Raw genomic sequence first — 922,746 nt, 5'->3', positions numbered from 1 at the left:
GCAGTTTTCGGTACCGTGAAACATAAAGGCACGAATATCATTGTCGGCTTCACCTTGGATCAGGTATTCTGTGAATTGCTGATACATTTCTAGATTAAAGGCATTGCGCTTTTCTGGACGATTAAAACTGATGATACGCACGCCTTGATCATCTCTTACCTGAATATAACTCATTCGTAGCTTCCTTAAGTGAATGCGAGTGACATTACATGGAGTTTAAGACATTGAAAGCAATATTCAAACATCTGTTTAACTTTTTAGTGTTATCATCAATATCATTCGCGGCCAGTGCTAATGTTGTTTTGGTTGATGGACATGTTAGAGCTATGCCTGCGAGTGTGCCTAATACTGCCGCTTATTTTACGTTAGAAAATCATAACAACAGCGATGTTAAGTTAGTTGAAGTGAAGACCAGTGCGGCAAAAGTAGCACAGTTACATACCATTGTTGAAGAAGATGGCATGGTTAAAATGCGTCAAGTTGAAGGGTTTATAATACCGTCTCACGGTTCGTTAACGCTTCAACCTACGGGCAATCATGTGATGTTATTGTCGTTAACCGCACCATTGGCTGTTAATGATAAAGTCCCTTTAGAATTAATTTTTGAAGATGGTCAGCATCTTATGATTGAGCTTATGGTGCTTAAACAAGCCGGTACTGATCATGATGAACATGCAGAGCATCATCACCATCATTAAGGAGCAATATTGATGCAAATAACAAGGAATAAAATTTTAAGCGTGGTTGGGGTGCTTTTTTTAGTACTTTACTTTGTGAGTGTGTGGTGGAGTATTGAACCCGATCCCATTAAACCGGTATCGTCGCAAGCCGATAACGGTAACGTCATTGTGGGTTATGCGACCACAACGTCACTTATTACCACCATGGAAACCTTGCTGGATAAACCAGGTGGTTGGCTATCAAATGATATTATGCCTCCGTCGGTAATGATGGATAATATGCCTGCATTTGAGTTTGGGGCACTAGAGCAAGTACGTGATTTAGCATTAACGATGCGTAAAGAGTTTAGCCGTTCACAGTCGCAGTCGACTGCTGATGCTGATTTACTCGCTGCACATTCTAAACTAAACATTGGTCATACTAGTTGGTTGGTGCCAAGTGCTGAAGGTGAGTATCGCGATGCGATTAAATTATTGAAACTTTATCGTGCTAAAATCAGTGATGCTAACAACAATAATGCTCAGTTTTATGCTCGTGCAGATAATCTGAATGAATGGTTGAAAGAAGTTCAGAAACGCTTAGGCAGTATGTCGCAACATTTATCTGCCAGTGTGGGCCAAGAACGATTAAATACTGATTTAGCAGGTGATAACTCTGCGCGTCAATCTACACCTGGTTTATCAAGTAATGAAATTAAAACTGGCTGGTGGAAAATAGACGATGTATTTTATGAAAGCCGTGGTTCTGCTTGGGCATTATTGAATTTTATGCGAGCAATTGAAATTGATTTTGCCGACGTTTTAGAAAAGAAAAACGCTGAGGTCAGTTTACGTCAAATTATTCGTGAACTTGAAGCTACTCAGCAAACAGTTTGGAGCCCTTTGGTTCTTAATGGAAATGGTTTTGGTTTAGTCGCTAATCACTCGTTGGTGATGGCTAATTATATTTCGCGTGCAAATGCCGCGGTAATTGATTTAACTAATTTACTCTCACAGGGATAATGATGAAAAAGACTCTTCTTGCCACAGCTGTCGTGGGCCTTTTAAGTATGTCATCGGCTCATGCGGCAACTGTATTAGGTTTTAAAGTCGGCGCTGATTATTGGCAGGCCGACACTACAAATTCATTTAATGATGATAGCGGTGTTGCTCACAGTTTTGATGATGATTCAGCACAAGGCAGTATATGGTTTGCTATTGAGCATCCACTTCCGTTTGTACCGAATGTTAAAATTCGTCAGAATTCGCTCGAATCGAGTTCGGACATTAGTAACGCTGACTTTACCTTTAATGGTAACTATTTTTCTGGCGATGTATCAGTTACCAATGACTTAAATAATACAGACTTTATGTTGTACTACGAAATTCTTGATAATGATTTAGTGTCAGTTGATTTAGGCGCTGCATACAAGTTAATGAGCGGCTCATTACGTGTTAATGATGCTGGTCATCCTGAAGAAGTGGATATCGACAGCGGCGTTGTGATGGGTTATGCCAGTGCACAAGTTGGCATGGTTGGTTTAGGTTTGTTTGGTTTTGCTGATGTGTTGTTAGGCATAGATGAATCTAACGTATATGACTATGGTGCTGGTTTAGGGTGGCAGTTTGATGGATTAGCTGTTGATACTTCTATCCGTGTTGGTTACCGTGAGTTTAACTTTGATGTGAGCAACTTTTCTGATGTATCACAAAATACAAGTTTTAAAGGTGCATTTGCTGGCGTTGAATTAGTTTTCTAACACCGCATAATGTGAATGAAAAAACCGCCAAATGGCGGTTTTTTTTGTGGGCGAAGAATCATTACTGTTGAGTAATTAATCCATTGTTAATTGAGATGATATCATCTTCGTTTAACGTACCTGCCGCCTGTTTCAGCGCTAAAATAGAATTGATATAGCCATAGCGGGCTTCAGATAGTTGACGCTTTGAATCGTATAAATCACGAGTACGGTTTAATACGTCAACAATAGTACGAGTACCCACTTCAAATCCAGCTTGAGTCGCTTTTAACGCACTTTCAGATGAAATAACTGACTGCTCATAGGCTTTGATTGAGCTGATAGACGCATTAACATTGTTAAAGTTGTTACGTATATTTTTGGTCACACTACGATGAGTTTGTTCTAGCTTCTCGCTTGCTTCAACATACGCAAATTGTGCCTGCTTAACCTGTGATGTCACAGAAAAACCTTCAAAAATAGGGATACTTAACGTCACACCTACAGACGTTGTATTATAATCAGAACCAGGGTTAAGTACTGAGGTATTATCATAACCAGCGCTAAGGCTTAATGATGGCATGTGGCCAGCTTTGTATAAGCTAATGGTTTCGTTGGCGATATCTTTTCCGATACGTTGAGTCATTAAATCAATGCTACTGTTTTCAGCCATTTTCAACCAATCAGATGATAAGGCCGGTGAAGGCTTTCCTGCCGAAAAACGGTCAGTATCAAGAATATTAATCGACTTATGATCTATTCCGGTAATTTCGCGTAACGCTTCATAGCTATTGTCTAAGGTATTCAGTGCTAGAATTTCTACTGCAGAGGCTAAGTCATATTGAGCTTGTGCTTCATGAACATCAGTAATAGCAGTTAAGCCTACAGCAAACCGTTGTTTAGTTTGTTCAAGCTGGCGTTCAATTGCTGCTTTTTCAGCACCTTGGAATTCATAGTTATCTTTGGCCGTTAATACATTAAAATACGCGGTAGTGACACGAGTAATAAGTGACTGTAATGTTGATGCATAAACAGAATCTGCTTGCGATGCCGCCATTTCAGCTAATGTTAAACCAACCCACGCACTATGATTGTAAATGACTTGGCTTAGGCTAACACCACTGATAACTGTTTCACTGTTACTTGAGTTGCTTGGGTCATACCAAGATTTAGCATAGCCAACACTGGCACTGACCGTTGGCAGTAACGGTGCGCGGTTTTCTTCAATACTTTCATATAATGCATCACGTTGTGCTTTAGCTTGTAAAACAATAGGGTCGCTAGTGAGTGCTTGTTGATAAATTTGAAGTAAATCATCAGCTTGCGATGCTGGTGCTGCAATAGCAAATGCTAGTGCTGCGTATAATGAACCAATTTTGAATTTCATTTGCTGCCCTTTTAGACAATTCCTCGTAAAATGAGGTGTTGATTAACTAATAAATTTGTTCATGATCTTCGTTAAATTAATGAATTATCATTTTTTCAATATTAACGCGGCAATCAGTGTTAGCTTACTTGTTTAATGAGTATGCCCAGTATTTTAAGATGATATCGTTATTCAATATCGATATCTAATGGCTTACTGCATTATTACTGCTGACATTAATGGTTAACCACTAAAGTATTTACTGCATTTGTTTCACTACTTATTCATTACATTACTTATAATTTTACTTAATGGTAGTGATTTTTTCATTTTCAAGTCAAATTTGAAGTGTAACAGATTTTATTTTTTTCAGCTGACTTTTGCATGTGTAGTGCCAAATACTTCGTTATTAATTATGCTAATTTGAACTGCTAAAATGAGTATACTGTTTACGTTTTAATCGACAAGGATAAATATGTCTGAGCAACCCACTATAACAACCTTTGATGCTGACTCCGGTTTCTGTTTGATATCCAAGAAAGTGTTGTATAAAGGTTTTTTCCAGTTAGAAGAATACACCTTTAAGCATAAATTGTTTAAAGGTGGTTGGAGTGGCGAGGTAACTCGCGAAGTTTTTGAAAGAGGCAATGCCGTAGTGGTGGTGCCTTATGATCCGGTTCGTGATGAGGTCGTGTTAATCGAACAAATTAGGGTTCCTGCATTAGTAACTACTAAATCAATCTGGCTTCTTGAATTGGTGGCAGGTATGATAGCGCCCGGCGAATTACCTGAACAAGTCGCTGAACGTGAATTAGCCGAAGAGACTGGATTAAGTTTATTAAATTTAACCTATATAAACAGTTACTTGTCTAGTCCTGGTGGCACAACTGAGCGTTTTTACTTGTTTTTGGGGCATGTTGATACAACCAATGCCGGCGGAATACATGGTCTTGAACATGAAAATGAAGATATTCGTGTACATGTAGTGAGCAGGCAACAAGCTTATGAATGGATTAATAATGGTCGTATCGATAATGCCGCGACGGTATTAGGCATCCAATGGTTGATGCTAAATTACCAAAAAATTCGTGACACACTTTAGTTATTGAACGTGATAATGAGTAAGGTAGGAATGATTGAGTGGCAAAGTTTATCCTAAATAAAAAGCAAAAATACCAACCTAATGTCAGTGATTTTTTAGCTGTCTGTGGTCGAAATTATGCGCATATTTTAAAATGGTTACCCGAGCAAATCAATGTTAACGAACCTTGGAAAATTAATGGCAAATTCGGAATGTTGTCAATTAATCTAATTGAAAATACTAAGTATACTCAGTTAGTTGAAATATCACGTCCAATCCCAAATGGACATTTTTTTAAATCTCCCAAAGTAATTGTCCGTGTCTATCATGATGCACAATTAGCAGAAGTGTTAACTAGCCAACAGATTTATCGTTTAAAGCCCGTGTATGATTACCCGAATATACATATGCATCATAGCGATGAAAAATTTCAGGTGAATGCATTCCTTGAAGAGCTGTTGAAGATTGGGTCTCTGAGTGTGACTTACCAATCGTAGCTTTTTTATTATTTATACCAGGTTAGGAATTTTTAGTGCTTAAAGAAGCAGTCCATTATTCTATTGCTGAAAATGAACCCGTGCGATTAGTCCAAGTGACCGATCCGCATCTTTTTGCCGATCCTGAAGGTCAATTACTGGGTGTGAATACGGCACAAAGTCTCCAAGCTGTTCTGAATACGTTCATCGCAACCCAATATCCTGCTAATATTTTGTTGGCAACTGGCGATATTAGTCAAGATTACTCCCCTGAGTCCTATCAACACTTTGTTGAAAAAATTGAGATGTTAAATCTGCCTTGTCACTATCTACCCGGTAATCATGATGACCCAAGGTTGATGAGCTTGCGTATGCAAGGTGAGCAGATCTTTGGCCAACAAAGAGTCATTATTGGTAATTGGTTGATACTCATGCTTGATTCTACTGTTCGAGGTAAGCCTGGCGGCTATATGGGCGAACAACAGTTTGCCTTGATAGATGCTGCAATTAAGGATGAACCGAATAAGCATGTGTTGTTAGTGATGCATCATAATCCTATATTAATGCAGTGTGCTTGGTTAGATCAGCATTGCATGATGAATGGTGAAGACTTTTTGCAACGAACAAGTCGCTATCCGCAAGTGAAAGGAGTTCTTTGGGGGCATGTACATCAACAAGTGGATAATGTTCATTTTGGAGCGCATGGTCCTATTCCATTAATGGCGACGCCATCAACCTGTATTCAGTTCAAACCAGCTTCATCGTATTTTGCATTAGATAATCTTCAACCCGGTTATCGTTTGCTGGAGTTGGCATGCGATGGTAGCATTCGTACTAACGTGTACCGTGTGCCAGGAAATCGATTTGCACCTGATAATGAGGCCAGCGGATACTAGTTTAGCGCGTCATCTTATTTTGTAAGGGACGTTTAGTGCTACTTAATCGTCTCGCGAGGGAATATGCTGCTTTATATACATGGTTTTAATAGCTCTCCGCGGTCAGACAAGGCCGTTCAAACCGCACACTATATTCAGCAACATTATCCACAAGTCGATTTTTACCAACCACAATTACCTTCTTCACCCATCGCAGCAATGACATTATTGTGCAACATTACTGAACAAGCTAAACAGCAAGGGCAGGTATTACGCTTTATCGGTTCATCATTAGGCGGTTATTTTGCGAGTTATTTAGCTGAAATGTATGGTGGAAAAGCCGTTTTGGTGAATCCTGCGGTAAAACCGTTCGAATTATTTGAACAGTTTATCGGACCCCAATATAATCCTTATACTAACGAACATTATCAGGTGTTGCCGATACATCAAAATGATGTCGCTACGTTTAATACTCATGTGATCCGACATCCAGATCGTTTTCTTGTGCTGTTGCAAACTGGTGACGAAGTGTTAGATTATCGGCAAGCGCTACATAAGTACCATAGCTGTGAATTACATTTAGAGCCGAAAGGCGACCACAGTTTTGTCGGCTATGAACAACAATTAGACAAAATATGTAAATTTATTCAGCTGTAACTTTATACCGTTACAAACAACGATCAATTTGGGCTAACTTTGGCTCTATTTAACTCCAAATGTGTGGATTATGACCAACCAATATACTTCTGATGCTATTGAGGTCCTCAATGGACTTGACCCGGTAAAACGCCGTCCAGGCATGTATACCGATACTTCTAGACCTAACCATCTTGGGCAAGAAGTCATTGATAATAGTGTTGATGAAGCATTGGCGGGGCACGCGACTAAAATTGACGTTGTACTCCATGCTGACAACTCCCTAGAAGTGACCGACGATGGCCGTGGTATGCCTGTGGATATTCATCCAGAAGAAGGCATTCCTGGAGTTGAACTTATTCTAACTAAACTGCATGCAGGTGGTAAGTTTTCCAATGAAAACTACCAGTTTTCAGGTGGTTTACATGGCGTAGGTATTTCAGTTGTTAACGCCTTATCCACCCGAGTAGAAATTACGGTTCGCCGAGATGCTCAAGTGTATGACATGGCATTTGAAAACGGCTTCAAAGTTGAAGAGTTGGTTGTTACGGGTACATGTGGACGTCGTAATACCGGGACTCGAGTGCATTTTTGGCCCGATACCAGTTATTTTGATTCACCCAATTTTTCTGTCAGTAAGTTAATTTATATCCTACGGGCGAAAGCGGTATTATGTCCTGGTTTGCGGATCAAATTTACCAATAAGCAAAATGGTGAAGTACATGAGTGGTTCTATGAAAGTGGCTTAACCGATTACCTTAAAGAAGCCATAAAAGACTCGGTTTTATTACCAGAAGAGCCGTTTGTGGGCAGTTTTAAAGGCAAGTTAGAAGCCGCTGAATGGGCGATTACTTGGTTACCTGAAGGTGGTGACAGTTTAAGTGAAAGCTACGTCAACTTAATACCAACTCCATTAGGTGGTACTCATGTCAATGGCTTTAGACAAGGTTTACTTGAGTCTATGCGTGAGTTTTGTGAATTCCGTAATCTTGTTCCTCGAGGAATTAAATTATCGCCCGATGACATTTGGGATCGTGCAGCGTTTATCTTATCGATAAAAATGCAAGACCCACAATTTTCTGGGCAAACCAAAGAAAAACTCTCTAGTCGTCAAAGTTCTGCATTTGTGGCAGGCATTGCTCGAGATGCATTTTCTTTATGGTTAAATTCCAATACAGAATTAGCCGAGCAGTTGGCAGAACTGTGTATTGGTAATGCACTGCGTCGCTTAAAAGCAGCCAAGAAAGTCGCGCGTAAAAAAGTCACCTCAGGCCCTGCGCTACCAGGCAAGTTAACGGATTGTAGTGGCCAAGACCCTATGCGTGGTGAATTATTTTTAGTGGAAGGTGACTCTGCTGGAGGTAGTGCCAAACAAGCTCGAGACCGAGAATTTCAAGCGATTATGCCATTAAGAGGCAAAATTTTAAATACGTGGGAAGTAGATGCCTCACAAGTGTTAGGCTCGCAAGAGGTGCATAATATTTCGATTGCGATTGGTTGCGATCCTGACAGTGAAGATATTTCAGAATTACGTTATGGTAAAATTTGTATTTTAGCCGATGCGGATTCTGATGGACTACATATTGCGACACTATTGTGTGCGTTGTTTTTAAAGCATTATCGCGTATTGGTGAATCATGGGCATATCTATATTGCTATGCCGCCACTATTTCGTATTGATGTCGGTAAAGAAGTTTTTTATGCTTTGGATGAGGCCGAAAAATCCGGAATTTTAGATCGTATAGCAGCAGAAAATAAGAAAGGTAAAGTGCAAGTGACTCGCTTTAAAGGTCTGGGTGAAATGAACCCCTTGCAATTGCGTGAAACCACCATGGATCCGAATACACGACGCTTAGTACAATTAACCATTGATGATGCAGATGAGACTGTGGCATTAATGGATATGTTACTAGCCAAAAAGCGTGCTCCGGATCGTAAGAGCTGGTTAGAAAGCAAAGGTGACTTAGCGTTACTTTAGTTGAGTTTTAATGCCAATAAAAATAAATAACATAAGGCAAAGAATAATTAGCATGCAGTATATTAGATTGCGATCCTACGTTAACCATAACGGTAAATTAGCCTTTATGGGAATATTCTTTTTAGGCTTGTTTCCGATTTTTGCTTCAGCAGCACAATCTGTGATAATTACGGTAACAAAAGGCTTTGGTTTAAGCTTATATGCTTCTGATTTAGGTGATATTAAGCAAATGACCGTGGGCGATAACGGTACTTTATTTGTTGGTTCACAAAAAAGTGGCACCGTGTATGCGCTAATCGATAGTGATCAAAATGGACAAGTCGATAAGCGTTACCTTATCGCCAAAGGCCTTGATTATCCTGAGGCTGTCGCTTTCCACAACGGCTCGCTATACGTTACCGAGGATGATCGCATTATTCGTTTTGATGAGATTGAATCTCGATTACGTAGACCTGGTCGAGCGCGTGAAGTCTATTCTAATTTACCCAGTTTAGATAAAAAATACACTCGTTCTATGCGCTTTGGCCCTGACGGACGTCTGTATGTTGCTATTGGCTCACCATGTAATGTCTGTGAATCCCCGATGCCATTTGGGAATATTTTGGCTATAAATGTCGATACCGGTGCCAGTGAACAAATTGCTTTTGGGTTGAGAAGCGTTACCGGTTTTGATTGGTCACCTGTAACTAACAAATTATGGTTTGCTGATTTAGGCCGTAATTGGATGGGTGATAATATTCCTGCAGATGAGATTAATCGTGTAGACATTAAAGGTAGCCATTTTGGTTTTCCTTATTTGCATGGCACCGATGTGGTTGAACCTGCATATGATAAACCCGAAAACTTAAATATTACGGTTCCCGAATTTGAACTACCAGCACATGTGGCGCCAACGGGATTAAGTTTTTATCGGGGTGAGCAATTTCCTCAACGCTATCATCAACAGCTTTTTGTGGCCGAAAATGGCTCGTGGAACCGCTCAAGTAAAGTCGGCTATCAAATTGTGATGCTTGATATTAAAGATGAAAAGGTTATTAAACGTGAAACCGTGGTGAGCTTTTTAGATGGAGAGTTTCCGGTTGCACGTCCGTTTGATGTTATTAATGCGCCAGATGGTGCTATGTACATTTCAGATGACCTAAAAGGTAATATTTACCGTCTGTTTTATAACGCACCTGAACAATCACAGGAAATGAAATAATGAGTGATGCGATTGAATTAAGTCTTGATGGGGTAGAGCAAATGCCGCTAAGGCGCTTTACCGAAGAGGCTTATTTAAATTATTCCATGTACGTGATTATGGATCGTGCCTTACCGCATATTGGCGATGGCTTAAAACCCGTCCAACGCCGTATTATTTATGCCATGAGCGAATTAGGCTTATCTGCACAATCTAAACATAAAAAATCTGCCCGTACTGTCGGTGACGTTTTAGGTAAGTATCATCCACATGGTGATAGCGCATGTTATGAAGCCATGGTGTTAATGGCGCAGCCATTTTCTTATCGATATCCACTCGTCGATGGTCAAGGTAACTGGGGGGCGCCAGATGATCCTAAGTCATTTGCGGCAATGCGTTATACCGAAGCCAGATTATCAAAATTCTCTGAAGTGCTATTGTCGGAATTAGGTCAAGGTACCGTCGACTGGAGCCCTAACTTTGATGGCACCATGAAGGAACCTAAAACCTTACCAGCACGATTACCGCATATTTTGCTTAATGGTATTACCGGTATAGCTGTGGGTATGGCAACAGACATTCCACCACATAACGTTCGTGAGTTAGTGTCAGCCTGTGTTGAGCTTATTGATAACCCTAAAACAGATTTAGCGCGATTAATGGAGTTAGTGCCTGGTCCTGATTATCCAACAGAAGCCGAAATTATTACCCCAAAAGCAGATATTGAGCGGATTTATGATACTGGGCGTGGTTCAATTAAAATGCGTGCTGTTTATCGTGAAGAGCAGGGCGAGATCCTTATCACGTCATTACCGCATCAAGCCAGTAGCGGTAAAATTTTAGAGCAAATTGCCAATCAAATGCAGGCAAAAAAATTGCCGATGGTGTCTGATTTACGTGATGAGTCTGATCATGAAAATCCCGTTCGGTTAGTGATTGTGCCTCGGTCAAATCGTATTGATTGTGATCAATTAATGACCCATTTATTTGCCACGACAGATCTTGAAAAAAGCTTCCGAGTGAATCTAAACGTATTGGGGCTCGATGGCCGTCCACAAGTTAAAGGTTTAAAAACGCTGCTAACTGAATGGTTAGAGTTCCGTATGACAACCGTTACACGTCGCTTGCAGTATAGGCTTGATAAAGTGTTAGCTCGTTTACACATTTTAGAAGCCCTAATGGTAGCTTTTTTAAATATTGACGAAGTGATCGAAATTATTCGTTTTAACGATGAACCGAAAGCCGAATTGATGTCACGGTTTAACTTGTCTGATAAACAAGCTGAATCCATTTTAGAATTAAAATTACGTCATCTAGCTAAGCTTGAAGAATTTAAGATCAAAGCCGAGCAAGACGAGTTAGCCGCAGAACGTGACAAATTAGAATTGTTATTAAGCTCAGACCGTCGTTTAAAAACCTTGGTAAAGAAAGAATTGATCCAAGATGGCGATAATTATGGTGATAATCGTCGTTCACCTATTATTGAACGTATTGATGCCAAAGCACTGACTGAGCAAGAATTAACCCCAACAGAGTCTGTCACTGTAGTGTTGTCAGATAAAGGCTGGGTACGTTGTGCTAAAGGTCATGATGTTGATGTTGAGGGCTTGTCGTACAAGTCGGGAGACAGTTACTTATGCAGCGCCATTGGTAAGAGTAATCAAGCTGCGGTATTTATTGACTCCACTGGCCGCGCATTTGCGACAGACAGCCACACATTACCGTCGGCACGAAGCCAAGGTGAACCTATTACCACACGCTTTAATATGGCGCCAGGTGCGACCATGCAGCATGTATTAATGGGTGCCGATGAGCAATTTTTCTTGTTGGCAACCGATGCAGGTTATGGGTTTATTTGTGCTTATCCTGATTTGATCAGCCGTAATAAAGCGGGTAAGGCGCTGCTAAACTTGCCAACAAATGCACTTGTGTTGTCACCCAAATTAATTAACAAAGCCGCAGATCAATCTTTATTAGCGATCACCTCAGAGGGGCGCATGTTAATGTTTAATCTTGATGCTTTACCGCAGTTATCAAAAGGTAAAGGCAATAAAATCATTGGTATTCCGACAGATCGGGCTAAAAATCGTGAGGAAATATTATTGCACCTAAGTGTGGTACCTCAAGATGCATCTGTTACTTTATGGGCGGGTAAACGTAAATTAACCTTGAAACCAAGCGATCTAGAGCATTATAGAGGTGAACGCGGGCGTCGGGGAGCTAAACTGCCAAGAGGCTTGCAACGGGTTGATAGTGTTGATGTCGATGGTGTTTACGACGACAGCGAGTCAGCTGTAGATGGTTCTACTGATACGTTAGATTAATTGTTTATCTAGGGTGTGATTGTGATTCTATGCGATTGCACCAATATTATTTTTAACGTTAATATTGTGTGAATATCTTTACGATGTGCTTACTTGTCCAGATGGTGTTGGGCTGGTAAGCCGATAAAAAATGAGCAAAAAAAGCTGCTCACATGAGCAGCTTTTTTTATTAACAAGAGGCTAGGGTCTGTTGATCTTTGCAGGTTAAATTTTGTTCGAGATAAAAACGTTTTAATCGAGGCGAGCGGATTGCTGCCTAGCAATCTAAGCTAAATTCGCTCAACAAAGAGTAAAACGTTTTTAGCCGAACCCTTCGGGCAGCGTTTGTTGGTCATTTTTACTACGTTATCGACTTTTTATGTAGAATAACTACATCACAAAGTCTCTGCCTTGTACAAATGACCAACAATTCGCTGCAAAAACAACCTTGAAAGATCAACAGGCCCTAGGTTAAGCCACTTCATAGAAATTAGGTTCGTACTCTAGCTGAGTCTGAATGATGTTAGTTGCCATTCGCGCACATTTACCACATTGATCAGCAACACCCAAACGCTTTTTCACGTCAGCAAGTGAGCAATCACCTTGGCTTACGGCAGCTTTAATTTGAGTATCAGTGATGGCATGACAAAGACAAACGTACATTATAGAAAGCCTCTTCATTCAAAAATAGGTTGAGCTAAGAAAGTAATCTTATTCTAAATGAAAACCGTTATCATTAGCAATAACTTTTTATCGATTATGGCGATCATTTTTATTACAGTTTGATCTATCTCATTTTTTGATGAAGAAAAAAGGGGGCTGTCATCTTAATTTTAGCGACCAAATAGCCGAATTGAGATAATTCTGAAAGTATTGGCAGCTAGGCAGAACTTCAATCATTATGACTATGCAATAACAATGTAAGTTGTGCAGGCCCTAAGCTTCAATATTTAAATTATTTACCCAAACCATCCATTATAATTCGTTGTTATCGGCATCATTGTTGCCTCCATGGCTTTGTCTGGATAATTACTGAATATACCATCTACACCCATCGTTTTTAATGCCTTAATATCATCAGCATTATCAACGGTAAATACAAATACTTTACCACCTCGTTGGTGGGCATCATCAACAATCGCTTGATTAACAAAACTCACATCAAGATTAATTGAATAAGCATTCAGTGTCGTCACGATTTGAGCTAGATCTAACGGTATACCCGATATTAACGGGGAGATAACCGCTCGTGGCAAAGCTCGTTTTATTTGAGCTAAATCAGGATGGTTAAATGACGATATTAATAGCTGTTCAGGAGTAAAGTGAAGCAGTTTGAGAGCTTGAGGGTATAAACTAATAAAGGACTGTACGCAGCCAATCCCTTTTAATTCAATATTAACGGTGCACAAGCCTTTGCTTTTAGTACTTACCCGTTCGAGTACTTGCCACAGCGTAGGAATCGCTTGTCCACCAATGGTATATTGAGCCAGTTTTGCTTTGGTGGTTAAGTGTATTAGCCCTGTACCAGTAGATTTACCTTCTAAGCGGCGATCGTGAAACACCACTAATTCATCCTCTACGCAATGCACATCCAGTTCAATAGCATTCACACCCAAGTCGAGGGCTTTATCCATAGCGACTAAGGTGTTTTCTGGTTCATAACCGCTAGCGCCGCGGTGAGCAAAAACGAGCATTAGGAGTCCTTAATTAATATTCCTATTAACCTTTATATAAGCCAGTATCTTCTTTAGATGACTGATTAATGTGAATTTCCATTTGTGGATAAGCAAGTTCGACATTATTTTCTTTAAGCTTTTTAGTAATAAGTTTATGTAAGTTGTGACGTAAAGGCCAACGAGCGGACATGTCTTTGGCATACGAACGAATTTCATAATCTTGTGTATGTTGACCAAAGCCTGCAAACCATACTTCAGGTTCTGGGATAGCTAATGATAAGTCACATTCTCGCACGGCTTGATGAAGTAACATTTCAACTTTAGCAGGGTCAGCATCACGAGATACCGATACATTCACGATCACACGAGTGATCTGATCGGACAACGACCAGTTAACCAATTGTTCAGTAATAAAAGCTTTGTTAGGCACAATAATTTCTTTGCGATCCCAGTCGACAATCGTAGTGGCTCTGATTTGGATTTTACTGACCGTTCCTGAGAGATCGCGGATAGTGACGGTATCGCCAATACGAATGGGTTTTTCAAATAAAATGATTAAACCAGAAATAAAGTTAGCAAAAATTTCTTGTAAGCCAAAGCCCAAACCCACAGAGAGCGCCGCAACGAGCCACTGTAATTTTGACCATTCCATGCCAAGGGTCGAAAACCCAAGCAGTATGCCAAAAAACACCACTAAATAACTGCTAACGGTAGTGATGGCAAAACCGGTTCCTGGCGATAAATCTAATCTCTGCAACAAGGTAAGTTCTAGCAAGCCAGGGAGGTTTTTAGCAATTACTAACGTGAAACCAACTAACATGAACCCAAATAAAATTGACTTTAATGTAATGGGTACTTGTTGCTCAATGCCATTTATATTGCTATTGGTGGTCCATAAGGTAATACCGTCTAAAAACGTGAATACCGCAGTATGCGTTTGCGCCAATATGCCTAATAAACTGGCGAAAAAGGCTAGAATCAAAATTGATCTGACCAAGCCCAGTGATTGGCTAGAAATCGTTTCTAAATCAACAATGGGTTCTTCGTAGGTTTCTATCGGTTCATTGTTGTGTAATTCGCCTTTTTCACGTTGTGCTAAACGTTCTGCACGCTTGGCTTTGGCGCGGTCAAACGCGATTAAGCGGCGCTCAATCAGCATCCAACGTTTAATTAACTGATAGGTAAGTAAGAAGCCCAAACCTAATAATACCGATATCTGTAGCTGTAATAGAAGTTGAAAAGCCGTGAAGTAGTAGCCGATACCCGCTAAAATAGCACTAAAAATAGGGGTGACGATCAGGATTAACCATACTGCTTGTTGAATAATCGCCATGTTAGTGGCACTAGGCTTATTTTTACGATATTGGCCAATAAGTAACATGATATCTTTATACAGTCGGCACAACAAAATACAGAAAATGATAAATGCACCACGGCCAATACTGTTGCGTACTAATGAAGTATCTAAAGCCTCGGTAAAGCCCATTAAGCCAATTAACGGTGCTGATACCAGTACAAATGAAGCCATAGTCTGTTGTGCTTGTTTGACAATTTTTTTCGGTCGTCTGAAATGACTAATTAAAATCCCTTTATCTAGGGTTAATAAGAAAAAGAATTGGTAAATCAGAAAACACACACCAATGGCTAAAATGCCGACGCCCACAGCATGAACCATATTTTGCTCTGAACTTGAGAAAATAATCCCTGCGACTATTAACGGTAAGGGTTTTATCAAGGCATACACTAAACTGATTATGAGCGTTTTGATGGTGTACTTAAATTTATCTTGCGTCACATTGCCCACAAACACAGCATAACGATTAAGCGCTTTATTGAACTTAGGTGTCAGCATGTCTTGTGCCATTAAACAGCACAACAATAAAATGCCCCACCAGGCCCAATAATTACTTTGTTCTGACCAAGCTTGTTGTAATGACTGCCACTGATTTGATTGCAGTAACCAAACACTACTGTGGCTTAAATCAATTAACCATAATGCGCCAATACTAGGAGCGTTAGGTACCCAAAATAAATGTTCGTTAAGGGTATTTTTTAATGTGTCATGTAATTGATTTAATTGTTCATAGCCAATACGTAATTTAGCAAATTCAGCTAAATATTGATCATAACTCTGCAGCAATTGCTCTATCAGTATCTGTTGTGATTGCAGTAACTTGTTTTGCGTTTCTGAAAAAGTTTCGCTGTCATCGAGCTGTTGACTATTTAATGCTTGTTGCTGTTCTAATTGATAGCGTTCTAGTCGCGCATCCGCTAATTCTGTTTGCAATTTATCAAGATTGGGTGGCTTAGGTAATGATTGCAGCATTTGCAAGAAACGGTCACCGAATGCTGAATTGGTTTTAACCCAAGTGATTTGTTCAAGAACATTTGAAAGTTGTGCATTTTGTGATTGATAGCGCTTTTCAATTCGTTGTTGTTTCTCTATTGCTGCTTTGATTTTGCTTGTCAGTGTTTGTAATTGTGTTGCATAGCGCTGATTTAATTTACTTAATTCTAGCGACCACGGGTCGGCTAGCTCTTGGGTATCAATTAAATTGTTGGCTATGGTATCTGCGGTTTGTTGCTGACGAGACGCAATATTGTATTTGTTAATAAGCTCAATAAAGTCTTCTTGTTGTTCTAAAGATAATCTATTGAGTTGTTGTTGAAGCTGAGTAATTTCTAATTGCTTAGGGTTAGCTAAGCGTTCAGCTTGTAAGGTCTCAATTTGTTGTGTTAGCAGTGCAGACTGAAGATTATTACGTTTACCCAATGGAGTATCAATTGGCACTTGTTGGGTTTTATTATGCTGAGTTAAGGCATTTTCGGCTTGAGTAATTAACTGCGGTAATTGTGTTTGGCGTTGTGAAATTACACGTAACTGCTGATTTAGGCTCGACTCAGTTTCTTTTAACTCCGATAGACGAAAATAAGCCATTGAAGCTTGCTGATCGAGCGCGATATCCGTATCGAGATTTAATGCTACCTGAGCTTCACGAAGTTGCCCTGTAAGCGATAGCTTGATTTGGTTGTTAGAGCGTTCAATATTGGTATAGGTTTGCTGTTCTATTTGCAGCTTTTCAATGCTGCTTTCAAGTTCTGCAATTTGAGATTGTATATCAAGTGGTTGATTTTCGGGTTGGCTATTAAGCCCCAAACGTTTATCTAAAGTCAGAGGGGTATTGGCTAATACAGGAATCGACAGTGTATTAACGATAAGGAAACATAGGAATAAACACGCTAAACGAAACATAATATTTGGCTCAAGTTGGAGTCCGGCCATGTTAGCAAATTTACCCGATTATGCTCGCTTTTTTTGATGACTTTGTTGAGTTTCAAATAAAGCCGTTGCAACAATAATTGTTCCACCAATAATGGTTCGGATTGTTAGCTGTTCATCTAAGACTAATAGCGTTAGCACTGCACCGTAAAACGGCTGTAAACATGACACTAACCCAACTGTTTTGGCGCTTAAATAACGCAGTGCGGTAGTAAATAATGCATGGGGTAAAGCTGTGAATGCCACGCCCAGTAACAGAATCAATCCCCAAGTCGTTTGGCTAATATCTTGGGGGAGACACATCTTGCCAAGGGCTTAACAGTAAAAAGTGATTAAGGTTTGATAAAACATCGCACGGGGTCCACTGTAATGCGAAAACACCCGTTTATGGAGTAAGTTTCTGGCAGTAAATAATGCTGCTGAAATGATACCCACTATAATACCTAAGGTAATGTCATTATCTAAGTTGGCTTCAGGGATCAACAGTATCACCCCTATTAATACCGTCATACCGGATATCACATCAAGTAGCTTTATTTGAGTTTTATTGATCAAGGGTTCGATTAACACTGCCATGACGGGATATGTAAAAAAAGCAATCATGCCAATGGCGACAGAAGATAACTGCATGGCAGCAAAGTAGGTTACCCAATGTAGGCAAACTAACGTCCCTAACGCTAAGGCCTCCCAATAATCTTGGCTGACGTTGTAATCTAAGTGGGCGTTTGGTGGTTTTAATTATTATGGCGAGCACGATGGCGGCGATAATACAGCGTAAAAAGGTAATGTTAAGAGCGCTAAGAGGAATAAGTTTAGAAAATAAAGCCGTACCACCAAAAAGTAGTACAGCTAAATGTAATTCAACTAACCCAGAGTGGGGTTTAGTTACCGTCATATTAATTACTGTTGGGAGAGTTTCGCGAAAGGTTGACCCATGCGCGTAGTTTCACCTGGTTCGACGCCATCAGCAAATGTATCAATGGCATCTTGGGCAAATAACATCACTACCGTGCTTCCTAACTTAAAGCGACCCATTTCGGCGCCTTTTTCTAGGGTTAATGCTTCTGGCCCTGTTGTTGGATAATCCCAGCTAAAGACTTGCTTACCGCCTGGTGGGGTAACTGTACCAGACCATATAGTTTCAATGCTGGCAACAATGGTTGCACCGACTAGTACCATCGCAAGCGGGCCTGCTTGGGTTTCAAATATTGCGACGACACGTTCATTACGTGCAAACAGTCCTGGCACATTTTGCGCGGTGAGTGGATTCACTGAGAACAAATCACCTGGCACGTATGTCATTTTTGATAATGTGCCGGTAATTGGCATATGGATGCGGTGGTAATCTTTGGGCGCCAAGTAAATGGTTGCAAAGTCGCCACTATCAAAGCGTGCCGCATCAGCCTTATTACCACCTAATAATGCTTCAGAGGTATAACTGTGACCTTTGGCTTGGAAAATATTGCCAGCTTCAATTGGGCCGCATTGACTTACAGCGCCATCAACAGGGTGCACCATAATATTGGTGTCTTGGCACAATGGTCTGAGTTCAGGTTTTAACGCTCGAGTAAAAAATGCATTGAATGTTTTATAAGCTTCTGGCTCAGACTGCAATGCTTCTGACATATCAATTTTGTATTTTTTGATAAACCACTTAATCCCCGCCGTGGTGATCGCGCCTGCTTCAGCTTCAGCAAACTTACCGACTAAGCGTGATAGAAAGTGTTTTGGCAGCATGTATTGCAAAGCAATTTTAATTGAGTCCAATGTATTTCCCCTTTCTCTAATCTGGTTGAACTATAAACTTAATGCTATAGATTCTACAGGCTTCTATCTGTAATGAATATTATTCATCAATTGCACGGAAATGCCGAGCATGACGTTGCTCATCTAAACTGGCAATAATACGCTGATAATTACTAAAGCGATCTTGAGTAATTTTTCCATCAGCTAATGCTTGTTGTAAAGCACAACCTGGGTCATCGCCATGCTTACAATCGCGAAACTTACATGTTCCTAAAAACTCTCTAAATTCAATAAAACACCAACCAACCCTGATGGCGTCTAAGTGCCATAAAGCAAATTCACGTATACCCGGTGAATCAATTAAATCACCGCCGCTGACAAAATGCAGTAACTTGGCTGTGGTTGTTGTATGTTGGCCCAAACCTGAGTTATCGGATACATCGCCAATTAACAATTCTGCTTCTGGCATTAAGGCATTAATTAAGGACGATTTCCCCACGCCAGACTGACCAGCAAAAACACTGACTTTGTTATTGAGCAACTCTTTTATATTTTCAACACCTTCGCCCGTATGGCTACTGACTCTATAAACGGGATAACCAATATCTTGGTAACGTGTTAGAGCTCGTTCGATTTCATCACGATTAGTATCATCTAATAAATCAATTTTATTGAGAATGATGATCGGTGGAATATCGGTATCTTCAGATGCCACTAAATATCGGTCAATTATTTGGGTGGTAAAGCTGGGTAACACCGATGACACAATTAAGATTTGATCGATGTTGGCAGCAATAATTTTTACGCCGTCGTATAAATCTGGTCGAGTTAACGAAGATGTTCGGGGATGAACGGCTATGACAATGCCACCGATACTGGAGCCAGATTGGACTTCTGTCGCTAATCGGACCACCACTTTATCACCAGTGACTAAACTGGTCACTGCGCGGCGAATATTACACCGTGAGACAATTCCGTCTGCAGTTTCGATGTCGGCATGCTGGCCAAAGCGAGAAATAACCACTCCAGCTTGCTCAGGGCCTAAGAGGTTATCCTGTAATTCAGCATGTTGAGTGTCATCGTCACCACGCTTTAATCGCTTGGTTTGATTCGCTCGCATTCGGCGTAATTGGCCTTGGCTTAGGGGTTTCTTTTTACTCACTGGCTTATCTTCATTAAATAGGTGTTTTTTTGTGTGTCAAAAAAACAGTATGATACACACTCTTTTATAAAAATGCCTGAATTTAGGCGACAGATAACATAAGGCGGCATAAATGGCTGTTGATGCGAATAACCTCATTTGGGTTGATTTAGAAATGACAGGCTTAGAACCAGCAGTTGATCGAGTCATTGAAATTGCAACCTTGGTGACCGACCAAGAACTTAATATCATTGCCCAGGGCCCTGTTCTAGCCATTTATCAAACCGATGATGTACTAGCTGGGATGGATGATTGGAACCAAAAGCATCATGGAGAGTCTGGCTTAGTGGACCGAGTTCGTGCGAGTAAATGTTCTGAACAAGATGCAATTGAACAAACGATTACCTTTTTAGCTCAGTATGTACCTAAAGGCGCATCGCCAATGTGCGGTAATAGTATTGGTCAAGATCGTCGATTTTTGAATAAATACATGTTGGAACTTGAAGAATATTTTCATTATCGTAATATTGATGTTAGTACCATCAAGGAATTGGTTCGTCGTTGGAGCCCTGAAACCATGAATGGCTTTAGTAAGAAAAATACCCACCAAGCTTTAGAAGATATTAAAGAGTCTATTGCTGAAATGCAGTTTTATCGCAAAGAAGTATTTAAAATTTAACCAATTGAACAATTTTCTTTAAAAAGGGGGTTGCAGCATAGTAAAATTTATCTATAATGCGGCCTCAACTTTCTACAGAGCGCCAAACTCTGAGTCATAGAAAGTTGTAATGAAATTTGAAAGTACGCGACATTAGCTCAGTTGGCATAGGTTGAAAGACGATACCTTGCAGACTGTTATGATGAAGCAAATAGTACGCGACATTAGCTCAGTTGGTAGAGCGATACCTTGCCAAGGTATAGGTCATCAGTTCGAACCTGATATGTCGCTCCAAATTTCAGCATGATTTTGTAATGCGACATTAACTCAGTTGGCATAGGTTGAAAGATGATACCTTGTTGATTTTTACAATGAAGCAAAACAGTACGCGACATTAGCTCAGTTGGTAGAGCGATACCTTGCCAAGGTATAGGTCATCAGTTCGAACCTGATATGTCGCTCCAAATTTCAGCATGATTTTGTAATGCGACATTAGCTCAGTTGGTAGAGCGATACCTTGCCAAGGTATAGGTCATCAGTTCGAACCTGATATGTCGCTCCAAATCACTTCCCTAGTTTGAAATGCAACATTAGCTCAGTTGCGCTTTTAGAAAATGCGATACCTTTTTTTTTGCCAAGGTATAGGTCATCAGTTCGAACCGCTTTTTATTTATAAAGAAACGTCGCTCCAAATCACTTCCCTAGTTTGAAATACGATACTTTTTTGCTTGCCAAGTTCAAGCTAGAGGTCATAAAGCGGTCATCAGTTCGAACCACTTTTTATTTATAAAGAAACGTCGCTCCAAATCATTTCCTCTTGTTAAATCCTCCATTAATTACCTTTGTGTCACTAAGCTCAGCTACGTTTTTAGGAAATACGATACCTATCTTTTTCAATCTAGACGTCGTATATGATCATCCGTTCGAACCATTATTGAGAAACGTATAGCTCGATCTACATTTTTTAATGGCCATCAATCCGAGTCTAATTCAGCCTGAACCTTATTATTGTAATAAATTTGCACCATTTGTGTTTGAGCAAATCGTTTTGCAATCAACAAATAAGTGATCTAGTACTCACTTCTTCATGGATCTCTAAAGTAAGAGCATATTGGTGAAGTAAAACATGATCTGGTTCAAATCATTTACTGCTGTAATCTTTGATAATCACCTTAAGAAATATTTTCCTAAGATGTTTGGGCATTAAACGAGGTTGAGTGTTATGCGGTTCCAACAGCTAAGTGAGCTACTTGATTATGTTGCTAATTGTCATCTTGATATGGAAAAGTTATATAAGCGTTTAGATAATAATGCAGACTCTTCTAGAGTGAAAATGATGTTGGATTATTTTCAACAACATCAACGGCATACATATGAAACGTTAGAGCGCTATATTGAAGGTGCACCATTAAGAATATTAAATACTTGGTATAAGGACATTACTTTCGAAGACTTCAGCAAGCGCTGCGCGGAGACAATGTTACCTGCCAATATGGATGAAGAGGCTGTGCTCGAATTACATCTTGATCTAGAAAACCGTCTTATTGCGTTAGTTGAAAAAACCGCAATGAGCAGTCCAACAGAAGAAATTAAAAATACATTAATGGATTTAGTACGAGTGACAAAAACTCAACAACACCGTTTAGTTCTTAGCACACTTCGTATGGATGACATTTAAACGGCACATTGAAATTCTGATTTATCTTCCTGAAGTGTAAGTTTGCCAGCTATCCCCAGTAGCTGGTTTTTTTATTAACAAAAAATAACCACTAGAACAGTGGGAGTTCCTCGGTAACTTCTGGTATATTTAGCTTTCTTGTAACTCTTTTTTATGGAAGCTGACTTTTCACATGACATTGCTGCTCAAAACCCTTGAAAATGAACAAGCTACTGTAGCTCTAGGGCAACAAATTGCGCAGTGGATTGTGCCGCCACTAACTATTTATCTTACCGGTGATTTGGGGGCAGGCAAAACAACGTTAAGCAGGGGGATTATTCAAAGTTTAGGGCACCAAGGGACAGTAAAGAGCCCAACTTATACTTTGGTTGAACCTTATGAGTTTAGTGATATGGATGTCTTTCATTTTGATCTATATCGATTAGCTGATCCCGAGGAACTAGAGTTTATGGGGATCCGAGATTACTTTACAGACAGAAGTGTCTGTCTGGTTGAATGGCCTGATAATGGCCATGGGTTACTCCCTAAGGCTGACATACATTTGCATTTGCGTTATAAAGAATCTCAAAGACAAATTGAATTACAAGCCTTATCCCCTGCAGGGCAGGCAATTATAAATAATATAAAATAAAATAATAATGACTTTAAAAAATACGTTTTTCACCCCTGTGCTTTTCATACTATTGTTTTTGTTGCCTAATATTGTTTGGGCGGCTAATCAACTTGATAGTGTGCGAATTTGGGCTGCCCCAGAATCGACTCGAGTGGTATTTGATTTAACTCAATCTCCTAAATATGACAGTTTTAGCCTCACTGGACCTCATCGTTTGGTGGTGGATATTCAAGATACTGGCGCAAAAATCAATTTAGATAAAATTGCTAATAACAGTAAAATCATTAAAAAGATACGTTTTAGCTCTCCTCCTAAAAAAGGCGTTTTGCGTCTGGTGATGGATTTAACTAAACCAGTAAAATCGAGTTTATTTACTTTGCCACCGACTGCACCGTATGGAAACCGCCTTGTGGTTGACTTAGAAGACTCCGCTGGTGGTTCATCTGCCGTGCAGCAATCTGTTCGTCGCTCTGCAAATCAGTCATCCCGGGATATCGTTGTAGCCATTGATGCAGGGCATGGTGGTGAAGATCCTGGTTCTATAGGGCCGTCAGGCATACATGAAAAGCGTGTCGTGCTTGAAATTGCTAAGCGCTTGGCCCGTAAAATTAATTCGATTTCAGGCATGCGTGCTGTTATGACTCGCAGTGGTGATTATTTCGTTAATTTGAATAAACGCTCTGAGCTCGCCCGAAACAGTAAAGCTGATTTACTGATATCTATCCATGCTGATGCCTTTACTTCTCCACAACCTAATGGTGCTTCTGTTTGGGTGCTGTCAATGCGACGAGCCAACAGTGAGATTGGTCGTTGGTTAGAGCAAAAAGAGAAACACTCAGAATTGTTAGGTGGCGCTGGTGAGATTATTCAAAATACCGACAGTGAACAATACCTTGCAATGACATTGCTCGATATGTCGATGAACAGTTCTATGGCCATTAGCCATTCAATTGCGGGCGACATTTTACGCGATTTAAGAACCATTACTCACTTGCATAAAAGAAATCCTGAATCTGCAAGCTTTGCTGTGCTCAAATCGCCAGATATTCCGTCTATTTTGGTTGAAACCGGTTTTATCTCAAACCCAAACGAAGAACGGCTGTTATCTAATGGCAATCATCAAGAAAAGCTTGCCAATGCAATTTATAAAGGCGTATTACGCTATTTTGAAAGTAATCCGCCTGCTGATTCTTTGATGGCCAAACAATCTAACATTAAACACAGTGTAAAACGTGGTGAGTCACTATCGGTTATTGCGCAACGCTATAGCGTATCGGTAAGCAGTATTAAACGTGCTAACAATTTAAAGAATGATGTTGTGCGTGTTGGTCAAAAACTTGTGATACCAAGGGCTTAATATGGCGATAGAACTGTTACCTCCACAACTTGCTAACCAAATCGCAGCAGGCGAGGTGGTAGAGCGGCCTGCATCTGTGGTTAAAGAGCTAGTAGAGAACAGTCTTGATGCCGGTGCAACGCGAGTCGATATTGATATCGATAAAGGCGGTAGCAAACTTATTCGTATCCGTGATAACGGTGCGGGTATTGCTAAAGGTGAGTTAGCGCTGGCTTTATCGCGCCATGCTACTTCAAAAGTTCATACCCTAGACGACCTAGAAGCTATTTTAAGCTTTGGGTTTCGAGGTGAAGCTCTAGCCAGTATCAGCTCGGTGTCGCGACTCACATTAACCTCAAAAACGGCTGAACAATCTGAAGCCTGGCAGGCCTATGCTGAAGGCTCGCAAATGGACGTAAAAGTGACTCCAGCTGCGCACCCACAAGGCTCGAGTATTGAAGTGGTGGATTTATTTTTTAATACACCCGCCAGACGCCGTTTCTTAAAAAGCGACAAAACCGAATTTACCCATATTGATGAGTGGTTAAAACGGATTGCCATGGTGCGCAGCGATATTCATTTTACTCTGACACACAATGGTAAATTAGTGCGCCAGTATCGGCCTGCAAATACCGATATTCAAACTCAACAACGCTTGGCGCAAATTTGTGGTCGAGCTTTTGCTGAACAAGCGTTGAGCATTACTTGCGAACATGATGATTTATTATTAACGGGTTATCTGCAGTCACCACAGGACTCAGTCATCACGGATACCAACTTTTTTTATGTCAATGGGCGTTTAATTAGAGACCGATTGGTTAACCATGCGGTGAAACAAGCTTTTGCCGAATATGGCATTGAACACCAGCCGGGCTATGTGCTGATGTTATCACTTGATCCACATCAAGTTGATGTCAATGTACATCCAGCCAAGCATGAAGTACGTTTTCATCAATCTCGTTATGTGCATGACTTTATTCTACAAGCGGTACAGTCTGCATTAGTAGAAATGCCTGTTTTGCCGTTATCTGAAGCGTTACAGCCTCAGCAAAATTCTGCGCCAATGCACACAGAGTCAAGTTTGCTGCATGATACGAATATCATCGACACCGCAGAAGCTGTTTTGACACTTAATCAAGAACCGAGTAAGGCTATTAACAGCGTTAGCCCTTATGGTTCGATGCATGTACCTGGAAAGAATAATGGCTTATCTGGAGGTTATTCAGCTGCAATTAAGCCAAGTTATGATAAAAAGCCTTCTTCAGGCGAGACGAAAACCGCCATTGCCAATTATGGACAGTTATTGCATACCCCAAATACTGCAGTGTCATATGTCAGTGAAGAGGTAACTCAGCTTGCCATGCCAGCGTTATTAGCAGGTGAGTATTGGGTAATGTGTAAAGATGAGAAGTTATCATTACTGCCGATAAAAACAGTTTTGTTCACGGTCAAAAAAGTAGAAATACAAACAAAATTAGCTAATGGTTTAGTGTCGCAACCCTTACTTATGCCCGTTTCGATTGCTGCTGATTTGGATTGGAAAGACACCTTAACCATACGTGAGCAACTACTGCGTCAAATGGGTATTGAGTTAACAATTCGCTTCCAGCAGTTGATTATTAAAAAAGTGCCCCCATATTTGAGGGAAAGCCAACTTGCAATTGTTGTTCCGGAACTATTGGAATGGATACAATTAGAGCAACCTGCAGAAAGTGCTATTGTAGAGTGGCTTGCACAACAAAGTTTAGCTAAATTTGAGCCTGTACAATCTTTATGGCAGCAATTTTGTTTGCTGGATGATGAAATAAAACAAACTTGTTATGACCAAGAGTACACATTGCCTTGGCAAAAATGGATGAAAGATAATTAACGTGAACAGTGTCGATAAGCCGAAAGTGATTTTTTTAATGGGGCCTACTGCCTCAGGCAAAACGGCACTAGCCATTGAAATGGCGACCAAACATAATTGCGAAATTATTTCGGTAGATTCAGCATTAATCTACCGTGATATGGATATAGGGTCTGCTAAACCCAGTGCTGAAGAGCTGGAAATGGCTCCGCATAAATTGATTAATATTCTTGATCCCAGCGAAAGTTATTCAGCAGCAGATTTTCGCTTAGATGCACTATTAGCTATTGAAGATATCATTAGTCGTGGTAAGACCCCTTTATTAGTGGGTGGCACCATGATGTATTTTAAGGCATTGTTAGAGGGATTATCACCTTTACCCAGTGCAGATGAAGGTATTAGGCAGCAAATATTAGCTCAAGCAGAAATAGACGGTTGGGACGTACTACATCAAGAATTGTGTAACATTGACCCTGTTGCTGGGGCTAGAATTCATCCGAATGATCCACAACGATTGTCACGGGCATTAGAGGTTTATCGGATCAGTGGCAAAACAATGACTGAATTGACACAAACTAAGTCTGTTGCTTTGCCGTATGATGTGGTGCAATTTGCAATTGCACCAAACGATCGAAAAGTATTACATGAATTAATCGGTAAACGTTTTAATATCATGTTAGAACAAGGTCTTATCGAAGAGGTTGCGCGTTTAAAAGCCCGTGATGATTTGCATTTAGAGCTACCATCTATGCGTTGTGTTGGTTACAGACAGTGTTGGCAGTACCTAGATAATGAATTTGATCATAATACTATGGTCGAAAAAGCTACCGCAGCCACTAGGCAATTGGCCAAACGTCAATTAACATGGTTGAGGAGTTGGCCAGATTTACAATGGCTTGAAAGTGGTGTAGAAGGGAATTTAGTTACACTTATGCGACAAAGCCGCTAGCTTATTAGCCGTTGCTGTATAATACTAAAACTAAACAATAAAACTTAATTCAACATATTTTAAAATAAAAAAGGAAATTGAAAATGGCTAAGGGGCAATCTTTACAAGACCCATTTTTGAACGCTTTGCGTCGAGAGCGTGTACCAGTCTCTATTTATTTAGTGAATGGTATTAAATTACAAGGCCAGGTTGAATCATTTGATCAATTTGTTATCTTGTTGAAAAATACTGTAAGCCAAATGGTTTATAAGCATGCTATTTCAACAGTAGTACCAGCACGCCCATTTAATGTTACTAATCATCAGGGCACAGCTCATGATGAAGAAAGTGACACTGAATAATTTGAAAAGGAATATACTTTTTGTTTGATCGTTATGAAGCAGGTGAAACAGCTGTATTAGTTCATATAGACTTTTCTGACGAAGATCGTCGAGAAGATCTTACTGAATTACAGTTGTTAGTTGAATCCGCTGGTGCTCGCTCCGTAGGGGTGATTACTGGGAGTCGACGCTCACCGGATCGTAAGTTTTTTATTGGTACAGGCAAAGCAGAAGAACTTGCTGCCATGGTTGCCGCTACTGAAGCCAATGTGGTGATTTTTAATCATGCATTAAGTCCTGCTCAAGAGCGTAACCTTGAAGTAATATGTCAGTGTCGAGTGTTAGATCGAACTACGTTGATCCTTGATATTTTTGCTCAACGAGCGAGAACACATGAAGGTAAGTTGCAAGTGGAGCTAGCGCAATTGCGCCACATGTCGACACGCCTAATTCGTGGTTGGACTCATTTAGAGCGACAAAAGGGTGGTATCGGGATGCGCGGGCCGGGTGAAACTCAGCTTGAAACAGACCGACGTTTATTACGAGGCCGGATTAAGAACATTAACCGCCGCCTTGATAAAGTTGATAAGCAACGTGAACAAAGTCGCCGAGCTCGTAAGCGCAGTGATTTATCGACTGTGTCTTTAGTGGGTTATACTAATGCGGGCAAATCGACATTATTTAATTCACTAACGTCATCGGACGTTTATGCTGCCGATCAGTTGTTCGCAACACTAGACCCAACACTGCGTAAATTATCGTTACCAGATGGTGCGATAATTTTAGCTGATACAGTGGGGTTTATTCGTCATTTACCTCATGACTTAGTCGCGGCCTTTAAAGCCACATTACAAGAAACTCGACAAGCTGAGATTCTTTTACATGTTGTTGATTGTGCAGATGAAAATATGACAGAAAATTTTGACCAAGTACAACTTGTACTTAAAGAAATTGATGCAGATGAAATCCCACAATTAGTAGTATGTAATAAAATTGATTTACTTGAAGATTTCGCGCCCCGTATCGATTACGGTGAAGACGGTAAACCTGAGAGGGTTTGGGTCTCTGCGCAAAAACGCATTGGATTTGATTTGCTGCTTAATGCTATAACCGAATTAATCGGTGAAGTGATTCGCGAGCTTACATTGAAAATACCTGCATCAGCAGGACATTATCTTGGCCAGTTTTATCGACTGGATGCAATACAGCAGAAAGAGTATGACGATCTGGGGAACTGTATTTTGTCTGTTCGTTTATCGGATGCCAATTGGCGCCGATTAGCTAAACAGAGTCAGGGGGAATTAGAGGCATTTATTTTTGAACCTTCAGAAGTAGACGTCACTTGTTAATCTCATTTATTTCATCCAATTATGGAGTGCTAAATGGCTTGGAATGAGCCCGGTAACAAGGGAAACAAAGACCCTTGGGGAAATAAAGGTGGTAATGATAAAGGGCCACCAGATCTCGACGAAGTATTTCGTAACCTATCAAAACGTTTTGGTGGCAAGGGGGGCAGTGGCGCCTCAGGTCAACCATTTAATTCATCATTATTGATTGTGATTGCCGTTATTGCCCTAATTATTTGGGCATTGTCTGGTTTATACACGGTCAAAGAAGCTGAGCGTGGAGTGTTACTCCGTTTTGGTCAACATATTGGTGAAGTGAGTTCCGGTTTACATTGGAAAGCCACTTTTATTGATGAAGTGACTACTGTTGACGTGGAAACGTTCCGTTCAGTTCCTGCTTCAGGCAGTATGCTGACCTCTGATGAAAACGTCGTCAAAGTTGAACTCGTGGTTCAATATAGTGTATCTGACGCGTATTCGTACTTATTCAGCTCGGTAGATGCCAACTCAAGTTTGCGTGAAGCAACCGACAGTGCATTGCGTTATGTGATTGGTCACAATCGCATGGATGACATTTTAACCACTGGGCGTGACGCTATTCGCCGTGATACTTGGACTGAGTTAGAGCGTATTATTGAGCCGTATAAAATAGGCTTACAAATTCGCGATGTTAACTTTTTACCCGCTCGCCCTCCTGAAGAAGTCAAAGATGCATTTGATGATGCAATCTCTGCTCAGGAAGATGAACAGCGCTTTATTCGTGAAGCGGAAGCTTATGCTCGCGAAATCGAACCCAAAGCGCGTGGTACAGTTGAACGAATGTCACAACAAGCTAGTGCTTATAAACAGCGTGAGGTTCTTGAAGCGAAAGGTAAAGTTTCTCGATTTGAGAAATTATTACCTGAGTATAAAGCCGCACCTGATGTGACCCGTAATCGTTTGTATATTGATGCGATGCAGTCAGTGTTGGCTGATACCAATAAAGTACTCATTGATACCAAGAATAGCGGTAATTTGATGTATTTACCTTTGGATAAGTTGATAGATTCTTCTAAGAGTTTACGTAATCAAGCCACACCAGAGGTCGATCCACACGTCAATTCAGTATCAACTATTGGTGTTAACACTCCAATAACTAGCATGTCGACTGATGGTCGTCTCAGCCGCGAAGATCGTCTTCGTCAAGGGAGGAACTAATTATGGGTAGATTTGCTCTGATCATTTTGGTGGTCATATTAGGAATTGGTTTTTCATCTTTAATGGTGGTAAACGAAGGCGAGCGTGCAATTGTAGCCCGTTTCGGTAAGGTTCTTAAACAAGACGATGGTGTCAAAACAAGAGTATTCGCGCCTGGTTTACACTTCAAATTGCCTGTTGTTGATAAAGTTCGATATTTGGATGCTCGTATCCAAACATTGGATGGTGCTGCGGATCGTTTTGTGACTTCTGAAAAGAAAGACTTAATGGTCGACTCATATGTAAAATGGCGTATTAGAGATTTTGAAAAGTACTATCTTTCTACTAATGGCGGTATTAAAGCCAATGCAGAAAGCTTGTTGCAAGCCAAAATCAATAACGATTTACGTACTGAGTTTGGTCGTCGTACTATCAAGGAAATTGTTTCTGGTAAACGCGATGAATTGCAAACGGACGCATTAGAAAATGCATCTGAAAGTGCTGAGAACCTCGGTATTGAAGTGGTTGATGTTCGCGTTAAGCAAATTAATTTACCTGCTAACGTCAGTAACAGTATTTATCAACGTATGCGTGCTGAACGTCAAGCTGTGGCGAAAGAGCATCGTGCGCAAGGTAAAGAACAAGCTGAAATTATCCGTGCGACCATTGATGCCAATGTGACGGTTAAGATTGCTGAAGCTGAACGTAAAGCCCTTACCGTTCGAGGTGAAGGTGATGCACTTGCGGCAAAGATTTATGCTGATACTTACAGTAAAGATCCTGAGTTTTATAGTTTTTTACGTAGTTTAGAAGCCTATAAAGAAAGTTTTGCCGGCAAAAGTGACATTATGGTGTTAGAGCCTGAAGGTGATTTCTTTAAATATATGAAATCATCTAGCGGTAAATAACGCTAATATTTGTTTGTCTAAAAAAGCTCGGTATTTGCCGAGCTTTTTTGTGCCTGTAATTCAATTCAACGAGTATGAATTCAGTTTTCTAAAAAACAGTTGATCAATAACAACTGTAATTATTTGAACTGTTTTTCATTATTAATATTTAATAATTTATTGTTCTAAATGGATTTATAGTATTTTTTTTGCTAATTAAGTGGCCACTAATTGTTAAAAAGTGGTTGATTATTATGCAATTTTGAAAAAAATGTTAATATCCTCAACATAGATGTGTGTTTTCACTATGATCTAGTTCTAATTTTTCGCTATAATGAGCACCGCCTCAAACTATGAATTTAGCGTTTTACCATTTTGGTCGCTAAAGTATTGAAATATAAAAATTCCAACACCCTCTGGGAGATAAGTGGATGAGCAATGCGCCAGTCGATACCGGACGTCGCAGATTCCTGACAGCCGCAACCGCCGTAGTAGGTGGTGCTGGTGCCGTCGCTGTAGCGGTTCCTTTCATCAAGTCATGGAATCCGAGCGCCAAGGCGAAAGCTGCAGGTGCGCCGGTCGAAGTAAATATTAGTAAAGTAGAACCAGGTCAGTTAATTCGTGTCGAATGGCGCGGAAAACCGGTTTGGGTAGTGCGTCGTACAGAAGCTGTACTCAATAATCTTAAAACATTAGACAGCCAATTGCGCGATCCTGCTTCAGAAGAGATGCAGCAACCAGAATATGCAACTAATCCTGCGCGTTCTATTAAGCCTGAATTCTTCATTGCTGTGGGTATTTGTACGCACTTAGGTTGTTCTCCAACCTATCTGCCTGATTCATTCGGTGAACAGGTTGAAGGTGTAACATCTGGTTTCTTCTGTCCTTGTCATGGTTCTAAATTTGACATGGCTGGTCGTGTATTCCAGGGTGTTCCAGCACCTCTAAACTTAGTGATCCCACCGCACAAATATATCGATGATGTTAATGTAATCATCGGTGATGATACAGGAGCGGCGTAATGGTTAAGAATATTATTGATTGGATTGATGCACGCATCCCAATGACGGTTACGTATAATCGTCACGTGGGTCAGTATGCAACACCAAAGAACTTTAACTTTTGGTATTTCTTTGGTTCATTAGCGCTTTTAGTATTAGTTAACCAATTACTGACAGGTATTTGGTTAACCATGAATTACGTACCTACAGCAGAAGGCGCCTTTGCCTCTGTTGAGTACATCATGCGTGATGTTGATTACGGTTGGTTACTACGTTATATGCACTCTACCGGTGCATCGGCGTTTTTCTTTGTGATCTATATGCACATGTTCCGTGGACTAATTTACGGTTCTTATCAAAAACCAAGAGAGCTATTATGGCTATTTGGTATGTTGATATTCCTTGTGCTGATGGCTGAAGCATTCATGGGTTACTTACTGCCTTGGGGACAAATGTCTTACTGGGGCGCACAGGTAATTATTTCTTTGTTTGGTGCCATTCCTATTATTGGTGATGACCTAACATTGTGGATCCGTGGTGATTACGTTATTTCTGGCGCAACGCTAAACCGCTTCTTCGCATTACATGTTATTGCGCTACCGCTTGTATTGGTTGTGTTGGTGTTCTTGCACCTTATTGCCTTGCATGAAGTTGGTTCGAATAACCCAGATGGTGTTGAGATTAAAAAGAACAAAGATGAGAACGGATGGCCTATTGATGGTATTCCATTCCACCCTTATTACACCGTAAAAGATATTATGGGTGTAGCAGGTTTCTTAATCGTGTTCTGTTATGTGTTGTTCTTTATGCCTGAAGGCGGCGGTTACTTCCTTGAAAAGCCAAATTTTGAAGCGGCTAACTCAATGAAGACCCCTGAACACATTGCGCCGGTTTGGTACTTCACACCTTTTTATGCCATTTTACGTGCTATCCCAGATAAGTTAGTGGGTGTTATTGGTATGGGTCTTTCTATTGCAGTGTTGTTTGTTCTGCCTTGGCTCGACCGTTGTAAAGTGAAGTCTATTCGCTACCGCAGCATGATCCACAAGATCAACATTGCACAATTCACTGTGTCGTTCATTATTTTAGGTTATTTAGGTGTGGTTCCTGCAACGCCTGAGTTAACTATTTTGGCACGTATTTGTACTTTCACTTATTTTGCTTTCTTTGTAGCCTTATGGTTCTACAGTAAAAATGAGAAAACAAAAGAAGTACCAACGAGGGTGACACACTAATGAAAAAGTTATTAATTGCATTAGTTACATTGCTGCCATCTCTCGCAATGGCTGCGAGTGGACATAATGTTCACTTAGAAAGTGCTAACGTTGACTTGCATGATAATGCGTCATTAGAGCGTGGTGTTGATCTGTTTCAACATTATTGCTCTGGTTGTCACAGCACTCAATACCAACGCTATGAGCGTGTTGCAACTGATTTAGGCATCTCTACAGATGATATGCGTAATAAGTACATGTTCACCGATGCTAAAATCGGTGATTTGATGGAAAACGCTATTCCTACTCCAGATGCGGCTAAATGGTTTGGCGCTGCGCCTCCTGATTTAACGTTGGTTGCTCGTGTGCGTGGCGCTGATTGGGTATTTTCTTACCTAAAAGGTTTCTATGCAGACGAGACTCGTCCATTTGGTGTCAATAACCATGTATTCCCTTCAGTGGGTATGCCGCATGTTTTACAAGACTTACAAGGTCTTGCAGTAGAACAAGCAGATGGAAGTTATGTCACTACTGGCGGGACTATGAATGCAGAAGAATATGACCAAGCGGTTCGTGATCTCACGGGGTTCTTAGTTTATTCGGCTGAACCAGTTCAATTAGAACGTGAAGCTTTAGGTTGGTGGGTACTTGGATTCTTGTTTATTTTCTTCATCATTGCTTATTTATTGAAGAAAGAATACTGGAAAGATGTACACTAGCTATCAATAACGGTTATTATACATTATCCGCATATTGTAAACGGGGGGCTTAGCCCCTCGTTTGTTTTGTTTTTTTTAAGATTCTGGAGGGTATCAATGGCTGTTGCTGCCAACAAGCGCTCTATCATGACACTTTTTTCTGGTGCCGATGATTTATATAGTCACCAAGTACGTATCGTATTGGCTGAAAAAGGGGTTACCGTTGATGTTTTACAGGTTGACCCAAGTGAAATGCCTGAAGATTTACTTGAAGTAAATCCATACAATTCAGTACCGACTTTAGTCGATCGTGAACTAGTATTATACGAATCACGTATTATTATGGAATATTTGGATGAACGTTTTCCACATCCTCCACTAATGCCTGTATACCCAGTATCACGTGGCCAAAGCCGTTTAATGATGCACAGAATTGACACCGATTGGTATTCGCTTGTTGAGCGTATCCGTAAAGGTGAAAAAGCTGATGCAGCGCGTAAAGAATTAACTGAAAGTTTAATTGCTTTAGCACCAGTATTTGCTGAAATGCCGTACTTCATGAGCGAAGAATTTGGTTTATCTGATTGCTATTTAGGCCCATTATTATGGCGTCTACCGGTTTTAGGTATTCACTTGGATCCTCGTACAACTAAAGATATCAGTGCTTACATGACACGTATTTTTGAACGTGAATCATTTAAGGCATCGTTAACTGAGGCTGAGCGCGAAATGCGCATGGGCATGTAATGAAACCAATAACACCTAATCGTCCATATTTGTTGCGCGCTTACTATGAGTGGTTGATGGATAACCATTTGACGCCACACGTAGTAGTGGATGCATTTGTTAATGGTACGCAAGTTCCACAGCAATTTGTCAAAGACGGTCAAATCGTCTTGAATATTGCTACTGGAGCTGTGGCTAATCTTCATATGACTAATGATTCTGTCGAATTTAATGCACGTTTTGGTGGTGTACCACAAAATGTGTATTTACCAATGTCATCTATCGTGGCGATATATGCTCGTGAAAACGGTGCTGGTACGGTATTTGATATGGAAGATGCGTATATGATTGAAAGTGAACAAGATGAGTTATCATCTGTCCCACCGTCAATGAAGTCTGTTGATGATACATCAACAGTACCGTCATCGCCTAAATCAACCAATCCTGATGATAAAGCTAAGCGTAAAAACCATTTAACTGTGGTGAAATAGCGGTTAGTGGTCATTACATAAAACCAGTCGCAAGGCTGGTTTTTTTTAATCTAAAATTGATCTATTACAAACGTTCATAGCGGAAATGGAAACCATAATGTTGTTGATGATTGATAATTATGATTCTTTTACGTTTAACTTAGTCCAGTATTTTCAGACTCTTGGACAAGAAGTTTTGGTAAAACGTAATGATGAAATCACCATTGAACAAATTGAAAAGCTCGCTCCCACGCATTTAATAATTTCTCCAGGCCCATGTACACCAAATGAAGCCGGTATTTCGCTTGCTGCCATTAAGTATTTTTCGGGTAAAATTCCCATTTTGGGTGTGTGTTTGGGCCATCAAGCGATAGCCCAAGTTTATGGTGTTGAGGTTGTGCGTGCCAAACGGGTTATGCATGGTAAAACCAGTTTGATTGAACATAATCAACAGGGATTGTTTACGCAATTGGCTTTACCTCTGCAAGTCACTCGCTACCATTCTTTGTTGGTTCACCAGGTGCCAAATGAGTTTACACTTGATGCTTGGTTTGATGATCCTATTCACGGTCGTGAAATTATGGCAATGAGTCATAATAAGTTACGTATATTCAGCGTTCAGTTTCATCCTGAATCTATTTTGACCCAACAAGGTCATGAACTACTGGATAACTTCTTGCATTTATAACCTATAGAAAGAGTACTTATTCAAGTTCATTATTATTTATTCTGTTACAACTTCTGCAACTAATCTGGCTAAATTCTCGCGTCTATTTGTGCTATAAATAACGCTTAAAATAATAAAAGGGATAACCATGACAAGCTTTATGCGAAACTTTGCGGTGAGCGCACTTTCTTTGGCAATGATAAGTGGCTGTGCTGCCACGGCCAAACATGACGATACAATGGTTATCGCAACGCCGAGTGCAACAACATTGACCGCGCCATTAGCACAACCTCCAAAAGCGCAACAGCCGTTGACACTTAATCAAATTATGGCCAATCCAGATTGGATGGGAATATTTGCTCAAGGCGCCTATTGGAGTGATGACAGTCAGTCAGTTTATTTTAGCCGCCAAGCACATCAATCTCCGGTCCGTGATTTTTATCAGCAAGCCATCAGTCAGCCTGCAGCAAACAAACTTGCGCTCAATCAGTTGCACCTCGCCGATCAGCGCAATGGTGTATTCAATCAGGCAAAGACTCAAAAAGCCTATATTTATCAAGGCAACGTATTTGTAAAAGACTTATCAAGCGGTGAGATAAAGCAAATTACCCGACAAAATGATCCGATTAATGGCGTAAGTTTCCTAAACGATGGAGACCTTGCTTTTTGGCAAGGTAATAATATTTTCCGTCTACACAATTCTAGTGGGTTAATAGAACAAATTGCTGCTATTCAAATGGCCAACGAACCCAAAGGTATTGCTGAGCCAAGTAGTTTTATTGCCAAGCAACAACAGAGACTCACTCAATATGTTGCCATGCAACATGAGAACAGCCTTGCTCGAGATGAGTATCGAGATTCGTTGGCTAAAGAAGACCCCACTTTTTCAGCTAGACCTTGGTATTTAGGCGATGCCGAAGTTGTTTCTGAAATGAGTTTGTCGCCAGATGGACGCTACGTAGTATTAGCGTTAACCGATAAGAATTATGATTGGCGCTCAGAACACGACATTATGCCTAACTATTTAGGCCAAGATGGTTATGTCGAGCCTGTACCGGCGCGTTCACGTGTTGCTGAAGATGTATTCCCTGGTCAACGATTAGTATTACTTGACCTTGTAGAACACAGTAAAAAAGACATTACTATTGAAGGATTAACCGGTTTTGATCAAGATGTGTTAGCGAGTGTTAAAGCTGAAAATGCTAAAGCGGAAGGCAAAACATATAAAAGTGAAAAATCGCCGCGTTTAATCCAATTAATACAGGATTGGGAATGGAACCAAAGTGCTATCCAGTGGAATAGTACCGACGACAAACTATTGATAATGCTTGAAGCTGTTGATAATAAAGATCGTTGGATTGCGAGTGTTGATTTAAAAAAAGGTAAACTGATAACCGAACACCGTCTACATGACGACGCCTGGGTTAACTATAATTATAACCAATTTGGTTGGATAGCGGGTACAGATAGCATGTACTACTTATCTGAAGAGTCTGGTTTTTCACAGTTATATACCAAAACTGCCGCCGGTGAAGTAACCGCTTTAACTAATGGTCAATATGTGGTTGATAGTGTGACCTTATCCCCAGATGCTAAATACCTTTATTATCGTGCCAATAAGGACCATCCCGGTAGTTACAATGTTTACCGTGTTGAGATTGCTAATGGTAAAACAGAGCAATTGACTCAGTGGTTAGGCACATTGGATTACAGTTTAAGTCCTGATGGACAATCACTGCTGTTGACTGCCTCATCGACCCTACACCCAGATGAGTTATATGTTCAGCCTATTGGCGGGGAAATAACCCAGTTAACTAACTACACAAGTCCAGAGTTTACACAATACCCTTGGCAAGCTCCGCAGATAGTCACGATTCCGTCAAGCCATGGTGCGGGACAAATCTATGCTCGAGTTTATTTGCCGCAAGGGTACGATGCTGAGCAAGCTGATAAATATCCTGCTGTAGTGTTTAATCATGGTGCGGGTTATTTACAAAATGCCCATTATGGATTTTCGGGTTATTTCCGAGAGTTTATGTTTAATAACCTACTTACCCAACAAGGTTATGTGGTGATGGACATGGATTATCGTGGTTCAAAAGGCTATGGGCGTGATTGGCGTACATCCATTTATCGTAATATGGGTCATCCCGAAGTTGAAGATTTAAAAGATGGTGTGGCTTGGATGGCTAAAAATGCTAATGTTAATAACAAACGTGTTGGTACCTATGGTGGTTCATATGGTGGATTCCTCACCTTTATGGCGCTATTTAATGAGCCTGAGTTATTCCAAGCAGGGGCCGCATTACGCCCAGTAGCAGATTGGGCACATTATAATGCCCCATACACGTCTAATATTTTAAATACGCCTGACGTTGATCCTATTGCTTATGAGCGTAGCTCACCAATAGAACATGCTCAAGGGTTACAAAAACCATTGCTGATCATGAGTGGTGTGTTAGATGACAATGTATTTTTCCAAGATAGTGTCCGTATGGTGCAGCGCCTGATAGAGTTAGAAAAACCGATGTTTGAAACGGCTATCTACCCAGTTGAGCCACATGGATTTAAGCAACCTTCAAGTTGGTTAGATCAATACCGTCGGATTTATAAGTTGTTTGAACAAGAACTGAAATAGTCAGCGTTAGGTTCAAAAAATAGGTATTAAGGCTTCCTTTGAGAAGCCTTAATTTTTATTATTAAGTGATTGAAACAGCAAAAGGCAACATGAGTGGCAATATCAATAGCGGGTGGAGTTAGACCAGGTAAAGTTATCGAGATTGAACGCCGTCTCTATAACCAACTGATTGTCGGTAAGCACAAAGCTTGTGCTATGCCTGATGAATTGAACCTGGAGCTAGAAGATAACGCTAATAAGCTTGATATTGAGCGTAAAGCATTAAAGCGGCGCATTGAGAAGCAAACTAACGAAAATAGTGTGTATCTCGATGTATCGGCTCAATTAACGAATACGGTTAACTGTACGATTGAAAATACCTTAACTTATCCACAAATGATTTTAGATGCATCGGGAAGCAGTGAAAGCCAAATTTTACTGCTTGATCTGTTATTAGAGCCGGATGTTAATATCAACCGCTTACGACCGATTATAGAAAGTATTAGCTGGCTATCACGAGATTTAATAAATTTAATCAATAATCCAACGTCTGTTCACCTTCGTCCTAACCATGCCGACGTTCAAGTCACTGATATTAAGTTGGGTTTAAACTATATTGGTATTGAAAATTTGCGCTTACTTATCCCCTATTTTTGTCTACGTCACTGGCTACCTTCAGATAATGCAAACTTATTTTGGGTCACCCGTAAGTTATGGCGGTATAGCATGATAAGCGCCATCGCAGCGCAAGCCTTAGCTAAGTTACAAAATAAAGACCCGAACTTGGTGTATATCTGTGCCTTAATGTACCAATTTGCTTCCTCTATTATACTCAGCCAAAGTGGCCATATTTTTGATAGAATCAAGGGGACTTGGCTAAGTGAAGCCAGCCACGATCGAGATAAACAAGTGTACGATGCTATTCTGGCTACGGACTTTCCTGCTCAAGCGGTATTAGAGCAAGTAATGCAGCATAGCCATTGTTTAAATTGGCAACTGTTAAGTTTACTTAAATTTGATGATTCACCGATTACTCAGGTGTTAAAAGAATTAGATCAAAATTACCATTTTACAGAGTTGTCTGTGGATGCTGCCATGGTGGCTAAGGCAAGTTGTTATGCCAAAGTGCTTCTACTAGAAGAGCAACAACAAATCGATCCACAAGAAAAACGAATCATGTTTGATTATTATCAATTTTCAGAGCAAGAATTAATACGGCTAAAAGGGCAAAACTTTCGTAAATTAGATTTACTTTAAGTACGATTTTTATCGTAATGACAAATGTTAAAAACGTGTATTTATTCACTTTTAATGAATAGTTACACAAATAGCGGTGGAATAACTTTTTTTATGACTATTTATGTTCAATACCCCCCTGATAAACGCTTGTTTTAGTCATATTTTTCAATCTTTATGCATAATGCCAATCAAGTCTGCAGAAGTTAATTTTACTGAACTGGTATTTTGATCACATTTTCGCTAATAATGTCGCATAAATTATACAAACTTCCGCTAACGCACTTACAAAATATAAAGCAAACAGCGGAAACAGCGGCTTCTAAGCCGTTTACAACCTGAAGGATAAAATGCAATGAGTGTAGAAATGAATTTAACCCGTGGTCAATTTGATAAAGTTATGGTGCCTAATTATGCGCCCGCTGCAGTTATTCCTGTTCGCGGTGCTGGTAGCCGAGTGTGGGATCAAGAAGGTAAAGAATTCATCGATTTTGCAGGTGGCATTGCAGTAAATTGTTTAGGTCATTGTCATCCAGCTTTAGTGTCTGCATTAAAAGAGCAGGGCGAAAAGTTATGGCATCTATCAAACGTCATGACCAACGAGCCAGCACTCGAATTAGCCACAAAATTAGTTAATTCCACATTTGCTGAACGTGTCTATTTTGCCAACTCAGGGGCTGAAGCGAACGAAGCTGCATTAAAATTGGCTCGCCGTTATGCACTTGATAACCATGGTGCAGATAAAGATCAAATCATCGCATTTGATAAAGCTTTCCATGGTCGTACATTCTTTACTGTAACGGTTGGCGGACAAGCTGCTTATTCTGACGGTTTTGGCCCTAAGCCACAAAGTATTACGCATGTGCCATTTAATGATATCGCTGCACTTGAAGCGGTAATTTCAGACAAAACTTGCGCCATTATGCTTGAACCTCTTCAAGGTGAAGGCGGAATTATCAATGGTGATCCTGAGTTCTTAAAAGCAGTACGTCGTTTAGCCGATAAGCACGACGCACTAGTGATTTTTGACGAAGTACAAACAGGTGTAGGCCGTACTGGTGAGCTATTTGCTTACATGGGTACTGATATTGTGCCAGATATTTTAACTAGCGCTAAAGCGTTAGGTGGTGGCTTCCCTATTGCAGCAATGTTAACAACGGCAAAAATTGCTGCTCATTTAAAAATTGGTACTCATGGTTCAACTTATGGCGGTAACCCACTAGCTTGTGCTGTCGCAAATGCGGTAATGGACGTGGTAAACACCAAAGAAGTATTAGACGGTGTTAAGCATCGTGAACAGCTATTCCGTGACGGTTTAGCGGTAATTAATGCCAAATATCATGTGTTTAGTGAGGTGCGCGGTAAAGGATTATTAATTGGCGCGGTATTAAATGAACAATATGAAGGTCGTAGTCGTGAGTTTTTGGTTGCTTCTATCGCAGAAGGCTTAATGAGTTTGATGGCCGGCGCAAACGTAGTGCGTTTTGCTCCTTCATTGGTTATCCCAGAAGCTGATATCGCTGAAGGCTTACTGCGTTTTGAACGTGCAGTTGCAAAAGTGGTAGCGGGTTAATTAACAAATAAGTGCTAGCCAAGCTTGCACTTATTTGTTTGGGTTCGCCAACAAAGTGAATATGCGCGGAAAGATTTCCAGCGCAGTTCTTTTGTGGCGCAATGAGGAGATTAAGATGTTAATCATACGTCCTATCCGTGCAAGTGATTACGATGCACTTTATGTTATCGCAGTTGAGTCAGGCCACGGTTTTACATCTTTACCAGTTAACGAAGAGTTACTGCGTTCAAAGATTGCTAGGGCAGAAGCATCTTTCACTAAGCATGTAGATAAACCTTTCGATGAAGGGTATTTGATGGTGCTTGAAGATATGAAAACCGGTGAAGTTGTCGGTACTTGTGGTATTGAAGCTGCTGTCGGTATGAACGATGCTTTTTATCATTATCGATTAGGTACAGAAGTCTATCATTCTCAACAAATCTCTGTCCGCAATGAAGTTGAAACCCTGACATTGTGCCATGACTACACAGGTGCAGCAGAAGTGTGCACTCTGTTTTTAAAAGACGGTTATCGTAAAGGTAATAATGGTCGCATGCTGTCGCGATCGCGTTTTTTATTATTGGCTCAACATCCTGAACGCTTCGGGAAAACTGTGATTGCCGAGATGCGTGGTGTGAGTGATGAACATGGTGACTCACCTTTTTATGAATGGTTACAACATCATTTTTTAGGCATCGATTTTGTCGAAGCCGATTACTTATCCGGTTTAGGTAAGAAATCTTTTATGGCAGAAATGATGCCACGTAACCCTGTTTACGTGTGTATGTTGCCTAAAAAAGCTCAAAAAGTGATTGGTGAAGTCCATAAGAATACCAAGCCAGCATTACGTTTACTGGAGGCGGAAGGGTTTAAATTCCGCAACTATGTCGATATTTTTGATGGTGGTCCAACGGTTGAATGTTCAATCGGTGATATTCGCTCAGTAAAAAAGAGTCGTTTGCTCACGGTCAGTATTGGCAAAATGCCACATGGCGATCACCACTTTATTATTTCCAACACCTCGCTTGCTGATTATCGTGCATCGGCGGCTAAATTGTTGGTCTCTGATGAACACGATAATGTTGTGCTTAGCCCTGAAATCGCGACCGCTCTTATGGTTGTTGAAGGTGAGCAAATTCGTGTTTTAGCAATGTAGGAGCAAGAAATGACACAATATATTCAAGGTCAGTGGTTAGCTGGCGAAGGTCATGAAATTAACTCAAAAAACCCTGCCAATGGTGACGTAATTTGGCAAGGTAACACCGCGACCGCTATTCAAGTGAATGCGGCGGTTGATGCCGCTCGTGCGGCGCAGTTTGATTGGTTTATGTTGGGATATGAAGCCCGCTTAACCATTGTTGAAGCTTATCGCGCACAACTAGAAGCTAATAAAGCCGAGATAGCAGAAACCATCGCTCAAGAAACTGGTAAGCCACAGTGGGAAACGGCCACTGAAGTGGGCGCTATGATTGGCAAGATAGCATTGTCAGCAAAAGCTCACGACAAACGTACCGGTACTGAAACGAATGATTTACCTGCAGGACGCGCCGTGCTGCGCCATAAGCCTCATGGTGTAGTTGCGGTATTTGGCCCATATAACTTCCCAGGACACTTACCCAATGGACACATAGTGCCAGCATTACTTGCCGGTAATACTGTGGTATTTAAGCCATCAGAGCTAACACCTAAAGTGGCTGAGTTAATGTTGAAGTGTTGGGACAAAGCCGGTTTACCACAAGGTGTGGTTAACTTAGTGCAAGGTGAAGTCGAAACAGGTAAAGCATTAGCATCACACCCGCAAATTGACGGTTTATTTTTTACCGGTAGTTCTCGTACTGGGCATATTTTACATCAACAATATGCGGGGCATCCGGGTAAAATTTTAGCCTTAGAAATGGGCGGCAATAATCCGCTTATCGTTAAAGGCGTTACCGATACTAAAGCTGCGGTACATGACATTATTCAGTCTGCTTATATCTCGTCTGGGCAGCGTTGTACTTGTGCCCGTCGTTTATATATTGAAGAAGGCGCTCAAGGCGATGCGTTAATTGCAGAGTTAGTTAGTGCGGTTAAGCAAATCAAAGTTGGTGCTTGGAACGCGCAACCACAGCCATTTATGGGCTCGATGATTTCTGAAACTGCAGCGCGTGGCATGGTTGCCGCTCAGGCGACGCTTCAGTCATTAGGTGGCGTTTCTTTAGTTGAGTTGGCGCAAATTGAAGCCGGTACTGGTTTAGTATCTCCAGGCTTAATTGATGTCACTAAAGTCGCTGAATTACCAGATGAAGAATATTTTGGCCCATTATTGCAGTTAGTTCGTTACCGCGATTTTGATCAAGCGATTCATTTAGCTAATGCGACTCGTTATGGTTTATCAGCAGGTTTATTAGCAGATAGTAGAGAAGATTACGATTACTTTTTAGCGCGTATTCGTGCTGGTATTGTTAATTGGAATAAGCAAATCACTGGCGCGTCAGGCGCAGCACCATTTGGTGGTGTTGGTGCATCGGGTAATCATCGTGCAAGTGCATTTTATGCTGCTGATTACTGCGCTTATCCAGTCGCTTCAATGGAAGCCGATTCAGTAAGCTTACCTGCTACTTTAAGCCCAGGTTTATCAATTTAACTGATAAGTTTATCGGGTGATCATGTTGGTGACAGAAGTTGCCAACATTATTTTAGAAGGATTTAACCATGCATACTGACGTAAATGCTTTGTTTGCTGCCTTATGGCAAGACTACATTCAGATGACGCCTTCAGCAGCGAAAATTCATCAACTATTAGGTCATGGCGCGCCAATCATCAATGACCATATCGCCTTGCGTACCTTTAATATCGCTAAGGTGAATTTAAGCGTATTGGCTAAGCATTTCACTTCTATCGGTTATGTCGATAGTGGCGATTATAAGTTTGAACAGAAAAAACTGATAGCCAAGCACTTTGAGCATCCGGATCCAAAGCAGCCGAAGGTGTTTATCTCTGAGTTGTTAGTAGAAGAATTTAGCCCTGAGTTGCAAAAGAGCATTCATGGTTTAATTGAACAAGTGGATGTTGCGGCAACCACGGCAGATAATTTTATTTATTCTGGGCGTCATTGGGATTTAGATAAAGCGACCTACCAATCATTGCTTGCCGAGAGTGAGTACGCAGCATGGGTTGCAGCATTAGGATATCGTGCTAATCACTTTACCGTTTCTATTAATGATCTGCCTCAGTTTGAACGCATTGAAGACGTTAACCAAGCTTTGAAAGATGCTGGTTTTGTCTTAAATGCTTCAGGTGGTGAAATTAAAGGCTCGCCAGAAGTATTGCTAGAGCAGTCTTCTACCATGGCTGATAAAGTGATGGTAAAGTTTACTGATGGTGATGCTGAAATTCCTAGTTGTTTCTACGAATTCGCCCGTCGTTATCCAATGGATAATGGTCAGCTTTATACTGGCTTTGTTGCGGCATCAGCAGACAAGATTTTTGAAAGCACCAATGCAATGATGTAACAAAATAGTATTGGCTGAGTAGTCGACTATTGGCGAAATGGAGTGCGATTAGCTGAATAGAATACCAAGGTCAGGGGTTTATCAAAATGCTGACATTAAGCCCTTGTAATGACTTGCTACGACTAAATTGCAATACGAAGCCATATTGGTCGCATATCTCCTTAACAATCGATAAGCCCAATCCGTGGCCCATTGTCGCTTCATCTAATCGGGTGCCTCGGGAGGTGAGTAATGCAATTTGTTGTTGTTCTACACCTTTACCATCATCTTCAATCTGTACAAGAATACCACCAGAAGGTAAATAATCTATGCTGACATTAACCTGTGTTAGTGCCCATTTGAAAGCGTTATCGAGTAGGTTACCAAATAATTCCATGCCATCTTCGCGATGAATTGGAATACGGCTAATCTGTTGTGGATTAATGATGCTGCAATTAATAACCCGTTGGTGATGCACTTTATGAAGGGTTTGGATTAATCCATCGAAATCCTTGGGTACTGCAAGTTGCGCCGCGGGTAACATGTCTCCGGTGATCCGTGCCGCGGCCAATTTACGTTCAATCATTTTATGAACTAAATCTAATTGCTGTTGCATTGCGCTTGCAGCATCAGGATGGCTGAGTCCGAGCGCTTCCACTTGCTGCTGCATCACCGCTAATGGGGTTTTTAAGCCATGACTTAAATTGCCTAGGTTATTGCGACTGCGTTCAATTTGTTTGGCTGTGTAGTCTAATAGCTCGTTATAGGTTTCTGCTAGCGGGCGGATTTCTGCTGGAATTTGTGAGATTGTTAACGAGGCTATTTCACCTTCGCGCAATTTAGCCAGCGTACCTTGGATTTGATTAACAGGTTTAAATGATTGACGTAAGATGATAAAAATACCGGTAATCATGGCCAATAACATGCCAATATTGATTGCTAGTTTAGTACCAAATACTTCGCTAAATACTCGTCGGCCAATGCTTAAATCCTGGGCAACGGTGAGTGTGGCTGTGTTGTGACTATTTGGTGCTCCAATGCCAATGGATAACAGCTGCATATCATTATTTCTAGGCCCTTTTGCTTGCCAAGCTCGCTTCTGTTGCGCTTGTAATGGCTCAATTTGTAATTCTGCATCCCATAATGAGCGAGAGCGAATAGTACGGTCAGGTAAATTTAATTGAAAGTATCGTCCTGAATAGGCGGGTCGGTAGAAACTGGATAATTGGCTTTGGTCGATAACCAACTCACCCTCATCAAGTCGGGTGGCGATAATAATGTGTTCTAAATCTTCTTCTAGGCGGTTAATAATCGAGTCGTGAAACGCATCTCGCAGCATTGACTCAAACAAAAATAAGCCTATGAGGGTGGCAATGATGACTAATCCACTGAGCCATAAGCTCAATTTAAAACGAATCGAGATCATTCAATAATGCCATGAAAAATATAACCCTGGCCACGACGGGTTTCGATAGCTGTTTTACCGAGCTTTTTACGTAAATGAGTTACGTAAACTTCAACAACATTACTTTCCTTTTCATCATCAAATTGATAAAGCTTCTCTGTAAGTTGCTGTTTAGATAGCAGCTTTTTAGGCGACATTAAGAAAATTTTCAGTAATCTAAACTCCATGGATGTTAATTCATATACGTGTTCATTGACGGTCACTTTTTGCTCGTTTTCGTCTAAATTAACCCCGGCATAGCATAATTGTTTGGAGGAAGAATTAATTCGCCCATGAGCTCGGTGAATAAGGGCTTGAATTCGCGCTAGTAGCTCTTGAGTGTGAAAGGGTTTACCTAAGTAATCATCAGCACCAGCATTAAAGCCTTCAACCTTTTGGTGCCACTGGCTTCGGGCCGTCAACATGATTACCGGGGTTGTGATGCCGCGGTCTCGCCATTGAGTGAGCAGCGACAAGCCATTGCCGTCTGGTAAACCTATATCTAAAATGACACAGTCATAATCGGTTTCTTTGATCAAATAATCTGCTTCAATAGCTTTGTCTGTGACATCTGTAATATAACCAGCTTGCTTGAGTTGTTTTTCAAGCTCGGCAACGAGTAATGGATTATCTTCAACGAGTAACAGTTTCATGTTTAGTACATTCGCTCGGTAATTGATTCAATGAATCCTGTATGCCATTGGCTGCATCTAATTGCAGATTAATAACATGCCCATGTGTTAGTTTAAATTGCAGATCATAGCGCCATTTGTCTTTATCTTTATCTTGATATAGCTGCGCATCGATTAAGTGACCATCACAATATTGTGACACCCACGCTAAATAATCATCTAATGAAGGTATATTACCAGAAGATACTAATTTTTGGACGTTGTCATGATCTAGAGGGAATTCTTTTACAGGAATCTCTTGTTGATTAATGGTGATGGCCATTAAGCTGCTTATGGCTATAGAAAACAAGCTATTCATGGTCGCTCCAAAATAAAAAAAGTGGCGTTCAGAGTATGAACACCACTTTAAGTATCTTGGCTTAAATCAAGCTGAAGCTTTTATGATCAAGGTTTGAACATTTAGCCTTAGTCGTATTTAGCGTGTGCCGTAAACCACTATTGTTTTACCGTGTGCTTGGATCAAATTCTGTTCTTCAAGCATTTTCAAAATACGGCCAACAGTTTCACGTGAACAACCGACAATTTGACCAATCTCTTGACGAGTGATCTTAATTTGCATGCCGTCAGGATGTGTCATCGCATCTGGTTGTTTGGCAAGGTGTAATAGCGTTTGTGCAATACGGCCAGCGACATCAAGAAACGCTAAGTCGCCTACTTTTTGGCTAGTACTGTGTAAACGATAGGCCATTTGCGCCGAAAGTTTCATCAGGATCTCAGGATTTACCTGAATGAGTTGCTTAAACTTCTTATAAGAAATTTCTGCAATTTCACATGCTTGCTTAGCACGAACCCAAGCGGTACGTTCAGATTGCTCTTCAAATAATCCAAGCTCACCGATAAAGTCGCCTTGATTCAGATAAGAAAGGATCATTTCTTTACCTTCTTCATCTTTGATCAATACTGCGACCGAACCTTTAACGATATAATATAAAGTATCAGAATCTTCGCCAGCGTGAATTAACGTGCTTTTTGCTGGGTACTTATGAATGTGACAATGTGAAAGAAACCATTCTAATGTTGGGTCAGGTTTTGGCTTACCAATCAGAGCCATATGATATTCCTCGATTGATTAAAAATGAAAGTAAGTAATGTCTAATTAAGGATTCTACGTTATTGAAACGATGAAAACTTTGATAGAGATCGTATTTAAAGATGTGCGTAGTGTATATTAACTTGTTAAATTTTAGATTAATTTTATTTTGTTTGTGATGAAAGTCGACTTTTTTTGTAAATTTGTTTAATTATCACTGAGATTGAATTATAGCTAATGTTATTTGTCTATTGTATTGGTTGCATGAGTTAGCTAATGTTATTTAATCAGTATAATAAATAGTTGTCGAGGTCTGCGTGAAAAAACTTAGTCAAATCGGGGTTATTGTGTGTGTTGCTCTATTGAGTGGACTAGGTTTGCCTGTTAATGCGTTTGTTATTCCCCCTTCGAGCCAATCTCTGGCAGCGACTAAACTGGTTCATATTCAGATTAAAGCCAAGCAGGGTGATGCAGATGCCCAATTTTTATTAGGGTTAATGAACCTTTCGGGGCGATATGTTGCTCAAGATATTAAACAAGGGCTAAGTTGGGTTAATCTTGCCGCGCAGCAGCAAAATATCAAAGCGCAACAAACATTAGCAGACTTATCTTTTGAAGGTAAATTATTTCCACGAGATTTAGCATTGGCAGAAAAATGGTATCTGCAAATGACTGAGCAAGGAGATAAATGGGCTCATTTTCGTTTAGGGTTTATTTATTCTGCTGGTGGCGATGGTGTTATACGTAATTGTGGTAAAGCGATGGAGCAGTTTAGTGCTGCAGGTGATTCAATATCAATGGGTAATATAGCTTGGATATTAGCCACATGTCCTGAAGCTCAATATCGTGATGGATCACGTGCGCTGTCGATTTCGTTAAAATTACTTGAACATAATCAAAATGACCCAACGGTATTAGATAACCTTGCTGCAGCCTATGCAGAAATAGGTGATTTTACTTCTGCTATTGATGCTCAGAAAAAAGCGATTGATGCGTTGAGAAATAAACCGGAGATTGCGCGCAGTGATGAATTTATTTTACGCTTGAAGCAGTACCAAAATAATCAAGCTTATCGAGAAATTATTCCACTCATGTAGTGCCAATAAAACGCTAAGGTTCACTTAACGGTATTAAAGTTGATATTGGCTTGAGTATCGGGGCATTGGATTGCGTTGATGTGCTTAATGCACTAACAGATCGAGAAGGGGGATTAGTACTTTAAACACATCAACTGTCGTTATTTCGCCTGAAATCACGATGCGGTTATCTTAGTCTTTCTGACTTAAATCAAGCTTAATCGAGCTTAATATCATCTAGACTTTGCAACTCGATACGTTTATCCATTAAGTCTTTAATTAATGGAGTCAAAATTAATTCCATCGCTAATGACATTTTACCTCCGGGCACAACCAGCGTATTGACCCGTGACATAAATGAGCCTTGGATCATATTAAGGTAATAAGGGAAATCAACATTGTTAATACCGCGAAAGCGGATTACAACAAAGCTTTCATCTAAGCTCGGAATGTCTTTTGCACTAAAAGGATTAGAGGTATCTACGGTGGGAACCCGTTGAAAGTTAATATGTGTACGTGAGAATTGTGGCGTCATGTGTTTAATATAATCGTCCATGCTGCGCACAATTGAACCCATTACTTTTTCACGACTATGACCCCTATCATTGGTATCGCGAATAATTTTCTGGATCCATTCTAAATTGACTATCGGAACCATGCCGATCAAAAGATCGATATGTTTAGCCACATCAGCGTCTTCTGTTACCACACCACCGTGTAGTCCTTCGTAATACAGCATATCGGTATTTTCAGGTAAATCACGCCACTGGGTGAACGTACCTGGCATTTGGTTGAATGGAACGGCTTCGTCGAATGTATGTAAATAACTGCGAGTCTGACCATTACCTGTGTCACCGTAACTGGTAAAACATTCTTCGAGTTTTTTGAAGTTATTCGCTTCGGGACCAAAATAACTTAAATTACGATTTTCAGCCTGTGACTTTCTAATTAATACTTCCATTTCTGCGCGAGTGAAATTATGAAAACTGTCACCTTCAACGAATGCTGCAGTAATACCTAGCTGTCTAAAAATATGAGTAAAGGCAGTAGTTGTCGTTGTTGTGCCAGCACCGGATGAACCAGTTACAGCAATAATAGGGTGTTTTGCTGACATGTTATTTGCCTAGGTAATGTTGTGGACGCAAAAAATCGAGTCACTAGTTATACGGTAATTATCACCCGTCGGTCAATTATTCAGAGGTAACAATGTGATTATTTTGTCGAAATAATATCATTTTTTATTGCGACTAGTCGGCAGATGGACGCGTTGTCGTATCGCAATAGACTCATCATCCTCACTAAACTCAACCACTAGCTCACCTTTTTTTAGTGCGAGCTTACATTGTTCCATTGCTCTAGCTAATTGTTGCTGATCGGCATCACTAAAACTGCCGTCTTCAAGTTGCGATAATAAATATTCTTTTATGATACCTTGCAGTGTTTCTTGGGGTAATGACAGTAAAGCTTCATACGGCACAAGCATGGTGTATTCCTATTAAAGATCTCGCTGGGAAGATGGAGGGGCGTACTCGGATACTGTAGCTCCAGCAAGTTGAATAAACTCCAGAATACGATGTTCGAGGTAAAAACGTGGTTTCCAAGGCCATCCACCTTCAATAAACCCGACATGCCCGCCAAAATCATGCAATTCATATTCAACCATGGGTGATAATTGCTCTTGATTTGGGATGACATCATCAGTCATAAAGGGATCATCTTTGGCGTGGATCACTAATGTGGGCTTAGTAATATGTTGTAAATAAGCAAGGCCACTAGATTGCTGATAGTAATCATTGACGTCAGTAAAGCCGTGTAATGGCGCGGTGACTTTATCGTCGAACAAGTAAAATGTATCCAGTTTTTTCAGCTGACTTTTACTGATAGGCATTTGCTCGGCCAACTCTGGGGTATTAATTTTATCGAGCATTTTCTGTTGTAAGCGCTTTATTAAGAATCGCTGATAGTGAGTTGAAAAGCCACTTTCTAAGCGTTTGGCACATGCTGCTAACTTGAGCGGTGCAGACACTACAACAGCCCGTTCAAGTAGGCTGTGTCGTTCGGTGCTACCTTGGTATTTTGCCAATACATTGCCGCCCAAACTGTAGCCAACGGCATATAGAGGTGAATCAGGATAATAGTGTTTTAGTTGTGCTAGGGTAAATGCAAAATCGTTAACATCGCCGCTATGATAACTGCGAGCTAGGCGATTTGGCTCACCAGAGCAGCCTCGATGATGATGAACAACAGCAGACAATTTGGCTTTTTTTGCTTCAATGAGCATTCTGCGTGCATAATGTGATTCTGTGTTACCTTCAAGGCCATGAATAATCACTAAGATAGGCTCACCATTTTGAGCTTGGCCTAACCAATCTAAATCGATGAAATCGCCGTCAGGTAACTCTTGTCGCTGTCTAAATGTTGTTGGTCTGGCTACTTTGAAAAGCAATGGTAGAATCGTTTGGATATGTGGACTTGCAGCCCACCAAGGCGGAGTAAACAGCTTTTTCATAAATGGAATAATTCTACAATTGTTTGTGAAATTTAAACGTATTTTTAAATGTTTGTCGTGCCACTTTACCACATAAAAAATACTGACAACAATAAACTCAAAGGGAAGTAAATGAAGCGACGATCCTTTATTACTGGTGCTTTTGTCGGAACTGCGGCACTCGCGCTAGGTGTTAACTTGTATTCGCCAAGTGTCACCAATTCGATGGATGATATTCATCACCGAGTCTTGTTTAGTGTACTGATCCCAGTGTTCTTAGATGGTGCATTACCTGAAGTGCCTAGCCACAAAGAGATTGCGATTAATCGCACTTTAGATGCGATTTCGCAATCAATAACTCATTTACCCATTGAGCAACAACAAGAGTTGATGGAATTGCTGGAGTTGCTTGAAGGACGCTTTGGCTTATTATTGCTAAGTGGCAGTATGACACCGCTGTTAATGCGTGAACCACAGCAATTGATCGACATGTTAGAGTTTTGGCGTCATAACTATTTGGACATGTTAACAACCGCTTATAACGGATTACGTGAATTGATAATGGCAAGTTACTATGCCTGTCCGGAACATTGGGGCAATTTACGCTATGTAAAGCCCACTTTCTTGGTGCATAACGCGCATTAATCCCTTATGTAAGGAGCTCTCCCTTGGCCATTATTGATCCTATTATCACCGGATTAAGCTCAGGCTGGCATCATATTGATGCCAGTACCTTAGAAATGGATCGTCACTTTGACGCTGATGTAGTTATAGTTGGTACTGGAGCAGGTGGCGGTACCGCTGCAGAGATACTCACTGAAGCGGGTTTAAAAGTGATTATGATTGAAGGTGGATCGCTTAAATCATCAACTCACTTTGATATGGAAGAACGTCACGCTTATCCTAATTTGTACCAACAAGCGGCGGCGATGAAAACCGCAGATAAAGGCGTGGGTATATTTCAAGGCCGAACTGTGGGCGGTTCAACAACAGTCAATTGGACCACATCCATCAGAACACCCGAGCAAACCTTAGCTTATTGGCAGCAAGAAAAGTCGGTAAAAGGTTTGTCTTCGCAAGATTTACTACCTTGGTTTGAGCTAATGGAACAGAGGCTCAATATTGAGCAGTGGCAATTTGAGCCCAACCGTAATAACGGTGCTTTGCGAGAGGGTTGCGAAAAGTTAGGTTGGGATTACACCGTTATTAAACGCAATGTAAAAGGATGTTGGAATACCGGTTACTGCGGCATGGGGTGTCCTGTTAACGCCAAACAATCAATGCTAGTGACCACCATACCTGCCGCATTAGATAAAGGTGCAACGCTGATTTCTCGGGCTAAGGTAATCAAACTTGAACATAAAGGCGATCAAGTTGTTGGCTTAACGGCTCAGGCATTAACAGAAGGTTTAGCACCAACGTCAGTTAAGATTACCTTCACCGCTAAGCATTATATTTTAAGTGCAGGGGCTATTCATACGCCGACGATTTTAATGCGTTCAAATACCCCTGATCCGCATAAGCAATTAGGTAAAACGTTTTTACATCCGTCATTGCTATCGGGCGGAATTTTTGCGGAACAAATTAATGGTCACAGTGGTGCGCCGCAGTCCATATACTCAGATGAATTTGTTTGGCGTGATGGTGCAAGTGGCGATCTAGGTTATAAGCTTGAAGTTGCGCCTGTACATCCAGTGCTGATCGCATCTAAAACCATTGGTTATGGTGTGAGCCACGCACAGTTAATGGCTAATTTTAACCAAATGCAGGTCACCATTGCGCTTATTCGTGATGGTTTCAATCAACAATGTCCTGGTGGACAGGTAAGGTTAACCGACACCACTTTTGCGTTAGATTATCCGTTAAACCAAGGTTTTTGGGATGGTGCACGCAGAGCATTTTTGTCTATGGCGGAACTGCAGTTTGCTGCCGGCGCTAAAAAGGTGTTACCAATGCATGATGGCTTGGCTTTTCTTAATTCGTGGGGTGAAGCGAAGCAGGCGATTAATAACGCAGATTTAGGTTTATTAAAAACCATTGTCGCCTCAGCCCATGTGATGGGAGGTTGTGCAATGGGTGAAGATAAAACCCTTTCAATGGTCGATGGCTTTGGTCATTCTCATTATCTTGAAAATTTATCGGTCATGGATGGTTCGGTATTTCCCACCAGTTTGGGGGCTAACCCTCAATTGTCTATTTATGGGATTGTCGCACGAAATGCAACAGCATTAGCTGAGAGGCTAACTCAAGCTAGTTAACTCAATTAACTTGATATACTGGCTATGGTCGGTATATCAAGTGATACTGAGGAGGATGTATCGGTATTAGCGAGCGATAGACTGATTTTGGCAATGAATAGGGCCAGCTGATCTTTCAAGGTTTTTTTTGCAGCGATTTTTTGGTCATTACTTAAACATGAGCTACAAGGCACCGGCTTTGTCGTGGCGCTATTTCTCTGTCATCCAGTTAGTGCTTGTGAGCGGGAGCCAACTCTTTTCTTTATTGCCTTTGTCCGCTATGTTTTGCCATAACGAACGGTTAATTTACGTTATAGATTAACCATCATGACATGATAGCCATTTTTATCGTCTTAAAATGCCGTTATGGGTGTGATAGTAAAATTGTCTGTGCGCAAGTTATATAATAAGTGATTGTGTATTAAGAACGAATGACACCTTGCGGAATTAACTCAAGCATAATGGTTTCATCTAAACCAAATAAGCTTAGATAATGTTGTATATTGCTAGATCCAGAATCATCGGAATTAACCGTTTCTCCATCCAGTAAATTTAACTTCTGCAACAACATATTTTGAGATTTGCGTTCCATAATTAACTCAACATCTAGCATATTCTGATACTCGTCGCTGGCCAAGTAAACCTTAGTGATCCGACGTAATCGTCGATAAGGTTGTAACACATTCGCTTCCCATTTATCCACTACACTGGTTAATGTTTCCCAGTGCTGCTGCGTCAAAACGTAATGTTGTTGATCAAGGTATTGGGCTAATAATAAAATGTTAATATTTACTTGGTAACTGTCTTGTAAGTGTATGTAAAACTCAGGATTAACTGAATAATTTTGCTCGCAATGACGCCAAATTGTGTGACTAAACATTTGGTGATGAATAGACTGCGACATGCCATTTCCTTTTCTGTATCGATGTGATTAATAGACACTAAATATGATAATAAATCAATACTCAATTAATACTAAGTTAATATGAATCAATTGTTTATTGAAAATCTTGTTCAATAACTTCAATCTGCTCTTGAATCTCTAACCAATTCATTTCGCTTTCATCCATGCTTTGCGTCAGCGTGGTGCGTTCGTTGAGAACATTAGTCATTTTAGCCTTGTTTTCTGCTTCGTATAAGCTGCCATCGGCTAATTCAATTTCTAATTCTGCTAATCTTTTACTAATTTTCTGTTGTTGGGTCTCTAACTTTATTTGTTGTTTTTTCAGAGGTGAAACTTGTTGGCGTAGTTCAGCGGCCATTCTTTTTTGCTGCTTTTTATCAACCGTGTTACCGCTGGTGGCTGTATCCGTTTTATTGTTGGCTTGGGCCAATTTTGCGGCATCTAGCAACCATTGATGATAATCATCTAAGTCGCCGTCAAAAGGTGTCACAGCGCCTTGATCTACTAAGTAATAGTCACTACAACTTAAGCGTAATAAGTGACGGTCATGGGACACAATAACCATTGCGCCTTCAAAGCTTTGCAATGCCATAGTGAGCGCGTGGCGCATTTCTAAATCTAAATGGTTGGTGGGTTCATCGAGTAACAATAGGTTAGGGCGCTGCCAAACGACTAATGCTAATACTAGGCGGGCTTTTTCGCCGCCAGAAAAAGGTCGTACGGGCGACAAAGCCATATCACCATTAAAGCCAAATCCACCTAAAAAGCTACGTAATTCTTGCTCGCTAGCATTAGGCGGCGCAAGTCTGACCAAGTGTTGCATTGGGGTATCATCAAGACTTAAAAATTCAACTTGATGCTGAGCAAAATAACCAATGTTTAACCCTGGGTTAGGTTGGTATTTACCCGTTTTGGCCTGTAATTGACCTGATAACAGTTTAATAAGTGTCGATTTACCCGCACCGTTTCTGCCCAATAGACCGATTCGCGCGCCTGGAACCAGATTTAACTCAACTTGCTTGAGGATGATTTTATCTTCATAACCAATAGAGACATTTTCCATCACTATTAGTGGATTTGGTAAGGCTTCAGGTTTCCTAAAGGCCATTTGAAATGGATTGTCTACTTGTGATGGCAATAACTCAGCCATGCGTTCGAGGGCTTTTAAGCGGCTTTGTGCTTGTTTAGCTTTACTGGCTTTATAGCGAAATCGGTCAACAAATGACTGCATATGTGAACGTTCTTTCTGTTGACGCTCAAAGGCCACTTGTTGTTGTGCCATACGTTCTGCACGCACACGTTCAAAAGAAGAGTAATTGCCTTTGTAATAATTTAATTTGTGATTTTCGACATGAACAATTTCACCGACAATGCCATCAATAAAGTCACGATCGTGACTAATTAAAATAAGCGTACCTTGATAAGATTTTATCCAACCTTCTAGCCAATACATAGTATCTAAGTCTAAGTGGTTGGTTGGCTCATCGAGTAACAATAGATCGGAGCGGCATAACAAGGCTTGGGCTAAGTTGAGGCGCATTCGCCAGCCCCCAGAGAAGCTTTTGACTGGATTGCGTTGGTCTACATCCTTAAACCCTAGGCCGGCTAATAACGCGCCTGCTCGAGCGTGAATGGCATAACCGCCAATAGCATCAATTTTGCCATGAATAAGTGCAATGGCATTACCGTTATTATCGGTTTGAGCTTTGTCTAACTCGGCTTCAAGTTGACGGTATTCAATATCGCCATCAATAACGTATTCTAATGCGGAGACATCTAACGCTGGTGTTTCTTGAGCTACTGAGGCAACTTGCCAACCTGCAGGGAAGCTGAATTCACCTTTATCAAGATGCAAATGACCCAAAATCAAGGCAAGCAGTGATGATTTACCGGTACCATTGGCCCCAACAAGGCCAACCTTATGTCCGGGATAAATCGTCAGTGAGGTTTCATCGAGTAAGGTTTTACTGCCGCGAATTAACTGAGCTTGGCTAATGTTGATCATTAATTACAACTTGATATTTGAGAATAGAATAATGGTGCAGATAATATCGCATATACGATTTATTTCCCACAATCACGGGACTCATGTGGGCTAATCATGGCAAAATAGGCACATAAAGTAGATAAATACCTCCTTGAGTAAACATCTCAGTCAGTAACCACTAAGTCGAGTAAGTCATGACCAAAATTAAAAAGCGTTTTGTCGCCGGCGCTAAATGCCCTAAATGCGGTGCTAAAGACAGTATTTTATTGTTTAAAGAAAATGGTATTGAAACTGTTGAATGCACTGAATGTGATTATCGTGAGCAGCAAACTGATATTAAAGCGCCTCAAAAGACCAGTGGCAGTATGATTGGGGTATTTAAACCAGACTAAAACATATTTAACTGAAATATACCTCAGCAGGTATGGTGAGTGAGGCTAATTATTTATATCGTTATCGGGTGGCGTTTCGGTAGCGATCTTTGTTCTCTGCTGCTCTAATATGCTGATGAAATCTGTATTATGTTTATTTAGATCATCAAAGCGTTTGGTCACCTGTTGTAGCTCTAAAGCATAACTGGGATCGTCTTTGGGCTTGGTCTGCCAGTAACGTTTACGATCGAGCTTTTGCAGTTCACTGGCGCGTAATATTTCAAAATAGCTGTTTTCTTGCTTTAAGCGATAAATTTCGCCATCAAGCAATTTCAACAATTTCTGTTTCGAAAGAGTTTGGTTATTAAGCAATGCTGTTAATGGATCTTCTTTGAGTTCGCGCTTGTCAGAGTCGATTTCGGTGGTAATACCTAATTGGTATTCAATTTTATGTTGGCTATATTCTTGCGGACAAAAAGTTTGGCTGAAAACGACTTTTTCATCCATCATGCATTTGTAAATAGTATTGGCTTGAGCAGTAAAAGCGCTCATGGTCAGTACCATCAATAATAGTCTTTTTGCCATACGGCCACACATCCTTTTGTTATCACTATTTTCGATATCAGTTGGTTAGGTTTTGAATATTAACCCCTGTCGAACATCCCTAAAACCTAACAACTCATTCTTCTGTTTAGTTGGCTATGCCAACAATTGGTTATGGCAACAATGATATTATGCTAGTGATATTATTGGTTAAATATGACGCAATTTTATCGATAAAGCCAGTTTTTTGGCAATAGGAATTTAAAATAATAACCAAATCTTTGTTTATTATTTATCGACTTAAGCTGATAAAAATTGCTGTGTTAAGTGGGTATTAACTCAAGTGACGTTTAAATGACACATTATCGATTAAACGAGCCTTGCCTAGATACGCGGCGGCAATAACAACGAGTTCGCTGTCTGTGGCGGTGATTTGACGTAATGTATTGGCATTTCTCACTTCAAGATAATCTGGGGTAAAGCCAGCATTAACCAGCTGTTTTTCGGCTTTTAAGATAGCGTCTTGTATTGCTTCACCGTGTTGAATAGCGCTAATAATAATATCTAGAGCCTGTTTTAATGTCGCAGCAGAGTGTTTTTCATCTGCGGTTAAATAGCCGTTACGTGAACTCATTGCCAGACCAGATTGTTCACGAATAGTCTCAACACCAATGACTTTAATTGGCATCGATAAATCTTCAACCATGGTTTTGATGATCATCAATTGTTGAAAGTCTTTACGGCCGAATAAAGCGATATCAGGCTGAACAATATTAAACAGTTTGGTGACAATAGTTGCCACACCACGAAAATGACCTGGGCGGCTGGCACCACATAATTCATTGCCAATATCAGGTACTTCAACAAATGTTTGTTGTGCTAAACCTTTAGGGTAAATCATCTCTGGTGTCGGAGTGAACAGTATTGCTGTTCCGGCAGCCATCAACTTGTCGCTATCTTGTGCGAGTGACCGTGGGTAACCGTCTAAGTCTTCGTTGGCACTAAATTGCAGTGGGTTAACAAAAATAGATACAACCACATGATCTGCATGCTTTTGGGCTTCATTCACTAATGCAATGTGACCTTGATGTAAGTTGCCCATTGTTGGTACAAAGGCAACTGTTTCGCCGTTACGACGCCAAGCATTAACATGTTCGCGAATGGTTGAAATAGCAGTGGTGGTAATCATTTTCTGTTGGAGCCTTAATAATAAAACAACGTCGTTATTTGATGTACATTCAAAGTTAATGATTAATTAAATGTATGTTCTTCAGCAGGGAAAGTTCCGTTTGCAACTTCATCAATGTAGGCTCTGATCGCAGAACGGATTTCACCAGTTTGCTTGAGATAGTTTTTAGAAAAACGCGGAATATAACCACTGGAAATCCCTAAAACATCATGCATTACCAGAATTTGTCCATCAGTGTCGGCACCTGCACCAATACCAATAACCGGGATCGTTAATGCTTCAGTGATGGCTTTAGCAAGTGGAGCAGGAATACATTCAACCACTAATAATTGCGCACCAGCGGCTTGTAATGCTTTAGCTTCATCTAGTATACGTTGAGCGTTGTCGGCATCGCGGCCTTGTACTTTAAATCCGCCAAATACGTTGACTGATTGTGGGGTTAACCCCAAGTGCGCACATACCGGTATGCCGCGTTCAGTTAACATTTTTACGCTTTCAAGTAACCAATGTCCCCCTTCTAATTTAACCATACTGGCACCCGCTTGCATGAGTGTTGCAGCGTTTGTCATGGTTTGCTCAGGGGTGCTATAACTCATAAATGGCATGTCTGCGATAAGTAATGCACGCGCAACACCGCGTTTAACACAAGCTGTGTGGTAGGCAATATCGGCAATGGTTACTGGTAAGGTATCGTCATGGCCTTGCAGTACCATACCCAGAGAATCGCCAACTAAAAGTACATCAACACCTTCGCTGTCAAATGCGCTGGCAAAACTGGCATCATAGGCCGTTAATGCGGTGAACTTTTTAGCTTCTTGTTTGAACTTGATTAGGGTCGAACCGGTGACTTTTGACATAGTAGACTCTTAAAACAATATTGAAATACTAAAAGTTGAGCTTAATGTTCTGTCTGTTAAGATCAACTTAAATCGATAAGTTTTTGCAATTCATCGCGCATTGCTACACTAATAAGGCTTTCAAGACTGGTGTTGCAAGGCAGTGTTAGCGTTGGAGCAATATCTGCTAATGGCACTAATACAAAACTGCGTTGCTTCATGCCGTAATGAGGCACTGTAAGCCGTGGTTCATTTATGTGTTGTTGACCATACAATAATAAATCTAAATCTAAGGTCCGTGGACCCCAGTGTTCGAGTCTAACCCGACCATGTTGCTGCTCAATGGCTTGCAATGCATCAAGTAACTCAACAGGCTGTAAGCTTGTTATAAAACCTGCTACTGCATTAACGTAATCAGGCTGTACAACGTCACCCATTGGCTTGGAACGATAGTAACTAGACACACTTAACGAACCGTCTAAGGCTAATCTTTTAAGTGCGTCGACAGCATCATCTAATTGTTGTGTTGGGTTGGCTAAATTAGCCCCCAAAGCCACATAAACTTGAGTTGCCTGCATTATTACTCAGCTTCTGGTTTCGCTTTAGCCACAGGTTTACGGCGTCGTTTACGCTGTGGTGCATTTCTGTTACGAGTATTACTGCCTTTGATGCTTTTCGCTATGTCGCTGCGGTCAGTTTCATCGGCTTCAACAAACGCTTTCCACCACTCGGCTATCTTGGCGGTATTACCCGCTTCAGCTTCACCGCGTAATAATAGTAAATCATAAGCAGCTCTAAATTTAGGGTGCTCTAACAGTTTAAAAGCACGTGTACCTTGACTGCGCTCTAAGCGCAGTTGTAGCTGCCAAATGTCTCGTGCTGGGGTGCTAAATCTGCGTGGCAAACTAATGGTCCGGCATTGTTGTTCAAGTACATCACCCATTGCTGCAACATGTGCGTCGTAATGCGTTAGACCACTTTCAATGGCGATATCGTCGGCGCGTTGTTTAATTGGGTACCATAATATGGCCGCGAAAAAGAATGCTGGTGTGACTGATTTATCTTCGCTGACACGAATATCTGTGTTGCGCATAACGGCTTGCAGCATTTTAGCTGTATGGCCTTTTGGTGATTCTTCGATAAGCTCGCCGACTTGTGGAAACAAGGGCGTGAATAAACCAAAGCGTAGCATCATCTGATAATTGGCTTCTGCTTTACCGGCAAAGAAGAGTTTTAATACTTCTTCGTACATGCGTGCCGCAGGGATATCGCTTAATAATGGTGCTAGTGCTTTGATGGGGTCAGCGGTAACTGCGTCGATTTGCATATCAAGTTTAGTGGCAAAACGAACGGCTCGGAGCATACGCACCGGATCTTCGCGGTAGCGAGTTTCTGGATCGCCAATGAGCTTAATTGTGCGAGCATTGAGGTCGTTTATACCACCGCCATAACTGCGAATAGAATAGTCATTAATGTCGTAGTAAAGAGCATTAATGGTAAAGTCACGACGTTCCGCATCTTCATCAATCCCACCGTAAACGTTGTCGCGTAATAAACGCCCTTCAGCATTAGACTTAGACACCTTATCGTCGCTTTCACTGTGGTGACCGCGGAAGGTAGCTACTTCGATGACGTCACGACCAAAAACGATGTGTGCCAATCTAAAGCGACGTCCAACTAAACGACAGTTACGAAATAATCGCTTTATGTCTTCTGGGGTAGCGTTGGTGACGACGTCAAAATCTTTTGGTTCAAGTCCTAAAAGGATATCGCGGACACCACCACCCACTAAATAGGCTTTATAGCCTGATTTATTAAGACGGTAGAGTACTTTTAGTGCGTTTTCACTAATTTGACGACGTGAAACTGAGTGGCCATCTCTGGAGATAATATCCAGACGCAAGCCATCTTCTTGAATGGACTCTTCAAGCACTGGAGCTACTTTGTTGGTTTCAAATAGCTGTTTGCAGAATTGGCTAATACGGCGAAAAATAATACACCTCGGAATGCTAGAATAATTTGATTAAAAATCTGGCGGGTATAATACATTAAATGTAATCGAATGAGTATACATGCCGTAGTGCTAAAAAGGTTTAATGCCATAACTTATACTGAATGGTAACGATTGCTAGCTATTTCTCGCCGATAAGACAATTTCTTTTTTTGCCGGAATAGTGCTTATATTAAATTGTTCTATGGCTTGTTCAAGCATCACCTCTACCGAATCATAATCAACGGTTTGCTGACCCAAGAAGGCTAGTGCGGCATTTATACTCGCCTGTGGCTTGATTATATCGATGGCGGGGGCATTATTTTGTTTTGATAATTTAAAGCTTTTTTCGGTACAGGCTAACGGTAAATGTAGCCAACTAGGTTGAGCCAATCCCAGTTGTGAAAACATGCTTATTTGTCGGCAACTGGATTCAAGTAAATCACAACCTCTGACAACTTCAGTGATACCTTGATAGGCATCATCGAGCACAACAGCGAGTTGATATGCATATAAACCATCGCTACGTTTAATGATAAAGTCTTCTTCAGCGAAGTGTTTATCGACAATCACATGGCCTTGAATTTGATCAACAAAACTATCTGTTTTAACTCGATTACGAATTCGAATCGCGCCGTGTGTCAGTCTAGGTTGATGCCGACCGCAACGCCCATCGTACACCCCACCGCTAGTTTGAATGATTTTACGACTACATTGGCAGTAATAAGCATTGTCATTGGCAACAAGTTCATCAATTTGGTTTTGATATGCTTGATGTCGTTGGTGTTGAAATAAAACGGTGCCATGCCAATGTAAGCCATAGGCATCGAGTGTTCTAAGGATATTATCACTTGCACCGATAACTTCACGTGGGGGATCAATGTCTTCTATACGAACTAACCATTGGCCTTGCTGACTGTGCGCGCGAAGATAACTGCCTAATGCAGCAATGAGTGAACCAAAATGAAGCGGGCCTGATGGGGATGGCGCAAAACGTCCGATGTAGGAAGTAATACTCATGGTTTGGTAATGTTTTGGGGTCACTAATACAGTATTGTTTTTGTAACCACAAAATAAAGTGGTAAAACAACGATGTTGTTAAGTCGGTTAAATAAAGAAAACAAAAGAGCGAGATAATCTCGCTCTTTTGATAACGGATTAACCCGCCATTTGTTTTTCTTTGATTTCTGCTAGGGTCTTACAGTCGATACACTGATCGGCAGTAGGACGAGCTTCAAGACGACGAATGCCAATTTCGACACCACATGAATTACAGTAACCAAAATCATCTTCTTCGATTAGTTGTAACGTCTTTTCAATCTTTTTGATCAGTTTACGTTCTCTATCACGTGCACGTAATTCCAAGCTGAATTCTTCTTCTTGTGCTGCACGGTCTACAGGATCAGGAAAATTTGCAGCTTCATCTTGCATGTGAGTTAACGTACGGTCGACTTCTTCACGCAATTGGTTACGCCATGCTTCGAGGATCAACTTAAAGTGACCACGTTGCTTGGGATTCATATACTCTTCACCAGCTGATTCCTGGTAAGGATCTACACCAGCGATAGCGAGTACGCCAAGTTTTTTCGTGCCTTGAGGCATAACGCATCTCCTGTAATAATTTGCGTTTTAAGGGCGTCTTAAATTTACGGCCGCTATCTATAACAGAAACTCTACAGCGTGGCAAATTTTTTACTTTTTTATTTTCACTTTTTCTTTGATTTACACCATCACTTTACATGAAGTCGTTATCTGACTTTCTAATGGTGAAAGGTCAGTTTTATACGCTAACACTTCAACCCCCTCTAATACTGCTTGTTGAAGTAAATCAGCATACTGTGGATCGATATGTCGTGCGGGTTTTACGCAATTTATACCACTGTGTTGTACCACAAACAATAATACCGCACGGTGTCCTAATTCAGCCATGTGCATTAACTCTCGTAGGTGCTTTTGTCCTCGAGTGGTCACAGCATCTGGGAAATAGCCCATCTGCTGTTCTAGTAAAGTACAACTCTTCACTTCAATATAACAGTCTGGTTGGTTTTGGCTAGTGAGTAAAATATCGATACGGCTGTTTTCATTGCCGTATTTTACTTCACGTTTTAGGCTGTCATAACCTAGTAGCTCAGGTATCACTTGTCGATTAATGGCTTCTTCTGCAAGAGCATTGGCTCGTCCAGTATTAATCCCGATAAGTTGTTGCTGATCTGTCTGCATCAATTCCCAAGTGTGGGCATATTTACGTTTGGGATTATCAGAGGTGGAAAACCATACTTTTTCACCTGGAAATAAACAGTTTTTCATTGAACCAGTATTAGGGCAATGAATGGTGATTTCTTGTCCATTAAGCAGTTCAATATCTGCAAGGAAGCGTTTATAACGTTTAATTAATACACCGGATTCTAATTTGGGAGTAAATTGCATCGATGACTCATTTGATGAGTTGATTTACAACTATGCTAACAAACTTTAGCTTGGTTTATCGATTATGTTTTGTCTACACTACTGCCATTGACTCGTGATTAAACACGAGTATTGGTGTTTTTAGACTTACTACAAGGGATTATTATGAATATTATGACCGTTACTCTCACCACCGAAGCCCCTGCAGAACATTGGGGTAAAGCTGATGTCACTTATCAAGGTACTAAGGCGACTATCCATTTATCGGGTGGCGATGAACTGCGACAAGTGCAAATGGCTGCAAGAAAAATTCGCACTCAAGGCATCAATTATGTGCAGCTAGAGGGTGGTTTATGGAATTTGCATTCACAGTGGGCATTTGCGCAAGGTTTTGCTACGGCTAAAACAGGATATCAAGTGGACTGGTGTGGCAGCGATGCTGACAAAGAGACGTTGAACCATCGTGCTGTAGCAGCCCAGTTTGCCCGTAAATTAATTAATGATACCCCTGAAGATTTATCGCCGTTGTCTTTGGCTAATCAAGCTGCGTCTTGGTTAAAAAATATTGGTGGCGACCATGTCAGTTTTACTATTGTTGAAGGCCAAGAATTATTAGAGAAAAAATGGGTCGGTATTCATGCTGTTGGTCGTGGTAGTGAACGTCCTCCTGCGTTGTTAGAGCTCGACTTTAATCCATTAGGCGCTGATGCACCGGTATCTGTGGCTTTAGTGGGTAAAGGCATTACATTTGACTCTGGCGGTTATAGCTTGAAGTCGTCAGAAGGCATGTTAGCAATGAAATGCGACATGGGCGGCGCAGCAACTGTTACTGCTGCGTTGGGATTGGCGATGAAGGAGGGGTTAAATAAACGCGTTAAGCTATTCCTTTGTTGTGCGGAAAATCTAATCAGCGGTCGAGCCTTTAAATTAGGTGACATTTTAACGTATAAAAATGGTACTACGGTTGAAGTGGTTAATACTGACGCTGAAGGGCGTTTAGTACTGGCTGATGGTTTACAAGCCGCGTCAGAAACAGGTGCAGGTTTAATTATTGATGCTGCAACATTAACCGGTGCTGCTGTGATGGCGGTAGGTTCAAATTATAATGCGATTTTTTCACCACAAATGGCGACATTGCAATTAGCACAAAAGAGCGCTGCTGCAGTATCTGAGAATGTATGGCCGTTGCCGTTAGATGCTTGGCATAAAGATATGTGTCCATCAGCTTATGCCGATACGGCTAATAGCCGACCAACCAAAGGTGGTGGCGCGGGCGGTGCATCAAATGCTGCTGGGTTCTTATGGCGTTTTGTGTCGCCAGAAGCAAATTGGTTGCATGTTGATTTAGCGGCTGCATTTGAATCATCTGCATCACCATTGTGGGGCGCAGGTGCCACAACTCATGGCGTATTGACGATAGCTGAGTTATTGAAAGACTAATTATTTTTGAGCGTGACAAAGCCGTCGTTCACCTTATGTGACGGCGGTTTTTTTTATTCTTTGAGCTTTAAAGGCCAACTTTTTAATATCGTATAATGAACATTATTGTGCTGACGAGTCGATTGATATAAATGTAAATGGCTCGGTGCAATGGTGAGTTGAATGTTCGGTTTAGTTTTTGGCAGTGATACCGATGTCACCCCGCGAAATAGACTAATATGTGGAATATAGTCATATTGATTTTTTGCGAGTTGGTGAATATCTGCAATTCTCCTAACGGCATCAGCCATAGTGTGCAATGATGCACAGGCCTGTCCTTTTAAGCAGATTGTTTTTGCAGCTTGCCACCAATCTAAGGTATCGATAGTTTGGCTAAATTTGGTCTTTGGCATTTGTTCTATAGCGGTAAGAATATCAGCGTAACTGGTCGGATCTACTGAACCGAAAAAGCCTAATGTTAGATGTAAATTGTGTGCTAAAACCATTGCGGGGTTAGTGTCTGTTTTATGTTTAAGTGATTGTTGTAAATGTAATATTTTTTGTGTTTGTGGTTCATCTAAACTAAAGCCCACAAATAATCTTGTTGATGGACATGATTGCATTCGGTTGAGCCTGTGATCAGTTGGGTTGAAACATAAGCGTGAATAGATTATTAATAGCACTTAATGTAAAAATTTATCACATTATCAGTTAACTATTTAACCAATATGGTACTTATCTTTAGCGATAAGCTCCATGTGATAAGTGACTTTATTCCCAGCAAATTGAATTGCTAACCTTAACTGAGTTGATGAATGACCAATAGTACCCAGCAACTATTGAAAAGCGTTTTTACTGATGGACCTATTGAAGGCAATAATACTTCGGTGTTATCACTGCTTAATCAGGCTCTGCAATTAGTTTGCAAAAGAATGGAATGCACTGCTGCATTTGTGTTGACTAGTCAATATGATAAATTATTCGCAGTTGATAGTGATATAATCGATACCACTGAACAACAATGTGTCAGTTATTTTGGTGCATCATCCACATCAGAACCACTTTTTAATCAACAGCTTCAAGATAACTTTCCTTTATTTGAATCCATACTCTGCAATCATCAACCTATTATTTATGCTTCTTTAGCCGAACAAGAGTTAATCGCTGCCGACAATCCAATATTAATCCCGCTTTTAGAGATATTTGATGACCTTGATATTGACTGCAAACATCTTGGATTAAGCTCAGTATTACAGGTGGGTAATGTTAAGGTTGTACTTGGGACCTTGTGTGCATCAGATACTAATCCTGTGGCCAATCAGTATGACGATCCATGTCAATTTGTACTCAATTTACTTGAAGACACAGCATATCAACTAGCGTCTTCATTAGAGTTACGACGTTTAGCAGTGCTATTTGATAACAAAAATAAGCAGTATCAAGAGTTATTTCAATTATTGCCTATGCCATGTGCGCTGATTGATTTACACGATAATGTGGTACTGCAAAATGGGGTGAGTAAACATAGTTTACCTATAACCATAGGGCAGAGTTTATTTAACTTATTACGTGAAGACGATCATCCACTGCTACTTGATACATTGCATATTGTTCGTGAAGGGATTTTACGCCAAGCTTGGTGTGAAGTGCCGCTACGAAATGGAGTTCAAATTAAGTGGTATAAGTTTAGTTTTTGTCAGGCTCTTAATCAGCAACAGCAGTTATTGTTAATGATTGAAGATGTGACTGAGCGTTACCGACTTACCGATGAATTGTCGTTTCATTCAAATTATGATGTGTTAACTGGATTACCCAATCGGTTGCAGTTTGAAAACATGCTTGAAGAACTATTACATGAAGAAGATCAAGTACCTGCTTGTATAGCGTTTATCGATTTAGATCAATTTCAGGTTGTGAATGATTTAAGCGGACATCAAGCTGGTGACATACTGCTACAACAAGTGGCGACACGATTAAAACAATTACTGCGTAAAGGTGATGTTGTTGCACGTTTAGGCGGCGATGAGTTTGGATTATTGATGCATTACTCAGATATGTCATCATCACAACAAGTGGCTAAACGGATTTGTCAGCAATTATTTGACCATGAATTTATTTGGAAAGGTATTAAGCATAATATCAGTGCCAGTATTGGGATCGCCAAGGTAGATTATGCTGATCCTGATATTTATGGCGTTATGAGTAAAGCGGATGCAGCTTGCCGATTAGCCAAAGAAAAAGGTCGCAATTGTTGGCATTTTTATAATCCTGAAGACCCACAAATGCACTTCATGTATAACCAAATGCTTGCTTCTGTTGATATTACAGGAGCGTTAGCCTTAAATCAGTTTGAATTATTTTATCAATTAATTGAGCCGCTAGATAAACCCGAGACTGGTATTCACATGGAAATCTTGCTGCGTATGGTACAAAGCGATGGCCAATATATATCACCAGGTGTATTTTTACCTGCAGCCGAACGTTATAACTTAGCGCCACGAGTCGATAAATGGGTCATTGACCATTTATTGAAGTGGGGTGGCAATAATTTAGCCATCTGGAAGCAACTTTCTATGGTGTCGGTAAATTTATCAGCTATGTCGCTTGCGGATAAAGAATTTATGAATTGGCTCGAAATGCGCTTGATGGTAGAACCTGAGCTAGTGAGTAAATTATGTTTTGAAATTACCGAAACAGCCGCGGTAAGCCAGTTAGATCAAGCCACAGGATTAATCGATTTACTGGAACCTTTTGGGTGTAAAATTGCTTTAGATGATTTTGGTTCTGGTTTTTCCAGCTTTGCTTATTTGAAATGCCTTGACGTAGATTATGTTAAAATTGATGGCCAATTTGTGGTGAATTTATGTGAAAACCGCAGTGATAAAGCCATTGTTTCAGCCATTTGTCAGCTTGGTAAAGACATGGACTTTGAAGTGATTGCAGAGTTTGTGGAAAACACCGAAATTGGTGTATACCTGAAAAATATTGGTGTCGATTATGCTCAAGGTTATGCCATTAATAAACCGACCCGATTAGCAGAATTACAGAGTGGTTTACGGACACCCTGGTTAACATAAATTGAGTCAATAAAGTGATCTGATGGTCAAAGATGATTAATTGACTCGTGAAACCGGCAGTTAATGACACTTCGGTGCAATTGTGGGTAGAATGAACCTTAGAAAATTGCCGTAAAAGTTAATATCCTTGACCTCAAAACAAGCATTGCCGCAAATAGAATCATTGATGACCACTAAATTACCTATTCACGCGGTGCTCAACGCATTACGCGAGCAGTTTGCCACCCATTCACAGATTATTCTTGAAGCACCTACCGGCGCGGGTAAATCAACGGCATTGCCATTGGCCATGTTAGCTTGGCCTGAAATTAGTGGCAAAATTCTGATGCTTGAACCTCGTCGAGTCGCCGCCAGAAATGTTGCACAATTTATCGCTAAACAATTGGGACAACCAGTTGGGCAACTGGTGGGTTATCGTGTGCGCGGCGAGTCAAAAGTCAGCGCAGATACTCGTTTAGAAATTGTTACCGAAGGTATTTTGACCCGAATGATCCAGCAAGATCCTGAACTGAGTGGGATTGATGTGATTATTTTCGATGAAATTCACGAGCGTCACCTCCCTACCGATTTAGGCTTGGCTTTAGCATTGGAAGTACAGCAATCATTACGTGACGATTTACACATTATTGCTATGTCAGCCACCTTGTCGGGTTTGCCATTAGACACCTTGATGCCTGATGCTGCGAAAATACACAGCGATGGCCGTAGTTTTGCCGTTGAGATTGCTTATCAACCTTGCCCTAGCCAACAGATGTGGCTAACGCACATGTCTCGTGTGATCATCGATATCATTTCAGACTCCAATCTAACGCCATATCAGCAAGGTAGTGTGCTCGCATTTTTACCTGGTAAAGGTGAGATCCGTAAATTAGCCGGACTATTACGTCAGCGTTTGGATGCATCATGGCTTATTTGTCCTATGTATGGCGACTTGTCGTCAGCGGAGCAAGATCTCGCCATTCGCGCTGCAGAACCGGGTAAACGTAAAATCGTCCTCGCGACCAATGTGGCTGAATCAAGTTTAACGATTGAAGGTATTACCCTTGTCATAGACAGTGGTTATCGACGTGAAGCGAGTTTTAACCCTAAAACCGGCGTGACACGCTTAGGGCTTAAGCGTATTAGCCAAGCCTCGGCAATTCAGCGTAGTGGCCGTGCAGGGCGTTTAGCAGCTGGTTATTGCGTGCGTTTGTGGAGCCAAGAAGAGCAAGGGCGAATGCGTAACGTTGATGAACCCGAAATCACTCAAGCAGAGCTCACTGCAATGGCGCTTGATTGTGCCAATTGGGGGGCTAAATCATTTGCCGAATTATCGCTGCTCACACCACCGCCGCAGATCCATGAACAAGTTGCTTGGCGGTTACTCATTCAATTGGAATTAATTGACCAGCAACATAAGTTAACACCACTTGGTCGAGAGGCTTATGCATTAGGTTGCCATCCGCGCTTAGCGCATATGCTGCTTAAAGCTAAACAACTTGCTTTGCAAGACAATCAGCCACAGCTTTGTCTGTTAGCATGCGTTTTAGCAGGCATTATTGAAGCCCGTGGATTACCGAAAAAAGGCGCTGATATTCATCATTATTTGACCGAGGCTTTGCAGGGACAGATTAAACAACAAGTAAGACAATGGCAGCAATCTTTGGCGATATCGGGACAGGTAAATGAAGCAATACGTAATGCATCCACACGTGATATTAGTTATTTGTTAGCACTTGCTTACCCAGATCGTATTGCCAAAGCCCGTGGTCATGAAGGCTTTTTATTGAGTAATGGTACTGGTGTGGTGATCAATGCCGATGATAGTTTGGCTCATGAACCTTGGTTAGTGGTCGCTGACTTTCAAGAAACTCAAGGGCGTAATGCCGGCCAAGTGTACCTTGCTACCAAATTGGATGAACGCTTATTTACGGCAGAGCTTGCTTCGTTAGTAACCACTCACATTCACGGTGGTTGGGATGAAGCAAAAGGGCGGTTTTTTGCTGAAAAACATACCAAAATCGGTGAGGTTATTATTAAAACCGATACTGGAATTACACCAGAGCCCGCACAGATTATCGCCGCATTATTGGAACAGGTCCGCATTAAAGGGTTAACAATTCTTAATCGTGATGACAAATTAATCCAGTTACAATATCGGGTTGAATTAGCACGTCATTTTACACCAGAGCATGATTGGCCTTGCTTAACCGATGAGCATTTATTAGCGACACTAGAAGATTGGCTTGGGCCCTATTTAGATAACATTCGCTCACTGGCCGCGTTAACTAAGGTTGGTGCTTATGGGTTGGTGAAAAACTTACTCAACTGGCAACAGCAACAGCTATTAGAACAATTGGTGCCGACACATTGGCCGATGGCAACAGGCACTCGTGCCCCTATTCGTTACCAGATGCCATTAGATGTTGATGGGCATTTTTATCATAACGCCGAACAACAAGGGCGAGCTTTATTAAGTGTACGATTGCAAGAAGCGTTAGGCTTAGCGCAAAGCCCGACCATATTACACGGCAAAATGACGGTGACAATGGAGCTATTATCGCCAGCACAAAGACCATTAGCAGCCACAGCTGATTTAGCAAGTTTTTGGCAAGGTCCTTATATGGATGTAAAAAAAGAAATGCGCGGTCGTTATCCAAGGCATTTATGGCCAGATGATCCTGTGAACACAGTAGCAACCAAATATACTAAAAAGAAAACGCCTGGCATGTAAATAAGCGATAGCATTTATTAGCAATATATACATATTTCAGGATTATATGGAAAACGAATCAATCAGTTATGACAAAAAAAACCAGAAAAAATAAAAAGTCTTCGGCCACAGCAAAAAAACGTGGTTCATCATTGTGGCGTAAAATCTGGTCACTCACGTGGAAATTAGCCATTGTGGGTGCCGCCGTGGTCAGTTTTTATGCGATTTATTTAGACCAAATTATTGCGCAAAAATTTGAAGGTCAAAAGTGGCATTTACCTGCTCAAGTGTTTAGTCGTTCAATGGCGCTATACCCAGGTGCGGCAATTAACCATCCTCAATTAATGGCAGAGTTGAAACTGCTTGGTTACCGAAAAGTGGCTAACCCAAGGCAAGTTGGCGAGTTTTCGGCTTCAAGTACTCGTATTGAATTATGGCGTCGTCCTTTTTTACATCCCGAAGGCAATCAAGCTGAGCAACGCGTAATGATTAGCTTTGACTCTGAAGGGGTGAGTTCAGTGACTCGCATGTCTGATAAGCGTGAATTGGCGGTATTCCATCTAGAGCCTGTATTACTCGACCGCATTGTTGCTGGCGACGGAGAAGATCGTTTATTTGTTCCAAGTCCTGAGATCCCTAGCATTATTATCGATGCACTCATTTTAGTGGAAGACCGTAGCTTTTATGATCATTTTGGGGTTAATCCCTTAGCTATTGCCCGCGCGGCAATGGTCAATATTACTGCTGGCCGAACTGTGCAGGGCGGTTCAACGTTGACCCAGCAATTAGCCAAAAACTTCTTTTTAAGCAGTGAGCGCTCTATAGTGCGTAAAGTACGCGAAGCGTTAATGGCGCTGATTATTGATTTTCGTTACAGCAAGGATGAAATTTTAGAAGCCTACCTAAATGAAGTGTACATGGGGCAAGATAAGTCTCGTGGTGTACACGGCATGGGCTTAGCCTCACAGTTTTATTTTGGCCGTCCTGTGGGTGAGTTAACGGTATCGCAGCAAGCCTTTTTGGTGGCGGTAATTAAAGGGCCATCTTATTACAATCCGTGGCGTTACCCTGAACGATCTCAAGAACGACGAGACCTCGTTTTACGCATATTAATGGAAAATGATAAGCTTACTGTTGCGCAATATAAGGCCGCTGCAGAGTCGCCTATCGGCTTACGTAGTGCAAAAAAATCGGTGCATCAAAAATTACCCGCATTTTTTGCTGTTGTGAAACAAGAGCTCCGCGATCGTTATGGAGATTCGTTACTGCAACAATCGGGCGTTAAAGTGTATACCACACTAGATCCAATGGCCCAGGAAGCAGCAGAAAAAGCGGTGACATCTACGATGGCTTTGTTAAATAAACGCGCTAAAAATATTCAGGTTGGTATGGTTGTTACCGACAAGTACAGCGGTGGTATTGCGGCCATGGTTGGCGATAAAGTACCCGGTTATGAAGGATTTAACCGTGCCGTTGAAATTCGTCGTCCAATCGGTTCTTTAATTAAACCTTTTGTATATGCCAGCGCATTAAACCAAAGTGATAAATTCACCTTGGCTACACCTGTTGAAGATAAGCCGATAACATTAAAAAATGAACAAGGTAAAACATGGTCACCAAAGAACTTTGACAAGAAATTCAGTGGTCAAGTGCCTCTGCTTACTGCATTTAAAGATTCGATGAATGTCCCCACAGTTAATGTCGGTTTAGCCGTTGGTGTTAGTAATGTTGCTTCTACACTACAAAAATCGGGTTGGGCTGATGATATTTCACCTTATCCATCTATGTTGCTAGGTGCCGTGAATGGTTCGCCATTGATGGTAGCGCAGGTTTACCAAACTGTGGCTGATGGAGGTCGTTACCGTAAATTAACCTCTATTACCGCTGTGTTGGATAGTCAAAATCAAGCTTTGGATGTGAGTCGTGCGGCTGGATCCCAAGCGATCAATCCTGCGACAGATTATTTAATCCAATATGCGATGAATCAAGTGGTACGTAATGGCACAGCTAAGCGTTTAGGTGCCGCTTTTCCTGGGGTGCGTTTGGCGGGTAAAACGGGTACCAGTAATGACAGTCGTGATTCATGGTTTGCCGGTTTTGATGAACGTAACGTAGCGGCCATTTGGGTAGGCCAAGATGATAATAGTAAAACGGGTTTGTACGGTAGTAGTGGAGCAATGGCTGTGTATCAAGCATTTTTGCAACAACGCCCACCACTGAGTTTACGTATGATCCCTGTTAATGGAGTTATTAATGGTTATTTTGATCGCACCACTGGTGCGGCTAAGCAAGGCAATTGTGACAATATCATTGGTCTGCCAGCGCTAGATAGCAGCTATAGACCCGCAAAAAATTGCGGTGAATCTTTGTCTTGGTGGCAAAAGTTAGTGGGTAATTAGTTAATGGATACTAATAAAAAGCCCAAGATATAGATTATCTTGGGCTTTTTATTGAGCTGTTTTTCGGTTTAGTTTGATGATTATTTATCTTGTTGTTGTCTTAATTTGGCAATTTCATCCAGCATTTGTTGTTGGTTTTGTTCCATTTTAAGCTGGTTTTGCTGCATTTGTTCGAGTGCTTGAGTCAGCTGATTATTAATGTGTTCTTTATGTGCCGCTTGAGCCTCTTGTGCTTCACTACGTTCTTGTTCATCTGGCGCCACAAATACTGAAGCCATATAACCCGAAATAACCCCAAAAAAGCTGACACCACTGATAATGACCAAACCACCAATGATATGACCGATAGTACTGACGGGATAGAAGTCACCGTAACCGACAGTTGAGATAGTGACGAGAGCCCACCAAATAGCTTGTTCAGCGGTTTGGATATTGGCGTTAGGCTCTGCGCTTTCTACTAATAAAATAAGTACTGAAGCAGCAGCAAGAATGAGCACCATTGCCACCAATAAACTGGCTAATGTAGTCTGTTTTCGTTGGCGTAATAATGGGATTATTAATGACCGGCTCATGCGGATAAGGCGGATCACTCTTAATATTTGAAATACCCGTGCTATACGTAGTGCTTCAATGGCTGGGATGCTGGCAACAAAATCAATCCAATGATGTCTTAAGTAATAGGTTTTATTGCGAGCTTTGAATAAGCCATAAAAAAAATTGATCATGAAAATGACGCATATCGAGCTGTCGATATACAGTAAAATCTTGTTGGTTTCGGTATCGAAATGGCCGAAAGTCATAGTAAGAACAATTACCACAGAGACTAACGATAGTACCATCATCGCAAGTTCAAATGGGCTAGGGGCTTCGACGTTTTTGATGGACCAACGTTTTGATTCGAGCATGTAGTTAAGTCCGCTTACGTTGGTTAGCCAATAGGCTTTATTAAATGATGAACTTTATCATAACAAAAAACGCACAAGACAGGAGCCTAGTGCGTTTTTTAATTACTGAAATGAATCGTTAAGCATATTTATTTGGTTAATTTAGTGTCTACGAAATTAACTAAATCATCTAGAACACGCTTTTTGATTTCCAGCTGAGATTCACTTTCTAAGCCGTATTTTTGCGCTAAAATGACGTAATCTTCAGCATTTAACGATACGGTCAAACGGGGGCGCTTAGGGCGTTTAGATACTGACAATCCGAGTATGGTTCGGATTTGGTCTGAAGGGCTAACACCTTTATCTAATGCGGCTTTGCGGATAGAGTATTGAAGTTTCTCATCCAAATCAAAAGCCACTTGAGTCGCTTTTGCCGCTTGTTGGTTTTTAAGCCATGTCTCTGGTAATGGTTTGCCTGAGCTCATTAGAAAATTATCTCCTACCTGTATCAGCTTGCTGGCCAGTACTCTCTAATATCGGTCAATGGACGATATAACGTTAGCATTACTTCAGTGTCGCCACTTTCATAAACTTCTATATCCACAGCGTGAGAGTCATCGGCATTCACCAAACTATAACCTTCAAAGCCTTCGCCATGTGCATCATCGTCATTTTGCGGAGGTGTTAAGCCTCGAAAATCTTGACGATGGAAGTAGCCAAAACTTGCAAATTCGACTTGATGATATTCATCACTAAGCCATTTATCCAATTCTGTGCTTAATTCACTTGGAAGGGCTTTCACTGAGAGTGTGGCTTTGCCAGGCTCTTCAAATATTTCAGCAAATGCGTCAAGATCAAACAATTGTTCAACCACAGCGCGATTAATTTTCATTGAAATACTGAGGTAAGATTCGTCTTCTTGCACGTAGGATAAGTAGATTGCGGTGCCGTTATGGCCACGTAATAAGAATTCACAAAGCTGCGAGCGCTGGTATTCATAAGTATGAACAGCTTCAACCTTAAGCTGTTGCCCACGCAATTGCGTAGGCAAAGCAAAACTGTCATCAAGGGTGATCATATCACCCTTGAGCAGTTTGTTAGGATGGTCAAGCTGGCGCTTCGGGGCTTCTTTTTTGCCGAATAGGCCGCTAAGAAATCCCATAACCGCTTAGCCTTTACGTGCTTTAATGCGATCTAATACGGCATTAGCATTCGACTTTTGCTCACCAATACCTGCTTCAGCAAGTTTGGCATGTAATGACTTATCACTGTTTTCTTCAGCTAAAGTCTCTGATGCTTTTAAGCGATCATCAAATTGCTGTTGACGGGCTTTAATACGCTCAAGCGAATCTTTAGCATTAAGCAGTTTTGAGTTGCTTGACGCAAATGAGTCTGTGATAGTCGCAGTGGCTTTTTGTACGCTTTCAGTGGTTTTGACCATAGTTAATTGACGTTGATAATCATTTAACTGACGCTCGGTCTTTTTCACTAAATCTTTTAAACGCACAGCATGTGAACTAAAGCTGTCATTGGCAGTTTGTTGCTCGGCTAACTCTTCATCTAACTGGGCAATTTTTTCAGCAATTTCGATAGCTAGTGCTTCATTACCTTTATCTAGCGCTTGGGTTACATAACCTTCGTGCTCAGCGACACTGCGCTTTAGGCGATCAATTTCGCGACTGGCTTGCATTTCTTTAGCCATCACGTCAGTTAGTTCACGCTTGGCTTTAGTTAAATGTTTTTCTGCATCACGAATTTCTTGCTCAAAAATTCGAGTTGAGTTTGCATCAACAATATTTTGGCCAACTTCTGTTGCACCACCACGAAACGCGGTAAGAATCTTGTTTAGAATGCCCATAATTGGCTCCTTAGTTTAAAAATTCGACGAGTTCATCGATAACTTCCAGACAGTTGTCTGACAGTACTGCTAATTCTTGTTCAATCTCTTCCATGCTTGACAGCACAGACAATGCACCGTAAACCACATATTTATCATCAATTTTTGCAAATGATGATAATGGCATGGGAATGTTAAGCTCTAACATGGTCTCAAACATTTCAGCGCGGCGACCTTGGTTTACTTCGTTTTCGCCCCACAGATAACTGATACACAATATTTGGTTGTCAGTTACTGATACAAATACCGGAATTTCTTCTCGGCCGACAATATTGACTTGCAACACTTCAACGTCACCATCAATCAGATAACAATCAAACTGAAAACCGGTTTTGCTTTGATCGCATTGTCCGTTGAGGTGATTTGCAATGGTATGGATATTCATATGTGCCCTTAATTGACATATTATGTCTGTGAGTAAAGATAGCATTTAGACATATTATGTCAAGTGCTAATTAATCCAATTAAAAAAGATTAATGACTTCATTTTCTGACCAAGCAGCTAAGTGGTAGTAATACAGCTGTAATGAACCAATTTCGTTCACCTTAATCTTGTCTATATCGGTATAAAAATTCTTTGGAAACTCAAATGAAGCGTGGATAAGCCCTGGTGTAAGCCAGTCTTCTGGTACTGGCATTTGATCAATAGCGGCCAATCGTTGTTGTGGGTTTTTACCCATTTTACTGCCGATACTCCAACCCCACTCACCAAAGCTAGGGACATTATGGTGATACTGTTTGACATTAAAACCTGCTGCAGCGAGTGTTTTGCCAACCGAGATAAATGCTTTTTTTGCATGATAAGGAGAGGTTGATTGCACCGTGATCACCCCATCTGCACTGAGTAATTCATTGAGTTTGCGATAAAATAAATCTGAATACAGTTTGTTTAAATCTGGGTGGCTTGGGTCGGGCAAATCCACAATGATGGCATCAAACATTTGGCCCGTTTTAATAAGTTTATCGACGCCGTTAAATGCATCGTCGACCATTAAGGTTAAGCGTGGGTCATTCAAGGCATCGCCGTTTAACGCCAGTAATGCATCGCTTAAACGTTGTGGCATATCAGCCGGTGGCGATTTAAATAATGCCAACAAATCTTGATCTAAATCCATTAAGGTAACGGTTTTAGGTTGCCATTTGAGTACTTGCTTTAGCCCTAGACCATCACCTCCGCCAATGATTAACACGTTATCGTGACGTGCGCTGGCAGCCAATGTTGGATGAACTAAAAAGCTGTGATAGATATGCTCGTCGTTGCTAGAAAATTGCAAACGACCGTTGATATATAAATTATAAACAGGAGGTAGCCCGCCACCACGTAATCGCTCAGTAAAGTTGAGCTGCTGGAAACGTGTCGCTTTGGCATAGACCACATGATCTTTATACAATAGGTTATTAAAATGCTGTTCCCAGCTAGGGCCTTTAACCGCTAAAACACCAATGACTACACTGGCAATAATATGGCCAATCAACAACAATTTGACATGGTTTATTTTTGACCAAAAACGCCAAATAAATACCAGTCCAGCGAGCAAGTTAACACTGGCGGTGAGTGCGGCCGCTAATTGAATATCTATGGCCAGCATAAAACCGACCCAGATAGCGGCACCTATACCTGCACCAATGTAATCGGCACCATATATGGTGCCGGCATTATGCAGTAAGTGCGCTTCAGATAAGGATTGCCGAACGCGGGCGATAAGCGGAATTTCCATACCAATCATTAACCCAAGTAATACTCCCCAAACGTAAGGCAAGTATTCACTCAGGGTTTGCAGGCTAGCAATAAAGCCACCATTAGGTAAATGATCGGGCGGCAGGCCCAGTGTATTGGCGATGGCTAATGGCAGTTGTTGACCAAACCCAATCACAGCAGCGGTAACAATAATGGCAAATGAGCCACACAGTGCCACTGTTAATTCGAGCATGGCAAAGCCGGTGAATGCGCATTTTATTTTTCGGGCGGCAAATGCCCCCACACCCATTGACACAATCATTAAACCAATCATGGTGTAAATGGCAGCTTCTAGCGCGCCGAGAATTCGGCCGGCATAGTGCGATAATAAGTATTCATAAATAAGACCACATCCCGCCAGCGAAGCCATGATGCCGAGTAATAAGGCATCATCAAACCACGATACTTGACGGGATGGAAGAGGACTTTGCTGCGAGTCCCCCTGTGTTGTGCTAGCGGGAAGTGCATCGAGCAAAGGTGTTGTCATAAATTAAGCCATTAGCGCCGTGAGAATAAGGGCAACGGCAATACTAATCGCCATTTCTACAGCAGCAATACCAATGTTTTGTTGCTTTTCAACTTCTTCAGCAAGATTGATACCCGCTAACACCAGTTTTTTCACTAGCGTTATTAATAGCGATAACACTGCCAGCATGATCAATGAAAATACACACCAACCAAGAATGTTGCTTAGATGGGCGGTTGGGTTATAAACAATGAAATGACTTGCTGCATTAAAAACTTAACGCCATGGCTATCATGTAACCACTGTGACGTAATGCTAATGCCGTTTGACCTTGGGTTAATGCTTGTTGCATTGAGGCACCTTGATTACGTTGAGCATAACGTTTTTCTCGTAATCGAGTGAGTATCACTAGCATGAGTTGTGAGATTAGAAAGGCACTAAAAATGGCAATGAAGGTATCTAGGGTAATATCTTCGGCCCACATTAATACAGCGCGGATAATAATGGCTGTGGCTATAGCTGCTGCGGCATCTACTACGGCAACAGACACATTACCTTTAAGGATTTCAGCATTTTTAGCAAATTCATTTAAAGCGATTTTATCATGCAAAAATCGGCCTAATTTGATTAACACTAAACCAAATAAGCCGTAAGCCGACATACCGATGGCTTCGGTTAAATACGATGGTGCTGCTTCGCCGGTAATAGCACCCGTGAGCACAATACCTAATGCCGCAACAGCACCAGCGGTACTAATACCAAATGCAAAATTGTCACGCTCAGCGAGTTCGGCACTGCTGTTGACTTTAATGCTCCAGCCCTGCAAGTAACGCATTAGCGCCAGTAAAACGATAGCGATGGTTAAATCAATGGCTAGAATAATCGCCAGATCTTGAGTTAACCCATATTCTTGAAAAAATGTCATGGTGAGTCCTTACCTATTTTCCACGGCGAACACCGCGACTAGTGCGGCTGCTTGAGTTACGGAAACTGCTGTCTTTTGAATAGCTCGAACGGAATTTTCGACTCGCGCTCTGAGTGGTACTGCTGGCTTTGGGAGTACTAGCACTTTGACGTGATAAGCTAGTCGAACCGGTTCGTGTTTTAGCATAAGGGCTATCAAAACGTTTCCCTTGGCTGTTAAAGCGTTTCTTGGTTTGTTCAAAGGTTTTGGCTTGTGAAGTCGCTTGCTTTGGTGAAGTGTAACGGTAGCGTCCCACATCATTATAATAACTGTAACCACGGTTTCCAGACCAACGGTCGTACCCTATAGGGCGGGTGAAATTAGAAAACATCGCATACATGCCATACCAAGCCCAGATGGACGTACCGCTTGAGTTATTTTGCCAGCTACCATATGCCGGATTACCCACAAGCTGGCTACCGGCGCCACTGCCATCAGTACCATTTGCTAGCGCTTCAGCTTCACGGCTAATTGCGTTAACACGAGCAAGTTGCCCTTTAGACATGTCTGCAACTACGTTAACTGGATCAGATAACATATCGTTATATAAACTGGTGTCAGCCGCTTGATACACATTCTGTGCTTCGGCTAATTGCTGATCTAAATCAATAAAGTTCGTGCTGTTACTTAAGTCTTTATAACGACGAGTTAACGACTGAAACATTGGACCTTCAGTGCTGGCATCTTTAGCCAACTCTTCCAATAATGGCGTTAAGTCAGGTTGGCGTTTAGCCAAAATACTGGTGTATTGTTTGAGTAAAGTGGCATTACGTAACTGGTTATCGTTGAGCGAACTAGCCAACAGATTAAGGCGTTGTTGGGTCAGTTGTTGGTACTGAGCAATTTGTTCCGGCCTCTCGTCACCACAACCGCTAAGGGTTAGTGCGACAATCAATACCGTCATCAATGTGAGTACACGGGGGAGGTGACCTACCATGTTTTCTCCAAAATGTAGATTTTTCATGTGCTAATTCAATATGACACAGGTTATAGTAATCTTAGTGTCAATGATATTAATCTGATCATTAGACTAATCGATAGATATATCACTCTTGACATAATATGTCCAACACTCATTTTCTTTAGGGGTCATTATTGCCATGCAAAACCAAGGTGACAAGGTATTATCTGTAGCCATGCTAGACAGCGCAGATCGTTACTGGTTAAGACTCTGTGACGTTTGGCCGGAAGCTACAACGGCACTGACAGTCATGCAACAACAAGAGTTAAAGATCGTGTTTAGCTTGAGTGACTACATGGGCGAGCAACTTTGTCGGCATCCTGAATGGATTGTTCAGCTATTTAATGGCTTGTTGGATGATGTGGTGCGCAGTGAGTTTGACCTTGAGTTACATGCATTATTGCAAGAGTTGACTCAAGAAGAGCAAGTTAAATCAGCTTTAAGACGTTATCGTAATCTGCAAATGGTTCGTTTAGCGTGGCGGGATTTTTTAAATTACACCCCAGTTGAAGAATCTCTGCTCGACTTATCTGCATTGGCTGAAGCATTAGTGATTGCTGGGCGAGATTGGTTATATCAAGACATGAGTCAGCAATACGGCACACCGACGAGCGCTGAAGGTAAGCCACAACCTTTATTGATTTTAGGTATGGGAAAGTTAGGCGGACGTGAACTTAATTTTTCATCTGATATCGATTTGATTTTTACCTTTCCTGAGCATGGTGAAACCGTCGGCGGTCGACGAACTCAAGACAACCAACAATTCTTTATTCGCATGGGTCAGCGTTTGGTTAATTTACTCGACCAAGTGACGGTTGATGGATTTGTATTCCGTGTTGACATGCGCTTACGTCCATATGGTGAAAGTGGTCCTTTGGTGGTCAGCTTTAGTGGTTTAGAAGACTATTACCAAGAGCAAGGTCGTGATTGGGAACGTTATGCCATGGTCAAGGCGCGTGTGCTTGGCTCTTGGTCTGGCTATTGTGACGAATTACATGATCTATTACGGCCGTTTGTTTATCGTCGTTATATTGATTTTTCTGCCATTGAATCACTGCGTAAAATGAAGCAACTGATCGCGCAAGAGGTTAGGCGTCGGCATTTAACGGACAATATTAAACTTGGCGCTGGCGGGATCCGCGAAGTCGAATTCGTGGTGCAAAGTTTTCAGCTTATTCGTGGCGGACGAGAGCCTGCATTGCGTCAGCAGAGTTTATTCGGTGCCATTGATACCTTGTACAGCTTAGGTCAATTGGAATATTTAGCCGTTGATGAACTTAAGCACAGTTACATTCTATTGCGTCGAGTTGAAAATTTATTACAAGCCATTGACGATAAACAAACACAAACCTTGCCTAACAATGAACTTGATTGGCAACGTTTATGTTATCCATTAGACGTTGACAACGAAGCTGAACTTCGCGACAGAATCAATTCGGCAATGGCCACTATTCATGGTCACTTTAATGACACCGTTGGTGGTGATGATAGCCATGAAAACAATGATCATTGGACTTCTTTATTTTGGAATGTGCAGCAAGATGAAGACGCTAACGCATTACTGCAAGAGCAACAAATCGATGATATCGAATTATGGCCGCTATTAAGTGAGTGGCATAAAACTGTATCAAAACGTTCTATTGGGCCACGAGGGCGTGAAACTTTAGATAAGTTAATGCCTAAACTCCTCGAAGAGCTTGTTGGCCAAACCAAACCAAGCCAAGCGTTTAGGCCTGTTGCTAAAGTACTGGATAAAATCTTAACTCGAACAACTTATTTAGAGCTTTTATGTGAAAATCCGGGCGCGAGGCAACAATTAGTCAGTTTATGTTGTGCAAGTCCATGGATTGCCCGTGAACTGGCAAACTTTCCGATGTTGTTGGATGAGTTAATTGATCCATCGCAGCTGTATGACATTACTTCTATTGATGATTACCCTAGTGAGCTACGCCAGTACTTATTACGCGTGCCAGAAGATGACATGGAACAGCAAATGGAAGCACTGCGGCAGTTTAAATTGTCTCAGCAGCTTAAGATTGCTGCTGCAGATGTGACGGGCGTGTTACCTGTGATGCAGGTAAGTGATCATTTAACCTTTTTAGCCGAAGCCATTATCGAACAAGTGGTGCTACAAGCTTGGCATCAGACTGCATCTCGCCATGGTATTCCTGAGGGGACGAGTCCTAGCAATATGGGGTTTGCGGTAATTGGTTACGGTAAACTTGGTGGTATTGAGCTGGGGTATGGTTCTGATTTAGATTTGGTTTTTTTACACGGGCATACAGGCTCAGGTACCACCGATGGTGAACGCCCTATCGATAATAGTCATTTTTATTTGAAGCTTGCTCAGCGTGTGGTGCATTTATTTGCCACCCGTACAACGTCTGGTGAGTTATATGAAGTGGACATGCGTTTACGTCCGTCCGGAGCTTCTGGTTTGTTGGTGAGTGAAATTGAACACTTTGGCACCTATTTACAACAAGAAGCGTGGACGTGGGAACATCAAGCTTTAGTGCGTGCTCGTTTTGTATTTGGTGATTATTCGCTGGCAGGACGTTTTAGTGAATTACGTGCGCAAATATTGCAAAAAGAACGTAATAAAGTCGAACTCGCCAAAGATGTCAGAGACATGCGGATTAAAATGCGTGAACATTTACTGAATGTAAACCCAGGACTATTTGATTTAAAACAGAGTGCCGGTGGGATTGCTGATATTGAATTTATTGCACAATATTTAGTGTTAGCTTATGCCCATGAATATCATGAGTTAACCATTTGGTCTGATAACGTGCGTATTTTTGAAGTGTTAGCCGAATTAGAATTGTTGCCAATAATGCAGGCCCAACATTTAACCCAAACTTACTGTTGGCTGCGAGACGAGAGCCATGAGTTGACATTGCAACAGTTGCCCAGCAAATTACCGGTACAAAGTGTGCAACCAAAAACTGATAGCGTTATTGAAATTTATAATGAGATTTTAGCGGTTTAACTGGGTTCATTTAAACACTGTTAGTTAGTGAAATGTTTACTGATGTGTTGAATTTATTTAATTCAACACATCAGTAGGTTAAGTCCGATCTGAGATTCGATGTATGTCATCTATTTTCAAGATGATTATTCACTATTTAGCTGAGTATTTGCTCTATCCACCACTGATATATTGGTAAACCAATTAATACGTTAATCGGAAATGTTATTCCGAGTGACGCCAACATGGCCAAACCGATATTTGCATCTGGAATGGCGGCTTTAATTGCTGCAGGTGCTGCGATATAAGATGCACTCGCAGTGAGTCCCGCAAGCACTAAAATGCTGCCAGAGGGTAAATCAAGTAACATTCCCAAACCAATACCCGCCCAAGCCAGTACAAATGGAATGAGTGCTGCAAATAACAATAATCGCCACTGTTTGTATGGGATAGGGAAACAAACTTTTGCGGTACTGATACCCATTTCTAATAAGAACAATGCTAACAAGGTTTTAAAACCGCCTAGTAACATGGGGGTTAATGGTGCCATGCCACTGGTGCCATAAAGCCAACCTATGATAGCCCCACCACTGAGTAGCACTACACCGCGACTTGTTAGAGCCTCGTGTAACACGCTGCCAGTTGAAGCGTGCTCACTATTGCCAGTGACTTTTGCTTGAAGATAACGATGTAGCCACAACATGATAATAATAGCGGGTAGTTCGAGTAACACTAAATACAAGGTTGTTTCAGGTCGCAAAGGCCATTGAGACTGTTCTACCATCGTCATCACTACCGCAAATGTGCCCGCACTGACTGAGCCATAATGGGCTGCAATACTAATAGCTTCCTTTTGGGGGAGTTTGATGAGTTTACGTAGTAGTGGGTACAAACTCAGTGGAATAATAAATCCCAGTGCGATAACAGACAACAATTCTGTGATAGCTAAATGACTGGTTTCACCATGGAGTGCCATTCCGCCTTTAAGTCCTAGTGTCAACATGAGTAAGATAGACAAGGTTTCGTAGGTGGCTTTAGGAACTTTTAAATCTGACTTAATCAATCCGGCAAGCAAACCAAGAGCAAAAAAGGCAATGACAATATCAGGCATGTTATAGCTTCTGTCTGTTATAAAGTATCGCGATTTTGCCTTGTTGTGTTAACAAAGGGAAATTATTTAAGTGAAATAGACTGTAATACGGTATTATTTTATTGAGTAATATTATGCTGATCTATTAAGTGCAATCGGCGTATAGTATCTTTGGATGAACACATAAAATATTAACAGTAGAGCATCATGATATGAAAAATGAAATTGATATTCACCGGGCGTTAAAAGTGTTTAATAAAATCACTCAATATGGCGAGAAGCGCGCCATAGAAAGTGATGATGACGGCCATTTGGATCATGATTATTGGCTGTGCGGTATGAGTGCGCAAACCGATCATGACGGTTATACCATTAGCTTGTCTGATGCTCAGGCTAGCTTAACGGTATTTTTTCACAACAAGTATCAGTTTGAATATCCGACCAATGACGCGCTAGACAATTTTTTACGTCGTTTTAATGATATTGAAAATTATCAAGCTCAGTAAATTTACGCTTATACTTATATTAGCCTGATCAGTGCCGATCACCTCAGTGCTGCAGGCTTGTTTACGCCCATTGTTGCATTTCAACAAGGCGACTATAAGTACGCCTAAACTCAAATTGTAATGACCCATCAATATACAACTCTTCTAAACGGCAGTGGCTGTTGAGAATTAACATCACTTTTTGGTCGTATAGCTCATCCACTAAACTAATAAAGCGTCGGGTAGGATCGTCTTCACTTGCATATGCCAGTTGTCGTTCACCAGTCGTAGTGGCCATTGCGCCATCCTCAGTACCTCTAGCTTTAATCCAACTGCGAACTTCACCGCCTAAAGTCGGCACATTACTGAGTAATATATGACTAAACTGTCCTGCCAGTTCGATATAATCTAACGCTGAACGAGGTCCTTGGCATAGGGCTGAAAATTCAAACCAAGCAAGCTGACCATATTGACTTTCAATGGCAACATCACGCTGACAAATCTCTATCGAATTAGATTGGTTTATTATATTCGACTTTTTCTGCGGGTATTGCTGACATAATAGTTCAAATACTGCTTTAGGCGTTATTGATGAAGGTAGTTTTAGCCAAGGCCTAGGTGCTGTTGTCGTTAAGTTTGTAGTATTAGCGTGTAAACGGTGATCAATCTGGCCGTTCAAATGAATGGTTTGGGTATATTGTTGAAGCAGATCGATAGTAGGTAAAAAACGATCGCGTTGTAAACCGTTTTTATACAAGTCGATAATAGGTACATTTGAGGTTGCGACTAAGGTAACATTGGACTTAAATAAAGTGTCAAATAATCGCCCAAGTAAGATGGCATCACCGATGTCAGTAACAAAAAATTCATCAAAACAAATAATAGAATATTTAGCTGCAATCTGCTTACCAATGTGAGTTAAAGGATCACGTATCCCCGATGTTTGATTTAATTGCTGGTGGATCATGGCCATAAAACGGTGAAAATATGATAGGCTTTCATTCTTTTCAGCTAATAGATTGTAAATGCTTTGGTCACTAATGTTTTAATAAAGCAGATCCATTAAGAAGGTTTTGCATCGGCCTACATCTCCACATAAATAAGCCTAGAGGCTCCTTATTATCCAAGATATTATTCTTTGATTTGATCATGATTGATTCAAAATTTCAATTTATAATGATCTTGCCGTGTGTAAATCAAGTTTTAGTGTTTTTAGATATTATTATGCTGTGAGCTTTTATCTGAGCAATAAATTTTTTTCAGTTTCTTCTATGAGTGTCGTTTTATTACTGTGAGTGTCATTTTATTATTTAGGATAAAATGTAACAGCGATTTATTCTAACCATAAACTCTGAGTATTAATTTTAACAAGGGCCTATAATGAAAAAAAAAGGGGGCATGACCTATATTGGCGTCGATATGTCATTAAATGGTGATATGGAGATCCAAGGTCCAGCAGTGATAGCGGGCCAAACTAAAGGTAAAATCAGTTCAACTGATCAAGTTAACATAGAGCTAAGTGGTAATGTTGAAGGTGAGGTTTTTTGTCAAGAGATGCTAGTCTCAGGGGTATTTAAAGGCAAATTGCATTGTAAAAAATTGATCATTACCAGCTCGGGTATTGTTGATGGTGAGGTGTCGAGTCATCTGATGGAAATTTACGGTGGTGGACAATTTATCGGTATGCGCACTAAAGGGCCTGAATCATCAGGATTACCGCAAATAAACAATGAACGATTTTTATCACAAGACGATGTTACATCGACGTCGCATACAAAACTGCCAATATTGACTCGCAAACTGAGTTATTTGGCGGTAGCTATTATTGTCGTTATCACAGGGGTCGTTGTTCAACCCACAATCAGTTCGGCGTTAAACCGTGCTCAAGAAACATCTGCTGAGATAAATCAAACAAGCGCTGCGCAATACCCATTATCAGCATTGACGGTGACTGAAAAAAATGCCGCCGCATTATTGCAGGAAATGGATCAACAGGCTTCATTTGCAGAGCAAGCCGAAGAATTACTTAATGCAGGTCAAAGTGATGTTAACGTGGCGATGGAAGATTTAGATGCATTAGCACAAACCAGTGAAGTTTTGGGTGATAACCAGAATATAAGTGATGATGTTGAATAGAATCAGTTGACGAACACGACGCCGGATAAACATTAATTTATTGATAAAATCAGATCAAAAAATGGCTTGGTTAATTACAGTATTTACTGAATTAACCAAGCCATTTTTGTTATGTTTGAAGCAATCCAAGCATAACAATATTGTTATGGATTAATGCGAGTTGGCATGCCAGAACGTTGTTCAAGCAAGCGCTTTAATGTAAATGAATCAGTGTCTGGGTGAGCAACAAAACGAGTGGTGTTTTTATCGAATGATAATGGCACTGGCTCTGTTGATTCAAATTCTGCTTGGTTGCGTGAGAGTGGCTCATGGACTTCTAAATAACGATTGCCATCAGGTTCTTCAGTGGCCTTGATAGGTTTATTGATAAACTCAACTCGAGTGCCAACTGGTACGGTCTCAAATAAATGTTTGATATCTTCATCGCGTAAACGAACACAACCAGAACTTACTCGTAACCCTATGCCGAACGTGGCGTTAGTACCATGAACAGCGTATAAATTGCCTACATAAAGTGCGAACAAACCCATAGGGTTATCAGCACCAGCTGGCCATACTGCTGGTAATGTTATCCCTTTAGCCGCGTAAGATTTGCGAATGTTAACTGTAGGTGTCCACGTTGGATTTGCGCGTTTACGATATACTTGAGTCACCCAATTTTCAGGGGTGTCTTTTCCTATTTGGCCAATACCAATAGGCAATACTTCGACAATATTTTTACCCTTTGGATAATAATACAAACGCATTTCAGCCGAGTTAATCACCACGCCTTCACGCTTAGTATCCGGTAAAATTAACTGGTGAGGGATCAATAAAGTGCTACCTGATTTTGGCAAAAATGGGTCAACACCAGGGTTAGCTTCTAATAAATTAGTCAACCCGAGCTGAAACTGTGATGCAATTTGTTCTAAGGTGAGTTTCCCTTCTGGAACCACGTAATATTGGTTTTCACCAACTAAATTACTGCCTTCAGCAGGTAGACGATATTCAACAGCAGCACTCGAAAAACTTAATACAATAGCGGTCGCTGCAATAAAAGTAGAGCGTAACGAATTTATCATGAGGGTTATATCATTCCTAAAACAGGCGTTATGTTAGTCAGCTTACAATATCTTGCCAAACTTGACTATTTTGTACAGATAATTAGTACAGATTATTTGTACAGATGGTTAGGGCGCATCGTTACTTATTGCGCCTAATATTTCAACTAATTTTTTCACTTTAGCTATTTTAATCCCAAGCGTTTAGCAAGCCGATGTAAATTACCCGAGTCGATTTGCAGATAACGTGCGGTTGCGGCCCAATTACCATCTGTTTGGGCTAATGCTTGTTGAATAAACTGGCTTTGAAAATGCTCGGTTGCATCGCGTAAGCTTGTTTGTGGCAAAGACGTTGCAGATTGTTTCATCGTTGGTTTTTTGTTTTGTCTGGCAACGGTGTCTGTGGTCTGCGCAAATTCAAAATGGCTATTTTTTATCAGACACATACCCTCTTTTGAGGTTTGTGATTTAGCTAATACAGCAGCTCGATGGATGGCATGTTCTAGTTCTCGTACGTTACCAGGCCAATCATATTGTTCAAGCAATTGCAGTGATGAAGGCTCTAGTGCTAAATGCGTTAAGTGCAACTGTTGACGATAGCGTTCGATAAAGAAGCCTGCTAACAAATGAATATCTTCTCGGCGTTCTCTCAATGGTGGTACAACAATGGGAAACACGCTTAAGCGATGGTATAAATCGGCTCTAAATCGTCCGGCTAATACTTCGCTTTTGAGATCTTTATTGGTTGCGGCAATAATGCGCACATCGACTTTTAAGCTGCGATCATCACCGACTTTCTGTAAATCTCCGTATTGCAACACTCGCAGTAACTTGGCTTGTAAGTTAAGTGCGAGTTCACCAATCTCATCTAAAAACAAGGTGCCTTTATCAGCCATTTCAAATTTGCCACTACGGTGGCTAATTGCCCCAGTAAAAGCTCCTTTAACATGACCAAAGAGCTCACTTTCAGCTACAGATTCAGCCAACGCAGCACAATTTAAATAAACCAACGGCTTTTTTGCTCTGACAGAATGCAGGTGGATTTCTTTGGCAATGAGTTCTTTACCTGTACCTGTTTCGCCTAAAATTAATACATTGAGTTCAGTTGCCGCAACCACATTCACTTCATTAAGCAGAGCTAAAAAATTATCGGCCTGACCGATGATTTCTGTTTCGTGGTCCAGTAGTCCTGATGTTTTTGTCTCTGGAATGGTAAAGTTGCTGGCTTGTTTTTCAAGCTTATCAATCAGTAACGCATTGTTTAATGACGCAGCGGCAATGGCACTAAAGCTGCGTAGTTCACTATTAGTAAATTGATCAAACTTGTGTGGATCGAGAGCATCAATGGTGAGTGCACCAATGAGTTGCTCGTTAGCGAATAATGGTAAACCGATGCAGGCATGCACTTTTAAGTCACCATCTACATTCGGGATTAAACCATCGTAAGGGTCGGGTAATTCGCTATCGGAAGGGAAACGGACAATATCACCCGCTCGGGCAATGGTTTCGAGTCGCGGATGTTCACTCAGTATAAAGCGGCGTCCTAATACATCAGCACTCAATCCATCAATCGCCAAAGGGGTAAATTGATGACCTTGAAATGATAATAGAGCAGCAGCATCACAATGGAGGTTTTCTCTTACCGTGGTTAATAAGCGCGAAAAGCGATCGCGATTAGATAAATTAGCGGTGATATCAAGTGCGATACGAGTTAAGTCTGCTTGACTTAATGGCATGTCAAACTCCAATTAACAACAAGGTGGTGTCATTATGACAAGTGTAAATATAACAACAAGGGTAAAGGATAAATTGTTTGCACAAAAGGGGCCAGAAGGCCCCTTTGTGATATTCATCAACACATGTTTATCGATTAGATTACGCTAGTGCAGCCGCTTGTTTTGCTTTAACGCTTTTGCTAACAATGGCTTTCTTGATGATGTCAAATAAGAACGCTGCCATCAACAATCCACCGATACTGAAGATAATGTCACCAAACATTCGCGTCCATACAAGGCTTTCCACTAAGTCGCTGTGGATCACTGCAGGAGAACGGGCATACCAATAACCGTGGTCGATGACCGCAAAAAACTGCACGATACCAACAGGTAGTAATGACATAAACAGCATTGCGGCTAAGCCAATATTTAAGGTCCAGAATGCCCCTTTAAGGTATTTATGGTTCCATTGCATATCGCCTGTTAAGCCACGCAGACAGAATAGCATTAGCCCTATGCCTAACATACCGTACACGCCCATAAATGCACCATGAGAATGTGTCGCTGTAGTGTTTAACCCTTGGATAAAATAGAGCGATATTGGTGGGTTAATTAAGAAACCTAATACACCTGCACCAATTAAGTTCCAGAAAGAAGTGGCCACAAAGAACATAATGACCCAGTGATAACGCTCCATCCACGGACTTGCTTTACGTAAACGATAGGTTTCCACTGCTTCAAAACCAATTAATGCTAATGGCACAACTTCAAGTGCTGAGAATATTGCTCCCCAAGCAATGACTGAGGTTTGGGTACCGGTAAAGTATAAGTGATGTAGAGTGCCAATTAAGCCGCCAGTTAAAAATACCACGGTTGTGAACAATACCGCTCCGTTGGCACTGCGTGCACGGATGAGGCCTAAACGAACTAACATTAATGCGATAACGGCAGTTGCAAATGTTTCAAAGAAGCCTTCTACCCATAAGTGCACTACCCACCAGCGCCAGTATTCAGCTATAGCGAGGTTTGAGTGTTTACCCATAAATAGGCCTGCACCATAAAATAGACCGATAGCCACACAAGAGGCATACAGGATCCAAATTGCCGGTAATATGTCACTATTAACTTTTAATGCTGGGCGCATAGCTGCAGTAATTAACCCTGTCCATATTAATAGGCCTACAAACAATAATATTTGCCAAACACGTCCTAAATCAATGTACTCATATCCTTGATGTCCGAATAAATAGTTCATGTCTAGGTCAAAGTATTGCTGTACCCCAATCCATTCACCAGCCATAGAACCCAGAACGATAACAACTAACGCAACCCAAAGAACGTTTACACCTAAGCGTTGATACTTAGGTTCGTACCCTGATAGTGCAGGGGCAATATATAATCCTGTGCCTAACCATGCTGTGGCAATCCAAAATACGGCTAGCTGAGTATGCCAAGTTCGGGTAACTGAATAAGGCAGAATTTCAGATAATGGTAAACCATAAAAATCTTGGCCTTCAACTGCGTAATGCGCTGTAATTCCACCCACTAATATTTGCAGTAAAAACAGTCCTATTGCTGTAACAAAATACTTTCCGACCGCTTTTTGTGATGGCGTAGGTTTAGTAAAAAATAATGGGTCACCTTTAGCTGGTTCTGGCAATGGTTCTTCTTTGCAGGTGGCGTGATGCCAAGCCAACATACCAATACCAAGAAGCAATGATACAAGACTTAACACTGACCAAACAATATTATCAGAAGTGGGTACGTTGCCAATTTGTGGATCATACGGCCAGTTATTGGTGTAAGTATAATCATATCCAGGGCGTTCTGTTACAGCAGCCCATGCGCCCCAAAAGAGGAAAGCATTTAACAACTCACGATGTTCAGCATCAGTAATCGTGCCTTCCTTCATTGCATATTGTTCACGTAATGAACTCAATGCTGGATCATCACCAAATAAGGATAAATAGTGCTTAGTCACTTCATTGATTGCCGCAATTCGGGTATTTGACAGTGTGACGTGAGTTTCATCCCCAGGACCTTTGACCACTGTGTTATGGCGAATATCATCTCTCAAGCCTTTCTCTAAACCGGCTTGCTGTTCTGAATCGAGTTCAGTGAAATCGCGGTTATAACGATCGTTTGCGGTGATCGACAACCAAGCTTGAGCTTCACGATGTAACCAATCAGCGGTCCAGTCTGGCGCAACATAAGAACCATGTCCCCAAATTGATCCTAACTGATGACCACCCATTGAACGCCAAACGAGTTGACCTTGTTCAATATCATTTTTGGTAAATATAGGTTGGCCACTGGTGTCAGTAAAAGCCGTTGGAATAGGCGGTTTTTCTCGATATATGCCGCTGCCTAAACTGAGTAATACAGTGAAGGAAGCAACTAGCACGATGAGTAGTGCAATGCCGATAAGTTTGTTTTTGCTCATGAGTCCTCTTAGCGCAAAGTCATTTTGATACAGTTAATCTGACAATACATAAGTCGTGCCAACTATTTTTAAATATTTAAGTTATTGTTATTTAAAGGGTTATTTGTTTTTCTTTTTAAATCACAGTGTCTAAATGACAGTGTGCTAGCGTTGTCATTTAGACTGTGGTGTCATAATAACAATCTATTATCGTGACGTTGATCACATTCGATTAAATAATAGGCTTGGCCATTTATATCGATGGTTGTTTATCACGACTATTGAGTTATTAAGGGGTATTGATCTTTCAGGATTTTTTTACAGCGAATTATGCAATTGATATGGAGTTTATTTATAGGATTTTTCATGGGTTAACTAGTAAGCAGTTGGTTTAATTTGCGGCTTATGGTTAAGTTTATACGCGCTACTATTTACTTAGCGTGCTAAGTAGTTATAATGCTTAGCATGCTAAGTAAGTGACAATCCATTATGAATAAAGAATTAGAACGATTAAAAGAACTTTCTCTTGCTGAGAACTTAGGGCGATTGCATCGTTTATGGCGCACTGCAGCGGATGCAGAATTAATCCCCCTTGGTCTCACTCATCCTCGTTGGACTGCATTATGGAAGCTATTACGTTTAGGTGACAACGTAAGCCAAAAGGTGCTTGCTCATGCTTTAGAGATTGAACTGCCTTCGCTAATGCGCACCCTTAGTCAGCTAGAAGAGCAAGGATATGTACAACGCCGCTGCTGCGAGACCGATAAGCGTGCCCGTATTGTGTGTTTAACCCCAGAAGGTCTCGGCATGCTTAAACAAATGGAAGGTCGCATTATGTCAGTTCGTCGTGATTTATTGGCGGGCATTAGCACCCAAGAATTAAGTGAGTTTGAACGTATCATTAGTCTGATCAGTGATAACGCCCTCTCGGCGCTGCATAAGAACACTGAATCAGACCACAAAATCCCTGAATGAGAAATAATATGACTCCAGACCAACAATTTGCTCGACTCGTTAAAATATCCATTATTATGTTTGTACTGGTATTTGGTTATTTTATGTTTGCCGACGCCGTTATCCCTATGACGCCTCAAGCTATGGCGACACGAATGGTGACGAAAGTAACCCCACAAGTTAGCGGTAAAATTGCTTCGATTGAGGTTGAAAATAACCAAGTGGTTGCTAAGGGGGATGTATTATTTAAAATCGATTCAGCCTCATATGAGCTGGCCGTTGAACAAGCCACATTAGCCTTAGAACAGGCAGAACAAGATAATGCGGAACTGGATGCTGCCATTGTAGCTGCTCAGGCAGATGTAAAAGCCAACCTAAGCAGTTCCCAACAAAAGCGCAGCGAAGCAACCCGTATCGATACGCTTTATGCTACTAGGGGCGTATCTCAGCAGTTAAAAGATCAAACTGAAAGTGATGCAGCAACAGCGGAGGCAAATTTACTTGCCGCTAAAGCCCGATTAGTTAAATTAACCGTAAGTCGTGGACGTGATGGTAAAGATAATTTAAAAGTGCGCCAAGCTCAAAACCACTTAGCTCAAGCTGAGTTAAACCTGTCTTATACCCAAATTCGTGCAGATCAAAGTGGCGTGGTAACTAACTTACAGCTGAAAGTAGGTAGTTTTGCGACAATTGGCCAGCCGTTATTGGCCGTAGTATCAGAGAAAGTGGATATTATTGCTGACTTTAGAGAAAAAAGCCTAAGAGGCATAAAGCCGCAATCAACGGCTTATATTACCTTTGATGGTCAACCTGGGCGTTTATATCCTGCTAAAGTCAGTACCGTAGATGCTGGCGTTAGCGCTGGGCAATTTGAAGCTAACGGTCGTTTAGCTTCACCACAGGATTCTGTTCGTTGGGTGCGTGATGCTCAGCGATTACGTTTACACCTTGAACTTGATCAACAAGCCATCAATACATTGCCTGCTGGGGCGCGTGCAACCGTGCAATTAGTGCCAAATAGTATTCTGCTTGGTTTGCTTGCAAAGCTGCAAATCAAGGCTGTGAGTGTGCTGCATTATATATACTAAATGAATGATTAATATATGCGTTTAGTTGTTGATTAATTGGTATTAAATTTAAATACCATTTTGCCAATCCGTAATAATGTATGACTTCCTTTTTGTTGTTTATCTGCTTCTATAGCAAAATATTAATATTAGTTTTGTGTGTTTTTTCTCCAACGCCGTAGGTATTTTAGATGTTATTACGTCATAGCCCTTTGACAGCAAATGATTTTCGTCAATGTTTACGCATTGCAACGGGCGCAACGCTAGGGTTTGCAATATGTAAGTTTTTCGACTTGAGCAATGGAGTCTTTTTTACCGTAACGCCAATGTTGTTATTGGGTTTGGTGCCTGTAATGAATGCCCATGCTATGCGACAATTGTTGGCATCGGCAGTAATGGCAGGCATTGAAGTCGGTATTGTTGGTGGTTTATTTGGCTCTCATCCAGGAATGATATTACCCATTGTTTTTGCACTTTTTTTGTATCGGTTTGCGGCAATGTCGCGTGGCAATTTATTTCTATTCGGTGCAAACGGAGTAATCAGTTTAAGTATTATGCTGCACTTTGCCAGTTATCCTAGTGTTGATATTAACAACCTTATTTTCAGTAACTTTTGGGCAACGGTTACTTCAGTCATCATTGCTTACGCCGTGACTGCATTATGGCCAGATGTTGAGCCCAGAGCATCGATGGCGGCAGTAGTTAAAGCACCTAATCGAATGCGCCACGAAGCGTTGCTTGGAGCATCCATTGCAACGGCATCATTTTTAGTATTTCAGGTGTTTAACTTACGAGATTCTATGTCGGCTCAAGCCACTACGTTATTATTGTTATTTCCGATGCATTGGAATGGTGCGCTTGGCTATGCTCGAAAACGTGCTATTGGCACTTTATTTGGGGTGACGTTTGGCTTAGTTGGCCAAGGCTTGCTGTATGATTGGTCTGGATTATTAATTTTTGTGATACCACTGTTATGGATAGGCTTAATGCTATTTAGCCAAGTGCATGTTAGAGAGGCTAGCGGTTCCGGGGTCGGCTTTGGTGCCATGACCACCTTAGGAATCTTGTTTGGCCAATATTTAACCCCAAACAATGACTTAGTGTTTAGTGCCTTATATCGTATCAGTAGCATTTTAGTAGCGATAGTGGCGACATTATTGCTGTGTTATTTGGTGCATCGGTTGTTAAATCGTTTTGAAGCAACCCGATTTGGGCTGTAGTTAGGCGGCTGGTTTCCATTTATTGCCAGCCCATTTTCCACTGTTGTGAATCTTTTAGATCGTGCCAGTCTACTGCAAACTCTTGTGTATTCATTTCTGCACGAATAATGCATTCAATGACATTTTTTTGCTCGTCATATTCCACTTTTATGATGCTAAAATGTTTGAGCTTGTTAATAACCTCAATCTTAGTCCATTTACTGTGGAGTAATTTCTTTGGGTGAAATCGGTTCATATTGTTCTCATACTATTATTTGATTTATGTGACTAACACTTTTCAGTTGGAGTCAGTAATGGCAGCAGTTGACTTAGCTCATCAATAACAATATCTGCTAATGCTTGATAACGGTTTTCAATGCCATGGGTAATTAAGCAGGCGATCATGCCAGCATTATTGGCCGCTTGAATGTCGTATAAGTAATCGCCAACATACATAATATATTGTGGGGCAATTTCCCATTGCGAGGCTATTGCCAGTAGTGCATCGGGTGCGGGTTTTGCTGGATAATCTTCTCTAGTGAGCACATGGTCGATGGCAATATTATTTTTTTTAATCTTCATGTCACTAGCCGCAAGGCTATTACGAGTCACTATGGCGGTGGGTAATTTAGCCACTTCAATAGCATTAATTAACTCTGTCATGCCTTTAATGGGTTTAGCATTTATTGCATCTTGGTATTCATGATCAAGAATAACTTGGTTTGCTTTGGCTTGAGTTGTTTTGCAATTTAAACTGTCGACGTATTTAAGTAGATCAATGGCTTGAGGACAACCAATTTGCTGACGAATTAAATCAAAGTCCAAACTGGATTCAACTAAGGTGCCGTCTAAGTCAAAAATAATGCCTTTTATTTGCATTGGTAAATTCAATGAATACCCTTACTTGCTTAATGCTTAATGCTTAATGCTTAATGCTTATCTGTCGAATTGAATAGAGTGTAATTCAATTGCAAATGGGCCTTGTTGTTTTTGGGCGACTAAAAAACCAATTCTATCAATATCTTCAAAATGTAGTTCTGGTGCATTTGCGACCGATCGCCCTCTAAAGCTGACAGTAAAGTCCGCGGCGGTAAAAGCATGTTGAGTGATTGTGTCTACACGAGTGGTAAAATTAGCTACATAGGCTTCACCATTCGATAAACTCGGTGTTTTTAGGCGAATTTGATAAGTTTTTCCATCACCTTTAACGACGAGGGTCAGTAATGATGCTGTTGTTATTTGAGATGTTAATATTGATTCTGTAGACGCAAATCCACCATTATTTTCTAATGAAACCGAACCCGTAAATAATAGCAAGTTTTGTTGGCCATCAATGCTGACTTGGCTTTGTGAGACGCCACCCATTACAGTGTCATTATTGATATTCCATTTTGTAAAGTGACTTACATCGGTAAAGTGAAATAGCATATTTTCCTCACTTGTACTCCATGCGGGCTGGCTAATAAGGGACATAAAACCAGCAACCAATATGGTTGTTTTTATGGCCTGATTCAGGCGAATTTTGTGTCTATTTATTGATGTCATTATAAACCCATTAATTATAACTAGCGTACTATTTTCGAGATAACGCACAATGTAAAAAAATGGCTTATCAGGGTGAGGGATAAGCCAAAAGGTACTACTGGGGGATTACATTGGCTGTATAAGATTTGCTAAATTAGTCGTTATCTAACAGGTTCTCTAATCGATTATCTAGTAGACGGTATATTGATACATTACGTAGGCCAGTGTCTTTCGGTTCAGTTATTTTTGAGGCTGTTAAATTCAACGGTTATATTCGACAAACCATAATGTTGTCAGTACCCTTGATGAAGGTTTTATTGGGAACAACATATTTTGCAAGTTAACAGCACATCTTCTACTTCATCACCAGCGCTTACATTCAGTGTAGTGAGCATAAATTTATTTAACTTTATTGAACCGCCTTACGCCTACTACGACTTTGAAAATATCTATAGCGACAAACAATGGCTAAAAAAGCGTGCTTGGTTAAGTGATTTTATTGAGCAAAACCAACCCGATGTTATCGGTTTTCAAGAAGTATTTAGTCCCGACGCATTAGCTACACTGACAAAGTCGTTGGGTTATGAGTATTTTGTGGCGTTAGATTTACCCGAGGTGGTCAGTGACTATGTGTATCGCAGCCCTGTGGTAGCCATAGCTTCAAAGTATCCTATTATCGATTCTGCCAATGTCATTCCTGATCCGCAGTGGGTAACTCAATTAGGTTTAGCTGAGACATTTGCTTTTAGTCGGAAACCACTTCGAGCCACGATACAGTTTCCCATTTTTGGCCCATGCGATTGTTATGTTATTCACCTTAAGTCCAAGCGAAGTGGTGTTAGTCGTGATGATATTAGTCACAGCGGTCTACATGGCGGAGCTGATTTTGTAGCAAGACAAGTACTTGGGCGATGGGCATCAAGTTTGCAACGTGGCAGTGAAGCCGCGTTGTTGTGCCATCAAATGTTGATGAGACGGCAACAAAGTCAGCAACCCTTTATGTTAATGGGCGACTTTAATGACACCATGGGGAGCGAGCTCTTAGCCGCATTTAACAATCAATTGCGAGTATTTCGCAGTGACATTGAAGACCCTGGGCTGGCTAAGCTAGGCGAAACATCACTAATGGCAGAATTACACCAAAGTAGTTTGTTTGACAGTTATGAGTTATTTATTGCCGCAACTAAGCGCAATGCAACCTTAGCTGAAGATGAATTCGAATCGGCATCGGTAATCGATGATGAGCCTCATACGGTAAGGCAACCGACACATTACTATGGCAATAGTGGTTCAGTGCTCGATTATATCTTGGTGTCGAGTGAATTTAATCCCACACAACAACAAAACCTTGCTCATATTGTTAACTATCAAACGTTTGACAGACACCTTGTTCGGCCTGACTATGAACGCGATAGTGACAGTACCGATCATGCACCGGTAATGATGCGTTTTAGTGTGCGCAGTTAGTGTTGTTTTTTACATGCTCATGAGTGTGTTTGATATTAATGGCCACAGAAATATTTGATAATAAAAAAGCGCTGATCTGCATCAGCGCTTTTTAACATCAACCTATTTTATAAGGCTAGACAAGCCAATCGTTATCTTAACATGTGCTTTATTTTTACACAGCGCTGCTCTTGTTGACGAGTTTCAAGTAGGGCACGTCTTGTTAATGCCGATAAACCTGTTTGCGTATTTAAGACGGAACTAATGGCATCAATGTTCGCCGAACTGCATTCTGTTGGAATGAGTTGCGCTGCAAAACTGCGCATAAATACCGGTCCCTTGCTGTCCATTAACGCTAAGTTGGCAAACCGTTGCTCTGCAGTTGCGGCACTTAATAACTTTTGCTCTGCAGGGTAAAGATTATTCATCGCAACCCGAATTTTTGAGAACGGCATGCTGTCATTATGTTCGATGGTGTTTAGCCACTGACGTTTAAGCGATGACTGAGGCCGGATTACTTCTGCAGCAATCGCTGCTTTTTCACCTGAGTCAGATTGATCAAGCTGCTTTTCTTTGGCAAGTAACGCCTGAGCATTGCCATAATCGTAACGGTTTAATTGTTTGATCATTGCCCAGCGTAAGTCTTGACCTATGTTTAAACCTTTAATGAGGTCTTTACCTTGCAGTAAAGATTGAATATGTTTTAACGCGTCTCCATTGTTAGAGAAACTAATGTAAGCATCAAACCACCGACGTTGGAAATCACTATTACTAAAATACTCCATGCTCATGCGCAGACTCATCTGGCTAAGTGCTTTGGATATTTTATTATTGTAGGCTGTATTGCTTGGCGCCATTAAATCGAGGTAGTTTTTAGCCCGCTGTAAATTGCCTAATACTTGCCCAAGAATTGTGTAATCCTTTTCCAGTGGTGCATTAATTAATGCAATATTTAAAAACTCATTTAATGGCGTTTTACCTTCAATGACGCTGTCCCACATGCTCTGCCAAAGCATTGATCGCAATAACGGATCGCTCACTTGGCTTAGTTGCTCTTTAGCGGTATTAAATGACGTTGGGTCTAACTCCACTTTTACAAAGCCCCAGTCATCGTAGTTTGGATAAACTAAATCTGGGCAAGCCTCGCCAATTAACTGCTCAACTTCGGTATAAGCCCCTTTGTATGTCACAGCCAGCGATTTTTGTTTTTCTACCCCATAACGTTGCTTATTGAACAAGCCAATTTTTATTCTTTGTTCACGCAGTGTTGGGTGTTGCTCATCTGCAGTTTGTATAATGGCAAACGAGTCAATTTGGCTATTTTGGCAAGTGTATTGTGCTTTGATGGTGTTAACACCCGCTGCGTACAACCACTCTTTGGTCCAAAGTGATAAATCTCGGCCACTGGCTTGAGCTAGGCTATTAATAAAGTCGTTTAGCTCGGCATTCTTATAACTGTATTGTTGTAAATATTGGCTCACACCACGGCGGAAGGTCTCTTCACCAAGTAAATGACGCAATTGCTTGATGGTTGATGCGCCTTTTTGATAAGTAATCGCATCGATATTATCAAAGGCATTTTGGCTGGTGGCTACGGGCACTTCAATGGGATGTGTAGTGACTAAGCTGTCTTGATGATAAGCAGCTTGTTTACCAGAAGCATAAAAAGTACGCCAGGCATGACTAAATTCGGTTGCTTCACTGGTGGCAAGGGTGCCCATAAATGAGGCGAAACTTTCGTTTAACCACAGGCCATTCCACCATTTCATTGTTACCAAGTCGCCAAACCACTGGTGGGCCATTTCATGCATGATAACGCCCGCTAAACGTTCTTTTTGTTCAGCCGTCATGTCGGCATTAAATAAGAAACGGTCTTCAGAAAAAGTAATTGCTGCTGCGTTTTCCATGGCACCGTAGAGAAAGTCAGGCACCAATACTTGGTCATATTTTTTGAACGGATAAGCAATGCCAAAGTAGTTATCAAAAAAGTCTAAACCTTGCTTAGTATAGGTAAACCAATCTTGTGGGCTAACTTGTGAGGCCACTGACTGACGAGAGAATAATCGCATTGGATAACGCCCTGAATTGTCTTGCCACACTTTGTAGGGACCGGCATGCATGGAGAAATTATACGGGCTCAGCTTAGGCGTTGTTGGGAATGTCCATAAGTTATTGTCACCTTGGTCAATCACATTGGTTTCGCGCATGGCGCTGATGACTTGCCAATCTTTTGGAGCATGGACATTAATTTGATAATTGGCTTTGATATCCGGTTGATCAAATACGGCAAACATTTGCTGGGCGGCAGCAGGCTCAAAATGCGAGTACAAGTAAACTTTTCCGTCTACAGGGTCGACAAAACGATGCAGGCCTTCGCCGTTAGTGCTGTGTTCCCGTGTAAATTCAATTTCAATAGTGTTACTACCACTGGTTAATAGACTCTGATTTAAAGTGAAGTAAGCGCCATTGTAATTAGGGTAAACCTTGGTGCCGTTAATGATAAATTGTTGAACATTGGCTTTATTTAGATCTAACGTAAGCGATTTAGGCACGCTGCTTAGGTCGAAGTGTACTACTGATTTTGCACTGAATTGGCTTTGTTCACTAAGGAAAAAGGTCAGCTCGTATTGCACATTAGAAACGATATTTGAACGCGCTTGCGCTTGTGCTTGGCTGATATTGGCTGTGCCATCTCGTTGAAAAGATGAGGTTGAAACAGAGCTGCTACAGCTGATCACACTGGCACAACATAATGCAACTAGGCTAGTTTTAATGATCCGAGGGCTAAATAATTCAGTGGATAACAATTTCACGTTAGTGTTCCTAACTTATTATTGGGTGTATGAAAAAGCCGACAAGGTTGTCGGCTTTAGCGCTATGATCAGGCTAATTACAAGCCTAAAAATGATTTCGATTTAACTTTACGAATTTCTTTTTCGTCAGACCATTCAATTAAACCGGTATCAAGGTCCATTAAACGCATGGTCATTTTGTAGTACACATCTTTGGTGCTGCCATCTTGTTTAACGATGCTAGATAAGTTGCCGTACAACATGTACTGCGCTCCAATCTGACGACCAAATTTAATCGCGGTAGATGGGTCGACCATGCCTGCATTATTTTGATAATCGAGCTGTTTACGCACGGTATCAACCTTGGTCATGTCGATAAAGCGGAACTTACCTGAACGTAATAATTTGTTGCTAATAGTATCGGTAACAGACTCTGTGTCGATATGTTCAGAGGTTTTGTTTTTGATTTTATCAACAAAAATAATGGGACGGTTAGTTTGAGTCATGACGATAACAGGTGGGAACGTCAACATACTGTCGACCATTTTAGCAGCAATATTTTGCAGATCGGTTGAGCCAAAGTTTTCGTTAACTGTTTCTACTTCAGAGGCATCGCCATATTCAACTTTAGATTGACAGGCACTCAGCCCCATTACTGCAGCTAACACAAATATCAGTTTCAAATTTTTCATAATAAATTCCATTAGTGATGAGTGACAGTTGATAAAGGTTATCGTCTATCAGATGATTATTGAATAAAAACGGGTACGATTTCCAGTTTCTATTGCCCAAATTAATGTTGTACGGTTCGGTTTCACTGTAATTTGTACATTTTGGCTATTATTTAAACCAATATTATAATCGCCCGCAGCAATAAACTCTCTGGCAATTTGTGCTTGGCGTGGCAACGTAAGCCAACTTCTACGGTCAGCCTGCTCGCTAATGACGTTAAAAATCTGCATCGCAATTGCCCCAACATTCATTTGATTGTTGTTGCTACGGCTACTTTGGTTTAATTGGTATTTTGCGTAAATTCTGGCTGCTTGACGAAACAGTGCAGCAGGCAAATCTTCTTTTAATGCATTAATAGCCAAAGCATCGATATTGGCAATGCTCTGGGCTTCCAATACTTGGTTTAATCCTAGAATTTTGCTTTCACCTAATAATTGGCGCTGTGGTTGGTAAGTTGCTAATGACGCCGTTTGCCAATTACCGTCGATAGAAAAAGGGACGGTAATACTTTGTTTTTCAGGTACAAAACTTCTTTCTACAATAAACACCACTTGGCCTTGGTCTTCGGTAGGTAAAACGGCATCCCCCCAACGGCGTTTAAATTCATCGTATTGAGGCATGGCAAGTTGTTTTGCTAGGCGGACCAAATCTTGCTGTAAATAAGTGTTATTAGGGGTAATTTGCGCCGCTTTGCGATAATCGATAAAAGCATCGTTTGGCTCATTAGCCAGTTCGTGCAATAACCCTGTGATGTAATAGCTGTACGCGTTAAGAAATGAGCTGGTAACAGTTCCGGCTTCTTGGCTTAATTGAGTTATTTGTGCGTCGATAGTGCCATTGGCCATGTCTTGCACCGATTTTTGCGATTGCTGATATCGAGCTTGTTCTAAGCTTTGTAGTTCATTACTGCGACGAACTTCAACGAGTGCACCTTGAGTGTCGCCACTAAATAAATAATTCAGAGCCTGATACTGGTGCAGCATTATACGTTCATAACCAGGGCCACGGTATGGAATGGCGTTATCATTTAATAAAATACTACTCGCCCCAGCCCCGAGTTGACTGGCGCTGACGGTGGCTTTGTCATCAAAGGCTTGGTAGGCATCAATGGCCTGTTGGTAATAGGTTTTGCTACGGGTGAAATCTCCCGAAATCTGCATAATACGTCCAGACTCCTGGGCGTAAAGTAGGCCATCATTACCGCTAATATTGTCTGCTAACTCATTGATGTTTGCTGTGGGAGCATCACTGCTTAATTGTTGTCTGTACGGTGCTATTTGCGAAGGATAGTTAACAAATACACTGTTAAAAGCACATCCCGTTAATCCCATCGTGAGAATTAATAACACCCAAACTGATTTTAACATGAGGATACCTCGGCCGATGCTGCCATAAGGTTGACTCGTTCAAGTAAGGTAATGCCTTGCAAGTGGTCATATTCATGTTGAAAAATACGAGCTACAAATCCCGATAATGATTGCTGGTGTAATCGACCATCGAGCGATTGATATTGGACCTCAATTTCGGTATGTCGCAAAATAGACAGACGTTTACCGGGGAGCGACAAGCAACCTTCCATGCCCGTTTCTGTCATTGTTGACGTAGACAATATTTGTGGATTGATCACAACGGTTGGGGCCATAGATGGTGCATTGGGATAACGTTTATTGGGGTTGGATGCCATGATAAACATTGCCGCTCGACTGAACACTTGCGTTGCCGCAATACCAACCCCGTTTGCATTTAACATGGTACTGAGCATGTTATCTGCTAACGCGTGTAATGCGTCATCAAACACCGTCACAGGCTCAGCCGTCAGCGTAAGAATATTATCGCCTGTAGTTGCTATTGTGAGGTGCTGATTTAATTGCATGTACGCCAACTGTTAGTTAACTTAAAAATAATGAGCTTTCGATACCATTGGCTAATGGTAAACCATCTTTAATCGCAACAGTGTTCATTAAGACTATTTAATAATGCGGTGGTGGTGTTTCATCTGCTTGAGATGCCATGTTACTGGGTTCAATCGCATGCAGTTTATTGACCATTAATAGCATTTGCTGTTGTTGTCTGGCAACTAATGTATTGAGTTTAATCACTTCTTGATTTAACTCCTCAATGACGATGTCTTGAAATGATAGTCTCATTTCAAGATCATCAATTTTTTGCAACACTTGCTCCATGTCGACCTCTTATTGATTGGTTATTGCTGCCAATATTCTACTAGACCTTGGCTACTAATACTGACGATAGAGCCTGGCTCTGTCATTACGGAAGAGTATACTACAGCGCCTTTATTTTGGGTGTTTTTACTCAGCTGAACTTTCCAATGTCCGAGCTTTTTCCCTGAGTCAACTTGCCATAAAAAGATCTCGCTTGATGGTGTTCCGGTGAGTAATTGCTGATCATTCTGAGCAAAGCGAGCAGAGGAAAAATTCATTTGCCTACGAATAATGTTTAACTTACTTAGTGCAGCCCCTGAAGCTGATTGCCAGATTGTTGCATTACCAGTTATATCACCTGCAAAGCTTAAACTGCCACTTTCATTAATCAGTACCTTGGTAATGCGCGAGCTTAACTGCCATTGTTGAATAGGTTGGCCTGTTTGCGCCTGCCATAGAATAACCTTGTTATCATTACCACCACTTAGTGCCTTTAGACCGTCAGCGCTAATCGATACACTATTGACCTTTTCGTTATGACCTAAAAACTGAATCAAACGATTGTTTTTCGGTGATAATGACATGACGGAACCATCACCAAGAGCGACTAAAGTTTGGCCATCATTGGCAATCGCCACGCTTTGAGCGTAAGAGGGCAGCGACCACCAACCTACCGAACTGCCATCATCTAAACGCCATATCGCTAATGAGTTACTGCTAATCGTGGCGGCAAAGATTTTGTTGGCGGAAATAGCGGTATCAATGACATTGCTGGTGTTATCCTTTTGACCTTGTAACCATTGATATGACAACCTTGGGCCGGTTAAATCCCATACTTGTACACCATTATTAGCCGTGCTGATTAATGCTAGATTACCATCATCAGATAAGCTGGCGCTGTAGCTGGCATCAGTTGTCAGTATCATGACTTTGCTTGGTGAAGGTTGGCATGCGGATAATAAGCATACACAAAATAAGATTGAACAAAAAAACCGCATTGGAACTCGTATCATGAACTTGCTCCTAGAATTATTGTCTTAAACCTTAATTATATAAGGTTTACCCAATGGTATAACCGTTTTAACTAGTATAAAGTGGATAATTAACATGACCACTTACATATCTCATTGATTGAATGTATTAGGGTTATTGTAACCACTATAGGATGCTGAGGAAGCTTTAATGAAATCTATTTACAAATTATCGTTAGTTGCATTAGCCGTTGTTGGCCTTACTGCGTGTAATCAAGATCAAGACGTTACCCAAAAGAAAATTGAATTAACAACTGACGTGCAAAAAGAAGCATACAGTGTAGGTGGTTCAATCGGTAAGTACATGTCAGGTCACATTAAAGAGCAAGAAGAATTAGGTTTTGCTGTTGATCGTACCATGGTGATTAAAGGCTTTACCGATGGTTTAGGTGAAGACATGCTGCTAACTGAAGAAGAAATGCAGACAGTATTGGAAAACCTAGATAAAAAATTAAACGACAAACGCCTAGAGCAAGCTGAAATAGTAGCGGCTAAAGCGATTGCCGATGGCAAAAAATTCTTAGAAGATAATAAAGCTAAAGAAGGCGTAACAACGACTGAATCTGGTTTACAGTATGAAGTATTAGAAGCTGGAACGGGCGAAAAGCCAGCAGCAGAAGATACTGTTGAAGTACATTACCGCGGTACGCTAACTGATGGTACCGAGTTTGACAGTTCATATGCGCGTGGTGAAACCGCTAAGTTCCCGCTAAATCGTGTTATTCCTGGTTGGACTGAAGGTGTACAGTTAATGCCTGTTGGCGCTAAGTACAAATTCGTTATTCCAGCTGAATTAGCTTACGGTGATCGTGATACTGGTACTATTCCTGCTAACTCAACTTTAGTTTTTGAAGTTGAGCTAGTGTCTGTTGAAAAAGCGCCAGTAGCTGCACCTGCTGCAAAGTAATATTGAAATCGCTTTGCGATTATCATAGATATAAAAAAGACGCTTCGGCGTCTTTTTTTATATCTAACTAACCTAACTCGGGATAATTAGTCTAGCTATATCCATTTTAAGCGGTAAAACAGATACATTTGAAAGGCAATAAGTGCAAATAAGCCTGCACAAAATGCAGCAAAAGCCCAGTTTGTTTCAGCCCCTGGTATGCCGCCAATATTGACACCCAATAAGCCAGTTAAAAAACCTAAAGGTAGAAATACTGCCGAAATAAGTGATAAAAAATACAACCTTTGGTTTACTTGTTCTGATTGCTGCGATTGCAGTTCTTCTTGGGTGACACTGGCGCGATCGCGTATTGAATCAAGATCTTCTATGACTCGGATCAGGGTTTCGTGGATCTCACGTAAACGGATTTTGTCATTAACGTCAAATAGCTCGTTGGTTTCTTGCAGCATACGAGAAAAAGCTTCTCGTTGTGGGGCTAGGTAACGTCGTAATACCACTGTTTGTCGACGTAGTTCAGCAATTTCAGTGCGCAATGTTTTATTAACTTGAGTGACTACTTTCTCTTCTAATTCATCGAGCTGTTCTTCAAGTTTACCGATAAACTCGACTTTACGTTGGGTCAACCGTTCGCAGATGGCCATGATAAACGCTGCGCTATCAACTGGACCTTTACCATGGGTAATTGCCTCGGCAACATCGATAACCGATTGTAATTGGCGTTCGCATGTTGAAATAATTTTATGTTCTTCAGCGTAGATCCGCACTGCGACCATGTCTTCTGGATCAGAATTTGGGTTTAAATTAACCCCTCGCAATGCCAGTAAGATCCCTTTTTCTGAGCTTAATACTCGTGGGCGAGTATCGGTGGCCAATAAAGTATCCATCTCGACCCTATCTAAACCAGAGTTGAGGAGCCATTTACGCGCTTTAGGTTCACGATAGCGAAGGTGTAACCATAAAAGGCCATCTTGAGGCTGCCACTGAGCAACTTGCGCTTCAGTGAGCGATTGGCCAGCATTTGGGCCTGTTAATAGTAAGCTGTAAATAAAACCATTATTCATTATTAATCATTCCAAGTGATCACTATCGCAACAATTTACGCTACTTTTTAGTCTTGCCCAAGTTTAAACGAACATGTGGAATGAAATCCGTTCGTTATCGAATATTTAATCATCAAGCACACTATTTGATCCGCTAACAAGCAGCAGAATTGTCGATCATCGGTTAAAATAAAACAAATACTATTAGAAGAGTACTCATATGGAATTTCAATTTCGTCGTAATCGCCTTGAAGGCACTGTGTTTGCTGAATTTAGTATGGGGCATGAGGTGTTAGGCAGTTGGTTTGCTGAAAATCTTGGTGATGATAAAAATCGCGCTAATTATATCTTAAACCAAATTATGCTTATTAAAACGGGTAGGGCCAATCATTGGCGTGATATTGGTAGAGATTTAACCATCGATATCGACACCGAACAAGTTAGAGTATTTGCAAATATAATTGATTTTGAAGATGATCATGTCTTAGACGAAGCAATGAATTTATATAATGCGGAATCTGAATCTTATTGTGGTTTGGAAGATTTCGAATCAGCATTGCAAAGTTGGTTAGCGTTTATTCAAGAAAAATAATAGTTCGCTCAACTTTATATTGGCTTGATCATTTGTGTTATTAGCTAAGTACTTACTCTAATGTATTTTGACAGCTACCGACTGAAAATCGGTAACTGTCTTGTCATTTCAAACCTGATTTCAATACGTCTTAGAGCTTAGGAATGGCGTTGGCTTCAAAACCATATTTTTTCAGAATTCTTTGTCCCTCAGGTGAGAGAATATACATGGCAAATTGCCATGCTTTATTTTGTGCCCCCTCTTTAACTACCAAGCCATAATCTGCTCCCACTGAAAGTGATTCAGGTATGGTGATTATGTTGAGGTATTTAACCTGGTTTTTTGCCAATACAGCATTGGTGCAATAAGTTAGAAAAATATCTGCCTTTTTTTCACTCATCACCCAACCATATTGATTTAACCCTTCAGGTGCTTTTTCACTTTGTTCACCACCAGTAAGCTGCAAAGCTTTAGTTGAAAGAGCCGAGAAGCTTCCTTTTTGTATTGTTTCTGCTTTGTGGAAAAGTTCCCAAGCATAATCACCACTTGGATCAGCTTTAGGCGTTGAAGTACCAACGCGGATTTGTTTATCCATTAATGTAGAAAGCAGGTTATCTGGAGTCACTTTTACATTCGGTTGCGCTAGCGCACAAAGCTGATTTCGGGCAAATAACACCACTGGACTTCCCCATCCCTCCGTAGCCAGTTTTTCAGGGTGTTTCATATTTGCAGAAGCAAAAACATCAGGTTGTTCACCGTCTTCAATTGCTTTTCTTAACAGTCCGCTAGGCGCATATTTTGTGCTGACTTCTGTTTTATAGGCTTGAGTATAAGATGATGCTACATCATTTAATGCCGTCTTTAAGCTACCAGCAGCATAGAGTGTTAAAGAGTCAGCAGATGCCGACATTGGGATTAAAAAGGCAATGAGTGCAGAGCATAAAGATAAGGTTTGTTTGATTTTCAAAATAATATCCTTTTAAATGAGGTACGGGACAGACTCTATTTATTTTGTAAAAATGTTTATTTCGCAAAATAATAATGTCTGAATACTGATAATTAGGTGACATCCGGTCACAAATGAATGGTCAATGAAGAATAGAATAAAGGTAAGTTATTTAAAACACATCATATTTTTCATGAGCTTAGGGATGGATAGTCTATTTAGTGATCATTGTCGCAATTTTGGAGGGATCGCATAAATGCGATATTGAGTATTTAGCTTTTAAGCTTCAACTCTGGTAGAGGTAGGGTTTATAACTGAAATGATTCAATGGCATCGTAATAGGTAAGATGTTCACCTCTACAGAATTAGATACATTTTATTGCGACTGAATGAAACAGCTCCCAATTAAGGGAGCATTATTTATTAACGGATCATTATTTATTGAGATATCGTAAAGTATTTGATTATCTACTTACTTTGATTGTTACCTATTGATTTAAATATCTGACCGCCATTTCGGTACGTGATTTTGCATCTGCTTTGCGAAGTAAATTCTTCACATGAACTTTGACAGTACCTTCACTGATGTGTAAATCTTCAGAGATCATTCTATTACTTTTACCTTCAGCAAGTTCTTGTAATATCTGTAATTCTCGAGGCGTTAAACTCTCTATCCAGCTGTTATCGTCGACAGTGTTTTTTAGCTCATACAGATAAGCTTCTACTTCATCACTAATGACCCTATGACCTAACATGGCTTTTTTGAGCTGTGCGAGTAATAAGTCTGGCTCAGTATCTTTGAGTAAATAACCATCTGCACCAGCGCGTAATAAACGCATTACATCTTGTTTTGCATCAGATACGGTCAGTATTACAATTCTCGCGGTAACACCTTCTTGGCGCATAGCGTTGAGGGTATCAAGACCCGACATACCTTTCATGTTTAAATCGAGCAAAATAATATCGGGTTCGTTTTCGGCGACAGATGTCAGTGCCTCTAACCCTGTGCCTGTTTCACCAAATAAAGTGAAATCGCTATCAGAGGTGATCAATTGGCAAATGCCACGACGCAGTAAAGGATGATCATCGACAACAAGTACGGAATACGGCTTACCCATTTAAAGGCTCCTGTTGAGGTGGAAAACTCAGTGTGACAGTTGTACCGCCATTCTGATTACTATTGAATGATACAACACCATTTAATTTGTTGGCCCGTTCATGCATGATACCAATACCAAAGTGTTGGTCCCGTTCGGCTAAGTGTGACACGCCAATACCATCATCACAAATTGAAATGGTAATCATACCATTTTCAGTCAGCTGACAATCTACCACTATATGGGCAGGTTTTGCGTGTTTTATTGCATTTAATGTCGCTTCTCTAACCAATTGCAATATGTGAATATGTTGTTTTGCTTCAAGTAAATGGGGTGAAAGCTTGTAATTGAGTTGGATATCAATATTAGTTTGATGACGTAACTGGTCTAGCATAACTTCGATAGCTTGGCCTAAATTGGGTTCTTTAATGGTCAATCTAAACGTTGATAACAGTTCGCGTAGTTGTACATAAGCGATACTGACACCCTCATTGATCCCTAATAATTGCTCTTCAACTTCTGGACTGCGACAACTGTTATCAAGACTCTTACTTAACAAGCTGACTTGGATTTTTAAAAAGGATAATAGTTGCCCAATAGAGTCATGTAATTCTCTAGCGATCACCGAACGTTCTTCTAATAGTGCCAGTTGTTGGCGTTGTTCTGTTGCATTGTGGATGGTTATAGAGCGAGTTAGCATCATAGAAAAGTTTTTAAAAAGAATATTATTCAGAGGTTTATTTGATATTACATCTAAATAACCCAGTTGTGTTTGCTCTATCAATAATGGGAAATGTACAGATTCAGATAAGTTATCGGTTGGCCAACCACCTTCTGCGTTAATTATATCTTTAGTGCCATCATCATGTTCAATGACTAATCTCAGATAGGTTAAGTTTTCATAATATTTAAGTTGATTAATTGCGGACTGGAGTGCTTTATAGTCTAGTTTATCGGCATGTAACATGATTAAATTATCGTACAAAAAATTCAGTTCGTTATTGGCTCGGGTTAATGCCAAGGTTTTTTCGTTGACTTGGTCTTCTAAATCTTCATACAAACTGGCTAACTCAGCGGCCGTTTTCTGTAATGCATTTCCAAGCGCGGTTAGCTCTATATAACCCGTTTTAGGCATTTCGACTTTGAAATTGCCTTTAGATATTTTGGCTGCACTGTCCATCAATAACTGTAATGGTTTAACAACACGTTTGCGTGTAAACACCACAGCAAAGAAAGCGATAACCAGTAAAATAGATAACCCGATAATCTGCCCAATGACCAATAGCTTTAGTTTTAAGGCAGCAAATAGTTCCATCTTTAATACTAAGGTATCAATGGTGTCGACAAAGCCAGTTAACGATTTAGAATACTCTTGTGTATTCCCTTCTTCTATATAGGATTTCATCACTTTCCACTTGTCGATAACTAACAAGTATTGGTCACTTAGTTCCTTGGGGCTATACCAAGCGAGAGAACGGGTAAGGGCTTCAGAGCTGAGTGTGTTTTCAAATTCAATTATTTTTTTATTGGGATTATTTCCACCTACATTGGTATACAGCAATAGCCTATAACTTTGCATCCGCAGTGACCCAGAGGCGTTGATCCCTTTGGCATCCCCTAAACTGAAGCTTAAATTAACAATAGAAAATACCGCTAAGCTTGATGATAATAAAATCAAAATGATCATTAAACTGAAAATGGTGGAGGTAAGGCTGCCACGAGTAAACATAAGGTCCCGTTATTATATCAATGAGTGCTTAAAGGTAAGTCGAAAGTACTGTTTCGTATACTATCCAATAGTGTGTTCTATATTAGGTATTAGTTGATAACATTAACAATTGTATCAAACTGTGAGCTACATCTTGTTTACATGTTGATCTAGCGCAAACTTTTGTAGCTATACCTAATAAGGGGTATATTTAAAGCAGGATTAAATCGCTAAATTTGATCTTGGAGATGTCGTGATTATTAAATTAAATATAATGTAACACGGAGATAAAGGGTGATGAAGATGAATGTAAAATCAATTGCACTGAGTGCGGTGATTGCAGCCGGATTTATGGCTGCAGGCGCTATGGCGAGTGATAAAACCGAACCTCGTAATGAGGTTTATAAAGATAAATTTTCAAAGCAATATGACAGCTGGCATGCTACTGATGAAAGCAAAGACGTTGTTGATATGTTAGAAAAAGTACCTAGTTTAGTCGTGTTATGGGCAGGTTACGGTTTTGCTAAAGATTACAATGCACCACGTGGTCATATGTATGCAATTACTGACGTAACTAACTCATTACGTACTGGCGCGCCAAAAAATGCTGCAGATGGTCCAATGCCAATGGCATGTTGGAGCTGTAAAAGCCCTGATGTACCTCGCATGATTGAAGAACAAGGTGAAGATGGCTATTTCAGTGGTAAATGGGCTAAAGGCGGTCCAGAAATTGTCAATGTACTTGGTTGTGGCGATTGTCATGAAAAAGGTTCATCAAAATTACGTATATCACGTCCGTATGTTGACCGTGCAATGGATACGTTAAATACACCATTTGATAAAGCTTCTCGTAAAGATAAGCAATCAATGGTGTGTGGTCAGTGTCACGTTGAATACTATTTCGAGAAAACTGAAGACCGTAAAGGTTTTGTTAAGTTCCCTTGGGATATGGGTACCACCGTTGAACAAATGGAAACATATTACGACAGCATGGAGTTCTCAGATTGGACTCATGCAGTGTCTAAAACTCCAATGTTAAAAGCACAACATCCTGGTTATGAAACTTGGAAAATGGGTACTCACGGTCAAAACAATGTAAGTTGTGTTGATTGTCATATGCCTAAAGTGACTAATGACAAAGGCCGCAAATTTACAGATCATAAAGTGGGTAATCCATTTGATCGCTTTGAAGAAACATGTGCAACTTGTCACACTCAAAGCAAAGAGTTTATGCTTAAACAAGTTAATGATGGTAAAGCTAGAGTTCAAGAATTAAAGTCGCGTGCTGAAGCTCAGTTAGTTAAAGCTCACTTTGAAGCGAAAGCTGCTTGGGATGCTGGTGCCACTGAAGCTGAAATGAAGCCAATCTTAATGGATATTCGTCATTCACAATGGCGTTGGGATTATGCGACTGCATCTCATGGCGCATCAACTCATGCTCCAGCTGAAATATTACGCATTTTAGGTACTGCAGTGGATAAAGCTGCTGATGCTCGTGTAAAACTAGCTCAGTTATTAGGTGCTAAAGGTGTTAAGCAACCTATTGCATTCCCTGACACTTCTACTAAAGCAAAAGCGCAAGCAGCATTAGGCATGGACATGAAAACCATGAATGCTGAAAAAGCTGAGTTTAAGAAAACACTGGTTCCTCAGTGGAAAGAAGAAGCTAAAAAGCGTGAAGCGACTTACAAATAAGTTGTACTTAGCATAAGCGCTCTCCTCAGGTGTCAACCTGAAATAATCCAACAAACAGCCCTCATTTGAGGGCTGTTTTTTTATGTGCTTTATATCTAAATCCTCAACAAGAGGGTATTACAAAGTGGTTTCATAGGTGGGATTATTGTTGCACCAAAACAATGCGACGGTGATCTTATACGCACTTGATTGGTGCCTTTATATTAATGGATAAAAGATAAAATAAAATAAAATCTATATATAACAACTTGTTGGAAAAGTGGCCTGATGATTGAATTAACTCGTTACAACAAATAAATAACAACTAATTTTTTCACACTTTTGGAGGTCGAGATGAAACTCGTCAGCGCTATCATCAAGCCATTTAAATTGGATGATGTCCGTGAAGCTATTGCAGGCATGGGCATTGAAGGTATGACTGTTACTGAGGTCAAAGGATTTGGACGTCAGAAAGGTCACACAGAACTTTATCGTGGGGCAGAGTATCAAGTGGACTTTCTACCAAAAGTAAAATTAGAAATTGCCACAAAATCTGAAAACTTAGACATGCTTATTGAAGCGATTACCAGTGCCGCTCATACCGGTAAAATTGGTGATGGCAAGATATTTGTTACTAGTTTAGAACAGGTTATCCGTATCCGTACGGGTGAACTTGATAACGAAGCATTATAGGAGGCTGGTATGGAAGAGTTAACTCAATTAGGCCTGACGGTAACTGAATTACGTTTCGCATTAGATACGTTTTATTTCTTGATTTCTGGCGCGTTAGTCATGTGGATGGCTGCTGGTTTTGCCATGCTGGAAGCTGGATTAGTCCGCTCAAAAAACACCACTGAAATTTTAACTAAAAATGTGTGTTTATACTCAATTGCGTGTGTCATGTTTTTATTAGTCGGTTACAACATTATGTATGTCGACAATGTTGAAGGTGGATTTATTCCTTCTTTTGGTTCGTTAATCGGTGGTCAAGCTGATGGTGCAGATCATGCGCTCGAATCAGACTTTTTCTTCCAAGTAGTATTTGTTGCTACAGCGATGTCGATTGTATCAGGTGCTGTTGCTGAACGAATGAGATTATGGTCTTTCCTTGTTTTTTCAGTGGTAATGACGGCAGTGATTTATCCTGTTGAAGGCTACTGGACATGGGGTGGTGGATTCCTTTCTGCTGCAGGCTTTGTAGATTTTGCTGGTAGTGGCATTGTGCATATGGCCGGTGCAGCAGCTGCAATCTCTGGCGTATTGCTTCTTGGAGCTCGTAAAGGTAAATATGGTGAAAACGGTCAAATTCATCCTATTCCAGGTTCTAATTTACCGATGGCAACCTTAGGTATGTTCATTTTATGGATGGGTTGGTTTGGCTTTAACGGTGGTTCGCAATTGTTAGTGTCAGATGCTGAAAATGCGAGTGCAGTGGCTAAAATCTTTGTAAACACAAACTCTGCTGCAGCATTTGGTGCCATCTCAGCACTTATTGTATGTAAAGTGGTATGGGGCAAAGCTGATTTGACCATGATTTTAAACGGGGCATTGGCTGGATTGGTCGCCATTACAGCTGACCCATTATCACCTTCATTGTTAATGGCTGGTGTGATTGGTTTAGTTGCTGGTGCCGTGGTTATCTTCTCTGTCATTGCATTTGACCGAGTTAAAATAGATGACCCAGTAGGCGCTATTTCGGTACACGGTGTTGCAGGTTTCCTTGGATTGATGTTGGTTCCACTATCGAATGCAGATGCTAGTTTTGGTAGTCAACTATATGGTGCAGCAGTTATCTTTATTTGGGTATTCACTGCATCGTTATTAGTATGGTTTGTATTAAAAATGACCATGGGTATCCGTGTAACAGAAGAAGAAGAGTACAATGGTATGGATGCTTCTGACTGTGGTGTAGAGGCTTACCCTGAGTTTTCTAGTGGTAATAATGCCGGTTAATTTTTAACTTCATTAACTGAGTCAGTATTAAACAGAACCTTCGGGTTCTGTTTTTTTTGGAGATTATTCGTAAATTGGGGGCGATATGAGTTTCTTTAGTACATTTTGTTTGCTTGGTTCAATTGTTGCTATTACTTCTTCTTTTAGTCCTATTGTTGCAGCGGGCACTGTTGTAGTGCGTAAATCATCTGAACCATTTGATGCTTTTGCTGTGCGTGATGAAGTGTTACAGCTACATGAGTGGCAAACGCTACTGCGCCAACAACAGCAATTAACTATTTTACGGTCATTACCAATTGGGTGTATTTCTGTCAATACAGCTTATCTTTATTATCACTGTGGACAGTTAAATTATCGTCCTTATCAATATCATGGCCAGCAGCTTTTCATTCAAATTGATCTACCTCATGACGAAGAATCCCCCTCGAAAATAGAGTAATACTTTAGGGCCTGTTGATCTTTCAAGGTTGTTTTTGCAGCGAATTGTTGGTCATTACTCACATTTATAACTGCGCGGCAGAGACTTTGTGGTGTAGTTATTCTACATAAAAAGTCGATAACGCAGTAAAAATGACCAACAAACGCTGCCCGAAGGGTTCGGCTAAAAACGTTTTACTCTTTGTTGAGCGATTCTTTGCTAAGCGAGTGGTGTTTAGATTGCTAGGCAGCAATCCGCTCGCCTCGATTAAAACGTTTTTATCTCGAACAAAATTTAACCTGCAAAGATCAACAGACCCTAATGAAAGCTTATTTTTTTATCTAAGTTTATTGGCTGAAAGATAGGCTATTGACTAAGCTTTTAGATAGCTTATTCCTATCTGAGGGTTGAATTATGCTGCTTTGTCACCCATTAAAGCGCTCCTGTGAGACATTAAGTCTTAGCGATAATAGACATAAACCTAATGTTTGTTTCTTCATTCTATTGAGTTTAATGTGCTTCCTTTGCGCTTGCCAGTCAAGCCCATCTCAGTCCAAAAATGTTAACGTTAATTCACTTTTTTATGATGATTATTTTGTACCTGTATTAACGATATTTATCGTTTACCCGACTCCTTTGTAGCGAATTTTAAGCGTCAGTTTCAGTCTGATAATTCCATCCGCAGCAAAAATACCTTAGCTAATGAATGGTTAGCCCAATATGTTGGTGCCCAAGATGGTGGTTTTGAATATCGCGATCATTATACTCGTACAGCGAGTGAAACAGTGCTGGATCGTCAAGGAAATTGTATGTCTCTGGTGGTCTTATCGGCTTCATTAGCTGATGTGCTAAATGTACCTGTTGAATTGTATGATATTGATGTTGAACCTTTTTGGGATCGCCGCGGTGGTTTTTATTTAGTTAACGGACACGTTAATTTAAGCTTATTGCCGCCAGAAGATTCTCATACTGTATTGTTCAGGGGAACGGAGGTTTTAATTGACTTTTTGCCCGAACGTTCAGTACGGGCCTACCGAAAAAAACGAGTTAATAAGCGCCAATTAAGTGCCATGTATTACAACAACGTTGCAGCAGAAGCCTTAGTCCGAGCCGATTATGACACCGCATATGCGTTGGTAAAAAAGTCCATAATCTTAGATCCGCAGCTTGTTGCTGCCATCAATACCCTCGCGGTGATCTATCGTCATAAAGGCTTTGATGATGAAGCCGAACAAGTTTATCGAGCAGCCTTACAAGTTAATTCGCAAGACCTATCAACGTTATATAATTTAGCTCTCATTTTAGGCGAGCAAGACCGTTTAGTTGAGTGGGCCGAGATTCATAAAGTACTTGAACTTGCTCGAATTAATAATCCTTTTTATTATTTTGATATGGCGCAACAAGCCTATTTTGATAGCCAATATCAAAATGCACTTATATGGTATAAACGAGCTGTTGCGAAAGCCGATTATCGCCATGAATTCTATTTTGGCTTGTCGAGAGCTTATTGGGCAACGGGTGATGAACGACTTGCAGAGAAAAGCCTTAAACGCGCATTGGCATTAAGTGATACTAGCAACAAACAACGCTATCAAAGTAAATTACAAGCAATGAGACGGAATTAATCCATCTGAGGTTGATAATTATTTTGTTTAGCTAGATCAAGTATTTCTTGATAGCGATATGATTGTTTAAGTGCCGTAATGGCACTATTAACTTGATTAGCTATTATTTGATCATGACAGGCAATTTTTCGCTCTGCGGGGTCAAAAAGTGCGGCTTCGGTTACGCGGATACTGGTGTCTAATTTTTGTCTGAGCAAATGGCGATAATATTCAAATATTCGTCTTTCTAAAACGATTACTTGTACATAACCATTAAATAACATCACTACTTGGCTTTTCTGATTTGATATTTCACTATAAAGCGGATTAGCATCTTCTAAGATTTTAAACTCATCGCCTAAGTATTGTTTTGAGTTCTGAAACCCTAAAATAGACAAACCATTAAGATCATCAATTTGTTCTATCTCGAGGTTATTTCTTGATAAATAGAACAAACTATTTTGATATTCAATCAAGCTTTGTGTATAAAATAATCCTTCAACATTATCAGGAGTATTGATCATACAATCTATTTTTTTTGTTTTTACTAGACGTTGAGAACGTAAATTGGGCGCATGTATAATTTCTTTTATTTCAATACTTTGAGTGTTAAGCGCAGCTTTCAATAGGTCGTATTGTACACCAGTGTTTGTATCGGAAAAGAAGTAAGGTGCAATGCTATTACTGGTTGAAAAGCTAATGCTATTAATGGTCGATACTAATGTTTTATTGTCATTCTGCGCGTGTAAATCGATTAATTCGTGTGTATCTTTGATGGGAATAATGGGATTAGCTAACGCAGATGGACAAACACCAATTAAAGAGCTGAATGCAATGAGTAAACTTTTGATGCTGTTTTTCAATGGTTTCCTCCTCTGAATTATCTGCTACATATAAAGTGGAACATCGTCCTTGTATTGCGTTTTAATCATTTTTGTTGTTTTAAGCAAAGCACATTACTTTCCTAATAATGTTTTACTTGTAAAATCAATCTCCTGCTAATAACTAGATTCATTTAACAATCATTTTGTATTGAAGGCCTATAGTTTCGTCCTCAATTGCTTGCTATTAACCACTTTGAACTAATATCTCTATAGTCTTTGTTATCGGCACAGATGAATAATTCTTGATTGATTTGTAGGTAAATACTGGTTAAATTGATAGTTGATGTTCATTTTCTCGATGTTTTTAATCATTTTTTTAATGAATTGTATTATCTGAATTTATCTTTTCTGAATAAGGTAAATAAAACGTTTTGGCTGGAGTTACAACTACTATGCATTACCAAAATGACGATATTCGTATCGATGAAATAAAACAATTACTTCCACCGATTGCGATTCTAGAACGATTTCCGGCAACCGAGAGTGCATCTACAACAGTTTTCAATGCACGTAATAGTATTCATAATATATTAGCGCGCGAAGATGATCGTTTATTGGTGGTAATTGGTCCTTGTTCTATCCACGATCCTGTAGCAGCCTTAGAATATGGTCAACGCTTGGTTAAGCTGCGTGAGCAGTATAAAGACCAGCTTGAAATTGTGATGCGGGTGTATTTTGAGAAGCCAAGAACAACTGTGGGCTGGAAAGGTCTAATTAATGACCCATATATGGACAATAGTTATCAACTCAATGACGGTTTGCGTACTGCTCGAAAATTGTTAGTCGATTTGAATGATTCTGGAATACCCACTGCTGGTGAATTTTTAGATATGATCACACCTCAATATGTCGCCGATATGATGTGTTGGGGAGCTATTGGCGCTCGTACTACCGAGTCGCAAGTGCATAGAGAGTTATCATCAGGACTTTCATGTCCGGTAGGCTTTAAAAATGGTACCGACGGCACGATTAAAGTAGCCATTGATGCTATCGGCGCTGCTAATGCGCCACATCACTTTTTATCGGTGACTAAGTTTGGTCATTCGGCAATTGTATCGACTAAAGGGAATCCTGATTGCCATATTATTTTGCGTGGCGGACGGGCACCCAATTATAGTGCTGAACATGTAGCTGATATCACTAAGCAGCTTACTGAATCGGGCTTGACTGATAATATTATGATTGATTTTAGTCATGCTAATAGCAGTAAAGATTATAAAAAGCAGATGATGGTTGCTGATGATGTTGCCGGTCAAATAGCTCAAGGTAATCAGGCTATATTTGGCGTCATGGTAGAAAGTCATTTAGTCGAAGGACGCCAAGATTTAATTGAAAATAGTGCGTTGTGTTATGGACAGAGTGTCACCGATGCTTGTATAGGCTGGGATGACACAGAGTCTCTTTTAGCAACACTAAATCAAAGTGTAGTCGACCGTCGTAAAGTATAGTACTTGCTTGGTAATATTTAAAAAATAAGGCGCAATTTGCGTCTTATTTTTTTGCATATTCAAATAGATATTCATTGGCTTTGGCTAAACTACCAAAGGCCGATATCAGGTTATCTCGACCTTTATCTTGCAGTTCAGGATTATTTGATTCAATCATCATCCATACCCATGTTTGTATTAATTGTAATGGTGGGTATTGAGCTTTCGAGCTATCTAACATAAAACATCCTTCAAACTAGTAAATCGTTGTTTGTTTCTCATCAAGCGGCGATTCTCTGCATTCAAAGAATATCAAATTATGCTTATAGAAATAACTCTATTTAGATTAATAAAGTAAAAATAACAAAAAAAACTCAAACAGTAGTATTTTAGTTTACTACACTTTCGTAAATTGTAAGTCTAAAGTGCTGTTTTCTGGCGTCTACCCCATACACTATGATTAAAATCAGTTTGTATTTATTCAATAGTAATGTGACATAAGTCTGATAAGGAAATGGCGTATAATAAGACAATTAAAGTTAGAGCGTCATAGACTGCCTATAACGGCGGTAATTAATTGGAGTATAGATGAGACCTTCTGCGTATTTTGAAGGCCCGGTAGGGAAACTAAATTGGCATGTATTGCGATTACTATGGCCATATTTATTAGAGTTTAAAGGACGTGTGTTTTTGGCAATGGTTTGTTTGATTATTGCTAAAATTGCCAGTGTAGGACTTCCATTTATCTTAAAAGATTTGGTTGATTCTCTTGATAAACAATCTGCTACACAGCTTGTTGCTGTCCCCATAGGATTAGTATTGGCCTATGGGGCGGTGCGTTTGTTGAATGTCATTATTGGTGAAGTACGTGATACCTTATTTGGTAGGGTTACTGAGCGTGCTATTCGTCGCCTTGGGCGGGCTGTTTTTGAACATTTACATCGACTCGATCTTGATTTTCATTTAGATCGCCGTACTGGCGGTTTATCTAGAGATATTGAACGAGGTACTAGTGGCGTGAGTTTTTTAATGCGCTTCATGGTGTTTAATATAGTGCCGACATTACTGGAAATCGCTTTAGTTATTGGTATTTTCTTTTATAACTATGGGGTGATTTTTGCGTTAATTACGTTATTTTCTGTTATAGCATATATTGGTTATTCTATTATCGCGACGGAGTGGCGTACGGGTTATGTACGTGATGCAGCCAGAGCGGATTCGCTGGCGAATACGCGATCCGTTGATAGTCTATTAAATTATGAAACTGTAAAGTATTTTAATAATGAACAATTTGAATCACAACGATATGACGAAGCTCTAGAACAATGGGAAGTTGCGAAACGAAAAAATCGCTTATCATTATTTGCGCTAAATGGTGGCCAAGCAGTCATTATTGCTGTGGCTATGACCGCGATGATGGCTCTTGCAGCATATGAAGTGAGTCAAGGTTCAATGACGATTGGTGACTTCGTATTAATTAATGCATTTATGATGCAGTTGTTTATGCCACTTAATTTTTTAGGTTTTGTGTATCGAGAGATCCGTGGTGCATTAGCCAATATTGAGCGTATGTTTGATATTTTAGGCAAACAACCTCAAGTGTTAGACCAAGTTGGTGCAATTGAGAAAAGCCCAACTATTGGAGCGATAAAATTCACAGATGTAAGCTTTCAATATGATCAACGAATTATTCTAAATAGTGTTAATTTTGAAGTGCCAGCAGGGAAAAAAATTGCTGTTGTAGGTGACAGTGGTGCAGGTAAATCAACTATTATTAAGTTGCTATTTCGCTTTTATGATGTTGACCATGGAGCTATCACTATTGATGGTATTGATGTTCGTGACTTTAGTCAGCAGGCCTTGCGAAGAGCTATCGCTATAGTGCCACAAGATACCGTGTTATTTAACAATTCCATTTATGAAAATATTCGATATGGTCGTCCAGAAGCCACTGAAGAAGAGGTTTTTGCTGCAGCTAAATTAGCGCATTTGAGTGATTTTATTGAGTCTTTACCTGATAAAGGTAATACCAAAGTGGGTGAGCGGGGATTAAAACTTTCTGGTGGTGAAAAACAACGTGTTGCTATCGCTCGAGCGGTATTAAAAGGGGCACCTATTTTAGTATTTGATGAAGCAACATCGTCGTTAGACTCACGTTCTGAGCAAGCGATTTTAAACGCATTACGGGATGCAGCTAAAGGGCTTACAAGCTTAGTTGTTGCTCATCGTTTATCGACCATTATTGATGCTGACCAAATAGTAGTATTGAGTAAAGGTAAGATTGTCGAGCATGGTACACATAGTAGTTTGTTAGCTCAACAAGGTCTTTATGCCCGGCTTTGGCATATTCAAAATGAAAAAAGGCTTAGTGAGTAACTATAATTTATAATTCGACAAGTGAATCTTGGGATGCTGTTGCGTACCATACGGTTGTTGGTATTTATCATTAGCTATCACTTGACCATAAGGTTGCGTAGTTATAATACAGGCTGTTAACACCAACATGTTAAGTAGGAATAGTCTATCTCGATTATAGTAAAAGAGCTTGTTAATTGAACTGCTTATACTGCTAAATTGTATAGAAACTGTCTTGTTACATTTATTACGAACAAATTTTTTGACGATGATGATCAACGCAGTTAATCTATAGTTGTGCTTGCGGGTTATTTTTATGAGATAGCTCTATTTATCAACTAATTGGATCTTATGAAGGGACTAAATCGTGTCAGGAGGTAACTTGTGCATAATATTTCGTTAATTGCGGCGCTAGAAGGCACCCGACATCAAGTGACTACTGATTGGCATGCTATTATGGCCATGCTAAAAACACGTAATATGTCTGATGATGCAATTAAAATCGTATATAACGATTTGTGTGCAGGTTTAAGAGTAACAACTCGAGGTGTTACTTTAGCTAAGGCAATCAGCAGCGAGCTTGATAAGAGCATTATTAAACGAAATGATGACGCACAAGACACACTTTTCTAGTCCAACTCTGTCTATCCAATCAATTTATGCAGGTATGCCGATTTATACTCATAAAGATGCAGATGAATTGATGTCATCAAACCCTTATTAATTCATGATAATAAGTTATTCATCGCTGATATTAGGTTTATTTACCATTTCAAAAATGAGGGAGTTGATTGGGATATAATGAGTGGATACTTAAATGATGGATACTATTGCTAGTTAAGATAGATTATTTTTTCTGCCAAGCAATACACACCATTTTGATCAGTGCAGCTGGAGAAGGATCCAGTGTTAAACGCTTAATTTTGCCTTGTTCAAAACACACTAATTCGCCTTCGATTTCTGTCATTCGATTACAGTTTTTGCAACTTAAACTTAAGCTTTGCGTATTTATGTTTACGGCAGCGGTTTTTATATTCAACACGAAATCCTCTGGATTGGCGCCTATTCAAAATCACACTAAGGCCTTTTAATGTGATCCATATCAACTATATTCTACACCTTATATTAATTTTCGGCAATCTAATGACCCGCTCTAATTTTTTATTGAACGTTCGTCCGTTTTTTTATTGCATGTGGCGATAATGCTTATCTAAGGTTACTGCTACACCAGATGATTCGACTATACGAGCATGGTGGCGAGTTAAATATCTTGGATCTGTAACGCCGCATGAATGTGCGATCATGTTTAAATCGTAATGCAAAAAGTGATTGTAGTTTGCGACTCGTGCTGATTTATCTTTAGGATCTAAACCGTATTGTAGCCGTGTATTGTGAGTTGTGATTCCCGTTGGGCAAGTATCTTTATTGCATTGCAAAGATTGAATACAGCCTAAAGCAAACATATTTCCACGAGCTGAAGCGATAAAGTCAGCACCAGTGGCCAAAGCCCATGCGACATATGATGGCATGATCATTTTACCTGTGGCGATAATTTTAATGCGTTGCTTAAAGCCGCGTTCATTCAATAAGTCAACCAGTAGTGGTAAGCTTTGTCTTAATGGTAATCCTACATTGTCCATTAGGGCTTGTGGTGCAGCGCCGGTACCACCATCAGAACTGTCTAGTGTAAAAAAGTCCGGTGCATGCTCAATGCCGCGACGTTCAATTTCATCCAGGAAATCAGTTACCCAAGACATATCACCCAATACAGCCTTAATGCCTGTTGGTTTTCCGGTGATATCTCTTACTTGATTTATCATATCGACGATGTCAGCAACATTGTGTAGTTCAATATGGCCATTAGGGCTAATTGAGTCTTGTCCGACAGGGATCCCGCGAATGGCTGCAATTTCTTCGGTGACTTTGATGGCGGGTAAAATACCGCCTTTACCGGGTTTCGCACCTTGGCTTAACTTAATTTCAAACATTTTGACTTCTGGATGCGCCGCCATGTCGCTGAGCTTTTGCGGATCTAAATGGCCTTGCTCGTTACGGACACCGTATTTAGCAGTACCTATCTGAAAGACTAAATCACAATGACCTTTAAGGTGATAAGGACTTAATCCACCTTCGCCAGTATTGAGCCAACAACCTGCTTTTGCCGCACCATGAGATAATGCTGTCACCGCTGGGCGAGATAAGGCCCCAAAACTCATTGCTGAAATGTGGCAAATTTTATCGGTAGTGTATGGCTGTTGGCAGTTTGGTCCAATGGTTACCGCTGTGGTGTTATGTTTTTCATGGTCGCTGACAGGAAATGCTGAGTTCATGAACATTACAGCACCCGGTTTATCCAATACTTGAGTTGAACCAAACGCGATAGTACGGTCAACATTTTTTGCTGCACGATAAACCCAACTGCGTTCAGCGCGATTGAAAGGTAGCTCTTCCCTGTCTTGAGCAAAAAAGTATTGTCTAAAAAATTCACCTTGTTTTTCGAATAGATATCTAAAACGACCGATAACAGGGTAGTTGTGGCGAATGGCTTGTTTGGTTTGTAGTTTATCAGCAATAAACATGTAAATTACCGCGATGAGTAATAACCAAAATAACACTAAAAAAAGACCCGAAAAAATATCCATTCCCCACATAAACCAATGTTGTTGCGGCATAATATTGTCCTTAAATAGAATTCGATATTAATGATTTAGTACTAATGATAATGACTGATCAATCCTATTTGCTAGTAATGTTCTCTATATCAAATAGAGAATCACTATATCGTTAAAATTTTGGTCTTGCTATCAAACGATTGTCACACACTACAGTAAAGCTGTAATTTCTTAGCTGTGATCATTTAAATTGTTTATTTGTCATTTGTGACTACAGATATTCATTTGTTGGTCGATAATTAAGCTATCGGTCATTCCAAATGAGATATTATTATGGACATTAAAAATACCACTTCAATAGCGACGAGCAACACAAGGGACAGTAAAGATGTTTCAGTCGGCATTTCGACGTCGTCAAATCAAGCGGCTGAAAATAACAACTCAGCGGTAAATTCATCAACCAAGGTTTCTGCCAATCAACTCAGTCGTCAAATGATGAACAACACGATTCTTGCTGCTCAAGAAGAAGTGAGTATTGCCGCAGGTAACAAGTCTATGGCATTACTTTATCGCGCCGCTATTGAAGCCATTAATGAAGAACTTGCACCAACGTTGGGGGAAGACTCAGTCCAAAAAAGCATTGATAGCGGTGTAGATTATTCGCCAGAGGCAACTGCGGATCGTATTTTGAGCTTTGCAACAAAGTTTTTCTCAATGCATCAACAGCAAAACCAATCTATGGGGCTCGATGAGCAAGTAGACAGTTTTGTGGTAAAAATTGGCGACGCTATTGGTCAAGGCTTTAAAGAAGCCAGTGACATATTGTCTGGTTTAAAAGTATTAGAGGGTGATATAGCCGCAAATGTAGATAAAACGTATGAGCTAATACAGGACGGATTAGCACAATTCAAGCAAGACCATTCAACTAAAGATGAATCACAAAGCGTGACTCAAGCCACTTAGTCTCTTATGATGAAGATTGGCTTTCATTGATAAGGACTGTGATTATGTGGACAACGGGAAAGGTGATTGAACGTATTGATTGGAATGATAAATTATTCTCGTTGCGCATCAAAGCCGATATCGAACCTTTTATCGCTGGTCAGTTTATTAAACTTAGTCAAATGCGTGATGATAAACGTGTTGCCCGCGCCTATTCGCTTGTTAATCCACCCAGTACGGATTATGTAGAAGTACTTGCTGTGGCAGTAGAAGATGGACAGTTATCACCAGATCTCAAAGCATTAAAGCCTGGCGACAATATCGAAGTGTCATCGAAAGCGGCAGGTTTTATGACCTTAGAGGAAGTACCTCACGGTGCATTACAAGGTAAGCACTTATGGTTTTTGGCAACGGGTACCGCAGTTGGTCCTTTTATCTCAATGTTAGCGACAGATGAACCTTGGCAGCGCTTTGAAAAAGTCGTACTTGTTTATGGTGTAAGGCTAGCAGAAGATTTAGCCTATTTAGAGACAATAAAGCAATTTGTTAAGAAATATCCTCAACAGTTCGTGTTTATTCCGATTGTCACCCGAGAAGATTATCCCGATGGTTTATCGTGTCGTATTCCTGATGGCATTAGCAGTGGGCTTATTGAGCAAAAGGCCGGGTTAGAAATTAATGCTGAGCACTCTCAGATGATGATTTGTGGTAATCCAGGAATGATCACAGATGCTCAAACGGCCTTGATTGATAAAGGATTGGCTAAAAACCTTCGACGGGCTCCAGGGCAAATTACAGTAGAAAAATACTGGTAACATATTAATTAATATTAATTTAATCGCTATTCTTCTCATCTGTCACTATGACGGATAATATATTTGTGTCATTTTTAACCTAGCTGATATCCAGCGTGATATAGAAACAACACTTGCTCCTTTTGATTTGATCACTTATCCTGTTGCAATTGATAACCATTATCAATATCAATTGGGTTTTGTTGACTAAATTGTTTTAATTAGGGAGCGTTAATTAATGAAATTGTTAAAAAGTGTCGCATTTTTAGGTTTAGCGAGTGTGACTTCTTCAGTCTATGCTGCTGATGCATTAACGGTTTATTCTTATCGTCAGGCTTTTCTTATTGAGCCAATTTTAGAGAAGTTTACTGCACAGAGTGGTGTCGACGTTAATGTGGTATTTGCTAAAGACGGTATCGCAGAACGTATGGTGCGTGAAGGTCGCTTATCTCCTGCTGATGTAGTACTGACATCTGACTTCTCCCGTTTAATGGAGTTGGTTGATAAAGATCTTGTATCTCCAGTTGAAAGTAGCGTCATCGACGACAATATTCCAGCCCAATATCGTTCACAACACGATGATTGGTATGCGCTGACAATGCGGGTACGTAATGTGTATTCTTCTAAAGAACGCAGCGGTAAAATTGATATTGATTATGAAGATTTAGCCTCACCAGAATACAAAGGCAAGATTTGTACTCGCAGCGGTAAACACCCTTACAATATCGCATTAGTGGCGTCGATGATTGCCCATGATGGTGAAGCGAAAACCAAAGCATGGTTAGAAGGCGTTAAAGCCAATCTAGCGCGTAAGCCACAAGGTAACGATCGTGATCAAGTGTTAGCTGTTAAAGAAGGTATGTGTGATGTTGCCATTGGTAATAGCTACTACTTTGGCAAAATGCTGATGGATAAAAACCAAAAAAGTTGGGCAGAAGCTGTTGAAATTAATTTCCCAAATCAGCAAAATCGTGGTGCTCATGTTAATGTTTCAGGTATGGCATTAGCAAAATATGCACCGCATAAAGGCAATGCCATTAAGTTAATGGAGTTTCTCACTTCGGATGTGGCGCAAAAAATGTACGCTGAAGTCAATATGGAATATCCGATTAAAGCTGATGTTGCACCGTCTGAATTAGTTGCTTCATGGGGCGAATTTAAAGCAGACAGTTTACCTATTTATAAGTTGGCTGAATATCATCAAGCCGCTGTTAAGTTGCTTGATGAAACGAAGTTCGACCTTTAACTAAACCTCGAACGCTCACTCAAGTTGGTTTAAATATTACTAGCGCACTATTATATTATTCATTTAGTGCGCTGAATTAACTCGGTATTTTTTATGATTTTAGGCTTAACCAGAAGCTGGTCGCTTGCTGGTTATTTTATTGCGGCGATTTTAACATTGCCACTGGTTGCCTTAATTGTGCAAGCCACTCTTCCTGATCAAGCTGTATTTAGCCATTTGTTTAATACAGTACTGCCGACATACATCGCTAATAGTTTATTACTGATGTTACTGGTAGGACTGGGAACTTTAGTGATAGCGACGCCAGCGGCTTGGTTGGTTGCTCGCTGTGATTTTCCATTTCGTCGTTATTTTCAATGGTTATTACTTCTCCCATTAGCTATGCCAGCCTATATTGTTGCCTATGTTTATACCGATATGTTGGATTATGCAGGACCAGTGCAACGTACATTAAGAGCTTGGTTTGAATGGCAATCTCCTCATGATTATTATTTCCCTTCGATACGGAGTCTTGGTGGTGCAGCGATAATATTGTCGTTAGTGTTATTTCCTTATATCTATTTATTAGCTAGAACCGCTTTTATGGAGCAGTCTTCCAGTTTGTTATATGCATCTCGTGTTATGGGTTGTAGCCCGTGGCGAAGTTTTTGGCGCCTAGCATTACCAATGGCCAGACCCGCGTTAGCTGTCGGTGTTGCACTCGTGGCAATGGAAACCGCAGCAGACTTTGCCACTGTAAGCTATTTCGCTGTACCGACATTAACTACTGCTGTGTATGATACTTGGCTCGGGTATGGCAGTTTAACTGCGGCGGCAAAGCTTTCGGCAATTATGCTGCTAGTGGTCTTTTCTATGATTGGGGTTGAACGTTTTGCCCGTCGTAAACAACAATTATTTCAAAAACAATCTTCTCTTAATGAAGCCGATAGATATGTGTTATCACCAAAAACGGCTTGGGTCGCATTAGGCTATTGTGCTGTGTTGTTGTTTACAGCCTTTTTATTACCTTTCATTGTGTTGTGTGGATATGCTATCGATTATTTCAATGAAAGTTGGGATGTACGATTTTGGCAATATAGCCTAAATAGTTTATACATTGCCGCAATTGTCAGTGCTGTGTGCGTGGTTCTCTCACTGATATTGATGTTTGTTCGCCGGGTTAGTCCACGTAAAAGTGACCATCTTCCGTCTAGATTAAGTTGTACAGGTTACGCTTTACCGGGCACTGTTTTAGCTATTGGCGTTTTGGTGCCACTGACCTTTATCGATTTTGCGATTAACGATGTTTACGACTGGTTTGGCGTTCGAGGGCCTGGTTTATTATTAACAGGAAGCGTGTTTGCGCTGATTTTTGCTTTTTGTGTCCGATTTATTGCCATATCCATTGGCAGTTTAGAAAACAGTTATAAACGTATTTCGCCTTCTTTAGACATGGCTTGTATTACGCTAGGGCGAACACCTAATCAACTATTATGGCGAGTGCATTTACCTTTATTGCGTAAGGGGATTTTTGCTGGCGCATTGTTGGTATTTATCGAAAGTATGAAAGAATTACCCGCTGCATTATTATTGCGTCCCATAGGATTTGAAAACTTAGCCACTTATGTTTTTCAGTTTGTATCAGATGAAAGGCTTGAACATGGCGCATTGGCCGCTATTGTGATTGTGTTGGTTGGGCTTGTTCCCCTGATTTATCTAAATCGCTCATTAGAGCAACAAGGCTAATTATGTCAACGTTAACTATTGAAAATGTCTGCAGTGATTATCAAGGCCAAGTTGTATTGCGCCATTTAAATCTTATATTAGAACAGGGTGAAATCGTTGCACTATTGGGTCCTAGTGGTTGTGGTAAAACAACGCTATTGCGTGCGATAGCAGGCTTACAAGCCATTAGTGAAGGTTGTATTAGGATCAATGGTCAAGTTTTGAGTGGTGATGGTGTGTTCGTTGCGAGTGAGCAGCGTGGTGTAGGCATGATTTTTCAAGACTATGCTCTATTTCCCCATTTAACTGTGGCTGAAAATATATTATTTGGCGTTAACGAACTCAATCGTGCGGAGCGGTTAACTCGATTAGAAGAAATGCTTGAGCTGGTTAAATTAACGGGATTGTCATCTCGTTATCCTCATGAATTATCTGGCGGGCAACAACAGCGAGTATCGATTGCGCGTGCATTAGCTTATCAACCGAAATTATTATTACTCGACGAGCCTTTTTCTAATATTGATGCACAAGTTCGTAACGATATGATGTTGGAAATTCGTGCCATATTGAAGCAACGTAATGTGAGTGCGGTGTTTGTTACCCACAGTAAAGACGAAGCATTTGTGTTTGCCGATAAACTGGCTTTGTTTAAAAAAGGCGCCATTATACAGCATGGTAAAGCCGAAACCCTATACTCTGCGCCGACAGATCGCTATGTAGCCGACTTTTTAGGTTCGGGAAATTATTTACCGATTACGGTCACTTCCAATTATCAAGTACAGTATTCTTTAGGATACCTAAACAGTACAGAAGTGTTGTCTCTGCCTATTGGTAGCCAAGGACATTTATTACTGCGACCACAGCAAATTGAATTACATTCCAATATCGAGGGTAATGGTTGTATTGTCCAAAGGCATTTTCTTGGCACTGTATGTCATTATCAAGTTCAAATTGGCGATGATGTTTTGGATATAAACAGTCAATCAACAATATTAATGCCTGGTCAACGGGTGAATGTTGTTATTGCCGCGCATCCTCTGGTGATTTTTAATTAACGCTCAACAGTCTGTATCATTTAATCTCTATTTGATGAATGTGACTGATGATCAATCTCTTATCTAAACTTATTTAAGTAAAATGTGACTTACAAATAAGCTAAATGTGAATACACTTAAAGAAATTTACATTTGATTAAGATAAGCTACTGATTAATGAAATTGATCAGAGGTGCTATTCGTTTTTTAATAGCATCCAGTATTAAGTTATCACCATTTAGGCCGACAGAAAGTATTAAGGTGGATAAGTAAATATGGGTAACCAAGTTATGCCTCGTGAACAGTTAGGGATTTGCGCAGAAGGGAATTTACACAGTGTGTATTTGATGTTTAATGCCAACGATGGTGTTGAAGAGCAATTACGTCCATCTATTGCTAATGTGGCACAATACATTTACGAACTCACAGATCAATATACCGACAGTGCATTTAATGGCTTTGTGGGTATTGGGGCTAATTTTTGGGATACCTTTTATCCAGACGCTCGTCCTGCATTATTAAAACCTTTTCCTGCTATGAATGAAGGTAATCGTGATGCACCTGCAATGGAATATGATTTGTTTGTTCATATCCGTTGTGATCGTTATGATATTTTGCATCTTGTTGCCAATGAAATTAACCAGATGTTTGAAGATTTGGTTGAATTAGTAGATGAAGAGCGCGGTTTTCGATTTATGGACAGCCGTGATTTAATGGGTTTTGTTGATGGTACAGAAAACCCTAAAGGACGCCATCGTCAACAGGTTGCACTTGTCGGTGATGAAGACGAAAAGTTTGTTTCAGGTAGTTATGTTCATGTACAAAAATATCTGCATAACTTAAGTAAATGGCATCGTTTACCTGTAAAAAAACAAGAAGATATATATGGCCGTACCAAAGCTGATGATATTGAGTACGAATCAGAAGATAAGCCGTTAACCAGTCATACTAAACGAGTCAATTTAAAGGATCCGCAAGGAAACTCATTAGAGATTTTACGTCAAAGTATGCCTTATGGTTCAACGAGAGAACAAGGGTTGGTATTTATTTCTGTCTGCCGCACCCCTGAACATTTTGAAAAAATGCTTCGGAGTATGGTACATGGCGATAGCGATGGAAATCATGACCATTTAATGTTGTTTACTAAAGCATTGACTGGGTCATCATTCTTTGTGCCATCGCTGGATTTTTTAATTCAATTCGATGATGCCTAAACGCTAATTTTAGATAATAAAAAAGCAATGCCATGGCATTGCTTTTTTATTGGAATGGTTTTTTATTCACTATAATTGAATAAAGATCTAACTGTTTCTAATGTATCATCGATAGTTTTTATACTTGCAGGGCAAATGAAAATAGTATCATCGCCTGCAATAGTACCTAATATCCCTTCAGGCTTGCCTATTGAATCAAGCAAACGTGCAATTAACTGCGCTGCACCAGGGCTGGTTCTGACCACTATCATGGCTTGATTATGATCAACATCCAGTACTAAGTTTTTAACGGGGCTACCTGCAGTAGGGACTCCTAGCTCGGCAGGAAGACAATACACCATTTCTTGCTTAGCATTTCGAGTTCGCACAGCACCAAACTTGCTGAGCATGCGAGATACTTTAGATTGATTAATATTACCGAATCCTTCGGCTTGAAGCGCAATAACAATCTCGCTTTGGCTTCCAAAACGTTCCTCTTTGAGAATCGCTTTAAAAGTTCGCACGAGCTCATCCTGATTTCTTGTCGCTGGCATAGTGATAATTCAACTTATAGTTATTATTCAAAAAACTAGCACATTTTGAATAGATTGACTTATTAAGTCAAGAAAGAATCAAAATAGTTGAATAAAAATTCATTTTTATAGTGGAAATTTAAGCTGACACTTATAGCCAATCCGATGATTTATTTAAACGATGGATTTAAGATAAGGGTAACGATTGCTTTGTTAGTACCAATAACGTATCACCCTTTTTTGATAATAAATTGAGTTTTCCTTTTGAAAAATCAATTTGCTGCACTAATGATATCGCCTTCATCAGATCAGCTTCTTGAGTCATTAAGCTATCGACACAAGCTTTCATGGTTGAATCTGACGGAGCCAGTTGCAGTAAGTTACCTTGCTGAGCGTAATGACCAGAAAATTGATTACAACTATTATTACCTGTTAGCTGACCATTTGGGGCAAACACTAAATTTGCTGGGCTATTATTAATGGTTGGAGTATCGAGGACAACGTCTACATGCCAACGACCCATTAATTGTTCATTAGAGACAACTTGTGGTTGGCTTTGGCAAGCACTAAGGCCTAAAAATATTACAGTGGCGCCGAGAATATGCTTTATCATGCTGAGAGGGGTCCAAAAACGAAAACATTGCGGTTATTCTACTACTTGAACAGTAATAAAAGAGTAAATAAATGTAATGTTTTGGATGAATTAACATTATTTAACCTATTAAAGAGTCTCAAATGATCAAAATAGTCAAAGTATTGCATTTTGTTGGGGTAATCATGTTGTTGCTGGGCGTAGGACTATACTGGCAAAGTGATCTTGCTCAACAAGTCAGCGGCATGTTGGTTATCGCTTTACTTATTGGTGTGGGCACATTAATTATGTCTCCGTTACCTGTTGCGCTAGTGATAGAATGGGCTAAGAATCAATCTCCCAATTCAGAGTCAAAGGAATAATCATTGTCATTTATTATCCGTAAGGCGTTATTAACCGATGTTGCTGCCATAGTGCAGTTAGAGCGTGCTCATGTTGATGATGAGTTGTTAGACTCTAATAGCCAACTACATGCTCATTCGCTGAGAAAAGGTGAGGTTATTCAGTTAATTAATCAACATTGGTTTCTTGTCGCAGAAGAACAAGGGCATATTGTTGGTTATGTGATGGCTGCAAAATGGTCATTTTTTTCCGCACAACCTTTATACCGCCATATTATTCAAAAAATTAAGTTTGCCGATTTAAATGGTCAAGCAATATCAACAACTAACTCTTGTCAATATGGCCCCGTTTGGATTCAAGAGTCGAAGCGTGGTCAAGGTATTTTCGCGGCGTTAGTGAGTGAATTAAAACGGCAAGTACGTGATACTTTTCCATTTATGGTGACCTATGTCGCCGCCGACAACGCTCGTTCATTGGCTGCGCATAAACAAAAAGCGGCAATGACAGAGATTGATCAATTTAGCTTTGAGCAACGTGATTATTACTTACTTGCGACGAGTAATATTGCTTGATTAGCAACATAGGCTAAGCAGTTAAAATGAGTTTACATCAACATGGTTACTTATTAATAATATGACGAACATTGATTTTGAAACACTTTTTGCACCATACCTAAGCTTAAGACTTTCGGCGTTTGACAACGTGAAGTTAATTGCTGCAGTACTGTCTGATGCTGGGGAACCGTATCAATGTATTGAAGCGCACTTTCAAGATGCGGTTAATTCTCAAGTGCAACATTCTGGGTATTTTGTTCGTTGGAAAGAGATGTGGATATTTTGTGGCATAACCAATGATTATAATGCTGCAATAACATTGGCTTCCCAAATAGAGCTGATTAACACGGCCTCAATCATTGTTAAAGATGTGCCGATTATGACCATGCAGCAAGTGTCGTTTATGTGTATTGAAACGGCCCATTTCGATCACTGCTAATTGACTTACAAGTGCTGTCTTGATGTAAGTTTAAGTTGATTTAAGATTAGACTGAATTAGGTTTATTTGAATTGGACTTATTCTGACTTAAGCCCATTGATGTCATTTAGCTCACTAAGTTGCATCAATATTAATGGTCGCTGTTCACTGTGATACCGGTGATATAATTGAGTTATTTCTGCTGGCAATGTGGATAATTCACTTGGCTCTCTTACTATAAATTGCTGTTGTTGATATAAACTTATTAACCACGGATGGGCAAATAAGAAACAATCTTTAACGATTAATTTTGGTGCGATAAATTTTAATAGTTGAGTTGATACTTGCTGGCCACGATAGTCAGGATGGACTAACAATCCACTTATTAATTGATATTGGCCTACAGGTTTAACTCTTATTGCGGCAATGATTATTTGCTGGCTCAATTCTGTGTCATTCGTGAGTGTTGGTTGAACATGATGGATGACAGCAACAGATTCTTTTTGGGCCAATCGAGCATAAGGCATATGTTGACGGTAGAATAATTTGATTGCGGACCATTCTCTAATGGCAACAGAAGGTTGCTGATTTCCAGTTATCTTTGTGTTTAGCCAAGTTGGTTGATACATAATGTGAGCCATTTTAAAATCAAATAATGATGTTATTAATGTTATATGTTGTTATTGCTACAAAACAGAAAAAATAAAACCGCCTAATGGCGGTTTTATTTTTCTATGCTATTAACTTAGTTTACAAATTCTAGGTTAAAACGACATAGACAGTTAGCTTATTATAATCCAGCGTCTGCACGAAGGATTTCAGCTTTATCTGTTGCTTCCCAAGGGAAGATATCTCGACCAAAGTGGCCATAAGCAGCAGTCTGTTGATAGATTGGACGTGCTAAATCTAACATTGCTGTTAAGCCATATGGACGTAGTTCAAAGTGTTGACGAACCAATTTAATTAACACTTCTTGAGACACCTTACCAGTACCGAAAGTTTCGATACTGATAGAGGTTGGTTCTGCAACACCAATCGCATAAGACACTTGTAACTCGCAACGATCAGCAAGACCCGCAGCAACAATATTTTTAGCCACATAACGTGCAGCATAAGCAGCACTACGGTCAACTTTTGATGGGTCTTTACCAGAGAAAGCACCACCACCATGACGCGCCATGCCACCATATGTGTCAACGATAATTTTACGTCCTGTTAGTCCACAGTCACCAACGGGTCCGCCAATAACAAAACGCCCTGTAGGGTTAATAAAGTATTTAGTGTCTTTATTTAACCATTGTTCAGGTAACACAGGCTTAATGATGGTTTCCATTACGGCTTCAATCAAATCAGCTTGTTTAATGTCTTCACGATGTTGAGTTGATAATACAATTGCATCAATGCCAATGATTTTGCCGTTATCGTAGGCAAAAGTGACTTGGCTTTTCGCATCTGGACGTAACCACGGTAGTGTACCGTTTTTGCGCACTTCAGACTGACGCTTAACTAATTTATGGGCGTAAGTAATAGGTGCAGGCATTAATACATCAGTTTCATTGCTTGCATAACCGAACATTAAGCCTTGATCGCCAGCGCCTTGCTCAGCAGGATCGGCACGATCAACACCTTGATTAATATCTGGAGACTGTTTGCCAATGGCATTTAGTACTGCACATGAATCTGCATCAAAACCCATATCTGAATTGGTGTAGCCAATTTCGCGTACCGTTTTGCGGGTAATTTCTTCAATATCTACCCAAGCAGAAGTGGTAACTTCACCACCTACTAATACCATACCGGTTTTAACATACGTTTCGCACGCAACACGAGCTTTTGGATCTTGCTCAAGTATCGCGTCTAATACCGCATCAGAAATCTGATCGGCTATTTTATCTGGATGACCTTCTGAGACAGACTCAGAGGTAAACAAGTGCTTTGCCATAATAGGGGAATCTCGTTGGTTGCAATTGAATATACGTCTAGACGGCTATTTTAGTCGAATTTGATTTTGATAACACCCCCCTATACGAATTTATCTCGAGAATTGTGCACTAATGCATGAATATTTTTTATTCACAAAAACAATGTTTAGTAGGAAGGCTAATTAAATCTATGATTCAAAATGTTATTTTTGGGGTTTAACTATTGTATTTAATCACTCTGCTGCTAAGAGTTGAACAATATCAGTGTGAGTTATTCGGTTTTCACCAGTAATGAAAGACGATGTTTTATTACTATTGAGGTTTTTTTGACTGTTGTTGTCAATAAATAGTTACTCGTATAGTGAGTATTGATTATGGATATCTGATCAGTTTGTATAATGAAATAATTTAGCTTTTTGTACTTCTATATGAGCAAAATCCAGTTAGTTGATCATTAAAATGTGTAATGAGAGTAATTTTAATTTGCGTCATATCGCCTTGTAGGGGAAAATATGGCTTCACAATTGCCAGCTAGATCATAAAAACAAGCAGGAGAGAGCATGTCATCTCGTAAAGTACTCGCTAATGCCATTCGCGCCCTAAGTATGGATGCGATTCAAAAAGCCAATTCTGGCCATCCCGGTGCCCCGATGGGCATGGCTGATATCGCCGAAGTGCTATGGAATGATTTTCTAAAGCACAATCCAACTAATCCTAAGTGGGTCGATCGCGATCGTTTTGTGTTATCAAACGGTCATGGCTCTATGCTTATATATTCTTTACTGCATTTATCTGGTTATGCATTACCTATGGAAGAGCTAAAGCAATTCCGCCAATTGCATTCAAAAACTCCAGGACATCCTGAATATGGTTACACTCCAGGCATTGAAACGACTACCGGCCCTTTAGGCGCTGGTATCAGTAACGCTGTGGGTATGGCTATTGCAGAAAAAACCTTAGCGGCTCAATTTAACCGTCCGGGACACGACATTGTCGATCATTTTACATATTGTTTCTTGGGTGATGGTTGTTTAATGGAAGGTATTTCTCATGAAGCCTGTTCATTAGCCGGAACGTTAGGTCTTGGCAAGTTAGTGGCATTCTGGGATGACAACGGTATTTCAATCGATGGTAATGTTGAAGGCTGGTTCACTGATGACACACCTAAGCGTTTTGAAGCGTACGGTTGGCATGTTATTGCTGGTGTCGATGGCCATAATCCAGAGGCTATCCGTGCTGCAATTGAAGAAGCGAGATCGGTTACAGATAAGCCATCAATGATTTGTTGTAAAACAATTATTGGTTTTGGCTCACCTAATAAATCAGGTAGTCATGATTGTCATGGTGCACCATTAGGCGATGCTGAAATTGCAGCCGCTCGTGAATTCTTAAACTGGCCATATGCTCCTTTTGAAATTCCATCAGAGGTTTATGCTGGTTGGGATGCAAAGCAAAAGGGTGCCAGCAATGAGTCGTTATGGGATGAACATTTCGCTGCTTATCAAGCCGCTTACCCTGAGCTAGCTGCAGAATATGATCGCCGGGTATTAAAAGGTGAATTGCCTGCTGATTTCGAAACTAAAGCACAAGCGTTTATCCAAGAAAGCCAAGACAAAGCCGACAATATTGCTAGTCGTAAAGCATCGCAAAATGCCATTGGTGTATTTGGTGCTATGTTGCCTGAATTACTTGGTGGCAGTGCCGACTTAGCGGGTTCTAACTTAACCCTTTGGTCTGGTTCTAAAGGTATTCAAGATGATCCAGCCGGTAACTACATCTATTACGGTGTGCGTGAATTCGGTATGAGCGGCATTATGAATGGTGCATCACTACATGGTGGTTTTATTAACTATGGTGCGACTTTCATGATGTTTATGGAATATGCGCGTAATGCAGTACGTATGTCTGCATTAATGGGTATTCAAAATATTTTCGTTTATACCCATGATTCTATTGGTCAAGGCGAAGATGGCCCTACTCATCAACCAGTTGAGCAATTAGCTAACTTACGTTTAACACCTAATATGGCCGTATGGCGTCCATGTGATGCAGCAGAAACGGCTGTATCTTGGAAAATTGCAATTGAACGTCGCAATGCTCCAACATCTCTCATCTTTAGCCGTCAAGGCCTTAAAGCTCAAGCGCGTACCGCTGAGCAATTAGCGAACGTAGCTAAAGGTGGTTATGTACTGTCTGATTGCCAAGGCACTGCTGATGTCATCTTAATTGCCACTGGTTCAGAAGTGCAATTAGCCATGGATTCAGCCGCTGAACTCACTAAACTAGGTCAAAAAGTACGGGTTGTTTCTATGCCTTCTACGACTGAGTTTGATAAGCAAGATGCTGCATACAGAGAGTCCGTATTACCAAAAGCAGTGACTAAACGTGTCGCAATTGAAGCCGCACACGCTGATTTCTGGTACAAATATATTGGTTTTGACGGTGGCGTGGTGGGTATGACGACCTTTGGTGAGTCTGCCCCAGGTGCTGAATTACTTAAATATTTCGGCTTCACTGTTGATAATGTCGTAAAAACTGTCCAGTCTTTAGGATAATCATCTGAGATTAAACACTTATCTATTAGGTGTTTAATCTGTATAATAACGGCCTGCAATACTCTTGTAGGCCGTTTTTTTATGTCTTTAATTCACGTAAAGTAATATATTTAAGTCGCTAATGTTTCAGTGTTTTATTTATAACTGACTCAATAATAAGTGCTTTGGTTAATTACTCTGGACCCTAAATGATTCGAGTTGCAATTAATGGTTATGGCCGAATTGGCCGTTCAATACTTCGTGCCTTGTATGAATCGGGTAAACGTCAACAAATTCAAATAGTGGCGATCAATGAGTTAGCAAAGCCAGAAGCCATTTGTCATTTAACTCAATATGACACCACTCATGGCCGTTTTAAGCACAAGATTAAACTCGACGGTGACAAGTTATTGATTGGTGATGACAGCATACAGCTGCTCAATCAAGCGGATGCGAGTTTATTGCCATGGGCAGAACTCGATATTGATATCGTTTATGAAGCCACCGGCAGTTTAGTTGATCGCCAAGCTTGCGAAGCACACATTCATGCAGGCGCTAAACAAGTACTCATTAGCAATCCTTCTTCTGCAGACGTTGATGGCACCATTGTTTATGGTGTTAATCATGACCTACTACGTGCAGAACATACCGTTATTTCTAACGCTTCTTGTACTACCAACTGTATTGTCCCGGTTATTGATGTGTTGGATAAACATTTTAAAGTCAAAAGTGGCGCTATTACGACTATTCACTCGGCGATGAATGATCAGCAGGTGATTGATGCTTATCATGATGATCTGCGTCGAACTCGTGCAGCTGGCCAATCAATTATTCCGGTAGATACTAAATTAGCCCGAGGCATTGAGCGTATTCTGCCGCACATGAAGGATAAATTTGAAGCTATATCTGTTCGGGTGCCTACCATTAATGTTACCGCGATCGATTTATCTGTCACACTTGCTAAAAAAGTCAATATCGAGCAAATCAACAGTGTGCTAGAGCGTGCATCAAACGGCAGTTTTAATGGTATTTTGGGTTACACTGACGAACCATTAGTATCGTGTGACTTTAACCACGACCCCCGTTCAAGTATTGTTGATGGTACTCAAACCCGTGTTAGTGCCGGCCACTTGGTCAAATTATTATTATGGTGCGATAACGAATGGGGTTTTGCTAACCGCATGCTGGATACCAGTTTAGCGATGATCCAAGCAAAATCGGACCAATAACATCAATTATGTCGCAATGGGGTAAGCCGGTTGCGCAGTAAGATTTCGTATTAACTTAAAAAGGAACTGCTAATTATGGCAATTATTAACATGACAGATTTAGATCTACAAAATAAGCGTGTGCTTATTCGTGAAGATTTAAATGTACCTGTCAGCGATGGTTTAGTAACCAGTGATGTGCGTTTACGAGCTTCATTACCTACTATTAAACTAGCACTCAAAAAAGGTGCGGCAGTCATGGTGATGTCGCATTTGGGTCGCCCTACCGAAGGTGAGTTTAACCCAGAGTATTCAATGAAACCTGTGGTTGAATATTTGGCCAAAGCCCTTGATTGCTCTGTACGCTTGGTGAGTAATTATCTTGATGGCGTTGAGGTAAATGTGGGTGAAGTCGTCGTATTTGAAAACGTTCGCTTTAATATTGGTGAAGGTAAAAACGATGAGACGTTATCTAAAAAAATGGCTGCCTTATGTGATGTGTATGTCATGGATGCATTTGGTACCGCTCATCGCGCTCAAGCGTCGACTCACGGCGTAGGAGTTTATGCTCCTATAGCCTGTGCGGGTCCGTTATTAGCCCAAGAATTAGATGCATTAGGTAAAGCGCTTCATAATCCAGCTCGTCCAATGGTGGCAATTGTTGGTGGATCAAAAGTGTCAACCAAGTTAACCGTACTTGAAAGCCTGTCAACCAAGGTTGACCAGCTTGTTGTGGGTGGTGGTATTGCCAATACCTTTATTGCAGCTGCGGGTTATAATGTCGGTAAATCATTGTATGAAGCTGACTTAGTGGAAGAAGCAAAGCGTCTTGTGGCCAATGCTCGAAGTCGCGGTGGTGATATTCCTGTCCCTACTGATGTGGTCGTGGCAAGCGAATTTAGCCCTACGGCTGTTGCTACGCTGAAATCGGTGAGTGATGTCACTGACAGTGATATGATATTTGATATCGGCCCTGAGAGTGCTGAAGTATTGGCAAAAATTATTGAACAAGCCGGCACTATCGTCTGGAATGGTCCAGTGGGTGTGTTTGAGTTTGATCAATTCGGTGAAGGTACTAAACGCATAGCACAAGCTATTGCGGAGTCAAAAGCATTTTCTATTGCTGGTGGTGGCGACACCTTAGCCGCAGTAGATAAATATAATATTGCTGACAAAGTATCTTACATCTCTACTGGTGGTGGCGCTTTCCTTGAGTTTTTAGAAGGTAAAGAGTTGCCTGCAGTTGCAATGCTTGAAAAACGTGGCGGTTAGTTCACGCATCAAGTATTTTACCGTAAAACCTAATAATAATTATTATAAAAAATGCTCTGTTACAGCCTAATGGAATTAGGTTGTCGCAGAGTTAACAATCCGTCCAAACGATAGCGACCTAGGTGAGTAATCACCCTATTAATGGAGAACGAAATGGCTCTTATCTCTCTACGACAACTACTTGATCATGCTGCTGAGCATGATTATGGCGTCCCTGCATTTAACGTAAATAACCTTGAGCAAATGCGCGCAATTATGCAAGCGGCTGAAGCAACAGACAGCCCTGTAATTGTGCAAGCATCTGCTGGTGCACGTAAATATGCTCGTCCACAGTTTCTAAAATATCTTATGGCAGCTGCGCTTGAGCAGTATCCTGATATTCCTGTGTGTATTCATCAAGACCATGGTACTGACCCTGATATTTGTCAGCGTTCGATCCAGTTAGGCATGTCATCAGTAATGATGGATGGCTCACTTATGGCCGATGGTAAAACACCTGCATCTTATGACTACAACGTTGATGTGACTCGTCGTACTGTCGCTTTTGCTCATGCTTGTGGTGTGTCGGTTGAAGGTGAAATTGGTTGTTTAGGCAGTTTAGAAACAGGCCAAGCAGGCGAAGAAGATGGTATTGGTGCTGTTGGTACCCTTAGTATGGATCAAATGCTAACCACCCCTGAAGAAGCGGCGCGTTTCGTTGCTGATACCCATGTTGACGCATTAGCTATTGCTATTGGTACTAGCCATGGTGCTTACAAGTTTAGCCGTAAGCCTACTGGTGATGTGTTACGTATTGATCGTATTAAAGAAATCCATGCGCGTATCCCTAATACGCACTTAGTGATGCACGGTTCGTCTTCAGTACCACAAGAATGGCTGCAGATCATCAACAAATATGGTGGTCAAATACCAGAAACTTACGGTGTACCGTTAGAAGAAATTGTTGAAGGTATTAAGCACGGTGTTCGTAAAGTGAACATTGATACGGATTTACGTTTAGCATCAACGGGTGCAGTACGTAAATTCTTAGCCGAAAATCCAGCAGAATTTGACCCGCGTAAATTCTTAAAAGCGTCAATGGAAGCAATGGCTGACATTTGTACAACTCGTTATGAAGCATTTGGTTGTGCGGGGATGGGCTCTAAAATTAAGCCTAAATCACTGCAAGCAATGTATAAAGCTTATCAATCTGGTGAACTTGACCCTAAAATCATGTAAGCCAGTTTTACGTTAAAAAAGCAAATCAGCTCATTTTTTGAATGAGCTGATTTTTTTGTCAATAAATAACGAAAAAATATTGTTTTTTAAACGCTATCTAGCATTATCCTCGCCTTAAAAATTGCCCCTAAATATCATAGCTTACTGATGTAACCTTTATGCTGTTAGCCATCTTAATAGTTGAATTACTAGGGGCTGTTAAGCCAAATACACCTTTATCGTTATTTTACTGACTTGGCCACTATTCATCGATTTTGCTTTACACTTTTTAACGGCAGCAATTAACACTTTTATGATAAACCATGAGTCATATTGCGGTACCAGGTGCTTATTATCTCGGGGATCCACTTAGAGTATGGTTTATTGGGTGTTTGGGCCGCCTTAGCGCTTGATGAATGGGTTAGGGGGGTGTCAATGATATGGCATTGGCGCTGTGGCCGTTGGCAAGCTAAGATCCTTGTTGCTTAGCGCTTAGCGGTATGACTATTTTTTCAATTCTGCGGGCAAAGTGTTAGTATGCGTGGGAATTTTAAGCGCATGACCCCACATTAGGTTTGTAAATCGTAAATAAAGGACGAAATGACATGAAAAAACTGCTACTTACTGCAGCTATTACACTAACCATGCCATTTGCAGCACATGCTGGAAGTGAGTTTGTTGAAGGTGATGCCACTCTTGCTGGTGAAGCAGAATTAGGTGCGACTTTAACCACTGGTAATACTGATACTTCTTCGTTTAAAGCGCGCTTCGCGTTAAAACAAGAATTAGGTGACTGGGAAAACGAGTATGTATTAGAAGGACTGTACAAAGAAGATACTGATGAAGTGACTGCAAAGCGTTATTTTCTTGGTGTACAAGGCGACTATCAAATTAATGATGTGAGCTATTTATTTGCTAATACTAACTATGAAGTGGATCCATTTACTGGTTATGATTTCACTTCAACGACTTCAGCTGGTTATGGTCACCGTTTTATTGATACCGATAGAATGTCGTTAAAAGCAGAAGCGGGTCCTGGTTATATATATCAACAACTTGATGACGAATCAGCACTGGCGGAAGGTTATGATAGCGACGACAGCGTTGTTGCTCACGCGGTGATTGATTTCCAAACCAAGATCAGTGATTCATCTAAGTTCCAGCAGAAATTTATTGCCGATTGGGGGAGTAAATTAGATGCTCGTTCTGAAACCTCATTAACTGCAAATATTGTTGGTGCTCTAGCGATGAAATTTGCCGTTATTGTTCGTTATAACAGTGAACCGCTTGATGATAAAGAAAGCACTGATACAGAAACAAACATGACATTATTATATTCATTTTGAGTTAGCTGCATAAATTATGTAACCTAGAATGTAAGTATAAAAATGCTGGCTCTGCCAGCTTTTTTTATGGCTGATTTAAAATAAGTGTAATATTTAGCTTATACATCACTAACTCTCTCACCACTTTATTTATATATTAATGACTTTTCCCCATTGTACTAACCTAGTCACTGGATAGTGAAGGGCTTATTATTGCCAATGCAGCGATCACGGCTACGATTATTCGTTCTACAATTCATTCGTTATAGAGTTATTATAATTAATACTTATTTCTATCCAAGAATTGATACTATGAGGTGTTCTTTTATAGTTTGATTCAAATGAAATGAACCATTTCTATCTCAATCACTGTAACAATAATAATGAAATTTGCGATTTTTATATTCGTTATCATGCAATTATACTTTGCGCATAAAAATCGTACTATTCGCGGACTCGCTCACAAATAATAATCTTATCCACAAGATCGTGACCAAGGAATCCATTTAGCGCTTCTTTTGAGAGTATACTTTTTTTATCAGTCGATACACTGAGACAGTGCGATGCAATTAGGATGTTGTTGGTTCGACAATACAGAACGTATGCTGATCGACCAGACCACGGCGACCCAGTGGCATTTAAATGATCATGAATACTGGGTCTTAAATCAGTTGGCTCTGCATCGCGGCCAAGTGGTTCCTCTCTCTATGCTTCAAACTGTCGCAATATCTGGCGACAGTCCTCAGCAAATACCTCATTCTGAACTACTGGATATTATCAGTAAAATTATTAATTATTTGTGTCAACGTCATGTGAATATGATTGAATATGTGCCTGATCAAGGGGTGGTTCTATACGCTACAGCGATGAATAAGCGTACTAAAATATTGGAGTTACCTAATCGACTACTCTCTTCCGGTCAGTATCTATTTATTATCGTTATTCTCTTAAGTGCATTATTATTTGTTTACTCAAATCTTAATCCCCCTCTGTTTACACAGGCAGATGTATTGCGGCAAGTGTTAACGCAAAATGGACACGTTATTCGACTATTTGTGTTTGGAAGTGATAATCAACAAGATGTGTTATTACATGCAGACTGCTTAGCTTCACAATTACGCTTGTGTCACCATGTACGCTGGGATTCTATCACAATGGCTTTATCTGCTAATCAACACTATATTAGTTTTATTTTGATCGATTCTAGTGAAATTGAACCTGTGGTCAGCAGTATTAAAGTCAATGTTGATGACATGAGTTCGCCATTTATTACCCAGCAATGGCTGCAAAAGGTACATATTTGTGGCTAGATCAATGACTCGATTATGGCATATAAAAATACGCAGATTTTTACAATCCTCAAGGGGAAAACTTTTTTTTATATTAAGTTTGGTGCTAATTACGTTTACTGTGACCTATGTTCTTCATCGCGTTAACAACCCTCCTAATGTATGGCATTTTGATTGTCGTGCTGATGGTTATTTTAATCACTTAGGTGAATTACCGTTAACCGTTGAAAAAAGTAATGCTGAGTTAACGTTCAGTATTGAAAATAATCAAGCAAAGCTAACTTACCGATTACAGTCATTAACAAATGGCATAGAAATCGCGCAATTATTTGGTGAGGTTGAACGACTTGATATGGGGTCATTAACGTACCATTTAGTATTAACGTTACAACCGACTGACTGGCAAGATAACAGTCTGTTACGCCCATACTTGGAGAACGAATTTAGTATTGCTACAGAAGAATTGCTAGCAGAGGCAGGTGTATCTCAACAGATTCAGATAAGCTATTTAGATAAAACATTAACCAAGGCAAGGCTAGATTTTCTTCCAAGCAATAATGTGTGGGCTTGTCAGCTAAATTAACAACATAGTTCTGACTAATTTTCATTGAATAAATTAACTTTTAGCTTAATATTCCCTTTACGGTATAGTGGGTCTGTGTTGATGAAAAAAGGTGTGTGAACAAATATAGTGGCAAAAGTTAAAGTAAAACAAGAAGAAGCATTATCAATAAAATTCAGCCATCAAATGGGTCCTGGAGACCAACGGGTATTTGATCTGTATTTTTATTTACCAACCGAAATGGGTGTTGGTTCGCATACCTTTGATGAAGAAGAGTATTATCACAGTGGTATTCTCGGACGCCGTTCTTATTATTCTAAAGGCCTTCATTTACCTTTAGTTCAGTCTCGTTTTATCAGTTTAAATAAACGAACCATAGAAGAGTTTCGTTTATACCTTAATTTATTCGCATACCAATTTGCTGTTGCTATTGAAACTGATGGTAAAGAATTACATCAAAAAACTGATCCTAGTGAGTTTTATCCTGAGCTGGATGAGCTTTGTGATGTGGTGACGCAATTGTTAAAAAAGTTTCGTCGTAATGAACCGAGTGATCCTAAGTGGAAATCTTATTTCGAACATGCTGATAATTACTTATCTTGGTTTTGCGAACAGCAACTATTAAAGACATTATCTCGTAGCCCTAGAAGTGCTGATTATAGTGATGTTAAAGATAAAGTGTTGAGCTTATGTCGTGGCGAAAATCATTATCGAGAACAAGAGCGTAAATATAATTCAGTGCAAACTCAGCTAGATGCTAACCGAATCTCTAATAAAATGTTGCTGTTAAGGCGTCTTATTCAGCAAGGGGTTGTCTTAAAAGAAGAGTTAAAACCTTTAGGCGTAGGGCTTAAAAAATTCGTTACAGGAATTGCTACGGGCTTAGTTATGCTGGTGGTGTCAGCGATGATTATAAAAGCTCAAGGTTTCTTTAATGAACTGACTTTAACGTTATTACTCACGTTGGCTGTTATTTATGGCTTCAGGGAAATTTTCAAAGAGGACATTCGAAATGCGATGTGGCGGTTTATTCAACGAGGACGTCCTCGCTGGAGTCGTATTTTACGCGATACAACTACCCAAACAGTGGTTGCAAAACAACTTGTTTGGCTAGAGTTTATGCGCAGCCAAGATATCCCTGATGTAGTAACTGAAATTATGAAGCAACGCCATAGTCAAAACAAAGTGGACTCAGAAGTGCTGCATTATCGTATCGCTACTAAGGTTACCAATAAGCCTTTTGAAGCCGACTATTCGCAAATTCAAGAGCAAGTTAACTTCAGTTTAGTGCCTTTTGCTCGTCATTTAGAGCGCGGGAAAGCCAAAATATATTCAGAAAACGAAGGTAATATTAGTAATGAGTCTGTTGAGCGTCGCTATCAAGTTAATTTGGTTGCGGTGTTGCGTGATGGTAAAAAACAACCGGAATATGCGCGTTTTAAAGTGACAATGAATCGTTCAAGTATTGTTGAAATTAAAGAAAGTCAGCTGCCGGATAATATACAGCCCTTTAAACTTGAATCAGATGATATTCTTACTGACATTACCAGTAATCCTCATCCCCGTGTTCATGAATAGTGTATTGAACAATGCTTATACAAGGGGAGTGGCTTAAGATGAGGGAGTATTGCCAATATATCGCGGGTTGTTAATTTAGGTTAACAACCCGCGATAAGCGAAATTTATTTGGCTGACGACAATACAATTTTTAAAGTCACATACTACAGTTACGCAAAGAATTTACCGTTACGCAAAGTGTTTGAGTTAATCACTTTCGTGGAGGTTGTCATTATCAATTGAACGAGTAAAAGCTTGGCAAATATTTTGATCAACGGACTGCTTTGCACGTTTTAATGCTATTTCAGCATGAGCTAGATATTGATCTAAACTTTGCGCTTGCAAATAGCTCGCTATGCCAATATTAATCCCTGCGCCTAAATTCATTTCTTCTAATCGTTGCATTATATTAATGGCATATTTATGTGCTGAATTCGCATTGGTCTCTGGCATTAAAATGACCAGCTTTCCAAGTTGCCATTGAGCAATTTGATAATTAAGTGGTAACTTAATCAGTAATTGCAGTTCAATGTCTTTTTGGCACTTTTCAAGTTGACTTATATTACCCATATTGCTGAAAATGCTTTCTGGATTGATGTCCATCACCAGTAAGCTTGAATTTTCTTTGGTGAGCTCGTTAAGATTAATAAAGTAATCTTCAAGCTCGTTTAAGCGTAATACAATGGCGCTGCGATGACCTATTATATTACTGCTGTTTTGGACTGATATCGCGGGAGTCGTTTCTTCAAAGGTGCAAATAAGAAATTCAATATCCCCTTCAAATGTAAGTTGACCTGTTAACGTTGTTTTTAAGCAATGTGTAAAACGGCTATGGTTAAATGGCATAATTTGCGCAGTCCATTCACCTTGTAAACTAATTTGTGCGGTAATATTTTGCCATTGATTATCCAGTTCCTCACCGAGCAACTCGGTGAGCGAAATATTAGAGTCTCCGTGTAAAGACATCAGCAGATCAAATTGGTGATTATATTTTATGATTGCTCCATTGGCATCTGTGAGCGCCGAAGCAACTGCACCATTGCTCATTAAGTGATAGAGATAGGCTTGGCGCTGACTATCAATTAATGCGGTAATATCTTCAAATGTGACCAACCAGTAATGCTCATTACTGTTAGGGCATTTTTCGTTGCGAATGTGAGTCTGTAACATACTACTATTAAGTGTTTCTAAATTGATTTCACCTCGCCATTGGTTATGAAGCGTTAACGCCTCTTTAATTTGATGGAAACGATCATCATCAAGATGCAGTACTCTTTGTATGCTGCGATCTTTGAGGGCATCAATTGGCAGTGATAAGGCTGCAGATGCTTTAGCATTTACACTTTGGATGCGGCCACTATCATTGACAATTAAACAGCTCAATTCGTTGTTAAATAGACCGTTACTCAATTGGACGCTATTTTGTTTTGCTCGTCGCTCTAGGACAAATCGATGCCTTAATATAATCAGTAAGCTAGCAAATAGTGCGATTAGGCATCCCGCAATAATGATCGCCATTCGCCATTGTGCATACCGAGCTGCAATATCATCATGGCGTATGTAAGATAATAAAAAGTATTCTCTTTTAGTTTCATATTGGCTAGTTAATTCAACTTTTAAATATACAAAAGTTGAATCTTGGCTATGAAACTGACCAAAGTTATTCATTGCCATCACTCGCCATAACTCGGGGTTAGTTTGTTTTAAACTGGCTCCTAAAGTGTCAGGCATGCTGTTTAATGGAGTAGGTTGGTTGGCTCCCGCATACAGGAAGCCTTGAGTATCAAGCAGCAGTAATGGCGAGTTTTGGTTGAAAAAAGCGGGTTTTATTGTTTCAAGTAATTTAACAATAGAATTGTAAGTGACCAAATAACCATTAATACTTTGGTCTGGATTCTCTATCCATGATAACTGGTAAAAATAAGGTTCTAATATGCCATTAATGGGAGTAAATGCCATTGGTGAAGTGTAAATATCACTGCCACCCATATTTTTACTTGAGCCCAATAATGTTGCTGGTAGCTGCATGTTATTGAAACTCCCCGTAGTGGAAAACTGAAGTTCTCCTTGAGGGTTAAATAATGCCAGATCAAGAAGCTCTGGTATATTTTCAGTTAATGAGTCCCATCTTTTGATGGTTTTTAATTTCAGTTTTTCTGATGGGTTTAGCAGGTATTGCCGCAGTAATTCATCTTTTGCAATGGTTTGAGTTCTAAATTGCAAAAATGATACTTTGTCTGACGCCAAAGAAGCGACTGTTTGTAATTCACTGTAACGCTGGTCGGCCCAATCTTCTTGTAGGCGACGTTCGCCTAAATTGACCACCATGCTAGTGATAATAAACACCGCAATTAATAAAATAATCAGTTGGCTTAACAGCGAAAGAATGTGCTGTTGAGACCAATGAGTCGCTTGTGATGAAATTAATAACGTGTTTGAAGAACCCACTGATTTGTGTTTAGACATTGTGCCACTTTTTTAGCATTCTCTTGCAACAATACTAACATGAAGCCTTCTTTGGCGAAAACGTCTATCCACTAATAGATCTGGTTTGTTTAACCAATGACATCTAACTCGCGTTGTTTAAATATTGCGCCGTTTTGTTCTGCGATAATGCGGCAACGTTCAATGTTTACATTAGCCAGTCCATTAATGGCACTCACTTGCACTTGAGGTATATATTTAGGAGCCAGTTGAATAAATTCAAGCAGTGCCTCATATGAGTTTTCAAGCTTGGGACGACAGTGTTGTTGGTAGCTTTCTGCTGTATCGGCATTGAGTGAAATTGATAAACTGTCTATGTATTGGCTGAGCTCTGGCAAAATATTACGACGGTGAAAGTGATTACCTAAACCATCAGTATTCAGCCTTACGTGTCCACCTTGTGCTTTTATCTCTCGGGCAACTTCAAGCAAACACTCAAGGTTTAAAGTGGGTTCACCAAAGCCGCAAAATACGTATTCTTCCACTTCATTTACATTACCTAATAAGGGGATAATATCCTCTGCGGTAATACGTTGAGTGAGAGATAAGTCGTACTCGTGCACTTGCTTCGAACCATTATGCTTGGGGCAGAACTGGCATCTTAATGTGCATCTTGCCGTAATATTGAGATAACGGTGATTGCCGATATCGTAAACTAAGGTTGGCATAGCTGAGGTTGTGGTCATAACCGTTTTTACCATGGAGAACATGGCCAGTATTGTAGCTAAATACAGATGGTAACTATGTTGCTCAGCTCGCAGTTTTAAAGCAAAAAAACAGTGCTTATTTAGCACTGTTTTTTTAGATTAACAATAGTGGTTAATGGTGATCGTCAGAACTTAATGGTTCTGTAACTGCTTTAGGTTGCCACCACCAGAGGTAAAAACGGCTTAATGTACGTTTTATATCGTCAAGGATAATATACAGCACAGGAACTAAAATCAGCGTCACTACAGTAGAAAACAAAATGCCGAACGCTAAAGAAGTTGCCATTGGAATGACAATTTTAGCTTGTAAGCTTTTTTCCATAATAATCGGTACTAAGCCAACAAAGGTAGTGAGTGAGGTTAAAATAATTGCTCTAAAGCGATAACAACCAGAGTCGATTGCCGACTGCATCAACGATTTACCTTCTTCGCGTGCTCGGTTAACAAAGTCGACCAAAATCAGCGAGTCGTTTACCACTACCCCAGCTAACGCCACAATACCGCACAAGCTTAATACGCTCATGGATAAGCCAAGAATGTAATGACCAAACAAGGCGCCAATCATGCCGAACGGGATCACCGACATGATAATAAGTGGTTGAGTGTACGATTTTAATGGAATAGCCATTAAGGCGTAAATGGTAAACATAGCAAAGAAAAAGCCTTGTGCTAACCCTAACATGGCATTTTGCTCATCCAAGCTGCCGCCATCCAAAGCTGAAGCCACTTTAGGGAATCGCGCAGTTAATTCAGGTAGAAAATCTTCCTGAATTTCAGCGACCACTTTCGATGGTTCAACGTTATCCTTATTCACATTGGCCGAAATGGTGATAGCTCTACGACCATCAACACGGGTGATAGACGCATATGACTCGCCTAACTCAATATCTGCCACGGTTGAAAATGGTACTGCGGCACCAGACGGTGTGCGGATAAGCATGTTTTCAAGATCACCCACAGTACGACGTTGCTCTAGTGGGTAACGCACCATGACTTTAACTTCTTCTTTATTACGTAAAATACGTTGTGCTTCATAACCATAAAAGCCGTAACGGACTTGGCGAGCCAAATCAGACAATGTTAGCCCTTGAGCTTCTGCTTCTGGACGAATGTTTAAGCGGATCTCGTGTGAACCTGATGAGAAGTTATCAGTAATATCATACACGCCTTCGTAAGTGGCCAATTTAGCTTTAAGCACTTTGGCCGCTTCAGATAACTGGTCTAAGTCGGTTGCTGTTAAGCGGAACGATAAGTCGCCGCCAGCATCGTTGGTACTGGCATTGATGTTAAGCTTTTTAACTGATAATAACTCGGGTAATTGCTTGCGCCATTCTTCAGCAATCGCCACACCGTCTATTTCTCGGTCTTCACCTTTAGTCAGCTCGGTAAACACAAAGGCACTGCTGCGCGAACTTAGTTCAATATAGCTGTGCTTTACCATTGGGTAACCGTATTGATCTTCAAGTTTGGCGTTCATTTTGTACAACGCATCTTCCACTTGTTGAAGCACTTTTAAGGTGTTCTGTTCAGAGCTACCTTCTTCCATTTCAAGTTGAACTTGAATAAAGTCAGATGGAATATCTGGAAAGAAAACCCAGCGAACTTTACCGCTCTGCACCAAAGCTAACGATAGAATTAATACTCCAACAAACACCGCAACAACGTTATAACGATGTTTAATACAACGTTCGAGGAAGTGGCGATAGGTGTTATGAATAAAATGCTGAAGCCATTCGTTGATAGCAAATTTAATACGTGAGAATACATGTGTCGGTACTTTACGTTTTTTTATTTTCATGTGAGCTAAATGTGCAGGTAGAATCAGCTTTGATTCGATCAGCGAAAACGCTAAACACAAAATCACCACCATACCGATGGATTTCCAAATAATGCCCATGGGTCCTGAGACCATGATCATCGGGATAAAGGCCGCAATAGTAGTGAGAACCCCAAAAGTGGCTGGCATGGCCACTTTTTGTACTCCTTTTACCACGTTATTCAAAGAGTGGCCGTTTTCTTCTAACTCGGTATAGGCACTTTCGCCGATGACAATGGCATCGTCGACGACGATCCCCAGCACCAGAATAAACGCGAATAAGGTCAGCATGTTAATCGACATGTTAAACGGCTCAAGTGGCATGAGTAGCATGGTGCCCAAAAAGCACACCGGTAAGCCCATCATGACCCAAAAAGCGAGCTTAAGATCTAAGAACAAAGCCAGAATAATAAATACCAGCAGGGCGCCATAAAACATGTTTGACAACATCATGTTTAAACGGCCTTGCAGGTAGTGAGTTAAATCTCCCCAGGTATCAAGTTGAATATTGCTTGGTAAGCTTTTTTTACGTTCGGCAACATAGGCCTTAACTTGTGATGAAATATCTAACGCATTTTGATCGTCAATACTGGTAATTTCAATGACGGCAGCAGGTTTGCCGTTAAAGCGAGTGTATTCTAGACGCTCTTCAAAATCATCATTAATGGTGGCAACTTGCGGTAACATAATCCGGCTGCCGTCTGCGCGAGTTTCTACCACAATTTGGGCAAAGTCAGCAGCGGTATAAGCTTGGCCTTTGGTGCGCAGTAGGATGTCACCGTCCTGGGCTCGAATAGAGCCCCCGGGTAAATCAATCGATGAGTTTTGCACCGCTAAAGCGACTTGGGTAAAGGTAATACCATATTCACGCAACTTGTCTTCAGACAGTTCAATGCCGATTTCATAGTCGCGAACACCAGTGACTTTCGCGCGAGTGACAGCAGGTAAATCGGTGATATCGTCTCTGATCGCTTTTGCCATTTCTTTCATGTCATGTAGGGTCATGTCGCCATAGACAGACACCCAAATCACATTGTTTTCTGGCTTTATTTGGTAAATATTAGGTTTTTCGATGTTATCTGGAAAGGTCGCAATAGCATCGATACGCAGTTTAGCTTCATCTAGCACTTGTTGCACTTCGTAGCCGTCTTCTACTTCAATCGTCACCGAGCCAACACTGTCACTGGCAATCGACGTCACTTTTTTAATCCCGCTGATATCTTGAATGGCTTCTTCTATTTTTATATTAATACCTTCTTCAATTTCTTGTGGCGCAGCACCGGGGTAGGCCACATTGATATTGATAAGGTTTAATTCAAAGGTTGGAAATATTTCTTTATTAATCAGTACAGCACTAAACAAACCGCCAATAAGCAAGGCTGCCATCAGTAAGTTGGCGGCGACACTATTGCGAGCAAACCAGGCGATAATTCCTTTATTAGTATCCATTATTATTCACCTGCAGTCGTAGCGGCTTGGGTGTCAGTATCGACTGGCTCAGTCTTGGTTTCTTCACCCAATACTTTGATGACTTGTCCAGAATTCAAGCTGTTAATGCTAGTGGTTGATACACGCTCATTTGCTTTGAAACTGCCTTGAATATAAATGGTATCAATGTCTGAGCGAATAATATTCACTGGGCGAATTTCAATAATGTTATCTGCACCCACTACGGCAACCTGACCATTGCGCACTACATGTCGAGGTAGTTTTACCACATCATTAACGGTTCGACCTGTGATGATTGCATTAACAAAACTGCCATATTTTAAGGGTAATTGACCTTCGGTTTTGTTTTTGCGCAAATATGGATCACGAATTTCTGCTACTAAATACACCATGCGAGTCTCTTCGTCGATGACATTTTCGCTGCGCACGATGTTGCCTTTCCAAGAGACTTGTTTACCTGCTAGCAATGCCGTAAGCGTGACTCCAGTTTCAGGGTTATCGACAGACTCTAAATAAGCGAGATCTTCATTTGCTAATGGCAATCTTATTTCGGCAATACTGGTGTCGTATAGCTCACCGAGGTTTGTGCCTAACGTAACATACTGACCTAAGTCGACATTGCGGGCCTTAATGATGCCGTCAAAGGGGGCGCGGATAACCGTACGCGCTAGGTTACGTTGTGCGCGGGCTAAAGCAGCTTCGGCGTATTTGACGTTGGCTTGTTCTTTTTTCAGCTGAGGAATGCGTAATCCCAGTTCTGGCGGTAAACCGTTACCAAAATCTTTAAATTCAATTTTTGCGACGACGCCACGGGCTTTTTCTTCATTTAATTCGGCCGTTGCTTGTGCCAATGTCGCTTCTGCCTGAATGAGATCGGCTTCGTAATCTGATGGTTCGATAATGGCCAGTTGTTCGCCTTTTTTAACCACGCCACCGGCAACAAAATTGGCTGAAATATTCAGCATTCGCCCTTGGACTTCGGTGACTAGCTGAGTTTTATATTTAGGGTTAACTACGCCGTACGACGGTAAATTAAGCGATAAGGTTTGTGGTGTGACGGTTTGCACGTCAATAATCGGTACACTGACGGGTTCATCTTTTTGCTCGGGAGCTTCTTGCGTGCTGATAAGCAACATGGCTGCGGCAACAAACACGGCAATAATCAGGAGTGGTGACAATCTTCTAAGTATTATTTTTATCATTTCTTTTGCGTATCCATGCTGAAATAATGCTAAAGACAGTTAACTTCGTTGGCTAACATGTTCATTCAGATTCATTTTATTACTCATATCATCTAAATTAACAGAGTATGGCGTTTATCTAAATAGTTTGATGTAAATAAAATGTTTCAAATTTTGCGTTTTTTTATGATATGACAATTAAAGCTTAATAAACGGGGTTTTTTAGCATATATGATTTGGGATAAAATACATTATTTGAGTTTTAATTCATAGCAATTAACGGTTTAGGGGGGATTTTGCCGATGGGTGTTTTTTGTGCATAAATTGACACATCTTGACACTTTGTTGCGATATTAAGTCTAGTTAATGATGATATATAGTGCTTTAGGGATAAAAAAGCGAATTACTCAGTAATTCGCTTTAATATTTAGTTGGCGCCTTATTTTAGGGGCAACATAAATCAGCCTAGACGTTATTTTTTCTTATACTTTTTCGATTTCACTCGAGCATCTTTGGCATTCGCTTTTTTCTTACCTGGCACTTTGGCTTCTTTGTGTTTAGGGCGGAGCTCTTCAATGACACGGCGTTTAAGTGGCAACTCAATATAACGTTCGATTTTAGAGATAATCCGCATATCGTGTGCTTCAACCAATGAGATTGCGGTTCCTTTGGCGCCTGCGCGTGCAGTGCGGCCAATTCGATGGACGTACGCATCAGCAGAGCGGGGCATGTCAAAGTTAATCACATGGGTAATATCATCAACATCAATTCCTCGAGCTGCTACATCGGTAGCCAATAACACATTGACTTCGCCTTTAGAAAAACGCCCAAGTGCTTGGAAGCGTTTTTTCTGTTCCATATCGCCACGCATAAATGCACAAGGAATATTGGCTTTTAGTAGTAACCCTTCCAAACTAGCAACCATTTCGCGTGTTTTTACAAACACTATGGTGCGTTTAACATTTTCTTGTTGAAGAATATGGCATAACAATGCAAATTTATGCGCTTGATCATCAGCTAAGTGAATCCATTGATGCACTTTGGCTTTTTCACTGCGTGGTGCTTCTACATCTACCATGATTGGATCGTTTAACAATTCACGAGCAAATCGGTTTACACCATTGCCTTCAAGCGTGGCAGAAAACAACATATTCTGTTTGCGACCTTGAGCTTCAATGGCAATAGATTGCACCACTGATGAAAATCCCATATCAAGCATACGGTCAGCTTCATCAATGATTAAAATTTCAACTTCAGTGGCGTCAAATTTATCTTTGTCTAAGTATTCCATTAATCGACCCGGGGTGGCGATTAACAAGTCGACGTTATTTTCTAATGCTTCTTCTTGTGGGCCATATGGCACACCGCCAGTAATAATGACGATATTAAGATCGAGTCCAGTGGCTAAATGGCTGGCGTAACGATGAATTTGACTGGCTAATTCGCGAGTTGGTGTTAGCACTAAAATACGTGCTTGACCTTCAAAACGACGCGGGAAATCGATTAAATGTTGCAATGCGGGCAGTAAAAAGCTGGCCGTTTTTCCCGTGCCGGTTGGCGCACGCGCTAAAATATCCCGCTGATCCATGGCCAATGGAATGGTTTGCTGCTGAATGGTGGTAGGGGTGTTGTGTCCCATGGCCTTGAGTGACTCTAATAAGCTAGGGTCGAGCTGGAAATCTTCAAATTGCATGCGCTGGTCTCGCTGAAAAATAGTTGAGTATTATAGCTGACCTAATGAGCAGGCTAAAGCTTTAAGTAGAATGGGCGACATAAATCTATCATTGTTTCGCTGTATCGTCCTTGTTTATCGCGGATCGTCATCTGGTGGTGCTGGGTTTCAACAGCTGGATTAGCTAGTGTTGGCGGTTCGCTTGTTATTGGCTTGTGCTGGATTGCCAATATTGATCTGTTAGCTACCTTTCCCTCAATGCTAATGATATCAAACTGCTTTGCAACAAATAGACTATAAGCGCTGAGTTGTTGAGTAAAACTGGTTAAACTTTGCCGTGGTAAAATAACACTTGCCGTGCCTTGAGGCGCCAGTAATTGGCTGATCACGCTTTGTAATTCAGCGAATGACAAGGTGTTGGTGTGTCTTGCATCTGCTCGCGCGTTGTTTTTGGCCTGAGTACCCTGCTCAAAGTAGGGGGGGTTACAAATAATATGGTCGAATAATGGCTCATCATTGTTATTGTGTTGCTGTTGAAAGTCTTGAATAGCACCGTGAAATAGTTGCACTGTCTCTGACCAAGGGCTTTGCTTAATATTAAATTGGCAAGCCTTTGCTGCAGCATTGTCTATTTCTACTGCAATAATACTGGTGTGGTGAGGGCTTCGTTGTGCTGCCATTAAGCTGAGCAAACCGCTTCCTGCACCAATATCTAGAATATAACTAGATTGTGTCAATTCAGCCCATGCACCGAGTAAAACCGCATCAGTACTCACAGCCATACCACATTCTTTATCATCGATATGAAATTGTTTAAACGTAAAAGACATAGGTAATAGATTACTCTTTCAGCTGCTTGAATGACTCGAACGGGATCATAACTGCTTTGGTTTTTACTGTCGCGTGTTAATTGTCACTGCCTGTAATGGTTGAGTTTTTGTTATGTAATTTAACGTAACGTTCATAGGCGTGGTGAATATACGCACAAGTCCTGCCACAATTTGTAACTATAATTACTTATTTTAATTGTTTGCCCCGCTTAAGCTTGAGTATATAGATGATATTTGATATTAGTTTGCGCACTTTTTTAGACGTAAAGTTGAGTAAAAAGTCTAATTTAGGTTATTTCGACAGGGATGCGTCGTTGAGTTCAGACCTAACGAGTTATTTCGTTACTTTTAATAAAAGTTTTACTATTTCTAAGTGTATTTTTAACTTTACAATTTGTTGTTAGTTCAGTTCAACAGTAGCTAATTACGCTGTAATCAATTAGGTTTGTTAAAAAACATAACAATAAAATGAGGCGAGTAGTGCAAACAACCAAAATGAGTGTGACAGATACGCTAGGGTTAGGGTTTATGACCTTTGCGTTTTTTTTAGGTGCGGGTAACTTAATTTTCCCACCTTTTGCTGGCATGCTTGCTGGCGAGAATATGTCCTTTGCGATGTTAGGTTTCTTAATTACCGCTGTGGGTATGCCATTGATTGGCTTAATCGCTGTTGCCAAAGCTAATGGTAAAGTGATGGCATTATTACCAGCATTTGCAGCAACGGCGTTAGCTATTGCTATTTACATTATCATCGGCCCTGCATTTGCTGCCCCGCGTACTGCTTTGGTGGCGTTTGAAATAGGAGCAAGGCCTTTTATCAGTAACCCTGACACATTGATGATGTTAGGCGGAAAAGAGTTCAGTATTGCGCAACTTATTTTTACGCTAGTGTTTTTCTCTATCGTGATGTTTCTCTCTTTATTTCCAGGCAAGTTGCTCGATAGCGTGGGCAAAATACTTACGCCGGTATTGATTTTATTATTGGTGGGTTTAGCCTGCTCAGTGATTATTATTCCTGGCGCAGAGGTGAATACGCCTGTCGGTGAGTATATTAATAACCCATTAACCAAAGGCATTATTGAAGGTTATAACACCATGGATACCTTGGCATCTTTGATGTTTGGTATGTTAATTATCGATTTATTACGCAAAAAAGGCGTTAACGATCTAGCAGATCAAACTAAATATTTAGTGCGTGCTGCATTCATCGCTGCTGGTGGTTTAGGTTTTGTGTATGTTTCGTTGTTTTATCTTGGTGCTTCTGCTGGTGATTTTGCTATTGGTGCAGATAATGGCGGACAAATTTTAACAAACTATGTGACTCATCATTTTGGCGGAATCGGCTCGTTAATGTTGTCAACGGTTGTGACGCTAGCATGTTTAACTACTGCGATTGGTTTGGTGACGGCATGTTCTGAGTTCTTCAATGAGTTAATGCCAAGCTTGTCTTATAAGTTGCTGGTAGTGGTGCTAAGTGTGATTTGTGCCACTGTTGCAAACGTTGGCCTAACGCAGCTAATTAGTATCAGTATTCCTGTGCTAATGACCATTTACCCCGTTGCGATTGCATTGGTATTGGTGACTTTTTTAACAGAACGCTTTGCTCGACCAGAGTTCTCCCATCGTCTAGTACTTAGTGTTGCACTCTTTTTTGGTATTTTCGATGGTTTAAAAACGGCTGGTATGGACATGAGTTTCCTTGATTTTCTGCCATTGCATGCAGAGGGAATGGCTTGGTTGCTACCTACAACATTGACTGCAATTGTTTGTTTGTTTTTACCTAAAAAAATGGATAATAAAGCGGTTGTTTAAACGGTAAATAGGTCATAATAAACAAATCAATACAACGACGTTATGATAAATTATCTAGCGTCGTTTTTATTATTTACTGGATACTGCTTTGGCCAAACTTGCTTATCAACCGAATCCTTTAATTAACCAGTTTATTGATGACGTATGGTCAACTAATGGGTTAAGTAATAATACCTTGGTATCCTATCGTACAGACTTACAAAATTTAGATCGTTATGTTTTGGCCAAAGGGCTGAATTTGCTGCAAGTCGATCAGGGAGTACTGCGTGATTATCTCGCTGTACGTTTTGATAAAAACTTTGCTAAAAGTAGTACCGCAAGATTACTCAGTAGTTTACGGCGTTTTTATGCTTACTTATTGGTTAAGCAGAAAATTAGCCAAGATCCAACTGCATTAATTAAGTCTCCTAAGTTAGCTCGTCAATTGCCGGATACATTGTCAGAGGCGCAAATCGACAGTTTATTATCCGAGCCAAATACCGAAGAAGCCATTGAGCATCGCGATAAAGCGATGTTGGAACTCTTGTATGCGACCGGATTACGAGTAACTGAATTGGTGAGTTTAACCATGGAACAAATTAGTTTGCGTCAAGGCTTGGTTCGGGTCATGGGTAAGGGAGGAAAAGAGCGTTTGGTTCCGTTGGGTGAGCTTGCCATCGCGGAGGTTGAACAATATATTAAGTTTGCTCGTGGTGAGTTATTGAGTATGAAGCAGTCAGATGTGTTGTTTCCGTCACGTCGCGGACAAATGATGACTCGACAAACCTTTTGGCATCGAATTAAATTGTATGCGGCCAGAGCGGGTATTCAATGTCATTTATCACCACATACCTTACGCCATGCTTTTGCTACCCATTTATTGAATCACGGTGCGGATCTTAGGGTTGTACAACTTTTATTGGGACATAGTGATTTATCAACTACACAAATATATACTCACGTAGCAAAAGTGCGTTTACAACAGTTACATAGTCAGCATCATCCGCGAGGGTAAGCATCTTAATGATTACCTGGATGATCAAATCCTTACATTTTAAGCGTGTCAGTCTAGTTGCGTTAGTGGAACTAAGTCTGTAAGTTTTATCTACTAAGTCGGGTCTATTCTAATCGAACCCGTGTAATTTTAGGAACTATCATGAAGTTAACCAAAGCATTAGCCCTTGTTGCCAGCCTTATTATCGCTCCTATAGTGTCTGCGGCACCTGCGACCGATGTCTCCAATGAATCAGCACTAAAGCAAAAACTCACTGAGACCTTGGGTGTCAACGTGACATTAATTCAACAATCTCCAGTTGATGGTTTATATCAAGCACTGACCGACCGTGGCGTATTATATGTAACTAAAGATGGCGCCAAGCTATTTCATGGCAATTTGTATGATATGGACAAAGGCATGAAAAACTTAACTGAGGCAGCATTAGCTGGACCTCGTATTAAATTACTCAAGCCATTTGAAGATGATATGTTGGTTTACAAAGCCAAAAATGAAAAGCATGTTGTTACCGTATTTACCGATGTTGATTGCGGCTATTGCCGTAAGTTACACAATCAAATGCAAGGTTATAATGATTTAGGCATTACTATTCGCTATTTAGCTTTCCCTCGTGCGGGTATTCCTTCTGCTAATGCTGATGAGATGCAAGCAGTATGGTGTGCCAAAGATCCTTTAAAAGCGATGACAGAAGCTAAAAACGGTGGCAATGTTAAAGCGGCTAGTTGTGGTATTGATATTGCTGCGCAGTATAAGTTAGGTGTGTCGTTTGGTGTTAACGGCACACCAGCATTGATTTTAGAAAATGGTGTTATGGTACCTGGCTATCAAGCTCCGGCAGAGTTATTAAATACTATCGAATCAAATTTATAATTCAGTTTTATTAACGCTGAATTATAAGTCCAAGCCGAAGAGTCTGTGCTAATAATATAAATCAAGGTGAGCTTCGGCTCACCTTTTTGTTATGCTCTATTTTCTTACCGTCCGATTAAGGTTGCCTTTTGTCTCATAAAATCGTCCGTCGCCCTCAGGTTGATGATAGCCATTTACCTGCTTCTTTACCGCCAATACTGAAACAACTCTATGCTCGCCGTGGAGTTAATGAAGATAACTGTGAATTAGTGCTAAATAAGTTGTTACGTCCAGATACTATGAAAGGACTTGCAGAAGCCGCCGTGATTATTGCAGATGCGATTGCTGCGCAACAATCAATATTGATTGTTGGCGATTTTGATGCTGATGGCGCCACGTCAACTAGTGTATGTATCTTAGCATTGAAATTAATGGGGGCTAACAATGTCGATTACCTTATTCCTAATCGATTTGATTATGGTTATGGCTTAAGCCCTGAAATTGTTGCGGTGGCTTATAGTAAAAATGCCGATGTACTCATTACGGTCGATAATGGCATCTCGTCAATTGAGGGGGTTGCAGCTGCCAAATTGTTGGGGATGACTGTTATTGTAACTGATCATCACTTGCCTGGAAGTTCATTGCCCAATGCTGATGTTATTGTCAATCCAAATCAACCCGGTTGTCAGTTTGCGAGTAAATCTATTGCTGGTGTTGGGGTGGCGTTTTATCTCATGTCAGCTTTGCGAGCAGAATTAAGACAGCGTAATTGGTATCAACAGCAAAAAATTACAGAGCCCAATCTAGGAACATTACTCGATATTGTCGCGTTAGGGACTGTCGCTGATGTTGTGGCGTTGGACACTAATAACCGTATTTTAGTGAATGCAGGATTACAGCGTGTTCGTAATGGCCGCTGTCGTGTTGGTATTACGGCGTTGCTTGAAGTTGCAAAACGTAGCCCTGAAAAGATGGTTGCCGCAGACTTTGGTTTTGCAGTCGGCCCCAGATTAAATGCCGCTGGCCGTTTAGATGAAATGGCCTTAGGGGTTGAAACCTTATTATGTGAAGACATTTTTCTGGCCAGAAGAATGGCTGCCGAACTAGATGGATTAAACCAAGAGCGCCGCGAGCTTGAAACCGGCATGCAACAAGAGGCATTAAAAAGTTTATCGAAAGTGTCGCTCAATGAAGATGATTTACCCTGGGGCATTGCCATTTTTCAAGATGATTGGCATCAGGGGGTGATTGGGATCTTAGCCTCACGGATTAAGGATCGATATCAACGTCCCGTTATTGCCTTTGCCGATGCAGGTGATGGCGCAATAAAAGGTTCGGCCCGTTCGATTAAAGGTCTACATATGCGCGATCTACTTGAACGCATTAATGGCTTATATCCTGGAATGATAATCAAATTTGGTGGTCATGCGATGGCGGCGGGATTATCACTAAAAGAAGACGCATTCGAGCAGTTTAAACAAGCCTTTGACAATGCTGTAAGGGAAGTCTTGGATTATGAACAGCTGACGGGAGAGTTACTCTCTGATGGTGAGTTGTCTACTGATTTAATGACACTTGATACCGCATTTTTATTACGTAATGCAGGGCCATGGGGGCAATCGTTTGAAGAGCCTTTGTTTGATGGCGTGTTTAATGTTATCCAGCAACGTATAGTTGGCGAAAAACATCTAAAGCTTTTGTTAGAGACAGAATGCGGCAGTATGATGTTAGATGGTATAGCTTTCAATATTGATTTAGCCATATGGCCTGATGCAACCATTAAGCATGCTCGTGTGGTGTATAAACTAGATGTGAATGAGTTTAGGGGTAACCAAACCGTGCAGTTAATGGTGGATTATATTGAACCTATGTAGTGGGTTTAATCTTTGATATACCATTTATTAGCAGAGATAAATGGTATTGAGATTGTAAATTATGTGCCGTCTTAAAATGTATTTATCATCTTTAAGTACAATAAATTAAAACAAAAAGGCCTCGCAATGCGAGGCCTTTTTGTAAAAAGTATAAAGTTATTTGGTACAGGTGAGAGGACTTGAACCTCCACGCCCTTTCGAGCATCAGCACCTGAAGCTGACGTGTCTACCAATTCCACCACACCTGCAAAACATGTATTGCGAAATAACTTTATTTTATTAGTCGCTGAAGCCACCAACATAAATATGGTGCCCGAACCCGGAATCGAACCAGGGACACGAGGATTTTCAATCCTCTGCTCTACCGACTGAGCTATTCGGGCGACGGACGCAATTTAAAGGGTTTTGACCTGCTTAGTCAACCTGTTTTTACTATTTATGTCAAAATTTGCTTCATTTGGATGTATTTTGTGCGCATCGAATGTTATTCAGCCAAAGCATCATAGTGAGTGTAATACTTCATTGTTATGCTGGTTAGTTACTTAAATAATGTTATGGTGCATTTTTACTGAGTGATACTGAGACTAAGTAAACTAGAGTAGAGATAAATTTGCCAACGTTGGTTGGTCAGGCATAAAAAAACGCTCCGTGGAGCGTTTAATGGTAATAACTAATTAACTGCCGTTGAGATTAAATAATGGCTAGTTAGTTAATATCTCATTATTTGGAAAGTTTGCTTTCATCACAGTTTTAACGTGTTGTTGTAATTTTTCCTGACCTAATTCGCCATATGCTTCAGCCATAATCTCTAATGCTCGTTCAGTTGAAGGTGTTCCTGGGAATTTTTCCATAACTGTTTGAGCACGAACTGCAGCTGCACTCCATGCGTTCATTTTGATATAATATTCGGCAACTTTAATTGAATATTTGGCTAAACGGTTCTTTAAGAACTGCATACGTTGCTGTGCATCGGCAGAATACTTGCTATTTGGATACGATTTAATCAATCGATCGAAATCTTTAAATGCATCTTGGGCATTCTTTGGATCGCGATCGGTACGATCAATATTCATTAAATCGTGAAATAAGTAATTATCTGCCTGCATATTAGTTAAACCACGCATATAATAGACGTAATCTATATTAGGATGCGTTGGATTGAGGCGAATAAAGCGATCAATATTAGCAAGTCCCGAGGCTGCATCATCCATTTTGTAATACGCGTATATCAAGTCTAATTGAACTTGAGTTTTATGCGGACCAAATGGAAAACGTGAGTCTAATGCTTCAAGTGAACGGACGGCTTTAGAGTAATTACCTAATTCCATTGACGTTCTTGCTTGTGAATACAGTACCTCAGGTGATGCTTTATTGGCAACATCATCGTCTTCTGGACTGCTACTACAGGCTGTTAAAGCCAGTGAAAGTAATACTAGGGCGGCACCTTTGGCAATTTTATGCATACTTGAATTCAATTCTTTTTAAGTTGTTGTTAAGAATTTTTCCATTTCACGGTAAAATGGAAAACATCCGATTGTAACAGATAGTTCATTCACTTTGGACCCCTAAACTGGGGTACGGTTCCTATGACACAAGAGATTAATCTAAAAAGCGAGATCACAGCAACACAAACCGGTCTGAGATTGGACCAAGCATTAGCTGCTTTGTTCCCTGACTATTCGCGCACACGCATCAAGGAATGGATCCTATCTGGTGCAATTACTGTTGACGGTATCACAGTCGACAAGCCACGGGAAAAGGTTTTCGAAACTCAACTGATAGAAGTGACTGCCACTATTGAGGAAGAAGTGCGTGCACAAGCACAAAATATCGACCTTAATATTGTTTATGAAGATGATCATATTTTAGTGGTGAATAAGCAAGCAGGTTTGGTTGTTCATCCTGGTGCGGGCAATGCCGACGGCACATTGATGAACGCATTGTTACATCATTGTCCTAGTATTGAGCACGTTCCAAGAGCGGGTATTGTACATCGATTAGATAAGGACACCACGGGCTTAATGGTTGTTGCTAAAACGGTTGAAGCACAAACACACTTGGTAGCGGCCTTACAAGCTCGTGATATTGTTCGCGAATATGAAGCAATTGTATTGGGTACCATGACCGCTGGTGGCACTGTTGATGAACCTATCGATCGTCACGCAACTAGACGTACCCAAATGGCCGTGATACATGGTGGTCGCCCATCAGTGACTCACTATCGTGTCGCTGAGAAATTCCGGGCTCATACGCGTTTGCGTTTACGTTTAGAGAGTGGTCGAACTCACCAAATTCGTGTTCATATGGCATATATTGGGCATGAGCTTGTTGGTGATCCTGTTTATGGTGGTCGACCTCGTCCTCCTAAATCTGCTAGCCCAGAGTTTTTTGAGTTGCTTAAAGGCTTTAATCGTCAAGCATTACATGCGGTGCGTTTAGAGCTTGCTCATCCATTTACTTGTGAAATCATGACATGGCATGCGCCTATTCCTGATGACATGGCTGAGTTAACTAAAGCACTACGAGTTGATACAGAGCTTAATCCGATAGTGTATTTATAATGCTTAAGCACGATTGGCTTATACCTGATAACGTTGCCATAGCAATGACAAATCGCTATGGCGGTATCAGTGTTAGCCCTTTTGATAGTTTAAATCTAGGTTTACATGTTGGCGATAAGCCTCAAGATGTATTAGCTAATCGTGCAATTTTAAGCGAAACATTATCACTACCCGCTAAGCCAACTTGGCTCGAGCAAGTCCACGGTACTAATATCGTCGATTTACAGACGTTGAGCGCAGATAGCTCAATAACGTTGGCGGATGGTAGTTATTGCAATCAATTTGGTAATGTTTGCGCGGTAATGACCGCCGACTGTTTACCGATATTATTGTGTAATCAACAAGGTACTGAAGTGGCGGCTGTCCATGCTGGATGGCGTGGTTTGTGTGAGGGTGTCATTGAGCAAGCCTTGACGATGTTTAAATCTGCACCATCAACATTGAATGCTTATTTGGGGCCTGCAATTGGCTCTTCTTCATTTGAGGTTGGCGGTGAGGTTCGTGATGCTTTTATCAATAAAGATCCGCAAGCTTCAAGGTACTTTGTACGTCATCACACCAAATACTTAGGTGATTTAGTTGGGCTGGCTAAGCTGCGTTTGTCTGCTGCGGGTGTCATTCAAGTTTATAGTGCTGATGTGTGCACCTTTTCAGATCCTGATTACTTCTCTTATCGTCGAGATAAACAAACTGGCCGAATGGCTTCGTTAATTTGGCTTAAATCCTAAGTTATTTGTTTGAGTTTAAAAAATACACGATTTGTTGATGTAGATTAAGTTTTAAGCTTGAAATTAAATAAAATGCCCCCATCATTAAGATAACAAATTATTCGTTTCTGAATTAATTTCCCTTCCATAAGTGTCAGATCCTAGGAGGTTGTATGAGACTCGATCGTATGACTAATAAGTTTCAAATTGCCATTTCCGATGCTCAATCGTTAGCCTTGGGGCGCGACCATCAATTTATTGAACCTATTCATTTAATGATGGCGCTATTAAATCAAGATTCCGGTTCTATTCATTCTTTGCTCACGCAAGCGGGGATTCGCGTCAGCGCGCTTCGTTCAGCTGTTAGCCAAGCGTTAGAGAATTTACCGCAGGTTGAAGGTACTGGTGGTGATGTTCAGCTGTCACAAGGGTTAATTCGTTTATTGAATCTTTGCGATAAATTAGCCCAAAAGCGTAAAGATAAATATATTTCATCGGAATTGTTTATCTTAGCCGCATTGGAAAATAATGATCAGCTTGCCAAGGCATTGAAAGATGCTGGTGCGACCAAAGAATTAATGGAAAAAACCATTGAAGATATGCGTGGTGGCCAGAATGTCGATGATCCCAATGCTGAAGATCAACGCCAAGCGTTGAAAAAATTTACTGTAGATTTAACCGAACGCGCTGAACAAGGGAAATTAGACCCTGTTATTGGCCGTGATGAAGAAATCCGCCGTACGATTCAAGTATTACAACGCCGAACAAAAAATAATCCAGTATTAATTGGTGAGCCTGGCGTGGGTAAAACGGCTATTGTTGAAGGTTTAGCACAACGTATTGTTAATGGCGAAGTCCCTGAAGGAATTAAAAATAAGCGTGTTTTATCATTGGATATGGGCGCGTTAATTGCGGGGGCTAAATATCGCGGTGAGTTCGAAGAGCGCTTAAAAGCAGTCCTCAATGAGCTATCCCAAGAAGAAGGTCAGGTCATTCTGTTTATTGATGAGCTGCATACAATGGTCGGCGCAGGTAAGGGCGAGGGCGCAATGGATGCTGGTAATATGCTTAAGCCGGCATTAGCGCGTGGCGATCTGCATTGTGTTGGTGCAACAACGCTAGACGAATACCGCCAATATATTGAGAAAGATGCCGCATTAGAACGTCGTTTTCAAAAAGTGATTGTTGATGAACCGAGTGTTGAAGATACCATTGCTATTTTACGTGGCTTAAAAGAACGTTATGAATTACATCATCATGTAGAGATTACTGATCCTGCTATTGTTGCCGCTGCAACAATGTCACATCGCTATATTTCAGATAGAAAATTACCAGACAAAGCTATCGACTTAATCGATGAAGCGGCATCTAGTATTAGAATGCAAATTGATTCTAAACCAGAAGCGCTAGATCGATTAGAACGTCGTGCTATTCAACTAAAACTAGAAGAGCAAGCGTTAAGTAAAGAGTCTGATGATGCCAGTCGTAAACGTCTAGAGTTTTTACAAAATGAACTGAGTGATGTTGAAAGTAAAGTCTCAGAGATGAATGAGATTTGGCATACCGAAAAAGCTGCACTAGCTGGAACTCAACATATTAAAGCCGACCTTGAACAAGCTAGAATGGACTTGGAAGTGGCTCGACGTGCTGGGGACTTAACACGTATGTCCGAACTACAGTATGGGCGTATTCCTGAGCTTGAAAAACAGTTGGATTTAGCATCTCAAGCAGAAATGCAAGATATGACATTGCTGCGTAATAAAGTCACGGAAGTAGAAATCGCTGAAGTGTTATCAAAAGCTACCGGTATTCCTGTGTCGAAAATGCTCGAAGGTGAACGAGAAAAGCTATTGCACATGGAGGCTGCATTACACGAACGTGTTATCGGTCAAAATGAGGCTGTCGAAGCGGTATCTAATGCCATTCGTCGTAGTCGTGCTGGTCTTGCTGATCCTCAACGTCCAATCGGATCCTTTTTATTCCTTGGACCAACTGGTGTCGGTAAAACTGAGCTATGTAAAGCGTTAGCTAAATTCTTATTCGATACTGAATCCGCGTTGGTGCGTATCGACATGTCTGAATTTATGGAAAAACACTCAGTGTCACGTTTGGTCGGAGCCCCTCCAGGATATGTAGGTTATGAAGAAGGAGGGTATTTAACCGAAACAGTACGCCGTAAACCTTACTCAGTGATATTGTTAGACGAAGTTGAGAAGGCGCATCCAGACGTCTTTAACGTATTACTGCAAGTATTAGATGATGGTCGTTTGACTGATGGTCAAGGCAGAACGGTTGATTTTAAAAATACTGTCATCATTATGACTTCGAACCTTGGGTCAGATATTATCCAAGAGGGATTTGGTCATACGAGTTATGAAGAGATGAAAGCTGGGGTCATGAATGTGGTGACACAAAGTTTCCGTCCTGAGTTTTTAAACCGTATTGATGAGTCAGTTGTATTCCATCCATTAGATGAAGAAAACATCAAACATATTGCCAGCATTCAATTTGAGCTCTTACGCAAACGTTTGCTTGAAAAAGAGTTCGATATTGAATTGTCTGATGAGGCTCTAACGTTAATCGCGGATGCTGGATTTGATCCTGTCTATGGTGCAAGGCCATTAAAACGAGCATTGCAGCAAGAAGTTGAAAATCCGTTAGCCCAAAAATTACTCCGTGGCGAATTGCTGCCGGGTAAAATGATCAAAGTCGTAGTGAAAGAGGGAAAATTAGCATTCATTCAATAATGTAATTTAGCAATATTAAGTTATGCTGATATAAGAAAGGGAGCCGTTGCTCCCTTTTTCTATTGTTGTGTATTGCAAAATAAACGGATTCGGTCAGTATTTTCTTTTATCGCTGCTTGTCTTTGTTCTTCTGTCATGGTCACTGTTTCGCCGCTTTCTTTGTTTTGTTGGCTTAACTTACTGTGGGTCTTTAATACGTTAAGGCTGTGTTTAGCACTTTCACAGATATCTTTCGCCTGTTGCTTATCCTTTTGGTTAATAATTTTTGCCGATTTCTCTAACTCAGATTCAACTTTAACGGAAGATTTTTTCTGTGGTGTGTGTGTGCCTATTTTAGACGGTTCCATATCTTCACTGTAAATCTTGTTAGCATCTACATTTTGAGGCTGTTGTTGACTGTAATGAACTACACCCTTTTCATCTACCCAAGTGTAAATTGTCGCGGCAAATAAGCATGTACTAAATGCAAAAGTGGTTAAAACAATAACTAAACGCATAATTCCCATTTGAGTATCCTAAAGCTAATTGACGTTATGCTTGAATGTATAAAAATATGCTATCTTGATTATAAATCCAACATCTAAACGATAATATTTAAAGTGTATGCAAAATTCATCCAATCACCCAGTAAAAAACAAAGGTATTTACTTATTACCTAACTTGTTTACCACAGCAGGATTATTTTCAGGTTTTTATGCGGTTATTTCATCGATGAATGGCCATTTCGAATCTGCTGCCATTGCTATTTTTATCGCCATGATTTGTGATGGCCTTGACGGCAGAGTTGCGAGGCTTACAAATACGCAAAGTGATTTCGGCGCCGAATACGACAGTATGGCAGATATGGTCTCCTTCGGTATGGCCCCAGCTTTATTAGTTTATAACTGGGCGTTACAGGATTTAGGTAAGATTGGTTGGCTTGCATCCTTTATTTATTGTGCATGTGCAGCGTTAAGGTTGGCGCGTTTTAATACTCAAGTCGGTGTGGCTGACAAAAGGTTTTTTCAAGGGCTTGCAAGTCCAGCTGCGGCTGCTTTAATTGCTGGAAGTATCTGGAGTGGTAGTAAATATGGAATTGATACAACAAGTATAAATTACATAGCTGCAATCATTACCACATTAACTGGACTGCTAATGGTCAGTAATTTCCGCTATCACTCTTTTAAAGAAGTTGATTGGCGGAGTAAGGTAAATTTTGTCGTAATGTTAATGCTTGTCGGTGTATTCGTTATTATTTCTGTAGAACCTGCAATCATACTTTGCCTAGGCTTTTATATTTATGCACTCTCTGGACCGATTATTACCATTAAAAGTATTAAGAAACTAAAAGTGGAACATATTGTTGGTGACGAATTGAATAAACAAGATACACAACAACCTTCATCTATCTGTAATGCTCCTAGTACTGATAGTACTGATAGTACTGATAGCACCAAGAGTACAAAAGATGAAACTGGAAGCTAAGAAGTGATCATTAACGACAGTAACGCTTAATAATAGCATTGGGCATTATTAGGTATAGATTACATTCCCATAAATTGTTTGTCCTTATCTCCTCATTAAATAGCCCCTACTCTTCATATTCCAAAAATTAGAGCTTTCATTTAAGTCTCATTACATCTTAATCAGTAAACCTTTGTATTTTAGCTGTAGCGAAATGGAATGAAATTTAACCTTGTTGAGTGCTTTTAGTACTGCGTTGTTTGAATAGTGTTCGGTCGGTTGCTTTTCTTCTAAAAGGTATACAAAAGGGCTTGCACTAAATCCTGTGTTGCCTATAATGCGCATCCACTGACACGGCAGACAGCGCAAGCGGTCACCGGGTTAGGTTGAATTAAGTGCTTCAAAACACTGAGTTCAGCAGCGAAAAGAAAGTTTGAAAAAACACTTGACGCCAACACGGGGAAGCGTAGAATACGCACCCCAAGCCAACGACCTAGCGTCTTAGGCTGCTAACATGAAAGACTTAAACTTCTTCATAGTGAGCAACGTTCTTTAACAATTTAAACAAGAAATCTGTGTGGACATTCACAGGTATTGAGTTATTCGAAATTGTCTTCTGTTCTTCGGAATGTTGGCAATCAAAAAATTTCAACTCAATGCAACGATGAATGTTCATAGCAATATGTAACAAACATCTTATAGATTCTTCCGAGTTTATAAGGTGTAAATCAGAATTCATTGAGCCGAAATATTCCTAACCGAATATTTCAAAAAACTTTAATTGAAGAGTTTGATCATGGCTCAGATTGAACGCTGGCGGCAGGCCTAACACATGCAAGTCGAGCGGTAACAGAGAGGAAGCTTGCTTTCTTTGCTGACGAGCGGCGGACGGGTGAGTAATGCCTAGGGATCTGCCCAGTCGAGGGGGATAACAGTTGGAAACGACTGCTAATACCGCATACGCCCTACGGGGGAAAGGAGGGGACCTTCGGGCCTTTCGCGATTGGATGAACCTAGGTGGGATTAGCTAGTTGGTGAGGTAATGGCTCACCAAGGCGACGATCCCTAGCTGTTCTGAGAGGATGATCAGCCACACTGGGACTGAGACACGGCCCAGACTCCTACGGGAGGCAGCAGTGGGGAATATTGCACAATGGGGGAAACCCTGATGCAGCCATGCCGCGTGTGTGAAGAAGGCCTTCGGGTTGTAAAGCACTTTCAGTAGGGAGGAAAGGTAGCGTGTTAATAGCACGCTGCTGTGACGTTACCTACAGAAGAAGGACCGGCTAACTTCGTGCCAGCAGCCGCGGTAATACGAGGGGTCCGAGCGTTAATCGGAATTACTGGGCGTAAAGCGTACGCAGGCGGTTCATTAAGCTAGATGTGAAATCCCCGGGCTCAACCTGGGAATTGCATTTAGAACTGGTGAACTAGAGTCTTGTAGAGGGGGTAGAATTTCAGGTGTAGCGGTGAAATGCGTAGAGATCTGAAGGAATACCGGTGGCGAAGGCGGCCCCCTGGACAAAGACTGACGCTCATGTACGAAAGCGTGGGGAGCAAACAGGATTAGATACCCTGGTAGTCCACGCCGTAAACGATGTCTACTCGGAGTTTGGTGACTTAGTCACTGGGCTCCCAAGCTAACGCATTAAGTAGACCGCCTGGGGAGTACGGCCGCAAGGTTAAAACTCAAATGAATTGACGGGGGCCCGCACAAGCGGTGGAGCATGTGGTTTAATTCGATGCAACGCGAAGAACCTTACCTACTCTTGACATCCACAGAAGCCGGAAGAGATTCTGGTGTGCCTTCGGGAACTGTGAGACAGGTGCTGCATGGCTGTCGTCAGCTCGTGTTGTGAAATGTTGGGTTAAGTCCCGCAACGAGCGCAACCCCTATCCTTATTTGCCAGCACGTAATGGTGGGAACTCTAGGGAGACTGCCGGTGATAAACCGGAGGAAGGTGGGGACGACGTCAAGTCATCATGGCCCTTACGAGTAGGGCTACACACGTGCTACAATGGCGTATACAGAGGGTTGCAAAGCCGCGAGGTGGAGCTAATCTCACAAAGTACGTCGTAGTCCGGATTGGAGTCTGCAACTCGACTCCATGAAGTCGGAATCGCTAGTAATCGTAGATCAGAATGCTACGGTGAATACGTTCCCGGGCCTTGTACACACCGCCCGTCACACCATGGGAGTGGGCTGCAAAAGAAGTGGGTAGTTTAACCTTCGGGAGAACGCTCACCACTTTGTGGTTCATGACTGGGGTGAAGTCGTAACAAGGTAGCCCTAGGGGAACCTGGGGCTGGATCACCTCCTTACCTATACGACTAACTCAATACCTAAAGTGCAGCAATGCATGTGAGTGTTCACACAGATTACTTGTTAACTTCTTCGGAAGTAGAGTGAAATGCGCCGCGAGCCGGTTAGCATTGTTCTTTAACAATTTGGAAAGCTGATAGTACTAACTAAAGGCGCATAGATGATAATTCGTTGTCGTTTGTGTGATTACGTTAGTGCGAAAAATAATACTGATGCGAAAGTATCAGTATCTTGAGTTCTCAAAACACTGTTTAAGTGTCTTGAATATTCTAAAAACTAAGGCGAGTCCACTTCCTACCCTGGAGGTGAGACAAGTAAAAACCAGCTAGTTGCGATATAACGCAGGTGGTTCACGAAAGTGAAACTCATTTGGGTTGTATGGTTAAGTGACTAAGCGTATACGGTGGATGCCTTGGCAGTCAGAGGCGATGAAGGACGTAATAACTTGCGAAAAGCGTTGGCGAGCTAGTAATAAGCATTTGAGCTAACGATATCCGAATGGGGAAACCCAGCAGCATAAGCTGTTATCACTACATGAATACATAGTGTAGTGAGGCAAACCCGGGGAACTGAAACATCTAAGTACCCGGAGGAAAAGAAATCAACCGAGATTCCCCTAGTAGCGGCGAGCGAACGGGGATTAGCCCTTAAGTCTATGGGGTGTTAGTGGAATGTGTTGGAAAGCACAGCGGCACAGGGTGATAGCCCCGTACATGAAAACTAACCATAGATGAAAACGAGTAAGGCGGGACACGTGACATCCTGTTTGAATATGGGGGGACCATCCTCCAAGGCTAAATACTCCTGACTGACCGATAGTGAACCAGTACCGTGAGGGAAAGGCGAAAAGAACCCCTGTGAGGGGAGTGAAATAGAACCTGAAACCGTGTACGTACAAGCAGTGGGAGCGGTTCTTGAGACCGTGACTGCGTACCTTTTGTATAATGGGTCAGCGACTTACGTTTTGTAGCGAGGTTAAGCGAATAGCGGAGCCGTAGGGAAACCGAGTGTTAACTGCGCGTTTAGTTGCAAGGCGTAGACCCGAAACCGAGTGATCTAGCCATGGGCAGGTTGAAGGTTGAGTAACATCAACTGGAGGACCGAACCGACTTATGTTGAAAAATGAGCGGATGACTTGTGGCTGGGGGTGAAAGGCCAATCAAACTCGGAGATATCTGGTTCTCCTCGAAAGCTATTTAGGTAGCGCCTCGAGCGAATACCATTGGGGGTAGAGCACTGTTAAGGCTAGGGGGTCATCCCGACTTACCAACCCTTTGCAAACTCCGAATACCAATGAGTACTACTCGGGAGACAGACAGCGGGTGCTAACGTCCGTTGTCAAAAGGGAAACAACCCAGACCGTCAGCTAAGGTCCCAAAGTGTATGTTAAGTGGGAAACGATGTGGGAAGGCTTAGACAGCTAGGATGTTGGCTTAGAAGCAGCCATCATTTAAAGAAAGCGTAATAGCTCACTAGTCGAGTCGGCCTGCGCGGAAGATTTAACGGGGCTAAACATACCACCGAAGCTACGGGTGCATGCCATTAGGTGTGCGCGGTAGAGGAGCGTTCTGTAAGCGGTTGAAGGTGAAGGGGTAACCCACACTGGACGTATCAGAAGTGCGAATGCTGACATGAGTAACGATAAAGGGAGTGAAAAACTCCCTCGCCGAAAGACCAAGGGTTCCTGTCCAACGTTAATCGGGGCAGGGTGAGTCGACCCCTAAGGTGAGGCCGAAAGGCGTAATCGATGGGAAACAGATTAATATTTCTGTACTTTTGCTAACTGCGATGGAGAGACGGAGAAGGCTAGGCTAGCGCGGCGTTGGTAGTCCGCGTTTAAGGTAGTAGGCTGTATTCTTAGGCAAATCCGGGAATACGTACTTAAATGTACAGGTTGAGAGCTGATGACGAGTCACTAAGGTGATGAAGTAGTTGATGCCATGCTTCCAGGAAAATCTTCTAAGCTTCAGGTTAGTAGAAATCGTACCCCAAACCGACACAGGTGGTCGGGTAGAGAATACCAAGGCGCTTGAGAGAACTCGGCTGAAGGAACTAGGCAAAATGGTACCGTAACTTCGGGAGAAGGTACGCTGCTGTCGGTGATGGGACTTGCTCCCTAAGCTGACGGCAGTCGCAGATACCAGGTGGCTGCAACTGTTTATCAAAAACACAGTACTGTGCAAAATCGCAAGATGACGTATACGGTATGACGCCTGCCCGGTGCCGGAAGGTTAATTGATTGGGTTATCTTCGGAGAAGCTCATGATCGAAGCCCCGGTAAACGGCGGCCGTAACTATAACGGTCCTAAGGTAGCGAAATTCCTTGTCGGGTAAGTTCCGACCTGCACGAATGGCGTAATGATGGCCACGCTGTCTCCAGCCGAGACTCAGTGAAGTTGAAATTGCGGTGAAGATGCCGTATACCCGCGGCTAGACGGAAAGACCCCGTGAACCTTTACTATAGCTTGGCACTGAACATTGAACCTACATGTGTAGGATAGGTGGGAGACTTTGAAACTTTGACGCTAGTCAGAGTGGAGTCAATCTTGAAATACCACCCTTGTAGTTTTGATGTTCTAACCGCGGCCCCTTATCGGGGTTCGGGACAGTGCCTGGTGGGTAGTTTGACTGGGGCGGTCTCCTCCCAAAGAGTAACGGAGGAGCACGAAGGTTGGCTAAGTACGGTCGGACATCGTACGGTTAGTGCAATGGCATAAGCCAGCTTAACTGCGAGACATACACGTCGAGCAGGTACGAAAGTAGGTCATAGTGATCCGGTGGTTCTGAATGGAAGGGCCATCGCTCAACGGATAAAAGGTACTCCGGGGATAACAGGCTGATACCGCCCAAGAGTTCATATCGACGGCGGTGTTTGGCACCTCGATGTCGGCTCATCACATCCTGGGGCTGAAGTCGGTCCCAAGGGTATGGCTGTTCGCCATTTAAAGTGGTACGCGAGCTGGGTTCAGAACGTCGTGAGACAGTTCGGTCCCTATCTGCCGTGGGCGTTGGATGATTGAAGGAAGCTGCTCCTAGTACGAGAGGACCGGAGTGGACGAACCGCTGGTGTTCGGGTTGTTATGCCAATAGCATTGCCCGGTAGCTACGTTCGGAATCGATAACCGCTGAAAGCATCTAAGCGGGAAGCGAGTCCTAAGATGAGTCATCCCTAGAGCTTTAAGCTCTCTAAAGGGCCGTAGGAGACTACTACGTTGATAGGCAAGGTGTGTAAGCGTTGTGAGGCGTTGAGCTAACTTGTACTAATGACCCGTGAGGCTTAACCATACAACCCAGATGGGTTTTACTGAAAATGTTCCCGACATTTTCTAGCACTTCCTCCTTCCATGGAGGTCGTACTAAAGGGAGCATGACCTTAGTGTTAGAATAGAGCGCTTAAGCAGTGCGAGACCTCAAGTAAGCTTTAATAAAGCATAATCAGCTTTTCGAATTATTATTTAATGCATCAAGAATAATGCGTTAGATAAGCAAAATTTGTCTGGAAACCATAGAGCTGTGGCACCACCTGATCCCATTCCGAACTCAGAAGTGAAACACAGTATCGCCGATGGTAGTGTGGGGTCTCCCCATGTGAGAGTAGGTCATTTCCAGGCGCCTAATTGACTTGAAAGAGTCGTGAGACAGCCCGCTATTATGTAGCGGGCTTTTTTACGTCTGTCATTTGTTGATATTATGGCTTGGTTTATCTGAACATCATGTTTGTGTGGCCGATATGCCCATGTGAAATAGGTTATTTTTAGGCGCCTAATTGACTTGAAAGCGTCGTGAGACAGCCCGCTATTATATCATTTACATTAATTAATTGGTCAGTTTTGTCCACCGTCTAGAACATAGTTGAATCACCCTTTCCGGCTCTGCAATAAATCAATTCCATGCAATAGAACACTGCTCAACAATATCGTCATATCCACTAAAGCAACAATTGGCGAGTTCATTCTGACGAAGCCATTGCCACACTTGTTCTATAGGGTTGAGTTCTGGCGAATAGGGCGGAAGTTTAAGGATACTAAGGTTATCAAAGTCCTCAGTCAGATCTTGTTGATGCCAACCTTATTGTGGCTTAATTAAACTGTACACCGATATGAGGTAAACTTGCCTTAAGATAAAACGGTGTAAAAAGTAATGAAGACTCAACCAACTTACTCAACAGAATTTAAAATAGATACTGCTAACCTTGTGATTAAACAAGGCTACACAATCCGAGAAGCTTGTGATGCAACCGGCGTAGGCCCGACAGCGATTAGACGTTGGGTAACCCAGCTAAGACAAGAATTTGAAGGTATTACTCCATCAGCTAATGCCATCACTCCCGAACAAAAACGAATTCAAGAGCTTGAAGCTCAAATTAAGAAAATTGAATGGGAGAAAGATATCTTAAAAAAGGCTACCGCTCTCTTAATGCAAGACAACATCAAACGATAGCATTAATTGAATCGTTATCGAGAGAGCAGAACATCGTCAAACAGCTTTGTCATTTGTTTGGAATACCGCGTAGTAGCTACCATTATCATCTCAAACATCGTGGACTAGTGAAGCCTGAACGAGAGAAATTGCGCCAGCAAGCAATTGCAATCCACCGTGATAGCCGAGGCTCAGCAGGCGCGAGAACGATAGCAGGCCAGCTCAATCAATTAGGTGAAAATGTTGGCCGCTATAAGGCAGCCAGTTTAATGCAAGATGCAGGACTTATCAGTAGCCAACCCAGAAAACATCGCTACAAGATAGCGAATGATGAGCCTACAATCGCGCCTAATTTGTTAAAGCGACAGTTTAACGTTGACGTCATAAACTAGGTTTAGTGTGGTGATGTGACGTATATTTGCTCTGGAACTAAATGGCTTTATTTAGCCGTGGTAATGGATTTGTATGCAAGAAAAGTGGTGGGTTTGCTCAGACAGCCCGAATACTGATTTGACTTGTGCAGCATTAAGAATAGCATTTGAAAGTCAGTACGAAGCATTACGCTACTCTTGTTTTAGCTTGGGACTTAAAGTCATTAAAGAAGTGTACCTAAAGCAGCGTGTAGAAAATAAGACTCCACAACTAGTCATATCAAAATAGCAATTATTGAATGCCCAGAACAGGCTTGTAAAATTATAAGCGACAACTGAACGATTAATAACTACAAACTTGTTTGAAAAAACTGCAATTAGGCAGATAATGCAAAAAAGTGCTTTACCTTTAGGGGGGGGTTTAGCATAATGCATTCGTCAACAGGGGTGTAGTTCCAATTGGTAGAACAGCGGTCTCCAAAACCGATGGTTGCGAGTTCGAGTCTTGCCACCCCTGCCAAATAAAACAACGGCTTGCATAGAAATATGCGAGCCGTTTTCAATTCTGTAGAATATAACGTAGAAAAAGAAAGTATCATTTTTGCATTTATATTCACTTCGCTTTACTTCCAATAGTCGGTACTACACTCACTTTCCGGTCATATGTGTTCACTTGGGCCATTGTCTTGTGACCTGAATATTGCTGTTTTTCTGCTAGTGTCCCGTCAAAATCAGAGATCCCTTTTGCTTTAATATCATGAAACGTAAATGTGCGTTCAATGCTTGGGTATTCTTGTTCCATTTTTAACATTGCACGCTTCCACGCGCTGCGTAACCCTTCCTGTGTGAGTTTTCCGCCCTTGTTCTTGTTGATGACATAGATGCTTGCAACACCTTTGTGTAGCAACTTAGATTCATTAATAACTTCTGCCAGTCTTTTCGACCACGCTTTGATTTGTTTTTTGCCTGTTTTACCTTGCTGAATATATATACCGTCATCAGAGATTTGTGACCAGGTAAGCTGAACGACGTCACCTTGCCTTGCTGCACATAGATAGCTTATCTCGCAAGCAATCGCTAGACGAGTTTCAGCACATGCCAATAGGGCATTGTATTCGGTGTCGGTTATGTATCTATCACGAGCTTTAAGCTTAAACTTTTTAACGCCTTTCGCTGGGTTGCTGTTACATAGGCCGCGTTCATAACCCCAAGCAAACATTACGCTGGCTGCAGCGAGTTCATGGTTTGCTTGTGTCTTGCTGGTTTTTCCGCGTAAGTCGATGTATTGGCGAACGTGAAAAGGTTCGACTTGCTCGGGCTTCATTTCGCCAAACACTTTACTGAACAATTCAAGCTCTCGGGTTCGGTCGCGTTGAGTGCGGGGGGCAAGGTCGATAAAGTTTTGGCTGCCTAGGTAGTCAATCACTAAACGATTAACTGTGTACTCTAAGCTGGTTTCTGCCACTTCACGTTCGTATGCTTGCCATACTTCCGCCTTAGTGGCGGTTATTTTACAAAGCACCTTAGTTGAGTTACGTCGTTTGATAACGTAACTCACTGCAACACCAGATCGTGTATGAAGATAAACAGAAGGTGGCATCCATGCATCTTCTGGTTTACGCGTTCGCATTGGTTAATGCTCCAAAATTTGGTTGTGCGGATTTGATATTGGTTAACATGCTTCCATGTGGGTTATTTACAAATTCCCACGTTACAGAAGGCCTACCGTCATTTCTAACGAAGTGATTGATGCCTTGTGTTTTTAACCATTTAACTTGCGCAGCCGGTTGCGTTAGGCCACTAAGTTGTTCAAGTTCATCTTTAGTCAACAATGACATCACAAGATCTCCTTTTACGTATTAATGATAGAGCAAGTGTCGAAGCCCTGCATTCGCGCAGTTCTTGCATGTCGTATGCGCTCAGTGCACTGTTAGCCGCCTTTTGACGTAATGTCCTTGCTGCTTTAGATGTTGCTTCTTTCCGGTTTCTTGCTATGCCGTTCTCCCGTAGATACTTTTTTACGTTGTATGGACTTAGACCAAGCTTGGCAGCCACCTGATCACCGCTCATGTACTGGTTAATGTAATAATATTCAATTAGGTCTGATTCACTCTTTATTGCTGCACTCATTACTTACCTTCCTTAGCTAGTTTTTCTGCTAGTGTTTTCATGTAATGCTGGCATGAGCCGACCTGATCACGCGGAAGGGCATACCATTGTTTTAATGCTTCTTTGATAACGTCTGACTTTTTCATGCTGCATACCCCTGTATGCGTAGTTTTGAATCGGCGGTGCTGGCAAATAGCTCTGCATCGGCTTGGGTGAAATCACTAACTTCAATAGCGTTGAATGTTTTACACATGCCCCAACCGTTGTAGTTGTTTGGCTTGTAAGTTGCTTCAACTTGCTGCTGTTCGTGCATTAGCGTGAAGAACGGCTGTGATAACGTGACAACACCTTGTTTGGTGCTGAACGTTTTGGTTACCTTATTCATGCTGCACCGCTTAATAACATTTTTAAATCCATCTTGGGGTAACCGTTAACTTGGTAACCTTGCTGTGGGTGGCCAGGTAATCGAATTTGGTGGTACTTGTAAGAATGAATGATTGTTCTTGCTATGCCTTTAGCAAAATTAACTAACCCATTACCGAGTGATTGCCAGTAAAGACAGTCAAGCGCCCCTAGTGCTATTGCTGTTTTTATAGGGTCGCCCATTTTTAATGCACAAATTAGGTCAATTTTTTGATTGCGATAATGTCCAATCAGGTGCTTAAATGCTGCATTAGATTTCATTTACGCCACCTTTCTTGATTTGAACTTGGCCCAGTCGATTTCTTTGATCTGTTCAACCGTGAATGTCACTTGCTCTAATCGTGCTATTGCCCGTGATAAATTGCTTTTTTTAACGTTGTTTCGAATAGCTGCCACCGTGTCTTGGTGACCTGCGACGAAGTGATCATGTAATGCAGCCACTATGTCGGGCGATTCAATGTTGGTGAGTTGCAGTAGCAGCTGTAGGCGTTCAGCGCTTTCACCGCCTTGGATTAAGTATTTCATGCATCAGTGTCCTTATCCTTAGGCGCGAAGAACAGTGCGACTGGGCCATCTTCTGTATCGTGAATGCTCAGTAAGAATGAACCAGCCTTTTCGCAAACGGGGCTCCAATCACTAATATCACTATCGCTGTCATCATAGAATCGTTCGATAAGATTTTCGGGTGCATCATTTTCAAACCAAATCGCTACAAATTCACCGCCATTATCTGCCGCCCATGCCTCGCATTCTGCTCGTGGAGTACCTTCATCCCATTCAGGTAAGTCTGGGTGCGTCCAATAACCTTCATCACGTTCAATTGTTGCTGCTTGTATTTGGCTCATACTGAATCCTCAGCATTGTTGATTGTTTCGATGTTCTTTAATTGCTGCTTAGTGCGTTGCCAGCCTTTAATTAAGCGCTTAAGGCATAGTGCTTCGTGGGGCCAAGTGCGGATCATGTCTTTGCACTTGGCTATTTCACGGTCGCAGTATTCGTTTGCGGCACTCATACATTCGCCCTCAGTTGGAACACTTTGCCGCATTGGTGTAATGGGGTATTGCGCCAGATGGTGATGCGGCCAGTGTGGTGGTTGTAACGCATGGCGAGGTTGTCACCGAGTTCACCGGCTTGGTTTTCAAATTGGCTACTGAACAGTTGGCTTGGGTTGCTGTGCATTAATTGGCGTTCAAGTTTTGCTATACGCAATGCAACACGTTCACAGTCCATAGGGTCTTGTTTGGTGGCGAGCAGGCAGGCAAAACGAATACTGACCAGGTGGAAATGTTCAGCACGTTGTTTGTCTGTTGTAGGGGTATTTGTCAGTATCATTTTGCCGTCCTCGGTTATTGGGGGTACGGCTTAAATATAACTTTGGTTAACTCACACGTCAATAACTTTGGTTAATTATTTTTTGTGTTTATTGGTTTGATGATTTTTTGGGATTGAGGTGATATAAAGATTTAGCTAACTATGGAGGGTTTATGGCATTAATTAAGTGTGATGAATGCGGGAAAGAGAAAAGCAGTGCAGCAAAGGCCTGCCCACATTGTGGTAAGAGTCGTGATCATATTTCGTCAGGGGTAGTTTGGTTTGCGATTGCTGGGGTGATTGTGTTTTTTGTTGCTATGGCAGTTATGGGATAATTGAGTAAGGTGTTGCATATTTTGGATAAAAAAACCGCTAGTAACGGTTTTTTTAACATTTGCTTCTAAAAGAGTCTGCTTCAACTTTATATTTTGTCATTAGGCTGTAATGGTTCGCTCTGCTACGTTCGTGAGCTTGTTGACTTAAAAAGTCAATTATATGAACTGCTTCTTCGTCAAAATAACCAAATGTATAAACAATATATGAATTACTTGTACGATGACGACCTGATGACCAATCATTTGGGCATGAAATTCCTTCTACAAAAATATGAATATGGTGAATTTCAGAATCTTGTATATGTGCAGGATCACGGTAAGGCGTATCTTTACCCAAGTAGTGCGGAATTTTGCTTTTATTTGAGCCGAAATAAAGCTCTAGATCTTGTTTTAGCGGTGCCAGCTTAAAACCAGTAGCATTAAGCTGGGCTTCTACATTTGAAGCAAAAGTAACTTGAACTGCCACATCACATCCTTATGTCTTGCTTTAATGAGTGTTATAAACATTCTCACTAACTTCAAACGCTGCAGTAAAAAATTCTTTTGTTGGAGTAAACGCTGTTTGCTCCACTGTTTCTACCATACCTTGCATGTTTTTATAAACAGAAAGGATGTTACTCATGTTCTTTCTTACTTGGCCGTGAGTTGCCACTAAATGGCGAAAAGACTGGTAGACATCATTGCCATATTCAGCTTTGATGTGTAGCTCTTCTTTTTTTAAAATTCCTTTAAGTAACTCACCAATCCCTCTAGCGGTTAAATCTAGGTTGAATATATTTTCATACTCATTTAAGTCAACTAAATTAGCATCGTTACTTATATCGTAATAGTACTGACGAAAATTTGCTAATAATTCATCAAGCTGTACTTTTCTTTGTTCAAGCGTTTTTAATGCATGTTGAGTTTTATCAACTTTATTCGCTAATGTTTCAAAGCATGTATTCGCTTTAGTTGACAGCATTTCAGCTTCAGCTGTTGGCGCTGTCAAGGTGGTCATGATGGTGGCTACTAACATTGCAGTTCCCCCCTTCATAGTATTACTCCATTTTATTATAGCCGCTTATATGTAAAATGCCTGCCACGTAAAGTAGCAGACACATGCAAAAGCCGCGCTATTATCCATTTATTTGTTCAATATACAAGCGTTTTATTGTGTTTTACTACTTATTTTCAATATCCAATGTACATGTGAATATAGAAAAATACAAATATCTTAGTAAATAATTATAGTAAAACAGAGTACCAAAAGACTTTGCCGATGATCTTTATTTGCTTGAGATCATCACCTTCGTAACGTTCGTCTGGCCATTCGGCGGTATTGAAACTACGCAGACGCAACCCGCCACCTGGTAATTTGTATAATGTTTTAATGCGTAACATGCCATCGTGATTGATAGCGTACATTTTGCCGTCGATCACGTTGGTTTGTGATGTATCCACACCAACAGTAGAGCCGTTAGGTAATACCGGTTCCATGCTGTTACCACTCACCCGGACGCAAGCTGCGTTGGTTGGGTCAACACTTGATTTACGCAATGTAGATTTTGCAAAGCGTAGTTTTGGGCCGTGATATTCGCTAGCCTCTGCTATACCGTGTCCTGCGGCTAATTCTACTTCCATATAAAATGGTATCTCTACTTCATCGTCATTTAGTGGGGTGTTGCCATCCCATGTTTCCATTGGGCCTGCCCATTCGGCATTGCTCGTTGGAACATGCTTTTCTAATCCATACATTAACTCTTCTGCAGTGCAACCTAATACACCTGCTATAGCAACTAACTTTGATGATTCTTTAGCCTTTCCTGAAATGAGTTTGTGCACCATCACCTGCGAGATGTTGGCGCGATCTGCTAATTCCTTTTGGGTTAAACCAGAAGCTTTTAGTTTGTCTTGAATGTTTTGGGCAAGTGTTTTCATGGGTTAATTATATTACTTAGGTTATAACCTTGGATACTAATCAAAGTTAATTTTATTGTTGAATTCAATTAACTTTGGTTATAATATGATTTTGGTTAATTAAAATTTTGGAGTTTTTATGAAGACAGCTGATGTTATTGCTCACTTTGGAGGTCAAGGGCGCTTAGCTAAGGTTCTTGATGTTTCACAGCCTGCAATTTCAAAGTGGGGGGATACCGTCCCATTACTTCGAGCTTATCAAATTCAAGTGATCACAAACGGTAAGCTCAAAGTTGGTAACCCGCAGATCAAGCAAGCAGTTTAATTTTAGTCGTAAGCATGGAGAAAAAGCATGAAACAAAGATCACGTTTAGATTTATTGATGAAAGCCATTAATGCATGGCTTGAATTACCTAAAGTCAGCCGTTCTGCGTTGGCCACTGCGGTAGTGCAAGCGGTTGATGACTTAAAGCTAGCAACGGTATTGGCTAAAGAGGGGATTGCGTTTACCTATTCGGATGATATTTACAACGATGCTCGAGTGAATGCGCAAAAGATTTTCCGTTGGCTTGGGCAGTACGCTGACCAAAACGCGGTACCTGAGCGCTTGTTTTATGTTGAGCAGGCGATATTGGCAGCTATGCCAGTTGAGCTACGCATTGGGTATTTAAACGATGTTTACGGCATGGTTGGCGTGACAGTTGTTGTTGACCATGTGAGTGATGCTATGTCGTTGAGTGCAGATGACATGGCGGCAACGTTAACTAAAGAAAATTGCGATGCACAGGTGGCTGTTATCCGTTTAGGGATTAACCCAAGCCGTCATAAAGTTGAAACCGCATACCGTGAACTACGTGAATCACGAGGGGTAACGTCAATGTCTATTGATGTGCTTGAACGCCATTATCCGTACTTATCGGATTCAAACCTTAAGTCGGTTGGTTAGCTATGGCGGATAACGTTGATGAAGCTAACAAAATTGCTGAACTGCATTTAACCAGTGAATTGACCAAGGCGAAACCGATTTTACCGCCATTAACGGGGCGTTGTTTTTATTGCGAGTCACCGACGGTTGAACGCTTTTGTGATGCAGATTGTCGTGATGATTATGAGCGCCTACAGCGCAGTGTGCAGATGCGTAAACGAGGTTGATATGGGGTCATTTATTTTAGTTTGGCTTGTTTTGGCAGTGATATTAACTATTGGGTTTTGTTTTATGTTTAAAGGGGCTCGTGATGACTCAGTTAAGTGATAACAAATCGATTGAAAAGAAAGAAAAATGGGTTATTGAGAAGTCTGGCGAAAAGGTTTCTTTTACTCGATTTTTGGGAGAACAGGTGCACGAAAGTTATGCACCAGTCTCACAAGAAGTTGCGAGCATCTATGCGGTGGCTATTGTGCAAGGTTTTCAACCACCACGTTGTTTGAGCTATCTCGATAAACTTACTTCGTGCAATCAAACTGATTCCGAATTGAATAAAGATACTTCACCAGAGTTTGCTGATTTTTTGCGGAAGCAGGATGAAGCGGCCGATCCAAAGGTTGCATTGTTGGTTGCTCAGGCTGGCGTATTGATGATGAAGGCTGCGGCCTTGGCTAAAGATGCTTCACCTATGTGTGAAATCGATTTTAGACGTAATAGATCGACTTTGTATGGGTTTAGTACCTTAGATAATTTTAGCCGTTCACAGGTTGGCCGAATGATTGAGGTGTTAAAACGTGAACCCGAATTGATTGAGGTTAAGGCTGACCGTTTGGAGGCTATTGCGGGCAAGGTGGTGAGTAAAGTGCTGTTAGGTGATTCAAATACGTTGTTGTTACCACAAGTCAGCGTGGATTGGTTTATGGGTTATTTGCTGATGCAAGAAAAGCGCGCAGAGCGTTCGATTGAAGTAACTAGAATAGACCCAGTTAATCAGGCAAAGCACATCAAGCGGCGAGATATTTATTATCAGTTACGGACTAACTTGGCGCGAGATATTTATGTTGAAAGCAGAAATGAATGATCAACTTTTTTGTATGTGTGTTTTGAAAATAAGAAACCCCGCTTAAGTTTGGCGACCTGAGCACGGGGTTAATACCTACAGAGAGAGGCAATTACATGTTACGCAAGCATTTGTGTTACGTCAATTTAGCGTTTGCTGAGTTGATTTTGTGGGGATTACGCCCATGAGTATGGAATTGATGGTTAAGGCCATGAAAACGAAAGTGGGAAATCCACTGCGTAAATTGGTGTTATTGAAATTAGCAGATAACGCGAACGACCAGGGCGAGTGCTGGCCAAGTTATCAGTACATTGCTGAGCAGTGTGAAATGAGCCGTCGTAGCGTTATGGACCATGTTAAAAAACTTGAAGCCGCGGGGTTATTACGCCGTGAATATCGCAAGGGTGTTAAGGGTAATTCGTCTAACGTTTTTCATCTAAATTTTGATGAAAAAAGTGGTTTAGGTGGTGAATCTGCTGCACTAGGTAGTGAATCTGTCGCACTACCCCCTAGTGAATCTGCTGCACTAGGTGGTGAATCTGCTGCACTACCCCCTAGTGAATCTCCTGCACCCAGAATCAGTCACTCTTTTGAACCAGTCAATGAATCTTTAAAAGATGTAGTCACCACATCGAAAAAATCACCTTTGGATTTTTCAAAGTGGCCTGATTTGCCAAGCGACCAAGTTTTTAAAGACTGGTTATCCATTCGGAAGCAGAAAAAAGCCAAATTAACCCAAACAGCGGTTAATCGCCTGGCACCGCATTTGGTGAAAGCGGTTGCTGCTGGTTGCTCGGTTGATGACGTTTTTGCGTTGTGTGCATCACGTTGCTGGATTGGGTTTGAGTTCGATTGGTTAGTTAACGCTGGCTTGATTGCGAAACAGGCGATTAAGGCCGATTGGGGTAACTCAGTTTTTGACCCAGAGGATCCATTGATATGAAATCTATTCAAACAGTAATTAATTCAACTCAAGTGGGTATACCAAGCGGTGAACGTGGGACTAAACAGCCGTCAGCTATGGATATGGCCATTGTTGACAGTGTGTTTGCTAAGTTGCGTGTTTTGTTTCCTGTTGGGGCACCTAAGCATGAAGATGAAGCTGTGCATAAGAGCGAATGGCTTAAGACGCTGGCACTACAAGAAGTTAGAAAAACTGAGCAAGTGCAAATGGGATTGAACAGAGCAAGGCGCGAGCAGGGTGATCGCCAGTTTTGGCCAACACCACGCCAGTTTGCTATGTGGTGCAAGCCAACTGCTTGTGATTATGGATTGCCTGATTTGGACTCTGCTTATCGTGAAGCTAAAAAGTATTATCACAATTTTGAAGGGCATGATTGGAGCCATGATGTTGTTGGCTTGGCTACGCGTGAGTGTGGCACTTGGTTGTTTGCTACTGGCCTTGAAAAAGATGTTTTAACCATGTTTACCCGCCAATACGAGATTATATGTCGCAAATACGGCAATGGTGAGTTGGTTGATGTTGAGTTACCTAAAGCGTTACCGACTCGTGCTACCCGCCGCATTGAACCTGCTGAGGGTAAAGCGTTGGTGGCAAAGTTTAGGCGTCAACTTGGTTTAAGGAGTGCTAACGATGAGTAATCAATCTTTGACTCAAAAAGAGCGTTTGCTGCGAGTGTTAAGCGGTGGCCGTTTTCTTACCTTGTACGAAATTCAGCAACAATGTTTTGACCAGTTTGGTGTGCACGATAGCGAAACCGCGTTAAGTGCCCGTTGGCGCGAGTTGCCCAATTCGGTTAAGCAAAAGCGCCGCCGTGAAAAGTGCACCGCTTGGGAATATAGGTTGGTGGCCTGATGAAAAAGGCGGCATCTGGTGTTGAGGTTGGCAAGTTAAATGATGCGGCGTTAAAGCGTTGGTTACGTGTTGGGGTGAGTCGTGATTATCGTGATCCGCAGTTTCCTGAAATTCGTTTACGTGCAGCAGCTGGCCGAACGCGGGCGAGTGTTCATTTGGTATTAAATGAAAACGGTAAGACAGTTTGGCAAAAGGTGGGCACTTGGCCAAGCATGTGTATTAAGACCTTATGTGCTGATTTACCGGTGATGTTGGCTAAACGTAATGTGGGCGGCATGGTGACCGGCCAGTTTGATTCGGTCGGCAGTTTGCTTGAGTGGTACCAGGAACATATTGCCAATAACACTACCTACAGTAAAAGTTGGCGCAGCAATATTAAGTCGATGATCAAGTGTCATTTGTTGCCGAGGTTGGCTGATGTTCGATTGCATGAAGTCAGTTTTATTGCGGTTGACGGCATTTTGGTTAAACCGATGTTGGTTGAGGGGTTTGCGCCTAAGTACATTCGTGAAGTGGTGAATAAGCTTAAGGCGGTGTTTGCTGCGGCTTCAAAGCTTCGTTTAATTAACGCTAATCCGTTAGCCGGTTATCGGGTGACGTATTCCATCAAAGTGAATGATGCCATGGATACGCGCTTGTTTGAGTCAGATTTGGCCGAGTTGTTTACTCGTTTAGGTGCAGTGGTGATGCCGGTACAGATGTTGTTTGTGTTGATGATGATGTTTGGTACTCGTATTAACGAAACTCGTTTGGCTCGGTGGGAGCATTTTGCGGGTGATTATTGGGTTATTCCTGCCAGTAATGCCAAGAACAAAGAAGAACATCGTATACCGATGACGGAGTCGGCTAAGGCACTCATTCAGCATTATAAATGTTGGCAGCTTAAGCATGTTGGCAAACGGGCTTATTTATTCCCTGGTAATGTTGGTGCTATTTCAATTCGTTGTGCTCATGATTGGCACACTCAAATCCGCTTTAAACATTTCACTAGTCATGATTTACGTCGATTGTTCAGGACCATTGTTGCTGACTTAGGTGTCGATACGATGATTGGTGAACGTTTGTTGAATCATGCCTTGCCTGTGTTGCTGCGTAAGTACGTTAAATCAACCTTGGATAAGGGCATGAGTTTAGCGTTAGAGCAATATCATCAATATTTAATTTATCGTGGGTTTTCTTCTGTTGCGCCCGAGATATTGCCTAGATCGTCAGTGAAAAGTGAGAACGGTCAAACCCTGACTGCGAGTGGGTGGCTGTGACGATCACTGCATCATTATTAGAAGAATATGCAATTAGAGGTTTTTGGGGGCGAAATGGCATTACGCGGGTTTGAATTTTTGAAAATGGGCAGGAATATTCGCGGGCTAACCCAGACCGAAGTGGCCGAGATTTACGGGGTAAGTGAACGGACTTATCAGCGTTGGGAACGGGGTGATGTGAGAGTGCCATTTGATGATGTTTCGGCAATATGCGCCCAGGTGTTTAAGTTAGGGATTGATGACATAAGGGCGATGATTGATGGCGAAGATTAATGTGCAGCTGCAGCATCAACAAGTGACGCTGAATATGAAAGCGTTGCGTCATGGGTTAACACGTTGGGGTAACTATTGGGCCCATCAAGAATTTGGGCAAGGGTTCGCAAGCCGAAGCCAGTGCGACAAGTTAGGAGATGTGATTGTTTACGGTCGTTCGGCAGTGGTCGAGATAACGCCCCCGCGTGAGGTAAGGCAGTTCGATATTATGATTGAGCTGTTAGCACCGCAATGTATACGGGCCATTAGAGCGCACTACATCTGCAAAGGACAGTGGGCCTTGATGGGATTTGATAGCAAGAAGTCTTATGTGTATTGGTTGAGAAGGGCAGAGGTGGCTTTGTTTAAGTAGTTGATAATATGTAAATAAAATATTCTTTACTATTACAATTGCGTCAGGTACTTTGAAAATATATTTTTTATTAAAAGGACTTAATAATGAGAAAGATATTCTTTGTGTTTGCTTTGCTGGCTTCAATTGATATAAATGCGACTAACCACCCTCCTGGATACCCTGACGATGTAAACTTTGAAACACCTATAATGCTATTTTCCGGCAGTTGCCATTCTGGTGATGACATTATTCAAGTTCATGTTAAAGATATCAGCCACTTTCACCCTGTTTATGCCAACTAAGCGATGCAAGAGCTTTTGGTTCATGAGACCCAGCATGGGTGTAATGATGTGCATCCTCTTAACATGCATTATATGGAAAAAAGTGAAATTCGAAGCAAATTCGACGCACAAGTTAAGTCTTATAAAAATTTAGTTGGCTCTGGAAATGAACTGGATATTTTAAAGCGATTAATAAAAAATCCATATTATTTTGAATATTTATTGAAGGTGTACCTATGAAAAATCTGATAATCACAGTAGCTAGTCTATTGATAGTAGCTTTGGGAACTGCTCATGCCGCTACATATTCAACAGATGAAAATTATATTCGTTTGGATTTGACACCTTTATGTACTGTTGATGGGCAGGTTAACCTGACACTCAGTAATACCTCAGGACAACAATTATTCGTTGACCCGCATATAGCAGATCCTGCACTATTTGATGCAGCTAGTGCAATGATGTACTTATATAAAATGGACGACAATTCATTAGTAGGCTTACAGCCATTAAAGGAGTATATAAGAACTTCTGATTGGAGTGTATTAGCTGCTGGTGCTGAAATTTCATATCCAATTGACTTTACTCAGTATGCTTCCTTGGATACCGCTAAATCCTATAAGGCTGGCGCAGAGCTTCATATAGACTTATTACTTGATGACGGGCATAAAGTAAGTTTAATCCTTGATTCTGCAGTACTCAATAAGTATGTAGAGATACCATCTAACTGTTTTAAGTAATCTTATTAATAGGCGCTTCGGCGCCTCTCTTATTGTACTAAATCAATACGGGTCCTTCTGGCTCGCTTCACTGCGGGGGTGGACAAGCGCAGTGCTTCACTACATATGAAAATTTTAGGGGGTTATGTTGTTGTTTTATAGGCTTGATCTCTGCTATTCAATTTTACCTAAAAAATAAACCTATTAAGTTAATGAATTAATAGTGTTTTACCCTACATTTGATGACGAACAATTTCACTCAACTTTTGATCGTCTTAAACCACAACTTTTGATCGCCTAAAACTTTGTGTTAGTCATCATTTCCCCCGCTTATACTACCAGCACTGTGTTTATACAACGTTGTAATGGATTTTGCGTGAACAAAAAACAGTCTAAAGGACTATATTGAGAAAAATAGGACTGCTCTAATATATTAATATTGTTTGCTTTAATTTTTGCATTTGATGTTGACACTTTTAACGTGCAATTTACGTTTTTTATTTGAGCGTAAGAGTCATTAAATTGCTTTACTTCAAAGATATAGAAAACGTAGGATGATATTAATCAATAACTTAAACGGGCGGCTTTATCGGTCGAGCCGTTGAATAAGCTGTTAGCTCTCTTAGCCATACGCACTTGCAGTAATAATTCTCTTCGTATTTTAAGGTAAATCCATTATAGTCCACATTATCAATCGCTTAATGTGGTATGTTATGAAAAATATGAAAAAAAGAGTCGGTCTAATTATCGGGCTTTTATTGTTGGTGTCGATAATTGGGGTAATAGCTAACTTCGGCTTTTTAAAAATATCTCTCTTCGCAGTGGGGTTAAACTATTTAGCAATTATTTACTTCATAGATAATTTTTTAAAGGCAACAAGAGCCGAGTTTTGGCAAATTCCTCTACTCTATGTCAGCCTAACTGTTTATTTAGCTATGGTTTTTGTTATGGTCCTGACTCAATTTGAAGTTTCACTGCATGATACTAAAGTAATGGGAACTTATGATTATTTATACTTTGCAATCATAACTCTTACATCAGTGGGATATGGAGATTTAACCCCACAGAATGATATAGGACAACAAATAAGTATAGCTATGGCCTTAATCGGAAGTGGACATATGTTGGTATCTGTAGCGTTACTCCTAGATAAAATTAATCAAGGTAATGTAAAGAGCTAACAAGTTGCTTAAACGGACACAAACAGCTGGCTGTGTTCGTAACTCGCAATTATAGCCAGCCATTTTTAGCCGCTTAGCAAAGCGTTAGAGGTATCAATTGAACGGAGTTAAACTTAACGTTATATCACCTAAAAAACTTAGTGCGAGTAACATTAGTATTGTTGAGTACCTTGAACTAGATCCATCTAAAGCGGTTTTGTTAAAATACCGAAAAGCCCATACCTTTATTTCAGAGCCAAATAATTGTCACTTAAACATTATGGTTCAATGTGACAAGAATGGAGGACAAGCTGTTGAGGGTTGGATTATTGGTCAAGATATTAGAAATAATTTTTTAGAAGCTAGATTTCACTCTGTGTGGCTTTCTCCTGAAGGTGAATTGATTGATTTCACTCCGCGAACAGATCTAGAAAAGCGTATTATGTTTCTACCTGATCCTAAACGTAAAATTATGCTTACTACCCATAATAATATACCTGCGATCATGTCTTACGATTCCGTAAAGTTAATAAACGGAGTTGTTCAATCAGTGATCAAGCAAATAATATGTATCCCGCAATCAGATATGATTTATAAGTATGGGCTAGCAGATCGGAGCTAATACGTCTGACAAGAAAATCAACAAGGACACGTAACAGTTGGCTACGTTTCGCTTCGCTACACAATTTTAGCCAACCATTACTTAGCCTGTTATTTAGGCGTTGAATTAAGCCGCTGCGCGGAGCCAAATGCTGATTCAATCGAGTGTATTAATCTCATTGGATCAGTTAGACTTAAAAAAGATGTGATGGAACACCACAATGACAAGGGAATTGCAATTGAACACATACAAATCAAGCCTCATAATCAATTCAAAATTGATCTACAGTCGAGAGCTGGCATCAAAAAAGCAAATTCCTATAGCATAACGTGTACCCATTAATCTGGACTCGGCATCGGCCAAGTCCAACAAGCGGTTTGTGCCATGCAAACTGCGCAACGCACAAATACTAAAACGTTAGCCTTACAATTAACCCATGCACATTTTTAAGGATAAAAATTGACTATTCCAGAAATATTTAACGCAATTAAATCATACCTTGCAGGCTTTTTAACTTTTGTTGTCTGTTTTTCTGTAGCGGGAGTATTTCTTTGGGATGAGTACAAAGAAGTTCAAGTAAGTAAAGAAAACGTATCGACAAAACTATTGCTCCTAAAAGACACCGAATTGAAGTTAGAGAAAGATAAATCTCTTTTACTATTAAAGTTAAAAGAACAAGAGTTTGCACTTTCTAAAAAAGAAATTCAGATGGATAAAGCTAAGAAAGATCTAGAAGAAAGAATCGAGAAGTTAAAATCTTCTTTGTCTACTTCTGAGGTAATCAATAGTGATTACCTCAAAAATAAAGAAAAAGAATTAAATATTTTGATTGAACAATATGAAAGTAAGCTTGATGAAGTTAAAGAACTTTATACGCTTTATTCACTCAAAGCACGAAAAGCTAAAGCAGAAGATTTAATATTAAAAACAATGGAAGATTTTTCTGCTTTAGGGGTCAACATTAGTAGACCTGATTGGTGTGATAAAGATTATATGAAAAGATATTATCAAGGGGAGGCATTAATTGATCGAATAAATGCATTAAATAGTGAGTATTCAATAAGTGAAGAGTATGAGTGGTTTGTAAAATCGCATTCTAGAAGTATGCGGACGTCGAGTGACGGAGAGTGTAAAGCTAACAAGCCACTAAAGCAGGACTCGTAACAGTTGGCCGAGTTTCGCTTCGTTTCACATTATAGCCAACAATTACTCGCCTCTTAGTGGGTCGGTTAAATTTATAAGGATATTCTCATAGTATGTATAATCTACTAGTCACTGCAAGCATAGGATCTTGGGATGAATCATTCTATGAATTTGATAAAAGTCGTTTTTTGGAATATACAACAGAATCGATTGCCACTGCCTTTAAATCTTTAACACCAAATCTTATTGAAACCCTTATAAAGTATCCTTGTATATTTGCATACGAAGGGAATGATGAAGATTTTCGTATTGGAAAACTAACATCGATTAAAGAGAGGGGCAGGAAATTACGCATTGAGTTTGAGCTAGATATAAATATTCCCCCCATATCATATGAGTTAATTAAACCAATATCTTCATTATTAGATATTCGTGAATGGGAAATGAATAGAACCCATTGGGCGGTAAAAGATGAAGAACTTTTTGAACGGTTAATAAAAGCTGATATTTTAAATTCAGATCAAACTCAAAAAATGGCTAAGCAGCAGAAACCTATAGCTAAAAAGTCGAATAATCCAACGGTGACAACGGTTCAAGGTTTCATTGGTAAAGTTCTTTTCTCAGAAAGAGAAAAGAACACAGAGGTTTTTTATCGCGGTCACTCGAATAAAAATAGCTATAAACTAGAACCATCACTATTTAGAAAAGATAAAGATGGAAATTATCTCTACTTAGAGAATGAACACATACTCTATCGAGAATTACTTGTATCTAACTCTGCGGACTTTCAATCTGATGAATACACTTTAGATAAACTAGTAAGAATGCAACATTATTCTTTACCGACTAGGTTACTAGACATAACATCCAACCCTCTTATTGCCTTGTACTTTGCATGTAAGTCATCCTTAAGTGAGGATGGTGAAGTAATTCTTCTTTCTATGGGAAGAAGTGAAGTTAAATATTTCGACTCTGATGTTGCTAGTTGCATATCGAACTTAGCTAGGCTTCCAAAAATAGAGAAAGATAATATTAATTTTGAAGAAATAGAATTTAATGAACAGACAGCAGTGAAACGATTGGTTCACTTTATTAGAGAAGAAAAACCATATTTTGAACCTAAGATAATCTCAGGTGATCTCAGCAAAATTATTTGTGTAAAAGGCAAACAAAGTAATGATAGAATTTCATCACAATCTGGGGCATTTCTCTTATTTGGAGTTGATGCAGTTTTAGATGAAGAGGGAAGCCCTGAAATTAATGTGACCCGCATTACTGTGACTAGCAAAGCATCAATACTTAAGGAGCTTGATCTTCTTAACATCAATGAAAGTACAGTATTTCCATATATTGAGAATTCAGCAAAATATGTTGCTGAAAAATATAAATTTAATGCGCCGATGAACTAGGCCACAGGGCGGAGCCAAATGCTGACTCAATCGAGTGTATTAACCTCATTGAATCAGTTAGACTTAAAAAAGAAGTGATGGAGCACTACAATGACAAGGGAATTGCAATGAAACACGTACAACCTAAGCCATATTACCCGTTCAAAATTTCTCTACAGCCCAGAGCCAGTATCAAAAAAGCAAATTCCTATAGCATAACGTGTATCCATTAACCTGGACTCGGCATCGGCCAAGTCCAACAAGCGATTTGTGCCATGTAAACGGCGCAAAGCACAAATACTAAAACGTTATATGTATCAATCAGAGGTGTGAATGAGTTGGCTTGAAACTTTTATTACTACAATTTTTGGCTCTGTTGCAATTTCAGGAGCAATTATTCATTTCGGAAAAGGTTGGATAACGAAACGACTAGACTATCAATATGCAGCAAAGTTAGAGGTTCACAAAGCTAAGATGAAAAGTGTTAGTGATACTGCATTGGAGAAGCTTAAATCATCTCTAACGGTAGAGTCCAATAAACATAGTGTCGTTTTTAATAATTTGCATGAAAGACGCGCCGAGATATTAGCTAAAACTTATCAATTACTTGTTACTACCCGCAACAATCTTGAGGCTTACACATCTCCAGTTGAATTTGTTGGTGCGGAAACTAAAGAGTCTCGTAGACAGGAATTTGGCAGATCATTAGAGGAATTTACTGAATACTATTCATCTCATGCTATATATCTAACCGAATCTATAGTCATAGAGTTGAAAATTGTTGATGCTAAAATGACTACTGTTGGCCAAGATTTTATGGCTAAAGTTGAAATGGCTAGTACATTAGATCCTAAAGGTTGGAAACAGATATATGCTGAAGTTGAGTTGTTAACAGAGACAACAATGAAAAAAATTGAAGAGGAATTTCGTACTATTCTCTCAGGTAAAAACATATGACAAGGCAATTAAACGCAACTAAAACAGTGGGTTGCTTTTCGCTTCGCTCCGCATTTTAACCCACTTATTTTAGTCCGCTTATTGCGGCGTTATATTTTATTTTTGAGAGTGTTGTATGGAAAGTTTATTAAGAAATACGTTTAATAATATGATTCAAGAGTACGAAGTTATTTTTGAGTCATATTATCCTTCTCATCACTCAACAGGTTTTATGGAGGCTAATCAGGTTCATTTATTTGCAAAGTCATTATGTAATTTGCAAAGTGATGCATTTTCTTGGTTTGAGGCACCATTAAAAAAAGTTGGCCGTAGCTACCCTCGTATTGATGCTGTCATTTTTATACCAGGCTTAGAGGCTGTCGTCTTTATAGAGGCAAAGAGAATTAATAATCCTAATGCTAAAGTAAATGAAATCTACAAAGACATAGATAGGTTGTTAATTGATAATAACCGGAATCATATAATGGCCAAAGTAAAGTTCGACATAAAGCATCAGTATATTGTTTACTTGGCAGACGTATGGCTGGAAACAAAAAATAAAAAAAGTATTCCTTATTGGTGGTGCTCTAAGGAAAAACCTGATGGAATTCTTGATCGAGTATCCTCTCGCTATAAAGATACTCAAACTTTTGTTGAAAGAATGCAATCTGTCGGAGTAAATTGGAATATAAAAAATCAACATATACATGAATTTAGAATGGTAGAAAACTACTGTTTAATGTTCGGTATACATAAAATATAATAAGGCACTTAAACGGAACAAAAAACAGTGGGTTATGTTTCGTGCCTCAGCATTGTAACCAACTATTTTAATCCACTTATCGCAGCGTTGGTACCAAAACATAACCACCCACTCTGATTACCTACAAACAAAAATGGCTACTTGATATAGCCATTTTTATGGGCGTTTAGCGGTGTTTTTAGCGTAAGCGGGCTTGTTTCTCTGCCAATCTTGCTAGTGTCGCAATTTGTTGGTTTGCGGCTTCACTGATTTCTAGCAATTGCTCAAGAGATAAAAAGCGGGGTTCGCGCATGTACTGCACTAATTTATCGCGGCTGGTGACAAACTGGTCATCATGTATCGGTTGCGAGCTCACTATTTTGCCGCCTTCCCATGTAAACATCATGCGCTGACGCTCAAATGGATGTTGAGTGCGGCTAAGTCGTTTTTGGGCTTCGTTAAAGGCATTAATGAAGTTGATCTTAAGTTCGGCAGCTTTGGCACCGGTAAAGCCCATCACTAAAAACATAAAACCGTCTTTGGTCAGGTGGTAACACTTTAAATCGCGCTGACTCGTACCAACCTGTTGATTTTGCACGTTAGCGCAAAAATGCGCTGACGTAAATTCACTTGGGGCATCGTTTAGAATGCGGTCAATTTTGCGTAATACATCTTTATGTTGTTTGCCAAAATAATCAGCGACGATCAGTGAATTGGTAATGGTTTGTTGGCCGTTAATAAAGACCAATTGCGCAGGGTAGTTTTTAGACTGTTGTAAGTTCATGGGTGACACTCCTAGATATCGTGAGTAATCATCACCGTCTGGTACGAAACATTGGGTGATGAGCTGAGCAAGGTTCGTACTACCGCATCTAGGAAGCGGCCAGCCAAATGGCTGCCTCACCCAGCCCACCATAGTAGTGGTGCGCCGAGTCACGCAATAAAAAACCAGCTCTAAAGGCTGGCGACATTGCGCCTAGATACTGCGGGGTACGAATCCCGGCATTGGATTTTGCCAATGCCCAAACAGTATCGCCCCACTTAGGCGCATTTGTCAATTTTACTTATGAGTTATCAGTTAAGTGAGTTATCGATAACCCTTGATCACACGGCTATTTGCTGCCTAAAGCAAAGCGTATGCGTTTGAGTGACTTAGCAAAAATAATGAGGGCAATAATAAGCTAACCGTTTGGCATCTGTAGCGCATTACCCTAATGTATTGATATTGTTGTGTTTATTTCTTACGTTTTATGTTGGCACTTTTAAAGTGCAATTTACGTTTTTTATTTGAGTGTAAGAGTCATTAAATTGCTTTACTTCAAAGACATAGAAAACGTAGGATGATATTAATCAATAACTTAAACGGGCGGCTTTATCGGTCAATCCGTTCAATAAGCTGTCATGTGTCTCTATCCAGTCATTATTTATATGGTTACCTGAAATGAAAGTGTTAAAAAAGTCTATAAATCGAAATGCATTTAATGAAAAACTAATCCACAGGTATTACTTCGAAAGAATCTATCTAGATAGAGTTATTAGGAAATATTTGGTTCCTGATTTCTTAAAAGAAAAAGTGAAAAATTTAAATTTAGTTGTTCCAGAAGATACTATGGAAATGGATGGGTATAGACCTGATTTTTCATTGTTTTTTAAAGGTGACGATAAATTTTATCCTGTCGAAATAAAATGGAAAGCATCTGACTTAAATAAGCAAAATCAAATTGAAGCTCTTAAAAAAAACAATGGCTTTTTGGTTTCATTTGATGAGCCCACAGATGATTCAATACCGCATGTCGTCATAGATAAATCAGATTTTGAGAAATGGCTTATCACTCGCATAGATACTTTATGGGAAGAAGCTTTATCTACAAAAGTAAAAACAAAGGTAGGTAATAAAACATGGGTTGTTGCGTTAAGAGGTCAGTCAGCAAAAAATAATTTCCAAAAAATGTTAACCAGTACGTCTAAAAATAATTCATTTTGGGCATTTAAAAATGATATGTCTGCTATGGAAAATATTTTACACCTAGAGCAGGGAGATGAAATGATTTTTATCTTTTTTAAAGCATTAGGTTCAAATGAAGGGAGTAAAATGAAAACAAATTCAACTGAAAATATTGAATTGCATTCAGCATATACTTCTAAAATTGATGACCCATACTACATGGTGCTTAACAGTGGCAGATCAAGTTTCTTTGAATCTGGTGATATAGCAATTAATAAGAGAATATGGCCACACTTCTTTGATTTTTCGATCCAAGATAAATATGAGTTTTCTACTAATTTGAAGTTAAGTAGGGGGGATATGTCAGCGTCACTAAGAAAACAAATTACTGATTCAGCAAATCATGGTGGCGTACTCATGGAGCTTAATCAAGTAGATTCAAAATATCTGAAAGGACAATTACGCTACTATGAAAAACACATAACAAGCGCTTTAAACGTAACAAAAACAGTTGGTTAGGTTTGGCTTCGCTCCACAGTATAACCAACAATTTTTGTCCGCTTAAGAACATCGAAACATGGTCATCCACGATTACTTTTTACATTTGATGTTGGCGCTTTTAACGTGCAATTTATGTTTTTCATTTGAGTGTAATAGCCATTAAATTGCTTTACTTCAAAGACATAGAAAATGTAGGATGATATTAATCAATAACTTAAACGGTCGGCTTTATCAGTCGAGCCGTTTGATAAGCTGCTATGCCACACAAGGATGAACCTAATGAGCTCAATTAAAGAATATATGTTTGATATTAGATATGAGGAAATGAGGCAATGGATTTGCGAAGAATTAAATGATGACGAAGCCGACGAAGACAATCCGGACTGGGCAGAGCTTGAAGAAGAGTGGCATAACATGCAAGCGAGCAACGAAGAGCCTGCCGAATTTTTCGACTGGTACAAAAGGCACGCTCACTCGGATATACACCAAACCTTTCATCTGCAAATAAGCAAGCTTAAAGACTTGCTACATATTGCACTACCAGATTTTAACGAAGAAACATTCTATAAAATGACTTACGCTTACGCAGTAACCTTAATGGAATCTTTCCTAGCGGATACTGTTAGATCTTTGATCATTACTGACGAGAAATATTTTTTAAATGCCATCAACAAGGTAGACGGTATAAAAGCCTGTAAATTTACTATCAGTCAAATTGCAAAGAATAAGGATGGCGCCAAAGGGTTTGCAATATCCGAGCTTTCAAAGCTTATGTACCATAATATCGAAAAAGTTATGGCAGTCTTGAAGGCAATTCTGGGAAGAGATATGAACACTGATATTTCCAAGGTCTGCGCAATTACAAGCCTAAGGCATGACATCGTCCACCGCGATGGTAAAAAAACCGATGGACAGCTAATTATGGTAGATAAGGAAATTGCAGAAGAAACCATTCTGCATATTGAGGAGTTCGTTAACTCTATCGCTGAGCAAATTTATGCACCTAAAAACGCATAACATGTCGCTCACTTTGTCCGTAGGGACGGGCAACGAAGCATGACCACCCACGATTATTTTTACATTTGACGTTGGCACTTTTAACGCGCAATTTAAGTTTTCATTTGAATGTAAGAGTCATTAAGTTGCTTTGCTTCAAATAAAATATATATAAAATGTAAGGTTATACACATCAATAACTTAAGAGGTCGGCTTTATCGGTCGAGCCGTTCAATAAGCTGTTAGAACTATTCACTGTAGAATGTGTGATTCAAATATGAAGGAATATATCAATGAATGAGCTCCCTATAACAGAAGCTACTTTAGATAAACCAGAAATCAGTGAAGAGCCAGCCTCTTTAGAAGATGTTATTGAAGTTGAAATTAAAGATGTAATTGATATTTTTTTACACAGGATTATGGATGTTGAAGACTGTGCAAAAGAATATATATCAGCTGCTGCCAAGAGCTATAACGAGAACGGATATAAATTAAGGGGCGAAATCGAAAAGCATCAGATAGCACTCGTAGCGGAAGGTGATGAGGCTATAGACATTATTGCTGTTAAGAGTTTAAGGAAAACGTTAAGAAAAGTAGAAAGACACAATAGCTCTTCGCCAGTAACTACTTTAGAGAAGAGTCTTTTTATTAGTCTATTTTCTGTTTTTGACAAATTCGTAGGTGATTTAGTAGCTGTTCTGTATAGAAAAAAACCTGACTTATATAACAATATTAGCAAAGAGATTTCTTTATCTGAAGCATTAAAATATGCTTCCATGGATGAGTTACGACAAGTTTTTTTAGATAAGGAAATAGAGTCTATTAGGCGTAAAAGCTACATAGAACAATTTAAAGACCTAGAAATTCGGTTTTCAGTTAAACTCACTAAGTTTGACGATTGGCCATACTTTATTGAACGAGCACAAAGAAGGAATTTATTTACCCATTGTGATGGTATTGTAAGCAAACAATATTTAGATATCTGCAAAGATGTAGGGGTTAAATTTAAGAAAGAAAAAGAAATCGGTGAGCAACTTGAGATTGGAGCCAAATACCTATTTCAGTCATGCATGCTAATGTCTCAAGTAGGGGTTATGTTAGGTCAGACTCTTTGGCGGAAGGTGCGAGAAGACGAATTGGTAAAGGCTGACTCTCATTTGAGCCGTATTGTATTTGATTATTTACATATGGAGCATTGGGGGAACGCAATATCAATTAGTAAGTTTGCGCTTGGATTACCTAAAATTTCAACAGATGAAATGGAAAGAATATTTACAGTAAATCATGCAATAGCACTAAATGCGATTGATAAGCGAAAGGATGCTAAGAAAGTTCTCGACAAAAAAGATTGGTCTGCGACGACGTATGATTTTAAATTAGCTTATGCAGTCCTGACAGAAAATTATACTGATGCAGAAGTAGTAATGTGTAAACTCGGTAAAGAAGGCGAGTTGTTAGTTGAACTTTCATACCACGATTGGCCATTATTTCGAGAATTTCGAGACACGGAAGAGTTTTTTAGAGGTTATGAGAGCGTTTATGGGTACAAGTACTCTTCTAAGTTAAATGAGATAGCTGAAACAACAAAAAACGAAGTTGTATAGATATCTTTCAGTGTAATTGACGGTTCTAGTCAGGCATTTAAATGGAAAAAATAGTGGGTTACGTTTCGCTTCGCTACACATTTTAACCCACTATTTTTGCCCGCTTAATGCGGCGTTAATTTCAATTGACTATAGGTTGTTGTATATATTTTTATATATAGCAAATCACTTAACCGATAACTTCTAAATCAAATCTAGAAAGTATCGGTTTTACATATCACACAAAGCCAATTCTACCAACGCCATATGTGGCGTAAAACACGCCATATATGGCGTATTTTTCCCCCTAAAAACCGCTATAGTTTATATAAGCTTGATACCACTGCGTAACTGGCTTTGCTTCCTCTCTAGTTCCTCTTTACATACTCTCTCGTTAGATCATCGCCGTTGGGCTCCTGTATTGGAGCCCTTTTTTTTTGCTCATATTTACCTGGTGCTACATGAATATTAAAACAAGGCTTTTGGCGCTGGGGTTTACTGGTGCCATTCTTACTGGTGGTGTATTGGTTGCCACTGGTGAAGGTGAAGTATTACGCACCTATGTTGACCCTGCCGGTATTGAAACAGCCTGCTTTGGCCAAACTGGCCACAACATAAAGCTTGGCATGGTGTTCACCAACCAACAGTGCCTAGACATGCTGGCAACCAGCCTTAAAAGCTTTGACCGTGAATTGGTGAAACTTACCCCGCCATTAAGCGAGGGTGAACACATTGCTTACTTAAGTTTTATTTACAACGTTGGGGCCGAGGCTTTTGGGGCTTCTACGCTGCGTAAAAAGTTGTGGGCGGGTGACCGCGTTGGCGCATGTAACGAGTTGCCGAGGTGGATTTATGCCAAAGGCAAAAAGTTACCCGGTTTAATTGTACGCCGCTCAAATGAGCGGCGTTATTGTTTGAGGGGCTTGTAATGTTTAATGACTTTAAAACCACAGTGCTGTTATGTGCGGTGCTGGTTATGGCGATTGTGATTGCCGTTGGCGCGTTAGGCATTACCTCACTCAAAGCGAAAAACGGCACGTTAAGCCATGACTTGATGCAATCGCAAGTTAGCGTTGATGCGTTACTGAGCAGCAACGACAACAAAGATGAACGGATTAACACGCTTGAACGTGATTACCGTGTGATGACCGAACTAAACACCTCGCACCGCAAGCAAGTAGCCGATCTCCAATCGACATTAGACCACAAACTAGAACGTGCTAATCAGCTAAGGACATCAAACCATGAGCCAACTAAAACATGGGCTAATACTGATTTGCCTAGTGATGCTGTGCAGCTGCTCAAGCAAACCGATTGTCAAAGTGGTGACACAGACCAACACGGTTTATGTGTTACCGCCCCCTGATTGGCTTGAGCTTTGTGATAGCCCACGTTTTATCGGGTTCTCAAATCTGGATTTACTGAATCATTCCCTTACTCAAACCAATGCGCTAGCAATGTGTAATGCAAACATGCTGCGCCTACAACAATGGCGGCAGCAATATGAGCATAACGACTGACCTAAGTGCAAAACTCACCTCGTTATTGTCTTACATTGCCTCGTTTTTTACCGCTGCAGGCAGTTATGTGAACGATATGGATATTGGTGTTGTAGTCGGCGTGTTGTGTGCTGTGTTTACCGCGTTTATTAACTGGTTTTATCAGGCCCGTAAGAGAAAGGGTGAAAAACACATACAAACGTTGCAAGCACAATTACTCGCCAAACAATTGCAGCATATTGAACAAGAACGATGTAGCCATGTGTTAGACGATATTCACAAGGACTAGCTAATGGCACGTATTCAAACACCCGACGCCGAGCCAGTGCTACTGAACAAAACCGACCTGTGCAAAAGTTTGGGTATTAGTACCCAAGCGTTCGATAAGTGGGATGTGCCGATACACAGCAAAAAAGGCCGTGAGTGTTTGTACACCATGAGCGACGTGGTGGGTAATCGGGTGGCTAATGAGCGCAAAAAGCATGTAAGCAATCCAACGCCCGAAGATAACGACAAGCCCAATATCGAGTTTGAGCGTTGGCGCTTAATCAAAGCGCAAGCCTATGGCCAAGAGCTTAAAAACGAAAAAGACGGCAAAGAAGTGGTTGAGGTGACGTTTTGCTCGTTTGTGCTGAGTCGCATAGCCGCGCAAATATCACCGGTGCTGGACCAAATACACATTCGTGTAAAACGTAAATTCCCCGACATGCCCGAACGCACCATTGACGCTATTCGCGCTGAAGTGATTAAAAGCCAAAACACCGCCGCAGAGTTGGCCAACGGCATTGAGGATTTATTAGATGAATATATCAGAAGCACAGATTAAAAATTTGAAAGCTGCTGTCGCTGCTGGCCTTAAATCGTTTTATCGTCCACCTATGTTGACCTGTAGTGAATACGCCGACACCCATTTTTATATGTCGTCGGAATCGTCTTACACCGAAGGTAAGTGGGAAAGCCTACCGTTTCAAATCGGCATATTGAATGCCATGGGTAACGACCAAATCACCACGCTGAACATTATGAAGTCTGCGCGTGTGGGTTACACCAAAATGCTGATGGCCAATGCGGGTTACAAGATAGAACACAAAAAACGTAACGTGTTGATATACCAGCCGCGTGACGGTGCCGCCAAAACGTTTATGAAAAAGCACGTTGAAACCGCCATACGTGACATGCCGATTTGGAAAGCGTTAGCGCCGTGGATTGGTCGCAAGCATAAAGACAGTACCTTAGAAGATAAAATTTTTACCAACGGTAAAACCTTAATGGTGCGTGGTGGTACCGCCGCGGCTAACTACCGTGAAATATCAACCGATGATGTTATTTACGATGAGTTAGCCGGTTTTGATGAGTCAATCGAACACGAAGGTAATGCCACATCGTTAGGTGACACCCGTGTTGAACTGTCGTTGTTTCCTAAATCGATACGGGGTTCAACGCCTAAAGTATTAGGGACCTGCCAAATTGAAAAGGCCTGTAGCGAAAGCCAGTACCAATTTAGATTCAACTTGCCTTGTCCACATTGTGATGAGCTGCAGCATTTAAAGTGGGGCGGTAAAACTGAACCCTTTGGTATTAAGTGGCAAGGTAGCGAGCCAAAAACAGCCTATTACGTGTGCGAGCACTGCGGTTGCTGCATTGAAAACAATCAACTACACGACATGGAAGAACACCCAAGCGCTTTATGGATATGCGACAAAACGGGCGTGTACACCTCAGACTTTATTTCGTTTTTTGATAAAGACGGCGACGACTTTTTAACGCCTGAAAATATCTCGATTTACATCTGGTCGGCCTATAACACGCTTAACAGTTGGGCCAAGTTAGTCACTGAGTTTTACAAAGCTAAAGGCGATAAAGAAAAGTTACAAACCTTTGTTAACACCAAATTGGGCCAGCCGTGGGACAACGACAACGGCGAACGCATTGAGTGGGAAGACTTAGGCCGCAGGCGTGAAATGTACCCCAACGGCAAGATGCCCGATTGGGTTGTGTATGTCACCGCGGGTGTTGATACCCAAGACGACCGATACGAAGGCCGTGTTTGGGGTTGGGGCGCAGGTAAAGAGTGCGCCTTAATCGATAGGTTTATTGTGTATGGCGACCCAGCCAGCCAAGTGTTACTGGATAAAGTCGCGCTGCGTTTAAACCAAAGTTACCCCCGTAACGACGGTATTGTGTTGAGCATTGGCACAACGTGTTGGGATTCGGGCGGGCATTACTCCGATACCGTTTACTCAATGAGTAAAAAGCTGGGTTTGTTCCGCGTGGTGCCCATTAAAGGCGCCAATATGTACGGCAAGCCGATTGCCAATTTCCCGCGTAAGCGAAGTAACAAAGGTGTGTATTTAACCGAGGTGGGTACCGACAACGCCAAAGAGTTGATCATGGCCATGATGCGCACTCAACCCAGTGTTGATACGCGTACACCTGGTGCAATTCATTTGCCACTGAACGACAGCATTTGTGATGACACCGAACTGCAACAGTTAACGTCTGAACGCAAATTACCGACACGCCGCGACGGTCGCATTGTTTATCGCTGGGAAGCTGGCGGCAGACGTAACGAAGCGCTCGACTGTTTTGTGTATGCCTTGGCTGCGCTGTATATCGCCATTGATCGCTTTGGCATTAATCTCGACTCGCTCAGTAAAGTGATAACCAATAAAGACGAAAACCCATCATCAACCGATGAATCCCCCAAACCCAAAAAACCGAAACAGAGCCAAGCCAATGACTGGTTAAATGGTGGTTCGGCTAAATCAGGAGGCTGGCTGTAATGTCAAAGCAAACTGCTACAGACATGGTCGCGCTGTATATCGAAGCCGAAAAAGATGTACTGGCGGGTAAGTCCGTCAGTATCAACGGCAAAATGATGAGTACAGAAGACCTGGAACAAATTCGTAAAGGCCGCATGGAATGGCAGCGCACCTTAAGCATGTACACCCGTCCACGGGGTACAACACTCGCCCGATTTGGATAGGAAATAATATGAGCATTATTAACGATGCACTATCGTATTTATCCCCTGGCTGGGCGCTAAAACGACAGGCAGCCGCAATGAGCTATCGCAACCTTAAAGGTTACGAAGCTGCCAGCCCAAGCCGAACCCACAAAGCCAATAAAGAGGGGCGCGGTGCCAACCAAGCAGTATTTGCTGCAGGTAAAAGCTTGCGCGAACAAGCGCGATGGTTAGACGAAAATCACGACCTGAGTATTGGTATTTTAGACCGCATGGAAGAACGGGTAATTGGTGCGCAAGGCATTGTGGTTGAGCCACAACCCCGCAGTATTAGTGGGGAAATACTCGACGAACTGGCCAATGATATTCAGCGTCGTTTTGCTGCATGGTCATTAAAGCCTGACGTAACAGGGCGCTACACACGGCCAGAGCTCGAGCGCTTAGTGTTACGTACCGCATTGCGCGATGGTGAAGTATTCGGCCATCAAGTGCGTGGCAAGGTGGCTAAGTTTGGTCACCCAAACCCGCAAGGCACGCAATACAGTATTGAAGCGTTAGAGCCTGATTACATTCCGTTTGAACTTAACGATGTATCAACCCGCGTTCGACAAGGGTTAGAGGTTAATGGTTGGGGGCAGGTGGTTAATTACCATGTTTTGTTTGATCACCCGTCTGACCAAATTGGCTTTCGCTACAAAACGAAAACCGTACCCGCTAGTAACATGTTGCACCTTGGCATGTTTAAGCGTTTGCACCAGCTGCGCGGTATTAGTATTTTTCACGGCATTTTAACCCGCCTTGGCGACATTAAAGACTATGAAGAATCTGAACGGGTAGCAGCGCGTATTGCTGCCGCCTTAGCGTTTTATATCAAACGCGGTGACGCCAGTATGTTCGGCCTAGGTGGTGATGCCAAAGCTGACCGTGAAATTAACATTGCACCAGGCATGACCTTTGATGATCTCGCTGTTGGTGAAGATGTGGGCATGATTGAGTCCAATCGCCCCAATGTGCATTTGGTTGATTTTCGTAATGGCCAGCTAAAAGCCTGTGCTGCGGGGACTCGTGGCAGTTACTCGAGTATTGCCCGTGACTATCAAGGTAGTTACTCAAGCCAGCGCCAAGAGTTGGTTGAGCAAGATGAGTCTAACCGCATTATGCAGCAATGGTTTTGTGCTGGTTGGGCGCGGCCTGCGTTTCGTAACTGGTTGGAAATGGAGTTAATGAACAAGCAAGACCCTATAACCCTGCCGCCAGACCTAGACACCCGCACCTTGTTTGATGCGGTGTATTACGGGCCCACCATGCCATGGATTGACCCCCGCAAAGAATCCCAAGGTTGGGAGATGATGATAGCCGGTAATGCCGCAACCGAGGCTGACTGGGCGCGAGCTCGTGGCCGTAACCCAAGCGAAGTTAAACGCCAACGTCAACGTGAGCTGAAGTTTAACCGCGAAAACGACATGGTCACGGGTAACGACCCAGAGCCACAAAACGGAGAAACCCCAAGTGAAAAAGACACAACTAAGTCTAGCCGTAGCCGCCATGATGCTAATGCCAAGCGCATCAGCGAGCTTGACCGAGAGTAAAGAAAAACGCGGTATCTACAGCATGAAAGGTGCTGCCAATGGCGTGGTCGAATTGATTTTATATGGCGATGTTGGTTGGGACTTTACCGCCAAACAAATCGCCACTGATCTACGCGCTATGGGCAAAGTGTCGCAGATTAACGCTTACATTCAATCGGGTGGCGGCGATGTGATGGACGGCATGGCCATTTATAACATTCTGGCTCGCTGGCCTTGCCAAAAGTCGATTTGTATTGAGTCGGTGGCAGCTTCTATGGCCAGTGTTATTTGCATGGCATTCGACACCGTGATTATGCCGTCCAATGCCTTTTTGATGATCCACAGTAATTGGGGCGGTGCAGTTGGTACCGCTGATGATTTACGTGAATACGCGGACTTGCTCGATAAGTGGCGCTCAAGCATGGGCAAGGCTTATCAAGATAAAGCCGGCGGCAAGTTAAGTGATGAACAGCTCGGACAATTTTTTAAAGAAGACACTTGGTTGTCTGCGCAAGAAGCGGTTGATCTTGGGCTAGCAGATGAAGTGATAGAACCGATGCAAATGGCTGCATCAATTAATTTTAAACGACTGAAGGACTTTAATAATATGCCTAAAGCATTACAAACCCTGCTAGCACAACAGGGCAATATCGGTGCTACCACCCCCAATTCGCCTGCGCCAGCAGCCACTAATACACCAGCCCCAGTAGCTTCGGTACCAGCACCAGCTGCACCGTCGCAAGCTGATATTCAAGCTGCGGCCATTACCTTTAATGCAGAACGTATTACCGGTATTAATGCCGCGTTCGCTACGTTCCCGCAATTAGCTGAACTTAAAAACAGCTGTATTGCTGATGCCAACATCAATGCCGAAAAGTCGAAAGACCTTATCTTGGCTAAGCTTGGCGAAGGTGTCACGCCATGCGCTGCGCAGCCTAAAAGTGTGATTATTCATGCCAGCAACGGTAACATTGTTGGTGACTCAATTCGTGCACAATTAATGGCTCGGGCTGGTCATGAAGCGGCACAAAAAGACAATGGCTATGGTAGCTATAACTTACGTGAACTTGCCCGTGCATCGTTAGCCGATCGCGGTATTGGTTGTGCCGGTATGAACGTGATGCAAATGGTGGGGTTAGCGTTTACTCATACCTCATCTGATTTCGGTAACATCATGTTAGATGTGGCCAACAAGTCAGTGCTAAAAGGTTGGGCTGAAGCCGCAGAAAGCTTTGAACGTATCGCTAAAAAAGGTCAGTTAAGTGACTTTAAAGTCGCGCATCGTGTTGGCATGGGTGAGTTTAAAAGCTTACCAGAAGTGAAGGACGGAGCAGAGTACAAGTACATCACTGTTGGCGACCACGCTGAAAAAATTGCCCTAGCAACCTACGGCGGTATTTTCACGTTAACACGCCAAACGGTTATCAACGATGACATGGACATGTTAATGGGCGTACCGATGAAAATGGGTAAAGCCGCTAAACGCACTATTGGTGATTTGTTCTGGGCTGTGTTAACCAAAAACGGCAACATGAATGATGGCAAAGCACTGTTTCATTCAACCCATGGCAACTTAACATCAGGTGCGCCAAGCGTTGAAGCGTTCAGCATTGCAGCTGAATTAATGGAATCGCAAATGATTGGCGAATCTCCATTAAACATCATGCCAGCATTTGCATTGGTACCACCAAATCTTAAGCGTGCAGTGCTGCAAATCATTCAATCAACGTCGGTTAAAGGCACCGATGCAAACTCAGGTGTTGCTAACCCCATCCGCGACTTTGTTGAAGTATTGTCAGAGCCACGTTTAAAAGCGAAAAGCGATAAAGAGTGGTACTTATCAGCCGCTCAAGGTGAAGACACCATTGAAGTGGCTTACCTTGATGGTATCGACACGCCATACATTGAACAGCAACAAGGTTTCACCGTTGATGGTGTTGCAACCAAAGTGCGTATTGATGCCGGTGTATCACCACTTGATCACCGTGGCTTGGTTAAATCAACGGGTGTGTAACTCAGTTGTAAACCTCATGCCTTTTGCAACAAAAGGGCCGCTAACTTTTATTAAGTAGCGGCCTTTTTAATGTCCGGCTTTTAATAATCAGCAATTCTTATCGGGAATGAATTATGAAAAATTGTGTATCAGATGGTAATACCATCGACTTTATCGCCACTGCGGCTGTCGCCAGTGGTGAGCCAGTATTGTTGGGTAAAGTAGTTGTCGTGTCTTTGGGTGCGGTCGCAGTTGGTGAACCTGGTGTGGGTGCAGCCGAAGGTGTGTATGAACTGCCTAAAGTGGAAGCCGACGACATTGGTCAAGGTGCGCAAGTTTACCTTAAAGCAGATGGCACCATTACCTCAACGGCATCGGGCAACACCTTAGCAGGTAAAGCGTGGGCTGCGGCTGGCAACCCAAGCACCACGGTATGGGTAAAAATCAATGCCTAGCTTGGCATCGGTATTTGCTGACCGAGTAAATACCAAAATAGCGCGGCTGTTCCGTAAATTGGCAGACCCGTGCGAGTTTGCCCCAAACAATGGGGCAGCATCCTACACTCGTTTAGTATCATTAGACGATAACGGCAGCGAGATCGCCGCATCGTCTAATGAGTACATGCCAGAGTTAATCATGCGTGCTGAGTTTCTACTGAGTGAGGGTGATATTAGTTCTGGCGATGTATTCATTATAGATGCTACCGAGTGTCGGTTAACCCAACGGGTTAGCACCGATTCGGTTTGTGTGACCTATGTGTATTTACAAATGTAGGTGTTGTTATGGCATTAAACAGTACAGGCTTTGACGCGGTTGATCGCGAGCTTAAACGCATGCGTGATGCGCAATCACCCGCCATTAATAGTGCCATAGATGATGCGGCTAAATTTGGTCAACAACTGGCAGTGGACGCCATATTTAACAAGTACGGCTTTAAGTCTAAGTCGTATGTTGAACAACATTTCAGTGTCAGCATTGACCCCAAAACCCTAACAGCGTCGGTTAGCGCAAGGATGCGAGCTTCATCGTTAACCCGTTTTGCTAGCCCTCGTTACAAGGTGGGTAAGCGTTCGGCAAGGGTAGCCGGTGGCTTTAGCATAAACGTTATTCGCAATAAGCCTGTGTGGTTTAGTGGTGCGTTTACCGTCATAGGTCGCAACGGCAATCAATTAATGTTCAGTCGCAAAAAGGGTGACAACTCTTGGCGCAACTTGAATGGACAAAAAGCGTTATACGGCCCTTCAGTGGCAGGCAGCTTTGGTTATATGCGTGACGATTTACAGCCACCCATTATCGCCCATCTGCGTAAAAAATATGGCCAATACGCTAAGTAGTTACATTCCTGTTTAGAGGTTCCCATGATCCAAACCATTTTAAACCGACTTGCATTGGTTGACGGTGCAGTGGTGCGCGAAGGCTTTTACGCCCAAGGCCTTGCAAGAGAATCACAGTTTATTTTTTTGCAACCCTACACCGATTTATTCGGCGCTAAAAATGGCATTAACCAATTCCGCGCAGACTTAACCTTACAAGTGGTTGCGGGTATTAATCTGAGTAAATCAACCAACCCCACCGCCGAGCTAATCAATTTAGTTCGCGACATTCGCAGCGCATTCTTTAAAGACGAACGTAATACCGAAAAACCGTCATGGCTACCCAAAGCTATTACGTTTAAAGAGTCCGAGGCTTGTAAATATATTATGCCCGAAGCCCATGAAAAACATGGATTAGCGGTCATCACTTTAACCTTAATTCATACAGTACCATTCGGAGAAAAACTATGAGCGAGACAGTAGTAGAGAGCTACATCGGTTCGGGCATCGTGTATGTCAACGGCCGCGATGTGGGTAACGCCAGCGGCGTGAATATCTCAATCGAGCAAGAAACAAAAGAGCAACCGAACTATCGCGGTGGTGGCGGTAATGCTGCTGAAATTACCGTGGTTAAATCGGTTAACTTATCCATGACACTGAACGACTTTAGCAATGCTAACTTAGCGTTAGCGCTGCGCGGTAAAATCGACGTGTTAACTGCAGCAGAAGTGACCGCCGAACCGATTGTTGCGGCGCTAGATGGCCTAGCCGACACGGCTAAAATGATTGATACCGAGATTCCGGCGGTGGTTACCGATAGTACAGGCAGTACGACTTACGATGTGAATGACGATTACATTGTCAGTGCTGCGGGTATTCGCGCATTAAGCACTGGTGCCATTACTGCAGGTGAATCACTTAAAGTCACTTACACCAGTAAAGCCGGTAATGCGCTGCAAGCGCTGGTTGAGTCTGGCGAAGAAGTGAAGGTAGTCGTTGACGGTATTAACGATGTAACGGGCAAACCAAGCGTGCTTAAGTTTTACCGTTGGAAACCTACTCCTACATCGGGCCTAGACTTAATTGGCGACGATTTCGGTTCATTCGACATCGAAGGCGGCGTACTTGCCGACAGCAGTATTGTTGCTACTGGTAAGTCTAAGTTCTTTGTGCGTAGCGCAGCGTAAACCGTTTTCATCTTAAAACCTGCGCTGATTTTTGTAATAAAAATCAGCGTAGGATTAATGATAACTGCGTTTAGATAGTAGTAGGGTACATTTGATATAATTTAAAGGCTTAACCACGGCTCACAATTGCATCATTTAATGCAGTAACAATAGACTCAACATGAGTTTTATCTTGGCTTGATAAGGCTTTATTTTCGCCTGCAGAAGTATTGAGGATCACTGTGTAGGTGCTTTTTATGTTTGTTAATACGTAAATTGCAAACATTAAAAGAATAGTCCCTAAAAGTTTCATGAATACTCCGCCTGCAAAGAAACAAAGTGCAATAATCATTAATATTATGGCTCCTGAATACGAACCTGGTATTTCACCTGATTTGACCGAGGTAACATTACTAATTGCATAGGTTTGGCCATCAACAATAAAACGACTATTGCTCACGCTGACATTTCCTTTATTTAAAAAAATTTTTTCTTCCATGATGCATCCTTTCTCGTGTTGGTTTCTTTAAGGATTTTGAGCCATTAACTAATTAAAAACAATAAATAATCAATTCATGTGGTCACTAATTACTATTAATGGGTGATTGAGTGTGTTTTATTCCTATTATATGTGAGATGTATTTATGAGCTTTAAAGACCAAGTCATTAACCTGATTATTCAGGGCAAAGATTTATTTTCCAGCGAAGCCAAGAAGTCTGAAAAGGCGGTGGCCGAGTTAGCTGCACAAAGCGAAATTCTCAATACCCGCTTAAAAGAGTTAGAAGATTTACAAGCCGCAGCCAACTCGATTGATGATCTAACCGCATCAATTAGTAAAGGTGAAAGTGCCTACAAAGAAAATGCCGTTGCCCTTGATAAGTTAGTTAGTCAACAAAAAGCAGCAGTTAAAGAATTAAAGCAACTTGAAGCTGCGCAAAACCAAGCGCAGGGCACTACCAACGAATTAGAGCAGGAATATAACCAAGCCCAAGCTGCATTAGTTAAATACGAAACCGAATTACAACAAGCCCGTGTTGAAGTTGAAAAACTCAGTACCGAGCAGCAACAAGGTGCCACGGCCAGTAAAGAGCAAGCTGCGGCCCTCAATAAAGCCACTACTGATTTACAACAATTAACCAACGAGCAAACCAGTGCTAAAAACAGTGCTAAAGAATTAGCCACAGCATTAGATACCCAGCGTCGCGAACTGCTCCAAGCGACTACCGCAACAGATGCAGCCAGTCGCACCAAAGCGGAATACACCTTAAATGTAAAAACCGCCCGCAGTGAATTAAATAAACTGGCCACTGGTCTAAACAAAAACAAAACCGAACTCGATAAAAATACCGCCAGTTTAAAAAGTGCCGGTATCAGCATGGACAATCTTGCTGATGCCAGTAAAGACTTAAAGCAACAGCAAGCCGCAGCCGAGGCCGCATTAGGTGGCGTTAACACCAAGCTTGCTAAGCACAATAAATTACTGGTCGAGTCTAAAAAAGATGCCGGTGATTTTGGTGGCAGCATCAAAAGCGCGACTGCGTCACTGGTTGCAATGGCCGGTGCCTATATTGGTGTCGATAAACTGTGGGAAAGCCTAAAGTCGGTACTAACCGCAGGCGACGAAGCCAAAGCATTTGGTGTGCAAATGACCGCCATGATGGGCAGTATTGCCAGTGGTGAGCAGGCTACTCAATGGATTAAAGATTTTGCTAATAACACAGGTACCCGTTTAGATACTGCCAGACAATCTTTCGCCTCGTTAAAAACCTTTGGTATCGACCCTATGAATGGCAGTTTGCAGGCCATGGTTGATTACAATGCACGTTTAGGCGGCAGCCAAGAAAAGCTCGAAGGTATTATTTTGGCTGTCGGCCAAGCATGGGCGAAACAAAAATTACAGGGTGAAGAAATACTGCAGTTAGTTGAACGCGGTGTACCTGTTTGGGATTTGCTTGAAAAAGTCACCGGTAAAAACGTGACGCAGTTGCAGAAAATGAGCGCAGCAGGCGAGTTGGGCCGCGACGTCATGAAGCAATTGTTTGATGAAATGGGCAAGCAAGCCAATGGCCAAGCATCTAAAAGCCTTGAACGCTTAAGCGGTCAAGTAAACTTGATGTCCAACAAATGGACCGAGTTTAAAACCATTATTGCTGATTCTGGTGCGTATCAGGTAGCGGTTGATTTTATTCAATCGTTAAATGATAAGTTTGATGAACTGAATAAAAACGGCCAAATCAAACAAGCCGCGCAAGACATTAGCGACTTTTTTACCACCATGATCCGCGATGGTGGTGCCAGCATTACTGCAACACTTGAAAACATTGCCGCCTTTGCTCGGGCATTAAATGTGATTAGCGGATCATTACGGTTAGTGTGGAACGGCATTACCGCAGGGTTATCGTCTATTGCCTTGGTGGCCACAGCATCATTTGCCAAAATCATTGATGCTTATGCATTTATGGTTGAAGTGCTTGGCGGTGATGAGCTTGGCGCTTCTATTCGTCAAGTGTCAGAGGCTGTTAAGGCCATTTCTGACGGCTACAAGCAACAAATTGAGCAAGACAGTAAAGACATTAACGCCGCTTGGCAACAGATAACCGGTGAAGTTGAAAACGCCGCATCTACAGCTTACAAAGCTGCGGGTGAGGCCGCGACTAAAAGCGCCAAGGTACAAGTGGATGCAGCTTATAAAGTAGCTGATGCTCAAGATAAGCTAGCCGAGTCAACTGAGGAGCAAACTAAAGCCACTGATGCTTATGAAGCTGCAATGGAAAAGGCCAATGTTACAACTCTTAAATCCTTACAAGATTTAGCGACTAAAGCAAAAATAGCTTATGAACAAACTAATGAAGCTATTAAAAATGGTGTTGGGTCAACGTATGACGCGGAACAGGCATTTTTAAAATACGCTGAAGCATCGATAAAAGCCGCCGCTGCAGGTGACAAGCAAGTTGAATCGAGTCTTAAGCAACAAGCGGCCAACCTTGGGTTAGCCGATAATATTGATGGGTTAGTTGCTCAATATCAAAAGTTAAAGCAAGCACAAACCGTGATTGGTGAAAGCGGCCAACAAGCTGAAAAGCAGGTAGAAAGTTCAAGCACTAACATTGGTATTAGTATTCAGAATACCGTGGGCGTGATTGTGAAAAGCGCTCAAGATGCTGGCACTACATTGTCGAGCGTTGCCGAGTTCTTTACTGCATATTTACAGGGGATCACAGCCCAAGTTGCAGATCTTAGTACCGGTGCTGTGGCTTACTTTAAGTCGATACTTTATGGCCAACGACAGTTAACCGACTCAAGCAGTGAGCTAGAAAAAACCATTCAGGTTTACAAAAATCTACGTGGTGAGATTGGTGATCTGCTTGATGTGCAAGCTAAATCGGTAGACTTTACCGGCATTAGTAACTTTGCCCGTAAAGCCGAAATTGCAGGTAAGCAGGCACAGCAGGCTTAATACGGCCAGCGCATTGAGTTGCTTAAAATGGTTGATGCACTCAATGCGGCTGAAAGTGGCAACCTTGGCTTAATCAATAGCGCCGAACGTGCGGCAAATTCAATGAACTTGATGAATGATCAAGACTTGGGTGTGCTGCGCAGCGCTATTGATTCAGCTAAATCAAGCATGGACTCGCTGCGTGATAGTGCTCAATCAACACTTGATACGTTGCAAGATGAATTAGACGGTTACTTAGGTCGTCAAGATGAAATCGAAAAGCGCCGTTACCAGCAAGAGCTTGCGGATATTAAAGCTCAGTTAGCCGCCGCAGAATCAACGGGCGACAAGTCGTTAATCACTCAATTGAAAGAAGCCGAAAAAACGCTAAACAAGGTTTACGCTTACCGCACCGCCGAAATAAAAGCCCAGCAAGACGCCAGCGAAAAGCAAGCCATTAGCGATGCTGCAACCGCTAAACAACAAACCACTGCAGCCAGTTCGGTGCAAACCAATGTGACCACTCAAACCCAGCCAAGCACGACCCCAACTGCCGCCGCAACCAGCAGCGACACTGTGGTATTGCAGCTGCAAGTGGGTAACAGCACCTTTGATGCGCAAGCCAAGCGCAGCATTGTGAATGAGTTGGTGGCTGAAATTAAGCGCCTCCAATCGGTAGGTGGTTAGTTTGGCTTGGCAACGTTAGGCACATTAAAAAGTAAGAGGCGCTATGTATAACACCACTATCGACACCATTGTGTTGACCGAGCCATTGCACTGGCTTAACCGCAATAACACCCAGCGAGTATCGGCCAATATGAAACGGGCCCTTAACGGTGCCCCGCATATTCAACAAACAGTCATACCCGCAGGCATTACGTTAGAGCTTGGCAGTAAAAACGGTTGGATGCTTCGCAGTGAGTTTGAACAACTGCAAACCCACGCAGCAAATACACTTACCGAATTTACGATAAACCACGATGGCACCGACATTAATGTGGTGTGGGATAACACGCAGACCAGTGTGATCACGGGTGATGATGTTGACGACCTATTGGGCGGTTATCCGTTACTGACTAACGTGGTATTACGATTTTTAACGCTGTAACTCTTTCTCGCTTATTGATAAACACAGGTGGCCCATGAGCATTACCCGTAATGATTTAAAAATATTTAAACCCGAACAGTTGGGTACCAGTGACGATGCAGGCGGTCAGCGCACCCGCAATGCCGTTGAATCGGGTAAATTAAACGAGTTGTTTACTGCTATTTCTGATATCGACCACGCGCAATCATCACTCGATATTGTTAAATGCTATCCAGCGTTAGACACCGCAGACACAGGCACCTTGCTTGATGCTCATGTGTTTATTAGTCAGCCACCCACCGACCCGCTCGTGTCTATGTTATTGGTTGAGGCCGATGCATTAGATGACGAAGACCGCATGGTCGAAATGAAAGAAATATTAGAGTCGTCGGTGACTGCAGGATCATTAATCCGTCAAGGCGCACCAGGCTTCTTACCTAATCAAAACAGCTTTAGCCGCGAGTATTTACAGTCAACATACATCTTTGACGGCAAAGAATATCGCAAAACTACCAGTTTGCGTGTTGGCCAAGTGATTGCGATTGCTGTTGAGTACCCAGGCGTTGAAGATGCCGACTGGCCGCGCAAGATACATTACTGCATGGTGACCGATACTAATGCACCAGGTAACAGTGAAGGCAATATTGTATTTGACCCACCAATCGATTTTGCGACACCTGAATATAACGTTACGATTAATTCAACATCTAACTGCACTAAACTGCGATTAACCAACGAAGCCAGCCCGTTAACGTTTCACGGCGTGAGTAAGTTAACTGCCGCGAGTAGCAACAAGAATCTAGCCGTTGCCGCAGTACAACAAAACTTGTTGCCAGTGGTGTTGAGCGAACAAGTTAAAACGGGGCAGGCCATTAGCGACGGTGACATAGTCCGTAAAACCGTTACCCAAAATGCGACAACGGCGCAAAGCTATCAGTTCGCGCTGGTCGATGTGTTGCAAGGCGATAACACGGCAATAGATTACACCCCAATCACCAGTTACACATCGGGCGGCATTCAATATGGCAGTGACGATGCCATTGTGGTTGTAAGTAGTGACACAGTAAGTGTGACCTTATCGCGCAAGCCTGATCTCAATACCCCAGTGTCTTTGCAATATATATCAGGTGCGTCGTATCAAAACTATGACAATGCCGATGAGTTCCCTGTAGATCGCGAATTGGTACCAAATACGTTAACAGGTACTGTTTATTATCAAAGCAGCAAGTATCAATTTGTTGAACGTGATGGTGCTTTATATATTATTGTGGCGTCAAATGTTGCCGGATTCGTTGTTAGAGTAGAAAAGCGTGTCGCCATTGTCGATTACCAAACTGGCAGTATCACGTTAGAGACTGGCATGATCAACTTAGCTTATGTGGGTTTAGTGATAGCGCCAGAATCTGCCAATGTGGCTACGTTCGTATTGAATGCAAGCGATGCATTGTTAGATACCTTTTATGTGCAAGTGTTTACCGTGGGCGATGTATTAATCAGCGCCAGCTGTGACAGCAACGGCACGGTAACAGGCACAGGCATTAGCGGAAGTATTGTCAATAACCTGGTGCAGTTGTCGTTTACTCAAGACGTTAAGTTAAGCACCTTGCGGTATGACATTACCGAGCAGGTGCGTAACTTACCGCCTGCTGATATTTATGGCCTAAACCCACTGCGGATCCCCAATGCAGGTATTGTCGATATTTACCGTGCTTGGGGTACGATTGCCGTGTCGCACACTGACTATCAAAACGTCGTTAGCCCAAGCAATGGCACAGTAGTTACGATTCGCACTGGCAGCAACTTTGTTGATATTACCGACGCAACGGGCGCCAGTTTGTGGACCGCAACCAGTGACCATTTTACGGTTGATAATGCCGCCGGCACCGTTACCTTAAACAGTGACTTTAGCGGCTTTACTGCACCATTTATTTTAAGTGACACCATTAGCGAGTTGGCATTAGTGACTGCAGTGAACACCAACACAGTCACTATTTCAGCGGCGTTGTCGCGTGAATACCCCATTGGTTCAAGTGTGGCCAGTGTGCAAATACTCGGTGACTTGCAAGCCCGAGTAGGCAAGGTGCGCGACATGACCAGCTGGGCTAACAATTGGGACCTAGACGGTGAAGCCGCCCAAGGCACGTTAAACACGGTTGATTACCCGATTGAAGTGACCAACGCTGCAGCAGTGAATGAAGATTGGGCCTTAGTGTTTACCTCGACCACAGCGTTCCGTTGTATAGGTAAACGTATTGGCCAAATTGCCACGGGTGATACGGTAAACGACTTTGCCCCGATTAACTCGCTAACCAATCAACCTTATTTTGTGATTCGCTCTGGTGCGTTCGGTGCCGGTTGGAACCCGGGCGAAGCCATTCGCTTTGCTACCGTGGCCAGCGCTAAACCCGTTATGCCAATTCGCACCGTGCAAGCGGGCCACAGCCAAATCAACACCGACAAAGCCGTGCTGGCATTCCGTGGTAATGAAGCATAAATAATTAAATTAAAGTAAGAGGTTAGTTTTATGGGATTACCAGTAACGGTTTATCGGCATACAGATGTGGGCGCACCTGTGGGACGCCCTACAATACCTGCCGATTGGATAGCAATATTAAAGGCATGCTTAGTTGATGGTTACGGGGCTAAGCAACCACTCGGTTGGACGTTAGAGTTTTCTAATGAAACTACGTCAGCGTTTAAAAACAGCGTAATTGATGGTGGGTCGGGTTGTTTTTTCACAATTGAAGATTTAACAGGTGGTGCGTCACAAGGTAACTTTGACATAACAATTGCAAAGTCAATGACTGACATTAATACATATGTTGATAAAGTTCAATCGCGTAGGTATCGGACATATAATAGTTCTGCTGGTGTACTTGGTTGGACAATTATAGGCACCAGTCGTGGGTTTTGGATGATCACTGTTAACGCAACTTCAGGTGCGCTTGATACTTTACAAACGTACTTCTTGATGAATGCTTTCATAGGTGATATCGAATCATTTACACCAAATGATAATGCTCCATTCGGTATATTGTCAGGTATTAGTACAACAGGTGATTCGACGTCAGTAACAACTACAGCATTTCTAGGTAACACTGATAAAATCTATATGACACATTTATCGTCGGACGGTTCAGCTGGCAAAGTAGAATATAGTTATATATTCACTAGTAAAACAACAACTACTGATGGCGGAGATATTGATGTGGTGAATGTTCCCGCCATATTGACCACACCTTTACTGTGTGGCATCGGCGGCAATGGTAGTCCATCATTCAACCTGTGCCGAGGTAAAATTGCGGGGCTGTATGAGTTACAGCACGCAGGTTGCCAACAATTGACATATCCTATTGTTCGCACTTTTGATGGCGAACAATACGAAGCAATAGTGGGGAATAAAGTACCAATCTTCTGGATAAGAATTTCGGGGAACTGGTATGAATAATTTTGTTTTAATATCGCATAAATACATAAAATCTCAGGCGGTATTGCAGGCTATATTGACTTTAGATGTAGACGTTGAAGCCGAGAGAGTTGCTGTATTGGACAGAGTAACTTTACAACCAATGCATAACATAACAGCTGTGTCCTCTAACTTTAGTGTGATTTTACCGCTTGATTACGGCAGCATTAAAAAAGTAATAGTGGGAATAATCGACGATGATGAAGTACATAACTGTCAATTTATTGATGGTGTCAGTGCTGAAATTCTCGACGTGAATGCTGTGCTAAGGATTTAATTAATATGATCCAATTACGCTTTGGTCAACCATGGTTAAATGCCACATCACCAGTAACGATACGTTTTGGTGGTGAAGTAGTGCCGCTGCCACCAATCAAGGCACCATCGTTGGGTATTAATTTAGGCGTCACCTGGCAACCACCTGTGCGTGCTGATCACCAATTGCAATTAGTTAGTTATTGCGAACCAAGGCAGAGTGAAACAACCGCGGCTTGGTTTACTCATTTTGCTATTGATAGCGTGACCATTATTAATTGGCAATACAAACCACTTACTCAGCAAACCTACTTAATTGAATATGCTGCAAACCCGTTATTAACCGTAATAAATGCGTGGCAATGGTTTGTGGCTGACAGCGTTGAACAACAATGTGAATTAAATTGGTTGGTACCGACTCAACAGCAAACCCAATGGCTGATGAACTGGCAAACAACGACTAACTTACTCGCTATTGAATCGACAATAGATTGGGCTGACGGTAACGAATGCAGTAATTTGATTAACGTGACTTATTACTATGGTCACATTCGTGTTACTCAACCTAGCATTGCTTGGGGCCCGCATACCGCCAGTTGGATTTGCTCAACTCGTTATCGACCACCAACCGGCAAAATCTCGATACGCTTCAGTGAGCCTTGGGCCAGTTCAGCCAGCCCTTTGCTGTTACGTTTTACGGCATCTGCTAACTATTGTTATTTTGACGATGGCGGTGGGCTAATCGATGCCAACCCAAGCTTACCCAGTCTTGATTTTGAAACCCCCATTGAACCTCAACTGCTCAGGTATTATTTAATGCAGCCAACCATTACGTGTGTGCGTGTGTCTGACGACGTACCGATTGTTATCAGTAATATCAGTATCAGCCGCAGCCGTGGCCAATGGGCCAGTTCGGTGAGTATCGATTTTTCAAGCAGAATCGATGCCAGCCGTGCTGAAAACCAATTGCTTAAAGTCGGTATAAACGGCTATGAGTTCTTTACCTTGGTAGAACAAACCAGTGTAAGCAAAGTGTTTGGCAATGAAACGTATCGCGGAACGGGCCGCAGCCGCAGCGCCGAACTTGCTACTCCATACGTATTGCCTATTAGTTATACCAACGCAACATCACGCAGTTTTGCTGGTTTGCTTAATGACATGCTGCAATTCACAGGTTGGACTATTGCGCTTAATGGCATCGTTGATTTTAACGTACCTGTAGGTGCGTTCAGTGTTGGCAATAAATCACCCATCGATGCAGTGCAAGAAGCCGTTGCTCAATTGGGTTGCATGTTGTTATCTAATGATGAAACCAAAGCATTAGCCGTGGTACCACGTTGGCCAACCGTGCCGTGGTTAATGGATGGTGTAACACCAGACTTAACCGTGCACGATGCGGTGATCACAAGTTACAGCGAATCAAAAGAAATCGGTACCGAGTGCAATGTGGTTTGGCTTCGGGGTGAGCAGCAGGGTATTAGCGCAAAAGTAAAACGTGCTGGCACTGCAGGCAATATCGCCGCCGATGACATCAGCGCTCAATTGATTGTTGATAACCAAGCAGCACGAACAGCCGGTACCAACGCACTGGCCGACACGGGCAATAAGCTTAACATCAATATGAGCTTGCCGATTATGGCCGATTTACCACCTGCAACACCTGGTATGTTGATTGGTATTCGTGAAGGTGTTGATGTGTTCAAAGGTACGTGCGATTCGGTGACGATCAATGCATCAATTAGCGACACTGGCGACATCGATGTAGAGCAAACCATCACCGTCGTTCGTCACGTTGCATAAGCTGTTGTATCAAAACCAGCATAAGGAATCGTAATGTTAAAGCAGTTACAACAAAGCCTAAGCGCCCCGCGTACCATCATGACGATTAACGCCGTTAACACCGATGGCACCGTCACCGCCAGCACTGCCAGCAACCATACTCAACGAGTAATAGGTTCAGGCAGCGTTGGCGATCATATCTATGTCCAAGACGGCAGGGTGCTAGGGACAGCACCAGATTTGGCGTTTGTAGAGATAGAGGTTTAGTAAGTTACACAGATGAACACAGGTTATTTATGCATTAATCTTTGAATAAAGCCGTAGAAATACGCAAAGCCTGTCATTAAAAATCAATAAGATACCTTACCTATCCGGCATAGTTTATTTCTACGCTTTTTTATTACAGCATTGAATCTAAAAACAATTAGCGCTTACTCCAAAACCGATGGTTGCGAGTTCGAGTCTTGCCACCCCTGCCAAATAAAACAACGGCTTGCATAGAAATATGCGAGCCGTTTTCAATTCTGTAGAAGCAACCGTAGAAACGGTAATTTCAAAGTCTTCATTTCTTTTGATAAATACCAGTCAGAATTTTATTTCGATCACATATATTGACCTAAATAGTTTATTAGCATTATTCAATCATTGAATAAATGGATTTCAGTTTGAGATATATTAAAATTAGAACCAACGAACTGCATTAGTCTGCTAAAAAACAACTACCGCATAAAATCTCATTTCTATAACATAAATTAATCGGTTAAGATTGGCTTGGCATTAACCAAATCGAGCAAAAACCATACCCAGCATGCTTTTACTCATAAATTCTAAAACGTTAGGCTAGGATTTAAGTTCACAAAAATATTATCAAAGGTGAATTCTATGATTCAAATAAGCTTATTCTTTTTGGTATTACTGTTTTCATTCTCTAGTTACTCGCAAACACCGAGTAAGGAATTTACTTGGCCAGGCGGGAGGACGCTAGCTATAAGTCTTTCATATGATGATGCGTTAAACAGTCAATTAGATCATGTTATTCCCGAGCTTAATAAACATCATTTTAAAGCCTCGTTTTACGTAGTCGCAAACTCTCCTGTGTTGAATGTGCGAATGGAGGAGTGGCGAGCAGTTGCAAACGCTGGCCATGAGCTTGGTAACCATAGTGTGTATCATCCGTGTAGAGGTTCACGTGCCGATAGGGACTGGGTTGAAATGCATCATGACCTTGATCACTATAGTGTCATACAGATGATTGAGGAGCTGGCAGTTGCTAATATCTTACTAAAAGCGATTGATGGTAAAACTGAAAGGACTTATACGGTTCCCTGCGGTGACTTGCTTGTCGGTAGTAACTTACCGGTGGGCGGTAAAAAGTACCTCAATGATATAGAACATCTATTTACTGCTATTAAAGGTCAAGGGGATGATAAACGATTTTCACCTATATTGTATCCAGAAGGACAAAATGGAGAACAACTGATCGAATATGTTCAGAAACTATCCTCGGATATATTGTTAATTAATATTATTTTTCATGGGGTAGGCGGAGATTATCTATCTGTTTCATCTGAAGCGCATGCTGAGTTGTTGACATTTTTAGCGGATAATAGAGAACTCTATTATGTTGATTCATATATTAATTTGATGAGGTATGCCAATAGTATCTTATGACAGAAGACATCTTTATCCTCCTTCCTTCTCTTATTCATCGAATTGGTGGGGATAGAGCCAAACAAGCTAAAACGATAGCATTGCAGTGTGATTGCCAGCTGAAGCGTGTACGTCGTTCGCGAAATTGGGTTGTGTCAGGCAATGCCATGAGTATTCAATCGTTTACCGAACAATTAAGAGCGGATAGTGATGAGGGCTTTAGTTATCTTATCAAAAAGATTGTAACCGCATTGTTGGGGCATGCCGACAAGTTAGAGCCTTTAGACGCAAAGCTTGCCCGTTTGATTAACCAAACCCCTAGCATTACCTTAGGGGAATTAATTCAACTGACTCAATGCACTATGGCTGAAGCCAGAGTGGCACGCTTCAATGCGGACTTATGAAATTAGGTTGGTACGATTCGCTAGATAGTAGATAATCAGAGCATTGAATATCCATCATCAATACAATAAATGTCATATTTTTCAAAATAAACCTTTACAATACTTGAAACCAAGGTATTATACAGCCTGCTCTGACATTCAGAGTTATTAATGAACATCAAGTAAAAGAAAAGCCTTAGAATCTCTGCGTTATCGTTGTTATCCTCTGTGTTTCCCTTAGCTTCATCGTGACATTCAATAATTCAAGCTTGAGCGCATCGCATTTTCGCGACAGATTGATTAAATTTAAATATATAAGGGACACAAAATGTCTAATAAAACAACTGGTTTAGTAAAATGGTTTAACGAAGATAAAGGTTTTGGCTTTATTACTCCTGATAATGGCGGCGCTGATGTGTTCGTTCATTTCCGTTCAATCACTTCAGAAGGTTTCAAAACTTTAGCTGAAGGCCAAAAAGTTTCTTTCGAAGTTGAGCAAGGCCAAAAAGGCCCTCAAGCTGCTAACGTAGTAGCTGAGTAACTCTTACTTTGTAAGATAGCGCAAATGGTTTAGCGACTGTTTGCGCTTTTTTGTATCTATAATTTAGTGATTTATCCCTTATTCATATCAGCTCGAGTTCACAAGTAACTAATTTATATTTACTTTATCCGATTACAAGTCCATTGATTAACGATATGCCCAGATAAGAGACAACAAGACCAACTCTGCCTTTTCTATTTAAGATCTGACTCACTTTATTAGTTGGTTCGATCCTCTCTCGATGTTTTTATGATCTTCATCAACACTTATCACCGTAAAACGAATCATTATACTCATTGGATATAATAATGATGACTGCGAGGTGTTCATGTCTGATACCAAAATAATTTTGATATTAAAAATATGTATATCGGTAGGGATTAGCTTAATCTTGTTAGGTATTTATTGCCATAACTTCAGTAATACCATTGAGATGATGGGTATTAATGGCATCATGATTAGTGCAATGTGTGTGGCTTTTGGTATGGTGTTATCGTTGCCGACAAAAATGTATCTAACGTTTATATTGGTTAACCATGAAACGAAACTAACTTAAAAGTAGTAGATTAGTTTGGTTGATTCCAAACCCTGAGTTTAAATCCTGGTACGGATTCCAATTTAAAAATTTTTAAGAAAGTTGATGCGATAATGCTCAATCATTAACACCAACTATATCCTCCTTTTCTATTTTCTATTTTCTATTTTCTATTTTCTATTATGCTTTTTAGCACTCAATCGCTTTTAATAACCTCAACTTTTCATCATTCTGAATCACTACAGAAAATTCCTAATTTATCGAATTTAAAAAATTTCATAAAGGGGCAAAAATAGTAATTTAATACTTAAATATGATGTTTTTTAGTTGTTGATTTTGAATCGATAAATATAATGATTACGATAAAATAATTTTTAATTAGCTCACTTATTACTCAGTTGATATATTTGATATTATGTAACAGTATATTTGCTACAATAAAATTTTAATGTACTGATTATATTGTTATTTAATAGTGGTTGATAATTTTTTAATGTACTAAAAAAGACTTTTTTTCCGGTTATTAATGTGACTTTTGTTACCTTTTGGTTATTTTCGTGATGACATTCGTTGTTTAATCCGTTATTACTGTTTGTGCACATAGGCAAATGACATTTAAGGGAAAAAAATGAGTTCATGGTTTGATAATGTTCAACTTGGTTTTGATATGGCTACGAGCCTAACCATCGTTGGCGCAGCAGTGACTTGGATTATTCGCGAAAAGAAGCAAGCAGAAGCTGAAAAAGTGCGCGGAATTAACCAACAAGTGAGATCGACCAGTTTGAAAAAAGTACAAGATGTACTTTCTGAAATGGAAGATAAATTTTCATTGTTGATTAATGAAACTCAAACTTATGAAAACATGATTGATAACCGAGTGCGAACCGTAGATGAACAATTGGATTTTTCACGATTAAATTTAGCGATAAAGAGAGACAGTAATTTTCTGGTTAAAGCGATTGATCGTCTACAAGCTATCCGTGAAGAGTTAGGCCAATTTTATGAGTTGATTCAAGTGAGACGCTATAGCTTGATACCTTTACTTGATGCTATTGAAGAAGGCGACAAGTATATTGGTGTATTTCAACAGAATATTGATGAAGTTGGTGATGCTTATAATAAAGTAACATCTGGTAATGTCTCTCTTTTAAAAGAATTAGAAATTATCATTTCACGACTCAATGAGGAATTTGGCGATCAGTTAATTGATGTAACAGATGATGTTAAAAAGGAATTATTCCAAAAGATATCTGCTGATGACAAGTATATGCAACCGATAAAATCAATCATTTTTGATGAAGATTATTTTTATTGGGTGCAACGATTTGTCCCTTCAGGAAAAGAAGACGATTACGTCGAAAAAGTAATTAGACCAAGCAATATCGAAGATACCGATTTGTGCTCTGAAGTCATTGTGCACTTCATTTTAGCGTTAATAGGTAAGAATCATGAGCTAATTTCTCAAGTGTTAAGAACGGCTTCTGTTTCGGTGATGAAAGCGAGAATTGAATGTAAAGATATTTTAATTTCACTTAGTGCTATTTCACATAAATTGGTGATGGATAATAACGGTGCATCTTTAAACAATGTGATTATTAAGTATGACTCTAAAGAGTATTTCGGAAGAGACATCACTATTCGCTAGGTTGATAATTTAGCCTTTAATTTGTGTACATTTTTCCTCGTTACTTAGTTTTAAATGAATGAGGGGTGAGAACTCCTCATCATTTAAGACTAATTCCAATGACTAATTTTATGGTTAACCGGTCTTCCCCTAAACTTTATGACTAGTTTAGGTCATAAGGCGTTATAACCCCTCTATCAACAATTGGCGTTAAAGCATTATTAATGCATCAGTATGCATCGCTGGGGAATCACTTTATGAGCCCCGCTAGTACCGGATATAACGCAAGATTGATAATATAAATACCTTCAATATTTCCTGTTATTGAGCTAAATCCGTACTGCAGGCTTTCGAGCTAAACGACACTATTTATTCAGCTAAATCCACTTAATGCCTTCTTTAAGGCAATTAACCCAAGACTATTGGGTCAAAAACACCGATAATTCACCTCAATTAGACAAGCTGGCTATTTGGCCGCGTAAGACTGTGGATATATGCAATGGAAATCAAAGTAAATTTTCTCGATAACTTGAGACTCGAAGCTAAATTTGACGACTTTACCGTCACGGCCGATCAACCTATTCGTTATAAAGGTGATGGTTCAGCTCCTAGTCCTTTTGATTATTTCTTAGCATCGTCTGCGCTGTGTGCGGCTTACTTTATCAAGGTGTATTGTAAAGCTCGTGATATTTCGACTGAAAATATCAAGTTGTCGCAAAACAATATTGTTGATCCTGAAGACCGCTACAACCAAATATTCCAAATCCAGGTGGAATTACCGGATGATCTTTCGGATAAAGACCGCCAAGGTATTTTGCGTTCGATTGAGCGTTGCACCGTTAAGAAAGTAGTACAAACTGGCCCTGAGTTTAAAATTGAAACCGTTGATAACCTTGATGCAGACGCCAATGCAATGTTGATGGGCCAACCTCAAGGTGACGAGAATACTTTTATCTTGGGTAAAGATTTACCGCTTGAACAAACCATCAAAAACATGACTGGCTTATTAGCCGATCTTGGAATGAAGATTGAAATCTCCTCTTGGCGAAATATTGTGCCAAACGTTTGGTCTTTGCATATCCGTGATGCTGCATCACCAATGTGTTTTACTAACGGTAAAGGTGCCACTAAAGAAAGCGCATTATGTTCAGCATTAGGTGAGTTTATTGAGCGTCTCAATAATAACTTTTTTTATAATGATCAATTCTTTGGTACTGAAATCGCAAATAGCGAGTTTGTACATTATCCAAATGAAAAATGGTTTGCACTCGAAGGTAATGATTCGTTACCTTCAGGTATTTTAGATGACTATTGCTTAGACATTTATAACCCAGATGAAGAGTTATGTGGCTCGCACCTAATTGATACCAATTCTGGTAATAAAGATCGTGGTATTTGTACTATTCCATATACACGCCAATCTGATGGTGAAACAGTTTATTTCCCGTCGAACCTTATTGAAAATTTGTTTTTAAGTAATGGGATGAGTGCAGGTAATAACTTGCAAGAAGCCCATGTTCAGTGTTTATCTGAAATTTTTGAGCGTGCGGTAAAGCGTCAAATCATTGAACAAGAAATAGTGCTTCCTGATGTGCCAATGGCGGTACTAGAGAAATACCCAAGTATTTTAGCGGGTATTAAAGGGCTTGAAGAACAGGGGTTCCCTATTGTAGTGAAAGATGCTTCATTAGGCGGCCAATTCCCTGTCATGTGCGTGACCTTGATGAACCCTCGTACCGGTGGTGTCTTTGCCTCGTTTGGTGCACATCCTAGCTTTGAAGTGGCATTAGAGCGCAGCTTAACCGAGTTATTACAAGGTCGCAGTTTTGAAGGCTTAAACGATGTGCCAAAGCCAACGTTTAACAGCATGGCAGTAACTGAACCAGAAAACTTTGTTGAGCACTTTATCGATTCAACAGGGGTTATCTCTTGGCGCTTCTTTAGTAGTAAGTTTGATTATGAATTCTGTGAATGGGATTTTACTGGCACTAGTGAAGAAGAAGCCAGCGGTTTATTCGGTATCTTAGAAGCCATGGGCAAAGAAGTTTATATTGCCGAGTTTACTGATTTAGGTGCGTCTGCTTGTCGTATTTTAGTCCCTGAATATTCTGAAGTGTATCCAGTTGATGACTTGATTTGGGACAACACCAATAAAGCCTTAAACTACCGTGAAGACATTTTAAACCTGCATTCACTAAGCACTAAAGCGTTAGGTAAGCTAGTGAATCGCTTAGAAGAAAGTCAATTAGATAATCATACCGATATTCGCACTTTAATCGGCATTGTGTTCGACGAGAACACTGTTTGGGGCCAATTAACTATTATCGAATTGAAGATCTTGATTTACCTAGCATTAGGAGCCCATGAAGACGCCATTGAGTTAGTCGGAGAGTTCTTGCAGTTTAACGACAATACTGTGCAACGAGGTTTATTCTATCAAGCTGTGAACGCAGTATTAGAAGTGACGTTAGATGAAGATTTAGAGCTTGAGCATTTTATTGGCAACTTTAACCGTATGTTCGGTCAAGATGTGATGGACAATGTGGTAGGTTCGGTTAATGGCACGGTGCGTTTTTATGGCCTGAGCAAAACTAGCATGAATTTAGAAGGTATCGAGCCGCATCTACGTTTGATTGAAAGTTACAAGAAACTGCACCAAGCGCGTAAAATTAAAGCTGGAATATAAGTAATACATCTGCTTGAAATCTCTCTAAGAGCGAACCTGATGGTTCGCTCTTTTTGTTAGAGGAAGTTAGCCAGATTTCATGACCATGATTGACGACGAGTTCAGATCAAATGCTTACTGCTTTAAATAAGTATTGTGCAGTGTAGATAACGTCAAAGGTTTATCAAAATAGTAGCCTTGGATTAAATTGCAGCCAAGAGAATGCAGCATGGTAAGTTGTTCCTTCTTTTCAACACCTTCAGCGACGGTTATCATTCCGTATGCATCACTGATGGCTAAAATTGATTTGATGAGGGCCTTACTTTGCTTACTGATAGTAATGTTATTTACAAAACAGCGGTCTATTTTAACTTCATCAAAAGGTAGCATATTTAAATAACTTAATGATGAATATCCGGTGCCGAAGTCATCTAGTGAGATGCAGAACGAGCGTTTTTTTAATTCAGTTAATATGTCATATGTTTTTTCAAGCTCATTAAGCATGACATTTTCGGTGATTTCTAAGGTTATTCGGTGTCGATCAATACCTATTTCATCGGTTGCCTGTGTAATTAAATCAATAAAGTCTGGTGACATTAGCTGTTTTGGGGAAATATTAATCGAAACATTAATGGCATTTTTACCTGCTGGGGACACACTTAATATATCTGTACAGACTTGGCGAAATACAAATAGACCAATTTCTTTAATGATCCCAATTTCTTCAGCTATGCAGATAAAGTCATCGGGTGAAATAGATCCGAGTTTTGGATGTTCCCATCTTGCGAGTGCTTCAACTGCAATTAGCTGTTGTGTTTTTGTGTCTATTTGTGGCTGATAAAGAAGGAATATCTCTTCATTGTCGAGTGCTCTTCTGAGTTCTTCTTCTAGTAAATATTTATATTGAATTTGTTCATTCAACTGATAGTTGTAGAAGGTAGCGCTACCTTTAAGTTCAGCTTTAGATTTGTAGAGTACGATGTCAGCTTTGCGGATAAGGCCTTCAGGTTGGCTATCATCAGAAGGATACATACTAACCCCAATGCTACATTGGGTCATTATCTCTCGGCCATTGACAATAAATTTCTCATCAAATAATTGCTGTATTTGGGCCACTTTAAGATAGGCTTCATTGAGATTATTGAGCTGCGGAAAGCAAAAGACAAATTCATCACCACCAAATCGCGATATGGTGTCTTTTGACTCAAAAGCATGTTTAAATTTTTCGCTAATAGCTTTTAATAACTCATCACCGGCGGAATGACCATGACAGTCATTGACCTTTTTAAAGTCATCAATATCGATAAATACAATAGCGACTTGTTGATGGTGAATATTTGCTGATTCTATGGCTTCATAAATTTTTTCTAGTAACAATATTCGATTAGATAACCCTGTTAACGCATCATGCAAGGCCATGTGGTGGAGTTTGCTTTTTGAGGCTTCCAATGCATGGATATTATGTTCAATTCGTTGCTGAAAACGATGGAAACGTCTAGCAATTAAGTTGCTCACTATGAGCGAACTCCCCACCATAAACAGTGTTGAAAAAGCACTTAATATTATGACATTGGTGAGTTTTTTTTGATTCAGCGCTTTTGCTTCTTGTTCTTTAATTTTTATGTAGTTATTAACTTTGCTTGAATCAAAATATGAGCCTACTATCCAATTCCAATCCTTAATTCGCCTGATATAGGCAATCTCAGTACTGTTAATATCAGCTTGGTTCAAGGAAGTATCATTGAAGGTAATAAAGTTGCCTTCAAACTGGGCTTGAGTGGCCATTTTTTCAGTTATTGTCGAATTTGAATTGATAAGAAATGCTAAATTGTTATCTTTGGTTTCATTCGCAAGTAAATTGCCTTCGCCGTCAATGATAAATAAATTTTCATTTTTTGTATGTTCATAACCCATAACAGATTTCAACAATGATATCTGTAAATCATCTTCAATATCAGAAACATACTCACCAGTTCCTATGAACCAGTCATAGGGATCGAAATACTTTCCAAAGCCAATTTTTTCATATTCTTTTTTTAAAGCTTCCCCGGGTTTTTGGTACCACCAGTGATAAAAAGCTTCTCCATTTTGCTGCTTAATTAAGTTTATATGCTCTCTTAAAATGTATGATCCCCGTAGGTCTTGAGCATCCCAAGCAGAGCTTCCTTCAAGATCGGGTTTAAGTCCATGTAAGACATTAATTCCATCCATTTGAAAGATAAAAAAATAACCTCTCCCTTCATAAAATCGGATTGGACGTAACGCATCCGTGATTAATTTTGTCACTGTGGTTTTGGGTTTGTTTTGGTTATTGTTGTAGATGTTTGTTGCTATTGCATATGCTTCGTTTACACGTTGCTGAGACAGTATTTTCAGCTCATCTATGAGCATTTTCTTTTTATAAAGAATATAATTAGATGCTTTATTGGTTGATTGTTTTACGGCATTTTTATTTGTTTCAATAATGTCTTCACGAAGGGACTTGATACTTTCATAGGCTTTATCTTGATTGTCTTTAATAATGATAATATTGACAGTAATCGCGAAAAAGCCAACGACAATACTTGGTGTGTACTTTATTAGGTTAACTAACTTTTTATCGTTTAAAATCATCATGAAAGCTTAGTAAATTCCTTTTTACTGCTTGAATTGTGTATAAAAACAATCCGATAGTTATTTAGACGTTTATTTCTTTATGCATCTAATAATTAATCATAGTTGATTATGCATTAATTTGTATGTTTTACGAACATTTATAGTCACGGCCACTCTAATTGGTTGGACGATGTTGATTTGATTTAAATAATTGTATTTTATTATTAATTTTTTGTACGCAGTTATCATTCAGGCAATATTTTGGGTTTTATGCATGAAAGTCTATTATTTTAAGTGTGATTTCTATCATCTGTGATCATTGGTAAGTAGATGGGGCATTGTTCATTTTGGGCATGATATTAAGGAATAAGTCGTAGGTGACTGCGTACTATAGAGATAAAAAAAGGCCATTTATGTTGTAATAAATGACCTTTTTTTGTTACATAGAGCTTAGATTGTAGGTGTTTTCTATTTAAACAATTTTTGAGCTGTTTTTTGAGCTATTGTTTGTCTAAGTAACTGTCTACCGCTGTGGCTCTGTCTTCGGCGTGCTCTAAAAGCTCATCGATAGCATCATAAAAATCATCACTGTTTTCTAAGAAACTGTAGCCTGATACTTCTGTGGTGGCGTATGGAGCAATAAGAGCTGAATATGTATTGTAGCTGGCTTGCATTTTATTGGTTTCGAATGCATCACCGATGACTTCAAGTAAATATTGGTTGTAGCGGTCTCGGTATTCATCATCTGCGTAAATTTTTGCAATGAGAGGCCAGCTATTAGAGTTTAAATCAGAAAAATCTAAGGCTAAAGCGCCACCTTGTTTACCGTCTTGCAAGGCTTCGTTGTTGTCCCATGGGATCCATGTCAGCTGTGATGTTTCAGGATTATTATATAAATAGTAGTTGTGTGGCATTATGCCGTAAGTATCCCAGTTTTGAATAATGCCATTGACGGCTAAATATTTTAAAAATACATCAACATCAAATACGGCTTCAAGATTTGCACGCCATGTTTCTGGGTCGCTACTGGCCGTATCATCATCATGTAAAGCTGTGAATAGAGCAAGGATATCAGACCAATCTTCGTCGTCTTCGTTAGTTTTCTTTTCAAAATCGTCTTGGCTAAATGAACCGTCTACAAAAGTCGCGCCATCATCTTCAGGTTTATATAAGTTACCGTCATCACTAGAGAATTGAGTATCAATTAAGGTGTCGTCAACTTCTTCAACTAGGGTATATAAACCAAAATATTCTGGGCCATCACCATGGTCGACATATAAGGTGTAAAAGCCGGTATGAGAGACAGCTAAACCTGCATCTTTAAATACATCTGCGGCGACTTTTTCTCGTAGCATTGACTCGTCATTAAAGTTGTTTTTCAAACTGAATTTTTTAAAGCCATAAAATCGTTGATTTTTAATTTGTGGGTAATCATCTTCATATTCGTCAAAATCGAGTTTAAAGGCGAGTTTTAAAATTCCTTGTTGCCAACTGGTTTGCAGTGATGAGTTACCTTTAAAGCGAATTCCCACTCGATACCATTCAATGTCGTTATAAAATACTTCAGCAGGTACAAAAATAGGGTCTTCATCAGTATCAGTTAAGCTATTTGATGAGGTTCGACCAAACTCGCCATAGATTGCGGTCATGTCATCTAACATGCTTTGCCAGCGCTCTTCAGTCACGACGATATCGAATCGTTTAACTTCAGTATCATTAAATACTTCGGTAAAGTTAGGATCAACATTTTTACTGTGAGTTTCGTCTGTCCAATCGGTAGCTTCAAAATCCGCATCTGTGACTACATCTTCGGTATCTGTATCTGTATCTGTACTTGTATCGGTATCGGTATCTGTACTGGTGGCTGTTTCAGTGACATCTGAAGTGCTATCACTGTCACTACCACAGCCAGTGAGCATAAATACACAACTAAATGTGATGATAAGTAATAGCATTATCGGCAGGCGAAACAGCCGATGGGTATTATGTAAGTTATTGATGGAAAACATTGGGCTCTCCTAGCATTAAGGGGTAATTGCAAATGTAAAACCGTTACGAGGATGTTATCGAAAAAAAGTGCAGAAGATGTGCAGTATTAGTGGAAGAAACTAGCAAGTAGATAAAAGTACGATTTTGATCCTATTAGCTCTTAACTCAATGATGATCGCTGTATTTTAGTTAGGTGCTTTTGGGTTGGTTGTATGTCCGGTAAATTGGTATGTCTGATTTGTTCTTGTTTTGCTGTTGTTGATGAGTTGGAATGATACTACCGCTTCAAACTAGAATGTAGGTATTGTTGGTGTTAGGGGCTACGGGAGGGAGTGTAAAAAAATTATTGTGGTGATATGCAGTGGTACCTTATAAATTTACAATGATATAATCCTTCTCAATAATAAGTTAACGCTTACTTAGGTATGAAACCTATTGGGGGTATAAATGAATGTTGAAAATGATGTAATCGACAATCTAGCTGAATTAGAGCGTTTTTTGTTGATAGTCGAAAAGGGTGGTTTAGGCTTAGAGGGCGTAGCTGGGGTTGGCTTGGCAACCAATAATGCTGATGGTAGTCATTTTGTTGCGGTGTTTGGTGATAATCATAAGTTGTTATTGGCGCGTGGAGTTACAGCTGAAATCTTTGAAAGCGGCAAGGATATGGTGAAGAATGGGGTAAAACCCAAGCATTAACCTCCAAAATCATCGGTAAACTAAACAAGGGCAGAAATACATTTCCTGCCCTTAGTTTACTGGAGATTTTTGAGAATTTATTTATCGATATTAATTCATTCAGCTACTTGTCTGAATTGGTTGAACCAATTTTGTGAATTGCTAAATCCGCGCCAATAAACTCATCTTCTTGGCTTAAGCGTAAACTTGATATTTTATTAACTAAACCATAAACGATCATACCGCCAATTAATGCAACCGCTACCCCGGCAATACTACCAATGAGTTGCGACAAAAAGCTGACTCCGCCAAGACCGCCTAAGGCTTGTTGACCAAAAATCCCCGCAGCAATACCGCCCCATACACCGCATAAGCCGTGTAATGGCCATACACCGAGTACATCATCTATCTTATTGCTACGCTGTAACTTGGTGTAAACCCATACAAATAATCCACCGGCCACTCCACCAACAATAAATGCACCAACAGGATGCATTAAGTCAGAACCCGCACACACGGCCACTAAACCAGCAAGAGGGCCGTTATGAATAAAACCAGGGTCATTTTTACCGGCAACAAGCGCCACAATAGTACCGCCGACCATAGCCATTAAACTGTTCACCGCAACTAAGCCGCTAATGCCGTCGAGGGTTTGAGCTGACATGACATTAAAACCAAACCAACCGACAATAAGCACCCAAGAGCCTAGTGCAAGAAACGGGATGTTCGATGGAGCAAACGCAATACCAGGTTTACGACCGCGTCGTGGGCCTAATAAATAGATGGCGACTAAAGCTAACCAACCACCCATGGCATGTACTACAACAGAACCGGCAAAATCATGAAATTGGGAGCCAAATTGGCTTTCTAGCCACGCCTGAAAACCAAAGTTACCATTCCACATAATCCCCTCAAACAAAGGGTATATGAAGGCAACAATTAATGCCGATGCCAGTAAAAAAGGTCTAAAGCTGCCGCGTTCTGCAATACCACCAGATACTATTGCTGGAATGGCTGCTGCAAAGGTCAGTAAAAAGAAAAATTTAACCAGTTGATAGCCATTATCGGTGGCCAAGCTTTCTGCGCTGACAAAGAAGTGGTTGCCATAAGCTATTTGGTAGCCAATGACAAAGTAGGCCATGGCAGAAAAAGCAAAGTCAGTCAGAATTTTCACTAAGGCGTTGACTTGGTTTTTATGTCTTACCGTGCCCATTTCTAAAAATGCAAAGCCAGCGTGCATGGCTAAAACCATAATTGCACCAAGTAAGATAAACAGGGTGTCTGCACTTTGTGCAATAACGCCAATAGCATCACTAATATTATTCATTTCAGTACCCACAAAGCGATTCTCTTCTACAATTCATACTGTTATAAAGCAAAAGTCATTCCTAAATCGTTACTTTGCTATCACTTTTTGAACCTGTTTGGTGCAAACTCATGAAAATGTTGCTGAAATGATCTCGTAAATGTTCGATGTTAGTGCAATTGAAAATTAAGCCAACACAGGGAATGATGGTGACAATTGAGGTTTTAGGTATTTGCGTCCTATATTGGTGCGCTTGCGCTTTTCTTTGGTGCGTTGTACACGGTGTGAATTAACTTTATGTTAACAGTTGCTATTAAGATAATATTGTTCAAGTAAAGTAGGGCGCATAATCTGTGAATATCCCACGTTCTATTAACAAAAACTAGAAATGACAAACTTAATAACGGGAATAATATGACATTGGTAAGAGTAGCGGGGGTTGGGATGATCCCTTTTTGCAAACCGGGTAATCATGAACCCTACCGCGCGATGGCGGCTAAAGCGATTAAGTTGGCATTAACTGATGCAGGGCTTGAAGCAAAATTGATTCAGCAAGCTTATGGTGCATATATCTATGGTGACAGCACCTGTGCACAGCATGCATTTTACGATGTGATCCAAAGCGGTATTCCAATTATCAATGTTAATAATAATTGTTCTAGCGGCTCGACAGCGTTATTTCTAGCGCGCCAAGCAATATTGTCAGGACAAGTTGATTGCGCGTTAGCATTTGGATTCGAAGAAATGCAGCCTGGTGCATTGGGATCACATTGGACTGATAGAGAAAACCCTTTTGAGCGGATTGAGCCAGTGTTAAAACAGTTTAATGCCCCGCAAGGCCCGATTGCATTACGTGCTTTTGGTGCTGCAGGTCGACATTATATGGATAAGTATCATGTAGGCGCCGATATCTTTGCCAAGGTGGCAGAAAAATCGCGTCGTCATGCATTACAAAATCCATATTCGATGTTTTCAAAACCATTAACTTACCAACAAGTGCTTGATGATAAAGTTATTTATGATCATTATTTAACTCGACTTATGGCATGCCCACCTACTTGTGGCGCAGCAGCAACGATTGTGTGCAGTGAACCGTTTGCCAGGAAACATGGTATTACCTCTAAAGTACATATTATTGCGCAGGCAATGGCAACAGATACCGAGCAATCGTGGCAAGACCCAATCTATGCCGTTGGTAAAGACATGACGCAACAGGCTGCCGAACAAGTTTACTGCGAGGCAGGGATTGGTCCAAATGATATCGATGTGATTGAGTTACATGATTGTTTTACCCCAAATGAAGTGATTACTTACGAGGCGTTGGGCCTTTGCCCTGAGGGCGGTGCCGCTGAATTGATTGCCAATGGTGACAACACTTATGGTGGTCAATTTGTCATTGGACCTTCGGGTGGGCTGATGTCTAAAGGCCACCCCATTGGTGCAACAGGGCTGGCACAATGTACTGAATTAACCTGGCATTTACGCGGCCAGGCCGGGAGTAGACAAGTGGATAACGCCAAATTAGCGTTGCAACACAATGTCGGATTAGGCGGTGCTGTGGTAGTGACATTATATGGCGTGTAGCTATTCTGTAGTGCGAGCTCTGATGGTGTTAATAGCATTGAACTGAATGATGATAAGTATGACCAATAAGTCTTATTATTACCTAGAGTGCAGTTAAAAATGGGTTTTAAAATGTGACAAAAATATAAGTTTCGGCTGACAGCATTATTTAGTGTTCATTTGAAAAATATTTCATCAACCTGATTTTTAAGCATATTTTATATTTTACGCTTTAATAATTAAATTGTTTTGAACAATCATTCAAATTAATTTGAACGAATGCTCAAATTCATTTATAGTTACCTCAATTAGACACGAAACGTATGCAAATTTATTAATCTAAACGAGAGTATATTATGACTTCATTTACTATTCACACTTTTGAAAGTGCACCAGAAGAAAGCAAAGCAATTCTTGAAGGCGCTAAAAAACAAATGGGTATGGTACCTAATTTGTTTGCCGTATTAGCTGAGTCTCCAAGTACACTCAAAGCTTACCAACAGTTACATCAATTATTTACAGAGACATCATTTGATGCTGAAGAGTTAACAGTAGTATGGCAAACTATTAATGTTGAACATGAATGTACCTACTGTGTGCCAGCGCATACAGGTATTGCACATTCAATGAAAGTAGACCCTGCTATAACTGAAGCTCTGCGTAACAAGACTGCTATGCCTACGGCTAAGTTACAAGCATTGCACGAAGCAACATTAAGCATTGTACGCAACCGTGGTAATATTTCAGAAACTGAATTAGAGACATTTTATGCTGCAGGGTACGGCCAGCAGCAAGTGCTAGAAATCATTTTAGGCTTATCGCAAAAAGTGATCAGTAACTACACTAACCATGTTGCCAAAACACCCGTTGATGATGTATTTAAAAAGTTTGCTTGGTAATATGACAGCTTGCTAATTATTGCAAGCGGCAGTAATTACTCCCCAATACCAATGTTTGTGTTAACGCAACATTGGTATTTTTTTACCGGAGATTAAAGGTGTTGTACATATCACTGCTACCTATAAACTCGTGTCTTAGGGCCTGTTGTTCTTTCAAGGTTGTTTTTGCAGTGAATTTTTGGTCATTTGTACAAGGAAGAGACTTTGTGGTGTAGTTATTCTACATAAAAAGTCGATAACACAGTAAAAATGACCAACAAACGCTGCCCGAAGGGTTCGGCTAAAAACGTTTTACTCTTTGTTGAGAGTATCTTTTTGACGTGATAGCAGCTTAGATTGTTAGGCAGCAATTCACTCGCCTCGATTAAAACGTTTTTATCTCGAACAAAATTTAACCAGCAAAGGTTAACAGGCCCTAGTCACTCAATAAGAAGTCTTGTCGATCACGTGAATTTATCCTCCAAGTTAGCTGAACTATGGATATTCAGTTAACTTGAATATATCGTGACGATGACCAAGATGTGATGCAAAGTATTACTCAGTTTGATTTTGCCTATTCCATGAGATAAGTGTCTGGCACAGAAATAAAGTCTATGGTTGTTCGATAGTCTGAAAATCTCATTATTGGAATTTACGTAAATGATTAAGCTAAGTGAATTTTTGTGATTAGTATCACATTGGTCATGTGTGATATTTTGTAGCTGTACAACTTGTTGTTCCATGTGCACTTTTTATTACTGAATCCTGTACATGGCATTGCTCATTTTTTGTCTAACTGTCTTTAGGAAATTATATGTTGAGCAGTCTACGTGCTTATCGTTCGTCCATTATTTTACTTAGCGCCCTCTTAGTTGGCGGTTTGTTTGGTGGGCTATTTCCTGAATGGGCCATCAAACTTAAACCAATAGGACAGATATTTCTTAATTTACTGTTTATGATTATCGTGCCATTGGTGGCAGTAAGTGTGATGTCATCAATTGCCCACATGACAGATTTAAAAAAATTGGGTGCGATATTGGTATCGATAATGGGCGTGTCAATTGTGATGGCCATTATCCCTTCGGTAGGTGTGGTATTGCTAGCGTTAGCTTATGATCCAGCACAAGGGGTGACATTAGACTTAGCCAATAGTGTTGAAGCTACTTCAGGCAGTATGGATTTTGTCAGCTTATTAACCACCAATGATTTTGTTGGTTTATTATCTAAATCCAATATTTTAGCCTTAATTATTATGTCAGTAATTAGTGGGGTGGCGATTGGTCAGTCTGGTGAAGATGGCCAGAGAGTCAGCCGGATGCTAGACAGTTTAAATACTGTCATCATGAAAGTGATATCAATCCTAATGCATGTGGCTCCCATCGGCCTTGGTGCTTATTTTGCAGCCACAATGGCCAGTCAAGACTCGGAACTGATGGGCACGTTTGCTCGTGCTGTGGGGCTGTTTTTTGTCGCCATGGCGTTGTATCTTACTTTAGGATCCACCTTATATGCTTGGATTGGTGGTGGTGTAAAAGGCGTTAAGTTGTTTTGGCAACATATGCTCGAACCTGCAGTGACTGCATTAGGGACCAGTTCGTCATTAGCGTCCTTACCCGTGACGATTAGTAGCGCCGCGAAAATGGGGCTAAATGAACAAATTGCCGAGATTAGTTTGCCACTGCTGGTTAATCTAAACAAAGGTGGTGCCGCTGCGATAACGGCGTTAAAGATAGTGTTCATTTATTCTTTGCTAGGGTTAGACTTTACGACAGACGTATTTATGCTGACCATTTTGATTTCGGTGTTATCGGCATTTGTTATTGGTGGTGTGCCAGGTGGGGCATTTTTAGGTGAAATTTTTATTGTCACCACCCTAGGGCTGCCAATGGAAGTGATCCCCATTTTAGTGGTGATTGGTGCGATAACGGATGCTGCTTCAACCGTGATAAATGTTGTGCATGATTTAACAGCGACGCAAATTATTGAGCGCATTAATGGTAAACATTATGCTGCAAAAATACCTGATAGCGAACTTGTTAGGTTAGATTAGATATAAACCTAACTGACTGATACCACTGCATGACGTTGAGTTCTGGTGTGGTATATTTTAGGCTACAGCAACACAATTTCGTCCTTGTGATTTTGCCTGATATAAGGCTTTGTCGGCTCGTTCTAACAGACTGTGGGCATTGTCTTCCGGGCAATATTGAGTGACACCTAAACTGATTGTAAGCGCCATATTTTGAATGTTTTGCTTGGCAATATAAAACCGTAATCTTTCCGTTAATTCGGTGGCATCTGCCAACGATGTGTTAGGTAAAATAATCACAAACTCTTCTCCTCCCCACCGCGTTAATAAGTCATCATTACGCATTTTACTTTGAAGTAATTGTGCCAGTTCACACAATACTTTATCGCCGACCAAATGACCGTGATTGTCATTAATTCGCTTAAAATGATCGATGTCGATAATAACAATCGAAATAGGATGCAGGCTAGGAGACGACAGATCAGGCTTTGTTGATATCTTTTTATCTATTATGTTGCCATTAAAAAGTTGACCAATTGCCATTGAAGAAGAGGCATCTTCTGTGTCAATCAAGGGGTTGATTGTATCGGTATTTGCCGCTGATGTGGTTAATAACGTGTTGAGTACTTCATCAAGTTTTTCACGGTTATATAATCCAGTAAGTTTGTCTATTTCAGCCATTTTTTGAATTTCTAAATTACGTATTGCCAGTTTTTGATAGGCAGAGAAACGTGTTTTCTCATAAAATCTAAATAACAAAATTTGCGCAATACACACTTCAATCACGTTAAGTAATGCACCAATTCCAAACGTAACCTGTTGGGGGTCTTTCGTTTGCAGGTAAACCATAAAAACACATATGCTAAAGCACAGGGATGAAATATATGTGCCCCATGTTCGACCGATAAGAAAAAAACAAAACGGCGGAATTAGGGTTGCCCATAGGAGTGAATGGACATAACCCTTGGTTGAAATCACAAACAACATGATTAAACTCGTTAGCATGAGAGTGGTAGCCCAAGCGGTTATCTTTACATGTCCTGTTTGGCAAAATCGGTAGTAAATTCCCAGAGAAAGTACCAAGCCAAAAGCATCTAACAATGCGTACATGGATCCTGAAAAATACACTAAATTGATTACAGTGAGAATGGCGAAGTATATAGTTGTAATTAGCAGTGAGTGACCAATAAACCGGATGCGCCAGTAATCCGGATGATCAGGCGGATATTGAGAGAATTCTTTGTACCAAAATTTCAGCATAAAATCTAATCCGTAGTTTATCCGCTCACATAATGAGGGGGAGATCGTCAATAGCATTTTATCATGCTAGTTATATAATGTTAGTTATAGGTAATAAGCTAAATCGTAATTTAAAAACCAATCTATAGCCGCCTATGTCACGGAGATTAGACTCATAAGATGTGTCTGTTTATTGTCGATTACTGGTTTTTACTTATTAGTGTTAATGCATCGGAGCTAATACACTATAACAAGTGCCTTGGGTTACCTTGCTTTAGGATTATTTTTGTTAACGCTTACATTTCCAGTTTTATTCAAGCATGATAAAGATGTTATACGGTATGCTGTCATGAATGTTGCCAAAACTTGGCATACATTGTTGGTTTTTCCTACCAATATCACAAAGCATTATTTTGTACCGGTATGTACACCCTGCACTCTGTTGATTTTATGCGATAAACTTGATGCATGTATTTGGGCAACGTATCATGCGCATTTTTATTACGATGAGCTCCTCTGCAATGCGCCATTTAATCACTCATTATCATATCGACACTCCAAAAGATGTTGTTGTAGCGAATCAACAAACAATGCTAATTCGGCTAGCTACTCGGGGCATAGTCATGCGTGGTAAACAAATATTGATGCTTTATACCCAACGTTATCATGACTATTCATTGCCAGGTGGCGGCGTCGATGCGGGCGAGTCGATTGAGCATGGTTTAATCCGTGAACTGCAAGAAGAAACCGGGGCGAAGGCTATCAGTAATATCGTGCCGTTTGGGCTATATGAAGAGTATAGACCATGGCTGCGAGATGGTTATACCTTGGTTAATATGCTGTCGTACTGTTTCACCTGTGATATTGCTAGTGAATTAGGTGAAACCCAATTTGAAGCTCACGAGATAAGTAATGGCATGATGCCAATTTGGGTTGATATTGATGAGGCTATTCAGCACAACCTAGATACCATAGCCAACAGCAATAAAAAAGGCTCGTCGATAGAGCGAGAAACCTATCTCTTAAAATTGGTTAAACAAGAATTATTAAGTTAAGCGTAATGTTTGTTGAAGTGGTGTCAGTGTTAAATCAAATAGACATTAATGCATATTCGTTCTATATGGTTAAGGTTACTTAGTCATTTATTAGTATAAAGGTAATTAGTATAAAAATAATTAGTATAAAAATAATTAGGACTGACCACACAAAAAAAGGGCCACTGCTTTCGCTTGGCCCCTTATTCATAATGCTTTTTGATTAAGCGCGCACTTGACCTTCACCGCTGACTAAGTATTTTTCAGTGGTTAGTGACTCAAGACCCATTGGACCATATGCATGCAATTTGCTGGTGGCAATACCAATTTCAGCGCCTAGACCCAATTCACTGCCATCAGAAAAACGTGATGATGCGTTAACCATGACGACAGAAGCATCTACCGTGCGTTGAAAGCGCGTAGCTGTTGTGTCGTTTTGGGTACAAATCACTTCAGTATGATGACTACCAAAACGGCGAATATGATTAATAGCGTGATCAAAATCAGTGACTTGTCGAATCGCAATTTCTAAATCTAAATATTCTTGACCAAAATCATCATCGCTAATAACGTTGGCATGCTCAAAGTATTGTTGGGCATTTTTACTAACATTAATACGTACTTTATGTGCAGCTAACTCGGCCGCCACTTTTGGTAAAAATGTGGCTGCTACGTCCTGATGTACCAGTAATCCCTCTAGGGCATTACATACTCCAGTTCGCTGGGTTTTACCGTTGAGTAATAAAGACATCGCAATATCGAGATCAGCATCTTTATCAACGTACAAATGACAAACACCTTTAAAATGTTGAATAACAGGAATTTTACTGTTATCAGTAACAAAGTTAATTAAGCCTTCTCCACCGCGTGGAATAATAACGTCAATAAAGTCACGTTGCTGCATAAGTTCTAGCATTAAAGCGCGATCTGGATCTGGTATGACAGTAATCAGCGCTGGTGGTAGCTGATATGCTTGCAGTACATTTTGTAAAATAGAAGCAATAATTTTACTTGAGTTCAATGCTTCTTTACCACCACGCAGTATCACTGCATTACCTGATTTAAAGCACAAAGCACCTGCATCGGCGGTAACATTAGGGCGTGCTTCATAAATCATGCAAACGACCCCTAAAGGTACGCGCATTTTTTGAATATTAAGACCATTTGGTCGTTGGCATATTTCACGGATCATACCGACTGGATCAGGTAACGATGCAACGGTTTCAATGCCTGCAGCCATTGATTCAATACGCTCTGTTGTCAGTGTCAGCCTGTCTATCATTGCCGCGCCTAAGTCAGCTTTTTCGGCATGGTCTAGATCTAATAAATTTGCTTTGATGATATCGTCACTATGAGCGCGAAGCGCGCGGGCCATATCAAGCAAAATGGTATTTTTAACTTTTTCATCTAAAATGGCTAGAGTTTGTGCAGCTGTAGCTGCGGCTTGCGATAAGTCTTTAATTAAACTCATTGTTACTCCAAAATGGCGATGTTTTTGTCAGAGATCAGTGGGCCCGTTTTTTGCTGGGCATTGTTGGCAAATTCACGATCTTCTTGATCTGCAATAAAATGTAATAAACAACTACTGTAGTTTGATTTGGCTTTTGCCAATTTAGTGCCATCGCCTTTGCGCACTAAAACAGTATCGCCGACGGAAAAGTTGCCTCTTACGGCTACTACATCGTCACTGGTCAGTTGGGTATCATGTTCTTCAAGGTCTGCGCTAAAGTCATTTTCGACAATTAACTCACCTTGAATCTGTGATGTATGAGTCATCCAATGCAAAAGGTCTTTCATTGGTACGTCATATGGTTTGAATAACGTGCCCGGATTCTGGCCTTTTAATAATTGATTAAAAGTATCCGCGTCAAAACCATCAACAATCATGGTTTCAATTCCGTGTGAAACAGCTTTCTCAGCAGCTTCTATCTTGGTTAGCATACCGCCAGTACCTACGCTACTAGTGGCTCCGCCAGCCATCGCATAGATGTCAGCATTTATTTCACTAACTTGTTTAATCAGTGTGGCATCTTCATGTAAATTAGGGTTTTTAGTATAAAGCCCTTTTACATCAGAGCAGATAATTAGCGCATCCGCATCAGCAGCTGCTGCAACCATGGCTGATAAATTATCATTATCACCCACACGTAACTTAGCGGCGGTAACAGCATCATTCTCGTTAATAATGGGCAGCAAGCCATTGTCTAACAGAGTAAAAATGGTATTTTTAATACTGATATAACGATCGCGGTCACGTAAATCACCATGAGTAAGTAATAGCTGGGCCGAAGGGAAATCAAACAACTTATCCCAAGTGGCCATCATATCTGCTTGACCTGCAGCTGCCATGGCTTTTTTAAGTGAAATGTTTGGCTCTGCCGTATCAGGGAATCGATGTTTTCCTGCGGCTACTGAGCCTGAAGATACCAATACAACTTGGCACCCTTGAGCACGACAAGTAGCGATAAACTGTGCAATACCTAATAAATAATGACTGCTACAACCTTGTTGATGGGGCGCAATTAATGCGCTTCCCACTTTAACGACAATGCGCTTCCAATGTGAAGTTGACATAGTGTAAACATCCTCCTTCATTATAGTTCCTCGGCTAAAACACGATTGGCTTTATCAAAAGTCTTAACGGTTTTATGGCAAGGGTCGGCATCCAGTGCACTGGTAATAAAAATCACCACACTGCTGACAATAAAGCCGGGGATCATTTCGTACATTACGGTGGTTAACGCTTTTCCATCTGCTAAAACTGGCGCGTAAATCCAAAACAATACGGTCACTGCACCCGATATAATACCCGCAACAGCGGCTTTATGGGTCAGGTTCTTTTTATATAGGCAACACAGTACCAGTGGACCAAAGGCCGCACCAAATCCAGCCCATGCATTGCTGACTATCGATAAAATGCTATTTGAGCGATCTAGCGCCAGTAAGCTGGCGACAATACCGACACCGGCTACACCATATCGTCCCATTCTGACCATTTCTTTCTCAGTTGACTCTTTTTTCGAAATAACTCGATAAATGTCTTCGGTCAATGAACTTGACGACACTAATAACTGTGAAGAAATCGTGCTCATAATAGCGGCTAAAATGGCAGCTAAGAGGAAACCACTGATCAGTGGATGGAACAATAATTCAGAAAATACAATAAAGATGGTTTCAGGATCGCTTATTGTCATGTCGAATTTATTGGCGTAGGCAATACCCACTAGACCTGTTGCCAGCGCACCAGTAATGGTGACCGTCATCCAGCTCATGCCAATTCTTCGTGCAGCTTTGATATCAGAAACCGAGCGGATAGCCATAAAGCGCACAATAATATGTGGCTGACCAAAATAACCTAATCCCCAAGAAAGACTTGAAATCAATCCAAGTAGAGTGACATTTTTCATCGCATCAGAAAAATGTGGGATCGACTCATAAGCAAAGCCCATCATTTTATCAGCACTGCTAAACTCTTGATATGCCACAACGGGTACCAGAATCAGGGCAACAAACATGATACAGCCTTGAACAAAGTCAGTCATACTGACGGCTAAAAACCCACCGAGTAGAGTATAAGACACAACCACACCTAGGGTGATCACGAGCCCAAGTTCATAATTTAAATCAAATGCAGAGACAAATAATTTCCCTCCAGCCACTAATCCTGCCGAGGTATATAAGGTAAAGAAGATCACAATGATCACAGCCGCGATAATCCGCACATTACTGTTAGGTGCGTGGAAGCGTTTAGCAAAAAACTCAGGGATCGTTAGGGAGTCACCCGCGACTTCAGTATAAACCCGTAATTTAGGTGCCACGATCAGATAATTAACCAATGCCCCCGCTAATAGGCCAATCGCAATGTAGATGGTTTCGAAGCCGACTAAGAACATGGCTCCAGGTAAGCCCATAAGCATCCAGCCGCTCATGTCGGATGCACCCGCTGACAGTGCGGTGACTTGTGGGCTGACTTTACGTCCACCTAAAATATAACCCGATACATCGCTTGTTGATTGTTTATAAGCAAACAATCCAATGCCTAACATTACTAGGAAATATATTGCCAATGAGACATAGGTTAAGTAATGCATTAATTATTTTCCTCCTAACGCTTTGTGATTTTGAATCCCTTTAGGTTTCAACATGACAAAGAGATAGGTGCTTAAAAGGGCGCACAAACAAAATAATTGTGAAGCTTCTTTCAGCTTTAATGTAGCGGTGCTCCACACTGTGGTTATGAGATTTTCTTCGCTAGACGTGTCTGTTGACATATTGTCCTCCTGGGTTCGGGCTAATCGGTTTATTGTTAATTCATTTATAATTAGCAATAAAAAACCACCAAACTAGTTAGTGGTCTAACTATATTAACATCATTTGGGGTAAAATTTCCAATCGAATATCAATTGAAGCGCTTTTAAGTGTTTTTTAACAACTATTTAACTTCATATGGCTGTGCTGTCTATTATGTGTTTTATGTTTACTGAACATTGGTTGATTAGGTCAGAATCAATTGTCATTATCATTTACGGGATATGATATATTTTGAACCGATTATCTTTTAAGTTATTGTATCTTAATGTTTATGTGTATATTTTGTATGGTGTAAAAATGATATTTTTAAATGGTTATCTGCTTAGCCAATGATATAGGATTTATTTATTATGCAATTTAAACGTTACAACTATGCTGCTAAATGGAAGGGTAAAGTCATTTATTTTGTGTTGTTGAATAAGCTGTCTTTAGTTAAGTGGTTACAGTTCAAATAATTTGAATTCAAATGTTTTGTGTTCAGGTGAGTACGATCAAGTGATTTTATTTTCACAATGCATATATGGAATAGTTATTTTCAACACGGGATTTTCATACCTTACTAGTGTCAAATCACTTAGAAAAGCCGTCAGAGTTACGGTTTCAACGCTATAGTGATTTAGCAGACAGTTTGCTAAATGGATTTCAAGTTATGATTTAAAAATAATGGCATTGTATTTAATTAGACGTTCGGTCTAATATGTTAGTTATGAATAAATCAACGACTCACGAAATCACTCTATTAACACCTAAACCTCGTCGTGGACGGCCACCTAAAGTATCACGAGATAATCCTGATACTCGGGCAGAGCTTATCCGTAGTGGCCTCGAACAGCTAACTGAGCAAGGTTTTGCTTCATCAGGTATTGACGCTATTTTAAAAAAGGTGGGAGTGCCGAAAGGTTCTTTTTATCATTATTTCGCGAGTAAAGAAGCGTTTGGCCAAGTTGTATTGCAAAACTATGCTCAATACTTTTTACATAAACTTGAAACCCATTTATTTGATGAAACTTATTTGCCGTTAACGCGAATTAGGCATTTTGTGGAAGACGCTAAAGCGGGAATGATTCGATACCAATTCAAACGCGGTTGTTTAGTGGGAAATTTAGGTCAAGAGGTGGGGATCTTACCAGATAGTTTTAGACCACAGATAATCGAGATCTTTTTAAGCTGGCAAGCTTGCATGGCCCGTTGTCTTAATGAAGCGCAATTATTGGGTCAAATATCTGCAACTGCTGATTGCGATGTTTTGGCCGAAAACTTTTTGGTAGGTTGGGAAGGGGCGGTAAGCCGCGCGAAGTTAGTACAAAATGAGTTACCACTCGAAAACTATTATGAGTATTTTATAGCAGGACTTCCGAAATAAAATTTTTTAATTATTAATAGACGATCAGTCTAAAATAGGAGCATACGATGTTTAACGGCATATTGATTGAGAAAGATGACCAAGGTTACCGCGCCACAGTGCAAAGCATTGATGAAAGTGTGCTACCTGAAGGTGATGTCACAGTAAAAGTACTTTACAGCACGCTTAATTATAAAGACGCTCTGGCTATTACTGGTAAAGCACCTGTTGTGAGAGCATTCCCTATGGTGCCAGGAATTGATTTAGTGGGCGTTGTCGAACAAAGCGATAGTGATAAGTTTTCCGCAGGCGATAAGGTCTTATTAAATGGTTTTGGGGTGGGCGAAACTCATTGTGGTGGTTTGGCGACTAAGGCGCGTTTAAAAAGTGAATGGCTTATTCCATTACCACAAGCATTTTCACCACAACAAGCTATGGCGATAGGCACTGCAGGGTATACCGCAATGTTATGTGTGATGGCTCTTGAAAAAAATGGCGTAACGCCAGATAAGGGAGAGGTGTTAGTTACTGGAGCAAACGGCGGTGTTGGCAGTTTTGCGATAGCTATTTTAGCTAAGTTAGGATATCACGTTGTAGCTTCTACTGGCCGAATGGATGAAAGTGACTACCTAAGAAAATTAGGCGCTAAGGACGTTATCGATCGTGCAACATTATCAGAACCGGGTCGACCTTTGGCCAAAGAACGTTGGGCTGGTGCTGTTGATTCTGTCGGCAGCCATACTTTAGCCAATGTGTGTGCCAGTACCCAGTATGGCGGTACGGTTGCCGCTTGTGGTTTAGCGCAAGGAATGGATTTCCCTGCCAGCGTTGCGCCGTTTATTTTACGTTGCGTGACCCTAGCCGGTGTCGACAGTGTCATGCGACCTTTAGCAGACCGTATTGAGGCATGGCAGCGTCTAAGCGAGATCCTTGACGTTAGTGTTTTCGACGACATAGTTCATGAAATCAATTTGACTGAAGCGATTGATGTGGCGAGTGATTTGTTAGCTGGTAAGGTTCGTGGCCGTGTAGTTGTTGATGTAAATCGTTAATCAAATGGTTTTATATAAGATATTTATCTAAAGAGCTTTGTCGGTCTGCGTGTTGCAGGCTGATGAATTTATTAGCTTTATTTTCAGCGTCTTCTAGTACATTATGACAGCAAATTGGCACGATAATTTTTTACCACTGCAAGCTTAGTGAATGTCTCCATTCGAAGTTAAATGCCAACTTATCAGACTCAAAAAACTATTTTTGTATTACTATTTGTGAGTTGTTTTATTACTCTGTAACAAGTAGGGTTGGTGTGACATATTGGTCAATAAAATCTTTTGACGGCATAGGCTTAGCAAATAAATATCCTTGTAAGTAGTCACAGGATAATTGTTTTAATAGTTGATGCTGGCCTTCCGTTTCAACGCCCTCTGCCACTACTTTAACCTTTAAATTATGTGCCATAGTGATAATTGCCCGCACTAATGCGATGCTACTTTCATTAGTATCCATATGTTTAATAAACGAGCGGTCAATTTTTAAAATATCAATATCGAGTCGCTGTAAATAAGCTAATGATGAATATCCGACCCCAAAATCATCGATGGCGATATCAATACCATAATGGTTGAGTCGTTGCATTTGCTGTTGAACAGGTGAGTCAGGATCCATTAAGGTGTTTTCTGTTACTTCGATAATCATGGTATCGCGGGGGAGGTCATGTTTATTGCACGCTAATATCCATTCATCAACCCACAAACCGTCATGATCAATTTGCAGCGGTGAGGTATTGACACTCACTTGCATTTTTTTGCCCGACAATTGATAAAAATAGGCCGCATCTTCAATAGCCTGACCTCTAACCCAGTTACCTATATCTTCGATTAAGCCATTTTCTTCGGCAACTGGAATAAACTCATTAGGGCCAATAAGACCGCGCTGTGGATGGTTCCAACGAATGAGTGCTTCTGCTTTGGTAGCATTAATGCCACATTGGTCAAAAATGGGTTGATAAAACAATACAAATTGACCGAGTTTAAGTGCAATGCGCATTTCTTCAATAAGTCGACGTTTTTCAATCGCTTGCTCTTCAATAGCATGAGAGAAAAATTCATATCGATTGCGCCCTTTGCTTTTAGACAAGTACATGGCTTGATCGGCATGTTTGACTAAATCCTCAACATTTTGACCATCACCAGGATAGAAAGTAAGCCCGATACTACCTGTCACATTGACTTGCACCTCTTTGATGCTAATACATTGCATGAGGCTACTTTTCACCTTTTCAGCAATTGTGGCAGCGTGTTTTAAGTCACTAACATCTTCAAGAATTAAGGTAAACTCATCTCCGCCTAGGCGCGCAACAGTATCATGATCTCGAACGCATCGACGTAAACGGTTCGCAACTTGATGAAGTAGCAGATCCCCATATTCATGGCCTAAGGAATCGTTAACTTCTTTAAAACCATCGAGGTCAATAAAAATCAATGCAAAAACTATGTCGTCAGTATCAATGAGTGACTGAAGTTTTTCATAGAAAAAACGTCGATTCGGTAGCAGAGTTAATCCATCTTGATAAGCATATTCGTGTAATTGAATATTGGCATTTTCGAGTTCTTTAGTACGCAGTTGTACTTCACTTTCAAGCGAACTCTCACGCTGCTCAATATTTTCTAACATGCTATTAAAACATGTGGTTAATTGGCCTATTTCGTCTTGAGATTGTACTTGGGCACGTAAACTGTAATCTTGTGATTTGGTAATTTTTTGCGAAATTTTAGCAAGGTATAACATAGGACTTAAAAACTTGCGCCGTAAAAATAAAGACAAAAAGAAACTGGCAACAAAGGACGAAAGCAGGATTAACACAATAAACTGACCATAAAACGTCACCCGCTCGATGAGCAAACTGTCATCGACTGAAATCTGCAATTCACCGTAATGTTGGTTATCGAGTGTTAATGGAGTCATCACTTGAGTGATGTTATGGAGGTCTCTATCAATAAGGATAACAGAAGGGCTTTGTGATAATGCTTGCGCTAAAACAGCACCTTCTGCACTGGTTACAGATACTGATAAGACATCGGATCTTAACAAGATCGGATTAATCAGTTCTTGGATTGCATCTTGATCATCAAAAAGTATGGCTGCGGTGATGTTTGGGGATAACATTTGCGATAAGCTTTGAAGGCTTTCAATTTGTTCTTTTTTGGCTGATGACAGTTCGAAAGCGCTGAATATTAACGTCACAACAAGTGTCGAAATGACGGCAACACTCATTAAAATAAACTGAAGTTTTTTACTAATAGTATTAAGAGTGAATAATCGTTTCATAGAATTAATCATTTACTACTCGTCCTAGGCGTAATACTTTTGAGCTCATTGTAATGCCTGACAGTGTTAATCTGTCGGGTGAGACTTCAAAACGTATTTTCCCTCCGGATAAAAAGAAACGAATATGTCCACCTTGTTGAATAAAGTTGTCAGTTTCACCGACGATCATCACATCTGAAAGGTGTTTGTCATTCAATTGCTGCCAAGACTCTAGAGTATCAGCGGTGATAAATAAAATATCGCACAGAGTAAGATCTGATTCTGTAAGAATGACCTCGATATTTTTAATTGGCAGCTTATTAACTTTCCTGCCACTTAGCACGGTTCGTGATGTATTAATAAAGCTGCTATCAGGGCTACACAGTGTAAACGAGGTTGCGGTATTTGAGTGGTTATTCCATTCACCGTAGCGAGCAAAGTTAAATAAAAAGCCTGCTTTAAGTGCATATTCTTTTTCAATAGCACTCGCGCTCTGGCTTATTATAAGCAAAAGTGTGAATAATAAGCCGAACAGTAGGTGTTTAATCGTTAGCATCTAATTAGTTAGAACTTCGCCGTAATTTTAAAGGTAACAGTTTCGTCGATGTAATTTGGGCGAGTGTATGTTTCACCATAATTACCATATTCAAGATGTGAGCCCGCAAACAGGTTTTTACCCATAATAGCGAAGGACCAGTTAGGATGAAAAGTCCAGTTCCAAGTTAAATCTAATGCGGTATAATTTTCTGTTCCGTAGGCATCACTATTTTCAACTCTGAGTGACGCAAAAATATTATGCTGCTCAAGAAAATGTATATCAGCTTTAGTGAAGAGTTGACGACTCGTTGAGTCAAAGCCGAAGGCTGGAAAGGTATTGTCCACTAAGTCGTACTTAAAGGTGTTGTAGCTATAACCTAATTCGGCTGAAAAACTATCAAAAGGTTGCCAAGTTAAAATAATATCACCACCTTCAGTCGTGAGCTGTGCATTTGATACTAAGTCGAAGTTAATAGATGTGGTAGTTAAGGTTTGTAAGGCCGAATCAATCTGCCCTGCCTGTAACATTGCAAACACAGGGATGAACTGATCAACGTTGGCATCTATTTCGAGTACAGCCACGTCATCGGTGTCAGTGTGATAAAGCGATAAGTCGAGTGCCCATGTCGCATCAGATAAACGATAGCCCATTTCATAAGAGACTGATTTTTCTGATTTTACGTCATTATTACCGTTTAAGTAAGTTCGGATGTAATATTGATCAATTTCTGCAATTCCAGTGGTAATAGGTGAAACCTCTTCAACTCTTAAACCATCAATGATGAATTTATCGTTAAACAGAAGTAACGAGGGCACCATTACACTTTTTGATGCCGATAGCCATACAACTTGGTTATTGTGTGGTTTCCACACTAACTTTGCTAAAGGTTGGCTTTCCCAGCCTGTTAAATCGTTATGGTCAACTTTAACACCCATAATGAAGTCTAATTTGTCAGCTAGTAGGTTATATTGAATTTGCGCTAATGTGCCGTACTGCTCAAGGTTGTCAAAACCACCGCCACTTTGTATAAAAGTGCTTTGTGCAAACGAAATAGAGTTGTAACGATAATTAAGCCCCCAATCAAACTGCAAGTCTTGATACAAAAAGTTGATTTGGTAATCAAGATCAAATGATTCGAACTTTTCTTGAATATGTGTTTGATTGCCACTTTGTTTTAACCAAGATGTTTGTAGCATTTGGTTAGCAAAAGGCGAAATTCGATTTTCTAACCGAGCCATAATGCGCGAATCGGTGCGATCTACAGTGCCAACAAATGAGATATTTCGGTTACTACTATCAACAACACCATTATAGTTTTGCCCTAATGTTGACTGAGTGACATCAGCTTGAATAAGACCTGACCATTGATCGTTCGGGGTGAAGTCAAACCGTGCTCCTGCCGATTGTTGCTCGGAAAAATCAGCTGGTGCTATTCTTCTCCCTTTGTCTGACGCTTGCGCATCTTTAGCGTGTCCATACACTCTGAAACTGCCGTTATTACCGATATCGCTACCATATCGAAGATTGGTATCGATATTTAGTTGGCTACCGCTACTAACATCTGCATGTACGCCTCTCGTATCGATACTGTTTTTGGTAATAATATTAATCACGCCATTGGTGGCATTGCTACCCCACAGCAGTCCACCTTGACCTCGTATAATTTCGATACGTTCAATATCGTATAATGGCACATTTAACGTTTCCCAATAAACGGCAGCAAACTCTGGGGTATACAAACTTTGGCCGTCGATCATGACCAGTAATTTACTGGAAAATCGTGAGGCTACGCCACGAGAAGAAATCGCCCATTGATTATTATCAAGTTGTCTAACGGCTAATCCTGGAACCATTTTAAGGGCTTCTGGTACAGACGTTACACCTGAACGAGTGATTTGTTCTTTGGTTAACACATATATAGATGAGGCAGTTTCAAAGGCTGATTGGGTTCTTTTCATCGCGGAAGTCACTTGTACATCCATCGCCATCAATGAATCTAAATCTAAGTCTAGATTGCTTAGGGATTCTTCTGCAGCAACATAAGGCGAGATTAACATAAATAAGTACAAGCATTTTTGTGATAACTTCAAACCAATGTCCTTGAAACCAGTGATGATCTATTTTAATCGCGCTACTTTAACACACGCTGTTAACTAAATGTCACTCTATTGGTTTCAATTTGTGGGCTAATTAACCTTATGTTAACTAAGGCGTTGTTATTTTAACCGAGATGTTTGTCTGTTTATGTTGGAATGAATGAAATGATTATTTATAGACTCAAAAGGTAAGCTGTTTTATTACACATTAGTAGGGCATCTGAAGATGCATAAAGACGATAGCGCATTTTAACGGTAGACTATACATTATAGAGACAGCTTTCGAGGTCATGAGATCACATGGTAGAACTGCAGCAAAATAATCCACTTCATGGTTTAAAATCAGAAACGATGATATCTGAGTTGGTGGCGTTTTATGATTGGAAAATTTTATACGCGGCCTTGCGTTTAGAATGCTTTAATACCAATCCTAATTTGGACGCTTGTGTTAAGTTCCTTAAAAAGACGGAATGGGCGAGGGAACGTGTTGAAAATTTCTATTTGTATCGTTTCAAGCGTATGCCAAAAGGTAACTCAGCTCAGTTCGAGTTAAAACCTCGTGAGCGTGGCTTTGCTGATGGTATTTTACCGCGTAAGCCGCAACCTTTAACGGTTGAGTTAGTTGCCGAGTTGAAAGCCAAAGCAACCGCGGATTATGAACAGATGAAACATAATCAAAGTCGTTCATATGCATCTTCGTCATCATCTTCATATTCTTCGTCAAGTCGTTCAAATGACAGTGATGCCGCAACACAGCGCAATAATAAAAATAAGCCGCAACCTACGTTTGATCCAAACAATCCGTGGAATAAATAACCATTAGATAGATGTTATATAAAAGTATTCGCAACCTAACGATAAGCATATTATCGTTAGGTTGCGTTTTTTATGGGAAATCGAAAGTTATATTTTTCATTTAACTACATAGGGTTAATTGTTTTTATGAGGTTTTTTCGAATATTTTTATCAAGGAGTAGACACCCGAGAGAATGATTGCTTAAATAGCAATGCATGTCTTTGTTGTATTTAAGCGCTGCACATTCGCTTCAAGGTCGTTGGGATTACTTTGAGCGCGCAGCTAACTTAAATTGAGGCATAAAGGATTAAATACCTCACCCAGTGTGCTTAGCATTGGGATACAACAAGGATAATAATAATGAAATTGAATAAAATTTTGCTCGCTATCGGCATGGTATCTAGTGTCGCTCTTGTCGGTTGCGATGATGACACTCAATATGGCAAAACACCTCAGGTAACCCCTGAACCTGAAGTGACTCCTCTACTGCAAGCCTTTGCTCCAAATGGCACATTAAAAGCGCAAATCCGCAGAACGAAGTACGGTGTGCCACATATCACCGCAGATAATTTGGAAAGCCTTGGTTTCGGTAACGGTTATGCTCAAGCACAGGATAATTTATGTGTAATGGCCGATGGATTTATTAAAGCTAATTCGCAGCGGTCAATGTATTTTGGCCCCCATGCGTCGATTGATTTTGCTACCGGCCTCCCTACCAGTGAGGATAACGGCAATTTAATCTCTGATTTTGCTTACAAAGCATTAAAAATTAGACAACTTGCAGAAAACCAATACCCTCAGTTTAGTTATAATTCGCGTGCTTTAATGGAAGGTTTTAGTGCCGGTTATAATCAATATCTTGCCGATGTAGAAGCCGGAGCTCAAACGGGTGAACCATTTTGTGCAGGTCAGCCATGGGTTAAACCTATTGATGGTGTCGATGTAGCAAGTTATCTCTTCTCCATCGCATTATTACCCGGTGCAGCCAACTTTTTAGATTTGATATTCTATGCTAATCCCGGCGAAGCAGAAGAGTATTTACCTCGCATAGTTGGCCCCGCACCTTCTGCAGCACAAACTACATTTATACGCGACATGAACAACACCTTAATTGCACGGGCTGCAAACATAACCACTCCCGAAACAAATCCTCGAAACTTGGGCTCTAATGGCTGGGGATTGGGGAAAGATAAAACTGAAAACGGTAAAGGCATGGTGTTAGGCAACCCGCATTTTCCACACACAGGTAACTTACGTTTTTGGCAGTCACATTTAACCATACCAGGACAAATGGATGTGATGGGTGGCTCGTTAGTGGGTATGCCTGGGTTGGTTAACATTGGTTTTAACAAAGATGTTGCTTGGACACATACCTTTTCAACAGCAGAACACTTTGTGATGTATAACCTAGAGCTAGTTGCCGGTGATAGATTGCAATATATGTATGATGGTTCGGCATTGTCGATCACTAAAGAAACGATTTCAGTATTAGTCAATGCAGGGGCTGCAGGCATGTTGGTGGCAGAAAAAGACATTTACACCACAGCTAAAGGTCCTATGGTTGAAGCGCCACCAGCATTGGCGCCGTTTGGATGGGACGATGGCCAAGCTTTCTTTATTCAAGATGCTAACATGGCCAATAAAGATCCCATTGATCATTGGTTAGCTATGAACCTCGCATCCAATAAAGAGGAGTTTCAGCAAGCATTTAAAAATTATGATGGCGTGATTTTTAACAACACTATGTACGCAGATAAAGAAGGTAATGCGTTTTATATTGATGATTCTACCGTTCCAGGATTTTCTGATTTAGTCGTCAATATCATTAAAACCACACCAGAAATTCAGGCCGCTAGAACACAAGCAGGCTTTACTATTCTGCCGGGTAATAACTCGTTATTCAGTTATGATTCACCGATGCCTTATGAACGCGCACCCAAACTTGAACGCAGTGACTTTGTGCAAAACTCAAATAACTCATTTTGGTCGACTAACTTATCTGAACCACTTGAAAACTACTCTCCTTTATATGGTCCAGAGCGAGGTCAATTATCGTTACGTACTCGTATGGGATTAACCTTAATGGATGATGCAGCGGGTGATGACGGTAAATTTAATATTGAAGAACTAGAGGCTGCTTTATTATCTAACCGTGCTTATCTTGCTGAATTAATATTAACTGACTTAATCAGTCAATGTGAGCAACAAGGTTCTACGCCAGTGATGGTGAGTGATACTTTGTCTAAAGATGTATCGGCATCATGTGCAGCGCTAACAGCGTGGAACGGTAAGCAAGATAATGACAGCAAGGGCGGAGCGTTAGTTCGTGAGTTTGCACATCAATTTGATCAAAGTACCATGCTAACCGAAGCATTTGATTATATGAGCGCAGCAACCACGCCGAGTAAACTCAATACTGATGGCAGTGCATTAATTGCTTTAGCTCATGCGGCATTGAATCTTGAAGCGGCAGGCTTTGCTGTTGATGCGGCGTTAGGGGATGTACAATTTGTAGAGAAATCACTCCCAGATGGTACTGCCTCAGGGGTTAAATTACCTTGGCCTGGCAGCCACAATGCAGAAGGTGGCTTTAACGTGTACTCGACCAGTTTATCCGGTGATGACACCTTAATTCCTCAACACATGTATAGCCCTGTTATGGATGTTGTAACAGGCAATGCCGCTGCATCAGGATTAACTGCAGAAGGTTATCAAGTGCGTTATGGTTCAAGTTGGATGATGACCGTAAGCTTTACTGATGATGGTCCTAAGGCAAAGGGTATTTTAACATATTCCGAGTCTAGCAATGTGTTAAGCCCAAGCTTCTCCGATCAAAGTGAATTGTATTCTTCGGCCAAACAATTAAGGCCATTGTTATTTACTGAAGCGGAAATTCAAGCATCTGTTGAATCTACTCTCGAGTTAACCTTGCAAAGATAGACGATAGAACAACATTGTGTTGACTCATGAAACCTCATCGATACTTGTCGGTGAGGTTTTATTATTTTGGATAAGCGAATAAGCGACAATTAGTTTTATTCACTTCGAGAATAGAGAGTATGTTTCGCTGATGTTGATCATATGGATGTGACACTACGCTCTAGTTCGTGTCATTCAATACGGCATAATAACCCTTACTATTTATGTGGGTAGTTGTGAATTTACATGCGGTAGGTGGGCTGTGATGATTTATTTATAAAATATTATGCTGCGTTAATATCCATAATAAAACTGCGTATTATCGAAGTTGAGGGGTAAGCTATTAACAGGATTATAGTTTATCGACAAAGTGAGTATATATGCATAACAAATTATTAATAGCAATCCCTACTTTGGTATAAGACCCCGTAGCTTGACCTCAAAAGCTATCTGAAACACACTCAACATATAAATATATTTCTATAAAAAATGGATGATAATAATATGCTGATTTTCTTCATTTGCATCGGGGTGCTAGTGCTCGGGTTCAAGTTTTACAGCCCGTTCGTTGAGCGACAAGCGGGTATCGACCCTAATATAAAAACCCCACAAACACGATTTAATGATGGCGTTGACTATGTACCAGTTCATCCGGTTAAAGCATTCTTAATTCAATTTCTTAATATTGCGGGTGTAGGACCGATATTTGGGCCAATTTTAGGTGCGCTTTATGGTCCTATTGCGTTGGTTTGGATTGTTCTTGGTAATGTACTTGGTGGCGCGGTTCACGATTACTTCTCTGGTGTAATGAGTATCAAGGAAGACGGCAAAAGCTTACCCGAAATTGCTGGAAAGTATTTCAACATCTACTTTAAAGGTGCCATGTTGGTGTTTACTGCCATGTTACTTTTCTTCGTTGGTGTTGTATTTATTATGAGCCCAGCAGGGCTGCTAAGTAACTTAGATTATTTTAAAGACACTTTTTTAAGTAACAATACTTTTTGGGTATTAGTCATTTTAGGTTATTACTTCCTCGCGACTTTGTTACCGATTGATAAGATCATTACCAAATTGTATCCATTATTTGGTTTATTAATGATTGTAATGACAACATCAATTGCTGTTGCGTTACTTATCCATGCTCCGCAATTACCGACAGTAGACGGTATCTTTGCTTACTTCGATCACAGTCACTATAACAATGATTTATTGGAACCTAATCCAAGTGGTTTACCAGTATGGCCATTGTTGTTTATTACTATTACTTGTGGTGCGATAAGCGGATTTCATTCAACTCAAGCACCTATTATGGCGCGTTGTTTAACTAACGAAAAATACGTTCGTCCAGTGTACTACGGTGCAATGGTTGCCGAAGGTATTGTTGCATGTGTCTGGGCTACTGCGGGTATCGCGGCTTTCCCAGGTGGTTATATCGAACTTAAAAGTATTCTCGATATAGGCGGTCCTGGTATGGTGGTTAACCAAGTAGCTACCACTTACTTAGGTGCTGCTGGTGGTATTATGGCTATTATCGCTGTTGCGGTTTTCCCGATAACTTCTGGTGATACAGCATTTAGAGCATTACGTTTAACCATTATTGATGCGTTTAAGATCCCTCAAAGCATTCGAAACCGTTTATTCGTTGCCATTCCTATTCTGATTATTGCTTATTTTATGACTAAGATTGATTTCACTCTAATCTGGCGTTATTTTGCATTCTCAAATATGTTGCTATCTACCAGCGTATTGTGGCTCGCGACCAAGTATTTATTTGATCGTGGTACTTTCCATTGGATTGTGAGTATACCCGCCACTATTGGTACTTGTGTGACAGTGTCATACATCATGACCGCAGGTATTGGTTTTGGTTTACCACAAGAGTTGAGTCAGCCAGTGGGTATTGCGGTAGGTATTATATGTCTTATTGCGCTGATTATTGCGCACAATAAACGTAAAGTCGCACCCGTTCTTTAATTCGTTACAGTGTTAATAGAAAAAGGGCTGCATTGTGCAGCCCTTTTTATTGTTCATATAAAGATAAAGATTAACAGGCCCTAGTGACCTACGCGATCTAATTTTTGTATTAGTTCCATCTTTATATCTTGAGGTGTTTGGCTGTGCCAGTAACCGCTTACATAGGCAAATAACGGCACCATAAACATAAGAGTAAACAATAAAATCATTAAGCCTCTGGCAGAAAGTTTAATGCCATTACGAGTACTAAATTGTAGCGCCTCTTTTTTAGGACAAGCTGACACACAACGCATACACGCTTGGCACTCGTCTGAGTGGATATTTTTTTGAGTATGAACCGATATATTTGCTGGGCAAGCTCGAGTACATTTATCGCAACTCATCCCCTTAGTTTCAATTAAACAATGGTGTGTATCACGGCGAATTTTAAAAGGACTAAAAAAGCTCACTATGCCTAACATTGCACCATAAGGGCAAATGTAACGACAAAAACCTTGGCGGCGCCATGCTGCTAACGCAAAAATAATGCTAAAGCCAATCAAAGCAATCAATGATGGCATCATAAAAAATACTGCCATTTTTAAGTCAGCTACCTTGTGGTAGTTGCCTGTCAAGTAATTGGGAAGACTTGCCGTTGGCATTGAAACGACCAAATAAACCAGTGCAGCTAATAATAAGTATTTAACCATTCTGAGAGGCCAGTCAATCCAAGCTGGTGGCAAAAGTTCGGCAGGAATAAAACGTTTTCTGAGTTTAAATAAATATTCGCCAGCTAAGCCTAATGGACAAGCCCAGCCACAAAAAGCTCGTTTGCAAATTAGTCCTGTTAATAGCACAACACACAGCATAACCACGGCAGCAGGATGATTTTGATCCCATAAGCCTAAAGTTAAAATAGCTTTAAGTTCAATACCGCCAGCAATGGGTAAAAAAGCATCACCAATATCAGGTCGCATTAACCAAGGGGTTTCTCCGGCATACAGCATTCCTGCATTAATGGCATATTGCACGCCAACCAACAACATGGAAAGAGCAAAAAAATGTTGGCAAATCTCGCGTATTCTATTGGGTCTACCTTCTGCATTAGCAAAAGCGGGTTGGTATTGACCGAGTGCAGTAACAACTAATACTGCGCCAAGCAATATGAGTAATAGTGGCCAGAAAAAGCTAGCAATAGTCGCGCCGAGCAATAATGCCCCGCTAACCAATGCGCCCCATTTTTTGCCCCCCCAGTATAGTAGGCTGGTGCTATATACTAAGGCTAGCATTAAGGTGATTGATTCAATTGTACTCATAGAGGATACCTATATTGTTTTATTTCCTGCCAACAATGATAAAAGTTCTACTTTAGGGCTAATGTGAGAGGCATCACCAAAGCCAATAACTGATTTCTAAATATATGATCTATATTGATTTGTTTGATTTATGTAAACATTGTTAAGTAATGTGTTATTTAGCACTTTCAATTTATTGTCATTAACTTGTCTTATTTTAGGGTTAGGTTATTAAGATCATTTTTGTGACCGTAAAAAGTGGCTAATGGCTAAGTTTTCATTTGAGCATTCGTTCGAGATAGATAAGTTAAAGCGCTTAATTGCCCAGCATCAACACCAATTTAGGCATCAGTCGTTGGCGGATTTGTATTATCGAGGTGAAAAACTATCGGTAACCGCCATTGAACTAGGGCAGCAGCAACAACCTTGCCCTACAGTATTGTTTGTCGGTGGTGTTCACGGGGTTGAGCGCATTGGTGCACAAGTGGTGTTAGCTTTTTTAGACAGCTTAGTTAATCGACTTCCTTGGGATACTCATTTACAGCAATTACTTAAATATGTTCGTTTAGCCTTTGTGCCGGTGGCCAATCCGGCGGGCTTTTTACGAGGTAGTCGTGGTAATGCTAATAACGTTGATTTAATGCGTAATGCCCCCATTGATTCAGATGAAGAGGTCACTTTTCTGGTGGGTGGGCAGCGACTATCATCACGCTTACCTTGGTATCGTGGTCAAAATGGTATGGAGCTCGAAACCCAAGCCTTAGTGAAGTATGTGCAACAACTACAACACCAAAGTACCAGTGTGATTGCGTTAGATGCTCATTCTGGTTTTGGTTTACGAGACCATCTATGGTTTCCTCATGCGCATACTCGGCAACCATTTGCGGGTATAGGCTATATTTACCATTTAATGCAACTGTTCGAAAAAGGTTATCCTCATCATGGCCATTATCGGTTAGCGCCACAAAGTCATTTTTATCGTACCCATGGTGATATTTGGGATTATTTGGTGGCGAGTGATATTAGCCATAAACCATTTATTCCGTTAACGTTAGAAATGGGTTCGTGGGCTTGGGTGCGTAAAAATCCACGTCAGTTATTTAATTTCCCTGGGTATTTTAATCCGCAAAAAAACCATCGCCATCAGCGGATTTTACGTCGTCACGTGGTGTTAATGCAGTTCTTGATTGATGCAGCGTATGCGCAAATTATTGAACAGGTTAAACCGACTCAGCTGACCCAATTGACCCAACAAGCCAATCGATTTTGGACACCACGAGGATAAAAAATGACCACTTGGGTGTTACTGCGAGGATTAATGCGTGATAGCCGTCATTGGTATGGTTTTGATCGGCTTATACAGCAGCAGGGTATTAATCTTATTTGTGTCGATTTACCCGGTAATGGGCGTTTAGCGCAGCAGGCAAGTCCGTTGTCGATAGACCAGTATTGTGATTCCGTGTGGCAACAAATAGATGCAGCAATGCTTGAGTCTCCAGAGTTAAATTCACCGCTAATGCTGGTGGGGTTGTCAATGGGTGGAATGTTGGCGCTGCAAATGGCTGCTCATCGACCGCAAAGTGTTAAGCAAGTGGTGGTCATTAATAGCAGCGCAGCAAATATTTCAACTTGGTATCGACGTTTTCAGCTTGCGCCCTTATTAGTGTGTAGTGTAAAAGCGCTATGGGGGGCAATGGGTGATCTAATGTCAGATTTACGCGGTAATAATCCGCACAAATCACATGTGCATATTATTGAATCTATTGTATTAAAGTATACCAGCCGTAATCAATGCAACAATATTGAAGTATTACAAGCGTGGAGTGTGATGAGGCAGCAACAACATACCTCGTTCAGTAGTGGTTTACGTCAACTTTATGCTTGTGCGGGTTTTAATTGCCCGATATTGCCGAGAATTGCGGTGAGTGTCATAGTGGCAAATCAAGATCAACTCGCTCACCCCAAATGCAGTGATAATTTAGCAGTTTTTTATCAAACTCAACTACATAAAATCGACAACTGTGGTCATGATGCGAGTCTTGACCAACCTAAAGAACTATTAGAATTGTTACAACAGATTGCCAAAACCTAAGCGTAAATCTTCAAACTTGCTTGTTGATATTAAACTCAAAAAACTAAGCTTTACTCTGTATGGACGGAGCAATACGAACGATGTTGGCTAGCCACTATTATGTCTGTAAGCACGGTTTTTCATAGCAGCGATTTCGCTTAAAATCTGTTGACAATAATAAACGGTTTCTTCAACTTGCATGGTTAAACTGGCTTGGCGAGTGGTGTAATGCTAGCCATGAATTTAGCTGTCATTTTGTCAGTTTTAGTAAACTATAATGAAATGAGATCATAAGCAATTGAGCTGGTCAAAATCTCTCTGGAATTGCTCGAATAAAGTTCTCAATCAGCTCAGTGCCTACTGTAACTTTCTATATAATGAGCGAGTACTAATGCCTGCCAAAGCTGCGGCTTTGTCTTTATCGCCATTAACACACTCTAAAAGACGTTGTAAATATCTTTGTTCATTGCTTTTCAAATCAATCATATACTTTGAATTATTTTCTATTTTGCGATCAATTTCAAGACAGGATTTAATCACATTTTCATCAATAATTTGTGTGTTTGCTAGCACTAGTGCACGGGAGAGTATATTGCGCAGTTCTCGGATATTACCTTTAAAATCATGATTTTTTAATAAACTTATTGCAGAATCAGTTACCGAGTATCGTCCACTGTCATCTATTCGCTGCAGAATCGCGGTGGTTAAAAGTGCTATATCATCTTTACGGTTATTTAAAGAGGGGATATGAATAGGGAATACATTAATACGATAGTATAAGTCTCTTCTGAATTCCCCACGCTCTACCATTGAAAAAATATCTTGGTGAGTCGCGCAAATAAGTCTGAAATCTGATCGCTTGGTTTCTCTGCTGCCCACTGACCGATAAGTGCCGGTTTCAATTAAACGTAATAGCTTTATTTGTAGTTCATAAGGTACATCACCAATTTCATCTAAAAACAATGTACCTCCATTGGCCACTTCAACTAGGCCGTGTTTATTGTATGTTGCGCCAGTAAAAGCTCCTTTTATATGGCCAAATAATTCACTTTCAAATAAGGTTTCAGTGAGGCCTGAACATTCCAGTATCACCATTGGCTGAGTTTTACGATGACTTGCGAGATGAATAGCTGAAGCTGCTATTTCTTTACCTGTACCTGTGTCTCCCACTAATAATACCGATGCTTCTGTTGGTGCCACTCGGGTAATATTTTCGACTAATTGGTTAAAAGCAGGACTGGCACCGACCATTTCATTATTGCCAATTTTGGGTTTTGCCAGGGTGACTGACTTTAACAATTCGACAAAGAATTTGATCTCCCCTTTGTCGTCTAAAATAGGCAATATTTCGATGTCTACATGCTCTTTACCTCGGGGAGAGTGATGAATATGTAAAACACGTTCTTTTCTCCGAGAAATACTTGCGGCATATAATGGACAGGCCTCTCCAGCTTGGTCACAGGGGACCTCATTATTATGTGACACCTTGTAACAATAAGCTGGTTGTCCCTGATCTATTGCCCCAAAATTTTCAATATAGCGTTGATTACTTGCAAGTATCTGATATTTGGGTGTGACTAAAATGGCGGGGCAATCATAAGCATTTAGCATAGTAGCAAAATCATTATTGATATCGTTAAGGTTGATTTGCATAACTGACTCCATTTTTGTCAACATAATTGTCATTTATGACAATTATGTTAGCAAAAATTAAAACAATTAATTTCAATCAAACACATAAAGTTGATATTTATCAGTATTAATCAACATTTATCAGTATTAATCAACATTTATCAGTGCATACATAATTATGGCGCGGTCATTGCTGTATATAAAGTATCCAATTTATTTGGAGTGATGGTGATAGGAATTTAGCAATAAGATTTTTCATTGAATAATGACAATAAGGAAATTTTATTATGAAATTTAAAAAGCTACTCTACTGTATGGCCGCCGCTTATTTATCTACAACTGCATTTTCAATTGCTTTAGCCAGTGACGCACAAGCTTTATCGCCTCATGATGAAGGTGGAGTGCTAACTGAAGACTTAGCTTCAAAAGGCAAAATAAAAAGACTGCCTAATGGTGATTTAGTCAGTGCATATGCTTATGGTAATAGTCAGAATAAGACGGTTTATGACCTGAAGGCGCAAAAAGAGCGCCCTGCTCAGGATATTTTTATTCGGGTATCAAAAGATGATGGTGCGACTTGGAGTGAGCAAGTCAATATTTCTGATACGGCACGTAGAACATCGAAACAAAGCTACTGGGAAACGGATGTTAATGGAGATGTTTCTCTCGGTGATTTTTATGGCGATTCAGGGAAACCAAACATTTTTGCTGCTGGTGGTTATGTTGCTGTTACATGGGATGATAAATATTGTCCTGCAGTAGATGTCGATGTGACTAACCTTGATGATGATATCCCTGATTATAATTACCATCAAGGCGCTGCTACCTATCTTGATCGTGAAGGAAGGCAACTGCCTTTTAGTTGTACTTACATTGCCTATACTAAAAACCCTAGTGCTGTAGATGCTGATAATAATCCCACTGGAGGTACGTGGAAGCGTGAACAATTAAGCTTTGGTGAACGTGATGCCAAACAAAATACACCGCGTGCAACCAGTTATAGTGATGGTACAAAAGTCGCGTGGAATGTTGTTTGGCAGGAAGACCCAGAAGGTTTAAAAACCGGCACAGCAGATGGCCCAGGAGATGGTGCCAGTGGTGCTAATGTCAATAAAGGTACAGATATTTGGTATACCTATATTGAAGATATGAAGGCTCCCGCACTTGCAGATATTTCGTTTGCTGCCAATGTTTCTCGTGTTACCAATAACTTCAAAAAGTTCAAAAAACGTGAAGGTGATGATGTTGTTACAGAATTAACGGGTTATCTTGATCCGATTTGTGCGGCCACACCTGAATGTTTAGATACTCAACCATTATTGGTCGAAACAGGTAAAGAAGGCGCATCACGCGCAAACTTAGGTATGGTACAAGTGTCTGGGGATAAACCTGTCACTGTTATTGCCTATGAAGAAACTAAAGGCGGTGGTGAAGGTGTCGATTTTGGTAAGGTGGTGCGTTATCACCGTTTTACTTTCGACAATCCACCAGCAAGTTATATTAATGTTGCATTTAGTTCCGGTTTGCAAAAAGGTGGCAGTTCAACAGGTAATTCTAAAAACCAGAACCAGCCAGGTGCTAAGGGCAATTTCACTGCTAGTGACACTCCTAATACCAGTTCTGATCCACAAAGCGAATATCCAGATACAGAGGGCGTTGTTAGCGACGTTTACCAGTCACCAGATTGGGAAGACCCATCTCGTATTGGTTGTGTGATTAGTAATCCAGCAGAAAATGCTCGACGGGTACGTTTCTTCGGTAATCAGGCCGCTGGTATGGATGAGAGTATTAATCAAAGCGGTACCAAGTTCATGTTTTTCTGGAAAGAGGGAGCGTATGACCAAGGTGGCCCTTCTGACATCGTAGGGCGTATTGGTAAGGTCGGTACAGAAGCGGTGAATACAGGCTTGACTCCAGTTGATTTAATACCCGCTGTCGATACCAATTTTACTACGTTTACCCGTTATGTACTGACATCTACAGGTTCAGTGGTGTATCCCGACGGAGTCGGTGGTTATGTAAATGGTTTGGGTAATACCGTCGTTGTTGCAGAAGGGGATGCAGTATTAGATGTAACCTATGAGGAAGCGGGTGGTTGTAATTATTATTTGACTGATGATGATCGAGACCACGTACCTCCAATCACACTATCTGATCGTATTAGCAATTCAGGAGCAATGAACCTAAGTACTAATTCTCTCGGTGAGGTCACTAGTGATGATACAACCAAGACTATTGCAGCCTTAACTATCACAACAGAGAATAATAATCTCGAAGATGCACGTGCACATCGTGGTGCCATCAACGGTGATACCATCTTGTTTGGTTACAGTTACACATCAGACTGGGCATTGGCGAAGTACACTACCGAAAATAACTATAACTTCTTTACTCGTCGTAGTTATGACGGTGGACATACTTGGACTGGTACCCAAAATATGACTAATTATCTACCTGAAGCTGAGGTTGATATTAAAGAGCCTCGCATTGTGGGTGCACCAAACAGCACTTCTGCCTGTGATCCTGTTAATGCGCCTGAAGGTGCAAATTGTCAAGATCCTAACGCCTTTATATTAGCGTGGGGTTCTGTCAAAAATACCTATGCTCATATCGAAGCTGGTGCAGAACTTGATGTTTTTGTGACTAAAACTAGAGATGGTGGTAGAACCTATGAGCCACTAAAATTGTTATCTGCTAATGTTGGTGTTCCTTTAGATCCTGAGGGCGAGCCAGATTTTGAATCACAACTCATAATGAAGCCTAACGGTGACAATTTGTATGCAGTATGGATGGAAACGTCAACTGATGCTGGTGGCTATGAAGATACTGTGGTTCGCTATCGTGCAGAAGCAGATCTCGACGACGCAGGAGCGCCAATCACTGTACTTGAAGATGGCACCGAAATTTATAATTTAACTCGACCTATTACAGTCGATCAAGGAAGTGTGTCAGGTATTGTTGTTTCAACAACAACAGCAACGGGTACTGAGTATACTTATCCCATGCAGCAATTTAGCTATAACGTAACTGGCTTAGAGGTTGGTAGCACTATATCCGTGACTATTAATTTTGGCGGCACTGTACCAGAAGATGCTGTTTTACTTAAAGTAAACGCTGACGGCAGTACGGTTGAGGTTGAGTCTGCTGATTGGGAGCTAATCGGCGATAATTTAGTGCAAGTCAGTATCACTGATGGCGGATACCTTGATGAAGATGGTGCAGAGGATGGCGCAATCATCGATCCTGTTACTGTTGGTGTTCCTGTTGCAACTGTAGAACCAACGCCAGTTTCAACAAGTAGCAGTGGCGGTAGTTTAGGACTAATTGAATTGTTGATTGGTCTTGGGTTATTAGCCCGCAGAAGAGTTAAAGTAACTAGAAAATAGTACTATTTTTCAACGTTAAAAAAGCCCCGTCTAATTGATTGGGGCTTTTTTTTGCAATAATTAACCTTCCAGATTTTGCCAAAGCCATGTTTGATGAAGCCGAAAGCGCTAAGCATGTTAATCAACGTATTAGCGTTGCTTACTAAGTGATATTTGGTGGGTGATTAATCTAAACAGGCCTAAATGGCCTGCTTTTTTTATGCTTTATCCGGTGCATAGGTGGTTATATCGATTAGGTAAACAATGGTTGAATTTGTTTTAGGCCATAGCCGTTACTCGGTAAGATTTGAGTGCATTTTATTCAAAAATTATATTGGGTTATCAGTTACAGGCTATGTGATTTGAGTCTGTTTTAAAACGTTTCTGGCTATTAAGGTATGGCCTGCGGCCATATTCAACAAATAACCACTTTATGTATTATCCCATTGATGGCAAAACTCAATAAAACATTTCAACAGCGGGCTATGATATTTGTCATTGTGGATCACTAACCAAAACGGTCGCTGCATTTTGATGTTATCACCCTTGATATGAGAATCGAGCTGAGTGACACGTCCATCGCTTACAGCATATTGAGCCGCTAGCGTCGATAAACACCCTAAACCAATTCCCGCAGCCACACTATTAATTAACGCTTCAGTAGTATTAAGCTCAAACACTTCATGCCAAGTCTCGATATGGGGTGCAAGGGCGCGCAAAAAGAACTCTCGCGATCCCGAACCTGCCTCTCGCAGTATCCAGTCACTCGGTGATAAATCGGTAATGTGCGGTTTTTTAATATGACAAAAAGGGTGTTCTGGAGCGACAATAATGCACATGTTGTCATGGCTGAATGGTGTTGCGATAAGATCCGGGTGAGGCGTGTTCCCCTCAATTAAGCCAATGTCTAACTCGTAATCACGCAGCTTTTGGCAGATTAGCCGCGAATTTGAAATAAACACACTTTGAGAAAAATGTTGATGCTGGTGGCGAAACTGACTCAATAACCCGGGTACAACATGATTACCTATAGTGTCACTGGCGCCAATTTTTAATTGTCCTGCAAAAGCTTGCTCTGCATCAAATAATTGATTGATATTATTTGCTCTACTTAGCAGCTCATCAGCAAGTGGTAATAGCTTGTGTCCTTCTTGATTAAGCACTAAACGATTATTGACTCGATCAAACAACGGATGGCCGAGTTGTTTTTCTAATTCTGCTAATGCCATACTCACCGCCGCTTTAGACAAGTAGATAGCTTGAGCTGCAGCCGTTAAGGTGTTGTGTTGAGTAATACTCATAAACACATTGAGTTGTTTAAGTGAAATATTCATCTTATTTAGCGGACTCTGTTGATGAGAGATGTATTGTCGTTGTAATGTTCAGTTTTTCTGAACGGCTGTTTCATATAATTGGATATTTATAAACAAACAGCAAGCGTAAAATCACTTTATTCGCTTGTCGATTGGTTTGAGGATGTAATGATTCGAGCAGTAAAACAAACAGTAATGATAGCGCCGACACCAATGGCAGGCCTTGCGTTAGGGATTGCCAGTTTAGGTTGGAGTTGGGAATATCTGGTCGATTTCCACCATTATGGTCAGTGGGTAAGTGCAGCCGTTGCCAGTGTATTATTGTTGTTATTAGCGGTTAAATTTTTATTTCATACCCATTTATTGCGTCAAGATGTTGCGCATCCAGTGGTTGGCAGTGTGGTACCCACGTTTGCCATGGCGTTAATGGTGGTGTCTAATTCCTTCGGTTATGCTTCAGCATTAGCTGGAGACTTAATGTGGTCATTTGCGGTGTTGCTGCACATCAGTTTTTTGGTTGGCTTTATTTATCATCGTAGCAAACAGTTTTCCTTGCATCATATGGTGCCGAGTTGGTTTATTCCGCCTATTGGTATTGTAGTGGCCGATGTGTCATTTTCAGGTAATGCTCATCTTATGTGGGTTGCTTATGCGGCGCTTATGTTTGGTATGTTAAGTTATGCAGTGATGTTACCCATAATGATTTATCGGCTTATTTTTGCCGAAGCCATTCCCGATGCGGCAAAACCGACCTTAGCGGTTTTAGCGGCGCCAGCCAGTTTATCATTGGCGGGTTACCTAACCATTACCCAGCATCCGTCACCGGTTATTGTTGGGCTTTTATTTGGTATAGGGGTGTTGATGACCGCGATTATTTACCTGTCGTTTTTTAAGTTATTACGCTTACCTTTTAGCCCCGGCTATGCTGCATTTACGTTTCCGATGGTAATAGGAGCAACAGCATTATTTAAAATGACCGTATGGATGGAAGGTATTGGCGTTGAACCTGAATATATTCAGCAAATTCATTTGCTGGCCGAACTAGAATTGCTTATTGCGACAGTGGTGGTGACATATGTTTGTCTACGATATGTGTCTTTTTATCAACCGAATAAAGTATCGATCATGGATATTTAAATATGACCCCAGCAATTGAAACAGCCAAAAAACATAAAATAGATTTTGAAGTACATGAATATCATCATGATGCTCATTGTGAGTCTTATGGATTAGAGGCGGCACAAAAACTGGGGTTACCTGCACAACAAGTGTTTAAAACCTTAGTGGTGAGTGTAGATAATCATTCGCTAGTGGTTGGTATAGTGCCTGTGTCGTCTATGCTCAGTATGAAGTCAATTGCTAAAGCCGCAGGGGCTAAAAAAGCGCACATGGCAGATGCATTAGCGGTGGAGCGTTCAAGTGGTTATGTGCTTGGCGGTGTTAGTCCGTTAGGGCAAAAAAAGCGTTTGCTCACGGTTATTGATGCCTCGGCGCAACAGTATCAACGGATTTACGTTAGCGCCGGCAAAAGAGGCGTAGACATTTCCCTCAATCCTATGGATTTACAACGCATACTCAATGCTAAATTTGCTGATATTTGCGCCCAAAGCTAAGTGTTGTTGATAACCCAATAGCATCGCTAAGCTAATCAAAATAAGCTAACCAAACTAGGTTAACCGCCGAATTAGCCATCTAAGCCCATCAAATAAGCCCAGCAAATAAGTTCACCATCTAAGTTTAAGAGTAACAATCCATCTTTAGTTATTTATTTTGGCTTTAAATTCAGCTTGGGTTTGCTGATTGGCTTTTTGATACCAGTAATCTAACATCCGGCTCACTTCTGCTTGTGTTATATCGTCGGTTTTTTTAAGTGGTTTTGCTGCGGTATTATTAACGGCTTGCTCACCTTTAACGGTCGCAGCAGGCATCATTGATGGGGTCATTACAACCGCGCCCGGTTCGGTGTTTGAAACTGTACTTAGTTTGGTGTTAGTGGCCATCGCTGCGATGGCTCCAGAGGTATTGTATAGCGTCATTTCTTGTTCAAAATCGCGACCAATTTGTAAGCCAGCTTTCATCAATTTATCTTGTGTAAACGCAACTTTATCGCCAGCCTGATTGGTTAAGGTTATTGCAGGATGAGCATTAAATTGATTGGCGCGTGAGGTTGAGTTGATGGTTGGTAGCGCTACAGTGTAGGTTTGCTCGCTAGCAGTAAAGCGCAAGATAATGACGTCAGAGGTAAAGTGATTCTGGCTACCATTATCGCGATAACGGGCTTGATAGCGAAAGGCAATTTGCTGGATAGCATCAGGTGTCGTTAAGTCGAGCTTTACGCTAGATTGTTGTGAGGCTTTACCATTCACTAATACAGTTTCGGTATTGTTGGGCAGTTGCAAACGGGCCGCCACACAAACTTGGCTAACATTAAAACAAACACTACAAAAAAGTAACCCAATGATGATGTTACGCATGGTATGACGTCCCTTTAAGTTGATTTGGTGGCAGCGAATGCTGGACGGTAATGCTCTGGCAATTCAAAGGTTTTTACGCTGTTACTTAACGGGCAAGTAAAACGAAAAACGCATGATGTCAGCGCGAGATCGGGTGAGTGATCGTTACCATTGCCATGTAAACGATCGCCCACGACAGGATGACCAAGACTCGCCATATGAATCCGAATTTGATGCTTACGGCCAGTGTCTATTTTTACCTGTACTTTTGATTGATTTAGCGCTGGATGATAAGCAAGCCTAGTGGCATGCGACAGTGCGGGTTTATTATCGACAGGACTGTCAATGCTAATGGGTTGACTAGAAAACTCGCCTTCAACAATCACCTGATAATGTTTTTCAAATTCACTGGTTTCAAATAGTTTGGCAATGGCCGCGGTGGTTTTTTTACTGTGGCCCAGTATCAATAAGCCAGTCGCTGCACGATCAAGCCGATGGATAATAAAGGCATTGCGTTGCGGTTGTATATGCAACTCTGCGTAGCGATTAATAGTGGTGTGATCACTCCACTTTGAACCTTGGCAGCGCATACCATAGGGTTTGTACCAAATACTGTATTCACCTTGATCAAATAACAGCTCTGCCGGTGCAACTTGTTCATCTAAAATATACTGGTTGAAATATAGATGCAGCTTATCGCCAGATTGTAAGGGCTTTTTGGCGCGACGAATGCGGTTGGTTTGTTTACCGTGGCTGTGCCAAATAGCACCTTTTTGCATGGCATCTTTTAATACTTGTTTCCCTAAACCACTGGCTTGCGCCAATAAGCCTATGGCATCAGTACTGTGCTCAGTAATATCAATATGGTATTCGGTTTTATCAGCCATCATTTAGTTAACTCTAGCAACGCAGTCTGTAAGCAGTAAATAACGCCAAATGGTACCTTATTTATCGGTTGAATGTTGATTAGTTAATGAAACTTTCTCTTCTGTTGGCTATCTATGTATCATCTGTCGTAAAGTTGTTTTAGCATAATGCGATAAAGCACCGTATCAATTGGAGTAGGTAAATTGGAACATATCGTTTGGGATCTTGATCCTGTGTTGATTTCGTTTATGGGATTAAAAGTACATTGGTATGGAGCCTTGTTTGCGTTAGCCATAGCGACGGGTTTTCAGGTGATGAAACGTATTTATACAAAAGAAGGCTTAGATGTTGAGTCGCTGGATAATCTATTAATTTATTGCGTTGTCGGCATTATTGTTGGTGCTCGTTTAGCCCATTGTATTTTTTATGATCCAGGGTATTACTTCTCTCATCCAATGAAGATTTTTGCGATTTGGGAAGGCGGATTAGCCAGCCATGGTGGGGGCTTAGGTGCCATATTGGCCTTGTATTATTACCAGCGTAAAGTGAAGTTACCGTTTTTGTTTCTGCTTGATCGTTTAGCAATCGCCACTGCGATTTTTGGCTTTTTTGTTCGTTTAGCCAACTTTGCTAACTCTGAGATTTTAGGCGAACCAACAACGCTGCCATGGGGCATTATTTTCAAGCGGATTGATATGCTTCCACGCCACCCAGCACAGTTGTATGAGTCGTTTGCGTATCTATTAATATTTATTGGCTTATACGCCATTTATAAATACACCAATATGAAGCAAAAGCACGGCGCTATTTTTGGTTTGTTTTTAATCTTGGTATTTAGTGCTCGTATTGGTATTGAAACCGTAAAAGTGAGTCAAGCGGCTTACCATGAGTCGATTCTCAGTGCTGGTCAGTGGTTAAGTTTACCGTTTTTATTCACGGGTATTGTGTTGCTCATTATGGCTTACCGTAAACGCAGTTAATCGTTTTCTGATAAAAACTCGTACACAAAAAACGTCCTATGGCTGATGCGATAGGACGTTTTTTATGGCTGGTATTTAGCTTCAATTAATGCTTGGCAACATACATAAGCATGTTGTGAGTCGTTGAGCGGTAAACACGGTTATTCCACTAAACATACCGGGTGTAACTTTTCTGCTTTAACGGCACACACCTTATATTCTGGAATTTTTGCAATAGGATCCAATGCATTAATGGTCAGTTTATTGGCTGCGGCTTCGGCAAAGTGGAAGGGTAAAAATAGTACGCCTACCTGAGCACGTTTAGTCACAAAGGCGGCTATTTCAATGGTTCCTCTGCGGGTGCTGAGGATTAACATATCGCCATTACTCACACCTAACTTTTCTGCATCGTAAACCGAAATCATCACTCTAGGCGAGCCTTTAATATCAAGCTCTGGGGTTTTGCGGGTCATGGTGCCAGTATGGAACTGCTCTAATAAACGACCAGTAGACAATGTTAATGGGTACTCACTATCTGGCATTTCAGCAGGTAGACGATAACTCACTGGAATCATTCTGCCTTTGCCGCGCAAAAATGTCTCGGTATGTAAAATCGGGGTGCCAGGATGGTTTTCATCAAAGCATGGCCATTGTAAACCATCTACTTTGTGTTCAAGGCGTTGCCAAGTCAGACCTTGATATTGCGGGGTGACGTGATTAATTTCATCCCAAATGTCTTTGGTGCTGTGGTAATTCCAATTTGCGCCTAGGGTGTTGGCAATCATTTGAATGATTTTCCAATCTACAATTGCTTCACCCGGTGGTGTTAACGCCACACGTAATTGTTGCACTCGACGTTCGGTGTTAGTGAAATGGCCATCTTTTTCAGCAAAGGAGGTTGCGGGTAATACCACATGTGCCATCTGCGCGGTTTCGGTTAAAAAGATATCTTGCACGACCATAAATTTTATTTTGGACAGCGCGGCGACTACATGGGCTTGATCCGGATCGCTTAACACCGGGTTTTCCCCCAATATATACAAGGCATCGAGTTTGCCTTTAACAATCGCATGCATGATTTCAGTTGCGGCTAATCCTATCTCTGAATTTAGCGATGTGTTGCCCCAGGCTTTGGCAAATTTAGCGTTATTACTCGGATTGATTTTTTGGTAACCGGGATAATAATTGGGTAACGCGCCCATATCGCAAGCACCTTGAACATTACTTTGCCCGCGTAGTGGATTCAGTCCGGCGCCATTTACACCTATGTTGCCACACAGTAACTGTAAGTTAGAGGTGGACACTACATTGTCATAACCCGAGGTATGTTGGGTTATTCCCATGGCGTAATACAAGGCGGTTTTTGTTGCTGTGCCAATCATTTTTGCCATAGTGGCAATATCTTCGGCACTCACGCCAGTGATTAGCTCCGCATTGGCTAAGTTGTAATCGGGCTTCATCACTTCTTGCTTGAGCAATGCATAGTCTTCAACACGATTATTGATGTAATCGGCATCTTGCCAATCATTGATAATTATTTGCTGCATGATGGCATTAAGCAGCATGACATCTGTGCCAGGTCGATGAGAGACATAAAGGTTAGCGCTGTCTGCGATAGTGGTTTTCTTTGGGTCCGCGACAATTAAGCGTGCGCCGTGTTGGCTCACCGCGCGTTTGATATGTGAAGCAATAATAGGGTGGGCGCTGGTGGTGTCGGAGCCGATGATAAAAATCACATCTGAGTCTTTAATGCTGGGAATATCGTTAGTCATTGCGCCACCGCCAATGGTATCGGATAAGCCTGCTACCGTTGATGAATGACACAATCTTGCACAGTGATCTATGCTATTGGTACCCATAATGCTACGGGTGAATTTTTGCATTAAATAGTTTTCTTCATTGGTGCATTTAGCAGAAGATAATGCAGCAAACTTGCTCGGCCCAGCGGCATCTTTAATCGGTTGAAGTTGCTCGCTAATATAGCTAATGGCCTCGTTCCAACTGGCTGGTTGTAGCTGACCATTTTTACGAATTAATGGCGTTGTAAGGCGTTTAGGACTATTCAAAAAGTCAAAACCAGAGCGCCCTTTCACACACAGCATGCCTTCATTGACCAAGGAGTGAGTATCACCAGTAACTCGCATAACGTGATTGGTTTGCTGGTCGACATGCAGTTCAACACGACAACCGACACCACAATATGTGCACACGGTAGAGGTTTTGGTTAACTCTCTGTCGGTGCCTTGGGTTTTATCTCGGGCATCAACCAAGGCGCCAGTAGGGCAGGCTTGAACACAGTTGCCACATTGTACGCAATCACTGTCATTCATCGACGCTGTGAAGCCAACACGAGGAGCATTGCGGATAATGCCTGCTGTTGTCGCATCGGGTAACGCTTGATAGCTATTGGGTTCAAAGCAGATAACATTATGGCCACTTTGTTGATGGCAGGCTTCAACGCAAGCCCCACAACTGATACAGCGATTGGCATCAAAAGTAATAAAAGGCGCACTATTATCGACTTTAAATTTACGCGCCTGAGTTTGATCCAGTGTTTTACCGTCAACTTTATATTCGGTGGCATAGTCACGCAACTTACAATCGGTATTGGCTTGGCAAGCACATTCTAAACAGCGCATGGCTTCTTTCATTGCTTCATCAGGAACAAACCCTAGCTCCACCTCGGCAAAATTAAGGGTTCGATTTAACTGACTTAATTCAGGCATTTTTAGTCGAGGACGTTTAGCTATCTCGGGGTATAAGTCAGGATATAGCTCAGCAGATAATGAGGCTGTTTTGTTGGCTTTTCGGGAGTTAAATAGTCCTTGTTCTAAATGACAGGTTAAGCCATCAGTTAATAATCCTTCAATGGCTTCAGCAGCTTTTCGACCATCTGCCACCGCACCAACTGCAGTCCCAGGGCCTGTGCGTGAATCACCAATAACAAATAGTTTTTCTATACCGGCAGACATGGTTTGTTCACAGCCAAGGAAAGTGTGCCAGCGGGTGAGGGCGAGGTGGCCTGTGTCTATTTGGTTTTCTGGCTGGTCTAAAAAGTCCAAATCGACTTGTTGAGACACCGCTGGAATAACAGTATCAAATGCTTCTTCAAAAGTTACGCCGGTCGCCTTGGGAGAACGTCTACCTGATGTATCAGGTTCACCCAACGCCATTTTAGCAAACGTGACGGATTTAACTCGGCCTTGACTATCGCTGTGGTTTTCAATTGGATTAGTAAGAAAGTGAAACTTAACCCCTTCCTCTTCTGCTTCATGTATTTCATAGGGTTCTGCTGGCATTTCATCACGGCTACGGCGATAGATTAAGGTGACATCAGCACCATCGCGTACAGCCGTTCGTGCGCAATCAATCGCAGTGTTACCACCACCAATAACGGCCACTTTTTTGCCGGTAATGAATTTTTTATCTGTGCAATAATCGCGTAAATAATCCACCCCTAAATAACAGCCTTGTAAATCGCTGCCTGGGTAATTCATGGGTACGGCTTTTTGCGCCCCAATTGCGAGGCACACCGCATCATAATTGGCCACCAATTCGGTTAAATTGGTATCACGACCTAACGCACATCCGGTTTTGATCTTAAGTCCGTTACGGGTGAGCAGCTCAATTTCTTTATCAAGAATATCTTTAGGTAAACGATACTCTGGAATACCGTAACGTAACCAGCCACCAGCTTTAGGGGCCGACTCCATAATGGTCACATCGTGACCATTATTAGAGAGATAATAACCGGTAGTGAGTCCGGCAGGGCCGCTACCGATAATAGCAATACGTTTATTAGTAGCAGGAGCTTTTGGCGGAACGTAAGATTCTAAATCCGCTAAATCTAAGTCTGCTGCATGACGTTTGAGTTGACGAATCGCCACGGGTTCATCTACCAGTCCACGGCGACACTCAGCTTCACAAAATGCTGGGCAAACACGGCCAATAGACAAGGGTAAAGGTAAGGTTTTTTTGATGACCTTTACCGCTTCTTTATAATCGCCTTTGCCAATATGATAAAGATACGATTGCACATCAACGCCAGCTGGACAGGCCGTTTGGCAGGGCGCTTCGCAATCGGCAAAGTGATCGCTGAGAATATTCTCAAGTGCCTCTTGACGAATTTTACTTAAATAGCTTGATTGGGTAATCACTTCTAAGCCGGTTTCTAGGGCTGTCTCGCAAGCACGAACACAGCGTAAGCTGCCATCATGATTTTTTATTTGTACTTGGCATAAATTACACTGCTGCTTGGCCTTACTGTGGGAAAAGTCACACAAGTTGGGAATATTAATACCGGCATCAGTGGCAGCTTTTAATAAGCTGTCCGCCTGGGGAAGCGATAGTGTTTTACCGTCGATAGTGATGTCGAACATTGCAAGGCCTTATATTTTTGATCTACTGGCTCAGTCTTCATATGTTGAAGAATGGAACGCGAATGACTTGATAAGTGCAACAGCGAAAACGGAGTATTTCTATCGTGGCGTTATCAGTAATGCAGATTAATATGGATAACCTTGGTATAAAATTAACCGCCACGCTCGATTTTTTAAGTTTAGTTGGGGTGGCGGAATTCATATGTGACCTAGATCATTTTTGTTGTGAATAAATGAAATTTACACACTAAACCCATAATTTTTATATGGTTATTACTGGTTTGAAGATGTGAGTTGTGTCACGGGATATGATGTTTTTTAGAGCAAACCGACTATGGGCTGTTGATCTTTGCAGGTTAAATTTTGTTCGAGATAAAAACATTTTAATCGAGGCGAGCGGATTGCTGCCTAGCAATCTAAGCTACTTTTACTTAACGAAGAGTGACTCAACAAAGAGTAAAACGTTTTTAGCCGAACCCTTCGGGCAGCGTTTGTTGGTCATTTTTACTGCGTTATCGACTTTTTATGTAGAATAACTACACCACAAAGTCTCTGCCTTGTACAAATGACCAACAATTCGTTGCAAAAACAACCTTGAAAGATCAACAGGCCCTAAACAACTCATGTTCAGCCGGCATTATTTTTACTGCTATTTTAATCTAAAAACCACTTCAACTCTGTCGCTAATAGCAACTTGGCCTTGTTGATAGGTTTGTGCCACATCGGCATTCATTTTCATGCTGGCGCGATACATTTCTGGCTGATTTGCTTGCTGCGGAAAGTATCTCACCTCCCATACCCCTGCAATTTGTTCACCAAAACCTTTGGCTAAAGATTGGGCTTTTTGCTTTGCGTCATCAATTGCAGCTTGGCGAGCTTGAGTAATGATTTTAGCTTCTTGGCTCGATTTTAGTTCAATATTATTAACGTTATTAATGCCTTCAACCAAAGCGCTGTCGAGTAGCTCATTTAAGCGATTTAGATCGATTACGGTAATGGTCATTTGACGACTTGCGCTATAACCCGTGAGTTTTCGTGGTTCATTTTGCACATACGTATATTGTGGGTTGAGTTGTAAATTAGCACTTTGAATGTGTTTTTTGTCTACTCCAGCCTTGAGTAAACGTTGCATAAATTGGCTAACCGCTTCATCGGCTTTATCTTTTGCTGCTTTGGCGCTATCGGCATTTACGGATACTTGAACATTAATAATAGCCATGTCTGCTGCGGCTTCAATGGTGCTGGTGCCCACCGTTTCAATATGCGCAAAACTGAGCTCAGCCGCTTGTACTGTCGATAAACTACAAGTGGCGCCTAAGGTAAATAATGAGGCAGAAATGATGCTTGTAAGTAATATTTTATTCATTGGTAACTCCGCTAATGGTTCGCTAAATACTGTTTTCACACAGGTATAGTAGGTCTGTTATGAGTGTAAACGGTGCAAATATAAAAAAGGGTTTTTATTTTTGCTTATTTCTTACGGTTTATTTATTGCTTGTTTCTTATTCTCTATCAATGTAGCTAAAACAACTGAGCAGAGATATTCAGTAATTTGTTTCTAATCCATTGGTTTACCGGATCGTCATGGGCTTGTTGATATCAATACATGTGTACCGCCAGTTCTGGTACTTCAAAGGGGATTGGCGACACTACAATTAGCATGGATTGTTGTAGCAACATGGCGTAGGTGTTTGGCATGGTCATGATTAAATCGGATTGGCAGATCACACTGATGGCGGCAAAGTAATGCTCGCAGCGTAATGCAATATTGCGGCTAACGCCTGATGGGCGAGCGCATGTCGACGGTGGCGATGTTGATTTGTATCAGCTTACTGCATATGCCCAGTTATACTGTGGTGGCCGAAGTATACAGTTTAACCTTGTATTTGGGGGCTGGGTTATTGGTTATTTACGCCAGCTACAGCAATGTGAATCGTAATCCAGTTATTCAACCTACTGACTCACATTAGCCTAGTACTAACATTCACACCAACGATAACATTTACATTTACATTATTGATTATGGCTTTATTGCTGGAGGTCTTCACTTTGGTGATGGCCTTGCCAGTACGTAAATGCTCGACAAAATTAGTCACAGTAATCGAGAACCACAGTATTTAACCAGCCAATCGAAACAGCATTATTGCCACTGATCAAAACTGTTATTAAGCGTTTTTGTCACATTAGTTATATTAGCTACTCATATTGATGCGGTTACGGCCTGTTGATTTTGCGCGGTAAAGTGCTGTGTCTGCGGCGCAAACCAGTGCGGTTGGCGTGCGGTATTGGCCACTGCGTTCACAGGCTATACCTTGGCTTACGCTGATTTTGGTTTGTGCAGGTAAACCTATGTCGGTAAAGGTTAACTGGTTAATACGATTTTGTATGTTTTTGGCAATGTATTCTGCTGTTAGTGGGTTGCTGTTGGGCAGAATCACCACAAACTCTTCGCCACCATAACGGGCTGCCATCGCATTGTTAGAGGGAAGAACCTCTGCCAGTACCTGAGCAATTTTTTGCAAACATTTATCACCGTTAACATGACCAAACTGATCGTTAAATATTTTAAAGTAATCGACATCGATAATGATTAAACACAACGGTTGGTCGTGATTAATGCTGTCGTTCCAGTTGGTTTGTAAAGCATCATCAAAAGCGTGACGGTTGGCAAGGCCGGTTAATTTGTCGGTATGGGCTAAGTGGCGCAGTTTGTTGTACTCAGCTTTATGGGTAGTGAGGTTATGCATGATGCCAATAAATAACGGCTCCGAACCTATCTGGATCGACGGTAAACATGATAAAGATAAATCTGCTTCAAGTAAGGTGCTGTCAGCGCGATTAATGATAATTTCTTTAGGACCATGATTAAACTGAGTCACTTTATTGGCTTCATCGCTGGCACTGTTCCACAAGGCAAATAAAGATTGATACTCATCTTTAAAAGGACTTTGTAGATAATCGGTCCAGGTTTGACCGATTAGCATTTCGGCTGGGGCACCGAATAATTTAGCGCCTAACGGATTAATCATCTCAATCACACCCGCAGAGTTAATCACAAAAATCGCTTCTGAAATAGCCGTGATCACATTGAGCAAGGTGCTAATTTGTAAGTTATCTGCTACTGCTATTTTGCCGTTGTGGCTTGCTGAAGTGGCATCAAAAGCGACATCCGTAAATGATGAGTCGGATAGGATCTCTTCCTCAAGACGTAATGGTATTTTTATCGCTCGGGGAAATTTAGCGAATGAGTCTGTTAATTTAGTCACACGAGAAATCGTGTCATTGAGTTCAGTTAATTTATCATTGGTAAACATGGTGCATTCCCTTAAGCGTTTGGTATTGGTAACCCCTTGTTGATGTCAAACACTCTATTAGGAATAAGGCTTATTTACCTTTCGGTAATCTTCTGGTTTTAACTTGTTGATTTAATTATATTTAAAGTTTACGTTTATTGTGTGAATTTGTTGTTATTGAGTTGGCTCTATTGCATGTACCTTGGAGGCAAGCTGATTTTGTTGCTGGGTTTTAGGATTTGTCTCACTAAAACCGATAGTGTTCTTAGCTTAAATAGCCTTTTTTGCGGCTATATTTGATTGCATCTTTGACAGATAGTAAGCCGTTACAGGGAGGTAGCGAGACCGCTATTTGACAGGCGTTTGCTCGTTGGGCTATTGAGAAATGATTGGTTTTTGAGTTCGGTTAACGGGTAAAAGGTAAGTCCAACCTCGGGTTATGTTACTGGCTAACACCAGCCGTTTTATCAGGGTTTAATTATTGGTTGTTTTAGTTATGTTGAACAAGATAAAAGCTCAGGGCAAGCCTGAGCTTTTTATTATTTTTAATGCTCTGGAGTATTAATTACTTGCGGATCGGGACTGAGTAACAATAAGGTATTTTCATCAGAGGCGAAAATGAACTGGAACTTGCTGACACCAGTATTTTGGATATTATTTTGTAAGTATATTGCTTGGCCGTCTTCGCTAACGGTTACTGTTTCGATATGCGCGTCGAACGGGTTGGCAAAGCCTGCACCCGTTAAGCGTAACCCTTGTGGAGATTCAGCGGTGTTGACCAGTTGATACGTGATAGTGGTGTTTTCGGTTAGTTCAACGTTGCCATCGCAAGCAACGTCATTTTGAGCGTAGCTGAATAGCGCTTGTTTGCTGCTGTCCATAATCACACTTAGGTCGATTGGGCTGGCGGCATCACAGTATGGTAATGCTGAAGTGGATATGTCTAATAATAAGCGGTCAGTATCGTTAACGACTTCGGCACCTTGATATTGAACTATATTGGTTTGTTGACCAAATAATGCCAGAATTTTATAAATTTCAGTCGCGGTTAGATTATCTTCTAGCACGCTTTGGTCAAAATGAATCCCGTCGTGAGTGCCTTGCTGTGTATAGGTTACGCTGTTGAGGAAGAGGGGTAAATTATCTTCGAGGGCATCTAACGCTGACGCGTCGCTTAATACCACTTGCAGTTGTGCATTACTTTTTATCGGTGCCAGTGCTAAATCGATTTCTTGTTGTGTCGCCGCTTGGCTAATAACTGGAGAGGCACACAATATGGCTGCAAATACCAAAGAGATAGAATGTTTCATACTAATTCCTTTTAAATATAATAGATTAACTTTTTAAACTAATAATTCGCCGTGTGTTAATGGATCACACACGCCGTTTTATCAAGGTTTAATTATTGGTTATTTTAATTATGCTGGACGAGATTAATTATGTGGGCGGTTTACGACTTGTGGGTCAGGGCTGAGCACTTGCAAGGTATTACTGGTGTTTGACAACACAAACTGAAAGCCGGTATTGCCTGGGGTTTCATCTAAATCGGTTAATTGAATTAATGTGCCATCGCTGCTAATGGTAATAGCGTCAATAATTTTATCAAAAGGAGTGGTGAAGGCCGCACCAACAAATTTTAGCCCTTTACCAGTTTTATCTATTAGCTGGTAAGAGATGGTGCTGTATTGGTTAACGACGACATTGCCACATACAGGGGAGTCATCTAGGTTGGTGTAAGTAAATACAGGCACTTCTTTTTCGCTTAGAGTGACTGTGAGATTAAAAAGCGTTGCTTGGCCTTGAGTGTTTGACATTATATTCTCCATACTTTGGTTTAGGGTTTAGGGTTTAGGTTTAAGTTTAGGATTAAACCTAAAATCGGTTATGGCCGATTGTTGTAACAGTTGCAATAAATCAGGGTGTTGGTCGAGTTCGCCAAGGCAATCGAGAGCTTGAGCATAAGGAATGGTAAATTGTGGGTCGTTATTTTTGTCGACAATAGTTGCTAACAGACTTTTAGATTGCCGACACAAGGTGATAACTTGTTGTGGCTGGCCTAGGGAAGCCAGTAATGACGCGGCTAACATATTGCTTTGGGTTAAATTCGCCACATAAAGTGAACTTTGCTTAAACTCAGTGGTTAACTTGCTAAAAGAGGATATTGCGAGACGCGCATAAACAAGGCTTTCTGAAAGTAGTCCTTGTGTCGCTAAATAATTTGCAGCGGCCAGTTGATAAGTGGCCCACATATTCATGTTCTGTGCTGATGCTTTTAAGGTGTTGTCTTCATCAAACATGACAGATAACGACTCAATACTGCGGGCCTTGGTGCGTCCAATGGGCTTGACACTGAACGCCAACATATCAAGATAGGCGTAATATTGTTGGATCTTCCAAACATCATTATCAGGGTCTTGTTTAAGGGCATCGGTAATTGCGATTAAACTAAGTTGTGCTTTCTCAAAAGCCTGTTGTTGGTGGCCTTGGTAACTTAACAATCTGGACAATAGGCCGTAACTACTCGATAACCGTTCCAGTAAATAAGGCTGTTTTTCTAGTGATGTGTAGGCCAACTGCTGTTGAATTTGTTGGTGTATTTTTATTGCCGCGTTAATGTCGCCTTGGGCGGTGGTGGCGCTGGCAAGCCACGAGCGAGTGTCCGCAATATCGGCAATTAATTGGCTTTCGGTGTTATCTTTATCCCATAGTTGTAGCTTGAGTAGCAATGATTGCTCAAATGACTCTCGAGCGGCAGCAAAGTTTTGCTGCTTCATGTGTATCGAGCCAAGAGAGTTTTGTGCGTACGACAATTCCATAATGGCATCGTCATCGTCTGGCGCGTATTGATACATGGCTTGGCTGTGAACTAAGTACTTTTCAAACCAAGGCTGTGTTGCAGCCCAATCACTTTTATCGTATTCAAGCTGGCCGAGCCAAAAAGCATTGGCCCCTAACGTTTTAAGTAAGTTGAGATTTTGCGGTTGTTTTTCGAGTAACGGCAGCATGCGCTCACGGGCGGCGATTAAGGCGCTGCGGGCTTCGTCGGTATTGCCGCGGAAATAGGCCACTTCGCCCATGGCTTCTAAGGTTTGGCTGTGTTGAAACTGGGCTTCAAAGCTTAAATAGCTGGCATCGTCGGCAGAAAAGTCGCTGAAATATTCTAATGCTTTATTACTGATACCATCGAGCAAGTCCATGCGGCCAATGCCGCGCATTTTGTCGGCGAATTCTCCCACCATAAAGCCAAGTAAGTTTTCTGCCGCTAAGCGTTTTTGTTGTGCCTGGGTTTCGGCCTCAATGCTGCGAACACTCATGGCGACAGAAATCAATGTTAGTGTCACAAGGGCTAGCATGACTGCGCGGCGGCGCCAGCGTCCGATGTTGGCTTGTTTGCTAGACGCTTGAATGAGGGCGATCTCTTGAGGCTCTAGGTTAAACAATTGGTTATTGAGCAATGTGCTTGCTTCTGCCAATGGTTTACCTTCTGCCAGTAAATAAGCACTACTTTTTGACTCCGCTAGCCAGCGGTTGGATTGATGCTGTAAACGGCTTTTAATCGCTAAACTGTCCTTGTGCTCGGTTATCCATTGGGTCGCGCGGGGCCAGCGCCTTAATAGCGCTTCGTGGGCAATACTAAAGCAGGCTTGATCTTGTTGCAGATGCGAAACAAACAAACGGTTATCAACCATGGCTTTGACGAGGTTTATTTCGGCATCACTACTGAGATCGCTCCAGCGGGCAGTGCTGCTAGTGATCGATTTTTCATCTTCGGTTAGGGTGACTAACATCGACAGTATTTTAGGTAGTGCGGCGCGTTCGCTGTTGTTTAATTGGTTGAGCACTTCTTCGGCATTTTTACCGATGGCGCCTTCTATCCCCCCAAGTGAATGGTATACCGACACCAATAATTGGTTGTTGTCATCTTTGTTTAAATACAGTGATTGCAAGGTGTATTGCAACATGGGCAGAGCATCGGGATTTGAGGCGGCTTCACTGCAAAGTATTTCGTCCAACGGCATTGCCGTATCGGGATCGAGTGTCCATGTGAGGTTAGCTGCATTGGCTGGCAAGCGGATCATTTGCATCAGCTCTGATCGGGTTGGCGCCGATAAATCGAAATGTGAGCCATTGGCTTTGCCTGCCATTAAGCTTGGGTGGCTAACAACCTGAGGATAAAAGTCATTGCGGCAAGCACTAATAATTAATACTACCCCTGAAACCGCAAGCGTTTCGAGGATATCTAATACATTGTTGCGTTCGGATTCGGTAAATAATGGCGACGCTAATAAGATTTCTAAACGGTCGATAAACAATGAAAAATGGGGCCGACTGTATTTTGGGGCATTGTCATCATTGATTGATGAGTATTTGGCTAAAGCTAGCTGACAATATTCAATAACGGCATTGATGTCGTTTTGCAGTTTGTTTGCCAGCATATCGGCACTACAGTCGGTAAACACCGCTTGGTCATTGATTTCCCAGTCGAGCATCGCACTGGCGATATCGATAATTAAGCGGCCTTTAGTGACATCGGCTAAATCTAGGTTAGCATTATCAATTACGCCAACCCCGTTAAAGCCATTTTTGGACATTAAATTAGGCATGATGCCGGCATTAATGAGCGATGATTTACCTGTACCGCTGGGGCCGAGGATTAAGCAAAAGGCTCGGCCAAATTCAATTTGTTTAGTGATGCGATTTAATAAGGTGTTAACTTGCTCGCTTCGGCCAAAAAATACGTTGGAGTCGTTGGTGTCAAATGCGCGTAAACCTGGAAACGGTGAGGCGCCTTGCCATTGTTGGGTAGTGACTTTAGCATGATGACCAACAGGGTATTCAACACTGGCGATGGTGCGATAACCGCGTTTGCGGATGGTTTCTATGTATTGAGGATTAGATGCTTGATCGCCTAATGCTTTACGCAGTTGGGTAATCACTTTATGCAGCGGATTGTCACCAATGGCGATGCTGTTCCAGCAGTGGTTAATAATATCGTCTGCTGCTAGCACTTCTCCTTGGTGTTGGCATAGTAAACATAATACATCCATGGCTTTAGGTTCAAGACTGCGAATAACATCGCCAGACAGAACGCTATTGCTTTGCGGGTTAATTTGCCAATCGCCAAAAAAGAAAGTGCTATCGTTCATCTTGATTCATGTCCATGCGTTAATCGCGTTAAGTTTGGCTAAATAGAGATGACACTTTGATGATTTTATCCAGATCTAAGCTAACTTCTGGTGGGGTTATCATAGGTCATCGTCTTTTTAGCACCTTTTATTATTGGGTGCGATTACGTCAGTTGTATTTTTGTTATAAAATTGTACCGTATAATTAGCTTTGTCTCGACAATTATATCGCGTACAGCATCTGGTTAATGTTGTTGTTCTAATTGTTTTATTTGCTCTACTATCGACTGATTGACCGGCGTTTTTATTCCGTATTTTTTACCGATGCTGACCACCGCACCATTGATGTAATCGACTTCTGTTTTTCGTTTTGTTTGAATGTCTTCCCACATCGACGATCGTGCTTTGGGATCGATGTCGAGCATCTGTTTAGCTAACACATTAAATAGTACATTTGGCAGCGATAAAATGGTGGGTAACCAAGTGGGTTTGACCTTAGTGTATTGGTGTAATTGGATGTCGGCCGCCTCGCACACCGCTAACCATTCTTTCATTGCTTTGGCCAACATTCGGCGATTTTTGTAATGACTTAATTGCTGTTTAATTGGTAAGTCGGTGACAGCATTTAAGGCGTTATTGAGATTTAATAATAATTTACCGTAAATCATGGGGGTAAAGTCTGCTTCAATGTCGCAACCAAATCCGTGGCTAACGAGTGCAGATTGAATTGCGATGGTATGAGGGTTTGCTTGTAAGGTAAACACACCCTCGGTGCCTTTGTGAAACACAGCATTGGGCAGTTGTAGCACATTAAACGGCGTGATCCCTTGGAGTAAGCTGTAATGATCGAGTGAGTCTTTAATGCTGTCAAAACTGCCTAAGCCATTTTGCATAAATACTATGCTGCTGTTGTCATGAGTAATCGCCATTAACTGATTGGCAATAGTGCTGACTTGATGACATTTTAAGGTGACAAATACCAGATCAAATTTGCCATTGATTGACGACTCTTTGTTGATATCAGTGATCAACGCTTGCGGCATAATGGTTTGTTTAAAGCCGTTATAATCGGTCATGGTAATGCCGTTATTAGCGATAATTTTCAGCTTAATCGCTGGACGACAAATTAAACTGACCTGTAACCCTGAGAGACATAACTGACCTGCTAAATAACAGCCTGTTGAACCCGCGCCAAAAATTGCAATATCCATTTTATATTCATTCACTGTTTGTTTATGACGAATCGATTTTCTAATCGTTATGTAACACGATATTTTACTTGCTTGTAACATAACAGTATTTTTGGCAGTGTAGAAAACTTAACCAATTAAAATTAAAAAAAAGAGAGTTTCTATGAATAAAAATGCTATTAGCACTCTAGCCTTGGCAGTGTTTGGGCTAACTATGGCATCGGCCGTCGCTGAAGCGGCGGACATTAATGTTATTTATGCTGGCACATTACTAACCACGCCAGGCGAATCTCCTTTAACTCAGCAAACTGTGGTGATAACGGATGGGGTAATTACTTCTATCACTTCAGGCTATAAGTCAGCGCCAGTGGCGAACGAGAATGACAATGTTGAAATTATTGATTTAAAAAACAACTTTGTTATGCCTGGGATGATGGACATGCATGTGCATTTACAGGGAGAACTTGGGCCGAATAATGACAGTGAAGCGTTAAGAATGTCGGATGCTGATGTGGCAATGCGCAGTGCTTATTTTGCTAAAAAGACCTTATTAGCAGGTTTTACTACCGTTCGTGATTTAGGGGCTAAACCGGAACAAATATATGCCTTACGCGATGGCATTAATAAAGGTTGGGTTGATGGCCCACGAATTATTGCATCTGGCGGCGTGTCGGTAACCGGAGGCCATGGCGATGTTGATGGTATGAGCCCAGATTTGCTCGACAAGTTTACCTCTAAAACGATTTGTGATGGGCCTTATGATTGTCGTCGAGCAACTCGTCGCGCCATTAAGTTTGGTGCCGATGTGATTAAGATTACTTCTACTGGCGGTGTGTTATCTGACACTAATACTGGTACTGGTCAACAAATGGATGATGATGAACTTAAAGAGGTTATTGATACTGCGCATGCATTAGGTCGAAAAGTAGCTAGTCATGCCCATGCAGCCCAAGGGATTAATGCGGCGTTGCGTGCTGGCGTCGACAGTATTGAGCATGGCAGTTACGCCGATAAAGAAAGTATTAAGTTAATGAAGAAAAGTGGTGCGTTTTTAGTGCCAACATTGTTGGCCGGTGACACAGTAGTGAAAATGGCCAATGTGGCTGGGGGCAACTTTATGTCTCCAGCCATTAAAGCTAAAGCGATTCGTGTTGGTGGTGATATGATGAAAAACTTTAGTGCGGCTTACAAAGCAGGCGTTAATATTGCTTATGGCACCGACAGTGGGGTGTCACATCATGGTGACAATGCCCAAGAAGCAGTATTGATGAGCAAGGCTGGCATGAGTAATGAGGATATTTTAGTCAGTACAACTATTAACTCTGCAAAACTGATTGATATGTCAGATAAACTTGGCACGCTGCAGATTGGAAAATTTGCCGACATTATCGCGACGCAGAAAAGCCCTCTTGAGCAAATTGAAGCTTTATTAGATGTGTCATTTGTGATGAAGAACGGCGTTATTTATAAGCGTTAATATTTTATTGTAGGCCAGTTGTATCGACAATAACTAACCTCAACGATTAAATGAGTTGGGTTAATTGAGTTGAAGATAATTAGCAAAACAGCAGACAGTTTATTATCTGGAGCTAAGGTTAAATTGATTTTAGCTCCAATATTGTTGATCCCAGCCCGATAATCATTGTCTATTTGTAGTATGTCAATAATAGGCTTTGTGTCGCACTTAGGAATTAAATCCGGACATTCATTATTTGATTTTCATCAATAAATCTTCTCATTCTTGACCGCGTTTAAGATACGGTATGGTTAACCGTAATTAATAAGAGTATATTGCTGGATCTACGTCATTAACATCATCAATGACGCATATGGATATATAGATGCTAGCTAAGGAATGCTCATGTCGCTTGAACTCGTTGAATTATTGGTTTTCGTCTTATTGTTAGTTATCGCTTTGTTGCTTTTTTTTAACTTGAGCCGATATCGTCAGCAGCAAACTAAAAAAATGATGTTAGATACTTATGATCTTATTCTTGATCAAGTTGATGCCTACATTTATTTAAAAGACACTCAATGCAAATATATTTATGCGAATCAATTGACGCTTGACTACTTTGGCGTAACGCTTGAAAAGCTAAAGGGCACTTCCGATAGCGATTACTTTCCCGAGAATGTTGTAGATGTATTGCATGTAAATGACACTAAAGTGCTTAATTCACAAAGTAAAATATCTGACGATGTTATTGTTGATACTCAAACCTCTTTAGTTGTTTATCACGAAGTTAAGCAACCCTTATACAACCATAAAGGCTTATTAATTGGCCTTATTGGTGTTTCTACCGATATTACCGCGGCCTATCACTTACGTTCAAAACTAGAGCAACTTGCTAATACGGATTCATTAACGGGTTTGTTTAATCGTCGATCATTTACGTCTTTTTGCGAACATGAATTTTTTCGTGCTACTCGTTATTTTCAACCTTTTTCGTTAATGATCATCGATATTGATTTATTTAAAGTAGTTAATGATACCTATGGTCATTTAGTGGGCGATGAGGTGATTAAGCGCGTTGCTAATATATGTAATGAACATGTTAGGGAGGCTGATGTATTGGCTAGAATTGGCGGTGAAGAATTTGCGATTTTATTACCCGATACTGATATGAACTCTGCTTATGTCTTGGCTGAACGGTTAAGAGAAGCTCAGCAACAGTATGATAAACCACAAGCTCCTTCGATAACCATTAGTATTGGTATTGCAACCTTACGTTCTCAAGACAAAGCATTTTCTGAGATATTTAATCGAGCTGATAAGGCGTTGTATTCATCAAAACATGTCGGTCGCAATAGTGTTAATGTCTCGTAAGAGCAAGTGCTCAATAATCATTTTAGTATGATGGCAAAGTGGATTTAATAGCATTTTAGTCCCTTCAAACAATGCGGCGGCATCACGTAATCGGTTATAGACCTTAAATATTGTTAATTTAAGTTGCGCACAATTAGTTATCGTGATTATCATATGGCTATGCAAAAGCAGATTTAAGCTAAAGTGTGAGTGATTTTGTGAACTAACACTCGATGTGGGTAGGTAATTTAAGCCTAAATTGGTCCAGTTGTTGTTTTAATGCTGATAATTCAGACATGTCGATACCGCATTGTTCAAGAATACATTGGTGGATTTGTTCTGCTTTGCGTTGAAGTTGATGACCTTTTTCGGTTAATTGCATGCACAAGGTCCGTTCATCTAAAGGTTCTCGAATACGCTTTAGAAGGTCATCAGTTTCAAGACGTTTTATCACCGGTGTTAATGCGCCTGACTGTTGTCCGAGTTTGCTGGCTAAGGTTTTTAAACTTAAACCATCTTGCTCCCAAAGAACTAACATCACTAAATATTGAGTGTAAGTTAGCCCGATAGAGTCTAGTAAAGGTTTGTACAGTTGGGTCATTGCTAATGACGTTGAATAAACAGCAAAACATAACTGATTCTCAAGTAGCATGGGTTTATCGTTTTTCATATCAAAAGCTTAGCTCATAAAGTGATTGATCATGTTTTGACTGATCAATTTAAGTAAAAGAACGTATTAATAGACCTTGGTTGACTATGATATCAATGTTTACATGATATCTGTATTACGAATGTTAGCAATGTTAACGACATTAACATTTTTAAACGACTTAGGTCATATTGTCGTCTTCAGTACCATTTTAAGGTGCTGATATCATTTAAAGGACACAAGATGAACACCCAAAATCGTCGTATAGTACTCGCCAGCCGTCCTCAAGGTGAGCCTGTTGCTAATAATTTTCGCTTAGAAACCGTCAACAAACCTGTACCCGCAGAAGGTGAGGTGTTGTTACGCGCAGTGTATTTATCACTTGATCCCTACATGCGTGGCCGTATGAATGATGCAAAATCATATGCAGATCCTGTTGCGATTGACGATGTGATGGTGGGTGCGACGGTATCACAAGTGGAAGCCTCTAATCATCCTGATTATAAAGTGGGTGAGTGGGTGTTAGCGTTTGGTGGTTGGCAAGATTATTTGGTATCCAATGGCGAAGAGCTGATGAAATTGGGCGATAACCCAAGTCATCCTTCTTATGCCTTGGGTATTATGGGCATGCCAGGTTTTACTGCCTATATGGGATTATTAGACATTGGTGCACCTAAAGCTGGCGAAACTATTGTGGTTGCCGCGGCTACTGGGCCTGTTGGCGCCACGGTTGGCCAAATTGGTAAATTGAAAGGCTGTCGAGTCGTCGGCATCGCTGGTGGCGAAGAGAAATGTCGCTTCGCAAAAGAAGTATTAGGCTTTGATGAATGTATTGATCATAAAGCGGCTGATTTTGCACAGCAATTGGCAACCCACTGTGGTAATGGTATTGATGTGTATTTTGAAAACGTTGGTGGCAAGGTGTTTGATGCCGTTTTACCGTTATTAAATATCGGTGCTCGAGTGCCATTATGTGGCTTAATTTCGCAATACAACGCGACTTCGTTACCAGACGGTCCTGATCGTTTGTCATTACTGATGGGTACTTTGCTGGTTAAGCGCATTAAGATGCAAGGCTTTATTATTTTTGATGATTACGGTGATCGCTATCCAGAGTTTGCCAAAGATATGGGGCAATGGCTTGGTGAAGGTAAAATTCAATATCGTGAACAAATTGTCGATGGTCTTGAAAATATGACCACAGCCTTTATTGGGCTGTTAAAGGGCGAAAACTTCGGCAAGGTTGTAATTAAAATAAATGATCCTCTGTAATCTACGTGATTACGCTAAACAAACAGTATGTAAGGAATAACAATGAAAGTATTAATGGTATTAACTTCGCACGATAAATTAGGCGATACAGGTAAAAAAACTGGTTTTTGGTTAGAAGAGTTGGCGGCGCCATACTACGCATTTGTCGATAAAGGTGTTGAGGTAGTACTGACCTCTCCTAAAGGTGGTTTACCGCCATTGGACCCAACAAGTGATCTAGCTGATTTTCAAACGGACTCAACGCGTCGTTTTACTGCCGATGCTACAGCGCAAGCATTACTCGCCAATACGCTGACATTGGCGTCAATTGACGTAGCAGATTATGACGCGGTGTTTTATCCTGGAGGTCATGGTCCATTATGGGACTTAACCAATGATAAAGACTCTATTGCATTAATTGAGCAGTGCTATAAAACAGATAAACTTTTAGGTTTGGTATGTCACGCGCCAGCTGCACTTAAGTACCCTAAAAAACCTGACGGAACCCCACTCGTTGCCGGTAAAAATGTCACAGGTTTTACTAATGGCGAAGAAGAGGCTGTGCAACTCACTAATGTAGTGCCGTTTTTGGTAGAAGATATGCTACAACAAAATGGCGCGACTTATTCTAAGGGCGACGATTGGCATCCATATGCGGTAGCTGATGGTAAATTAATTACTGGTCAAAATCCTGCATCGTCTGAGTTAGTGGCAGAAAAAATGTTAGCTTTATTAAGCTAACCCGCTAATTAGTAAGCGGGTTGTTTAGACTTAGCTTATGATTTATTTATCATCGGCTCGAAATAAGAGCTCTGGTGGAATTATAAATAAGCCCAATGAATAATCATTGGGCTTATTGTTATCGTTCAACAATATTCGGATGGCTTAATGATTAAACTACATCACTTAAATAAATCTCGTTCAAAACGTATTATTTGGTTATTAGAAGAACTGGGTGTCGATTATGAACTGGTTGCTTATCAGCGTGATGCGAGCACTTTTTTAGCGCCAGAATCACTTAAAAAAGTTCATCCGTTAGGTAAGTCACCCGTACTCGAAGCCAATGACTTTACCATAGCTGAGTCGGGTGCTATTACTGAATACTTAATTCAAACCTATGCAGCTGACAAGCTTATGCCTGCCAAAGGCACTGCGGACTACATTGATTATTTGCAATGGATGCATTTTGCCGAAAGTTCTGCGGCATTGCCATTATTGTTGAAGATTTTTGTTAATATGGAAGGTGCTGAAACACGGTTTATTGGTGGGTATGCTGATGCAGAAACGGCCAAAGTGATTGGTTATGTTAACGACCGTTTAGAGGGTAAGTCATATCTAGTCGGTAACCGTCTTAGCGGTGCAGATATTATGATGTCGTTTATTGCAGAGCTTGTTGGCCAAAACGGTGAGTTTGAAAAGTATCCTAATATTGGCAAATATTATCAGCAATTATTGACTCATGAGTCATTTCAAAAAGCATTGAAAATTGAAGCAGAACATTAATTGCTACAAGCTTAAAGCTTAAGTTTTTGCTTTGGGTTTAGGTTTTTGGACAACAAGGCGAACTTTGTTCGCTTTTTATTTTTGTACAAAAAGTATACAATTTGATTACACAGTAAAATCGCGTAAAGCACTTGGTTAAGGTTTGTTCAGTATCGTACTAAAGTGTTAGTATGACTTAAGTGTCAATATTTGGAATAAGGTCACACTATGTCTACTTTATCTAATGAAGAGCTCGCTTATTTTAGCAATGTGTTCTCGCCGGAAGATGACTGTACCGATAATTCTTTATCGAGACATTCATTAAGTGTTGCGACAGAAGTACCGCAAGTGCTTGCTCATATTTTGGGAAATGCCAAGTTAACCTTACTGGCTGAAATTAGTAATTACCGCTTGTGGTTCCCGTTAACCTTAAAGCAAGATGAGCTTGGGCAATTTTTGCCTGAGTTAGGTATTCCTGAAGTGATAGACATGCGTGGCGGAGAGCGGAGTTGGCGAATTAATCAGGTCAAAAATGTCACTGTTATTGATAATGATACTGCAATAGATGTCGAGGTATTATCTTTGTCTAGCTCGGGCATGACCATTAAAGTGCCACAAGAGTTTGATACCAAAATGCCGCATTCAAGCCAGCTTATTTTACCAAATGGCACTCATATTAATATAACATTTGAGCCTGTTAGGACCGAAAATGGGATAATGGCAGCAAAAATTCGCGCTGAAGGTGAGTCGCGAGCAATACTACGTCAATTCCTATTTAGCGAGCATAAAGCTAAATATGCGCACCTTTATAAAAATATTAACTATTAACCATAAAGTCTTTGGCTAATATAGTCTTAACTGCTGTGATAAATTCATTATCACTTTTTGCCTGAATTAATTGGCATAACTCATCACCGACAGTAGTAAACCGATAATAAGTAAATAATAAGTGCTGATTTTTGGGTTTTAGGGTCAAAGTGGCATTGCACAGGGTTAACTGAATACGTTCATTACTGCTTAATAGTCCGGTTTCAAACTCGCTTTTATGTAAAATTCCCGCATCGACTAAGGTTAAAATACTGGAATAAGGTAAGCCAAATTGTGACAGGCCGAAGTTGGTTTGAGTGTGCTTACGAAAATATTGTTTTACCCCTCCATTAATTCGATAACTACTGAGTAATTTAAATCTGATTTCGTTGTTGATTTTAACCGACATGCCTAAGGCTTTTTCAAAAATCTGTGCTTCTCGAAACGTCAGTTGCAGTAATACCGCTAAGGTTCGAAGGCTAAAATTACCTGGATTGACGACTTCACTGGCTAAAATTCTGGCCCACAAATCTTGCATTTTACGGTTATGAATTTGTTCTGCCATTTGAAAAAATTGGTAGCGCCAATCAGGATCTAATTCCACGCCAGTCACATCTGAAGGGGTGTAACTCAGTGCAAGAGCAAAAATACTTTCAAGGTTTGCTTGGTACTGGCTGAGCTGTTTTCGTTGCCGATGATCGGCTCTATCGGTAATGGAAGCACTTGAGGGGCGATAATCTTCTTCGCTTGCCAAACCGATAATCCGTCCAAGCAATAAGGTTTTTTGTCGAGCGGACCCTTGGGTATTGTCTTGAGGTATTTCGGTTACATCAACATCAGCCATCGTGAGATCTCTTTCTGTTTTATGCTTGCAACATGCCTGTATGATACGACATCTATATTTAATCGTTTAGTGTTTTGTTCTTGATGGTGACCATAGCGTTTCTTTATCTGGTCGAGGATGACGCGGCACATTGAATGCTAGCGCCAGTGAGCATACGGCAAATCCAGTACCAATAAAAAATACCGACTTAGGCGAGCTTAACCACAAAATACCTAATAACGCCGGAATAATAACCGCTGCTATATGATTAATTGTAAAGCTGACCGACATGGTTGAAGCAATATCTTGTTTATCTGCAATTTTTTGAAAGTAGGTCTTGGTCGCAATCGCCATTGCAAAAAGAAGATGATCAATGACATACAATCCTGCAGCAATATTGGCGTTGGTGACATAGGCGTAACAACTGAAAATAATCACTAAGCCGCTGTATTCAATAATCAAGGCATTGCGTTCACCTATTCGACCAATAAAGCGGCCAATTTTTGGTGCAAAGATCAAGTTAACGACATAATTAATTAGAAATAATCCAGTAATTTCAGACACCGAATAACCAAACTTTTCAACCATCATAAAGCCTGCGAAAACCATAAAAATTTGCCGGCGCGCTCCAGAGAAAAAGGTCAGTAAATAATACAGCCAGTAGCGTTTTCTCATTATTAAATGCTTGTGTTGAATAGAACCAATGGTAAAGCGAGGGAAATATACCGTCATCACAAATACCATCAATAATCCACATCCCCCAATAATGCTGTACATCCAAATGTAATCGAGGTTAAGCCAGCTCATTATTAGCCAAATCGATCCATAGCCAAATAGCGCTGCAGCCGAACGCCAAGCCAATGCTTTACCCAAAAAGCCAGGGGCATCAGCTTTATCAACCCATTGCAATGTAAGTGATTGATTTATAGTTTCAAAATAATGAAAACCTATCGACATCAGAACCGTTGTTAAATACAAGCCAATGACATCGGGAAACCAACCAGTAATGCCCACCCCAATACACAATAACGCCAACGATAATAATGCAAAGGTTTGCTCTTTGATCATCAACAACACAAACACAGCGGTAAAGGCTAAAAATCCAGGGATTTCTCTAAGGCTTTGTAATAAGCCTATTTCGGCTCCGGTAAACGCAGCGCGTTCAATGACAAAGTTATTTAATAATGCTTGCCAAACAGCAAATACCATTGACATCACAAAGGTCATCCACAGCAGTAACTGTTGTGGATTTGTTTGTTGGCGAGCAATGGAATTACCACTTGTAAGGGAAGTGTCTGACATGGTTGAAACTCTTATTTTAAGCTTATCAAACCATAGTGACATAAAACCATTTGTTAGGTGAATGTAATTTATTGTAAATAAAATCACCAATAATAGTGTAAATTATAATGCGAATGATTATCACTTGTTATATGCTTGTCCCGTTTTGAGGGAGCATTAACCTGATATGTCGGAGAAAATGATGAATAACAAGTTAACTTTGTTGGCAGTATCTGTCGCAAGTGTATTGGGCTTAAGTGCTATGTCGAATGCACACGCCGCAACAAATACCGAAACATTAGCTAAAGCCATTGCTAAACAAGAAGCTGAAATTGCACTACTAAAACAACAGCTTGCTACATTGGCTTCTGAGCAAAAGCAACAACAGCAACAAAGCAAGCAGGTGGCGACTCAAGTTGACACCGTGGTACAGCAAACTGCTGAAGCACAAGATCGATTTAGCCGTTTCAGTTTTAACTCATATGGCAGCGCGGTTTACACCAGTGATGAATATTTCGATAACGTCCAAGATACTTCTGCAGAGCGACGTAATCGTACTGATTTAGAGCGGATAGTGACCGAGTTTGGTTATCAGTTTACTGATGATTGGAGCATGGAAGTTGAAATTGAATATGAACATGGCGGCACTGGCTCCGCATTAGAATATGACGGTTTTGATGAATTTGGTGAGTTTGAATCTGAAGTTGAAGCCGGTGGTGAAGTGGTCGTTGAAAAAGCGGAAATTCGCTACCGCCCTAGCAAAGCGTTTGGGGTGAAGTTCGGTAACATTCATTTGCCAATTGGTTTATCAAGCATTTTACATAAACCTAGCCAATATTTGACCGTGCAGCGCCATAAAAGTGAGGCTGCAATGATGCCTACCGTTTGGAACGAAAACGGTATTGGTGTTTACGGCGAAATTTCAGACTTTCATTATCAAGCTCAAGTCGTTAGTGGTTTAAATTCTGAGTATTTTCGCACCTATGATTGGGTGGCATCTGGCCATCAAAAACGCTTTGAGGAAGTCAATACAGATGACCTAGCGTTTGCAGGTCGTCTTGATTACGGCAACTTTAAAACTGGCAGTGCTGTTGGTGTGGCTTATTACTTCGGTAATACCAGTGGTAATCGTCATAAAAGTAACAAGTTAGACGTTGATGGTGCATTAAGCATTGTGTCTGTCGCAGGTGCGTTTGTTGAAGGACCTTGGATACTTCGCGGTCAATATTTATATGGCACGTTAGACAATGCCGATGCTATCACCCTAGCTAACAAAACCACTCCAGGTTTACAACCGGGTAACTTTGCACAACTGGGTTCAGAGTCACAATCATTCTTTGTTGAAGCGGGTGTAAAACTCGATGAATGGTTTGACCTTCCTATGACTGTGTTTGCCAATGTTGATTATTCAAATCCATTAATGGCTGTTGAAACTGGCACAGCAACCCAGCGTTATGAAAACACTTGGAGCAGTGTGGGCATTAACTATTCCCCTATACCTGAGATTGTGATTAAAGCCGAAGGCGGTCTTCACCAGGTAGCGGTTGCCAGCATTCCTGACACTAACTTTTTTGCTTTGGGTGTGGGATATCAATTCTCACTATAAGTTTAATTATTTTGATTCATTTTTTACATGGAGTTTTATTATGCGCGTTAAACACACTGCAATTACACTGGCTTTAATCACTGCACTATCAGCATGTGGCGGTTCAGGTTCTGACGATACAAGCACCGAGATCCCAGATGTACCAACAACGGGCTTTAGTTTTGTCGCTACTGAAATGATCACCAATTTAACCGATGATGTCATTGTGGCTGGCTATGCAAATTTAGCAGCTAAAGGTGATGCATTATTATTGGCAACACAAGCATTGCTAAGTGCTTCTGCTACTCAAGCCGATTTAGTCACAGCACAGAATGCGTGGAAATCAGCCCGTGAACCTTGGGAACAAGGTGAGTCGCATATTTTTGGCCCAGTAGATTCATTAAGTATTGATCCGCATTTAGACAGCTGGCCATTAAACACTACCGATTTACAGACTCAGTTAGATAATAACAGCGGTTTTGATGCCGAAACGATTAAAGCTTGGAACGATGATGTTCAAGGTTTTCACACCATGGAATATTTGTTATTTGGCAATGGCGTTGACAGCAATACCAAGTTGATTGCTGACCTTACTACCAGTGAGCGTGAATATTTAATTGCATTAGCTGAAGTGTTCAGAGATTACACCACACTGTTAGATGATGCGTGGCAAGTGAGCTATAACGCTGAAGGTGCCACTGCTATACCTTATGCCGATTTACTTAAAACCCCTGGTGATGCCACTAACACTATTTACTCATCACAATTGGCGGTTATTGAAGAATTAATCAACGGCATGATTGGTATTGTCGATGAAGTGGGTAACGGTAAAATTGCAGATCCATTTGGTGAATCAATCAGTACTGCTGATACCTCAAAGGTGGAGTCACAGTATTCATGGAACTCACTCACTGACTTTGCTAATAACATCATTGGTGTTCGCAATGTATATCAAGGTGAGTTTACTGGTGCGTCAGATAATACTGGTTTAGTAGACTTTGTTGCCGCTGCTGATGCGACGTTATCAACTCGTATTACCAGTGAAATTGATGATGCTATTTTAAAAATTCAAGCCATTTCAGGCAGCACTGATATGCCTTTCCGCCAAGCAATTTTAGACGAAGATGGCCGTGTTCTAGTGCAAAGTGCAATAGATGCACTTACCACATTGCAAACTTCACTGGAGTCAGACGTGCTGCCATTATTATCAGATTGGAACTCTTAATTTAGTTATTGCCTCTCCCATAAGATCATGGATCGACCTTGTTGGGAGGGGAAATGCAACCCTATAACAATATAATAATAACCAGGGTGCATTACCGCTAAATAACCTGATTTCTATTAAAAATGTGTGAGAAAACGATGAATAAATTATTACGACAGCCATACTGGTTTGTGGCATTACTCGGTCTGAGCTTAAGTGCTTGTGGTGGCAGCGGTGATGAAGTCACATCGAAGCCAGTTGAACCCGTTACAACTTATCCTAGCTACACCTCTGTTATTGCTTTAGGCGGTGATACCACTACGCTTGATGCCAATAGTTCTGGCCATGGTTTTTCGACACCATCAGTCAATTTAACTGACGATGAACTCGAGTTACATTTAGAAGGTGATGCCAATTTTGAAGTATCATTTACTACCGCACCGAATGATCAACATCCTGAATTGGATGGTTTAGGCCCAGTATTCAATAACGCAGACTGTAATTCTTGTCATCAACGAGATGGCCGAAATTCAACACCATTTGTCGCGGCAACTGAAACGCGCATTAAATTAGGCTCTGCTGATGGTATTTTCTTGCGCATTAGCAAAGCTTCAGCAGAACCTTGTACCGAAGGTACGGCAGATAATAATTATTGTGCGCCAATTAAAGTGCCTGATTTTGGTGATCAACTGTTTCATCGCGGGGTATTAAAAGCACGTGCAGATTGGCAAGACAATTCGTTTGTTGGTCAAGCGGACGTGTATTTGTCTTATGAACGTCATGATGAAGTCTATTCGGACGGTGAAACGGTTAGCCTGAAAAAGCCTATTTTTGAAGTGGAGAATCCTTATGACGCGCCAGGTGAAACCAAGCAAAGTGCGAATGTGACGTCTAATTTACTTCAAGATGATGTGTTGATGGGTTGGCGTAATGGCATGCCTGTGTTCGGTTTAGGTTTATTAGAAGCCATACCTGAAGCAAGCATTTTGGCCAACGTTGATGCCGATGACAGTAATAGCGATGAGATTTCTGGTCGAGCTAACTGGGTATTTGATGCCGTAAAAGCACAAAATGGCGATAGTACACCTATTTCTTTAGGTCGCTTTGGTTGGAAAGCCAACACGCCAAGTGTCCGAGTACAATCGTTAGGCGCTTTGCGTGGCGATATTGGTATTACTAACCCGTTATTTCCCGATGAAAGCATTGTCGGCACGAGTTTACATGATTCATATTTAACCCGCACAGGATTTGTCGATACTGGTGAAGATGTTGATGGTGCGCCAGAGGCTAGCGCAGAATTCAGTGACTCTGTGGTCTTTTATGCTGAAACGTTAGCTGTACCCGGTAGACGTAATGTAGACGATAGCGATGTTCGTGAAGGCGCTCGATTATTTGAGCAGCTCAATTGTAGTGGTTGTCATACCCCATCATTTGTGACCAAAACGTCGGGTGATATTGGCGGAATTCCGATGAGCGACAGTTTAAAAGGCCAGACTATTTATCCATTTAGTGACATGTTATTACACGATATGGGTGAGGGCTTAGCTGACGGTCGTCCAGACTTTTTAGCCGATGGCAATGAGTGGCGCACACGACCGTTATGGGGAATAGGGCTTACGCAAACCGTTAACCCACAAGCTGGTTTTTTACATGATGGACGTGCGGCAACCTTGGAAGAAGCTATTTTATGGCATGACGGTGAAGCCAAAACATCTAAGCAAGACTTTATGGCATTAACCCAAGCTGAGCGAGTTCAAGTTATCGCATTTTTACAGTCGCTATAAATTTTTTGTCAAAATAAAAATGCCCTAGATTCTTTTCTAGGGCTTTTTTTTTGCGTGTGACTTCACATAGCATTAATTACCGATCATGAGACGTGATCTGTTTCATGTAAATTTTGCTTTCACTGGGCTAAGATGCTGTATTACATTACATGATTTCCATTAGAGGTCAGCATGAGTCAGATATTACTGATCCATTCAAGTGTCCATGGTTACACTCAAAAAATTTGCGAATATTTACAAAATCAATTAACTGAACAAGATCAGCATGTCACGGTGACATCTTTATCTGATGTGCCAGACTTGGCTCCGTTTGATAAAGTATTTATTGGCGCGAGTATTCGTCACGGCAAACACCGCCCTGCGTTATATCAATTTATTGAAGCACATCGCGCTGAGCTGGAAAGTAAGCCTAGTGGTTTTTTCTCAGTGAGTTTAGTGGCGCGCAAACCACATAAAAACACACCGCAAACCAATACTTATATGCAACAGTTTTTAAGTCAAAGCACATGGAAACCTAAATTATTACAAGTGTTTGGTGGTAATTTAGATTATCAAGGTTATGGTGCAATGGACCGAAATATTATTCGTTTTATTATGTGGCTAACTAAAGGCCCTACCGACCCAAATACTCAAGTTGAGTACACTGATTGGCATAAAGTTGATCAGTTTGCACAGCAGATCATAGAGGCATAATGTCATGGTAAAGCAGTTATGGCAGTGTATTGAAGTTAGATTGCATCAGTTAGTGATATTGATGTCTCTGCTATTAATTTGCACTAGCCCATGGATTTTTATCGGCCGTCAATTAAGTCCGCGTGCTGGCTTTTGGGATGTATTTCATGTGTATGGCGGGTTGTTTACTGGGGTGTTAGCTCTCCTGTTTACTTTTCATATATGTTCAGCAGGGCAATGGCGGCAGTTTTTCCCTTGGCTTACTCTTGATGTTAAACCATTACTGAATGATCTCCGCGGCTTAACGCGTGGAAAATTACCGCATTCTGGTAGTAATGGGTTAATCAGTGTCATTGAAGGGCTTGGGGTTATAGTGTTATTGCTGGTGGCCTTGAGCGGCGCAATTTGGTATGTGGCAGACCCAAGTAATGCCTTAATGTGGCGTAGTTACCATATACTCTTTGCCCAAGTGTTTATTGGCTTTATCGTTATTCATTTTATATTGGCGATTGTGCATATCAGAGACCTTTTTTAACTAATTTACCTCTGCGATATTTCAAATAGCTATTTATCCACTAAATTACTATTAAGGTATTATTCTCGATAGAGGTTTACTTGAGTAAATTGACTCAGTAATGGCTTAATTTTGCATATTGGGTGACATATATTATGGATAAATTGAGCAAGCTGGTTATGCTTGCGGACTACTTTATTATTTGCGGATGTACTCTTAGTTCTGTTGATCAATACCGCTTGTAATATTGCCTTTTCCCAACCGGTGTCAACAAGGTGTTGTTACCCTAAAATAATACATCATCTCATTAGTACTTACGTTTTCAATATATGTCTACCACGGTGTAAAAAAGTCACTTATTGCAATGTTGTAATTAAAAAAAATGGCTATCAACTGATAGCCATTTTTTTAACACAGAGGTTTATTGTTCCCAATAAACCTATTGAAGTCTTTATTTTGTAGTAGCTAAATAATTCATTAATTCAATTAGTTCATTTAAGCTATGCATTTCATTCATGTTGATAGCATATTTATCATTTACGATAAATGTGGGTACGCTACTGACGCTATATAGGTCTTGTTGCTGGCGCCACAAAGCCAGTTTGTTATTGGTATCACTGCTGTCGGCTAATGTGTCATAGGTTGCAGCATCAATACCAAATTGACTGAATACCTTTTTAATATCAGCACGGCTGTTTATTTGTGATTGATGCTGATCGCCTTCAGCATTGTGATCATGTCCATTTGCACCATTATCGCCTTGAATCGCCGCAAACATTGCGTGGTTAAGTTTTTCTTCTTTGCCAACTTCATGGATAACTGCCAGTGAGCGCATGACTTCGGTGCCTAAATCACTGTTCATAAAGTCGACATGCTTAGTGTCGAAGCTGATATCTTTATCTAATCCGGCTTTAATTTCAGTAAGGTATTGAGTTTCCATGTTGAAGCAGTTATGGCAATAAAATGAGAAAAACTCAGTAACTTTAGGTGTGCTGGTAATCATATTATTGGAAATTTGAGTGTAATGCTTGCCTGCAACAAATGGCGTGGCAAGTGTGCTAAATGAGGCTGTGATGAGCGTCAGTGCAACGGCGAATTTTTTAATCATGTAAACCTCAAATCAATGTTAATTAAATATAATTTTGAATTTAATCTGCGTGTGCTAACTAGGGTAAGTTTCTAAACTGAATTATGGCTTAATTCATCCATTAAAAAGCGCTTAATTACGTGACCTGTGCGTGCTTTATGAGGTTAATACTTGAATAGAAACATATATCGAAGTGAGTTCCACGGTAACCGGGGAGTATTATGATTTAGTGACAGTGAGTTGTTCATTGTAGTGAGTTCAATATGACGGCTAAGTAATTGATGGTTATTAATGATTACTCTCTTAGGGTTTGCCATGCTTCACACACTTCGCGAAAACGCTCTGCATTACCTTGATCTCGATCGGGATGCCATTTTAACGCCAGTTTGCGCCATTGTTTGCGAATGTCTCTGTCGGTGGCGGTTTGATCAAGTTCAAACACTTTTAAGGCATGACCTTTATTCATTAATTGTACATTAACGCCAATATATTCTTGATAACTTGACCAGAATGACTCAAGCATTTCACGAACTACGTTTACGCTGGCATCATAATTAACCCAATCGAGATAGTAATCGCGTAATGCACCATCGCGAGTATGTTGTATATCAGCACTGGCTGGAATTATTCTAAATATTTGGATTTCCATCGCCTGAACTTGCAACCACTGCTTGGGCATTAATATATCTTGTAATTCATATAAGGCATTCATCAGTAAAAAGTTACGTTTGAACAAATCTTTTTCTGGTAAGGGATCTAGGTTATGCATTAACCCTTTGGCTTGTAGCTCACTCGCCAAATGGTGCACTTTCCAACTTTGGTTTGTTGATTGTAATAAGCTCAGGACTGGCCATATGAGTGGGTTGTCACCTTTAGGCACATTGAGTTCGTTACTGTCTTTGGTATTTTCCAGTTCAGCACCATAGGCATTGTGTGAGATTTTATTGAGCAGCATAGTGGCGTATTCATCCTGAATTGGCGAGAAAATCTACTTATCATTAAAGCCCACTATGCCATAGTCGTTTTCAATGACAAGTAGATTTATCACTGCTGGTAGGCCAAAATTGCGTTTCAGTTTGTGGTTTTACTTGGACAAACCTAATCGTAAAGTTGATGATATGCCTGAGTTTGCATGTAGACGGTGCGGATTTACATCAAGGTTATCAGATAACTCAACACTGGGTTTGGGTTGTTTGATATATACGATAATTGGCCTTGAATAAGGTTGTGATTTAAATAGTCGTTTTCATTTTTTTATGGGGGGTTGATCAATTAATTCTTATTCTTACAGGCAAGAAAACGTTATTTGGTATAAAATTCGCCGCAATAAAATAACCAAGGGCTTAACCAATGACAGATAAACTCTATGTTAGTGCGCAACAATTACTGGAAGATTCATTTAGACTCGCTGCACAAGTCTATGACAGTGGCTTTCGACCACAGTTTATAGTGGGTATTTGGCGCGGTGGAGCTCCTATCGGTATTGCTGTCCAAGAGTATTTTGATTTTAAGAAGGTTGAAACAGATCATATCGCGGTTAGAACCTCGTCTTACTACGGTATCGGCACTGACAAACAAGATAAAAATATTAAAGTGCACGGTTTGCACTACATTATCGAAAATGCCAATGCTGATGATGGCTTATTGATTGTTGATGATGTATTTGATTCAGGACGAAGTGTGGATGCGCTTATTGCTAAATTAGGTAAGTTTATGCGTTTGAACATGCCTACCGATATCCGTATTGCTTGCCCTTACTACAAACCTAAAAATACTAAAGTCGACCTGAAACCAGATTATTTTATTCATGCATCTGAAGATTGGTTAGTATTCCCACATGAAGTGTCTGGACTCAATCCACAAGAAATAGCAGAAGGTAAAACTGACTTTAAAAACATCCAAGAACTGTTTTTATAAGCTCTGCTTGGTCTTTCTTTAGCTGGTTATTAATACGAATTTGCTAGAACTTTATTCAAAGTTTGCTAAAGTATAATGCTATGTGAGTGCGTCAACATATTAATGTCAATGTGACAATATCAGTATGTTGGCGCACTTTTTTATCCGAATCAATGCGAAATGTAATTAACATTATGGTTTCTGTAGAATTGTTCACCCCAGTGGTGCCTGTAAAGCGCCAACTTGAACTGTTAGCGCCGGCTAAAAACGCTGATTATGGCATTGAAGCTATTCGCCATGGTGCTGATGCAGTTTATATTGGCGGTCCTGCCTTTGGTGCGCGTCATAATGCTGGTAATAGCGTTGAAGACATTGCCCGCTTGACTGAATTTGCCCATCGTTATCATGCCCAAGTATTTGTGGCGCTCAATACCATTTTAATGGATGACGAACTGGATAAAGCACTGAAGCTGATTTGGCAACTTTATGACGCCGGTGTTGATGCCTTGATTGTTCAAGATATGGGTATTTTACAGTTAGATTTACCGCCTATCGCGTTGCATGCAAGTACCCAAACTGATAATCGTAGCCCTGAAAAAACCGTTTTTTTAGAGCAAGTTGGCTTTTCACAAGTGGTGTTAGCTCGTGAGTTGAATATTCCACAAATTCGCGATATTGCCGCGAGCACAAAAATGAAGTTAGAGTTTTTCATTCATGGTGCGCTCTGTGTCAGTTATAGTGGTTTATGCAATTTAAGCCACGCGTATTCTAATCGAAGTGCTAATCGCGGCGAATGTTCACAAATGTGTCGTTTACCGTGTAATTTGACCACGCGCGAAGGTGATGTGTTAGCCGAAAATCAGCATTTATTATCGCTTAAAGATAATAACCAAACGGATAATTTAGAAGCCTTAATTGATGCGGGTATTAGCTCGTTTAAAATTGAAGGGCGCTTAAAAGACATTACTTATCTTAAAAATGTTACCGCGCATTATCGTCTACAATTGGATGCCATTATTGCTAAACGTGATGATCTTGAGTCCATTTCTCATGGCCGTTGCGAGTTTAATTTCACGCCCGATCCAGATAAAAGCTTTAACCGCGGTAAAACAGATTATTTTGTCAATGAACGCACTGAGGCAATTGAACATTTTAGTTCGCCTAAGTTTATTGGTGAAAAAGTGGGCCGTATTACCCATGTAGGTAAAGATTTTATCAAAATAGATACCAGTGAAAGTGGCAAAGACATTCATTTTAATAATGGTGATGGCTTATGTTTCTTTGTTGAACATTATGAAACACAGCGGTTGTCTGACGATAAGCTCTCCGGTGTTCGCATTAACCGCGCAGACGGAAATACCTTGTATTTAACCGAGGTACCTAAAGATCTTAGCGTTGGCGTGATGATGTTCCGTAACTTCGATCATAAATTTGAATCAACCTTAAATAAAGACTCTGCAAAGCGAAAAATTGGCGTCGATATTCAGCTTTTTGATACCGATGATGGCGTGGGCTTAACGCTGACTGATGTGCATAATATCAGTTCCACAGTGAGTCTTGTTTGTGAAAAAGCTCCGGCCAATGATCAAGCTAAGACAGCTGAACAACTCAAAAAACAACTCAGTAAACTTGGCAACAGTGATTTTGTGTTGAATAAGATTAATTTACTCACTCAGCAAATGTGGTTTTTGCCTACTTCAGTGGTGAATGAACTACGTCGCGATGCTGTTAGTGCACTAATGGCAGCAAGGGTTGCTCGTTATCAACGACCAGATCGTTGGGTACACGATAAAGAAGCTCGTTTTCCGCAAAAAGGATTAAGTTTTTTATCCAATGTGGCCAACGAAAAAGCCAAGTCGTTTTATCATCAACACGGGGTGATTCAAATTGAAGACACCTATGAAAAAAATACCGTCTTGCATGATGCACCATTAATGGTGACTAAACATTGTTTGCGTTACAGTTTTAACTTATGCCCTAAAGAAGTGGAAGGCATTAAAGCTGACCCAATGTTTTTAGATGTGGGTAAAGATAAATTAAAATTGGTGTTTGACTGTCATAAATGCGAAATGATGATTGTTGGTTCTAACCAATTAGTGAAACAATAACCGAATAGCAGCGATATTTTATTCTTCATATTTCCCTCTGTGGCAGCATTGTGCTTGCCACTGGGTTAGTTTTTCAAATAAGCTGCAAAAATAACCATTAAATAGCTGCCCAAACTTGTGCATTTCGAGTACACTGCGCGGCTGAAATTTCATGGGTTTTAGCCTGTGATACCTTACAGTAGGAAAGAATAGATTATGAGCGATAGCAAAAAATATGGTTTACGTGTAATTCAAGTTGAAGATACTTGGAAAACTGAAATCACTCGTCGTATGACAGCGACTAAAACGGTTGTGTCAAAAAGTCAAGATGGTTTTGCATCAGAAGCTGAAGCAACTGCGTGGGGCGAACAAGCACTGCAAGGCTTTTTATCTAAGCAAGCTGATCGTAACAAGCGTAAAACCGAGAAGCACCTTAAAGCTAAAAGTTTAGCTGCTGCTATTGCTGCTGAATCTGCTGTCGATGAAGAAGAGCTATTTGATGCAGAAGATGAAGATGACGAAGAATTAAACTAACATTTTACCTACTGATGTAAATGTTATCGATAAGTGTCAATTGTCGTATGTTCAAGGTAGAACATACTGGATTAGAATGACTGTTAATCAACTTATCGCTATCTTGACCAAATAAGGTTTCATTTGGATGTACAAGATACTGCAATTATTGGCTGCTCGGGCGATTGTTATTCCCGAGTGGTGCATCTGCTACTCCTCCATCATTAGCCGGTATTGAGCAACGTTGATAATACATTATGCTTTTATTACCAGCCTGCAAAATGAGATAGGCTATTTACAGTGATAATAGGTATGTCTAGTAAATCCATAAGCTTATTCACGCGGAAATCTCTAACAGTAATAGCGCCAATGACCGTTGAGCATTATGGTTAATTTATGACGCTACAATGGTGCTTTCTTCATGACATGACGGAGTTTTCGTGAGGTTATCATGGTGTCGTGACGAGGCTCAGCAAGTTGAATTATCTATGAGTTAATCTTTTGTTAGTATCAAGTTCAACTGTGGATCCGTTATAATCATCGCGCTATCATTTTATGATGTCATTATCAGCTTGGAAGTTTCAAGATATTCATTATTCTGAAATTTTTTTGTCATGACATCGATATAGCAAAATTTATATTAACAACGATGAGTTGAATCTCAACTCACGTTAAATGAATAGTCAATCTTTACGGTGCTTGCCGTGGATCGTTAGATCTAAGCAGGATAATCGGGAAACCAGTGTAAATCTGGTACTGCCCCCGCAACGGTGATTGGTGAGAGTCTGGTGCGCAATAGCTTGCGTTAAACATCTAGGCTCGCGCGTGTTGTATCATAGGTATGACACCACAACCTTAGTCCGGAGACCGGCCATAAAGGTGATTTCGATGATTTCGGTGGGCAGATCTCGAAATGTAATGTGATACCGCTTGTCGGTTTATGCTATGGGTTTATTCTATAGTTGCAGGCAAGAGAGGTGGTCTATATTGCGGCGTTATTGCCCCATTTTTCCTTTCAGGAGTTAAAGGTAAATGGGTACTAAACCAACAAAAATTGCACTGCTATTAAGTGCTGTCTTCAGTGTTGCGAGTGTTAATGCAATTGCGGCTGAATCAACTGCTACATCCCCAGAGGCTTCGGCTGTCAGTATGGATGAAACCATTGTGGTCATTGGCCGTAATGTTGCTAATCCATTAAACATAGCAGCCAATGTTAATGTTATTGATGCAGCTGATATTCAAATGAGCGGCGCTACCAATTTAACCGATTTATTACGTGGACAGTCTGGGATTCAGGTGTCGGATAATAATTCGGGTACTGTATTCTCTATGCGTGGTTTTTCTGCATCACAAGCCGCTAATAACACCTTGATTTTGGTCGATGGACGCCGACTCAATAATATTGATATTTCTGCGCCAAGCATTGAATCTATTCCAATTAACTTAATTGAGCGGGTTGAGATTTTATCGGGTAGTGCAGGAGTACTGTATGGTGACCAAGCCGTTGGCGGCGTTATCAATATTATTACTAAAGCGCCAACAGAAACCAGTGGTGGCTTACAGGTTAGTGGTGGCAGTTTTGATACCTATGAAGTGAAAGGCGATGTTTCAGGTGCCATTAACGATGCATGGCGATACTTTTTAGCGGCCAGCTATAACGAAAGCGACAATTACCGCGATAATAATGACAATGAAACCAACTCTATTTTAGGGCGTTTACAGTATCAAACCGATATTGAAGACTTTTTTGTTGAAGTAAATTACTTTGATAATGATCTTCAAGCACCAGGAGCATTATCGTTAGCCCAGTATGAAGCCGATCCTAGCCAAGCAGGGTCTTTTTCTGCGGGCGATTTCAATCATGAAATGACCACCTCATTGCGCAGTGGTTATCAATACCAGCTGAATAATATTTGGGCATTAGGTGCAGATTTAACCTATTCAGATACATTAACGACCAGTGTATCATTTGGTAGCGCAGGTCGTATTGAGCGTGACTTATTGAGTTTTTCACCTAAAGCAACGGCCAATTACCACTTAGACCAAGGTGATTTAAATTTTGTTGCCGGTATTGATGTCAGTAAAGGTGAAGCAGATTTTGATTTTACTTATATGCAACGTAACAATAAACAAACACAAAAAAGTGCTTATGTACAAGCATCGGTACCGATAACACCAACATTATCTTACGTTGTTGGTGGTCGTTATTCAGAAGTGACAGACGATTTATATGATCAATTGCTTTATCCAAACCGTATTGAAATTGATAATGACGCCCATGCATTTGAGTTAGGACTTAATTATCGCCCAAGTAATGAAAACCGCTTTTATGCTCGTGCAAATGATAACTTCCGCTTTGCCAAAGTCGACGAACAGGCTTATACGCCGCTAACGACAATAGGTTTAGATCCTCAAACTGGTCGTTCTTATGAAGCTGGTTGGGATTACACGACAGCGACTCAAACACTAAAAATTAATGCTTACCAACTTGAGTTAGAAGATGAGATTGTCTACGAAGGTGGTCGCACTGATGGTCCCTATGGTGGTGGCGCTAACGTTAATGCAGATGAATCTCGCCGTTTTGGTGTGAGCACTGCTTATGATGTGCAGTTTGCTAGTAACTGGCTACTAGGTGCTTCATACGACTATATTGATGCTGAATTTACTCAGGGCGAAAACGATGGTAAAGCCTTATCTTGGGTGGCTAAGCATTCAGGTAAAGCCTATGTAAGTTATGATTTTACTGAAGATTGGCAAGCCTTTGTTGAAGGTGTTTACACTGGCGAACGTTACATGGAAGGTGATAACAGCAATACGGATGATAAGTTAGACAGCTATGTGCTAACCAACCTTGCACTAAACTATACTCATGGCAGTTGGAACGGCAGTTTACGTGTTGATAACTTACTTGATGAAGATTATGTCGGTGCTGGTTATTACTCACCTTATGGCAATGGATATTATTCTGGTACGGGTCGCTCAATTAGACTGACCGCTGGTTATCGTTTCTAACTTAACCCTGTAAATAATATTACCTGATGAAAGCCAGTAAACTATTACTGGCTTTCGTTTTAATATACCGTTAAATTAATTTAACGGTATATTTTAAAGAAGGTAATCGATGAACATGACTAAGCTTGAGCAACAAGTTCTTACTCAGGTACACGCTATTATTGGCAATGAAGAACAGGTCATTGGTCGTCGGGGGATATTAATTCCGTTAAAGAAAGCCCTTATTAATGAAGCTGATATTCGAGTTGTTATTGATACGGTATCTGCAGATCCTGCTTTAGCAGCCCATTTGTTATTACGCAGTAATACTGCGCATGCCGCAGGCATCGTATTGACAAAAAGCCGAAGTGTTAAAGATGCCTTAATTCGTTTAGGCCAAGTGAATATTTATCGTTATGCATTTTCGTTTTATCTTAAAGAAAGGCTTGATGAGCTTTCTGAGCCTTATAAAAAACTTGTTCAAGGTTATTGGGAATTAAATGAAAACATTGCGATGGATTGCATAGCATTAATACGTGAAGAAAGCGCAACCAATACGAGTAGTAAAATTGATGCAGACGAAATGCAAACATTAGCGCTATTTAGTGTGTTTGGCCAGGTGATTACGTTAACTGCATTTGCTTATTTAAACGCTGAGTTACCACGACCAGTATCGTTAAAAGTATTGAAATCACTCATTGATAAACAACAACAACAGTTATCACTAGAGGCTTTTGAATCATTAGGATTAGATGATGATTTACGCGAAGAGTTTTTAATTGCACATAACTTACGCCAAACACAAAATCCTGATTCACCGGGACTTGTGCTTCGACGCGTGTTATCTAAACGGGGTTTATTGATCAATCCGTTGTAGTTTTATACCTTCACTTGCTACCAGCTCGAACCACTTTTGGATTAAATTTGCATTAGTGGCATCGCGGCGATAGGCACCAAATAATGGACGTTTTAGTCCTTCAGCTCCTAATTTTACCGCGGTAAGACTTAATCCCTGACTTTCTCGTATAGACCAAGTAGGCAGGGTTGCTACGCCGTCATTACAGGCAACACGCTGTAATAACATTGCGGTTAAATCGCATTGTTTTTGCTCGCCAGGTTCAATGCCAGCAGGCTCTAAAAAGTGTTTATAAATGTCCAAACGTGCTAAAGGTACTGGGTAGCTAATTAAGGTTTGTTTTGCCAGTTGTGCTGGTGTTACAAATGCTTGTGCCGCTAAAGTGCTATCACTGGAAACGACTAATTTAACTTCAAAATCAAATAGATGTTGATAAGCAATGCTGTGGCCTGGTACTGGGTCTGATGTTAGTACTATGTCTAAACTACCCGTTTCCAACGCATTGAGTGAATCAAATAAATGTCGACTTGAAATATCAATTTGGGCCGCCGGAGCGTGTTGCTTAAATTGCTCTATAACGGGCATTAACCAACGGAAACAACTGTGACATTCAATACCCAGTTTAAGCTGCTGGCTTTCACCCTCTAAGCCGCGCTTAAGATCTGATTCAGTTGCAATCACTTTTGGTAAGATTTCTTCTGCTAGATTCAGCAGACGAGCCCCCTCATGCGTAAAGGTTAACGGCTTACTTTTACGCACAAAAATGCTTGAGTTAATCCGAGTCTCTAACTCTTTTATTTGATGAGAAAGCGCCGACTGAGTTACAAATCGTTTTTTAGCCGCACCCGCTAAACTGCCACTTTCTTTTAACGCCATCAAGGTGCGAAGGTGTCTAAGCTCTATCATTTTCTCTCCACATGAATCTTGCTCAACTAGCCGATGAAATCAATTCGATTGCTTGACAACAGAGTAACACAATAAACTTCTAGACGTCCAGACGCCTATGCGGTTTTTCTGCATAAATGTCCATAAATTTTTTGCTCAACGAAAAGGAAAGCAGTATGAAAATTTCAAGTTTAGGATTTCCCCGTATAGGGCGTCAGCGAGAATTGAAGTTTGCACTTGAGCGCTATTGGCGCGGTGAAGCGGCATTATCGGAATTAAAACAGGTTGCCAGTGAGTTGAAACGTACCCATTGGCAGTGGCAAGCAGACGCAGGCGTTGAGTTCGTTCCCGTAGGTGACTTTGCTTATTATGACCAAGTGTTAACCCTGAGCGCGACGTTAAATGCGATCCCCGAACGTCATCGTGCCACTCAAGCTGATGGCAGCCTAGCCGCTATCGACATTGACACATTATTTCGCGTGGCTCGTGGTCGATCGCAAACTGGCCAACATGCCTGTGCGGCAGAAATGACCAAGTTTTTTAATACTAACTACCATTATCAAGTACCAGAATTAAGCGCTGAACAAACATTCGAGATTGCCTTTGAGCAATTGTTTGATGAAGTGACAGAGGCACAACAATTAGGCCATCAAGCTAAACCAGTAATGCTCGGTCCAGTAACTTATTTATATTTATCTAAAAGCCTCACTGAGTTTAATAAGTTATCGTTATTACCGCAGTTACTATTAGCTTATGAGCAAATACTGTCTCGTTTTGCTGCCCAAGGTGTTAGCTGGGTTCAACTTGACGAGCCGGTACTTGCAGCGGATTTAACCGACGAGTGGCAGCAAGCCATTAACCACAGCTATCAATTTTTAGCGCAAAAAAAACCTACGTCATTGAATATTTTACTTGCCAGTTATTATGGTTCTATTGCCCATCATCAAGCATTGGTGAGCGCATTACCGGTAGAGGGATTACACCTTGATTTAGTCACGGCGCCAGAGCAACTTGATGTGTTTGTTAATGCGCTTAGCAGCCAACAAGTGCTCTCTATTGGGGTCATTAATGGCCGCAATGTGTGGGCTGCTGATGTTGATGTAATTGCTGAGCAAGTATCCGAATTAGCGACTACGTTAGGTGATCGTTTGTGGATTTCACCTTCATGTTCATTGTTGCATTGTCCTGTTGATGTCGAGGTTGAAACCCAATTAATGAGTCCATTGCTTGGTCAATTAGCTTTTGCAAAACAAAAGTTATTTGAGCTTAATGAAATTCACCAATTAATCGTTGAGCAAGGTTCTGCAACTAGCCAAGCGATTATTGATCGTTGCCAGCAACGCCGCTTGGCAAAAGCTGCCGCAGCTAATCAACAGGTTGTTGATCGTGTGTCGCAGTTAACCGCTGATGATTTTGAACGTAGCAGTCCATTTGCCAGCCGTATTATTGCCCAACAGCAAAAGCTAGGGCTACCATTGTTACCCACGACTACCATAGGCTCATTTCCGCAAACCCCCGCTATTCGAGGGTTACGCAACCGCTGGCGTAAAGGCGAAATCAATGACAGTGATTACCGGTTACAGCTTGAACAAGTCACTCAAGACACTATTTCTCGTCAACTTAAATTAGGTATCGACGTGCTAGTTCACGGCGAAGCTGAACGTAATGACATGGTGGAGTATTTTGGCGAACAATTAGAGGGCGTTGGGTTTACTCAATTTGGTTGGGTGCAAAGTTATGGTTCTCGCTGTGTTAAACCTCCATTAATTTATGGGGATGTGTCTCGCCCTAAGCCCATGACAGTTGATTGGGCTACCTATGCGCAAAGCTTAACCGACAAACCTGTTAAAGGCATGCTAACGGGTCCTGTGACCATTTTGCATTGGTCGTTTGCCCGTGAAGATATACCACGTAAAGATATTGCCAATCAACTTGCGTTAGCAGTACGTGACGAAGTGGTTGATTTAGAGAAAGCGGGTATTGGCATTATTCAAATTGATGAACCCGCATTTCGTGAAGGTTTACCGATTAAACAAAGCCAATGGGCGGATTATTTATCTTGGGCGGTGGGTGCGTTTAAGTTATCGGCGGCAGGTGTTGAAGATGCAACTCAAATTCATACTCACATGTGTTATAGCGAATTTAATGACACTATCAATGCTATTGCAGCAATGGATGCCGATGTGATTACCATTGAAACATCACGTTCACGGATGGAGTTATTGAATGCCTTTGAAGACTTCCGTTATCCGAACGACATTGGTCCTGGGGTATACGACATTCATTCGCCCAATATTCCAACGGTTGAAGAAATGGTTGACCTTATTACTAAGGCATCGGAGAAGATTCCGGTAAAACAATTATGGGTAAATCCTGATTGTGGTTTAAAAACCCGTACCTGGGATGAGGTAGAGCCTGCACTGCGTAATATGATTGAAGCAACGAAAGTGCTTAGACGTCGATTTTAATGTTGTAGCAAATGTGGTTGCTCTCGATTAATTTGCAGAACTCAATTGAGTTAGGTTGAGTTCTGCTACTCCATTTTGCTTGTTATTACGCGGTGATTTTGCGGTGAACTGCGCTATTGTTTACTACACTAAAAATGTATTCAAAAAAACAATAGGAGCTATTATGAGTCACACTTATAAAGTCATTGAACTAGTGGGGTCATCACCTATCAGTTCAGATGAGGCGGTCAAAAATGCGATTGCAGAAGCTAATAAAAGTTTACAACATTTGCGTTGGTTTCAAGTAGTAGAAACCCGTGGTCATTTAGAGCAAGGCTTAGTTGCTCACTGGCAAGTCACTATTAAAGTGGGCTTTACCTTGGATCCCGATGCTTAATAATAGCGCTAGGTTTATGCATCTCTTGGTAAGCCCTTTTGTATTGATCTAATCACTCGTTGAGTTTTACGTGAAAGCGCCGACAATGGCGCTTTTTGTCGTTGTTGCACTAATGCCCATTCAATATGTTCAAGCACCATGCCATCCACTTCTTCACTGTGTTTACGTTGTTCCAATGCAGAAATAATAGCTGGATTAGCTGGGGCATTACCTAACGCTATTGCAATATTACGTAACCAACGTTTGTGACCAATTCGACGAATGGCGCTGCCTTCAGTTTGGCTGAGAAAAAACGTTTCAGACCACGAAAATAGCGTCAATAAATCGGGTTGAATAAGCGCACTACGAGTATGAAAATCGGTCTCTTTAGTGAGTGGCGCTTGAGCATTAACTGGGCACACTAACTGACAGTCATCACAACCATAAATACGATTACCTATTAGTGATCGAAACTCTTCAGGGATTGCACCCTGTAACTCAATAGTCAAATAAGAAATACACCGTCTGGCATCGACAACATAGGGTTCAACTATTGCATCGGTTGGGCATGATTTTATACACGCAACACACGTGTTGCAGCCTTCTTCGATAGGGATGTCTAATGGCAAAGGTAAGTTAATTAATAATTCGCCAAGGAAAAACCAGCTTCCTGCATCTGGGTGTAAAATTAACGAGTGTTTTCCGGTCCAGCCTAATCCCGCTTTGTCGGCTAAAGGACGTTCTAAAATAGGCGCTGAATCAACAAAAGGTCTAAAGTCAGTGGAATCGAATCCGAGTGTTTTACAATGTTCGGTAATATTATCGCCGAGCTTTTTGAGCCTTTGACGGATCATTTTGTGGTAATCCCGTCCGCCAGCGTAGCGAGAAATATAACCAAGCGTTGGATCGGTTAAATTACTGGCAAAGCCTGCATCGGGTGGCAGGTAATCCATGCGTGCGCATATGACCCTTAATGTACCAGGGTGTAATTCAGCGGGTCTAGCCCGCATCATTCCGTGATTAGCCATGTAAGCCATCTCACCGTGGTAGCCTTTATCTAACCAGTCTTGTAATTTTGCTTCGTGTAGGCTTAAGTCGATATCTGCGACACCAATATGAGCAAAGCCAAGCTCTTTACCCCACAACTTGATTTGTCTATTGAGCACATCAAGTTGAACAGCTGTCAATGGACATGACTCACTTGTTTGATTGGTTCCTCTATCAGGAATTGGAGTTAATACTGCGGTCGTTGATGTCATAACATTATCATTGAGTAAACACGTGGAAATTATACGCGTTTTACTCGGCTTTGACACAATTTCGCCCAGCTGCTTTGGCAGAGTAGAGTGCCTTGTCGGCTTTTAGCAATAATGGTGATAGATCTTCTTCGTTACTATAGCTTGCAACGCCTGCGCTGACGGTTTGATGTAAGTTGGGTGAAATTTGTGCCCAATCATATTTATCTATTGTATCGACTAGCCGATTAGCGATTTCAATGGCTTTAGTTTTGTCGATATTAGGCAGTAAAATCAAAAACTCTTCGCCACCAACACGACCGACTACATCGGTTTCTCGCATCATACTTGCAGTCATCGACGCCAGTTTAACTAAGACTTTATCGCCCATGTCATGGCCTAAATTGTCGTTTACAAGTTTAAAGTGGTCGGCATCAAAAGAGATAATTGAAAAGGGTTTACCTGACAACTGCGCCGCTTTTAAAAAGTGATTACCTTGAGAATAAGTGTCGCGTCTATTAGCGAGTTTTGTGAGTTCATCAGTAAGTGCTAAACGCTTAAATAGTTGTTTTCTTATCAATTGTTTATAAGCGAAAATTGATACAATAATGAGAATGATCGCGACTAAAATAATGATAACGATCTGCATATCTTTATTGCGTTGTAATATTTCTAATTGTTGTTTTTTATCATCATTTCGTTGGATAAGTAATTTGTTTTCGGTTTGAATTTTGTTGGTGTCAAATCGGATTTGCATCTCTGAATTACGCTCTGAAAAGACTTTTTTATCCTGCGACATATGTGATTCTACAAAAGACTCCAGCGTTTCATAGGCCTGCTGCCATTGTTGTAAAGCTTGGTATATTTTGCTTTTGAGTTGTAATGTTTGATTGAGTCCGCGGATATTATTATTGGCGTTAAATGATTTTTCTGCGCGAGTAATGTCTATTATTGCTTGGTTATAGTGACCTTGTTTGAAATGAATCTCGGCTAAAAACAAATTCATGTAACTATAACTACCATCGTTATCTGGGGTAATGAGATGTTTAGTTGTTTGGAGAATAGTATTGGCTTCATTGAGCCTATTTAAACGGATTAAATTGCCTGCGATGTTAACTGATGTATTTGCGGCGGCAACAAGCTCATTTTGTGTTAACCAAAAATCGCGGGTTTTCTTATTACGTTGTATCGCTTCTTCATAACGTTCAAGTTTTTCTAACGAAAGTGCTATTTGACTATTTGTTTGATTAGCTTCATAAAACTGCTGGTGTTTTAGGTAGTTTTTTTCGAGTTTTGTTTGATATTTAAGTGCTGTTTCGGCATCTCCAAAGCGACGGTAACTGCTCGCGATCTCACCTAAATTAACATTAGCCCAATAAGATAAGTTAAGAGATTCATACAAATTTTGTGCGGTAATAAGATCTTCAAGTGCAGCTGAGAAATTACCTAAATATGATAAAATTGAACCTCTAATACTTCGACCATCAGCAATTAAGCGTAGGTCTTCTAGCTGATAAGCGCTTTTGATGGCGGAATCAAGGTCAGTAAAAATATGGTCATTTTTTCCTTGGATGTGGAGATACCAAACTTTACAATATTGCAGATCTACAGAGATTAATGAGGGCGTAGGTTGGCTGTATATCTGAAGATATTCATCTGCATAGCCAACTGCCGCTTTTATTTGTTCACTGGTGTCAGTCGGTAAACTCCAGCAATTCAATCGAATATAGATTTTTTGGCGAACAATGTCGTCAGCAGATAAGGTTGCTTTATACTCGTCGAGTAATTTACGGTTATCTTCATTAGATACAAAGTGGCCACTATCAAATAATTTATAAATTTCATCTGCACGGGGGTTAGCTATTGGATTGGCATATGCGATGCAAATGAATCCGATAGTAAAAAAGAATGTAATAATACGAGCCGTGTGGGATGTTTTTGATGTTAACAAAGTTACCTATTCTCACTTTCTATTATTCAATTTACTGTAGTGTGCTGACTTGATATTTAAACTTTATATGGCGGAATTATAGCCTTTAATTGAACTTAAAAGATATTTTTTGTTTCATAAAGAATGTGACTTATTTACTATTATTATCCATTTTTTGCTGCCAAAGTTGACCTATTTGTTCTCAGTTATTTACATGAGTATAAAGACGTCTGAATAGATAAAGAGAATGTTGTAAATAATGGAGCAAGTAATGTTATTTAGCATACTGATTGCGTTATGATTTTATGGCGCAGAGCAGCGTTTACAAATATCTGATAATGCACCTGATATAGCATTGGCAGTCGTTTACTGATTGAAGATGATTTTCAAGATTACTTGGTAATGGGTTAATACCGGCGTGTTCAGTCGAGTCATTAGTCTAAGCATCTAATTAAGGCTTAGCATTATTCCAATAATCTCATTAGACACTTATGGCGTGTCTGGTGAGTAGCATATTTTAAAGAGAAAACCATGACAAAAGTTGATCAACAGTACCTAGAAATAGCAAAACAAGTTTCGTACAACGTAGCCAATAAAGTGCTGCCAATGGACATACTGCCTGAAACATTGCAAGAGGCCTATGAAGGCCTATTTAAAGAGCTTATTGAAGATAAAGCCAATGGGTTCGCCCATGCTTGGGATGCATTGCCAGCCAGTGCGCAAAAGTTAATGACTAAAGCAGAGTTTCATGGCTTTTATATTGCTAATGCATGGATGCAATTAAGCCGTGTTGCGCAAGAGATTGCTGACAGTGCAGACTCTGAAGAAGAGATGAATAATAACGAATATGATGGTGTCTTCGGACGCTTAGCTGAGCAGTCGTTGAAAGAGTGTTTACGTAAGCTTAAAAAAGCTCGCACTGATCGTTCATTATTGAATAGCTTTAAACAAGTGATGTCGGCTTAAGTGTAAGTGCTTTTGAAATAAGCTTGTTGTTTAACAGAAACAAAAAATCCCAACCTAGATTGGGATTTTTTATGATCAAAAAACGTAACCGTTACAATTAATATTTTTACTTCCATCACTATCAACACTTTGCAATATTAACGCGTTGAATCGAACGGATGAACCTTTAGAATGAAGTTCGTTTGTAGCGACGATATTCAGGTTCCCAGAAGTTGGCTTCAATAGATTGCTGTAACAGTTCATCGGTACAAGGTAAGGCTAAACCTTGATCAATAGCCGCTTTAGCAACCGCAAAAGCAATATATTTACTGACGGTTTGAATCTCTTCTAGAGGTGGAAGCAGTGATCCTGTACCATTTTTACCTAAAGGTGAGCACTCTGCTAATGCACGACTAGATGCCATTAGCATTTCGTCTGACACGCGCCTTGCGCCACAAGATAATACCCCTAAACCGATACCTGGGAAGATAAAGCTGTTATTACATTGAGCAATCTCAAAGGTTTCGCCATTGACGACCACAGGTTCAAATGGACTTCCTGTTGCGACTAATGCTTGGCCAGAGGTCCAATGTAAAATATCTTTAGGTGTTGCTTCTACACGACTGGTTGGATTCGATAATGGGAATACAATTGGACGTTCACAATGGCTGTGCATTGCTCGGATAATTTCTTCAGTGAATAAACCTGGTGCACCAGATACTCCAATGAGTACTGTCGGTTTGGCATTATTCATTACGTCTAGCAGCGAAATATTGTCACTGTAGTTGTCCCATCCTTCGATATTGGCACATGGCTGAGCCAGTTTCTGCTGGAAAGGCAACAAGTTAGGCATATTATCGAGTAGTAATCCCCAACGATCTACCATGAATACTTGCGAACGCGCTTGTTGATCGCTAATGCCTTCTGACACCATGGTTGCCACAATGGCTTCGGCAATTCCACAACCCGCACTACCAGCACCTAAGAAGGTGATGCGTTGTTTGCTTAGTTTACTGTTTGCGGCTTTACATGCTGCGAGTAATGAACCGACCGTTACCGCTGCCGTGCCTTGAATATCATCGTTGAAACTACAGTATTGATCTTTATAACGTTCAAGCAATGGCATGGCATTTTTTTGAGCAAAATCTTCAAACTGAATCAGTGCATCAGGCCACCGACGGCTAACAGCTTGCATAAATGCTTCAACAAATTCGGTATATTCTTCACCGCCAATCCGCTGATGACGCCAGCCCATATACATTGGATCTTCTAATAAATGAGGGTTATCAGTACCGACATCTAGGGTCACCGCAAGACAATATGCTGGGCTGATCCCGCCACAGCTAGTGTATAACGATAGCTTACCAATTGGGATCCCCATGCCGCCGATACCTTGGTCACCTAATCCGAGAATACGTTCTCCGTCAGTGACCACAATCACTTTGACTTTTTGGCGTGTAGAGTTGTTTAAAATATCATCAACACGATCTTTGTTAGGATATGAAATGAACAATCCACGGTTTCTACGATAGTTTTTAGAAAAGCGTTCACACGCTAAACCAACAGTAGGGGTGTAGATAATCGGCATCATTTCACTAATATTATTGCGCACTAAGCGATAAAATAACGTTTCGTTAGTATCTTGAATATTACGTAAATAAATGTGCTTATCGAGATCATTGGTGAAGTTTTTAAATTGTGCGTATGCGCGTGAAGCTTGTTCATCGATGGTTTCAATAACCCAAGGAATGAGGCCTTCAAGGTTGAAAAATACTCGTTCTTCTTCACTAAATGCGCTGCCTTTATTAAGCAGTGGTGATTCTAGAATAGCTGGGCCGGCAAAAGGAAGATAGAGGGGGCGTTTGTTATCGTCCATGGGGAACCTTAATGTGTTAGATCCAGTTAGATCGTTATTAGAATAGGGCTGGTTTTTTGTCATTATAGATTATCACGGATGATCTTTTTTGTGGTCTGTTAAGTGGGTTAAATCACACTATTGTCAGGTATTTTAATTCATGTCTCATTTTTGGTGGTTTGCATCTCGCTCATAGTGTAATTAAATATAAAATTATATGGTTTAAATACCCAAGGTTAGAAACAAAAATGCGCAGCCTAAACTACGCATTAATAAAATATTATCTCAATATTCACACTTATATTACTTACCGCGATGTTTGATAGATAAACCTTTTACGAAGTTTCTTAATACTTGGTCACCACAAGGCTTATAGTTTTTATGAGTCGGGCTACGGAACAAGGCTCCTAGTTCAGATTTAGTCATCGCAAAATCGGCTAAGGCTAATGTGGCAAGGATATCTTCTTCACGCATTTCAAGCGCAACGCGTAATTTTTTGAACATAAGATTGTTAGTCAATTGCTTTAAAGGCGTAGGCACTTCTGCACCAGGCTTTAAACCACGGTTATTAATAATCAAACCATCTAAAAACTGACACATTAAGGTATCGTTACATGCCTGATAACCTTCTTCATCCTCTTTTTTCAACAGTGCTATAATTTGCTCTGAAGACATTTCTACATTTGCTTGACTGAAAATGTTAATCATTTTGGCATTTGAATAATCAAACACAAAACGAATACGGCGAAGAATATCATTGTTAATCATAAGGTTCTCTGGCGCGGATGCGCTTAAATGGTTTAGGTCAATTGACAAAAGCTATTATAGCGAGAAATCTTTGATTCGTCAGATTATTCGTATGTGGTTAATTGTTTTCTTACTGCTTGGCGGATCTTGTCGTGTAAACCAAAAACACGATCGATATCATCCAAATCCCACGAGGTATTTTCTAATATCACAACGGTTAATTGCGATTGCGGGTAATAGAGCATTATGCTGATGTACCCAGGGATATACCCCGAATGGCTGTATTCTACTAGGCCATCTTGTTGGCTGATTTGCAAGCCATAACCATAGCCTGTATCTCCCCAACGATGATGCCTAGTTGTACTTGCATGGGTCATGGCTTGATAGCTTGCGGCAGATAAAAATTGGCCTTGATGTAAACCGTTTACAAACTCCACCACACCATCACTACTGGCCTGCATACCGCCAAATGCAATAAAGTCATTGTTTACTGTAAAGTCAGTCAATTGCGTGCGCTGCTGTTGTTGCTCGGTATAACCATTAACTAAGCGTGTTTGCTTGTCGTGAAGCTGTGCAATTGAACCTGTACCAGCATGGATATCAAGTTGATTCTTTTCGGTAAACTGATTAACTAATTGCGCATAGGGTTGTTGGTAAACCTGAGCCAATATATCGCCAAGTAATTTATAGCCATAGTTTGAGTAACTAAACTGGCTGGCAGGTATAAATTGAGACCCAGCATTAATACTCGGTGATTTCGGTGTTGTTATCCCAGAGGTGTGATTTAACAGCTGGCTTATCATGACGGGGTTATCAGGGATGATATCAAGGTGATCTGTGATGCTATCGGTTAACGCTAATTTCTTCTGGTCCACCGCCTGTAATACGAGGGTGGCGGTGACCGTTTTAGAAATAGACCCAATCATAAATATGCTGTCGGGTGCGATGTCGGTACCTGCTTGGTAATTAACATAGCGGGTATCAGTGTCGCTAATGATAATTCTACCGTTAAAAGATCTCGAATCATTATCTATGATGGTTTGCACATCAACCGCTGTTAATTCAAACGCACTGAGTTGAAATGATATTGAGGCTACGCATAATACAATTAACATACAGCCGAATTTTTGGAAGCCAGTTTTTTGTAAGATAGTGAAGCGGCTAAATAATTGTGATGTGATCATTTAGTGAGATACCAATAAATAAACAAGATAGCGAAGCCGACTAAATACACTAAACCAATCCACGACAAGCCCACCATAACACGGCCATAACGATGTTTTTCAGCCAAAGTGTTACTGGTCATTAAACGGAAGTTAAGCCATGCAAAAATAATTGTGGTCATAAAGGCAAGGATCATTACAAACTCAAGCAGCGGTAATAAAGCGCCTTTAAAAAATAGAATAAGTAATAAACCAAGTGCACTCACAGCCAACATAACTTGAGTTAAATAGCTACGTGGTGACGTGTTGTTGGACAATAATTTCCAGCCCATATCGAGTGTGCGACTGTAGCCATCTATCACTGTGACTGTGGTGCTGAATATACATAAAAATGCGACAACCCCAATTAAATAACGGCTTTCGTTGCCCATGACTTGGCTATAAAGGGTGATCAATTGTGAAGCAAATACTGCCCCAGAATTTGAAAATTACTCGCCACTGCCATGCATCACTAATGCACCTAGTGCTAAAAATACCATCGCCAGTAATGCTGTGGTGACATAGCCTAAATTAAAATCAAAAATAGCCTGCTTGGCCGTTACCGTTTGGGTTTTACGTTTTTCTATTAACCATAGTGAGTTCCAAGTACTGACCTCTATCGGAGCAGGCATCCAGCCCATCATAGCGACCAAAAAACCTACATATGCCCATTGCCAAGGGGACTCACTTACTTCTGGTGTACCAAATCCGCTATGAAGATTAAACGCCAATGCCACGGCGGTTAAGGTGGTTAGTGTGAGAGCCAACATGATAATTTTGGTCATTTTATCAAGCAACTTATAGTGTCCGAAAATGAGTAATGCCAGAGAACTGACCAGAACAATGAGAGCTAATACATCGATAGATAACGGAATAAATTGGGTCAGCATGGCTGCCGTTAACATACATACCCCAGCAGTACTGGCAATGGCAGCAATAACATTGAGCCCTGTAAACAGCATTAAATAGCCGCGACCTTGCTTGTGATAGCCGTGCAGTAAGCTTTCACCCGTTGCTGCAGTGTAGCGAGCGCCGGCGGCGAAAAAAGGATATTTAACGACATTGACTAATAAAATGAGCCACGCCAGTTGCCAGCCAAATTCAGCTCCGGCACGGGTCGAGGCCACTAAGTGAGAAGCGCCAATCGCAGCAGCGGCCATTAATATGCCCGGCCCTGTGGCTTTAAATAGGGCAGAGACTCGAGAGAACCACGGTAATACGGGGGCAGTTTGTTGATTAAGCATGTAAATTCACTTTTTTAATTATTTATTCTTAGCTAAGTATTTAGTTGTACTTTTGTTGCTACTTTGTATTGACATTGTTAATTTTTGAATTAACTTGGATGGGTATATTAGAATCCAAGAAAGTAGTAGGCGGTAATCTTGTTACCGCAGTTTGCCGTAGTCATGGATATAAAACAATAAATTAACGTTAAGGATGATCATGAAAAAAACTAACCTTTTTCGCAGCGCATGCGCTATTGCTGTGTCAGTGTCCCTTGCTCCAATCGCCTTTGTTACTCAAGCTGCTGATGTCGGCGCCGATTCAAAAGTTGAACGAATTGAAGTGACGGGTTCCCGTATCAAACGAACTGATATTGAAGGGCCTTCACCAATACAATCGTTGAATAAAGATGATATCGAAAATATGGGTTTTGATAACCTACAGCAATTGCTTGAACGTATGCCGGCAAATGGTTCAGGTGCATTTTCAACCCGTGGTAACAGCCAAGATTCTACTGCAAACGGCGGTGCATCAATCAGTTTGCGTGGCTTAGGGCCTGATGCCACTTTGGTGCTTATTAATGGTCGCCGTGTTGGATCGAGTGCTTTTGCTGAAGGGATCTCCAATTCATTTGTCGATATTAATAATATTCCTGTATCGGCCATTGAACGGATTGATATTCTTAAAGACGGTGCATCAGCTATTTATGGTTCTGATGCTATTGCTGGTGTGGTTAATATTGTATTAAGAAAAGACATTGAAGGCATCGAACTTAGTGTTGGTTATGGTGATGACAGTGGTACTGGTTATGATGAAACTACAGCCAGTTTAGTGTGGGGCATGAAGGCTGACAAAGGCAGCGCATCAATCATTCTTGATTACTTTACTAATGGCACGTTGTCTGCGAGCGATATGGGCCGTTTTGGCACCGCGAACCAATCAGCTTACGGTGGTGAAGATTACCGTTCTTCTCGTGGCTTCCCTGGTTATTTTTATGTTGATGGCGTGAAAACCATTGATCCAGATTGCCCGGCCGATAGCGCTACTGCAAGTGGTAGCTGTTTATTTGACTACGGTCCTTATAACTTAACGATTCCAACGTCTGAACGTGTGGGGGCTATTGGCCAATTTGAATATATTTTAGGTGATGACTTAACTGCATTTTTAGAACTGTCTGTGCAACATAATACTTCTGAAGCGGGCGGCGCACCAACGCCATTAGATGAAGATGCAGGCTTAACTGTGCCTGGTACTCACCCCAATAACCCTTTTGGACAAGACATTGATATTGGTCGTTTCCGTACTGTTGACGCGGGTCCTCGTCGTTGGGATATCGAATCCGATACTATGCGTGTGGTTGCCGGACTTCGCGGTGTCGTTAATGATTGGGATTGGGAAGTTTCAGCACAACGAGGTCGCAGTGAGTCAACTCAAACGGGTGATCGCTCACAAGGTTGGGTAAGAACCGATTACTTACAAGCTGAAATTGATGCCGGTAACTACAATCCATTTGGTGGCAATATCAACTCGCCTGATGTGATAGATCGCATCACCACGAGCTTAGTGAGACAAGGTGAATCACATATCACCGCTTATGATGCCAGCATTTCAGGTCATGCATTTACCTTGGCGGATCGCGATATCATGATGGCTGCGGGTGCAGAATATCGTGAAGAAGATGTTAGCGATGTGCCAGATGAGCAGTTTCAACGAGGGTTAATTTTTGGTACCGAAGCGGTTTCAGCTTTTGGTTCACGGGATCAATATGCCGCATATGTAGAGTTTTCTATCCCAGTGACAGATAATTTTGAGCTGCAGTTAGCCGGTCGTTATGATAACTATAGTGACTTTGGTTCAACTACCAATCCTAAAGTGGCTTTCCTATGGGGGATCAATGAAGAGCTGACGGCACGTGGTTCATGGTCGACAGGTTTCCGTGCACCTTCATTAGCTCAAATTGGCCTTGGGCCATCAGAAAAGAGTGACTTTTTAGTTGATAGTTATCGCTGTGCTGCTGATAACGTTGATTGTGAGTTATTGGATTATAACTTTGTCTTTGCAGGCAACCCGAACCTTGAAGCGGAGGAGTCTGAGACTTGGAACGTGGGGATGATTTGGGCACCAAGTCAGCAATTTGATATTGGTTTAGATTTTTATAATATCTTACAAGATAACAAAATTGACTCGCTGCAAAACCAAGATCTTTATGACGAAAACTGTAATGATCAAAATAGCACTATTTGTCTGCGAAATACGCCACAAGCCGGTGAAACATTCGGTTCGATTGATGTTATTCAATCAGCGTTCGTCAATATTGGTTCTCAAGAAGTACAAGGCGTGGATTTATCGACACATTATGGCCTTGAGTTAGATCGCTACGGTAGTGTTAAATTTGGACTAGAGTACAGTTACTTAATCAGTTTTGAAAAAGAAATCGATGGTGAGACTATTGATTACACTGGCGAGTACGAGTATCCGCAACACCGTTGGTTAGCTACAACTAATTGGAACATGGATGACTTTGCGGCTAACGTTAACTTAAGTTATATCGGCGAGTTTGAAGACTACAACAAAACGCGTACTGTAGATGCACAGTTGTTAGTTGATATGTCTGGTTCATATCGCTTCAATGACACGGTTAAGTTATCTGTAGGTGTCAATAACGTGTTTGACGAGGAACCATCGTTTGCAATTGGTGATGGCGACGCAGATTTATACGGTTATGCAATGGGTGTACATAATCCATTAGGTCGTTATATTTATACTAAAGTCACAATGAATTTCTAATGACAACGTCATAAGATACACCAAAGCCACATTCACTTAAGGTGCAATGTGGTTTTTTTGTTCTCATTATTCTCACTATATAATATGGAGCTTAAATGATTACGTTATACGGAACCCAAAAAAGTCGTGCGCTCCGAGTATCTTGGTTTTTAGAAGAATTAGGTGTTGAATGGCAATTTCATTTTATTGATTTTGCCAAAGGTGAAAATAAAAGTGACGCCTTTTTAACCCTTAATCCTAGCGGGAAAATACCAGTGTTGAGCGATGGTGATTTTGTGTTAACCGAATCAGCTGCCATTATGCGTTACTTAGCCGAAAAATACGGTCAAGGCTATTGGTTACCAAAGCTAGGTACTGAGCAGTCTGGTATTCATGAACGCTGGGTGAGTTTTGTGATTAGCGAACTTGAGCAGCCACTTTGGAGTATGGGTAAGCACCGCTTTGCACTGCCAAAAAAATTACGCGTAGACGCTATGTTTGCTGTGGCTAAATGGGAGTTTGATCAAGCTGCTGCTATAGCTGAAACTTGGATTCCAGAGTCTGGTTTTTTATGTGGTAGCGAGCCTATGGTTGCCGATATTTTATTAACTCAAACCTTAGGGTGGGCTTTGGGGTTTGAGCAACATCTGCCGCCAAAGTTGCTAGCGTATCGCGATCGGCTAAAACAACGCCCCGCTTTGGCCGCTGCGCTAGCCAAAACAGCTGCGCTAGCCAATGCAACAACATAACCATCATTAAAAAAGGAAGCGCTAGGCTTCCTTTTTTGCAACTATTGTTAATATGCAAACATTTATAACTGAGTCGCAGCCCATTTAGCACGGCTTTCACGGCTTTCGCTCATGCCATTATCTGCACGATAAGCTTTATAGGCTTCGGCATCTAATGCAACTAGGCTTACATCGACTTCTAAAACCAGTTTACATTCTTTCTTAATACGCCATGCAGCGGTATTGTACAATTCTGTTAATGGCAAAGAGCTTAAAAATTCAGGATTGTATTGGGTGTAAAGTGCTTGAGTCGGATATACCACAAACGCTAAACGGCGCTTAGGTTCTTTTTTAAATAACTCTTCAATACCATCAGAGGTGTTGAGCACTTGCATTTCGATAATATCATCGATTTCTAATAACTTTTTCTGCGCTGGGATAGGCGCTTCTTGTTCGCCAGACTCCCATGACATTACGTTTTCGTTACTGGTTTTAGTGAGGCTCGCAACTTGTTCAGTTGTTAAGCCTAAAGATAGACGTAAATATTGGATCTCAATCGCATTTAAACCGGTATTTTTCGACATAGTCATTCTCGTATTTGTAGTTAACCTCAGCTTGGGATCATAAGAGGTAAGATATAAGCCAAATATTGTAATTTTGGTTTATTTACCCCAAGTTGAGTCGTTGCATTCTGTTTAGTTAGGGTTACTGGTTAAGCCATACATCTTCGGCCCAATCCCATAATGATTCCCAGCCTTCTTCCTTAAAGCGACCATTTTTCCAAAATCGCACTATGCCTTCCTCATCAATACAGTAAAAGCTATCGCCTTTCTGACAAATGGCAATTTGTTCACGGGGCATCCCTATAGACCATGCATAACAGGTCACTTCGGGTAGGTAAGTGTGCGAGGAAGGATCTGCAGCGGTTACGGGTTCAATGGTGCCATAAATAACATCGCTGCCATACAGTAAGAACTCTTTTAGATCCTTGGGTAAACCGATTAAAATCTGTTCTTCAACTTCTACAAGTTGCTCAAATGTTGGCAATTCTAGCGGGACAGGTACTGTTTCGCTTAATTCTTGTAGTTGTTCAATAATTTCATTCATAACATTGTCCGGCAGTATCATCGTAATGTTCGCGAGTATAACAGATGTGGTTGTAGCGGATCTTATCTGGCAAAAAAAAAGCGCTCATATGAGCGCAAAGGGTGAAACGGATGTGGAGTCGAAACAAGGTAGAACTCTGAATAATAAGGTGTTGAACCCTTATGCTACTTGTGCTTGTGATTCATATAAACTTTGGCGTTTGTAACTTAACCACGCTTTATGATATTGCTTATGAGAATCTTGACGAAGCTTAACTATTTTGGCTTGTTCCCAATCGTCTAGCTGCCTAGAGGTTGCTTTAGCTTGAGTTTCTATCTGTTGAATTTGCTCGTAAATATAATGTTCTGGGCCGCTTTTTATCTCAGCAATATCGTTTAAATGAAACTGAATCTCCACCACCATTTGGCTTGTCGGTAATTTTACTAATACATTTAAGTCACGATAACCTGACATTTTGGGTTGAGCAAAGCGGTTTTTCAATTGCACAATTTCGGTGTGCTGACGCAGTTGTTGATAACTTGATAATAAGCTTTTAACATCATTAGCCACCACACTTGCTCGCGCTATATCGGTCAGTTGACTGGCATCGCCATCAAATTTTGTGTGAACTTTTTGCGCTGCTCGTTGGTAACTTTTAGTGGCAGGAATAATCGTGCCGGTATTACTTAACTGGGTAATGCTATGAAGTAGGTTGATGAGTTCTTGTTGTGCGACGGGGGCTCTATTCATCAAAGCGTCTAAGTCATCGGTGTCTTGGTTAACTTGCGCTGAAGTGTGTTCGTTCAGTGCCATTAGCTGTTCAATATCATTGGTTGATTGCTGGCTGAAGTCGGATGCTTGAGCTAACTTGGCATATTTAACCTCGTTAGGTTGAGCTATCGCGCCACGGGTAGACAGTAAAATTAAGAATATAAAGAAGGTACGAAACAACTTATTCATTGAATAGCTCCAGCATAATGTCTGTTAACTTAATGTACCGACTTTTGGCTGGATAGGAAGATTAATGAATAAGGTTTAATGATATATATGAATCTGGATTTATGTAGTATTTGTTTTTATTATCAATTGGTTATTTTTTTACTTATAAAAAAGGGCATCTTTCGATGCCCTTTTTGTGTGTAAATGTGACCTAGGTCAGTCATCCATCTTGGTTATTACCAAATTTTTACGCGTTTAGCTGGTTCAATATACATCTTGTCGCCTTCTTTCACGTCATAAGTACTATAGAACTCAGGCATGTTAGATAAGGCACCTAAGGCACGGAAGTGACCAGGTGAATGTGGATCAGTTGCTACACGGTTACGCATTGCTTCTTCTTTCATCTTCACACGCCAAATTTGGGTGAAGCCCATGAAGAAGCGTTGGTCACCAGTTAAACCATCAATAATCGGTGCTTCTTTACCGTCAAGTGACATTTTGTAAGCTTTATAAGCAATGGTCACACCGGATAAGTCACCGATGTTTTCGCCTAATGTTAGGCTACCATTAACGTGTAAGTCGTCAAACACTTGGTAACCATCGTACTGAGCAATTAACGCCTTACCTTTGGCTTCAAATGCTGTTAAGTCAGCTTCGGTCCACCAGTCACGCATGCTACCAGTACCGTCAAACTTAGCGCCTTGATCGTCAAATCCATGGCCCATTTCGTGACCGATAACTGCACCAATACCGCCGTAATTTACAGCATCATCGGCTTCTAAGTTGAAGAATGGAGGCTGTAAAATCGCAGCAGGGAACACGATTTCGTTCATGGTTGGGTTGTAGTAAGCATTAACCGTTTGCGGGGTCATGTGCCATTCATCTCTATCAATGGGCTGGCCTAACTTAGCAATGCTCTTATTATGTTCAAAAATAGCAGCTCGGTTGCTGTTACCGACTAAATCATCTGCTTTAATGGTGAGCTTGGTGTAATCATCCCATTTGTTTGGGTAACCAATTTTTGGATTAAATTTGGCTAGTTTATCCTTTGCGGCAACTTTAGTGTCTGCACTCATCCAATCTAATGAATCAATGCTTGAACCATAAGCACCGCTTAAGTTGCTAACTAATTGCTCCATACGTGTTTTTGCTTCTGGTGCAAAATGACGTTTCACATATACTTTACCGACGACTTCGCCTAATGTGCCGCTAACAGTACTAACACCACGCTTCCAACGCGGCTCTTGTTCTTCTTGACCGTTAAGAGTCTTAGAGAAAAAGGCAAAGTTTTCGTTATCTAATGCTTCAGATAAATTGCTGGCATTGTGAGTCAATGTCATCCAAGTCATGTAGTTTTTCCAAGTCGCAAGGTCGTTGTTTTTAAGGACCTCGTTTAAACCTTGGATATAGCTTGGTTGGTTGATAATAATATCAGTTTGCTTGTCGCCACCTAGGGCAGCTAAATAACCATCCCAGTTAATCTCTGAAGCCAATTCTGGCAAATTTTTAACTTGGTATAGGTTGTAAGTTTTAGTGCTGTCGCGATTTTCAACAACGTCCCAATGCTTTTCAGCAATTTGAGTTTCTAGCGCTAAAATGGCTTCTGCACTGGCTTTAGCATTTGGCAAGCCTGCCAAGTTGTACATTTTTTCGATATGTTCAACAAAGGCTTTACGAATATTAACAAAACGTTCTGCTTCGTTAAAATAGTAATCTTTTTCAGGAAGGCTAAGACCATACTGATAAATATGTGTGGCATAACGGCTTGAATCTTTAGCGTCAATATCAACATAAAATGCTAAAGGTGTGCCACCACCATTGACTTGGTTTTCACCAAAGAAAGCGGTTAATTCTTTTTTGTCTTTTAATGCAGCAATTTTATCTAGCTCAGCTTGGATTGGCGTAATACCTAATTTATTTAAGGTTTCAACGTCCATAAATGAGCGGTATAAATCAGCTACTTTTTGTTCGTCAGTGCCGTCGGCCAAATTAGGCGTTGCACTTAAATCTTCAATAATGGCTTTAACGTCATCACGTGCTTTTTCGCGTAAGTCGTAAAAAGCACCGATGCTGGTACGGTCGCTTGGGATTTCAGCTTTTTTCATCCATATGCCATTAACATACATGTAGAAATCGTCTTGAGGGCGAACTGACTTGTCGATGTTGTCAAAGTTGATGCCTGAAGTAAGCGCTGTTTCTACTGCAGTTGCTGTGGCAGTTTTAGCGACATCTGCTGCAGGTGCAACGGTTGCCTTTTCATCATTACAAGCACTTAAGCCTGCAATTAACGAGGCACATAGACCTCCAATAACCAGTTTTCTCATGTTGTTTCCTTTGCTTTATTTATAGAGCCCTTCAATGGGGGGCATTGCGAGCTGTGTCGCTTAATTCAGCAATAACCCCTTTATCCAAAGGGAAAAGCTATTACTTTTATAGTGAATTGTATGTTAAAGCCTTCTCCGCCTATAAAACAAGCCGCATGGGCTGATATTTACAGGCTTTTTTGTCACGATATGTAACCAAAAATTACCATAGTGGTGAAAAATATCGGTGATTGATTTCTATTTAAGTGTGTAGGCAGCATAATAGCGCCAATATTTTTAGATTGAGTAATCATTGTGCGTTTAGACAAATTTATCTGTGAAAGTACCGAACTGACTCGGTCATTAGCTAAAAAAGCATTGCATCGTGGTGATGTAACTTGTGATGGCGTTGTGGTGAAAGACTCAGGTTTTAAAGTGCTGCCACAAATGGCAGTGCATTTAGAGGGTACCTTAATTAGTGTGATTGGCGAGCGTTACATCATGATGAACAAGCCAGTTGACACTATTTGCTCAACCATTGATGAAGAATACCCTTCGGTATTGAGTTTGATTGATATTGAAAAAATAAACACTTTGCACATCGCTGGTCGCTTAGATGCTGACACCACAGGGCTAGTGTTAATTACCAGTGACGGCCAGTGGTCACATAAAATTACTTCACCGAAGAAAGATTGTGGTAAGCGTTATTTAGTGGAGTTAGCCAATCCTATTGATGACAGTTTGATACAGGTATTTGCCAATGGTATTGAATTACGAAACGAAGATGGTCTTACTAAGCCTGCCTTATTAGACATTATTGATCCCACTCACGTCAGGCTAACCATCAGTGAAGGTAAGTACCATCAAGTGAAACGCATGTTTGCTGCAGTAGGTAATCACGTCATTAACTTGCATCGCGAGGCTGTGGGAAGTATCGAACTTGATAGTGATTTAGCCCTTGGTGAATGGCGATTGTTAACCGACGCAGAAGCCAAATCGGTGTAAGCACTTTTTTACGTTGCAATATAAAAAGCCCGCTGATGTTTATAAGCATCAACGGGCTTTTTGTTATCTATATTGAATAAGATTATTTAGTCAGGATTATTGGTAAACTTTATTTTTTTAGGGTTATACGGCCGCTAATAGTATTGATGTTAACTTGCCCTGTGCCAGCCTGGGTTTTAAATTGTAGTGTTTTGGCTGGTGAGTATTTTTGTTTTAACGGTTTATCGTCACTCAGTTGATTATCAATTTTTTTACCGCCTTGGCCGCCTAATCGAAAGTAGATGGCATAAACACATTGATGATGGCATCGATACAATTGTTCGAATGTTAGCAGACATCCTGGAGCGGCAATGGCTACTAATTGATTGTCATTTAGTGCTTCTAATTTGTTTAATGATATTGAAATTTCCCGATTGAGACCTGCATCCTTAATGTCACAACATGTCCACTATGATTGTTTAGTTATATGACAATCGCAAGTCGGTAAAGGTTTATATGGGTGATATTAAATCGTTATTTTTATTTAAAATAATTTAGCTTTATTGATGTTTGCCGATAATTAGTAACTATACTTCTGTTAATGAATTGTTATTGAAATCTATACTAGGTCATAAATTATAACAATAGTGTCGAATCTTAATCTTGAAAGGTAACAATTATGCTTATTCGTTCTAAACTTATTTTAAGTTCGATCATTTCAATATCCTCAGTACTCGCGATGTTTGGGTTACAAAATTATTCTGAATCGGTTCTGTTTAAATTATCAACAGCATCAAACAGCATTGTCGAAATTGAAAAGAAAGTGCTTGAGTTACGTACCCAAGAAAAGGATTTTCTCCATCGTGCAGACACCGAGTACATAGACAAATTTACAAACAGTATGGATGATATCTTGGTCTATATGGCCGAAGTGCGCGTCGCGCTAGAGCACCAAGGAATGAATGTAAATGCTTTAGACCATTTTAAAAAGAACCTTAATGATTATAAAACGATATTCAATGAAATCATTGCGCTAAAAATTGAGATAGGATTAACTCCCGAGTCAGGTTTATATGGCGATTTGCGTTCGGCAGTTAAAAAAGTTGAAACCTTGTTGAGTAATAATGCCGAAGATGCTCTGTTGGTGGCTATGCTTCAACTGCGTCGAAGTGAGAAAGACTTTATGCTCCGTCGTGACCCTAAGTATGTAACTGCTTTTGATGACGGAATTGTCCGTTTTCTAACTCAAGTACAACAGTCTAATTTATCCTTCTCTCAGAAAGAGCAATTAACCGCAGATATTAAAGATTATCGGGTGAATTTTAACAATTTAGTTAATAAAGAAGTGCTATTTGGTTTGTCAGATCAAGATGGTAAAATGGCCGAATTACGAGATAAAATTCATCAAACCGATGATTATACTGTTACGTTACGCGAGGAAACGTTGGCTGAAATAGAGCTTGGTAAAAATCAGGCTTTTATTATCGGCTTAAGTATATTCTTATTAATAACAGCAATACTGTGTATTTTCACCTATTTGATTATTCGTAGTATTATCAAGCCGGTTCGTGATATTACTAATGTAATTTCATCAATTGAAAAAAGCAAAGACTTATCAATGCGTTGTGATGAATCTGGTAATGATGAATTATCAAAAATTGCCTATCATTTCAACCAAATGGTAATGACGTTCCAAGAATTGATTCAGCAAGTAAATGAGTCTGTTACTGCAATGAATGAGTCATGCCAAGAGCTGTCTCGAAATGCGATGACTGCTTCTGAAGGCGTATTACGCCAGCTTAATGAAACCGATATGGTGGCTACCGCAGTTACTGAAATGGGGAGCACCATTGACGAAATAGCCAAGAATACAGAATTGGCTGCCAGCAAAGCCAGTCAAACCAATGAGAATGCTCAATCTGGTCAACAGGGCGTAGCACTCACGGTTCAAAAGATTACCTTACTAGCTAAGAAATTAGCTGATTCAGCCGCTGTTGTTACCGAGCTTGAGCGAGATAGTATCACTATTGGTAGCGTGCTTGATGTGATTAAAGGGATTGCTGATCAAACAAACTTATTGGCATTAAACGCGGCGATTGAAGCAGCAAGAGCTGGTGAACAAGGTCGTGGTTTTGCCGTTGTTGCCGATGAGGTTCGGACACTCGCCTTAAGGACACAAACGTCCACCCAGGAAATCTCTAGCATTATTTCAACCTTACAAGCGCGAACTCATTCTATTGTTGATCTCATGCAAGAAAGCCAGCAACAAGGGCAGGAAAGCGCTGAACAAGCCGCCATTGCCGGGGAAGTTTTACGGACCATTACCAATGACGTCACCAATATTATGGATATGAGCACTCAAATTGCAGCTGCAATTGAAGAGCAAAGTATGGTTGCTGCAGAAGTGAGTAAAAATGTGGTGGTTATTCGAGATATTGCCGATGAATCATCGCATGCGGCGGAAGAAAATGCCGCGGCTTCTGAAGATGTAAGAGTAAGAGCCCAAGCATTGCATGAAGCGGTGAGTCAATTTCGTGTGTAAGTCATTGTTATGATGGTGTAAATAATAAAACGGCCTAGCAGTCAAGCTAGGCCGTTTTCTATTATGACTATAGAGTGACTTAAGAAGTAACACAAAGTCAGAACCGGTGGTTATTACAAGGTGACTGTTTTAACGCCATCTGGGGTACCGACTAACAATACATCAGCACCGCGATTAGCAAATAAACCATTGGTGACAACACCGACGATGGCATTGATTTTAGTTTCCATCACTTTAGGATCTAGAATTTTCATATTGTAGACATCCAAAATAACGTTGCCGTTATCGGTTACAACGCCCTGGCGGTAAACCGGATCGCCACCTAATTTGACTAATTCACGTGCCACGTAAGAACGTGCCATTGGGATGACTTCAACGGGTAATGGGAACTCACCTAAAATGTCTACTTGTTTGGTATTATCAACAATACAAATAAACTTGTTGGCAACGGCCGCAACAATTTTTTCGCGTGTTAATGCCGCGCCACCGCCTTTAATCATGTCCATGCGGTCATTGATTTCGTCTGCACCATCTACATAGATGTCAATTAAATCAACACTGTTTAAGTCAAACACTTCAATGCCAAGTTCGATAAGTTTTTTAGTCGATGCTTCTGAGCTCGATACAGCACCTTCAATATCATCCTTCATGGTGGCAAGCGCATCAATGAAGTAGTTGACGGTAGAGCCTGTGCCTACACCTACGATGGTGTCTTTTTTGACATATTGCAGTGCAGCCCAGCCAGCCGCTTTTTTCATTTCATCTTGTGTCATAGCTATATTCTCCATTTTAACCATTGGGTTAATGATAACCTAAATTACTGAAGTACCGTTTGTTGTGCATCATAAAAATGTGCATTTTTAAACGCTGAAAGTACTCGTATGTTGATGTCACTCATAAATTTTTTCTCTAACCTTACATCCATTACATAGGCTTTAACTGTGATGGTTTGTTGGTACTGTCCGAATGAGTAGTCATTGCCCAAATTAACGATAATAGGTTTTTTTAATAAGGTATAAGGTGAACATTGAGTTGCTTCTTTGGCGAGGGCAATTGCGAGTTTATGGTCAGCGTGAATTGGAATGGTAAAACTCACTACCACCATTTCATCTAAGGCACCGCTATTAGCGTTGGACACTGCCGTTTTAAGTGCTTCGGCATTAGGTACCATCACGGTATTATCATCAAAGGTGCGTATCCAAGTTACGCTCCATTCTAATTTGGTCACTTCGCCATAATAGCCTGATACGGATATCATATCGCCAACGCGGTAAGGGGGGTTGATCATCATAATAAATCCGGAGATCATATTTTTAGCGGGTTCTTGAGTTGCTAAACCCACCACAATACTGATTGAACCCACAACCGCGAGGATTAAGTTTTCGTGAGGATCAATAATGCCGACAATTGAATAAATTATTACCGAAAGCCATACAAATAAACGCACAAAAGGGAATGATCGACTCCAAATTAAGCGGTATTTAGGCAATGCTTTATTGAGTTGGTTTAAGCAAAACTGCACCAATACCAAAAATAACCACGCTATCAAGCACAGTAGTAAAATACTGATAATGCGATCTAACGAAATAATATCTAAAAATGCTTGTAGTGCTTTACTTGAATCGTCCATATTTGCCCCGGAATGTTATTTGCTGTGCACGTTATCAATCAGGCCTTATTAATGAAAAAGCTTGTTATTATTAATTAAATGAATAGCAATAATATTGGTTAACAGTGGCGTTATACGGTAATAATGTGCCACAAAATCTTGTTCAGAGTAGTGTACCTGTAATAATCCTTGGCGGACCAAATATTCAAGCTGCAGAATACTTTTCTCAATTGAAATGGTAAAAATATGGGCATGTTGATGCACTCTTAATCCACCGTGGACATATATTTCTGCCAGCGAAAACAAATCACTGTCTTTACAATTTTTTAAAGCCGAGATATTAATTTGGTAAATTTTAATCTCGTTTTCTTGCTTTGTTTCATCGGCATTAATGTCTACTTGGTGGTTGAGTGAATACTGTAGTAACAATAAGGCTAGCGCTGGATGACCTTGGCTAATGGAATAAAGTTGTTTTAATTGGTCTTCAAATGGTGGTTTTTTATCGGTAACTTGCGCCGGTTTAGCCTCTACTGAGTTGACATCAACATGCTGTTCGGTATTAATTAATCCTAATTTGTCTAATTGTTGTGTTTGTATTTGAGCCAGCTCTTTAGCATTAAAATAATTAAATTCAAGCAGATTACTTACTAAATGGCCGATTTGATATTGCGCCGATAATCGCTGCCAAGTATAGGTTTCACAACCGAGTAACCAACAATGTTGTTTGCGGGTTTCCATCATGATGGTAGCAAAGGTCATTAATGCTTGAGAATTCCCCATCATTCTTATCATAAGCTTATGCACATCATCGATAATAATCAGTTGTGAGTTTTGCTGATTGATTAATTTGATGGCATCAGTAATGGTGTCTGGTGGGGCAATGTTAAAACAATAACAGATGTTTGCGATCGCTTCTTTTGCACTTAACGGCGCCTGATAAAAACTCATATAGAGAACTTGCTCTGGCAGCGGTTTTATATGTAACGTACTTGTTGATGACGATGAATCTATTTTAGGCATAGAAAGCGATTTATTTTGTGATGCTGCTGATATGTCATTATGCATTGTCGTGAGCAGTGACATTACTTGAGCTAAAAAGGCTGACAACCCCGCTCCAGAAGGAACAATAACCGCTGTTAATTCTCCTTGTCGCTGGCACCATAATTCGATAATTTCACGCATTTGTTGTTGTTGTTGTTCACGGCCGACAAAATTATCACCAGTGACGAATGATGGGCATGACACTGTACCCATCAGTGCTCTTTGGGTCTGTATATTAGGAGAGTTTTTGGCGATGGTATAGAGGGATATTACGCCTTTTTCTGCATCATGGGACTCAGTTTTATGTGACGGTGATGAGATAAATAAATGCGTAATAGCTTGTTTAAATTTATTTAAAAAATTGAAGTTAATGTCCATCTATACTCTCTTTTTACATGCCTAAGTAAAGCTTAACATGAAGTCATTAAAAACAGTATTTGCACCACATCGAGTCTAATATTACCTGGGTAAACTAATCATTAACTGACAAACGAGTAAATATAATCTATCGCTGATGTCTTTTTAGTTTAAAAACCAATAATTTCGGTTAAAAACCTATTATTTGTGATTATTTACCTATTATAGGGCTAATTCTTTATCGTATACTCATTAGACTTATTGAGCTGATTTTTTTAGAGAGAGTGATGAAACGCTGTTTATTTTTTGCCTGCACCTTCTTATTGTGTTCAAGTGCCGTTATTAGCCATTCGGTAGCTGCTGAACCCGTATCTCAAAAACAATCATTACAAGAGCTAGCGTCAATCAGCGCTATGCTAGTCGACTTGAACACCAATGAAGTATTGTACTCCAGCAATCCGGATCAAACAGTTCCCATCGCTTCGGTGACAAAACTCATGACTGCCATGGTAACTCTTGATGCAAAACTACCGTTAGATGAAAAGATATCAGTTAACGTTTCAGACTCACCAGTGATGCGTAATGTGTATTCTAGAATACGATTAGGCAGCAAAGTGAGCCGTGAAACCATGTTGTTAATGACGCTGATGTCATCTGAAAATCGTGCTGCTACTTCACTTGCTCACCATTATCCTGGTGGATTTAAAGCGTTTGTTCGGGCAATGAATGATAAAGCAACCGCATTAGGAATGACGCATACTCATTATGTCGAACCTACAGGTTTATCACCTGAAAACGTATCTAGTGCTAATGACCTTATTTTATTACTTAAAGCCAGCCAGCAATACCCGTTGTTAGGTAAGTTAAGCTCAACGAGTAAAAAACATATTATTTTCCAACAACCACGTTATGCACTCGATTTTCACAACACCAATAAATTGGTGTTCAAAGATAGTTGGAACATTGCATTAACTAAAACCGGTTATACAAGTAAAGCTGGGCATTGTTTGGTGATGTTGACGGAAATGAATAAGCGTAAAGTCGCATTTGTGGTGTTAGATTCGTTTGGCAAATACACTCATATGGCGGATGCTAATCGACTTAAGAAATGGTTAGAAACCGGTCGGACTACTCCCATTCCAGCTTCGGCAAAAGCGTATAAAAAACAACGCCAGTTGGTCGTAGTCGCCAGTAACTCTGAAAGCTAACTAAGTTACTTTTACTCAAATGAAAAAACTGCAAATAATATTTGCAGTTTTTTTATGTGTAAAATATATACCTTATAAATCAATAAAAAGTACCTGTAAGTGCTTATTAATTAATATAAATAACCGATTAAATCTTTCAGTATTTACTGTTCATTGAAGTGATTTAATATTAAGCTATTGGCAATAATAGCTGTGAAGGTATCAATATGTTAAACATGGATTTTAGCCAACGAGTGGTGATCAACACTGCAGATCTTGAATGGCAAAATAGCCCCGCTACGGGCGTATTACGTAAACGCTTAGCTCGCGAAGAAGCAGAACGTGGCCATGCTACTAGTATTGTTAAATATCAAGCAGGCGCTAAATTTAACTCTCATCCTCATCCATTAGGTGAAGAGATCCTTGTGTTAGAGGGGGTGTTTTCTGATGAAACTGGTGATTACCCAGCTGGCACATATTTACGAAATCCTGAAGGTTTTGTTCATGCGCCATTTAGCCTGCAAGGCTGTACATTATTAGTTAAGTTGCATCAGTTCCAGACCACTGATTCACAGCAAATGGCTATTAATACCAATGAAACAGAATGGTTGTCAGGTCATGGTCAGTTGCAGGTGATGCCGCTACATCAACATAGTACCGAGTCGACAGCATTAGTGAAGTGGCCCGCTGGGACGCATTTTCAACCGCACCGTCATTTTGGCGGCGAAGAAATTTATGTCATTAGCGGTGAATTTATTGATGAACTTGGTCGCTATCCTGCTGGTACGTGGATCCGCAGTCCACATTTAAGTCAGCATAATCCGTATGTGGAACAAGACACGGTGATTTTGGTTAAAGTTGGTCATTTATAACAATGGTTAGAAATTCATAACGTTATGGTATTTAGTCGTCATATTCGCTATAAAAACTTTATTGGTTATTTTAGTAAAGAGTGAATAATGTAAGTGCCTGATTAAATGGGATATGGAACCTATAGAATTAATATATCAGTTTATTCAGTAATATGGTTTTGTTGCTATTATTTCTGATGATTTAGATTGTTCTCATTTACCCTTATTGCTTTTGCCGTTAGAAGGTGAACTTGGCACATTGTGTTGTGATTTCGCTCGCAGCAATCCTCATTAGTATAGTATTACAGGCAATTAGATTGTTTGAGTATTTAAAGTGTAATTTTATCAAGAATAGGGCGTGCGATATGGCTTCAACACAGATTAGTGAATTTATATCATCTTTAGCTGAGCGGGCAGATACAGTGCTTTTTGAAGAGTCTATTGCTTTGATTGACGAGCATTATGATTTTAGCCCAAGTGCATTTAAAAATGGTGATCAGCTTAACGAGGCTGGGCAGAATTCTGGTTCTTGTAAGGTTTTTGCGTTTGGGCAAATTCATCAGTTAACTGTGCAACAAACCTTGGCTATGTTTGGCCAACATTATCGAGATGTAGTGGCAACAGCACAAAGCGGTGACCATCAAAATATTCGTCAGTTTATGCTGTGCGGTTGGCAAGGGATCTTGTTTTCACAACTGGCATTGCAAGAGAAGTAATTGTCAGTTTTTCAAATGTTGTTGAATTATCAACTTGGTAATTTATGTAGTTACGATCAAAATGTGATCACTTAATTAGAAACAATAGTGTCTCTAATTAAGTGGTCCAGAAGAGCATGTCATCTATATTATATTCAAATGCTTAATCATGTTCGAATATCACTTCTTTCAAATCCTTAATTGTATTCAGATCTAAATCCCCAGGCTGAGGGCTCCATGTTACTCGCAAATAATTAGTTAAATCTCTTAGCTGTTCATCGTTTAACTGATCAGCATAAGCTGGCATGGCATAAAAGCTGGTGGTGGTGTTGTAATGTTGGCTTTTAATCCCTTTTAACATGACTGCGACGACATTGTGTGGGCTGGCTTTATCTAAGGTAGAGTTACCTGCCATTGCGGGTGCTACATTAGGTCGACCCTCACCATTTTGACCATGACAACCAGCACAATATCCCATGTAGAGATTATAGCCTGGTAATTTAGGCTGGTGACCATTGAAGGTGAGCGCCTTCGCTTCAATCTTCTTGTCTGTATCGAGTAAGTAGCTGTTTACCGCAAACATGTCTTTATCTGTTAGGTGGCTAAAGCTGTGATAGACCACGGGATACATGCCACCAAATACGGTGCCTTTACGAGAGTACCCTTCAGTAAACAACGACTTTAAATCGTCATGAGTCCAGTTTTGTCGATTAAGCTCAGCTGAAGTGATGTTCGATGCTTCTAGCCCCTCAATAATGGCACCTTGAAAGTGTTTATCTGGCTCCATCGCAAACAAGCTGTCTCTTGGGGTATGACATTCAGCACAATGCCCTAAAGCATTAACTAAGTAATTTCCACGGTTCCAACGTTCACTTTTGTCTTCCTTAGGGGTAAATTCTTTAGCATCATGAGCGACTAAGTTCCACGCCTTAAGACCAAATCGCATGTTGAAGGGGAAAGATACGTCATTATCGAGATTGGCTTGTTTAATGGGTTTAGTGTTCATCAAGTAAGCATAAATCGCTTTGGTATCTTGATCCGTTAACAGGCTGTATGACGTGTAGGGCATAGCAGGGTATAGATTGCCATTAATGCCGACGCCATGATGCATGGCATCAAAAAATTCCTCGTAGCTGTATTTACCAATGCCAGTGTCTTTGTCTGAGGTGATATTAGTTGAGTAAACTGCCCCAAACGGGGTTTCGAACGGCAAACCGCCTGATAATTCGCGTCCACCTACAGCGGTATGACAAGCTACACAGTCACCTATTTTCATTAAATAAGCCCCTCGCGCTATTGCACTCGTGTCATTGGCAGCACTGCAAGTAAATGCCACTAAACCCAAACCTAGACAGAGTGATAGAGTTTGAGTTAGTTTACTACTTAACGTCAGCCCTAGTCGCTTAAAGCGAGCTAAATCGTGATGATGTGTTAGTTTCATGAGAGGGTTAACCCCTCTGTTTTGAGGATTAAATCTTTCATCGCCGCATAGTATTTTACATAGCCAGTACAGCGACAGACATGTTCACTTAAAGCCTCTTCTATGACTTTTTCAACTTGGTCTTTGGCAATTGGTTTGCGCTTTAGTTGCTCCATCAGTGCTGTTGATTCGTTGATAAAGCCAGAAGTACACCAACCGCATTGAAACGAGAAATTTTCCAAAAAGGCTTGTTGCACGGGGCTAAGTGCGGTGATTTCGCCTTGTGCATTCTGTTTAGCATGACCTTCTATTGTGCGGATATGTTTACCGTTGAAACGCTCAACACCATTGATGCAAGTCCGTACAACCTTACTTACACCTAAGTTGTCATCTACTATTACAGTACAGGCATGACATACCCCTACGCCGCAGCCAAACTTAGTGCCAGTGAGATTTAAATACTCATGTAGGAATTCAATCATCATGACGCCATCGCCGACTTCAATTGGGCCAACGGCTTGGTTATTAATAGTTAGTTCAATTGACTGGCTCATGCCATGGCCTCCTTAATTTTTTTCGCTGTCATAGGTAGCTCGTAAAAACGCACTTCGGTAGCTTGATAAACGGCCTCAATCAATGCGGCCACTACTGGTATCATTACCACCTCGGCTATGCCTCGGCTCGGATCTGTTTCGGATAGTTGCGCTAAGATGGTGTGTCGTTGACTCCAAACACCAACATGTCTTGCTAATGGCACCTGATAGCGATTGAGATTCCAAGTGCCATTTCCTGGTCCTGCTTCAAATGGGGGTAATTCTTCATGCAGAGCATGGCCAATCCCCATGACAAGGCCGCCTTGAATTTGGCCTTCAACTAACTCGCTAACAATCACTTTGCCGGCTTCTAACCAAGTATGAGAGCTCAACAGAGAGACTTCTCCATTGCCTTCATTTACAGCCACTTCGACCAATGTTGCACACGGAGCATAGTAAGTTACCATGGCATTGTTGAGTTCAGTGCTAGGGTACTTCATGGTTTGACGATCAATTAAGTGATAACCATTAGAGCTCATGCTGGCTTTACGGGCAGCATTGCCATGATAGCGATTGCCTTCACCGTATTGCAGTGCCAACGCATCTAATGCAATACGTTCTTTGGTGCCAAAAATTTCGTAATCAGCTTCGGCCCAGGCCCAACGGTTAAAGGCATGACCCATAGCGCCAACCACTAAACCCATATCGTGGGCGCGTTTAGCTATAACGTCGATCGACAGTGGTGGAAAGCCCATGGCGGTAAGTTTTCCATCGACCCAGCGGCCGTCGCTAGAGTCATTGAGGTTAGTTGAGCCCAATGGAGAGTTAAAATACAATTCGTTCCAAATAGACACTGCAGCAGGCCAGAGTCCATGACGATAGATTATATCAGCGGCAATGCGGGTTACATGGCTTTGATAATACGCAGACATAGATGCTGACGATGCCATAGCTATTACAGGAGTCCAACGTGGATTTGCCGTCATTTCATCTTGGCGCTGCTGTGAAATAATATAAGGATTATCGGTTTGCACTAATTGCATCGCATCCCAAATGTCCATCTCAGCAAGTTTTACCTCATGGGCATAATTACCTAACGACTCACTGACAACTACGGCTTGAGAAGTTTGGGTTCCGGTGCCCATTTCGACAAAACCAATTTCTACGGTTATTTTACCGTCTTTGGATAATCTAACCGCTGCACTTGGCGCCGCGGCCCCTGTACCATAATCCTTAGTGGCGATGCCAAAGCCGACACCGTAGCGCATGCCTGGATGCTTGGCTTCATAATTAGCCTTTGTCGCGACTCGATTTTGCCATACTGGATCTTGTTGGGCCATATCGAGCATTTCACGATATCTCAAAGTACCATTTGGAATAGCACCTTGAGTATTACGTTGTCCTGACTCCATCACATTAGCTGCGCGTAGCTTAAAGGGATCTACCTTTAACTCTGCGGCCATCTCGTGGATCATGCATTCCATAGCCGTCATAGATTGTAATGTGCCATAACCGCGCATAGAACCTGCATCTGGGTTACGTGAGGCATAACAGGTGGCGACAATATCATTACGCGGAGTGTAGTAAATACTTTGCATTGCTGTCGCGCCAACGGAGGTAACCGACGGACTGAAGTTAACTCGACCACCGCCATCAACGGTCATTTTTGAGGTTAACGCTTGAATTTTTAGGGTTGTTTTATCAACGGCTAAACGATTCTTCATTGTGAATGGATGACGTTTAAGGCCGACTTGAAATTGTTCAAAGCGGTCATTGGCTAAACGTATCGGACCGTTGGCATAAATGGTTGCAAGCACGCCATAATAAGGAAATATTGAGTGATCTTTGGCGCCAAAACCACCACCAATATAAGGTGAATGCACCACTAAATGTTTTACTTTGTCAGCCAATGGCCCAGATGACAACATATGTGCAGCCATCTCTTGGAAGTCTTGCGGCGATTGAGAAGTAATAACTGTATGAAAGGTTTGGCTACTGGCATCATACCAACCATTAAAGGCCTCTGGTTCCATCATCATCGGATCGATGAATTGGGTATGATATTCGCGCTCTAATACTTGCCATTGTTCGCTTTCTTTAGCGCTCTCAATCTGCTTCTCTATCTCGCCAGCATAATAAAGCCCACGTTCAGAAACCGAACCTTGTGCATTAGCATCCCCGAGCCATTCTGGCTTGTGGTTCCTAACATTAGGGAAAAACAAGCCGTCGTGTAGTGGACTATAAGCGTCTTCAGTTGCGCCATTTTCGCCTTCAACCCGAATAAGACGCCAACTGGCATAAGGATCTTTATTATCTGATACAAAGGGTGTTTTTTCACCGTATTGCAATAAGGCGTTATCAAACTGTAACAAGGATTTAGCTTGCTTAAACGCTGGAAAACTGTCGAATAATAATATTGCCACCGCGTGACCAAGATAGTCAGCAGTTTGCCCCTCTGGCAGTAACATATTGTCGCCGTAAAACCCTGGAAGTTTAATTTTGTCGCGGGCAAGATCTGCAGCGGTTATCACTCTATACGGTTTAGCCGCAGTGGGGAGGTGATCAAGTGCGAAACCTAGATATGTGTGATCCGCATTAGTGGCGCGTAAAATAAAAGCATAGCCTTGTTGTGTTGGCCAGCCAGCCATGTCCATCGCGCGGTAATCTCGGCCGTAAACTTTTTGGCCAGTGACTTTAGCGATGCCATCATTACGAAATTTGGGTTTAGATTGACCGTTAACTTGAGTTTGCCATTGAGCGGCCAGTTCAGGAGAGATTATGGACGCATTGGCCCGACTCATTTCCCACAGTAAAGGCGCTGAATATACTGTGACTCCACCAATAACACATTGTTTTATAAAGGTCCGGCGCGACGCGTTAGACATATCCATATCTCACCTCAGTTTGTCTTAAGGGGAAAATCAGACGATCTGCTAACTGTCGTCCGATCTTGACTCATTCATTTGGTTGTAAGTGTAGAATTTGATTGCGATGAATCTAAATTAGCAATATTCAACGCTAACATAGGGATATTAGAATGCATATTCTCTATGGTTATAGGACTTATCAAATAAAGACGCTTGAATAGACTAGCACCATTTTCATGATTTAATCGGCAAAAAAACGGTGTAGATTTAGAGTATGTTATGAAAATGCTGTTATTAATGTTTAACATCGTCAACATTACCTTTTTTGGCTCAAACAGAGTTATTTGATGTTTCATTGAGTAAATGGTTTTTTTTTCACCATTTAATGAATCACATAGACAGCAAGGGGGGTATTAGTGTGGGCGAGCATCTTGGCTTGTTATGAAGATTGATTATTTAATTTTAGTCAGTATAAATAATAATTGTGTTTGAAAATGAATCTTTGTTTATGTGTTTATATTGAGGGTTTAATCATAACTAAGGTTAACTGTTTAGCTGTGATGAGAGTCTCATTATTATCAAGTGAGGTGATATCGCCCCTGTTATGCAGAGGTTTTACTTATTGAATGTATGCAGTGACTTAATTATATGGTTCTATTCTTGGCAATAAGTTGTGATAGCTGGGTCATTCAATTGTCTTATATAATAGAAGTATCTTTTACCTGTTTAACCCGCAGTAATTTATTACTTATGCCTGTTGTTGAATCTCTATTGAAGTTAATTTTTACATCCGTTAATACTGTGCCAATATTCCCCCACAAGTATGATCAAGCGCACCTCTTACTACTTCAAACTCGCCATCAGATAACAATTAAATAACGTTTTAATTACTAAACCATCAAAACCGTAAACTTAAGTGTACATTCATGGCGGGGATCGCAATATTTGTCTTATTTAGCTAACTGTTTAATCCAAATTGATTAGGTACACTGCGCGCCTTTGATATGCAGAGCGTTCAAAGCACTACTATATAGCCATTGCATTACCTGCATTATTTAATCACAACCTGTTTAAAGGATAGAAAATCATATGCCATTTCCAACACACCGGTTTTACGAAGACATTATGGCTTTGTTTTGTGCAGGTGTAATGGTGTCTTTGGGGGTGACGCTCTATAACAGTAATCAACTTATTACTGGTGGTACCGCTGGCCTGGCGATTATTGGCATGCATCTAACATCGTTAAGTTTTGGAATGTTATTCTTCTTAGTCAATGTGCCTTTTTATTATATTGCTTGGACCAAGCTATCTAAGCGTTTCACTATTAATACCTTCATTTCAGTGTCAATCATTTCGGTAATGACGGATTACATGCCGATGTTTATTCATATCGACAATGTAAATCCAGTATTTGCTGCCACTGTCGGTGGTATGTTGATTGGCGTCGGGATGTTGATTATGTTCAGACATAAGTCGAGTTTAGGGGGCTTAGGCATTTTGGCGCTTTACTTACAAAATAAGTATTCAATTCGAGCTGGTAATTTTGGCTTGTTAGTTGATACGATTATTTTAAGCTCTTCGATGTTGATGTTTTCTTTTGAGGTGGTGTTATTGTCTGTGATGGGGGCTGCAATGTTAAATGTGTTGATTGCGATTAATCATAAACCCGGCCGTTATCAAGCTTATGTTGAGAGTAAAACCGAAAAAGACGGTGTTAGCGTATAATTGAAGTCAAAGTTTGCCTCCGCTTATTTTTTATTGCCACACTTAGATTAAAATAAAGTCGTGGCACTTCACTCACTCATAGGCAATGGGTAAAGTGCATTCTTGATTATTAATCAGTATTTGCAAACCTCAGAGCTCCGGCAACATTTTTGTTGTTTACTTAAATAACACAAGTGAAAAGCTCGCATCTGTTATTCATCCCTACTTCGAGTTCATCTTTAACCGTCTTCGGCCCATCTTATAGTTCAAAGTGAAAATCCAACGTTTTCGATAGGAATCAGATAGACAGCATTGTGGCTTAATGAAACTGCACACCTATATACACCTATATAAGAAGTAAACTTGCCTATAGATAACATCGGCACAATATGAATAGTGCGATATTAGCGCTATAAGAATAATATGACCGATAAATACAAGGGAATTGAGCTGTTTCAATTGATCTGCATTTTAAAATTCCTGTAGTTAATAATACTTAATAAGCAGTATTGTGGATAAGTTTGTGTGTAACATGTGGCTAAGCTGGTGTTAAATCGGGTATAAAAACTAATTGATAAATATCATTATAAATGGGTTGCACTAAATCTTGAGTTGCCTATAATGCGCATCCACTGACACGGCAGACAGCGCAAGCGGTCACCGGGTTAGGTTGAATTAAGTGCTTCAAAAAACTGAGTTCAACAGCGAAAAGAAAGTTTGAAAAAACACTTGACGCCAACACGGGGAAGCGTAGAATACGCACCCCAAGCCAACGACCTAGCGTCTTAGGCTGCTAACATGAAAGACTTAAACTTCTTCATAGTGAGCAACGTTCTTTAACAATTTAAACAAGAAATCTGTGTGGACATTCACAGGTATTGAGTTATTCGAAATTGTCTTCTGTTCTTCGGAATGTTGGCAATCAAAAAATTTCAACTCAATGCAACGATGAATGTTCATAGCAATATGTAACAAGCATTTTATAGATTCTTCCGAGTTTATAGGGTGTAAATCAGAATTCATTGAGCCGAGATATTCCTAACCGAGTATTTCAAAAAACTTTAATTGAAGAGTTTGATCATGGCTCAGATTGAACGCTGGCGGCAGGCCTAACACATGCAAGTCGAGCGGTAACAGAAAGTAGCTTGCTACTTTGCTGACGAGCGGCGGACGGGTGAGTAATGCCTAGGGATCTGCCCAGTCGAGGGGGATAACAGTTGGAAACGACTGCTAATACCGCATACGCCCTACGGGGGAAAGGAGGGGACCTTCGGGCCTTTCGCGATTGGATGAACCTAGGTGGGATTAGCTAGTTGGTGAGGTAATGGCTCACCAAGGCGACGATCCCTAGCTGTTCTGAGAGGATGATCAGCCACACTGGGACTGAGACACGGCCCAGACTCCTACGGGAGGCAGCAGTGGGGAATATTGCACAATGGGGGGAACCCTGATGCAGCCATGCCGCGTGTGTGAAGAAGGCCTTCGGGTTGTAAAGCACTTTCAGTAGGGAGGAAAGGTAGCGTGTTAATAGCACGCTGCTGTGACGTTACCTACAGAAGAAGGACCGGCTAACTTCGTGCCAGCAGCCGCGGTAATACGAGGGGTCCGAGCGTTAATCGGAATTACTGGGCGTAAAGCGTACGCAGGCGGTTCATTAAGCTAGATGTGAAATCCCCGGGCTCAACCTGGGAATTGCATTTAGAACTGGTGAACTAGAGTCTTGTAGAGGGGGGTAGAATTTCAGGTGTAGCGGTGAAATGCGTAGAGATCTGAAGGAATACCGGTGGCGAAGGCGGCCCCCTGGACAAAGACTGACGCTCATGTACGAAAGCGTGGGGAGCAAACAGGATTAGATACCCTGGTAGTCCACGCCGTAAACGATGTCTACTCGGAGTTTGGTGACTTAGTCACTGGGCTCCCAAGCTAACGCATTAAGTAGACCGCCTGGGGAGTACGGCCGCAAGGTTAAAACTCAAATGAATTGACGGGGGCCCGCACAAGCGGTGGAGCATGTGGTTTAATTCGATGCAACGCGAAGAACCTTACCTACTCTTGACATCCACAGAAGCCGGAAGAGATTCTGGTGTGCCTTTGGGAACTGTGAGACAGGTGCTGCATGGCTGTCGTCAGCTCGTGTTGTGAAATGTTGGGTTAAGTCCCGCAACGAGCGCAACCCCTATCCTTATTTGCCAGCACGTAATGGTGGGAACTCTAGGGAGACTGCCGGTGATAAACCGGAGGAAGGTGGGGACGACGTCAAGTCATCATGGCCCTTACGAGTAGGGCTACACACGTGCTACAATGGCGTATACAGAGGGTTGCAAAGCCGCGAGGTGGAGCTAATCTCACAAAGTACGTCGTAGTCCGGATTGGAGTCTGCAACTCGACTCCATGAAGTCGGAATCGCTAGTAATCGTAGATCAGAATGCTACGGTGAATACGTTCCCGGGCCTTGTACACACCGCCCGTCACACCATGGGAGTGGGCTGCAAAAGAAGTGGGTAGTTTAACCTTCGGGAGAACGCTCACCACTTTGTGGTTCATGACTGGGGTGAAGTCGTAACAAGGTAGCCCTAGGGGAACCTGGGGCTGGATCACCTCCTTACCTATACGACTAACTCAATACCTAAAGTGCAGCAATGCATGTGAGTGTTCACACAGATTACTTGTTAACTTCTTCGGAAGTAGAGTGAAATGCGCCGCAAGCCGGTTAGCATTGTTCTTTAACAATTTGGAAAGCTGATAGTACTAACTAAAGGCGCATAGATGATAATTCGTTGTCGTTTGTGTGATTACGTTAGTGCGAAAAATAATACTGATGCGAAAGTATCAGTATCTTGAGTTCTCAAAACACTGTTTAAGTGTCTTGAATATTCTAAAAACTAAGGCGAGTCCACTTCCTACCCTGGAGGTGAGACAAGTAAAAACCAGCTGGTCATAATACGACCCTGTTTTTCTTATCATTTGTTTATTCAAAAGGTAAGCGCAGTTAATCGAAACGGTGTCTAAGCCGTGAAGCGAATGAGAAAGAAGTGTAGCAGCGCTACATGACTGACGAATGAGATTCACAATAACGACAGCGTGATGAGTAACAAGCGAAAAAAGAAAGACTCATTTGGGTTGTATGGTTAAGTGACCAAGCGTATACGGTGGATGCCTTGGCAGTCAGAGGCGATGAAGGACGTAATAACTTGCGAAAAGCGTTGGCGAGCTAGTAATAAGCATTTGAGCTAACGATATCCGAATGGGGAAACCCAGCAGCATAAGCTGTTATCACTACATGAATACATAGTGTAGTGAGGCAAACCCGGGGAACTGAAACATCTAAGTACCCGGAGGAAAAGAAATCAACCGAGATTCCCCTAGTAGCGGCGAGCGAACGGGGATTAGCCCTTAAGTCTATGGGGTGTTAGTGGAATGAGTTGGAAAGCTCAGCGGCACAGGGTGATAGCCCCGTACATGAAAACTAACCATAGATGAAAACGAGTAAGGCGGGACACGTGACATCCTGTTTGAATATGGGGGGACCATCCTCCAAGGCTAAATACTCCTGACTGACCGATAGTGAACCAGTACCGTGAGGGAAAGGCGAAAAGAACCCCTGTGAGGGGAGTGAAATAGAACCTGAAACCGTGTACGTACAAGCAGTGGGAGCGGTTCTTGAGACCGTGACTGCGTACCTTTTGTATAATGGGTCAGCGACTTACGTTTTGTAGCGAGGTTAAGCGAATAGCGGAGCCGTAGGGAAACCGAGTGTTAACTGCGCGTTTAGTTGCAAGGCGTAGACCCGAAACCGAGTGATCTAGCCATGGGCAGGTTGAAGGTTGAGTAACATCAACTGGAGGACCGAACCGACTTATGTTGAAAAATGAGCGGATGACTTGTGGCTGGGGGTGAAAGGCCAATCAAACTCGGAGATATCTGGTTCTCCTCGAAAGCTATTTAGGTAGCGCCTCGAGCGAATACCATTGGGGGTAGAGCACTGTTAAGGCTAGGGGGTCATCCCGACTTACCAACCCTTTGCAAACTCCGAATACCAATGAGTACTACTCGGGAGACAGACAGCGGGTGCTAACGTCCGTTGTCAAAAGGGAAACAACCCAGACCGTCAGCTAAGGTCCCAAAGTGTATGTTAAGTGGGAAACGATGTGGGAAGGCTTAGACAGCTAGGATGTTGGCTTAGAAGCAGCCATCATTTAAAGAAAGCGTAATAGCTCACTAGTCGAGTCGGCCTGCGCGGAAGATTTAACGGGGCTAAACATACCACCGAAGCTACGGGTGCATGCCATTAGGTGTGCGCGGTAGAGGAGCGTTCTGTAAGCGGTTGAAGGTGAAGGGGTAACCCACACTGGACGTATCAGAAGTGCGAATGCTGACATGAGTAACGATAAAGGGAGTGAAAAACTCCCTCGCCGAAAGACCAAGGGTTCCTGTCCAACGTTAATCGGGGCAGGGTGAGTCGACCCCTAAGGTGAGGCCGAAAGGCGTAATCGATGGGAAACAGATTAATATTTCTGTACTTCTGCTAACTGCGATGGAGAGACGGAGAAGGCTAGGCTAGCGCGGCGTTGGTAGTCCGCGTTTAAGGTAGTAGGCTGTATTCTTAGGCAAATCCGGGAATACGTACTTAAATGTACAGGTTGAGAGCTGATGACGAGTCACTAAGGTGATGAAGTAGTTGATGCCATGCTTCCAGGAAAATCTTCTAAGCTTCAGGTTAGTAGAAATCGTACCCCAAACCGACACAGGTGGTCGGGTAGAGAATACCAAGGCGCTTGAGAGAACTCGGCTGAAGGAACTAGGCAAAATGGTACCGTAACTTCGGGAGAAGGTACGCTGCTGTCGGTGATGGGACTTGCTCCCTAAGCTGACGGCAGTCGCAGATACCAGGTGGCTGCAACTGTTTATCAAAAACACAGTACTGTGCAAAATCGCAAGATGACGTATACGGTATGACGCCTGCCCGGTGCCGGAAGGTTAATTGATTGGGTTATCTTCGGAGAAGCTCATGATCGAAGCCCCGGTAAACGGCGGCCGTAACTATAACGGTCCTAAGGTAGCGAAATTCCTTGTCGGGTAAGTTCCGACCTGCACGAATGGCGTAATGATGGCCACGCTGTCTCCAGCCGAGACTCAGTGAAGTTGAAATTGCGGTGAAGATGCCGTATACCCGCGGCTAGACGGAAAGACCCCGTGAACCTTTACTATAGCTTGGCACTGAACATTGAACCTACATGTGTAGGATAGGTGGGAGACTTTGAAACTTTGACGCTAGTCAGAGTGGAGTCAATCTTGAAATACCACCCTTGTAGTTTTGATGTTCTAACCGCGGCCCCTTATCGGGGTTCGGGACAGTGCCTGGTGGGTAGTTTGACTGGGGCGGTCTCCTCCCAAAGAGTAACGGAGGAGCACGAAGGTTGGCTAAGTACGGTCGGACATCGTACGGTTAGTGCAATGGCATAAGCCAGCTTAACTGCGAGACATACACGTCGAGCAGGTACGAAAGTAGGTCATAGTGATCCGGTGGTTCTGAATGGAAGGGCCATCGCTCAACGGATAAAAGGTACTCCGGGGATAACAGGCTGATACCGCCCAAGAGTTCATATCGACGGCGGTGTTTGGCACCTCGATGTCGGCTCATCACATCCTGGGGCTGAAGTCGGTCCCAAGGGTATGGCTGTTCGCCATTTAAAGTGGTACGCGAGCTGGGTTCAGAACGTCGTGAGACAGTTCGGTCCCTATCTGCCGTGGGCGTTGGATGATTGAAGGAAGCTGCTCCTAGTACGAGAGGACCGGAGTGGACGAACCGCTGGTGTTCGGGTTGTTATGCCAATAGCATTGCCCGGTAGCTACGTTCGGAATCGATAACCGCTGAAAGCATCTAAGCGGGAAGCGAGTCCTAAGATGAGTCATCCCTAGAGCTTTAAGCTCTCTAAAGGGCCGTAGGAGACTACTACGTTGATAGGCAAGGTGTGTAAGCGTTGTGAGGCGTTGAGCTAACTTGTACTAATGACCCGTGAGGCTTAACCATACAACCCAGATGGGTTTTACTGAAAATGTTCCCGACATTTTCTAGCACTTCCTCCTTCCATGGAGGTCGTACTAAAGGGAGCATGACCTTAGTGTTAGAATAGAGCGCTTAAGCAGTGTGAGAGACTCAAGTACGCTTTAATAAAGCATAATCAGCTTTTCGAATTATTATTTAATGCATCAAGAATAATGCGTTAGATAAGCAAAATTTGTCTGGAAACCATAGAGCTGTGGCACCACCTGATCCCATTCCGAACTCAGAAGTGAAACACAGTATCGCCGATGGTAGTGTGGGGTCTCCCCATGTGAGAGTAGGTCATTTCCAGGCGCCTAATTGACTTGAAAGAGTCGTGAGACAGCCCGCTATTATGTAGCGGGCTTTTTTACGTCTGTTATTTGTTGATATTATGGCTTGGTTTATCTGAACATCATGTTTGTGTGGCCGATATGCCCATGTGAAATAGGTTATTTTTAGGCGCCTAATTGACTTGAAAGAGTCGTGAGACAGCCCGCTATTATATAGCGGGCTTTTTTACGTCTGCAATTTGATGTTTATCAATGTGCTCACTAGGCGAAATATACTGGCAGTGTGGTCAATATTCGATCAAACCAAATATCATCCCAATCTTATTAAATAACCGTGAGTAATGATTTTGGTTTTTCTAATGTGACATATAAAGCATAAATGGTTTTTATAGTATTTACAGTATTGAATACAGTTACTCATTATTGTATAGTTTTTTTGTTAATATAGTGTTAGTGGGAATCTCTTGAATATACTGTAAATCACACCATAAAGTCATATTGTAAAGTTCCTCTAAGGATTGATAGAGCTTTGTAGTTTAATCATTTTTACTTGGCGGAATATTATGCTTAATTTTAAAATAAAACAAAAAATGCTCATTAGTTCGTTAATTCCATTAGTTATTCTCATTGTGATTTGTGGCATCGCTGTCAACATGATGGGAAAAATCGAAGATGGAGTGATGAGGATTTATTCTGATCGGGTTGTACCGTTAGAAGATTTAAAAATCATTGGTGATGACTATGCTGTCTTAGTCATTGATGCAATAAACAAAGCCAATGCTGGCGGCTCAACCGCACAAGATGCTGCTGAGACATTAATAAGTGCAAAAAGTAATATTGATACACTGTGGAAAAAATATTTAGCCACTCAGTTAACCCCCAAAGAAAGCCAACTTAGTATAGAAGCCAATGATATGTTTGGCCCCGCGGATGAAAAAATTGATTTTCTCATCAACAAACTACAGAAAATGTCTGGAGATATTACAGGTCAATTGGCTGATGACATTATGCCTTTATACGGCGTAATAGATCCCATTAGCGGTAAAATTGCCGAATTAGTGTCATTGCAAATTAATGTCGCAGGCGATGAATGGCGATTAACCCAAGACATATACCAATCATCGGTCAAGTTATTTATTTTCTTCACGTTTTGCGCCGTCGTTATCAGTGTCGTGTTAACAATATGGGTACTACGCAGCGTTATGATGCCAGTGACTGACATTTTGATGAAGCTTAAGCTCATTAAACAAAATTCAGATTTAACCCAAGTGTTTACTCCTTATAACGATGATGAGTTAGGGATGATCTCAACGAGCCTTACAGGAGTGATCACGCATCTCAGAAACATTATTGAATCTATTACAGATGCCGCTAATACTATTAATATTTCCTCAGGAGAGTTGCAACGTTTCACCGAAGAAACTAATCATAGAATGCTGCAGCAGCAAGATGAGTCAGAGCAAACCGCAACCGCTATGAACGAAATGACAGCGACAGTGGCCGAAGTGGTTCAAAGTACTAATTTTGCCGCAGAAAAAGCCAGACAAGCCAATGGTCATGCTGAAAATGGTAATGTCATTGTTCAGCATTCAATAGACAGTATGTCGCAATTATCTAGCCAAATTGGTAAAACTGCTGAGGTAATATCTCATCTAGCTAAAGAAAGCCAAAATATTGGTCAGGTATTGAATGTTATTAAAGGCATTGCTGAGCAGACCAACCTTTTAGCGTTAAACGCTGCTATTGAGGCTGCCAGAGCAGGTGAGCAAGGGAGAGGTTTTGCTGTTGTTGCCGATGAAGTGCGAACGTTAGCTAAGCGAACTCAAGAATCAACCCTGCAAATTGAAACCATGATTGATGAACTCCAACAAAGTGTTGTTCTTGCCGTCTCTTCAATGGATGAAGGTTTAATTTTAGTAAACAATGCCAATGATAAAACAAATAGTGCTGGTTCAGTGCTAAGTGACATTGTCACCTCGGTCGACAGCATCAATGAACTGAATACTCAAATTGCTACAGCGGCAGAAGAGCAATCTTATGTGGCGGAGAGCATCAATAAAAGTATCATCACCATAAATGATATTACTCAAGCCTCATCCGCTGCGACAGAAAAACTGACTCATTCAGTCGATGACTTACAATCACTTGCTCAATCGATGCAACAACAAGTGGCTACATTCAAAATTGCTTAAGGTTTTCATTGATGAGGGCTGAGATAATTCTCAGTCCTCCCATTTTATTTCCTAGTACTATCTGATTTCATGATGATGTTTTGTTATTAGTGATTAATTGCATCCACACCATCAGACTGAATACTCCATGTGATGCGCAGATAACAGGCAAAATACCGCTTCACTCATCAAAACAAGCTAGCAAGGCTTAAAGCTAGTAAGATCATTGGCCTGCAGGTTTTCACCTTTTTAAGCATAATATCCACAATATTATATTAATCTTATAGAGCCGTTTTGATTAACTGAAGCTAACACCATTTATGTCTCATTTATTATTTATACCATTTCCATTAATTATGTGACCAATCAGAGTCGCTCAGACTGTTCAGTTTGAGGCGCATTGTTGAAACAATGGTTATTCCCTTTTAAAACAATGCAACAAAGAAATGGACTGTCTGAGCGTCTCCTGCAAGGCGGGTTTCTGTGCCTTCTATGCTGCTTAATAGCATTTTGACGTACGACTGCATGGATGCAGGAGGTAGAGCAACGCAGGAGCAGTTGCCGAGAGCAACTATGCCTACAATCCTATTACTTGCCTAGAAGGCACAGAATTCCAGCTGAATGACCAGATAATTAGTGGAATTGGTTTTAAATAATGCTCTGTAAAGACTCTATATCTCAACTCTATGTTTTAGCTCATAGTGTATGTTGTTAACGCTATTAAAACGTTAATTTAACCCTTACACTACAAATAGCTTAATGACCTTGAGTAATATTAATGAAACCAATTATTTGTAGCACTGCATTAGAAGCCGTATCGTTAATTGAAAGTGGTGAAACCTTGTGGACTCACTCCATGGGGGCTACACCAACAATGCTACTCGACGCGTTAGCCGAACATGCATTAACTAAGCATGGTTTAACATTATTGCAGCTACACACAGAAGGGGCTGAGTCGCTAAGTGATCCCCGTTTAAGGGATCATATTCGCCATCGCTGTTTCTTTGCTGGCACACCCACGCGTTCGTTGTTACAACAAGGTGATGCCGATTATGTGCCGATTTTCCTCTCTGAGGTGCCCAAGTTGTTTCGTTCTGGCGAACAGCATATCGACACCGCCATCATTCAAGTTTCCCCGCCAGATAAACATGGTATCTGTTCGTTAGGTATATCGGTTGAGGCAACTTTAGCGGCCTGCCAAATGGCGGGTAAAATTATTGCTCACATTAATCCCATGATGCCTCGCACCCATGGTGATGGTTTTATTCATTACAATAAGTTCGCAGCCGTGTATGAACAGAGCATGCCTTTACCACAACATCTATTCGCCCCAAGCGATGCGATAAGCTTGGCCATCGGCCAGAATGTGGCCAAATTAGTACTTGATGGCGCTTGCTTACAGATGGGTATTGGCGCCATTCCAGATGCTGTATTGGGGTGTTTAACCAAACATAATGATTTAGGCGTTCACACTGAGCTATTTTCTGATGGCGTGCTTAATCTGGTCGAGCTTGGCGTGATCAATAATAGTCGTAAGAAAGTACATCCCGGTAAGACTGTGACAGGCTTTGCTTTGGGTAGCCAACGACTTTATGACTTTGTTGATGACAATCCTTCGGTGATATTCATGGATATTGAGCAGGTTAATGACACAGCGATTATCCGTAAAAACCCTAATGTGATGTCGATAAACTCAGCGTTACAGGTCGATATTTCAGGGCAAGTGTGTGCTGATTCATTGGGTACTCAAATATACTCAGGTGTAGGTGGCCAGATGGACTTTATACGCGGGGCAGGTCTTTCTGAAGGCGGCCGATCTGTCATCGCATTACCCAGTACTGCGGCTAATGGCACCATGTCGCGGATTGCCACAGTATTATCGCCAGGCGCTGGCGTGGTAACAACTCGTGCACATGTACACTATATTGTTACCGAGTACGGAACCGCTTATTTACGCGGTAAATCGTTACGAGAACGAGCTCGTGCTCTTATCGATATTGCTCATCCTAAGTTTAGGGAACAGCTTTGCCAAGAAACCTTTGAGATGTGGCGACTTAAGGTTTAAGTACTGTTGTTGATTAATCTTGTCATTCAGGTAAGGTTTACGAGCCGGAATTAAGCTTGTATGGATTGACTATGTTTTTATGGCCAGCGGTCATGACATTGGCGGCCATAGTCCAAAAAGCGATAAATAAATTAAACGATTATTCGTTTAACACACCAACAAGGTTTATGATTAAAGAGTCTCAATAATGAAGTTGATGAGGTCTAATCATGATTATAGCTTGCCCCCATTGCGATACGTTAAATCGTATTCCTGAAGAACGTCTTGAACAACAACCTACTTGTGGAAAATGCAAAAAGAGTCTGTTTGTTGGTGAACCGATAGAGTTAACAGCTGCCAATTTTAGCCACCATGCTAATAAATCAGAGCTACCATTAGTGGTAGATTTTTGGGCCAGCTGGTGCGGTCCGTGTAAAAACTTTGCTCCGGTGTTTGCTCAATCAGCTAAAAAATGGGAACCCAAATTCCGTTTTGGTAAACTTAATACCGAAGAACAACAAGCCTTAGCTGGGCAATTTAATATCCGATCTATTCCGACTTTGATGGTATTTAAACAAGGCAAAGTGCTTGCACAGCAATCAGGTGCTATGCCTGCATCATCATTTAACCAATGGCTAGAGTCGATTAAATAGATTTTAGACTTTAGATTACTCATTAAAAACGCGATAAACTATCGCGTTTTTGTTTAGCTTTATTTTGATTGTTGTTTAAAAGGAATTGATAAACATGAAAAAAATCCTAGTTATCTGTTTACTTGGTCTCGCGATATTTGGCTTTTTGGATAAAAAGGGTCAAACTACTCAAATTGTACAAAACGTTTATGCTGGCTATACCGCTAGCAGTGATAGTGCGTTACAAAATGCCATTGATAATCAACAGAGTAATGCTCAGGTAGCTGGGGCTGGTGAGGTGATAAAAGTGCTCGCCGATGATCTAAAAGGCAGTCGCCACCAACGATTTATTTTGAAAATAGCCAGCGGAACCACCTTACTCGTTGCCCATAATATTGATTTAGCATCACGTATAGATGGCCTAAATGTTGGCGATACGGTCGAGTTTTACGGTGTTTATGAATTTAATAACAAAGGTGGCGTCATCCATTGGACTCATCACGATCCACGCGGACAACACCCAGGCGGCTGGTTAAAACACAATGGCAGCACTTATCAATAAACCGCAGTTTTAATAGTATCCAAACAACTCAAAGTTCTCGGGCAACAATCTGGTTGAGTGATCCATGAGAGAGGAACCTTGTGATCTTAATCCAAACGAAGTTTGGACATAAAAAAGAGTAACCGTGATGACTCAAGGTTACTCTTTATTTTTAATCACTCTCTAATTGGGAGTACTCTTTATTCAGGGCCGCTCTCTATTCTGGATCATAATCCAATATTGGTGCCAACCATCGCTCAGCTTCTTCCAATGTCATGCCTTTACGCTGTGCATAATCTTCAACCTGATCTTTACCAATATTGGTCACACCAAAATAGCGTGATTTCGGATGGGCAAAGTACCAGCCAGATACCGCAGCCGTTGGGTACATGGCAAAGCTTTCGGTGATGTTTAAATCAATCATTTCATCGGGTTTGAGTAAATCCCATAACAAACCTTTTTCAGTGTGGTCTGGGCATGCTGGGTAACCTGGTGCAGGGCGAATGCCTTTATAACGTTCGCGAATTAACGCTTCATTGTCGAGTACTTCATCCGCAGCATAACCCCAAAACTCTTTACGAACACGTTCGTGCATGCGCTCGGCGAAAGCTTCGGCTAAACGGTCGGCTAAGCATTTGAGCATAATCGCGTTGTAGTCATCGTGATTGGCTTCAAAGCGGGCAACATGTTCATCAATACCGTGACCCGTTGTCACTGCAAAACCGCCCATGTAATCAGCAACGCCTGAATCTTTTGGTGCAACAAAGTCTGATAAACAGAAGTTGTCGTTACCGACACGTTCAAGCTGCATACGAAGATGATGAGTGGTCATTTCCAATGTGGTGCGGCTTTCATCGGTATACAGTTCAATGTCGTCATGGTTGACGGTATTGGCTGGGAATAAACCGATTACTGCTTTGGCGGTAAGCCACTTTTCAGCAATAATTTGCTTCAGCATTGCTTGGCCATCGGCAAATAATTTAACCGCTTCTTCGCCAACGACTTTGTCGTTTAAAATTTCTGGGTAATGACCGTGCAGCTCCCAGCTTCTAAAGAACGGTGTCCAATCGATACGTTCAACTAAGTCTTCTAGTGGGTAGTCATCAAACACTTGGCGGCCTAATACATTAGGTGTAAATGGGGTGTAGCTGTCCCAGTCGTGTTTGCAACGGTTTTCACGCGCAGCTTCAATCGATACTATGGTTTTACGCTTGGTTTGCGACAAACGTTTTTCACGCATCATATCGTATTCTGCGTAGGCTTCGTCGATGGTGGCTTGACGTGTTTCGTTGTTAATCAGTTTCGACACCATAGGCACTGCACGTGATGCATCGGCAATGTAAATGGCACCGTGTGGATAATGCGGTGCTATTTTTACCGCAGTATGAATTTTAGAGCAGGTTGCCCCACCAATAATTGCAGGGATGGTTAAGCCTTCACGGTGGAAGGTTTTCACGTTGTGAACCATTTCATCCAAGCTTGGAGTGATTAAACCTGACATGCCGATGATGTCGATATTATGCTCTTTTACTGCATCGAGAATTTTATCGACCGAAACCATTACCCCAAGATCGACCACTTCGTAGCCGTTACAGGCAAGTACCACACCAACGATATTTTTACCTATGTCATGCACATCACCTTTTACGGTGACCATTAAAATTCGCCCGTTTGACTGGCCAGCAACCTTTTCGAGTTCGATATAAGGATTAAGGTAAGCGACGGCTTTTTTCATTACCCGAGCCGATTTAACCACTTGCGGTAAGAACATTTTGCCCGCGCCAAATAAGTCGCCGACCACGTTCATGCCGTCCATTAACGACCCTTCGATAACATCGAGCGGACGCACGGCTTCTTGGCGGGCAGCTTCGGTGTCTTCATCAATAAATTCGGTAATGCCTTTAACCAATGCGTGCGATAAGCGTTTGGATACCGGCCAACTGCGCCATGCTAAGTCTTCTTTTTTGGCCACTTGTGAGCCATCACCTCTAAAGCTTTCAGCGATGTCGAGTAGTTGTTCGGTGTTACTTGAGTCGGCAACCGGGCAAGGTAAGTTTTGGACTACGTTTTCAACCCGTTTTTTGAGCTCTGGGTCAATATCATCGTATATGGCTAACTGACCTGCGTTAACAATACCCATGTCCATGCCTGCTTGAATGGCATGGTATAAAAACACCGCGTGAATAGCTTCGCGTACTGGGTTGTTACCACGGAACGAGAATGACACGTTAGACACGCCACCGGAGATCATCGCGTGTGGCAAGGTGGCTTTGATGTCTTTAATGGCTTCGATAAAGTCGACTGCATAGTTGTCGTGTTCATCAATACCGGTGGCAATGGCGAAAATGTTAGGGTCGAAAATAATGTCTTCTGGTGGAAAGCCGACAACATCGACCAAAATACGATAAGCACGGGTACAAATTTGGGTTTTACGTTCACGTGTATCGGCTTGGCCGTCTTCGTCAAAGGCCATGACAATGGCGGCAGCGCCATAGCGTTTCACTAAGGTGGCTTGTTCGATAAATTTGGCTTCGCCTTCTTTCATCGAAATAGAGTTTACAATCGACTTGCCTTGAACGCATTTAAGGCCGGCTTCAATCACTTCCCATTTTGATGAGTCAATCATGATTGGCACGCGAGAGATATCGGGCTCAGAGGCGATTAAGTTTAAAAACTTCGCCATTGACGCCACGCCATCAAGCATACCTTCGTCCATGTTGACGTCGATAATTTGCGCGCCGTTTTCAACCTGCTCGCGCACGACATCTAACGCTTCTTCAAACTTTTCTTCTTTAATTAAGCGTAAAAACTTGGCCGAACCAGTCACGTTTGCGCGCTCGCCGACATTCACAAATAACGAGTTTTTATCAATGGTAAGTGGTTCTAGGCCAGATAAACGACACGCGACTGGAAGATCTGGGATCTGTCTTGGTTCGTGTCGGAGCACTGCTTCACGAATGGCACTAATGTGATTGGGTGTACTACCACAACAGCCACCGACAATATTAAGCATGCCTTCTTGCGCCCATTGATTAATGACTTCGGCCATTTCTTCTGGGGTTTCATCATAGCCACCAAATTCATTAGGTAAGCCAGCATTTGGGTGGGCAGAGACATAACATTCGGCAATACGTGACAATTCTTCAACGTACGGACGCAACTCTTTTGGTCCAAGGGCGCAGTTAAGGCCAATCGATAACGGCTTGATGTGGCGTAAAGAGTTATAAAAGGCTTCGGTTGTTTGGCCGGTTAGTGTGCGGCCTGATGCGTCGGTAATAGTGCCAGAGATCATTACTGGTAAGCGATCGCCAAGTTGATCGAATACTTTTTCAATCGCGAACAGGGCGGCTTTGGCGTTTAAGGTATCAAAAATGGTTTCAACCATAATGATATCGGCGCCGCCTTCAATTAAGGCGCTGGTTGATTCGACATAAGCTTCAACTAATTGGTCGAAACTGACATTACGAAACCCAGGGTCGTTAACGTCTGGACTGATAGAACAGGTACGGTTGGTTGGACCTAATACACCGGCAACATAACGTGGCGAACCAGTTTGCGCAGCTACTTCATCTGCTGCTTGGCGGGCGACTTGGGCTCCAGCAAGGTTAATTTCAGCGGCCAGTGACTGCATGTCGTAGTCGGCCATGGCAATGGTGGTGGCATTAAAGGTGTTGGTTTCAATAATGTCGGCACCGTTTAACAGGTACTGAGTATGAATATCTTTAATGATTTGCGGTTGGCTGAGTACTAATAAGTCATTGTTGCCTTTAACATCGCAATGCCAATCTTTAAAACGCTCGCCACGATAATCTTCTTCTTCCAACTTATAGTCTTGGATCATGGTGCCCATAGCGCCATCTAAAATCACAATACGCTGCGCTAACAATGCATTAAGTTGTTTAAGTGTTTGACTGTAAGAAGTCGATTTCGCCATAACAGTTACCTTTTTATCACTATGTTGCTTGATACCTTGATTGAGATAAGCATACCCTTATTTTTACAATAGTAGGGCGATAACATCATTGTTGTGTACAAGTGCGGTGTACAAGTGTTGTATACAACTATCACTATCAGTCTTAGATAGAATAGTCGCGTACAATTGTTGCTTACAATGATTATCTTCTAAATGCTTACCTTTTAAGATAGTATTTTGGACATATAAACGTATAGACGTCCATAGTACGCGAAATTTTACTGCCAGAGCAAGACTGAATTAAGCTCAATTTGGCTTAAAAGGTAAGTTAACATCAGAATGATGACCCCAAGTGATCTCAAATTTGCCATTTGTTAGCAACGCAAAATCACTGTTTGATACCCTGAGTTGAGGTTTATGCAAATGAAACAAGCCAAGATAGTGTTTTTACGTCACGGTGAGTGTGAAGGTGGTGAAATCGCTCGTGGTCAAATTGATGTGCCATTAACGGCGCAAGGCCACGAACAAATGCGCCAAGCCTTTGCTCGTGTCACGCACCCAATAAGCCATATTTTTAGTTCGCCTTTAGTGCGCTGTAAAACCTTTGCCGCAAGCTTATCGCAACAATTAACCGTGCCGCTAAAGCTGGTGCCAGCTTTGCAAGAGATAAACTTTGGCGTATGGGATGGCCAAGCATTTGATAAAATTTATCATAAAAGCCCAAGCCAATTTGATGCCTATTGGCGGGATCCATGGAATGTTGAAAACACCCCCGAAAAGGGCGAAAGTGTGGTCGATTTTGCAGAGCGGGTACAACAAGGACTAATTGAGGTTGCAGCCTGTTTACAGCCAGTGTTGAATAAGACAGATGAAGCTGACGAATCAATTCCACAAGCATTGGTGGTGACCCATGGTGGCGTAATTAGATGCATTATGGGATATGTGCTTAATGCCGGCCAATGTAGCGGATTATTCGCTAACCTAGCGATCCCCTATGCTGCTATTATGGTGCTCGATGTTTATTGGCCTGACGATGTTGATATTATTGACCGTTCTCAGCCAACGGCAATGGAGAGTAAGCCTGCTAAAGTGAGTTTTAGATTACATTGGCCTAATGCTTAATCGTGATTGCTTTAGTGCCATTGCTTAGTCGTTGCAGTATCATAATGATGATCATTCTTTCAAAATCATAGCGTTAAGTTAAGAGTGTTAAGTTAAGGGTTTTTAAGATCATAGTTTCAAAATAATAGTGCTTTTCAAGGTATTGGGAATTGGGATAAGCCCAAACTGTACCCGCAACTGTAGATGTACCAATGATATATTTTGGGTGCATAAGTCAGATACCAGCTTTGAATCGCCTCAATATCCATGCCTAAGCGGGTAACTTAGGGGAGTTATTAAATAGATGTTTGTGTTAATTAAATGGACATGGCGGGTTAACTTACATGTCTGAATTTGTACTAGATGTAAATCATCTTTTTTGGCAAGTTGATAATAAAACGATTTTGGCGGACATTCATTTCAGTTTGCCTAAAGGTCAAATGCTAGGGATAATTGGCCCCAATGGTGCAGGTAAGTCTAGTTTGTTGCGCTGTTTGTATCGTTATATTGTGCCGACCAGCGGCGATATTGATATTTTCTCTAAACCCATCAGTGAATATTCCTCTAAGTTGTTAGCGCAGAACATTGCCGTGGTGCAACAAGATACTCCTCATTATTTTGATATGACTACCGAGCAGTTAGTGGCGATGGGGCTGACACCGCATAAAGGCTTATTTGACGCTAACACTGCCCAAGACCGTGAGCGTGTGTTAAGTGCATTAACCAAAGTGGGATTACAACAAAAAGCACTGCAACAGTATGAACTGTTATCTGGCGGCGAAAAGCAACGTGCATTGATTGCCCGCGCTATTGTGCAACAACCGCACATTCTTATTTTAGATGAACCGACCAATCATTTGGATATTCGCTATCAGATTCAGATTCTTGAACTGGTCAAATCATTAGGCATTAGTGTTATTGCGTCAATCCATGATCTGAATTTAGCCAGTGCGATGTGCGATAAATTATTGCTGCTCGATCACGGCCAGTTAATTGCTAAAGGTACCCCAATAGAAGTCCTCACAGAGCTACAAATTAGTGAGGTATTTGGTGTGTGCTGCGACATCAATCTTCATCCACAACATGGTAAACCCCTGATCAGTTATTTTTATGGCTACCAGCCAAGTCAAAAAGGATGCCCTGATCATGATTGATGCATCACAACGTCGATATTATATTTATTTCAGTTTATTGGTTTTTATCACGCTGCTCACCCCGATATTTGCCGCAAGTTTTGGTGCCGCTAATATTCATCTTAATGACGTATTAATGAGTTTTAATAGTTTATTAAGTGGTGATGTACCGAGTTCGACTAATGGCAGCGATCAAGGGATTAAATTAACCCAACGTATTGTGCTTGAATTACGCTTACCGCGGATTTTATTGGCATTTGTGGCTGGCGCTGGGTTGTCTATTGCAGGCAGTGTGTTACAAACCGTGACCCGTAACCCGTTAGCCGATCCCTATTTATTTGGCATTAGCTCGGGAGCGTCATTTGGTGCGGTATTGGTGGTGTCATTATTCAGTCAAACAGGGGTGTTTGCGCAGCTGTTTTCAGGTGCATTGACCATAGCCCCAAGCTTTACGGCACAACCTTGGTGGTCTTGGTCGACATTAAGTATACCGATTGGAGCATTTATCGGTGCGAGTTTGTCGGTGTTGATTGTGTTTATTTTGTCTGGTTCTGGCCGAACAAGCCAAGTTGAACGTATGTTGTTGTCTGGCGTGGCGACCTCGTTTTTATTTGGCGCATTGACCAGCTTACTGTTGTATTTTTCTAGCCCACAGGCTGCAGCCTCAGTGTTATTTTGGAGTTTAGGCAGTTTTGCCAAAGCCAGTTGGTCTAACTTACTGTTACCCAGTGTGACAGTTGGGATTAGTTTATTGATTATGTTGGCATTTAGGCGGCAAATTATGGCGCTGCAAGCGGGTGATGAAACCGCTCATACGTTAGGGATTAATGTCGCTAAATTGCGCTTAAGTATGTTGTTACTGTGTTCACTGATCACCGCGATGTTGGTGGCGACTTGTGGCGGTATTGGTTTTGTGGGGTTGATGATCCCTCACACTGTTAGGTTATTGTTTTCTGGGCGTCAGCCGATGATCTTAACCGCGATGTTGGGCGGCTTATTTATGGTGTGGATTGACGTGATAGCCCGATGTATTTTAGGCAATCAAGAACTGCCAGTCGGTATTATTACAGCCGCATTAGGCAGTGTATTTTTCTTGTTTATTTTGCGCCAGCGCCGTTAATCCTTTAGACATTCGAATGTGAATAGTGATAAGCACTTTATTAAGTACTTTTATATGGACTGTGATGCACATTATGTTGAAATGTATTTGCACAAGTTATTGGAGTTGTGATGTTTGTGATAGAACCTATTAACCCTAAAGTTGATGATAATATTCAGCATAAGATTAATCAAAAAACCAAACCGTTAGGGGCGTTAGGGCAACTTGAATCGTTGGCATTACAGATCGCTCGGGTGCAGCACAGTGGTAATCAACACCTTTTAAGTACACCACTGCAAATTAAAAAACCGACCATGTTGGTGTTTGCTGCCGACCATGGTATTGCTGCTTTCGGTGTTTCGATTGCACCTAGCGAAGTCACCACACAAATGGTACAAAATTTTGTTCAAGGTGGTGCGGCAATTAATGTGTTTTGTCGCCAAGTGGGTTTTGAGCTGGAGATAATTGATTGTGGAATATTACAGCCACTAACAGACCAAGCCAAAGTGATTGATCAGCGCTTAGGCGCGGGCACTAATGCAATGCATTTGACTGCCGCAATGTCGCTTGAAAAAGTCGCATTGGGGTTTGAGCTTGCACGTCACTTGGTTAGCCGTCATGTTGATGCTGGTTGCAATATTATTGCCTTGGGTGAAATGGGTATTGGCAACACATCTGCCGCGACAGCGGTAATGTCAGCTATGCTTAATATCAATGTTGAACAATGTGTTGGTCGAGGCACTGGAATAGACGATGCCACCTTGGTAATCAAAACCAAATTAATTAACCAAGCGCTTGATTTACATCAACATGAACTAGTGTCTCCTGAGGCTATTTTGGCACATGTAGGTGGGTTTGAAATTGTGCAAATGACTGGGGCAATTTTGGCTGCTGCGGAACAAAAAATATTAGTGCTAATAGATGGTTTTATCGCTACTGCTGCTGCATTAGTTGCGGTAACATTATTTCCACAAGCAAGAGATTATTTAGTCTTTGCTCATGAGTCGCAAGAGCAGGGACATAAGCTTCTTTTAAAACAGTTACAAGCAACTCCATTGCTGTCGCTGGGTTTAAGACTTGGAGAGGGTACAGGTGCTGCGTTAGCGTTACCGTTAATTCACGCTGCGGTGAATTTTTACAATCAAATGGCCAGTTTTGATGATGCTGGCGTTAATAATGTGGTTTAAAGGAATAAAATGTCTGGCGAGATAAAATGGTTGCGGCAGTTAAATTTATTTTTTGTGGCGTTGAGTTTTTTTACTCGGATCCCTGTTCCATCATGGGTAATGATAGACAGTGACGAGCTGAACAAAGCTAGCCGTTATTTTGGCTTGGTCGGTTTAGTCATAGGCTTAATAAGTGCGTTGGTTTTTTGGCTCGCGCAGCTTATTTTACCAGCGAGCATTGCGATTTTGCTAGCAATGGTGGCGGGTGTATTAGTGACCGGAGGCTTTCATGAGGACGGTTTAGCTGACACAGCAGACGGCTTTGGTGGTGGTTGGACGGTAGAAGATAAACTGCGAATTATGAAAGATTCGCGCTTAGGCAGTTATGGTGCTTTAGCGTTAGTGTTGGTGCTAGTACTGAAATGGCAATTGTTAGTTGAGTTAGCATTATATAGCCCAATGGCTGCGGTAAGTGCGCTTATAGTGGGTCATACTCTCAGTCGCGTTGTGTCTGGTAGCTTAATTTTTAGTGGGCAATATGTGCGCGACGACGACAGCAGCAAGTCGAAACCAATGGCGGAAAATCAACAGTTAAACGACTTACTTATTTTACTTGCCAGTGGTATTTTTGTGTTGTTATGGCTTAATGGTGTCGTCGCTTTTGTGTTGTTTATTGGCTTATGGTTGGCGCGTATTTTATTGGGCGGTTTTTTCCGTAAACAAATTGGTGGTTATACTGGCGACACCTTAGGCGCAGCACAGCAAATTAGTGAAGTGTGTTGTTATCTGGTAATTTTAGCGGTTGGGATAAGCTGATGATTCATTTGGTGTTGGGCGGTGCGCGCAGTGGTAAAAGTCGATATGCAGAACAATGTGTGGCGGAATACGCTGCTATTGGTTATTCATGTGTTTACTTAGCCACAGCAACAGCATTAGACGATGAAATGTCTGAGCGTATTAATCAACACCAACAAGACCGTATGTCCAGCGCCCATAGCTGGACATTGCACGAACAAGCTTACGATATTGCCCAAACATTAGTGGCAATAGATAAACCACAACAAGTGATATTGCTTGATTGCCTGACCTTATTATTAACCAACCACTTATTATTAAATGATGGCGCCTCGTGGGCCAGCCAAAAGTCATTATTCATCGACAGTTTGTCTGCATTACAAAGCCATGTGGTGTTAGTCAGCAATGAAGTGGGCTCTGGCATTGTTCCTATGGGTGAGTTAAATCGCCGTTTTGTTGATGAAGCCGGTTGGCTCAATCAAGCCGTAGCGGCGATATCTGATCAAGTTACTTTGGTGGTCGCTGGGCTGCCTTTGGTCTTAAAAGCATAATGTCATTGGCTGACGATCAATCTTCAACCATTCCACAATTGTATGGCGCATTAATGGTACAAGGCACCACTTCTGATGCGGGTAAAAGTACACTGGTTGCTGGACTATGCCGAGTATTTTCCCGGCAACACGTCAATGTAGCACCTTTTAAACCACAAAATATGGCGTTAAACAGTGCGGTTACTGTCGATGGTGGCGAAATTGGCCGCGCCCAAGCACTACAAGCCTTTGCGTGTAACCTTCCTCCTCATACCGATTTTAATCCCGTATTATTGAAACCAAGTTCAGATACTGGTGCCCAAGTCATTATTCACGGTAAAGCGTTAACCACATTAGAAGCCAAGGCTTTTTTTGGTCCACAGAGCCAAGGCTATAAAACCTTAGCTTTGGCGGCGGTAATGCAATCTTACAGGCGCTTGCAACAGCAATACTCATTGGTGGTGATAGAGGGCGCGGGTAGTCCTGCCGAAATCAATTTACGTGAAGGTGATATTGCCAATATGGGCTTTGCCGAAGTAGCCGATTGCCCAGTGATCATTATTGCTGACATTGATAAAGGTGGCGTATTTGCCCATCTGGTGGGTACGTTAGCGCTGTTAAGTCCAAATGAGCAAGCGCGGGTTAAAGGCTTTGTGATTAATCGTTTTCGAGGCGATATGAGCTTATTACAGCCGGGTATTGATTGGCTTGAACAATACACCAATAAACCAGTATTGGGCGTGCTACCGTATTTACACGACTTACATCTAGATGCTGAAGATGCATTAATTGACACGCCCATTAATCCATTAACAGACACATCCGCTAGGTTAACTGTATTGGTTTTAGTGTACCCGAGGATCAGTAATCACACCGACTTTGATCCGCTGCGCTTACATCCACAAATTGATTTTCATTATGTGAGCATGCAAAGCGATGCTAGTTCGGCGGTGTGGCCTCACGCCGATATCATCATTTTGCCTGGCAGTAAAAATGTCCGTGCGGATTTAGCTTTTATGCGTCAGCAAGGTTGGGATATTAAGCTCAAACATCATTTACGTTACGGCGGTAAAGTCATCGGTATTTGTGGCGGTTATCAAATGATGGGTGAGCTTATTGATGACCCTTTAGGCATTGAAGATAACGCTGGTTGCAGTGACGGATTGGGCCTATTGCCTATTACTACCGTATTAACGGTTAGTAAAACCTTAACTCAAGTAAGGGGTCACTTACGCTTACAAGACCAGCAGGCCGAGTTTAGTGGCTATGAAATTCATTGTGGTGAGTCTTCACTCACTCAAGGTGACCTAACGCAACCCATGTTGATTAAACATGTGGCCGATCAACCGTTGCCGGAGGCGAAACTCGACGGCTTACTGAGTAATGACCAACAAATTTTAGCAACATATATACACGGCTTGTTTGACAGCCCCCAAGCGTGCCAACTCATATTAGGCTGGGCAGGGTTAACCAACGCGCAGCATATTGATATTAACCAAATCCGCGAGCAGCAACTAAATCGTCTTGCCGACGTATTAGAAGCGCATTTGGACATGAACACACTGAAAGGATTAATTGCATGACAACTGATAACCACGACACTGAACAAGATAACGCTATTGACGCAAGCAAAGCTGAACGTCATAAAGCCCGCCAGCAGAAAGTCAAAGTGGGGGTGGATGCCAAAATTGCCGCCGCACAAGACGAAAAAGGCATTTTGTTAGTATTAACTGGTAACGGTAAAGGCAAATCAACCTCTGGTTTTGGTTCGATTACTCGCGCTGTAGGCCATGGACATAAAGCCGCAGTAGTACAATTTATTAAAGGTACTTGGGCGTGCGGCGAGCGTAATTTACTTGAGGGTGCAGGTGTGCCATTTCATGTCATGGGCACAGGTTTTACTTGGGAAACTCAAGACAAAGAAAAAGACACTCAAGCAGCAATGGAAGCTTGGCTTGAAGCTGAAAAGTTACTTAAAGATGAATCGATTAACATGGTTTTGTTAGATGAATTAACTTACATGGTGAGTTACCACTATATCGAACTTGAACGGGTATTAACGGCTTTAAGAAATCGCCCTGCGATGCAACACGTTATTATTACTGGCCGAGCTTGTCACCGTGACATCATTGAATTAGCCGATACGGTGAGCGAAGTACAACCGATTAAACATGCGTTTAACGAAGGTATTAAAGCGCAGTTAGGCTTTGATTATTAAATTTTAATTAGTAGACAATATCGCTTGGGCGCTGCGATATTGTTAGTACTAAATTGATTGCTCAATGACGTTAAATATTACCGCTATTGGTCTGTGACCACAGAATTAACATGAGGGACAAACTAACGAGCGGTGATTTTTTCTAATTCGCCATTTTGTTTCAAGGCGTTCAAAGCTTAGCGCATACTTTTTGCTAATGTTTCATCAGTATCTTTATGGTGAGTAACAGACCATAGTACTTTGCTAAACAACGTATTCATCAGCCCAATCTTTTAAGCGTTCTAAAATGTCTAAGGCTGTGCGGCCAAAATCGGTTATAGCATAAGACACCGCAATAGGACGATCACTAATCACATGACGAGTCACTAACCCTTGGGCTTCTAATTCTTTAAGGCGTTGGTCGACCATTTTTTTACTTGCCCCGCCTAGCATGCGCGATAAATCATTAAATCGTACTGGGCCATCTTGCAGGTGCCATAAAATGGATGCTTTCCATTTACCGCCTAATACACGCATACCGCGCTCGACCGAGCAGGGTTCAGCACAAGCATTGATAACTTTTTTTTGACCGTTAGTCATTGTTTCAATTTTAGTTTTCATTAATCCAACCTAGGTTACCAAAAGTATACTAGTTGCTTTTGTATTCCATTGTATCAAAATGGTTATCAATAAATCTATTCATCTATCAAACAAACCGGCTAGCGCCACTTTAATACCATTAAGGAATGTTTCTCTATGGCAGTATTAACCTCTTACGATCCCACGAGTTATCACAAAGTTGATGGTGGTGAACACATTGAAGCCATTGCGGTCGGTAGTGTCGAAATAACCCCTATTGAGCTGTTACCCACAGTGATAAGCAATGCGAAAGTTGCTCAAAAAGCTTGGGCAAGTTTGCCGTTAATAGAACGCCAACAATATGTGGTTAAAGCGTATCAACAGCTGGAGGACGTGCAAGACGAGCTTGCAACACTTATTGGTCAAGAAATGGGTAAAGATTATCGTCGCGCTACTTATGAAGTGGGAGGAACGATACAAAATGCGCCTTATTTTGCCAGTGAAATAAGTGATGCCTTAACGACTGAGCAAATTGATAATCGTACGGAATTACAATATCGACCATTAGGTGTTGTGGCTGTGATTTCGCCTTGGAACTACCCGATAGCCATGGCCAATAACTTACTGATGCCTGCGCTTATAGCGGGTAACAGTGTGATATTAAAGCCGTCGGAATTGACGCCTTTAGTGGCTGAGTTGTTTATTAAAACACTTAATAAAGTGTTACCAGAACATGTGTTGCAAGTGGTTCAAGGTGATAAAGCCCTTGGCCAAGCATTAGTGGCTGCAGACATTAATATGGTGGCATTTACAGGCTCAATGGCCGCTGGTAAAAACATTATGGCCAATGCAGCTTCTGGCTTAAAACGTTTGGTAATGGAGCTGGGTGGCAATGACCCCTTGATTGTGATGGCCAGCGCCAATATCGATTCTGCGGTTAGATTCGCTGTCGCCAGTTCGTTTGAAAACGCCGGACAGATGTGTACCTCAACGGAACGAGTTTATGTTGATGAGCGTATTGCCGATGAGTTTGAACAAAAAGTAGTAGCTTTAGCCAGCCGCTATCGCGTAGGCGCATGGGACGCAGCGAATGTGAATATTGGCCCGATAGTGAACCCAACCCAGCACCAAAAAGTGGTTGAACAGTTGCAAGATGCTAAAGCCAAAGGCGCCAGCTTTTTACTGGGTAGTGATAATTATCCATTACCGTTTATTCAACCTACAGTGGTCACAGGGATTACCCCTGAGATGCTGCTCGAACGTGAAGAAACCTTTGGTCCTGTAGTGGCAGTCAGTCATTTTAGTGACATTGATGAAGCCATTCGTCGTGCGAATAACAGTGATTATGGTTTAGCAGCAGTGGTGTTTGGTGGCCAAGGTGCTAAAGCGGTTGCTGAGCAACTTGATGCTGGCATGGTTGGGGTTAATCAAGGTGCTGGTGCAGGTAATGCGCCATGGGTAGGCGCTAAGCAAAGTGGTTTTGGCTTTCATGGTACCGCAGCAGGCCACAGACAATTTACTCAAGTACGTGTGATGAGTTATTAATTTTTTTGGATTAACCCATATTGATGACTAAGCAATCGCTAGCACACTTTTTAGTGAAACATTACTAGCCCATTTTCTGGTTAAAGGTATAAATAAATGAACACAACAGATGTAAATTCAGATTATTTTGTCGTGGCACGTGAACCCGGCGCTGAACATCCTGCATTGCCAACATGGGCGAACCACAAAGCCAATATTGCAGAGCTTAATGATGCGGCTTTGACTGAAACACAGCAGTTAACCGTGAGTAAAAAAATATTAGCCGAAGTACCGGGTGCGTTTCAATTGCTCAATGTATTGACGCCAGATGAGTGTAAACGGTTAATTTCGGTCAGTGAGTCGATGGGCTTTTTACCCGACGCCGCGGTGTCACTGCCTCGTCATGTTCGTCATAACGACAGTTTAACCTGGGTCGTCGATAACACCACTGAGCAAGTTATTTGGAATAGAGTTAAATCGCTTATGGATGACAACCTAGGGATTTTTGGTGGTAAAGCAGCCTTAGGATTAAATAATCGGTTTCGTTTTTATCGCTATAACCAAGGTGATTTTTTTAAGCCTCATTCAGATGGTTCGTGGCCGGGCAGTCAAGTTATAGACGGTGAATTAGTGCAAGATGCTTTTGGTGATCGCTACAGTCTGCTGACATTTTTAATCTTACTGACAGAAGACTTTGAAGGCGGTGCAACGCGCTTTTTAGTCAATGCCGACAATCCAAGTTTACCAGCCAAACACGGTGATAATATGCGCCAAGTTGATGTGCGAACACCGGCGGGGAGTGTATTGTGTTTTCCACACGGCATGCACCCGTTGCACTGCATTCACAGCTCAGAGCCTATTTTTTCTGGGGTTAAATACATTATTCGTACCGATGTGTTGTTTGAGCTATAACACTGGCTATCTTATAACATTGGCTATCAAAACGGGTTGGTTTGACGGTAAGCTAACCCGTTAGTGAGTTGTTCTACTTTTAACGGGGCAAAGCACAAGGTTCGTTCAGTTAGAGCAACGGCATTTTTACTCTGAATATCTGTTGTATTCGCTAACTCTGCACTGCCTATTTGTTCTATATCCTGCCACATTATCTGACTTGATACCGTTATGTGCAATGCATGACCTTGTTGCCAATCGCAAAATAGTAAACTGGCAATAGGGTTTTCGAGCAAGTTACCTAAAGTATTAAAAAAGCCATTACCGACATAATCATTAACCAATAATTGTCCTTGCTCGTTTATTGATACAAAGCCTGCGGGGCCGCCTCTATGTGAGATATCTGCACCTCGATTATTCAGTTGCTGGCCATCATCAAAACGACTGCCAATAAAGAAAGCGTCGGCATTAGTAATGAGTAGTCGATCCGCCTGACTAAGTTGGCTTCGTGTTGTTCTGGAAAACTCCCCATAATCACTGTTTGGTAGCAACGCTTTTGGTTGAATGTACTTAGGGCAATTACCATAGCTTTGTAATACTTTTACGCGAATGCTTTTTTGATTGATGTCGGTAATAACGCCATTAATGCGGTTACGTCTTTTAGTTTCAAATACGATGCCTAATAAACCGATCCGATCACCTACATTGAGGTGATCGTTAATAAAATCACCCATCGAATATTGAGTGTTTATCACTAATTCTGTTTCGGTAATTGATTGGACAAAGCCTGGCGTACCGAATAACACACTTGCATTGGTGTGTAATGGCAGCTCGGCATAACCGATAAATATCATCGACAGTGATTCGAAAAAATCTCGATGCTGTTGCGGCAGATACCGACGAATAAACTTAGGCCCAATCTCGGCCATACGCTTTTCGGTTCCTGCTCGCTGTTGCATCGTCAGCTCACCTTGATGCCAGCTGGGCGCCAGTTGCTTGTCCATTGTTATTCCTTATACCAAGTGCGCGATTACGCGATCAATTCAAGCCTAATGCCACCGGGAATAGTGCACATCATGTGATGAATCGGTAAGTCGCCTAATGGCTCTGGTGCAAATTCAATGTCTACATTATCAAGTTTCGCTAGTCGCTGATGTATGTGTTGCAGTTGCTCAACATTAGCCATTTTTAGCGCAAAATGATGCAAACCAACATTCTTATAGCGGTCAAAATTGACCATTTGGTTAGTATCGCTAATTTGCCATAGCGTTAGCATAACGGTGCCGTCTGAAACAAAAATAGCCGGGTAGTCTTGTTTTTCACCCACTTGTTTAAAATGCAGCTGCTCGATGAAAAATGTGGCTGTTTGTTTGATATCTGGCACACTGAGGCCGAGGTGATGAATGCCTAAGGTGCTCAAAGAGGTTGTATTTGAGCTTGGATCAGTTGCTGTGCTGCACATGGTTATAACCCTTAATTTTTGAATGTAAATCGGTGGTGAACAAATCTGTCTACTATCGTAGGTGAACAGAACTGTTTACGTCAAGTTAAAAGTTGCTATAATTTATGCTCAGCCATTGAGGTAGATAGTCATGCAACCAAGAAAACAACATTTAATCGACACTGCGTTAGGCTTATTTAATCAGCAGGGTTACCACGCTACTGGCATTGATTTAATTTTGGCGCAATCAGGAGTGTCTAAAGCGACGCTATATAAACATTTTCGTAGCAAAGATGAGTTAATTCTGGCGGCATTACAACAACGTCATCAACAAGTTCTTACCTCTATTAGCGCTAAAGTTGATGCCGCGGTTCAAGCTGGTAATTCTGGTGTGTTAGCGATTTTTGATGCACTGAATGAATGGTTTAATAACGGGCACTTTTTTGGCTGCAATTTTATTAATGCCAGTGCTGAATATGCCGATGCTCATAATCCGATACATGTATTTTCAGCCCAACACAAACAAGTCATTGTTGAACTTATTCGTGCACAATTACCTCTACATGATGCAGATAAAGCAGATCAAATCGGTTTGCTCGTTGACGGGGCGATTGTAATGGCCCATACCCGAGGTATAAAAACATCTGCGTTAATGGCAAAAGATATGGCCCAGTATTATATTCAACCCAAATGAGTTCATTACACTGGATGCAATGGGTAAACCTTGCGATACATTCGGCTTATGAAACAGACCATAAAAGAATTGTTTCTAAAGCCATAGGCATTAACAGCATAGTAATGCTTATTTAATATTTTTAAGCATTATTCAAAATCTGCTTTTACTTCAAATACCATTTCTTCATTTGTCACCGGATGATTTAAGCTTAAATACTGCGCATGTAAATGCAAACGGTTAGTCGCAACACCGTATAAATCATCCCCAACTATTGGCATATGCAAACCATCATGATGAGCACAATGCATCCGTAATTGATGAGTACGCCCAGTTTTAGGGTATAAGTGTATTAAGGTGCGCTTTCCTTGCCGCTGGTGCACTTGCCAAAATGTCTCGGCATGTTTGCCATGCTCGTAACATACTAACTGCTTAGGACGATCGTCTAAATCTACCCGCAATGGCAAACTAATATCACCTGTGTCCTGATTAGGTACACCTTCAATTAACGCGATATAACGCTTAGTGACACTGCGTTGAATAAACTGTTGTTGCAGGGCTTTGTTGGCTTCTTTGGTGAGCGCTATTACCATTAAACCTGATGTCGACATGTCTAGGCGATGAACAATCAGCGGCCCCGTCGCATTAGGGTATTGTTGCTGCATACGGCTAAACACCGAGTCGGTGATATTTTTACCTGGTACCGATAATAACTCTGCGGGCTTGTTAATAATCACCATCACATCATCTTGATAAATAATATCAATGTGTTGATCTTTACCTGGATTAATCAGCAAGGGGTCGTCATCAACCTGCATACCTTTAAGCATGTGGGTCAAAATAGGTCGGCATTTCCCATGGCAAGCTGGGTAGTAGTTTTTGTGCTGCTTTATCTCAGATTTCGGCGATGACCCCCACCAAAACTCTGCCATCGCAATTGGAGTAAATTGATGAGTAAACGCGTATTGCAGTAACTTAGGTGCTGCACATTCTCCGGCACCAGCAGGCGGTAAATGATTCGGCGCGTCATTGAAAATATCGTTTAAATCACGCGCTTCACCCAAGGTATTTAAAAACTGATATTGGGCAAAGAGCTTTTTTTGTAATCCATTTGAAAGTTGTTTACGTTGTTGTTTTAACTTTTTAATTTGCTGCTGAAGTGAATCTAAGGCCACCTTAGTGACTTCAATTTGAGTCTGCCACAGCAGCTTTAATGCATTTAACTGATGTTTTTGCTGTACGCTTTGACGGCTTAAGTCGATAGACAAGGTTTTATGGCTATCTTCGTTGATGTTTTTTTGCGCTAAGGCAGCATCTACTTGCTCACGTTGAAGCTTACGCTGTTTTCGACCTTCAACAATTGCGCTGCGTTGCTGCTCAAGTTCACTTTCAGCTTGATGTTGTTGCGCAGCTAAAGTCGTGGTTAATGTCGCCAGTAACGGATTCGCTTCTTGCTGACTAATCGACAGATTAATTTGGTTAATCTGTTTATTATCACTATTAAAAAAGCTGTCTTGGGTCAACATATCAAACACCGGTGGCACAAACGGTGGCAAGATATTTTGATCGGCTAACTTACCTGAAAATGACGCTAAAAAACCAAGTTGTCCGAGTGTGTCTTTAACCACCAACACACCAAACATCTTACCAATCACCATGCCACGATCATTTTTGCTGTCTAAGCCAAAATTATGCCCCCAAGAGTTAGCCTCAAGTAGTTCCTGCTGCAACTGCTGCGCAGCCAATATTGTTAATGAATGAGGTTGATAATAAAACGGGAAAGTAAAAGAGCTAGGCAACCCTTGTTCGGCAAGCGTGTTATTGAAAGCAATTACATCACTAAAAGGAATAAAACACGGGTCGTTAACAGACATCAAAAACACACTCACTACACCAAAGGACAGCTATTTTACCCTGTAGTTGTTTGTGATGCATCTCTAACTACGAATAATCAAAAAAGTGCGACTTAGGTTTTTAGCGCAAATAGTGGAAATTTAAACGAACAGGTAATCTTTCACTTAGACTACCTGCCGGAATAGCGTTATTACTTTGCCACTCTGTGCAAAGCACAAATCTTGTTACCGTCTGGATCACGAAGGTAAGCTAAATACAAATCAAACCCCGGTCCTGAGCGAACACCCGGGGCATCTTCACAGGCTGTACCACCACTAACCAATCCGGCGGCATGCCATGCATCTGCTAATGCGGTAGTATCTGCAGAAAAACCAATAGTGGTGCCATTACCGTGGCATGCTGGTTCACCGTTTATGGGTTTTGTTAATGCAAAAATACCTGTTGGTGTTATATAAAAGCAACGACCTTTGTCATCAATTTTACCTGGCGCAATACCTAATGTGCCTAAAATGGCATCATAAAATTTCTTCGATGTATCGATATCATTAACACCAATCATAATGTGACTAAACATGGTAACTCTCCTTGTGTAAATTCAATTGAATTCAATTTTTAATAATCCATCTTTATCAACACGATGGATTTATCTTGTTGATGTGTTTTTTAATCGTTCTAAGTTAAGGCTATTTAATTTTGATAAGCAGCAAATAATTTTCTCACATCTACCTTGGCTTTTAGCTTTGCAGCAAGTAAATAGGTACCTGCTAATTTACGATGAATAAAAATAGCATCGGTTGGCGGAGTATGCCATTCATTTTGTTGGGTACTCATTGCTTTACCTGCATGAGTAATACGCTTTGCTAAGTCGCTTTGGCCAAAGTCGTATTCGCCCTCAAAACGTAGTGGCTCACAAGCTTGGTAGAAAATATCAATAATCAATTGCTGATGGGCGGGATCTATTTCATCTTGAAAAAAGCCAATTTTCTTAGCTGCTGATGTCATTTGAACTTTATTTTGATTCGCTGCACCTAGCATGAGTTCATGGTAACCATGGGATAATTCATCACTAATCGTGCGGGTGGCGCCAAAGTCGAAAAGTACGATTTTTTGAGTGTCTGTTTGATACTGAAAATTGGCAAAGTTAGGATCTGACTGAACTAATTTAAACTCTAATAGCTCTTTAAAACATAAACCCATTAGTGCGCTAGCAATGTGGTCTCTTACCTCTTGTGACGCTTTCGCCACCGACTCTATGGCCACTCCTTCAACAAACTGCATGGTTAAAATACTGTTGTTACTGAGTTGCTTGTACACTTTTGGGACAATAAAACTGGAATCTTCACCCAGTTGTTGCCTATAAAGCGCTATTTGTTGGGCTTCGAAGTGATAATCCGCTTCATTATGCAGTTGGGCTTTGGCTTCTGACAGTAAGGTATCCAGTTTAACGTTTGCAGGAATAAGACGTGATACTTTCAATAACGTCGCTACGTTGTCGATATCACTGTCGATGCTGTCTCTAATGCCCGGATATTGAATTTTAATCGCCAGTTTTTCACCTGTATCTAAATAGGCTAAATGCACTTGGCCGATGGATGCAGCGGCAAAAGGGCGCAGTTCAAATTGAGCAAATGGGGCGAGCCAGTCTCGACCCCAATGCTGAACTAGTAATTGAGTTAACTGCTTGTGCGGCATCGCTTTAGCATCAGAACGTAGCTTTGCCAATATTTCTGCTAATTCGGGAGGCACTAAGTCGCCAGCATCCATTGACAGCATTTGGCCCACTTTCATCGCGGCGCCGCGAAGTTGTGACAGCTTATCGGCAACATGACCAATGTTAGTTGGGGTCATTACTAGCTGTTGTAACTTGGGTGATTGACCTTTACTAAGCTGTTTTGCGCCTTCAAGCAGTACGTTACCCGCTAGACGAGAAGCCAGTCCACCCATTTTTGATAATCGCGATAATCGGCTGGTTGGTACTTTGGATTCATTATTTTTCATGATGGTCTTTATCTGCAATACAACGTTTAGATTGATTTATTGTACGCTTATGAGGAGTTATATGATCAAATTCTATTGGCAATAACTCTGGATAATTCGACTCACTGGTGAGTCGAATTTGATAATGATGGCAAGTCTATACAGGGTTGTCTTTAACTTCATATCTAGGCTGATAGGTCATAAAGGTATACTTCATAGCCGCTTATGAATACACCTCTAGTGGCTTATTTAGATGGGGATTATGGCTACTTTATCAATTTCAGTAGAGCCTTAAAGCGATCGCCTTGAGCAACATGTTGAAGTTCAAACAGTAGTGATTCAACATTAGTGAGTTTGGCGCCATCATTTAGCATCATCTGCACCCCAAGTACTTTGTTGTCTGCACCTCTGGATGAAACTGCATCGGCAACCAAATGCACTTGATAATCGTTGGCCAATAAATCTTGGCAAGTTTGGTAAACGCAAACATGAGTTTCGATACCTGCAAGAATGACATTGCTACGGTTTAAGACTTTAAGTTGATGTTTTGCTTCCTCACAATGCCAGCCGCTAAAATGTTCTTTAGCGATGGGTTTGGATGTTTGCGATAAGAGTTGTGCGAGTTCGTCGCTGGTATGGCCTAATTTGTTGGGTAATTGTTCTAACCAAATAATCGGAATATCAAATAGTTGTGCACCCTGAATTAATACCGCAATTTTTTGGTGTAATTGGGCTGATTGCTGCATTACTTGGGCGAGTTTACCTTGCACGTCGACAATCATTAATACACTTTGCTCTGCTGTTATCATGTTCAGTACCCCAATCTATTTAAGTGAACTGTCGAGTATTGGTTATTTTTACCGTGGTGCAAATAAGCATTTAGTCTATTATGACTATGTAAATGGTGATGAAATGTTCAACAAAGATTGTCAGGGATTGATATGAATAAACGAATTGTTATCTGTGCCGATGGAACCTGGAATCGTCCCGAGAAAGATCTTGAAAAAGATCATGCCACTAATGTGCTTAAACTCGCCAGAGCCATCAAACCCATTGCTGATGATGGTGTACCACAACAAGTGTTTTACGATTGGGGAATTGGTTCATCCCACGATGCTATTATTGGCGGTATAACGGGACGAGGGCTGAATAAAAACATTATGGATGCCTATCGTTATATTGTGCAAAACTACTCAGCGGGAGATGAAATTTATCTGTTTGGTTTTAGCCGCGGAGCCTATACCGTGCGCTGTTTGTGTGGTCTAATCAATAATTGCGGTATTGTTACCCGTCCTGACGCCAAGCTAATTCAACATGCCTTTGAACATTATAAAATGAAAACTAAACCTTTTAGCCCTGAGGGGGAACGATCGGTGCAGTTTCGTCAGCAACATTCACATCCATCGCGTGAAGTGGAATTTGTGGGTGTATGGGACACAGTAGGCGCAATGGGTATACCGCTTTCATTTTTAGGCATGTTTGAAGATAAAGATGAATTTTACGACACTAAACTAGGCCGAAATGTCAAAGTAGCGCGCCATGCTCTGGCGTTAGATGAACACCGCAGTGATTTTGAACCCACCATTTGGGCGCCTCGAACGAGTATAGACATTCAGCAGGTATGGTTTGTTGGTGCTCACAGCAATATTGGTGGTAGCGTTGCCCCCAATGATGATGGCAGCACCTTGTCTGATATTGCATTGCAGTGGATGATAAGCCAAGCGCGAGCGGTTAACTTAACGGTCGAGTTACACTTATCCGATGCCTTGTTACCTAATCCAATGGCAGATATTCAAGATTCATATCGCAGTTTTTATCGGGTTAAAAAACGATTTATACGCGAGCTAGATCCAGAGAAAGTGCCGATATTATTACACCAATCGGTAAAAACTCGTTGGCTGAATGACAGTAATTATCGACCGAAAAATTTAGTAAATTACATTGATAACCATGGTTGGCCCGATAAACTGGTGCAATAGGCTGTGTTAACACCATCATTAAATAACGAGTGCTAGCAACCACCATTAGTCACCACTATTACTAACAATTATTAAAAACATTTTGATTAAGGAAAGCATTTTGCTACGTACATTGTTATCGCTCATCACAGTGATTGGACTCTCGTCTATATCACTCGTTTTACCTGCGGCTGAATCGATGGCTTCAGATGATTTACAAGGTAAGCCGCCAGCGAAACGGATTATTGCTTTATCGCCTCATGGGGTTGAAATGCTGTTTGCGATTGGTGCAGGCAGCTCAATTATTGCCACCACCGATTATGCCGATTACCCAGCAGCTGCTAAGAATATTCCGAGTATCGGCGGCTATTATGGTATCCAAATAGAGCGAGTGATTGAGCTAAATCCTGATTTAATTGTGGTGTGGCAAAGCGGCAATAAAATGGAAGATATTAATCAATTACGTGATTTAGGTTTTAACCTGTTTAATAGCGACCCTAAGCGCTTAGTTGATGTCGCCACGGATCTTGAACAATTAGGCAAGCTCACAGGACATTCAGTTAAGGCCAAGCAAGTTGCAGATGATTATCGTCAGCAATTAGCTGAGATTAAACAGCAAAACCAAGCTAAGCCCGTGGTAAAAGTTTTTTATCAATTATGGTCAACGCCACTGATGACAGTTGCTAAAGGCAGTTGGATCCAAAACCTTATTGAAGTGTGCCATGGTGAAAATGTGTTTTATAACGCAGCAAGTGAGTACCCACAAATTAGCATCGAAAATGTGTTACTAACCAGCGCAGAAGTGATTTTACAAAGCCAAGATGAAGGTAATATTTTAGGGATCAACTGGGCTGAATGGCCTGAGTTACCCGCGGTAAAAAACCAGCATATATATCAGTTTGATGCCGATTTACTTCATCGGGCAACCCCAAGGGCAATTCAAGGCGTTAATGCGGTTTGCGGGGCGTTGGATAAAGTAAGAGGGTAGATTGTTGAACTGGTGAGTTCGGCCTGTTTTTTATGGCCTGTCGCCACTAACGTCGTGGCGCTTCGCCCACACCAGATTAATTCAGCGTTGAAGCTCATTTGAATACGGCTTCGGCCTTATTCGAAAATGCTAATGCTTCCGATGGTACATCTGATGTGAATGGATTCACGAATGTCGTGATGGCAGGACGCCAAGAAATGACCTGTACCGCGAAATCTAAGCTCACATCTGATAGGCAGGATGCCTGAATGCCTTGTAGCACATGGTCAATGATGTTCCCGACATCATAATGACATTCCCAATATCCATATAGGTCAGATGTGCGAGAAAGGCCATGTGAGCTTCACGCTATTTTCTTCACCGGCCTCAATGTAATTGAATCCTGAAGGTTTAAGTATGCTTACGCATTCTTTTTATAAAGAGTCTTCAACGCCCACAAATTCAGAGTTGAATCTGTCCCTTTTAAAGTCAGTATATCTGACACGTTTATGCCCTAAAGTGAGTTACAAGTCACTGCCAACTTCATGATTTTATCTAATGATAAATATCAATTTTTAACTTATTGAGTTACATAATAAGAGCCAAAAACCTATTACTACCACACTTTCTTGAGTCAATTAACACTTATACTTTTTAATTGATTTGTTTTAGTATCTAAAAGAAAAGAGTGAATAGCGCTGATATCAATCTCATTAAATATCTGGTTAGTTAAGGGGCTCTCAGGTTTTTCAATCCAAGGCGCATTGATGAAAAAATAGTGTTCCATTCTAAATCGATGCAACACCGAAGTGGAATAATTGAGAGGCTCTATTCTGACGGGTTTCGAAGTACTTTATGCTTCGTTAGATGTTTTCAAAATACGACTGTATGGTCTATCTTTTTTCCATAAAAACTTAAGACATTCCCACCATCCATGGTGTTCAGATGCTGGTGGTAGAGTAACGCAGGAGCTTATTACCGAGAATAACTATTTTGCTTCAATCTTCTCCTTGCCTAAAGTACTTTGAACTCCAACTTAAAGATCACATATCTAATAGGGTTGGTATGACTTTAATTTTTCTTGTATGACAAGTCTTAATTTCTTAAATGACAATGTTGTCATATAGGTTGTGGGTACGGTGCGTCAGGTGAGATACTTTTAAGTGTTTCCCAAGGATAAAACTCAATGAACGTATTGCTTGTCGAAGATGAACAAAAAATTGCAGATTTTATCTGTGAAGGTTTGCGTGCCAAACATTTCAACGTCACTCATTGTGCCGATGGCAATCAAGGTTATCAGGCGGCAAGTAATAATACTCATGATGTGATTATTCTCGACATTATGCTACCGGGCAGAGATGGTTTGGATATTCTTCGTTCGCTGCGTCAACAAGGTGTCGATACGCCCATTATTCTGCTTACGGCACGTAATGAATTGGGTGATCGCGTTCAAGGGTTAGACATGGGCGCTGATGATTACTTAGCAAAACCGTTTTATGTTGAAGAGTTGCATGCTCGGATTCAAGCCTTGCTTCGACGGCATGGCGGCACACAACAGCATGTCGTTGAGGTAGGCGCGTTGCAACTTGATTGTATTAATCGAAGCATTAATTGTCAGGGTCAATCAGTCGAACTCACTAGCCGAGAATTTAGCTTGCTTGAACACTTAATGCGTTCACCTAACCAAGTATTAACCCGGGGGCAGTTGTTGGAGCATGTTTGGGGATACGACTTTGATCCTTGTACCAATGTTGTTGATGTGTGCATTAAACGCATTCGTTATAAAATGGCTTCATTAGAGAAGGCCGGAAAAATGGTCGGCGCCATTGAGTCGGTCCGCGGCACAGGCTATCGCCTGAGCATTCGATAAGGTTTTAATATGTATTTTCGAACTCGTATTTTTGCCATATCAATTTTAACCGTGACAGCTGTGCTTGCGTTGGTTATCAGCTTAAGTTGGTCGCGTATTATGACTGTAGAATTGACTAACCTTGATTCTCGCCTTTGTATGGAAGCAAAACGCTTAATACCCAAGCATACATTACTTGATGTAAATAACTCCGCTGACAATATAAGTAATTTACGCGATACTTCGCTTTCTGGTAGCCGGTTAATGACTGATTTAACGGACAAGTTGCGAGTTAGTTCACCTAACCAATTAATGATCTCAGTAGGCTCTGTGGAGCAAGGGTTCATAACCGCGCCAACGGGGGGAGACGTACAAGATGTTATAAGTCGCTTACATTGGGTGAGCGCTGAGCCACTAGCGTTAACCGATAACAATAAAGCCAACGCTGTTTGTCAATTTGCCTTTTTTGAACATCAGCAAAACCAATGGCGAGCCAGTTTATTTCAAGCATCAAACCAACAAAGCTTTATCGCTGTGGATGTTGCTGCTACCACTAGCCAGTTAACGAGCACCTTGCAGGCAGCGCTGATTGTGGTTATTCCTTTTTCTCTACTGCTCAGTATTCTAGGGGCATGGTTTATCGCGACCAATACGATTAGACCAATAAATAGATTACATAAAGCAATGGATAAGGTGACCCAAAAAGATCTTAGTCACCGTTTACCTGAGCATAAAGAAGACAAAGAGTTCAAAATGTTGATTGATGCATACAATACGATGCTCGATCGCTTAGAGGACAGTTTTCGACAAGTTTCTCGTTTTACTGCGGATGCAGCTCATGAGCTAAAAACACCACTCACAGTGCTAAGAGGCAAGCTTGAACAAGCTGTATTGTCTGAAAACCCATCGCAATTAGATCTCAATGCCATTCTTGATGAAGTGGGGCATTTGTCAGCCATGACCCGTAAATTGTTGCTGCTATCACAGGCGGATTCTGGCTCTATGGCGTTGCATTTTGAGCCGATAAACATTACTGAATTAGTCGATGAGTTGATTGCCGATATGACCTTGTTGTCGGATGAACTGGAGCTTGATTGTGAGATTGAGAAAGATTTAATCACTAAAGGCGATATTGTGTTGTTGAAGCAGCTGTTAAATAATCTGCTCGTAAACGTAATGCGTTATAGCCTTACTCACAAAGTTGTGACTATTCACGCCCGCCAAAACGAGTCTGTTATAGAGGTGGTGATTAGCAATTTTTGCCTTCCGATATTAAACGACGTTAGGGTCAAACTGTTTAATCGTTTTTACCGCGGAGAACCCGCTTATACCCAAGGGATATCCGGCAGTGGTTTAGGGTTAAGTTTAGCCAGAGAAATTGCTCGCGCACACGGTGGCGATCTTACGCTTGAGCCCAGCGAGAGTGAGGTTGTGACTATGCGGCTGTTGTTACCCATCGTTAAATGACAACATTGTCATCCATCAGCGAAGCCTAATCGATACAATTAAGTTAACTCATTAATCGTTAACTTAATTGCTATGGAGATTAGGCCATGAAAACCCACATTATTGGCTCCATTTTATCTTTGACGCTGCTAGCCGCAACGGCCGTTAATGCCAAGCCGTCGCTTGAACTCACCAGCCCTGCATTTACAGATAATGGTACATTGCCAACTGAATTTACCTGTGAGGGAGAGGGGATCTCACCGCCATTAAGCTGGCAAGGAGTACCCGACGGAACCCAATCATTGGTGATGATAATGGATCACATGCCTGATCATCACCCCACCAACAATGAACAGGGCACACCAAATCCTTACTTGAATGATAATAAAAACGACACCCCACCTCAAGTTGACTCTCTGGCTCCTAAACCAAACCAGCCTGAAGAACTCAAGTGGTATTGGACTGTCTATAATATTCCTGCGCAAGCTTCTGGCATTGATTCAGGTAGTAAAGCAAATCAATCTGTAGGCTCGTTTGGCAGCAATACAGTGAATGACCGTAATGAGTATGCACCGCCATGTTCCAAAGGGCCCGGCCCCAAAATTTACACCTTTCATCTTTATGCACTATCCAAATCGTTAGAAATAGATCCGTCAGCCCCAGTTTCAGCCCCTGTTTCTGCAATAATGCTTCGACAAAGCATGCAAGACTTTGTACTAGACTCGAACTCTTTGACGGTGAGTTTTGAACGGCACTGTCAAACGCCGCAACGGGCTCATTCACCACAAGCTCATCCGGAACAAGCACAGCCACATAATGACAACATGGATCCGCTGTCAACATTGCCATTGTGTAAATCAACGTTGAATACGACTTCTGCTGTTATTGATAGCAAGTAAATGCAAAACCGTTATTACTAGATAATTGGCGCAAATTCAGTCACCGAAAAGACATCAAGAGATCCGTATGAAAAAGAACATTAAAAACACCTTGCTGCTTCTTATCCTTGGCGCAACGGTTGCTGTTGTAGGATACAAGTACACTCAAGTACAACAGGATCAACCTATCTTTACCACCGATGTGGTTCAACACGGTAATATTGAAAAAGTGGTACTCACAAACGGCGTGCTTTATCCGTCTAAATTAGTCAGTGTCGGCGCTCAAGTGTCGGGGTTAATCGAAACAATGGACGTGAATGTTGGCCAAAACATAAAACAGGGCGACTTGATTGCTCAAATCGATAACTTAACTCAACAAAATGCCCTTAAAGAAGCCCAAGCATCATTGCAAAGTATTGATGCGCAATATCGGGCAAAGCAGGCTCAAATAAAAGTCGCACAGTCTGAATATGCTCGTAATAAAAAGATGCTGGTTAATGGCGCTGCGTCGGTATCAGACTTTGACTCGGCAGAATCGATATTGGCGGTTTATCTGGCAGAGCTTGATGAACTCAGTGCTGAAAAAGACAAAGCAATCATCAGTGTCGATAGCGCCAAGCTCAATTTAGGTTACACAACTATTCGTTCCCCCATTGATGGCACAGTGATTTACGTGTCGGTAGAAGAAGGGCAAACCGTTAATAACAATCAAGGTACCCCCAGTATTATTGAGCTAGCGCAATTGGATTTAATGACGATTAAGGCGCAGGTTTCTGAAGCTGACATTATCAATGTGAGTGCAGGGCAAGCTGTTTATTTCAGTATTTTGGGGGCGACAGCGAAAAAGTACCGGGGTGTATTACGCACCATTGAACCAGGGCCAACATTGCTTAGCGGGGACGACAGTTCGTTGTTGATTGGCGATGATGAGGCGATTTATTACAACGCTCTGTTTGATGTTGAAAACCCAGGCAATCAGTTGCGTTTTGGCATGACGGCACAGGTATCGATTATTTTAGCCAGTGCGCAAGATGCGTTGCTTGTCCCATCACAGATATTGATAACAAAAACGGGGCCAAGTGCTTCGTATCAAGTGCCAGTGATAGTAGACAACCACATTGAATATCGCGATGTTGAAGTGGGCATTAACAATAAAGTCTACGCTCAAATCCTCTCAGGGCTTAACGAAGGTGATCAAATCATGCTTGGTCAAACTTCAGCTAATGACGATGCGATTTCTATGACCGGCTTATCTAAGGGCAATATGCTCGGACAAAGTGTACCAGGTCTTGGTAAAGGAACGAGGTAATAACCCATGGGAGAAGTTCTGTTAAATATTGTGGATGTCAGCCGCTCTTTTATTGCCGGAGAGCAGGAGTTGACGGTACTAAAAAACATTAATCTGCAAATCTGTCGTGGTGAATTGATTGCCATTATTGGCGCTTCTGGTTCGGGTAAATCAACATTAATGAACATCCTTGGCTGTCTGGATAAACCCAGTGCAGGTAGTTATTTCATTAATGGTCAGGACACATCCCGTATGGATGACAATGAACTAGCCGCACTGCGACGTGAATACTTTGGGTTTATCTTTCAGCGCTATCATCTTTTAGGTGATTTAACTGCGCAGGGTAATGTAGAAGTACCGGCATTATATGCCAATGAGGGGGCGCAAACCCGACACGAAAAGGCAAAAAAACTACTGACTCGTCTGGGATTAAGCGATCGTTTAGATCATAAGCCAAGCCAGCTAAGTGGTGGCCAACAACAGCGTGTCAGTGTCGCCAGAGCTTTAATCAATGGCGGTGATATTATTCTGGCCGATGAGCCAACCGGCGCGCTTGATAGCAGTAGCGGCGAAGAAATGATGAAGCTCATTCAAGAACTCAATCGCGACGGTCACACCATTATTTTGGTGACACACGATCCGCATATTGCCGAATTTGCAGATCGCGTCATTGAGCTAAAAGATGGAGAAATCATTGCCGATAAACAAAAGCGTATCCCCGTAAAAGCAAACCAGCTAAGCACAGACCAACAAGCTTCTAAAACGAGTAAGAAAATAAACTGGTCGCGTTATCTTGAAGCGTTAAAAATGGCATTAATTGCAATGTCCAATCACCGTTTGCGTACGTTTCTGACGATGCTCGGCATTATTATTGGCATTGCTTCAGTGGTGTCTGTTGTCGCGCTAGGTGCAGGTTCGCAGCAATCGATTTTGGACAATATTGCTTCAATGGGCACTAATACTATTGAAATAAAACCAGGCACAGGGCGTGGCGATCGCCGGTCTGAACGGGTTAGGTCGCTCACGGCAGACGATGCAAATGCGCTTAAAATATTGCCCTATGTGGACAGCGTAACCCCAACCGTTAGGACCAATGTTGCCATACGTTATGCAAGTGAAACCGTCACAGGCTCAATTCAAGGCGTGGGTACTGAGTATTTTCGCGTTCGTGGTTATGCGTTGGCCAAAGGACAATATTTTGCCGATGATAGTATTGATACGTTAGAGCAGGTTGCCGTCATTGACGCCAATACCGATCAGACTCTTTTCCCTGACGGCAATGCGTTGGGTAGCGTCATTTTTCTCGGTCGTCTACCTGTTCGTATTATTGGCGTAACAAAGCCAATTCAAAGTGTGTCCGACAATAGTGATGAACTGAATGTTTGGTTGCCGTACACCACGGTGTCCGGGCGTATTTTTAGGCAAAATTATGTTAACGATATTACCGTAAGGATAGATGCGAATGTATCTAGCGATGCGGCAGAACAAGGCATTATCAGCTTATTGACTATGCGCCATGGTACGGTTGATTTTTTCACTATAAATACAGATACGATACGAAAAAGCATCGAAAAAACATCTGAAACCATGACACTACTGATATCAGCTATTGCGTTTATCTCTTTGTTAGTTGGCGGGATTGGGGTAATGAATATCATGCTGGTATCGGTAACAGAGCGAACGCGCGAAATAGGTATTCGTATGGCTGTTGGCGCTAGACAAACCGATATTATGCGTCAGTTTTTGATTGAAGCAGTATTGGTGTGTTTTTGTGGTGGTGCATTGGGGATCGGACTTGCTTATTTTATCGGCATGATATTTACCTACACAGGCAGCAGTTTTCAGATGATCTATTCGAGTACGTCAATTGTTGCAGCTTTTGCTTGTTCGACGTTAATCGGGATTGTGTTTGGTTATCTGCCAGCTCGAAATGCGGCTAAATTGAATCCGGTAGATGCACTCTCAAGAGACTGACGCTAAGTAAATATGTCCCCCTGTTACTGGGACCTCGAGGACTGGATCGCACAGTCTAAAATATTTACAAGATCAACTAGAGTTAATCGCAAAGTGTCATACTTGGGTGTTAAACCTTAACCCCGCTATCCCCTTATACTGTTTGTGATAAAGCAATATTCTGCATAGTGTTAGCCGTGAGTGATACATTCTCCAATCTTTTTAGACTAGATTAAGTTGAGGACCCTAACGCACTTCTGTCCAAAAACGAGCTAGTTTCTGCTTGAAAATGTCTAAATTCAGCTTTGAACTTGAGGCCGTTGAAGAAAATGCTTATAGCATCATGTTAAGTAAAAGTTACGTAAAATGTATATATGGTATCGACCAAGTCCAATAAGTGATTTACACTTTTAAAACCGCGCACAGATAAATACTAAAACATTATTTTTTATGGGTATTTGATAATGGATATGACTCAAAAAGAAGTTGCAGTTGTTAAAGCTGCCATTAAATCACGAAACAAAAGTAAACTGTTCCAGCCAGTGTTATTCGCTATTTTGGTCGGTATGTTATTGGCTATGCTTTTTGGCTCGTTGTCTGGTGATGAGTTTACCTATGTGGCAATCCCATTGGTTTTTCTGACCATTTTGTTACCACAATTAGGTGGTTCGCCAAAATATAATGAGCTAGTCGATATACTTGAAAAACAATTACCGCAAAACGACACAATGGAAAGCATTTTGTCTCAAGAGTTAAATAAAATACAAGCTAATCAAAAAGCCAAATAACTGTAGTTTTTGGAGATGCTTGTTTTAGCTATTTGTCATTTACTTATTTTTGGCGTCAAACCAGGTTGAACGGGTTTCTTAGTAAAGTAAATCAGTATCCCTCTATCTATTTTTAACATTTCGATTAAGTCGCTCTTATCACACCTATTTCAAACTCTCTTTAAAAGTGTCCGCTCGGACACTTTCTCAATAACCGGACAGTTTTTAACGCTGTCCGCGGACACTTTTAGGGTGTTCGGTTATCTTTTAAAATTATTATCATCATGAAAAATAACAATAAATAACTATTGGCATGGCTTGTGCTTTATCTTGGTATAAATGTAAAGAGGTGGGTGCGGTCAGCGCGTTACCTAAGGACCTGAGATGATTAAAGACACAAGTAGCCAAGATACCGTTATTGCGCCTAAGTTAGGTCGTAAATTGCGCTTACCCTTGATGATAGGTTGCGGTGCCATATTGATGAGCGCATTGGTGTGGGCGAGTTTAAGTCATGACAGTAATCAACGTTCGGTTGATGGTGCAGATTTACGTTTGGCAACCTTAACCCGTGGCACTTTGGTTCGAGATATTGCCACTACCGGTAAAATTGTGGCGGCCAATGCGCCCATTTTATATAGCACGGAAGAAGGTGTGGTGACGCTATTAAGTCAGCCTGGCGATGAAGTGGAACTGGGGCAAGTGGTAGCCAAAATTGAAAGCCCACGTTTACAAAGTGAATTGCAACAACAGCAGTCGATGCTTGAAGGTATGCAAGGAAATTTAGAGCGTGCCAAGTTAGATGCCCGCCGAGAGCAATTGCGCGTTAGCCAGGTTTTAGACATGGCGAAAGTGGATTTAGAAGCCGCTGATCGTGAAAGTCGTCGTGGCGATCAACTGATTGAGTCCAGTTTGATCAGCATAATCGATTATGAAAAAAGCAAAGATGATTTACATAAAGCCAAATTATTGCATAAGCATGCCCAACAAGAAGTTGAGCTTATGCGCGACACCCTCAGTTTTGAAATTAAAAACCGTACTCTTGAAGTACAACGCCAAGCTTTAGTCGTAAGAGAGTTAACCCGTCAAGCCAATGCCTTGAGCATTATCGCACCCGTTAGCGGCATTATTGGTAACTGGCTGGTGGAACAAAAAGCCCGTATTGCCGCCAGTCAGCCAATATTAACTGTGGTCGATTTAAGTGCCTTTGAGGCCGAGTTAGCTGTGCCAGAGTCTTATGCCGATGAGCTGGGATTAGGGATGGATGTCGAGTTGAGTTTTGGCAACGTGAATGTGGTTGGCCAGTTGTCTTCAATTTCACCTGAAGTCCGCAATCGTGAAGTGACCGCCCGAGTGCGTTTTGCTGACAGTAACACTTTATCGTTACGCCAAAATCAGCGTTTGTCTGCCCGAGTATTACTGGAAAACAGACCCAATGTATTGATAGTGAAACGTGGTGATTTTCTCAATATGGGCGGCGAAGTAGCGTATCAAGTGAATAACGCTGTCGCTCATAAAAAAGCCGTTAAATTGGGCGCACGCAGTATGAGCCAAGTTGAAGTGATAGACGGTGGTGAAGCTGGTGACGTATGGGTGATATCCGGTACCGAAACCTTTAAAAATGATCCAACAATTCAAATCCGATAACTAAATCGATAGCTAAATCGATAGCTAAATCGATAGCTAAATCAATAACTAAGAAAATAACCAAACATTTAACTGAGTAAGGACATTCTATGACTTTTATTCAACGTAGACAGCTTATCGCGCTAGGCGCGTTATTTATTCTCGCGATGGCTGTGAGTTATCGCATTGATAATCAGACCGATTGGTTATCGGTCAGTTTGCAATTAATTGATATAAGCAGCCAAGTATCGACTCGGTTAAGTGACATCAATCCGACTGTTAGTTTGCATATTGATATTAGCGACATGCTCAAGATTAAGCTGCTGTTTTAGCTGTATTAATGACAACAAAAAAGTATTAAACAGCACAGCATTTAATAACACAGCATTTAACAATAAATTATTTTACACGACCGTATTTAGCAAAGCCGTATTCATATTAGCAGAATTTACATTCCCAGCCTTAAGCACCGGAATGCGACAACCGAATTAACCTAGGAAGCCATTATGTTATCCATGAAAAATATCAGTAAAGTATTCAAAACTGACTTAGTTGAAACCCATGCGCTACGCGACTTTAACCTTGAAGTGAGTGAAGGCGAGTTTGTCGCGGTTACGGGACCGTCTGGTTCAGGTAAAACCACCTTTTTGAATATTGCGGGTTTGCTCGAAGGCTTTACCTCTGGTGAGTTCAGCCTTGATGGCGTCAATGTGTCGAATTTAAGTGACAACAAAAGCGCTAAAGTCCGCAATGAAAAAATTGGCTTTATTTTTCAGGGATTCAACCTTATTCCCGACCTTAACTTGGCCGAAAATGTTGAAGTGCCATTGCGTTATCGCGGTATGAATGCCAGTGAGCGTAAGCGCCGAGTCGAGTCAGCATTAGAACAGGTCGGCCTAGGTGCACGGATGAAGCATTTACCGACGCAATTGTCTGGCGGACAGCAGCAACGTGTCGCCATTGCGCGTGCATTAGCAGGCGAGCCACGGTTTTTATTAGCCGATGAACCTACCGGTAACTTAGACAGTTTAATGGCGCGCCAAGTGATGGAATTACTTGAAAATATCAATCAAAAGGGCACCACCATTATTATGGTGACCCACGACCCTGAATTAGCTCGTCGGGCCCAGCGCAATATTCAAATTGTTGATGGTCAAGTATGTGATTTTTCGATGTACCAACCTGCTGCTACCGGCACTCGCTAAGGGGAACACTATGTTTTTTTACTATTGCGATTTAGCGTGGCGAAGTATCCGAAAAACGCCGATGTTATCGATGTTAATGGTGTTAGCAATTTCGATTGGGATCGGCATTACTATCACTACGCTCAATGTTTATAAAACCATGTCTTATAACCCAGCAGGTGATCGCAGTGAGGTGATTAATTCAGTGCAGTTGTGGAGCCAAGGTTTAGATACCTGGGATGAGTTTAGTTCAAGCATTACTTACATTGATGCAATGAATTTACGCAACAACAGTGATTTGGGGTTAAAAGCGGCGTCTTATCGTACCGGCTTAGCCATGCAGTCTGATGACCCTAAAATAGAACCTGTGTTAAACAGTGTTCGGGTCACCGACAGAGACTTTTTTCGGATTTTTTCGGTGCCATTTCTTTATGGTAGTTACTGGGATGCCAGTGTTGATTTACGACCAGCCTATCAAGTGGTGATTAGTCAAAAATTAAACTTACGCTTTTTTGAAGGTAAAAACAGCGTAGGTAAAACACTGTTTTTAGACCGCAAACCTTACCAAATTGTTGGAGTGATTGAAGACTGGAATCCGCAACCTAAATACTACGACCCACTTAATGGTGCCTTTAATGATGCTGAAGAAATATTCATTCCGTTCTCGTTAACAGGCCAAGAAGAATTTGATGTGTGGGGTAACACCAGTGGTTGGAAGTTCGAAACCATGCTGACGTATAACGACAGATTAACATCTGAAAAAGTGTGGATTCAATTTTGGACTGAACTTAACACCGATGAGCAGAAACAAAGCTTTTTAGGCTGGTTAACACGTTATGCTGAGCAACAACGAACCATAGGTCGTTTTACCGATACAGCCAAAACACCTGCTGAGTTAGTGCAAATTAGCGACATTGATAAATGGCTTGAAGACAACAATGTGGTACCCAAAGACAACAAGATTCTTGTCGGTTTAAGCTTGCTGTTTTTAAGCGTGTGCTTGGTCAATATTCTTGGGCTTTTACTCACCAAGTTTTTAAAACGCGCACCTGAAGTGGGTGTTCGCCGTGCTATTGGCGCTAGCCGAGGACAAATTTTTAGCCAGTACATGGTCGAGGTAGGCATGATTGGCTTTTTTGGTGGTGTGATTGGTTTGCTATGGGCTTGGGGGTCGTTAGCTGCGCTAAACGCCTATTTTAGTGTCGACCAGAATGTAACAGGGCTTGATGCCAGTATGTGGTTTATTACTCCCATCATTGCTATTTCTACCGCGGTATTAGCAGGCATATATCCAGCATGGGTAGTGTGCCGAACTAAACCTAGCGTGTATTTAAAAGCCCAATAACTCCAGTTAAGGTTAAAAAGGACATTGCCATGTTACATATTAAACCGATTTTATCTAGTTTAATGCGCAGTAAAAGTGCGCCTATTCTATTGTTATTACAAATTATTCTATCTGTTGCGATTGTGGCTAATGCCAGCTTTATCATTAATGAACGTTTGTCATTAATGCAACGAGAGTCGGGCTATGCCGAAGACCAAATACTCACCTTTAACGTGTATAACTTTGATCCCGCTATCGACAACATGAAACAAAACCAAGTCGACCAGCAAATTTTGCGTTCGCTGCCCAATGTCATCGATGCCAGTTATAGCAATATGCTGCCATTAAGCGACAGTGGTTGGATGGATCGTTATGTGGACAGCCCTGATGAGGATGCGGCCAAAAGTACCCCTGGTTTTGCCTTTTATTTAGGTAACGAGCATTTATTGAATGTGATGGGCGCTAAACTCATTGCTGGGCGCAACTTTACCGCCGATGAAATTAATACCAGCCTAGATGATAGCGGCATGCTGGCATTAGTGTCGCAACCCTTGGCCAAAGCCTTTTGGGGCGATGAGTCGCCATTAGGGAAAACCGTATATCAAGGTGAGCAAGCGGTGACCATTATAGGCGTAGTTGATAAGCTGCAAGGTGCTTGGGTTGACCACGAAAACTTTGAATATAGCGTGATTCAAAATATCGATTTTGGTGGCAGTAGCAGTAATAAATCATACATGGTGCGGGCATTGCCTGAACATATTTCTGGGTTAGAAGAAGTCATTCGTAAAGCCTTGCATGCAGAAAATCCAAATCGTGTTGTGGAGAATTTTCAAACACTCACCTCGATTAAAAACCTAACCTACAGTAACCACCGTTTAATGGCGACTGTGTTGAGTATTATGGTGGTGTTATTGCTGTTAATTACTGCGTTGGGATTAACCGGTATGGTGATGTTTAATATTCAACGTCGCACCAAACAAATAGGCACTCGTCGTGCGCTAGGTGCCAATAAGCGTGACATCATTCAATACTTTATGGTCGAAAACTACTTGATATGTATTGTGGGTGGCGTGATTGGCGGCATGTTGGCATTAGTGCTCGGTCAACAATTAATGTCACTGTATAGCTTGCCTATGGTGCCAGTGATTTATCCGATTGTGTCTGTTATTGGTTTGCTGGTTGTGACAACGCTAGCGGTAATAGTGCCAGCGACTAAAGCGGCTAATATTTCACCTGCTATGGCCACCCGCAGTGTGTAATCTGCTTAAATGCGGCGTTAGCGCTTAACAATAGTGTGACAATGACGACTTCTGTCATGCTATTGTTAATTTTATTTTTGTCAGTAAATGTTCATTGTATAAATAAACTTTTGTTAGTAAATGTTTATTGTGTAAACATATTTTTGTATAGCAATAACCTAATTGGATTCAAATATACTCTAATGGATAATATTTTAATTGTTGATGACAACCATGCCATTTGCCAAGCGCTAGCGTTAATGATTGAGCTGCATGATTATCATGCTATTTTTTGTCATTCACCCGAAGCGGCAATTGATATTGTCACTAACAAAGAGATCAGCTTAGTTATCCAAGACATGAACTTTAGCCGTGACACTACATCGGGAGAGGAGGGCAAGCAGCTGTTTTATGCGTTACGTCAGTTGCAGCCCAATCTACCAATTATTTTGATGACGGCTTGGACTCAATTAGAAACGGCTGTCGAGTTGGTTAAAGCGGGTGCGGCCGATTACATGGGTAAACCGTGGGACGACGCTAAGTTGCTCAACAGTATTAGTAACTTATTGTCTATCTATCGACTTTCTCAACAAAATAGCCAGTTAAACCGTATTCACAGTGATCGCATGTCAGCCATTAATGGCGCCGACTTATGCGGCTTAGTGTTTGGTAGCGGCGCCATGCAGCGCTGTGTCGATTTAGCGTTGCAAGTTGCCCGTTCTGACGTATCTGTGATGATCACGGGGCCCAATGGCGCAGGTAAAGACAAAATCGCCGACATTTTGCAGGCCAACTCGCCATTAAAAGACCAACCGTTTATTAAGGTTAACATTGGCGCTCTACCAATGGATTTATTAGAAGCCGAACTGTTTGGCGCAGAAGCAGGTGCATTCACTGGCGCCAACAAGACCCGTATGGGTCGTTTTGAAGCCGCCGACGGTGGCACATTATTTTTAGATGAAATTGGCAATTTGCCATTGTCTGGCCAAGTAAAGTTATTGCGCGTGCTGCAAACGGGTGAATTTGAACGTTTAGGCAGCCATCAAACCCGCAAAGTGAATGTGCGAGTCATTAGCGCAACCAATGCCGATTTAGCTGATGACATTGCCCATGGGCGTTTTCGTGAAGATTTATTCTATCGTTTGAATGTGATTGAACTGACCATACCGCCGTTAAATCAGCGCCAAGACGATATTTTACCGTTGGTGAAACATTTTATTGGTGACAGCTTTAGCCTAGATAAAACCACCCAACTGGCGCTGGTTAATCATTGTTGGTCGGGTAACGTGCGCGAACTAGAAAATGCCTGTAAACGGGCGGTGCTACTGACACAATCCACTCAACTGAGCATTAATGATTTTGGTTTAATGACGTTAGGGGGGGTAGCCGATAAACCCTTGCAGATAATTGCTCAACCTCAAACCCAAGATCAATCTCAACATCAGCCTAAAACCTCGTCAGACACCGAAGACACAGTTGTCACATTTGAGCCCGATAAGCTTCAAATCGAGCAAGCACTGACACAATACAATGGCGTGATTGCTAGAGTCGCAAAATCGTTTGGGTTAAGTCGACAAGCCTTATATCGCCGTATGGAAAAATACGGTATCCGAGATAGCAAATCATGATGTTGTCACTGCGCACTAAATTGTTATTAGGTACCATGTTGAGTTGCCTTGCCGGGGCTATGGCAGGGGCTGTTGTCTGGTTTACATTGGGCGCGGACTCCTTATGGCTGGCTATTATTGTGATGTTGGCTGTGTGTTATTTTTTCAGTATGTGGCTAACAAGGCGATTGAGTGAAAGCCTGCAAGCGCTTGAAATTGGCTTGCTGAATTTTAAAGATAACGATTTTAGTGTGTCGCTGCATCCCTACGGTGAGCCACAGCTTGATAGATTAGTGAGCTTATACAACCAAGCATCGGCAAAACTGCGCAGTGAGCGCCAGTTTATTTATCAGCGCGAGTTAATGCTCGATAAGGTGATTCAAAACACGCCTAATGTCATGCTATTAATTGATGATTCCGAGCGGGTAATTTACGCCAATAGCGCTGCGCGGCATTTGTTTAATCGGGGTGTCAAAATAGAAGGCATGTTGTTACCTGATCTTGTCGTGATGTTACCCGATGCGCTAAAAGCTGCGTTAAACAGCGAGCAAGAAGGGTTGTTTTCGATGGGGAGCAGCGATAGTGCTGGTGGTGATCTTGATGATAATGCTGATAGTAACGACATTGAAACCTGGCATATATCTCGGGGACGATTTACTCAAAATAATCAGCAGCACCATTTAATTTTGCTTAAACAGCTCACCAAAGAACTTAATCGCCAGGAAGTCGCGGTATGGAAAAAAGTGATTCGAATTATTAGTCATGAGCTTAATAACTCCGTCGCACCCATCGCATCTATGGTCAACTCAGGTAAGTTTTTAACTCAGCATTTAGACAACAGCAAGCTGCATTTGATTTTTGATACCATCGAAAATCGCACCACACACCTGAGTCAGTTTATCTCTCATTATGCCCAGTTTGCTAAATTGCCGTTGCCACAAAAAGCCTTGATTGATTGGACTAAGATGACCCAACAACTAGCACAGCAATACCCATTTAACCTGTTGTCACCTTTACCGATTAATCCAATCAAACTCGATGCAGTGCAATTAGAACAAGTCTTTATCAATCTGCTTAAAAATGCCCATGAGTCTGGCGCGGCGGCAGACACAGTGTCGTTAATGTTTGAGGACGTGACTCATCCAGTTAACGGGTTATTCGTTAAAGTAGAAGACCAAGGTAGCGGGATGTCTAGTGAAGTATTGTCGCAAGCCTTGTTACCGTTTTATTCGACTAAACAATCTGGTACTGGCATTGGTTTGCCATTATGTCGTGAGATTATTGAAGCTCACGGTGGCCGTATTAGTATGCAAAACCGCCCACAAGGCGGCTTAAGTGTCAAAGTCTGGTTGCCTGTACAGCAGGGCTAATACTGACTAATGATGAATAAAGTCTGATTGTTTCGAGTTATATTTTCCAAAAGAGAGTTGAAGCCTTAAAGCGTTTTTCAAATATGGCCTGCGGCCACTAACGTCGTGGCGCTTCACCCACACCAGACCAAGAGGAAACCAACGGCTGTTCCCTCTTGGATCTCCCAGCCGCCCCGCAACATTTTCAAACAGCGAAAAGGTCGCAATGGGGTAGATCCAGCTTTTGAATTTATTGGGTAACGGCTTCAGCCTTATTCGAAAATGCTACCGCTTCCGATAGGCCATCCATGGCCACCGAAAGCTAGCCTGACGTCCTGTCAGGCTCACGCTATTTTCTTCAACGGCCTCAAGTTCAGAGTTGAATTTGTCCCTTTTAAAGTCAGTATATCTGACACGTTTATGCCCCATTCCGTGTCAGTAAGGTATATCAGGTGCAAGGCAATAATCGATCAATGAAAAATATTAAACATCATCAATCCCACCTTAAAAGGTGTAATCAGAACAGATAATTAGCCTAAAGGTTGTACAAAGTACCACTACCGCAAAAAATAAATTCCTGTAGCATAAAACATACCGATTAATATGGATGCGGCATCGCCCAAGTCCAACAAGCGATTTATGCATCGCAAACAGCGCAACGCATAAATACTAAAACGTTAACTGTAAAAGGAGCTTGTCATGCAGTATAAAAACACTCAACTTGGAATCGCGATGCTTTCAGTTATGGGAGTTGTAACATTAGTGCTTATCTTTGCTTCGGTAACTAAACCTACCGAATCGATTAGATTTGCTTATTTAATTGTAGGTTTGGTTTCAATTCTTTTTTCAGCATTAACAATCAAAGTTGAAGATGGAGAGATAAAATGGTTTTTTGGTCCAAAATTTTGGAATAAATCAATAAAGATATCTGAAATTGAGTCGGCACAAGAGATAAGAACAAAATGGTACTATGGGCTTGGAATTCGGTTAACCTCAACTGGATGGTTATATAATGTTTCTGGTCTAACAGCTGTTGAATTAAAACTTAAAGATGGCACAACGGTTTGTCTGGGTACAAACGATCCAAAAAATTTAATAAAGGCTATTAAGACAAGTAGTTAACTTGTGCTTGTTCCTTGCAAGTTTTAGCCAACTATTTCCCGCTTTTTACAGTGCTCGTTATTAACTCATTTCTGTCCATAAATGAGTTAGATGCATCAGCTTGAAATGCCTAAATTCAACTCTGAACTTGAGGCCGTTGAAGACACTTTATAAAAGAATACGTGAGCTAGCCATGGATGGCGAGCTAGCTTTAGAGGGGAAGGGACGCCCCATCTGAAGCGTTAGCATTTTCACTCTTTACTAATAAGATGGGCCGAAGAACACACTGACGAAGTTAAAAGCTGGATTCAACCACGTCGCGAAATTATCGCTTCTATTATTTAAATCAAATGGGATAATTTTGATGTGGTGGCTGGGCCTATTCTTTTATAGAAAATAAAGAGGGAACAGCCGTTGGTTTCCTCTTGGTCTGGTGTGGGCGAAGCGCCACGACGTTAGTGGCCGCAGGCCATAAGTAAATAAGTACAAAAGCACAAAAGTACAAACACCTAGATCCCGGCTCAAAAGCACTGTTGGGACGACGAGAAGGTAGTTATCAAGCACGTCCAGAAATGAGTTAACGTAAATTAGCTACTTACTACCGCTCGAATTAAGCCGCGTTGAAACCAGGTTTGCATGGTTTGCAGCACCATCATTGGTGCTGATTGCTCGTCGTGCCATTGCAACATTTGTTCGCACTGGGTGGCAAAGTTGTTGCCCTGAATAAACCCAAGTAATAAGGCATGTTGTTCTGTCGTTAATGATACAAATTCTGTTAACCGCGACTCTCCCCTCCATAATAACCATGCCCTAGGCGATTCATAGTCCGGTGCAGGTGGTGCTGTGTCTATTTTCAATGCTTGCCAAGCTTCGACTGCATTACTGTTGCAAGTGAATATTTGTACGCTGGGATGAAAGCGTAAACAGCAATTGGGCCATAATTCAGGTGAAATGGCCTGTAAGTCATTAAAGCTCGCACGGGCACAATCTGCTGCATCAAATGCATTGAGTAACCGGCGCTCGAATCGTGCGAAATCGGCAATAATCGGATGTTGTTTAAAAAACGCGTCTTGTTGTAAAAATTCCGGTAAACCATCACAAAACTGGCGCAGTGACTTATTGTTTGATGGAAATTGACGGGTATAGTCGGCCGCCATTTTATCGAATAAATCGTCACCTAAATACAACCCCAGCAGCTGGTGGTCGGTTTCAATGGTTTCTTTTAATCGAATTCGGTAAGCGTTGGCATAAATTTGTAGGCGATCATCGGCGCTGATCCCCGCTTGTTCAGACACATTCGCTTTCATTACCGACTGAATTTGTCCGTGCTGTGTATCCGAACCATCAGACAGTAAATACTGCATAAATTGCTGTTGAATTTCAGCTAAACGACTCATGTTTATGCCCTGACTTTTTGCGGTGAAGCGTGATTAGCGCTGATAAACTTGCCTAAGTCATCAAGTGAAGGTGTGCCAAATTGTGAGCGTGCTAGGGCTGGGTCATCGGGTAGCGTTAACTGGGCAATGTGTTTCGCTTCGAGTAATTCATTATATAACGCGGGGAACTCAGGAATATTCGCGTCACGTTCAATCATGGTGCTAACAGTGCCAAAGCGCTCTAGTGCAGCTTGGTAAAGTGTCCAAACCGAAGGTGGCACGTCATGGTCGTGGGTATCAATGACATAATCACCAAAGTCGCTATGACCCGCTAAGTGAAACTGTTGTACCCGGCGAGGGTCGATTTTTTTAAGGTAATCCAACGGATTAAAATGATGATTACGGGCGCTGACATAAATGTTATTAATGTCGAGTAATATCAAGCAATCTGCAGCCTCAGCCACTTGGCTTAAAAAATCCCATTCGTCCATGGTCGAGTCTTGATATGACAAATAACTCGATACGTTTTCTAGCAAAATTCGTCTACCTAAAAAGTCCTGCACAATACGCACTCGCTCAGCGACATGGTTAACGGTTTCTTCGGTATAAGGCAGTGGCAGTAAGTCATGGCTATTGACGCCGTGAATTGAGGTCCAGCAAATATGATCAGATATCCATTTAGGTTGAATGTCGTTACTGAGCTTTTTAAGGGCTTTTAAGTAATCCATGTCTAAAGGATCGGTACTGCCTATCGACATCGATACGCCATGCATTACAACAGGATATTGCTCGGCAATGGCTTCTAAATAATATCGGGGTTTACCGCCAGCGACTAAGTAGTTTTCAGATAGCACTTCAAACCAGTCAATATCTGGCTGGTGCTGTAAAATATGTTCAAAATGGTCAGTTCGTAAGCCTAAACCAAATCCAAGAAAGTCTTCTGTAATACGTGTATTTGGCATGGTGTACCTTGTTATTGCGAACAAATTGGTAATGAATAAAAAGGCTGATGACGTTCAAGTCACAGAGTGAGAAAGCCATCAACCTTATGAGTTTTATTGATTACTAACTAACGTTACCGCCAATGTCACCACAAGATTTAGCTGTAGTGTTCACAAAGCCAGTGCCTTTACAGCTTGCCATTCCGCCACAAGCATTATCAGCACCTTTACAATCGTTATGGCCTTTACAGATGTTAACGCCGTAACAATGTACTAGGTCTGCTTTAGTGACTTTACCAACCCAATCATCTTTTTGCGTGCCGCCCACATCTGCACAAGCTTTTGATGGCATGCCAACAAAACCTGTGCCTTTACAGCTCGCTTGACCGCCACAGGCATTGTCAGCTGTTTTACAATCGTTATGGCCTTTACAGGTATTAACGCCGTAACAATGAACTAAATCTGTTTCGCCAGCAGCCATAGGAGCTGTACTTGTTTCGGCCGCCATTGCCTGACCTGATAAACTGGCCATAGCTAATGCGAGTGCTGCGCCTGTTAGGCTAGTTTGTGCTTTGGTATTCATGATGTATTCCTTACAATGTTGATTATTATTTTTACTGCTTATTCTTGTTACTCGTCACAAGATTGATTTGCTGCAGCTATCACACTTGTTAGGAGTTATTAGTATTGACCGTGGTGGGGCTCAATATCTTTCAACATAAAGTGTAGTCTAGTCACTAAAATGTTGTATAAGTGTTAACTTACAATTGATTTATAAGACGAAAGAAATGAATAAGTAAGATAAATAAAATGATGTTAGTTGAGATTACTAGGGCGTTCAAGCGATGAGGTTTAACTGGCTATTTATCGTTTTTCGATAATCAAAGGTCAGGTTAAACACGATAAAAAAATATAAGGAAAAATTATGCAGACAATACTTGTTTGTTTATTCATTGCAGTATTATTGCCTTATGCGGCAAAAGTACCTGTTGCGGTGGCAATGGCAAAATTGGGTCGATATGACAATAACCACCCGCGAGCACAACAAGGGCTATTAACCGGATTTGGTGCGCGTGCAGTGGCTGGACATCAAAATGCGTTTGAGTCATTAATTGTATTTGGGGTTGCAGTATTAACGGCGTTAGTGACTAACAATGTTACCGATGTTGTCGCGCTTTTAGCCATAGTGCATGTGGTCGCGAGAGTGGTTTATCATGTCATGTATTTATTAAATTACGGCACATTGCGTTCGTTGTCTTGGTTTGTGGCTATAGGGGCATCGCTAGGGATTTTTTGCCAAGCGTTTTAATTCCGTTTCTACTTCAAATAAAAAAAACGCCTTAATGGCGTTTTTTTTATTTGAAATCAATTACGTTATTGTTGCATTAATCTAGGCTAGTAATACGTTGATAACCCATTTCAGTTAATTGGTCGTTAACGCAATCCAATAAAAATGCGCCGACTTCGCTTTCTGGTAATTGATCTTCTACCGCGATTTGCTGACAGGCTTGTTTTAATGATGCGACATCCTTCTCAGGGGCTTGCGGTAGGGCAGATGCTGTAAAACTAACTACCGAAGCACTGGCCAGTAATGTTGCAAATGTAATGCGGGTGATAATAGTTGATGGCATGGTTGTTCCTTCTTGGGAGAACTTTGTTATTTTGACTAGTTAGTTGGACAAATATTACTTTAGCTTAGTTCCGTTAGATAGAGTTATTAGTAGTATTTTTATCATTTAGTCACAGATATCAAGTAGAATATTAGTGTTGTAAAGTAAGGTGCTTTCCTGTTCTGTTGAGTGTTTTTTAATGAACACAAAACAACTAGATTGATAAGATAGTTTGTAATTTACTCATTTACCCACTAAACAAGGTTTGTCTAAAAAGGTAAAACGATGCAAGATTTTGACTCTTTACTCACCCAAGTTAGAAATTGCCAAATTTGCGCTGCAGAATTAGTTGATGGTGTGCGGCCCATTGTGCAAATTGATCCTCAAGCAAAGATATTAATTATCGGCCAGGCGCCTGGACGTAAAGTGCATATGTCGGGGATACCGTTTGACGATGCAAGTGGTGACAGGTTACGACAGTGGTTAGGTGTCACAAGAGAGGTTTTTTACGATGCCAAACAAGTGGCTATAATGCCGATGGGTTTTTGTTTCCCTGGCAGTTATCAAGCTGGCGCAACAGGAACTAAAAAGGGTAAGTCGGGTGATTTACCACCAAGGAAAGAATGCGCACCTAAATGGCATAACTTATTGTTACAACAGTTAGTTAACGTAGAGTTGGTGCTGCTGGTGGGGCAATATGCACAACAATATTATTTACCCAATAAACCTAAAACATTAACCGAAACGGTGCATCAATGGCATACGTTTGGGCCGCGTTTTATTCCCCTGCCACACCCCAGCCCGCTTAATAATATTTGGCTTAGTCGTAATCGCTGGTTTGAAACCGAATTACTCAGTGATATTCAACAACGAGTGGCTGCTGCGTTAGCGTAACGATAACGCGTTATTGTGTTATGTGTTGCTGATTTATAAAATCGATAACGCTTTTCGTTAAACAACGTTTAGATAAATAGGTAGTGGTTTTTTGTAACTGGAGTAAAAAACCGCTATCGGTTTCGGTGATGCGATAAACATCAGTCCACAAAATATGTTGATTAACATGGAGTGATTGGCTGCTGATACCCTTATCATCTATGGTCAGCTTTACCTCTTCACCTGCCGCTTTACTCATCATTTGACGCCATAACCACCAGGTTTTATTAAAGCGAATGCTTAAAAACTCAACCACAGACAGGCCAATGAAGAAGTAGCCTAAGTAATAGGTTTCTTGAGTGCTTATTGCCGCTTGGCTTATTGAATCAAGTAGTAAGATAACTAAACCAATAAGTGCAAAAATGGCGGTTTTAATAAACCGTTTTGCTGATGGGTTGGGGTTAATGGATTGCTGATAACATTCTTCAAAATATGATTTATTCAATACATATTCGGCAGTATAACGAAAGGCTTGTGACATGATGACCTAATTAACAACAATTGATGGGCATGATTATCGCATAGTCATTAGTTTGCTCAAAGTATGCTAATTATTGTTACACCTTTATACCAATCTTTATTAGAATATGATCTATTTTAGGCTGCGTCACTAGGCCCAGTACAATGAAAATGACTGTAGGTGTAGTTTTCTACATCAAAGTCATTTGAAACAGTAATGGGGGTTGTGACACCGCCCCGAAGGGCGAATTTATCAGCGTGGTCTTCTTTGTTAGCCTTTCTTAACGTACGACTGCATGGATGCAGGAGGTAGAGCAACGCAGGAGCAGTTGCCGAGAACGACTATGTCTTCAAAAGGCTGCCTCGAATACCTCACTGATAATTTTCGCTAAAAGAGCAAATTCTAATGCGGATTGGTATTACTACCAACAGTGTCGCTCCTTGGTGTCATTGTATCTCAGCAGTGTCGTGAGTATGCTGTAAATGGCTATATCAAATACTTTTATCAGAAGCGTGGGGTAAATATATGGCGCGTTATTGTTATCAACAACGCGCCATATTAATGGCTATTTTTAAACACCAAATATCAGTCTATGTTGATGGTTTGCATTAACGCATCTGTAAGCTGTTGTTGTTGTTCTGGGGTTAATTGCTGATTGTCTTGGTTCGATAATGAAAACACATTGTCTGCTCGTTCACCGACGGTACTTATGGTGGCCGAATGAATATGCAATTCTAATTCCCTAAAAATATTGGCAATTTGTTCCATAAATTCACTGGTGTCTAGGGCGGATACATTGACTAAACTACGAGTCGATTTTCGTGAATGTAAAAATTCGATACTGGGTTGATTATCAAAGCTTTGATGACGCCTAGACTGACGTTTTTTAGGTAAGCTAATGCCTTTATCCAGTACTTGATGCAATTTATTGATCACTTGTTTACGACGTTGCGCACTGATGATAGGTTTTTCGTCAAAATCGAGCACTTTGAATGACTCAACCACATAACCATCTTTAGTTCGGGCAATTTGTGCCTGTTTTACCGAAATGCGCAGAGCCGCTAAGGTATTAAATAATTTAACAAATAAGCCTGGGCGATCTTTAGTATACACAAACACATCACTGCAACCCTTTACCACAGCATCATCAAGTAAAATGAGAGTGTTGTATTGATTATCGGTTACTGGTGCAAGATCATGGTTAATCATTGCTTGAGTATATCTGGCGATATCATCGGTATCGGCATTACTAAAGAAGGCTATGGGTAATCGTCGCCATAAGGTTTTAATGGCTGTGGTGGTATCGACATCTGCGTGTAACAGATTAAGTGCTTCTTGTTTATGTTCGCGGACAATGGTGCGAATTTGCAGCATATTTTCGAGGCCATTGCGAAGTGCTTTGCGGGTAATAAAATATAAATCTTTTAACAATGATGCCTTCCAGTCATTCCAAAGATCATCATTGGTTGCTTGAATATCGGCAATGGTTAAGCAATACAAGGCATCTAAACGGGCTAAGGTTCCGACTTTTTTAGCAAAAGTATCAATCACTTCAGGATCGTTAATGTCCATACGTTGTGACGTCATGGACATTAGCAGGTGATGCTCTACCAACCAGCAGATGAGGTGTTCTTGTGACACTTTCAGTCCATGAAACTTGGCAAATAAACTGGCATCGACAGCCCCTAGTTCACTGTGGTCGCCACCGCGACCTTTAGCTAAATCATGAAATAATGCCGCAAATAACAATGTCGATTTGTTAAACATTTTTTGATAGATGTCAGCAGCTAATGCCAAGTCATTATTTAAGGTTTTAATGTCTTTACCGTAGGTGTAAATATTTTTTAGCACCTTGTGGGTGTGTTCATCAACGGTATAAGCATGAAATAAATCAAATTGCATCTGGCCAACCACTTCACGCCATTGCGGTAAATAAGACGCTAAAATACCGTGTTGGTGCATTAAGGTAATGGCCAGTCCCATGCCTTGAGGATGCATAAATATTGCTTTAAATTGTTCGCGACAACGCTGAAAGTCTTGCAAGTCTCCCATTAAGCGACGTCTTACTTGACGCAGTGATCGTAAGGTTTCTGCGGTAATACCAACTATTTTGTCGTGGTGTATCGCGATAAGTTCAAATAACGCCATAATTTGAGTGCGATCAATAAACACGGTTTCGTCACGAACATGGATGTATTTATCGACAATTTCAAAGTTTTCATTTAACTCAATGATGTTGGGGTTGAGCTGTGGAATAATTTCACGATGGAAATAAGCCATTAAAATTTTGTTTAATTCACTAATACGTTTCATGGCGCGAAACAATTGGCGCATCATTTTTTCGATGGATATATTGCCGCTTTCACCGATGGGCATACCATCACCAAAGCCCATTAATTTAGCCACTTCAGCTTGATATTGGAGTAATAAACGATTTTCTGATCGTTGAGCTGCTTGATGTAAGGCAAATCGAACTCGAAATAAAAAGTGTTGGCATTCCATTAACTCAGCGTATTCGTCATTGGTTAAAAAACCAAAACGTCGCAGAGATTGCATGCTGGCGACGCCGAAATGCTTACGGGCAACCCAAGTAAGGGTTTGTATATCGCGCATACCACCGGGGCTAGTTTTAAGGTTAGGTTCAATACTATAGGAGGTGTCTTGTGCTTTAGCGTGGCGTTCTTGTTGTTCGCTGAGTTTGGCATTAAAAAATGCCTGGCTTTGCCATAAATCTTGACCGTAAAGGGCGTTTAATACTTGTTGTTGGTGCTGATTATTACCAAATAAATGCCGAATTTCCAATAAGCTGGTCGCAATGGTTACATCGTCTTTACATGCTTGGAATGTGTCATCCATACTGCGCACTGCATGACCTAAATCTAGGTTAAGATCCCACAGATGGGTGAGGAACTGACTCACTGAATTAGCTTCGGTAGGCGTTAAAGGCCCATCATGAATAATGCAGATGTCGATGTCGGAGAAGGGATGTAAAGTTTGTCGACCGTAACCTCCAACAGCATTAAGTGAGATGCGATCAGGATCTAATTCGAAAGGTTGCCAAAGTTGGCATAATAACTCATCGAAAAAGTGAGATCGCTTATTCAAAGTGTCGTTAATTGCACTTTGAAAAATGTTATCTTGTAAAAATTGATCCAGTGACTTAATCGCCTGTTTTAGCTCTGCGGTGGTCATGTCTGGGCGCAAAACTGTACTAGCAGGTTGCGAAAGCATGTTACTCCTTGTTGATGTGCCTTTTAACAGAATAAGGTATTCTTAAACAAATTGGTATCATTCTTAATGAGGTTTTATGGTGTCTAAACGAGGGCGGCTGGACCAATTTATTGCTGGCACGTTACAAATTTCCAAAAAAGCTGTCCGTGGATTGTTAATTACCGATAAAGTGCTTGTCGATGGTCAATTAGCCAAATCACCTGATTTACAAATAGATGAGTTTAGCCATATTACCTGTAATTGTGTGGTGTTGCGTCAATATCAAAAACAATACTATATGCTTAATAAACCCGATGGGGTGGTTAGTGCAACTATTGATGATAAACACCCAACGGCATTGGGATTAATGACGGGTGTTAACACTGATATGCTGCATATTGCTGGCAGATTAGATTTACATTCAACTGGGTTATTGTTGCTCACTAATGACGCCAAATGGTCTGCTGCTTTGATGGCGCCTGAGCATAAAGTAGATAAGCAGTATTTAGTGACATTAGCCAATCCACTCCAGCAAGAATATGTCGAGGCATTCGCCAATGGGATGTATTTCGAATTTGAAGACATTACCACCTTACCAGCACAACTCGCATTATTATCCAGTCATCAAGCAAGGGTGGTGTTGCGTGAGGGCAAGTATCATCAAATTAAACGCATGTTTGGTCGTTTTCGTAATCCGGTGGTTGCGTTGCATCGCGAGTCTGTGGGTAATATTCTGTTAGATAATACTCTGTTACCCGGTGAGTTTCGTGCATTAACAAAAGCTGAAGTTGATAGCGTTATTCAGCACTAGATCAACTTTTTTGATTTGAATACATGTTAATTTACCTGCTTCATTACAACAAATTAGGTGGCATGTGGATATTCAAGCATTAAAAAAAGTCAGCGAATTAGATGTATTTAGTTTGTTGGTGTTTAAGCTCATTTACGAAACGGGCTTTGCTAACTTTGCCGCCAAAGAGCTTGCTGTCTCCGCACCGAAAATTAGCCGCTGTTTAACATCATTAAGAGTCATTTTTAATGATGAATTATTTTTTCGTCGCCAGCAAGGATTGAAACCGACACCATTAGCCGAACGTTTATATCTGCCTATATGCCAATTATGTGACATGGTGAGCCAAATTGAGCGAGTGGCAGACGATCGTTTAAATCATTGTCAAACGCCTATTTTACATATTGCGGTATCACCAAGCATTATCACCAGCTTAGCGATGGCGTTAAGCCAGCTCCCTCGTAATGTCATTGGTAAAGTTAAACTTCACAGTTGGGAGGCCGACACAGAAGAGCTCATTTACAATGGTGAACTTGATTTTGGTATTGGGTTTGATACTCAAGATGCTCATGAATTAGAGCTATCAAATATTGCAAGCGTGACATCTTTATGTGTAGTGGGAAATACCAATCATTCATTTTGGGCTGGTGGTGAACAGATAAAGTTAGAAAATATCATTCAGCACCCTATCGTGTATTTACGTTGTAAAGGTTTTAATAATCGTATTGACCCTTTAGAACTTTATTGTCAAACCCATGGTTTGCTTTTAGACGATATTGAATGTGTTAGGAAGTTAGAAGATTGGTATTGGCATATGTTAACAATGGATAGTTTGGCTATCACGATTTGTAATGAAGGGGCATTTGCACAACAAATTCCACAATTACGAGTGGAGAAATTACCCGATAGCGAATTTAAAAAACTTAATGATGTCATGGCTATGCCTAATTATTGTTTAATTGAGCGTGCAGAACTTTATCGCCGTTATTCTTCAAAAACCACGCAAATGATAATGGATATCACTAAGTCGCTATTGCATTAAGGTATATTCGATTGTAAATGAGATTCAAAACACTTAGCTGTGTAGGTTGAGTGTTTTGTTTTAAAAATTTAATAGTTAAAAATCAATATGTTACATTGTTAATGTTTTTCCCTTCAAACTCATCCTCAATATACCTATTTTTAAGTACTTCTTTGGGGTTGCGCTGTGTGAATTTGGCTATTTTATTTTTGTTAATACTTAAAAATAAAATCGCTAATTTCTTCTAACGAATCTCTAACTTAATCTCACAGGTTTGCAATAGCAGACGAGCATTTTGTCTTATTTCCTTATATTTTATAGGTGCAAAAACCTACAAATTTAAATCGGGGGATTTAAAATGAAGAAATATAATAAAACATTACTCGCTGTAGCATTTATGGCTGCAATGGGTGTGACAGGATGTGGCTCTGACGGCAGTGATGGTGCCGATGGTGTTGCGGGTGCTGATGGTGCTGCAGGTGCCGATGGTACAGATGGTACTTCAGCAGGCTTAACAGTCACTACAGTTGAAAGTGCAGCTAATTTTAATTTAACCCTAGCACCAGCAGATATTGTTGTTGTGGGTACAGATGCATTTAGCGTTAAATTTACCGTAACAGGTGAAGGTACTGGCGGAGCGGCTGTGCCATTCTCTGGACTTGATAAAGTTGCGCTGTATGTAACCAGCCAGTCTGCTAACACTACCGATACTGGTGCACCTTATTTATGGACCAACCATGCACTTGCTAATGATTTTGGCAGCAGCATGTATTGTAATTTAACGGGTAGCACTACAGCTCGTGATGGCAGTGAAGTAGAAGCCTGTACATTGGTTGAAGATCCAGCTAATCCTGGTACTTATACTGGTACTTGGGAACATGATGGTAATGCGCCTGTAGTATTAGCCGATGGCGATGCTAACGATTTAGTTCGTGTGATGATCCGTGCTTATGATGTTGTAATGGCAGATGGTACAGAGGTAAGTGATAAGCCTCTATCAACGCCAATTGATTTTATTCCTGCAACTGGCGAACTTGCGGTTTCAGCAAAAGATGCTGTGTCTAATGCTGCATGTATCAAGTGTCATAGCCCAATGGAAGGTTATGCAGATACTGATCTGCGTATTAGCAACATTAGTGCTCACCATAACTATCAAAAAGTTGAAAACTGTGTAGCTTGTCATAACCCTGCTTATGCGGGCGGACAAGACGACGAAGAAGTGGGCTTTAATGCTAACTTCAATGCCATGATCCACACCATTCATATGGGTAAGGATCTTGCTGCATATCAGGGACTACAAGGTGAAGCTAAAGAGATGTGGGGCGAAATTGGTTTCCCAGCTGAATCAACTGAATGTACTGTTTGTCATGATAATGGCACCCAGTGGAACGACAATATCTATGCTGAAGCTTGTGAATCATGTCACTTAACTGTGAACTTTGAAACGGGTGAAGGTCATAATGGTATTGTGCCTTCAAGTGACGCTGTTTGTTCTGGTTGTCACGGTTCAGGTAGCTTAAGCCCAATGGAAGCGCATAAGGTTGGTCGTCGTGCTGACTTAGCAAATGGTTTAGTCTTAGATGTTGTTTCTGCTGAAGTTGCTGCAGGCGAACTAACTGTCACTATTGGTGTTGAATTAAATGGTGCAGTTGCAGCTGATGGTACTGATCTAGCTGATTATGTATTTAGCACATCTGGTGGTCGGAGTATTTTAATCGGTACCCTTGATGACAATGGTGATTACGTTCAAGGTACAAGTATCTCTACTGATGGAGGTATGTTTGTGGTTACGGGTGGTAACATCGTCCTAACTCAAACACTTAGTGATGCTACAGATTTAGATGGCGAAACACTTTATGTGTCATCTGAAATGAACATGTGTGGTGATACAGACACCGATATGATTGTTGCTACAGCTGATGGTTGTGATGTTGGTATTCCAGCTAACATCGTCACTAAATACTTTGTATTTGATGCAGTAGCCGCTACTGGTGTAGCCACTACTGACAACCTACGTTTTGTTAGTCCTGCAGTAACTGCTTATAACGCACCTACACAGGTGGGTAATGACCGTACAACCGCTGACGAAGCTAAATGTAATGCTTGTCACGACAACTTAGCGCACGTTAAAGCACCTCGTCATGGTGTGACTAACTTTACACAATGTGCTGATTGTCATAACAATGCTAGCCCTGTAGGTTCTCATCATGAAACAGTTCAAGTTGAATCTGCTGACGGTACGTTTGAAGTGGTTGAAGGCCTAGAATACTATAACCGTGATTTAGCAACTGTTGCTCACCGTTACCACAGTGGAACATATGCGGAAGAAGCATCTGGCGTTTATATCAATGCTGACGGTGACTTAGTTAACTATCCTGCGGATCAAACTAATTGCCAAGCGTGTCATAAAGATGCAAATGCAGCTGGCGATGCGATGCCATTCTTTGATGGTACTGGTACTTTGACCTCTGGTAGAACTTCAGTTGCACTCGGTAATGGCGAATTTATTTCTCCAGTTACCGAAGCTTGTCGTAGTTGTCACGCTCACTCTGGTGAAGCGGCTCTAGCTCACTTTAAGAGTAATGGCGCAACAGTCTTTGGCGACAACATTATGTCTGCAGACGCAGTGCCAATTGAATCATGTGCAACATGTCATGCCGATGGTAAAACTTACGGCTTAGATGTAGTTCATGGAACTTCTGCACACTAATAAAACATAACTTCTTAATCATCACTTAAGAAAATAAGTAAGAGGGAGGCAGCAATGCCTCCCTCTTTTTTAATTAATTTTCAGGCTAAACGCTGCATATATAACATTTGTAATTTACTTCATTAGTTGTATGTTTTATTTCTTTATTTTGCTCTCTTCGTTTTTATCTCAATTTGTTCATGTCGGAATACCTCTTTGTGATTACATAATGTGAAATTGCAAATTTTAGTTTTGCAAATACTCAAATATGAAATTATAAATTTTCATTAGGAGAATTGTGATTAAGCATCACAGGTTTGTAACATTTTTCGGGCCTTTTGCCTTATTTCCTTATATTTTGTAGGTGCAAAAACCTATAAATTTAAATCGGGGGATTTAAAATGAAGAAATATAATAAAACATTACTCGCTGTAGCATTTATGGCTGCAATGGGTGTGACGGGATGTGGCTCTGACGGCAGTGATGGTGCTGCGGGTGCTGCAGGTGCCGATGGTACAGATGGAACTTCAGCAGGCTTAACAGTCACTACCGTTGAAAGTGCAGCTAATTTTAATTTAACCTTAGCGCCAGCAGATATTGTGGTTGTGGGTACAGATGCATTTAGCGTTAAATTTAGCGTAACAGGTGAAGGTACTGGCGGAACGTCTGTGCCATTCTCTGGACTTGAGAAGGTTGCACTATATGTAACCAGCCAGTCTGCTAATACTACCGATACTGGTGCACCGATGTTATGGACCAACCATGCGCTTGCTAACGATTTTGGCAGCAGCATGTATTGTAATTTAACGGGTAGCACTACAGCTCGCGATGGCAGTGAAGTAGAAGCCTGTACATTGGTTGAAGACCCAGCTAATCCTGGTACTTATACTGGTACTTGGGAACATGATGGTAATGCGCCTGTAGTATTGGCTGATGGTGATGCTAACGATTTAGTTCGTGTGATGATCCGTGCTTATGATGTTGTAATGGCAGATGGTACCGATGTAAGTGATAAGCCTCTATCAACGCCAATTGATTTTATTCCAGCAACTGGCGAACTTGCGGTTTCAGCTAAAGACGCTGTGTCTAATGCAGCATGTATCAAATGTCATAGCCCAATGGAAGGTTATGCAGATACTGATCTGCGTATTAGCAACATTAGTGCTCACCATAACTATCAAAAAGTTGAAAACTGTGTTGCTTGTCATAACCCTGCTTATGCGGGCGGACAAGACGACGAAGAAGTGGGCTTTAATGCTAACTTCAATGCGATGATCCACACCATTCATATGGGTGAGCATCTTGCTGACTCACTTACTGGTGAAGCGAAAGAGATGTTTGGCGGAATCGCTTTTCCTGCTGAAGCAAATGAATGTACTGTTTGTCATGATAATGGCACCCAGTGGAACGACAATGTCTATGCTGAAGCCTGTGTATCATGTCACGTAGATGTGAACCTTGAGACCGGCGAAAACCATAACGGTATTGTGCCTTCAAGCGACGCTGTTTGTTCTGGTTGTCACGGTTCAGGTAGCTTAAGCCCAATGGAAGCGCACAGTGTTAATCGTCGTGCTGCTTTTGAAGATGGTTTAGTGTTAGATGTCGTTTCTGCTGACGTAGCTTCTGATGTATTAACTGTTGTCATTGGTGTTGAATTAAATGGTGCCGTTGCAGCTGATGGTACAGATTTAACTATGTATCTAAACAAAGCGAAATCAGGTGACGATATCTTAATTGGTACACTTGATAGCAATGGCGATTATATTCGTGGATTAAGTGTAAACACTGTATCTAATCCAGAAATGTTTGTTGTTGCAGGCGGCCAGTTAACCTTAACTAAGTCACTTACCGCTAATCAACTTGATGGTAAAACAATTTCAGTATCTTCTGAATTGAACATGTGTGGTAACACAACAACTGACATGATTGTTGAGAACACAATGCTAGCTGATGGTGCAGGTACTGATACTGGTGCTTGTGATGTAGCGGTTCCTTCAAACATTGTAACTAAGTACTTTGTGTTTGATACAGTTGCTGCAGCGGGTGCTGAAACTACTACCAACTTACGTTTTGTTAGCCCTGAGCTAACAGGTTACACTTCACCTACACAGGTGGGTAATGACCGTACAACAGCTGATGAAGCGAAATGTAATGCTTGTCATGACAATTTATCGCATGTTAAATCACCTAACCATGGTGTGACTAACTTTACACAATGTGCTGATTGTCATAATAACAACTACCCTGGTTCTTATCATGCAGATGTTTATAAACAGTCTGGTGTAGATGATGATGGCGAACCTACGTTTGAAGTTGTTGAAGGCCTAGAGTATTACAACCGTGACTTAGCAACAGTTGCTCACCGTTTCCACAGCGGTTTGTTTGCAGGTAGTACAGGTGCTGGCATCTACTTAGATACAGATGATGAATTGGTTAACTACCCTGCGGTACAAACTAATTGTCAAGCGTGTCATAAAGATGCAAATGCTGCTGGCGATGCTATGCCATTCTTTGATGGTACTGGTGAGTTAACATCAGGTAGAACTGCGATTGAAATCAGTGGTGGTGAATTTATTTCTCCAGTTGCCGAAGCTTGTCGTAGTTGTCACGCTCACTCTGGTGCAGCGGCTCTTGCTCACTTCAAGAGTAATGGTGCAACAGTCTTTGGTGATAATATTACCTCAGCTGATGATGTACCGGTTGAATCATGTGCAACATGTCATGCTGATGGTAAAACATACGGTGTAGATGTAGTGCATGGAAGTTCAGCACACTAATAGAAAATAACTTCTTAATCATCATTTAAGAAAATAAGTAAGAGGGAGGCAGTAATGCCTCCCTCTTTTTTTATTAATGTTGTCTAACCGGTGCTTATTTAATATTTGTAACTTAATTCATTCGTTGTATGTTTTATCTCTTCGTTTTTATCTCAATTTGTTCACGTTGGAATGCTATTTCTCATTACACAATATGAAATTACAAGTTTATTTTTTTGTTAGTACCTGAGTATTAATTGATAACATAATGAAGCCAAATTGTGATCAATATTCACATATTCGCAACATTTTCGGGTTTTTTGCCTTATTTTCTTATATCTTATTAGATGCAAGAACCTATAAATTTAAATCGGGGGATTTAAAATGAAGAAATATAATAGAACATTACTGGCGGCCGCTTTTATTGCCGCTTTTGGTTTAGCTGGATGTGGCTCTGACGGCAGTGATGGTGCCGACGGTGCCGATGGTGCAGCAGGTGCCGATGGCGCTGATGGTACTAATGCTGGTTTAACGGTAACTACCGTTGAAGATGCTGCAAACTTTACGTTAACTATAGCGCCAACAGATATTGTGGTTGTTGGTACTGACGATTTTAGCTTTAAATTTACGGCTACAGCGGAAGGCTCTGGTGGAGCGACTTTTCCATTCTCTGGACTTGAAAAGGTCCAGCTCTATGTAACCAGCCAGTCTGAAAATACCACTGACACGGGTGCCCCATACCTATGGACAAGTCATTTATATGCTAATGACTTTGTTAGTGATAACGCTATGTATTGTACCCTTACTGGTACTGCAACTACTCGTGCTGGTGTTGAAGTTGAAGCGTGTACGATAGCTGAAGATCCTGCTAATCCTGGTACCTATACCGGTACTTGGGAGCATGATGGTAATGCGCCATCAGTATTAACTGACGGTGATGCTAACAACCTAGTTCGTGTGATGTTACGTGCATATAATGTTGCTATGGCTGATGGTACTGGTATCAGTGATAAGCTGTTATCAACGCCAATTGATTTTATTCCTGCGACTGGCGAGCTAGCTGTTTCTGAAAAAGATTCAGTGTCTAATGCGGCATGTATTCAATGTCATAGTTCATTAGATGGTTACGCTGATACAGATATGCGTATGAGCAACATCAGTGCACATCATAATTATCAAAAAGTTGAAAACTGTGTAGCGTGTCATAACCCAGCGATGGCAGCCGATGAAGACTATGCAGATTTGGGATATAACATCAGCTTCAACTCTATGATCCACACTATCCATGCTGGACATCATATTGCTGACTCGCTAACTGGCGAAGCTGCAGAGCTGTTTGGTGAAATTGGTTTCCCAGCCGAGTTAAATGAATGTACAGTTTGTCATGATAATGGTACTCAGTGGAACGACAACGTCTATAAAGAAGCGTGTGTATCATGTCACGTAGATGTTAACTTAACGACGGGTGAAAACCACAACGGTATTGTGCCTTCAAGCGACGCTGTTTGTTCTGGTTGTCACGGCTCTGGTATTTTAAGCCCAATGGAAGCTCATAAAGTGGGTTTACGTGATAATGTTGCTGAGGGATTAGTCTTTGATTTCACTTCGGCTGTTGCAACAGTAACAGCAGACCCATCAATTTCTACTTTAACAGTTACTGCTAATGTAACACTTAATGGTGCTGTAATTGCTGATGGTACTGACTTAAGCGAATATATGACTTCAACAAGTCGTGGTTTTCTAATTGGTAATTTATCTGAAGATGGCGCAGTTACCAGTGGTCTTGGAATGTCGGTGATTGATGATGCAGTGAGCATGACTGGCGGTGTATTAACCGTCGCTAGTGACTTTGATGCAAGCCTTTTAGTCGGTCCTATCTATGTTACAGCAGAAGTTCAAGTTTGTGCTGAAGATGACATGATTGTTATGTGTACTGAAGATGCTGATGGAAATATTGAACAACTTGGAGTGGCAAACAGTGCCCCTGTTAAGTATTTCAACTTAACCGATGCCGATGCAACTGAGGTTGTGTCACGTTTTGATGACCCTGCACGTATCACTGTAACTGAAGCGAAATGTAATAGCTGTCATGGTAGCTTAACATATGTGAAAGGTACCCATGGTGTGACAGAGTTTACTCAATGTATGGATTGTCATAATGAAAATGTTGGTAGATCTGGTCACCCAGTGCAATACAAGTCTGATGAAGTAGATGAAGATGGTGATGCGATATGGGTAACAACTGATGTTACATTTAGCCAACGAGATTTATTTGGTGTCGCACACAGATTCCATTCTGGCCTTTGGGATGCGACTCGTGGTGAACCTGGTATCTATCGTGATGCTGATGGTGAACTGCACGGATATCCAGCTGTACAAACTAATTGTACAGAGTGTCATAACGATGGTGAGTCTCTATTTGCTGACGATGGTGGTTTAACATCAGGCAAACGTGCAATTAAAGTGAGTACTAGTGAAGCATTATACATTTCACCAGTAGCAGAAGCTTGTCGTAGTTGTCATGCTCACTCAGGAGCTGCTGCATTAGCTCATTTCAAGGCAAATGGTGCAACAGTTCAAGGTACGCCAGATTCAACAGCTGACTTACCAGTTGAATCATGTGCAACGTGTCATGCTGAAGGTAAAACTTACGGCGTAGATGTTGTTCATGGTAGTTCAGCACACTAAATATAAAATAAATTCTTAATCATCACTTAAGAAAATAACTAACAGGGAGGCAGTAATGCCTCCCTGTTTTTTTAATGAAGTTTATTAATCAATCTATAAGTATTTCATGGTCATTCGTTATCAGTATTTTCTTTGAAAAAATATATCGAACAAGATCATTAATTACACAATCTAATCCTATTTAACCCAACGTAATCTAATCAATCCAGTCAATGCCAGTAACTTAAGTTATTGCAATTTAATTGACCATTAAATTGAGGTTAATGACATATCAACTTCAACTGAATTATCTAACGTAGTGGCATTTGTCCTACAATTGATGATGTCTCAATGAGCTGGAAACATCGGCGTGTAAATCGTTGATGATGCATGCTCTGTCGTCTGTTATATGGCTCATGCGATTTGAGGGATATGGGCTACCAATCGGTAATGAACAAGGTAGAAAATAAACAGAGTGACTAAGGAGGACGGATTAATGAGAAAGACGTTATTGAGAGGGAAGTTAACGATGGGGCAGTTCTAGTATGACGCTATTAAAATCTATCAACTTGTTTGGTGCGAGAAAAACAAAAGGGAAGCACAGCTGCTTCCCTTTTATCAAACCAGTATTTTTTGCTAAGTACTCTACAGTTCGTTTCGTTAAGCCATTTGCTGGCGTTGCATTCTTAATAGCCATTTGCCGTAGATGAAAATACCTACGGCTGAAATAATTCCAATTGCGGCAATAATGTACCATGCCATACCGATGTTGTTGGCTTGATATAAAGCTTGGGTTAAGGCTTGTGGCTCTTGGCCTGTGACGCTGACTAAGCGGTTAAATGCTTCACCTTGTGGGATGTTAGCAATGTCTGTTAGGTTCATGCCATGTTCAGACAAGGCTTCACGAGCGATGCGCTCTTTTGAAGCGTACATGTCATACAGTTTAGGTCCGAAATAACCTTCTAACGTCCAACCTATGCCTTGAGGTAACATAACAAAACCTAAGTACATGGCTTTTTTTCCTTCAGGTGCGATGTTACCCATAAACTCGTTCTTTTTTGGGCTTATCATCATTTCACCGACAGAGAACATGGCAATAGCCAGTACAATCATCCAAGCTGCATTAAACGCACCCACCAAAGCAATGGCTAAAATACTCAATAAGCAACCGACAAACATGGCAGTTGTAATGCGATATTTAGCCGTGAGTGCAGCAACAATAAAGCAGGTGGTCATGATCATCCCTGCATTAAGGTTGAGCATACCTTCAGGCATCACTTTGGTGCCGTCATTACTCAGGCCAAGCCAGAATTGTAATATGCCATTACTGGTGCCCTCTGGACCAAATAGAGAGGTGACTATGACGCTGGTATCAACCCATTCAGCAATATGGATTGGCAGTACATCAAATAATGAGTTATATAAAAACCAAAAGCCGGCAAACACTAGCATATAGTAAATAACCACTGGTTTTTTTAGCTCTCTAAGGGCATCTTTCCACAATGCCTCTTGCTGTAGTTCGCCAGATTTTACTTTACGAGTGCGCTCTAAACGCTCGTCTTTACCGGGTTCTTTGTAAGCCAATAAAAATAAAAAGTTTAATGAGATAATCGTCGCACAAGCATAAAACACATTATCCCAAGATAATTGGCGCATATGCACTGCAACCAGTGGAACTAAAAAACCACCAATATTAACTACTTGGTAAAAAATACCCCAAGCCATCGAAGTATTATTACGATTAGTTGACAGTACTAAAGTGCCTTGAATTCCGGGTTTGAATACCCCTGTACCCATGGCTAGCAACATGGCTCCGGCGAGAAAACCCCAGAAACTGGGGAAGAATGCCATGGTTAAATAACCACATATTTTGATGATGGTAGAAACGAAAATGGTTTCTTTGTAGCCGACACGATCAGAAATTCCGCCGGTTAACACGGGGACGAAGGTTTGCAGTAACGCCCAGACCGATATGATAATACCGTAATCACTTAAATTAATGCCCAGTCCGCCTTGTGATACAGGCGCTTTAGCGTATAAACCTGCACTGGCTTTTACACCATAATAGGCAATGCGTTCTATTAGCTCCATACCACCAACAAGCCAAAATATATAACCTAAACTGCTTATTGCTGCCCACATACCTAATTGTTTTACTTCACTCAAGTCATTGCTTGAGTGTGAATTAGTGCTCATAAGTCACCCTTTTATTTTATGCTTTTTATCATTTCTTTAACAAAGGCTGACACTGTACCTAAGTTCTAGATAAATATCCAAAGACAATAAAAAAAGCGAATCATAAGATCCGCTTTTTTTATATCACTATTAGCCTATCGACAGGCCTAAGTTTGCTATTGTGGCTTATGCACCACAACACTTTTTGTATTTTTTACCACTACCACAAGGGCAAGCATCATTACGGTTAGGTTTAGCTTCAAAGCTGACTGTTTTCGGTTTATTTAATATACCGCTTAAATCAATGATGTTTTCAGGTTTGTCGGCATCAATAGTGATATTGGCAAACAACTGTTTGTCGGCCACTATTTCAGCGACTTCAACTTTGCGCGCTTCAGTTTGTACTGACAATTTAAGCGGTAATGCTTCTGTGCCAAGTTTGGCTGCGCGTTTGGTGTTATAACCACTTTCGCCATAGGCCGGTTTAGGGGTTTGACGACCTTTAAAAAAGAATTTATCAGACATTGTTTTGGCCTATTAAATAGATTGATGATATTGGCCGAAGCTTATACACCAAAAATGTAAATTGAGATATCAAGGTTTTAAGTTTGAACTAAATAAAGGTTAAATTATTGCTATAGCTCACATCAACAAAGATAAAAACCAGCGAATTATTCGCTGGTTTTTGCAGGACGCTTTATTTGAGCTGAGTAAATCGTAACTAATAAGTCAACAACTTACTGGTTGCCGTTAAATCTTGGCCAATTCAATTTTTTGCTCGTTTAGTTTTTCAATATCACGAGTTAAATCGGTCATTTTAGCGCGTTCTTTATCAATTACCGCGGCAGGGGCTTTAGCCACAAAGCCTTGATTAGATAATTTACCCTCAATACGGGCTATCTCTTGAGCAAGCTTTTCTAGTTGTTTATCAATACGGGCCATTTCTGCGCCGACATCGATCAAACCAGCCATTGGAATTAACAGCTCCATATTGCCAACTAATTGCGTGCTCGACATTGGTGCCGTTTCACCTTCTTCAAGGATAGTGATGGTTTCTAATTTTGCGAGACTAGCAAAGAAGGTTTGGTTAGCTTCAAGGCGAATACGATCCTCGTAGCTTACACCGCGCACTAATGCATTAAGTGGCTTAGAAGGCGCAATGTTAAGTTCTGCACGAATATTACGTACTGCCACAATCACTTGCTTAACCCATTCAAGATCGGCCATCGCGGTCGCATCAACTTGATCGGCTTGATAAGTTGGGAACGATGCTAGCATGATGGTATCGCCTGTTACGCCCGCTAATGGCTTAACACGCTGCCAAATCGTTTCGGTAATGTACGGCATAATTGGGTGCATTAGGCGTTGCATTTTTTCAAGCACATTAACTAATGTATGGCGCGTTCCACGCATTTGCGCGTCGCTACCATTTTGCATTACTGGCTTGGTTAGCTCTAAGTACCAGTCACAGAATTGGTTCCAAGTGAACTCGTATAAAGTGTTAGCGGCTAGGTCAAAACGATAAGCGGCCATGTGGTCATCAAAGGTTTTCACGGTTTGGTTAAACAAACCAATGATCCAACGATCGGCTAATGACAACTCCATTGTTCCTGGTTTGCCATTAACTAATAGTTGACCGCAATCTAAAGGTTCGCCAGCTTCATCGCTATCGGGATCCGTCTGCACTTCAGTGTTCATTAACACGTAACGTGACGCATTCCATAACTTGTTACAGAAACTGCGGTAGCCATCAAGACGTTTCATGTCCCAGTTGATGTCACGACCCGTTGATGCCATTGCTGCTAACGTAAAGCGCAGGGCATCGGTACCGTGGGCTTCAATGCCGTCGGCAAATTCTTTGCGGGTACTTTTTTCAATTTTTGCCGCCAGTTGTGGCTGCATCATGTTGCCAGTACGCTTAGTTACTAACGTTTCAAGATCGATACCGTCGATCATGTCTAATGGGTCAAGTACGTTACCTTTAGATTTTGACATCTTATTGCCGGCTTCGTCACGGATAAGGCCAGTAACGTAAACGGTTTTGAAAGGTACTTGTGGTTTGCCATCTTCATCTTTAATGAAGTGCATTGTCATCATAATCATCCGCGCAACCCAGAAGAAGATAATGTCAAAACCGGTAACCAACACATCGGTTGGGTGGAAGGTTTTTAAATCTTCTAAGTTATCCGGCCAACCTAAGGTTGAAAATGTCCATAATGCCGAGCTGAACCAAGTATCTAATACGTCGTCGTCTTGACGTAATACCACTGAGTCAGCAAATTGGTGCTTAGCACGCACTTCCGCTTCGTTACGGCCAACATAGACTTTACCGTTTTCGTCGTACCAAGCTGGAATACGGTGTCCCCACCATAACTGGCGTGAAATACACCAGTCTTTAATATCACGCATCCACGAGAAGTACATGTTCTCGTATTGTTGCGGCACAAACTTAATTTCGCCGGTTTCTACCGCTTCAATAGCCGTTTTTGCCATTGATTGAACAGCCACATACCACTGGTCGGTTAATAGAGGTTCTATTACCACACCTGAGCGATCGCCATAGGGTACTTTTAAGCCGTGCGGAGCGATTTTTTCAAGTAAGCCTAATGTTTCAAACTCTTCAACAATTACTGTACGAGCTTTAAAACGATCAAGACCGACATAACGCTCTGGTAAGGCAATTTCAATGTCTTTGTTTGGGGTGCCATCGGTGTTGATGACTTCAACAAAACTGCGGACACAGGCATCTAACGTAAAGATACTGTACATAGGCAGTTGATGACGTTTACCGACTTCATAGTCGTTAAAGTCATGGGCTGGAGTGATTTTTACGCAACCAGTACCAAATTCCATATCGACGTAATCGTCGGCAACAATTGGCACTAAACGGTTAACGATAGGCAATAGAATGAATTTGCCAATTAATGATTGATAACGTTCATCATCTGGATGCACGGCTACTGCGCTGTCACCTAACATGGTTTCTGGGCGAGTCGTGGCCACTTCGAGATAGTCTTTACCATCGGCCGTTAATGCGCCTTGGGCCAAAGGATAGCGGAAGTGCCACATGTGGCCTTGCTTCTCTTTATTTTCAACTTCTAAGTCAGAAATGGCGGTATGAAGTTTTGGATCCCAGTTAACTAAGCGCTTACCACGATAAATTAATTCGTCATCGTATAGGCGAACAAACACTTCTTGAACAGCTTTAGATAAGCCTTCGTCCATCGTAAAACGTTCGCGATCCCAATCAACAGATGCGCCCATGCGGCGAAGCTGTTTAGTGATGGTGCCACCAGACTGTTCTTTCCAGTCCCACACTTTATCAATAAAGGCGTCACGGCCTAAATCATGGCGAGTTTTACCTTCTTCGGCTTCAAGCTTACGCTCAACCAACATTTGAGTCGCAATACCTGCGTGGTCGGTGCCGATTTGCCACAAGGTATTTTTACCTTTCATGCGCTCATAGCGGGTAAGGGTATCCATGATGGTATCTTGGAAGGCATGACCCATGTGTAAGCTACCGGTTACATTCGGTGGCGGGATCATGATGCAATAATTGCCTTGTGATTCATCGCCGCTAGGCTTGAAGTAACCTTGCTCTTCCCAGTTTTGGTAAAGGGCTTGTTCGATAGACTTTGGGTTGTATGTTTTTTCCATAGGAGCGTTATGTTCTCTATCTAAATTAAGTGTTTATTCGGCTAATGCTTGAGTGCTGGGCGTAATGCCTACATTCTGATATTGACGGTAGCGATTGCGTGCAATGCGCTTGAGTTCGTCATCATTAGCGACAAAATCGATAATATGGGGCAAGTTTACCGCAAAACTGGGCATTTGGTCTGCAAGATTAATCAGAACTTGGCGACTTTTATTTGGCCCTAAGGTATCAAAACCAATTTCGACTGGCGCACCTGTCACTGGGCCTTCACCTTTTAAGTTGTGTGGTACAAAGGCGTTTGGCTCAAATTGCCACAGTAATTCGTCAATTGCATAAGCTTGCTGTTTGTCTTTGCAGTGAATGTAGACTGTTTTTTGTTGACGATATTGTTGTTCAGCTAACCTGCAAGCAGCTAAATACAGTGCATCTAATGCACTCATTTGATTATGATTTTCAGGCATAAGGTAAAATATGGCTTGAGTCATGTTGTGATGCTTTTAACAGGTTAATAAGTTGGGCTTGAGTTTACACTAAAATCGTCTGCGGGTTAATGACCTCGTGATACGATATTCATATGATGTTGGAATAGCTCAATACCACTAAGGTCAGTTTAATAGCGCTTATTAATCCGGCATATATTGTAATCATAATGGATTTTCTACGTGGTTCAGGGGGTAACTCTACAATCGGAGGATGAACGGCTGCCTGCTGAACAGTGGTTAAACTTAATCGCTACAATAAAAATCAAATGATGGTTAAGTTGTACGGAATATTGTTTATAAGGTGGCTTTCACTACTGGCTTAGCGATAGTAGACGCACGTTGGAAGTTAACGCTCTGTTATTGCTTAGCAATATCGATATCAGTCGGGAAATAACCTTGATAAATAGTTTGATATTTGCCTGATGAGATTAATTCATCAAATGCTTGTTGCCATAATGAAACAACATCATCACTAGTGTCGTTTGAAAACGCGATATACAAGGTGGAGTCGTACAATTTTATAGGTGTACGCTCAATTGAATTGATATCGATATCAGCCGCTTTTGCCAAAAAGGGCATTACAAGCTCGCTCATAGGTGCGACATCAACTCTGCCATAATGAAGCATTTTAAGTGACTGTAGCTGGGCTTTGTCTGTGCTGAGGTTAGTGAATCCCTGTGAATCCAAATAAGTATGATCGGCATTATCCAATACAACGCCAATATTTTGCACTCGCTTTAAATCTTCCAAATGGGCGAGTGACAATCCTGATTTACTTTTTTGGTAAAAATACACTCCGCTGCTGATAATGGGGCCTACCCATTTCATGTTTACTTCTCTTTCCGGCCTTTTCGCAATGACAAGCAACGCAGTGTTTTGTTGTGATTTTAACATTTGAAATGCTCGATTAAATGGATACATTTCAATCTTGGCTGTTTGTTGAGTATTTTGCATCATGGCTTTAAGTATATCGATGGCAAAACCGCTTAAACGACCATTATCTAAGTAACTAAATGGAGGTAGTGGATGGGTGATGAACTGCACTTGGGAAGCATTGTTTGCGTATAAATGTCTCGTTGGAATGAGAACAAAAGAAATACTCAATATGATAACATAAAGCTTTGAAAGTAAAGGCTTCATTTTTTTAATGCCACGCTTAGTGACAAGTTCAAGAGATACTTTGGCTTCATTCAATCAATTCCTTCTGATTGTGAGTTTGAATATTAATTCAATATTCAATTGTTCAATAAACAAGCTACCATATTATGCGACATATAGACAAATATATCGCTCATTATTAGGAGCTTATCTTTTAATTTTAATCAATTTTTGGCAAAAGCTGAATCTATTGATGCGTTATTTCTGTGTAATTAATTGTTTTTTAAGACAGCGGATCACCACATACTTGATGAATTGTTATTTAAATCTGTTTGATACAGCATAAGGATAATTTATTCGTGTGAAATGATGAGAAAACATTACCTACATTGGTATAGATATTCTCTAGGTAAGACTGATAAATTGACTGGTTTGTTGTGGGTATATTTTTATGGAATGATAAATCCCCTGTAATGACTGATCATTAAACGCTTCACAAAAAGTGCAGTAACAAAAAAGGGTAAAGCATTCGCTTTACCCTTTTTATATGCGTTAAACCTAAGGTTTACTCGCTAATTTCAACACCAGCGCGGTTAATTAAGAACTGGCTTAAAATCGGAACTGGACGACCTGTAGAGCCTTTGTTCGCACCGCTGTTCCAAGCTGTACCTGCGACATCTAAATGTGCCCAGTTATACTTCTTAGCGAAACGCGATAAGAAGCATGCCGCAGTGATTGAACCTGCTGGACGGCCGCCTAAGTTAGTCATGTCGGCAAATGGGCTATCAAGCATGTCTTGATATTCATCCCATAATGGCATGCGCCACGCACGGTCACCACTTTGCTCACCAGCATTAAGGATCTCATGTGCCAATGGGTTATGAGAACTAAACAAGCCTGAAGCGTGTTTACCTAATGCAATAACACAAGCACCGGTTAAAGTGGCTGTATCAATGACTAATTCAGGTTCAAAGCGCTCAACGTAGGTTAATACGTCACATAGCACTAAACGGCCTTCAGCATCAGTATTAAGTACTTCAACCGTTTGACCTGACATAGTGGTTAAAATGTCACCAGGGCGATAAGCATTACCGGCAGGCATGTTTTCACAGCCAGCTAATATACCAATAACGTTGATAGGTAATTTCATTTCGCATAACGCTTTCATGGTGCCAATCACACCCGCAGCGCCGCCCATGTCGTATTTCATTTCGTCCATGGCTTCGCCTGGCTTTAATGAAATCCCACCAGAGTCAAACGTTAATCCTTTACCTACGAGTACAATTGGCTTTTCTGTGCTGTTTACTGCGCCCTGATATTCCATCACTGTCATGATAGATTCGTTTGCGCTAGCACGGCCAACAGCAAGGTAAGCGTTCATGCCTAACTTAGCCATTTGCTCTTCGCCAATAGTCGTGACAGTAAGGTTTTCATGCACTTCAGCCATTTGACGGGCTTGAGATGCTAAATAAGCAGGGTTACAAATGTTAGGTGGCATATTAGCTACATCGCGGCATAAATGCATACCCGAAGAAACTGCTGTACCATGCTCAATCGCACGCTCACCAATGGTTAATTCACGGCGTGTCGGCACATTGAATACCATTTTACGTAATGGACGACGAGTTTCGCCTTTACGAGTTTTTAATGCGTCAAATGAGTATAAACTGTTTTTAGTGCTTTCAATGGCTTGGCGAACTTTCCAGTAGGTGTCGCGGCCTTTGACATGCAATTCAGTTAAGAAGCATACGGCTTCCATTGAACCCGTTTCATTAAGGGTACTAATGGTTTTTGTGATAATTTGTTTGTATTGGCGCTCGTCTAACTCACGCTCTTTGCCACAACCAACCAGTAACACACGTTCACTTAATACATTTGGCACGTGATGCAATAGCAACATTTGTCCTGGTTTTCCTTCAAGGTCACCACGACGAAGTAGGTTACTGATGTAACCTTCACTTATTTTATCCAATTGCTCTGCGATACCAGACAGACGGCGAGGTTCGTATACGCCGACAACGATGCAGGCTGAACGTTGCTTTTCGGGGCTGCCGCTCTTTACGCTAAACTCCATGAGCACTCCTAGATTCTTAAAGACAAATATTTAAATTTATTAGATAATGTTTGCATTAGGCCATCTGGCATATAATCAACGAAAAGGTGTTCAGTATTTGGGGATATTAACGAAAAAGAGGCGTAAATTGACAGCCAAAATAGATGTTAACCATGACCCCAAAGCACCTTCCGCGCTGGTCAGAAAACTAGCAAAACTGTTGAAAGTAGACAGTTTACATGAAAGTTGCTCTGATACCAGTAAAAAGATAAGTTTAGCCACCGGATCCTACTTGTGATTGTATTTAGATATCTTATTCGTGAAGTTTTAAAAGCACAATTCGCGGTACTTTTAGTGTTGTTAACTATTTTTATCAGCCAACAATTTGTGCGAGTGTTAGCTGACGCATCGGACGGTGAATTTCCCGCTTCATTAGTGATGACATTATTAGGGTTAAATTTACCTCAATTAACCGTATTAGTATTACCGTTAAGTTTCTTTTTAGGGATATTGCTTGCTCACGGTCGAATGTATGCCGAAAATGAAATGGTGGTATTACACAGTGTAGGCGTGAGTGAATGGTATGTCACCCGAGTCACCTTATTGGTGGCTTTTGCTAATTTGTTGTTTACCGCATATTTATCGATTTATGTAGGACCTTGGGCTGAAGAACGCCAAAATCAAGTCTTAGAAAAAGCGCAATCAGAAGCTGGTCTAGCGGCATTAACTCAGGGGCGTTTTCAAGAAAGCCCTAATGGTCGAGCGGTATTATTTGTCGAAAAAATAAATAAAGACAATACATTAGATAAGGTTTTTGTTGCACAGCTTCCCGATCCAGAAGACGAAAATGGTCTAACAAATATTGTTGTCGCCAATAAAGGTCGAGTGATTGAAGATAATATTGGTAGCCAACAGTTACAACTTGAAAATGGCTTCCGTTATCAAGGTAGCCCTAGGTCACTTGAGTTGCAGGTGATAGCGTTTGGTGGCTATAAAATGGAAATCAAAGAACAGGAAGTGGATGAGCGTCGACGTAAATTATCGGCATTACCCTTTGATGAGTTGTTAGATACTCCAGGCCCAGAAGCAGCAGCAGAATTTCAATGGAGACTGGCCATTCCTATTTCAATTCCATTGCTCACTTTGATTGCTGTGCCATTAGCGCGAGTGAATGTACGTCAGGGTAAGTTTGCTAAGATGTTTCCAGCAATTTTGCTGTACTTAGGGTATTTCGGATTAATGGTTGCAGGTAAAAAAGCGTTGCAAGATGAGGTGATACCACAGTTTTTAGGCATGTGGTGGATCCACGGGTTTGCGTTGATGTTAGGGCTGTTGTTGTTAATTAAAGAACGCCCTACAGGGATGAAATTCCTAAATTTATTTAAACGCAAGCAGGTGACTGCATGAGAATATTAGATCTTTATATCGCCCGCATGATTATCGGCACATCAAGTTTATGTTTACTTATTTTGACAGGATTATCTGGGATTATTAAGTGGGTAGACCAATTACGCGTTGTTGGTCGTGGTGCTTATACCATGATGGATGCGGCGATTTATGTTCTGTTTTTAGTGCCTCGAGATATTGAAATGTTTTTCCCAATGGCGGTATTGCTTGGAGCATTAATTGGTATGGGCATGTTGGCATCAAATTCAGAATTAGTCGTGATGCAAGCCTCTGGTATGTCACGCTTACAAATAACTCAATCTGCGATGAAAACGGCAATACCTTTGATGATTTTAGTGATGGCGCTGGGTGAGTGGGGCGCACCTATTGCTGAAAAAAGTGCTAAAGAACTGCAGGCAACTAAAATATCGGGTGGCAGTTTAATAAAGTCTCATCGTGGTATTTGGGCTAAAGATGGTGACTTATTTGTTAATATTGGTGAAGTATTAGATATTAACACTTTGAATAATATTAGCTTGTATGAGTTTAGTGATCAGCAAGAACTAACCAGAGTGACACATGCTAAAACAGCGGCATTCACTGATAATGCTTGGCAATTAACCACTGTTGAAAATACTACTGTAAAAGGTGATCGTGTTATTCGTGAGCATCTTGATACTGATGTATGGCAGTCCTCATTAACGCCTGATAAGTTAAGCGTAGTGTCGGTAAAACCTGAGGCGCTTTCTATAAGTGGACTCATTGATTATTTGGATTATTTAGAAGTTAATCAACAAGACCCAAGTCGTTATGAGTTAGCGTTATGGCGCAAAATTATGCAACCCGTGACCGTGGCTGTAATGATGTTAGTGGCATTGTCATTTGTATTTGGCCCATTACGAACTGTTACTATGGGGGCTCGTGTGTTGCTGGGTGTAGTGGCTGGATTTAGCTTTTATATCAGTAACCAGATATTTGGTCCTATGAGCATAGTGTATGAATTACCCGCCGCAGTAGGGGCTATAGCGCCGAGCATATTGTTCACGGGATTAGCTTTGTATTATATTCGTAAATAATCAACAATTTTTTATCAACAGTTTATGTATAAATAGAGTGTGTGAAATAGAATAAAAAAATGGCAACCTGTTGGTTGCCATTTTTGTTACTTAATACTTAACTAAGTGCTGTATTAGGTTAGCTATGCACCATGCCAGTTACGCATTTGGTTAGCTTCTACTGACAACACCACAACTTCAGAACGAGTCATCATGTCTTGTAATGCTAATTTGTCATCATTGATGAGAATCCACAGATTGCCAATACCTAATAAAGACCAAACTACCCGAGCACATGCGGTAATAAAACTTAGATTTTGGCCATTAGGGTGTTGAACTTTGAGTCGCCAAGCCCGCATGCCTAATGTTTGCCCGCCTTTACTCCAAAACAGAGCATAAAACCCGCCGACACAAATGGCTATCCAGAGTTGATAAAGGCCATGGTAAATCGGTGTGTTATTAAGTAAGTCTGATACATCTTCATGGCCATTCATTGCGATAAGTCCGCTACTGTGCAGCCCGAAAAAAATACCAAAACCTAACGCACCGGCAAACATGAAAACCGCAACAGCAAGTACTGAGTCGTACATCATTGCACCTAAACGGCGAAAGAAGCTCGCCCGAGGGAAATTAGCATGGTCTGAATTAAACATAGCGGATCCTTACAATAAGCCAAATGGCTAAACTTCGTCATCTTCACGAACAAATTTGATACTCGTAAAACCAAAACGTGCGAACTCGGTTTTACGAAATTCTTTTTCAGCTTTGGCACCTTTTTTTGAGGTTAAGGCAACTTGTTGTTCCATGGCCAAAAAGTTTTTTAAATCAATACCTTCAGCTTCAGCTGCTGCTTCATAAAGATCACGATGTATGTCATAGCTAAAGGCGATAGTTTTGCTTTGGCCTTTAAAGGTATAAATCACTTGGCGTGCCATGGATAACTCCTGAAATTAATGTAATTCACTTTTAAATATAAAGAATACGGCATCTAAAGGCATAACCCTGCCCATAAATAGTCAGGCTTTAAGGGCTCTTTGAGATACCAAACGGCAAAAGGGACAAATACACATAAGCTGATGACCTCTTACAGAATCTTTAATTGTCCCACGTTCATCGCGGTATAACCAAGACGATTTGCAGGAACTTGCAATAAATATTCGAATAAGGCAATCCTCCAGCTCACTAAAGCATCGATAATCCATGACTTACCGTTTAAGGTCTTTAAATGGCCATACCAAGCAAAAGTCTAATACACAACAAACCGATGGTGATGACTGATGGGCGCATTAGATAGACCTTATGATAAAGATAAATACAGGTAACATGCACCAGCGGGATAACTGTCTAGTGACTTAGTCAGTTTTACTGAAGTGCTGTCTGGTTTGAATCCTTGTTTCTGCCAGTAAGTATGTGCACCTTGCACTGCGACTAATCCAATACCATTAACGGCCAATGTTTTTGCCTGTTTAACGATATAATTAAACAGCTTTTTACCAATGCCCATGCCTTGAGCGCTGGGTGAGATGGCCATGTCGTGTAAATACCAGCTATCAGCATTAATCTGTCCATTGATTTCGGTATCCAATGACGGGGCATCACCTTGCCGCCAAGGGTGAACAAGCGCGTAGGCTAACATTTGATTGTTATGCTCAAATACCCAGCAACTTGAGGGTGAAGTTTGCCATTTACTTTGCATGACACTTAGCGATTCCGGCGTGAGTTCGACATAACATTGCGCTTGGATCGCCATAATAGCGGGCCAGTCTGTAGTGGTAATTAGGCGGATTGGCATATCATTCAGTCTTCACATAATTGAAGTCGCAATTATACTCAGAAACAGCCTAAAACCTAAGCGTTAATCTATGCTAGAGTAGTTGTAAAAATAGAGATTAGGAAGATCAACATAATGAAAGTCAGTTTACATTCAATGAGTAAAGGTGTTGTTACATCAACACTGGTTACGTTAATTACGTGTTCATCATTTATGGCAATGGCTGGTGTCGAAGCATTTAAATCAGGCCCTGTAATTAAAGATTATGGCAAAGTGGCTGAAGTAAATAGCAGTTTAGTCATACCAGCAGATATGAAGTTTAAAGTCGCTTTTGATTTAAGTAACGCATCCAAACCAGCAGAATTAAACCGAAGTATTAATACGTTAGCGCGCTTTATTAATATGCATGTGGCCGCAGGGGTTAAGCTTGAAGACATTTCACTCGCCATGGTTGTGCATGGTAAAGCCGCTAATGATATGACTAAGGATAGTTTTTATCAGCCGATTAATGCAGGGCAAAAAAATGTAAATACTGACTTAATAGCACAATTGGTTAAACAAGGCGTTAAGTTTTATGTGTGTGGCCAGACCGCTGCATATTATGGCATTACACCAGACGATTTACTGCCTGGCGTAGACATGGCATTATCGGCATTAACAGCACATGCAATATTGGCGAATGAAGGTTACAGTGTTAATCCGTTTTAAACTCTAGTTAATTCGTTATAGTTGATTAAATACTTCTTTTTTTTGTGTATTTATTAATCATTTTGTTGACGGCGCCATTTTGTTGCAGTTGTATTATTGCCGCATTGATTTGCGGTAATAATATGGCATGTTGTTTGCGAAGGCGTAGTACTAATTCGCCCTTTGAATGAATGGCAGCCAGTGTGATGGGGATATTTAATTGTTTGGCCCAATATAATGCAGGTAAGTCACCTGAAATAGCAGCACTAACTCGCTCTCTATGTAATGCTTTTATTAACTCTCGTTCAGATGCAAAATCCACTCGTATAAAGTTAGTATCATTATGGTAAAGATAACCCCGAATGGTACCAATCCTCTTATCTTTAATTTGGTTAATATCTTGCCATTTATGAGCATTCTTATCCAAGGTGATAATGTTTTCTTGGATGGTTAATATTGGTATCGATTGCGTAAAATCATCACCCAGATCTTGATTTTCAAACCAGCTAGGACTGACAATATCAAAGTCGAGTAAGCCATTTTCAAGAGCATAGTTGGTTCTTTTTGGGGGGAAGTTATGGTTTTCGATGCTGATATTTGCTTGGGATAATATCAAGGGAACTAACTCACCAATAATACCCGGATTATCCGGCGAGTTAGAGATAAAATAAGGTATCCAGCCATTTGACGCGTTAACATTATATTTTAAAATGGTTTGAGCGTTTACCGTAAAGCAACACGTTATCAACCAATATAAGAGGTATATTCTGTAGTATTTTCTCATAGTATCCCTTCTTGTAAATGGTCAATATCAAGCTATATCAATACTTAGATTCAAATAATAAGTCCGTTAGATTTAATATTGCTCAAGACATAATAAACACAAACTTGGATGATTATTTCTTGGGGTTAAAGTGTAAGTTTTATGATGTTTAATAAGTGATGTTTTCTTATTACCTTGGCTTAATAATAGACCTTGCTGCAGAGCTAACTTAGCCACAATTTTTTCATCACCACGGATATACATCGAAATTGTTTTGACAATATTATCTTCAACAATATGCTGATTAAATTCTTTTGCAGAAATAATTAAACTGGATTGGCCATCACTGTCGAGCTTAAGCTTACTGTCAAGATCGGTATCGGTGATTACCAGCCATTGTTGTGTGGACAGCTCTGCCAATAGGTTTTTTAGTCCGGTGCCTGTAGCGATAACACTGTTGTTAGCTTGCTGATATTGATCGGCAATGCAGGTTAATAAACGTGTCAGTTGTGCCCCAGCACCCTGACTACGCGCTTGGCGGATCCAAGCAGACAAGTCATCAGCGACGAGTTTAGAAAACCGTTTTGTTTTTAATGACTCAACCATCCAGTTACATAAAAAATGGCTTTCTTGTGCAGCAGTTCTGACGGCTTTGTGCTGCGATGCAGAGGTGTTTATGGCCTCTATTCCTGCCAGCGCAAGGGTTAATAAAGCTTGATTGTAAGTTTCAGTCGTCATTTCAACAGATCAATAAAGTAATGTGACGCGCAGTTTAACGTGTAGACGTTAATTGCTAAACAGATATTTGTGTTTAGTGAGTTCATCAGGTGGGATTCTCTGTTTGAAATAATTGCAGTTTTATAACCATAAAACTGCATTTTATCTATTTTCATCTTACTTTTTTGGCGGGAATTGCGCCAAAATAGTCGCAACAGTCTTGTTAATATCTTTTGCTTTATCTTCACCACCTTGATCAAAGTGATACTGACCATTACCGCGCCAAATCAAGCGTTTGTCAGCTGGGTCGATAATATCAATTTGAATAGTTTGCGTTTTTGCGGTGTCACTGCCTAATGGGATACCTATACTTGTGCCAAGGCTAATTCCACCATTAGATCCCCAAGTGCCGGAGCCTAAGCCAATGGATAATCCTGAATCTTTTTCTTTGTTTTCTGTCACGAAAGCATAGTTAACAAAAAAGTCAGCATTGTCGGCTTTAAATACATAACCTTGATTCACTAAGGCTTGTTTAATGCCATCATTAATTCGGTCAGCAGTTAAAGGATCATCAGTGTGTTCTACGCTGAGTTGACTGAATGTTTTCAGTACCGAGAAGTCGTAATTAACATCATAATCTTGTTTAGGTTTTGTAGCACAAGAAGTTAGTAACACTAAGGCGAAGAGTATAAAAATGTGCTTGCACCACGCGATAGTTCGTGAAAACGACTGACCCGAATGTCTTAATGTACTCATGAAACCTCCTATTAACTCGCAATAATGTACAAAATTAACTCAATTAGTATAACCTTAACCTAACGGTGTTTGGTGGTGACTTTGGCTAATAAAGCGAATGGCAGTTATCAATCCAAGCTATTAATGACTATATAGTATATTTAGATGGTAAGTACTAAATTCAATACTAAGGTTAAAGACTCTAATGATGGAACAGTTAAGTTTTTTTGCGGTGCCCAGTCCATGCATCGGCGTTTGTCAGTCTGACAGTCGCGGCTATTGTGTGGGTTGTCTTCGAAGCCGTGATGAACGTTTTAACTGGATGAGTTACAGCGAGTTGCGAAAACAGGACGTAATCCGTTTGTGTTTACAGCGTAAACGACGTCGTCAATATGCTATCCATAAAGCCAAGCAACAGGAACAACAAACCCAGCAAACATCGCACATGCCTCAATTAGATTTTGATGCGCAGCCAATTTCAGATAGTAGCGATGTTGATTTAACGGATTTTAGTTTGGATGAATAATTTATCAGTATAAAACTAGGCTTTCATCGCTTGCCAAAATAGTTTAAAGCTAGCGCTTCTGTGTATCTCATCGTCACCTAAATGTGGATTATCGGTAAAAAAACGAATGGCTGCTAAGTACTGACCATGGCAGTTTTCGAGCAATAATGCATTGGGGAAGTCAGCAATAATTTGCTGCTGTTTACCTCGATTAATCAATTCGACTACAAATCCTAAAATGCTGTTCATTGCTTGTTTTCTTACGTCGGCATCAATGTCCGCTGACATCGAATACTGGAGAAAAAATAACTGTTTTAATGGTTGTGCAATAGCCCAATCGATGGCTTTTTGCCATAACGTATTGGCATCTTGTTCGATATCACCACTAAATTGAGTATTACTAACCATGTTGGTGGCAAACTCCTGTTTAATGGATAAAAATAGTTGACTCATGATATCTTTTTTTGTCGGGAAATGATGGAACAAGGTACCTGTAGCTACGCCAGCCGCTTTGGCTATTGATGCGGTTGAAGTGGCGTTAAAGCCTTTATTAACAAACAGCTGTAATGCTGAATCTAAAATCGCTTGTTTTTTGTCCGTTCTGACAATGGGTGTACTGCTCATTGAGTCAAAATACCTGTGTATGTTGGTGCGGTTTATCTACAGTTTATTTATCAAATTCGTTTGAATGCTGACTGTTTAATTTCGAAATCGGCTCAGTAAGTATCACTAATTAACGTCATACTTACTGTTGCGACAATTTAGCGTTGTTAGCGCAGGAAAAACTTCATTAGTAGTCGCTGGATCAAGCCGCCATAAGGTGGATGGACCAACACGCCAGTATTAATTTTACCACTATTTAATATGGTTTTAGCGTGACTAAAGGTTAGAAAGCCTTCTTTGCCGTGATAGTGGCCCATGCCAGATGGACCAATACCACCAAACGGTGCGTCATCGGCAGCAACATGAAACACAGTGTCATTAATACACACTCCGCCCGAATGCGTTTGCTGTAAAATATCTTGCTGAGTTTTATCATCAAAACTCATGATATATAGGGCTAAAGGGCGATCTCGATGGTTTATGTAACCTATCGCTTCATCAATCGATTGATAACTAATAATTGGTAATAAAGGTCCAAATATTTCATCCTGCATAATGAGCATGTCGTCAGTGGTATGTGTGACTAACTGAGTGGCTATTTTGCGTTGAGTTGTTGATATTGGGCTATTAATTGCGGAAGTGACAGTTGCTCCTTTAGTCTTCGCATCTTCCAACACCTTGAGTAGGCGTTGGTGCTGACGCTCATTAATGATATTGCCATAATCTTGGTTGGTGTCGAAATTAGGATACATTTTATTAAATCGACGTTGATAAGCACCAATAAATGCTTCGACCTTGTCGGCTGGGCACAACACATAGTCAGGTGCGACACAGATTTGGCCTGCATTTAAGCATTTGCCAAAAATAAGCCGTTCAACGGCGGTGTCTATTGGCATATCTGGCGCAATAATCGCTGGCGATTTTCCACCTAGCTCTAATGTCACTGGTGTCAGATTGTTTGCCGCTGCACGCATCACATGACGACCAACCACAGTTGAACCGGTAAACAGAATATGGTCAAACGGTAATGCTGAAAATGCTGCGGCGACATCTGCTTCACCTTCAACTAATTCGACTTCATTTGAGTCAAAAATCGTTGCTAACATCTTGCGCAATACCGCATTAGTTGCCGGAGTGAACTCTGACATTTTTAACATGGCACCATTGCCAGCTGCAATGGCAGTGACTAATGGCCCCATTGATAACATGATAGGGAAGTTCCATGGCACAATAATACCAATTACGCCTAAGGGCTGATATTGCACCATTACTTTAGAAGGGGATAATAATAAACCCGCATGACGACGGCTGGGTTTCATCCATGATTTAAGGTGTTTGATGGTGTAATTGATATTATTAACACAAGGCATAATATCTGAAATGATGGTGTCATTTGCAGAACGGTGGCCATAATCGCTAATTAATGCGCCAATAATAGCTTGTTGATTATCGAGTAAAGCTTGTTTTAGTTGGGTTAATTTATCAACCCGTGACTGGTAATTTGGTGCTGGGGTAGATTGGAAGCGCGTACGTTGATTGGTCAGTAATTGTCGTAATTGTGTTTCAATGTTATCAACGGCCATATTCATTTTCTATCTCCAGTAAAAATAATATCGTCGATTTGATGTCTATACTATAAATACAATCAACAAAAGTATAAACACAACCAACAAACCGACTGATTAGTCGGTCTGATGTTATGTTAGTTTGTGAGCTAAGGCAAGTTTTCGCACTAGGTTTGATTTTGATCACTATGCAAGTCTTTGTTACTGACTATACTTTAATCGAAGATATGGAATTAGGTGCCTTTAATTGAGGCATGAATGTCATAGCTCGTGAACACTTATCTCTGTGGAGGATAATATGCGAAAAGGTAATATTTTATGGCCTACCGATTTTTCTGATACGGCATCGCATGCATTACGATATGCGATTGAAATGGCGAATTTATATCAAGTCGATATTCGTATCATGAATGTAGTTGATCAGCCTATTGGTGATGAAAATTTCATGGCGCTTACGATTACACCAGAAGAGTTGGCAAAAACCATGGAAGATGCTGCCGCCAGCCAAATGCATAAATTATTGGGGCAACTTAATACCAATTTAAAAATTGAAACGATTATTCGACGTGGTGATGCGGTTAACGAAATTCTGGAAGAAGCTAATAGTGGTGATATTGGAATGGTGGTTATTGCCAGCCATGGCAGAAGTGGACTTTCACATTTTTTGAATACCAATGTTGCAGAAGCTGTTGCGAATAAAGCTAAATGCCCAGTATTAGTGGTCAAGTAATCTTGGCTGTTGTAACAGCCCTAGTGACTTAACCAATGTCATTGTTTGCTTAAAAGCTCGAACCGGGTTGGGTTAAAAATGCGACTTCGGCCGCTGTTGAGTCGCGACCTAAGATTGTATTTCGGTGTGGGAAACGGTGAAATTGAGCAATAATAGCGTAGTGCTGCTGTTGGCTACGCAGATTGTTCGGTGCATATTGTTCAAATAATGGTAACGCTTGTTGATGAATGACAATCGATTCACTGTGCATATAGGGCATAATTAAAAATGCAGCCTGTTGCGTCGGTAACACTGCTAAACAACCCATTGCCACCGCTTCTTGTGCTAGTGATAATGCGATATTATCAGCGGAAAATGCCGCTGGTGTATCGCGATAAATGTTTCGCGAAAATTGATCAAGTACAATAATTTCGGCTAATCGACCTTGAGTGTTTTCCCGCCAGTGTTGTAATTCTCCCTTTATGGCTGCATCTAAAGTGGTGCCAAAAAGCTGTGTAATCTGTAAATCAAAATCGGTATCTTTTATCCACCATTGTTTAGGGGATATTTGAGTAAACCAAAAATCAATAACATCTTTGGCGATGATGTTGGTGGTTTTTATTAATGTCATTATGCTAAATCCAATTACGATTATCGTGACTTATTACATTGAGTGATCGAGCGATAATTAATTGTGCTACCGACATGGGAATGTACGGAAATACCACATTTCCACTGGCCAACCCAACTTCAACATAGGCTAATTGAGCCTGTCTCTGTCCTTTGGTTTGCGTTATTTTAATATGCTGAATTTTTTCGAATTCGACTCGTTGCCATTGCTGGCCGAAGAAACCATTATGTTGCCAAATAACCTGATCTTTTACGACATAGCCCCATTGTTTATAACGGATGTAAATAGCAGATATCACCATGACAGCAGTAAACCAAATCAATTGAAAAAAACCAAGACTATGTTGGCCAAAATAACCGATGATTGTGAGCACACTTGCTAGCAACAGTGGCAGAACGATTCGTCTTGTCAGCCAATTAATATGGATAGCTGTATAACGATTAGGTAATGCGCCTGCGCCGCCACTGAGCTGTGGGATTTGAGCCAGGATGGATTTAATTTCAGTGGTCTTCACGCTTGGGATTAACATGTGTTGTTTAGTTTTGTGTTCAACTTCATGTCCTTTGACTTGTTTAAAGTATAAGGTCCAGCGGTTAAATAAACGCGCAATAACGGGTTGTTGAAAATTAACTAATTGAATACGCTTTATGGCCAATGCATCTTGCTGATGCGAAATAACACCGCCACTTCGCTGTATGGTGTCATTATGTTTGTCGAGCTGATATGGATGATATTTTAAAATGGCAGCCACAATTGAAATTAACGAAAACAAGCTGTAAATCGCAAATAACCCCACGATGACCATGATAGTTTGCAAGCCGATATTTTGATCAGTTTGCTGTTGAACCCAATACCAGAACTGTTGTGCGACAGGGGAGTCAAATACTTTATCCCAATCAAGCTGACCTGCGATAGGGCCAGCTATGACCGCAAACCAAATAAAATTGTTTTGATAAAAACCAAATAAAACTAAATCAGATAAACTTTTTCGTACAATAGGCTGCATATTGTCAGTGCATTGTTGGTTGACGGCCTGCGGATCCGTGTTTATTGACAACGTGGTGTCTGATTGAGGTAAATCAGAATGACTTAAAGCAGGGTCGCTTAAATTCGAATGGGTTAAATTAAGTAATAAATTTTTTAAGGTTTGCGCTTGTTGTGTGTCCAATGCCGCTAAATGGGCTTCGTCATCTTTCGAACCTGCGGTTTCAATTATCAGAGTACCGAGCGACAATGGCTTAAAATAAAATGGTTGTTGATAACGTATATTTTGGATTCGACTTAGGGGGATTTCATCTTTTTTGGTGAAAAATAACCCGCGCTTTACTTCCAGTTGATGGTTGTTAAGGCGAAAGCGAAATTTATGCCATTCTATTATCGCAGCCAATGTGACCAATATTAATAAAGCACTAGATGCTAATATTCCCCATTGCATATTAAAACCTTGCTGCCATCCAGTGTAAACAATCGGCACAATAGCGAAGCCATTACTAAAGATGTTTTTCAAGGTACTAAAAAGATTATTGACGATAGACCATGCCGACAGCGCTTGCCATTGTTGTAAATCACTTGTTGGAGTACCACTCTCGTTCGTTACAGCAGAGTGATTGTTCGTCATATCTGCGCTATCGGTCGTCACACTAGCAGTCTCGTTAATCGCCTCTAGAGTATCCTTTGAACTGGCATTCTTGGGCTTATTCGCAACGCTAGCAGTGCGTTGAATAAGTCGTTCATTATCTTGTGATAGTGGTGGCTTATCCATTGTGGCTACCCTGCTGAGGAGGTTGAATGGATAAGCTGTCGACTTCAACGTTTGAAGGCATTGGATCAATAACATCGCGTTCGCGAGTGGGTAATAACTTACTTGAAGCTGCTTGGCTCAATAAATGTTGGCGTAAATGTTCTGCTAGATCTGCATTGAGGCCTGGTAAATTAATTTCAGCTAAACCACTGCCAGCACTAAAACATTTTAAGGTAACTAAGTTGAATTTGCGTTCAGCTGGCCCTTGCGACAAATTAACATGTTGTAGCCGAGTATAGGGGAGTGCCGTTGTTGATACCCAATATAAACCTTCACGTAATACTATTTCATTTTTAAACAATCCATACGCAATTTTATTGGCTTTAAGATGGATAAGTTTAATGATTATGAACGCTAAAAATATCACCAGTATTATGATGCTAGTCGCTATCGTTAAGGGAAACGGTTTTGTCAGTAATAGAAATGCAGTTAATGCCGTTATGATGAGCATCGCCACTACACTGCTAATTATCAATAATAGCTTAGGGTAATTCGGGTCAATATTACTCAATGATAAATCAGCAAGTTGAATATAATCACCTTGAGACAAACGCGGACCGTGGTGATAAACAGACTGCAATGTTTCTTCTGCTGATGTCTTCGCAGAAGCATCACTTAAGGTTGACTGAGCATGTGATTGTTGTGACGTTAATGTACTCTTTAACTGCGGCGGAGTATCCATGACTGTTTGCTTTTCAAATCTGATGATATCGATTGTTAAAAACTATAACGAGATTGTCTCTACTTAGGTAGTGTTAATCATATAGGGTGATGAATAAATGAATCTATTGCCATAAAAACCGCTATTAATTCAGCCGCGATTAGCTAACGCTAGCAATAGTGCTTGCGTAACTGACTGCAGATACAGTAATTTCTAATCAGTGATGAGAGATAATAGGGTGTGATGATGTTTTCGAATAATTACGTGATCAATAAATCGCAAAAAGCATTTCTACGAAAATTATATTTAGCGCATTTGCTTGATGAAGAACAACACAACTTACTAAGCTTACAAAAATTAACCAAGATGCCTAGAAGAACCTTGCAAGATGCGATTGCCGCATTTGTTGATATTGGTATTGAGGTGGATTTTGTCCAACAAGGCCAACGTCATAATGAAGGCTATTATCGTATTTCTACTTGGGGCCCAATCAGCAGCGCTTGGGTGAATAGTCATTTTAAGCAGATCAAGCAGCACCTAGAAATTATAGATGATCCTGAGATGGCCCATTAGATCGTTTATGCATCATTGTATTCATTGTTGAAAGGATAACTCATGACTATTCAGATATTGTTATTTAATCCACAAGGTCAATTGTTATCTCAAGGCGATGACACGCTTATGGCCCAATATGATCCGCAACAGCATTTGATATGGGTTGATATTACTGGGTCTAATAGCCAAGGTTTTTTTCAGCAATATCCTTTATTTGGGATTAATAGTCTCGATTTTGAAGAAGCGCAACGTGAACGTCATCCGCCCCAATTTGAAGAATATGACACGCATTCATACTTATTAACTCATGAACTTATGGACCGAGAAGATTATCTTCTGCTCGAACGTAGCCAGTTGCTATTACACGTCAGTGACCGCTTTTTAGTGACTCAGCATGTCAAATCGTCACTGAGTGTTAGCAAAGTGGCTCAACGGATCATTGAACAAGGTTTCCTTGATAGCAATAATATGAGCAAAGTGTGTTATGAATTGCTGCGCCAAATTGTTTTTGATTATCTGGCGGTGATGCTGGCGTTAGAAGAGCGTTTAAGTGAAATTGAAGATGAAATATTTGAAGTGTCAACGGATGATTTACTGGCAGAGTTGATTGCTTATAACAGTAAATTACAAAAGGCTAAACGTTCGTTTAGCTATCATGAAGAGGTGTTACAACAATTACTTGGTGATGATAGCCATCAACATATTAAAATGGACTATGAACAACTGAGTTATTTATATAATCAGTTTGAGCGCTTATCAAGTCGTGCCAGCCTTTATCAAGGTTTAGTAGACAGTTTGATTAATGGTTATATTTCGGTGAGTGCTCATAAAACCAATCGCGTGATGATGACGTTAACCCTGGTGACTGCTATTTTTTTACCACTAACCTTAGTAGCTGGCATTTACGGCATGAACTTTAACAACATGCCTGAGCTGCAATGGCAATTTGGCTACTTTGCGGTATTGCTGCTGATGGGCATTATTGTGGTATCAGGTTTACTAATAGCTAAAATTAGGCATTGGTTTTAATGATCTTAGCTTGATATTAGATGGTATTTACGTATCAATATTGTTTAAGATTAAATCCGTTCCGTATTCATGGATATTAGTTATTATTGATTGTAATGATGAGTTGTTCATCTTGGTAAAACTTTGCCATAAGTCGATGTCATATTTGTAATAAAAGGAGACGTTTTGACGGTATTTCAGCATGGGTTTAATTTTGGCGACGCTGATATTACTTGCCAAAAACATGTTCCTACAGGTAGTAAAACGGCAGATGATTGCCAAATCGATTCATTGCTACCGCCAGTAACCCACATAGAGCAATTTTTATCTGCCAAGCAACAGCAGCTACTGATGAAAGAGGTCGTAAGCTACCCATTGGAGCGGGTTGAAATTGAAGTCTATGGCAAGAAACATCTTATTCCTCGAACTCAAGCATGGTTTGGTGATCCCGGCTGTGATTATCGCTTTTCTAAATTACAGATTTCACCTTTGCCTTGGCCTGCTGTGTTGAGTCGATTACGGCATAAGTTACGTGTTGATCATCATTTCGACAGCAATGCGGTATTAGTTAATTATTATGCCAACGGACATGATTGTATGGGATGGCACAGTGACGATGAGCCTGAAATTGTCAGTGGTTCTGCAATCGCTTCAGTCACTTTAGGCGCAGAGCGTGATTTTGTTGTGCGTCATAAACATAATCATAATAAAGTGAATTTTGCTTTAGGCAGTGGAGACTTGTTGATTATGCATGCTGGAATGCAGCAAGTTTGGCAACATGGATTGCCAAAACGTTTAAAAGTGACAGAGCCTAGAGTTAATTTTACTTTTAGGCAAATTGTTGCTGGTTTTTACTCTCGCTAACTTTATTATCATCCTGATTACTATTCAAATTTGTTAGTTCTGCGACGGCCCATTTATCCTTGAACGGTTCTGTGCTCTAGTGGCGACTTTTGGTTTGCTTGTTTGACCTTTAATCAGCAAACCAGTACTCTGCGATTTCTGAGATATGTATTAACAAGAGTATTACTATGTCAATTCAACAAATCATTACTGATAAATTGAATCAAGCTTTCTCGCCGTTACACCTTGAGGTGATTAACGAAAGTAATCGTCATCATGTGCCTCCAAATTCTGAGACACATTTTAAAGTCGTTATGGTGAGTGAACTCTTTAGCGAACAAAGGTTATTAGCGCGTCATCGTGCCGTTAACCAAGTACTCGCAGATGAACTAGCTAATGGGGTACATGCGTTATCCATTAACGCTTATAGCCAACCAGAATGGCAAGCATTAGATGACGTGCCTAGAACGCCTAACTGTAAAGGCTAATGTTTATTACTTATTGATCTATTTGTACAAAAACCTCGCAAACTCTGTGAGGTTTTTTATTGGCTGTTGAAGTGATGCGGTGCTTGTCACTCGTTATGATTATGTTACAGTCATGGACTAGCTGAGTGAGAATGATAAGGATTTTTTATGGTTAAAGTGATAAAAACCTGTTGTTTAATAGGTTTATTCTTATTGTTTGGCTGTCAACCCCATACTCCTTTGCAAACAAATTCTCTTTCTCAAAAATCTTCCGTTCCTTACCCAGCAATAGAGTGGCGTTTAGCTACCTCGTGGCCGAAAAATTTGCCTGGCTTAGGTATGGCTCCTGAAAGGTTCGCTCAATTAGTCAAACGGATGTCTAACGGACGTTTAGTCATTACGGTTTATGGTGCTGGAGAGCTAATGCCATCATTATCTGTGTTTGATGGCGTCAGTAATGGCAGTATTGAAATGGCTCATAGCTCCTCATTTTACTGGAAAGGTAAAGCTCCCGCAGCCCAATTTTTTTCATCAATTCCCTTTGGATTAAATGCCCAACAGATGAATGCATGGCTTAATTATGGTGGTGGAATGGAATTGTGGGAGGAAGTCTATCAACCCTTTGGTATATTGCCATTAGCAGGGGGAAATACTGGTATGCAAATGGGGGGCTGGTTTAATAAAGAGATTACCGCACCAGAGGACTTTAAAGGTCTCAAAATGCGTTTGCCTGGTTTGGGGGGGGAAGTTCTTAAAATATTAGGCGGTATTCCTTTCGATGCTCTTACGGGCAGAGAATTATATGGCGCTTTACAAACTGGCGCTATTGATGCTGCAGAATGGGTTGGACCTTATAATGATTTACCACTAGGTTTATATCAGGTGGCTAAATATTACTACTACCCGGGCTGGCATGAACCTGGTTCGACAATGGAATTTTTAATTAACAAACAAGCTTTCTCTGCTTTGCCCGACGACTTAAAAATAATTGTTAAAGTGGCCGCTAAAGCAATAAATCAAGATATGTTAGACGACTATACTCAAGGCCATATTACGGCGATGGACGTATTGCTTAACGAACATGCCGTGCAGGTTAAGCCTTTTCCTCAAAGTGTGATCCGCGCATTGAAACAAGCACGAGATGATGTGCTTAATAATGAAGCGGCTAAAGATCCACTGTTTAATAAAGTCCTAGAGTCATATATGGCTAACGAGAAGTCAGTAAAACGTTATTTTAGTTACACTGAAGATGCATTAAATCGATTAGAATTAGAAGCTCAACAGCAACAATAAACTCTGGCTGTGACAACACTTGAATAGTGATATTATCTCAACATTAGATAATATCGTGTCAAATAATTTTACTTATTTTGGGAGTAAGCAATGCCTTTATTAGACAGTTTTACCGTAGATCATACTCGTATGAATGCACCTGCAGTTCGCGTTGCCAAACACATGAGCACCCCAAGCGGTGATGCTATTACGGTATTTGATTTGCGTTTTTGTGCGCCAAACAAAGACATCCTCAGTGAACGTGGTATTCATACCCTTGAGCATTTATTTGCAGGCTTTATGCGTGAGCATTTAAATGGTGATGGTGTAGAGATTATCGATATTTCTCCTATGGGGTGTCGTACCGGTTTTTATATGAGTTTAATTGGTCAGCCGACTGAAGGCCAGGTAGCTGATGCTTGGTTAGCGGCAATGGTTGATGTAACGAATGTGATTGATCAAAAAGATATTCCTGAATTAAATGAATATCAATGTGGTACGTATGAAATGCATTCATTAACACAAGCACAAGATATTGCCCGAATGATCATTGCTGCGGGTGTGAGCGTTAATCAAAATGACGATTTAAAATTGAGTGATGAAATTTTAGGTAATCTTTAATCTAATAGATTCACTGATATTGATGAAAGCGGCTTTAGCCGCTTTTTTTGTGAATAAAACACCCCAATTCTGGGTAAATGTTATCACTACGCTATTTTTATATGACTGAAACCGTTATTGTAATGTGCTAATTTTAGTACGACATTTTTCATTTTAAGCGGTTTTTTTGCGTGACCAGACAGATATACGGAGATTAATATGTCTAACCACCCATTTAGCTTGTCAGTGATTGCGGCTGCAGTGCTTTATGTTTGCCATTCAACCAATGCTGTTGCAGAAACAGTGACAGAATCTATTGATAACATCAATAATCAACTCGATTTACAACAATCATCGGTAAGCCTATTTCATTATCGTCAAAATGATATAGCGCTAGGGTTGACGGGCGCAACAATATTGCCTCAAGCACCACACCAGGATGTGACAATCATTCATGCCGGTGCCACTGACGGTGTTGCCATTTTACAAGATGGTGTTTTCTTCTCTCCTGCACCGTATTCTGGAACGCAATTAGTATTACAACCCAATTTAAAGCAGCAACAAAAAGTATCGTTTACTGGCATGACGAGTGTGACTGAAAGTTCGCAAGCCGCTTTTGGTAAACTTGATTATCAATCCGTGCAAATTAGTCCCAATAAATATGCTACAGACATTAATCTTGAAGGCAGTGACAATAGTGCTATCAATGGTGGTGTCATCGTCAGCGGCACCACAAAACAAAATGGCATGTTATTGGCACTTGATTATCAATCAGCATCTGACGATGTAGGTTATCGCGTCCCGAGAGATGCCGATTCGACTCAGAAAGATATTCTGTTCAAAATTGCTGCCGAGAGTTTACCGGGTGCGCGTAATCAACAAACCACCGAATTTAGTTATCAGTATTCATCGCAAGATGTTGATCGCGGTTCATTGGGGTTAACAAGTGTTGATTTTGCATTAAATCCGGCTCAACTATATTCAGCTGCCAGCACTGACAGTATTGAAGGTGAGCGTCAACGTTACGTATTAGCCCATAAGGTTATTTTGTCTTCGACTTCAACAATGGCTACCGATTTTTACTACCAAAGCTATTCACAACAATCTCAAGACATGCGTTTTGTTGATGGTATACAAATTGATGGTGCTTTGTTGTCTGGTATTGCCATGTTTGAAGTTGCCCCTACCGCAGATGGGATGAACTTGGGATCGTTAACTCAAAACAATGATTTTTCGGGTTTTGGTATACAGACAAAAGGCGTCAGCATGTATGGTCAACACCAGGTGACTTATACCGCGCGATACCATACTGATAAAGCTGAAATGCGATTAGGTCAACGAGAATGGTTGTGGGGCAATGATTTATTATTAACCCCAACTACCGATGATGAATATGCACTTACTTATACCGATGATGCTTCGGTGTATTCATCAGCAGTCGACACCAAATTAAATTATGGTCAATGGTCTATTAATCTTGGTTTAGGCTATGAGCACGTTAGCGTATCCCGCGAGCTTGATGATGCAGATGCTAGCATTAATGCTGTTGATTTTTCTGATGATGGATGGTCACCTTCCATAGAAGTGGCTTATCAATCTGGAGCATGGTCTGCAGCATTACAAGCCAAGCAGGCTTGGACTGCAGCTTCTGCTGGAAACGTTGAACAAACTGCGCAAAAGGCGCTTCAATATCAATTAGCGTTAGGCTATCAGCAAGATACCTTCTCGATTGCGATCAGCGGTTATATGCATGATTACGATAATCAACATCTTAACTGTATGCAGGGCATGGTATGTGATTACGAGCAGATCTCATTACAAGAAAATATTAGTGATGTCTCTGTTGTGGGAGCGGACTTTAGCCTAGCGTATGGATTGACCTTCGATCACTTTTCTATTCCATTTAAAGCAAAATATCAATTTACTCAAGCCGAAACCGATAACGCTGATTGCAATGACTTAATGGGCTGTTTTGCTGCTGATAGTCAATTGCCATGGGTGCCAGAACAACAATTGACGTTAAGTTCTGGTGTTATTTACGGTGATGTGTCGATTATGGCGCAAGCTTTGTATCAATCTGAACTAGGTTATCAAGGGGCATTCACTAATGATCGTGCTATTGATAGTCAATGGAAGGTGGATATAGCAGCGGCTTATCATTTTTCCGAACAGCATGAATTGTATGTTCGTGTTGAAAATGTATTAGATGAAGACTTAGTCGCGAATAGTACGATAATGGGTTATCAAGGACAGTCTGAAATGACCACTTATTTTGGTTATCAAGGTCATTTTTAAATCGGTATCGATAGAATAATATTCAATTTTTGTTAATGGTATTTATAATTCAACATGTTATTAACACTTAAAAGAATATTCATTTTTGGGGTGATATTGCAGTGGTATCTGTTCTTTTTAGGATGGGCATTTAAGATTAATACTCTAAAAATTAATACGTTAGTTTTTAAAATCAGAATCTAGCAGACAATATAAGCTCTTAGGTTCTGATCCGTTTGCCTTGACCTCAAAGCCAGCTATTGAGTAAGGTATTGGTTTGAAAACACCTATAATTTTCGTGGCGATAGTCTCATATTTGCGGTAAAATGCGCGCGACCAGCGTGATTATGATCGCATTTTCGAGTTAAATCTGCGCTAGCTCAAACGCAAAGTGTTTGTTAACACTTTGTTTTTGTAGCGGAACGTGGCGCATTGTCTTTCCTTCAAACGTAGTGCTTGTGGATATGATTACAATTAAGAAAGGATTGGAACTGCCTATAGCAGGCGGACCAGAGCAAGTTATCCATAATGGCCCAGCCATTAGACACGTAGCGACTTTGGGTGAAGAGTATATTGGCTTACGTCCAACGATGAAAATCAAAGTGGGCGATAAAGTACAAAAAGGCCAAGTTCTTTTTGAAGATAAAAAGAATTTAGGCGTTAAATATACGGCTTTAGCCAGTGGTACTATTTTAGAAATTAACCGAGGTGCAAGACGTGTACTTCAGTCAGTGGTAATTGATGTGGAAGGTGACGATAGCGTTGCTTTTGCTCAATACGATGCTGATAAGCTAGACACGTTAGACGCACAAGTTGTTCGTGATAATCTGATTGATTCAGGTTTATGGACCGCTTTGCGTACTCGCCCTTTCAGTAAAGTGCCAGCAGTAGATGCTACTGCCGCAGGTATTTTTGTTACTGCGATTGATACTCAACCTCTTGCTGCCGATCCTGTGGTAGTCATAGCTGAACATAAAGAAGATTTTGCTAATGGTCTTAAGATCTTAGCTCGATTAACTGAAGGTAAAGTTTACCTATGTAAAGCTCAAGGCGCTGATATCCCAATGGCTAATGCTCAAGTCCAAGAATTTGCGGGTAAACACCCAGCAGGTCTTGCGGGTACGCATATTCATTACGTTCTTCCTGCTTCTGCAACACGAACTGTTTGGCATATTGGCTATCAAGATGTGATTGCTTTTGGCCAACTGTTTACACAAGGTGTATTAAACACTGAGCGTGTCGTTGCTATTGGCGGCCCTAAAGCGAAAAATCCTCGCCTTGTTCGTACTGTTGTTGGTGCTAGCATGGCTGAACTGACTAATGATGAAACAGTTGGTGACGATATTCGTGTGGTTTCGGGTTCAGTGTTAAATGGCCATACAGCAGTTGGACCTAAAGCTTATTTAGGACGTTATCATCAGCAGGTGAGTGTGCTGGAAGAGGGTACTGAGAAAGAATTATTTGGTTGGGCTTTGCCTGGTTCAGATAAGTTCTCTATTACTCGATCTTTCCTAGGCCACTTACATCCATCGCGTCTGTTTAATATGACGACCAGCACGGGCGGTTCAGACCGCGCAATGGTGCCGATTGGTAACTATGAACGCGTAATGCCTTTAGACATTCTACCTACTATGCTACTTCGCGATCTTGTTTCTGGGGACTTTGATGGTGCAGCTCGTTTAGGCGCATTAGAGTTAGATGAAGAAGATTTAGCATTATGTACGTTCGTATGTCCAGGTAAGTATGACTACGCTTCATATTTACGTGACTGTCTAGATACGATCGAGAGGGAAGGCTAATGAGCTTGAAAGATTTTATCGAGCGTATTGAACCGCAATTTGAAAAAGGCGGTAAGTACGAAAAGTGGTATGCCTTTTATGAAGCGGCTGCCACCGTATTGTATACACCAGGTAAAGTGAACCACGGGGCAACTCATGTTCGCGATAACCTTGACCTAAAACGTATGATGATTACGGTTTGGGCGTGTACATTCCCAGCGATGTTTTTTGGTATGTACAACGTAGGCTTACAAGCTCAAATTGCCATGGGTGCCGGTTTCGGTATGCCTGACATTTGGCAAGTAGGTTTATTTGAATTATTTGGCGCTCAACTCACTGCAGACTCTGGCATTACGTCCTTGATGTTCTATGGTGCGTGCTTCTTCCTACCTATCTATGCAGTGACTTTCATTGTCGGTGGTTTTTGGGAGGTGCTCTTTGCGTCAGTGCGTGGCCATGAAATTAACGAAGGTTTCTTCGTTACTTCAGTGCTATTTGCATTAACTCTACCGCCAACAATTCCTTTATGGATGGTCGCTTTAGGTATTACCTTCGGTGTGGTTGTAGCAAAAGAAATATTCGGTGGTACAGGGCGTAACTTCTTAAACCCTGCACTCGCTGGACGTGCTTTCTTGTTCTTTGCTTACCCATTAAGCATGTCTGGTGATAACTCTTGGGTTGTGGCTGATGGCTTCTCTGGTGCAACGGCATTAAGTCAGGCTGCGCAAGGTACTTTCGATTACGCCTCAAATGCTAACTGGATTGACGCCTTTATGGGCTTTATTCCTGGTTCCGTGGGTGAAGTATCGACCTTTGCTATTTTGCTAGGTGGTTTAGTTATTATCTATACCCGTATTGCCTCTTGGCGTATTGTCGGTGGCGTGATGCTAGGTATGGTGGCAATTGCTACTCTACTTAACTTGGTAGGTAGTGATACAAACCCTATGTTCGCAATGCCTTGGTATTGGCACTTAGTATTAGGTGGCTTTGCATTTGGTATGATGTTTATGGCGACAGACCCTGTTTCTGCGTCATTTACCAATACGGCTAAATGGACATACGGCTTCCTTATTGGTGCAATGGTAGTGTTTATCCGCGTGGTTAACCCTGCATTCCCTGAAGGTATGATGTTAGCTATCCTGTTTGCTAACCTATTTGCTCCATTATTTGACCATTTTGTTGTACAGGCAAATATTAAGCGGAGGATTGCTCGTGGCTAGTAATAAAGATTCGTTCGGAAGAACGCTATTTGTTGTTGTCGGCTTATGTCTTATCTGTTCTGTACTTGTTTCTACCGCTGCGGTGTTGTTAAAACCCATCCAGCAAGAAAACAAGTTGCTGGATAAGCAAAAGTATATTCTTGAAGCGGCGAGCCTGATTAATCTAAAAGAAGGCAATATCACCAAAAAAGATATTCTAAGCAAATACAACCAATATGTTGAAGCTCGCTTAGTTGACCTTAAAACAGGTGATTTTGTTGAAGGTGACGCTAATACTTACGATCAACGTAAAGCATCGCGTAACACTGACATGTCGTCTATACCTGAACATGACATAGCCTCAATCAAGCGTGTTGCCGATAAAGCCGTTGTTTACCTTGTTCGTAATGATGAAGGTAAATTGACTAGCGTAATTTTACCTGTCCATGGTTATGGTTTGTGGTCAACTATGTATGCGTTTTTAGCTCTAGAAGCTGATCTCAATACTGTGCAAGGACTTGTTTACTATGACCAAGGTGAAACACCTGGTTTAGGTGGCGAAGTTGAAAATCCAAAATGGAAAGCATTATGGAAAGGTAAGCAGTTATTTGATGCTCAAGGTAACTTGGCTATTAGTGTAACTAAAAACCCCGTAGTGGCTAGCTCTATTCATGGGGTTGATGCGCTTTCTGGTGCAACATTGACCAGTAACGGTGTACAACACTCATTGACGTTTTGGTTAGGTAAAGAAGGTTTTGCAAACTTTATCGCTAAAGCACGCAACGGAGGGTTAAGCTAATGGCTAACGCTAAAGAACTTAAACAGGTTCTGACCGGACCGATAATCAATAACAACCCAATTGCATTGCAAATCTTGGGTGTGTGTAGTGCGCTTGCTGTTACCAGTAAATTAGAAACAGCATTAGTAATGACGATTGCATTAACCGCGGTAACAGCGTTTTCTAACCTGTTTATCTCGCTTATTCGTAATCACATTCCAAGCAGTGTTCGTATTATTGTGCAGATGACCATTATCGCTTCATTAGTGATTGTGGTTGACCAAGTATTGCAAGCTTATGCTTATGCGATTTCTAAACAGTTATCGGTATTCGTTGGTTTGATTATTACTAACTGTATTGTAATGGGGCGCGCTGAAGCTTACGCAATGAAAACGCCACCTTTGATGAGCTTTATGGATGGTATCGGTAACGGTTTAGGTTACGGTGCAATTCTATTATCAGTTGGTGTGGTGCGTGAACTATTTGGTAATGGTTCATTATTCGGCGTAGAAATCCTCAGCAAAATCTCTGACGGTGGTTGGTACCAGCCTAACGGTTTATTACTACTACCACCGAGTGCATTCTTCTTGATCGGTGGTTTGATCTGGTTGATCCGTACTTACAAGCCAGAGCAAGTTGAAGCAAAAGGGTAAACGCAATGGAACATTATATTAGTTTATTAATTCGTTCAGTTTTCATTGAAAACATGGCACTAGCGTTCTTCTTAGGTATGTGTACTTTCTTAGCTGTATCAAAGAAAGTCACTACTGCGATGGGCCTTGGTGTTGCAGTTATCGTGGTGCTGGCTATTTCGGTTCCTGCTAACCAAATTATTTATCAAGGTTTATTGGCTCCAGGCGCATTAGCTTGGGCTGGTTTCCCTGATGCTGATTTGAGCTTCTTGAAGTTCATCACCTTTATCGGTGTGATTGCAGCACTTGTACAAATTTTGGAAATGGCTTTAGACAAGTATTTTCCACCTTTGTACAACGCGTTAGGTATTTTCTTACCTTTGATTACCGTGAACTGTGCAATTTTCGGTGCAGTATCTTTCATGGTTGAGCGTGATTATAACCTTGGCGAGAGCGTAGTATTTGGTATTGGCTCTGGCATTGGTTGGGCGTTAGCAATTGTATTGCTAGCCGGTATCCGCGAAAAGATGAAATACTCTGACGTGCCAAATGGCTTACGTGGCTTAGGTATTACCTTCGTTTCAGCAGGTCTTATGGCTCTAGGTTTCATGTCATTCTCTGGTGTTTCTCTTTAAGAGACATTGAGGCGACGCATTAATTTGAACCTTTAAGGATAAGTGAATGGGTATTCTTGAATCTACTCCACTAGATGTATATTTAGGTGTGAGTATGTTTACTGCAATTGTCTTGATTTTGGTATTAGTGATTTTATTCGCTAAATCAAAACTCGTGGCAAGCGGTGATATCAAAATTGGTATTAACGGTGATGCAGATAAAACAATTACAACAGGCGCTGGCGGTAAGTTACTTAACGTTTTAGCCGACAACGGCATCTTCGTATCAAGTGCGTGTGGCGGCGGTGGCTCATGTGGTCAGTGTCGTGTGCAAATTAAGTCTGGTGGTGGTGATATTCTTCCTACTGAGCTTGACCACATTAGTAAAGGCGAAGCTCGTGAAGGTTGTCGTTTATCTTGTCAGGTAAACGTCAAAACTGACATGGAAATTGAACTTGATGAAGAAATCTTTGGCATCAAGAAATGGGAATGTGAAGTTATCTCTAACGATAACAAAGCAACGTTTATTAAAGAACTTAAGCTGCAAATTCCTGATGGCGAAACAGTGCCTTTCCGTGCTGGTGGTTACATTCAAATTGAAGCACCTGCTCATCATGTTAAATATGCTGAGTTTGAAGTGCCTGATAAGTATCGTGGCGACTGGGAACACTTTGGTTTCTTCAAGTTAGAATCACAAGTAGACGAAGAAACTATTCGTGCTTACTCAATGGCTAACTACCCAGAAGAGTTTGGGATTATTATGTTGAACGTGCGTATTGCTACGCCACCGCCACGTAATTTAACCTTGCCTTGTGGTAAAATGTCTTCATACATCTGGAGCTTAAAAGCCGGTGATAAAGTCACTATTTCTGGTCCATTTGGTGAGTTTTTCGCTAAAGATACTGATGCGGAAATGGTCTTCATTGGTGGTGGTGCTGGTATGGCCCCTATGCGTTCACATATTTTTGACCAATTAAAGCGTCTTAAATCAAAACGTAAGATTAGCTTCTGGTACGGTGCGCGTTCTAAGCGTGAAATGTTCTATGTGGAAGATTTTGACGGCTTAGCGGCCGAGAATGAAAACTTCCAGTGGCATGTTGCGTTGTCAGATCCGCAAGCGGAAGATAACTGGACTGGTTATACTGGTTTCATTCATAACGTTTTGTATGAAAACTACTTGCGTGACCATGACGCTCCAGAAGATTGTGAGTTCTACATGTGTGGACCTCCAATGATGAATGCAGCCGTAATTGGTATGCTTAAAGATTTAGGTGTCGAAGATGAAAACATCTTATTAGATGATTTTGGCGGCTAATGAGTTAGCTCATTACATTGACATGTAAGTCATGAAAATTGCAGCAATGCAGACAGGGTGGTTAAACACGAGTCTGTGTGCTGCAATTTTTTTTATTCATTTGAAAAAGTGTAAATTTGAAATGACCGTAAATTCAATCAAGTTACTGCTATTGCCAGCCCTTTTGCTATTCGTCAGTGCATGCAGCTCACCAGAGCCGATGATTTCATTATCAGGTAGTACAATGGGGACCACATACCATATTAAAGTGGTACCTAATGAAAAATTACCAGAACCCCAATTACTTCAAGCTGAAATAGATATGGCCTTGGAAGTTGTTAATGATCAAATGTCGACCTATCGTCCAGACTCGGAACTGTCGAAATTTAATCAATTACAAATACAACAGAGAGTTAAGGTTTCAGCTGATACGATTAAAGTGATAAAAGAGGGAATGCGTCTTTATAAAGAGACCGATGGGGCGTTAGATATCACCTTAGGCCCAGTGGTTAACTTGTGGGGTTTTGGTCCAGATAAAAGACCTATTACTGAGCCAAGCCAAGCCCAAATTGATGCCGCAAAATCTAAAATGGGCATCAATGAATTGTCAATTAGTGGTCATAGCTTAATTAAGCATAATGCCGATTTATACATTGATTTATCATCAATTGCCAAAGGCTTTGGTGTTGATAAAATTGCGGCCATTTTAGATAAGTATCATGCCAGTGGTTACCTTGTAGAAATTGGTGGTGAGCTTAACGTCAAAGGCACTAAAGCTGATCATTCACCTTGGCGCGTCGCAGTTGAGCAACCCACTAGTGAAGGGCAAGTGGTGCAACAAGTGATTGAGCCAGGAACCATGTCATTAGCAACATCTGGCGATTATCGTAACTTTTATCAAGAAAATGGCGAACGTTTTTCACATTTGATTGATCCACGAAGTGGATATCCTATAAAGCATAAACTTGCGTCTGCAACCGTGTTAAACTCTAGTTGTATGACCGCAGATGGATATGCTACCGCCATGATGGTGTTAGGTACTGAGGCTTCCCTCGCACTTGCTAAAGAGAAACATTTAGCAATAATGCTGATAGAGAAGCAAGAGCAAGGTTTTAAGGTCTATTACAGTGATGCGTTTAAAGCGTATTTGAAATAGGTTTTTTTGATTCAAAACTACTCAAGCTTGAGCTGAATGAGTTGACTGGAGTTCGTTATGAGCACATTTATTGCTGCATTTGTGGTGTTATTATTATTTTTCTTATTGATGTCTGTCGGATATATCGTTAAAAAGAAAGCGGTTGAAGGCAGTTGTGGTGGTTTAGGTGTTTTAGGTATTGAAAAAGCCTGTGACTGTGATGATCCATGTGATGCTCGCAAGCGTCGTATGGAAAAAGATCAAGCTCGCAAAGAAATGCTTAATCAAAACCGCATTATTTAAGTCAAACGGTTTTATAAAAGCCATTTAAGAAACAATGTTTTTAGCGCTTACAATGTAAAGAGTCTTCATTTTGAAGGCTTTTTTTATGTCTTATTTTTAGATTGCCATTACAAATCTAAGTTGTAATGATAACGGTTATCAGTTGTAAGTGTGTGAAATAAAAAGGAAATTTGCCTTTCTCTCTACAGTGTTCTATTCTATGTGAAATTGATCGAGATCAAATTATTTATCAAGGGACATTACTATGAAAGGTCATCCTAAAGTCATCAGCCAACTCAATCGCGTACTTACTTGCGAGCTGACGGCCATTAACCAATACTTTTTACATGCTCGTATGTTTAAACATTGGGGTTTGGCTAAGCTTAATGAAAAAGAGTACAAAAAATCGATTGAAGACATGAAGCATGCTGACAAATTGATTGAACGTGTTTTGTTTCTTGAAGGTTTACCTAACCTACAACAGCTAGACAAACTTCGTATTGGTGAACATGCTGAAGAAATGCTTAGCTGTGACATGGCGGCAATAACGGCACAAATTGCCGTTTTGCGCGAAGCTATTGATATCTGCGAAACCCAGCAAGATTATGTTAGCCGTGATCTGCTTGAAGATTTACTAGAAGACGAAGAAGAGCACCTAGATTGGATTGAGTCGCAACAAGAGCTCATCACTCAAACCGGTATTCAAAATTATCTTCAATCACAAATTAACGACTAATAGGAACAGATTATGAAAGGTCATCCAGAAGTTATAGACGCCCTAAATCTTTTATTAACCGGTGAGTTGTCTGCCATGGATCAATATTTTGTCCATGCGCATATGTATGAAGATTGGGGATTCAATGAATTATATACTCGTATCTTGCATGAATCAGATGACGAAAAGTTGCACGCGGCAAAATTAGTCCAACGCATTTTATTCTTAGAAGGCACTCCCGATGTAGGTAGCCGTGAAGCATTGAATATTGGTAAAGACGTGCAAGAAATGTTTAGAAATGATTTGGCATATGAATATCATGTCGCTGATAATTTACGTAAGGTGATTGCCCTATGTGAAGAAAAAAATGATTATCAAACCCGCGAAATTTTAGAAGTATTACTTGATGACACGGAATCTGACCACATGTACTGGTTAGAAAAACAATTAGGTCTTATTGAGCGTGTAGGTTTGCAAAATTATTTGCAGACAAAAATGTAATTTATTTGTAAGAGCATATCATTTGCAAGATAGTATCATTTTTAGATTGTATCGTTTTTAGTTAACAGCCCAACTATGTTGGGCTTTTTTGTGTTTGCAAGAGAATGATTGAATACTGTTTTTGTATACAGTAGTATTACGGTTAATTAAGTTACTGGTAATGGTTACAGAATGCGTAAAATCATTCACATCGATATGGATTGCTATTTTGCTGCCGTTGAAATGCGAGATTTTCCTGAACTTCGAGGGAAAGCTATCGCTGTTGGCGGCAGAAGCGATCGACGAGGTGTGATAAGCACATGCAGTTATGAGGCCCGTAAATTTGGGGTCCGCAGTGCCATGTCCAGTTATCACGCACTGCAATTGTGCCCGAATCTAATTTTAGTGCCTGGGCGAATGGATGTGTATAAATCAGTATCATTGCAAATACGTGAGATTTTTCATCGATACACTGATCTGGTTGAGCCATTGTCTTTAGATGAGGCTTACCTTGATGTTAGCGACTGCCAAGCTCATCAAGGCAGTGCCACGTTAATCGCTAAAGCAATCCGCGATGATATTTTTAACGTTACCGGGTTAACGGCTTCAGCCGGTATTGCACCCATTAAGTTTCTAGCCAAAATTGCTTCCGATTTAAATAAGCCAAATGGTCAATATGTGATTACCCCGAATCAAATTGGCGATTTTGTCAAAGACCTACCCCTGAGTAAAATTCCTGGTGTTGGTAAAGTCACCTCAAAAAAGCTAGCCGATATAGGTTTAACCACTTGTTATGATGTGCAGCAATATTCCAAACCTCAGTTAATCGATGCTTTCGGTAAATTTGGCCATGTGTTAATAGAGCGTTCTCAAGGTATCGATACCAGGCAAATTAGCCCTCACCGAGTGCGTAAATCGGTTGGTGTTGAAACGACGTTAGCCAAAGACATTTTTACTTTAGAACAATGTCATCAAGTATTACCACAGCTTATTCAAGAACTGAGTACTCGTGTTCATCGAAGTGCTAAAGACAGGCAAATCCATAAGCAGGTCGTTAAACTTAAATTTAACGACTTTAAACAAACTACCATTGAGCATCGCAGTGATGAGATTTCAATTAATTTGTTTCATGAGTTGTTATTGCAAGCTTTGCAGCGCAGCCAAGGACGAGGGATCCGTTTGGTTGGCGTGAGTGTTGGTTTAGCGGATGTAACGTTGGCAACGGCAGATAACGGTGTGGATCAAATTACTCAACTCGATTTACAGTTTTAATATTTCATACGTTGAAGTTCTTTATACCAATGGGTACAAAAAAGGCGACATTTCTGTTGCCTTTTTTGAGTCTGTAAATGTCCCGTCCTGAGATAAGTTGACACATTGGAGACTTATCTATGAAACCTTCAGTATCAATCAATATAAAACGTACTCAACGAGATTACACATTAGGCTTTAAATTAGCGGTTGTTAGTCAAGTAGAAAAAGGCGAGCTAACGTATAAGCAAGCTCAAAACCACTATGGCATTCAAGGGAGAAGTACCGTCCTAACATGGTTACGAAAACATGGTAGATTAGATTGGTCCCAGCCGATTGAGCATTCACCTATGTCCAAATCTACAGAAACACCCGCCCAGAAAATCAAACGATTAGAGAAACAAGTCTCCAATCTCGAAATGAAAAATATGATTTATGGCGATATGGTCGAGTTACTTAAAAATGAGTACGGTATTGATTTAGAAAAAAAGTACTTAGCCGAACGCTCTGGCTTGCCAAAGAAAAAGGCACTGTAAAGCTAGCGACAGCGAGTCGGCAGTTTAACCTATCAAGACAAGCTGTTTATCAATGGAAGCAGCGCTTAGCAGCAAGAGCTGACATGTTAAAACCGGTGATGACTATGGTTATGTATTGGCGTCAGTTCATGCCCAGAGTGGGTACGCGTAAGCTTTATCAACTCATCAAGCCACAGTTACTTGAACAAGGCATAAAGCTAGGTAGGGACGGCCTATTTCAGTATTTAAAACAACACAATATGTTAGTAAAGCCTAGGAAGAATTACACCAAGACAACCCATAGCCACCATTGGTTGAGAAAACACCCAAACTTACTCAAAGACAGAGTGGTGAAGAGCGTTGAAGAGGTATTTGTCAGTGACATAACCTACGTAAAATCAGACGAAGGAACTCACTATTTATCATTAGTCACAGATGCATATTCAAGAAAAATAATGGGTTATGAATTAAGTGATGAAATGAAAGCCAGTGATGTTGTTAAAGCATTGGAGATGACGATAAAGAATCGTCAGACAACCAGTGATGTCATTCATCATTCAGATAGAGGGATACAGTACTGCTCAGCAGAATATCAACATAAATTGGCTGCGAATGCGATAAGGCCATCGATGACAGATGGGTATGATTGTTATCAGAATGCGTTAGCTGAGCGAGTGAATGGTATTTTGAAGCAAGAGTTTTTACTTTACCGCTGTCGTACGATGAAGGAGCTGGCAATACTCATCAAAGAATCTATTAGGATTTATAACGAGTTAAGACCGCACCTTAGTTTAGGAATGAAAACCCCAAACGAAGTGCATGAAAAAGCCAGTCGGGAGTTCCAACTGGCTTAATAAAAACCGTCAACCTATTTTAGGACTAGACAAAATTATTGATCGTGATTAAGCTTCTTTAGCTGGAATACGTGCCAATACTGCAAGTAACAATTCCCAGTATTGACCAACAGTAGTGATGTTGACCTTTTCATCCGGGCTGTGTGGATAGCGAATTGTTGGGCCAATCGATACCATGTCCATAAGCGGGTAGGGTTCTTTGAATAAACCACATTCAAGACCTGCATGGATTACCATAATGGTAGGATCTTTTTTATAAATGTCGTTATAGGTTTCACGCACAATCGCCATTACTGGTGAACTGGTGTCTGGTTTCCAGCCCGGATATGCACCGCTTAAATCAATACTCGCCCCAGAAAGGTTAGCCAATGCAGTCAGCATGCCTGTGACTTCTTCACGACCCGAGTCAATTAATGAGCGAATAAGACATAGCACTTCAACGCTTTCATCTTCAGTACTAATGACACCGATATTCAATGATGTTTCTGTAACACCTTCCACTTCATCACTCATGCGGATCACCCCGTTAGGGCTAGCATGCAGTAGGTCAATTAAGGTATTTTGCGCTTCTTCGCCCATGACTTTCGTTGGTGGCTCTATTGTGGCTAACGTGAGTGTCATGGATGGATCTGCAACGGCTAATTCTTCACGAACTAACGCTTGGAATGTTTCAATGGCTTGCTTTAATGCTTCAATGTTTTCAGCCGGCAACATAAATTGAACGTTAGCTTCACGCGGAATCGCATTACGCAGCGAGCCACCGCTAAAGCTGACAAGCTCTAGGGCTAATTCGTCACTGTATTTAAATAGAAAGCGAGCCAGTAACTTATTTGCATTGCCACGACCAAGGTGAATATTCACCCCTGAATGACCGCCTTTTAAGCCTGACATGGTTAATGAGAAACTGGCATTACTTTGCTCTGGTGCTTGCCAAGACATGGGAACGCTTATCTGAGCGTCAACACCGCCCGCACAGCCCATGTAGATTTCACCTTCTTGTTCAGAATCTGTATTAATTAAAATATCAGCTTCAAGGTAACCCGCTTCTAATCCAAAAGCCCCTGTCATACCGGCTTCTTCATCAATAGTGAGCAGTACTTCCAGTGGCCCGTGTTTAATGTCTTTACTGCCTAAAACAGCCAACGCTGAAGACATACCAATACCATTGTCTGAGCCTAAGGTTGTGCCTTTGGCTTTAACCCAATCACCGTCAACATAGGCTTCAATAGGGTCGGTTTCAAAGTTATGTACCTTATCGGCATTTTTCTGCGGCACCATATCAATATGTGCTTGTAACACCACTTTTTTACAGTTTTCCATTCCTGCTGTAGCAGGCTTACGGATGATTAAATTTCCGACTTTGTCTTCAACAACAGCAAGGCCTTGTGCTTTTGCCCATTGCTGAATGTATTGCGACAATGCATGTTCATGTTTTGATGGATGTGGAATAGCGCAAATTTGTTCAAACCATTGCCATAGAGGCTGAGGATATAATTGAGTTAATGCAGTCACGAAACGCCCTCTAAGATGAAATTGAGTCGATATACGACAAAAATATAACTGCAGCTATTTTAACATATTCTGCGCAGTTACTTGATATTGCAGCACCGATTTGCCAAGGTTTAGTCCACAATTGTGTAAATAATTATGAACCCATCAATTTGCTTGTCTAGGGCTATTGATGTTTGGTGTTTTAAATATGTTTGAGATAAATGCCCCGTGCTCTATGTCACAAGGTGTCACTACTTGTGCCGTCTAGAATGCTAAGCAAATACCTTGCAAAAAAATGCCTTCAAAAAAACAAGATCGTTTAGCTGAATATTCGGGCAGCGCTTGTGGCTTCTATGTACAGAGTTATCGTCTACTTATGTGGATCCGCTGTATTTCATCCGCTCAGCATTGTATTAACGTGACACAAACTACTGCCAAATCGATCTTGAAAGATCAATGGCCATTGCAATAGATTAAGGATTTTTTATGACCCCAATTAATAAACAAGTAAACAAAGCTATTAGTGCGTTTCAAGTACCCATTATTGATGTATCCAGTGATGAGGCTATTTTTGAAGGAGAGGGGGAAGGTTGGGATGCTGTGGTAGTCGTTGCTACAAGCCTGGCAGACATTAAGCAAGATGAAATCAGTTTGCTGGCGGCACATGCGAGTCAAATTGATAAGCGTGTAGGTAAAAGTGCCACACTATTATTTGCTCCAGGTTTGGCTGGTGGCCGCTTAATCATCTCGCCCGTGGTGGATAGCGAGAATGAATACTGTGATGTCAGGATTTTTGCTAAAGCAGCAAGGGAGGGGATTGCTATCGCCAAAGCTGCTGGGGCTACTAAACCTTTATTAGTAGTACCAGCTGTAAGTGATAAACGCTTTGCTAATGCTGAACAAGTGGCAGCATTGGCATGTGGCCAAGAGCTGTGGCAACCGTTAGAGGCCCGTGAAGCAAACTCATTATCGCCGAGTTTAGAGGCCATTGGATTATTAAATACGGCTATACATAGTGTGTTAATTAATGCAGCTGAAGCTGGACGAGTATTAGCGCGAGATCTTTGCGGCACTGAGCCTGAGAGAATGTCGGCTATCGGGTTTGCCCAATATTGTGTTGATGCTTTCGCTGATAGCGGATTAGCAGTGTCTGTCATTGATCAAGTGGAGCTGTTAACAACGCAATATCCACTATTAAGCGCTGTTGGCAGAAGCTCATTTGGGGTTGAACGTCACCATCCTCGAGTGGTAAAGCTTGAATATGTCGGCGAGGGCACTATATGCAAAACGTTATTCTTTGCTGGTAAAGGAGTGATATACGATACGGGTGGCGCAGATATCAAAGTAGCAGGGTCAATGGCGGGAATGAGCCGTGATAAAGGCGGTGCGGCTGCAGTGGCAGGATTAATGAAGGCATTATCGATTCTTAAACCTAAAGGCATCAAAGTTGTAGCTGAGCTTGGGTTGGTTAGAAACAGCATCGGCAGTGATGCGTTTGTCACTGATGAAATTATTGCCAGTCATGCAGGTGTGCGAGTTCGCATTGGTAATACCGATGCAGAAGGGCGTTTAGTGTTAGCTGATTTGTTATCGCATTTGCGTATTCAGGCACAAACGTCTGTGAATCCCCAATTGTTTTCGGTCGCAACCTTAACGGGGCATGTCGTACGTGCGTATGGTGGTTACCCTGCTTTAGTTGAAAATAGTGCAGCCAAAAGACAAGACGTTGCAGAGTCATTGGCTGAGGTGGGAGAGTTATGGGGGGAGCCATTTGAAGTGTCTCGTTTACGAAATGAAGATTTTGATAAAGTGGCAGATAAAAATGGCGCTGCCGATGTGGTGTCATCTAACAATGGCCCGTCTTCAATTACAGCTCGCGGACATCAATATCCCGCAGCATTCTTAATAAAAGCTTCTGGTTTAGGGGATACAACATTGGCATTTACTCATATTGATATCGCTGGTAGTGCTGTTGAAGGGGATCCGCTCTATGGTAAGCCGACAGCTAGCCCTTTGGTTGCTTTATTACAGTTTTTAAAGTTATCAAAATAGCAGTGATAACACATTGTTTTCTAACAAATATTAACTTTGTTAACATTGGGTAAACAATAGTTATACATAGTTTTAATACAAGATTAATGTAATCAAATCACTTTATTCGAGTTTTTTGTGAATAAACGCAAATAATACTTGTAATTAAATTACAGTTTTGTATAATTATCTTCGTCGACAAGCAGTGTGTTCGTCGACTCTAGTTAATCCAGGATGGATATAGCCTCCAAGGATCTGAGTGACAAGTTGTCTCAATGGATTTGAGTAATGTACGTTCCAGGGAACCGAGCCAAGCTTTACTAGGTTTATGCAACTTTACTTAATTTAGGAGAAAGACTATGTCTTATACAGGTAACAGCAAATTTTATTGGCAAAACACTTGGTTTGCTGATGTAACAGTTTTACGTGGCGGTATATTCGCCATGAAACGTTAAGAACTGACCCTCTTTACGTAGCGTTAATATCCATCAACCTTTTGTTCGTCTCGTTTGACGGTTTTAGACAAGGTGGTAAATTATTTAATTTATCACTACATCACATTAAGTGGTGCTAGCTTTCCTTTCCCCATATGGGATGCTTGTAACATGTCTGCCTACTCTTTTGAGTAGGCTTTTTTTTGCCTAAAATTTAGTTAGACTTTGGCTAGAGCTTCGCTAGATTCTAGTAAGGTTGTAGTTAGAATGTAGTTAATGGTTTTAGTGCGCTATATAAAAAACTGAAATCTTTCAACAAAAAGGCTATTGATAGCTATCAAGGTCGTAAGTATTTATAATTCTCAAGATTAAAGTGAACCCTCGGTAATGATGGTGATTTTGCTCTAAAGGTAAGCTGTAAATGCTTATCTCATCCTCATCTACAACAATTAAAACGATTAACTCAATGTTAACCTTTGCCCAAGGAACCCCGTTCCATGTTAGAAAAATTATTTAAGCTTAAACAGAACAACACTAGCCTTAAACAAGAGGCTATCGCCGGTCTAACGACTTTCTTAACTATGGCTTACATCATATTTGTTAATCCTATGATGCTTGCTGATGCTGGGATGGATCATGGTGCGGTATTTGTTGCTACATGTTTAGCCGCTGCTATTGGTTGCTTGGTTATGGGCTTACTGGCAAATTATCCTATCGCATTAGCACCAGGAATGGGTTTGAATGCCTTTTTTACTTATACGGTAGTAGGGGAAATGGGCTATAGCTGGGAAACCGCACTTGGTGCGGTATTTATGTCTGGGGTATGTTTTTTAATATTATCGTTGGTGAGAATACGTGAGTGGATTGTAAATAGTATTCCAATGTCATTGCGCTTTGGTATTGCGGCTGGTATTGGGTTGTTTTTAGCCTTAATCGGTTTGAAAAATGCCGGCATTGTTGTAGCGAGTCCAGCAACAATAGTGACCATGGGTGATATCACTTCATTTCCTGCTGTGATGGCTGCATTAGGCTTTTTCCTAATTATTGCCATGGTACACCGTGGCTTAAAAGCTGCAGTTATTTTTAGTATTTTGATCGTAACGGTTTTAGGGATGATATTTGGTGATGTGCAGTATCAAGGTTTAATTTCTATGCCGCCGTCTATTATGCCGACATTTATGAAAATGGACTTATCTAGTGTATTAGAAGTAAGTATGTTGTCTGTGGTGTTTGCTTTCTTGTTTGTCGATTTATTTGACACTTCTGGCACTTTGGTTGCTGTCGCCCAACGTGGCGGATTACTCGATGAAAAAGGGCGGTTGCCTAGAGTTAAACGTGCACTAACGGCGGATAGTATTGCGACTATTACTGGTGCTGCATTAGGCACATCAACAACCACCAGCTACATCGAAAGTATTGCTGGTGTGAGCGTGGGCGGTCGTACAGGTTTAACCGCCGTTATTGTTGGCTTACTCTTTTTAGCCGCTTTATTTGTTTCACCATTAGCGGGTATGGTGCCAGCATATGCAACAACGGGAACCTTGTTTTATGTTGCAATTCTAATGATGTCTGGTTTGGTAAATGTTGACTGGGAAGATATTACTGAAGCAGCTCCTGTAGTTGTGACGTGTTTATTAATGCCATTAACCTTCTCAATTGCCAGTGCGATTGGTCTTGGGTTTATTTCTTATGCGGTGATCAAATTAATGACAGGACGTTTTAAGGATTTAAACGCGGGTGTTTTAGTGGTGGCAGCATTATTTATTGCTAAGTTTATTTATAGCTAATCGGTAACCCATGAATATGGGTAAATGGTAATTTATTGGCTTAGGTCAATACAAAAAGGGCTTATTGCCCTTTTTTGTTTTTTTAAACGCAAAAATATAACTGTATTAGTGGCTTTCACTATGAATTTTCGTGTTAATTGGGTATAAAAATGAATTACATATTTTTAGTTAACTGAGTAACACAAATGGGTTATCGCCGCGTGGTTGTTAAGTTGGGCACCAGTGTACTGACATCAGGCAGTAAAAAGCTTGATAAGGCACATATGGTCGAATTGGCCAGACAAATGGCATCGCTTATGCGTTCAGGTGTAGAAGTTGTATTATGTACATCCGGGGCGATAGCGGCCGGACGAGAGCATTTAAATTACCCTTTATTACCCGATACTATGGCGAACAAACAGTTACTTGCGGCAGTGGGTCAGAGTCAGTTAATTTTGGCTTGGTCGCAATTATTCAGTATTTACGGTTTACATGTAGGTCAATTACTACTGACTCGAGCTGATTTACAAGATCGTGAGCGTTATTTAAATGCTCGCGATACCTTAAATGCCTTATTAACTCATAATATTATTCCCATTATTAATGAAAATGATGCCGTCGCAACCAATGAAATTAAAGTGGGGGATAACGATAACTTATCTGCCCGAGCAGCCCTACTTTGTGATGCAGATTTATTGATTTTACTCACTGACCAAAAAGGCTTATTTGATGCAGATCCTCGTACTCACCCAAATGCACAGCTGATTAAACAAGTCGTCAATATTGATGACAGTTTGCGTTTATTGGCAGGCGGTTCAGTGTCTGGTCTTGGAACCGGCGGAATGGCAACCAAACTTGAAGCGGCGGATGTGGCTCGGCGTGCGGGGATTGAAGTGGTCATTGCATCGGGACATCATCCTGATGTGATTACTAAACTGGCGGCTAAGGAGTCAGTCGGTACTCATTTTAGCGCCATAGAAAATCCATTGGAAAGTCGTAAACAATGGATTCTTGCTGGGCCCACTTCGCAAGGGAAATTAATTGTTGATGCTGGAGCTTCTGTCGCTGTGGTGACCAATGGTCGCAGTTTACTCTCTAAAGGTATTGTTGATGTTGAGGGACACTTTGATCGCGGGGCGACCTTACTCATAGTGAATCAAACAGGCAAGATTCTGGCTAAAGGGATAAGTCGATATTGTGCTAATGATTTAATTAAAATTAGTGGCAAGCATTCTAATGATATTGAAAATCTGCTTGGCTATAACTACGGTGATGCCGTGGTTCATCGAAATGATATGGTCGTACTTGATAATTAAGGATAAATAGATGTCAGCCACAGAAACAGAATATTTAACCCAATTAGGTCAACGTGCTAAGGCGGCGAGTTTTATATTAGCTAACTTAACGGCTAAACAGAAAACAGCACTATTAACGACAATTGCCGACCATTTAACGTTGCATAAAAATGAGATTTTACAGGCAAATGCGCAAGATGTCGCCGCAGCGAAACAAAATGGGTTAACCGACGCTATGGTTGATAGATTGATGCTGGATGAAGGGCGACTCGGCGGTATTATTGCTGATATTGATAATGTCATCTCATTGGCCGATCCCATCGGTAAGGACGCTGAAAGTCGGATATTGGACAATGGTTTACGCTTAACTCGCCGCAGTGTGCCATTAGGTGTGGTTGGGGTTATTTATGAAGCTCGTCCAAATGTTACTGTTGATATTGCGGTGTTGGCGTTAAAGACAGGTAATGCTGTGATTTTGCGTGGTGGTAAAGAAACCTTAACGTCCAATAAAGTGTTAAGTGAAGTGATCCGAGAAGCGCTGACTAGCTTAGATTTGCCTAAAGATGCCGTACAGTTAATTGATTCACCAGATCGTAGTTTGGTTAGTGGTTTACTCAGACTGGATAAATATGTCGATATGATTATTCCTCGAGGGGGACAGCATCTACAAAGACTGTGTGCTGAACAGTCGAGTATCCCAGTGATTTTAGGTGGAATTGGAATTTGTCATTTATATGTTGATAAGCAAGCCGACTTAATGCGCGCAATCGAGGTAATTGCCAACGCCAAAGTTCAGCGTCCGACAGTGTGTAATGCCCTAGATACCTTATTAGTTCATCAAGACGTTGCCGCTGATTTTATTCCCAACATAGCGTCACACTTGCATTCGTTAGGCGTCCGTTTTCATGCTTGTGTAAACAGTTTTCATTATCTTGAAGGTTTAGGGTTTGATGTTACCCCCGCACATGATGAATCATTTTCGACTGAATGGTTATCGCTGACATTAGGGATTAAAGTCGTCAATAACATTGATGAAGCGGTAGGGCATATTCGCCAATATTCGACAGGGCATTCTGAAGCAATTTTGACTGATAATATCAATACCGCAAGTGAGTTTATGAACCAAGTCGATTCGGCTGCTGTGTATGTTAACGCCAGTACTCGCTTTACTGATGGTTCACAATTCGGCCTTGGCGCTGAAGTTGCTGTGAGTACCCAGAAGTTACACGCTCGTGGTCCAATGGGTTTAGATGCTCTGACTACCTATAAGTGGCTCGCTTGGGGGGATTACACCAGCAGACAATAATCAGTTTGTTATAACTATGGCAAAAAAGGGTACAGGTAAGTGCCCTTTTGTTATTGGTATTTTATGCCAATAACTAGAAATAGTGTGTTCTAGCAAAATAATCAATAAAGCAATGATCAATAGGTAATTATCAAGGTTAATGTCATAACCAGCTCTATAGTATTGAACTACATAGACCCAATGCCACTTCAAAGGTACTTGCCGCCTACAAAAAATAATATCGCTTCAAAACCATATAGAGACATAACTTGAAACGATGTCACAGATATTATTTTTATGGGTAACTTAAGCGTGCTTTATCATTTTTATGTGAAATACCCTTACGTGTTGCCATTTCGCGGTGATATCAGTAAAACACGATAAAATTTTACTTGTCCCCTTGTAATTTATTTTGTTGTCCCAATATAGGTATCAAGGCAGATATGAGTGGTTAATATTGAACCTCAAGTTAGAAAACAAAATACTTGAATAACTTGTTGTTCGTCCCCATATCTACATCAAACAACGTATTTTTATATTTTCGACGACTAACGTCAATTTCGGAGGACCCCATGGGCAAAATTATTGGTATCGATTTAGGAACGACAAACTCTTGTGTGGCTGTCCTTGATGGCGGCAAAGCACGCGTAATTGAAAACGCAGAGGGCGACCGTACAACTCCTTCAATCATTGCTTACACTGAAGAAGAAACGATTGTTGGTCAACCAGCAAAACGTCAAGCTGTAACCAACCCAACAAATACTTTCTTTGCTATTAAGCGTTTAATTGGTCGTCGTTTTAAAGATGACGAAGTTCAGCGCGATGTAAACATCATGCCATTCAAAATTATCGCTGCTGATAATGGTGATGCATGGGTTGAGTCTCGTGGCAACAAAATGGCTCCACCACAAGTTTCAGCTGAAATCTTGAAAAAGATGAAAAAGACAGCAGAAGACTTTTTAGGTGAAGAAGTAACAGAAGCCGTTATTACTGTTCCTGCTTACTTTAATGATTCACAACGTCAAGCAACTAAAGATGCTGGCCGTATCGCTGGTTTAGATGTTAAGCGTATTATCAACGAGCCAACAGCTGCAGCACTAGCTTATGGTATTGATAAAAAGCAAGGCGATAACGTTGTTGCTGTATACGACTTAGGTGGTGGTACTTTCGATATCTCTATTATCGAAATCGACAGTAACGACGGCGATCAAACATTTGAAGTATTAGCAACCAATGGTGATACTCATTTAGGTGGTGAAGACTTTGATAACCGTTTAATTAACTATTTAGCTGACGAATTCAAAAAAGACCAAGGCTTAGATCTACGTAAAGATCCTTTAGCTATGCAACGTTTGAAAGAAGCTGCTGAAAAAGCAAAAATCGAGCTTTCAAGCACTAACCACACTGAAGTTAACTTACCTTATATCACTGCTGATACCTCTGGTCCTAAGCACTTAGTGGTTAAAATTACTCGAGCTAAGTTAGAGTCATTGGTTGAAGATTTAATTCAACGTACTTTAGAACCGTTAAAAGTAGCACTTGCTGATGCTGACTTAAAAGTCTCAGACATCAACGAAGTGATTCTTGTTGGTGGTCAGACTCGTATGCCTAAAGTACAAGAAGCCGTTACTAACTTCTTTGGTAAAGAGCCACGTAAAGACGTTAACCCAGATGAAGCTGTAGCTGTAGGCGCGGCAATTCAAGCTGGTGTATTGTCTGGTGAAGTGAAAGACGTTCTATTACTTGACGTTACGCCGTTATCATTTGGTATTGAAACCATGGGTGGCGTAATGACTAAGCTTATCGAGAAGAACACAACTATCCCGACAAAAGCGAGCCAAACGTTCTCTACTGCTGATGACAACCAAAGTGCGGTAACCATTCACGTGTTACAAGGTGAGCGTAAGCAATCAAGCTACAATAAGTCTTTAGGTCAATTCAACCTTGAAGGTATTGAACCAGCTCCACGTGGTCAACCACAAGTTGAAGTTGCATTTGACATTGATGCTGATGGTATCTTAAAAGTGTCAGCAACAGACAAGAAAACCGGTAAAGCTCAAAACATCACTATTAAAGCTAACTCAGGTTTATCTGATGAAGAAGTTGAGCAAATGGTTCGTGATGCAGAAGCTCACGCTGATGAAGATGTAAAATTTGAAGAGTTAGTTCACGCACGTAACCAAGCTGACGGCTTAGTTCACTCAACTAAGAAACAAGTTGAAGAAGCGGGCGATGACTTACCTAGCGAAGACAAAGAGAAAATTGAAGCGGCTATCGCAACTTTAGAAACTGCTATTAAAGGCAATGAAAAAGAAGCAATGGATACAGCAACTCAAGCTCTTATCGAAGCATCTGCTAAGCTAATGGAAATCGCTCAAGCGAAAGCTCAAGCTGGCGCAGAAGGCCAAGCTTCTGGTGCTGACCAAGAAAAACCTGCTGATGATGTTGTTGATGCTGAGTTCGAAGAAGTTGAAGAAGACAAAAAGTAATTAATACTTTCAGTTAGTTATCATTGAAGCGGGCGTTGAGGTTATCCTCATACGCCCGTTTGTATAAATTAAGTTTAGCAACTTACTTAAATCTTCGAGAAACAAAATATTATGTCAAAGCGTGATTTTTACGAAGTTCTCGGTGTTGCTCGTGACACCAGTGAACGCGAAATTAAAAAAGCGTATAAACGCTTAGCGATGAAATTTCATCCAGATCGAAACCCAGGTGACAAAGTCGCAGAAGCTAGCTTTAAAGAGATTAAAGAAGCGTACGAAATTTTAACCGACAGCGATAAGAAAGCAGCATATGACCAATTTGGCCATGCTGGCGTTGATCCTAATCGTGGACACGGTGGTGGCCAAGGTGATTTTGGCGATATCTTTGGTGATGTTTTCGGGGATATTTTCGGCGGTGGTCGTCGTGGCGGACAACGTCAAGCGGCGCGCGGAAGTGACTTACGTTATAATCTTGAATTGTCTTTAGAAGAAGCAGTTCGTGGTTTAACTAAAGAATTGCGTATTCCGACATTAGCCGCTTGTGATTTGTGTGACGGTAGCGGTGCTAAAAAAGGCACATCTGCAACCACATGTGGCACTTGTCATGGCCAAGGCCAAGTGCAAATGCGTCAAGGATTCTTTGCTGTTCAACAAGCCTGTCCTACTTGTCATGGTCGCGGTAAGATCATTAAAGAGCCATGCAGCAAATGTCATGGTGAAGGACGCGTTGAGAAAAGCAAAACCTTATCGGTTAAAATTCCTGCAGGTGTTGATACTGGCGATCGTATTCGTCTTACTGGCGAAGGTGAGGCGGGTGAGTTTGGTGCGCCTCCTGGTGATTTATATGTTCAGGTCAGCGTACGTGAGCATGCTATATTTACTCGCGATGCCAACAACCTTTATTGTGAAGTGCCAATTTCATTCAGTAAAGCAGCATTAGGTGGCGAAATTGAAGTCCCAACACTAGACGGTAAAGTGAGCCTTAAAATTCCAACAGAAACCCAAACTGGGCGTATGTTCCGTTTACGCGGTAAAGGGGTTAAGTCAGTTCGTAGCCATGCAGTAGGTGATTTACTGTGTAAAGTGGTTATGGAAACGCCTGTGAATCTGAATGAAAAACAAAAAGATTTACTGCGTGAATTTGAGGCAACCTTAACGGGTGAATCGAAAAAACACAGTCCAAAAGCGGAAGGTTTTTTTGATGGTGTAAAAAAGTTCTTTCAGGACTTAAACAGTTAATCACTATTCATAGAAAGTGATCATCAATAAAGGCTGTTTACTTTGGGTAAACAGCCTTTTTTATTGGGATATAGAATTTATTTGTATTCATGACTAATTAGGCGCCATCCATGTCATTTTCAGCATTTTCGCTCGATCCAAAATTATTAAGCACATTACCTACCGCGATAATTGAGCCTAGCCGTATTCAACAATTGGCTATTCCAGCCGTACTGGAGGGGCAAGATGTGTTGGCTCTGGCACAAACGGGTAGCGGAAAAACCTATGCTTATGGTTTACCTCTATTACAACAGTTAAGCCAATTGTCTGCTGCTAGTTTGTCTGCGGTGGTAATTGTGCCCACCAGAGAGTTAGCCGTTCAAGTTATGCAAAATCTGGCTCCATTAGCACAAGCGGTAAATTTACGGGTTGATGTGTTGTGCGGCGGTGAAGCAATTGAATTACAAATTGAGCGACTCACTCAACCGATTAATCTGGTTGTTGCAACGCCGGGGCGTTTATTAGCGTTAGCGCAACAAGGTGTGATTCAATTTGACCATGTTCAAAGTCTAGTACTAGATGAAGCCGATCGATTGCTGGACATGGGATTTATCGCTGATATTAATGCACTTATTGCTTTAATGCCAAAGGGGCAACGGTTATTGTTTTCAGCAACATTGCCTGAGCCGCTAACGGCATTAGCCGAACAAATATTGTCTGCATCGTGTGTACGGATTGAAGCCCATGCTGTTAATAGTACTGTGACCGATATTGCTCAAACCCTATATCATGTAAATAAAGGCAGTAAGGCAAAAGCATTGATCCATTTAATTACTTTGCATCAATGGTCACAAGTATTGGTGTTTGTTAATGCTAAAGATGATGCCGATACATTGTGTAAAAAGTTACTCAAAGCGGGTATTAATGCGGCTGCACTTCATGGTGATAAAGAACAAGCTTTGCGAAGCCAAACATTAGCGTTGTTTAAAAGCAGAAAACTAACGGTTTTAATCGCTACAGATGTATTAGCTCGCGGTATTCATATCGACGCATTACCTGTCGTAATTAATGTCGACTTGCCTGCTCAGGCAGCAGTCTATGTTCATCGAATTGGTAGAACAGCACGGGCGGGATTAAGTGGCGTTGCATTATCATTAGTTTCACACTCTGAGTTACAAAGTTTAGATGCCATTAGAACCTTAATAGGCCAAACATTACCTTTGACCGAATTAGTAGGCTTTACGGTCACGGATAAACCGACTAGCGCAACCAGTAAGCGTGCTCCGCGTGATAAACAAGCCAATCGTCGTACGGCTAACAAACGCAGTATTAGTGATTTCAAAAAGCAAAAAACAGCACGTTAATACTTGCTTATTTATCGCATTTCAAATGGTGTTTTGCTGAGGTAGATTAGTATAAAATAAGTTAATGATGGATTAGCTTAGTGGCTAAATGAATGTTAAAAGGATGAATGATGAAACCTCTTGCGCTAACCTTATTCGTTTCTGCTTTATTGGTTGGTTGTGTTAACAATCAATCACCCACAGGGCGTGGACAAACCTTACTGTTTTCAGATGTGCAAATGCAACAGATGGGAGCTCAATCATTTGAAACCATGAAACAAAGTGAAGAAATAAGCCAAAACCAAGCGCAAACACAATATGTAAACTGTATAGCTAAGCGTATCACTGCAGTACTACCTGATCAGTCACAGCAATGGGATGTCGTATTATTTGAGTCTGATCAAGTCAATGCATTTGCCTTGCCCGGTGGTCATATTGGTGTTTATACAGGTTTGTTAAAGGTCGCTGTCAATCAAGATCAACTTGCTACTGTTATGGGTCATGAAGTGGCTCATGTGTTAGCGCAACATGGTAATGAGCAGGTCTCACGGGCTCAGTTAACCGGGTTGGGTATGCAAGTTGCCGATGCCGCAATAGGAGTGTCGGGTGTAGCCAATAAAGATTTATATATGGCCGCATTAGGTTTAGGGGCGAATGTGGGTATTATTTTACCCTTTGGTCGCAGCCAAGAGTCCGAAGCCGATATTGTCGGACTAGAACTAATGGCAAAAGCAGGTTTTAATCCTGGCCAAAGTATTACCTTATGGCAAAACATGGCCAAAGCTGGTGGTGCCCAAGGACCAGAACTTCTGTCTACACATCCGTCACACAGTCACCGAATTGATGACTTACAAGCGGCACAAAATAAAGTTATGCCACTTTATACACAGGCAAGGAAACAGTCTTTGACTGAGTGTAAAATAGCTCCGGCTAATTAATGTTTTTGCCAACATTACCAGGATTAATTGTGATAAACTCTGGTGCGAATTTTTTATGTTTATTGAGAGAAAATTATTATGTCAGATTTGTTCAGCACTATGGAACAGCATGCAAGCTACGGTGTAGGTCGTCAAATGGGCGAGCAATTAGCTGCCAATTCTTTTGACGGTATTGATATTCCTGCTGTTCAAGCTGGTCTTGCTGATGCATTTGCCGGTAAAGAAAGCGCAGTATCAATGGAAGAGCTTCAAGTTGCATTTACTGAGATCAGTCGTCGTTTACAAGAAATTCAAGAAGCTGCTTCAGAAGCTGCTGCAGCCGAAGGTGATACATTCTTAGCTGAAAATGCTAAGCGTGATGGTGTTACCGTTACTGAGTCTGGTCTTCAATACGAAGTGCTTGTGCAAGGCGAAGGTGAGAAACCAACTTACGATTCAACTGTTCGTACTCATTATCATGGTACTTTTATCAATGGTGATGTATTCGACAGTTCTGTTGCTCGTGGCGAACCTGCTGAATTCCCGATATCAGGTGTTATTGCTGGTTGGACTGAAGCATTACAGTTAATGCCAGTTGGAACCAAACTTAAATTATATGTTCCACATCACCTAGCATACGGTGAGCGTGGCGCGGGTGCTTCCATCCCGCCATACTCAGCTTTGGTGTTCGAAGTTGAGTTGTTAGATATTATCTAGTTTATTAAAAACGCCTAAGTTAACTTAGGCGTTTTTGTATATGCTGTTTTTAGATTTACTTTTAGTTAACGCTGGGAGAATGAAATGACTGCAAAAGTGAGAATTGCTGTAGTTGGTGCCAGTGGCCGTATGGGCCGTACACTGATTGAATCTGCTAAACAGCAACACGTTATCGTACTTGGCGCCGCGATTGAGCGTACTGGGTCAAGTCTAATAGGTATTGATGCTGGTGTGCTTGCTGGTGTTGGTGCTATGAACGTTACCATTACCGATTCGCTAGATAAAGTCGTCAACGACTTTGACGTGTTAATTGATTTTACCTCACCAGAATCTTCAATTGTTCACCTTGATTGGTGTGCAAAAAACCATAAAGCAATCGTTATTGGTACCACTGGTTTTAATCATGCTCAAAAAGAACAGATTAATGCCTATTCAGAGCAAGTACCCGTGGTGTTAGCTCCGAATATGTCTGTGGGTGTGAATGTGATGTGGAAATTACTCGCACTGGCTACAGAAGTCATGGGTGATTATACCGATATCGAAATAATCGAAGCACATCACCGTCATAAAAAAGATGCTCCGTCTGGTACTGCATTAAAAATGGGCGAGATCATTGCTGAAGTATTAGGCCGTGATTTAGATGAATGTGCAGTTTATGGGCGAGAAGGCATTACTGGTGAACGCGATCGTAATACCATTGGTTTTGCAACGGTTCGTGCCGGAGATATTGTCGGTGAACATACCGCTATGTTCGCTGATATAGGCGAACGCTTGGAAATAACCCATAAAGCATCGAGTCGAATGACTTTTGCTAATGGGGCGATGAGGGCGGCTTTTTGGCTCTCAGATCAAAATGCTGGTCTGTATGACATGCAACAAGTATTAGGATTTAATTAGATAATGAAAACACCAAATGTTGGTGTTTTTTTTTGAAAACAATCCTGTAAAATATAGACGTAAAAGCTAATTTCTTATACAATCGATAGAATTTGTCGAAATTTCGGATTTTATCGAAAATAGACAATTCATACAAAATAAAAAACACATAATTTAAGTGGCTTGGCTCTTTTCTGGAGGTCGCGTTGACACAGTCTGCCTTACTCGTACTCGAAGATGGAACCGTATTCTCTGGCACCGCAATTGGTGCTACCGGTATCTCTGTTGGTGAAGTTGTTTTTAATACTTCTATGACAGGTTATCAAGAGATTCTTACGGATCCTTCATATTCACGCCAAATAGTAACATTAACCTATCCTCACATCGGTAACACAGGTACTAATGATGAAGACACAGAATCGGATTCGGTTCATGCATGTGGCTTAATTATTCGTGACTTACCGCTTATGGCGAGTAATTTCCGCAACCAACAATCATTAAGCGATTATTTAAAAGCAAATAATGTGGTTGGTATTGCAGATATTGATACTCGCAAACTAACTCGAATTTTGCGTGAAAAAGGCGCTCAAGCCGGTTGTATTATGGTTGGAGACCTAGACGAAGCAAAAGCCCTAGCGGAAGCGAAAGCATTCCCTGGCTTGAAAGGCATGGATTTAGCTAAAGAAGTGACTACCGATAAAGCTTATACATGGCGCAACGGTAGCTGGAAATTAGTCGGTGGTTTACCGTCTGAAACACCAGAATCGGAACTCAAGTATAAAGTTGTCGCATACGATTACGGTGTAAAACGTAATATTTTACGGATGTTGGTTGATCGTGGTTGTGATGTAACGGTAGTACCAGCGCAAACATCTGCTGCAGATGTGCTCGCCATGAAGCCTGATGGAATATTCCTATCAAATGGTCCTGGCGACCCTGAACCATGTGATTATGCAATTGAAGCCATACAACAAATTTTAAAAACAGACATTCCAGTGTTTGGTATTTGTTTAGGTCATCAATTACTTGCTTTAGCCTCTGGTGCGAAAACCTTAAAAATGAAGTTTGGTCATCATGGTGCAAACCATCCGGTGAGCAATATTGAAAAAGGCAACGTGATGATCACCAGTCAAAACCACGGTTTTGCTGCAGATGAAACCACATTGCCTGCAAATATTAAGGTTACGCATAAGTCGTTATTTGATGGTTCATTACAAGGTATTCACCTAACGGATAAACCAGCGTTTAGCTTTCAAGGACACCCTGAAGCGAGTCCTGGGCCAACCGATGCCGCGCCGCTGTTCGATCATTTCATCGAGCTAATTGAACAATACCGTCAGCACGCTAAGTAGTTATCTGGGAGAAGACGACGCAATGCCAAAACGTACAGATATAAAAAGTATTCTTATCCTAGGTGCCGGTCCAATTGTTATTGGGCAGGCGTGTGAGTTTGATTATTCAGGTGCACAAGCCTGTAAAGCGCTTCGCGAAGAAGGCTATCGCGTGATTCTGGTCAACTCTAATCCCGCAACGATTATGACCGACCCTGAAATGGCTGATGCAACCTATATCGAGCCAATTCATTGGGAAGTGGTACGTAACATCATTGCTAAAGAACGACCTGATGCAATTCTACCCACAATGGGTGGGCAAACTGCACTAAATTGCGCACTTCAACTTGAAGAAAAAGGTGTGCTAAAAGAATTTAATGTTGAAATGATTGGTGCGACAGCTGATGCGATTGATAAAGCTGAAGACCGTAGCCGTTTCGACAAAGCGATGAAATCCATTGGGTTAGACTGCCCGCGAGCGGGTATTGCTCATAATATGGATGAAGCTTATGGCGTATTAGATATGGTGGGCTTCCCCTGTATTATTCGTCCGTCTTTCACCATGGGTGGCAGCGGCGGTGGTATTGCCTACAACAAAGAAGAGTTTGAAGAGATTTGTTCTCAAGGCTTAGACTTGTCGCCAACTAACGAATTATTGATTGATGAATCATTAATTGGTTGGAAAGAATATGAAATGGAAGTGGTTCGTGACCGCAACGATAACTGTATTATCGTATGTGCTATCGAAAACTTTGACCCAATGGGCGTTCACACTGGTGACTCAATTACGGTTGCGCCAGCACAAACGTTAACTGACAAAGAATATCAATTAATGCGTAATGCTTCTTTAGCGGTTTTACGTGAGATCGGTGTTGAAACTGGTGGTTCAAACGTACAGTTTGGTATTTGTCCTGATACTGGCCGAATGGTTATTATTGAGATGAACCCACGAGTATCACGATCATCAGCTCTAGCGTCTAAAGCGACTGGTTTCCCTATTGCTAAAATTGCCGCTAAGCTTGCTGTTGGTTACACATTAGATGAGCTTAGTAACGATATTACAGGCGGTAAAACACCTGCATCGTTCGAACCTGCTATCGATTATGTTGTGACCAAAATACCACGTTTTAACTTTGAAAAGTTTGCTGGTGCAAATGACCGTTTAACGACTCAAATGAAGTCTGTGGGTGAAGTCATGGCCATTGGCCGTACTTTCCAAGAATCATTGCAAAAAGCGTTACGCGGCCTTGAAGTGAGTCGTAACGGTTTTGATCCGATTGTTGATTTACAATCTCCAGAAGCCATACAACGTATTCGCCATGAATTAAAAGAACCGGGTTGTGACCGTATTTGGTACATCGCAGATGCATTTCGTGCAGGTTTAAGCCGTGATGATATCTTCACGCTAACTAATATTGACCATTGGTTCTTGGTTCAAATTGAAGATTTGATTACCCAAGAAGCAAAAGTCGCTGAGCTTGGGATGTCAGGATTAGAGCAAAACTACTTACGCCAATTAAAGCGTAAAGGTTTCTCTGATGCGCGTTTAGCCGATGTGTTAGGTGTGAATGAAAGCGAAATTCGTAAATTACGTCAACGTCATGAAATTCACCCAGTTTATAAGCGTGTCGATACTTGTGCAGCTGAATTCTCAACTGATACAGCTTACATGTATTCAACGTATGAAGATGAGTGCGAAGCTAACCCATCGAACCGTGAAAAAATCATGATTCTGGGTGGCGGTCCTAACCGTATTGGACAAGGGATTGAGTTCGATTACTGCTGTGTTCATGCAGCATTAGCACTACGCGAAGACGGTTATGAAACCATTATGGTGAACTGTAATCCTGAAACCGTATCAACCGACTACGATACATCTGACCGCTTATATTTCGAACCCGTCACGCTTGAAGACGTACTCGAAATCGTGCGTATCGAAAAACCAAAAGGTGTAATCGTACAGTATGGTGGTCAAACTCCCCTTAAACTAGCACGAGAATTAGAAGCAGCAGGCGTACCGATTATTGGTACCAGCCCGGATGCAATTGACCGTGCAGAAGACCGCGAACGTTTCCAACAAGCGATTCAACGTTTGAACATGAAACAGCCTGAAAATGCGACAGTAACTACTGTAGAAAGTGCTGTGATTGAAGCTGAAAAAATTGGTTATCCCTTGGTTGTTCGCCCATCTTATGTATTGGGCGGTCGTGCGATGGAAATTGTATACGATAAGCAAGATTTACTCCGCTACTTTAACGAAGCGGTCAAAGTATCTAATGCATCGCCAGTATTACTTGATCACTTCTTAGATGATGCGATTGAAGTGGATATTGATGCAGTGTGTGACGGTGAGACTGTGGTGGTTGGTGCCATTATGGAACACATTGAACAAGCTGGGGTTCACTCTGGTGACTCAGGATGTTCATTACCACCTTACACCTTGAGTGCTGATATTCAGGCGAGAATGCGTGATCAAGTGTCTAAACTGGCTTTTGAATTAGGCGTGGTCGGTTTGATGAACGTGCAGTTTGCAGTAAAAGATAACGAAATCTATATGATTGAAGTTAATCCGCGTGCCGCACGTACAGTCCCATTTGTGTCTAAAGCGACAGGCGTGCCGCTAGCTAAAATAGCAGCACGAGTTATGGCTGGCCAAAGTTTAATTTCACAGAACTTCACTAAAGAAGTGATTCCACCGTATTTCTCTGTGAAAGAAGTGGTATTACCGTTTAATAAGTTCCCAGGTGTTGATCCGCTATTAGGCCCAGAAATGCGCTCAACTGGTGAAGTGATGGGCGTGGGTGATACTTTTGCTGAAGCCTATGCAAAAGCCCAGCTTGGTGCCACATCTGAAGTGCCTAAGTCGGGCCGTGCGTTATTATCTGTGCGTAACAGTGATAAAAAACGCGTTGCCGATTTAGCTTCTAAGCTAATTGAGCTAGGTTATGAAATTGATGCCACTCATGGAACCGCGATTATCTTAGGCGAAGCAGGGATTAATCCTCGCTTGGTTAACAAGGTACATGAAGGTCGTCCACACATTGTTGATCGTATTAAAAATGGCGAATATACCTACATTGTTAATACTACAGAAGGTCGTCAAGCGATTGTCGATTCTCGACAGATCCGTCGTGGTGCATTGCGTTATAAAGTCAATTATACTACGACATTGAATGCTGCCTTTGCGACCTGTTTAGCGCATGCTGCAGATGATCGTGTCAAGGTGACTTCTATACAAGAGCTACACAAACGTATAAAAAGTTAATTTTTACTGTGTGGTCGTGATTAAGGTCGCCATTTGGCGACCTTTTTTATGACATTTTGATGAAGCATGACTAGCAAGTCTGTAAAAGCTTAGGTAAGCTGTTGTCATCATCGAAAAGATGCATCCTAGATACGCACGCTAAGTCGGTTGCGTACTTCCAACTAAATTTTTACTGTGTTGACTTTTGTCAGCACGGGATGCTTTTGTTTTTAAAGGAGACAAAGTCATTATGAGTAAGGTCCCAATGACTGTAGTTGGCGCAGACCAATTACGTAAAGAACTTGAAATGCTAAAGTTCGATCGCCGTCCAAAAATTACAGAAGCAATTGCTTCTGCACGTGAGTTGGGCGATTTAAAAGAGAATGCCGAATACCATGCAGCCCGTGAAGATCAGGGAATTTGTGAAGCGCGTATTCGCGATATTGAAGGTAAGTTATCTAACGCTCAAATTATTGATGTCACTAAACTGGAAAACACTGGACGAGTCATTTTTGGCACCACTGTGACCATTTTAAATATTGATACCGATGCTGAAGTGACTTATCGCATTGTCGGCGATGATGAAGCCGATATTAAACATAATTTAATTTCTGTTAATTCGCCCATTGCACGTGGATTAATTGGTAAAAGTGAAGGTGATGAGGTTTCTATAACCACGCCTGGCGGATTAACTGACTATGAAATTATCGCGGTTAAATACCTCTAAATGAGCGGTTATTGCCATTTGGAATATTGATAAATTGTTATTAATGCCTCGGTTTAAGACGAAAAGGCCTCTTATGGACAAATTCAACCCAAACTAAAACAATACTGTCTAACTGAAAGCACTAAATAACATTATTTAGTGCTTTTTTTGTTTACTGTAATGAATATTTAAACAGATCAGATATTGGATAATTATTGGTATAAAGCATAGAACATGGATGAAAATTCATTTGCAGATTAAAGGTGCAATGGATATTCTCGGCATGTGTTAAGTTGATGTGTTGTTTCTGATGTTACTTAGTAAATAACTATATTGATCTGTAAAAGTAAGTAAATAGCTTTGTAAGATAAGTGCATAGCTTTGTATGATAAATAAATTGATTTGCAACTTAAGGTCATTATGACGTTTCCATGGGCTCGTATATTGCTAATGCTGATTATTGTGGGGTTGTGTTCAATCTTCCTTACCAATAGTCGTGTGCTAGTTTTAGCATCTATGCCATTTGATTCATATTATAGTCATTCTTGTTCATATGATCAGGACTTAACGTCAAAGGAACTCCGTTGTGAACCGCAAAGCAATACTTATTCTGATACTACCTTTTCTTCAATTGAAAATGCGAATGTAGACTTATCTACTGTACTTAGCGACACTCTTACTGATGTGAGCAGCTCAATATTGGACTACGCTAGAGATCTGTCATCAACGAATGTTATCTCTGAGCCACCTAATTCAAACGATGTCCATTATGTGCCCACTTATTCTGCACGATATATCAGCATAGCTCAGCATCAACCCGACGAAACAAACCCTAATTATGTGTTGGCTTATGAATTTGTTTCTCCACCAGTACCGAGCTTAACCATAGGTTATCAAATTAATTTTAGTCCCCAATTGGACTGGACATTGTCAACCGCGTCAGGCCCCTCAAGACTTTCAGCTTGGAAAGAGTCTAATTTACTTTTCGTTCACGCTCACACCTGCTAACTAAATCCTGCATTAATGATAAATGTCATTAGCTTTGCTAATGAGTTTTACTGTGGGTCGATGATTTAGGTCAATACTGTTCATCACTCACTATGCATTTTAGATTGTGGCTTAAATGGCCTCAATATTGTGGGATCAAGCGTTATGAAAATATCATCAAAAAATAGTAGATTAAATCATTATTCTCAATGGAAATATTGGCTTTTAATTATCACCCTAAGTGTCCTGTTTTTGAGTGCATTACCTTCTTGGTTTGGGGAAGAGCCTGCGGTTCAGCTTGCTGTTAAATCGCAACATTCACTGACAACAGAACAAATCCACCATACATTGCAACAAGCTGGCATAAACAGTAAACGCATTGATCAGCAACTAGACAATGTCTTGGTGGTATTAGCTGATACAGATGATCAAACACAAGCTAAAGAGGCTTTGATTAAACAGTTTGGACAGCAAGCCCAAGTGACTTTGGCGTTATCACCTGCTGCGCCAAATTGGTTATTAGATTTAGGTGTTAAACCCATCAAGTTAGGATTAGATCTTCGAGGAGGCGTGCAGTTTCTGCTGGACGTGGATCTTGACCTCGTATTTAAAAATCAAGCCGTGATGATTGGCGATGCCATAAGACAGTTTGTTAGAGAACAACACTTTAGCAGAGTGTCAGTGGATTCAGGCGAGGGTGCGGCATTAGCTATCAATGTCGTTAATGACGATGTTCGTGGGCAATTAAGGCAATTTATTGCTCAGAAATATCCGTTGTGGCAAGTGAGTGGGCACCAACAAACACTGAATGTGAGTTTACCTGAAAATGAGCAAATCAAGTTAACGAATTTAACGGTTCAGCAAAATTTACAAATTATGCGTAGCCGGATTGAAGAGTTAGGGATTACCGAAGCATTAGTACAGCGTCAAGGTGAAAATCGTATTCGCATTGAACTGCCTGGTGTGCAAGACCCCGCAACGGCTAAAAATGTCATTGGTGCCACTGCAAGTTTAGCATTTTACCCTGTAGTTCAGACAGGTTCGGTCAATGCTATTGTCTTTAACGACGAACAAAATAAACCTGTTTATGTTAACAGAAGCCCGGTACTTAACGGTGATCACATTATTGATGCTCGTGCCGCTACCGGCGACTTTGGTATGGCAAAAGTGAACATCAGCCTTGATGCTGCGGGTGGTAAGCTAATGTCGGACTTCTCTCGCGACAATATAGGCAAGCCTATGGCAACCGCATACAGCGAGTTCAGCCGTGATGATCAAGGTAAAGCCATACAAACGACAAAGATAATCAGTGTAGCAACCATTCAAAGCCAATTAGGCAATCGTTTTGAAATAACAGGTGCAGGAAGCCATCAAGAAGCTCAGCAGCTTGCATTACTGCTAAGGGCTGGCTCAATGACTGCGCCTGTTACGATTGTTGAAGAGCGAACCATTGGCCCCAGTTTAGGTGCTGAAAACATCGTTAACGGTTTTGCGGCATTAGCATTAGGTATGGCGGTGACATTATTATTTATGGCGTGTTGGTATCGTCGTTTAGGCTGGGTCGCTAATGTGGCGTTAATTGCCAACATGGTGATGCTATTTGGATTGTTAGCGCTTATTCCTGGTGCGGTATTAACCTTACCTGGTATTGCGGGGTTAGTGCTTACTGTCGGTATGGCAGTAGACACGAACGTACTTATATTTGAGCGGATTAAAGAAAAAATAGCAGAAGGTCGGAGTTTTGCCAGTGCAATTGATGTGGGATTCGATAGTGCCATATCAACTATATTTGATGCTAATTTCACCACAATGATTACTGCTATAGTGCTGTTTTCAATTGGCAATGGTCCCATTCAAGGTTTCGCTTTAACCCTAGGGTTAGGTTTATTAACCAGTATGTTTACTGGTATTTTTGCCTCTCGGGCATTAATTAATCTTGTTTATGGGCGTGATACTCGTCGCGCAATTAAGGTGTAATCCAATGAACTCAAATCCTTTAAATAACAGCTCAAATCAACTGCAATCTTTTACCAAATGGCGTTATACATCAAGCATGATATCCATTGTGTTGATGTTGTTTTCATTAACGGTAATTGGCGCAAAAGGTTTTAATTGGGGGCTCGATTTCACCGGTGGTGTTGTCACAGAAGTGCAATTAGATAAGGTTATTACAGCAAGTGAAATTCAACCATTAATGACGGCTGCATATCAACAAGAGGTTAGTGTTATTTCGGCCGGAGAGGCCGGGCGTTGGGTATTGAGATACGCAGATATTCCAGATGAAAATCAACGCCCAGAACTGCAAGCTGTATTAGCACCTTTAAATAGTGACATTAAGATATTAAACAGTAGCATCGTTGGACCACAAGTAGGGCAAGAATTAGTTGAACAAGGTGGACTGGCATTATTGATAGCTATGCTGTGTATCATGGTCTATTTGAGTTTTCGATTTGAATGGCGTTTAGCTTCAGGCGCATTATTTGCGCTAATGCATGACGTAGTGTTTGTATTGGCTTTTTTTGCTCTGAGTCAAATGGAATTCAATTTAACCGTGTTGGCGGCTATTCTGGCTATTTTAGGTTATTCGTTAAATGATTCGATTATTATTGCCGATCGAATCCGTGAACAACTTATTGTTAAGCCGCAATGGAATATTACTGATATTAATAATCTTGCCGTTAAATCGACGTTTTCAAGAACCATGGTCACATCCGGCACGACCTTATTAACGGTTGTGGCTTTGTGGATTATGGGAGGATCGCCGCTTGAAGGGTTTTCTATTGCGATGTTTATCGGTATTTTAACCGGTACATGGTCATCAATTTCGGTTGGAGCAACCTTGCCTGAGTTTTTAGGATTAAAAGCTGAACACTATATAGTGGCACCCGTGCCTGATACTCCATAGATATGTGCGTATGAATTATTCTTCATAAAAAAGCCGCTGAAATCAGCGGCTTTTGTTTTTGAATTCAAATATCGCGTTATTTTTTTGCTTTTGGCAAAGCAATCTTCATTTCTGCCGAATGGCGGAAAAGAACTAATACATGACCGATAAGTTGCACTTTCGCAGACTGCGTTTCACGAATAATGGCGTCAACGATGGCATTTTTAAGCTCTCTGTCAGCAGAGGCTACTTTCACTTTAATCAATTCATGATGAGTAAGAGCGCTATCAATTTCAGCCAGAACACCTTCAGTTAGTCCATTGCCACCAAGCAGCACCACTGGTTTTAGACTGTGTGCCAGACCTTTTAAATGCTGTTTTTGTTTGGTTGTTAAGTTCATTTTTACCAACTTTTGCTGAGTTACTGTTGAAAAACGCGTATTCTACCCTTATATAGAGCTTATGTAACTCTGAATCGTTGCGGAATTTAAATGACAACAAAAAAACGAACGGCAAGTTCAAGTCGTTGGATGCAGGAACACTTTGATGATCACTATGTGAAACTGGCCCAGAAACGAGGCCTACGTTCACGTGCAGCATTTAAGTTAGAAGAGATCCAACAAAAAGATAACTTGATTAAACAGGGGATGACTGTTGTTGATTTAGGTGCTGCACCAGGTGGTTGGTCACAAGTGGCTGCCAAATTAACGGGTGATAGAGGCAAAGTTATCGCGTGTGATATCTTACCAATGGACCCCATTGTTGGTGTGGATTTCCTTCAAGGTGATTTTAGAGAAAACAAAGTACTCGAAGCATTGCTTGAGCGTGTAGGTCAAGATAAAGTGGATGTGGTACTATCAGATATGGCTCCGAACATGAGTGGTTCGGGTGCTGTTGATCAACCGAGGGCTATGTATTTAGTTGAATTAGCGCTAGATATGTGTCACCAAGTGTTGGCGCCTAATGGCTGTTTTGCTGTTAAAGTCTTTCAGGGGGAGGGCTTTGACGACTACATGAAAACAGTCAAACAGGCATTTAAAGTAGTTAAAACACGTAAACCAGACTCCTCTAGAGCGCGCTCTCGAGAAGTCTATCTAGTGGCGACTGGTTACAAGTTGTAGTAGTCTAACGTTAATAATCGCAGGACTGTTAAGAGGTCGAGTAATTTGAGTGACATGGCTAAAAATTTAATACTCTGGGTTGTCATCGCTGTTGTGCTGATGTCAGTGTTTCAGGGTTATTCCCCCTCTTCTTCGAATACGCAGAAGATGGATTATTCCGCCTTTTTGGACAATGTTCGAAATGGTCAAATTAACAAGGTCGAAATAAAAAGCGACCAACGAACCATTGAAGGGACAAAGCGTACTGGTGAAAAGTTCACCACTATCATGCCGATTTATGATCAAGATCTAATTAATGATCTAGATAGAAAGGGTATCGACATGAAAGGGCAAGAGGCTGAAGAATCAGGCTTTTTAACCCAAATATTTATTTCATGGTTCCCAATGTTATTGCTCATAGGGGTGTGGATATTCTTCATGCGTCAAATGCAAGGCGGCGGTGGAAAGGGCGCAATGTCATTTGGTAAAAGTAAAGCCAAATTGATGAGCGAAGACCAAATTAAAACCACATTCGCTGATGTTGCTGGCTGTGATGAAGCAAAAGAAGAAGTGAAAGAACTGGTTGATTATTTACGTGATCCTACCAAGTTTCAAAAATTAGGCGGTCGTATTCCTACGGGCGTGTTAATGGTTGGACAGCCTGGTACAGGTAAAACCTTGCTAGCTAAGGCTATTGCTGGTGAATCCAAAGTGCCATTCTTTACCATTTCAGGTTCTGATTTTGTGGAAATGTTTGTCGGTGTTGGTGCTTCTCGTGTTCGTGACATGTTTGAACAAGCCAAAAAATCAGCTCCATGTATTATCTTTATCGATGAAATCGATGCCGTAGGTCGCCAACGTGGTGCAGGTGTTGGTGGTGGTCACGATGAACGAGAGCAAACATTGAACCAGTTACTGGTTGAGATGGATGGTTTCGAAGGTAATGAAGGCGTTATTGTCATTGCGGCAACTAACCGTCCAGACGTACTCGATTCTGCACTACTTCGTCCAGGTCGATTTGACCGCCAAGTTGTGGTCGGTTTACCCGATGTTCGTGGTCGTGAACAAATCCTTAAAGTACACATGCGTAAAGTGCCTTTATCGGACGATGTTAAAGCAAGTGTTATTGCCCGCGGTACCCCAGGGTTCTCTGGTGCAGACTTAGCAAACCTTGTTAACGAAGCTGCGTTGTTTGCTGCTCGTGGTAATCGTCGTGTAGTCGGTATGGAAGAGTTTGAACGTGCTAAAGACAAAATCATGATGGGTGCTGAGCGCCGTTCTATGGTGATGTCTGAAGAAGACAAAGAGATGACGGCTTATCATGAAGCCGGACATGCTATTGTTGGTTGCTTAGTGCCAGAACATGATCCAGTACATAAAGTGACAATTATTCCACGAGGACGTGCATTAGGTGTTACTTTCTTCTTACCTGAAGCTGATGCTGTTAGTCAAAGCCGTCGCAAATTGGAATCACAGATATCCGTTGCTTACGGTGGACGTTTAGCAGAAGAGCTTATCTATGGTAGTGAAAAAGTGTCTACTGGTGCTTCACAAGACATAAAATACGCTACTTCAATTGCTCGTAACATGGTTACGCAATGGGGCTTCTCAGACAAACTGGGTCCATTACTCTATGCCGAAGAAGAAAATGAAGTTTTCTTAGGACGCAGTATGGGTAAATCAAATGCCATGTCTGGTGATACTGCATCATTAATTGATTCTGAAATCAAAATGTTTATCGATAAAAACTATCAACGTGCACAAACCATGTTGACAGAAAATATGGATATTTTACATGCGATGAAAGACGCATTGATGAAGTACGAAACGATTGATTCGTTACAAATTGATGATTTAATGCATCGACGTGAAGTGCGTATGCCAGCTGAATGGCAAAAAGATGAATCATCTGACGATAAAGACAATGGCAATACCACGCCTAAGTCTGAAGTTGAAACGCCAGTGGATGACGCTAAAACCGACACTAAAGTCGACAATAAAGCCGATTCGAATGATGCGGATGAATCACCAGCTAAATAATTAATTTAGTGAATAAAGAAAACCCCGAAAGGGGTTTTCTTGTTTTTAGCCTTTATCAAGGAAAACTAATTTGTTTCAATTAACTCATGCTAAGAAAACCCTCGATTTATCATCTCCAGTTGTAATGGGGATTGTTAATGTCACCCCCGACTCTTTTTCTGACGGCGGTGCTTATTCTAATGTTGAATTAGCCTGCAAACATGTCGACCACATGGTTGAGCAAGGTGCATTAATTATTGATGTGGGTGGCGAGTCAACTCGTCCAGGTTCCGACATCGTTTCAGTGGAAGAAGAACTGGCACGTGTTATTCCCATTATTGAATACACCGCTAAAAAATATGATGTATGGATTTCGATAGATACCAGTAAACCTGAAGTAATGGAGCAGGCAGTCAATGCAGGTGCCAATATGATTAATGATGTGCGTGCATTGCAAGTAGCTGGAGCCTTAGCAATGGCTGCAACCTTAGATGTGCCAATTTGTTTAATGCATATGCAAGGTGAACCTCAAACCATGCAAGAGAAACCTGAGTATCAAGATGTAGTTGAAGAAGTAAAAGCCTTTTTCGAACTGCGTATTGCCTACTGTGAAGCGGCAGGTATTGATCGTGAGCGTCTAATTCTTGATCCAGGTTTTGGCTTTGGCAAAACTTTAGCGCATAATTACCGCCTATTAGCGACATTACCTTCCTTACATGAATTTCATTTACCTTTATTGGTCGGATTGTCACGAAAAAGCATGATTGGGGACTTGTTAGGGCGTGCTATTGATCAACGCCTTGCGGGTAGTCTTGCTGGAGCACTTATTGCAGCTCAGCAAGGTGCGCAGATAATACGAGTTCATGATGTACCCGAAACTGTTGACGTACTTAAAGTCATGTCTGAAACAATGGCTAATTTGTAGTTTTGTCGATATAACACGTTGTATAAAAAGTGATTAACTTAAGTGGGGACCTGTGAAACAAAGACAATTTTTTGGAACCGATGGTATTCGCGGCAAAGTAGGGGCAGGCAAAATGACCCCCGAATTGGCATTGAAGCTCGGTTGGGCCGCAGGACGAGTATTGTCGCGAAATGGCACTCAAAAAGTGATTATTGGTAAGGATACTCGTATTTCAGGTTACTTATTTGAATCGGCTTTAGAAGCGGGATTATCTGCCGCCGGGTTAAATGTTTTATTACTTGGACCCATGCCGACACCTGCAGTAGCTTATTTAACTCGGACATTTCGTGCTGAAGCGGGTGTGGTTATTAGTGCTTCGCATAATCCATATTACGATAATGGTATCAAGTTTTTCTCAACAGATGGCAGTAAACTCGATGATGATATTGAGCTTGAAATTGAGGCTGAACTTGAAAAACCATTAGTGTGTGTTGAATCTCACTTATTGGGTAAGGCCCGCAGAATCGAAGATGCTGCAGGACGTTATATTGAATATTGCAAAGGGAATTTCCCAGCAGATCAAACTCTTGAAGGTTTAAAAATTGTGGTTGATTGTGCCCATGGTGCAACTTATCACATAGCCCCCAATGTATTTCGAGAACTTGGTGCGGATGTGATTGCTATTGGTGATAAACCTAATGGTTTGAATATCAATGATAAAGTGGGTGCAACATCAATGGCCAAAATATGTGAAACTGTATTAGCTGAAAAAGCTGATTTAGGTATCGCATTAGATGGTGATGGCGACCGTATTATGATGGTCAATAGCCACGGAGAGGTAATTGATGGGGATCAAATTTTATATATTCTAGCCGTAGATGCCCAAAAACGTGGTATTTTGAAAGGCGGTGTAGTGGGCACGTTAATGTCTAACCTAGGGCTAGATTTAGCATTGCAAGCGCTTAATATTCCATTTGTTCGCTCGAAAGTGGGTGATCGGTATGTCATGGAAATTCTTAAAGAAAAAAACTGGCGTATCGGCGGAGAAAATTCGGGCCATATACTCAATCTTGATCATGGCACCACAGGTGATGGTATTGTTGCAGGTATTTTAGTGCTAGCAGCGATGCGACGCCAAAATTCGTCACTTGAACAATTAACCGAATCAATGAAGATGTTACCGCAGGTATTGGTGAACGTTAGGTTTGAAGGAAACTCGAATCCGTTGGATACTGATGCAGTAAGATTAGCCCAAGCTGATGTTGAGCAACAATTAGGTTCTCGTGGACGAGTATTATTACGCAAGTCGGGTACAGAACCGTTAATTAGGGTGATGGTTGAGGGTGATGATCATCCACAAGTGCTTGCACATGCAAATCGTATTGCTGACGCCGTAAAGGCAGCATGTTAATTATCTGAATATTCAGTTATGTTGTTACGCGCTCAAAAAGTAGACGCTTCGACAGATTATCTGAATTATTCCCCTTTTAGCTCTTGTAACTTGATAAGTGGTTCGCTATTATTCACGCCGCTTTCAGAGGAGATAATGAATGGCACTCAGACGTCCTATGGTCGCTGGCAACTGGAAAATGAATGGTAATTCGGCATTGGCCCAAGAACTTTTCAAAAAGTTTGCTACAAAGCTCCAAAATGATTCCGCTGAAGTGGTTTTATGTCCGCCTTCAATTTATCTTGAAAGTGTTCGGCAACTGCTTGAAGCCAATAAGCAAACCTTAGATGGCGCGCTTGTGAGAATGGGCGCACAAAATCTTAGTCAACATGATTTTGGTGCGTACACCGGTGAAATGTCCGGGCAGATGCTAAAAGATTCTGGATGTCGATATGTTATTATCGGCCATTCCGAACGTCGCCGTATGTACGGAGAGACGAGTAATATAGTGGCAGAGAAGTTTGCCGCAGCGCAAAAAAATGGTCTGACACCGATTTTATGTGTAGGTGAATCTGGACCGGCTCGTGAAGCAAGACGTACCTTTGAGGTGATTGCGGAAGAGCTTGATATAGTAATTGAAAAAAACGGTACCATGGCTTTTGATAACGCGATTATCGCCTACGAACCTTTATGGGCAGTAGGTACAGGTAAAAGCGCTACACCAGAGCAGGCACAAGAAGTACATGCGTTTATACGCAGTCGCCTCTCTGAAGTATCTCCCTTCATTGGCGAGAATATCAGAATTTTATACGGTGGTAGCGTCACCCCAAGCAATGCGGCAGATATATTTGCCCAGCCTGATGTTGATGGCGGCTTGATTGGCGGTGCCAGTTTGAACTCAAGTGAGTTTTTAAGTTTATGTACCATAGCGATGAGCGCGTAATAATATGTACGAAGTTCTTATAGTTGTATACTTGGTGGTAGCGTTAGGCCTTATCGGCTTAATTTTAATTCAACAAGGAAAGGGTGCCGATATGGGCGCATCTTTCGGAGCCGGTGCTTCAGGCACATTGTTCGGTTCAAGCGGATCAGGTAACTTCCTGACTCGCAGTACTGCAGTATTAGCCATTGGTTTTTTTGCATTGAGTTTAGTGATTGGTAATTTAAGTGCTAATCATACTCAACAAAATGATCAATGGAATGATTTAGGTCCAGCAGCAGAGCAAATCATTGACGATGCGCCTGTGCAAACCGAACAGTCAGAAACAAAAATTCCTGACTAGTAAACTAAATATCGCCGAGGTGGTGGAATTGGTAGACGCGCAGCCTTGAGGTGGCTGTGTCTTAACGGACGTGCGGGTTCAAGTCCCGCTCTCGGCACCATTATTTAACTAACAAATCATGGATTGAGTTTGATTAGTTATTGCAAGATATAGTGTAAATCAATATACTTGCATCAGTTGACGCGGGGTGGAGCAGTTGGTAGCTCGTCGGGCTCATAACCCGAAGGTCGTCGGTTCAAGTCCGGCCCCCGCAACCAGCTCCTTGTAATTTAACTTTGAAAGAAGATAAATTACAATTTACAGGTTTTATAATAAAATAACCTCGTGATTACGGGGTTTTTTGTTATATGGACTTTTAAATATCCGTGCTTTATGCGGATTGCTATGGGGCTATTAGCCCTTTTTTTGTTTTTTTTGGGGGTCATTTTTGGCAACGATAGAATCCAAGCTAGTTGAGATGTTAACGGTACCCGTTGAAGCATTGGGCTTTCAACTATGGGGCATAGAGTATATTCAAGCTGGTCGTCATTCAATATTACGTGTTTTCATTGATCACGAGAATGGCATCAACATTGAAGACTGTGCAGAAGCCAGTCGTCAAGTTAGCGCAGTTATGGATGTTGAAGACCCTATTTCTACAGAATACACATTAGAAGTATCTTCACCTGGCGTAGATAGACCTTTATTTACCGCTGAGCAATATGCGGCCTACGTGGGTGAAGATGCAAAAGTACAGTTGACTATGCCTGTTGCGGGTAGTCGTAATTTAAAAGGCGTCATTAGTAGCGTTGATGGGCAAATGCTCACCATCACTGTTGATGGTAAAGACTTGATTGTTGCTTTGGATAATATCCGTAAAGGCAACATTATCGCTAAGTTTTGATAGTTTCAGGTGAAGAACGAGGCAAGACCAAATGAATAAAGAGATCCTGCTAGTCGCAGAAGCGGTTTCCAATGAGAAAGGCGTTCCCCGTGAGAAAATTTTCGAGGCGCTAGAAATTGCACTGGCCACTGCTACAAAGAAAAAATACGAAGGCGATATTGAAGTTCGTGTTGAAATTGACCGTAAAACGGGTCATTACGATACGTACCGTCGTTGGATGGTAGTTGATGACCATGGTGAACCACTAGAGAACCCTTATAGTGAAATTACCATTGAAGCTGCGCGTTATGAACAACCTGATATCCAGCCAGGTGAATACATTGAAGATGAAATAGATTCAGTTGTCTTTGACCGTATTACGACGCAAACAGCAAAACAAGTTATCGTTCAAAAAGTTCGTGAAGCCGAGCGTGCGCAAATTGTTGAACAATTTATTGAGCGTGAAGGTGAAATTGTTACTGGTATCGTCAAGAAAAGTACCCGTGAAAGTGTGGTTGTCGATTTAGGCAATAACGCAGATGGCGTGATATTTAAAGAAGACTTAATTAGCCGTGAATCTTTCCGCCCTGGTGATCGTGTACGTGCTTTATTGTACTCAGTACGTCCAGAAGCGCGTGGAGCACAGTTATTTTTAACTCGCAGTAAGCCTGAGATGTTAATTGAGCTTTTCCGTGTTGAAGTGCCTGAGATTTACGACGAATTGATTGAAGTTATGGGTGCTGCTCGTGATCCAGGAGCTCGAGCTAAAATCGCCGTTAAATCAAATGACCGTCGCATTGACCCTATTGGTGCTTGTGTTGGTATGCGTGGCGCACGTGTGCAAGCCGTATCAAACGAATTAGGTGGCGAGCGAGTAGATATTGTGATGTGGGATGATAATCCTGCACAATATGTGATCAATGCCATGGCACCTGCTGATGTAGCCTCTATCATTGTCGATGAAGATAATCACTCAATGGATATTGCTGTGGAAGCAGATAGTTTGGCACAGGCAATTGGTCGAAATGGCCAAAACGTTCGTTTAGCGACTCAACTGACTGGTTGGGAATTAAATGTAATGACAGTTGAAGACTTGAATAAGAAACACCAAGCCGAAAGTGCAAAGGTGATTGACTTGTTTGTAGCTTCTCTGGATGTAGATGCAGATTTTGCAGCCGTGTTGGCTGATGAGGGATTCACTTCGTTAGAAGAAATTGCTTATGTCCCAGAATCTGAACTATTAGCAATAGAAGGTTTTGACGAAGATATCGTTGAAGCACTACGTGAACGTGCAAAGGCGGCAATCTCAACAAGAGCATTAGCGTCTGAAGAAGCGTTAGACGGTGCAGAGCCAAGTGATGACTTACTAGCATTGGAAGGATTAGAAAGACATTTAGCTTATGTTCTTGCGAGCAATGGCGTAGTGACTTTAGAAGACTTGGCCGAGCAAGGTATTGATGATTTACTTGATATTGAAGAATTAACAGAAGAAAAAGCAGGTGAGCTCATCATGGCTGCCCGCAATATCTGTTGGTTTGGCGAAGAAGCATAAGTCGATCAACAGGGGGATTTAATTGATGGCAGATACAAATATAGAAAAATTAGCAACAGAAGTGGGCAAATCAGTCGAGCGACTAATTGAGCAATTCTCAGAAGCAGGTATGAGCAAGAAGAAACTCGATACCGTTTCAGAAAATGAGAAGAAACAACTTCTTGATTATCTAAAAAAACAGCATGGTGCAGATACTGTACCGACTAAAATGACATTGCAGCGTAAAACTGTGTCAACATTAAGTGTTGCAAGCACTGACGGTCAGTCAAAAGACGTTAAAGTGGAAGTCCGTAAAAAGCGCACTTTCGTTAAACGTGATGATGCAGAGTTAGCAAAACAAGCTGAATTAGAAGCTCAAGCCAAGGCCAAAGCAGAAGCTCAAGCAAAAGCGGAAGCTGAAGCAAAAGCCAAAGTAGCGGCAGAAGCGAAAGCAACTGCAGAAGCGAAGAAAAAAGCGGAAGCCGAAGCCAAATTGAAATCAGAAAAAGTAAAAGCTGAGCCTAAAGTAGCCAAAGTTGCTGACCCAGAAACGGCAGCAGCAAAAGCAGAGGCCGAGCGTTTAAAAGCGACTCAAGAAGCTGTGTTAACTCAAAAGCAAAAAGATGAAGCTGCTAAAGCTGCTGAAGCTGCACGTTTACTTGCAGAAGTAAACTCAAAGCGTTGGGCTGAAGAAGAGCGTCAACGTTTAGAAGCTGAAAAAAATGGTGATCATCACATCACAACATCTAAAGTTGCTCGTGCAGCAGAAGACAGTTCAGATGCTGATGACGAAAAACGTGGTCGTCGTGCTCGCAATAAAAACGCCAATAAAAAACGTGGCGGAAAAGATGCTCGTGACGGACGCGAAAAACACATGCGTAACCGCAGCACTGCACCAGAATCTATGGCGCATGGTTTTAATAAACCTGCAGCAGCTGTTAGTCGTGATGTGCGTATTGGTGAAACTGTAACCGTATCTGAATTGGCTCATTTAATGGCAATTAAAGCCACTGTGATCATCAAGCAAATGATGAAAATGGGCACTATGGTGACAATTAACCAAGTACTTGACCAAGAAACAGCGCAAATGGTTGCAGAAGAACTCGGTCATAAAGTGGTACTTATTCGTGAAAACGAACTTGAGCATCAAGTTCTTCAAGACCGCGATGACAACATTAAACTAGAATCACGCGCACCGGTTGTGACTATCATGGGTCACGTTGACCACGGTAAAACATCGTTACTCGATTATATTCGTCGTGCGAAAGTAGCATCTGGTGAAGCCGGTGGTATTACTCAGCATATTGGTGCATACCACGTTGAAACTGACAACGGCATGATTACTTTCCTTGATACTCCTGGTCACGCGGCATTTACGTCAATGCGTGCTCGTGGTGCTAAGGCAACTGATATTGTTATTTTGGTTGTAGCTGCTGATGATGGTGTAATGCCACAAACGATTGAAGCGATTCAACATGCTAAAGCGGGTAATGTACCGTTAATTGTTGCTGTTAACAAAATGGATAAGCCAGATGCTGATCCTGAGCGTGTTAAGAGTGAGCTGTCTCAACATGGCATTATGTCAGACGATTGGGGCGGAGATAATATGTTCGTTCATGTATCAGCTAAAACTGGTATGGGCGTTGACGAACTATTAGAAGGCATCTTGCTTCAATCTGAAGTATTAGAACTTAAAGCTATACGTGATGGAATGGCAGCGGGTGTTGTTATTGAATCAAAACTTGATAAAGGTCGTGGCCCTGTGGCTACTGTCTTGGTCCAAGAAGGTACATTACGTCAAGGTGATATCGTTTTATGTGGTTTAGAGTACGGTAAAATTCGTGCGATGAATGACGAAAATGGTCAATCTATCACTGAAGCAGGTCCTTCTATCCCGGTAGAAATCTTAGGTCTTTCTGGTGTGCCGTTAGCTGGTGATGAAGCGACAGTTGTACGTGATGAACGTAAAGCCCGTGAAGTAGCATTGTATCGCCAAGGAAAATTCCGCGATATTAAATTAGCACGTCAGCAAAAGTCTAAGCTAGAAAACATGTTTGCCAACATGGAAGAAGGCGAAGTACAAGAACTGAATATCGTACTTAAAGCGGATGTTCAGGGTTCTCTTGAGGCAATTTGTGAATCATTAGCTAAACTGTCTACTGATGAAGTGAAAGTGAACATTATTGCTCGCGGTGTCGGTGCATTAACTGAAACTGATGCAACATTAGCTGCAGCTTCTAATGCTATTCTGGTCGGCTTCAATGTCCGTGCTGATGCACAGGCACGTAAGACTATCGATTCAGAAAGTGTTGATTTACGTTATTACAGCATCATCTACAACTTAATTGATGAAGTTCGTGCTGCAATGACAGGTATGTTAGCACCAGAATTTAGACAAGAAATTATCGGTCTTGCTGAAGTTCGTGATGTATTTAAGTCTCCTAAAATTGGCGCTATTGCTGGTTGTATGGTTACCGAAGGGATTGTTAAGCGTAGTGCACCAATTCGTGTTCTACGTGATAACGTGGTTATCTTCGAAGGTGAACTTGAGTCATTACGTCGCTTTAAAGACGATGCTCCAGAAGTCCGTAATGGGATGGAATGTGGTATTGGTGTGAAGAACTACAATGACGTTCGCGTAGGAGACCAAATTGAGGTCTTCGAAACAGTCGAAATAGCTCGCACCTTATAAGAACCAATGGAAGGGCGGCTTTAGCCGCCCTTTTTGATTGTAGACCTAACGATATGGCATATCATCATGGCAAAAGAATTTAGTCGTACACGTCGTATTGCACAACAGCTCCAGCAAGAACTTGCAATGGTGTTGCAGCGCGATATGAAAGATCCTCGCATTGGTTTTGTTACTGTAAACGATGTCGATGTTTCACGTGATTTAAGTTATGCAAAAGTTTATGTGACTTTCTTTGAAGAAGACACAGAACTTGTTCAACAAAAAATTGATGCGCTTACTGTTGCTGCGCCTTATATCCGTACTTTAGTTGCTGGCCGTATGAAATTACGTGTTATGCCTGAATTACGCTTTATTTACGATAGCTCACTAGTTGAAGGTATGCGTATGTCTAACCTAGTGACCCAAGTTATCAATAAAGATAAAGCCAAACAGCAAGAGTTTAATCCAGAAGCATCTGATAGCAGCGAGTCTGTTGACGGTGAAAAGGAGCAAGATTAATGGCTCGTCGCCCTAAAGGTCGCTTCATCGACGGTATAGTGTTACTCGATAAAGATACTGGCATGAGCTCTAATTTTGCCCTGCAAAGAGTTAAGCGTTTTTTTAATGCCAATAAAGCCGGCCATACAGGTGCTTTAGACCCGTTAGCAACAGGTATGTTGCCTATTTGTCTCGGAGAAGCAACTAAGTTCTCTCAGCATTTATTAGATTCGGATAAGCGCTACCTAGTGACGGCTAAATTGGGTCAACGTACTGATACGAGTGATTCTGATGGGGAAATCGTGCAAACGCGTCCCGTTAATGTTACTCAAGCATTACTTGATGAAAAGCTTGCGTTTTTTCGAGGAACCACTCAGCAAATACCTTCAATGTATTCGGCATTAAAATACCAAGGTCAACCTTTGTATAAATATGCTCGTGAGGGGATTGAAGTTCCACGTGAGTCGCGACCTATTACTGTATTTGAGCTCAATTTTATTAAGATTGAAGGTGATGAATTAACCCTAGACATTCATTGTTCTAAAGGGACTTACATACGTACCATTATTGATGATTTAGGTGAAATGCTTGGCTGTGGAGCACATGTTATTATGTTGCGACGTACTCAAGTTGCCGAATACCCGTATGAAAAAATGGTAACGTTAGCGCAATTAGAAGCGTTAGTTGAGCAATCCCATAGACAAGATGTTGCGCCTCAGACATTGATGGATCCATTATTATTACCAATGGATACAGCTGTGGCTAAATTTGCTGAAATTAACTTGCCAGACGAGATGTTATATTACGTTATGCAAGGACAAGCAATCCAAGCTGCGGGACTTAAGCCTGATGAATTAGTGCGTATTACTATTGGTGATTCACATCGATTTGTTGGTATGGGCATCATGAATGATGATGGTCTATTGGCACCTAAACGGTTGATTGTAATTCACGAAAATGATCCTGCAGAGTAGTCAGACGGCTTTAACGTTGGCTTTTAACAATAAAAAACGAATTTAGATTGCGGTTAACTATCAATGTGGTTAAAATACTGCGCTCGCTCTGGCTGAGTTAGTGATCGGCTAGAGATACATTTACTTTTTTTGGAGATACACATGTCACTAAGTGCTGAAGCAAAAGCGAAAATTTTGGCTGATTTTGGTCGCTGCGAAAACGATACAGGTTCAACTGAAGTTCAAGTAGCTTTGTTAACTGCTCAAATTAACCACCTTCAAGGTCACTTTAAAGAGCACATCCATGATCACCACTCACGTCGTGGTCTATTACGTATGGTAAGTGCACGCCGTAAGCTTTCTGCTTACTTAAAGCGTACTGACGTAGCGCGTTATACTGCTATGATCCAGAAGTTAGGTTTACGTCGTTAATTCGATATTCGGCTTACTTTTGTAAGCAGATTAGACCATAAAAAAGGAGGCTATAGCCTCCTTTTTTATTGCCCAAAATAAACAATATTTACTTTGGATAATCATACTCACTATAGTTGCAGCGCTGAACTTCAATATCTAAAATAATAGTGTTTATGCTTGAGGTGTTAGCAATGAGTATTTCATTACCATTTTTGTGATGATGAGCCACACGTGTAGTACTGGTGTACACGTAAATAATCATTGTAGACATTCAGTTTACAGGCGAGCGTCGTCACTTAATTATATGACGTCACGTTTATACAATCCCTACACATGAATGATCTTAGCGGTATTAGAGGCTATATATTTTTCTTCAAATTCTTCTATGGGTAACGGCTCACTGAAATAAAAACCTTGGCCTATTTCACATTGATTTTCTCTGAGCCATTCAAGCTGTTGTATATTCTCGATACCTTCAGCAACAATCGTCAAGTCAAGCTGGCGACCAAGCATTAAAATAGTCGATGCAATAGCGCTATCCTGTGGAAGATCGCTCACAAATGCTCGATCAATTTTCATGGTGGTAATTGGCAGGTGACGTAAATAAGACAATGATGAATATCCAGTACCAAAGTCATCAACCGCAATCCCAAAACCGGCAGATTTGAGCAGTTCTAATTTTGTTATAGCTTGTTCAATATCATTCATTAGCGATGTTTCAGTAATTTCGATTTCAAGCAATTCTGGACGGATTTGGTAACGAATTGCCAATTGTTTAATATCAGGAACTAAACTAGCATCAGCAAATTGTTGTGAGGCCACATTGACGGCAATAGGAATTTCATAATTGTATTTACGTTGCCATTCTCGAATCACTTTACAAGTTTGTTCAATGACCCAACGACCAATAGGGATGATTATCCCTGTTTCTTCTGCCACGGGAATAAATGACATAGGGCTAATCAAGCGTCCGTCTTTTTGCCAGCGAATTAACGCTTCACAGCCAACAACTTTATCGGTTTTTAGATCAAATTTAGGTTGAAAATACAATAAGAACTCATTGTTCTTTAGTGCATCATGTAAAGAGGCTTCTGTACGTAATCTAACCGCAGCGCGCTCAGTCATTTGTTGCTTGAAAAACGCCCATTGATTTGAGCCAGCTGCTTTAGCACTGTACATCGCGATATCTGCATGACGAATTAAATCTTCTGCCGTGATGCCATCTTCTGGATAAATAGAGATACCGATAGATGCCGCTGGATGAATGGCGTGCTCGTTAAGTTGAATTGGGGTGTTTAATTGAATAAGCAACTTGTCAACAAAGTCTGCTGCTTGTGAAGGTGTTTGAATCTCATCGGCTAAAATTACAAATTCATCGCCACCTAAACGAGCCACACTACCTTGCTCACCAACCACTCTTTCTAATATACGCGCAATACGAGCCAGGAATTGATCACCGATAGCATGACCTAATGAGTCATTGACGTTTTTAAACCGGTCTAAATCAATAAAGAGTAAGGCGAAATTCCGTTTATGAACTCGAGAACGTTGAATGGTTACATTCAACGTTTCTAATAATAAAGCCCGATTAGGCAAACCAGTCAATGGGTCTCGGGTTGCCATTTTTCGGAGTTTGTTTTGGGTTTGGCTAAATTGCAGCAAAATCTGATTAAACTTACTTGTCACAAGTCCTAATTCATCATCCTTATGCGCTTTAGACATGGGCAATAGATTTTCATCAGGATAATCTGGGTCAATTTTATCGATAGCTTCACTAATACGAGCAATAGGTTGAGTGAGAAAACGATGAAACACCACCGTTAATACTAAAGTGAGCAACAATGCTCGAGCCAATGTGGCAATGAGTCCAAGTTGGAGTTGATTAAACAGTTTGTTGGTGAGTTTTTGCGTGTCGTAGAATATGGTAAGTGTGCCGATTAGCTGTTGTTGCTTATTACCTTCAAAATAGAATGGGCGATATAACGGGCGCGAAATTTCTTTCAGATCACCAAAAAGACGGTTGCTGATGGAAACATAACTATTTGATAATTCATTTAACTCATTTGCCGAAGAAACAAATAATGAACCGTCATCAAGTTCAATGACAGCCGAGCCAACATTATCGACTTTGATAATGCCCTCTAGAGTTTGACTGGCAAGTTTATCATCTAAAGACCACACAGCGTTGGTGGTGGTTTGTTCAACAGAATTCAGTAGTTCTTGCTGTGCAGCTGTCAGTTGTTGTTTAGTCGTGATGACGACTAGTGCTATTTCGACAATAAAAATGGCAATTGCAAAAAATAAAGCAGTAAAAACAACTAAGTTTGTCTGTTTCCATGTTAGGGACTTAAAATTGGTCATTATGTATTATTCCATGTCACATAAGTGACTATTTTTACGTTAATTTTGTAACATCTTAAAATGCTAAAACTACAAAATATGTAGACCCAATATGAAAATCAATTCTATTGTGGTTGTTCAATATATAAACCCGACAGAAATTGATATTATTGCTCATAACTTTAGTCAAGTTCCTCTGTCTTGTCATCAATAATCAGTGCAATAAGTCAACCTTAAGTCACTTAATAGACATAAATAGAGGTTTTTCGTGCCACATTGAGTTTTCAATACGGTGTGCTCATCTAGGAATGTGATTATTTTTATGATTTTCACATTCTACCACTCGCGTCTATTTAACTATTCGAGCTAATTGAAGTATACTCGTACGCGTAATTAAAGGTCATTAAATTAAGGAATGGGTCACGTGAATCCAATTGTAAAGAGTTTTGAGTATGGTCAACATACAGTCACCTTAGAAACGGGTGTTATTGCACGTCAAGCAGATGCTGCAGTTTTAGCAAGCATGGGCGATACCACAGTATTAGTTACTGTAGTGGGTAAAAAAGTAGCGGATCTAAGCCGTGGTTTTTTCCCTCTAACGGTTAATTATCAAGAAAAAACCTATGCTGCAGGTAAAATCCCTGGTGGTTTCTTCAAGCGTGAAGGTCGTCCTTCAGAAGATGAAACTCTGATTGCACGTCTAATTGACCGTCCTATTCGTCCTTTATTTCCTAACGGTTTTAAAAACGAAGTTCAAGTTATCATCACTGTAGTTTCAGTTGACCCACAAATCGAACCAGATATTGTTTCAATGATTGGTACTTCTGCGGCACTTGCTATCTCTGGTATCCCTTTCAGTGGCCCACTTGGCGCTGCACGTGTTGGTTACATCGACGGTGAATATGTACTGAACCCAACTGTTGATCAGCTTGCTACAAGTTCACTTAACTTAGTGGTAGCGGGTACTAAAGGTGCTGTACTTATGGTTGAATCTGAAGCTAAAGCGCTTGCAGAAGAAATCATGTTAGGTGCTGTAACTTACGGCCATGATCAACAACAAGTCGTTGTTGATGCCATTGCTGAGTTCAAGGCTGAAGCCGGCAAACCAATGTGGGAATGGACTGCACCAGTTCAAGATCCTGTGTTAGTTGCCAAAATTAAAGAACTTGCTGAAGTAGGCATGACAGAAGCTTATCAAATTGAAGTTAAGCAAGACCGTTATGTACAAGTCGGTATTGTTAAAGACGCAGCTAAAGCAGCATTAGTTGCTGAAAATCCAGAAGTTGATACTCGCGAAGTAGACAACTTACTTGGTAGCTTAGAGAAAAGTGTTGTACGTGGACGTATTATTAATGGTAAGCCACGTATCGATGGTCGTGAGCCAGACATGATCCGCGCATTAAGTGTTTTAGCTGGTGTACTTCCACGTACACACGGTAGTTCATTATTTACTCGTGGTGAAACTCAAGCTCTAGTAACCTGTACTTTAGGTACTGAACGTGATGCTCAGAAAATTGATAGCATTATGGGCGAACGTACTAATCGTTTTATGCTTCACTATAACTTCCCTCCGTATTCTGTTGGTGAAACAGGTATGGTTGGCTCACCTAAGCGCCGCGAAATCGGTCATGGTAAGTTAGCATGGCGTGGTATGAATGCTGTTATGCCTTCAGCTGAAGAATTTCCATACAGCATTCGTGTTGTATCTGAAATTACTGAATCTAACGGTTCAAGCTCAATGGCTTCTGTATGTGGTACTTCATTAGCATTAATGGATGCGGGTGTACCAATTAAGTCGTCGGTTGCAGGTATTGCAATGGGACTAGTTAAAGAAGGTGACGATTTCGTTGTACTTTCTGACATCCTAGGCGATGAAGATCACTTAGGTGATATGGACTTTAAAGTAGCGGGTACTCGTGACGGTATTACTGCATTGCAGATGGATATTAAGATCGAAGGCATTACTAAAGAGATTATGGATATCGCGTTGCAGCAAGCTTATGGTGCACGTGTTCATATCTTAAACGTAATGGATCAAGCTATTGGTTCACATCGTGATGATATTTCTGCCCATGCTCCACGTATTACGACTATCAAGATTAATCCAGAAAAAATCCGTGATGTCATTGGTAAAGGCGGTGCGGTAATTCGCGCGCTAACCGAAGAAACTGGCACTACGATTGAGCTAGATGATAATGGTACTGTTAAGATTGCATCTTCAAATGGTGAAGCAACTAAAGAAGCTATCCGTCGTATTGAAGAAATCACTGCTGAAGTTGAAGTGGGTCGTATCTATAACGGTAAAGTTATCCGTATCGTTGATTTCGGTGCCTTCGTTAACATTCTTCCAGGTAAAGATGGTTTAGTACACATCTCACAAATCAGTGACGAACGTGTAGCAAATGTATCTGACCATTTAGAAATGAACCAAGAAGTTGCTGTTAAGGTAATGGAAGTGGATCGTCAAGGTCGTGTAAGATTATCAATTAAAGAAGCTCAAGCAAAAGAAACTGCTGAGTAATTTAATCGTTAAATCTTAGTTATACTAAAAAAAGGAGATCATTTGATCTCCTTTTTTTTATCTATCGAAAAATAATCTGTAATGTCCATGGCTCTTAGATTGCCAGATTGCTATGATGTTGAATATTAATAGAACCTGATAAGGTAAAGCGGATGGAATGTAAACTACGCACCACAATCGTTGCCGTTGTTGTCGGTGCAAGTATGTTATTGTCAGGGTGTGCTGCAACGTTAGGTTCAAAAGATGATATTGCAGGACAGATGATTGTCGCGCCAGTGATGCCAGATTATAAATTGGAATTGACCTTGGCAAAGCTGAATGAAATTTTGGCTACTATGGAGTTAACTGACGAACAACGCGCACGTTTTCATTATGACCGTGGGGTTATATATGACAGTGTTGGTTTGCGTTTGCTCGGTCGAATTGATTTCCATCAAGCTATAAAATTACAACCAGACTTAGCCGATGCTTATAATTTTTTAGGTATTTATTATACCCAAGAAGGTGAGTTTGAGAGTGCTTATGAAGCATTCGATGGTGTATTAGAATTGTCACCAAGTTATGACTACGCCTACTTAAATAGAGGAATTGCTTTATATTATGGCGAACGTTACGAGTTAGCCGTTAATGATATGAAAGCATTTTATGAGCAAGATCCTAGTGATGGTTACCGTGTTCTTTGGCTTTATTTAATGGCTTCCTCTATAGATAAAAATAGCGCTTTAATTAATTTAACTGAACAGCGAAAGCAATTAAGAAATGAAGCTTGGTCCAGTGTATTGGTCGATTTTTACATGGGAAAAGTCAGTCAAGAACAAGTGTTTGTTGCAGCTAAAGTCGGTTTGTCTCAACCTAAAGAATACGCAGAACGTTTATGTGAAGCATATTTTTACTTAGCTAAACATGCTGCGGAAAAGGGGCAATATCAGCAAGCTGCTAATTTTTACCGTTTAACGTTAGCCACCAATATCTATGATTTTGTTGAACATCGTTATGCGAGAATTGAATTAGCTAAAATGCAAAATATGATTCAACAATCTACCGAATTATCAGCGAAGCACTAAAAAACACTTTGCCTAGCCAATTCTGTCGATAGGCGCTATAATTTGCGCCTTTTTTAGCGGCTAGTGCAAGGTTAACATGTCAGGCAATAAAGTTGAGGTCGACAAGCGTCGTACTTTCGCCATCATTTCGCACCCCGATGCGGGTAAAACCACCATCACCGAAAAAGTACTTTTATTCGGAAACGCCTTACAAAAGGCCGGTACGGTAAAAGGTAAAAAGTCTGGTCAACATGCTAAATCTGATTGGATGGAAATGGAAAAAGATCGTGGTATTTCGATTACCACCTCTGTGATGCAATTCCCTTACGGTGGTGCGCTTATCAATTTACTTGATACGCCTGGTCACGAAGATTTTTCGGAAGATACCTACCGTACACTAACCGCAGTAGATTCATGTTTAATGGTTATTGACTCCGCTAAAGGTGTTGAAGATCGTACTATTAAGCTTATGGAAGTAACGCGCTTACGTGATACACCCATAGTGACATTCATGAACAAATGTGACCGCGATATTCGCGATCCCATTGAATTGATGGATGAAGTTGAAGACATCTTAAAAATAGCTTGTGCACCTATTACCTGGCCAATAGGTTCAGGTAAGGAATTTAAAGGTGTGTACCATATTTTGCGAGATGAAATCATTTTATACCAGAGCGGTATGGGTCATACCATCCAAGAAGAACGCATTATTAAAGGATTACATAATCCTGAACTAGATAAAGTCCTTGGATCATACGCCACTGAAATACGTGATGAAATGGAACTGGTTGCTGGCGCTTCAAATGAATTCAATCAAGAAGCTTTTCTAAAAGGTGAGCTTACGCCAGTATATTTCGGTACAGCCTTAGGTAACTTCGGTGTGGACCATATTTTGGATGGTATTGTTGAATGGGCCCCAAAACCATTGCCTCGTGAAAGTGATGTCCGCAGAGTCACTCCTGATGAAGAGAAATTCTCAGGTTTTATCTTCAAAATTCAAGCTAACATGGATCCTAAACACCGAGATCGGGTTGCCTTTATGCGCATCTGCTCTGGTGTATATGAACAAGGCATGAAAATGCATCATGTTCGTATTGGTAAAGATGTAAATGTCAGTGACGCGTTAACCTTTATGGCAGGGGATCGTAGCCGTGCTGAAGCTGCTTATCCTGGTGATATTATTGGCTTACACAATCACGGCACTATGCGAATTGGTGATACATTTACTCAAGGTGAAAAACTGCGCTTTACTGGTGTGCCTAATTTCGCGCCTGAAATGTTCCGCCGTATTCGTTTAAAAGATCCTCTTAAGCAAAAGCAGTTACTAAAAGGCTTGGTTCAGCTAGCAGAAGAAGGTGCAGTACAAGTCTTCAGACCTGTGGATTCTAATGATTTAATTGTTGGTGCTGTTGGTGTACTTCAGTTTGAAGTGGTTGTTGGGCGCTTAAAAAGTGAATATAACGTAGAAGCCATTTACGAAGGTATCAGTGTCAGTACCGCTCGTTGGGTCTATTGCAAAGATGAACGTAAATTAGAAGAGTTTCGTCGTAAATGCAGTCAACAGTTAGCCCTAGATGGCGGCAATAATTTAACCTATATTGCCCCTACAATGGTCAATCTCAACTTATCAATGGAACGTTATCCTGATATTGAGTTTACCAAAACACGCGAACACTAATTGTTAAGATAGTTTTTGCAGATATGTTAAAAAGGTGGCTTTGCCGCCTTTTTTATTGATGTTTTTTTTGGATTATTAAGATGAATAAAGCTATTCTTAAATTATTTTGTGTAACTAATTGATAGTCATGTATTTTTTGTGTGTGGTGGTATGGGGTTAATACTAGAAAATCAACATTGTTGTTTGCCAATAGTGAACAAACATGAAAATAATATTGTAATATCAATAACCACATTACAACCAACCATCGATACTAATGTTGGCGATAGTATAAAAAGGCAATTTTATGATTGATACTCATGCTCACCTCGACATGGCTGCGTTCGATGATGATAGAGCACAGGTGTTTGATGCAATGCATCATCAAGGCATCACCTCCGCTATTATACCTGGAGTATCGGTTCAACAATGGCAAAAGCAAATCCAAATAGCACAGCAATATGACTGTTATTTTTCACTTGGTATTCACCCTTGGTATGTACCAGAGGATATTGATGCCACCATTATTCAGCTTGATACCATGTTACAGAAATATAGGGGGGACAAGCGTTTAGTCGCGGTAGGGGAGTGTGGGCTAGATAAATTGCATCATTGGTCGGATAAACAATTAACGTTACTTGAACAACAATTGTTGCTTGCAAAAACTTATCGATTACCGGTTATTTTACATGCAGTTAAAGCCCATCAAGAGCTTTTAGCTATATTAGGGAAAATGAAGCTAGACCGAAGCGGGGTCGTGCACGGATTTTATGGTAACAATGACATTGCCAAACGATATATTGACCTAGGTTTTAAACTGGGCATAGGGGCTTTAATACTCAATCCAAATGCAACAAAACTTCGCCAAACAGTAACAAATTTACCCTTAGAACATTTCTTAATAGAAACCGATTCACCTAGTATGCCTCCTTTCGACCATCCCAAAACGCGTAATACTCCTCTTATATTAAGTAGAATTGTGTCCGAAATCGCATTTTTAAAGAAAAAAGAAATTGTCTGTATATTAGAACAGTTGAATAAAAATGCTGTGCAACTATTTGAGCTTTAGTCTTTTTTATTGAAACGAAAACATCAATTTGTTATTTAATTTGCTAAGAGATTGAAATTAAACTTTAAAAGCTTGATCAAAACAACGCTTTTCGTTTCATGCTCAGTTATAATCGTCAACGGAAATTAGGTGAGTTAACAACATTCAAAAAAACTGTTAACAAAAGGGTGATGATTAATGGATATAGTAATGAGTTTAGTAGGGGTGGTCACCTTACTATTGATAGGTTTTGCACTATCAAATAATAGAAAAGCAATTAATGTACGTACCGTCGGTGGTGCTTTAGCAATTCAAGCATTCTTCGCTGGTTTCGTATTATATGTTCCAATCGGTAAAGATATACTGAAAGGTGTTTCAGACGCAGTATCAAGTGTGATTAGTTATGCACAAGCAGGTACTAGCTTCTTATTTGGTGATTTGGCTAACTTTAAAGTTGGTTTCATTTTCGCCATCAACGTATTACCTGTCATTATATTCTTCTCTTCTCTAATTGCAGTGCTTTACTATTTAGGCATTATGCAGTGGATCATCCGTATTATCGGTGGTGGACTACAAAAAGCATTAGGCACTAGTCGTACAGAATCTATGTCAGCTACAGCGAATATCTTCGTTGGTCAAACTGAAGCACCATTAGTAGTACGTCCGTTTATTGCGACAATGACTCAGTCTGAGCTATTTGCCATCATGGTTGGTGGTTTAGCGTCAATCGCTGGTTCTGTATTAGCGGGTTACGCGCAAATGGGTGTTCCAATTGCATACTTAGTGGCTGCGTCATTCATGGCGGCACCAGGTGGTCTATTAATGGCTAAACTGATGCACCCAGAAACAGAAGCCTCTATCAATGAAATGGATGAATTACCAGATGATCCTGATAAGCCTGCAAACGTATTAGACGCTGCTGCTTCAGGTGCTGCATCAGGTATGCACCTTGCATTAAACGTTGGTGCTATGTTGATCGCATTCGTTGGTTTAATCGCAATGATCAACGGTATCATCGGTGGTGTAACAGGTTGGTTTGGTTTAGAGGGTATTACTCTTGAACTTATCCTAGGTTATATCTTCATGCCTTTAGCATTCTTAATCGGTGTACCTTGGAATGAATCGTTAGTTGCGGGTTCTTTCATCGGTCAAAAGATTGTTGTTAACGAATTTGTTGCTTACTTAAACTTCGCTCCGTATCTACTAGATGCATCTGCTGAAGGTTTCAAAGTAGTAGCAGAAACTGGCATTATGATGTCAGACCGTACTAAAGCGATTATATCTTTCGCATTGTGTGGATTCGCTAACTTATCTTCTATTGCAATCTTACTTGGTGGTTTAGGTGCTATGGCTCCTGCACGTCGCCATGACCTTGCAAAATTAGGTATCCGTGCTGTTATCGCTGGTTCATTAGCTAACTTAATGAGTGCGACATTAGCCGGTTTATTCTTAGCTATCTAAGAAGAAGTCCTTGGGGGAAACCCCAAAAGCTGGGTCTTTATATCAATAATAAATTAGAGACCCAGTTTTTTAAGAAAGTTGTTATTGATTTTTGTGTTAATCCACCGTTTCCCAATATGAAGTTATGCCGTTTTATTGATTGTAAAAAAGGATGCTTTAAATCCTCTAGTCAAAGGTAAAATGTCAAATTGTTAATAATGTGTAGACAAAAAGTCGCGACATTGTTCACATAAAAGAATTTTGTATTCGTTTTTTATTGATTAAATATTGAGATTTATATCAGTAACGGTAAAATGCGAATGACTAAAAAGAAGTGCTATCCACGAAGATAGTTAAATAATATACATGGGGTTGATGATGAAAAATGTAAAAATGTTAGCTTTAGCGGGTGCAACAGTTGCTGCTATTTCTGGTAATGCTTTTGCGGCAGACCGTACAGATCTTCACGGTAGTGATTACAAGTGGTTACAGTTTAACGCTATGTACTCTATCGGTGAAAAGCCAGATAACCCAGCATCTGGCGATCAACATAACTACTTAGAAATGGAATTTGGTGGTCGTTCTGGTGTTGTTGATCTTTATGGTTACGTTGATGTGTTCAACTTAGCAAATGAATCTACTGACAATGGTGACAAAAACCCAGGTTCAGGCACTAGTAAAATATTCATGAAGTTCAATCCACGTTTCTCTATCGATGCTATTACGGGTAAAGATTTATCTTTTGGTCCAATCCAAGAAGTATATTTCTCAACTTTATTCAACTGGGATGGTCTTAACGGCGAAGGCGTTAACTCTACATACTGGGGTGTTGGTGCTGACGTAAATGTACCTTGGTTAGGCAAAACTGGTATGAACCTTTATGGTTTCTATGACATGAATGCTAAAGAATGGAATGGTTATCAGTTCTCAGCTAACTGGTTCAAGCCTTTCTACTTCTTTGACAATAAGAGCTTCTTGTCATTCCAAGGTTATATCGATTACCAATTTGGTGCTGACGAAGACGAAACTGCTTTTGTACCTAAAACGTCAACCGGTGGTAACATCTTCTTTGGTCTATACTGGCATTCAGATCAATATGCGCTTGGTTATGGCTTAAAAGGTTTCCAAGACGTTTACTTGTTAGAAGATGGTGCTGGTGCGCTAGCTCTAGAATCTACAGGTTGGTCACATTACCTATCTGCTACTTACAAGTTCTAAGATTGGTTTAGTGAATATGTTGGAGCCGCTTTGCGGCTTCAACTTTTACACAAAATCACTATCAAATTTTTATCTAAAACTATTATGTTTAACAGTATTTTTATATAAAGGTTTGTACTCTACAAAGTTTTATTTTTACGCGCTAAAATGGATTTTTCGCGGAATAGTTAAAACAAATATCTTTGTTTTACCTTTTCCGGTCTTCAAGGATTCAAGTCGTGGTACTCGTTATCAGATTGAATACCTAGGTTAGTAAATATCACCTAGATTTACTGGCAGTACTGAAGGCCCGGCCATAATTTAATCATATGCCTGTTCAATAGTATTGCCTGAAAAAATTTATCGACTTTGATTTTTCGTTTCGGAGAGCAATTATGACTGATTTAAAAAAAGCGGCACTACGCGGTATTTCATTAATGGATTTAACCACATTGAATGATGATGATACAGAACAAAAAGTGATTGATTTGTGCCATAAAGCCAAGTCTCCTGCTGGCAATACCGCTGCTATATGTATATATCCTCGTTTTATTCCTATCGCACGTAAAACACTTAATGAGCTTGATTGTGAAGACATTAAAATTGCTACAGTGACTAACTTTCCTCATGGTAATGATGATATTGCCATTGCCGTGTTAGAAACCCGTGCTGCTGTTGCCTATGGTGCCGATGAAGTGGATGTTGTGTTTCCTTACAGAGCGTTAATGGCTGGTAATGAGACGGTTGGCTTTGAATTGGTAAAAGCGTGTAAAGAAGAATGCGGTGAAGATGTCCTTTTAAAAGTGATTATCGAATCTGGCGAGTTGAAAGATCCTGCTTTAATTCGTAAAGCATCAGAAATAGCTATTGATGCAGGTGCTAATTTTATCAAAACATCAACCGGGAAAGTACCGGTTAATGCCACGATTGAAGCGGCTGAAATAATGCTAACTGTGATCAGTGAGAAAAATCGCCAAGTTGGTTTTAAACCAGCTGGTGGTGTACGTGATGCCGAACAAACTGCAGAGTTTTTAGACCTAGCCGAACGTATTTTAGGTGCTGATTGGGTCAGTCCGCAAACATTCCGTTTTGGTGCCTCTAGCCTATTAAACAGCTTACTGCATACCCTTGAAATGACTGAAGCGCCTAAATCGACTTCAGGCTACTAATTCGTATTATGCATTAACACTCATTTTGCATGACCACTAATGGTCATGCAAAGCGTCATCATCTGATGACATTTCAGATATTAATGGCGATCCTCAAGGTGTTGGATTGCCTAAAGGGGACTCATATGTTTCTTGCTCAAGAGATTATTCGCAAAAAACGCAACGGCGATGCACTAAGTACGGCTGAAATTCAATTTTTTGTTGATGGTATTACTCATAATACGGTTTCTGAAGGTCAAATTGCTGCGTTCGGCATGGCCGTGTATTTCAAAGACATGAATATGGACGAACGTATAGCATTAACGATTGCGATGCGCGATTCCGGAACAGTATTAAATTGGGATTCACTCGGCCTTGATGGTCCTATTATTGATAAACATAGTACTGGCGGTGTGGGTGATGTTATCAGCTTAATGCTTGGCCCTATGGCTGCAGCTTGTGGTGGTTATGTACCGATGATTTCCGGGCGTGGTCTAGGTCATACTGGTGGTACACTAGATAAGTTTGATGCTATTCCTGGATATCAAACTGAGCCTTCAAGTGAATTGTTCCGCAAAGTTGTTAAAGACGCAGGTGTTGCCATTATTGGCCAAACTGGTGACTTAGTACCGGCAGACAAGCGTTTCTATTCCATTCGCGATAATACCGCCACTGTAGAATCTATTTCGTTAATTACCGCATCCATTTTATCTAAAAAGTTAGCTGCTGGACTTGATGCCCTTGTGATGGATGTAAAAGTAGGAAGTGGTGCATTTATGCCAACCTACGAAGCATCTGAAGAATTAGCTCGTAGTATTACTGCTGTCGCAAACGGTGCAGGCACAAAAACAACCGCGTTATTAACGGATATGAACCAAGTGTTGGCTTCATGTGCAGGTAATGCTGTTGAAGTTCGTGAAGCGATTAACTTTTTAACTGGTCAATATCGTAATCCGCGTTTATATGCTGTCACCATGGGATTATGTGCAGAAATGCTCATTTTAGGTGGTATTGCACAAAATGAAGCAGAAGCACGTAATAAGTTAAATGCTGTACTCGATAATGGTAAGGCCGCTGAAGCGTTCGCTAAAATGGTTGCTGGCTTAGGTGGCCCAACCGATTTCGTTGAGGCATATGATAAATACTTACCTCAAGCGAAGATTATACGTCCAGTTTATTCGAACATATCTGGTTTTGCTTATAAAATGGATACACGCGAACTTGGTTTATCTGTTGTTACCTTAGGTGGCGGACGTCGTAAACCTGGTGATGTATTGGATTACAGTGTTGGATTAACTCAAGTGTGTGCATTGGGTCAGGAAGTTAATAAAGATGTCCCGTTAGCGATGATCCATGCTCAATCTGAAGATGCTTTTGCAGAAGCCGCAGCAGCTGTTCAGCAAGCGATTGTTATTGGCGATAGTGCGCCTGAGAAGACGCCTGAAATATATCGTTATATTCGCGCTTCAGATTTATAAAGGGAAAACATGATGAAACGAACTTTTATTTTAATGCTCGACTCTTTTGGTGTCGGTGCAGCCACCGATGCAGATAAGTTTGGTGATGTCGGTTCTGATACTTTCGGCCACATTGCGCAGGCGTGTGCGGAAGGTAAAGCGGATATTGGCCGACAAGGGCCTTTAAAATTACCTAATCTTGCTCGATTAGGTTTAGGTCACGCAGGCTTTGAAAGTACGGGTCAATTTGCTGCTGGTTTTGGTGATAATGTTGAGCTTATTGGTGCTTATGGTCATGCTGATGAATTAAGCTCTGGCAAAGATACACCAAGTGGTCATTGGGAAATGGCTGGTGTACCCGTTTTATATGAATGGGGATATTTCAGCGATTTAACCAATTCATTTCCTAAAGAATTAACCGATAAAATCCTAAAACGCGCCGGATTAGACGGCTTCTTAGGTAACAGCCATGCTTCAGGCACTAAAATTCTTGAAGAATTAGGCGAAGAGCACATGAAAACAGGCAAGCCTATTTTTTACACTTCTGCCGATTCGGTATTTCAAATAGCTTGTCATGAAGAATCATTTGGCCTAGAAAATCTATACAATTTATGCAAAATCGCTCGTGAAGAGTTAGAGCCTTATAATATTGGCCGTGTTATTGCGCGCCCGTTTGTAGGGACTGGAGCGATAGATTTTGCGCGTACAGGCAATCGTCATGATTACGCGGTATTACCGCCAGCACCAACAGTGCTCGATAAAATGAAAGATGCTGGTGGTGAAGTGGTGAGTATTGGTAAAATTGCCGATATTTATGCTCATAGTGGTATTACTCAAAAGTTTAAAGCCACGGGTCTTGAAGAGCTATTTGATGAAACCTTAGCGCAAATTAAGCGTGCGGGTGATAACACTATTGTATTTACTAACTTTGTTGATTTTGACTCACATTATGGTCATCGTCGTGACACTGCTGGTTATGCTAAAGCTCTTGAATATTTTGATTCTCGTTTACCTGAGTTATTTGCGGCTTTAGAGCCAGATGACCTTGTTTTATTTACAGCAGATCATGGTTGTGATCCTACCTGGGTGGGTACTGAGCATACTCGTGAACGCGTACCAGTTTTAGCTTATGGTGCTGGTTTACCTGCGGGTTCATTAGGTCGCCGTAAGTCTTTTGCTGATATTGGTCAGTCTATTGCGAGTTATTTTAAGTTAGAACCAATGAATTATGGTGAATCTTTTATTAATTAGTCACATTTTCAAACGACGGTTCTATATAAAGTTTAATGCCTTTGCTAAACTGCAAACATGATTAAGTAAAATAAAATAGAAACATAGGGGTTATAACATGGCTACACCACATATTAATGCTGTTGAAGGTGCTTTTGGCGACACTGTACTTTTCCCAGGAGATCCATTACGTGCAAAATACATTGCAGAAACATTTCTAGAAAATGTTGAGCAAGTAACAGATGTTCGTAACATGCTTGGTTTTACTGGTACTTATAAAGGTAAGCGTATTTCGGTTATGGGTTCAGGTATGGGAATTCCATCTTGTTCAATTTATGCTCATGAATTAATCAAAGATTATGGCGTTAAAAACCTAATCCGTGTTGGTACTTGTGGTGCTATTAGCACTGATGTAAAAGTGCGTGATGTGATTATTGGTATGGGTGCATGTACAGACTCACGCGTGAATCGTTTACGTTTTAAAGATAACGATTTTGCTGCTATTGCTGATTACAGCTTATTAAGCGCAGTCGTTGATTCAGCTAAAAAACATGGAACGAAGATCCGTGTTGGTAACGTTTTTTCTGCTGATTTATTCTACACTCCAGATCCTCAAATGTTTGATGTGATGGAAAAGATGGGTGTTTTAGGCGTCGAAATGGAAGCTGCTGGCTTGTATGGTGTTGCACATGAGTTAGGTGCAAAAGCCTTGTGTGTCGTGACTGTATCTGACCATATTCGTACTGGTGAAAAAACCACTTCTGATGAGCGTCAAACCACATTCAGCGACATGATAGTTATGACTTTAGATGCAGCATTAACACTGTAATTTAAACGTTAATTATAAAAATGGGCACTCATTGAGTGCCCATTTTTTATATTATTTTTTGCTATCTGTATCTATATCTGTTGCAGAGGAAGGAGTAAATGACCTCTTTTTGGTCTTTTTATGTAATTTGAGTCGTGTTTTTCGACGATCAAAATCTGCTCGTTTAAATGATAATGCGCGAGAGAGTAATAAACCAATAAAGCCAGCTACAACCAACATCATCTGTTGTAATTGCATATTTTGTTCATACAACACTTTTATTTCATCAAAAAATATATCCAGATTTAAACGTACTTCCACGTAACCTAAATTATTATTATCTTGAATCACGTTTTCAATTAATGGAGGATACGGTTTTAACAAACCTTTTAATGTTTCTGAATCTGCTTCTAAGTTTTCATATGACACACTTTGTGCAAAAGCCAATCTGACACCTTGCGAATTATAGATATTCACCGACATCACTTTAGGATCCGCTGCTAGTGCAGATGCTAACCATTGAAGTTGTTCATCATTTTGCAAAAACATTGCTGGTGCAGCACCATTAGCAGCTTGTTGTGCTAACAGTCGAGCCATCACTTTTGTCTGTGAATTTAATAATTTCTGGCCATTACGTAAACTCGATTGCCACAATTGTATTAGACCTAATATCAGTACTATTGCTACAATGATTTGCACAATTCTGCTGACTTTTTGTCTTTTTTTAAGGCCTTTAATAAAAATCACTTTAATCCTCAGTGTTTTTTCTATTTAATTAGAAACTGTCTTTTTGGGCATTTTTGTGGGCAGCCCTTCTGTAGTTATCTAATTACAGAGAATCATCAAAAAGCTATATTAATCGAAAAATTTGTCAGTAGATAGTCGTAACATACTAAGAGGCCGTATTGATGCTTAAACAAGATGATAATGTTTTACTAAATTGGTTATTTTCAGGTAGTTGTGAGACATATCAACATCTAAGCTGTGTGTTATATCGTTATCGAGAGTCAGATTATTTGAATAATTTGCAAGCTCATTTATCGTACCGTTGTCGAGTGATTTTTAGTGTTGAATGCTCAACTGAAATTGAGTCTTGGTTATCCTCTATTCCAACGAATGCCCATATTGCAAAGCTTGACAGGCAGAATGATTTATTAGGTTTTGAATTGGCGGCCCAAGTAGCGAATGATCAATGGATAGCGTCATTCCCAACGAATATAGCTGCTGAAATTGTGCTTGTTCAACAACCTTTAGCTCGCCTCAATCAACCGGGATTATTGGTGATGGATATGGATTCCACAGCGATTGAAATCGAATGTATTGACGAACTTGCCTTCATGGCTGGTGTTGGTGAAGAAGTTGCCGCCGTTACAGCAAGTGCAATGCGTGGTGAACTAGACTTTGAACAATCTTTAAGACAACGTGTCAGCAAGCTTGCTGGAGCCGATGCGGCGATTATTCAACAATTATGCGATACCTTACCCTTAATGTCTGGTCTTGAAGCGATGTTAGCCGAATTAAAAACGCATCAATGGAAGTTAGTAGTCGCTTCCGGTGGCTTTACACCATTTGTGGACCATTTAAAGACATTATTGAATTTAGACGCCGCGTTTGCCAATGAACTGGTTATTGTTGATGGTAAGCTCAGCGGTGAAGTGACCGGTGATGTCGTGGATGCTCAATACAAAGCTAACGTAGTGAATCAGTGTGCTGAACAATGGTCTATTGCATCTGGCCAACGAGTGGCAATTGGTGATGGTGCCAATGACATTGCGATGATCCAGGCCGCTGATTTAGGATTGGCATTTCATGCTAAGCCTAAATTAATTGCCGCCGCAGATGCTTCAATACAACATGTCGATTTACGTGCTTTGGTTTTTTGCTTACAGCTATAAAGACAGTATCAATGCTTATAAAGCACGTTAAATATAGAATAGTTACTCTATTCTAGTTGTAATTCATGGCAGTAATGTTAGTTTTAGATTTATTATTACTAATATAACTGCCTATTTTGACTAAAGATATCTTCCAAGATTCTCTCTATATTCCATACCGTGATGGTTCATTACATCTTCGGCATATTCGTCCTACGACATTAACACCTCTGGGGATCCCCATTTTGATGTTGCATGGTGCTATGTCAAATGGGAGGGTATTTTACAGTGACACAGGGCGCGGTCTAGGGTGTTTTTTGGCTAAGGCTGGTTTTGATGTTTATGTTATGGATACCGCAGGGCGTGGCTTGAGTAAGCCTGTTATTGATCGTCATTTTTCTTTGGGTCAAGGTGAAGTCATTCGTGAACAATTGCCTTTAGTACAACATTTTATTACCAAGCGTCACCCTTTGGTGAATAAAGTACATTGGTGTGCACATTCATGGGGAGGGGTATTAATGGCCAGCAGTTTGGCTCGTTATACTCATTTACAATCCAGTGTTGCATCACTATTAACTTTTGGCTCTAAACGCACTATCAAGGTGAAGTCATTTAAGAAATGGTTAATGGTAGATTTTTTCTGGAATCGTTTTGCGCCATTGTATATAGCCAAACAAGGCTACTTTGATGCCAGTCGGCTTCGTGTCGGTATGGACAATGAAAGCCGTGCATCTTTATTGCAAACCATTGATTGGGTTAAGGGGGATTGGATTGATCATGACGATCATTTTCACTATGCCCAAGCTGCAACAAAAGCACTATGGCCACCGGCTTGGTTCATTGCGGGGAAAAATGATCATGTTTTAGGCAATCCATCAGATGTACGCGATATGATCGATGAATGTGGTTTTACCCAGATTAAGTACACATTGCTCGCTAAAGAAAAGGGTAATTTAATGGATTATAATCACGCAGGTATGTTGACAGAACGACAGGCAGAGCAAGATCATTTTGTACAAATTAAACAATGGTATTTGGGCCTAGCAGAGCATTGATTAGGTTAGCGTCATGACACTTGGAAAGCGAAATTCAACTTCTGCGGTAATATCGAGTAACTCACCAGAGCCAATGACTTTCCATAACTGCTCTTCCAATTGCTTAGCTCGATGATTTGCATGAATATGAATATACTCTAGCTCGCGTCGAATATAACTCATATCGGGCTTGTCAGTTGCTCCTACATACACTCTTAATGCCATAAAACGACCCGCTTTTTTACTTTGAGTAATAAATTCAATTTGTTGTTCTCTATTAATCAGTTCAGATTTAAGTTTACATTGAATTTGCACTGCGCCTCTAGGGTGACGTGTGAGTTGAATAAATACTTCAAAAAAGGTCATATCTTGCGTGGGTTTCATCAGTTTAAGCGGGTCTACAATTTGCTGTTTTAATACATTGTTCTTTAACAGTGGCATTAAGTTGTATTGCAGTAATTTATCACTATCCTGAGCAAATAAATGACTAATTTCATCGGACGTAGTACCAATACCTATATATGCCATTTTTGCCGTTTTGGCTGTTTTTTCAATAAAATAGGGTACACCAGGTAATTGACGCATTAACAGATTTTTCATCCCGTCAGCCAGTTCTTTCTTTTGGCCTTCGTTATCAGATAATTGTTCGAGTTTTTGTTTATTGTGAGCAATGAGCTTATTTAAAAACGTTACACCTTCATGTGGTGAGTGACCAATAATGGCACTGACATGTAAAATCAGCCCATTCATTCGGCTGCGTATTAATTGGTATGGTAAATTTGATAAATTCGTTGTATTCGCTGCGGCCTGAAGTCTTGGAAATGATAATGTTATGGCACCCGGTTCATCAAAGTTGGTGGTCTTTTCTAACATAATTTGTAAACCACGACTTGAAATATCATGAGTGATACCCGATGTCTGTTTATCACCTTGCTGGATGGTAATTAAGGTTTTAAAAGAGAATCGGGCTTCATGGCGCCGTTCACTAAATGGCATTGAAACCTTTTTGATGTTTTGTTGCTTGATCTTAGTTTGCGCAAAAACCTTTAAAGCATTGACATCGGATTGCTCAAACCAGCATTGATAGTCCTTACGAGCTTCCTCGTTAGTTAAATCAATAAGTTGTAAAGTATGACTAAATTGAGCTAATTGTTGTTCTGTGAGGGCTGCATAACGAGCATCATCTCCGGGGAGGGTCGATGTTTTGTAGCTTTTACTGTGATCGATTACTTGAGTGATCACTTTAAACACTCGCCAACTGGCTTTTTTAGAAGCAAAACCGAAAAATAAATGGATATTTTTAGTGGATTTAAGTTCCGCTAAGGTAGCAGAATAAAAATGTAACTTACCGTTGGCATGATAAGTAAAACTAAATAAATAACTATGGTCATTGTTTTCGGCTTGATTAATCAGTTGAGTTAACCGACTCGTATTAAGAAGGCTTGGGAGTTGGCTAATTTCATTTTCATCTTGAAAATAATGCTGGATAGATTGGTTACTTCGACTCAGCAATTCATAAGTTATCTGTGGTTTATTATCAACCGAAGAAACAAACAAGGGTAAATGCGTCAATAAAGGCAGGTAATGACGCTCATAACCTAATCCCGTCGCGGTAACGATGACATCATTAACATCCACTTTATAGCGGAATTTATGCCCGCGGATTAACTGCGATAACAAGCTATCTAACGCCCCTCCGCCGCCGAGCCTTTTTAGTCTAAAGATGGCACTGTCATCTTTGTTTTGAATATCAACTATTTGATAGTCAACACCTTGCTGTAAATCATCCAAATAATATTCATCACTGAGTTCAAGCAGTTTTACGCGCAACGGTTTGTCTTGGTCAAAGCCATGTTTCAATGGCAATTTAATGCGAGCTCCGCCGACGGATAAATCTAGCGTAACGCCATTATCTTCAGCTAGCCCTTGCTGAGAAACCATGATTCGAATGCTATAATTCATTCGTTCTTCACTACGATTAAAGTAGCTCCCGAGCACGACTCCAGGCACCAGAAATTGATTTTCTTGGTTAGTATCTTCGTCAGAGACTTTTTCTCTCAGTCTAAGGCGACGCCGCTTATGCAGTTTAATAACATGCTCATATACGCCTAGTGTGTAATTATTGCGATATAATGGCAGTATTTGTAATAAAGACTCTTTTGCTGGTGCATCTAGGAAATGTTTTTGATTAGCAATGACTATTTCTTCGCAAGGTAATTCAGTTTTGTCGCGTAAATCAATCAGTCGTGTGCATAAAGATGAGATTCGGTTTAGCTCCATTTTCAGTAGAAAACGGGTAGAATTTGATTCGTCAGCGGTTAACTGTTCAAAAATATCCTGAAAGTCAGGTTCCATGATCAGAGACTTTAGTTGTTCAATTAATGCACTGTGGTTTTCTAAGCTCATTATTATGTCGTTTCAAATACTTATTGTAAGTCTGGCTGATAATGTTATCGGCAAGAAAGTGCTAATCTGTATTGTAATATACATTTCTGCGATCTTGGTAAACTATGGCGAAATGATATGCTATGAATTGTCATATTACTCAGATTAACACGCGATGTTATGGATAACGCGTTATTGATTTAGCACTGGCTTTACTGCGCGCTATTTATCACTCATTTATAGTTGTTCTGTATGGAGTGTGAACAAGATTTTAACCATTGGCAAGACTCAAACTAAAGATCATTGTTATTATTACTAATATAAGTCATCAAAGCGGTTATTTTGCTTTTGTCGATGGTACATAGATGTAATAAACACAACTTTTTAATTATGATTGTTTGGGAGTCTTTAGATCAAATAACTTGAATTGTAACGTATTAATTGGTTTTCAATATAGGATTTAACATGGCAAAAGCTCCAAAAATGACATTTGTTTGTGACGATTGTGGTCAAGATTATCCGCGTTGGCAGGGGCAATGTCGTTGTGGTGCGTGGAACTCTTTAGTTGAAATGAGGTTGTCGGCATCAAAGAGTTCAACCTCGCGTTCATCGGTATTGGGCTACGCAGGTGCTGTTGGTGGCGGTTCCAAAAAGCTGAGTGAAGTTGAATCTGTGGAGGCTGAAAAAAGACTCACTGAAATTGGTGAGTTAGACAGGGTATTAAGCGGTGGATTAACAACTGGTTCTGTTAATATTATTTCAGGTGATCCTGGTGCAGGTAAAACAACGTTGTTATCCGATTTAGTTGCTCGAATGTCGCAATCAATGGCGTCGTTGTACTGTACTGCAGAAGAGTCATTATCCCAATTTAAGAATCGCGTTAATCGTTTAAAGCTTAATTATAACGAAGATAACTTGTTTCTGTTGTCTGAAACCAGCGTAGAAGCGATTATTGAGGAATTAGAAGCTAAGCAAATTAAATTTGCCGTAATCGATTCTATTCAAGCAGTCGTTACAGATTCTGCAAATGGGAGTCCAGGGTCGCCGTCGCAAGTTAAAACCGCTGCACAAGCGTTTACGCAATACTGTAAAAAAAATAACGTGACTATGTTTATTATTGCTCATGTGAATAAAAATAATGAAATCGCTGGACCGCAAACCTTAGTCCATATTGTGGATTCCTTGCTACATATTGACACTAATGATGGCCAAATTCGTACCTTACGAGCCAATAAAAACCGTTTTGGTGATGTCGATACCGTGGGTATTTTTCGTATGAGTGAGCGTGGAATGCTCAGTGTTGATAACCCTAGCGAAATATTTTTATCGGGCTCCACCACAGAATCACCTGGTTCGACAATTACCTGTATTCGTAAAGGTAATCGTAATTTGTTGTTAGAAATACAATGTTTAACGACTGAAACTGAGTCTGAATTTCCGCAGCGTGTATGCGTCGGTCTTAACATGAACCGAATTAAGATGTTAACGGGGATTTTACGTAAACATACTAAAACCAAGATATATCATGATACTTTTTTCAACATTGTCGGCGGATTGAAAATTGATGAATCAGAAACCTGTATTGATTTAGCGCTTGTTACGGCATTATTGAGCAGCTTAAATGACTTTGTGGTGCCTAGAACCACTTGTATTATGGGTGAGTTGAGTTTGAACGGCGATGTACGTCCAATTGACAGTGGTGTTCCAAGGGTAAAAGAAGCTGCACAGCACGGGTTTACGGAGATTTTTATTCCATTTCGGAATTACCATAAAACCATGGAAGGGTTAGGCGCCAAAATCACTCCGGTAAAAACTATTCATGAGCTACTTGAGCTCATTCATTAATCATCCATTGTGCAAATGGCTCATATAAAAAAGGTAAATCAATGATTTACCTTTTTTTGTTTTCGCGACGTTATTAATTAATTTTTTATTAGTCACTACGGAGCGATTAAAAACGTAAGTTCACGGTTTAATAGCTGGGCATCACCCATATTTAATTCAATTATTCTTCGAAGGTGGGTGATACTGTCAACATCAATATGTGTACATTTTAAGCCAAGATGTTCAGGCGTTTTATGCACAATTTCAGTTTCCATTGTTAATTCAATAGCGGAGTCTGCTAGCATAAATTTTAGCGTTAACATGCTATCTGGCTGCTCATTGTAATCTGCAGGTCTTTCTACTAAGGCGCCATTGAGACTTAAATCTAAAATTTTTGTTTGCCATGTTTTCTCTGCTTGCGTGAGGTAAGCACTGGCTGCAAATAAAATACGAGAAAACTTACGCCTATCGTCCATGGTTTGCCCTTAGTTATTCAGCATTATAATGATATGTCGTTAATGTTACTTTTTAAGCATACTCGATTTATCTCGGTTACGCAGAAAATTTTTAACATAAACTGAAGCGCATGCGCTTCAGTTTATTTAGTGGTGTTGAGTTCGCTTGTGAAATTAAACCAGCAAGTGGCCCATTAACGCAATAATAGGCAAGGTTACTAACGTTCGTAGAATAAAGATGACGAATAGTTCAAAAAAGTTAACAGGGATTTTACTGCCAATTAAAAGTGCACCCACTTCACTCATATAAATAAGCTGAGTAACAGATAAAGCAGCAATCACAAAGCGTGTTAAGTCAGACTCTATCGAACTGGCTAAAATGGATGGAATAAACATATCCGCAAAGCCAACAACAATCGTTTTTGAGGCTTCGGTAGCTTCTGGAATATGGAGTAATTCTAAAAATGGAATAAATGGCATACCTAAGTAATTAAAAATTGGTGTGTGTTCCGCTAATATCAAAGCTACTGTGCCAATAGCCATAACCACGGGGATAACACCAAATATCATATCGACAACGTTTTTAATCCCTTCAGTCAGAACATGTTTAATTCCACCAGCAGAGGATGCTCGTTGCATTGCTTGATCAAATCCCCATGAAAACACCCCATGATTAGCTGGGATCGTTTCGTCATCTTCGTGGCGAGGAGTGTTATCGATGTAAAGATCTTTCTTCCATGATAGCGGAGGTAGTTTAGGAACTATGATTGCGGCAACAAAGCCTGCTAGACATACGGTGAGATAAAATGGCGCAAAAAGATGTTCTAGTTTGACTTGTGATATCACCACTAGACTGAACGTTATTGACACCGCAGAGAACGTAGTACCTATGACAGCAGCTTCACGGGCAGTATAGAAACGGGTTTCGTATTGTTTGGTGGTCATTAAAATGCCCACGCTGCCATCACCTAACCAAGACGCCATACAGTCAATGGCACTTCGCCCTGGTAAATTAAATATTGGCCGCATCACTTTAGTTAATAACGTACCAAAAAACTCTAATAAGCCAAAATTAAGTAATAAGGGTAATAACATACCGGCAAAAATAAATACCGAGAACAACACTGGGACTAAATCATTGAGTACTAGGCCGCCAGTTGACGATGAAATAATCGCATCAGGTCCCACTTGCAAGTAAACCATGACAATAAAGATTGCCCCCAGTATCCGCACGACTAACCAGAATAAATTTACTTTCAGTAAAGTGCGTAAAAAAGTGTTTTTACGCACAAATTTAGGATTAATGATCTGAGTAAACAGTGAGGCGAATGCCATTAATACAACAATACAGGTAACAATAAGCTGAATCGAACTGCCCATTTGGCTTTGCAATGCTTTTGAGATGATAGCGATTGGAATGGTAATAGACCCTTCGATGTTAATTGGGGTCATAAACAATAATAAACCAATCAGTGATGGAATAATAAAGGTGAGGATTGTTTTGATGCTGTGTTTTTTCTGTGTCACGTTAAATTCACCCTACATATTTGCTTTAAGTTGGGAAAGCTGTCCTTTCCAACTGTTTATCATGGACAGACATTGAATGTCCATTCAGTTGTATTTTTTGGTAGGCAAGGTTACCCCCATATTTACAGCTTGTAAAATGATAACTTAACCGAATAGATATTAGTGAAATGTGAGTAGTTATTTGCTTTGAAAGAATCACTTTTTATATAACGAAATACTAATTGAACTGAATGTTTAGTATTTTGTTATTAGCGTATTTTTATTTTGATTTTGTGGAATTTACAACTACTCGATAGCCATTAAAAAATATCAATATTGTGTCAATATATGACCTATTGATTAATGGCTAGCGAGTGTTTTTTAGATTATAGCCTTGGAGGATTGGACTCAAGCACATAATCCATACCGGGTAATCCTAACCAATAACCATTGCAATGATGGCTGGCCGCCGACACAGATTTATTGTCATTAAACTGTTTTGTGAACAGTGCTTCTTTGTTAAGTGTATCCGTTTTGACTTGTTCTAAAGCATGGGCTAAGTCTGAACCCAAAGTTATATCGGCTAATTTGTTAGGTGATATTCGCCAGTAATCAATTCCCATATCGAGCATCTGTGGGATTTGGTTAATTAAATTTACCTGCGCTGCTGATTGAGTTTGGATGCCATTTAGACGCAATAAGGGTTGCGATTCTTGTGTTTGAGCAAGTAAGCCTTTGCTATGACGTTGGCAAATGGTTTGGCATTTATCTTTAGGTAACCGGTAATGTTTGGCAGTAAAACAGCGCGCTGAGAGTGCTAATGGCATATAGCCATGGCCAAGCACTTCTATTTCAAAAGCCGGTTTACCGCCGTAGTTGATAACGTTACTTAACCATTGTTGCGATAATTCACATGGCATAACAAAGCGGTACATCCCTTTACGGTGCAATAAATCAAGACTGGTTCGATTATAATTATTGATTGTTGGCCCACAAACAAAAGGGACTTTAGCTTGGTGTGCATAATGTACTGCAGCCATGTCATTAGCCTCAATACTGAAATCACCATTATCGATAGCACGCTTTAATTCGTTAAGTTCAGATTGTGCTTCTATCAGGGCCATTGTTGATAGCACCACATGCTTACCATGAGATTTAAGCATATTGGCGAGTTCAAGGTAGTCATTAAACTTCACTTCTCGACGGCGACTGCATACCGTTTCACCTAAATATACGGTATCGATATCACTTAAAGCAACGTGTTGATAAAACGCTTCTACGTTAGGTTTTGACCAACAGTAGCTAATTGGAGCAAGAGATATTTTCATTTTATAACCTTATTGCCATTGACGCTCGTAAGCACCCAATGTTGTTATTTGTCCTTCGGATACTTTTGCTAACACTTGTGCCCATTGTGGTTGTTCGCAAAACGACTCGGGGTTGGCAAAATAAGTGTCAATCGCGCTACGCCAAACTTGAGTCACTTGGCTCACATAAGCAGGACTTCGTTGTCGTCCTTCAATTTTGAGTGATTTTATTCCTGCTTGAGCCAGTTGAGGCAATAAGCTTAACGTATTTAAGCTGGTGGGTGACTCAAGTAAATATTTCGCGTCATGGTCATACTCGGCAATATAACGGCCCTTACAGACCACAGGATACCCAAGTTGCTGGCTTATATCAGCTTTATCGATTAACACGTCATTAAGCCTGGTGAGTTTATCATTGCCGTCATCTTGCCAACGCACATGATTGGCTGGCGAGCACGACCCGCCAGTATTAGGTGATTGTCCTGTCACATAGGACGATAAATGACATCGACCCTCAGCCATAATACATAGACTGCCAAAGGCAAAGACTTCAAGTTCGACCGGGCTGACTTTAGCTAAATCTCGTACTTGTTTTATTGACAGTACTCTAGGGAGAACGGCACGTTCGATATTAAATGCTTCTTTATAAAACGACAGAGCCCCTAAATTGGTCGCACTAGCTTGTACAGACAAATGCAAGGTAAGGTGAGGGTAGTGCTGGTGGGCATAATCTAGCAATGATAAATCAGCAACAATGAGGGCGTCCATTTCTAATTGAGCTGCTAAATCAACAGCTTGATACCAGCGATGTTCTTGTCCAGGTTTCGGGAAGGTGTTAAGGGTTAAAAATACTTTTCGTCCTTGGCCATGAGCCAGTTTGGTAGCTTGCGCTAGTTGAAGGGGCGAAAAGTTTAAACCGGCAAACGAACGCGCATTGGTGTCATCTTTAAGTCCGAGATAAACCGCATCAGCGCCAGCGTTAAGTGCGGCTTTGAGTGACGCTATATTACCGGCGGGGCATAAGAGTTCCATGTTGGTGTTCTCGTTTTTTTCAAAGATCAGGAGTGTAAATGTGATTGAGTTAACATGAATTGATTTAAAACAGGTTTAGTTAGATAAATTGCCAGTAGACTATCTTAATTAATAGTTATTTTTGTCGGCAGGTATTTACAATGGCTCAAGCGTTTACACACCAATTTTCACAACACTTATTACATATTGCGCCTAAGGTGGGTCGTCGTTCGCTTAATTTGATGCCAGATAAGTTAAAAATGATCGCGCTCAATAAGCTATTGAATTTAGTGTTAACAGAACAATTAAAGTCAGATGAACTCCATTTCCTCAAACAAAAGTGGGTAGGGATCTGTATTGATGATATTGGTTTACACTTTGAGGTGGGTATTGAACAAGAATTACGAGTGCGAGGATTAACTCAGCCGGATGTGACATTAAGTGCCAATGTGCCTGAGTTAATTTTAGTTGCAGCGGGCAAGGAAGATCCCGATACACTGTTTTTTCAACGTAAATTACGTATTGAAGGGGATACTGAATTAGGTTTAGAAGTAAAAAACCTATTAATGTCTATTGAGTTAGATAATTTACCTAAACCAGCTCAAGTGGGAATAGAACAAATGGCAAAATTACTGCACGCATTACAAGCCAAGGATTAACATTGGCGATAATAATAAACGGCGTTATTCGCGCTGTTTTTTTGCGTTTATTATTATCAAATTATAGATAAATTGTTGAGCCTCTTAAGTATCTAGCCTTTACCTGTGAGTACTTTATATTTTATTAATAACTCGTCTTGCGACTCGACGTGTTTGGGATCTGGATCGATACAGTCAATCGGACACACAGACACACATGTCGGTTTGTCATAATGGCCAACACATTCGGTGCATAATGCGGGATCAATTTCATACACTTCTTCACCCATAGTAATGGCCTCATTAGGACATTCGGGTTCGCACATATCACAATTAATACAGCTATCGTCAATAATTAATGCCATAAAAACCTTAAGTTAAGCAGGTTGATGAGGGTTTCGAGTGTCCATTCCCTCAGGTAAATTACGCATTAGCATGGCTTTATCGACATTGATATTATGTGGAATGGTCATAAATACAAAATGACCCGAACCCAGTGCAGCATCGATTTGCTCATTTTTACGATTCACTAATGATTCAATAGTGATAACAAAATTACCTTCGGTTGTCATCACTTCTACACTGTCACCAACAGAGAATTTATTTTTCACATCAATTTCTGCCAACCCTTGCTCGTTACGTTTGCCGGTAAACTCACCCACAAACTGCTGACTGTCGCTAACCGAATGACCATATTGATAGTTTTGATATTCATCATGAACATGACGGCGTAAAAAACCTTCGGTATAACCACGATGGGCTAAACCTTCAAGGTTATTCATTAAAGTACGATCAAAGTCTTTTCCTGCGGCTGCATCTTCTATTGCCTGACGATACAATTGTGCTGTGCGCGCAACATAGTAAAAAGACTTAGTACGACCTTCAATTTTTAATGAATCAACGCCCATTCTGGTCAAGCGATCCACATGTTGAATGGCTCGCAAATCCTTTGAATTCATAATATAGGTGCCGTGTTCATCTTCAAAAGCGGGCATATACTCGCCAGGACGACCTGCTTCTTGTAACAGAACTATGTCGTTACTGGGTTGTCCAGAGCCTAATGTTGGGTTTTCCAGCTGCACAGTTGGTGCTACAGGGATGATATCGCCAGAATCGGTTTGCTGTGCTTGATGCACATCATATTTCCAACGGCACGCATTGGTACAAGTGCCTTGATTGGGATCGCGTTTATTCATGTAACCAGACAATAAACAACGGCCAGAATATGCCATGCATAATGCACCATGAACAAATACTTCAAGTTCAATATCTGGACAACGTTGACGGATCTCTTCAATTTCATCTAATGATAATTCACGAGATAAAATGACCCGTTTAATACCTTGTTGCTGCCAGAATTTGACGGATGCCCAATTAATGGCATTAGCTTGAACTGATAAGTGAACCACTTGCTCTGGAAACGTTTCGCGCACCATCATAATTAACCCTGGATCTGACATGATTACCGCATCGGGTTTCATCGCGATCACAGGTTCCATGTCTTTAATATACGTTTTTAGCTTGGCATTGTGTGGTGCAATATTGCTGACGACATATAATTTTTTACCTAGGGCATGAGCTTCTTCAATACCAGAAGCAAGATTTTCCATTTTGAAATCATTATTTCGAACTCGTAAACTGTAACGAGGTTGGCCAGCATAAACAGCATCGGCGCCATAAGCAAAGGCGTAACGCATATTTTTAAGTGTACCAGCGGGGGATAATAATTCAGGTTTAAACATGGTTTTTCTCGACCTAGTTGAACATGGTATGATTCAAGGGCCGAAGCTTACTTAAGGATATTAGCTGGGACAAATATAGCCTTGGTATTTGTGAGGTTGGTTGTGTTTTTAGAGTATTGAAGAATCTTTTTTACCGATAAATCAAAACTGAAAGTTATAATTAATTGAATTCTAGTTAGCTCAGTAATCGCAAACGTTTTCAGTTTGGGTATATAATCTTAATATTAGTAATTATTTATTTATGGAGACTCCATGTCCACGGAACATCAACTCTTGGTCGGACTATTAAGAAAGCTTAAAGATGACGCTTTAGTTCTACCAACATTACCAGAAGTGGCTATGCGTGTTCAAGAAGTTGTGTCCCGTAAAGATTCAAGTCTTAAACAAGTCGCTGAGATCATTGGTCAAGATGCAGCTATTTCAGCTCGTATTATTAGAGTAGCAAATAGCGCTTTATACTCTGCAGGGAAAAAAGCTGAGAGTATAAACGCTGCGGTTAGTCGTATTGGTTTAGTGCAAATTAAATCTATTACAACATCTGTGGCAATGGAGCAATTATTTATCTCAACCAATGAAATGGTGTGGGAGGTAATGGATGAAGTATGGAATACCTCTATTGAGGTGACGGCTTCATCTTGTGCGATGCTTGAAATGTATAACAAGCGCCATCCAAATAAAAAATTAGACCGTGATACCTTAACTCTTGCTGGTTTGGTGCATAATATTGGCGCATTACCAGTATTAACCGAGGCCGAAGTTCAGCCAGAGCTATTTAGTCGAATTGACGATTTACGCAGTTTAGTGCGTAAAATGCAGGGGCCTATTGGTCGTGCAATATTGAAAACATGGGATTTTGCACCTGAAGTGATGGAAGTGGTGGAGCGCTGGGCTGATTTACATTACATGCCTGAAAAAGTGACTTATCTAGATTTTATTCGTTCAGCTGCATTTTATACCGGAGAGTTACGTGCGGGTGAAGAGTTAGAAGAAAGATTAGGTGTTTTTGCTGAGCGAGGCTTACCCGTGACCCCAGAAGATCTTGCTAGTGATGAGTTTATTGAAATGTATCATTCAATTAAACAGAGTTACGAATAGTCGTATTGGATTTATTGTTACCAATTTAAGTCATTGAGCCAATACAATATAATATCCAAATATAATGCTAATTTAACGTATAAAGAAAGCATAAGATTAGAACATTATGAATTATTTACTGATAATAATATTATTTATACTTACGGTTATGCTGTGCATTGTCGGGTATTTTTATTGGCGTCAATATCGATTTATTCGGCAATTGACTCATTCACTTGAATTACAATTATTAAATCAAGATTCATTTTTAATCGACTCCCCTTCAACATTATTAAAACCACTTACTAACGTCCTCAACAATTTACATCAATCAAATTATTTAAGCAGTGAACGAGATAAATTAACGGGATTGGCTAATCGCGTTGGTTTTAAACGCAGAATTCTGTCAATAATGCCTATTTCAGAAGGCATGTTAGTGTTGATAGATATTCGACAATTTCGTTTTGTAAATGATTTATTTGGTTTTGTATTTGGCGATAAACTTCTAAAAGCGTTTGCTAAAAAAATCACTAATATCAGCTGTAAAGCTCAATTTATCGCAAGGATGAACGGTAATGAGTTTCTGTTGTTTTTTCATAAACCATTGACTAGTGAGCAATTGTTTGCGATAAAAAATGATTTACAAACCCTGTTTGAAATAGAACAACAGCCAATTAGCATCAAAGTGCAGCTTGGTGTCTTGTCGTTAAACGAGCACCATGCCGATGTCAGTTTAATGTTGCGCCGATTAGATTTAGCACTGAAAAAGGCCAAAACATTAAAACAGCAGATAGCTTTTTATGATCAAGATGACGATAAAGCACAGTATCGAGAATTATTAATTATCAATGGCTTACCTAAAGGTTTAAAGCAAAACCAACTGTTTATGGTATTTCAGCCTAAGTTGGATATAAAAAGTGGTCAATGTAAACAGGTTGAAGCTTTGATTCGTTGGCAACATGAAGGCTTAGGATTAATTTCACCTAGTGAGTTTATTCCACTCGCGGAACAAACTGGTATGATCGAAATGTTAAGCTCTTGGGTGCTTGATAAGGTCATCGCTCAACAAGCTAAATGGCGCAATATGGGTATTTATATTAATGTGGCCCTAAACTTGTCATCTACTGATTTAGATAATCCCAATTTAGCTGTCGATGTTGCCACTAAATTATCCCAATACCTAGTTCCTGCCGAATCGATTACTATTGAAATCACCGAAAGTGCTTTAATGTCATCTGTCGAAAATACCATTGTTATTTTAAATCAATTGCGTGATATTGGGGTTAAACTTGCTATTGATGATTTTGGTACAGGACATTCATCGTTGGCATATTTACGTTATCTCCCAGTAGATGAAGTTAAGATTGATAAAGCCTTTTTAAATGAATTTGAAACCTCTGCTGCTGCCAAACACATTGTGAAGACCAGTATAGAACTGGCTAAAAATTTGGGTTTTAAAGTGACGGTTGAAGGCGTTGAATCAAAATCAGTATTAGAAGTGTTAACGGGTTTTGGAGTCGATACTATTCAAGGTGATTACTTTGCAAAGCCATTCACCGTAAGCGAATTTGAACATAGTTACCCGCAACTTAACTATCCGATATCTAATGAATCATAAGGAGCCTTATAAACTGAATGCAATTTTATAAGTAGAGAGTTAATGATTAAAATCCTACTGACAACTGGCTGATTAATGTTGCAGGCATAGGTGCTAACTGGCGTTTTTGATTCATGCAAACCATTTCAATTGTTGCTGTTACAGCAGGCTTTTTAGCATTTGGCCGCCATATTTCCTGTTTCCATACTGTGCGGTATTTACTCTCAAAATAAAATTGCGTACGCACATCAATAATATCAGCAAACTCAACGCCATCGTGACATAACATATCGCTGCGATAGACAGCAAAACCCAATTGTTGTTGCTGCCAAAGCTTGCTGAGTACCTCTGCGCCAATGACATGCTCCCGCGCACGTTCAAAATACTTTAAAAAATTTGGATGATAAACTACACCAGAAAAATCAGTATCTTCATAATAAATTTGTACAGCAAAAGAGTAGATTGGACTGTATTTAGGCTCTGCAGGAGAATGGCTCATATCGCTATGACCTTATTATATTGTGGTTAATCATTTTCAGGCTGAAGCAGTTGATGATATTTACCCTGCTTTTGTAATGTTAATAGCCCTTCGTCTAATAACTTGCTAAGACGCTCCGCTTGCGGATTTAGTTTAGAGAACGCGACAAAAATTTCACTTTTATGGTTAATGAATTTAGCCGTTATATCGTCTTCAACTCCCATCTGTTGAATGTAAACATCTGCCACAAGATCGAACATAATCGCGGTATCAATTCGGCCGACTAATAATAAATTGATCAGCTGACGTTGACTGTTAACCGTAATGACTTGCAATTTTCGTTGTTCTACCAGTGTGTTGAATTCGTCACCGTATTCATAACCATTCACAATCCCGATAATACTTCTGCTTGGGAGCAGCCATTTATTATTGGCCATTGTTGGATGTTCTTTAGCAAAGAAAAAAGATGCGGTTACGGTAAAAAGAGGCTCATTACCAAACACAAAGCGATCTATGGTACTTTCCTCCCGAGTGACATTAAAGACGCCATCAACAGATCCTCGCTCGGTCATTATGAGTCCGCGAGTATAAGGCACTATAATAGTAGAAACGTCTACATCAACTTGCTTGAAGGCTTGATTGATTAGATTGTGGGAAATACCGCTGCCAAATTCGTTGGCAAAAGGTGGCCAGCCATCTTCAGCTGCCAAAGTGATTTTTAATGGCTCGGCTAATGTTGTTTTTGGTGTGAAGATCACGCAAAAGATCACCAATGCAAGTAAAGTAACCTGTGCAGATATTCTGCGTACTTTATAGGTTGAAATATGATCAACCAAGGTGCTGAGGTAACCTATTAACGACATATCATCCTTTATTAAATATTTTAATAACATTGAGTGAATACTACCATCTTTACTACCCAAGTGGTATTTACTCAGTCGGGTAAATATTTGGATAATAATTATGATAATCAATAGTCTAAGGCTATAAATTGATTTCGTAAAAAATTTATTATTACAATATTGGTAACCCTAATGCAGTGATCTTAAATTTATTCATTGGTTCTTTGCAACGTTTCTCTGAGTTACTCATAATGTAAGTCTTCAATTTAATGTTTAAAAAGTTTAATTGAAGTTTAGTATTATTAGAATAAGTACTGCCATCGACGAAATCTGAAAAGCGATTGCGCAAATGATTAAATTAATAACGTGCTATCAATGGCAGTAAATTGCTGACATTGGTCGGTTAATGACTTTGCAGTAAGGCGCTCAACACTAATTACATGGGTGTAGCATGTCGTTGTTTGATTGATTTTTTTTAGTAATAAATCGAAATCGCCATCTCCAGACAGTAAAATTACTTCGTCAACAGCAGGCGCTATCTCAAGCATGTCGATGGTAATCCCAACATCCCAATCACCTTTTGCAGAGCCATCACTACGTTGAATATAGGGCTTAGTTTTCACGGTAAAGCCAATATGCTTTAGTGCATCTTGAAACTTTACCTGTCCGTCATCAGCCGGGGCTATTGCGTAGGCAATAGCGTGGCTGATATTACCTTGAGCAGATAAACGTTTATACAAGGCACGGTAATTAAATGAACGCCCAAAACCTTGTTTACAGGTGTAATAAATATTTTGCACATCTACGAATACTGCAAGCGTTGTCATTATTAAACCTGAGAAAATTAAGGCTATTGCGCTTGTTGGGCGGCAATGGCGTCATTAAGTTGTGCTTCAATAAACCCTGGAGAGTGAGTTGACGAAGAGATGAGTCGGTACATTGCTGGGATCACTAATAGGGTGACTATGGTTGCAAATGCCATGCCGAAGAATATCACAGTTCCAACCGCAATGCGGCTTTCACTGCCAGCTCCGGATGACATAATCAGGGGTATTGCACCAATTAGAGTGGTGAATGCGGTCATTAATATTGGCCGTAAACGGCGCGCTGAAGCATCTATAATAGCGTTGTCGAGTGATAAACCGCGGTCACGTAATTGATTGGCAAATTCGACAATTAAAATACCATTCTTGGTGACCATACCAATTAACATTATCATGCCAATTTGACTATAGATATTCATCCCTTGATGCATGAGTACTAAGCCAATAAAACCACCAAAAATACCCATCGGAACAGTAAACATCACCACTGCCGGATTGATAAAGCTTTCAAATTGAGCTGCTAATACTAGGTAAGCAATCAGTAATGCTAAAGCAAACACAATGAGCACACCGGTTTGGTTTTCTTTAAAATCTTTTGACTCACCAGTGTAGGCAATTGAAATATCGTTTGGCAGTAATGTAATTGCGCGATTCTCTAAAAAGTCGAGTGCTTCCCCTAGTGTATAACCTTCACCTAAATTTGCTTTAATGGTAATCGATTTTTGTTTGTTGGTATGGCTTAGCCGCTGCGGTGAGGCAACTTCTTCAACCTTAGTGACGGTGTCGAGGGTGATTAATTCGCCTTTGCTGCTTCTAAAATAAATCTTACTGAGGTCAGTGACGCTATTAAAGCTGTTTTCATCACCGCGTAGGTATACATCATATTCTTCACCACGTTCAACAAAGGTTGTTTCGCTGCGCCCTCCCAACATTATTTCTAAGGTTGTCGCTATTTCTGAGACGCTAATTCCTAACTCTGCAGCCCTTTGTTTGTCGACCGTAACGACAAGTTCTGGGGTTGTTTCTGCGTAATCTAAATCAGCACCGTCAAGCATAGGGCTCGCATCGGCTTCTTGTTGTAGTACTTGGGCCCATTTAAATAACTCGGAATAGTCGGAGCCCCCCAATACAAATTGAACTGGTTCACTTGATTGACCTCTAAATCCAGGTAGCATCGGACGAACCATTACATCAGGAATATCCTTTAACGTTTGACTGATTAATGCTAAAGCTTGTTTAATATCTGTATCACGATCTTGCCAATCTTCAAGTTGGATAATGGCAAATCCGGTTTGATCACCCGCTCTGCCACCAAATGCAGGGGCTTCAACACTAAATGATTTCACTACTCCCTGGCCTAATAGTGGCATTAATCGATTTTCAACAATGTCCATATTGGCGACCATGCGATTATAACTGGTGCCTTCGGCACCTTTAATAAACGCAAACAAAACTCCACGATCTTCTTGCGGTGAGAGCTGTGAAGGGACTTGTTGCATTAATAAGTAACTACCACCGATACAGGCGATGATAATAATTGGTGCCGCTATTCGCCAACGAAGTGCCCATTTGACCATGCCACGATAGCGTTGTTCTAATCTATTAAAACCATTATCTATAGCAAGATTAAAGCGATTTTTTTTCACATTGGCTTTTAATAGCTTACTGCACATTACTGGGGTAAGTGTCAGTGCGATAAGTGATGAAAAAAGTACCGACATTGCCAGCATCACGGAGAATTCTGTAAACAATAAACCCACCATGCCATCCATAAATGAGATGGGTAAAAACACCATAATTAACACTAACGTAGTGGACATAACCGCAAAACCAACCTCACGGGTCCCTTTATAAGCCGCTAGAAGTGGTTGTTCGCCTTGCTCAATATGATGAAAAATATTTTCCACCACAACGATGGCGTCATCAACCACCAGTCCAATAGCCAAAATGAGTGCCATTAAGGTTAATAAGTTAATGGAGTAACCTAAACTGTAAGCTGCCATAAAAGAGGCTATTAATGATACTGGAACGGTAACGGCTGGTATGAGTGTCGCTCGCACTTGACCGATGAAAATGTACAGCACCAACACAACCAGCACACCAGTTATGAACAAGGTGTTGTAAACCTCATTAATGGAGCGAGCAATAAACACATTGGCATCATAGTCGACAACTAATTGTGTCCCTTCAGGCAGAAAACTCTGCACTTTATCGACTTCTTGTTGTACTTGCATCGAAATGTCTAATGGGTTGGCATCTGATTGCGGCACTATTCCTAGGCTTAAATTGACAATGCCATTACTTTTAAAGGTCGAATTTTCGTTTTCTGCACCGATAAACACACTGGCGACATCTTTAAGGTAAATCGGGGTGCCATCGTTTGCGGTGTGGACAACTAAGTAATTAAAATCTTCTGGGCTGTAATATAACCGTTTTGTTCTGACTGACATTACAGTGGTGTCATTACGGACTTCACCTCCGGGTGTTTCAAGGTTTTCTGTATTTAATGCATTAATTATATCGCTGGTAGTCACATTTCTACCTGCCATTAATTGTGGCTTTAGCTGCACGTACATGACTTTGTATAAGCCACCTGAAATATTAACCGAGCTAACACCAGTAATTAAACTGAATCTATCTTCTAATACTCGTTGGGCGTAATCAGTGAGCTGAGTACGGTCCATATTTTCAGAGCTTAAGTTGACGTAAATCGATGGTTCACCAGTACCATTATCTTTAGATACAATGGGATCATCAGCTTCGTCAGGTAAGCGGCGTTGCGCTTTGGCCACGGCATCTCGTATGTCACTCACGCCTTCGGTTAAGTCCCAACCAAGTTCAAATTCGACTGAAATACGTGACATGCCATTTCGAGTGACTGATGTGATCTCATCTATACCGCTGATCCCGGTCAACTCATCTTCGAGAGTCTTGGTTATTTTACTTTCCATGATAGTGGCCGATGCACCGCTATAGGTGGTCATAACGGTCACTACAGGGTTTTGTACATCGGGCATTTCTCTAACTGACAGTTTAGAAAATGACACTAAGCCAAACACACACAGTAATAAACTCAGTACAATTGCAACAACAGGGCGCTTAACGGCCGTATCACTTAACCACATTATTCGCGCTCCTGTTTAACAGGGCTTGTTGTAGACTGAGTGGCTAAGTCTTTCACTTTCACACCGTCACGCATGTTCACTAGTCCTTGTACAACAATGTGATCGCCTATATTGATACCAGATTCTATTAATACCTGATCTTTAATTCGCGCGCCTAACATTACTTGGGTGCGTGTGGCGATATTGTCTTGATTTATCACGTAGACATAACGTCTGGTGCCTGAATATTCAAGCGCTTGTACTGGGACAATAGGAGATGACACACTAGGAAATACTAGTGTTGCTGACATCATCATGCCAGGCTTTAATTGACCTTTTTTATTATCAAACTGACTACGAATATTGAGATTGAGAGTTGCTGAATTGACGCGAGGATCAATCGCGATAATCTTGCCTGTAAAAATGACTTTATTCCACGCTCTGCTTGTAGCGCTTACCGACATCCCAGTACTTAGTAGTGAAAGATAATGCTCAGGAACTTGTAGGTCGAGCTGTAATACGGATAAGTCATCAAGTGATAACAGTGATTCATTGATACTAACCATTTTCCCACGACTGAAATTAATAAAACCTGTATTACCGGGAAATGGTGCCGTTAATGTGTGGTAATCCAAGTCGGTTTTAGCTGATTCGAGTCGTGCGAAAGCGATATCGACATTCGCTTTTTGAGCTTCTATTTCTGTTTGAGTGATGGCGTTAACGTGAATCAGCTTGTTAAATTCATTAAGCTTACGAACCTCATCCTTATAGTAAGCTTGAGCTTCGGTCACACTGGCTTTTGCTTTGCGGTTATCTAGGGTTAGTAATACTTGTCCTTTACTGACATGTTGGTTGGATGTGACTTCTATGTTGTCTATTTTACCTGCTACTTGTGGCGCTATCATTACCGCATGAGTAGCAGCAAGTTTTCCTATCAAGGTAATTGATTGTGATAGGTCATGTTGTTCAATGGTTGCAGTGATGACAGGCACGACTTTTTCTGCCCGAGGAGATTTTTGTGCGGCACTGGCATTAGGTAAAAAGACAATGAAGCCCAAAAAAAATATGGTTGTTAAGAAAAAACATTGGCCAAGTTTATTCATCATTTGAGTCATATCTCTATAAACATTCATTTAAGGGGAGTGTAACGCGGCGGCATTTGGCTAACGAGTAGCTTGTCAGTAATAGTTGGTTATTGTAATTTTTTTCTTTTGAGTAAAGAGTAAAGTAATGTAAAGCTTTTGATATTTTTGTAACAAGTCGCATTTCTATTTCCCCATTAATCATAAGGAATGGGGAAATAAAAGCCATATCATTTGATATGGCTTTTATTTATATTTCAGCTGAATTATTAGTGAGTTAAAGCTGATGGGACTATTTTAACTTTTATTTTTCGATAGGTTCGTTCGTAATTTCAATAGTCTGTTTTTTATTCACAGGGGTTAACCCCATAAAATAACCAATACTTTTGTTTGGTGATGACTTGTTAACATCTTCATCATTTAATTCAAAACTGGCTTGGTCTGAAAATAGTGAATATTTTGTTTTCGTTTTTTGAGCTGTCGGTTGTTGTGTTGTTGTGTTTTGTTCGACTTTTGGGGCTTCTGTTGTGACTGCTTTACTAGTTTTAGTCGGTATCAAGTGATTAAAGTTGTAATTAAAAACCCCACTCGCTTCAATTGTTTCTACACTGGATTTATCTTGATTTTGATAAGAAGCTAAAATACCGTGTTTACCGAGTGGAATCTCATGGGATAGTTTTTTACCGGTGCCAATTTTTACACCATTTATGTACCAATCTGCTGGTACGTCACTGTTTAATGTCACCATCGCTGATTTTAGGCCTAGTTCTTCATTCAACCTAGCATCGATTTTATTGTTATAAGAAGGCTTAAATTGCATTGCAACTTTATAATGTAAGTCACCTTTCATGTTCATGTTGGCGTCAAGAACTTCGTATGATAATAAAACACTTTTTTCATTTAAAAATGGAGATTCATTACGAGTATTCGATAAAATGCTACTTTTAGATTCTTTCAAACAATCAGCAATCGATTGATATTTTGAACATTCAGTTGCGCCATTTATATTCACTGGGAATGTACTGTCTGGTTTTGATAAATCAGCAAGTAAACGGTTAGTTATTTCTGTTTTGAGTTTAAATAATTGTTGACTTTTATCGGCACGCTTTTTATTTATGGCTTCATATTCAGCTAAGATTTCTACTTTTTCAGTTTGAAGACGTTTAATATCATCTTCTGCTTCTTGAGTTAATTTATCGACAGAATAAATAGACGCTTCTATTTGCTTATATGTTTCGGCAATATTCGATTTTGCACGAATAATTTTAGGTAATTCGGCAATAAGCTCATCATAACGTTGTTGCTCTGAAATAATTGATTTTTTCAGACCTTCTATGTCGTAAGCTTTTTTATTGAGCTGTGAAAATCTGTCGTTCACCGTGATTAGCAGAGTATCAATATTATATTGTTGTTCAATTGTATCGAAAGTTTGCTTTTCTAACGCGGTAATGACTTCAAGAGCCGGAATAACTGGTTCTTCTGACGTGGCAATGGCTTCAAGGGCCGGAATAGTCGGTTTTTCTGACGTAGTAATGACTTCGGATGTCGGAAGAGCCAGCTTTTCTGACGTGGTAATAATTTCGAGTGCCGCAAATGAGTTGCTTGCGTATAAGCACAATAAAGCAAGGCTAATTGAACCGTATATCACACTGGTATCTCCATTAAATTTCTCTACAAGCTGGAACCATCAACACTCTGTAATACGCTGAGCATAATCAGCAAAGAGTAACATAATCCGTTAATATTTTATAATACTGAAGTTATTTTAGCTTTACAAACAGATTGTCGTGCATTGCTCACAATAAATTCACAAATTTTTGAGTTACTATCTCAATTGAACAGTATTAATTATAACCTCTCAAATACGGTTAAATAATAAAGCGGAGCACTGAGGCTCCGCTTTATTCTATAATATATTTGGTTTTATAATAATTACTTATTTAAACGCTTATATTTTAACCTATGCGGTTCCATTATATCTGTTCCTAAAGTCTCTTTTAGCCAGTTAGAATATTCAGTATAGTTTCCTTCATAGAAACTCACTTTACCTTCGTCACGGTAATCAAGAATGTGAGTCGCAATACGGTCTAGGAACCAACGGTCATGGGAAATAACCATTGCACAACCAGGAAACTCTAATAACGCTTCTTCTAGTGCACGCAGTGTTTCTACATCTAGATCATTGGTTGGTTCGTCGAGTAATAATACGTTGCCACCGGCTTGTAATAATTTGGCTAAGTGGACTCGGTTACGCTCACCACCCGATAATGAACCAATTATTTTTTGCTGATCGCCACCACGGAAGTTAAAGCGGCCTACGTAAGCACGGCTAGAAATTTCAGTGTTGTTGATGCGCATAATATCTTGGCCGCCAGAAATCTCTTGCCACACGGTATTTTTATCATTCATTGAGTCACGGAACTGATCAACTGACGCAATTTGAACCGAATCACCGACAGAAATAGAGCCACTGTCTGGTTGTTCTTCGCCTGAGATCATTTTGAATAAGGTTGATTTACCTGCACCATTAGCACCAATAATGCCGACGATAGCCCCCTTAGGAACCGTGAATGTCAAATCATCAATCAGAACGCGGTCACCATATGACTTGGTTAAATTAGTCACTTCAATAACTTTGTCGCCTAAGCGAGGTCCTGGTGGAATAAACAATTCATTGGTTTCGTTACGCTTTTGATAATCGTTAGTGTTCAATTCTTCAAAGCGAGCCATACGGGCCTTGCCTTTAGACTGACGACCTTTAGCACCTTGGCGCACCCATTCTAATTCTTTTGCAATGGTTTTTTGACGAGCACTTTCAGTTGAAGATTCTTGCTGTAAACGGGCATTTTTTTGCTCAAGCCATGAAGAGTAGTTACCTTCCCATGGAATACCTTCACCACGGTCGAGTTCTAAAATCCAACCTGCGGCATTATCTAAGAAGTAGCGGTCATGGGTAATGGCCACTACGGTACCGTTATATTCTTGTAAGAAGTGCTCTAACCATGCCACTGATTCAGCATCCAAATGGTTGGTTGGTTCGTCAAGTAACAGCATCTCTGGTTTTTCAAGTAACAGGCGACAAATGGCTACACGGCGACGTTCACCACCTGAGAGCACTGCAATTTTTTCATCCCAATCTGGTAGACGTAATGCGTTTGCCGCTCGTTCAAGAATATGATCAAGGTTATGGGCATCTTGAGATTGAATAATAGCTTCTAATTCGCCTTGCTCTTTAGCTAGGGCATCGAAGTCTGCATCTGGCTCTGCATAAGCAGTATAAACTTCATCTAAGCGTATTAATGCATTTTTGGCTTCGCTTAATGCCTCTTCAACAGCTTCGCGAACGGTTTGTTGTTCGTTTAAGCGAGGTTCTTGCGGTAAATAACCAATTTTTAGACCGGGCATCGGCCTTGCTTCACCTTCTATTTCGGTATCGATACCCGCCATAATGCGCAGTAGAGTTGATTTACCTGAACCGTTTAATCCGAGTACACCAATTTTTGCGCCGGGAAAGAAACTTAGAGAAATGTCTTTTAATATTTGCTTTTTAGGCGGGACAATCTTACCCACTCTAAGCATGCTGTATACAAATTGAGCCATAATGATACTGTCTAATTGTCAACAAAGATGAAGATAATTCTACTGCATTATGAGCTGAACTCAACAAGCAATTGTATGATTTAATTTTGGGTGTTTTTAAGCTTAAACAAGCTGCTTAATTAGATTGATTTGTCGCTTAAACATGAATCGTTTTGTATTAAGAACACAGTGAATTTCATGTTGTTTCTACTGTAAATCATTATCGTTGCAGGGTAGAATACCGCGCAACCCTACTATATAGATAATGATGTTGGAGCTACCATGTTGAAGAAAGCGATGAATATTGCGGATTATGATCCAGAATTATTTAAAGCCATTGAAGACGAAACTTGTCGTCAAGAAGAACACATCGAATTGATCGCGTCTGAAAACTATACCAGTCCACGTGTGATGGAAGCGCAAGGTTCTCAGTTAACCAACAAGTATGCCGAAGGTTATCCAGGTAAGCGTTACTATGGTGGGTGTGAATTCGTTGATGTGGTTGAAACATTAGCGATTGAACGTGCAAAAGAATTATTTGGTGCAACTTACGCCAATGTGCAGCCTCATTCAGGCTCACAAGCAAACAGCGCTGTCTTCATGGCGCTATTGCAACCAGGTGATACCGTTTTAGGGATGAACTTGGCTCATGGTGGTCATTTAACTCACGGTTCTCCAGTTAACTTCTCTGGCAAACTTTATAACATTATTCCTTACGGTATCGATGAGTCTGGCAAAATTGACTATAACGAAATGGAACGCTTAGCAATTGAGCATAAGCCTAAGATGATGATCGGCGGTTTCTCAGCGTTTTCAGGAATAGTTGATTGGGCTAAAATGCGCGAAATTGCTGATAAAATTGGTGCGTACTTATTTGTTGATATGGCCCACGTTGCAGGCTTAATTGCTGCTGGTGTTTATCCAACACCAGTCCCACATGCCCATGTCGTTACGTCTACAACACATAAAACATTAGCTGGCCCACGCGGCGGGATTATTATTTCTGCAGCCGATGACGAAGTGTTATACAAAAAACTTAACTCTGCGGTATTCCCAGGTGGCCAAGGCGGCCCGTTAATGCATGTTATCGCGGGTAAAGCGGTTGCATTTAAAGAGGCATTAGAGCCAGAGTTTAAAGTATATCAACAACAAGTGGTTAAAAATGCAAAAGCTATGGTTGAAGTGTTTTTAGCTCGCGGTTATAAAATCGTCTCTGGTGGTACAGAAAACCATTTAATGTTGGTGGACTTAATTGGCCGTGATTTAACAGGTAAAGAAGCTGATGCTGCATTGGGTAATGCAAACATTACTGTTAACAAAAACTCAGTGCCAAACGATCCGCGTTCACCGTTTGTTACTTCTGGTATCCGCATTGGTTCACCGGCTATTACTCGTCGCGGCTTTAAAGAAGCTGAAGCAAAAGAATTAACCGGTTGGATTTGCGATATTTTAGATGATGTATCTGACACTGCAGTTATTGAGCGCGTTAAAGGCCAAGTATTGGCCTTGTGTGCTAAATTCCCTGTATATGGTTAATCGCTATTGATGATAGGCATACAGGTTTAGGTTAACCTTGTGTCGCAAATAGGATAAACTTTAATGGCCGCTAATTGTTAGCGGCCATTTTTTTTCTGCAGGAGGTTCAATGCATTGCCCTTTTTGTAGCGCGACCGATACCAAAGTTATAGATTCTCGTTTAGTGGCAGATGGTCACCAAGTCCGTCGCCGCCGGGAATGTACCGAATGCCATGAACGTTTTACCACATTTGAAGGCGCTGAATTAGTCATGCCTCGCGTCATAAAACGCGACGGAACTCGGCAACCCTTTGATGAAGATAAGCTGCGTGGAGGCATGTTGCGGGCAGTTGAAAAACGTCCAGTCTCAATTGATGAAATAGAGCAAGCTCTCACCAAAATCAAATCAACATTGCGAGCCACTGGCGAACGTGAAGTTAACTCTGAAATGATTGGTAATCTAATGATGGAACAGTTAATGAGCCTTGATAAGGTTGCCTACATTCGCTTTGCGTCTGTGTACCGAGCCTTTGAAGATGTGTCTCAATTTGGTGAAGCCATAGCTAAACTGCAAAAATAATTACTGATTAAAGCAATGTTTATCGTGTGATGTGTCACTCGTGTAAATAACATCGCATCGGAAAAGAGATACCTACCATGCCTAACTGGTCTAGCTTCGATATTGAAATGATGAGCCGTGCCATTATGTTGGCAGAGCGGGGACGTTATACCACTCGGCCCAATCCTTGTGTGGGATGTGTGATTGTTGCTGATGGACAGATTATTGGTGAAGGTTTTCATCAACGAGCAGGCCAAGGGCATGCCGAAGTCAATGCTCTTCAAATGGCGTTTGATAATGGCTTTTCTACCGAAGGCGCGACCGCTTATGTCACTCTTGAACCTTGTAGTCATTATGGCCGCACGCCACCTTGCGCTTTAGGCTTGATAAACGCCAAGGTAGCTAGAGTTGTGGTTGCTGTTACTGATGCTAACCCAGAAGTGTCTGGCAGAGGTATTAACATGCTTCGTGATGCAGATATTCAGGTTGATGTGGGATTACTGACAGAACAAGCTTATGCGCTTAACCTTGGTTTTATGAAGCGGATGAAGACAGGACTTCCTTGGGTTACGGTTAAAATAGCCGCCAGTTTAGACGGTAAAACTGCGTTATCTAATGGGGTATCAAAGTGGATTACCGGTGAAGCTGCACGAGCAGATGTACAAAAGTATCGTGCTAGCCATTGCGCATTAATCACCGGTGTTGAAACCATTCTTGTTGATGATCCTAGCTTAAATGTTCGCTATGAAGCGTTAGGTGAACTAACTACTCATCATACCAAAGATGAAATATTCCAACCTTTAAGAGTGGTGCTCGATAGTCGAGCAAGATTAACTGCAGCTCAACAGTTGTTTGCGATTAAAAGTCCGATATTGTTAGTTTCTGGTCGTCATTATGCAGACAGTGTTAAAGCGACATTTCCTGAGCATGTGTCTTTTTTAGTATTAGAGTGTGACTCGTCAGGTAGAATCCCGTTATTAGCCTTGCTAACGTATTTAGGTGAAAATGCTAATGCTGTATTGGTTGAAGCGGGCGCCACTTTAGCTGGGGCATTTGTCGCTCAAAACTTAGCTGACGATATCGTACTTTATCAGGCGCCTAAACTATTAGGCAGCCATGGACGGAATATGTTGCAGTTACCTGATTATAATGCAATGGAGCAAATTCCTGCATTGCACTTAATTGATGAGCGCAACGTTGGACAAGATAAGCGATATATCCTCAGATATAATCAACCATATTAATGTGCGAGTTGTGAAGCCTAAAACCTGAGCAATAGCAAAGTTTAAAAGCAAAAAGTGAGTCATTATGTTTACTGGGATAATCGAAGCCCTTGGTACATTACGTAAAATTGATCGCAAAGGTAACGATATTCGTTTAACCGTTGCCAGTGGAAAGTTAGATTTGGCTGATGTAAAGCTAGGTGACAGCATCGCCACAAACGGAGTGTGTCTAACCGTAGTTGAACGGTTGGTTGATGGCTATGTTGCAGATATTTCGGCCGAAACGGTTGGATTAACTGGTTTCAGTCATTATCAAGTTGGCCAAAAGGTAAATCTTGAAAAAGCGGTGTCAGCCACCACAAGGTTGGGCGGACATATGGTCAGCGGCCATGTTGATGGGATTGCTAAGGTTGAGCAATGTGCTTATCGAGGCAAGGCAATAGAATTTTGGTTAGTGGCTCCAGTTTCATTACAACGATATATCGCACATAAAGGGTCGATTACAATTGATGGCGTTAGTTTAACTGTTAATGAAGTTGATGGAGCACGTTTCAGGTTAACCATAGTGCCTCACACTGCGGGTGAAACTACGCTGGTGGATCTAAAAGTCGGTGATAGTGTCAATATTGAAGTCGATTTGATTGCTCGTTATTTAGAACGTTTAATGCAGCCTCAAGCAGAGCATACACCGCCTACATCTGGTGTGACAATGGAACTGCTCGCTAAGTCAGGTTTTTTGCGTTAACGACCACAGTAAATAATATTTGTGCCCAAACAAAAAAATATTACCAATAGATTTAATACCTCAAGATTAAATCAATAACTAAATTAATAAAGGTCTGACAATGGCGTTACATAGCATAGAAGAAATCATTGAAGATATTCGTCAAGGTAAAATGGTTATCTTGATGGATGATGAAGACAGAGAGAATGAAGGTGATTTAATCATGGCCGCTGAAAAAGTGACGCCAGAAGCAATCAACTTTATGGCAACTTATGGCCGAGGATTAATTTGCCAAACGTTGACCAAAGAACGTTGTCAGCAACTTAATTTACCTTTAATGGTTACTAACAATAATGCCCAGTTTACAACCAACTTTACAGTATCTATAGAGGCGGCAACGGGTGTTACAACCGGGATTTCAGCCCATGATCGTGCTGTGACGATACTAGCTGCAGTGGCTAAAGATGCTAAGGCTGCAGATTTAGTCCAACCAGGTCATATATTCCCATTGATGGCACAAGAAGGCGGAGTATTAACTCGAGCAGGCCATACAGAAGCGGGTTGCGATTTAGCTCGCTTAGCGGGATGTGAACCTTCCGCAGCGATTGTTGAAATTTTAAATGAAGATGGCACCATGGCCCGTCACCCAGATTTAGCCAAGTTTAGTGAAAAACATGGCATTAAAATGGGCACAATTGCAGACCTAATTGAATACCGTAATACTAATGAAACCACTGTTGTGCGTGAAGCTCAATGTAAGTTGCCTACCCGTTTTGGTGAATTTACTATGGTGACGTTTAGAGACACTATTGATAATCAACTGCACTATGCCTTAGTTAAAGATGAAGTGAAGCCAAATTGTTTAGTGCGGGTACATTTACAGAATACCTTTAATGATTTACTGCATTCAGAACGCGACCAAAAGCGTAGTTGGTCATTAGAAAAAGCCATGGAGCTCATTGCAGCTGAAGGTGGTGTTTTAGTGTTACTTGGTAATGACGAAAATACCAGTGACGTTCTAGCTAAAGTCAAAGCATTTGAAGCCGAGGACAATGGTCAATCACCCGCGCCAGCTCAATGGCAGGGAACTTCACGCCGTGTGGGAGTAGGATCGCAAATTTTGGCAAGTTTAGGTGTCACCAGTATGCGTCTATTAAGTTCACCAAAACGTTACCATTCATTGTCAGGTTTTGGTTTGGAAGTGACCGATTATATCGCCGAATAATATTGGCTGATGGTAAATTTAACAATTTCATTAATTGCATAGAGCTCAGGACTAACGGCTGTGATATCATAGCGCCTCTTTTTGCCCCGAGCTGGGTGCTTTAGCTAATTTAGGTAAGATAGAATGAACATAGTTCAAGGTAATATCGAAGCGAAAAATGCCAAAGTGGCGATCGTAATATCGCGATTCAATAGTTTTTTAGTTGAAAGTCTGCTTGATGGTGCAATAGACACATTAAAGCGTTTCGGCCAGGTCAGCGACGACAACATTACCGTTGTTCGAGTACCTGGTGCAGTTGAATTACCCCTTGCCGCTAAACGTGTTGCGGCAAGTGGAAAGTTTGACGGAATCATAGCATTAGGCGCTGTCATTCGTGGCGGCACACCTCATTTTGATTTTGTTGCTGGTGAATGTAACAAAGGTCTTGCACAAGTTGCATTAGAGTATGATCTTCCTGTTGCGTTTGGTGTATTAACTACAGATACCATTGAGCAAGCTATTGAACGTTCAGGTACTAAAGCAGGTAACAAAGGTGGCGAAGCAGCCCTTAGTTTGCTTGAAATGGTTAATGTACTGCAACAATTAGAACAACAGCTGTAAATAGTAGGAAAAGTATGAAACCTTCAGAGCGCCGTAAGGCCCGCCGTTTAGCCGTTCAAGCCATTTATTCATGGCAGTTAAGTAAAAATAATGTTGCTGACGTAGAACATGAGTTTTTAACAGAACAAAACACTGACGGTGTTGATGTGGCTTATTTTCGTGAATTGCTAACGGGTGTAGCATCAAAAACTGCGCAGATTGATGAGTTGTTAAAACCACATCTTGACCGTAATTTTGAAGAAGTGTCACCAGTAGAAAAAGCCATTGTGCGTTTGGCCACTTACGAGTTAACCTTCCGCAAAGATGTGCCATTTAAAGTGGCCATTAACGAAGGTATTGAGTTAGCAAAAGCCTTTGGTGCTGAAGATAGTCATAAGTTTGTTAACGGCATGCTTGATAAGTTAGTAAAACATAAGTAACACCAGAACGGTATCTTCGGATACCGTTTTCAATTCTTATTAATTGTTTCAAAATTAAGGTGGACGGTTTACCGTACCAGACTGAATGTGAAAGAATTTGATCTCATCGAACATTACTTCCGCAATAAAGGTCAAAAAAGGCGCGATGTTGAGTTAAGCATCGGCGACGACTGTGCGTTAGTGAATCCAGCCGACAATAAATCTATCGCTATTTCTTGTGATACCCTTGTTGAAAATGTCCATTTTTTAGCTGATATTCCGGCTCATGCTTTAGGGTATAAATCGTTAGCGGTTAATCTTTCTGATCTGGCGGCTATGGGGGCTGAACCCGCGTGGTTTACGTTAGCCCTGACATTACCCAATGTGGACCAGCCTTGGTTAGCACACTTCAGTGAAGGCCTGTTTGAAATTGCAGAATATTACAGTATTGCTCTTATTGGCGGTGATACAACCCGTGGACCTCGCAGCATCAGTATTACAATTAATGGCCAAGTCCCGAAAGGTACAGCCTTAACTCGTTGCGGAGCCAAAATAGGTGATTGGATTTATGTTACTGGTACTTTAGGGGATTCAGCTTTAGGCTTGGATATTCTCCGAGGGGTTAAAACAGTTAATCCAGAAGATAAAGAATACCTTATTAATCGCCATTATTATCCAACTCCTCGTGTGTTAGCTGGTCAAGCTCTTCGTACATTAGCTACGAGTGCTATCGATTTATCAGATGGTTTAATGTCTGATATTGGCCATGTGTTAAGTGCTTCTACGGTTGGTGCGATTATTGATGTCAACCAAGTGCCGTTATCTGCGTCGTTAACTGCTAACCTAAGCCGAGAAGAAGCATTAAGTTATGCACTTACTGGTGGTGAAGACTACGAGTTACTTTTCACTGTTCCTGAGTCTCAACGTGGCGCGATTGATACTGCGTTAATTAATGCCGGCGTCAAGTTTGTCAAAATTGGCCAAATTTGTGCTGGAGATAAATTAAAATTCGTAGACGACGGTAAAGCTTTTTCTCCAATATCTCGCAGTTTTGAACATTTTTAATTGAAGCATTATGAAACTACTTACCCAAGATAAATTTGTCAACAAGCTATCTTTAGCTAATCCTATTCACTTTTTAGCATTAGGCTTTGGCAGTGGCAAAGCGGCGAAAGCACCGGGTACTTTTGGTACCTTAGCCGCCGTTCCGTTGGTGCTATTGATGCAGCAGTTAAGCCTTACGAATTACCTGATTATTACCTGTATTAGTATGCTTGTTGGGATTTATATTTGTGGTAAAGCGGCTAGAGATATGGGAGTACACGACCATGGCGCTATTGTGTGGGATGAAGTGGTTGGTTTGATGATCACTATGATAGCTGCGCCTCTAGGCTATATGTGGTTAGTACTTGGCTTTGTTTTATTTCGTTTTTTTGACATAGTTAAACCTTGGCCAATACGTTGGCTTGATGCCAAAGTACATGGCGGTTTTGGTATTATGATTGATGATGTATTAGCAGGTGTTTTTTCGTTAATAGGTGTGCAGTTGGCAGTTTATTATCTATAACGTAGTCATAAACATCGAATAAAAAAGAGCGCAATGTGCTCTTTTTTCATATTTGATTCTTGTCATTGCAAACTCAGAGATACTAAGATTTATTGAGTCATCATTAAATTGCTGCGTAGCTGTTCTATTTCATTATTCATATTGACGATGCGCAATTTAAGATCTGTTTCATAATAAGAGCAGCTTAATATTTTACCCACCGGGTTGTAGCGTAATTGCCATAACTGCAGCAGGCTATTGTCGTTATTGCAATATTCTGGTTTTTTAAGCAGAAGCGATGCATCTGTTGATACAGGTTCTTTAACCATATTAACGAAATATTCAGCCCGCAAGTTATCATCATCAATGGGTTTAATAAACATTTTAGCTAACCATTGCTCGTAAAATGGTGCTGTATCTAGTTGAGCTTCCATTACCATTTGCTGCATGGCGTTGTGACCAAAGAGCCACTCACCTGAAAATATACGTTCATAGTCATTTTGATTTAAACTGAAAGGGGATTGCCAAGCACTGATATTTTTAACCACTTCTTTATTGCTTTGAGCTAAAGTACCCGCAAAGCGGAGTTGCTCCTTCAGTACACCACTGACAATCATATGAACCAGTAACGATCCCGATGAGTGATATACATTATTCCAAAAATGCGTTTCTTTGTTTAGGAATGCTATTGCAGCATCAACCCCTATTTTGCTGGCAATAGATCCCGAGCGATTCATCGTTTCAAGTAAACTTAGCTCTCTTAACTGAAACAGTTGAGACCAGAGAATTTGATCTTGAGGGATTAAAGACTGATCATTTTCTTGCCAATCAGGCATAGCGACTAATATATTGTATTTATCAATATTGGCTTGATGGGCATTAATAGCACGGTTAATTGTTTCACTATTACGATTAAAAAACTCATTGCAAGTTTCCCAATATGCTAAGTGGCAAGCTTCTTTAAAGTCGCGAATTAATTTAGTTTGTTGAGTACTAAAGCTGAGCGATGTTTCTTGTGGATTCGATTTAGCACCCTCGATAGTGCTCAGCATCTTCATAGCATACTCAACCCCGTTTTCACTCGATGCAACAGGTTGCTGCTTTAGCCAGCTTTCAACTAATAACGTATTAGGAGACTTTGTTCTGTCGGAAGCGTTGATTGCCACTAAGCAGACAACGGCAAATACTAATAAACTGCTTATTAATCCAACCAGCACACCAATCGTTTTTAACAACATCATCATTCTTTATCCGCAAAATCCATTTAACACAATGGTAACATGCAGCTTGATTTTTGATAAGTCATGACCTTTATTGTAATAACTCTCGGGCGTTAGCTAAGGTGTTTTCAGTAATCACGTCTCCACCTAGTAAGCGTGCCAATTCATTAACCCGTTGATCTTTATCTAATGCCTGCATCGTAGTTTCTGTGGCACCCGCTTTATTGAATTTGTTTACAAACATATGTTGATGACCTTTACCCGCAACTTGGGGTAAATGAGTGACACACAACACTTGAGTAGACTCTCCGAGGCTGCGCAACATGCGTCCAACCACAGAAGCCGTTGGACCTGAAATACCGACATCAACCTCATCGAATATTAATGTCGGTGTTGCCACTTTTTTAGCTGTGATCACTTGAATCCCTAATCCAATACGCGATAACTCACCGCCAGAGGCAACTTTAGAAATCGGTTGTAATGGTTGCCCAGGGTTTGTGGTCACCATAAATTCAATGCTATCGCAGCCATTAACTGAAATGTTGTCCGGATTATGATTAATTTGAATAGTAAATTTACCCTTAGGCATATTGAGCTCATGGATAGACTGGGTAACTAGCTTGTCTAATTCTTTAGCATAACGGCTACGACTTTGACTAAGTTTCTGCGCATTGGTTAAATAGGCGTTTCTAGTGTCTTCAAGTTGCTGTCTTATACCATCTAATTTAGTCTCGTCGTCAGCAAGTTCTGCCAATTCACTCATCAAGGCTTGATGATGTAGTGCCAGCTTATCAGCACTCACATGATGCTTACGTGCCAATTGCATAGCTGTTGAAAGGCGTTTTTCTAAATAGGCAAAATGTTCTGGATCAAGCTCTAAACTGCTTAAATAACTTTCAATTTCACTCGCACTTTCTTGTACTTGAATTAACGCATCGCTGATCATAGTGCTAATAGGCGCAAGGGATTCATCATAGCCTTGAAGCGTATCAGCAATACTGGCCACTTTATTGAGTAGAGATTCTATATTGCCTTCATCACTTTCTGTCAATAAATGTAAACCCGCTTGGCAGCGTTCAATTAAATCTGTGCCATTGGCTAAGCGCTTGTGTTCTTGTTCTATTTCATCAAATTCATCTATGCCTAAATTAAACTCATTAAGTTCTTCTACTTGATATTGCAGTAACTGTTGACGCGAAATACGTTCATGCTGAGCTTGTTCAAGCTGTTTTAGCTCGTTTTCCACTTGTTTGCAGCGTTGATAGCTGGCACTAACGCTATCTATCAGTAGCTTGTGGTTGGCATAACTGTCGAGTAAAGCTAACTGATGGTCATTTTTAAGCATGGCATGATGAGCATGTTGGCCATGAATACCAATGAGGAGCTGACCTACTGATTTTAATTGGGTTACAGGGACTGGATTACCATTGATATAGGCTCTCGAGCGACCGTCATTATTGATAGTCCTACGCAATATACATTCATCTTCAGCATCGAGATCGTTGTCTTCTAGCCAGCGTTTGGCTAAAGGGACATCATGGAGGGTAAACCTTGCACTAATTTCTGTTTTAGTTGCACCTGGTCTGATGGTGTTTGCGTCACTGCGGTTTCCTAAGCACAATCCTAGGGCATCGATAGCAATCGATTTACCTGCACCCGTTTCTCCGGTGATGCTTGTCATACCGGCTTTAAAGTCGAGTTCTAAAAAACGCACGATAGCAAAATTATTGATGCTGAGTTGGCAAAGCATAGTGAATCCTTGTCAATGAAACGTTCAAACCACTGTATTGATAAACAGTATATACTGATTTTATATACAGTAAAGTAGTTGGTGTGAAATTATCACTGACTATTTTATCGCCTGCTAGCGGTTAATGATTAACCAGTGGATTTTAATAGTATTTCTATTATAGGCAAACTAATAAAGGTCACTAATGTGCCATATAAAATCCCTTGGGCACTTCCATTAGCATTAATTTGGTAGCGATCTGCCAGTAGATACACACTTGCTGCCGTGGGTAATGCAGCTAAAAGTACTCCCATTATCAGTAATTCGTGTTCTACGCCAAATAATTTGAGTAATCCAAAGGCAATAAAAGGCTGAATAATTAATTTGAGTAAATTAATTAAACTCAATTCTGTAATCAGGCGAAGACTGAACATTTTTGCGAAAGATTGATGTCTTAAGGCCTTGGCAAGTACCATGCCGATAGCAAATAGTGCACAAGGGCTGGAGGTGTTACCCACTTGGTGAAGTACCAAAGCCAGACTTTCAGGTAAGGTGATATGCAATGCTGATAAGGTGATACCAATGAGGCTGCCTAGCACAATCGGATTTTTATACAGTGCATTACCCATGATGGCGATAGCGTGGTCGGTTGATTGTTTATTTCGGCTGGCAAGTTCAATAGACACTAACGCAAAAGCAAACATGAACACCGACAGTAAGCTGGCAATTGAAGCCGCAACTAATGCCATTTTGTGTCCTGGGAATAACAAGCTCAGTAATGGAATACCAATAAAGGCGGTATTGCCAAATGTGGCGTTTAAGGCTCGCATGGCGGCAACAGCTTGCTGCTTTGGAGCACACCAAAGTGATACAACAATCACTATGGCGTAAGTGATGACCATCGCGAGACTAAATGCGCCAATAAAGCCCCATTGAATAATATCTTCAATACGAGTTTCGGCTAAAACAATCAGTAAAATTGCCGGGAAGGCAATGTAATAGACAAATTGATTGAGGATCAGATCGGTATCTGGTGGCAACAGTCTCAATTTTTGAACAATACTGCCAAGCAGCATAATTATAAAAACAGCGATTAGCGGGGTAAGAATACTGGACATCCCTCGCAATTCCTTAACAAAATGGTAATAAGGTCACTGTACTGCTTTTTGGTAGGCGGATGCAATTAGGCTAAAGTTAAACGGTGATTATTTTTTTGATTTATTGTTTAAACTGGCCTTTGATACTTTAGGCGGAGGTAATATGCCTAGCTCAGTAAAAAAGTGTACTTGTCTTCTTAGTTCAAATAACGATCCAACTCGTACTTGATTGCCAATAACTAGCGTCCAGTCATCAGTCTTACCATTAGCATTACTGAAGGTGAAACCTTGATAAAAAATTCTTCTCATGGGCGGCACTCAATAAAAAGCCTGAATAAGTTCAGGCTAAACAATGTTTATTGCAAGGCTTAGACTGTGTATTACAGACTAATACCGATATTAGACACACCAGCTTCAATAATATCTTTACGTAAACCTTTAACTAATTCACTATTTATTTCCGGATTTGCTTCGATAATATCGAGTAACATGGCTTGTAATTGTTTTTCTTCTTCCATTACTGGATGTGAAAATACAAACTCATCGAGCGCTTCATCCATTAAGGATTCATCACTAATGGCTTCAATATAATTGGCCACAGTACTCGATGATAACTTGCTGATATTCGTTATATCTTCTTCAATCTTACCGTCTATCGCTCCCATAAGGCTGGCAATCGCGACAGCAGCATCCATTGCTGGATAAGCTCCATAGGCTTCAAATTCGCTCGGCTCAGGAGTGTTTTCATCGAGACGCTGCAAATGCACATCGATATTGAATTTAAGTTTTTTGTCATACTGGCTTTGCCATAACAAATCTAATGCTGTACTTAATACTTGAGGTTGGCCGAATTCACACACTTCAGAAAAAAGTTGGTAGTTCGGGAGCATACGTTGACATAGCGCTAGGGCAAAAAGCTGCTTTTGCGGTAACGATAATGCTTTAAGGCGTTTAAAAAAACCGGATTTACTGGTCATTTGGAGTATCCACTGATAGCTGATTTATCACTTGATTTGCTGCTAATTCTACCTTAGTTAACTCATCAAGTAACTCTAGTATTTCAGGTTCTAAGTCATTAAGGTCAATTTTATGTTTTAATCCAGACTCTATATCTCGACACAGTTTTTGTGTTGTTGGTACGCCGCAATAACATGTTGCCCCATGCAATTTATGTACGACTTGAAGTAGTAGGTTTGCATCTCTTGTCAGTAATGCTTTTTCGATAGCTTTTGTTGTTTCTGGTAATGAGTTCACCAGCATCTTTAGCATATCCAACGCTAAATCGGTTTTCTGATTGACTTGTGTTAAACATAAATCCCAATTCAATATTTGGGCATCAAAATGGGTGAGTTGTGGCTTATTCATCCATCGACTGATAACACTTTTTAAGGACAATTCGTCAATGGGTTTGGCTAAGAAACCATCCATTCCGCTGGATAAAATATTATCGCGCTCTTCAGCAATAGCATGCGCAGTTACAGCGATAATTGGAGTATTACGGTTGAGTGATTCTGAGCGTATTTGTCGCGTTGCCGTTATACCGTCGATTCCAGGCATTTGAATATCCATGAAGATTAAGTCAAATGCGCGTTTCTTTGCCTGCGTTATTGCATCCGCACCATTATTGACGGTAACCACATCAACCACTAATTCTTTTAGTAAAGTATCAATTAATTTTAGGTTGGCGATATTGTCGTCAACAGCTAATACTGATGCATTTTGGCGAGGTGTGACATCTTGACTTATTTGTTCTGGTAAACTCACAAAAGTAGAAGGCACTGGTGGATATATTAAATGATGCGCTAGGGTTAAATCGCTTACTGGGGTGCTGAGCAACACATCTGCATTGACTTTTAACACATTGATAATCATGTTTTGATCTAAACAGTCGTGCAATAAAATGAGACAGTCGGTATGTTGTCTGGCTCGTTGTAATAAATCAATAAAAGACGCTGTGTCAGCAAAACCATGGCAACTCATGATGATGTAATCAAATTTGCTGTTTTTAGTGTGTAAAACAGAGGTAAGGTTTTCTGGGTTGGCAACATTAGTGATAATTAATTGCCATGACACTAAACGGCGATTTAAAGTATCGCGAGTTAATTCCCGTGGTTCATATAATAAGACTGATTTATGTTGCAATGCATCAACTGGCAATACTTCACCAATTTCAAATTGACTGATCCCAAGTGGGAGAATAAACCAAAAATTGGAACCTTTATTGGGGGCCGATGTAAAGCCTATCTGGCCACCCATTTGGTTAATTAAGCGTTTAGTAATCACTAAGCCCAATCCGGTGCCACCAAAGCGACGTGAAATGGATGAGTCAGCTTGGCCAAATGCTTGGAATAAATATTCTTGCTGGCTCTCATCAATACCAATCCCAGTATCAATAACTTCGCAGCGTAAAGTAATATTATCTTCGTCCTGGCCCACTAAGTGTATTTTGAGTATCACACTGCCTTTGTCGGTAAACTTGATAGCGTTGCCGACTAAGTTAGTAATAATCTGGCTGACTCTCATTGCATCGCCACTGACATTTTCAGGCACATTAGCATCAATGTCGATAACCAGTTCTAATCCTTTCTCTTGCGCACTACCCGCAATTATAGTCAGCGTTTCCGTAAGCGTGTCACGCAGCGCAAAAGGCATTTTTTCTAATATCATTTTACCGGCTTCTAGTTTAGAGAAGTCGAGAATATCGTTAATAATACCGAGTAGGTTACTGGCACTGCGTTCAATGGTTTTTATATAGTCTAGCTGGCTAGTATGCAGTGGTGTTTTTAATAACTGTCTTGCAAAGCCGATAACGCCATTGAGTGGTGTGCGTAGCTCGTGCGACATGTTAGCTAAAAACTCTGATTTTATTCGGCTTGCTTCAAGGGCTCGTTTTTTAGCAATATCTAACTCGACGTTTTGAATTTCAATTTGCTCAAGCGTCTCGCGCAAGTCAGAGGTTGCTTGATCAATGTTTTGTTGCATTTCATCGTGGTATTCAGACAATGAGCCAGCCATTGCGTTGATCCCTCGTTTAAGCAGATCAAGTTCACCAATCAAGTTGCCCTCTAAGCGAGTATCAAGTTTACCTTCACGAATTTTGGCAACGACTCGGACCATTTCGGTAATGGGGTAGTTAACGTGTTTAACTAAGCGGAATGTGAAAAATAAGTTAAATTGTACGCCAATCAATACGATAATAAACGCGGCTATTGCAGCGCGATGTTGTTCAAGCAAGGCATTTTCTTTATTCAATAATACTGAAATATATCCTAATATTTGTTCTTGTTGATTATTGTAAATAGGTGCAACGATGCCATTGGCTGAAGACGCATTATCGGTGCCGTCGTCATTCTGGCTATTTATCCGGGTAACATATTTTGGTTCTAACCCAGTATGAGATATTATTGGCACTCGAATGATTAAGGTATCACCAATAGTTTGATGTTCTGTACCGATTAAGTTCGCCAACGGTTGTTTATAACGCATGGTTTCAAAATCTTTGTGGTAATGCGAGGTGACAAAGAGTTGGTTTTCGGCATCAAATACAGCAATAGATAGGATAAGGGATGCGTTGTTTATTTGTGATGCGGCGAGTAAGCGTTTAGTCGATTCTCGATCTTGATTGATAATACCAAATTCACTGGCAATGGCTAACGGCTCAACAATATTGCTGCCTTTTTCAATTAAGGTTTGTTCCAATTCATAAAAGCGGTTTATCGTGAAATAACTTCCAAGTAGAATACCCACTACAATAGTGGGCGCTAACGCAAGTACCAGAACCCAAGAGCGTAGGCTGTATTTGGTCATATTGTTGGTACTTTTCATAGCGGTTAGGTGTGTCCCTGTGGCTAAATCGCGATTATTGGGTCTAGACTGCCAGAAATGGCGCACTCTTGACTAGTTTTTTATTTAATACCTGAGGCCTAAATGGCACAATTTTTCCAAGCAAAACCGAACAAATCTAAGCAATTATCAGCAAAGCTAAGCCTCAGCATTACTCAACTTGATCATTTAGGTGCCGGGATTGCGCAACATCAAGGCAAAGTGGTGTTTATTCCTGGCGTGTTACCTGGCGAGACCGCCACGGTACAATTTGTGGAACAAAAGAAAAGCTATGCTAAAGCCAAGCTAATCGCTATTGATCTTGCATCCGCTGATAGAGTCAAACCTCATTGCCCGCATTATCATCAATGTGGCGGTTGTGATTTACAACATATGGACATCAATGCGCAACGCGATCATAAGCAGGCTGCTTTGGTGGACCTTATTAGCAAACTGTCGAGTGCAGAAGCCATTGATGCCGATATTATTGCTAAACCCATAGTGGGCGATGCGTGGCATTACCGTCGGCGCGCAAGGCTGGCAACATTATTTGATAAAAATACTCGGCGTTTACAACTTGGGTTTCGTGCAGGCAATAGCAATAAAATTGTTTCTATTGAACAGTGTCCAGTATTAGCAGAGTCGTTGTCGGCATTAATTACACCATTGGCAGTTAATTTAAATCAACTTAAAGCCAAGTCTAGTTTAGGTCACGTTGAACTTACCCAGGCCGATAACGGTAATTTTGCGGTGTTAAGAGTGACTAAAGTATTGCCTGCATCAGATATTCGTTGGTTAACGGGTTTTGCTGAAAAACATCAACTGCACTTTTTATTGCAAGATGATGAAGGGCAGTTAACTCAACTGTATCCGTTATTACAAGCTGATGACGAGGTAACGCTACCTTATTATCATCTGGCGCAGGAGTCTGTACGTTGCTCGTTTACACCAGGTAATTTTGTTCAGATAAACGAAGTCATTAATCAGGCTATGGTGGATCAAGCCATCAAATGGTTAGAGCCTCAGGCCGGTGAGCGTATTTTAGATTTGTTTTGTGGTGTAGGTAACTTCAGTTTACCGTTGGCATTAAAAGCGGCGGAGGTTATCGCTGTTGAAGGTGTGCCCGAAATGGTGCAACAAGCCAAGCAAAATGCGGTCGACAACCAACTGGATAATGTCAGTTTTTATCATGCAGATTTAAGTGCCGATCTATCAACGCAAACTTGGTTAGGCAAAATTGATAAACTATTACTTGATCCTGCTCGAGCGGGCGCGTTTGAAAGTTTACAGTGGTTACAGAAAATGCAACCTAAAAAAGTGGTATATGTTTCATGTAATCCAGCCAGTTTAGCGCGTGACAGTAGTGTATTATTAGCTAACGGTTATCAAATTACCCAAGTTGGATTAGTGGATATGTTTCCACAGACACATCATATTGAAGCCATGGTGTTATTTGAATTACAGTAATTAGGTGCCAGTTTTTTAATTAAAGTAATAAGCTGCCTGTTTTAGTCATACATGTGCAATATGCTAAAAATTTGTTCAACTAAACGCTATTAAATTGACAAAAGTGTGTAGAGCTTCAAGATAGGTCGTTTAGTTATTGTTAATACCATATCAACACAGTATGCCAAGTGTGAATATGGTTGGATGTCAGTCGGTCATGCGGCTAAGGAAGGGTTCATGGTATCTGTTCGCGAAGCACATTTTAATACGCAAGCATTCCAATTAGATGAATGGGTAGCTCGTTATATCGACGACAAAGACGACGCGCAAACGTTATTGTCGCTGATCCAACAAGTTGAAGCTTTACCTGTTAAAAATAAGCAGGCTCATACTGAGCTGCTTGCGCGTGCTCGCGAAATGATTGAAATCTTAGCGCCGTTGAATATGGACATTGAAACACTGCAAGCCGCAGTACTATTTGTGTTATTGGAAGCGGGTGTGCTTAATGAAGAGCAAATCTTAGAGCAATATGGTGAAAACCTCGCTAGGTTAGTTGCCAGTGTCGTCACCATGGACGCCATCGGTGCTTTAAAAGTCAGTCAAAACGCTCGTGATGCCGAACCTCAAATAGACAATATTCGTAAAATGCTCCTCGCAATGGTTGAAGATGTTCGCGCCGTAGTCATCAAATTAGCCGAACGTGTTTATTTATTGCGAGCCGTCAAAAATGCCGATGAAGAAACTCGGGTGCTGGTAGCACGTGAAATTGCTGACATTTATGCGCCATTAGCTAATCGTTTAGGTATTGGTCAATTAAAGTGGGAACTTGAAGATATTTCTTTTCGCTACTTGCATCCAACTGTTTATAAAGACATTGCCAAACAGCTTGATGGTAAACGCGTAGACCGAGAAGTGTTTATCGACAAATTTGTCACCCAGTTGCAACAACGTTTAGATAGTGATGGTATTCGCGCAAAAGTGTACGGTCGCCCTAAGCACATTTACAGTATTTGGCGTAAAATGAAAGGCAAAGATCTTAAATTTGATGAGCTTTTTGACGTTCGTGCGGTACGTATCGTGACCGAAAGATTACAAGATTGCTATGGTGCATTAGGGGTTGTGCATGATCTCTGGCATCATATTCCGCGTGAATTTGACGATTATGTTGCCAATCCAAAACCTAACGGTTATCAATCTATTCATACTGTGGTGGTTGGCCCTGAAGGCAAAACAGTCGAAATTCAAATTCGTACAGAAGCCATGCATCAAGATTCTGAACTGGGTGTTGCAGCGCATTGGAAATACAAAGAAGGTGCGGGTAACACTAAGCAAACGGGTTACGAAGAAAAAATTAATTGGCTACGTAAGATTTTACAATGGCAAGAAGACGTTGCCGAAAGTGGTAATTTGGTTGATGAAGTTCGCAGTCAAGTGTTTGAAGACCGAGTTTATGTCTTTACGCCAAGTGGTGAAGTTGTTGATTTACCGTTAGGTTCAACTGTGCTCGATTTTGCCTACTATATTCACTCGCATGTGGGGCATAAGTGCATTGGCGCAAAAGTCGATGGCCGTATTGTTCCATTTACTTACCAGGTTGAAACTGGCGAGCGTATTGAAATTATCACCTCAAAGACGCCCAATCCTAAACGTGATTGGCTCAACCCTAGTTTAGGTTATATAAAATCGTCACGTTCACGCTCAAAAATCCAACATTGGTTTAAGCAACAAGACCGCGATAAAAATATTGCTGCGGGTAAAGAGATGCTTGAATCAGAATTAGCCCGAGTTGGCCTAAAAGTTAAAGATGCCGCAGTGGCTGTTGAACGCTTTAATTTAAATACCATGGATGACATGTTGGCCGCCATCGGTGGGGGTGACTTACGCTTAAACCAAGTGGTTAACTTCACTGAAACCAAAATTCGCAAAGTAGAAGAGACTGACGAAAACTTACTTGAAGACATCATAAAGAAATCGACACATAAACCGAAGAAATCTGACAAAGGTCAAGTTGAAGTTAATGGTGTCGGCAATTTAATGAGCCACATTGCTCGATGTTGCCAGCCAGTGCCTGGCGATGAAATTTTTGGTTATATCACCATGGGACGAGGTATTTCTGTACATCGTAGTGATTGCGAGCAAGTCAAAGAGTTAATGCGTGCTCATCCAGAACGAAGTGTCGATGTGATTTGGGGTGAGAATTACTCCGGTGGTTATCGTATTCGTGTCAGGGTACTTGCCAATGACCGTAGTGGCTTATTGCGCGATTTAACCACAGTACTTGCCGCTGAGAAATCCAATGTGATGGCCATGAGTTCTTCTTCTGATGTTAAAAGCCAAACCGCAACGGTTGAGCTTGAACTTGAACTGTACAATTTAGATGGTTTATCACGGGTTCTGGCTAAATTATCGCAAGTTGACGGTGTTATTGAGTCGCGTCGATTATAACTAACATCATGTGTTGATCGAGAAGGCATCTACTTGTTAGGTGCCTTTTTCATTCAGTTTTATTCAATAAAGAGGACATTATTGTGGCAGATATTCAATCGTTACTCAGCATAATGCAACAATTACGCGATCCTGATTCTGGTTGTCCGTGGGACCTTGCCCAAGATTTTGCCAGTATAGTGCCCTTTACCTTAGAAGAGGCTTATGAGGTTGTTGATACGATTGAGAGGCAGGCGTGGGAAGAGTTACCTGATGAACTCGGTGACTTACTGTTTCAGGTGGTGTTTTATTGTCAACTGGGACAAGAGCAAGGTAAGTTTGATTTTTCCACCGTGGTGGCGCGTATTAACGATAAGCTTGTTCGTCGCCATCCTCATGTATTTGGTCAATCAGGTAGTGAAGCCACTGTGGCGATTATTAATACTCAAGACTTAAGCCAAGCGTGGGATAAGTTAAAAGCTAATGAGCGCGAACAAAAACAACTGCACTCTGCTTTAGATGATATTCCTCAAGCATTACCCGCGTTGTCTCGATCGCGAAAAATTCAACATAGAGTGGCTAAAGTCGGTTTTGACTGGGCCGAGCTTGATCCTGTGGTGGCCAAAATCCACGAAGAAATCGATGAAGTATTGGTTGAAGTTAACAAACGACATGAAGATCCTGATTTTTATCAACCCAGAATCGTCGATGAAATGGGTGATTTATTGTTTGCCGTGGTTAATCTTGCTCGGCATTTAAAGGTCGATCCTGAGCAAGCTTTACGCCAAGCCAATCATAAGTTTGAACGCAGATTTAGAGGGGTAGAGCAATGTGTAGCGGATAGTGGCAAAACCATACAACAACATACATTGACTGAATTAGACGGATACTGGAATTTAATAAAGCATTATGAAAAAGCAAATTAGCTAAAATTAGCGCGTTTAAGTTTGTCGAATCAAGGTGGCTTTGCTATAATATCGCCCCGTCCTAGTGCTTTCTTACAAGCACGTAATTTTCCAATCTAATTTCTCAGGTTCAGCATGACTACAAGGTATATCTTCGTTACTGGTGGCGTTGTTTCATCACTAGGTAAAGGCATTGCAGCAGCTTCGCTAGCAGCAATTTTAGAGGCGCGTGGCCTCAATGTAACCATTATGAAACTTGACCCATATATTAACGTCGATCCGGGTACTATGAGCCCCACTCAGCACGGTGAAGTATTCGTGACTGAAGATGGTGCTGAAACCGATCTCGACTTAGGTCATTACGAACGCTTCATTCGCACCAAAATGAACCGCCGTAATAACTTTACTACAGGCCGTATTTACGAAGAAGTCATTAGTAAAGAACGTCGTGGTGATTATTTAGGTGCAACCATTCAGGTTATTCCCCACATTACGAATGCGATTAAAGAAAAAATAATCGCGGGTGGTGAAGGGCATGATGTGGCGATTGTGGAAATCGGTGGCACGGTAGGCGATATTGAATCATTACCGTTTCTAGAGTCTATTCGTCAATTGGGTGCCGAGCTAGGACGTGAGCGTACTTTATTTATGCATTTAACCTTAGTGCCATTCTTAGGCGCTGCAGGTGAAATTAAAACCAAGCCAACTCAGCACTCCGTTAAAGAGTTGCGTTCTATTGGTATTGCACCGGATGTACTGGTTTGTCGTGGCGACCGTGCAGTTCCTGCTAATGAAAAAGCTAAAATTTCGTTATTTTGCAACGTAGAAGAACGTGCGGTTATTTCATTAAAAGACGTTGATAGTATCTATAAAATTCCAGCGTTATTACGCTCGCAAGGATTAGATGAGTTAGTGATCAAGCGTTTCAATTTAGAATGTAACGAAGCTGACTTGTCTGAGTGGGAAAACGTTATTTACCAAGAAGCCAATCCAAATGGTGAAGTCACTATAGGTATGGTAGGTAAGTACATTGAATTACCTGATGCTTATAAGTCTGTTAACGAAGCATTAAAACATGCGGGTATAAAAAAACGTGTGACAGTGAACATTAAGTACATTGATTCACAAACTGTTGAAGCTAAAGGCGAAGAAGTGTTGCAAGGCCTTGATGGTATTTTAGTACCTGGTGGCTTTGGTGAGCGTGGCGTAGAAGGTAAGATTTTTGCCGCTAAATTTGCCCGTGAAAATAATCTACCTTACTTTGGTATTTGTTTAGGTATGCAAGTAGCATTAATTGAATTTGCACGTAATGTAGCAAGTTTAGATGGTGCTCACTCAACAGAGTTTAATTCACAAACACCTTATCCAGTAGTGGGTCTAATCACTGAATGGATTAACGAAGAAGGTGATGTTGAAAAACGCCATGAGTCTTCAGATTTAGGTGGCACCATGCGTTTAGGCGCTCAGTTATGCCATTTAAAAGAAGGCACAAAAGCAGCAACAGCTTATAATTCAGCTACGTGTGTAGAGCGTCATCGTCATCGTTATGAAGTGAATAATAACTTTATCGAACGTATGGAAAAAGCCGGCTTAGTGTTCAGTGGTTTGTCTTCTGATCGTAAATTAATTGAGATGATTGAACTGCCTGATCATCCATGGTTTGTTGCGAGTCAATTCCACCCTGAATTTACTTCAACTCCACGAGATGGTCATCCATTATTTGAAGGCTTTATTGCTGCTTCTTATGCGTATCAAAAACGCGATATCAGCTAATTGAGACAGCCGCTAATGCATGCATTAGCGGCTTTTTTGTGTAAGATATGTGTATAAATCAGATAATCGCTATTATGATGTCTCATTGCGGTTAAAACTAAGTTGAAGCAAAGACCAATTCGATCTACTCTACCTTACAATAGAATAAAATTACTAAACTGAAAGTTTAATACCAATAAATCAACAATATTTGTTGTTTTAGCGGTTTTATTGGTATTGGCTTTTAACTTTTATTTTAAATTTTTAATTTACTTACACAGTATGAGGATATTATGGCTAACATTATTAAAGTGATTGGTCGCGAGATTATGGATTCGCGTGGTAACCCAACCGTTGAAGCAGAAGTACATTTAGAAGGCGGTTTTATTGGTATGGCTGCTGCACCATCTGGAGCATCAACTGGTAGTCGCGAAGCATTAGAACTTCGTGACGGCGACAAAGCACGTTACTTAGGTAAAGGTGTATTAAAAGCTGTTGCTGCTGTAAATGGCCCAATTGCAGAAGCGATTAAAGGTAAAGATGCTTTGGATCAAGCTGAACTTGACCAAATCATGATTGACTTAGACGGTACCGAAAACAAAGCAAAATTTGGCGCTAACGCTATTCTTGCTGTTTCTCTCGCTATCGCAAAAGCCGCCGCTGCAGCTAAGCACGTACCTTTATATGCTCACATTGCAGATCTAAACGGTACACCAGGTGTTTACTCTATGCCTCTTCCAATGATGAACATCATCAATGGTGGCGAGCATGCTGATAACAGTGTTGATATTCAAGAGTTTATGATCCAACCCGTTGGCGCAAAGACTTTCCGTGAAGGTCTACGTATGGGTGCGGAAGTATTCCACAGCCTTGCTAAAGTGCTTAAAGCTGACGGACATTCAACTGCGGTAGGTGATGAAGGTGGTTTTGCCCCAAACCTAGCATCTAACGAAGCTGCACTTGCTGCAATTAAAGTTGCTGTAGCCAATGCAGGTTACGAGCTAGGTAAAGACATCACGTTAGCTATGGATTGTGCGGCTTCTGAATTTTACGACAAAGAAGCCAACATCTACGATCTTAAAGGTGAAGGTAAAAAATTCACTTCTGAAGAATTTAACTTCTTTTTACAAGGTCTTACTCAACGCTACCCAATCGTTTCTATCGAAGATGGTCTTGACGAGTCTGACTGGGATGGTTTTGCTCACCAAACTAAATTAATGGGCGATAAAATCCAATTAGTTGGTGACGATCTATTCGTAACAAATACTAAGATTCTTAAACGTGGTATCGACAACGGCATTGCTAACTCTATTTTAATTAAATTCAACCAAATCGGTACCTTAACCGAAACATTGGCGGCAATTAAAATGGCTAAAGATGCAGGCTTTACGGTTGTTATTTCTCATCGTAGTGGCGAGACAGAAGATTCAACGATTGCTGATTTAGCTGTTGGTACAGCGGCAGGTCAAATCAAAACAGGTTCACTAAGCCGTAGTGACCGTGTTGCGAAATACAACCAATTGCTTCGTATAGAAGAAGCGCTAGGTTCAAAAGCACCATACAACGGTCTTAAAGAAGTGAAAGGCCAAGGATAATATTTTTGCTTTAGCTTAAAAAGGCCACCACTAGGTGGCCTTTTTTGTTGTACTATAATGAACATATTTTCTAGGGGTTACTTCGACATAACTTAATATTATGAAACGACTAATATTTTTATTGATTTGTTTATTATCACTTTTACAGTACCGACTATGGAAGGGTGACAACAATTTTTCAGAATATGTCGTGCTGCAAACCCAAATCGCAGCGCAAGAACAAAGTAATGACAAGCTTGTTGCTCGAAATCAAATCCTTAAAGAAGAGATTATTGATTTAAAAAGTGGCACTGCAGCCATTGAAGAACGTGCCCGCAACGAGTTAGGTATGGTTAAAGAAGGCGAAACGTTTTATCGGGTCGTAGGCAGTGAATTACGTGATCTGAACCAATTAAATCGTTAGTCTATGTGGCATCCTAAGTACTACTTAATCATATTATTTTCAATCTTGGTATTGCATATATGCTAAACAATCCTCGTTCTATCATTGCTATTGTTCCTGCTGCAGGCGTGGGGAGTCGTATGGGGGCCGATATACCTAAGCAATATTTGATGCTTGGACAACAATGCATTCTCGCCCATACATTAGATTCATTATTGTCGCATGCTGAAATAGACCAAGTTGTTGTAGCATTACACCCACAAGATAACTATTTTAGTCAGTTACCACAGTCTCATCACTCAAAGCTGACAACCGTTGTTGGTGGTGGTGAACGTGCCGATTCTGTATTAGCCGCATTAGATTTTGTTGAGTCTATAAACCCTGAAGCTTGGGCTTTGGTGCACGACGCTGCAAGGCCTTGTGTTACTCATCAAGATATTACTAAATTGATTGAATCAGTAAATCTTCATCCCCAAGGCGCCATTCTCGCAGCACCAGTTCGCGACACCATGAAGCGAAGTGACACTAACGGTAATATTATTCATACAGTCGATCGCGCGTTATTATGGCATGCATTAACTCCACAGATTTTCCCTGTTTCAGTTTTACGTCACCACTTATCGGCGGCATTAGCCGCGCAGGTACCTATTACCGATGAAGCCAGTGCAATGGAGTGGGCCGGGGTTATGCCGGGATTGGTTAATGGCCGAATGGATAATATCAAAGTGACTCACCCTGATGATTTACAATTAGCAGCTCTGTTTATGTCACAACAATAGTTAACTGAAATAGCCACACTTGTTAATATCAGCACAAAGCAAGTTAAGATAAGGTTTTTAAATGAATATTCGTATCGGTCATGGTTTTGATGTACATAAATTTGGCGGTGATAGCCCACTGGTTTTAGGTGGTGTTACTGTCCCTTATGAAAGTGGACTGATTGCCCATTCTGACGGTGATGTGGTACTGCATGCCATTAGTGATGCGATATTAGGGGCGATGGCGTTAGGTGATATAGGCAAACACTTCCCTGATACTGATGCTAATTTTGCCGGTGCAGATAGTCGGGTATTATTAAAGCACTGTTATCAACTTGCACTGCAAAAGCAGTTTGTATTAGGTAACTTAGATGTCACCATTATTGCTCAGGCACCTAAAATGGCGCCACATATTGAGGCTATGCGTCAATGCTTAAGTGTTGATTTACAGACCGACATAGACAAGATTAATGTTAAAGCGACCACTACCGAGAAGCTGGGTTTTACAGGGCGCAAAGAAGGCATCGCTGTTGAAGCTGTTGTATTAATGAAAAGCCAATAACCTACAAATTATAGAGAATTCTGTCGCATGAAAGAATTACATTACCTATTTGGTAAACCAATAAGCCAAGCCGATTTGCGCACTCATAACAGTGATTTTATTGTTAAAGAAATTTTGCCTTTTACGCCGACGGGCGAAGGCGAACATCATATGCTGCACGTGCGCAAAAATGGCATGAATACCGTTTATGTTGCTGAAATATTGGCTAAGTTTGCTAAAGTTCATCCAAAAGAAGTGACCTTTGCTGGCCAGAAAGACAAAAACGCCATCACTGAACAATGGTTTGGGGTGCGTATTCCTGGTAAAGAAACACCAGAGTGGACGCAGCTTAATGATGATAAATTAACGATTTTGTCGAGCGGTCGCCACAGTAAAAAATTGCGTATAGGCGCTTTGCTTGGCAATCGGTTTGTGCTGACATTACGTAATATTACCGAAGTCGCTGATATTGAAGCGCGTTTACAACAAATTGCCAAAATGGGTGTTCCTAATTACTTTGGTGAGCAACGTTTTGGTCATGACGGTAAAAACTTGCTGTTAGGGCGACAAATGCTTAGCGGCGGTCGTAATGTAAAAGATCGCAATAAACGCAGTATGTATTTATCAGCTGTGCGTTCTAACATATTTAATCAAGTGGTTTCCTATCGCTTAGTGACTCATCAAGCCCAAACATTAGCGGGTGATTGTGTCATGTTAGCCGGCAGTAAAAGCTATTTTACTGTTCAAGCATGGGATGATGTTCTCAATGCGCGTTTAGCAGAAAAAGATATCCAACTATCAGCGCCATTGTGGGGCAGGGGAACACCCTTAGCTCAAGATGAAGCATTAACTGTAGAAATGACGCCATTAGTTGATTTGTCAATTGACTTACAGGGACTTGAAGAGGCGGGCTTGTCACAAGAGCGACGCCCATTATTACTTGAGCCTCAAGGCATTAAGTGGCAGTTTGACGCTGATACGCTCACGCTTGAATTTGTTTTGCCTGCGGGAAGTTATGCAACGTCAGTACTTCGCGAACTGGCTGATTATCAAGATGTTCAAGAGTTACAACGAAAAGTCATGGTTGCAGATCAACAAGCACAAACAAAACAAGAGTCTTAATCGATGATGAATATTTTAGTCAGTAATGATGATGGCGTGAACGCTCCAGGAATTATTACGTTAAGTAACGTACTCAGTGAGTTTGCGCAGATACTAACCGTTGCCCCAGATCGTAATTGCTCTGGAGCAAGTAACTCATTAACCTTGACTAATCCATTAAGAATTAATAACTTAGATAATGGTTATATTTCTGTAAGCGGGACACCTACCGATTGTGTCCATCTCGCGATTCGGGAACTGTGTAAAACTGAGCCTGATATTGTGGTTTCTGGTATTAATGCAGGGGCTAATATGGGCGATGATACCCTGTACTCAGGTACTGTCGCTGCTGCAATGGAAGGACGTTTTTTAGGTTTGCCTGCTATTGCAGTATCACTGGCTGGAAAGTCATTAATTCATTATGATACCGCAGCCATCTTTGCTGCCAAAATTGTAAAAGGATTGTTGGCTCACCCTATTAGTCGTGACCAAATTTTAAATGTTAATGTTCCAGACTTGCCTTTATCGCAAATTAAAGGCATTAAAGTGACACGTTTAGGCGGCCGGCATAAAGCCGAAGGTATGATAAAAACCCAAGATCCAGCGGGTAAAGATATATACTGGCTTGGGCCTGTTGGCACTGAGCAAGATGCGGGTGAAGGGACTGATTTTGGTGCTGTAGCAGCCGGTTATGTGTCAATAACACCGCTAACTGTTGATTTAACGGCATACAATCAACTTGACGGATTAGCCGATTGGATAATAAAAATATGACACGGGTAGCTTCAACATCAGCAAATAATTTAGCGAAAAAATTGTCTGATGCAGGGATCATACATCCTGCGGTTTTACATGCGGTTGCAACAATACCACGAGAATTGTTCCTCGATGGTGCATTGGCGCATAAAGCCTATGAAAATACGGCATTACCGATAGGCCAAGGTCAGACTATTTCACAACCTTATATAGTGGCCAGAATGACGGAATTGCTGATGCAGCACAATCCTCAGAAGGTGCTAGAAATTGGTACTGGTTCTGGTTATCAAGCTGCCATTTTGGCATCGTTAATTCCAGAGTTATGTACTATTGAACGTATCAAAGCATTACAAATACAAGCTAGGCAAAGGCTCAAACGCCTAGATTTACATAATGTAGCATTCAAATATGGTGATGGTTGGCAAGGGTGGCCAAATCGTGGACCGTTTGATGGCATTATGGTGACGGCCGCAGCGGCTACGGTACCTCAAGCATTGCTTGAACAGTTATCTGACCATGGGGTATTAATTATTCCTGTGGGTGAAGATACTCAACAACTGCTCAAAATAACCCGTATTGGACAATCATTCCAATCAGAGATTGTTGAGGCGGTAAAGTTTGTACCTCTTATTAATGGCGGTTTAGCATAGTTATCACGATAAGATGAGCCTTAATAAATTAATCATAATTTCTTTTGAAATAAGCTCGTTGGAAATAAGTTCGTTTTAGCATAACAATCATGTATTTCTCCCCTTAAGGACTTTGTTTGATGAATACCGGTTGGCCGAACGTTTGTGTTTTAGCTATTTTGCTTTCGGGATGCAGCTTTCAAGCGGATCATCCAGCGCCGGTTGACAGTTTATCGTCGAAAAATTATAACCCTCGTTATCATAAAGGGTCATTAAAAACCAATAAATACAAAGTAAAGAAAGGTGACACTCTTTATTCAATAGCATGGGGCGCCAGCCGTAATTTTGTAGAACTAGCTCATTTGAATCATTTAGCGGCTCCTTACACTATCTATCCAGGGCAGACACTGACGTTAACTGCCCCAAAAAAGCATTCGTCGACCGCAGTTCGTAAACCTAAGGCTAATGTTAATTCGGTACAAACTAGCGCGGTCTCTCAACCCTATATTTCGAGTGGAAACCGTCCGGAATCTAAAACAATCAAGCCTATAATTCTCTCAAAGCCCGTAGTTGCAGTGGTTCCAGCCGAAACGAAAAAAGATCTTGATCACAAAGTAAAGCCTGCGTATTCTGTAACAACTACCCAACAAAATATTAACCAAGGTTCGAGTAGTCCTATCGAAAACTTGCCGCAGCAAGTTCACCAATGGCACTGGCCAGTTAGAGGCCGAATAATTAAATATTTTTCGGCATCAGAACAAGGCAATCAAGGGATTAAGATTGCTGGCAATCGCGGAGATATTATTAAAGCCGCAGCTGATGGAAGAGTTGTTTATGCAGGTAATGCACTACGAGGTTATGGCAACTTAGTGATTATCAAACATAATGATGATTTTTTAAGTGCTTATGCTCATACGGACAAGATAATGGTTAAAGAAAAGCAATATGTTAGTGCAGGGCAAACAGTTGCAACAATGGGCAGTACAGGGACAAGCCAAGTGATGCTTCATTTTGAAGTGCGTTACCATGGAAAGTCTGTCAACCCATTAAGATATCTACCTAAACAATAATAGTTTAGCAACATAAATAGCGGAGGATAAGCAAGTGAAGTAGATTACATACATAAAATTAGGTTTGGGAGAGCAATTATGAGCCGCAAAAATAGTACTGCTTCAGCAGAACAACTTGTCGATCTAGCTAAACAACCACAAGAGGTTGCAACCAAAAAAGGCGATTTGGTACAACAACTCGACATTGAAGAAAAAGTCCAAGACGACCTTCAAAAAAATCTTGACGCCACTCAATTATATTTAGGTGAAATTGGTTTTTCCCCACTGCTTACGGCAGAAGAAGAAGTGTTTTTTTCACGTAAATCCCTCAAAGGCTGCGCAAAATCTCGCAACCGAATGATAGAAAGTAATCTCCGTCTTGTTGTTAAAATTTCCCGCAGGTATAACAATCGTGGTTTAGCACTGCTAGATCTTATTGAAGAAGGCAATTTAGGCCTAATTAGAGCTGTGGAAAAATTTGACCCTGAACGTGGATTCCGTTTTTCGACTTATGCGACTTGGTGGATTAGACAAACCATTGAACGCGCGATTATGAATCAGACTCGCACTATCCGTCTTCCTATTCATGTAGTAAAAGAATTGAATGTGTATTTACGCACAGCAAGGCAACTTGCCCAAAAATTAGATCATGAACCTACCGCTGAAGAAATTGCCGAAAAATTAGATGTATCGACCGGTGATGTCAGTCGTATGTTAAAATTAAACGAAAGAATTACCTCGGTAGACTCACCATTAGCTGGCGACAGCGAAAAGGCATTATTAGATGTTATTGCCGCTGATGATTCGGTCGGTCCTGACCATCGTGTACAAAATGAAGATTTATCTAAATCAATTGTTGGCTGGTTAAATGAACTGAACACCAAACAACGTGAAGTGTTGGCAAGACGTTTTGGTTTACTTGGATACGAACCTTCAACATTAGAACATGTGGGGGCAGAAATTGGTCTTACACGTGAACGAGTTCGTCAAATTCAAGTTGAAGCGCTAAAACGCTTAAAAGATTTACTTGGTACGCAAGGTCTGTCTGTTGAGGCACTTTTTAGAGATTAATAAATAGTTAATACTTACTTTGGGTATTAAATGAAAGATGACCATCGAAAGTTATTTGATAGGGAATCTGAATAAATACAATTTAAGGCGATAGTCGATAGTCGATAGTCGGGTTAATAACCTATATGGGCGGTAACAATTCAGACTCATGTTTTTAGGTTTATCCCGTTAATCGTTGTGAACTTAAACGATGTAGGGTTAAAGTTAATTTGTTGATAAATAAAATGTATTTCCCCATATGCTATTTGCACATTTACCATGTGGTTAAATATGCTTAACGCGGATTCAAAACGTCTATTCACTCCTTTCTAGCATCTCCTCGCTATTTACATTTGCCTATTATTTTAAGCCTATTGTTGTGTCATTCTAACTCTCATTGTGTATGTATTACCTTTTTCGATAAATACAATGTTGGTGTGGAAGTCTTGTCAGACTTCCACAGACCTATTATTCCGAGTTATAGCAAGCTTTGGTATTGATTAGCTTTGGCTATTTAAGCGCTTCAATTCATATAAATAATCTAATGCTTGTTTAGGGGTTAAATCGTCAGGATTAATTTGTGCTAGCTTTTCCAATGCAGCTGAAGGCTCTGGTATTGGCGGTAATAAGTTCATACTGACTTGGGTCGGATTTTGCTGCGATAAACTCATATCGCGGTTTTCAAGTTGATGCAGTTTTTGTTTTGCTGCTTTAATCACTTGAGCTGGAACACCTGCAAGTGCCGCAACTTGTAACCCATAGCTTTTACTTGCCGCACCTTCTTGCACTGAATGCATAAAGGCAATCGTGTCGTCGTGTTCTATTGCATCTAAGTGGACGTTAATCACTGATGGTAACAGTTCGGGCAGTTGGGTTAGTTCGAAATAGTGAGTGGCAAATAACGTTAACGCACTCACATTTTTTGCTAAATATTCTGCAGCAGACCACGCGAGGGCTAAACCATCGTAAGTCGAGGTTCCGCGACCGATTTCATCCATCAACACTAAACTGTTTGCGGTCGCATTATGTAAAATGTTTGCGGTTTCAGTCATTTCAACCATGAAGGTTGAGCGACCCGATGCTAGATCATCTGAGGCACCAATACGGGTGAATATCCGATCAACTTCGCCAATTTTGGCTGAATCCGCGGGGACAAAACAACCAATGTGTGCCATTAATGTAATGAGTGCTACCTGACGCATATAGGTCGATTTACCGCCCATATTGGGACCGGTGACAATAAGCATTTGACGTTGCGGTGTTAACGCAACAGGGTTTGCAATAAAAGCCGCTTGACTGACCCTTTCAACCACAGGATGACGACCTGCGTCAATATGAATACCAATATCGTCAGTCATTTGTGGGCGTTGGTAATTAAAGGTTTCTGCTCGCTCTGCAAAATTACTGAGTATATCTAGCTCTGCAGCGGCGCTAGCAAACTGTTGTAACTCTTGTAATTTTGGCAGCAATAAGTCAAATAGCTGTTCCCACAGCTGTTTTTCAAGTGCGAGGGCTTTGCCTTGGCTTGAGAGTACTTTTTCTTCGTATTGTTTTAATTCTGGGGTGATATAACGCTCTGTCCCTTTCAGTGTTTGCCGGCGTTGATAGCTCAGAGGCACTCTGTCAGCTTGTAAACGACTAACTTCAATATAATATCCATGAACTCGGTTATAACCCACTTTTAAGGTGTTAATTCCAGTTTGCTGTTTCTCGCGGGCTTCAAGTTCAACTAAATAATCACTCGCGCCTTCGCTCAGCTTACGCCATTCATCTAATTCATTATTATAGCCAGTACGGATAACCCCACCATCACGAATTAACACAGGAGGATTATCTACAATAGCGCGCGTTAATAAATCGTGCTGTTCTGGGAAATCACCTAACAATTGCACTAATGCGCTCAATCTAGGTTGTTGACATGTAGCTAATGTTTGCTGAATTTCAGGTAGAAGTGTTAACGCCTGCTTTAAACGTGAAAAGTCGCGAGGTCTGGCACTGCGTAGTGCTAAACGAGCCATAATACGTTCAATATCACCTAAGCTTTTTAGTTGTTCATGTAACGTTTGATATAGGTCGAGTTCAATGAGTTCATTGACGGCATTATGGCGATCTTGAATCGTTTGTCTATTACGAAGTGGCTCATGGATCCAGCGCTGTAACATACGGCTACCCATAGGGGTTGCGGTATTATCTAATACCCACGAGAGGGTATTTTCTCGTCCGCCAGACAAGTTTTGAGTTAACTCTAAATTACGTCGCGTCGCGGCATCTAAAATAATCGATTCCGATTGATTAAAACGCACAATCGAGTTGATATGCGGCAACGCCATCTTTTGTGTATCTTTTACATACTGCATTAAGCAACCAGCAGCTTGCAGCGCCAAGCGGGCATCTGTAATCCCAAAACCATGTAAATCTTTGGTACCAAATTGACTCAATAGTAAATTCACACAAGTATCGTAATCAAACTCCCACTCTGGACGGCGGCGGATCCCTTTCATATTATTGATTAATAACATGTCAGTAAAATCTTCACTGTAAAGTAATTCTGCAGGATTGGTGCGTTGTAATTCGGCTTCTAATGCTTCACGAGTGGGTAATTCTGCAACCACAAAACGGCCTGATGAAATATCTAAGGTTGCATAACCAAAACCGTTTTTACCCTGATAAAGCGCCGCCAGTAAATTGTCTTGTTTTTCTTGCAGTAAGGCTTCGTCTGTTAAGGTGCCAGGAGTAACGATACGCACTACTTGGCGTTCAACTGGGCCTTTTGATGTGGCAGGATCGCCAATTTGTTCGCAAATGGCCACAGACTGACCAATGTTAACTAATTTTGCTAAATAGCCTTCGACAGCATGATAGGGAATGCCAGCCATGGGAATAGGATCGCCGCCGCTTTTCCCGCGAGCCGTAAGCGAAATGCCCAGCATTTCAGATGCGCGTTTAGCATCATCGTAAAACAGCTCATAAAAATCACCCATACGGTAAAATAATAACATATCAGGATGGGCGGCTTTTAAGCCTAAATACTGACGCATCATCGGGGTGTGTTTTTCTAAATCGCTGGTATCAATCACTGTCATTATGAACACTTCACTATTAATCGTTTTTAAGTCGTAAATCTTATGAGGCTAATCTTAACAATATTTGTCCTCAGGGTATAAATAGATTCATATAAAAATCTGCGAAGATAATATATTGATGTAAAAAGGCAATTATCAAAGGTAAGAAAAAAATTACGATCAGCACTTGATACTGTATGACTATACAGTATACTGATGAACATAATGAAATGGTCCACACCATTCCGCCTAAGTACAAATAGCATTTTACTAAACGTATTGAATGCCTTAAGAGGGTTTTATAATGAAGGTTGATCCAAATAAAGAGAAAGCACTTGCCGCCGTGTTAAGTCAAATTGAAAAACAATTTGGTAAAGGCTCAATTATGAAATTGGGCGAAGATCGCACAATGGATGTTGAAACTATCTCTACAGGTTCACTTTCATTGGATGTCGCCCTAGGTGCTGGTGGTTTACCATTAGGACGTATTGTTGAGATCTATGGCCCTGAATCATCAGGTAAAACAACATTAACACTTGAAGTGATTGCTGCAGCACAACGCGAAGGTAAAACCTGTGCGTTTATTGATGCAGAGCATGCACTTGACCCTATTTATGCAAAAAAGCTAGGCGTAGATATTGATAACCTACTTTGTTCGCAGCCAGACACTGGCGAGCAAGCATTAGAAATTTGTGACGCATTAACCCGTTCTGGTGCTGTAGATGTTATTGTTGTCGATTCTGTTGCTGCATTAACGCCAAAAGCCGAAATTGAAGGTGAAATTGGTGATTCACATATGGGCCTTGCTGCTCGTATGATGAGCCAAGCAATGCGCAAACTTGCTGGTAACCTTAAGCAATCAAATACTTTGCTTATTTTTATTAACCAAATTCGTATGAAAATTGGTGTGATGTTTGGTAGTCCAGAAACAACTACTGGTGGTAACGCACTGAAGTTTTACGCTTCTGTTCGTTTAGATATTCGACGTATCGGTGCCATTAAAAACGGTGATGAAGTTATCGGTAACGAAACCCGCGTAAAAGTCGTTAAAAATAAAATTGCAGCACCATTTAAGCAAGCTGAATTCCAAATTCTTTATGGATTAGGTATTAATCGTACCGGCGAGTTGGTTGACTTAGGCGTTGCACATAAGCTTGTTGATAAAGCAGGTGCTTGGTATAGCTACAAAGGTGAAAAAATTGGTCAAGGCCGTGCAAATGCAGGTAAATTCCTGACTGAAAATCCAGCTATTGCCAATGAAATCGACACCACTTTGCGTGCTATGCTATTAGCTGCTCCAGGCTCATTAGGCTCAAGCACTGACAGCGACGAGAATGTTGATCTCGAAACTGGCGAAGTTTTCTAAGTTAGTCCGCAAAATCTATCGCGGTAGCGCATGTTGCGCGCCGCGAATATTCCCATCAAGAAAACCTCTCTATGTTTAATAAAAAATCAAAAGGCATTGATGAGCAATAAATCTAGTCGGTTCTAGGTTATTGTTAATTTGATTTTTTTAGGTGATATGTTTTATTACATTTAAACGTTTTATCAATTAAGCCCGTGGTGTTTGGGTCTTTAGGTCGTAACGCAACAATAGTTAATTAACATTGTGATTTTAGCGGTCGCGTTAAGTTGAGTAAAACTCTTGTTTTGGTCAAATAATATATTTGCTCAATTATGTTCCTGGAAGACCAATCAATAAGCCTTTACCCTAGGGTAAAAAAATGATCATCCTGTTTATTTGTATTCGATATTTAACGCTTGTCCCTCTTGTTTATACTGTTGTATTTAACACGCCATACAACCACTCATTCCCCTATAGGCACACAAGGTATCATTTTTTACTGCTATTATAATCGATTCACTCATCTCGCTTCTTTCGCCAAATTCAGTATATAATGCCTACATTTACAGGCTTGCTTGCCAAGCTCGTTACTTTTGTATTTTCTATATTCAGGGCCAATTAATGTTTCAGACTACAGCAGAATTAAGAAGCGCTTTTTTAAAGTACTTTGAAGATAACGGACATCAGGTTGTTGATAGCAGCTCGCTCGTTCCCACCAATGACCCAACACTGTTATTCACCAATGCGGGTATGAACCAGTTTAAAGACGTGTTCCTCGGAATGGATAAGCGCAGTTATACACGAGCGACCACATCTCAACGTTGTGTGCGTGCTGGTGGTAAACATAACGATCTTGATAATGTAGGCTATACCGCTCGTCACCATACTTTTTTTGAAATGTTAGGTAACTTCAGTTTTGGCGATTACTTTAAAGAAGATGCAATTCGTTTCGCATGGACCTTTTTAACCGAAACACTCAAGCTACCAAAAGAGCGTTTATGTGTCACCATTTATGAAACAGATGACGAAGCGTATGACCTTTGGACTCAAAAAATTGGTGTAGCCCCTGAAAATATGATTCGTATTGGCGACAATAAAGGAGCTCCATTTGCGTCAGATAACTTCTGGCAGATGGGTGATACCGGTCCTTGTGGTCCTTGTAGTGAAATTTTCTATGATCATGGCGATCATATTTGGGGTGGCCGCCCTGGTACTCCTGAAGAAGACGGCGATCGTTTTATTGAAATTTGGAACATCGTATTTATGCAGTATAACCGTCAAGCAGACGGTGAAATGTTGCCATTACCTAAGCCTTCTGTCGATACAGGCATGGGCATTGAACGTATAGCTGCCATTATGCAGGGCGTACATTCAAACTACGAAATTGATATCTTTAAGCAGTTGATTGCTAAAACAGCCGAAATTATTGGCGTTTCAGATTTAGAGAACAAATCATTACGCGTCATTGCTGATCATATCCGTTCTTGTGCATTCTTAATTGCTGATGGTGTGATGCCATCAAATGAAGGCCGCGGTTATGTGTTACGTCGTATTATTCGTCGTGCTGTGCGTCATGGTAATAAGTTGGGTGCTACTGATGCGTTTTTCTATAAGCTTGTTCCTACGCTAATCAGTGTAATGGGCGATGCAGCTAATGGTTTAAAACAAACTCAAGCCATTGTTGAAAAAGCCTTAAAAGCGGAAGAAGAACAATTTGCTCGAACTCTTGAGCGTGGTTTAGTAATTTTAGATGGTGCACTGAATTCTCTACAAGGTAATACTTTAGACGGTGACACTGTATTTAAACTTTATGACACCTATGGTTTTCCAGTCGATTTAACTGCTGATGTGTGTCGTGAACGTGACATTAATGTTGACGAAGCAGGCTTTGAAGTTGCAATGGCTGAACAAAGAAGTCGTGCACAAGCCGCAGGTAACTTTGGTGCAGATTATAACAATCATTTAATTATTGATGCTGAAACATCATTTAGTGGTTATACCGAGTTAACTGGGCAGCCGAACGTGATTGCTTTATATGTTGACGGTAAACCAGCTGAGGCAGTGGTTGCTGGGCAAGATGCCGTTGTTGTACTAGATGACACTCCGTTTTACGCAGAGTCTGGTGGACAGGTCGGTGATAAAGGTCAACTAACGGCAGATGGCGTAGTATTTACTGTTACGGATACCCAAAAGTTTGGCCCTGCAATAGGTCACCAAGGAAAGTTAACTCAAGGACAATTGGTTGTTGGCCAGCAGTTAACTGCACAAGTAGATAAAAAGTTACGTCACCGTACTCAGTTAAATCATTCTGTGACTCACTTATTGCATGCTGCATTGCGCCAAATACTGGGTTCTCATGTCACTCAAAAAGGTTCGTTAGTTAACCCAGAACGTTTACGTTTTGACTTCTCTCATTTTGAAGCTGTTAAACCTTCTGAGTTGAAAGCGGTAGAAGATTTAGTTAACACCCAGATCCGTCGTAATCATGAACTTTGCACCGCTGAAATGGCTATTGATGAAGCCAAAGAAAAAGGCGCAATGGCATTGTTTGGTGAAAAATACGATGACCAGGTACGCGTTGTTACCATGGGCGATTTTTCAATCGAACTGTGTGGAGGTACGCATGTGGGCCGCACTGGTGATATTGGGTTATTTAAAATCACTTCTGAGGGTGGTATTGCTGCAGGAGTGCGTCGTATTGAAGCGGTTACGGGTATTGCTGCTATGGCTTATATTGCCGAGCAACAAGCTGTGCTAGATGAGGCTGCACAGTTGCTGAAATCAGACAGTGCTTCTGTTGTCAGTAAATTAAAAGCTCAGTTAGATAAAGTGAAACAGCTAGAAAAAGATTTGTCTCAGTTAAAAGATAAATTAGCCGCTGCGGCTAGTGCCGATATGGCGGGTGATGCTGTTGATATCAATGGTGTTAAGGTGCTGGTTAAGATGCTTGATGGCATAGACCCAGGCTCTTTACGTGGCCTACAAGATGAGTTAAAGCAAAAACTTAAGTCTGCCATTATTGTGCTTGGTACTGCCAAAGACGGTAAAGTAAACTTAATAGCAGGTGTGAGCAATGACTTAACCAAACGAGTCAAAGCTGGTGAGCTTGTTGCCATGGTCGCCCAGCAAGTAGGCGGCAAAGGTGGTGGACGTCCTGATATGGCTCAAGCCGGTGGCTCTCAGCCTGAGAACCTTAAAACAGCCTTGGCCTCAGTTGAACCTTGGATCCGTGAGCGTTTAAGCTAATAAGTCGGTAAATTAGGGCTTATATTGGTGCTTAAGTTATAAAGTCTATGATATTCAACTTTATAACTTGAGTGCCAACAGTAGATTTGGCATAGTGAACTCACTCGCGAACAGTAAAAGCGTTTATAGGTATTGTTAGGTGATGATTTTCGATAAGTCTTTGGACACAAATCATTATTGATTTTATTCTAGTTATTTTGGTTATTGTTTTTACTGTATTGATTTATTTAACTGCGTGGTGATTAGCAAGTGTGATTAATTTGTTACTTATTGCGTATCAATAGATGATTTATCGTCAAATTTACGATTTTCGAATAGATGGTGCTTTATAAACCGACGTATTTAGAAATAGATACTATTATTTTATGTAAAGCAGACCTTATAATGAACGCATATTACGGACAAAGCGTGTTATGCAGATTGAACTAAAGGAGCAATAGAATGCTAATTTTGACTCGTCGTGTAGGCGAAACATTAATGATTGGTGATGAAGTCACCGTTACTGTTCTAGGTGTAAAAGGTAATCAGGTACGTATCGGTGTTAACGCGCCTAAGGAAGTTTCTGTTCATCGTGAAGAGATCTACCAACGTATTCAATCTGAGAAGTCTGGAACACCTTCTGAAGATGGTAATTTCTAATATTCGGCAGATTGTGTCGTCGATATAATTAAAGTCAGCATTTGCTGACTTTTTTGTTTGTTCAATACCACTTTTATGTATTAATAAATGTGAAATTTCAGTGATTAACAGGTTTTTTACCAGCCTAGCATTCAAATTATTTTGATTATTCTCGATTCAAGGCTTATGTCGCATTATTTGACTTTTTATATGCATTAGTACAATACAATCAATACAAACCCAGCCATTATTTATTAATGTTTGTGGAATAGGGATTTTGTAAAAACAACATGGTAAGTTCAATAATGCCCTGAAAGATGCAATTTAGTAAAAAGGTAAACTTGCCACAATCACGAGTGACTTAATGAAGCTGATATTGTTGGTGATGATGTGAATAGTTATAAAAAGTAATGCAGTTTTCATGACTATTTGAGGCTATTATCTCCAATGTGCTTAAAAACACTCCAAATGAAGTTAGGTTTCCTAAAAAGGGTTTGACTTATTTTCGTCAAACAGTAATATGTGCGCCAAGAAACGGAGAGGTGGCCGAGTGGCCGAAGGCGCTCCCCTGCTAAGGGAGTATGGGCTTTAAATCCCATCGAGGGTTCGAATCCCTCCTTCTCCGCCATTTCTTACAATAGATATACGATGCGGATGTAGCTCAGCTGGATAGAGTACCTGGCTACGAACCAGGCGGTCGGAGGTTCGACTCCTCCCATCCGCACCATTATCTATTAAAGTGTTAAATATGAATGCGCGTGTAGCTCAGCTGGATAGAGTACCTGGCTACGAACCAGGCGGTCGGAGGTTCGACTCCTCCCACGCGCACCATTCATATTTCACTCAACCCAATTTATGCGCGTGTAGCTCAGCTGGATAGAGTACCTGGCTACGAACCAGGCGGTCGGAGGTTCGACTCCTCCCACGCGCACCATTTATTGCGGAGAGGTGGCCGAGTGGCCGAAGGCGCTCCCCTGCTAAGGGAGTATGGGCTTTAAATCCCATCGAGGGTTCGAATCCCTCCTTCTCCGCCATTCATTCATATGTAATGTTGGTATTTTTTTATCGTACTAACTATAGCAATGCCTTTGAATGATATGTTGTACCGATTTTGCGCGTGTAGCTCAGCTGGATAGAGTACCTGGCTACGAACCAGGCGGTCGGAGGTTCGACTCCTCCCACGCGCACCATAATAAAAAAGCCCTGCATTTATGCAGGGCTTTTTTTATGTTAATTTGTCCCGTCCTGAGATAAGTTGACACTTACCCCCTCAAATTATCTTCATCATTAGATGCTTCTTAGTCATATCGTTGTGGATCTGACTTAGCCGCCTTTTGTTATTACATCTTTATTCATTGTGTTTGTTTGATTGAGAATATTTATGTATATGTTTGCGTCTGTTTAGCGGTAAGTGATGTTGTTTCATGCTTATTGATGATGAATTTATTATTTAGCTATTAGAAAATGCTACTTAGTTATGGGATCTTCATTTTATCGGCTTTATTTTTACTGATTGTATAGTTGCACTGTCTTTGTGCATGTCACTTGGTAAGACCAATTTACAAAAAGATAGCATTATTGTGGTATATTGTTTATATTTTGTGACAAGATTTTGAGCTGATGTCCCGCAAGTGGGGGGATTCAGCTCATAAAAACCTGAATTAAATAAAGCTTGAGTTGAATATTTATGCTTGCTGAATTAGCGCTTGTTTAATAGGTAAGTCAAATAGGTGTGGTGAATTGATAAATATTAATTCTTGCACCGATTTAGCGCGCCTAAACCAACTTATCTTAATTTAACTGTTTGACAAAAAAGTGAGGACACATGACATCAATATCTGAGCAGTTATCCGATGCGCTGGGCATTATGATAATGGGCATGGGCTTAGTGTTTATCTTTTTAAGTATGTTGATCATCGGTATTGGTATTGTTGCTAAGCTTTTCCCTGCGCCTATAGCGGCAGCTACAGCTGCGCCTGCAACTGCAATACCCAGAGCACCGGCACAGGTAGCTTTAAATCCTAAGCTAGTTGCCGCAATCACCTCTGCGATACATCAATACCGCGCGAAATAAATTTGGAGTCATTATGAGCAAGCCATTAGCACTAACCGATGTCGTCCTGCGTGACGCACACCAATCAATACTGGCAACACGTTTACGCCTCGACGATATGCTACCTATCGCGCCGTTATTAGACAAAGTGGGGTTTTGGTCACTTGAGTCATGGGGGGGAGCAACGTTTGACTCTTGTATTCGTTATCTTGGTGAGGATCCTTGGGACCGCATTCGTGAACTAAAAAAAGTCATGCCTAATACACCGCAGCAAATGTTACTGCGAGGGCAAAATTTATTAGGCTATCGTCATTATGCAGACGATGTTGTTACACGATTCGTTGAACGTGCTCACACCAATGGCGTAGATGTATTCCGTATTTTTGATGCAATGAATGATGTACGTAACCTTGAAACCGCAGTTAAAGCAGTTAAAAACGTTGGCGGACATGCGCAAGGGACGATTTCGTTCACTACTAGCCCTATTCATACGATTGATACTTGGGTCGACATGGCAAAGCGTTTAGAAGACATGGGCGCCGATTCATTATGTATTAAAGATATGGCGGGTTTACTTAAACCGATGCAAGCCTATGAGTTAATCAGTCGCCTAAAATCACAAACTGATTTAATGGTATCGATGCATTGTCATGCGACAACGGGTTTAAGCACTGCTACATACCAAAAAGCCATTGAAGCTGGGGTTGATGTGCTTGACACTGCAATATCTTCAATGAGCCAAACCTATGGGCACAGTGCCACAGAAACCTTAGTGGCAATGGTTGAGGATACTGACAGAGCAACCGGCTACGATATGGTGCTGTTAGAAGAGATAGCCGCTTACTTTCGTGAAGTACGTAAAAAGTATGTCCGTTTCGAAGGTGCACTAAAAGGCATCGATTCACGCATTTTGCGTGCTCAAGTACCTGGCGGCATGTTAACTAACATGGAAAACCAATTAAAAGAGCAGGGTGCAGCAGACAAAATGGATGCCGTGCTTGAAGAGATCCCTCGGGTGCGTGAAGATCTTGGCTTCTTACCTTTAGTTACACCTACCTCGCAAATTGTTGGTTCACAGTCAGTGATCAACGTGCTGATGGGTGAACGTTACAAGTCGATGACTAAAGAGACCGAAGGCGTTCTAAAAGGCGAATATGGTGCTACGCCAGCGCCAGTTAACGCCGAGTTGCAAGCCAGAGTGCTAAAGGGTGAACAGCCTATTACCTGTCGTCCAGCAGATTTGATTGCACCAGAACTTGATAAGTTACGTGTAGAACTTACAAAAACAGCTAAAGAGCAGGGCTTTAGCCTAGCAGCTGAATCAGATGATGATGTGATGACTTACGCGTTGTTCAATCAAATTGGTCTTAAATTTCTTAAAAATCGTGGCAACCCGGATGCGTTTGAGCCTGTCCCAAGTGCAGATGATTTACAAGTGAAAGCCGATAAAGGTCCACAAACGTATACCGTTGACGTAGAGGGGCAACATTTTGTCGTCGAAGTGAGCGAAGGTGGCGAAATAGGGCATATCGCGCCAGTCTCAGCTGCACCAGTTGCCATGGCTCCTGTGGCTTCAGCGCCTGTTGGCGAAGTTAAATGCACTATGGCTGCACCGTTATCGGGAAATATTTTCAAAGTGTTAGTTAATAATGGTCAAGCGGTTAAAACTGGTGAAGTGATCATTATCTTGGAAGCGATGAAAATGGAAACCGAAATTCGTGCTCAAGAAGATGGTGTTGTAACTCAGTTAGCGGTTAAGCAGGGTGACAGTGTAACTGTAGGTTCAACATTGTTATCACTAGCATAAGAGGTCGAAATGGAAGGATTACTGGCTTTTTGGGCTGAAACGGGTGTGGCTAACTTTACTGGTGGCCAACTGCTGATGATGGCTGTTGGTTGTTTATTGTTATTTCTAGCGATAATTAAAGGTTTTGAGCCGTTATTATTATTACCTATTGGGTTTGGTGCCATATTAGCTAACATTCCTAATGCAGGTTTCACCGATGAAGGTGGTTTGCTGTATTACGCTTATCATGTCGGCATTGAAACTGGGGTGTTCCCATTGCTCATCTTCATGGGGGTCGGTGCATTAACTGATTTTGGGGCGCTAATTGCTAACCCTAAAACACTTTTGTTAGGGGCTGCGGCACAATTTGGTATTTTCTCTACCTTAATTGGTGCTATAGCGCTGAATCTTGTACCTGGATTTGAGTTTAGTATGCAAGATGCTGCTGCTATTGCCATCATTGGCGGTGCAGATGGTCCAACTGCAATTTTCTTAGCCTCTAAGTTGGCGCCAGAGTTACTAGGCGCGATTGCCGTTGCTGCATATTCATATATGGCGCTAGTGCCATTAATTCAGCCGCCGATAATGAAACTGCTCACCACTAAAGCTGAACGCGAAATTAAAATGGAACAATTGCGTGAAGTCAGTAAGAAAGAGAAAATTATCTTTCCACTGATGGTACTTGGCTTAACCATTTTGTTTTTACCCGCAGCAACACCATTAATTGGTATGTTCTGTTTAGGTAATTTAATGCGTGAATCAGGTGTGGTTGATCGTTTATCGAAAACGGCGCAAAACGAGTTAATCAACATAGTGACTATCTTTTTAGGTCTTGCTGTTGGATCTAAGTTATCCGCCGATCAATTTCTGCGTATCGAAACCTTGGGTATTTTAATCCTTGGCGCGGTTGCATTTAGTATTGGTACTGCTTCAGGGGTATTGATGGCCAAATTAATGAGTAAGCTCTCCGGTGGGAAAATTAACCCACTTATCGGTGCAGCAGGTGTTTCTGCAGTGCCAATGGCTGCTCGAGTGGTGAATAAGGTAGGTTTAGAGGCTAATAACCAAAACTTCTTACTCATGCATGCAATGGGACCAAACGTTGCTGGTGTGCTGGGTAGTGCGGTTGCAGCTGGTGTGTTGTTGGCTGTTTTAGGTTAATCGTTAACGATTAAGTTTAAAAGCCAATGCAATTGCATTGGCTTTTTTGTTTTTATTCCATAAGTAAAGTAGATATACCTGTTTAATTTATGTTGGTGTACTTAATTTTTAATACTGAGCGGTTGTGACGTTATAGTTGTGAAAGAATTATTGACCCTTATTAGAATTAGTCTTTATCTAATGGCTGTCAAAGATAAATAATAAAACCTGTATACATTACAAGTTATATTGATATGGGAAATAGCATCGGGGGTTACTGTTGAACTTGGCTGCTAACCTTTAAATCAAAAACAAAAAATCGATTACGTTATTAAAATGTTAATAATTGTTTTGTTCAATAAACATACTAGTCTAGTTTGAAATATGTCGATAATTCACTTGGATTATTCGTTTGTTAGCTTACTTGTGTGCCCATTATATTGAGTATTATTAATCGAAAGGTAATATGTACTGAAGCCAATTTTTAGTCAGAAACTTATTAGCGTACCTCTTTGTAGGTATGTAAGCGGCCGTTTTTATTCATAATTTTATATCAGCAAGACATGTCCCTAAAATAATAATAGTTCGACAACCCGTTAATTTTAACGGTCAAAAGTCGCAAATTTTGAATTGCCATCAATATCTAGTCAAACAAGTATGTAAAATGCAAGATATGTCACGGAAACTGAACAGTGAACTTATTAAGGTTACGGCCAGTTAACTTGCTAGCCATATATTTTACGTATATTTAGCAGATTGATAACTCAACTTAAAATAAATATTAGGAATGTAAGATGAATAATAAATTGCTTGCTAGTCAAGTTACGGATAAGGCTTGCCAAAATTCTGTTGTGACCAAAAAATGGGCTTTATCAGCATTAACTTGTTCGTTGTTATTAGCCATGGGCAGCGCTAATGCCGCAGACACCAATGTTAATACAGTTGCTGATGCAATCACTCAAGGTACAGCAAAAGTAGACTTAAATTTGCGTTATGAATCTGTCGATCAAGACAATGCGTTAAAAGACGCAGATGCTTTGACCTTACGCACTCGTTTAACCTTTGCTACGGCTGAATATTACGGGTTAAGTGCCTTGGTTGAATTTGAAGATTCTCGCAGTGTGGCTGGGGTAAATGACTACAACGACGCGATTGGTAATAATACAGATTATTCTGTGATAGCAGATCCTGAAACAACTGAATTAGACCAAGCTTTCTTACAATACAAGCGTAATGGTTTTACTGCTAAAGCTGGGCGTCAAGTTATCGCCATCGATAACCAACGTTTTATCGGCCATGTTGGCTGGCGTCAAGATCGCCAAACATTCGATGCAGTTACCATGCAATATGCGATAAACGATTTTAGTGTTGATTATGGTTACATCTACAAGCGCAACCGTATTTTTGCAGAAGTTAAAGACATTGATTCAAAAGATCACGTTATTAACGCATCTTACAATTTCGGTTTGGGTAAACTTAGCGCATATAGCTACTTACTTGAAGAAGATACCAACATAGACAATGGTATCGACACCTATGGTATTCGTTTTGCGGGTGCTAAAGATATCGATAAAATTAAACTACTTTATACGTTAGAGTACGCAACTCAAGATACTGATACAGAAACAACATCTTACTCTACAGATTATATGCTTGGTGAAGTAGGCGTTGGCTTTAGTGGTTTGACCGTTAAGCTTGGTTACGAGCTATTGGGCTCTGACGATGGCGAATATGGTTTTTCAACTCCGTTAGCGACTTTGCATGCGTTTAATGGTTGGGCAGACCAATTTTTGGCAACACCAAATCAAGGATTAGTTGACACTTATGTGTCAATTGGCGGCAGTGTGGTTGGTGGTAAATGGGCGCTGGTTTATCATGATTTTGAAGCAGATGAGTCAAGTGCCACTGTTAACGATTTAGGTGATGAAATTGATGCGGTATTTAGCTTACCAATTGATAAGCATTACACCGTAGGCGTTAAATACGCATCTTATTCAGCGGGTGATGCTGGAGCAGGAAAAGTTGATGCCGATAAAGTATGGTTATGGGCAAACGCTAAGTTCTAATTTTATTAGCATGATATAACAAAAAACGAGTATCAGTTGATACTCGTTTTTTTATTGTCATTAATCTTGTATGACGATAGAACTGCAATAAGAAGCGTAATAAAAACTAAGACACTACTTGCTGTTGCGGTGTTTCATTTGAGTAAAATTGTTCTACATCAAGCTGACCTTCGCTTTTACCAATCACCACCGCAGTCATCATGTCTCCGGTCACATTAGTTGCAGTGCGGATCATATCAATAATACGGTCTATCGCGGCGATAAAGGCAATCCCTTCAAGCGGTAAACCTATTACGCCTAAGGTTACGGTTAACATCACCATCGCGCTACCTGGCACTCCTGCGGTGCCTACAGAAGCGACTGTGGCCGTTACCGCAATTAGCATGTAGTCGGTCATATCAAGCGGAATACCGTAAATTTGCGCAATAAAGATCGCCGCAATGGCAGGGTAAATGCCGCCACAACCATCCATATTCATGGTCGCACCTAATGGGAGTACAAAAGCACTGTAGCGCTTCGACACGCCCATCGCTTCGGTACTTCGTGTGCTGGCCGGTAAAGTACCGAAGCTTGATGCGGTACTAAAGGCCACAACTTGTGCTGGTAAGGCTTTACGGAAAAACTGAACTGGGCTAAGACCTGCAGCAAATTTCACTAAACCGCCATACACAAAGATAATATGAATTAGCGCGGCAATATAAATCGCAATAATAAACTTACCTAATGGTAATAATGTACTTAAGCCATATTCGCCAACAACCCACGCCATTAAGCCAAATACACCAATAGGCGTTAGTTTTAATACCATACGTGTTAATTGAAACATCACTTCAGCACCCGCTTCAATCACGTTCTTTAACGGCGTGGCTTTCTCGCCGACAGCATTAATGGCGATACCAATTAATGCTGCAAACACGATAATTTGCAGTACATTACCTTCTGCCAACGAGGCAAATGGATTGACTGGGATCATGTTAAGTAATACTTGTGCAAATCCAGGAATATCACGCTCACGCACTTCCGATGTCGCTAAAGCTAAATTACCGCCCATGTCGATTAGGCTTCCGACCGTTAAGCCAATAAATGACGCAATGGTGCCAGTAAACATAAACATGGCCAAGGTTTTAAAGCTTAAGCGTTTTAAATTACCTTGTGAACCCAAGGAGGTAATGCTGACCACAATGGCACAAAATACTAAAGGAGCAACGAGCATTTTTATGGCGCTAATAAACAGATCGCCAAGGGGTTTTAATATCACGGCTGACTCGCCTAATCCGACCCCTGTAAGTGTACCCAATACAAAACCTGCAATGACTTTCTGCCAAAAAGGGATACGATTGAACGTTTGCAATATCATGAAAATTCCAAATTATGTCATTGTGACGTCACTAATCTTATTAGGTAACGTTGTTGTGCGTGACTCATTGTGTTCACTAATGAGCGATGAATTACCAAGAACTACACCATCTTATGGTGATTTTTAGTAGTGGAACTATTTAGTTTATATTAAGACCGAACTAGATGCTGATGCTAAATAATGCGCTAATAAACCCGCTAAGGTTAATTAATATTAATTGTATTGTATGAAGTGATCCAATGACAAACAACGTTATTTTGTTATAACTTATATGAATAAACAAATTTGTTATTATAACTTTAAATTTATTACTAATAATTAACTTATTAAGGCCTATTGTTCAATTTATTAAATTGAATCTGCAAACGTGAATCATGGATGTTTTGCCGTTATAGCCTGTGTAGCGTTTGGGTCGCTATGTTGATATGAGTGAGTTAACGTTAGAGGTTTGCGGGTTCAAAATTCTGCAAGATAGGTTCAGCTAGATCCATGTTCTGTGTAAATATCCATGGCGAGAACTGCGATAAAATCTGAAATGAAACTATTAATGCGCAATAAGGTCTATTAATGACGAGTTTATGGTTAATGTTTAGCGGTGCGTTTTTGGCTGCAACCTTATTGCCGGGTGGTTCCGAAGTGTTACTCGTGGCATTACTTAATCAAACGCCATCGTCATGGTTCGAATTATTGATGTTGGCCAGTATTGGTAATACGTTTGGCGCGATGACAAGTTATGGTTTAGGTCGAGCCGGACGGCTTGCTAAAAGTCCACAAGATATCCAAAGTCGGCAATATCGTTATGCTCTGGCATGGCTCGAAAAATATGGTATGTGGGCTTTATTACTATCTTGGTTACCCATCATCGGTGATTTGTTATGTCTGTTGGCTGGTTGGTTAAAAATTCCTATAGTGCCAGCATCATTTTTTATGTTTTTCGGTAAGTTACTACGTTACAGCGTAATTGTGTTTTTAGTTCTTTATACTGTTGAGTAACTTTATACCGTTATTTTTTCTGTGATTATATTTATCTTAATGAAGAAAGGAGTCGATTTTGAAATTAAATTTGAATAAATGGATATTAGCTGCAGCAATCAGTGCTGCATTAAGTGGCTGTGCATTCGACGCGCATCAATCGTCAAATTTGCCACAAGGTGTAAGTTTAATTGAAACGGTTGCACCTTCTGAAAATCAAGTCAGTATCCCTTATAAAAAATATCAGTTAGCGAATGGCTTAACGGTGATTTTACACCAAGATAAGTCTGATCCTTTAGTTCATGTTGATGTTACCTATCATGTTGGTTCTGCTCGCGAATTAGCTGGTCGTAGTGGTTTTGCGCATTTATTTGAACACATGATGTTCCAAGGCTCACAACATGTAGCCGACGAACAGCATTTCAAAGTTGTTACCGAAGCGGGCGGAACACTAAATGGTTCTACCAATACTGACCGAACCAATTACTTTGAAACCGTGCCGAGTAATCAACTAGAAAAAATGCTCTGGTTAGAATCAGATCGTATGGGCTTTTTGTTACCTGCACTCACGAGTGAAAAATTCGAAGTACAACGTGAAACGGTTAAAAATGAACGCGCACAACGTATTGATAATCGTCCTTATGGGCGTTTAAATGAACGTTTTAATCAAGCATTTTATCCAGCCGGTCATCCGTATTCTTGGCCTGTCATCGGTTGGCCAGATGACTTAGATCGCGCCACCGTTGATGACGTGAAACATTTCTTCCAACGTTGGTATGGGCCTAATAATGCCACTTTAACTATTGGTGGTGACTTTGATGAAGTGCAAACATTGGCGTGGGTAAATAAATATTTTGGTGAAATCCCTCGTGGACCAGAAGTCAAACCAGAAGCTAAAACCGCAGTCACGTTAGATAAAACTCGCTATATCTCGATGGAAGATAAGGTTCATTTACCGCTTATTTATATCGGTTTTCCAACCGTTTATGCGCAACACAAAGATGAAGCTGCATTAGATTTGCTGGCTAATATTCTCGGTGGTGGTAAAACCTCATTAATATATAAAAACTTAGTTAAAGATGGTTATGCGGTACAAGCTGCAGTGAGCCATCCTTGCCAAGAGCTTACTTGTCAGCTGTCACTTTATGCCGTAGCGAATCCTGCCAAAGGCGGTAGTCTTGCAGAACTCGAAACCAAAATAAACCAAACGATTAATGAGTTTGAGCAACGCGGTGTCACTGACGACGATTTGCAAAAAGTCAAAGTGCAGTTTGAAGCCGATACCATTTTTGGTATGCAAAGCGTAGCGGGAAAAGTATCAACACTTGCTGCTAATCAAACTTTTTTTGGTAAGCCTGACATGGTGGCATCTGATTTAGCCCGTTATGCCAATGTCACTAAAGCCGATGTAATGCGAGTATTTAATACTTACATTAAAAATAAGCCAATGGTGGTGATGAGCGTGGTACCAGAAGGGCAAACGCAGCTAATTGCCCATGCAGATAATTTTGAACCGAGCATTATGCCAATTGCACAAGATGCGGTAACCGGATTAACCAATATCACTTTTGCAAAATCATCATTTGATCGCAATAAAATACCGTCATCAACCGCAGCGCCATTATTGACTGTGCCACAGTTATGGGACAGCAAGCTGGCCAACGGCATTAGTGTTATGGGCACTGAAAGTGATGAAACGCCAACGGTCGAATTGCTGGTTTATTTGGATGGTGGACATCGTTTGTCGCCGATCAAAAAAGCTGGCCTAGCAGAGTTGACCGCCTCGATGCTTAATGAGTCAAGCACGTTACGCAGCAGTGAAGAATTGGCTGGTGCGCTTGATATGCTTGGGTCATCAATTAGCTTTGGTGCCAGTGATTCACAAAGTTACATCAAGGTATCAAGTTTAACTGAAAACTTAGATGCGACGCTTGCTATTGTTAAGGAGCGCTTATTTAGTCCTGGCTTTTTAGAGGCTGACTTTGAACGATTGAAGCAGCAGCAACTACAAGGATTACAACATCAAATGTCTGATCCTAATTATCTAGCTCGTAGTGGTTTCGCTCAATTACTCTACGGTGCAGATAGCCCAAAGGGGATCAGCAGTGATGGCACCATGACATCAATTTCAGCGCTAACACTTGATGATGTGAAACAATTTTACCAGCAGCAATATCGTGCTGGTAATGCGAAAATGGTTGTTGTATCGGATTTAAATCAACAACAGATTATGCCGAAATTATCGATGTTTAATGAATGGGAAGGTGAGGCTACTCAGGTTGCAGCCTTACCTGCATTGCCTTCACACCTTAAAAACACCATTTATTTGATTGATAAGCCTGGGGCTGCTCAATCTGTCATTGACATTGGTCAAGTATCATTACCTTATGATACTACTGGTGATTATTTTAAGGCCTATCTGATGAACTATCCGTTAGGGGGCGCATTTAACAGCCGTATTAATCTCAATCTACGTGAGGATAAAGGTTACACTTATGGCGCTCGCACGCAATTTAGTGGCGCCGAAGATTCAGGGCTATTTATTGCGTCTGCTAGCGTCAAAAGTGATGTAACAGGTTTAGCATTGGCTGAGTTTGTTAAAGAGATTAACGCTTACCAAGCGTCAGGCATGAACGCCGAAGAAAGCGCCTTTATGCGCAGTTCGATTGCGCAAAGCCAAGCGTTAGAATACGAAACACCGTATCAAAAGGCCGGCTTTTTAAGGATGATTCAACGCTATCACTTAGATAAAAACTTTACTGCCAAGCAAGACGAAATAATTAACACTATTTCGATAGATGAATTAAATAAACTTGCCGGTAAGTTATTAAATATCAATGATATGGTCATTTTGGTGGTCGGTGATAAAGCAACCGTTGCACCGCAACTTCATGAACTTGGATATCAAGTTAAAATAATGACACTTGCTGACTAGTTGAACACTTGATACTTATAGGGTTAACACCAGCCTTGAAATACGCTAATGTTAACCGCATATAGTCTTAGCTCAATCTATTTTATAAATAGGTTGAGCTAAATTATGTGTTTTAATCGTAAATTTCATACAGTGTCAGTTTATCAACAAATATCATATAATGTTAAAGGCTCCATCATCGGTAACAACGACTGTTACCGTTTTTATTTAAGACCCACAAACAAACTGATTTATACTGAGTTACATTTTTCGCTTTCCAGTAATAATCTCGTTTATTATCCGGTCTAGCTATTTACTCGCAATGCGAATCCATAAAAGAGAGTAGTAAATTGAAGTCTTTCAATGAAAAAGTCGAAAACTTAAGTGACACTCAAGGCCGAGCTGCATTATTGGGCATGTCACGTGGTATTGAACGTGAAGCATTGCGTATCGATGGAAATGGTCACTTAGCACAAGATGAACACCCTAAAGCACTCGGTTCTGCTCTGACTCATTCGCGTATAACCACTGATTATAGCGAATCCTTATTAGAATTTATTACTCCAGTATGTCACAGCATTGACGAGCTATTAGAGGGATTAACTCAAACGCATGCTTATAGTGTTCGAAACCTTAATGGCCAAGAACTCTGGCCTGTTAGCATGCCATGTTATGTGGGTGCAGTTAGCGACATTCCCGTAGCACGTTATGGAACCTCCAATAACGGTAAAATGAAAACCTTATACCGCAAAGGATTAACCCATCGTTATGGTGCGTTAATGCAGATTATTTCTGGGGTCCATTTTAACTTTTCTGTTTCACAAGAGTTATGGCAACGTCTATATGACGATAAAATTGCTAACGGCAATGGCAGCGCTTGTTGTAGCAAAAGCATTAACTTTGAAGATTTCGTTTCTGAATCTTATTTTGGCCTGATCCGCAATTACCGTCGTTTAGTCTGGGTGTTACCGTATTTATTTGGTTCAACTCCGGCATTATGTAGCTCATTTATAAAAGATCAAGAAGTTGATTTTGAGTTTAAAAAAACCGGTAAAGGCACGTTATATCTACCTTTTGCTACATCATTACGGATGAGTGATTTAGGTTATACCAATAAAGAACAAGATACGTTGAATATCAGCTATAACTCATTACCTGACTATCTTGAAGGCGTTGGTGCTGCGATTAAAATGCCATCGAAAAAGTTTGCTCAAATAGGTGTCAATGTTGATGGTGAGTTCCGTCAACTCAATAGTAATATTTTGCAAATTGAAAATGAGTTTTATGCACCAATCCGCGCTAAACGTGTCACCCAAAAAGGTGAAAAACCTTCGCAAGCTCTATCCCGTGCAGGTGTTGAATATATTGAAGTACGCGCCTTAGACGTAAATCCATTTAGCCCAGTTGGGATAGACGCAACGCAAGTGCGTTTTTTAGATTTGTTTTTATTGCATTGTTTATTATCTCCATCTAAAGATACTGATGCCGTTGGTGAAGCTGAAATTGCTGCCAATTTAAAAGCAGTGGTATTAGAAGGGCGTAAACCTGGACTCACTCTGCAACGTAATGGTGAGGCCATTAGTTTAAAACAATGGATGCATGAGCTTTTTGATGAGTTAGCAATCTTAGCTATTTTACTCGACGGTGAAGATAGCCATGCTTACCAAACCGCATTAAGTACTTGGTCTGAAGCCATCGATGACCCAGACAAAACCTTATCAGGTCGAGTAATACAAGAAGTGGTAGTTAAGGGCACCGATCACAGTGTTTGGGTTAAAACGTTGGCTGATGATTATCACCAATATTTAAGCCAGTACCCATTAACCGACGAGGTGGTTCAGAGCTATAAAAATGAAGCAAAACAGTCGTTGCTTGAACAGCAAAAACTAGAGGCTCAGCCACAAGCTAATTTCACGAGTTTCTTAGAAGATTATTTTAGTGATGTGGTTCCTGCGGGCACTTTTGAGGCTAAATAATAATGTATCTTCATTCATCTTGGCGAGCATCGGTTGTCGTAGTTGCAGCACTAGCCTTACATGGCTGTGCTTCATCGCCTGATGAAATGGTAGAATGTGGTACTGTATCGAGTTATTTACCTCTCGATAACAGTGCCAATTTATACCGAGTGGTTGTGACTCATTTAGATGGTGTCCCCGTCATTTCAAGGCCGAATTATTTGTTATCGCCAGGTCAGCATGAATTTACAGTCGCTGAATTGATTAACTCACCCGCATTGAAAGTGTCGTTATCGGCGCGAAAAGTGAAAGTGTTTATGGTCGATGTCGCCGTCGATCAGCGTTATCATATTGCAGCACAATTCAATACCGACAAAATCTATATTGGCCAAAATCAAGGCTACTGGCAACCCGTGATTTGGCAGACAGAATCCCATCAATGTGAAATGAAACAGTAATACCCATTCCATTAATTATGTGATCAATCAGAGTCACTCAGTTTTTTCAGTTTGAGGCGCATTGTTGAAAAAATGGCTGTTCCCTTGTAAAACAATGCAACCAAAAGATGTAAGCATAATTGCATTGATTTTTAATTGATGTAAAACTAAGTCTTGAATCAATATCTTAGGTACTGGTAGAGGTGTTATGAAGTGTTTTTTAGGTGTTGTTAGCGCAATCGTATTATTGTCACTAACAGGCTGTGCTACCTCGCCGCCAAAAGAGCCAGATAATCTGTGTGCTATTTTTAAAGAACATCGCTCATGGTATGACGCAGCCGTCGACACCAGAGAAAAGTGGGGAGTGCCGGTACATGTTCCCTTAGCAATGATGTATCAAGAAAGCTCATTCAAACACAATGCAGCCCCTCCAATGGAATACTTTTTAGGCTTTATCCCCACAGGACGAGCCAGTGACGCTTATGGTTATGCACAAGCTAAAACCATGACTTGGGACGATTACGTTCGCGAGACAGGTAACAGTTGGTCTAGCCGAAGTGATTTTGACGACGCCATGGATTTTATGGGATGGTTTATTTATAAAACCCATAAAATTAACGGCGTGTCGAAGTGGGATGCTAAAAACCAGTACTTAAACTATCATGAAGGTTGGGGCGGGTATAAACGTGGTAGCTATAAGGCAAAAAAATGGTTAACGCCAGTAGCGAATAAAGTCGATAAACGTTCAAAACGCTATGCTGCTCAGTATCACCAATGTAAAGAAGATTTAGATTCTTCATGGTTATGGCGAGTGTTTTTTGGTTAGTATTAATGCCGTATCAACATTTTGTAGCATTTAGAATGAGAGAGTAATTAATGGCCAATCTTAATTGATGGGCCATTTTTTATTAAATAATACACCAAATTAGTGGTGTATTATTTTAACTCAATTCAAGCTATATATTGTTATGAACAAAAAACGATAAAATTGATTTGCAGCAAAGCAACTATTCATAACTAACAGCAATTACTAACAACTACGCCAACTATTGCTAACGATTAAAAGTAAAAACCATTTTATTCTTTAAGCTAATTTGAGTTAACTTTTTTGGTTTTCGTGAGTATTTTTTAAATTTCTTTTTAAAAATTGATCAACTAATACCATTTGCGAATCGACTTTATCTACGACATTACCACCGAGGTGGACCATATCTTCACCTAATTCATGACTACTATTAACTAATTGCGACACCACAACAACGCTTCTATTGACTTCATTAGACACCTGAGATTGTTGCTCAACGGCACTGGCAATATGGTGAGTCATGTCGGTGATTTGCTCTACGGCAAGGCGTATTTCATTAAGTGCGACACCCGCTTGCTCAGCTTGTTCAACGCAAACATTGGCATCGTTGAGCCCTTGTTCCATACTTGATACCGCAGAGCCTGTACCTTGTTGTAAACGGCTTATCATATCGTGGATTTCTTTAGTCGACGTATGAGTGCGTTGAGCTAATGAGCGAACTTCATCTGCTACTACAGCAAACCCTCGACCTTGCTCTCCAGCTCTTGCAGCCTCAATAGCAGCATTGAGGGCGAGTAGATTAGTTTGTTCAGAAATGGCTTCAATGACATCCAATACAGAACCAATATTTTTACTGTGCTGTTCTAATTCAGTAATAACACTAGAGATAGTACCCAGTTGATTAGACATTTTTTGGATGGATAGAACCATTTTCTTAACCACATCATCGCCTAATGTAGTTTGAGATAACGCACTATTTGATGATTGAGCTGCCTCTGCACAATTTGAAGCCATATCAGTTAAAGTAGCAGTCATCTGTTGCATAGCGGTTGCAACTTGTTCAATTTCAGCCATTTGTGACTGACTGTTTTGTTGAATTTCACTTCCTTTAACGGCAGATTCTTTAGCACTAGCTGAAACCTGCTCACTAGAGTCAAGTGTTCGACCTAACACAGCCCTTAGTTCAGATGCTTGCATTTGCAGTGCTAAATCAATTTTTGCAATATCATCTGTTTTCCCAGTATAAACCGCAGAAGAAATTGGGTTGTTGTAAATTGTGCTGGCTTTTTTTACAAGTAGATTAAAACGTTTGAATGCTATATTTAATGCAATCAAGCCACTGCCATAGGAAAGACCAAATAGCCCCAGGTTCATTAGATCACCTTGCCCAGCAAGATAAGCCATAGGTAACATTGCTATAGTAAAAGTGCCATAGACTTTAATCGGTAAGGATATTTTACTAGGGGTAACAAAATGAGTCTTGTCTTGTTTTAAGTGTGCGTAAATTGTTTCGGCTCGTTTTATTTGTGCACGAGTTGGTTTGGTGCGAATTGATTGATATTCAACGATTTCACCCTTATATGAAATAGGGGTAATAAAAGCATCAACCCAATAATAATCGCCATTAGCACAACGATTTTTAACTAAACCTTTCCAAGGATCTCCTTGTTGAATATGTTGCCAAAGATCTTTAAATGCAGCGGCAGGCATGTCTGGATGACGTACCATGTTATGTGGTTGACCAACTAAATCTTGTTGTTCAAATCCCGCGACGGTACAAAAAGAGCTATTGGCATATTTAATATGACTTTGAGTGTCAGTAATCGATAGCAAAATCCAGTCTAATGGATAATCATATTCTTTTTGTGTTATTGGCTGATTATTTTTCATTTATATAAGCTCCTAGGAATAGGGCCATTTCTATCCTTGAAACGGAATTAACATTTGTTATAAATGTAATATTGTTCGTATTGAATTCATTAAAAGCAAGTACTACTTGATTGAGGTTATTAAATCATAATTCGCTATAAAGGATTCTCTAATTAATGAGTTTTTAAAGTACTAGCTTTATAGATATTATAAATTACATAATCTGATTACTATTTTTCTAACTATACACGAAAAATCAAATGTTACTAAAATGTATTAACAGGTCGTACCTTTTGTTGTGGATTATATTTTTTTATTATAATTAATAGATATTGGACATTGTTTTTAATATGTGATTGCGTTCTAAGAAGAATGTTCTCTTCAAATTATTATGGATATTAAATAGAGAGTTAACATTGAAATCATTAGATAATTTTTGATAAAGAATTAAGGATTAACATTGGTTTTATACTTGGGATATATATTGAGAGTGGTTGCAATTAATCAGCAATTTTAATTATTAGAGATTCATTATATTTATCATTAGTAGGAGGATGTTGATTATAATTGTCGAATAGTCATTATTAATCACCTACATTTTTAAAGGTTAAAATACATCAGTAACCAATATGATGCTAATCGAGTATAATAAAAAAAGAGCCTAGGCTCCTTTTTTATTATACTTATCCGGTAACCATATTGGTCGAATTTACTTAGTCGATTTATTTGATAAACTCTGCCAAAATCCAATTTAATGGTGCTTGATATTGCTGTGGCATCCAATTTTTAAGTTGGTTGATACTGTCAGTGAGCTGAGCAGTATTATGCACAGAAAGATTTAAATGACCCACTTTTCGACCCACGCGAACTTCTTTGTTGTACCAAAATAGTTCTGCATTAGGCAGGCTTAACCATCTATCGTCTTTATCAACGCCAATTAAGTTTATCATCACACATTGAAAATTTACTTGCGGCTGATGCAAAGGTAAATTGCACAAAGCACGTAAGTGCAGTTCAAACTGGTTAATGTGACAACCTGCTTGAGTCCAATGGCCAGAATTATGTACCCGCGGGGCTAACTCATTCACCATTAAGTGTTCACCCACACGGAAACACTCCATTGCCATCACACCCACATATTCAAGGCCATTCATCACTTTGCTGAGCATGGCTTCAGCTTCAGCTTGCAAAGGGGCTAAACGGGTTAATGGTGCAATAGAAGCCATTAGAATGCCGTCTTGATGTAGGTTAAGCGTCAGTGGGTAAAATAAACAACGGCCATCTTGAGTGCGAACCCCAACTAATGACACTTCTTCATCAAAGTTAATCGCTTGTTCTGCGATGGCTTCATTGCGCCAATCGGCAGGAATGGTTGTCGCTTCTGTCTGTTTTAGCCAATGTTGTCCTTTACCGTCATAACCGCCGGTGCGGCGTTTTAATAATACCCGTTCACCATAAGCTTTATGCAGGGCTTCGGTACTGGTATTGTCATCAACTAATTGCCAAGGCGAGGTCGCAACATCTAATTCATCTAAGAGACTTTTTTGGGTAAAACGATCCGCTAAACGGCCAAATACTGGGCCATTAATAAAATGTGGGTGTTGGCTGAGTTGTAAACTAAGTTGAGACTCAGGCCATTGCTCGCGTTCAGCGGTAATAATGTCATCAGCTTCTAATGGTAATTTAACATTTGATGGTGTCATAATATCAACCGGACGCACATTAATACCCAGTGGCTGACCAGCGTGACTGAGCATGGCGCCTAATTGACCATCACCCAATACCCATAATTTTTTTGGCAACGTCATTAGTCTTCTCTCGGATCGGGATTATCAAGGATCGAGCGAGTTTGCTCATCACGAAATGCGTCTAAACGCTCAGCTAAAGCAGTGTCGCTAATTGCCAAAATTTGGCTGGCTAATAAACCTGCGTTAAATGCACCAGCTGTACCAATCGCCAAGGTGCCAACAGCAATCCCTTTAGGCATTTGTACAATAGACAATAGACTGTCCATGCCAGATAGCGCCTTGCTTTGCACTGGGACACCCAATACTGGTAAACGCGTTTTCGAGGCGATCATGCCGGGTAAATGGGCTGCTCCGCCTGCGCCACCAATAATGACTTTATAGCCTTTATCTGCAGCAGAACTTGCAAATTCCATAAGCTTGTCTGGTGTTCTATGAGCAGAAACAACTTCAACATGATAAGGCACTTGTAACTTATCCATAATTTCAGCGGCGGCTTCCATTGTAGGCCAATCACTTTTCGAACCCATTACAACAGCAACTAGGGCTTGCATGTTAACTCCTTAACGTACTTATTCTATTAGTATATTTAGTTAATTCGCTCAGTAGGAAACGGCGGCGGTCAACGTCAATATTAAGGCGATAAAAAAGGGGCTAGATAATAGCATAAGCCGTGCTCTGTTGGCTGCAATTTCAGTGTTTTATGAGGCTAACACTCAATTTCTAAATACGAAAACTCTTTAAATACATTTTATTTAAATAACCCTTTTACTCATCGCGCTCGTTATTAGCCGTATACAAGGTCACTTTGCGTACGTAACCAATATGAATAACAGGTCGATAGATAGGGGTATAACCATGAACCATGTCCATAAGCAACTCACTCGCAGTACATTAGCCATTGTTATTAGCGCGATCATAGTCAGTGGTTGTGCGCAAGAATCAACAGACACGGCGAAACGCAGTCTGCCTCAATCCACCTCTAAAACTCAATCTGCTAGTGAAACTCATTCAACTTCACAAGACAACCTCGAGTTACATGAGGTAGTGGGATTAGTGAGGGCATCGGAGCCACAAGCTGATTTATACATTCGAGTTAAACAACAATCTAGCAGCGCTAAAGCCAATGCAGCATCAATTGAGCAGCGCACGGTTAGTGGTAAGTTTATCGGCAGCAATAGTGTTCGCGATAAGCATATCCGCGTAAGCGATCGCAATTTATCATCAGTACCCATTGCTAATGATAAGTTTGAATCAGTAGTGCAAAACGGCAATATGCTTGCCGCTGAAACGCCAGTATCGACGTTTTCAATTGACGTTGATACTGGCAGTTACAGCACCACCCGTAGATTAATTAATCAAGGCCAACTACCAGCTAAGAATACTGTTAGGGTAGAAGAGCTCGTCAACTACTTTAGCTATAGTTACCCTGCACCGACAAGCACTGAGCAACCATTTAGCGTTAATACCGAACTGGCACCATCACCGTACAATGCTGACACTCAGTTACTGCGCATTGGCATTAAAGGCTTTGATGTTGCTGCAGACCAACTTGGCGCATCTAATTTGGTGTTATTACTTGATGTGTCAGGCTCTATGTCGTCTATTGATAAGTTGCCACTATTGAAACAAGCCATGCTGATGCTGAGTCAGCAATTATCGGCGCATGATAAAGTGTCGATTGTGGTGTACGCAGGTGCCAGTGGTGTGGTGCTTGACGGGGTTGCAGGTAATAACTTTACCGCCATTAAAACAGCCCTAAATCAGTTAAATGCGCAAGGTGGCACTAACGGCAGCCAAGGTATTCAGTTGGCGTATCAATTAGCGCAAAAGCACTTCATTGCAAACGGCAGTAACCGAGTCATATTAGCCACAGACGGTGACTTTAATTTGGGGATGACAGATCATCAGCAATTGGTTGATTATGTAGCCAGTCAAAGCAAAAACGGTATTGGTTTATCCACACTTGGTTTTGGTCTGGGTTCAGGTACGGCAAGTTATAACGATCATTTATTGGAGCAATTATCGAATAAAGCTAACGGTCAATATGCCTTTATCGACACCTTAAATGAAGCACGAAAAGTACTAGTGGATCAACTCAGTGCCACCTTGTTAACCATTGCTCACGATGTCAAAGTGCAAATTGAGTTTAACCCAGCAGTGGTGTCTGAGTACCGACTGATTGGTTACGAAAACCGTTTGTTAAATCGCAGTGACTTTAATAACGACGCCGTCGATGCTGGCGAGATTGGTGCTGGTCATACCGTTACCGCCTTGTACGAGTTACGCTATAACGACAGTCACAATCGATTAGTCGACCCATTGCGTTACGGCATCGAAAAGCCCGCTGTTGAAGACACAATGGTAAGCACCGATGAATTGGCCTTCTTAAAATTACGATATAAAGCGATTGGCGAACATACCAGTCAATTAATCGCTTATCCTATTAGCCGCGATAAGCAGCTGACGCATCTACACCAAACCAGCGATGACTTTAGATTTGCTGCGGCAGTCGCAGGATTTGGCCAGTTGTTAAATCAGAATGATTATGTCCACGATACTGATTATGCTAACTTAATTACTCTGGCCGAATCTGCAATGGGCCAAGACCGTTTTGGTTATCGCCATGAGTTTGTACAAATGGTAAAAACCGCAAGTGTACTCGATAGACAGGTTATGATTACTGAGCCAGACACTCGTTCGGTAAGCCAATAAATGCGTCACAAAAAGGATTAAATGGTGCAAACATCAATACACCCTAAGGATGAGTCGTCAATTCCCCAAGTGGGAAGTGACGAGCAACTGATGCTCGACTACCAAGCTGGTGACGTACGTGCGTTTGAAGCTTTGTACCTTAAACACAAAGGCCCTTTGTATCGTTATTTTGTCCGTCAATTACATGACCAGCAGTTAGCAGAAGACTTATATCAAGACACTTGGGGAAAAGTGATTAACGCAGCAGTGCAATATCAAGTCACCGCAAAGTTTACCACTTGGTTGTATAAAATAGCTCATAACTTATTGATTGATCATGTGCGCGCGGTTAAGTCGCTTGATAAGGTCACGGCACTTGATGAAGATCTAACTATGGATAGTTTAGAAGCTGATGATCAAGCCTCACCTGAGCCACAAGTTCAGCAACAGCAACAAGCAGATATGATGAAATCTTGTATTGCTAAACTGCCGCCAGTGCAAAAAGAAGCCTTTTTGCTTAATATCGAAATGGGCATGACGGCCGCCATGATAAGTGAAATCGCCAACGTCACTTTAGAAGCAACTAAAAGTCGCATTCGCTATGCCTATCAAAGTATTAAACAATGTATCGCTAACCAATGGCAGGAGACGTCATTATGAGTAAGCAAACTGATCATGAGCCTGAGTTCACCGTATTACAAACCGAAATTAATAAGGCCTATCACCAGCAAACTCTGGAGCAACCATCTGATGAACTCGATGAAGCTATTTTAGCTAAAGCACGATCGAGTGCTAATGTGTCAGCAAAGGGGGAAAAGATTAAAAAGTCACTATGGCAACGTAATGCTTGGTTATTTTCAAGTGCGGCGTCGGTATTGCTGGTGGCCGGATTGTTTATGCTCAGCCCAAGTTTACAACAACAAATAGGTGTAGACCTTGAACAAGGTCTACCCACTCAACCAGCCTTATCGAAGCAAGCTGTACCCCAACAAGTAGAATCGCTTTCAGTTGTAGCCGCTGCCGAAAAAGCCATTGCTGTTGAAGGTTTGTCGATGAAAGCCAAACATGCTGCAACTAATAGTGAGTCATCCATTAATGATTCAGAAAATAGTGATCCAATCACTGAAATATTAACTATCAAATCAAGTGAGCGGCCTACACTAATGAGTGCATCGCCGGCACAAGTTGTTACTGACAGTGCAAAACAAGCGGAGGCAGCTAAAACCAATGATGTTGCAATGCAAAAAAAGACCATTGAATTTCAGTCACAACGCAATGACAAAGAGATACAGTTATTGAAACAGCAAAATGAAAACGCATCAAAAGGTATTATTCAACTAGATACACCTGATGTGGCCTTAGCTCGCTTACAAGCCCTAATGGCAGCCAACAAACTTATCCAAGCCGAGCGTTATATGATTACTATGGATCAACGTTTCCCTGAATTATCAAATCCATCACATCCACTTTATGAGCAATATCATAAGATTAAAATACAATTAACCTCGAAATAATCGAAATTAAAATAGGCTAAAAACAATAACGGCTAAGCCAATATGGTTTAGCCGTTTTTAGTTACATTTTTGTACTGCTAAATCCACTGCAACTCTGATAACGTTAAAGAATAAATAGAACAGCCGATTCGATAACACGTTTATTCATATTCTCGACGCTAATAAGGATGCTCCTCACCATGAAACTCCGTCGCTCCGTTACGCATTGTATGCTGGCTTTAGGCACTTTAGCTTGCTCATCAATGATATTTGCTAACGCTTCAAATCAAGGTTATTACCGCGCCCCCGCTTTGCATGATCAAACTTTAGTGTTTACTGCAGAGGGGGATCTGTGGACTACTGAACTCAGTCAAAACAACAACCAAACTAAAGCCAGTCGCTTAACCAGTTTGGCGGCTGAAGAAATGGATGCAACCATTTCAAAAGATGGTAAGTGGGTGGCTTATACAGCTAATTATGAAGGCGCAACCGAAGTCTATGTGATGCCTATTCAAGGTGGCGTGGCTAAACGGGTTAGTTTTGAAAACAGCCGTGTACGTTTACAAGGCTGGACCGCATCTGGCGAAGTATTATATTCCACTGATAATGCATTTGGTCCTGCTAACTTTTGGGTACTTAAAACGGTTAATCCACAAACCTTAAATATCACCAATTTACCTTTAGCTGACGCCGTAGAAGGTACAATTGATGATAAAGGTGAATATGTTTACTTTACTCAATTTGGTCTGCAAGTCAGTGGCGACAATGTCAAAGTGTATCGTGGTGGTGCAAAAGGTGAGATTTGGCGTTATAAGTTAGGCAGTAAAAAAGAAGCTCAGCAATTAACGGCAACACATGAAGGCTCAGTTAAACAGCCGATGTTATGGAATAATCGAGTCTACTTTGTGAGTGATCAGTCTGGGAATGACAATATTTGGTCAATGACCGTAGACGGTAAAGATATTAAGCAGCACACCCAATATACCGACTGGCAAGTGCGCGACGCCCAACTTAATCATGGCCGAATTGTGTTCCAGCAAGGTGCCGACATTAAACTGCTTAATTTGGATAATCTGCTTGAGTCCACTCTCGACATTGAACTCACCAGTGACTTTGCTCATCGCCGCGAGCAATGGGTAAATGATCCTATGGATTATGCCACTTCAACGGTATTCGCCCCTCAAGGCGATAATGTAGTGATTACCGCTCGCAGTCATGTTGCTATTGCCAGTAATGATGGCCGCCGTTTAGTACAAATAAACTCACCCGCCGATAGCCGAGTTCGCGATGCACTATTAAGTGACGATGGGGAATGGGTGTATGGCATTAGTGACGCATCTGGCGAGCAAGAAATTTGGCAATATCCAGCCGACGGTTCAGCAGGGGCAAAACAGCTCACCAAAGATGGCAATACCTTACGCACCAGTTTATCGTTATCACCTAATGGTCGTTATTTGGTTCACGATGATTATATGGGCAATGTGTGGTTATTGGATTTAACCCGTAACGATAACCAGAAAATCATCAAAAATGGCGAAGGTCTTGGTCCTTATCAAGATATTAACTGGTCTGGTGATAGTCAATTTATTGCCCTAACCAAAGCAGAAATTGGAAAGCAACGTCCTCAAATTGTGTTGTATTCAATTAACGATTCAAAAGCACAAACCGTCACCACAGATAAGTATGAATCTTTTTCGCCGAGTTTTAGTCCTGACGGTAAATGGTTATATTTTCTGTCTAATCGCGAATTTAAAGCTAATCCAGGTTCGCCTTGGGGCGATCGTAATATGGGACCTATTTTTGACAAACGCACCCAAATTTTTGCATTAGCTTTAAATACTAAAGCGTCATTTCCATTTGCGAAACCAACTGAATTAACGATCAATAAAGACGTTAAAAAAGCAGATGAAAAAGATTCTGATTCGGTGAATAAAATTAAAGTTGATTGGGATGGGTTAAATCAACGTTTATGGCAAGTACCAGTGGATGCTGGAAATTACAACAGTTTAACGGTCGCTAAAGACAAACTGTACTTACTTGATAGTAATCAACAAAGTAGTGAATTAAAACTCGTTAAGTTTGAACCTATAAGCCCGAAAGTTGAATCCTTTAGTGAAGATGTGGGTCAATACTCATTATCAAAAGACGGCAGTAAATTAATGCTGCGCAAAAAATCAGATCCTAAAAATATCATGATTGTCGCTGCCGGAGACAAACTGCCTAGCGATATATCTCAAGCCAAAGTCAGTACTAATCAATGGCAATTAAGTATTTCGCCACCGCAAGAATGGCAGCAAATTTTTGAAGATGCTTGGTTGATGCATCGCGATTCGTTTTTTGATCCGAAAATGCGTGGGGTAGATTGGCAAGCCGCTAAAGCTAAGTATCAACCTTTGGTCGATAGACTGACCGATCGTAATGAGCTCAATGATATTTTCATGCAAATGATGGGCGAACTGAACTCACTGCATTCACAAGTGCGTGGTGGTGATATTACTCGTGACACTGATGCCGCCAAAGCTGCTGCTTTAGGCGCTAGACTGACACAAACCGATAAAGGTGTAATCGTCAGTCATATTTATCAAACTGATGCTGAGTTACCATTGTCTGTATCACCACTTGCTCGTATTGAAGTTAATGCTAAAGATGGCGATGTGATTAAGACCATTAATGGCAAAAATGTCACCAATATTGCTGAAGTGACACAATTGCTACGTAACCAAGGCAATAAACAAGTGCTATTAGGTTTACAGCGTGGCAAAACACACATTAATACTATAGTGACACCACATGATATTGGTACCGATGCCAAGCTACGTTATTTGGACTGGGTTGAACATAATGGCGATAAAGTGGCTAAAGCCTCCAAAGGAAATATTGGCTATTTGCATTTATACGCTATGGGTAGCGGTGATATAGAAAGCTTTGCTCGCGAGTTTTATACTAACTATGATAAAGACGGGTTAATCATTGATGTTCGCCGCAATCGTGGCGGTAACATCGACAGCTGGATTATTGAAAAGCTATTGCGCCGAGCTTGGGCATTTTGGCAGCCAACTCATGGCAGCACGAATGCAAATATGCAGCAAACTTTCAGAGGCCATTTAGTGGTGTTAGCCGATCAAATGACTTATTCAGACGGTGAAACATTCTCCGCGGGGATCAGAGCGTTAAACATTGCGCCTATTATCGGTAAGCAAACCGCTGGCGCTGGAGTGTGGTTATCGGGCCGTAATTCCGTTACAGATAAAGGCATGGCTCGAGTGGCAGAATACCCACAATATGCCATAGACGGTCGTTGGGTGGTTGAAGGTCACGGGGTTGAGCCCGACATTGAAGTCGATAACTTACCTTATGCTACTTTTAGCGGTAAAGACGCTCAGCTCGAAGCTGCAATTAATTATTTAAAAGATGAATTAGTGCAACAGCCTATTAAACCATTACAAGGTCAGCTAATACCTCCCAAGGGGCCTGCGGCAGACATTAAAGCGAAATAAGTTGTAAAAGAAAAACGCAGCTAAAAAAACAACCCTCCTTAAACACTGTTTTTGGAGGGTTATTTTATGGCTGTAAGATAGTCGATTATTGGGCGATATTAGGGTCTGTTGATCTTTGCAGGTTAAATTTTGTTCGAGATAAAAACGTTTTAATCGAGGCGAGCGGATTGCTGCCTAGCAATCTAAGCTAAATTCGCTCAACAAAGAGTAAAACGTTTTTAGCCGAACCCTTCGGGCAGCGTTTGTTGGTCATTTTTACTGCGTTATCGACTTTTTATGTAGAATAACTACACCACAAAGTCTCTGCCTTGTACAAATGACCAACAATTCACTGCAAAAACAATCTTGAAAGATCAACAGGCCCTAATGTTTAATGTCAACTTCACAGGCTAATGAGTTAGCAATAAAACAGTTTGCATGCGCCTTTTCATGAATTTTTGCCAATGTATCGTCATCTACTTCAACCCCTTCAGCAAAGATCACCTTAGGTTCAAGCGTCATTTTTACTACAGCAATTTTCCCTGCGGCATTTTGGCCTAAATCTGCAGTGGCATTATCAATATAACTCGCCACAGTAAGCCGTTTTAAATGAGCAATGGCTAAAAAGGTCAGCATATGACATGACGATAGCGCCGCCAGTAAACATTCTTCAGGATTCACTTTATCTGCATTGCCTTTGTATTCAGGAGCAGATGAGGTTTGGATGGTTTGTCCGCTGCCAAACTTAACCTCATGGTCGCGATTAAATTCACCTTCTTCACTAGGTGAAGATTGCCAATTGGTTGTTACTTTAAAGCCCATTTTGTACTCCTAAAACCACATAAAAGTGGTGTTTATAACGACTTAACGTTTTTAAAACGTACAATATTCATCGTTATATTGTATTCTTTTAATGGTAATTAATATCTATATATTCAACACCAAGCACCGCCTATTGTCTATGAACTCGGTCGAATAAATGTACATAAACATGTCCTCAAATCACTACAGCTAACCTTGCTGCCTGAGTGATTAACACTAAGCGTTGACGTCTAGGTCAAGATATGATGTTTCTCTGTTTAAAAAGAAAAACCAGCTTGCGCTGGTTTTTCTTTATATAAGCTTTGTCTATATTTTAATAAACCAATATAAATCAGTTGATTAAAGGTTTTAAAAAAATCAATCACCTTTATCACTTATCGAGTAACCTCAAACACTGAACGCTAGTTGTGTTATTTATTCTGATTAAGCTTCTTCGGTAGTCAATTTGGTAATTAATTCAGCAATAGTGGCAGGTTCTTGGGCGCCAGAGATTAAATACTGTTGATTAAACACTATGGCGGGCACGGCTTGGATCCCACGGCCGATCCAAAGTTGCTCTTCCTCTTTTACGGCAGCTTCAAAGCGTTTGTCAGTGAGCACTGCGCGTGCTTCATTAGTATCTAAACCGACTTGCGCTGCAGCTTCAATTAAGACTTCAATATCATCTGGGTTTTTCTGCTCAGTAAAGTAGCTGCTGAATAATGCCAGTTTCAATTCAGTTTGCTTACCAGACTCTGCCGCCCAATACAGTAGCTGATGGGCCTGAAGAGTGTTGTAAATACGTGATGAGTCAGAAAAGTTAAACTCAAAGCCTAAATCGGCACCCATTTGAGTTAATCGTTGACGATTTTGCGCACTTTGCTCAGGTGTAGAACCGTATTTTTCGGCAATATGTTCACCTAGGTGTTGCCCTTCAGGCCCCATTTTTGGATTAAGTTCAAAAGGATGCCACTGAATGTTAACGTCTAAATCATTGAATTGACTTAATGCTTGCTCAAGTCGGCGGTAACCGACAATACACCAAGGGCACATTACGTCTGAAATTATGTCAATTTGGAGCTGCTTAGTCGCCATGAATGTTCCTGTTAATGATTAATTCGACTTCATTTACCAAAGTCTGAAAAGATAATAAATGTATAGTTGCTTATAAATTAACTGCTTTTAGCGGTAAATTGAATGGTTTACCATCACTTGTGTAAACAACACAAAAATTGCAATCTTTAGAGCTGAATTGTGTCTATACTTAATCAGTAATCTGATGTTTAATCAATGTAGGGGTTAGGTTAATTTGACATATCCCATGCACGTTTAATATTGATATAGCCATTAAAGTGTTCAGGTAGAGATAAAACACATTTTAGGCTTGAGTACTTGTGATACAAAGCACATGTCCGATGTCTAAATATGTCTGCCTACATTTGTACAACAACACGATTTATGTCAGCATGTAATTGTAATACGCGACAAATTTGGCAAGTAAATTCTTTTAAGGACAATCTATGAAAATAAATCTTTCTGGTCACCATGTTGATGTTACTGATACTGTCAAACAACACGTAGATGAAAAATTCGCTAAAATAGCTAGCCATTTTCCAACACTTATTTCGCTAGATGTCATCATTGCCAAAGAGCATGGTGAATTTGATGTAGAAATTAGAACTAACTATGAAGGAACTCGCATTGCGGCTAAAGGAACTGACTTAGTCATGTATCCTGCTATTACCAGCGCAGCTAAAAAATTAGATGCAGCGCTAAAGCAACGTAAAGGCCAATTAAAAGCAGATTTGCATGATAAACCAGATGTTACTGCGCCTGAAATTGCTTACGAAAAAGTTCAAGAAATGGACCTAAGTTAACCATACTCGTTTTTTCAATGAGTCCCAAAAACGCAGCCTACGCTGCGTTTTTTGTTTTAATTTTATCGAAAGCGATAATCAAGTCAACGTCAGCAAGAACGAATATAAGGCTGATGAAAATAAAACCTAGGTGCTAGAAGCTAGTGAATGTTTTACTTAGATTGATATTATGCTAAGAAAATATCCAATACTGATAAACATGAATACCTTAACCGTTTGCTTCATAAACCTTTCTTTGCCTCAACATAGTGCAATGTCGCAGCCTTATAAATACAATCTAGTTCGATGACAGACCATATTGTTTTTTGATGACAGTTAATGATAAGTCGAGATCATCGAGTAAATGACAGCATTCATGCGGTAGTGATATGTTTATCGAATAATTTAACTCATAGGCCGATAGAGCCTGCTTACTGAGGATATACTTGGTTTCTACCATTCTTTTTAGCTTGATACAGATACCGATCGGCATTATTAATCATCTCATCAATAGTTTGATTATCGGTTAACTGTGAAATTCCGATACTCATGGTCAGGCTGATGTCTTGTTCATGACAATACACGCTATGACGTTGTACGTTAATGCGAATTTTTTCTGCAATGACAAAAGCTTGTTCAGCTGAAGTTTGCGGGAGAATAAACAAGAACTCTTCACCTCCCCAGCGCGCAACACAATCTTGCTGTCTTACACTTTTTGTAAATACTTGTGCTAGCTCAGTAAGCACCATATCGCCGCAATTATGACCATATTTATCGTTGACCATTTTAAAATGATCAAGATCGCAGAGCAAAATAGACAAGGGATCGTCGTTTCTTGATGTTCTTGATTTTTCTTGCTGCAAAATGGTTAACGCATTACGTCGGTTAGCCAGTTTCGTTAACGGGTCTGATAACGCTAATTGTTGATATTTTTTGCTTAATTCCAATGCACTTTTGAAGGATATCATTCTTAAATATTCATATAATGCGGAGAGGAAAGTAGTGGTTAGAAATGACAATATTAAACGTAGTTTGAATTCCATTGAATAAGTTACATGCGGGATACTATCAGTAGGTAAAAATATAATAATAGCAATAACAGTCAAGAAAAACGCAAGGTTAATTAGACCAGATGTTAACCCCAGTATATAAACGGATACTGGCGCCACAATAAAAATCCACAATGGCCCCGTTTGTTCGACCCCGCCAGTAAACACCAAATAGAACATTAATAAATACAATGAGTAAATCGTAATATAAGAGCTAAGTTTAAGTGTGTGGTATTTTTTGAGACTAATGTAAGCGAAACAATAAATCATACTGGCGAAGAATAGCGTAATGGTTAACTCATGATTACTATTAAATAAGCTTATGAATCCCATCATAAAAGTCATTGACATTCCGACGAGTGAAAACAGGGATATAACGCGAGTTTGCTGTTGGTCTGCGTTATTTTCAGTTTCATTGTTCATAAATGTTAGCAATGGTTAATCCTTTAAACACTTTGTGGCAGAAGTGAAACTACGATTGATTTCAAAGATGTTTCATATTCAATAACAATATGTATAGACGTTACCATTCAGATTGCCATGAATTGAACTTATATCAAATGATCTTTTTAAAAGTGCTCAACGAGATTGCAATGATGAACACAATAATAATGCTAAATGTTATAACAAGCTTTACGTCAGATACCAAGTATTATGGAAGACTATGTCTTACCAGTAAGGCTTGTAACAGTGATGAGACGAAGGGGAAAAGTGCTCTGCTTGATTGTAGAGCGTTATTATTTGCTTTATCGGTTCTGTTGCCAAGCGTTCTAGCACTTAGGCTTAGAACGCTTTAACAGACTTCGTTTGAGTTATTCTTCGTCGTTAATATCTGCATTGTGGTAAACGTTCTGTACGTCATCACAATCATCAAGAGCGGCTAAGAACTTTTCAAAACTTTCAACATCTTCACCAGTGATTTCCGTCATGGTTTGTGGCACAAATGCTAAATTCTCTACCTTAAAGTCAATTTCTGGGAAGGCTTCAGTTAATACAGTACGGGCATTGTTAAACTCAGATACTGGCGCATATACGCTGATGATGCCATCTTCTAGTTCTACATCGGCAACGTCGACGTCAGCCATCATAAGCAATTCAAGAATGGCTTCATCGTCTTCGCCATCAAACACAAATACTGCCTGATGTTCGAACATGTGGCCAACCGTACCTGGGCTACCTAATTTGGCATCATTCTTAACAAATGCTTGGCGAACCTGAGTAAATGTCCGATTACCGTTGTCTGTTAAGCAGTCAACAATTACCATGGTTCCACCAGGACCAAAGCCTTCATAGCGGGCGGTATCATAATCTTCACCACCACCACCACGAGCTTTTTCAATGGCACGTTCAATAACGTGTGCTGGAACTTGATCTTTCTTCGCACGGGCAATCAAGCTTCGTAGTGCAAGGTTGCCATCTGGGTCAACACCACCTTTAGCACAAATATAAATCTCTTTACCGTAACGTGAGTAAATACGTGTCTTTTGGCCAGCGGTTTTCGCCATGGACTCTTTTTTATTTTGATATGCTCTGCCCATCTTAATCTCGTTTTATTAAATGTTTAAGGCTAAAAATTGTCATCGATTCTAGCAGGAATAAGTTGTGCTGTTTAGGTGCTGGCTCTAAATTTTATATAAATAGCCTCGATAACAGCATAAATCTTACCAATTTTAGAGTCTACATTTCATAAAGTCTTGGTGCATTATTCTTACTTACACCTCACGTGTGTTAACTTTATGTATCAATTGTTTTGAATCGATAACACTATTTGATAGTATGTCTTTGTTTAAAACAAACCATAAAATAAGGGAAAGGATCTCTCATTTGGTGAAACCGATATTAATAGACCATCGTTTCACCTATTTATCCTGAGATGTGTTGATGAATAATATGATCAATATCATTTAAACAATTAACCACTAAGCTTGAACTGAGAGTCCAAATATGAAATCTGAATCTGCCGAAGCAGGTCAACCACCAATTTCGACGGTAACCGTGTTGTATTATGATGCACCAGTCGGCCTTGAAATGTTCAATGCAGTGCTGACTGATTTACACATCAGCCAAACAGGCCGTGTGATGATCCCAGAATCATTTCGTCAAGGTAAATCGATTATTGCAGTTCTAGAAGGCGAGTGTAAGATATTGAATTCATTAGGTGAACGTGTTTATGCTCAGCGCGTAGTGACTTAACATTATGATTCAATGATGTAAATTTAAAAAAATAAGACACCATAAGGTGTCTTTTTTTGTGCTGTTTGAGATGTGTGTAGCTTACAATCGGAGTGTTACGCTACAACGAATTATTGCATAATAAATCGGCCAACAATTTATCAGCCAAAGGCTGTAATACTTGTGTGTTAGGTTCAGTGTGAGCCACGGTCCGTAAACCGTATATTCCCATCACCAAATATTGCGCTAAAAATTGACTATCGCTTTCTTGTGATATCAACTGTTGAACTTTGGCTGTTTCAAACACCGATGTTAATGATTGATGCCAAAGCTGCAACATTTGGCAGGTTATTTGTTTAATTTGTTCATCTTGCTCACCCATCTCACTTAATGATTTGGTCAGTAAGCATGACTGAGTCGCATCACAACTTAAACACTCTTGTACAATCACCGCTAAGTAATCACCTAAGTTGTCTATCGCAGAGTGGTCATTAGCAAATAATTGCTCAAACTGGTCACTGCGATGTTGTTGATATTGTTCAATCGCAGCAATAAACAAGCCTTTTTTATTATCAAAGGCACAGTAAATTGAACCTGGATGCAACCCCGTGGCTTTAGTGAGATCTTGCATGCTGGTTTTAGCGTATCCATTGACTAAAAAGGTGCCCATGGCAGCACGTAAAACTGTTTCTCTATTAAATTCAGCGTGTCTCATATCTGCTCACTTTTGGTCAACAATAAAGCGTGATAACTCATAACACTCAAGTCTAACTAAATTTGAATATACATTCAAAATTTACTTGAATGTATATTCAATTAAGATTAATCTTGAATGTATATTCAAGATAGGAGTTAGTCAAATGCTGGCCAATTTATTTACACCTTACAAACTCAATGACACCTTAACATTATCAAATAAGATTTTAATGGCACCGTTAACGCGTTGTATGGCAGATGATGATCTTGTGCCGACGCAAAAAATGGTAGATTACTATGCTCGCCGTGCAGACGCGGGTCTTATCATCAGCGAAGCGACCATTATTCGCCCTGACGGCCAAGGTTATCCAAATACCCCAGGCTTATTTACTCCAGCTCAAATTAATGGCTGGCATGTTGTCACCGATGCAGTGCACAAAAATGGCGGTAAAATGTTTGCCCAGCTTTGGCATACTGGTCGAGTTGCACACCCACACTTTTTTGGTGGTGGCGAGGTGTTATCTGCTTCAGCACAAGCGGTTGAAGGTACTGTGCCTAGAATGCGTGAATTGGTTTATCAAACGCCAAAACCTGCCACGTTAGACGATATTAAGCAGTTAGTCGCAGATTATGCTCAAGCCGCTGAAAATGCGATTGAAGCCGGTTTTGACGGTGTTGAAATACATGGTGCAAATGGTTATTTAATTGACCAGTTCTTACACCATGACAGTAATCGTCGTGATGATGAATACGGCCAGACTCCAGAAAAAATGTCTCGTTTTGCCTTAGAAGTCGTTGATGCTATTACAACCAGAATTGGCGCAGACCGCACAGGGCTTCGCTTATCTCCTGGTGCTTATTTCAATATGGCCGCGGATCCGCGTGACCGTGCAGTATTTGATTATTTATTACCAGAATTATCAAAACGTAATCTCGCATATCTACATGTAGGGATTTTTGACGATTCAACTCAGTTTGATTATTTAGGTGGCAGTGCATCTGCGTACATGCGTAGTGTTTACACTGGTACATTAGTGGGCGTTGGCAGCTATACCGCAGAAACGGGTAGCGCTGCAATTGAAGCTAATAAATTTGACTTGTTAGCTATTGGTCGTCCATTTATCGCTAACCCAGACTATGTGGCAAAAGTGCGTGATGGCGGTGAATTAGTCACCTACACCGACAACATGCTAGCAGAACTGATTTAAGCCTGTTTGTTATTTTTTGTTTGTTGTTTTGCGTTAACCACTTCAAGTGAAGTGGCTATACGTAGTTTGTAGGAATCCCTTTCCCATGCTTATGTTAGGCGCGGGGAGTGGCGCTAAAATCATCAACCCCTATTTTTGTTTTTTAGCATCCGTCTTGACCACAGCTTTAGCTGTGGTTTTTTTTGTTAAAGTTTGTAAGACATTTGTCTCAGTGAGTGTAGTCCATTACTATGACGACAATTTTCGCCAAAGAGAAACATGATGCAAACACTGCAGCAATTAAATAATGGTTCGTTAAAAGGTTATCAACGGATCACTATCGCAGAACAACTGACAGAGTTTCCAGATAAGTTGTTTGAGTTAGCTGATACTTTAGAAGTACTCGATCTTAGCAATAACCAATTGTCATCATTACCCGATAACTTTGCTGACTTGCATCAACTTAAAATCTTGTTTATATCGAATAACCTATTTGAACATCTTCCTGCTGTATTAGGCCAGTGTCCAAAATTAGAAATGATAGGCTTTAAAGCCAATCAAATTCGCACAGTATCTGAAGCATCTATTCCAAAACAAACCCGTTGGTTAATATTAACCGATAACCACATTGAGCAATTACCAGACAGTTTAGGTCAATGTTATCGTCTCGAAAAACTTGCGCTAGCGGGTAACCTATTAACCACACTGCCTAATAGCATGGCAAACTGTCATCAATTAGCCCTAATCCGTTTGTCTGCTAACCAGCTCACCAAGTTACCCGATTGGCTATTTGAGCTACCTAACTTAGCGTGGTTGGCTTTTGCGGGTAACGCATTTAGTCATGTTGAACATTGTGATAATACTCGGGTACCTACAGTGCCATTAACTCAGTTTAATTTAGGCCAATTACTCGGGCAGGGCGCATCGGGATTGATTTATCAAGCAACTCACCGCGTTGAACGTTCAAATAAAACCAGCTTTAGTAGTGACGCTAATGTAGCGATTAAGTTGTTTAAGGGCATGGTGACCAGCGATGGTTATCCAGCAGATGAGCTCGATTGTTGCTTAACCGCTGGCGAGCACCCAAACTTGATTAATGTGGTTGCACAAATTAATCAACCAGAGCAACTGGGTTTAGTGATGCAACTTATTCCGCCAAGCTATGGCAATTTAGGTTTACCGCCGTCATTACAAACTTGTAGTCGCGACACTTTTGAGCCCGAAACCGTATTTACCTGGGCACGCATTACTCTTATAGCTAGTCAAATGGCTGATATTTTGGTTCATTTGCATCAAAATGGTATAAGTCATGGTGATATTTATGCCCACAACATCATGATAAATACCCAAGATAACGTGCTGTTTGGTGACTTTGGCGCCGCATCAAATTTAAAGCAATTTCCCCCACAGCATTTGCAATTAATGCAAGCGATTGAGGTTAGGGCGTTTGGTTATTTGGTCGATGACATGCTAAACCTCATCGATAACCCCTACACACCACAAGCGGCAATGTTGCGTGAATTAGTGCAAGATTGCTTGCATCACAGTTTATCAACAAGACCGAGTTTTAAAGCGCTGTTACCACGTTTAGCGAGTATTGCTTAACAGATAAACACACTCGGGCTAAGGCATGATTAGGTTTAACCTGCCTAGTTGTTTCTTAGTTTGAGTGAATAGCTCTAGTTAATGGACTGAGTTAATCGTTCTGCGAATAAAGAATACCGAATATGGTCTTTAGCCACACACTGGATTATAATCAAATTATCATGTCGTAATGAAAGGCTAGCTCACTGTGGAAAATAAAACTGCACGTTTTACTGTATTAATGGACCCGCTAAAAAAGCAGGCATTTGAACAGCTTTGTGCCGCTCAAGATCTCACCCCATCACAAGTCACCCGTCAGCTTATTCGCGAATATCTTGAAAAGCATGATGTGAGTTTTGGTGACAATCAAAGTCGTCCCAATCCACAAGTAAAAAGCTAAGCTTCAATTCGCCTATTGTTATGCTATTGGCTATGCTAGCAGGCACGTTAACGGGTAAGCAGATCAGCTGGTTTATCACCCTAGGGTAGTCAATTTGTGATAATAGCATTATAATGCCATTACAATATTCGGCAGGGTAGAGACTTTTCTATTTAACGCCAATCGATAAAGCCTGTCGAACTGCGTATTAGCGCGATTAACTTGTTCGACAACTGCAAAGAACACAGAGAGTAAAGATATGAGTGATGTAATTCCGCCATGCCCAAAATGTGAGTCTCCGTATGCTTATTCAGACGGCACATTATTAATTTGCCCAGAATGCGCCAATGAATGGAACCCAAATGAAGAAGTGGTTGATCCTGACGCAATCATTTTAAAAGATGCTAACGGCAACTTATTAGCAGAAGGCGACAAAGTCACCTTAATCAAAGACCTTAAAGTAAAAGGTTCATCACTTGTGCTTAAAGTGGGCACTAAAGCAGTGATCAACCACTTTGTCGACGGCGACCACGACATCGATTGTAAAGTTGATGGCAATGGCCAAATGATGCTGAAATCGAAGTTTGTTAAAAAACAAAGCTAATAGCGCTTTCCACATAATCTAATTAATTTTGTGCTTTTAAAAGCCTGCCTAGTGCAGGTTTTTTTGTGAGATAAATAAACGCTTAAGTTATTCATTTTTTGCATATAACGTAATATATTTTTAGATTAGAAATCTGCTTGCCAGATATTGCTAACTGAGCGTTCCTTAAGTTCACATATAATTGCTTCAAAATGAGTATCGGTTCGACAATATTGAAGAGGCTTTTCAGAAAATTCATATAGTATCGAGGTTTCCTTACTTTTAAGGTTATATTGTTTTAACTTTCCGCCTTGTTGGTAAGTAAGGTTATTACTATTTACTTGCCAATTATTCCAATCGGTAACAGGGATATCTTTAACTAATACAAACTCTTTTTCAGCTGAAATCTCTTTATAAAATATCCCTTTAGAACTGAATTTTGTGTAAAATAAATATCCATTTTCAACCTGTCCACTATAGCCTTCGGTATTTGTCATTATTGCGGTTTCTTTTGTTGTAAGGTTAAGTGACCAAAGATTCCAGTTTCCATTTTTCTCTGCACTAAATAATAAGTGTTGATTTCCTATAAAGCTAACGTAATGCACATTGTTAAAATCAAAATAGACTCTATTCCATTGCATTGAGTTAATGTTTAAAAGGTAGATTTTATCATTGATCGACGCCACGATTTTACTGTCGTCTTTGGACCACTCTAATGTTGTAAGGTGTCTGATTTTTTCAGGGAAATGAGTTTCAACAATCTCTCCACTTTCTAATCTTATTAGTACCTTAGAGGTTAGAGGTGTTTGACTGAAAAAGATTATACGTTCTGAAGTATGAGCCATAGCAGACTTCCCATTTACACCAATTAAATTAGTTAATTGAGTTTGGTTAAAATGAGTTAATTCTATTTTTACGAGGTTTGATTGTGAATCACTTTTTTCAAATAACAATGCGTGATCACTTTTTTTAGAAAGCCTGCCAAAGCCAATAGTGGATTTGACCTTAGTGGTGAGTTGTTGCGATAAATCAATATTCAATAAGCCTTCAGAATTACTGGCTAATAGCTGTTTTGAACGCCACCATATAATCGACCGAATATCTTTCGGCACATTTTGGTGTTGAATAATTTCTTGAGTATTTAAATCATAAAGCTGTAATTGATCAGTATCTTCACTCTTGTATTCAATCATCGCTATTTGCTGTTTGTCAGGTGAAAGTTCAAATGCTGTATAGCCTAACCCGTTACTTGTTGCGCCGGGTATGGTTAATTGTTGAATCCTGAGACTGGAAAGTGAGATTGAATATATTGAATACGGATGGCTTACCTTACTGCGGTAGCGATAGTAAACAGTATTAGTATCGCTATTAAACACCAAGTTATTAATGATTGATTGACCGCAATGAGTGATTGTTTTGATTAATTGAGTTGCGATATTAATTAAAACGATTTCACATTCTCTCTCATTAAGGTTGTTTAGTCTTGCTGCCAGTAGGTTAGTGTCATCATGAGGAATCACATCTGTGTAGTAATAACTATCGTCAGTGACTGGAAGTGATTGACCTTGTGAGTTTAATTTTTTTATCTGAGCAAACGACTGAGGGTCAGGTTTATATAAAACAAACGTGTCGTGAGTTAAAGGGTCAAAATATGGATTGAAGGTGCTGTTATTTGTTGTTGTAATCGGATTTTTTTGAGTAATTTCAACAGGGGGTAAATACTCAATATGAGATGATTTTGAGAAGATATAAATGATGGAAAAACTCACCAGAAAAAGAAAAGAAATAATGAATGTAAACCGATACTTTACAATTGTTTTACGACTATTATTTGATGGTTTTGTAGTAGTAACGGATTGAGTCACTGAAGATTTTGTTACCATATCTTCAGTCATTTCAGAGGTGATTTTCTTAACTTCAGCAATAAATTGATATCCCACTTTACTGACAGTTTTAAGGTATAAGGGTTTTGCTGTATCTCGCTCGATGATTTTTCTTAATTGGCCTACAGCTCTATTTACTGCCGCTTCAGAAACAACTCTTCCTTCCCATACAGTATTAATTAACTCATCACGTGATAATGCTCGATGGCTATTTTCGCAGAAAAATATTAACAACGTAAATAATTTAGGTTCAATATCAATCAATAAACCTTCTTTTATTAAGGTAACTTCTTCAGTGTTAACTTTAATGTTATCAAAGTAGTAAATCATATTTTCCTTGTGTTCTTTCTATCCATTACCATTTCATTATAAAAAAATCATCACTCGATTAAGCAAATAAACCAAGGAGTTGAGACTGTTTATTAGATTACAGTAATTTAAAGGATATAAGAATGATAGCGCTAAAATCAAAATTTAACCGATGCTTAATATTACCTAAATACCTTTCTATTCAAAAAGAGTTGCGAGCTTTCTCAGCAACCGGTTTTATTCTTTCAATGACCTTACTAGGGCTGGTTGGCTGTGGTGGAGGTTCTGATTCTAAGTCTGTGACTACAACTACAACTAAAGAGCAAACTGAAACTTGCGTAGGGCAGGCTTTATTAGAGGGGGCTAGCTGTCTTAAATTTCAAAATCGCGAGGCGGTTGTTTATAAGCCTATTGAGGATCCAACAGCTATCGCTTTACTTCTTCATGGTGCACCAGGGCATCCGAATAAAGTTATGCAACTTTTCGATGCTCAAATGCTCAGCAATAAAATGTCTTGGCTATCAGTTGCACCTCAAGGCGGTGCGGGAGGAACTTGGGGATGGAGCAGCTTAAATGATGGTGAGGAAACCAGTAACTTGGACGTCGATTATGTGAGTGATTTATTGGATGAGTTAGCTGCGCAATATAATGTAACGTCAAATAAAGTGTATATTTTTGGTTATTCTGCGGGTGGTTTTATGGGGTATAAGTTGGCTTGCCTTATTCCTGAAAAGTTAACTGCTGTTATTACATTAGCAGGTCAATTTAGAGGGGACTTTGAAGCGTGTCCTACATCGACAGCCGTAGCGCTGCATCATTTTCACAGTCCATCTGATACTGATGTGCCAATGGAAGGCAGAACTTTTGGAGATATTACATCGGTTGAAAATACATTAAATCATTGGAGACTGATCAATGGTTGCGCTGAAACTTCAACTATCACCGAGAATGCAGGAGTGACTTCGACAAGTTCTGCAACGTTGACAACGCAATGGGATAACTGCATCAAGCCTGTTAGCTATTCAAGCATGGCTAATGTAAACCACGAGAGTAGTTATTTATCGGAGGTGTTGTATGACATTTATAAAGGAAGCCTTTAAGTTTATTTCAACAACAGTGTTGATTTTCATCGTACTGATAGCCAATTCGGGTTGTAACCAAGATAGTCCAATGGTTGCTGTTGTTAAGAATGATGTGACTCAAGGAGGCAGCGATAATCAAGCGATTTTAGAACAAAATTTACCAATACCTAATAATCAGAACACAGATCAGTACCGTATAATTTTATATGGAAATAGTCATGTATCAGGTTTGTCAGGTTTAATCACTGACTTAATAAAAACGGGTAAACCACAATCAGAGGCTGAAGTAGTTGTTTATGGTGGTGGCTATCTTGTGGACTCCTACGCTAAAGATACAGCACAAGAAAGGTTAGAAGAGGGAAGTTGGACACACGCTATTTTTCAAGCTCAAAAGTACTCTCAATCACAATCTGTCAGTTATCCAACCATTGCAGCACAAAAATGGCTTGATAAGGCTAAGTCATTAGGGGTTACACCGATATTGTTTCCTGAGCATGCGCAAAAAGGCAATATTGCCGAAGGGGATTATGTTTTGGGTATTCATAAAGCCATAGCATCATCTCAGGATACTTGCCTTGCACCAGTTCCTTTAGTCTGGAAAAGGGTTTTGCAAATATCGCCTGGGTTACCCTTGCATCATAATGATGGAAATCATGCAGCTTACTTAGGTAGGTTTTTGACCTCGTTAGTTTTTTATGAAGTCATAACTGGGCAGTCTGCAGATTTGTTACCTTACATTCCTTCTATTGAAGTAACGGAAGAGATTCAAACACTATTTGGACAACTGGTATCAGAGGTGATTGCAATGAAAGATCCATGTGGCTCTTTCTAACATCTGGTCGTTATTTTTAATTATGACTGTATTTTAGGCAAAATAAGACCACCTATTGTAAGGTGGTCTTATTAGAATTTAGTATGGCGGCTAACAATTAACCTAACAAGCCTAGCCATTCTCTAGGATTTTTGTTGCTACTCCATGAACTTATTAATATCTCCCCACCAAACCATCAACACCAGCTTTAACACATGGAAACCAGCACCACAAAGAAACCACTCCACGAAATCCGTACTCTTCCTCACCCTCCTGCGGGCTCTTTATGTTAATTTTTTTCAGTTTTATAGTATTGCAGTTCATAGGGCTAACCAGCGCAGACACAGGGCCTTTTGAATGATCGAAGATCTGAAAAGATCGCGATTTATTTCACTGTTTTACAGTTCTAAATAGACGTATCTAAAGTTTATTAGTGCTTGTAGCCCGCATTTCCAACAGGATTTGTCTATTTTTGGTGAGGAGTTAGAAGATCTGGTTAAAATTAATAAATATATAAAGTTAAATAAAAACAATTGTTTATATATGTTTAGAGGTGAAATTATGTGATTGTTAAAAATGAGAACACTAAGTGCGCTAAATCATTTTTGGACAGGAATTGCTTAGAGTTAAAGCTCTTAAAGTGATGAATCTCATTAGGGAAAGTATGGCAAGCGGATATACAGTAACGCTAAGTTAAGCGGGAAAATACAGTTAGGCTAAACCGCGCGGAGCGCGAGCCTAACTGTAATTTTTCCGTTTAAGGCCTTGTTGATATGTTTAGCTACCAGCAAACATTAGCGGTAGTGCAAATACTGTTAAGTGAATTACTTTTGGGTATCTGTAACTAAATAAGCTTATTAATGTTCCCGTTATAAGTCCCATTAAACAAGGCAAAATCAGTTCTAAAGATTCACTATCTATTAGAAAAGTCTTTGTATAATAAAAAGCAAGTAAGCTAAATATTAAAAAAGAGATAAATGCTGTAATTTTCCTTTCATTTTGACTGTAATCAGCATTTTTTTTACTAAATTTAGACGACATTAATTAGTTAGCTCCATTTAACACATATTTGTATAGTGCACATGCGCGTATATGGCACATGCTCATGCATATTTAATAAACCAATTATTTAAGCCTCGCATTAGCAAGGCCATTGATTAATAAGCACTCTAGCAAAACAATGCTGAAATAACGAGCAGACTTAATTGAAAAAGTGCACATTAATACAAAGGTCTTGGTGAAAGCAATCAGTTAGTGTCATGAATGGATTAGTAAAGGTAGGCTAACTGACTGGTTATTTATCAGGACAGCTTACCAACTGAAACTCACTTTGGGGCATTTATGCGTTAACTAGTAAGGAAACTGCTTTAAGTGTGGATTCATTATGAGTAGAACAATGTTATTGGCTGTCGCTACTTTGTCGCCATTAGACAAACAAAAAGGGCTTAGCATTGCTGCTAAGCCCTTCTATAAATTGGTGGAGGCGGCGGGACTTGAACCCGCGTCCAGAAAGCCTACATCCTCGGCACTACATGTTTAGTCTCTCTTTTATTTAACCAAGCAGTCTCCGAAAGACAGGATGCTACTTGGTGAGTCCGGTACTATTTCGCGGTTCACCCCCGGACGGAGTTCCCTCGCTAGCACACTGTAATATGACCATCAGAATCCACTGTCCACGTGCGAAACGTGTGGTTGATGGCTAGCTAGCCTAAGCTGCTAGAGAGTAGTTAGAGTCGTTTGCAACTATAACGGTGCGGCTTTTTACGAGGCCAACCGCCCCTCGACATGCTCCTTGGGTTTCGTGAATCCTGTCGAATCCAGAATCGCCCCCAATTGACGCAATTATAACGTGTTGTTAGGTGAATACCTAGCGGACATTAACAAATTATAATCGTTTGTTCACTATCTGTTCATTATAGACCTTTGTTGGTTAAAGACTTATAGGCACTATTGGCTTCAAAGGTCTATTAACGAGATTAAGCACTTTCTTTGTCTTTTTTCATTACGCGAGCTTTTTCAATTTTCCATTCGCGTTCTTTGGTGTCTTCACGTTTGTCGTGATCTTTTTTACCTTTACCTAAACCAATTTCAACTTTTACCCAAGCACCTTTACGCCAGTACATTGATAATGGCACTAAGGTGTAGCCTTGGCGTTCAATTAGGCCGGCAAGTTTGTCAATTTCTTTGCGCTTTAACAGCAATTTTTTAGTTCTGACTGGGTCACATATTACATGGGTAGAAGCAGTATTAAGCGGTTGAATAGTACAACCATGCATAAAGGCTTCGCCTTCTTTAATATAGACGTAACAGTCAGATAAGTTGACTTTTCCCATGCGGATGGACTTAACTTCCCAACCCATAAGTTGTAATCCTGCTTCGACTTTTTCTTCGATGCGGAATTCAAAAGTTGCACGTTTATTGCGTGCAATGCTCGCTGAGGAATTTTTTGTTGATTTCTTTTTTACCATTTTATTACCGTTCTGATTGTCGTTGTTGACCGAAGGATGGTGCTGGACAACCCGCAGTGAGCCCATTTGATAAACTCTAATATATAAGAGATATGGGGGAGATTTATGATATTACAACGATTATACCCAGTTTCTTGGTGATTGTGTTATTTCCAACGAGATTTAACCACTCTCTAAGATGCCTTTTTTATTTAACGTGATAAAATCGAACTATTGTATTAAGGATAGTGATGTCAGATGCCCAAAATTTCCAAGAATGTACTGGTTAGATTTAGTGCCTTACAGATGTATGATTTAGTCAATGATGTTGAGTCATATCATGCTTTTTTACCGGGTTGTGTCGGCGGGAAGGTACTTGAATTTGATGGTGAAACCATGTTGGCCTCGGTTGATGTTAGTAAAGCGGGGATCAGTAAAACGTTTACTACACGTAACCAAGTGATTGAAGCTAAATCGATTACCCTTGAACTAGAAAATGGCCCGTTTAAGTATATGCACGGCTTATGGAAGTTTACTGAACTGACCGAAGATGCTTGTAAAGTTGAATTTGATTTAGATTTTGAATTTTCAAACGTGCTCGTTGATATGGCGTTTGGTAAAGTATTTAGAGAGTTAATGTCGTCGATGGTGATGGCATTTACTGACAGAGCAAAGGTGATTTATCGTGACGAATGAAACAGAAAAATTCTCGGTAGATGTCATTTACGCATTGCCTAAACAGCAAAAGATTATTTCGGTGATGGTGTCGCCGGGAACCACATTTATTGAAGCGGTTAAGCAAAGTGATATGGTTAAGTTTTTTCCTGAGATTAATCTTGAAAAGGTTAAGCTTGGGGTATTTAGCCGTCAGGTTAAACATGATGAGGTTCTTGTACCTGGGCAACGAGTTGAAATTTATCGACCGTTAATTGCCGACCCTAAAGATGTGCGTCGCAAGCGTGCTGAAAAAGCCAAAGATGAAGGCCGCATTAATAAAATTACTGGTGCTAAAGTTAATTAACCTCAATTCGTAAGACGAAAGGTTAAGTTTTTGGTGGTTATATAGCAAAAAAGCAGGATTCTCGTGAGAGGTCCTGCTTTTTTATTCACATAAATCACATGTTATTGTGTGATTTATGTTGATTCATTATTTTGTTCAGCTTGAATGTTTAACTCTGGACGTAACTCTTCAACCAAAGGTTTACTGTCGGGGCGAATTTCAGGTAAAAGCGGTTTAACTTCAGGCTCGTTCACCGATGGTAATGAACTTTCTTCAAGTGGAGTATTAAATTCCGGGCTGAGATCATAATCTCCAACAACACTCGAAATTTTGTCTCCATCAAAGTGAATGATTAATTCTTTATGCGTAATACTGGCATCTCGACCACTTTTGAAATGGTATACATAGTACCAAGTGTCATCTGAGAAGCTGTCGCGCAATACTGGGCGGCCTAAAATATATTCAGCTTGTTCTTTGGTCATGTCTATACGAAGTTTGTCGACTTGCTGTGTTTCCATGTAATTGCCTTGCGGCACATCTGGCTTGTAAATCAACCAATCAAAAACACTGCATCCGCTAAGAGATAATGTAAGCGCTACTGCGCTTACAAGGGTAAGACGTTGTTTTTTGTTTATCATTGTCTGCGCTAGTTCCTAAATTCTGTCGGTCATCATACCCAAGCTGTCCCCATTCTGACAAGGGGCTATGAGAATATGTTGTGATTTTGAGTCAATTTAACGTGCTAAGTTCCATTTTAGTGTGACAAATATATTTATCGAAAACTTTGAACTTTATTCAACCTTGTATAAATAATGTTGGTATGATGTAGTTCAAATGTGATGATATTCAATTGTTTGATTTAAACGCTCGAACTAAAACTTATAAATATCAAGTACTAAATGGCGTAAGCTGTTGATTATTTGAACATATGCTTTATTTTAAACAGTAATGATTACAACATAAGAAACCACGATGACGATTGAGCAATCACAGAACACAATATTAACTAGCCCAAAGAAAGGCAATCTTGTTTGTGTTGGCACTGGATTACAACTTGCCGGACAAATCGGTGCATTGAGTTTGAGCTATATTGAGCATGCTGATGTGGTGTTTTCACTCGTGCCTGATGGATTTTGTGTACGCTGGCTTAAGTCTCTCAATGCTGATGTCCGTTCACTTCAACCTTATTATGCTCAAAAAGATGAGGTCAAAAATCGTCGTGATACTTATGCCGAAATGGTGGATGTTATCTTAGACGAAGTCCGCCTCGGCAAGTTAGTTGTATGCGCTTTATATGGTCATCCTGGTGTATTTGCTTGTGTAGGGCATTTATCCATTAAACAAGCTCTCGGTGAAGGTTTTGGCGCTAGTATGTTACCGGGTATTTCTGCGGAAGCTTGTTTGTGGGCTGATTTAGGCATTGATCCTGGAAATCGTGGTCACCAAAGCTTTGAGGCTACGCAGTTCATGCTTTATAACCATGTGCCAGATCCGACTACGCACCTTTTACTATGGCAGATAGCTCTTGCGGGTGAACATACCTTGACTCAATTTAGCACTACTACAGATAAATTGCAGATTTTGGTTGAACATTTAAATCAATGGTATCCGCTTAATCATGACGTCATTATATATGAAGCGGCAAATTTACCTTTCCAATCACCCATTATAGAAAGTATGACGCTATCCGCGTTACCAGATGCTAGATTAACGATGATTAGCACATTATTAATCCCTCCTGCGAGTAAGATGACTCTTAATGATGAAGTATTGGCCAAGTTAGGCATAACAGCTTTAGATATTGGCTAAGTAATTTTATTAAACAAGCTGCTGATGAGGGGGCGGTGATTGTGTGATAATGATGTTACATTAGTTTAATTCAATATCGTCAAAAAAATGTAAATATTTTATGTAACAATGACTTGTGATATATAATCATGCTATTTTAAGATGGTTTAACTGAGACGCTACTTTGGCAGGCTCTATTATCCAGTAACGTTAAAGATGGCTAAAAAATAGATGTAAATTTTGCTTATCCATTAGCAATATAATTTGAAAAATAAAAAGGTCACCATATGTCAAATATGAATAAATTCTTTACTCAGCTTGGGACTAATGCTGCTTTATTGGAAGCTTATAAGCTTGATCCTCGTGGCATTATGAAGGCGAATGGATTAACAAAAGAAGAAATTGAAGCTGTAATGTCTGGAGATAAAGCACAAGTTAGCAAGTTGTCAGGTGATAAAGAAATGTCCATGTATTTGCTTGTAGTAAACCCCACGGAATAATGAAGTTGTCCTCAAAAATATTGTACTCTGTTATCATCGCACTGTTTTTAAGCTTTGCGGTGAATGCTGATAGCACCGATTATGATAACGAATTAGATTCTATTGAACGGTCATTGCAGACAGATATCAATATTGCCATTGATAAAATTGATACTATATTATCCTCAGAATTATCATTAACCCCACAACAACATAGTCGTCTCTATGGGTTAATAAGTGCCAAATATATTTATTTAGGTGACTTTGCTAAAGCGGATGAAGTGTTAAATAAAGCGTTGTCGTTCAATCCTAGAGGGGAGCTGTTGACAAATATTTATTTATTTAAAATTACCGCAAATATAGGACTGAGTAACTATCAAGAAGCCTTTTCTCTTTTAGAAAAAAATCTTGCTCGTATCGATAATTACCAAGATCCTAGAATAAAAATACAGTCATACAGTCGTTTAATGAATGTGTATTTAGAGCTTGGTGCTTATGATGAGATACTACGGATTGCACAATTATCATTGAATTTAAATCAAGGCAAAGACCCTAAATATCAATGTTATTTGATGTTGTACCACGCCGTGGCTCATTTAAAGTTAACTCATTTTGACCAAGCAGAAACATTGTTCAAAGATACACAACTTTATTGTAAAGATAATGGTTTTCCATTGATAGAAATTATGTCTATCAAAGGACATGGTAATGTGCTGTTTGATAAAGGGTTATATGCTGAAGCTGAACCATTTTATCTTGTTGCTTTAGAGCGCTATCAAAAGTTTAAATTTGAAGTCGAAATTAACGAAATACAATCTTATTTGAGCGTTATTTATTTTCATTTAGATGATTTTCAGCAAGCTGAAATGTTTGCGCAATTGGTTAATGCTTTACCTAATAAGCCCAGTAATATGCAGGTAAAAAAGCGTGTTAATGAAGTGCTTTCTTTAATTGCAGGTAAGCGAGGTCAGTTTGATAAAGCATATCAGTTTCAAGTTGTTGCTTCTGCACTTGATAAGCAATTACTTGATGAACAAAAAGTAAAAGAAAATGCCTATCAAATGGCTCGCTTTGATAGCGTTGAAAAAAATCGTGAAAATACCAGCTTAATTCAAGATCATGAGCTGCTAATGAAGCAAAAAGATTTATTTATGAAAGAGAAAAGTTCGTCAGTCATGTTCTCTACCTTGCTTGTTGGTTTGTCTGTTGGATTATTGTTGTTACTGATAGCTGCTTGGTTACAACGTAATCAATTCATGAAACAAGCTCAACGTGATGGATTAACTGGTATTCTTAATCGACGTGCAGGGCAAGAAATTGCCGAGAATCAGTTTGTTCAAACCCAAACTCTTGATGAACCATTTTCGGTATTATTATTAGACTTAGACTTGTTTAAACATATTAATGATCAATACGGTCATGCAACGGGTGATTGGGTATTAAAGAAAGTGACTAATATGATCAGTGACATGCTGAACCCGACTGATATTTTTACCAGAATGGGTGGGGAAGAATTTGCTATTTTTATGCCTAAGCAAACAGAGTGTGTTGCAACTGAATTTGCTGAATATGTTCGTAATGCTGTCGCCAACATTAATACTCGTTTTTCTGGACATGAGTTTACCGTTACCGTCAGTATTGGTGTCAGTAGCGTTGGTAAAGATGATTTAAGCCTCGATCCTTTAATTCATCGTGCTGATATGGCCTTATATCATGCTAAGGCTATAGGGCGTAACTGCGTTGCTTGTTATACCGATGAGTTAAAATAATTCCCTTCATTGTCTGTGTTGAGTTAATGCTTAACTGGCATGACAAGCCTAAGCATTCGCGTGTTTAGGCTTTTTTATTATATAAAGGCTAATAAGCATGATTTTATCAAATGGTCTGTTTAGGCTAGAGCTTTAAAATTATTCATCCACATTTTTTCCGTAACATTGCAGGTCGCTTCTATGATAAAGCCAATGCTAGGTTACAAGCGCACACTTAATAATAAAATTGCTAACACCGCCTTTATCTGTGCGAGTATTTAGTTTGTTAACCCTTGCTCTGTCGGCTTAGCGTTGTCCTTCATGACCCTCATCTCATTTATCATAACTAACCGCTTAACATTCCTGCACGACTCACTCGTCCTAGCCTCTGGGTTGCTAATGCTAAAAACCTTCTTGGCGCATTTATTGTCGGTCTTTATGACATTTATTGGTTTATTTGAAAAATAATTTAATTATTTTTTCAAATAAACCAATTTACATGACCTTGTTGATCGGCCTACGTAACTCGTATTTTAATCATTAAAACACTCGATATTTTTAACGTTTACGTAAACGTAATAATTAAACGGTTGTTTGAATATTGCTATGTGGTGGGATTGCTTAATCTACTGTTTATTATGATGTTTTATTGATTACGTGCAGGTTAACTCAAAACGTTATTAAATTGTTTAATTCAATAATATAGACCAAAGTTTAGTGAACTTATGTTTACAATATGTTTTTTTATTACAACTGTTTTTACCATTTTAATGTGTTGGTAAATTGGTAAGATGAATTTAAGTTATCGTTTTTTTATAATAAGGTGTTTCATATTTTATTGTTATTTTACAATTGCCTATGGTTTTATTCTTATCTTGGTGCGACCAATTTATGTGATCGTCATCAATGGTGTTTGAGTCATTTGGTAAACTGATAACTGTTGCAATTACAAACGTTTTTGGTTAGTTTTTAGTACGAAACAGACATTTGAAAGTTTTAGGTGATAACCGTTAACTTCACTTGAGTATCAATCGTTAACTGATTATTTGAACTCATTAAACGCATTCATTGTTTAAGCAGAGACATTAAGCTTTACGGATAAATGAGAGTGAGACGAATAGTAATTGATAACAAAATTCATTAATGAAGCAAGACAATTAGCATCAAAACAGACAGCATTAAGGGAGCCATTATTATGACGGCAGAACAATTGGTAGCTCAATACAGTAAGTCCACAGCAAATGCTGATGATTCGGTTAAAACCGATCTTACCTTTATCGGCCCCGCTATTAATGGGCAAGATGAAGTGTTTAATGATGGCGCAGTGGCTTTCCTTGATTCTTTATGTGCCAAGTTTGCAGATGAAGTGCCTAAGCTGTTAAAGCAGCGTAAGCAAAAACAAGCTCGTATTGATAATGGCGAATTACCTGATTTTTTACCAGAAACCCGCGCTATACGAGATGGTAATTGGACCATTCGCGGTATACCTGCGGATTTAACTGACAGACGTGTTGAAATTACCGGTCCAGTTGATCGCAAAATGATTATCAATGCGTTAAATGCCAACGTAAAAGTCTTTATGGCTGATTTTGAAGATTCTTTGGCACCGAGTTGGCAGAAAATTGTCGAAGGACAAATTAACCTTCGTGATGCAGTGCGCGGTGATATTGATTTTACAGCGCCAGAAACAGGTAAGCATTATTCACTTAACCCTGATCCTGCAGTATTAATTGCTCGTGTTCGTGGTTTGCATCTCATTGAAAAGCACATCGAATACAAAGGTCAACCGATCCCTGGGGGTTTAGTTGATTTCGCAATGTATTTTTATCATAACTATCGCCAATTGTTAGCTAAGAATTCAGGACCTTATTTTTATATTCCTAAGTTAGAAAGCCATCTTGAAGCGCGTTGGTGGGCAAAAGTGTTTGCTTTTGCTGAAGAGCGTTTTTGTTTGGAGCCCGGCACAATTAAATGTACCTGTTTAATTGAAACCTTGCCTGCAGTATTTGAAATGGAAGAAATCTTATATGAGCTTCGTTCAAATATTGTCGCATTGAACTGTGGCCGTTGGGATTATATTTTCAGCTACATCAAAACCTTAAAAAACTATCCAGATCGTGTGTTACCTGATCGTCAGGCAGTGACCATGGATACCAAGTTTTTAAGCGCCTATTCTCGCTTACTGATTAAGACTTGTCATAAACGTGGTGCATTAGCTATGGGTGGCATGGCGGCATTTATTCCTGCTAAAGATGAAGCCACTAACGAGCTAGTATTGCAAAAGGTGCGTGGCGATAAAGAGTTGGAAGCTCGCAATGGCCACGATGGTACTTGGGTTGCTCATCCTGGTTTAGCTGATACTGCAATGAAAATCTTTAATGATTACATTGGCGGCGGCAGAACAAATCAATTGCATATTACTCGTGATGTTGATGCACCTATTTTAGCCAGTGAGTTACTTGAGCCTTGTGAGGGTGAGCGAACTGAAGAAGGCATGCGTTTGAATATCCGTATTGCTTTGCAATACATCGAAGCGTGGATCCAAGGTAATGGTTGCGTACCGATTTACGGATTGATGGAAGATGCTGCTACGGCAGAAATATCTCGCACTTCTATTTGGCAGTGGATCAAACATGGCAAGAACTTATCAAATGGCAAACTTGTCACTAAAGAATTATTTAAACAGATGTTAAAAGAAGAAACGGCCAACGTAAAAAAAGAGCTCGGTACTGAGCGTTTTGAAGCTGGCCAATTCACTAAAGCGGCAGCGTTATTTGAACAAATTACTACCTCAGATGAGTTAGTCGATTTCTTAACATTACCAGGTTATGAATTGTTGACCGCTAAATAGCAAGTTAACTATATATTTATTATAGAAAAATATATTTGGTAAGGTTAATCACTTTTACTTTGCCAACTTATTAATCTGGAAGGAGTAATACTATGACTACACAACTAACTCGTCAGCAACAGGTTGATGCAATTAAGAAAGATTGGGCTGAAAATCCACGTTGGAAAGGTGTTAAACGTCCATTTACTGCTGAAGAAGTTGTGGCATTACGTGGTTCTGTTGTACCTGAAAACACAATTGCGAAGCTTGGGGCTGCAAGATTGTGGAAATTGGTTAATGGCGGAGCTAAAAAAGGCTACGTTAACTCACTTGGCGCATTGACTGGTGGTCAAGCTGTACAGCAAGCAAAAGCGGGTATTGAAGCTATTTACTTATCAGGCTGGCAGGTTGCTGCAGACGCTAACCTAGCGGGCACTATGTATCCAGACCAATCTCTTTATCCTGCTAACTCAGTACCAGCCGTCGTGAGCCGTATTAATAACTCTTTCCGCCGTGCTGACCAGATCCAATGGGGTAAAGAAGTTAATCCTGGTGATGACAATTATACTGACTATTTCCTACCAATCGTTGCAGATGCTGAAGCTGGTTTTGGTGGTGTATTGAATGCCTTTGAACTGATGAAGTCGATGATTGATGCTGGTGCTGCTGGTGTTCACTTTGAAGATCAATTAGCGTCTGTTAAAAAGTGTGGTCACATGGGCGGTAAAGTTCTAGTACCAACTCAAGAAGCAGTACAAAAGTTAGTCGCTGCACGTTTAGCGGCAGATGTAAGCGGTGTTGATACCTTGGTTATTGCACGTACCGATGCTAATGCTGCAGATTTGATGACTTCAGATTGTGATGAATATGACCGTGAGTTTGTTACTGGTGAACGTACTAACGAAGGTTTCTATCGTGTTAACGCAGGTATTGACCAAGCTATTTCACGTGGCCTTGCTTATGCCCCTTATGCAGACTTGATTTGGTGTGAAACAGCTAAGCCTTGTCTCGAAGAAGCGAAGAAATTTGCAGATGCAATTCATGCACAGTACCCAGACCAACTGTTAGCGTACAACTGTTCTCCTTCGTTTAACTGGAAGAAGAATTTGGATGACGCTACGATTGCTAAGTTCCAACAAGAGCTATCTAACATGGGCTATAAGTACCAGTTCATCACGTTAGCGGGCATTCATAACATGTGGTACAACATGTTTGATTTAGCCTATGACTATGCTCGTGGTGAAGGTATGAAGCACTATGTTGAGAAAGTACAGGAACTTGAATTTGCTGCAGCTAAGAAAGGTTATACTTTCGTGTCGCATCAGCAAGAAGTGGGTACTGGTTACTTCGATCAAGTAACAACGTGTATTCAAGGTGGTAAATCGTCAGTAACAGCACTAACGGGTTCTACTGAAGAAGAACAGTTTTAGTCGTTAGCTCAACCGTTTTAAAAAGTTCGGTCACTTTGTGACTGTTGTCACCCGTACGGCTCACCTACAGGTCGTGCGGGTTTTTTATCCAAATATAATTGATTATAAGTAATGCTTAGTAGTTGATCTTGATTATTTGGGTACTTCCTGCCCGTAAGCTTTTACAACCACAAATTTGTGATTGCGGCTCTTGTGAGCCGTTTTTTTTCGTTTAAATTTGAGCGAAATATGCTTAACACAGCAACTATTATTCATAATAAATTTATTTTATATTATGAGTTCTGGCATTGCGGTGAATGTTCATTTAAAAGGAAGATTAACGATATTAAATCGGAACTTTATGGCGATGGTTACAACATCGATCCATAAATGATTACAGCTAAGTATTTTTGATGGTCAATGGAGTTTGGCTATCAAACCAAACTTTGTTGATTTAACTTGATAGTTCTCTATTGATTTACTTATTGGACAAAAAGAGTTTTTGCAACAATACACCGCTAATTTATGCAAAACTCCTGTTTTAGACTCTTTTTACAAATGAAATTTTATTATTCCCACACTCAGTAAACTATAAATTATTGGGGTTGTTCTATGTCAGGTAGACAAGGTTTTGGTTTTATTTAAATAGGATAATTGATATCGTTTCACTCACTTAAATGAGCTCACCAATGTGTGTGTTAGATGGATAAAGTAGGGATGCTACTGAACAAGATGTAATGATGGTTAATCTTAGCAAAAATGGTTAGTGGTTCGATCTTCAAAAAAGGGCAGCCATTATATATCGGCAATGGCTACCTTATATCCGTTAACCACTATTGCATAATTAAACTGGTAATTCGCTTCGCTTTATCGTTAGGAATTGGGAAGCTTAAATGATACTGAGCAATTTTCCAGCCATCAACTGTATGCACTAAAGCGCCCGTTCCTCGGCTAACACCATAAGAAGGGCTATAAAGTTGTTCGTCAAACACGATAGTATCGTCAATTTGTAACAAGTGACGTGATTTCACATCGTAATGCCAGCCCTTGGTGGGTTTAGCGTAGCCCTCAAACTCAACCATGTTCCAACGTTCTGATTGATCTGTGCCAATAAATACCGCTTGAGGGTGGTAAAGGCTAAAATAAGTGGTCCAGTCAGCGGCGGCAGCGCTTTCGTGTAATTGGTTTAATAATGCATTGACGGCTTGGCTGTCAGCTTCAGATAAGCCTTGGTTGTCAATTAACTCACTTTTCTGACTGATGTCTTTAATCACCGCTTCACTTTCGGAGCTGACTTGTTGACTCACTTGTTTGTTATTTTGCTCAGTTGTTGATTCTTCAGCTTCGATTGCGTGCAAGTCAAAGGCTGCCACAGTCGTCATTAACACGGCAATAAACCCGAGTCGGTGAATAATTGATTGCATAATATCCTTTTTAACATAATGTTCGATTGTTTTAATTTGATTATTTTACTTAGTATTTTAATGCCAATTTATGGGGTCTAGCTGATAAAATTGGCTCAATTCTTTATATAATTGTTGGTGCTGTTGGTAAAAGTCCACTGGGCGTTCAAAAAATGTTTCACTGATCACAGCAAAAAACTCAGCAGGATTGGTCGCACCATAATAGTTGAATAATGACGGGATATGCTGCTGAGCGCAATACTGTAATTGCTTAAATTCTTGCCCCAAGGTGGTAGACCATGAACGATATGAAGTGATGTCTCGTAAAGGTGGAGCACCATTTGCCGTACCATCTTCTTGATCAAGTTGGTGAGCGAATTCATGTATGACAACATTACTGCCATCAAATGGATCTGCAGCACCTTCTACTGTGCTGTTCCATGACAATACCACTTTACCGTATTCCCAAGACTCACCTAATAGGACATTACGTTGAGATGACTGTACCCCCGCGAGATCAGTTCGGTTTTGTTTAACAATAAATGCAGCTGGGTAGACTAAAACTTGCTTCAACTTAGGGTAATAATCGGTTTTACGGTTGAGTAATAATAAACAGGCTTGGGCCGCGATGGTGACTTTGACTTCGTCATTAATTTCGAATCCGTCACAACCGACAAATTGTTTCTCATTAATAAATACTTGAATATGCTTTTTCAGTTGAAGCTGCAAATCCGTCGGCATGGCTTTGAAGTAGGGAAAGCGTTTTTTTAATATATTGCGCCATAGTGTGGGGAATGGTTGGCTGGTGACAATGTTACGTTGACGGTTCAGGCGCCATTGACTACTGGTAATCCATCCCACGGCTGTTATCGATAGAACGAGCAAAATTACAATCGCGATCATAGAAGTTTCCTGATAGTCGAAGAGGGGCTTAAAATTATGATCATCAATTATTATTCATTGTCTAAGCTACAGGCCTGAATCACCGTCTTTTGTATTTTATAGCTATGTAATGATTAATGGGGCGGTTATTAAACAAATTCAAGCTTTAGCGATAACTAAATTATTATCGGTATGTAAACAATGAATCTTTGCAGTATTCATAATTTACATTTGTATAGGTTCAACAACGACTCATTACAAATATGATTGTCTCTTGGTGAAGCCTCTACGGCCAGTTACAATGACAATAGTGAACATAAAATGTTGGGAACCATAGATAATGAATGAGCAGCAATTGTTAGAGGCGATTAATCAAACCATGCCATTTGGTAAATATGCTGGCCGTAAATTATTACAGTTACCTGAACCTTACTTAGTTTGGTTTCATTCAAAAGGTTTTCCTGAGGGGAAACTCGGTGAGCAATTGGCATTGATGTATGAAGTGAAGCTCAATGGATTAGAAGAAATGCTACAACCCTTGTTGAAACGGTAATAATGGTAAGCAAGGGGAAATATTGGTAATAAGCGAAGGCTTCGATTGTGAATATACTAGATTGGCTTTGTCGCTAGTCTTTACTGGAGTGTAGAATAAGACATTTAAAATTAACGGTATCGTTTTACAAGGCTATTGACGCTTTTATAGGATCTTGAGAACGAAGTCAGCCCTAGTATCTAGGTTGTTAATATTTTTTTCATGTAGAAACTGGTGAACATTTGCCCGCGTTTTTGTTGATAGTTTGTATGTTGCTCAATAAAACCCATTTTTTCAAATAACGCTTTGGATAAATATGATGCATCAACTGTTAGGTTCGGATATTGCTGTTGTAGTGCCCAGTGTTGTAAGTGTTTGTAGAGTGCGCTGGCTACGCCTTGGTGCTGATAGTTGGGATGCACATATAGGCAGTCGATGTAGCCTCGGTATTTAAAATGGGTTTCTAAACTAATAAAACCGATCACCTGTTGGTTGTCTAGCATTACCCATGCTTTATTTCGCTTGTATTGTTGTTGCCAGAATTTAGCTGAACGTGGTGCCGATGACCATACGTTGAGTTTGAGTTTTGGATATCTTGGGTGAACAATACCTTGTACCGCAGTGTGATATAACTGACTGATTTGAATTGCATATGACGCAGAAAAATCAACAATGTGCTTTGATTGTTTGATTGAGTTGTTCATAAAAAAAAGACCAATCGCTAAGATTGGTCAATTATGTAAGGTTTTATCAATAAAACGAACTATTTTTTATCAATATTGCCTACAAACATGATTTTATCAAATGTTCTGTTTAGGCTAGAGCTTTTAAAGTTATTCATCCACATTTGTTCAGAAACTTCTACTTTGTCGCCTTTGCTTACTTCAGTTTGTGGACCCGCAGCCCAATATGTTTCGTTAGCTTCTTTAAGTTGAACATAGGTATAACCACCGCTATTCATGGTGTCGAGAACTTCAGCTTGGTGTAAAGCGCCTTGAGCCCATGCAGAAGAAACACCTAAAGCCAAGGTGGCAGCGGCAGCAAATGCAATTAATTTAGCTTTCATGTATGTATTCCTATTTTGCCTAAAAGAGTTGTTAACAAACAAATAAATTTTACGTTTGCACTATTTAACCATCTCTGCTTATCGTGGTCTGTGATCTACCGCGAATTATTGTTGTCTTTCAGCTGATAGGTGTTAGCAGTTGGTTGTTAAGTGTTAAAAGGTATGAATTTATCGTTTAATCATGATGGCTAATATAATTGACGTTTGCAAACAGTAGTCCATCAATAACACGCCCATGTTGACTGACAAAATCGATAAAAGCTTCTGGTAATGTTTGGTTGTTAATGGGTTGCTGCCAATGGGCATGGAGTAATGCTCCATATCCTTCTTTGCCTGCTGCAGTATAAGAGCTTGATACGCCTAGGTATAATTGGTTCGGTTGTAGTGGTTGCCATTGATCTTGTTTGTAGATTTCAATTTGAGTGATCCGCAGACCTTTAGCTTGCTTGCCATCATAAAAATAACGCAAACCATAAGGGTAGGGGAAACTACCTGCGCCAGTGCCCATTATGCCATTATTGGTTGCGGAGTTTATCGATGACTCTAATGCTTCGATAACATATTTACCCTGAATCTTATACAAGGTCAGTGGCAGTTCAAATGGCAAAATTCGGCCCACAACATCAGCTAATGATAATTGACCTTTGTGTAATGACTGCCTAACACCACCCGCATTATGTAATGCAAAATCGATAGCGGGTTCAATATTTTTAGCGGCTTTATACATACTTCGACTTACCCAAGGTGCAATTTCACTACCATGGGGTAAGTGCTTACTCGGTAAGCGAGTATGGACAAAGTCGCGTGGAATATGAGCAAGAATTTGGTTTTCTATCGCATCTAAAGATGGTCTATATTGAGTATGAATGACAGAGTGAATAACTTCATCATATTGTGCATCTTTAATACAGGGATGAGCAAAAAGTTGTGTTACTAATTTTGCTGCGGTAGTGCTGTCGGTGGTGTTACCTTCTTTAGTCGTTACTGTAATTTGGTCATCGATCATAAAATAATTGTTGCCTAACAATTCGATAACATTACCGTTCTGGTCAAAACATATATCCGCTAAACCAATGGTTTCTGCGTATTTCCCTGCATGCAAAATGGGGGTTGAATTGATTGTTTCGGCATACGGGATATTACTCCAACCTATATCACTTAGTTCACCTTGAAGTGTATGTGAGTGCCCGCCTACAATTAAGCTTATTCCATCAACTTTTGACGCGAGCTCCCGGTCTTGATCTAAGCCTAAATGGCTGAGTACAACAATGTGATAAATACCTTGTTGTTGCAAACGTTGTATTGTTCGTTGCGTCGTTTCTATGGCGTTAACAAAGTGGGTATCGGGATCGGGTCTAGCAATTAAGCGCATTTGGTCTAATGTGATACCAATTATTGCTATTTTAGTGTCATGAAATGGTTTAATTAACACTTTGGCCGTTTCAGTAGAGTCATCAAAATCGTACAGCATTGGATGGCCATAAAGTCGGCCTGCTTTATGGCGGTCTTCCTGGCTTAAATCCATATTACCGGCTAATACCGGAAAATCGATACGGTTTAGAAAGGCTTGAACAGGGCTGTTACCGGCATCGACTTCGTGATTACCGAGCACCATAGCATCAGGTTTTAGCAAGTTAAGTAAATGGGCGTTGGCTGCACCTTTAAATTCTCTAAAGTACAAAGTGCCTTGAAAACTATCACCGCCATGTAAAAAAAGAAAAGGTGATTGTTTGGCTATTGCTTGTTGTCTAGCTTGTTCAATTTGATAACCTAAACGCGCGTAACCACCAGAATGCGCTTCGAGGGTATAGATTTGTTGTTGATTCTCGAGACTAAACTGAACTGGACTGGGTTCAAAATTGGAATGGGTATCATTAATGTGGGCCAAGGTTAACGTGTAGCGTTGCTTCATAAATTCCCTCTTTCATTGGAAAACGATTCTAACATTGTTTTATGAATATGGGGTGCCAAATCACCTTAGAGTTTGGATTTTAATGTAATAACAAGGCTACTTTGATTAATAGGGCCTGTTGATCCTTCAAGGTTATTTTTGCAGCGAAATTGTTGGCATTTTTTACAAGGCAGATACTTTGAGGTGTAGTCATTCTACATAAAAAGTCGATAGCGCAGTAAAAGTGGCCAACAAACGCTGCCCGAAGGGTTCGGCTAAAAACGTTTTACTCTTTGTTGAATGCATCTTTGCGAATAAAGGGTTGCTTAGATGACTAGGCATCAATCCATTCGCCTCGATTAAAACGTTTTTAACTCGAACAAAATTCAACCAGCAAAGATCAACTGGCCCTAGCTAATCTTGGCAAGCATCTGTATAATTCGCCGCCCTGTTACAGGTTTTGGTGTTTGAGTTTTGAGGTTAGGCAGATGAGTGGAAAGAAAATCAATTTATTAGATCTTGATCGTAAAGGACTGCGAGCGTTGTTCAGCGAGATGGGCGAAAAACCATTTCGTGCCGATCAGTTAATGAAGTGGATCTATCACTTTGGCGTCAGTGACTTTGAAGAGATGAACAACATAAACAAAGTGTTGCGTGGGAAATTAGCTGCGCGATGCGAAATAGTAGCACCTGAAATTGCTAGTTTTCAAAAATCTAATGATGGCACCATTAAATTTGCTATCAATGTTGGCCAAGGCCAAGAAGTTGAAACAGTTTACATTCCTGAAGAAGACCGTGCGACCTTGTGTGTATCATCACAAGTTGGTTGCGCCTTAGAATGTACCTTCTGCTCAACGGGTCAGCAAGGTTTTAACCGTAACTTAACGGTATCTGAAATCGTTGGTCAAGTTTGGCGAGTGTCACAATTTTTAGGTTTCCATAAAGACACTGGCGATCGTCCTATTTCAAACGTAGTAATGATGGGCATGGGCGAACCTTTGCTAAACCTTGCCAATGTTATTCCTGCAATGGACATTATGTTAGATGACTTTGGTTTTAGTTTATCTAAACGTCGTGTGACGTTATCGACTTCTGGCGTGGTACCAGCACTTGATAAATTAGGTGATGCCATTGATGTTGCGCTAGCAGTAAGTATTCATGCGCCTAATGATGAGTTGCGTGACGTGCTGGTTCCAGTGAATAAAAAATATCCATTGCAAGAATTTTTAGCGGGTATTCGTCGTTATTTAGAAAAGTCGAATGCAAATCGCGGCCGCGTGACTGTCGAATATGTGATGCTTGACCATATCAATGACAGCACAGATCAAGCGCATGAACTTGCAAAGTTAATGAAAGATACTCCATGTAAGATTAACTTAATTCCGTTTAACCCGTATCCTGGTTCTCCTTACGGTCGCTCGTCTAATTCACGTATAGATCGTTTTTCTAAAGTATTGATGGAATATGGTCTAACGGTCATCGTGCGTAAAACACGTGGTGATGATATTGATGCTGCTTGTGGTCAATTAGCCGGTGATATCCGTGATAGAACAAAACGTTTAGCAAAAAAACAAATGCAACAGAGTCAGATTTCAGTCACAATGGAATAACTTGTTGTTTGCACAGATAATAGGCTTATAAATGAAGCACGGAATGCAGAAAGTTTGTCTGTTTACCTTAATCGCCTTGTCTACCACTGCTTGTGTGACTGAACGTACTTACAGTGGTACAGATACCCCTGTAGCGGAACGTCAGTTTGATAGGCAGGGGGCTGCGAGAGAACGAATGCAACTTGGACTCACTTACCTAGGTCGTGGGAATAGTGAACAAGCAAAGTACAATTTAAATAAAGCCGTTGAATATGCGCCGAATATCAGTGAAGTACATATGGCAATGGCATATTATTATCAAACTGTTGGTGATGTTGAACGAACAGAAGCGTCATACAAAAAAGCCATTAGTCTAGATGATGTGACAGGCGATGCGCGAAATAATTTTGGGGTTTTTTTATGCCAGCAAAATAAGTTTGTTGAGTCTGAAAAAATGTTTCTTGCTGCAATTGAAACACCTAATTATACCCGCACAGCATCGAGTTATGAAAACTTAGGCGTATGCAGTCGTAAAGCAGGTAATAAAGAAAAAGCGCGACAGTATTTTAATATGGCGTTAAAGTATGATAAAAGACGGAAAGTAACATTACTAGAATTAACCGAGTTAGCCATGGAAGATGCTGACTACGGCAATGCGCGCGCGCAACTTGCAAGATACCATCAAGTTGCTAGCGAATCAGCAGAAAGTTTAGCCTTAGGGATTAAGATTGAGCGGGCGGCGAATGATGTAGAGGCCGTAAAACGATTTGGCATTTTATTAATTGCGAAGTTTCCTGCATCTCCACAAGCCAAAAATTATAGAGCTAACTTGAATTAATGACTAAAGAATTCGAAGAAGAACAAGACGCTGGAAATGCGTCGTTGTTAAAAGATGTTGTTACTGCTGGCGCCATTTTAAAAGCGGCTCGCGAAGCAAAAGGTATCTCTATTGAGACCGTAGCAACCCAATTGCATTTACGCCCCAAGATCATTAATGATCTTGAAAATGATATTTTCGTTAATATTGCCTCCACGACTTATGTTAGAGGTTATATTAAAAATTATGCTCGCATTGTTAATGCGGACATAAGCCAAATTCAGCAATGTTTAAGCCATCAATTACCTGAAATTGTAGCACCAGCAATGCAAAGTTTTTCACGCAAAACCACTCATCAAGCGCGTAATAGTCGTCTTAATTTAGTGACTTACTTGATTGTTGCGGTATTAATTGCGTTGTTAGTCTTATGGTGGGTACAAAAGTCCTCGTTATTGACCAATGTTGATTTTTCGCAGCCAACTGTTGAAGAAATTGCTGCTGGAAGTAACAAGCTTGAACCGCATCAGATTATTAGTAGTGAAGCCGTAACAACCAACACTAATGAGTTGAATCAGGATAGTAGTGATAGTGTCTCTGATAGCGCTAATAATGCCGCAATAGAGGCAGAAGATAAGCTTATCCAAACAGCGCAAAACGCGGCGAGTGCCGCTACAGAATTATCGAATAATACACTTAATACCAACCCCACATCTACAATATCAACAGATACCAATGTAGACGGTGTAGAAAGTGTATTAACCATCGAACTCTCCGGTGATTGTTGGGTTAATGTGACAGATGCCAACGGCAAAGTGATGGTTGACGGTGTGAAGAGTGCCGCATATCGTATTGAAGTCAGTGGTAAAAAACCTTTTAAAGTGATTCTTGGTGCGCCTCAAGTTGCCAGTATCAGTCTCGATGGCGAAAAGGTCAGTTTAGCTGAATTTGCCAATGGTCGAGTCGCAAGATTAACCCTGCCTAAAGCGTCATAATGCTTTAGCAACATCAGTAGAGCATATTTGCATGTATAACGAATCCCCAATCATTCGCAGACCATCCACACGTATTTATGTGGGCAACGTGCCTATTGGCGATGGTGCACCGATTGCTGTGCAATCGATGACCAACACTAAAACCACTGATGTTGAAGCCACAGTGGCGCAAATTCGTGCATTAGAAAAAGTCGGTGCAGATATTGTCCGTGTTTCTGTGCCAACGATGGATGCAGCTGAAGCTTTTAAGATTATTAAGCAGTCTGTCAATGTGCCGTTAGTTGCTGATATTCATTTTGATTACCGTATAGCGCTTAAAGTGGCTGAATATGGGGCTGATTGTTTGCGTATTAACCCAGGTAATATTGGTAATGAAGAACGTATTCGCAGTGTTGTTGAGTGTGCTCGTGATAAAAATATACCTATCCGTATAGGCGTTAATGGCGGATCGCTTGAAAAAGATTTAATGGACAAATATCGCGAACCAACGGCAGAAGCATTATTAGAATCAGCAATGCGTCATGTCGATATTTTAGACCGTTTGAACTTTGATCAGTTTAAAGTCAGCGTAAAAGCCTCTGATGTTTTCCTTGCCGTTGAATCATATCGTTTACTTGCGAAACAAATTCGCCAACCTTTACATTTGGGTATTACAGAAGCGGGTGGCTTGCGCGCCGGCTCTGTCAAATCCGCTGTTGGTTTAGGTTTGTTATTGGCTGAAGGCATTGGCGATACTATACGTATTTCATTAGCCGCCGATCCAATTGAAGAAATTAAAGTCGGTTTTGATATTTTAAAGTCTTTACGGATCCGTAGTCGTGGGATTAACTTTATTGCTTGTCCTTCTTGTTCACGCCAAGAGTTTGATGTCATTAGTACCGTCAATGAACTTGAACGTCGTCTTGAAGATATTACTACCGCAATGGATGTCTCTATTATTGGTTGCGTTGTCAATGGCCCAGGCGAAGCATTAGTGTCTGATATCGGCTTAACGGGTGGTTATGCCAAGAGCGGTTATTATGATGACGGAGTGCGTCAAAAAGAGCGCTTTGACAATAAAAACATTATCGATGGTTTAGAAGCTAAAATCCGTGCAAAAGCGAGTATGATGGCCAATCGTATTGCGATTACCGACAAAACCGAATAATCATTAATCCTTTGCATCGCAACGTAAACCTTGTGGATGTTGAAGGCATATTTACATTTTATTAGCGCGAGCTAATTCAAACATTGGACCCGTTAACAGTGGCAAAGCAAATCCAAGCTATTCGCGGCATGAATGACATTCTGCCAACGCAAAGTCCTTTATGGCAAAAAGTTGAAGCTGTATTGCGTTCATCCGTAAGTGCATTTGGCTATAGCGAAATTCGTACCCCTATTGTAGAAAGTACCGATCTTTTCAAGCGCTCTATTGGTGAAGTTACTGATATTGTTGAAAAAGAAATGTACACTTTTGAAGACCGTAACAGTGACAGCTTAAGCTTGCGTCCTGAAGGGACTGCTTCAACAGTGCGCGCAGGTAATGAGCACGGCTTACTCTATAACCAAGAACAGCGTTTATGGTATATGGGACCGATGTTTCGTCATGAGCGACCACAAAAAGGTCGTTATCGTCAATTCCACCAATTTGGTGTCGAAGTCTATGGTATCGGCAGTGCCGATATAGATGCTGAAGTCTTAATGTTATCTGCCCGTTTATGGGACCAGTTAGGCATTAAAGAACATGTCGCATTAGAACTAAATACCCTAGGAGACTCTGCGGAGCGCGCTGCTTATCGTGATGCCTTAATTGCTTTTTTAGAGCAACATAAAGACAAACTCGATGAAGATAGCCAACGCCGGATGTATTCAAATCCATTGCGAGTGTTAGACAGTAAAGATCAACAGGTACAGGCCATTTTAGGCGATGCACCTGCGTTGATGGACTATTTGGGTGAAGACTCCAAGACACATTTTTCAACTTTGTGTGAACTCTTAGACGCTGTAGGCATCCAATACACCATTAATTCACGTTTAGTACGTGGTTTAGATTATTATAACCGTACTGTATTTGAATGGGTTACCACTAGTTTGGGCTCTCAAGGTACCGTATTGGCGGGTGGACGTTACGATGGTTTAGTCGGCCAACTTGGTGGGAAAGATACACCGGCAGTTGGATTCGCTATGGGACTTGAGCGCATTGTGCTCCTGCTTGAAACCCTTGAGCTGACCAATGATATAGCTTCCGAAGTGGATGTTTATGTCACAGCAATGGGTAATAATTGCGAAATTGAAGCGATTAAAGTCGCTCAAGAGTTGCGTCAACAGTTGCCAACGCTTAAAGTCATGAGCCATTGCGGTGGTGGTAACTTTAAAAAGCAAATGAAACGCGCTGATAAAAGTGGTGCACAATTTGCGTTGATCATTGGTGAAAACGAAATAGCCAATAATCAAGTCGCTATTAAGCCGTTAAGAACAAACAACGAACAACTATTGGTTACGCGTGCTGAACTCGTAGCTAAAATAGCAGAACTGATTTAAGAACTGATTTTAAAGGGGAAGTGCAAGTGGAAATTTATAGCACAGAAGAACAACAAGTAGATGCTATCAAGCAGTTCTGGAAAGATTATGGTGCTTCTATAGTCATTGGTGCCGTAGTAGGCCTTGGTGGTCTATATGGTTGGAATACTTATTCCGATATGAAAGTAACCGCCGCTGAAGATGCTTCAGAGTCATTCCAGACTATTGTGGCGCAATCGACTAATCCTGCAGCGTTATTGGTTCAGGCAGAAAGTTTTGCAACTGAACATGATTCACAAGGTTATCAATCGTTGCTCGAACTGATGGTTGCTAAATCAGCAGTGGAAGCTGGTGATTTAGCGAAAGCAGAAGCATCATTTACTAAAGTGATTGCCGCAGAACCTGGTTCTGGTTTAGGTATGGTAGCGATGATCCGTTTAGCGCGAATTCAAGCTGAACAAGACAATTTAGGTATGGCATTAGCCACACTAGAGCAAGTGACTGATAAAGCATTTTCTTCACAACGTGAAGAATTAAAAGGCGACTTTTTAGTGCGTCAAGGTGATTTGGATAAAGCCAAATTAGCTTATCAAGCAGCAGTGGATAATGGTGGTGCACTAACCAGTCCAGCGTTGACCATGAAGTTAGACAATCTAAACAAGGCATAAGGAATTTAGCCGATGAAGTCGTGGTGTAAAAATCTACTTGCCGTTGGGTTAAGTGTTGCTCTTATGTCTGCTTGTTCTTCAAGTGATGTTGAAGAAGAGCCTGTAACTGAACTTGTTGATATTCAAGCAACCGTGTTTCCAGAAATTAGCTGGGACACTAGCGTAGGCGATGGTGTAGGCGATTATTACTCGCAGCTTCGTCCTGCGGTTCGTTATGGAAAATTGTTTGTTGCTGACCGCAGTGGTGTTGTCGTTGCATTTGACGAAACAACGGGTGATGAGTTATGGAAACAAGATTTTAATGATGCTTTTAAAGAGCAGCTTAAAACCAAAACTAAAGGTATTCGTTTAGCGGCTGGTGTTACAGCTGCACGTAATAAAGTCTTTGTTGGTGGTGAAACTGGTTTATTAGTCGCCCTTGATGAAGCAACGGGTGACGTTGTGTGGTCAGCACAAGCTAATGGTGAGTTATTATCGGCACCCACAGTGGCAGAAGATGTTGTTGCAGTGAATACCAGTAAAGGCGCATTTGAAGCATTTAATATCGATAACGGTGAAAAGTTATGGACATATGAAATGCAACTGCCAAACCTTACCTTACGAGGTACAGGTTCTGCGGCATATGAAGCAGGCGGTTTCTTTGTAGGCACTGCAGATGGTAAAGTTGCCGTTGTAGTTAAAGCTAATGGCCAAGCTGCTTGGGAACAAGCTGTTTTTACTCCAGCAGGTGCTAATGAGTTTACCCGTATGGCTGATATTGATATGACGCCATTAATTTTGGGTGAAAATCTGTATGTTGCTAGTTACAATGGTAATTTAGTCTCAATGGAGCTTCGCAGCGGTCGTGTGGTTTGGTCGCGTAAATATTCAAGCTTTAATGAGTTGGCTGCAGCAGGCATTGGCCTATATTTAGTCGACGATCATAGCCGTATTTACTCTGTCGATCGCCGTAATGGTTTAGAGTTATGGAGTAATACGGAACTTCAAAATCGTGAATTAACTTCTCCTGCAGTGTTAGATAATTATATTGTAGTCGGTGATTTTGAAGGTTACTTGCATTTTATTGACCGCAATAGTGGCAAAATTGTTGGCCGCATTCAAGTTGATAGCGATGGACTATATGGTCAGCCTTTAGTGGTAGGTGAGAAAATTTATGTTCAAGGTCGCAGCGGTAAAGTTGCAATTGTTACCTTGAACAAACAAGAGCAAATGAATGATGAGGAAGATACCGAAACTGATGCGGAATAAGTGCTAGCACTATTGTTGCGTTAATTAAGGTATAATGTCCTTACTAGAGCCCCTGGAAGTGTTCCGGGGGCTTTTTATTGAAAAGTTTTTTAGAGGCAAAATCATGATCCCTGTAGTGGCCCTTGTTGGGCGACCCAATGTCGGTAAATCGACATTATTTAACCGTCTTACTCGTACTCGTGATGCGTTAGTCGCTGATTTTCCTGGCTTGACACGTGACCGTAAATACGGTCGTGCATTCTTAGCTGGCTACGAGTTTATCGTTGTTGATACTGGCGGTATTGATGGCAGTGAAGAAGGGATCGAAACCAAAATGGCTGAACAGTCATTGGCCGCGATTGAAGAAGCTGATGTCGTATTATTTATGACTGACGCTCGTGCGGGTATGACGGCTGCCGATTTAGCGATTGCTCAGCATTTACGTAGCCGTGACAAAGTCACCTTTGTTGTTGCTAATAAAGTTGATGGTATTGATGCCGATTCTGCTTGTGGTGAGTTTTGGTCTTTAGGTCTAGGTGAAGTCTATCAAATGGCAGCGGCGCAAGGTCGTGGTGTCACTAACATGATTGACTATGCGTTAACGCCTTATGCTGAAGCTATGGGTATTGTTCGCCAGCTTGACGAAGAAGGCGAGCAGGTTGAACGTGAATATACTGAAGAAGAAGCTGAAGCGGAACAAGAACGTTTACAAAACTTACCCATTAAGCTCGCTATTATTGGTAAGCCTAATGTGGGTAAATCAACACTGATCAACCGTATCCTCGGTGAAGAACGTGTTGTTGTTTATGATGAACCAGGTACCACCCGTGACAGTATTTACATTCCGATGTCTCGTGAAGGTAGAGAGTATATATTAATTGATACAGCAGGTGTTCGTCGTCGCAGTAAAGTAAATGAAGTTATCGAGAAATTCTCGGTAATTAAAACCTTGAAAGCAGTGGAAGATGCTAACGTAGTCTTGTTAGTTATCGATGCGCGCGAAGGTATTGCAGAACAAGATCTTGGTTTATTAGGTTTTACCTTAAATGCAGGTCGTGCATTAGTTATTGCGATAAATAAGTGGGACGGTATTGATCAAAAAGTCAAAGACCGTGTTAAAAGCGAACTTGATCGCCGTTTAGGTTTTATCGATTTTGCCCGTATTCACTTTATTTCAGCATTACATGGTACTGGTGTTGGTCACTTATATGAGTCAATTGAAGAAGCCTACGACAGTGCTACTCGTCGTGTGAGTACATCAATGCTTACTCGTGTGATGCAAATGTCGCAAGATGATCACCAACCACCATTGGTTAATGGTCGTCGTGTGAAGCTTAAATATGCTCACGCTGGCGGTTATAATCCACCAATTGTGGTTATTCATGGTAACCAAGTTAAGAAGCTACCTGATTCGTATAAGCGCTATATGATGAACTACTTCCGTCGTTCATTAAAAGTGGTTGGTACACCAATTCAGTTACGTTTCCATGAAGGTGCTAACCCGTTTGAAGGCAGAACTGAGAAATTGACCGTCAGTCAGGAGCGTCGTCGTAAGCGCTCAATAAGTCATATCCGCGATCGTACTAAATAACTTAGTATTGGAATGTCGTAGTATTAAACTACGTTATTTATTGCTCAAAAAGCCTGACTTGTTCAGGCTTTTTTGTAGGTGTCTCGCCCAAGAGGGTAGCTCTTTAATATGAGTCATTCTGAAGCAGTGCCATAGAGTCAAGATTGGATAAAACACCATGCAGCAAAAAATTGCCGGTTATCATCTGGATGAAGAACATCATTGGGTCGCTGAATTAGGCTGTGGCCATTTTCAACATGTGCGCCATAATCCACCTTGGACAGTTCGTCCTTGGGTGACGACGGTAGAAGGTCGGCAACAACAATTGGGGATGATTCTTAATTGTAAAAAATGCGATGTTGCGGCACCGCCAGATAGTCTCGGTTAAATTGAGTTTACCTATCTTAAGACGTTAAATCACCAGTGGCTCGACACCACCATAAATACGCGGCAATGTAAGTACATATCATGCTGTCCATTACCATTGATAACCAAAACCCATCGACAAAATCTTGATTGGCATGACTCAATACCAAGCTAACAAAAAACAGCTTTTCAATGAGCGCAATGCAAAATAGCGGCTTTATCCAAGTAGAACGCACCATCGCAATAAAAAAGCTACATCCCACCATTAATACCATAAATCCCCAGTGCTGAATAAATATCGTGTCACTGGGCTGATGGGTTAGTTGATTAAGATTTTCGACTGCCCACTGCGGGAATAAGGTATAAAGTCCGCCTAATGACGTGCCTATCCCTGCGAGGAATAATGCCACCGGCCGAGTTTTTTGAAAAAAATGAGTCATGTGTGATTCCGTTCATCGTTATTTTATCGTCATAATGTCATGTTTTAGATTATTTTTCGATTATTGTTATTCATAAGTGATTGTTAAGATTTTGGCGTGATAATGGCCCCATCATCGCAATCCTATCGAGGTTTTTATGCAAACACAGACTACATATCCGCTACTTCATCGACTCATTCATTGGGGGCTGGCATTGACCATGATGGTAATGTTATTAACTGTATTATTAAGGCTTGGGTGGATGGAGAAAAACCATATGGCCGCCATCATTCATCAAGGCTTAGCGAAAATCGATGTGATGATTACCGACAAGCAAGCTGTGAGTATAGCTAAAAGTATTCGTGGTGTTATGTTCCAGTGGCACATTTATTTTGGTTATGCTGTCGGCGTATTTGTGTCAGCACGGTTTATTTATATGGCTAAGTTTGGTCTGCATTATCCATCACCATTTTCACCCCAAGCGACAACCAAGCAAAAGTTTCAGGCATGGGTGTATTGGGTGTTTTATGCTGGCGTAGCGTTATCGGTAATAACAGGTTTGTTACTCAAGTTTGGTCCTGAAGCTATAGAACAACAGGCTGAGACAATTCATAAGTTGGCATTATGGTATTTCATCCCTTTTATTAGTTTACATTTGGCTGGCATTTTAGTGGCCGAATCGGGTCACGAAAAAGGCTTAGTATCGAAGATGATTGGTGGGTAGCTTCCCTGTTAATGAGTTAGGGTAATAGTAGCTCTAACTCGCTATTTAGTTTGCTCAGTTTCGTTACTTAAGTAAACCTTAAGATTGATAACTTACTTTATTGTCTATTAAGTCATTAGGCAGAAATATAATGTTAAAGAAGTTATTTTCACACTTAGGGAAGTTTAACGTTGCTGCATTTAGTTTGGCTTTAGGGCTTGGACTAAGCATAACGGCTCAAGCCGCGCCATCATTAGATAATAAGGTGATGGATCAGCAAGGGCAGTCGGTCAGTTTACAGCAATTTGCCGGTAAAGTTGTTTATGTTGATTTTTGGGCTTCTTGGTGTGCTCCGTGCCGTAAATCATTTCCGTGGATGAATGCCATCCAGGCTAAATATCAACAGCAAGGTTTAGAGGTTGTAGCCATTAATCTTGATGTTGATACCGCATTAGCCCATGAGTTTTTGAGCAAGCTGCCAGCACAATTTAATCTTCGTTTTGACCCTGAAGGTGATATTGCCCAAGCATTTGAGTTACAAGGTATGCCAAGTAGCTTTTTGTTTAATCGTAAAGGTGAATTAGTCCAAACTCATATGGGATTTTTTACCGAAAACATTCCCGCCTACGAGCAAGAAATCCAAATGTTGTTACAGGAGTAAATTCATGACAAAAGCGTTATATCACCCCTTTGCCAAGGCTGCAGTGGCATTAGCTATTGCCAGTAGTTTGGTTGGATGTTCTAGCCTAGGTGTACAGCCTTGGGAAAAAGACCAATTAGCTCGTGCCGATATGGCTTTGAATAGTGAAAAACTCGATCTCGCATTAGATGATCATATTTATTTTAGTAAAGAAGGCACCAGTGGTGGTCGTTCATTAGCGGGCGGAGGTTGTGGATGCAACTAACATCTAAGCAAAGTATTGCCAGTGCATTGGCGTTAGCAAGTTGTAGTTTATTGAGCCAACAGGCCAATGCTGCAGAACCTATTCCTGCCAATGATGATTGGAAGGTAGATGCTGCCATTATGTACTATGGCGAGCAAGACCGTGTACAAGCTACTGAAGCCATAGGTAACGTACAAAAAGCCTTTGGTGATACATCTCTATTGGATATGAAGATCGTTGTCGACAGCTTAACTGGTGCGTCGGCTTCAGGTGCTGTCGCTCAAGCTGAAAGCCAAACCTTTACTCGTCCATCGGGTGATGGACAATACACAGTTGCTGCTGGTGATACTCCGCTGGACGATACTTTTCATGATACTCGCGTTCAGTTAAGCGCTAATTGGCAAGAAGTGATCAATCAAGATTGGACCGGTAATATTGGTGTATATGGTTCGAAAGAATTTGATTATTTATCCATGGGTATTAATGGCGGCCTTGAGCGTAGTTTTAATAAAAATAATACTACGTTGTCGTTATCGGGTGCCTTTACCAATGATGTTGTCGATCCCGTTGGCGGTCGCCCTGTTGCAATGTCAGAAATGGTGTTTCGTGGCAATTATGACAACGATGCCGATTATCAAGCGGCCTTTGATCAAACTCGTTTAGCCGGTGATGATACTAAACAAACTAGCGATATTATGTTTGGTGTGACTCAGATTATTAATCGTAATTGGTTGATGCAAGCTAATTATGGTTTATCAAGTGTGTCAGGCTACATGACTGATCCATATAAAATCTTAAGTGAAGTTGATATTAATGGTGTAACTCAATCCTACCGTTACGAGAATCGTCCAGACTCACGTCTTAAACACAGTGTATTTTTACTCACCAAAGGTGCATTGGATTCAGGGGTAGTTGATTTTTCATATCGCTATAGTACTGATGATTGGGAGATTCAATCGCATACTTTAGAAACGCATTACCGCTATAATTTTAGCCCAACTATGTACGCACAATTGCACTTACGTTATTACCAGCAGCAAGCCGCTGAGTTTTATCAACCATTTTTGATGAGTGGCGATGCAATACCTGAATATGCCAGCGCGGATTATCGCATTGGTGATATGACGGCTTACACCATAGGGCTTAAATTTGGTCAGCATTTATCTGGTGGCCATGAACTAAGTTATCGTATTGAGTATTATCAGCAAAATCCTGAAAATAATGGCACTGAGATACCTGGTCAGCTACAAAACTACGATTTATTTCCTTCTGTGAAGGCGATAGTAGCTCAAGTGAGTTATTCGTTTTAAGATGAACGTATCATCAATAAACAGAGTAATTTAATTTGCTTGAACCAATCAAAACAATGTCAAAAGCCCCAAAGGTGATGAGCTTACAGCCTCGTCCTTGGGGCTTTTTAGGTTCATTTAGCGCTATGGCTAGTCCGTGTGAATTATTAATGGCGGTTGATGACGAGCACATAGCGAGGCAAATGCTGAACATTGCTTATGATGAAGCAAAGCGTATAGAACATAAATTCAGTCGTTTTATTGAAGGTAACGTGGTGTGGCAGTTAAACCATGCCCAAGGTGAAACCACACCGATCGATGCCGAAACAGTGCATTTATTTAAATTTGCTCAACAATGTTTTCAATTAAGTGAATCGGCATTCGATATCAGTGCTTGTCCATTAATTGCGCTATGGCGCTTTGATGGTAGCCATGGTGTGCCGTTACAAACTGAGATTGATGCAACCATGTTAAAGGTGGGTTTTGCTCGTATTGCATTAACTGACAACAGCGTTTGTATGCCAGCAGACATGAGTGTCGATTTTGGCGGTATCGGTAAGGAATATGCGGTTGATCGCACCGCACAAACTTTAGTGAATCGTTGGCCAAATCATTCGGTATTAGTCAACTTTGGTGGTGATATTGCTTGCCCTATTATCAAAAGTGATGGTTGGCAGGTGGGGATTGAGAACCCTCATAAGCTTGATAACGCCGCCGCACTTTTAACCATTCGCCAAGGGGCATTAGCCACTAGTGGTAATACTCGCCGCTATATTGAGGTAGATGGTAAACGTTATGGGCATATTATTAACCCCAAAACAGGTTACCCCATAGAGCTGGCACCATTGTCTGTGACAGTATTGGCGCCAAATTGTGTTATGGCAGGCATGTTAGCCACTATGTCGATGTTAAAAGGACCGGATGCGGAAGATTTTTTACAGCAACAAGGTGTCGACTTTAAGGTGTTTCGTTAATGATTAAGGATAATGAATGCGGGTATTATTAGTAGAAGATAATAAGCTTTTAGCGCAAGGTATCGTCATGAGCTTAGCTAAAGAAGGCATTCAGGTTGATCATTTAGCATCATTTCATCAAGCTCAAGTTGCCTTAAACAATGAAGATTTTAGTGCAATTATTTTGGATCTTAGTTTACCCGATGGTAATGGTGCGGACTTATTAAAACAGTGGCGCAAAAACGGTATCTCGTTACCCATTATTGTGTTGACCGCAAACACTGATTTTGACACCCGCTTAATGTGTTTAGATATTGGCGCCGACGATTATTTAAGTAAACCTTTTGATGTAAGAGAGCTGATTGCCAGACTAAAGGCGATTATTCGTCGTCAACATGGTTTAGACCATAACCAATTCAGTTATGGGGCATTAACGATTGATTTCACTCGCTGTGAAGTGCATTTTCGCGATCAACTTATTTCACTTTCTCGGCGTGAATATCAACTATTGTTAGAATTCGCTCAATCGGCAGGGCGTGTATTAACCCGAAATCAGTTAGAGCAGTTAACTTATGGTTGGGATGAAGTGGGCAGTAACTCGATAGAAGTGCATATACATCATTTACGTAAAAAAACCGCCACTGAATTAATTAAAACCGTACGTGGCATCGGTTACATTTTAAATGAGATAGTGTAATTTATTTGGGTCTATTGGGCTCTGTATACTTACCAGTAAATTGATGAACTTAATGCAATAAGGATATTATGTTTTCGTTACGATTATTATTAAGTTTGATCATGCTGGTGGGAATTGTACTCACGGTGACCTTTTCGAGCATATTAAGCACCCGTGATGCCAAACATGAAGTTGAAGAGTTATTTGACGCACAAATGGTGCAAACCGCTAAAATGCTTGAACAGTTTTATGTGGATCAGCTTACAGAAGACCAGTTGGCACAATTGATCTCTCAGCCGATCTTATTTCATGTTGACGATTCGAAAATTGAAACATTTGCTGAGCAAGCCAATCCTAATACCTTGTCTTATGAACACAAATTATCCTTTCAATTATTGTCTAGTACCGGGCAGATACTGGCGTATTCTGACAGTTCTGGCGAGCAGCAATTAACCACTTTTAACCCCGGTTATGATACTCGTATAATTGACCGTGAATTATGGCATGTGTACAGTTTTTTCTCTGAGCCGCATCAGGTATGGATTGTTACTGCACAACGTGATGATGTTAGGCAAGAGTTAGTGTCATTAATCATCAGCAACACTTGGCGAGCGCCATTAATCATTACCCCCATCATGATGTTTTTTATGTTGGTGCTAACCTATTACTTATTTAAACCAGTTAAGTTATTAGAGCGACATTTAGACAAGCGTCCTGCCCAAGACTTAAGCCCAATTAATTTCACTTTACCGACGGAATTAGCATCAACCCAAAAAGCGCTTAACAGCTATCTACTGCGTATTAGCGAGACTATGATCCGTGAGCGTCGCTTTAGTGCCGATGCAGCCCATGAACTTAAAACCCCATTAGCCATTATTAAGTTACACAGCGACGGTTTAAGTGACGTGCTGAGCAGTCAATCCCCAGACGTTAAGCAAGCTACTTTGCCTTACATTGAAGCTATAGGCGAGGGGGTAAATCGTATTAGCCATACAGTAGAGCAGTTGTTGTTATTATCACGAGTTGATGCCATTGAGGCGTTAAATAAAACCGATTGTAAGCTGCAGAATATTATAGAGAATGTGATAAATCAGTTAGTACATATCATTGCCGATTACGAGTGGTATATCGTTGTGCCTAAAGATATGATCATCAATGTCGATCCGTTTTACATTGAATTAGTACTGAAAAATATTATAGAAAACGCCTGTAAATATAGCCCTACAGAATCATTGATAAGCATTAAGGTTACTCAGGACGATCAACAGACTATGATTTGTGTGGCTGACCAAGGTTGCGGTATGTCAGATGAGGAAATTGCTTTAGCCAAAAATCGATTTTATCGTGTCGATGAAAACACCTCACAAGGTGCGGGTTTAGGATTGTCTATTTGTCAGCACATTATCAGCTTACATCATGGCGAGCTGACTTTTAGTCGGGTACAACCTCATGGACTGGATGTGTGTATCGTATTACCTCGAGCACAGTCATAGGCTTTAAATCGATAAAAACAACATGAGAAAGGTTATCGACTCATATTGTTTTTATCTGCTATCTGTTTACTGTCTTTCTCTCGACGACTTATTTTCCCTTGACTGGCTAGTGCGTGATGATGAACTATCACGTTGCTTGCTCACTGAGCGTGAAGCTTGTTGAGGCGCAGATCTAGTCGTTGAGCGAACTTGCGTTTTTTGCGGTTGACTCCTGCTAGTTTGCTTAACTTGCTGTTGTTGACTGCGCATCTGGTTAACTTGCGGTTGACGCGCTTTTTCAACTCGGGTGTTACGCTGAGCTTGTTGTAATGTTTGTGTACCTGGCTTACTTGTTACATTAACTACTGATTTTGCCTCATTTCTAGGGTTAGTTTTGGCAACATCGCGTTGACGACTATAGCTTGATTTTATTGGCTCACCTTTACGATCAAATGACTTAGTGTTTGTAGTCGGTTGACGTTGCTGACTTAACTCGCGTTTTAACTGGGTGCTTTTGTGTTTCGCTTGGTCATTGCGGTTCACACTTCTTACCACTGCTTTCTCGCTGAGTTTGTCATTGTTCACCTTAGTCGCGTTATGACGTGTTTCATTGGTTAGTTGTCGTTTAGGCTCACGTGAATAACTCACTGGTTGATTACGCTTTTCATAATGACCATTGTAACGTTTGCTGATCACCTGGCTGCGATATGCCACCCCTTTGCGATGTTTAGGTTTATGTTGCCAATGTTGGGCACCATTACTGTAACTTACTTTACGTGGCGTGTAGTAACGATAGTGTTGACGTACAGGTACCACAATCACACGGCGGTCATGCCACTGGAAACCACTAAAGAAGAAGTTAAAGCTAATGCGTACTCCGCTGTTCCAATAAATGGCACTGTGGTTAGGGCGATAATGCACATAAGCTGGTGCATTCCAATAAATTGGCGGGTAACGGTTCCAGCGCCAGTTACCATAAACGATACGACTGTCGTAATAAGGCACATAAATGATTTCTGGACGAACGGATTCAATGATAATCCTGCGTTCAACTCGCGTGACTTTTACTTGCTCAAGGTTGGCCAAATTATTGGCTTCATCAGCTTGTTGTCTTAGGGTTTGAATACTGTCTAGCATTCGGCCTTCATCTTGTAAAAATGCATCGCCTACACTTTGTGTCCAGGCTAAATCATCATTTAAACGATCGAGAACATTAGGAAAAGCCACCAAGGCTTTTACGCTTGGGTCCCAGTCTTGTGTCTCTACTGCTGTCATTATTTGGTTTGTGTCGTTATTACCTTGGCTTGATAACCAACGTTTGGCTTGGACAATTTCTAAAGGATAAGTAGACGCAATTAAGATATGAGTTAATAAACTGTCTGGATATAGCGCGATGGGCGCGAGCATTTGGGCTAATTCAGCATCACTAACCACTTCATCTTCGGTGGTATATGTGTATGACTCTGTTGGCTGCGCCGCTTGCACACTTGTTAATGGTATGCAGACCAAGGCTAAGGCAAGTATCGCTTTAGCTGGTAAGTGAATGGCTTTTTTCATGTTATCTCCAGTGTCATTGATGACTGTTAAGGCCATCATAACGAGTCGAAGATGAACATAAGCTGAAGGCTAATGACTGTAATTCACGACGTAGAGTACTAAGCTAGAAAAATATTGCGTTGCGGTAACCTAAAGCAGGCGCTTACTGTTGGAAAGTAAATTCAAATTTGGCACCACCTAATGATGCCGATTGACCTACCGTCAGTTTACCGTGATAACTGTCGACAAGATCTCTGACGATTGCCAGTCCGATCCCGTGGCCTTGAGTGTAAGTGTCAGCACGGATCCCACGTTCAAAAATATGTTGCTGTTTATCTGAAGGAATACCTTCACCATCATCTTCAATCGACATACACAGCTGATTTTCTTGCTGTGTAAGGGTTAATATTACCTTTGTTTTAGCGGCTTTACAGGCATTGTCGAGCACGTTGCCGAGCATTTCTGTTAAGTCTGCTTCATCGCCTTTAAAGCGGGCTTGTTTGTTAGGGTGATACTCAATGGTGAGATTTTGATGTTGGTATATCTTACTCAAGGTTCTCACTAATCTAACGGCAATACTGTCAACATTAACCCCTAAATGCCAAGCGCTTCCAGCAGCACTTTGGGCTCGGGTTAGTTGGTAGGCAATAATTTGGTTTATGCGATTAATTTGTTCTGTCGAGGTTTCACTTAAATCAGCTTGAGTTTGGATTACCGCTAAAGGTGTTTTTAAACTGTGGGCTAAATCGGCTAACGCATTGCGGTAGCGTTTACGCTGATTTTGTTCGGTTTGTAATAAGGTATTTAATTGTTGAGCCACTTTTTGCAGTTCCACTGGGTAATGGGTACTTAGCTGCATCGAATTACCTTGTTCTACTGCACTGAGTTCTTGGCTAAATTGACCTAATGGTTTTAGGGTCCATAGTAACCAGCTGAGCTGCACGATAACGAGCAAGGCGGTTAAAATGAGTAGCCAAGTCCACAAGGTATTAGAGAAGTTTTTGATTTGTTGTAGGTATTCTTGTTGGTCTTTTATAATGTGCAACGTCATCGTAAAAGGCTGTTCGCTGGTGGCAAAACTCACGCTAAAACTGTATATCAATTGCGGTTTGTCATTAATCAATATCGAGTCAAATGTACTTCTACCGGTTACGGGTTTGGGTAAGTTAATCGGAGTATTTAGACCGAGAAATGAATTGGAACTCCACAGTAACTGACTATCTTTGGTGATTAACGCATAAAGACCTGAACCAATTACATTGAACTGGTTTTCAAGTAAATGAGTTGGCATTTGTAATTGGTTATCTTCTACTTCAGCCATGGCTAAAACAGAGTAAACATAAGCTTTTAATTGGTTTTTTGCTGCAACATTTATTTGGCTTTCAAAGGCATTGTTTACGGTTATGCCGATAATGGGCAATAACACCAAAATAAGTAATAAGGCACTGATAACAATGCGGACTTTAAGTGAGTTGAGTAGTTTATGCATCTTGATCTAATTGACGCAGTCGATAACCTTGGCCGCGTAGCGTTTCGATTAGTTGATATTGATTGTCTGGGTCTAGCTTCTTACGTAAGCGACGAATAAACACTTCAATCACATTAGAGTCTAGGTCAAAATCTTGATCATAAATGTGTTCAATTAAACTGCTTTTTGAATGCACTGAACCCGGATGTAACATTAGGTATTCAAATAATTTGTATTCAGAACCACTTAAATTAATGCTTTGGAGATTTTTTTTAATTTCTAAGCTGCGGGTATTAATACTAAAGGGACCGTTTTGGATCACCGGACTGGCTTTTCCTACTGAACGCCTAATTAACGCATTGATACGGGCGACTAATTCTTCTAGTTGAAACGGCTTACTTAAATAATCATCAGCGCCAGCATCTAATCCAACCACTTTGTCTTGCCAGCTGTCTCGAGCGGTTAAAATGATAATTGGGTAGCTGATATTTTGCTCACGCAATTGGCTGATTAATGACAAGCCATCGAGCTTAGGTAAACCAACATCTATAATAGCCACATCGTATTGATATTCTTGTGCTTGAAATAAACCTTCTTCACCATCGCTAGCGACATCAACAGTATACTGCGCTTCAATAAGATGCTGTTTGATATTACCTTGCAAGTTTAAATCATCTTCGACCAGTAATAATCTCATGGGCTAGTTCCTTGTGACTGATCCATTGCTGGCATCAATTGACACATAAAAAATCACCCCATCATTGGTGAGTAATTTAACTCGATAACCTGGATGTCCGTTGACGTTAGCTGATTGTACTTTTAACACTTTGCCTGAATAACTGCGTTTGGCCATTTGAATGGCTTGTTGTGAACTGGTCACGACTAAATTATTGTCTTGGCGATTATTTTTAGGGCCTGGGACAAGCTGTAACCTTGCAGATGAACTTAATGCAGACACCAGCGAAGTACCAGCAAAGCTGGGTGATGGTATCACTAATATTAAGCCTAATAGAGTGGCACTGAGCTTGAGCATACGCTGCATTGTATTAATCCTAATAACCTTATTATCACCAGTGTAAAAGATCCCTTTCTATATAGAAACATCTACTTAAGCTCAACTCCGTATATAGAGAAGTGATAAGTCGATATAAACCGCTTTATTTCAAACTAACCATTGTCTGGATGTTTTGTCAGTGCAGTATACGTGTTAACAGATGAACATTAACTGAATAGCGCTTATTAGTTACCTTATTGGGTGTTGAATCATGCTGCGGAGTTGATGTTCAGCTTGTGTTCATTTTGAGTGGGCTTTAATGATGGCAACATTTACGGTTGTGAGGAATAACCATGAAACAACATTCGAATAAGATGATCAACATAGCCCCAAGTCGTAAACCGTTTACATTGGGATTAAGTTTATGTGTTGCTTGTGCGTTAGGCTTAAGCTCTAGTGCGGTATTCAGTGCAGAAGTTGCTACCAGCCAAGTGATTGGAGCCTTTAGCCAAGCGCGCCAGCTTGATTCCTCAGCAATCAGTTCAGACACTGAAACTCAACAGCGAGTGGCAGAACTGCACCAGCAAGCAACGGTGTTATCTGCTAGTGCGGCAATCACTCAAAAAGTGACTCGTGAACAAATGATGGCTTTGCATCAAAAAGAGGCAACGACTAAAGAAAGCCAGCAACAGCGGGTTTTGGCTCAGCAAAATCAGGTGGTTTACTATGATTTCTCGTTCTATGGTGCCGACTCTTTTTTACTTGAAGACAACGATTATGACGGTTTTCATCAAACGTTTAGTGTGACTTTTGATGCTGATATTAATAGTAGTGCCGGTGATATTCAGAGCGATGTATTTGCTGAGTTATATTTAAGCCAAGACGGTGGTCCTTGGATCCATTATTACTCTACTGACGTTTTTAGTTTGTATTCTAATTCTGGCGATGATGATTACGAAGTGCTTACAACCTTGGCCAGCGGTTATCAAACCGATCATTATGATGTATTAATAGATTTGTATGAGTTGGGTTATGCCGATCCTGTGGCGACCATTAGCAGCGATGAGTCCAATGCTCTTTATGCTTTGCCGCTTGAAAGTAGTGATCGTGATGCGGTTTATGTAGAAGAGATTTATATCGAAACAGAACATTCAGGTGGGGCGTTGTCTTGGTTAACTGCTGGCTTATTAATGATGGTTGCAGGGTTTCGTAGACGTTTGATTAATAAAAAATAACCTAACTTTTTTACTTATCTACGTCTTAACTACGGTAGAATGCCTATTTTTGATTTTATCAGTTTTTTTGTTTTGATTTTGGCAGTTTTGACTTATTCATTAGGGATAAGTCGTTAGGAGTGAGTATGTTAGTAAAGTTAAATGCATCATTGTTATGCAGTTCATTAATTGGTTCGGCGCTGTTGTTATCTGGTTGCCAATTACCTAATCCTTATACAGGCGAATCAGAAAATGCTAAAGCAACTAATGGTGCCATTATTGGTGCCATTTCAGGTGCAGTCATTGGTGTTGCCTCATCAAGTAAAAGCGATCGCGGTAAAGGTGCGTTAATTGGTGCTGCATCAGGTGCTGCTGTCGGTGGCGGTGTTGGTTATTATATGGATGTGCAAGAGGCGGAGCTTCGTAAACAACTCAGTTCAACGGGTGTGAGTGTGACTCGCAACGGTGACACTATTGTATTGAATATGCCCAATGAAGTGACCTTTGCCGTTGATCAAACTGTCTTAAGTTCACGTGCTAAATCAGTATTAAACAGTGTTGTATTAGTTGCTAAAGAATATGATGATACTCGCTTAAACGTGATTGGTTATACCGACAGTTCGGGTTCTGATTCTTACAACTTGCGTTTATCTCAAGTACGAGCAAGTGAAGTTGCACAGTATCTCACTAGCCAAAACATCAGTGGTTCACGCGTATCGTCTACTGGCATGGGTGAGTCTAGCCCAATAGCAAGCAATGCTACCGCAAGTGGCCGAGCTCAAAACCGCCGCGTAGAAATAGTGCTAACGCCAATAGGCAAGTAGTTCGCTATAATTTAAGTCAAAAATGGCACTAAGTGATTGATTCACTTAGTGCCATTTTTTATGATTATATTTGCTCGTTAACCAATCTATGTAGCGTGTTTACCACGACTTATCATAGCTATTTAGTTATTTAACTATCGAGGTTAAATTGCCTTGTGCAAGTTGAGTGTTAATTTCATCACCCGATTTTACAGTGGCAACATCAAATAATACTTTGCCATTATTGTCTTTCGTTATTGAATAACCACGACTTAATGTGGCCAACGGACTTACGGTGTCAAGCTGATGTGCTGCGTTAGTCAGCTTTTGCTCTGATTGAGTTAATTTATGCTGTATTACATCAACTAAACGAGTTTGCAGGTAAGACAATCGATTTGTTTCCAAGGTTAGGGTATTAATCGGCGATCGTTGCTGCAAGCGATTATGTAATTGCTGGTGGCGTAGGGTTAACCGGCTGAGCTTATGCTGCAAGGCATTTTCTAAACGCATTTGCATTTCATCAAAACGCTGTTCAAATTGTTGCAGTTTACGTTGTGGCTCATGGCGTTGCAGTTGATGTGATAACTGAGTTAATCGTCCATACTGCTGTAATTGGTAATGTTTCATGCCCTGTTGCATACGCGATAACAACAACGCCAATTTTTCTGCTTTATTGCCTTTGTCTTTTGACAATAACTCTGCACCTGCGGATGGCGTTGGCGCGCGAACATCGGCAACATAGTCACTAATGGTGGTATCTATTTCATGGCCGACAGCACTGATAATCGGTAAGGCGCTGTTATAAATAGCATGAGCTAAATGTTCGCTATTGAAACACCATAAATCTTCTAATGAACCACCACCACGGGTAAGCAACAGAACATCGACTTCCATGCGTTGGTTTGCAGCGACAATCGCTTGGCAGATTAATTGACTGGCCGTGGCACCTTGCACTTGAGTAGGGTACACAATCACTTCGATAGAGGGATCCCGACGAGCTAATACATGCAATATATCTCGCAGTGCCGCACCAGTTGCCGATGTCACCACCCCAATACGTTGAATGTTATCAGGAATAGGGCGTTTGGTTTCTAATGCAAATAAACCTTCAGCAGCCAATTTAAGTTTTAATGCTTCAAATTCTTGTGCCAGTAACCCATCACCAGCAGGCAGCATCGACTCAAGCAGCAACTGATAGTCACCACGTGGCTCGTAAACACTGATTGCACCTTTTACTAATACTTGTTGGCCATTAATAGGTTTAAAGCGTACCGATTGATTACGGCCCTTAAACATCGCACAACGAACTTGTGAATGAGCGTCCTTCAAGGTGAGATACCAGTGTCCTGAACTGGGTGCCGAAAAGTTTGATATTTCACCATTTAGCCAAATTTTGCCGATTTGACCTTCAAGAATATGCCTCACTTCGCTATTTAATTGCGACACACTGTAAACATTGTTTTTTGTGGCACTCATGAGAGTTCTCATTCTAACGTTAATAAATTTCTATTTTCCATTTACCAACAGCAATATGCAAGGTATAATCTCGCCGCAATATTTCACTCAAAATCCTACTTACTAGGGAGATGTTGCCATGCTACGTTTACTGAAAGATGCACTAACCTTTGATGATGTTTTGTTGGTTCCTGCCCACTCGACCGTACTCCCTAATACCGCAGTTCTTAAAACTCGTTTAACGAACAAAATTGAATTAAATATTCCACTTGTATCAGCTGCTATGGATACTGTGACTGAATCTCGTCTTGCGATCGCGATGGCGCAAGAAGGTGGTTTAGGGTTTGTTCATAAAAACATGAGTATTGAGCAACAAGCCGAAGAAGTCCGTAAAGTTAAAAGTTATGAAGCCGGTATTGTTCAAGACCCCGTTACTGTTACTCCTACAACAACCTTAACTGATTTACGTTTATTAACTGAACGTAATGGTTTTGCCGGTTACCCTGTGGTGAATGATGCACACGAGCTTGTGGGTATTATTACTGGTCGTGACGTGCGTTTTGTGACTGACTGGAGCAAAACGGTTGCCGACATGATGACCCCTAAAGATCGTTTGGTTACCGTGATCGAAGGCACGAAGTTAGATGAAGTGCAAAAATTAATGCATTCTCATCGTATTGAAAAAATCTTAGTGATTGACAATAACTTTAAACTTAAAGGCTTAGTCACCGTTAAAGATTTCGAAAAAGCGGAACGCAAACCAAACGCATGTAAAGACGAATTAGGTCGTTTACGTGTCGGCGCTGCAGTTGGTGCAGGCCCAGGCAATGAAGAGCGTGTTGACGCACTCGTAAAAGCCGGTGTTGATGTTTTATTGATTGACTCATCACATGGTCACTCAGAAGGCGTATTACAGCGTATTCGTGACACCAGAGCTAAATACCCAGACTTACAAATTGTTGGCGGCAATGTGGCAACGGCTTCTGGCGCATTAGCGTTAGTTGAAGCGGGCGTTAATGCCGTTAAAGTCGGTATCGGCCCTGGTTCAATTTGTACTACTCGTATTGTAACGGGTGTTGGTGTGCCGCAAATTACTGCCGTATCAGATGCTGCTGAAGCTGTACTTGCATTAGGCATTCCAGTGATTGCTGATGGCGGTATTCGTTTTTCTGGCGACTTAGCCAAAGCATTAGCCGCAGGTGCATCATGCATCATGGCGGGTTCTATGTTTGCTGGTACTGAAGAAGCGCCAGGTGAAACTGAACTTTACCAAGGTCGTGCTTATAAGTCATACCGTGGTATGGGATCTCTGGGCGCAATGGGCCAAACTCAAGGTTCATCTGATCGTTACTTCCAAAGTGACAACGCCGCAGACAAACTCGTACCTGAAGGTGTTGAAGGTCGCGTGCCGTACAAAGGTAAGTTGAAAGAAATTATTCATCAACATATGGGCGGCTTGCGTTCATGTATGGGCTTAACGGGCTGCGCTACCATTAAAGATTTAAATGAAAAAGCACAGTTTGTAAGAGTCACTTCAGCAGGTATGGGTGAGTCACATGTACATGACGTGACCATTACCAAAGAAGCACCAAACTATCGTTCATAATTACTGTAAGGGCGACGTTATGTCGCCCTTGTTTTATTAGCGCTAATTTGCCCGCATCAGTTGGATGCGAGTTATTACAATTAATTAATATGTAAAGGTTATTCATGAGTAATATTCACGATCATAAGATTCTAATCCTCGATTTTGGTTCTCAGTACACTCAACTTATTGCGCGTCGTATCCGTGAAATTGGTGTGTATTGTGAGTTATGGGCGTGGGATGTGAGCGAAGCGCAAATTCGTGAGTTTGCCCCAAATGGTATTATTTTGGCTGGTGGCCCTGAAAGTGTCACCGCTGACAATTCACCACGAGCTCCTGAATATGTGTTTACTGCTGGTGTACCGGTATTGGGTATTTGTTATGGCATGCAAACCATGTCAGAACAGCTTGGTGGTAAAGTAATTAAAGGCATTGGTGAAGGCGAGTTTGGTTATGCCCAAATAGAACTGCAAACCCCATCAGCATTGTTCAGCAGCATTGAAGACGCTGTAAGTGAAGAGGGTAAATCATTACTTGATGTGTGGATGAGTCACGGTGACAAAGTATCGGCTATTCCAGAAGGATTTGTAACAGTCGCGACCACAGCAACTTGCCCTTTTGCTGCTATGTCCAATGAAGAGAAAGGTTTTTACGGTGTACAGTTTCATCCTGAGGTGACTCATACTCGTCAAGGTCAGCGCATGCTAGAGCATTTTGCGTTAGACATTTGTAACTGTAAAGCCAATTGGAAACCGTCATCAATCATTGAAGATGCCATTGAGCGTCTTAAAAAACAAATTGGCGATGACGAAGTTATTCTAGGCTTGTCTGGCGGTGTTGATTCATCGGTTGTGGCGATGTTATTACACCGCGCCATTGGCGACAAATTAACATGTGTGTTCGTTGATAACGGTTTATTACGTTTGAATGAAGCTGATCAAGTATTAGAAATGTTTGGCGATCACTTTGGATTGAATATTGTTCACGTAGATGCCGAAAACCGTTTCTTAGATGCAATGGCTGGTGAAGCTGAGCCAGAAGCTAAGCGTAAAATTATTGGTCGTGTATTTGTTGAAATCTTCGATGAAGAATCAAAGAAATGTGCTAATGCTAAATGGTTAGCTCAAGGCACCATTTATCCAGATGTAATTGAATCAGCGGGCAGTGCAACGGGTAAAGCCCATGTGATTAAGTCGCACCACAATGTTGGCGGTTTACCTGCCGATATGAAAATGGGTTTAGTAGAGCCATTACGTGAATTATTTAAAGATGAAGTGCGTAAGATCGGTTTAGAGTTAGGCTTGCCGTATAATATGCTTTATCGTCATCCTTTCCCTGGGCCTGGTTTAGGTGTTCGTGTACTTGGCGAAGTCAAAAAAGAGTATTGTGATTTATTGCGCAGTGCAGATGCTATCTTTATTGAAGAACTGCATAAAGCAGATTTGTATAATAAAGTTAGCCAAGCCTTTACGGTATTTTTACCGGTTCGTTCGGTAGGTGTAATGGGCGATGGTCGTAAATATGATTGGGTTGTATCGTTGCGTGCGGTAGAAACAATCGACTTTATGACTGCGCATTGGGCACATTTGCCGTATGATTTCTTAGGTCGCGTTTCAAACCGTATTATCAATGAAGTCGATGGTATTTCACGTGTAGTTTATGATATTTCAGGTAAGCCGCCTGCAACAATCGAATGGGAATAACCCTGTAAGATTAAACCTAGTTTGATTTAAAAAAGACGCTGCGGCGTCTTTTTTATTTGCTAGAATAGTGAACATAACAATTACCTAGGTTAATAGAGTGACAGATACCCCAAAGGCAGCCGTTTCAACCGAACCTTGGCCTCTTGCTGATGTTGATAATGACATTGCAGATCCCCAAGTGAATCATGTTCAGTTAGCCATTGATGAAAAGTGGATGCGCGTAGCGATGCAACTTGCTGAGCAAGCCGAGCAACAAGGTGAGGTGCCCGTTGGTGCTGTGTTGGTTAAAGACGATGTTTTAATTGCCAGTGGTTGTAATTTAAGTATTGTTAATCACGATCCAACAGCACATGCCGAGATGGAATGTATCCGCCAAGCAGGCAAGGTACTGGAAAACTATCGTATGCTGGACACCACTTTATATGTCACGTTAGAACCTTGCACTATGTGCGCAGGAGCTATGATCCACAGTCGCATTACCAGGATCGTGTATGGTGCAGATGATTTAAAAACAGGCGCAGCAGGTAGCGTAATTAATTTATTGCAACATCCTGCTTTCAATCATCAGCTTGATGTGACTTCTGGCGTGCTAGCCGCGCAATGTGCGGAGCAATTAAGTTTGTTTTTTAAGCGCCGTCGAGCAGAAAAAAAAGCACTCAAACAGTTAGCGAGAAAATTGCCTGATTGAATGCTGTTTTATGTGTTTATTTAACGGTATAGCAAAATCGTCTGTGATTAAGTTTCGTGACTGTGAATTAATAAAAAGTGTGCCCTTATGCGGGTTCTAATACGGATTTTATGTAGTTTTTGCGTAACGCGGCGACGTGAAATGGTATTGTTTAAAGCTCTTCTTCTCATACCGTGAATCCTTAATATTGGCTAATCTCACAGATGTTCTAAATAAATGCATACTTAACTCGCATGCTTTATATTGATAAATTCGGTGACATCATACGCTCTTTTTGTGACGATTATGCGTTAGATTTAATTGAATTCCTCTTTTATACACCATTATTATTCTGCCGATACTTTAATATTGGTTGAGTCTTCTTCTGCAATCACTTCAATTTGTCCATTATCTTCCATCGGTTCCAACTTTTTGGTTTGATTATCGACCCAAACTAAAGTGTCATAGTAACGACGAATACTGTCGACATAATGAACCGCCTCACTGCCGCGGGCATAGCCATAGCGTGTTTGTTTGTAATATTTAGATTGTTGTAGCAAAGGCAATACTTTTTTAACGTCACGCCAAGCGCTGGGATCCATTTCCATTGATTCCGCTAATCGACGCGCATCCTCAACATGGCCTAAACCGATATTATAAGAGGCTAATGCGAACCAAATTCGTTGGGCTTCCGGAATAGAATCTGGCAACCTTTCCATCATGTCTTTTAAATAAAATGCGCCACCACGTATACTTTGTTCAGCATCTAATCTGTCATCAACACCCACATAACTGGCGGTGGGTTGAGTTAGCATCATCATGCCTCTCACCCCTGTAGGTGAGCGAGCACTGGGGTTCCAATGTGATTCTTGATAACTAGCAGCGGCCAATTTACGCCAATCTAATTCGCCTGAATATTGCTCGAAAAAGCTGCGGTATTCTGGAAGGATATTATCGATTGCACGGATAAAGGCGCGTGTATCGACATAATCAAAGCGTTTAACATGGCCAAAATATTTTTCGTTTAAATGTTCAAGAGTCCCCGCGCGCCTTTCTTTATGCCAAAAGGCCAATAATCGACTCATTAAACGATCGCTATTATTAGGCGGTAACAGCCACACTACTTCGACTTTTTCTTCTAAAATCATTCCTGCGCGCAATTCAGGTAAAAAACGCTGGTTGATCAATAAGCTATTAGAATCTGAAATCGTGTAGTTAAGTTCACCATTGGCTATTAATGCAAACAATTCTTCATTGTCTTTGTCGTTGACTTGGTTCCACAACAAATCTGGATAGTCTTTTTGTAACTTAGTTAACGTGTTGACTGAAGATGAGTTAGCCATAACGGTGATTTCACCCGACAAGGTGCTAATATCTTTGGGCTCAGGTGTTCCTTCCTTATAAACCAATACTTGATTGACTTTATATAAGGTCGGTCCCATTTTAAATTGTTGACTGCGGTTTGGGGTTTTAGCGATACCAGCAGCGATAATGTCAATCTTGTTATCTTTTAATGCCGCAAAAAGTTGCTTGCGGTTGGTATACGGGATCATTTTTAAAGGGAGAGATAAATAATCAGCAAAACGTTGCGCCATTTCGAAGTCGAATCCGCTTTCACCCAGTTCTGAATTAAGATAAATCTGTGGGCCATACAAGGTCCCTACCCTTAATTCGGTACGCTTTAGTGCGGGCGCAGCAATATCAACTTTTTGAATATCAACAGGTTGACAGGCGGATAATATCCCGCAAATTAAAATGATGAATAAGGTTTTGATCATATTTATTAATTGGTTATCTTAAGTTGTTTCGTTCATTTCACGAGAGTAATACGTAAGAAACGAATGTAATACCGGTTGAATAGCCTTTAAATATGTAGGGGGTTAGGGTGTTTTTTTGATTACTTTATCAGGAGTTTTCCTAAACGCCTATAGTTGAACAAATAAGCAGCATTTTGTGGTTGTTTTTTGTTAAAAGGTAAAGTGATTATGTTATTCAATTTAGCATTACTTGGGTGAGATATTTTCCCTATCAGGAAACACTGTTTTTACTGGTCCTTAAAGGTGATTTGTAGTGTGCAATTCCTTATAATAGCGCCAATTCTGATCCTCCTATATTATAAGGTGAATAGACGTGATGGAAATCATTCGCGGAGCCCCAGCACTATCTGCATTTAGAGTTCAAAAATTCATGGAGGCTTGCGAAAATGCAGCGCTTCCTGTATCGCAAATTTATGCTGAATATGTTCATTTAGCTGATTTGAATGAACCACTAGATGATAATGAGCGTCTACAGTTAGAAACCATTCTTACCTACGGGCCAGCAATTGAGTCCCATGCGCCACAAGGCACTTTGTTATTTGTTACTCCGCGTCCTGGTACTATTTCTCCTTGGTCATCTAAAGCAACCGATATTGCCCATAACTGTGGTTTAAGTAAGGTTAAGCGTCTTGAGCGCGGTATTGCTTATTATGTTGAAGCCCCTGTATTAACGGCAGAGCAACAAAAACAACTGAATGGTTTATTGCATGACCGCATGGTTGAAGTCATGTTGCCAGCATTTGAAGATGCAGAAGTATTATTTGCTCACACTGAACCGGCAAAATTCAGCAGTGTGAATATTCTTGCAGAAGGTCGTCGCGCATTAGAAGTGGCTAACGTGAAGTTAGGCTTGGCGCTTGCTGATGATGAAATTGACTATTTAGTTGAAAACTTTGTACGTTTAAAGCGCAACCCAAACGACATCGAATTAATGATGTTTGCTCAAGCAAACTCAGAACATTGTCGCCACAAAATCTTTAATGCTGATTGGACAATCGATGGCGAAGTGCAGCCAAAGTCATTATTCAAAATGATTAAAAACACTTTTGAAGTCACACCAGATTACGTGTTATCAGCTTACAAAGATAATGCCGCGGTGATGACGGGTTCTGTTGCGGGTCGTTTTTTCCCTGATCCCGATGGTATTTACAACTACCACTCCGAACCAATGCATATATTGATGAAAGTAGAAACACACAATCATCCTACTGCAATTAGTCCATATCCTGGTGCGGCTACTGGCTCAGGTGGTGAAATTCGCGATGAAGGTGCTACAGGCCGAGGTTCTAAACCTAAAGCGGGTTTATCTGGTTTTACGGTATCTAATTTAAAAATTCCTGGTTTTGTACAGCCATGGGAAGGCGATTACGGCAAGCCAGATCGCATTGTAACGCCACTTGAAATTATGCTTGAAGGCCCACTTGGCGGTGCAGCATTTAACAACGAATTTGGTCGCCCAGCTATTACGGGTTATTTCCGTACTTACGAGCAATTAGTCTCTAGTCATAATGGTGTTGAAGTTCGTGGTTATCATAAACCCATTATGATTGCTGGTGGCTTAGGTAATATCCGTGAAGATCATGTTCAAAAAGGCGAAATCACCATTGGCGCTAAGCTCATTGTGCTTGGCGGACCTGCAATGAACATTGGTTTAGGTGGCGGCGCAGCATCTTCAATGGCATCTGGTCAGTCTAGCGAAGATTTAGATTTTGCATCTGTACAACGTGAAAATCCAGAAATGGAACGCCGTTGTCAGGAAGTGATCGACCGCTGCTGGCAGTTAGGTGACACCAATCCAATTCAATTTATTCACGATGTGGGTGCGGGTGGATTATCAAATGCATTCCCTGAATTAGTGAATGATGCAGACCGTGGTGGGGTATTCAATTTACGTAATGTTCCCTCTGACGAGCCAGGCATGAGCCCGCTTGAAATTTGGTGTAATGAATCACAAGAACGTTATGTGTTATCGGTTGCGCCAGAGAACTTACAACAGTTTGCTGATATTTGTGCCCGTGAACGCGCACCATTTGCAGTGGTTGGTGAAGCGACAGCAGAAATGCATTTAACCCTTGCCGACAGTCACTTTAACAACAAGCCGATTGATTTACCGCTTGAAGTTTTATTAGGCAAAGCACCTAAAATGAGCCGTGATGTAGTGACGGCTCAAGCGGTATCGCCAGCGTTAGATCAAACTAAAATTGAGCTAAAAGATGCCGTTAAGCGCATTTTAACCTTGCCAACCGTGGCAGACAAAACCTTCCTTATCACCATTGGTGATCGCTCCGTTACTGGTTTAGTGAATCGCGACCAAATGGTGGGCCCATGGCAGGTTCCAGTAGCCGACTGTGCGGTAACCGCATCAAGTTATGACAGTTACTGCGGTGAAGCAATGTCTATGGGTGAGCGTACTCCGTTAGCCTTACTCGATTTTGACGCCTCTGCCCGTATGGCCGTTGCTGAGTCGATTATGAACATTGCCGGTACTGATATTGGCTCGTTCAAGCGTATTAAATTGTCTGCCAATTGGATGTCGCCAGCAGGTCACCCAGGTGAAGATGCGGGTTTATATCAAGCCGTTAAAGCGATTGGTGAAGACCTTTGTCCAGAACTTGGTATTACTATTCCGGTCGGTAAAGACTCCATGTCGATGAAAACCGCATGGGAAGATAATGGTACCCAGAAAACTGTTACATCGCCAATGTCGTTAGTCATCACCGCTTTTGGTGTAGTGCAAGATATTCGTAAAACGGTAACGCCAGAGCTTCGCAGTGATAAAGGTGACAGCGCATTATTAATGCTGGACCTAAGTAATGGTCAAAACCGTTTAGGCGGTTCTTGCTTGGCGCAGGTTTACAGTGAGCTAGGTGACATAGCACCAACATTGGATATTACCGCTAACTTAGCGGGCTTCTTTGAAGTGATGCAGCAGCTAGTCGCTGATCAAGCTGTTATGGCTTATCACGACCGCAGTGACGGCGGTTTATTTACCACCTTAGTGGAAATGGCATTTGCTGGTAATACAGGGTTAACTATTGATTTAGCTAGTTTGAGTGGTACTGATTTAGAACGTCTATTTAACGAAGAACTCGGTGCCGTTATTCAAGTTAGTGCTGCTGATGTTAAAGCCATTACCGCGCGATTTGAGGCTAAAGGCGTAACGTGTCATTACATTGGTGGTTTACAAGCAACAGACAAAATTAGCATTAACGATGGCGAGCGAGTTATCTTTACCGATAGTCGTACGGCATTACGTACCTTGTGGTCAGAAACTACCTATCGCTTGCAAGCACTACGTGACAACCCAGAATGCGCACGCGAAGAGTATGAACTTAAACAGCAAGCTGATGCGCTAGGTCTAACGGTTAAATTAGGCTTTAACCCAAGTGAAGATGTGGCCGCACCTTATATTCTTAAAGGTGCAGCACCTAAAATGGCTATTTTACGTGAGCAGGGGGTTAACTCCCATGTTGAAATGGCAGCTGCATTTGACCGTGCGGGTTTTGAAAGTCGTGACGTGCACATGTCGGATATCTTATCTGGACGAATTAGTTTAGAAGAATTCCAAGGCCTTGTGGCTTGTGGTGGGTTCTCATACGGTGACGTTCTCGGTGCTGGTGAAGGTTGGGCAAAATCGATTCTGTTTAATGATCGTGCCCGCGATGAGTTTAGCCGTTTCTTCGAACGTGATTCAAGCATTGCGCTTGGTGTGTGTAATGGTTGTCAGATGTTGTCTAACTTGAAAAAAATTATTCCAGGCAGTGAACATTGGCCACATTTTGTGCGTAACCGTTCAGAGCGTTTTGAAGCGCGATTCAGCTTGGTTGAAGTGCAGCAAACACCGTCGGTATTTTTTGAAGGTATGGTCGGTTCGCGTATGCCTATCGCAGTCTCTCATGGTGAAGGTTTGGCTGAATTTGCCAACGCACAAGCACTGGCAAATGCAGAAGCTTCTGGTACTATTGCGCTACGTTATGTCGATGGTCATGGTCAAATTGCCACTCAGTACCCAGAAAACCCAAATGGTTCTGCTAATGGGTTAACCGGTATTTGTACTACTGATGGTCGCGTTACGATTATGATGCCGCACCCTGAGCGTGTATTTAGAACCGTTGCCAACTCATGGCATCCAGATAACTGGGGTGAAGACAGCCCATGGATGCGGATGTTCCGTAATGCACGGGTTAAGATTGGTTAATACCAAATCAACAACCTAGCTTAAGTAAAGTACTAAGGCGACTCAATTGAGTCGCCTTTTTATTGGCTGGGTATTCAATTACCATTAAATTTATGCAGTTAGCGATGGCTGACTGTATGATTTTTACATGATCTTGGCCGATCATGTGACGTAAATTAACACTTAGTTTAGAGCTAAGTTTAGAGCTAAGTTTAGTCTTCTGTTTAGAGCTAGGTTTGAGAAGTAGGTTAGCGCTCAGTTTAGGATAAGAGTTAGTCTAGTTCGCGGCGTTATTGTTCGTCATAAAGAAAAACCCCATAGATTAACTCTATGGGGTTTTCTGTATCGTTATATTAGGGTAATAACGATTGCCGGTTAATATGATTTCTGCGCTAACAAAAATAACCACTAACACTGTGTAGCTAAAAAAGTGATCTAACTTATTTCAATTCTTTAGCTGTAAACATTTCAGTAAAAGCACGTTTATACAAGTTGGCAATATTTTCAAATAATTGAGTCATAACTGAATCTCTTAATATTAGGTGATGATGGATTAAGACTACGACGCCTTGCTCACTCAGTATGCGTCTTCTTAACTGTGCATTAATTATACGGTTCAACATTATTGTCTTCAAACGAGAAAAAATGATATTTGACATTAGTTATTCTAATGCTTTTGTTTTTTTAAGGTATTATCTCATTAGTGTTGTTGTTTTTATTATCTTGTTTTTATTGAGTTTATTATTTTAGTCTGATTGTATTATTTAATAAATTATTCATACTAGGTTAATAATTAATTAAATAATATACTTTGTGGTAACAATTGGCTCTAATGACCAAATAATCGGTTTTTTATTTATAGGCATTGTGGCTCCTAGCAATGGGAGGAATATTGTCAATACCTCTTGGGAGGACAAAAGTGTAGTTTGTTAATTGTAACGACTTTTTTGAGTATATAAGTATAAGTTGTCTGCTCTGGTATCGTTTTAAAGGCCAGTTTTAAGCATTTTAATTATTCTAACTTAATGATTATATGAGTAAAAAAAATATCTATGCAAAAGATCTAATGTGGGTCACAAATTTGACTAAAAAATATGATCTACTCAAGGATTATACCGTAAGATATAAGCGTTTAGGATTGGGCTTGAAAACATAGGCAAACAGATTAATTTATCATTTTTTACATTTTGGTGAGTTGTTCATTGTTTCAAAATGACCGTTTTCAGGTATAACATCATCATTATGGCAACAATCTGTTGCTGTGTCGTATTTGGTTGTACTGAAGTAAGGAGTCGCCAATGATTATCGAAGAGGTCGTTGAGCTATCGCGTTATCAATTTGCGTTTACAGCTATGTACCACTTTTTATTTGTTCCACTCACCCTAGGTTTAGCCTTTATTCTTGCCATTATGGAATCACTTTATGTGATGACCAATAAGCAAATCTATAAAGACATGACAAAATTTTGGGGTAAATTGTTTGGTATTAATTTTGCGTTAGGTGTCGCAACGGGTTTAGCGATGGAGTTCCAGTTTGGTACTAACTGGTCCTACTATTCTCATTACGTCGGTGACATTTTTGGTGCGCCTCTGGCGATAGAAGCTTTGATGGCTTTCTTCCTTGAGTCAACGTTAGTCGGAATGTTCTTTTTTGGTTGGGATCGCTTCAGTAAACGCCAACATTTAGTCGTCACTTGGCTTGTTGCCATTGGCTCTAATTTGTCAGCGTTATGGATTTTGATCGCAAACGGTTGGATGCAAAACCCTGTGGGTTCGGTGTTTAACTATGAAACCATGCGCATGGAAATGATCGATTTTGGCGCTTTGGTGTTTAACCCTGTAGCGCAAGTTAAGTTTGTTCATACAGTCGCATCTGGTTATGTTGCCGGAGCCATGTTTGTACTTGCCATTAGCTCGTACTACATATTGAAAGGTCGAGATTTACCGTTTGCTCGTCGCTCGTTTGCCATTGCCGCAAGCTTTGGTTTAGCTTCAATTCTATCGGTTATTGTACTTGGTGATGAATCTGGCTATGAAGTCGGTGAAGTTCAGCGGGTAAAATTAGCAGCGATTGAAGCTGAGTGGCACACTGAGCCTGCACCAGCAGCCTTTACTGCGGTAGGTTTTCCTAATCAAGAAACGATGGAAACCGATTATGCCATTAAAATCCCATATGCGATGGGCATTATTGCCACTCGATCTTTAGATACCGAAGTGACTGGTATTACCGATCTCGTTAAAAATCATGAAGCACGCATTCGTACTGGTATGGTTGCTTACGGATTACTTGAAAAACTACGTGCAGGTGATAAATCTGCCGAAGTAAGAGAGCAATTTGACGCGGTTAAAGACGATTTAGGTTATGGCTTCTTACTGAAGCGTTATACCGATAAAGTGGTCGATGCGACTGAAGAGCAAATTATTGCTGCCTCTTTTGATTCTATTCCTACTGTAGCACCAATGTTCTGGACCTTCCGTATTATGGTTGGTGCAGGTGTGATTATGCTATTTGTATTTGCTGCTGCGTTCTGGCAAAGCACTCGTCATAAAATTGCAGAGAAAAAATGGCTACTTCGCGCCGCACTTTACAGTTTACCGCTTCCTTGGGTTGCCATTGAATGTGGTTGGTTTGTGTCAGAGTTTGGTCGCCAACCTTGGACCATTTCTGAAGTGTTACCAACCTTTATGTCTGCATCGAGTTTAACGCCAGCCGATTTATGGTTCAGTATTATTTCGATTACGGTTTTCTACACTATTTTGTTGGTCATAGAAGCTTACTTGATGTTTAAGTTTGCACGTATTGGCCCAAGCAGCTTAAAAACTGGTCGTTACCATTTTGAAAACCAAGATGCTTAAGCGGAGGACCTGATTATGTTTGATTATGAAGTATTAAGATTTATCTGGTGGGCACTAATTGGTGTGTTACTTGTTGGTTTTGCTGTGGCTGATGGTTTTGATATGGGCGTGGGTATGTTATTACCAATTATTGGTAAAGACGATACTGAACGCCGTATTATGATTAACACTATCGCACCGCACTGGGACGGTAACCAAGTATGGTTAGTTACAGCTGCTGGTGCATTGTTTGCCGCTTGGCCTATGGTCTATGCCGTATCGTTTTCGGGCTTTTATGTTGCGATGATGCTAGTATTATTCGCTTTATATTTACGTCCAGTCGGCTTTGATTACCGTTCTAAAATTGAAGATCCAAGATGGCGTAAGTCATGGGATGGGGCATTATTTGTCGGCAGTTTTGTGCCACCATTAATCATTGGTGTGGCATTTGGTAACTTACTGCAAGGTGTACCTTTTAACTTTGATGAATATCTACGTGCAACTTACCATGGCGGATTCTTCGGTTTATTAAATCCGTTTGGTTTATTAGTAGGACTTGTCAGTGTAACAATGTTTGTTATGCAAGGGGCTTCATGGTTACAAATGAAGACAGATGGCGAGTTAAGGGTACGCAGTGTTAAGGCATCACAAATTTGTGGTGGTCTATTATTTGTACTCTTTGGTGCTGCTGGTGTCTGGCTAGTCAACGGTATTGATGGATACGTCATTACCTCTACACTTGATCTAGCTGGTCCGTCAAATCCAACCACTAAAACGGTTGCTATTGAAGCGGGCGCTTGGTTAACTAATTATGACAAATATCCTATTACGATGTTGTTTCCAGTATTAGGGTTATTAATGCCAATATTAGTGATTTTTGCTAGTCGCTTTAATCGTAGTGGGTTTGCATTTTTGTTTAGCTCACTTGCTGTTGCTGGCGTTATTTTGACTTGTGGTGCAGCAATGTTCCCATTTGTTATGCCATCATCACTAGAGCCTAATGCTAGCTTAACCATGTGGGATGCGACTGCCAGCCAACTATCACTTAATGTGATGACCGTTGTTGCTGCCATCTTTGTACCAACGATACTTTGTTATACTGCTTGGACTTATTACAAGATGTTCGGCCGTTTAAATCGTGAGTTTATTGAAAACAATAAAACCTCACTTTACTAAATTAAGGAGCAACATCTATGTGGTATTTTGCGTGGATTTTAGGGGTATTGTTAGCGTGTGCATTCGGTATTATCAACGCCTTATGGCTTGAAAATACTGAAAATATGGATCGCAATAGCGAACTATAAACGTTATACATTCTGAAAAAAACCGCTTTAGTGATAAAGCGGTTTTTTATTGGCTGTAAAACACACTACGTCACTTAAGTTGATAAGCTTCGAAGCAAAGTGATGGTGTAGGTTTTTGAAGATAAATCTATCAGTTTAGCTAGTCATAGGTATCTGACTGGCCCATTATTGATTTTTAATGCGTCATAAATACAAAGTCGGCTTTATGTGTACTATTCGGATGATTAACTACATCGGCATTATCAATGGTTACGATTACTCATGTGACAACGAAGTTAGTAATAATATGATGGTTGTCCTAATGATGATTGGGGCTGGTAGCGTGTTCAATTAGCGGTTATTGCTTTATATAAATTATTTAACCAGAACCCAATTGCTGGATTCTGGAGTTTACAATAAATTTCATTTAGTTAATCAGCGATAACTTAACCCTCGTCATCCTATGAGATAAGCTGGTTCTTGATAGAAACCAGCCCATTTCAAGCAATCAATATTAAGCTTGGCTTATAGCAAAGTTATACAGAGTGATAACGAGGTAGTGGACTGCTTAAAAGCTATTTATCACTCTCAACTGAGCTAAGGTTAAATATACCTATTTGTTGTTTAATACTCACAGCAAGCGCAGTTAATTGCTCTGCATCAGTCACTGCTTTTGTTGCTCGTTCATCACTATTTTGTGCCAGAGTCGATATAGTATGTAAGCTTTGTGATACCTCATTTGCTACTGTGCTTTGTTGTTTGGTTGCACTGGCTATACTTGATGAAAATAATGCCATTTCAGCGATGTTTTGATTAATTTGACTTAGTTGATTGTTGACGGTATCGGCTTGCTCTGCGGAAGATATACCCAATTGCTGACACTGAACCATTTGCGTGGAGGTGTTGTTGACTTGCTTTTGTAATTTACTGATTGTTGAGTTTATTTCACTTAATGAATCTTGTGTCCTTTGCGCAAGTGAACGGACTTCATCAGCCACAACCGCAAAACCGCGACCTTGCTCACCTGCTCTAGCTGCTTCAATGGCAGCATTTAACGCGAGTAAGTTAGTTTGGTCTGCAACGGCATTAATGACTTCTGTTATTTTATTAATCGCTTGGGTTTCTGTGCTTACACTTTCAATATTTTTTTCGCTTTGAATAAGTTGTTCACTCAAGGATTGTAGCGCTATGACCACCTGAGATAACTGAGTATGCCCTTGGTGGGATGCGCTATCAACTTCTTGGGCTTGTAGGGCTCCTTGACTGGCATTTTGTGCCACATCATTAATAGAAGAAGACATCTCTTCAATAGCCGTCGCAATTTGCTCTGTTTGGTTTAGCAGTGCTTTTGCTTCGTTGCCATTTAATCTTGATGTTTCTTGACTCAGATTAGCTTGGCTTTCTAAGGTGATGACAGATTGTTTTAAGGATTCAATTAATCCCGCTAAATTAGCTGCCATTTTGGTAACACTTACTGTGATACTGTCAACTTCATTAAGACTGTCTTCAGGACATTTGGCAAAGTTTTGTGAAAGATCTCCTCGGCCCAAATTAGCTATTTGACCCTGTAAAATCTTTAATGGCTGAATTGCTCGACTAATTACTATAAACAGTAAAATAGAAATAAGCACTATACCAAGTACGGCTAAGATGGCGTTATTTTTTAACATTCCTATGCTTTCATTACTCAACTCTTTTTCTGGCACAAAACCGACTAAAGTCCAATCCCAACCAGGAATATTGACAGAATAAGAATACATGACTTGATTAGACAGTGAGGTATAAACCCAACTACTTTTATCGGTAAGTGCTTTTTCAAGAGATAGTCCATCAAATAATGCTTCACTAAAGGGAGCTTCTGTTTCCAATTTTTGATGAGAAATAACTTGTTGATCTGCATTACGGATGATTACATAAGAACCTGATTCTTCTAAGGTCATTTTTTTAAATAAACTTTGTATTTGTTCAACCGATTGGGTGATATCAAAACCAATAAAAAGGATCGCAATGACGCTGCCACTGGTATCTTTAATAGGTTGGTAAATTGTCATGTAGTCTTTGCCGAAAAGCTTAGAGTATCCTTCGTACTTCCCACCGTTAATTAACATCTTGTAACCTAGGTGTTTAGAACCTAAATAGGTGCCTAATGCACGGTTACCATCTGCTTTTTTTAGTGATGTAGCGACACGAACAAAATCATCATTATCACGAGCAAATATTGTTGCGACACCGCCTGTGAGTTTTGAAAAATGATCAACATTATCGTTTAAATTATTAACTTGTTCATTTTCATGAAGCAGTACCGGGGTATTAACTCCTGATACTTCAACTGTACTCCCTGCTAACGAAAAATCACCTGGGTATAAGTTGCGGAGAATCTCTGCATTTCGCCTAGCTAAGAATTGCATGCTGTCGTATTGCTGTTCAATTAAATTAGCATTACTGTGCATTTGTGATTTGACCGCTTCAATGGCTTTATCGTGTAATACAGTCGTTGCAGATAGATAGGAAAACCAAGACATGGCGGCATAGATAATGATCGATGATAATACGACTAGAGACCCAATTTGTTTTGATATAGGCCAGTTTTTATAGTTCATATGCTTTTCTCATAATTGTTTTAATTATTGATCTATAATTTTCGTTTGGACCGAATTATTCAATGTACAGGGGAGAGCACACGGATTCATTGTTATAAAACAAAAAGTGTGCTCAATCTCTAATAATAAATAGCATAAAGAGTAAAGTTAGTAAATTTTTTATAACTAACTGAAAGGTTTAAGTCAATCTTTTCGGGTTTTCATCAATAAGGTATACATTACCGGTACCCAAATCAGTGACAACATGGTGGCTAATAATGTACCGCCAGCAATAGCGATAGCAAAGGGTGGCCAAAAGCCACCACCGGCGATGATCAAAGGTAAGAATCCACCTATGGTGGTAATGGTGGTTGATCCAATATGACGCCCACAACTGCTCACCGTACTAATGATTATTGATATATTGCCATTGCGCGCCTCGGGGATATCTTCTAATTCAGCTAAAATAACAATGGCGGCATTAATGGCTAAGCCCATTAATCCCAATAAACCGATGATGACGGTAAACCCAAACGGGTAACCAAATACATATACGGATAACAAGCCTAAACCTGCCGATTGAAATGCACTCAGTAAAATAATGGCGGTTAATCTAAACGAGTTGAAAGACAGCACTACCGTCGCTAGTAACAAAGTGACCACCAACACAATATTAGACAGTAAATTACCTACAGCTTCATTGCGTTTTGCGCTTTCGCCGCCGATTTCGAGATGATATCCCGCTGGAATGGGTAAATTAGCAATAGTATCTTTAACCTCGTTTAGCACTTGTGCTGGTAATACACCACTGGTGATATAAGCCTCGATAGTATTAACGCGCTCACCATTTCTGCGGGGGATTGCACCGCGACTGACATTGATTTCATTATAAGATAATGCCGATAGTGGAATGCCTGACCCTGATGGTGACACCAAATTTATCTCGGCTAAACGCGTGGCTTGTTCGCGACTGTTATCGCCTAAACGAACACGTATTGGCAGTGATTCGGTTTGCTCTAAAATACTGCCACCAATGATGCCAGTGGTCGCCATTTGAATTTGATTAGCAATGTCGCTTAAACTTAAGCCGCTCATTAAGCTGGCGTCTTCATTCACCTGTAACCACACTTTTGGAGCGCCAGAACTGAGCGTGGCACGAGTGTGAATGACATCTGGTGTGGCGACTAAAATGCCGCGTACTTGTTCACCCAATGTTTTAAGGGTATCAAGATTAGGGCCATAAATACGCAGCTCAACAGGAGCGTTAAAAGGGGGTCCTTGTTCCAGTTTGCGCACTAAAATCTGTGCTTGTGGAAATTGGGTATCAAACTCTTTTTGCAATTGTAAAATTAACCTATTGGCGGCGACATAATCAGTCACTTTAATCATTGCTTGAGCATAATGGGTTGCCCCTTGTTGCCGTTGAGTTAAGTTGTAATAGAAAGAGGGCGTATTACCGCCAACAACCCATGTAGCGGCGACAATATCGTCAATCTGTTGCAGCTTATTATCAATCAGTTTAACCTGCTCGAGAGTGTTATCGATACTCACATGAGGTGCCAAGTAGACTTCAATTTGAAACATATCGCGATCAGATGGTGGGAAAAATTGTTCAGTCATTTTTCCCGCCGCAAAAAAGCCTGCAACCGGTAATATTCCAATCACAATGGCGGTCAGTATTGGTCTTGTTAACGCAAACCTAAGGCTGGCAGTATATGCCTGATTAATTTTAGGGAATGCCATGCCTTGCTGATACCAAGCCGTTGGTTTTTCACTGCGACTGAATCGACCCGCAAGGCCAGCAATAATGGTATGAGAAATAATATATGAGCCAAGTAAGGCGAACATGACTGAAATGGCAATGCCGCCAACAAACTCACCCGCGGACCCCGGCATTAACACAATAGGCGCAAAGGCGAGCATCGTGGTGATGGTAGACCCCGCCAGTGGAAGCCATAAATGATGTAGTGTTTTCGATACCGCTTCCAGCTTGCTCATACCTTGCTGACGGCGTTGAGCAATGGCATCAACAATCACAATCGCATTATCGACCATAATCCCCAGCGCAACCACTAAACCTGTTACCGACATTTGGTGGATCGGTAGGCCAGTATATTTCATGCAGGTGAGGGTAAATAACGCAGTTAATGGTAATGATATCGCCACAATAACCGCATTTCTCAGTCCTAATGTCAGCATCAGAACCACTAAAATAATCACAAATCCTTGTAACAGATTAATCACCAAGTCGCCTAATCGGTCACTGGTATAGCTTTGTTGGTCGAATAACCATTGCACCTTGATATTGGCCGGTAAATTAACTGAGAAATCATCTATGGTGTTGCTAACATGCTGTTGCCACACATCGACTCGATTATTATTGAGCATGCGCGCAGAGACCAATACGCCTTGTTGACTGTCGATTAAGGCGATACTTGATGCAGGGGTCTTAGCTTGGCGGGTAATATTAGCCACATCCCCTAAGCGAATAATTTGACTATAGTCATCTACTTTTAACGGCACTTGGCGGATACGATTTTGCGAATCTAACTCACCAGATACTTCAACTAAGGCTCTAAATTGGCTGTTATTAACTTCACCCGCTGAAATTTTGCTGTCGGCATTATTTAAAATCGCGGCAATACTGGCGGGGGTTAAATGCAATTGGCTGATTTTATTGCCATCTAACTCAACTAAAATCTCTTCTTGTGGTGCGCCATAGAGCTTAACAAAATCAGTACCGCTGAGCAGTCTTAGACGACTTTGTAATTCTTTGGCATAACGATTAAGAATATCGGCTCTTACAGGACTGTCGTCAGCCCAAACAAGCCCTAAAATGGCTGTATTGGCATAACCTAATTGATCATCTAATACGCTGTTTTGTGCTTCTACTGGCAACAATGATTCACTGTCGGCGATGAGATCGCGAGCGCGTGACCACACCGGAGCCGTCTCTGTTACTGTGTCTTTTAACTCTAACTGGATAACCGAAATTCCCGGGCGAGAAGTAGACTGGACTAGCTTTAAATCTTCTAAACGACGTAATTGATTTTCTAACACTTCGGTCACTAGCGCTTCAACCCGCTCAGCAGATGCACCTGGGTATTGAGTGATAACAGATGAAAACCGGTTAGTAATATGTGGGTCTTCGGTGCGAGGTAGGCTTGAAATGGCACCTAATCCAGCAACAATTAATAATGCGATAAATAAACTGGTTAGGCGGCCATTTTCTAAAAATGCTTTAATCATAGTGCCCCCGTTTTCTCAGCTTGAGCGAGAGTCACTTTTTGGCTAACGACCAATTTATGTAATCCTTGTGACACAATTAGATCGCTTGGTTTTATGGCTCCTTGAATATATGCTTGTTGTTCATTGGTATAGATAATCTCTACATCGCGACGTTCAATGGTATAAAAGCCTTGCTCAGCCTCAACTAAGGCAAACACATTCCATAATCCGCGAACTCCGTCAGTTAAGGCCGACATTGGTACCCAATAACCAGGTTCCAGAGCATCTTGCTGATAAGCTAAGTATGCTATCTCACCATTGATGACTCTTGCTGAATCGGGTAACAAAATACGTAACTGAACTGTACGGCTAATCGTGTTCACTTCGGCGCTAATGCCGGCAATTTTAGCGGGAAAGGTTTGTTTACCTACACGGACATCTACCATCTGCTCGGCGGTTAACTGCTGTGCGATGTCAATGGGTACCCCAATATAAGCCACAGACTGACTGTTACCGACTAAGGTGAAAACCGGACTACCTAGCGCAATCACTTCGCCGACATTATGAAAACGTTGACTGATTTTTCCATTGAATGGGGCCAGTAAGGTTGATTTTTCAATTTTTAAATTGGTCGCACTTAAACTGGCTTCTATACGCTTCTGGTTAGCTTGTAAGCTGATAACTTGTTGTTGGGTTTCATCGAGTTGCTGTTCAGACACATAGTTTTGTTGTTTCAACTTTTGAGTACGAGCTAAGGTGCTTTTTGCTAAATCTATATCCGCTTGAGTTTGTAATAAACTGGCTTGTAATTGCTGCCTCTCTGCGATCAATAAATCAGTATCAAGCTTAGCTAATGTTTGTCCCTTGCTAACCGTATCGCCACTGTCGACCAAGATATTATTGAGTTTACCCGCAAGTTCAAAGCCAATCCCAGTGGTATTGGCCGAGCGAATAGTACCTGTGTAAGTTTGAATATGCTGATAACGGTCGCTTAACGACAAAGGCTGTGACAATACCGTTTGATACTCGGTTATTTGTGAATGCTCTTTTACCTCAGAGCCACAACCGCCTAATGCGATGAAGCTTAAACCTAGCGCCAAGTATCGAATGATTGGGGTGCATGTCTTTGACGCGTACATAAAGTGTCTTCCTTGCATAGTAATAGGTTGTGTCTGTCTGGCTTATCTTAATGAAAGCATTTATTTCAAATCGCAATATGTAATTTAAATGTTAATTAGACTCAGTAGTCTAGGTTTATAAGACTAGACTGTCCAGTCTATTTTTGGTTACTATAACGCTAAATAATGAGCTGTATTACTGAAGCTCGAGTTTGCTTAATGGGTTAATTTACGGAACCAACATGATAAAAGAACACACATCGCATAATAATGACGGACAAGTTAATATGAGCCGCAGTGAGCAAAAGCGTGCCCAGGTACTTGAGTCTGCCATTGACCTTTTTTGCCATCAGGGTTTTCCTAATACCAGCATGGATGAAGTGGCAAAACATGCTGGTGTATCAAAACAAACCGTTTATTCTCATTTTGGCTCCAAAGATGATTTGTTTGTTTCCGCGATTGAGTCTAAATGTGTTGTGCATCAACTCACTGACGATGCCTTAGTTGATGCAAGTAAACCTCAACAGGTTATTTTGCAGTTTGCTCAGCAATTTGGTGAGATGATTGTTAGCAAAGAGGCCATGACAGTATTTAAAACCTGCGTAGCTCAAGCTGATACTCACCCAGAAGTGTCTAGATTATTTTATGATGCTGGCCCCAAGCACGTACTCGGACTGGTTAGAAATTATTTAAAAAAGGTCAATGATCACGGCGAATACTTGTTTGAAAATCCGCATGAAAGCGCAGTTAGATTATGTTTAATGTTATTTGGCGAACTTAAATTACGTCTAGAGTTAGGCTTGGAGATCGGTGATTTACTGATATCCAGACAAGCATACATACAAGATACTGCCGTGATGTTTTTGCGAGCTCACCAAGTTGACGTAAAATAAACCATAAAAGTTGAACCTAATTGGCTCGAAAACAGTATTGCTATTCCATTAAACCGAAGTGTAATTAAACCAAGGTGCAATGAAACCAAGGTAATACTTAACTTATCTCATTATTTGAAGGGAAGCAGATCGATATGACGCTTTATAACGTTAACGTAATTCAGCCAAAATCATTGAGTAAATCAGCTTTGTCAATTTTGTTGGCATCAGGTCTGCTGTTAAGCCAGCAAGCTTTAGCAGCCCCAGATCGTTCACCTTTTTCACTCACCGTGGCTCGTACATCAACGGGCACTGCAAATGTTGGTACTGATGACACTAACGCTAATCAGTTACAGCGAGATACATGGAAAACCAGTTTTTCGGCCAACATGCCACTTAATCGCCAGTGGTCTATAGGAGCAAGCTTAGGCTACGATAACCTCGATTACGATTGGGAAATAAACCAAAACACTCCTTTATATTCAACTGTTCAACCTTGGTCAACCATACATCAGTACAGTGCTGGTTTATCGTTATCTTACCGTCTTGATAATCATTGGATGTTTCTTATCGCCCCCAAACTGCAATACGCCTATGCTGATACTGCATCATCTTCAAACGCGCAAAGTTATGGTGTAGTCGCATCGGGAATGTACCGTTTTGATTCGGGCAATATGTTGGGTGTTGGCGTTGCATATTTAAATGATATTTCAGAAGTACGTACGATTCCTTATTTGGCGGTTCGTTGGCAAATAAACGATAAGTGGGTACTTGCTAACCCATTCCAAGCCGGTTTTAGTGGCCCTGCAGGGTTAGAATTAAGCTATCAATATAATAGGGACTGGGATTTTGGCGTGGGAAGCTCAATGCGAACCGAGCGTTTTTTAATTGCTGACGATGACAAAACCATTGAAGTAAAAGAATGGGTTGGCTTTGCCCGTGCAGGCTGGAAAGCGACCAGTAATACTAGCCTTAATGCTTATGCAGGGTACTATTTTGCTGGAGAAATGGAGTTAAGTTATCCTGACGTTACTGAAGACATGGAAAACCAGGCCGCATTTGGCTTAGCGTTTAAATTATCGTTTTAACAATGAGCGATAACACAGCCGATAACAAAAAAGCCGCTTAAATCAGCGGCTTTTTTGTATAAACATTTGTCCCGTCCTGAGATAAGTTGACACATTGGAGACTTATCTATGAAACCTTCAGTATCAATCAATATAAAACGTACTCAACGAGATTACACATTAGGCTTTAAATTAGCGGTTGTTAGTCAAGTAGAAAAAGGCGAGCTAACGTATAAGCAAGCTCAAAACCACTATGGCATTCAAGGGAGAAGTACCGTCCTAACATGGTTACGAAAACATGGTAGATTAGATTGGTCCCAGCCGATTGAGCATTCACCTATGTCCAAATCTACAGAAACACCCGCCCAGAAAATCAAACGATTAGAGAAACAAGTCTCCAATCTCGAAATGAAAAATATGATTTATGGCGATATGGTCGAGTTACTTAAAAATGAGTACGGTATTGATTTAGAAAAAAAGTACTTAGCCGAACGCTCTGGCTTGCCAAAGAAAAAGGCACTGTAAAGCTAGCGACAGCGAGTCGGCAGTTTAACCTATCAAGACAAGCTGTTTATCAATGGAAGCAGCGCTTAGCAGCAAGAGCTGACATGTTAAAACCGGTGATGACTATGGTTATGTATTGGCGTCAGTTCATGCCCAGAGTGGGTACGCGTAAGCTTTATCAACTCATCAAGCCACAGTTACTTGAACAAGGCATAAAGCTAGGTAGGGACGGCCTATTTCAGTATTTAAAACAACACAATATGTTAGTAAAGCCTAGGAAGAATTACACCAAGACAACCCATAGCCACCATTGGTTGAGAAAACACCCAAACTTACTCAAAGACAGAGTGGTGAAGAGCGTTGAAGAGGTATTTGTCAGTGACATAACCTACGTAAAATCAGACGAAGGAACTCACTATTTATCATTAGTCACAGATGCATATTCAAGAAAAATAATGGGTTATGAATTAAGTGATGAAATGAAAGCCAGTGATGTTGTTAAAGCATTGGAGATGACGATAAAGAATCGTCAGACAACCAGTGATGTCATTCATCATTCAGATAGAGGGATACAGTACTGCTCAGCAGAATATCAACATAAATTGGCTGCGAATGCGATAAGGCCATCGATGACAGATGGGTATGATTGTTATCAGAATGCGTTAGCTGAGCGAGTGAATGGTATTTTGAAGCAAGAGTTTTTACTTTACCGCTGTCGTACGATGAAGGAGCTGGCAATACTCATCAAAGAATCTATTAGGATTTATAACGAGTTAAGACCGCACCTTAGTTTAGGAATGAAAACCCCAAACGAAGTGCATGAAAAAGCCAGTCGGGAGTTCCAACTGGCTTAATAAAAACCGTCAACCTATTTTAGGACTAGACAATTTTGGTTTAAGCAAGCTAATTAACTCAAAGATTAGCGAACATTAGGTATCAAGCTAATTATCACTTAAAAGTAGGTAACATCTTTCACCCGTTTAGGGCGATTTTGTTGTTCGTACAATTGCCATACTTGTTTAAAGTCCAAAGCGAGCTCTGTGACATAAAACTCACCAGAAGGGTAGGTCTTAACCACTTTTGCTCCACGGATAATGCCACTAACGCTCGACTTAACGTTATCATCAGTTAATAACCACTCACTCACGTCGCTATTAGCCGTAACCTTTTGGCCATAAACTTGTTCAGCTAACTCACGATAAGCGGCAATTTTTGACGCCTGCATTGCCATTAAAATACGATGTGACGCTTCTTTACTCGGCTGTGTTGCTAAAGGTGCGTAACCAATTGCTGTTAGGGTTGGAAACGAGGCTGGAGCTTCAGTTTCCCACTGAACATATTTGTCCTTACTGACGCATCCGCTTAGTACCAACAGCATTATTAATATCAGCGATTTCATAGCTTATCTCCTAATACGGTGTAACGACTGTCGCCTCGCTTTTCGTGGCGATACAACAAACCGTTGCGAGATTCAATAATTTCAGAAGGCTGTAAATATCCCGATAAGCTCGATGCTGCTACAAATGATTGCACTGCAGAAAGTACCCGATTATTGGTGATATTTACCACTCGGCCGTTAAACATAATGCCTTCAGGTGTTAGGGCCATGGTTGACACTAACACATGTGATACCGGTAAATCTGAGCGTAAAAGCTCCCAATTCCGACTCAACATAAACTCGCCTTGCTCTGTCGCGCGTAAACTAGTCGCAACATTTAAATCAACTAAGTTAAATTCATGGGCATGAAAGGCTGCAAGTAATCCTTGTTGTAACTGTAATGCCAACTCGTTGGTGGTATTTAAATTACTGGCCATTACTGGCGTAGATATAAGCAGTGGTTGATCAGGTCGTAAAGCGTCATTCTGCAGCACTAACTCGTTGACTAACTTTTCGGCCCACACATTAACTTGCCCTTTAGGCGATAATCCAACGTCCTGAATATCATAAGCTAGCGTTTTGTTTTTAGCGTTATTTTTATCGGTAACTTTGACCAGTTTTCCGTTGTTACTAAAGGCAAGGTTATTGGCTTCGTTAGGCGTTTGCGTACATGCCACTAATGATAACGATGCGAGCATGACAGTGGGGATAAAAAGCCTGTTAATCATAATAATTCCTCTAACACTTAATGCCGCAAGTCTTGGTATAAATGAGCTATTTAATCACCTTGTGTACCACTGACTAAGGTCATTAACTTACTTCTTTATCGTTCGTCACCCTATATCGGCATATGCACAAGAAGCTTTACTATAATTACACTAGATCGAAAAATAACTACAAAAATGTTAATAGGCACAATTTTTGCTTTGTTAAAAATAGAGTAATCTTAATTGGTGTAATTAGGCCAAATTGACGTTTTTTTGACATTAGGACATCGCATGCTGATCAAACAAAGCCCTACTAACCGAGCTAATCCCTTCGGTCATATTGCAGCAATAGTCGTGCTATGTGTCAGTGGCTTGCTGGCGACAATGTCAGCTTCTGCTGAACAAATTGAAGTTACTGGCAAGGCCAAAATTGTTAATGGCGATATTGATAAAGCCCGCGAAGATGCCATTAGCCAAGCATTAAATTATGCCAGCTTAAAAGCCGGGGTTAACTTTTCCAGCCAACAACAAGTCAACCAAGGTCGGCTTATTCAAGATACCTTTCAAATTCAACGGATGGGATCGGCCAATAATGTTGAATTAATGAGTGAAATGATCAGCCAGCACACTATTACCGTGGTTTTACAACTTGAGCTAGGTGAACAAGAACCAGATGCACAATGTAAAAGCCAGTCTCTCAAAGCCGCCATTATGTTGCCACAAGCCTATTTACAAGAACGCGCCCAGTTACGCTATGGACAACTGGCCAACTTTGAACAACGGATTACTGAACATTTAGGCAAAATCATCAACGCTCAATCTCGGTACAGTTTCGCTCGATTACACGCCGACGAAAAAATTGATAATACCAATCAACTGGTTAATTTTAAGGGTTACCGTATTCCTAGTTGGTTAGGTGAAATCACCGACAGCCAATATGTATTGCAACCAGAAATTATTGATATTTCTACTGAACCGGTACAAAGCAGTTATATGGGGTTGGTAGACGATGATCCGCTTAGGCAATTTATGATAAAATTAACTCTTTATCATGGTATCAGTGGCGAAGTTGTGTGGTCAGAATCGTTTGCTACATCAGCGCCTTGGGAGTTTGAAAGACAAGAAATAGTCTCTCCTGCTAACCAACGCTTTTGGCGCTCTTCCTATGGACAGGCTATTAGTGATGTTTTACAACAAAGTGTGATGTCCCTGGATAAGCAGTTAAATTGTCGTCCATTACTAGGCCAAATTGTTGCTAGGCAAGGGGATCGTATTATCATCAACTTAGGTCGTAAAAATGGCGTCAAAATGGGTGATAAATTCCAAATTGTATTACAAAAAAATATCCCAGACAGATTCAACTCCATGCGCGCCATCGCTACAAAAAGCCGTGCAAATGTGGTTATTGAACAAGTTACTGAAGACAGTTCAACCGCAATTTTTGACGGTATCGACAGTGCTGACAATATTCAAGTGAACGACATTGCGATTAAGAACTAATGATTGGTTACTAGAAGCTAATTGTTCCAAACTAAGTGCTAAGTGCTAAGTGCTAAGTGCTAAGTGCTAAGTGCTAAGTGCTAAGTGCTAAATGCTAAGAGTTAGGCGATTATGAATTAGTTGGTTATTAATCAAGCAATTAAATATAAAAGGTTTAATTCGATTATAAACTCAGTATAATCACTGGGTCTCTCTATAGCTCAACAGGATAGAGCAGCCGCCTCCTAAGGGGTAGATTTCCTATTTTATATACTTATTTGTTAATATAAAATATTAGCAAGTAAGTATAAAATACATAAAAAACAATATTTTATAACTCAACTCCAATCGATTATTAGTTAGTGCAAATATTATGAAAATACATGCATTGCACCATTCTGTACATATTTTTACATGTTAAAAGATGTACATGCACCACAAAACGGCACTACAATACAAAATACTCAATTCTTGGTTATGGTTAAAATATGAGCGAATTATGTACTAATACCAGCAAATACTATCTAGATCATAAAGATGTTCAGGGCATGATAAAAAATGCTGATTATGATGTCGGTAAGCTGTTGGAATATAAAGTTGAAGATGAAAAGAGCGACACTAGAGACGCTAGATCACCAGCACCCACAAAAGTAATGCTTACTGATAATATAATTAAGAAGTTACCTTTTTGTTCGGACAAACCAATCGATATTGTTGATACTACATTTAATGCTGAAAATGATGGTGGCAGGTTATTATTACGCATTGGAAAAAAAACAAGAACATTTTATCCGTCGATTGCAAAACGTGGAAATGAAAAGCGCGGTAATGGGAAGTCATTAGGAAGATGGATAGTAAAAAACAGTAATTACTACAAATCTAACGAAGCTAATTTGTATACTGCAAAAGCTAGATTTTTAGAAATTATTAAAAATCACCAATACAATGTAAAAATAGCACGGCAAGATGGTGATATAACAATTAGAGAATATATAGAGTCAGGGAAATATGCACAAGACAGATTAACAACATCAACATTGAGAAATAAAATTTCTCCTGTCTCAAAAAAAACAATTGCATCTATTCTGAGACAATTCGAACCTTGGTTAGACAAAGCCTTGGGTGATGTTTCAAAAGAATGGCCGGCTGAATTTAAAAAACATTGGCAAGAAAAATACACAGAATATAACATAGAAGGAAGAAATGCAGACCCTGAAACTTTTAAACCAAAACAAATTGAAGTGGGTACAATGCGTAAATATTTTGGTGAAATAAATGCCATGTTTAACATTTGCGAAAAAATTGGATATATACATAGTAATAAAATTAAGAGTTTTGCATCTTTGTTTCCAAAAAAAACAGTTTCAAGAGGGGCTGTTCAAACATATAAACTAAACTATGACGGTTTAATGACATATTTATTTGATGATGACACACCAAGTCCTCCTTTTGGAAAATTAATTATAGCTATCATGGCCGTAACTGGAGCAAGAAATTCGGAAGTTTATAAAAATTTCATCGATAACTTTAATTATAATGATGGTAAATTGATGATGCATATTCCTGCGGAAATTTGCAAAACAAAAGAGGCCGGTTCTAGAACAGTCGAAATTAAGCATGAAAGAGTAAAAGCAGAAGTTAGAAAGCATTTAGATGAAATACCGCGAAACGGCAAAGGTCATATGTTTCCGTCAAGAGTAATAATGGATCATCATGTTTCAGATTATGCATACAGAGAACTTTGGAAGTTAGTAAAAGCATTTTTTGATTTACCAGCCGATGGTAGAATGTACAGTTTAAGAGCAACATTTGGCACTCATATTGCTAAACAAGGAGGTATTGATGTTGCTGCTGATATTTTAGGTGATAGTCTGGAAATAGCTAACTTGCATTATAATAATATTGATCTGGAAAGAAAATCAGATGCGATGGATAAGGTATTTAACGAAACCAAAGATATCGTTATAGCTCAAAATTCACTAGTACCTAATTTCAACACTGTTTATGCTGCTGCTGAATTACTACCAGAGTCGATATCAAAACTATTTTTAATGTTTAAAAATGGTAAAGCTGAACCAAGTGAAAATCACATCCTTAAATCCGACTGGGATAAATTTGTTAACTTAATAAAAGGTCAATTTGAAGCTGAAAAGATAAATGATTTAGAGGTCGAAATGTGGTTATCAATGCAGTCTTAAATTAAGTGTAGGACCCTGTAACAGATTCTGTAGCCGCCAATTAAGGCGGTTTCTTTATTAACACCAATCTTTAACTATTTAGTCTTGTCACTATTTTTTTAAATCATTGTAGTGTTGAGCCGGATGATATACAGAATCACTAATAACGCCATCGTTCTCGCTAGCTATTTTGTTTAACTCTTCTTGTCTTTGCTTCTGCTCAGGATTGAGAATTTTTCTTTCTTTATTTTTAGGTTTTTTATTAACAGTCATTACTTTTCCTATTTTGTTTTGTGCCGCCTTCGGAGAAGATAACCAGCTCATTAAACTAACGGGCTGCGGTTGTGTAATTCCTGGCATCTTTTTTTCTTAGCGCAGCTAAGGGCCAAAGACAATTATGATTTAGATGTTAACGATTTAATTAGCAAAGCTTGCTTCTGTATCATTTTTTTCATTTCAAGCATTTCCATCTCAAGCTTTTCAACTTCTGATTTTTCAGACTGCTCTATATCTTTTTTGCCATCCGATTTTTGCGAACTAATCCAATGGCCAACTTCAATAGCTTGACGCGCACCAACACGAGGCGAACCATTTTAACGCCCGCCAGCTCAAGTGCTTTATCATAACTAGCTTGAACCGGTGCTATCTGCTTATCAAGCAAACCAATCTCATTTTCAATCTGTTTATATTCACTCGAACTAACATCATGGTTTTTTGCTCAACGACCATTGTCCTGCGCTCATTTTGAGATCAAATAAAAAGACCACTTCCACATCGGAACACAAATTTTAAAATTTGGCGATTTTTATTAATTGATCTCAAATGAAATAGTAATGATGTTGCTTCAAGCTTAACAACCACCACTTCTTGATTGGCCAGTCACGTTGTGACTGAAGAACACATCCAGTTTAATAAATGGATTGGCTAAAGTAGATGAGAATGAAAAATGTAATAGTTAAGCATCTCTCATTTCAAACTGAGATCCAACTTAACTATTTTTTTGCTTACAATATATAATAGAGGACCCTTTTTAAAAAAGTGATAGTGAAATAATTAAAAAAAGTTGAAAAATGTGTTCGTTCGCTTGTTTTTTGAACGAATATTGTATTTGGTTAATAATTTGTCAAATAAAAGCTTGCTGATAGTTTTCTACCAGAATCTACCTTTTTTAAATAAATGTATAGGTAGGGAGGAGGCCAAAGCGGACCAAACAACTTATCTAATCGAACGGCAAAAATGAACGATAATGCTCAGAAATAATTGAAACATGGGTACACCATAATTCAAATTAAGCCTTAGAATGGCGAATCGAACGTTGACATACCTTCTCGCTAAATCTGCCTAAAAGCTTAAAAGGCTGAGATATTCAACTTATAATATTCTTAGACAGTGCTTGTAATGATCGGTCGTTAATATAGAGGATGAATAAGAGCTGCTGAAGATGTACTTGCCCGGACGCTTACACTAAACTTGATGGCTTGTTGCCATGGAATGTTAGCTCAGTTAGATACAATTGAGTGGACGTTCTCATAAGAATAAGCCAAAACTGACTCAGATGCATAGGCATGAAACAAGAAGCTAACCACTTTAAAATAGTCGAAAACTTACTTAATAAATGGAAATTTAACTTATAGGGGACATGATAGGAATATTAAAAGGCCACCGGTTGGAAGCCTCTTAGATGTTAGCACTAAATTGAAGTGTCCGGTTCAATTAGACCAGAATACTTAAATGTAAATTATTCTAATTTGAATTTACCCACTAACGCTGATAATTGGGCATTTGCGGTTGCCAAATTATGTGTGCTGTTAACACTCGCATCTCCATTTCGAGTCAATTCCTTCACCATTTCATGAATATTAACCATATTACGGTTAACTTCTTCACTTACGCTGCTTTGCTCTTCTGAGGCTGTTGCTATTTGTGTACTTAAATCGTTTATTTCTACAATACAATCAGTAACGCTATCTAAACTAACAGTGACCTGATTCGTATTTTCTGCCGTTCTTTGACAACTTGCTTTAGTGGCATCAATTGCTGCAACTGCATTTTCTGCATCTTTATGTAATGTCGCAAGAATAGCGTTTATTTCAGCAGTGCTCACTTGTGTTCGAGCTGCAAGCGTTCTTACTTCATCGGCTACAACTGCAAAACCACGACCTTGCTCACCAGCTCTTGCAGCCTCAATTGCTGCATTAAGTGCTAATAAGTTGGTTTGATCTGCAATTTCTCCAATTACTTCCAACACACTAATAACTTGGTTAGTGTTTTTGCTCATTGTATTAATGCTCACAGATGTAGACTCAATTTCACTTACTAATGCCATGACACTATTAACTGCTTCATGAACAATACTTTTCGACTCTAATGCTTCATCATTTGCTTTTTTAGTATTAGTAGCTGTTTCAGCTGCATTTTCTGCAATACTTTCAGCTGTTGCACTCATCTCTGTGATTGCGCTAACAACTTGCTCTGTTTCTGTTGAGTGAGTTAATAATGCTTGACTGTTTTGTTCTGACTGCACGTTAAGTTGGTATATATTTTCGGTTATGTGCTTCGATGCATCAGATATTTCTAACATCATCGATTGTAAATATTGAATAAATTTATTTACAGCCTGACTAATCTCACCGACTTCATCATCATTTTGAATCACAAGTCGAGACGTTAAATCTGCTTCACCGGTTGATAATTGAGTAATGCTATCTTTCAATCTTGAAAGTCTTTTAAGAATAACGTTAATAAGCCAAATAACAAAAAAAAGTACGAGGATAGTTATAATTACTGTTGTTGTAATAATGGACGTTACTTTTTTATCAAATATATCATTAGTTGCTTTTGTTAAACTTTGTTCTGCGGCATGCATGTCACTTTGATACGCACCAGTAGCAATAATCCATCCCCAATCAGGGAATATTTTATGCGCATAGTTAAATTTCTGTTCTGTTATTCCCGTCGTAGGGTTTTTATATTCAGTAGTAACAAATGCCTCTGATTTGTTTCTTATCCCTGTTGCGATTAACGTACTAAATGATGTTGTTTTGCCTATCAAGTTACTCTCAGGATGCCCAAGAAGTACCCCTTTATCATCTAAAATAAAGAAATAACCATTTTCACCATATTTAGTAATCGTTACGGCATTTAATGCTTCATTTAATAATTTCTGCTTTGTGTCGTCGCTATCTGCTGTTTCATATTCTGCATATATCTCTGAGATAGCAAAGCTAAGAGTATCAGCTTCATCTTTCAATTTTTGATTAGTAAATTTAGTGAATTCTTTTATGATATTATCTGATTCTGTTTTTAGTACTAATGTATGGGTGTTTATAAGTGAAATTATAAAAAAAGTGCTTATAAATACCAGTGGTATGGTTAATGTTGCCATTAATTTTATTTTTATTGTCATTTTCACAAATTCACCTCAAATTATAGAAACATATAGTTAATTTAATGAAAAAGTATTATACCTGCTTAATTCATATAAAGTGTGATACCAAGCCATGTTCAGTGTTCAGAACAACTGCAACCTGACATTTTTTAAAAGAGATTTCAAAATCTATCGGTGACTGGTAAGCATTTGCCGCCTACGGCGAAGTTAAGCCATTAGTCCACGTCAATTAGGAGCTACGCAAGATGAATAAACTGGGGACATTTTCCAGAGCAAAGCGAAGGGCCAACAACAAAAGGTTACAGTTTAGTTGTTAGCTCTTTAATTCAAAGAGCCTGTTCAGCTAAAGTTGCTTTCATTTGTTATTTCAATACTCTAAAACTAAAATCATTTAAAACAAATCACTTAAATATCATTAACTAGAGTATAAGCACCAACACGCTTATGCCCCAAAACGATTTTGAGGCATAGTTATAGATGGTTGGCGTCTGTCCAAATTGAATTCATATTTCTTATGAATTGCTACATTTGTTTTGATCGAAAGTTTCACTGTCAACCATTACAGCATTGGCAGCTTTTCGTCTTCTCTTAACGTGAGAACCTCATAGCCTGTACTAGTGACCAATACTGTATGTTCCGATTGAGCAGAGAGTTTTTTGTCTCTCGTGACCACCGTCCAACCATCTTTTTTGGTTTTTATTTTCGCAGTACCCTGATTAACCATTGGTTCGATAGTGAATATCATTCCCTCTTTTAATGTAAGTCCACTATTTGGCTTACCATAATGAAGCACCTGTGGCTCTTCATGCATTTCACGACCTATTCCATGTCCACAATATTCTCTTACAATACTGTATCCATGGGATTCTGCATGTCGCTGTATTGCATGACCAATATCACCAAATTTTGCGCCAGGTTTTACGTGCTTAATACCTTCCCACATAGCGTTATAAGTTGTTTTTACCAATTGAATAGCAAGCGGTGAGGCTGAAGGCATTACATACATTTTGCTTGAATCTGCAATGAATCCATTCTTCTCCAGTGTAATATCTAGGTTGATAATATCGCCACGTTTTAAAATCTCAGCCTCTTTAGGCACTCCGTGGCACACAACTTCATTGATCGATGAATTTAATACATATTGATAATCATACTGCCCTTTACTTGCAGGACGAGCATTGAGTTCATTAACAATATACTCTTCAACTTTATTATTGATATCCATCGTAGAGATGCCAGGTTGGACGTATTCGTCGAGCATCTTAAAAACCTGCGCAAGCAACTTCCCTGATTCTCGCATTAATGATATATCTTCCTCTGATTTAATCATTACTTGACTATGCATTACAATGCTCTTCAGTTATTGAAATGTATGTGGCGGAAACATTCGCAGACTGCATCAGATTCGCCATGATTTGATTATATGAAAGTTGAGGATGTAACTCGGCTAACATGCCCATTTTGATCCAAAACTCTGCTTGTGAATTGATTGAACGTGACATGACCGAACTTGCTTTACGAAGTTCTTCATGCAGTTCTTCTGAAATTTTAACAATACCCATTAATATGCACTTCATATACAAAACGTATGCATAGTGTATTTTTAAGGAACTGTGGTGTCAAATTTTATGGAGTCTGTTAATATTTGTTTTAAATGGTCTTTTGAACTAAAGTTGTACGTGGATTATCGAGATAATAGAAATAGACGTTGTTACGAATTCGGATAAAAAGTTGGATTATGAATTGACACGGAGAGTACATGTTTTCACGTAGTAGCATACCACCTCGAATTCTTTTGGTTGACGACGATGTTAATCAAATCAATATCTTAAATAAGGTGCTTCAAGCCATTGGACAGGTTTTTTTCGAGCAGAATGGATTATCTGCCTTAGAGCAGGCTATTAAGATTCGTCCTGATGTTATCTTGTTAGACATAGACATGCCTGGCCTGAATGGCCATGAGGTATTGGCTCAGCTAAAAGACAACGAGTTGACTTGTAACATCCCCGTCATTTTTATTACTTCATATAACTTTGTCGAAGATCAACTTCTCTGTTTAAGAGAAGGGGCTGTAGATTTTATTGCTAAGCCATTAGAGCCTGATGTTGTCGCAGCTCGTGTTAATACTCACTTAATGCTACGCAAAAGAGAGCGTGAGTTGCTCGAAGTTTACCGGCATGCTCAAGTCACTTTAAATTCAATAAGAAATGCGGTTATTACGACTGACAAGGATGCGAGAGTCACTTTCATGAATCCAATCGCAGAGCTAATGATTGGAATGTCATTAAATGATGCAATGGGATGCTTTATTGAAGAAGTAATGCCATTAAGAATAGGCGATGATGGCCCTCCACACATTAATCCTGTGCGTATTTGTATCCAAGAAAATAGAGTTGTTGGTATGGCATTCAACTGTCAGATGATGAAACAAAATAGTCATTGGATTTCGGTTGAAGACAGTGCAGCCCCGCTTATTTCACAAGACGGCGATGTCATCGGCTCCGTCATTGTATTTGATGATATTAATGAGTCTCAAGTAATGGCTCTAAAAATGTCCAATACCCTTCAATATGATCAACTGACTAACCTCCCTAATCGCTTTTTACTGATGGAACTCCTTAATACTAAGATGGCTCGGAGTCAAAGAAGTAACGTTAAAATTGGTTTGATTTTGTTTGATATTAATCGATTCAAACTCATCAATGAAGAATTTGGGTTTCAGTTTGGTGATGAGTTGCTTAAAAAAATAGCCCTATGTATTAAATCTCAACTGCATAATAATGAAACACTTAGCCGGCATCATGCCGATGAGTTTATGGTGTTGGTTCCTGAGTTGAAGCATCCTAGCGATTTAGCCAATTTGGCCGTCATGATCAGAGAGCACGTGATGGAGCTAGCAGAGCTACAGCCTGAGATCCATAATTTCTCAACCAGCATGGGGCTAAGTGTTTATCCTGATGATGCAGCAGATGCTCAATCCTTATTGCTGCATGCTGATGCCGCTTTACATAAAGCTAAAACTGACTCCATACATGATGGTTTTAGCTTTTACTCTGAAGAAATGGAATCACGCTTTATCTCCCGACGTCAACGCTATATGCAGCTTAAATCTGCCATTGTGGATAACAATGTCATCGCTTTATATCAGCCTATCGTGGATGCAATTACTGGACAGTTAAATGCCGTTGAAGCGCTTATGCGTATCAAAGAGAACGATGGTTCATTGATTTCCCCTATTGAGTTTATAGCGCTTGCGGAAGAAACACGTTTGATCATTCCATTAGGAGAGAAAATGATTCAACTTGCCTTTCAGCAGTTGAAGAAGTGGTGTGACGAAGGATTGAAGATTCGAATGTGTTTAAATATATCTCCAATACAATTTATAGATCCGCATTTTGTTCCTTTCTTGCTAAAAGCGATTGATAAGTATCACGTCAGTCCAAAAATGATTGAACTTGAATTAACCGAAAGCCTAATGCTCGATAACTTACAGCAAGTGATCCGCGATATGGAGCAACTGCGAATAATGGGGATATCCATTTCAATCGATGACTTTGGTACAGGTTTTTCTTGCCTAAGCTACCTGAAAGAGTTGCCTGTAGACGTTTTAAAAATTGATAAATCTTTTGTCGCGCAGCTTAGCGTTGAAAAACCGGATGAAATTCTGGTTAAGACGATCACAACGCTAGCACAAAGTATGAATTTAAAATCCGTTGCGGAAGGTGTTGAATCGTTAGATCAGGCGCGTCGACTCAAAGAGTTAGGGGTTTCATATCTCCAAGGTTATTACTTTTCGAGACCCGTTACGGCCAATGAAGTAAGAGACAGCTACGACATATGACTATTAAAAACACTAAAAAAATTGGTTTTCTTGCTTGCTGGCTTCCATTACTAGTTGGTGTTTTTAGTACCTTAGTGGTTGCGTGGATTGTCGACTATAAAAACAATTATGAAGTCAATTTATATACAAACAACCTAGCAAATAAAACCGAAAGCCTCATAGAGCAACGTTTTCAGCACTTTCAATATGGACTACGTGGTGCCAGAGGGGCAATTGTCACTGCTGGGGTTGACGAAATTACTCGAAAACAATTTGAGCAGTATAGTGGCACACGTGATGTAGAGGACGAGTTTCCTGGGGCGCTTGGTTTTGGTTTCATAAGACGAGTATCGGTTGAACAAGAAAGCGATTTTCTTACTCATGCCCGATCAGATGGCGCGCCTGACTTTACTATTCGAGCATTAACAGAACACGACAGTGATCGATTTATCATTCAGTATATTTATCCAGCGGAAAATAATAGACAGGCAATTGGGCTTGATATTGGATCCGAAGCCAATCGACGCGCGGCAGCATTATCGGCAGCCAGAGAGGATAAACCTTACTTAACCGCGCCAATTACACTCGTGCAAGCAGATAAAAAGCCTCGTAAAGGCGCATTGGTGCTTTTGCCTATCTACTCTGCTAATACAACTCTTAACACGGCAGAAGAGCGAGAGACGGCTGTTGTCGGTTGGTCTTACGCTCCGTTAGTCATTGATGATGTACTTGCTCATCTTGAGTCCTTAACAGATCAAGCTTCAGTAACCTTAACTAACTTAACAGAAGCCGAACCTTTTTATCGTTCAAGTGATTCAGAAATAAATGGTTCCATAGAAAATGCAACGGCTCGTAATATTTTTGTACTGGGCCAGCATTGGAAGATGGAGCTCATGCCGTCAACTCAAGCTATAAATCAAATAACAACATTAAATGTAGATTCAGTGATTATTTTGGGGCTAGGGCTAACCTTGTTTGCTCTTTTCGTTATTAATTTATTACGCTCCAATCCAACGATAGTTAATCAAAGTAACGAGAGCTATCAGCTTAGTTTCAAAAGTATTTCAGCATTTTTCAAAAGCCCTCAGTTCAAGCGATCTTGCCCATTTGGGCTACTGGTAATGTTCTTTATATTCTTCGTCTCAGCTTGGTTGATCACACAAAGTCACTTAACTAAAGCCGTAAACCATTTGTCGGCAACAAAACAGTCGGCATTTTCAATATTCGATGAAGAAGCTAGGCAGTATCGTCGAGATACTCTCTTTCTTGCTAGTTCACAAACAATAATGAAATTAAAGGCACAGTTTGGCGATGCTGATAAATTAGATGAAATGAATACTCTGTTGCAGCAGTCAGATGAAAGGCTAACAGACATTTTTAAAGCCTATATGTTGTCCAAGACCGAGGTTTATCAAGTACGATTTATAGAAGCAGATAATGGTTGGCAGGAACGAGTCAAAGTGCAGCGCCATGGCGAAGAGCTTAAAACATTTAACGAACAAGAACTCCAGTCTAAAAAAAATGAACCTTATATTGGCCAAACGCTTAACGTTGGTTGGGGAAATGTTTTTCAGTCTGATATTAATTTAAATCGTGAGTTTGGCAAAATCGAACAACCAATGAGACCTGTTTGGCGCTTCTCTACAACAGTATATTATTCTGATGGTCGCCCACTCGGTATTATCATTATCAATGTCAATGCCGATCGCTTTCTGAAAAAAATCGCAAAGAACACGACACTAAATACAGAGTTATACATTACCAATAACGATGGGGGCTTTTTACTACACCCTAATTCATCAAAAGATTTTACTTTCGAGTATGGTGACTCTAATCGGTGGCAGGATGAATTTCATCCAGTCCATATACCATATGGTTTTAACTATTTCGATTTCACTGTTTTTAGTAGCCAGCAAGGTTATGTGTTTGCGAATGAACTTGATTTTTCATTAAGCAGTAATTCTAGTGAGCGAGTAATAAGAATTTACGCAACCATCTTCCAGTTCTTGGTTTTTAAAAACGTAGCGTTCGAAATCGGAAGTGTACTTTTAGCGCTCCTGTTGATCAGTTTGATTAGTGTCATTATCCAATATTGGATGTGGCTGAGTGAGAAAATACGTCAAAGAGAGGCTTGGAACACTCAAGTAGAATTGCAACGCAATAAAGAAATGGCAAGATTTAAGGGATTATTAGAATCGGCTCCTGATGCAACATTTGTTATTGATGAATTAGGTATCATTCAGGTCGTTAATACACAAGCTGAGAACATGTTTGGCTATGATCGACTTGAATTAGAAGGAAAAGAAATACAAAAATTATTACCAGAATACTCGAGACAAGTGAGTGAATCGAAAATAATCGATAGGATGCGGGATGATGATCAGGCCCTAGTCCGAGAGGGCAATAAAGAAAGTATTGCACAAAAGAGTAATGGTGACGACTTCCCCGTTGAAATAAGTTTAAGTGCCGTAAATTTAGACGAGCAAATCTTGGTGTCTGCCTCCGTGCGTAATATAAGCGAAAGACTTAAAGTGGAAGAGAAGCTTAGAAATGCGTTACGCGATGCAGAACTGGCCACACAGGCAAAAAGTGCCTTTCTAGCGAATACTAGTCATGAGATTCGTACCCCACTTAATGCCGTTATTGGTCTAAGCTATTTATTGGCAGAGGAGAAATTAACAGAGGCGCAACACCAGCTAGTGTCGAAGATTCAGATTTCAGGAAAGTCTTTGTTGGGGATAGTGAACGATGTATTGGATCTATCAAAGATAGAAGCTAACGAAATGGAGCTTGAAGCTCAGCCTGTCGAGTTACGAGAACTCTGTGAAGAAGTATCAAGTGTGTTTGCCATTCAGGCAGAAGCAAAAAATCTAGAGTTCCATTTTGAGTTAGATCCTAAACTGCCTTTCTGGGTGAGCACGGACAGCACCAGATTACGCCAAATATTGGCTAATTTAATCAGTAACTCTCTTAAATTCACCACAATAGGTAAGATTTCCATTAGTGCCAAAGTCGAAGATACTGAGCAAGTACTGCCTGAGAACCATATTAATGTACGGCTCACGGTTACAGATACAGGGATTGGTATATCACCCGAAGCACAAGCCCGTTTATTCAAGCCATTTAGTCAAGCCGATTCAAGTACCACTCGGCGTTTTGGTGGTACAGGGTTAGGGTTATCTATCGTTCATCAATTGGTTAGTTTAATGGATGGGAAGATTGGTATTGAAAGCACAGAGAATGTGGGCAGTCAATTCTGGGTGGACTTACCATTAAGAGTCCAAACACTTGAAGAGATTGCTGCGCAAGAAAACCATAATCAAACGCTTTTTGTACTGATTGCCGAAGATGACCCAGCAGATGCTCAGCAGTTACGAAAAATGACACGGGCGCTGGGTTGGCGTTCTGAAGTTGTGAGTAATGGGATTGAGCTAGTTGATGCCTATATTTCACGTCAAGAAAATAATCTGCGCCCGCCAGATGCCATGATCGTAGACTGGCAGATGCCTTTAATGGATGGTGTAGAGGCTATGAATGTGTTGGCGAGCAAAATTGGGCGAGAAAACATCCCTGCTGTGCTTATGGTGTCAGCGCACGATAGAGATGCCATTATAAAAAATGAACCAGTGCATTATGTAAGTGGTTTCTTACTGAAACCAGTTGATCCATCATCGTTGTTTAATGCAGTAAACGACGCTGTAACACTCAATACTGGTAATTCTAAGCGTGTACTGCAATCGACTCGTGCCGAAGCCGTAGGAGCAAAATGGTTACCTAATATGCGCTTATTGGTCGTCGATGACAGTCCTACCAATCTTATCGTTGTCAGCCATGTATTAAAACACAATGGTGCATTAGTACAGACGGCGAATAGCGGAGAAGAAGCGTTAATATTGTTAGAGGATTCATCTAATGACTACGATGCCGTATTGATGGATGTCCAAATGCCAGGTATTGATGGCCTTGAGACGACCGAGCTAGTCAGAAAGAATTTAGGACTGACGTCATTACCGATTATTGCACTGACTGCTGGCGCATTAGTAGAGGAGAGAAATCGTGCGCTGGAAGCCGGCATGAATGATTTCCTTACAAAACCTATTGATCCATCAAAGCTTATTAATGTATTACGCACATTGGTAGAGGCTTATCGTGGCAAAGAAATCGCTATAGAGTCTCTGAATTCAATAGCGTCTGAAACAACTCAAGAAATAGATAGCTGGCCAGTTATTACTGGACTAAATCTTGATAAAGCGAAAAATTTATTACTTGGAGATAAAGCACTTTTCTTGAATACCTTAGATGGCTTACTACTTGAATATTCTAATCTAGCATTAGCGCCAGAGAATGATATTGATCAACCAAAATCAGCATCCTTACGACTCGAAATGGCATCTCAAGTACATAAATTGAGAAGTGTTTCAGGCATGGTTGGTGCAGAAAAAATGCAGCAACTTGCCGCACAAGCTGAAAAAATATTGCGTTCTGAAGATGATCCGGCGAAACAAGTATTAGTAGAACTCTCTTTGGAATTACAAAAGCTACAGCAAGCCTGTTCAGCAACGTTATTGATTTGGAGAAAAGAAAAGCCAGATAGGACAGCGTCTAAAGGTGAAGCACCCATACTTCAATTAAAAACAGTGACGCAACTTTTATTGCTACTAGAAAAGCAGGATTTGAGCGTTTTGGGGGAGTTTGATGAAAATAGTGCATCATTTAGGAATGCTTTAGGTGATGAGCTCTTTGAAGAACTTCAAGAACATTTAGAAAAGCTTAACTTTAAAGAAGTTATAAGCATCCTCACTCCTCTTATAAACACTCTTGGGGCCAGATAGTATTATGATAAAAACGAATCACACTCTTGCTGATATTTTGATTATTGATGATGACAAGTCGGTAGTCATGGCTTTGCACAAAGCATTGAATAAAATTGGGCGCATTCGTTTTGCATCGGATGCTAAGCAAGCATTTGTAATGATTAAAGAAAAACATCCTGATTTGATATTACTTGACGTGGAATTGCCAGACATCGGTGGTTTGGAAGTGTGCTCTATTCTAAAAACAGTCCAAGAAACAGAGAGTATCCCAGTATTGTTTATTACCAGTAATACCGAAGTGGGTTTTGAGGAAAAGGTATTTGACGTTGGAGCCGCTGATTATATTGTTAAACCACTAAATCCACGAGTTGTGGCTGCACGTGTTCAAACGCATATAGACTACCAACTCGCTATTAAGTTACTAGAGAAGTTAGCACATACAGACAGTATGACAGGACTTGCCAATAGACGCACGTTTGATGAACGGCTAATTGTTGAGTTGAAGCGTGCCCGTCGCGAACAAGAACCGCTTACTGTTGCACTAATAGATATTGATGAGTTTAAAAAATTCAACGATCATTTTGGTCATATAGAAGGTGATGATTGCATTAAAGACATCGCATTAGCCTTAGGCAATAGTATGAAACGCTCAACAGATCTTGCCGCTAGATATGGTGGTGAAGAATTTGCTTTTATTCTACCGAATACCGATGTTGAAGGTGCCAATACAATACTTTCCGTTCTACTCCAGTCTATTAAGCAGTTAAACCTTACTCATGCCCCAGAAGCTAAATACGATGTGGTTACAATATCTATTGGGTATAGCGCAGTGATACCAGGACAGAAATACGCAAATGACTCGGACGACTGGGCTGTGGTTAAAGCTGCTGACCACGCTTTATACGAATCAAAGCAGAATGGCCGAAATCAAGTTAGCTATGAACAGCTAGGTAGCCTTTGAATAAGCCCATGCCATTAGATTATTACTTTTTTAATTTTTACAGGTAATGGAAAAGCCTTCCGGTTTTATACAATATTTTGTAGGCAGTTTAAAAGTTTGATTTAATTTTTTTGTGATTCGAGGTGCTTTTTAGTTAAACCCGCATTTGTTATTTCAATACTCTAAAACTAAAAATTATTTAAAACAAATCACTTAAATATCATTAACTAGAGTATAAGCACAAACACGCTTGTGCCCCAAAATGAGTTAGTAGCGTGAATGTATGTTAACCATACCATCTAAACATTGACCAAATTTTAGTAATGATACAGAGTGACGACTAAAATCGGTGGCGATTCAATTTTCATCTAGTGGTCTTTTTATGGAAGAAAAGAAAGGTCAGCATCTAGTCCCATGAGCTTTTTTCGCTAGTCCAATATTTTTAATTTACCCAAAAACTAATACTGGTGATATTGAATGTGCTATCAACATGATGACCTGCAATAACCGTTTCCCCATCTACTGGGTAATCGCTAGACATTACATATAATCCTGTGAAATCAGTTGATACCGTAATTTTACCTTGTTCATCCGTGGTCAATTTTATTTGTGTTTTATTTGGTGTTAATATGACAACAGCATGGTCTTTAACTGGGTTGTCTTGGTAAATTAGCGTGAAGCTATTACTTTGTGCTGACACTGGTACAAACTCAAATTCAGCTTTCCCTTGAGTGTCATTTCTGCCTGCTTTAGCAAATAATTTTGCTGCTTGTTGCTTTGTTGATTTCCAAAATTGCCATGCAGGTACTTTTTCCATATCCCAGGGTTGCCAAAGGTCATCGACAGTCGCTCTTACATCCCCGTCTTGTGTTACGTCGGCTGTCCAATGTGTTTGATGTTGTACAATCGGCAATGAGTTGGTGATTGAATTGGTATATATCTTGGTGTTTTTTAAACCAGAAATTTTATCTCCTTCATCGGGTTCTCCAGGCTCGCCTAAAAATAACTGCACTTGATTGTTATCTGTCTTTATTAACCAAATTTCGTGAGCTTGCAAATTTGGTATACAAAGTAATAGTAATATTGCTAGAGGTTTTATTATCATATTCATGTCTTTAATTCCTTTAATTCTTTAAATTTCTTTTATTCATGGTCAAATTTATATAACTTAGGTAACCGACAATTTTCAATGCTGCGACACTTAATAAGCCGAACCAAATGGGTATAGCTTCAGCTTTGGGAAAAACAAAAAAAGTCAAAATTAACGAACCTGTTAATATTGTTAAGCCAACCCAGAGGTAACGTTTTTCTTGTTTATTTGTTAATGGGGAAAGTTGCAATGATGCTCTATGACGAGCCATACCGAGTGATAAAATACAGAATCCTGAAGAAGATACCAACCAAACTAATAAGAACATCATGGTTGAATTTCCTCAGTAAAATCTGGATTTACTTGTTCAGGGGGGCTCCACTGTAAGGCTATTGATAAAGTTAAAACGACTAACGTTAATTGAACAAAAGTCTTGAGTAATTGACGTGATGAAATAATCCAGAGAACGAGCAAACTATAAAATAAAAAACTCAATAACATCATCCACAAGAAAACAGTTTCTTTGCCTATGTCGAATAATGTCGCGAGTATGGTAGGTATTGCCGCACTAAAAAGGCTCACCACGATATAACTACCGATAATCGCTAAACTTACACGCCAACAGAGTAATATTATTTGTAGGCAATGATTATTATTTATGGCTATCTTTAGTTTATCCATGTGTACTACCTTTTACTTGTAGAACTGATTGTTTAATCAAATGACGTTTACTTTATTTTTCAGTTTTAAAGCGATAAAAAGAAACGTCATCCCAGTCATAATCAAAAAGAGATCAATAAACAGCAGTGTTAAATCTTCTTTTATTTGGTAGTTAAATAAATGTCTTTGTGTTGTAAAAAAACTAAGTAAAGGTAAGGATATAAATAACCCTCCAGCGAATAACGATAATTCTCGCCAACTATGTTGTAGCCCTCTGAATACAGGATAAAGTAGGCTTAATAACCAGCCTGCAAAAAAACAATGAATTTCTATATCAGCGCGTCCGGTTAGCATTAATGGCAGGAGTCTGTTCGCAGCAAAAAAGCAAGCCACAGCTATCGGTAATCCTAATATAAATCCGATATTAAGTAGATCTATTAAACGGTGACCTAATTTTGAATCTTTAGATGTAGAGTTTTTTTTACGCTTTTCTGACCATAAAATAAGCCCAGTAGCAATCATTATTGAACCCATAATGCCGGAAATAAAATACATCCAACGCACAGGTAATGTTGCAAAGCGGCCGGCATGTAAACTGACCATGGTGCGCCTTGTTAACTCTGCTGTATTGGTCACGACTTGATCATTTATCAGGTCACCTGTCGCGGCAAAATAGCTCAAGGTACGATAATCGGGTAGTAAGTACTTGGTAGCCGCTTCAAAAAATACAACACTCGCATTTTCATTGTTGGGGTTATTTATGACCACAGAAGTAAAGTCTGAATTGCCTAAACGCGACTTGGCATCAATATATAAGTGACTGAAAGGCTTCATTTGTGCCGTAACATCTGTAGGTTTAGGTAAAGAAGACTGTTGATTAATTGCATTGAAATATTCATTTTTATCATTCATCACTAGCGACATCGACCATGATAAATACATAAACATTAATGTAACTAGTCCGGTATAAGTTATCATTAAATGAAATGGTAGCGCTAAAACAGAGGTAACGGTATGACCATTAAGCCAGCTTCTTGTTCCTTTATTAAATTGTAGAGTAAAGAAATCTTTAAATATTTTTTTGTGGATGATGATGCCAGAAATAATAGCCACTAGCATAAACATGGCACAAATCCCCACTAACCAACGCGCATAAAACACAGGAATGTAATGTAAATCAAAGTGAAAACGATATAAAAACTCACCACCGTTAGTGTCTCGTGCCGTTATTTTTTCACCATGTTCATTAAGCTTAGCTATTTTTAAGCCTCGACCTTTTACTGTTGGGTCTCGCCAATAAAGTGTCACGGGTGAAAAGCGTCCTGTAGGTAACTGTATGGTCCATTTCTTTGCGCCACTAGCATGTTTGCCAAGATAAATTTGTGCATTATTGAGGGCGTTTTCTGGTGAATTTAACAACCTCACTTCTGGTTGCATCCAAGCGGTAATTTCATTTTTAAAATAGGACAATGTACCTGTTAAAAATATTGCGAATAATAAACATCCTGCAACTACTCCCGTCCAGGTGTGAAGCCAAGTCATACTGTCTCTAAAGCGTGCTTTCAATTAAATTCCTTAATACATTTTCTATTTCAATCGAACTCAGCTTTATAGGCGGTTATCTCAATAAAAAATTTACAGTAACATTGTTATTTCTAAGACCTTTCAATGCTGCTTAACTTAAACAGCTTAAACAAATTGATACTATAATCAATTGTAAATATTAACGCAAATGATATTCAATCTCATTAGTATTTGTTATTATTCTTTGGATAAATTGTAATACTTAAATTATGAATTAGGATAAACGTGATGATAATAAATGTAATGCGTATTTGTATACTTTCCGCAGCAATATCTCTTGCATTAAATCCAATGCCAATAATGGCAAATGAGTTAGATGATCAAAGTACAAATCAAGAAGCAAAAACTGTTGAAACAATTACAGTTATGGGGAAATATACTGTTAATGAAAATATTGATACAGCAACAGGCTTAGGTTTAAGTATAAGAGAAACACCACAATCAGTTACTATTTTCACTAAAGAACGCATTAAAGATCAGGCGCTTAATACTATCATTGATACAATTGATAATACCGTTGGTATGTCATCTAGCAAAACAGATAATGTACGTAATAGTATGCAATCACGTGGATTTACAATCTCCAATTATCAGCTTGATGGTGTACCTTTGTCATGGAATATAGGCGGAGATTCTGGAGAAACATCATCTGATGTATCCATTTACGAGCGTGTTGAATTTGTTCGAGGAGCCACTGGTTTACTCAGTGGTGTAGGCGACCCTTCAGCATCAATCAACTTAGTGCGAAAACGAGCTAATAATACAGACTTAACAGGGTATATCACAGCTACCGCAGGCAGTTGGAATAAAAAACAGCTTACTGCTGATGTTTCAAATGGCTTAAATGAATCAGGCACAATTCGTGGACGTGTTGTTGGTAAATATACTAAAAGTGAATCTCACGTTGACTTGTATGAAGATGATAAAAGTGTGTTTTATGGTGTAATTGAAGCAGACTTGTCTGATAGTACGCTGTTACGAGTTGGAGGTTATTATCAAGATAGCAACCCAACGGGGAGTACTTGGGGAGCATTACCTGGTTCATTCTCAGACGGTTCACATACTGATTGGGATATTGCTCAAACAACAGCTGCACCTTGGACTTCTTGGGATACAACGAACAAAAATTATTTTGCAAGCATTGAACACTTTTTCGCAAATGATTTGAAACTTGTCGCTAACTACAACCATATTGAAAACTCGCAGGAATCTAAACTTATTTATCTTTCTGGTTCACTAGATAAAGAAACGGGTGAAGGTCTTTCTGCACAACGTTATAACGCTTTCGGTACCAGTAAACAAGATAGTTTAGACCTGAAATTAACAGGTCAATATAATTTGTTTGAACAGCAGCATGAATTTGTTGTGGGCGCACTATATAGCGATGGAAAAGTAAAAACGAGTACGCGTGACCCCAGTCCTCTCGGTGGTAATAGTGGTTGGGATCAAGTAAATGCCGGTAATTTCTATGAATGGAAAGGTCTAGAAGAGCCTAATTGGTCGGCTGAATCAACTCAAAGAGATGATAGTAAAACTAAGCAATCGGGTTTTTATGCCGCAACACGCTTATCAATTACTGATGAGTTTAAACTTATTGCAGGTGGTCGTATTTCTAGTTGGGATCTTGACAGAACATATTATGGGACGTTAAGTAATTACGGTGATGATGATGTTTTCGTTCCTTACTTTGGTGTTTTATATGATCTAACTGAACAACATCGTATTTATGCGAGTTATACGGAAATATTTAAACCTCAAAACTCACTCGACGCTAATGGGGTTTTTTTAGACCCACTTACAGGGCAAAGCGCAGAGATAGGTTTAAAGAGCGCCTACTTTGATGAAAGGTTACAAACGTCATTGGCTATTTTCCAAATTAAGCAAGATAATCTAGCCGTCAGTGATCCTAATTATGTTCCTACAGAAGAGCAGAAAAGTGCTTATTATGCAGCACAAGGTACAGAAAGTAATGGTTTTGAGTTTGAAGTATTAGGTGAATTAACTGAGAGTTGGAATATCTCAGCAGGTTATTCACAATTTGAAGCTGAAGACGCTGATGGCGTGAAAGTAAATACTAGTACACCAAGAAAACAATTCAAACTATTTACTACATACCAATTGATAGATTTACTTCCTGAATTGACCGTCGGTGGTGGTCTAAATTGGCAAAGTGAAGGGTATGTTGGAGATGGGGATACTCGCCTTTCTCAAGATGCTTATACATTGGTGAATATCATGGCGAAGTACGCGTTTAATGACCAAATGGATCTTCAGCTTAATATTAATAACTTATTAGATGAGCAATATTACAACTATATAGCGGATAGCTGGGGAAGCCAGTTATATCGATATGGCACACCACGAGATATAACCGTTAGTTTGAACTATAAATTTTAATAACATAATATTATATTCATTAAATTTCCAAGTACGGTTCTTAGGAAGGCGGCTCTTGATAACTGGAGTCGCCAATCCGATAGAAATGTACCGGGGTGTAACCATCTATGTTCAAATCCTACTAACTATAATCGTGATGACCAAGCAACTAAAAAGGAGGTCATCATGGTCATATTAAACCGTGGGCAATGAAGTGGCGTCAAAAAGCCTTTTCGGCTTGAAGAAATTTGGCGTATTCGTACTAGACTTGAGATTGAGAGCAATTTGATGCAGTTGGCACTGCTCAATTTGGCTATTGATAGCAAACTTAGGGCTAGCGACTTATTACCTTTGAAAGTATGCGATATTGCTTCTCAAGACCGGATATTTAATCGAGTTAAGCATATCCAACAGAAGACTGACATTGAAGTTCAGTTTGAAATCACCTCAAGAACCCAACAAAGTCTGATTAAATGGATCTTGCTTGCATCGTTAAGCGCAAGCGATTTTGTTTTCCCCAGTCCTAGATTAAAGCAACAGTCGATTAGCTACTCATACTATAGATACATTGTTAGGAAATGGGCATCTGATCTGGGATTAGATCCAACCCTATATGGAACCCACTCTATGAGGCGAACCAAGGCGACACTTGTTTATGCAAAAACAAAGAATATTCGAGCAGTTCAACTTTTACTAGGCCATACAAAGGTAGACAATACGATAAGATATCTTGGTGTTGAATTAGAAGATGCCCTATTACTTTCAGAAAGTACAGATTGCTAATATAAAATGGCCCTACAACCTAGGGCTACTTTATCAGCAAAAGGTAACGGGTTTATTACTGGCAAATCTTTGCCCCAAAGTGCGTTGGCAGATGATGTCATCAATTCTTGATTAATAGAGTTTTGACATACAAAAACTTATCGAATTATGGATGAAAGGCTTGCATCAAAAGTTGCACCAATTGTTATTCACGCTTTAAATTTTTGATAAATGAAACAGTCTTATAGACCTCGATAAATTTTATACTGACCCCATCTATTTCGCGACCAAGCTGATTCACTCCACTCCAATTACCTTGAATTGATCAAATTCGGTTACGGAATCGGCCTTAGTCCACAGGCCGACAAAACCACGTTTAAAGGTATTATCGTGGTGATTTAACAATAATTTACCGTTTAAATAGGCTTGGATGGTGGCACCAATAGCAACAATACGAATTTGATGAAACTGGCCCAGAGTCGGTGGTGATGTGAGAGCGGAAGCAATTTGTCGCCGTACACCATCTTTTACCGTATAAAGTCTAAAATTGTTTTCGAGACTGTTGGCTCTAACAACATAGTAATTTTCGTGATCTAATGCGCGAAAAATCACCCCGCCACTGGCATCCATTCGACCTGATATTGGTTTAAATTCGACACTGAGATCAACATCGCTAAATTGATGATCTCGACGCAAAATAACGGGAGAATAATCACGCGTACTCGTTTGTGTTAGCCGACCGTCAGCAAACTCCCATATTCCACTATACGACTGCCATGCGCCATTTTCCTGATTAAACCCGTCCTCAATCAACTGTGTGCATTCAGCAGTAAGAGATAGCATTAAGCTGTCCTCGGCTTGGCAATTGTAGCCTGTAATACTAACCAATAAGCAGGCAAGGGCAAGCATCCAACGTTTGTTCATAAATAACTCCATTTCATCTTGATAACATGTGGAACAACATTGGTCACAGTAAGGATAAATTGACCCCAGCCGTCCCCGTAACAACGTATCCTAGAGGCTGACAAAGTAAGAGCTGACTGGTGATAATCCCTTCTTGCTCAAGGAGCTTATTTTTCACTACTAAAACACTTTGTTGTGCTAGTTGTCGTTGTTGGTGAGAGACCTCACCACTTCATCGCCCAATACATCAATATCGGCAGCAGTGATCGCTTTGCATGCAGCAAACACTAATTGTGGGAGTATAAGCTTTATAAAACAGTGATATATGTCTTGATGAGCGATTTTAACCTTGAATTATTGGTACAATTTGCAACTACATGTGGTTTTGGTGAATAGTTAAGTGCCTAGTAGGGGAATTATGATGACGTTAGCGGCTGAAGGTCATATCTTAAAAACCACTCATTGGAAATAATTCAGGCAGCCTGAATGTTGTACAGCGCAGTTAACTATCCTCTAGGGCTTGTTGAGCTTTCAAGGTTGTTTTTGCAGCGACTTGTTGTTCATTTCGTAAACATGAGCTACAAGGCTGAGGATTTATAGTGTCGTTATTCTACATTAGAAGTCGATAACGCTGTAGAAATGAACAACAAACACAGCCCGAAGGGTTCGGCTAAAAACGTTTTACGCTTTGTTGAGCAATTCTTTGCTAAGCGAGTGGTGTTTAGATTGCTAAGCCGCAAATCCACTCGCCTCGATTAACACGTTTTTATCTTGATCAAAATTCAATCAGCAAAGTTCAACAGGCCCTAGTTATTTGCCATCAAAAGTAAACGACTGACCTGAATTTAGTGGGGGCAGGGTAAACTTTATGAAAAGTAAATTGAAACACTGGATTTTCTAAAACGTTTCTGTCCAGAAATGAGCCCAGACACATAAATTATTTACGCTCTATTACGTTTAGATTTTGATAATTAATGTGATGGCACATATTTCCTTCAACTGACTATGAATTTAATACTAGGTTTTATTGACACTATTAAAGAAGTCAATATGGGTCCGGAAAGTAAGCTATATAAGAGAAGACTAAGAGCTATTTTCCAACAAGAAAAGTAACAAAATCATAAAGACTCTTTAGTTGTGGCTGATGATTGACCTCTTTTAGTTTTTGTCACTTTATATGCAGGGCTGCCAATTAACCATAATGGATCAGGGTATCTGCTCATATTTCGAGTTAATGATAATCATCATTAACATGCCTTACTATCTTTTTGGTCGTGGAGGCTCCCAAATGAATGGGAGCCTGACTCATTTAGCTAGCCGCCGTGGTGTCCGTGATGACCACCATTGCCGTTACCGCACTCATGTACTGTTTGCTGGCCACCCTGTGTTCCTGCTTCTATGGTAACTAAACCAGAATCTTTGAACATAACAAATTGACCACTAGTCATATCATCGGTGACAGGGTCATCTAAATGACCTAAACAACTGTAGCCGACCCGATAATTTCCAGCTGGCAAATAACCCATGGCAAAGTGCCAGTTACCGTCAATATCCTGCATCATAGGACTTACCGCAGTTGGTAGCGTTACACCCTCAGGAGGATTGGTTCTCATATCCGTCATTTGATCAATATTAGTTATCTCTTCAGGATACAAATAGGCCATGTGACTAAATTGTCCTCCGATCGGAGTCCGGTCTGAATAAGTTGTCTCGCAATCGGCTATCCATTGAGGATCTACTTCACCCAGCAAGTGGCCCATATAGCGATTATCAACGGACCACATCGCTTGATGCTCTAAATGGTATTCTCCTTGTTGATATGACAGGCCACGATACAAGTCAATTTCCATGGTGATGGAAATATGTTGGTCAGCTACTATTTCAAAATCTGAAACTGGAAGTTGTCCCTCGGCTACATATAAACCGTGTCGACCCTGGCCATCTTCAACATAGCAGCCGTCATTGCCATCGCCCTGTTGGATGGTGACATAGGCATCATGGTACTGACCCAGAGGTAAGTCGATATTATCGACTACAAGATGGCTATCCATCCCCTGAAAATCGAGTAGATTAAACGTCATATTCTGTAAATCATGTCTATGGATTACGCCCTCAGCATCAGTCATGACCAGTTCCCCCATGACCATACCAACATGGGAAACTCCAGTCATAGGTGAATCAGAAATAGCTAAAGAGAATTGTCCCTGAGGTAATACTTGTTCTGCTACCGTCACCGCACTATCTGAATCACTCCCGCATGCGGTAAGTAAAAAAATAGAGGATAACAACATTGTTCTACAAATCGTCATAAAGCCGCCCTGAGTATATGAAATTTATCTAATAATACCCATTAAGAGGTATGGTGGATGATTTATTAGGTATAAATGTGACTCAGAACAATGTATAAAATTAAGCCAGTGATGTTAATTAATGGAAAACGTAATATTTTCATTCAACTACGAATTATCTATGTTTTAAAAATTCAAAATGTCATATGAATAGTAAGAATTTTCAATTTAAGTATTGCTAACCAAATACAAAAATTTATTATTATTTTGTTGTAGACAACGTGTTCTATTGTCCAAAAATCTTGATTGTGAGTTTTTGCAGAATGCTTTTCGTATCTAGGTTTTGTACTGTTTTAGGCAACATACATTATTCAAAGACATGGGATTAGGGGATAACGTCTAACATAGTTTATGTAATAGAATCATTCAAACAGCGTTTAATTTTTCAATGGAAATATATAGAGCCTAACTTGAAATTTTTAGATTTATCCAGTCATAGGAACATGTTATGTTAAATATAGATTAATCGTATGTTGGTTAATCACAATAGATAACAAGTCAAAGGTTTTCATAATCCTAAGAACGTGACTCGTGTAATAGAATTCAAGTTAAAAATATGCTAATGTCGATTTAATTAATATGAGTGGATACAACTGCATGATTAAAATTTTGTTAAATATAGCAATTATCTTGGCATTAATAGTACAGCTATTAGTGCCAAATACAGCTATGTCTAACGAAATGTCAGAATCAGATATGCAATCTATCTCTATGTCACATTCAATTATGATGGACAACGATTGTGACGATACCGATAACTGTTGTCTTGATAATTCAAGCCATTGTATTAGTCATTGCCATGCAGTCGCGAATGCATTTGTTTTGTTATCGGATTCAAATTTAGTTAATAATCTATTCACAAGTTCTAAAGTTAACTCGACTTTATGGATATCAACTCCAGCTTCGCTTGGAAGTCAAAATCCCCCTCCAATTGCTTAATTCTTTATTTTAATTAACCAACTACATTAATTTATAAAGATTTCCGTTGCTCATTTATCTTATTGAGCATTAAAAAGCTATTGGAGTTTCTCATGAAAAAATTTATCGCAATTACACTTTTATCAGCTGTCAGTTCTATGTCTATGGCAGCGACTATCTCATTACCTGACTATTTAGTATTTACATCGATTGATGGGCAACCAACAGAACAGTCAAGTACAATTGATATTAATCAAGGAGAGCATTTAGTCGAGTTACGTTTTTTTGAAGTCTTCAGATCGGGGGCTGATGATACTAACTTTGTTAAATCAGACTCATTATACTGGAGTTTAAACTTAACAAATGATGAGGATATTAAGGTTAGTACAAAAGATATTTTATCAACTAAAAATGCAAAGAGCTTCATTTCATCTCCAGTCATAACTCTTAATAGTGCAAGTATGAGTAATGAAACTGTCACTTTAGTAAATCACGAAGAATTGATGGCCCTCATCATGAAGCAACATAGAAAAATGATGAGTCAGTAGTATAACTCTGAGGGTGCACTCAATGTGCACCTTTAATTTATTAAATAGATTACCTATGTGTGGCCGAATTATCGGTCCGCAAATTGTTTTCTGAAAATAAATCTAGTGTATTCAGAGGTTTTATGAAAGTTAATCAATTAGCTAAAAAACTCAATGTAACCAGTGACACGGTTAGATTTTATACTCGTATAGGTCTACTTTCTCCCTGTAAGTCACCTGATAATGGATATAAATATTATGGCGAGAAAGATTTAAGCCGTATGAAATTTATCCTAAGTTCTCGTAAGCTTGATTTTTCAATTGAAGAAATTAAGTTGATTTTTTCTAACACTGATCATGGTGAAAGTGCATGTAACCTTGTGCGTGAATTAGTAAAACAAAAGTTGGATGAAACGGAAGAGCAATTTAATGAAACGATGAAACTAAGGGCAAGACTTCTTCAGGCTGTTGAACAATGGTCAACTATGCCAGATAACTTGCCTACAGGAAATATGGTTTGCCATTTGATTGAAAGTACACACCAGGCAGAGACTCGAACACCAACAATTACTCAGCATGACCACATTATATTAGCGTCAACGGAGGTTAAGTAATGAATCAAACAAAAAAATCACCTATACAACTCAATATCCTCGGTGCAGGCTGCGCGAGTTGTGTTGGCAAAATTGAAAAAGCGATTAGCAGCGTAGAAGGTGTTGATTCGGCCGAGATGAATTTTGCGGACAGAACGGTACTGGTTAATGGTAACGCATCAGCCGAGTTGATTATAAAAGCAGTAGAAAGCGCTGGTTATAATGCCACTCAAATACAGGCTGAGTCGGCAGAAGATGCCATGAACGAGAAAGAACAGGCTGATTTACAACATTATAAAAGTTTATTACGCCATACCATTATCGCTTTGTCCGTCGGTATTCCGTTGATGATTTATGGACTGTTTATTGGCGAAATGACGGTATCAACCCTATTAGAGCAAACTGTGTGGGGACTGGTCGGTGTGGTGACTCTGGCCATTATGCTGATATCAGGTAGGCATTTTTATATCGGCGCTTGGAAATCATTTTTAAACCATAACGCCAATATGGATACCCTCATTGCCTTAGGTACCGGTACTGCTTGGGTTTACTCTATGTTGATAGTTGCATTTCCACAATTATTTCCCGAGATGGCAAGGCATGTTTACTTTGAAGCGACCGCAATGATTATTGGTTTAATTAATCTTGGTTTAGCACTAGAAGTTAAAGCGCGCGGTAAAACCTCTGAAGCGATTAAGCGTCTCATTGGTTTGCAAGCTAAAACTGCTCGGGTTATCCGTGATGGAAAAGACCTCGACATCGATATTGCTCATGTATTACTTAATGATCACGTAAAAGTTCGCCCTGGCGAAAAAATCCCAGTTGATGGGGTGGTTTTTGAAGGTAACAGCACCATTGATGAATCAATGTTGACCGGTGAGCCAATGCCTGTTGAAAAAGTGATAGGTGACGATGTGGTCACTGGCACCTTGAATAAATCAGGCTCAATCATATTTAAAGCCACTCGTGTAGGTAAAGATACCGCACTGGCGCGCATTATTAGTATGGTCAAGCGGGCGCAAAACTCTAAGCCGCCGATTGGACGTTTAGCAGATGTCATAGCCGCTTACTTTGTGCCCGCTATTATGATCATCGCTATAGTCAGTGCCATGGTGTGGTTTAACTTTGGCCCTGAGCCGTCGAGTGTATTTGCCATCGTGTCTGCAACAACAGTATTAATTATTGCTTGTCCTTGTGCGTTAGGACTTGCAACGCCAATGTCAGTGATGGTCGGCGTTGGTAAGGCAGCTGAATCGGGGGTGCTTATTCGTAACGGTGAAGCATTGCAAACAGCGTCTAAAATAACCGCCATGATATTAGATAAAACCGGCACCATTACCGAAGGTAAACCGCAAGTTACCGATATTATTTTGGTTAATGCAGACTGTGAAGAGCAGGTACTTGCCTTGTCTGCTGGAATTGAAAGTCACTCCGAACATCCACTCGCGCAAGCTATTGTTGAAAGTGCGAATGATAGAGGTATTGAAGCCATTGACACTGAGCACTTCAATGCCATTTCAGGTAAAGGTGTAGAAGCTGAAGTGGATGGCCAGATATTATTATTTGGTAATCTAAAATTAATGCAAGACAAAAATATTGATATTGGATTCAATGAAGCTAAGGCCCAAGTGTTAGCTGAAAATGCTAAAACACCAATGTATTTAGCGCTTGCAGGGCAATTACTGGCCATTATTGCGGTATCAGATCCGATAAAGCCTGATTCAATCGAAGCGATTGCGAGACTGAAACGCAGTGGCATCAAAGTGATTATGTTAACCGGGGATAATAAAGCGACCGCCGCCGCAGTGGCTAAAAAAGTTGGTATTGATGATTTTTTCGCAGAAGTCATGCCAGAAGATAAAGCCAATAAAGTGGCTGAACTTCAGCAACAAAATGAAGTGGTTGGTATGACCGGCGATGGGATTAATGACGCCCCCGCATTAGCGTTAGCCGATGTTGGCTTTGCTATTGGAACAGGCACTGATGTGGCGATAGAAAGCGCTGATGTTACCTTAATGCGCGGATCACTTCATGGCTTAGCCGATGCGATAGCCATTAGTAAAGCAACGCTGCGCAACATTAAACAAAACTTGTTTGGCGCGTTTATTTACAACGTCGCGGGTATTCCCTTAGCAGCAGGTGTGCTTTTCCCTGTTTTTGGTATTTTGCTAAATCCAGTGATTGCCGGCGCTGCGATGGCCTTTTCATCACTTACCGTAGTGAGTAACGCTAACCGTTTACGTTTGTTTAAAGCCAAAGAACACTAGGAGCTTCAATATGTTAATTAATTTACTGTGTATCGCATTAATCGGTTTTATCATTTGGTGGTTTTGGCTATATAAACCGACAAAGGATTCTAGTGTTGACGCTAGTACATTGATACTGGTTAAAGACGGTGTGTATACGCCTGCACGAATTAAAATTTCGGCTAATACACCAACAGAGATAACCTTTTTACGCCAAGATAAATCCGGATGTTCAGCCACAGTCTTGCTACCCGACTTGGAGATTAGCCAGGATTTAGCGCTGGATAAGCCCACGACGATATCATTACCGGCACTGGAAAAGGGTGAGTATCCATTTCATTGTCAGATGCAAATGTATAAGGGTGTATTGATTGTTGAGTAAACACTAGATATCCATGCGTATTTTTCAATATTTTGGTATCAATGATGAAGATAATAGCAGTATTAAAATGAGCATTTTTAACTTTGCAATCAATATCTTGATTCTAACCTAAGCTGTTTACAGTCTAGGTTAGAAAATTGGCCGTTTTTTATTAATTACTTTTTTCCTAAATCATCAGAAAAATGATGAGTTAATGATTAAGAGAGACATTATGAGTGATTTTGAACATAGACCGGGCGTTAAAGAAGCGACTTTAGTTGTCAGAAACCTAAGATTAACTGGAGTAGATAATCAAAATTTAGAAGCATTAAAGACTGAGATAGACAAACTGTTTGGCATAGACGAAGTGATTTATAATGACAAATCGGGATCTATTTATCTAACCTATGATGCCAGCCATATCAATTTAGAAGGTATTGAAGCGGTTATCAGAAAGCATGGTGCTAATATTCATAACGATTGGTGGACTCATGTGAAGGAAAGTTACTACCAATTTGTGGATCAAAACATCAAAGATAATGCAAATCATCAACCACATAGTTGCCACAAACCCCCACCAGGATCCAAGATAAGTTAAGACAATTAGATGTTAATTTTTATCGATACTGACTATCTTTTAGTTAGAGCTTTCGAAGTGTGATCTATCTCAAGTATCAGTGGTTTAAAGTGAAAAAACACTACAGTTAACTAGGATTATTTAGGCAAGTAGAGTTAAAATTAACACAATTAATAACATTGGAGCCTGTCTTGAATCGTATGAGAATTATCACAGTGATGCTTATCTTGATGACATTTGTCAGTCAAGCTTTTGCGTCTGTGATTTTGCCATGCCCCTCTGATATGAATTCAATGTTAAGTAAATCAAATCCAGTGAATACCGCTGCGACTAACGCTTGCCATCACCAATTAACATCAGATGTTGATGCCGTTAAAACATCTACCGCTGACATTCCTGATTGTTGTGATAATCAATGTGAATGTCCGATAGGTACTTGCTTTTCAATTGCTCTTGAAATGAAAATTGTCCAATCAGTAACCATCTCAAGTTTGAGTAGTTTTATATCTGGTTTGACTCAAAATACAACTCCGCAATATAACTCTTCTTTATATCGTCCTCCAATATTTTCTTGTTAGATAGGAAAGGCTTGATCAATTTTCGATCGTCTTCCTGTTCATTTATCTTTTTTAAAATAAATTAACAAGATATTACCTTTGTTCGAATTCAATTCGAGCATTGGTAACTAATTTGGAGGCTTTATGTCTTTAATTTACAAGAAATTGGGTGAAATTTACACTCAATATATTCTAATAGTAGTGATGTCCTTTATTGGTATTAGCGCTGCGGTATATGCGGCAGAACCAGTACAGACATTATCACTGGAAGAAGCCGTTTATCTCTCTCAGTCGAACGATCCCTGGTTAGTCAGTAATCAATTTCAACAAGATGCTATTAAATCTGAAAGCATAGCGGCAGGAACCTTACCAGATCCAAAAATCAGTGTTGGTTTAGCTAATTTGTCCATAAACACTTTTGATTTTGGACAAGAAGCAATGACTCAAATGAAAATTGGTGTCACTCAAATGTTTCCCCGTGGGGATAGCTTAAGTTTACGTCAACAACAACTTGAGTTAACGGCTGAGCAATATCCGTTCTTAAGACAAGATAGACGAGCAAAGTTAAGCGTCACCACTGCTCAAATTTGGTTTGATGTATATAAAGCGCAAGAGAGCATTGCACTGATTGAGCGCAATCGGAACTTATTTGAACAACTATCAGATGTTGTTAAAGCAGGATATTCATCTGCTTTAGTTAACTCTAACCAGCAGGATATTATACGCGCTCAATTAGAGGTGACCCGTCTTGAAGATAAGCTGACTGTTTTGGCTCAACAAGAGGATATGTTCAAACAAAAATTATCTGAATGGGTTGGTAAGGCATTTATTGATGAATATCAAACAGGTTATGAACAAGATTATGGCCTGTTATTGTCTACGTTTAACGTCCCCAATATACTTCCTCAAATTAAGTTAACGAATCCGAATTTTTATCTTGATGAGGAAAACAGCCAGCAATACAAACAAACTCTGTATGAAGCGTTTGCTGTTCATCCATTACTTTCGGCTTTAGAGCAGCGAATAGAATCAAGTAGAAAAGGTGTTGAGTTAAAAAAACAATTGTATAAGCCTGAATGGGGCGTAAATGCTGGTTACAGTTATCGAGGCAATGATCCTATGGGTAATTCCCGCGATGACTTGTTATCTATTGGTGTGAGCTTTGATTTACCAATATTTACTTCTTCAAAACAAGATAAGCAAGTTCAAGCCGCCATTTATCAGTCTGAATCTATTAAAACTGAAAAATGGTTGCTGCTTCGTAACATGATGGCGTCATATGGTACGGCTAAAGCACAACTTCTAAAATTGGAACAACGTCAGACACTCTATAACGATTTATTATTACCTCAGATGCAAGATCAAGCAGATGCTTCACTTACAGCCTACACAAATGATAAAGGTGATTTCGCTGAAGTTGTACGTTCCCTCATTGCTCAATTAAATACTCAATTAGATGCTTTGGCCATTAACGTTGATTTACAGAAAGTTAAAGTTCAATTGAATTATTTTTTTACCCCTAAAGTGGGTCCAGTTAGTATCTCACGCAAATCTTATGTTGATGGAGAAGTAAAATGAACAGTAATTTGAAAATGATCAGCATATTAGTTATCGGTATCCTTACTGGTATTAGTGCAACAATTCTATATCCATCACAGAATCAAAACGATTCAAAAGATAGTGAAAAAGCAAAACCTTCATATTGGGTCGCACCTATGAATCCTAATTTCCGTAGCGATAAACCCGGGAAATCACCCATGGGGATGGATTTGATACCAGTCTACGAAGACGCAACTGGCTCGACAGATTTTGGACCGGGTGCAATTACAATTTCACCCGCGGTGATTAATAAACTTGGTGTTCGCACAACTGAAGTCACTTTAGGAACACTACAAAATAATATTAAAACAGTGGGCTATGTCCAGTATGATCAAGATCATCTTATTCATACTAATCCAAGAGTCGAAGGCTGGATTGAAGAACTTTATGTCAAAGCTTCTGGTGATCCTGTCATTAAAGGGCAACCTATATATTCAATTTACTCTCCAGCATTAGTTAATGCACAAGAGGAAATGTTATTAGCTTTAAATCGAAAAGATCAACGTTTGATTACAGCATCTGAAGAACGGTTGAAAGCGCTATTAATACCAAACTCGGAGATTAAAGCACTACGTAAGAATAGAACGGTCAAACAAAATATTACATTTTATGCTCCTCAAAGTGGTGTTATTGATAATTTGAATATACGAGAAGGATCGTTTGTTAAACCGGGTATGACAATGTTTTCAATTGGTTCATTATCACAAGTATGGGTCGAAGCCGAGATTTTTGAACGCCAAAGTAATATGGTTAAAGTTGGGCAAGCTGTTGAAATGAAGTTAGATTATTTGCCTGGTCAATTGTGGCAGGGCAAAGTAGATTACGTCTATCCGACCTTAGACAGTAAAACAAGAACGCTAAAAGTGAGATTGCGTTTCGATAATTCCAATGCCAAATTAAAGCCAAACATGTTTGCACAAGTGTCGATAAAAACACGAAGTGAAGAGGACGTATTACTGTTACCAAGGGAGGCTGTTATTAGAACAGGAAACTCTGATCGAGTTGTACTTGCCCTCGGTGAAGGTAAATATAAATCTGTAGCGGTAACGTTAGGGCGTTCAGATGATGACAGCATTCAAATTGAATCAGGGCTGTATAAGGGAGATATTGTCGTCTCATCTGCACAATTTTTATTGGATTCTGAATCAAATAAAACCTCTGATCTTAAACGTATGACGGCACCTGAAGATGAGCAAGAAAATATCCAAGCCATCACTTCTGATACCGCTTGGGTAGAAGCAAAAGTAAATAGTTTAATGGCTGCACATCGTATGATTAATGTCGATCATCAAGCGGTCAGTAAATGGGAATGGCCACAAATGACCATGGACTTTACCGTCGATGACAGTGTGGATTTCTCTGTATTTACCGTTGGTGCTGTGCTTCATATTGAATTAGAAAAAACATCAGATGGCGCGGTCAAAGTGATAAATATACACAATCCCAAAACCACAGATGATGTTTCTAACACAACACATCAAGCTGATCATTCAGGAATGGAGTTGGGAGAATAGCCATGATTGAATCAATTATACGTTGGTCTGTTGCGAACAGATTTTTTGTCTTGCTTGCCAGTGCCATTCTAGTCGGCGCGGGTTTATTTTCACTTAAAAATACCCCTATTGATGCTTTGCCTGATTTATCTGACGTTCAGGTAATCATTAAAACAAGTTATCCAGGTCAAGCCCCTCAAGTGGTTGAAGATCAAGTCACTTATCCATTAACGACCGCTATGCTGTCTGTGCCAGGTGCAGTAACGGTCAGGGGCTTCTCATTTTTTGGTGATTCATATGTCTATGTCATCTTCGATGAGGAAACGGATTTATATTGGGCTCGTAGTCGTGTGTTGGAATATCTCAGCCAAGTCGTTTCAACGTTACCTGATAATGCAAAGCCTCAATTAGGACCAGATGCAACAGGAGTGGGCTGGGTATATTTATATGCACTCGTCGATAGAACAGGTAAGCACGATATTAGTGAGTTACGCAGTCTACAGGACTGGTTTTTAAAGTATGAATTACAAACTGTCCCAGGCGTGTCTGAAGTGAGCACTCTAGGTGGGATGGTAAAACAGTATCAGATTAAGGTAGACCCTGATAAATTGCGTGCCTTTGGAATACCTTTAACGGCTATTCAAATGGCTATTAACCGCGGTAATCAAGAGATTGGTGCCTCAGTTGTCGAAATCGCTGAAGCAGAATATATGGTTCGCACAACAGGGTATCTTGAGAATAAGGAAGATATCGGCAATATTCCTTTAGGCGTCAACAATAAGGGCACCCCATTACTGCTAAAAGATGTTGCGGATATAGGCACTGGACCGCAAATGCGCCGAGGTGTAGTCGATCTCAATGGTGAAGGCGAAACGGTCGGCGGCATTATTGTGATGCGATTTGGTGAAAATGCACAAAAGACTATTGATGGCGTTAAAGCTAAATTAGAGACATTGAAGAAAGGCCTTCCTGAGGGCGTGGAAGTTGTGACCGTCTACGATCGCAGTGGTTTGATTGAGAGAGCCGTATCAAACTTAGGTTTTAAACTGTTAGAGGAATTTTTAGTCGTTGCTTTGGTCTGTATGGTCTTTTTGGCGCATGTAAGATCTTCGCTTGTGGCGATCGTTAGTTTGCCTGTAGGGATTCTAAGCGCTTTTACTATCATGCACTTGCAGGGTTTAAATGCCAATATCATGTCTTTAGGTGGTATTGCTATTGCAATTGGTGCCATGGTCGATGGTGCCATCGTCATGATTGAAAATATGCATAAACATATGGAACGAACGCCATTGACGCCTGAAAACCGATGGCAGATCGTTGCACGCTCTGCCAGCGAAGTTGGCCCTGCATTGTTTTTTAGTCTACTGATTATTACTGTTAGTTTTTTACCTGTATTTACCCTCGAGGCCCAAGAGGGGAGGATGTTTTCACCGCTTGCGTTTACTAAAACTTACGCAATGGCTGCATCGGCAGCGTTAGCTATTACCTTAGTACCAGTGCTAATGGGATACTTTATTCGAGGGAAAGTACTACCTGAACACAAAAACCCAGTCAATCGACTCTTAACTGCTGTGTATATGCCTGTTTTGAAAAAAGTACTGGCTTTTCCTAAGATTACACTCATATTTGCTCTTTTCGTTTTAGCTATTGGTGTGTGGCCGTTAAATAAAATTGGTAGTGAGTTTATGCCTCCATTAGATGAAGGTGATCTAATGTATATGCCGACAACTTACCCTGGTATTTCTATTGGTAAAGCACGCCAGTTAGTGCAACAAATGGATAAGTTAATTTACACTGTGCCCGAGGTTAAAACCGTATTTGGCAAGGTTGGCAGAGCAGACTCGGCAACGGATCCTGCACCTCTAACTATGGTGGAAACGTTTATTCAGCTTAAGCCCAAAAGTGAGTGGAGAGAAGGCCTGACTACTGAGAGCCTGAAACAAGAATTAGACTCATTAGTAAAGTTACCCGGCGTGACGAACGCATGGGTAATGCCAATTAAAACCCGAATTGACATGTTGGCGACAGGGATCAAAACGCCTGTAGGGATTAAAATTGCAGGTCCTAGTCTCAAGGAAATTGAGAAAATTGGTAAACAATTAGAGGAAATCCTTAAAGATGTTAAAGGGACTGCGTCAGTATACGCTGAGAGGGTTGCAGGTGGACGTTATATTAAAGTTGATATCCAGAGGGAGAATGCTGCTCGGTATGGTTTAAATATAGCGGATGTTCAACAGGTCGTGGCCACAGCTATCGGTGGTATGAATATTTCACAAACTGTTGAAGGATTAGAACGATATCCTATTAATTTACGTTATCCTCAGGATTATCGTAATTCACCTGAAGCATTAGCTTTATTGCCTATTATCACTCCTCAAGGTTTGAGGATTTCTTTAGGGGATGTAGCGGATATAGTTATCGAAAATGGACCTCCAGGCATTAAAAGTGAAAATGCTCGCCTTAATGGTTGGGCTTATATCGATATTGAAGATGTCGATATCGGTAGTTATGTTGAAATAGCCCAAAAAGTTGTGAATGATAAATTGGTATTACCCGCTGGTTACTCTATTACGTGGGCTGGTCAATATGAGTATATGGAAAGAGCTAAGGCGAAGCTGACTTACGTAGTACCATTGACTTTATTTATTATCATTATTTTATTGTTCATGAATTTCCGCAATGTTGTTGAAGTCGGAATTATTGTTGGTACATTGCCTTTTGCCATGGTCGGTAGCATCTGGTTAATGTATATACAAGGTTTCAACTTTTCAGTTGCTGTAGGGGTTGGTTTTATTGCACTGGCAGGGGTCTCTGTAGAAATTGGTGTCATAATGCTTGTCTATTTAAATCAAGCCTATAGAGAAGCGATTGATCATAGTTCACAGCAGTTAGAAAAATTTGATGAACTAAAGTTGACTCAATCAGTTATTCAAGGTGCAGGTATGCGTGTTCGTCCTGTAATGATGACCGCAGCAGCAATTATAGCAGGGTTATTACCGATCCTTTATGGTACTGGAACTGGTTCTGAGGTGATGAGTAGAATTGCTGCGCCAATGGTAGGCGGAATGGTCAGTGCAATAATATTGACACTATTAATTGTTCCTGTTGTATTCTTTTTATGGCGTCGTACTCAATTGAAACATGAGGAACGATAGTATTTAGTTGATTAGGATAACGATGCAGATAAAAATATTGCATCGTTATTTTTTTATATTTAATTGATTTTAATTATATTTTTTTGATATTAGAATGTGGTTTTTATTTATGTTTTTTTAAATAAACTGTCATTGCTAAACTCAGTATTTTTCACTACTATTATTTGATAATCATTGGAGATATATTTTGCATAGAATCCACCTAATCATGATGTTTGTTTTACTGACGTTTGTCGGTCAAACTTTTGCGTCTGTGATTATGCCTGGTACTATGCCAATGAGTTCAATGACGACTTCAAATATGCCTGCTGAAAATGGTAAAGCATGTCATGACGCAAGTATGCAAATGAACATGGATATGAATGATGGTGCGGATGATAGTTGCTGCGCCCAAGCGTGCCATTGTCCTGTCGGCTCATGTGTATCAGTCGCTTTAACGATGGCAATGCCAACGCTTAAATCAGAAGTCAGCTTAGTTAATTCTGCAACAATGTTTACCTCGGCACTAATGCCTCAGTATTTTTCATCTTTATACCGTCCTCCAATATTTGCCTAACATAGGCACAGTTACGCCTTTTTTTTGCTAACTGTCCTAGCCAATCATGTAGTTTCAATTTTTTAACTTTTTCAGTTAATAAACTGGCATTAAACCACGTTGTTTATTGTCAAGAAATTTGATTTGGAGGCAATGTTATGTCTGCTCTATATCGCAATTCTATTAGTTTTTTTCGTGTCATAGGTACTATTTTTATTCTGCAAATTATGGGAGTGATGTTACCTGCCCATGCAGCAGAGCCCGGCACTACGGAGCCATTACTCACTGTTTATAAAGACGCCAATTGTGGCTGTTGTGAGAAATGGCTAACGCATATTAGTGAGCGTGGATTTAGTGTTAATGCCCATAATATTAACAACCTTTATGAGTTTAAACAGTCAAAGGGTATTCCTGCTTCAATGCAATCTTGCCATACCGCAGTGTCATCTCAAGGTTATGTGTTTGAAGGGCATATCCCTGCAAAATTCATTAGTCGTTTTTTATCCTCCCCCCCTAAAGATGCTATCGGCCTAACCGTACCCGCTATGCCTGTGGGCAGCCCTGGTATGGAGTACCAAGATAAATTTATGCCATATCAAGTATTACTGTTGAAAAAAGATGGCAGTAGCCAGGTTTACGCCCAAGTGAACTCGCTTGAGGAGTCTGTGCAATGAAATCGCAATACATGATAAAACCCATGATACAAACGACAAACAGTGAACTGAACAACAGCCGACGCCAGTTTGTGTTTGGTGCATCCGCCATGTTGGCATTGATGTCGATCCCTTTCCCTAAAAATGCCATTGCCAATGTGTTAAGCCAATCGTTGAGCCAGCTTTCTGGCAAAGTGTTCGACTTATCAATTGACTATAAAATGGTTAATTTTACCGGAAAATCTGCTCGGGCCACTGTGGTCAACCAATTACTGCCCGCGCCGTTATTACGTTGGAAAGAAGGTGAAACAGTCACCTTAAGAGTAAAAAATAATCTCGACCATGATAGCTCTATTCACTGGCACGGTATTATTTTACCCACCGAAATGGACGGTGTGCCTGGCTTTAGCTTTGATGGCATTAAACCCGGTGAAACATTTGAGTATCAATTTACCGTCCAGCAAAGTGGCACATATTGGTATCACAGTCATTCAGGCTATCAAGAACAAACCGGTTTATTCGGTGCTATTGTGATTGATCCTGCGACCCCCGATCCGGTCATATATGACCGTGACTATGTGATCATGCTGTCTGATTGGTCTGACGAAGCCCCTGAAAACATTTATGCCAAATTAAAGAAACAAGCCGATTACTATAATTACCGTGAGCGTACGGTAATGGATTTTTTCTCTGACGTGAATAAAAATGGCTTAGCCAATACGTGGAACGCTCGTTCGCTGTGGAATAACGCACGCATGAGTGACAGAGACATATCTGATGTTACGGGTTCAACTTACACCTATTTAATGAATGGCAATCCTCCGCAACAGGGCTGGCAAGGGTTGTTTGAACAAGGTGAGAAGGTGCGCTTACGCTTTATAAATAGTTCTGCGATGACCATATTTGATGTGCGTATACCGGGTCTCAAAATGAGTGTTGTCGCCAGTGATGGTCAGAACATTCAACCGGTTTCTGTGGATGAATTTCGAATAGGTGTTGCTGAAACCTATGATGTGGTTATTGAGCCAGAGGTTGATAATGCCTATTGTATTTTTGCTCAGAGTATCGACCGCACCGGCTTTACGGTAGGTAACCTTACCTCAGATGCCAGTTTACATGCTCCTATTCCCCCAATGGATCCAAGGCCAGTCCTTGGCCACAGTGATATGGGCATGGATATGAGTGGTATGGATCATAGCAAAATGGACATGGGTGGCGGTGATATGTCAGGCATGGATCATAGCAAGATGGCTATGGGCGGCGGTGATATGTCAGGCATGGACCACAGCAAGATGGCTATGGACGGCGGTGATATGCCTAGCATGGACCACAGCAAGATGGTTATGGACGGCGGTGAGATGTCAGGCATGGACCACAGCAAGATGGCTATGGGTGGCGGTGATATGTCAGGCATGGATCACAGCAAAATGGCTATGGACGCTGCGAAAGCGACAGTCTCAGGACTAGGGCTTGCAGGCTTTGGCAGTAACAATGAAATTAAACACATTAACACCGAGTTCGGCCCACAAGTGGATATGCGTGCCGATGCCCCAAAAAGTGGTTTACACGATCCCGGGATAGGACTGCGTGACCATCAACAACAATTTAATCGCAAAGTATTAACTTATGGCGATATTAAAGGCTTACATCCTACCTACGACACGCGCCAACCTAGCCGCGAAATTCAACTGCATTTAACCGGCAATATGAACCGATACATGTGGTCTGTAAATGGGGTGAAATTTATGGACGCCGCGCCATTAGAGTTTGAATACGGAGAAAGACTGCGGATCACCTTAGTGAACGACACGATGATGACTCACCCTATGCATTTGCATGGTATGTGGAGTGAGTTAGAGACAGGCGACCCTGATTTTATTCCGCGTAAGCACACGGTATTAGTTCAGCCGGGCTCTAAGATCAGTTACTTAGTCACCGCCGATGCCAAAGGGCAATGGGCATATCATTGCCACTTGTTATTCCACATGCCAGGCATGTTCAGAAAAGTAGTGGTGAAATAAGGGGAACACAGATGAATAAAACGAATTTAATGGCCTTGGGACTGTTGAGTCTGAGCGCCACATTGACCAGTTCAGCTGTGTTTGCCGGCGGTAATGATGATCCATTATTAACAAAAGTCATGCTGGATCAATTTGAAAAAGGCGTGGATCCGCAAGATCCTACCCAGTTTAGTGCACAAGCCTGGTTAGGTTACGATTTGAATAAGTTGTGGCTTAAAACAGAAGGTGAATATTCAAATAGTGATAAGCAAGACCTTGAAATTCAGGCTCTTTACAGTACGGCCATCGCACCATACTGGGATGTACAATTCGGTATTAAAACCCATATCAAACCGACGCCGAACCGTAATTGGGCTGTGATTGGGGTTCAAGGGTTAGCGCCATATTTCTTTGATATTGACGCGGCTTTATTCATAGGTGAACAAAGCCGTACGGCTATGCGTTTGAGTGCAGAATATGAACTGTTAATCACTCAAAAATTGATACTCACACCTGAAGTAGAAGTTAATTTATTTGGTAAAGACGATGCAGAACTTGGAATAGGCTCAGGCTTATCTGACGTCAGTGCAGGGCTGCGATTGAGATACGAGATTGTTCGAGAGTTCGCACCCTATATCGGTGTGGATTGGCGTCAGAAGCTCGGTAATACCGCCGATTACGCCCGAAGTGAAGGGGAAGATACACAAGAAACCCAGTTTGTCATTGGTTTTAGAGCGTGGTTCTAAAACCTAATTCTAAAACTAGTTCTTACACTCAGTTCGAAGGCTTGGCGCTAAGATGTTAGCTAAGCCGATATTTAATTATTTATTTAAATCTTTTTTCGATCGTTATAAACAATATAAAAGGAAATATTATGAAATTATTTAACAGTGTTTTAGTCGTAACAAGTCTATTTCTTAGTGCTTCAGCATTCGCTCATGTCGGACTGGGCAGTTCTATGCCCGCTAACGGAGCAATGCTAAGTCAAGCCCCAACAAAGCTTGAACTGACCTTTACAGCTCCGGTACGTTTGGTCAAATTAACAATGCAAGATGAGAAGCAGCAAAGTGTACCGTTAACATTACCTTCAGGTGCGACCAGTCAAGCAGCATTCTCATTCGGTCTACCAGTATTAAGTGCAGCTAATTATACAGTTAACTGGATGATCATGGGTGACGACGGTCATAAGATGAAAGGCAACATGAGCTTTATGCTACATAACTCTGGTATGAACACTCACAGTGCACCGCCTATGACGATGGAGCATGAGACTAGTGAGCACACTGCACATCAATAAGTGGATGAGTAAACATGATATTAACCGTATTTGAAATATCGGTGTTGATAACTAAATGGGTTATTTATCTTAGTGTTGCCGCCGTTATTGGCGGCACATTGATGCAATATCTCATTAAGGGTCAACCGAACCTCGGCATTAGCGTTGCAAAATATACCGGCCTTGGTGCTGTTTTGGGGTTGATTGCCGTTAGTATCAATTATTTTGCGCAAGTAGGGGGTTTTGCTGAAAACGGCTTGATGGGAATATTCGATGCGCAGATGCATGCTTTTCTGTGGCCAACCCAGGTAGGGCAAACGGTGCTTTGGCGCTTAATCGGCTTTGGGTTAATGCTCGTGGCTAGTAGTTTACTGTTTCATAAGAACCGCTATATCAAAACGTTTTCTGCGGTATTAGCGATTCTCAGCTGTCTGTTAATTGCTGTTACGTTTACTTTTATAGGCCATAGCACTGAACTGGGATTGCTTGCTCAAGGCTTAATATTGATACACGTGTTGATCATTGGCAGTTGGATAGGCGCTTTTTATCCATTATGGAAATTATGTAGCACCGATGACAACATCGTCATAAAAAATGTCATGGATACATTTGGTCGTTTAGGCATAGTGATTGTCATTCTAGTGTTGCTTTCAGGCATGGGAATGGTGTGGATGTTGTTTGATAGTCCCACTGAATTATTCAGTTCCGATTATGGTATTGCGGTCACCATCAAGCTCTGTTTGGTGGCTATCATTTTACTTATAGCAGCATGGCATAAATTGGTTTTAGTACCGAAATTAACGATTGCGAACCCATCACTCGCAAAACAAAAACTACAAAAATCGATTGGATTAGAAGCATTAATAGCAGTACTGATATTAGCGACAACAGCGGTACTTTCGAGCGTACTAGGTCCTATGAGCCTTGGATAATCACTATAAATTAACAGAGAGATAAAAATGAATAATAGCCCTTTAACAATACTCATAACGACCGGGATATTACTGATGTCAGCAGGACAAAGCTCATTGAGCTTCGCCCATGATGATGAAACTCACCCTATAGAACAAAAAGCGTTTATCGGTGTTGATTCCGCCGCGGGTAATGTCGTCAAACAATTTCATGCTGCATTGCAAATGGGCAATGAGGCTATTGTTAGGCAGTCATTAGCAGCCAATGTGCAAATTTATGAAGGTGGAAAAGTAGAACGTTCACTTACGGAGTATGCCAATCATCACATGCTTGCGGATATGGCCTACTTAAAAGGGTTAACCATAACGGCAAAAGAACACCAAATAACGATTACGGGTGACATTGCTATTTCAACGTCAATAAGTCACGCCCAAGGTGAATATAAAGGTAAAAGTATTGACTCAATGACCATGGAAACGCTTGTGTTAATTAAACAAGCGGATGGTCATTGGAAAATAACCCACGTGCACTGGTCGTAACTAATAAAAGTTTCATCAACCAGATAAGGGATTATCTTGAGCTTCTTTGTAGGTGCTCCCAAGAAAACCACAAAGACTCGGATCATGTTAATGCATGATATTTTATGGAAAAGGATTTCCATTTTTTATATAAAAAAAGACCGGAATAACTCCTAATGCCGATCAGTTAAGAACTGAAGTTATAAAAAAATAAACCGATCTCTTGACCGATCTTTTCAGTCTGCCAAAATCCGATAATCTTCATTATCGGATTTTTTTATGGAACTTTCAGAAGCTCTTGCCCGCACTTCAATTAACCGCCAGACTGAATTCTCATGCCTTGCTGATGTCCTTGAGCCCGATATTATTCAATCTTGTCTAGACTCCAACGGTGTTGCCACATTAAGACGACGAAAACTTCCCATGGATGCTATGGTTTGGGCTGTTATTGGTATGTCTTTATTTCGCAATGAATCCGTTCGTCAATTGATTAACAAGCTTGATATTGTGCTACCACAAGAAGTTGATTATGTCGCTACAAGTGCTGTAACACAGGCTAGAAAAAAGTTGGGTAGTAATGTGGTGCGCGATATATTCTATCGTTCAGCCGCCACTTGACATCAACGCGCTGAACATCCTCATTGGTGTGGTTTGAACCACTTTGGTGTTGATGGCGTGGTATGGCGAACTCCTGAAACGAAAGAAAATAGCGCAGCTTTTGCGCGCACAGCAAACAAAGCAAGTGAGTCAGGTTACCCGCAAGTTCGAATGGTTTGCATGATGGAGCTCAGTAGCCATTTACTCGTAGATAGCGCCTTTGACAGTGTTGCTGAAAATGAAATGATCTTAGCCGCTAAGCTTATCAAACGTGTGCCTGACAACAGTTTGACCTTATTTGATAAGGGCTTTTATTCGCTCGGTTTATTACATGATTGGCAGTTAAAAGGTGTCAATACTCACTGGTTATTGCCATTAAAAAAAGACACTCAATATGAAGAAATCCGCAGCTTAGGTAAGCACGATAAACTGGTGAAGCTGAGTACCACACCTCAATCAAGAAAGAAGCGCCCTGAACTTCCATTGACAATAGAAGCCAGATTAACCACTCGTCAGGTAAAAGGGAAGCAAGTCAGCATTCTCAGTTAAATGCTTGATCCTATGGCCTATCCGAGTGCTGAGATTGTTGATTTATATGCCCATCGCTGGGAGATAGAGCTGGGTTATCGAGAAATGAAGCAATATATGCTAGAAACTCGATTTACGCTGAGAAGCAACCTTCCAGAGCTGATACACCAGAAGTTATGGGGGTTATTATTAGCTTATAATTTAATACGTTATAAAATGATATTAATGGCGAAATCGCTTAAAAGCGTATTTCCAAATCAGCTCAGTTTTCGAGATGCTTCATCTCATATTATTAATAAACTCACCCATATGCCGTTATATGCACCAGGCAATGTCCCCAAACTCATTTTAGATATAGAGAGAAATGCCAAACAGTTTAAGTTGGAGGGTGAACGAGAACGAAGTTATCCAAGGTGCTTAAAAGTCAGTAAAAACAAGTACCCTGTGGCAAAAAGAAAAAATGCCGCTCACTTTAAGTGAACGGCATTAGGAAGTATAAAGCCATTTTTTCATTTGAAATTGGTCCACTTCCCCCAGCCTGCTTGGCTTAGATTGAAATAGGAGTTGAGACTTCAAACATTGAAAATCAACCATCTTAAAATAATTTAAAAGAAGATTTAATACGCTGAATTAGTGGGAATGAGTTCACGCACGCGAAGAAAAAAATAGAAAAAGCTTGACTTTTCGCGAAATGTTTTTATGATAAAAGAGTGTTAACTATGCTTGTATATTAATACATGTGTAAATACCCTGTCAACAACTTTTTTAATTATTTTAGGATTTAAATGACTCAACGAAAAATTATCGAAGGCATCAGTCTTTCATTAACACGTAAGACGACTACTTCTCAAGAACAGCTAACTAAAATCATATCACTCAATACTATGGCATCACTAATCGCATTGAAAAGTGCATCTTAAAATAAAAAGGAAAAACCATGTCCGAAATTGAATTCGAACCATTAAAAAAACAAAATTTTCAAGTAGCAAAAAGTTTTACAAACGATTCTTTAAACTACTTGGTAGTTGGTGAAAAATATCATTTACAGCTACCAGTACAGGACGGGGCGTGTGCTGAGTTTTTGAGAGCCTCAAATAGATTAATTATTATGATGAAGGGGATCGATAAACTGGAAGCTTTGGCTTTACGAAGATGTAATATTTCCTGCGGTATACTAGCAAAGAATGGAGCAATATTATTGCTATGGCAATTTCATGACAATAAAGGCAGGCCAGTGTTAACACTTGATAGCCCATTTGATGCCAGGATTATTAAAGATATTCAATTACACAATATTGAAAATAATAAGCAGCGGTTATTAATTAATGTGCATATAGTTGATAGTACAACTAAAGAAATTAAAGTGTTACGAGCAGTTACAATGTCACCAGAACTGACGATTGAATTTTTATCCAAGGTACAAGAACAAATATCTAGTATTCATAATGGTGAGGCACAAATGCAAGTTTGGATGTCGCAACAACCATGTGATTTAATTAGAAAAATTAAAATGCATCAAATGGGAATCTGACTTCAACTTGACTAGTTTACCAAGAAAGCAGTTGGTTTTAGTGAAATCCCTCACAAAACGACAACCAGATATAATAGGAAAATTATGCAAGTTAAAAACATATTACCCCGGCCAGTTCAGCATTTAAATGAAGCAACAAAAAAATATCCAGGTGCCTGGAAATCACTTCAATATATTCGCAAAGGTAAAGGCATCGATTTACCCGATTGGCCTGACTGGTGCTTAACGCCAATGGCCGCTCATGCAGCTATTGTATCAACACAATATAATCGCCTTTCTTTAAACTTCTCTTGTGAAATTTCAATGTTGGCAGCTCTTGATGCATGGCGGTATACACAAGGTATATATAAATTTACTGATACTTTATATGAATCAATACGCAATACCAAAATAAGCAGAAATATACCTGCTGATGTACTATTTAGATTGCCGCAATGGTGTGTTTATATTGAAACTCCCTCAGACAAAAATCAATTTGGATTTTTTGCTCATTTAGAGCATGACATTGCTACAGGCCGTGCCGAGATTAGATTTTTACTGGACCAGGAAAATGGTTTAGTTCCACTCATTTTACATTTAGGGGATTGGTCTGTAGAAGAATCGATTGAGCGGACGTGGTCTGAATCTAATAAGCAAAGGGCACTTTGTTTTTCTGAAACGGATGAAATAAATGACCTTTATAATGACGATCTAATTGTTAGAAATGCTAAGAAATTAATGTGTCAGGTAGCCCATCAATGCATTTCACTTTTACTTTACTTGTGCAGTGATGAACCCGATATTGAGCAGATAGAAAAATTTCCTCCAAATAATCCAACGCTTCGAAATACAAAAAAAGGTTTACGCTTTTTCCCTCCCAAAAAATCTACAATTTGGAATGTCGGTAAAGATTTGGCTAAGTCGCTAAATGTAGATACTGATTTTAAGGGTGGAAAAAATAAAAATATGACGCCCCATATACGAAGCGCTCATTGGCATGGATTCTGGTCAGGAAAAAGAAACAGTAATTCGCGTAAGTTTAATTTCAAATGGCTACCGCCATTAATTATTAATGCTAATAGTTTGGCTGGTGAGTTTCAGGATGCGGCATAAACTTTAATTTAACAAATGTCGGGGGACTTTGTTAAATTCAGCAGTATATATCAAGAATTGAATGCAACCATGCAACAAAATTGGTTTCACAGAACTCAAGAATAATCGGAGGTTAAAATTGAAAAATATATTTAAAAGAGACCTGAAAATATCAACCTTCCATAAATCTTGTCAACTAATAACGATAAAACATTTTGGTGGTGATGGGGTTGTTGTGATCAAACCTACATATACTGAAATCTAGCATTTTTTCTAATCAACAATTTAGTCTTATGCCGCCTTCGGCGAAGTTACGCCAGTTTGATTAATCAACAACAAGGCACTAAGTCATCAGAATAAACTGGCCCCTCTTCCTGAGTGAAAGCGAAAGGCCAACGACAATTGAATTGCCACCAATAACCTAGACACATCCTAGCCGTTGAAGGGATTGTACGACTCATTTTATGCGAACTTCCACTTCCAATGGTATAAATTTTTCCTTCAGCTTAAACCTGGCTTCGGCCATATACGGACCAAACGAATTATTGAATCGAACGGCAAAAATACGGACTGATACGACGGACGGCTTCGAGCGATCAACGGTCGTTCAGAAACAAGGCTTACTAAAAAACCAATGTCCACTTTGACTTAGCTACGGACATGCGTTTTGTAGTAAACCTAAAGCAATGAGCAGTTAGATCGAAGTAGTATGCCCAATACAAGCTTTTCAGAAGCAAGTAACATATGCTCTGCATTCAAACTCGATTAGTTTCAGCCACGACAATATGCTTCAGCCAGCCAGTGTTTAACCCTATGGTCGATGTCGGCGGTTGAGCTGATACGAATATGATGACTGCACATAGCATTAAAACTGCCCGATGCTTCCAATATGCCCTCAGGCTCAACATCTTTTAAATTCAAACCAAGATCAAATCGTGTGGTTGTTGAGGGTTGTAACAAAGCAAACTGCTTGTTCCGCCTCAGGCTGACATAGGCTTTTTTCGGGCTCAGTTCTACATCATTGCCAAGGCTTTGAACGTACTCGATAAGGGCATCATAAATCGGTTTTAATACCATTTTGGCATCGCTGTATTGTGCCGCCAATAGATCATCCTGGCTGGGTTCACCACCGGCCGCAGCCTGCTTGGCCCAGTGGGCAATCAGGTTGGCATTACCATGACCAATACTAAATTCGCTTTTTAGCCAATTCACCAATTCGCTGTGTTTGCTAAAGCTTTGGCTATTGGCCAGTTCAAGCCACTGCAATTGACTTTTACCACTGCTTTGCTCCAAATTACGCCACTGGCTCTGCTCTGGTGCGGGTATTTCATTCAAATCCTAGTAGCCTTAGAAAATGTCCTATTGAGTTCATTTGCATCCCTATCAATACTCTTTGCATAGCCTAGCTCTGGCTTCTCCACGTCGACAAGCAGTGTTTCCAAGCCGGCTTTCAGAACACTCACTTTTTCATCGTACTTTTCGATACCGAAACCACTCTTCCCGTATTTTGTGTATTCATCCCAATAGGAAAAGCGCTTGATCGCAAGAATATTTGCCTTGTGTTGGTCTAACGCTGCAAGTCTGGTCTTTGCCTCGACCTTTTTTTCTTCAGAGCTTTTTGTGGCCGCTTCCTGTATTTGCTTGAACCTAAGTTCTTCTTTTTTAGAAAGGTGCTTAATCCAAGAGGAGATCATTTTCATTATCATGGTATTCATCCCTGACGTTTAAAAAATATGATTTTTGCCGACAAGCAGTGTTTTATTAATTTATAGAAGACTTTTAATAAGCCTGCTCGGCAATCTTTTTTTGATATCGTTAGATAATCAAGTGTGATTTAATTTGCTAGAGAGATACTTGCTTCTTCTTTATACACTGCTAGAATAACTGTATGTAAACAAGGGCTATCCACTTAGCACAATCAACCACTATATATTGTGGTTATCGATTTTTAATTGATTGGTACGTTATCGGCTTAGAACGCATTGCTTGTTCAAGCAACCTGTAGAATCATAATCCCCGAGAATCTGACTTTCTTCTGTTGAAGCGAAATGTAAACTCATCTAAATAATAATCAAGTTGCTTAGTTTTTAGCGCGCCTTGATATGTACCTAAAAGCCATCTTTTACATAATGATGAGACTCGATGTACCCCAGCCATTGTTTCATGTGCAGGTACAAATGAACCTAAATGCACTATTCGGTTATGCTTATATTCTTTCTTGTCTATTTGTTTGTATGCTTGAGAGCTATCACTACAAATTGTACTACCAGATTCAATTACATCTTGAATGAATTGATGGATATGTTCTCTGGTTGCACTTTCCACTTGCCTTAAACGTATCCGGCCAAATCCAGAGGGTGATAGCAGCTCAACAGCGACCAAAACTACAGCTTTACGCTTACCCTATTGATTTTTAATAAATGATTGGGGAACGACGCCACCTATTAGTGTTTCGTCAACCTCTACGATGCCGGATAATTTGTCCTTTTCAGGATCAACCATGGCATGTCTTAAATTGTGCATTAATGACCAAGCGGTTTGATAACTCCCAAGACCTAATAGCCTTTGAACTCCAAGATCGCTGACACCATTTTTTTGATTTGTAATAAACCAGACCGCAGCAAACCAACTTTTCATGTGGTTTCTTGTTTTGTCAAAAAGTGTACTTGATGTAACTGAACACTGAGAACGACAAGCATGACATTTTAACTTGCCATTACTTAACAGATAAGGTGATTGATGGCTTGAACAGCTTGGGCAAATGAATCCGTTTGGCCAACGAAGTGCGTAAAGGTAGCTGATGCAAGATTGTTCATCATGAACCCAATCAACAAATTCGTCCCAATTTGTAGGGGAATCAACGCCAGCTTTTAATAAATACGATGAAGTTTTTATTACTACATATTGACACTGGTGGCGCTAAATGGATAGCCCTTATGGATATACAGTCATATTCAAACTTAATTAGTTTTGAGCATTTTTAAGTCAATTTACATGCGCGTTTTTCCTGATGGTACATTTGAAGGAAAGCTGATAAGTTTTGCAATAGAGGTAGTTAATTATGCGTGTTTTTACTGGTCTAATGAGGTAAGCGCGCATGCGTACTAATAAAATGCTAAATTCACAAGGATATTTGGATGCAGTCAAAGATTCCATTACCAACAGATAACATATATAAGTTCTATGCCTTATTAGGGTTGTTGATATTACTTACAACAGCAATAATGTTCTTCATACGGCATGAGCACTACAACTCCATGGCATTTGACCGCTATATACCAATGGAGACTCTCAAGGCCAAAGAAACTTTAAACGAAGATGAAAATCTTGAATTATTTTTATATGAGCAGAAAGCTGAAATTGCCAAGTCCAATAAAGACCTTGAACTCGGTATTTACCTTACTTGCTTTTTTGTTTTTGGTGGTGGTTTCACAGCTTATGGGTTTCACCATTGGCATACAAAAATTCAACCCAAACAAGATAGGTTGTTAGATTTACAAATACAAAAATCCGAGAATGATGTAAAAGCATTTAATAAACAATTGCATCGGACTCGTTATACTCGCCGTTGAATTTGGCGTTATACGCAGTTTGAGCAGTGAACGAATTTTAGAGCAAGGATGTTATGTCAATAAAAAGTATACAAAAACTAAAGCAGTTCGGTATCTTTCAGAATCATACTAATTCCAATGCCAAAGATTTCGGAAAATACAACTTGTTTTATGGTTGGAACGGTAGCGGTAAATCTACTCTTTCAGGTGTATTCAGATGCATCGAAAACAAAGCTCATTCGATAAGGTTTCCTTCCTCAGAATTCTCAGTTTCACTTAATGGCGAGGCAGCGATTACACAAGCGAATATTGCCGAATCTGATCTAAACGTGTACACATTTAATCAAGACTTTATTGATGAAAATATCTCATGGAATAGTGTTGTTAAAAGCATTTTACTTGTAGATAAAGAAAAAATTGAAGAACGTGAAAAACTAGAGGAACTAAAGAAGAAGCAAAAATCTGATTCCGAAGTGCATAACAAAGAAGCTGAAGCAATTAAGAAGCTGAATACAGCTGTCTCAAAATTCGGTACTAGTAGCGCACGGCACATGAAAACTAGCCTTCAGTCGATAGACACCACTGATAGCTATTACCTGAACTATGATAAGCGAAAGTTTGAAGCATTTATTACTGCAAATCATGAAGCCACTAAGGCAGACGAGCCGCTTTTAGATGACGACAAGATTATTGAATTGACCAATGCGGCTAAGCCAGATCAAAAGAGTACTATCACCTTCACACCGCAAACCATCAATCAGGAAACTTTCAGCAAGGCTAAAGAACGCCTTGAAGACCTTTTAAAAACCAGTGTGGTTAGTGAAACCATTCAGAGGCTTGTCGAATATGGTGATATAAGATCTTGGATTGAAACTGGTCTTGAGCTTCATAAGCGCCATGATACAAACGAGTGTGAATTTTGTGGTAATACAATCACTGAAGTAAGAATTAAACAACTTGAAGCTCATTTCAATGACGATTACAAAGCCTTTCAAGACCGACTTGTTAGAGCTGATGGATGGCTTGTCAGTCAATATGTTCAATCACCTGTACTTCCCAGTGCAAGTGATTTCTACGAAGAATTTAAAAAGGAATACATTGACTCTTGCTCCGCGTTGGAAAAAGCAATAACCACGTTGAACGAAGATATAGCAACATGGCACAGTGTTCTAAAGGAAAAGACTGGTAATCCGCTAGAAACAGGGTTAATCGTTGATATCATCAATAAATCGTCTGTAACAGCATTTAATGATGCAATGACCGCTATTGGTAAGGTTGTTGGAAAGCACAACCACAAGTCAGGAAATTTCGAAGTAGAAACAAAAAAAGCTAAGAAGCAACTTGAGCTTCACTATGCTACTACTGAAGTTAAGGACTTTGGCTACCACGAAAAGAAAAAGGAAGTTACTCGCCGAACAGCCGAAAACACTACGCTAAAAACAACAATAAACAGCCTAGATTCGGAAATTCGATGGCTTGAAGATTCACTTTCAAACGAAGGTCTTGGAGCTGACCAGTTTAACGAATCACTTCACAAATTCCTTGGTCGTAGTGAATTAACTCTTCGCTTTAATCCATCAAATAAAGGTTATGAAATACTTAGGAACGATTCTGATCTAGTCGAGGGGAACTTGAGTGAGGGTGAAAAAACAGCCATAGCGTTTGTTTACTTCATCACCAAGTTAAAGGAAAACGATAACAAAATGGAAAACACTATTGTTGTCGTAGATGATCCTGTATCAAGCTTTGATTCAAATCACCTCTTTCATTCGTATTCATTTCTTCGTAGCAATTGTGATAAAGCCAAGCAGTTGTTTGTATTTACACATAATTTTACTTATTTTAAATTAATGCGTGATTGGTTCGAAGGGGTAAATCGCAATAGACAAAGAAAGAATCCACCTAAAGTTCCTAATGCTTTTTTTTATACAATTCAAACTACAACATCTACCCCACGTAGCTCAACTTTTATGGACGCAGATCTTAGTTTGGTGAAGTATAACTCGGAATACCATTACATATTTTCAAAATTATACGCATTTAAGGATAGCTCCACATTATCGAGAGACGACGCCTTTTTAACAGCGAACCTTGCACGAAAGCTGCTTGAATCATTTTTTAGCTTTAAATTCCCAAAGCACCGAAGTGATATATCACAACTTATGACTTGTGGATTAAATGGTTGTGAAACAACAGATGAAGCTACAAAAGAAAAGATTTACCGGTTTATAAATAAGTATTCTCATAGTGCTGTTATTGAAATTAACGAGGATTCTTCAGAAAACCTTCTTGGTGAAAGCCAAAATGTGATTGGTGATATTTTCACTTGGCTTCATGAAGTTGACGAAGTTCATTACAACGAAATGGTCGAGGTTGTTACGTGACTATTGGCAAAGCATATAACAAGCCACTCACTCGAATTTTACTCGCTTCGCTCCCAAAATTCCGGTGAGTGGAGCGTTATAGGTACAAGGAGAGTTCAGGTGTTAAAAACAGATCATATAGAAATTCAATGCCCAGAATGTGGGCATACCGAATTTGAACAACCAGACAATGTCCAGGATGACGATTTCGTAAAGTGCAACCAATGCAAGTTTGAAGTGATGTTATGCGATTTAAAAGAAGCAGGTATCGAACAAGCAAAAAAAGTAGTAATTCCTGAAGCGAAAAAAGAAATAGAAAAAATGCTGAAAAACGCATTAAAAGGATTTAAGTGAGTAAATTTGAAATTATTAGTGCTTTAGTATCATTAATAGCAATTGTCATATCTTCGGTGTCTTTAGTTCGCACTCGTAAACTTGCAAAAGAGCAACTCGAATTAGAAAGAGTTACAGCTAAACTATCGCAATTGCAGATTGAAAACTTAGCTGAAGAAAAAGCAAATAAAAATAAACTTTAACGTAACCTTGTCAAAGCTCGGTAAATCATATCATTTTTATATTTCAAATACGGGACAAGGAAGTGCCTACAATTTAAATTTTGAGTTAATTGATTGTGAGGATAGTCCTTTAATTTCAAGTGAACTAAACGATAAATTTCCTCACCCAGAGATGAAAAATAATTCAAGAATTAAGTTAATTGCAGCAATTTGTTTGGGAAGTCCAACAAAGTACCAAGTTAAACTAAGTTGGAAAGACTCCGAAAACGAGCCCAATGAAGAGATATTCTGGGTTTCGTATTAATGTACGTATAACAAGAGTTCAAGATATCAAGCACAGGATTCCAAATAAACTCAAAATTAGACTAGAAGCACTAACTGATTTCTGTCCAGGCACGGCTTAGAGTGACCGCTCTAAATCGTTATATGCCCCATTGTGTGCTAATTACGTTTCCCATACATGCGCTAATGGATAGGCAAAATACAAGACCTAATGGAATGGTCCGCCCACTCCAAATTCGGCTTCAAATGAGCTATGAAAAACACCGATGTTTCGGGGTTACTATTTATCTACATCTTCAAAAACACACCTACCACCATAATCTATCGGACTATGACTAGGAGCTTCTTTTGAGAAAAAACTACTACCGTCGTCTTCTTCCTCCTCGAAGTAATTTGACTCGAGGTTAGTCTTACACTCGATCAAAATTTCTTTAGCTTCTTCAAGATAATCTTTGCTCCCCTCATCATTGAAAACTCTTAGATATACATCAATCGCGGATGAAATTTCTTCAAGATACTCTTCTGGTTCTTCACCATTCCAGTTTGTTTCATAATTGCCTAACTCACTAGTGATTTTCGGTAATGATTCACTCTTAATTTTATGTAGCAAACTTTCCTTTTCAGTTTCAGTAAGTAGCAACATACAAGACTCGTCTAAAGCACCTGCATCAAACCAATTTACCGCAATATCAAAGTATCTAGTAACAGCTTTAAGTCTCAGTGGCTCTTCTAAAAGCCCTATTGATTTTAATTTGAGCAACACCTTCAAATCAGTACAATACTTTAAACCAGAAATAACTCGTAGAGATGAAACGTATTCTGGATAACTATCAACTAACATCTTTAAAAAGTCATAGTCACATCTTCCAGATAGAAAATAAGATAATCCAATGGAGTTATAATAAATTTTAATATCAAGCATTCTTATTCTGTCAATCAATAACCTATAATATTGATTAGACAAAACAATTTTGCTACCAAGAACGTCATCTAAACCACAACTTACTTCCCTAAATAGCTTTAAGATATTTGCACCAGATACGTACTCATCAAGAAATTCTAGATCATTTGAAAAAATATTAGCTAATGCATCTTGAATGATAGGGTGCTTGAACTTCCAAAAATATTTTTTCCCTTTTAGAAAAGAGATCGTAAAGCTTTCTTCAAGAAACCCTAACGACTTCAAAACATAGTATGGTGTACTACCTAGTCGACTTAAATAATGTACGTCTATCAGTTCATTAGGGACTGGTCTTTCAATTTCGCCTCCATTTCGGAACAACACTGTTAGTGCTGCTCGGCTATGAACATCTAAATTTCTAATTGTATCGATCAAAAAATCCATTGGTTTTTCAAAAAAATCAACAACATTTTTTTCGCTTAAAAATAACTTTTTCGTGAAATTTTTGTCACCAAGCCTTCTCGCAACTTCTGGAGAAAAACCTTTACTAATAACAATGCTGGGTAAGTACTTCTTTATTTTTCTTTTAAAATCATGCGCTTGATTACCTAGCTTTATGTGATTATATAGAATTTGTTCCTTCTCATCTTTAGACAGATTCTCTACATAAATTGTTACTTGGGAATTCTTTATTACAGGTGCAGCCGACTCTTTTAAATACCCCTTTGCTTCTTCATATATATATGTTCTGGAGGTAAATATAATTCTTGCACCTTTATTTATCGCGGCATTAAAATGACCCAACTTTAAATTCCAGTCATTGGCTTTAGAATGATCTAATTGAGTAGCACCAAATACGTCGTCAACCCAAAATATTTGATTTTTTTCAAGCGGATTCCAATGCCGACTTAATTCATCCGGAGTGCTTATTTTTATTGCATTCAATTTCCATAAATCTATCGAAGCTAACACCAAAGATGCCGCAATCATAGATTTCCCAGATGCTGGTTCACCTAACAAAAATACAAAACCATTGTCAGTTAATGCATCAACACTTTTGTTATAAGCATCTGTAATTACAAACTTTGCGATCTCTCTCCCCATAGAAGATAGTATTTCATTGGCTTGTTCATAAGCTCTACTATCTACGATTTGAGCTAAATCACCTAACCCATAAACCCTTGGTATTAACATTCGTAGTCTAGCGGATTCTCTAATTTTTTGACTAAGCCATTGTCCAGAAAAAACTCTACATATCTTAAGGCCATCAATCTCTTCAAATGCTTCAATAATTGCAATTTCAGCCTCAGCCGATACTTTAGCATTAGTTATAATTAGATAGTTTTCACACAACCCCTTTTCTGCCAAAATCTTAACTTTTTTCAACTCACCACTTACAAGACTGAGACTAAAGCTAGCATCTGGTTTTATCGTATGTTTACATTGAATGGTAAAAGCACCCTGGAAATTTACACTAGACTCTGAACTATTAAGCCAATTCCCATAAAATGCTAAATCACGACCTCCATCATTTACTTCTGAAAAGACTTGGACAGTCTGACCTAGTACCTCAGATAAAACCGTTGCACATAACTGCTGAAAAGCCTTCCAACCTAAAGAATGCAGTTCATACGTTACTTCGGATGCTTGAACCTTAGTCATTATCTTCCTTAAGGGGCTTTACGCTCATAACTAAATGATAACCTAGTTTAAATCATTGTTAAAACGCTCAATCACTTCAAAGCGATCCATCGGTAACGACTCAAAACGAAACTATTGAAATTGAAAGTTGTGATAATGACATTTCGTTTAAATGGCTCATTGCGCTTTTAGCTATAGTCGCCGCGAGCCTGAACTGTTTGTACTTTATGAACTTCAAGGGTAGTTGGGGGAATCAGGCCGACTTTGGTGACTTTCTTGGACTATTTTATTGCGTTAGATGCACAGTAGTATAGAAAGAAATAACAAGGCTTCTATAGTTGGTGGGGTGAGTCAAGACGCCAGTGATATAGTTGGTATCGAATCAAAAATAAAAACTATTTATGAATTGAGGAGTAAGTTTGTACATGGGAAAATATCAACATTCTCAAACCATGGCAAATACCCTAAATTTGTTGATGAACACGGGGTATCGACCCGATTGAATCACTGTTTGAGATTGTAAGAATATGCGTTCTCAACTATCGAGGGGTATACAAGTTAGAACAACCTGATACGGTTAACCTTAGAGTACCCAAAGGGCTAGTTAGATAGTTTGAGAAGAAGATAAGCGAATATTGCAAAATATAGAATATTCACAAACTAAACAATAGCATCAACACTAGACGATATGTTAAATGACTGTGCTATACCTGATTTAATTGGTTGGCTGCTAATTTAGTAAAGTCATTGACCCGCTTTTGCCCCATTCCTTGTTAGTTCAATTACTCAGTCACCTTGCAAGAATAAGAATTTTCCATCATAAATTTATTGATAAAAGCATCAAATAATAGGTAATTATCTTTATGTATTTTGTATAGATTTAGCATAGTTTCGAGAATCGATCATTTGTTCACGGCAGTACCAAATTCATTGTTCTAAGTAGAAGTTTAGCTGGAATCCACTTATCCTGGATTCCCCTGTTTGAATAACCCTCTCGAATTTAGCAAGTAAATTCTCCCTTACTAAAATACCTTGCGATAATTTAGTTAAACCTCATAAATACAATGGGTTAGTTTTATTTCCTCAATGTTATGTTAATGTATTTAAGCTTTGTAGTTAGAGTGTGCTGCACGCATTCAAATGTTGCTACCCCGTGTTGGTTTTGTGCTGGCATGGGAATTAAAAAATAATAATATTTGCAGCAGATACTAGCTGCTATGACTTAGGTGGATACTAAATGGATATTAAAACGTTTTTTAAAGCTCTAGCAGGCTTAATCGTTTCTTTGATGACTGTAGCTGCAATTATCAAGATCGCAAGCTTTCTTCCAGAGTATTCAATATTTGTATATTTACTGGCTTGGGCTAGCGTAATTATAATTGCATATTCTGGAGCAAATAAATTTAAAGAGTCAGATGGTGAGGATGGTATGGTGATATACACAGACTACCATGATGTATTTAAATGCCTTTCTGTTGCAGGGGTACCAGCAGCCCTATATATGATAGGTCTATACTTTGGTCAGGAGAAGGGGGCATTATTGTTTTCGTCTTTATATGCAGCTACGATGACGTTGCATGTATGTTATTTATCAGCAAAAATGAATAAATTCTCTGACTTGCCTGTCGTATTTATTACTAAATTTTCGATATCCATCATCTGGATTATCTCTGTAATTCAAATACTAGACCCCGCAGGAAAAAATGCCTCCCAAAGACGGACTAATCGAGCTACAGCGACAATGGTCTTGTTCTTCTTAACGCCACTATTAAACATGTTTGTATTAAGTGATGAAGGAAAAGAACTGGTAAGAAATCGTTTTAAAGGACGCCGATTTTCAGGTGCTGGTGCTATACGCAATAAGTTAAAATAAGTGGGGGGAGCAAGCGCTGCTATCAGCTTAGTAATACCTCCATCAACCATGCGATATTCTGCCGATGAAGTCTTCTAACGTCTTTGCGGAATATCGCTATCTAGCTCTAATTATCAGTAAAGTGGTTTGGCTCTATCATCAGTTAACACTGAGTTGTCGTGATATTGAAGAATTGCTGGTCGCTAGATGTCTGGTTGTCAGATCAGAAGTCATTCGACAGTGGTGGGAAAGGGGAAACATGTTTCTGTCCAGAAATGTGTCTTGGGGTGTAAATTATTTATGCCCCAAAGTGTGTTTGAAATGGATATATTTTACGGTTAAACCGATTGCATTTATCCTCAAAAATATAATATCACGTTCATAGAATAGCCTGAGTCGCTGTACTAAAGTGTAATGACACATATGATGAGGTTGCGTCATTATCTCTCTGCTTCACCGATAAATACAGCAAAGACATCAATGGGCTTAAGACACTCGGCATTGTTGTTTACCGAGCTTTTATCGTTTGACTAATATTGCTATTATACATCTGCCATCTTATAACTAGACATTAGAGCAGTGGTAGCACCATATCAACTCTGTGCATATTAGGTCCCCAGCCATCTTTAATTTTAGTCGTCTTTTTTGCACCAAATTTTTCAAAAAATGCAGTTAAAAGATGACTGGTTGCGATGTCTATGTGGGTAACCTTACAATCAACGGCGATATTTTTAGCATAAGATATCATTTGAGTGCCAAGACCTTTGCCATGCACTGATGGGCAAGTCATGATCCATGTAATACTCGCTCTATTATTTTTCTCGTCTATATCCAAGCCAAAAACGGCCACAATTTTACCTTCGATTTGTCCAATTTTATAAGTTTTTGCTTGTTTTTCGAGAAATTCAACATAATCTTGTCTTTCATTATTTGCGAAAAACTCGGGACAATTTTTATCAAATAATGCAATGCACTCTTCAAAATATAAATCACAGTAATCTAAAAACACTAATTTATTATCAGTCATCATTATGTTCACTTATTGTTTAATATTACAAATCAATTTGATGTGTTTTTAAGGCCTATTTTGACGTTTAATTTAAAATAATTTGATTATTTTATTCTAATTTCCTTCTTATACTTAACTGATTCAAGTGTAGCTAACCAAACTAAAGGTAAGATGATTAATGCTGAACCTATCACAAAACTTAAATCAGGAACTTCATCAAACCACATGATGCCCACTATGACAGCACCTAATAAGCCAGTATATTCAGCGCTAGAAATTTTATGTGCTTCAACTGTTCGGTATACCAAGACGCATATACCTGCATAAATCAAAATGAATAAATTTGAGCTAGCCGCTGTCAATAGCGGGTACCAATCCAAAGGTTGGTTTTCCCAAATGGCTAAACTAAAGGCAAACGGTATACCCATTAGATTGGTCAAGAATAAAGTCTGAGCGACAGTGTGGTGCTGAGGAAGTTTACGAACTAATAGATTATTTGTAGCCATTGTTACCGCGACTATAAGTGCAGATACAGCCGCCAAACTAATTTGTGTCGGTTGTACAATGACGAGAATACCGACAAACCCCGCTATCGATACGGTTATAGTAGGGGTGGTTAACGTGTCTTTATAAAATAAAAAACCCAACGGCAACATAAGTAATGGGGCAGTATAAAAAATTGCATTAACAGTTGCCAGAGGTAGAGCTTGAAGAGAAAACACCATGAATATAGCCCCAAATAGCCAAACATGTCCACGTACAAAGTGCCATTTTAAATGACTAAATAATCTTGTTTTTGTATTGAATAAGCAAAATGGCAAAAGCATCAACACTGCTGTCAATTGTCGAAATAGAACAAATTGATACACAGCAGCTCCAGTCGGCAGGTTTTTTATTACAGCATCCGAAAAGACAGCGACAATATTTCCTAAAATCAATAACACCATTGCAAACCCAACACTCATCTTCGGCATTCTTTCCCTCGATTTATTCTAAAAATGTAAAAACTGGATACCATTGCGTAAATCAGATGTTTAAGTAAGCAGTATATTCATATAAATCTATGACGTATAATGATATATAAATGGTTAGTATTAGCTGAGGTAATAATGAAATTGCCACCATTGCGCGCAGTACAATGTTTTGAATCAGTCGCTAGGCTTAATAGTTTTTCAAAAGCAGCAGAAAGCCTTAATGTTACTCAAAGTGCAGTGAGTCACCAAGTACGAATGCTTGAGGAGTATCTTGGTGAAGCCATGTTTTACAGGCAAGGCCGGACAGTTTCATTAACCGAAATGGGAGAGCGTTACTTCACCGAAGTCAGTCAATCATTAGCGGCTCTGTCCAATGCCAGTCAGATTATTCGACACGGTAAACCTGGATATATTCGTTTAGCGCTTTATAGCTCCGTGGCCGTCAACTGGTTAATTCCTCGATTAGAAGATTTTCGTATACAGTATCCAGAGATAGAAATAACGTTAGATATGCTCACAGGTCAGCCGGATTTTAATGACCAATTCGCAGATTGCTTTATTACCGTAAATCCACCAAAACGTCACTTTGTCAGTAAATTGTTATTTACTGAAAAGTTATTTCCTGTTTGTGGTCAAAAGCTTTGGGAAAAAATAAGAGATAAACCACTCCCTGAGGCATTGTGGCAACATACCATATTGTCTGTGCGATATTCTGACACAAATCAACATATCGCTGATGATTGGTTACAATGGTGTAAAGCCGGCGGGTTTGAACTACCTAGTGATCTAAAAGTTAATCAATTTAGCCATGTGTTACTTGCGGCAGAAGCTGCACGTTACAATTTAGGAATTACGCTTATTAATAACTATATGACGGTAGATCAATCTCATAAACAGAATTTCGTCAGAATTCCTATGCATGAATTGAAAACCGGTGATAACTTTTACTTTGTCTATAGTGAGTTAAATTCTAACAGGGCTGATATAAGAGCGTTTGGTCGTTGGTTGGAACAGCAATGCTATACACTTAATATATGATAATTGTCGTGTGGTCATATCAGGGCGATAGCGCGAACGTTTTTTGAGCACTTTTAGTATGTTTTTACAACTTCATTTGTTCAGTAAGTTATCGCTTCATGATTGATTGGAAGTAAATCAGTATTGTAATCATTCATAGTGAGCAAAAAATGCACACTCATGTGGTTGTCCAGGTGGTCATATCCCGTCAAATAAGGCCTTTCACCAAATTGATGGAGTAACAGGTTGTATTGGCTTAGTAAAATTGGCCATAATAGATGTGTAGTAAACAGATAGTTTTTATTTCATATCACATATATAAAAGAATTAAAGTTTTTAGTGTATTAAGGTATTTTTAATGAACTAGATGTATCATTTTTTGATGTATAAATAAAATTATAATAAAACTACAGCATTAATTAAAGTAACTTCCCTATCTCTTATTTAGTGTTCCGTTTTATTTGATTTTTATTGAAAATAATTTAAAGAATGAATAGCTTAATATTTGAGGAATAAATGAGTAACAGACCTGATATATCGATTTCATCATTGGATGCGGAAAGGTTATTTAAATTAATTGAGTCATTACCGACAAAAAAAATGATCGGAATAAGTGAGCTCGAGGAAGAGCTTGCTCGTGCAAACATCTTAGAGCCGATTGAAATGCCGCCTACAATTGTGACAATGAACTCAACCGTTAAATTTACAGTAGAATCATCTCGTGATGAGTTTTTGATGACACTTGTTTACCCAAAAGACGTTGATTTAAAAGGTGATAAAATATCAATCCTTGCTCCGGTTGGAAGTGCGCTACTTGGGCTATGTCAAGGTGATGAAATTGAGTGGCCCAAGCCTGGTGGAGGGCTAATAAAAATTACAATTAAAGAAATTTTCTATCAACCTGAAAGGGCTGGAAATTTTAGTTTATAGCATTTGTGCTTTACTGAAATTACTATTTATTGAGTGGCTATTTTTATCTATACAGCTGTTAGCAACGGTTGTATTTCTTTATTGTTAAATTGTCTTAAATATACTTGAAGTTATTTTTTAAGGTGCTATATTATTTTTATGAAAAAATTTAAACTTACATCTTACTCTATTATATTTTTAGGGAGCTTTGCCCTAAAATTCCCCGCTTAAGCAGACGTATTGCTGCGTCCATATTTTTTTCAGATTAAATTTCTTTTCACTATTAAACTATTAAATTAATTTTATGGTTTGGGGCGTTTATTAACTATTTTTACAAATAGAGTTAATTAAAAGTCGATTTCATATTGAAATTTTTATTTAGTTTGAAAAATTATTTAACATAAATAAAAACTGTTCATAATTCTTGCTAATAAATTAAGGAGGGCGATGGATATTTTTATGTTACATATGTAGTTTACTTTATTAAATATGCATTATTAATACTTTAATTATTATTAGGTGATTATATGTCTAAGCATGAAATGAAAAAACCTTTGCTGTCATTAAAAGAGAAACGTAAGTTGAAAAAAGACTCAAATGATTCAGTTATAGTCAAAGTTCGAAAGAGAAAGGGGTAGACGTTATAAGGGGTTAATCATATTGACCCCTTTGTTTACTAGGTTGATTTTTACTATGAAATTTAGCATAGCTAATTTCCTTTTGGCTATGCTATGGCATTATTTTTAAGACATTCACATGTAAATGCTTATGTCGTAAAAAGCTAAATAATTGCATTTGATAAGTCAACATTAACCAATATCTTACTTGGGTTCTGAAAGTGAAAAAATTTTGGCGTTAGCTCAAAAGCTGTTGAGGATAAGAAGTTAAAATGCCTAAATCTAAGGTTGATAAAAGTATATGTAATACTGCTCTTAATCTAGGAGTGCTCAAAACTAAGCGTGAAAAAAAGATCTCAGTTAGAATACCAGAAAGCTATGTTGATATAGTTAAGCTATTGATTACATACTTGGACGGATACACGATGATCAATAAAGATTACCCTCAAGTAAGTTCAGAAAAAGCGTTCATACACTCTTTGCGAGTAAGAGTGCAAGAAATTATCATTAAAGTGTTAACGTCTAAATAAGTGTTACTTAATGTATTGCCGTATTTAAAATACATAATGTGCTAAGGCTTAAGCCATAATAGGTTTTAAGCATCTAATTTTTATACTTTTAAGTATTAAAGCTATTCGGTCTGGATTAACATAATGAGATTCTATTTTACCCGTATGCGTTCTAAGGATATCTGTCCACCAAGGCAACCATTCAAGAAAATTGTTTGGTCATGGGTAGGTGCATTTTGTGGTATCTATTTAGTCGCTAGCTTGGCTTTTTATTTCACAATAAGCCCAATTGGTAGCATGTTTGTTATCGGATCTTTTGGTGCTTCTGCGGTATTGGTTTATGGCGCGCCTTTGGCTGAGTTTTCACAACCACGTAACTTAATTGGTGGTAGTGTGTTGTCAGCTTTAATCGGCGTTGCTGTTTATCAAATCTTTATGAGTTATATGGTGTTAGCTTGTGCGTTGTCGGTATCAATATCAATTGCGTTAATGTACCTCACAAGAACGTTACATCCACCAGGCGGTGCTACTGCACTGATTGCTGTCATTGGTGGCGAAAATGTCCACCAACTTGGTTTTCTCTACGCGCTTATGCCTGTTTTTATAGGGACTATATTACTTTTGCTTGTGGCCTTGGTCGTCAATAATCTCTCTACCGATCCCAAACGTCACTATCCAGTATATTGGATATAGTGATTTTATAATATTTGTATAAGTGAATTAATAATATATCAATATTTTTATAGCGGTGATTTCACCGCTATGTGTAGAACTAAATGCAAAAGCTCATAATCACAACTAAACGTGATGATTAATTCTCGCTTATAATCCCTTTTATTATTATTGATAGTATTTTTTGCTGCCAGGATAATAGATTAATGGGTCATACTAATAGATAGAACGTTATCATTGGCGTCTAAACAAATATTCAATGTAAGCCGGAGTGATCGACAGTGCGAGATCACGAACGTTTTACGAACAGATTCAGTGTGTTTTTCAAACTACATTTGTTCAGAAGGTTTTCACTTCATGAATGATTAGAAGTGATTCTATATTGAAACTATTCATTGTGAGTAAAAACGCACACTCATGCGGTTGCCCTGGAGTGATCGAATTTAAAATAGGATCGAATGGTGTTATGCCTTTCGGTAGTAACACAGGGGTAAAAATATTTTTTTCACACTCTTGTGTTGTTAATTCATTATTTATTTCACCATTAATGATGAGTTGACTAACCAGTAAATGTTGTCAAGTCACTGCCAATCGTACTGTAGGGTTATTAATTTCGTCACCTTTTTGCAAGTTTGATAAATAAATTCCATACTGCGGTTTTCTGGCTGATTCTTGTCCATTTTCAAGTTAGCTCGGCCAACACATTTCTGTCCAGAAATGTGTCTTGGGGTGTAAATTATTTATGTCCCAAAACAATTTTGAACGCAACTTATTGAGCCGTTAAGTTTTGCTAAGTTGACCTAATTTTAGTAATGACACAAAGTGTACTCTATTGCAGGTACAGTTCAATTCAAGAGAGATATAATGGGAAAGACAAAAGAGGGTTACGATGAGTTTATCCATAAAATAGCAGTGTTATCAAGGTCCGTGGTGTAATGGCACCAGTCTGTCTTTGCCCCTTTAACATCGCGTATATGCACCAGCATTATCGCAGCATCAATATCACCAACTTGAAAGAGAAGCTTTCAAAGAGGCGTAACGCCATACTTCCTATAAAAGTTATTTTTTTGCATAAGCTATATATTGAAAATTACCCTTGAAAGGGTTGAGTTTCAAAAGCATTATTGTTAAGTTATCGAAATGAAATATATTCCAACTCTTACATCATTCTTCTTCTGGTGGCGCTCTAATTAGAGCGGCACAGAATTCTTACATTCTTAAGCTGCTGGAAGGTAGCTAAGACGGTAATTTCTTTAGTATCTCCAGTAGTGATTTATTTTAACTAGGAGATATACCCGTGAACTCAAAGCAAGATTCAGATAAGCCAGAAATTATTTTAACAGGCGATAGAGCTACAGGCCCATTGCATTTAGGTCATTATGTCGGTTCTTTAAAGCAGCGTGTAGCTTTACAGGCAATTCATGAACAAACTATTCTTGTTGCTGATATGCAAGGTCTTACTGATAATGCTCATAATCCGAAAAAAGTATCATCCAATATTCTAAATGTCGTTGCAGATTATCTAGCAGTCGGCATCAACCCTTCTATAACAACGATTTGCCTTCAATCAAAACTACCCGCCCTTGCTGAATTAACTATGTATTACAGCAATCTTGTATCAATCAGTCGCTTAGAGCGAAATCCAACTGTTAAAAGTGAGATTCAACACAAAGGGTTTGAACGTTCTATTCCTGCTGGTTTTTTAACATACCCAATATCTCAAGCTGCTGATATAACGGGTTTTAACGCAACATTAGTTCCTGTTGGGGATGATCAATTACCAATGCTCGAACAAACTAATGAGATAGTGAGAAAAGTTAACTCACTAGCAGGACGTATTGTTTTGAATGAATGTCGACCTTTATTAAGTAATGCATCACGTTTACCAAGTACAGATGGGAAAAATAAGATGTCTAAGTCGATGGACAACGCCATTAATCTTGGGGCTACCGAAAAAGAGATCTCCGCAGCGGTAAAATCTATGTATACCGACCCTAATCACCTAAGGGTTGAAGATTCTGGCAATGTCGAAGGAAATATTGTTTTTACTTATCTTGATGCTTTTCATCCAGATGAAAACTATATCAGCCAACTAAAAAAGCACTATCAACGGGGAGGGCTTGGTGATGGTACAACTAAAAAAATATTGGAAGAATGTTTACAGGACATGCTCCGACCAATAAGAGTGAGAAGATCTGAGTTTTTAAGTGATAAGGCTCAACTAATTGATATTTTAATAAAAGGAAGTCAAGTATCTAGAGATAAAACAGAAAAAGTACTTTTTGATGTTAAAGATATCTTTGGACTTAATATTTTCTGAACAACTTGTTTTCAACAGCTAGCTTCTAGACAAATAATTGGCAGAAGGCCTCGAAGCTGTTGTGCGTTCATACTAAAGTTTAATAATTCTTAATAGTGTTTGATCATTTATATTATAGTAACCGCTGTGGTTGCCGGGTAACAGTGAAGCCAATCATTTTCTTGCAGGTAGGCTACTCTTAAAAATAGATTCATATAGCAAGTACTTTAAATAAATTAAGTGATCCTGTGTCTCCCAACTGTCGCATTTAAGTGCGCCTTAAACACATTCGTGTAATTTAAACAGTTGGGATTGCTACACTTTTCTGATATAAAACAATATCTTCTTCAATATCCTATAAGAACGTCATGAACCGCAGAAAAATTATACTGCCTTTTATTCTACTTCTCATCAGTTTTCCATCGTTTGCAGAGGGTAATGACACTAACGATTCTTTTAATAAAGCTAAAAAAATGCTCGAAAGAAATGTTTATTATGATAATCGCGAGACAATCTATTGTGGTGCCAAATTTGATGCAAAAAAGAATATCGAAGCGCCTCAAGGCTTTGTTACAACAACATACCTTAAAAGGTCTAAAAAAGTAGAGTGGGAACATGTAGTACCAGCTGAAAACTTTGGCCGTGCATTTAGTGAGTGGCGTAATGGTCATCAAGAGTGTGTTAGCGGCAAAGGCAAAGCATTTAAGGGGAGAAAATGTGCTGAGAAGATGAATACAGAGTATCGGTATATGCAGGCCGATATGCATAATCTTTTCCCTGCAATCGGTGCAGTTAATGCACTACGTAGTAACTACAACTTTACTATGCTGCCATCTGTGAAGTCAGATTTTGGCAGTTGCGACATGCGCATCGATGATAGAAAGGCCCAGCCACCAGAAGGTGCAAGAGGAACAATTGCGCGCACTTATATGTACATGGAACAGTCTTATTCGAAATACAAAATGAGTAAGCAGCAGAGACAGTTAATGACGGCCTGGGACAAACAATATCCTGTCTCTAAATGGGAATGTAAACGTGCTAAGCGTATCGAGAAGCTTCAAGGTAATCCGAATGAAGTCGTCAACTCAAGATGTCTTTCTGTAAACTAAAAGACAAATCCAAGATTGTATTTATATCAATAAACGCTTTGCATTAATTTGGGTCTAGCTATGCTAAAAGAAATGGATTTTTTACCTGCGAATACGTTAGGGAGATTATTAGGATATAAGGGCATTAAGCTTGACCGCACAACATTAATCGTCCACATGAGAAGCGTCCGGGCTGCACTTGATTTAACTCAGAGCAGCGAGTTCGCTCAGTTGAATGAAAGGTGGTACGGCAGTCAATTGACATTGACGTTAAACAACGCCTCACAATCAATCCGCTTCCTAAAAAAACTGAATGCAAAAGAATTTGTTCACATTCTAAATAAACAAATAGCCATCTCATTCGCTGAATACCTTTCAAGTCTGGTTGCCACATGGGAGAGCGCTGTTGTCACTCAATACCCAAGACAATCATACCTTCGTGAGCTTCAACAGATTTGCTCGACAATCAATAAGGGGTATAAAAGCGACCCAGCTACCTGGAACCAATTTTTAAGTGATGATTTAATCAAGCAGATTAAAGCGATTATTCAATTTTATCCGGTTTCGTATGAGGCACTTCAAAACCACCACGAAACAATTCATCTAGGAAAGCGAAAAGCATTTTTCGATTGCGTTGAGGCGAACCCTTTAACAGACGAACAACGTTTAGGTGTACTTCGCTCTGATGACCTTAACATGGTACTGGCGGCTGCTGGGACCGGTAAGACATCAGTGATGGTTGCCAAAGCGCTGGATTTAATTGATAGAGGGTTAGCAAAACCTGAAGAAATTTTGATATTGGCATACAACAAAGCTGCCGCGAACGAATTAAAAACGCGTTTAGAAAGAAGTTCGAACAAAACGGGTATCACCTTAGATAAAACACCACACATTTCCACATTCCACTCACTAGGTCGTCAGGTGTTGCGCGATGCTCGTATATCAACTTACATGAGTATTTTTGTCGAAGACCCCCTCAAATTGAAGCAATGGGTAACAGAGTGGCTGCTGAATTATTTATCTGAGGATATAAGCCGTCTCGTCGATTTTATCAGTTTAACCCCAGAGCCTGTTGACCCGTTTACCATCAAGACACAAGCGGAGTACGAAGCGTATGTCCGTGATAATGAACTTCGCACGCTAAATGACGAATTGGTCAAAGGTTACCAGGAATTGGTGATTGCAAACTTCATGTATTTGAATGGGATACCCTATACCTATGAAGCTAGGTATGTCAGTAAGCGAAGAATTGAAGTTGGTTTTGACTACTCGCCAGATTTTCATCTCGACGGTACAGACATTTATATTGAACATTTTGGTATTGATAGAGAAGGCGGCACACGGCCTGATATTGATGCTATTCAGTACAACGAAGAAATGAAAAGTAAGCGAGCACTACATATTGAATGCGGAACAACACTTATTGAGACATTCCATTATGAATGGGTTGAGGAAACGCTCACGTCTGGCTTAGAAAGGAAACTTAAACAATTAGACATCAAATTTAATCCAATCAACAGTGAGCAGTTGCTTGAGCAGCTTCAAAGTACCGGTAAGATAGCTAACTGGTGTGACTTATTGTTAAAAGCGTTAGCATCAATCAGAGTTGAGCGGCTTGATTACGATGGCATGCTGGCCCGCTTTCAACATGCCAAAATATCGCAACCTCAGAAGTACACTGTATTACTAAATGCTCTACATGAAGCCTATGTTCAAGAGCTTAAAGATCAAAATGCGATTGATTTCGATGACATGATTATTCGAAGTATCGATGCAATAGGACAGGGTTTATTCACCCCCAAATGGACTTATGTACTTGTCGATGAATTTCAAGATATCTCGACTGCACGTATGGATTTAGTCAAAGCCATTATTGAACGAGGACCAATACCATCTTTAACGGTGGTCGGTGATGACTGGCAATCAATTTACAGGTTCTCCGGTGGCAAACTCGAACTCACCACTCGATTTGATGAACTTGTTGGTCCTTATTCGGAAACAAAGTTGCAGAAAACGTTCAGATATAACAACAGTATTGCTGACACGGCAGGCCTGTTCATAATGGAAAACCCTGAACAGTATAAAAAGCATATTGAAACAAACACTAAGGTCGACGGTTCACAAGTGTACTTACTTGATGACAAAGTCGGCGTTAAAGATGGTTTATATCAACGAGTCGTTGAAGTCGTTTCAAAAATTAAAAGTGTAGATAACAATGCCAGTATTGCGGTTATAGGGCGTTATAACTATCTTTTAAACGAATCTAAAGCTGCTTTAGCCCAAAATCAATTAGTTCAAAACGTATCACTTTGGAGTTTTCACAAGTCAAAAGGTCTGGAAGCTGATTACTGTATTTTAATCGGTTTTTCACAAGGAAAATTAGGGTTCCCAAATGAAAATATTGACCAGGCAGTAATAGAAGCTTTATTACCGGCATTAGATGCATATCCACATTCTGAAGAAAGGCGATTACTCTATGTTGGCCTCACTCGGGCCAAGAAGAAGTCTTATATCATCGGTGACCCAACTTCTCCATCAGCATTCATCACAGAATTATTAGCACCCAAATATGACGTGAATATTCATTCGAAAGCATTCCAGGAACGTTATAGAAAAATATTCAAATGCCCTAATTGCGAAGCAGGCTATTTGAAACTGATAAATGGAAAATTTGGCGGATTCTATGCCTGTAGTTCCGGCAAAGGATGCAGGGTAGGTAAGGCTCGTGTTTGTTCCGAGTGTGGGGCACCATCAATCGATAATAGGACTACTAGTGATTGTAATAACCAGGATTGTCGTCATTCAATGAAGACTTGTGAACAGTGCGGCAGACCGATGAAGCTGCGAAATGGCAAGTTCAGTGATTTTTGGGGCTGTTCTGGCTATGGAATACAAGATGACCAATGTAGGAATACCAGGAAGCAATAATTCCTAATTAGAGTGGTCTTCCTGAAGTGTACTTACTATTTATGTCCAGATATGTGCTTTGTTCGTATATTATTTATGCCCCATTATGTTTTAGTAACACCATTTGAGGCTAACTCTACTATGAATATATTGACCAAATTTATGTAATGCTACAGAGTATCTGCCAGCTAGCGGGTTTCAGACTTTACTACTTTGAAGAGGAATTAGGTTGGATAAACTCTATATTATTGGCAATGGATTTGATTTACATCACCGCTTACCAACAAGTTTCAGTGGGTTTTGCGAATATTTAAGGCTGCATAACTCTGCCATTTCCGATTTATTGGCTAGCGCCATTTCCTATGAAAGTTCTGATTATGATATTTGGAACCGATTTGAAGAAAATTTATCGTTTATTGATATGGGCTATCTAGAAGAGCTCGTAATTGAGTACATTCCAAGCCCATCAGACGATGAGTATTTCAGTGATATGGGGGCTTGTGGTAGCGAATCAGAAAAAATAATTTTTAACCTTACCGAGGGACTCCGTAACGAATTTTCTAATTACATTCAGCTTGCCTGTTCATGTAAAGTGAAATCAAGCCTGCTCTTGAATATCGATCCAAATGCTATTTACATGAGCTTCAACTATACCAAAACACTTGAAGATCACTACGGGATCAACAGTGATAAAATTTTATATGTACATGGTACATTTGATGAGAAAGAGAACATAGTATTAGGGCATGCTATTAACCCCGCAACATTCGCACCAAAGCGAGACAATGAAAGTCCGCCTGAAAACCTATCCCCAGAAGAACTCGAGCAATGGTACGAGTATATGTCTGACCAACAGAATTCATGTCTCGATGACGCTAGAGAGGAACTATTCTCATATTACCAAAGGTCATATAAGAACTCAGATCAAATAATTAAAAATAACTCAATTTTTTTTGCTGAATTAGGGCGAATAAAATCTATTTTTGTACTTGGCCATTCAATGTCATTTGTTGATATCAAGTATTTTGAGGCCATTAAAGCTCGAACATCGGAACTTTGCTACTGGACCGTGTCGTTTTATGGTGAAACGGAAAAGACAAACTTAGAAGATGTATTATTAGGACTGGGAATTTTACCTACAAATTTCAATTTAATAAAAATATGCAACTTAAGCTCAGATATGACGACTGAATTGTGAATATGAGAAAACTTTGGGAAGAGGTTGCTTTGATACGGCAGAAAATAGAGTCGATAGCATCTGAGGATAAGTGCTTTTTTAGCTCTGATTTCCCAATCAATGCGTGTAAACATGCATCAATGTTGCTGTGCTATCATTTGTCCAAAAAAAATTATAAGTCTTTGTTCCTCATCTTTGGTATATCAAAGACACACGATTGCGAAGTTGGACACTGGTGGATAGAAAGCGAAGACCTTTTAATTGATATCACAGCTGATCAATTCAATCTGATAGAAGACTGCGTGCTTAGCTATAAAATTAAGGAGAACAGGCAATATCTTCCAATCTATTGTTGCCCCGTAACTCAAGCTCCTCACCGTAAAGTATTCACACTGGTTGCAAAAGAACGATGGGCTTGGAGCGAAGAAGACGTAAGCGAAGTTTACCTAGATGAATTGGATAATTTATATCGCAGTTTGATGTAGCAGCTCACATAATAAGTCGTTATCCCATATAAATATTAATCTGAAACTCACGAATTAGAGCATAAATCTAACGCATTTCTGTCCAATTACCTGTTGCTTTCAATTTTTAGTGCGCGTATTTTGACCAAGTTTTAATAATGCCCAGATAGCGATTACTGCACTGGTGGCGTTCAAGATAGATTATGAAACTTGTTTTATATAGGATTTTATTTTTACTCAACCAAAGGAAGGCTTGCATGAGTATTTCTGAAATGTTTCACAGTTAGTTGGTAATCTTTTGATAAGTAACGCGGGAACTATCAGTACGCGTTATGGTGAGCTTACCGCAGCACTAAATAAATACCAAAAAAACCTTTAAGATACCTTGTCTAGTTAATTATTTGATCAACAAGGTCTTACATGTTGGTTGTTTTTTATTCAAACGGTCGCGTTTAATAAAAAAGTTATAATTTTAATAAGTATATCTAAACTTATATAACTTAAACAACCGACATCCTTATCCACTATAGCCTTGCCAAGCAATCGTATAAATATACTCTCACCAGTTTTATACAAGTACTTATATTTATATAGTAAGCAACTTATAATTATGCGTTTTTGTATATTTGACGAGTATTGAATCTGCCGTTATATTCTAATCACACCTGTACAACATGTTGAGTTATAAATTGGTGTTTAATAACTGGATAATTTATTTTTGTACGAAAAATAATTTATAGATCTTAATGAATAAAATTTAATTGCATCAATATTGTATTGGGCGATGTAACTTAAATTAAAAGGTAACAAGTATTAAAGTTAAATCAACCAATGAAGACAATACAAATAAATTTATTTTAACTCAATGTCTAAGTTACACGTAAATATAATCATCTACTATTTTAATTTTTATTAGGAGCTTTTATGCAAAATAAACAAAAAAATGAATTCAACAAAACTGTCCATCCAGAATCATATACATTACATGACGTAATGTTAGTTGTTGCTCCGTCTTGTGCAGGAAAAACAACTTACATAAATGAGCATTTCAACGATCGTTTCGTCATTTCATCAGACAACATTGTTGATGATGTTTGCAAAAAGTATGGCTTAACTTATTCTGAATTTTTCCAGCTGGATTTCAAACATCAAGTTAGAGAAGAACAACGAACATTTTTTGACCAATCAATAAAGGAATCCAAAAAGCACAATAAAGTCGTTTGGGATCTAACTAATTTAACAAAAAGAGACCGGGCCAGAGCTATGTCTCATTACCCTAACGCCATATTTAGGGCTGTTGAACTTGAATTCAAAGGCTGGGAAAAAGAGATCATTAAGCTAAGTCATGAGCGTGGTTTAGCAACCGGAAAAATAATACCTAAGGATGTTTTATTGAATATGTTTAAACGCTTTGAGCCAGTGTCTAAAGCAGAAGGCTTTACCGATCTCACAACTACTAATGTCATTTCATCAATAATCGCACTGAAAAATGCGGCTTAACATAGGGATAGATATGATGACAGATAAAAGTATATATAATCGCCACATTCGAAAATGCAGAGGATATGTTAAAGGTTTAATCGGCTGGGAGCGAGCCACTGGAATTCGTGACTATTTTAATAAAACCATTCATCCACACCCTAGCTTTACATTACATCAAATGGCAGGTGAAAGGTGTTATTGGGGAGATAGTGACCGAAATTTTTCTTATAGGTTAATGTGTGAAATGGCATCACTAACAGTTGTTAATGAAGTGAACTTCCCCCCAAATGATAACAAGGGTCTTTAACACGGTAAGTGAAGCTTTGGCTGGTGTAAGGCAATAAGCAAAGTCACAAGACACTACTAAACTCGCGAGTGGTTCGCGGGAAAGTCTTAATTTGTTTTTGGCCGAGCTACGCTGGAATAGAGCCAGCTCTATTTGATGGATGCGATTTGGACGAAAAAAGTAATAACCAAGAAAATTAAATCAACTGACAACACAATTAAAACTGGAGTAAATACTGTGCAACAACTAAGTTCATTACAACTAGAATCCGCCAACATTTTAATGAAACAATTCAATTATGAATGATTATTACAAGACACAGTTAAAATCAATAAAATATTCGGCGGTCACTTCATATTTTTATTTTGATAACTGAACTTACACATCTTCTTATGCTATACAAATGATCGAAAGCAAAATATCAGAACTTAAAGATATTTTTTGAAAGGGCACCTTCGAATGAAAGTTATTCTTGCGTATATGAGGATTTATTTTCAAAAATGAGAGGATTTATTGATCAAATAAAAGAAGATCGAATGTAAAATGTCTAACAAGTGTTAGTTAACAACAAAATTTAAGGAGTATATATATTGAGTTGTAGATTCCAGTACCATAAAAATGTGGGACTGGAATTTACAACTCAATATATCTTGATTAGTTATCAGTTATTGTTGGCAGTTTATCCCACAATTGATGCTCCCAATTTAGAGCATTAAATGCTTCTATCACAAGATGATCTAGCTTGAATCCTTCAATTTTGTCCCCGTCTTCATCGACAATTTCGAGGCCCTCAATTTTTATATCTTGATCATCTTCAATCGATATATCGAACTCGTAAGCATCTTCAATACTTTTACTTCCCCCTTGGGCAGTCCAAAAAAAATCGATTTTTATTTTGTCGGCTGTAGCAGTGCATGATCCCACCACGTAAGAAATATAATATGGATGCATTTCTTCCGGTGCCCAATCCTCACTTCTATCAACGTCTAATCTTTCAAACTTTGTATCTGCTTCAAAAATATTGAATTCGAATTCCAGTTTTTTTAGTTGTTCAATAGTTAACGTTGTCATTATCTTCACCTTTTCTTGATTTAAATATACGAACCAAGTTCGTAATATAAATAGATTAACAAGTAAAAAAATTGGTAGTCCTGAAACAAAGCAAGAAAAAATGCTCTATTGAAGAAACTAGGGCTTGTTAATCTTTTGTGTTTAAATATTAAACAACTTTTTCGGAATTTTTGGTTGAATAAACGCTAACTATCTGAACAACAGCGCATCCATAAAGGGCGATAACTCAAGCGGTTGCTCAACCACCACAATCAAACCGTTAATCGACTTACGAAAGTCCACGGTGTCTAGATGCAGGTAAATCTGAGCCGAGTCAACGAACATCTCATGCTGACAACGCCTTGAACTTGAACAATTGAGCCAACCAATCAGGCTCAGTGCTGGCAGGTAACGATAATGTCGATTCACCAAATTGCAGCGACATCATTGCAGTATGAGGTGCAGGCTTGCCGAGTTTGATGAAAGATGTAGCGGATTTGCGTTACTGTCATTTTAGCAACGACCGCTTGAAGGCCTGAAAGTATTTAATGTCCAGCTGGTGTTTTGTTTACAAAAATCCACCACAGACAAGCAGCTCGCTTCCTGTTGCTCGATGATTGATTGCCATTCCTAAGATCAACGCCGGGCCATATTCCACTCCGATTATTATCAAAGTGGGTATTGTTTTCTGCAAACTCAGTTAGCGGAATACTGTGTTAGCCAGACGCTTACGATGTAGAAGTTGAATGAATGACATTGAGTTTATTAATAACCGAACGTTGCTCGGAGACAGATGAATTGTTACGCCCCTTTGCACTCAAGCTCATTGTTTTAACCTTCATCGAATATCATCGGTCTTATTTTTAATAAATAGTGTAATTTTAGACGAGGCGACGCCCCTAGATATTGTGATATTTAGTGAGGCATTGCGCGTTGTTGATGTTAAATCTGTTCCACTCCCCCATAAAACTGTTTTTTGACTTAATTATGCTACCTTGTCCCATCCAAAGCACAGATCTTGGGGGGCGTCGCTGTCTTCATCTTTCCATGCCATAGCGTCGGTCTCAACGTTTTGCATACACTGCTGTATGTCTGATCCGTCGTATACGGTTTCATTGTTAGTATCATGCTCGATATTAGACCGGCTAAGCTCCAAAGGCGTGTAAGTTCTTGCATAACCGCCGCAAAATATTAGAGCAAGAATTTTTAAAATCATTTCCATAATTGCCTCAGCTAGCATTTCGGTGTCGCCCCATCTAAAGGCTAAATCGGCATAATATTGTCCTTTATATCTGCGAACGATTACATTAAGTCTTAAACGCTTAATAGTAGATACTTGCTTTTTAGTTACTTTAACTTTTACACGTATGCCGGTAAGTCCTAAAGATGGATTATCTCTTATTGCTTCGTAGTCTAAGCCCTTGCGGGCAGGGTTTAAGATCGCGCCCCAACTGGCATGACTAGACGATACCTTAGAGCCACTATGAGACTTATCACTGCCTTTTAACTTGTACGACACGCCAGTGCAGTGGCCGATCTTATCTTCACGAGCTTCGATGGTAACGCCACGTTTTTTTAATGCGTTAACGTAGTCAGTAATAGTTACCAGTTTATCATCTTTAAATACTTGCTTAATTTTAGATCGTATTAAGTGGCGCTCGTCTATGTAATTAAACGTACCATTTTTTGAACTTGCACTATTTCTTGCCTTAGCACGTATTGCACGATCTATATTATTATTGCTTGCGTTCTCTGACATGATGTAAAATGAGTTTTCAGGCGCTGTCAGTCCAAATTTTTTACATATACGATCCCTTACTTTCTGGGCTTTTTCGTAGTGATTGTGTTTTGATATTAATTTACCATCGCTATCAACTCGGCAGGCTCCGATGTGCAGGTGTAAGTGTTTTTTTTCCTTGTGGATACCGCCGCAAAATAAGCTTTTATCGAATTCGTAGCCCATTCCTGCTTGGAACTCTTCGAGCACTTCTGCCCACTGCTTATCTGTTAATGAGTCTTCATAGCGTAAAGTTAATGTTGAGTGGTTATATAGCTTTCCGTCGCGGTTAGTGCCGACATATAACCCCGCTTGCTGCTCAAATTCTGCGACCAGCTCGTTTAGGTTAACTTCTGCTGTACCATCGGTATTTATAGATATTGGGTCGTCACTTATCGCGCTACCTTGAACAAATACTATATTGCCCATTGCGTGCTCGTGATCATCATTTGCACGCAAAAAATACTCAAGCGTTGCTCTGATACCGGATCTGTCTTGGAAGTCTTTATATATCATACAGTACCCCTTTTTTATTATTGTTATTAGAGCCTATATAGCCCTCTGGCGGCTTGTAACCCGTGCCTATACACCGGCAAGGACAAGTGGCTTTAAGCCTCTGTAAATACTTTTGACTTAAGCTCGTGCAGTCTTAGTTCTAGCTCCGCAATTTCTTCTTGTACAGTACCTATTTTAGTTTCTCTAACCGCCATTAATTTTTTAGCTGTAGTTAGTAAATTTATATTGCCCATCTCGCTTTCGATCGCTAATTGTTCCCAGAATTCATGGTTAACAGGTAATGTAATTTGCTTTCTAAATGTCTGAGTATGAAGTTCTTTAGTTAGTCGACTGTGTTCAGAGAGTTCAATTTTTAATGCTTCACGCTCTGACTCTGCATTTATGCCGCGTTCGGCAAGGTGGTAATAATCACGCTTAAGTGCGTTTAAATTAGTAGAAGAGTTTTTGTAATGACGGCGTAAATCTTCGGCTGGTTCGCCAGGGATTAACAGTGTAAATTTTTCTTGAGCTAAAATGCTTAATACGAGGTCATACATAAAAAGCCCACGCTGCTTATACTTGGCTGCTTTTGCTATACATGTAAATAGATTGCGTTCTGTTTTGGTGGTTCTAAATGTTACCGGAGCGTCTCTCAGCTCTTCGGCATTCTTACTTGGTCTTCCTCGGTTACTCATTATATAAATCCTCGGGGCTTAGGCCCTCTTCTATTATTATTTTATTTACTAAGCGCAGATGACACGTAGTGGCATTGAGCACCAATCCAGCCGCAGATGACACGTAGTGACGTTGAGGATTGAACCTTTACAGGTAGGGGGATAGAGGGGTACGTAGTACTGCCGATTATTCCGCTACAGTAAATATAGCTTGCCTAACGCTTCATATTAAAAAAACAAGTAATGTCAATTATCTATATGTTTTAAAACGTTTTTATAGATTTAATTATAACATATTACGTAATATATATTGAGTGTTTTTTATACTACTAAGAGTTTCGAACTTGTCATGTAAAGTGAAAATTTGTGAAGTGGATTTAAGGAGAGTTTTCCGATCTGTTTTAATATAAAATTAGTGTCATTAGTGGCAATAACAGTGTCACAAACGGCAATAGTGTTGTCACTTGCGCATTAATTATACAAAAGTAGAGTTCATATTAAAATTATAGATAATGTCAAAAAATATAGATTCGCACTCTTGTATTGCGAAATAAAATAATGTTGCTCTATGCCTTTGCGATAGGTATACCAAAACTTATTGTTACCGCAAACAAACCTTGCGACAATTAAAAATGAAAAAACTATAAATTCACGCTCGCAGTCAATGAGTGCGGTTTATTTTTGCTATAAAGAGATTCGCAAGACCATAGTGCGAACTTTGACTATAAAACTTATTCCTTTTGGTATTGAAGGGAAACATGGGCTATTAGTAATAGGTTATGCAATAGTATTCGATTGAAAAATTCCAATAGAATATTTAGTCGATGCCGTATCAGTTTTTAGGTTGGGCGCGAAATAGGTGAAGATGGGTCAAAACTAATTTAGATATTGGCCTTTCCGCTTCGCTTCAATGAATAATAAGCCAGAACTGAGGAGGCTTCGTTCTCCATGGTACAAATTTGAATCAATTCTTATATAATACACAAACTGATTTTAGTTTAAATTTGTCTCACACCATTATGTTAATGAACTGGATCTAATTCTGGCGGAGCCAGGTAACTTTAGAGAAAAGTATCACTAAACTAGTAATTGTTTTTAGACTGATTCAACATTTTCGGCATATTAATCAAATTTGCATATAGCGCTATTTTTTTAACTCTATCTCGATATTACCAGTTTTTTCATTTGGTAATATACAACCAGTCCCGAGTCGGAACTCAGCATCACTGACCAGATGTAGACACACAAAGAGAGAGTAAAGAAATGAAGCTATATATCAGTCGTAGCGACACCCCAGTAATTCCTGCTGAAGCACAAAAACAAATCACTAAATACATTTCATCTGCCGTTAAAGAAGCAATCGAATGTGAATTTAAAAAAAGAAATATCATTATTGTTAGTGATGAACGCAATATATATCGTGATGCATGTATCGCACGCTCATATCAAGTGAAAATCCAACATGGCAAAGATATAGTAAACCTTGGTAACACAGCGCTTGCGAAATCGCTATTTATCTATACGTTAGCGTCCCACAGAGAAGATATCCAGAGAGAGAAAGTTAGGGTCTTTAAAGAGTGTAAAAAAGCATTATCCAAGATGCCAATTGAAAACTTAGAGATAATCATCAACGAAAGACTTTTAGACTCAAGTGAACAATTCATTCAAGAATTAAAATCAAATCTCTTCAAAGAAAAGTATGAAATAGTTAAATCGATAAGTATTAGTTCTGACAACAAAAAAGTTAAGTTCGTCGATGTAGACTATAAAGATGACCTGAATCACTTAATTTCGATGCAAGGTATCCATCTTTTCACCGGCGAACGCGGCACTGGTAAATCACAGTTGCTTATGCGCTTATTTGAAGAGGCTCATATAGACAAGCGCTACCCAATTTACATGTCTGCTTCTAAGGTTCTATCTCGATCACTGCTGAAAAAGAATGATACAAGACACTATGACTTGGCATGGTCTGATACATTTGCTCGTGGAGCACTCGGCGTAATGCTTAAACTTATGCTTGACGAAAACTACTTCGATATGCGCTGGAATTCAGAAATATTGATAATTGATGAACTTGAAGATGTACTTGATTTGTCAACATCTGAAATCGTCGGTAATGGGACACTCGAAGATAAAAAGTTACTCCTTCAAAGATTAGAGGAACAAATAAATAAATCTACATCTGTTATCGCAGCAGATGCATTCATTAACGATAACACAGTTGATTGGCTATATGAGCTCGCAGAAAAGTCCAATAAGACAATATTTGTTTATCGTCAGAAAAGCCAATTTCAAAAGCCTTTAGTGCGCGTCATGTCCTACGCTACTAACCTTGAATTAAGTAATCGTTCAGTAATAAATGGAGAAAAAAGTGGCATTTTTTCAGATGCACAACACAACAAAGTTAAGTCAAAATTTGAAGCTGAGATCATTGCCGTTAACACTAGGAAGAAGAAAATATCAGAAGATAATCAAAAATACATCGCTGGATATACGCAGATTGATGCAGCATTCATGCATTCTGACCAAGCAAGTGAAACTGGTGATATATCAAAACTTTCAAGTTCAGTTCAAATGATATTCTATAACTCGGCAGCAAAGAATGGCCTGAGCCTTCTTGATCCAGATTACAAGCGAGTTTCAGTTCTCTGCCATGGCACGACTGCACCGAACGACATTGTTCAAGCTGATGGCCGATTCAGATTCAGAGAAGAAGTGTGGTTAAGCTTTGATAAACCTGAGCGTAGGCTTTGCACTAATCCGTTAAGCATTCTTGTTGATATGATAAATAGAGAGTTCAGTGATGAACTGACTGAAGAAATGCTTGATGAAATGAAGCGTGATATTCATCTAAAACGTATTGCGTCCCGCATTTCTTTCAAAAATAAGATGCGTGAAAACTACGAATTTACAGTGCTCACAATATATGAATTCTTGGGTCACGAGATTGAATTTTTTGATGATAAAAAAGCGAGTATTCAAGGTAACAAAAATCGTAAAACTGGTTTGGTTGAAGAAAAGGCTGCTCGTGATGCAGAACTCATTTCAGCTGAAAAAATAGGTAATGTTGAGGCTCAGAAAATTATGCGGATGGGGGAGCATATTAACAAAGAAAATAAACGCAAGTTGAGGAGTTTTGAGTTGCGAAATTTCTATAAAGTACCAGTCTTAACTTCTGAACTAATTGACTTTGACCGTGATGGTAAGTGCGAACAGATGCTGAGGACAATTTTGCTTGCCGAAGTATCAACTAACTTACTGACATTAGATGAACAGTTCAAAAAGCAACTTATACAGCGTTTTATCAGTACTATTCAATTACACGATAATGAATTTAGATATAACAATATTGATGCTAAAAAATTCCAAGACTTTTTGTTTGATGAAAATATTGAAATCGGTTTTCAACATCGAAGGGCAATAGATGTTTTTTATGCCACATTCAAGATAGCTAATGTTTCAAGCAAAAATGCTTTATCAACAATTACATCTGTACTTGAAAAAGAACTATTTATAAAGCCAATATCAGCTAAAAAGAAAGATAGGCAAAGAGCCTACATTGCCAATATGGCAAGTGAGACAAAAATGTGGCTGGAACACATCAAAAGTGAAACCATTTCAAAAAGCTTATTAGTAGCATAAGAAAAGAAAAGGCAGGTGACCAAACCTGCCTCAGGGCGGCGAGAGTAAATGCCGCTTTCTTCCTTATTATTTTAGCACTTTAGACCTTTATTTCACACAATATCAAGCAATTAATAGCTTTTTTAATTAAATTTATAGAATAAATTATGCACAAAAATTCTGGTTAAATTGTGAAAAGATTAACAGCACATCATTGAATTTTCTTACGTTAGCTGAGTACACTTTTTGCATCATATTATTTGATATTTTTCCGTGGATAAGAGAAGCAACACTACAGGCTATCGCCGCTTGACTGTCACAATCCCCTCCGAGCCATAAACATTTTCGAAGTGCATCTTCAACGCTGGTTGATTTAAGTCCAATGAAGAGCGATATAGGCACTGTATCCCAGGCAGAAGTAGTAAAAACACCTCTTCTATCTTTGCGCTCGAATTCAAGATCGTAATCTAAGTAATATCCCCAATTTTCGTAGCACTGATATTTAATCTCTTCAAACCCAGCACCATGTCTAAGTTTGAAAATTACCCACGCAACTGATTCGGCTCCGCACATTCCTTCATGATGCGAGTGCGTTATCTTGCTAATTTTTTGTGCTAGGTGAATTGCTTCATTTTCCGACTGAGCAACATAACCGGCGGGAATAGATCTTGTTGCACTGCCATTCCCTGACGAATCGCCAATGTCCTGCTCAAGCCATTTGAAAAAACTAAAGCTATATTCTTCATAGGGGTACTTTTGATACCAATCAACCAGGGCTCTTTCAAAATTATCACTATCTTTCAATAGTTCTGAGCAAATCGCAGCGGCCAATATCGAATCGTCAGTTATATGCGAGGCGGGAGAAAATAGCGGGAGCGAATATCCGCGAATTTTGTCGCTTCCCTCATATATACTACCAACGTGATCACCCAACAACAGGCCGTTCAATATTTAAGCTCTAAATTAAGCTCAGAAGGGCTATGACCTTCGATCAATTGAATTAGATCTTCAAAGCTAGCCGTATACTCAGAGCCAAGTCCAGTCAACACATATAAGCTGCCGGTGTGCGTTCTTGCTATATTATCTTCGATATACAATATTCGTGAACTACACACATAGTCACCACTTTTAAACCTGTTTCTCTCATCCATCTCGATAATAGCCCAGAGCACTCTCAATTGAGTTAGCTCGTCGTTTACATAAACTACAGACCAATTTTTAACAAAAGTTTTTAAACTCATAGCTTTATCCTGAAAAATCCAGAGAACAGTATAAAAGGAATCGCAAGGCAAAAAATAAGCAAAAAAGTGTCGTTTGTTAGAGCCCGAGATATATCAAAAGGCCATCCCCAAGGCAGAAAAAAGAAAACAGATCTGATAAAACGTTGTACCGCATATAAATTATCAACTGCAAATAAATACATCGTGTAGCCCAGAATCGCGATGACAAAAACTCGTTCGACAATCATATTAACTCCTACTGCATGATGTATTGATAATTATTTCTAAAGTATTCAAGAGCTAACTGGCTTCCATCTTCCTTAAGCATGTTTGCATCGAAAGCATCACTAAAACGGTCGCTAGACACTCCGTAACCAACATCTGTAGTGCCAGTGCCGTTATAATATCTAACGTCCATCAAGAGATTTAATACAGCATCTTTACCGCTATTCTTATCAATATAGCTATATGCTTTAGCGAAGTGCTTGTACGCAAGACCTAAATCTCGTTGAAAAGCACCATCAGAGTCAAGGAAGTGCACAACATCAAGAGGATAGTAACCGCTTGTGCTAGTTGCCATATTTTGACCAGCAAGGAAAGTAGCTTGCCCTTCTGCGAACCAAGTATCTATAACACTGCCAGCATCTACTGGTGTGCCAATGTTCTTTTGAATTGTATGAATAAGTTCATGAAGAACAACCTGCGCTGCATCAGAACGATTTACCATTGACTTTGGCGGAATAATCATTCCTAAAATGGAACCTATTCCATAAAGATCTTCGCTTCTGTTTTCATCAAGACAAACAACTATTTTATCCGGAACAATCTTGCGATCATCTAGATCAAAGTTGTAGATATTTTTGAACATAGCAACAAATTCACTCTGTTTTTCATTTGAAATAACATTCCAATACCCGTGAATAATGCTTTGTCGAGTGTAATGATCCATTGTGTCCCAACCAACAGGTGCTACAAAATTACTATCGATACTGGCGATATCCTGATCTACCCCGCTAGTGTCTTCATAACCATCTAGGAATCCAACCATGTTATTGACAACAACTGGTGAGTATTTAGGGCGATATGTATCAAACTCAGCCTTACTAAGACCCATTAGGTTTAAAGCCTTAGCAAAATTATTTTCAACCATGGTGGCTGCATATTTAAAGTCAGAGTCTGGTAATGACGGACTACCATAAACTAATGTGTTAGCTGACTCGAAATAATTATAATTATTCTCATTAAGACATGACCCGCCGCTAGATAATAATTGATCATCAGTGTAATAAAGATCAGTGTCATAGGCTGATTTAAACTCACCAGCAACATAATCACCACTAGCACTGTAAGTGTTAGTATCTGAGCCAACATCACTGCCACAGCCGGCTAGTAAAAGTACAAGCAAAGAAAGAATATTAAACAAATATTTACTCATGATTATTCCTTTTGGTTTTAATCTTTTGCACTCGATTGATATGATATTTTTTTAGACCGCTGGCTGTGCTGATAATTATCCAATAGATATTGTTTTTAGTATCAAACACATCTTCAGATAATGTTCCTTCTTCGTTTTTTTTGACAGCTTGTATTAACCAAGCCAGTTTTAAGTTTTTGAAATTAAAAAAACTAAGCTGTGATAAATCTAAATCATGCAATCTGCCCTTGAACTGCTCTTTAAGTGCCTTTACGACAGCTTTTTCAGTCACGGGATCACAAATCAAGTCATGTAAATTTGGTGAAATAACAACTCTTATTTTTCCACCATTTAAATATTTTTGAGCTACAAGCGGATGTTCGTGAACACATCTAATAACGTTGAAATTTAATGCTGCGATTCTGTCCAATAATTTAGTCAATCTCAACTCCACTTTCCAAAAATGCTTTAATGTCATCTTGCTGAAGTTTTTGTTCAAGCTCTTCATCAATTGAAACGACATGCACAATAAATGTATTTTCAGATTGTTTTTCGTCAACGATTTCGAATACATTAATAATAAGTGTTAAATTATGAAATGAAGTTTTTGCGCATCCATTTTTATTAATATCAACACAAGATAAGACTTTATAAAATGCTGATTCATGATCATCTACAACACGCTGAACTTGATTAGAAAAACAGAAACTAAGAACTTTAAATTCATACAATAGATCACGTTTAGTCTGATCACTAGTCATGTGTAATAAATCAATAATATTTTTTGTAGACATGAGAAGTCCTTCCAAAAAAATTGAAATCAATAGTATTTTTATGTTTATTAGTTAAGTATTAGAATCGAAATTTATAATTGCTTGAAGTGAAAACCACTGATAGTCATTGCGTAAAATTCTCATATCTTCTATCTCGCTGTATAAGCCAACATCAATGTGATTTTTGTGTGATATACGAAAGAAAATTGTTTCTTGATAGTAATCAAGCATACCGCCGCTATGATCGCAAAACGGGTCATGCTCTCTTTTAATCTTATGTACAAATATAGATTTCAAAAGTTGAACGACCGAACCATTTTCTTTAACTAACGTACAAATGCCATTTGAGAAAGAGAGTATTAATTCTTTGTTGTCTTCAAGCTGCTTTAGCTCGTTTAAATGTTTTATGAGAAGTGAACGTAAATAATCATTGTGAAGAGAAGTGTCAGACATTTACAACCCCCTTTTTGAAGGGGGAACATCTTAACATGTTCGTAGCTACTTGTCAATATATGTAGCTACGTGTTGATACGTATTATTAGTGATTGTACAATGTTACCGATGTCTTAATAAGAAGAATGTTATGAAGAAGATTTTGGCTACAGGAAGACTTACTAATAGAGAAGAAACTACAAAGTTGACTAGCGTACATATTGATAAAGAAGTTCTGACTTTAAGGGAGGGTTACACAAACAGCTTATCTTTAATAGGTTAATGCAAGAAGGTATTAAATCTATTATGAAAAAAGATGGTCAAATTATTGTAGAGAAGCTAGAAAGTTTAGTATAGTGCACGCAGTAAAATATGTCCCGATAACTCAGCTGGATAGAGTGTCTCCCTCCTAAGGAGAATGCCGCAGGTTCGAATCCTGCTCGGGACACCATTTCTTTAACCTATTTGGGTCAATAAATACAAAAATAGCTAATTTGCACAGCATTCACAGCATTCACAAAATTAAAAACCTTATTTAAAGATCACTCTCAATTAAAAATCACAAATTCGAATCTTACTCATGACACCACTCCCCAGGCTAAATTTTGGGTTTATTAATTTCTATAAATAAAAAAATAGTTAAATTGCACCACAAAAATGCACCACAAAAAATAAACCATTTATTTACAGAAGCTTACACTTCTAATCAAGCGCCTCCTAAGCGGCCGATCGGGGTTCGAGTCCCTGTGGGGAGACCATATAGCCTCTTATGTGTTTATATTATGATGAGTTATCAAGTGATGTCCTGCTATAGATCCCTTTCTTAGCGTTTTACTTTCAGCTGTTTGGTTCAAATTTTAGATATTAATGTCCATTTTAGACGTTTATGGTCATGCATATAAAAATTAAATGTATGAGTAATAGCATCGGATTTTTATATGGCTATGATATTTATTATTATCTTCTTATACGCTGCAACAACTACTGATTTTGTCCCTATTGATTTAAACAATTCAAAACTATTTACAATGTAAGTTGAACAATGTTGGTACCGTTTTAGGTGAAAGATGATGGTCATCAATATGGTACAACAAGTTACTTTGTCCATCTTTGTTAGTTAGCGGATATACATCAAGTAGTGTCATGTCTAAAGACAGACATAAATTTGCCAGCGTAAGGTTATAATAAGCGATAATATCTTTAAACTTTTGTTGCTCTGGTTGCGGGAGTATTTCAATACTATTAGGGTGAGGAGCAGGCACGCCGCAGAGAATGATCTCAATATCAAAAGAGTCAGCAAGATTTTTGAGCGCATTGACATATTTTGACAACATATCGTCAATTACATCTTTGTAATCTCGTTTTGATTTCAAACTATAAGTGTAAATTCCTTCGCCTGGTCGGCAATCAATTTCTCCAAATGCAATCACCACTTTAGAGCCCGGAGCAAGATCGCGCAGTAATGATACAAGGCTTATCTGGAATTTGTTTTCATCATCGGTGACAAAGTGAATAACCTTAGCACCCATGATAAATAGAGAATTTATTTGATAGGTTTGTTGCTTGTACTGAACAGATGTTCGGTTAGGGGCTAATCCATGGCTTTCAGAGATAAAGTACATTTTTGTCGTGTCATCAGCGAGGTGATAACAATCTTTATATTTGCCACTTTCATATAACGATATAAGGTTTTTAATATAACCATGAAAGATAACGAAATTTTTCAAGTATTTTTGCTGAGAAGGAAACTGGTAAATAACTTCGCTCAGCATTAATGCGTGCTTGGCTTCGTCTAAATGGTTGAATAGGTAATATATGATGGCCTTGCCGATAAGCAAAATACAGAGTTGTTGTTCAGACAATTGCTGACTTTGTATGCCAAGTTCGGCAACTTCAAGAGCATCTTGATAACGGTGTTGGCATAGATGCAGATTGAACAATTGCCAATAGGCTTCGAGGTCTGTTCTACCGTTTTTATACTTATTTTGTGTTTCAAGTGCTTTTACTAGTGTCTTGGCTGCATTGTCAAACTGACCTTGATCGAAGTAAATAACACCTAATTGAAGATAGAAATCTGATTTGGTGGCATTTTGTTTGATGGCTATTTTGCAATAGCTTTCTGCCAATGAATAGCTGCCCTTATTATGCAAACAGATAGACAAATTGTAATTAGGGGAAGGTAAAAGAGGATCAAGACTAAGTGCTTTTTCATAACACTGGCTTGCTTCAATAAAATTTTCTTGGTCAAGGTAAACATTGCCTAGGTTACTATGGAATGCGGGTTGCTGGTTGTTAATGGCAATAGCTTTTTTGAATTCGGTAATAGCAGGTTCAAATTGCCTAAGGAAATAATAATTTAAGGCCGTTAAATGGATCGCTTCAACACACTCAGGTTTTTTCTCAAGAATTTTTGCACATAAGGAAAGTGACTCGATATACTCCTTTTGAATACATAATGTCTCAGCTCTGGCTATATTACTTTTTATGATCATTTAACGCGCCCCAAAATTCTATTTTATATAGCGTAACATACTAGATTAAATACCAATGTGGAATTTAATAAAATTGCCTACATCATCGAATGACTTATGTTATATGGGGTAAAAATTCTCGTTTTATTGATAGTCAAATTTATGGATTACCAGATTGAAACAATTAAAAAACCACAGACTCCTGTTGTGAAAGATGTCTGGATAATTTAACCACATCAGTAATGAATAGCACTATAAAGCTAAGGCGCAATAGCTTAATTAAGCTGTTTCCGACGACGAAATAGAATCTGTTTACTTTAAATAGTCTAAAACAAAATACCATTTCTACTGGCCACAACTAGAAATGGTTTTATAACAATGGGACACTGTTATGGAGGACTGTACTTTTAAACTCTATTTTTCATCAATCTCCACATCATTTATCTTTCTCGCTATCGCAGTCTGGTCGGCTTTAGCGTTATAATTGTGCTTCATTTTTGTTGCTAGGAGCAGTTGTTTGTCATATTCATATATTCCGTTTGATCTTTATAAGCGTAAGTGGATTTTTAACCATAAAGATTTGCCTGTATCAGATGATGATAAGGCCTTGATTAAACCACTGACCGATAAAAGTGCCATGGAAGTGTGGGATAAGTGGATAAGCAATAAGAGCAGTCGCGCGGAACTATTCGAAAAGGGTGACTGGCCAGCTAAGCAAGATGCTTGGACGACAACCGAACACTGGCAATCGGCATGGGATTCTAATGACAATGCGATGCCTGAAGTGATTATTGAGCATATTCAATGGCCTGATGATGCGGTGGTGTATTTTTGTTATGAAAAGTACCAAATAGTTGAAACTCGTTGGGATGTTTTTGTGCGTAATTGGAAGTGCTTTTTATTTTTTGATGATGGCCCAATTCTTATCTCGCCAAAACACAAGCAAGCATTGATGTTTCTGCAAAATGGCCAATATAAATTAGGTGTTCGCGGTTAATTAACCCGCCCTAAGTTGTGGCTGTTGACTAAATGATGTTGTAACCGTTTGTATTACCGTTTTTTAGAGAGTTTATATGAAATTATTAGCTTTAATTGGATTGAGCTTATCGTTAATGTTGCCGTTGTTGGCACAAGCTAGCATGATTGCAGATGTTGATGTAGCAGAGCAAATGACTGCTGCAGAGCAGCCATTAGTATTGAATGGCGCTGGTATACGCAGTAAGTTTTTTATGGATTTATATGTGGGGAGTTTGTATCTGCCGACAAAAATGCACACTCTAGAAGATGTACTTGCTCAACCTATAGCGGTGATCCAATTAACTATCACTTCAGGAATGATCTCTTCAAACAAAATGCGTAACGGCATAACTGAAGGATTTGAGGCCGCTACCGACAATGACACGCATTTTATTGCCAAAGACATTGAACATTTTACACAACTATTTGCTGATGAAATTGTCGAAGGTGATCAATTTACTTTTGTGACTCAAAAAGGAAAGGGCGTGACCAGCATTAAAAATGGTCAGGTTCAGGGCGAGATAGTTGGTGAGGCTTTTCGTCAGGCATTACTTAAGATTTGGTTAGGCGAAGAGTCTGCACAACAAAGTTTACGTGAAGCAATGCTAGGGAAAGCTTCTAACTAGGTCGCTTCGCTGGCTAGTATCGCTTCGCTGCTAAGATTGTATAGTATCTAGCCGCGAAGCATCTTCGACTCTAGGCTTTTCGCATGCTACAAAAGTAATAAAATGAGAGTCGCGAGATCGCAGTGCTAATAGGGAAGTATTAGGCTGAAAAGTCATTACCGAGAGTTGAAATAGTAGACGTTTTACCTTTGCCATTATAGGTTAAGCTTGATGCATTTCGGCTGGCTTGTAATGCTTGGGCAAAGCGATTGAGGCTGGCAATATTGAGCTCAATCAAGCTGGAATTTTGGCTGTTGATGTCTTTGCACTCTGCAAGAATGGCTTTAGCTTGCGCGACTTTTTGTGCCAGTTCAGCATCTGTCGTAAGCAGATTGTGTTGTGGGTGATTTGCTAATTTTTCGTCTGTGATTTTCATGTTGAATAAACATTGAGTTTTGTCTTGAGAAAGTGCTAACAGTTTGTCTGCATCTTGTTTTGATAATGCCGATTTTTCTTCAAAAATAAGCTGTCTTAGCTGTACTAACGTTTTATTCTGGGTGTCTAATAGTCCACGAAGTTCATCGTGTAGCAGTTCATTTGACTGTTCATTTGGCTTTTCATTTAGTACGGTCATAAATTACTCTTAAGTTTTCTTAGCTAACACTTCACTATAATGCAAGGTTGCACCTATTGTCTGTGTGTCGTTAAAACAAATTAAAGAGTAACGTTTAACGGTTACTCTTTATTAAACGATAAACTGCCTAGCTCTGCTTCAAAACTGGCAATATTCGCTGCTAGCTTTTCAGGATCGACTTTATAGCGTCCTTCAGAGATAGCTTGCTTAATTTCAGCGACCTTTTTTTGGTCGACTTCTGGTAGCGATGCCATTTTCGTTTGTGCACCCTGAAGCTGTTGAGCTTGAGAGGTAATGCTGACGGAATCAGTTTTAACCGGTGCAGCTGATTTTGGGGCTGCAGTCGTTTTAGATTGCTCAGCAGACTGCGTGTCACGAGCAGTGCGCATTTGTGTATTGTTAGCAGTGTTATGCTTTATGTCAATTGCCATGGGAGGCTCCAGCGTAATGAATCAGGTTTTCCAAACAGGCTATCGACACCTTAGGGAAAAACTTTAGCTTTATTTTACATTCTTACTTCAACTTCGCCAACGCCAATTACAACAGCATCAAATTGTTTCTCTGTATTACTATTTTTGACTCTGATCACTTCATCAATATTACCGTCTCGCAATGCTTCGCCTAGGGTTTTGATTTGAACATTAGCGGTTTTTGCATAAATAGAAACATTGTCACCTTTGCAAACAAAACACAGATTATTGGTTAATATTGGCGAGTCTTTGCTAACACGACGTTTCACTCGTGAACCTATTAATGTAGATGTTTTAGAAAAATATTGGCCTTTTAAATTATATTGGTCGACATACATTATCTGTAAATGATGTTGAGCAATGATTTGATCTTTAGAAAGTAACTGATTAGCGACTACGACAGGATATTTTATTTCGACTCTAACTGAGATGTACATTTGCCATGGGTAGTCATAGTCAGGACTATTGCAGCTTAATTTTACCATATTATTGCGGCTAATTGCTCTCTCGCTGGCGAGTTCTACATTGATTGGTGGGTAACACCGCGGTGGGTTTATTCTGCCCTCAAGATTTTGTGGAGTAATTTCTATCTTAGCTTTTGAGTTTGCATCAATTTTTTTGGCGACCGTCTCTTTAGCTAATGCGTATATGGTCGATAATGTAGGTGTTACGATCTCTTCGCTAGCAAATACAGGCGAAAAAAAGGTTATTAAGCACAAAAAACATAAAAAAAATACTTTCATAATGAAGATACTAGCTTGTTTTGCCAGAATACACCTATACTTTGGGAAATGAATAATATGCGAGTTATCTCGGCATACGTAAGAAGTTAAGAGTAAAGAACCTAAGGATGTGACAATAACATTATCCTTTCGTCAAAAAAGTGTCGGTTTACTGTGAGTATGAGTCAATGCTAGTTAAAGCAAGTTACATGCCCACTTTTAGATATCAGTTAATTGATAAGTATTCGCTAGGTTGGTGATAGTTTATACTCATGTTGAACTTGTAAGTCAGTAGATAAACACATTAACCGTATTATGTTAAACCTTGGTCTACTATAATTTAAAAAACAATTTATCCATTTGGGTGACCGTTAACTACAAGGCTGTTTTATGTCGAGCATTTTAGATTCAGTAAATAAACGTACTCAACTTGTCGGGCAAAACAGACTAGAGTTGCTATTGTTTAGGCTTAATGGCCGCCAAAGATTTGGGATTAACGTATTTAAAGTGAAAGAGGTGTTGCAATGCCCACCACTGACTACTTTACCTAAATTAAACCGTTTTGTTAAAGGTGTTGCTCATATTCGTGGGGCAACCATTTCTGTTATCGATTTAAGTGCGGCTACGGGTGGGCGTCCACTGACATCGACCGAAAATTGTTTTATTATCATTTCAGAATACAACCGAAGCGTTCAAGGCTTTTTAGTGAGCTCTGTTGAACGTATTATCAACATGAACTGGGAAGCGATTATGCCTCCTCCACAAGGTTCGGGTCGTTCATCATATTTAACGGCTGTCACTGAAATTGAAGGTGAGTTAGTTGAGATTTTAGATGTTGAAAAAATTCTCGATGAAATTTCACCGGTTAAGACTTCTATCAGTAAAGAGGTCAATGAAACATTAACCATTGATAGAGATCAACATTATCATATTATGGTTATTGATGATTCAACAGTGGCTCGTAAACAAATTATTCGCTCATTAGAGTCCTTAAATCTACAAATTGATACTGCCAAAGATGGTAAAGAAGCGTTACTTAAACTGAAAAGTATAGCGACTGAAATGGATGATGTATCTGTTGAAATCCCGCTTATTATTTCTGATATTGAAATGCCTGAAATGGATGGTTATACACTAACTGCAGAAATTCGCGATGATCCAAAATTAAAGAACATAAAAGTAGTATTGCATACATCATTAAGTGGTGTGTTTAACCAAGCAATGGTAGAGAAAGTAGGGGCTAACGACTTTATTGCCAAGTTTAACCCTGATGAATTAGCCGCAGCGGTTAACAAACATTTGAGCTTATAAAGCCAATATTGATATTTTAGTTCATAAGCTCGTATATTTAGGAAGATAATGTGACAGATAAATCACTTGCTGAAGCAGAGTACAATCAATTTAGGCTGTTTTTAGAGCAGCATAGCGGTATTGTGTTAGGTGAGAATAAACAATATTTAGTGCGCAGTCGTTTAGCTCCACTGATGGGAAAGTATAATTTACCTTCTTTATCTGAGGTGGTTAAAAAGTCAATGAAACCGACAGAACGTCAATTACGCGCTGAAGTGATAGATGCAATGACGACAAATGAAACCTTATGGTTTCGAGACCGTTATCCATTTGAATTACTGCACAATACTCTGTTACCTGAGTACAGTAAGCTTGGTCGACCATTGAAAATATGGTCGGCGGCGTGCTCTTCTGGGCAAGAACCTTATTCTTTAGCCATGACTGTGTTGGAGTATCAGCAACGTAAACCTGGTGCTTTACCGGGGGGGGCTGCTATTCAGGCAACTGATTTGTCACCTTCAATGTTAGAGCGTTGCAAGAATGCTGAATATGATGGTTTAGCCCTAGCTCGCGGTTTGTCTGAAGAACGTAAACGTCAGTTTTTTGATACCTTGCCGTCAGGCAATATGAAAGTGAAAGATAATGTTAAGCGTTTAGTTAATTTTAGGGCGCACAACCTCCTTGAAAACTATAGTCTATTAGGCAAGTACGATATTATATTTTGCCGTAATGTCTTGATTTATTTTGGGCCAGAGGCAAAAGCTAAAATTTTGCGGCAATTTGCTGCCGCACTTAATCCAAAAGGGATTTTATTTTTAGGTGCGTCAGAATCTCTTGCGGGTTTGAGCGATGAATTTAATATGGTTCGTTGTAACCCTGGTATTTATTATCAAAAGAAAGTTTAGGTAAAATAATAGCTTAACCTAATTATCATGCCGGCATTCGTCGGCATGTTTGTTTTTATCTTTTTATTCGTAAAAAAATTAATTATTGGCATAACCTTTGCTTTATTCCTATCAGTTAGCTGATGGAGGCAATTTTATGGCGATTAATTTCGATAATGCATTAGGTGTTCACCAATACTCATTGGGCGTAAGAGCTCAAAGAGCAGAAGTGATTTCAAGTAATATCGCCAATGCCAATACTCCTCATTATAAAGCTAAAGATGTTGATTTTGCTTCTGCGATGCAAGCGGCAAGCTCACATCAGAAGGGCTTGAGTATGAGTAAAACCACAGATAAACATTTCGATTTAACGGCATTAAGCCAACAACATGTTCAATATCGTGTACCCAACCAAGCCGATACCGGTGATGGTAATACAGTCGACACGCAAAAAGAGCAAGCAGCATTTATGCAAAATGCGCTGGAATATCAAATGTCATTAGGGTTTCTTGAAAGTAAATTTTCTGGCATGACTAAAGCATTGCGGGGTGATTAATTATGAGTTTATTTAATATTTTAAATGTATCTGGCTCGGGTATGTCTGCGCAATCTGTGCGGTTGAATACCACCGCCAGTAATATTGCCAATGCGGATTCTGTATCGAGTAGCGTAGATAAAACCTATCGTGCACGTCATCCCGTTTTTGAAGCCGAATTAATGAAAGCCAATAGCCAGCAAAATGACTCACCAGGAGTCACTGTTAAAGGCATTGTCGAAAGTGACAAACCATTGCAAAAAGAATATTCACCAGACCATCCAATGGCAGATAATGAGGGGTTTATCTACAAACCCAATGTTAATGTAATGGAAGAAATGGCAGATATGATTTCTGCATCACGCTCTTATCAAATGAATGTTCAAGTGGCTGATGCGACTAAGACTATGTTGCAACAAACACTAAGGATGGGTAAATAGTATGATTATTCAAGGAGGTAACAATGAGCCTCGTTAATGCTTACAGTCAGTCTTTACCGCAACAGTCCAGTAGCGCTTCTAATACCAGCGCGACCACAAAAAGCTCGGTACAGACAAATACAACGACGACTACAACAGGTAATGTTTTTCTAGATAGCATCCGTTTACCTGAAGAGAGTGCGATCCCTGAAGCTAATGATCAGATGTTACAGCAAGAAGATTTTTTTGCTTTACTCAGTCAGCAGTTATCGATGCAGGATCCATTTGAGCCCGTTGACAATGACCAAATGATTGCGCAAATGGCATCATTCTCGACAGTCGATGGTATTTCAAATCTCAATGATGAAATTCTTAACCTTAATACTGTCATGAGCTCAAGCCAAGCGTTACAAGCTTCAAGTTTAGTTGGACGTAAAGTGCTTATTCCTTCTGATACTGGCGCTATATCTACTGAAAGCCCTGAGATTAAAGCTGTGATCAGTACACCATCGGCAATCGAGTCTATTACGGTTAGGGTGGAAGATGAATCCGGCCAGCTTATTAAGAGTTTTACTGTTGATGGCAGTGAAGGCGGCAATGTTGATGTCACTTGGGATGGTTTAGATAAAAATGGCGAACCTGTTGAAGCAGGTAATTATGCCATTAAGGCCAGCGGTAAAGTGGATGGAACATCGGAAGATTTAGCGGTATCGACTTATGCCCATGTTGCCAGCGTGTCTTTAGGCACAACGGCAACAGGAGCCATTTTGAATTTGCGTGGAGTAGGCGGAATTAAGTTATCTGACGTACTCGCAGTATCCGAAACATAGAGTATGACCAACAATAGATTATTGGTCGTATTTATAAATGAATTAATTGTGAGAGGTGAACTATGTCATTTAACATCGCATTGAGTGGTATTGCTGCCGCGCAAAAAGACTTAAACACTACCGCGAATAATATCGCTAACGTGAATACCGTCGGTTTTAAAGAATCTCGTGCAGAGTTTGCTGATGTGTATGCAAATTCAATTTTTGCAAACAGTAAAACAACAGTGGGTGGTGGTGTTACCACCACGCAAGTTGCCCAACAGTTTCATCAAGGTAGTTTACAATTTACCAGTAACTCGCTGGATATGGCGATAAGTGGTAGCGGATTTTTTGTTACTTCATCAGATTTAGATACACAGGATCTATCTTATACTAGAGCCGGTGCATTTAAAGTTGATTCAGATAATTATATGGTTGATTCAGCAGGTAATTTTTTACAAGGGTTCCCTGTAGATGACGATGGTAACTCTACATCGGTGAGTTTAACAACCACAGATCCAATCCAAATTCCGGATACTGCAGGTAGCCCAGTGCAAACAGAAAGTGTTGGCTTGCAGATGAACCTTAATGTGGGTGAAGATGCATTAGACCCAGCTAGTTTTGACCCAGATGATTCTGATACATTCAACAACTCTACTTCGGTAACCATTTATGATTCACTCGGTGAATCGCATATTATGACTACCTACTTTATTAAACCTACCGCAGGTTCATATACAGGTGAAAGTAACTGGGTAGCTTTTTATGCAGTAGATGGTGAGCCGGTTGATGTTGCAACTGGTGCTGGTAGTTATGATACGGATACCGATGGTGATGGTACCGTTGATGGATCTGGTACCGCATCAGCTACCAACCCAAGCGGTGTTGGAACATGGTCTGGTGCTGTGCTTAAATTTAACTCTACTGGTACTTATACTGGCAGTGACCCAGCTACTATTACCACAGAGGCACTCGGTACTGGTGGTGCAGAGGCTTTAGGCCCTGGAGCCGATGGTACTCAAACGCTTACAATAAGCTTTAATAACCCAACTCAGTATGCTTCTCCGTTTGAAGTGACTGAGTTAACTCAAGATGGTATTACCGTTGGTCGATTAACTAATGTTGGTATTGGTTCAGATGGTTTGATCACCGCCAGTTACAGCAATGGTTCAACGGTTCCGTTAGCACGGGTGGCATTAGTGCGTTTTGCTAACGAGCAAGGACTCACTCAAGTGGGTAATACGTCTTGGCAAGCCAGTTTAGCTTCAGGTGATGCATTAGCTGGTGAAGCTAACAGTGGTACTTTTGGTAGTATAAATTCATCAGCTCTTGAACAATCTAACGTAGATTTAACCACTGAGCTTGTTGATTTAATCTCGGCTCAGCGTAACTTCCAAGCCAACTCGCGTACGCTCGAAGTTAACAATACTTTAAATCAAACAATCTTACAGATCCGCTAAGTTTACGTTTACCTTAAAAATTTATGCTTATCTGATAAAAGGTGTTGCCGTTTACGGCAACACCTTGCCTTTACCCTTCTTGTTATAACTCATCCTTATTACTCCCCCCTCGTGTTGATTGATTGTTTTTTGACACTTACAGTGACTCACTATTTGTTATTCTTATTTAATTTCAGTTAATTACATTTCTTAAAACTCCATCAGCCCTCATTGGCATGATGATTGCTTGTTCTGTATATATAGTATTTTTACTGAAAGTTTGACGGAGCAACAAATGGACAAATTTCTTTATATTGCCATGAGTGGCGCAAAGCAAGGGATGAATGCCTTAGCGGTAAGTGCTAACAATCTTGCCAACGCCAATACTGATGGATTTAAAGCTGACATGGTCCAAGCCCGTTCAATGCAGGCATTTGGTGAAGGTTTGCCTACACGGGTATTTTCAATGATGGAAAGCCCAGGCAGTAATTTTAACGGTGGTCCTATTAAAACTACTGGTCGCGATCTTGATGTTGCGGTTAAGGGTGATGGCTGGCTTGCTGTGCAAGCAGCTGATGGTTCAGAAGGCTACACCCGTGCAGGCAGTTTAAAAATTGACAGTACAGGTATGTTGTTAAATAGCAGTAACCGTCCGGTGATGGGGACGTCAGGTCCAATTGTGTTACCTATTCCTGTTGAAAAAATAGAAATTTCGGCCAACGGCATTATTTCAGTACGTCCGCAAGGAGCAACAGCTGAAATAGTCGAAGAGGTCGCCAGGATTAAATTAGTTAATCCTGGTAATGAAAACCTAATGCGCGGTGAAGATGGTTTGTTCCGTCTTATTGCGGGTGGTAATGCACCAAATGACCCTGGGGTTGAAGTGGAAAGTGGTGCCGTTGAAGGCAGTAATGTCAACTCAGTGCATGAAATGGTCGCCATGATTGATATTCAACGTCAATACGAAATGCAAGTCAAAATGATGAAGAACGCTGAAGAAATTGATCGGGCGTCCACTTCCTTGATGAGAATTAGTTAGGAGTAATTATTATGCATCCAGCGTTATGGATAAGTAAAACCGGTGTCGATGCCCAGCAAACCAACATTGCCGTTATTTCTAATAACGTGGCTAACGCCAGTACTGTTGGGTTTAAGAAAAGTCGTGCGGTATTTGAAGACTTACTTTATCAAACGGTTAATCAAGCAGGTGGTGTTAGCTCAGACAACAGCAAGTTACCGAATGGTTTGAACATTGGTGCGGGTACCAAAGTGGTTGCCACCCAAAAAATGTTTACTCAAGGCAACATGCTCACCACGGATAACTCGTTAGATTTAATGATTGAAGGCTCAGGTTTTTTTGAAGTGCAAATGCCAGATGGCACAGCTGCCTATACACGAAACGGCCAGTTTAGCTTAGATGAAACAGGTCAGATTGTAACACCGGGCTCGGGTTATGTCGTGCAGCCAACAATTGCCATTCCTGATGATGCAACCAGCATTACCGTGTCTTCGGCTGGTGAAGTATCAGTGCAAATTCCTGGTACAGCAGAAAGCCAAGTGGTAGGGCAGCTCACTATGACTGACTTTATTAATCCGGCTGGTTTAGATCCCCTAGGACAAAACTTGTATACCGAAACGGGAGCAAGTGGCACGCCAATTCAAGGTACAGCATCACAAGACGGTTTAGGTTCTATTCGTCAAGGGGCATTAGAAACATCAAACGTAAACGTGACTGAAGAATTGGTCAACCTTATTCAAGGCCAACGTATTTACGAGATGAACTCCAAAGTCATCTCGGCAGTTGACCAAATGCTGTCTTATATTAATCAGAATCTCTAAGGAGCTAACATGATTAAATACATTGCGTTAGCATCATTGGTGTTATTGGCTGGCTGTAGTTCTACTGCCAAGAAACCTATTGCAGATGACCCATTTTATGCGCCGGTATATCCAGATGTTACTCCGACGCAAGCGGCGGCGACGGGATCTATTTATCATGATACCCAAGCTTCAAGTTTGTATTCTGATATTCGTGCTCATCGTATTGGTGACATTATTACTGTCATGCTGAAAGAATCGACTCAAGCCTCGAAAAGCGCCAACAACGAAATCAAAAAGGGTACCGATTTAAGTATGGAACCTATTTATGCTGGTGGTAAAAACATATCTATTAGCGGCGTACCTATCGATTTAGGTTACACCGACAGCATGAATACCAAACGAGAATCAGACGCCGATCAATCTAACAGCTTAGATGGCAGCATTTCGGCCAATATCATCCAAGTGCTCAGTAACGGCAATTTAGTGATACGCGGAGAAAAGTGGATTTCGATTAACAACGGTGATGAGTTTATTCGTGTTACCGGCATGATCCGCAGCCAAGACATTACAACAGACAATACCATTGACTCCACACGTGTGGCTAACGCTCGAATTCAGTATAGCGGTACCGGTACGTTTGCTGACTCCCAAAAAGTCGGTTGGCTGAGTTCATTCTTTATGAGTGACTGGTGGCCTTTTTAAGGAGTAATGCATGAAAACTAAACTGTTTAGGTCGACTGTCTCAATAGTCGCGTCAATATTAATGCTAACCGCACCGGTACATGCCGAACGGATTAAAGACATTGCCAGTATTCAAGGGGTACGAAGTAACCAATTAGTCGGATATGGCTTAGTGGTTGGTTTGCCTGGTACCGGGGAAAAAACCCGCTATACCGAACAAACGTTTAGAACCATGCTTAAAAACTTCGGTATTAATTTGCCCGACTCTGTTCGTCCTAGTTCAAAAAACGTTGCTGTTGTGGCAGTACATGCTGATATGCCAGCCTTTATTAAACCGGGTCAAAATCTTGACATTACCGTGTCTAGTTTAGGTGAAGCAAAAAGTTTACGTGGTGGTACTTTATTACAAACCTTCTTAAAAGGTGTCGATGGCAATGTGTATGCCATTGCTCAAGGCAGCTTAATTGTCAGTGGTTTTAGCGCTGAGGGGCTTGATGGCTCAATGGTTATTCAAAACACCCCAACAGTTGGCCGTATCCCAAGTGGTGCCATTGTTGAACGCAGTGTTATCAGTCCATTTGCTAGTGGTGACTACCTTACTTTCAATCTTCGCCGCTCAGACTTTTCGACCGCCAAGCGCACTGCCGATGCCATTAACGATTTACTCGGTCCAGATATGGCGAAAGCTATTGATGCAACCTCTATTCAAGTGAGTGCCCCACGCGATGCATCACAGCGGGTGTCATTTTTATCGACTTTAGAAAACATAGAAGTCATTCCAGCAGAAGAGTCGGCCAAAGTCATTGTTAACTCACGTACCGGTACCATAGTGGTAGGCCAGAACGTCAAGTTATTACCCGCGGCTGTCACCCATGGCGGGTTAACCGTCACCATTGCTGAAGCTACCCAAGTTTCACAGCCTAACGCATTAGCCGGTGGCGATACGGTTGTTACCACTAACAGTACGATTGATGTGTCAGAAAAAGATCGTCGTATGTTTATGTTTAATCCGGGTACCACACTTGATGAGCTTGTCAGAGCCGTGAATTTAGTGGGTGCAGCACCATCAGATGTACTTGCCATCCTCGAAGCGTTAAAGATGGCAGGTGCTTTGCATGGTGAACTTATCATTATCTAAATATTGTCGGAATGACTATGGAAAAGTTGTCAGCTTCATCGAACTTTCTGGATCTAGGAGGACTAGATTCACTTCGTGTCCAAGCCCAGAAAGACGAGAAGGGGGCACTTAAAGAGGCGGCAAAGCAGTTTGAAGGTATCTTTATTCAAATGCTAATGAAAAGCATGCGAGATGCTAATGCCGCGTTTAAGTCAGACAATCCAATGAACAGTGAAACCACCGAGTTTTTTGAACAAATGCGTGACCAGCAAATGTCGGTCGATTTATCAAGTAAAGGCATGCTAGGGCTTGCAGAACTCATGGTTCAGCAATTAGACCCTGAAGATAGCCCTATTACACCAGCATCGGTATTGCGTGGTGATAGTGATTACAAAGTTAACCCAAGTATGTTTATTGCTCCAGCAACCGAGTTAGATAAAGACACTCTCGATGCTATAGCGCCAAAAGATCAAATAGCGGCATCGCATTCTGTTATAGCCCATTCTGTTATAGATAGCGCCGAATCGATGAGACCCATGTCGGCCCAACTGACTAGTGTGTTAGACGATAAACAGTTAAACAGTGTGCTGCGCGGTGAACAATTAGCCAGCCAAGCGGTACAAGCAGGCAAAGGTTTGCCGCAATCAAAGGTTAACGCAGTAAAAGATAAAGGCATTGCCGTAAGTGAATTTACCAGTCCAGAGCATTTTATTTCGGTGTTGTATCCTCATGCGGAAAAAGCCGCACAATCATTGGGAACATCGGCTGAGGTATTAATTGCCCAGTCAGCATTGGAAACCGGTTGGGGTCAAAAAGTGGTACGCCGTAACGACGGCACTATGAGTCATAACTTATTTAATATTAAAGCAGACAAGCGTTGGCAAGGTGATAAAACCTCAGTGAATACATTGGAATTTGAAAAAGGCATTGCGGTGCAACAAAAAGCGGACTTCAGAATGTATGACAACCTTGAGCAAAGCTTTAATGACTTTGTGTCGTTTATCAGCCAAGGCGATCGCTATCAAGATGCACGTAAGGTTGCCGCCGAACCAACTCAATTTATTCGAGCGTTGCAAAAAGCAGGCTATGCCACTGACCCTCAATATGCCAATAAGGTTATCAATGTGATGAAGTCGGTAAAAGAAGGCCTTAAATCTATATTACCTGTGGAGACTAAATAATGTCAGTAGACTTACTCAATATCGCTCGCACAGGCGTTCAAGCATCTCAAGCACAACTGGGTGTAACCAGTAATAACATCGCTAATGCTAATACTGAAGGTTATAACAGACAAGTTGCCACGCAAGCATCAACAGAATCACAACGCTATGGTAATAATTTTTATGGTACCGGCACGTATGTGTCCGATGTTAAACGTGTCTATAACGAGTTTGCTGCCCGTGAGTTACGTATAGGCCAAACCAGTATGAGCGCGGCTGAAACGTCTTACGATAAGTTAAGCGAATTAGACCAAATTTACTCTCAAATTGGCAGCATGGTGCCAGAAAACTTGAACAACTTTTTTGCAAGTATTAATAGTGTGGCTGATTTACCAACCGATATTGGTATGCGTAGCAGTAGTCTCAGTTCAGCTGAACAGATGGCAAACAGTATCAATCAAATGCAATCGCTGCTGGATGGTCAAACAACCCAAACCAACAGCCAAATAGAGTCTATCACCACTCGTATTAATGAGATCAGTACAGAACTAGGCAGCATCAATTTAGAGTTGATGAAATCTCAAGGTGAAGATAGCCAATTACTGGACAAGCAAGATGCCCTTATTTTAGAGCTCAGTGAATATGCCCAGGTCAATGTTATTCCGTTAGATACAGGCGCCAAATCAATCATGCTCGGCGGCTCTGTGATGTTGGTTTCTGGTGAAGTGTCGATGTCGATAGGCACCAGTATTGGTGACCCTTACCCAAATGAACCGGGACTTAATGCGTCAATTGGCGATAAAACTCTTAATGTCGACCCTTCAAAATTGGGCGGTCAATTAGGCGCATTATTCTCTTTTAGAGACGACACCTTATTACCTGCCAGCGCTGAGCTTGGTCAAATGGCATTAGGCATTGCAGACACATTTAACGAAATGCAATCCAAAGGTTTTGATTTAAACGGTGACGTTGGCAGTAACCTTTTTCGTGATATCAACGACCCATTAATGGCGTTAGGCCGAGTGGGTGAATATTCAACCAATACAGGTACAGCTGCAGGTGTGTCAGTTAATATTGATGATGTGGGCGCGCTATCGGGTGGCAATTACGAGTTGAGTTTTACTACCGCTGATGGCTACCAATTAACAGATACACAAACTGGTGAGAAAACCACATTAACCTTAACGGGTAGCGAACTTACTGGCGGTGCTGGTTTTAGTATTAATATTGCTAGTGGTTCCATGCTTGATGGCGATAAATTTGATATTCGCCCAACAGCCGGTGCTGCCGCTAGCTTAAAAGTAGTGATGACAGACCCTAAAGGTATTGCCGCAGCTGGGCCAACATTAACCACAGATGCTAGCAACTCTGGTAATACGGCAATTAGCTTAAACAGCATGGACTCAACTAACGCCGTTTTTCAAAGTGTTAATGGCTCATCAATTACCTTTGAGTTAAATACTGCTGCTGTTCCTAATACTTATGAAGCCTTTGATAGTTCGGGTTCTTCATTAGGCACAGGCACGATTAGCAATAACAACATCAATGCCTTTGGTATGGATTTTGACATTACCACTAGCGGCACTGGTGGTACCGCAGATAGCTTTACATTTGATTTAGCATTTGCAGAAGGCAATAACAACAATGCTGTCGCAATAGCTGGGTTATCAAACAGCAAATTAATGAATAACGGTACAGGCACCCTAACCAGTGTATTTGAAAATACTAAATTGGATATCGGTAGCCAAACCAAATCTGCAGAAGTGCGAGTGGGTTCTGCCACGGCAATATATCAACAAGCTAGCGATCGTGTTCAAAGTGAGTCAGGCGTTAACCTAGATGAAGAAGCGGCAAACTTATTGCGTTTTCAGCAATCTTATCAAGCCGCCGCCAGAATTATGACCACAGCGCAAACCATTTTCGATACTTTATTTAGCTCGGTTCGTTAGGAGATACATCATGAGAATTTCTACCGGACAAATGTTTCAACAAAACACTAATAGCATATTAGAGAAACAATCTGCTACTAACAGCATTACGGCACAGATTTCCAGCGGCAAAAGAGTCAACACCGCTGGTGATGACCCTGTTGCGGCCATTGGTATTGATAATCTAAAGCAAAAAAATACCTTAATAGACCAATTTGTCAAAAATATTGATTACGCCACTAACCACATTCAACAAGCCGAAAGCCAGTTAGGTCAAGCTGATACCTTAGTGAGCAGTATGAGAGAGTCTGTGCTTCGCGGTATTAACGGCAGCATGACAGGTGCCGAGCGGCAAGTGATTGCCGATGACATGCGTCAAAGTCTTGAACAATTAATGTCCATTGCTAATACCAAAGATGAATCGGGCAATTATATTTTTGCAGGTAATAACACCAACGACATTCCATTTGCCTTTGATAATAACGGCGATGTGGTTTACAGCGGCGATTCAGGCATTCGAAAAAGCAATGTCGCTGCGGGCGTCCAAGTTAATACCAATGTGCCCGGTGATGCAGCGTTTATGAATGCACCTAGCGGCATGGGCGATTATGGCGTCAATTATTCGTCATTACAGCAAGGCGACTTTGTGGTTACCAGTGCCAAAGTTACTGATAGCGCTGCTTATGTTGATAATGACTACACATATAGCTTTGCATTCACCGATGACGGCGCAGGTGGCCTGAACGTAGAGGTGACAGATAACGCCACACCGACGGCAAATATTGTTTATCCAGCGGCTTCTTTTGACGCTTCAGCGCCGATAGCGTTTAACGGCATGGAAATTAACATTGATGGTGAACCTGAAATTGGCGATACATTCAGCATAGAAGAAGTGGCACAAGTCAGTATATTCGATACTTTCAGCAAGGTTATTGCATTATATGAAAGTGGCGATGATGCCCAAGCTCCTGCAGGTCAAGCAGAGTTGGCACAGCTCTTGAATAACATTGATAGCGGCGTCAATCAAATGAGTCAAGAGCGAAGCTCAACTGGCAACAGCTTAAAAGTGTTGCAACAGTACAGCGACAATCATACTGATGAAAAGTTGATTAACACCTCGGCATTATCAAAGTTAGAAGATTTAGATTTTGCCTCGGCAATTACCGAATTTGAAAAGCAACAATTAGCGCTCAATGCGGCATCGAGTTTGTTCAGTAAAATTAGTTCGACCAGTTTGTTTGACTATATATAAACATGTTTTGTGAGCTCTGATTCACGAAAATTTTACCACAAAATTAAACAGTTTAATGATTAACCGTTTAGCCAAGCTCCAAGTCTTGGCGTTCAACTAAGAAGAGGAATTTACACTATGGCTATTTCAGTTAACACTAACGTTACATCCATGAAGGCGCAAGGCAACTTAAATAACGCGCAAAGCAGTACTGCTACTTCTATGGAGCGTTTAGCATCGGGTTTACGCATTAACAGCGCTAAAGATGATGCCGCAGGTCTACAGATTTCCAATCGTATGACCAGTCAAATTAATGGTATTGGCGTTGCTATTCGTAATGCTAACGATGGTATCTCTATTTCACAAACTGCTGAAGGTGCAATGGGTGAGTCAACTAACATTCTCCAGCGTATGCGTGATTTATCACTTCAATCAGCTAACGGTTCAAATTCTGAAGAAGACCGCACTTCAATGCAAAAAGAAATTTCTTCTTTACAGACCGAGTTAACCCGTATTGCCGATACTACATCATTTGGTGGACAAAAATTACTTGATGGTAGTTATGGCACCCAGAAATTCCAAGTGGGTTCTAATGCTAATGAAACCATTTCTATTTCTATTGGAGATATCTCTGCCAATGCTATTGGGCAAAATCAAATGACAGGTGCCGGTACTGTATTTGGCGCTGCCGCTGCTGCTGGTACGGCTTACACTGCAGCAACAGGTGCATCAGATATTGTGCTAAGTGGCCCTGATGGTACCTCTGTCGCAACTGATATTTCAGCTCTGGATGCAAAAGCCGCTGCAGAAGCATTAAATGCTTTAGGAACGGGTGTTGATGTTAGTACTAAGGCATCTGTTCAGCTTGCAGGCTTTACCGCTGCGGATACTGGTACATTAGAGATTGGTACGGACAGTTATGATTTAAGTAAATTCAATGGCAGCATGGCTGATTTGGCTACTGCGATTGGTAAAGATGGCCACACTGCTACATATGATTCGGATAGTGGTACATTAAATATTTCTGCAGACGATGTTGCAGGTGTTAAAGCGGTAGGGCCTGCTACTGGCACAATGACCATGGCGACGGTATCTGATGGCGTAGTGGGTGCTACGGATGTTGTTGATGTAGGTGGTGTAGTGGTTAATGCTGAATTAAAGTTTGCTTCTAGTGATGCTTTCACTGTAACAGGTACTACGGCAGCGATTACGACTGCTGGTGGGGCATCAGCGTTAAGTACAGTTAAAGATATCAATATTGGAACGGCAGACGGCGCTCAAGATGCGATTGCGGTTATTGATGCGGCCCTTGCCGGCATAGACAGCCAACGAGCAGATTTAGGTGCTTCTCAAAATCGCATGAGCTTTACCATTAGTAACTTGAGTAATATTCAAAATAACGTGTCGGATGCGCGTAGCCGTATTCAAGATGTTGACTTTGCCTCAGAAAGTGCTGAGTTAAGTAAGCAGCAAATTCTGTCTCAAGCATCGTCTTCAATGCTTGCACAGGCGAATCAGTTGCCACAAGTTGCGTTATCACTACTTGGTTAGTCATTAACAGAGTTATTAAACGTGATATTAAAAACCGCCACTTATTTAAGTGGCGGTTTTTTGTAAACTTAATATACTGAATTTAAACGTTTATTTAATTTTTATTTGATTTTTATTGATTTATTTTGGTGTGGTGTAAAAAAAAACTAAAGTTCTCCATTTTCTTGCCGTTACCTTAAGTGTAACCAATATGATCCGCCTGGCTTAATACAGACAGGCAATGTCTACAGTCAGGAATACGAGGAATTAAATCATGGCTATTTCAGTAAATACTAACGTCACGTCAATGAAAGCGCAGGGCAATCTAAACACAGCACAGAGCAACAGTGCTACTTCTATGGAACGTTTAGCATCGGGTCTGCGCATTAACAGCGCCAAAGATGATGCCGCAGGTCTACAGATTTCCAATCGTATGACCAGTCAAATTAATGGTATTGGTGTTGCGATGCGTAACGCTAACGATGGTATCTCTATCTCGCAAACGGCTGAAGGTGCAATGGGTGAGTCAACCAACATTCTCCAACGTATGCGTGATTTATCGCTTCAATCAGCTAACGGTTCAAACTCTGCTGAAGATCGCACTTCAATGCAAAAAGAAATTTCTTCTTTACAGACCGAGTTAACCCGTATTGCTGATACCACATCATTTGGTGGACAAAAATTACTTGATGGCAGCTACGGTAGCCAGAAATTCCAAGTGGGTTCTAATGCTAATGAAACTATTTCTATCTCTTTAGCTGATGTTTCTGCCAATGCTCTTGGGCAAAATCAAATGACAGGTGCTGGTACGGTATTTGGCGCTGATGCAGCTTCTGGCACAGCTTACGGTACAGCAACAGGTGCATCAGATATTGTGCTAAGTGGCCCTGATGGTACCTCTGTCGCAACTGATATTTCAGCTCTGGATGCAAAAGCCGCTGCTGAAGCGTTAAATGCTTTAGGAACGGGTGTTGATGTTAGTACTAAGGCATCTGTTCAGCTTGCAGGCTTTACCGCTGCGGATACTGGTACATTAGAGATTGGTACGGACAGTTATGATTTAAGTAAATTCAATGGCAGCATGGCTGATTTGGCTACTGCGATTGGTAAAGATGGCCACACTGCTACATATGATTCGGATACTGGTACATTAGATATTTCTGCAGACGATGTTGCAGGTATTAAAGCGGTAGGGCCTGCTACTGGCACAATGACCATGGCGACGGTATCTGATGGCGTAGTGGGTACTGCGGATGTTGTTGATGCTGGCGGTGTAGTGGTTAATTCTGAGTTAGAGTTTGCTTCTAGTGATGCTTTCACTGTAACAGGTACTACGGCAGCGATTACGACTGCTGGTGGTACCTCTACGTTAAATACAATTAAAGATGTCGATATCGGAACGGCAGACGGCGCTCAAGATGCGATAGCGGTAATTGATGCAGCTTTAGCTGATATTGACAGTCAACGAGCTGATTTAGGTGCAACACAAAACAGAATGGGCTTTACTCTTAGTAACTTGAGTAATATTCAAAATAACGTGTCAGATGCACGTAGCCGTATTCAAGATGTTGACTTTGCTTCAGAAAGTGCTGAGTTAAGTAAGCAGCAGATTCTATCACAAGCGTCGTCTTCAATGCTTGCACAAGCGAATCAGTTGCCACAAGTTGCGTTATCACTACTATAATTTAGTGAGTATAGTGAATAGCAGTTTGATAGTAACTCACTGAGTGAATCAGTAATAGCGTCAAAATTGGAAGGGAAGATTCACACTGTTGAATCTTCCTTTTTGTTTATATATAGATAACTAATGCATTGAAACTAGATAGGCATAGAGCTTAACAGTACTATTTAGTATGCTAATGTTTTGACGAGCAGGCTAATTGACGATTTGCTGAATTAATGTGACTTTGTTGACAGAGTGGTCTAAACGAATAAAGCATTAATCGTGATTACATGATTTAGAGAGGATGTTATGGATAATAATTCAATGGGTATTACAGGATCACCTGTAAGCCCCTCTGTAACAAATAGGCCTGAAGCTTTAACGAATAGATCTGAAGCGACTTCAAATGCTCTATCAGGCAAGAATGTCGCAGCACATATAGCGGTAGATAAAAGCGCTTATGTAGCAGAGGCCGATAAAGTGTCGTTGGTTAACGCGGTAGCTGAAACCGAAGCAAATGCTAAAGTTGCAGCTGACGCTAAAGCAGAGCAATCTGAGACAGAAGCCTTAGAAGAAGTGGTTATGCAGCTGTCGGAAGTGATGTCACTGATGAATAAAGGGCTGGCGTTTTCGGTTGATGAAGATTCAGGCTCCGCTATTGTTAAAGTAATGGATATTAATTCGGGTGAAATCATACGCCAAATCCCCAGTGATGAAGCGTTAGAGTTGGCGCAAAAGTTGCAGGATGTAAAAGGTTTGTTGATGAGAACAGAAGCCTAATTGCTAATGGCAAAAAGTCAATTATGCGCTTTTTTGTGTCACTAAGTTGAGATAAGTTGAGGTAAATATGGGATTAACATCGGTAGGGCTAGGATCTGGCCTAGACATTAACGGTATTGTATCGGCTTTAGTTAGCTCGGAACAAGCTCCTAAGGTTGCTCAATTTGACGCAAAAGAGGGTGAGATTAACTCCGAAATATCAGCGATAGGTTTTTTAAAAAGCGCCTTATCCGAATTTCAAGATAGTTTAAGCTTTCTCTCTGATACCGATTCCTTTGATAGCCAGGTTGTGAAACTGTCAAAGAGCACTTATTTAAGTTCAACGGTAACGGATGATGCTGTGTCAGGTAGCTATAGTGTGGCTGTTGAGCAGTTAGCACAGAGTCAAAAAGTGGGTTCTGTGGCTGTGAGTGATGTGACTGCGGCTTTAGATGAGGGCTCGTTAAACTTTGCCATTGATGGTGATAGCTTTGATATTGATGTCACCGCAGATGACACTTTACAAACATTGGTAGCGAAAATTAATAATGCTGATGATAATGTTGGTGTTACAGCAACCATAGTGAACAGTGATGACGGTGCAAAATTAGTATTAACGTCTAATGAAACCGGTACCGCCAATAATATAACGGTTTCAGCGACCGATACTGGTGCGGGAACTGTGCTAGCAGATACCTTTGCCATGACCGAGTTACAACCCGCTAAAGATTCAATTGTTTATATTGACGGACTAAAGCTCACTTCAAGCAGTAATACCGTTGAAGATGCCATTGATGGTGTGACGCTTAATCTTAAAGATGCTGATGTTGACGAGTTGACTACACTAACGGTTTCCCAAAATACTAGTTCAGTCAAAACTGGCATTAAGGCATTCGTAGAGGCGTTTAATTCGCTGTCAGAGACAATTTCTGGTTTGACTAGTTACAATGCGGCCACCCAAACTGCGGGAACTTTGCAAGGTGACTCTTTACCTCGCGGGATACAGAGTCAATTACGTAATGTAATGTCTTCGTCATTTTCAACATCCGATGGTAATTTATCACTTGCCTCTATCGGTATTACCACCACGCGCAGTGGCACATTGGAAATCGATGATGATATTTTAACTGCTGCATTAGAAAGTAATATCAGTGGTATTAAAGATATGTTTACTGCTGAAGATAGTGGTGTCGCAACCAAGTTAGATGGTTATTTAGACTCATATGTTGGTACCGGATCGATTATTGATAGTCGTGATACCTCGCTTGACAGTAGCTTAGAACGTTTGGCCGATCAGCGTGAAGCGTTTGCCACAAAAATGGCCGCATTTGAAGCGCGCTTGTATACCCAGTATAACTATATGGATTTAATTGTGGGACAACTGAGCACCCAGAGTTCCGATTTGCAATCTCGACTCGATTCACTTCCAGGGCTTGTGAGCCAAAATGATTAATCCCATGGTTGATTAACCTGTGGAATTAATCTGTTTAAAAGATGATGGCGAGTTGAAATTAAATGACGACAATAGAACAAAAAATGTTACTTGATGATTTAGATGCAACCAGCGAACAATGCAGAATAGTACTAGATAGTTTAAAAAGCAAAAATGATACAGAAGAATTTGATAAGTTGGTATTAGATTTGCAAGAGTTGATTGCTAAGCGTCAAAACTTATTGAATGTTTTGATTGCAGATGATTCGTTTGTGCAAAAAGATTATTTGCAACGCCAACTGGAGCTGACATTAAGCCTTGAGGTGAAAGCAAAGTTAGTCATGAAGAGTTTGCATGCTGAAATACATTTAGGAAAGAAAAACCAACGTCAAGTTAATGTTTATAAAAGTATTGATTCAGATAGGTAGGTATTTATGAGAAGCTCACTACAGTCATATAGAAAAGTTTCGCTAGAAAGCGAAATTGCGGTGGCTTCGCCGCATCGCATTATACAAATGATGTTTGAAGGCGCATTGCAACGTATTGCACAAGCTAAGTATGCAATTCAGCAGAAAAACGCTGCGCAAAAAGGCGAAAATATCGGTAAAGCAGTGAGTATTATTGCTGGGCTGAGCGGTAGTTTAAACATGGATGCTGGCTCCGAAATTTCTGCTAATCTAGACTCTCTTTATGAATATATGTTGAGACGATTATCAGAGGCCAATGTTGCTAATGATGTGGAAATGCTCGAAGAAGTTTCGGCTTTGCTTAGAACCATTAAAGAAGGTTGGGATACAATCCCACAAAATATGCACGAGTTAACCTCAGAAGCGAGTTAATCGTTATAGCATAGGCATACTGTAACAAAAGTAATAAAAAAGACGCATAGCGTCTTTTTTTGCTATCTGGGTTACAGTGATTCTACTTGTAGATAAACGGGTAGTTGGCTTATTGTTAAAGTGAATGAAAATAACAAAGCGGTATGCTTATTAGTATCCATTAGAGTTTTTGAATGAAAAAGCAGCATTTTTAAAAAAAATGTGGCTTGATATCGATAAAATGTAACTGATACTTGCTTATGATGGCTTGATAATACAGTATTTATGATTGTATCTATTGTTGTGACTGCGTTTTTGCTTTAATTAACAAATTAACAACCCTGTTTAGACATAATGATAGTATATTGTCACAGTAGTCAATTTTTTGGCTACACTGTATTTGGTGTTGTAGCTTATTGGCTATAACCTTCCCGAGTAAATACCTATAACAAGAGCTTTGGCCTTCTGAATGATGCAAATAGAACAAAGAATTTTAATTGTCGGTACCCCATCAGAGCGTGTGTCTCGTTTATGCTGCATTTTCGAATTTTTAGGCGAAGAATGTGAGATTGTTTCAACCGAGAGCTTATTGACCTTACTCGAGCAATCTCGTTTCCGCGCCCTCATCATGGAGACAGATCACATTGATACAGACAGTATTAAAAATATTGCTGTGATAGCGCCTTGGCAACCCATGTTGTTACTGGGTGATATCGATATCAGTTTATCTAGCCTCCTTGGCACCATCGAAGAACCGATAAATTATCCACAATTAACTGAACTACTTCATTTTTGTCAAGTGTTTGGTCAAGCTAAACGAGACTACACATTAACCAGTGGTAATCAAACCAAGTTGTTTCGTAGTTTAGTGGGCCGCAGCGAAGGTATTGCTAAAGTTCGTCACTTGATTAATCAAGTATCAAGTTCTGATGCCACCGTATTAGTACTGGGGCAATCGGGAACGGGTAAAGAAGTTGTCGCGCGTAATATTCACTATTTATCTGAACGTCGCGATGGACCGTTTATTCCGGTCAATTGTGGTGCTATTCCTGCGGAGTTGCTAGAAAGTGAATTGTTTGGTCATGAAAAGGGCTCTTTCACTGGAGCGATATCTTCACGTAAAGGTCGTTTTGAATTAGCTGAAGGCGGCACATTATTTTTAGATGAAATTGGTGATATGCCGCTGCAAATGCAAGTTAAGTTGCTGCGTGTATTGCAAGAAAAGGTATTTGAGCGTGTTGGTGGCAGTAAAACTATCGCGACAGATGTTCGTATTGTTGCGGCGACGCATCGCGATCTTGAAACCATGATTATTGATAATTTGTTCCGCGAAGATTTATATTATCGACTCAATGTATTCCCAATTGAAATGCCAGGGTTAAGTGAGCGCAGTGAAGATGTGCCTTTATTACTCCATGAATTAGTTAATCGAGTATTTAATGAAGGCCGTGGCAAGGTTCGTTTTACCCAACGGGCTATTGAATCGTTAAAAGAACATTCTTGGTCTGGTAATGTCCGTGAATTGTCTAACTTAGTTGAACGTTTAACCATTTTGTTTCCTGGTGGGCTGGTTGACGTAAATGATCTACCCCATAAGTATCGCTATATTGATGTGCCTGAATATTGTGTCGAAGTGAATGAAGAACAATTAGAGCGAGATGCGTTAGCGTCGATATTTAGTGATGAAGAACCCGTTGATATTCCGGAAACACGCTTTCCAAGTGAACTGCCGGCTGAAGGGGTTAATTTAAAGGATTTATTAGCGGAGCTGGAAATTGACATGATCCGTCAAGCGCTTGAATTGCAGGATAATGTTGTTGCAAGAGCCGCTGAAATGCTAGGTATTCGCCGTACAACATTGGTCGAAAAAATGCGTAAATATGGTTTGAGTAAAGACTAAATTATATACTCAACCCAATAAAACACACCCTCGGGTGTGTTTTTTTATGGGTGACAGAATGTCAAAGCCTAAATATCAATAAAATCTTCTTGGCACAGTAAATGCATTGAGTTCTTCAAATGTTATTATTTTGACGGAGCGGCCATGTATACAGCACGAGCGTTATCACCTACCGATGATTCAGGTTTTGAATTATCTGCGTCGGCTTCGTCACTTAGAACACCTGATGCAGTGTCTCAAACTACGAAGAACAGTGCTATCTCAGTATCTATGCAGCAGCGTAATGCTAATGTGATACGTCAAAGCGTTGCTCATTCAAGTGCTCCCGTTGTTAGTGCTTATTCCAGTAAGGCCGCCAATATGTCTAATCAAATGGAGCATATTCTCCAAGCTATGCCATCTGGGGTGGTGATTATTGATGGCGATGGCGTGGTGACACTCGCTAACCCAGTTGCAACCGAGTTACTCGGTCGTCCATTACAAGGTGCCCGCTGGTTTGACATTATTCATCGTGCTTTTGCTCCACAAGATGATGATGGACATGAAGTGTCATTAAAAAATGGTCGCCGAGTAAAATTGGCCATAACCCCATTGGCACCAGAGTCTGGACAGTTGATAGTGATAACCGATCTTACCGAAACTCGTTTATTACAGAAAAACCTGTCTCATTTACAACGTTTATCGGCGTTAGGAAAAATGGTGGCGACATTAGCCCACCAGGTGCGTACGCCATTATCTGCCGCCTTGCTCTATGCTTCTAATCTCGCCAGTCCTAAATTATCAGATTCCGCTCGGACTAAGTTTCAATCTAAGTTGGTTGATCGATTGAATGAATTAGAGCGTCAAGTTAATGATATGTTATTGATGGCTAAAGGTCGTCAAGAGGGAATGGCAGAATCAGTTACAATGGAAGAGATTATTAGTCAAGTAATGGCGAGCTGCGAGCCTATTGCAGATAAAAAACATTGTCAGCTTGTCATTGAAGATACATCGCATTCATTAATGCTTGCCAATGCTAATGCATTGAGCTCTGCGGTGAATAATTTAGTGATGAATAGTATTGAAGCAGGCGCCACAAAAATAAAAGTCAGTGCCAGTGAAACCCCAGATGGGCTATTGTTAGATGTCATCGACAATGGCAAGGGGCTCGAGCCGTCAATGCAACAGCAAATATTAGAACCCTTTTTTACTACAAAGAGCCAAGGTACAGGTTTAGGCTTAGCCGTTGTCCAGTCGGTAGTACGTAATCATGGCGGGCACATTCAGTTGTCATGTAAGCCTGGTATGGGGTGCCATATACGTTTGAGCTTTCCCCACATTAAAAAAACAACTGATCAGGAGGTGATGCGTGGCTGAAGCAAGTATTCTATTAGTTGAGGATGACGCTGATTTACGTGAAGCATTGCTTGATACTCTCATGCTTGCCCATTACGACTGTGTTGATGTCGGTAGTGCCGAAGAGGCTATTTTGGCCTTGAAAGCAAACCATTTTGATATAGTGATTAGCGATGTGCAGATGGAAGGCATTGGTGGATTGGGTTTACTGGGTTATTTACAGCAACATCAACCTAAACTGCCGGTATTGTTAATGACCGCTTATGCGACGATTGACAACGCTGTTAGTGCAATGAAATTAGGTGCAGTAGATTACCTTGCTAAACCGTTTGCGCCTGAAGTGTTGTTGAATCAGGTGTCACGTTATTTACCGTTAAAGCAAAACCACGATAAACCTGTGGTTGCCGATGAGAAAAGTTTAGCCTTGTTGTCGCTGGCTCAGCGGGTAGCAGTGTCAGATGCATCGGTCATGATTATGGGGCCTAGTGGTTCGGGTAAAGAAGTGTTGGCGCGGTTTATTCACCAACATAGTCAACGCCATGATCAGCCGTTTATTGCGATTAACTGCGCTGCAATACCAGAAAACATGTTAGAAGCCACTTTGTTTGGTTATGAAAAAGGCGCATTTACTGGTGCTTATCAAGCTTGCCCTGGTAAATTTGAACAAGCTCAAGGCGGCACCATTTTACTTGATGAAATATCCGAGATGGAACTTGGCTTACAAGCTAAATTACTCAGGGTATTACAAGAACGCGAAGTTGAGCGTTTAGGTGGTCGCAAAACCATTAAACTAGATGTGCGAGTACTGGCAACCTCAAATCGAGATTTAAAAGCCATGGCGACCTCGGGTGAGTTTAGAGAAGATTTATACTACCGAATTAATGTTTTTCCGTTAACCTGGCCTGCGCTACATCAACGCCCTGCAGATATTCTACCTTTGGCGCGACACTTGCTGATTAAGCATGCAAAAGCATTTAATATGATTTCTGTACCTAAGCTTGATGATGCTGCTACTAGGCGTTTATTAACCCATCGTTGGCCGGGTAATGTGCGTGAGTTAGATAATGTTATTCAACGTGCACTGATATTACGAGCTAATGATGATATTGGCGTCAATGATATTATTATTGACTCTGCCGATGTGAAGTTGGTTTCTACAGAGAGTATTGATACTGATAAGCCTGTTGACGTAGACGGTTTAGGCGATGAATTAAAAGCCCAAGAACATGTGATTATTTTAGAAACCCTTAATCAATGTCAGGGGAGTCGGAAAATGGTCGCAGAAAAACTGGGGATCAGTGCCCGCACGTTACGTTATAAAATGGCTAAAATGCGTGATATGGGGATCCAATTACCTGCATAGCAACCTACATAGTAAAAATTGCAGTTATCAGTTTTTTGTTAAGTCTATGATTTAGCACTCTAATAATTTAATTTCTGCTCATTAAATTAGATTGATACCGCTTTATATACCAACAAATAACCTATTCCATTATGTGAATAGGTTATTTTTGCCTTCCTACTTTCTATCTTTCTCCTGTTATTTAACATCTTGGCATCTAAATTGCTTTAACTCTTTATTAGTTATTATTGTCGTCAAAAAATCGACGAAAGGGAGTTACACCATGCAGATTAGCGCAAATCCATTAATGCAAGAAATGCAGTCACTTCGTGGCGAAATAGCTCCTTCTATTGGTTCATCTATTCGTCCTAACCTAACCCAACAAGTGAATAACACGACGGGAGCTGATTTTAGTCAGCTACTGTCTCAAGCCGTGGGTACGGTTAATGGATTGCAGCAAACATCAGCAAATTTGGCCACTCGTTTAGATATGGGCGACACCACTGTGTCCTTGTCTGATACCGTTATTGCGCGTGAAAAAGCTGGTGTTGCGTTTGAGGCAACGGTGCAGGTACGTAATAAGCTGGTCGATGCTTATAAAGAAATTATGAATATGCCTGTTTAGTGCAAACGTTTTTAAGCACTAAATTACATAACATCATCAGATATAGCAGGTACGTATTGTGAGCACAGATATAATGGTAGGTTCAGATTCAACAGTTGATGACGGAGTCCAGCAAGAGAATAAATCTGGATTGCTTGGCGGTGCAGGTGGTGCCGACATGATGCGTCAAGTGATCATGATTCTGGCATTGGCAATCTGTCTTGCGTTGGCGGTTTTTGTGATGATGTGGGCGCAGGAGCCTGATTATCGCCCATTGGGTAAAATGGAAACCGCAGAAATGATCCAGGTCTTAGATGTTCTCGATAAAAACCAAATCGATTATCAAATAAATGTTGATGTGGTGAAAGTGCCTGAAGATAAATATCAAGATGTAAAATTACTGCTTAGCCGTGCGGGAATTCAAAGTAGCACTCAAGCAAATGACTATTTAAGTCAAGACAGTGGTTTTGGTGTAAGCCAGCGCATGGAGCAAGCTCGCTTAAAGCAAAGCCAAGAATCCAATTTAGCCCGAGCGATAGAAGAGTTAAAAAGTATTAGTCGTGCCAAAGTGATTTTAGCATTACCGAAAGAAAACGTTTTTGCTCGTAATGCGTCTAAACCAAGTGCGACTGTGGTGGTGAGTGTTCGTCGTGGCGGTTTAGGCCAGGAAGAGATTGATGCGATTGTTGATATTGTTGGCTCTGCAGTACAAGGGCTGGTTCCTTCACGCGTAACAGTAACCGATTCAAATGGCCGTTTACTTAATTCTGGTAGCCAAGATGGCACCTCTGCAAGAGCTCGTCGTGAGTCTGAGTTGGTACAACAAAAAGAAGCTGAATATCGTAATAAAATTGAATCAATATTGATGCCTATTTTAGGGCCTGAGAATTTTACCACTCAAGTCGATGTCAATATGAACTTTACCGCAGTGGAACAAACAGCTAAACGTTTCTCGCCTGATTTACCTGCTATTCGCAGTGAAATGACGATTGAACGTAACTCATCTGGTCAAGGTATTGGTGGAATTCCTGGTGCGTTAAGTAATCAACCTCCAATGGAGTCTGCTATTCCAGAAGTAGCAGGTGAGGCTTCTAGTTCTACCACTTCAGGAGACTCTTCAAAAGAAGCCACGCGAAATTATGAATTAGACACAACGATAAGCCATACACGTCAGCAAATTGGTGTTGTACGCCGTGTGAGTGCATCTGTTGCAATTAACTTTAAGCCCGGTCAAGTTGATGAGAATGGCCAAGTATCACGGGTGCCAAGAACAGAACAAGAGTTGACCAATATTCGCCGTTTATTAGAAGGTGCGGTAGGTTTTAGTACTCAACGTGGTGATGCTCTCGAAGTGGTTACCGTTCCCTTTATGGATCAGTTAATTGAAGAATTACCAGAGCCGGATATGTGGGAGCAGCCTTGGTTTTGGCGAGCGATAAGATTGGCTTTAGGTGCACTTGTTATTTTAGTGCTTATTTTAGCTGTGGTTCGACCTATGCTTAAGAAGCTAACAAATCCGAATGGGGTAGAGATGCCTGATGATGTGCGTCCTGGACATGAATTAGCCGAAATTGAAGATCAATATGCCGCAGACACCTTAGGTATGCTTAATACTACAGAGGCGGAATACAGTTATGCTGATGACGGATCAATTCACATACCTAATTTGCATAAAGATGATGATATGATTAAAGCAATTAGAGCTCTCGTGGCCAATGAGCCAGAACTTTCCACTCAAGTAATTAAGAATTGGTTACAAGACAATGGCTAATGAAAAAAAAGAAAAAACCGAAAAAGCGGCAGTTGCGGGTTTCGATCCAGAGTCTGTCACTGGCGTCGAAAAAACAGCTATTTTACTGCTGAGTTTGAGTGAAGCAGATGCTGCGTCAATTTTAAAACACTTAGAGCCTAAGCAGGTGCAAAAAGTGGGCATGGCGATGGCGGCTATGGACGAGTTTGGCCAAGAAAAAGTCATCGGGGTTCATAAATTATTTTTAGATGATATTCAAAAATATTCGTCTATTGGTTTTAACAGTGAAGAGTTCGTCCGTAAGGCGTTGACCGCTGCGTTGGGTGAAGATAAAGCCGGTAATTTGATTGAACAAATTATCATGGGTAGCGGCGCTAAAGGACTTGATTCGTTAAAATGGATGGATGCACGTCAAGTAGCAACGATCATTCAAAATGAACATCCTCAAATTCAAACTATTGTATTGTCGTATTTAGAACCCGATCAAGCCGCTGAAATTTTTAGCCAGTTTCCAGAGAATACCCGCTTAGATTTAATGATGCGTATTGCTAATCTTGAGGAAGTTCAACCTGCAGCATTGCAAGAGTTGAATGACATTATGGAGAAACAATTCGCTGGTCAAGGTGGTGCTCAAGCCGCGAAGATGGGGGGCTTGAAAGCAGCTGCCAATATTATGAATTATCTTGATACTGGGGTTGAAAGCCAGATCATGGAAACGATGCGCGACACTGACGAAGAAATGGCACAGCAAATCCAGGACATGATGTTTGTATTTGAAAACCTTATTGATGTGGATGACCGTGGTATTCAGGCCTTATTACGTGAAGTGCAGCAAGATATTCTGATAAAAGCGCTTAAGGGTGCTGATGATGGACTGAAAGAGAAACTTTTGGGTAATATGTCTAAGCGTGCGGCTGAACTGTTGCGTGATGACTTAGAAGCCATGGGACCGATTCGTATTAGTGAAGTTGAAGTGGCACAAAAAGAGATTTTATCTATTGCTCGTCGTCTCAGTGACAGTGGTGAAATTATGTTAGGTGGCGGTGGTGGTGACGAATTCTTGTAACCAATAACAATCATTAGCATCATGATATGAGTGGTTTCTCTATTGGATTGCTCTGGGTTATGTTAGGGCCAGTTGATCTTTCAAGGTTGTTTTTGCAGCGAATTGTTGGTCATTTGTACAAGGCAGAGACTTTGTGGTGTAGTTATTCTACATAAAAAGTCGATAACGCAGTAAAAATGACCAACAAACGCTGCCCGAAGGGTTCGGCTAAAAACGTTTTACTCTTTGTTGAGCGAATTTAGCTTAGATTGCTAGGCAGCAATCCGCTCGCCTCGATTAAAACGTTTTTATCTCGAACAAAATTTAACCTGCAAAGATCAACAGACCCTAGTATATTTACCATGAGCGCCACACTATAATGTGATGCCCTGTTGTTTGCTTTGAAACCATGACTTCAACAATATAAGTGATCCATTATGCCAGAATCAAAATCACCTAAAAAGGTACTTAATGCGGATGATGAGCATGAGTTTCATCATTGGCAATTACCTGATATTACTCAAGATCGTAGTCAAAGTCCTTCAAATTTATTTGGTAAGTTTTCTGGAAGTCATACACCAGACCCTGTGACCGAGTCGAGCCAACCTATGGCTCCACCAACTATGGCGCAAATTGAAGAGATCCGAGCTGCGGCAGAACGAGAAGGTTTTGAACAAGGTAAGCAAGACGGTTATCAACAAGGATTAGAACAAGGGCGTTTAGAAGGACTAGAGCAAGGACATCTTGAAGGTTTTACTCAAGGTGAGCAACAAGGATTAGAAACTGGTCAAGCAAAAGCCAATGAACTTGGTGAACAACTAAATCACATTATTAATCAATTTGAGCAACCATTATCAATACTCGATGACGAAATAGAAGCAGAGCTGCTTGCCATGACGTTAAGCCTTGCAAAAGCGGTTATTGGCCATGAACTTAAGACGCATCCAGAGCATATCTTATCGGCTTTACGTCAAGGTGTTGACGCACTTCCACTAAAAGAACAACTGGTTAAAATTCGCTTGAATCAAACTGATTCGGAAATCGTGAATCAAAGCTTTAGTGCTGAACAGCTGCAAAAAAATCAGTGGCAGATTGATATTGATCCGACATTATCAAATGGTGATTGTATGCTCCACAGTGTTCGTTCATCTGTCGATTTACGAGTTGAACAACGCATCAATCAAGTGTTTAGCGAGTTAGATGCTCAGTCAAATCAGTTAGCCAAAAATGTAAAACAACAAAAGGCCACTCATCCTCAATACCAAACCACATCAGTCGACAATTTAAGTGAACATCAACACACTGCAGAGCTTGCCGACAGGGATATTGGTAAAGAAATGGATGATGGCGTTAGTGATATGTCTGGCACCGACAGTTCAGTTCAACATCAGGCTATCCAAGACGATGTTACCGAAACGACTGAGTCTGTGGTGGATAAAAAAAGGGATCCACCTTCAGCATCAATTGATGTTGACCAAGTTGTTGCTCCTAATACAAGTCCTGATGTAAGTGACGATCCCGTGCGAGCTGATAAAGCGGATAATATTCAGCCTCCACAGAATGACTTATCTTAAGGAAACACTGATGAGTACTCGTCAACATAAACTATTTAATAAATTTGCGGTACATCATAAGCATGTATTACCGCTGCGACCTGTTGCAAGTGGTCAGTTAGTTAGGGTGGTTGGTTTAACACTCGAAGCCACTGGGTGTCGTGCGCCGGTGGGGAGTTTATGTTCTATTGAGACTATGGTGGGTGAGTTGGTAGCTGAAGTCATAGGGTTTGATGACAAGCTACTTTATTTAATGCCTATTGAAGAGCTAAGAGGTGTGTTGCCCGGAGCTCGAGTTCAACCACTTGGTGAGCAATCGGGATTAAATGTTGGTTTATCATTACTTGGTAGGGTTTTAGACGGTAGTGGTGTGCCATTAGATGGTCTAGGTCCGCTTAATACCGATCAACATGCTGCACGTCATGGTCCTTATATTAATCCATTATCTCGACGCGCGATTACTGAACCGTTAGATGTTGGTGTTCGCGCGATTAATTCAATGTTGACTGTGGGTAAAGGTCAGCGTATGGGTTTATTTGCCGGTTCCGGTGTGGGTAAAAGTGTACTATTGGGCATGATGACTCGAGGATCTAAAGCCGACATTATTGTGGTGGGTTTAGTAGGTGAGCGTGGTCGAGAAGTTAAAGAATTTATTGAAGAAATCTTGGGTGATGAAGGCCGTGCGCGCTCTGTTGTGGTGGCTGCGCCTGCAGATACATCTCCATTAATGCGTTTACGGGCTTGTGAAACGTCCACTCGTATCGCTGAGTATTTTAGAGATTTAGGTTACGATGTTTTATTACTCATGGATAGCCTGACCCGTTATGCGCAAGCGCAGCGAGAAGTGGCGTTAGCGGTAGGCGAGCCGCCTGCCACTAAAGGATATCCACCTTCAGTATTTGCTAAACTTCCACGTTTGGTTGAGCGAGCAGGTAATGGCGGCGCAGGACAAGGTTCTATTACGGCATTTTATACTGTATTGACCGAGGGTGATGATCAACAAGATCCTATTGCTGATGCTTCAAGGGCTATTTTAGATGGTCACATTGTGTTGTCTCGCCAACTTGCCGATTCGGGTCATTATCCTGCTATTGATGTGGAAGCATCGATTAGCCGTGTCGCACCTATGGTTATTAGTGTGGAACATCTAGAAGCGATGCGTAAAGTTAAACAGATGTATTCTTTATATCAGCAGAATCGTGACCTTATTTCAATTGGGGCCTATTCTCAGGGCAGTGATCCTCGGATTGATAATGCAATCCGCTTACAACCCGCAATGAATGCTTTTTTACGTCAGGGATTTAAAGAGCCTGTGACATTTGAAGACAGTCGAGTAATGTTGACTCAAATAGCTGCACAGTGTCAGGGATAACATAAATGACTCGAACTGATCCCCTATTAACAGTACTGAAGTTAGCCACTTCTGCAGAAGAACAGGCGGCATTACAGCTTAAATCTGCACAATTTGAAAAACAAAAACGCCAAGGTCAGCTAGATGCATTGAACAATTATCGTTTAGATTATATGAAACAGATGGAAGGGCATGCAGGAACGACGTTACGGGCAAATCAATATCATCAATTTCATCAGTTTATTCGTCAAGTAGATAGTGCGATAACACAGCAAGTTTCAGCGGTTCAAGATGCCGAAAAGCAAGTCGGTTATCGTCAAGTTCATTGGCAAGAAAAACAACAAAAGCGTAAAGCGGTTGACATGTTATTGGCCCAAAAAGCCAATAAAGCGATGGTACTAGAAGCCAAACGCGAGCAAAAAATGTCAGATGAATTTGCTATGCAGCAATATTTCCGTCAAAAAAAGAAATAGTCTTTCTTAACCTAATCTAAATATCACTTATACTCCGTTCTCCGCATTTTTATTGTTTATCGTCTTTAATTTAAAGATTGTTAGTCAATAAATATTGGCACCTAAATTGCTTAACATTATAAATATAAGTAGAAATCGTCAGTGAAGCGACAGTACATAGCTCACTAGTAAGTTTTACAATGAACTTTTTCATCGTCTTTTGCATCGCCAGAAGACTAATATTGCGCGTATAGAGTTTCATTGACACGTGGTTATTAGACGATAAATTACCTAACTTTGTTTAATTGAGTGGAGCAGATTATGCAGCAGGTCAACAATATTTTACTCGGCGGTAGCAGTAAATCTGCTGATGTGAGTATGAAAGGAAACATGCAAGATGTTGATAATAAATCATTCTTATCTGCTTTAGATCAAGCAAACGAATCCAATCTTGCTACACAACGTAACGCTAATACAACGAAGAACTCGTTTAATACCGAAGTTGAAAAAGCGAATGTCGATATTGGCACTGAGTATTCTTCAGAAGAAAATGCCGATGCGGAAATGATTTTTGCGCAGCTTAATATGGCTGACTCATTGAATAACCGTAATGCCGCCGACGGAAAAGACTTGCCGCTCGGCGAGATGACCGAAGGTGATTTTGACGCGACTCTTTCATCCGCGTCTGGAAACGACGTTGTTGTTAATAATTCTATTGATACGATTGATTTACCAGTTGATTTTGCAACTGCCACAGAAGCTCTTTCTCAGCTCAGTACTGAAGACCTAGATAAGATTATGGCATTTGCCAATTTGTCTTTAGAAGATTTACAAGCGCTAGACAACCAGGCGTTAAATAAATTAATTAGTGAATTTAATTTACAATCACTGGGTGCTGATGCTTCTAATTTAGCCATGATGGATACCTCTGTTGATAGCAAAGATGGTGAATCTGGCGATTTGGTTAATGACGATAAACAAAGTGATATTGATAAGTCGGTGGCCGCAAGCGTAGCGATACCTGGACAGGCCAGTGCTAGCGGTGTAAGTACAGCAAATAATTCATTAAACTCTAGAGTTAATGGTTCGGCAACATCACTTGAATCTGCATCAACAACGACGGCAATTGATCCTAAAACTATTTTAGGAGATAAAACCCGCATTGATGGCAATATTCAATTGGATGCAGATAGTGCCAAAGTATTGGCAAAAGCTGATTTTGCCGTGGTACTGGATTCCTTAGCGGTAAAACGCACTTCAGCTGATGTGTCTGTTAACATTCATCAAGTTAACTTGGGAATGGATGCATTAGCCAGCGTGAGTGATACTGACAATAAAGCGCTACAAAATCTGAGTAGTTTGACTCCTGCACATAAAAGTGATGTACCACAATTTCAGTTATCGTTAAGAACACAAGGCGAGGCTGGTGTGCAGATGCAAGAGATGATCCAACGCTTTTCTCCTGTGATGAAACAACAGTTGATAACCATGGTGAGTAATGGCATTCAACAAGCTGAAATTCGTCTTGATCCACCTGAACTTGGGCATTTAACGGTTAAAATTCAAATCCAGGGCGACCAAACACAGGTGCAGTTCCATGTTGCCCAGTCGCAAACCCGTGATATTGTTGAGCAAGCTATGCCTCGATTACGAGATATGCTATCTCAAGAAGGATTACAATTGACTGATAGTCATGTTTCACAAGGTGATGAGGAAAATGAACAACAAGGTCAACCAAGTGATCAACGTGATGGCGACAGCCAATTGGATGAAATTTCAGCACAAGAGGTTAGCTTGATGACAAATCCGTCAAGGAGTTTACATTCAGCTATAGATTATTATGCTTAAGTAGGTAACCTATAGCAATAATATGACTTTTTGATAACAGCTGGTTATTCTGCTACGTCTTAATGTTAACCACTATGTTGATTAGGAGCCACTATCATGGCTGATCAAGAACAAGAATTAGAGTTTAATGATACTGCTGACGGCGGTAAGAAGAAAAATAAACTGATCATCTTTGGTGGTATTGGTTTAGTGGTTGCCTTATTAATTGCTGGCGCAGTGTGGTTTTTTATGGGCTCGGATGAAGCTATCCCAGTTGATGGTGGAGAAGATTCTGTCGCATCTCAATCTGATTCAAAAGATAATGTAGAAGCCGATTATGTTGGAATGCCGAGGCCATTTTTATTCAATTTACCCGGTGCTGACAGGGCTAGGCTTGTCGAAATAAAAGTTCAATTAATGGTGCGTGGTGAAAATGACAGTGTGCTTGTCCAAAAACATATTCCATTAATTGAAGATGCATTATTAACCACTTTTAGTGCTGCTGATGTGCAAAAGTTGAGTACCCAAGCTGGTAAAGATGAGTTACGCCAGTTAGCGTTGCTTAATGTTCAAAATACGCTACAACCAATAACAGGAAAGAAAATCGTTGAAAAAGTCCTGTTTACTGGCTTTGTAATGCAATAACCAAAAGCATTAACTGCTAAGGCGATTATGTGAGTGATTTATTAAGCCAAGATGAGATTGATGCGCTATTACATGGTGTCGACGATGTTGATGATGATGACATAGAAGAAGATAGTGCTGATGCGCGTTCTTATGATTTCTCATCTCAAGATCGAATTGTACGTGGCCGTATGCCCACGCTTGAAATTGTTAATGAACGATTTGCACGCCATTTGCGGATCAGCATGTTTAACATGATGCGTCGTGCTGCTGAAGTGTCTATTAATGGCGTTCAGATGCTAAAATTCGGCGAGTATGTGCATACTTTATTTGTTCCAACCAGCTTAAACATGGTGCGATTTAGCCCTCTTAAAGGCACCGCCTTAATCACCATGGAAGCACGATTAGTCTTTATTCTTGTTGATAACTTTTTTGGTGGCGATGGTCGTTTTCATGCCAAAATTGAAGGCCGTGAATTTACGCCAACAGAACGTCGCATTGTACAGTTGTTGCTTAAAATTATTTTTGAAGATTATAAAGAAGCTTGGGCGCCGGTAATGGATGTTGAGTTTGAGTATCTCGACTCTGAAGTGAACCCTGCGATGGCGAATATTGTTAGCCCAACAGAAGTCGTTGTTATTAATTCGTTCCATATTGAAGTTGATGGCGGTGGTGGTGATTTTCATATCACTATGCCGTATTCAATGATTGAGCCAATACGAGAGTTATTGGATGCGGGTGTCCAAAGTGATAAGCAAGATACTGACATGCGCTGGTCGCAAGCTTTACGTGATGAAATCATGGATGTGCAAGTGGGCTTTGATGCCAATATTATAGAGCATGAAGTAACACTGCGTGACGTGATGGGATTTAAAGCGGGTGATATTATTCCAATTGAATTACCTGAGCATATTATGATGCGAATCGAGGATTTACCCACTTATCGATGCAAGCTGGGTAAATCGCGCGATAATTTAGCATTAAAAATTAAAGAAAAAATACCGCGGCCAGAGACTGTTAAGTCAGAACTGCAGTTAGTGACTCGCAAAGGCAAGTCGCGTGATATTTCAGATTTATAAGGTGAAGTAAATGAGCACAGAAGATACAGGTGATGACTGGGCTGCAGCAATGGCAGAGCAGGCGATCGAAGAAGCTGAACAGGTTGAGCTTGATGAGTTAGTTGATGACTCTAAACCCATTACTAAAGAAGAAGCTGCAAAGCTCGATGGTATTTTAGATATTCCAGTGACTATTTCTATGGAAGTAGGCCGCAGTTTTATCAGTATTCGTAATCTACTACAGCTGAACCAGGGGTCGGTAGTCGAGCTTGACCGTGTAGCGGGTGAGCCTCTAGATGTAATGGTTAACGGTACCTTGATTGCCCATGGCGAAGTTGTGGTAGTGAACGATAAGTTTGGTATTCGTTTAACTGATGTGATTAGTCAGACCGAGCGAATTAAAAAGCTAAAATAACCACATTCATTAACGCAGCAAATTATATAGTTATATTCGATTTGCTGAGTTGATTCCACATACTAAGGAATTAAAGTGGCGAATATGATACAAATGCTTGGCATCATGAGTGAGGCATTGAGCTCACCTGAAGTGTCAAGCTCGCTGGCCAATAATACCGTTGCGAAAACTAATGAAGTGTCAAATGTTGCCACATTAGCCAATATGGTTGGTGGCTTGATTGTGGTATTAGCGCTAATATTTTTATTAGCTTATATTGTAAAACGTCTTAAATTAGTGCCATCAAGTGGTGGTGTCATTAAAACCGTTGCTGTTACGTCGGTAGGACAACGTGAAAAAGTGGTATTAGTCGAGGTTAACGGCCAACAATACTTACTTGGCGTGACCTCACAACAGATTAACCTCATTGATAAGCTCACCAACCCTGTCGACATTCCCATATCTTCGTTTGCAAATCGTCTAAAACAAGCTAAGGACAGCAATAATGAATAAGTGCACTACAGTGTTAATCTTGCTTGTAGCACTAATTGCAATCGGGCTATCTCCTTCTGCATTTGCTCAGGATGGTGTATTACCTGCATTAACGGTTACCACAGGAGCTGATGGCACAACTGAATATTCGGTAACGATGCAAATTTTATTGCTAATGACAGCAATGAGTTTCATCCCCGCTATGGTTATCATGCTGACATCTTTTACCCGTATTATTGTGGTGTTATCGATATTGAGACAAGCCCTAGGTTTACAGCAAACTCCTTCAAACCAAGTATTGATTGGCATTAGTTTGTTTATGACATTTTTTATTATGGCGCCAGTATTTGATAAAATTTACGCTGAAGCCGTTGAACCTTATATCAATGAAACATTAACATTGACTCAGGCTTATGATGTCGGCAAAGAACCGATTAAAAAGTTTATGTTATCGCAAGTGAGAACCACAGATTTACAAACGTTCATTGAAATATCTGGCTATAAAGATATTCAATCACCTGAACAAACGCCAATGAGTGTTGTTATTCCAGCATTTATTACCAGTGAGCTTAAAACTGCATTCCAAATTGGTTTTATGTTGTTTGTACCATTTTTGGTACTCGATTTGGTTGTGGCCAGTATTTTAATGGCAATGGGTATGATGATGTTGTCGCCGATGATCGTATCACTGCCGTTTAAAATTATGTTGTTTGTACTTGTTGATGGTTGGGGTCTTGTTATGGGGACTTTAGCGAACAGCTTCGGAATATAAGGCGCTTAAATTATGTCTCCAGAATCGCTAATTGATATTTTCCGAGAAGCACTATCTGTTATTGTACTTATGGTGTCAGCGATTATTTTACCCGGCTTATGTATCGGTTTAGTTGTGGCGGTCTTTCAAGCTGCGACATCAATTAACGAGCAAACCTTAAGTTTTTTACCCCGTTTATTGGTAACGTTATTTGCATTGATGTTTTTAGGTCATTGGTTAGTGCAAACCATGATGGAATTTTTTATCGAGATGGTAAATCTCATTCCACAAGTGATAGGTTAAGTCATGGATATTTTGTTTGATGAAATAAGTCAAACAATTGCTGCCTATTTATTGCCATTTTTTCGTATTTCATCCATGTTGATGGTAATGGTTGTCTTTGGCGCCAATACAACTCCAACTCGAGTTAGGCTGATGTTATCCGTTGCGATAACGATGGCTGTTGCGCCCATTTTACCCCCGATTGAAAATGTCGAATTAATGGCATTGAGTTCTGTTTTTGTCATTTTGCAACAAATGCTAATAGGGGTCTCTATGGGGTTTGTAACCTTAATGGTAATGCAAACATTTGTGTTAACGGGACAGATTATTGGTATGCAAACCAGCTTAGGTTTTGCCTCTATGGTTGATCCGGGTTCTGGTGCACAAACACCTGTAGTCAGTAACTTTTTTCTCTTACTCGCAACATTGATTTTTTTGGCTGTAGATGGTCATTTATTGATGTTTAAAATGCTGGTGGCCAGTTTTGAATCTATTCCAATTTCAAATCAAGGTATCTCAATCGCCAATTATCGCGCTCTTGCTGAATGGGGCGGTTTTATGTTTGGCGCAGCATTAACTATGTCTATTTCGGCTATTATTGCCTTGTTATTAATTAATTTATCATTTGGTGTGATGACTCGAGCGTCACCTCAATTGAATATTTTCTCTATTGGTTTTCCAGTCACCATGGTCAGTGGTTTATTTATTTTATGGTTAACATTGGGGCCCATCATGGAGCATTTTGATGAAGTCTGGTCAGCTGCACAGTTACTTCTGTGTGATATTTTGCTGCTGCAATGTCCACTTGATAGTTCTGTAGTTTTCTAGGGGGCATTCATGGCAGAAAGTGATAGTGGTCAAGAACGCACCGAGGAGCCCACAGGAAAGCGACTTGAGCAAGCTCGTGAAAAAGGTCAGGTCGCTCGTTCTAAAGAGCTCGGTACCGCAGCGGTACTTATTGCCGCATCGGTTGGTTTTTCGATGACAGGGCCTGCAATTGCCAAAAGCCTTTATAATATTATGAAGCAAATTTTTTCCATGGAACGCGACCAAATATTTGATACCAACTCTATGTTTCGGGTGTGGGGAGTTGTTGGAAATGAGTTAGCCTGGCCATTAATGAGTTTTATTGCTTTACTGGCATTTGTCTCTTTTTTGGGCAATATCGTTTTAGGCGGTATGTCTTTTTCGGTCAAAGCGTTTATGCCTAAGGGCAGTAAATTAAACCCAATGAACGGTTTTAAACGCATGTTTGGTACTCAAGCCTTGGTTGAGCTTGCTAAGGGAATAGCTAAATTTTTGGTAGTGGCATTATCGGCTTATTTTCTCCTAAGTTTTTATTTTTATGATATTTTAACCCTGTCTGGCGATCACCTACCTGGTAATGTTTACCATGCTTTAGATTTACTTATTTGGATGTTTATCCTGCTATGCTGTTCAATGCTATTTATTGTTATTATTGATGTGCCCTTTCAAATTTGGAATCACAATAAACAACTGAAAATGACTAAGCAGGAAATCAAAGATGAATATAAAGATTCAGAAGGTAAGCCTGAAGTTAAAGGTCGAATAAGACAGATGCAGCAAGAGTTGGCACAGCGACGTATGATGACTGAAGTGCCTAATGCTGATGTTATTGTGGTTAACCCTGAACATTATGCGGTGGCAGTTAAATATGACGTAAAACGTTCGTCAGCACCATTTTTACTCGCTAAAGGCGTTGATGACGTTGCTTTTAGGATCCGAGAGATTGCTCGTGAGCATGATATTGCTATTGTTTCTGCACCACCACTAGCTCGCGCTATTTACCATACCACTAAGATTGATCAACAAGTGCCTGAAGGTTTATTTACCGCTGTAGCTCAAGTATTAGCGTATGTATTTCAACTAAGACAATACCAAAAAGGTAAAGGCCGTCGACCTAAAGCTATCCCACTTAACCAGCCTATCCCAGATGATTTGAAGCATTAATCACCACTCAATTAGCTTATGTTGTGCAATAACTAATAGTGGCTCAATTTTTGCATTATAGTTTTATTGGCGTCAAATATCAGTACTTTATTTCGCAATAGACTATACGAAGGGTTTACCTCAATGGATGCAAAAGCAGCTTTCGGGCAATTTAAACAAATAAGACTAGCGACATTTAAAGGTATTGGTACACCTTTATTGGTGCTTGCGGCGCTGGCAATGGTGGTGTTACCCATTCCTGCTTTTTTGCTCGATATCCTTTTCTCATTCAATATCGCGTTAGCATTAGTTGTGTTGCTTGTTACTATTTATACCGATAGACCCCTCGATTTTGCTGCATTCCCTACCGTATTATTAGTGGCTACCTTGTTAAGGCTTGGCCTTAACGTTGCTTCTACTCGAATTGTATTGCTTGAAGGTCATAATGGTGGTGATGCTGCCGGTAAAGTGATCGAAGCTTTCGGTTCGGTAGTTATCGGTGGTAACTATGCAGTCGGTTTAGTGGTGTTTCTTATTTTGATCATCATTAACTTTGCCGTTGTAACTAAAGGTGCTGGGCGTATTTCTGAGGTGAGTGCTCGCTTTACCTTGGACGCCATGCCTGGTAAACAAATGGCCATTGATGCCGATTTAAATGCCGGTACTCTGACTCAAGATCAAGCACGTATTCGTCGCGCTGAAGTCACTCGAGAAGCTGACTTTTACGGTGCTATGGACGGTGCTTCAAAATTTGTAAAAGGTGATGCGATCGCTGGTATTATGATTTTAGTTATCAATATCTTAGGTGGATTCGTTATCGGTATTGTGCAGCATGATCTAGACTTTTCTAGTGCTGTAGAAATTTATACGTTATTAACCATCGGTGATGGTTTGGTTGCACAGATCCCTGGTTTATTATTATCTATTGCCGCTGCTTTATTGGTGACTCGTCAAAATGAGTCTGGTGATATGGGCCAAATGATGTTTAGTCAGATGTTTGACAGTCATAAATCATTAGCCATTGCCGCTGGGTTATTATTTGTTATGGGTATCGTGCCAGGTATGCCCCATGTTGCATTTTTAACATTTGCATTTATTACCGCAGGTGCTGCTTACTTTGTTTACAAGCGTAACGTAGATAAAAAACAAGCTGCATTGACACTAGCGACTAAAGGACCTGTTGAAACTAAAGATAAAGAACCTAAAGATTTAAGTTGGGATGATGTGCGTCATGTAGACACCATTGGACTTGAAGTCGGTTATCGCTTAATTCCATTAGTTGATAAGTCCCAAGGTGGTGAATTATTAGGCAGGATCAAAGGCGTACGTAAAAAACTGTCGCAAGAATTAGGTTTTCTAGTTCCTGCTGTACATATTCGTGACAATCTAGATTTATCACCTAATGCCTATCGCATTTCGTTAATGGGCGTCGTGGTTGGGGAAGCTGAAGTTAGGCATGATTGTGAATTAGCGATTAATCCTGGCCAAGTATACGGTAAGCTTGATGGGATTGAGACTCACGATCCAGCCTTCGGTTTAGAGGCTGTATGGATAGCACCTGAGCAACGTGAACATGCGCAAACATTGGGCTATACCGTAGTTGATACCGCAACAGTGGTCGCGACGCATATTAGTCAATTATTGAGTAATAATGCTGCAAAACTATTAGGTTACGAAGAAGTTCAGCAATTAATGGATATGCTGGCCAAAAATTCACCTAAATTGGTTGATGGTTTTGTGCCAGATGTTATGCCTCTGGGCTCGGTGGTTAAAGTGATGCAAAACTTACTTAATGAAGGTGTATCGGTACGTGATTTACGCACTATAGTGCAGACATTGCTAGAGTATGGAACTAAGAGTAATGATACTGAAGTGTTAACGGCTGCCGTGCGTATTGCGTTAAAACGTATGATAGTACAAGAAATCTCTGGTCCAGAACTTGAAATCCCTGTCATTACATTGGCGCCAGAGTTGGAACAGATGTTGCATAAGTCTATGCAGGCTACCGGCGGTGAAGGACCTAATATTGAACCGGGCCTTGCAGAGCGTATGCAGCAGTCGTTATTAGATGCTGCTCAGAAGCAAGAAATGGTAGGGCAACCGGCCATTTTATTGACATCTGGCATGCTTAGGTCAACGCTGTCACGATTTGTTAAATACACTATTCCAAATTTACGAGTGATTTCTTATCAAGAAATACCAGACGAGAAGCAAATACGAATTGTTTCAGCTGTAGGTCAATAGTGATAATGTCAGTTTTTAGAGGTGCATAAGTGAAAATTAAACGATTTTTTGCCAAAGATATGCGCGCAGCATTGGCCCAAGTTAAAGAAACGCTAGGTTCTGACGCTGTCATTATGTCAAACAAGAAAGTCACTGGCGGGATAGAAATTGTCGCGGCAGTTGATTATGACGAACCTAAAGCCGCTATTGCGTCACAAGCGCCGACCAGCAGTTTTATGGATGTGAGTGACGATAGAGTATCACTAGGTGCTAAACCTGCTGTAAAAGCTCAATCTAAGGTTAGTCCACCGCCAGCGGCTGACTCACTGCAAGCATTACTTGAAAAACAGCATAACCGCATGACTCAGCAGATGTCAGTGCGTCAAGATGAGCCAGAATTACCTGAATGGGCTCGTCAATTAGAAGGCGCAAAGCCAGCTAAATCAGCTGCAACTTTTCAACCACAAACCACCGCGGAACATTCTAAAAGAACCAATAAAAATCAATCTGCTGATATGGAAGAGTTGCGCGAAGAGATGGCTTCATTACGAAGCCTTTTGACCCATCAAGTATCCTCATTAATGAAGGATCAAAAAAAGCGCACCGACCCGGTTGGTGCCATGCTTGAAAGCAAATTGATTGCAGCTGAGTTTTCTCCAGCAGTAGCTGCTAAACTAGCAGGATTAAGTCAACATTACTCTCCAGCAGATTTAGTGAGAGCGTTACCACAAAGTTTAGCTAATCTACTTGATAATCAAGGTGATGATATTGTCAAACGTGGTGGTGTTGTGGCATTTGTTGGACCTACTGGTGTCGGTAAAACAACATCTTTAGCTAAAATAGCAGCAAGATTTGCTGCCCATCATGGCCCAGAACAAGTTGCATTAATTACCACAGACCATTATCGAATTGGTGCCTATGACCAATTAGCGACTTATGGGAAAATTATGGGCTGCCCAGTTAAGCAAGCAAATGATTTAACTGAGTTGGAACAAATTCTTTATCAGTTTAGAAATCGTAAATTAGTGTTAATTGATACAGCAGGTATGGGACAACGTGACATGCGTCTGTATCAACAACTTGATAATTTGACTGCAAACAGTAGGATCCCTATTCGGAGTTACTTAGTATTATCTGCGACAGGTCAACGTCGTGTATTACAAGATGCTGTAGAGCACTTTAAGCGGATTCCATTATCTGGTGCTATTTTGACTAAATTAGACGAATCGATATCAATTGCAGGTGCATTGAGCGTATTGATTCAAAATGAGTTACCATTGAGTTATGTTACAAACGGTCAACGTGTCCCTGAAGACATGAAAGTGGCTGATACATTAGAATTAGCGAAGCAAGCATTAGCAGCATTAAACGAAAAAGAACAACAGACGTCACAAGACCCAGTGTGGTCTAATGACACAGCCTATGCATTTGAGTGAAAATATGACTCGGGATCAAGCAAGTGGTTTACGTATGATGAATCAACCAAATAATGATAAAGTGAAAGTAATTGCCGTATCCGGTGGTAAAGGCGGAGTGGGTAAAACCAGTGTGTCAATTAATACCGCGGTAGCGCTAGCTGAAAAGGGCAAACGTGTATTAGTGCTTGATGCCGATTTAGGTTTAGCCAATGTCGATGTCATGCTTGGGATACGTGCGGAGAAAAATTTATCTCATGTTTTGTCCGGTGATGCCGAATTAGATGACATCATCGTACGTGGGCCTAAAGGTATTGGTATTGTTCCAGCAACGTCAGGTTCTCAAGCGATGGTTGAGTTAACACAAGCACAACATGCCGGGTTAATCCGAGCATTTAGTGAAATGCGTACTCAGTTCGATATTTTAATTGTGGATACTGCGGCAGGCATATCAGATATGGTGCTGAGTTTTTCTCGTGCATCACAAGATGTATTAATTGTAGTATGTGATGAACCGACGTCAATTACTGATGCCTATGCATTGATTAAAATTTTAAGTCGTGAACATGGTGTGTTCCACTTCAAAATTGTAGCAAATATGGTGCGTAGTTTACGAGAAGGTATGGAATTATTTGCTAAACTAAGTAAAGTAACGGATAGATTCTTAGATGTTGCTTTAGAATTAGTGGCAACTGTTCCATTTGATGAAAATTTACGAAAATCTGTTCGTAAGCAAAAGTTAGTTGTTGAAGCGTATCCTAAATCACCTTCAGCTATTGCTTACCAAGGATTAGCCAATAAAATTATGACTTGGCCTGTACCACAACAGCCAGGTGGTCATCTAGAGTTCTTTGTTGAACGTCTTGTACAACGTAAACCGATACAAGAAGAAGGAACAACGAGTGAATAAAGCCGCTGCGTATACTCAGTTCGATAACAAAACGTCTATTGTTGAACAGTATGCACCGCTGGTAAAAAGAATTGCCCATCATATGCTGGCAAGATTACCAGCATCGGTGCAACTTGATGATTTATTACAAGCTGGGATGATGGGGTTACTTGAAGCCTCATCTAAATTTGATAACAGTAAAGGTGCTAAATTTGAAACCTTTGCGGGAATCAGAATTCGTGGCGCAATGATAGATGAAATTCGCCGTGGTGACTGGGTTCCACGTTCAGTTCACCGTAATAATCGTCGTGTTGCCCAGGTTATTGACGAATTAGGACAACAGTTTGGACGTGATGCTAATGACACTGAAATTGCTGAAAAACTTGATATGTCGCTCGATGAGTACCATCATATCTTAAATGATGTTTCTGTTGGTAAAATCATAGGCATAGAAGATCTTGGTGTTTCGCAAGATGTGTTAGTCACTGACAACGAACCGTCTGATAAAACCTTTGACTCACTTGCTGAAGTTCAATTCCAATCTGCGCTGGTTGCAGCAATTAAAACATTACCAGAAAGAGATGCCTTAGTGTTGTCGTTATATTATGACGAAGCATTAAATTTAAAAGAAATTGGTTCAATCCTTGAGGTTAGCGAATCGAGAGTAAGCCAGATATTAAGTCAGGCCATGCTCAGATTAAAAGCAAAACTTAAGCATTGGACACAAGAATAATAACTTATTTAGAGCAAACGAGTATCAGCTCACCGGAGGAAACCTTGGACAAGAATATGAAGATTCTCATTGTTGACGATTTTTCAACAATGAGGCGTATCATTAAGAACTTGTTGCGAGATTTGGGATTTAATAATACCCAAGAAGCAGATGATGGCTCAACAGCCCTACCTATGTTGCAAAAAGGTGATTTTGATTTTGTGGTAACAGACTGGAATATGCCGGGAATGCAAGGTATCGATTTGCTTAGAGCGATTCGTGCTGATGATTCTTTAAAGCATTTACCTGTATTAATGGTAACCGCAGAGGCTAAACGTGAACAGATTATTGCAGCTGCGCAAGCCGGTGTTAATGGTTATGTGGTTAAACCTTTCACCGCGGCGACGTTAAAAGAAAAGTTAGATAAAATCTTTGAACGACTCGCATAAGAAAGGATAAGTCATGCAGGCATCAATATCGGGGTTAATCACTCTCGAACAAGCCCAAGGACTTGTTGAACTGCTTACTTCTGGTAAGCAAGACGAAGCCGATGATGTAATCAGGGAGCTTGCAATGCCATTGCAAAGTGAGCTTTTTGAAGAAGTCGGTAAGTTAACTCGACAACTCCATAGTGCACTAAAAGATTTTCAATTGGATAACCGTATATCTGAATTAGCCAATACCGAAATACCGGATGCTAAAGAAAGATTGAATTATGTTATCGATATGACAGAACAAGCTGCAAATAAAACGATGGATGCAGTTGAAGAATGTTTACCTTTGGCCGATACCATTATTAGTAACATACAATCAGTGACTCCCATGTGGGATAAATTGATGCGTTGTGATATCGAATTGGGTGAGTTTAAATCACTTTGTCATGATGTTCAGCAGTTTATGTCCCATAGTGAGCACGATTCTAATCGTCTTCGTGAGTTATTAAATCAAATTTTGATGGCACAAGACTTCCAAGACTTAACGGGTCAGATGATCCGTAGAGTGATAGATTTGGTTCGTGAAGTAGAAAGTAATTTGGTCTCAATGCTAACGGTATTTGGTGATCATATTACCGAATCATCGCCAACTATAAACGATAATAAGATAGAAGCAGAAGGTCCCATCATGCATGCTGAATTGCGCGAAGATGTAGTGACTGGTCAGGATGAAGTAGACGATCTTCTATCAAGTCTGGGTTTCTAATTAGGAGTCAATTTAATGTCCTTTGATGTTGATGAAGAGATACTCCAGGACTTTTTAATTGAAGCTGGCGAGATTTTAGAGCTTCTACAAGAGCAACTTGTTGCTCTTGAAAATAATCCTGATGACAGTGATTTACTTAATGCTATTTTCCGTGGATTCCACACTGTTAAGGGTGGCGCAGGCTTTTTAAGCCTAAAACCCATGGTTGATGTGTGTCACGAAGCTGAAAATACGTTCGATTTATTACGCACGGGCAAACGTGGTGTAAATGCAGAGTTAATGGATATTATTTTGCAAGCGGTCGACGCTATTAATACCATGTTTGCTCAAACTCAGCAGGGGCAAGAACAAGATTCTGCAGATTCCGAGCTACTCGCCAAACTCAAATTATTAAGCTCAGGCGCACCTTTACCTTCAGAAATGACAGTTGAAGAACTTGAGCCTATTGAGAATATTGTAGAATCCAGCGAACCTGAACACATCGAAGATATTACTTCTTCATCAGGGGGAGTGTCTGGTTCCGGCAGTATTGATGATATTGATGAGTCCGAATTTGAGGCATTACTTGATGCTTTACATGGTACTGGGAAAAGTCCGGTATCATCTAAAGCGGCTGATGTTAAAAAAGATAATGTAAAGCCAGCGGCGGCAAGTAATAGCGACGAAATTACGGATGACGAGTTTGAAGCATTACTAGATGAATTACACGGTTCTGGTTCACTCACACAGAAATCTGATCCACTTGTTCCAGCTAAGCCACCCGCAAGTACTCCTGTTGTTGAACCTCTTGTTGATTCAGATGAAATTACTGATGATGAGTTTGAACGTCTTTTAGATGAGTTGCATGGTAAAGCGAGTGCCCCAGCTGTAGCTAAAACGCAAGCCGCATCTGTCACTGCTGCTAAAACAGAAACTAAAAAATCTGTAGTGGCACCTGTCGTCAAGCCTGCTGCAACGCCACCGGCAGTCACGCCAAAGGTTGAGCCAGTTAAAGATAAGGCTCCTGCGAAAGCGCCTTCTGTTCCACAAGGCGAAACAACGGTTCGTGTAGATACTGCTCGTTTAGATGAAATCATGAATATGGTTGGTGAGTTAGTATTAGTACGTAATCGATTGGTTAGTTTAGGCATTAATCGTGAAGACGAGGAAATGTCAAAGGCCCTCGCAAATCTTGATTTAGTTACCGCTGATTTACAAGGCGCGGTGATGAAGACTCGTATGCAACCAATCAAGAAAGTATTTGGTCGATTCCCTCGTGTGGTTCGTGATCTAGCGCGAACGTTAAATAAAGAAATCGATTTAATTATGATTGGTGAGGATACGGATCTTGATAAGAATTTAGTCGAGGCATTAGCCGATCCTTTAGTCCATTTAGTGCGTAACTCAGTCGATCATGGTATCGAAATGCCGATTACGCGTGAAGCAAGTGGCAAATCTCGGACAGGTACTATTACTTTATCTGCTAGCCAAGAAGGTGACCATATCCTGCTTAAAATTGAGGATGATGGTGCAGGAATGGACCCTGAGAAACTAAAACAAATTGCAATCAGTCGTGGTGTGTTAGATGAAGATGCCGCCTCGAGAATGACTGATAACGAAGCTTATAACCTTATTTTTGCCCCAGGCTTTTCAACAAAGGTTGAAATTTCAGATATTTCAGGCCGCGGAGTGGGTATGGATGTGGTGAAAACCCGCATTAACCAACTCAACGGTACTGTTTATATTGATTCGATGAAAGGCAAGGGCACGGTACTTGAAATTAAAGTGCCATTGACCTTAGCTATTATGCCGACATTAATGGTTGATGTTTCTAATCAAGTATTTGCATTACCATTATCGAGTGTGAATGAAATCTTTAATTTGGATTTAAAAAATACCAATATTGTTGATGGCCAACTGACGGTTATTTTCCGTAATAAGGCTGTACCACTATTTTATTTAGAGCATTGGCTGCACAGTAAAAAGTCGACGTTTAAACACGGTGACAAAAAACGAGGCCATGTTGTGATTGTTCAGCTCGGTACTATGCAAATTGGTTTTGTTGTTGATGCGTTGATTGGCCAAGAAGAAGTGGTCATTAAACCGCTTGGTAGCATGTTACAAGGTACACCAGGAATGGCTGGCGCGACAATTACATCTGATGGTGGTATTGCACTTATTTTAGATGTCCCTGGGTTACTAAAACATTATGCAAAGAGCAGAAAATAACAACAAAAGTTCCATTATTTAAGGACTTAAATGGCCATAAAAGTACTAGTTGTAGATGATTCTAGTTTTTTTCGACGTCGAGTCAGTGAGATTGTTAATCAAGATCCTGATCTCGAGGTCATTGCCGTTGCTGTTAATGGCAAAGAAGCTGTTGATATGGCTGCAAAGTTAAAGCCTCAAGTCATTACGATGGATATTGAAATGCCTGTGATGGACGGTATAACTGCTGTCCGTGAAATCATGGCTAATAATCCTACTCCAATTTTAATGTTTTCATCATTAACGCATGATGGAGCCAAAGCGACTCTTGATGCGTTAGAAGCCGGCGCATTAGATTTTTTGCCTAAACGTTTTGAAGATATTGCCACTAATAAAGATGATGCAATTTTTTTATTACAGCAACGAATTAAAGCATTAGGGCGACGTAGAATGTATCGTTCTAGTACGTTAACGTCTACTTCTGTAAATGCACCTGAACCTCGTCGAACAACGGTTGCTGATAAAGAAGCAAAGCCGTTATCTCGTCCTCTAAGTAGTCGTTTGAATTCAACCACTGCAACTCGTTCAAGTATAGCGACTCCAGTTCCGGAACGTCAGACAGCTAATCAAGCCACCTCTTCAGTATCGTCTATTCGAGCCAGTGGCAAGCAATATAAAGTCTTATTGATTGGAACATCAACAGGCGGTCCGGTGGCATTACAAAAAGTGTTAACCGCATTTCCAGCCAATTATCCCCATCCGATAGTGTTGATCCAACACATGCCTGCGGCTTTTACGCCTGCATTTGCTGCACGGTTAAATACTTTGTGTAGAATCGAAGTCAAAGAGGCCGAAAATGGTGATGTAATACGTCCTGGTTGTGCCTATTTAGCGCCTGGGGGAATGCAATTGATGATTGATCGAAACGGTATGAGCGGAAGGTTAAAAGTGATTCCAGGAACCCCTGAAATGAATTATAAACCATCTGTGGATATTACTTTTGCGTCAGCATCTAAAGCTTTTGGCGGTGATGTTTTAGCCGTTATATTAACGGGTATGGGAGCTGATGGTAGAGAAGGGGCTAGAATGTTAAAGTCTGCTGGTGCTACTATTTGGGCACAAGATGAAGCGAGTTGTGTGGTATATGGAATGCCGCAAGCTGTAGCTTCAGCGGGGATATCCACTCACTCTATTGCGCTAGAACATATGGCTGAAGCCATTTTAAAAGAGTCTAGTCGTGGCTAAGTCTGAATACTCTTTACAGACTAAGCTTATGCTGGGACTGTTTTTATCCTTTATTGTTATATTAGTATTAGCGGGTTTATATATTAATGCTCATCGTAAAGTCACATTATTAGAGCAAGATGTTTTACGTTTAACGGCTTCTCAAGTATTGTTGATGGTACCTGAAGACCAAGCTGCTAATATTGCTCATTGGTTGACTCAACACCCTGAACAGACACAAGCAATGATATCGTCTGCAAGAAAAGATCAAACACAAAGCGTGTTATTGGGACCAGGAGCTTTAGATAGTGAATCGCTAACTGAAGTTGATAACACTAAGAATGATACTGATGCTTCTGCTGAGTTGAAAAGGCAAGACGTTATAGTATCGGAGAATGCTCAAGGGGTTAAAGTGATCCGCTTATCCAACGGTGGTATTCGTGTAACAACCCGTGATGATAAGCAAGATAAACAGTAGTCATTATTCGATAACCGCATCATTATGATAAGTTGAGAGGCTTTTTTGAAAGTATGGACGGTAGCTAACCAAAAAGGTGGCGTAGGTAAAACCACCACAGTAGCCAGTTTAGCCGGGTCATTGGTTAAGCGTGGTCAACGTGTGTTGATGATTGACACCGATCCTCACGCCTCTCTTGGCTATTATTTGGGTATAGATTCTGACGAAGTGCCTAGTTCACTTTATAATGTATTTTTGCAGCATCAGTCGTTGACCAAAGAGTACATTTTACAAAATGTTATTCCAACTCAAATTGAAGGTTTGGACATTATTCCGGCAAATATGGCGTTAGCGACATTAGACCGATCATTAGGCCATCAAGAAGGAATGGGCTTAGTGCTACGAAATCTATTAGCATTGGTTGAAGAACAGTATGATGTGGCTATTATCGATTGCCCACCCGTTTTAGGGGTGCTAATGGTTAATGCATTAGCGGCAAGTAATCATATTATTATTCCTGTTCAAACTGAGTTTTTGGCCATAAAAGGACTTGAGCGTATGGTAAAAACCATGGAAATCATGGGACGCTCTAAAACAACTCGTTATAGCTATACTGTTTTACCCACTATGTATGACAAACGTACAAAAGCCTCCCCAATAGCACTGCAATTTTTACAGGATCAATATGGTCCAATGCTCTGGCCTGATGACGTGATTCCTGTGGATACTAAATTTAGAGACGCGAGCTTGGCTCATTTACCAGCATCACATTATTCTGCCAGTAGCCGAGGTGTAAAAGCATATAATCGCCTGCTAGATTTTTTATATTCTCGGGAGTTCAATCATGTCAAAATCGGTTGATGAAACTGTTTTTGATTATTTCAGTCTTTTATTACAGGAACTGCCAAAAGTTATTCCTGAAAAAAGCTCTGAGATAAAACAAACTATTCCTGTGGCTCCCGTAAATGATATCACTAGTAGTTCTGTCAATTTAAGTGCAGCAGAAATAGCATTATCGGCTCATTATTCACAATTGACATCTTCGAAATCTGCTCCTGTTATTGCTAATAAGAGGTTATATGCTGAACCGACTACCAATGTTGATAAACTTGCGTTGGAAAAATTACTGTCTGCGGTGTCTAAACCCAAAACAGAAGTTGATATATCGCAACAAATTAAAGCTAGCTCTGATCGTGTTCGTCAAGCTATCAGTCAGATTGAACCCAAAACGGTAGCGGATAATGTAGAAATACAAAAAACACAACTAACGGTTAAAGAAATCAAGCCGTTAGTCGATATAAAAATTAATGAAAGTTCACGTACTGACATAAAAGACGCTATTATTAAGCATGATCAGTTGGTGGCGGAGGCAGCGGTACATGAAAACACTGTGCCACAAACTCAGGTTGGGCATCAACCGCCGAGTATTACTCATGATTTACAAGAAGTACTCGATGATGAGTTTCAAGTGTTATTCTTTAATGTCGCGGGATTAACGTTAGCTGTTCCACTGGTGAGCTTAGGTGGAATTATTAAAATTGAGAAGATAAACCATCTGATTGGTAGGCCCTCTTGGTTTATGGGAGTGCAAACCCATCGCGACAGTAAAATAAATGTGGTTGATACCTGTGCATGGGTGATGCCTGAAAAATATACACCAGAATTAGCACAAGCTGTAAATTATCAATATCTTGTTATGCTTGAAGATAGTCAGTGGGGATTAACGTGCGAATCGTTAGTTAATGCCGTTAAAATAGATAAATCACACGTCAATTGGCGTGAAAAACCGGGTAAGCGTCCTTGGCTTGCTGGGGTAGTAAAACAACAAATGTGTGGCATTTTACATGTTCAAGCATTAATCAAAATGCTTGATGCAGGTTTAGGTTGTCAGGATTCGATTGACCGAGGTTAACTATGAGCAATTCTAGAAGTGTAGCAGCGGCTACTGCAGCTAAAGACGATTTAGTATTACAATGGGTTATATTTAAGCTAGATAATGAAACCTACGGTATTAACGTAATGCAAGTTCAAGAAATATTACGTTACACCGAAATTGCTCCTGTACCAGGTGCACCAGATTATGTGTTAGGGATTATTAACCTCCGCGGAAACGTGGTAACCGTAATCGATACACGTTCACGTTTTGGTTTGCCATCAGCTGAACTAGATGATTCTACTCGAGTGGTTATCATTGAAGCTGAAAAACAAGTTATTGGTATTTTGGTTGATAGCGTCGCTGAAGTGGTTTATTTACGTCGCTCAGAAATTGATAACGCACCGAATGTGGGTACTGAAGAAAGTGCTAAATATATTCAAGGCGTGAGTAATCGGGATAATGAACTATTAATTTTAGTTGATTTAGATAAGTTATTATCTGACGATGAATGGGTTGAATTAACTCAAATTTAAACACCTTCTAATAAAACAAGCCAACCTAATGATTGTTGGCTTTTTGTTTTGCTTTAGCTTTGTGTTTAGGTAATTCCAACATAGGTATATTAATGGGTGATGAATTTCTAATTGCAGCTTTAGTGTACGTGATTGCATGTCTTGGCTTGGTTCTTTATTTACAAAAACAGTCGAGTAAATTGAAGAAAAAAGTTGATGCTCTGACAGTACTTGTAAAAGAAAGTGATCGTCAACGGGAAGCTGTTAAGCGTGAATTACACGAATTGCGCAGTGGTACAATCGGTGTTGGTAGACGGGTTGTTGAATTAGAGAAAAAACTTTCTAAACAATCTGACATGCTTGAAGAAGCCAGCCAACAAGATCCACAAGCAAAATTATATTCTCGGGCTGTTAAAATGGTGGGCTTAGGCGCAGGAATTGATGAGTTAATGCAAGAGTGCGAACTGCCGAAAGCAGAAGCTGAATTGATACTTCGTATACATCGCAAATAGTCGAGTGTTGCCTGTCTAACTTTCCATAATAAAAAAGCCATCAATATGATGGCTTTTTTAGTTTATCTTTAGTGAAGTATGCTATTTACGACGCATCTTAGCGACAAACATACCATCGCTATCAGCTTGCTGAGGCCAAATTGTTAACATATCGCATTGTTGGCCGGTAAAAGGATGGGTGACTGATTCTAGCTCAAACTCAGTGGTTTCAGATAAGAAGTCTTGCACTATTTGCTCATTTTCACTCGGTGATAAAGAGCAAGTTGCATAAATCAATTTACCGCCTGATTTTACTGCTGCGGCACTACGACGTAAAATGGCTAATTGTAGTATTGGTTTGTCTATTATCGCACTGGCATCATCAAGCCAGCGCATATCAGGATTACGACGCCAAGTACCAGTACAGCTACATGGAGCATCAACTAAAACACCATCAAAGGCATTAGCATCTACTGGTAATTCATCGCCCTTCCAAGGTACAACACTAATGTTCTCAAAACCTGCGCGATTGGCGCGTTTACGTAGTTCTTCTAATGGTTTGCGGCGAATGTCAGATGCAATAATGTTGCCAGTGATGGGGACATTTTGTTGTGACATTAATGAGTATAACTGCAGGGTTTTACCACCAGCACCACTGCAAGCATCCCACCATTTTTCATGGCTACTTGGTTGGCAAATTTGGCCAATGACTTGCGAGGCTAAATCTTGAATTTCAATATGACCTTGCTTATAAAGACTTATCTCATTTAGGTTAATACTTTTATGGCCCAAACTTATGGCATCTGAAAAGTAACGGCTAGCTTCTGCTTCAACACCCGCTTGTCTAAGAGACTCAATCACTTTTGCTGTCGACAGTGTTTGTGCACGAGCCCATATTGGTGGTCGACTGCTCATTGCGTTAACAACAGCATATTGTTCGGCTTCTACGACAGGACAAAGCTGCCAAAACCATTGTGGTAACAGTTGGGTGATTTGGCTGGTAGTAATGCCGCTTAATGTTGCAAATGCGCTCAATTTGTCATTCAAAGATGCTTTGTGTTCTAGTTGTATTTGGTCTGCGCGAGTTTGAGGCCATTGTGCAAATTCATTCCAAGCACTGATTATGTCACTCCACTGATGTTGCTCTAACATCGCACAGGTGCTTAGTTGTTGAAACCAGGTAGAATGTTTTTGACCTGAGTCTAATTGGTTTAACCAGCCCCTCCAACGAAATAGCCCAAACAAACTTTCACGGATCACTCGTCTATCTTTAGAACCATGCTTTTTATGTTCACGAAAATATTGGCCGATGATTCTATCTGCAGGCATGCTTGTGGTAATGACCTGGTCAAATAGCATCGCAATGGTTGTAGCGTAACTTAGGGCACGTTTTTGTGCTGGTGTGGTCACAGCGATGTCTTGCACATATTTATCGTCTGATGTTGTTGCGTTAGACATGGCGGGAATATTATGACTCATGAATTGACCTGAGGTTACTGGACAGCAAATAACAATATGCTGTTCTGAAGACTATTTTCTGCTAGTTTAACATGGCTTATCTAAATGATGCTCTAAAACTGTGATGCTACAAAATCACCTAATACTTAATGGTAATCTTCTAAAGTGAATGACTTCAGAAGATTACCATATAATTGTGCTATTACATTTCCAGTAACAATAGTGTCAACGGAGTAAAACTCTCTTGTTGTCACAATTGTTACTGATAATTAAAAGTCTAAATCTAATGCAAAACATAAGTAAGCCATCAAGGCGCGTGTATGTTGATATTCTTGGTTACAAAATTCAACAAAATCAGCCTGACATACTTGTTGTGAGCTAATTGGTTTGATGGCAATAAAGTCTTTGCGTCTGAGCTCGTCAATCATTGGGTGATTTTTATCAAATCCTCGTGGAGGTCTAATTAAACTATCTCCCGTTAATTCAAATCCTGCTTGCGATAGTTGAGCCAATGCTTTTTGATAAGCATTAGGGTTTTCATCAATACAATGACGAATGGCATTGAGATATTTTGATTCTGGGTGCCAAATGCCCGCGGCAATGAAGCATTCATCATTAGCGATGTGAACATAAAACCCCGGAGCATGGACATCTTTGGCTTGAAAGTGTTTAAACTGAATGCCGACATTAGTTTTATAGGGTGTTTTATCTTTACTAAAGCGACTGTCGCGTTGTGGACGCATTAAGCTACCACCGACTTTTTTAGCCACAGCGGTGAAGCGTGGAGACATGCCTAAAATAGGCCCTTGCATGGCTTCTATAAACTGTAATGCTGGTGTTCTAACTTGATCTTCGTATTGCTGTTGATTGGCTTTGAACCATTCTCTATCGTTGTTAATGGCTAAGCTGTTTAAAAAGTCGAAACTGAGTTGGCTGAACATGGTAATACCTTTTTAACAATAGCGATGCTGAATGATGTGATAGTTTTTCTAACATGTTAAACAATGTTTGCCATGAGTGAAATAGGATATATTGATTTAAGTCATTAATATTGTGAGTATTATTTGAACACTTTTATATTAACTGAGTATTTGTAGTGTTAAAACACCAAGTAAGCTTTGTTTTTTAGTGCTTTTGATATTATTTTATTATAATTGTAACTTACTGACATAAATATTTTTTTTAACTATTTTGTTGATGTTAATTCGATATAAATAACACCTTAGTGCTAAAGTTGTTGCTAAGGCTATTTTATTGGTGTAAAAACCTGTTTATTAACATCCTATATAGTAATATTTGTCTATTTAGCCTGTCTCGAATGAAGCTAAACATGACGTTTATTCAAACATTGATTTTATTGAATGATTACACTTGGAATGAATAATTCCTCTATAAGAAAGGATTGACCATGACTGAACATTCCCTCGGAATTGTGGGTTGGCGTGAATGGGGTACTTTTCCTGATATTGGCAATGAACGAGTCAAAATCAAAGTGGATACAGGGGCAAAAACATCCTGTTTACATGCATTTAAAATAAAACCGTTTCAAAAAAATAACCAAAAATGGGTAAGAGTCTGGCTTCACCCTGATCAAGATTCAGATCGTGAAGTTGTGTGTGAGTTTAGTGTATTTGATCGACGAGATGTCAGCGATTCTGGTGGCCATGTCACCAAACGCTATGTGATAAAAACACCTATCCTTATTGGTGAGGAACTTTTTGATATCGAATTGACCTTAACTAATCGAGATCACATGAAATTTAGAATGTTATTGGGGCGTCGTGCATTAGCCGGGCGTTTTTTGGTCAATTCAGCAGAGTCGTTTTTAGCAGGAGAATAACAAATGCACATAGCAATTATGTCGAGAAATAAAAATCTATACTCGACGAGTCGATTAAAAGAAGCTGCAGAAGCTCGTGGTCATATTGTCAATATTGTTGACCCATTAAAATGTTATATGAACATCAACATGAATGCGCCAAGTATCCATGTGCGCGGTGAAGAGCTACCAAAATTTGACGCCGTTATTCCGCGCATCGGCGCATCGGTCACCTTTTATGGCACTGCAGTATTACGCCAGTTTGAGATGATGGGAACTCATCCATTAAATGAGTCGGTTGCCATTACTCGCTCACGGGATAAGTTACGCTCATTGCAACTATTATCACGTAAGAACATTGGTTTACCAGTAACAGGCTTTGCTAACAAACCGGCAGATATCCCCGATTTATTAGACATGGTCGGTGGCGCCCCTTGTGTGATTAAGCTACTTGAAGGAACCCAAGGTATTGGGGTCGTTTTAGCTGAAACGCGTAAAGCTGCAGAATCGGTTATCGAAGCATTTATGGGCTTAAAAGCCAACATTATGGTGCAAGAATACATTGCCGAAGCAGGCGGTGCAGATATTCGTTGCTTCGTGATTGGTGACAAAGTGATAGCGGCAATGAAACGTCAGGCGTTACCAGGTGAATTTCGTTCAAATCTGCATCGAGGCGGTTCTGCTAGCATTGTTAAGCTCACTCCAGAAGAGCGCTCAACGGCGTTACGTGCTGCTAAAACAATGGGGCTAAATGTTGCAGGTGTCGATATTTTACGCTCAAAACACGGTCCTTTAGTAATGGAAGTTAACTCATCTCCGGGTCTTGAAGGTATCGAAAAAGCTACCGGTATTGATGTCGCAGAAAAAATCATTCAATTTATCGAAAAAAATGTAAAACCTTCTAGTACAAAAACGAAAGGAGTTGGTTAATGGCAAAAAAGCACGAACCGTTCGTTTTCGGTGATGTTAGTGTAGCGGCAGGCACTCAACAAAGTGTCAAATTGCCCGCAGCAAAACTGTATAATGATACACCGATGGATTTGCACGTTGAAGTCTTTCACGGCACTAAAGCGGGCCCTGTTTTATTGGTTTGTGCAGCCATTCACGGTGATGAGTTAAATGGCATTGAAATATGTCGACGCTTGCTCGGTCGTGTTAATGCTAAAACCTTAACGGGAACCTTGTTAATTGTTCCCATCGTTAACGTATTTGGTTTTATTCAACAATCTCGTTATTTACCGGATCGCCGCGACTTAAATCGCTGTTTTCCGGGCTCTGCTAAAGGCGCGTTAGCAAGTCGTCTCGCGCATTTATTCAGTAGTATTTTAGTTAAACGAGCGACACATATTGTCGATTTACATACCGGTGCTATCCATCGAGATAATTTACCGCAGATCCGTTGTGACACCGATGATAAAGTGATGCTCGACATGGCAAACGCCTTTGGTGCACCGGTGATAATGTCATCAAAAGCACGCGAAGGTTCAATGCGTGGTTACGCTAATAGCCTTGATATTCCTTGTATTTTATATGAGGCAGGCGAAGCGCTGCGTTTTAGTGATATGTCGATTAAGTCTGGCGTCAATGGCGTTATTAATGTGATGCGCTGTTTAAGTATGACTAAAGGCAAAATTAAAACTAAAAGTACCAGTGTTAATGCTAGTCGCAGTTATTGGGTTCGCAGTGAGTCAGATGGATTAGTTAATATTAAGCTTAAATTGGGCGAGCGTGTATCAAAAGGCCAAGTGTTAGCCAATATTGTTAACCCTTTGGGCGGTGAGCCATCGCCTTTGCTCGCTCCTACTGACGGGATTATTATTGGTAACAGTAATATTCCGGTGACGAATGAAGGTGAAGCCTTGTTTCATATTGCCCAATTTAGCGGTGATGAAATAGAAATTATCAACGATAACCTTGATGATTTTATGCAAGAATACGCTTAGTTTTTTGCTATAAACATGAATCGCGTTGGACTAACCCCATGCGATTCATTGATTATCCCTCATACTTTGTATCACACCGTTTAATTAATGACTCATTGACTCATAAAATGATTTTTTCTTAGATAATCAAAAATATTAATTGCTCATATCCTTGTGTAACGCTTATCCTAAATTAACGATTTTAGAGGTATTTCATTTTGAAGAGGTTAATGTGGGTTTACAAACGGTAGTACTAAAACAACAAGACGATCATCAATTAATCTCCCCATCAAAAATCATTTGTATTGGGCGTAATTATGCAGAGCATATTCACGAACTCGGTAATGACATTCCTGATGATATGGTAGTGTTTCTTAAACCAAACTCAGCCATTACTAACACCTTATGTAGTCAATTAGGTGAGCCTTTACATTATGAAGCCGAATTGTGCTTTATGGTGAATAATGGTCATTTTAGTGCGGTTGGTGTTGGGCTTGATATGACCAAGCGTGAGCTGCAAACCAAGTTGAAAACCAAAGGTTTACCGTGGGAGCGTTCTAAAGCTTTTGATCGTTCGGCGTTATTTAGCGAATTTATTGCTATAACTGCAGATATAAAAGATTGGTGCTTTCAATTAACCATTGATAATGTCGTGACGCAATTAGGTCATCAGCAATTAATGATGTACCAGCCACACGCTATTTATAACGCCGTCAGTGAGTTTATGACCTTAAACGATGGTGACATTGTGATGACTGGCACACCTAAAGGCGTAGGTGTGGTGACAGAAAATGCTACTTTTGAGCTGAGCTTATGGGCTAATGTGCCATTTACTGTATTTGAAGCTGCACTGTCGGGGGATAAATCGATTGAACAGCTTTGTGGTAACCCTGAAATCGTTAAGCAATGGCAGGCAAAATAGCGTTAGGCCGTGAAATAAAGAATGCTCGAAAAAAATGACCATCTTATTAAAGAAGGTCATTTTTTATGAAGGCATTAAATTGGCTCGCTTAATTAATGCTATTTCATTAACGCTACGGCTTCCATGTCTAGCTCAATGTCAGTGCAACCTTTAGCGCAATAAATCCCAGGGGCTTTGGTACTTTTTGGTGCTTTTTTAGTGTTAGGCGGTAATTGCAGCGTCAGCGGTTTACTACAGTCGCTGCAAGTTGCGCTGTTACCTTTGAGCATGCGTTTTATCAGATTTTTTTGTTGATTAAATGATGCCAATGTCGGGTCATTAATCGCTGAAAAATCGAGTTTCTGGGTATCGCTCATCTCGGTTCCTATCTTTCTAGTTGATCTCGCAATAAAGCGCGATCAATCTATTTCATTTAGTCGATCACTTTACTTGGTCAATTGGGCGCCAGCGTTGTAATGCTACTGGAAGGCTAACACCTTGTGCCGTTAATAAATTAACTCGGGCCAAATAAGCTGCGCCATGCATTAAGTGTTTGGCTAAGTCTACTGCATGACGTTGGGTGTAGTCATCTAAATAACTGCCTTTAGCCCATGCGTTAAACGCGCCGAGTGCCGGACCTGCCCAGATTTGATAATCCATCTCGCGACCAAGCTCACCAGTGTTTGACCAACGGCTTGATAAACCTAAATACCAACGGAAAATTAACGCCATTTTACGTTTAGGGTTATCTTTAGCGCGCTCAATTTGTTTTGGATCTCGCTCATTAAAATGCGCTACCGTGCCAGCCCAAATATCATCGAGGCTTGAGCGGAATACTTGCTTTTCAAGCTTTTCACGTTCCTCTCTTGGAATGGCTTCAATCGAGTCATAGCGGGTATAAATTTCATATAACTTGTTAGCGCGCATTGGGAATAAGGTGCCGCGCTTTACCACTTGCAGCTTAACGCCCATTTCGAACATATCGGCAGCAGGTGCCATAGTCACATCGGCCATTTCTGTGGTGGCCAGTAATTTACGAGTATGCTCGCTGGCTCCGGCTTCGACACAGGCTTGGTTGATTGAACCCGTAACAATATAAGCTGCGCCCATATGAAATGTCGCCAGTGCTGCGTCAGGCGTGCCAACACCACCACCGGCACCAACACGAATAGGGGTCTTATACTTGTATTGTGCTTGTACTTGATCTTTTAATGCCAAAATAGTGGGCAATAAAGTGACTAATGGTCGATTGTCGGTATGACCGCCTGAGTCTGCTTCAGCAGTAATATCATCAGCCATAGGCACTAGCTGAGCCAACTCCATTTGCTCTGCGCTGATAAGTCCTTCATCAACCAACTGTTGCAGTATTTTAACGGGTGCAGGCTGCATGAATTTAATCGCCACTTCAGTACGGCTGATTTTCGCAATCACTTTATTGTCTATTTGCACATCACCGTTTGAATCACGGCTTAAGCCGGCTGCACGATAATAGACAATTTGCGGGGTTAAACCTAAAAAGGCAGAGGCCTCAACAGTGCGCACTTTGTGCTTTAAAAATAGCTCGACACTGCCACGCTCAAGTGCTGGTTCACTTGGGCTGTGAATTAAATTAAATGCGTATGGACCATTTGGTAATGCCGTTTGAATACGGTTAATGGCTTGTTCAACTCGAGATGGAATTAACCCAGCTGCGCCAAACGAGCATAAAATACCAGCCTGACCTAATGCAATAACCAGTTCTTCAGAAGAAATACCATTGGCCATCGCACCAGCATAATAGGCAAATTTTACCCCGTGAACGCGGCGAAAATTACTGTCGCCTAAGCTTTGGGTGCCAAGGGCAGGGGCAAATGCGCTGACTGGCAGAGCATTTGCTGCAGTAATAGCATCGGTTACGACTTGGGCTTGCTGAGCAACCCCTAAGCCTTGTTGTGTGTCGTTAACCACATAACACGCTTGTGATAAATCTTTAAGCTTTTTGTCCATGCCTACTGGGTCAAAACTGACGTGTTGCTGGCTAACTTGCCATGGCCAAGGAGAAAGCTTTTCGTTATGCACTTGAGTTGTCATTATTATTCCTTTTTGGCCTAAGCTTCTTCAATACAGATGGCGATATCTTTGACTTCATAAATACGCAGACCATCTTTACTGAGGTTTGCGTCGCCTATTATGATGCGTTTACCGTCTTCATCTTTTACTGCACTGATATGTACATCAAGTGACATTTGTTTGTTCAGTGGGTTAATTTGACCGCGATATTTCCATTTAATATCCGACAATATTTGGCCGAACTTTGGATTAGTGAAACCTTTACCTAGGTCTGTGCTGATGGCGTAAGTTTGCATTAACTCGATCACGGCTTCAACACCTAATGAACCTGGCATTACCGGATCTTGATGGAAGTGGAATTGGAAGAACCAATCACTTGGATCAATAGTGCGTGACGCAGCAAGATAGCCTTTACCGTATTTCCCGCCCGCTTCAACAATTTCTGCTTTGTCGATAAAGTTAAGCTGGCCGCCCGCTAAACAATAATGCGGTTGGTTAGTTGGCGGAGTAAATACCCGTGACTGTTTATCCAGTAAGTTAACGCTAATGTCAGCTGCAACATTATTGTCAACATGCCATGGTTGGGTTATTTTGCCGTTATCTATGCCGAGCTGTTTTTTAAGCGCATCACCTTTAAAGTAACCAAATACCGCGCTACCCGTGTAAAACGGCTCGTTATCGACACTTAACTCAAAGGTGAAGCTTTGAATAATGTTACTGCCTGCAATGACAGTTGATAATAGCTTTGAATCATTGACGATAGTTTTACCGCGTAAATCCACATGACGTAATAATTTTCCGCCACCGTCTAAGTTACGGAAAAATAGCTCTTGCCCAGGAAAACCTAGGGTGGTGCCCATGTAGCCAGAAATAAAGCCATTGGGTTGTAATGAAATTTCCATTAACACCGAATAAGGCATTACCGCTTGATGGCTGTTTTTAGCAAAGTACCAAGCATCTGCCGGCACTTCGTATTCTGCTATACACGATGATGGCTTTTTCAATTCGCCGCGTTTACCGTTAATTTCAACCACGCGAGTGGTTAACTGTAAATCGCCACAAGGTGTGCGCGGCGGGATAAGTCCGCGGTAAATACTAAAGTCAGGGCCAAAGCATTTTTCGATATCGCCAGTAGCAAACTCAAACATATGGTATGGGGTAAATGGCACGGTATCAGGCACGCGATTAGCGTACTTTGAATCGGCGCTTACAATGGGCGCTTCAAGGTGTTTTAGTGGAATAACGCCTTTGTTAGTCGGGGCGTTTAAATCTGGAATTTGCGCCATTAACGGCGCTTTGTTAGCAATCACTTTACTGCTAACGTTTGAATCAACGGCAGGGCTAGCGTCTAATGAGATAAGCGGATAACGAGTACATTCGGCATCTTCTTTAATCATCACCCCCAAGTTTTGGAAATCGACCACGACTTTACCATTGAGTAAAATATCAATATTGGCTTTGGCATAAGGACGGGGATGAATACCGATTTCAGTCACTTCCATGCGATAAGTCAGCTCAGCCGTTTGTGGTAACACTTGGCCCCGACAGCGAACTTTTTGCGAAGCATTTTCCAATGGTTGGAATCGGCCATTTTCTACTAGAGTATGCATGCCAATGTGGATCATAAAGAACTGTAATAGTTGGCCACAACCTTCGGCCATTAACGAACCGGCCATCACTTGGTCGCCTTGGAAATGACAAGGGAAATACCAATGGTCTGGCGCAATGTGTTTATGACCTTCGAGTAAGCCTAAGCCCCACGCGCCACCTTGTGTTTGTAACTGGCTCACTCGCTCAATCATTAAGAATTTTTCTGAGGCAAAACAAAGCGATTTTTGTATTCCAGTTTGCAGTTGGTGCGCGACATGTTCGCCGCCAAAACAGCTGCCAATATCACCAGTCAATAAATGATGAATTTGACCATAATCAAATGCCGTTTGGCTACAGTGTAATAATGGAGTGAAGGTCGGCTTATTTGGATTGTTGAGCACTTGTTGACGATGTTTTATTTCATCTTCAGTTTGAATAACCCCTTTACCATCGGCCAACTCTTGGTCGGTAAAGAAGCCTGCACAGCCACCATCCATTTTTAAGATCATCTTGTCGCCTACGAAACACTCGTAAGAGAAAAAGAATAATAAGGTGTCGCCATTGCTGGCAAAGTTATTGATTTTAATGTCGTAACGCAGTGTGTCGCCGCCACGAGGTAAATCGGCTAAGAAGGTCAAAGTACAATCTAATAAGCGATAAACTCGTTCGCCTTTGTTTTCAAAGTCGATACCTAAATAACTGATCAACATTAAATCGCACTGACCCGATTCTACCGCTACAGCCCAAGGAATTTGACCATCCACTAAATACGGCGCATCGACGGGGATGTCGTATTCTGTGGTCATTGAACAAGGTTTGTATTGATTCATGGTGGCATCGAGTTTAGTCACACGCGACACCAATAAATAATCTGTGGTCGGCAAGCGAACTCGGCGCGAGTAACTGTCGATAATGGCGTAATCTGGGCCAAACACCTTAGCGATATCGCCTTCGGCATATTCAACTAAATCAGCATAATTCCAAATACACGGTTTATCCGCTGGAATAGGCGCAGTGTATGCTGGCACACAAGCATGATTAGGTTGGATTAACCTAGCGGGGCTAATTGCTTCACTCTTAACCGCTGTTTGAACCGCAGCATTAACGGCATAAGTATTAACCGCCGGAGACGCGACTTGAATCGCAGTTGGTTGATGGCTCAAACCGGCTAATTGAGATCGTAATAAACTGTCTGCCACTTTCAAGCCTGCATCACGGCTGGCTAAATAAGCTAAATGCGCTTGTTGTGCTAACCACTGATTTTGTTGGAATGCCGTTAAATGTGCTGGTGGAATAGTATGATTTGTCATACTGGCAACCCTTGGTTGCTTTGGAATTGTTTTATCGGGCATATTTTCTGACATAAGAGGCTCGGCGATATTCTCGCTATTATTGACGCTAAGAGGGCTATTATCACGAATAGTTGGTTGCATACTTTCAGTGGAACTGGCCGCACTAGGGGAGATATCAGCACATTGATTGATAATACTGTCGAGCGCATCAAGTGGGCTGTCGATAATGTGTTGGTAAATATCGCGACCACCTAAACTGACTTGTTTAATTAAACTTAACTTACTGCCCGTGGCCAGTTGTTGAGTTAAATTATTACCCAGTCGAGCGTGCAATGCGTGTTGTTGCGCTGCAGAAACCGACACATTTACTTGTGAGTATTGATTGTCGCTGCTGGTGAATACACTGGTATTGATAGTCGGTTTGTCGATGTGACGAGTTTGCACTAAACCGTGCAGCAAACTGGCCATGCCTGAAGCGGCAAATGTATGACCGAGAATATCATGGGCTTTACTCAATAACGGTGCTGAGCTGACCGCTGTCACAGCATCAGTTAATCCTTGGGCAAACTGTTGGCCTTGAGTTGTTAATATGCATTCAGGCGATTGGTTTAACTCAACAATGTCTGCTGATAATTCAGTTGGCAGCTGTGTTGGTAATTGTGACAATGGCGTAAAGTTAACGCTGTCGATACTGGCGTAACTATCAAGCTGAGAGTGTGCTGCACTAGTTTGTTGCAGCACTATCGCACCAGCCCCTTCACCCACTAACCAATCGGTTGAACGCAATCCTTTAGCGTTAAGCTTGGCGGTATTGAACAACATATTTTCAATACTGCCAGACAGGTCAACCGCGGCAATAATAATTGCATCTAATGGCTCTTGTAACGAGCCTAACGCAAACAGGTTTTGCGCCACATCAATACAGCGGTTAACTGACTGTTCGCCCGCAGAAATCGTAAATGCTGGGCCGTTGAAATCCCATAGTGATGCTATCCGCGACGCCATAATATTGCCAATAAAACTGGTGTATTGGTTAAGTTTAGCGGCGTCGAGCACACTGTCCATCGCAATGGTTTCAAGGCTGTCATATTCTGCTGTCGATAATTGAATACCTTGAGCGTTAAGGCTTTGAGCTATTTGGCTGTGTAAGTTTACTCGACCACGGAATTGATGCAGTTCAAGTTCGGTTTCCATGGCGACTAATACCGCGACTTTACTACCTGGCGTTAGCTTGGCATCGGCGATAGCTTCATCGGCGACTTTGATCAACAGTAGTTGTTGCGAGATCAGGCGATCATCTTCATTGGGTGGCACTTTAAAACGCAAGAAATCAAAATCGAACCGATCGATATACGCGCCTTGCGGCACTTGGGTGATGCCATATTGGGCTAATAGATCAGGATGTTTATCTAAGCCTTTCCAGCGCTGAGTGGGTAGCGGGCTAAAGATGGCTTGTTTGGCGATGATTTTTTTCGCCAGTGCATCAATACTGCTGCATTGACCAAAATGCGCCGCCATGCCGGTAATGTGCATTGGCGCTTCTGCATCAACTAACACTGTGCTGCGAGTTTGAACGTTATTGTTCAGAGTATTATTACTTAGAGAATTATTATTTTGAGAATGATTGTTCAGCGTCTTGTCAGCGACGGCTTTAGCTTGATACGACTCAAGTAATAAATGGGCGTTACAACCGCCAAAACCAAATACAGATAAACCTGCATGACGGGCTTTATTGCCAACTTTATCGGGCCAAGGTAGCACAGCATTTGGCAAAGTCGCTTGGCCAAATAAGCCATTAGGTGAGGCGATAGGGGCACTGATATTAATACTCGGTGGCAACACGCCTTCACGCATCGCAAAAATCATTTTCATGATCCCCGGCATGCCTGCTGCTGTGAGTAAATGGCCTAAATTGGATTTTGCGGAACCAATTAATGGCGTGGCACTGCCTTCAAGTTTGTCTTCAAAAAAACGTTCCATTGAAGCTAATTCAACTTTGTCGCCTAATGGTGTCCCCGTGGCGTGACATTCGATCACTTCAATACTGGCCGGCGTAATGTTAGGGTCTATTGCGGCGGCATCAAGATAAGCGCGCTCGAATGCTTGTACTTGGCCTTTAATGTTTGGGCTTAATACAAACTGGCCTTTACCATCGTTTGATAAGCCAATGCCACTGACCAAAGCATAAATATGGTCGCCATCACGCTCGGCATCTTCAAGGCGTTTGAGTACTAATACTCCAGCACCTTCACCAGCGAACAAGCCTTTACTGTTTTGATCAAACGGAGCTGAAATACCGTGGTCTGGGTAAGCATGAAATATCGAAAAGCCCATATTGATGAAGAACGGATCGGCTCCCGACACTGCGCCAGCCAGCATCATGTCTGCTTTGCCGGTATGCAAGTAGTCGCAGGCTAATTTTAATGCGTAAACCGAACTTGCACAGGCGGCATCTAAACTCAGTTGCGTACCACCTAATCCCAAAGCATCGGCAACGATTTTAGAGGCGTTATGGGCAATGGCACCATTACGCAAGTTAACCGTTTTTGGCATTACATTATTATTGTTATTGGCTTTTTCTGCGGTATTGCTTTGCGATGCTTGATTAAACGATTGCAGATTAAAGTTTGGCTGCTGGAGTTTAGTCTGTAAGGCTTTTTCGACCGCGCTGTGATAAAGCGGCACAAATAGCTCGTTAGACTTGGCTGTAGGGAACGATAAAGTGCCCATGACAATGCCGGTGCGTTGCAGCACGTTATTGTTAAGGTCTATACCCGCGTCGGTTAACGCATTTCGTGCGGTGTCGGTTGCCCACAAGAAACTGTCATCCAAACCAGTAAATGCGTCGGGCTCAATATGATAACCTTGAGGGTTAAATTGAAAGTCTTGAATGTAGCCGCCTTTATCACAATAAAAACGGTCCGATTCGCCTTGTACACCCAAGTAGTCGCTCGGTGAAGCATTGAGTTTACTAGCACTGATTTGGCTGCGCGAATCTTTTTTATCTAATAAGTTTTGCCAAAATTTAGCGGGAGTATCCGCGTCGGGATACTGATTGGCTAAACCGACAATGGCTATTTTAGGGGTGGCTTGAGAACTCAATGAGGTTCTCCTTCTAATGATGTTTCACTGCAACGAGGCAGTGGTGAGCCGTCGGCTATTGCCGTCTGCTGAGATAATGAGTTAATTGCATCGTCAAGGCTGCGAATAAAGGGGGTTAATGACATCGGCACGCGATGCGCCATTAATTGTCCCAGACACTTGAGTAAACTGCTGACATCGTCGCCGCCTTTGGCATTAACGGCAACGGCCATCGCTGGGGACGTATACGTATTGCCACTCTGAGCATTGATTTTGTCAATTAAGGTGGTGGTTTGTCTATCTGATCCGACTTCAACAAATAATCGACAGCCTTGATCTCGAGCATTGTGGATTAACTGAGTAAAATTCAATTGATGACAAAAAGTATCGGCAATCGATTGTGCAATAGCGTGTGAGTCTAGCGTGACAGGCGCTGTTTGAGCCGCCGAGATAAACTGTAAATGTTCGGGTAAGTTTGCCAACAGCGGTTGCAGATAAAATTGCCGTACATCGTCGGTAATATTTAGTGCGGCTGGAGTATGCATTGCCGTAATTCGATTGGCTGCAATACCTCGTTTACCTGCTTGTTTTAACAATGCTTTACAACTGGACTCACAACCTGCGATAACACATGTATCGCCTTGAATAATGGCTATGTAAGCGCGCGGGTAATCCGCTAAATGGGGCGTGAGTTCGTCAATACTGGCTCGAGTCACAAAGCTGTTCCACACAATGGTTTCGTCATCGGCTAATTGCCATTGTTGACGAACGCAGCGAAGCTCGCCTGAAATATCTTGGGTAAAGATACTGCTGTTTTGGGTTGCTTCAATCATAGTGTGTGGTGCTTGCCAAACATCTAGACTCGCCCACATGGCCGCTTCGCCCATGGAGTAACCCAAGGCAAACTTAGGTTCAATGGCAAATTCTTGCTGCAACAGTTTGGTTAACACATAACTGGCGCCCACACCGGCAATGGCTAATTGGCTCAAGCTCATCTGTGCGGTACGGCTTTTATCTGCCGCGTAAATAAACTCGGTTTGTAACATCGACTGCATGTCACCTTGGCTTTCGAGTTCGGCATACACATTGGGGAAAACCAAGCCCATTTGACTGAGCATGTTTGGATACACAGTACCGACGCCAGGATAAACAAAACTTAAGCCATGATCACCTAGCGGCGCAGAATAGAAACAACTGCCAGCAGGGGTTTTATATTCTATCGGCGGGTTATCGCTAACGTCTAACTGAAGATGAGTCGACATCGTTGCCAACATTGCATTAATTTCTAAGATTAATCCGCTACGCTCCTGCGCCATTAACACTAAAGCTAGGGGCGCATCCGTTTGATAATCGGCCAATGTACTTTTGATAAGTTTTAGTAAGCTGACATCGTCTGTCGCCGAATTGACCTGCGCAGAGAAAGTCATCAGTTTAGTGTGCAGTTGCACCAATGAAGTGGCACACAGTGGCAGCCATAAACGTTGGGGATTAACCAATTGCTTTGAGGCGACTAATGCACGCCCTTGGGTCAAGATCATTGCCTGAACACCGTTGGCACTTGAGTAACATAAAGCTGCAACTCGACTTTGGTGAAGTGGGCTAAACCAATACTGGCTGTTGACCTTGTCCTGTGTTGGTATACAACGACTGGCGATAGACTCTACTAAGGTGGTCATTGCGACCAATGCAGTTTGTGCATTATTGGCATTATTGGCAGTATTGGATTTTGCATTGCCATCTAACGCGACAATCTGCGGTTGAGTATGTAAACGTTTTGCATGATTCAGCGCGAGGGTGATTGCTTCAGCCTGATTGCTACCAAGTGCAACACCATTGAGATAAGCGTGCGCATTGACGCTATTTTTCGCGGCAAGTAGCCCTGGCATTATCCACAACCGATCGGCAATATTGATCATTTCATCGGTAGTGGATGATAGCCGCTCTATGCTGTGCAATAACGCCAGTTCAAAACTGTCGCCACGCTGAGTATCAATCGCAACGTGGTGCTCATTAACCGAGTTGATATTTGGTTTGCTCAGCAACAAAGCCAAGCGCATTGGCTTGGTTTGTTGCTGCAAAATACGCTCACTAATGGGTTTTAGCACCATGTTATCTGCGGCTGTCACACTGTGTCCTTGTGTGAAAGTTCAGCAGAAGCTTGATGTGGAATAAATGCCCCATTCAAACTCTTACTAATGGTCACTTTAGCATTGAGCATTTGGCAACTCAGGCGGCCGTCTTGATGATATAAACTCACGTTAGCCACTAGCATTCTGCCGCTGTGTTTAACCACATCAAGTTGAATATAACCTTTATCGCCATTTGCAAATGGCCAAGCAGTAACACACTCACCGGTTGATGACGGTAAGCTTGCGGCATCGTATTTTAGTCTTGCCCATACCAACATGGCTTGTAGTAGCAAATCTTCAGCGAAAATTTGGCTACCACCTAATGCCGATGACGGTATAAAACCTTGGCAATCGCTGGCATTAATGCTCGGCAATTGAACCTGACACAATAGTTGAGCGTCATCAAATGCCAACACTTGAGCAATGCCTTGCAACCGCGGACCATGAAACAAGGTTCCATTTTGGTACAGTTCAGCGCCTGAATACAATGGTGCCATGTTAGCCCATTGAGCCAAACTGCTGTCGCCAACAGTGGGTTTAGCAACATCAATTGCCAATATTGCTTTATTGATCACCAATTGAGCTTGGTATTGCGGTTTCATGACTGCGCTAGGATCGTTTAACAAACGAGAGGAGATCAGCGCGCTGATCCCTGCGTCAGTTTGCGTTAGTTCCAGTTGCAACAAATGTGGCTCATTGGTGTCAAAAATAACCCCTTTAAGCAATTTGTATTCAGCAATACTGACAGGCACATGACATAAGGTTTCTGCCGCATCACGCATCCATTGCATGGCGCATACCGTTGGTAATACCGGATTGCCAGCAATACAATGATCGCTAACAAAAGGCATTTCAGCCGGGGTTAATACTCGAGTCACCGTCTGACTGATAATATCAGTAGCTGATGACTTAGTCGTAACTGCCTTAGTCGTAACTGCGTTAGCCGCAAATGCTTTAGTCACAAGTGTATTAGTAGCAAATGTCAGCGAACCCTTGGCAATAAGCAAAGCGTCCGCATTAAGCTTTTTTGCAGTGTTATCCTGCTCTGATGAACCTTGCATATCAGAGCCAATGAGCAGTTGTGCTCCTTGTTGGCTTAATAAACTGTGGGCAAATAACTCGGCACCTGCTTGTAGCGGAATAACGTAAACGCCACGTTCAACAAACATTTTCTTTAATGCTGAACTGACCATACCGCCATCCCAAGGGCCCCAATTAAAACTCATCACTTTAGCTTGCGGTAAGGTGTGTGCCAGTTTCAGTGCGGTTTTATTGAGAATTTCATTCGACATAGCGTAATCACTTTGACCGGTATTACCGTAAAAAGCGGCAGCCGATGAAAACAGCGCAATAAGCTTAATCTGTTGTGGGTCGAGTGCATTAATAATGCTAGCAAGTCCAGTCACTTTGGTGTGGTATACGCGGTTAAGTTCATCCAAGGTTTTATCTTGAATGTGCTTATCGGCTAATACGCCAGCACCGTGAATAACCCCGTTAATGGTGAATGAGTCGCCCTTGGTATTAGTCAGGCTTTTAAGGCTGGCAGCTACCGCGGTGGCATTGCTGACATCCATCGAGACATATTGAGCACTGGCACCAACCTTGCTGAACGCGTTTAACGCAGCATCTATTTCTAGGCTGCTGCTAATTGGCCATACGAGTGCATCAATCTGTTTTGGCGTCGGCTTGTTGCCTTGAGATTGAATATAAGCGATGGCAGCGGCTTTTAACTCAGAGGCTTTTTTCCCTTGTGCCCAAGCCGGTAAGTCTTTGCCAAAATGTTGGCTACGACCTGCTAACACAAAATGTGATTGGCATTGTTTGGCTAAGGTGAGGGCGCATTCAAACGTTACGCCTTTTGCGCCGCCGGTGACCAAAATAGTGTCATTTCTGTTTAAGCTTGCTGGTGCGAACTGCTCGCTGGCATTGCCGGCAACTAAGGTTACTCGACCTTGGCTACTGATCCCCACTTCATTAATGCGGTCCGCGCTAGTATTGGCACCATCGATATCAAATAACTCTGCAACGATGGCATCGGCAAAGCTTGTAGTATCAATATTGTTGGCAATGTCTAATGCGCGGCAAAACACCTGTGGCCATTCATGGCTTAGGGTTTTGCTTAGACCAGATAAGGCTGCTTGGTTAAGCTCTGCTGTTGCTAGCTGAGTATTATCAAGATAACCAAATCCACCGTCTAAACGGCTCACGGTAAAGTAGCATAAACGCGAAGCTTGAGTTGGTTTGGCAAACTCAGCGTGAAGATGCTTAGCCCATAAAAACGCGTTGTCGACAGCGGCTTTTGCTGCAACAGTGCACGACATTAATTCGCTGCTGTTAGCGGTGGTTTGTGGCTGTAAATGAATAAAGCCCGCAATGGCATGTTCAGCGCCCAAGTCGGCCTTAATATCGGCAATCACTTGTGCAATTTGGGCATCATCAATACTGCTCAAGGTGTAACTTTTAATATCACTGCTTAAGGGTGAATGTGCCACGGTAATGGTTTGTGGGTTACGAATAACGGCGACGGTTAATCCCTTTGCATTTAGCTTTTCAGCCAGTAAACCTGCATTGTGGCCATCGTCTGTGATGACAATACAAGAGTCTGTTGAAAAGCAATCTGCGAGTTTATCCGCCGCTGGTAACTTTTTTAGCGCTACCTCGCTGTGTGGCGGTAATGCTGCGGTGTTAACGTCAACCTTGTTTGCTGTTGATGCTGGTGCGACCGGCGCAATCGCGGTTGCTGCAGGCAATTTGGTTTGCATGTAGCTAACGATTTCACCTAGGGTGCGACATTCGGCTAAATCTTCTGGGTTCAGCTCAGGTAAGCCTGGAAGCTCATCTTGCACAGTACCTAAAATCTCGACGCGTTTGATTGAGTCGATACCTAAATCGGCTTCCATGTCCATGCTCAGTTCAAGCATTTCTGCAGGGTAACCGGTTTTGTCGGCTACTACTGACATCATGGTGCTTAAAACGCTATCAGCACTTAATCCTGTTGTTGCTGGAGCAGATACTGGAGCCTCAGTGTTGGTTGCAGGCAATTTGGTTTGCATATAACTGACAATTTCGCCCAAGGTACGACACTCGGCTAAATCTTCTGGGTTCAGCTCAGGCAAACCGGGTAGTTCGTCTTGCACTGTGCCTAAAATTTCAACACGTTTGATTGAGTCGATACCAAGGTCGGCTTCCATGTCCATGCTCAGTTCAAGCATTTCAGCAGGATAACCGGTTTTATCGGCCACTACTGACATCATGGTGCTTAATACTGTATCAGCACTCAAGCCCGTTGTTGGTGCGGCAGATGAGGATACGGCTGATGCTGGAGCTGCAGTGCTGACTGCAGGCAGTTTAGTTTGCATGTAGCTGACGATTTCGCCCAAGGTGCGACACTCGGCTAAATCTTCTGGGTTCAGTTCAGGTAAACCTGGTAGTTCATCTTGCACTGTGCCGAGAATTTCAACGCGTTTAATTGAGTCGATACCAAGGTCGGCTTCCATGTCCATGCCTAGTTCAAGCATTTCAGTTGGGTAACCGGTTTTATCGGCAACCACAGCTAACATAGTACGCTGAACGCTTTCTGCACTTAAGCCTGTTGCTGGCACTGTAGATGCAACTGATGCTGGCGCCACTGTGCTGGCAGCAGGCAATTTGGTTTGCATATAACTGACGATTTCACCCAAGGTGCGACACTCGGCTAAATCTTCTGGGCTCAGTTCAGGTAAGCCTGGAAGCTCATCTTGTACTGTGCCTAAAATTTCTACACGCTTGATGGAGTCGATACCAAGGTCTGCTTCCATGTCCATGCCAAGTTCAAGCATTTCAGTTGGGTAACCGGTTTTATCGGCAACCACAGCTAACATGGTACGTTGGACGTTTTCAGCCGTTAAGCCTGTTGATGCAGGTGCAACAGCATCTACCGATGTTGATCCCGTTGACGCTACAGCAACCGAGTTGGCCGCTGGTAATTTGGTTTGCATATAGCTAACGATTTCGCCCAAGGTGCGACACTCGGCTAAATCTTCTGGGCTCAGTTCAGGTAAGCCTGGAAGCTCATCTTGTACTGTGCCTAAAATTTCTACCCGCTTGATTGAGTCGATACCAAGGTCGGCTTCCATGTCCATGCCAAGTTCAAGCATTTCTGTTGGGTAACCGGTTTTGTCTGCGACTACATTGAGCATAGTGTCTAACACTTGTTGCTGTGTTAGTCCGGCTGTTGGTGCAGAAACCGCTGCTGAGCTAACTTGCTGAGCGACAGGAGTTTGAATCGGTTGACTGGCTGTTGGTTGAGATTGAACTGCTTGAGCTGTTTGAACCGGAGCTGGAGCAATAGGTGCTACCACTGGCGAAGGTGTCGTTGTGGCTTGAGCAACTTGGCTTGGCTGCACAAATGCAGGCTGAACTGATGCCGTTTGTACAGATACTGGAGCAGCCATAGGCATTGGTGTTTGCCCTTGCAACATGGCTAATGCGGCTTGGTTTGCTTGTGCTTGCTGCGTTAAAAATTGGGTATGACTTTGCAATGTTTGTGCTTGATGCTGGTGGAACATCTCCATCGAACGTTGCAATCTTTCTGGAATGGCTAATCCCGATGACGCCATTTGTGCTTGGGCTGTCATCAGGTGAGCAAAGGTGTTGCCATATTGCTGTGGTATGGCTAAAAACTGCTGATGTAATTCAGCTGTTTGTTGCTGCGCAGCAAAAAATGAACCGATACTATCGGCCGACGCTGGCACACTTGAGTTAACCGGTTGAGCTTTAGCTACAGGAGTCGTTGCCGCTAAAGGTGCGGCGACTGCAGAGGCTTGAGCTTGTGCTGATGTTGCAGGCACTTCAATGTATTCAGTTTTAATGACTTCTTTTTCCACAATCTTTTCCACAACTTTTTCGACAGGCACTTCCACTGTCTGGCTGGTAACGGTGCCAGTTTGCAATGATTTTTGCATTTTGGCTTGAGTGGCCGGACTAATATAATTACTCGCGGTCAACTTAACGTTCATCGGTGACACTTTTGCAAGTTCTGCGATAGGCGCTTGATATGGATCAACCTCGGTTAATGCAACACCTAATACTGCAAGCTGACAAGCCGCTTGGCGCAGTTGAGTGTCACTATTGCCTTTAGGATTTGGGTTCAAGCTCACTACACTGACTGATTCTGCTTTATTGCCTAGGGTAGCCTCCACCAATTTTTGGAGGATGTTTTTAGGACCAAACTCAACAAATACACGAGCACCAGCATCATACATGGCGTTTAGTTGCTCGCTAAAACGAACCGATTGCAGCATATGTTCACTAAATGCAGCTTGGATTGCTTTAGCATCATTAGGATGTGCTTTACCTGTGCCATTGGCATAAAGGCTTAGTTTTGGCTTAGCAAATTTAATCTTATTGATTGCCGCAGCAAACGGCTGCTGCGCATGCGCCACTAATGGAGTGTGGAACGCACCAGAAACCGGCAGGGCGATTGCTTTAAAACCAAGTTCAGTAGTGATTGCTTGCGCCGCTAAGGTACATGACGCTGTTGGGCCTGCAATAACCAGTTGGGTTGGTGCATTGTAATTAGCCACCTTAACGCCTTCAAATGCACTAATGCACTGTTCAAGCTTTTCAACTCCGTGGTCAACAGATTGAGCTGGGACAATAATGGCGTACATTACGCCAGCGTCTTGATCTTTAGGTGTCGCCGCCATTGCTTGGCCACGAGCAAAGGCCAATTGGTAATAATCAGCTTGGCTAATGACGCCTGCTGCACATAATGCTGACAGTTCACCAAAACTATGGCCAGCAACCATATCGGCTTTAAAACCTGCTTGAGTCAATATTGCATATTGGCCCATGCTGACCGCGCCAATAGCACTCTGGGCATTGGCTGTATTGGTTAATGCTGCCTGTTGCGCGGCAATATCTTCGGCTTCAAAAGCAGGATTTGGGTACATGATTTGCGATAGTGGCGTTTGTTTATGTTGCGCAAATACCTTATCAGCTTGCATCAGTTGCTGACGCATTTCTGGATACAAACAGGCTAAATCGGCGCCCATGTTCAGATATTGTGCCCCTTGCCCAGCAAATAGTGCTGCCACTTTATGGCTTGCCGCTTCAGGATGAATCAATGCTGCTGCGCGATAACTGGTACCAGAAGGCAATTGCCAGCTGTCGGCAGTATTTGAGCTTAACTGCGCAAGCGCCTGAGTCAGCTGAATGGTTAAGTCTGCTAATGAAGCAACCACTAAACCTATACGTGCCGCATTAGGGGCGATGGTATTCAAGGCAAAACGTTTACCAAAATCGGCTAATACAATTTCTTGGCGATTTTGCTGTGTGGTATCAACAGCATTAATTTCACTTTGCAGTGCGGTTAATTGAGCCTGTAATGCGGCTTTATTTTCAGCATGGATCAATAGACTTTGTGGCACTGAACGTTGACGATACTTATCGCCTCGAGCATGTTCTTGACGATATTCTTCCAACACAATGTGGAAGTTGGTGCCACCAAAACCAAAGGCACTAATACCCGCGCGGCGCGGCGTATTGTCTGCACGAGGTAACCAAGGGCGGGTTTCGGTGTTTAAATAAAATGGCGAATCTTGAATGTTTAAATTTGGATTCGGTTTACTGACGTTAATGGTCGGTGGCAATACTTTATGATGCAAAGCCAGAGCAACTTTGATTACACCTGCGGTTCCGGCTGTCGATTTAGTGTGGCCAACTTGTGATTTAACTGACCCAAGAGCAATGTGCTGTTTGATATCATTACCGTCTGCAAACACTGATTTCAGGCCATTGAACTCCGCAACATCCCCTGCAGCAGTACCGGTACCATGGGCTTCAATTAAGCCAACAGTTTGCGGCGCAAAACCTGCATCATCATAAGCGCGTCTTAATGCTTTTGCTTGGCCTTCAGGACGCGGTGCATAAATACTTTTAAACTTACCATCAGATGATGAGCCAATACCTTTAATAACAGCATAAATTCGGTCACCATCACGCTCGGCATCATCAAGACGTTTAAGCGCCATCATGCCAATACCTTCACCTATCATCATACCTTTTGAATCAATATCGAAAGGTTGAATGGTGTCGTTGGTGGTAAATGCTGGCGTTTTTGAAAAGCTCATGTACATAGAAGGCGAGTTATCGGTACACACACCACCAGTGAGCATCATGTCACTGCGGCCTTCCACTAACTCTGTAATCGCCATGCGCATTGCTGCTAAAGAACCTGCACAAGCTGCGTCAACCACGCAATTCATGCCGCCTAAATCAAAGCGGTTTGCAATACGTCCAGCAATTACATTGCCGAGTGAGCCTGGAAATGAGTTCTCTTCCCAGTGAATATATTGATCCTGAAACTTTTTTATCAACATCTCAGTGTCTTCATCACTTAGACCACTATTTTTAAATACTTTTTTGAGTATTGGGTACTGCAAGCGACCGCTGAGGCTATGATTGATTTTTTGACCACCGCCGACACCTAGTGTAATACCGATGCGATCGGTATCGTACTGTGCATCAATACCAGCATCAGCTAACACTTCTTTGGCGACCACTAACGATAAGAGTTGCGAGGTGTCTGTTAGTTCGAGGATATTAGGTGGCAGGCCAAATTCCATTGGATTGAAATCGACTTCAGGTAAAAAACCACCGCGCTTACAGTAGCTTTTATCGGCCATTGATTTATCGGCATTGTAGTAATCTTCGGCATTCCAATGGGTTTCTGGAACGTCGATAATCGCATCAATTTTTTCGCTGATTAAATCCCAAAACTTGTTTAGGTAACGTGAGTTAGCAAAAATACTTGCCATGCCGACAATCGCGACAGGCATGTCTTTTAAGCGTTTGTTTAAACGCTTATCTTTATTACTGGATTGGCTCATATGAGTCTCCGTTTGATAACTGAGGTTCAGTTATCTGGTGTTGGGATCCAGCTGCATCAATGGTGCTAGTGGATACTGCTGCTGGTTGACTTGCTCCGGGAAATCGAGCAAGAAAAGTGTGATAGTTCCGAACCAATAACTTACGTAAATGAAATGGTCCGTGCTTTAAGACATGCGTGATATAGCGATTACTCGCTTGGGTATGGCTGTCTTGATAAATATCGAGGTAAACCCAATCAGACTTAAAATCGACTCCAAGCAAAACAGAATAGGCTTGCTGCTCTGTTAATTGAGGCGGAATACTTAACGACACCACTTGCACTACGTTGTCTGGATCTGGACTTGGCAGGGCTAAAGTATCGGCTAAGGTCTTAGGGTTAACAGTATAGGTTTGTATATCAGCTCCCTGAGTAATCGGCAGCTGATTGAAGAATTTTTCCGGCACAAAAGGGCTGTCAAATTCGTCTAGTTTAGAGACCCCAAAACGCTTTAAGCAGCGGGCAAGGCCGGAGCGAGAGACATTGGGGTTGATAAATTCTTGGGTGACTTTTAGTAGCCTATCTAAAGGCATTTTTAATTGATAACGCAAGCCCAGCATCACGTATTCTTCCATCGGAGATAGTGTCGTGTTGAGTTTGTGCGGGGTATTTGGGGTGTTATCGATTGAGTCACGTTTACGCCACTTACGTATTGTGGCTTCGCTGATATTGAGGATTTTGGATAATTGACTGACGCTGTAATCGGATTGCTGAATAAATTGACGCATTTCAGGCGTCGTCGTCGCATTACGGTGTTGAACCGTTTTTTGGCGAGGTTTGCCCTTAAATAGACCTGATTCTAAATGTGTTGTTATCTTTTTTGTCATCTAGACCGGGATTCCAAATAATCTATTGGGACTTCAGTTCACTCAAACTCGCTAGTACTTACTTAAGTTATACTCAAATCTTACTTAAATAAGTTAAATTCGTTTAAATATCCATTTATGATTTTTTTAGCATAAAGCACATTACCTGAGGTTTCACTTCGATACAATCACCCGAGACTGAAAACTAGTAATGATGTGTAAAAAAACATTTACCTGAGGCATTAGTGAAGCGCTTTCTATTGTTACTGGCTGAAGGGGGAATCTTACTAGCGGAGTAATTCAACTGGTTATCAATTTAGAATATCAAGAGACAGTTGATATTGATTATGTTGCTCTTTTTTCAAAGAGTATATTTTGGCTGTTTTAAGTAACGACTTGAAATGTAATTGAATAATACTCATTCAGCTTTGAGTTATTTCATGTTTTGTTAACAAAGTTTGATTACTGGTAGACATTTATGGGAGATGTTATATGGCCGGTTATCGGTCTTAGATTATCAATTCAAGAAGTCAAAATATTTTGATTTTTCAATGATGTAATCAACAAAAATACGGACGTTAGCGGATAGGTGTCGACTTGAAGGGTAAACAACTGAAAGTGTACGCAATGGAAATGACCAGTCGGGCAATAAAGTAATTAATGATCCGTTATCAATATTTTCACGGCATAGATAACCGGGTAGTTTTGCAATACCATGGCCTCCACAGGTTAATGTGTGAAGTAATACTAAACTGTTAACCGTTGCTGGGCCTTCTACTGTAACTAATTTACGTTCTTTACCCCGCTTAAGTTCCCAAGTAGAAAGAGGCTCTGGATTGCTCATGCGTAAACATTTATGCAGGCTTAAGTTTTCGATATCAGTTGGGTAACCATACTTTTCAATGTAGGCAGGTGCCGCGCATAAATAGTCTCGTGGGCGGCCTAGCGATCGTGCTATAAGTGTTGAATCTTTTAAATTGGCAAGACGAATAGCGACATCAAATCCTTGTTCAATCGGATTAACCATAGTATTGCTAGCAACCACATCTACTTCAATCTCTGGATATAAATTTAAAAAATCATTAATAATTTGGCCTAAAAATAGGTTAATAGATTCAATGGGTGCCGTTATTCTGAGTAATCCTTTTGGAGCTTCATTTGATGCTTTCACGGACCGATTAGCTTCAAGTAAATCTTTGAAAATTTGAACACATTGTAAATAGTATTCCTGCCCAGCCGGAGTGACTTTTACTTGTCGAGTCGTTCGATTTAATAATCGTACTTCTAACTGGTCTTCCAAACGCTGAATTTTACGACTGACCGTCGACTGAGGTAAGTTCAAACTGTCAGCCGCAGCACTAAAGCTACCTAGTTCGGTAACTTTAATAAATATTTCTATGTCATCGATCATTGTTTCATATCGCTTTTAATTTCCACATGTAAGTCACCAGAGTAAGGCGCATGACCTGAATTCATTAATGCAGGATAATAACAGCTATATTTTTCAACAAGAAGATCATACGGGACATCTGAAAAATGTCCGTGATTATGTCTATATTCCATATATTGATTTCCCGCATCATCATATTTTTGAAATTTTGAATCGTGTTTACCATCAAACTCAAGTGGTGGAATACCTAAAGTTTTACACAGATTACTATCAAATGCAGGGGTAGCAATTACCCACTGGTCATTCAAAAAAATCTCTACATAGCCATGGTAATAAAATATATTGGTTCTCATGCGTTCTAATAATTTTTTCGATGATAAATGATTTACAACATCGGAAAACCCAAGTCGAGCAGGAATGTTTACCGACCTTAACAGTGCAGTTAATAGAATGGCCTTCGAAACACAGTACCCTTTACCTGCCTTAAGTATTTCGCTGGCAGTAAAGCATGATTTATTGAACGTTAATGCATAAGGATCATATTTTATTGAGTCGCGTACGTATAAATAAAGGGCGATTGCGTTTTCTGTATTTGACCCTGTAGGTGAACATACCGCAGCAGATATTTGTTGTATTTTTATATCTGAATAATCAATAAAATCTGTGTCACAAAGATAGTCTTTCATTTTAAACCTCTTTATTACTCATCATATCCACTCAATAGCTATGAATAAAATGCGTGCTCAGACCCTAGGATTAATATTACTATCTAAAAAACTCTAAAGCCATGATGTAGAAGCTAAAACAGACCAGTCAGGATCTATCCAAAATTGGATTAATGTTATTCACATTTTTTGCTTAAGTTTGTAGCCGAATTAGCACAAGATATAAGCGTTGTAGCAAATTGACTTATAGGCGAAATGCAAATGAAAATGAAAACAGAAGTATGCATTGTCGGCAGTGGATTTGCAGGTGCCATCATGGCCTCAAGGCTGATCGATGCTGGGTTCAGTGTTTCTTTACTGGAGAGAGGTCCTTGGCGTTCAACACTCCCCGTCAATTCATCAGGCATTCGACATACTTCTCCTTTGCCTACGGGTAAAAAAATATTGACTAGCCTGTTGCGTACCTTCAATCATCCTAAGCTTCCTTTTAGATCTATTACACCTTCTAAACATGGCTTATTTGAATACAGTGTGCATAACGGTATCAACACTGCCTGCTCTTCTGGTGTTGGTGGTGGTAGTCACGTATATGGTGCATTATTGGGGCGTTCACCCGATAAAAATTATTGGAATACTACCGTTAGCGGCCTGAATGAACAGATGATGGATAAACATTATCGTCGTGTAGAAGAAGAGCTTAAAGCTATCGCGCCAGACTCCATAAATCAAATCCCTAATTTTGCTCCTGATAAATGGTGTAACAGTTCGGTTTTTGATGTTTCAGAAGCCGTAACTCAGCCCAATATGGGCTTACTATTTGACCAAGCCGAGGCTGACTCTGGCGAACAAGAGAATATAAAACGAAAAACGGCGAGATTTAAAGGTGATTCTGTTTTGGGCTCGCCGAGTGGCGCCAAAAGTACGGTTGATTTTATCTACCTTATTCCAGCCTTAAAAAAAGGTTTGAAAATATTAGACCTGCATGAAGTGCAACACATCAAAAAATCGCCACAAAATACCTATACGATTAATGCCAAAAACTTACGCAATAAGCAATCTTTGGACATAATTTGCCAGCATGTTTTTTTTGCGGCTGGTACCATGAATACCATCAAATTATTATTTAAAAGCCAAGTTAGTGGTGGTTTGAATGACATGCCCATGCTAGGTCAAGGATTTGGTTCAAATGGAGATTATTCAGCTATTTGGGAATTGCAGGATAAAAACAGTGACTTTACACAAGGGACGCCTTGCCATGGACGAGTCGCTATACATGGAGCCTCTGATACTCCTAACTATGTATTAGGCGGTGTTGATATTCCGCGGTTACCTCATTGGGTGCCTAAATCAATCCGTACAAAAATAAATCGTCAAAAACATAATGTGCTGTTAATTGGTATGGGCGCTGATGCTGCTGATGGTGTATTTAGCTTTCAAGAAAACAATCTCACGCTAACATATGAGCAAAAAAACAGTCCTATATATGAGCAAATTAGACAAGGGTTTAAGCAGGTGAGTAAATCTTCGGGAAAATCTGTTCGTTATGGTTATAAAGCTGTCACTGTACATCCTTTTGGTGGAGCAAAAATTGCTCAGGATGACACTACTGGAGTCATTGATCATAAAGGTGAGATTTTCAATAACCCTGAATTGTACATCGTTGATGCCTCTGCATTGCCCAAGGCTGTAGGTGGTCCACCATCATTAACCATAGGAGCTTGGAGCTCACTAGTAGCAGAGAAGTTTATTCAGAATCACTCCCCATCGATGGAAAAAAATAACATCATGATAAATGATACTTTATGTACTAAAAATTTGGTCGGTAAATCATTTAAAGATTTGGATGCGATATTTTCAACTCTAGCATCCCCATCTCATAAGCTTGAAATCGATGGAAACTATTGGGGAAAACTAATAATGGCAAGAGGGTTAAACTGGATGCCGTATATAGTTCGTCGCCCGTTAGTGTGGGTTGTAGAAAAGATTTTGTTAAGGAACTGGAAGGGAAAATGTTTTAACCAAGATAAAGGGATTAATCTGTTTGGTCGATATGACAAATCTAAAAAAGCACTTCCTTTTAATGTGGCTGTTGAGATTAGTCGAGACGGTACTGGGCTGGTAGTTCAATTGGATTATAATATTGAAAAAAATCCACAGAAGTTTAGAAAAATATTAGGTGAAGCAAGACAGTTAAATGAAACTGAGTGGTTGGCGCGTATGTATTATGGCGATAAAAACTGGTTCTACTACAGTTTAAAGCAATGATGTAATCAACTGCTCCAATTAAAATTCGGATTGTTAAATTTGAGCCCGTAAATATTTTGTTTATAAATCCATTTTTATTTTTAGCACACAGCTAATTACCTAAGATTTCATTTTGATAACATCCCCTTAGACTATAACGCGTGAACAGTGCCATTAAAGCGGCTTATTTTGCTAAGTAGTTATGTTTGGATATGAGACGTTTTCGATGTTTTTTGCTTTAATGTGAATGAATTAAATATAAATTAAAGCCGGATGAGAGATGTTAGAAAAGTTAGTTAGCTCAATGGTATGTTGATGTTTAGTTAAAAATACTTATTTTCTGCACCGTTTGTGCACAGTTGTTTAGTAAAGTCATGAGCAATATCTATAAACACAAAAATTTGGGGTATCGCACAATGCAAATAAAGTTAATTATTGGCTTAATGGTCTCTTGTTCATTGCTTTTAACTGGTTGTGGTGGCAGTGATGACAGTGTAGCTGATACTGTTACTGAAACCGTTATTGATACCGTTGAAACTGAAATTGAAGATATTATAGATAATATTGTTGTTGTCGACCCATCGCTGTTTGCTTTAAATTCTCTTGAATCAATTGAAGTGGTTGACTGTACTTTGTCTAATGGTGCTGCCAGTACTTGTTACTCTGTTACCGTAAATGGATTTCCAGCAGATCGAAATGATCTAGGTCCTTTTTGTCCTGAGAGTACGGACACAACCGCTGAAGATGCAGGTAAATGGTTTGATGGTGGTGTGCTATATGATCTGACTGGCTCGTTTGTGTCAAACCTGAGTGTATTTTACGGTGACAGCAAATGGCAGTTATACGACAAGGATACGGGGTTAGTTAATATCACTGACACCCAAATTGCTTGTGAAGCTGCAGCAAGACCCGATGTGGCTGCTGAATACAATAATTTTTGTGTGCAATGTGAAATAAGCTATTACAGCGAGGTTGCCGGTGAGGGCGTTTCCAGTACTTACTTAATTCCTGTTATTCCAGTGTTTCGAGATACACCTGCAGATATTGGAAATACTGATGTTGGAGTCGCATTTGATGGTGTGAATCTTGCCGCAGCTGCGCCAACGGAAGCTATTTTAAGCGCATATACTATAGCTGCATTTGACGACTGCGTTGGCCATGTTAATCCAGCGGCTGGTTATCATTATCATGGTGCTAATCATGGGGATGGTACCTGTCCTGCTATTGATTATGAAAGTGATGGTCATGGTGGTGCTTTTGCTTATGCAATGGACGGTTTTGCGATCCACAGTATGCTTAATCAAAGCGGTGAAGAAGAAACTGATTTAGATGAATGTCGTGGTCATAGTGACGACACCCGTGGTTATCATTATCATGCAGCAGGTGCAGGCGAAAATACCTTTATAGGCTGCTTTGCTGGTGAGATTGCAATATGATAAAAAATAACTTGAAATTACTCTATACCGCGGCTGTTTTAGGAGTATTGTGCTCCACTTGTTTGCCTGCTTTAGCACATGAAGAACATGTTTTCAAAGCGCCTTGGAATGCCTGCGCTGATGCGGTTAAAACTCAGCAATGTGCTTATACCAATGTTAATGGCGATTTGTTTAAAGGCACTTGTAGAGTGTTTAGCGAGGCATTGATGTGTGTGAGAAATCAACCCATCATTACCGCTGAAAATGTAACACTTAAAGATGTTGCAGACATAACGGTATCAACAAGTCACGGTAAACATGAAGGTCATTAATTAGTAGGCCCACATGATAGATAAAAAAGCAGGTAATGAGTGTACTCATTACCTGCTTTTTTATCTTTACTCATTAGATTTTAAAGCAAATCAACTCGGGAAGAAGTCGATAGCCCAGATAGTGGTCATTACCGCGACTTTTTCTGCAGGGAAACTGATAGAGCGTAATACCAAGGTTAATTGGCGTTCTAATTTGGCGTTATTTAGCTCGCTTGAGTTAATCGTCACTTTACTGACATTGCCATTAGGTTGGATGACAATTTCAAACATCACTTTGCCTTTTAAGAAAGGATCTTTTCTCAGTGCACGATTGTATAACGAATAAAGCCGAGACTTATTGGCCTCCAATGTACGCCTAAGTGCCGCTTCTGAACGTTGTCCATTTTGGCTCGTTTGACTGGCTTTTTCAGATACGGCCCCTTGGCTTGCCAATACTTCCTCTTTTGCTAAGCGAATTTGTTGGGTTTCGTTGCCTGTTAACGACCCCGCAGCAACAGTTTTACTGATAGTTGATTTTGCCAAGCTGTCAGTTTGTTTATTGGCCGCACCAGCTAATAAATCACGTTTTACTTTGACTTCTTGAGACGTGGTTTGGTCAAGTTTGCGTTGCGCTGTAGGTTTAATATCAAATGCTTCGCGCATTGAAAAAAGCTCATCTTTCATCGCCGCTAAGCCTGATGTGCTGGCTTTCTCTTTTGCAGCGTCACGTGTTACTGGTTGAACAACTTGAGGTTTTACAGCTTGTTCAACAGGTTTTTCGGGTGCCTTTTCTTCTGGTGGAGCAGGCTCAGGTTCAGGCAATGGTTCAGGTTCAGGCGGTTTCACCTCAGGTTTGACTGGTGGAGGTAACTGCTTTTTTTGCAAGATGATTTTGGCTAATTGCGGTGGCACTTGCTCTTTCACTTCGCGCGGAACTTCAACTTGTTCAAGCATAGGAACGACCACCGCCAATACTAGATAAACCAACAGCAACAACCACAAAATTTGTTTGTACAGTTTGTCTTGTTTACTGGGTTTAAATAAGTCACCTAAGTCATTAAAGCTATTATTAGTTTGTCCGCTTAGTCCACCTGATTGTAGGGTTGCAGCTGTCATATTAGCCCTCACCATTAGCTTTTTGGGCTAGATGCTCAACGGCTAACGAAATATCACGATAACCCGTTTGAGCACATGCGGCCATAATTTGCTTTAGCACCACATAAGGTGTGGATGCATCGCCAATAATGGTTACTGCACGGCCATTTTGTTGCTCGGTTTCGCTTAGTTCAATACGTTTACTGGCTTGATAGGTTAACTCTGTGGTTAAAGTACTAATAAACTCAGGGTTTTCTTGTTCGGTTAAGCCAACTCCATCTGGGCCTTTTTGCCATATTGCGCGCTCTTGCACTAATACTGTGTCTGCTAGTACGGTAATCACCAGATTTTCGACTGGTAGGGCTTCTGCCACCGACACAGGTAAAGTCATCTTGTCGATGTTTTGCAGTACTCGCACTTCAGATTGATTCACAATTAAGAAAAATACCAAAATGGTAAATATGTCCATCAACGCCACTAAGTTGAGCTTACTGCCGTTTTTTAAGCGCTTGTGATGTTTGCCTAATCTGCGACTTCTTGCCGATTGCTTCATCATTGTTTGGCTCCTATTGGTTTTCCAATAGTGGCTTGCGTCGGTGGGGCGATATCTGCGTCATTAACGGCAGGTGCATCACCTAATGAGATCATCGGAAACAGTTCTGCATCAACCAAATTGGCTGCCACTACCGCTTTAAATGAGCGAACTGTGTCCATGGCTGACACTATCGTTTGGTAGTCAATAACAGGATCGAGTAACAATACAATGTCATTTTTTTCAATATCTTGCTGTTGAAATGTCAGCTTTAAGTCTTGCAGATAAACAGACAATGCGGCGAAATCATAACCGTTATCAGTCAGTTCAAAACGTTTAAGTGACATACCTGCAGGGTAGTTTAATTCTAAGCGAGCAGGGGTAATCACTAATTCGAGTATTTTGGGTTCTTGATCATCTTGTGCTTGCTCAGCTTCAGACAATACTGGCAATTGCAGATTTAAAATACGCACTTGTGAGAACACCAAACTCAGCAGAAGTACTGGCACTAACACGATCATCAAATTCATGAATGAGGTGATATCCAGTTCTGCATCTTGGGTATTAGGGCGACGACGGCGTCTCATACTCATTAGCCTCGGTTATTATCCGGTTACTTGTTAAATGACAATGAATTAAGCAGTTTGATGCCTGCCATTTCAATCGAGTCAACGATGGTTGCCGTTTTAGTTTGTAGGCTTGAGTGAAATAAAATCAGCGGAATGGCAGTGATCAAACCAAATGCGGTGGTGTTCATTGCGACCGAAATACTTGAAGACAATAAGTTAGCTTTTTCAGCAGGATCAGCGCTTGCAACGGCCGAGAACGCCGCAATAAGCCCCATAATAGTACCTAGCAAACCTAATAATGTAGCGATGTTGGCGAGAGTGGCAATAAAGGGGGTGCGTTTTTCAAGACGTAGCATATATTCCATCACGGTTTCTTCCATGGCATATTCAACATCTTCACGTCGACTTGCGCTTGAAATACGGGCAATACCTGACTGTAATACATCAAAAACTGGCGCTTTGTTGTTTTGCGCTTGTTGGCTGATGGTATCGATATCACCCGTTTTTAGGGCATTTTTAATCAGTGCAAAAGCCTTCTGATTACTACGATGTGCTGAGCTTAAATATAACCAGCGTTCGATTGTAATGGCCAAACCGACCACTAATACCAAAGCAATAGGGTAGATAAATGGGCCGCCATTTTGTAAAAACGCAATGATATGGTCGGTATAGCTCATGTGATGTTCCTTCTCTTTTTTGTTGTAGTGAACACAAGGCACTAATGGCTACATGGGTTCAGTTATCTTGTTTTATTGACTGCTTACTCAGGTTTTTGGGATCATTTATTACTTAATTTACGATCTAACTGTTGGTCTAATTAATGGATCAAATTATTGTTTAGTTTGTTGGCCGTTATCGGCAAAATCTCTCACTTGTTGCCTAAATATTTTAGGGTTAATGGGTTTAAATTCTGGCAAGGTTAGCTGCATGTCTTGGTTGTTAATATTTATTGGGTTGGTGATCCCTTGCCACGGCATAATATAAAGCACTTTGGGTTGCTCTTGTGAGCCGGTCACTTGGCTTTGGATCACCACAGGTTTGTTGCTTGTGGGTTTCACTGTTTGTTGTTTTTCAGTGTCATCATTGGCAACCACCTGAGCAGAGACACTCAGTAAACTGACGGCTAAAAACAGCGGCAATGTGCCAAGACGACACCTTGCTTGAAACACCTTTTTCATGGTCATCTTAGCCTGCTCCATTAGCATTGTCGGGTAATGTTAACCCCGCGCGTTGAATTTTAATTTCCACTCCAGCGAGCCAACGCTTGGCTTGTTCATCATTTGGTTGGCTAACCAAATAAGCAATGTAGTATTGGCGTGCTTGCAGCAGCTTGCCACGATATAACTCTAATAATATCGCCAAATTTAATTGAGCTTGTGGGTATTGTGGCCACAGTGTCAACGCTGTTAAGTAACCTTGCTCGGCCTGAGCATAATGGCCTTGTCGCCTTGCGATATTGGCTTTTATTTGATGCGCATATGGATTGTTATTATTAACCGCTATCGCTTGTGCAAGCAGTGCATCAGCTTGATCTAATTGCAGCTGATCCATCGCGATGATGGCTTTATTGACATACGCGCCCGACAACTGAGGCTGGGCTGCAATCACTTTATCAAACAAACTATTCGCTGCTTGCCATTGCTGGTTTTTCATGTGGCTAATGGCTTGCTGATATTGACTCAATACCGATGCGGGCACATCGGCTAAACGTTGTGAGGCTTGTTCAAGATACACATTACGGGTATCGGTTGAACTTGCACTGCTACTGGTGCTGTTATTGGCGCCTTTAGCCTTGAGGTTAACTAAGTCGACAATGTTTTTGTCCATTCCATCTGGGCTTGGAGTCTTAGTGATTTGCTTGTTCGTATCAGTACTGCTTGGCGATGAACTACAACCTGGTAACAGCATGAAGCTCAATAGCCCCAGGAGTGCCACTTGCGGTGTCGATGAGGCAAATAATAGCTTAATGGATAGCATCGATGACCTCATGAGTTAATTCTGATTTTTGGTATAAGGCTGGAGACATTTCAGCCAAACGATTGAAGCTTTTTTCTATCCATTGGTCGTATATATCTTCCCATGCGCGTTGAGTATTACTGACGTGGATTTCGATGGCTTTTTCTTCAAATGGGTAAGCCAGTTCTTCTAGTAAGATCTCGTACTCTTCTAGCGCTAACTCGTCTAAGTCGCTAGGGCGTTGTGAGCTCATCATGTCGGCCGCAAGTTGGCGATACATTTCAGCGAGATTGTATGTCGCATGAGGTACGTATTTAGCCAATTGAAAATCGAGCACTTGTTGATAATAACCAATGGCTTTTTTCATCGCATCTTGTTTGCGCTTCAAGCTTTTTTGCAAAGGTGCGTTGAGTTTAATTGCCGCAAAACTGCGTTGTTCAGCTTCAGCCAAGGCAAACGCCGCGATGGAGGCGAGTTGAATTTGGCGAGTTTGAATGGCATTCGGGTCGAGTTGCAGTTGTTTGCGATCAAAGCTAAGTATTTGTCTAAACCAGTAATATTGTTTATTGGCTTCACCACTTTGGCGATAAAACTCACTCATTTTAAAGCGGACTTCTTGTGCCACATCAAACGGTTGTGGGTAGGTTTTTGCATACGTTCTAAAGGTGCTGAGTGCGTTATTGTTATCGCCTGCTTTTAAGTAATACTCCGCCGCGGTGTATTGAGCTTCACGTTTTAATGGGCCGGGCTTTTCATTGGCGACAATGATTAAAAGCTGCTCGGCGGCCAAGTCCCATTGGGAAAGTGCTTCGTAGGACTGCGCTAATTTGGCCGGAATAATCGCGCTAAACTCATGGTTTGGATAACGTTGTTGAAACGGTTTTAATACGTCGACCGCTTCTTGCCAGCGCTGTTGTTCCAGCAATAAGTTTGCTGCGTCGAGTTCGGCATTAACCGCATATTTTGATTCGGGCACTGCCTGAGCGACTCGTAATAATTGACTGACGGCTAGCTCTGGTTGTGTTTGTTTAACGGCTTGCGCTTGGAAGTAAATGCTTGAAGCTAACAGATTACGCATTTCAGACCATGAGTCTGTGCTCTTGTCTGTGTATTGCAGCGCTAAAATGTAACCTTCTTCAGCCTGAGCGTATTGCTCTTGCTGATACAAGCTATTGGCATAAAGCTGGCTGACAAACTGCACTTGCTTGCGGGCAGCGTCTGACAATGGCGTCGAGGTTTGCACTGAGCTTGCCGCGTCATTGAACGTGTTAATGCCGTGGGCTTGTAATACGAAATCAGTAAAATATTTAAGGTCTGTGTAGTGTTGAGCATCAAACGAATATTGGGCGGCATTACTGGCTAACTGTAAGGCTCGCTCATCTGATGGGTATGTATTGATGAATTCTTTATCTAACTGATTACGTTGTGAAATGAGTGTATTGTAATCATCAGTATTACGTTGTTTATTTTGATTTTGTTGGCTTTGTTCATGTTGCGAAAGGATATTGCGTACCGTGACAGTTGTTGCGTAAGCCGATTGCTGTTGTATCTTGCGCAAGGCCGCCGACGTTGCTGTAGCGTCATAGGCAATGGTGTAATAACTGGTAAGGGCTTGCTGATATTGTTTGGCTTCAAAATTAGCGTCGGCAAATAAGTACTCGTCATTCAGAATATCTTTGGTTAACAAGTTACCGGCTTGAGGTAATTTGGCCAATTGTAAATAGGTGTTTAATGCACTGGCAGCTTGTGCGAATGCGCTAACCCGTTGTGCGCCTTGTTGAGTTTGCGCATCGGCGTACAAACGACGGCTATGCTCGTCACTAAAGCTAAGCAGTTGTGGTAATAACTCAGCTTGCTGCGCCTTGTTGGCATTGACCCAAAATGTGCTGCTAAGACCATATTGATTAACATAATCATTTTTAAGTTTATGCATTGAAGCAAATTTACCCTGACCTTGGTAGAGATCAAGCAACTTTAGCGAGTAACGTGCTGACCAAATATTGTCGGGAGCCAGTGCAATGTAAGTTTGATAGGTTTGTTCAGCGTCATAATCAAGTTTTTTGTCGAGCAAGAATTCAGCTAAATTGGCAAATAATACATGTTGATATAGACCAAGATAAGGCAGCGATTGATTGTCATTAACCAAAGTCAATAGTGATTGTGATTGCAGTTGTTGGCTTAATGAAATGCTCAATACTCTTTGGGTATCAATCGCCAAATTTTGTGCGCGGCTGCCGAGCTTTTCAAAGGTAAAGTTGCCGGACGTTAAGTTTGCAACATCACTATTACTTTGTTGGCTGGCCACTAATGCTTCAAATACTTGCAAGAATGCTTTGTCGGCATTGGCAAGTCGATTGAGTTTAAATTCAGACCAACCGAGCATATATAAACTGTTCAGTCGGTATTTTTGATTATGTTGAGCGGTTAACACTTTCTTATACGACTGAATCGCCGCAGAGTAATTTTGCAAATTATAATAGATTTCACCACGTCTGAAGTTAAGCTCGGCGAGATAAACAGTTTGCGGATAGTGTAACAATAGTGATTCAACTTCAGCCAGACTAGCATCTAACTTGCCTTGTAAATCGAGCGCTTTAGCTAATTGATATTGTATGTGCTCGTTTTCAGGTCGCTGTGGATATCGCTGCAATAATTGTCGATATTCGGTGATTAATTTTTGCAGTGCGGCATCGTTTTGAGTCAACTGTGCTAATACTTGGCTATCTGTCTGCGACTCGTCATCTAAGTCAGCATAAGATTGTGTTTCAAATGATTCAGTATTGATTTGAGCTAAACGATATTCAACGTGCGTCCGGATTTCAGGATCGGGCTCAAGTGTCAGCAGTTGCTGATAAATACTGGCCAATGCGACACTGCGTTGATTTTGGGTCATTTCAACACTCGCCACGGTTTCGTTGCTGCGTTTGTTGGCCAAGTCGCCTAAACTAGTGCGTTTGGCTTGTTGATCGTAATCAGCCTGACCGCTGCTAAAACAACCTGATAATGCAATACCGCTTATTAAGATTAATGCGCGTGATAAATAAGCCGATGCTGACATTAGTACGCTCCTTGTGCAGCTGACTCACCTGCGGTGGAATCACTTTCAGTCGATTCATTTACCGCCGTTTCGTTTACTGAAAAGGGACTGATTGGCGCAGTGTCTGCTTGTGACATTTGCTCTAATACATTGGCCATCTGATGGCGAGTGGTGAGCAGCAGCTGTTGTAACGTATATTGCTGTTGCTGGGTAAAGATGCTGATTTTCCCACGAATATCTCGGTCGGTTTTATCACGCAGTCCGGTAATATTAAGGTTCATGCTGTTAATGTCGGTTTGGGTTTGTTGTTGACGTAACTCAAAGTCAGACAACAAACGTGTGTTACTCGACAATGCACTAAATCGACTGGCTTGTACTTCAAGCTGTTCAAGTTGCTTTGTTAATTGCATAAGGCTTTTTTTATGTTGCCAAAGTCGTTGTGGCAATGTTTGCTGCAGCTGCCAATGCAATACTCCTTTAACCTTATCAAGTCTTTGTTGTTCATCGTCGATATTACGTTGAGGTGCCAATTTAGTTAACGTGGCTTGGCTGGCATCAATACGGTCTATCCATTGTTGCTGGCTTTGGTCGGCAAACACTTGCCCATTTTGCTCTGCTTCAGCTTGTTCAATAATCTTCACAATACGTTGTTTTTGCTCGGTGATCGCATTAATCATCTCTGTGTAAGCGAGCTGTTTTTGCTGTTCAATAACGTTTGCTTGGCGTTGAGTGTTGAGCGCTAAAGTGTCTTTTAACCATTGACTGTTAATCTGTTGTTTTTGCACATTGTCGCTAAGTAAATCTAGGTTTAGTAAGGTTTGATAATCGGTCGCTAATTGCGGTTCATTTAAGGCTTTTTTTAACCAAGGCGAATCAGTGCTAAAACGCTTGGTAAGAATAAGTTCTAACGCGTCAGACTTAGGCGCTAATGATGGGGTTTGTTGAGCAAGCGTCTTACTGGCAAAATCAGTGACATTGTTAATATTGCTAAATGCTTCTGCAAACAGTTTAATATCGGCAATCTTTTGTAAATACACTTGTTCAGCTTGCTGATATAAGGTTAATCCTTGGGCTAAAGATTGCTGCTCACTGACTTGTTTCGCATTTAACAACGCGGCTTGCCAAGCTAAATTTGAATAGGGGTATTGCTGCTGCAATAGCGTGAGTAATTTAAATGACATGTCATAGTGCTGTTGTTGCTGGGCCGAGTAGGCAAATAAAAACAAAGCGGATTCAGCGTAAGGGCTTTGCTCAGGAAAGTCAGCCAGTTCGTTATAGGCTAAATCGTATTGTTTATTGGCAACATACAACTGAGCCAACAGTAACTTTGCATAATCATTGACGGCTTGTTGTTGCAACAAGGCGTCCTTAACTTCTGGTAATAACTCGTCGTTATCGTCAAAAATATTGGGTTCAGCAAAAGGGTTAAACACTTGCTGCCAAAAATTAATCTTGGGTGGCTGCCATTGTTGGCTTTTAAGCTCTATTAATATAGGTTGTGCTGCACTGTATTGTTGCTGCTTCATATGCAGCAACGCCTGGTTTAAGGCGATGTAGGCGGCAGATGAACTTGCTGGTGGCTGGTCATCTTCTGATGTTGATTGTTGCTGTACTTGCGCGGTTAACGGCGGCGCATCTGGCCAATAAGCTAATTGATTTAACACATGATATTGTTCGACATAATCGGGCAGTAATATGGTAATTCTGCCTAGTGTGAGTTTGGCCGCATCAATATCGCCTTGCTCAATTTGTTGTTCGCTGAGTTGCAACAAAGCGATCAATAATAATTCGGTTGGCGATGTGGCTGACTTCGTTTTGCTGCTATTGGTATTAGTACTGGTATTCGCTGTGGTTTTGGCCGTAGCATTCGCTTGCTGTTGTTCAAATTGCACCAAGGTTTGGGTGGCTTGATTGTGTAAGCCAATCGACACTTGAAGTCCGGCTTCGAACAATTGGCTACGATCAGAATCGATGCCTTTGTGTTGGCGGTTGAGGCTAATTTGCCTTAAAGCAGCGCCATAATCACCGGCAAAATAAAAGTACAATGATTGACGGTAAAACTTATCTTCTAAGTCTGTTTTAGCTGCCGTTGCCTCCATTGAGTCCTTCACAGCGTGTTCTGCAGCTTGAAGGTCAGCCAAGTGCAAGAGTGCCAAGCAACTGCAAAACATGGCGGCACAGCCGAAACGTCGTGTGAGTCGGTTACTGATGTGAGCTAGCTTAACGCTAAGTGATTGAGTATTAACAGCCATTGTTGTTTACAATACCCACTGTTCGACTTTGATATCAGCACGATAGCTTGATTCACTGTCTTCGACTTTGAGTTCTATCATTACCGTTTCATCGGTTTTATCAAAACTATGGCTAATGGCTCGTTGCACAGTGCGGCCTTCGGCATCGTTGCCGGTAAAAATAGCCGTTAGTTGGTGAGGACCCATTTTAAGATTACCCAAGTAAATACGTTGAATTCCACCTTGCTCTAGTGCTTTACGTTGACGTTCGGTATATAAAAAACCACTGACATTGTTGTCGTCAATTTTTAACTCGACACTGTCGAGTTTTAGAAAACGCCCCACATCAACCGATACAAACACTGCAATTTGGGTGCTGGCAGGAAACAACAAATCTTCTTCTAAAATAAATAAATCGCGATTGAGTTTTAGTACTTGGCTTTTAATGTCTTCAAGCTCGCTGGCTAATGCGCCATTGCCTTGTTTGGTCTCTTCAGCTTGGGCTGGTAATGCAAATAAACCTGCAATAAGCACAGTTGCTGCGAAAAGCCGTGTTAAAAAAGTACCCCATTTACGGTCGGTCGTCATAGTTATAGCCTTGGCAATTACGTTGTTAAAAGTATGAATATTTAGGGCTAGCAATTAAAAATACACGCTGACAAAAGCACGGATGACATTGGCAGAGAACCCATAAAACGGTTCGTTGCCCACTCCGCCATCTGCAGTAGGATCCCTAAAGTTATTGTATTGAAAGTCAATATAATCCCATTGAAGCGATGCTTCCGAACGAGTGTCGCCAAACGATACCGAGGCTGGTAATTGATAGGTAATGCCTATCCCGTAAGTGATGTCACTAAAGTCACTGAGTTCTTTGTCGCGCGCAAGGTAGTTTTGTGCGTCGCGATAAGGAAACAAATCACTGTAAAATTCTGCTTGAGTTTGCTGGTAATAACGCACTTTAAATTCTAATTCGAGACTGTCGCCCAGCGGATGTCGATATCCAAGCTCTACATCACTGGCGGTGATTTCCCAGCTGTCGGTAAAGTGGCGGTAATGAAAAAACAAGGCAGCGCGATAAGGTAAAAAGTAACTGGCAGATAATTTTGCCGCAAACGAGTTGCGAGTTTCTGGATACACTTCTGCCTGATAAGCCACACCTGATGGAACGCTGTTGTCTACGTATCTCACCGTGCGATATGGGTTATTTAAATAACCACTGTCGGCAATGGCTTCAACGTTAACACTCGCCGTAAGATTGCGGGTTAACACTTGATTGATGCCAGCGCGGATACGATATTGCTCGCTTTGCTCTTCAAACTGGTCATCACCATTGCGGCGAATCTCATTATCGCCATAAGACAAACCCAGATTTAAATTGGTTAAATCACCAAAGGTGTCTTGTGAGACATTGATGCTAAATGATTGCGCTAAATAATCGTCTTCATCACTTTGGCGCAGGTTAAACGACATCAAGGTTTTGTCATGCAGGTATTCAACCCCAAATTGACCTTCGTTACGCTTTTCTGTGTAAGCACTGGCAGTGCTGATAACATCCACTGATGCAGATGAAATACTGTCTAAATAATAATATGCGGTAAATGCGACCGATTCAGAGGTCTTTTTTCTGAGTAACACTGACGGACCATCAATGGTCATGCCGCCACCTTCGTAGCTGTGATACAACACATCAGCGCGATCAGGGTCGAGCACCGCAGCTTGGACAGACAAGCTCGTCATACTGACAAGCAGTACCGCCAATAACTTAACGCCTTTATTGATAATATTAGTTACAGCCACAACCACCACCTCCGGTTCCTTCAGCACCACGGGCTGATTCACGACCTTCAAGTACATGAGCCATATGCATGCTGGCACTGGGATGACGATTAAAGCGCATGATGGGGTCAGCTAAGTTTTGACGCTCGTATGGTTTAACCCAAGGTTCAATGCCCATGCTCGTGCAGCCGCTCAAACTAATTAAGCTTAATAGTGCAATGCAATTAAGCGATAAAGCCGTGACGCGAGGAGATAAGGTTTTTGTCATCATATGCTTACTCCCTAATCAGCTGTTTGATGGCCGCAGAATACTTTTTATCAAAGCCGTCTTGGTAGCCCTGAAATACAAAGCGCACATTACCATCGCGATCAATAATCACAGTGGTTGGCATGGCTTCAACTTGATAGGTCTTAGACAAAGAATTGGTTTGGTCGAAAAATATCGGAAAACGTAAATCAAGATCGGCTAGAAAGTCTTTGCCTGCTTGATTTTCCTGTTCAACATTAATGCCCCAGACTTGAACGCCGAGGTCTTGATACTTGTCTTGTAATTTTTGCAAAACCGGCATTTCTTTACGGCATGGTCCACACCAAGATGCCCAAAAGTTGATCAAGATAATCTCGCCACGTTGCTCGGCTAAATTGAGGTTAGTCCCTTGCTGGTTTTTTAAGGTGAAGTCGGGTGCAGCTTGGCCAAGCGTGAGCGCCTGTACCTGCATCGACAACAATATTGCACCTAATGCAATAAGACATTTACCACTAAATCGACTGAACAACATTGTATTTCCTTATTGGTATTTCACTTTTACTACTCGAATTTTCTATGGTCTCTTTTAACGACCGTTATCGAGGTAGATTAAAAATAGAACGACACACCCGTAGCAAAATTCAGGTTATGGGTTGTTTTAGACTCACCAGTAACCTCGGTATTAAACAGGTAATCACTCATGCTTAAATCCCATGCTATCCAGTCGGTTAAAAATACTCGGTAGTTTGCCGTGAGGTTGAAGGTAAATTGCTCGTCACCGGCAAACTCGGTACTGCCGCCACCTAATTCGATTGAAAAGACACTGTTAAACACCGTGTCTTTGCTGAAAAAAATTTCACCAGGCAACAAGTTATAACCAATGTTTAAGCCGTAATAAGTTAACTCGCGCTCATCGTCAGTTAACAAAGGGGCTGCGTTAGACAGTTTTTCAAAACTTGTTTCACCTGCTTTGGCTTGGGCATAGCGAGCTTTGACGTAAAAGTGCTCGCTGATGTGATAACCCACATGGGCACTTATCCAAGGATTTGATTCAAAATCCTCAATTGACAAAATACCGCCTTGAATACCCACTTCAAAGTTTTCAGTATCAATCACATCATCAAGCACTGTTCGACGTTCTACATCGGCTTTGACTGTGGTTGGAACATCGTCTGCTGCAAATACTGCTGAGCTTGGCGTTAATGCGGTCAGCGCTAAGGTACTAACGGTGAACAAAGGCATTAAAAAAATACGCTGAATCCTATTTTCCATGTTTGGATCTCTTCATTTTCATCTCGGTCGGTTAAGGCTAACGAGAGTTTATATTCGGCTCGTAATAAAAAATTACGTGCAAGGTGATATTTAATCCCAACCGCAGCACTCATTAAGGTGCTGCGACGCGATTCGGTGTCGGCTAACACACTATGGGGCTCGGTATTAATGATCCCCGCGCCAACGCCAATGTATGGCACTACGATTAAGTCGGGTAGAGGTTGGCTAAACAGCATGACTTCAAATACATCACTGTCTGAAATGCTCCCCAGTGCTTTACCCGCTGATATTTCAGCACTAAATACGGGGGTAAATGCATAGCCTGCATAGATATTGTAAAAATTGGCACCTTCTAAATCGCCGTACATGACCCCGGCTTCTATTTGACGATTGATGACGTCTTGTTCTGTGATTAAATTGGTATCAATGGCTTGGCCATCTTGGGATAAACCTTTTAGGTTATCTTCATGAAACCAGCCTTCAACGCCACGTTTGTTTTGCACTTTTAACCAAGATGTACGCTTAAGCAGCACAGTGACTGTTTCGTTTTGTTCGATAATTGACACCACAGGGTAGCCAGCACTTGGCCCTGAATGCAGTTCAATAAAGGGCACCTCGATACGCAAACTTGGGTTGTCGTCGGCCTGCAACACTGGGCTTAAGCACAGCAATATCAGTAACAAAAAGGTGTTTCGTAAATATGTTCGCATAATTCCCTATCGCAAAGTCATGAAGCAAACCTATGGATTTGCTTGTGGCATGCTTTGTTAGTCCTGTGAGTAAAATGGCGTGTTGTAATATTGCGCGCCAATGTCTAACCATTCATTGAGTAATTTGAGCTCATCGGCCGACAGCATATTTTGATGGGTAGTATTAGTCATCACCTCAAAAAAGATACTGCTTGAGCGAGCACCATTAGTCGACAAAATAGCGGGCACATTGACTGTCGTTAACATCGGAATAGGGTTACCGTCTGCGTCGAGAATAAGCTCACCATTACTGTCTACTTGATAGACCACGTTGCCATCGGCATCGAGTACTTCAATTAATTTGTCGATTAAAATGCCGTCGACTTCTTCTTGCTCAACATCGTTAAAAAAGAGTTCACGGTATGAGGTTAAGTGTGCGGCTTGATCGCTTGAAGGTGAATTGATTAACGACAACTGTCCCGCAGGCACTTGCGCCGCGCCATCGGCATCGACGATATTATGGCAACTGGTACAAGTGTTATCGGCAACGATTATTTGAGTTGTCTCGTCTATAACGGGTCGAGCTAAGTCCCACAGCGGTTGAATATGTTCAACATAATTGATTTGAATGCGGCAATAGGGCGTCCAATTTTCAAAGCATTCGCTGCCATTAGGCGCTGGTGTGGCTAAATTACTGTAACTGTATTCAATATTTGGATTAACGGCAGACAATACTGGGTTAGTCCAAATATCTTGATATTTAATACTGTCGCTAAGCTCAGCAAGGCCATTCACCATTTCATCGGCTTCGGCCATGGTTTGTCCTTGCTCAGGAATGATATTGCTAGTGGCATTAGGGTAGGCTGAACCACCCGCGGCTCCTGGATTAATGCTAGCGGCTTGGGCGTCTAGTCGGCCATGAGGTAGTTGACTGTTAGCAGTATGGCAACCGGTACATTCTAAGGTTTCACCCGGCGTTAAGGTGATCCATTGACTGTGGCGTCCACCAATACGCTGACCATTGATGTCTAATATACTGATGGCTAACGGGATATTAGCAGGCACTTTTATTTTGACTGAACCATCGGGCTGAATTGGGCTATAACCGATAATCTCGCGCATCAGTTGGTTATTACTGCGCCCAAAATCAGTATTGGCAATATCTCTAACATCGTCTGGTGGCATGGGAACGCCACGAACGATACGCAAAAAACGTGCTGGCAAATCTACCGCGGGTGTTTGCGACGGGTCGCTAAGGAGAGTTAACCCGCCTGCGCTAGTTGTGCTGTCAACGCCATCAAAGTCATAAACGCTACGAATGTGAATCGAGCCAGCTAATTCTTGGCTAAGCTGTGAATCGAGTTCGTTGCCAACAACTTTGTCTGCTATAAAGGTTTTCGGCTGTGCGCTAGGTTGCATCACTACCGATTCGGTTAACACTGTCCCTTGAGTGGTGCTGGCAACTAACTGTTGAGTGTTGTTGGCATTATTGAGTAGCCATAACTCGTATAGTGGATCGGCCTGAATCAGATTATCGTCAGCGAGTTGCTCCGCGGTAAATTGGCCGCAGGCACGGATGATGTCATTAACGACTACACGGCACAGATCCCAACTCATTAAGAAGCGCTGACTGTTATCGGGTAGCGGGTATAAATGATTGATTCTACCTGTTTCTGACAATGCGGCAGAAAATGAGAAATTAAATTCCGATAACGTGGCGTCTGTAATCGCTTCGCCTTGTGCGCCAGAGTTGGCAGTGGCTTGCTGAGCGTCAATGTAGTCATCAATATTAATCAGCACCGGGCGCTTTTGAATTACGGTGTCATCCTGTGATGTCAACAACATCAATATCTCGCCGCTAGCTAATTGTTGTGGCTTGATGAAATCAATCGGCTCGGCTTGGCCGTCAAGGGTCAATTGATGCGAATGCCAGCCAAATACTAATTCGTTTTCAGTTCCGTCTGGATTCATACGGTACAGGTTAATACCATGGTCGCCGCCCATACGGTCCCAGCGGCTGTATAAAATCTTTCCGCTTTGCAGTACCAATGGGTAAAAGTCATGGCTTAAGTTAAAGGTTAACTGCTTAATGGCGCTGCCGTCTGGGTCCATTACATGGATATTGAAGGTTTCATTAGCGCGGCTTTCATCTAATGCTGTGTATTGTGGTTTACCTTCATCAAGCAAAATGGCTCGAGATAAACGTTGTCTGGTTGATGCAAATATAATTCTGCCGTCTGGCAAAAACGCAGGCATTAGGTCATTGCCTTGCTCAGCTGTTATGTCACTCGTGATGATTCTTTCTAAGGTTTGGCTAGAAACTGTATAACGCCAGATATTCCATTTAGGTTGTTCATCGTCGTCAACACCATCGATTTCTGGTGCGCGAATGGCCATAAGCAATTGTTGGCCATCGTCAGACACTGACAGATCGCGAATATCAATCAACTGATCTTCAGCAAATAAGGAGGCTGTTAAATTCGTCGCAGGTGAATCAGCGAAGGCATTGCGTTTAATGAGTAATTGAGCGCCAGGGTTAAAATAGGCAGGATTAAGGGATTGAAATTGTGCCGGTGTTTGATCGACCGCAGTTAAATTACGCTCAATATAAACCACAGGATATTCAACCAGAACAGGATCAGGCTGTTGATCTTTAATTGCTGTTTCGGTGTTACATCCCAATAACAATGCAATTACCGTAAACATCATAATGTTATAGCCAAAAGTCGGCCTCATTTGTTTTCCTTAACGATTTATTATTTTTGTTAGTATCATGGCAAAACCTGATGGCGCCTGACATTATTGCTTTCTAGAGCCAGTGTTTCAACACTTTTTATTAAATAGTTTGAATACTTTTTTTTGACGGGGTAGGTATTTTTTTTGACGTCAAGTAATTGGCTGTAAGTGTCAAAAAAATTAACAAAATTAAAACTTTTATTGTGAGCCGTTGAATGATTTAATCAGCACAATTCGATTTTCATCATGTGCAAACATCAATGTCAGTTCAATGTAAGGCAGTCAAGTGCTAACAAGGAGATAGTATGAAGCAACGACTTCGTACGATAAAAAGCCTCAGCTTATTATCTTATTATGGAAAAACAATGCATTCTAAGCAGGTTAGGGGTGTATTAGCACTTGGTGTATTTGGTCTTTTCTCGATCAATGCAGTAGCGGCCAGCTTAGAGCAAGCAAAACAATTGCATGACCGCATCGCTGGGGTTCCCGCTTCAGAAGCCACATTGCAAAATATGGCGGCATTACTTGATGATGGCAAATCCATCGAAGCCGCCTACCTCGCAATGGAAACGCCGGCATTTTATTCTACGACGTTGAAATTGTTCGCCACGCCGTGGACCAATATTGATCAAGACATTTTTGCGCCGTTAAATGACTATTCTGCCACTGTGATTGGTGCGGTTAGGGACGATGTTGATTTCAGAGATATTCTTCAAGCAGACATGGTGTATGTAGGTAAAAATAGTTTGAGCTTGCCCAGTTACAACCGCAACAATAATGACCATTATCAAGCGTTAGAAGACCAATTTATTGATTTAAAAGACGGCTTGGAGCGAACCACTCAATCGAGTGTGAATGGATTACCTGCTGACGCAACCGCTGGGGTGTTAACTAGCCGTGCCGCGGCGAAAGAATTTTTCTATTTAGGCACTAACCGCGCCATTTTTCGTTTTACCTTAATGAATCATTTGTGTACCGATTTAGAGCCATTAAAAGACAACACCCGCCCAACCGATCGTATTCGACAAGATGTGAGCCGCAGCCCAGGTGGTGACAGTCGTTTGTTTATTAATAACTGCTCAAGTTGCCACAGTGGTATGGATCCGCTGGCACAAGCGTTTGCTTATTATGAATATGAGTTTAACCGTGACCAAGATCCAACCGGTGAGGCTGGTGCGATAGCTTACAACACCAGCGGTCAAACCGACCCTGCCACCGGCACTCGAGTGCAAGGTAAGTATCATATCAATTCAACCAGCTTTCCTTTTGGCTATGCAACGCCAAACGATAAATGGAACAATTACTGGCGCGAAGGACCTAATCAAAAATTGGGTTGGGATAACAGTTTGTCAGGTCAAGGTAGTGGAGCTAAATCCTTAGGGCAAGAGTTGGCAAACAGCAATGCCTTTGCGCAATGCCAAGTCAAAAAAGTGTTTAAAACTGTGTGTTTACGAGATGCAGAAAGCCAAGCGGATATTGCACAAATTAGTGCCACTACGGCTTCTTTTAAACAGAATTCTTACCAACTTAAGCGCGTGTTTGCTGAAGTTGGCAACTACTGTATGGGAGAATGACCGTGAAATATTTAATGGCTAAAGGCCTTGTTATTGTCTCATTAATCTTGGGGCTTTCTGCTTGTGGCGGTGGGGATGTTGAAAAAAATCCGCCTGCACAACAAAACCCGCAATCTGACGTGTATACCGGCCCCGCAGCGGCAACGGCTGATATTCAAAAATACAAAACATCATTGTGGGATAATATTTCAACCCAAGAAAAATGCGGTGCGTGTCATACAGAAGGTAATCAAGCGCCTTATTTTGCTAGTCGCAATGATGTAAATGATGCTTATGCCGCCACGAATCCATTGGTTGATTTAACCGACCCCAAAGCATCACGTTTGGTTAGCAAAGTGGCTGGTGGCCACAATTGTTGGCTCGCCAGTGATTCAGCTTGTGGCGAAACCATGACTCAATGGATAAAATTGTGGGCCGATGAACGTGTTAGCAGTGCCAATACTATTGAGCTGACCGCACCGGTTATTCGTGATCCTGGTTCAAGTAAAAACTTCCCTGATGACAGCAGCCTATTTAGTCAGCACGTTTATCCCATCGTGAATCAATATTGTGCGTCTTGCCATAACGAAGGCGTGCAAGCTGCACAGTCGCCGTTTTTTGCCAGTAACGACATTGAGCAAGCTTATGAAGCTGCTAAAGGGGTCATTAACTTAGATGATCCTGCGCAATCAAGGCTTGTTGTGCGGTTAGGTTCTGAGTTTCATAATTGTTGGAGCAATTGTGTAGACGACAGCATTGAAATGCGTGATGCGATTATAGCCTTCAGTGATGGCATTGAACTTGATGAAATCTCACCAGACATGGTGGTGTCAAAATCATTGCGTTTAACCGATGGCATTACCGCATCAAGTGGTGGACGCTTCGAAACTGACGTAATTGCTTTATATCAATTTAAAACAGGTGAGGGCAGCATTGCTTATGACACGTCAGGCATTTCACCCGCAGCCAACTTAAGCCTAACAGGTGATGTAGATTGGTTGGGCAGTTGGGGCTTGTCGTTTACTAACGGTAAAGCGCAGGCGAGTACCGCTAACAGTAAAAAGTTACATGATTTAATTACTGCCACTGGTGAGCTTTCTGTTGAAGCCTGGGTCACTCCCAATAATGTAACTCAAGAAGGTCCCGCCCGTATTGTAACCTATTCTGCAGGTGACGATGCTCGTAACTTTACCTTAGGACAAACCCTATATAATTATGATGTTATGCTTCGTACTGAAGCGTCAAACACTAATGGTGAGCCGGCCTTAAGTACGCCAGATGCCGATGAAGTATTACAAGCAACATTGCAGCATGTAGTGATGACCTATAATGCCACCGCTGGCCGCAGTATTTATGTTAATGGTCAATTAATTGATGTTGTCGATGAAGACATTGCGCCGCTGGCCAATTGGGACGACAGCTTTGCGCTTATTTTGGGCAAAGAAGCGTCAAACCAACATGTATGGCAAGGCGACATTCGCTTATTGGCTATTTATAATCGGGTGCTCGCACCTGAGCAAGTACAACAAAACTATAATGTTGGAGTGGGTGAAAAATTCTTTTTACTGTTCTCGATAAGTCATTTAATTGATCTTCCAAATACCTACGTCATGTTTGAAGTCAGTCAGTTTGATAACTACAGCTATTTATTCAGCAATGTAGCTATTGTGAACATTGATGGTACGCCTGTTGCCGACAGTTTTGATATTAAAGGCTTACGTATTGGTATTAACGGTAAAGAAAGTGCTCAAGGTCAGTCTTATGCTAATTTGGACTTGTCTTTATCGGCAAGCCAAGCGATTGCTGAGCCGTTTTCAATATCTTCGCTGGGTACTATTATCGCCCTTGAAAAAGGTGCTAATTTGGATGAGTTTTTCTTAACCTTTGAACAATTGGGCGAACACACCTATGTGGTGTTACCTGGGGTATTTGTTACCCCAGCCGAGGTGCCTGCAACGACTCAGTCGGCCCAAGTTGGCGTGCGTAACTTTGCTGAAATCAATCACAGTATGAGTATGCTCACGGGCGTCGAACAACAATCGACCAAAGTTTTTGATACTTACCAACTCGTTAAGCGTCAATTGCCGAGCCTAGAAAATATCGAAACCTTTATTTCAGCGCAGCAAATGGGCATCACCCAGCTTGCAATTGCCTATTGTGACACTGCGATTGAAGACAACACGATTCGTGGTAATTGGTTCCCTGATGTGGACTTTACTGCCGTGCCTAGTGTGGCGTTAAATGCCACTGAACGCGCTAATTTATTGAACCCGTTAATTAACCAACTTATGCCGTTATCGTTAGCAAGTCAGCCAAGTCAAAGTTCGGTTTACAATGAACTTGATAGCTTAGTGAGCGGTCTGTCGATTTGTAGTGGCACTTGTACTGCCGAACGTACCCGTACTATCGCCAAGTCTAGTTGCGCAGCCGTATTGGCCAGTGCCGTGATGTTAGTGCAATAGGGGGCGACAGTATGAAACGATATATAAAGCGATTGATACCATTAACCGCGCAGCATATAAAAACGGTTGTTGGATTGACCGTTTCACGATTAACGCATGCAACGGATGTAGCCTTAATACAGACACAAAAAGGATTCAACAATGACTAGACCTAAGCACCTTCATCCTGACAGTCCATTGTTGTTTGCTGACCATCGTAAACCGATGACTCGAAGAGATTTTATTTCGACAGGCCTGTACAAAGGGGGCGCGGCAGTTGCCGGTTTATCGCTATTTAGCATGTTTGCTAACCCTAATAAAGCCAATGCGGCGTTATCGCCTGATCTTGAAGCACTAAGAGACTCTTGTGGCATAAGCGTACAAGGGGCGGGGAAAATTCCGTTTATTAGTTTCGATTTAGCCGGTGGTGCTAACATTGCTGGCTCTAACGTACTCGTTGGTGGCGCTGGCGGCCAGCAAGATTTCTTATCCACGGCTGGTTATAACAAGCTGGGTTTACCTGGTGATATGGCTCCGTCTATTGCGAACCCCAATGCGGGAATGTCTGATTTTATTAATACTGATTTAGGGCTGGCGTTTCACTCTGACTCGGCTTTTTTACGCGGGATTTTAGAGAAAGTATCGTCAGATACCGCATCACGTATCAATGGTGCTGTGATCCCAAACCGTTCAGACAATGACACGGGCAATAATCCACACAATCCAATGTATGCCATTGCGGCAGCAGGGGCGAACGGTTCGTTAATGCCGCTAGTGGGGTCGCGTAATTCAGATTCAGGCGGCAATTCAATGGCGCCCACCAGCTTTATCGATTTAAGCAAACGGCCCACTAAAATTGACCGACCGTCAGACGTAACAGGTTTAGTGGATGTAGGTGATTTATTCAATTTATTGTCGCAACGTGATGCCGTGGCTGTAATGGAAAGTATTCAACGTATTAGCGCGCAAAAAATGGCGGCGGTGAACACGCAAGTTACCCGCGGTGATGTGATTAAAGATTTGGTTAATTGTGGTTATGTTAAAAGTGCCGATCTTGCCGACCGCTTTGGCGATCCATCAACATTAAACCCATTGTTAGATCCTGATATTGTTGGCCCTGGTGGCATTTTTGGGATTAATGAATTTGATTCAGAGTCTGAGTTCCAAAAAACCGCCTCAATCATGAAGTTAGTGGTTAATGGCTTTTCTGGTGCGGGTACTGTCACCATGGGGGGGTTTGACTATCACACTGGCGAGCGCGCCACTGGTGAGTTAAGAGATTTACGAGCTGGTCGCTGCATGGGCGCATGTTTAGAATATGCTTCACGTCGCAATATGCCGTTAATGTTATACGTGTTTAGTGATGGCTCAGTTGCTAGCAATGGTCGCATCGATGACTCAATGGAAGGGCGCGGTAAAGGCGAATGGACAGGCGATAACTCATCAACAGGCGCGTCATTCTTTTTAGTCTACAATCCGTCTGGCAAACCGCAGCTAATGGGCGGCAATGCCGACCAAATGGCTATGAAACAACAAATTGGTTTTATGCGATCTGATGCATCAGTTGATACCGCGTCAGCGCCGTCGGCCAATAACGTTAACTTGTTAGTTGAAACCGTATTGCTAAATTATATGGCTCTACATGGCGAACAAAGCCAGTTTACATCAATTGCCCCAGGACAAGGATTAGGCAATGCCACTATGCTTGATTCGTTAACCGCGTTTCAACCAATAGTGTAGCTTGGTTTTTCTGTAAGATAATCAAAGGACATTGTTGATATTGCACTGGCATGGATGTTACTGAGTCGCCTCTAGTGCAAACACTTCTGTGACACGCTGCGAGTACATCCTTGTAAGCTCGGCTATCTGTGCGTTTATCTTAAAGTTTGATCATTTCTGTACCAAGGTGTATTTCAATGGGAGATAAACTCGGGCAAGGGGGACACCCCTTAACCCCAAAAGCCACATGCTTCGCATGTGAAAAAATCAAAAGAATTAAAGAAAAATCAGCATGCACACTTTTATGTGGCATGCACTTATTTTATGTACAGGTATAATGGTTTTTCATCGATTTACGCTAAATAATGTTTAAAAATCGTTCTTTAGTTGTATCGTTTTAAAAATATAGAAATCGTAATTATCTGATATTGTTATCTTTAATTTTTTGTAAAGTGAAAGCAAATTCTACTTTACGCGCAAGCTCGGTTTGTTTTTGTCTGTTAGATACAATTAATTGCTTTACTTCAATAAGATAGCAAATGTAGGATGATATTAATCAATAACTTAAACGGCCGACTTTAAATTTATTTGGCCCTTTAATAAGCTGTTAGGTTGCTATGGATAGTTTATGCGTAAATTTGTAAATGTTAATAAAAATAGACAACAAGCCTTATCAAAAAAATTTCCTGATATAGAAAATTTAGGTTGTGATGATCAAACTGAAAAATATGAATTTGTTGCCATAACTGTTTTTGATCACTGGTTAACCCGTGATGAAGCAGAAAAAAGTTTCGGCTCTCAAATATCAAAAGAAGATCAAGAAAAAAGAAATAGTTCATTTATGCGTTTCAGAGAACTTCTGTTTAATGAAACTGAAGTTCTTACTTATCGGTGCAAGGGTAAAGGAAGAAATGAATTTGTTTCATTCAAAGCATTTACATCAATCAATGCAGGCCTCGAATATACTTACCCAACAATAAGTAATGTTGGTTTTCATAAGGCTGGTGGTCCACATGGTAGGTTTTTTCAAGTTGTCCTACCAAGCATTGATGCTGTTTACCTAGAGAATTACGATGACACCAATTTGTTGTACTATAAAAATAAAAGTACACTTGAAGTTATTGAAAAATTGACAGAAGCTTGTGGATTATTTTGTTTAAAATAGCAACTTAACACATATGAGCCTTCCGCCAGTCAATAGGCGAGCCTAACTTATTTGACTGCTTTTGCAGTCAAATTAAAATCAATCAACAAATTCATCTACTTCGTCTGTCATTTAGCTGTCAAATCATCGTTTACAGCAAACACATATAGAGGCTCTCTTAGTGCGATCTTATCGCTGCCTGACGCTTTTCTTTCCTTTGAAATGGTCAGGGGCACTAGACATTTATCGGTTAACCCTAAGATGGCACTATTCAAGTCAGAGGTGCTTTGTGCACAGTTAGTTTTAGGCTCATTTAAGGTGTAAACGACTTTGTTGATTGCATTTATTAATGCGCGCCAATAAGGTGTCTAATCAAGGCAATGTAGCTTAAATAGCATTTGGCATAGTGATGATGGAAAGAAGTCATTGCTTCATTAGCCACATCATTCACGGTCATGCTCGCTTCTCTTTTTAAGAGTATCTAGTTAGACGTTCATGCGCGACTTATCCTTTTAAGAATCGTTGTTCATCAAACACCGTTTTGTTCTTCAGCATGAAATAGACGCAGCGGCCAAGCTTATGTGCCAGTGCTGACAACGCTTTTGCTTTACTCATTCGTTTTTGTAATCGATTAAGGTAGTTACGTGCTTTGTCATTACCACGTAGGTAAAGTACCGCTGCTTCGGAGAATGCCCATTTCAAATGAGCATTACCGATTTTATTGCCATTGGTGCCGTAGGTTTTACCGGCTGACTCCGCTTTGCATTTGACCAATCGAGAGTATGACGCAAACTTTTGTACTGATTCAAATCGACTGATATCACCGATTTCATAGAGGATTGTCAGCGATAAAATCTTACCAATGCCAGGTACTGTTTTAAGTAGTTCTAAATAGAAGGGGTTATGGTTTTTGGCTTGTTTTTCGATCAAGTTAGGATTAACATGGCCACCCACAATTATTGGCTAAATAATGAGCAATGGACTACGCTTTAATTACCCTTTAAGATTAACATGGCCACCCACAATTATTGGCTAAATAACGAGCAATGGACTACGCTTTAATTACCCTTTAAAAATGGTGATTGATGATGGCCAGACCAAGACAAACTATCGTTAGCTTAGATGACACACCTTATTATCATTGTTGCTCACGTGTGGTACGCAAGGCTTTTCTTTGCGGGATTGATAATTCGACAGGCGAAAACTTTGAACATCGTCGAGATTGGGTGGATTCGCGCATTCTTGAGTTGGCGACCATCTTTGCTATTGATATCTGTGCTTATGCGGTGATGAGTAACCATTTACATGTAGTGATAAAAGTTGATGCTGACAAAGCTAAGCACTGGTCAGATAAAGAGGTGCTGGTACAGTGGCATAAAGGTTTTAAAGGGACATTACTGACGCAAAAGTTTGTTAAGGGTGAAGAATTAAATGAATTTGAACGTAAAACAGTGAATGATTCTATAACCCAATACCGACAACGCTTGGTTGATATCAGTTGGTTTATGCGCTCCTTAAGTGAGCCGATTGCCAGACAGGCCAATAAAGAAGATAAGTGCACTGGCAGATTCTGGGAAGGGCGGTTTAAATCCCAAGCATTATTAGACGAAGCAGCAGTGCTAAGTTGTATGGCTTATGTTGACTTGAATCCTATCCGCGCCAAGATGGCTGTAACTCCTGAAACTTCAGATTACACCAGTATCCAACGTCGAATACAATCAGCTATAAAAGGTGAGCAACCAAAGGAATTACTACCTTTTGTCGGTAATGAACAGCTAGATATGCCTAATGGACTGATGTTCAGCGTTAAAGACTATATTGTGCTGGTGGAAGATACCGGGCGAATTATTCGAGAAGATAAACGCGGTGTAATTAGCTCAACTAGCCAAGATATTCTCAATAGACTCAATATTCCAGCCGACAACTGGCTAAAAATCACTACCGATTTTGGGTCATTATTCAAAGGTGCAGTAGGAGCTTTACCTGCATTAACGGAATATTGTGAACATCTAGAGCGAAAGCGACGACAAGGCGCATCAAACTGCCAACGTTGGTTATGCGCTTAAGGCTTAACTTCAAAACTAGAACTAACACTAAAAAAATAACCTGATTGCCAGCTTGATATCAATCAATCCACTAGTGCTGTGTTGGATTTGCCGCATTACTTACCATTATCAATTTAGCGCTCAGTTTGTTGATAATTCCCATTCAATTTATACATTTGAATAGAGCAGAATATTATCGCAATCAAAGCTAAAAGCAGTGATGTTAATTATCATAAAAATGGGTGGCATGGTTAATATTTTAAAATGGGTGGCATGGTTAGTATTGTAATGATCGTGATTTGGCCGGTTACCGAAAGGGACCAATCATCATCAGGACGTCGAGACATATGCCGCCGCAGAGTGAACAGCTTATGGATTGTATGGGTGCATTGAAAGACCTTATTGTCAGCGAACCGAATTTTGCTGTAAAAGCTGTACTAGGACATTTCTTCTTGGGGTACATACACCCATTCCCGGATGGAAATGGAAGAACTAGTAGGTTTTTGATGAACTTTATGTTCTTGCTCGGAGGCTATAACTGGACAATTGTTCCTGTAACTGAGCGTACCGCGTACCTTGATGCGCTAGAGAATGCCTCGATAGATAATAACGTTGTGCCGTTTGCAGAGTTTATAAAAGCTATAATGCCTGCTTAGGTGTTGGAAGATAATAAGTTTGATACTGAGTAATAGAGTATCAAACTCAATAGCCAGCGTTGGTATCACTAGTGCTGCCTTTTTTAACACGAAAATGCCCGTGCGACGTGAAGTCGTATGAAGTGCTGTTCACCGCTTTTGAGTGAACAACAATTAACATGGCCATCCACGTAGTTAATTAATATAACGCTAGGTTTACCTGTATGGGTGACAAGATCGCTTCTATCAACTTAATTCACAATATTAATCTTGTTGTAGTCCCGTCGATACATGCAATGTTTGTTGGTTATCGATAATAATAGCTTCGTATTCAGGTAACTCATTGATTAGCGCCATGCCTTTTTGTAATCCCATGACAAAAATGGCGGTGGACAGTGCATCAACGTAAGTCGGATTTTTGCCGATAATCGACACGCTGACAACATTGCGTGCTGAGTCGCCTGTTTTAGGATTAATAATGTGATGATAACGCACGCCGTCTTCGATAAAGTAACGTTCGTAATCGCCAGAGGTTGAAATTGACTCATTACTAAGCGGTAATTGCACCGCAGTTTTATCGTCTGCGCGAGGGTGTTTTATACCAACAAACCAAGGGCGTCCGATGCGATCGCCCAGTAATGTCGTGTCGCCGCCAGCGCTGATAAGAGCATGTTCTATGCCTGCGCCTTTCAATATCGCAATGCAATTTTTAACCGCATGTCCTTTGGCTATGCCGCCTAAATCAATTTTGACATCGGTATGAGCAAAACGAACTGAAGAGGTGGATTTATCGAGCATTACCGCTTGGTAGTTTATCGCTTTTAATGCGTTGTTAATGGCTGCTTGGTCGGGCTTTTGGTGTTTACGGTAATCATATTGGTAGCCGACAGAAGCGTAGGTGATATCAAACATGCCATTGGTTAATTTGGCAATATCTTGCGCGTCGGTGAGTAAATCAAATAGCTCTGGGCTGATTTTGACGGGTTTTGTGGCGGCATCGCGATTTATGATACTGAGTTCGCTGGTGGCGATGTAAGGACTCATTGTTTGATCAATGCGTTGCATTTCTTGCTCTACAGCGGCAATTAAATTATCTGCCGTTGATGACTCGGCAGTGTCGGGTAGCCAAAACTCAACATGGGCCAGCGTTCCCATTACATCAAAACTCTTTTGATGCCATTGAGCAAACGCAGCGTTTGAGCTGAGTAGCGATAAAAATAGCATGATGACTAAACTGACTATGCGCATGAATGTATAAGCTTTCGATGTTGTGATGATAGTGGTGATTGTTGATGAATTAGCGTCAATCATCAACAGTAAAAGCGAAAATATCTTTTTTGATGCTAAAAGTGCTTATTTGCACTACTCGCTATATGGGGGGATATTTGACAAAACTCTCGCGGCATCGTTCTTATTGAGGTAATTTAGCCGTATTATCGTTTAATAGAGTGTTATGTATTTTTAATGTCGGTCATGTCCTCAGCAACTCAATCAACGACACCATCAGCGGTTCAATTAGGCAATCGATCAACTGGGCTTTCTCTACCCTATGTTTATTTTATGCCGCTTAATGGGGCGCTATCACCTGCTGATTTTGAAGCGGGTTTAGCATTAGGTTGGTTAACTGATGACGAGGCCGCTAAGGTGAGCCGTTATAGGAGCGTGTCGGCGCGCAATAATGGTTTACAAGTACGCTTAGGGCTTCGGGCTGTGTTATCACGGCATAGTGAACTAAAGCCCAATGAGTGGCGTTTTAATTACGGTGCTAAAGGTAAACCGGCACTAACACCAGATTTGTTGGCGAAAACAGGGCTGCATTTCAATTTAAGTCATAGCGGTGAGTGGTTAATGATTGGGATAGTGATGGGTGGACATGCGTTAAAAGCTGATCATTACGCTGATGCTGACCTGTGTTTTGGGGTTGATATTGAGCGTGAACGTAGCAGTACCGATATTGTACCTATTCTTAACCACTACTTTACCCAAGCTGAAACAGACACTTTATTACAATTGCCATCATCATTGCAGCGACAGCGATTTTTTGATTTATGGGCGGTAAAAGAGTCTTACATTAAAGCCCGTGGTTTAGGTTTAGCATTGTCACTTAAATCATTTTCTGTTGATTTTGGCTTAATAACGCAAGGGAATGTAAATGTGCAGCTCGCTGATAAATCACACCAAACGATTGAGTTACAGCAAGACGTTAAGCTCCATTTTACGGAGGATGAAGACATCGCCACCACAATGGCGTGGCAAACAGTATTAGGCCGGCTTGACCAGCAATATCGTTTTGCAATAACCTTTGGCTTAACTAATCAAGTAAATGAACAACATTCACTTAGAATAGAGCCCATTGATAATTCATTGAATATTTACCAATTGTCGCTGGCAGATCTACTTGTTTAAAGCCAAAAACTACTTTCTAAAATCAGATGTTAAGCAGAAAAGTTAATTCGAGTCGGTACAAACAATTCAGCCGAAGCAAAACTTCGGCTGAATTGTGTTTAGTTGAGCTAGCTTAGAGTTAACGTAATGGAACGATTTCAAAATTTTCGTCAAATTGAACTAACGTTGAAGCTATTTTACTAAAGGCATCTTGGTCGCCAGTCATGGTGGCATTACCTTGCTCAAGCAACTGCTTTAGCGTTGTTTGACCTAATAAAATATCAACAACATCCGATTTTGCAATCGTTAAGGTTGCGTCTGCCGCTTTAGCTTTTTCGACAATGATATTGTTTAAGTTACCATTACTTAGCTCTACAAATACTGTGTTAGCTGGCTCTCCTTTGGCTGCTTTAATTTCCACATTTAAACTTATATTCCCTAATTTATTTGCTGCAATACTGTCCACTTTAACGGCTAGAAAATCAAACAATGTTGTCATATCCATTTCGCTCAATACATCTGGTGACGCTGATTTTGGTGCGCCAGGTTGAATACCAATACGTAGCTCTTGGGCTCCCGTAAGGTAAATATTTCTCCAGCCTGCACCTTCTGCTTGATAACCAAGTTGTTCATAAGTGTCAGCCAATAAGTCTCGGGCAGGTTGATTATTTGGGTCGGCCATCACCACTTTGTTGAGTGCCGTAGCCACAAAGCGGTAATCACCCTCGCTAAAGTCTGCTTTAGCCTTTTTCACGATATTATTAGCTCCACCCATATACTCAACAAATTTACTTGCCTCTTGTTGAGTGGGTAGTGGGTTTAAGTTGGATGGATTCATGTCAAAGTAACCCAAATACATGTTGTAAACCGCTTTGGCGTTGTGGCTGTATGTGCCGTGATAACCATTGGTATACCAAGTGACCTGTTGCGGAATAGTGTCCATGATTGCATCGCCAATATCTTGTATCACAACGCCTTGGTTGGCTAATCGTAATGATTGGTTATGCACTAAACCATAATTGTCACGTTGCATTTTAAGATATTGATTAATTTCACCATTACCCCATACTGGTGCTGAATGTGATGCAAATAATACTTCAACATCTTGGCCAAATGCATTGACCATTTGGTTGATGTCTTTTGACCACTTTAAGGCATCACGTACTTTGGCACCGCGTAATGTATAAATGTTATGCATACCGTCATAGGTGAGTTCACCTGTCCATAACGCTTTCATAGACGGAATATAAGTCACCATTTCACTGGCCGCTTCAGTGCCTGATGCATCCATAAATACCATTTCAAGCCCGTCGATCGTTAACGTTTCCCATTTGTCTTGTTGGTTAAGTTCATAGTCTGGTTTCACATAAGTAATTTCACCTTTTGATAAGCCTTTTGCCAAGGCTGCATCAACAATACCATGATCGTGTTTACCCAATGTGGCGCCATATTGATAACCAGCTCGGCGGCTCATCGCGTTACCAGCCAGTACATTTTCATCTACAACTTCTGTGGTAATATTATTTGAACCGTACACTTTCACGTCAGGATATAAGTTTTGAACCCCGCGCGCTCCACCAAAGTGGTCTGCATGACTGTGGGAATAAATCATTGCTACAATGGGTAAGTTGTTGCCTTCAGGTAAGTGTTCAAAAGCAAATTTTAGTGATTGCTCTGCGGCTTCTTTTGTTAACAGTACATCATAAACAATCCAGCCTGTTTCACCACGAATCAAGGTCATATTAGATAAGTCAGTGCCACGAATTTGGTAGATACCGTCAGTCACTTTATATAAACCGTTGGGTACCATATTGAGTTGTGCTTGGCGATAAAGTGATGGATTAACCGAGTCCGGAAATTGTTCACTGATAAAGCTAAATTCTGCACGTAAAATGTCAGCGGTTGCTTGGTCGAACTCAGCAATTTGGTTTTTACTAAAACGCTCAAAAGCGACTTTGTCATCAAAATTCAGGCTTTTTGCTAAGGCAGCATTATGTGCAATAGTAGCAGGTGTTGCCGCTTTTCCGTGATAGTCGACCGTTATATGATCGTGCTCGTGTTGTGCTGCAAATGCATTGAGTGAAAGTGTTGTTATCATTGATAGTGCGATGATTGATTTGTTCATAGTGGTATTCCTCGTTAAATTAAAATATAGGTTTTAAACTTGATGAACCTATCTTAAGGAATAAACACCAAAAGATAACTATAGCTAAATGGTTATAATATATTCACAATGTAAATGCATTGATGATAAAGGTAAGCATATGAATGATGAATTGAGCCATAAATTATCAACTTTAGATTTGAATTTATTACGGGTGTTTTGTGTGGTTTGTCAGCAATCGTCGATTACTCGTGCTGCTGAACAGTTAGCATTAACCCAGTCTTCTGTGAGTAATGCGATAAATCGTCTTAAAATCGCATTAGATTGTGAGTTATTTATTCGGATTGGTCGTGGTATTGAACCTACTGCGACAGGGTTGTATATCTTTAATTCGGTGCAACCTATGCTTGATGCTATTGAACAAACATTGATGGGGATCAGCGAGTTTGATCCTTATACCTCTTCACGAGTATTTACCATATATGCTAATGAAGCTGTGATTGATTTACTGCAACCGCACTTAGATAAGGCGTTAGCTCAGTTAACGGTAAGAGTGGTTTTTCGAAATTCTCCTGTGCATGAGGATGATCAATATCAAGACTTACAAATGCAAAAAATTGATTTGTTAATTGATATTGTGCCTCCAAAACTCAAAACTTTTCGTTTTCAAAAGGTCGCTCAAGAACGGATTATCTGTGTTGTACGTCAACAGCACCCTCAGATACATAATAGCGTTAGTCGTGAAGATTACTTTGCTGCAGAACATGTCATGTATCGTTTTCATCGCGACAACATGCGTGTCGCTGACATTATTTCCAATGAACCTTTACCGCAACGGACGTTATATTGTGAACAGTCGTCGATATTGAGTATGTTGTCTTTGATCAGTAAATCAAATGCCATTGGTATTGCGCCTTACGCATTTAGCCAAAGTTACGCACAATTATTTAACCTTAATTTACTTGAATTGCCGTTTGAAACTCGACCTATTGAGTTATTCAGTATTTGGCCGAGTAAGCATTCACAAGATAAGTCGTGTATTTGGTTACGGCAAACCATTGAGACATTGATGAAAGAGGCATATAAACCTTCATAAAAAAGAGGCTCTTCAAAAAAGCCAAATTTAAAGTTGAGCTCTTGCAGATTATGACTTAGAGCGATGGCCATTTACGTTGGACGAGTATATGTATTCGATCTATTTCTATTCAGTGTATTGGTGAACGATAACCTCAATCGACGCGCAAATAAAAACGCCAACGATATTGATAATCTCGTTGGCGCAATTAATTCACTTTGTAACAGGTTAGTATTTTGCCGGTTGGCCTGTTGTGGGTAGCGTTGTTTTTATAAACTCGCGTAAATCTTGATTCGATTGTTTTAAGTCGTCATGACGAAGATACATCATATGGCCACTGCGATAGCCCTTAAAAGACAATCTATGTTTCATTAATCCGCTACGGTCAAGTTGCCACATAGTATATTTAGCGTCAAAGTAATTGGTCGCTCCGTCATAATAGCCTGATTGAATCATGACATTAAGGTATGGGTTTTGTGCCATCGCTAAGCGTAAGTTTGCACCAGTATTGTCTTTACTTTTATCCCATGGGTGAACAGGGCCGAACATATTGTATTTTAGATCCGTTTTGTAATTTAGTTCAGTGCGGAGGTAATCATTAATGGCTGGAGTGAAACTGTGTAACCAAGATGTCAGTTCCGCATTGTAGTCAGGTCGACCACCAACAGTCTTTTCATCAATACCAATATAACGCGAGTCTAAGCGGCCAATGGTTTGTTGGCGGTCACGCAAAAGCGCTTTCCAGAAATAGTTGGTATCGATATCTAAATTACTTTGCAGTACTTCAGTGACACTTAGCCCTGAATATCGGGCTACTTGCTCGGCAATACGTTGTTTTTCTTCTGGTTCAATAAAGCTACCTTTAGCGAGCGCAGGCAGATATTGATTTAATGTAAATTGCTCTACTTCAGCCAGTAGTGGGGTTAAATCTTGTTGTAGTAAATCTTCCCCAAGCACTTTGTGATACCAAGCTGCGGCGGCAAAATACGGTAAACGATTGGCCGCTTTTACAGGTCCGTTTCGTTCAATGCCGAGATCGGTTGGCGATACTAAAATTACGCCATTTGGATACATCCATTGGTTTTTTTGAAGCTCTAAAGCTAAACCTGATACGCGTGCCGTGCCGTAGCTTTCGCCGATTAAATATTTAGGCGAGCGCCAGCGCTCATTACGTGTCACAAAGGTGGTAACCCATTCCGCTAGATATTTAATATCGGCGTTTACGCCAAAGAACATTTTTTGTTGTTCATCTTTTGACGGCATTTTCCCTTTTGCATTAGGCAATACTCTTGAATAGCCAGTATTAACTGGATTCACATATACAATGTCGGCGGTATCTAATATCGAGTAGTCGTTATTTTTAACACCGTAAGGCTGCAGTGGATAACCTTCATCGTCGACATTTAATACTCTAGGTCCCGTGTAGGCAATGTGCATCCATACCGAAGCAGAACCTGGGCCGCCATTAAACGAAATAATTAACGGTCTGTTACTGTCATCTTTAATATCTGTGCGCTGGTAATAGGTGTAAAACAAGGTTGCAGTTGGGTGACCTTCGTCATCCCATACTGGCTGAGTACCTGTAGTTGCGTGATAGGAGATTTTTTTGCCATTGATTTGCATTTTATGTTCAGTGATCACTTTTTCATCAATGGGAACTTGTCTTATTTCGTCGGCGAAAGCCGTTGATGAAATGCAAAAACTTTGCAGGCAGAGCACGATGACACATGTTTTGAATAAATAATGGCGCATAAGAGGTCTCGTTAAAGTGATTAGTCATTGTCGAGTGACTAGCAGATTAGCATAACGATTGCTTAAACGGGGGCGGGAAGATGAGCTAATATTGTAAACAATTGTGCAATATTGAATCACAATTTTAGTTTGAGTCGTTAAAGGTCTCGAGAAGTAATATGTGTACCCTAGTCGTTCTTTCATAACGGCTTGAAAATGGAATTGGTGTGGCTACCTTTTTAAATTTAGGACGTAGTCTTGATGATCCGTTTACTCTTGAAGAGAGTGCTCTTTAGCTAAATATATGGCTTATTAAGGTGTTTCAAGATTGAAATTTAATAGCGAAAGATCATATGCACTTGTCATTGTTGGTATAAAAATAATGATAAATCAAAAAAGCCTTTATCATTCGATAAAGGCTTAGCGTCTACAGCAAAAGAGTTTACAAACAGTTACTGTCTGGCGAGTCTGTTTGACTCTGGCGGGTTTTCAAAATCGCTGCGATATGGGTTAATGTCTAAACCACCGCGGCGAGTGTAACGCGCATAAACCGTTAACTTAGTGCAATGACAGTATTTCTTTAAATCAACAAAGATACGTTCGACGCATTGTTCGTGAAATTCATTGTGCTGGCGGAATGAGATTAAATAGCGCAGCAGTTTTTCACGATCAATTTTAGGCCCCTGATAACGTACCATTACGCTGCCCCAATCGGGTTGCGAAGTAATTAAACAGTTAGACTTTAACAGATTAGAATTTAGCGTTTCGGCGACACTTTTATCTGAGTCGGTGCTGTCTAATAAGTGATCGGGCTTAAAGGTGTATTCTTCGATTTCAATATCTAAGTCGTCAATACAAGTGCCTGGTAAATCAACAATGCGTTCAAGGTTGAAATGTTTCGGTTCGATAACGTTTACTGTTACCTCTCCTTGAGCACAAGCTGCTAAATCACGGCTTAATGTATCTTGTACCGCTTCAGCATTTTCAAACTTAGTTTGGTTAAAGCTGTTTAAGTACAGTTTAAACGATTTCGATTCAATCAAATTGACACTGTTAATGTCTAACTGAACTTCCATAATGGCCACAACAGGCTTGCCTTTGGCGTTAAGCCAAGACAATTCATAGCCGGTCCAAATATCGGTGCCATGAAAAGGAAGCTCACCACTTAATGCTAATGCATCTCGGTTGAGTTTTCGTGGAACCCCTTGCAGCAGTGACGCGTCATACTCAGCTTGATACGCAGTTGCATGGCCTAATGTTAGGCCTTTTAATGCAGCTGCATCACTATAAGGGTCGTGATTGTTTGTCATCGAATCGGTTTCCGTGTCAAAATATGGTTTTATTATAAACTACGAGTGGCTTAAGTGTCTTGTTCATCTGCATTAGATTGCTTTATAAAAAATTATCTTCATTCTTATCAAGATACTCTATCTGAACTTCCACGCTATTATCCTTTGGGCGAAGCGTCAATATGTATTCAAGGTGAGTTTGATGAAAATAGTGATGAGGTAGTGTTCTGGAAGCCTATTAAACGTGATGAAATAGCTGATTTCACTAATGTTGAACATGCATTAAATATTCAGTTATACCCTGATATTCATGCATTTTATGGTCAATATTTTTCTGCTCCATTGCCGTTTACCTCAAGCTTTGGCGACGGTGAATTACTTCAAGCATGGAATCAAGCTGACTTTGAGATTTTGCAACAAAATGTAATTGGTCATTTAATCATGAAGCAAAAGCTGAAACAGCCACTGACTTGGTTTATCGGTGTGCTAGGTGATGGTGATGAAATGCTCACGGTAAACAATGATGATGGCAGTGTATGGGTAGAAATACCTGGTCAGAAGCAAAGCACTCACATTGCAGCATCATTAAGCCAATTTATCGAACAGTTGTCTCCCGTGGTTAAACCACCCGTTAAACCTATCGAAGATACCTCTACGGTTACCGATCATCCTGGGATCTGGCAGCGGATCAATAGCATGTGGCAATCATTGCGTGGAAACAAATAATGATAGCCGTAACCTGCATCTCTCAATGACGTTGAGCGATGCGGCTATTGAATGCTTATTGGGATCATTGATGATCCCACGATAAATTTGACACAATGCGGCAAGGTTCGCAGCGAAAGTGAAACATATCTAAAAGTGGCTGTTTGAGTTTCCATTCATGTGAACCGCAACGTGGACAAGCTCGGTTCATTTCGCTTTCTAAAGACTCACCACCCACGCGGTACAAATAATAGTAAGTTGGTATTTTAGTTAAATATTCTATCCTGCCACGTAAATCCCAACCACGTCTAAATAGGTCACTGTCAGCTCGGGTGATTTCATCTAATGCTGCAAATTCTGCTTTAGTGGCCGCAGCCATTTGCAGTTCATCACAAGCTTGCCATTCTGTTTGCCATTTTATGATGCGTTTATGATCGCCATTAAACGTCGCGGGCAGTTGATAAAGTGGGATTGGTAACAGGTTGTCTCCATTACGCAGCGGTGAACACATATGAACATAGCTGGTATACAGCAGTTGCCATGATGGTGTGTCAGTGTTGCTGGCTTCAGAATTAATGTCTTGGCCGATAAATTTTTCTCTAGGAGCCAATAGTTTAGCCGCTGTTAAGCCTGCTAATGTCATTTTTACCCACGGGCTATTATAACGATTAACGAGGCTGGTTTTTTCAGGTAATAACAAACGAACTCTAAATTCGCCTTCGTTGAAAGCTACCGCAAATTCACGACCCAATATTTGTCCGTTGGCACGCAAAGCCTCAAGTAAACCATTAATAGCTTTTTCTGCTGCCTCAATGGTGGTATCTGCAAAACATTCAAAGCGCAGTTCAAAAACAAACATGGATTATTTAGCCTTATGATTCATTTTGCTGGCTTGTTGTTCAAGTTCGTGGACTCTGTGAGTGAGTTGCACAATAAGTTGCTGCATATCGCTCACTTGCTGCTGTAATTTCATAACAGGATCCAAATGTTCTGCTGGCAAATTTTCGGCAGAAGGGATATCGCTTAATTCAGGTATATTTTGCCACTCAGACTTAGGCAATGCTTTAAATTGTTGTAATCCTTGGATTAGGATTGGCATTGGAATGCTATTACCTAAACGACCTTTTATCAGTGCCAAACTAGGGGAATGCCCATTGTTGGCAATTGACTTAGCCGCTGCAAGCACTTGTTCAATTGGACTCATTGTTGGCTAAATTCCTTAATTCAAGAGTGTGAGATTAACTAATTTTTGTTGATTTAAAAATAAGTCTATATAAATCAATGTCTTATTTTTGTCATGATTTTGGCTTAAAAGATCTGTAAATACATGTGGATTATATTTTAACAAAAAGGATGCAACATGAAATTAAAACTTATCGCAGCAGGATTAATTGGTGCAACATCATTAGCCTTAAGTGGTTGTGTTATCAGTGTAGGCGATCATGAATCGTCTAAGAGTGGCGATTATTGGCAAGAACAGCAAGATAAAAATCGTGATTTGTTGAGCAAATTGTCTTTAGGGATGAGCAGTAATCAAGTGACAACCGTTATGGGCACTGCTGATTTTAGTGAGGCTTATACTAAGCCAACTCAAAACCATGCCGAACAGTCTATCAAAGTGTTGTTTTATCGAACCCAATGGGCTGAAGGAAATGGTAAAACAACCAAAGACGAATGTACGCCAATAGTATTTCGAGATGACGTTTTAGTGGGTTGGGGTGACACTGTCTATCAACAAATTTAATCATTGAATTGTGTCACCTAACACTCACAATAAATTACTCTTAAGCTCGCATCATCACGTCCAATTGGTCAATGACTTCAGACCATTGGGCGTCTTCAGATAACTCTTCTTTTAAAAATGCTTTTTGGCTTGAATTCCAGCAATCGGCATCAATCATCAATGTATGTTTATCAAGTTTATTTTTGTTAACAAAGTCATTAATGCTCTCTTGATTATTGGGTAAGCCTAATTGCTTAAATAAGTGGCTTAAATCATTTGATGTTGTATCCATTTGAAGCATTCCTCGTCATGGTTAAGTAAACCATTTTAGTATCAGTCTTGATACGCTAAATTGCAAACAACTGATGTTGATAACGGCTTTATTACTTAATTGGGTAAACAAAACTTGTAGATTGTTTCAAACTTGTTAAGTTAAGTTTATAGAGTCAAAAAACAAGGAATAATAATGGACAATAATACCTTGGAAACCATACGTGCAGTTTACTTAACGGCTGAAGATTTACGCGTTGCGGCTTCTATTCTTTACAATGCTTATCATGACGACCCATATTTTATGGAAGTGCTTGGCCAAGATGACAAGCAACAATATGAACAGAAACTACGAGCCGCTATTCGCGAAGAATTAAATGAATTATGGCAACAAGAACAACCCTTGATTGGTCTATTTGATGGCGACCGTTTAATTGGTGTTGTGTGTGTTATTACTCAGCAAGTGCCTTTGGGTGAAGGACGTTATTGGCATTGGCGTTTGAAAATGATGCTGGGTACAGGATGGAAATCTACTCAAGGTTTAATGGACAAGGAAACGTGTATCGTAGAGCATCTCCCATCTCAAAAATGTGGGGTTTTACAATTTATTGCTCTATCACCTAATGAGCAAAAAAAAGGTTATGGTGCCAAATTAATTCAAGCGGTATTGAGTTGGTGTGATGAACAACCAGGACTTGATGGAATAGGGGTGTTTGTAAGTAATCCATTGCATCATCAAGCATTTATACAACAAGGATTTACTAATATTGCTAGTGTCAGTATCGGTAACGTTGATGGTGAAATTTTGTTTTACAGTAAGGTATAAGGCAACGTTAGAATAAGCTAACACGTATGTTCAGCTGAATGGAACTGTGGATTCTTTCTGCGGTAATGAATGGTTGTTTCACTGAAGTGTTATGTAACAAAGCGCTAGCTTGAATACTGTAATTGAAAACGTTTGGTATACATCTTGTTCGAAAGGTCAACGGTACAAATAAAGGAGTAAGTTAATGGAACCTAAACGTTTCGCTTCATTTGCAGAGTTTTATCCATTTTATCTGTCTCAGCATCAAGATCCCGTTTGTAGAAGGCTACATTATATTGGCAGTACTATTATTTTGGTGATTGTGGTTAATACCCTGATTAACCACCATTGGTGGCAGTTGCTGTGGTTACCTGTAGTCGGATATGGTTTTGCATGGCTAGGGCATTTTATGTTTGAAAAAAATCGGCCTGCAACATTCACTTATCCGTTATACAGCTTGTGGGCTGATTGGGTTATGTTTGGCCAAATGCTAATGCGTTTATGGCGAAAGTAAAGCTGTAGGATTAACTTGCTCACATTGGTGTAAGACATATCTTACAAGCATGTAAGGTATTTTATCTTAAGTTGTCAGTGTTTGGCATCGCGATTTATTTTAAATTAATTACAATCAGTACATTAGGTTTATTTTAGTTTTTTTTAAAACTAAAATATTTTTTTCAAGCGCATTGGCTGACTTTTAAGATTACTTTTTTAGGTTACTATATTGTTATCGAAAGCGGGTCATTAGTTGGTTTTCTTAGGATTAGAAATAAGACTAATGATGCTTAAGAATATCAAGGATGATACTAGGACACGCTCAAGGAAATAGTGCATAAGCTCGGCAAATGGATAGCCGAATCAAGGATGGGTGAAGACGATAATTTGTCGACACAAGGATATATGGATAGGACTGCCGGATGCAGCATGGATGGTTCAACGGATTGAACAGATTTACCCCTCAGTTGATGGAGCGACTGTTCAATGGAATGACACTCATAAGTATTTTTAAATGGTAAGCCACATTAAAAACACAAGGAAATGAGCACAGGGAAAAGGACGGCAGGAAGCTGGTGTACATGGATGACGCAGGGAGCAATATATCAGCAGGATTGCTGACAAAAGTGCCAGTGGGCACAAACTTATTATGTAAGGTTGTGCCCTTTTGCTTTCTGGCCAAACGTGGATGTTTTTTGGGGCTGGGTTATGCGAAATACTATTCACAACATAACAATTTGGCTGATACCTAGCTTGCGTTGTTCCCTCATGTTTTAAGCCTCGCTTTATGATCAAAATTATTTTTGTTTAAAGTGGCAATGTACCGTTTAGAAACAAACGTACTGATAACACCGTTCAAAATTTTACTTTTTAAATTATTTATATCAATCTCTTATGTACCCACTTTATGAATTCAAATTTTTATTATTTCAAATGTGGATAGGTATTCATTAGCTTAGAATTTTTTCACGGATTATCATCAGGAATTATTGTTTTTCTACTCGTTCGAGGGGTATTATTTGTTATTGTTCTAGGTTATTTAACTGGTTTAGGGCATTTGTCATAGCTTTTTTACACGGAACTATTGTCATCAGTTAAGCGTATGCTACTCAGTTTATTTACCGATATTATTGCCTAAAATAATGATATAAAATAGAATTTCAGCGTGTGACGTTGCTACTTCTATAATTGTTATCAAATACTTAAATGCTATTTCTACGGCGTACCGTTAATCAAATAAATGTATAAGGTTTTAAACCAAGGATAATATGATGTCTATCTATCAACCTCCAGCGAGTGAATAGATAAATGTTTAGTCTAATTCAAATGAGTAATTACACGGCCAGCCAGAATCTTCATGAAAATCAAGTCATTGTTTACACTGCATCCTGAATATAAAAGCAAACATAATCATGGGTTTAGTGAAGTGCTGAAGTATATGGGACCGGGGTTGCTGGTCACCGTAGGTTTTATTGATCCTGGTAATTGGGCTTCAAATATTGCCGCTGGATCAATGTTTGGCTACACACTTTTGTGGATGGTGACATTATCGACTTTGATGTTGATTATACTACAGCACAATGTTGCGCATCTTGGCATTGTCACTGGGGATTGCTTAGCCGAATCAGCGATGAAAAACGTAAATATTCATCTAGCTAGAGTTATCCTTTTGACCAGCATTTTCGCGGTTATATCGACCGGGTTAGCTGAGATTCTCGGCGGTGCAATTGCACTAAAACTTCTTTTTGATATACCAATAGTCGTTGGCTCTGTCATTGTTCTCGCTATTGTTATTGTATTGCTCTTCACAAACACTTACACCAAGCTTGAAAAACTGATAATCGGTTTTGTTTCGATAATTGGTTTTTCTTTTTTATACGAAATGAGCATTGTCAGCATTAACTGGCCAGAAGCGCTAACAAGTTGGGTAACTGTCAGTATTCCTAATGGTTCTATGGTGATTGTAATGGCTGTATTGGGCGCAGTTGTGATGCCACATAATTTATTTCTGCATTCAGAAATCATTCAAAGTCGGCAATGGAACAACGAAGATGAAGCCGTTATTAAAAAGCAATTAAGGTATGAATTTACCGACACGTTAGTATCGATGATTATTGGATGGGCTATTAATAGTGCAATGATTATACTTGCGGCGGCTGCATTTTTTGATAAAAAGATAGTCGTTACCGAGTTAGAGCAGGCACAACATCTTTTAGCGCCAATGCTTGGTTCAAAGGCTGCTCTTGTTTTCGGCATTGCTTTATTGTTTGCGGGAATTTCCTCAACGATTACCGCCGGTATGGCTGGTGGCTCCGTTTATGCTGGACTATTTAAAGAACCTTATAACATCAGAAACACACATACTAAAATTGGGGTAGCCGGGATATTAGTCATTTCAACGTTGATTATTTTTTTGATTTCAGACCCATTTAAAGGTCTGATCATCTCGCAAATGATATTAAGTATTCAATTACCCATTACCGTTTTTTTGCAAATTTATTTGACGTCATCTAAAAAAGTGATGGGTAAACACAAAAATTCAACATTAATGAATCTGCTATTGTTATCGATTGCCGTAATTCTAACGATTTTAAATATAATGTTGTTTTCAAGCTTTTTGTAAACATGTGAGTCATTAAAACAACAATACCTAAATTGTTGTTAAATGTTTAACTGCTGGTGTTTTTAGTTCATTATTAACTTAACTAAAACTCATTTGCGTAGCTTCTCTCCAGCTTTCCGTTTTGCTCTGAGCTTAATTATTCTCATATTGATGTATTTCCACTGAACCAAATCCTAACCAAATTATAGTTTGAGCCTATTTCTAACTGTAGCGATAATAATAATGTTATGTAAATGCTAACAGTTAACTTAATGTTTACCTATTTTGCTTGTTGCTTTGTGAGATATATCGCACAAATCGTGTGAGACAAATCACGTATTTGATGGTTGATATTTCTAGTTTAAATTTAAGTTGTTGATTCTATTTAATATTTATTATTTTGGTATCTGTGAGAGACTTTAATCATTTTGAGGTATCTGTTTACGTTACGGTAAATGAATTATTATTTGTTTGTTCCTAGGACGGGAATATTACAAGGTAGTAAAAAGGTCTAGAAGACCATGAGTATATGGACGTAATGGACGATTTTGAGTTTCAGGATGAAACAGTAGACTTGCTCAATGGACGCAATAGCGGATTAAGTGAGTTTAATAACATTATCAGGATGATAGTGTGCAATGGATGCAAGATTCTACGCAAATGATTTGCGACAGGATAAAGTAAGAATTTCATGGATGATATAAGGACACGCTCAGGATAGAGCAGGCTCGGTAAAAGGATAATCGAGTAAGAAGGAAAGTACTTTATGTACATGGAACATCAAGGATTGAGCAAGGATAGAGCAGGACGCAAGCGATACGCATGGATGGTGCAGGGAGCACAGTTATAGCAGGAAAGCTTAACAAGAAACAAAGAGGCCACGGCATTTACTGTCGTGGCCTTTCTTTTGGCTTTTTTTCAGTATCGGCGGAACTAATGGTGGTTATGTTGTCAAATTGTAAAGTGCCTATGTGCAGGGTTTGAGTACTTCATTAAAGTACCTCATTAAAGTACACAATATCTAACTCACCATTGTATAAGGAGATAGCATGAAAGGGTTTAAAGTTGCACTATTGGTTGGTTTTTCATTCGTTTGCTATAACGCCAATGCAGTCGTGAGCGAAGAACCACAACAATGGGTTGATCAAGCGTTCAGCGATCTCAATAGTAATAATGACGGTACCAAGGTGCTTTGGCAGTATTCACAGCAAACAGTGATGCCAGACATGACACGTATTGAACAATTCAATGCATCCTTACCTGAAACTGAACGTTGGAGTTTGGTGTCTGAAAATGGTGATACTCCTGGTAAAAAACGCTTAACTGAATACCGAGAACGTCAACAAGATTTGCATCAAGATAAAGACGAAACTAGCTATGAATTAGCGTTTTCTGATTTAATTGATTTGTCGACATTGGTTTTTGTCGGTGAGGATGACAATAATATGTCATTTACGTTTACACCAAATATTGATGAGTTAGACAATAACGTATTAGCAGGCGTGCTTTATTTGGATAAAACATCCAAGCATTTACGTAAAATTCTCATCAGAAATACTGACGAGTTAAATCCTGCGTTTTCAGTTACTTTAACTAAATTTGAATTAGAGTTAAGTTTTGATGTGTTTGAGGGATTAGTGATGCCAGCTCATACATCAACCACTATAATGGGTACAGCAGCAATTTTTAGGTCACTCGACAGTGTTCAAACTGTTACCTACAGCGATTATAAAATCCTCAACAATCCACAAACTTAATTGCATTGTGTGGCAATAAAAAACGCTATTTTTTGAAAAATAGCGTTTTTTTGGATTCAACATCGACTAATAAAGGAGGGTATTAGTGGCATTTACCTGAATCACAGCTTTTACTGCTACCACACCCACCAAATTTACCGCTGGCCATTGGGGCATCCATCCATTCTGGTTCGGGGAATATTGGCCAATCAATTTTTGTGACTCGATTACCATGCATGAAAATATGGCCTCGATATTGGTTGATACCATCGGTGCTAAATTCGAACATAAAGGTGGCTTTCCAACAGATACCCGCATTGCCGCCAACACTTGGGCGAGCTGATTCCATTGCAATGGCAAGTAATTGTACATTCTGTTTTTTACAGGCTTGCTCTGCAAGGGTTCGGCTTGACTCTGCCATTTGTCGCAGTTGCCAAAAAAAGGCCGCTATCACGACTAAAGCAACAATTAATAAAAAATCACTCATCATAGGCTGGTTGCTCTAAATAATCCGCCAATTGCGGTTGCTAATTGAACACTTCTTTCAGGATGCCTTAAGTCGGCTAATAATCCTGATCGCAAGCTAGGTATTGCCACAATATCAGCAAATACTTGATTAAAGAAGTGCTGAGGTTGTTTTGCTAATGCTTCTAAATAACCTTTGCGTGTTAGGTCATCTTTTAAGGCTAACCAATTACGTGCTGCAATGGTGATGAGCTTATTATCATCTAAAAGTTGTTGCTCATTGAGATGATTAATCGCTTTCATACTGTATTGAACATCTGACGCCAATGCCGCTAAATATATTACTTTTAGATGGTCTTCGGCTTGATTTAATTTTTCGAATAACAGTTTGGCGAGGCGCTTATCGACATTAATATGCTCTAAACATTGGCAAAGTGCAGCCTGTACTTCAATTGGTGCGTTATCAAGTGCGTTGGTGATGTCTTCAATATGGTTAAATTGATCTGCGCGAACACAAATATCAGCTAATCCCTGTAAACCCAGCTGTGGCCAAGTATCTGGTGCTGCTTGACCTGATAAATACTGTGCGGCAAACTCATATTGACTCGATGCCGGTTGGCCTAGTTGAAGCCTAACTAGTGCATTAAATAACGCCAATTTATGTTGATTAGGTTTAAAACTAAAAGGATGATTGGCTAATTGCTCTTGCTGTTCATCGGTTAATGCTTGGGTTGGATTACGACCGAGGGCTTCTAAAATCATCTTAATAAATTGAGTTCGCGGCGCAGGTGATAACAAACCTTGTTCATCTAAAGGTAATTTTACAAACCAAATATACGGTAATTGTTGTTGCTGCCAAAATACAATAGCAAACTGTGCATGGCCTTGAATTGGATAAGGGTATGGTGCCAGTAAAGAGTCGATTTGCTGAAATGCTAACATATCGATATGTTGCACCCGGCGACCTAAATCGTATATTTGGAATTGAGTATTAGCGGTCGTCAGAAACTGGCTTAAGGTGGTTATCTCGGTCATTGTGTTGTCACTAAATCAAAGAAGTTGGATGGGTATTCAATCCGCTAAATGATATCATATTCGGACTTAGCCTTGATATTGTCGTTCATTTTTATGCTTTATTTAACCAGCAAAAATAATTTAATTAAATTAGAACAATTGCTTAAGGCCTATGATCTTTGGTCTGAAACACCACCTCCTGAAACTGCGATGGTCAGTACTGCGCCATTTTGCTGTGATGTAATGGCATTTGAGCAATGGTTACAATTTATTTTTATTCCCAAGATGACTGAGCTTGTAGTGCTACGACAACCTTTGCCGACCAATATGGCCTTGGCTCCTATGGCAGAACATGTTTGGCAAAGTATGCCCTATGGCACCATTATGGTTGCTCAGTTGCAGCAATTTGATGCTGAGCTTAGTCAGCGTTAAGAGTACTGCCGCGCCACTTGATGACATTAATACCAACAAATACTATAAAAATGAAATCTATATAAATTAAGTCTATATAAATTAAGTGCCTATAAACTAAACCAATATAGATTTGGCCAATACAAAATAAGTAAAGTGATAAACATGATCTCAAAAGATAACGATGCTGAATACTCATTAGATAACGATGACTTATGTGAGCCAATAAGCTCAGAAGACATTGACATGCCCTCTACTACAGATACCGAATTAGACGATGATTTACACCCTCCCCATATCGACATACTATTTGAAGACGAGCATATCGTTGCTATTCACAAGCCTGCAGGTTTATTAGTTCATCGCAGTTATTTAGCCCGTAGAGAGCGTTTTTTTGCTATGCAGATGACTCGAGATTTGGTGGGTTGTCATGTCTTTCCTGTGCATCGTCTTGATCGACCTACATCTGGCGTGCTGCTGTTTGCTAAATCCAGCGAAGTGGCTCGATTGTTATGTGAGCAATTTGCCAATCACTGTATTAAGAAGCACTATTTAGCGATAGTTCGTGGCAATATGCATGAATCTGGCACTTTAGATTATGCCTTAAAACAAGAGTTTGATGTTTTGGGTGATAAGCATGTTGATCCCAACAAAGCTGCTCAAGAAGCCGTGACAGAGTATCAGCCGTTGTTGAATACAGAAATACCGTTTAGTTCAGGCCGCTATCCTTCTAGCCGTTATGGATTGATAAAATTAAGCCCTCATACTGGGCGAAAACATCAATTACGTCGTCATATGGCACATTTGCGTCATCCAATCGTTGGAGATACCACGCATGGTGACGGCAAGCAAAATAAATTTTTCCGTGAACATTTTGCGATTAATCGTTTGTGGTTGATTGCAAAAAGTCTGCAGTTTATACATCCGGTAACGCAACAACCGATGCACATAGAAACTGAGCTTGAGTTAGAGTGGTTAACTATTTTCAAGGAATTCGGTTGGGATGATGATCTGTTATCATCTGAGCCAAGCATGCTATTAAGTTAGTCCATATGGTCAGCAAGTAAAGCTTTAAGCTTTTCAAACTCAGGGATTTTGGGTATGAGTTTCTGCTGCTTTTGTTCTATACGGAAGTAGTAGTTGCGGCGTATATGGGCGAATTTATGTTGTAGTTTGAGTTTCCGCTTTCTGCTCACTTGTCGCATGGTCATGGTTCCGTTATTGCGCTATTTCACATTGAGCCAACTAGGGTTGGTCATATCAACTTTAATCACACCATAAAAGATACTTGCGAGAGACTCAAGGAATACAGTAAGGTAAGTTACTAAGACTCAAGGTATTTTATATCGTATTACAATTAAGGGGAAAGTATACCATGAAAAAGGTCAATGTTGTTTTTGGTACCGTTTATGGTAGCGCTCAATTTACTGCAGAAACAGTGACTAAGGCGATTGCAAAATTAGGTTTTACAACTAAGCTTTGGCAACCTAATGAATTATTAGATTTTGTACCTCCTCAAGACGAATTTTTAATTATAGTGTCATCAACCACGGGACACGGAGATATACCTGAAGATATTGCTCCGTGGTTTAATGAACTTAAATCCGCAGCACCTTATTTACCAGCATTGCAATACAGCTTAATAGGGCTAGGTGATTCAAGTTATGAAACCTTTTGTGGAGCGATAAAAAAGTTTGATGAGTTGCTAGCTGAGCTTGGCGCAAAGCCGCTTACTGAGCGATTAGAAATTGATGCCTGTGAAACAATGGAACCGGAAATAGAAGCTAAAACATGGATAGCCAGTTGGCACAACGCCGTCACATCGGTAAGCGTAGCGTAAGCCTTTTTACACAACAGTGGTTTAAATTTGCCCAGCGTCTCAGTCAGGCGTTGCTAATACCTATTGCTATTTTACCTGCTGCAGGGTTGATGTTGGGAATAACGGTTAATCCGTTGCCATTTATTCCAACTGAATTAAATACTGTGCTGTCAGCGGTAGGTAATCTAGTTTTTACTATGATGCCTTTGTTGTTTAGTGTTGCTGTAGCCATTGGTTTTTGTCGTGATCAAGGGATTGCGGCGTTTTCCGCAGTATTTGGTTTTGGGGTGTTTTTATCCACTATGGGGGCCCTGACAAATATTTATGGCCTCGTATCGCGACCATTATGGGGCATGCAAACCATTGATACTGGTATCGCTGGTGGTATGTTAGTCGGCGCTATCACTTGTTTAGCTGTTAATCTCAGTCATCATGTAAAACTACCTGCTATATTTTCATTTTTTGAAGGTCGTCGCAGTGCCCCTATTATTGTTATCCCCCTGTCTATGGTATTGGCCTATCTATTAGTACATGTTTGGCCTCCCTTATCGACTGTTATTGAGCACCTTTCTGATTGGTCTGTTTATCAAGATCCCGCTATCGCCTTTGGGGTGTATGGTACTGTTGAGCGTTTACTCATTCCGCTAGGTTTGCATCATATTTGGAATGCCCCAGTTTATTTGGAAGTGGGGCAGTATATTAATCAAGGTACAGTGGTCAGAGGAGAAGTGGCACGTTATTTAGCCGGCGATCCGTTGGCGGGAAATCTCGCAGGGGGATACTTAATCAAAATGTGGGGGTTACCTGCCGCTGCACTGGCAATATGGCGTTGCGCAGATAAACCCGAACGTAACAGGGTAGCAGGAATTATGTTATCTGCGGCTACGGCAAGTTGGTTAACGGGGGTTACAGAGCCCATTGAATTCGCATTTATGTTTGTTGCTCCGATTCTATTTATCGTGCATGCCTTGTTGACAGGAATAGCTTATAGCGTGTGTATTTTGCTTGGTATTCACCATAGTATTGTCTTTTCACATGGCTTAGTTGATTTCACATTACTGTTTTCACGTTCAGAAAATACTCAGTGGATTTGGATACTTGGGCCACTTACTGGATTAATTTATTATGCTATTTTCAGGGCTAGCATTTTAGCGTTCAATTTGAAAACTCCTGGTCGAATAGAGCAAACAGATTTACCTGCTGAGCCTAAAGAAAGCCTGCGTGCGATGATTGCGGCTTTAGGTGGGCGTGACAATATTATTGAAATTAATGCCTGTTTAACCCGTTTACGAATTAGTGTTAACCAAGCTAATTTAATTGATAAAGCTCGGTTGATGCGTTTGGGGGCCAAAGGTGTTGTGGTAATGGGGAAAGGGGTGCAAGTCGTCTATGGTACTAAAGCCGAAAGTTTGCGTAAATTACTGCAAAAGTACCTCGATTCACGTCGATAACAGCATTGATTAACTCGGTGTTACTTATTGCTATAATTCTAAAATCTATTTTTTTAAACTCATTTTAACGATGAAACATATACCCTTTTTTCGTATCTACTCTGTTTTTAAGCTTTTGTGCTTAAATTGAATGTTTTTTAGCATTTATGAGTATTTATCATTAAAAAACATCACCTAAATTTCCTTTTCAATGGCACACTCATACATAGTCGTTAAAGAGGAGTCGTAAGCGTGAGTCATCAATCCATAAAAACCGATCTAAGCCAACTACAACGCAAAGTATTAATTACCGATTGTGTCGATGCTAAAGGGTTAATAGCAAAAATTACCGGCGTATGTTTTGCCAATCAGCTCAATATTATTAAAAATACCGAATTTGTTGACCATGCTCAAGGACGCTTTTTTATGCGTGCTGAACTTGAGGGGCAATTTGATGATGAACGTTTGTTGAGTGAACTTCGTGATGTGTTACCTGCAAAAAATCATATGAAACTAGTCGATATGGGTAAAAAACGTATCGTGATCATGGTGACAAAAGAAGCTCATTGCTTGGGTGATATTTTAATGAAGTCCTATTATGGTGGTTTAGATGTTGAAATTGCAGCTGTAGTAGGTAATTACGATGTTTTGCAGCCATTAACTGAAAAGTTTGATATTCCATTTCATTTTGTCAGTCATGAAGGGTTAAGTCGCCAAGAGCATGAACAAGCTATGCTTAAAGTGATTAAGCCATATGATCCCAATTTTGTGGTACTAGCAAAATATATGCGAGTACTCACGCCAGAATTTGTGACTGCATTTGCAGATAAAATTATTAATATTCATCATTCATTTTTACCTGCTTTTATTGGTGCTTCACCGTATAAGCAAGCATGGGATCGCGGTGTTAAAATTATTGGTGCAACGGCGCATTTTGTTAATAATAATCTTGATGAGGGACCTATTATTAAACAAGACGTTATCTCGGTTGATCACAGTTTTAGTGCCGCAGAGTTAGCCCATAATGGCCGAGATGTAGAAAAAAGCGTATTAAGTAAAGCATTGCAATTAGTGCTAAATGAGCAAGTTGTGGTGTACGGAAATAAAACGGTTGTATTTTAAAGTACATTTAATAGATGCATCATGGTATTTAAATTCGATGATGCTATCTTTTAAACATCAATGAAGTTGATTAAGTGCGAGTAAGCGATGGTAGCAAGTAAAAGATTATAATAATTCTGGTTACGATATCATCGGTATTAATATTTTCAATATGTGTAGGTAAAGAGTGAGGATAGGATGTTACAAAAAAGTAATTTTTTCTTAAAACCATCAGACTTACCTAATACAGTTGGGCTTTGCTGGGGAATTGTTAATAACAAGCTTGAATTAATTAAGCTGAGTGAGTCACTGTATAAATTGATAAAAAAACCCATCGTTACTATTTTGAAACAACCGCTTTTAAATTCATTTTCTGCTCTTAAAATAGACCATATTGATTTTAACCAACGCCAAACTCACCATGTTATCAATTTTGTTGATGATAAAGGCCATGCATTACAAGCTACTTTAATCCCCATAGAAGAAAGTGATGAAACCTGGTGTATTACGGTCATTGAAATAGAGTTAGATAAAGCTTGGTTAACAGAGTTACACCCTGATTATCATCAGGCGATTCAGTCTAGTGATGATTGGCTTAATCAAATTGAAGAAGTGATTAATGCGAGTGGTGATGTGGTTTTTACTACCGCAATAAAACAAGGCCTGTCGTTAACTCAATCAAAAGTGGGTTATGTACATATTTTCGATGAAAAGAATAACCAAATAACTAAAACAGCTTGGAATGATGATGTAGAAGATTACTTTACTATCTCTAAGCAACAAACTTATCAAGCTGATTCTGGTATTTGGACAGAAACTATTAAGACTCGTAAAGCGGTTATTCATAACGATTTGACTGAACTGATTGAAAATAAAACGCAAGAGGATGGTTTTTTCGCTTTTAAAAATCACCTGTGTATTCCTATTCATTATCGTAAAAAAATTGTGGGTATTATTGGCGTTGGTAATAGAGACAAACCCTATACTCAAGTGGATGCCAAATCGTTAAGCATTTTTGCAACTATTTTGTGGCACAGTGTCGAACTGCCTCGTACCATGAAGGCTGTGTCAAGGCAGTCGAGCATTATTAAAATGCAAAAAGAAAAGATGACCTCGATTCTAGTGCAGCTGATCGGCGCTATTTCAGAAGCGCTTGAGCTCAAAGATGCTTACACAGCAGGACATCAAAAGTCAGTCGCACAGTTAAGTTATCTTATTGGTGAAAAAATGGGCTTAACCCCCGGGGTTTTGGAAGGATTAAAACTGGGGTCATTGATCCACGATATTGGCAAACTGGCTATTCCAAGCGAAATTTTATCTAAGCCATCGCGGTTAAGTGACGCAGAGTTTGGTCTCATTAAACAGCATCCAGAACAAGGTGCATTAATCGTTGATGAAGTGGAGTTTCCTTGGCCTATCAAGCAAATGATCCTTCAGCATCATGAACGCCTAGATGGCTCTGGTTATCCCAAAGGATTAAAAGCTGACGACATCATACTTGAAGCTAAAATAATTGCTGTAGCCGACGTTGCAGATTCTATTCTAAGTCATCGACCGTATCGCCCATCTCTAGGCATGGAGGTGTTAACTCAAGAGTTACTTAAGGGTAGAGGTAAAGTGTTCGATGAAGTTATTGTTGATACTTGTCTTGAAATTTTGGCCGTTGAAGATTTTAAAGAAGAGCAATATGTCAGTGGCTTGCCACTAGCACCTGTGGTTTTTCTTGAAGAATTTCATACTCTTGAACACGCTGAGTCCATGATTAAAAAAGCTAAAATGGATGTAGCCGTAGTATTATCGGAAAAAGAACGTACCCCAATTGGCGTGATCGATAGTAATGTTTTAGCTTTTTGGCACAGCCCTTTTTTAGATACTGCAGCAGAGCGTGCGGTGGATAGAAGTTTACTTAATAAACGAGTGCATCAAGTGATGGTGCATAAAATGAATATGATTATCGATCATACCATTTTGCATGATGCCAAATTGATGATGGAAAAAACTAATGCTAGCTATTTGATTGTTCATAATGACAAGCAACAAGTCGTTGGTATGTTGACATGGCGGATTTTAGCCGCAGCATTGCTTAATAGATAATGCCATTGTGAGGTTACTAATATGATGCTGTTCCGATTGATTATTATACTCATAAATTCATAATGCTTATGGTAATAAAAAAGGCTCCAAAGAGCCTTTTTTATTACTTTTACCGTCGGATTATAAAATTAATCAACGATACGCAACAGTTCATTAATACCCACTTTACCTCGGGTTTTTGCGTCAACCTTTTTAACAATAATCGCAGCATATAAACTGTATTTGCCACAAGCAGATGGTAGGTTACCAGACACTACAACTGAACCCGCTGGAACACGACCGTAATGCACTTCACCGGTTTCGCGATCAAAAATACGTGTGCTTTGTCCAATGTAGACGCCCATTGAAATTACGCTGCCTTCTTCAACGACAACACCTTCAACGATCTCGCTGCGAGCACCAATAAAGCAGTTGTCTTCAATAATGGTAGGGCCAGCTTGTAAAGGCTCTAATACGCCGCCAATGCCTACACCGCCAGACAAGTGTACGTTTTTACCTATCTGTGCACATGACCCCACAGTTGCCCATGTATCAACCATAGTACCTTCATCAACATAAGCACCTAAATTAACGTAAGATGGCATCAATACGGTGTTTTTACCGATAAATGAACCTTTACGGACCGTTGCAGGTGGTACCACTCGAATGCCTTCTGCTTTAAAGCGAGCTTCATCATAGTTGCTGAATTTCTGTGGGACTTTATCGAAATACTTGGTGTCTCCACCTTCAATCACGCCATTATCAAAAATGCGGAAAGACAGTAGAACGGCTTTTTTTAGCCACTGGTGAACATGCCATTCACCGTCAATTTTTTCAGCAACTCGTGCTTGGCCTTTATCAAGCATATTGATCACGGTTTCCACATCAGCGCGAACACTTGGTTCTACGCTTGCAGGTGAGATGTCTTGACGTGTTTCGAATGCAGCTTCAATGCGTTGACGTAAAGCCTCCATTGTTTTCTCCTGATATTAAATGATTACGTAAATTTATTGTTTAAATTAGTTAGATGATTTTAACGCGAGTGTTAGCGCGTCAGATAGTTGCTGTTGCTGGGGCTCATCTAAGGCCGTACCACTTTGGCTTTGTAATATAAAAAAATCTTCTGCACGTTCACCAATAGTGGTAATTTTGGCGGCCAATAGTGTTACGTTGCAACGATAAAGCGTGTCACCCACTTTGGCTAATAAGCCAGGGGTGTCTAAGGTGGTTAGTTCCATCATACTTGTACCATGACGAGTACTAGGTAAGAAACTCACATGAGTCGCAACATTAAAAGGTTTCATGATCCGCGCTAATTTCCTAAACTTTGGTAATTTAGGTTTTTCTGTGGCTAAGGCTTTTTCTAATGCCTTACGGATACTTTGAATGCGTGATAGTTGAATGATGGGTTCACCATCTTGTTCTAGAATAACAAAGGTGTCGAGTGCATAGTTATCTTTTGATGTCATGATATTAGCATCATGCACATTAATGTTTTTGTTATCTAACACCGTCATTACGGTTGCAAACAGTTTAGGTTTATCTTTGCTATAGATAAACAGTTCAGTACCACCTCGAGTGGTATTTTTAGACATTAATACTAATGGCTCATCGTGATGATGTTTTAAAATGGCTTCAGCGTGCCAAGCAACTTGAGTTGGTTGGTGACGTAAAAAGTAGTCAGATTTGAACCTAGACCAGAGTGCATCCATGTCTTTTTCTTTTAATCCACGTCTAATAAGCTCTTTTTTAGCTTTGGCTTGGATCTCTTTAACTCGTGCTTTGACATCGATAGGCTTTTCTTTGCCCCGAGCCAATACTCGTTGGGTTGAAAAATACAAATCTCGTAATAGTGAGCCTTTCCAGTTGTTCCACGTTTTTTCATTAGTGGCACAAATGTCAGCAACCGTGAGGCAATATAAATAACTCAAGTGGGCGGCATCATGTACTTTTTCAGCAAACAGTGCGATTACTTCTGGATCTGAAATATCTCTGCGTTGGGCGGTGACTGACATCACTAAGTGATTTTCAACTAACCAAGCCACTAAACGACCGTCATGATCATTCATACCATGCAATTTGCAAAAATCGATGGCATCTTTTGAACCTAGTTTACTATGATCGCCGCCACGTCCTTTAGCGATATCATGAAAAATCGCTCCCAATACCAATAAGCCTTTTTTAGGCAATTGATTAATTAAGATGGCACCCAGTGGGAATTCATCTTTTTGCTCGGCTTGTGAAAAACGCTCAATATTGAGCAGCAATCGATGGGTATGTTCATCAACGGTATAAGCATGAAATAAGTCGAACTGCATTTGGCCTTCAATCTTGCGCCAAGCAGGTAAATAAGACGATAAAATACCGTGTTGATGCATTAATGAAAATGCCGCAATACCCCGAGGATGTTTTAGGATCTCCATAAAGACCTTACGACAGGCCGGATTGTCTTGTAAGGGCGAGGTCAGTGCTCTGCGGGCATTACGCAACAACCTTAAGGTTGGTGCATATATCCCTTGAATATTAGAGTTTTTTGCTACTAATAAGAATAAGCGTAATATTTCCTCATTATGAAGGCTAAACACATCATCATCTAACACTTCAATATAACGTCCACGACGTTGATAAATATCATTGATAGGCTGTATTTCTAATGCTTGAGTGTGACCTAATGTCGCGCGCTTAAACAATTGCAGTAACATTTGGTTAAGCTCCATCACGCGGCGGACCGTGCGATAGTAACGCTTCATCATTTGTTCAACGGCTAACTGGGTGGCATCTTCATAACCTAATAAACTGGCGATTTGCCGTTGTAAATCGAACAACAAACGGTTTTCGTTGCGGTTAGCTGTGATGTGCAATGCAAAGCGGATTTCCCAAAGAAAATTTTGGCATTCAATGAGCTCATCTAATTCTGCTGGTGACAAAAAGTCATGTTCGACGAGTTCTTCTAAGGTTGCGGCATCAAAATGGCGCATTGCTACCCAAGCAATCGTTTGAATATCGCGTAATCCACCAGGGCAGGTTTTAATATTAGGTTCTAAGTCAAAGGCGCTGGCTTTGCTGTGACGAGCGGTTTGCTCGTCTTTTTTTGCGTTATAAAAGTCGTAAGAGGGCCAAAAGTCTTGTTGGCGAATGGCATCGTATAGCACATCAAATAGAAATTCACTGCCGGTAAGTAGTCTGGCTTCAATCAGATTGGTGGCAATGGTGATGTCGGCTTTACCTTGCTCAATGGTTTGGGCGATGGTGCGAACACTATGGCCTATTTCAAGCCCCGTATCCCACAGGTAGGTAATAAATTGACTCAACTGAGTTTCAGTTTCAGCTGATAATGGTTCATCGTCAACCAAAAACAGTAAGTCAATATCTGAATGTGGGTGCAGCTCACCTCGACCATAACCGCCAACGGCAACTAAGGTAAGATGGCCATTGTTGAGGCCAAAATTTTGCCAAGTTTGTGTTAGCAAGGAATCAACAAATTGACTACGATGTTTAACAATATCAGCAATTGGATGTTTTGCAGTGTATTGCTCAACTAAGCGCTGGTTTAAGTCAATTAATGCATTTTTGGCGTCCAGCGCAGTATTCATTGATGTCCTTACTAATTATATCTAGTGATTAATGATGCGAGGAAAATCTTCTTCCTCACGTAACGTTAATATTTCTACACCCGTTTCAGTAACTAACAAGGTGTGTTCCCACTGTGCTGAATTTTTACCATCAGATGTGCTAACAGTCCAATTATCGTTTTTATCCAAAACAGTAGTATGACGACCTGCATTGATCATAGGTTCAATCGTAAAGCACATGCCTGGTCTTAGCACGGTTTTGTCATTGTTTTTATAATGAACAACTTGAGGTTCTTCATGGAAGCCTGTTCCAATACCGTGACCACAATAATCTTGCACGATTGAGTACTTATCAAGCCCTGTTTTGCTGGTTTTGATAAATTTTTCGATTGTAGTGCCAATTTCGCCTAATTTTAAACCAGGACGCACTTTTCGAATCGCTAAATATAGACTTTCTTGGGCAATGCGGCTCAAACGTTTATCTTTAGCTGATACTTCACCGATTAAAAACATTTTTGAAGTATCACCATGATAACCGTCTTTAATCACCGTAATATCTAGATTGATCATATCGCCTTCTTTTAAGGCGTAATCACAAGGAATACCATGACAGACCACTTCGTTAACTGAAGTACATATAGACTTCGGAAATCCGTGATAATTGAGTGGCGCAGAAATGGCACCTTGCTCTTCGGTATACTTGGCACAAATGTCGTTTAATTCATCTGTTGTGACCCCCGCTTTAACGTGAGGGGCTACTACTTCCAATACTTTAGCTGCTAATTTACCTGCTACTCGCATTTTTTCTATTTCGTCTGCTTTTTTGATGACAATGCTCATGAAAACTCTCTATCTTTTGGCGGTCAAAATAGGCATGTTTTACCCAAGGAATTTACGGCAAAAATTTGTATTTACATGCCGTTTATGGTATAAAGCGCGCCGTTATGTATAAGATTGTTGTTGTACGGTTCGAGTTAACGAGATGCGTATTGTTGCTTTTATAAGCAGAATTCACATAAAGTTCGGCAAACCGTAAAAGATGACGGTCATTATACATGGCAATTAACTTAAATACTAAATCACACACGTATCGACACATTTTTCGGGGTGCTTTCTAATTCTTATTGAAGTTAGAGGGTCGAAACATGGGATGCGTGGAGGTCTAACCCCTTACATACATAAAGGTATATACAATGACTACTGTTTCAATGCGCGACATGCTTCAAGCTGGTGTTCACTTCGGTCACCAAACTCGTTACTGGAATCCTAAGATGAAGCCTTTCATCTTCGGTGCTCGTAATGGTGTACACATTATCAACCTTGAGCACACTGTACCAATGTTCAACGAAGCGTTAGCTTTCATTAGCAACATTGCTTCTAAGAAAGGTAAAGTTTTATTCGTAGGTACTAAGCGCGCTGCTGGCGAAGCGATTAAAGCATCTGCACTTTCTTGTGATCAGTACTATGTTGATCACCGTTGGTTAGGCGGCATGTTAACCAACTGGAAAACTGTTCGTCAGTCAATCAAGCGTCTTAAAGAGCTAGAAAGCCAGTCTGTAGACGGTACTTTCGACAAGCTTACTAAGAAAGAAGCGTTAATGCGTTCACGCGAATTAGACAAGTTAGAAAAGTCTCTAGGCGGAATCAAGAACATGGGCGGTTTACCTGACGTATTATTCGTTATCGGTGCTGACCATGAGCATATCGCTATTAAAGAAGCAAACAACCTAGGTATCCCAGTTGTTGCAGTTGTTGATACTAACTCTGCTCCAGACGGTGTTAACTACATCGTTCCTGGTAACGACGATGCGATGCGTGCTATTCGTTTGTACACTTCTTCTGTTGCTGCAGCTGCTAACGCTGGCCGTGGTCAAGATTTAGCTGTTCAAGCTGAGCAAGACGGTTTCGTAGAAGCTGTTTAATAAGGCGTGATGCTTAGCATCCCCCCTTATTTGCCAATAAGATAATTGGTGAACAGGGGCCCTTGGGCCCCTGTTTTATAAATGCAAAATTAGACGAATTAAAATAGAGGATTTAACAATGGCAATTACTGCTGCCCAAGTTAAAGAACTTCGTGACCGCACTGGCGCTGGCATGATGGACTGTAAGAATGCACTGACTGAAACTGACGGTGACATCGAACTAGCGATTGATAACATGCGTAAGAGCGGTGCTGCAAAGGCTGCCAAAAAAGCAGGTAACATCGCTGCTGACGGTACTATTCTAATCAAGAATGGCGACGGTTTCGCTGCACTATTAGAAGTTAACTGTCAAACTGATTTCGTTGCTAAAGATTCAAACTTCTTAGCATTTGCTAACGCAGTGCTAGATGTTGCTGCAGCATCTAAAATCACTATTGAAGACTTAAAAGCACAGTTTGAAGAAACTCGTGTTGCACTTGTGACTAAAATTGGTGAAAACATCAATATTCGTCGCGTTGAGTATATCGATGGTGCAAACCTAGCGTCTTACCGTCACGGTGATCGTATTGGTGTTGTTGTTGCGGGCGAAGCTGACGAAGAAACCCTAAAGCACATTGCAATGCACGTTGCTGCTTCTAAGCCAGAGTTTGTTAACCCTGAAGATGTGCCTGCTGATCTTGTTGCAAAAGAGCAAGCGCTGCAAATCGAAATCGCGATGAATGAAGGCAAGCCTGCTGAAATCGCTGAGAAGATGGTTATTGGTCGTATGAAGAAGTTCACTGGTGAGATATCTCTTACTGGTCAAGCTTACATCATGGAACCTAAGAAAACTGTTGGCGTTGTTCTTAAAGAGAAAGGCGCTAAAGTAACCAACTTCATTCGTTTAGAAGTAGGTGAAGGTATCGAGAAGAAAGCAGAAGATTTTGCTGCTGAAGTCGCGGCGCAAATCGCTGCTACTAAAAAAGCGTAATCGCTTTTATCTAAATACCCTAAGACCGCAGCAACCGCTGCGGTTTTGTTATGATCAGGATGAGAATTATGAGTACCAATCCAAAACCAGCGTTTAGACGTATTCTGCTTAAATTAAGCGGTGAAGCATTAATGGGTCAAGAAGGCTTCGGCATTGACGCAAAAGTACTTGATCGTATGGCACAAGAAGTAAAAGAGCTTGTTGAACTCGGTATTCAAGTTGGTGTGGTCATTGGTGGTGGTAATCTGTTCCGTGGTGAAGGCTTAGCAAAAGCAGGCATGAACCGCGTGGTGGGCGATCACATGGGTATGTTAGCAACCGTAATGAATGGCTTAGCCATGCGTGATGCCTTACACCGAGCATATGTTAATGCTCGTCTAATGTCAGCTATACCGCTTAAAGGCGTGTGTGACGACTATAATTGGGCTGAAGCAATTAGCTTATTGAAATCTGGCCGTGTAGTCATTTTTGCTGCGGGTACGGGTAATCCTTTTTGCACAACCGATTCTGCAGCTTGTTTGCGCGGTATCGAAATTGAAGCTGAAGTGGTATTAAAAGGCACCAAAGTAGACGGCGTCTATTCTGCTGACCCAATGAAAGACCCTGAAGCTGTTAAATATGACACGCTAACCTATGCAGAAGTCCTTGAATCAGAATTAAAAGTAATGGACCTTGCTGCATTTACCATGGCGCGTGATCATAATATACCTATCCTTGTGTTCAATATGAACAAACCTGGTGCACTTCGTCGTGTAATCATGGGTGAGGAAGAAGGTACGATTATTAGCAGTAAACAACCTGCTTAATCACAGACATAAAATATATTTACATTATATAATTTAACTGTTTGAGCGGTTTTATTGCATGTGTCATTCTTAGGCTAATGCTCAAACAAACGTGAATTTGTGACAAAAAGGAAATTATTGTGATTGATACTATTATGTTGGATGCGCAAGAGCGCATGGGTAAATGTGTTGACTCGACTAAAAACCAAATGGCGAAAGTTCGCACTGGTCGTGCTCATCCAAGTTTATTAGATTCTATTCAAGTTGCTTGTTACGGTACTATGTCACCGCTTAAGCAAGTGGCAAACGTTGGTGTTGAAGATTCTCGTACACTTACTGTAAACGTGTTTGATAGAACTATGGTTCAAGCGGTAGAAAAGGCCATCATGAGTTCTGATCTTGGCTTAAACCCTATGACTGCTGGCGCGACATTGCGTATTCCGTTACCTTCGTTAACTGAAGAGCGTCGTAAGGACTTTATTAAAGTCGTTCGTAATGAAGCAGAAAACGGTCGTATTGCCATTCGTAACGTTCGTCGTGATGTTATCAGCGAAGTTAAGAAGCTTGAAAAAGCCAAAGAATGTACTGAAGATGATGTACGTCGTAGTGAAGATGAAGTACAAAAGTACACTGATTCATCTATCAAGAGTATCGATCAAATTCTCATTGCAAAAGAAAAAGAGTTGATGGAAGTATAATCTGTCATCTTAGACGCTAGAGTTAACACGCCGTGTAAGGGTATACTACACGGCGTTTGTTTTTATAAAGGATTGTCGTAGATGTCATCTACAGTTGAGTTTGAATCAGACCCCAAAGCCGATTCGGAGCAAATGACTTCGCAATTGTTGCCGGAACAATTATCTGATGTGGTAAAACAATCTCTGCCCAAGCATGTTGCGATTATTATGGATGGTAATGGCCGTTGGGCACAACTGCAGGGTAAAGCTCGAGTGTTTGGCCATAAAGCAGGTGTTAAAGCGGTTCGCCGTGCGGTAAGTACTGCGACTCAACTTGGCATTGAATCATTAACTCTGTTTGCATTTTCTAGTGAAAACTGGCGCCGACCAGATAAAGAAGTCAGCTTGTTAATGGAGCTGTTTTTTACCGTGTTACAACGTGAATTAAAACTGCTTAATAAAAACCAAGTTAAACTCAATATTATTGGTGATACCAGTCGATTTTCGACGCGTTTACAAAAGCAGATTGCTGCTGCTCAAGAGAAAACAATAAACAATACTGGTTTGATATTAAATGTGGCAGCTAACTATGGTGGCCGTTGGGATATCTTGCAGGCTGCACAAAAATTAGCCAAAAAAGTTGAAAGTGGTGAAATCAACAGCAGTCAGATGACTGAAGAGGCATTAAATGAACATTTGTGCATGCAAAATCAGAGCGAAGTTGATTTAATGATAAGAACAGGCGGTGATTGCCGCATTAGTAATTTTGTTTTATGGCAGGCCGCTTATGCCGAGTTGGTGTTTACTGACACCTTATGGCCTGATTTTGATGAGCTAGCGTTTCGTGATGCTATTGCCATTTTTGCCAGTCGGCAGCGCCGTTTTGGTTTGACTGGAAGTCAAATTGAAGATATACGCGCAATATAAATTTTAAGAGGATTAATTTTTGCTAAAACAACGAATAATAACAGCATTGTGGTTAATCCCAATTGTACTTGGGGCAATCTTTTTACTTCCTGCAAATTATTTTGCATGGGCGTTAGTACCAGTATTTTTAATTGCAGCAAAAGAGTGGGGGAGTTTCATTGACCCCAGTTGTAATGTCACTCAGTGGTCTTTTACCGCGACGCTCAGTCTGTTACTGATAGCGCTTAATCTAGCGGTCCCCGTTGATGTTTTATGGTTTAAGGGACAATTGCATCCCATGTATCTTGCCATTATCACCATTGGTGTATTTTGGTGGATAGTGAGTATTGGATTAGTGTTTAGTTTTCCTAAAAGCGCCAGCATATGGAAAAAAAGCCCAATGCTAAAATCCATGTTTGGTCAGTTAACACTCATACCGTGTTTTACGTCTTTGATCGCGCTTAAATCGTTAAGCAGCAATGTTCACCCTTATTATGGTGGCACATTAGTCTTTTTAGTATTGTTAGTGGTGTGGGCTACCGATACTGGCGCTTATTTTGCGGGTCGTAAATTAGGTAAACATAAACTGATGCCTAGTGTTAGCCCTGCAAAAACCCTTGAGGGTCTGGTTGGCGGATTAATTACGTCTATGGTTGTGGTGGCAGGCATTATGTATGTTGCACCAGAACAAGAACTAGGTTTACTCATTGTGGTTACGTTAATCACTGCGTTAGCATCTGCTTTTGGTGATTTATCTGAAAGTATGTTTAAGCGTGCTGCTAACATTAAAGATTCTGGCACCATTTTACCGGGACACGGTGGAATTTTAGACCGCATCGATAGCCTTACTGCTGCGCTACCGGTATTTACCTTTATCTACATAGCGATGTGGATGTGATGCCAATGCAAAATATGGTGATTTTAGGGGCAACAGGCTCGATAGGTGCTAGCACGCTAAGTGTGATGGCAAATAATCCAGCGG

The 922,746-nt window shown here is 40.6% G+C and carries 774 protein-coding genes, 15 tRNA genes, 6 rRNA genes, 1 other RNA gene, 11 pseudogenes and 2 riboswitches (2 of these 809 cut by a window edge); of the genes and pseudogenes, 516 read left to right on the top strand and 291 right to left on the bottom strand.

Features of this window, described 5'->3' with window-relative positions:
* Nucleotides 1–174: the start of an enoyl-CoA hydratase-related protein gene (locus FH971_RS17325; RefSeq protein WP_137225421.1), read on the bottom strand. The gene continues 564 nt to the left of window position 1, outside the view; 174 of the gene's 738 nt are visible here — the first part of the coding sequence; the start codon lies at nt 172–174; its stop codon lies off the left edge, out of view.
* 35 nt (nt 175–209) lie between these two features.
* On the opposite strand from FH971_RS17325, the gene FH971_RS17320 reads away from it, so the two are divergent.
* The 3 genes from FH971_RS17320 to FH971_RS17310 are packed head-to-tail and all read left to right on the top strand — an operon-like array spanning nt 210 to nt 2,419.
* Nucleotides 210–698: a copper chaperone PCu(A)C gene (locus tag FH971_RS17320; protein ID WP_137225423.1), complete on the top strand. Its 489-nt coding sequence runs from the start codon at nt 210–212 to the stop codon at nt 696–698.
* Between the two features lie 12 nt (nt 699–710).
* Entirely contained in the window at nt 711–1,682 is a 972-nt protein-coding gene (locus FH971_RS17315) for a DUF2333 family protein (protein ID WP_137225425.1), read from the top strand.
* 2 nt (nt 1,683–1,684) lie between these two features.
* Complete coding sequence (locus tag FH971_RS17310) at nt 1,685–2,419, top strand: TIGR04219 family outer membrane beta-barrel protein (RefSeq protein ID WP_140235638.1); 735 nt, start codon at nt 1,685–1,687, stop codon at nt 2,417–2,419.
* A gap of 61 nt (nt 2,420–2,480) precedes the next feature.
* On the opposite strand, the gene tolC is transcribed toward FH971_RS17310, so the two are convergent.
* Nucleotides 2,481–3,785: an outer membrane channel protein TolC gene (gene tolC, locus FH971_RS17305; RefSeq protein WP_140235142.1), complete on the bottom strand. Its 1,305-nt coding sequence runs from the start codon at nt 3,783–3,785 to the stop codon at nt 2,481–2,483.
* 454 nt (nt 3,786–4,239) lie between these two features.
* Here tolC and nudF point away from each other — a divergent pair, with 454 nt between their 5' ends.
* The 7 genes from nudF (at nt 4,240) to parC (ending at nt 12,314) form a co-directional block, all read left to right on the top strand.
* Nucleotides 4,240–4,866 carry an ADP-ribose diphosphatase gene (gene nudF, locus FH971_RS17300; protein ID WP_140235141.1) on the top strand — a complete coding sequence of 209 codons (627 nt, stop codon included), beginning with the start codon at nt 4,240–4,242 and terminating at the stop codon, nt 4,864–4,866.
* A 38-nt stretch (nt 4,867–4,904) separates the two neighbouring features.
* Nucleotides 4,905–5,342, top strand: a complete 438-nt coding sequence (locus tag FH971_RS17295) for a DUF1249 domain-containing protein (protein WP_137225431.1) — start codon at nt 4,905–4,907, stop codon at nt 5,340–5,342.
* A 35-nt stretch (nt 5,343–5,377) separates the two neighbouring features.
* On the top strand, nt 5,378–6,217 hold the full coding sequence (gene cpdA, locus FH971_RS17290; RefSeq protein WP_137225433.1) for a 3',5'-cyclic-AMP phosphodiesterase: 840 nt from the start codon (nt 5,378–5,380) through the stop codon (nt 6,215–6,217).
* A gap of 63 nt (nt 6,218–6,280) precedes the next feature.
* A complete protein-coding gene (locus FH971_RS17285; protein ID WP_137225435.1) occupies nt 6,281–6,853 on the top strand; it encodes a YqiA/YcfP family alpha/beta fold hydrolase in 573 nt (190 codons plus the stop codon).
* A 70-nt stretch (nt 6,854–6,923) separates the two neighbouring features.
* Nucleotides 6,924–8,810: a DNA topoisomerase IV subunit B gene (gene parE, locus FH971_RS17280; protein ID WP_137225437.1), complete on the top strand. Its 1,887-nt coding sequence runs from the start codon at nt 6,924–6,926 to the stop codon at nt 8,808–8,810.
* A 106-nt stretch (nt 8,811–8,916) separates the two neighbouring features.
* Nucleotides 8,917–10,011, top strand: a complete 1,095-nt coding sequence (locus tag FH971_RS17275) for a PQQ-dependent sugar dehydrogenase (RefSeq protein ID WP_240778511.1) — start codon at nt 8,917–8,919, stop codon at nt 10,009–10,011.
* Complete coding sequence (gene parC / locus FH971_RS17270; RefSeq protein ID WP_140235139.1) at nt 10,011–12,314, top strand: DNA topoisomerase IV subunit A; 2,304 nt, start codon at nt 10,011–10,013, stop codon at nt 12,312–12,314. The genes FH971_RS17275 and parC overlap by 1 nt, the downstream gene beginning before the upstream one ends.
* Before the next feature lie 450 nt (nt 12,315–12,764).
* On the opposite strand, the gene FH971_RS17260 is transcribed toward parC, so the two are convergent.
* The 6 genes and pseudogenes from FH971_RS17260 to rsgA all read right to left on the bottom strand — a co-directional run bounded on the left by FH971_RS17260 (nt 12,765) and on the right by rsgA (nt 20,157).
* Nucleotides 12,765–12,956: a bacterioferritin-associated ferredoxin gene (locus FH971_RS17260; protein WP_137225444.1), complete on the bottom strand. Its 192-nt coding sequence runs from the start codon at nt 12,954–12,956 to the stop codon at nt 12,765–12,767.
* A 296-nt stretch (nt 12,957–13,252) separates the two neighbouring features.
* Nucleotides 13,253–13,987 carry a glycerophosphodiester phosphodiesterase gene (locus tag FH971_RS17255; protein ID WP_140235138.1) on the bottom strand — a complete coding sequence of 245 codons (735 nt, stop codon included), beginning with the start codon at nt 13,985–13,987 and terminating at the stop codon, nt 13,253–13,255.
* A 25-nt stretch (nt 13,988–14,012) separates the two neighbouring features.
* The gene (locus tag FH971_RS17250; RefSeq protein WP_140235137.1) at nt 14,013–17,252 is read right to left on the bottom strand and encodes a mechanosensitive ion channel domain-containing protein; all 3,240 of its coding nucleotides are present in this window, start codon (nt 17,250–17,252) and stop codon (nt 14,013–14,015) included.
* 18 nt (nt 17,253–17,270) lie between these two features.
* Nucleotides 17,271–18,144: pseudogene (locus FH971_RS17245) on the bottom strand (DMT family transporter).
* 5 nt (nt 18,145–18,149) lie between these two features.
* A complete protein-coding gene (gene asd / locus FH971_RS17240; RefSeq protein WP_137225450.1) occupies nt 18,150–19,016 on the bottom strand; it encodes an archaetidylserine decarboxylase in 867 nt (288 codons plus the stop codon).
* A gap of 79 nt (nt 19,017–19,095) precedes the next feature.
* Nucleotides 19,096–20,157, bottom strand: coding sequence for a small ribosomal subunit biogenesis GTPase RsgA (gene rsgA / locus FH971_RS17235; protein ID WP_140235136.1), 1,062 nt, complete (start codon nt 20,155–20,157; stop codon nt 19,096–19,098).
* Between the two features lie 112 nt (nt 20,158–20,269).
* Here rsgA and orn point away from each other — a divergent pair, with 112 nt between their 5' ends.
* The 25 genes from orn (at nt 20,270) to FH971_RS17110 (ending at nt 44,624) form a co-directional block, all read left to right on the top strand.
* Nucleotides 20,270–20,815 (top strand): oligoribonuclease, encoded by a 546-nt coding sequence (gene orn / locus FH971_RS17230; RefSeq protein ID WP_140235135.1) that lies wholly within the window; start codon nt 20,270–20,272, stop codon nt 20,813–20,815.
* 197 nt (nt 20,816–21,012) lie between these two features.
* A tRNA-Gly gene (locus FH971_RS17225) sits at nt 21,013–21,088 on the top strand.
* A gap of 94 nt (nt 21,089–21,182) precedes the next feature.
* Nucleotides 21,183–21,258: transfer RNA gene (locus tag FH971_RS17220), tRNA-Gly, on the top strand.
* Between the two features lie 22 nt (nt 21,259–21,280).
* A tRNA-Gly gene (locus FH971_RS17215) sits at nt 21,281–21,356 on the top strand.
* A gap of 660 nt (nt 21,357–22,016) precedes the next feature.
* Nucleotides 22,017–22,472: a hypothetical protein gene (locus FH971_RS17210; protein ID WP_137225456.1), complete on the top strand. Its 456-nt coding sequence runs from the start codon at nt 22,017–22,019 to the stop codon at nt 22,470–22,472.
* 172 nt (nt 22,473–22,644) lie between these two features.
* Nucleotides 22,645–23,103 (top strand): tRNA (adenosine(37)-N6)-threonylcarbamoyltransferase complex ATPase subunit type 1 TsaE, encoded by a 459-nt coding sequence (tsaE, locus tag FH971_RS17205; protein ID WP_137225458.1) that lies wholly within the window; start codon nt 22,645–22,647, stop codon nt 23,101–23,103.
* A 7-nt stretch (nt 23,104–23,110) separates the two neighbouring features.
* The gene (locus FH971_RS17200; protein ID WP_137225460.1) at nt 23,111–24,442 is read left to right on the top strand and encodes an N-acetylmuramoyl-L-alanine amidase; all 1,332 of its coding nucleotides are present in this window, start codon (nt 23,111–23,113) and stop codon (nt 24,440–24,442) included.
* A gap of 1 nt (nt 24,443) precedes the next feature.
* Entirely contained in the window at nt 24,444–26,291 is a 1,848-nt protein-coding gene (gene mutL / locus FH971_RS17195) for a DNA mismatch repair endonuclease MutL (protein WP_140235134.1), read from the top strand.
* Nucleotide 26,292: 1 nt separating this feature from the next.
* Nucleotides 26,293–27,219 carry a tRNA (adenosine(37)-N6)-dimethylallyltransferase MiaA gene (miaA, locus tag FH971_RS17190; protein ID WP_137225464.1) on the top strand — a complete coding sequence of 309 codons (927 nt, stop codon included), beginning with the start codon at nt 26,293–26,295 and terminating at the stop codon, nt 27,217–27,219.
* An 83-nt stretch (nt 27,220–27,302) separates the two neighbouring features.
* Nucleotides 27,303–27,560, top strand: coding sequence for an RNA chaperone Hfq (gene hfq / locus FH971_RS17185; RefSeq protein WP_137225466.1), 258 nt, complete (start codon nt 27,303–27,305; stop codon nt 27,558–27,560).
* Nucleotides 27,561–27,580: 20 nt separating this feature from the next.
* Nucleotides 27,581–28,888: a ribosome rescue GTPase HflX gene (gene hflX / locus FH971_RS17180; RefSeq protein ID WP_140235133.1), complete on the top strand. Its 1,308-nt coding sequence runs from the start codon at nt 27,581–27,583 to the stop codon at nt 28,886–28,888.
* Nucleotides 28,889–28,921: 33 nt separating this feature from the next.
* Nucleotides 28,922–30,082: an FtsH protease activity modulator HflK gene (gene hflK / locus FH971_RS17175; RefSeq protein WP_137225470.1), complete on the top strand. Its 1,161-nt coding sequence runs from the start codon at nt 28,922–28,924 to the stop codon at nt 30,080–30,082.
* A 2-nt stretch (nt 30,083–30,084) separates the two neighbouring features.
* The gene (gene hflC, locus FH971_RS17170; RefSeq protein WP_137225472.1) at nt 30,085–30,969 is read left to right on the top strand and encodes a protease modulator HflC; all 885 of its coding nucleotides are present in this window, start codon (nt 30,085–30,087) and stop codon (nt 30,967–30,969) included.
* 410 nt (nt 30,970–31,379) lie between these two features.
* Complete coding sequence (petA, locus tag FH971_RS17165; RefSeq protein ID WP_137225474.1) at nt 31,380–31,970, top strand: ubiquinol-cytochrome c reductase iron-sulfur subunit; 591 nt, start codon at nt 31,380–31,382, stop codon at nt 31,968–31,970.
* The gene (locus FH971_RS17160) at nt 31,970–33,184 is read left to right on the top strand and encodes a cytochrome b (RefSeq protein WP_140235132.1); all 1,215 of its coding nucleotides are present in this window, start codon (nt 31,970–31,972) and stop codon (nt 33,182–33,184) included. Before petA ends, FH971_RS17160 begins: the two co-directional genes overlap by 1 nt.
* The gene (locus tag FH971_RS17155; protein ID WP_140235131.1) at nt 33,184–33,882 is read left to right on the top strand and encodes a cytochrome c1; all 699 of its coding nucleotides are present in this window, start codon (nt 33,184–33,186) and stop codon (nt 33,880–33,882) included. Before FH971_RS17160 ends, FH971_RS17155 begins: the two co-directional genes overlap by 1 nt.
* A 96-nt stretch (nt 33,883–33,978) precedes the next feature.
* Nucleotides 33,979–34,608, top strand: coding sequence for a stringent starvation protein SspA (sspA, locus tag FH971_RS17150; RefSeq protein WP_137225480.1), 630 nt, complete (start codon nt 33,979–33,981; stop codon nt 34,606–34,608).
* Nucleotides 34,608–35,078, top strand: coding sequence for a ClpXP protease specificity-enhancing factor (locus FH971_RS17145; protein WP_140235130.1), 471 nt, complete (start codon nt 34,608–34,610; stop codon nt 35,076–35,078). Before sspA ends, FH971_RS17145 begins: the two co-directional genes overlap by 1 nt.
* A gap of 97 nt (nt 35,079–35,175) precedes the next feature.
* Nucleotides 35,176–35,745: an aminodeoxychorismate/anthranilate synthase component II gene (locus FH971_RS17140; RefSeq protein ID WP_140235129.1), complete on the top strand. Its 570-nt coding sequence runs from the start codon at nt 35,176–35,178 to the stop codon at nt 35,743–35,745.
* A 127-nt stretch (nt 35,746–35,872) separates the two neighbouring features.
* Nucleotides 35,873–38,362, top strand: a complete 2,490-nt coding sequence (locus tag FH971_RS17135; protein ID WP_140235128.1) for a S9 family peptidase — start codon at nt 35,873–35,875, stop codon at nt 38,360–38,362.
* Nucleotides 38,363–38,455: 93 nt separating this feature from the next.
* Nucleotides 38,456–39,598, top strand: coding sequence for an HDOD domain-containing protein (locus FH971_RS17130; protein ID WP_140235127.1), 1,143 nt, complete (start codon nt 38,456–38,458; stop codon nt 39,596–39,598).
* Nucleotides 39,599–39,932: 334 nt separating this feature from the next.
* On the top strand, nt 39,933–41,150 hold the full coding sequence (locus tag FH971_RS17125) for an aspartate aminotransferase family protein (RefSeq protein WP_140235126.1): 1,218 nt from the start codon (nt 39,933–39,935) through the stop codon (nt 41,148–41,150).
* 115 nt (nt 41,151–41,265) lie between these two features.
* Entirely contained in the window at nt 41,266–42,285 is a 1,020-nt protein-coding gene (astA, locus tag FH971_RS17120) for an arginine N-succinyltransferase (protein WP_140235125.1), read from the top strand.
* Between the two features lie 9 nt (nt 42,286–42,294).
* Complete coding sequence (gene astD / locus FH971_RS17115) at nt 42,295–43,755, top strand: succinylglutamate-semialdehyde dehydrogenase (RefSeq protein WP_137225494.1); 1,461 nt, start codon at nt 42,295–42,297, stop codon at nt 43,753–43,755.
* Nucleotides 43,756–43,823: 68 nt separating this feature from the next.
* Nucleotides 43,824–44,624, top strand: coding sequence for a DUF1338 domain-containing protein (locus FH971_RS17110; RefSeq protein ID WP_137225496.1), 801 nt, complete (start codon nt 43,824–43,826; stop codon nt 44,622–44,624).
* Between the two features lie 70 nt (nt 44,625–44,694).
* On the opposite strand, the gene FH971_RS17105 is transcribed toward FH971_RS17110, so the two are convergent.
* The 4 genes from FH971_RS17105 to crp all read right to left on the bottom strand — a co-directional run bounded on the left by FH971_RS17105 (nt 44,695) and on the right by crp (nt 47,790).
* Entirely contained in the window at nt 44,695–46,029 is a 1,335-nt protein-coding gene (locus FH971_RS17105; protein ID WP_137225498.1) for an ATP-binding protein, read from the bottom strand.
* A complete protein-coding gene (locus FH971_RS17100; protein ID WP_137225500.1) occupies nt 46,026–46,700 on the bottom strand; it encodes a response regulator transcription factor in 675 nt (224 codons plus the stop codon). The genes FH971_RS17105 and FH971_RS17100 overlap by 4 nt, the downstream gene beginning before the upstream one ends.
* On the bottom strand, nt 46,681–47,037 hold the full coding sequence (locus tag FH971_RS17095) for a PepSY domain-containing protein (protein WP_140235124.1): 357 nt from the start codon (nt 47,035–47,037) through the stop codon (nt 46,681–46,683). Before FH971_RS17095 ends, FH971_RS17100 begins: the two co-directional genes overlap by 20 nt.
* A 117-nt stretch (nt 47,038–47,154) precedes the next feature.
* Nucleotides 47,155–47,790: a cAMP-activated global transcriptional regulator CRP gene (crp, locus tag FH971_RS17090; RefSeq protein WP_137225504.1), complete on the bottom strand. Its 636-nt coding sequence runs from the start codon at nt 47,788–47,790 to the stop codon at nt 47,155–47,157.
* A gap of 296 nt (nt 47,791–48,086) precedes the next feature.
* On the opposite strand from crp, the gene FH971_RS17085 reads away from it, so the two are divergent.
* Complete coding sequence (locus FH971_RS17085) at nt 48,087–48,866, top strand: tetratricopeptide repeat protein (protein ID WP_140235123.1); 780 nt, start codon at nt 48,087–48,089, stop codon at nt 48,864–48,866.
* Nucleotides 48,867–49,062: 196 nt separating this feature from the next.
* On the opposite strand, the gene FH971_RS17080 is transcribed toward FH971_RS17085, so the two are convergent.
* From FH971_RS17080 to FH971_RS17070, 3 genes are all read right to left on the bottom strand, one after another.
* A complete protein-coding gene (locus FH971_RS17080; RefSeq protein ID WP_137225508.1) occupies nt 49,063–49,959 on the bottom strand; it encodes a phosphoribulokinase in 897 nt (298 codons plus the stop codon).
* Nucleotides 49,960–50,076: 117 nt separating this feature from the next.
* A complete protein-coding gene (locus FH971_RS17075) occupies nt 50,077–50,328 on the bottom strand; it encodes a YheU family protein (protein WP_140235122.1) in 252 nt (83 codons plus the stop codon).
* 12 nt (nt 50,329–50,340) lie between these two features.
* Nucleotides 50,341–51,354, bottom strand: coding sequence for a hydrolase (locus FH971_RS17070; RefSeq protein ID WP_137225512.1), 1,014 nt, complete (start codon nt 51,352–51,354; stop codon nt 50,341–50,343).
* 111 nt (nt 51,355–51,465) lie between these two features.
* On the opposite strand from FH971_RS17070, the gene FH971_RS17065 reads away from it, so the two are divergent.
* Together FH971_RS17065 and FH971_RS17060 are read left to right on the top strand one after the other, a co-directional pair.
* Nucleotides 51,466–51,978, top strand: a complete 513-nt coding sequence (locus FH971_RS17065) for a TAT leader-containing periplasmic protein (protein WP_140235121.1) — start codon at nt 51,466–51,468, stop codon at nt 51,976–51,978.
* 23 nt (nt 51,979–52,001) lie between these two features.
* Nucleotides 52,002–53,591 carry a GMC family oxidoreductase gene (locus tag FH971_RS17060; protein WP_140235120.1) on the top strand — a complete coding sequence of 530 codons (1,590 nt, stop codon included), beginning with the start codon at nt 52,002–52,004 and terminating at the stop codon, nt 53,589–53,591.
* Between the two features lie 400 nt (nt 53,592–53,991).
* Here FH971_RS17060 and FH971_RS17055 read toward each other — a convergent pair whose 3' ends face one another.
* Together FH971_RS17055 and FH971_RS17050 are read right to left on the bottom strand one after the other, a co-directional pair.
* Nucleotides 53,992–54,474 carry a TIGR02444 family protein gene (locus FH971_RS17055; protein WP_140235119.1) on the bottom strand — a complete coding sequence of 161 codons (483 nt, stop codon included), beginning with the start codon at nt 54,472–54,474 and terminating at the stop codon, nt 53,992–53,994.
* 94 nt (nt 54,475–54,568) lie between these two features.
* A complete protein-coding gene (locus tag FH971_RS17050) occupies nt 54,569–56,479 on the bottom strand; it encodes an ABC transporter ATP-binding protein (RefSeq protein WP_140235118.1) in 1,911 nt (636 codons plus the stop codon).
* 176 nt (nt 56,480–56,655) lie between these two features.
* Here FH971_RS17050 and FH971_RS17045 point away from each other — a divergent pair, with 176 nt between their 5' ends.
* Entirely contained in the window at nt 56,656–56,853 is a 198-nt protein-coding gene (locus tag FH971_RS17045) for a YheV family putative zinc ribbon protein (RefSeq protein ID WP_137225522.1), read from the top strand.
* Nucleotides 56,854–56,898: 45 nt separating this feature from the next.
* On the opposite strand, the gene FH971_RS17040 is transcribed toward FH971_RS17045, so the two are convergent.
* The 8 genes from FH971_RS17040 to sfsA all read right to left on the bottom strand — a co-directional run bounded on the left by FH971_RS17040 (nt 56,899) and on the right by sfsA (nt 63,817).
* On the bottom strand, nt 56,899–57,417 hold the full coding sequence (locus FH971_RS17040; RefSeq protein ID WP_140235117.1) for a DUF4124 domain-containing protein: 519 nt from the start codon (nt 57,415–57,417) through the stop codon (nt 56,899–56,901).
* A gap of 292 nt (nt 57,418–57,709) precedes the next feature.
* A complete protein-coding gene (gene panC, locus FH971_RS17035; protein ID WP_140235116.1) occupies nt 57,710–58,564 on the bottom strand; it encodes a pantoate--beta-alanine ligase in 855 nt (284 codons plus the stop codon).
* A 62-nt stretch (nt 58,565–58,626) separates the two neighbouring features.
* Nucleotides 58,627–59,421, bottom strand: a complete 795-nt coding sequence (gene panB, locus FH971_RS17030) for a 3-methyl-2-oxobutanoate hydroxymethyltransferase (RefSeq protein WP_137225528.1) — start codon at nt 59,419–59,421, stop codon at nt 58,627–58,629.
* A 62-nt stretch (nt 59,422–59,483) separates the two neighbouring features.
* On the bottom strand, nt 59,484–59,978 hold the full coding sequence (gene folK, locus FH971_RS17025; RefSeq protein ID WP_140235115.1) for a 2-amino-4-hydroxy-6-hydroxymethyldihydropteridine diphosphokinase: 495 nt from the start codon (nt 59,976–59,978) through the stop codon (nt 59,484–59,486).
* A 2-nt stretch (nt 59,979–59,980) separates the two neighbouring features.
* Nucleotides 59,981–61,288, bottom strand: a complete 1,308-nt coding sequence (gene pcnB, locus FH971_RS17020) for a polynucleotide adenylyltransferase PcnB (protein ID WP_167496117.1) — start codon at nt 61,286–61,288, stop codon at nt 59,981–59,983.
* Nucleotides 61,289–61,528: 240 nt separating this feature from the next.
* On the bottom strand, nt 61,529–62,410 hold the full coding sequence (gene gluQRS, locus FH971_RS17015) for a tRNA glutamyl-Q(34) synthetase GluQRS (protein WP_140235114.1): 882 nt from the start codon (nt 62,408–62,410) through the stop codon (nt 61,529–61,531).
* 138 nt (nt 62,411–62,548) lie between these two features.
* Nucleotides 62,549–62,992, bottom strand: a complete 444-nt coding sequence (dksA, locus tag FH971_RS17010; RefSeq protein ID WP_137225536.1) for an RNA polymerase-binding protein DksA — start codon at nt 62,990–62,992, stop codon at nt 62,549–62,551.
* A 120-nt stretch (nt 62,993–63,112) separates the two neighbouring features.
* Complete coding sequence (gene sfsA / locus FH971_RS17005; protein ID WP_140235113.1) at nt 63,113–63,817, bottom strand: DNA/RNA nuclease SfsA; 705 nt, start codon at nt 63,815–63,817, stop codon at nt 63,113–63,115.
* Nucleotides 63,818–63,961: 144 nt separating this feature from the next.
* Between sfsA and pepB the strand changes: the two genes are divergently transcribed.
* Nucleotides 63,962–65,236 carry an aminopeptidase PepB gene (pepB, locus tag FH971_RS17000; protein WP_140235112.1) on the top strand — a complete coding sequence of 425 codons (1,275 nt, stop codon included), beginning with the start codon at nt 63,962–63,964 and terminating at the stop codon, nt 65,234–65,236.
* Nucleotides 65,237–65,289: 53 nt separating this feature from the next.
* Here the strand turns inward: pepB and thpR are convergent, their stop codons facing one another.
* Nucleotides 65,290–65,838 (bottom strand): RNA 2',3'-cyclic phosphodiesterase, encoded by a 549-nt coding sequence (thpR, locus tag FH971_RS16995; protein WP_140235111.1) that lies wholly within the window; start codon nt 65,836–65,838, stop codon nt 65,290–65,292.
* Nucleotides 65,839–66,030: 192 nt separating this feature from the next.
* Here thpR and FH971_RS16990 point away from each other — a divergent pair, with 192 nt between their 5' ends.
* The 3 genes from FH971_RS16990 (at nt 66,031) to mrcB (ending at nt 73,383) form a co-directional block, all read left to right on the top strand.
* Complete coding sequence (locus FH971_RS16990; protein WP_140235110.1) at nt 66,031–68,292, top strand: putative bifunctional diguanylate cyclase/phosphodiesterase; 2,262 nt, start codon at nt 66,031–66,033, stop codon at nt 68,290–68,292.
* Between the two features lie 166 nt (nt 68,293–68,458).
* On the top strand, nt 68,459–71,005 hold the full coding sequence (gene hrpB, locus FH971_RS16985; protein ID WP_140235637.1) for an ATP-dependent helicase HrpB: 2,547 nt from the start codon (nt 68,459–68,461) through the stop codon (nt 71,003–71,005).
* A gap of 68 nt (nt 71,006–71,073) precedes the next feature.
* Entirely contained in the window at nt 71,074–73,383 is a 2,310-nt protein-coding gene (gene mrcB, locus FH971_RS16980; protein WP_140235109.1) for a penicillin-binding protein 1B, read from the top strand.
* Nucleotides 73,384–73,463: 80 nt separating this feature from the next.
* Here mrcB and FH971_RS16975 read toward each other — a convergent pair whose 3' ends face one another.
* The 8 genes and pseudogenes from FH971_RS16975 to FH971_RS16940 all read right to left on the bottom strand — a co-directional run bounded on the left by FH971_RS16975 (nt 73,464) and on the right by FH971_RS16940 (nt 80,269).
* On the bottom strand, nt 73,464–74,288 hold the full coding sequence (locus FH971_RS16975) for an ion transporter (RefSeq protein ID WP_140235108.1): 825 nt from the start codon (nt 74,286–74,288) through the stop codon (nt 73,464–73,466).
* A gap of 128 nt (nt 74,289–74,416) precedes the next feature.
* Nucleotides 74,417–74,752 (bottom strand): hypothetical protein, encoded by a 336-nt coding sequence (locus FH971_RS16970; protein WP_137225550.1) that lies wholly within the window; start codon nt 74,750–74,752, stop codon nt 74,417–74,419.
* Nucleotides 74,753–74,775: 23 nt separating this feature from the next.
* Nucleotides 74,776–75,429: a hypothetical protein gene (locus FH971_RS16965; protein WP_140235107.1), complete on the bottom strand. Its 654-nt coding sequence runs from the start codon at nt 75,427–75,429 to the stop codon at nt 74,776–74,778.
* Nucleotides 75,430–75,435: 6 nt separating this feature from the next.
* Nucleotides 75,436–76,125 (bottom strand): PspA/IM30 family protein, encoded by a 690-nt coding sequence (locus tag FH971_RS16960; protein ID WP_137225554.1) that lies wholly within the window; start codon nt 76,123–76,125, stop codon nt 75,436–75,438.
* Nucleotides 76,126–76,135: 10 nt separating this feature from the next.
* Nucleotides 76,136–76,549, bottom strand: coding sequence for a YjfI family protein (locus FH971_RS16955; RefSeq protein ID WP_140235106.1), 414 nt, complete (start codon nt 76,547–76,549; stop codon nt 76,136–76,138).
* Between the two features lie 79 nt (nt 76,550–76,628).
* Complete coding sequence (locus FH971_RS16950; protein ID WP_240778385.1) at nt 76,629–78,389, bottom strand: polyamine aminopropyltransferase; 1,761 nt, start codon at nt 78,387–78,389, stop codon at nt 76,629–76,631.
* Nucleotides 78,390–78,392: 3 nt separating this feature from the next.
* Nucleotides 78,393–79,293, bottom strand: a pseudogene (locus FH971_RS16945) (DUF350 domain-containing protein).
* A 13-nt stretch (nt 79,294–79,306) separates the two neighbouring features.
* Nucleotides 79,307–80,269, bottom strand: a complete 963-nt coding sequence (locus FH971_RS16940) for a hypothetical protein (protein WP_140235635.1) — start codon at nt 80,267–80,269, stop codon at nt 79,307–79,309.
* 163 nt (nt 80,270–80,432) lie between these two features.
* Here FH971_RS16940 and glnE point away from each other — a divergent pair, with 163 nt between their 5' ends.
* Complete coding sequence (gene glnE, locus FH971_RS16935) at nt 80,433–83,282, top strand: bifunctional [glutamate--ammonia ligase]-adenylyl-L-tyrosine phosphorylase/[glutamate--ammonia-ligase] adenylyltransferase (RefSeq protein ID WP_167496048.1); 2,850 nt, start codon at nt 80,433–80,435, stop codon at nt 83,280–83,282.
* Between the two features lie 136 nt (nt 83,283–83,418).
* Here glnE and FH971_RS16930 read toward each other — a convergent pair whose 3' ends face one another.
* Nucleotides 83,419–84,372: a sodium-dependent bicarbonate transport family permease gene (locus tag FH971_RS16930; RefSeq protein WP_140235104.1), complete on the bottom strand. Its 954-nt coding sequence runs from the start codon at nt 84,370–84,372 to the stop codon at nt 83,419–83,421.
* A 191-nt stretch (nt 84,373–84,563) separates the two neighbouring features.
* Between FH971_RS16930 and FH971_RS16925 the strand changes: the two genes are divergently transcribed.
* Nucleotides 84,564–84,857, top strand: coding sequence for a DUF3081 family protein (locus tag FH971_RS16925; RefSeq protein ID WP_137225565.1), 294 nt, complete (start codon nt 84,564–84,566; stop codon nt 84,855–84,857).
* Between the two features lie 61 nt (nt 84,858–84,918).
* Here FH971_RS16925 and zapE read toward each other — a convergent pair whose 3' ends face one another.
* Entirely contained in the window at nt 84,919–85,803 is an 885-nt protein-coding gene (gene zapE, locus FH971_RS16920) for a cell division protein ZapE (RefSeq protein WP_240778383.1), read from the bottom strand.
* Nucleotides 85,804–86,216: 413 nt separating this feature from the next.
* On the opposite strand from zapE, the gene FH971_RS16915 reads away from it, so the two are divergent.
* Nucleotides 86,217–86,972, top strand: coding sequence for a polymer-forming cytoskeletal protein (locus tag FH971_RS16915; protein ID WP_140235103.1), 756 nt, complete (start codon nt 86,217–86,219; stop codon nt 86,970–86,972).
* Between the two features lie 143 nt (nt 86,973–87,115).
* Here the strand turns inward: FH971_RS16915 and FH971_RS16910 are convergent, their stop codons facing one another.
* The 3 genes from FH971_RS16910 to FH971_RS16900 all read right to left on the bottom strand — a co-directional run bounded on the left by FH971_RS16910 (nt 87,116) and on the right by FH971_RS16900 (nt 92,170).
* Nucleotides 87,116–88,030 (bottom strand): L,D-transpeptidase family protein, encoded by a 915-nt coding sequence (locus FH971_RS16910; RefSeq protein WP_167496116.1) that lies wholly within the window; start codon nt 88,028–88,030, stop codon nt 87,116–87,118.
* A gap of 167 nt (nt 88,031–88,197) precedes the next feature.
* Nucleotides 88,198–89,748, bottom strand: coding sequence for a nitric oxide reductase transcriptional regulator NorR (norR, locus tag FH971_RS16905; protein ID WP_140235102.1), 1,551 nt, complete (start codon nt 89,746–89,748; stop codon nt 88,198–88,200).
* Between the two features lie 139 nt (nt 89,749–89,887).
* Nucleotides 89,888–92,170 carry a nitric-oxide reductase large subunit gene (locus tag FH971_RS16900; protein ID WP_140235101.1) on the bottom strand — a complete coding sequence of 761 codons (2,283 nt, stop codon included), beginning with the start codon at nt 92,168–92,170 and terminating at the stop codon, nt 89,888–89,890.
* Nucleotides 92,171–92,638: 468 nt separating this feature from the next.
* On the opposite strand from FH971_RS16900, the gene slyA reads away from it, so the two are divergent.
* The 3 genes from slyA to FH971_RS16885 all read left to right on the top strand — a co-directional run bounded on the left by slyA (nt 92,639) and on the right by FH971_RS16885 (nt 95,390).
* Complete coding sequence (slyA, locus tag FH971_RS16895) at nt 92,639–93,124, top strand: transcriptional regulator SlyA (RefSeq protein ID WP_137225577.1); 486 nt, start codon at nt 92,639–92,641, stop codon at nt 93,122–93,124.
* A gap of 8 nt (nt 93,125–93,132) precedes the next feature.
* Nucleotides 93,133–94,191, top strand: coding sequence for an HlyD family secretion protein (locus FH971_RS16890; RefSeq protein ID WP_140235100.1), 1,059 nt, complete (start codon nt 93,133–93,135; stop codon nt 94,189–94,191).
* A gap of 170 nt (nt 94,192–94,361) precedes the next feature.
* Entirely contained in the window at nt 94,362–95,390 is a 1,029-nt protein-coding gene (locus FH971_RS16885) for a DUF2955 domain-containing protein (RefSeq protein WP_140235099.1), read from the top strand.
* Between the two features lie 19 nt (nt 95,391–95,409).
* On the opposite strand, the gene FH971_RS16880 is transcribed toward FH971_RS16885, so the two are convergent.
* The 3 genes from FH971_RS16880 to FH971_RS16870 are packed head-to-tail and all read right to left on the bottom strand — an operon-like array spanning nt 95,410 to nt 96,914.
* Nucleotides 95,410–95,625 (bottom strand): TIGR02450 family Trp-rich protein, encoded by a 216-nt coding sequence (locus tag FH971_RS16880; protein WP_137225585.1) that lies wholly within the window; start codon nt 95,623–95,625, stop codon nt 95,410–95,412.
* Nucleotides 95,626–95,657: 32 nt separating this feature from the next.
* Nucleotides 95,658–96,260, bottom strand: coding sequence for an HAD family hydrolase (locus tag FH971_RS16875; protein ID WP_140235098.1), 603 nt, complete (start codon nt 96,258–96,260; stop codon nt 95,658–95,660).
* 45 nt (nt 96,261–96,305) lie between these two features.
* Nucleotides 96,306–96,914 (bottom strand): CIA30 family protein, encoded by a 609-nt coding sequence (locus tag FH971_RS16870; RefSeq protein ID WP_140235097.1) that lies wholly within the window; start codon nt 96,912–96,914, stop codon nt 96,306–96,308.
* A gap of 312 nt (nt 96,915–97,226) precedes the next feature.
* On the opposite strand from FH971_RS16870, the gene FH971_RS16865 reads away from it, so the two are divergent.
* Nucleotides 97,227–98,360, top strand: a complete 1,134-nt coding sequence (locus tag FH971_RS16865; RefSeq protein ID WP_137225591.1) for an endonuclease/exonuclease/phosphatase family protein — start codon at nt 97,227–97,229, stop codon at nt 98,358–98,360.
* 131 nt (nt 98,361–98,491) lie between these two features.
* On the opposite strand, the gene pepN is transcribed toward FH971_RS16865, so the two are convergent.
* The 6 genes from pepN to FH971_RS16835 form a co-directional block, all read right to left on the bottom strand.
* Nucleotides 98,492–101,152, bottom strand: coding sequence for an aminopeptidase N (gene pepN, locus FH971_RS16860; RefSeq protein ID WP_140235096.1), 2,661 nt, complete (start codon nt 101,150–101,152; stop codon nt 98,492–98,494).
* A 77-nt stretch (nt 101,153–101,229) separates the two neighbouring features.
* Nucleotides 101,230–101,823, bottom strand: a complete 594-nt coding sequence (gene lpoB / locus FH971_RS16855) for a penicillin-binding protein activator LpoB (RefSeq protein ID WP_175405871.1) — start codon at nt 101,821–101,823, stop codon at nt 101,230–101,232.
* A 48-nt stretch (nt 101,824–101,871) separates the two neighbouring features.
* Nucleotides 101,872–103,230, bottom strand: a complete 1,359-nt coding sequence (locus tag FH971_RS16850) for a COG3014 family protein (RefSeq protein ID WP_140235095.1) — start codon at nt 103,228–103,230, stop codon at nt 101,872–101,874.
* A complete protein-coding gene (gene def / locus FH971_RS16845) occupies nt 103,224–103,736 on the bottom strand; it encodes a peptide deformylase (protein WP_140235094.1) in 513 nt (170 codons plus the stop codon). Before def ends, FH971_RS16850 begins: the two co-directional genes overlap by 7 nt.
* Nucleotides 103,737–103,833: 97 nt before the next feature.
* Complete coding sequence (locus tag FH971_RS16840; protein ID WP_137225601.1) at nt 103,834–104,046, bottom strand: SlyX family protein; 213 nt, start codon at nt 104,044–104,046, stop codon at nt 103,834–103,836.
* A 20-nt stretch (nt 104,047–104,066) separates the two neighbouring features.
* Complete coding sequence (locus tag FH971_RS16835) at nt 104,067–105,023, bottom strand: WD40 repeat domain-containing protein (RefSeq protein ID WP_140235634.1); 957 nt, start codon at nt 105,021–105,023, stop codon at nt 104,067–104,069.
* Nucleotides 105,024–105,207: 184 nt separating this feature from the next.
* Between FH971_RS16835 and fkpA the strand changes: the two genes are divergently transcribed.
* Nucleotides 105,208–105,963 carry an FKBP-type peptidyl-prolyl cis-trans isomerase gene (gene fkpA / locus FH971_RS16830; RefSeq protein WP_140235093.1) on the top strand — a complete coding sequence of 252 codons (756 nt, stop codon included), beginning with the start codon at nt 105,208–105,210 and terminating at the stop codon, nt 105,961–105,963.
* Between the two features lie 95 nt (nt 105,964–106,058).
* On the opposite strand, the gene FH971_RS16825 is transcribed toward fkpA, so the two are convergent.
* Nucleotides 106,059–107,024 (bottom strand): zinc transporter ZntB, encoded by a 966-nt coding sequence (locus FH971_RS16825; RefSeq protein ID WP_137225605.1) that lies wholly within the window; start codon nt 107,022–107,024, stop codon nt 106,059–106,061.
* A 199-nt stretch (nt 107,025–107,223) separates the two neighbouring features.
* Between FH971_RS16825 and FH971_RS16820 the strand changes: the two genes are divergently transcribed.
* A complete protein-coding gene (locus FH971_RS16820; protein ID WP_137225607.1) occupies nt 107,224–107,595 on the top strand; it encodes a YacL family protein in 372 nt (123 codons plus the stop codon).
* Nucleotides 107,596–107,725: 130 nt separating this feature from the next.
* Here the strand turns inward: FH971_RS16820 and FH971_RS16815 are convergent, their stop codons facing one another.
* The 3 genes from FH971_RS16815 to narQ form a co-directional block, all read right to left on the bottom strand.
* Nucleotides 107,726–108,541, bottom strand: a complete 816-nt coding sequence (locus FH971_RS16815; protein ID WP_240778381.1) for a molybdate ABC transporter substrate-binding protein — start codon at nt 108,539–108,541, stop codon at nt 107,726–107,728.
* 467 nt (nt 108,542–109,008) lie between these two features.
* Nucleotides 109,009–109,638, bottom strand: coding sequence for a response regulator (locus FH971_RS16810; RefSeq protein WP_137225609.1), 630 nt, complete (start codon nt 109,636–109,638; stop codon nt 109,009–109,011).
* On the bottom strand, nt 109,631–111,346 hold the full coding sequence (narQ, locus tag FH971_RS16805; RefSeq protein WP_140235092.1) for a nitrate/nitrite two-component system sensor histidine kinase NarQ: 1,716 nt from the start codon (nt 111,344–111,346) through the stop codon (nt 109,631–109,633). Before narQ ends, FH971_RS16810 begins: the two co-directional genes overlap by 8 nt.
* Nucleotides 111,347–111,628: 282 nt before the next feature.
* Here narQ and nrfA point away from each other — a divergent pair, with 282 nt between their 5' ends.
* From nrfA to FH971_RS16775, 5 genes and pseudogenes are all read left to right on the top strand, one after another.
* Nucleotides 111,629–113,020, top strand: coding sequence for an ammonia-forming nitrite reductase cytochrome c552 subunit (nrfA, locus tag FH971_RS16800; protein ID WP_206194431.1), 1,392 nt, complete (start codon nt 111,629–111,631; stop codon nt 113,018–113,020).
* Nucleotides 113,021–113,353: 333 nt separating this feature from the next.
* On the top strand, nt 113,354–113,692 hold the full coding sequence (locus tag FH971_RS16795) for a P-II family nitrogen regulator (RefSeq protein WP_137225615.1): 339 nt from the start codon (nt 113,354–113,356) through the stop codon (nt 113,690–113,692).
* Nucleotides 113,693–113,701: 9 nt separating this feature from the next.
* A complete protein-coding gene (locus FH971_RS16790) occupies nt 113,702–114,952 on the top strand; it encodes an ammonium transporter (RefSeq protein WP_137225617.1) in 1,251 nt (416 codons plus the stop codon).
* Nucleotides 114,953–115,037: 85 nt separating this feature from the next.
* Nucleotides 115,038–115,391 carry a hypothetical protein gene (locus FH971_RS16785; protein ID WP_140235090.1) on the top strand — a complete coding sequence of 118 codons (354 nt, stop codon included), beginning with the start codon at nt 115,038–115,040 and terminating at the stop codon, nt 115,389–115,391.
* A 492-nt stretch (nt 115,392–115,883) separates the two neighbouring features.
* Nucleotides 115,884–116,995, top strand: a pseudogene (locus FH971_RS16775) (tetratricopeptide repeat protein).
* Here the strand turns inward: FH971_RS16775 and FH971_RS16770 are convergent.
* Nucleotides 116,992–117,837 (bottom strand): substrate-binding periplasmic protein, encoded by an 846-nt coding sequence (locus FH971_RS16770; protein WP_240778377.1) that lies wholly within the window; start codon nt 117,835–117,837, stop codon nt 116,992–116,994. The pseudogene FH971_RS16775 and the gene FH971_RS16770 sit on opposite strands and share 4 nt — an antisense overlap.
* A gap of 413 nt (nt 117,838–118,250) precedes the next feature.
* Here FH971_RS16770 and aroG point away from each other — a divergent pair, with 413 nt between their 5' ends.
* Nucleotides 118,251–119,306, top strand: a complete 1,056-nt coding sequence (aroG, locus tag FH971_RS16765; protein WP_137225625.1) for a 3-deoxy-7-phosphoheptulonate synthase AroG — start codon at nt 118,251–118,253, stop codon at nt 119,304–119,306.
* A gap of 43 nt (nt 119,307–119,349) precedes the next feature.
* Here aroG and FH971_RS16760 read toward each other — a convergent pair whose 3' ends face one another.
* Nucleotides 119,350–119,526 carry a hypothetical protein gene (locus FH971_RS16760; RefSeq protein ID WP_137225627.1) on the bottom strand — a complete coding sequence of 59 codons (177 nt, stop codon included), beginning with the start codon at nt 119,524–119,526 and terminating at the stop codon, nt 119,350–119,352.
* Between the two features lie 347 nt (nt 119,527–119,873).
* Here FH971_RS16760 and FH971_RS16755 point away from each other — a divergent pair, with 347 nt between their 5' ends.
* Nucleotides 119,874–121,661: an ABCB family ABC transporter ATP-binding protein/permease gene (locus FH971_RS16755; protein ID WP_137225629.1), complete on the top strand. Its 1,788-nt coding sequence runs from the start codon at nt 119,874–119,876 to the stop codon at nt 121,659–121,661.
* A 363-nt stretch (nt 121,662–122,024) separates the two neighbouring features.
* Nucleotides 122,025–122,273: a hypothetical protein gene (locus FH971_RS16750; protein WP_175405873.1), complete on the top strand. Its 249-nt coding sequence runs from the start codon at nt 122,025–122,027 to the stop codon at nt 122,271–122,273.
* A 214-nt stretch (nt 122,274–122,487) separates the two neighbouring features.
* On the opposite strand, the gene FH971_RS16745 is transcribed toward FH971_RS16750, so the two are convergent.
* Together FH971_RS16745 and FH971_RS16740 are read right to left on the bottom strand one after the other, a co-directional pair.
* Entirely contained in the window at nt 122,488–122,682 is a 195-nt protein-coding gene (locus tag FH971_RS16745) for a hypothetical protein (protein ID WP_420853436.1), read from the bottom strand.
* A gap of 142 nt (nt 122,683–122,824) precedes the next feature.
* Nucleotides 122,825–124,312: an FMN-binding glutamate synthase family protein gene (locus FH971_RS16740; RefSeq protein ID WP_140235088.1), complete on the bottom strand. Its 1,488-nt coding sequence runs from the start codon at nt 124,310–124,312 to the stop codon at nt 122,825–122,827.
* Between the two features lie 273 nt (nt 124,313–124,585).
* Between FH971_RS16740 and FH971_RS16735 the strand changes: the two genes are divergently transcribed.
* From FH971_RS16735 to FH971_RS16710, 6 genes are all read left to right on the top strand, one after another.
* The gene (locus FH971_RS16735) at nt 124,586–125,215 is read left to right on the top strand and encodes a DUF5610 domain-containing protein (RefSeq protein WP_140235087.1); all 630 of its coding nucleotides are present in this window, start codon (nt 124,586–124,588) and stop codon (nt 125,213–125,215) included.
* Between the two features lie 44 nt (nt 125,216–125,259).
* Nucleotides 125,260–126,009, top strand: coding sequence for a ferredoxin--NADP reductase (locus FH971_RS16730; RefSeq protein ID WP_140235086.1), 750 nt, complete (start codon nt 125,260–125,262; stop codon nt 126,007–126,009).
* 217 nt (nt 126,010–126,226) lie between these two features.
* Nucleotides 126,227–127,234 (top strand): extracellular solute-binding protein, encoded by a 1,008-nt coding sequence (locus FH971_RS16725; protein WP_140235085.1) that lies wholly within the window; start codon nt 126,227–126,229, stop codon nt 127,232–127,234.
* Between the two features lie 93 nt (nt 127,235–127,327).
* Nucleotides 127,328–128,959: an ABC transporter permease gene (locus tag FH971_RS16720; RefSeq protein ID WP_140235084.1), complete on the top strand. Its 1,632-nt coding sequence runs from the start codon at nt 127,328–127,330 to the stop codon at nt 128,957–128,959.
* Nucleotides 128,960–128,961: 2 nt separating this feature from the next.
* The gene (locus FH971_RS16715; RefSeq protein ID WP_140235083.1) at nt 128,962–129,993 is read left to right on the top strand and encodes an ABC transporter ATP-binding protein; all 1,032 of its coding nucleotides are present in this window, start codon (nt 128,962–128,964) and stop codon (nt 129,991–129,993) included.
* A 254-nt stretch (nt 129,994–130,247) separates the two neighbouring features.
* The gene (locus FH971_RS16710; RefSeq protein ID WP_137225645.1) at nt 130,248–131,186 is read left to right on the top strand and encodes a Dyp-type peroxidase; all 939 of its coding nucleotides are present in this window, start codon (nt 130,248–130,250) and stop codon (nt 131,184–131,186) included.
* A 62-nt stretch (nt 131,187–131,248) separates the two neighbouring features.
* On the opposite strand, the gene argR is transcribed toward FH971_RS16710, so the two are convergent.
* Nucleotides 131,249–131,719, bottom strand: coding sequence for a transcriptional regulator ArgR (gene argR / locus FH971_RS16705; protein WP_101034246.1), 471 nt, complete (start codon nt 131,717–131,719; stop codon nt 131,249–131,251).
* 166 nt (nt 131,720–131,885) lie between these two features.
* A complete protein-coding gene (locus FH971_RS16700) occupies nt 131,886–132,311 on the bottom strand; it encodes an META domain-containing protein (RefSeq protein ID WP_137225647.1) in 426 nt (141 codons plus the stop codon).
* Between the two features lie 122 nt (nt 132,312–132,433).
* On the opposite strand from FH971_RS16700, the gene FH971_RS16695 reads away from it, so the two are divergent.
* The 3 genes from FH971_RS16695 to FH971_RS16685 all read left to right on the top strand — a co-directional run bounded on the left by FH971_RS16695 (nt 132,434) and on the right by FH971_RS16685 (nt 133,625).
* On the top strand, nt 132,434–132,652 hold the full coding sequence (locus tag FH971_RS16695; protein WP_137225649.1) for a hypothetical protein: 219 nt from the start codon (nt 132,434–132,436) through the stop codon (nt 132,650–132,652).
* Nucleotides 132,653–132,655: 3 nt separating this feature from the next.
* Entirely contained in the window at nt 132,656–133,204 is a 549-nt protein-coding gene (locus FH971_RS16690) for a GNAT family N-acetyltransferase (protein ID WP_137225651.1), read from the top strand.
* A 61-nt stretch (nt 133,205–133,265) separates the two neighbouring features.
* On the top strand, nt 133,266–133,625 hold the full coding sequence (locus FH971_RS16685) for a hypothetical protein (protein ID WP_140235082.1): 360 nt from the start codon (nt 133,266–133,268) through the stop codon (nt 133,623–133,625).
* Between the two features lie 77 nt (nt 133,626–133,702).
* Here the strand turns inward: FH971_RS16685 and FH971_RS16680 are convergent, their stop codons facing one another.
* Both FH971_RS16680 and metK read right to left on the bottom strand, forming a co-directional pair.
* Complete coding sequence (locus FH971_RS16680) at nt 133,703–134,233, bottom strand: GNAT family N-acetyltransferase (protein ID WP_167496047.1); 531 nt, start codon at nt 134,231–134,233, stop codon at nt 133,703–133,705.
* Between the two features lie 161 nt (nt 134,234–134,394).
* Complete coding sequence (gene metK / locus FH971_RS16675) at nt 134,395–135,546, bottom strand: methionine adenosyltransferase (protein WP_137225657.1); 1,152 nt, start codon at nt 135,544–135,546, stop codon at nt 134,395–134,397.
* Nucleotides 135,547–136,086: 540 nt separating this feature from the next.
* Here metK and tkt point away from each other — a divergent pair.
* From tkt to FH971_RS16630, 9 genes are all read left to right on the top strand, one after another.
* Nucleotides 136,087–138,081 carry a transketolase gene (gene tkt / locus FH971_RS16670; RefSeq protein WP_140235080.1) on the top strand — a complete coding sequence of 665 codons (1,995 nt, stop codon included), beginning with the start codon at nt 136,087–136,089 and terminating at the stop codon, nt 138,079–138,081.
* A gap of 188 nt (nt 138,082–138,269) precedes the next feature.
* Nucleotides 138,270–139,289 (top strand): erythrose-4-phosphate dehydrogenase, encoded by a 1,020-nt coding sequence (gene epd, locus FH971_RS16665; protein ID WP_140235079.1) that lies wholly within the window; start codon nt 138,270–138,272, stop codon nt 139,287–139,289.
* 75 nt (nt 139,290–139,364) lie between these two features.
* Complete coding sequence (locus FH971_RS16660) at nt 139,365–140,540, top strand: phosphoglycerate kinase (RefSeq protein WP_140235078.1); 1,176 nt, start codon at nt 139,365–139,367, stop codon at nt 140,538–140,540.
* Between the two features lie 153 nt (nt 140,541–140,693).
* Nucleotides 140,694–141,758, top strand: a complete 1,065-nt coding sequence (gene fba, locus FH971_RS16655) for a class II fructose-bisphosphate aldolase (RefSeq protein WP_137225665.1) — start codon at nt 140,694–140,696, stop codon at nt 141,756–141,758.
* A gap of 312 nt (nt 141,759–142,070) precedes the next feature.
* Nucleotides 142,071–142,226: a hypothetical protein gene (locus FH971_RS16650; RefSeq protein ID WP_206194430.1), complete on the top strand. Its 156-nt coding sequence runs from the start codon at nt 142,071–142,073 to the stop codon at nt 142,224–142,226.
* A gap of 116 nt (nt 142,227–142,342) precedes the next feature.
* Nucleotides 142,343–143,083, top strand: a complete 741-nt coding sequence (locus FH971_RS16645; RefSeq protein WP_137225668.1) for a DUF481 domain-containing protein — start codon at nt 142,343–142,345, stop codon at nt 143,081–143,083.
* Between the two features lie 542 nt (nt 143,084–143,625).
* Nucleotides 143,626–144,372, top strand: a complete 747-nt coding sequence (locus FH971_RS16640; protein ID WP_167496046.1) for a hypothetical protein — start codon at nt 143,626–143,628, stop codon at nt 144,370–144,372.
* A gap of 100 nt (nt 144,373–144,472) precedes the next feature.
* Nucleotides 144,473–144,934 (top strand): hypothetical protein, encoded by a 462-nt coding sequence (locus FH971_RS16635; RefSeq protein WP_140235076.1) that lies wholly within the window; start codon nt 144,473–144,475, stop codon nt 144,932–144,934.
* A gap of 108 nt (nt 144,935–145,042) precedes the next feature.
* Nucleotides 145,043–146,491, top strand: coding sequence for a hypothetical protein (locus FH971_RS16630; protein ID WP_137225674.1), 1,449 nt, complete (start codon nt 145,043–145,045; stop codon nt 146,489–146,491).
* 186 nt (nt 146,492–146,677) lie between these two features.
* On the opposite strand, the gene FH971_RS16625 is transcribed toward FH971_RS16630, so the two are convergent.
* From FH971_RS16625 to FH971_RS16600, 6 genes are all read right to left on the bottom strand, one after another.
* Nucleotides 146,678–148,936, bottom strand: coding sequence for a PAS domain-containing protein (locus tag FH971_RS16625; protein WP_140235075.1), 2,259 nt, complete (start codon nt 148,934–148,936; stop codon nt 146,678–146,680).
* An 89-nt stretch (nt 148,937–149,025) separates the two neighbouring features.
* Nucleotides 149,026–149,640: a TatD family nuclease-associated radical SAM protein gene (locus FH971_RS16620; protein ID WP_140235074.1), complete on the bottom strand. Its 615-nt coding sequence runs from the start codon at nt 149,638–149,640 to the stop codon at nt 149,026–149,028.
* Nucleotides 149,641–149,773: 133 nt separating this feature from the next.
* Entirely contained in the window at nt 149,774–152,926 is a 3,153-nt protein-coding gene (locus tag FH971_RS16615; protein WP_140235073.1) for an efflux RND transporter permease subunit, read from the bottom strand.
* Nucleotides 152,927–152,928: 2 nt separating this feature from the next.
* Nucleotides 152,929–154,128: an efflux RND transporter periplasmic adaptor subunit gene (locus FH971_RS16610; protein WP_140235072.1), complete on the bottom strand. Its 1,200-nt coding sequence runs from the start codon at nt 154,126–154,128 to the stop codon at nt 152,929–152,931.
* A gap of 451 nt (nt 154,129–154,579) precedes the next feature.
* On the bottom strand, nt 154,580–155,800 hold the full coding sequence (srmB, locus tag FH971_RS16605) for an ATP-dependent RNA helicase SrmB (protein ID WP_137225682.1): 1,221 nt from the start codon (nt 155,798–155,800) through the stop codon (nt 154,580–154,582).
* Nucleotides 155,801–155,853: 53 nt separating this feature from the next.
* Nucleotides 155,854–156,609, bottom strand: a complete 756-nt coding sequence (locus FH971_RS16600; RefSeq protein ID WP_140235071.1) for a tRNA1(Val) (adenine(37)-N6)-methyltransferase — start codon at nt 156,607–156,609, stop codon at nt 155,854–155,856.
* Nucleotides 156,610–157,077: 468 nt separating this feature from the next.
* Between FH971_RS16600 and brnQ the strand changes: the two genes are divergently transcribed.
* The 4 genes from brnQ to recJ all read left to right on the top strand — a co-directional run bounded on the left by brnQ (nt 157,078) and on the right by recJ (nt 162,138).
* Nucleotides 157,078–158,421, top strand: coding sequence for a branched-chain amino acid transport system II carrier protein (brnQ, locus tag FH971_RS16595; protein WP_140235070.1), 1,344 nt, complete (start codon nt 157,078–157,080; stop codon nt 158,419–158,421).
* 88 nt (nt 158,422–158,509) lie between these two features.
* Nucleotides 158,510–159,415 (top strand): site-specific tyrosine recombinase XerD, encoded by a 906-nt coding sequence (gene xerD, locus FH971_RS16590; RefSeq protein WP_167496045.1) that lies wholly within the window; start codon nt 158,510–158,512, stop codon nt 159,413–159,415.
* A gap of 141 nt (nt 159,416–159,556) precedes the next feature.
* Nucleotides 159,557–160,285 carry a bifunctional protein-disulfide isomerase/oxidoreductase DsbC gene (dsbC, locus tag FH971_RS16585; protein ID WP_137225691.1) on the top strand — a complete coding sequence of 243 codons (729 nt, stop codon included), beginning with the start codon at nt 159,557–159,559 and terminating at the stop codon, nt 160,283–160,285.
* A gap of 128 nt (nt 160,286–160,413) precedes the next feature.
* Nucleotides 160,414–162,138 carry a single-stranded-DNA-specific exonuclease RecJ gene (gene recJ / locus FH971_RS16580; RefSeq protein WP_140235068.1) on the top strand — a complete coding sequence of 575 codons (1,725 nt, stop codon included), beginning with the start codon at nt 160,414–160,416 and terminating at the stop codon, nt 162,136–162,138.
* A 161-nt stretch (nt 162,139–162,299) separates the two neighbouring features.
* Here the strand turns inward: recJ and FH971_RS16575 are convergent.
* The 3 genes from FH971_RS16575 to FH971_RS16565 form a co-directional block, all read right to left on the bottom strand.
* Nucleotides 162,300–162,386 (bottom strand) — tRNA-Leu (locus FH971_RS16575).
* A gap of 59 nt (nt 162,387–162,445) precedes the next feature.
* Nucleotides 162,446–162,521, bottom strand: a tRNA-Phe gene (locus FH971_RS16570).
* Between the two features lie 318 nt (nt 162,522–162,839).
* Complete coding sequence (locus FH971_RS16565; protein ID WP_137225695.1) at nt 162,840–163,601, bottom strand: outer membrane protein assembly factor BamD; 762 nt, start codon at nt 163,599–163,601, stop codon at nt 162,840–162,842.
* A gap of 123 nt (nt 163,602–163,724) precedes the next feature.
* On the opposite strand from FH971_RS16565, the gene rluD reads away from it, so the two are divergent.
* The 3 genes from rluD (at nt 163,725) to clpB (ending at nt 168,153) form a co-directional block, all read left to right on the top strand.
* Nucleotides 163,725–164,699, top strand: coding sequence for a 23S rRNA pseudouridine(1911/1915/1917) synthase RluD (gene rluD, locus FH971_RS16560; protein WP_137225696.1), 975 nt, complete (start codon nt 163,725–163,727; stop codon nt 164,697–164,699).
* Entirely contained in the window at nt 164,699–165,427 is a 729-nt protein-coding gene (pgeF, locus tag FH971_RS16555) for a peptidoglycan editing factor PgeF (RefSeq protein WP_137225698.1), read from the top strand. Before rluD ends, pgeF begins: the two co-directional genes overlap by 1 nt.
* 152 nt (nt 165,428–165,579) lie before the next feature.
* On the top strand, nt 165,580–168,153 hold the full coding sequence (gene clpB, locus FH971_RS16550; RefSeq protein ID WP_140235067.1) for an ATP-dependent chaperone ClpB: 2,574 nt from the start codon (nt 165,580–165,582) through the stop codon (nt 168,151–168,153).
* A gap of 59 nt (nt 168,154–168,212) precedes the next feature.
* On the opposite strand, the gene FH971_RS16545 is transcribed toward clpB, so the two are convergent.
* Nucleotides 168,213–168,659, bottom strand: coding sequence for a DUF4124 domain-containing protein (locus FH971_RS16545; RefSeq protein WP_140235066.1), 447 nt, complete (start codon nt 168,657–168,659; stop codon nt 168,213–168,215).
* A 97-nt stretch (nt 168,660–168,756) separates the two neighbouring features.
* Here FH971_RS16545 and pssA point away from each other — a divergent pair, with 97 nt between their 5' ends.
* The 4 genes from pssA to rrf (FH971_RS16525) all read left to right on the top strand — a co-directional run bounded on the left by pssA (nt 168,757) and on the right by rrf (FH971_RS16525) (nt 175,530).
* Nucleotides 168,757–169,617 carry a CDP-diacylglycerol--serine O-phosphatidyltransferase gene (gene pssA, locus FH971_RS16540; protein ID WP_140235065.1) on the top strand — a complete coding sequence of 287 codons (861 nt, stop codon included), beginning with the start codon at nt 168,757–168,759 and terminating at the stop codon, nt 169,615–169,617.
* Nucleotides 169,618–170,374: 757 nt separating this feature from the next.
* Nucleotides 170,375–171,918, top strand: a 16S ribosomal RNA gene (locus FH971_RS16535).
* Between the two features lie 381 nt (nt 171,919–172,299).
* Nucleotides 172,300–175,204 (top strand): 23S ribosomal RNA (locus FH971_RS16530).
* Nucleotides 175,205–175,414: 210 nt separating this feature from the next.
* A 5S ribosomal RNA gene (gene rrf / locus FH971_RS16525) occupies nt 175,415–175,530 on the top strand.
* Together the 16S, 23S and 5S rRNA genes form the textbook arrangement of a ribosomal RNA operon.
* Before the next feature lie 205 nt (nt 175,531–175,735).
* Here rrf (FH971_RS16525) and FH971_RS16520 read toward each other — a convergent pair.
* Nucleotides 175,736–175,987: pseudogene (locus tag FH971_RS16520) on the bottom strand (transposase); the annotation flags it as partial.
* 72 nt (nt 175,988–176,059) lie between these two features.
* Between FH971_RS16520 and FH971_RS16515 the strand changes: the two are divergent.
* The 4 genes from FH971_RS16515 (at nt 176,060) to FH971_RS16500 (ending at nt 177,229) form a co-directional block, all read left to right on the top strand.
* A complete protein-coding gene (locus tag FH971_RS16515) occupies nt 176,060–176,359 on the top strand; it encodes a transposase (protein WP_140235064.1) in 300 nt (99 codons plus the stop codon).
* On the top strand, nt 176,296–176,730 hold the full coding sequence (locus tag FH971_RS16510; RefSeq protein ID WP_140235063.1) for an IS3 family transposase: 435 nt from the start codon (nt 176,296–176,298) through the stop codon (nt 176,728–176,730). Before FH971_RS16515 ends, FH971_RS16510 begins: the two co-directional genes overlap by 64 nt.
* 73 nt (nt 176,731–176,803) lie before the next feature.
* Nucleotides 176,804–176,998 (top strand): hypothetical protein, encoded by a 195-nt coding sequence (locus FH971_RS16505; protein WP_140235062.1) that lies wholly within the window; start codon nt 176,804–176,806, stop codon nt 176,996–176,998.
* A gap of 154 nt (nt 176,999–177,152) precedes the next feature.
* Nucleotides 177,153–177,229, top strand: a tRNA-Trp gene (locus tag FH971_RS16500).
* Between the two features lie 93 nt (nt 177,230–177,322).
* On the opposite strand, the gene FH971_RS16495 is transcribed toward FH971_RS16500, so the two are convergent.
* The 10 genes from FH971_RS16495 to FH971_RS16460 are packed head-to-tail and all read right to left on the bottom strand — an operon-like array spanning nt 177,323 to nt 180,573.
* Nucleotides 177,323–178,339, bottom strand: a complete 1,017-nt coding sequence (locus FH971_RS16495; protein WP_140235061.1) for a tyrosine-type recombinase/integrase — start codon at nt 178,337–178,339, stop codon at nt 177,323–177,325.
* Nucleotides 178,326–178,547, bottom strand: coding sequence for a DUF4224 domain-containing protein (locus tag FH971_RS16490; protein ID WP_240778376.1), 222 nt, complete (start codon nt 178,545–178,547; stop codon nt 178,326–178,328). Before FH971_RS16490 ends, FH971_RS16495 begins: the two co-directional genes overlap by 14 nt.
* Nucleotides 178,531–178,839: a hypothetical protein gene (locus FH971_RS16485; RefSeq protein WP_140235060.1), complete on the bottom strand. Its 309-nt coding sequence runs from the start codon at nt 178,837–178,839 to the stop codon at nt 178,531–178,533. The genes FH971_RS16490 and FH971_RS16485 overlap by 17 nt, the downstream gene beginning before the upstream one ends.
* Entirely contained in the window at nt 178,839–178,964 is a 126-nt protein-coding gene (locus FH971_RS20645; protein ID WP_276611784.1) for a hypothetical protein, read from the bottom strand. Before FH971_RS20645 ends, FH971_RS16485 begins: the two co-directional genes overlap by 1 nt.
* Complete coding sequence (locus FH971_RS16480; protein WP_140235059.1) at nt 178,961–179,203, bottom strand: hypothetical protein; 243 nt, start codon at nt 179,201–179,203, stop codon at nt 178,961–178,963. The genes FH971_RS20645 and FH971_RS16480 overlap by 4 nt, the downstream gene beginning before the upstream one ends.
* Nucleotides 179,200–179,502, bottom strand: coding sequence for a hypothetical protein (locus FH971_RS16475; RefSeq protein WP_140235058.1), 303 nt, complete (start codon nt 179,500–179,502; stop codon nt 179,200–179,202). The genes FH971_RS16480 and FH971_RS16475 overlap by 4 nt, the downstream gene beginning before the upstream one ends.
* Nucleotides 179,503–179,766: a PapB/FocB family fimbrial expression transcriptional regulator gene (locus FH971_RS16470; protein ID WP_140235057.1), complete on the bottom strand. Its 264-nt coding sequence runs from the start codon at nt 179,764–179,766 to the stop codon at nt 179,503–179,505.
* On the bottom strand, nt 179,763–180,086 hold the full coding sequence (locus tag FH971_RS16465) for a hypothetical protein (protein WP_140235056.1): 324 nt from the start codon (nt 180,084–180,086) through the stop codon (nt 179,763–179,765). The genes FH971_RS16470 and FH971_RS16465 overlap by 4 nt, the downstream gene beginning before the upstream one ends.
* Nucleotides 180,083–180,253, bottom strand: a complete 171-nt coding sequence (locus FH971_RS20420) for a hypothetical protein (protein ID WP_167496044.1) — start codon at nt 180,251–180,253, stop codon at nt 180,083–180,085. The genes FH971_RS16465 and FH971_RS20420 overlap by 4 nt, the downstream gene beginning before the upstream one ends.
* Nucleotides 180,250–180,573: a hypothetical protein gene (locus FH971_RS16460; RefSeq protein ID WP_140235055.1), complete on the bottom strand. Its 324-nt coding sequence runs from the start codon at nt 180,571–180,573 to the stop codon at nt 180,250–180,252. Before FH971_RS16460 ends, FH971_RS20420 begins: the two co-directional genes overlap by 4 nt.
* 152 nt (nt 180,574–180,725) lie before the next feature.
* On the opposite strand from FH971_RS16460, the gene FH971_RS16455 reads away from it, so the two are divergent.
* Nucleotides 180,726–180,887 (top strand): hydrogenase maturation nickel metallochaperone HypA, encoded by a 162-nt coding sequence (locus tag FH971_RS16455; RefSeq protein ID WP_140235054.1) that lies wholly within the window; start codon nt 180,726–180,728, stop codon nt 180,885–180,887.
* Nucleotides 180,888–180,939: 52 nt separating this feature from the next.
* Here FH971_RS16455 and FH971_RS16450 read toward each other — a convergent pair whose 3' ends face one another.
* The 3 genes from FH971_RS16450 to FH971_RS16440 form a co-directional block, all read right to left on the bottom strand.
* A complete protein-coding gene (locus FH971_RS16450; protein WP_140235053.1) occupies nt 180,940–181,353 on the bottom strand; it encodes a type II toxin-antitoxin system YafO family toxin in 414 nt (137 codons plus the stop codon).
* A gap of 21 nt (nt 181,354–181,374) precedes the next feature.
* Nucleotides 181,375–181,920 (bottom strand): hypothetical protein, encoded by a 546-nt coding sequence (locus tag FH971_RS16445; RefSeq protein WP_140235052.1) that lies wholly within the window; start codon nt 181,918–181,920, stop codon nt 181,375–181,377.
* Nucleotides 181,921–182,111: 191 nt separating this feature from the next.
* Nucleotides 182,112–182,804, bottom strand: a complete 693-nt coding sequence (locus FH971_RS16440; RefSeq protein ID WP_140235051.1) for an XRE family transcriptional regulator — start codon at nt 182,802–182,804, stop codon at nt 182,112–182,114.
* A gap of 118 nt (nt 182,805–182,922) precedes the next feature.
* Between FH971_RS16440 and FH971_RS16435 the strand changes: the two genes are divergently transcribed.
* The 18 genes from FH971_RS16435 to FH971_RS16345 all read left to right on the top strand — a co-directional run bounded on the left by FH971_RS16435 (nt 182,923) and on the right by FH971_RS16345 (nt 195,441).
* Nucleotides 182,923–183,108, top strand: coding sequence for a Cro/CI family transcriptional regulator (locus FH971_RS16435; protein ID WP_011637116.1), 186 nt, complete (start codon nt 182,923–182,925; stop codon nt 183,106–183,108).
* Between the two features lie 27 nt (nt 183,109–183,135).
* Complete coding sequence (locus FH971_RS16430) at nt 183,136–183,729, top strand: toxin YdaT family protein (protein WP_140235050.1); 594 nt, start codon at nt 183,136–183,138, stop codon at nt 183,727–183,729.
* A 2-nt stretch (nt 183,730–183,731) separates the two neighbouring features.
* The gene (locus FH971_RS16425) at nt 183,732–183,935 is read left to right on the top strand and encodes a hypothetical protein (protein WP_140235049.1); all 204 of its coding nucleotides are present in this window, start codon (nt 183,732–183,734) and stop codon (nt 183,933–183,935) included.
* 83 nt (nt 183,936–184,018) lie between these two features.
* On the top strand, nt 184,019–184,789 hold the full coding sequence (locus FH971_RS20590; RefSeq protein WP_240778374.1) for a hypothetical protein: 771 nt from the start codon (nt 184,019–184,021) through the stop codon (nt 184,787–184,789).
* Between the two features lie 163 nt (nt 184,790–184,952).
* Entirely contained in the window at nt 184,953–185,711 is a 759-nt protein-coding gene (locus FH971_RS16410; protein ID WP_140235048.1) for a helix-turn-helix domain-containing protein, read from the top strand.
* Complete coding sequence (locus FH971_RS16405; RefSeq protein ID WP_140235047.1) at nt 185,708–186,370, top strand: replication protein P; 663 nt, start codon at nt 185,708–185,710, stop codon at nt 186,368–186,370. The genes FH971_RS16410 and FH971_RS16405 overlap by 4 nt, the downstream gene beginning before the upstream one ends.
* A complete protein-coding gene (locus FH971_RS16400; protein WP_140235046.1) occupies nt 186,363–186,584 on the top strand; it encodes a hypothetical protein in 222 nt (73 codons plus the stop codon). Before FH971_RS16405 ends, FH971_RS16400 begins: the two co-directional genes overlap by 8 nt.
* On the top strand, nt 186,584–187,843 hold the full coding sequence (locus tag FH971_RS16395; RefSeq protein WP_140235045.1) for a tyrosine-type recombinase/integrase: 1,260 nt from the start codon (nt 186,584–186,586) through the stop codon (nt 187,841–187,843). The genes FH971_RS16400 and FH971_RS16395 overlap by 1 nt, the downstream gene beginning before the upstream one ends.
* A gap of 54 nt (nt 187,844–187,897) precedes the next feature.
* Nucleotides 187,898–188,116: a helix-turn-helix domain-containing protein gene (locus FH971_RS16390; protein WP_140235632.1), complete on the top strand. Its 219-nt coding sequence runs from the start codon at nt 187,898–187,900 to the stop codon at nt 188,114–188,116.
* A complete protein-coding gene (locus FH971_RS16385) occupies nt 188,103–188,468 on the top strand; it encodes a hypothetical protein (protein ID WP_140235044.1) in 366 nt (121 codons plus the stop codon). Before FH971_RS16390 ends, FH971_RS16385 begins: the two co-directional genes overlap by 14 nt.
* An 86-nt stretch (nt 188,469–188,554) precedes the next feature.
* The gene (locus FH971_RS16380) at nt 188,555–188,752 is read left to right on the top strand and encodes a hypothetical protein (RefSeq protein ID WP_140235043.1); all 198 of its coding nucleotides are present in this window, start codon (nt 188,555–188,557) and stop codon (nt 188,750–188,752) included.
* Between the two features lie 215 nt (nt 188,753–188,967).
* Nucleotides 188,968–189,471, top strand: a complete 504-nt coding sequence (locus tag FH971_RS16375; protein WP_140235042.1) for a hypothetical protein — start codon at nt 188,968–188,970, stop codon at nt 189,469–189,471.
* Nucleotides 189,472–190,163: 692 nt separating this feature from the next.
* Nucleotides 190,164–190,631, top strand: a complete 468-nt coding sequence (locus tag FH971_RS16370) for a potassium channel family protein (RefSeq protein ID WP_167496043.1) — start codon at nt 190,164–190,166, stop codon at nt 190,629–190,631.
* A 97-nt stretch (nt 190,632–190,728) separates the two neighbouring features.
* Complete coding sequence (locus tag FH971_RS16365) at nt 190,729–191,232, top strand: hypothetical protein (RefSeq protein WP_140235040.1); 504 nt, start codon at nt 190,729–190,731, stop codon at nt 191,230–191,232.
* Nucleotides 191,233–191,670: 438 nt separating this feature from the next.
* Nucleotides 191,671–192,375: a hypothetical protein gene (locus tag FH971_RS16360; protein ID WP_140235039.1), complete on the top strand. Its 705-nt coding sequence runs from the start codon at nt 191,671–191,673 to the stop codon at nt 192,373–192,375.
* Between the two features lie 92 nt (nt 192,376–192,467).
* Entirely contained in the window at nt 192,468–193,763 is a 1,296-nt protein-coding gene (locus FH971_RS16355) for an FRG domain-containing protein (protein ID WP_140235038.1), read from the top strand.
* A 312-nt stretch (nt 193,764–194,075) separates the two neighbouring features.
* Nucleotides 194,076–194,699, top strand: coding sequence for a hypothetical protein (locus FH971_RS16350; protein WP_140235037.1), 624 nt, complete (start codon nt 194,076–194,078; stop codon nt 194,697–194,699).
* Nucleotides 194,700–194,814: 115 nt separating this feature from the next.
* On the top strand, nt 194,815–195,441 hold the full coding sequence (locus FH971_RS16345; RefSeq protein ID WP_140235036.1) for a hypothetical protein: 627 nt from the start codon (nt 194,815–194,817) through the stop codon (nt 195,439–195,441).
* 178 nt (nt 195,442–195,619) lie between these two features.
* On the opposite strand, the gene FH971_RS16340 is transcribed toward FH971_RS16345, so the two are convergent.
* On the bottom strand, nt 195,620–196,204 hold the full coding sequence (locus FH971_RS16340; protein ID WP_140235035.1) for a Rha family transcriptional regulator: 585 nt from the start codon (nt 196,202–196,204) through the stop codon (nt 195,620–195,622).
* Nucleotides 196,205–196,861: 657 nt separating this feature from the next.
* On the opposite strand from FH971_RS16340, the gene FH971_RS16335 reads away from it, so the two are divergent.
* From FH971_RS16335 to FH971_RS16260, 17 genes are all read left to right on the top strand, one after another.
* Entirely contained in the window at nt 196,862–197,884 is a 1,023-nt protein-coding gene (locus tag FH971_RS16335; RefSeq protein WP_140235034.1) for a hypothetical protein, read from the top strand.
* 261 nt (nt 197,885–198,145) lie between these two features.
* Nucleotides 198,146–198,883, top strand: coding sequence for a hypothetical protein (locus tag FH971_RS16330; RefSeq protein WP_140235033.1), 738 nt, complete (start codon nt 198,146–198,148; stop codon nt 198,881–198,883).
* Nucleotides 198,884–199,155: 272 nt separating this feature from the next.
* Nucleotides 199,156–200,466, top strand: a complete 1,311-nt coding sequence (locus FH971_RS16325; RefSeq protein ID WP_140235032.1) for a hypothetical protein — start codon at nt 199,156–199,158, stop codon at nt 200,464–200,466.
* Nucleotides 200,467–200,906: 440 nt separating this feature from the next.
* Entirely contained in the window at nt 200,907–201,374 is a 468-nt protein-coding gene (locus tag FH971_RS16320; protein ID WP_140235031.1) for a lysozyme, read from the top strand.
* Complete coding sequence (locus FH971_RS16315) at nt 201,374–201,811, top strand: hypothetical protein (RefSeq protein WP_140235030.1); 438 nt, start codon at nt 201,374–201,376, stop codon at nt 201,809–201,811. The genes FH971_RS16320 and FH971_RS16315 overlap by 1 nt, the downstream gene beginning before the upstream one ends.
* A complete protein-coding gene (gene lysC, locus FH971_RS20715) occupies nt 201,732–201,965 on the top strand; it encodes an Rz1-like lysis system protein LysC (protein WP_420853434.1) in 234 nt (77 codons plus the stop codon). Before FH971_RS16315 ends, lysC begins: the two co-directional genes overlap by 80 nt.
* Nucleotides 201,949–202,233, top strand: a complete 285-nt coding sequence (locus tag FH971_RS16310; RefSeq protein ID WP_240778373.1) for a phage holin family protein — start codon at nt 201,949–201,951, stop codon at nt 202,231–202,233. The genes lysC and FH971_RS16310 overlap by 17 nt, the downstream gene beginning before the upstream one ends.
* A 3-nt stretch (nt 202,234–202,236) precedes the next feature.
* Nucleotides 202,237–202,770 (top strand): terminase small subunit, encoded by a 534-nt coding sequence (locus FH971_RS16305; protein WP_140235028.1) that lies wholly within the window; start codon nt 202,237–202,239, stop codon nt 202,768–202,770.
* Nucleotides 202,745–204,727 carry a phage terminase large subunit family protein gene (locus tag FH971_RS16300; RefSeq protein WP_140235027.1) on the top strand — a complete coding sequence of 661 codons (1,983 nt, stop codon included), beginning with the start codon at nt 202,745–202,747 and terminating at the stop codon, nt 204,725–204,727. The genes FH971_RS16305 and FH971_RS16300 overlap by 26 nt, the downstream gene beginning before the upstream one ends.
* The gene (locus FH971_RS16295; protein WP_140235026.1) at nt 204,727–204,930 is read left to right on the top strand and encodes a hypothetical protein; all 204 of its coding nucleotides are present in this window, start codon (nt 204,727–204,729) and stop codon (nt 204,928–204,930) included. The genes FH971_RS16300 and FH971_RS16295 overlap by 1 nt, the downstream gene beginning before the upstream one ends.
* Nucleotides 204,931–204,938: 8 nt before the next feature.
* Nucleotides 204,939–206,498, top strand: coding sequence for a phage portal protein (locus FH971_RS16290; RefSeq protein ID WP_140235025.1), 1,560 nt, complete (start codon nt 204,939–204,941; stop codon nt 206,496–206,498).
* Complete coding sequence (locus FH971_RS16285) at nt 206,419–208,491, top strand: ClpP-like prohead protease/major capsid protein fusion protein (RefSeq protein WP_240778371.1); 2,073 nt, start codon at nt 206,419–206,421, stop codon at nt 208,489–208,491. Before FH971_RS16290 ends, FH971_RS16285 begins: the two co-directional genes overlap by 80 nt.
* 113 nt (nt 208,492–208,604) lie before the next feature.
* Entirely contained in the window at nt 208,605–208,925 is a 321-nt protein-coding gene (locus tag FH971_RS16280; RefSeq protein WP_140235024.1) for a DUF2190 family protein, read from the top strand.
* Nucleotides 208,918–209,244: a hypothetical protein gene (locus tag FH971_RS16275; protein WP_140235023.1), complete on the top strand. Its 327-nt coding sequence runs from the start codon at nt 208,918–208,920 to the stop codon at nt 209,242–209,244. Before FH971_RS16280 ends, FH971_RS16275 begins: the two co-directional genes overlap by 8 nt.
* Nucleotides 209,245–209,252: 8 nt before the next feature.
* A complete protein-coding gene (locus tag FH971_RS16270) occupies nt 209,253–209,804 on the top strand; it encodes a hypothetical protein (RefSeq protein ID WP_140235022.1) in 552 nt (183 codons plus the stop codon).
* 24 nt (nt 209,805–209,828) lie between these two features.
* Nucleotides 209,829–210,254 (top strand): hypothetical protein, encoded by a 426-nt coding sequence (locus FH971_RS16265; protein ID WP_140235021.1) that lies wholly within the window; start codon nt 209,829–209,831, stop codon nt 210,252–210,254.
* Entirely contained in the window at nt 210,251–210,970 is a 720-nt protein-coding gene (locus FH971_RS16260; RefSeq protein WP_140235020.1) for a phage tail tube protein, read from the top strand. Before FH971_RS16265 ends, FH971_RS16260 begins: the two co-directional genes overlap by 4 nt.
* A gap of 109 nt (nt 210,971–211,079) precedes the next feature.
* Here the strand turns inward: FH971_RS16260 and FH971_RS16255 are convergent, their stop codons facing one another.
* Complete coding sequence (locus FH971_RS16255; RefSeq protein ID WP_140235019.1) at nt 211,080–211,448, bottom strand: DUF6232 family protein; 369 nt, start codon at nt 211,446–211,448, stop codon at nt 211,080–211,082.
* A gap of 145 nt (nt 211,449–211,593) precedes the next feature.
* Between FH971_RS16255 and FH971_RS16250 the strand changes: the two genes are divergently transcribed.
* The 14 genes from FH971_RS16250 (at nt 211,594) to FH971_RS16190 (ending at nt 228,392) form a co-directional block, all read left to right on the top strand.
* Nucleotides 211,594–214,407, top strand: coding sequence for a tape measure protein (locus tag FH971_RS16250; protein ID WP_240778369.1), 2,814 nt, complete (start codon nt 211,594–211,596; stop codon nt 214,405–214,407).
* 27 nt (nt 214,408–214,434) lie between these two features.
* Nucleotides 214,435–215,073 (top strand): DNA repair protein RecN, encoded by a 639-nt coding sequence (locus tag FH971_RS20585; RefSeq protein WP_240778368.1) that lies wholly within the window; start codon nt 214,435–214,437, stop codon nt 215,071–215,073.
* 43 nt (nt 215,074–215,116) lie between these two features.
* Nucleotides 215,117–215,494: a hypothetical protein gene (locus FH971_RS16245; RefSeq protein WP_140235018.1), complete on the top strand. Its 378-nt coding sequence runs from the start codon at nt 215,117–215,119 to the stop codon at nt 215,492–215,494.
* A 34-nt stretch (nt 215,495–215,528) separates the two neighbouring features.
* Complete coding sequence (locus FH971_RS16240) at nt 215,529–217,967, top strand: hypothetical protein (protein WP_140235017.1); 2,439 nt, start codon at nt 215,529–215,531, stop codon at nt 217,965–217,967.
* 30 nt (nt 217,968–217,997) lie between these two features.
* The gene (locus FH971_RS16235) at nt 217,998–218,921 is read left to right on the top strand and encodes a hypothetical protein (protein ID WP_140235016.1); all 924 of its coding nucleotides are present in this window, start codon (nt 217,998–218,000) and stop codon (nt 218,919–218,921) included.
* Nucleotides 218,914–219,216, top strand: a complete 303-nt coding sequence (locus tag FH971_RS16230; protein ID WP_140235015.1) for a hypothetical protein — start codon at nt 218,914–218,916, stop codon at nt 219,214–219,216. Before FH971_RS16235 ends, FH971_RS16230 begins: the two co-directional genes overlap by 8 nt.
* A gap of 5 nt (nt 219,217–219,221) precedes the next feature.
* On the top strand, nt 219,222–220,994 hold the full coding sequence (locus FH971_RS16225; RefSeq protein ID WP_240778366.1) for a hypothetical protein: 1,773 nt from the start codon (nt 219,222–219,224) through the stop codon (nt 220,992–220,994).
* Nucleotides 220,995–221,027: 33 nt separating this feature from the next.
* Complete coding sequence (locus tag FH971_RS16220; protein ID WP_140235013.1) at nt 221,028–221,240, top strand: hypothetical protein; 213 nt, start codon at nt 221,028–221,030, stop codon at nt 221,238–221,240.
* Nucleotides 221,241–221,855: 615 nt separating this feature from the next.
* The gene (locus tag FH971_RS16215; protein WP_140235012.1) at nt 221,856–222,644 is read left to right on the top strand and encodes a polysaccharide deacetylase family protein; all 789 of its coding nucleotides are present in this window, start codon (nt 221,856–221,858) and stop codon (nt 222,642–222,644) included.
* Entirely contained in the window at nt 222,641–223,027 is a 387-nt protein-coding gene (locus FH971_RS16210; RefSeq protein ID WP_140235011.1) for a ribosome recycling factor family protein, read from the top strand. Before FH971_RS16215 ends, FH971_RS16210 begins: the two co-directional genes overlap by 4 nt.
* A 307-nt stretch (nt 223,028–223,334) precedes the next feature.
* Entirely contained in the window at nt 223,335–223,547 is a 213-nt protein-coding gene (gene cspE, locus FH971_RS16205) for a transcription antiterminator/RNA stability regulator CspE (RefSeq protein ID WP_137225803.1), read from the top strand.
* A 328-nt stretch (nt 223,548–223,875) separates the two neighbouring features.
* Nucleotides 223,876–224,103 (top strand): hypothetical protein, encoded by a 228-nt coding sequence (locus tag FH971_RS16200; RefSeq protein ID WP_137225804.1) that lies wholly within the window; start codon nt 223,876–223,878, stop codon nt 224,101–224,103.
* Between the two features lie 607 nt (nt 224,104–224,710).
* The gene (locus FH971_RS16195) at nt 224,711–225,727 is read left to right on the top strand and encodes a hypothetical protein (RefSeq protein ID WP_137225806.1); all 1,017 of its coding nucleotides are present in this window, start codon (nt 224,711–224,713) and stop codon (nt 225,725–225,727) included.
* A 478-nt stretch (nt 225,728–226,205) separates the two neighbouring features.
* Nucleotides 226,206–228,392: an OsmC domain/YcaO domain-containing protein gene (locus FH971_RS16190; protein ID WP_140235010.1), complete on the top strand. Its 2,187-nt coding sequence runs from the start codon at nt 226,206–226,208 to the stop codon at nt 228,390–228,392.
* Nucleotides 228,393–228,506: 114 nt separating this feature from the next.
* On the opposite strand, the gene FH971_RS16185 is transcribed toward FH971_RS16190, so the two are convergent.
* Together FH971_RS16185 and FH971_RS16180 are read right to left on the bottom strand one after the other, a co-directional pair.
* Entirely contained in the window at nt 228,507–230,987 is a 2,481-nt protein-coding gene (locus FH971_RS16185; protein ID WP_140235009.1) for a bifunctional diguanylate cyclase/phosphodiesterase, read from the bottom strand.
* 479 nt (nt 230,988–231,466) lie between these two features.
* Complete coding sequence (locus tag FH971_RS16180) at nt 231,467–232,975, bottom strand: CotH kinase family protein (protein ID WP_140235008.1); 1,509 nt, start codon at nt 232,973–232,975, stop codon at nt 231,467–231,469.
* A 427-nt stretch (nt 232,976–233,402) separates the two neighbouring features.
* On the opposite strand from FH971_RS16180, the gene FH971_RS16175 reads away from it, so the two are divergent.
* The gene (locus FH971_RS16175) at nt 233,403–233,651 is read left to right on the top strand and encodes a hypothetical protein (RefSeq protein ID WP_140235007.1); all 249 of its coding nucleotides are present in this window, start codon (nt 233,403–233,405) and stop codon (nt 233,649–233,651) included.
* A gap of 103 nt (nt 233,652–233,754) precedes the next feature.
* On the opposite strand, the gene FH971_RS16170 is transcribed toward FH971_RS16175, so the two are convergent.
* On the bottom strand, nt 233,755–234,957 hold the full coding sequence (locus FH971_RS16170; protein WP_140235006.1) for an ammonium transporter: 1,203 nt from the start codon (nt 234,955–234,957) through the stop codon (nt 233,755–233,757).
* A 393-nt stretch (nt 234,958–235,350) separates the two neighbouring features.
* Between FH971_RS16170 and FH971_RS16165 the strand changes: the two genes are divergently transcribed.
* From FH971_RS16165 to FH971_RS16155, 3 genes are all read left to right on the top strand, one after another.
* Nucleotides 235,351–236,520: a lipid-transfer protein gene (locus FH971_RS16165; protein WP_137225820.1), complete on the top strand. Its 1,170-nt coding sequence runs from the start codon at nt 235,351–235,353 to the stop codon at nt 236,518–236,520.
* 335 nt (nt 236,521–236,855) lie between these two features.
* A complete protein-coding gene (locus FH971_RS16160; RefSeq protein ID WP_140235005.1) occupies nt 236,856–237,398 on the top strand; it encodes a carboxymuconolactone decarboxylase family protein in 543 nt (180 codons plus the stop codon).
* Nucleotides 237,399–238,191: 793 nt separating this feature from the next.
* Complete coding sequence (locus FH971_RS16155) at nt 238,192–239,427, top strand: dicarboxylate/amino acid:cation symporter (protein ID WP_140235004.1); 1,236 nt, start codon at nt 238,192–238,194, stop codon at nt 239,425–239,427.
* A gap of 57 nt (nt 239,428–239,484) precedes the next feature.
* On the opposite strand, the gene FH971_RS16150 is transcribed toward FH971_RS16155, so the two are convergent.
* Nucleotides 239,485–240,666 (bottom strand): GGDEF domain-containing protein, encoded by a 1,182-nt coding sequence (locus FH971_RS16150; protein WP_140235003.1) that lies wholly within the window; start codon nt 240,664–240,666, stop codon nt 239,485–239,487.
* Between the two features lie 500 nt (nt 240,667–241,166).
* On the opposite strand from FH971_RS16150, the gene FH971_RS16145 reads away from it, so the two are divergent.
* Nucleotides 241,167–241,700, top strand: a complete 534-nt coding sequence (locus FH971_RS16145; RefSeq protein ID WP_167496114.1) for an NUDIX hydrolase — start codon at nt 241,167–241,169, stop codon at nt 241,698–241,700.
* Nucleotides 241,701–241,902: 202 nt separating this feature from the next.
* On the opposite strand, the gene FH971_RS16140 is transcribed toward FH971_RS16145, so the two are convergent.
* Genes FH971_RS16140 through FH971_RS20415 form a run of 4 tightly spaced genes read right to left on the bottom strand, consistent with a single transcriptional unit; the run spans nt 241,903 to nt 245,950 of the window.
* Entirely contained in the window at nt 241,903–243,150 is a 1,248-nt protein-coding gene (locus FH971_RS16140; RefSeq protein ID WP_140235002.1) for a glutamate-5-semialdehyde dehydrogenase, read from the bottom strand.
* 2 nt (nt 243,151–243,152) lie between these two features.
* On the bottom strand, nt 243,153–244,253 hold the full coding sequence (gene proB, locus FH971_RS16135) for a glutamate 5-kinase (protein WP_137225830.1): 1,101 nt from the start codon (nt 244,251–244,253) through the stop codon (nt 243,153–243,155).
* A 20-nt stretch (nt 244,254–244,273) separates the two neighbouring features.
* Nucleotides 244,274–245,770, bottom strand: a complete 1,497-nt coding sequence (gene putP, locus FH971_RS16130) for a sodium/proline symporter PutP (RefSeq protein ID WP_137225832.1) — start codon at nt 245,768–245,770, stop codon at nt 244,274–244,276.
* 3 nt (nt 245,771–245,773) lie between these two features.
* On the bottom strand, nt 245,774–245,950 hold the full coding sequence (locus FH971_RS20415) for a hypothetical protein (protein WP_167496042.1): 177 nt from the start codon (nt 245,948–245,950) through the stop codon (nt 245,774–245,776).
* A 770-nt stretch (nt 245,951–246,720) separates the two neighbouring features.
* On the opposite strand from FH971_RS20415, the gene acuR reads away from it, so the two are divergent.
* Nucleotides 246,721–247,353 (top strand): acrylate utilization transcriptional regulator AcuR, encoded by a 633-nt coding sequence (gene acuR, locus FH971_RS16125; RefSeq protein ID WP_420853483.1) that lies wholly within the window; start codon nt 246,721–246,723, stop codon nt 247,351–247,353.
* A 47-nt stretch (nt 247,354–247,400) separates the two neighbouring features.
* Nucleotides 247,401–248,384: an acrylyl-CoA reductase (NADPH) gene (gene acuI, locus FH971_RS16120; RefSeq protein ID WP_140235000.1), complete on the top strand. Its 984-nt coding sequence runs from the start codon at nt 247,401–247,403 to the stop codon at nt 248,382–248,384.
* Between the two features lie 229 nt (nt 248,385–248,613).
* On the opposite strand, the gene FH971_RS16115 is transcribed toward acuI, so the two are convergent.
* The 3 genes from FH971_RS16115 to FH971_RS16105 are packed head-to-tail and all read right to left on the bottom strand — an operon-like array spanning nt 248,614 to nt 253,266.
* Nucleotides 248,614–250,659 carry a putative bifunctional diguanylate cyclase/phosphodiesterase gene (locus FH971_RS16115; protein WP_140234999.1) on the bottom strand — a complete coding sequence of 682 codons (2,046 nt, stop codon included), beginning with the start codon at nt 250,657–250,659 and terminating at the stop codon, nt 248,614–248,616.
* Nucleotides 250,660–250,663: 4 nt separating this feature from the next.
* Nucleotides 250,664–251,194 carry a YfiR family protein gene (locus tag FH971_RS16110; RefSeq protein ID WP_140234998.1) on the bottom strand — a complete coding sequence of 177 codons (531 nt, stop codon included), beginning with the start codon at nt 251,192–251,194 and terminating at the stop codon, nt 250,664–250,666.
* An 8-nt stretch (nt 251,195–251,202) separates the two neighbouring features.
* A complete protein-coding gene (locus tag FH971_RS16105; protein ID WP_140234997.1) occupies nt 251,203–253,266 on the bottom strand; it encodes a TonB-dependent receptor plug domain-containing protein in 2,064 nt (687 codons plus the stop codon).
* Between the two features lie 306 nt (nt 253,267–253,572).
* On the opposite strand from FH971_RS16105, the gene FH971_RS16100 reads away from it, so the two are divergent.
* The 3 genes from FH971_RS16100 (at nt 253,573) to FH971_RS16090 (ending at nt 258,961) form a co-directional block, all read left to right on the top strand.
* Nucleotides 253,573–254,088, top strand: coding sequence for a VF530 family protein (locus FH971_RS16100; RefSeq protein WP_137225842.1), 516 nt, complete (start codon nt 253,573–253,575; stop codon nt 254,086–254,088).
* 340 nt (nt 254,089–254,428) lie between these two features.
* Nucleotides 254,429–257,008, top strand: coding sequence for an acylase (locus FH971_RS16095; protein ID WP_140234996.1), 2,580 nt, complete (start codon nt 254,429–254,431; stop codon nt 257,006–257,008).
* A gap of 483 nt (nt 257,009–257,491) precedes the next feature.
* Nucleotides 257,492–258,961 carry a carbon starvation CstA family protein gene (locus tag FH971_RS16090; RefSeq protein ID WP_140234995.1) on the top strand — a complete coding sequence of 490 codons (1,470 nt, stop codon included), beginning with the start codon at nt 257,492–257,494 and terminating at the stop codon, nt 258,959–258,961.
* An 80-nt stretch (nt 258,962–259,041) separates the two neighbouring features.
* On the opposite strand, the gene FH971_RS16085 is transcribed toward FH971_RS16090, so the two are convergent.
* Entirely contained in the window at nt 259,042–260,256 is a 1,215-nt protein-coding gene (locus tag FH971_RS16085) for a 4Fe-4S binding protein (protein WP_137225846.1), read from the bottom strand.
* 244 nt (nt 260,257–260,500) lie between these two features.
* Here FH971_RS16085 and FH971_RS16080 point away from each other — a divergent pair, with 244 nt between their 5' ends.
* Together FH971_RS16080 and FH971_RS16075 are read left to right on the top strand one after the other, a co-directional pair.
* Nucleotides 260,501–261,520, top strand: coding sequence for a DUF2817 domain-containing protein (locus FH971_RS16080; protein ID WP_140234994.1), 1,020 nt, complete (start codon nt 260,501–260,503; stop codon nt 261,518–261,520).
* Nucleotides 261,521–261,523: 3 nt separating this feature from the next.
* The gene (locus tag FH971_RS16075; RefSeq protein WP_140234993.1) at nt 261,524–262,327 is read left to right on the top strand and encodes an alpha/beta fold hydrolase; all 804 of its coding nucleotides are present in this window, start codon (nt 261,524–261,526) and stop codon (nt 262,325–262,327) included.
* A gap of 336 nt (nt 262,328–262,663) precedes the next feature.
* On the opposite strand, the gene FH971_RS16070 is transcribed toward FH971_RS16075, so the two are convergent.
* On the bottom strand, nt 262,664–263,959 hold the full coding sequence (locus FH971_RS16070; RefSeq protein WP_206194428.1) for a sigma-54 interaction domain-containing protein: 1,296 nt from the start codon (nt 263,957–263,959) through the stop codon (nt 262,664–262,666).
* A 266-nt stretch (nt 263,960–264,225) separates the two neighbouring features.
* Here FH971_RS16070 and FH971_RS16065 point away from each other — a divergent pair, with 266 nt between their 5' ends.
* A complete protein-coding gene (locus tag FH971_RS16065) occupies nt 264,226–267,324 on the top strand; it encodes a choice-of-anchor O protein (protein ID WP_140234991.1) in 3,099 nt (1,032 codons plus the stop codon).
* A 410-nt stretch (nt 267,325–267,734) separates the two neighbouring features.
* Here the strand turns inward: FH971_RS16065 and FH971_RS16055 are convergent, their stop codons facing one another.
* Entirely contained in the window at nt 267,735–268,637 is a 903-nt protein-coding gene (locus FH971_RS16055) for a LysR substrate-binding domain-containing protein (protein ID WP_140234990.1), read from the bottom strand.
* A gap of 147 nt (nt 268,638–268,784) precedes the next feature.
* Between FH971_RS16055 and FH971_RS16050 the strand changes: the two genes are divergently transcribed.
* Together FH971_RS16050 and ybaK are read left to right on the top strand one after the other, a co-directional pair.
* Nucleotides 268,785–269,753 (top strand): TDT family transporter, encoded by a 969-nt coding sequence (locus tag FH971_RS16050; protein WP_140234989.1) that lies wholly within the window; start codon nt 268,785–268,787, stop codon nt 269,751–269,753.
* Nucleotides 269,754–269,755: 2 nt separating this feature from the next.
* Nucleotides 269,756–270,229, top strand: a complete 474-nt coding sequence (gene ybaK, locus FH971_RS16045) for a Cys-tRNA(Pro) deacylase (RefSeq protein ID WP_140234988.1) — start codon at nt 269,756–269,758, stop codon at nt 270,227–270,229.
* A gap of 144 nt (nt 270,230–270,373) precedes the next feature.
* Here ybaK and FH971_RS16040 read toward each other — a convergent pair whose 3' ends face one another.
* Both FH971_RS16040 and FH971_RS16035 read right to left on the bottom strand, forming a co-directional pair.
* Nucleotides 270,374–271,090: a DUF2057 domain-containing protein gene (locus FH971_RS16040; protein ID WP_140234987.1), complete on the bottom strand. Its 717-nt coding sequence runs from the start codon at nt 271,088–271,090 to the stop codon at nt 270,374–270,376.
* A 14-nt stretch (nt 271,091–271,104) separates the two neighbouring features.
* A complete protein-coding gene (locus FH971_RS16035) occupies nt 271,105–271,959 on the bottom strand; it encodes a pseudouridine synthase family protein (protein WP_140234986.1) in 855 nt (284 codons plus the stop codon).
* A gap of 180 nt (nt 271,960–272,139) precedes the next feature.
* Here FH971_RS16035 and lgt point away from each other — a divergent pair, with 180 nt between their 5' ends.
* Nucleotides 272,140–272,916: a prolipoprotein diacylglyceryl transferase gene (gene lgt / locus FH971_RS16030; RefSeq protein WP_137225879.1), complete on the top strand. Its 777-nt coding sequence runs from the start codon at nt 272,140–272,142 to the stop codon at nt 272,914–272,916.
* Between the two features lie 140 nt (nt 272,917–273,056).
* Here lgt and fdhF read toward each other — a convergent pair whose 3' ends face one another.
* The 3 genes and pseudogenes from fdhF to FH971_RS20670 form a co-directional block, all read right to left on the bottom strand.
* Nucleotides 273,057–277,274, bottom strand: coding sequence for a formate dehydrogenase subunit alpha (gene fdhF, locus FH971_RS16025; RefSeq protein ID WP_140234985.1), 4,218 nt, complete (start codon nt 277,272–277,274; stop codon nt 273,057–273,059).
* Between the two features lie 649 nt (nt 277,275–277,923).
* Entirely contained in the window at nt 277,924–278,640 is a 717-nt protein-coding gene (locus tag FH971_RS16015) for an oxidative stress defense protein (protein WP_140234984.1), read from the bottom strand.
* A 155-nt stretch (nt 278,641–278,795) separates the two neighbouring features.
* Nucleotides 278,796–279,056, bottom strand: a pseudogene (locus FH971_RS20670) (type 2 periplasmic-binding domain-containing protein); the annotation flags it as partial.
* A gap of 14 nt (nt 279,057–279,070) precedes the next feature.
* On the opposite strand from FH971_RS20670, the gene FH971_RS16005 reads away from it, so the two are divergent.
* Nucleotides 279,071–279,244, top strand: a complete 174-nt coding sequence (locus tag FH971_RS16005; protein ID WP_206194427.1) for a hypothetical protein — start codon at nt 279,071–279,073, stop codon at nt 279,242–279,244.
* Between the two features lie 222 nt (nt 279,245–279,466).
* On the opposite strand, the gene FH971_RS16000 is transcribed toward FH971_RS16005, so the two are convergent.
* From FH971_RS16000 to FH971_RS15980, 5 genes are all read right to left on the bottom strand, one after another.
* Nucleotides 279,467–280,588 carry a sensor domain-containing diguanylate cyclase gene (locus tag FH971_RS16000; protein ID WP_206194426.1) on the bottom strand — a complete coding sequence of 374 codons (1,122 nt, stop codon included), beginning with the start codon at nt 280,586–280,588 and terminating at the stop codon, nt 279,467–279,469.
* A 524-nt stretch (nt 280,589–281,112) separates the two neighbouring features.
* Nucleotides 281,113–281,877, bottom strand: coding sequence for a DP-EP family protein (locus FH971_RS15995; RefSeq protein ID WP_140234983.1), 765 nt, complete (start codon nt 281,875–281,877; stop codon nt 281,113–281,115).
* A gap of 123 nt (nt 281,878–282,000) precedes the next feature.
* Entirely contained in the window at nt 282,001–282,381 is a 381-nt protein-coding gene (locus FH971_RS15990) for a DP-EP family protein (RefSeq protein WP_167496041.1), read from the bottom strand.
* A gap of 27 nt (nt 282,382–282,408) precedes the next feature.
* Nucleotides 282,409–285,714: an nSTAND1 domain-containing NTPase gene (locus FH971_RS15985; RefSeq protein WP_140234981.1), complete on the bottom strand. Its 3,306-nt coding sequence runs from the start codon at nt 285,712–285,714 to the stop codon at nt 282,409–282,411.
* 224 nt (nt 285,715–285,938) lie between these two features.
* The gene (locus FH971_RS15980) at nt 285,939–286,904 is read right to left on the bottom strand and encodes a 2-dehydropantoate 2-reductase (protein ID WP_140234980.1); all 966 of its coding nucleotides are present in this window, start codon (nt 286,902–286,904) and stop codon (nt 285,939–285,941) included.
* 142 nt (nt 286,905–287,046) lie between these two features.
* Here FH971_RS15980 and FH971_RS15975 point away from each other — a divergent pair, with 142 nt between their 5' ends.
* Complete coding sequence (locus FH971_RS15975) at nt 287,047–288,360, top strand: metal-dependent hydrolase family protein (RefSeq protein ID WP_140234979.1); 1,314 nt, start codon at nt 287,047–287,049, stop codon at nt 288,358–288,360.
* 384 nt (nt 288,361–288,744) lie between these two features.
* Nucleotides 288,745–289,710: a sensor domain-containing diguanylate cyclase gene (locus FH971_RS15970; protein ID WP_167496040.1), complete on the top strand. Its 966-nt coding sequence runs from the start codon at nt 288,745–288,747 to the stop codon at nt 289,708–289,710.
* A gap of 202 nt (nt 289,711–289,912) precedes the next feature.
* Here FH971_RS15970 and FH971_RS15965 read toward each other — a convergent pair whose 3' ends face one another.
* On the bottom strand, nt 289,913–290,359 hold the full coding sequence (locus tag FH971_RS15965; protein WP_140234978.1) for a MarR family winged helix-turn-helix transcriptional regulator: 447 nt from the start codon (nt 290,357–290,359) through the stop codon (nt 289,913–289,915).
* Nucleotides 290,360–290,581: 222 nt separating this feature from the next.
* Here FH971_RS15965 and FH971_RS15960 point away from each other — a divergent pair, with 222 nt between their 5' ends.
* The 4 genes from FH971_RS15960 to FH971_RS15945 all read left to right on the top strand — a co-directional run bounded on the left by FH971_RS15960 (nt 290,582) and on the right by FH971_RS15945 (nt 293,899).
* On the top strand, nt 290,582–291,610 hold the full coding sequence (locus tag FH971_RS15960; RefSeq protein WP_140234977.1) for an NADP-dependent oxidoreductase: 1,029 nt from the start codon (nt 290,582–290,584) through the stop codon (nt 291,608–291,610).
* Nucleotides 291,611–291,652: 42 nt separating this feature from the next.
* A complete protein-coding gene (locus tag FH971_RS15955; RefSeq protein ID WP_175405882.1) occupies nt 291,653–292,330 on the top strand; it encodes a type 1 glutamine amidotransferase domain-containing protein in 678 nt (225 codons plus the stop codon).
* 147 nt (nt 292,331–292,477) lie between these two features.
* A complete protein-coding gene (locus FH971_RS15950) occupies nt 292,478–293,092 on the top strand; it encodes a glutathione S-transferase family protein (RefSeq protein ID WP_137225917.1) in 615 nt (204 codons plus the stop codon).
* Between the two features lie 207 nt (nt 293,093–293,299).
* Complete coding sequence (locus tag FH971_RS15945) at nt 293,300–293,899, top strand: hypothetical protein (protein ID WP_137225919.1); 600 nt, start codon at nt 293,300–293,302, stop codon at nt 293,897–293,899.
* Here the strand turns inward: FH971_RS15945 and FH971_RS15940 are convergent.
* Both FH971_RS15940 and FH971_RS15935 read right to left on the bottom strand, forming a co-directional pair.
* Nucleotides 293,889–294,722 carry a TIGR03899 family protein gene (locus FH971_RS15940; RefSeq protein ID WP_137225921.1) on the bottom strand — a complete coding sequence of 278 codons (834 nt, stop codon included), beginning with the start codon at nt 294,720–294,722 and terminating at the stop codon, nt 293,889–293,891. The two genes, FH971_RS15945 and FH971_RS15940, sit on opposite strands and share 11 nt — an antisense overlap.
* 66 nt (nt 294,723–294,788) lie before the next feature.
* On the bottom strand, nt 294,789–296,003 hold the full coding sequence (locus FH971_RS15935) for an MFS transporter (protein ID WP_140234976.1): 1,215 nt from the start codon (nt 296,001–296,003) through the stop codon (nt 294,789–294,791).
* Between the two features lie 181 nt (nt 296,004–296,184).
* Between FH971_RS15935 and FH971_RS15930 the strand changes: the two genes are divergently transcribed.
* From FH971_RS15930 to FH971_RS15910, 5 genes are all read left to right on the top strand, one after another.
* Nucleotides 296,185–297,588, top strand: a complete 1,404-nt coding sequence (locus tag FH971_RS15930) for a hypothetical protein (RefSeq protein ID WP_140235629.1) — start codon at nt 296,185–296,187, stop codon at nt 297,586–297,588.
* A gap of 40 nt (nt 297,589–297,628) precedes the next feature.
* The gene (locus FH971_RS15925) at nt 297,629–298,792 is read left to right on the top strand and encodes an imelysin family protein (protein WP_137225926.1); all 1,164 of its coding nucleotides are present in this window, start codon (nt 297,629–297,631) and stop codon (nt 298,790–298,792) included.
* 137 nt (nt 298,793–298,929) lie between these two features.
* Nucleotides 298,930–300,555 carry a di-heme oxidoredictase family protein gene (locus FH971_RS15920; protein WP_140234975.1) on the top strand — a complete coding sequence of 542 codons (1,626 nt, stop codon included), beginning with the start codon at nt 298,930–298,932 and terminating at the stop codon, nt 300,553–300,555.
* A gap of 171 nt (nt 300,556–300,726) precedes the next feature.
* Nucleotides 300,727–301,248, top strand: coding sequence for a menaquinone-dependent protoporphyrinogen IX dehydrogenase (gene hemG, locus FH971_RS15915; protein ID WP_137225930.1), 522 nt, complete (start codon nt 300,727–300,729; stop codon nt 301,246–301,248).
* 4 nt (nt 301,249–301,252) lie between these two features.
* Nucleotides 301,253–301,762, top strand: coding sequence for a cytochrome b/b6 domain-containing protein (locus FH971_RS15910; RefSeq protein WP_137225932.1), 510 nt, complete (start codon nt 301,253–301,255; stop codon nt 301,760–301,762).
* Between the two features lie 430 nt (nt 301,763–302,192).
* Here FH971_RS15910 and FH971_RS15905 read toward each other — a convergent pair whose 3' ends face one another.
* Together FH971_RS15905 and FH971_RS15900 are read right to left on the bottom strand one after the other, a co-directional pair.
* A complete protein-coding gene (locus FH971_RS15905) occupies nt 302,193–302,849 on the bottom strand; it encodes a thiol:disulfide interchange protein DsbA/DsbL (protein ID WP_137225934.1) in 657 nt (218 codons plus the stop codon).
* A 274-nt stretch (nt 302,850–303,123) separates the two neighbouring features.
* Nucleotides 303,124–303,783 (bottom strand): DNA-J related domain-containing protein, encoded by a 660-nt coding sequence (locus FH971_RS15900; protein WP_137225936.1) that lies wholly within the window; start codon nt 303,781–303,783, stop codon nt 303,124–303,126.
* A 395-nt stretch (nt 303,784–304,178) separates the two neighbouring features.
* On the opposite strand from FH971_RS15900, the gene FH971_RS15895 reads away from it, so the two are divergent.
* Nucleotides 304,179–304,745, top strand: a complete 567-nt coding sequence (locus FH971_RS15895) for a phosphoribosyltransferase (protein WP_137225938.1) — start codon at nt 304,179–304,181, stop codon at nt 304,743–304,745.
* Nucleotides 304,746–304,918: 173 nt separating this feature from the next.
* Nucleotides 304,919–306,832, top strand: coding sequence for a peptidase U32 family protein (locus tag FH971_RS15890; RefSeq protein ID WP_140234974.1), 1,914 nt, complete (start codon nt 304,919–304,921; stop codon nt 306,830–306,832).
* Nucleotides 306,833–306,850: 18 nt separating this feature from the next.
* Here FH971_RS15890 and FH971_RS20640 read toward each other — a convergent pair whose 3' ends face one another.
* Nucleotides 306,851–306,985: a hypothetical protein gene (locus FH971_RS20640; protein ID WP_276611783.1), complete on the bottom strand. Its 135-nt coding sequence runs from the start codon at nt 306,983–306,985 to the stop codon at nt 306,851–306,853.
* Nucleotides 306,986–307,027: 42 nt separating this feature from the next.
* Between FH971_RS20640 and FH971_RS15885 the strand changes: the two genes are divergently transcribed.
* The 3 genes from FH971_RS15885 to FH971_RS15875 all read left to right on the top strand — a co-directional run bounded on the left by FH971_RS15885 (nt 307,028) and on the right by FH971_RS15875 (nt 311,192).
* Nucleotides 307,028–307,345 carry a DUF3622 domain-containing protein gene (locus tag FH971_RS15885; protein ID WP_137225942.1) on the top strand — a complete coding sequence of 106 codons (318 nt, stop codon included), beginning with the start codon at nt 307,028–307,030 and terminating at the stop codon, nt 307,343–307,345.
* Nucleotides 307,346–308,000: 655 nt separating this feature from the next.
* A riboswitch (cobalamin riboswitch) is annotated at nt 308,001–308,214 on the top strand.
* Between the two features lie 142 nt (nt 308,215–308,356).
* Nucleotides 308,357–310,336, top strand: a complete 1,980-nt coding sequence (locus FH971_RS15880; RefSeq protein WP_140234973.1) for a TonB-dependent receptor — start codon at nt 308,357–308,359, stop codon at nt 310,334–310,336.
* A gap of 115 nt (nt 310,337–310,451) precedes the next feature.
* On the top strand, nt 310,452–311,192 hold the full coding sequence (locus FH971_RS15875; protein WP_137227419.1) for an HDOD domain-containing protein: 741 nt from the start codon (nt 310,452–310,454) through the stop codon (nt 311,190–311,192).
* Here FH971_RS15875 and FH971_RS15870 read toward each other — a convergent pair.
* The gene (locus tag FH971_RS15870; protein WP_140234972.1) at nt 311,172–312,077 is read right to left on the bottom strand and encodes a LysR family transcriptional regulator; all 906 of its coding nucleotides are present in this window, start codon (nt 312,075–312,077) and stop codon (nt 311,172–311,174) included. The genes FH971_RS15875 and FH971_RS15870 overlap by 21 nt on opposite strands.
* A 155-nt stretch (nt 312,078–312,232) precedes the next feature.
* Here FH971_RS15870 and metE point away from each other — a divergent pair, with 155 nt between their 5' ends.
* Nucleotides 312,233–314,524 (top strand): 5-methyltetrahydropteroyltriglutamate--homocysteine S-methyltransferase, encoded by a 2,292-nt coding sequence (metE, locus tag FH971_RS15865; protein WP_140234971.1) that lies wholly within the window; start codon nt 312,233–312,235, stop codon nt 314,522–314,524.
* Between the two features lie 163 nt (nt 314,525–314,687).
* Entirely contained in the window at nt 314,688–314,900 is a 213-nt protein-coding gene (locus FH971_RS15860) for a dodecin (RefSeq protein WP_137225950.1), read from the top strand.
* Between the two features lie 14 nt (nt 314,901–314,914).
* On the opposite strand, the gene queG is transcribed toward FH971_RS15860, so the two are convergent.
* Nucleotides 314,915–316,138 (bottom strand): tRNA epoxyqueuosine(34) reductase QueG, encoded by a 1,224-nt coding sequence (gene queG / locus FH971_RS15855; protein ID WP_140234970.1) that lies wholly within the window; start codon nt 316,136–316,138, stop codon nt 314,915–314,917.
* Nucleotides 316,139–316,178: 40 nt separating this feature from the next.
* Nucleotides 316,179–318,065 carry a tetratricopeptide repeat-containing diguanylate cyclase gene (locus tag FH971_RS15850; protein WP_140234969.1) on the bottom strand — a complete coding sequence of 629 codons (1,887 nt, stop codon included), beginning with the start codon at nt 318,063–318,065 and terminating at the stop codon, nt 316,179–316,181.
* 510 nt (nt 318,066–318,575) lie between these two features.
* Between FH971_RS15850 and FH971_RS15845 the strand changes: the two genes are divergently transcribed.
* Complete coding sequence (locus tag FH971_RS15845; protein WP_140234968.1) at nt 318,576–319,010, top strand: DUF3069 domain-containing protein; 435 nt, start codon at nt 318,576–318,578, stop codon at nt 319,008–319,010.
* A 166-nt stretch (nt 319,011–319,176) separates the two neighbouring features.
* On the opposite strand, the gene FH971_RS15840 is transcribed toward FH971_RS15845, so the two are convergent.
* From FH971_RS15840 to FH971_RS15825, 4 genes and pseudogenes are all read right to left on the bottom strand, one after another.
* Nucleotides 319,177–320,865, bottom strand: coding sequence for an NAD-dependent malic enzyme (locus tag FH971_RS15840; protein ID WP_140234967.1), 1,689 nt, complete (start codon nt 320,863–320,865; stop codon nt 319,177–319,179).
* A 282-nt stretch (nt 320,866–321,147) separates the two neighbouring features.
* Nucleotides 321,148–321,612 (bottom strand): YehS family protein, encoded by a 465-nt coding sequence (locus tag FH971_RS15835; RefSeq protein ID WP_137225960.1) that lies wholly within the window; start codon nt 321,610–321,612, stop codon nt 321,148–321,150.
* Nucleotides 321,613–321,695: 83 nt separating this feature from the next.
* Nucleotides 321,696–322,775 carry a serine hydrolase domain-containing protein gene (locus tag FH971_RS15830; protein WP_140234966.1) on the bottom strand — a complete coding sequence of 360 codons (1,080 nt, stop codon included), beginning with the start codon at nt 322,773–322,775 and terminating at the stop codon, nt 321,696–321,698.
* Nucleotides 322,772–324,037 (bottom strand): annotated as a pseudogene (locus FH971_RS15825) (Nramp family divalent metal transporter). Before FH971_RS15825 ends, FH971_RS15830 begins: the two are co-directional and overlap by 4 nt.
* 199 nt (nt 324,038–324,236) lie before the next feature.
* On the opposite strand from FH971_RS15825, the gene FH971_RS15820 reads away from it, so the two are divergent.
* Together FH971_RS15820 and FH971_RS15815 are read left to right on the top strand one after the other, a co-directional pair.
* Complete coding sequence (locus FH971_RS15820) at nt 324,237–326,804, top strand: TonB-dependent receptor (RefSeq protein WP_140234965.1); 2,568 nt, start codon at nt 324,237–324,239, stop codon at nt 326,802–326,804.
* A gap of 95 nt (nt 326,805–326,899) precedes the next feature.
* Nucleotides 326,900–327,532 (top strand): glutathione S-transferase family protein, encoded by a 633-nt coding sequence (locus tag FH971_RS15815; protein ID WP_140234964.1) that lies wholly within the window; start codon nt 326,900–326,902, stop codon nt 327,530–327,532.
* Between the two features lie 62 nt (nt 327,533–327,594).
* Here the strand turns inward: FH971_RS15815 and FH971_RS15810 are convergent, their stop codons facing one another.
* The 4 genes from FH971_RS15810 to FH971_RS15795 form a co-directional block, all read right to left on the bottom strand.
* Complete coding sequence (locus tag FH971_RS15810) at nt 327,595–328,095, bottom strand: DUF4447 family protein (RefSeq protein ID WP_140234963.1); 501 nt, start codon at nt 328,093–328,095, stop codon at nt 327,595–327,597.
* Between the two features lie 121 nt (nt 328,096–328,216).
* Entirely contained in the window at nt 328,217–328,618 is a 402-nt protein-coding gene (locus FH971_RS15805) for an SMI1/KNR4 family protein (RefSeq protein ID WP_137225973.1), read from the bottom strand.
* 159 nt (nt 328,619–328,777) lie between these two features.
* A complete protein-coding gene (locus FH971_RS15800) occupies nt 328,778–329,557 on the bottom strand; it encodes a nucleotidyltransferase family protein (protein WP_140234962.1) in 780 nt (259 codons plus the stop codon).
* Between the two features lie 215 nt (nt 329,558–329,772).
* Complete coding sequence (locus FH971_RS15795) at nt 329,773–331,860, bottom strand: M13 family metallopeptidase (RefSeq protein ID WP_137225977.1); 2,088 nt, start codon at nt 331,858–331,860, stop codon at nt 329,773–329,775.
* 294 nt (nt 331,861–332,154) lie between these two features.
* Here FH971_RS15795 and rsuA point away from each other — a divergent pair, with 294 nt between their 5' ends.
* Nucleotides 332,155–332,844, top strand: a complete 690-nt coding sequence (rsuA, locus tag FH971_RS15790; RefSeq protein WP_140234961.1) for a 16S rRNA pseudouridine(516) synthase RsuA — start codon at nt 332,155–332,157, stop codon at nt 332,842–332,844.
* Nucleotides 332,845–333,502: 658 nt separating this feature from the next.
* Nucleotides 333,503–335,365 carry a methyl-accepting chemotaxis protein gene (locus FH971_RS15780; protein ID WP_140234959.1) on the top strand — a complete coding sequence of 621 codons (1,863 nt, stop codon included), beginning with the start codon at nt 333,503–333,505 and terminating at the stop codon, nt 335,363–335,365.
* A gap of 113 nt (nt 335,366–335,478) precedes the next feature.
* Here FH971_RS15780 and rpiA read toward each other — a convergent pair whose 3' ends face one another.
* The 3 genes from rpiA to FH971_RS15765 are packed head-to-tail and all read right to left on the bottom strand — an operon-like array spanning nt 335,479 to nt 338,393.
* Nucleotides 335,479–336,138 carry a ribose-5-phosphate isomerase RpiA gene (gene rpiA / locus FH971_RS15775; RefSeq protein WP_140234958.1) on the bottom strand — a complete coding sequence of 220 codons (660 nt, stop codon included), beginning with the start codon at nt 336,136–336,138 and terminating at the stop codon, nt 335,479–335,481.
* A gap of 44 nt (nt 336,139–336,182) precedes the next feature.
* Nucleotides 336,183–336,995 (bottom strand): mechanosensitive ion channel family protein, encoded by an 813-nt coding sequence (locus tag FH971_RS15770; RefSeq protein ID WP_140234957.1) that lies wholly within the window; start codon nt 336,993–336,995, stop codon nt 336,183–336,185.
* Nucleotides 336,996–337,043: 48 nt separating this feature from the next.
* Nucleotides 337,044–338,393 carry a hypothetical protein gene (locus FH971_RS15765; protein ID WP_140234956.1) on the bottom strand — a complete coding sequence of 450 codons (1,350 nt, stop codon included), beginning with the start codon at nt 338,391–338,393 and terminating at the stop codon, nt 337,044–337,046.
* 266 nt (nt 338,394–338,659) lie between these two features.
* Here FH971_RS15765 and pbpG point away from each other — a divergent pair, with 266 nt between their 5' ends.
* From pbpG to FH971_RS15745, 3 genes are all read left to right on the top strand, one after another.
* Complete coding sequence (gene pbpG, locus FH971_RS15760; RefSeq protein WP_137225989.1) at nt 338,660–339,580, top strand: D-alanyl-D-alanine endopeptidase; 921 nt, start codon at nt 338,660–338,662, stop codon at nt 339,578–339,580.
* Between the two features lie 206 nt (nt 339,581–339,786).
* Nucleotides 339,787–340,431 (top strand): cupin domain-containing protein, encoded by a 645-nt coding sequence (locus FH971_RS15755; protein WP_140234955.1) that lies wholly within the window; start codon nt 339,787–339,789, stop codon nt 340,429–340,431.
* A gap of 344 nt (nt 340,432–340,775) precedes the next feature.
* Nucleotides 340,776–341,126 (top strand): HopJ type III effector protein, encoded by a 351-nt coding sequence (locus FH971_RS15745; protein ID WP_140234954.1) that lies wholly within the window; start codon nt 340,776–340,778, stop codon nt 341,124–341,126.
* A gap of 142 nt (nt 341,127–341,268) precedes the next feature.
* Here the strand turns inward: FH971_RS15745 and FH971_RS15740 are convergent, their stop codons facing one another.
* Genes FH971_RS15740 through FH971_RS15730 form a run of 3 tightly spaced genes read right to left on the bottom strand, consistent with a single transcriptional unit; the run spans nt 341,269 to nt 345,949 of the window.
* Entirely contained in the window at nt 341,269–342,546 is a 1,278-nt protein-coding gene (locus FH971_RS15740; RefSeq protein WP_140234953.1) for a cytochrome c, read from the bottom strand.
* Nucleotides 342,543–343,079 carry a (2Fe-2S)-binding protein gene (locus FH971_RS15735; RefSeq protein ID WP_140234952.1) on the bottom strand — a complete coding sequence of 179 codons (537 nt, stop codon included), beginning with the start codon at nt 343,077–343,079 and terminating at the stop codon, nt 342,543–342,545. The genes FH971_RS15740 and FH971_RS15735 overlap by 4 nt, the downstream gene beginning before the upstream one ends.
* A complete protein-coding gene (locus tag FH971_RS15730) occupies nt 343,076–345,949 on the bottom strand; it encodes a xanthine dehydrogenase family protein molybdopterin-binding subunit (protein ID WP_140234951.1) in 2,874 nt (957 codons plus the stop codon). The genes FH971_RS15735 and FH971_RS15730 overlap by 4 nt, the downstream gene beginning before the upstream one ends.
* A 1,065-nt stretch (nt 345,950–347,014) precedes the next feature.
* On the opposite strand from FH971_RS15730, the gene FH971_RS15725 reads away from it, so the two are divergent.
* From FH971_RS15725 to FH971_RS15690, 8 genes are all read left to right on the top strand, one after another.
* Complete coding sequence (locus tag FH971_RS15725; protein ID WP_137225995.1) at nt 347,015–347,650, top strand: YitT family protein; 636 nt, start codon at nt 347,015–347,017, stop codon at nt 347,648–347,650.
* Between the two features lie 1,041 nt (nt 347,651–348,691).
* A 16S ribosomal RNA gene (locus tag FH971_RS15720) occupies nt 348,692–350,234 on the top strand.
* A gap of 521 nt (nt 350,235–350,755) precedes the next feature.
* A 23S ribosomal RNA gene (locus FH971_RS15715) occupies nt 350,756–353,660 on the top strand.
* Nucleotides 353,661–353,871: 211 nt separating this feature from the next.
* Nucleotides 353,872–353,987, top strand: a 5S ribosomal RNA gene (rrf, locus tag FH971_RS15710).
* A gap of 541 nt (nt 353,988–354,528) precedes the next feature.
* Complete coding sequence (locus FH971_RS15705) at nt 354,529–356,157, top strand: methyl-accepting chemotaxis protein (RefSeq protein ID WP_140234950.1); 1,629 nt, start codon at nt 354,529–354,531, stop codon at nt 356,155–356,157.
* A gap of 757 nt (nt 356,158–356,914) precedes the next feature.
* Entirely contained in the window at nt 356,915–358,201 is a 1,287-nt protein-coding gene (locus FH971_RS15700) for an acetyl-CoA hydrolase/transferase family protein (RefSeq protein ID WP_140234949.1), read from the top strand.
* A 209-nt stretch (nt 358,202–358,410) separates the two neighbouring features.
* On the top strand, nt 358,411–358,833 hold the full coding sequence (trxC, locus tag FH971_RS15695) for a thioredoxin TrxC (RefSeq protein ID WP_137226000.1): 423 nt from the start codon (nt 358,411–358,413) through the stop codon (nt 358,831–358,833).
* Nucleotides 358,834–358,927: 94 nt separating this feature from the next.
* Nucleotides 358,928–359,374, top strand: a complete 447-nt coding sequence (locus FH971_RS15690) for a DUF3465 domain-containing protein (protein ID WP_140234948.1) — start codon at nt 358,928–358,930, stop codon at nt 359,372–359,374.
* A 196-nt stretch (nt 359,375–359,570) separates the two neighbouring features.
* Here FH971_RS15690 and metH read toward each other — a convergent pair whose 3' ends face one another.
* Nucleotides 359,571–363,287, bottom strand: a complete 3,717-nt coding sequence (metH, locus tag FH971_RS15685; protein ID WP_140234947.1) for a methionine synthase — start codon at nt 363,285–363,287, stop codon at nt 359,571–359,573.
* 402 nt (nt 363,288–363,689) lie between these two features.
* On the opposite strand from metH, the gene FH971_RS15680 reads away from it, so the two are divergent.
* The 8 genes from FH971_RS15680 to cobO all read left to right on the top strand — a co-directional run bounded on the left by FH971_RS15680 (nt 363,690) and on the right by cobO (nt 371,308).
* Nucleotides 363,690–364,388, top strand: a complete 699-nt coding sequence (locus FH971_RS15680; RefSeq protein WP_167496039.1) for a histidine phosphatase family protein — start codon at nt 363,690–363,692, stop codon at nt 364,386–364,388.
* A gap of 120 nt (nt 364,389–364,508) precedes the next feature.
* A riboswitch (cobalamin riboswitch) is annotated at nt 364,509–364,632 on the top strand.
* A 79-nt stretch (nt 364,633–364,711) separates the two neighbouring features.
* Nucleotides 364,712–365,521: an ABC transporter ATP-binding protein gene (locus tag FH971_RS15675; protein ID WP_140234945.1), complete on the top strand. Its 810-nt coding sequence runs from the start codon at nt 364,712–364,714 to the stop codon at nt 365,519–365,521.
* Complete coding sequence (locus FH971_RS15670; RefSeq protein ID WP_140234944.1) at nt 365,514–366,620, top strand: FecCD family ABC transporter permease; 1,107 nt, start codon at nt 365,514–365,516, stop codon at nt 366,618–366,620. Before FH971_RS15675 ends, FH971_RS15670 begins: the two co-directional genes overlap by 8 nt.
* 110 nt (nt 366,621–366,730) lie before the next feature.
* The gene (gene cobT, locus FH971_RS15665; RefSeq protein WP_140234943.1) at nt 366,731–367,786 is read left to right on the top strand and encodes a nicotinate-nucleotide--dimethylbenzimidazole phosphoribosyltransferase; all 1,056 of its coding nucleotides are present in this window, start codon (nt 366,731–366,733) and stop codon (nt 367,784–367,786) included.
* A 9-nt stretch (nt 367,787–367,795) separates the two neighbouring features.
* On the top strand, nt 367,796–368,581 hold the full coding sequence (locus FH971_RS15660; protein WP_137226014.1) for an adenosylcobinamide-GDP ribazoletransferase: 786 nt from the start codon (nt 367,796–367,798) through the stop codon (nt 368,579–368,581).
* Nucleotides 368,581–369,111, top strand: coding sequence for a bifunctional adenosylcobinamide kinase/adenosylcobinamide-phosphate guanylyltransferase (cobU, locus tag FH971_RS15655; RefSeq protein WP_140234942.1), 531 nt, complete (start codon nt 368,581–368,583; stop codon nt 369,109–369,111). The genes FH971_RS15660 and cobU overlap by 1 nt, the downstream gene beginning before the upstream one ends.
* Nucleotides 369,111–370,673, top strand: coding sequence for a cobyric acid synthase (locus FH971_RS15650; protein ID WP_140234941.1), 1,563 nt, complete (start codon nt 369,111–369,113; stop codon nt 370,671–370,673). The genes cobU and FH971_RS15650 overlap by 1 nt, the downstream gene beginning before the upstream one ends.
* Complete coding sequence (gene cobO / locus FH971_RS15645; RefSeq protein ID WP_137226020.1) at nt 370,670–371,308, top strand: cob(I)yrinic acid a,c-diamide adenosyltransferase; 639 nt, start codon at nt 370,670–370,672, stop codon at nt 371,306–371,308. Before FH971_RS15650 ends, cobO begins: the two co-directional genes overlap by 4 nt.
* Before the next feature lie 243 nt (nt 371,309–371,551).
* Here cobO and FH971_RS15640 read toward each other — a convergent pair whose 3' ends face one another.
* Nucleotides 371,552–371,908 (bottom strand): winged helix-turn-helix transcriptional regulator, encoded by a 357-nt coding sequence (locus tag FH971_RS15640; protein ID WP_137226066.1) that lies wholly within the window; start codon nt 371,906–371,908, stop codon nt 371,552–371,554.
* Nucleotides 371,909–372,043: 135 nt separating this feature from the next.
* Here FH971_RS15640 and FH971_RS15635 point away from each other — a divergent pair, with 135 nt between their 5' ends.
* Entirely contained in the window at nt 372,044–373,411 is a 1,368-nt protein-coding gene (locus FH971_RS15635; protein ID WP_140234940.1) for an aldehyde dehydrogenase family protein, read from the top strand.
* 96 nt (nt 373,412–373,507) lie between these two features.
* Nucleotides 373,508–374,302, top strand: a complete 795-nt coding sequence (locus FH971_RS15630; RefSeq protein WP_140234939.1) for a prolyl hydroxylase family protein — start codon at nt 373,508–373,510, stop codon at nt 374,300–374,302.
* A 26-nt stretch (nt 374,303–374,328) separates the two neighbouring features.
* Here the strand turns inward: FH971_RS15630 and FH971_RS15625 are convergent, their stop codons facing one another.
* Nucleotides 374,329–375,285, bottom strand: a complete 957-nt coding sequence (locus tag FH971_RS15625) for a pyridoxamine 5'-phosphate oxidase family protein (protein WP_140234938.1) — start codon at nt 375,283–375,285, stop codon at nt 374,329–374,331.
* A 26-nt stretch (nt 375,286–375,311) separates the two neighbouring features.
* A complete protein-coding gene (locus FH971_RS15620; protein WP_140234937.1) occupies nt 375,312–375,743 on the bottom strand; it encodes a VOC family protein in 432 nt (143 codons plus the stop codon).
* A gap of 130 nt (nt 375,744–375,873) precedes the next feature.
* Here FH971_RS15620 and FH971_RS15615 point away from each other — a divergent pair, with 130 nt between their 5' ends.
* Entirely contained in the window at nt 375,874–376,416 is a 543-nt protein-coding gene (locus FH971_RS15615; RefSeq protein WP_140234936.1) for a TetR/AcrR family transcriptional regulator, read from the top strand.
* Nucleotides 376,417–376,544: 128 nt separating this feature from the next.
* On the opposite strand, the gene FH971_RS15610 is transcribed toward FH971_RS15615, so the two are convergent.
* From FH971_RS15610 to FH971_RS15595, 4 genes are all read right to left on the bottom strand, one after another.
* Complete coding sequence (locus tag FH971_RS15610) at nt 376,545–378,269, bottom strand: RluA family pseudouridine synthase (protein ID WP_167496038.1); 1,725 nt, start codon at nt 378,267–378,269, stop codon at nt 376,545–376,547.
* Nucleotides 378,270–378,439: 170 nt separating this feature from the next.
* The gene (locus tag FH971_RS15605; RefSeq protein ID WP_137226082.1) at nt 378,440–378,823 is read right to left on the bottom strand and encodes a VOC family protein; all 384 of its coding nucleotides are present in this window, start codon (nt 378,821–378,823) and stop codon (nt 378,440–378,442) included.
* A gap of 113 nt (nt 378,824–378,936) precedes the next feature.
* The gene (locus FH971_RS15600; protein ID WP_140234934.1) at nt 378,937–380,247 is read right to left on the bottom strand and encodes an ABC1 kinase family protein; all 1,311 of its coding nucleotides are present in this window, start codon (nt 380,245–380,247) and stop codon (nt 378,937–378,939) included.
* A gap of 245 nt (nt 380,248–380,492) precedes the next feature.
* Nucleotides 380,493–381,035 (bottom strand): isochorismatase family protein, encoded by a 543-nt coding sequence (locus FH971_RS15595; protein WP_140234933.1) that lies wholly within the window; start codon nt 381,033–381,035, stop codon nt 380,493–380,495.
* A gap of 132 nt (nt 381,036–381,167) precedes the next feature.
* On the opposite strand from FH971_RS15595, the gene FH971_RS15590 reads away from it, so the two are divergent.
* The 16 genes from FH971_RS15590 to FH971_RS15515 all read left to right on the top strand — a co-directional run bounded on the left by FH971_RS15590 (nt 381,168) and on the right by FH971_RS15515 (nt 400,779).
* Entirely contained in the window at nt 381,168–382,205 is a 1,038-nt protein-coding gene (locus tag FH971_RS15590; protein ID WP_140234932.1) for a DUF2235 domain-containing protein, read from the top strand.
* Nucleotides 382,206–382,383: 178 nt separating this feature from the next.
* The gene (locus FH971_RS15585) at nt 382,384–383,172 is read left to right on the top strand and encodes a cobalamin-binding protein (protein WP_140235628.1); all 789 of its coding nucleotides are present in this window, start codon (nt 382,384–382,386) and stop codon (nt 383,170–383,172) included.
* 1,165 nt (nt 383,173–384,337) lie between these two features.
* Nucleotides 384,338–385,021, top strand: coding sequence for a response regulator transcription factor (locus tag FH971_RS15580; RefSeq protein WP_140234931.1), 684 nt, complete (start codon nt 384,338–384,340; stop codon nt 385,019–385,021).
* A gap of 9 nt (nt 385,022–385,030) precedes the next feature.
* A complete protein-coding gene (locus FH971_RS15575; protein WP_140234930.1) occupies nt 385,031–386,467 on the top strand; it encodes an ATP-binding protein in 1,437 nt (478 codons plus the stop codon).
* An 86-nt stretch (nt 386,468–386,553) separates the two neighbouring features.
* The gene (locus tag FH971_RS15570) at nt 386,554–387,345 is read left to right on the top strand and encodes a YbhB/YbcL family Raf kinase inhibitor-like protein (RefSeq protein ID WP_140234929.1); all 792 of its coding nucleotides are present in this window, start codon (nt 386,554–386,556) and stop codon (nt 387,343–387,345) included.
* A gap of 67 nt (nt 387,346–387,412) precedes the next feature.
* Nucleotides 387,413–388,633 carry an efflux RND transporter periplasmic adaptor subunit gene (locus FH971_RS15565; protein ID WP_140234928.1) on the top strand — a complete coding sequence of 407 codons (1,221 nt, stop codon included), beginning with the start codon at nt 387,413–387,415 and terminating at the stop codon, nt 388,631–388,633.
* Between the two features lie 6 nt (nt 388,634–388,639).
* Nucleotides 388,640–390,586: a MacB family efflux pump subunit gene (locus FH971_RS15560; protein ID WP_012088180.1), complete on the top strand. Its 1,947-nt coding sequence runs from the start codon at nt 388,640–388,642 to the stop codon at nt 390,584–390,586.
* Nucleotides 390,587–391,029: 443 nt separating this feature from the next.
* On the top strand, nt 391,030–391,353 hold the full coding sequence (locus FH971_RS15555) for a hypothetical protein (RefSeq protein ID WP_140234927.1): 324 nt from the start codon (nt 391,030–391,032) through the stop codon (nt 391,351–391,353).
* Nucleotides 391,354–391,716: 363 nt separating this feature from the next.
* Nucleotides 391,717–392,976 carry an efflux RND transporter periplasmic adaptor subunit gene (locus FH971_RS15550; RefSeq protein ID WP_140234926.1) on the top strand — a complete coding sequence of 420 codons (1,260 nt, stop codon included), beginning with the start codon at nt 391,717–391,719 and terminating at the stop codon, nt 392,974–392,976.
* An 89-nt stretch (nt 392,977–393,065) separates the two neighbouring features.
* Nucleotides 393,066–393,287 (top strand): hypothetical protein, encoded by a 222-nt coding sequence (locus tag FH971_RS15545; RefSeq protein ID WP_137226094.1) that lies wholly within the window; start codon nt 393,066–393,068, stop codon nt 393,285–393,287.
* A 174-nt stretch (nt 393,288–393,461) separates the two neighbouring features.
* Nucleotides 393,462–394,160 carry an ABC transporter ATP-binding protein gene (locus tag FH971_RS15540; protein WP_137226096.1) on the top strand — a complete coding sequence of 233 codons (699 nt, stop codon included), beginning with the start codon at nt 393,462–393,464 and terminating at the stop codon, nt 394,158–394,160.
* A gap of 10 nt (nt 394,161–394,170) precedes the next feature.
* The gene (locus tag FH971_RS15535; protein ID WP_140234925.1) at nt 394,171–395,484 is read left to right on the top strand and encodes an ABC transporter permease; all 1,314 of its coding nucleotides are present in this window, start codon (nt 394,171–394,173) and stop codon (nt 395,482–395,484) included.
* A gap of 29 nt (nt 395,485–395,513) precedes the next feature.
* Nucleotides 395,514–396,722, top strand: a complete 1,209-nt coding sequence (locus FH971_RS15530; protein WP_137226100.1) for an FtsX-like permease family protein — start codon at nt 395,514–395,516, stop codon at nt 396,720–396,722.
* Nucleotides 396,723–396,904: 182 nt separating this feature from the next.
* Entirely contained in the window at nt 396,905–398,329 is a 1,425-nt protein-coding gene (locus FH971_RS15525) for a sigma-54-dependent transcriptional regulator (protein WP_140234924.1), read from the top strand.
* Nucleotides 398,329–399,678, top strand: a complete 1,350-nt coding sequence (locus FH971_RS15520; RefSeq protein WP_140235627.1) for an ATP-binding protein — start codon at nt 398,329–398,331, stop codon at nt 399,676–399,678. The genes FH971_RS15525 and FH971_RS15520 overlap by 1 nt, the downstream gene beginning before the upstream one ends.
* A 678-nt stretch (nt 399,679–400,356) precedes the next feature.
* Nucleotides 400,357–400,779 carry a hypothetical protein gene (locus tag FH971_RS15515; RefSeq protein WP_140234923.1) on the top strand — a complete coding sequence of 141 codons (423 nt, stop codon included), beginning with the start codon at nt 400,357–400,359 and terminating at the stop codon, nt 400,777–400,779.
* Between the two features lie 566 nt (nt 400,780–401,345).
* Here FH971_RS15515 and FH971_RS15510 read toward each other — a convergent pair.
* From FH971_RS15510 to bufA2, 3 genes are all read right to left on the bottom strand, one after another.
* Nucleotides 401,346–402,155: an HvfC/BufC N-terminal domain-containing protein gene (locus FH971_RS15510; RefSeq protein WP_140234922.1), complete on the bottom strand. Its 810-nt coding sequence runs from the start codon at nt 402,153–402,155 to the stop codon at nt 401,346–401,348.
* Nucleotides 402,156–402,157: 2 nt separating this feature from the next.
* Nucleotides 402,158–403,096: an MNIO family bufferin maturase gene (gene bufB / locus FH971_RS15505; RefSeq protein WP_140234921.1), complete on the bottom strand. Its 939-nt coding sequence runs from the start codon at nt 403,094–403,096 to the stop codon at nt 402,158–402,160.
* 103 nt (nt 403,097–403,199) lie between these two features.
* Nucleotides 403,200–403,658, bottom strand: coding sequence for a BufA2 family periplasmic bufferin-type metallophore (gene bufA2 / locus FH971_RS15500; RefSeq protein WP_140234920.1), 459 nt, complete (start codon nt 403,656–403,658; stop codon nt 403,200–403,202).
* Nucleotides 403,659–404,000: 342 nt separating this feature from the next.
* Here bufA2 and FH971_RS15495 point away from each other — a divergent pair, with 342 nt between their 5' ends.
* Nucleotides 404,001–404,384 carry an MAPEG family protein gene (locus FH971_RS15495; RefSeq protein WP_140234919.1) on the top strand — a complete coding sequence of 128 codons (384 nt, stop codon included), beginning with the start codon at nt 404,001–404,003 and terminating at the stop codon, nt 404,382–404,384.
* A gap of 76 nt (nt 404,385–404,460) precedes the next feature.
* On the opposite strand, the gene FH971_RS15490 is transcribed toward FH971_RS15495, so the two are convergent.
* Nucleotides 404,461–404,706: a hypothetical protein gene (locus FH971_RS15490; protein WP_240778353.1), complete on the bottom strand. Its 246-nt coding sequence runs from the start codon at nt 404,704–404,706 to the stop codon at nt 404,461–404,463.
* A 264-nt stretch (nt 404,707–404,970) separates the two neighbouring features.
* Between FH971_RS15490 and FH971_RS15485 the strand changes: the two genes are divergently transcribed.
* Complete coding sequence (locus FH971_RS15485; protein WP_140234918.1) at nt 404,971–405,579, top strand: uracil-DNA glycosylase family protein; 609 nt, start codon at nt 404,971–404,973, stop codon at nt 405,577–405,579.
* Between the two features lie 10 nt (nt 405,580–405,589).
* Here FH971_RS15485 and FH971_RS15480 read toward each other — a convergent pair whose 3' ends face one another.
* Together FH971_RS15480 and glnD (FH971_RS15475) are read right to left on the bottom strand one after the other, a co-directional pair.
* A complete protein-coding gene (locus tag FH971_RS15480) occupies nt 405,590–406,099 on the bottom strand; it encodes a YcxB family protein (protein ID WP_140234917.1) in 510 nt (169 codons plus the stop codon).
* 564 nt (nt 406,100–406,663) lie between these two features.
* Nucleotides 406,664–409,309 (bottom strand): [protein-PII] uridylyltransferase, encoded by a 2,646-nt coding sequence (glnD, locus tag FH971_RS15475; protein ID WP_140234916.1) that lies wholly within the window; start codon nt 409,307–409,309, stop codon nt 406,664–406,666.
* Nucleotides 409,310–409,385: 76 nt separating this feature from the next.
* On the opposite strand from glnD (FH971_RS15475), the gene FH971_RS15470 reads away from it, so the two are divergent.
* From FH971_RS15470 to FH971_RS15450, 5 genes are all read left to right on the top strand, one after another.
* Nucleotides 409,386–410,099: a 16S rRNA pseudouridine(516) synthase gene (locus FH971_RS15470; RefSeq protein WP_137226118.1), complete on the top strand. Its 714-nt coding sequence runs from the start codon at nt 409,386–409,388 to the stop codon at nt 410,097–410,099.
* A gap of 64 nt (nt 410,100–410,163) precedes the next feature.
* Nucleotides 410,164–411,120: a LysR family transcriptional regulator gene (locus FH971_RS15465; RefSeq protein WP_137226120.1), complete on the top strand. Its 957-nt coding sequence runs from the start codon at nt 410,164–410,166 to the stop codon at nt 411,118–411,120.
* 337 nt (nt 411,121–411,457) lie between these two features.
* Nucleotides 411,458–413,809: an OmcA/MtrC family decaheme c-type cytochrome gene (locus FH971_RS15460; protein ID WP_140234915.1), complete on the top strand. Its 2,352-nt coding sequence runs from the start codon at nt 411,458–411,460 to the stop codon at nt 413,807–413,809.
* Nucleotides 413,810–414,189: 380 nt separating this feature from the next.
* On the top strand, nt 414,190–416,565 hold the full coding sequence (locus FH971_RS15455) for an OmcA/MtrC family decaheme c-type cytochrome (protein WP_140234914.1): 2,376 nt from the start codon (nt 414,190–414,192) through the stop codon (nt 416,563–416,565).
* Between the two features lie 363 nt (nt 416,566–416,928).
* Nucleotides 416,929–419,232 (top strand): OmcA/MtrC family decaheme c-type cytochrome, encoded by a 2,304-nt coding sequence (locus FH971_RS15450; RefSeq protein WP_140234913.1) that lies wholly within the window; start codon nt 416,929–416,931, stop codon nt 419,230–419,232.
* A 639-nt stretch (nt 419,233–419,871) separates the two neighbouring features.
* Here FH971_RS15450 and FH971_RS15445 read toward each other — a convergent pair.
* From FH971_RS15445 to pepA, 6 genes are all read right to left on the bottom strand, one after another.
* On the bottom strand, nt 419,872–421,407 hold the full coding sequence (locus tag FH971_RS15445; protein WP_140234912.1) for an MFS transporter: 1,536 nt from the start codon (nt 421,405–421,407) through the stop codon (nt 419,872–419,874).
* A 165-nt stretch (nt 421,408–421,572) separates the two neighbouring features.
* The gene (locus tag FH971_RS15440; RefSeq protein ID WP_137226129.1) at nt 421,573–421,911 is read right to left on the bottom strand and encodes a PBPRA1643 family SWIM/SEC-C metal-binding motif protein; all 339 of its coding nucleotides are present in this window, start codon (nt 421,909–421,911) and stop codon (nt 421,573–421,575) included.
* Between the two features lie 225 nt (nt 421,912–422,136).
* Nucleotides 422,137–425,043 (bottom strand): valine--tRNA ligase, encoded by a 2,907-nt coding sequence (locus FH971_RS15435; protein ID WP_140234911.1) that lies wholly within the window; start codon nt 425,041–425,043, stop codon nt 422,137–422,139.
* Between the two features lie 33 nt (nt 425,044–425,076).
* A complete protein-coding gene (locus FH971_RS15430; RefSeq protein ID WP_140234910.1) occupies nt 425,077–425,526 on the bottom strand; it encodes a DNA polymerase III subunit chi in 450 nt (149 codons plus the stop codon).
* Between the two features lie 354 nt (nt 425,527–425,880).
* Nucleotides 425,881–426,717 (bottom strand): substrate-binding periplasmic protein, encoded by an 837-nt coding sequence (locus tag FH971_RS15425; protein ID WP_140234909.1) that lies wholly within the window; start codon nt 426,715–426,717, stop codon nt 425,881–425,883.
* Nucleotides 426,718–427,186: 469 nt separating this feature from the next.
* On the bottom strand, nt 427,187–428,695 hold the full coding sequence (gene pepA / locus FH971_RS15420) for a leucyl aminopeptidase (RefSeq protein WP_137226143.1): 1,509 nt from the start codon (nt 428,693–428,695) through the stop codon (nt 427,187–427,189).
* A gap of 273 nt (nt 428,696–428,968) precedes the next feature.
* Between pepA and lptF the strand changes: the two genes are divergently transcribed.
* Both lptF and lptG read left to right on the top strand, forming a co-directional pair.
* Complete coding sequence (lptF, locus tag FH971_RS15415; protein WP_137226145.1) at nt 428,969–430,081, top strand: LPS export ABC transporter permease LptF; 1,113 nt, start codon at nt 428,969–428,971, stop codon at nt 430,079–430,081.
* Entirely contained in the window at nt 430,078–431,136 is a 1,059-nt protein-coding gene (gene lptG, locus FH971_RS15410) for an LPS export ABC transporter permease LptG (RefSeq protein ID WP_140234908.1), read from the top strand. The genes lptF and lptG overlap by 4 nt, the downstream gene beginning before the upstream one ends.
* A gap of 122 nt (nt 431,137–431,258) precedes the next feature.
* Here the strand turns inward: lptG and FH971_RS15405 are convergent, their stop codons facing one another.
* The 4 genes and pseudogenes from FH971_RS15405 to FH971_RS15390 all read right to left on the bottom strand — a co-directional run bounded on the left by FH971_RS15405 (nt 431,259) and on the right by FH971_RS15390 (nt 432,907).
* Nucleotides 431,259–431,768: an RDD family protein gene (locus tag FH971_RS15405; RefSeq protein WP_140234907.1), complete on the bottom strand. Its 510-nt coding sequence runs from the start codon at nt 431,766–431,768 to the stop codon at nt 431,259–431,261.
* Nucleotides 431,769–431,795: 27 nt separating this feature from the next.
* On the bottom strand, nt 431,796–432,050 hold the full coding sequence (locus FH971_RS15400; RefSeq protein ID WP_137226149.1) for a DUF2960 domain-containing protein: 255 nt from the start codon (nt 432,048–432,050) through the stop codon (nt 431,796–431,798).
* 15 nt (nt 432,051–432,065) lie between these two features.
* A pseudogene (locus tag FH971_RS15395) lies at nt 432,066–432,402 on the bottom strand (DMT family protein).
* A gap of 10 nt (nt 432,403–432,412) precedes the next feature.
* Nucleotides 432,413–432,907 carry a GNAT family N-acetyltransferase gene (locus tag FH971_RS15390; RefSeq protein WP_137226151.1) on the bottom strand — a complete coding sequence of 165 codons (495 nt, stop codon included), beginning with the start codon at nt 432,905–432,907 and terminating at the stop codon, nt 432,413–432,415.
* Nucleotides 432,908–433,021: 114 nt separating this feature from the next.
* Here FH971_RS15390 and FH971_RS15385 point away from each other — a divergent pair, with 114 nt between their 5' ends.
* The gene (locus FH971_RS15385) at nt 433,022–433,594 is read left to right on the top strand and encodes a DsrE family protein (RefSeq protein WP_137226153.1); all 573 of its coding nucleotides are present in this window, start codon (nt 433,022–433,024) and stop codon (nt 433,592–433,594) included.
* A gap of 25 nt (nt 433,595–433,619) precedes the next feature.
* Here FH971_RS15385 and FH971_RS15380 read toward each other — a convergent pair whose 3' ends face one another.
* The 3 genes from FH971_RS15380 to FH971_RS15370 form a co-directional block, all read right to left on the bottom strand.
* On the bottom strand, nt 433,620–434,357 hold the full coding sequence (locus FH971_RS15380; RefSeq protein ID WP_140234906.1) for a substrate-binding periplasmic protein: 738 nt from the start codon (nt 434,355–434,357) through the stop codon (nt 433,620–433,622).
* 72 nt (nt 434,358–434,429) lie between these two features.
* Nucleotides 434,430–435,074, bottom strand: a complete 645-nt coding sequence (locus tag FH971_RS15375; RefSeq protein ID WP_140234905.1) for a DUF2913 family protein — start codon at nt 435,072–435,074, stop codon at nt 434,430–434,432.
* Between the two features lie 156 nt (nt 435,075–435,230).
* On the bottom strand, nt 435,231–435,809 hold the full coding sequence (locus FH971_RS15370) for a DUF4136 domain-containing protein (protein ID WP_140234904.1): 579 nt from the start codon (nt 435,807–435,809) through the stop codon (nt 435,231–435,233).
* A 187-nt stretch (nt 435,810–435,996) separates the two neighbouring features.
* Between FH971_RS15370 and FH971_RS15365 the strand changes: the two genes are divergently transcribed.
* Nucleotides 435,997–436,314: a DUF1289 domain-containing protein gene (locus FH971_RS15365; protein WP_167496110.1), complete on the top strand. Its 318-nt coding sequence runs from the start codon at nt 435,997–435,999 to the stop codon at nt 436,312–436,314.
* A gap of 15 nt (nt 436,315–436,329) precedes the next feature.
* Here FH971_RS15365 and FH971_RS15360 read toward each other — a convergent pair whose 3' ends face one another.
* Together FH971_RS15360 and FH971_RS15355 are read right to left on the bottom strand one after the other, a co-directional pair.
* A complete protein-coding gene (locus tag FH971_RS15360) occupies nt 436,330–436,917 on the bottom strand; it encodes a TetR/AcrR family transcriptional regulator (RefSeq protein WP_140234902.1) in 588 nt (195 codons plus the stop codon).
* A 146-nt stretch (nt 436,918–437,063) separates the two neighbouring features.
* Nucleotides 437,064–438,485, bottom strand: a complete 1,422-nt coding sequence (locus FH971_RS15355; protein WP_140234901.1) for a coniferyl aldehyde dehydrogenase — start codon at nt 438,483–438,485, stop codon at nt 437,064–437,066.
* A gap of 274 nt (nt 438,486–438,759) precedes the next feature.
* On the opposite strand from FH971_RS15355, the gene FH971_RS15350 reads away from it, so the two are divergent.
* Nucleotides 438,760–439,191, top strand: a complete 432-nt coding sequence (locus FH971_RS15350) for a universal stress protein (RefSeq protein WP_137226165.1) — start codon at nt 438,760–438,762, stop codon at nt 439,189–439,191.
* 49 nt (nt 439,192–439,240) lie between these two features.
* Here FH971_RS15350 and FH971_RS15345 read toward each other — a convergent pair whose 3' ends face one another.
* From FH971_RS15345 to FH971_RS15335, 3 genes are read right to left on the bottom strand one after another with little or no spacing between them, the layout of a single operon-like run.
* A complete protein-coding gene (locus tag FH971_RS15345) occupies nt 439,241–439,801 on the bottom strand; it encodes a DUF924 family protein (RefSeq protein ID WP_140234900.1) in 561 nt (186 codons plus the stop codon).
* Between the two features lie 4 nt (nt 439,802–439,805).
* A complete protein-coding gene (locus FH971_RS15340; protein WP_167496037.1) occupies nt 439,806–441,563 on the bottom strand; it encodes a PH domain-containing protein in 1,758 nt (585 codons plus the stop codon).
* The gene (locus tag FH971_RS15335) at nt 441,556–442,284 is read right to left on the bottom strand and encodes a PH domain-containing protein (RefSeq protein WP_140234898.1); all 729 of its coding nucleotides are present in this window, start codon (nt 442,282–442,284) and stop codon (nt 441,556–441,558) included. The genes FH971_RS15340 and FH971_RS15335 overlap by 8 nt, the downstream gene beginning before the upstream one ends.
* Nucleotides 442,285–442,509: 225 nt before the next feature.
* Here FH971_RS15335 and FH971_RS15330 point away from each other — a divergent pair, with 225 nt between their 5' ends.
* The 19 genes from FH971_RS15330 to FH971_RS15240 all read left to right on the top strand — a co-directional run bounded on the left by FH971_RS15330 (nt 442,510) and on the right by FH971_RS15240 (nt 460,809).
* Complete coding sequence (locus FH971_RS15330; RefSeq protein WP_137227425.1) at nt 442,510–442,836, top strand: winged helix-turn-helix domain-containing protein; 327 nt, start codon at nt 442,510–442,512, stop codon at nt 442,834–442,836.
* A 42-nt stretch (nt 442,837–442,878) separates the two neighbouring features.
* Complete coding sequence (locus FH971_RS15325; protein ID WP_140234897.1) at nt 442,879–443,847, top strand: magnesium transporter CorA family protein; 969 nt, start codon at nt 442,879–442,881, stop codon at nt 443,845–443,847.
* A 165-nt stretch (nt 443,848–444,012) separates the two neighbouring features.
* Complete coding sequence (locus FH971_RS15320) at nt 444,013–444,690, top strand: alpha-ketoglutarate-dependent dioxygenase AlkB family protein (protein ID WP_240778329.1); 678 nt, start codon at nt 444,013–444,015, stop codon at nt 444,688–444,690.
* 167 nt (nt 444,691–444,857) lie between these two features.
* Nucleotides 444,858–445,157 (top strand): BolA family protein, encoded by a 300-nt coding sequence (locus tag FH971_RS15315; protein WP_137226177.1) that lies wholly within the window; start codon nt 444,858–444,860, stop codon nt 445,155–445,157.
* Between the two features lie 147 nt (nt 445,158–445,304).
* Complete coding sequence (locus FH971_RS15310) at nt 445,305–446,429, top strand: TRAP transporter substrate-binding protein (protein ID WP_140234896.1); 1,125 nt, start codon at nt 445,305–445,307, stop codon at nt 446,427–446,429.
* Nucleotides 446,430–446,519: 90 nt separating this feature from the next.
* Nucleotides 446,520–447,029, top strand: a complete 510-nt coding sequence (gene luxS / locus FH971_RS15305; protein WP_137226182.1) for an S-ribosylhomocysteine lyase — start codon at nt 446,520–446,522, stop codon at nt 447,027–447,029.
* A gap of 198 nt (nt 447,030–447,227) precedes the next feature.
* On the top strand, nt 447,228–449,303 hold the full coding sequence (locus FH971_RS15300; RefSeq protein ID WP_140234895.1) for a TonB-dependent receptor: 2,076 nt from the start codon (nt 447,228–447,230) through the stop codon (nt 449,301–449,303).
* Nucleotides 449,304–449,746: 443 nt separating this feature from the next.
* Complete coding sequence (locus FH971_RS15295; RefSeq protein WP_137227427.1) at nt 449,747–451,081, top strand: Na(+)-translocating NADH-quinone reductase subunit A; 1,335 nt, start codon at nt 449,747–449,749, stop codon at nt 451,079–451,081.
* Nucleotides 451,081–452,280 (top strand): NADH:ubiquinone reductase (Na(+)-transporting) subunit B, encoded by a 1,200-nt coding sequence (locus FH971_RS15290; RefSeq protein ID WP_140234894.1) that lies wholly within the window; start codon nt 451,081–451,083, stop codon nt 452,278–452,280. The genes FH971_RS15295 and FH971_RS15290 overlap by 1 nt, the downstream gene beginning before the upstream one ends.
* Nucleotides 452,273–453,058 (top strand): Na(+)-translocating NADH-quinone reductase subunit C, encoded by a 786-nt coding sequence (locus FH971_RS15285; protein WP_137226188.1) that lies wholly within the window; start codon nt 452,273–452,275, stop codon nt 453,056–453,058. The genes FH971_RS15290 and FH971_RS15285 overlap by 8 nt, the downstream gene beginning before the upstream one ends.
* Nucleotides 453,058–453,690 (top strand): NADH:ubiquinone reductase (Na(+)-transporting) subunit D, encoded by a 633-nt coding sequence (locus FH971_RS15280; RefSeq protein WP_137226190.1) that lies wholly within the window; start codon nt 453,058–453,060, stop codon nt 453,688–453,690. The genes FH971_RS15285 and FH971_RS15280 overlap by 1 nt, the downstream gene beginning before the upstream one ends.
* Before the next feature lie 5 nt (nt 453,691–453,695).
* Nucleotides 453,696–454,304, top strand: coding sequence for an NADH:ubiquinone reductase (Na(+)-transporting) subunit E (nqrE, locus tag FH971_RS15275; RefSeq protein WP_011636427.1), 609 nt, complete (start codon nt 453,696–453,698; stop codon nt 454,302–454,304).
* A gap of 46 nt (nt 454,305–454,350) precedes the next feature.
* Complete coding sequence (gene nqrF / locus FH971_RS15270; RefSeq protein WP_140234893.1) at nt 454,351–455,598, top strand: NADH:ubiquinone reductase (Na(+)-transporting) subunit F; 1,248 nt, start codon at nt 454,351–454,353, stop codon at nt 455,596–455,598.
* 121 nt (nt 455,599–455,719) lie between these two features.
* Nucleotides 455,720–456,733 carry an FAD:protein FMN transferase gene (locus tag FH971_RS15265; protein ID WP_140234892.1) on the top strand — a complete coding sequence of 338 codons (1,014 nt, stop codon included), beginning with the start codon at nt 455,720–455,722 and terminating at the stop codon, nt 456,731–456,733.
* Nucleotides 456,734–456,790: 57 nt separating this feature from the next.
* Nucleotides 456,791–457,015 carry a (Na+)-NQR maturation NqrM gene (gene nqrM / locus FH971_RS15260; protein ID WP_137226196.1) on the top strand — a complete coding sequence of 75 codons (225 nt, stop codon included), beginning with the start codon at nt 456,791–456,793 and terminating at the stop codon, nt 457,013–457,015.
* A gap of 244 nt (nt 457,016–457,259) precedes the next feature.
* Complete coding sequence (bfr, locus tag FH971_RS15255) at nt 457,260–457,730, top strand: bacterioferritin (RefSeq protein ID WP_137226198.1); 471 nt, start codon at nt 457,260–457,262, stop codon at nt 457,728–457,730.
* A gap of 12 nt (nt 457,731–457,742) precedes the next feature.
* Complete coding sequence (gene bfr, locus FH971_RS15250; RefSeq protein ID WP_137226200.1) at nt 457,743–458,210, top strand: bacterioferritin; 468 nt, start codon at nt 457,743–457,745, stop codon at nt 458,208–458,210.
* 171 nt (nt 458,211–458,381) lie between these two features.
* The gene (gene dinB / locus FH971_RS15245) at nt 458,382–459,461 is read left to right on the top strand and encodes a DNA polymerase IV (protein ID WP_140234891.1); all 1,080 of its coding nucleotides are present in this window, start codon (nt 458,382–458,384) and stop codon (nt 459,459–459,461) included.
* Nucleotides 459,462–459,580: 119 nt separating this feature from the next.
* A protein-coding gene (locus tag FH971_RS15240) for an IS3 family transposase (RefSeq protein ID WP_140233926.1) occupies nt 459,581–460,809 on the top strand; the annotation gives its coding sequence in 2 pieces (ribosomal slippage) (nt 459,581–459,932 and nt 459,932–460,809; 1,230 coding nt in all).
* A gap of 48 nt (nt 460,810–460,857) precedes the next feature.
* On the opposite strand, the gene FH971_RS15235 is transcribed toward FH971_RS15240, so the two are convergent.
* Nucleotides 460,858–462,321 (bottom strand): aminoacyl-histidine dipeptidase, encoded by a 1,464-nt coding sequence (locus FH971_RS15235; RefSeq protein ID WP_140234890.1) that lies wholly within the window; start codon nt 462,319–462,321, stop codon nt 460,858–460,860.
* Nucleotides 462,322–462,786: 465 nt separating this feature from the next.
* Between FH971_RS15235 and FH971_RS15230 the strand changes: the two genes are divergently transcribed.
* From FH971_RS15230 to secF, 16 genes are all read left to right on the top strand, one after another.
* Complete coding sequence (locus tag FH971_RS15230) at nt 462,787–464,352, top strand: M17 family metallopeptidase (RefSeq protein ID WP_140234889.1); 1,566 nt, start codon at nt 462,787–462,789, stop codon at nt 464,350–464,352.
* Nucleotides 464,353–465,262: 910 nt separating this feature from the next.
* Nucleotides 465,263–466,552 carry an NCS2 family permease gene (locus FH971_RS15225; protein WP_137226208.1) on the top strand — a complete coding sequence of 430 codons (1,290 nt, stop codon included), beginning with the start codon at nt 465,263–465,265 and terminating at the stop codon, nt 466,550–466,552.
* A gap of 185 nt (nt 466,553–466,737) precedes the next feature.
* Nucleotides 466,738–467,847: a glutamate 5-kinase gene (proB, locus tag FH971_RS15220; protein WP_140234888.1), complete on the top strand. Its 1,110-nt coding sequence runs from the start codon at nt 466,738–466,740 to the stop codon at nt 467,845–467,847.
* Between the two features lie 10 nt (nt 467,848–467,857).
* The gene (locus tag FH971_RS15215) at nt 467,858–469,132 is read left to right on the top strand and encodes a glutamate-5-semialdehyde dehydrogenase (protein ID WP_140234887.1); all 1,275 of its coding nucleotides are present in this window, start codon (nt 467,858–467,860) and stop codon (nt 469,130–469,132) included.
* A 551-nt stretch (nt 469,133–469,683) separates the two neighbouring features.
* Nucleotides 469,684–471,600, top strand: a complete 1,917-nt coding sequence (dnaK, locus tag FH971_RS15210; protein WP_137226214.1) for a molecular chaperone DnaK — start codon at nt 469,684–469,686, stop codon at nt 471,598–471,600.
* Between the two features lie 111 nt (nt 471,601–471,711).
* Nucleotides 471,712–472,836 (top strand): molecular chaperone DnaJ, encoded by a 1,125-nt coding sequence (dnaJ, locus tag FH971_RS15205; RefSeq protein WP_137226216.1) that lies wholly within the window; start codon nt 471,712–471,714, stop codon nt 472,834–472,836.
* 110 nt (nt 472,837–472,946) lie between these two features.
* Nucleotides 472,947–474,179, top strand: coding sequence for a DEAD/DEAH box helicase (locus tag FH971_RS15200; RefSeq protein WP_140234886.1), 1,233 nt, complete (start codon nt 472,947–472,949; stop codon nt 474,177–474,179).
* Between the two features lie 110 nt (nt 474,180–474,289).
* Complete coding sequence (locus FH971_RS15195; RefSeq protein WP_140235624.1) at nt 474,290–475,096, top strand: M48 family metallopeptidase; 807 nt, start codon at nt 474,290–474,292, stop codon at nt 475,094–475,096.
* 78 nt (nt 475,097–475,174) lie between these two features.
* The gene (locus FH971_RS15190; RefSeq protein WP_137226220.1) at nt 475,175–475,792 is read left to right on the top strand and encodes a BamJ family beta-barrel-assembly machinery protein; all 618 of its coding nucleotides are present in this window, start codon (nt 475,175–475,177) and stop codon (nt 475,790–475,792) included.
* Nucleotides 475,793–475,876: 84 nt separating this feature from the next.
* Entirely contained in the window at nt 475,877–476,689 is an 813-nt protein-coding gene (gene dapB, locus FH971_RS15185) for a 4-hydroxy-tetrahydrodipicolinate reductase (RefSeq protein WP_140234885.1), read from the top strand.
* A 173-nt stretch (nt 476,690–476,862) separates the two neighbouring features.
* Nucleotides 476,863–478,020 carry a glutamine-hydrolyzing carbamoyl-phosphate synthase small subunit gene (gene carA / locus FH971_RS15180; RefSeq protein ID WP_140234884.1) on the top strand — a complete coding sequence of 386 codons (1,158 nt, stop codon included), beginning with the start codon at nt 476,863–476,865 and terminating at the stop codon, nt 478,018–478,020.
* Between the two features lie 22 nt (nt 478,021–478,042).
* The gene (gene carB, locus FH971_RS15175; protein ID WP_140234883.1) at nt 478,043–481,264 is read left to right on the top strand and encodes a carbamoyl-phosphate synthase large subunit; all 3,222 of its coding nucleotides are present in this window, start codon (nt 478,043–478,045) and stop codon (nt 481,262–481,264) included.
* A 229-nt stretch (nt 481,265–481,493) separates the two neighbouring features.
* Entirely contained in the window at nt 481,494–481,970 is a 477-nt protein-coding gene (greA, locus tag FH971_RS15170; RefSeq protein WP_137226226.1) for a transcription elongation factor GreA, read from the top strand.
* 399 nt (nt 481,971–482,369) lie between these two features.
* Complete coding sequence (locus tag FH971_RS15165; RefSeq protein WP_140234882.1) at nt 482,370–482,957, top strand: hypothetical protein; 588 nt, start codon at nt 482,370–482,372, stop codon at nt 482,955–482,957.
* Nucleotides 482,958–483,101: 144 nt separating this feature from the next.
* The gene (gene secD / locus FH971_RS15160; RefSeq protein ID WP_140234881.1) at nt 483,102–484,913 is read left to right on the top strand and encodes a protein translocase subunit SecD; all 1,812 of its coding nucleotides are present in this window, start codon (nt 483,102–483,104) and stop codon (nt 484,911–484,913) included.
* A gap of 4 nt (nt 484,914–484,917) precedes the next feature.
* Complete coding sequence (secF, locus tag FH971_RS15155; RefSeq protein ID WP_140234880.1) at nt 484,918–485,841, top strand: protein translocase subunit SecF; 924 nt, start codon at nt 484,918–484,920, stop codon at nt 485,839–485,841.
* A 76-nt stretch (nt 485,842–485,917) separates the two neighbouring features.
* On the opposite strand, the gene yhbY is transcribed toward secF, so the two are convergent.
* Nucleotides 485,918–486,220, bottom strand: a complete 303-nt coding sequence (gene yhbY / locus FH971_RS15150; protein ID WP_137226235.1) for a ribosome assembly RNA-binding protein YhbY — start codon at nt 486,218–486,220, stop codon at nt 485,918–485,920.
* 90 nt (nt 486,221–486,310) lie between these two features.
* On the opposite strand from yhbY, the gene rlmE reads away from it, so the two are divergent.
* From rlmE to rpsO, 14 genes are all read left to right on the top strand, one after another.
* Nucleotides 486,311–486,940 carry a 23S rRNA (uridine(2552)-2'-O)-methyltransferase RlmE gene (gene rlmE / locus FH971_RS15145; protein ID WP_137226237.1) on the top strand — a complete coding sequence of 210 codons (630 nt, stop codon included), beginning with the start codon at nt 486,311–486,313 and terminating at the stop codon, nt 486,938–486,940.
* Between the two features lie 45 nt (nt 486,941–486,985).
* Nucleotides 486,986–488,959 (top strand): ATP-dependent zinc metalloprotease FtsH, encoded by a 1,974-nt coding sequence (gene ftsH, locus FH971_RS15140; RefSeq protein WP_137226239.1) that lies wholly within the window; start codon nt 486,986–486,988, stop codon nt 488,957–488,959.
* Between the two features lie 70 nt (nt 488,960–489,029).
* A complete protein-coding gene (folP, locus tag FH971_RS15135; protein WP_137226241.1) occupies nt 489,030–489,863 on the top strand; it encodes a dihydropteroate synthase in 834 nt (277 codons plus the stop codon).
* 52 nt (nt 489,864–489,915) lie between these two features.
* Complete coding sequence (glmM, locus tag FH971_RS15130) at nt 489,916–491,253, top strand: phosphoglucosamine mutase (protein ID WP_140234879.1); 1,338 nt, start codon at nt 489,916–489,918, stop codon at nt 491,251–491,253.
* Between the two features lie 139 nt (nt 491,254–491,392).
* Nucleotides 491,393–492,175 carry a triose-phosphate isomerase gene (gene tpiA / locus FH971_RS15125; RefSeq protein WP_137226243.1) on the top strand — a complete coding sequence of 261 codons (783 nt, stop codon included), beginning with the start codon at nt 491,393–491,395 and terminating at the stop codon, nt 492,173–492,175.
* 4 nt (nt 492,176–492,179) lie between these two features.
* Nucleotides 492,180–492,515, top strand: a complete 336-nt coding sequence (gene secG, locus FH971_RS15120; protein ID WP_137226245.1) for a preprotein translocase subunit SecG — start codon at nt 492,180–492,182, stop codon at nt 492,513–492,515.
* Between the two features lie 13 nt (nt 492,516–492,528).
* A tRNA-Leu gene (locus tag FH971_RS15115) sits at nt 492,529–492,615 on the top strand.
* An 81-nt stretch (nt 492,616–492,696) separates the two neighbouring features.
* A tRNA-Met gene (locus FH971_RS15110) sits at nt 492,697–492,772 on the top strand.
* A gap of 170 nt (nt 492,773–492,942) precedes the next feature.
* A complete protein-coding gene (gene rimP / locus FH971_RS15105) occupies nt 492,943–493,398 on the top strand; it encodes a ribosome maturation factor RimP (RefSeq protein WP_137226247.1) in 456 nt (151 codons plus the stop codon).
* A gap of 31 nt (nt 493,399–493,429) precedes the next feature.
* A complete protein-coding gene (gene nusA, locus FH971_RS15100; RefSeq protein WP_137226249.1) occupies nt 493,430–494,929 on the top strand; it encodes a transcription termination factor NusA in 1,500 nt (499 codons plus the stop codon).
* A 25-nt stretch (nt 494,930–494,954) separates the two neighbouring features.
* Nucleotides 494,955–497,600: a translation initiation factor IF-2 gene (gene infB / locus FH971_RS15095; RefSeq protein WP_140234878.1), complete on the top strand. Its 2,646-nt coding sequence runs from the start codon at nt 494,955–494,957 to the stop codon at nt 497,598–497,600.
* Nucleotides 497,601–497,666: 66 nt separating this feature from the next.
* Nucleotides 497,667–498,098 carry a 30S ribosome-binding factor RbfA gene (rbfA, locus tag FH971_RS15090; protein ID WP_140234877.1) on the top strand — a complete coding sequence of 144 codons (432 nt, stop codon included), beginning with the start codon at nt 497,667–497,669 and terminating at the stop codon, nt 498,096–498,098.
* Nucleotides 498,098–499,051, top strand: coding sequence for a tRNA pseudouridine(55) synthase TruB (gene truB / locus FH971_RS15085; protein ID WP_140234876.1), 954 nt, complete (start codon nt 498,098–498,100; stop codon nt 499,049–499,051). Before rbfA ends, truB begins: the two co-directional genes overlap by 1 nt.
* Before the next feature lie 141 nt (nt 499,052–499,192).
* Nucleotides 499,193–499,462, top strand: a complete 270-nt coding sequence (rpsO, locus tag FH971_RS15080) for a 30S ribosomal protein S15 (protein ID WP_137226257.1) — start codon at nt 499,193–499,195, stop codon at nt 499,460–499,462.
* Between the two features lie 309 nt (nt 499,463–499,771).
* On the opposite strand, the gene FH971_RS15075 is transcribed toward rpsO, so the two are convergent.
* Entirely contained in the window at nt 499,772–501,805 is a 2,034-nt protein-coding gene (locus FH971_RS15075) for a putative bifunctional diguanylate cyclase/phosphodiesterase (RefSeq protein WP_140234875.1), read from the bottom strand.
* Nucleotides 501,806–502,208: 403 nt separating this feature from the next.
* On the opposite strand from FH971_RS15075, the gene pnp reads away from it, so the two are divergent.
* The 10 genes from pnp (at nt 502,209) to deoD (ending at nt 515,354) form a co-directional block, all read left to right on the top strand.
* Nucleotides 502,209–504,305, top strand: coding sequence for a polyribonucleotide nucleotidyltransferase (gene pnp, locus FH971_RS15070; protein WP_137226261.1), 2,097 nt, complete (start codon nt 502,209–502,211; stop codon nt 504,303–504,305).
* 152 nt (nt 504,306–504,457) lie between these two features.
* On the top strand, nt 504,458–505,369 hold the full coding sequence (gene nlpI, locus FH971_RS15065) for a lipoprotein NlpI (RefSeq protein WP_137226263.1): 912 nt from the start codon (nt 504,458–504,460) through the stop codon (nt 505,367–505,369).
* Between the two features lie 76 nt (nt 505,370–505,445).
* Nucleotides 505,446–507,026 carry a peptide chain release factor 3 gene (gene prfC, locus FH971_RS15060; RefSeq protein WP_137226265.1) on the top strand — a complete coding sequence of 527 codons (1,581 nt, stop codon included), beginning with the start codon at nt 505,446–505,448 and terminating at the stop codon, nt 507,024–507,026.
* Nucleotides 507,027–507,312: 286 nt separating this feature from the next.
* Complete coding sequence (locus FH971_RS15055; protein ID WP_140234874.1) at nt 507,313–508,074, top strand: TatD family hydrolase; 762 nt, start codon at nt 507,313–507,315, stop codon at nt 508,072–508,074.
* A 177-nt stretch (nt 508,075–508,251) separates the two neighbouring features.
* Nucleotides 508,252–509,514, top strand: a complete 1,263-nt coding sequence (locus FH971_RS15050; protein ID WP_140234873.1) for a NupC/NupG family nucleoside CNT transporter — start codon at nt 508,252–508,254, stop codon at nt 509,512–509,514.
* A gap of 357 nt (nt 509,515–509,871) precedes the next feature.
* Nucleotides 509,872–510,711, top strand: coding sequence for a nucleoside-specific channel-forming Tsx family protein (locus tag FH971_RS15045; RefSeq protein WP_140235623.1), 840 nt, complete (start codon nt 509,872–509,874; stop codon nt 510,709–510,711).
* A 374-nt stretch (nt 510,712–511,085) separates the two neighbouring features.
* On the top strand, nt 511,086–511,859 hold the full coding sequence (deoC, locus tag FH971_RS15040; protein ID WP_140234872.1) for a deoxyribose-phosphate aldolase: 774 nt from the start codon (nt 511,086–511,088) through the stop codon (nt 511,857–511,859).
* 125 nt (nt 511,860–511,984) lie between these two features.
* Nucleotides 511,985–513,316: a thymidine phosphorylase gene (deoA, locus tag FH971_RS15035; RefSeq protein ID WP_140234871.1), complete on the top strand. Its 1,332-nt coding sequence runs from the start codon at nt 511,985–511,987 to the stop codon at nt 513,314–513,316.
* Nucleotides 513,317–513,328: 12 nt separating this feature from the next.
* A complete protein-coding gene (locus tag FH971_RS15030; protein ID WP_140235622.1) occupies nt 513,329–514,546 on the top strand; it encodes a phosphopentomutase in 1,218 nt (405 codons plus the stop codon).
* A gap of 97 nt (nt 514,547–514,643) precedes the next feature.
* The gene (deoD, locus tag FH971_RS15025) at nt 514,644–515,354 is read left to right on the top strand and encodes a purine-nucleoside phosphorylase (RefSeq protein ID WP_140234870.1); all 711 of its coding nucleotides are present in this window, start codon (nt 514,644–514,646) and stop codon (nt 515,352–515,354) included.
* Nucleotides 515,355–515,405: 51 nt separating this feature from the next.
* On the opposite strand, the gene FH971_RS15020 is transcribed toward deoD, so the two are convergent.
* Complete coding sequence (locus FH971_RS15020; protein WP_140234869.1) at nt 515,406–516,080, bottom strand: AhpA/YtjB family protein; 675 nt, start codon at nt 516,078–516,080, stop codon at nt 515,406–515,408.
* A gap of 161 nt (nt 516,081–516,241) precedes the next feature.
* Here FH971_RS15020 and serB point away from each other — a divergent pair, with 161 nt between their 5' ends.
* Together serB and FH971_RS15010 are read left to right on the top strand one after the other, a co-directional pair.
* Entirely contained in the window at nt 516,242–517,228 is a 987-nt protein-coding gene (gene serB, locus FH971_RS15015; protein WP_140234868.1) for a phosphoserine phosphatase SerB, read from the top strand.
* Nucleotides 517,229–517,344: 116 nt separating this feature from the next.
* Nucleotides 517,345–518,262: an alpha/beta fold hydrolase gene (locus tag FH971_RS15010; protein WP_140234867.1), complete on the top strand. Its 918-nt coding sequence runs from the start codon at nt 517,345–517,347 to the stop codon at nt 518,260–518,262.
* On the opposite strand, the gene FH971_RS15005 is transcribed toward FH971_RS15010, so the two are convergent.
* Nucleotides 518,263–520,647: a PilZ domain-containing protein gene (locus FH971_RS15005; protein WP_140234866.1), complete on the bottom strand. Its 2,385-nt coding sequence runs from the start codon at nt 520,645–520,647 to the stop codon at nt 518,263–518,265.
* Nucleotides 520,648–521,091: 444 nt separating this feature from the next.
* Here FH971_RS15005 and radA point away from each other — a divergent pair, with 444 nt between their 5' ends.
* A complete protein-coding gene (gene radA / locus FH971_RS15000; RefSeq protein ID WP_137226287.1) occupies nt 521,092–522,471 on the top strand; it encodes a DNA repair protein RadA in 1,380 nt (459 codons plus the stop codon).
* A gap of 95 nt (nt 522,472–522,566) precedes the next feature.
* Here radA and FH971_RS14995 read toward each other — a convergent pair whose 3' ends face one another.
* The 4 genes from FH971_RS14995 to ubiU all read right to left on the bottom strand — a co-directional run bounded on the left by FH971_RS14995 (nt 522,567) and on the right by ubiU (nt 526,750).
* Nucleotides 522,567–522,926: a PilZ domain-containing protein gene (locus FH971_RS14995; protein ID WP_137226289.1), complete on the bottom strand. Its 360-nt coding sequence runs from the start codon at nt 522,924–522,926 to the stop codon at nt 522,567–522,569.
* A gap of 153 nt (nt 522,927–523,079) precedes the next feature.
* Nucleotides 523,080–524,411, bottom strand: a complete 1,332-nt coding sequence (locus tag FH971_RS14990; protein ID WP_420853482.1) for a YjiH family protein — start codon at nt 524,409–524,411, stop codon at nt 523,080–523,082.
* A 386-nt stretch (nt 524,412–524,797) separates the two neighbouring features.
* Nucleotides 524,798–525,739, bottom strand: a complete 942-nt coding sequence (locus tag FH971_RS14985; RefSeq protein WP_137226293.1) for a U32 family peptidase — start codon at nt 525,737–525,739, stop codon at nt 524,798–524,800.
* Between the two features lie 9 nt (nt 525,740–525,748).
* On the bottom strand, nt 525,749–526,750 hold the full coding sequence (gene ubiU / locus FH971_RS14980) for a ubiquinone anaerobic biosynthesis protein UbiU (protein ID WP_140234864.1): 1,002 nt from the start codon (nt 526,748–526,750) through the stop codon (nt 525,749–525,751).
* Between the two features lie 140 nt (nt 526,751–526,890).
* Here ubiU and ubiT point away from each other — a divergent pair, with 140 nt between their 5' ends.
* Nucleotides 526,891–527,388, top strand: a complete 498-nt coding sequence (gene ubiT / locus FH971_RS14975; RefSeq protein WP_140234863.1) for a ubiquinone anaerobic biosynthesis accessory factor UbiT — start codon at nt 526,891–526,893, stop codon at nt 527,386–527,388.
* A 92-nt stretch (nt 527,389–527,480) separates the two neighbouring features.
* Here ubiT and FH971_RS14970 read toward each other — a convergent pair whose 3' ends face one another.
* Both FH971_RS14970 and trhP read right to left on the bottom strand, forming a co-directional pair.
* Nucleotides 527,481–527,732, bottom strand: a complete 252-nt coding sequence (locus FH971_RS14970) for a YfhL family 4Fe-4S dicluster ferredoxin (RefSeq protein WP_137226299.1) — start codon at nt 527,730–527,732, stop codon at nt 527,481–527,483.
* Nucleotides 527,733–527,744: 12 nt separating this feature from the next.
* Entirely contained in the window at nt 527,745–529,109 is a 1,365-nt protein-coding gene (gene trhP / locus FH971_RS14965) for a prephenate-dependent tRNA uridine(34) hydroxylase TrhP (protein WP_140234862.1), read from the bottom strand.
* Between the two features lie 252 nt (nt 529,110–529,361).
* Here trhP and FH971_RS14960 point away from each other — a divergent pair, with 252 nt between their 5' ends.
* On the top strand, nt 529,362–530,204 hold the full coding sequence (locus tag FH971_RS14960) for an HDOD domain-containing protein (RefSeq protein ID WP_140234861.1): 843 nt from the start codon (nt 529,362–529,364) through the stop codon (nt 530,202–530,204).
* A 106-nt stretch (nt 530,205–530,310) separates the two neighbouring features.
* Nucleotides 530,311–531,801 (top strand): putative bifunctional diguanylate cyclase/phosphodiesterase, encoded by a 1,491-nt coding sequence (locus FH971_RS14955; protein ID WP_140234860.1) that lies wholly within the window; start codon nt 530,311–530,313, stop codon nt 531,799–531,801.
* A gap of 46 nt (nt 531,802–531,847) precedes the next feature.
* On the opposite strand, the gene FH971_RS14950 is transcribed toward FH971_RS14955, so the two are convergent.
* The 7 genes from FH971_RS14950 to ettA form a co-directional block, all read right to left on the bottom strand.
* Nucleotides 531,848–532,279 carry a thioesterase family protein gene (locus tag FH971_RS14950; protein ID WP_140234859.1) on the bottom strand — a complete coding sequence of 144 codons (432 nt, stop codon included), beginning with the start codon at nt 532,277–532,279 and terminating at the stop codon, nt 531,848–531,850.
* A gap of 26 nt (nt 532,280–532,305) precedes the next feature.
* The gene (locus FH971_RS14945) at nt 532,306–533,121 is read right to left on the bottom strand and encodes a substrate-binding periplasmic protein (RefSeq protein WP_140234858.1); all 816 of its coding nucleotides are present in this window, start codon (nt 533,119–533,121) and stop codon (nt 532,306–532,308) included.
* Between the two features lie 332 nt (nt 533,122–533,453).
* On the bottom strand, nt 533,454–533,927 hold the full coding sequence (locus FH971_RS14940) for a LabA-like NYN domain-containing protein (protein WP_140234857.1): 474 nt from the start codon (nt 533,925–533,927) through the stop codon (nt 533,454–533,456).
* A 23-nt stretch (nt 533,928–533,950) separates the two neighbouring features.
* Nucleotides 533,951–537,049: a multidrug efflux RND transporter permease subunit gene (locus tag FH971_RS14935; RefSeq protein WP_140234856.1), complete on the bottom strand. Its 3,099-nt coding sequence runs from the start codon at nt 537,047–537,049 to the stop codon at nt 533,951–533,953.
* The gene (locus tag FH971_RS14930; RefSeq protein WP_140234855.1) at nt 537,049–538,134 is read right to left on the bottom strand and encodes an efflux RND transporter periplasmic adaptor subunit; all 1,086 of its coding nucleotides are present in this window, start codon (nt 538,132–538,134) and stop codon (nt 537,049–537,051) included. The genes FH971_RS14935 and FH971_RS14930 overlap by 1 nt, the downstream gene beginning before the upstream one ends.
* Nucleotides 538,135–538,414: 280 nt before the next feature.
* Complete coding sequence (locus FH971_RS14925; protein WP_240778326.1) at nt 538,415–539,758, bottom strand: hypothetical protein; 1,344 nt, start codon at nt 539,756–539,758, stop codon at nt 538,415–538,417.
* 284 nt (nt 539,759–540,042) lie between these two features.
* Nucleotides 540,043–541,710, bottom strand: coding sequence for an energy-dependent translational throttle protein EttA (gene ettA, locus FH971_RS14920; protein ID WP_140234854.1), 1,668 nt, complete (start codon nt 541,708–541,710; stop codon nt 540,043–540,045).
* A gap of 261 nt (nt 541,711–541,971) precedes the next feature.
* Here ettA and glyA point away from each other — a divergent pair, with 261 nt between their 5' ends.
* The 9 genes from glyA (at nt 541,972) to FH971_RS14875 (ending at nt 549,500) form a co-directional block, all read left to right on the top strand.
* A complete protein-coding gene (gene glyA / locus FH971_RS14915) occupies nt 541,972–543,225 on the top strand; it encodes a serine hydroxymethyltransferase (protein ID WP_140234853.1) in 1,254 nt (417 codons plus the stop codon).
* Nucleotides 543,226–543,334: 109 nt separating this feature from the next.
* Entirely contained in the window at nt 543,335–543,784 is a 450-nt protein-coding gene (nrdR, locus tag FH971_RS14910; protein WP_137226325.1) for a transcriptional regulator NrdR, read from the top strand.
* A 77-nt stretch (nt 543,785–543,861) separates the two neighbouring features.
* Nucleotides 543,862–545,007, top strand: a complete 1,146-nt coding sequence (gene ribD / locus FH971_RS14905; RefSeq protein ID WP_140234852.1) for a bifunctional diaminohydroxyphosphoribosylaminopyrimidine deaminase/5-amino-6-(5-phosphoribosylamino)uracil reductase RibD — start codon at nt 543,862–543,864, stop codon at nt 545,005–545,007.
* Nucleotides 545,008–545,071: 64 nt separating this feature from the next.
* Complete coding sequence (locus FH971_RS14900) at nt 545,072–545,731, top strand: riboflavin synthase (protein WP_140234851.1); 660 nt, start codon at nt 545,072–545,074, stop codon at nt 545,729–545,731.
* Between the two features lie 100 nt (nt 545,732–545,831).
* Nucleotides 545,832–546,935 (top strand): bifunctional 3,4-dihydroxy-2-butanone-4-phosphate synthase/GTP cyclohydrolase II, encoded by a 1,104-nt coding sequence (gene ribBA, locus FH971_RS14895; RefSeq protein ID WP_140234850.1) that lies wholly within the window; start codon nt 545,832–545,834, stop codon nt 546,933–546,935.
* A gap of 123 nt (nt 546,936–547,058) precedes the next feature.
* On the top strand, nt 547,059–547,535 hold the full coding sequence (ribH, locus tag FH971_RS14890) for a 6,7-dimethyl-8-ribityllumazine synthase (protein ID WP_137226333.1): 477 nt from the start codon (nt 547,059–547,061) through the stop codon (nt 547,533–547,535).
* A 14-nt stretch (nt 547,536–547,549) separates the two neighbouring features.
* Nucleotides 547,550–547,954, top strand: a complete 405-nt coding sequence (nusB, locus tag FH971_RS14885) for a transcription antitermination factor NusB (protein ID WP_137226335.1) — start codon at nt 547,550–547,552, stop codon at nt 547,952–547,954.
* 87 nt (nt 547,955–548,041) lie between these two features.
* Complete coding sequence (thiL, locus tag FH971_RS14880) at nt 548,042–548,998, top strand: thiamine-phosphate kinase (RefSeq protein WP_140234849.1); 957 nt, start codon at nt 548,042–548,044, stop codon at nt 548,996–548,998.
* Nucleotides 548,999–549,008: 10 nt separating this feature from the next.
* The gene (locus tag FH971_RS14875; RefSeq protein WP_140234848.1) at nt 549,009–549,500 is read left to right on the top strand and encodes a phosphatidylglycerophosphatase A family protein; all 492 of its coding nucleotides are present in this window, start codon (nt 549,009–549,011) and stop codon (nt 549,498–549,500) included.
* 89 nt (nt 549,501–549,589) lie between these two features.
* Here the strand turns inward: FH971_RS14875 and FH971_RS14870 are convergent, their stop codons facing one another.
* From FH971_RS14870 to barA, 6 genes are all read right to left on the bottom strand, one after another.
* Entirely contained in the window at nt 549,590–550,723 is a 1,134-nt protein-coding gene (locus tag FH971_RS14870) for a hypothetical protein (protein ID WP_140234847.1), read from the bottom strand.
* Nucleotides 550,724–550,790: 67 nt separating this feature from the next.
* Entirely contained in the window at nt 550,791–552,449 is a 1,659-nt protein-coding gene (recN, locus tag FH971_RS14865; RefSeq protein ID WP_137226343.1) for a DNA repair protein RecN, read from the bottom strand.
* 128 nt (nt 552,450–552,577) lie between these two features.
* Complete coding sequence (locus FH971_RS14860; protein ID WP_140234846.1) at nt 552,578–553,546, bottom strand: AEC family transporter; 969 nt, start codon at nt 553,544–553,546, stop codon at nt 552,578–552,580.
* 87 nt (nt 553,547–553,633) lie between these two features.
* The gene (locus tag FH971_RS14855) at nt 553,634–553,834 is read right to left on the bottom strand and encodes a DUF3319 domain-containing protein (protein WP_137226347.1); all 201 of its coding nucleotides are present in this window, start codon (nt 553,832–553,834) and stop codon (nt 553,634–553,636) included.
* A gap of 71 nt (nt 553,835–553,905) precedes the next feature.
* The gene (locus FH971_RS14850) at nt 553,906–554,502 is read right to left on the bottom strand and encodes a YjaG family protein (RefSeq protein WP_137226349.1); all 597 of its coding nucleotides are present in this window, start codon (nt 554,500–554,502) and stop codon (nt 553,906–553,908) included.
* Nucleotides 554,492–557,350 carry a two-component sensor histidine kinase BarA gene (barA, locus tag FH971_RS14845; RefSeq protein WP_140234845.1) on the bottom strand — a complete coding sequence of 953 codons (2,859 nt, stop codon included), beginning with the start codon at nt 557,348–557,350 and terminating at the stop codon, nt 554,492–554,494. Before barA ends, FH971_RS14850 begins: the two co-directional genes overlap by 11 nt.
* 102 nt (nt 557,351–557,452) lie before the next feature.
* Between barA and rlmD the strand changes: the two genes are divergently transcribed.
* The 13 genes from rlmD (at nt 557,453) to rpoS (ending at nt 571,756) form a co-directional block, all read left to right on the top strand.
* The gene (rlmD, locus tag FH971_RS14840; protein ID WP_140234844.1) at nt 557,453–558,814 is read left to right on the top strand and encodes a 23S rRNA (uracil(1939)-C(5))-methyltransferase RlmD; all 1,362 of its coding nucleotides are present in this window, start codon (nt 557,453–557,455) and stop codon (nt 558,812–558,814) included.
* 216 nt (nt 558,815–559,030) lie between these two features.
* The gene (relA, locus tag FH971_RS14835) at nt 559,031–561,238 is read left to right on the top strand and encodes a GTP diphosphokinase (RefSeq protein ID WP_137226355.1); all 2,208 of its coding nucleotides are present in this window, start codon (nt 559,031–559,033) and stop codon (nt 561,236–561,238) included.
* Between the two features lie 83 nt (nt 561,239–561,321).
* Nucleotides 561,322–562,143, top strand: coding sequence for a nucleoside triphosphate pyrophosphohydrolase (mazG, locus tag FH971_RS14830; protein WP_140234843.1), 822 nt, complete (start codon nt 561,322–561,324; stop codon nt 562,141–562,143).
* A gap of 114 nt (nt 562,144–562,257) precedes the next feature.
* The gene (locus FH971_RS14825) at nt 562,258–563,895 is read left to right on the top strand and encodes a CTP synthase (RefSeq protein WP_140234842.1); all 1,638 of its coding nucleotides are present in this window, start codon (nt 562,258–562,260) and stop codon (nt 563,893–563,895) included.
* Nucleotides 563,896–564,167: 272 nt separating this feature from the next.
* On the top strand, nt 564,168–565,469 hold the full coding sequence (gene eno, locus FH971_RS14820) for a phosphopyruvate hydratase (RefSeq protein ID WP_140234841.1): 1,302 nt from the start codon (nt 564,168–564,170) through the stop codon (nt 565,467–565,469).
* A gap of 100 nt (nt 565,470–565,569) precedes the next feature.
* On the top strand, nt 565,570–565,872 hold the full coding sequence (ftsB, locus tag FH971_RS14815) for a cell division protein FtsB (protein ID WP_137226363.1): 303 nt from the start codon (nt 565,570–565,572) through the stop codon (nt 565,870–565,872).
* 59 nt (nt 565,873–565,931) lie between these two features.
* A complete protein-coding gene (gene ispD, locus FH971_RS14810) occupies nt 565,932–566,630 on the top strand; it encodes a 2-C-methyl-D-erythritol 4-phosphate cytidylyltransferase (protein WP_140234840.1) in 699 nt (232 codons plus the stop codon).
* 61 nt (nt 566,631–566,691) lie between these two features.
* Complete coding sequence (gene ispF, locus FH971_RS14805; protein ID WP_140234839.1) at nt 566,692–567,171, top strand: 2-C-methyl-D-erythritol 2,4-cyclodiphosphate synthase; 480 nt, start codon at nt 566,692–566,694, stop codon at nt 567,169–567,171.
* Between the two features lie 27 nt (nt 567,172–567,198).
* Nucleotides 567,199–568,272: a tRNA pseudouridine(13) synthase TruD gene (gene truD / locus FH971_RS14800; RefSeq protein WP_140234838.1), complete on the top strand. Its 1,074-nt coding sequence runs from the start codon at nt 567,199–567,201 to the stop codon at nt 568,270–568,272.
* Nucleotides 568,273–568,275: 3 nt separating this feature from the next.
* On the top strand, nt 568,276–569,025 hold the full coding sequence (gene surE / locus FH971_RS14795) for a 5'/3'-nucleotidase SurE (protein ID WP_137226367.1): 750 nt from the start codon (nt 568,276–568,278) through the stop codon (nt 569,023–569,025).
* Entirely contained in the window at nt 569,022–569,657 is a 636-nt protein-coding gene (locus tag FH971_RS14790; protein ID WP_137227431.1) for a protein-L-isoaspartate(D-aspartate) O-methyltransferase, read from the top strand. The genes surE and FH971_RS14790 overlap by 4 nt, the downstream gene beginning before the upstream one ends.
* Before the next feature lie 116 nt (nt 569,658–569,773).
* Nucleotides 569,774–570,706: a peptidoglycan DD-metalloendopeptidase family protein gene (locus FH971_RS14785; protein WP_167496035.1), complete on the top strand. Its 933-nt coding sequence runs from the start codon at nt 569,774–569,776 to the stop codon at nt 570,704–570,706.
* Between the two features lie 78 nt (nt 570,707–570,784).
* Nucleotides 570,785–571,756 carry an RNA polymerase sigma factor RpoS gene (gene rpoS / locus FH971_RS14780; RefSeq protein ID WP_137226369.1) on the top strand — a complete coding sequence of 324 codons (972 nt, stop codon included), beginning with the start codon at nt 570,785–570,787 and terminating at the stop codon, nt 571,754–571,756.
* Between the two features lie 479 nt (nt 571,757–572,235).
* Here rpoS and mutS read toward each other — a convergent pair whose 3' ends face one another.
* A complete protein-coding gene (mutS, locus tag FH971_RS14775) occupies nt 572,236–574,818 on the bottom strand; it encodes a DNA mismatch repair protein MutS (protein ID WP_140234836.1) in 2,583 nt (860 codons plus the stop codon).
* A 283-nt stretch (nt 574,819–575,101) separates the two neighbouring features.
* Between mutS and recA the strand changes: the two genes are divergently transcribed.
* The 13 genes from recA (at nt 575,102) to FH971_RS14710 (ending at nt 587,051) form a co-directional block, all read left to right on the top strand.
* Nucleotides 575,102–576,163 carry a recombinase RecA gene (gene recA / locus FH971_RS14770; RefSeq protein ID WP_140234835.1) on the top strand — a complete coding sequence of 354 codons (1,062 nt, stop codon included), beginning with the start codon at nt 575,102–575,104 and terminating at the stop codon, nt 576,161–576,163.
* A 600-nt stretch (nt 576,164–576,763) separates the two neighbouring features.
* Nucleotides 576,764–579,388: an alanine--tRNA ligase gene (gene alaS, locus FH971_RS14765; RefSeq protein WP_140234834.1), complete on the top strand. Its 2,625-nt coding sequence runs from the start codon at nt 576,764–576,766 to the stop codon at nt 579,386–579,388.
* Between the two features lie 441 nt (nt 579,389–579,829).
* Nucleotides 579,830–580,027 carry a carbon storage regulator CsrA gene (gene csrA / locus FH971_RS14760; protein WP_076496509.1) on the top strand — a complete coding sequence of 66 codons (198 nt, stop codon included), beginning with the start codon at nt 579,830–579,832 and terminating at the stop codon, nt 580,025–580,027.
* Between the two features lie 515 nt (nt 580,028–580,542).
* Nucleotides 580,543–580,634 (top strand) — tRNA-Ser (locus FH971_RS14755).
* Nucleotides 580,635–580,656: 22 nt separating this feature from the next.
* Nucleotides 580,657–580,733, top strand: a tRNA-Arg gene (locus FH971_RS14750).
* A gap of 27 nt (nt 580,734–580,760) precedes the next feature.
* Nucleotides 580,761–580,837 (top strand) — tRNA-Arg (locus tag FH971_RS14745).
* Between the two features lie 26 nt (nt 580,838–580,863).
* A tRNA-Arg gene (locus FH971_RS14740) sits at nt 580,864–580,940 on the top strand.
* A gap of 8 nt (nt 580,941–580,948) precedes the next feature.
* Nucleotides 580,949–581,040: transfer RNA gene (locus tag FH971_RS14735), tRNA-Ser, on the top strand.
* Between the two features lie 79 nt (nt 581,041–581,119).
* Nucleotides 581,120–581,196: transfer RNA gene (locus FH971_RS14730), tRNA-Arg, on the top strand.
* Nucleotides 581,197–581,831: 635 nt separating this feature from the next.
* Nucleotides 581,832–582,080: an OadG family transporter subunit gene (locus tag FH971_RS14725; protein WP_137226373.1), complete on the top strand. Its 249-nt coding sequence runs from the start codon at nt 581,832–581,834 to the stop codon at nt 582,078–582,080.
* Nucleotides 582,081–582,093: 13 nt separating this feature from the next.
* Nucleotides 582,094–583,866 carry a sodium-extruding oxaloacetate decarboxylase subunit alpha gene (gene oadA / locus FH971_RS14720; protein ID WP_140234833.1) on the top strand — a complete coding sequence of 591 codons (1,773 nt, stop codon included), beginning with the start codon at nt 582,094–582,096 and terminating at the stop codon, nt 583,864–583,866.
* Between the two features lie 9 nt (nt 583,867–583,875).
* Nucleotides 583,876–585,006 (top strand): sodium ion-translocating decarboxylase subunit beta, encoded by a 1,131-nt coding sequence (locus tag FH971_RS14715; RefSeq protein ID WP_137226375.1) that lies wholly within the window; start codon nt 583,876–583,878, stop codon nt 585,004–585,006.
* Between the two features lie 881 nt (nt 585,007–585,887).
* Entirely contained in the window at nt 585,888–587,051 is a 1,164-nt protein-coding gene (locus FH971_RS14710; RefSeq protein ID WP_420853481.1) for an alginate export family protein, read from the top strand.
* Nucleotides 587,052–587,157: 106 nt separating this feature from the next.
* On the opposite strand, the gene FH971_RS14705 is transcribed toward FH971_RS14710, so the two are convergent.
* Entirely contained in the window at nt 587,158–588,408 is a 1,251-nt protein-coding gene (locus FH971_RS14705) for a dicarboxylate/amino acid:cation symporter (RefSeq protein ID WP_137226378.1), read from the bottom strand.
* Between the two features lie 567 nt (nt 588,409–588,975).
* On the opposite strand from FH971_RS14705, the gene FH971_RS14700 reads away from it, so the two are divergent.
* From FH971_RS14700 to FH971_RS14680, 5 genes are all read left to right on the top strand, one after another.
* Entirely contained in the window at nt 588,976–589,401 is a 426-nt protein-coding gene (locus FH971_RS14700; RefSeq protein WP_137226379.1) for a YqaA family protein, read from the top strand.
* A 70-nt stretch (nt 589,402–589,471) separates the two neighbouring features.
* On the top strand, nt 589,472–592,315 hold the full coding sequence (locus tag FH971_RS14695) for a M16 family metallopeptidase (RefSeq protein ID WP_140235620.1): 2,844 nt from the start codon (nt 589,472–589,474) through the stop codon (nt 592,313–592,315).
* A 311-nt stretch (nt 592,316–592,626) separates the two neighbouring features.
* Nucleotides 592,627–594,270, top strand: coding sequence for a glutamate--cysteine ligase (gshA, locus tag FH971_RS14690; protein ID WP_276611804.1), 1,644 nt, complete (start codon nt 592,627–592,629; stop codon nt 594,268–594,270).
* A gap of 2 nt (nt 594,271–594,272) precedes the next feature.
* Nucleotides 594,273–594,707, top strand: a complete 435-nt coding sequence (locus FH971_RS14685; protein ID WP_140234830.1) for a hypothetical protein — start codon at nt 594,273–594,275, stop codon at nt 594,705–594,707.
* A gap of 187 nt (nt 594,708–594,894) precedes the next feature.
* Complete coding sequence (locus tag FH971_RS14680) at nt 594,895–595,512, top strand: transglycosylase SLT domain-containing protein (RefSeq protein WP_140234829.1); 618 nt, start codon at nt 594,895–594,897, stop codon at nt 595,510–595,512.
* Between the two features lie 273 nt (nt 595,513–595,785).
* Here FH971_RS14680 and FH971_RS14675 read toward each other — a convergent pair whose 3' ends face one another.
* The 3 genes from FH971_RS14675 to purE form a co-directional block, all read right to left on the bottom strand.
* Complete coding sequence (locus tag FH971_RS14675) at nt 595,786–597,381, bottom strand: methyl-accepting chemotaxis protein (protein ID WP_140234828.1); 1,596 nt, start codon at nt 597,379–597,381, stop codon at nt 595,786–595,788.
* A gap of 701 nt (nt 597,382–598,082) precedes the next feature.
* On the bottom strand, nt 598,083–599,168 hold the full coding sequence (gene purK / locus FH971_RS14670; RefSeq protein ID WP_140234827.1) for a 5-(carboxyamino)imidazole ribonucleotide synthase: 1,086 nt from the start codon (nt 599,166–599,168) through the stop codon (nt 598,083–598,085).
* Entirely contained in the window at nt 599,168–599,659 is a 492-nt protein-coding gene (gene purE / locus FH971_RS14665) for a 5-(carboxyamino)imidazole ribonucleotide mutase (RefSeq protein ID WP_137226385.1), read from the bottom strand. The genes purK and purE overlap by 1 nt, the downstream gene beginning before the upstream one ends.
* 304 nt (nt 599,660–599,963) lie before the next feature.
* Here purE and FH971_RS14660 point away from each other — a divergent pair, with 304 nt between their 5' ends.
* The 4 genes from FH971_RS14660 to FH971_RS14645 all read left to right on the top strand — a co-directional run bounded on the left by FH971_RS14660 (nt 599,964) and on the right by FH971_RS14645 (nt 606,789).
* A complete protein-coding gene (locus FH971_RS14660) occupies nt 599,964–601,820 on the top strand; it encodes a vWA domain-containing protein (RefSeq protein ID WP_140234826.1) in 1,857 nt (618 codons plus the stop codon).
* Nucleotides 601,821–601,841: 21 nt separating this feature from the next.
* Nucleotides 601,842–602,459 carry a sigma-70 family RNA polymerase sigma factor gene (locus FH971_RS14655; RefSeq protein ID WP_140234825.1) on the top strand — a complete coding sequence of 206 codons (618 nt, stop codon included), beginning with the start codon at nt 601,842–601,844 and terminating at the stop codon, nt 602,457–602,459.
* The gene (locus tag FH971_RS14650) at nt 602,456–603,313 is read left to right on the top strand and encodes a hypothetical protein (RefSeq protein WP_140234824.1); all 858 of its coding nucleotides are present in this window, start codon (nt 602,456–602,458) and stop codon (nt 603,311–603,313) included. The genes FH971_RS14655 and FH971_RS14650 overlap by 4 nt, the downstream gene beginning before the upstream one ends.
* A gap of 179 nt (nt 603,314–603,492) precedes the next feature.
* Entirely contained in the window at nt 603,493–606,789 is a 3,297-nt protein-coding gene (locus tag FH971_RS14645; RefSeq protein WP_140234823.1) for a S41 family peptidase, read from the top strand.
* A gap of 363 nt (nt 606,790–607,152) precedes the next feature.
* Here FH971_RS14645 and FH971_RS14635 read toward each other — a convergent pair whose 3' ends face one another.
* Nucleotides 607,153–607,590 carry an OsmC family protein gene (locus tag FH971_RS14635; protein ID WP_140234822.1) on the bottom strand — a complete coding sequence of 146 codons (438 nt, stop codon included), beginning with the start codon at nt 607,588–607,590 and terminating at the stop codon, nt 607,153–607,155.
* A gap of 423 nt (nt 607,591–608,013) precedes the next feature.
* Complete coding sequence (locus tag FH971_RS14630; protein WP_140234821.1) at nt 608,014–608,664, bottom strand: DsbA family oxidoreductase; 651 nt, start codon at nt 608,662–608,664, stop codon at nt 608,014–608,016.
* A 425-nt stretch (nt 608,665–609,089) separates the two neighbouring features.
* Between FH971_RS14630 and hpf the strand changes: the two genes are divergently transcribed.
* Entirely contained in the window at nt 609,090–609,446 is a 357-nt protein-coding gene (gene hpf, locus FH971_RS14625) for a ribosome hibernation-promoting factor, HPF/YfiA family (RefSeq protein ID WP_137226392.1), read from the top strand.
* Nucleotides 609,447–609,856: 410 nt separating this feature from the next.
* On the opposite strand, the gene FH971_RS14620 is transcribed toward hpf, so the two are convergent.
* Nucleotides 609,857–610,909, bottom strand: coding sequence for a GGDEF domain-containing protein (locus FH971_RS14620; RefSeq protein WP_140234820.1), 1,053 nt, complete (start codon nt 610,907–610,909; stop codon nt 609,857–609,859).
* Nucleotides 610,910–611,286: 377 nt separating this feature from the next.
* A complete protein-coding gene (locus tag FH971_RS14615) occupies nt 611,287–612,012 on the bottom strand; it encodes a YebC/PmpR family DNA-binding transcriptional regulator (protein ID WP_140234819.1) in 726 nt (241 codons plus the stop codon).
* Nucleotides 612,013–612,418: 406 nt separating this feature from the next.
* Here FH971_RS14615 and FH971_RS14610 point away from each other — a divergent pair, with 406 nt between their 5' ends.
* On the top strand, nt 612,419–612,667 hold the full coding sequence (locus tag FH971_RS14610) for a TIGR02922 family protein (protein WP_140234818.1): 249 nt from the start codon (nt 612,419–612,421) through the stop codon (nt 612,665–612,667).
* Nucleotides 612,668–612,767: 100 nt separating this feature from the next.
* Here FH971_RS14610 and FH971_RS14605 read toward each other — a convergent pair whose 3' ends face one another.
* A complete protein-coding gene (locus FH971_RS14605; protein ID WP_140234817.1) occupies nt 612,768–613,361 on the bottom strand; it encodes a TetR/AcrR family transcriptional regulator in 594 nt (197 codons plus the stop codon).
* A 145-nt stretch (nt 613,362–613,506) separates the two neighbouring features.
* On the opposite strand from FH971_RS14605, the gene FH971_RS14600 reads away from it, so the two are divergent.
* The 4 genes from FH971_RS14600 (at nt 613,507) to FH971_RS14585 (ending at nt 617,096) form a co-directional block, all read left to right on the top strand.
* On the top strand, nt 613,507–614,550 hold the full coding sequence (locus FH971_RS14600) for an alkene reductase (protein ID WP_140234816.1): 1,044 nt from the start codon (nt 613,507–613,509) through the stop codon (nt 614,548–614,550).
* Between the two features lie 261 nt (nt 614,551–614,811).
* On the top strand, nt 614,812–616,134 hold the full coding sequence (locus FH971_RS14595) for a leucine-rich repeat-containing protein kinase family protein (RefSeq protein WP_240778505.1): 1,323 nt from the start codon (nt 614,812–614,814) through the stop codon (nt 616,132–616,134).
* A gap of 187 nt (nt 616,135–616,321) precedes the next feature.
* Nucleotides 616,322–616,513 (top strand): ribbon-helix-helix domain-containing protein, encoded by a 192-nt coding sequence (locus FH971_RS14590; RefSeq protein ID WP_011636565.1) that lies wholly within the window; start codon nt 616,322–616,324, stop codon nt 616,511–616,513.
* A gap of 238 nt (nt 616,514–616,751) precedes the next feature.
* On the top strand, nt 616,752–617,096 hold the full coding sequence (locus FH971_RS14585) for a zinc ribbon domain-containing protein YjdM (RefSeq protein WP_011636566.1): 345 nt from the start codon (nt 616,752–616,754) through the stop codon (nt 617,094–617,096).
* Between the two features lie 125 nt (nt 617,097–617,221).
* Here the strand turns inward: FH971_RS14585 and FH971_RS14580 are convergent, their stop codons facing one another.
* A complete protein-coding gene (locus tag FH971_RS14580; RefSeq protein WP_140234814.1) occupies nt 617,222–619,288 on the bottom strand; it encodes a winged helix-turn-helix domain-containing protein in 2,067 nt (688 codons plus the stop codon).
* A gap of 122 nt (nt 619,289–619,410) precedes the next feature.
* Between FH971_RS14580 and FH971_RS14575 the strand changes: the two genes are divergently transcribed.
* Nucleotides 619,411–620,367, top strand: a complete 957-nt coding sequence (locus FH971_RS14575; protein WP_140234813.1) for a CE1 family esterase — start codon at nt 619,411–619,413, stop codon at nt 620,365–620,367.
* The gene (locus FH971_RS14570; RefSeq protein ID WP_140234812.1) at nt 620,342–621,181 is read left to right on the top strand and encodes a hypothetical protein; all 840 of its coding nucleotides are present in this window, start codon (nt 620,342–620,344) and stop codon (nt 621,179–621,181) included. Before FH971_RS14575 ends, FH971_RS14570 begins: the two co-directional genes overlap by 26 nt.
* 756 nt (nt 621,182–621,937) lie before the next feature.
* On the opposite strand, the gene FH971_RS14565 is transcribed toward FH971_RS14570, so the two are convergent.
* From FH971_RS14565 to smpB, 3 genes are all read right to left on the bottom strand, one after another.
* Complete coding sequence (locus tag FH971_RS14565) at nt 621,938–622,201, bottom strand: hypothetical protein (RefSeq protein ID WP_140234811.1); 264 nt, start codon at nt 622,199–622,201, stop codon at nt 621,938–621,940.
* A 434-nt stretch (nt 622,202–622,635) separates the two neighbouring features.
* Nucleotides 622,636–622,991: a transfer-messenger RNA gene (gene ssrA, locus FH971_RS14560) on the bottom strand.
* Between the two features lie 145 nt (nt 622,992–623,136).
* Nucleotides 623,137–623,628: an SsrA-binding protein SmpB gene (gene smpB / locus FH971_RS14555; RefSeq protein ID WP_137226400.1), complete on the bottom strand. Its 492-nt coding sequence runs from the start codon at nt 623,626–623,628 to the stop codon at nt 623,137–623,139.
* Nucleotides 623,629–623,865: 237 nt separating this feature from the next.
* Between smpB and FH971_RS14550 the strand changes: the two genes are divergently transcribed.
* The gene (locus tag FH971_RS14550; protein WP_137226401.1) at nt 623,866–624,303 is read left to right on the top strand and encodes an SRPBCC family protein; all 438 of its coding nucleotides are present in this window, start codon (nt 623,866–623,868) and stop codon (nt 624,301–624,303) included.
* Entirely contained in the window at nt 624,293–624,628 is a 336-nt protein-coding gene (locus tag FH971_RS14545; protein ID WP_140234810.1) for an RnfH family protein, read from the top strand. Before FH971_RS14550 ends, FH971_RS14545 begins: the two co-directional genes overlap by 11 nt.
* A gap of 113 nt (nt 624,629–624,741) precedes the next feature.
* Here FH971_RS14545 and FH971_RS14540 read toward each other — a convergent pair whose 3' ends face one another.
* Nucleotides 624,742–625,245 (bottom strand): outer membrane protein assembly factor BamE, encoded by a 504-nt coding sequence (locus FH971_RS14540; RefSeq protein ID WP_137226403.1) that lies wholly within the window; start codon nt 625,243–625,245, stop codon nt 624,742–624,744.
* A gap of 334 nt (nt 625,246–625,579) precedes the next feature.
* Between FH971_RS14540 and FH971_RS14535 the strand changes: the two genes are divergently transcribed.
* The 5 genes from FH971_RS14535 (at nt 625,580) to aceA (ending at nt 632,882) form a co-directional block, all read left to right on the top strand.
* Nucleotides 625,580–626,416: an SAM-dependent methyltransferase gene (locus FH971_RS14535; protein ID WP_140234809.1), complete on the top strand. Its 837-nt coding sequence runs from the start codon at nt 625,580–625,582 to the stop codon at nt 626,414–626,416.
* A gap of 266 nt (nt 626,417–626,682) precedes the next feature.
* Nucleotides 626,683–626,895: a hypothetical protein gene (locus FH971_RS14530; protein WP_140234808.1), complete on the top strand. Its 213-nt coding sequence runs from the start codon at nt 626,683–626,685 to the stop codon at nt 626,893–626,895.
* Nucleotides 626,896–626,900: 5 nt separating this feature from the next.
* A complete protein-coding gene (locus tag FH971_RS14525) occupies nt 626,901–628,643 on the top strand; it encodes a tetratricopeptide repeat-containing diguanylate cyclase (RefSeq protein ID WP_167496034.1) in 1,743 nt (580 codons plus the stop codon).
* Between the two features lie 1,174 nt (nt 628,644–629,817).
* Nucleotides 629,818–631,473, top strand: a complete 1,656-nt coding sequence (aceB, locus tag FH971_RS14520; RefSeq protein WP_140234806.1) for a malate synthase A — start codon at nt 629,818–629,820, stop codon at nt 631,471–631,473.
* A gap of 92 nt (nt 631,474–631,565) precedes the next feature.
* The gene (gene aceA, locus FH971_RS14515) at nt 631,566–632,882 is read left to right on the top strand and encodes an isocitrate lyase (protein ID WP_140234805.1); all 1,317 of its coding nucleotides are present in this window, start codon (nt 631,566–631,568) and stop codon (nt 632,880–632,882) included.
* Nucleotides 632,883–633,694: 812 nt separating this feature from the next.
* On the opposite strand, the gene FH971_RS14510 is transcribed toward aceA, so the two are convergent.
* Together FH971_RS14510 and FH971_RS14505 are read right to left on the bottom strand one after the other, a co-directional pair.
* A complete protein-coding gene (locus FH971_RS14510) occupies nt 633,695–634,285 on the bottom strand; it encodes a nuclear transport factor 2 family protein (protein WP_140234804.1) in 591 nt (196 codons plus the stop codon).
* Nucleotides 634,286–634,342: 57 nt separating this feature from the next.
* The gene (locus FH971_RS14505; protein WP_140234803.1) at nt 634,343–635,167 is read right to left on the bottom strand and encodes a M90 family metallopeptidase; all 825 of its coding nucleotides are present in this window, start codon (nt 635,165–635,167) and stop codon (nt 634,343–634,345) included.
* A gap of 319 nt (nt 635,168–635,486) precedes the next feature.
* On the opposite strand from FH971_RS14505, the gene FH971_RS14500 reads away from it, so the two are divergent.
* On the top strand, nt 635,487–635,699 hold the full coding sequence (locus tag FH971_RS14500) for a DUF3820 family protein (RefSeq protein ID WP_041413444.1): 213 nt from the start codon (nt 635,487–635,489) through the stop codon (nt 635,697–635,699).
* 179 nt (nt 635,700–635,878) lie between these two features.
* Here the strand turns inward: FH971_RS14500 and FH971_RS14495 are convergent, their stop codons facing one another.
* The 3 genes from FH971_RS14495 to FH971_RS14485 form a co-directional block, all read right to left on the bottom strand.
* Nucleotides 635,879–636,382 (bottom strand): GNAT family N-acetyltransferase, encoded by a 504-nt coding sequence (locus FH971_RS14495; RefSeq protein ID WP_140234802.1) that lies wholly within the window; start codon nt 636,380–636,382, stop codon nt 635,879–635,881.
* A gap of 59 nt (nt 636,383–636,441) precedes the next feature.
* On the bottom strand, nt 636,442–636,744 hold the full coding sequence (locus tag FH971_RS14490; RefSeq protein ID WP_137226415.1) for an NrfJ: 303 nt from the start codon (nt 636,742–636,744) through the stop codon (nt 636,442–636,444).
* Between the two features lie 175 nt (nt 636,745–636,919).
* The gene (locus FH971_RS14485) at nt 636,920–638,656 is read right to left on the bottom strand and encodes a bifunctional metallophosphatase/5'-nucleotidase (RefSeq protein WP_140234801.1); all 1,737 of its coding nucleotides are present in this window, start codon (nt 638,654–638,656) and stop codon (nt 636,920–636,922) included.
* Between the two features lie 467 nt (nt 638,657–639,123).
* On the opposite strand from FH971_RS14485, the gene rlmN reads away from it, so the two are divergent.
* The 9 genes from rlmN to FH971_RS14435 all read left to right on the top strand — a co-directional run bounded on the left by rlmN (nt 639,124) and on the right by FH971_RS14435 (nt 648,385).
* The gene (gene rlmN / locus FH971_RS14475) at nt 639,124–640,245 is read left to right on the top strand and encodes a dual-specificity RNA methyltransferase RlmN (RefSeq protein WP_140234800.1); all 1,122 of its coding nucleotides are present in this window, start codon (nt 639,124–639,126) and stop codon (nt 640,243–640,245) included.
* 31 nt (nt 640,246–640,276) lie between these two features.
* Nucleotides 640,277–641,062, top strand: a complete 786-nt coding sequence (gene pilW / locus FH971_RS14470) for a type IV pilus biogenesis/stability protein PilW (protein ID WP_140234799.1) — start codon at nt 640,277–640,279, stop codon at nt 641,060–641,062.
* The gene (locus FH971_RS14465; RefSeq protein WP_140234798.1) at nt 641,062–642,033 is read left to right on the top strand and encodes a RodZ domain-containing protein; all 972 of its coding nucleotides are present in this window, start codon (nt 641,062–641,064) and stop codon (nt 642,031–642,033) included. The genes pilW and FH971_RS14465 overlap by 1 nt, the downstream gene beginning before the upstream one ends.
* A 31-nt stretch (nt 642,034–642,064) precedes the next feature.
* Entirely contained in the window at nt 642,065–643,180 is a 1,116-nt protein-coding gene (gene ispG, locus FH971_RS14460; protein WP_140234797.1) for a flavodoxin-dependent (E)-4-hydroxy-3-methylbut-2-enyl-diphosphate synthase, read from the top strand.
* Nucleotides 643,181–643,278: 98 nt separating this feature from the next.
* Nucleotides 643,279–644,553, top strand: a complete 1,275-nt coding sequence (gene hisS, locus FH971_RS14455; protein ID WP_137226421.1) for a histidine--tRNA ligase — start codon at nt 643,279–643,281, stop codon at nt 644,551–644,553.
* 26 nt (nt 644,554–644,579) lie between these two features.
* Nucleotides 644,580–645,200 carry a tetratricopeptide repeat protein gene (locus tag FH971_RS14450; protein ID WP_140234796.1) on the top strand — a complete coding sequence of 207 codons (621 nt, stop codon included), beginning with the start codon at nt 644,580–644,582 and terminating at the stop codon, nt 645,198–645,200.
* A gap of 12 nt (nt 645,201–645,212) precedes the next feature.
* Nucleotides 645,213–646,448 carry an outer membrane protein assembly factor BamB gene (gene bamB / locus FH971_RS14445; protein ID WP_140234795.1) on the top strand — a complete coding sequence of 412 codons (1,236 nt, stop codon included), beginning with the start codon at nt 645,213–645,215 and terminating at the stop codon, nt 646,446–646,448.
* A 103-nt stretch (nt 646,449–646,551) separates the two neighbouring features.
* The gene (gene der / locus FH971_RS14440) at nt 646,552–648,018 is read left to right on the top strand and encodes a ribosome biogenesis GTPase Der (RefSeq protein ID WP_137226424.1); all 1,467 of its coding nucleotides are present in this window, start codon (nt 646,552–646,554) and stop codon (nt 648,016–648,018) included.
* Between the two features lie 157 nt (nt 648,019–648,175).
* Nucleotides 648,176–648,385, top strand: a complete 210-nt coding sequence (locus tag FH971_RS14435) for a DUF3565 domain-containing protein (protein WP_140234794.1) — start codon at nt 648,176–648,178, stop codon at nt 648,383–648,385.
* Nucleotides 648,386–648,401: 16 nt separating this feature from the next.
* Here the strand turns inward: FH971_RS14435 and FH971_RS14430 are convergent, their stop codons facing one another.
* The gene (locus FH971_RS14430; protein WP_140234793.1) at nt 648,402–648,803 is read right to left on the bottom strand and encodes a hypothetical protein; all 402 of its coding nucleotides are present in this window, start codon (nt 648,801–648,803) and stop codon (nt 648,402–648,404) included.
* Nucleotides 648,804–648,939: 136 nt separating this feature from the next.
* Between FH971_RS14430 and FH971_RS14425 the strand changes: the two genes are divergently transcribed.
* From FH971_RS14425 to FH971_RS14395, 7 genes are all read left to right on the top strand, one after another.
* Entirely contained in the window at nt 648,940–649,506 is a 567-nt protein-coding gene (locus tag FH971_RS14425) for a cytochrome b/b6 domain-containing protein (RefSeq protein WP_140234792.1), read from the top strand.
* 130 nt (nt 649,507–649,636) lie between these two features.
* Nucleotides 649,637–650,146, top strand: coding sequence for a TlpA disulfide reductase family protein (locus FH971_RS14420; protein ID WP_240778324.1), 510 nt, complete (start codon nt 649,637–649,639; stop codon nt 650,144–650,146).
* A gap of 4 nt (nt 650,147–650,150) precedes the next feature.
* Nucleotides 650,151–650,390 carry a DUF4266 domain-containing protein gene (locus FH971_RS14415; RefSeq protein WP_167496033.1) on the top strand — a complete coding sequence of 80 codons (240 nt, stop codon included), beginning with the start codon at nt 650,151–650,153 and terminating at the stop codon, nt 650,388–650,390.
* The gene (locus FH971_RS14410) at nt 650,381–651,679 is read left to right on the top strand and encodes a DUF3570 domain-containing protein (protein WP_140234791.1); all 1,299 of its coding nucleotides are present in this window, start codon (nt 650,381–650,383) and stop codon (nt 651,677–651,679) included. Before FH971_RS14415 ends, FH971_RS14410 begins: the two co-directional genes overlap by 10 nt.
* Nucleotides 651,680–651,735: 56 nt before the next feature.
* Nucleotides 651,736–652,632 (top strand): FAD:protein FMN transferase, encoded by an 897-nt coding sequence (locus FH971_RS14405; protein ID WP_140234790.1) that lies wholly within the window; start codon nt 651,736–651,738, stop codon nt 652,630–652,632.
* 16 nt (nt 652,633–652,648) lie between these two features.
* A complete protein-coding gene (locus FH971_RS14400) occupies nt 652,649–653,308 on the top strand; it encodes a response regulator (protein WP_137226430.1) in 660 nt (219 codons plus the stop codon).
* Between the two features lie 68 nt (nt 653,309–653,376).
* The gene (locus FH971_RS14395; RefSeq protein ID WP_140234789.1) at nt 653,377–654,780 is read left to right on the top strand and encodes an ATP-binding protein; all 1,404 of its coding nucleotides are present in this window, start codon (nt 653,377–653,379) and stop codon (nt 654,778–654,780) included.
* A 66-nt stretch (nt 654,781–654,846) separates the two neighbouring features.
* On the opposite strand, the gene FH971_RS14390 is transcribed toward FH971_RS14395, so the two are convergent.
* The 4 genes from FH971_RS14390 to FH971_RS14375 form a co-directional block, all read right to left on the bottom strand.
* The gene (locus FH971_RS14390) at nt 654,847–656,316 is read right to left on the bottom strand and encodes a DUF3300 domain-containing protein (RefSeq protein WP_167496032.1); all 1,470 of its coding nucleotides are present in this window, start codon (nt 656,314–656,316) and stop codon (nt 654,847–654,849) included.
* A 142-nt stretch (nt 656,317–656,458) separates the two neighbouring features.
* Entirely contained in the window at nt 656,459–657,784 is a 1,326-nt protein-coding gene (locus FH971_RS14385; RefSeq protein ID WP_137226433.1) for an ATP-binding protein, read from the bottom strand.
* Nucleotides 657,777–658,460, bottom strand: coding sequence for a response regulator transcription factor (locus tag FH971_RS14380; RefSeq protein WP_140234787.1), 684 nt, complete (start codon nt 658,458–658,460; stop codon nt 657,777–657,779). Before FH971_RS14380 ends, FH971_RS14385 begins: the two co-directional genes overlap by 8 nt.
* A gap of 3 nt (nt 658,461–658,463) precedes the next feature.
* The gene (locus tag FH971_RS14375; RefSeq protein WP_240778322.1) at nt 658,464–658,805 is read right to left on the bottom strand and encodes a PepSY domain-containing protein; all 342 of its coding nucleotides are present in this window, start codon (nt 658,803–658,805) and stop codon (nt 658,464–658,466) included.
* A 305-nt stretch (nt 658,806–659,110) separates the two neighbouring features.
* On the opposite strand from FH971_RS14375, the gene FH971_RS14370 reads away from it, so the two are divergent.
* Entirely contained in the window at nt 659,111–659,992 is an 882-nt protein-coding gene (locus FH971_RS14370) for a choice-of-anchor H family protein (RefSeq protein ID WP_140234786.1), read from the top strand.
* 125 nt (nt 659,993–660,117) lie between these two features.
* The gene (locus FH971_RS14365; RefSeq protein ID WP_137226436.1) at nt 660,118–660,795 is read left to right on the top strand and encodes a YiaD family glycine zipper/OmpA-like lipoprotein; all 678 of its coding nucleotides are present in this window, start codon (nt 660,118–660,120) and stop codon (nt 660,793–660,795) included.
* Nucleotides 660,796–660,921: 126 nt separating this feature from the next.
* Here the strand turns inward: FH971_RS14365 and xseA are convergent, their stop codons facing one another.
* A complete protein-coding gene (gene xseA / locus FH971_RS14360) occupies nt 660,922–662,250 on the bottom strand; it encodes an exodeoxyribonuclease VII large subunit (protein WP_140234785.1) in 1,329 nt (442 codons plus the stop codon).
* Between the two features lie 118 nt (nt 662,251–662,368).
* On the opposite strand from xseA, the gene guaB reads away from it, so the two are divergent.
* From guaB to tadA, 3 genes are all read left to right on the top strand, one after another.
* Nucleotides 662,369–663,835, top strand: coding sequence for an IMP dehydrogenase (gene guaB / locus FH971_RS14355; RefSeq protein WP_140234784.1), 1,467 nt, complete (start codon nt 662,369–662,371; stop codon nt 663,833–663,835).
* Nucleotides 663,836–663,939: 104 nt separating this feature from the next.
* A complete protein-coding gene (gene guaA, locus FH971_RS14350; RefSeq protein ID WP_140234783.1) occupies nt 663,940–665,517 on the top strand; it encodes a glutamine-hydrolyzing GMP synthase in 1,578 nt (525 codons plus the stop codon).
* A gap of 199 nt (nt 665,518–665,716) precedes the next feature.
* On the top strand, nt 665,717–666,205 hold the full coding sequence (gene tadA / locus FH971_RS14345; RefSeq protein WP_167496107.1) for a tRNA adenosine(34) deaminase TadA: 489 nt from the start codon (nt 665,717–665,719) through the stop codon (nt 666,203–666,205).
* A 326-nt stretch (nt 666,206–666,531) separates the two neighbouring features.
* Here tadA and mltF read toward each other — a convergent pair whose 3' ends face one another.
* A complete protein-coding gene (gene mltF, locus FH971_RS14340; protein ID WP_140234781.1) occupies nt 666,532–667,962 on the bottom strand; it encodes a membrane-bound lytic murein transglycosylase MltF in 1,431 nt (476 codons plus the stop codon).
* Nucleotides 667,963–668,317: 355 nt separating this feature from the next.
* On the opposite strand from mltF, the gene purL reads away from it, so the two are divergent.
* Complete coding sequence (gene purL / locus FH971_RS14335) at nt 668,318–672,199, top strand: phosphoribosylformylglycinamidine synthase (protein WP_140234780.1); 3,882 nt, start codon at nt 668,318–668,320, stop codon at nt 672,197–672,199.
* A gap of 419 nt (nt 672,200–672,618) precedes the next feature.
* Here purL and FH971_RS14330 read toward each other — a convergent pair whose 3' ends face one another.
* The gene (locus FH971_RS14330; RefSeq protein ID WP_137226443.1) at nt 672,619–672,801 is read right to left on the bottom strand and encodes a hypothetical protein; all 183 of its coding nucleotides are present in this window, start codon (nt 672,799–672,801) and stop codon (nt 672,619–672,621) included.
* Nucleotides 672,802–673,476: 675 nt separating this feature from the next.
* On the opposite strand from FH971_RS14330, the gene FH971_RS14325 reads away from it, so the two are divergent.
* The 3 genes from FH971_RS14325 to cydX are packed head-to-tail and all read left to right on the top strand — an operon-like array spanning nt 673,477 to nt 676,316.
* A complete protein-coding gene (locus FH971_RS14325) occupies nt 673,477–675,033 on the top strand; it encodes a cytochrome ubiquinol oxidase subunit I (RefSeq protein WP_140234779.1) in 1,557 nt (518 codons plus the stop codon).
* Between the two features lie 15 nt (nt 675,034–675,048).
* The gene (gene cydB / locus FH971_RS14320) at nt 675,049–676,188 is read left to right on the top strand and encodes a cytochrome d ubiquinol oxidase subunit II (RefSeq protein WP_140234778.1); all 1,140 of its coding nucleotides are present in this window, start codon (nt 675,049–675,051) and stop codon (nt 676,186–676,188) included.
* 17 nt (nt 676,189–676,205) lie between these two features.
* Complete coding sequence (cydX, locus tag FH971_RS14315) at nt 676,206–676,316, top strand: cytochrome bd-I oxidase subunit CydX (RefSeq protein WP_137226446.1); 111 nt, start codon at nt 676,206–676,208, stop codon at nt 676,314–676,316.
* Nucleotides 676,317–676,870: 554 nt separating this feature from the next.
* On the opposite strand, the gene FH971_RS14310 is transcribed toward cydX, so the two are convergent.
* The 3 genes from FH971_RS14310 to FH971_RS14300 all read right to left on the bottom strand — a co-directional run bounded on the left by FH971_RS14310 (nt 676,871) and on the right by FH971_RS14300 (nt 683,241).
* Nucleotides 676,871–678,895 carry a methyl-accepting chemotaxis protein gene (locus FH971_RS14310; protein WP_140234777.1) on the bottom strand — a complete coding sequence of 675 codons (2,025 nt, stop codon included), beginning with the start codon at nt 678,893–678,895 and terminating at the stop codon, nt 676,871–676,873.
* A 183-nt stretch (nt 678,896–679,078) separates the two neighbouring features.
* Nucleotides 679,079–682,123 (bottom strand): efflux RND transporter permease subunit, encoded by a 3,045-nt coding sequence (locus FH971_RS14305; protein ID WP_140234776.1) that lies wholly within the window; start codon nt 682,121–682,123, stop codon nt 679,079–679,081.
* Nucleotides 682,120–683,241 carry an efflux RND transporter periplasmic adaptor subunit gene (locus tag FH971_RS14300; RefSeq protein WP_140234775.1) on the bottom strand — a complete coding sequence of 374 codons (1,122 nt, stop codon included), beginning with the start codon at nt 683,239–683,241 and terminating at the stop codon, nt 682,120–682,122. The genes FH971_RS14305 and FH971_RS14300 overlap by 4 nt, the downstream gene beginning before the upstream one ends.
* Nucleotides 683,242–683,462: 221 nt before the next feature.
* Between FH971_RS14300 and FH971_RS14295 the strand changes: the two genes are divergently transcribed.
* From FH971_RS14295 to FH971_RS14285, 3 genes are all read left to right on the top strand, one after another.
* Nucleotides 683,463–684,113: a TetR/AcrR family transcriptional regulator gene (locus tag FH971_RS14295; protein WP_140234774.1), complete on the top strand. Its 651-nt coding sequence runs from the start codon at nt 683,463–683,465 to the stop codon at nt 684,111–684,113.
* A 134-nt stretch (nt 684,114–684,247) separates the two neighbouring features.
* Entirely contained in the window at nt 684,248–685,180 is a 933-nt protein-coding gene (locus FH971_RS14290) for a DUF6268 family outer membrane beta-barrel protein (protein WP_140234773.1), read from the top strand.
* A gap of 108 nt (nt 685,181–685,288) precedes the next feature.
* Nucleotides 685,289–686,517 (top strand): IS3 family transposase gene (locus tag FH971_RS14285; RefSeq protein WP_140233926.1). Its coding sequence is split into 2 segments (ribosomal slippage): nt 685,289–685,640 and nt 685,640–686,517, totalling 1,230 coding nucleotides; the frame shifts between segments, so codons are not numbered across the junction.
* A gap of 98 nt (nt 686,518–686,615) precedes the next feature.
* Here FH971_RS14285 and FH971_RS14280 read toward each other — a convergent pair.
* Nucleotides 686,616–687,062 (bottom strand): LPP20 family lipoprotein, encoded by a 447-nt coding sequence (locus tag FH971_RS14280; protein WP_137226451.1) that lies wholly within the window; start codon nt 687,060–687,062, stop codon nt 686,616–686,618.
* A complete protein-coding gene (locus tag FH971_RS14275) occupies nt 687,059–687,769 on the bottom strand; it encodes a FlgO family outer membrane protein (RefSeq protein WP_140234772.1) in 711 nt (236 codons plus the stop codon). Before FH971_RS14275 ends, FH971_RS14280 begins: the two co-directional genes overlap by 4 nt.
* 270 nt (nt 687,770–688,039) lie before the next feature.
* Here FH971_RS14275 and FH971_RS14270 point away from each other — a divergent pair, with 270 nt between their 5' ends.
* Together FH971_RS14270 and FH971_RS14265 are read left to right on the top strand one after the other, a co-directional pair.
* Nucleotides 688,040–689,248 (top strand): flagellar assembly protein FlgT, encoded by a 1,209-nt coding sequence (locus FH971_RS14270; RefSeq protein WP_140234771.1) that lies wholly within the window; start codon nt 688,040–688,042, stop codon nt 689,246–689,248.
* Nucleotides 689,249–689,715: 467 nt separating this feature from the next.
* On the top strand, nt 689,716–691,425 hold the full coding sequence (locus FH971_RS14265; RefSeq protein WP_140234770.1) for a tyrosine-type recombinase/integrase: 1,710 nt from the start codon (nt 689,716–689,718) through the stop codon (nt 691,423–691,425).
* A gap of 90 nt (nt 691,426–691,515) precedes the next feature.
* On the opposite strand, the gene FH971_RS14260 is transcribed toward FH971_RS14265, so the two are convergent.
* From FH971_RS14260 to FH971_RS14245, 4 genes are all read right to left on the bottom strand, one after another.
* Nucleotides 691,516–691,764 carry a hypothetical protein gene (locus tag FH971_RS14260; RefSeq protein ID WP_140234769.1) on the bottom strand — a complete coding sequence of 83 codons (249 nt, stop codon included), beginning with the start codon at nt 691,762–691,764 and terminating at the stop codon, nt 691,516–691,518.
* 1,378 nt (nt 691,765–693,142) lie between these two features.
* Complete coding sequence (locus FH971_RS14255; protein WP_338055598.1) at nt 693,143–694,810, bottom strand: methyl-accepting chemotaxis protein; 1,668 nt, start codon at nt 694,808–694,810, stop codon at nt 693,143–693,145.
* 541 nt (nt 694,811–695,351) lie between these two features.
* Nucleotides 695,352–696,137, bottom strand: coding sequence for a type I methionyl aminopeptidase (map, locus tag FH971_RS14250; RefSeq protein WP_140234768.1), 786 nt, complete (start codon nt 696,135–696,137; stop codon nt 695,352–695,354).
* Nucleotides 696,130–696,354: a ParD-like family protein gene (locus tag FH971_RS14245; protein WP_140235617.1), complete on the bottom strand. Its 225-nt coding sequence runs from the start codon at nt 696,352–696,354 to the stop codon at nt 696,130–696,132. The genes map (FH971_RS14250) and FH971_RS14245 overlap by 8 nt, the downstream gene beginning before the upstream one ends.
* Before the next feature lie 197 nt (nt 696,355–696,551).
* Between FH971_RS14245 and FH971_RS14240 the strand changes: the two genes are divergently transcribed.
* The 3 genes from FH971_RS14240 to FH971_RS14230 are packed head-to-tail and all read left to right on the top strand — an operon-like array spanning nt 696,552 to nt 704,387.
* Nucleotides 696,552–698,633, top strand: coding sequence for a two-component system response regulator (locus FH971_RS14240; RefSeq protein ID WP_140234767.1), 2,082 nt, complete (start codon nt 696,552–696,554; stop codon nt 698,631–698,633).
* Entirely contained in the window at nt 698,630–703,444 is a 4,815-nt protein-coding gene (locus FH971_RS14235; protein ID WP_140234766.1) for a CHASE domain-containing protein, read from the top strand. The genes FH971_RS14240 and FH971_RS14235 overlap by 4 nt, the downstream gene beginning before the upstream one ends.
* Nucleotides 703,445–703,448: 4 nt before the next feature.
* Nucleotides 703,449–704,387 (top strand): diguanylate cyclase, encoded by a 939-nt coding sequence (locus FH971_RS14230; RefSeq protein ID WP_140234765.1) that lies wholly within the window; start codon nt 703,449–703,451, stop codon nt 704,385–704,387.
* 421 nt (nt 704,388–704,808) lie between these two features.
* On the opposite strand, the gene FH971_RS14225 is transcribed toward FH971_RS14230, so the two are convergent.
* Genes FH971_RS14225 through FH971_RS14210 form a run of 4 tightly spaced genes read right to left on the bottom strand, consistent with a single transcriptional unit; the run spans nt 704,809 to nt 707,682 of the window.
* Nucleotides 704,809–705,477 (bottom strand): DUF4198 domain-containing protein, encoded by a 669-nt coding sequence (locus tag FH971_RS14225; RefSeq protein WP_140234764.1) that lies wholly within the window; start codon nt 705,475–705,477, stop codon nt 704,809–704,811.
* A 13-nt stretch (nt 705,478–705,490) separates the two neighbouring features.
* Nucleotides 705,491–705,787 carry a DUF3325 domain-containing protein gene (locus FH971_RS14220; RefSeq protein WP_140234763.1) on the bottom strand — a complete coding sequence of 99 codons (297 nt, stop codon included), beginning with the start codon at nt 705,785–705,787 and terminating at the stop codon, nt 705,491–705,493.
* Nucleotides 705,784–706,137: a hypothetical protein gene (locus FH971_RS14215; protein ID WP_140234762.1), complete on the bottom strand. Its 354-nt coding sequence runs from the start codon at nt 706,135–706,137 to the stop codon at nt 705,784–705,786. The genes FH971_RS14220 and FH971_RS14215 overlap by 4 nt, the downstream gene beginning before the upstream one ends.
* A 36-nt stretch (nt 706,138–706,173) precedes the next feature.
* Complete coding sequence (locus FH971_RS14210) at nt 706,174–707,682, bottom strand: PepSY-associated TM helix domain-containing protein (protein WP_140234761.1); 1,509 nt, start codon at nt 707,680–707,682, stop codon at nt 706,174–706,176.
* Nucleotides 707,683–707,928: 246 nt separating this feature from the next.
* Between FH971_RS14210 and FH971_RS14205 the strand changes: the two genes are divergently transcribed.
* Together FH971_RS14205 and FH971_RS14200 are read left to right on the top strand one after the other, a co-directional pair.
* Nucleotides 707,929–710,097: a TonB-dependent siderophore receptor gene (locus tag FH971_RS14205; RefSeq protein ID WP_140234760.1), complete on the top strand. Its 2,169-nt coding sequence runs from the start codon at nt 707,929–707,931 to the stop codon at nt 710,095–710,097.
* 225 nt (nt 710,098–710,322) lie between these two features.
* A complete protein-coding gene (locus FH971_RS14200; protein ID WP_140234759.1) occupies nt 710,323–710,859 on the top strand; it encodes a tyrosine-type recombinase/integrase in 537 nt (178 codons plus the stop codon).
* A gap of 276 nt (nt 710,860–711,135) precedes the next feature.
* Here the strand turns inward: FH971_RS14200 and FH971_RS14195 are convergent, their stop codons facing one another.
* Both FH971_RS14195 and FH971_RS14190 read right to left on the bottom strand, forming a co-directional pair.
* The gene (locus FH971_RS14195; RefSeq protein ID WP_167496030.1) at nt 711,136–711,762 is read right to left on the bottom strand and encodes a 3-keto-alpha-glucoside-1,2-lyase-like domain-containing protein; all 627 of its coding nucleotides are present in this window, start codon (nt 711,760–711,762) and stop codon (nt 711,136–711,138) included.
* A 1,292-nt stretch (nt 711,763–713,054) separates the two neighbouring features.
* A complete protein-coding gene (locus tag FH971_RS14190; RefSeq protein WP_140234757.1) occupies nt 713,055–714,050 on the bottom strand; it encodes a DUF4382 domain-containing protein in 996 nt (331 codons plus the stop codon).
* A 1,070-nt stretch (nt 714,051–715,120) separates the two neighbouring features.
* Here FH971_RS14190 and FH971_RS14180 point away from each other — a divergent pair.
* The 20 genes and pseudogenes from FH971_RS14180 to FH971_RS14090 all read left to right on the top strand — a co-directional run bounded on the left by FH971_RS14180 (nt 715,121) and on the right by FH971_RS14090 (nt 735,757).
* Nucleotides 715,121–715,555: a DUF2057 family protein gene (locus tag FH971_RS14180; RefSeq protein ID WP_140234755.1), complete on the top strand. Its 435-nt coding sequence runs from the start codon at nt 715,121–715,123 to the stop codon at nt 715,553–715,555.
* Nucleotides 715,556–715,677: 122 nt separating this feature from the next.
* Nucleotides 715,678–716,148, top strand: a complete 471-nt coding sequence (locus tag FH971_RS14175; RefSeq protein WP_140234754.1) for a MerR family transcriptional regulator — start codon at nt 715,678–715,680, stop codon at nt 716,146–716,148.
* On the top strand, nt 716,148–718,394 hold the full coding sequence (locus FH971_RS14170; RefSeq protein WP_140234753.1) for a heavy metal translocating P-type ATPase: 2,247 nt from the start codon (nt 716,148–716,150) through the stop codon (nt 718,392–718,394). The genes FH971_RS14175 and FH971_RS14170 overlap by 1 nt, the downstream gene beginning before the upstream one ends.
* Before the next feature lie 10 nt (nt 718,395–718,404).
* Nucleotides 718,405–718,755 (top strand): cupredoxin domain-containing protein, encoded by a 351-nt coding sequence (locus FH971_RS14165; RefSeq protein ID WP_037425971.1) that lies wholly within the window; start codon nt 718,405–718,407, stop codon nt 718,753–718,755.
* Between the two features lie 211 nt (nt 718,756–718,966).
* Nucleotides 718,967–719,332, top strand: coding sequence for a cation transporter (locus tag FH971_RS14160; protein WP_140234752.1), 366 nt, complete (start codon nt 718,967–718,969; stop codon nt 719,330–719,332).
* A 170-nt stretch (nt 719,333–719,502) separates the two neighbouring features.
* Nucleotides 719,503–719,889 carry a hypothetical protein gene (locus FH971_RS14155; RefSeq protein ID WP_140234751.1) on the top strand — a complete coding sequence of 129 codons (387 nt, stop codon included), beginning with the start codon at nt 719,503–719,505 and terminating at the stop codon, nt 719,887–719,889.
* A gap of 123 nt (nt 719,890–720,012) precedes the next feature.
* Nucleotides 720,013–721,446: a TolC family protein gene (locus tag FH971_RS14150; RefSeq protein WP_140234750.1), complete on the top strand. Its 1,434-nt coding sequence runs from the start codon at nt 720,013–720,015 to the stop codon at nt 721,444–721,446.
* Nucleotides 721,443–722,981, top strand: coding sequence for an efflux RND transporter periplasmic adaptor subunit (locus FH971_RS14145; protein WP_140234749.1), 1,539 nt, complete (start codon nt 721,443–721,445; stop codon nt 722,979–722,981). The genes FH971_RS14150 and FH971_RS14145 overlap by 4 nt, the downstream gene beginning before the upstream one ends.
* 2 nt (nt 722,982–722,983) lie before the next feature.
* Nucleotides 722,984–726,115, top strand: a complete 3,132-nt coding sequence (locus FH971_RS14140; RefSeq protein ID WP_140234748.1) for an efflux RND transporter permease subunit — start codon at nt 722,984–722,986, stop codon at nt 726,113–726,115.
* 187 nt (nt 726,116–726,302) lie between these two features.
* Nucleotides 726,303–726,671, top strand: a complete 369-nt coding sequence (locus FH971_RS14135) for a hypothetical protein (protein ID WP_240778320.1) — start codon at nt 726,303–726,305, stop codon at nt 726,669–726,671.
* A 137-nt stretch (nt 726,672–726,808) separates the two neighbouring features.
* Entirely contained in the window at nt 726,809–727,324 is a 516-nt protein-coding gene (locus tag FH971_RS14130; protein WP_140234746.1) for a DUF411 domain-containing protein, read from the top strand.
* Nucleotides 727,321–729,324: a copper resistance system multicopper oxidase gene (locus tag FH971_RS14125; RefSeq protein WP_140234745.1), complete on the top strand. Its 2,004-nt coding sequence runs from the start codon at nt 727,321–727,323 to the stop codon at nt 729,322–729,324. The genes FH971_RS14130 and FH971_RS14125 overlap by 4 nt, the downstream gene beginning before the upstream one ends.
* Nucleotides 729,325–729,335: 11 nt before the next feature.
* The gene (locus tag FH971_RS14120; protein WP_140234744.1) at nt 729,336–730,049 is read left to right on the top strand and encodes a copper resistance protein B; all 714 of its coding nucleotides are present in this window, start codon (nt 729,336–729,338) and stop codon (nt 730,047–730,049) included.
* A gap of 128 nt (nt 730,050–730,177) precedes the next feature.
* Complete coding sequence (locus FH971_RS14115; protein WP_140234743.1) at nt 730,178–730,600, top strand: copper resistance CopC family protein; 423 nt, start codon at nt 730,178–730,180, stop codon at nt 730,598–730,600.
* Between the two features lie 14 nt (nt 730,601–730,614).
* Nucleotides 730,615–731,511 carry a copper resistance D family protein gene (locus FH971_RS14110; protein WP_140234742.1) on the top strand — a complete coding sequence of 299 codons (897 nt, stop codon included), beginning with the start codon at nt 730,615–730,617 and terminating at the stop codon, nt 731,509–731,511.
* 75 nt (nt 731,512–731,586) lie between these two features.
* A complete protein-coding gene (locus FH971_RS14105; protein ID WP_140235616.1) occupies nt 731,587–732,030 on the top strand; it encodes a YybH family protein in 444 nt (147 codons plus the stop codon).
* 258 nt (nt 732,031–732,288) lie between these two features.
* A pseudogene (locus FH971_RS14100) lies at nt 732,289–733,614 on the top strand (IS4 family transposase).
* Nucleotides 733,615–733,919: 305 nt separating this feature from the next.
* On the top strand, nt 733,920–734,054 hold the full coding sequence (locus tag FH971_RS20635) for a hypothetical protein (protein ID WP_276611782.1): 135 nt from the start codon (nt 733,920–733,922) through the stop codon (nt 734,052–734,054).
* Nucleotides 734,055–734,071: 17 nt separating this feature from the next.
* Entirely contained in the window at nt 734,072–734,665 is a 594-nt protein-coding gene (locus FH971_RS14095) for a hypothetical protein (protein WP_140234741.1), read from the top strand.
* A gap of 84 nt (nt 734,666–734,749) precedes the next feature.
* Complete coding sequence (locus FH971_RS14090; RefSeq protein ID WP_140234740.1) at nt 734,750–735,757, top strand: AcrVA2 family anti-CRISPR protein; 1,008 nt, start codon at nt 734,750–734,752, stop codon at nt 735,755–735,757.
* A gap of 750 nt (nt 735,758–736,507) precedes the next feature.
* On the opposite strand, the gene FH971_RS14085 is transcribed toward FH971_RS14090, so the two are convergent.
* From FH971_RS14085 to FH971_RS14075, 3 genes and pseudogenes are all read right to left on the bottom strand, one after another.
* Nucleotides 736,508–737,071, bottom strand: a complete 564-nt coding sequence (locus tag FH971_RS14085) for a DUF5655 domain-containing protein (RefSeq protein WP_140234739.1) — start codon at nt 737,069–737,071, stop codon at nt 736,508–736,510.
* Nucleotides 737,068–737,442 (bottom strand): hypothetical protein, encoded by a 375-nt coding sequence (locus tag FH971_RS14080; protein WP_140234738.1) that lies wholly within the window; start codon nt 737,440–737,442, stop codon nt 737,068–737,070. The genes FH971_RS14085 and FH971_RS14080 overlap by 4 nt, the downstream gene beginning before the upstream one ends.
* Before the next feature lie 232 nt (nt 737,443–737,674).
* Nucleotides 737,675–738,631: pseudogene (locus tag FH971_RS14075) on the bottom strand (IS1595 family transposase).
* Between the two features lie 242 nt (nt 738,632–738,873).
* On the opposite strand from FH971_RS14075, the gene FH971_RS14070 reads away from it, so the two are divergent.
* The 4 genes from FH971_RS14070 to FH971_RS20475 all read left to right on the top strand — a co-directional run bounded on the left by FH971_RS14070 (nt 738,874) and on the right by FH971_RS20475 (nt 742,186).
* Nucleotides 738,874–739,308 carry a hypothetical protein gene (locus FH971_RS14070; protein ID WP_140234737.1) on the top strand — a complete coding sequence of 145 codons (435 nt, stop codon included), beginning with the start codon at nt 738,874–738,876 and terminating at the stop codon, nt 739,306–739,308.
* 53 nt (nt 739,309–739,361) lie between these two features.
* Nucleotides 739,362–741,671: an AAA family ATPase gene (locus tag FH971_RS14065; RefSeq protein ID WP_140234736.1), complete on the top strand. Its 2,310-nt coding sequence runs from the start codon at nt 739,362–739,364 to the stop codon at nt 741,669–741,671.
* Nucleotides 741,672–741,770: 99 nt separating this feature from the next.
* Nucleotides 741,771–742,004, top strand: coding sequence for an ECs_2282 family putative zinc-binding protein (locus FH971_RS14060; RefSeq protein ID WP_140234735.1), 234 nt, complete (start codon nt 741,771–741,773; stop codon nt 742,002–742,004).
* Nucleotides 742,001–742,186: a hypothetical protein gene (locus FH971_RS20475; RefSeq protein WP_206194425.1), complete on the top strand. Its 186-nt coding sequence runs from the start codon at nt 742,001–742,003 to the stop codon at nt 742,184–742,186. Before FH971_RS14060 ends, FH971_RS20475 begins: the two co-directional genes overlap by 4 nt.
* Nucleotides 742,187–742,727: 541 nt before the next feature.
* Here FH971_RS20475 and FH971_RS14050 read toward each other — a convergent pair.
* Nucleotides 742,728–745,010, bottom strand: coding sequence for an nSTAND3 domain-containing NTPase (locus tag FH971_RS14050; RefSeq protein ID WP_140234734.1), 2,283 nt, complete (start codon nt 745,008–745,010; stop codon nt 742,728–742,730).
* Nucleotides 745,011–746,226: 1,216 nt separating this feature from the next.
* On the opposite strand from FH971_RS14050, the gene FH971_RS14045 reads away from it, so the two are divergent.
* On the top strand, nt 746,227–746,862 hold the full coding sequence (locus FH971_RS14045; protein ID WP_140234733.1) for a hypothetical protein: 636 nt from the start codon (nt 746,227–746,229) through the stop codon (nt 746,860–746,862).
* Nucleotides 746,863–747,412: 550 nt separating this feature from the next.
* Here the strand turns inward: FH971_RS14045 and FH971_RS14040 are convergent.
* Together FH971_RS14040 and FH971_RS14035 are read right to left on the bottom strand one after the other, a co-directional pair.
* On the bottom strand, nt 747,413–747,871 hold the full coding sequence (locus FH971_RS14040) for a GNAT family N-acetyltransferase (RefSeq protein WP_140234732.1): 459 nt from the start codon (nt 747,869–747,871) through the stop codon (nt 747,413–747,415).
* An 83-nt stretch (nt 747,872–747,954) separates the two neighbouring features.
* Nucleotides 747,955–748,824 carry a DMT family transporter gene (locus FH971_RS14035; protein WP_140234731.1) on the bottom strand — a complete coding sequence of 290 codons (870 nt, stop codon included), beginning with the start codon at nt 748,822–748,824 and terminating at the stop codon, nt 747,955–747,957.
* 135 nt (nt 748,825–748,959) lie between these two features.
* Between FH971_RS14035 and FH971_RS14030 the strand changes: the two genes are divergently transcribed.
* The 10 genes from FH971_RS14030 (at nt 748,960) to FH971_RS13985 (ending at nt 762,272) form a co-directional block, all read left to right on the top strand.
* Nucleotides 748,960–749,862 (top strand): LysR substrate-binding domain-containing protein, encoded by a 903-nt coding sequence (locus FH971_RS14030; protein ID WP_140234730.1) that lies wholly within the window; start codon nt 748,960–748,962, stop codon nt 749,860–749,862.
* Between the two features lie 495 nt (nt 749,863–750,357).
* The gene (gene rnk / locus FH971_RS14025) at nt 750,358–750,771 is read left to right on the top strand and encodes a nucleoside diphosphate kinase regulator (protein ID WP_140234729.1); all 414 of its coding nucleotides are present in this window, start codon (nt 750,358–750,360) and stop codon (nt 750,769–750,771) included.
* A 1,249-nt stretch (nt 750,772–752,020) separates the two neighbouring features.
* Nucleotides 752,021–752,569, top strand: a complete 549-nt coding sequence (locus FH971_RS14020) for an HPP family protein (protein WP_140234728.1) — start codon at nt 752,021–752,023, stop codon at nt 752,567–752,569.
* Between the two features lie 1,276 nt (nt 752,570–753,845).
* Nucleotides 753,846–754,868: a tryptophan--tRNA ligase gene (trpS, locus tag FH971_RS14015; RefSeq protein WP_140234727.1), complete on the top strand. Its 1,023-nt coding sequence runs from the start codon at nt 753,846–753,848 to the stop codon at nt 754,866–754,868.
* Between the two features lie 347 nt (nt 754,869–755,215).
* On the top strand, nt 755,216–755,956 hold the full coding sequence (locus FH971_RS14010; RefSeq protein ID WP_140234726.1) for an endonuclease: 741 nt from the start codon (nt 755,216–755,218) through the stop codon (nt 755,954–755,956).
* A gap of 60 nt (nt 755,957–756,016) precedes the next feature.
* Nucleotides 756,017–758,863 carry a UvrD-helicase domain-containing protein gene (locus tag FH971_RS14005; RefSeq protein WP_140234725.1) on the top strand — a complete coding sequence of 949 codons (2,847 nt, stop codon included), beginning with the start codon at nt 756,017–756,019 and terminating at the stop codon, nt 758,861–758,863.
* A 208-nt stretch (nt 758,864–759,071) separates the two neighbouring features.
* Nucleotides 759,072–760,040 (top strand): bacteriophage abortive infection AbiH family protein, encoded by a 969-nt coding sequence (locus FH971_RS14000; protein ID WP_167496029.1) that lies wholly within the window; start codon nt 759,072–759,074, stop codon nt 760,038–760,040.
* A gap of 2 nt (nt 760,041–760,042) precedes the next feature.
* Nucleotides 760,043–760,504: a hypothetical protein gene (locus tag FH971_RS13995; RefSeq protein WP_140234723.1), complete on the top strand. Its 462-nt coding sequence runs from the start codon at nt 760,043–760,045 to the stop codon at nt 760,502–760,504.
* Nucleotides 760,505–761,407: 903 nt separating this feature from the next.
* Entirely contained in the window at nt 761,408–761,983 is a 576-nt protein-coding gene (locus FH971_RS13990; RefSeq protein ID WP_140234722.1) for an AAA family ATPase, read from the top strand.
* A gap of 13 nt (nt 761,984–761,996) precedes the next feature.
* Nucleotides 761,997–762,272 (top strand): hypothetical protein, encoded by a 276-nt coding sequence (locus FH971_RS13985; RefSeq protein ID WP_140234721.1) that lies wholly within the window; start codon nt 761,997–761,999, stop codon nt 762,270–762,272.
* A gap of 633 nt (nt 762,273–762,905) precedes the next feature.
* Here FH971_RS13985 and FH971_RS13980 read toward each other — a convergent pair.
* From FH971_RS13980 to FH971_RS13965, 4 genes are all read right to left on the bottom strand, one after another.
* The gene (locus FH971_RS13980; protein WP_140234720.1) at nt 762,906–763,322 is read right to left on the bottom strand and encodes a hypothetical protein; all 417 of its coding nucleotides are present in this window, start codon (nt 763,320–763,322) and stop codon (nt 762,906–762,908) included.
* 189 nt (nt 763,323–763,511) lie between these two features.
* Nucleotides 763,512–763,646, bottom strand: a complete 135-nt coding sequence (tnpB, locus tag FH971_RS13975) for an IS66 family insertion sequence element accessory protein TnpB (RefSeq protein WP_140234719.1) — start codon at nt 763,644–763,646, stop codon at nt 763,512–763,514.
* Nucleotides 763,647–764,286: 640 nt separating this feature from the next.
* Complete coding sequence (locus FH971_RS13970; RefSeq protein WP_140234718.1) at nt 764,287–765,594, bottom strand: relaxase/mobilization nuclease domain-containing protein; 1,308 nt, start codon at nt 765,592–765,594, stop codon at nt 764,287–764,289.
* A gap of 92 nt (nt 765,595–765,686) precedes the next feature.
* The gene (locus FH971_RS13965; RefSeq protein ID WP_140234717.1) at nt 765,687–766,268 is read right to left on the bottom strand and encodes a hypothetical protein; all 582 of its coding nucleotides are present in this window, start codon (nt 766,266–766,268) and stop codon (nt 765,687–765,689) included.
* Between the two features lie 1,242 nt (nt 766,269–767,510).
* Between FH971_RS13965 and FH971_RS13960 the strand changes: the two genes are divergently transcribed.
* Nucleotides 767,511–769,892 (top strand): ATP-binding protein, encoded by a 2,382-nt coding sequence (locus tag FH971_RS13960; RefSeq protein ID WP_140234716.1) that lies wholly within the window; start codon nt 767,511–767,513, stop codon nt 769,890–769,892.
* Between the two features lie 144 nt (nt 769,893–770,036).
* On the opposite strand, the gene FH971_RS13955 is transcribed toward FH971_RS13960, so the two are convergent.
* From FH971_RS13955 to FH971_RS13930, 6 genes are all read right to left on the bottom strand, one after another.
* Complete coding sequence (locus tag FH971_RS13955; RefSeq protein WP_167496028.1) at nt 770,037–770,819, bottom strand: ADP-ribosylglycohydrolase family protein; 783 nt, start codon at nt 770,817–770,819, stop codon at nt 770,037–770,039.
* Nucleotides 770,816–771,112 (bottom strand): DUF6957 family protein, encoded by a 297-nt coding sequence (locus tag FH971_RS13950; RefSeq protein ID WP_140234714.1) that lies wholly within the window; start codon nt 771,110–771,112, stop codon nt 770,816–770,818. Before FH971_RS13950 ends, FH971_RS13955 begins: the two co-directional genes overlap by 4 nt.
* Before the next feature lie 235 nt (nt 771,113–771,347).
* Nucleotides 771,348–772,526 carry a hypothetical protein gene (locus FH971_RS13945; RefSeq protein ID WP_140234713.1) on the bottom strand — a complete coding sequence of 393 codons (1,179 nt, stop codon included), beginning with the start codon at nt 772,524–772,526 and terminating at the stop codon, nt 771,348–771,350.
* Complete coding sequence (locus tag FH971_RS13940; RefSeq protein ID WP_140234712.1) at nt 772,519–772,947, bottom strand: phospholipase D-like domain-containing protein; 429 nt, start codon at nt 772,945–772,947, stop codon at nt 772,519–772,521. Before FH971_RS13940 ends, FH971_RS13945 begins: the two co-directional genes overlap by 8 nt.
* Nucleotides 772,940–773,299, bottom strand: a complete 360-nt coding sequence (locus FH971_RS13935) for a hypothetical protein (RefSeq protein ID WP_140234711.1) — start codon at nt 773,297–773,299, stop codon at nt 772,940–772,942. Before FH971_RS13935 ends, FH971_RS13940 begins: the two co-directional genes overlap by 8 nt.
* 51 nt (nt 773,300–773,350) lie before the next feature.
* Nucleotides 773,351–773,731: a hypothetical protein gene (locus FH971_RS13930; RefSeq protein WP_140234710.1), complete on the bottom strand. Its 381-nt coding sequence runs from the start codon at nt 773,729–773,731 to the stop codon at nt 773,351–773,353.
* A gap of 353 nt (nt 773,732–774,084) precedes the next feature.
* On the opposite strand from FH971_RS13930, the gene FH971_RS13925 reads away from it, so the two are divergent.
* A tRNA-Arg gene (locus tag FH971_RS13925) sits at nt 774,085–774,161 on the top strand.
* Between the two features lie 568 nt (nt 774,162–774,729).
* Here FH971_RS13925 and FH971_RS13920 read toward each other — a convergent pair.
* Nucleotides 774,730–776,202, bottom strand: a complete 1,473-nt coding sequence (locus FH971_RS13920; RefSeq protein ID WP_140234709.1) for a tetratricopeptide repeat protein — start codon at nt 776,200–776,202, stop codon at nt 774,730–774,732.
* Nucleotides 776,203–776,698: 496 nt separating this feature from the next.
* On the opposite strand from FH971_RS13920, the gene FH971_RS13915 reads away from it, so the two are divergent.
* Together FH971_RS13915 and FH971_RS13910 are read left to right on the top strand one after the other, a co-directional pair.
* On the top strand, nt 776,699–777,178 hold the full coding sequence (locus FH971_RS13915) for a DUF2947 domain-containing protein (protein WP_140234708.1): 480 nt from the start codon (nt 776,699–776,701) through the stop codon (nt 777,176–777,178).
* Nucleotides 777,179–777,254: 76 nt separating this feature from the next.
* Nucleotides 777,255–777,824, top strand: a complete 570-nt coding sequence (locus FH971_RS13910; RefSeq protein WP_140234707.1) for a chalcone isomerase family protein — start codon at nt 777,255–777,257, stop codon at nt 777,822–777,824.
* A 139-nt stretch (nt 777,825–777,963) separates the two neighbouring features.
* Here the strand turns inward: FH971_RS13910 and FH971_RS13905 are convergent, their stop codons facing one another.
* From FH971_RS13905 to flgA, 3 genes are all read right to left on the bottom strand, one after another.
* Nucleotides 777,964–778,437, bottom strand: a complete 474-nt coding sequence (locus tag FH971_RS13905) for a flagella synthesis protein FlgN (RefSeq protein WP_140234706.1) — start codon at nt 778,435–778,437, stop codon at nt 777,964–777,966.
* A gap of 101 nt (nt 778,438–778,538) precedes the next feature.
* On the bottom strand, nt 778,539–778,868 hold the full coding sequence (flgM, locus tag FH971_RS13900; RefSeq protein WP_140234705.1) for a flagellar biosynthesis anti-sigma factor FlgM: 330 nt from the start codon (nt 778,866–778,868) through the stop codon (nt 778,539–778,541).
* A gap of 74 nt (nt 778,869–778,942) precedes the next feature.
* Nucleotides 778,943–779,650 (bottom strand): flagellar basal body P-ring formation chaperone FlgA, encoded by a 708-nt coding sequence (gene flgA, locus FH971_RS13895; RefSeq protein WP_140234704.1) that lies wholly within the window; start codon nt 779,648–779,650, stop codon nt 778,943–778,945.
* A gap of 369 nt (nt 779,651–780,019) precedes the next feature.
* Here flgA and FH971_RS13890 point away from each other — a divergent pair, with 369 nt between their 5' ends.
* The 25 genes from FH971_RS13890 (at nt 780,020) to fliG (ending at nt 807,142) form a co-directional block, all read left to right on the top strand.
* Nucleotides 780,020–780,940, top strand: coding sequence for a chemotaxis protein CheV (locus FH971_RS13890; protein ID WP_140234703.1), 921 nt, complete (start codon nt 780,020–780,022; stop codon nt 780,938–780,940).
* 50 nt (nt 780,941–780,990) lie between these two features.
* Nucleotides 780,991–781,824, top strand: coding sequence for a CheR family methyltransferase (locus FH971_RS13885; RefSeq protein ID WP_140234702.1), 834 nt, complete (start codon nt 780,991–780,993; stop codon nt 781,822–781,824).
* A 136-nt stretch (nt 781,825–781,960) separates the two neighbouring features.
* Nucleotides 781,961–782,359 (top strand): flagellar basal body rod protein FlgB, encoded by a 399-nt coding sequence (gene flgB, locus FH971_RS13880; protein WP_140234701.1) that lies wholly within the window; start codon nt 781,961–781,963, stop codon nt 782,357–782,359.
* Between the two features lie 2 nt (nt 782,360–782,361).
* The gene (flgC, locus tag FH971_RS13875; RefSeq protein ID WP_140234700.1) at nt 782,362–782,778 is read left to right on the top strand and encodes a flagellar basal body rod protein FlgC; all 417 of its coding nucleotides are present in this window, start codon (nt 782,362–782,364) and stop codon (nt 782,776–782,778) included.
* A gap of 23 nt (nt 782,779–782,801) precedes the next feature.
* Nucleotides 782,802–783,587, top strand: coding sequence for a flagellar hook assembly protein FlgD (gene flgD / locus FH971_RS13870; protein ID WP_140234699.1), 786 nt, complete (start codon nt 782,802–782,804; stop codon nt 783,585–783,587).
* 62 nt (nt 783,588–783,649) lie between these two features.
* Complete coding sequence (gene flgE, locus FH971_RS13865; protein ID WP_140234698.1) at nt 783,650–785,026, top strand: flagellar hook protein FlgE; 1,377 nt, start codon at nt 783,650–783,652, stop codon at nt 785,024–785,026.
* A gap of 274 nt (nt 785,027–785,300) precedes the next feature.
* On the top strand, nt 785,301–786,044 hold the full coding sequence (flgF, locus tag FH971_RS13860; RefSeq protein ID WP_140234697.1) for a flagellar basal-body rod protein FlgF: 744 nt from the start codon (nt 785,301–785,303) through the stop codon (nt 786,042–786,044).
* 11 nt (nt 786,045–786,055) lie between these two features.
* Nucleotides 786,056–786,844 (top strand): flagellar basal-body rod protein FlgG, encoded by a 789-nt coding sequence (gene flgG / locus FH971_RS13855; protein WP_140234696.1) that lies wholly within the window; start codon nt 786,056–786,058, stop codon nt 786,842–786,844.
* Between the two features lie 9 nt (nt 786,845–786,853).
* Nucleotides 786,854–787,528 (top strand): flagellar basal body L-ring protein FlgH, encoded by a 675-nt coding sequence (flgH, locus tag FH971_RS13850; RefSeq protein WP_140234695.1) that lies wholly within the window; start codon nt 786,854–786,856, stop codon nt 787,526–787,528.
* Nucleotides 787,529–787,589: 61 nt separating this feature from the next.
* Nucleotides 787,590–788,645: a flagellar basal body P-ring protein FlgI gene (locus FH971_RS13845; RefSeq protein WP_240778504.1), complete on the top strand. Its 1,056-nt coding sequence runs from the start codon at nt 787,590–787,592 to the stop codon at nt 788,643–788,645.
* Between the two features lie 17 nt (nt 788,646–788,662).
* Complete coding sequence (flgJ, locus tag FH971_RS13840; RefSeq protein WP_167496027.1) at nt 788,663–789,805, top strand: flagellar assembly peptidoglycan hydrolase FlgJ; 1,143 nt, start codon at nt 788,663–788,665, stop codon at nt 789,803–789,805.
* Nucleotides 789,805–791,733, top strand: a complete 1,929-nt coding sequence (flgK, locus tag FH971_RS13835) for a flagellar hook-associated protein FlgK (protein ID WP_140234692.1) — start codon at nt 789,805–789,807, stop codon at nt 791,731–791,733. Before flgJ ends, flgK begins: the two co-directional genes overlap by 1 nt.
* A 10-nt stretch (nt 791,734–791,743) precedes the next feature.
* Nucleotides 791,744–792,964, top strand: a complete 1,221-nt coding sequence (gene flgL, locus FH971_RS13830; protein ID WP_140234691.1) for a flagellar hook-associated protein FlgL — start codon at nt 791,744–791,746, stop codon at nt 792,962–792,964.
* Between the two features lie 117 nt (nt 792,965–793,081).
* Complete coding sequence (locus FH971_RS13825; RefSeq protein ID WP_140234690.1) at nt 793,082–794,494, top strand: flagellin; 1,413 nt, start codon at nt 793,082–793,084, stop codon at nt 794,492–794,494.
* A gap of 253 nt (nt 794,495–794,747) precedes the next feature.
* Complete coding sequence (locus FH971_RS13820) at nt 794,748–796,157, top strand: flagellin (RefSeq protein WP_140234689.1); 1,410 nt, start codon at nt 794,748–794,750, stop codon at nt 796,155–796,157.
* A gap of 288 nt (nt 796,158–796,445) precedes the next feature.
* Nucleotides 796,446–796,916: a flagellar protein FlaG gene (locus FH971_RS13815; RefSeq protein ID WP_240778316.1), complete on the top strand. Its 471-nt coding sequence runs from the start codon at nt 796,446–796,448 to the stop codon at nt 796,914–796,916.
* A 67-nt stretch (nt 796,917–796,983) separates the two neighbouring features.
* Nucleotides 796,984–798,348: a flagellar filament capping protein FliD gene (gene fliD / locus FH971_RS13810; RefSeq protein ID WP_140234688.1), complete on the top strand. Its 1,365-nt coding sequence runs from the start codon at nt 796,984–796,986 to the stop codon at nt 798,346–798,348.
* Nucleotides 798,349–798,410: 62 nt separating this feature from the next.
* Nucleotides 798,411–798,755 (top strand): flagella biosynthesis chaperone for FliD, FliT, encoded by a 345-nt coding sequence (locus FH971_RS13805; RefSeq protein ID WP_140234687.1) that lies wholly within the window; start codon nt 798,411–798,413, stop codon nt 798,753–798,755.
* Nucleotides 798,756–798,761: 6 nt separating this feature from the next.
* On the top strand, nt 798,762–799,166 hold the full coding sequence (gene fliS / locus FH971_RS13800) for a flagellar export chaperone FliS (protein WP_140234686.1): 405 nt from the start codon (nt 798,762–798,764) through the stop codon (nt 799,164–799,166).
* Nucleotides 799,167–799,614: 448 nt separating this feature from the next.
* Entirely contained in the window at nt 799,615–801,045 is a 1,431-nt protein-coding gene (locus FH971_RS13795) for a sigma-54 dependent transcriptional regulator (RefSeq protein ID WP_140234685.1), read from the top strand.
* A 144-nt stretch (nt 801,046–801,189) separates the two neighbouring features.
* The gene (locus tag FH971_RS13790) at nt 801,190–802,401 is read left to right on the top strand and encodes a sensor histidine kinase (RefSeq protein ID WP_240778314.1); all 1,212 of its coding nucleotides are present in this window, start codon (nt 801,190–801,192) and stop codon (nt 802,399–802,401) included.
* Entirely contained in the window at nt 802,394–803,743 is a 1,350-nt protein-coding gene (locus FH971_RS13785; protein ID WP_140234684.1) for a sigma-54-dependent transcriptional regulator, read from the top strand. The genes FH971_RS13790 and FH971_RS13785 overlap by 8 nt, the downstream gene beginning before the upstream one ends.
* 262 nt (nt 803,744–804,005) lie before the next feature.
* Nucleotides 804,006–804,347 carry a flagellar hook-basal body complex protein FliE gene (fliE, locus tag FH971_RS13780; RefSeq protein WP_140234683.1) on the top strand — a complete coding sequence of 114 codons (342 nt, stop codon included), beginning with the start codon at nt 804,006–804,008 and terminating at the stop codon, nt 804,345–804,347.
* A gap of 70 nt (nt 804,348–804,417) precedes the next feature.
* Entirely contained in the window at nt 804,418–806,097 is a 1,680-nt protein-coding gene (gene fliF, locus FH971_RS13775) for a flagellar basal-body MS-ring/collar protein FliF (protein ID WP_167496105.1), read from the top strand.
* On the top strand, nt 806,090–807,142 hold the full coding sequence (gene fliG, locus FH971_RS13770) for a flagellar motor switch protein FliG (protein WP_140234681.1): 1,053 nt from the start codon (nt 806,090–806,092) through the stop codon (nt 807,140–807,142). The genes fliF and fliG overlap by 8 nt, the downstream gene beginning before the upstream one ends.
* A 19-nt stretch (nt 807,143–807,161) precedes the next feature.
* On the opposite strand, the pseudogene FH971_RS20710 reads toward fliG, so the two are convergent.
* Nucleotides 807,162–807,380: pseudogene (locus tag FH971_RS20710) on the bottom strand (hypothetical protein).
* 178 nt (nt 807,381–807,558) lie between these two features.
* Between FH971_RS20710 and fliH the strand changes: the two are divergent.
* The 25 genes from fliH to FH971_RS13640 all read left to right on the top strand — a co-directional run bounded on the left by fliH (nt 807,559) and on the right by FH971_RS13640 (nt 831,062).
* Nucleotides 807,559–808,695 carry a flagellar assembly protein FliH gene (gene fliH, locus FH971_RS13760; RefSeq protein ID WP_140234680.1) on the top strand — a complete coding sequence of 379 codons (1,137 nt, stop codon included), beginning with the start codon at nt 807,559–807,561 and terminating at the stop codon, nt 808,693–808,695.
* A gap of 10 nt (nt 808,696–808,705) precedes the next feature.
* The gene (gene fliI / locus FH971_RS13755) at nt 808,706–810,046 is read left to right on the top strand and encodes a flagellar protein export ATPase FliI (RefSeq protein ID WP_140234679.1); all 1,341 of its coding nucleotides are present in this window, start codon (nt 808,706–808,708) and stop codon (nt 810,044–810,046) included.
* A 5-nt stretch (nt 810,047–810,051) separates the two neighbouring features.
* Nucleotides 810,052–810,498 (top strand): flagellar export protein FliJ, encoded by a 447-nt coding sequence (gene fliJ, locus FH971_RS13750; protein ID WP_140234678.1) that lies wholly within the window; start codon nt 810,052–810,054, stop codon nt 810,496–810,498.
* A gap of 300 nt (nt 810,499–810,798) precedes the next feature.
* Entirely contained in the window at nt 810,799–812,325 is a 1,527-nt protein-coding gene (locus FH971_RS13745; RefSeq protein ID WP_140234677.1) for a flagellar hook-length control protein FliK, read from the top strand.
* Between the two features lie 96 nt (nt 812,326–812,421).
* Nucleotides 812,422–812,949, top strand: coding sequence for a flagellar basal body-associated protein FliL (gene fliL, locus FH971_RS13740; RefSeq protein ID WP_140234676.1), 528 nt, complete (start codon nt 812,422–812,424; stop codon nt 812,947–812,949).
* Nucleotides 812,950–812,978: 29 nt separating this feature from the next.
* Complete coding sequence (fliM, locus tag FH971_RS13735; RefSeq protein ID WP_140234675.1) at nt 812,979–814,007, top strand: flagellar motor switch protein FliM; 1,029 nt, start codon at nt 812,979–812,981, stop codon at nt 814,005–814,007.
* A 10-nt stretch (nt 814,008–814,017) separates the two neighbouring features.
* Nucleotides 814,018–814,401: a flagellar motor switch protein FliN gene (gene fliN / locus FH971_RS13730; RefSeq protein WP_140234674.1), complete on the top strand. Its 384-nt coding sequence runs from the start codon at nt 814,018–814,020 to the stop codon at nt 814,399–814,401.
* Between the two features lie 105 nt (nt 814,402–814,506).
* Nucleotides 814,507–814,893, top strand: coding sequence for a flagellar biosynthetic protein FliO (gene fliO / locus FH971_RS13725; RefSeq protein ID WP_371833641.1), 387 nt, complete (start codon nt 814,507–814,509; stop codon nt 814,891–814,893).
* Complete coding sequence (gene fliP / locus FH971_RS13720; protein ID WP_167496026.1) at nt 814,886–815,644, top strand: flagellar type III secretion system pore protein FliP; 759 nt, start codon at nt 814,886–814,888, stop codon at nt 815,642–815,644. Before fliO ends, fliP begins: the two co-directional genes overlap by 8 nt.
* 12 nt (nt 815,645–815,656) lie before the next feature.
* Nucleotides 815,657–815,926, top strand: a complete 270-nt coding sequence (gene fliQ, locus FH971_RS13715; protein ID WP_137226489.1) for a flagellar biosynthesis protein FliQ — start codon at nt 815,657–815,659, stop codon at nt 815,924–815,926.
* A 3-nt stretch (nt 815,927–815,929) separates the two neighbouring features.
* Entirely contained in the window at nt 815,930–816,733 is an 804-nt protein-coding gene (gene fliR / locus FH971_RS13710; protein WP_140234673.1) for a flagellar biosynthetic protein FliR, read from the top strand.
* A gap of 9 nt (nt 816,734–816,742) precedes the next feature.
* Nucleotides 816,743–817,876 carry a flagellar biosynthesis protein FlhB gene (gene flhB / locus FH971_RS13705; protein ID WP_140234672.1) on the top strand — a complete coding sequence of 378 codons (1,134 nt, stop codon included), beginning with the start codon at nt 816,743–816,745 and terminating at the stop codon, nt 817,874–817,876.
* 123 nt (nt 817,877–817,999) lie between these two features.
* A complete protein-coding gene (gene flhA, locus FH971_RS13700; protein ID WP_140234671.1) occupies nt 818,000–820,099 on the top strand; it encodes a flagellar biosynthesis protein FlhA in 2,100 nt (699 codons plus the stop codon).
* A gap of 29 nt (nt 820,100–820,128) precedes the next feature.
* Nucleotides 820,129–821,514, top strand: coding sequence for a flagellar biosynthesis GTPase FlhF (gene flhF, locus FH971_RS13695; protein WP_140234670.1), 1,386 nt, complete (start codon nt 820,129–820,131; stop codon nt 821,512–821,514).
* 4 nt (nt 821,515–821,518) lie between these two features.
* Nucleotides 821,519–822,403 carry a MinD/ParA family protein gene (locus tag FH971_RS13690; RefSeq protein WP_137227441.1) on the top strand — a complete coding sequence of 295 codons (885 nt, stop codon included), beginning with the start codon at nt 821,519–821,521 and terminating at the stop codon, nt 822,401–822,403.
* Complete coding sequence (locus FH971_RS13685; RefSeq protein WP_140234669.1) at nt 822,396–823,115, top strand: RNA polymerase sigma factor FliA; 720 nt, start codon at nt 822,396–822,398, stop codon at nt 823,113–823,115. Before FH971_RS13690 ends, FH971_RS13685 begins: the two co-directional genes overlap by 8 nt.
* A 44-nt stretch (nt 823,116–823,159) precedes the next feature.
* On the top strand, nt 823,160–823,543 hold the full coding sequence (cheY, locus tag FH971_RS13680) for a chemotaxis response regulator CheY (protein ID WP_011919599.1): 384 nt from the start codon (nt 823,160–823,162) through the stop codon (nt 823,541–823,543).
* A gap of 13 nt (nt 823,544–823,556) precedes the next feature.
* A complete protein-coding gene (locus FH971_RS13675) occupies nt 823,557–824,294 on the top strand; it encodes a protein phosphatase CheZ (RefSeq protein WP_140234668.1) in 738 nt (245 codons plus the stop codon).
* 15 nt (nt 824,295–824,309) lie between these two features.
* Complete coding sequence (locus tag FH971_RS13670) at nt 824,310–826,502, top strand: chemotaxis protein CheA (RefSeq protein ID WP_140234667.1); 2,193 nt, start codon at nt 824,310–824,312, stop codon at nt 826,500–826,502.
* A 30-nt stretch (nt 826,503–826,532) separates the two neighbouring features.
* Nucleotides 826,533–827,726, top strand: coding sequence for a protein-glutamate methylesterase/protein-glutamine glutaminase (locus tag FH971_RS13665; protein WP_140234666.1), 1,194 nt, complete (start codon nt 826,533–826,535; stop codon nt 827,724–827,726).
* On the top strand, nt 827,719–828,183 hold the full coding sequence (locus FH971_RS13660; RefSeq protein WP_140234665.1) for a membrane anchored protein in chemotaxis locus: 465 nt from the start codon (nt 827,719–827,721) through the stop codon (nt 828,181–828,183). Before FH971_RS13665 ends, FH971_RS13660 begins: the two co-directional genes overlap by 8 nt.
* 45 nt (nt 828,184–828,228) lie before the next feature.
* Entirely contained in the window at nt 828,229–829,023 is a 795-nt protein-coding gene (locus FH971_RS13655) for a ParA family protein (protein WP_140234664.1), read from the top strand.
* On the top strand, nt 829,007–830,074 hold the full coding sequence (locus FH971_RS13650; protein ID WP_140234663.1) for a chemotaxis protein CheW: 1,068 nt from the start codon (nt 829,007–829,009) through the stop codon (nt 830,072–830,074). Before FH971_RS13655 ends, FH971_RS13650 begins: the two co-directional genes overlap by 17 nt.
* Nucleotides 830,075–830,076: 2 nt before the next feature.
* A complete protein-coding gene (locus FH971_RS13645) occupies nt 830,077–830,571 on the top strand; it encodes a chemotaxis protein CheW (protein ID WP_011636681.1) in 495 nt (164 codons plus the stop codon).
* 92 nt (nt 830,572–830,663) lie between these two features.
* The gene (locus FH971_RS13640; RefSeq protein WP_140234662.1) at nt 830,664–831,062 is read left to right on the top strand and encodes a DUF2802 domain-containing protein; all 399 of its coding nucleotides are present in this window, start codon (nt 830,664–830,666) and stop codon (nt 831,060–831,062) included.
* Between the two features lie 81 nt (nt 831,063–831,143).
* Here the strand turns inward: FH971_RS13640 and FH971_RS13635 are convergent, their stop codons facing one another.
* Nucleotides 831,144–832,520 (bottom strand): RsmB/NOP family class I SAM-dependent RNA methyltransferase, encoded by a 1,377-nt coding sequence (locus FH971_RS13635; protein ID WP_140234661.1) that lies wholly within the window; start codon nt 832,518–832,520, stop codon nt 831,144–831,146.
* 248 nt (nt 832,521–832,768) lie between these two features.
* On the bottom strand, nt 832,769–833,440 hold the full coding sequence (locus tag FH971_RS13630) for a DUF2461 domain-containing protein (RefSeq protein WP_140234660.1): 672 nt from the start codon (nt 833,438–833,440) through the stop codon (nt 832,769–832,771).
* 467 nt (nt 833,441–833,907) lie between these two features.
* On the opposite strand from FH971_RS13630, the gene FH971_RS13625 reads away from it, so the two are divergent.
* The 4 genes from FH971_RS13625 (at nt 833,908) to FH971_RS13610 (ending at nt 837,162) form a co-directional block, all read left to right on the top strand.
* Nucleotides 833,908–834,339 (top strand): ATP-dependent zinc protease family protein, encoded by a 432-nt coding sequence (locus FH971_RS13625; protein ID WP_137226505.1) that lies wholly within the window; start codon nt 833,908–833,910, stop codon nt 834,337–834,339.
* 3 nt (nt 834,340–834,342) lie between these two features.
* Complete coding sequence (rimK, locus tag FH971_RS13620) at nt 834,343–835,248, top strand: 30S ribosomal protein S6--L-glutamate ligase (RefSeq protein ID WP_137226506.1); 906 nt, start codon at nt 834,343–834,345, stop codon at nt 835,246–835,248.
* Nucleotides 835,248–836,261, top strand: coding sequence for a succinylglutamate desuccinylase/aspartoacylase family protein (locus FH971_RS13615; RefSeq protein ID WP_140234659.1), 1,014 nt, complete (start codon nt 835,248–835,250; stop codon nt 836,259–836,261). The genes rimK and FH971_RS13615 overlap by 1 nt, the downstream gene beginning before the upstream one ends.
* 211 nt (nt 836,262–836,472) lie before the next feature.
* Nucleotides 836,473–837,162, top strand: coding sequence for a fumarylacetoacetate hydrolase family protein (locus tag FH971_RS13610; RefSeq protein WP_140234658.1), 690 nt, complete (start codon nt 836,473–836,475; stop codon nt 837,160–837,162).
* 98 nt (nt 837,163–837,260) lie between these two features.
* Here FH971_RS13610 and FH971_RS13605 read toward each other — a convergent pair whose 3' ends face one another.
* From FH971_RS13605 to FH971_RS13570, 8 genes are all read right to left on the bottom strand, one after another.
* Nucleotides 837,261–837,518 (bottom strand): hypothetical protein, encoded by a 258-nt coding sequence (locus tag FH971_RS13605; RefSeq protein ID WP_137226509.1) that lies wholly within the window; start codon nt 837,516–837,518, stop codon nt 837,261–837,263.
* 64 nt (nt 837,519–837,582) lie between these two features.
* Nucleotides 837,583–839,211 carry an eicosapentaenoate synthase subunit PfaD gene (pfaD, locus tag FH971_RS13600; protein ID WP_140234657.1) on the bottom strand — a complete coding sequence of 543 codons (1,629 nt, stop codon included), beginning with the start codon at nt 839,209–839,211 and terminating at the stop codon, nt 837,583–837,585.
* A 17-nt stretch (nt 839,212–839,228) separates the two neighbouring features.
* Entirely contained in the window at nt 839,229–845,174 is a 5,946-nt protein-coding gene (locus FH971_RS13595; RefSeq protein ID WP_206194424.1) for a hotdog fold thioesterase, read from the bottom strand.
* Nucleotides 845,171–847,279, bottom strand: coding sequence for a PfaB family protein (locus FH971_RS13590; RefSeq protein WP_140234655.1), 2,109 nt, complete (start codon nt 847,277–847,279; stop codon nt 845,171–845,173). The genes FH971_RS13595 and FH971_RS13590 overlap by 4 nt, the downstream gene beginning before the upstream one ends.
* The gene (locus tag FH971_RS13585; protein WP_140234654.1) at nt 847,276–855,153 is read right to left on the bottom strand and encodes a type I polyketide synthase; all 7,878 of its coding nucleotides are present in this window, start codon (nt 855,151–855,153) and stop codon (nt 847,276–847,278) included. The genes FH971_RS13590 and FH971_RS13585 overlap by 4 nt, the downstream gene beginning before the upstream one ends.
* On the bottom strand, nt 855,137–856,018 hold the full coding sequence (locus FH971_RS13580) for a COG3415 family protein (RefSeq protein WP_137226514.1): 882 nt from the start codon (nt 856,016–856,018) through the stop codon (nt 855,137–855,139). Before FH971_RS13580 ends, FH971_RS13585 begins: the two co-directional genes overlap by 17 nt.
* A 496-nt stretch (nt 856,019–856,514) precedes the next feature.
* Nucleotides 856,515–857,408, bottom strand: coding sequence for a LysR family transcriptional regulator (locus FH971_RS13575; protein WP_140234653.1), 894 nt, complete (start codon nt 857,406–857,408; stop codon nt 856,515–856,517).
* Nucleotides 857,405–858,073 carry a transglutaminase-like domain-containing protein gene (locus tag FH971_RS13570; protein ID WP_140234652.1) on the bottom strand — a complete coding sequence of 223 codons (669 nt, stop codon included), beginning with the start codon at nt 858,071–858,073 and terminating at the stop codon, nt 857,405–857,407. Before FH971_RS13570 ends, FH971_RS13575 begins: the two co-directional genes overlap by 4 nt.
* Nucleotides 858,074–858,313: 240 nt before the next feature.
* Here FH971_RS13570 and FH971_RS13565 point away from each other — a divergent pair, with 240 nt between their 5' ends.
* The 3 genes from FH971_RS13565 (at nt 858,314) to FH971_RS13555 (ending at nt 862,043) form a co-directional block, all read left to right on the top strand.
* Nucleotides 858,314–860,317: a GMC oxidoreductase gene (locus FH971_RS13565; RefSeq protein WP_167496025.1), complete on the top strand. Its 2,004-nt coding sequence runs from the start codon at nt 858,314–858,316 to the stop codon at nt 860,315–860,317.
* Between the two features lie 395 nt (nt 860,318–860,712).
* Nucleotides 860,713–861,732: a YHYH protein gene (locus FH971_RS13560; RefSeq protein ID WP_140234650.1), complete on the top strand. Its 1,020-nt coding sequence runs from the start codon at nt 860,713–860,715 to the stop codon at nt 861,730–861,732.
* Complete coding sequence (locus FH971_RS13555; RefSeq protein WP_140234649.1) at nt 861,729–862,043, top strand: hypothetical protein; 315 nt, start codon at nt 861,729–861,731, stop codon at nt 862,041–862,043. Before FH971_RS13560 ends, FH971_RS13555 begins: the two co-directional genes overlap by 4 nt.
* Nucleotides 862,044–862,133: 90 nt before the next feature.
* Here the strand turns inward: FH971_RS13555 and FH971_RS13550 are convergent, their stop codons facing one another.
* From FH971_RS13550 to FH971_RS13480, 15 genes are all read right to left on the bottom strand, one after another.
* Complete coding sequence (locus FH971_RS13550; protein WP_167496024.1) at nt 862,134–863,138, bottom strand: AgmX/PglI C-terminal domain-containing protein; 1,005 nt, start codon at nt 863,136–863,138, stop codon at nt 862,134–862,136.
* Nucleotide 863,139: 1 nt separating this feature from the next.
* The gene (locus FH971_RS13545) at nt 863,140–863,673 is read right to left on the bottom strand and encodes an ExbD/TolR family protein (protein WP_137226516.1); all 534 of its coding nucleotides are present in this window, start codon (nt 863,671–863,673) and stop codon (nt 863,140–863,142) included.
* The gene (locus FH971_RS13540; RefSeq protein WP_140235611.1) at nt 863,670–864,236 is read right to left on the bottom strand and encodes a biopolymer transporter ExbD; all 567 of its coding nucleotides are present in this window, start codon (nt 864,234–864,236) and stop codon (nt 863,670–863,672) included. The genes FH971_RS13545 and FH971_RS13540 overlap by 4 nt, the downstream gene beginning before the upstream one ends.
* Before the next feature lie 26 nt (nt 864,237–864,262).
* Nucleotides 864,263–864,895: a MotA/TolQ/ExbB proton channel family protein gene (locus FH971_RS13535; RefSeq protein ID WP_140234647.1), complete on the bottom strand. Its 633-nt coding sequence runs from the start codon at nt 864,893–864,895 to the stop codon at nt 864,263–864,265.
* Nucleotides 864,896–865,048: 153 nt separating this feature from the next.
* Nucleotides 865,049–865,402: a hypothetical protein gene (locus tag FH971_RS13530; protein ID WP_137226519.1), complete on the bottom strand. Its 354-nt coding sequence runs from the start codon at nt 865,400–865,402 to the stop codon at nt 865,049–865,051.
* 1 nt (nt 865,403) lies between these two features.
* Nucleotides 865,404–866,195, bottom strand: a complete 792-nt coding sequence (locus FH971_RS13525) for a tetratricopeptide repeat protein (RefSeq protein ID WP_167496023.1) — start codon at nt 866,193–866,195, stop codon at nt 865,404–865,406.
* Complete coding sequence (locus FH971_RS13520; RefSeq protein ID WP_140234645.1) at nt 866,182–869,232, bottom strand: tetratricopeptide repeat protein; 3,051 nt, start codon at nt 869,230–869,232, stop codon at nt 866,182–866,184. The genes FH971_RS13525 and FH971_RS13520 overlap by 14 nt, the downstream gene beginning before the upstream one ends.
* Nucleotides 869,232–871,463: a tetratricopeptide repeat protein gene (locus tag FH971_RS13515; protein WP_140234644.1), complete on the bottom strand. Its 2,232-nt coding sequence runs from the start codon at nt 871,461–871,463 to the stop codon at nt 869,232–869,234. The genes FH971_RS13520 and FH971_RS13515 overlap by 1 nt, the downstream gene beginning before the upstream one ends.
* Before the next feature lie 6 nt (nt 871,464–871,469).
* Entirely contained in the window at nt 871,470–872,030 is a 561-nt protein-coding gene (locus tag FH971_RS13510; RefSeq protein WP_140234643.1) for an AraC family transcriptional regulator, read from the bottom strand.
* 54 nt (nt 872,031–872,084) lie between these two features.
* Entirely contained in the window at nt 872,085–873,239 is a 1,155-nt protein-coding gene (locus tag FH971_RS13505; RefSeq protein ID WP_240778311.1) for a DUF3570 domain-containing protein, read from the bottom strand.
* Nucleotides 873,226–873,486, bottom strand: coding sequence for a DUF4266 domain-containing protein (locus FH971_RS13500; protein WP_140235610.1), 261 nt, complete (start codon nt 873,484–873,486; stop codon nt 873,226–873,228). The genes FH971_RS13505 and FH971_RS13500 overlap by 14 nt, the downstream gene beginning before the upstream one ends.
* Nucleotides 873,487–873,493: 7 nt before the next feature.
* Nucleotides 873,494–873,997, bottom strand: coding sequence for a TlpA family protein disulfide reductase (locus FH971_RS13495; protein WP_140234641.1), 504 nt, complete (start codon nt 873,995–873,997; stop codon nt 873,494–873,496).
* A 77-nt stretch (nt 873,998–874,074) separates the two neighbouring features.
* Entirely contained in the window at nt 874,075–874,737 is a 663-nt protein-coding gene (locus FH971_RS13490) for an outer membrane beta-barrel domain-containing protein (protein ID WP_240778309.1), read from the bottom strand.
* Entirely contained in the window at nt 874,707–875,447 is a 741-nt protein-coding gene (locus tag FH971_RS13485; protein ID WP_137226527.1) for an SH3 domain-containing protein, read from the bottom strand. Before FH971_RS13485 ends, FH971_RS13490 begins: the two co-directional genes overlap by 31 nt.
* Nucleotides 875,448–875,504: 57 nt before the next feature.
* Complete coding sequence (locus FH971_RS13480) at nt 875,505–878,162, bottom strand: HzsA-related protein (RefSeq protein WP_140234640.1); 2,658 nt, start codon at nt 878,160–878,162, stop codon at nt 875,505–875,507.
* A gap of 305 nt (nt 878,163–878,467) precedes the next feature.
* Between FH971_RS13480 and FH971_RS13475 the strand changes: the two genes are divergently transcribed.
* The 4 genes from FH971_RS13475 to FH971_RS13460 all read left to right on the top strand — a co-directional run bounded on the left by FH971_RS13475 (nt 878,468) and on the right by FH971_RS13460 (nt 885,040).
* On the top strand, nt 878,468–879,736 hold the full coding sequence (locus FH971_RS13475; protein WP_140234639.1) for a hypothetical protein: 1,269 nt from the start codon (nt 878,468–878,470) through the stop codon (nt 879,734–879,736).
* 2 nt (nt 879,737–879,738) lie between these two features.
* Nucleotides 879,739–882,177, top strand: a complete 2,439-nt coding sequence (locus tag FH971_RS13470) for a LamG domain-containing protein (RefSeq protein WP_240778308.1) — start codon at nt 879,739–879,741, stop codon at nt 882,175–882,177.
* A gap of 141 nt (nt 882,178–882,318) precedes the next feature.
* Nucleotides 882,319–883,896, top strand: a complete 1,578-nt coding sequence (locus tag FH971_RS13465) for a general secretion pathway protein GspF (protein WP_140234638.1) — start codon at nt 882,319–882,321, stop codon at nt 883,894–883,896.
* Between the two features lie 607 nt (nt 883,897–884,503).
* On the top strand, nt 884,504–885,040 hold the full coding sequence (locus FH971_RS13460) for a hypothetical protein (protein WP_140234637.1): 537 nt from the start codon (nt 884,504–884,506) through the stop codon (nt 885,038–885,040).
* 483 nt (nt 885,041–885,523) lie between these two features.
* Here FH971_RS13460 and FH971_RS13455 read toward each other — a convergent pair.
* Nucleotides 885,524–885,946: pseudogene (locus FH971_RS13455) on the bottom strand (IS110-like element ISShfr7 family transposase); the annotation flags it as partial.
* Nucleotides 885,947–886,107: 161 nt separating this feature from the next.
* Between FH971_RS13455 and FH971_RS20410 the strand changes: the two are divergent.
* Together FH971_RS20410 and FH971_RS13450 are read left to right on the top strand one after the other, a co-directional pair.
* Complete coding sequence (locus tag FH971_RS20410; protein WP_167496103.1) at nt 886,108–887,085, top strand: transposase; 978 nt, start codon at nt 886,108–886,110, stop codon at nt 887,083–887,085.
* A gap of 278 nt (nt 887,086–887,363) precedes the next feature.
* Entirely contained in the window at nt 887,364–887,720 is a 357-nt protein-coding gene (locus tag FH971_RS13450; RefSeq protein WP_276611781.1) for a Fic family protein, read from the top strand.
* Nucleotides 887,721–887,963: 243 nt separating this feature from the next.
* Here the strand turns inward: FH971_RS13450 and FH971_RS13445 are convergent, their stop codons facing one another.
* Complete coding sequence (locus FH971_RS13445) at nt 887,964–888,947, bottom strand: FAD:protein FMN transferase (protein WP_140234635.1); 984 nt, start codon at nt 888,945–888,947, stop codon at nt 887,964–887,966.
* A gap of 225 nt (nt 888,948–889,172) precedes the next feature.
* Here FH971_RS13445 and FH971_RS13440 point away from each other — a divergent pair, with 225 nt between their 5' ends.
* Entirely contained in the window at nt 889,173–890,105 is a 933-nt protein-coding gene (locus tag FH971_RS13440) for a 4'-phosphopantetheinyl transferase family protein (protein WP_240778307.1), read from the top strand.
* A gap of 118 nt (nt 890,106–890,223) precedes the next feature.
* Here FH971_RS13440 and FH971_RS13435 read toward each other — a convergent pair whose 3' ends face one another.
* On the bottom strand, nt 890,224–892,209 hold the full coding sequence (locus FH971_RS13435; RefSeq protein WP_140234634.1) for an alkyl/aryl-sulfatase: 1,986 nt from the start codon (nt 892,207–892,209) through the stop codon (nt 890,224–890,226).
* Nucleotides 892,210–892,348: 139 nt separating this feature from the next.
* On the opposite strand from FH971_RS13435, the gene FH971_RS13430 reads away from it, so the two are divergent.
* A complete protein-coding gene (locus tag FH971_RS13430) occupies nt 892,349–893,284 on the top strand; it encodes a LysR family transcriptional regulator (protein ID WP_167496022.1) in 936 nt (311 codons plus the stop codon).
* A gap of 207 nt (nt 893,285–893,491) precedes the next feature.
* Here the strand turns inward: FH971_RS13430 and FH971_RS13425 are convergent, their stop codons facing one another.
* Both FH971_RS13425 and queF read right to left on the bottom strand, forming a co-directional pair.
* Entirely contained in the window at nt 893,492–895,015 is a 1,524-nt protein-coding gene (locus FH971_RS13425; protein ID WP_137226535.1) for a S10 family peptidase, read from the bottom strand.
* A 431-nt stretch (nt 895,016–895,446) separates the two neighbouring features.
* Complete coding sequence (queF, locus tag FH971_RS13420) at nt 895,447–896,304, bottom strand: NADPH-dependent 7-cyano-7-deazaguanine reductase QueF (protein WP_137226536.1); 858 nt, start codon at nt 896,302–896,304, stop codon at nt 895,447–895,449.
* A gap of 54 nt (nt 896,305–896,358) precedes the next feature.
* On the opposite strand from queF, the gene syd reads away from it, so the two are divergent.
* Entirely contained in the window at nt 896,359–897,009 is a 651-nt protein-coding gene (syd, locus tag FH971_RS13415; protein WP_140234633.1) for a SecY-interacting protein, read from the top strand.
* Between the two features lie 64 nt (nt 897,010–897,073).
* Here the strand turns inward: syd and FH971_RS13410 are convergent, their stop codons facing one another.
* Nucleotides 897,074–897,847 carry a Zn-ribbon-containing protein gene (locus FH971_RS13410; RefSeq protein WP_140234632.1) on the bottom strand — a complete coding sequence of 258 codons (774 nt, stop codon included), beginning with the start codon at nt 897,845–897,847 and terminating at the stop codon, nt 897,074–897,076.
* A gap of 3 nt (nt 897,848–897,850) precedes the next feature.
* Nucleotides 897,851–898,192 (bottom strand): hypothetical protein, encoded by a 342-nt coding sequence (locus tag FH971_RS13405; RefSeq protein ID WP_140234631.1) that lies wholly within the window; start codon nt 898,190–898,192, stop codon nt 897,851–897,853.
* Nucleotides 898,193–898,348: 156 nt separating this feature from the next.
* Between FH971_RS13405 and FH971_RS13400 the strand changes: the two genes are divergently transcribed.
* Nucleotides 898,349–898,732: a DUF3192 domain-containing protein gene (locus FH971_RS13400; protein ID WP_140234630.1), complete on the top strand. Its 384-nt coding sequence runs from the start codon at nt 898,349–898,351 to the stop codon at nt 898,730–898,732.
* A 40-nt stretch (nt 898,733–898,772) separates the two neighbouring features.
* Here FH971_RS13400 and FH971_RS13395 read toward each other — a convergent pair whose 3' ends face one another.
* On the bottom strand, nt 898,773–899,003 hold the full coding sequence (locus FH971_RS13395) for a DUF2789 domain-containing protein (protein WP_137226541.1): 231 nt from the start codon (nt 899,001–899,003) through the stop codon (nt 898,773–898,775).
* A gap of 174 nt (nt 899,004–899,177) precedes the next feature.
* Between FH971_RS13395 and FH971_RS13390 the strand changes: the two genes are divergently transcribed.
* From FH971_RS13390 to FH971_RS13375, 4 genes are all read left to right on the top strand, one after another.
* Complete coding sequence (locus tag FH971_RS13390; RefSeq protein ID WP_137226542.1) at nt 899,178–899,807, top strand: GNAT family N-acetyltransferase; 630 nt, start codon at nt 899,178–899,180, stop codon at nt 899,805–899,807.
* Nucleotides 899,808–899,991: 184 nt separating this feature from the next.
* The gene (locus FH971_RS13385; RefSeq protein ID WP_137226543.1) at nt 899,992–900,300 is read left to right on the top strand and encodes an Mpo1-like protein; all 309 of its coding nucleotides are present in this window, start codon (nt 899,992–899,994) and stop codon (nt 900,298–900,300) included.
* 1,338 nt (nt 900,301–901,638) lie between these two features.
* On the top strand, nt 901,639–902,904 hold the full coding sequence (locus FH971_RS13380) for an Nramp family divalent metal transporter (protein WP_140234629.1): 1,266 nt from the start codon (nt 901,639–901,641) through the stop codon (nt 902,902–902,904).
* 1,028 nt (nt 902,905–903,932) lie between these two features.
* Nucleotides 903,933–904,640 carry a hypothetical protein gene (locus FH971_RS13375; protein ID WP_140234628.1) on the top strand — a complete coding sequence of 236 codons (708 nt, stop codon included), beginning with the start codon at nt 903,933–903,935 and terminating at the stop codon, nt 904,638–904,640.
* Nucleotides 904,641–904,722: 82 nt separating this feature from the next.
* Here the strand turns inward: FH971_RS13375 and FH971_RS13370 are convergent, their stop codons facing one another.
* Both FH971_RS13370 and FH971_RS13365 read right to left on the bottom strand, forming a co-directional pair.
* Nucleotides 904,723–905,109 carry a DUF3301 domain-containing protein gene (locus FH971_RS13370; RefSeq protein WP_137226546.1) on the bottom strand — a complete coding sequence of 129 codons (387 nt, stop codon included), beginning with the start codon at nt 905,107–905,109 and terminating at the stop codon, nt 904,723–904,725.
* The gene (locus tag FH971_RS13365) at nt 905,106–906,119 is read right to left on the bottom strand and encodes a DUF3549 family protein (RefSeq protein WP_140234627.1); all 1,014 of its coding nucleotides are present in this window, start codon (nt 906,117–906,119) and stop codon (nt 905,106–905,108) included. Before FH971_RS13365 ends, FH971_RS13370 begins: the two co-directional genes overlap by 4 nt.
* Before the next feature lie 48 nt (nt 906,120–906,167).
* Here FH971_RS13365 and FH971_RS13360 point away from each other — a divergent pair, with 48 nt between their 5' ends.
* The 6 genes from FH971_RS13360 (at nt 906,168) to FH971_RS13335 (ending at nt 912,953) form a co-directional block, all read left to right on the top strand.
* Nucleotides 906,168–906,530, top strand: a complete 363-nt coding sequence (locus FH971_RS13360; protein ID WP_140234626.1) for a YqcC family protein — start codon at nt 906,168–906,170, stop codon at nt 906,528–906,530.
* Between the two features lie 225 nt (nt 906,531–906,755).
* On the top strand, nt 906,756–907,556 hold the full coding sequence (gene truC, locus FH971_RS13355; protein WP_167496102.1) for a tRNA pseudouridine(65) synthase TruC: 801 nt from the start codon (nt 906,756–906,758) through the stop codon (nt 907,554–907,556).
* Between the two features lie 328 nt (nt 907,557–907,884).
* Complete coding sequence (locus FH971_RS13350) at nt 907,885–908,349, top strand: flavodoxin (protein ID WP_137226550.1); 465 nt, start codon at nt 907,885–907,887, stop codon at nt 908,347–908,349.
* The gene (locus tag FH971_RS13345) at nt 908,301–909,779 is read left to right on the top strand and encodes a PTS transporter subunit EIIC (RefSeq protein ID WP_140234624.1); all 1,479 of its coding nucleotides are present in this window, start codon (nt 908,301–908,303) and stop codon (nt 909,777–909,779) included. The genes FH971_RS13350 and FH971_RS13345 overlap by 49 nt, the downstream gene beginning before the upstream one ends.
* Nucleotides 909,780–910,010: 231 nt before the next feature.
* Nucleotides 910,011–910,880 carry a formyltetrahydrofolate deformylase gene (purU, locus tag FH971_RS13340; RefSeq protein ID WP_140234623.1) on the top strand — a complete coding sequence of 290 codons (870 nt, stop codon included), beginning with the start codon at nt 910,011–910,013 and terminating at the stop codon, nt 910,878–910,880.
* Between the two features lie 177 nt (nt 910,881–911,057).
* Nucleotides 911,058–912,953 carry an HD domain-containing phosphohydrolase gene (locus FH971_RS13335; RefSeq protein ID WP_140234622.1) on the top strand — a complete coding sequence of 632 codons (1,896 nt, stop codon included), beginning with the start codon at nt 911,058–911,060 and terminating at the stop codon, nt 912,951–912,953.
* A gap of 128 nt (nt 912,954–913,081) precedes the next feature.
* Here FH971_RS13335 and dapD read toward each other — a convergent pair whose 3' ends face one another.
* Genes dapD through map (FH971_RS13320) form a run of 3 tightly spaced genes read right to left on the bottom strand, consistent with a single transcriptional unit; the run spans nt 913,082 to nt 917,344 of the window.
* Nucleotides 913,082–913,906, bottom strand: coding sequence for a 2,3,4,5-tetrahydropyridine-2,6-dicarboxylate N-succinyltransferase (dapD, locus tag FH971_RS13330; protein WP_140234621.1), 825 nt, complete (start codon nt 913,904–913,906; stop codon nt 913,082–913,084).
* Nucleotides 913,907–913,951: 45 nt separating this feature from the next.
* On the bottom strand, nt 913,952–916,525 hold the full coding sequence (gene glnD / locus FH971_RS13325) for a bifunctional uridylyltransferase/uridylyl-removing protein GlnD (RefSeq protein WP_140234620.1): 2,574 nt from the start codon (nt 916,523–916,525) through the stop codon (nt 913,952–913,954).
* 21 nt (nt 916,526–916,546) lie between these two features.
* Complete coding sequence (map, locus tag FH971_RS13320) at nt 916,547–917,344, bottom strand: type I methionyl aminopeptidase (RefSeq protein WP_137226556.1); 798 nt, start codon at nt 917,342–917,344, stop codon at nt 916,547–916,549.
* Between the two features lie 353 nt (nt 917,345–917,697).
* On the opposite strand from map (FH971_RS13320), the gene rpsB reads away from it, so the two are divergent.
* The 7 genes from rpsB to ispC form a co-directional block, all read left to right on the top strand.
* Entirely contained in the window at nt 917,698–918,426 is a 729-nt protein-coding gene (gene rpsB, locus FH971_RS13315) for a 30S ribosomal protein S2 (protein WP_011636744.1), read from the top strand.
* A gap of 118 nt (nt 918,427–918,544) precedes the next feature.
* The gene (gene tsf / locus FH971_RS13310; protein ID WP_137226557.1) at nt 918,545–919,396 is read left to right on the top strand and encodes a translation elongation factor Ts; all 852 of its coding nucleotides are present in this window, start codon (nt 918,545–918,547) and stop codon (nt 919,394–919,396) included.
* A gap of 68 nt (nt 919,397–919,464) precedes the next feature.
* Nucleotides 919,465–920,202: a UMP kinase gene (gene pyrH / locus FH971_RS13305; protein WP_137226558.1), complete on the top strand. Its 738-nt coding sequence runs from the start codon at nt 919,465–919,467 to the stop codon at nt 920,200–920,202.
* A gap of 134 nt (nt 920,203–920,336) precedes the next feature.
* On the top strand, nt 920,337–920,879 hold the full coding sequence (gene frr / locus FH971_RS13300; protein WP_371833640.1) for a ribosome recycling factor: 543 nt from the start codon (nt 920,337–920,339) through the stop codon (nt 920,877–920,879).
* Nucleotides 920,880–920,960: 81 nt separating this feature from the next.
* Nucleotides 920,961–921,785 (top strand): polyprenyl diphosphate synthase, encoded by an 825-nt coding sequence (uppS, locus tag FH971_RS13295; protein ID WP_137226560.1) that lies wholly within the window; start codon nt 920,961–920,963, stop codon nt 921,783–921,785.
* A gap of 19 nt (nt 921,786–921,804) precedes the next feature.
* On the top strand, nt 921,805–922,662 hold the full coding sequence (locus FH971_RS13290) for a phosphatidate cytidylyltransferase (RefSeq protein WP_137226561.1): 858 nt from the start codon (nt 921,805–921,807) through the stop codon (nt 922,660–922,662).
* Between the two features lie 5 nt (nt 922,663–922,667).
* Nucleotides 922,668–922,746, top strand: partial view of a 1-deoxy-D-xylulose-5-phosphate reductoisomerase gene (ispC, locus tag FH971_RS13285; protein WP_140235606.1) — the start only. 1,112 nt of this gene lie beyond the right edge of the window; 79 of the gene's 1,191 nt are visible here — the first part of the coding sequence; its start codon is at nt 922,668–922,670; the stop codon falls past the right edge of the window.

The organism is Shewanella polaris (assembly GCF_006385555.1).
GTDB classification, from domain to species: Bacteria; Pseudomonadota; Gammaproteobacteria; order Enterobacterales; family Shewanellaceae; genus Shewanella; species Shewanella polaris.
The sequence above is the reverse complement of the archived record's forward strand: the minus strand, read 5'-3'. Positions and strand labels throughout refer to the sequence as shown.

Bases quoted from the DNA above. Each gene is read 5' to 3' on its own strand.
- FH971_RS17125 (WP_140235126.1), top strand. From the start codon at position 39,933: ATGAGTGTAGAAATGAATTTAACCCGTGGTCAATTTGATAAAGTTATG.
- FH971_RS17315 (WP_137225425.1), top strand. From the start codon at position 711: ATGCAAATAACAAGGAATAAAATTTTAAGCGTGGTTGGGGTGCTTTTT.
- FH971_RS15380 (WP_140234906.1), bottom strand. From the start codon at position 434,357: ATGAGAAAATACTACAGAATATACCTCTTATATTGGTTGATAACGTGT.
- FH971_RS14125 (WP_140234745.1), top strand. From the start codon at position 727,321: ATGAAATCGCAATACATGATAAAACCCATGATACAAACGACAAACAGT.
- FH971_RS16165 (WP_137225820.1), top strand. From the start codon at position 235,351: ATGACATTGGTAAGAGTAGCGGGGGTTGGGATGATCCCTTTTTGCAAA.
- FH971_RS13335 (WP_140234622.1), top strand. From the start codon at position 911,058: ATGTTACAAAAAAGTAATTTTTTCTTAAAACCATCAGACTTACCTAAT.
- FH971_RS16290 (WP_140235025.1), top strand. From the start codon at position 204,939: ATGAGCATTATTAACGATGCACTATCGTATTTATCCCCTGGCTGGGCG.
- FH971_RS16335 (WP_140235034.1), top strand. From the start codon at position 196,862: ATGAAAGTGTTAAAAAAGTCTATAAATCGAAATGCATTTAATGAAAAA.
- FH971_RS13580 (WP_137226514.1), bottom strand. From the start codon at position 856,018: ATGACAAAAAAGATAACAACACATTTAGAATCAGGTCTATTTAAGGGC.
- metE (WP_140234971.1), top strand. From the start codon at position 312,233: ATGAAAATTTCAAGTTTAGGATTTCCCCGTATAGGGCGTCAGCGAGAA.
- truC (WP_167496102.1), top strand. From the start codon at position 906,756: ATGCCCTCTACTACAGATACCGAATTAGACGATGATTTACACCCTCCC.
- FH971_RS16625 (WP_140235075.1), bottom strand. From the start codon at position 148,936: ATGTCTAAACACAAATCAGTGGGTTCTTCAAACACGTTATTAATTTCA.
- FH971_RS16355 (WP_140235038.1), top strand. From the start codon at position 192,468: ATGTATAATCTACTAGTCACTGCAAGCATAGGATCTTGGGATGAATCA.
- FH971_RS16700 (WP_137225647.1), bottom strand. From the start codon at position 132,311: ATGATAAAGCATATTCTCGGCGCCACTGTAATATTTTTAGGCCTTAGT.
- tnpB (WP_140234719.1), bottom strand. From the start codon at position 763,646: ATGTTCGTTGACTCGGCTCAGATTTACCTGCATCTAGACACCGTGGAC.
- FH971_RS14045 (WP_140234733.1), top strand. From the start codon at position 746,227: ATGGATATTAAAACGTTTTTTAAAGCTCTAGCAGGCTTAATCGTTTCT.
- FH971_RS15265 (WP_140234892.1), top strand. From the start codon at position 455,720: ATGACCGTAAATTCAATCAAGTTACTGCTATTGCCAGCCCTTTTGCTA.
- FH971_RS16965 (WP_140235107.1), bottom strand. From the start codon at position 75,429: ATGGGATTTCTTAGCGGCCTATTCGGCAAAAAAGAAGCCCCGAAGCGC.
- pssA (WP_140235065.1), top strand. From the start codon at position 168,757: ATGCAAAATTCATCCAATCACCCAGTAAAAAACAAAGGTATTTACTTA.
- fliN (WP_140234674.1), top strand. From the start codon at position 814,018: ATGAGCACAGAAGATACAGGTGATGACTGGGCTGCAGCAATGGCAGAG.
- flgD (WP_140234699.1), top strand. From the start codon at position 782,802: ATGAGCCTCGTTAATGCTTACAGTCAGTCTTTACCGCAACAGTCCAGT.
- FH971_RS14645 (WP_140234823.1), top strand. From the start codon at position 603,493: ATGAAACTCCGTCGCTCCGTTACGCATTGTATGCTGGCTTTAGGCACT.
- FH971_RS16725 (WP_140235085.1), top strand. From the start codon at position 126,227: ATGAAATTGTTAAAAAGTGTCGCATTTTTAGGTTTAGCGAGTGTGACT.
- FH971_RS14175 (WP_140234754.1), top strand. From the start codon at position 715,678: ATGAAAGTTAATCAATTAGCTAAAAAACTCAATGTAACCAGTGACACG.
- FH971_RS16250 (WP_240778369.1), top strand. From the start codon at position 211,594: ATGAGCTTTAAAGACCAAGTCATTAACCTGATTATTCAGGGCAAAGAT.
- FH971_RS16375 (WP_140235042.1), top strand. From the start codon at position 188,968: ATGAAAAATCTGATAATCACAGTAGCTAGTCTATTGATAGTAGCTTTG.
- FH971_RS16035 (WP_140234986.1), bottom strand. From the start codon at position 271,959: ATGATGGCTGATAAAACCGAATACCATATTGATATTACTGAGCACAGT.
- FH971_RS15355 (WP_140234901.1), bottom strand. From the start codon at position 438,485: ATGAATATGGCCGTTGATAACATTGAAACACAATTACGACAATTACTG.
- FH971_RS13670 (WP_140234667.1), top strand. From the start codon at position 824,310: ATGTCCTTTGATGTTGATGAAGAGATACTCCAGGACTTTTTAATTGAA.
- rpiA (WP_140234958.1), bottom strand. From the start codon at position 336,138: ATGACACAAGATGAAATGAAAAAAGCGGCTGGCTGGGCTGCACTGCAA.
- FH971_RS14505 (WP_140234803.1), bottom strand. From the start codon at position 635,167: ATGATCGCGATTGTAATTTTGCTCGTTCTATCGATAACAGCCGTGGGA.
- FH971_RS14325 (WP_140234779.1), top strand. From the start codon at position 673,477: ATGATTATCGAAGAGGTCGTTGAGCTATCGCGTTATCAATTTGCGTTT.
- FH971_RS15935 (WP_140234976.1), bottom strand. From the start codon at position 296,003: ATGTCAGACACTTCCCTTACAAGTGGTAATTCCATTGCTCGCCAACAA.
- FH971_RS16435 (WP_011637116.1), top strand. From the start codon at position 182,923: ATGAAGACAGCTGATGTTATTGCTCACTTTGGAGGTCAAGGGCGCTTA.
- hfq (WP_137225466.1), top strand. From the start codon at position 27,303: ATGGCTAAGGGGCAATCTTTACAAGACCCATTTTTGAACGCTTTGCGT.
- fliJ (WP_140234678.1), top strand. From the start codon at position 810,052: ATGACTCGAACTGATCCCCTATTAACAGTACTGAAGTTAGCCACTTCT.
- FH971_RS15900 (WP_137225936.1), bottom strand. From the start codon at position 303,783: ATGCTGCTCAATAAAATCTCACACAATGCCTATGGTGCTGAACTGGAA.
- FH971_RS13375 (WP_140234628.1), top strand. From the start codon at position 903,933: ATGAAAGGGTTTAAAGTTGCACTATTGGTTGGTTTTTCATTCGTTTGC.
- fliQ (WP_137226489.1), top strand. From the start codon at position 815,657: ATGTCTCCAGAATCGCTAATTGATATTTTCCGAGAAGCACTATCTGTT.
- FH971_RS17050 (WP_140235118.1), bottom strand. From the start codon at position 56,479: ATGATCAACATTAGCCAAGCTCAGTTAATTCGCGGCAGTAAAACCTTA.
- prfC (WP_137226265.1), top strand. From the start codon at position 505,446: ATGTCAGGCAATAAAGTTGAGGTCGACAAGCGTCGTACTTTCGCCATC.
- FH971_RS14150 (WP_140234750.1), top strand. From the start codon at position 720,013: ATGTCTTTAATTTACAAGAAATTGGGTGAAATTTACACTCAATATATT.
- FH971_RS14970 (WP_137226299.1), bottom strand. From the start codon at position 527,732: ATGGCATTAATTATTGACGATAGCTGTATTAATTGTGATATGTGCGAA.
- FH971_RS15445 (WP_140234912.1), bottom strand. From the start codon at position 421,407: ATGAGCACTAATTCACACTCAAGCAATGACTTGAGTGAAGTAAAACAA.
- FH971_RS15055 (WP_140234874.1), top strand. From the start codon at position 507,313: ATGATTGATACTCATGCTCACCTCGACATGGCTGCGTTCGATGATGAT.
- cobT (WP_140234943.1), top strand. From the start codon at position 366,731: ATGTTTGTGATAGAACCTATTAACCCTAAAGTTGATGATAATATTCAG.
- FH971_RS15740 (WP_140234953.1), bottom strand. From the start codon at position 342,546: ATGAAACTAACACATCATCACGATTTAGCTCGCTTTAAGCGACTAGGG.
- FH971_RS14715 (WP_137226375.1), top strand. From the start codon at position 583,876: ATGGAAGGATTACTGGCTTTTTGGGCTGAAACGGGTGTGGCTAACTTT.
- FH971_RS15835 (WP_137225960.1), bottom strand. From the start codon at position 321,612: ATGATTAACAATGATATTCTTCGCCGTATTCGTTTTGTGTTTGATTAT.
- flgJ (WP_167496027.1), top strand. From the start codon at position 788,663: ATGGAAAAGTTGTCAGCTTCATCGAACTTTCTGGATCTAGGAGGACTA.
- FH971_RS13540 (WP_140235611.1), bottom strand. From the start codon at position 864,236: ATGAGACGCCGTCGTCGCCCTAATACCCAAGATGCAGAACTGGATATC.
- FH971_RS13920 (WP_140234709.1), bottom strand. From the start codon at position 776,202: ATGATCATAAAAAGTAATATAGCCAGAGCTGAGACATTATGTATTCAA.
- astA (WP_140235125.1), top strand. From the start codon at position 41,266: ATGTTAATCATACGTCCTATCCGTGCAAGTGATTACGATGCACTTTAT.
- FH971_RS14375 (WP_240778322.1), bottom strand. From the start codon at position 658,805: ATGCAGCGTATGCTCAAGCTCAGTGCCACTCTATTAGGCTTAATATTA.
- rlmN (WP_140234800.1), top strand. From the start codon at position 639,124: ATGAGTGGAAAGAAAATCAATTTATTAGATCTTGATCGTAAAGGACTG.
- panC (WP_140235116.1), bottom strand. From the start codon at position 58,564: ATGATTACCACCACTGCTATTTCAACCATTCGCGAACATGTTAATGCT.
- truB (WP_140234876.1), top strand. From the start codon at position 498,098: ATGGCTCGTCGCCCTAAAGGTCGCTTCATCGACGGTATAGTGTTACTC.
- cydB (WP_140234778.1), top strand. From the start codon at position 675,049: ATGTTTGATTATGAAGTATTAAGATTTATCTGGTGGGCACTAATTGGT.
- FH971_RS13400 (WP_140234630.1), top strand. From the start codon at position 898,349: ATGAAATTAAAACTTATCGCAGCAGGATTAATTGGTGCAACATCATTA.
- map (WP_137226556.1), bottom strand. From the start codon at position 917,344: ATGAGCATTGTCATCAAAAAAGCAGACGAAATAGAAAAAATGCGAGTA.
- FH971_RS15920 (WP_140234975.1), top strand. From the start codon at position 298,930: ATGAATAAATTATTACGACAGCCATACTGGTTTGTGGCATTACTCGGT.
- FH971_RS16085 (WP_137225846.1), bottom strand. From the start codon at position 260,256: ATGAGTACAATTGAATCAATCACCTTAATGCTAGCCTTAGTATATAGC.
- FH971_RS15780 (WP_140234959.1), top strand. From the start codon at position 333,503: ATGCTTATTCGTTCTAAACTTATTTTAAGTTCGATCATTTCAATATCC.
- guaA (WP_140234783.1), top strand. From the start codon at position 663,940: ATGAGTAATATTCACGATCATAAGATTCTAATCCTCGATTTTGGTTCT.
- surE (WP_137226367.1), top strand. From the start codon at position 568,276: ATGATGAATATTTTAGTCAGTAATGATGATGGCGTGAACGCTCCAGGA.
- FH971_RS17135 (WP_140235128.1), top strand. From the start codon at position 35,873: ATGACAAGCTTTATGCGAAACTTTGCGGTGAGCGCACTTTCTTTGGCA.
- fliP (WP_167496026.1), top strand. From the start codon at position 814,886: ATGAATAAGTGCACTACAGTGTTAATCTTGCTTGTAGCACTAATTGCA.
- FH971_RS16295 (WP_140235026.1), top strand. From the start codon at position 204,727: ATGTCAAAGCAAACTGCTACAGACATGGTCGCGCTGTATATCGAAGCC.
- FH971_RS15950 (WP_137225917.1), top strand. From the start codon at position 292,478: ATGATTAAACTACATCACTTAAATAAATCTCGTTCAAAACGTATTATT.
- FH971_RS17040 (WP_140235117.1), bottom strand. From the start codon at position 57,417: ATGGCAAAAAGACTATTATTGATGGTACTGACCATGAGCGCTTTTACT.
- FH971_RS15325 (WP_140234897.1), top strand. From the start codon at position 442,879: ATGACTATTCAGATATTGTTATTTAATCCACAAGGTCAATTGTTATCT.
- FH971_RS14580 (WP_140234814.1), bottom strand. From the start codon at position 619,288: ATGATTTACTACTTTGATAACATTAAAGTTAACACTGAAGAAGTTACC.
- fliI (WP_140234679.1), top strand. From the start codon at position 808,706: ATGAGTACTCGTCAACATAAACTATTTAATAAATTTGCGGTACATCAT.
- FH971_RS14070 (WP_140234737.1), top strand. From the start codon at position 738,874: ATGCAGTCAAAGATTCCATTACCAACAGATAACATATATAAGTTCTAT.
- FH971_RS14400 (WP_137226430.1), top strand. From the start codon at position 652,649: ATGCGGGTATTATTAGTAGAAGATAATAAGCTTTTAGCGCAAGGTATC.
- FH971_RS15400 (WP_137226149.1), bottom strand. From the start codon at position 432,050: ATGGCACGCCAAGTGATTTATACCTTTAAAGGCCAAAGCAAAACTATC.
- FH971_RS14115 (WP_140234743.1), top strand. From the start codon at position 730,178: ATGAAATTATTTAACAGTGTTTTAGTCGTAACAAGTCTATTTCTTAGT.
- FH971_RS14635 (WP_140234822.1), bottom strand. From the start codon at position 607,590: ATGGGCTTTAAAGTAACAACCAATTGGCAATCTTCACCTAGTGAAGAA.
- secF (WP_140234880.1), top strand. From the start codon at position 484,918: ATGAACTCAAATCCTTTAAATAACAGCTCAAATCAACTGCAATCTTTT.
- FH971_RS16160 (WP_140235005.1), top strand. From the start codon at position 236,856: ATGACTTCATTTACTATTCACACTTTTGAAAGTGCACCAGAAGAAAGC.
- FH971_RS13635 (WP_140234661.1), bottom strand. From the start codon at position 832,520: ATGAGTCATAATATTCCCGCCATGTCTAACGCAACAACATCAGACGAT.
- rlmD (WP_140234844.1), top strand. From the start codon at position 557,453: ATGGCACAATTTTTCCAAGCAAAACCGAACAAATCTAAGCAATTATCA.
- FH971_RS14020 (WP_140234728.1), top strand. From the start codon at position 752,021: ATGAGATTCTATTTTACCCGTATGCGTTCTAAGGATATCTGTCCACCA.
- FH971_RS16545 (WP_140235066.1), bottom strand. From the start codon at position 168,659: ATGGGAATTATGCGTTTAGTTATTGTTTTAACCACTTTTGCATTTAGT.
- FH971_RS15770 (WP_140234957.1), bottom strand. From the start codon at position 336,995: ATGGACGATTCAAGTAAAGCACTACAAGCATTTTTAGATATTATTTCG.
- FH971_RS16645 (WP_137225668.1), top strand. From the start codon at position 142,343: ATGAAAAAACTGCTACTTACTGCAGCTATTACACTAACCATGCCATTT.
- FH971_RS16240 (WP_140235017.1), top strand. From the start codon at position 215,529: ATGAGCATTACCCGTAATGATTTAAAAATATTTAAACCCGAACAGTTG.
- FH971_RS15215 (WP_140234887.1), top strand. From the start codon at position 467,858: ATGTCAGCCACAGAAACAGAATATTTAACCCAATTAGGTCAACGTGCT.
- FH971_RS15530 (WP_137226100.1), top strand. From the start codon at position 395,514: ATGTTACATATTAAACCGATTTTATCTAGTTTAATGCGCAGTAAAAGT.
- ispF (WP_140234839.1), top strand. From the start codon at position 566,692: ATGAATATTCGTATCGGTCATGGTTTTGATGTACATAAATTTGGCGGT.
- FH971_RS15335 (WP_140234898.1), bottom strand. From the start codon at position 442,284: ATGGATACTCCGCCGCAGTTAAAGAGTACATTAACGTCACAACAATCA.
- FH971_RS17080 (WP_137225508.1), bottom strand. From the start codon at position 49,959: ATGTCAGCAAAACACCCTATTATTGCTGTAACTGGTTCATCCGGTGCT.
- FH971_RS16930 (WP_140235104.1), bottom strand. From the start codon at position 84,372: ATGCCTGATATTGTCATTGCCTTTTTTGCTCTTGGTTTGCTTGCCGGA.
- FH971_RS14280 (WP_137226451.1), bottom strand. From the start codon at position 687,062: ATGAAATCGCTGATATTAATAATGCTGTTGGTACTAAGCGGATGCGTC.
- FH971_RS16280 (WP_140235024.1), top strand. From the start codon at position 208,605: ATGAAAAATTGTGTATCAGATGGTAATACCATCGACTTTATCGCCACT.
- FH971_RS16495 (WP_140235061.1), bottom strand. From the start codon at position 178,339: ATGCGAACGCGTAAACCAGAAGATGCATGGATGCCACCTTCTGTTTAT.
- FH971_RS16200 (WP_137225804.1), top strand. From the start codon at position 223,876: ATGTCTGATACCAAAATAATTTTGATATTAAAAATATGTATATCGGTA.
- FH971_RS16195 (WP_137225806.1), top strand. From the start codon at position 224,711: ATGAGTTCATGGTTTGATAATGTTCAACTTGGTTTTGATATGGCTACG.
- FH971_RS14850 (WP_137226349.1), bottom strand. From the start codon at position 554,502: ATGACCAGTAAATCCGGTTTTTTTAAACGCCTTAAAGCATTATCGTTA.
- serB (WP_140234868.1), top strand. From the start codon at position 516,242: ATGCTTAAACAAGATGATAATGTTTTACTAAATTGGTTATTTTCAGGT.
- FH971_RS16850 (WP_140235095.1), bottom strand. From the start codon at position 103,230: ATGTTAAAATCAGTTTGGGTGTTATTAATTCTCACGATGGGATTAACG.
- FH971_RS17255 (WP_140235138.1), bottom strand. From the start codon at position 13,987: ATGCTCGTTTTTGCTCACCGCGGCGCTAGCGGTTATGAACCAGAAAAC.
- FH971_RS14630 (WP_140234821.1), bottom strand. From the start codon at position 608,664: ATGGCGACTAAGCAGCTCCAAATTGACATAATTTCAGACGTAATGTGC.
- FH971_RS16305 (WP_140235028.1), top strand. From the start codon at position 202,237: ATGGCACGTATTCAAACACCCGACGCCGAGCCAGTGCTACTGAACAAA.
- FH971_RS16490 (WP_240778376.1), bottom strand. From the start codon at position 178,547: ATGTCATTGTTGACTAAAGATGAACTTGAACAACTTAGTGGCCTAACG.
- FH971_RS16395 (WP_140235045.1), top strand. From the start codon at position 186,584: ATGAAAAAGGCGGCATCTGGTGTTGAGGTTGGCAAGTTAAATGATGCG.
- FH971_RS16600 (WP_140235071.1), bottom strand. From the start codon at position 156,609: ATGTCTTTTACGTTTAAACAATTTCATATCGATGATAAAGAATGTGGT.
- FH971_RS16460 (WP_140235055.1), bottom strand. From the start codon at position 180,573: ATGATACTGACAAATACCCCTACAACAGACAAACAACGTGCTGAACAT.
- FH971_RS14040 (WP_140234732.1), bottom strand. From the start codon at position 747,871: ATGATGACTGATAATAAATTAGTGTTTTTAGATTACTGTGATTTATAT.
- FH971_RS14215 (WP_140234762.1), bottom strand. From the start codon at position 706,137: ATGGATAAACTAAAGATAGCCATAAATAATAATCATTGCCTACAAATA.
- glnE (WP_167496048.1), top strand. From the start codon at position 80,433: ATGCAAAACCAAGGTGACAAGGTATTATCTGTAGCCATGCTAGACAGC.
- FH971_RS16870 (WP_140235097.1), bottom strand. From the start codon at position 96,914: ATGACATCAATAAATAGACACAAAATTCGCCTGAATCAGGCCATAAAA.
- proB (WP_140234888.1), top strand. From the start codon at position 466,738: ATGGGTTATCGCCGCGTGGTTGTTAAGTTGGGCACCAGTGTACTGACA.
- FH971_RS15405 (WP_140234907.1), bottom strand. From the start codon at position 431,768: ATGTTTAATTCAGACCATGCTAATTTCCCTCGGGCGAGCTTCTTTCGC.
- FH971_RS14370 (WP_140234786.1), top strand. From the start codon at position 659,111: ATGAAACAACATTCGAATAAGATGATCAACATAGCCCCAAGTCGTAAA.
- fliG (WP_140234681.1), top strand. From the start codon at position 806,090: ATGGCTAATGAAAAAAAAGAAAAAACCGAAAAAGCGGCAGTTGCGGGT.
- FH971_RS13500 (WP_140235610.1), bottom strand. From the start codon at position 873,486: ATGACAAAAACCTTATCTCCTCGCGTCACGGCTTTATCGCTTAATTGC.
- FH971_RS15805 (WP_137225973.1), bottom strand. From the start codon at position 328,618: ATGAATGAAATTATTGAACAACTACAAGAATTAAGCGAAACAGTACCT.
- FH971_RS17320 (WP_137225423.1), top strand. From the start codon at position 210: ATGGAGTTTAAGACATTGAAAGCAATATTCAAACATCTGTTTAACTTT.
- FH971_RS14510 (WP_140234804.1), bottom strand. From the start codon at position 634,285: ATGCAATCAATTATTCACCGACTCGGGTTTATTGCCGTGTTAATGACG.
- FH971_RS13960 (WP_140234716.1), top strand. From the start codon at position 767,511: ATGAAGCTATATATCAGTCGTAGCGACACCCCAGTAATTCCTGCTGAA.
- proB (WP_137225830.1), bottom strand. From the start codon at position 244,253: ATGTCAACTTCACATTGGAAGCGCATTGTCGTTAAAGTGGGAAGCGCA.
- FH971_RS15875 (WP_137227419.1), top strand. From the start codon at position 310,452: ATGACTAAGCTTGAGCAACAAGTTCTTACTCAGGTACACGCTATTATT.
- FH971_RS17045 (WP_137225522.1), top strand. From the start codon at position 56,656: ATGACCAAAATTAAAAAGCGTTTTGTCGCCGGCGCTAAATGCCCTAAA.
- nrfA (WP_206194431.1), top strand. From the start codon at position 111,629: ATGAATGTAAAATCAATTGCACTGAGTGCGGTGATTGCAGCCGGATTT.
- FH971_RS15890 (WP_140234974.1), top strand. From the start codon at position 304,919: ATGGTTTCTGTAGAATTGTTCACCCCAGTGGTGCCTGTAAAGCGCCAA.
- FH971_RS15480 (WP_140234917.1), bottom strand. From the start codon at position 406,099: ATGTCACAAGCCTTTCGTTATACTGCCGAATATGTATTGAATAAATCA.
- FH971_RS14605 (WP_140234817.1), bottom strand. From the start codon at position 613,361: ATGAGACACGCTGAATTTAATAGAGAAACAGTTTTACGTGCTGCCATG.
- ribD (WP_140234852.1), top strand. From the start codon at position 543,862: ATGCCTAACTGGTCTAGCTTCGATATTGAAATGATGAGCCGTGCCATT.
- FH971_RS13820 (WP_140234689.1), top strand. From the start codon at position 794,748: ATGGCTATTTCAGTAAATACTAACGTCACGTCAATGAAAGCGCAGGGC.
- FH971_RS13520 (WP_140234645.1), bottom strand. From the start codon at position 869,232: ATGTCAGCATCGGCTTATTTATCACGCGCATTAATCTTAATAAGCGGT.
- FH971_RS16150 (WP_140235003.1), bottom strand. From the start codon at position 240,666: ATGCTGAAATTTTGGTACAAAGAATTCTCTCAATATCCGCCTGATCAT.
- FH971_RS13510 (WP_140234643.1), bottom strand. From the start codon at position 872,030: ATGACGACCGACCGTAAATGGGGTACTTTTTTAACACGGCTTTTCGCA.
- pepB (WP_140235112.1), top strand. From the start codon at position 63,962: ATGAATATTATGACCGTTACTCTCACCACCGAAGCCCCTGCAGAACAT.
- FH971_RS14235 (WP_140234766.1), top strand. From the start codon at position 698,630: ATGACTATTAAAAACACTAAAAAAATTGGTTTTCTTGCTTGCTGGCTT.
- recA (WP_140234835.1), top strand. From the start codon at position 575,102: ATGAAGGTTGATCCAAATAAAGAGAAAGCACTTGCCGCCGTGTTAAGT.
- sspA (WP_137225480.1), top strand. From the start codon at position 33,979: ATGGCTGTTGCTGCCAACAAGCGCTCTATCATGACACTTTTTTCTGGT.
- FH971_RS16890 (WP_140235100.1), top strand. From the start codon at position 93,133: ATGACTCCAGACCAACAATTTGCTCGACTCGTTAAAATATCCATTATT.
- crp (WP_137225504.1), bottom strand. From the start codon at position 47,790: ATGGCTCTGATTGGTAAGCCAAAACCTGACCCAACATTAGAATGGTTT.
- FH971_RS15970 (WP_167496040.1), top strand. From the start codon at position 288,745: ATGTCGCTTGAACTCGTTGAATTATTGGTTTTCGTCTTATTGTTAGTT.
- ispG (WP_140234797.1), top strand. From the start codon at position 642,065: ATGTATAACGAATCCCCAATCATTCGCAGACCATCCACACGTATTTAT.
- FH971_RS14300 (WP_140234775.1), bottom strand. From the start codon at position 683,241: ATGTACGCGTCAAAGACATGCACCCCAATCATTCGATACTTGGCGCTA.
- FH971_RS15495 (WP_140234919.1), top strand. From the start codon at position 404,001: ATGCAGACAATACTTGTTTGTTTATTCATTGCAGTATTATTGCCTTAT.
- FH971_RS14900 (WP_140234851.1), top strand. From the start codon at position 545,072: ATGTTTACTGGGATAATCGAAGCCCTTGGTACATTACGTAAAATTGAT.
- FH971_RS14490 (WP_137226415.1), bottom strand. From the start codon at position 636,744: ATGAAAGCTAAATTAATTGCATTTGCTGCCGCTGCCACCTTGGCTTTA.
- FH971_RS15595 (WP_140234933.1), bottom strand. From the start codon at position 381,035: ATGATAACAGCAGAGCAAAGTGTATTAATGATTGTCGACGTGCAAGGT.
- FH971_RS15735 (WP_140234952.1), bottom strand. From the start codon at position 343,079: ATGAGCCAGTCAATTGAACTAACTATTAATAACCAAGCCGTTGGCCCA.
- FH971_RS15660 (WP_137226014.1), top strand. From the start codon at position 367,796: ATGTCTGGCGAGATAAAATGGTTGCGGCAGTTAAATTTATTTTTTGTG.
- FH971_RS15455 (WP_140234914.1), top strand. From the start codon at position 414,190: ATGAAGAAATATAATAAAACATTACTCGCTGTAGCATTTATGGCTGCA.
- ybaK (WP_140234988.1), top strand. From the start codon at position 269,756: ATGACCCCAGCAATTGAAACAGCCAAAAAACATAAAATAGATTTTGAA.
- FH971_RS14310 (WP_140234777.1), bottom strand. From the start codon at position 678,895: ATGAACTATAAAAACTGGCCTATATCAAAACAAATTGGGTCTCTAGTC.
- rpsO (WP_137226257.1), top strand. From the start codon at position 499,193: ATGTCACTAAGTGCTGAAGCAAAAGCGAAAATTTTGGCTGATTTTGGT.
- dapD (WP_140234621.1), bottom strand. From the start codon at position 913,906: ATGGAGGCTTTACGTCAACGCATTGAAGCTGCATTCGAAACACGTCAA.
- FH971_RS13805 (WP_140234687.1), top strand. From the start codon at position 798,411: ATGACGACAATAGAACAAAAAATGTTACTTGATGATTTAGATGCAACC.
- FH971_RS15030 (WP_140235622.1), top strand. From the start codon at position 513,329: ATGAAACGAACTTTTATTTTAATGCTCGACTCTTTTGGTGTCGGTGCA.
- FH971_RS16320 (WP_140235031.1), top strand. From the start codon at position 200,907: ATGAATATTAAAACAAGGCTTTTGGCGCTGGGGTTTACTGGTGCCATT.
- FH971_RS14245 (WP_140235617.1), bottom strand. From the start codon at position 696,354: ATGGGTATTGTTAAAATTTCAGAAGAACTGCATGAAGAACTTCGTAAA.
- oadA (WP_140234833.1), top strand. From the start codon at position 582,094: ATGAGCAAGCCATTAGCACTAACCGATGTCGTCCTGCGTGACGCACAC.
- sfsA (WP_140235113.1), bottom strand. From the start codon at position 63,817: ATGCAATTTACTCCCAAATTAGAATCCGGTGTATTAATTAAACGTTAT.
- FH971_RS20640 (WP_276611783.1), bottom strand. From the start codon at position 306,985: ATGAAATTTCAGCCGCGCAGTGTACTCGAAATGCACAAGTTTGGGCAG.
- FH971_RS15370 (WP_140234904.1), bottom strand. From the start codon at position 435,809: ATGAGTACATTAAGACATTCGGGTCAGTCGTTTTCACGAACTATCGCG.
- FH971_RS15050 (WP_140234873.1), top strand. From the start codon at position 508,252: ATGGATATAGTAATGAGTTTAGTAGGGGTGGTCACCTTACTATTGATA.
- truD (WP_140234838.1), top strand. From the start codon at position 567,199: ATGAAAGAATTACATTACCTATTTGGTAAACCAATAAGCCAAGCCGAT.
- recN (WP_137226343.1), bottom strand. From the start codon at position 552,449: ATGCTTTGCCAACTCAGCATCAATAATTTTGCTATCGTGCGTTTTTTA.
- FH971_RS16735 (WP_140235087.1), top strand. From the start codon at position 124,586: ATGGACATTAAAAATACCACTTCAATAGCGACGAGCAACACAAGGGAC.
- aceA (WP_140234805.1), top strand. From the start codon at position 631,566: ATGACTACACAACTAACTCGTCAGCAACAGGTTGATGCAATTAAGAAA.
- FH971_RS15965 (WP_140234978.1), bottom strand. From the start codon at position 290,359: ATGAAAAACGATAAACCCATGCTACTTGAGAATCAGTTATGTTTTGCT.
- FH971_RS15700 (WP_140234949.1), top strand. From the start codon at position 356,915: ATGAAACCAATTATTTGTAGCACTGCATTAGAAGCCGTATCGTTAATT.
- FH971_RS17055 (WP_140235119.1), bottom strand. From the start codon at position 54,474: ATGTCGCAGTCTATTCATCACCAAATGTTTAGTCACACAATTTGGCGT.
- FH971_RS20410 (WP_167496103.1), top strand. From the start codon at position 886,108: ATGGCCAGACCAAGACAAACTATCGTTAGCTTAGATGACACACCTTAT.
- FH971_RS16370 (WP_167496043.1), top strand. From the start codon at position 190,164: ATGAAAAATATGAAAAAAAGAGTCGGTCTAATTATCGGGCTTTTATTG.
- FH971_RS13390 (WP_137226542.1), top strand. From the start codon at position 899,178: ATGGACAATAATACCTTGGAAACCATACGTGCAGTTTACTTAACGGCT.
- FH971_RS15680 (WP_167496039.1), top strand. From the start codon at position 363,690: ATGAAACAAGCCAAGATAGTGTTTTTACGTCACGGTGAGTGTGAAGGT.
- tolC (WP_140235142.1), bottom strand. From the start codon at position 3,785: ATGAAATTCAAAATTGGTTCATTATACGCAGCACTAGCATTTGCTATT.
- FH971_RS13380 (WP_140234629.1), top strand. From the start codon at position 901,639: ATGAAAATCAAGTCATTGTTTACACTGCATCCTGAATATAAAAGCAAA.
- FH971_RS14005 (WP_140234725.1), top strand. From the start codon at position 756,017: ATGCTAAAAGAAATGGATTTTTTACCTGCGAATACGTTAGGGAGATTA.
- queG (WP_140234970.1), bottom strand. From the start codon at position 316,138: ATGACATCAACGACCGCAGTATTAACTCCAATTCCTGATAGAGGAACC.
- FH971_RS16090 (WP_140234995.1), top strand. From the start codon at position 257,492: ATGCTGATTTTCTTCATTTGCATCGGGGTGCTAGTGCTCGGGTTCAAG.
- FH971_RS16940 (WP_140235635.1), bottom strand. From the start codon at position 80,269: ATGGTAGGTCACCTCCCCCGTGTACTCACATTGATGACGGTATTGATT.
- FH971_RS15690 (WP_140234948.1), top strand. From the start codon at position 358,928: ATGAAAAAAATCCTAGTTATCTGTTTACTTGGTCTCGCGATATTTGGC.
- mrcB (WP_140235109.1), top strand. From the start codon at position 71,074: ATGACAAAAAAAACCAGAAAAAATAAAAAGTCTTCGGCCACAGCAAAA.
- FH971_RS16730 (WP_140235086.1), top strand. From the start codon at position 125,260: ATGTGGACAACGGGAAAGGTGATTGAACGTATTGATTGGAATGATAAA.
- FH971_RS16795 (WP_137225615.1), top strand. From the start codon at position 113,354: ATGAAACTCGTCAGCGCTATCATCAAGCCATTTAAATTGGATGATGTC.
- FH971_RS15955 (WP_175405882.1), top strand. From the start codon at position 291,653: ATGAAAGTATTAATGGTATTAACTTCGCACGATAAATTAGGCGATACA.
- FH971_RS14875 (WP_140234848.1), top strand. From the start codon at position 549,009: ATGAAACTACTTACCCAAGATAAATTTGTCAACAAGCTATCTTTAGCT.
- rbfA (WP_140234877.1), top strand. From the start codon at position 497,667: ATGGCAAAAGAATTTAGTCGTACACGTCGTATTGCACAACAGCTCCAG.
- FH971_RS14095 (WP_140234741.1), top strand. From the start codon at position 734,072: ATGTCCGAAATTGAATTCGAACCATTAAAAAAACAAAATTTTCAAGTA.
- FH971_RS13650 (WP_140234663.1), top strand. From the start codon at position 829,007: ATGTCAAAATCGGTTGATGAAACTGTTTTTGATTATTTCAGTCTTTTA.
- FH971_RS15490 (WP_240778353.1), bottom strand. From the start codon at position 404,706: ATGCCATCAACTATTATCACCCGCATTACATTTGCAACATTACTGGCC.
- FH971_RS15870 (WP_140234972.1), bottom strand. From the start codon at position 312,077: ATGATAGAGCTTAGACACCTTCGCACCTTGATGGCGTTAAAAGAAAGT.
- FH971_RS13640 (WP_140234662.1), top strand. From the start codon at position 830,664: ATGGGTGATGAATTTCTAATTGCAGCTTTAGTGTACGTGATTGCATGT.
- purL (WP_140234780.1), top strand. From the start codon at position 668,318: ATGGAAATCATTCGCGGAGCCCCAGCACTATCTGCATTTAGAGTTCAA.
- FH971_RS14065 (WP_140234736.1), top strand. From the start codon at position 739,362: ATGTCAATAAAAAGTATACAAAAACTAAAGCAGTTCGGTATCTTTCAG.
- FH971_RS13970 (WP_140234718.1), bottom strand. From the start codon at position 765,594: ATGATATATAAAGACTTCCAAGACAGATCCGGTATCAGAGCAACGCTT.
- FH971_RS13435 (WP_140234634.1), bottom strand. From the start codon at position 892,209: ATGAACAAATCAATCATCGCACTATCAATGATAACAACACTTTCACTC.
- carB (WP_140234883.1), top strand. From the start codon at position 478,043: ATGCCAAAACGTACAGATATAAAAAGTATTCTTATCCTAGGTGCCGGT.
- dsbC (WP_137225691.1), top strand. From the start codon at position 159,557: ATGAAGTTAACCAAAGCATTAGCCCTTGTTGCCAGCCTTATTATCGCT.
- FH971_RS15005 (WP_140234866.1), bottom strand. From the start codon at position 520,647: ATGAGCTTAGAAAACCACAGTGCATTAATTGAACAACTAAAGTCTCTG.
- flgF (WP_140234697.1), top strand. From the start codon at position 785,301: ATGGACAAATTTCTTTATATTGCCATGAGTGGCGCAAAGCAAGGGATG.
- bfr (WP_137226200.1), top strand. From the start codon at position 457,743: ATGAAAGGTCATCCAGAAGTTATAGACGCCCTAAATCTTTTATTAACC.
- FH971_RS20635 (WP_276611782.1), top strand. From the start codon at position 733,920: ATGACTCAACGAAAAATTATCGAAGGCATCAGTCTTTCATTAACACGT.
- FH971_RS16325 (WP_140235032.1), top strand. From the start codon at position 199,156: ATGAATGAGCTCCCTATAACAGAAGCTACTTTAGATAAACCAGAAATC.
- FH971_RS15830 (WP_140234966.1), bottom strand. From the start codon at position 322,775: ATGATCACATCACAATTATTTAGCCGCTTCACTATCTTACAAAAAACT.
- FH971_RS14700 (WP_137226379.1), top strand. From the start codon at position 588,976: ATGACGAGTTTATGGTTAATGTTTAGCGGTGCGTTTTTGGCTGCAACC.
- argR (WP_101034246.1), bottom strand. From the start codon at position 131,719: ATGCCAGCGACAAGAAATCAGGATGAGCTCGTGCGAACTTTTAAAGCG.
- flhA (WP_140234671.1), top strand. From the start codon at position 818,000: ATGGATGCAAAAGCAGCTTTCGGGCAATTTAAACAAATAAGACTAGCG.
- FH971_RS14485 (WP_140234801.1), bottom strand. From the start codon at position 638,656: ATGAAGCAACGCTACACGTTAACCTTGGCCCACATTAATGATACCCAT.
- rpsB (WP_011636744.1), top strand. From the start codon at position 917,698: ATGACTACTGTTTCAATGCGCGACATGCTTCAAGCTGGTGTTCACTTC.
- FH971_RS14710 (WP_420853481.1), top strand. From the start codon at position 585,888: ATGGGCAGCGCTAATGCCGCAGACACCAATGTTAATACAGTTGCTGAT.
- FH971_RS14395 (WP_140234789.1), top strand. From the start codon at position 653,377: ATGTTTTCGTTACGATTATTATTAAGTTTGATCATGCTGGTGGGAATT.
- FH971_RS15795 (WP_137225977.1), bottom strand. From the start codon at position 331,860: ATGAGAAAACTGGTTATTGGAGGTCTATGTGCCTCGTTAATTGCAGGC.
- FH971_RS15485 (WP_140234918.1), top strand. From the start codon at position 404,971: ATGCAAGATTTTGACTCTTTACTCACCCAAGTTAGAAATTGCCAAATT.
- deoA (WP_140234871.1), top strand. From the start codon at position 511,985: ATGTTTCTTGCTCAAGAGATTATTCGCAAAAAACGCAACGGCGATGCA.
- FH971_RS13675 (WP_140234668.1), top strand. From the start codon at position 823,557: ATGCAGGCATCAATATCGGGGTTAATCACTCTCGAACAAGCCCAAGGA.
- dksA (WP_137225536.1), bottom strand. From the start codon at position 62,992: ATGCCTCAAGGCACGAAAAAACTTGGCGTACTCGCTATCGCTGGTGTA.
- FH971_RS14205 (WP_140234760.1), top strand. From the start codon at position 707,929: ATGATAATAAATGTAATGCGTATTTGTATACTTTCCGCAGCAATATCT.
- FH971_RS16740 (WP_140235088.1), bottom strand. From the start codon at position 124,312: ATGCCGCAACAACATTGGTTTATGTGGGGAATGGATATTTTTTCGGGT.
- FH971_RS14565 (WP_140234811.1), bottom strand. From the start codon at position 622,201: ATGTCGTCTAAATTTAGTAAAAAAAATGCTGATTACAGTCAAAATGAA.
- FH971_RS14945 (WP_140234858.1), bottom strand. From the start codon at position 533,121: ATGTCGTTAATAGGTTACCTCAGCACCTTGGTTGATCATATTTCAACC.
- FH971_RS14650 (WP_140234824.1), top strand. From the start codon at position 602,456: ATGAGTAAGCAAACTGATCATGAGCCTGAGTTCACCGTATTACAAACC.
- FH971_RS15525 (WP_140234924.1), top strand. From the start codon at position 396,905: ATGGATAATATTTTAATTGTTGATGACAACCATGCCATTTGCCAAGCG.
- ftsB (WP_137226363.1), top strand. From the start codon at position 565,570: ATGAAACGACTAATATTTTTATTGATTTGTTTATTATCACTTTTACAG.
- FH971_RS15610 (WP_167496038.1), bottom strand. From the start codon at position 378,269: ATGTCTGTTAACGACCCGTGTTTTATTCCTTTTAGTGATGTAATTGCT.
- parE (WP_137225437.1), top strand. From the start codon at position 6,924: ATGACCAACCAATATACTTCTGATGCTATTGAGGTCCTCAATGGACTT.
- FH971_RS14165 (WP_037425971.1), top strand. From the start codon at position 718,405: ATGTTAATTAATTTACTGTGTATCGCATTAATCGGTTTTATCATTTGG.
- pepA (WP_137226143.1), bottom strand. From the start codon at position 428,695: ATGGAGTTTAGCGTAAAGAGCGGCAGCCCCGAAAAGCAACGTTCAGCC.
- FH971_RS14145 (WP_140234749.1), top strand. From the start codon at position 721,443: ATGAACAGTAATTTGAAAATGATCAGCATATTAGTTATCGGTATCCTT.
- FH971_RS15555 (WP_140234927.1), top strand. From the start codon at position 391,030: ATGGATATGACTCAAAAAGAAGTTGCAGTTGTTAAAGCTGCCATTAAA.
- lptG (WP_140234908.1), top strand. From the start codon at position 430,078: ATGAGAATATTAGATCTTTATATCGCCCGCATGATTATCGGCACATCA.
- FH971_RS13625 (WP_137226505.1), top strand. From the start codon at position 833,908: ATGACTGAACATTCCCTCGGAATTGTGGGTTGGCGTGAATGGGGTACT.
- FH971_RS14855 (WP_137226347.1), bottom strand. From the start codon at position 553,834: ATGAGAAGAATTTTTTATCAAGGTTTCACCTTCAGTAATGCTAATGGT.
- FH971_RS14495 (WP_140234802.1), bottom strand. From the start codon at position 636,382: ATGAACAACTCAATCAAACAATCAAAGCACATTGTTGATTTTTCTGCG.
- flgM (WP_140234705.1), bottom strand. From the start codon at position 778,868: ATGGCAATTGACATAAAGCATAACACTGCTAACAATACACAAATGCGC.
- srmB (WP_137225682.1), bottom strand. From the start codon at position 155,800: ATGCAATTTGAAGATTTCCAGCTCGACCCTAGCTTATTAGAGTCACTC.
- mltF (WP_140234781.1), bottom strand. From the start codon at position 667,962: ATGATCAAAACCTTATTCATCATTTTAATTTGCGGGATATTATCCGCC.
- fliO (WP_371833641.1), top strand. From the start codon at position 814,507: ATGAGTGAGGCATTGAGCTCACCTGAAGTGTCAAGCTCGCTGGCCAAT.
- FH971_RS13555 (WP_140234649.1), top strand. From the start codon at position 861,729: ATGATAAAAAATAACTTGAAATTACTCTATACCGCGGCTGTTTTAGGA.
- FH971_RS13795 (WP_140234685.1), top strand. From the start codon at position 799,615: ATGATGCAAATAGAACAAAGAATTTTAATTGTCGGTACCCCATCAGAG.
- FH971_RS17250 (WP_140235137.1), bottom strand. From the start codon at position 17,252: ATGGCCGGACTCCAACTTGAGCCAAATATTATGTTTCGTTTAGCGTGT.
- FH971_RS14105 (WP_140235616.1), top strand. From the start codon at position 731,587: ATGTCAGCAGGACAAAGCTCATTGAGCTTCGCCCATGATGATGAAACT.
- FH971_RS14660 (WP_140234826.1), top strand. From the start codon at position 599,964: ATGAACCATGTCCATAAGCAACTCACTCGCAGTACATTAGCCATTGTT.
- FH971_RS14195 (WP_167496030.1), bottom strand. From the start codon at position 711,762: ATGAACAAACGTTGGATGCTTGCCCTTGCCTGCTTATTGGTTAGTATT.
- deoD (WP_140234870.1), top strand. From the start codon at position 514,644: ATGGCTACACCACATATTAATGCTGTTGAAGGTGCTTTTGGCGACACT.
- FH971_RS15225 (WP_137226208.1), top strand. From the start codon at position 465,263: ATGTTAGAAAAATTATTTAAGCTTAAACAGAACAACACTAGCCTTAAA.
- nqrF (WP_140234893.1), top strand. From the start codon at position 454,351: ATGGGTATTCTTGAATCTACTCCACTAGATGTATATTTAGGTGTGAGT.
- metH (WP_140234947.1), bottom strand. From the start codon at position 363,287: ATGGCGAAATCGACTTCTTACAGTCAAACACTTAAACAACTTAATGCA.
- fliD (WP_140234688.1), top strand. From the start codon at position 796,984: ATGGGATTAACATCGGTAGGGCTAGGATCTGGCCTAGACATTAACGGT.
- FH971_RS16065 (WP_140234991.1), top strand. From the start codon at position 264,226: ATGAAATTTAAAAAGCTACTCTACTGTATGGCCGCCGCTTATTTATCT.
- FH971_RS13615 (WP_140234659.1), top strand. From the start codon at position 835,248: ATGGCAAAAAAGCACGAACCGTTCGTTTTCGGTGATGTTAGTGTAGCG.
- gluQRS (WP_140235114.1), bottom strand. From the start codon at position 62,410: ATGAGTATTACTTCCTACATCGGACGTTTTGCGCCATCCCCATCAGGC.
- flhB (WP_140234672.1), top strand. From the start codon at position 816,743: ATGGCAGAAAGTGATAGTGGTCAAGAACGCACCGAGGAGCCCACAGGA.
- FH971_RS14365 (WP_137226436.1), top strand. From the start codon at position 660,118: ATGTTAGTAAAGTTAAATGCATCATTGTTATGCAGTTCATTAATTGGT.
- FH971_RS16410 (WP_140235048.1), top strand. From the start codon at position 184,953: ATGAGTATGGAATTGATGGTTAAGGCCATGAAAACGAAAGTGGGAAAT.
- FH971_RS13665 (WP_140234666.1), top strand. From the start codon at position 826,533: ATGGCCATAAAAGTACTAGTTGTAGATGATTCTAGTTTTTTTCGACGT.
- FH971_RS15640 (WP_137226066.1), bottom strand. From the start codon at position 371,908: ATGAAAACTAAAATTGAAACAATGACTAACGGTCAAAAAAAAGTTATC.
- mutL (WP_140235134.1), top strand. From the start codon at position 24,444: ATGGCGATAGAACTGTTACCTCCACAACTTGCTAACCAAATCGCAGCA.
- FH971_RS16175 (WP_140235007.1), top strand. From the start codon at position 233,403: ATGAATGTTGAAAATGATGTAATCGACAATCTAGCTGAATTAGAGCGT.
- FH971_RS14110 (WP_140234742.1), top strand. From the start codon at position 730,615: ATGATATTAACCGTATTTGAAATATCGGTGTTGATAACTAAATGGGTT.
- astD (WP_137225494.1), top strand. From the start codon at position 42,295: ATGACACAATATATTCAAGGTCAGTGGTTAGCTGGCGAAGGTCATGAA.
- FH971_RS14275 (WP_140234772.1), bottom strand. From the start codon at position 687,769: ATGATTAACAGGCTTTTTATCCCCACTGTCATGCTCGCATCGTTATCA.
- FH971_RS13570 (WP_140234652.1), bottom strand. From the start codon at position 858,073: ATGAAAGACTATCTTTGTGACACAGATTTTATTGATTATTCAGATATA.
- FH971_RS14225 (WP_140234764.1), bottom strand. From the start codon at position 705,477: ATGAATATGATAATAAAACCTCTAGCAATATTACTATTACTTTGTATA.
- FH971_RS16310 (WP_240778373.1), top strand. From the start codon at position 201,949: ATGAGCATAACGACTGACCTAAGTGCAAAACTCACCTCGTTATTGTCT.
- FH971_RS14705 (WP_137226378.1), bottom strand. From the start codon at position 588,408: ATGATATTGCAAACGTTCAATCGTATCCCTTTTTGGCAGAAAGTCATT.
- tkt (WP_140235080.1), top strand. From the start codon at position 136,087: ATGTCATCTCGTAAAGTACTCGCTAATGCCATTCGCGCCCTAAGTATG.
- secG (WP_137226245.1), top strand. From the start codon at position 492,180: ATGTACGAAGTTCTTATAGTTGTATACTTGGTGGTAGCGTTAGGCCTT.
- FH971_RS16430 (WP_140235050.1), top strand. From the start codon at position 183,136: ATGAAACAAAGATCACGTTTAGATTTATTGATGAAAGCCATTAATGCA.
- FH971_RS15390 (WP_137226151.1), bottom strand. From the start codon at position 432,907: ATGCCAATCCGCCTAATTACCACTACAGACTGGCCCGCTATTATGGCG.
- ettA (WP_140234854.1), bottom strand. From the start codon at position 541,710: ATGGCTCAATTTGTATACAGCATGCTTAGAGTGGGTAAGATTGTCCCG.
- FH971_RS15605 (WP_137226082.1), bottom strand. From the start codon at position 378,823: ATGTTTAGTCACATTATGATTGGTGTTAATGATATCGATACATCGAAG.
- FH971_RS14290 (WP_140234773.1), top strand. From the start codon at position 684,248: ATGACGCTTTATAACGTTAACGTAATTCAGCCAAAATCATTGAGTAAA.
- FH971_RS15360 (WP_140234902.1), bottom strand. From the start codon at position 436,917: ATGAGCAGTACACCCATTGTCAGAACGGACAAAAAACAAGCGATTTTA.
- FH971_RS15580 (WP_140234931.1), top strand. From the start codon at position 384,338: ATGAACGTATTGCTTGTCGAAGATGAACAAAAAATTGCAGATTTTATC.
- dnaK (WP_137226214.1), top strand. From the start codon at position 469,684: ATGGGCAAAATTATTGGTATCGATTTAGGAACGACAAACTCTTGTGTG.
- norR (WP_140235102.1), bottom strand. From the start codon at position 89,748: ATGCCATTAAGTCAAGCAGACTTAACTCGTATCGCACTTGATATCACC.
- hflK (WP_137225470.1), top strand. From the start codon at position 28,922: ATGGCTTGGAATGAGCCCGGTAACAAGGGAAACAAAGACCCTTGGGGA.
- FH971_RS14170 (WP_140234753.1), top strand. From the start codon at position 716,148: ATGAATCAAACAAAAAAATCACCTATACAACTCAATATCCTCGGTGCA.
- flgG (WP_140234696.1), top strand. From the start codon at position 786,056: ATGCATCCAGCGTTATGGATAAGTAAAACCGGTGTCGATGCCCAGCAA.
- FH971_RS14330 (WP_137226443.1), bottom strand. From the start codon at position 672,801: ATGTTGAACCGTATAATTAATGCACAGTTAAGAAGACGCATACTGAGT.
- FH971_RS16260 (WP_140235020.1), top strand. From the start codon at position 210,251: ATGAGCGAGACAGTAGTAGAGAGCTACATCGGTTCGGGCATCGTGTAT.
- FH971_RS13630 (WP_140234660.1), bottom strand. From the start codon at position 833,440: ATGTTCAGCCAACTCAGTTTCGACTTTTTAAACAGCTTAGCCATTAAC.
- dnaJ (WP_137226216.1), top strand. From the start codon at position 471,712: ATGTCAAAGCGTGATTTTTACGAAGTTCTCGGTGTTGCTCGTGACACC.
- FH971_RS15600 (WP_140234934.1), bottom strand. From the start codon at position 380,247: ATGAAAAATAATGAATCCAAAGTACCAACCAGCCGATTATCGCGATTA.
- alaS (WP_140234834.1), top strand. From the start codon at position 576,764: ATGTTTCAGACTACAGCAGAATTAAGAAGCGCTTTTTTAAAGTACTTT.
- FH971_RS15565 (WP_140234928.1), top strand. From the start codon at position 387,413: ATGAAAAAGAACATTAAAAACACCTTGCTGCTTCTTATCCTTGGCGCA.
- rlmE (WP_137226237.1), top strand. From the start codon at position 486,311: ATGACAACAAAAAAACGAACGGCAAGTTCAAGTCGTTGGATGCAGGAA.
- FH971_RS14270 (WP_140234771.1), top strand. From the start codon at position 688,040: ATGCTGATCAAACAAAGCCCTACTAACCGAGCTAATCCCTTCGGTCAT.
- FH971_RS16455 (WP_140235054.1), top strand. From the start codon at position 180,726: ATGGCATTAATTAAGTGTGATGAATGCGGGAAAGAGAAAAGCAGTGCA.
- FH971_RS16685 (WP_140235082.1), top strand. From the start codon at position 133,266: ATGACGAACATTGATTTTGAAACACTTTTTGCACCATACCTAAGCTTA.
- FH971_RS20415 (WP_167496042.1), bottom strand. From the start codon at position 245,950: ATGTCAACAGACACGTCTAGCGAAGAAAATCTCATAACCACAGTGTGG.
- FH971_RS15990 (WP_167496041.1), bottom strand. From the start codon at position 282,381: ATGTCAAACACTCAAGGCCAAGCAACGCTTTTTAATCTCACAGTCACT.
- FH971_RS13560 (WP_140234650.1), top strand. From the start codon at position 860,713: ATGCAAATAAAGTTAATTATTGGCTTAATGGTCTCTTGTTCATTGCTT.
- FH971_RS15310 (WP_140234896.1), top strand. From the start codon at position 445,305: ATGGTTAAAGTGATAAAAACCTGTTGTTTAATAGGTTTATTCTTATTG.
- pbpG (WP_137225989.1), top strand. From the start codon at position 338,660: ATGAAACGCTGTTTATTTTTTGCCTGCACCTTCTTATTGTGTTCAAGT.
- FH971_RS13395 (WP_137226541.1), bottom strand. From the start codon at position 899,003: ATGGATACAACATCAAATGATTTAAGCCACTTATTTAAGCAATTAGGC.
- FH971_RS13950 (WP_140234714.1), bottom strand. From the start codon at position 771,112: ATGAGTTTAAAAACTTTTGTTAAAAATTGGTCTGTAGTTTATGTAAAC.
- FH971_RS13385 (WP_137226543.1), top strand. From the start codon at position 899,992: ATGGAACCTAAACGTTTCGCTTCATTTGCAGAGTTTTATCCATTTTAT.
- FH971_RS16470 (WP_140235057.1), bottom strand. From the start codon at position 179,766: ATGAAATACTTAATCCAAGGCGGTGAAAGCGCTGAACGCCTACAGCTG.
- FH971_RS16660 (WP_140235078.1), top strand. From the start codon at position 139,365: ATGGCAATTATTAACATGACAGATTTAGATCTACAAAATAAGCGTGTG.
- FH971_RS16565 (WP_137225695.1), bottom strand. From the start codon at position 163,601: ATGCATAAAATTGCCAAAGGTGCCGCCCTAGTATTACTTTCACTGGCT.
- FH971_RS16465 (WP_140235056.1), bottom strand. From the start codon at position 180,086: ATGAGCCAAATACAAGCAGCAACAATTGAACGTGATGAAGGTTATTGG.
- FH971_RS13910 (WP_140234707.1), top strand. From the start codon at position 777,255: ATGAAATTATTAGCTTTAATTGGATTGAGCTTATCGTTAATGTTGCCG.
- FH971_RS13475 (WP_140234639.1), top strand. From the start codon at position 878,468: ATGAAGCAACGACTTCGTACGATAAAAAGCCTCAGCTTATTATCTTAT.
- pfaD (WP_140234657.1), bottom strand. From the start codon at position 839,211: ATGACAACTCAAGTGCATAACGAAAAGCTTTCTCCTTGGCCATGGCAA.
- FH971_RS17140 (WP_140235129.1), top strand. From the start codon at position 35,176: ATGTTGTTGATGATTGATAATTATGATTCTTTTACGTTTAACTTAGTC.
- FH971_RS15815 (WP_140234964.1), top strand. From the start codon at position 326,900: ATGATTACGTTATACGGAACCCAAAAAAGTCGTGCGCTCCGAGTATCT.
- putP (WP_137225832.1), bottom strand. From the start codon at position 245,770: ATGCATTACTTAACCTATGTCTCATTGGCAATATATTTCCTAGTAATG.
- FH971_RS14675 (WP_140234828.1), bottom strand. From the start codon at position 597,381: ATGAAAAATAATCAGCCAATAACACAAAAAGAATATGATTATCCATTA.
- smpB (WP_137226400.1), bottom strand. From the start codon at position 623,628: ATGGTAAAAAAGAAATCAACAAAAAATTCCTCAGCGAGCATTGCACGC.
- fliE (WP_140234683.1), top strand. From the start codon at position 804,006: ATGCAGATTAGCGCAAATCCATTAATGCAAGAAATGCAGTCACTTCGT.
- FH971_RS13485 (WP_137226527.1), bottom strand. From the start codon at position 875,447: ATGCGAACATATTTACGAAACACCTTTTTGTTACTGATATTGCTGTGC.
- nusA (WP_137226249.1), top strand. From the start codon at position 493,430: ATGAATAAAGAGATCCTGCTAGTCGCAGAAGCGGTTTCCAATGAGAAA.
- FH971_RS15575 (WP_140234930.1), top strand. From the start codon at position 385,031: ATGTATTTTCGAACTCGTATTTTTGCCATATCAATTTTAACCGTGACA.
- FH971_RS16080 (WP_140234994.1), top strand. From the start codon at position 260,501: ATGGCTAAGTTTTCATTTGAGCATTCGTTCGAGATAGATAAGTTAAAG.
- FH971_RS17160 (WP_140235132.1), top strand. From the start codon at position 31,970: ATGGTTAAGAATATTATTGATTGGATTGATGCACGCATCCCAATGACG.
- pyrH (WP_137226558.1), top strand. From the start codon at position 919,465: ATGAGTACCAATCCAAAACCAGCGTTTAGACGTATTCTGCTTAAATTA.
- lysC (WP_420853434.1), top strand. From the start codon at position 201,732: ATGCTGTGCAGCTGCTCAAGCAAACCGATTGTCAAAGTGGTGACACAG.
- FH971_RS15540 (WP_137226096.1), top strand. From the start codon at position 393,462: ATGTTATCCATGAAAAATATCAGTAAAGTATTCAAAACTGACTTAGTT.
- FH971_RS16900 (WP_140235101.1), bottom strand. From the start codon at position 92,170: ATGAGCAAAAACAAACTTATCGGCATTGCACTACTCATCGTGCTAGTT.
- pilW (WP_140234799.1), top strand. From the start codon at position 640,277: ATGAAGCACGGAATGCAGAAAGTTTGTCTGTTTACCTTAATCGCCTTG.
- nusB (WP_137226335.1), top strand. From the start codon at position 547,550: ATGAAACCTTCAGAGCGCCGTAAGGCCCGCCGTTTAGCCGTTCAAGCC.
- FH971_RS14790 (WP_137227431.1), top strand. From the start codon at position 569,022: ATGACACGGGTAGCTTCAACATCAGCAAATAATTTAGCGAAAAAATTG.
- FH971_RS17075 (WP_140235122.1), bottom strand. From the start codon at position 50,328: ATGCTTGTGCCGTATGAAGCTTTACTGTCATTACCCCAAGAAACACTG.
- FH971_RS14930 (WP_140234855.1), bottom strand. From the start codon at position 538,134: ATGATGAATAAACTTGGCCAATGTTTTTTCTTAACAACCATATTTTTT.
- greA (WP_137226226.1), top strand. From the start codon at position 481,494: ATGAGTAAGGTCCCAATGACTGTAGTTGGCGCAGACCAATTACGTAAA.
- FH971_RS14600 (WP_140234816.1), top strand. From the start codon at position 613,507: ATGCTGGCCAATTTATTTACACCTTACAAACTCAATGACACCTTAACA.
- der (WP_137226424.1), top strand. From the start codon at position 646,552: ATGATCCCTGTAGTGGCCCTTGTTGGGCGACCCAATGTCGGTAAATCG.
- narQ (WP_140235092.1), bottom strand. From the start codon at position 111,346: ATGTTTACTCGTGGCAGCCTTACCTCCACCATTTTCAGTTTAATGATC.
- FH971_RS16005 (WP_206194427.1), top strand. From the start codon at position 279,071: ATGTCGACGGTGGCGATGTTGATTTGTATCAGCTTACTGCATATGCCC.
- FH971_RS14940 (WP_140234857.1), bottom strand. From the start codon at position 533,927: ATGACAACGCTTGCAGTATTCGTAGATGTGCAAAATATTTATTACACC.
- FH971_RS16180 (WP_140235008.1), bottom strand. From the start codon at position 232,975: ATGTTTTCCATCAATAACTTACATAATACCCATCGGCTGTTTCGCCTG.
- FH971_RS15230 (WP_140234889.1), top strand. From the start codon at position 462,787: ATGACCCCAATTAATAAACAAGTAAACAAAGCTATTAGTGCGTTTCAA.
- FH971_RS15550 (WP_140234926.1), top strand. From the start codon at position 391,717: ATGATTAAAGACACAAGTAGCCAAGATACCGTTATTGCGCCTAAGTTA.
- infB (WP_140234878.1), top strand. From the start codon at position 494,955: ATGGCAGATACAAATATAGAAAAATTAGCAACAGAAGTGGGCAAATCA.
- FH971_RS16810 (WP_137225609.1), bottom strand. From the start codon at position 109,638: ATGGGTAAGCCGTATTCCGTACTTGTTGTCGATGATCATCCTTTACTG.
- FH971_RS14180 (WP_140234755.1), top strand. From the start codon at position 715,121: ATGAAAAAATTTATCGCAATTACACTTTTATCAGCTGTCAGTTCTATG.
- hemG (WP_137225930.1), top strand. From the start codon at position 300,727: ATGAGTCAGATATTACTGATCCATTCAAGTGTCCATGGTTACACTCAA.
- FH971_RS15280 (WP_137226190.1), top strand. From the start codon at position 453,058: ATGGCTAACGCTAAAGAACTTAAACAGGTTCTGACCGGACCGATAATC.
- FH971_RS20645 (WP_276611784.1), bottom strand. From the start codon at position 178,964: ATGAAAAAGTCAGACGTTATCAAAGAAGCATTAAAACAATGGTATGCC.
- FH971_RS14140 (WP_140234748.1), top strand. From the start codon at position 722,984: ATGATTGAATCAATTATACGTTGGTCTGTTGCGAACAGATTTTTTGTC.
- FH971_RS15800 (WP_140234962.1), bottom strand. From the start codon at position 329,557: ATGAATAAGTTGTTTCGTACCTTCTTTATATTCTTAATTTTACTGTCT.
- FH971_RS14305 (WP_140234776.1), bottom strand. From the start codon at position 682,123: ATGATTAAAGCATTTTTAGAAAATGGCCGCCTAACCAGTTTATTTATC.
- FH971_RS16720 (WP_140235084.1), top strand. From the start codon at position 127,328: ATGATTTTAGGCTTAACCAGAAGCTGGTCGCTTGCTGGTTATTTTATT.
- FH971_RS15885 (WP_137225942.1), top strand. From the start codon at position 307,028: ATGAGCGATAGCAAAAAATATGGTTTACGTGTAATTCAAGTTGAAGAT.
- bfr (WP_137226198.1), top strand. From the start codon at position 457,260: ATGAAAGGTCATCCTAAAGTCATCAGCCAACTCAATCGCGTACTTACT.
- FH971_RS20420 (WP_167496044.1), bottom strand. From the start codon at position 180,253: ATGAGTGCCGCAAACGAATACTGCGACCGTGAAATAGCCAAGTGCAAA.
- FH971_RS16270 (WP_140235022.1), top strand. From the start codon at position 209,253: ATGGCATTAAACAGTACAGGCTTTGACGCGGTTGATCGCGAGCTTAAA.
- FH971_RS14680 (WP_140234829.1), top strand. From the start codon at position 594,895: ATGAAGTGTTTTTTAGGTGTTGTTAGCGCAATCGTATTATTGTCACTA.
- nudF (WP_140235141.1), top strand. From the start codon at position 4,240: ATGTCTGAGCAACCCACTATAACAACCTTTGATGCTGACTCCGGTTTC.
- FH971_RS16400 (WP_140235046.1), top strand. From the start codon at position 186,363: ATGAGTAATCAATCTTTGACTCAAAAAGAGCGTTTGCTGCGAGTGTTA.
- FH971_RS14260 (WP_140234769.1), bottom strand. From the start codon at position 691,764: ATGCCAGGAATTACACAACCGCAGCCCGTTAGTTTAATGAGCTGGTTA.
- FH971_RS16480 (WP_140235059.1), bottom strand. From the start codon at position 179,203: ATGAATAAGGTAACCAAAACGTTCAGCACCAAACAAGGTGTTGTCACG.
- brnQ (WP_140235070.1), top strand. From the start codon at position 157,078: ATGAGGCGAGTAGTGCAAACAACCAAAATGAGTGTGACAGATACGCTA.
- FH971_RS17095 (WP_140235124.1), bottom strand. From the start codon at position 47,037: ATGAATAGCTTGTTTTCTATAGCCATAAGCAGCTTAATGGCCATCACC.
- FH971_RS13905 (WP_140234706.1), bottom strand. From the start codon at position 778,437: ATGACCGTACTAAATGAAAAGCCAAATGAACAGTCAAATGAACTGCTA.
- FH971_RS15195 (WP_140235624.1), top strand. From the start codon at position 474,290: ATGAAACCTCTTGCGCTAACCTTATTCGTTTCTGCTTTATTGGTTGGT.
- FH971_RS14870 (WP_140234847.1), bottom strand. From the start codon at position 550,723: ATGATGATGTTGTTAAAAACGATTGGTGTGCTGGTTGGATTAATAAGC.
- FH971_RS13585 (WP_140234654.1), bottom strand. From the start codon at position 855,153: ATGAGCCAATCCAGTAATAAAGATAAGCGTTTAAACAAACGCTTAAAA.
- FH971_RS16710 (WP_137225645.1), top strand. From the start codon at position 130,248: ATGGGTAACCAAGTTATGCCTCGTGAACAGTTAGGGATTTGCGCAGAA.
- FH971_RS16075 (WP_140234993.1), top strand. From the start codon at position 261,524: ATGACCACTTGGGTGTTACTGCGAGGATTAATGCGTGATAGCCGTCAT.
- FH971_RS14960 (WP_140234861.1), top strand. From the start codon at position 529,362: ATGTCCACGGAACATCAACTCTTGGTCGGACTATTAAGAAAGCTTAAA.
- rimK (WP_137226506.1), top strand. From the start codon at position 834,343: ATGCACATAGCAATTATGTCGAGAAATAAAAATCTATACTCGACGAGT.
- FH971_RS15730 (WP_140234951.1), bottom strand. From the start codon at position 345,949: ATGGATATGTCTAACGCGTCGCGCCGGACCTTTATAAAACAATGTGTT.
- FH971_RS14230 (WP_140234765.1), top strand. From the start codon at position 703,449: ATGATAAAAACGAATCACACTCTTGCTGATATTTTGATTATTGATGAT.
- flgK (WP_140234692.1), top strand. From the start codon at position 789,805: ATGTCAGTAGACTTACTCAATATCGCTCGCACAGGCGTTCAAGCATCT.
- FH971_RS17070 (WP_137225512.1), bottom strand. From the start codon at position 51,354: ATGAAAAAGCTGTTTACTCCGCCTTGGTGGGCTGCAAGTCCACATATC.
- FH971_RS16835 (WP_140235634.1), bottom strand. From the start codon at position 105,023: ATGCGGTTTTTTTGTTCAATCTTATTTTGTGTATGCTTATTATCCGCA.
- FH971_RS16190 (WP_140235010.1), top strand. From the start codon at position 226,206: ATGGAAATCAAAGTAAATTTTCTCGATAACTTGAGACTCGAAGCTAAA.
- FH971_RS14610 (WP_140234818.1), top strand. From the start codon at position 612,419: ATGAAATCTGAATCTGCCGAAGCAGGTCAACCACCAATTTCGACGGTA.
- luxS (WP_137226182.1), top strand. From the start codon at position 446,520: ATGCCTTTATTAGACAGTTTTACCGTAGATCATACTCGTATGAATGCA.
- FH971_RS15430 (WP_140234910.1), bottom strand. From the start codon at position 425,526: ATGACTCAAGCCATATTTTACCTTATGCCTGAAAATCATAATCAAATG.
- barA (WP_140234845.1), bottom strand. From the start codon at position 557,350: ATGAAAAGTACCAACAATATGACCAAATACAGCCTACGCTCTTGGGTT.
- acuI (WP_140235000.1), top strand. From the start codon at position 247,401: ATGTTTAACGGCATATTGATTGAGAAAGATGACCAAGGTTACCGCGCC.
- FH971_RS15545 (WP_137226094.1), top strand. From the start codon at position 393,066: ATGACTTTTATTCAACGTAGACAGCTTATCGCGCTAGGCGCGTTATTT.
- aroG (WP_137225625.1), top strand. From the start codon at position 118,251: ATGCATTACCAAAATGACGATATTCGTATCGATGAAATAAAACAATTA.
- FH971_RS16050 (WP_140234989.1), top strand. From the start codon at position 268,785: ATGATTCGAGCAGTAAAACAAACAGTAATGATAGCGCCGACACCAATG.
- FH971_RS14240 (WP_140234767.1), top strand. From the start codon at position 696,552: ATGTTTTCACGTAGTAGCATACCACCTCGAATTCTTTTGGTTGACGAC.
- ribH (WP_137226333.1), top strand. From the start codon at position 547,059: ATGAACATAGTTCAAGGTAATATCGAAGCGAAAAATGCCAAAGTGGCG.
- FH971_RS16755 (WP_137225629.1), top strand. From the start codon at position 119,874: ATGAGACCTTCTGCGTATTTTGAAGGCCCGGTAGGGAAACTAAATTGG.
- FH971_RS15895 (WP_137225938.1), top strand. From the start codon at position 304,179: ATGACAGATAAACTCTATGTTAGTGCGCAACAATTACTGGAAGATTCA.
- fdhF (WP_140234985.1), bottom strand. From the start codon at position 277,274: ATGTTCGACATCACTATCGACGGTAAAACACTATCGCTTCCCCAGGCG.
- FH971_RS13525 (WP_167496023.1), bottom strand. From the start codon at position 866,195: ATGCTATCCATTAAGCTATTATTTGCCTCATCGACACCGCAAGTGGCA.
- FH971_RS15365 (WP_167496110.1), top strand. From the start codon at position 435,997: ATGGAACAGTTAAGTTTTTTTGCGGTGCCCAGTCCATGCATCGGCGTT.
- lpoB (WP_175405871.1), bottom strand. From the start codon at position 101,823: ATGAAAAATTTGAAACTGATATTTGTGTTAGCTGCAGTAATGGGGCTG.
- FH971_RS14725 (WP_137226373.1), top strand. From the start codon at position 581,832: ATGACATCAATATCTGAGCAGTTATCCGATGCGCTGGGCATTATGATA.
- FH971_RS16070 (WP_206194428.1), bottom strand. From the start codon at position 263,959: ATGCAAATCAACCTTAACGATATCAATAATGATTTTGCTACTATGCTA.
- FH971_RS16235 (WP_140235016.1), top strand. From the start codon at position 217,998: ATGGGATTACCAGTAACGGTTTATCGGCATACAGATGTGGGCGCACCT.
- FH971_RS16315 (WP_140235030.1), top strand. From the start codon at position 201,374: ATGTTTAATGACTTTAAAACCACAGTGCTGTTATGTGCGGTGCTGGTT.
- FH971_RS16330 (WP_140235033.1), top strand. From the start codon at position 198,146: ATGAGCTCAATTAAAGAATATATGTTTGATATTAGATATGAGGAAATG.
- uppS (WP_137226560.1), top strand. From the start codon at position 920,961: ATGTCATCTACAGTTGAGTTTGAATCAGACCCCAAAGCCGATTCGGAG.
- FH971_RS14160 (WP_140234752.1), top strand. From the start codon at position 718,967: ATGAGTGATTTTGAACATAGACCGGGCGTTAAAGAAGCGACTTTAGTT.
- clpB (WP_140235067.1), top strand. From the start codon at position 165,580: ATGAGACTCGATCGTATGACTAATAAGTTTCAAATTGCCATTTCCGAT.
- FH971_RS15385 (WP_137226153.1), top strand. From the start codon at position 433,022: ATGAAAGTCAGTTTACATTCAATGAGTAAAGGTGTTGTTACATCAACA.
- fkpA (WP_140235093.1), top strand. From the start codon at position 105,208: ATGAAATCTATTTACAAATTATCGTTAGTTGCATTAGCCGTTGTTGGC.
- flgL (WP_140234691.1), top strand. From the start codon at position 791,744: ATGAGAATTTCTACCGGACAAATGTTTCAACAAAACACTAATAGCATA.
- FH971_RS13965 (WP_140234717.1), bottom strand. From the start codon at position 766,268: ATGAGTAACCGAGGAAGACCAAGTAAGAATGCCGAAGAGCTGAGAGAC.
- FH971_RS14080 (WP_140234738.1), bottom strand. From the start codon at position 737,442: ATGATAATGAAAATGATCTCCTCTTGGATTAAGCACCTTTCTAAAAAA.
- FH971_RS16915 (WP_140235103.1), top strand. From the start codon at position 86,217: ATGAAAAAAAAAGGGGGCATGACCTATATTGGCGTCGATATGTCATTA.
- FH971_RS15945 (WP_137225919.1), top strand. From the start codon at position 293,300: ATGTCTACTTTATCTAATGAAGAGCTCGCTTATTTTAGCAATGTGTTC.
- FH971_RS16960 (WP_137225554.1), bottom strand. From the start codon at position 76,125: ATGGGCATTCTAAACAAGATTCTTACCGCGTTTCGTGGTGGTGCAACA.
- FH971_RS14410 (WP_140234791.1), top strand. From the start codon at position 650,381: ATGCAACTAACATCTAAGCAAAGTATTGCCAGTGCATTGGCGTTAGCA.
- radA (WP_137226287.1), top strand. From the start codon at position 521,092: ATGGCAAAAGCTCCAAAAATGACATTTGTTTGTGACGATTGTGGTCAA.
- FH971_RS16100 (WP_137225842.1), top strand. From the start codon at position 253,573: ATGGTAGAACTGCAGCAAAATAATCCACTTCATGGTTTAAAATCAGAA.
- FH971_RS13410 (WP_140234632.1), bottom strand. From the start codon at position 897,847: ATGTTTGTTTTTGAACTGCGCTTTGAATGTTTTGCAGATACCACCATT.
- FH971_RS16925 (WP_137225565.1), top strand. From the start codon at position 84,564: ATGAAAAATGAAATTGATATTCACCGGGCGTTAAAAGTGTTTAATAAA.
- FH971_RS16880 (WP_137225585.1), bottom strand. From the start codon at position 95,625: ATGAACCGATTTCACCCAAAGAAATTACTCCACAGTAAATGGACTAAG.
- FH971_RS16950 (WP_240778385.1), bottom strand. From the start codon at position 78,389: ATGACAACACCTTTGCTCGATGCACTTCCCGCTAGCACAACACAGGGG.
- FH971_RS16785 (WP_140235090.1), top strand. From the start codon at position 115,038: ATGAGTTTCTTTAGTACATTTTGTTTGCTTGGTTCAATTGTTGCTATT.
- eno (WP_140234841.1), top strand. From the start codon at position 564,168: ATGGCTAACATTATTAAAGTGATTGGTCGCGAGATTATGGATTCGCGT.
- FH971_RS13515 (WP_140234644.1), bottom strand. From the start codon at position 871,463: ATGGCTGTTAATACTCAATCACTTAGCGTTAAGCTAGCTCACATCAGT.
- FH971_RS16760 (WP_137225627.1), bottom strand. From the start codon at position 119,526: ATGTTAGATAGCTCGAAAGCTCAATACCCACCATTACAATTAATACAA.
- FH971_RS17210 (WP_137225456.1), top strand. From the start codon at position 22,017: ATGCGGTTCCAACAGCTAAGTGAGCTACTTGATTATGTTGCTAATTGT.
- FH971_RS14825 (WP_140234842.1), top strand. From the start codon at position 562,258: ATGACTACAAGGTATATCTTCGTTACTGGTGGCGTTGTTTCATCACTA.
- FH971_RS17285 (WP_137225435.1), top strand. From the start codon at position 6,281: ATGCTGCTTTATATACATGGTTTTAATAGCTCTCCGCGGTCAGACAAG.
- flgH (WP_140234695.1), top strand. From the start codon at position 786,854: ATGATTAAATACATTGCGTTAGCATCATTGGTGTTATTGGCTGGCTGT.
- FH971_RS16840 (WP_137225601.1), bottom strand. From the start codon at position 104,046: ATGGAGCAAGTGTTGCAAAAAATTGATGATCTTGAAATGAGACTATCA.
- glnD (WP_140234620.1), bottom strand. From the start codon at position 916,525: ATGAATACTGCGCTGGACGCCAAAAATGCATTAATTGACTTAAACCAG.
- pgeF (WP_137225698.1), top strand. From the start codon at position 164,699: ATGCTTAAGCACGATTGGCTTATACCTGATAACGTTGCCATAGCAATG.
- FH971_RS13370 (WP_137226546.1), bottom strand. From the start codon at position 905,109: ATGATGAGTGATTTTTTATTAATTGTTGCTTTAGTCGTGATAGCGGCC.
- FH971_RS16000 (WP_206194426.1), bottom strand. From the start codon at position 280,588: ATGTTTACCAATGATAAATTAACTGAACTCAATGACACGATTTCTCGT.
- fba (WP_137225665.1), top strand. From the start codon at position 140,694: ATGGCTCTTATCTCTCTACGACAACTACTTGATCATGCTGCTGAGCAT.
- tsaE (WP_137225458.1), top strand. From the start codon at position 22,645: ATGACATTGCTGCTCAAAACCCTTGAAAATGAACAAGCTACTGTAGCT.
- dinB (WP_140234891.1), top strand. From the start codon at position 458,382: ATGCGTAAAATCATTCACATCGATATGGATTGCTATTTTGCTGCCGTT.
- FH971_RS15045 (WP_140235623.1), top strand. From the start codon at position 509,872: ATGAAAAATGTAAAAATGTTAGCTTTAGCGGGTGCAACAGTTGCTGCT.
- FH971_RS13930 (WP_140234710.1), bottom strand. From the start codon at position 773,731: ATGTCTGACACTTCTCTTCACAATGATTATTTACGTTCACTTCTCATA.
- FH971_RS13645 (WP_011636681.1), top strand. From the start codon at position 830,077: ATGAGCAATTCTAGAAGTGTAGCAGCGGCTACTGCAGCTAAAGACGAT.
- zapE (WP_240778383.1), bottom strand. From the start codon at position 85,803: ATGATCCACCAGCAATTAAATCAAACATCGGGGATACGTGATCCTTTA.
- FH971_RS13440 (WP_240778307.1), top strand. From the start codon at position 889,173: ATGTCCTCAGCAACTCAATCAACGACACCATCAGCGGTTCAATTAGGC.
- FH971_RS16055 (WP_140234990.1), bottom strand. From the start codon at position 268,637: ATGAATATTTCACTTAAACAACTCAATGTGTTTATGAGTATTACTCAA.
- FH971_RS16970 (WP_137225550.1), bottom strand. From the start codon at position 74,752: ATGAGCTCAGGCAAACCATTACCAGAGACATGGCTTAAAAACCAACAA.
- FH971_RS15840 (WP_140234967.1), bottom strand. From the start codon at position 320,865: ATGGACGATAACAAACGCCCCCTCTATCTTCCTTTTGCCGGCCCAGCT.
- FH971_RS16220 (WP_140235013.1), top strand. From the start codon at position 221,028: ATGTTAAAGCAGTTACAACAAAGCCTAAGCGCCCCGCGTACCATCATG.
- FH971_RS15820 (WP_140234965.1), top strand. From the start codon at position 324,237: ATGAAAAAAACTAACCTTTTTCGCAGCGCATGCGCTATTGCTGTGTCA.
- FH971_RS13365 (WP_140234627.1), bottom strand. From the start codon at position 906,119: ATGACCGAGATAACCACCTTAAGCCAGTTTCTGACGACCGCTAATACT.
- FH971_RS13790 (WP_240778314.1), top strand. From the start codon at position 801,190: ATGTATACAGCACGAGCGTTATCACCTACCGATGATTCAGGTTTTGAA.
- FH971_RS14220 (WP_140234763.1), bottom strand. From the start codon at position 705,787: ATGATGTTCTTATTAGTTTGGTTGGTATCTTCTTCAGGATTCTGTATT.
- trhP (WP_140234862.1), bottom strand. From the start codon at position 529,109: ATGTTTAAACCTGAATTATTATCCCCCGCTGGTACACTTAAAAATATG.
- map (WP_140234768.1), bottom strand. From the start codon at position 696,137: ATGCATAGTCAAGTAATGATTAAATCAGAGGAAGATATATCATTAATG.
- FH971_RS16640 (WP_167496046.1), top strand. From the start codon at position 143,626: ATGCAATTAGGATGTTGTTGGTTCGACAATACAGAACGTATGCTGATC.
- FH971_RS14435 (WP_140234794.1), top strand. From the start codon at position 648,176: ATGCAGCAAAAAATTGCCGGTTATCATCTGGATGAAGAACATCATTGG.
- FH971_RS17100 (WP_137225500.1), bottom strand. From the start codon at position 46,700: ATGAAACTGTTACTCGTTGAAGATAATCCATTACTCGTTGCCGAGCTT.
- FH971_RS15980 (WP_140234980.1), bottom strand. From the start codon at position 286,904: ATGGATATTGCAATTTTTGGCGCGGGTTCAACAGGCTGTTATTTAGCA.
- FH971_RS15670 (WP_140234944.1), top strand. From the start codon at position 365,514: ATGATTGATGCATCACAACGTCGATATTATATTTATTTCAGTTTATTG.
- FH971_RS15705 (WP_140234950.1), top strand. From the start codon at position 354,529: ATGCTTAATTTTAAAATAAAACAAAAAATGCTCATTAGTTCGTTAATT.
- FH971_RS14950 (WP_140234859.1), bottom strand. From the start codon at position 532,279: ATGAGCCATTCTCCTGCAGAGCCTAAATACAGTCCAATCTACTCTTTT.
- FH971_RS15675 (WP_140234945.1), top strand. From the start codon at position 364,712: ATGTCTGAATTTGTACTAGATGTAAATCATCTTTTTTGGCAAGTTGAT.
- FH971_RS15165 (WP_140234882.1), top strand. From the start codon at position 482,370: ATGACGTTTCCATGGGCTCGTATATTGCTAATGCTGATTATTGTGGGG.
- hpf (WP_137226392.1), top strand. From the start codon at position 609,090: ATGAAAATAAATCTTTCTGGTCACCATGTTGATGTTACTGATACTGTC.
- FH971_RS17145 (WP_140235130.1), top strand. From the start codon at position 34,608: ATGAAACCAATAACACCTAATCGTCCATATTTGTTGCGCGCTTACTAT.
- FH971_RS13745 (WP_140234677.1), top strand. From the start codon at position 810,799: ATGCAGCAGGTCAACAATATTTTACTCGGCGGTAGCAGTAAATCTGCT.
- FH971_RS14530 (WP_140234808.1), top strand. From the start codon at position 626,683: ATGTCAAATATGAATAAATTCTTTACTCAGCTTGGGACTAATGCTGCT.
- FH971_RS13945 (WP_140234713.1), bottom strand. From the start codon at position 772,526: ATGAGTAAATATTTGTTTAATATTCTTTCTTTGCTTGTACTTTTACTA.
- FH971_RS15535 (WP_140234925.1), top strand. From the start codon at position 394,171: ATGTTTTTTTACTATTGCGATTTAGCGTGGCGAAGTATCCGAAAAACG.
- FH971_RS17310 (WP_140235638.1), top strand. From the start codon at position 1,685: ATGAAAAAGACTCTTCTTGCCACAGCTGTCGTGGGCCTTTTAAGTATG.
- FH971_RS15460 (WP_140234915.1), top strand. From the start codon at position 411,458: ATGAAGAAATATAATAAAACATTACTCGCTGTAGCATTTATGGCTGCA.
- nrdR (WP_137226325.1), top strand. From the start codon at position 543,335: ATGCATTGCCCTTTTTGTAGCGCGACCGATACCAAAGTTATAGATTCT.
- cobU (WP_140234942.1), top strand. From the start codon at position 368,581: ATGATTCATTTGGTGTTGGGCGGTGCGCGCAGTGGTAAAAGTCGATAT.
- ubiT (WP_140234863.1), top strand. From the start codon at position 526,891: ATGGCTCAAGCGTTTACACACCAATTTTCACAACACTTATTACATATT.
- FH971_RS13980 (WP_140234720.1), bottom strand. From the start codon at position 763,322: ATGACAACGTTAACTATTGAACAACTAAAAAAACTGGAATTCGAATTC.
- FH971_RS16680 (WP_167496047.1), bottom strand. From the start codon at position 134,233: ATGTATCAACCAACTTGGCTAAACACAAAGATAACTGGAAATCAGCAA.
- FH971_RS15075 (WP_140234875.1), bottom strand. From the start codon at position 501,805: ATGACCAATTTTAAGTCCCTAACATGGAAACAGACAAACTTAGTTGTT.
- FH971_RS13990 (WP_140234722.1), top strand. From the start codon at position 761,408: ATGCAAAATAAACAAAAAAATGAATTCAACAAAACTGTCCATCCAGAA.
- FH971_RS15585 (WP_140235628.1), top strand. From the start codon at position 382,384: ATGGCTTCAGATGATTTACAAGGTAAGCCGCCAGCGAAACGGATTATT.
- FH971_RS16110 (WP_140234998.1), bottom strand. From the start codon at position 251,194: ATGCTAACGATTAAACACCTACTGTTCGGCTTATTATTCACACTTTTG.
- FH971_RS13490 (WP_240778309.1), bottom strand. From the start codon at position 874,737: ATGGAAAATAGGATTCAGCGTATTTTTTTAATGCCTTTGTTCACCGTT.
- FH971_RS16380 (WP_140235043.1), top strand. From the start codon at position 188,555: ATGAGAAAGATATTCTTTGTGTTTGCTTTGCTGGCTTCAATTGATATA.
- FH971_RS14615 (WP_140234819.1), bottom strand. From the start codon at position 612,012: ATGGGCAGAGCATATCAAAATAAAAAAGAGTCCATGGCGAAAACCGCT.
- deoC (WP_140234872.1), top strand. From the start codon at position 511,086: ATGACTGATTTAAAAAAAGCGGCACTACGCGGTATTTCATTAATGGAT.
- FH971_RS15190 (WP_137226220.1), top strand. From the start codon at position 475,175: ATGTCAGATTTGTTCAGCACTATGGAACAGCATGCAAGCTACGGTGTA.
- FH971_RS13995 (WP_140234723.1), top strand. From the start codon at position 760,043: ATGAGAAAACTTTGGGAAGAGGTTGCTTTGATACGGCAGAAAATAGAG.
- FH971_RS15860 (WP_137225950.1), top strand. From the start codon at position 314,688: ATGAGTCACACTTATAAAGTCATTGAACTAGTGGGGTCATCACCTATC.
- FH971_RS14425 (WP_140234792.1), top strand. From the start codon at position 648,940: ATGCAAACACAGACTACATATCCGCTACTTCATCGACTCATTCATTGG.
- FH971_RS15620 (WP_140234937.1), bottom strand. From the start codon at position 375,743: ATGTGCAGCACAGCAACTGATCCAAGCTCAAATACAACCTCTTTGAGC.
- FH971_RS16955 (WP_140235106.1), bottom strand. From the start codon at position 76,549: ATGAATATCCATACCATTGCAAATCACCTCAACGGACAATGCGATCAA.
- FH971_RS16230 (WP_140235015.1), top strand. From the start codon at position 218,914: ATGAATAATTTTGTTTTAATATCGCATAAATACATAAAATCTCAGGCG.
- FH971_RS15910 (WP_137225932.1), top strand. From the start codon at position 301,253: ATGGTAAAGCAGTTATGGCAGTGTATTGAAGTTAGATTGCATCAGTTA.
- FH971_RS15470 (WP_137226118.1), top strand. From the start codon at position 409,386: ATGGTGTCTAAACGAGGGCGGCTGGACCAATTTATTGCTGGCACGTTA.
- FH971_RS15995 (WP_140234983.1), bottom strand. From the start codon at position 281,877: ATGAAACATTCTATCTCTTTGGTATTTGCAGCCATATTGTGTGCCTCT.
- FH971_RS15845 (WP_140234968.1), top strand. From the start codon at position 318,576: ATGACAAAAGTTGATCAACAGTACCTAGAAATAGCAAAACAAGTTTCG.
- FH971_RS16620 (WP_140235074.1), bottom strand. From the start codon at position 149,640: ATGACCACAACCTCAGCTATGCCAACCTTAGTTTACGATATCGGCAAT.
- FH971_RS13445 (WP_140234635.1), bottom strand. From the start codon at position 888,947: ATGCGCATAGTCAGTTTAGTCATCATGCTATTTTTATCGCTACTCAGC.
- FH971_RS13430 (WP_167496022.1), top strand. From the start codon at position 892,349: ATGAATGATGAATTGAGCCATAAATTATCAACTTTAGATTTGAATTTA.
- purE (WP_137226385.1), bottom strand. From the start codon at position 599,659: ATGCAAGCCCTAGTTGCTGTTGTAATGGGTTCGAAAAGTGATTGGCCT.
- FH971_RS13545 (WP_137226516.1), bottom strand. From the start codon at position 863,673: ATGATGAAGCAATCGGCAAGAAGTCGCAGATTAGGCAAACATCACAAG.
- FH971_RS13690 (WP_137227441.1), top strand. From the start codon at position 821,519: ATGACTCGGGATCAAGCAAGTGGTTTACGTATGATGAATCAACCAAAT.
- FH971_RS16015 (WP_140234984.1), bottom strand. From the start codon at position 278,640: ATGAATAAAATATTACTTACAAGCATCATTTCTGCCTCATTATTTACC.
- FH971_RS14050 (WP_140234734.1), bottom strand. From the start codon at position 745,010: ATGACTAAGGTTCAAGCATCCGAAGTAACGTATGAACTGCATTCTTTA.
- nqrM (WP_137226196.1), top strand. From the start codon at position 456,791: ATGAGCACATTTATTGCTGCATTTGTGGTGTTATTATTATTTTTCTTA.
- FH971_RS16440 (WP_140235051.1), bottom strand. From the start codon at position 182,804: ATGAAAACACTTGCCCAAAACATTCAAGACAAACTAAAAGCTTCTGGT.
- parC (WP_140235139.1), top strand. From the start codon at position 10,011: ATGAGTGATGCGATTGAATTAAGTCTTGATGGGGTAGAGCAAATGCCG.
- FH971_RS13460 (WP_140234637.1), top strand. From the start codon at position 884,504: ATGCGTAAATTTGTAAATGTTAATAAAAATAGACAACAAGCCTTATCA.
- FH971_RS15940 (WP_137225921.1), bottom strand. From the start codon at position 294,722: ATGGCTGATGTTGATGTAACCGAAATACCTCAAGACAATACCCAAGGG.
- relA (WP_137226355.1), top strand. From the start codon at position 559,031: ATGGTATCTGTTCGCGAAGCACATTTTAATACGCAAGCATTCCAATTA.
- FH971_RS14190 (WP_140234757.1), bottom strand. From the start codon at position 714,050: ATGACGATTTGTAGAACAATGTTGTTATCCTCTATTTTTTTACTTACC.
- csrA (WP_076496509.1), top strand. From the start codon at position 579,830: ATGCTAATTTTGACTCGTCGTGTAGGCGAAACATTAATGATTGGTGAT.
- FH971_RS15300 (WP_140234895.1), top strand. From the start codon at position 447,228: ATGTCTAACCACCCATTTAGCTTGTCAGTGATTGCGGCTGCAGTGCTT.
- FH971_RS14985 (WP_137226293.1), bottom strand. From the start codon at position 525,739: ATGAAAATATCTCTTGCTCCAATTAGCTACTGTTGGTCAAAACCTAAC.
- FH971_RS15930 (WP_140235629.1), top strand. From the start codon at position 296,185: ATGAATAACAAGTTAACTTTGTTGGCAGTATCTGTCGCAAGTGTATTG.
- FH971_RS13985 (WP_140234721.1), top strand. From the start codon at position 761,997: ATGATGACAGATAAAAGTATATATAATCGCCACATTCGAAAATGCAGA.
- FH971_RS14265 (WP_140234770.1), top strand. From the start codon at position 689,716: ATGAGCGAATTATGTACTAATACCAGCAAATACTATCTAGATCATAAA.
- FH971_RS15810 (WP_140234963.1), bottom strand. From the start codon at position 328,095: ATGTCGAAAAATACCGGTTTAAATGCGATTGAGATCCAATATTTACGT.
- FH971_RS14575 (WP_140234813.1), top strand. From the start codon at position 619,411: ATGATAGCGCTAAAATCAAAATTTAACCGATGCTTAATATTACCTAAA.
- FH971_RS14685 (WP_140234830.1), top strand. From the start codon at position 594,273: ATGTATCTTCATTCATCTTGGCGAGCATCGGTTGTCGTAGTTGCAGCA.
- FH971_RS16225 (WP_240778366.1), top strand. From the start codon at position 219,222: ATGATCCAATTACGCTTTGGTCAACCATGGTTAAATGCCACATCACCA.
- FH971_RS14540 (WP_137226403.1), bottom strand. From the start codon at position 625,245: ATGATAAACAAAAAACAACGTCTTACCCTTGTAAGCGCAGTAGCGCTT.
- FH971_RS14995 (WP_137226289.1), bottom strand. From the start codon at position 522,926: ATGGACGATAGGCGTAAGTTTTCTCGTATTTTATTTGCAGCCAGTGCT.
- FH971_RS16990 (WP_140235110.1), top strand. From the start codon at position 66,031: ATGACCAATAGTACCCAGCAACTATTGAAAAGCGTTTTTACTGATGGA.
- FH971_RS15570 (WP_140234929.1), top strand. From the start codon at position 386,554: ATGAAAACCCACATTATTGGCTCCATTTTATCTTTGACGCTGCTAGCC.
- FH971_RS13550 (WP_167496024.1), bottom strand. From the start codon at position 863,138: ATGACAGCTGCAACCCTACAATCAGGTGGACTAAGCGGACAAACTAAT.
- FH971_RS17155 (WP_140235131.1), top strand. From the start codon at position 33,184: ATGAAAAAGTTATTAATTGCATTAGTTACATTGCTGCCATCTCTCGCA.
- FH971_RS13565 (WP_167496025.1), top strand. From the start codon at position 858,314: ATGAAAATGAAAACAGAAGTATGCATTGTCGGCAGTGGATTTGCAGGT.
- FH971_RS13845 (WP_240778504.1), top strand. From the start codon at position 787,590: ATGCTAACCGCACCGGTACATGCCGAACGGATTAAAGACATTGCCAGT.
- FH971_RS14030 (WP_140234730.1), top strand. From the start codon at position 748,960: ATGAAATTGCCACCATTGCGCGCAGTACAATGTTTTGAATCAGTCGCT.
- FH971_RS14595 (WP_240778505.1), top strand. From the start codon at position 614,812: ATGCAAACACTGCAGCAATTAAATAATGGTTCGTTAAAAGGTTATCAA.
- FH971_RS15350 (WP_137226165.1), top strand. From the start codon at position 438,760: ATGCGAAAAGGTAATATTTTATGGCCTACCGATTTTTCTGATACGGCA.
- def (WP_140235094.1), bottom strand. From the start codon at position 103,736: ATGCAATTAAATCAGCACCTCACAATAGCAACTACAGGCGATAATATT.
- FH971_RS14860 (WP_140234846.1), bottom strand. From the start codon at position 553,546: ATGTCCAGTATTCTTACCCCGCTAATCGCTGTTTTTATAATTATGCTG.
- FH971_RS14255 (WP_338055598.1), bottom strand. From the start codon at position 694,810: ATGACAATAAAAATAAAATTAATGGCAACATTAACCATACCACTGGTA.
- FH971_RS14390 (WP_167496032.1), bottom strand. From the start codon at position 656,316: ATGAAAAAAGCCATTCACTTACCAGCTAAAGCGATACTTGCCTTAGCC.
- FH971_RS15745 (WP_140234954.1), top strand. From the start codon at position 340,776: ATGGCTTCAACACAGATTAGTGAATTTATATCATCTTTAGCTGAGCGG.
- FH971_RS16275 (WP_140235023.1), top strand. From the start codon at position 208,918: ATGCCTAGCTTGGCATCGGTATTTGCTGACCGAGTAAATACCAAAATA.
- yhbY (WP_137226235.1), bottom strand. From the start codon at position 486,220: ATGAACTTAACAACCAAACAAAAACAGCATTTAAAAGGTCTGGCACAC.
- FH971_RS15330 (WP_137227425.1), top strand. From the start codon at position 442,510: ATGTTTTCGAATAATTACGTGATCAATAAATCGCAAAAAGCATTTCTA.
- glnD (WP_140234916.1), bottom strand. From the start codon at position 409,309: ATGCTTTCGCAACCTGCTAGTACAGTTTTGCGCCCAGACATGACCACC.
- FH971_RS16115 (WP_140234999.1), bottom strand. From the start codon at position 250,659: ATGAAACGATTATTCACTCTTAATACTATTAGTAAAAAACTTCAGTTT.
- FH971_RS16350 (WP_140235037.1), top strand. From the start codon at position 194,076: ATGAGTTGGCTTGAAACTTTTATTACTACAATTTTTGGCTCTGTTGCA.
- fliL (WP_140234676.1), top strand. From the start codon at position 812,422: ATGGCTGATCAAGAACAAGAATTAGAGTTTAATGATACTGCTGACGGC.
- FH971_RS15440 (WP_137226129.1), bottom strand. From the start codon at position 421,911: ATGTCTGATAAATTCTTTTTTAAAGGTCGTCAAACCCCTAAACCGGCC.
- FH971_RS14120 (WP_140234744.1), top strand. From the start codon at position 729,336: ATGAATAAAACGAATTTAATGGCCTTGGGACTGTTGAGTCTGAGCGCC.
- hflC (WP_137225472.1), top strand. From the start codon at position 30,085: ATGGGTAGATTTGCTCTGATCATTTTGGTGGTCATATTAGGAATTGGT.
- FH971_RS14655 (WP_140234825.1), top strand. From the start codon at position 601,842: ATGGTGCAAACATCAATACACCCTAAGGATGAGTCGTCAATTCCCCAA.
- FH971_RS15590 (WP_140234932.1), top strand. From the start codon at position 381,168: ATGAATAAACGAATTGTTATCTGTGCCGATGGAACCTGGAATCGTCCC.
- FH971_RS16345 (WP_140235036.1), top strand. From the start codon at position 194,815: ATGGAAAGTTTATTAAGAAATACGTTTAATAATATGATTCAAGAGTAC.
- FH971_RS15515 (WP_140234923.1), top strand. From the start codon at position 400,357: ATGCAGTATAAAAACACTCAACTTGGAATCGCGATGCTTTCAGTTATG.
- FH971_RS16790 (WP_137225617.1), top strand. From the start codon at position 113,702: ATGGAAGAGTTAACTCAATTAGGCCTGACGGTAACTGAATTACGTTTC.
- FH971_RS17260 (WP_137225444.1), bottom strand. From the start codon at position 12,956: ATGTACGTTTGTCTTTGTCATGCCATCACTGATACTCAAATTAAAGCT.
- FH971_RS16485 (WP_140235060.1), bottom strand. From the start codon at position 178,839: ATGAGTGCAGCAATAAAGAGTGAATCAGACCTAATTGAATATTATTAC.
- FH971_RS15375 (WP_140234905.1), bottom strand. From the start codon at position 435,074: ATGACGACTGAAACTTACAATCAAGCTTTATTAACCCTTGCGCTGGCA.
- FH971_RS13890 (WP_140234703.1), top strand. From the start codon at position 780,020: ATGTCGAGCATTTTAGATTCAGTAAATAAACGTACTCAACTTGTCGGG.
- FH971_RS16390 (WP_140235632.1), top strand. From the start codon at position 187,898: ATGGCATTACGCGGGTTTGAATTTTTGAAAATGGGCAGGAATATTCGC.
- tpiA (WP_137226243.1), top strand. From the start codon at position 491,393: ATGGCACTCAGACGTCCTATGGTCGCTGGCAACTGGAAAATGAATGGT.
- FH971_RS15290 (WP_140234894.1), top strand. From the start codon at position 451,081: ATGAGCTTGAAAGATTTTATCGAGCGTATTGAACCGCAATTTGAAAAA.
- FH971_RS16210 (WP_140235011.1), top strand. From the start codon at position 222,641: ATGACAGAAGACATCTTTATCCTCCTTCCTTCTCTTATTCATCGAATT.
- FH971_RS16820 (WP_137225607.1), top strand. From the start codon at position 107,224: ATGGAATTTCAATTTCGTCGTAATCGCCTTGAAGGCACTGTGTTTGCT.
- FH971_RS16445 (WP_140235052.1), bottom strand. From the start codon at position 181,920: ATGAAGGGGGGAACTGCAATGTTAGTAGCCACCATCATGACCACCTTG.
- aceB (WP_140234806.1), top strand. From the start codon at position 629,818: ATGACGGCAGAACAATTGGTAGCTCAATACAGTAAGTCCACAGCAAAT.
- FH971_RS14010 (WP_140234726.1), top strand. From the start codon at position 755,216: ATGAACCGCAGAAAAATTATACTGCCTTTTATTCTACTTCTCATCAGT.
- FH971_RS13530 (WP_137226519.1), bottom strand. From the start codon at position 865,402: ATGACCATGAAAAAGGTGTTTCAAGCAAGGTGTCGTCTTGGCACATTG.
- flgA (WP_140234704.1), bottom strand. From the start codon at position 779,650: ATGAAAGTATTTTTTTTATGTTTTTTGTGCTTAATAACCTTTTTTTCG.
- FH971_RS15295 (WP_137227427.1), top strand. From the start codon at position 449,747: ATGATTACAATTAAGAAAGGATTGGAACTGCCTATAGCAGGCGGACCA.
- FH971_RS16425 (WP_140235049.1), top strand. From the start codon at position 183,732: ATGGCGGATAACGTTGATGAAGCTAACAAAATTGCTGAACTGCATTTA.
- FH971_RS14465 (WP_140234798.1), top strand. From the start codon at position 641,062: ATGACTAAAGAATTCGAAGAAGAACAAGACGCTGGAAATGCGTCGTTG.
- ubiU (WP_140234864.1), bottom strand. From the start codon at position 526,750: ATGGAACTCTTATGCCCCGCCGGTAATATAGCGTCACTCAAAGCCGCA.
- fliR (WP_140234673.1), top strand. From the start codon at position 815,930: ATGGATATTTTGTTTGATGAAATAAGTCAAACAATTGCTGCCTATTTA.
- FH971_RS15200 (WP_140234886.1), top strand. From the start codon at position 472,947: ATGTCATTTTCAGCATTTTCGCTCGATCCAAAATTATTAAGCACATTA.
- FH971_RS16185 (WP_140235009.1), bottom strand. From the start codon at position 230,987: ATGATGATTTTAAACGATAAAAAGTTAGTTAACCTAATAAAGTACACA.
- FH971_RS16300 (WP_140235027.1), top strand. From the start codon at position 202,745: ATGAATATATCAGAAGCACAGATTAAAAATTTGAAAGCTGCTGTCGCT.
- FH971_RS16615 (WP_140235073.1), bottom strand. From the start codon at position 152,926: ATGGATACTAATAAAGGAATTATCGCCTGGTTTGCTCGCAATAGTGTC.
- orn (WP_140235135.1), top strand. From the start codon at position 20,270: ATGGCTGTTGATGCGAATAACCTCATTTGGGTTGATTTAGAAATGACA.
- FH971_RS13405 (WP_140234631.1), bottom strand. From the start codon at position 898,192: ATGAGTCCAATTGAACAAGTGCTTGCAGCGGCTAAGTCAATTGCCAAC.
- FH971_RS14955 (WP_140234860.1), top strand. From the start codon at position 530,311: ATGAATTATTTACTGATAATAATATTATTTATACTTACGGTTATGCTG.
- queF (WP_137226536.1), bottom strand. From the start codon at position 896,304: ATGACAAACAATCACGACCCTTATAGTGATGCAGCTGCATTAAAAGGC.
- FH971_RS16170 (WP_140235006.1), bottom strand. From the start codon at position 234,957: ATGAATAATATTAGTGATGCTATTGGCGTTATTGCACAAAGTGCAGAC.
- FH971_RS15510 (WP_140234922.1), bottom strand. From the start codon at position 402,155: ATGAGTCGTTTAGCTGAAATTCAACAGCAATTTATGCAGTATTTACTG.
- FH971_RS15635 (WP_140234940.1), top strand. From the start codon at position 372,044: ATGGCAGTATTAACCTCTTACGATCCCACGAGTTATCACAAAGTTGAT.
- FH971_RS16385 (WP_140235044.1), top strand. From the start codon at position 188,103: ATGGCGAAGATTAATGTGCAGCTGCAGCATCAACAAGTGACGCTGAAT.
- dapB (WP_140234885.1), top strand. From the start codon at position 475,877: ATGACTGCAAAAGTGAGAATTGCTGTAGTTGGTGCCAGTGGCCGTATG.
- FH971_RS16515 (WP_140235064.1), top strand. From the start codon at position 176,060: ATGAAGACTCAACCAACTTACTCAACAGAATTTAAAATAGATACTGCT.
- FH971_RS20585 (WP_240778368.1), top strand. From the start codon at position 214,435: ATGGTTGATGCACTCAATGCGGCTGAAAGTGGCAACCTTGGCTTAATC.
- FH971_RS15880 (WP_140234973.1), top strand. From the start codon at position 308,357: ATGGGTACTAAACCAACAAAAATTGCACTGCTATTAAGTGCTGTCTTC.
- nqrE (WP_011636427.1), top strand. From the start codon at position 453,696: ATGGAACATTATATTAGTTTATTAATTCGTTCAGTTTTCATTGAAAAC.
- FH971_RS16245 (WP_140235018.1), top strand. From the start codon at position 215,117: ATGTATAACACCACTATCGACACCATTGTGTTGACCGAGCCATTGCAC.
- FH971_RS17200 (WP_137225460.1), top strand. From the start codon at position 23,111: ATGACTTTAAAAAATACGTTTTTCACCCCTGTGCTTTTCATACTATTG.
- bufA2 (WP_140234920.1), bottom strand. From the start codon at position 403,658: ATGAATACCAAAGCACAAACTAGCCTAACAGGCGCAGCACTCGCATTA.
- FH971_RS16140 (WP_140235002.1), bottom strand. From the start codon at position 243,150: ATGAGTTTAATTAAAGACTTATCGCAAGCCGCAGCTACAGCTGCACAA.
- FH971_RS14090 (WP_140234740.1), top strand. From the start codon at position 734,750: ATGCAAGTTAAAAACATATTACCCCGGCCAGTTCAGCATTTAAATGAA.
- FH971_RS15650 (WP_140234941.1), top strand. From the start codon at position 369,111: ATGTCATTGGCTGACGATCAATCTTCAACCATTCCACAATTGTATGGC.
- folK (WP_140235115.1), bottom strand. From the start codon at position 59,978: ATGCAGGCAACTCAAGTTTATGTGGCTTTGGGGGCTAATTTAGCCAAC.
- FH971_RS14585 (WP_011636566.1), top strand. From the start codon at position 616,752: ATGAGTGATGTAATTCCGCCATGCCCAAAATGTGAGTCTCCGTATGCT.
- FH971_RS15925 (WP_137225926.1), top strand. From the start codon at position 297,629: ATGCGCGTTAAACACACTGCAATTACACTGGCTTTAATCACTGCACTA.
- panB (WP_137225528.1), bottom strand. From the start codon at position 59,421: ATGTCAAAAGTCACCGGTTCGACCCTAATCAAGTTCAAACAAGAAGCT.
- FH971_RS16885 (WP_140235099.1), top strand. From the start codon at position 94,362: ATGTTATTACGTCATAGCCCTTTGACAGCAAATGATTTTCGTCAATGT.
- FH971_RS15520 (WP_140235627.1), top strand. From the start codon at position 398,329: ATGTTGTCACTGCGCACTAAATTGTTATTAGGTACCATGTTGAGTTGC.
- FH971_RS16505 (WP_140235062.1), top strand. From the start codon at position 176,804: ATGCAAGAAAAGTGGTGGGTTTGCTCAGACAGCCCGAATACTGATTTG.
- nlpI (WP_137226263.1), top strand. From the start codon at position 504,458: ATGGAATGTAAACTACGCACCACAATCGTTGCCGTTGTTGTCGGTGCA.
- cydX (WP_137226446.1), top strand. From the start codon at position 676,206: ATGTGGTATTTTGCGTGGATTTTAGGGGTATTGTTAGCGTGTGCATTC.
- FH971_RS17110 (WP_137225496.1), top strand. From the start codon at position 43,824: ATGCATACTGACGTAAATGCTTTGTTTGCTGCCTTATGGCAAGACTAC.
- metK (WP_137225657.1), bottom strand. From the start codon at position 135,546: ATGGCAAAGCACTTGTTTACCTCTGAGTCTGTCTCAGAAGGTCATCCA.
- cobO (WP_137226020.1), top strand. From the start codon at position 370,670: ATGACAACTGATAACCACGACACTGAACAAGATAACGCTATTGACGCA.
- FH971_RS15755 (WP_140234955.1), top strand. From the start codon at position 339,787: ATGTTAAACATGGATTTTAGCCAACGAGTGGTGATCAACACTGCAGAT.
- FH971_RS14935 (WP_140234856.1), bottom strand. From the start codon at position 537,049: ATGTGGTTAAGTGATACGGCCGTTAAGCGCCCTGTTGTTGCAATTGTA.
- bamB (WP_140234795.1), top strand. From the start codon at position 645,213: ATGAAGTCGTGGTGTAAAAATCTACTTGCCGTTGGGTTAAGTGTTGCT.
- fliS (WP_140234686.1), top strand. From the start codon at position 798,762: ATGAGAAGCTCACTACAGTCATATAGAAAAGTTTCGCTAGAAAGCGAA.
- FH971_RS20590 (WP_240778374.1), top strand. From the start codon at position 184,019: ATGACTCAGTTAAGTGATAACAAATCGATTGAAAAGAAAGAAAAATGG.
- FH971_RS14570 (WP_140234812.1), top strand. From the start codon at position 620,342: ATGACATTTATAAAGGAAGCCTTTAAGTTTATTTCAACAACAGTGTTG.
- bufB (WP_140234921.1), bottom strand. From the start codon at position 403,096: ATGCCAAATACACGTATTACAGAAGACTTTCTTGGATTTGGTTTAGGC.
- petA (WP_137225474.1), top strand. From the start codon at position 31,380: ATGAGCAATGCGCCAGTCGATACCGGACGTCGCAGATTCCTGACAGCC.
- ribBA (WP_140234850.1), top strand. From the start codon at position 545,832: ATGGCGTTACATAGCATAGAAGAAATCATTGAAGATATTCGTCAAGGT.
- FH971_RS16975 (WP_140235108.1), bottom strand. From the start codon at position 74,288: ATGCTCGAATCAAAACGTTGGTCCATCAAAAACGTCGAAGCCCCTAGC.
- FH971_RS17065 (WP_140235121.1), top strand. From the start codon at position 51,466: ATGAAGCGACGATCCTTTATTACTGGTGCTTTTGTCGGAACTGCGGCA.
- FH971_RS14420 (WP_240778324.1), top strand. From the start codon at position 649,637: ATGTTAAAGAAGTTATTTTCACACTTAGGGAAGTTTAACGTTGCTGCA.
- FH971_RS16715 (WP_140235083.1), top strand. From the start codon at position 128,962: ATGTCAACGTTAACTATTGAAAATGTCTGCAGTGATTATCAAGGCCAA.
- FH971_RS14430 (WP_140234793.1), bottom strand. From the start codon at position 648,803: ATGACTCATTTTTTTCAAAAAACTCGGCCGGTGGCATTATTCCTCGCA.
- FH971_RS13465 (WP_140234638.1), top strand. From the start codon at position 882,319: ATGACTAGACCTAAGCACCTTCATCCTGACAGTCCATTGTTGTTTGCT.
- FH971_RS16095 (WP_140234996.1), top strand. From the start codon at position 254,429: ATGAAATTGAATAAAATTTTGCTCGCTATCGGCATGGTATCTAGTGTC.
- FH971_RS16610 (WP_140235072.1), bottom strand. From the start codon at position 154,128: ATGATAAAAATAATACTTAGAAGATTGTCACCACTCCTGATTATTGCC.
- FH971_RS14130 (WP_140234746.1), top strand. From the start codon at position 726,809: ATGTCTGCTCTATATCGCAATTCTATTAGTTTTTTTCGTGTCATAGGT.
- FH971_RS15450 (WP_140234913.1), top strand. From the start codon at position 416,929: ATGAAGAAATATAATAGAACATTACTGGCGGCCGCTTTTATTGCCGCT.
- FH971_RS13535 (WP_140234647.1), bottom strand. From the start codon at position 864,895: ATGAGCTATACCGACCATATCATTGCGTTTTTACAAAATGGCGGCCCA.
- trxC (WP_137226000.1), top strand. From the start codon at position 358,411: ATGATTATAGCTTGCCCCCATTGCGATACGTTAAATCGTATTCCTGAA.
- FH971_RS15615 (WP_140234936.1), top strand. From the start codon at position 375,874: ATGCAACCAAGAAAACAACATTTAATCGACACTGCGTTAGGCTTATTT.
- xseA (WP_140234785.1), bottom strand. From the start codon at position 662,250: ATGAGTGCCACAAAAAACAATGTTTACAGTGTGTCGCAATTAAATAGC.
- FH971_RS15985 (WP_140234981.1), bottom strand. From the start codon at position 285,714: ATGAACGATAGCACTTTCTTTTTTGGCGATTGGCAAATTAACCCGCAA.
- rpoS (WP_137226369.1), top strand. From the start codon at position 570,785: ATGAGCCGCAAAAATAGTACTGCTTCAGCAGAACAACTTGTCGATCTA.
- tsf (WP_137226557.1), top strand. From the start codon at position 918,545: ATGGCAATTACTGCTGCCCAAGTTAAAGAACTTCGTGACCGCACTGGC.
- FH971_RS14415 (WP_167496033.1), top strand. From the start codon at position 650,151: ATGACAAAAGCGTTATATCACCCCTTTGCCAAGGCTGCAGTGGCATTA.
- FH971_RS14500 (WP_041413444.1), top strand. From the start codon at position 635,487: ATGAATGAGCAGCAATTGTTAGAGGCGATTAATCAAACCATGCCATTT.
- rluD (WP_137225696.1), top strand. From the start codon at position 163,725: ATGACACAAGAGATTAATCTAAAAAGCGAGATCACAGCAACACAAACC.
- FH971_RS16475 (WP_140235058.1), bottom strand. From the start codon at position 179,502: ATGAAATCTAATGCAGCATTTAAGCACCTGATTGGACATTATCGCAAT.
- FH971_RS14535 (WP_140234809.1), top strand. From the start codon at position 625,580: ATGACGATTGAGCAATCACAGAACACAATATTAACTAGCCCAAAGAAA.
- flgC (WP_140234700.1), top strand. From the start codon at position 782,362: ATGAGTTTATTTAATATTTTAAATGTATCTGGCTCGGGTATGTCTGCG.
- FH971_RS16255 (WP_140235019.1), bottom strand. From the start codon at position 211,448: ATGGAAGAAAAAATTTTTTTAAATAAAGGAAATGTCAGCGTGAGCAAT.
- FH971_RS16695 (WP_137225649.1), top strand. From the start codon at position 132,434: ATGATCAAAATAGTCAAAGTATTGCATTTTGTTGGGGTAATCATGTTG.
- FH971_RS15435 (WP_140234911.1), bottom strand. From the start codon at position 425,043: ATGGAAAAAACATACAACCCAAAGTCTATCGAACAAGCCCTTTACCAA.
- FH971_RS16340 (WP_140235035.1), bottom strand. From the start codon at position 196,204: ATGAACTTACAACAGTCTAAAAACTACCCTGCGCAATTGGTCTTTATT.
- slyA (WP_137225577.1), top strand. From the start codon at position 92,639: ATGAATAAAGAATTAGAACGATTAAAAGAACTTTCTCTTGCTGAGAAC.
- mutS (WP_140234836.1), bottom strand. From the start codon at position 574,818: ATGACAGTGATTGATACCAGCGATTTAGAAAAACACACCCCGATGATG.
- fliH (WP_140234680.1), top strand. From the start codon at position 807,559: ATGCCAGAATCAAAATCACCTAAAAAGGTACTTAATGCGGATGATGAG.
- FH971_RS16145 (WP_167496114.1), top strand. From the start codon at position 241,167: ATGCGCCATTTAATCACTCATTATCATATCGACACTCCAAAAGATGTT.
- FH971_RS16510 (WP_140235063.1), top strand. From the start codon at position 176,296: ATGGGAGAAAGATATCTTAAAAAAGGCTACCGCTCTCTTAATGCAAGA.
- FH971_RS13825 (WP_140234690.1), top strand. From the start codon at position 793,082: ATGGCTATTTCAGTTAACACTAACGTTACATCCATGAAGGCGCAAGGC.
- FH971_RS16040 (WP_140234987.1), bottom strand. From the start codon at position 271,090: ATGCGTAACATCATCATTGGGTTACTTTTTTGTAGTGTTTGTTTTAAT.
- purK (WP_140234827.1), bottom strand. From the start codon at position 599,168: ATGACGTTGCCAAAAAAATTATGGGTATTGGGTGATGGTCAATTAGGC.
- FH971_RS13480 (WP_140234640.1), bottom strand. From the start codon at position 878,162: ATGAGGCCGACTTTTGGCTATAACATTATGATGTTTACGGTAATTGCA.
- FH971_RS17105 (WP_137225498.1), bottom strand. From the start codon at position 46,029: ATGATCTCGATTCGTTTTAAATTGAGCTTATGGCTCAGTGGATTAGTC.
- FH971_RS16155 (WP_140235004.1), top strand. From the start codon at position 238,192: ATGTTGAGCAGTCTACGTGCTTATCGTTCGTCCATTATTTTACTTAGC.
- FH971_RS16825 (WP_137225605.1), bottom strand. From the start codon at position 107,024: ATGAATAATGGTTTTATTTACAGCTTACTATTAACAGGCCCAAATGCT.
- FH971_RS17275 (WP_240778511.1), top strand. From the start codon at position 8,917: ATGGGAATATTCTTTTTAGGCTTGTTTCCGATTTTTGCTTCAGCAGCA.
- hrpB (WP_140235637.1), top strand. From the start codon at position 68,459: ATGACCACTAAATTACCTATTCACGCGGTGCTCAACGCATTACGCGAG.
- FH971_RS13605 (WP_137226509.1), bottom strand. From the start codon at position 837,518: ATGAGCGATACCCAGAAACTCGATTTTTCAGCGATTAATGACCCGACA.
- flgE (WP_140234698.1), top strand. From the start codon at position 783,650: ATGTCATTTAACATCGCATTGAGTGGTATTGCTGCCGCGCAAAAAGAC.
- flgB (WP_140234701.1), top strand. From the start codon at position 781,961: ATGGCGATTAATTTCGATAATGCATTAGGTGTTCACCAATACTCATTG.
- FH971_RS13495 (WP_140234641.1), bottom strand. From the start codon at position 873,997: ATGTTGTTCAGTCGATTTAGTGGTAAATGTCTTATTGCATTAGGTGCA.
- FH971_RS14380 (WP_140234787.1), bottom strand. From the start codon at position 658,460: ATGAGATTATTACTGGTCGAAGATGATTTAAACTTGCAAGGTAATATC.
- FH971_RS14405 (WP_140234790.1), top strand. From the start codon at position 651,736: ATGTCAAAAGCCCCAAAGGTGATGAGCTTACAGCCTCGTCCTTGGGGC.
- FH971_RS14295 (WP_140234774.1), top strand. From the start codon at position 683,463: ATGATAAAAGAACACACATCGCATAATAATGACGGACAAGTTAATATG.
- glyA (WP_140234853.1), top strand. From the start codon at position 541,972: ATGTTGAAGAAAGCGATGAATATTGCGGATTATGATCCAGAATTATTT.
- cspE (WP_137225803.1), top strand. From the start codon at position 223,335: ATGTCTAATAAAACAACTGGTTTAGTAAAATGGTTTAACGAAGATAAA.
- epd (WP_140235079.1), top strand. From the start codon at position 138,270: ATGATTCGAGTTGCAATTAATGGTTATGGCCGAATTGGCCGTTCAATA.
- FH971_RS15765 (WP_140234956.1), bottom strand. From the start codon at position 338,393: ATGGACATTAACTTCAATTTTTTAAATAAATTTAAACAAGCTATTACG.
- thpR (WP_140235111.1), bottom strand. From the start codon at position 65,838: ATGCAATCATGTCCATCAACAAGATTATTTGTGGGCTTTAGTTTAGAT.
- FH971_RS13575 (WP_140234653.1), bottom strand. From the start codon at position 857,408: ATGATCGATGACATAGAAATATTTATTAAAGTTACCGAACTAGGTAGC.
- FH971_RS13360 (WP_140234626.1), top strand. From the start codon at position 906,168: ATGATATCATATTCGGACTTAGCCTTGATATTGTCGTTCATTTTTATG.
- FH971_RS13350 (WP_137226550.1), top strand. From the start codon at position 907,885: ATGAAAAAGGTCAATGTTGTTTTTGGTACCGTTTATGGTAGCGCTCAA.
- FH971_RS13345 (WP_140234624.1), top strand. From the start codon at position 908,301: ATGGATAGCCAGTTGGCACAACGCCGTCACATCGGTAAGCGTAGCGTA.
- rnk (WP_140234729.1), top strand. From the start codon at position 750,358: ATGAGTAACAGACCTGATATATCGATTTCATCATTGGATGCGGAAAGG.
- FH971_RS14035 (WP_140234731.1), bottom strand. From the start codon at position 748,824: ATGCCGAAGATGAGTGTTGGGTTTGCAATGGTGTTATTGATTTTAGGA.
- FH971_RS16405 (WP_140235047.1), top strand. From the start codon at position 185,708: ATGAAATCTATTCAAACAGTAATTAATTCAACTCAAGTGGGTATACCA.
- FH971_RS16265 (WP_140235021.1), top strand. From the start codon at position 209,829: ATGATCCAAACCATTTTAAACCGACTTGCATTGGTTGACGGTGCAGTG.
- FH971_RS13935 (WP_140234711.1), bottom strand. From the start codon at position 773,299: ATGTCTACAAAAAATATTATTGATTTATTACACATGACTAGTGATCAG.
- FH971_RS15560 (WP_012088180.1), top strand. From the start codon at position 388,640: ATGGGAGAAGTTCTGTTAAATATTGTGGATGTCAGCCGCTCTTTTATT.
- FH971_RS15725 (WP_137225995.1), top strand. From the start codon at position 347,015: ATGCCATTTCCAACACACCGGTTTTACGAAGACATTATGGCTTTGTTT.
- FH971_RS15625 (WP_140234938.1), bottom strand. From the start codon at position 375,285: ATGGACAAGCAACTGGCGCCCAGCTGGCATCAAGGTGAGCTGACGATG.
- FH971_RS13815 (WP_240778316.1), top strand. From the start codon at position 796,446: ATGGATAATAATTCAATGGGTATTACAGGATCACCTGTAAGCCCCTCT.
- FH971_RS15630 (WP_140234939.1), top strand. From the start codon at position 373,508: ATGAACACAACAGATGTAAATTCAGATTATTTTGTCGTGGCACGTGAA.
- guaB (WP_140234784.1), top strand. From the start codon at position 662,369: ATGCTACGTTTACTGAAAGATGCACTAACCTTTGATGATGTTTTGTTG.
- frr (WP_371833640.1), top strand. From the start codon at position 920,337: ATGTTGGATGCGCAAGAGCGCATGGGTAAATGTGTTGACTCGACTAAA.
- FH971_RS15975 (WP_140234979.1), top strand. From the start codon at position 287,047: ATGAATAAAAATGCTATTAGCACTCTAGCCTTGGCAGTGTTTGGGCTA.
- FH971_RS16215 (WP_140235012.1), top strand. From the start codon at position 221,856: ATGATTCAAATAAGCTTATTCTTTTTGGTATTACTGTTTTCATTCTCT.
- FH971_RS14550 (WP_137226401.1), top strand. From the start codon at position 623,866: ATGCCCAAAATTTCCAAGAATGTACTGGTTAGATTTAGTGCCTTACAG.
- secD (WP_140234881.1), top strand. From the start codon at position 483,102: ATGAAAATATCATCAAAAAATAGTAGATTAAATCATTATTCTCAATGG.
- FH971_RS15905 (WP_137225934.1), bottom strand. From the start codon at position 302,849: ATGATTAAAAAATTCGCCGTTGCACTGACGCTCATCACAGCCTCATTT.
- FH971_RS13425 (WP_137226535.1), bottom strand. From the start codon at position 895,015: ATGCGCCATTATTTATTCAAAACATGTGTCATCGTGCTCTGCCTGCAA.
- FH971_RS15345 (WP_140234900.1), bottom strand. From the start codon at position 439,801: ATGACATTAATAAAAACCACCAACATCATCGCCAAAGATGTTATTGAT.
- FH971_RS15315 (WP_137226177.1), top strand. From the start codon at position 444,858: ATGTCAATTCAACAAATCATTACTGATAAATTGAATCAAGCTTTCTCG.
- ispD (WP_140234840.1), top strand. From the start codon at position 565,932: ATGCTAAACAATCCTCGTTCTATCATTGCTATTGTTCCTGCTGCAGGC.
- FH971_RS14385 (WP_137226433.1), bottom strand. From the start codon at position 657,784: ATGCATAAACTACTCAACTCACTTAAAGTCCGCATTGTTATCAGTGCC.
- FH971_RS15340 (WP_167496037.1), bottom strand. From the start codon at position 441,563: ATGGATAAGCCACCACTATCACAAGATAATGAACGACTTATTCAACGC.
- FH971_RS15960 (WP_140234977.1), top strand. From the start codon at position 290,582: ATGAACACCCAAAATCGTCGTATAGTACTCGCCAGCCGTCCTCAAGGT.